Source organism: Rhizobium viscosum (genome assembly GCF_014873945.1).
Classification (GTDB): Bacteria; Pseudomonadota; Alphaproteobacteria; order Rhizobiales; family Rhizobiaceae; genus Rhizobium; species Rhizobium viscosum.
Window position 1 is genome coordinate 512908 of the sequence record NZ_JADBEC010000002.1, and the last position, 922746, is coordinate 1435653.

Here is a 922746-nt window from a genome sequence, read left to right on the forward strand (position 1 = left end):
GCGCGGACTTCTTTGGCCGTCGGCATTGCCGCAGCTTTCTCCGCTATGGTGCTTGGGCTTTTCGTCGGCATGGCCGCCGGTTTTGCGGGCGGCGTCATCGACGAGGCATTGATGCGCGTCGTCGATGCTTCCCAGATTGTTCCCGGCTTTCTGCTGGCGCTCGCCTTTGTCAGCATCATCGGAGTCTCGGTACCTGTCATCGTCTTTGCCATCGCGCTCGGAGCCTGGGCCGATCCTGCGCGGCTGACGCGGGCGCAAGTCCTGTCCATCCGCGAACGGGATTATGTGGCTGCCGCACGTGTGATCGGCATGCATCCGGCCGAGATCGCCTTCAAGGAAATCCTGCCGAATGCGCTGCCGCCCGTGCTGGCGCTGTCGGCCACAATCGTTGCCGGCGCAATCCTCACGGAAGCAGCACTTTCCTTCCTCGGTCTCGGCAATCCCAACCTTGCCACATGGGGCTCGATGATCGCCGAAGGCCGCAGCGTGCTCCGCTCGGCCGCCTATCTTTCGGTGCTGCCCGGCCTGGCATTGGCGATCACGGTGCTTGGCGTTCACCTTTTCAGCGAGGGCCTGACCAAGGCGCTCGACAGTGGTGGAGGGCCGCGATGACCGCTCTCTTCTGCTGCGTCAAAGGGCTTTCCGTCCGTTATGAACAGGAGACGGCGCTGAAATCCATCGACCTCGATCTAGTCGGAGGCGAGAGGCTGGCGATCATTGGCGAAAGCGGATCCGGCAAAAGTACGCTTGCCCGGGCGCTCGCCGGCCTTCTGCCGGTACAGGCAAGGATCGAAGGCAACATAAGCTGGCCGGCGCTCGGCCATGCTCCGCTTCCCGGCCGTGATTTCGGTTTTGTTTTTCAGGACCCCGGCACCAGCCTCAATCCAATGCTGACGATCGGCGAGCAGGTTGCGGAGGGTGCCCGACGACACCTGGGCCTCGGCTGGCGACAGGCCTATGCACGCGCCGAGGAGCTGCTGGAGCGCGTAAGCCTATTGCAGCCGACAAACATGCGCGCGTTCCCGCACCAGCTCTCGGGTGGCCAGCGGCAGCGCGTGGCGATTGCGGCAGCGATTGCAGCCAGACCCGCCCTGCTGATCGCCGATGAGGCGACCAGCGCACTCGATGTCGTGGTGCAGGCCGAGATCGTCGGACTTCTCGACAGCCTGGTGCGCGAGGAAGGCATGACGCTTCTCTTCATTACCCATGATATCGCGCTCGCCTCCGGCTTCGTCGATCGCGTCGCCGTCTTCCGCGGTGGAGCGTTGTTGGAAGCCGGCCCCGTCCGGTCGGTGCTGTCATCGCCGGCCAATAGCTACACCGCTGCCCTGATCGCCAATCATCGCGATCTCTCCACGCCGCCGCTGATTGCCGAGGTGATGTCGTGACCGGGCTTCTGAGCGTAAATGCACTTTCCAAGGCCTACTCCAGTTCCGGTCGGCAGGTTGCGGCTCTCGACACTGTTTCGCTGACAATCGCAGCCGGCGAAACCCTGGGGCTGGTTGGAGCATCCGGCAGCGGAAAATCGACCCTGTCGCGCGTCCTTCTGCGCCTGCTGAAGCCTGATTCCGGCTCTATCAGCTTCGAGGGACAAGACTGGCTTGCGCTTCGAGGAGCTGAGCTGCGACGCAGGCGTGCGCGCATGCAAATGGTGTTTCAGGATCCACTTGCAGCCTTCAACCCATTGGCGTCCGTCGCCTCCGTTCTCGACGATCCACTGCGGATCCACGCCATTGCCGACAGGAAACAGCGGCCGGCGGATATCGCTGCCCTGCTGGAACGCGTCGGCCTGCACGCAACCCTCGCTCCCCGCCCGGTTCGCACACTCTCGGGCGGCCAACGACAGCGCGTCGCCATTGCCCGCGCTATCGCGACGCGGCCTTCACTGTTGGTGCTGGATGAAGCCGTTTCCGCGCTCGACGTGACGGTTCGTGGCCGCATTCTCGAATTGCTGGTAGAACTGCAGCGCGAGCATGGCCTTGCCTATCTCTTCATATCCCATGACCTTGCGGTGGTGCGCGCGATTTCGCATCGCATCGCCGTTATGGATGCCGGCCGCATCGTCGAGGAGGGACCGGCAGCGGATGTCGTCAATGCGCCGCGATCCGATGCGGCGCGCCGGCTCGTCGCGGCGGTGCCACGCCTTGTAACCGAACCCGTTTGATGGAGCTGCGCATGACCGAAGTCGCCTGGAACCCGCTCTATGGTACCCCGGTCTATCCGGCTGAACGTTACGCCGCCCTCGCCCGCCGCATCGGCGGGATCCTGAAGACGAACAACGACGTTCTGTTGGTGCAGGCCGAGGCCGTGGTGGCGCTCGAAGCCGTTGCAACCAGCCTTGCCAGACCTGGCCTCTCTTTACTCAACATCGTCACCGGCCCCTATGGCAACTGGTTTGGACAATGGCTGCGGCGCGGCGGCACTCACGTCGTCGATATCGTCGCTCAGCCCGGCCTGCCGATCGAGCTCGACGCGATCGCCGTCACACTGGATACCAACCCCAATGTCAGCGCACTGGCGCTTGTCCACGCGGAATCGGCAAGCGGTATCCTCAATCCATTGCCGGAGATCATCGCTCTCGCGAAGGCGCGAGGCATTGTGACGATAGTCGATGCCGTTGCTTCCGTCGGCGGCCACGCGCTCGATGTCGATGCGTTGGGTATCGATATCGCCGTGATCGGTCCACAGAAAGCACTGGGCGGGCCGGCGGGCGTTTCTGCGCTGTCGGTCAGCCAGCATGCCTGGGAACTGGTCCTCCATGACGGCGCACCGCGGGATTCGATCTTGTCGCTGGCTGACCTGAAGGCTTGGGTGGATGCCGGCTGTGGCGCGTTGCCGGGAACGCCGGCACCGTTGGAATTCTTTGCGCTGGAAGCCTCCCTCGACCAGGTCGAGGCCGAAGGGCTGGCGCAGATCGTCGCCCGCCATGAGAAAGCCGCTTCGGCGAGCCGAGCCGGCCTTGCAGCGCTGGGCACGAGCCTTTGGGTGCCGGCCGAACAGGGATCGAACCTGGTGACGACGGTCTCGCTGCCGTCAGGACTTGAATCCACCTCTGTGACCGGCTTTGCGGCAGGCTTGGGCGTCGAACTGACGCTCGGTGTCGGGACGGGCTTGTCTCACCTCATACGTATCAACCACACAGGCGCGCGGGCAAGCTTCCCCACCGTGCTTGCAAATGTCGTGGCTTATGGCGCTGCACTTCGGCAGGCCGGGTTCCCGGCGAATATCGGCGCCGCTTCGGAAGCTGTCACGAAGAACTATTGCGGCTGATTGCTCCTCAGTACCAGGAGTTCGGCGTTGGCTGCCAGAAGAACAGTTCTTCCTCCCGCAGGCTACGCAGACGGCTTTCGGAATCTTCTCCCGCAGCGCGGCGAGGTGTTTCGGGCGCTGCGTGGTCACGGCTCCGGAAAAGCTTCGCTAGGAAAGTTTTGAATGCCGCAAACATACGCCACCTCCTGGAAAACCGAGCTTGGATTCTCTCACGGATCGCCGGCGCAGGAAATATTGTCTATAAAATTAGTATTCTAATTTTCGCTATTACACTGCATGCGGATACCATCGGAAGACTGGCCCACGAAAAAGGCCATGTCCGGTGCAAGAGAAGCGGCTGTCGGGAGATCGGGTTTAATCTGCCGCCGGCCCTTGAGAATCGGATCCTTCCGATGCACGAAGAGGCAGAAACGAATAGGCCGAGGATGATGGAATGGCAGACGCAAGCGGGCTTCAGATAGCGTTCGAGAGCCATGTGATCCTGCTGAAATGGCATCGGCTGCGCCGGCGCATGGCCGACCCGCTGTTTTCGGCTGAAGTCATGGCAGACGGCTTCAAGGCCGGCGCCTCGATGGAGCTTGATCTGAGGGTGCGCGCCGATGGCGGTTTCGTCGTGCTGCATGACAAGGAGTTGGAGGGCGAGACGTCCGGGCACGGCATCATTGCCCAAAAAAGCCTTGCCGATCTGCGTGACCTACGCATGAAGGACGGCAATCGCCCGCTCCTCACCAGCGAGGATCTGGCAGCCATGCTGCAATCAGCCCATCCGAACGCATTGCTGCAGTTCGACATGAAGGACGATTACGACGTGATCGGTGAAAAGGGCATCGCCCATCTTGCTGAACACCTGCAGCAGATTTCCGCCTCCGTCATTGTCAGCGCCGGAAGTCTGGAATTGATCCTCGCCGTCAAGGAAAAGCTGCCGCATCTGCGCCGCGGCATCGACCCCACAGACAAGCTCAGCGGTATCTACAAAGCCGAAGGCTGGAAGGCGGTCGAAAAGCAACTGCTTGTCGATCTGCGCGGGCCGACGGAGCCGGAAACAATCTACCTTTACTGGCCGATGCTGCTCAATGCCGCAAAGGCCGGCCTCGATATGATCGCGCTCTGCCACAGCGAGGCCAAGCGGGTCGACGCATGGACCTTCACGCTGAAGGATCCCGACGGCGGTTTCAGCGATACGGAGTGGACGAACTTCTCGGCACTGGTCGCTTTGAAGCCGGATCAGATCACCACGGACGAAGCCCTGGCGACCGAGCGGGCATGGTTAAAGCGGGCGGCGGGCTGATCAGCCCGCAAGACCTTCGAACTCGACGAGGAAGGCGAATTCTTCTGCCAGTCCAGGCGAATGGGCGATAACAGGACCGCCGTCCTCCAGCAGCATGGCGACAGGCGGAATGGCGACCTTCGCGCCGGCCTCCGCGGCGATCAGCGCGCCAGCCAGCATGTCCCAGGCATTCAGATGCCGTTCGTAGAAGAGGTCGGAAACACCTTCAGCCACGCGTACCAGATCGACTGCCGCTGCACCCATGCGGCGATAATCCATTCCACGTTCGTAGAGCCGCTTGGAAAGCGCCGCATAGTCGTCGAAGCTCGTCTTGCGCGAATGGCCGAGCACAACGATCGCATTGGCGGGATCCGTCGTCGGAGCGGCGTGGATCGGCTGTCCTTCCTTGAGGGCGCCGCGGCCGCGGATCGCGGAGAAAACCTGGTCGTTGGCCGCGTCGTAGACCACGCCGATCTCTACCTTGCCACCAACAACGAAGGCGATTGAAACACCCCAATGGCGGAAACCACGGATATAGTTGGTCGTGCCGTCAATGGGATCGACGACCCAGGTACCGGCAGAGCCGGATTTGCCGCCGGTTTCCTCGCCCATGAATGTGTCGTCAGGAAAGCGCGCCAGCAGCCCTTCGCGGATAGCCTGTTCTGCCTGCCTATCTGCGACGGTAACGAAATCTTGCAAGCCCTTGTTTTCGACATGCAACGCGCCGGAGTTTCCTTCACGCCTGAAGCGCGCAGCCTCGCGTCCAACCTTGCGGGCCACGTCGATTGCGACCTCCGCCCGCGCGGTCAGAGCGGAGGTATCGAATGCGGAATTCATCAAGCAGTCCTTCTTTTAATCAGCGTCACGGGGGTAAATTCGACGCGGGCGGTCATATCCGGTTCGGCCATCCTGCTCATCAGCAGATCGACGGTCTGTTCGGCCTGCAAATCGCACGGCTGGCGGATGGTTGTAAGGTCATAGGCCGACCAGCTGCACTGTGGAATGTCATCGTGGCCGACGATGCGGAACGGCGGCTGGTCCTCACGACCAAGCCCCTTCATGACGCGATCGATCACGCCGCAGGCCATATAGTCGTTGGCGCAGAACAGCCCGTCGATACCGAGCGACACAAGGTCGGCGGCTGCGTCATAGCCACTCCGATAATCGTTGATTTTCAATTCGATCATACGCGGCTCGAGGCCAGCCTGCCGACAGGTGGTCATGAAGGCTTCACTGCGCCGCCGTGCCGTATAGGAGATAGCGGGCGCCGCCATTACCGCCGGCGCCCTGACGCCGTTTTCCAGCAGATGCGTCGCGGCAACGTGGCCAGCCATCCGGTCGTCGGATATGATGCGGTCGACGAACGGGATATCGTCGCCCTTGTTGATAAGTACGATCGGCACACCTTCGGCAGCACATTGCTCGCAAATCTCCGTCGGCGGCGCGTCCGACGTGACGATAACGCCTGAGACTGCATAATGCAGAAGCTGGCCGATGACATCAGAGGTGTCCGCTTCCTTCGACGTCGGCAACAGGATCGGGCGGAAATTGCGGGCGATCAATACACGTGCCAGATGCTCGATCTGCATCGTGCGGAACGGATTGTCGAGGCCTGCAGCAACGAGGCCAACGAGATCAGAGCGCTTGTTGGTAAGGCTGCGGGCAAGATAATTTACCCGATAGCCAAGCTCCTTGGCCGCCTGATAGACCTTCTCGCGCGTCTTCGGCGAAACGCTTGCATCCGGCGTGAAGGCGCGCGAAACGGCAGCGCGTGAGACGCCTGCCACACGCGCCACATCGAAGGACGTGACCTTTCTCGGCCCCTTGTTATCCTTGTCGGCCATGCTTCTCATCCCTGGCGGCCGGGCGCATCAGATCGGGCAGATCCGTACAGATGCCGAGCACCGGAAGCTTCATGATGTCCGTCAAGATGGCCGGCCGCTCCTCGTGCCAGAGCACGATCTCGCGACCTTGGCCAAAGGCTCTCTGCGTCAGTTCATCGGTAACCAAATCCTGCGGCCGTTCGCCGGCCCTTTCCCAGCAGAGGTGCAGAATATCGGCGCCTGCCTCGTCGCCAGCCGCATGCGGATCATGGCCGACGCGGATCAGGACAGAGAGAGGATAGTCGCAGCCGGCTTCGCGGAGTTCGCGCACCTGTGCGGCGTCGAAGGATCCAAGACAGGCGAAGCGCTGGTTCTTTTCCTTGAGATGCTTCCAGCACAAAGGTCCCGTGCCGGGCGCCTTGAGCTCGATGTAAAGGCCGGTATTGGTCCGCCGACCGAGAGCTGCGACCGCCTCGAAAGTCGGAACGTTGACACTTTCGAGGGCGGTAAGCTCGGCCGCCGTCATCTCCGAAATGCGCCTGTCGATGCCGAAGACACGTTCGAGATGATCGTCGTGGGAGACCACGACCACGCCATCCTTGGTGAGCTGGGTATCGAGCTCCCACATTTCCGCGCCGAGTTCGGCGGCACGCTGGAAGGCTTCCAGTGTATTTTCCCGCTCATGGCCGCTGGCGCCACGATGGCCGATACAGAACGGCAGGCTTCCCTTGTTTGACGGCCAGCCATAGCGCTCGAAGAAAGACGAGAAATCACGCATCGCTCAGAGCCTCCGGCCTTCTTCGTCGAAAACGAACACGCCTCGGCTGTCGATTGCCCATTTCACGTCATCGCCGACAGTGATGTCGTTACGAACAGGCTGAATGGAACGCAGCAACGAACCGCTGGCAAGCCGGACGTCGTAAAGGTTCTCGCGACCCTGCGTTTCGGCGAAAGTGACCTTACCGGGAACGGCGACATCGCCGGCCGGATTAAAATGTTCGGGGCGCACACCGAGCGTCAGCCTGGTGCCTTCCGCAGCCTTGACCGATACCGGCACGCGGATCTCGCTCTCCGGCATGGCGAAAGCGCCGTCCTTCATGACGCCGCGCAGGAAGGTGATCGGCGGATTGCCGAGAAAGCCAGCGACAAAGGAGGTGCGCGGGTCGTTGTACATTTCGGAGGGTGTGGCGATCTGCACGATCTCGCCTTCCTTCATGATCGCGATGCGGTCGCACATGCTCATCGCTTCCACCTGATCGTGGGTAACGAGAACGGCAGTGATCCCGGTCTCGCGCTGGATGCGGCGGATTTCCGAGCGCATTTCGAGGCGAAGCTTCGCGTCGAGGTTGGCAAGCGGCTCGTCTAGCAGCAGCACATCCGGCTTGCGGATCAGAGCACGGGCAAGCGCCACACGCTGCTGCTGGCCGCCGGAAAGCTGCGCCGGCCGGCGCTCCATCAGATTGCCGATCTGCACGAGGCCGGAAATGCGCTCGACCTCCTTGCGGATATCGGCCGCATTGACGCCCTTCACCTTCAGCGGAAAGCCGATATTCTCGGCAACCGTCATATGTGGATAGAGCGCATAGGACTGGAAAACGACGCCGACATTGCGCATCTGGCTCGGCAGGTCGGTGACGTCCCGGTCGCCGAAGAGAATGCGGCCGCCGGTCGGTCGATGGATGCCGCAGATGGCAAACAGCGTCGTGGACTTGCCGCACCCCGAGGGTCCGAGCAGCGCCAGCATCTCGCCGCTGCCGACTTCGAGCTTCATGTTCTCGATGACCTTGGTAGAGCCGAAGCTCTTCGAAAAATTGTCGAGGAGGATGCGCATCAGCCTTTGCTCCCGCCGCCGTAGATGTTCATGAGGTATTTGTTGAAGAGTGCGTAGGCGATCAGCACCGGCATGAGGTAGAAGAGGCCGACCGCCTTGAACATGTTGAAATCGTAGTTGTTGTCGTCGGCAAGGAAGCCGGCGAGATAGACCGACAGCACCTGCACCTGATTGCCCGGCGCCAGCACCTGCGGCAGGATGAACTCGCCCCAGCCGGAGAGGAAAGAGAAAAGGCCGAGCGCCATGATGCCGGGTTTGACCTGCGGCAGCACGAGGCTGCGCCAGACACGGAAACGCGAGGCGCCATCGACGACGCCGGCCATTTCGATTTCCCAGGGCACCGTGTCGTAGAAACCCTTCATCAACCAGATACCGAGCGGCAGATCGATCGCCGCTTTCACCAGGATCACGCCGATCAATGAATTGTAGAGACCGATCATCTGCAACACGATGAAGATGGCGATGATCAGCGTCACCGACGGGAAAGCGTGCAGCACCATGACGCCGGCAAGGAAGAAGCCGCGCGCAGGTACATTGAGCCGCGAGAGCACATAGCCCGCCATCGACGAGACGATGAGCACCAGGCTGGTGGTGCAGGCCGAAAACAGCAGCGTATTTACCGTCACCTGCCAGATGTTCGCCTTGCCCGCCGTCGTCTGCCATAGGAAGCGCCAGTGATTGAGCGTCAAGCCGGAGGGCAGCAAGGCATCCGGCTGCTTCACCGTCACGGTGTCGAGGAAGAGATAGACATACATCAGGAGCAGCGGCAGGCTGACGATGGTCAGTGCCGTTAGGACAGGCCAGTTGCGGTAATTTGCCGAGGGCTGCGAGCGTTCGGCCATGGTCAATCCTCGATCAGGGGCTTGGCGACAAGCGTGCCGTAGTTGAAGACGCGCAGATAAAGAAGCGACAGGGTCACGCCGATGACGACGAGCACCAGCGCCATGGCGGCACCCAGCCCGTATTCGAGATTGCCGGCATAGTTCCTGAGCGCAGTGTGATAGGCGGAGAGCGCCCAGACCTCGGTCGCGTTGCCCGGCCCGCCATTGGTGGCGAGCAGGATTTCATTGAAGGAGGCAAGCAGCGACAGGGTCTGATAGCAGGTGACGAAGAGGATCGGCCAACGCATCTGCGGCAGGATGATGTAACGGATCTGCTGCCAGCGCGAGGCGCCGTCGACCTCGCTCGCATAAAACTGGCTCTTCGGAATGGCCTTCATCGCCGATGAGAAGACCAGCATACCCATCGAGGCACCGATGAAGCCGTTAATCAGCACCACGAAGAACCAGGCATGATAGGCGGTGTCGAGGAGATAATTTTTCGGGGGATAGCCGAACTTGCCCATCAGCACGGAAATGAAGCCGGTGTCCCAGGCGAGCCACTTCCACAGCATAACGTAAATGACGACGGGGGTGATGCGCGGCAGCAGCCAGATGCCGCGGAAGATCGAGGCCGGCGTCGGCGGCATGTAATGCGTCCAGATCGCCAGCAGCAGTGCGTAGCCGACATTGAACAGCGTCAAGACCAGCGCGACGTAGAGCGCCGTATTCAAAAGTACACGCGCCATGTCGGGCGAGCTGGCGATGCGCGAGAAGTTATCGGTCGTCCAGGTCCAGCCGGTATAGGTGGCCTGAGCGACAGTTTCCTTCTGTTCCGGCGTCAGCTTCAGACCCAGCGTATCAAGAGCGGAAAAAAGCTCTTCCTTGCTGTCGAAGCGTGTGTTGACGACGGAGCGGTTGAACTGTTCGGAAATCTGTTTGACGTCGCGCGTCGAAGGCCGTTCGGCAAGATCCTTGATCATGCGCTCGGCTTCGCGCCGCGTCGGGAAGACCTCGCCGGCGTGTTTGGCGCGCAATTCCGCGGCGATGCCTGGCGCCAGTCCGAGGCCTTCGACGGCCTTGAGGCCCGCCTCATCGATCGCATAGCGCGGTTCGGCCAATTCTGCGGCGATGTCGGGCATCGTCGATTTCAGCGTGATCAGCGAATTGGGGGCGATCTGGTAGACGCCGCCTGATATGCCCGTCGCGGTCGTCATGTTGGTCATCGAGAAGACCGCCGTCAGAACGACCGGCAATAGGAAGAAGAGGATGATCATAATCGCCGCAGGCGCGATCATCACCAGTCCGAGCTTTCTGGACGATTTCATGAAAGCCTCCTCGCGGGGGCCGACCGGGCGGCGGGTTCGCCGCCGCCCGGAAGGGTGTTGGGACCTTAGCGGATGACGATCTTGTCGCCGAGCGTGCTCTTCAGCTCGCTCTCGGCGTCGCTGACGGCGGCGTCGACACTCTTGGCACCGGTCCAGGATGCTTCGAGATTCTTCCACATGATGTTCCAATATTTGCCGAAATCGGAATTGTTCGGCATGGCGTTGGCATGCGGCAGCAGGCGCTCGGTGGCCTCGCGGGTCCAGCGGTCGGCCGAGTAGAAGTCGACTTCCGATTCCGCCTCGGAAATGCCGAGATGGGCCGACTTGACCGCGTGCAGCGCGTTGATGCGCGGCTCAGAGGCGATCGTGATCAACTGGGCTGCTATATCGGTGTCCTCCTTGTCGTGACCTGCGGTCAGGAGATAGACAAGCGGGTGGGTCAGCGTGTTGGCCTTGCCGCCTTCGCCGGCCGGGATCAGCGTGAAGATCACGTTGGCGAAGAAGTCCTTGAGACCTTCCTGGTTCACGAGGCGGGCATAGTGCCAAGTGCCGCCATCCCAGATTCCGGCCTTGCCGGTGGCGACTTCCTTCCACCACTGATCACCGGGCATGCCGATGTGGTTTTTCTTGGTGACGCCTGCCTTAACGGCGTCGGCGAAGAACTGATAGGTGCGGGTCATGGCGGCCTTGTCGAAGACGAGCTTGCCGTTTTCTTCCATCGCGCCGCCGAACGAGGTGTAGAACTGCCAGTAGTCGGGGCCGTTGCTGGTGCGCGGATAGAAGCCGTAGCCGGGCTGAACGAGGCCCTTTTCCTGCATCTTCTTGGCGTCTTCGAGCAGGTTCTTCATCGTATACTTGCCGTCCTGGACGCTCTGCGGCAGTGCGTCGAGATCAGCGTCGCTGTAGCCGATTGCCTTCATGTAAGGCTTCCAGAAGAACATCGGGCGGGATTCGGCGTCCTGCGGAATGCCATAGACAGTGCCGTTGTAGGAGGCGATCTGCAGCAGGTTCTCGTAGATGCCGTTGAGCGGCCAGGCGTCGAGATCGACGTAATCCTCGACCGGAACGATGAGGCCGGCCTGCGACCAAGGCGCGATGTCCTCATGGCCGCTGACGACGATATTGGGGGCGGTCTTGGCCTCAGCGGCAAGGGTGAGTGCCTGCTTGAAGTCGTCCCAGCCGGAATAGGCCTTCTTCTCGACGGTGATCTTCAGGTCCTCGCCCTTGAGGGCGGCTTGGCGCTGCAGCTGCTGGGCCGCGATCTCGATGGCGTCGAGGCGGTAGACGTCGTTCGGACCGGTGCCGCCGGCCCAGACGTTGATGGTGACGTCCTTGGCAAGCGCAAATGCGGATGTCGAAGCCAGGATTGCGGCCGCAACGGCAAGGGATTTCAGTGTCGGCAAAATGGTCATCTTCTTCGTCTCCCTAGAAGAGCAGTGTGAGGCCTCTTGACGGGTCATCACTGATGTTGATGGCCGTTCCAATCGCCCCACGAAAACGTGGCGTATCCCGCTCTAGGGGGCGAACATAACGACCGAATGACAAAATTGAGCACGTGTGCAAAATTATTATGACAATGTTCCGGGCGTGGTCAATCGCCGATGGAAAGGTATCGCCGCCGCGCGACTTGGCACGCGCCTGCTCGGGGACGAACAGCGTTTCTTTGAAGCACAATCTCTCACGCCGCAGGAACTGCCATGCCGTATCTGGGATACCTTCACCTTTCGCGCGGCCAGATGCGGCATCTGGTTGATCCGCTCGAACGATATCGTTGCGATCATTTCCCCCCCGAAGACACGATAATACGAAACCGCACAACAACCGCCCGGCAGCGCTCACCGGTAGCAATTGCGTCAACAAGATGCTCACGAAGGTGATTTGAGATGACGTCGTGCCATTTGATGCCGGCCTCCACTCCAGCCAGCATCCTGGATCACAAAACAGCCAAAAGCGGGATCCCTTCCGATCCAACCAAATGCGGATACGCTCCAGCGAGCAGCAGCCAAGGCTGCCGCTCGCTGACGATTGTCAGACTTTGGTGCCGGTAGGCGCCGGCAGCAGGACGGGCTCGGCCGACTGCCTGGGCAGCATCAGTTGGGCAAGAATATCGTCGGCCGAATGGCTCGAGCCGCCAATGCCGGCTTCGCGCAGTTGACGATCGAGATCGCCGCCGTTTTCCAGGGCGGCCAGTTCAGCACCGGCTTCGAGGCGGCCGGCAGTGATTTCCTGGCGTTTCTTGATGCGTTCGAGACTTTCCACGGCGCTCCCGAGACGGGTATTGATGCCCGACTGGTTATGGGCGATCGCCGACTGCGCGCGCAGCAGTGACTCGTTGGCTTTGACGTTCTCCACCTCGCGCTTCATCTGGGCTATGCGTGCTTCGGTGTCCTGGATTGTCCGCAGCATCTGTTGCTGTCGGGGCAGCAGCCGATCGAGTTCTTCCTGGTCGCGCTGCACTTCGGTACGGGTCGTGGCGATGCGCTGGGCAAGGCCCTGAGCGAGATCCGTGCGGCCCGCCGAAATCGCGGCGCGGGCGCTGTCGGTATCCTTGGTCTCCTTCGCGCGATTTTCGTCAAGTCGGCGCATAACGCTCTTGTTGGACGCCATGATACCGGCCAGGTCGGATCGCGCCCGGCGCAGCGACTGTTCAGCGTCGCGGATTTCCTGGTCAAGGATGCGCATGGACTGGTTGTCGGCGGCAGCTTCCGCTGCCTCATTAATGCCGCCGCGAATGGCAGTGAAAATCTTTCCCCAGGTGCTCACGCCGCAATCTCCCCGCTTTTCCATTCTTCAATCATGTGTGCCGCATCTACGGCATTGGCCGCCAGAATTGCGACCTCTTCAACCACCGTGTCGGCGGACGAGCGTGCAGAGAGCGAGCCGAACAATTCATACCATTCCTCACCGTCGATCGCGGTAATGCCGAAACTCGAGAGCGGCACGAACTTGTGCGTCTTGAGCACCATGCGTTCGAAGGCTTCGCGATTGGGTATGTCCTTGCACGGCACCAGAACGACGCTGACGAGGATATCGCGCTCCCCGCTCACCGCCACGAAGACGTCGAGATCGCCTTTTTCCTTAAGAGTGACACATAGGACGTCGCCCTGTTCGGGTACGGCGACATCCACATCGCCGAGTGCCTCGGGATCGGCGGCGAACAGGCGCGTTAAGGTGGTGAGGTTCCAGGTCTCCAAAAAAGTCCTCCATCGATTAGAACGTCGAAAAAATATCTGGGTAGTCGGAATGCCACTTAAAGGTGGCGTGCTAAATAAATTTCGCTAGGTTACGCGCGGGGAACGGGGACGAATCGCGTGCCATTTATCGCTTCAATACTGCGGCGTGTATATCTCTCGCTCAGCGAATTGGCTTGGTCAGCCCTTTTTCTTATCCTCGTGATCCACCTGGTCGTATCCTACCTGCTTTTCACGCTGGCCGGCGAAGGCGATCTTGTCGGCAGTCCGATCGATTTTCTTTACTACTATATGGTTACAGCAACGACTGTCGGCTATGGCGACCTGTCCCCAAAATTAGGGCTTGGCCGGATCATAGCCGTCCTGTTCGTTCTTCCCGGTGGCATTGCCATCTTCACCGCTGTTCTTGGCAAATTGTTGACAACGATCGGCACGATCTGGAGGAATCGTATGCGCGGCTTAGGCGACTACAGCGAACGCACCGGCCACATCATTATCCTGGGCTGGCAGGAGGGGCAGACATATCAGACGCTGCGGCTGCTGCATGCCGAACGACGGGCTAACGAACCGATGAGCGTTCTGGTTGCCAAGGACCTGTTGGAAAATCCCGCCAGCGACTGCGCCGACTATATCAGAACCGAACGGCTTTCCGATGCCGACGCTCTGGTGCGAGCCGGAGCGGCCCAGGCGCGGGCGATCATCGCGCGCGGAGCAAATGACGACGAGACGCTGGCCGCGGTCCTGATTGCAGAAGACCATGCGCCCAATGCCCATATCGTGGCTTATTTCGCCGACGACCGCACAGCACAGATGGTCAAACAACTCCGGCCGCGCGTCGAGGCGGTGGGCTCGCTCGCCGAGGAGCTTCTGTCACGTGCCGCCCGGGATCCGGGCTCTTCGGAAATCGCCGCGCGGCTGCTGTCGGCCGCCTCCACCGACACGGCCTTTTCCCTACCAGTACCGCCTTTGCAAACGCCGCTGCTCTATGGGGACGTGTTTTTAAGCCTCAAGCGTGAGCACAATGTGACGCTGGTGGGCTTGCTGAGCCAGGGTACGACCGACCTCAACTGTCGAGACGACGTGCTGATGCGGGGTGGCGAGACCCTTTACTATATCAGCGGAATGCGGCTAGATCCCGCTGCCATCGCTTGGGCTCGAATGGGAGGCGTATCATGATCGGCTGGTTCAGCGGAGACAAGAACGAAAGGCCCTTGCCCAAAGAACTTGGCCCCTTGAGCGCCGCCATCGGCGGCGCCTTGGAGATCGATTTCCTCTCCCTCGAAGCCGAGGCTTTGGGTGGTGAGCCGGCCATGCCGCTGCCACGGAGCGGCCCCTTCATTATTGCCGGCTACGGTGAAGTTTTGCTCGATGCCGCGACGGTTCTGTCGCGTTACTACGATGAAGATCACCGGATGATTCAGGTGATGTCGACCTCGGGCCAGCCGGGTGATGCTGTTGACGACATCAGCTTTTATCAGCCCTGGGACAGCGTCGTGCCTGCCGGGCAGAGCGAATGGAACCGCTGGACCGGCCCGGCAGGCCTGATCGGCCAGCCATCCTACGATGCCGACGGTATCCTTTACAGTCGCTTCTGGGGCGAAGGTTCGGAGCGCGCCCCCCTGGCGGAGTTTGTTGAAAAGGTCGACGATGGTGAAGAGCAGCGCTCCATTCACCAGACCTGCATGTTGTACTATCGCCCGCTTGGATCGACGCGCGAAATGCTTCTCATCAACGTCGAGCGCGACCTCGATCTCGTGCAGAGCCAGGCGGGAAGCTCGGTTGAATTTCTGATCGGCTACGGGCTCGCTCCAGCCGATGTTCGCCGCGTCTGATAGAGCCATCAATTTACAACGGAGGACTTTTTCAATGCTCGATTACGTGGCGGGTCTGCCTGCATTCCTTGGTTATTTCGCCATCGGTATTGCTGCCCTTGGCGTTTTTTCGGTGATTTACACATGGTTGACGCCGCAAGAGGAGGTCCAGCTCATTCGCGCCGGCAATCTTGCGGCCGTTACCGCATTCCTGGGAGCGCTTGTCGGTTTCAGCCTGCCTCTCGCCTCGGCCGCAGCCAATTCGGTCAGCGTCGTCGACTACATCATATGGGCGGTGATCGGCATCCTGGCGCAGATCTTCGCTTACTACATCGCGAATTTCACCATGACGGACCTGCATAAGAAGATCACGGCCGGCAATATCGCCGCGGGCATATGGGGGGGCGGCATCGCACTGGTCATCGGTATTCTCAATGCCGCCTGCATGACCTATTGAGGGGAGGGAAAGATGCGCAGACGTAAGAGCGGGCACAAACGACCCTTCCTGGCCCTTGGCACTATCGCCGCATCAACCCTGGCGTTATCCGGCTGCGGCGACCAGACGCCTTCGGAAACAATGTTCACCTCCGTCGACCAATGTGTGGAATCCGGCATGGACCGGCAGGTCTGCCAGGCCGGATATCAGGATGCCATGCGGGCTCATCTCGCCACCGCGCCGCGTTTCAACGGCATGGCCGCCTGCGAGGCCGAGTACGGCTCGGGCCAATGCACTGAACAGTCGGCCAATGCTGCACCTAACAATACCGGCGGAAGCGGCAGCTTCTTCGTGCCATTCCTGGCAGGCTATATGCTGTCTTCGGCACTGAACAACATCGGCGACTACAACCTTTATCGCCGGCGCCAGGAGGAGAGTGGCAACTACTACGGTTCGACGCCGATTTATCGCAATCGCTCGGGGCAGACGGTGACAACGACAGTTCGCTCAGGCGGCACGCGCAGTGACACCACGCTTGCGCCCTCGCGCCAGAGTGTTCAGCCGGTCAACGTCAATACCCGCACCGTCGCCCGGCAAGGTTTCGGTGGCCGTTCATCCTTCAGTTTCGGCGGCTGATATGAAGCGCATCACTCTTCCGGCGCGTCCCGACTGGCGTGACAAGGCGCGCGCCGTCGGCTTCGGCTTTCACGTTATGTACGGCGAGCCCTACTGGCTCGACGATGCCGCCTATACCTTCACGCTCGATGAGATCGAGATGCAGATCGAAGAGCCGAGCCAAGAACTGCACGACATGTGCATGGATATGGTCGGCAATATCGTCAGCAGCGAAGAGTCACTCGACAGGCTGGCCATTCCGGAGGACCTGCGCGATGTGGTACAGCGGTCCTGGCAGCGCCGCGACAGGCATCTCTATGGCCGATTCGATCTCGCTTACGACGGCACCGGGCCGGCCAAGCTGCTCGAATACAATGCCGATACTCCGACTTCGGTGTTCGAGACTGCCTATTTCCAGTTCAACTGGCTGACCGACCAGATGGCTTTGGGTATCCTGCCCAATGATGCGGACCAGTACAATTCCTTGCAGGAAAGCCTCGTCGAGGCGTTCGGGCAATTTTCCAAAGAGCCAATCTTCCACTTCGCGGCGATGACCGACAATGAGGAGGATCGAGGCACGACGGTTTACCTGATGGACTGTGCCGTACAGGCCGGCCATCGCGTCGAGCTGCTGGACATGCGCGAGATCGGCATCGATACGCAGGGTCGCTACACTGACCTCAAGGATCGGGTGATCGACCGCTGCTTCAAACTATACCCATGGGAATTCATGCTGCGCGAGCCGTTCGCCCGCGAACTGGTGCGCTCGGGCGATGTTTTCATCGAGCCCGCCTGGAAAGCCGTGCTCTCCAACAAAGGGCTTCTGCCTCTGCTCTGGCAACGCCACCCCAATCACCCCAACCTCCTGCCCAGCTATTTCGCCGACGACCCGGCAGCCTCGGCCTTGACCGACTATGTGCGCAAACCACTGCTGTCGCGAGAAGGCGAAAACGTCACAATATTCCGAGATGGCCAGGAATTGATTTCCGCTCCCGGCGATTACGGCGACGAAGGCTTCATTGTCCAGGCCTATGCCCCGCTTTTCGAAAGCGATGGCGGCTTCGCTGTGCTCGGCAGCTGGGTCGTCGGCGATCGCGCCTGCGGCCTTGCCGTGCGCGAAGACCGCTCGCGCATAACCGCCAACCTGTCGCGTTTCGTACCGCACGTTATAGTCGAATAATACTTGACGCCTCGCGCCATGGCGCTGCGACGCTGCTCGAGTTTCCCGGCAATATGCAAACATCAGAAAACATTCTCATGATGAATGCGAGAACGACTGGAAGATCAGCAACTCCTGCATCACGCCGCCCTTGCGCCTTTCAAAAGCGCCTTGAGGTTTAGGCTAGGATCGGCGAGCGCAGCGGGATCAGGATGTACCCCGGCTGCGATCAGCATCTCGGCAAGCTTGATATCCTTGGCCAGGCTATTGCCGACACCAAGCCCGGCAGCCGCAACGAGGCGACCACCGTCCAGATAGAATTCAAGCTCACCATCGCCAAGCGAACGGACCACGCTTTGATGCTCCGGCTGCGGCAGGCCGGCCACCTGGAGACCGAGGTCATATTGATCGGACCAGAACCAGGGGATCGCGGCGAAAGCTTCTGCTGAACCGGTCATGTTGCGCGCGGCAACCTCGGCCTGGACTCTCGCATTCCGCCAGCTTTCGAACCGGGTGTGGCCGCCACCGGGCTGGCTCACTGCTGCGCAGTCGCCTGCCGCGAAGATATTTGGCGTGCTCGTGCAAAGATGGGCATCCGCCAGGATGCCATTGCCAGTCGTCAGCCCGGCTTCCTGCGCCAAAGCGATCTCCGGCATAACACCGATGGCGCTGACGACGAGTTGCGCTCGAACCATGCTGCCATCGGTTAGAAGGACGCCATCGTCGTTGATGGCGATGACACTCCTATCGAGGTGGAAGCCGACGCCTTCTGCGATGTGCCTGGCATGCAGCTTTTCGGCAAATCGCGGCGGAACGGCACGTCCCAGAATTCTCGGCGCTGCTTCAATGATACTGACCGCGACACCCTTTCCGCGAAGGACGGATGCGAGTTCCATACCGATCAGGCCGCCGCCGATAATGGCGACGCTTCGGCCTGGCCGGGCACTGGCGAAAATCGTCTCGGCATCGGCGTGGGTGCGAAAGTCGAGCGCGCGCTCCGCGCCCGGGCAAGCAAGCCGTCTCGGGCGCGCGCCGGTGGCCAGCAGCAGCTTTTCATACGTCAGGACCCGACCGTCGCTCAAGATGACGGTAGCAGCATCAGCCTCCAGCTTTGAGGCTGACATCCCCTTCAGATAGTCGATACCGGCGGCTGCCAACACCTCTTCGGCACAAATCAACTTCATCTGCACTGCGCCATCCATCGGCTTCGACAAAGGCGGCCGTTCGTAGGGCAGATGCGGTTCGGCGCCCACCAAGGTTATCGATCCGGAATATCCCGCTTCCCGCAAAGCGAATGCCGCACGTGTTCCGCATTCTCCCGCACCGATGATGACAATGCCGCTCATAAAGCTCTCCGAAAAAAGAGAGGCCGGCGCTCGTGAGGAGGAGACACCGGCCAGGGAGGATCAGTTCTGGTGGGCGTAGCCGGCCATGTTGGTCGGCGTGACGAGTTCGAACGGCACCATGATGACCTGCTTGTCGACGTTGTGGCCACGGGCAAGGGCGACCGCCGCATCCATCGCACCTGCAGACTGCCCCTTGGCATTCTGGAATACCGTCACGTCAAGATCGCCGGCTGCCATGGCCGCGAGACCATCCTGTGTCGCGTCGATGCCGACGACCACGACGCTACCCATCGGAACACCTGCGGCCTTCAGCGCCTGGATCGCACCGATCGCCATTTCATCATTGTTGGCAAAGACCGCATCGATCGGACGGCCGGCGGTGATCCAGTTGGTGGTCAGGTCCATGGCGTTCGTGCGCGTCCAGGCAGCCGATTGCTCGTCGGCGATAGTCACGCCCTTGCAATCGCCGGCCGCGAGGGTTTCCTTGACCGATGAAGTTCGATCGCGCGAGGCCTGATGCGCAAGATCTCCCATCAGGATATAGGCCTGCGCATCGCCGGCCTTTCCATTCTTCTTCAGGATTTCGCAGGCAGCTTCGGCGCCCAGCCGTCCGGAATCGGTTTCCTTCGAGCCGACATAGGCCTGGTTTTTGGGAAGCTTGTCGACATTATCAGGCTGCAGATTGAGATAGACGAGCGGAATACCGGCCTTCTCGGCTGCCGCGCTGATACCGGGCGCAGCGGACGTATCGGCCAGTGTCACGATGATCGCATCGACGCCCGCGGCGATGAAATTATTCACCTGATTGAGCTGCTTGGAGACATCCGTCTGCGCATCCTCGATCTGCAGCGTGACCCCGCCCACCTGGGATGCCCTTGCGCTCAGACCTTCACACAGCAGCGTCTGAAAATTATTGTCGAAACTCTGCATCGAGACGCCGATGGTTTCGGCCGAGGCAGCACTTGCCGTTAGGGCGGCCAGGACGGCCGCCACACAGATTGACTTCATGATTTCCTCCCATTGGGTGCCGGGCCACCCGATGCATTCCGGAGGCCATTCAGGCCTGCTGGTGTTGCAGGCTCAGGCGAGAGCCACGCGAACCTCCCCGTCGATCACCTCGGCGGGATAGGTCTTCAAATTCTCGCAGGCCGGAAGCCTGAGGGCTTCGCCGGTGCGGTAGTCGAAGGCGCCGGAATGCTTGGGACATTCCACTTCGAAATCCATGACCAGCCCATCGGCGAGATGAATTGCCTCGTGCGTGCAGAGGCCGGCGGTGCAATAGACGATATCATCGGGGCCGCGATAAATGGCATAGGTGCGGCTGCCATGGTCGAAGCGAATTGCACCTTCCTGTTCGATATCATCGAGCTTGCAGGCAGTGATCCAGCTCATTCGGCTGCTCCCTTGACTTCCATGCCGGCCTTGCGGGCTGCGAGCTTTTCCTTGCGACGGCGGTAGCGCTCCTGCATGCGGGCTTCGCCTTCCGGCGAGCCGTCGTGCCAGGTGCCGAACCACTTATCGAGCGGGATCAGAGCGTCGCCGTAATTCACTTCGAAATATTTGTGGTGCAGGTAATGCGCATAGGCATGGCTATCGATCAGCTTGCCCTCACCGACCTCGACCTTGTCGAAGCCGACATGGCCGGGAATGGCACCGAAGCCCGCATAATGGAGCTGGTAGAGCATGAGGATCGGATTGGACGGCAAGATCAAATGATAGAAGGCCGTTCCGAGATAGAGCAGGTGCTCGACCGGATGCATCGACAGCGAGGACCACGGCGACGGATTGACCGAGTTATGGTGGACCGAATGCACCCACTTATAGAGCAAGGGCGTATGGATGAGCCGATGGATGCAGAAGAAGTGGAATTCGTGGATGATCGGCACGACCAGCGCGACGAGCGCGAGCGTCCAGGGACGTTCGACAAAGCTCAGCCACGGCGCGTAGCCGTTGGCATAGGCCCATAACATGCCCGCCTCAATCGCCGTCCAGATCGTGAGACCCGACAGGAAGGTGCGCAGGATATTGTCGATATTCTGGCTCTCGAACCAGAAGGCCTTGTTCTTCTGCTCGGAAGGGAATTTGCCATTGTACTTGAAACGGTTTTCCTGCCGCTTCAGCACATAGAGATGCAGCTCGAATGCGCCGTAAAACAGCAGCACGCAGATCGCATTGACGGTGTAGAGCCAGGAGATCCAGCCGACACCGAATGTCCGCATCGTTTCCATTGGCGGAATGACCCAGGCCCAGTAGGCGACCGCCGAAGTGGCGAAGATCGCATTCCACGGAAAGAAATAATGCGGCAGCCATTTCAGGATGGCCATCAGCCGCGGCGGAAACACAAACAGCGGCGCGGTCTCAACCGGCTGGTTTGGCGCCCAGTCGCCGCGCTTGTTGCGCGTGCCGAATTTCAGATCGTCCATTGCATTCTCCTTCAGGCGAACAGAAATCGTGTCCGCACAGGTTCTGTTGAAGGAGAGCGCCTGGTGCGCCCCATCCGGTGTCGCTTCTCTCGGCGTTCCGGCTCTCCTCCCTGCTTTAAAACTAGCAGGGGTCCGTCGCGTCGCCGAAGCCATTCTTGATCAAATTAGATCAAAGCCCTTCCTTGGTGATGGTGATGAAACGGATAGGCGCCCGGTCCGGCTCGATTTCGGTCAGCCCGATACGGCGCAGGACGAGATCGAGCGATCGCCTGGCCTGCGCTTCCGGCGCCTGGTCAAGCACGACGTCCATGATGTCGTCCTGCAAGGCTTTGCGCGTGTAATCGGTCAGTTCGTGACCGACGAAGAAGATATTGCGCTCGCGTGCCTGGCGTCGAAGCACCTCTATGAGGGCGGAATTGGCGCCTCCGGCATTATAGAGGCCGGCGAGATCGGGATAGGTCTCCAGTGCCGAAGCCAATAGCTCCGCGCTATAGTGTTCCTCATCGAGACCAAAGCCCAGCCACTGGAAGCTGGTGGCGCCAGGATGCTCCAGAAAATACTCCGAAAATCCGCGGATGCGATCACGGTGAACCTGATAGATCGGGTGACAGATTGCAACGACCGGGCCTTGCCTGCGGGCCATACGGCTGATGAAGAGCGCCGCCGTCCGGCCGGCGGCATAATTGTCGATGCCGACGAATTCGCCTGATCGATCCGAGGCGCGGGTAACGACGTGGACCACCGGCAAGCCTTGCGCAATGACCTTCTCCACCGCCGCCCTGATCACCGGACTGCTGGGCACCGCGAGAATGAGGCCCGCGCGCGGAAGGTCCGTCGAGAGAATGCGCCGGGCAATCTCCTCTGGCTTCATCTCTTCAGTGAAACTCCGATGCACGACGACCAACGGATCCAGCGTCGCCGAGATCCGTTCGAAGGCTTTGGACAGCCGCTGATAAAAGGTCGTCTCGGGGCGTACCATCAGTACTTCTATGCGCAGCAGACCACGATGGGTATCGGGAAGCGTGCGCGGATACTCCAGGCTGCGCGCAGCAATGATCACTTTCTCGACCAGTTCGGGACGAACACCGCCGCGACCGTTCAACACGCGTTCCACGGTTGCCGTCCCCACGCCCGCCCGGCGGGCGATATCCCGATAGTTCGGCTTGCCCACTATGTTATCCTCGCCGCGAAATTGCCAGTTTTTCCAGCAATATCCATGACTTAGAAATCGGGAACAATCCAGATTGCCTGTCCGAACGCATGGAAATGATCTATCGGGAACTAAGCGATTGAATTTTCTCAAATTTAAATATTAAGTTGGGCCGCGAATGCGTGAATTCCCATGTCCGCATCATCATGCGGCCCAGACCGGTTGTCCTCTCACAAGTATCCATCCCATGAGCCTCGAATCCGTCCGCGCCTTCTTTACCGCCAACGCCCCCGACATTGCCGTCATCGAAACGGCCGAGAGCTCTTCGACAGTCACTCTCGCCGCAGAAGCGCATGGCGTCGAGCCGGCGCAGATCGCCAAGACGATCTGCCTGCGCGTCGGTGATCGCATCATGCTGATCGTGGCGAGCGGAATGGCGCGTCTTGATAACAGGAAGTTTAAGGACACCTTTGGCGGCAAGGGGCGCATGCTCGACGCGGAGGAAGTGCTGGCGGTGACGAGCCACCCGGTCGGCGGCGTCTGCCCGTTCGGCCTGCCGGCACCCTTGCCTGTCTATTGCGACATGTCGCTGAAGCAGTTCGATGAGGTCGTTCCGGCCGCCGGCTCGACCAATTCCGCGGTGCGCATCCCCACCGAAAGACTGGCGGAAATCACCCGAGCCGAATGGGTCGACGTCTGCCAGTAGCAGCGCACAACTTCACAGCGCAGAAAGAATACCTATATTAGGTCCCGACATGCCATTCAGCGCATGATAGGAGATGAAGGAATGCCCACTGCCGTTTCGCGTTTTGCCAGGATCGCGGCGATTGCCGTTCTTGCGAGCGCTACCGTCTTTGCTTCGATCGGTGATGCCGATGCGCGCCGCGCCGGCAGCTTTGGCGGATTCGGAAGCCGCGGCACGCGTACCTTTAGCGCGCCTCCGGCCACGCAGACTGCTCCTGCGCCGGTTGCGCCCATCGAGCGCTCGATGACGCCGCGCCCGCAAACAACTACGCCTTATAACACGCAACAACCCGGCTATGCCCAGCAGCGCCCCGGCTTCTTTGGCGGCTTCGGCCGTTCGATGATTGGCGGCCTGATTGCCGGCGGTCTGCTCGGTATGCTGCTCGGCCACGGTTTCGGCGGCGGCTTCGGTTTCCTCGGCATGCTCCTGCAGATCGCGCTGATCTTCGGAGCGGTCACTCTTGCCATGCGCTTCTTCGCCAATCGCCGCCAACCGTCCTACGGCGCAGGCGGCCAGAGCTATAGCGGACCGCAATCCTACGGCATGTCGCCAGTCAATGGCGGTTCGTCCTTCCATATTCCGGCAATCGGTTCGGGCTCAAGCGGCCAACAGCAGCGCAGCGCAGGCCCAAGCGATGAGATCGGCCTCGCTCAGGCGGACCTCGACCAGTTCGAGGAATTGTTGACAAAGGTTCAGACCGCTTATGGCGCGGAGGACTACGGTGCGCTGCGCAGCCTGACGACACCGGAAGCCATGTCCTACCTTGCCGAAGAGCTTGGTGAAAATGCCACAAATGGCGTGCGTAACCAGGTTTCCGAGGTCAAGCTGCTGCAGGGTGACATTGCCGAAGCCTGGCGTGAGAACAGTCAGGAATATGCGACGCTGGCGATGCGTTACTCCTCGATCGACGCCATGGTCGAGCGTAACAGTGGCCGCCTCGTCTCAGGCGACGACCGCCGCCCGAGCGAAAGCACGGAAGTCTGGACCTTCGTGCGCAAGTCCGGCGCCGACTGGAAGCTTGCCGCCATCCAGGGCACTGGCCAGCGCGCCGCTTAATTGACTGAAACGGGTTTGGAGCGCATGCGGGACACCGTTTCGCGCTCCGCTCGCTTACAGCGCATCGGCGGCAAACCGCGATCCATCAGATCCATATCCTCGAGCACCATGTCGCCCATCTTCTTGAAGGCGCTATCGAGCGCACCGGCACGATGGGCCGAGCGAATGAAACCCTTGAGACTGCGCACCGGATGGTCCGACGGCAGTGGCTCCTGCGGATAGACATCGCTTGCAGCAACGATATGGCCTGCCGCGACGGCTGCGATCAACGCATCGAAATCGACGACATCGGCGCGGCTGAGCAGGATGAAGGCGGCACCCTTGCGCATGCTGGCAAACGCATCCGCGCCGAGGAAGCCTCTGTTTTCGCTGGTGACGGAAGCAACGACAAAGACGAAATCGCTTTGCGTCAGCACGTCGTTCAAGCTCGCGGCCTCTACACTATTTTCTTCCAGGATCGAGCGAGGCATCCAGGGATCGAAAACCCTGATCCTGGCGCGAAAGCCCGACAGAACTCGCCGCAGCGCCTTGCCGAGATCGCCGAAACCGACAATGCCAATCTCGGAACCCGATAATAGCCGGGCACTCGTATTGCCCTCACCGCCCCAGAGTTCATTGCCCTCCCGGAAAGCCACATCGGCATCGACGATACCGCGCGCTAGGCTCAACGCAAAACCAAGGCCAATCTCCGCCACTGGTTCGGCAAAAACTTGCCCCGTCGTCACCACATGGATGCCGCGCTGGAAAAGGATCTCGTAGGGCATGTTGTTGAGGAGGTTGCTCTCGACATTGAGGATCGAGCGAAGCTGCGGCATACGACCAAGCGTTTCCGCCGAAAGCGGTGGCTGACCGATGATGTAGCGCGCCTTGCCGATGACATCATCGCCGAGGCCAGCAATGTTTTCAGGATCGGCCTCGACGATCTCGTATTTAGCATTAAGTTCGGCGCGTGCCCTGTCGCTGAAGATCAGGTCGAGCGTGCGCGGCTCCGGCGCGCTGATCGCCAACGGCCTTTCGGTATTCGTCATAGGGTCCTCCTCGAGAGGCGACGGCTCCCGCCTCCGCAACATGATTGATAGTACCGTTGGGCGACGCTTGTGAAGCCGCCTTTCAAAAAGGCAATTGCCTATGATATAAGCACTTGAAATTCCTATCTATTCTCATGCTTTTCGTTGACGGCGAAATCTCGCTCGACTAGCTTGAGGAGGCGACTTGAAACCGTGACTGAGGGACCGGCGGCCGCAGGATCTAGAAAAACAGAGGGAATCCATAATGAAATCAGTCTTCAAGAGTGGCGTCTTTGCGCTCGCGGCTGCAGCGCTTCCGGCAGTCGCCTACGCTCATACCGGCGTCGGTGAGACGGCCGGCCTCGTCCATGGTTTCAGCCATCCTATTTCCGGCCTCGATCACATCCTTGCCATGGTCATGGTCGGCGTTCTCGCCTTCCAGCTTGGTGGCCGCGCTCTCTGGGCCGTTCCCGCGACCTTCGTGCTCGTCATGGCCTTCGGTGGCGCGCTCGGCATTGCCGGTGTCGATGTGCCTTTCGTCGAGGCCGGCATCGCGCTTTCCGTCATCGTGCTCGGTGCTGTCGTCGCGCTTGATATCCGTGCCTCGACGGCAGTCGCGATGGCGATTGTCGGCCTGTTTGCAGTCTTCCACGGCTACGCGCATGGGGCCGAGATGCCTGAGAATACCGGCGGCGCTGCTTATGCCGCAGGCTTCATGATCGCAACCGCCCTGTTGCATGCAGTCGGCCTCGGCGTCGGCTTCCTCATCGCCCGCTTCAGCGAGCGTCAGGGCGCCTTTGTCGTGCGCACCGCAGGCGGTCTTGCGGCAGTTGCCGGCGTCGGTATCTTGACCGGGCTGATCTGAGGCTCACGCCTCTCGGATAAATCTATATGGCATTTGGCGCCCGGCAGACACCTGTCTGCCGGGCGTTTTATGTTTGCGAGATTTGACTCAAGTCAATTCCAGCCGTGCAACACCGGTCTATAAAGAAACAGACCACCGAAGCATGTATCCAAATTGACGCAGGTCAAGCTGGGTAATTGCGGCATAAACGCGGGAGTCTGTATAGTGATTTCAGAAATTTCTGAAATCACAGACGCAACGGAAACGAAAATGAACCTTCCGCCACTCGTTCAGTCCTTCGTCCTGCACTTCGGTGAAATGGGTTCCCGCTGGGGTATCAACCGTACGGTCGGCCAGATCTACGCCCTGCTCTACGTCTCGCCTGCGCCGCTCTGCGCCGAAGAAATCGTCGATGCACTCGGCATATCGCGCTCGAATGTTTCCATGAGCCTTCGCGAGCTACAAGCCTGGAACCTGGTGCTGCTGCGCCACAAGCCGGATGACCGGCGTGACTTCTTCACGACGCCCGACGATGTCTGGGTGATCCTCAGAACGCTTGCCGAAGAGCGCAAGAAGCGTGAGGTTGATCCCACGCTTTCGGTGCTGCGCGAGATCCTGATGCAGCGCCCGGCAAGCGAGGCCGAACGCCATGCGCAGGAGCGCATGAGCGAGATGCACACGCTGATCGAGCAGCTGACGCATTGGTACGAAGACGTAAAACAACTTGAAACAGAGAGACTTGCAACGTTACTCTCGTTAGGCGCGAAAGTGACTAAGTTGCTAGAGGCCAAGGACCGGGTCGTTTCGCTTGGCCGCCGCCGTCCCAATCCTGCGAACAAGAGTTAGCGCCATGACCAGTGCTTTCTTCGACGCGAGAGACCAGCAAGTGGCCGGGATGCCGGATCGCAAGGCCGCGGCACGCAAGCCGGCCAGGACAAAAAGCCGCCTGCGCAGCGCCGCGATGCTGCAAGCGTTTGCGGCTGCACTCTGGATTCCCCAGGCGGGGCTGCTCGCCTGGTCCGTCGGCAGGCTCGCCGATGGCGGAGGCCCTGCCGATATCCTCTGGTCCGCGGTCTCCATCCTGTTGCTCGGCATCGTAAAAAGCTGTCTCGATGCGGCTGGCGGCCGCCTTGCTTTTCGCGCAGCACGCGCTGAACTCAGCGAAAAACGCGCCACCGCCATCCGCCTGCTTGCCCGTCTTTCGCCTGTTGACGCCGGCCGCCCTGCGTCTGGTGAGGCCGCCAGCGTTCTCGGCGAACAGGCTGAGCTGATCGTGCCCTATCTCTCCCGTTTCCAGCCGGCGCGGATGAAGGCAAGCCTCGTGCCGCTCATCATCTTTGCCTGCGTATTTCCCATCTCCTGGATTGCTTCGCTCGTGCTGCTGTTTGCGGCGCCGCTCATTCCGATCTTCATGGCGCTGATTGGCTGGCGCGCGCAGGCTGCGAGCGAAAAGCAGCTTATCGCAACGGGTGGCCTCAACGCTTTCCTGCTCGACCGTCTACGCGGTCTTGCGACGATCCGCTCTCTCGACGCGGTCGATGCTACAGCGCACCGGCTCCGCGCAGAAGCAGAATCGCTTCGCACGCGTACTATGGCAGTGCTGAAGATCGCTTTCCTGTCTTCGGCTGTGCTCGAACTCTTTTCGGCACTCGGCGTGGCAATGACCGCCGTCTATGTCGGCTTCACCCTGCTCGGCGAAATCCGCTTCGGCGCCTGGTCGGGCGGCCTTGACCTTTCTGAGGGCCTGTTCGTCCTGCTGCTGGCGCCTGCCTTTTTCGAACCACTGCGTGAACTCTCCGCCGTCTGGCATGACCGTGCCGCGGGCGAGGCCGCGCTGAAGGCACTGGACAGGCTCGCTGCCGAAGGCATGGCGCTTCCCGATCGCGAAGAGGCCGGAGCTTCCGCAGCGAACGGGACCTTCAATATCCAACTGGAAAATATCAGCTTTCGTTATCACCCTGATCATTCGCCGATCCTTGATGGCCTCAATCTCGATATTGCCGCCGGCGAGCACGTAGCACTGCTTGGCGCCAGCGGTACCGGCAAATCAACATTGTTGTCGCTGATCGCCGGCCTGGCGCCCTGCAATGAGGGCCAGGTTCTGATTGGCGGCGCTGTGGCAGATCGCGGCAAAATGGCCTGGATCGGCCAGAAGCCGCATATCTTTGCAGGCACCATTGCCGGTAATATTGCGCTGGGACGAGCCGGCCTCACCAAGACAGAAATCTCCAAGGCGCTCGATCTCGCAAGGCTTGGCGGTGTCGCGAATGCCTACGGACATCGCCCGCTCGGTGAAAACGGCATCGGCCTTTCTGGCGGCGAGGCGCTGCGCCTTGCGATCGCACGGGCTGCCTGCGACCCCGATATCCGCATCATCCTTGCTGACGAGCCGACTGCGCATCTCGATACCGGGACGGCCGCCGAGATCACCGAGAGCCTGCTCGCTCTTGCCGAGGGCCGCACGCTGATCGTCGCAACGCACGACCCGGTGCTGGCCGCACGCATGCACCGCACTGTCCGCCTCGATGCCGAGCGTCTTCAGGAGGCTGCCGAATGACCTCTTTCCCTAGAGACATCAAACCGGTGGTGCGCCTGTTCATGCAAACGCGCAGCAAGGAACTACTGCTCGGCGCCGGACTGTCGGCGGCAACCGTCACGGCTGGCATCGCCCTGCTCGGCCTATCCGGCTGGTTCATTACCGCAACCGCGCTTGCAGGTCTCTCGGTAACCGTTGCCGCGACCTTCGACGTCTTCGCGCCATCGGCCAGCATCCGTTTCCTTGCCATCCTGCGCACGGCTGCACGCTATGGCGAAAGACTGACGACCCACAACGCGACGCTCGCCGTGCTCGCCGCCCTTCGCGAACGCCTGTTCCGCGGCTGGGCCTCCGCCGGTGCGGCGCGCGCGCTTCTCAACCGTCCGGCCCGGCTGCTCTTCCGGCTGACCGCCGATATCGATGCGTTGGATTCGCTCTATCTTCGCGTCCTGGTGCCGGCAGCCGTAGCAGTCGGCACGGCACTTGTCGCCAGCGTGACACTCGGCCTGATGCATCCGCTGTTCGGCGTGCTCTTCGGCCTTTGCCTCGTTCTGGTAGGGCTTGGCCTGCCGCTCGCTGCCGGCCGGCTGGCGCTGAAGCACGCCCGCCGCCGCACTTACGGCATCGAAACCATCCGGTCGCGGACCATCGATCTCGTCGCTGGGCAGACCGATCTTCTCATGGCAAACCGCCTTGCCGCACAGCAGCAGGCAATCGCTGCCGCAGACGCCTATACCGCAAGTGCCGACGACCGGTTGAACCGGATCGAGACCGGCGTGAGCTTCGGCTTCGGGCTCGTCTCGACCGCCCTGCTGGTCGCGGCATTGCTGATATCAGCAACGTTGATGCAGACCGGCACGATCACCGCCCCCATAGCCGCACTCGGCGTGCTTGTCGCCTTTGCCGCAACAGAACCCTTTGCCGCATTGCGCCGCGGCGCGATGGAATTCGGCAGGACGATGCTGGCGGCCAAGCGCATCGCACCACGCCTTTCGGCCGTTCAAGCGGATTTCACGCCCACGGCTCCGGCTCATGAACTCGCCTTCGCGCTGCAGAATGTAGCCGTCGCCCATGACGCGGCGGCACTGCCGGCCTTGTGGGACGTGACGCTCGAACTTCGCCGCGGCGAGCACATGGCCTTGGTCGGCAGCAGTGGCGCCGGCAAATCGACCCTGCTATCGCTGCTTGCAGGCGAATTGCCGCTGGCCTCCGGCATGGCCGTAGCGCTCGACGCAACGTTGCTTACCCAGCGCACCGAGCTTTTCCAGGATACGCTGCGCGGCAACCTCGTACTCGCAGCGCCAGATGCCGATGACGACCGGTTGCGCGATGCGCTTGCCGCTGCCGGCCTGATTGCCGATGTCGATGCGCTGCCATCAGGCCTCGATACGCCGCTCGGGGAAGGCGGCATGGGGCTTTCCGGCGGCCAGTCGCGCCGGCTGGCACTCGCCCGCCTCTTCCTACGCGACACGCCGCTCTGGCTGCTCGACGAGCCGACCGAGGGGCTTGATGGCCGCACCGCACGCGATGTGCTGCATCGCCTCGCGCTTAAAGCCGAAGGCCGAGCACTGGTTATCGCTACGCATATTCGCCGCGAGGCGGCGCTTGCGGACCTGATCGCCGTCATCGACGGCGGTCGCATCACAGAGGTTTCGCGCCGTGGAGAGGCGGCGTTCGAAAAGACGCTCGGCCGGCTTCGGCCGGATTGAGCGAACAGACCTACCCCGCGTGGCCAGCCGGCCATGCGGGAACTCTTGATACCCCGTGGGACCGTGGGAGTAAGACAATGGAATTAGACATCGTAGCGCTATCGCGCTTCCAATTTGCGCTGACTGCGCTTTATCATTTCCTGTTCGTGCCCTTGACGCTCGGCCTTTCCGTGCTGCTTGCCATCATGGAAACGACCTATGTCATGACCGGCCGCCAGATCTGGCGGCAGATGACGAAATTCTGGGGCACGCTGTTCGGCATCAATTTCGTGCTGGGCGTCGCAACCGGCATCGTCATGGAGTTCCAGTTCGGCATGAACTGGAGCTATTACAGCTATTATGTCGGCGATATCTTCGGCGCCCCACTAGCAATCGAAGGCCTGATGGCCTTCTTCCTCGAAGCGACCTTCGTCGGCCTTTTCTTCTTCGGCTGGGACAAGCTGTCGAAGGTCGGCCATCTGGTCGCCACCTGGGCGGTCGCGCTCGGCTCGAATTTCTCCGCACTCTGGATCCTCATCGCCAACGGCTGGATGCAGAACCCGATCGGTTCCGCGCTCAATCCGCAGACGATGCGCATGGAGATAACAAGCTTCTTCGACGTGGTCTTCAATCCCGTCGCCCAGGCAAAGTTCGTCCATACGGTTTCGGCTGGCTACGTCTGCGCCTCGATCTTCGTGCTCGGCGTTTCGGCCTGGTACATGCTGAAAGGCCGGCATATCGAGCTTGCCAAGCGTTCGATGACGGTCGCCGCCTCCTTCGGCCTCGCCTCGGCGCTGTCGGTGGTCGTGCTCGGCGATGAAAGCGGCTATCTCGCCACCGAAAACCAGAAGATGAAGCTCGCCGCGATCGAAGCCATGTGGAAGACGGAGCCGGCACCGGCTGCCTTCACCGCCTTCGGTTTCCCGGACCAGGAAGCACGCGAGACACATTTCGCGGTCCATATCCCCTGGGTCATGGGCCTGATCGGCACACGTTCGCTGACGACGGAAATCCCCGGTATCGACAAGCTGGAACAGCAAGCCGAGGTCCGCATCCGCGACGGTATCAAGGCCTATGACGCACTGACGCAAATCCGCTCTGCACCGGCTCAAGATCAGGTTGCCCAGGAAGTGCGTTCCTCTTTCGAGGACCTTGGCCATGATCTCGGCTATGCCCTGCTCCTGAAGCGCTATGTCGACGATCCGCGCCAAGCGACTGACGAACAGATCACCCAGGCGGCACGCGACACCATCCCGCATGTGCCGACGCTCTTCTGGTCGTTCCGCATCATGGTCGGCCTCGGCATGTTCTTCATCGTGCTGACGGCAACCTTCTTCTGGCTGTCGGCCCGCCGGCATCTGGACAAGTATCCGTTGCTGCTGCGCATCGCCGTCTTCGCCATCCCACTACCCTGGATCGCGATCGAGGCCGGCTGGGTGGTTGCCGAAATCGGCCGTCAGCCCTGGGTGATTGAAGGCGTGCTGCCGACGGCAGTCGCCGTCTCCAATCACGGCGCCTGGGCAGTGCTGCTTACCATCATCGGCTTTGCCGCGCTCTATACGACGCTCATCATCATCGAGATGAGCCTTATGCTCAGGGCGATCCGCCAGGGACCGGAACCCGACCACGAGCCGGAAGCTAAGCTCATTTCCGAAACCCTCGTTCCCGCCGCGGAGTAACCTGTCATGATCCTTCACGAACTCATGGACTATGAAACCCTGCGCATCATCTGGTGGGTGCTGCTCGGCGTGCTCCTGATCGCCTTCGCCACCACCGATGGTTTCGACCTCGGCGTCGGAGCGCTACTACCCTTCGTCGCCAAGACCGATGCGGAACGCCGTGTCGCCATCAACACGATCGGCGCCACCTGGGAAGGCAATCAGGTCTGGCTCATCCTCGCCGGCGGCGCCATCTTTGCCGCCTGGCCGCCGCTCTATGCGGTTTCCTTCTCGGGCTTCTATCTGGCGATGTTTGCGATCCTTTTCGCGCTCATCCTTCGCCCTGTTGGATTCAAGTACCGCTCAAAGCGCGACAGCGCGCGTTGGAGGGCTGGCTGGGACTGGGCGCTCTTCGTCGGCGGCTTCGTTCCCTCGCTGATCTTCGGCGTCGCCGTCGGCAATGTGCTGGAGGGTGTTCCCTTCCGCTTCGGCGACGACATGCGGATCTTCTATGACGGCTCGTTCTTCGCGCTGCTGAACCCCTATGCCCTGCTCTGCGGCCTGCTATCCGTTGCAATGCTCATCATGCACGGCAGCGCATGGCTGGTGCTGAAGGCAACGGGACAAGTAGCCGATCGGGCACGCCGCTTTGGCAGCATCGCTGCACTTGCCGTCATCATGCTCTTTGCACTCGGCGGCCTGTTCCTGTGGATGGGCGTCGTTGGCGGCTATCGCATCACCAGCGATATCAGCCCGATCGGCCCGTCGAATCCGCTGTTGAAGACGGTAGCGCTGGAAAGCGGTGCATGGCTTGCCAATTACAGCACCCATCCCTGGATGATCATCGCTCCGGCCCTCGGCTTCCTGGGCGCGGCAGCCACCTTCCTCGCCATGCAGACCCGCCGCGAGATCGCGACCCTGCTCTTCAGCGATATCTCGATAACAGGCATTATCTCGACGGTTGGTCTGTCGATGTTCCCATTCATCCTGCCTTCTTCACTCGATCCGAGGTCGAGCCTGACGGTCTGGGATTCATCATCGAGCCACCTGACACTGTTCATCATGCTGGTGGTCACGGTCATCTTCCTGCCGATCATCTTTGTCTATACCGCCTGGGTCTACAAAGTGCTGTGGGGCAAGATCGACGAGAAGAGTGTCACCGACAAGAACAGCCACGCTTACTGAGGAGATGAAACGATGTGGTATTTCGCATGGATACTCGGCCTGCCGCTGGCAGCCTCTTTCGCCGTCCTCAACGCCATGTGGTACGAGTTGATGGATGACGAAGCCAAGAAGAAGGCTTCGGGCGAACGCCGATAAATTTCTAAGGGCGCGGTTCACACCGCGCCCTTTCTCTTTCAGCCTGTCGCCATGGAGCCGTCAGCCAAGCCGGTTCTGTGAGCGCTCTGCAAGCTCGACGATGATACCGTCGGGATCGCGAACAAAGGCGATCTTGTTCAGCATCTCGGAATGGACGGCAAAGCGCGGACGTTCCTTGATTTCGACGCCCGCCGCTTCCAACCGGGCGAAAGTTTCTTCGACATTCTCGAAATAGAAGGTGATGTGTTTGACGCCAGCCGTCCCCTCGGGAAGATCGACCGCCCTTGCAACACCGCCGGGTGGTCCGAAAACCTCCAACATGCCGCCGCCGGCATCGAGAAAGGCGACCTGCATGCCGTCAGGCATCTGCTTGCGCAGGTGCAACTTCAACCCCAGCAATCCGCAATAAAATTCGATGGCGCGATCCATATTGCTGACCGTCATGCCGATATGCTCGAACGATTTCAGCACTGTCTTTTCCTCAGATGCTGGCGGCCAGCCGCCGCTCCTCTTCCGGCAGCCAGGACCCGTAGAGCGGATGGTCGGACGTGATCGGCATCGGCGTCGGCCGGCCGGTGCGCTGCGAATAATAGGCGGCGGTCACTAACTCCAACGAATTGCGAGCATCCTGCAGAGTAACTGGCGGATCCTTGTCGTCCATGAGTGCCTGGTGGAATAGCTCGAACTGGCGTGTATAGCCATCTTCCTTGACCTCACAGCCGGCAAGTGCGGCATCGACACGGGCTTGATGCTCCTCGGTTCCGGCAATAAAGGTCCAGGGATCGCGGCCCATCGTATAGGGTTCCAGAATGCTCTCGGCGACGAGATCGCTGAAGCAGAAACGCAGCCTGGAGATTTCCTTGCGCGAGCCGAGGGTCATCGACAGCGTCGCAAGCGAGCCGTTTTGCATCTTCACCGACAATGACGCGGTATCCTCGACCTGGATCGGATTGACGAGCGTCGCACCATAGGAAAACACCTCGGCACAGGGGCCGTGGACATAATTTAGCATGTCATGAGCATGGATGGCATGGCCGAGCAAGCCGCCGCCGAGTTCCGTCGCCCATTTGCCGCGCCATGGCACGGCATAATAATCCGGGCCGCGCCACCAGTGCGTTTCGATAGTGGTGAGGAAGGGCTTGCCGGCCAGGCCGCGCTCGATCAGCAATTTCAGCTTCTGCAGGCCACTGCCGTAACGATACTGGAAGATCGGCATCAGCTTGCGCCCGTTCGAACTCGCAAGGATCTTTGCCATTTCATCGACTTCGGCGATGGAGCCGAAAAGCGGCTTTTCGCAGATCACATGCTTGCCGCTTTCGATCGCCTTTTTGCACAGTTCGAAATGCGAACTCGGCGGCGTGGCGATATCGATGATATCGAGATCGTCGCGCGTGAAGAGTGAATTCGTATCCTGCGTATATTCGGAGATCTTGTGCTCCTCGCAGAGCGGCTGGCCACGATCGGCATCGAGAGAGCAAAGAACGGGAATCTCAAAGAGATCGCTGTTCCAGCCGAAACCTGTTAGGTGCCGTTCGGCAATGCCTGCGCCGATGACGCCGACGCGCAGTTTCCGTGTCATGATGTTTTCCTCAGCGATTACCGATACGGGCGGCTTTCGACTGTGCTTCGAGCGAGAGGCGGCAGACCTCGTAGACATGGTCCTGCGTCATGGCGGTCTCGCTGCGGTCACGCACGTCGGCGGCGAAGGCGTCGAAATAATCAAGCTTCTCGCCGCTGCAATCGATATGCGTCATCTCCCTGCCATTGACGAGAAAGAGATGATCCTTGCCGGGACGGCCGGCGATATCGATATATTTGCGCAGCTCGATATAACCCTCAGTGCCGAGGATGGTCAGGCGTCCGTCGCCCCAGGTGGGCAGCGCCTCCGGCGTGAACCAGTCGACACGGACATAACCGCTCGCCTTGTCGGAGCGCAGCAGCACTTCGCCGAAATCCTGGAAATCAGGCTTTTCCGGCATGCCAAAATTACCAACAGAGCTTGCGACCACTTCGCCGGTCGTCGAGCCGGTATAGAACAGGAACTGGTCGACCTGATGCGAGGCGATATCGACGATGATGCCGCCGAAGGCTTCCGGATCGAAGAACCAGTCCGGCCGTGTCGGCAGCTGCAGCCGGTGCGGCCCGGTGCCGAGCGTCTGGATGACCTTGCCGATCGCCCCTTCCTTGACCAGCTTGCCGGCCTTGACGGCGGAGCGCACACAATGGCGCTCGGAAAAGCAGATGGAGAAGATCCTGCCGGTCTCGGCAACGGTACGCTTGACCTCTTCGAGCTGGGCAAAGGTCGTCACACCCGGCTTGTCGGTCATCACATCCTTGCCAGCCTTCATGGCGCGGATGGCAAGGCCGGCGCGGTCACGCGGGATCGCGGCAATGCAGATGACGTCGATCGAGGGATCGGCGAAGATCTTTTCACGGTCGATCTGCGGCGCATCCGGATAGGTCTTCTCGAAATTTTCGCGGATCGCAGGCACCGATGTCTGCGGGCAATAGCCGACGAATTCGCCACCGGCTGCCAACAATCCCTTCACATGATCGAATGTGTGCCCATGGTCGATCCCCACGACGGCAAATCTTAGCATCGCAATATTATCCTCCCGGGGAATTATCAGGGTAGGCCTGCGCCGACCCTCCTGCATGGTTCAAACCAGACAGCCAAAGCAAAGGTCTGTCAAGGTGAGATTGATGGCAAAACTCTTTTGCCTCTTTTGTAAATATATGAAATAGAAAGGTTATTTTGTATCTAAATAGTTATAAGTTATGATGAAATCCCTCTTGCCCGCGCCATCGTGTTGCGCCCGTGCCCGCCCGGTAAGAACTGCTTCAGGCCTGTTGAGGCTTGCTCTTGGCCGATGAATATGCTCGATTTTGATGGCCGTCGGGTAGGAGGACGGCAACTATCCCATTCTGCAGGAGCGCTCCCCGCTCCGCCCTGTGACGGAAGATCACCATGTCCCAATCCCCCCTCGATGCTGCCGCTTCGGGCGGTCTCTTTGTCGGTCGTGCCTGGAACCCCGATGTTGCCGGGCCGAGCATCGTAACGCTACGCGATGGCACCCTCGTCGATATCACCTCGGCGGAGACGCCGACCCTGAGTGCGCTGCTGGAGCGAGCGGATGCAGCCGACTTCGTCCGCACCGCCGCTGGCAAGGCGCTTGGCACGCTGGAGGCAATCGCTGCCAACAGCACCGGCAAACCGGATGCAAGCAACGCCTATCTTCTGGCACCGGCCGACCTGCAGGCGATAAAGGCCTGCGGCGTAACCTTTGCCCAGTCGATGATCGAGCGCGTCATCGAGGAGAAAGCCGCCGGCAATCCGGATCGCGCAGCCTCCATTCGCGAGCGAGTCAGCACGCTGATCGGCGGCAGCCTGACCAACATCAAGGCCGGCTCGCCGGAAGCCGCCAAAGTCAAGCAGGCACTGATCGAGGAAGGCATCTGGTCGCAATATCTCGAAGTCGGCATCGGCCCGGATGCAGAAGTCTTCACCAAGTCGCCGGTGCTTTCATCGGTCGGCTGGGGTTCGGATGTCGGCCTCCACCCGATCTCGACCTGGAACAATCCGGAGCCGGAAATCGTGCTGGCCGTCAACAGCCGTGGCGAGATCAAGGGCGCCACGCTCGGCAATGACGTGAACCTGCGCGATGTCGAGGGTCGCTCGGCGCTGCTGCTCGGCAAGGCGAAGGACAACAACGCCTCCTGCTCGATCGGCCCCTTCATCCGCCTCTTCGATCAGAGCTACAGCCTCGACGACGTCCGCAAGGCCGAACTCGATCTCAAGGTCACCGGCCAGGACGGTTTCGTGCTGCACGGCAAGAGTTCCATGTCGCAGATCAGCCGCGACCCGACCGATCTCGTCAAACAGACCGTCGGCGCCCACCATCAGTATCCCGATGGCTTCATGCTGTTCCTCGGCACGCTCTTTGCGCCAACGCAGGACCGCGATGCGAAGAACCAGGGCTTTACCCACAAGGTCGGCGATGTCGTGGAAATCTCGTCCGCCGGCCTGGGCGCACTGGTCAACACCGTCAGGCTTTCGACCGAATGCCCGCCCTGGACCTTCGGCATCTCGGCACTGATGGGCAATCTCGCAAAGCGCGGGCTGCTCTGAGCTACTGGTTTCGCCTGATACCCTGCAGGAGGTCGAGAACGGAGTTCGCGGCCTCAAGCACATTGGTGCCTGGACCGAACACGGCGGCAACGCCGTGTTCGTGCAGGAATTCATAATCCTGCCGGGGGATCACGCCGCCGCAGACAACGATGATATCGCCGCCGCCCTGGTCCTTCAGCCGGTCGATCAGCTGCGGCAGCAGCGTCCGGTGACCGGCCGCCAGCGACGAAACGCCGATCACATTGACCCTCTCGCCGAGCGCCATGCCGGCCGCCTCATCCGGCGTCTGGAACAGCGGGCCGGCGAGCACGTCGAAACCGACATCGCCGAAGGCCGAGGCGATCACCTTGGCGCCGCGGTCGTGCCCGTCCTGGCCGAGCTTGGCGACCATGATCTTCGGCTTGCGGCCCATGGCTTCTGTCACTTCAGCCATACGGGTTTTCAGAACGTCCAGCTCCGGCTCGTCGCGATAAGCCGTGCCATAGACGCCACGGATGACCTTTGGCGTCGCGAAATGATCGCCGAAAACCTCACGCATCGCATCCGAGATTTCGCCAACGGTGGCGCGCGCCCGCGCTGCTTCGACGGCCGCAGCGACCAGGTTACCATTGCCGTTGCGGGCAATCTCCGAAAGTGCTGCCAGCGCCTCCTTGAGCTTTCCGCCATCACGGCGGCGTTTGGTCTCCGCGATACGACGGATCTGTGCGGTACGCACGGCGCTATTATCGATCTCGAGAATATCGATCGGCTGCTCGGCTTCGAGCCGATATTTGTTGACGCCGACGATGACCTCGTCGCCCTTGTCGACGGCGGCCTGGCGGCGGGCAGCGGCCTCCTCGATCAGTCGCTTCGGCAGCCCCTCATTGACGGCTTTGGTCATGCCGCCAAGCGCCTCAACCTCTTCGATCAGCGCCCATGCCTTGTCGGCAAGTTCCTTCGTCAGGCTCTCGACATAGTAGGAGCCGGCAAGCGGATCGACCACCTTGGTGACGCCGGTCTCATGCTGCAGGATGAGCTGCGTATTGCGCGCGATACGAGCGGAAAATTCCGTCGGCAGGGCAATCGCCTCGTCGAAGGAATTGGTATGCAACGACTGTGTACCACCGAGTACGGCCGACATCGCCTCGAAGGCAGTGCGGATGATGTTATTGTAAGGGTCTTGTTCCTGCAGCGAGACCCCCGATGTCTGGCAATGGGTGCGCAACATCAGCGAAGCGGTCTTCTTCGGCTGGAACTCCTCCATGATGCGGGTCCAGAGCAGGCGGGCGGCGCGAAGCTTTGCGGCTTCCATGAAGAAATTCATGCCGATCGCGAAGAAGAAGGAGAGCCGGCCGGCGAAATCATCGACATTCAGTCCTTTGGCGATCGCCGCACGCACATATTCGCGCCCGTCGGCGAGCGTGAAGGCGAGCTCCTGCACCAGCGTCGCGCCGGCTTCCTGCATGTGATAGCCCGAGATCGAGATCGAATTGAATTTCGGCATCTCCTTTGCCGTATATTCGATGATATCGGCAACGATGCGCATCGAGGGTTCCGGAGGGTAGATATAGGTGTTGCGGACCATGAACTCCTTGAGAATATCGTTCTGAATGGTCCCTGACAGTTCCGCCTTCGAAACGCCCTGCTCCTCGCCCGCAACGATGAAATTTGCCAGAATCGGGATGACCGCGCCGTTCATGGTCATGGAGACGGACATGTCCTGCAACGGAATGCCGTCGAACAGGATTTTCATGTCCTCGACGCTATCGATGGCCACCCCCGCCTTGCCGACATCGCCGACGACGCGCGGATGATCGCTGTCATAGCCGCGATGGGTGGCGAGATCGAAGGCAACCGATAAGCCCTTCTGGCCCGCGGCGAGATTGCGGCGGTAGAAGGCGTTGGATTCTTCGGCGGTCGAGAAGCCGGCATATTGCCGGATCGTCCAGGGCCGGCCGGCATACATGGTGGCGCGTGGACCGCGGGTGAAAGGCGCAAATCCCGGCAGGCTGTCCGCATCCGTACCGTTAAGATCAGCGGCCGTATAGAGCGGTTTGACGTCGATACCTTCGGGCGTGTGCCAGGTCAGCGTATCCGGTGCTGCGCGCAGCTCCTTTTCCGCCAGCGCCTCCCAGTCCGACAGCGTCTTCTTCGTCATATCATCCTCCGCATCGTCTGCGCGCCACGCTACCACCATGCGGTGACGCGGCGCGATACAGCCTTAGGATAATTTGATCGGCAAGGCGATGATAGACGTTCAGCGATGCGCGGCCCAGGGCACGAGGAGCCGCTCGATCAGCCGCGCCAGGATCTCCAGCAGGAAGGCGATGGCGGCAATGACGATGATGCCGCCGATGACGATATCGGTGACCAGGAACTGCGCCGCCGACTGGATCATGAAGCCGAGGCCCTGGCTTGCCGCAACGAGCTCGGCCGCGACCAGCGTAGACCAGCCGGCGCCGAGCGCAATGCGCGTGCCCGTCAAAATCGGCGGAATGACGCCTGGAAGAATGACATGCAGCAGCACCTGCAGCCGGCTCGCGCCGAAGGAGCGGGCAGCGTTGACGAAATCGCCCGGGGCAGATTTGACGCCCGAAGCAGTCGACAGGATGATCGGCGGCAGCATGGCGAGCGAGATGACGGTGACCTTCGACGCCTCGCCGATACCGACCCAGATGATGATCAGCGGCAGATAGGCAAGCGGCGGCAGGGGCCGCAGGAATTCGACGATCGGATCAAGGATGCCCTTGCCGATACGGCTCGTGGCTATCGCTAGGCCTGCCGGCACACCGATGATGAGCGAGACGGCGAGCGCTGCAAAGATGCGCAGCAGGCTTGCGAGCGTATGTTCGGCAAGCGTGGAATCGACGAAGCCGTTGACCGCGACATTGGCAAGCGAATTCGCCACTACGAGCGGCGACGGCAGGAAGACCGGCGAGACGGCACCATAGGCCGAAGCAAGGCTCCAGCCGGCAATAATGACGGCAATTGTCGCAAGCGAGATCGGCAGCGTGCCGCGGCGTTTCGGCCGTGCCTCTACCGGTTGATCCGACACCGCGGTTGCGAGTGCTTCCGCCTCGACGCTCATGCGGCAATCTCCTCTTCATCCGCATGGATGAGTGCGGTCAGCTCGTCGTGCAGATTTTTAAACGCAGTGAGCGCCTTGATCTCCTTGACGCTTTTGCCTTCGAGCAACGCCTTCCCGAACTCGGTCCTGATGTCGGCGACGATACGGCTGGGGTTCGGCGCCAGTACGATGACACGTGTTGCAAGCAACAGCGCCTCGTCAATGCTGTGGGTGATCAGCAGGGCACCCGTTTTGCTTTCTGCCCAGACATCCAGCAGGAATTTCTGCATGCGGCTGCGTGTCAGCGCGTCGAGCGCACCGAGCGGTTCATCCAGCAGCAGGAAGCGAGGGCCGGAGGCCAGGGCGCGAGCGATGCCGACACGCTGGCGCATACCGCCTGAGAGTTCCCAGATATTCTTGTGACCCGCGCCATCGAGCCCGACCTTCACAAGCAGTTCTTCTGCGCGGCGCTGTCTCTCGCCTTTCGGAATGCCCTGAAGCTTCAATGGAAAGGCGACATTGCCGGCGGCCGTCAGCCACGGATAGAGCGCGTCATCCTGAAACACCACGGCCCGGTCTACGCCCGGTCCGTCGATCTCTTTGCCGTCGACCAGCACGCGTCCCTCGCTCGGCTCAGTGAAGCCTGCAGCAATATTGAGAAGGCTCGTCTTGCCGGAACCCGAACGGCCGATGACCACCACGAACTCGTCGGAGGCGATATGCAGGTTGACGCCATCGAGCACACGTCTCTTCCGGCGAGTGCCTACCTCGGCATAATCGAGCGACAGGGACTGTAGTGAAAGTATGCCCATGGACACCACCTGTTTGAGAAAAACCGGCGCAGCCGCAGCTGCGCCAGGACCCTTGGGAGGATCAAAGACCTGCCTTGGCTGCTTCCTTGACCCAGCGGTCGGAAATATAGGGGCTGTAGTCCTTCAGAACGCCGGGGATCTTGCCCTGCTCCAGAAGGAAGGCCGAGGTTTCGGCAACAGCATTGACCGTGCCGCCACCGAGGAGATCGGCGCTAGCCTGTTCCTTCAGGCTCGGGAACGTGTAGCCCTTAAGAAGAGCCGGCACTTCATCGGTCTTGGCACCGGTGAGCTTGGCGATCTTTTCGGCTTCAGGTGATTTCGCATTCCAGCTATCCGGATTGGCGAGGTAGGAGGCGTAAGCCGCACCCGTGACCTTCACGAAGCCGGTGACGACTTCCGGATGGGCCTCGGCAAATTTCTTGCTGACGATCCAAGCATCGAAGGTCGGGCCGCCCCACTTGGCGACATCGGAGGAGGTAGCAAGCACGCTGCCGCTCTTTTTCAACTGCGCCAGGACGGGATCCCAGACATAGGCGCCGTCGATGTCACCGCGCTCCCAGGCAGCAGCGATTTCCGGCGGACGCAGATTGAGGATCTGCACCGACTTCGGATCGACCTTCCAGTGCTTCAGCGCCGTCAGCAGGCTGTAATGCGCGGTCGAAACGAAGGGCGTGGCGATCTTCTTGCCCTTCAGGTCCTCCGGCTTGGTGATGTTCTTGACCGCAAGCGCTTCAGCCTCGCTGATGAGGCCGACGACATAGATCGTCTCGATCGGCAGTTCGCGGCTGGCGGCAGCCGCAAGCGGCGACGAGCCGACATAACCGATATCGATGGAGCCGGACGCGATGGCAGCGACGACATCAGCACCGCCATCGAATTTCTGCCAGTGAATCTTGGCCTTGGTCTCCTTCTCATAGGTGCCGTCGGCTTGAGGCACGCGCGACGGCTCGACGATCGGCTGGTAGCCGATATTGAGCGTGACGTCGGCAGCGTGGGCTGCATAGGTGGTCAAGGTGAGGACAGCGGCAGCGGCCGTACCCAGAAGGTTGCGTCGGTTGATTTTCATATCCCTCTCCCGCAATGTTTAAAATCATTCCACCCCGGAATGTGGTTAGATCATTGTAAAATTCATAGATTTTATAGAGATAGAAAATTTCCAGAATCGACGGTGGGAGATAATTTGCTTCTAATTTCAGTGGAAGAAGCGGTGAGTTCCGGATCCGGCCGATAATTCCCGCAAAGTGCCCGACGGAAATCTCAGGACTGTACCCAATGAAGAAAATGCAGATTTACGCCTTCGACATGAACTGCGTGGGGCACATAAACCATGGCATGTGGACGCATCCGCGCGATCGCTCAGTCGACTACACCGACCTCGACTACTGGGCGGATTTTGCCCGCACGGCCGAACGCGGCAAGCTCGACGGCGTATTTCTTGCCGATATTGTCGGCGTCTACGATGTCTACAAAGGTAGCCCAGCCCCGGTCATCGAGACGGGCGCCCAGATCCCGGTCAACGATCCGCTGATGCCAATTTCGGCCATGGCTTACGTTACCAAGCATCTTGGTTTCGGCGTCACCGTCAATACGACCTATGAGCCGCCATTCCTTTTGGCACGACGTATGTCGACGCTCGACCATCTGACCAAGGGGCGCATCGGCTGGAACATCGTCACGGGCTATCTCGACAGCGCCGCCCGCAGCATGGGCTTCGACAAGCTGCCTGAACATGATGCGCGCTACGACGCCGCCGAGGAATATCTCGAAATTCTCTACAAGCTTTGGGAGAGAAGCTGGGACGATGATGCGGTGCTGCGCGACAGAGAACGCGGCGTCTTTGCCGATGCCTCCAAGGTCCGCGCTGTCAGCCATCAGGGGCAATATTACAAGATGGAGGGAATCCATCTTGCCGAACCCTCACCACAACGCACGCCCCTGCTCTTCCAGGCCGGCGCCTCGGCACGAGGGCAGGACTTTGCCGCCCGCCATGCCGAATGCGTCTTCATTGCCGGACCGACGCCGCAATCGGCGCGGCCGACCGTCGACGCGCTTCGCGCCAAGACGCTGGCGAACGGCCGTGGTGCAGATGCGATCAAGATCCTCAGCCTGATTACCGTCGTCGTCGGCAAGACCGAAGCCCAAGCGCGGGAGAAACTCGAGGACTATCGCCGGCATGCGAGCGTCGAGGCGTCTCTCGCGCATTATTCTGCCTCTGTCGGCGTTGATTTTTCGAAATACGAGCTCGATGAGGTGATCGATCAGAGTTCGACCAATGCCAATCAGTCGGCGCTGGCGGCAATCACCAAGCAGGCGGCGAAGCCGGTGACGAAACGGGAGATCATCGATCAGATGGTACTCGGCAGCCGTATGAAGCCGATCGTCGGCTCACCGGAACAGATTGCCGATACGTTGCAGCGCTGGATTGAAGAGGGTGGCATCGACGGCTTCAATCTGGCTCGCACAGTGGCGCCGGAAAGCCTCAACGATTTCGTCGATCTCGTCGTGCCCGTGCTGCAGGAGCGTGGCCTGTTCAAGGCGGATTATGCGCAAGGGCCACTGCGCAAAAAGCTGTTCGGCGGCAACGGCCGGCTGCCAGCCGGCCATCCCGCCGCACATTTCAGATCTCAGCGATGATCCATCCGGGCGACCAGCCGGTCGCCGAGCCATTGGATGCCGCAGACCAGGATGATCAGCACGACAACAACGGCAACCATCACACTGGTTTCGAAACGTTGATAGCCGTAGCGGATGGCAAGGTCGCCGAGACCGCCGGCACCAATGGCACCGGCCATGGCCGAGGCGCCGATCAGCGTCACGAGAGTGACCGTGAAGCCGGCGACGATGCCGGGCAGCGCCTCAGGCACCAGAACCTCGCGAATGATCGTCCAGCGGTTGCCGCCCATGGCACGGACCGCATCGATCAGGCCGCGATCCACCTCGCGCAACGAGACTTCCGCGATGCGCGCATAATAGGGTGTGGCGGCGATGGCAAGCGGGACGATGGCGGCCCAGGTGCCGATCGCAGTGCCGACGATCAGTCGCGTCAGCGGGATCAGTGCCACCAGGAGAATGATGAAGGGCACCGAGCGGAAGCCGTTGATGACGGCGCCGAGGATGCGGTTGATCCAGGGGTTTTCGGCGATGCCGCCGCGGTTCGTCAGCACCAGCGCCAGTCCAAGCGGCAGGCCGGCGACCAGCGATATCACGCCGGAGGCCGCCGTCATCAGCACCGTCTCCCAGAGAGAGCGCAGCAGCAGACTAATCATGATCGGTGTCATAACCAAGCACCTCCACCCGGGCGGACCGGGCCGTCAGAAATTGTTCGACCTTTGCGGTAAACGTTGGATCGCGCGCCGGAACGGCAATGAAGAACCGTGCCACGGGCTGGTTCTGGATGTGATCGATGCCGCCATGCACGAGGCGGAAGGAATGTGGCAAGGCTGCCGAAAGATCGGCAAAGAGCGCGCCCTGCGCTTCCGGACCGGAGAGATCGACGCCGAGGATCGTTTCCGAGCCACCGGTCTGTGACAGGCGGGCGGCAATATGCTCGGGAAGCTGTGGACGAATGCCGCCGAGCAAGCTCTTGGTGATCGCTGCCTGCGGATCGCCGAAAACCGACCAGACTTGCCCCTCTTCCACGATGCGACCGGCATCTATGACGGCGACACGATCGGCAATACCACGCACCACTTCCATCTCGTGGGTGATCAGCAGAATGGTAAGCCCAAGCTTACGATTTATATCCTTCAGCAGAGCAAGGATCGAGCGTGTCGTTTCCGGGTCAAGCGCCGACGTCGCCTCGTCTGACAACAACAGTGCCGGTCGGGCGGCCAGCGCACGGGCGATGCCGACACGCTGCTTCTGGCCGCCCGAGAGTGAAGACGGATAAGCCCCTGCCTTGTCGGAGAGGCCGACCAGGTCCAGCAGCTCGTGCGCCCGCTCCAGCCGCTCGGCCTTGGCGATACCTTCTATTTTCAGCGGCAGGGCAACATTCTCCTCGACGGTCTTGGCCGAGAGCAAATTGAAGTGCTGAAAAATCATGCCGATACGGCGGCGTAACGGCTGGAGGTCCTTTTCGGCGAGAGCTGTAATGTTCCGGCCCTCGATAACGATCTCGCCGCTATCGGCGCGCTCCAGACCATTGAGGCAGCGGATCAGCGTCGACTTTCCGGCACCGCTGCGTCCGATAATGCCGAGGATTTCGCCTTTCTTCACACTCAGCGAAATGCCGTCGAGGGCTGGCGTCGCGCCAAACCGGCGCCTGACATCCGTCAGCCGCACGACTTCTTCGGCGTCGGCGGGCCGCGTCTCAATCCTTGAAGCGGAGACAATGGAATTCATGCTCGTTCCTTCACAAATGCTGAAGGCGGCCCCGGCAGAAAGGCCCGGGCCGCCTCAGTTGTTGGCACCCTCAGGAGGGCGGCGGATCAATAGGCGCTAAGGCCGGTACCCTTATATACCTTATCGAACTCTGCCTTGACCGTGTCGTTCTGATAGGAGGAGACGAGTGTTTTCACCCAATCGGCATCCTTGTTCTCTTCCTTCACCGCGATAAAATTACGGTAGGGGTTATCGGCGATCGGCTCCTGCGCGACGCGTTCTGCCGGGGAAAGACCGCTCTTCAGCGCCCAGTCGGTATTGACGACGCCCGCATCGAGGTCATCGATCGAGCGACCGACGATACCGGCATCGAGTTCGCGGATTTCAATGTTCTTCGGATTGTCGGCGACATCGACGATCGTGGCAAGAATGCCCGTGCCGTCCTTCAGCTTGATCAGGCCTTCGTTCTGCAGAACACGCAGCGCACGGCCCTCGTTGGACGGATCGTTCGGCACGCCGATCACGGCACCATCGGGCAATTCAGCAACGGACTTATGCTTCTTGCTGTAGAGGCCGATCGGCCATACGCCGGTATAGCCAACCCGGACGATGTGGTAGCCGTTCTGCTTGATCTGGTTGTCGAGATACGGCTGGTGCTGGAAAGCATTCGCGTCAATTTCGCCGCGCTCCAAAGCCTCGTTCGGCTGGGTGTAATCGTTGAAGGTAACCGTCTCGATCTTGAGACCTTTCTTGGCAGCCTCGCTGGTGACGACGCGCCAGACATCTTCATCCTCACCGCTCATGATGCCGACCTTGATCGACTTGTCTTCCGCGAAGGAAGGAGCCGGCGCCGCAAAGCTAATAAGTGCAGCCGCAGAGGCGGCAACAGCGAGAGCCGCACGGCGCGAAAGCGAAATGGCATTGATGTTCTTGTTCTTGGTCATTTTTTATCCCGTCTGACTGAATGAGGCCGAGCCCCGAGCAGGCGGATAATTGCAAATACGCTCATTGTGAGCGAAGCACGAACATCCGATGTCCTGTCGTCGCCGGAAAAACTCTTGCCGCGTCTTCGATAGTGGCAGGATAAATTTCTATCAAATTAATGGATTAATGTAAGCCTAGAATATAGCCGAACAAAAACGGCGCCTCCGAAGGCGCCGCTGAAAAACCAATTCCGAAACACGTTTATTCTGCTGCAATCAGCCTGGAATTTCGGCCTGGAAAGAAGGCTGCGAGCTCGCCGATGACCTCGCCGATGCGCTTGGACAGCTGTTCGGAAGAGACACGATAATCGGTGAAGTCGCGGTCCGAGGCGTAGACGGCGGTCGGCAGCGTATGAGCCATGAAGAAGCCGAAGAGCGGGCGCAGCTGATGCTCGACCATCAGCGCATGGCGATCGCCGCCGCCGGTCGCGGTGATGACGATCGGCTTGGCACGCAGCTCATGCGGGTCGATGAGATCGATCAGATGTTTAAAGAGACCCGGATAGCTCCCCTTGAAGGTCGGTGCGCCGATGACGAGGACGTCGGCATCGGCGATGTCGGCGATGATTTCTCTGGCGCGATTGTCGAGATCGTCGCGGCGCAACGCCTGGCCGAGCGAGGGGCCGACATCCGTCAGGTCGTAGATCGTGTTGTCGAAACCATATTTTTCGGCAGCGAGGCCGGCGATATTCTCAACCAGCGCAAAGGTCTTCGAGGGACGATTGAAGCTGCCGGCAAGACCGACCAGTTTGGGTGCAGACATATCATTTCCTTCCACTATCGCGCCGTCGATGGCTGCATCATGAGACGGATATTATCCATCAAAATAGTAGATTAAAGAAATGACGATCCCTCTTCGCCGAACGCCGGGGAAAATATGTTCGTTCGAACGCAACGCCGCGCCGTGTGCTTGTCCGCATGCCAACGAGGCAACGAAACGCTTTCGGTGCCTCGTTCCGGGTGCGAGACTTAAACCACTCGGTGCTTGGGGATGCGCGGCAGGAAGATGGTGAACAGGCCGAGCAACGGCAGGTAGGAGCAGATACGGTAGACGAAGGCGATACCGTGCGAGTCGGCAAAGCCACCGAGCAAGGCCGCACCGAGACCGCCCGCACCGAAGGCGAAGCCGAAGAAGACGCCGGCGATCAGGCCGACGCGACCTGGCACCAACTCCTGCGCGAAGACGACGATGGCAGAGAAGGCAGAGGCGAAGATCAGGCCGATGACGACGCTGAGCACGCCTGTCCAGAAGAGGTTCGCATAGGGCAGCAGCAGCGCGAACGGAATCACGCCGAGGATCGAGAACCAGATGACGAAGCGAGCGCCGAAACGATCGCCGATAGGACCGCCGAGGAAGGTGCCGGTGGCAACGGAACCTAAAAACAGGAAGAGCATGAGCTGCGCCTGTTGCACATCGAGCTGGAAACGATCGATGACGTAGAATGTGAAGTAGCTTGAGACGCTTGCCATGTAGACATTTTTCGTCGCCGTCAGCAACACGAGGATGAGTAGTGCCCAGACGACCTTGCTCTGCGGTAGCGGTAGGGCACGGCTCGGAGCCGCCTTGGTGGCGTTCTGGCGGCGGTGGCTCATGTACCAGTTCCCGACCCAGCTCAGGACCACGATGCCAACCATGGCGATGCCGGAAAGCCAGGACACGCTGTGTTGACCGTTCGGCAGTACGATGAAGGCAGCCAGCAGCGGACCGATCGCCTGGCCGGCATTGCCGCCCACCTGGAAGAAGGATTGCGCAAAGCCGTGGCGACCGCCGGAAGCAAGACGCGCGACGCGCGAAGATTCCGGATGAAAGACGGCCGAGCCGAAGCCGATGAGGCTTGCGGCAACCAGAAGCAGTTCAAAGCTGCCGGCATTGCCGAGCAGGATCAGGCCGCAGAAGGTGCTCGCCATACCAACCGGCAGCGAATAGGGCATCGGCCAACGGTCGGTGACGATGCCGACGAGCGGCTGGAGCAGCGACGCCGTGACCTGGAAGGTCATGGTCAAGAGACCGATCTGCACGAAATCGAGGTTGTAATTGGCTTTGAAGAGCGGATAGAGCGAGGCAAGCAGCGACTGCATGATGTCGTTGAGCATATGGCAGAAGCTGACTGCCACCAGGATGGACATTGCAGTCTTTTCAAATCGGGGGGCGCTCTCGGCAACGGATGCCATGGGTCTTCCTCATGCGCGGCCGGAAACATGCCAGGCCATCGTCGGTTTTCGTGCGGGCTGATCTTAAGGCGATCGGGGCTTGGGAAGTGAATTGTCAGCGGCGGTCGCTAAAAAGCATTTATCGTATGGAGAGGAACGATTACAGCCCAGTTTTACGCGTATCGGTACGCAATCTTTAAGATTTTTGTTCTCGATCTTGCACTCGCCACCTCACGCGCCGATTCCGCCCTGGCGACTGTTCCAGGGGTTGGAGCCGATATGGCTTATCGCCAAGCTCTCCAACTCGCTCGGCCGCGCGATCAAGACCGGCGCTTGAATGTGTGTTTTTCCGTGGGGAAAGCGCGGGAGCGCACCTCGTCCGCATAGGCGGCAGCCGCCGCCCCGACCCTCTTTCCAAGTTCGTCGTACCGTTTGACGAAGCGCGGCGTGAAGTCGTTGAATAGTCCGAGTATGTCGTCCGAAACCAGGATCTGGCCGTCACAGGCAGCCGAGGCACCAATCCCGATCGTCGGAACAGGAATTGCAGTCGTTACCTCGCGGGCAAATGTTTCGACCGTGCCCTCGATGACGACCGCAAAGGCTCCCGAGTTGCCGATCGCGTCGGCGTCACGCCGGATCTTCGTAACCTCCTCCTCGGAATGTCCAACAGATCGGTAGCCGCCTGCGGTATGAACCTGCTGAGGCATGAGCCCGATATGTCCGAGGACCGGAATACCGCGCGCGGTGAGGAAGGAAATCGTCTCGGCCATCTCCTCGCCGCCTTCGAGCTTGACTGCGTCGCACCCGGTTTCCTGCAGAATGCGCACGGCATTGCGATAGGCCAGTTCCTTCGACTCCTGGTAGCTGCCGAAGGGCATGTCGACGACCACGCAGGATTTAGCGACGCCGCGCATCACCGCCTTGCCATGGGCGATCATCATCTCAAGGGTCACTGCCACGGTGCTCTCCATGCCGTAGAGGACCATGCCGAGCGAATCCCCAACGAGCAGGAGATCGCAGTGTTCATCCAGGAGCCGCGCCATCGGCGTCGTGTAGGCCGTCAAAGACACAATCGGCGTTCCGCCCTTCATAGCCCGGATTCGTGTTGGCGTCAGGCGTTTTGCGGAACCGACAGCGCTCATTGTACTTCCCCCGTTCCAGACGAACCTTTTCTCGTGATCACCCGGTTGTCGAGGAGCTTGGTCGTACCAAGCCGCACGAACAGCGCGACTACCACCGGGTCCTCGATTTTCGAGACATGCCTCAACGTCGAAGCGTCCCTCACAGCGACGACTTCCGGCGTTACCAGGGGTTCACCGCCGATGAAGCCGATTAACTTCGCTTCAAGGACCTGCGGATCAGTGAGGCCCTGAGCGACAAGGCGCTCCGCCTCGGCCAAAGCACGGGGGACGATGACCGCTGCGCGTCGTTCCTTCTCGCTGAGATAGACGTTACGAGAAGATAGAGCGAGACCATCCGCATCCCGGACCGTCGGTACCGAAACGATGCGCACCGGCTGAGCCAGATCCTCAACCATCCGTTTGATGATGACGACTTGCTGGTAATCCTTCTCGCCGAAATAGGCGTTGCTCGGCTGGACGATATTGAAGAGCTTGCTGACAACGGTGGCAACACCCGCGAAATGCCCCGGTCGAACGGCGCCTTCGAGCTCGCAGCCAAGCTCCGGCACATCAACCACAGTTTTCATCGGGCGCGGATACATATCCTCGACGCCGGGCGCAAAGAGAATATCGACGCCTGCTTTTTCCAGCATCGTTCTGTCGCGTTGCAGATCCCGCGGGTATCGGGTCAGGTCCTCCGTTGGCCCGAACTGGAGCGGATTGACGAAGATCGAGGCAACGACGATCTCGTTTTCGGCGCGGGCGCGCGCGACAAGTTCCATATGCCCCGCGTGAAGATAACCCATCGTTGGCACCAAACCGACGCCTTCGCCATTTGCCTTCACCGCCGCAAGCGCTGCGCGCACAGCCTCAATGCTCGATAGGACCTGCATGTGCCCTCTCCCTGCCGCCTTCCTCACGTTGGGGGCGGATAGAAGATGTAAGCAGGGCCCAAGGTCAATGGATTCTTTTCGATAAGACCGATTAGATGAAGAAGGTTCTATCAGGGCGTGTAAAAATATTGCGAATCGCAACCGAGGCGGCGAATTTCTCGCCGGGCAACAGAAGCAAGAACAGCGACGGCAGCGCACGCCGCACATGCGTCCGAACTCGCATCATGTCTGTGGATCTAAAGTTCGTACCATATCCGAGGATTATCGCCGGACTGGATCATCAGCCAGCGAAGATCCGTATCGTTCCAGCTCTTGATCGCATTCGTACGGTTGTCAAGCACCAGATCGCCGCGATCGGTCCTGACGACCAGAACCGCGTGGCCCTTGCCGGTGGGCGTCTTGGTCACGGCGATCCTCAGTGCCTTCGTCGACCAACCCATGGCGACGAGGTGGTCGCGCTTCGTCAGCGCAAAATCCTCGCAATCGCCCGCAGTGACGTTCACCTGCCAGACGTCGCCCTGATCGGACCGGTCGTCGAGCGAGCGGATCGAGCGGTTGACCGAGGTGTTGACGGCGCGAAGCTGCTCGTCCGCCAGGGGACTCAAGGAGACTTCGGAAGCATCGCCGCGAGCAGTGCACTCATCGGGATTTCGAGCGCAAAACATCACATGCGCGAAAGGCGCGGCAGTCCGGCGCTTTTCAGAAATATAGCTGAACACAGGCGCCGTCTTCAGGCCACGGGCTGCACCGGCAGGACCGTCCGCGTGAGCGGTCTGAACCGCGAGCAGAGATGCAAGCGTCACCACGATAACCAGTCCATGCTTGTACATCTTCTACCCCCGTGTGGTGGTTGATCGAACGATGATGAGGCTCGCCCAGCGATGTTCTGGGCGTGTCCGCTCCTTCAGTCACAGCGCAACCAGCAGCATGCGCATTACAACCAAATGCAGGCAACCAACGACTTAACAATTTAAACTAGTGCGGACTGACGGCCATTTCAATTGCCGCGATAGATTCTGTTTTTGGAAAGGCGAGCAACGGCGGATCGAGACCTAACGCCCGTCCTGGGAGCGGCTTCGGCTAACCCTTCATCCGTCCCGGCATCGACGCTCAAGCGTCACCGAAGGACGCCAGCCTCCAGGTACAGTCAGGAAGGGTGCTGTCAGCTCTGACGAAGAAGTCGCTGGTGTCGCCGGAACGGGAGACGGCGTTATCGTCGCTGTCGGCATGCCCCATTCGTCGTGGCCGCTCGACCATAGAGCAAGGCCACCGGTATTGCGATGCACCAGAGGATGCGCTTGCAGCCTGCCCACCAGCTTTTCGGCAGAACGCGCTGCGTCGGCCCTTTACGGCTTGTCGCCATGAAGATGGCGTTCGAGGAAGGGCAGATTGTCCTGCCCCCAGTAGAGCTCGTCCTCATAGGCAAAGGTCGGGAAGCCGAAGACGCCTCTTTCGCGTGCATGAACGCGATCAGCTGCCCATTTCCGCTGGACATCGTTATCGGCCTGCCGTCGCAACAGGGCCGAGCCATCGAAACCGGCAGTGTTGACGATCGTCTCGCGGATATCAGGTCTGCCGATATCTTTTGCTTCGCTCCAGAACGCATGCTGCAGAGCGCGCGTTACGCCGATCCAATCCTGGCCATCGAGATAGGCGGCAATGACGAAGAAGGAGGCCGGTGTCGGATCACTGAGCTCGGGGCGATTTTCGAGGATGAGAGTCTTGCCGCGCACCCTTGCCCAGCGCCTGAGATCGCGGATCCAGTAGGCACGGCGAATTTCAGGGCGATTGCGCGAGAAAATCCCGCCATTCTCTTCAACGACCGTCGTCAGATACGGCTTGACGGTGATGTCGTTCTTTACGGCAAGCTCGGCAAAGGCATCAAGGCCGATATAGGACCAAGGCGAACCGATGGAGAAGAAGTATTCAACTGGTTTCGTCACGGAGAGATTTCCTACAATTCCAACGTTTGTCGCGCCGCTCACGATGCCGCTCGGAGGGTAGTCTTCGTGTTCCAGCCGAGCTCGGGAGCAATGTGCGTGGCGAAGTCATGCAGAATCTGGCGATATTCGTCATGCTCGAACTCGTAGGGCAATTCCAGCCTGAGCTCGCTCACATGCGGCAAGATGGGATCGGCAAGAAGGCGCTCCAGGATTTGCTCTGACGTCCCAACGAGATCGCGGGCAAACAGCGTGTGTCGTTCCCCCTGGGGAGACAGCGTGCGCTCATATCGTCCGGCGGCATAGTCTGAATATCGCTGGCGGGTGGCTGCATCCGCACTGTCAAAGGGCACGATAACCCGACCGAGCGCCACGCGCCGTTCCGCTCCGCCGGAAGCCCGATAGGCTTCGAACTGACGGGACTGGGCGAGGAAAAAATCATCGGTCTCCTCTCCGGACGTGACATTGCCGATCAGCAGGTTGAAACCGTTCTGGCCGGCCCATGAGGCCGACCGCAGCGAGCCACCGCCATACCAGATGCGATCGACCAGGCCTTTAGCGTAGGGCTGCAGTCTCGGGCGCTGCGGCCCGAAGGGCGTCTTGATGAACGTATTCTCGTCGCCGAGAAAGGTTCCTTTGAGATTGCCGCAAAAGCGCAGCACGCGCTCGTGCGAGAAGTCATGGTTCTGCCAGTCACCATCGAAGGCAAGCGGACCGATGAGATCGGCATGCAGCGGACGACCGGCGCTTAAGCCCACATTCAGCCTTCCCTTCGACAGAACATCGACGGTCGAGAGATCTTCGGCAAGCCGATAGGGACTTTCATAACCGATCGGAATGACAGCCGTACCGAGTTCGATACGGCTGGTGCGCTGGGTGGCAGCCGCCAGAAAGGCGGTTGCCGATGAGATGCCGGGCTCCAGATGCCGCTGACGGGCCCAGGCGCTGTTGAAGCCCAGCTCTTCACCGAAGCCAAGAAGCTGCAATGTCTGTTCGAGCCCGGAGAGCGGGTCGTCATCCGGGTAGTTGCCGGGTGTCAGGAAACCGATATGGCCGATCGAAATCGCGTTGCCGCTCATCTTGTCCTCACTCAGAATTTCGGCAGGCCGGGCGGGTTCGTCTCGGAGGCAGGCAGTGCCTCCTCCGACAGCTGCCATTGCGCAAGGATTTTTGCATAGGTTCCATCCTTGATCAGGCCATTGGTGGCGAGTGTCAGCGTATCGGCAATGCCGCTTCCCTTGCGGGTGGTGATCGCAACGTCGGAGCGATCGGGCCAGCCGGCGCTCAGCGTTCCAACTCGTTTGAGGTTCTTGTCGCGGCCGGCGATATAGACGAGTTGGGCATGCGGCTGGACGATGACATCGGCACGGCCCGAGCGTAGCGCCAGGAGGCTTGCTGCCTCGTCGTCATAATATTGCAGTTCGAGCGGTTTCAGACCCGCTTTGACATCATCATCGCTCCACCTCAACAGTATGCGCTCCTGATTGGTGCCGGCGCCGACGATGAAGCGCAGTCCTGCCGCATCCTTCGGCTCCTTGATCGAGGTGATCGCACTGTCAGCCTTGACGAAGAAGCCGTGCAGACCTTTCCGGTAGGTGGAGAAATCGAACTTCTCCTTGCGCTGTTCGGTAACACCGACGTTGGAAATAACAGCATCATATTTGCCTGATGTCAGGCCAAGTGGCCAATCGATCCAGGCAACGGGGACGAGTTCGAGCTGCAGCCCGAGGCTCTCGGCAATGGCGTTCGCGTACTCCGGATCGGCACCGACGACCGTCTTGGCATCCGTCGCATAAGTCGCAAGCGGCGGCCCACCCGGGCTTACGGCAACCGTGAATTTGCCTGATGTGACGAACTTGAAACCCTTCGGAATGGACGCGATCGCCGCCTCGTTACGCTGAGCGTGCACGCGTTTCGGCTGCTCGGGGCTCAAGTCGAATTCATCAGCCGCGGCCATGCCCGCATAGCAGGTTGTCAGAGATGCGATGGCGGCAATCGATACAATGCGTAGCCTTGAAAATATCATCACGAGAGAGCTCTCCATAAGAATATATGTAAACGAGGACGGACCGGCGCGACCTCCGACGCCGGTCCGTCAGACCATCCTTTACGAACCGCTCTTCGGCAGCCCCGGCGGGTTGGTCTTGGCTTCGTCGACGGCTTCGGCGTTCAGGCTCCAGTGCGTCAGTACTTCGCCATATTTGCCGTTCTTGATGAGGTCGTTGAGCGCGACTGTCACAGCATCGGCAAGGCCGGCGCCCTTCTTCGTCGTAACAGCGATTTCAGCCGTCAGCGGCCAGCCGCCGGAGACGATACCGACGAGCTTTGTATGCCCCTTGATGGAGGAGCTGTAAGCCTGCGTCGCGTTGGGATTGAACTCGACGTCCGCACGGCCGGACTGCAAGGCCAGATCGGCGGCGGCACGGTCGTCATAATATTGGACCTCGATTGGCTTCAGGCCGGCAGCAACATTCTGGCGATCCCATTCCAGGATGATCTTTTCCTGATTGGTGCCGGCACCGGTAATGACCTTGAGGCCAGCGACATCCTTCGGTTCCTTGATCTCGGTGATCTTGCTGTCGGACTTCACGTAGAAGCCGAGCACATCCTTGCGATAGGTGGAGAAATCGAACTTCTCCTTGCGTTCCTCGGTCACCGTGACGTTGGAGATGACGGCATCATACTTGCCGGAGGTGACGCCCAGCGGCCAATCCGCCCATGCAACCGAAACGAGGTTCAGCTCTAGGCCGAAGGAATCGGCGAGCAGTTGCGCCAGATCTGGATCGGCGCCGACCACGGTCGCTGCGTCGGATGCATAGGTTGCAATCGGCGGATCCCAGGCGTTGACAGCCACGGTGAACTTGCCCGGTTCGACGAACTTGAAGTTCGGCGCGATCGCCTTGATCGCGGCTTCGTCTTTTTCGGCGCGAACGCGGTTTGACGTGTCGGGGCTGAGATTGAACTTCTCAGCGGCCTGCGCCGTGCCGAAACCGAGTGTCACCAAGGCGACGACACCGGCAAGCAGGTAGCTAGCTCTATTTCTGAATGCCATTTCCCTTCTCCATTTCATCTTAAGGTTGTTGTTCTTTTCATGCCCTCCGGACGCCCGTCGCGGCCGGGATCTGCTGATGCGTTACCTCCTGTTCAGAGAACCTTGGCGAGGAATTCACGTGTGCGGGGATGTTCCGCGCCATTGAAGATGCGAGCCGGCGAGCCGGCCTCGAGGATATGGCCGCCGTCCATAAAGACGACGGTATCGGCAACTTCGCGGGCAAAGCCGATTTCGTGCGTGACGATGACAAGCGTCGTGCCCGTGCGCGCCAGCTCTTTGATCACATCGAGGACTTCTCCGACCAGTTCCGGATCGAGCGCCGATGTCGGCTCATCGAACAGCAGCACCTTCGGGCGAAGTGCCAGGGCGCGGGCAATGGCGACACGCTGCTGCTGGCCGCCCGAGAGCTGGCGCGGATAGGCATTGATCTTGTCGCTGAGGCCGACGCGGGCAAGCAGTTCCTGGGCAAGCTGGATGGCCTCTTCACGGCTCACGCCACGCACCTGGATCGGCGCTTCGATCAGGTTTTCGAGCACTGTCAGGTGCGGGAAGAGATTGAAGCTTTGGAACACCATACCGATATCGGCACGCCGCTTGAGGATGTCCTTTTCCTTGAGTTCGTAGAGCACATCGCCTTTCTGCTCGTATCCGACGAGATCGCCGTCAACCGAGATGAAACCGCCATCGACGCGCTCCAGATGATTGATGGCGCGCAGCAGAGTCGATTTGCCGGAGCCGGAAGGGCCGAGAATGGCGGTGACACTGCCTGCCGGCAGATTGAGATCGATGCCATCGAGCACCTTCAAAGAACCGAAGCTCTTGGAGATGCCGTGGATGCGCACCGCCCCACCGGCGCGAAGGGTCGTTGCGTCACGAAAACCGGAGGTGCGGGTAAAGTCGCCCGAGACTGCCAGTGCAGACACCGGACGGACAAAGCGCTGGAAGAAAGAATGGAAGGGAAGCGGCTTCGGGTTGCGCAGCGCGCCCTTGGCGAAATAGCGCTCGATATAATGCTGGGCGATCGACAGCACCGTCATGATGACGAGGTACCAGACAGTCGCCACCATCAAGAGCGGAATGACTTCAAGGTTACGGCGATAGATGACCTGGACCGTGTAGAACAGTTCCGGCAGGGCAAGTACGTAGACCATGGAGGTCGCCTTGGCGAGACCGATGATCTCATTGAACCCGGTCGGCAGGATCGAGCGCATCGCCTGCGGCAGCACGATACGGAAAGCCTGACGGCGGCGAGAGAGACCGAGTGCCGAAGCGGCCTCGAGCTGCCCCTGATCGACCGATAGGATGCCGCCGCGGACGATCTCGGCGAAGAAGGCCGACTGATTGAGCGTGAGGCCGAGGAACGCCGCAGCAAAGGGCGTCAGCAACTGTGTCGTCGGATATTCGAAGAGGACGGTGCCGGTGAACGGCACACCGAGTGTCACCGTCTCATAGAGATAGCCGAGATTGTTCAGCACCAAGAGCAGAACGATGACCGGGATCGATCGCAGCAGCCAGATGTAGCCCCAGGATAATCCCGACAGCAGCGGCGATCTCGAGACGCGGGCGAGCGCCAGTGCCGTGCCAAGGATCGAACCGGAAATCGTTGCCAACAGTGTCAGAAGCAGCGTGCGCCCGAGGCCGGCAAGAACGGGCGCCGCAAAGAACCATTCGGCAAAAACATTCCAGCCCCAGCGCGGATTGGTGAAGGTCGAATAGAGGACGGCAGCAATGACGAGAGCGGCGAATATGGTGCCGGCAACCCGGCCGGGATGTCGCGCCGGGACGATCCTCAGTCGGGAATAATCCTGAAGCGTTCGGTCCCCTGCCCTGCCACCGGTCTCGATGCCGGCATAATCACTCGTCAGTGCCATAGTGTTTCCCCTTTATGGAGTGTTCATTGCCCGGATTCAGTGACCTGCTGCCGCCTGCAGCGGCAGGCGATCGGCATTGGCCGGCACCTGCGGCACGAGATGGCGGATGTCCTTCTCAAAAGGCAGCGTCTTATAGACTTCCGGATCGACCTTGGGGTCGAAGAGCGCGGTGTAGCCGTAGTTGAGATAGAGGCCGACGGCCTCCGGCTGGCGGAAACCCGTCGTCAAATAGACCCGCGAATAGCCTTGGCGGGCAGCCTGGTCCTCCAACTCCACGAGAACCTTGCGTGCAAGGCCCTGTCGGCGCAGGTCGGAGCGTGTCCAGATACGTTTGAATTCCGCCGTCTGCTCATCATAATATTTGAAGGCGCCACCGCCGATGGTCTCGCCATTGCGTACGAGCAGCACGAAGTTACCGACGGGCGGCGCGAAAGCCTCGGGCGGATAACGGTTGAGTTCGGCTGCAGCCCCCTCTTCGCTGAAATAATTCCCGTAGCGGCTGTCATATTCGTAAATCAGCTCGTCGATCAGCGGCTTGGCGCGAGGGTCGAGAGGGGAAGTGTAGAGAAACGTGTCGCTCATGTTCGTTCGTCACCCGTTGTCGTCAGTGAGGAAGGTCTCGGCGAGCCGCACCCAGTAGCGGGCGGCCGGCGCAATGATCGCGTCGTTGAAATCGTAATGGGCACTGTGAAGAGGCGCGCTGTCGCCGTTGCCAATGAAGAGATAGCTGCCCGGCTTCTCCTGCAGCATGAAGGCAAAATCCTCGCTTGCCGTGCGCGGGCGAAATTCCGCTTCGACCTTTCCCGGCTCGAATGAGGACAGTGCGACATCGCGGGCAAAGGCCGTCTCTGCCCGATGGTTGATGAGCGCCGGAAAGCCAAGCCGATAATCGACCTCGGCCGTCGCACCGAAGCTCTCGGCTTGAGCGCGGGCGAGCGCCGGCACGCGTTCCTGGAGCTTATCGCGCACCGCCTGGCTGAAGGCACGCATGGTGAGTTTCAGCTCGACGCTTTCCGGAATGACATTCGAAGCTGACCCGGCATGGATCGAGCCGACAGTAACGACGGCCATATCCTGCGGATCGACATTGCGCGAGACGATGCTCTGCAGCGCCGTGATGAAGGAGGCCGAGGCCAGCACAGGATCGACGGCGCGATGCGGTTCGGCACCATGTCCACCCTTGCCGATGATGCGGATGACCGCCTGATCGACCGAGGCCATGGCGGCATCGGGAACAAAGCCGAACTTACCGGCCGGTACAGCTGGCCAATTGTGCAGCCCAAAGACAGCATCGACCGGAAACCGTTCGAACAGACCTTCCGAGATCATCTTGCGGGCGCCGGCACCGATCTCCTCGGCTGGCTGGAAGATCAGCCGCAACGTACCACTGAAATTGCTGGCCTCTGCCAGATAGCGCGCAGCGGCAAGCAGGATCGTCGTATGGCCATCGTGGCCGCAGGCATGCATGACGCCGGGATTGCTGCTTGCATAGGAAAGGCTTGTCGCCTCCTCGATCGGCAGGGCATCCATATCGGCTCGAATGGCGATGGAGCGCTTGCCGTTTCCGCGGGCCAGGGTGGCGACGATGCCGGTGCCGGCAATGCCCGTCGCCACCTCATAGCCCCAGGAGGAAAGGTGTGAGGCCACGAGCTTGCTCGTGCGGCGCTCCTGAAAGGCAAGCTCCGGATATTGGTGAAGGTCGTGCCGCAGCGCGATGAATTCATCGAGATGAACGGCAATTCCCGTCTCGATCGGATCGTGGCTGCGCGAGGGCTTTGTAATGACGTTCATGGAATTGTCCGCCGCGCCTCAGGCGCTGGCAGCCTTTCCCTGTTCAACCTCACCGGCATCTGCCGCGTAGCGGCTCTCGCGGAAGGGCAGCCCCAGATGATCGCGGAGCGTCTCACCCTTCAGGACAGGATCGAAGTAGCCGCGCTTTTCGAGGATCGGCAGCACATAGCGAGAAAAATCATCGAAGCCTTCGGCGATGACGGGGAAACCGAGGATGAAACCATCGGCGGCCTCACCGTCGATCCAGCGGATGATCTCGTTGGCGATATGATCCGCAGTACCGATGAACGTCGTGCGCGGCGTTGCCGCGTCGAGCGCGACATCCCGGAGGGTAAGCCCCTTCTCGCGCGCCGTCTTCTTGATCCGGTCCGTCGTGGCACGGAAATTGTTGCGCCCGATATCACCGATGTCAGGGAAAGGTTCGTCGAGCGGATAGGCGCTGAAGTCGTGATGGTCGAAAAAGCGGCCGAGATAGAGCAGCGCCTCTTCGATGGTGACGAGGTTGCGGATCGCCTGATATTTGGCCTCCGCTTCCTCTGGCGTCGCGCCGACGATCGGGCCGATTCCTGGATAGATGCCGACCTCGGCGGCGCGACGTCCCTGCGCGATCACGCTCTGCTTGAGTTGCTTGTAGAAAGCCTGGGCCTCCTCGATCGGTCCGCCATTGGTGAAGACCGCATCGGCATGTTTGCCGGCGAGCCGGATACCGGAATCGGAGGCGCCTGCCTGGAAGACCACCGGCTGCCCCTGTTTCGAGCGGCCGATATTGAGCGGCCCTTCGATGCGGAAGAAGCGCCCCTTGTGGTTCAGCCGGTGCAGTTTGGTCTTGTCGGCATACACACCGCTATCGCGGTCGCGCACGAAGGCGTCGTCATCCCACGAGTCCCATAGGCCCTTGATAGCGTCGATATATTCCTCAGCGATCTCGTAACGCAGCTCGTGCTCGGGATGTTCACGTCCATAGTTTCGGCCCGAGCCCTCGAGTGGCGAGGTCACGGCATTCCAGCCGGCACGGCCGCCGCTGACCAGGTCGATGGAGGCGAATTGTCGGGCAATCGTGAAGGGATCGCTGTAGGAAGTGGAGACCGTGCCGACCAGGCCGATCTTCGAAGTGGAGGCCGCAAGCGCTGCAAGGATCGTCAGCGGCTCGAACCGGTTGAGAAAGTGCGGGATCGATTGTTCGTTGATATAGAGACCGTCGGCAACGAAGGCGAAGGCGATACCGGCGTCCTCGGCCTTACGCGCCGTCTTGACGAAAAAGTCGAAATTGATGCTGGCGTCAGCCGGGCCACTTGGATGTTTCCAGGCGTTCATATGGCCGCCTGGGCCCTGCAGCATGATACCGAAAGTGATTTTCTTCTTGGCCATGGGTTCAATCCTCCTGGGATGGTCAGGCTGCGAGGGAAAGCCGCTCCTTGGCGAGCAATTCGATCGAGGAAAGCCGCTCCGAAGCGGCGAGCGCCGGTGTATCGAGAATGAATTCCTTGACCCCGTAGCGGCGATGCAACTCGTCCAGTTCCTTGCGGATCTGGGCCGCGGTGCCGTGCAGCACGCTCGGCACTTTTTCCTCGATCCGATACTCGGTGACACCGGCCTGCCTTGCGAATTCGGCCGCCTGTTCTTCGCTGCCGACATTCACGGTCTGGCCGTTCGGCAGGAAAACCTTGACGATGCGCAGATTGCCGACGCGCTCGCGCGCCTGCTCCTCGCTGTCGGCTGCGAAGGCAGCCAGCGCCAGGATCGGCCTTTTCCCGCTCGATGCCCGTTCATAGGCTTCGAAGGTCTTGCGCAGGTTCTCCGGATCGCCGTTGAGATGGCCGGCAAAAACCAGCTCCCAACCCTTCTCGGCGGCAAGTACTGCGCTCTCGACGCTTGCGCCGAGAAGGAAGCGCTCCGGCGCATGAGGCGGAAAGGGCGTCGCCTGCGCACCTTCATAGGTGGGGTCGGCCGCAAGATAGGTGTTGATGTCGGAAAGCTGGGCGGCGAAATCCGGCTTTCTTTCAGGATCGAATGCCGCCTGAAGAGCCCGCGTCGACAGCGGAAAGCCACCCGGCGCCTTGCCGACGCCGAGGTCGACGCGGCCGGGCGCAAGTGAGGCGAGGAGATTGAAGGTCTCGGCCACTTTGTAGGCGCTGTAATGCTGGAGCATTACCCCGCCCGAGCCGATGCGAATTTTCGATGTTCGCGCCAGGAGATAGGCGATCAATGTTTCTGGCGCGGAACTCGCCAGGTTAGACATATTGTGATGCTCGGCGACCCAGAACCGGTGATAGCCGAGTTCCTCGGCCCGGATTGCCAGCCGCACGCTAGCCTGCAAGGCTTCGCTAGCGCTTTTTCCCTGTTCGATCGGGCTCTTGTCGAGAAGGCTGAGAAAATAGGTCATGCGAAAACGCCTCATCCGGATCCATTTTGTCTATAAAAACAGTAGATAATATGGATTATAAGAAATCGCTTTCTCATTTCAGGGCAGAGCGGGAAAAAGCGTTTGGGAGACGGGATGGAAAAGCGAACTTCAAAACGCATGCCACCGATAGGTGGATCACGCGCCCTGAGAGCCACGACCGATGCCGACAGGCCGAAAAGGCGAGAGATGCTCGACTGCGCCCCCGGCGATGGACGGGAAGGACGTTATGAAGCTATTTAGGGATCACACGATGGGAACGTGTCTCTCGATCGCTGATCGGCGTCGCAGAGCCCTGGCATCAGATTCGGAATTCACACGACAAGCACGGATGGCCGTACCACCACGGTTTAAACCCACCTGTGTCCGGGACCTGCATCACGAGCCCGGCGGGTCCTCACACCACATATATGCCTGCAGAGGCGTCAGCCGTTTCCAACTGACGCCTCTGCAGGCATATGGTTTCTCTATGCGAGCCAATCACCAGACAAACCTGTCAGAATGACCGGGCAGACGACCCTTATGCCGGCAATTGGAAGATCCAATTGGCGATCAATACGATGGCGAGGCCGCCGGCAAGCGCGAGGTAGGGCAGTATCCCGGCCTTTTTGACACCGAGGTCCTGGCCCACGAGCCCGAGGTCGTCCATGGCGCCGGGCGGGAATTTGCCGCCGTCGCGGACGTAGTGGCGATAGGCGAAAACCGGCAGGATAAGCGCGGCGAAGATGAAGCCGACCCAGAGCGCGTTGGCATAGCCCCAGACCTTGGCTCCGGCGCCGAGGAAGAGCGCGTTGACGAAGGCAAGCACGGTATTGACGCCGATCAGCCAGGTGGGGGCCTTCCAGGGGCGCTCGACATGACCGGAATCCATGCGATGGATCCAGCCGGAATTAAGGTTGAGGAAGTTGAAGATGATGTAGCCGACATTGGAGACGGCGAGCACGAAGAAATAGCCGCCGGCATCGGAAGCGATCGCCAGCAGGAAAAGGTTGAAGGCAAAATCTGTCCACATCGCCCGGGTCGGGGCGCCGTGTTCGTTGACATGGTCGAGATATTTCGGCAGCCAGCCATCCTTCGAGCCCTGGTAGAGCGTGCGCGAGGAGCCTGCCATCGCCGTCATGATGGCGAGGAAAAGCGCCATGATCATCAGCACAACGAGAAGCTGGGTGACGACACGGCCGGCGCCGATCAGTCCGCCGAGTGCTTCGGCGACACCCGTGCCGTCGACGATGCCCGGCGCCAGCATGCCCGCATGACCGAGCACGCCCTGGAAGGCGAAAGGTACGAGGAAGAAGAACAGGCAGCAGGCAAGGCCGGAATAGAAGATCGCCTTGAAGGTATCCGTCTTCGGGTTCTTCAGTTCGCGCGTATAGCAGACCGCAGTCTCGAAACCGTAGGTCGACCAGGCCGCAATATAGAGACCGCCGAGGAAAAGCGTCCAGCCGCCATTGCTCCAGGTACCGTCGGTGCCGGCATAGGCGGCCGTCGGCGGAACCAGCCCGGTGACGTTGGCGCTGACGATCTGACCGCTGATGATCGGATAGAGACCGATGATGAGCAGCGGCACCAGCACGATGATTGCCAGCCATTTCTGGACGCTCGCCGTTTCGGAGATGCCGCGATGCTGGATCGCAAAGATGATCAGCATCAGGATGCCACCGATGAAAAAGGTGGCGTTGATATTGGCGGTGGCGAGGAAAGGAATGCTGAAGCTGACGAGCGACCAGCTGCGGATTGCCGGCGTCAGCGCGGCGACGCCGTCAGCACTCAGCAGCGCCTTGACCGCATCCTCAGGCGAAGTGCCGGCATGGGCTGCAATATATTCGGCGACGCGGGGGCTATCGGCCGTGATGGAGGCGGCATGCGCACTGATCCAGGCGAGGACCGCCTGCGAATCCGCCGCCGGGATCGGGAAAAAGGCATTGAGAATATATCCGGCCGCAATGGCGCAGCCGAGCGAAAGCACAGGCGACCAGGCAAACCAGTTGCACCAGACGGACAGCGGCGCGATGAATTTCGAATAGCGCAGCCAGGCCGTGGCGCCATAGACCGATGCGCCGCCCGACTTGTTGCCGAACATACCGGCGATTTCGGCATAGGTGAAGGATTGCAGGAAGCCCATGATCATCGAGATGATCCAGACGACAAAGGCGAGCTTGCCGGTCGTGCCTGCAATACCGCCGATGGAGAAGAGAACAAGCGGCGGCACGCCGGCTGCCACCCAGAACGCGCCCTTCCAGTCAAGCGCGCGTATAAGCTTACCTTCGGTGCCGGCGGCAACGCCGGCGTCCACGATATCCGTCATCGATGAAATTCCCCATTCTATTTGTTCGGGACGTAGCTTTGCGTACGTCTCCCTGAACGCGCCTCCCGTGGCATGCATGGGCTGCCCGGCATTTTCTCGATCCGCGTTCCCGAGCGGATTTCCGAGTCTCGACCCTTTATGTATAGTGAAGATATTTTCTTTTTAGTCAACATCCCTTTACTTTCCGGCGGCATTTTGTCAGCATGATTTGCGTGCCGGAGAGCACATCAATCCCATGAGGACCACATGCGAGATCTCCATCCCGGGATGTCAGGGGTGCGACCCGTGTCGGCAAGCATCATCCGCTATCCCGGCATCCCCACGCTACCCGAGAGTGTCGAGCGTTACCGCTGCAAGGGCGGTGGTTCCCTTGTTGTTCGCGTCGAGGCCGGCGACCACGTCACCCTGATCGACAGCGAAGGCGGACAGACCTGCGAACTCTCATTCCTTGATGAAAACGGTCGGTTTCAATCGGCCGGCCTCGGCGCGGCCTTCACCGGCTCGGCCGACGGACTGAAGGCCATTCTCTCTTCGGATGACGAGAGTGCCGCCCGGACCCGCAGGGCGCTCGAGCGACGCGGGGCTGATCTCGGCACGGCAGGTGCGATCCGCATTTTCAGCGAAGCCTCCGTTGCGGGCAGCAAGGCGGAGTTTGCGATCGCGATGAAGGGTCTGCTGATTGCCGCCGCACCCGCAGCAGCGATGTCGCCTGACGCGCAGGACACGGCAACGCCGATCGAGATCCGCGTCAGGCGCAGCAGGCTGATCCGCGACTATGCGGCAGCCCTTCCCGAGCCGATGGCCGATCCGATCGAAGACATTCGCATCAGGGCGGCGACTGCCTCGGCCTACTTCGTCCGCGCCGGAGAGTTCATCCAGATCATCGACGTCTACGGGAGGCAGTGCACCGATTTCCAGGCCTTTGCCGCCCGCAAGGTCGACAAGGGTCTCGATCTTGCGCTGGATTCCACCGTCACCCGCACCCTGCTTGGCCGCAGCTATCCGGCCCCCGGCCTGCCGTCCAAAGCTTTCGACCGCGACTTCGAGCCGCTGGTGGAGATCGTCCAGGATACGGTCGGCCGCCATGACGCATTCGCGACCGCCTGCAATTCGCGCTACTACGACGACATGGGCTATCCCGGCCATGTCAATTGCACCGACAATTTCAATGCAGCGCTGGCGCCCTACGGCATACCCGACCGCAAGGGCTGGGAGGCGCTCAACTATTTCTACAATACGAATATCGACCACAACAACCAGCTTTATCTCGACGAGCCATGGTCACGGCCGGGCGATTATGTGCTGATGCGGGCGCTGACGGATCTCGTCTGCGTTTCCTCCTCCTGTCCCGACGATATCGATGCGGCCAATGGCTGGGACCCGACCGACATCCACGTCCGCACCTTCTCCGGAAAAGAAAAATTCTCAAGAGCGGTAGCCTATCGCATGACCCCTGACGCCGATGTTGAACTGACGCGGGAAACCGCCTTCCACCCTCGCCTTGCGGCACTGACGCGGGATTACACCGAATATCGCGGCTACTGGCTGCCAAATCGGTTTTCCTCCGAAGGTCCAGTCGAAGAATATTGGGCCTGCCGTGAAAGAGCCGCTGTCATCGACCTGTCGCCGTTGCGCAAATTTGAGGTCACAGGCCCGGATGCGGAGGAATTGCTGCAATACTGCCTGACGCGCGACGTGCGTAAGCTGTCGACAGGACAGGTCGTCTATTCCGCCATGTGCTACGAGCACGGCGGCATGATCGACGATGGCACGCTCTTTCGCCTCGGCGACAAGAATTTCCGCTGGATCGGCGGCGACGATTACAGCGGAATATGGCTGCGCGAACAGGCAGAGAAGAAGGGCTTCAAGGCCTGGGTCCGCTCCTCGACTGACCAGATGCACAATATCGCCCTGCAGGGTCCGAAGAGCCGCGACATTCTCAAGGAGATCATCTGGACGGCGCCGCGCCAGCCCGATATCGGCGAGCTCGAATGGTTCCGCTTTACCGTCGGGCGCATCGGTGGCTTCGAAGGAGCCCCGGTCGTCATCTCGCGCACCGGCTATACAGGCGAGCTCGGCTACGAGATCTTCTGTCATCCGAAGGATGCGCTGACCGTCTTCGATGCCGTCTGGAAGGCCGGTGAGCCCTACGGGCTGAAGCCGATGGGGCTTGAAGCGCTCGACATGGTCCGCATCGAGGCGGGCCTGGTTTTCGCCCATCACGAATTCGACGACCAAACTGATCCGTTCGAGGCCGGCATCGGCTTCACTGTGCCACTCAAGTCCAAGCAGGACGATTTCATCGGCCGCGAGGCGCTCCTGCGCCGCAAGGAGCATCCGCGCCACCTGATGGTTGGTCTGGACGTGCAGGCGAACGAAGCGGTCGGCCACGGCGATTGCATTCATGTCGGCCGCGCCCAGATCGGCGTCGTCACCAGCGCGACGCGCTCTCCGATCCTCGGCAAGACGATCGCACTCGCCCGCATCGACGTGACCCATGCCGGCGTTGGCACCGAGGTCGAGATCGGCAAGCTCGACGGCCAGCAGAAACGCCTGCCGGCGGTGATAGTGCCCCTATCACACTACGACCCGCAGAAGACGCGGCCGCGTTCGTAAAAACTTTTATTCCACCCTGCGCTGGGCGCTGGTGATCGCCCTTGCTGCCTCTTCGGACGAATTGGCGAGCTGGCGCATCTCAGCGGCAAGCACGGCGAAGCCGGATCCCGCTGTCCCCGCCCTTGCCGCCTCGATACCGGCATTGACGGCGAGCAGCTTCAGGTAGCGCAGCGAGTGCAGGATCTCGTTGGTCTTCGAGGCAGTGATGCGCATACCGGCAGTCTGCTCGTCAATGCGCTGGTAGAGCGACTCGATGTTGATGATGCTGCCCTCGAGATAGAGCAGCTCGCCATTTTCGTCCCAGACGCCTCCTCCCGTCTCCGTCACCCAGACGTAATGTCCGTCACGGTGGCGGATACGATATTCCATCGTCCAGTCGGTGCGGCTTTCCAGCGCGATGCCGACAACCTTGTCCATCAGCGGCACGTCCTCCTCGCACATAATCGACGTGAAGGTGCGTGTCGTGTTGCCGATGATCTCTTCGGCTGGATAGCCGAAGATGCGTTCGATGCCATCGGTCATCTCCAGCATCGTGTAGTTTTCATCCGCCCGGCAGCGATAGAGAAAACCGCTCATGCGGCCGAGAATGCTGCTCTGAAAATCCATGAAGACCACGCCTCGAGAAAATGAGTTGCAGATCGGGTTTGCTTCGTCTCATTTCAAACACGCCGGAAAGGGCCGCGACGGACGACCCTTTCTCGGTTACGCGGGAACTTGGGAGAGATCAGTTGCGCAGATATTCCTCCATGGAATCGTCGAGCGCCTTCACCCAGGGTGTATGGTGCGTCGGCGACATGTTGCCGGTCATCAGCGAACGATAGGCATGATCGCGGAAACCCATGATGTTCTCCGCCTTGTGGTGCTCCCACTCCATGAAGGTCCTGTTGGTCCCCTCGATGTCGAAGCTCGGATAATCGGTTTCGGCGAGCAGCTCCTTCACGTAGTCACCCTGATACCAGATCATCTGCTCGGCATCCTCGAGCGTCTCCTCGCGGGCCCGCCACATGTCGAAATTCGCCGTCAGCTCCTCTTCCGACGGCAATTTGATACGGCCCATCATGACGTCGCGGGCCCACCAGGCCTGCACGTCGAACATGTTGAAGGTGTAGAACTGATCCTGCATGCCGATATAGAAAAGCTGGGGATTCCCGTCGAAGACCACGCCCTTGTAGAGATGGTCGGCCCAGAGGCGGTTAGCAGTCTTGAGCCTTAGTTCGTCGGGGAGGAAGGGGAAGTGATGCTGGTATCCCGTGCACAGTATCAGCGCATCCACCTCCTTCGTTGAGCCATCGAGGAAATGGGCGGTGCGGTTTTCGAGCCTGGTGAGCAGCGGCCGTTCTTCGAAATTATCCGGCCAGTTGAACCCCATCGGCTTCGACCGATAGCTCGTGGTGACCGACTTGGCGCCGTATTTCCAGCATTGCGAGCCGATATCCTCGGCCGAGTAGCTGCGGCCGACGATGAGGATATCCTTGCCCTTGAATTCCAATGCATCGCGAAAGTCGTGGGCATGCAGTACGCGGCCGTTGAAGGTCTTCACGCCTTCGAAATAAGGCACGTTCGGTGTCGAGAAGTGGCCGCTCGCCACCACGACATAGTCGAATTCCTCGTCATACATGCGGTCTTCGAGGCGGTTGTGTGCGGTGACCGTGAATTTCTTCGTGTCTTCATCGAAACGCACCATGCGAACAGGCGTATTGAAGCGCACCCAATGGCGGACATTCGCCTTCTCGACGCGGCCCTTGATATAGTCCCAGAGCACGGCGCGCGGCGGATAGGAGGCAATCGGCTTGCCGAAATGTTCCTCGAAGGAATAGTCGGCAAATTCCAGGCATTCCTTGGGTCCGTTCGACCAGAGGTAACGATACATGCTGCCATGAACCGGCTCGCCATATTCGTCGAGCCCGGTGCGCCAGGTATAGTTCCAAAGCCCGCCCCAGTCGGACTGCTTTTCGAAGCAGACGATCTCCGGGATCTCGGCACCCTTTTGTGCAGCCGACTGGAAGGCCCGCAACTGGGCAAGCCCGGAAGGACCGGCGCCGATGACGGCAACTCTTGTCATGAAGCATTCCCCTTTCGATTGTATCGACGTTTTTATCTCATGCAGTCGTTCGCCACCCGCCCGGCATCAGTCCGGAAAGATGCCGGGGCTTGTCGGTACGCCATCGTCAAATCTGGAGAGCCAGTCTATGGTCGTCTCGCGGTAGCGGGTCAGTCCCTTGTAGTCGATGAGCTCTACTGGCAGCGTTTTCAGGACACGGGGAAAGCGGCGCGCCCATTTCGGCACCGTTACCAGCTCCTCCATATTCATCAGGTAGCAGCGGATGACGAAGAGGATGGCATTCGAGCGCGGCAGGCGCCAAAGGCTCTGCAACTCCACGCGAAGATGCACCTTCTCGCCGACATTCTCCGATGTCACGGTCGTGCGATCCGGACCCCATTTGTGATAGTTCTCCGGGCTGGTATCCAGTCTCGGATTGATGGTCATCGTCCAGTTGAAGCGGCGCGTCGGCTTGCCCTGCTGCAGGTTCAGGAGAAATTTCAGCGCCCTATCGAAGACGCCGATCTGGTGGGCGAGCGGCACCGGACCGTGCCATTCCATGAAATTCATGCCGATATCGAAATCAAGTGACCAGTCGGCCTGGGTCGTCACCATGCCCGCATCCATCCAGAGATTGCCGTCACGCTGGTCGACGATGCAGAAATCTCCCTGAGCCTGGCGGGTGATGTATTCGAGCGGTTCATAGGGCAACGTCGAACGGTCACCGAAGGTGAATGTGTCGTCGATGCCGAGCGGCCGGTTGATCCAGCGCCACTGGTCACCGTTCCTGATCAGCGTGAAATGCTCGGGATAGCCGGCAGCCTGCTCTTCCATCAAGAGCTCCAGCGTATCCCATTGCGCCGTCATCATATGCGGCAGTGCCTGGTAGCGCAGCGGATCTTCTTTCAGCACCAGCGCCCGATCCTGCATCTCGGCGACATAATGCTCATCGACATCGATGAGGCTTTCGAACACGGTGCCCTCGCGGCCCTTCACATGCGGCTCCATGTTGACCGAATACATGTATTCGTCGCGATCGAAGGGAAACGGAAAGCGGCGGATGTTTTCCGGGCTGTTGCGATAGGTGAAGTCGTCGCGGAAGGTTTCCTGTTTGAAGACGATGGCCATGTCCGTTCTCCTTGTTCCGCTTTCAGCTCTAGAGGTCGAGGCTGAGCCTGCTTCCCTCGAAGCGGGAGACGCAGATCATCACCTTGCGGCCGGAGGCCTTTTCTTCATCGCTCAGATAGACGTCGTGATGCAGGAGCCTGCCCTCGCAGGCCGCAACTGCCGTCTCGCATTGTCCGCAGGCGCCTCCTCGACAGAGAAAGGGCGCGTCGACGCCGGCCGCCTCGATCGCCTCCAGCATGCTCTCGTGATGGCCGACATGAACCATCTTTTCCGACCGCAGCAGCTCTATGTCGAAGGGCTTGCCGGGCTGGGAGGATAGAAACCGTTCCGAATGCAGGTTCTGCTCCGGCCAGCCGGCCTCCAATCCCGCCCTCAATACGCCATCAATCATGCCCGAGGGTCCGCAGACATAAAGATGCGTGCCGAGCGGCTGGCTGTCGAGCAGGCGGGCGAGAGGAATGAAGTTGCTCTCCGCGTCGCAATAGATCTTCACCCGATGCGAACCGTAGCGGTCGACCAGTTCCCGGCAATAAGCGCCGCGGTCGTGGGAGCGCACCGCATAATGCAGCTCGAAATTGGCACCCTCACGGGAAAACTGCTCCATCATCGCGATGAAGGGCGTGATACCGATCCCGCCGGCGATCAGAAGATGCTTGCGGGCGCGCCAGTCCGGCTGAAAGAGGTTGACGGGATAGGAGACCTTCATCTCGTCTCCTTCGCGCACCTTCTCGTGCATGAAGGTCGAGCCGCCGCGCGAATTCTCGACATGCAGCACGCTGATCTCATAGGCCGAGCAATCCTGCGGCGGCGACATCAGCGAATAGGCGTTGCGCCGCATATGGCCTTCGTCATTCATCGAGACGATGACATGCGCGCCGCCGGAAAAATAGGGCATCGGCCGGCCATCGAGGCGTTCGAAGCGGAAGCGCTTGATGCGGTCGACGACCGGCGTCACCTTCGTCACGCAGACGGGAATTTCTGTACCACCGCTCACAGGAACAATTCCTCCGGGTCTGGGGCGCTGCCGGGCTCCTCGGCGTCGATATTGACGCCCTGGAAGGCGCCGAGTCGGCGCGAATAGTGGTCGCGTACGAGGAGCGGCAGGCCGCAATGGCTGCAGGTAAACGGGCTATGCGTGACGTTCTCGGTGATGCCCTTGCAATGCACGCATTGCACCCGCCGCGCGAGCGAACCGCGATGCTCCGTGATGATCGAGGCGTAGTCCACGCCATGGTCTAGGGCGACCATCATCGCCTGGCCGATGAAGCCTTCGGTACCTGCAATATAGAGCCGTGTGCCCATGCGGGCGGTCGTTAGCGATCCCTTCAGCCGGAAGAGCAAAGTGGGGATCGTCGGGGCAACAAAGAACATGTCGGCGTCGAGGCGGCGCAGTGCCTCGTCATGGCCCGCCCCCTTCGAACCGCGAGCGACATAGAGGATCTCGCTGCGGGAAAGGATAGCTTCATCAAGCCCCCCCGTCTGATCGAGAAGAGCATTCGCACCCTCTCCCTCCAGCGCGAAAACATGATGCCGGGCCTGCGGCTGGATCGTCAGCCCCCTGTAGACCGGCCGGCTCTTGATGCCTTCGACAAGCATGTCTGCGCCTCCTTAGCCGACTGCCGTCCTCTTCTTCTTTTCCGGATCGTCGAAGGGCAGCGTATGCGCGATCGCGCTGGTCTTCAGGGTCTTGCCGCGCACTTCGAGCTTCGCGCCGTGCGCAGCCTTGTCGACGTCAAGACGGGCGATCGCCATCGACTTCTTCGTCAACGCAGAATAGCTCGGGCAGGTGATCACGCCGACCTTCTTTCCGTCGGCATAGACTTCGTCGCCAAGATCGGCCGGACCGTCCGCGTCGATCAGCATGCCAAAGATCTTGAACCGTTCCTTGCCCTTCAGCCGCGCATGTTCCTCGGCGCCACGGAAGCCGGTCTTGCCGGGGCTGACCGTGAAATCGAGGCCAAGCTCCCACAGGCTATCGCCGGGCGGCTGGTCGGCAAAGGGATACATCTGCGAGTTGTCGTAGGGATAGAAGAGCAGGTAGCTCTCGACGCGCAGCATGTCGAGCACAGAGAAGCAGCAGGGGATGATGCCCATATCTGCGCCTTCGGCTACGATACGATCCCAGACCATGACGGCATCCTGGCCACGCACGAAGATCTCGTAGCCGCGCTCGCCGGTATAGCCGGTGCGCGAGATCATGACAGGCGCACCGAACAGCGTCGTCTGCATGTGATGGAAATATTTGAGGTCGCGGATGCCGGGCACGTATTTGGCAAGGTAGTCAACCGCGAGCGGGCCTTGCAGCGACAGGTCATGAAGGTCGTCGTCGAAGAGCACGGCGCAATTGCGGCCGGCCGCCTGCTTGACGATCTCCTCATGGCCGGAGCCTGAGCCGTGCACCAGCATCCAGGAATTCGGGCCGGTGCGGTAGACGATGCAATCGTCGGTGAAGTGACCGCGGTCGTTCAGCATGGTCGCGTAGACCGAGCGGCCGGGATAAATCTTCGTCATGTCGCGGGTGGTGATATAGTCGAGCACGGCGATCGCATGCGGGCCGACCAGATGCACCTTCTTAAGGCCCGAGACATCCATGATGCCGGCCTTTGTGCGGACCGCGACATGCTCGTCAGACATGTTCTTGTCGTAGGTCCAGGCGGTTCCCATGCCGCTCCAGTCTTCGAGCTTCGATCCGAGAGCGCGATGCCGATCCGCCAAGGCGGAGAAACGCCAAGATAATGCCATTTCCGTTCCCTCTTATTTCCTCTACGGAATATTTATTTCCTGACTATATTCGTCTTTCACGCTGTGGCAAGCCGATCCAGGTGATTTTTGTCGGCTGTCCCAGCAGCATTTTCACTGGAATACCGGCGGCGTTAGTCCTGCCGAACGATGGGCGGCAATCACCGTATTGGCCATCAGCATGGCGATCGTCATCGGGCCGACGCCGCCTGGAACCGGAGTGATGACGGCAGCAACCGGAGAAACCTCGGCAAAGGCGACATCGCCGACGAGGCGGGTCTTGCCCTCGCCGCGCTCGGGGGCGGCGATGCGGTTGATGCCGACGTCGATGACGGTGGCGCCGGGTTTGACCCAATCGGCTTTGACCATTTCCGGACGGCCGACCGCGGCCACCAGAATATCGGCATTGCGGCAGATGCCGGCGAGGTCCTTGGTGCGCGAATGGGCGATGGTGACCGTCGCATTGGCATTCAGCAGAAGCTGCGCCATCGGCTTGCCGAACAGGTTGGAGCGGCCGATGACGGTGGCATTGAGGCCGGACAGATCGTCACCATGGGTGCGACGGACGAAGACCATGGCGCCGGCCGGCGTACAGGAGACGAGGCCGGTCTTCAGGTCGCCGGTCGCAAGCTTGCCGGCATTGACGACGCTCAGGCCGTCGACATCCTTCTCCGGCAGGATCGACTGGATGATCGCCTCGCTGTCGAGATGTCTGGGCAGCGGCAACTGCACGAGAATGCCGTGGATCGACGGATCGGCATTGAGCGCGGCAACGAGGGCGGCAAGCTCCTCCTGGCTCGTCTCGACAGGCAGCGTGTGCTGGACGGACTTGAAGCCGCATTCCTTGGCCATGCGGCTCTTGGAGCTGACATAGGTGTGGCTCGCCGGATCGTCGCCGACAATGATGACCGCAAGGCCCGTCCGTACGCCCTTGGCGGCCTCGAGCGCGGCATTTGCCGATTTCACGGTTTCGATTACGGATGCGGCAACCTGCTTGCCGTCGATGACCTCGACCATGGCTCAGCCCATGCGCTCGGAAGCGTAGCTGCCCGGGCTTGCCGGGAACACGACGGTGCGGTTGCCGTTGATGAAGGTACGATGGTGGATATGGGCGTGGATGGCGCGCGCCAGCACCTGGCTTTCGACATCGCGGCCGATCGAAACGTAGTCGTCCGGGCTCTGCGCATGGGTGATGCGGGCCGTGTCCTGCTCGATGATCGGGCCTTCATCAAGATCGGCCGTCACGTAGTGCGCCGTGGCACCGATCAGCTTCACGCCACGCTGATAGGCCTGCTTGTAGGGATTGGCACCCTTGAAGCTCGGCAGGAAGGAATGGTGGATGTTGATGATCCGGCCCGACATTTTCTGGCACATCTCGTCTGACAGAATCTGCATATAGCGGGCCAGCACGATCAGTTCCGTGCCGGTCTGCTCGGCCACTTCCATGATATGGGCTTCCGCCTGCACCTTGTTGGCCTTGGTGACGGGAATATGGTGGAAGGGAATGTCGTGGTTGACGACGACCTTCTGGTAATCGAAATGGTTGGAGACGACGCCGACGATATCGATCGGCAGGGCGCCGATCTTCCAGCGATAGAGCAGGTCGTTGAGACAATGGCCGAAGCGCGACACCATGAGCAGCACCTTCATGCGCTTCTCGCTGTCGTGGAAATCGTAAGTCATGCCGAAACGTGCGGCGATGCTGTTGAAGCCGGCGCGGATCTCGGCCTCGGAGATGCCTTCTTCGGAAATGAAGGAGACACGCATGAAGAACTGGCCGGTGTCCAGATCGTCGAATTGCGAGCTGTCGACGATGTTGCAGCCCTGTTCGGCGAGATAACCCGAAATCGCCGCAACGATGCCGCGCGTCGACTTGCAGGATACCGTCAGTACGTAGCTCTTCATGCCATCTCTTCCTTCGTCTTTTGAAGCATAGGCCACCAGCCGGGCCGGTGCGTCGATGCTCCGGCCCGTAGGCGCGTGATGTCAGAACCTCAACCGGTAGGCTCAGATATCGAGCGTACTGTCGCGTTCCCACTGCGTGAAATGCGAACAGTAGGCATTCCACTCCTGGTGTTTGAGCTTGAGATAGGCGGCGGAGAATTCCGAACCGATTGCAGCCTTCAACGTCTCGTCTGCATCGTAGGCGCGCAGGGCATCGAGCAGGTTCAGCGGCAGACGCGGCGCATTCTTCACGAGATGGCCCTCCGCATACATATCGATATCGTGGTGCGGGCCAGGATCGGCCCTGTCGTCGAGGCCGTCGAGGCCGGCCGCGATGATGATAGCCTGCAGCAGGTAGGGGTTGACCGCACCATCTGGCAGGCGCAGCTCGAAACGGCCTGGGCCCGGGACGCGCACCATGTGGGTGCGGTTGTTGCCGGTCCACGTCACCGTATTCGGCGACCATGTGGCGCCAGAGGTCGTGCGCGGCGCATTGATGCGCTTGTAGGAATTGACGGTCGGGTTGGTGATCGCGGCAAGCGCCGAAGCGTGTTTCATAATGCCGCCGAGGAAGTGCCTACCTTCCGCAGACAGACCGAATTCGGCCGTCTTGTCGGCGAAGACGTTGACCCTGCCGTCATTGTCCCAGACGGAGATATGGCAATGGCAGCCATTGCCGGTCAGACCTTTGAAGGGCTTCGGCATGAAGGTGGCACGAAGCCCGTGCTTCTCGGCAATGGACTTGACCATGAACTTGAAGAAGGAATGCTTGTCGGCCGTCTTCAGCGCATCGTCGAATTCCCAGTTCATCTCGAACTGGCCGTTGGCATCCTCGTGGTCGTTCTGGTAGGCGCCCCAGCCGAGCTCCAGCATGTAGTCGCAAATCTCGGCGATGACGTCGTAACGGCGCATGACGGCCTGCTGGTCGTAGCAGGGCTTTTCAGCCGTGTCGCGGCCATCGGAAATCTGTTCGCCGTCGGCGGTGATCAGGAAGAATTCGGCCTCGACACCGGTCTTGACCCGCTTGCCTGCCGCTTCGGCTTTACCGACAAGCTTCTTCAGCACATTGCGCGGCGCCTGCGCCACGAGCCTGCCTTCCATCATGCAATCTGCGGCGACCCAGGCGACGTCCTTCTTCCAGGGAAGCTGGATGACGGAGGTGGCATCGGGAACGGCGAAGAGATCAGGATGGGCGGGCGTCATGTCGAGCCAAGTGGCGAAACCGGCAAAACCCGCGCCCTCCTCCTGCATGCCGGCAATCGCCTGCGCCGGCACCAGCTTGGCACGCTGGCCGGAGAAGAGATCAGTATAGCTGATCATGAAATATTTGATGCCTTTGTCTTTCGCAAAAGCAGCAAGGTCCAGTGTCATTCTCGTTCCCCTTTGGATTTCTCAGAGACACTTTGGTTATGGATGCGAAGCGGCCGGACGTTTTGCCCGGCCGGTAGAAATCAGTAGCCTCCCTTGCCCGGTATCCAGCTCGTTCCCGCGAGCGGTACCTGCGCCATTGCGGAAGCCTCGATCGTCAATGCGCAGAGGTCTTCCGGTTCCAGATTATGGACGTGATTCTTGCCACAGGCACGCGCAATCGTCTGCGCTTCCAGTGCCATGACCTTGAGGTAGTTGGCGAGGCGACGACCGGCGGCGACCGGATCGACGCGCTTCATCAGTTCCGGATTCTGCGTGGTGATGCCGGCCGGATCCTTGCCTTCGTGCCAGTCATCATAGGCTGCTGCCGTCGTGTGCAGCGCCTCATATTCGGCCGCCCAGCGCGGATCGTTCTCACCGATGGCGATGAGGGCGGCCGTGCCGATGGAGACGGCATCGGCACCAAGCGCCAGGGCCTTCGCAACGTCGGCTCCGTTCCTGATGCCGCCGGAAACGATGAGCTGCACCTTGCGGTGCATGCCGAGATCCTGCAGCGCCTGCACCGCCGGGCGGATACAGGCGAGCGTCGGCATGCCGACATGCTCGATGAAGACTTCCTGTGTCGCCGCAGTACCGCCTTGCATGCCATCGAGCACGACGACATCAGCGCCGGCCTTCACGGCAAGGGCCGTATCGTAATAGGGACGCGCACCGCCGACCTTCACATAGATCGGTTTTTCCCAGTTGGTGATCTCGCGCAGTTCGAGGATCTTGATCTCAAGGTCGTCAGGGCCGGTCCAGTCGGGATGACGGCTTGCCGAACGCTGGTCGATACCCTTCGGCAGGGTGCGCATCTCGGCGACGCGGTCGGAAATCTTCTGGCCGAGCAGCATGCCACCGCCACCGGGCTTGGCGCCTTGGCCAACCACGATCTCGATCGCGTCGCAGCGGCGCAGGTCCCGCGGGTTCATGCCGTAGCGCGACGGCAGATACTGGTAGACGAGCGTCTGCGAATGACCGCGCTCCTCCTCGGTCATGCCACCATCACCTGTTGTCGTCGAGGTGCCGGCGATCGTTGCACCACGGCCGAGCGCTTCCTTGGCCGGACCGGAGAGCGAACCGAAGCTCATGCCGGCAATCGTGATCGGGATCTTGAGCTCGATCGGCTTTTTAGCATATCGCGAACCGAGCACGACGTTTGTACCGCATTTCTCGCGGTAACCTTCGAGCGGATAGCGCGAGATCGAGGCTCCGAGGAACAGGAGATCGTCGAAATGCGGCAGCTTGCGCTTGGCGCCGCCGCCGCGGATATCATAGATGCCGGTCGCCGCGGCGCGGCGAATTTCCGACATCGTGTATTCGTCGAAGGTTGCCGAAAGGCGAGGCTTTGTGGGCGGGTTGTGATAGCTCATGGAAAACCTCGATAAGATTCAATAGGCTTCGGCATTGTCGACGTTGAAATTGTAGAGTTTGCGAGATGAGCCGTAGCGGCTGAACTCCTCCGGTCGCACATCGCTGATGCCGGCCTTTGCAAGCAGTGCGGCGAGAAGCTCGATATGTTCGCTCCGCATTTCCTTTTCGATGCAGTCCGCGCCAAGGCTCTCGACCTTGCCGCGCACGAAGATGCGGGCCTCGTAGAGGGAATCGCCGAGCGCCTCGCCCGCATCGCCGAGTACGACAAGGTTGCCGGCCTGCGCCATGAAGGCGGACATGTGGCCGATATTGCCGCGCACGACGATGTCGATGCCCTTCATCGAGATGCCACAACGCGAGGAGGCATTGCCCTCGATGACGAGCAATCCGCCACACCCGGTGGCGCCGGCATACTGGCTGGCATCACCCTTGATGGTGATACGCCCGGACATCATGTTTTCCGCGACACCGGGGCCGGCCGAGCCGTGCACGGTGATGACGGCTTCCTCGTTCATGCCGCCGCAATAGTAGCCGACACTGCCGTGGATATCGATGCTGACGGGCGCATGCACGCCTGATGCGACGGCATGATGGCCACGCGGATTGACGACATCGAACTGCAGGTCGTTGTCGCCCGGCGCAATGTCATGCAGGGCCTGGTTGAGGTCACGAAGCGGGGTCACCGCAAGATCGAATGTGGGCATGAAATCGTCCTGAAATGAAATCGAGCCGATGGGGTGAGGGCAGCCGCAGCAGCCCTCAGCGTTCCCAGAAATAGACAGTCGCAGGCTCCGGCTCCCAGACGCGCGCGGCCTCGATGCCGGGCAGGTTGACGAGCGCGCGGTATTCCGAGCCGAATGCAACGTAACGGTCGGTCTCAGCCATGACGGCAGGCTTGCAAGCGATCGCATCGCGCACGACGCCGAAGCCGGACTTGGTGCCGACGACAAAGGTGAAGAAACCATCGAGATCGTCGACGGCACCTTCCAGCGCCTCGCCGAGATTCTTGCCCTTGGCCATTTCAGCGGTCAGGTAGGCGGCGGCAACCTCGGTGTCGTTCTCGGTCTCGAAGGTCATGCCTTCGCGCTTCAGTTCACGGCGAAGGTTGTTGTGGTTGGAGAGCGAGCCGTTATGGACGAGGCACTGGTCGGAGCCGGTGGAGAAAGGATGGGCGCCGAGCGTGGTAACAGCCGATTCCGTCGCCATGCGGGTATGGCCGATGCCATGTGTTCCGGCCATGGAATTGACGGCGAAACGCGAAACGACGTCCTTCGGCAGGCCGGTCTCCTTGTAGATCTCGATCGCGTCGCCGCTGCTCATGATACGGATGTCGGGGCGCAATTCGGCGATAGCGGCACGGCCCTCTTCGAGCATGCCCTTCGGCAGAGTGACAACGGCATGGGTGCTCTTGATGTCGATTGAGACGTCCGTGCCGAGTTCCTTCATGAGCTCCGCCTCAAGACCGGAGAAATCCTTCTTCGGCTTGGCGGACTGCACGGTGATCTTTGCGCTATTGCCGCTGCTTGCGCCGTAGATCGCAATACCTGCGCTATCAGGCCCGCGGTCCGTCATCGTCACCAGCATGGACGACAGCATCGCGCCGAGCTCCGGTTCCAGGCTTTTATCCTTCAGGAAGAGACCCACAATTCCGCACATGACAGAACCTCCATTTCGCGTCTGCAAAATGACTATCAGGTCTATTTTAGGTTTTCAACCTGTAGGAATATTTTTTTCCTTTAAGGCAAGTTAGTCATTCTTGCCGCGCTGCGGATAGCTGATGATGGAGAGATAGCGGCTCGGCAATTTCACAAGCTTTTCCGGCCCGTGCGGGGCATCGGCGTCGAAGAACAGGCTGTCGCCCGGCTGCATCGGGAAAAGCTGATCGCCATGGCGATAGACGACCTCTCCGTCCAGCATATAGATCAGCTCCATGCCTTCATGCTGGAAGGTCGGAAAGACATCCGAATCCGTCGTCAGCGTGATGAGATAGGGTTCGACGATGACGCCACTGCTATTGTTGTCGATATGGCCGAGCAAATTGTATTGATGGCCAGCGCGTGTGCCGCGCCGCTCAAGCTCGATGCCTTGGCCGGCCTTGACGAAAACGGCGTTGCGCGGTTCCTCGTAGCGGCGGAAGAAGGCCGTCAACGGCACGCCGAGGGCGCGCGACAGCGACTGCAAGGTCGTCAGCGACGGTGAAATATTGCCGTTCTCGATCTTCGACAGCATGCCGAGAGAAATGCCGGTCGCAGCGGCGAGATCGGTGACGGTGATGCCGAGCTTCTTGCGATAGGCGCGCACCTCATGGCCGATCGCCATTTCGAGATTGTTTTCCTTCGGCTCGCGCACCGCATGCGGATTCTGGGACAGGGCCTGGCGAATCGCATGGGCATGCTCCTGGCTCGACGTTTCATCCAGCTTGGTCTTCATTCGCGGTCCTTCGGTGGCTTCCTTGCAAGACACCCTATCGCCAGAGTGAAATCTTCTCAACCGTGAAGAAAGTCAGAGCTTGCGGACTGAACTCGGGCTGGTGCCGTAGAAGCCGCGAAAGAGGCGTGAAAAATGCGCGGCTCCGGAAAAACCTGTCGCAATGGCGATCTCGGAAATCGACAGCGGGCTCTGCTCGATGAGCCTTCGGGCATGCTGCAGCCTGATGCGTCTGTATTGCTCGAGGAAGGTCATGCCGAGATGGGCAGTGAACAGACGGTCGAGATGACGCGGCGTCACCCCGGCAATGCGGGCCATGGCTGTGCGGTTAAGCGGCATCTCGATGGTTTCCTCCATCTTTTCCAGGACGCTCAGCAGACCCGGATGATGCACGCCGTAGCGTTCGGCAAGGGAGGCGCGCTGGGGCGCCGCTGGCTCGCCGACCTCGGTGTGCAGGAACCAGTCGCTGACCCGGCGGGCGAAATCCGGCCCCATGCGCTCGGCGATCAGCGCATGCATCATGTCGAGCGGCGCAATGCCGCCCCCGCAGGTAATGCGGTTGCCGTCGACGACGAAACGCGCCTGGCGCGGCGACAGGTCGGGAAAGGCTTCGAGGAGCGCCGGCGCATGCTCCCAATGGATCGTAAAGTCACGGCCTGTCAGCAGCCCAGCCTCGGCCAGAAGATAGGGACCGCCCGAAATGCCGCCGATGCGCACACCCTCGCGTGCGAGTTGGCGCAAGCAGGAGAGTACGGTCGGATAGTGCCAGTCGCGCGGCGAACCGCCGGCGCAGACGAAGACAGTGCCGAGCCCGAAACCGCGACCGGGAAGTGGCGCCGCCGGAACAGGCACGCCGCCAGAAGACAACACCGCTCCGCCTTGCGGCGAGAAGCATGAGATGTGGTAGATTTCCCGCCCGGCAAGCAGATTGGCCGCGCGCAGCGGTTCGCTCGCCGAGGCATAGGACATCAGGGCAAATCCCGGCAGAAGAATGAAGCCGATGGAATGAAGGTTTTTTGCTTCTATGGACCTCATGTCCCATTCTTATCGACAAATGTCCTAAACAGGCAAGTCTCACCCCGCCTTTCTGGCATCATGGCACCAGCTCCCACCGGATCTATCCATGCGCTATTCCGCTCTTTCCATCTTCTTAAACGGGCTTCGCGGCAACAGTGGCTGGGCACCTGCCTGGCGTCAGCCCTCGCCGAAGCCGCATTATGACGTGATCATCGTGGGTGGCGGCGGCCACGGTCTTTCGACGGCCTATTATCTCGCGAAGACATTCGGCATCACCAATGTCGCCGTGTTGGAGAAGGGCTATCTCGGCTCCGGCAACATCGGCCGCAACACGACAATCATCCGCTCCAATTACCTGCTGCCCGGCAACAACCCTTTCTACGAGCTTTCGATGAAGCTCTGGGAAGGGCTGGAACAGGATTTCAATTTCAACGCCATGGTCTCACAGCGCGGCGTGCTGAACCTCTTCCATTCCGATGCGCAGCGCGATGCCTACACAAGGCGTGGCAATGCCATGCGCCTGCATGGCGTCGATGCAGAGCTCCTCGACCGGGCTGCGGTCCGCAAGATGCTGCCCTTCCTCGATTTCGACAATGCCCGATTCCCCATCTTGGGCGGCCTCCGTCAGCCGCGCGGCGGCACGGTGCGCCACGATGCGGTCGCCTGGGGTTATGCCCGTGGCGCCGACAGCCGCGGCGTCGATATCATCACCAATTGCGAGGTTACCGGCATTCGCAGCGAGAATGGCAGCGTGACAGGCGTCGAGACCACCCGAGGCTTCATCGGCTGCGGCAAGCTGGCGCTCGCTGCCGCCGGCAATTCCACCGTGGTCGCCGACATGGCGGGCCTGCGCCTGCCAATCGAGAGCCATGTGCTGCAGGCCTTCGTCACCGAGGGGCTGAAGCCTTTCATCGATACCGTCGTCACCTTTGGCGCCGGCCATTTCTACGTTTCGCAATCGGACAAGGGCGGCCTCGTCTTCGGCGGCGATATCGATGGCTACAATTCCTATGCACAGCGCGGCAATCTTGCGACCGTCGAACATGTCGCCGAAGCAGGCGTCGCGATGATTCCCTCGCTGACGCGGGTCAGGTACCTGCGAACCTGGGGCGGCGTCATGGACATGAGCATGGACGGCTCGCCGATCATCGACCGAACCCATATCGATAATCTCTATCTGAATGCCGGCTGGTGCTACGGCGGCTTCAAGGCGACACCCGCCTCCGGCTATTGCTACGCTCATCTGATCGCCCGCAACGAGCCGCACGAGACGGCGCGCGAGCTGCGCCTCGACCGCTTCCGGCGCGGCTATCAGATCGATGAAAAGGGCGTCGGCGCCCAGCCCAACCTGCATTGAGGACCTGACGCCATGGCAAGCCTGATTTCCTGCCCCCATTGCGGTGTCCGTCCCAAGGAAGAATTCACTATTCGCGGTGATGCGAGCCTCGCCCGACCGACAGGGGATGCGGATGCCGGCGTCTGGTACGACTACGTCTATCTGCGGGACAATCCGAAGGGACGGCACAAGGAATACTGGCACCATTCCTCCGGCTGCCGGCGCTGGCTGATTGTCGAGCGCGACACTGTCAGCCATGCCGTTCACACCGTCAGTGATGCCGCGCTCGCCAAGCTCGGAGGTGCGGCATGACGAGTTCGCGGCTTCCCAGCGGCGGCCGGATCGACCGATCGCGCACGCTGAACTTTTCCTTCGATGGCAGTGAGCTGACGGGCCATCCCGGCGATACGCTTGCCTCCGCCCTTCTTGCCAATGGCATCCAGCTTGTCGGCCGCAGCTTCAAGTATCACCGGCCGCGCGGCATTCTGACCGCGGGTGCGGCCGAGCCCAACGCGCTGGTGACGACAGGCACCGGCGGTCGCACGGAAGCCAATACGCGCGCGACGATGATCGAGCTCCATGACGGGCTTGTCGCCCGCAGCCAGAACCGCTGGCCCTCGCTCGGCTTCGACATTGGCGCCGTCAACGGCTTGCTCTCGCCCTTCCTGAGCGCAGGCTTCTACTACAAGACCTTCATGTGGCCGGCCGCCCTTTGGGAAAAGCTCTACGAGCCGCTGATTCGCAAGGCCGCGGGCCTCGGCAAGGCTTCCTACGAGCCAGATCCGGATTCCTACGAGAAGCGCTGGGCTCACTGCGATCTGCTTGTCGTCGGCGCGGGGCCTGCCGGCCTTGCAGCGGCGCTGACGGCAGGGCGCGCCGGTGCCCGCGTCATCCTCGCCGATGAAAGTTTCGCGCTCGGCGGCAGCCTGCTCCTCGAAAGCGGCACCGCACTGCAGGACATGCTCGACGAACTCGAGGGCCTGGCGAATGTCCGTCTCCTGGCGCGCACTACAGTCGTCGGCTGGTACGACGATAATGTCTTCGGCGCCGTCGAGCGTGTGCAAAAACATGTGGCACTGCCCGATCCGCATCGCCCCGTCGAGCGGCTCTGGCGCATCATCGCCAAACAGGCAATCCTCGCCTCGGGCGCCGAGGAGCGCCCGCTGGTCTTCGGCGGCAATGACATTCCGGGCGTGATGATGGCTGACGCAATGCACAGCTATCTCAGCTGCCAGGCAGTAGCACCCGGCGCCCGCACCGTCGTCTTCACAAGCAACGCTTCCGGCTATCGCACGGCAGCCGCACTCGAAGCTGCCGGCCTCGATGTCGCCGCCGTCATCGATAGCCGCGCGGCCGGAAATGCCTGGTCCGGCAGGGCGCCCCTCTTGACCGGAAGCCGCGTACTCGACGCACATGGCGGCAAGCGCCTGCGCCATCTCGCCGTTGAGACGAACTCGGGAATGCAGCGCATCGAGGCCGACGCGCTTGCCATGTCCGGCGGCTGGAGCCCCATCATCCACCTTGCTTGCCATCGCGGCGCCAGACCGGTCTGGTCGGACGAGAAGGCAGCCTTTCTGGCACCGGAGCGCCAACAGGGGCTATCGATCGCCGGCTCTGCGGCCGGGCTCGGCGCAACCGCCGCCTGCCTCGGCGATGGCGCGGCCAAGGCGGCCGAGGCGCTGAAGGCGATCGGCTTCACGAAGGTCGAGCCCGCCTTCGCGCCTGTCGAGGAAACCGAGGCAAACCCGAGGCCGCTCTGGTCCATCAAGGGCTCAAAGGGCAAGGCCTTTATCGATTATCAGAACGACGTGCACCTCAAGGATCTCGGCCTTGCTGTTCGCGAGGGCTATGGGCATGTCGAGCTTGCCAAACGCTATACGACCAGCGGTATGGCGACCGATCAGGGCAAGCTTTCCAATATCAATGCAATCGGCATCCTAGCTGAAGTCCGCGGAGTATCGCCTGCCGAAGTCGGCACGACCACATTCCGTCCCTTCTATACGCCTGTCTCCTTCGGCGCGCTGACAGGCGCCTCGCGCGGCCGTCATTTCCAGCCGGTGCGCAAATCGCCGCTGCATGGCTGGGCCAAGAAGAATGGCGCTGTCTTCGTCGAGACGGGGCTATGGTACCGCTCCTCCTGGTTTCCACGCACAGGTGAGACGAGTTGGCGCGAGAGCGTCGACCGTGAGGTGCTGAACATCCGGCGGAATGCCGGCATTTGCGACGTGTCCACCCTCGGCAAGATCGAGGTCTTCGGCAATGACGCCGCTGCCTTCCTCGACCGCGTCTACTGCAACGGCTTTGCCAAACTGCCCGTCGGCCGGGCGCGCTACGGCATCATGCTGCGCGAGGACGGCATGATCTACGATGACGGCACGACGAGCCGTTTCGGCGAGGACCATTTCTTCATGACGACAACGACGGCGCTCGCCGCCGGCGTGCTGACCCATCTCGAATTCTGTTCCCAGACGCTCTGGCCGGAGCTCGACGTCCGTTTTGCCTCTTCGACCGACCAATGGGCGCAGATGGCGGTCGCCGGTCCGAAATCACGGGCGATCCTGTCCGAGATCGTCGACGAGGATATTTCCGATGCCGCCTTCCCCTTCATGAGCGCCCGTGTGGTCTCGCTCTTCGGGGGCTCGCTCGAAGGCCGGCTCTTCCGGATCTCCTTCTCCGGCGAACTCGCCTATGAACTCGCCGTGCCGGCCGGCTACGGCGAATGGGTCGCCGACCGGATCATACAGGCTGGTGAAAAGCACGGCATTTGCCCCTACGGTGCCGAGGCGCTCGGGGTGATGCGCATCGAGAAGGGCCATGTCACCCATGCCGAGATCAACGGAACGGTTACGCCGGGCGATCTCGGCTTTGCCCGCATGGTCTCGGCCACCAAACCCGACTTTGTCGGCAAGGCGATGCTCGCCCGTGAAGGTTTGCAGGCCCGAGACCGCCTCCGCCTCGTCGGCGTCAAGCCGCTCGATCCGGCGATGAGCTTCCGCACCGGCTCACACATCCTTGCCGAACATTCCGCTGCCACTCTCGAAAACGATCAGGGCTATGTAACCTCGAGCGCCTTCTCGCCGAGCCTTGGCCATACGATCGGACTTGCGCTCGTCAAACGCGGGCCGGAGCGCATAGGGGAAAAGGTCGTGGTCTGGAATGGACTGAGAAACGAATTCACCGAGGCCGCGCTCTGCAGTCCTGTCTTCATCGATCCCGACAATGAGAAGCTCCATGCCTGAACGTCCGGAACATAAGCCCGCCCTCGCCGACAAAGCGACAGTTGAAGGCTCCGGCATCCGACTGGAGCCGCTGCCGGAAGGCCATCTCCTGCATGTCATAGGCGCATTTGATGGCGATAGTCTCGCCAACGCGCTCCCCACCGCTGGATTGGCAACGAGTACTGTGCGAGCGGCCGGTTATCAGCAATGGTATATAACAGGCGAAGAAAGCCTGCCGCCCTCGCGCATCGCCCTGCTTGCCGATCATCTGAAAGGCAGAGGCTTCGTCAGCGACCAGAGCCACGGCCGCATCCGCATCGCTCTTTCCGGTCCCCGCGCTGCCGACCTGCTCGCTCAGGGAACGGCAGTCGATCTCGATGCCGCCGCCTTCCCTATCGGCCAATCGGCCGTTACGCTTTTCGGGCATGTCTCCGTCCAGCTGACGCGCACGCAGGCAGCACGCTTCGAGCTCACGGTACTGCGCAGCTTCGCCGAGGATCTCTACGAGATGCTCGAACATGCCGCGGCAACCTAGTCCAAAGTCCCACAACATACTGCGCACAAAAGCCAGGCCCACCGCGGTAGGAAACCCCACCGTCAAGAGCTCAAAACAGCGAACATAGCCTCAGAGCATCATAGACTGCAGCGTGGATATTGCGGCTGGAAACGGCGTCACCGATCCGCACGAGGTCGAAACGCCCCTCGCGGTTGCGCTGTCGCAGCGGTGACTGACGATTGATCAGGGCGGAATAGTCCACGGCACCAAGATTTCGCGAAAGCGGCTTCAGCTCGAGATAGAGCCCATCATTGGCAAGGGTGCCGTGCTCGACAACGACCTGGGAGACACGCCGCTCCCACTCTGCACGGTCTGCGAAATCCGATCCGAGTACGGCGACGAGGGCATTGCCATCGCGGCGGACGGATTTGAGCCGCGTGTTGATGGTAACCCTGACATTGCGTTCGGCGAAGGCACGGGCGTATGGCACGTGATTCATGCCACCCATATCAGGCGCGAAAAAGCGTTCGGGCGAGACAAGCTCGAGTTCGGCGCCGCTTCTGGCAATCACCTCAGCCGCCGACATGCCCGGATGTCCGCCATTGTCATCGAAGAGCAGCACCGTGTCGGCGATCCTGGCGCCGCCGGCGAGGATTTCCCAGGAAGATGTCACAAGCTCATCGCCTGCATCGAGTTCTGGTTGCTGCGCGATGCCACCGGTCGCAATGACAACGAGATCGGGTTCAAGAGCAATGACGTCGCTTGCCTCTGCGTAGACATCATAGTGCATGCGAACACCCAGCCGCTCAAGTTCCGCCAGCCGCCAATCGATAATGCCTATCATCTCCTTGCGTCGGGGATTTCGGATGAGCAGATTGACTTGTCCGCCAGCCTTTCCTGTCGCTTCCAGTACATCCACCGCATGACCGCGCTCCGCGAGCACACGGGCGGCCTCGAGGCCGCCCGGTCCGGCACCCACCACGACCGCCTTGCGGCGGATTTCCGCCTTGGCGATCTCATGTGGGATTTCTCCTTCACGACCGGTCGCAGCGTTGTGGATGCAGAGCGCCTCGCCGCCTTCGTAGATCCGGTCGAGACAATAGGTGGCGCCGACGCAGGGCCGGATGCGTGCCTCCTCGCCACTCTCGATCTTGCGCACGATATGCGGGTCGGCAATATGGGCGCGCGTCATGCCGACCATGTCGAGCTTTCCCTCGGCGATGGCATGACGGGCTGTTGCCACGTCACCGATGCGTGCGGCATGAAAGACGGGGAACTTGGTTGTCGCCCTCACTTCGCCGGCAAAATCGAGATGCGGGGCAGATGCCATGCCCTGGATCGGAATGACCTCGGTGAGCGCAACATCATTGTCGATATGACCCCGAATGATGTTGAGAAAATCGATATCGCCGGATCGGGCAAATCGTGAGGCGATCTCTATACCTTCCTCGCGCGATAGTCCCTTCTCCCAGTCCTCGTCTGCGACAAGGCGCATGCCGACGATGAAATCCGGCCCAACCGCCTCGCGAACCGCCTGCGTGACCATGACAGAAAAACGCATGCGGTTGTCGAGCGAGCCGCCAAATTCGTCCTCACGCTGGTTGGTTGCAGGCGACCAGAAACCATCGAGCAGATGGCCGTAAGCCTCGATCTCGACGCCGTCGAGGCCGGCTTCCTGCATGCGCTGCGCGGCGCTTGCATAGTCGGCCACGATACGCTCGATGTCCCAGTCTTCCACCTCTTTCGGGAAGGCCCGGTGCGCCGGCTCGCGGATCGGCGAGGCCGCCAGAACGGGCAGCCAGTCGCCCTTGTTCCAGCTTGTGCGGCGGCCGAGATGCGTGAGTTGGATCATGACCGCCGCACCGAACTCATGACAGTCGTCGGCAAGTCTCTTCAACCAAGGCACGATCTCGTCCCGATAGGCATGGAGATTGCCGAAGGACGGCGGAGAGTCAGGCGAGACGACCGCCGATCCCGCCGTCATGGTCAGTGCGATACCGCCTCTCGCCTTTTCCCTGTGATAGAGCCGGTAGCGATCCGTCGGCATGCCGTTTTCCGAATAAGCCGGCTCGTGAGCGGTCGACATGACGCGGTTTTTCAGCGTCAGGTGCTTGAGTTGAAACGGCTGCAGCAGGGGGTCTTTGGAGGACATATCCGCACTCGTTGCTTGGGTGGGAGTGGCAATCAAACCGCTATTCTGACCCATGCCGCCTGAAATGACGATCCGATCGGCGTCGCTTTCTAGCCGGCATGCGCCCGCCGACTACGGCTGAGGTCGACGGCGGTATGCCAGAGAACGGCTGCGAAGATGATGGCGCCGCCGAAGAAGGTGGCGACAGGCGGTTGCTCGGAGAACAGAAGCCAGACCCAGAACGGGGTCAGCACGATCTCCATCGTCCCGATCAGCGCAGCTTCGGCCGGCGGCATTCGCCTGGCCCCGGCGAGGAAAAGCACAAGCGCCAGCGAAAAATTGGTCGCACCGAAAGCAGCAAGCACGATCCAGTTATGAAGATCAAGCGAGCCGACCGAGCCGAAGGGAGCGAAGATGACGAGCGTCAGGAAGGCGCTGACAACAGTCGGCGGCAGGCTCGGCACTTCAGGATTGATGCGCGGGATGACGATGACGAGCGCGAAGGAGACCGTCATGCCAAGCGCCAACAGGTCGCCGACCCCGGTGCCACCGCCGATCGACGAGGCGACGATGACCACAACACCCAGAAGAGAAATGCCCCCGGCAATCATCGTGCGCCGTCCGACACCTTCTTTCAGGATGATCCATCCAAACAGGGCGGCGATAAAGGGTGCGGTCGAATAGATCATCGTCACATTCGCAACGCTGGTCATATAGAGCGCCCCGATGAAGCAGCCCTGGCTGACCGTCTGGCAGACAATCATCGCCAGGCCGGACGGATGCAGGACCGAACGCCATTGCTTTCGTGATATCCCGCCTTCGAGGAACAGGCAGGGGATCAGCAGGAACAGCCCGCCGAACAGCGAACGCCAGGCGATCGCCGTCCAGACGTCTGTCGTCAGGAGCCGCGAGTAGACGCCGCTGGCACTCCAGGCAAGTGTCGCCCCGATGACGAGAAGGATGCCCTTCTCGCGCTCGCCGGCACCGAGGTGCCTGGCCGGATGGTCAATGGTCACGCAAGTTAGTCTCGAAGGAGGAAAAGTCGAACGCACCTCCTTTCTGCACCCGCAATTGACATCAGACAAACGAATAGTAGAGATGGATGTCATCGATTTTTTCTATGGCTGTCCATGCGCGAGCCCATCGAGAGTGATCTTCTCCGGACCTTCCTCGTCGTCGTCGAGACCACCAATTTCTCTGCGGCCGCACAGCGCGTCGGCAGAACGCAATCTGCGATCAGCGCGGCGATCAAGAAGCTGGAAGACACGATCGGCGAAGCACTGTTCGAACGCGGCGCCCGCGGGGTGGTGCTGACACGTCAGGGCGTCCAGCTTGTTCCCTATGCCCGCCGTGTCATCGATCTCCTGAGCGAGGCGGCGGCGACAATCCGCAGCAAACCGCTCGGCGGACCGGTTCGCATCGGCATTCCCGAGGAATATAGCCAGACCGTGCTGCCCGCAGCACTTGCAGCCTTCGCCGTGCGTCATCCGGCTGTCGAGGTCACAATCTCCTGCGATTATACTGTTCGCAACATCGCCGCCCTGGAACGCGACGAGCTCGATCTCGCCGTCGTCTTCGACTGGAGCGATCAGATGAGTGGCGAGGTGCTCTGCATCGATCCGACTGTCTGGGTGACCTCGATCGTCCACCGGCTGCACGACATCGACCCGCTGCCGATCGCAACCTACAGAGACTCGAGCTGGTGTCGCGATTTTGCATTGAAATCGCTGCACCAGCTCGGTCGCAACTACCGGGTCGCCTTCATTGCCGATACCAGCTCCGGACTGAAGAACGCCGTGACCGCCGGTCTTGCCGTCACCACGCTGTCGCGCAGCAACATCCCACCCGGCTGCCGGGAACTGACGACCGAGGACGGCTTCCCGCCGGTCGATTCCTCAAGGGTCGTGCTTCGTCGCAACACCTTCCGGTCGAGCGAAGCGGTTCGCGAGCTTGCCGAGATGGTGCGCGACGCCTTCCAGCCTATGGCCGGGCCTCCGATGGCCTGACCGGACGCCGCAGCCGTCGCCGCGTTTCCGAGGGACTTTCGGAATAGCTTGCCCGATAGCTTCGCGCGAAGGCGGAGGCCGAATTGAAGCCGGTTGCGGCTGCGATGTCGGCGAAGGACGCCGTCGTCTCTATCACCTTGCGCCGCGCCGCGTTCAGTCTCAGGGCAAGATAGTGGATATGGGGCGGCGCGCCGATCGAGGCCTGAAAGAGATCCTGCAGGTGCCGGGCGCTGATCCCGACCCTGCGGGCAAGCCGCGCTAGCACGATCGGTTGCTCGATATTGTCCTCCATCAGCCGTACGGCGTGGGCCACCCGCGGATCGTCCATGCGCAAGCCTGCCGATAGCGCCTCGTCGGCATGAAAGGATGGCTGCTCATAGCGGAACAGCCGGCTGACCTCGAGCGCCAGCGAATAGCTCTGGCGCCGCCGGATGATCTCCAGCATCAGATCCACGGTCGGCAGTGAGCCTGATGTCGTCAGCCGCTTGCCGTCGATAACGAACCGGTCCTTGACGGCCGAAACCTGCGGATAGGCAAGCGCGAAATCCTCGTAATCCTCCCAATGCACCGTCGCAGACAAGCCGTCGAGCAGGCAGGCTTCGGCAACCAGCCAGGTGCCGGATTCGATGCCGGCGATCATGGTCCGGTGGCGTGCTGCCTGCGATAGCTGCATCTTCAGGCCCGCTGTCGCGCTTTGCCGCCAGTTGTAGCTCGCCAGCACGAAGAGTGGCGTATCCGATGCCGTGGTCTGGAACGTTCCCTGTGTCGGTATGGCAATGTGGCTGGTTGTCGGCACAGCTTCTCCATCAGGCGTGAAGATGCGCCAGCGGTAAAGCTCGCTGCCGGAAATGCGGTTTGCCCCGCGCAGCGGTTCGATGACAGAGGCAATGAGGATGAGGTTAGTGTCCGGCAGGACGAGAAGATCGATGTCGAGCCGTTCCGTCGATCGCTCCAGCACAGTCCCCTCCCTGGTGTTCCGATAATGTATCGATCGATTCCGAAAATGCAAAGCATCCTCTCTCATCCTGGCGCGTAATGCCCCCAAGACGAGGGAGAACAACAATCATGCCTCTTGCGATGAACCGCGATGTCTTCATCACCTGTGCCGTAACCGGTGCCGGCGATACGGTTTCGAAATCCAGCCACGTTCCCATCACTCCCAAGCAGATCGCGGATTCCGCGATCGATGCCGCCAAGGCTGGGGCGGCAGTCGTTCACTGCCATGTCCGCGATCCGGAAACGGGTGCTGCGAGCCGCCGCAACGCCCTCTACAGGGAGGTCACCGACCGCATCCGTTCGGCCGACGTCGACGTGGTGCTGAACCTGACGGCCGGTATGGGCGGAGACCTGATTTTTGGCGATGTCGAAAGTCCCCTTCCCCTGAAGGCGGCGGGAACGGACATGGCAGGGGCAACCGAGCGCGTCAGCCATGTCGCCGAATGCCTGCCGGAAATCTGCACGCTCGACTGCGGCACGATGAACTTCAATCTCGGCGATTACGTCATGACCAACACGCCCGCCATGCTGCGGGCAATGGCCAGGAAAATGACCGATCTCGGCGTGCGCCCGGAGATCGAAGCCTTCGACACCGGCCATCTGTGGTTTGCAAAGCAGCTCGCCGAAGAAGGCCTGATCGAAGATCCGGTGCTGATCCAGCTCTGCATGGGCATTCCCTGGGGTGCCCCTGACGATCTCAACACCTTCATGGCCATGGTCAACAACGTGCCCGATAGCTGGACCTTCTCCGCCTTTTCGATCGGTCGCAACGCCATGGCCTATCCGGCTGCCGCGGTTCTGGCGGGCGGCAATGTCCGCGTTGGCCTGGAGGACAATCTCTATATCGGCAAGGGCACTCTCGCCACCAACGCGCAGCTCGTCGAAAAGGCCGTGCAGGTGGTCGAAGGCATGGGTGCCAGGATCATCGGTCCTGAGGACGTCCGCAAGAAACTGAAGCTGACGAAACGCTGAGGACGACATGACAGGAATTACCAAAGCGGCCTGTATTGGCGGCGGCGTCATCGGCGGCGGATGGATTGCACGCTTTCTACTTGCCGGTATCGATGTCAGCGTCTTCGATCCGCATCCGGAAGCAAGCCGCATCGTCGGCGAGGTCCTTGCCAATGCGGAAAAAGCCTATGCCATGCTGACTGGCGCACCGCTGCCGCAGCGCGGCCGGCTTACCTTTGAAACGTCGCTGCAAGAGGCCGTCTCCGACGCGGACTGGATCCAGGAAAGCGTGCCCGAACGGCTTGACCTCAAGCGCCGCGTATTGACGGAAATCGATGCTGCGGCACGACCGGACGCGCTGATCGGCTCGTCCACATCAGGCCTGCTGCCAAGCGACCTGCAGCGCGACATGAAACATCCCGAGCGCCTCTTCGTCGCCCATCCCTACAACCCCGTCTACCTGCTGCCGCTGGTGGAAATCGTCGGCGGTGAGAAGACCTCGAAAGCGACTATCGAGGCCGCGATGGAGCGGCTCGCTCCAATCGGCATGAAGGGCGTTCATATTGCCAAGGAGATCGAGGCCTTCGTCGGCGACCGGCTGCTCGAAGCGCTCTGGCGCGAGGCGCTCTGGCTCATCCATGACGATATCTGCACCGTCGAAACGCTCGACGACGTCATCCGATATTCCTTCGGATTGCGCTGGGCGCAGATGGGTCTGTTCCAGACCTATCGCATTGCCGGCGGCGAGGCCGGAATGCGCCATTTCCTCGCCCAGTTCGGTCCGTGTCTCGCCTGGCCATGGACGAAGCTCACCGACGTCGTGGATCTCGACGAAGCGCTGATCGAGAAGATCGGAAAACAATCCGACGAACAGGCTGCCGGCCTTTCAATCCGCGCACTGGAGCGCATCCGCGACGAAAATCTCGTCGGCATCCTGCAGGCGCTGAAGGCCGGAAATGACGGCAAGGGCTGGGGCGCCGGCCAGTTGCTGAAGGATTTCGAACGGTCCCTGTGGGCAGCAGGCGGTGGGAAAACCACTACTGCCGATCCTTCTGGCCCCCTCAAGCTCGTCGAGACGAAGGTAAGCCCCGCCTGGGTCGACTATAATGGCCATATGACGGAGCATCGCTACCTGCAGGTTTTCGGCGATACGTCCGACGCGCTTCTGCGGTTGATCGGGGTCGATCTTGCCTATGTCGAGGCCGGGCAGAGCTACTATACGGTCGAGACCCATATCCGCCATCTTGGCGAGGCCAAGCTCGGGCAGGCGATCCATTCGACCTGCCAGATCCTCGCAGTCGATGAGAAGCGGCTGCAACTCTTCCACACGATCCGCGACACTGAAAGCGGCGCCTTGCTCGCCACCGCCGAGCAGATGCTGCTGCATGTCGATTCCCAAGCCGGCAAGGCGACGCCGGCGCCAATCGCAGTCCTCGACAAAGCGAACCTGATTGCCGCGGCCCATGCAAAGCTGCCTCCCCCCGATGGGGTTGGCCGCCATGTCGGCCAGAAACGATAGGGAGATCAACATGGATTTCGGCCTCAGCGAAGAACAGGAAATGATCGTCAAGACGGTCCGCGGCTTCGTCGAAACCGAAATCTATCCGCGTGAGAACGAAGTCGAGCGCACGGGTTTCGTTCCGCCAGATCTTGCGGCTCAGATCCGGCGCAAATGCATCGACCTCGGCTTCTACGCCTGCAATTTCCCCGAAGAGGCGGGCGGCGCCGGCCTCGATCATGTCACTTTCACGCTTGTCGAGCGGGAACTCGGTCGGGGCTCCATGGCGCTGACGGTCTTTTTCGGCCGTCCCTCCGGCATCCTGATGGCCTGCGAGGGCGAGCAGCGCGAACGGTATCTGCTTCCCGCCGTCCGCGGAGAAAAGATCGACGCGCTGGCGATCACCGAGCCCGATGCCGGTTCCGACATGCGCGGCATGAAATGCTCCGCTCGCAGCGACGGCGGTGATTTCGTTCTCAATGGCACCAAGCATTTCATCTCGCATGCCGATGTCGCCGATTTCATCATCGTCTTTGCCGCAACCGGCGAAGAGGAAACGCCAAGGGGTCTCAAGAAGAAGATCACGGCATTTCTGATCGATCGCGGCACTCCAGGCTTTGAAATCCTCAAGGGCTACGATTCCGTCTCCCACCGCGGCTATCACAATTGCACCTTGAGCTTTGCCGATTGCCGGATTTCGGCCTCCCAGGTGTTGGGCGAGGTGCATCGCGGTTTCGAACTCGCCAATCAATGGCTCTACGGCACGCGGCTCACTGTCGCCGCCACCTGCGTCGGCCGGGCGCGGCGCGTCTTCGACATGGCCTTGTCCTATGCTGCCGAGCGAAAGCAGTTCGGCAGGCCAATCGGAGCCAATCAGGGGGTTTCCTTCAAGCTTGCCGACATGATCACCGAGATCGACGCTGCCGACTGGCTGACACTTTCGGCGGCATGGCGCTTGGATGCAGGCTTGACTTCCGATCGCGAAATCGCTTCGGCCAAGCTTTACGCCTCCGAAATGCTCGCCCGCGTCACCGATGAGGCGATCCAGATCTATGGCGGCATGGGCCTGATGGACGATCTGCCGCTTTCCCGCTTCTGGCGGGATGCGCGCGTCGAACGCATCTGGGACGGCACGTCGGAAATCCAGCGCCACATCATCAGCCGCGATCTCCTGCGGCCTCTGGGAGCGTAGCCGATGACAGTACGCGCGCTCGACCGCCTGTTCAGACCGCAAACGATCGCCGTCTTCGGCGGCCGCGAAGCGCGTCGGGTGATCGAGCAGTGCGACCGGATGGGATTTGCCGGCGAGCTCTGGCCCGTTCACCCGACGCTCGACGAGGTCCTCGGGCGACGCTGCTACAGAAGCGTTTCCGAACTGCCGTCACCACCAGACGCGGCCTTCGTCGGTGTCAACCGGATATTGACCATTGAGATCGTGCGCAGCCTGTCGGCAGCGGGTGCCGGCGGTGCGGTCTGTTATGCCTCGGGCTTCAGCGAGGCGGTGGCGGAGCTTGCCGATGGCAGCGACCTGCAACAGGCATTGGTCGACGCCGCCGGCGACATGCCGATCCTCGGACCAAACTGCTATGGCTTCATCAACGGCCTCGACGGCGCACTTCTCTGGCCCGACCAGCACGGCATGACGCGCGTCGAACGTGGCGTGGCGATCCTGACCCAATCGTCGAATATAGCACTCAACCTGACCATGCAGACGCGCGGTCTGCCGATCGCCTATGTCGTGACATCAGGCAATCAGGCCCAAACCTCGCTGTCCGATATCGCCTGTGGCCTGCTTTCCGACCCGCGCGTGACGGCGCTTGGCCTGCATGTCGAAGGCTTTGGAGACAAAGCCGCGCTCGAGCGCCTTGCCGCCGTAGCCCGCCTGACGAAAAAGCCCGTTGTTGTTTTGAAAGTCGGCAAGTCCGAACAGGCAAGGCAGGCAACGCTCTCCCATACCGCATCCCTTGCCGGCGGCGATGCGGTGGCCGATGCAGTGCTTGCCCGCCTCGGCATCGGCCGCGTCGAAACGCTGCCAGCGTTGCTTGAAACGCTGAAACTCCTGCATGTCGCAGGCCCGCTGCAAGGTGCCTCGATCTCCTCGATGAGTTGCTCGGGTGGCGAAGCCTCCCTGATGGCGGATGCTGCCATCGGACGCGCCGTCACGTTCAGAGATCTTGAATCAAAGCAACTGCCGCGCCTGAGAGGCATACTCGGCGACATGGTGACGCTCTCCAATCCGCTCGATTACCACACGTTCGTGTGGGGCGATCGTGCGCGTCAGACAGAGGCTTTCACCGCCATGTTCGAAGGTAGCTATGACCTCAATCTCGTCGTCCTCGATTTTCCCCGTGCCGATCGATGCGAGGCAGCAGACTGGGTGACGACGGCTGACGCGGTCGCCGCTGCGGCATCTGCGACAGGCGCGCTTGCCGGGATCCTGGCGACCCTACCTGAAACCATGCCGGAGGCTGTTGCCGACCGTCTGATCGCGGAAGGCGTCGTTCCCTTCTGCGGTATTGATGAGACCCTGATTGCCGCGGAAGTCGCAGCCGGCATCGGCGATACCTGGCGCAAACCGCCTTGCCTGCCGCTTCTCAGCGTGGCGTCTGTCGAAGGCGCAATCGAAACGCTGACGGAGGCTGACGCAAAGACCGAACTCGATCTCGCCGGCCTTCGGATCCCCAAAGGTCGGGTTGCAAGTTCGCCGCTTCAGGCGGCGGATTGTGCTGAACGGCTCGGCTTTCCTGTTGTCCTCAAAGCTCTTGGCGTCGCACACAAGACCGAAGCAGGCGCTGTCGCACTCAACCTGAAGGATGCCAAGGCCGTATCGGATGCCGCATCAAAGATGGCTGCGACAGACGGTTTTCTGGTCGAGAAAATGATCGACAGGCCCGTCGCCGAGCTGATCGTCGGTGCTTCCCGCGACCCGGTCTTCGGATTATCGCTAACGCTCGGCGCCGGCGGAATTTTCGTCGAATTGCTGGAGGATTCCGTCATTTTGCCTTTGCCGACGACGAGATCGGAGATTTCCGAGGCAATTTCGCGCCTGAAGATCGCAAAATTGATCGAAGGATATCGTGGGCGCCCGAAAGGAGACCTCGAAGCGACCGTGACGGCTGTCGCACGGGCGGCAGATTATGTCGTAATGAATGCGGCACGGCTGGAGGAACTGGACATTAATCCGTTGATGGTTCTTCCCGAAGGTCACGGCGTGGCCGCAGTCGATGCCCTGATCCGGCGGAGGAGGTAGCATAGGTTGAGCGACCCCATTCGCACCCGACAGGTTGGCGCAGTGCTGGAAGTCATCATCGACCGGCCGAAGGCGAACGCCATCGACCTTGCCACCAGCCGCACCATGGGACTGATATTCCGTGATTTCCGCGATGATCCATCGCTGCGCGTGGCAATCATCTCCGGCGCAGGTGAGAAATTCTTCTGTGCCGGATGGGACCTGAAGGCTGCAGCGGCAGGCGACGCGGTTGACGGAGATTATGGTGTCGGCGGTTTCGGCGGGCTGCAGGAACTGCGCGATCTCAACAAACCTGTCATCTGCGCCGTCAACGGCATCTGTTGCGGCGGCGGGCTGGAGATCGCACTCTCCGCCGACCTGATCCTGGCAGCAGAACATGCAACCTTCGCCCTTCCGGAAATCCGCTCCGGCACCGTTGCCGATGCCGCCTCCATAAAGCTGCCAAAGCGCATCCCCTATCATATCGCCATGGACATGCTTTTGACCGGCCGCTGGCTTGACGTTCAGGAGGCGCATCGCTGGGGCTTCGTCAATGAGATCCTGACAGCAGACAAGCTGATGGAGCGGGCCTGGGATCTCGCCCGCCTGCTCGAAAGCGGACCGCCGCTCGTCTATGCGGCAATCAAGGAAATCGTGCGTGAATCGGAAGGTTCGACCTTCCAGACTGCCATGAACAAAATCACCAAACGGCAGTTTGCAACGGTCGACCGGCTTTATTCGAGCGAGGACCAATTGGAAGGCGCACGGGCTTTCGCCGAGAAACGAAGCCCTAACTGGAAAGGACGGTAACAAGGCGGCGGCAACCGCATCATCTTCCCGCAAGCGTGCGGGCACCTTGGACGGAAGAGGAAACCGTTCGGGGATCATGCCCAAAAATCGAAGTCAACGCACCATAAGAAGGAGAAGGGGAATGAACGACTACACGAAATATCTCGCAAGCCGGGTGACCGCCGGTGGCCTCAGCCGCCGCGAATTCCTGGGACGCGCCATGGCAGCCGGCCTGACGCTTGCCGTTGCCGACAAGCTCTTTACCGAAAGTGCCGAAGCCGCCGAACCGAAGCGCGGCGGTCATCTGAAGCTTGGCCTGGAAGGCGGGGCTGCAACCGACTCCAAGGACCCGGCGAAATTTCTGTCGCAATTCATGTTCTGCGTCGGCCGCTGCTGGGGCGACATGCTGGTAGAGTCCGATCCGCTCACCGGTGCCGCCGTACCGGCACTTGCCGAATCCTGGGAACCGTCGAAGGATGCGGCAACCTGGACCTTCAAGATCCGCAAGGGCGTCAAGTTCCACAATGGCAAGGAACTGACGATCGATGACGTAGTCGCCACACTCAAGCGTCATACCGACAAGGCGTCGGAATCCGGCGCGCTCGGCGTTCTCGGCTCGATCAAGGAAATCAAGGCGGACGGCGGTAACCTCGTCCTGACGCTTTCGGAAGGCAATGCCGACATGCCGCTGCTGTTGACCGACTATCATCTGGTCATCCAGCCGAATGGCGGCGTGGACGATCCTCTCGCCTCGATCGGCACTGGCCCGTATAAACTCACGAGCTTCGAGGCCGGTGTGCGCGCCACTTTCGAGAAGAACAAGGATGACTGGCGCACCGACCGAGGTTATGTCGATTCCATCGAAATCATCGGCATGAACGATGCCACGGCGCGCATCGCCGCGCTCTCGTCCGGCCAGGTGCACTACATCAACCGTGTCGATCCGAAGACCGTCAACCTCTTGAAGCGTGCTCCGAATGTCGAGATCCTTTCGACCGCCGGACGCGGCCACTATGTCTTCATCATGCATTGCGACAAGGCGCCGTTCGACAATAACGACCTGCGCCTGGCGCTCAAATACGCCATGGACCGCGAGACCATGGTGGAGAAGATCCTCGGCGGTTACGGCAAGGTCGGCAACGACTTCCCGATCAACAGCACCTATGCGCTTTTCCCCGAGGGCATCGAGCAGCGCGTCTACGATCCCGACAAGGCGGCCTTCCACTACAAGAAATCAGGCCACAGCGGCTCGGTCCTTCTGCGCACTTCCGAAGTCGCTTTCCCCGGCGGTGTCGACGCGGCCGTCCTCTATCAGGAAAGCTGCAAGAAGGCCGGCATCGAGATCGAGGTCAAGCGCGAGCCGGGCGACGGTTACTGGACCAACGTCTGGAACGTCCAGCCCTTCTCGACCTCCTATTGGGGCGGCCGCCCGACGCAGGACCAGATGTATTCCACCGCCTATCTCTCGACGGCGGACTGGAACGACACCAAGTTCAAGCGCCCTGACTTCGACAAGCTGTTACTGCAGGCCCGCTCCGAACTTGATGAAGCCAAGCGCAAGGACATGTATCGCGCCATGGCGATGATGGTCCGCGACGAGGGCGGCGTCATTTTGCCGATGTTCAACGACTTCGTGAACGCCTCCACCAAGCAGGTGAAGGGCTACGTGCACGACATCGGTAACGACATGTCGAACGGCTACGTCGCAACCCGCGTCTGGCTGGAGGCCTGACGCCGGGCGTCTGCCTTCCGATCTCTACCGAAGCCGGGACCGTGGGACAAAACCCGCGGTCCTCCTGACGTTTCAGCGCGAGGCCATCACCATGTCCAGTCCGACCTCAGGCAATATCCTGCCTGGTCTCAGGTTCCGGCAGCGTTTTCCGCTGCTTGCCCTTATTCTCGAGCGCTTCGTGCTCAGCATCATCCTGCTCTTTGCCGTCTCCATCCTCATTTTCGGCGGTCTGGAAGCCCTTCCCGGCGATTTCGCCACGACCTATCTGGGCCAGTCGGCAACGCCGCAGGCGGTCGCCAATATCCGCAAGGATCTCGGCCTCGACCGGCCGGTGACGACGCGATATGTCGAGTGGCTCGGCAATGCCGTGCAGGGGGATTTCGGCACATCTTGGGCCAGCAAGAACTCCGTCAGCGAGCAGATCGGAAAGCGGCTCGGCAATTCGCTGTTTCTGGCGGGCTTTGCCGCACTGATCTCCGTGCCGCTTGCCGTCGGGCTTGGCATGGTTTCGGTGCATTTCCGGGGCCGCCTGCCCGACAAGATCATCAACATCATTTCGCTCGCTGCGATTTCGTTGCCGGAGTTCTTCATCGGCTACCTGCTGATCATGTTTTTCGCGGTGAAGTTCGGCGTCGCCACCTTTCCCGCAACTGTGTATGAGAGCATGGGCTTTGCCGACCGCCTGAAGGCGATTGCCCTGCCGACAGCGACCCTCGTACTCGTCGTGCTTGCCCACATGATGCGCATGACGCGCGCCGCAATCCTCTCGGTCATGTCGTCTGCCTATATGGAGACGGCTGAGCTGAAGGGCCTTTCGGCGTTTCGCTCGATCGTCAAGCATGCCGCACCGAACGCGCTTGCACCGATCATCAACGTCGTGGCGTTGAACCTCGCCTATCTGGTGGTCGGAGTGGTCGTCGTCGAGGTGGTCTTCGTCTATCCCGGCATGGGCCAGTACATGGTCGATGCCGTGACGGTGCGCGACATGCCGGTCGTGCAGGCCTGCGGCCTGATCTTTGCCGCCGTCTATATCTTCCTCAACATGCTGGCCGACATTCTCGCCATCATTGCCAACCCCCGGCTGAGGCATCCAAGATGAGATTGAGAGACATCCCCATCACCGCCTGGATCGGCATGATCGGCATCGCGATTGCCTTCGTCTTCGCTCTCTTTGCACCCTTGATCGCGCCTTACGGGGAGACCGAAGTCGTCGGCAGCGTCTGGCAGATGCCGGATGCCCAATATGTCTTCGGCCTTGACAATCTCGGCCGCGACATCCTCTCGCGGCTGATCTACGGCGCACGTACGACGCTTTTCGTGGCGCTTGCCGCAACGGTCATCTCCTTTTCGCTCGGCGTCATCCTGAGCTTTACGGCAGCCGTCTCGCGCGGGCTGATCGACATGGTCTTCTCGCGCTTCAACGACCTGATGATGTCGATCCCGACCCTGATCTTCGCGCTCGTGGTTCTGGCGGTCCTGCCACAGAACATCATCGTCCTGATCCTTGTCATGGCGATCCTCGATTCCACCCGCGTCTATCGTCTCGGCCGCGCCGTGGCGCTCGATGTCGCCGTCATGGAATTCGTCGAGGCGGCCAAACTTCGCGGCGAAGGAAAACTCTGGATCATCTTCCGGGAAATCCTGCCGAACACGCTGACGCCGCTGCTTGCCGAGTTCGGCCTGCGGTTTGCCTTCTCGATCCTGTTCCTCTCGACATTGTCCTTCCTCGGCCTCGGCATCCAGCCGCCGTCGGCCGACTGGGGCGGCATGGTCAAGGACAACAAGGACGGCATCATCTTCGGCATTTCGGCAGCGCTCGTTCCGGGTAGCGCGATCGCCATCCTCGCAGTCTGCGTCAACTTGGTCGTCGACTGGCTTCTGAAACGAACATCGAGCCTCAAGGGAGGGCGTGGCGATGCCTGATCTTCTTTCCGTCCGCAATCTCAAGATCGAAGCCACCAGCTATCCGCCGGGTGAAGCGCCGAAACGCGTGACCATCGTTGACGGCGTTTCCTTTGATCTGCAGAAAGGCCGAGTGCTCGGGCTGATCGGTGAATCCGGCGCCGGCAAGTCGACGATCGGGCTCTCGGCACTTGCCTATGGTCGAGGCGGTGCCGAGATCACCGGCGGGGAAGTGCTGCTCGATGGCGACAATATCCTTGCCCTTGGCAGGAATGGCATCAGGCAGATCCGCGGCGCCCGCGTCTGCTACGTGGCTCAGTCGGCCGCGGCCGCCTTCAACCCTGCCCATCGGCTTGGCGACCAGGTGATCGAAGCTTCCGTCAAACACGGGCTCATGAACAAACAGGAGGCAAAAAACAGAGCGCTCTATCTGTTTCAGGTGCTTGGCCTTCCCCATCCCGAAAGTTTCGGCGAGCGTTTCCCGCACCAGGTCTCGGGCGGCCAGCTGCAGCGGGCCATGACGGCCATGGCGCTCTGCTCAAACCCCGAACTGATCGTCTTCGACGAACCGACCACGGCACTTGACGTTACCACCCAGATCGACGTGCTGGCGGCTATCAAGCATGCGATCGAGGCAACCCATACGGCGGCCCTTTATATCACCCATGATCTCGCCGTCGTCGCCCAGATCTCCGACGACATCATGGTGCTGCGCCATGGAAAGACAGTGGAATACGGCAGTGTCCGGCACATCATCGAAGCGCCACGGGAGGACTATACCCGCGCGCTTGTCAACGTCCGGCAGACGCCGAGGGACGAAGCTCTTGATCAGTCCGATGCGCTGCTGAAGATCGAAAACGTCAGCGCAGAATATTCCAATGGCTTCAAGGTCCTGAACAACGTCAGTCTGCATGTGCCGAAGGGACAGACATTGGCGATCGTCGGTGAATCGGGCTCGGGAAAATCGACGCTCGCCCGCGTCGTTACCGGGCTCTTGTCGCCCAGCGCCGGGACGATCTCTTTTGCCGGCAAACCATTGACGCCCGATGTCCGACACCGGCCACGCGACGACCTGCGCCGCATCCAGCTCATCTACCAGATGGCCGATACGGCGATGAACCCGCGCCAGACCGTGCGCGACATTATCGGCCGGCCGCTGACCTTCTACTATGGCCTCAGGGGAGCTGCAAAGACGGACCGTGTGAAGGAGTTGCTCGACCAGATCGAGATGGGCAACGGCTTCCTGAACCGGTACCCGGCAGAGCTCTCGGGCGGCCAGAAGCAGCGCGTCGCCATCGCCCGCGCGCTTGCGGCCAAGCCGGAACTCATCCTCTGCGACGAGCCGACCTCGGCACTCGACCCGCTGGTTGCCGAAGGCATTCTGAAACTGCTGCTGAAGCTGCAGGAAGAGGAACATCTCTCCTACGTCTTCATCACCCATGATATCGCAATCGTGCGCGCCATCGCCGACAGCGTCGCGGTGATGCATCGCGGCAAGCTCGTCCGCTTCGGTCCCAAATCCCAAGCGCTATCGCCGCCCTTCGACGATTACACCGACCTGCTACTGAAATCCGTACCCGAGATGGAGATCGGCTGGCTGGAGCGGGTACTGACGACGCGGAAGATGGCAAGCGCTGGAAATTGAAGACTCGAAATCTTGCCGCGCTCATCCGGATCTGATGGCTTCGTCGCAAATCGGTGTCTTCAATACTCTGCCGGCACAGCATACACTTCCGCGGACGGATCTGCGAGGAACGAGCGCACCGTCGGTGGCAATTGGCGTGAAGACAGCGGCAGTGGTCCGCAGCGCGACAGAAGCTCGCGCAGGTCGGGCTCTGCGCCGACATGCCGCCAGATCATCCGCGACGCATAGGGGAGATTTTCCCTTCGCCAGGAAACTCCCATTGTCGTCCCGCGCAGATAGACGCGCTGGTACTCGTCGAATGGCAGGAGGATCGTCTGTGACAGTATCGGATTCGGGCCGACGACCCGCTCCGTAATGAAGATCCGGTTTCGATAGAAGGCCGCAAGGCCGACATATTTCGAAAACTGCTGGATGCCGTTTCCAGGATCCCGCAGACGCTCCATTGATTTGACATGCACAAGCCCACCCTTCTCGACAATGCGGCTGCACGAACAGACAACCATTCCCGGCCAGGACGGTGAGCGATGATATGTCTGGAAATAGCCGATATGGCGCCGGAGCGCGGTCAGATCTCCTGGGAACGCCTTTAACAGTTCGGAACTTTGATTGAGGTCTAGAGTCGGTTTGCGAAGCCGCTCGCGAAAGAGCCTTGGAGCGAGACCAAAGTCGGCTGTGTCGAGATCGAAATACTTGGCTATGCGCGCGAGATTATGGGCAGAGGGCCTCGTCTGGCCGTTGATATATCGATTGAACTGCTGCCGATTGATATCGATCGCGCGGCACAGATGCGAAATGGAGCGCTGCGTGGCACAGGCAATCTTGAGGTTCTCGACCAGGTGAGGCATTGGCGGCTCTGTCTTAATGATAGTAGCGTAAACTCGCTGAAAGATGCGTCAAGTCGCGAAATTGTGTGAAGCAGCCTGACCTCTACGTTCCCTTCTAATAAGGTTGAAAAAGGGAACTGCAATGACACGTGAAAAGGATCAATCTTCGCCGCTGAGTATCGGCCGCCGTCACTTCCTGGGCGGTGCCGTCGCGCTGGGCGCTTTGCCTGCCCTCACCAACGGCCTCCTGATACCGTGCGAGGCCCGCGCGCAGGAAGCGAAGCGCGGTGGTCATCTGAAACTCGGCCTCAAGGGCGGCGCCACCAGTGATGCGCTCGACCCTGCGACCTATAGCGCCTCCGTGTTGTTCGTCATTGGCCGTCTCTGGGGCGATACACTTGTCGAATCCGACCCCAAGACCGGTGCACCCTTGCCGTCGCTGGCGACGTCCTGGGCGCCATCGGCGGACGCATCCGTCTGGACTTTCAGGATCAGGAACGACGTGCAGTTTCACGATGGCAGCAAGATGACCGTCGCGGACATCGTCGCGACACTGAAGCGACATGCGGACAAGAATTCGCAGTCGGGTGCTCTGGGGCTCATGGCCTCGATCACCGGTATCGAAGAGAAAGCGGGCGACCTTGTCCTGACGCTTTCGGAAGGCAATGCGGACCTGCCTTTGCTTTTGACCGACTACCACCTGATCATCCAGACGAAGGGCGGCCTCGACAAGCCTGCGGCGGCCATCGGTACAGGTCCTTACATTCTGAAAAGCTTCGAACCGGGCGTTCGTGCAACCTTCGAGAAAAACCCTAGGGATTGGCGCTCCGACCGCGGCTTTGTCGACAGCGTCGAAATCCTCGTCATCAACGACAACACCGCCCGCGTTGCCGCACTTGCCTCCGGCCAGGTCCATTTCGTCAACAATGTCGACCCCAAGACCGTCCCGATGCTGCAGAGAGCCCCGACCGTCGACATCCTCCGGAATACAGGCAAGGGCTTCTATTGTTTCCTGATGCATTGCGACACGGCTCCCTTCGACAACGCCGATCTTCGGCTTGCCCTGAAATATGCCATCGATCGTCAGGCGATCCTCGACAAGGTTCTGGGCGGCTACGGAACGATCGGCAACGACTATCCGGTCAATTCCAACTACGCCCTCGCCCCGACCGATATCGAGCAGCGCCCTTATGATCCGGACAAGGCCGCCTTCCACTTCAAGAAATCGGGTTTCGACCGCTCCATTCAGCTGCTCACGTCAGACGCAGCCTTTCCGGGCGCCGTGGATGCGGCGATCCTGTTCCAGCAAAGCGCGCGCAAGGCCGGCATCACGATCGATGTCAAGCGCGAACCGGAAGACGGCTACTGGACCAATGTCTGGAACAAGCAGCCCTTCTGCGCCTCGTTCTGGGGCGGTCGTCCGACCCAGGATTCGCGCTATTCCACCTCCTACCTGTCGACCGCAGAATGGAACGACACGCGTTTCAAGCGCCCTGACTTCGACAAATTGGTTCTGCAAGCAAGGTCTGAACTCGACGAGGCCAAGCGCAAGGTGCTTTATCGGCAATTGGCGCTGATGGTGCGAGACGATGGCGGTCTGATCCTGCCCGTCTTCAACGACTACATCATGGCCTCTTCGAAAACGCTGAAGGGATATGTCGACGATATCGGCAACGATATGTCCAACGGCTACATCGGCAGCCGCGTGTGGCTTAATGCCTAAAGCGCTTCTGGATATATGACCATGTCAGACCGCAGCTTCACGACCATTGAAAATCAGTGGATCACCTTGAAGGACGGCACGCGGCTCGCCGCACGCATCTGGATGCCCGACGGCGCGGAGAAGGATCCCGTGCCGGCGGTCTTCGAGTTCCTGCCCTATCGTAAGCGCGACGGGACAAGCCCGCGTGATGAATCCACCTACCCGGTCTTCGCTGCAGCCGGGATTGCCGGCGTGCGTGTCGACATCAGAGGCTCCGGCGAATCCAGCGGCATCATTGATGGCGAATATACCGAGCTCGAGCTTGCCAATGCCTGCGAGCTGATCGCCTGGATCGCAGCGCAACCCTGGTCGAACGGCTCGGTCGGCATGATGGGTATTTCCTGGGGCGGCTTCAACTGTCTGCAGGTCGCAGCCTTGAAGCCCCCCGCGCTAAAGGCGGTGATTTCAATCGCTTCCACGGTCGACCGCTATAATGACGACATCCACTACAAGAACGGCTGCCACCTCTCCGCCCAGCTTTCCTGGGCGGCGACCATGCTTGCCTACCAATCGCGCTCCCCCGATCCGGCCATCGTCGGCGACGATTGGCGCGATATGTGGCGGCAGCGCCTGGAGCAGGAACCCTTCTTCATGGAAGAATGGCTGGAGCATCAGCGCCGTGACGATTTCTGGCGGCATGGGTCGATCTGCGAAGATTTCGCGGGCTTCGATATTCCCGCCATCGTCATCGCCGGCTGGGCGGATGGCTATCGCAACACGCCCTTGCTGGCCGTCGAGGGTCTCGGCGAGAAAGCGAAGGCGCTGATCGGTCCATGGATCCACAAGTATCCGCATTTCGCCTGGCCGAAGCCGCGGGTCGATTTCCACGGAGAAGCCATTGCCTGGTGGAACCATTGGTTGCGCGGCGAATCCAATGGCGCTGAGGCCATGCCATCCTTACGCGCCTATATTCTCGATGCCATAAAGCCCGCCAAGCGCCGCGATTTCGACCCCGGTTTCTGGATCGCCAAGCGTATTTGGCAGCAGCCGGACATGCAGTGCTTCTATGTCGAGCAGTTCGGTGCCTTGATGGAAGGCATGCCGATCCCACATGCGCCGGAACATCCTGTTTATCTGCGCTCGCCGCTCGATACGGGCACGGCATCGGGCGAATGGTTCACCTTGAAGCCGGATGCGGAACTGGCGATCGATCAGCGCCTCGATGACGCCGGATCGTTAACCTTCCAGACAGCGCCACTGGTCGAGGACCATGATTATCTCGGACGCCCGGCCGTCACATTGACGCTCAGATGCGACACCGAAACCGCCAATCTCTGCGCAAGGCTCGTCGATGTCCATCCAGACGGCACGGCAACGCGCGTCTCCTTTGGCGTGCTCAACCTCGCTCATCGCAATGGCAATGCCGCACCGGAGCCGCTGAACAAGGGGGAACTGACAACCATTACCATCACGCTCGATGCCTGCGGCTATCGTTTCCGCAAGGGGCACCGTATCCGCCTGTCGCTATCAACGGCCTATTGGCCGATGGTGCTGCCGCCGCCGGAAGATCCGGGGCTGACAATCGACATCGCCTCAATCGGTCTAGCCTTACCCAAGCTCGGCGCGCATGAGATCATCGACATCAAGCAGCCTGACAATCCCGATCCCCTACCGAAATATATCGAACACGCACCCGCCTCCACAAAACGGCAGGTGGTGCGCGATCTATCGGCCGGCCTCACGCGCTATGAAATCCATGAGGATACCGGCCTTTTCGAGCATCCCGGCACCGGTCTTTCCACCCGGCAGCTGCGCGAGGAAATCTGGTCAATCGCGCCGAACGATCCGCTATCGATGACGGGCACCTCGACCTGGACTTGCGACATGCAGCGTCCTGGTTGGTCAGTGACGACGGTTGCGACAGCATCGATCCGTTGCACGGCAACGCATTGGATCATCGCCGCCTCAGTCGTTGCCCATGAAGGCGGGATAAAGATCTTTGAGAAGGATTTTGGCGAGACGGCAATCGCCCGTGACCTGATGTAGCCGTCAGCGGTGCGCGAAGAGCCGCACCGCCTCGCATACCGCCTTAAAGCCTGCCCGCGCACCCTCGCTTATGTGGCGGGCGCGTAGCCACGCATGCACCATCTGCGGTTCCTCCCGGAACCAGACTTCCACGCCAGCCTCCGCAAGCCGGGCCGCGTAGGCTCGTCCGTCGTCTCGCAGGGGATCGAATCGCGCGACCGTGATGAAGGCGGAAGCAAGCCGTTCGACCGATACCGCGTGAAGCGGCGCGGCGACCGGATGGCGCGGCGGTGCCTGCAGAACGCTGCGATAATAAGCGACATCAGCCGTGGTCAGCCCCGGCGCATTTGCCATTTCAACATAGGAACCCTTCTGCAGGTCACCACCCAGCGCCGGATAGACGAGAACCTGACCGGCGATACCAGGCAGGGCCTCCTCCAGCGCCCTGATGGCGAGCCCCGCCGCCAGGTTGGCACCGGCACTATCGCCGATGATGACGACCTTGCTGCCGGCGGACGACAGCAGATGCTTCAAGACGAGGAAGCAATCCTCGCTCTGCGCCGGCCAGCGGTACTCAGGCGCCAGCCGGTAATCGACGGAAACGAGTTCGGCGCCGGCAAAATCGGCGATTTCAGCACAGATCGAGTGATGGCTTTCGAGTGAGCCGACAACAAATCCGCCACCGTGAAGATAGAGGAGAACGGTTGATGTCGTGATCATCCGTGGCCGATACCGGCGGATTGGTATGCGCAGCACCATGCCATCCGCATAGACCATTCCCTGCGGCAGGGCGTGGTCAAACCGCGCGCAGAGTGCGTCATACCATTGACGCTGCTGCTCGATCGATGCGCCGACCGCATCCGGCGGGTAAAAACCTTCGCAGACATCAAGGAATTCCAGAATGCTCTCTTCGGTGGGCATCGGTCGGTCGATCGACATGAAGATCCTTCCGCGTGCTCGCAAGATGCTGTCAGGCGACAGCCAGCTAGCCGAGACTGCATCATGCACGCGCTCCGCCGCCACGCCTGTCTTGCTGCGACCCCTGGTGTCGCCGGCAAATCCGCCGCTCGAAAAGAGGCACACGCGAGCGCCCGGAACAACGGATGTCGGCAAGGCGATAGTGTGCAATCATCAAGTTGGCTATCGTGAAGGGACAACTGCGACCCACGCCGCCGAGAGGATCACTCATGCGACGATCAGTGCCGCTTCTGAAGAGGGTAATGGACCTGATCGGCGCTCGCCGAGCCAGACCAGCACCCGCCGGCGACAGCCGGTTCTCTCAGACGACATGATGGTAGACCCCTTCCCCCGAAAAGCCCCCGAACTTGAGCAGCGTCGATATATCATGGCCCGTCCCAATATTCTCATCATCATGGTCGACCAACTGAACGGCACGCTGTTTCCGGACGGGCCGGCCGATTTCCTGCATGCGCCGCATCTCAGGGCACTCGCTGCCCGCTCGGTCCGTTTTGCCAATAGTTATACAGCAAGCCCCCTCTGCGCACCGGCGCGCGCCTCCTTCATGTCGGGCCAGTTGCCGAGCCGAACGCGGGTCTACGACAATGCGGCCGAATTTGCCTCCGACATTCCGACCTATGCGCACCATCTCCGGGCCGCCGGCTATCACACTAGCCTGTCGGGCAAGATGCATTTCGTCGGGCCCGACCAGTTGCATGGCTTCGAGGAGCGCCTGACGACGGATATCTATCCGGCAGATTTCGGCTGGACCCCCGATTACCGCAAGCCTGGCGAGCGGATCGACTGGTGGTATCATAATCTTGGGTCCGTGACCGGCGCGGGCATCGCGGAAATCACCAACCAGCTCGAGTACGACGACGAGGTTGCCTACAATGCCACTCGAAAGCTCTACGACCTGTCGCGCCGTCAAGACGAGCGTCCCTGGTGCCTGACCGTCAGTTTCACCCATCCGCACGATCCCTATGTCACCAGGCGGAAATTCTGGGATCTCTACGAGGACTGCCCCGCACTTGACCCGACGGTCCCGCCGCTCCCCTTCGACGAGATGGACCCGCATTCGAAGCGCCTGCTTGAGGCCTGCGACTACAGGGCCTTCGATATCACTGCCGAACAGGTCCGCAGGGCGAGGCGCGGCTACTTTGCCAATATCTCCTATGTCGACGAGAAGGTCGGAGAGATCCTCGACGTGCTGGAGCGCACACGGATGCGGGAAGACACGGTCATCCTGTTCGTCTCCGACCATGGCGACATGCTGGGTGAGCGCGGCCTGTGGTTCAAGATGTGCTTCTTCGACGGTTCTGCACGCGTGCCGCTGATGATATCGGCACCGGGCTGGCAGCCCGCCCTGGTCGATCAGCCGGTATCCACTCTCGATGTCACGCCGACGCTTGCCGGTCTCGCCGGTCTCGATATTTCGGCGATCGCCAATTGGACGGATGGCGAAGACCTGGCACAACTGGTGAACGGCACGAAAACCCGTAGTCCGGTTTTGATGGAATATGCGGCCGAAGGATCGATCGCGCCGCTGGTAGGCATTCGCGCCGGGCGCTTCAAGCTGACTGTCTGCGAGAAGGATCCGCCGCTGCTGTTTGACCTTCAGGCCGATCCCCGCGAGCTCGTCAATCTGGCCGGCGACCCGGCCCATGCAAATACGCTGGCCATGCTTCTCGATCAGGCGAAGCTTCGCTGGGATCTCGCAGCCTTCGACGCGGCAGTTCGAGAAAGCCAGGCTCGGCGCTGGGTCGTCTATCCGGCGTTGCGCGAGGGAGCCTACTATCCCTGGGATTATCAACCTCTGCAGAAAGCTGCCGAGCGATACATGCGCAATCATATGGATCTGAACGTGCTGGAGGAAAACCAGCGGTTTCCACGGGGCGAATGACGCTCACGCCCACCATTGGGCGCTACATGCACCCATCGGCCCGACCACCCGCGCACCGCACCTTCCTCAAGTGCAGCCATCTTCGTGACAGGCCATCTATCAATGTAGCGTTTCGATCCGAAGCCTTGCTCAAACCTCGGTTTCCAGGATTTCGATCGTCGATAGCAGCAGCATGCGTGCCCCCGAGACTACATGACGTGGTGCGGTATATTCGGCTTCGTTATGGCTGAGGCCATCGCGGCAAGGCACGAAGATCATTGCCGCGGGCGCGACCCGGTTGACGAACAATGCATCGTGGAAGGCACCTGACAACATTCTCGTGGTCGCCAGTCCGCCTTTCACCGCGGCCCTGCCCAATACCTCGAGCACCTTTTGAGGAAAGTTGGCCGGCGGCATATCGAAGGTCTGCCTGAGCGCAACCTGGCAACGTTCTGCCCCGGCACGGTCGCTAAAGACCTGCTCGACGGCCGCACTCAGACGTTCGATCTCTGACGAATCCGGGTGACGGATGTCGATGGTGCATAGTGCCGTCTGCGGGATGGCGTTGATGGCGCCCGGCTCTACGGCGATACGTCCGACGGTGAATCGGGCACGCTCGTCCTGAGGCATAATACTGGCGTAAAGTCCGTTGAGGGTCGCGATCATCGCGCGAAGCGGATCTCGACGATAGTTGAGCGCAGTGGTCCCCGCATGGGCGGTCTGGCCCGACACCGTCACTTCCAGCCACCGCGTTCCCTGAATTCCGGTGACGATTCCAATAGGGATATCCTCTTTCTCCAGGGAAGGTCCCTGCTCTATGTGCAGTTCGAGATATGCATAAGCAGGAAAGCCGAGATCACGCATCGCGGCCTGCGGAAGACTGGCAATGGTTGCCTTCAGCTCGTCGCCAAACCGCGCGCCGTCGGTTGCGGCCATGTCGGACCAGGCAAGCGGAATTTCGCCTGCCGAGAACGCTGATGATCCCATGCAGCCCGGTGCGAAGCGGCATCCCTCCTCGTTGGTCCAGGCAACCACTTCGACCGGTCTTTGGGTTTCAACGCCGGCGTCCTCAAGACTTTCAAGGACCTCGAAGGCCGACAGCGTCCCGAGCGCACCGTCAAAGCGGCCTCCGGATGGCTGGCTGTCGAGATGGCTGCCGATCAGGAGCGGCGGCGCCTTCTCGTCCTTGCCTCGGCGGCGGATGAAGAGATTGGCGGCGGGATCCTGGAAGACGCCGAAACCGCGCGCCTCTGCCAACTCTGCCAGCAGCAACCGGGCTTTTCGGTCCAGCTCCGTCAAGGCCTGACGATTGACGCCGCCGCCCGCGGTCGCGCCGATCTCGGCGAACCGATCCAGGCGTTCCAGCAGGCGTTCTCCATTGATCTCGGGATTGCCGGTCATTGCGCAGGCTCTCAGGAATAGGCTGCTTCGTGGAAATCGATCTCAAGGCGTTGAGCATGGCCGAAAATGGCGCTCAATCGCTTACGTTCGGCAGGATCCATCGTCTCGCCGGCCTCGTCCAGCACCGCCTTCAACCAGCGCGCCTGCGCTTCGAACTCCGGTTCGGCATGAAGCCTGACCCATGCCTTGAGAAGCGGATCGCTGATATGGGTTTGGTCGGCCTCGGTCGACCAGGTCCAGTACATCCATTCGGCGGCAAACATGGCGGCAATCGTATCGAGAAAGCCGCCGTCACGGGCAATTGCCAACATTCCCTCGCGAAACGCAGCGACATCGGCCCTACCGGTATCATAGCGAGCGGGATCGATGGCGCGAGCGGCAAAGGTCTTCTCGAAATAGGCGATCTGCTGGTTTGCAAGTGCATCCAGGACGCCGATCAGCCAACGTTTCTCCTCGATGGTCCCGGCCTTTGCCGTGGCGTAGGAGAAGATCGCAATCGCCGTTTCAACGAAGGCACCCTCAAAGACAAGATATCGTTCGAAGGCCTCCTTCGGGAGGCGGTCAGCCTTGATATCATTGACGAAGCGGTGATGCACCATGGCTTCGAAGACGTCGCGGTTCTCGTCGAGCATTTGTTCGGAGAGAGATACCATGATCGTCACAACTCCAGACCGGGTTTTGCGGCTTCGACGAAGGCTGCGACGCGAGCCGGCTCCACAGGGTTCCACCAGACCCCACCCTCTTTCAGCGACGAGGCGACGATGACGCCGTTCGTACGCTTAAGGATCTCGACGATATTATCCTTGGTCACGCCCGAGCCGACGAGTAGCGGAAGATGGGTCGCAGCGCCGATTTCCTCGATCTCCTCCATTGTTGCGCTGTTGCCCGTTCGCTGGCCGGTGGCGATCACTGCATCGGCATCGAAGAACGCCAGATCACGCGTCAGTTCGTCGATCGTCCGGTCGGCGGTGATGGCGTGCGCCCCATGCTTGACATGGCTGTCGGCAAACACCTTGATATGTTCGGCACGCAGAGCCGAGCGATAGCGCATGGCCTCGGCTGCACGGCCTTCCATGAAGCCTTCATTGGCAACATAGGCGTTGGCCCATTGGTTGACACGGATGAAGCGCGCCCCACCGGCTGCCGCGATCGCGAAAGCGGGGATCGGCGCATTGGCAAGCACATTGATGCCGAGCGGTACCCCGACGGCACGAGAGATGCGGTCCGTCACAACCGACATGAAGGCTGCGGTCTCGTGGCCAATATCCTCCGGCTTGGCAAAGGGGATGTCGCCATGATTTTCGACGATCAATCCGTGGATGCCGCCTTTGACAAGCGCCTCCGCATCGCGCATGCAAGCGTCATAGATCACATCCATTGCCGCACTGCGGTAGCGTGGAGCACCCGGGAAAGGCGGGCAATGGATCATGCCAATCAGCGCCTTGTCAGTGCCAAATATTTCCCGTATGGCGCTTGTGGCCTTATCCGATATCTGCTGCATTTTTCTTTCCCTTCTGAAAGCCAGCCATGCGTGCCTATGTCATCGGTAACGTCGCCGTCGACGAAACCATTTCCGTAATGTCCATGCCCGAAGCCGGCGCCTCGATCCTCGGTCGGGAGGAAACCCGCGACCTCGGTGGCAAGGGCGCCAATCAGGCCGTCGTGATGAGCCGCACAGGCCTTCTCACGACGCTTGTCACGGCCGTCGGCGAAGATTTTCGCGCCCAGACGATCCGCGACCAGCTCGCTGGTGAAGCGCTGGACGCCCGATTGCTGGGCAGTCCTCACCGCTCCAGCGATTTCTCCATCATCTTCACGACGCCCGACGGCGAAAATGCCATCGTCACGACGACGGAATCGGCCGAAGCCTTGACCCTGTCCGAGGCGCTTGCCCCGCTCAAGGATGCAGCCGGCGGCGATCTCGTCGTGCTCCAGGGCAACCTCAGCGAGGACGTGACCCGCGGCATTCTGGCCGAAGCCAGACGCCGCGGCCTGACGACCGCCTTCAATCCCTCGCCGCTCAGGCCCTATTTCGCCGAGCTCTGGCCGCTCATCGACATCGCCTTCCTCAACAGGGGCGAGGCCGAAAGTCTGACCGGATCGTCCGGCGAGGCCGCGATTCAGCGCCTCGCCGAAGCCGGCGTGACGCAGACCGTGCTGACCCTCGGCGGCGATGGGGCAATCCTTGCCGGCGGAAGTCAGGTCCTGGCAACCGTTCCTGCCCGTGCCACGGAGGTCGTCGATACGACCGGCGCCGGCGACACCTTCATGGCGGTCGCCCTTGCCTCTGCTGCCCTCCGATCGACCAGGCTCGATGCGAAGGCGATCCATCACGCAACTGCAGCCGCGGCCATTACCGTCAGCCGCCGCGGGACGCGTTCGGCCTTCCCGACCCAAGCGGAACTCGCCGGCATTCTCGCCGGCGAATGAGGCTATTCTGCCTCCGTCAGCCAGCCGAGAATATTCTTCCAAAGACGTCCGTAACCCTCCCATTCGCAGAAGGCCGGCGAGAGCCAATGCGGACCGATATCCGAGGTCCAGGCCGCAGTTCGGCCTTTGCCGAAGCGGCCTGTGACCAGCAATGGATGGCCACCTTCTGCTTCCGGTAGCCGGGCAATGACTTCGACATCGGCACGCTCGCGTACCTCGACTTCGTTGACGCCGAGCAGCAATGGCCATTCTCCTGACAGACCGGCGACGGTCTCGTGACCGGGCTTGACGAGGACAGGCGTCGTTCCCTCCGGGATTTCCACCCGGTCGTCATAGGGCAGACACGTGACCGGCAGGACATCCTCGACCGGCGTGCGACGCCAGCGCGCCTTGCCGTCTATGCCCTGGAACGAGAAATAACCGCCGACCATCAGCAGGCCGCCACCCTTTTCAACCCAGGCCTTGAGCAGTTTCAGCCGGTTCGGGACGGTCTTGGAATGCAGCCAGACCGCCGGGGGAAGCAACAGGGAGTTGGCGCCGATATCGGAGAGAATGATCGCGTCAAAGGCGTCGAGCCCCGCCATGTCGAAGGGAAATTTTTCAACGGCTTCGTGGGCCGGCATGTAGGTGAGCTCGAATTCGCTGCCCTTGAGGGCTTCAACGAGCGGTTCGGCGCCGAGATGAAACGTGACGCTCCCGAACTGGTCGAAACCCTTATAATGCGTGGCGGAACTGACCCAGCTTTCGCCGACGAGAAGAACCTTCTTTGTCATGATGTTTCCATTTCTTTTTATGTGGCGGTCAGGCCCTGGCCTGAAAGACTGATTTCGGATTGGCGCGCATGAAGATATCGAGCGTTGCGTCATCGAGACCGTGACGCTTCAGGCGCGGCAGGAAATGGCGCAGGATATAGGCATAGCCATTGCCCCCGTAGTGCTTCAGCATCATTTTCAGGAAGACGTCGTGGGAGAGCAGGAGGCGATCCGTATGCCCCATCTCGACGAGCTTGACGAGCGCGCGAGCCGCCTCTTCGTCGCTCGGGCATTGCACCTGCTGATCGGCATAGAAGAAGTCCATGCCGATCATGTCATATTCGAGAAACGCGCCGCGGGCGGCAAGTTCGGACTGATAGGTAAGATCGTCATGTGACGGGTTCATGTGGCAGAGCACGGTGTGTCTCATATCCCCGCCTTCGGAATCGACGATATCGAGGACCTTGTGGCCCAGCCGGAACCAGCCGGGAAGATGGACCATCAGGGGCAGACCGGTGCGCACTTGCGCCTGGGCAGCACCGCGCAGCGATTTTTCCTCGGCGGCAGTGAAATCGGACGACACGCCGATCTCGCCGATCAGGCCGATCTTCACGTCGGTACCGTCCGCGCCGATGGTGGCTTCGGAGACGATCTCGTCCGCGATCTCGGAAGCAGACATGCCGGCAACCTTGGCCGGATGCGAGGAACCGAGATAGAAGCCGGCACCCATGACGATGTTCAGTCCCGTCGCCCTGGAAATCCGCCGTAGGGCAAGAGGATCGCGGCCGATGCCCTGACATGTGGGCTCGACAACCGTGCGACCGCCGAGACCGGCGAAGTCCTGCAGTTCAGTGACGGCAAGCTGCTCATCGTCGAGCGTGATGTTGTGCTTGTTGACGAAAGGATCCTGCCTGAGTTCACCGAGGATCTCCATGCAGACGAAACCTTCGGCAAGGTATTGCCGCTCGGACGTCTTCGGCGCGTGCCACCAGCAGCGGCAATCGTTGAGGATATGCTCGTGCATCAGCGTGACGCCGATCTCCGATACGGGAACCGGCCCGGAGACCGTCATCACCTTCCCGGATCGCACGTGACCCGGCGAAAGCTCGTCCGTTGCCATCAGCTTTTCCTCCTGCCCGCCAGACGGAAGTTTGCGGTGAAGATGCGGGTGTTCAGCCAGATAGCAACCAGAATGATGGCGCCGGTGACGATCTGGGTGAAGAAGGGCGAAATATGCATCAGGATAAGGCCGTTGCCGATGACGGCAATCGTCATCGTCCCAAGGACAGTGCCGATCATCGTGCCGCGCCCTCCCATCAGCGAGGTGCCGCCGAGCACGACCGCGGCGATGACCTGCAGTTCGAAGCCGACAGCGGCGTTCGACGAGCCGGAACCGAGGCGGGCGGCGATCAAAAGACCGGCGAGTGCAGAGGCCACACCTGATACGAGGTAGACCGAGGCGACGATCCATTTGGCCGGCATGCCGACGCGGCGCGCTGCTTCCATGTTGGATCCCACCGCCACGATCTGCCGTCCGTATTTGGTGACTGCCATGATGACATAGCCCACGATCGCGACCAGGATGGCGATTAGCGCCGGAACGGGAAAGCCGGCCAGTTCGCCGCGTCCCAGATAGAAGAAGCCGGGCTCGTTGTTGATTGGGATGGAATAGCCCTGAGTCAGATAGAGTGCCACGCCGCGCAGGATGGAAAGCCCGGCAAGGGTGACGATGAAGGCGGGAATATTCTGGTAGGCGATGAACCAGCCCTGCAGAAGGCCTACGATGCCGCCAAGAGCGAGCATGCCGAGGCAGACGACCGGCCAGGGTATGCCTGTGGCGAGCGCAATGGCAGCGACGGCGTTGATCAAGGCCAGCATCGAACCGACCGACAGATCGATGCCTCCGGTCACGATGACGAGCGTCATGGCGACCGCGACGGCGAGAATGGGCGCAGCCTGACGCACGATGTTCAGGATGTTGCCCGTCGTCATGAAGGTCGTGGTCGTCAGCGAAAAGAAGACGAGGCATGCCAGAAAGAAGAAGGCGATCGACAGGACCTGGGCGTTTTCGCTCAGGAAGTCGGCCATCGGCGAGCCCTTGGCTCTTTCGGTGTAGACGGTCAATGTCTTTCTCCCCCGACGATGAGCTTGACGAGGTCCTCGAGATTGGTTTTGGCGATATCGCGCTCGGCGACCTTGGTGCCCTCGTACATGACGGCAATGCGATCGCAGACCCGGAACAGGTCCTGAAGACGGTGGGTGATGAGGACGACAGATACACCCTTTGCCTTGACCCTGTTGATCAGAGCGAGCACGGCTTCGACTTCGGCGACCGCAAGGGCCGAGGTCGGCTCGTCCATGATCAGGACCTTGGGATTGAATGATGCCGCACGGGCGATTGCAATCGCCTGGCGCTGGCCACCCGACAGCTTCTCCACCTTGGCGGAGAGACGTGGGATTCGGATCTCGAGGGCGTCCAGCATCCTGCGCGCCTCGCTCATCATTTTCTGACGATCGAGAAAAGGACCCCTGGTGAGCTCACGTCCGAGGAACAGATTGCCGACAACATCGATATGATCGCACAGGCTCAGATCCTGGAAGACCATTTCGATGTTGCGATCGCGGGCATCCGCAGGCCCGGAAAAGTGAACCTCTTCGCCGTTGAGCGAAATCGTTCCCTCATCCGGCAGGTAGGTTCCGGAGATGATCTTGGTGAGTGTCGACTTGCCGGCAGCATTATCGCCGACGAGGCCGAGGCATTCGCCCGGAAAGAGATCGAGGTCGACGCCGCGCAGCGCCTGGTGCGAACCGAAGGTCTTGCGGATACCGCGCAGCGAGACGGCAGGCGTTCGTGCGGACGAGCCGGAGGAATGCGGGGAGGCTTGCGCCTCCCCGGCTCCGGCATAAACAGGCCGGTTGTCACTCATCATTTGAAAACGGCCCGGTACGGCTCGACATTATCCTTCGTCACGATCGTGATCGGAATGGAGATGCTCTTTTCGACGCTCTGACCTGCGCTCAGCTTGGCGAGAGCCTCGACTGCCGCCTTGCCCTCACCGGCCGGATCCTGCTGGACGACAGCAACGACATAGCCGTCGTCAAGACCGGAGATTGCCTGTGCAGTCAGATCCCAACCGAAGACCTTGATGCTGTCTTGCTTGCCCTGGCTCTGAACAGCGGCGATCGCGCCCAACAGAGCCGGCTCGCCGGTTGCGTAGATCGCCGTCATGTCCGGATTGCCGGTGATCAGGTTCTCGGCAGCGGCAAGTGCGTTGTCCTGGATATTCTGGCCATCAACGACCCCTGACGTCTCGATGCCATCGCTCTTGATGGCGTCCTCGAAGCCCTTCTGGCGAATATTCTGAATGTAGGAGTTCAACGCACCGACAATGCCGACCTTGGCCTTGCCGCCCATGTTCTTCTTCACGTAATCCAGGAAATAGGCGCCCATGTCGGCGCCGGCCTTGCCGTTGTCGACGCCGATCTGCGACTTCTGAGGGCCGTCCGGCAGAACCGCATCGATGGCAACGACCGGGATGCCGGCATCCGAAGCCTGCTTGACGGCCGGCATGATGCCATTGACGTCGATCGCAACGACGATCAGGCCATCGACCTTCTGCTGGATGTAGTTTTCGATGGCGCTATTCTGAGCGGACGCTTCATTGTTGGCGTTGAAGATGACCAGCTTGTCGCCGGCAGCATCCGCCGCCTTCTGAGCACCTTCATTGATCTGGTTGAAGAAAAGCGCCTGCTGATTGATCTGCACAAGCGCATAGGTCTTTCCGGCCGCCTGAGCAAGAGACGCTCCGAGCGTGGCGCTGGCGAGCGCGGTAAAGGCAAGAGCGGCGGTAAACGCCCGACGTCTGATCTGTTTCATGTTCTCATCCTCTGGTTTTGTTCTCGTTGCTTATTATGGGTCGACGGCGGCGCAACGGAGTTCCGCACGACGATTTCGACTGGCACGAGTTCCTCGGTGGCGAGCGATTTGCTCTCCTGCCAGTTTGTTTCGAGAAGAAGGGATAGGGCACGCCGGCCGATGGCGCGCACCGGCTGTCGGATCGCGGTTACTGGCGGCGCAAAGAGATGTAGCGGACTGACATCGTCGAAGCCGATGATCGACAGGTCCTCGGGGATCGATATTCCTTTCTCCCTCAGGACTTCGATCATGCCGATGGCGATTTCGTCGGAGCTCGCGAAGACTGCCGTCGCCGGCATGCCCTCATCCAGGAAGCGGCGCGCCATGTCCCGCCCGCAGGCGATCGTATATTCGCCGTTGTAGCGCCTGATCGAGGCATCGTCGCCGAAACGCTCCTGCAGGCCCTTGCGCAATCCGTTGAAACGGCGCTGCGTGCTGATCATCGCATCGGGGCCACCAACATAGAGCACGTTGCGATGACCAAACTCCGCCAGATGGCGTCCCGCAAGATGGCCGCCCTGGAAGTTGTCACAGAAAAGCTTCGGGACACTGGCAAGCGGAACGTCTTCATCGACGACGATGACCTTGCCTGTTCGATTGATGAGAGCCGCAAGATCGCCGTTGTCGGGATGGTTGGTAACGAAAACCAGGCCATCAACGTGATTATGCTCGAGCAGCCGGAGATAGGCGACTTCACGGCCGGTCCGGTTGAGGGTGGCATAGAGTGAAACGGCAAGCCCCCGGTCGTTTGCCTCCTCTTCGACCGCCGCCACCATAGTCGCGAAGAATGGGTTGGCGATATCGGGCACGACCAGTCCGATCGTGTCGGAACGACCGCGGCTCAGCCGTCGCGCGTGAGGGTTCGGCTGGTATTTGAGGGAAGTGATAGCATTTTCGATCCGCTGCTTGGTGAGCGCGGGCAAATCCAGCGAACCGTTCAGCATGCGCGAGACGGTCGTCACCGACACGCCGGCAGCTTTCGCGACATCTTTCAAGCCTGGAGTCCGTCCATGCGCCATCAGTTTTGTAAACCGCTTTAGTAAAACGCTTTACTTACACTCCATGACAAGGGATTGCCTGTCAAGAGCCGTTATCAGCTGCTGACGATTCGTTTTTTGAAAGACTGATGACGCTGCTCGTGGAAATGCGCGCTGCGGTTTCGACCGCGCGCTGTGTCAGGCACGCGTTCGATCTGAAGCCCTGCGAACTACGAGGGAACTGCCGGCCCACCCGCGAGTTGTTGTACGGGAACATTCGCCCCGCTTCTACCGCTAGCGAAGATCGAAAATTCATTTGGCCGACGTCATCTGGCGTTGGTCCGCCGTCTCAAATCTGGAGGAACAGAAAATGGTCAATTACCCGACCCCACCCTTCGATACGCCACGCCAACCCATGCCGGGCACGACCGAGGCGATGTCGCCGGTACCAGACCACGGCGAGCAGACCTATCGAGGATCTGGCCGACTGACCGGCAGGAAAGCGATCATTACTGGCGGCGACAGCGGTATCGGACGAGCCGTTGCGATTGCCTATGCCCGTGAGGGCGCGGATGTTCTCATCGCCTATCTCGACGAGGACGAAGATGCACGCGAAACAAAAAAGTGGATCGAAGAGGCAGGGCGAAAGGCCATCCTCGTGGCGGGGGATCTGCAGGATCCTGAGCATTGCCGCCACATCATCGAAACCGCCCGCAGCGAATTTGGCGGCATCGACATCCTCGTCAACAACGCCGCGCATCAGGCAAGCTTCAAGGATATCGGCGAGATCAGCGATGAGGAGTGGGAGCTGACCTTCAAGGTCAATATCCATGCGATGTTCTACCTGACCAAGGCGGCGGTCCCGCATATGAAAGCGGGCAGCGCTATCATCAATACCGCCTCGATCAATGCCGACAGTCCTAGCCCGCATTTGCTCGCCTATGCGACGACCAAGGGCGCCATCCAGAACTTCACGGCGGGTCTGGCCCAAATGCTGGCAGAAAAGGGCATCCGCGCCAATGCGGTCGCGCCGGGCCCGATCTGGACACCGCTCATTCCATCCACGATGCCGGACGAGGCCGTCAGGAATTTCGGCAAGCAGGTCCCGATGCAGCGCCCTGGTCAGCCCGCCGAGCTTGCGACCACCTATGTGATGCTGGCTGATCCGCTGTCGAGCTATGTTTCGGGAGCAACGATTGCAGTGACAGGTGGCAAACCGATCCTGTGAGCTGGTGGTCCCGGCCGGCTGGCTGAACCGGACACCGGCGTAGGTTTGCCGCAGCTACGCGAGGAAATGAGTCTCATACAGGTGTCGAGGCTGATCAGCCCTTTGTCGGAATTTCCAGACGCACGACGTTTGCCGAAAAGGCCACCGAGGTTTTCGCCTTATCGAGGCAGGCGGCCAGATCCTCGACCTTGAAGGGCTTCGGGACGACCGGACGTCCAACCTCCTTACCGGCTTCCAGCCTGTCGCTATAGCCGGTCATCAGCACGACGGGCAGAGACGCGTTTCTGCGGCGGATCTCCTCGGCGAGCTCGATGCCCGACATGCCCGGCATCATGATGTCGCTGACGATCGCCTCGATTTCAGGATGACGGTCCAGGATCTCGATCGCCTCGGCTCCACCTGCGGCTACGAAGATCGTCGGCACGATGCCGTCGAGCGCCAGTCGCACGGATTCCAGCGATGCCGGTGTGTCGTCGACGATCATGATCGTACGGGGAAGGTTCGCCGAAGAGGCTGAATCCTCACGCACCGCCCGCGGCTCGCTTGATCGCGGCAGAAGCAAGGTAAAGGCGCTGCCGTGGCCGGCCAGACTTGCGACCTTGACTGCACCGCCGCTGCCGGTAGCGAAACTGTGGACCTGCGTCAGGCCAAGGCCTGAGCCACCATCCTTCTTGGTGGAAAAGAACGGCTCGAACACCCGTGCGAGATTTTCCGGGGCAACCCCTGTCCCGGTGTCGGAAATCGTCAGCGCGACGAACGGTCCCTCCAGCCCGGAATCCTCGGTGGCGGCGTCGAGCACATTGCGGGCGGAAATGGTCACCTTTCCCCCTCCCGTCATGGCTTCGCGCGCATTCGTCAGAATGTTGATCAGGGCGATTTCAAGCCCCGCAGGATCGACGTGAACCGGCCAGGTATCTTCCGGCACCCTGATCTCCATCAGTATCGTGTCGTTAACGGCTTGGCGCAGCAGCGGAGACAGTTCGGCAAGCCTGACGTCCAACTCGACCTGGGAGGCGCCCTGGTTGGAGCGTCTTGAGAACGACAGCAGCCTTTGCGTGATCGCCTTTCCACGAGCCACACCATCGCTCATATGCGCTAGAAGCTGCGTCACGCGCTGTTCGTCGTTTCGTCGTCTCTTGATGCCCTCCACCCCCGACTGAAAAACCATCAGGAGATTGTTGAAGTCGTGGGCCGCCTGCCCCGTCAGCTTTCCAAGCGCATCCATCCGCTGCCAGTTGGCCATGCTCTCCCACTCCCGGTTTCTGGCGCGCAGCTCCCTGTAAAAGAGGAATACAGCCGAGCCGGACAGCAGGAGCGTGAAACAGCTCGCCGTCACAAGCAGTATGGTGGCCCTGCGCGCCAGTCGCTCATAGTCAGAGACCGGCAGACCAACCCTTACCCGCCAGGGCGTGTCAGCGAGCGCGACTTCGGCGACCCGAAGCTCCATCCCGTCCTTGAGGGTGGCCGCGCCAAAATCCTGGCCGGAAAAGGTTGCGAATTCGCTGGCCGGATTACCGGCAAGCGCGGGAGCGCCGGTCGATGCCACCAGACGGTCCCGTCCATCGACGATCCAGGCCGACCAGGATCCTGGAAGTCCATTGGCATAAAGCAGTTTGGTCACGATCGTCGGACGGATCACCACCGACAGGACGGCTTTCAAACGATCGTTCCTCTGGATCGGAGCGCGCAAAGCAAAGGCCGCCTGGCCTTTCGGCCCAATGGCGATGTTGCCGACCAGGGCGACACCCGTGCGAACCAGGGCGTCATGGCTTTCCATGTCCACAACGCGCGTATCGGCCGACGGATCGAGCGGCGGAAACGACAGAACCACTTCACCCTTCTCGTTCGAAATCCGGATCTGCTCCCATTCAGGCACCCGATCGCGCAGACGCCGCGCAGTCTCGGCAAAGGCTGCGCGCGGAATCGGAGGGTCGAGGCGGGGAGAATCGGCGACGATCGAGAGCAGCTGGATCTGGCTCTTGAGTTCACGTTGAAGAGTGGCGGCCAGCGTCGCTGCCCGGCCGCGAATGTCGTCGTCAAGCGCGGCTTGCTGCTCCTTGATGAAGAACCTTCCCATCAGCGCCGCCAGTATGATGACCGGAATGAGCGACGCCGTAATGAGAAGGAGCGCTGGCCGGGTTTTATTCAACGGACACTCCGGATGTGTTCTTCGAACCCTATCAAATAATCCAGAGCGGGAAACTTGCAATGCCAAGTTGGAATAAGACTGACCTTTCCCCGAGATAAGCGGCGACAGCGGAGACGGTATCTCGACTCGGCCTCCGAATGGGTGTCCTTCGACCCGTCGGGAGCTGACGCCGAAGCAGTCACTGTCTGACAACGGGCTGCTTCCCGGCCCAGGGGATTCGGAACGCCGGTGATGGTCCGCATCAAACGACGGCAGCTCTTGGGTTTCCGCGCCAGCACGAGGAATGCAGCCGCGGTAATATCGATCAGCCGGACGAGGTTGCTGAAGAAAACAAACCCTGCGGGGCACCGCTCAACAGAACACTTTGCCTGCGTGGATAGATTTTCCTCCCGCCACCAGCATTATCGTGCGGCGATAGACAACAGGGCGGTGAAGATGGTACCGCGTGCCCGCTCGGTGCTGTAGGTCCCATCCATCTGGCCGACGAAGGATTTGATCAACCTGCTTCCCATGCCGGTGTCCGTTGCAACCGGCTCATATCCGACGCCGTCGTCCGCCACTTCAAGCAGGACCTTGCCGTCGGGACGCTGTAGCAGCCTGATGCGGATATGTCCGTCGGTCCGACCGACAAAGGCGTATTTCATGCTGTTTGTCAGAAGCTCGTTCAGCAATAAGGCAAATGGCGTGGCCTTGTCCGCATCGATCCTGATGTCGTCGATCTCGAAGGTCAGCTTGATTTCGCGATCATGCAGCCCGACCAGCGTGCGAACCAGGTTGGGGACGAACTGCCGTGCAGTGACGCTGCTGAACTGATCGAAGCCGTACATCTGCTCGTGCACCGCCGACATGGCGACGATCCGCTCGTTCACCCTCTGAACGGTTTCAGGCCGCAGGCCCTGCAGCCGGATGAGCGCCATTACCGTCTGCAGATTATTTTTCACCCGGTGATGAATTTCCCGCATCAGCACCTGATTGGTTCGAAGCGCCTCGGCAAGTTCGGCGGTGTGGCGCGCGTCCGCATGCGCCAACCTCAGGATCTTCAACCCGCCGACCACGGCCGCACAAAGGGCCAGAAGAACGATCAGCGCAGCAATCGAGACATCGGTCCAGAAAGGTTGGAGGATTGCCGCGGTGTCGGCCGATGCAATAGCGACGAACGGCGTCCGCTCGACGATGCGGTATGCCACCAGCCTTTTCATCTGGTCGACGGGCGAGACAGACACATAAGAGCCCGATGTCGCCTTGCGCATATAGTCGGTAAACAGGACGTAATTGCCGAGATCGACGGCCACTTTCGGCTCGGGATACCTGGCGATCATCTTTCCGTCACGCCTCAAGAAGCTCACCGTCGAGCTTGGTCCGAGCGACGCAGCGTCCCAAATCGATCGCAACATCCCGACATCAAACGCCAGGATCGCCACGGCTTCGAACTTGTCGTTCCGTTCGATACGCGCAGCGGAGAGGAAGACGTGGCGATCCGTGTTGCGCATGACCGTCATCGCTGACGTGTAGTCCTCTGCGCCATTGGCCAGGCGGCGGAAAAAGCTCTGGTCGACGATGTCGGCGGGGCTGCTTTCCCGGTCGGTCGAATAGAGCAGTGTCCCGTCCGCAGCGACCACGTAGGCGGTTGCCGTGGTCGGCAATTCGGCCGTCGCGGCGTTGAACCTTCGAATGCGCTCCCCTTCTGATGATGCCTCCGCCGTTCCGAAGGCATCGTCCATGCGGTGAAGGGTCTGGCGCGCCAGGGAATTGATCCAGATCGCGTTAGCGGCAACGATCTTGGCAGTGGCCGTGACCTGGTCTTCTCCACGCCTGACGGCGGACAAGTAGCTCGAATGCAGCCAGAAGCCCAAGACAAGCGAGAGCGCAAGGAACATTGACACGATGGCGGCTATCGCAGCCCGGCCGACAATCGTGAAGCCTTTCGTGAGGCCCATCGAATCCCCATGAATTTAACAGGCGGCACTGTCGGATAGCAGGCTATCAGAGTCAAGGATAGGTTGCAGCTACCCGGCTCTTCTCATTTGCCGCTAGCCGATTTAAGGGGGCTAGCACACGCTTTGCGAGCTGCTGGCGAAAAATTCCAGCTGATGAAATCGAAGTTGCGAGACGCAGTCGAGACTTCCTACGATGGACTTGCAACTGCCTGCAACAACACGCGCCATCGATGGCCGCGATGATGCCGCAAGTCTATGAAAATCCGGCGCTCCCTCGGGATCGACGTAGCGAAGTCGTACCACCTCCAATGTGATGAGGATGACGTGGAGAACCAGGCTCTCAAACCTTGGACCGCCTTCTATTGGAGGAGCCGGGAAAGCTCGATCGTGGCGCAGCTGACATTGCTGCCTTTCGACGACAATTGTAGTATCCTCGAAATTAGGGTTGTCCTTGGGTGGGAGGCAGTTGATGGTCGCGCGAAGGGACATGACAAGCGACGAATGGAAGTGGCTTGTGCGGCTCTGCCAGCACGAAGCAGATAGCGTTCCACAGGCGATCGAAGCAAGGTTAGTCGAGCTCGGACTATCCGGACCGAATGGTCTTTCGAACGAAGCGCGGGACCTGGTTCGCCATGAATTGTTGAGTGAGCGGCGAAATCGGCTGCAGGGTCTTCATTAGGTATCGACCGGACATAAAGGAAGTTAGCGATCTCTCGTGCGAGATCCAATCCCGTCCGCAAGACAGGACCAGGCGATCTGTTCGTGAAAGGCCAGATCGGACTGGACGATACAGGCGCCTACATCGCCAGGTGTTAGCCGCAACTGCCCGATAGGAACTATCGCCTCAACCCTTCGTTACCTCCGCACAGAAGCGAGGTAACGTCATGAACAAAATCATAGGACTATCATCGGCGGCTATCTTTGGACTGATCTCCACCTGCGCCCTTGCGCAGGCACCAGCCGAACCATCGCCGCCTCCACCCCCACCACCAGAATCCAGCAGGCAAAATCCGCCGTCACCGCCGAGTTCTTCAAGCAAGAACGAGGAGCGCGCTGATGATGATTGGCGTTCGCAACCGAGACAGCGCGGCGCCCGGTTCCACATCGAGAACGGTCAGACCAGGATCGACCTCAGGTGCGCCGACGGCGACTCCACAAAGGACTGCACCGACGCTGTTCTGCAGGTGCTGGAGCATTTACAAGCATCCAACTCCGGCAACGACGATCGACGCGGCGATGACCGACGTGATCGCTGGGACCGTGACTAGCAGCGGGAAGCTGTCGCTCAGGTGAACAGCGTTTTCAGCCTCGGTTCACCGGGACAAGCGCTAAATCCCCCAACAATCGGAGAAACGAAGATGCGAAAACTTCTAGTCACACTAGCCCTCCTCGCAGCCGGAATAACAGCTGGAGCCGCAAACGCAGCGCCTATTGGCAGCGTCACGACACCGGCGGCCTCGAATGTCATAACAGTCGATTATGCATGTGGCCGCGGTTATCATCTGAGCCCACGTGGCTTTTGCCGGCCCAATCGGTGGGCACCGCCGCCGCGCTATTACGGTTGGGATCGCGGTTACGGCTGGGGTCGTCCGCACCGGGAATGGCGTGAATACAGGCGCTACGATCGTTGGGATCGCGATCGCGACTGGCGGTAATCAATCCTTTCGCCGGCCGGACCAAGCCGAGTTTGATGCGGCTGGTTCCCACAGGCGGCGCGCTTTTCCCTCTGCTGTCGAGCAGATGGACGAATGCGTGTCTGCGAGAAAGCCTGACGTTGTCGGCGATGAAGTTTTAATCCGCTCGTTCAGCAAGTTCGATGAGGATGCCATCAGGATCGCGCACGAATGCCACTTTGTGCAGTATCTCGCGATTGATGGCGAGGCGTGGCCGTTCCTTTAGCTCGACGCCAGCCTCCTCAAGCTTTGCGAAGGTCGCGTCGATGTCCTCAAAGAGGAAAGTCAGATGCCTGAGGCCAGAGGCGCCTTCCGGGACGTCGACGGCCCGCGCCGCGCCGTCGGCGGGCGCGAAGACTTCCAGCATAGCGCCGCCGGCATCAAGAAAAGCGATGTGAGAGCCATCGGATGCCGTCTTGCGCAAATGCAGGCGCAGGCCGAGAAGTGTGCAATAGAATTCGATGGCACGGTCCATATCGCTGACCGTCATGCCAACATGCTCGAACGATTTCAGCATTTTCATAGGCCCTTCTTTTCGTCGAGCTGCATGATGTCCGGGGAAAACCGACCGCGCTCGTATGCGTCCATCAGCTCGTTGCTTACGTTACGTATGTGGCGGGCCATGGCCTTATAGGCGGCGTCCGGGTTACGCAGGCGAAGAGCAGTCAGAACGGCGTGGTGGTCGCCGATCCACAGCGGGCGCACACTCGGTGCGTGAATATGTTCGTGGAGCTTGCGCCACATCACGGATTCGTCTCGCTGCGCCCAGAGGGCCTCGACAATCGAAACGATGATGGCGTTACCTGTCATGCGCGCGATGGTCATGTGGAAGTCGCGGTCGCCCTTTTCCTTGAGCAGCATGACATTTGTCTCCTGCTCCATCTGGGAAATGCATTCTTCCAGCACCAGGATATCGTAGTTCGTCGCACGTTCCGCAGCCATCGCGGCTGCGCTCGACTCGACTGCAAGCCGTGCCTCCAACAGTTCAAATGGACCCGGACCGATATCGGCGCTGATCTTCTCAAAATTGTTCGAGATGTTTCGCGTGGGCAGCACGACGATACCCGCCCTACCCTTGACCTCGACGATGCCGCGCATCTCGAGCGCAATAACTGCTTCACGCACAACGGGTCGGCTGACCTGGAGCTCTTCAGCCAACTCCCGCTCCGAGGGCATGCGCCAGTCCGGATTTGCGGTATTCGCCTCGATCATGCGGGCGATGCGCCGGGCAACGATCTGGTATAGACGCTGTTCACCCTGAATTCGGAAGCCTTGTGCCGCGAACTCCATTCACTCTCTCCTTGTCTGCGCCGCCCGCTCGAGCGACGCGACTTTGCAATGGCGTATATCAGGCATTCGCCGCCAAACGCCGCTCCTCTTCCGGCAGCCAGGACCGGTAGAGCGGATGGTCGGACGTGATCGGCATCGGCGTCGGCTGGCCGGTACGCTGCGAATAGTAGGCGGCGGTCACTAACTCCAACGAATTGCGAGCATCCTGCAGAGTAACTGGCGGGTCCTTGTCGTCCATGAGTGCCTGGTGGAATAGCTCGAACTGGCGAGTATAGCCGTCTTCTTTCGGCTCGTAACCGGCAAGCACCTCATCCACCCGCTTCTGATGTTCTTCCGTTCCTGCCGTAAAGGTCCAGGGGTCACGGCCCATGGTGTAAGGCTCCAGAATGCTTTCGGCGACCAGATCGTGGAAGCAGAAACGCAGTCTGGAGATTTCCTTGCGCGAACCGAGCGTCATCGACAGCGTCGCAAGCGATCCGTTCTGCATCTTAACGGCAAGCGCCATCGTATCCTCGACCTCGATCTTGTTGACCAGGGTCTCGCCGTAGGAGAACACTTCGGCGCAGGCGCCGTGGACGTAGTTCAGCATGTCATGCGCATGGATGGCATGTCCAAGCAGGCCGCCACCGAGTTCCGTCGCCCATTTGCCGCGCCAGGGAACTTCGTAATAGGCTGGGCCACGCCACCAATGCGTCTCGATCGTGGTCATGAACGGACGACCGGCCAGGCCGCGCTCGATCAGCAATTTCAGCTTCTGCAGGCCACTGCCGTAACGATACTGGAAGATCGGCATCAGTTTCTTGCCAGAACGAGCAACGATGCGGCTCATCTCATCAACATCGGCGATGGAGCCGAAGAGCGGCTTCTCGCAGATCACGTGCTTGCCCGATTCAATAGCCCGCTTGCAGAGGTCGAAATGCGAATCCGGCGGTGTCGATACGTCGATGATATCGAGATCGTTACGGGCGAAGAGCTCTTCGGCATTCTGCGTATATTGCGGAATGCCATGCTTCTCGCACAGCTCGCGGCCGCGATCGGCATCGAGAGAGCAAAGTACCGGAACCTCAAAAAGGTCCTTGTTCCAGTCGTAGCCGATCAGATGGCGGGCGGCGATACCCGCACCGATGACGCCGACACGCAATTTCTTCGTCATAATATGTTCCTTCCTTACCGACCGCCGAGCTTGACGGCCTTGGTCTGTGCTTCGAGCGAGAGGCGGCAGACCTCGTAGACATGGTCCTGCGTCATGGCGGTTTCGCTGCGGTCACGCACGTCGGCGGCGAAGGCATCGAAATAGTCGAGCTTCTCGCCGCTGCAGTCGATATGCGTCATCTCCCTGCCGTTGACGAGGAAGAGATGATCCTTGCCGGGACGGCCGGCGATATCGATATATTTGCGCAGCTCGATATAACCCTCGGTGCCGAGGATGGTCAGGCGTCCGTCGCCCCAGGTGGGCAGCGCTTCCGGCGTGAACCAGTCGACACGGACATAACCGCTTGCCTTGTCTGAGCGCAGCAGCACTTCGCCGAAATCCTGGAAATCAGGCTTTTCCGGCATGCCAAAATTACCAACAGAGCTTGCGACCACTTCGCCGGTCGTCGACCCGGTATAGAACAGGAACTGGTCGACCTGATGCGAGGCGATATCGACGATGATGCCGCCGAAGGCTTCCGGATCGAAGAACCAGTCCGGCCGTGTCGGCAGCTGCAGCCGGTGCGGCCCGGTGCCGAGCGTCTGGATGACCTTGCCGATCGCCCCCTCCTTGACCAGCTTACCCGCCTTGACGGCGGAGCGCACACAATGGCGCTCGGAAAAGCAGATGGAGAAGATCCTGCCGGTCTCGGCAACGGTACGCTTGACCTCTTCGAGCTGGGCGAAGGTCGTCACACCCGGCTTGTCGGTCATCACATCCTTGCCGGCCTTCATGGCGCGGATGGCAAGGCCGGCGCGGTCACGCGGGATCGCGGCAATGCAGATGACGTCGATCGAGGGATCGGCGAAGATCTTTTCACGGTCGATCTGCGGCGCATCCGGATAGGTCTTTTCGAAATTTTCGCGGATCGCCGGCACTGATGTCTGCGGGCAATAGCCGACGAATTCGGCGCCGGCTGCCAACAATCCCTTCACATGATCGAAAGTGTGCCCATGATCGATTCCGACGACGGCAAATCTTAGCATCGCACTCAAGCCCTCCTTGGCTTCGATGACGGCACTCCCAGCCGCTGAAACTGGTTAGACCAGATAACCAAAAATAAGGCCTGTCAAGACTCACTTTCCAAGAATCTTGTGCGACAAATTGTACAAACATCTGATTTTATAGGATAAAAAAATTTACTCAAAAAACCAGGTTGACAATCTGGTAAGACCAGACAAGGTTTTACGTGAGATCGCTGGATGGGCGGGAGGCCCGCGGCTTGATCTCCGGAGGAACAAGATATGACATTTACCCGCATTGGCTTGCGGGCAGCGTCGGCGCTGCTCGCGGTCACGGCGCTGACGGGTATTGCCCAGGCGCAGGAAATCACAGTTTATTGCGACGACATCGGCTTTGGCTGTGTTACGATGGCGCCGATTGCCAAACGTTTCGAGGCAGAAAATCCCGGCACGACCATCAAGCTCGAGACGGTAAGCTACCAGACGATCGTCGAAAGCTTGCCGGTGCAGCTTGAATCCGGCGAGGGTCCCGACGCGGCGATCATCACCGACCTCGGTGGCCTGAGCCGCTATTATCTCGACCTTACGCCTTATGTGAACGTCGCCTCGTTCGAAAAGGAATATGGGCAGGTCCTGCAATGGCTGCGCGGCGCCGATCCCAGCAGCAAGGCGATCAACGGAATGCCGACCTCGCTGACCGTCAACGGCGCTTATGTGAACCTTGCTCTCTTCGAGCAGGCAGGTGTGCCGGTTCCGAAGGAAGGGGCAACCTGGGCAGAATGGGCTGAGGCGACACGCAAGGTCTCCAAAGCTACCGGCACTGATTTTTCCATGGAGATGGACCGCTCCGGTCACCGCTTTGCGAGCCTTGCGATCAGCTACGGCGCAGAACTCGTCGATGACAAGGGCCAACCGGTGATCGACAAGGGCCTGAAGGATGCCATCGAGCAATTCGTCGCCTGGCACAAGGATGGCACGATGCCCATGGATCTGTGGGGCGCCGTCGGCGGCGCAACGCACCGCGAGCTCTTCTCGGACTTCCTGAACGCCAAAACCGTCTTTTATTTCGGCGGCTCCTGGACCCTGAGCCAGATGGACAAGGAAGTCGGCGATCTCTTCGACTGGGAAGTGGTGCCGGCGCCTTGCGGCCCCTCCTCCTGCACGGTCATGCCGGGCGGCGGCGCTCTCGTCGGCTTCAAACATACGAAGAACCCTGAGCTTGTCGGCAAGTTCATCGACTATGTCGCCCAGACGAAAAACAATGCCGAAATCATCGCTGCCTCAGTGGAGATCCCATCGAGCAAGTCGTTGATCGAGGGCGGCGTGACCTATCCCGGCGCTTCCGAGCGTACGCAACAATCGCTATCGACCTTCATCGCCCAGATTCCGAAGATGGCACCAGCTGCCTATCGGTTCCAGGGCTGGCGCTATCAACGTGCCATGATGAATGCGATGACGACGCGTATCAGCCAGGTTCTGAATGGCGAGCTCGATGTCGATACCGCGCTCGATCGGATCAAGCAGGACGTCGACCTCGCCATCAAGGCCGCCGGCAGCAAATAAGACCGAGCGGGAGGAGCAGGATATGGGCTTCAGAAGCCAGACAGCGGAAGTGGCAGGCGGCATTATCGTCCTGCCGGCGCGCATCATCGAGCCGGTCATGACGGGATTGCAAAAATTCTTGGGCATCAAGCGAATGCCCTGGGTCTTCCTGCTGCCCAACCTTCTGGCGGTGCTTCTGTTCTCACTCCTCCCGGTCGTCGTCAACGTTTTCTATTCATTTACCGGAAGCGACCGGCTGTATCCGTCTGAACGGCCCTTCGTCGGCACAAGCAATTATGCGACGCTCTTCGACTGCGGCAATTATTTCGATGCGTCGAGCTGTGCCAGCGACCTCTTCTGGCGTGCTGTCGGAAATAGCCTGATCTTTGTGCCGGTCCAGGTCATTTGCATGATCGGCGTCGCACTGCTTGCCGCTGTCTGCCTTAACCGCGAGATCAAGGGACGCGGCTTCTTTCGCGCGGTCTTCTTCTTCCCGGTCATGCTGTCGCCCGTTGTCGTCGCGCTGACCTGGCAGTGGATTCTGCAGCGCAATGGCGCACTGAACGGCATCCTGATGACGATCGGTCTCGAACCCGTCAACTGGCTGGTCTTTCCGAATACGGCGTTCTTCTGGTCCGTGTTCGTGACGGTCTGGGCGCATATGGGCTTCTACACGATCATCCTGCTTGCCGGACTGCAATCCATTCCGAAGGATGTCTACGAAGCCGCAAAGATGGATTCCGCCACCAACTGGCGTGCCTTCACCCGCATCACACTGCCATTGCTGAAACCCGTTCTGCTCGTCGTCTTCGTACTCTGCGTCATTCGGTCGGTTCAGACGTTCGACGAGCTCTATGTGCTCACCGGCGGCGGGCCTGGTTCGGCGACCATGCTGATCGTCCAGTATATATACGAGGTCGGCTTTGCCGTTCAGCCGCGCAATTTCGGTCTTGCCGCCGCCGCGTCGATCCTGCTCGGCATCGTTCTCCTTATCTTCACGGCTCTCCAGCTCCGCTTGTCGAGGAATTCGCAGAATGGCTGATGTCGCGCTCAACAAACACGAAACATCCGTGCGCGGTCTGCTGACGGCGCGGCGCGGGCGCAGGAGAATGGACTTCAGCGACGTGCTGACCTACGGCTTCCTTGTGCTCGGATTGCTGATCATGTTCACGCCGGTCGCCTGGCTGGTACTCTCCTCCTTCAAGACGCAGGCGAACCTGCAGGAATTCCCGCCGAGCATCCTGCCTTATTCCAGCGAGACAGCCATTGTCGAAGGTTTCGATCAGCCGCTGCCTCTCTACGATGTAACGTTGAAGGACGGCTCCAGGCATCGCCTGGCGCAAATCCGCCGCGTCGGTCGCAACGCGCAGATGATCGATCCAATCAATCCGCAGGCCGGCCGCGTGACCGTTTCCGTGAGCGACGCGGTGGCAGTGCGCAAGGTCAGGCTTGCAACCGAGAACTATACGGGACTTGTCGCCAATTCCGGCGGCGCGATCAGCGGCTACGTCTACAACAGCCTCTTCATTACCGTCGTGGCGACAGTCATCACCCTCGTCATGAATTCCATGGCCGCCTTCGCGCTCTCGAAGTACCGTTTCAAGGGCAGCAACATCGCGCTCGTCTCCATCCTGTCGACGATCATGATCCCGGCAACTGTCGTGCTGGTGCCGACCTATCTGATCGTCGCCGAGCTTGGCCTCGTCGGCAATCTCTGGGGCGTGATCCTGCCGACGGTCGCCACACCGACCGGCGTCTTCCTGCTGCGGCAATATATGCTGACCATTCCCGACGAGCTGATCGAAGCGGCACGCATGGACCATGCCAGCGAATGGCGCATCTTTTGGCGCATCATCCTGCCGCTTTCCTCGCCGGCGCTGGCGGTCGTGGCGATCTTTTCGATTCTGTCGCGCTGGAACGACTTCCTGCTGCCGCTGATCGTGCTCAACCGGCGCGAAGTCTACACGCTGCAGCTCGCGCTCAGCTCTTTCCAGAGCGAATACGAGGTCCGCTACGACCTGCTGCTGGCGATGACGACGCTGACGGCGCTGCCTCTGGCCTGCGCCTTCATCTTCCTGCAGCGCTACATCACCACAGGCATTGCATCCACAGGCATCAAGTGAGCTTCATCCATGGCCAATCTCGTGCTTGAAAACATCAATAAATCCTTCGGCGCCCTGGAGGTGATCCCCAAGATCAACCTCGACATCGAGGATGGCGAATTCGTCGTCTTCGTCGGACCGTCTGGCCGTGGAAAGTCGACCTTGCTCCGCATGATCGCCGGTCTGGAAGAGGCAAGCGCCGGCGACATCCTTATCGATGGCGAGAGCGTCATCGATACGCCCGCCGCGGACCGCGGGGTTGCCATGGTGTTCCAGTCCTATGCGCTCTATCCGCATATGACGGTACGCCAGAACCTTAGCTTCGGGCTGGAAAATATCGGCATGCCGAAGGATGAGATCGCCCGGCGGGTCGATGCGGCAGGCAAGATGCTGCAGATCGACACGCTGCTCGAACGCCGGCCGCGCCAACTCTCAGGCGGTCAGCGCCAGCGTGTCGCCATCGGCCGCGCCATTACCCGCGACCCGAAGATCTTCCTCTTCGACGAGCCGCTTTCCAATCTCGATGCCGAACTGCGCGTGCTGATGCGAGTCGAGATCACCAAGCTTCACGAGCGGCTCGGCAACACGATGATCTACGTTACCCATGACCAGGTCGAGGCCATGACGATGGCTGACAAGATCGTCGTTCTGCGCCGTGGTGTGATTGAGCAGGTCGGTGCGCCGCTCGATCTCTATAACCGGCCCCGCAATACTTTCGTGGCGGGCTTCATCGGCTCGCCCCGCATGAACCTCATCGAGGGCACGGCCCCAGCTTCGGATGGGAATGCCTTGACCTTTACCGGAGAGGGCCTGCCATCCCTTACCCTGCCCACAGGCGTCAAGCTGCCCGCCGGCGCGAAGGTGACGCTCGGCATACGTCCGGAGGATTTTTCGGTCGACGAACAGGGCAAGGGTTGGCCGGTAACGATCAGCGTTGCCGAACAACATGGTGCCAATAGCTACCTGCATTGCACGCTGCCAAATGGCGAGCCGCTCCTGCTACATCAGCAGGGCCAGAGCCGGGTCCAGCGCGGCGACACGCTGACGATCGTTCCCCGCCCCGATCATTGGCATCTCTTCGATGCGGATGGCCTGCGTATCGACACCTGACGGAAACGACGGCAGAGCCGGCAACAGCCACGAGGAACCCCATGAAGCATAGCTGGCGCTGGTTTGGCCCCAACGACTTGACCCGCATCGACGACATCGTCCAGACCGGGGCGACCGGCATCGTCTCGGCCTTGCATCATGTGCCGGACGGCGATCTCTGGACGCCGCAGGAAATTGCAAGGCGCCAGCAACAGATCGCCAACCGCAGTGATGGAACACCCTCGGGCCTGACATGGGACGTCGTCGAAAGCCTTCCTGTGTCGGAGGCGATCAAGAAACAGAAGGGCGAATGGCGCACCCATATCGCCAACTACAAGCAAAGCCTGGAAAACCTGGCCGCGGCCGGAATCTCGACCATCTGCTATAATTTCATGCCGGTAATCGACTGGACACGGACCGATCTGCGCTGGAAGGTTGGCCATGGCGGCACAACGATGCGTTATGACGCCGCCGATTTCGCGATCTTCGATATCTTCCTGCTGCAACGTCCTGGCGCGGATCGTGAATTCGCCGAGGAAATTGTCGAAGCGGCCGGAGAACGCTTCGCAACCATGGACAATGCGCGCAAGACATCGATCGCCGCCGCCGTCATGGCCGGCCTGCCCGGAGCCGCTGACAGTCTGTCACTCGATAAGGTGCGCCAGCATCTTGCCGAATATGGTGCGATCTCACCGGATCGACTGCGCGCCAATCTCATCGATTTCCTCTCAGAGGTCACGCCGGTCGCAAGCCGGCTCGGCCTGCGCCTCTGCTGCCATCCGGACGATCCGCCGTTTCCGCTGATGGGCCTGCCGCGGATCATGTCGACGGAGGACGACTATCGCCGCATCATCGAAGCCGTCGATGACCCGGCAAACGGCATCACGCTATGCTCAGGCGCTCTCGGCGCCCGCTCCGACAATGATCTGCCGGGCATGATGCAACGCCTCGGCCACCGCGTGCACTTCCTGCATCTGCGGAACGTCCTGCGCGAGAGCGACATTGCCGGCGGCTCCTTCCACGAGAGCGAGCACCTCGGCGGCAGCGTCGACATGGTCGCTCTGATCGGCGCGATCGTGAATGAGGAGGCCAGCCGGCGCGATCGGGGCCGAGCCGACCACCAGATCCCGATGCGGCCGGATCACGGTCAGGAGATTTTAGATGACATCGGTCGCGGCGGACAGCCTGGCTATCCCCTGATCGGGAGGATGAAAGGGCTTGCCGAATTGCGAGGTGTCGAAAGAGCGCTGACAGCCGCCTACCGCTCTTATGGCGCCTTGCCTTCGCTCTGATCTCTTCTCATGGAGCAACTATCACCATAAAGCCAGGGAGTTGATCGGACATGACTATTTGTCCGTTTCCCCCGATTGCTTCGTAGCTGCCCGCAGCACGCCCTTCTGCAAATCCGCCTCGTCGGCAAGAATGGCCGCTGCCTCGTTCAGCAACACGTCTTTTGCTTTCTTGCGTGCATTTTCAATGGCGATATCAGCACTCAGGCTGCGCTCGTTTGACTCCAGGCCATCATCTCCAGCAGGACCTTCGCCATCGCCTAACTCGGCTCGAGACTTCCGTCGATTTTCTCGAGCAGTCGCTTCTTTGCGGCGTTCGGCTTCATTGAGAGAGATAATCCCCTTCTCACGCTGCGCCTTCAGGTCGGAAATGTCTTTCAGGAGACCTTGGAAGTCCGGATCGCTTCCAACCCGCGCATCGTGGCGGCTTTGCAATGCCGGAAGCAACCCCGTGACCGTGTCGGCGGGCGTGTAGTTCGCGGGCTTGATCTGCGCCCACGGCAGGGCATTGTCATAACTGGTCTCGCCAAAGCTCGTCGGATCGGAAAGTCCAGGCAAGCTGATATCGGGCGTTACACCGCGCAGCTGCGTGGTACCGCCGTTGACCCGGAAAAACTGGGCAATCGTCACTTTCAGCTCCCCGAACTCGGGTTTGCTGTTGCGAACCATCTGATCAAGATCGACGACGGTCTGAACCGTGCCCTTCCCGAAACTGGGTTCCCCGATGATCACGCCTCGACCGTAGTCTTGGATTGCCGCAGCAAAAATCTCTGAAGCCGATGCAGATCCGCGATTGATCAGGACACCCATCGGGCCTGTCCAGACAGGCGCTGCAAAATCAGCGCTTCTGACCGCGACCTTGCCATCGCTACCGCGCTGCTGAACGACCGGGCCATTGCCGATGAACAGACCGGTCAAATCAATCGCCTCGTCCAATGAACCGCCGCCATTGTTGCGCACGTCAATGAGAACGCTGTCGACCTTTTCTTGCTTCAGTTCGTCGAGAAGCTTGGCGACATCGCGGCTTGCACTTTTGTAGTCCTTGTCTCCCTTGTGCCGGGCCTCAAAATCCTCGTAGAATGTCGGCAGAGTAATCACCCCGATTTTGCGTGTGACGTCGCCCACGTTCACGGACAATACGGCCTTCCTGGCAGCCTGCTTTTCGAGACTGATTTTATCGCGCACAAGGCTGACAACGCGATGTGCGCCATCTGCTCCGGCATCCGCCGGCAGGATGTCCAGGCGCACGACGGACCCTTTTTTCCCGCGTATCAATTGCACGACTTCATCTAGGCGCGTGCCTACCACTTCTTTTATTGCACCATCCTTGCCTTGACCAACGCCGGTAATGCGGTCTCCGACCGAGAGCTTGCCGGACAGCTGGGCCGGACCGCCAGGCACGAGTTCACGGATCGTCGTATAGTCGTCGCGCTCCTGCAGTACCGCACCGATACCGACCAGCGAAAGCTTCATCGCGATGTCGAAGTCGGCCGAAGCGGTCGCGCCGAAATAGTCTGTGTGCGGGTCGATCGACGTTGCATAGGCTTCCATGAACGACTGGAAAACGTCCTCGCTCTTATACTGGTAGGCGCGCTCGAGAGCGTTTGCGTAACGTTTGTCGAGCGTATCGCGAATAGCAGCGTCGGTTTTGCCGGCGAGTTTCAACGGCAGCCAGTCGCTTTTGACGCGCTTGCGCCAAAGCTCATTGCTCTCGGCTTCCGACTGCGGCCAGGGCTCTTTGTCGCGCAGCACGGAATAATTTTCCTGCACGCCGAAATCGAAGTCCTGCTTAAGCAAATTGCGCGCGTAGTTCATGCGGTCGACAATACGCTGTTCATATGCGTTGAAGATCGCAAACGGGATTTTCAAATCCCGCCGTTCGACGGCATCGTCGATCTCGCTGCGGTCAGACATGAACCTGTCGATGTCCGCCTGCAAGAAGAGCACGTGGTCCGGATCCAGTGATTTGATAAACCGATCCATGATCTTGGCCGACAAAGCGTCGTCGAGTGGAACGGGCCTGTAGCTGTATCGCGTGAGAAGTTGTGCACTCAACTGCGCGGCTTGCGCCTGTTGCTTCAGCGGCGCCAAAACAGGCGGCGATGCGACTTCAGCATAGGCGGACTGCGCGAGTGCAAGAAATGCACCAAGAAAAACGTATGGTATGCGCATTCAGCTTCGATCCAATTCTCAAGGCCTGTTGTCGATGTGCGATCTAGGCGGGTAATTATGGTTTTTTGGCAACCAAATGGTAAACGGCATCCTTTGCAAGGCCGCGAAAAACCATCCAGCAGGGTCCGTCGGGAGACAATGACGCCTATTCGGGGCTTCAACATAGCACCGCGCGAAACGCACGGGAAAGCGAGAATTCGCCTCACACGAGGTCGTGACGAGTGCCGCCGCGCGATCTTCAGCCTGGCGGTCCGCAGGGAAGCGTCAGTCCATTTCGTATTTGATATACTGAGCATTGGTGCTTTAGCGCGGCTTGTTGCAACGTTGCGGGGCTTTTATATGGATCAAAAGCGAAATCCGGTGACCGAAGGACCTCGTCAGCGGCCTTTCCGGTGAAAGGGTGGGCGGCAGGCAAGCCTGGGAGCGAAATGACGATCACGTTCGAAGTCTTCTCCGACCACTGGGCGCATCTTGGCGAGAGCCCGGTCTGGTCGGAGACTGAAAATTGCATCTGGTGGGTTGATACCGATGGCCGCAAGCTGCTGCGCACCGACCCGGCAACCGGCAAGACCTCGGCATGGGACGCACCCGAAGCAGTCGGCTGCATCGCGTTGCGGACGGATGGAACGTTGCTTGCAGGCCTTGCGACCGGCATTTTCCTCTTTGATCCGCGGACAGGCCTGTTCAAGCGCGTCTGCGCGCCGGAAAGCCGCCCGGATGTCCGCTTCAACGATGGTACGCTCGATCCCGCCGGCCGGCTCTGGGCCGGCACGATGCAGCGGCAGATGGCAGCGCCAGCCGGAGCGATCTTCTGTATCGAGCCCGATTTTAGCCACCGCCGGGTCTTCGAAGATTTCTGGACGCCGAATGGTCTGGCCTTCGATCCGATACGGCAGAGAATGTATTTTTCCGATTCCCATCCATCGGTACAAACCATCTGGGCCTGCGACTACGATCTCGCCACCGGCACGCCGTCCAACCGGCGGCTCTTTGCGACAACACATGCCTTTGCAGGACGGCCCGATGGCGCCTTTGTCGACGACGGCGGCGTCTACTGGATTGCCGGTGTCGGCGGCTCGCAGCTGCTGCGCTTTGCGCCAACGGGTGAGCCTCTTGAGCCGGTGGAGCTACCGGTAACCCATCCGACTAAGCTCGTGATGAACCGGACAATACCGCGCACCGTCTTCGTCACCACGCGACGCATGGCCGATCCGGATCAGAGCGACGCCTCCGGCCATCTCCTGCGCTGCGTGCTTTCTTGAGTCTGCTCTTAGCGCTGGACGAAATCGGGATATTGTTCGCGGATGAGATCGAGGATCGACAGCGTACCGGACAGGTGTTTGCGCATGGCCGCAACCGCCCTTTTCAAACGCGGCCTGCGCGCGACCAGCGAAGCGCCACGCGAGAGGTTCGCGGAATGGCGAAAGAAGAAAAATCGCTAAGTTTGGTGAGAGGGGCAGTTCTGCCCCTCCTTTCACTCCTTGACCGCCCCGGTCATCGACGAGACGTAATAGTCTACGAAGAACGAGTAGAGGATGACGACGGGCAGCGAGCCGAATAGAGCTCCCGCCATCAGCGCCCCCCATTCAAACACGTCGCCACGCACCAACTCCGTCAGCACGCCAACGGGGATCGTCTTGTTCTCCGACGACTGGATGAAGGTTAGAGCGTAGATGAACTCGTTCCACGACAGGGTGAAGGCGAAGATACCGGCCGAGATCAGGCCAGGCACTGCCAATGGCAGGATGATCTTCGTCAGGATCTGCCAGCGATTGGCGCCATCCACCAGTGCGCTTTCCTCCAGCTCGAACGGGATCGAGCGGAAGTAGCCCATCAGAAGCCAGGTGCAGAAGGGAATGAGGAAAGTCGGATAGGTGAAGATCAGTGCGAGCCGCGTGTCATAGATCCCGAGCTTGAAGACGATGAAAGCAAGCGGGATGAACAGGATCGATGGCGGCACGAGATAGGCAAGGAAGATGACGAGGCCGATGGAACGGGAGGCGGTGAAGCGCACGCGCTCTATCGCATAGGCACCCAAAACCGACGCCACAAGCGACAGGAAGGTCGAGCAGACTGCGACCAGGATCGTGTTCCACATCCAGCCCGGATAGGACGTTTCAAGGAACAGATATTTGATATGTGCAAGCGTCGGCCCGACCACCCAGAACGGGCTGTAATTAGTGTAGTCGGTCAGTTGCTCGTTGGGCTTCACCGCGGTGATCGCCATCCAATAGAAGGGAAAGAGCAGCACGAAGACAAAAACCGCCATTGGCAGGTAGAGCATCACAACCCGCCGCGGCAGACGGTTCAGATAGCTCATGCCTTCGGCATTGTCGGTCAGGACGGCATTTGCGGTGTTGGAATTGGTCGACATATCTTTCTCCCTAGTCCTGGCCACCCTGCTGCCATTTGCGGCGCTGCAGGCCGAAGAAACTGAACATGATCGCGCCGAGCAGGAACGGGATCATGGCGACGGCGATCGCGGCACCCTCGCCGAGCTGGCCGCCGGGAATACCGCGCTGAAAGGACAATGTTGCCATCAGATGCGTGGCGTTGACCGGCCCGCCCTTGGTCAGCACGTAGATGAGTTGGAAATCCGTGAAGGTGAAGAGCACTGAGAAGGTCATCACGACGGCGATGATCGGCGTCAGCATCGGAAGCGTCACATAGCGGAAACGCTGCCAACTGGTCGCCCCGTCTAGCGAGGCAGCCTCCTGTAGAGATGCCGGAATGGTCTGCAAGCCGGCAAGCAGCGAGATCGCCACGAAGGGAATACCACGCCAGACATTAGCGATAATGACGGAAATGCGCGCATTGGTGGGATCGCCAAGGAAGTTGATCGGCGCGTCAATCAGGCCAAGCTGCATTAGCGACCAGGAAATGATCGAGAACTGGGAATCATAGATCCACCAGAAGGCCAGGCCGGACAAAACGGTTGGTACGACCCAGGGCAGAAGCACGATCGCCCGGAAGAAGCTCTTGAACGGCAGATGCTGGTTCAGAAGCAGCGCCAGCCAGAGGCCAAGCACGAACTTCAATATCGAAGCGACGAACGTGTAGAGGACGGTGTTGAAGACCGACAGCCAGAAAACGTCGTCGTCCATCAGGTACTGGTAGTTCTCCAGCCCGATGAAGATGCCGTCGCGGCCGATGCGCGTATCGGTGAAGCCGAGCCAGACGCCGAGCCCCAGCGGATAGGTCAGGAAGCAGACCAGGAAGACCGCCGCCGGCAGCATGAACAGGAAGCCGAGCACGTTGTTGTTCTGCAGGAGCGAGGATGTCGGTCCGCGCGTATCTCCGGAATTCACCGTCGACATTGCTTATCTCCAGATTGCGATATGCCCTAGGGACTTGCGGCACGTCGTTTCCGGCATGCCGCAAGTCTTGGAAAAATGGGATCAAACGCGGTAGTAGCGGTTTGCCCGGCGCTCAGCCTCCTTCATCGCATCCTCTGGCGACCTCTGGCCGGTGACGGCCGCGGCATACATGTCGACCAACACATAGTCGGCCATGGTCGCGGCCGAGGCATAGCCGAGCGGGCCGGCATAGCCGTTCGGGCGCAGCTTTTCCGAGGCGCGTGCGTAAGGCGCATGGATCGGATCGGCAGTCCAGATCGGATTCTTGGCGAATTCCTTGAGCGGCTGGCAGCAATAGGCGCTGGAACCCTGGATCCAGGCATTCATCTGATCGGCTTCCATCATGAACTTGATGTAGGCCTTTGCGGCTTCCGGATATTTGCTGTGCTTGAACAGAAGCAATGAACTCGTCTGGCAAAGCTCGACGCTCTGGCCGACCGGGCCGACGGGGAAGTTCGTCGTGCGAATGTCCTTGGTGATTTCTGCGAGCTTGGGATCGTTCTTGGCGGTGTAATAGACCGACACACCATTGGCGATCAGCGAAACCTGGCCGGCAAGGAAGGCACGGTTGTTATTGACGTCCTGCCAGCTTTCCGTGCCCGGAATGAAGGTCGCATAGAGCTCCTTGGCATAGTTGATCGAAGCCAGCGTTTCCGGGCTGTTGATCGTCACCTTGCCGCCTTCGTCGACCATCTTGCCGCCGTGGCTCCAGAGCAGCCAATGAGCATAGTTGTTGCCGTCGCCGACAGCCTTGCCGTGGGGGAAGCCGGCGGGCGTGCCCTTAGCCTTCATCGCCTTGCAAAGCTCAAGGAAGCCTGCAGTATCCTTGGGGAATTCGCTGAAGCCAGCAGCCTTCACGTGACTGTCGCGATAGACCACGGCATTGCCGATCGCCGTCAGCGGCATGGCAATGAACGTATCGCCGCGCGAGGCGTAACCTTTGACCCCATCGTACCAGCCGCCATATTTGTTGCCGAGATAGTTGGCGAGCTCGGTCAGGTCGACCAGTTTGTCCGGATATTGGTGGGCATCGTCAAACCAGCACATGATGAGGTCGGGCCCGGAACCGACATTGGCCGCAACAGCAGCCTTCGGGCGAATGTCCTCCCAGCTCTCCTTGTCGATGCGGACCTCGACGCCGGTTGCCTCCGTGAATTTCTTGGTATTTGCAAGCCAGGCCTCCTCATCGCCTTTCACGAAGGGTGTCCAGCGCAGCAGGCGCAGGCTCGCGCCGCTTTCCGGCGTGTAGGTCGGCTCTGCCTGTGCGAAAGACGGCCTGATGCCGAGACCGGCGACGCCGGCCGCGGCAGCCGAAGCGGCAAGAAATTCACGTCTCTTGATCGTCATTATATTCCTCCTCCTGGAAAAAAGCGGGAGAGAATTCTCCGACATTCATCTCCCGCTTGATGAACGACGGTACCTGCATCCGGAAAATGGGATGCCGGCCATCTGGCGAATGAGCGGGAAGACTCCTCCTCTGTCGCGCTCCGCCTGAAAGCCTCAACTGGTTAATCTCTGGCCGCCTTCTGCATCGAAGAGATGAACATGTGAGGCGTCGATCGCCACATGCAGGCTTTCGCCCGGCCGCGCATTGACGCGTTCGCGGAAGACACAGTTGAGATCCGTGCCGCCAAGTTTCAAACTGAGATGTGTCTCGTAACCGGTCGGCTCTATGACGACGATTTCACCTGGCAGGCCGCCAGCATCGAGCAAGATATATTCAGGCCGAAGCCCATAGACGAGATCACGTCCTTTAGCGCTTTCCGGCGCATTGGCGACCGGCAGCGCCGTGCCGTCGGCTGTGATAAAACGCGCCGCATTCTCTGGATCGAGCCTGCCCCTGATCATGTTCATCGCAGGCGAGCCGATGAAGCCGCCGACGAAGAGATTGGCCGGCTTGTCGTAAAGTTCCAAAGGCGAGCCTACCTGTTCGACGATCCCGTCATGCATGACGACGATCTTGTCGGCCATGGTCATCGCTTCGATCTGGTCGTGGGTGACGTAGACGGTGGTGGTCTTCAGCCGTTGATGCAGTTCCTTGATCTCGGCGCGCATGGCAACACGCAGCTTTGCATCGAGATTGGAGAGCGGCTCATCGAAGAGGAAGACTTCCGGATTGCGCACGATGGCGCGACCCATGGCGACACGCTGGCGCTGGCCGCCGGAAAGCTGGCGCGGATAGCGGTCGAGCAGTGCATCGAGCCCGAGAATACCGGCGGCGTATTTCACACGCTTTTCGGCTTCGGCCTTCGGCGCCTTGTTGAGCATGAGCGAAAAGCCCATATTCTGCTGCACTGTCATATGCGGATAAAGCGCATAGTTCTGGAAGACCATTGCGATGTCGCGATCCTTGGGCGGCAAAGTGTTCACCACCCGCCCGCCGATCCGGATTTCGCCGGCGGAGATGTTTTCCAGCCCCGCCAGCATGCGCAGCAGTGTGGACTTGCCGCAGCCTGACGGGCCGACCAGGATCACGAACTCCCCGTCGGCAATATCGATGTTCACGCCTTTGATAACCGGAAACGCACCGAACGATTTGCGCACTTCCGCGAATTGAACACCTGCCATACTCCCTCCTCCCAGATATCGAGCATCACATGCTATGTATTCGTAATCCTATGCTTTTCGTCGGCGCAGGACGGTCGGTCACCCGCGCCCGACAAAGGGCATCTTGGTTGCCATCACGGTCATCGTCAGCACGTTGGCACTGAGCGGCAGGCCCGCCATATAGACGACCGCATCGGCGATATGGGTAGGATCGATGGTCGCCTCTACGGCAGTCGTGCCATTGGCCTGAAGAACGCCGGTGGCCATTCTTTTCGTCATGTCGCTTGCCGCATTGCCGATATCGATCTGGCCGCACGCGATATCGAATTCGCGCCCGTCAAGCGCGGTCGATTTCGTCAGGCCGGTGATTGCGTGTTTTGTCGCCGTGTAGGGCGAGGAATTAGGACGTGGTGTCGTTGCCGAAACCGAGCCGTTATTGATGATGCGGCCGCCACACGGCGTCTGGCCCTTCATCAGCCTGAACGCCTGCTGCGTGCAGAGGAAAGCGCCGGTCAGATTGGCCGAGACGACGGCGCTCCAGTCTTCGAAAGATACATCTTCCAGCGGTATCCCCGGCGCCGAGACACCGGCATTGTTGACCAGGAGATCGAGGCGGCGATACTGATTTTCGATCGCGTCGAACAATGCTCTGACTGAAACCGGATCGCCGACATCGGCAGGGATTGCGGTCACTTCTGCACCTGTCTCGCTGGCGAGTTCCGCGGCAGCTTTTTCGAGAATATCGGCACGCCGCCCCGAAATCACCACCCTGTAGCCGGCAGCACCCAGTCCTCTTGCGATTGCGCGGCCAACGCCCGTGCCGCCACCAGTCACAAGGGCAATCTTCGACTGCCCGCCGGAACCCCCGCTCATGCAATCCTCCCGCCGAGTTCGTCCTCGATATGCACCTGCAGGATCTCGTCGAAACTCGTCTCAGCCGTAAAGCCGAGTTCGGACGCTCGCTTCGCATCGAACTGCGTCGGCCAGCCGGCGACGATGCGTTCGATCACCGGATCGCGCTCGCGCTTGATCAGCGCAACGGCCTTGTCGCCCGCAATCCGACGCAACGCTTCGATCTCCTCCGAAACCAGGGCCGAGAGACCTGGCATGGTCAGGTTGCGCCGCAAACCCACCTTCGCCGTATCGATTTTTGCAGCATGAACGAAGAAACCGACAGCCGCCCTCGGGCTTGCGAACCAGTGGCGGACCCCATCACTGACCGGCAGTACCGCAGGCTTGCCGGCGAGCGGCTCACGCAGAATATTGGAGAAGAAGCCGGAAGCGGCCTTGTTCGGTGCGCCAGGGCGCACGCAGATCGTCGGCAGGCGAATGCCGATGCCATCGAAAATCCCGCGACGCGAGTAGTCGGCAAGCAGCAGCTCGGCAATTGCCTTCTGGGTACCGTAACTTGTCAGAGGCGTGGAGAAAAACTCATCCGGAATGACATCAGGGAAAGGCGTACCGAACACGGCGATGGAGGAAGCAAACACGACACGCGGCATATAGTCGGATTTCAGACCCTCATGGCGGATTGCATCGAACAATGCGCGCGTCCCGTCGAGATTGACGGCATAGCCTTTGTCGAAATCCGCCTCCGCCTCGCCGGAAACGATCGCCGCCAGATGAAAGATCAGATCCGGCCGGGCCTCGATCAGCTTGTCGGCGACGCCCGCCCGGGCAAGATCGAACGTCATCGCGTTTGACAGGGACCGAAGGACTTCCGGCACCGGCGGCTGAAATGCATCGACCAGCGTCAATCGACTGATCGTAGTGCCGAGCGCGTCAGGTTCGCGGGCAATTCTTTCGACCAGCTTGCGGCCGACCATGCCTGCCGCACCCAAAATCATCACATGCATGTCGGCTTACCTCCCAGCGCCGTCGGTCTCGGTCTTCGAGACGACCTCGTGTCAAATCGGAACCGCTCTCCCCGGTCGGATTCCGCGCGTCACACTAAGCGCAACGCCATCTATTCCTTCAAGTTTTCCAAAATTCGGACCGATACTCAGGAACGCTACCGGCCAGATAAAATCAAACAAAACTGCAACCTGCAGGTCAACTTACCTTGCATGATCTGCGAGTGGTAGCAATCGAACATAAGTCTCATGTCTCCTTTGCCCAGTGCCTGTCAGCGAATAACAGTCATGCCCGGCAGGACGACGCCGCTCTTTTCGGCAAGGACCTTTGCCACGGCGGCATCATCTTCCTTGCCGAGACCGGCTTCGGATGCCTGCCGGAAGAGCGAGAGCGCGGTCGAAGCGAGCGGAGTGGCAGCGCCTGCCCGGTCTGCCTCAGAGGCGACGATGCCGAGGTCCTTGACGAAGATGTCCACCGCCGAGCGCGGTGTATAGTCTCCCGAGACGATATGTTCGCCCCGGTTCTCGAACATCCAGGAGGAGCCTGCCGAAACCCGCAGGACTTCGTAAAGCGTCTTCAGGTCGATCCCGGTCTTGGCTGCAAAGGTCATCGCCTCGGCCGTCACGGCGATATGCACCCCGGCCAGCAGCTGGTTGATCATCTTCACTTGCGAACCGGGGCCGGGCCTGTCCCCCAGCCGGAAGACCTTGCTGGAGACCGCATCGAGCGCCGGTTGGGCGCGCGCAAAAGCCTCCGGCGAGCCAGAGCCCATAACGACCATCTCGCCGGAAAGTGCCTTGGCGTGGCCGCCGGAAACCGGAGCGTCGACGACAAGCATGCCTGCGGCTTCCAGCCGATCCGCAATCGCGACTGTGGCGCTCGGCGCCATGGTGGCGCAAAGCAGGAAGACGGTGCCGGCATGAGCTGCCTCCAGCGCGCCACCGGGTCCGAATAACACGTCCTCGGCCTGGCTGCTGTTGACGACGAACACAAACACCACATCAGCTTCCACTGTGGCTTCGGACGGTGCTTTGCAGGATTTGCCACCGGCATCCGAAAAGCGCTGCAGCACATCGGACCGGACGTCACAGCCGCTGACGGTGAAACCCGCCCTCAGAAGCGACAGGGCAGCGCCCCATCCCATCGAGCCGAGGCCGATAACCGCTGCTGTCCGCACGTCCTGCACAGCTCTTCCTCCCATGGATCGTCAGCCGCATGTACGGTGTTATCGATACCGGTATCGGTAACAAGCCCTACTTTCGTAACATATGTCAAGCGCTGGCAGTTCCACTTTTCGCGCAATCGGCTTATGACTTAGGGGTGTGCTGGTGTCGGCACTAATCGGGGGATCCCTTGGGGATACGCAAATCCACTCTTGAAGAGGTTGCCGCTGCCGCCGGCGTCAGCAAGATGACTGCATCCCGGGCTCTGCGTGGTGCACCTGATGTCTCTCCCGAAACCCGCCAGCGAGTGCTGAATGCAACAGAGCAACTAGGCTATGTCGGCAATCGGCTTGCGCTTTCATTGTCGTCGCGGAAAACCAATCTCGTCGCCGTCGTGGTGCCAAGCATGTCCAACATCGTCTTTCCGGAGGTGCTCGCGGGCATTTCGGCCGGGCTCGAGGGGTCCGGGATGCAGGCGGTGTTCGGCCTCTCGGACTATGACGCGGGCAAGGAACGTGATGTTATCAGAGACATGCTGTCCTGGCGGCCGAGCGCCATCATCGTCACCGGTCTCGACCAGCCCGAAGACACGGTGAAAATGCTGAGAAGCGCGGATATTCCCGTCATTCAGATCATGGACCTCGACGGTACGCCGATCGATTTCAATGTCGGGCTCTCGCACGGGAAAGCAGGCGAGGAGATGGCAAGGGCACTGATCGCCGCCGGACGAAGGCGTTTCGGCTACATCGGCAGCGCGCTGGAGCGAGACCTGCGTGCGGCAAAACGCAGGGCAGGCTTTGAGCGTGTCCTGCATGAAAACCGTCTTGCCTTCATCGGCCAAAGGCTCGGCGATACGCTTTCCTCCGTCGGTCTCGGCAAACATCTGACGCACGAGTTGCTGCGAGCCGAGCCGAATCTCGACTGCATCTATTATTCCAATGACGATATGGCGGTCGGAGGCGCATTCGCCAGCGTGGAGGCCTTCCGGAGCGACGACATTCTGATGGCAGGTTTCAACGGACTGGAACTTGCCGCCGCACTTCCCGTGAGGATCGCCACATCCAGATCCCCACGTCGTCTGATCGGTGAAGTTGCAGCACGCTTGGCCTGCGACCCCATAGCATCGAACGCTTCTTCGAGCAGCAAGATCACCGCTTTCGTTCCCGAGATTACGGGCGTCGTATAGCCCGCGTCTCCGCCCGAGATCCGACCACCAAACTGGAGGCGGTTACCGAGAAGACGCTCTTCATTCCAACGAATGCCGAGATTTAAATCGAAGAAATCGATCCATATCATCTCCTGCAACTTGCTGCATCAGCATTGTCGATATAAAGCCATGTATGATGCAGCCTGGAGAAATCATGGAACGCTCGTTTTTGACGATCGATGCCGGGGTCAACGACACCGTTATCAAAGCTCTCTCCGCGCCAGGACGCCTGCAACTCCTTAAACTGTTATGCTCAAAGGGCCCCATGAACGTCAACGACATGGCTCGGGCTCTGTCGCTGCCGCAGTCAACCGTCGCAACCGGAATTCAAATTCTGGAAGAGGTGGGATTGGTCGAATCTCGCCTGGCCAAAGGCCGGAAAGGCAACCAGAAGATCTGCTCCGCAGTTTACGATGAAATCCTCATCAGCTTTGAGGACAAGTCCGTCAACAAGGCAGACGACGTCATCGAAGTTGAAATGCCGGTTGGGCTTTATACGAGTTGTGACATCCACGCCCCTTGCGGTCTTTGCTCAAGCGACAGCGTCATCGGCCTGCTGGACGTTCCCGATTATTTCCTTGATCCACAGCGTATGCAGGCCGGTCTCGTGTGGTTCGGCCGCGGCTTTGTCGAATACAAATTCCCGAACAACGCCAAGGTCCTGAACAAGGACGTGCGCGCCATCGAGTTCTCGATGGAACTGTCTTCGGAGGTGCCGGGGACAAATCCCGACTGGCCGTCCGACATCACGCTTTGGGTCAATGGAATGCCGGTTGGCACCTGGACTTCCCCAGGCGACTACGGTGACAAACGCGGCGCCTATACGCCTGGCTGGTGGAAGCTTGAAGGCTCCCAATACGGCAAGCTGAAGACCTGGCGCATCTCCACTCGAGGCACATTCATCGACGGCGTCTCAACCTCCAATGTTACGGTTGGAGACCTCGCCCTCGAAAAGCATTCCTCGATCCGTCTGCGCGTCGGCATTGCCGAAAATGCCGGCCATACCGGCGGCGTGAATATATTTGGCCGCGGGTTTGGGAATTACGGCCGCGACATCGTTATGCGGCTCTACATTTAACAGACAATATCGGAAAATCTGATTTTAATTCTGCGATAATTTTTGCCCCGGAAGATTGAAGAAACGCTCTAAAATACTGCAAAATAACAACTATTTTTGATTGTCAAGCCGAGCATCGCTCACGCGCCGTTTGGTTGACTCCCTCCCATCGAGCTATCAAGATGACTGCATAAGAACGAAGAAATCGATATTTAAGGGAGGGTTCGTTGAAAGCGAACGTCATCGTTCATCGTGATTTTCAGGTCGCGAGCATTGATCCCAGACTTTATAGTTCGTTTCTCGAGCACCTCGGGAGAGCCGTTTACGGAGGTATCTACGAACCGGGGCATCCGACAGCAGACGAGGACGGTTTCCGGCGAGACGTCATTGATCTCGTACGGCAACTCGATACGCCCTACTGTCGTTACCCTGGCGGCAATTTCGTTTCCGCCTACGATTGGCAAGATGGCATCGGTCCTCGTTCGGAGCGTCCTGTCCGTCTCGACCTTGCCTGGCGCACCCGTGAAAGCAACCAGATCGGCGTCAATGAATTCGTCGACTGGTGCAAGAAGGCGAAGACCGAGCCGATGCTCGCCGTCAACCTGGGCTCACGCGGATTGGATTCGGCCCGCAATTTCCTCGAATATTGCAACCATCCCGGCGGCACCTACTGGTCGGACCTGCGTCGCAAGCATGGTTGGGAAGCGCCCCATAACGTGAAATTATGGTGCCTCGGCAACGAAATGGATGGCCCCTGGCAGGTAGGACACAAGTCTGCGCACGAATATGGTCGGCTTGCCGACGAAACGGCAAAGGCCATGCGCAATTTCGACAAGTCGCTGGAGCTCGTGGTCTGCGGCTCGTCACATTCCGATATGAAGACGTACCCGGACTGGGAAGCGGAGGTCCTCAACGAGTGCTATGACAGCGCCGACTATATTTCGCTGCATATGTATTTCGCAAACCGCGAGAAAAATACGCTCAATTACCTTGCCCGCACGACCAAGCTTGACCGTTACATCACCACGATCGGCGGCGTGATCGACTATATCAAGGCGAAGAAGCGGTCGAAGAAAACGATCGGCATTTCCTTTGACGAATGGAATGTCTGGTATCATTCCAACCAGCAGGACAAGGATATTCTCGCGAAGAATGAATGGCCCGATGCCCCACATCTTCTCGAGGACGTCTATAATTTCGAGGACGTGCTGCAGGTCGGCGGTATTCTCAATACCTTCATTCGCCGTTCGGATCGCGTGCGCATTGCCTGCATCGCCCAACTCGTCAACGTCATCGCCCCGATTATGACCGAGAATAACGGTCCGGCCTGGCGTCAGACGATCTATTACCCCTTCTATTTCGCGTCGAAATACGGCCGTGGATCGGCCTTGCAGCTCATCACCGACGCGCCGACCTATGATTGCGACGAAGCGGACGACGTCCCCTATCTCGACGCATCCGCAGTCCTTTCCGATGACGGCCAGACGCTGACCTTCTTTGTCGTCAACCGTCATCCGCAGAACGCGCTTGATCTCGACGCCCAGCTGGACGGCTTTGCCAATGCGCGCGTGCTGGAACAAGTGGAGATGACGCATCCGGACCTGCAGGCCGTCAACACGGCACGGCAGCCGGAGACGGTTGTCCCCGTCAAAGTCGAGAACGCAAAAATCGAGGACGGCAGATTGCGCGCGGCGCTGAAGCCCCAGTCCTACAGCGTTATCCGGCTGTCGGTCTGAGACCTTTCCGGCCGGCACTCTTGTGCAGGCCTGGAGAATATCCGCTCACTGCGAGGAGGCAGCCGAGCCGGAGGAATGGTTCGCAGAAGCATCGGACCTGACAAGTACAAGTCCCGATGCCGCTGCGAACCCCAAAATCGCGACGTCCCATGCGTCCATTGCGGCCGCGCTCTCGTCGCATTCAAAGGGAGGAGATAATGCAGCATTGGAAGAAGCTTGCATTCGGCGTCGCCTTGGCGACGCTCGGCCTGATGGCCGCGGCTAAGGCGGATGACTATAAATCCTTGCCTCGCAAGGACACTCTCATCGTCGAAAACCCGGAAGGCACCATCAAGAATCCCGGCTGGTTCAATATTTGGGTCAACGGCGGCGGCGGCGTTTCAACCGGCCTGCAGCAGTTGACCATGGACACGCTCTGGTACATCGATCCGGAAAAAGGCCTCGGCGGCTCGACCTGGGACAATTCCCTTGCCGCCGACAAACCGCAATACAATGCCGACTTCACCGAGATGACGGTGAAACTGCGCAAGGGGCTCTACTGGAGCGACGGCGTGGAATTCACCGCCGACGATCTCGTCTATACGGTCAAGACGCAGATGGACCATCCCGGCATGGTCTGGAGTGCTGCCTTTTCCGTGCAAGTGGCAAGCGTCGAAGCGACCGATCCCTATACGGTCGTCTTCAAGCTGAAGAAGCCGAATTCGCGCTTCCACGCCATTTTCACCGTGCGCTGGAACGGTGCCTGGATCATGCCCAAGCATGTCTTCGAGAAGGTGGCCGATCCGCTTCGCTATGATTTCGCCAATCCGGTCTCACTCGGCGCCTACAAGCTCAAGGCCTACGACCCTCAGGGCCAATGGTATACCTGGGAGAAGCGTGACGACTGGCAGCGAACATCGCTTGCGCGCTTCGGCGAGCCTGCCCCAAAATATGTGACCTATGTCGATCCCGGCCCGCCGGATAAACGCACCATCGCGCAACTCGAGCATAATCTCGATATCATTCACGACAACACGCCCGAGGGCATGTTCACCCTCAAGGAGAAGTCCAAGTCGGTCGAGACCTGGTTCCCGGGCTTTCCTTTCGCCCATCCGGATCCGACGCTTCCGGCGGTGATCTTCAACACCCAGGATCCCGCCTTTGCCAATCCCGATGTACGCTGGGCGCTTGCCCTTTTGATCGACATCAAGGCCGTAGACATGGCGAGCTACCGCGGCGCTGCCACGCTGTCAGCGCTCGGCGTACCGCCCACGGCGGCCACGATGACAGACTACCAGGCGCCGATGCAGGATTGGCTGAAGAATTTCGAGATTGATACCGGCAAACGGAAGATCAAACCCTATGATCCGACAATCGGACAACAGGTTGCCGATATCCTGCGCAAGCAGCCAAAGTTCAAGGACCAGATCCCCACCGACCCGGCAGCGATCAGCACCGCATTCGGCTACGGCTGGTGGAAACCGGATCCGCAGGCAGCAGCCGAACTTCTGGAAAAAGCCGGCTTCAAGAAAACCGGCGGCAAATGGATGACGCCGGATGGCCAACCGTTCAAGATCCGGATGACGGTTGAGGGCGACACGCGCTCCGTCTTCACCCGGGCAGGCACCCTGATCGCACAACAATGGGCTTCTTTCGGCATCGACGCCAAAGCCGTGCCTGCCGCGAAACTATGGCAGGTGGCACTGCAGCCCGGCGATTTCCAGGTGGCGATTGCCTGGAGCGTCGAGACCTGGGGCGGCGATCCCGACCTGTCGTTCTTCCTCGACAGCTGGCACTCGCAGTTCGTGGCAAAGAAGGGTGACAATCAGCCGCCGCGCAACTGGCAGCGTTGGAGCAACCCGGAGCTCGATAAGATTATCGAAAGCATCCGCGGCATCAGCGCCGACGATCCGAAGGGCATCGAACTCGGCAACGACTATCTGAAGCTGGTCGCTCGCGAAATGCCGACCATCCCGCTGATGTCCTACAACGTCTTCACCTCGATGGATACGACGTATTGGACCGGTTATCCGACGATATCAGACCCCTATACCGACCCGGTGCCGAATTGGGCAAATTCCAGGTTGATGATGGTCAAATTGAAACCGGCACAACCGAAATAATCCTCCCAACGCCGGCGCGATCGTGTCGCGCCGGCCCCCTATCGACGGGCATGCGGCCCATGTCCCGTCGATCCTTTCGAAAAGGGAACCAGAGAGGAACCACTGCTCTATGACGTCCTATCTGATCTTTGTGCTGAAGCGGTTCGGTCAGTTTCTGCTCGTCGTATTTCTTGGCGTGACCATAACATTCTTCGTCACCCACCTGACCCCGATCGATCCGGTCGAAGAAAGCATAGGTGCCATCACGCAGATGGGGCAATCCGATCCAAATGCGATTGAACTGATGCGTCAGTCGCTGCGAGAGCTCTACGGAATGGAGGGTTCGATCTGGCAGCAATATCTGCATTTTTGGCTGCGGCTTGCGACCGGTGATCTCGGCCCGTCGCTCTCGGCTTTTCCCACACCTGTTTCCACCATCATTCTGCGGTCTCTGCCCTGGACCATAGGGCTGATGACGGTTTCCACGCTTATCACCTTCGTGCTCGGAAATGCGATCGGCGCGCTCGCCGGCTACTACAGGAAGGATATGGTGCTGAAGGCCGTCAGCCTCGTCTTCATCGCCCTGCTTCCCATTCCCTATTACATTCTTGCCTTCGTGCTTCTCATTGTGTTCGGCTATCTCTGGCCGGTACTGCCGATCAATGGCGGTTACGAGATGAACGCCAATCTGGACCTCTCCTTCGCGCTCGTCCTCGATATCCTGAAGCACTCGATCCTGCCGGCGGTGTCGCTGATCATGGTCGGAGCCGGCAGTTGGCTGATCGGGATGCGCGCACTCGTCTCCAACATCATCACGGAGGATTACGTAGTCTTTGCCGAGCTCGGCGGCGTGCCGAAGCGTCGCATTCTGCGCTCCTATATCGCCCGCAACGCCATGGTCCCGCAGTTTACCGGGCTGGCAATGTCGCTCGGCGCGATCTTCAACGGCACCGTCATTACCGAAATCGTCTTTGGCTATCCCGGCATTGGAAACCTGCTGATAGAGGCTGTCCATGCTGGCGATTACAGTCTCGTGCTCGGCCTCAGCGCCCTATCGATCGTCGGCGTCGCAGCCGCCGTCTTCATCATCGACATCCTGAGCCCGCTCATCGATCCGCGCATCAAGGTGGAGTAGGCCATGTTCACCATCCTTCGCGACCTGACGCGCCACAACATGGAATTCCTGGGCGGCCTTGTGCTGTTCGCCATCATTGTGGGCCTGATCATCCTGTCCTATTTCTCGCCCTACGGCCCGACGGACATCTATCTCCTGCCGCCTGACATGCCGCCGGACGGAGACTATTGGCTGGGGACGACATCTCGCGGCCAGGACGTTTTCTGGCAGTTGACGACGGCGCTACGCAATACGCTCTACTTCGGCATCGGCGTTGCCTTCCTCTCCCGCATAATATCGCTGGTCGTCGGCCTGGTCGCCGGTTATGCCGGGGGGGCGGTCGACCGGGTGCTGATGGCGATCAACGACAGCGTCATGGTCATCCCGCAATTCCCCCTGCTGATCCTGTTCTATTTCGTGCTGAAGGACAGCATGACCTGGACAGCGCTCATCGTCATCATGGCCGCGCTCGGCTGGTCCTACGATGCAAGGCTCATCCGCTCGGTCGCGATCAGCCTCAAGACGCGGCCGTTTACCACCCAGAGCGTTTATTCCGGCATGAGCATGCGCAAGATCCTCATCCAGGAGCACCTGCCCTATGTCTTGCCGATCGTCTTCGCCACCACGATGAACAACATGATCTGGTCGATCGGCATGGAAATCACCCTGTCGGTACTCGGATTCACCGACATCGAGACGCCGACCATGGGCATGATGATCTACTGGGCGAATGCCCATTCGGCACTGATAGCGGGAATATGGTGGTGGGTGGCTGCACCCGTTGCCGTCATCGTCGTTCTTTTCCTGGCACTGTTTCTCCTGTCCATGTCGATGAACGAATACAACGATCCGCGCAGCCGGCTGAACCGGATGGGAGGTTAGCCATGGATGCCCTGGTCGAGGTTCAGAACCTGAAAGCCTATTACCGCGCCTTCCTTTACGGCGTCGATCGCGAGGTGCGCGCCGTCGACGACATCACCCTGACGATTGGGCGTGGCGAAATCTACGGGATCGCCGGCGAATCCAGCAGCGGCAAGACAACCTTGATCAAGACCATTGCCGGCGCGATCCGGCCGCCGCTCAAGGTCGTATCGGGCAAGGTGGTATTCCATTTTGCCGGTGGCACGCAGGACATGTACGCCATGACGCCGGACGAGCGTATGGCGCTTCGCTGGCTGTACCTATCCTATATCATGCAGGCGTCGATGAATGTGCTGAACCCGGTTCGACGCATCCACCACTCCTTCACCGATTTCGCCTTCCGGCACATGAAGGTCGGGAAAAATGAGTTCTTCGCAAAAGTCGGCTCGCATCTAGAGAGACTGAAACTTGATCCGCATCTGCTCCAGGCCTATCCGCACGAGCTCTCCGGTGGCATGCGCCAACGCATGACGATCGCGCTCGCAACGATCCTGACACCCGAATTCATCATTGCCGACGAGCCGACAACCGCGCTCGACGTCATCGTCCAGCGCGACGTGCTGTCGATGATCCGCGAAATCCAGCGTGAGATAGGCTCTTCCTTCTTGTTCGTCACGCACGATATGGGCGTGCATGCGACGGTTTCTGACCGCGTCGGCATCGTCTACGCCGGTCGCCTTGTCGAGGAAGCGCCGACGCGCAAGCTCTTCAACCTGCCGCTCCACCCTTACACACAGCATCTGGTCGGCAGCCTGCCGCGTATCGGCGATGCGAAGGCCCGGCCTTCGCTCGAGGGGCGTCCGCCGAACCTTGCCATGCCGCCCGAGGGCTGCCGGTTCCATCCGCGCTGTCCGAAGCGAATGGAAATCTGCTCGCAGAAGGTCCCGCCGATGATCACGGTCGAGCCGGATCGGCGAGTGGCGTGCTTTGCGGTTACGGGAGATCAGGCTTGAGCGCTCTTCTCACTCTCTCTCATGTCACGAAGATCTACCGTCAGGGCGGCATGCTTGGCCGGCGGCAGATCGTGGCGGTCAAGGATGTCAGCTTCGAGATTGGCAACGAGCCGGAGATTCTCTCCATCGTCGGAGAATCCGGTTCCGGGAAATCGACGATCGCAGCGATGATCCTCGGACAGACGGCGCCCACGCAAGGCATACTCCAATTTCGTGGGAAAGCGGTGGCTCTCCACGGCAAGGCAGAGCGTCGCGCCTTCATGAGAGAAGTGCAGCCCGTCCTGCAGAACCCCTTCGAAGCCTTTAACCCGCTCAAGCGCGTGGATCGCTACCTTTTCGAAACGGCGCGGAGCTTCTCAGCTGGCGCGCGCAAGCCGGATCGGCAGCAGATCGAACGATTGGCCGACGAGGCTCTCGGCCATGTGGGCCTCAGTCTTGCGGAAGTGAAGGGCCGGTTTCCGCACGAACTGTCCGGAGGCCAGCTCCAACGCACAGCAATTGCACGCGCCCTGATCCCGCAACCACGCCTGCTCATCGCCGACGAGCCGGTATCGATGGTTGACGCGTCACTGCGCATGGCAATCGTCAATCTCTTCGAACAACTGAAACACGAGCTCGGGCTTTCCATCGTCTACATCACCCATGATCTCGCCACCGCCTACTACATCAGCGACCGGATCATCATCATGCGCAAAGGTGAGATCGTCGAGCAAGGCGAGGCGCGCAAGGTCCTCGACAATCCTCAGCACTCCTACTCGCGTGCGCTGAAGGAGGCCGTGCTGAGTGCAGATTTCGCTCCGACAGCGTAGCAATTCAAACGGTGGCGCCGTCGACTCGGCGACGAAAAGGCGGGAACCAGAATTGTCTCGCACGCGGCTATCTCTTTGTGCGAGCGCCTCTACACGATCCGAGCGATACTCTGCCGACGTTTGCAGCACCTTCAGCTCGACCACATGAGCGGCACCGGCCGCCTCGCAAGCGCCGCATGAGCCGCTCGCCTGCAAGGCCGCGGTCAGTCTGCGGCTTTCACGGTCAATGTTGAGGAAACAAGTGGTGATTGAAGGGTGGTTTTTGCGCGTGCGGCTGAAGCCCTGTCGCCGCCCGCGTTTAGTTCGGCGATGCGAAAGATGCTGAAATCGCCACATCAAGGTCTTCCTGTTTTTGTCATCACCCAATTGGTGAAGCTGCCGTCGCGACGGCGCAAATGCGGCGGCTCGAAATACTGAAAGTCGAGCTTGTTTCAGCGCGTCTTCGTTCACCTCGATCCCCAGACCCGAAACTCCGGAACATCGTAGTGACTGCAGTTCAACTCTACTTGCTGCGGAAAGAGCTCGCGGGCATCGAAGCCGAGCTGCTCGACGGGAGAGGCGCGGCATTCGAGCCAGGAAAAATCGGCACCGCCGCGGCAAGGTGCACCGTCGCCACCGTGCAGACCACGCGGATTGTGCGGCATCAGGTCGACATTGAAACGAGATTAGGCAGATTGCGGCAGGCGCGCGCGGCGCCGCCGTGATTTGCTGCGGGCAGAAGATGCTGCGCATGCATCTGCCATCCGAATGCAGGACAGGACCGTCCCTAGAAAGGCAACCCCCGCATTCTGCGAGGATTGCCTGATCATCAAACCAAGGAACAAGCCGTGGCGTGAGTGCAGGCTCAGGCTGCCTTTGCGATATCGTCGCTGTGGCGGATTTCCGTGCCGAGCACCTTCAGGCATTCGCGGATGAATGCCGCAAGAGCGGTCCATCCCTTTGCGGAAACCATAGTGCCATCGACATAGGCTTCCGTCGGCGACAGATCGATATAGGTGCCGCCTGCAAGCGTGACTTCCGGCTCGCAAGCCCCCAGCGCACCCACCTTCTTGCCGCGAACCACACCGTCGACGGCAATCAGAATCTGGACGCCGTGGCAAATCGTAAAGATCGGCTTCTGCTTCTCGTGAAAATGCCGCACGATTGCCTGAACGCGTTTATCGGTGCGGATATATTCGGGGCCGCGACCGCCTGCGCAATAGACTGCATGATATTGATCGAGCTGCGCCTCGGCCTCCGAAAAGGTCTTGTTGATCGTGAAGAAGTGCCCGAGCTTTTCTGTATATGTCTGATCGCCCTCGAAATCGTGGAGCGAGGTCTTGATCAGATCGCCAGCCTTCTTGTCGGGGCAGATCACGTGGACCGTATGGCCGACTGCCTCCATCGCCTGCTGATAGACATAGATTTCATATTCCTCGGTGAATTCACCGGTCAGCATCAGTATCTTCTTACCAGGCATGATTTACTCCTCTTCTTCATGCAATGGGGCGGCGGCTGCGGCCGCCCCGGTTTCGGTCTCATCAGAACGGAGAGTCGGGGAAATAGTATTCCTTGGCATTCTCCTGCGTGATCAACGGCGCATCCAGCTTGACAGTGCCCCGCACCGGCGCCTGGCCGACGATATTGGCAACGGTCATGTAGATGGCGGTCTTGATCATGGCGGGCGGATAGGGTGTCTCTACCGGCGTCATCGTATCGCCGTCGATGACCTTCTTGACGATGTCCTTCATGCCATTGCCGCCGAGGGCAAGCTTGATGTCCTTGCGACCCGATTCCTTGACGGCCTCGAGCACACCGAGAAGCATGTCGTCGTCATTTGCCCAGACCGCGTCGATCTGCGGGTATTTGGCAAGATAGTCCTGCATCAGCTTGAAGGCGTCATCACTGTTCCAGTTCGCATACTGGATGTCCAGAACCTTGAGATCGGTTCCCTTGATGGCATCCTGAAAGCCCTGGATGCGTTCATCATCGATGACGGTCGGAATGCCGCGCAAGATGACCAGATTGCCTTTGCCGCCCAGCTTGTCGATCATGAACTTCGCCGTATTGCGGCCAACCGCGATGTTGTCGCCGGCAAGGTAGAGGTCCTGGATAGACTGGTCGTTCAGGCCGCGATCCACGACAGTGATGAAGGTACCCGCATCCTTGACCGCCTTGACCGGCGTCGTCAGTTCCTCGGACGTATAGGGCAGGATGACCAGCGCATCGAGCTTGCGTCCTGCGGACAGATCTTCAAGCGCGCTCACCTGCGCCGTTGCCGAAGGCGAGGTCTTCACGACGACCTCGACATTCGGAAAGGCGGCATTGACTTCCTTGGCGGCAGCCTGTGCGTGATAGACGATGCCCGCCGTCCAGCCGTGGTCGGCTGCCGGGATCGACACTGCGACAACCTTCTTATCTGCCGAAAGGGCCTGACCGGCGAGCAGCACCGTACTAGCGGCCAGGGCCGCAATCCATTTTCTAGACATTCATTCCTCCCAGAATCGGACCACAAACATCAATCCGCGCGGTCCGGACGCGGTTACTTCGAGAACCTCTGAATGAGCATGGCGATGATGATGATGACGCCCTGAACGCCGGCGACGAGATATTCGGATACGAAATCCGAGAGCACCATCAGGTTGGCGATGAGTTCAAGGATGACCGCTCCGGCGACCGTGCCCCAGACATGGCCCTTGCCACCTCGCAGGGCAGTTCCGCCGATGACGACCGCAGTGATGACCTGCAATTCCCATAGCACGCCGGTGGTTGGAGTCGCCGCTCCGAGGCGCGGCACATAGCAGATCGCAGCGATCGCAACGCATACGCCCTGCATCGCGTAGGCGATCGTGCGCGTCTTGATGATGGAAATGCCTGAGTAGCGGGCAACGTCCTCATTCGCGCCAACGGCAGCGCATTTCCGGCCGTACTTCATCTTGTAGAGGATGAAGGATGCGATAGCGGCAACGGCAATCGAAATGAGAATCGGAAAGGGAATACCGCCAAAGGTGCCGAAATAGACAGGCCTATAGGCATCACGGAGGCTGCGATCGATTGGGATCGTTCCGCCATCCGACATATAGGTGATGAGGGCGCGGAAGATCCCCATGGTACCGAGTGTCGCGATAAAAGGCTCTATCTTTCCGACGGTAACGATGAGCCCGTTCATCAGCCCGCAGATGAGCCCGACGACAAGCGCGATGGCCATGCCGGCAGGTATTGCCAGGACACCCCAGTCGGCAGCCATCCAGTTCATGAACATGATGGTTATGCCCGTGATGAATGCGGCCATCGAACCGACTGAAAGATCCAGTCCGCCGGATGAGATGACGAAGGTCGCACCGACGGCGATGATCGCGATGAAGGCGCTTCGCGTGATCACATTGCCGAGATTGGTCGCCGAGAGGAAATCCTGATTGATCGAAAAGCCAATCAGCAGCAACGCCAGAAGCGCAAGAAACGGACCGACATCCGACCAGCCGATGTTCCATTCCCGCTCCGGCCGAACCGGCGTCGAATCCGTAATCACACTCATTGTCTTCCTCCCTGCTTCGCCGCAACCTTCGTCTCGCTGGTGGCAAGAAGCGCAATCTCATGTTCCGTCATTCTGTCGCCCGTCACCTCTCCCGTGATGCGCCCCTCCCGCATCACAAGAATCCGGTCGCAGATCCCAATCAATTCCTGCATTTCGGACGAGATGACGATGCAGGTCCTGCCTTCTGCGACGAGGCGCTCGATGAAGGCGTAGATCTGGGCCTTGTTTGCGATGTCGATCCCGCGCGTCGGCTCGTCGATCACCACGACCGAAGGATCGGTGAGAAGCACCTTGGCGAGCAGAAGCTTCTGCTGGTTGCCCCCGGAAAGCTGGCCCGCCTTGACCGCGTAACTTTTCAGGCGGATGTCGTAGGTGTTGACGGCTTCGACGAGCGCGCTCTGCTCACGACGGCGGCGCATCAGAAGGCCAGTGTGAAATCTGCCGAGGGCGGACAGCGTGAGGTTCGGCGCAAGTCGCTCCTGCAGCAGCAGGCCCTTGCCTTTGCGATCCTCGGTCAGGTAACCGATGCCGGCATCCATCGCTGCCCGGGGACGCCTGATATCAATCGCCCTACCCTGCAATTTTACGGTTCCGGTGGCAGGGCGCAGGCCCATGATGCCCTCGAACACTTCGGTGCGACCGGCACCGATCATGCCGGCGAATCCGAGGACCTCGCCTTTGTGGGCAGTAAACGAGATGTCGCTTGCGAAGCCGGGAACGCCGAGGTCTCGGACTTCTAGCATCGCCTGCAAGGCTGGCTTTGCGGTCTTCTCGGGATAAAGCGCGGCCAGATCGCGCCCAACCATCAGACGCGCCATGTCCATCTGCGTCAGGCTATGACCGGGATATGTGCCGACCATCTTGCCGTCTCTGAGCACTGTCACCTTGTCGGCAAGCCGCTGGACTTCATCGAGGCGATGGCTGATGTAGAGCACGGCAGCACCTTGCTCCTTCAGCTGCAGGATGATGGCAAGCAGTCGCTCGACCTCCTCACCCGTCAGGACTGCAGTTGGCTCGTCGAAAATGACAAGCTTGTAGTCGTCGAGGAGTGCACGTGCGATCTGCACGAGCTGGCGATCCGCAAGCGAGATGTCGCGCACCAAAGCGTTCGGCGACACGTGACATCCAAGGTCGTGAAGTTTTTCGACGGCCAGACGCCGCATCGTCCGATCATCGACCAGCCCATGACGCATCAGCTCGCGGCCGAGGAAAAGATTTTCGGCGACAGTCAGGGCGTCCGCAAGCAGGATCTCCTGGTGTACCAGGACAATACCCGCCTCCTGCGCCTGCTCTGGCTTTGAGAAGTCGACCTTGCGGCCGCCCATCGACAGCGCTCCTGCACTGGGCTCGGCGTAACCGGAAAGAAGCCGCATGAATGTCGACTTGCCGGCGCCATTCTCGCCGATGATGGCATGGATCTCGCCGGGCAAGATATCGAGCGTGACTTCGGAGAGGACGGTGACCGGTCCGTACTGCTTCGACATGCCCTCCGCACGAAGGACCGGATGAGAGACAAGGCCGTCGGTCTCGGACACCACGCTCCTCCCCTTACTCTCCATGATCATGACGCTCGACATTACCCGCCTCTTAGTCGAAGGCCGGCACCAGCCGGTCCCGTGAATGTTCGAGATGGGTTCTCATTGCCTTCTCGGCAGCCGATGGATCACCCGCAGCAAAGGCAGAGAGAAGCGCCTCGTGCTCGTCCAGCGCCTCTTCGGTGACGCGGGAATGGAACATCAGTCGAAAGATGTGAAAATGCGTATGCTGGTGGCTGAGAGTCTGGCGAATAAGCTCGTTGCCGGCAAATTCCATGATCCTGTCATGGAAAACGGCGTCCTGCCGCGCGAAGGTGGAATAGCGCAGCCGTTCATCGCCCCCTTCCCGACGCCCCATGACGCCGGCCGCTTCCCTGAGGATGGCGAGCTTTTCATCGTCCATGGACTTTGCCGCCCTCGCAGCACCGTCGGGCTCGAGAAGCAACCGCAAGTGATAGAGCTCATCGAAGCGCCGATGGGTAATCTGCGGGGCTGCGCTGTAACCGATAAGATGCGTCTTGACGACAAGCCCCTCTCCCTCGAGGCGCCCGAGCGCTTCACGGATCGGCGTCTGGGAGACATTGAATTCCTTGACCAGATTGTCGACGGTAATGCGCGCACCCGGAGCGATCTTCAAAGACATTAGCTGCGCAAAGATCACCTCGTAGACGCTGTCCGCGAGACTGTTGCTGCGCTGTATGAAACCACTCGGATCAGGCGTGGCACTGAGCATCATCGTATTCCGGCCCTGTATTTCTTTTGCCTCTTGACAGGAACAATCGCTAACACGATGCTCGGCGATATGCAATCCCATATCCTATAGGATTTTATATCGGAGGTTTCATGAGGGTCATTTGGATAAGCGTGAAGGAAATCGCGCTCCAATTTTTCGACGCTTCCTCAAGGTCTTTCTTCATCCCACAACTGGCGAAAGGGCCAGCACAATGATCCTCTTTGCGGCTATCCGGCTCCCGAAAGAAATCCTGTTCGGCAAAAGCCAACGTTTTGCACTGCCGTCGGTTGCCAAACGACTTGGTCAAAGGGCGCTGATCTGCACGGATGAGCGCTTCGCAGGGACTTCCATTTTCGCCGAGATTGTCGCCGCGTTGAACGCCGCATCGATCGAGACACTGGTCCATGACCGGGTCCTGCCTGATGTCCCGCGCGACACCGTTGCCTCATGCGTTGAAGAGGCGCGGAGCTTCAGGCCCGACATGGTGATTGGGATAGGCGGAGGGAGTTGCCTCGACATGGCAAAATGCGCCGCCCTGCTTTTGAGCCATGGCGGAAACCTCTCGGATTACTATGGCGAGTTCAAGGTTCCCGGTCCGACAATCCCGATCATCGCTGTGCCGACCACGGCGGGAACCGGCTCAGAGGTGACGCCGGTTGCCGTCATCTCCGATCCCGATCGGACGCTGAAGGTCGGCATATCGAGCCCATATCTCATCGCCGCAGCGGCTATCTGCGATCCGGAGCTGACAATGTCCTGCCCGCCGGGTCTGACCGCTGTCGCGGGCGCGGATGCATTGACCCATGCAATCGAGGCATTCACCGCTGCGCGACGCGGCGCCGACCCGTTGCTGCCCCAAAATCATGTGTTCATCGGCAAGAGTGAACTTACCGACTATTTCGCGCTCCTCGCCATCAAGCTCCTGGGACGCAGCCTGGAAACAGCTTGCAGGGAGGGATCGAACGAAGATGCTCGCGCCGACGTAATGATGGGCGCGCTCGCCGCCGGCTGCGCATTCGGCACGGCCGGTACCGCAGCGGCGCATGCCATCCAGTATCCCGCGGGCGCATTGACCCATACGGCCCATGGGCTTGGCGTCGCGACGATGATGCCTTACGTCATGAACTATAACCGCTCCGCCTCGATGACCGAAATGGCTGAGATCGGGCAGGCGCTCGGTCTGGATTCAACGAGCAGGACGAAGCAAGAAATGGCCGACGCAGCCATTGAGGAGATCCGCAGGCTCTTTAAAGCCATCGGCATCACACCGACATTGGCCGATCTCGGGCTTACCGCCGACAAGCTCGACTGGACTGCCGAACAGGCGCTCAGCATCGACAGATTGATCAAGAATAACCCGAGGCCCTTCGACATCGACGCCATGAAGCGTCTCGTTCGTGCAGCCTATGACGGCGATCTTGCCGCCTCTGCCCTCTAAACATTCGAGGACCAAAATGACTATTGCCCAGCAAATGCCACACGCCGACCGCCACCTGCCAGACATTGAGGCCACGGCCCGCGGCCTCTATATCGATGGGAACTGGCGGCAATCGAAAAGCGGGCGCAAGATCGATGTGACCGACCCCTCGACCGGGGCGCTCCTTGCGGCTGTAGCGGACGCCACCGTCGAGGATGCGCAGGCGAGCATAGAGGCTGCATCGCGGGCTGCGCCCGGCTGGCGGTCGACGCCGCCGCGCAAGCGCTCGGAGATCTTGCGGCGCTGTTTCGAACTGATGATCGAGCGTTCCGAAATGCTCGCCACCTTGATTTCCCTGGAGAATGGCAAGGCGCTGCGCGACGCCCGCGGCGAGGTCGCCTATGCCGCCGAGTTCTTCCGCTGGAATGCGGAAGAGGCCGTCCGCATTACGGGAGAATTCGGCACCGCTCCGTCGGGAGCCAACCGGATCATTGTCGATTACCAGCCGATCGGCATCTGCCTGCTGATCACCCCTTGGAATTTCCCGGCCGCGATGGCCACGCGAAAGATCGCCCCGGCCCTCGCCGCCGGCTGCACCGTCATTCTGAAACCGGCAAGCGAGACGCCGCTGACGGCCTATGCGCTGGCCTCGATCTATGAGGAGGCGGGCGTACCACCAGGCGTCGTCAACGTTCTGACGACGAGCACTCCCGCCGCGTTCAGCGCCACCATTCTCGCGGATCCGCGCGTCAGAAAACTTTCGTTTACGGGCTCGACAGGCGTCGGCCGCCTGCTTCTCGCCGAAGCGGCCAAGCATGTCGTCTCATGTTCCATGGAACTCGGCGGCAATGCTCCATTCATCGTTTTCGACGACGCCGATCTGGAGGCGGCACTCGACGGCGCGATGGTTGCCAAAATGCGCAATGCGGGCGAAGCCTGCACCGCAGCAAACCGTCTCTATGTCCAGTCGGGAATCTACGAGTCCTTCGCAGAGGGGCTGGCCAAAAGAATGTCTGCTCTCAACGTCGGCCCGGGCGTCGATGCCCTTACCGAATGCGGGCCGATGATCACGACGAAAGCCGTGGAGAAGATCGACCGCCTCGTCGTTGATGCGAAAGCAAAAGGCGCCCGCGTCACCTGCGGCGGCGAGCCCTCCGCCGGGCCTGGTTATTTCTACCCGCCGACAGTTCTCGTCGACATGCCAGACGGTGTCGAGATGGCGCATGAGGAAATCTTCGGACCGGTTGCGCCTCTTTACAGGTTCGAGACCGAGGACGAGGTGATAGGGCGTGCCAACGACACCGAATACGGTCTCGCCGCCTACGTCTTCACGCGCGACATAGCACGGGGATTGCGCGTTTCCTCCGCTCTGGAATCAGGCATGATCGCGCTCAACCGGGGTCTGGTTTCCGATCCGGCAGCGCCATTCGGTGGCGTCAAGCAGAGTGGTCTCGGCCGTGAGGGCGGACAGCATCACGGCATCGCCGAATTCATGGAAGCCAAATATATCGCGGCGAGTTTCTGACGGCAGAGAGGATGAGTATTTGGAAACCGATCCGTTCCGCATACGGGGACATGTGCCGGAATTCGACGCCCTCGTGTCGGAGATCAAGGCAAGGAGTGCTTCGACGCGTGCAAGACTGCGTATGCGGGAAATCGCTTACGGGGACGATGCAAGTGAAACCATGGACGTCTTCTACCCCGACGGTATAAGCGACCGGCGACCGGTGCACATGTTCATCCACGGCGGCTACTGGCGGATGTTTTCCAAGCGTGACTACTCCTATGTCGCCGACACCATTACCGACACAGGGGCAATCGCGATCATTGTCGATTATGCCCTTATGCCGCATGTCAGGATGGAGGTGCTCGTCGATCAGGTTCGGCGGGCCAAGCAATGGGTGCTCGAACACATCGCGAGCCATGGCGGCGACGCCTCGCGCTTTACGGTCAGCGGCCATTCCGCCGGTGCGCACCTTGCGAGCTTCCTGTTTCATCGACAGGAGGCTTTCTCGGGCGTGTCGGCAGCCCTCCTGCTGGGGGGCCTTTACGACCTGAAGCCCCTGCAATCATCTTTTCTGCACTCAGAAATCGCCATTACCGACAGAGAGGTTGCCGACCTTTCGCCGATGCTGCATTCCTTTGACCAGGGCTGTCGCGCCATTATCGCGGTCGGCGCTGAAGAAACACCACCGTTTCATCAGCAGGCGGACGCCTTCTCATCGCGCCTGCGACAGCAAGGACTGTCGGTCACCAGCGAAAGGCTCGAAGGCTCCAATCACATGAGCAGCGTTCGCGATCTCGGCTTCCCGGATACGGCTATCGGTCGGATCCTCAGTCAAATGATTGCATCTGTCGGATGACATCTAAACGTCGAACTCCAACTGCAGTCGGCCTTCTTGCTCGACGTTTGACATTGGCTTACGCAAAGGGCCGCCGACATAATTCTCTTGCGCCTGCCATCTCGGCTGATAAAAGCCGGCCTGCCAACTGAAAACAGCGACTGAATGACAGAACACGCCATTACCTGGAGCATTGCCGGCTTGACCGCCATGGGCGTGGTCGTTCGTCCATTCCGATGGCCGGAAGCGGTGTGGGCCATGTTTGGCGCCTTGCTGCTCTTTGCCTTTCGCCTGATTGGGCCAGAGGATGTCATCACGGGCGTCTTGAAAGGCAGCGACGTATATCTTTTTCTGATCGGAATGATGCTGCTGTCGGAACTCGCACGACGGGAAGGCCTGTTCGACTGGATTGCAGCGATCGCCACAACGCACTCCCGCGGCTCCTCCCGACGCCTGTTCGTGCTTGTCTATCTGGTCGGCGTTGTCGTGACGGTCTTTCTCTCAAATGATGCGACGGCCGTCGTCCTTACCCCAGCCGTCTGCGCGGCCTGCCGGGCGGCCCGCGTCCGGGACCCGATGCCCTATCTGCTGATCTGCGCCTTCATCGCCAATGCCGCGAGCTTTGTCCTTCCGATCTCCAATCCTGCCAATCTGGTGATCTTTGCGGGTGGCGAAATGCCGCCCCTGGCGCGCTGGTTGTCGATGTTCATGCTTCCATCGATCGTTTCGATCGTGGTCACATTCGGCTGCCTTTACTGGACTCAGCGCCAGGCTCTTGCCGAGGATAGCGTTGCCGAAAACGTGCCGCGGCCGACCCTTTCCGCGAGCGCTCGGCTGGCCGGGTGGGGAATTGTCCTGACGGCCGTCATTCTTATCGTGGCATCGGCTATGCATATCGATTTGGGTATGCTGACTTTTCTCGCCGGCACGATTACCACCGTGCTGGTGCTGGCGCTGACCCGGCAAAGCCCGATCGAGACCTTCAAGGGTGTAAGCTGGAGCGTCCTGCCTCTGGTCGCAGGCCTGTTCGTCGTCGTGGAGGCGCTGGATCGTACCGGTCTGACAACCATGCTCTCCGATCAATTGGCCCTGCTCGCGGCGGCATCGGAAACACAGGCGGCCGGCATTGCAGGCGTGGTTGTCGCGGTTGTCTGCAACCTCGTCAACAATCTTCCGGCAGGCCTGGTTGCGGGAAGTGCGGTGCAGGCGGCCCATGTCTCAGACAAGATCGCCGGAGCGGTGCTGATTGCAGTCGATCTCGGCCCCAACCTTTCCGTCACGGGATCCCTCGCAACAATATTGTGGTTGACTGTCCTTCGCCGCGAGGGACTGCACGTCAGTGCGTGGCAGTTTCTCAAGCTCGGAACTGTCGTCATGTTTCCGGCACTGATTTTGTCTTTGCTGTCGCTCGTTCTTTTCTGAGACTTCCAACGGGTGGGCCGCAGCGCGTCTTATTCGCCATTTGCTCCTCCGGAATTTTGTCGCTGCATCCGGACAGGACGCCGGCTGTCAATGCATCAAGAACAACGAGCGAAACTCGCAAGCCATAGGCCATATGTCAGATCCAATCGGCATGCGCGCCAACCGCGCTTCTTCATCAGGCGCTATTGCCTGCGGACGCTGGCAAACCGTGGAGGTTGTGTGGACGTATGGCGCAGACAGCGGTTGATAGCTCGACGTGGCGCTGCGACATCGAATATTATCAAATCTTCAAACAGTGGTGCCTTGTTAGATGAACGCTCTTGCCATTATAGCCGAAGACGATTCGGAGATCGTCGAAATCCTTGACGCCTACATGACGCGTGAAGGGTTTCGCACGGTGCGTGCGGCCGACGGGAAAACGGCCATCGACCTGCACCTCGTCCTAAAGCCGGATCTGATGCTCCTCGATGTGACGATGCCACGCCTCGACGGCTGGGAGGTGCTCGCTGAGATCAGACGCAGAGGCGATACCCCGGTCATCATGATCACGGCCCTTGATAAGGATATCGACCGTCTCCAGGGTCTTCGCATCGGCGCCGACGACTATATCGTGAAGCCCTTTAATCCAATTGAGGTGGTTGCTCGCGCCAAGGCGGTCCTTCGCCGTGCCGGGCTGGGCAACGCGGCGGGCGTGCTGCGGGTAAGCCGGTTGACGATCGATCTGGATAGCTACCAGGCGAGGGTCGAAGCTAACGGAGAGAACAAAGCCGTGCCGTTGACGCTGACGGAATTCCGACTTCTCGCGCATATGGCGAGAGCGCCGATGAAGGTCTTTGCGCGTGGAGAACTTGTCGACGCCTGCCTCCCCGGAGGCGATGCGCTCGACCGGACGGTGGACAGCCACGTCAGCAATCTCCGCAGGAAGCTTGAATTGGCCGGCGCTCCCGGGATGCTGTCCGGTGTTCGCGGCGTCGGTTATAGGCTGGCCGCCGAGCAATGATCCGACGCTCCGCTCTCAGCCGTCAGATCCTGATGTCGATGGCGGTTGTCACGATGATTGCCGTCTTGGTCGTGTTCTTCGGCCTCTATATCGTCTATGCCATTCTAATTTCGCTCTTTCCGAACCTGCTGGACGAGGATAGCTGGCTCCCATCGGGCACCGACTTTCTTATTCTCGCCGCCCTTGCCTTCCTGGCCTTGCTCGTTGCTGGATTTGTCTCTCTGAAACTCGCTGCGCGCATTCTCGTGCCGATCAACTCGCTCGCTGAGAGCGCTCGCCGCATCGCCGACGGAGACCTGACCGCGCGCGCGACCCCAGGTGACCATTCGCTTGGCGAGACCGCCCATCTGGTCGCGGACTTCAACGTTATGGCCCAAAAGCTTCAGGACATGGCCGACAACGTCGCCTTCTGGAATGCGGCGATTGCCCACGAGCTCAGGACCCCGCTCACAATACTCAAGGGCAGGCTGCAGGGCGTTGCCGATGGCCTGTTCACCGTCGACGAGAAATTGATCGACGGCCTCATGGTTCAGACCGAAGGGCTCACAAGGCTGGTCAATGACCTGCGCGTCGTCACCCTTGCGGATGCGGGCCGTCTGGACCTGCAGATCGAGCCTGTCGATCTCGCTGCGGAGATCAGGAAAGTCGCAGATATTGTCGAGCCGTCGCTCCGGCAAGCCGGTTTTTCGCTGGAGCTTGCGCTTGTGGATATGACCGTTCCGGCGGATGCAGTCCGGCTCCGACAGGTGCTTCTGGCGCTCCTGAACAACGCCCAACGCTACGCCCGGCCTGGTCGTATCGAAGTATTCACGCTGGCATCGGGAAACAAGGCTGTCATTCGGGTTGAAGATTCTGGCCCGGGGCTGCCGCCCAACTTCGACAAGCGTGCATTTGAACCTTTTACCCGCGCCGACGATTCCCGCTCCCGCCTCTACGGTGGTTCCGGTCTCGGCCTGTCTATAGTTCGCGCCATTGCGGAAGCTCACGGTGGTCAGGCCTCATGCTGCAATTCCTCACGTGGAGGCGCAGTCTTCGAGATCTCACTGCCACGGGCGACTTGACGCCAGCGGGCTCTCTTTACTGATGTTCAACATCATATCCGTGCAGACTCCGCGGCTATCGTATTTCACTGCCGCGAGATGGTCGAAATAAAACCGAGATCGTACGGAGATCCGATGGAGGGAATCGTAAATTATCAGAGGTGGCGGGAGGTATCGGAAGAGATTTGGACTGCAGTCCTTTCTGCAACCTGGGAATAGAAATCAAGAACATTGGCAATGCCCGCCGCTCGAGAAAATGGGCGTAAATCGTAAGCCGCACGAGACAGGCCGGCGGCGGCTTTTATATAGAATGCATCGCCTAGAGCCGCAGCAAGGCGGTCGATAGAGCCAGGCTCCACAAGGGTTATTGGATGGTCACGCAGGTACTCCGATGGTCCTTCAGCCGCAGTCGCAATGATGGGAAGCCCCTCGTGCATGGCTTCAAGTATCGCAAGGCCAAACGATTCCTCGCGAGACGGAGAAACAAACAAATCCAGATTGCGCAAGAATCCGGAGACATTGTCGCTATGCCCCAGCAGATGAATTCTGTCGTCGCCTTTGGAGAGATTTTTCAATGCTGCGCGCTGCGGTCCCTCGCCTACAATGACTAACGCCGCATCGTTCGGAGCAGCCCGTCGAAAGGCTGATACCAGGACATCGTAACCCTTGCTCGGATGCAACCGCCCTACGGCGCCGACGAGTGTTGTTTCACGCGGCAACTTCAATTTCGAACGCAAGTCGAAACTCTCGTTCTCGTCCATGGCCGGCAGCCAGTTCGAAATAAGGCGCGCTTGGCCGGGATAGTTGCCAAGACGCGACAACTGGGCACGGTTCACGCAGATCACGCCGTCGAGCCGAGCATGTTGTTTTGCCTTGAAGCCCACGTGCAGCGTTGCAATCTTTGATACGCTGCTGGGAGCAGTGGCAAGCGCCTTGCAGGCAGGGCTGAGATGTGCATGAGCAATCTCAATCGCCGCGCTTGCGATCAACCGTCGCAACCTCATGCCGCGCAAGAGAGGCGTCGCGAGGCCGTGAAAGACGACTTCTTTGGAGAGAAGGGCGGCCATCGGGGAGGCAAATGTTCCCGCAACATGCACTTCGTGCCCAAGGGCGGCCTGTCCGTTGGCAAGGTCGATGCAGTACCTTTCCGATCCCGCTATCCGGGAAGAGAAAAGCAGATGCAGGATTCGTTGCTTGCTTGCTGCTTTCCTGCTGCCGGAGGATGACGCTCCTTGATCTACAGAAGGATGAGAAAAGCTTTCAAATGTTGCAACGCGACTTGTGTCGCTATTTCGTGAATTGATGGACATCGAGTTTCCAACCGCTGGATGGAAGCCTCGATAACGTTACGATGTTGCTGATGCGTGGAAGTTGTGTGGATGTTTGAAGGAGGAATGAATTCGAGTTCAGACCTTTGGTTAGTGGGCCGACCTCCTGAACTCTTTCGCGCACATTGGGCTGCGTCGATAACCAGCAACGGCCTCCATCTAAACTCCACAATGTCTGCGAACAAACTGAACGCAGCCCCCCGATAGTGGAGCGAAAGAAAGGGCCGGAAACCTTATTCCCCCTCCACTGGAGAGGAGTTCATAGTGAAAATATTAGCGTTTTTCCGTCTGTCGGGTCGACGGACGGCCGATAGAAAGGCGACCTTTTGATGCAGGCTGGACAGGGGCGAAACGACGCTGTTGATGATTGCGATCACGGGCAATATCCACGCGACTACGGGGCTGTGCTTTCTCGAAACGATCCTTGCGTTACCAGCGAAGCTGCCGAGGAGCAGCGTCGTACCGCGGATGATCGTCCTCGAAGGGGAGCAGACACCATCCTCATCTGCATCCTGACCGGCCTGTCCGGCGCTATCACAGGCTTTGTATTTGCCGGTCAATTCGCGGTCGCTGGCGTCGCCTATGCTGCGCTGGTCCTCGGCGGAATTCTCGGCTGGCTGGCGCGGGGAGCCGTGGCATGAGAGCTCCTTACGCACTCTTCATCGCCATCGACAATCTCGGCGACATCTCGGATTCGATCGCCGCATAACCTTCATCGTACGGCGCTCGACCGATTGAACGCTCGCTGCCAAAGCGCATTCAGTTCGTTAACGAGCAGAGCTACAGAGGCGTCTTTCAGGCTCTCAGCTAAATATCGATACCCGTCATCTGATGGCAGGTTGACCTTTCGCATCACGGTGCGTTTGCGGAGTTCGCGAGCGCGTTGATTGGTGAAAGCGCGCGCGGCCCTTTCAGTAAATCACTCCTGGGTCTGGCAAACATATAGCAACGGCGCCTTGGCAAGGCTCGTGTCGACACGCTGTTTTCTGTCAGCGACTTCGCAATAGAAATCAAGCACATTGGCGATACCCGTCGAGCGAGAAAAGGCAGTCAAATCGTAGCCGACGCGCGCGTGGCTCACAACACCCTGAGGCTTGAAGGCGTCAGTCAGGGCCGCTGACATGTCGTCGATGGAACCAGGTTGCACCAGAGCGACTGGATGGCCATGCAGATATTCCGAGGGTCCCTTCGTCGCTGTTGCGATAATAGGGAGTCCTTCACGCATGGCCTCAAGTATGGCCAGACCGAACGATTCCTCGCGAGACGGGGAGACGAACAGGTCTAAATTGCGCAGAAATCCGGACACGTTGTCTGTATAACCCGGCAAGTGAATTCGACGGTCGCCTCCCGCAATCTTTTTTAGCTCGCTGCGCTGCGGCCCCTCGCCGACTATAACCAGCGCCGTATTTTCTGGCGCAGATCGCCTGAAGGCCGCGATAAGGACGTCGTTTCCTTTGCTGGGATGCAGTCGTCCTACGGCGCCCACCAACCGCGTTTCACGAGGTAGATTCAATTTGGAACGCAGGTCTACGGCCTCTCCACTCGCTGCATCTGGCAGCCAGTTCGAAATCAAACCTGCTTGACCGTCGTAACCGGCGAGGCGGGACAGCTGATCGCGGTTCACGCAGATCACGCCGTTCATCCGTGCGTGTCGCTTCGGCTTGAACCCGACATGCAGGGTCGCAATCGTCGTCACGCCATCGGGAACGCTGGCAAGGGCCCTGCTTCCTGGGCTGTGATGTGCATGCGCGACCTCGATTCCGGCCCTCGCAATCAACTGTCGCAGCCTCATCCCACGCAGTAGCGCAGTCGAGAACCCGTGAAAATTGACCTTGTCGGAGAGGAGCGGGATGATCGGCGAGCCGCGAAATCCGGCGACGTGAATCTCATGCCCGAGAGCTGCCTGTCCGTTGGCGAGGTCGATACAGTGCCTCTCTGACCCTGCAATTTCGTCTGCGAAAAGTAGATGCAGGATGCGCAGCTTGCGCATCGCCGAAGATGAGACCTTCCCGTCGATGGAAGGTGACAACAAGTTTCTGCTTCTCGCACCGATGCTTTGCAAATTAACAGGCATCAGGCCCCCTTCTGCTAATTGATCTCTCTTCATATCGCCGGCATGTTTCAGCTTCGTGGACGACATATGAATGTTTGGTGGATTTAATCTCGGAGAGATCGATGAGAGTGCCACCAGTGCTTTCAGGAAGCTTTGGCTTGGTCGGGATCCTGGCGCGATCGGTGAGGTGAGTTTCGCGCGCCAGTTGCCGGAGATCACGAACATCGCGACCGCAATTATCGGCATTCAGGCCAGTCTCTTCGGATGTTTTACCGCCTCACGTTGCGTGACCCATTCGTCGCATTCGAAGAAAATTGCGCCAGTCCATCCATCTCATTGGATATACAGCGAGCGCGGCATGAACTCCTCTCGATGTGCGTCTGTGACCGCAGTCGAGAACATGATGGCGAAGAAAGCCATGATGGCGCAGAAGATAATCAAGCGGCAGACAAGCATCCTCGCTCCTTTCTATCGGCTTGATATTGCTGGCTTATGTTTGACGTGTGCACAGATAGCGTGGAGCTTCGGTGAAGATCGCCGGTATGGACGATTTCCAGACAGTTGATGCCTGTACACCTCGGCAACGCCCTGCAATATGCAAGGCAGTTTTCCAACCACGGGCAGCGGATAGATCCGGCGCTGGCAGGTGACGTGGTCGGCCACCACAGAATGATCATCCATGGAGAGATTACGCATGAGCAGAGCTCGATACCCGCTGGCAATTCGCGTTTTGCACTGGATTATGGCGGCGATCGTGTTGGCGATGATCGCACTTGGTTGGGCAATGACTTCGGCTGGCGAGTCCGGGCCAGAGGCCCTGTACCCGCTTCACAAGTCATTCGGATTGCTGATACTCATTCTTGTATCTTTGAGACTCGTATTTCGCATATGGGCGCGAGTACCGGCGTTGCCGACCGGCCTCAGAAAATGGGAGGTCGCTGCCGCCAAGGCAGCCCATATTACTCTCTATGTGTTGATGATTGTCGTCCCACTCATGGGGTACGCGATGTCGAGTTCGTTCACGCAGAGTGACGGAGTCGTTTTCTTCGGGATCACGGTGCCGGAGCTGTTGCCCAAGGACGATACGCAGTTCAGGCTGTTCCAGCTGCTGCATCGGCTTCTGGCGTACACATTGCTCTTCGTGGTCGCGCTACACGTTCTCGCAGTCCTGAAGCATCGCTTCTTCGATCGAAACAAGGAGAATGACGTCCTTTCACGCATGCTGTGATGCCTGGCCGAACCGGAGACAGTACCGTCACCTGTCGAGCGTTGGCGTTTGATCGGAGATGCGCCGAGCGTCAGTTCGTGACCGAGGCGCCCCGGAGCCAAAGCTGACTTGATTGACGATCGCTGCTAGGCGGCAAGCTCCCCCGGCCGGGGATGCCTGGAGCCGCTCGAAGGTTGGGCTACGGCAGTTGCAGCCGCGCTTGAAGGGTGTTCTTCGGTGCTTTGTGGATTTGCGTATAGTTCGACCCGGTCACGGCCGCCCCGCTTCGCAAGGTAGAGTGCCTGGTCTGCCCGGTCCCGCAGCTTCTGTGCATTGCAATCGCCTCTCCAAACGGCAACGCCCGCGCTTACACTCGGCACTATCGTTTCCGTGCCGGACGCAAATGTCAAGGCGTTGACCGTCCCTCGAATTTGCTCCGCCTTGGCAACCGCAGTTTCTTCAGTTTGATCACGCAGAAAAAGCGCGAACTCCTCCCCGCCAAGACGGCCGAACGTGACCGTGCGTCCAGCAGCAGCTGCGATCGCTTGGGCCACGCCGACAAGAACTACATCGCCCGTCTCATGGCCGTAACGGTCGTTGACACTCTTGAAGTGGTCGATGTCTATCATGATGAAGGCGTCACCCTCCTTGAATTCGTTCGGAACGGATGCCAGGAAGTGCTGCCGGTTTGGGATCCCCGTCAGCACATCGGTGTTGGCGAGGCGTCTGAGTTGAGTTTCTGCGCGTTCCTGGACCAGGACAACCACGAAGAGTGCGACAGAGAAATGGCAAATGATAAGCATGAAGAAAGCATAGCGGGGTTCGACCGGCCCATACTGTGGAAAGATCATTCCGACAGCAACCAGCGTCGAAAAGCCCATGGCGGCCGCGAGCGATGCAAGCAGACCCCATCTCGCGGGCAAGCGGTCGAGGAAAAAATCCCTTAAGATGACAACGCAGGAGACGCCGAGGAAAGCCGCAGTGTTCGCATTGAATATAGCAGCGCGCGTTTGATTGTCGGCGTACCAATGCATATAGCCAACGGCGACAGATAGGCTCAAGGCGACAACGAGCAGAAGGCAATCCGTAAGCTTTCGCCGACGGCCGCTCAACTGGACAAGCCCCATCGCCATCAGCGCGTAACCTGTGACGCCGATGGAGAAGCTTCCAAAAGTCCAAACCTCATATGGCAGTATGCCCTGCTCTCCCACTCCGGCAAGCGTGGATGCGACAGCAAGCAGGCCGTCGCCGATCGCCAGAAAATCGAGACCTGGCTCCCTGGAGCGCCACCTGACGTAGAAACAGCAGATGGCGCCGACTATGAACGAGCACTTGTGAAGAAGAAGAACTGTAGCAAGATCCATCGTCAAACCGAAAAACAACCGGGATGCCGATGCCTATAACCACCGAGAGCTACTTTTGAATGAATCTTCTTCCGCTGACACAGCAGATTAGAGACAACTTCATCGCGGAACCAGCTGGTGAGCTTTAAAAAATGCGAGGACTGCGCTTAAAAATTCTTCCGGCTGCTCCAAGTGCGCGAAATGACCGCTTTGGGTAAAGTGTACAAGTGCCGAATTGGAGCAACTGTCATCCAGGTTTTTTGCCCATTTCGGACCGCATATGAAATCGTGATCTCCGACCAGAACAAGCACCGGTATGGAAAGGTCCCGAAGCCTCGATCGGACGTCAAACGGATCACTGTTGCCGATGAGCATTGTTGCCTTTATCCGCAAGCGGAACACTCCAAGATCGAGCTTATCGTGAACACCGTCGGCAAAGTAAGCGGGCAGCAGATCGCGCATGATCCTGGTATAGTCTTCGTCGCTCGACATGTTCGGAACCGACTGCCACGCTCGCAGTACTGCCGGCCCCTCCGTCTGGTTTCGATCTGAGAAACTCCGCACACCGTTTGCCGCCGCCGCCATGAAGTCACTCCCTGTCACGGCCGACGACGAATACAAGATCATTGCCGATACGCGATCCGGGTGCTCGATCGTATATTGCTGGATGACGAACCCTCCATGGGAATGACCAAGAAGCGCGACGTTGGAAAGGTCGAGTGTTTCGAGGAACCTGCCAAGCTGTTTCGCGAAGCGTTCGACGGTATAGCCATGGGGGTGCTCCGCCAAACGGCTTGAGCCACCCGTGCCGATTGGCTCAAGGTACAACATGGTAAAATGACGCTCCAAAAAACCCATGCGAAGATATTGCCAGTGGATCCCTGGGCCGCCAGGGTGAACGACTATAACCGGCCCCTGGCCCGCGACATGAAAGCTTTGCTGAATTCCGTCGATATCGACGACATGATGTCCGGGATTGAGGCTATTTCGCATTGACATGGATTAGACCTTGTATCGCTTGAAAAACACGGTCGCAGTTGCACCGCGCCAGAGAAATGGATTGAGTTCGGGGCCGTGGACGGACACATTGGTAACAATGCGAACCTGTGAAGGACGTCGCACGCTTCGCGGCATCGAAGCTTTACTTGCATCCCGCACGACACACTTGGCCTAAACTCCGCCGATCGCCGTTGCCGCAGCATTACATGAAGAAAGCTGCGGCAAGAGCCGGAAGGCGAAGTCCGGTCGACTGCCGGTTTCGGTTCGTGCCAGTCACCGGCCGGTCAGAAGGACCTTACGTTTCGTATCGACTAGTAGCATACCTCGGTCCTGACCGGATGCCCGGGGCGCTGGGTGTCCCATTGCCAATAGCAGCGATCATAGTCGTCGTTGCTGCCCAGGAAGAAAGGCCCGCGATCCCTGAACCGTCCATCAAAGCGGTCGTGGGCAAAAAACGCACCGCGGTTTCCTTCCCTATCGAAATGGCCCATACCGAATCCTCCCATGTGCTCCCCTCCCATGTGCCCCCCTTCCTCGTGGCCTCCTCCCCCGTGACCTCCGCCTCCACCGTGAGCCAGTGCGGGCGTTACTGTTGCGATGGAGCCAACTGCGAGGGTCAGGGAGATGAGACCTGTTGCGGCGATTTTACGAAGCATAGACATGGTGGTTTTCCTAAAAAGCGGCTCTGTGTAGCCACCATCCGTATGTGTTCATCGAAATTGGCGAACACCTGCCACAATTCAGGGATTTTGCTCACATGTTGTCACATCTTCTCACCACAACCGGTAATACCCGTGATCGCCGGCGGCACGGGGACGGGAAAACGCCATCTGGTTATCGCGATTGCCCGTACTCTCATCCGCAACGGGACACGCGGTCGTCTCCGTCGCTGCGGTATCCAAAAGCGAGAATCGCGCCTTGCGTCAGCGTGCGAATGCCTCGAACGGATTGACTTCGGTGAGTTGCCGGACCGTGTCCTGGCTTACGCCCGCGATTTTGAGGGATGGCAGAAGGCTCTCGACAAGGTGCGTGTAGGGTCTCGGGGTTCCCCCACCGGGCTGCGCCGGATCATACCAGCCGAGGTCGTGGCTTATGAGCAACTGCCCGCCCAGCCCGTTTTCAAGGGCGCGCATCACCATTGCGACCAGTTCCTCGTCGGGAGCTCTTCCGACATGGTCGTATTCGATCCACGCGCCGCGTTCCACCAGTGCCCGGTGAAGCCCGAAGTCCCTTTCCTCCTGAGTGTGAATGGATATGAAGCGCTCCGGCCCGCAGCCCTCTGACTGAAGAATGTCCAACTGATCCATTACAACCCGTCCCCGGATCGTATGCGAGCCGATTACCGCATTGGTCCGCACGGATGCTCTTGCGGCTGCGCGGAGGATACGGGTTTCGAGGGGCGTAATCCCATCGTCGCCAGCGCTGAGCTTGATCCATCCCGCCAGTACACCGGTGCCCTCCATTCCTTCGGTGAGCTCGCTTACCATCCATTGTTCGAGATCATGCTCGCTAGCCTCGGCTATCCAAGCGGGTACCCACGGTTCGCGATAGTTGCCGGTCGGGACGACGATCGGAAAGTCGGCTGCCTTCGACACGGCGAGATCGATGTCAGCACGTCTTCCGACACCACCCGTCGTGCACTCGACGAGCAGCGTAACGCCTTGTCTTTTGATCGCCTCAATCTGTGGGACCATCAGTGCGACAACGTCGTCTATCTCCGCCTCGGCATAGCCGGGCTGGTCAGGCGTTCTAAGATCGACGAACACATGCTCGTGCGGGAGGATCATCCCGACTTCGTCGCGACGCTTTGGTCCCAGTGTCGTGTAAATCTGCTTCATCGTTGACGGCTCCCCTCCCGCAATTTGTCGAATGACAGAACTTTGAATGCATCTGACCCATCTGGTCCACACAATAGTAGGGTCCGTCGTCGGCAAGACATTCGACGACATCGCACAACACCATCGGTATTATCCGCAGTATCTGCAGAACAGCCGCTGGTCCGCGTCTTGAGCATGCAATCTCCCTTGCATCCGCACAGCCGTGGTCCTGTACGATTTTGTCTCTTGCCGGTGGCCACCCGGCAAGAGACCTTCCTGATACAACAGTGGATGGCGGGGCCGATCACGCCGCCACCCGTGTTTTCCTTCAGGCCACCAGACCCTTGGTCAGCTCCAGCGCCTGCCGCTCGAACAACCGGCGATAGATGCCTTCATTGAGCCGGATCAGCGCCTGGTGGTCGCCCTCTTCGACAATCTTTCCTTTGTCGAAGACCAGCAGCCGATCCAGCGCCCGCACAGTGGACAGCCGGTGCGCGATGACAAGCGTCGTGCGGCCAACCATCAGGCGTTCCATCGCCTGCTGGATCTGCACTTCGCTCTCGCTGTCGAGGCTCGATGTCGCCTCGTCGAGGATGAGCACCGGCGTATCGGCCAGGAAGGCGCGGGCAATAGCGACACGCTGCCGCTCGCCGCCCGACAGCTTGACGCCGCGTTCCCCCACCATGGTTTCATAGCCCTTGGGAAGCTCCATGATGAAGTCGTGGGCACTGGCCTGTTTCGCCGCCTGCTCGATCTCACGCCGCGAGGCATTCGGCCTGCCATAAGCGATGTTTTCCGCCAGCGTGCGGTGGAACAGGATGGGCTCCTGCTGCACGATGGCGATCTGGCCGCGCAGGCTTGCTTGCCTGACGCGCGCGATATCCTGCCCATCGATGCGGATCGAGCCGGCGTTCACGTCATAGAGGCGCTGGATGAGCTTGACGAAGGTTGTCTTGCCCGAGCCCGAATGCCCCACCAGCCCCACGCGCTGGCCCGGCTTGATGGTGACCGAGAATTCCTCGTAGAGCGGGTTGGGATGAGCGCCATACTGGAAGGTGACGCGATCGAAGACGATCTCGCCCCTATCAATCATTATGGGCGTGGCGTTCGGCCTATCCTCGATACCGAGCGGCGTCCTGTCGAGCAGCACGAGTTCTTCCATGTCGTTGACGGCCCGCTGCAGATTGCGGATGTCCTGGCCGACATCGCGCAGATGGCCCTGCAGGACGAAGAACATCGCCAGCACGAAGGTGATGTCGCCAGGCGTCGCCAGCCCCTGCCGCCACATGATGAGGCCCGTCCCCAGGATGCCCGCCTGCATGGAAACCATCAGGAAGCCCTGGATCGTGCCGCTCAGGTTGCCGCGCTTCCATGTCCGCCGCGTGCGGCTGTCCCATCTGGCCAGCACATGGCCCAGCCGCGTTTCCTCGCGGCTCTCGGCTCCGAAGGCCTTGACCACCGAATTGCAGCTGATCGCATCCGCCAGCGCGCCGCCGAGCTTGGTGTCCCAGGCATTGGCAAGTTGTGCCGCCGGCGATACGAAGCCCATGGAAAGCGCTACCGTCACGCCGATATAGACGAGCGAACCCACACTCACGATCAGACCCATGATCGGCCAGTAGCTGCCCAGCACGATGCTGGCGCCGACCAGCATGACGATGGACGGCAGCAGGGCGACCAGCAGCAGGTCGTTGAGCGAATCGAGCGCCCACATGCCGCGGGTAATCTTGCGCACCGTCGAACCGGCAAAGCTGTTGGCGTGCCAGTCGGTCGAAAACCGCTGCACCTTGTGGAAACCGTTATTGACCACATCCGCCATGGTGCGCAGCGTCAGCCGGACGATGCCGTTGAAGATGAACCAGCGCAGCGCGACGCTGGTCAAGCCCAGAGCCACGACGATGACGAAGGCGCGCAAAGCGCCGTCGGCCGCATTGCCGCCGGCGATGGCATCGACGATCTGGCCTGAAAACACCGGCACCATCACTTCGGCCAGTGTGCTTAGGATTACCAGCACAATGATGCCGCCGACCAACAAAGGCCGATGGGTCCAATGATGAAAAACAAAGCCGAGCACGTGGCGATAGGCATCGGCGCGAAAATCGAGCTTCTTGCGAGTCATTTTAACCAGCCCGGCCCGTGTCTTGGTAACCGGTCCTCAAAATCGAGAGCTAAAAGGCACAGCCCGTGCGGGAGACGAAATGATCCCGTCAGATCAATCGGGCTATGAAGGGAGATAAACCGCGTGTCGCGCGCTCGAGGCGGGCCACGAATGGAAATGACCTAGTGTCGGGACATTCCACGCAGGAAGGTTTCGATGATTGCTGGTCTCATGCAACGCCTCCCTTATGTTCGATCTGGAGCGGTAAGCGTTTTGTACCGAACCAATTCGCCATTGCCAACCGGTTTTTACAACCTTATCGAAAGTGATGCGAAAAGGACACGATTTCGCAACTTGCAGCTTTGCATTTGATCATGCCGGCCCCGAGCCTCCAGCCCTTTGAGAGGGCAACAAAGCATTCTTCTCCGCTGATCGATGAATCACGATAGTTGTGCAGTGATCGCGACCTCGGCATCCCCATCGAACAGGTGACCTATTGACTAGACTCGCCTTGCCAGCCATTTTTCGGCTGCATCATGGCGCCTTGGGGGCGATGCTTTATCCGGAGAGCAATCTCGTTGAGAATGAGAGCCAAGAGGCTTACGCTTTTTTCTGTCGCCTTGGGGGTGCTGTTGACCGCGTCGCTGGCGGGTGCCGCCGATAGCGGAGACGCGCCCAACCACCCCGATTCCGGCACCTGGATCGTGACATTGGGTGCAAGTGTCGAGTACGGCCCGAAATTTCCGGGTTCGAAGCATGATGGCTTCAGCGCCTTGCCCTCTTTCGATATCAGGCGTTTCGACGAACCGGATGAGCACAGCGCGCCGGACGACAATATCGATTATGGCCTTATCGACTTCGGCGGCTTCGAAGCGGGCCCGGTGGTCGGCTTGCGCGACAGCCGTTCGCAATCCGATGATGACCGGTTGAAAGGCATCCATTCGGTGGATTGGGACATCGATGCCGGTGTTTTTGCACAATATTGGGCGATTCCGAACCAGCTTCGATTCCGCTCCGAAATCCGGCAGGCCGTATCGAACGGCAGTGGTCTCGTCGTCGATATCAGCGCCGATTGGTTCCAGCCCCTCGGCGACAGATGGCTGCTCTCTGCAGGGCCACGCGCTTCGTTCGGCAATGGCGCCTATATGCGGAAGTATTTCGGAATTTCGTCGAGCGAAGCGTTGCAGAACGGCGCCCTCTCCGCCTTCGATGCAAAGGGCGGCTTAAAGTCGATCGGCTTTACGGTTTCCGCCGCCTATGATGTGACCCCAACGTGGACGCTGCAGGTCTATGATCGCTTCGATCGTCTGACCGGAGACGCGGCCGACAGCCCGATCACATCGAAGCTCGGCAGCGAGAACCAGAATGTGATCGGCATCTCGCTCACCAAGGCCTTCAGCGTCAGCTTCTGAAATCCGCAATTCAAACACTCAGCCGGCCGGCCTCGATGCCGTTGCGATCAACCAGACACCGACCAAGATCAGAAGGCTGCCCGCAAGCCGAAGTAACGGCAATGGCTCGCCAAAGGCAGCCCAGGCAACGCCCATGATGAGGACATAGCTGATGGCCGAGAGCGGGAAGGCCTTGCTGAGATCGAGTTCGGAGAGCACGCTCATCCAGATGGCAAAGCAGACAATCTCTGCGACAATCGCCGCCAGGAACCAGTGTGACGACAGAATATCGACCAGCCAGGCTCCGCCGGCCTTGTCCGCATCGACGGCGCTCTGCTTCAGCAATATCTGTTGCGCCGTGTTCAGAAGCGGCACCAACAGCCAGATCGGGCGTATCGTTCTCACCCTTGCACCTCACCATCATCGCCTGCGGCAAAAAGCGGTGAGATCGTCTTGAGGACGAATTGCAGCAGTGGATTGGAATGGCGAAAATACATCGCATTTGCCGTCAAGCGGCTTCCAAGCCGAATCTTGTTGCGATAGTAGGCCTGCCCGCTCTGATAGCGGCCCATGCCGTGGCTCAGACAATATTCGATATTGGCGCACCAACTGAGATAATAGAGATTGTAGGACCTGCCCTTCTGACCATCCATGCAGAAGAACTTGTCGATCAACCTGTCCTCGTCGTGGATCAGCAGATTGGCAGCAAGCAGTTCACCGCCCACAAAATACATTGCGCAGAAAGATCGGCCCGGCATGCCCTTCAGCACCCCGTCGAAATAGGCCGGGGTCAGCTCTTCAAACTGTAGTCCGCTCCGCTCGCGCGTCTCACGATAGAGCTGCATGACGCGCGGCAAGAGATCGCCGAATTCCGTGCGGTATTCGACGCGAACCTCTTGCCGGCTCCGCAGCTTCCGACGCATATCCTTGCGGGTCGCCGTAGACAGGGTGGCAAAATAGGCGTCGATCGTACCGAACCCGATGTCCATCCATGCTGTCGGCAGTCCGCCGGTTTCGGCGTAACCTCTCGCCGACAAGACCAGTTCGATGCCCGACGGAATGGGGTAGGGCAGATCCTTCAACGCCGTCAGCGAGCAGCCTTCCATGCGCGCATGCGCCTCGAAAGCGTCGAGGAGTTCGGCAAAGAGCTTTGGCCGGCGGGCTTGCGCGATATCAGGATGAAAGCCGATGGAGGCAGTCTCCGTGCAGGGCGAGCCAAGACAAGCAAGACGGAGCGTCAGGAACCCGCTGAAGATGCGGCGGATGCCTTCCACCGTTCTGCGGAAACGGCCAGCTGCCAGCGTCGTCTCAAGGGCATAACGGCAAAGGAATGCCGGCATGGCGGCAACAATCTCGTCGTCTTCGCACACGACCGCATAACGCCACTCAAAACCGTCGATACCGGCTTCTTCAACCGCGAGCAGATAGTCATAGGTCTCGACCTCACCGGGGAAGCAGGCGTCCCAGGCATCGCGGTCGAGCATGCGAATGCTCGGAACGATCACGGCCACGGATGTCGTATCGCTTGAGACCTGCGCTTCAGGTAGCTGAACTTTAAGCGCTTGCTGCTGCATATTCTGCCTCGAAGAATTCCGCCGTCATGTCAGCAACACGCCTGTGCTGCCGATCGAGATGGATCATGTGATAGCTGTCGTCGAGCCAGCGCAGTTCCCGGCGCCCGCCAATGTGCGATGCGATATACCGGGCGTGCGAGGGGCCACTGAGATCGTCTTCGCGCGAATGGAGGATCAAGGTCGGTGTCCTGATCTCGGGAAGCCGGGCTTTCAACGTCCGGCCAAGCTCATGCATTTCGATCAGGCCGCGCCCCGGAAAGGTTTCGAGCATGCCTTCGCCCGTCATGCCGGCCACCATGCGGCGCATGCGCTCGTCCTTGATGCCGAGGGACGTCGTCTCCCGAAAATTCAGCCGGTCGATGAATGGGATAAGCGAGATCCAGCGAATGTGCGGTGAAAACAGCGAATAATAGCGCGGTACGTCCCATCCATCGTAGTGGAAACAGGGCGAATAGACAGCGACCGCGCGGATCGACAGGGGATTACGATCGGCTGCCATCATCGCCAGCTTGCCGCCAACGCAAATTCCGGCGGCAAAGACCGTGTCGCTGCGCTCGTTGAGCCAGCCAGCTGCGGCTTCGACGCTGTCGAGCCAGTCCTCCCAGCGCGAGCGGCGGAGCGTCGCTTCGTTTTCGCCGTGGCCGGCCAGCAGGGGAGCATAGACGCTGAAGCCGCGGCGATGGAATTGCCTTGCCACAAGCCGCATTTCTGCCGGCGCTCCCGTCAGCCCATGAACAAGGATGACGCCCTTGCCGTTCGTGCCCTCGAGAAAGAAAGAGAGACTGTCAGCCGGCATGCGGGAATTCTCCCTGCTGGCGGTTTTCCTTCGCCATGAAACCCAGCGCGTGGCAGGTGCTGATCACATGCGTGCCCGCCGCCTCCTGCTCCTGCTTGATCTGCTCATGAAAGGTACTGAGCTTCGTCCAGTGCATCTTAGGGCGGTAGTGATGCTCGGCGTGATAGCCGTTACCGAACCAGAGCCAGTTGTAGAAGCCATTATGGCTGCTGACGCCCCAGGCGATTGGAACATCGGGGTCGCCGTTCAGATGCTCATAATAGCCGTTGAGAGAGGACAGGCAGTTACCCAAATAATAAAACGGCAGGAAAAAGAATGTCGCTCTCCAGTCATAGACGAGAGCGAGGAAGACGAAGGCGAAGAACGATACGAGTTCAATGCGCCCCCATCTCGCATCGAACGGCCTTTTTTTCGCAATCGCCTGATGGATGTCGCCGAGATCATCGCGGAAGAAGCTGAGAAACGTGTAGGAGAAGACGTTCTCCGGCTCGCCGTTCTTGCCGTGCTTGTAGATCGACAGTAGGTCGACCGTCTCGCCGTTTTCATTGGGACGGTCGCTGTTGCCGGAATGATGGCGCATATGCACCCAGTGATAATAGACCTGCGAAAAGCCGATCGTTACGGATTCTAGCAGGCTGAATGCATAGTTCATCCACTTTGGCTTGAAATACGGCGTGTGGATGAAGTTGTGCGAGATGCTGTTGATGTTCCACGATATCGACACGGCATCGACCGCGCCGAGCACAGCCGACAGCCAGAGTGGCCGGCTTGAGAAGCCGGCAATCAGATAGATGTTGAATGCCAGATGCGCTGTTGCGGCAAGCACCGGCATGATATCCCATTTCGTGTGCGCGAAGATTTTCATAGTCCCGTCGCTCCGACACAGACCACGCCGGCCGTCACCAGGACGATGCCGAGAGCGTGGCGAAGGTTGATGGTTTCCTTGAAGATGGCGGCGCCTGCAAAACCGATCGCCGCATAGCTCAGCGCCATCAGCGGAAAGGCCACCGACAACGCCACCTGTTCCAGCACGCGCGTCCACATCACCAGTTCGACCGCCCAGAACACGATCCCGAGCCAGATGACCGGTTTCTGCAGGGTTTCGAGCAGCGCGCTTGCAGCGCCGTGCTTGAAGCACAACTCACGCCCGGTTTCGGCAAGAACGCAAAAGGCAATGATGGCGAACGTCCATGCTGTCAGTCCCGTCGTCATGCCATAAGCTCCGACAGGACTTCGAGCAGCGCGTGGTTTGCCGCACTGTTGATGTTGCGGGCAGCCTTCATGTCGTGATGACGGAAGGGCTGGTCGATCAGCACCTCTGCCTTCTTGATCGTGCGCGTGTAGAGATCGCCGCCGTAACACGGCGTCGAATAATCGCCGGTCACGTCCGCTCCGATGACATGGTACCGTTCACCGATTTCGCTGAGCAGCCAAAGGACATAGGGTAGCCGCATACGGCCTTGATCCCAATTGGTCACGGCATCGGCGTAGGAGAGAGCGTCCTTGTCGATCGTGACGTAAACCGCTTCGGTTTGGATGCGGCCGAGAAGCCGGTCGAGGAAATTGCTCTCTCCGAGCTCCGATATCGATTGCCAGTGCAGGGCGCCGTCGATCTGGCTGAAACTCGGGCCCGAGCCGTAGTGCGATTTCACTTTGCTCGGCGGATGTTCATAGGGATAAAGTTCAAGGCGACCGTCGGATAGCGGCACCAGATTGGCGCCCTTGCGCTCCGGTGACCTGAGGTCGCGGCTGCAAACGCCGAGGGTTATCACCTTTTTGACCAGGGGCTGTTCGAGCGCCTTGTTGACCCACGAACCGCAATGCATGCCGGGATCGAAATGCACCCAATCGGGGTGATTGTCGATATGGATGACGGTGACGGCTTTGCGGCTGTTCTCCAGGGCCTGCGATAGAAGAAGAGCCGTCACATGGTGGAAGTCGCCCGATCCCATGAAACAAAGGCGGGCGCCTTCACCGGTCGAGGGCCGGGCCTTCGCCAGGTTGCGCCAGACGGTATCAAGGTCCGGCCGGCGCCCCCACAGCCTGATGGCGCGGCCGCTATCCTTGTCGTCAACTTCGTGCGCCCCGGCCATCTGGCAGGAATGCACGAAGTCTGGCTGCAACTCCAACGCATCATCAAGATGGAGAAGGAGGAGCTGCAAGGTCCTATCTCCGCTCGGCGCGCGTCAGAAGCTGGTCGAGCAGCGAGATAGCAAGCTCGATCTCCTCGCGGCTGATCATCAGGTTGGGTGCAAGGGTGATGACGTTCTTGTGGTATCCGCCAACGTCGAGCACCAATCCATATTTCCTGCCGTCGACCGCAAGATCACCCTTCATGCCTTCGTCAGACATCCAGTCGAGCGTCGCCTTGTCGGGAGTGAAGCCGTCGGGGCCGCAGATTTCCATCCGAAGGGCAAGGCCGAGGCCGTCGACATCGCCGACGATCGCATGCCGCGACTGCAGCTCCTTCAGGCCTTCGAGGAAGTGTGCGCCCTTTTCCATCACACTCGCGCCGAAGTCGGTCTCAGACACCATCTTCAGCGTTTCGAGAGCGACGGCCGTGCCCATCGGGTTGCTGGCGAAGGTCGAATGCGTGGAGCCTGGCGGGAAAATCGTCGGGTTGATCATCTCTTCTTTGGCCCAGATGCCCGAAAGCGGGTTGAGACCATTGGTGATCGCCTTGCCGAAGACGAGCACATCCGGCGACACGCCGAAATGTTCGATCGACCAGAGCTTTCCGGTCCGATAGACGCCCATCTGAATCTCGTCGACAACAAGCAGGATGCCATGATCGTCGAGGACCTTCTTGAGCTCCTTGAAGAAATTCATCGGCGGAATGACATAGCCGCCGGTGCCCTGGATGGGCTCGATGTAGAAGGCGGCATATTCCGATTTTCCGGCCTTCGGATCCCAGACGCCGTTGTACTCACTTTCAAACAGCCGCGCGAATTTCTGGACGCAATAGTGCCCGTATTCCTCCTTCGACATGCCTTTCGGTCCACGAAAGTGATAGGGGAATTCGATGAATTGGGCACGTTCGCCAAAATGGCCGTAACGTCGGCGATAGCGATAGCTCGAGGTGATCGACGTCGCGCCGAGCGTTCGCCCATGGTATCCGCCCTCGAAGGCGAACATCAGGCTCTTGCCGCCGGTATAGTTGCGAACGAGCTTCAAGGAATCCTCGACTGCCTGCGAGCCGCCGACATTGAAGTGAACGCGGCCTTTCGAACCGAATTTATGTTCGGCATCCCGGGCGATCAGCGCTGCGAGCTCGACCTTTTCGCGATGGAGATATTGCGAGGCAACCTGCGGCAACCGATCCAGCTGCCGATGCGCGGCATTGTTCAAACGCTCGTTGCGATAACCGAAATTGACGGCGGAATACCACATCTGGAGATCGAGAAATGGTGTTTCGGCTGCGTCAAAGACGAATGAACCATCGCAGCTTTCGAAGAATTTCGGCTTCTGCGAGTAATGAACCGTATCGCCGTGGGAGCAATAGGTCTTTTCGAGCTGTCGCAGCTCGTCTTCAGAGGCGGTGGGGTGCACATTGGCAGCAAGTTTCAGGTTGGAACGCATGAAGTCCTCTTCTCACGCAGTTTTTGCCACGGCCTGTACAACAGGCAGCCGTGACGGGCTGGAAAGGATGGTTGCGATACTCGCCTGGATTTCGGCGAAGCCGCTGTAGGGGATGAAAGGAACGCAATTCGCGCGGCAATAATCCGCAAGCCTGGCCTTGGCGAAGACAAGCAGCGCCTCGTGGGAGACGCAGAAGTCGCTGCGGCCGTCGCCGATATAGACATGGTTGCCGGACGGCCTCACCTGGGCGCATTTGCACACGCCGGCACCGGCAGTGCAGCTCGCGCTCTTGAATGGAAAGCCCAAATCGAATTCAGGCATGCCGACGTGCGGACGAGAAATCAGCCTGTTTGCGATGATCCGAATGTTATCCAGGCTATGCCTGGCAAGGACCCGCCTGATAAAATGATCGACGCCATCGCTGACGATGACGAGTTCAAGCCCGTTCTTTTCACAGAAGGCCTTGAAAGCCCCAAAGGCATTGTCGATTTCGATCGTGTCCAGAAATGCGTCAATGTCTTCGCGTCTTGCCTGAAGCAGCTGGATCTGGCGGCGCATGCACTGGGCGGATGTGATCCTGCCGTTGGTCCACTGATCTTCGATCTCGCGCCACTCCGCGCGCGCAAACCGGTCCAGAACGAGATCCGTCACATCCTCTTTGGATATGGTCCCGTCGAAATCGCAAAACACCTGCATCGCATGCTCCTTCACTGTGAAGAAGCATTTAGCCTCGCGAACTGAAGGCGAGATGAGGCGAATATGAAGCGAAACTGAATTGACCGCTTATGCGGCAGGAATATCGAGGTCCACCTTCAGGCCGGATCCCCAGGCAGGCGTGCTGAGGCTGATCCCGATGTCGAGACGGTTGCCGATATCGGCGACGATCGGCAATCCCAGTCCCGCACCCTCCCCGGCTTGCGCGTCGAGGCGGTTGAACCGCTGAAAGGCGGCCTCCCGCTGCTCGAGCGGGATACCGGGGCCGCTGTCTTCGATGCAGAGCCGAAATCCGCGCGAGCCGGGTTCGATGCGGACCTCGATCCGACCGCCGGCGGGCGAATATTTGATCGCATTGTCGAGGACATTATCGATCATGACACGCAGCAGAGCACGGTCGGTCAAGACTTGCGGGTCTTGCGTTGCGACGAGCCCGACGTGGAAACCCCGGCGATTGAGGATGACCCCGAAATCCGCCAGGGCTGCCGCCGCAATCTGGCGGAGCGGCAACGCTTCCAGCTGCACCGGTTGATGGCTGACGCGTGCAAGCCGCAGCAACTGCTCTATGAGATGCATGGCGCGCTCGTTGCTGACGACGAGGTCCTTCAGCAGGGCCGCGCGCTCCTCATCGGAATCGGCACGATCGAACATTTGCAAAAGCAATTTGATGCCGGCCTGCGGCGTTCGCAATTGATGGGCCGCAAGATCGGAAAAGCGCCGCTCCATCGTCAGCGAGCGGCCAAGCTTTCGCAAGAGATTGTTGAGCGAGTGGACAAGCGGCGCCAGATCCCGCGGCAGCGCTTTCGTAGCGATCATCGACAGGTCATCCGGCGTACGCGCACGGATCTGCGAGACCAGCTCCCGGACATTGGCGAGCCCGTTATTGATGGCGAGCCAAATGATGATCGCACTGACGGGCACGAGTATGAGCAGCGGAAAGGCGAGATTGAGAAGGATGTTATCGACGAGGCCTTCCCGAAGGATGATCTTTTCGGCGACCTCGATCGTCACGTCGCTATTCGGGATCGGCAGAGCATAGATCCGCCAGAGCTCGTTCTGATAGGTCACATCGGTGAAACCGGCCGGGAACCGCTTGACCTCATCAGGAAAGGCGTTGCTGCTGGCAAAGGCCAGCGCTGACCCCCTCCAGGCGCGAAACGAATGAGCGTCGGCATAGTCGTCCGCGTCCTCGTTGAGAGCAAGCTGATTGTCCATGCTGAAATCAAGATCGGGAACTTGCACCGTCGGTCTTGCCGTCAATCTCGTGAGAGGATGCTTCATCAACGACCAGAGCACATTGGCGTCATTGATCAACTGCGCATCGTAGATGTTGTCGATCTCGCGCGTTGCGCTGCGATAGGCGAGGATGCCGACGATGGCGATCGTGATGATGAGTGTCGGGAGAATGCGTAGAAAAAGGCGTTGGCTGAGTGTCACTGCTGCCGCTCGACCATGTAGCCGACGCCGCGGATCGATCGGATGAAATCGGTACCGAGCTTCTTGCGCAGATTATAGACCGTCACTTCGATCGTATTGCTCTCAACCGAAACATCCGTGTCGTAGAGCGCATACTCGATATCGTTCTTCGTGACGTAACGTCCGCTCCGCTCCATGAGGAGCCGCAACAGATGGAACTCCTTGGCGGGGATGTGAAGCTGTACGCCATTTCGACGGGCCACCATGGCCGAAGGGTCGAGCTCGACGTCAGCGCATCGAATGATGGTTTCGGTGCGGCCCTGCCGTCGCCGGATCAACGCACGCAATCGGGCGAGGAGTTCGTCGAGGTCAAAGGGCTTGACGAGGTAATCGTCCGCCCCCTCGTCCAGGCCCGTGACGCGATCGCGCACGCTGTCGAGCGCCGTCAGCATCAGGATCGGAACGTCGTTGCCTCCCCTCCTGAGCGAACGCGCCACATCAAAGCCGCTCGCCTTGGGAAGATTGACGTCGAGGATCACGCATCCAAATTGGCTGTCGCGCAGCGCATCGAGCGCCGTCTCGGCGTCCCGGAACCAATCTACGCCATAGGCGTGTTTCTCAAGTGCACGTTTCAGCGAGGAGCCGAGAATGTAATCATCTTCGACCAGGAGTATGCGCACGTCCGCATCCTTGCGATATCAACTCTCACCATGCTTCTTCGGTCTCGATTGAGGCCGAAATCCGGCGGAGATCTCCGCATGCTGTCCGAAGCCCCTCTACGCACCGAAGGGATCCACCAACACCTTGCACTGGGTGGTTCGTTTGCGGAGCGTTTCAAAAACGCGGGGCATGTCGTTCAGCGAGATTGTTTCGGAAATAAGATTCTGCGGTGCGTACCGGCCGGATTCCAAGGCGTCGATGGCGGCTGCGAATTCGTGCATGTTGAAGAACACCGACATAACAACGTTGATCTCCTTCGAAATCGCCCGGAAGCTGTCCAAATGGTCGCGCGCGGTGCAAAGACCCAGCACGACCACCTTTCCGCGAGGGCGGACGAGCCCGATGCAGTGGTCGATGAGACCCGGCTTGCCGACACATTCGAAGACGATATCAGGCGGACCACCGAGAGCGGCATCAACATTTGCTGCTTGATCGGGATCTGCAGTAATGAAGGCGCTGGCACCGACGTCCATCGCACGCTCTTCCTGGTGACGATGGATGTCGGTGACGGCAACGGCGCCTGCTCCAAGTCTGCGCGCCCAGAAGGCGACAGCAAGCCCGATGGCGCCCGCCCCCACGATCAGCACTCGGTCGCCCGGCCCCATGGCGGCCCGCCTCAACCCATGCAGGGCCACGGACAGCGGTTCCGCCAGCGCGCCATCGACAGTACGAATGCCCCAAGGCAGTTTGCGGCACTGACGGCCGGCAACGGCTGTATATTGTGCGTAGCCGCCGCCGATCAGCGTCATGCTGTCGCACCAGGCGGGCTCCCCTTTCAGGCAGTTCGAACAATGGCCGCAGCCGCGATTGGGCGCGACCGTCACCTGGTCACCGACTTTGAAGGCTCCAGCCTTTGAGCCGACCTCTATCACCTCGCCGGAAAATTCGTGGCCGAGAATATCGCCGGGCGCGACGCCGAAGACCGGATCTTCAGTCATATGGAGGTCTGAACCGCAAATGCCGCAGCGGCAGACTTTGAGCAGAAGATAATCTGTCTTTGGTTTCGGGTCTTCCGCTTCCATGATCTTGAGCGGCGCGCCGAGCTGGTCGAAAAGTGCGGCCTTCATGATGTCAGCTCCTACCTTCTTCGGACTGCCGGATCAGTTTGCGCCCAATAGGAAACCATGGCGCATCGAAGAAGCGGCAATAAAGCCCCCAGATGCCGCCTCGGGCATAGAGCGCCATGAACAGGGTGAGGATGCCCAGGACCACCATGTAGATCGCGCCATACTGGCTGAAATAGCGGTCGGCAAAGAAGTAGATCAGAGCGCCGATGATCGGCCCCTCGATCGAGCCGATGCCCCCGACCATGACGATAAAGATGCAGATCGAGGCCCAGTTCGGATCATAGCCAGATGACGGCGTAATCCTCAGCTGCGCCATATAGTAGATTGCACCAGCAAGCCCCGTGCCTACAGCTGCTGCAACATAGATCAGGAACCGCAGGCGCTTCACGTTGACGCCCTGGCTTTCGGCGGCGACTGGATTGTCGCGCATGGCAGTCAGGGCTAACCCATAACGAGAGCGAAGCAGCAAATAGCTGCCGCCGACTGTCACCAGCAGCATTATCACGCACAGCGTTACGATCGCGACTTCGCGCTCATGCAGGCTGTACTTGGCGAGCACACGAAGCGTGAGACCCGCACCGGCATTGACGTAGTCGAGATTGCTGGTCAACAGCCGCAAGGCCTCGGCCACGACCCAGGTCCCGATCGAAAAATATGGGCCGTCCAGCCGATGCAGCAGGCCATAGGTCGGCACGGCGAGTAGTGCCGGCATGGCGAGGCAGAGCCCGACAGCGAGGAACGGGTTGATACCGAAGTTCGAGGCCAGGACAAACATGAAATAAGCAGAAGCGCCGATGAATGCCTGCTGGCCGACCGACACCAGCCCGGCATACCCCGCGAGCAGGTTCCACATCTGGGCAATGGCAATCAGGCAAGAAAGCTCGATTGCCCAGCGAATGCCACCCGAGCTGGCCCACCAAGGCATGGCGAGCATGGCAACGAGGACGAGAACGGCGATCGTCTGAGCCACCTTGCTCGACAGGGTATGCCGGTCGACCCGAGCCGGCGTAAAGGTTCTCTTCATCGTCTCACCTGTCGCGGCCTGCAAGATCGTTGGGTTCATGACGGGTTACCTTTTTGAAATCAGGCCTTGCGGGCGGGTCGCGAGTACCAGCAGAAAAACCAAATGGCCGGCAAGAATTCCCCAACCCGAGTCGAACCTGAACCCCACGGCCTGGGAAATTCCGAGCACCATCGATCCGAGGAAAGCTCCCCAGATCGAGCCCATGCCGCCGATGATCACGGCTTCGAAAGCGTAGATCAGTTGCGCAGGACCGTCGGCTGGCGAAACGGTGGAGCGCAGGGACTGGAAGACGGCGGCAAAACCCAGGATGCCGACGGAGAGCGCCGTCGCCAGGGCATATACCTTGCGCGGATTCACGCCGCTGATCGCCGCCGCCTCGACATCAGCGGCGGATGCACGCAACGCGCGGCCGAACCGCGTAGAGCGCAACATCAGATCGATACCTGCGGTAAGAAGTGTGGCGACCAGCAATACGATCAGGGGAAGAACCCCGAGGTAGAGCCCGGCCATATTGACCGACGCCGCCTCGATGCCCCCGCCCGGCAGCGAACGCGTGTCGGCCGACCAGATCTGCAGCATCAGGTTCTGGAGCGCGATAGACAGGCCGAATGTCGCGATCAGCGACGGTAGAGGATCGTCACCGAGGACCCGATTGAGAATGAGGCGTTGCAACAGCCAACCCACGGCTGCGGCCATGGGGATCAGCAGGATCATCAGCGTAAACGGCCCGAAACCGAGGATGCCCGCAAGCGAGATTCCGATCAATGCGAGCAGAATGACCAAGTCGCCATGCGCGATGTTGACGATGCGCATCACACCGAACATGAGCGCCATGCCAAGCGCGTATTGGGCATACATGCCTCCCAGCAGTATCCCCTGGATGACGGCGTCAAGCCACTGCATGATTTGCTCCAAAATAGGCCCGTGCGACATCCTCCCGCGAGACGTCGGCGGAATCTCCCGAGAGCGTGATCCTGCCCTCCAGAATGCAATAGAGCCTGTTAGACGCGGCCAGCGCCCGCGACACGTCCTGTTCGACAAGGATCACCGCCGTGCCCGCTTTTGTAATGGCCGGCAGGGAATCGTAGATCTCACTGATCACCTTGGGAGCCAGCCCAAGCGATATCTCGTCACAGAGCAGCACCTCCGGCTGGCTGAGCAACGCACGGCCTATGGCCACCATCTGCTGCTGGCCGCCAGACATCTTCTCAACCAACCGCTTTCGCATGGAAGCCAGGGCCGGAAAGAGATCGAGGACGCGCTGCATCGTCCAGGTCGTAGTGCCGTTCCTGCGGCCATGATCGAGCGCCACCAGGAGATTGTCCTCGACTGTCATGCCTGCAAAAAGCCGGCGGCCTTCGGGCACCATCGCAAAGCCTTTCTGAACCATCTGATAAGGTGCGCTGCCACCGACCGAAACGCCGGCATGGCGGACCATCTCCCGATTGCTCGGCAACAGGCCCATGATAGTCTTCAGCAAAGTCGATTTGCCGGCGCCATTGGCGCCGATCAGGGCAACGACCTCGCCGCGCATGACCTCGAAGTCCACCGAGAAGAGTGCCTGGAAATCACCGTATCCGGTGCAGAGCCCGTGGGTGGAGAGGATCGGTACTTCAGTCGTCATGCTTCCACTCCCATATAGACCCGGCGGACATTGGGATCGGCGATGACTGCCTGCGGAGTGCCTTCAGCAATCTTCTCTCCGAAATTCAGCACCATCATCCGGTCGGCGGCGGCCATGATTGCGTTCAGTACGTGCTCGATCCAGATAACCGTGACATTGCGACGGCGGACTTTCTTCACCAGATCGACCAGGACATGCGATTCCTGCTCGGTCAGACCGCCCGCGATCTCGTCAAGCAGCAGCAGCTTCGGATCGCTTGCCATTGCGCGCGCCATTTCCAGCCGCTTGCGATCGAGCAGCGTCAGCGAGCCTGCGGTCTTGTTGGCCTTGTCGGCCAGCCCGCAATCCTCGAGGATTTCGGCGCAATGAACGTTCGCACTTCTCTCAGAGCGGGACGCGCCGAACATTGCCGCGACCATCAGATTCTCGAAAGTGGTCATGCCCCCGTAGGGCTTGGGAATCTGGTAGGTACGACCTATGCCCCGCTTGCAGCGCTTGTAGGGCGGCTCGTGCTGCAGGATGGAGCCAGCGAACAAGAGTTCGCCGGCATCCAGTCTGAGGTCTCCGCTGATCAGGTTGAAGAGCGTCGTCTTGCCCGCACCATTCGGTCCCAGGATACCCAGGACCTGATTGGTTCGCACCTCGAAGCTCACGTCGTGGACAACACGAATCGCGCCGAAGGACTTGGACACGCCCACTGCGTTGAGGAGCACTTGATCATCCATGGTGATGCCAGTTTTCTCGCTCAGGACCAGTTGAGGAGGGACAGCTTCTGTTCCGGAGCGATCAGCTTTGAAACCGCATTGTCGACGATCTTCAGGTCATAGGGATATTTCGCGCCCTTCACCCACTGGCCACCGAAGATTGGCGTCTTGCAGATATTCGGGTGCGGACCACCGCTGAACTTGATGGGACCGACGATAGTGTTGAGATCAGTCGCCTTCGCCGCATCGCGGATCGAAGCGCGGTCCCGCGGATCTTCGGCGCGCTTGAGCGTGTCAACGACGACTTCCCAGAGCGCATGTGCATAGCCGAGCGGCTGAATCCATTGCTTGTTTTGCGAGCTTTCCCATTCGCTAGCGATGTCGGCGCTGTTCTGGCCTGTCAGCGACGATTTGAAGGTGAAGGCCGGCGTCCACCAGACCTCTGTCGACATCCCTTCGCCGAGCGGACCCATGGCCGCTATACCTGACGGGAAGAGCAGCGCCGCGGCCACCGTCACCACCTTGGGCCTGTAATTCTGCTGGCTGCATTGGGTGATGAAGGTCTTGAGATCCGAGGGGTAGGTAATGCCGCCGATGATATCGCACTCCTGCGCCTTGTATTCGGCGATCTGGGCGGAGAAATCGTTGGTGCGCGGCTGGAACATTGACGGGATCACCGTCGTGAAGCCTTCCTTTTGCACCGTCGGCGGCAGACCATAATCGTTGTTGCCCCAGGTTTCCCCGTCGGCATTGCGCGGGAACAGCATCCCCACCTTCTTGTTGGTCTCGACCGACTTCCACAGACCAACGAATGTAGCGAGCGCATCTTCGAGGCCCCAGAAGAAATGGTAATTCCACTCGAAGGGCTTCTCGGCGCCGCCGCGCGGCATGACGAAAGCCTGCCATGGCGCGGCCGTCGAGATCGAGGGGCATCCGTAGAGTTCGGCCTGGTCCGCCACCGGATTGTTGATATCGGTGGTCGAGGCCGGAATGATCAGATGCACCTCATCATTGAGGATGAGATTGCCGGCAATTTCAGCAGCCTTGTTGGGATTGGACTGCGCATCGTGGGGAATGATCTCGATATTGTATTTCTTGCCCTTGTTCTCGACTCCTCCGGCCAGCAGCGCGCGCATCTTGCCGAGCGTGTAGCTGTCAGCCTCACCGAAGGGTGCCAGCGGCCCCGTCATCGGCGAGACGAAGCCGATCTTGATCGTGTCGGTCGTGCCTGCCCGCAGGACAGAGGGCATGGCGAGCGCAGCGGCTGCTGTGCCCATTGACTTGAGTGCTGTGCGGCGGCTTATGCCGCCTTTCAGGAATTCGATCCTGCTCATTTTGTTCTCCTCCGCTTGTTTGTTGTTTCACATCGTTGGGCTGCCTCCCGCAGCCCGTGGCGTGAATTGAATGGCGTCCTCGGCGGGCCTGAGCACCAGGCCTCCGTCGATCACGATATGCGCACCTGTGACGTAGGATGATGCGGGCGAGGCGAGATAGAGCGCCAAACCCTTGATCTCCGAGGTTTCGGCAACCCGACCGAGGGCCGACCACATGCTGAATGCCTTGCGGTCCTCTTCGAACCGCATTCGGCCGCCGGCAATATTGGTGATGAAAGGACCCGGCGCGATGGCATTGACAAGAATGCGGTGGCGGCCGAGCTCCATCGCCGCCTGACGGACGAGATGGGCGACACCTGCCTTTGCGGGCATGTAGGGCGTGCCAACGATACCGTCATTGTAGAGAGCCGCGACCGAGGATGTTGCGATGATCCGGCCGCCGCCGGTGCGCTTCATGTGGCGGGCAGCAAGCTTGATCGTGTTATATACGCTCGTCAGGTTGGTGGTGATCACTTCGTCCCAATGATGGTCATCGAGGTTGTCGATCTCGCCATCGGGATTTCGATCGCCGTCTGGTGTGAGGAAGCCTGGGCCGGCGTCAATGCCGGCATTGGCGAACACCACGTCGATCCTGCCGTGGCGTTTGGCCACTTGATCGAAAGCGACCGACATGGCCGGACGGTCGGTAACATCCACCCGCATGCCCCAGACATTGCCATTGCTTCGCGAGAGTTCTTCGACCGTCCGGTCGAGTTCGTTCTGGTTCATATCGAAAATGCAAACGCGCGCACCGCCATCAGCAAGCACTTCCGCATAGGCACGGCCGAGACCCGAAGCGCCACCGGTGACGATCGCTGACTTATCCGATACGTTGAACATTTCCTGAAGCGACATGCTTCCTCCCGATGCTGCAGTTCTGAGGGGATTTGCGAAGGATCAGATGAACATCTGCTCGTTGATCTTCAGATCATTTTCCCTGCAGTAATTGGTGTAATGGTCGATGAACCAGAACACATCCGCGGTGAAAGTGAACTTGGCATCGTCATCGAAAAACTCGATGGGCCCATTGATCCAGAAGAGCGCCTTCATGCCGTTAGGATCGTCCGAGTAGAGCGTGTGCGCCGAACCGGGCAGCTCGTAGACGAAATCACCCGGACGCGCCGTCCAGTCATATTCGTAATAGCCCCACGAACCCTCAAGCGTTATCGCCGAAACTACGCCGCGATGCTTGTGGGTGCCGATCCGGCCGCCGCCTTTGACCCAGAGGATGTTGGCAACGGAATTGGTACGCACATCGAAGCAGAGATGTTTGATCGCTGCGGAATCGCCAAAAGGCACCCAGGGCGTCGAAGCGTCGTCGCCGGGGATATGGGCACCGTCGCGGGCAAAGCGGCGGATGGCCTCCTCGTATGGCTCCTCCGGTAATTTCACGATTTTCGGCCGCTCGTTCATGGAAATCTCCTCCGAATACTTCCCATCCGACAACTGCAAGGAAGCTTAGGAAGCGGCCAAAAAAATCGTCAAATTCTTTCTTTCAGAGATTTCTGGACAGTCAGCATCATCGATAGTGCGTATTTGAAATTGTTATGAAAAAACGCGTTTCGAATGCCCTCTTGTTGCAGTGCCAACGTGTAATGACGCACCGCGAAATTCATCAAATGATAAAATTCCACTTGCTCAAATCATAAACTCGAGCACTCTGACTGCGGGGAGCCGGCAGAGATTTGGGAGTGGCTCGCCGGGGGAGGATGCATTCATGAAACTTGCTGTAAATCAGGAGTCCCTGCTGGATCGGGGCGGTAATCCGACGATCCGCGAATTCCTGAGCAAGCTCACCTACAATCCTGTCGATGGCACGATCAAGCTTAACGAGCGACGTCTGATCATGCAGCGCGCCACCTCACGCGGCGCGCTGCGGGACGAGCTTGTCCGCCGGTACGGTCGTGACGACGCCTTTGTCATTCTCACCCGCCTTGGCTATCTGGCGGGCAAGGAAGATGCCGAGTTCATTCGGCAGGCATGGCCGGCACTTGATCAGGGCGATGCATTCACAGCCGGGACCAGACTCCACATGCTCAAGGGCGAGGTTCGCGTCGAAACCGTGCATAACGACTTCGACTTCAAGAAGGGTAAGTTCTCGGGCGAGTTCTTCTGGAACGACAGCATAGAAGCCACCGAATATCTCGAGCGTCACAACATCGCTCATGAATCCATGTGTTGGACGCAGGTCGGCTACGCGGCGGGCTATGCTTCCCATTTCTTCGGCAAGCTGATCGTCTACAAGGAGATTCAGTGTATCGCGCGCGGCGACAAACGCTGTCGTGTGGTTGGCAGGCCGGCGGAAGCATGGGACAAGGACGACGAGACGGTCCGGCTCTATCGCCGTCACATTTTGGCTGAGGGAAAGCCGTCCACGCTCCAACCGCAGACGATGCGGGCGACGACAATGCAGCGGGAGGGGCACGATGGTGGACACCACACCTCGGATCCGGTCGCCGCCATCCTTCTGGAGCCGGTGCGCCAGCGCCTGGCGCAGATCGTCCAGATGGCGAATATTCCCGTTTTGATAACTGGTCCCTGCGGCAGCGGAAAATGCGTGGCCGCACGTCATATCCACGATGCCGTTCATGGTGCCGCGACGCGGTTCGAAAGCTTTTCCTGTTCTGCGATTACCAATGGCAATCTGTCCGACATGATCGCTGTCCAGCAGCGCCGCGGCCGCAAGTCGGCGGCGGGCGGGGAAGCCGCAACAACAATCGTGCTGCAAGATATAGAGAGGCTGAGCGACGTGGCCCAGCTTGAAATCGTCGAAATGCTTTCGGGCCAGAGAAAAGGGCAAGAAAACAACCTTCATTCGAGACTCATTGCAACCTCGACCCTCTCTCCCCAGGAGTTGGCAAGCCTGCCGCATCTGCGCAAGGATCTGTTCTATTCGTTCATGGCCCTGCCCATCACCATGCCTGCGCTGGCAAGTCGGCCCCACGACATCGGGCGTCTGGCCGAAGCCATCATGAGGTGTTTGGCGCCCGAATACGGCAAGAGCCCGCCTATACTGGCAGAGGATGCCACGGCATGGCTCAAGGCACTTCCATTGCCGGCAAACCGGCTCGAACTCGAAGCATTAATGCGTGGAGCAATTCTGACTGCGAAGCAGGATCGGGTGACGGCATCGACGCTAGAAGACGTGGCCGAGGATATGGGAATGCTGCCGCAACCCTTTGCAGCAGACAAAGCCCTCGCGGCCGTTCTGGCGCAGACAATCGAGCGAGGTGGCTTCGCTATCGATGATCTTAACCGCCAGATCTACCAGATGACCATCCGGCAAGCAGACGGTAATGTGGCACGGGCAGCCCGTATGCTCGGGCTCAGTCGTGCTCAGTTCGCCTATCGGCAGGGCCAGATCAGCAACGGAAGAAGCCCCTGAAGCAATGCTGCCACGTGTTGCGATCCACCGGCTTCAAGGACAGTGTTGTGGCCAGTGATCGCGGTAGCTGGTGCCGAGCTTCCGAGCGGCGCCCCTTTGATCGCGAACGCTAAGTGAGCCTGTCATGCACGGGTCGACTTAAGCATACGTTTGCGACGGCCACGGGCGAAGCTCCTCCTGCGTCCGTTCGGAGTTCCCAATGAGATGTGGTTTCAACGCGGTTAAGTATTTGACGACGTGTTCGCGGTCTATCGGCTTACTGAACAAATAACCTTGGAGTGTGGTACAGCCCATTTCCAGCAGGCACATTGCCTGCCGGTGGGTTTCCACACCTTCCGCGGTGACCTTCATTTTTAGCTTCTGCGCCAGATTGAGCACCAGTTCAACGATTGCGAGGCTCGATTCATCGTCAAGCATGGTGTCGATAAAGCTTTTATCGATCTTGATGATATCGACGGGCAGACTCCGCAAATGCGTCAGTGACGCATAGCCCGTCCCAAAGTCATCGAGCGCCACAGCCAGGCCTTTTTTCCGCAAACGCTGCAGCGTTGTTGCAACGGTGTCTTCCAAGCCCTGCAGGAACACTGTTTCAGTTACTTCAAGCACCAGTTTGTCCAGCGGGATGCCTCTCGACGCAAACGCAGCAACAATCTTCGTTTCCAGATCGCCCCTCATGAAGTCGGAGGCGCTGACATTCAGCCCGACCCGTCCGAAATCCAGCCCGCGGTTCATCCAGTTACGGATATCGGTCGCGACATGCTCGAGCATGCGTGTCGTGATATGATGGGACACGCTCGAGTCCGTGAACGCCTCATGAAATTGCGCAGCCGACAGGATTGAGTTATCCGGGCGCTGCATTCTCACAAGCGCCTCGAACGCCCATACCTGACCGTCTGCACAACGAACGAGTGGCTGATAATGTGGCACTATCCGATGCTCAGTGAGTGCCAGTTCCACCTCCCGAACGATCTGAATGCGATGGGCTATCGTCGAACGCAGGCTGGGCTGATATTGGACGTAGCTGCCGCGCCGTGTTTCCTTGGCGTGGTAGAGGGCAAAGTCCGCATTTTGTGAAAGTGTTGCCGCATCCATTTCACCTTCTGAAATCGCACCGCCTAAGGTTATCATCGGATTTATCGTCGACCCACCGACCTCCAGCGGGCGGCCGATATATTCGATCAGATGTCGCGCCAGTGAACGCATGCCCCGCGCGTTTGCGGGCGCTTCCAGGATGACGCAGAACTCATCACCGCCGAGGCGAAATACCTTTCCACGCTTTCCGAGGCGCTCGTCCAGACGCGACGCTACGCCTTTCAACAGCAGATCACCGGTTGCATGGCCGAGGGTGTCGTTGATTTGCTTCAAACGATCGACGTCGATCAGCAACAAACCGATGGAGGAAGCCTCCGTCGCCGTGAGTCTCTCCATATGCGCATTGTAGGCCGCCCGGTTTGCAAGGCCGGTAAGGGGATCGGCGTTTGCTGCCCGGAGCAGACGTTGCTCATAGCGCACTTTTTCGGAAACATCCTGAACGATGCCGAATAGACGTCTTGGCTCACCTTGCAGGTGTTCGATATCGCTCACAACGCGAATCCATCGTTCCTCGCCTTCTGGAGTGATGATGCGATATTCCTTGTCAATACCGGTGCCTGCGCCATTCAGGATGTCGCGGATCCTGCGCCTGACGCTGTCACGTTCTTCGGGAGCGTAGCAGCCGATCACCTCCTCCGAAGTCATGCGCTTGCCGATCGGCAATCCCACGGTGCGGTATATCTGATCCGACCAGACGATCGCACCGGTGCTAAGGTCCATCTCAAAACCACCGACCTTGGCAGAGCGCTCGGTTTGTTCGAACCGCGCCTGCTTCAACTCCAGTTCACGTTGCTGCTCCTTCAGCAGGCTTTGCTGACGATGCTCCCGGATAAGGCCCATGACGACGCTCGCCAAACTATGGAGCTGTTCGAGGTCCCGATCGCTGAAGCGGCGGCTCTTGGTGTCGAGGACACAAAAGCCGCCGTAACACGTCGCTCCTTCCGAAAGCGGAACCCCCGCATAGAACTGTACGGACCAGTCTTTAACGAAAGTATTTGCGCAAAAGCGGGAGTCTGTGCGGGCATCTTCGACGACGAGCGGAGAGCCTGTTTCCACGACGTAGCCGCAAAAGGAATGCTCGCGCGGCGCCTCTTCCAAAGGGAAGCCTTGCCGAGCCTTGAACCACTGCCGGTGCTCATCGACAAACGAAACCAACGCCATCGGCATATCGAACATGCTGCAGGCAAGACGTACGATCGCGTCGAACTCCGTCGTTGGCGGCGTATCGAGAATGCTTGCCTCGTAAAGAAGGTTCAGCCTCTCGTCTTCTGTCAGTGACATGCGACCTTACTCCTCGCAGTGCCGAGTGAGTGGGACCCTTCATGGATCGTAGAAGCGGACGAACTTGCCGCTGACGGGGTGTAAAATTGCGTTATCTCATGGCCGAGTATCGCACCACGACGTTCGCAAGCGCCTTGCCGCGAGCTTTCATACCGATCCAATTTCCTGCGATGATCAGAATTCTTCCCAATCAGATTTCAGCGCGACGGCTGCCGAGCCGCGTTGGGCGGATCTGGCGGACGAGCTACGAACGACTTTCAAAGCCGTCGGTGGGACAGGGTGGCGATCCGCCTGCGTGGACGAAGGCCTCGATCTCAGGGTATCGTCAAAACGGAACTGTTCAAGAAGCTCGAAGAGGGCTGCAGCCTCTCGTGCGAGGCCATGGCTGGCTGCGGTCTGCTCCTCGACCATCGCGGCGTTCTGCTGCGTTCCCTGATCGACGGTGTTGATGGCCTGGTTGATCCCGCCAAGCGCAGTCGATTGCTCGCGCGCGGCCTCCACGATCGCAGCCACGTTGGTGTTGATTTCGTGAACCTGACTGGCGATTTCCCGGAGCGCGGATCCGGCATTCGTGACAAGGCCGACGCCGTTTGCCACGTGGGAACCGGACGCCGTGATCAAGCTCTTGATCTCTTTCGCAGCTTTCGCGGAGCGCTGAGCCAGTTCGCGAACCTCTTGGGCAACAACTGCAAAACCCTTGCCGGCCTCCCCTGCCCGCGCCGCCTCTACGCCGGCATTGAGCGCCAAAAGGTTCGTCTGGAAGGCAATTTCGTCGATGACACCGATGATATTGGAAATTTCGCGCGACGAGGTTTCGATCTGGTCCATGGCTCCTATCGCGTCACGCACGACCTGGCCGGAATGCTCAGCGTGGTCTCTGGCGCGTGCCACGAGCCGACCGGCATCCTCGGCACGCCGGCTCGAATCTTTGACCGTCGTTGTGATTTCCTCAAGGGCCGCCGCCGTCTCTTCGACGGACGCGGCTTGCTGCTCGGTGCGCTTTGCCAGATCGTCGGCAGCGGTGCGAATTTCATTGGAGCCGGCCGAAATCGCCTTGGCGTTTTGAGCCACTGTCGCCATCGCGCCCTTCAGCTTCTCTGAGGCACTGTTGAAGTCGGTCCGCAGCCGTTCCAGCGACGGAATGAAAGGCTTTTCGATCGTTTGCGACAGGTCGCCGTCGGCAAAATTGGTCAGGCAACGGGCAAGTTGCTCGACATTCTCGACGCGGCCCGTCACATCGGTCGCGAACTTCACGACCTTGAACACCTTGCCGTTCAGGTCGAAGATCGGATTGTAGGAAGCCTGGATGAAAACCTTCCGGCCACCCTTGCCGACACGCATAAATTCATCGGCAACCAGCTGGCCACTTGAAAGCCTGCGCCAGAATTCCTTGTAAGCGTCCGACCTTGTGTAGTCTGTTTCACAGAACATCGAATGATGCTTGCCCTGGATCTCGGCAAGCGAATACCCGAGGGCGCTGAGGAAATTGTCGTTCGCGGTCAGAACTTCGCCCGCTGGCGTGAATTCGATGATCGCCTGTGCGCGGGACAGCGCCTCGATCTTGCCCGCATCCTCGGCAGATTTCAGCTTCTGCGCGGTAATATCGGTTGCAATCTTGACGACCTTGATCGGCTTTCCACGTCGAAACACGGGATTGTAGGACGCCTCGATCCAGACCTCGCGCCCGCCTTTTCCAATCCGCTTATATTGCTGTTGATCGAATTTCCCGGCCGACAGCTTTGCCCAGAAAGCCTTGTATTCCGCTGAGGATGCATAGGCTGGCTCGACAAACATGCTGTGATGTTTTCCAACGATCTCCTTCAGCTCGTAGCCAAGCGCCCTGCAGAAGTTTTCGTTGGCCGTGAGGATCTTGCCCGACAAGTCAAACTCGATCATGGCCTGCGAATTCGACAGAGCGGCAAGAACCGCGACAGCATTTCCACCACGATCAAGAATACTCACCCGCAATCCTCCACAGGTTTCACCGCTGCCGACCCAGTCACGCTACCAATATTCACACATCATCACTAACGCATATTTAATTATAAGATTGACGCGACAGAAGGGCGCAAAACGGCTGTCGATTAGTCCACCTTCATCTCGACTCTAAAAGAAAAAAAGGAGCGCGGCGGCTCCGAATTGAATAGCAGGAGCCATGGCCGCTTGAAGCACATGCAAAGCTTGCATGGTGGAGCACGGGTTTGTGCAATAATCCTATCGCACAGGCGCCGACCGAGCGCCTTCCATACTTCATCAAGGATGAATTGCAGCAAACGCAGACTTCCGGATTGAGCAGGCAGATATTGGGCGTACCGCACGATGTTATGGCTGGCTTCCGCCCCCTATAGACACCTTTTGCCGCTCTGATCCCACAAAAACGTCTTCCTCAGGCGATGAATATGAGCAGCACCGATGCCGCAGCAGCCGCCGATTATTGTCGCGCCCGCTTCGACCCAGGAGCAGGCATAATGCGAATAGACATCGTCATTCAGATCGTTGCGGGTGCTGTGCAGGCCTTCATTGGCGGCTGTCTCGCCCTGTTCCCCTTCGAAGGCATTGGCATAGACGCCGATTTCGAGGTGAGCGTCCATCTTCCGGAACACACGTGCTGCCGTCTCCACGGCTGCCTGCATGACCTCGGGCTTGCTGCAATTGAACAGGAGGGCTTCAGCACCCGATGACGCCGCCCAGGATGCCGCGTCCTCGACCCTTTCGTTAGAGCGGAGCTTCGGTTCTCCGCCCTTTATGGCTGCCTCGTCATCCGCCACCGTGAAGGAAATCCAAAACGGCTTGCCCGATGTCGTCACCGCCTTACGGACAGCCTCTGCCTCGGCAATCAGGCTCAATGTCTCGCCGAGCCATATATCGACGAAGGGGCCGAGGTTTTCGACAAGCACCTCGAGATAATCCTGCACTCGTGAAGGCTGAAAGTTCTGCGGCTCGTACGAGCCGAAGATCGGCGGCAGCGAACCGGCGACCAGTACCTTCCGATCCGTTACGGCATCGGCCGCCTCGCGCGCCAGGCGACCTGCGAGACGGATCAGCGCCGGCCCTTCCTTCCAAAACCGGTCCTCGCCGATGTGAAAGGGCACGAGCGCATAGCTGTTTGTCGTAACGATCTGCGAGCCGGCGGCTATGAATTCCTGGTGTACTTTTCGCACGATATCCGGTGAGTTGATCAGCGCCAATGCCGACCATTCCGGTTGTTTCAGTTCCGCGCCCAGCCGCAACAGCTCGCGGCTCATGCCGCCATCGAGAATTCGGGTCGTGCTCACGAAAGGGTCTCCATTCAGTCTGCCGCACCGTGACCGGCGACGGGCTTTTCATAACAAAGTGGGCGAAGTGCACATGGTTCGTGCGTAAGCGAGTTCATGGCCAGTCCTTTTCCATCGGCCTAGCGACGAACCGGCACCTGCGCTTCGAAACCTCGAAAGACGCGGGCGATCACTGCGGTCAGGGCGAGATAGAAGAGGGTGACGACCAGCAGCGGCTCATAGACGAGCAGTGTGTCCTGCCGAACCTTGTTCGCCACGGCATAGAGATCCATCACCGTCACCGTAAAGGCGAGCGGCGTCGCCTTGAGCTGCATGACGATCTCTCCCGCAATGGTCGGCAGGGCAATGCGAATGGCGCGCGGCAGCCAGATGCGGCGGGTCAGCATCCAAGGCGACAGGCCGAAGGCCCGGCCGGCTTCGAGCTCCCCTTTGGGAACCGCAAGCAGCGCGCCGCGCAACACCTCGGCCTCATAGGCGGCATAGTTCAGCGTGAAACTGACGGCGGCAAAGAAGAAGCCCTCGCGCAAGACCGGCCAGAACAGGCTCTGGCGGATGCCGGGGATCATGGGGAGCAGCGAGCCTACTCCGTAGTAAAGCAGCCACAGCTGTATCAACAGAGGTGTGCCGCGGAAGAAGGTGCAGTAGCTGCGGGCAAGCACCCGTGTCAGCGTGCCACCGCTGACTTGCGCGAAGGCGAGCCCGATAGCGAGGACGAAGCCGAACACTACTGATATCACTAGCAGGCAAACCGTCTGCCAGGCGCCCGTCAGAAGCAGCGGCCAATAGGAAGAGATCCAGGTGAGACTCATTGGGCGCTTTCTTCAGGCAAGGCGCGGCTGCCCCCGCCGTACCCGTGCCTCGATCAGTTTGACGACGACGTTGGAGACGAGCGTGATGGCGAGGTAGAGAAGGGCCGAAGCGAGGAAAAAGACGAAGTAGTGTTTGGTGCTCGCCCCGGCAAGACGGGTGGCGAGCGCCAGTTCCTGGTAACCGACGACCGCGACCAGCGCGCTATCCTTCGTGACCGACATCCACAGGTTGGCGAGACCCGGCAGCGCGTTTGGCAAAAGCGCCGGCAGCAAGACCCGGCGGAACCTCAGCATCGGCCTCATGCCGAAGGCCTTGGCTGCCTCGATCTGGCCAATGGGAATGGCGAGGATCGCGCCGCGGAGCACCTCCGTCATATAGGCACCCTGAACGAAGCCCAGCACCGCGACGGCCGCGATGAAGCCGTTCACATTGACTGGCGGCATACCCAACACGGCCAGGAGCCGGTTCAGGCCATCGGTGCCGGCATAATAAAGCCCGACGATCAGGATCAACTCCGGAACGGCGCGGATCAGCGTAGTATAGAGATCGAGCAGCAGGCGGAGCAGGCGATTACCCGAGAGCTTTCCAAGCGCACCACCCGTGCCGAGCAGTAGGCCGATCGCGAAGGCGCAAGCCGAGATGGCGACCGTGGAAACCGCACCTGCCAGAAGAACGCCGCCCCATCCCGGAGGATAAGGAGACAGCAGGTCCAGAATACCTTGTTGCGCGGTCGCCATTGTCAGAACTGCTTACTTTGCGCCGTAGATGTCGAAATCGAAGTATTTCTTGGTGATGGCGTCATACTGGCCGCTGGCCCGGACTGCCGCGATGGCCGTGTTCAGCTTGGCTTTCAGCTCCGAGTCTTCCTTGCGCAGACCACCCGAAACGCCGGCGCCGAGAATTTCCCTATCGTCGGCGACGTCACCCATTTTGGCGCAGCAATCCTTGCCGCCATCGCTCTTGAGGAAAGCGTCAAGCGCCAGTGAATCGCCAAAGACATAGTCGATACGGCCGGAGGCGAGATCCTGAAACGCCTCGTCGAGCGTCTGGTAGGTTTTTTCTTCCGCAGCCTCGGCGAAATACTTCTTGTAATATTCCGACTGGATCGTCGACACCTGAATGCCGATGGTTTTGCCCTTCACGTCCTCGGCAGTGGCGCCCGGCTTCTGGTCCTTGGGACCGATCAAAGTACTTGGCGTGTTGTAATATTTGTCGGTGAAGTCGATTACCTTCGAGCGTTCCGCAGTGTTCGACATCGACGACCAGATAACGTCGAATTTTTTGCTCTGGAGCGCCGGAATGAGACCATCCCAGGAAATGTCGACGATCGAGCATTTCTCCTTCATTTCCTCGCATACGGCATTCATCAGGTCGATCTCCCATCCCTGCCATTGGCCCGACGCGTCCTTGGCGAAAAACGGCGGATAGGATTCGTTCATGACGCCGAAGCGGACTTCAGCCTGTGCGGCAACGGCGGAAAGCGCAAATGCAACGCCGGCTAAAAGGGTGGGGATCAGCTTCATTCGCAGGATTCTCCTGGTTTGTGTTATCGATGAGAGTGGGCGCTGAGACCGGTAAATTCGCGGCAGCGGGCGCTAACCGGTGCCCCGAATATCTGCGCCGGCGGGCCTTCCTCCTCGATCCGTCCCTGATGCAGGAAGAGAACACGGCTCGAGACATCCCGGGCGAAGCGCATTTCATGTGTGACCATCAGCATGGTCCGCCCTTCTTCGGCGAGATCACGGATGACTTTCAGAACCTCGCCGACCAGTTCCGGATCAAGCGCCGATGTCGGCTCGTCAAACAGCATGACATCGGGGTCCACACAGAGCGCCCTTGCAATTGCCGCGCGCTGCTGCTGACCGCCAGATAGGAAGGCGGGATAGACGTCGCGTTTGTCGAAGAGGCCGACCTTGTGGAGCAGGGCTTCTCCCTTTTCGATGGCCTCGCGCCGCGAAATGCCCATGACGTGGACCGGCGCCTCGATGACGTTTTCCAGCACGGTACGATGAGCCCAGAGATTAAAGCTCTGGAAGACCATCCCCAGGCCGGTGCGCAGCCGCTCGATCTGCCGCCAACTGCGCGGCTGCAGCCGCCCTCCGCGCCCCGTCTTCAGGGCGATCTCCTCACCGTTTACGGTGATCCGGCCGCGATCCGGCGTTTCCAGGAAATTGATGCATCTGAGGAAAGTGCTCTTGCCGGAGCCCGACGACCCGATGATCGAAATCACATCGGACTTGCGGGCCTCAGTCGAAATGCCCTTGAGAACCTGTTGCGTGCCGAAGCTTTTATGGAGATCTTCGACACGAAGAGCAGGAAAGGGTTGATCCGACATGCATGGTTCCGGCTGAACTGAATTTGCGAAGGATAATGATAAAATAACGCGGTTTTTTCGCGCAATTTTCATCCATTCTGCATATTTTATGCAAAATAATCTTTCCTGTGCGGCAAATGCGGCAAAATGCGTGAGGTGCCGCGACAAAAATTGGACTGGCAATGGAACAACTGGATCGTTTTGACCGTGACATTCTCGACATCGTTCAGCGCGACTGCCAGCTGAAAGCCGAAACGATCGCCGAACGGGTCGGGCTATCGGTCTCGGCCGTGCAGAGGCGGTTGAAGCGCCTGCGCGAGGAGGGAATCATCAAGGCGGAGGTGGCCGTCGTCGACCGCAAGGCGACGGGGACATCGATGGTGTTCATCGTCGGAATGGAGATCGAGCGGGATAATTACGACGCGCTGGCGAAGTTTCGCCTCTGGGCAGAGAAGCAGGATCACATACAGCAGGTCTATTACGTCACAGGTGCGGTCGATCTGATCGCGATCGTCACCGCCCGCGACGTCGAGCACTATGACGACATCGCGGCCCTGATCATGGCGGAAAACCCGCAGATCCGCCGCATGCACACGAATGTCGTGCTGCGAGACGTCAAGCTCGGCCTCTTTGTCCCGCTGGAATAGCGCGCAAGCAATGGTCCCGCGGCCCCGTTTGGGCCGCAGAGAGATCCCAGGTTGCACCTGCCATTTATTGGGTGACAATTAAGGCTCAACAGAGCCTGACAGTTCATTCCTCAGGCACGCCCTCAAGAAGGCCATCATAGACATCCATGAGCGCGTTGGTGATCGCCTGACCCAGCGCGTTTCCGGCTTGGCGAACATCGTCATCGGTGCCGTCCCGCGCTGCCCTTGCAAGCTCGAAGGCTTGGTCGCTAACGATCTGCTTGGCCATTTCGATTGCCCATAGTCCGAAATCGCCGCGGTTATCGATCTTGATTGTGTCGTTCATGTGCTGGGCTCCTGTGATCAGCAGCGAGGATTTACCCACTCGCGCCAGGAAAGGCCAGCCTCCGACGTGGCGTCATGATTTGCCGGCGCTCTGCTCTGATCCGAATTTTCGAGATTATTGTCGATTTGCGAATGGCTGCTTCGTTGTCAATATGAGCGGGCTTGTTTAGCGGCAATGGTGCCGGCGTCTCGCTACCGGAGGAATATTCCCATGCGTTTCACGTCTATTGTTATGTCCACCGAATCGACACATCCGACGCCCGAGCTTATCGAGGCGATGGGCAAGCTCGCCGATCGGGAAATCAAGGCCGGCCGCATGCTCGACACCGCAGGGCTGATGCCGCTGGCGACGGGTGCCCGCGTCACGATCCAGGATGGAAAGTTGAGTGTCGTCGACGGGCCTTTCGTCGAGGCCAAGGAGGTCGTCGGCGGTTATGCGATCTTCGAGCTGCAAAGCAAGGAGGAGGCCGTGGCGCTGGCGGTCGAGTTCATGCAGTTGCACAAGGATCTTATGCCCGGCTGGGAAGGCACGTGTGAAGTGCGCCCCTATTTTGAACCGGGTACGGAGGGGATCTGCGACCCGCTCGCCGAAGCAAGGGCATGATCCTTTCGACCTGTAATCGGGACGGGCGGCCGTGACGGTCGCCAGCACCCATCAGACGATCCTGGCCGTCTGGCGGATCGAACAGCCGCGGCTTATCACCAGCCTGGCACGATTGCTGCGCGACGTGCCGCTGGCCGAGGATCTTACCCAGGAAACGCTGACTGTAGCCCTGGAACGATGGCCGAAGACGGGAATCCCCGAGCGGCCCGGTGCATGGCTCATGACCACTGCCAAGCGTCGGGCGCTCGATCATTTGCGTCGTCGCCGGATGCTGGATCAGAAGCACGAGATGATCATTCGGGAAATGGAGGAAGAAGAGCAGATCATGCCCGATCTAGACACTCCTCTGGATGACGATATCGGCGATGAAATGCTGCGCCTGATATTCACGGCGTGCCATCCGCTGATCTCGCGCGAGGCGCGTGTGGCTCTGGCCTTGCGGATGATCTGCGGCCTGACGACATCAGAAATCGCCCGGGCATTTCTGGTGACGGAAGCGGCGATCGCCCAACGCATCGTCCGGGCCAAGAGGACATTATCGGAATCGGGGCTGGCCTATGAGACACCGCATGGCGAGCAACTGTCGCAGCGTCTCGCTTCGGTGCTGGAGGTCATCTACCTGATCTTCAACGAGGGTTACACGGCCGCCCGCGGCGACAACTGGTTTCGTCTGCAATTGTGCAATGAGGCACTGCGGCTGGGCCGGGTCTTAACATCGGTGGCGCCGCGGGAGCCGGAGGCGCACGCTTTACTGGCTTTGATGGAGCTGAACGCGTCCCGTGCTGCGGCGCGGACGGATGCTGCCGGCAATCCGATCCTGCTGCTCGAACAAAACCGCAGCCGCTGGGATCAGTTGCAGATTCAGCGCGGATTGAAGGCGTTGATGCGGGCCCAAGAGCTTGACGGTGCCGGCGGGATCTATGCCTTGCAGGCGGCGATCATAGCATGTCACGCAAAAGCGATGGCCGCAGATGAAACCGATTGGAGACGGATCGCCGATCTCTATGCGGAACTTGCCGGGCTTCTGCATTCACCGATCGTCGAACTCAATCGAGCGGTGGCCGTTGGCATGGTCGAAGGCCCCGAGGCGGCACTGGACATCGTGGAAAGCCTGCGCGATGAACCTGCGTTGAAGGACTATCATCTTTTGCCCAGCGTTCGCGGCGATCTGCTTTATAAGCTTGGTCGATACGACGAAGCATGGCGAGCCTTTGAGGCCGCAGCCGCGCTTGCCGAAAATAAGAGGGAGCGCGATTTCCTCATGCGCCGTGCTGGCGGAGCCGCCGCCGCAGCGAAGGGCTGATCCGGCTGAGAGGCGGCTCTTTTTGCTGACGTCCTTGCCCGGATGATGATGCGCGAGGTGGAAGATCCGGTGAGCTTAGAAGTCTTCCTCAGAACAAGGCCCAGTTGATTTCGGGTTGCCTGCCGATGATAGAACGGCGCACAACGGCCGAAATCGCATCGCGAAAGCACGTTCCGCTACCAATGCCTTCGGTATGGACAAAAGTGATTGTCGCTGGTGACGACCAGCGACACCGGCTTGCCTTTTCTATTGCCCCGTCATTCCTCCCGGAATGTCCAGGCAACCGTGCTTGCCTCCCGCACCCGTGAGACTGGCCAGAAGATCCTTCCACCGCGCGTCATGCTTTGCGACGTGATCCTGCTGAGCCCAGAGCTTGACTTTCTTGGCTGCGGCCTCGTCCTGATAGGTTTCCGCGACATCGCTGTGCAGCGCCAGAACCAGCGTTTCAACGTCCCGGGCAGACAGGATCTCGGTCTCCGATAAGTTCTCGGGGTTGGTAAAGGAGAGTGAGTTAGGAAGCAGCCAATGCGTCCCGATTCCGCCGTCCCGGAAAACGCGCGGCATGGTGATCTCGTGGATGCTGACTCCAGAATTATGATCGCAATAGAATTTCTCGATCGCCGAGCGAAGCTCCGTCTCCAGGCCGAGGCCCAACTGGCCCCCGGCACCGAGCACCGAGCCAAAACCGAAGCTCTCGCTATAGCGACCGGCCGGCGCCGAAACATCGGCAATGACGACGTGCAGCGGCGGCAATGCCTGCGGTGATTGCGGCGCTGAGCGGAACGCATCGCGGATGGCGTAGTAGAGCGTCATGGCACCACGGTTTTCTACCGCTCCGCCATCGGTCACCCAGTATCGTGTCCTTGCTGCGCCGGATGCTTCGATGTCGATTGCAGCGTCGGGAAAGACCGGCGGAAAGTTCGCGCTCAGGGCTGCGGCGCGCGCGATCGACATGTCTGCATTGTCGAGTGTGACGAGTTGCATGTGCAGCGACCCGTCGTCCGGCGGAGACGAAGGTGCGGCTAGATTGGTCAGCACCAGCCGTCCGCCCGCCTGGGCAGCATCCAGAAATTGGCGGCAGCGTGTCGCCCTCTCGGGAAGTGAGAGGCTCCGATCGGCTTGGCAGGAGGAACTGTCATCGGAAAAAGACCCGACGATCGCGGTGTTGAGCATCACGCCGAAGGACGGCGCTTCCATCGTCCCGGCACCCATATGACAGACGAAGGATTCGGCCAGAATCGCACCCAGTCTCGAGCGCGCAGGTATCCAGCCCGTCACGTCCTCATTCGGCCTTTGAGCTTCACGGCAGGCCGAGGACGCCCAATGCCAGCGCCCGAAGGCAAAGCGCATGTCGCTCGCACCATCGATCACCTGTTCGATGAAGGGCAACGCCATGGCTTGCGAAAAATCATCCCATGCCTTGACATCCATGCTGTCACGCGGCCGGCGAAGCTCCTGCTCATGAAGCGCGAAATAGCCAAGCGCAGCGCTGCCGCCCGAGACGCCACTGACCAGGACGACATTGCAGATCTGGTCGTGCTCGGCCAGCCCCCGCAGGAGCGAGGCCGTGTAGATCGCCGCACGGGTGCCACCCCCGGAGGCGATAACTGCAATTCTCGGCGTTGTGGGCTGGAGCGGACCGCAGCCGCCATTGGGCCGGCCGCTTTCGAATAGGAATGATGCAGGCTGCTTGCCCACATGCCGTTCGGAGTGGATCGCAAGTTCAGGCGGCTGGATCGCCCTCAGGAAGCTGAAGACGGCAGGACCGCCGATCAGGCCATAGGCCAGGGCGCCCACGAGGGCGGGATAGACGAGCGTCGAGCGCTGGAAATTACGCAGGCTCGCAAGCAGGTCTCCTGTTGGAGCCTGCTCGGCGGGCAGGCGCTCCAGTTGCGCGCGAAACTGCGCGAGCACGTCCGCCGGCGTCATGAACTGGATCGCCCGGTCAGACGCAGCCTTGGTCCGCCGCTGGTACTGATCCTCGTAGCGGCCCTCGACCTTCAGGCGCCCCGCGCCATGCAGCGCGATTGTCCGGCCTTGGTTGCGCACCGTGCTCAAGGTCTCGCTGCCTTCATAGTCATAAGCGATTTCGACCGGAGTGATCGTCTGCCGCTCCCTGTCCATAAGACGCATGAGCCGGCGCGCGACAAAGTGATCGCACCAGAAGGCATAGTACCACGCGACGGCATAGGCGAAGGCGATATAGCGCATGAGCGTCGTATTGCCGTAGCCTTCGGAGCCGGCGTTGAAGAGATAGGTAATGTAATGGACGTCGGCGAGGCGAAGCACTGCGACGACAATGACGAGAACGCTGATGACCCGCTGCGGGCCAATGAAGAAAAGACGCCCGATCGTCTGCAGGATTTCCATCAACCGGTCGAACAGGATGCCGAGGAAAAGGGCGATCCATGCGGCAATACCGGTCACCAGGAAAGCGTACCAGAGATAGTGGTCCGGTACGAACAGCGTGAACAGCGATCCGGGCAGAAGCAGCTCGACCGGATAGCGAATTGGAGCGATCGTAAAGGCCGATGCCAGCGCGGCAATTGGTCCGCGGCCCATGAAATCGTAGCGGTTCTTGGGCAGGAAGAGTTCGACTTTCGGCAGGCTGTCAGCAAGCCCGCCGCCAGCATTGGAGCGGAACATGCTCGATGCAAGCAGCCAAGCCGCCGGGAGCGCAAGGACGAGTGCGCAGACGATCGCGACACCAACATGCAGGCGGGGCCGCGCCGTCATCATGCCATAGGTTTCCGGGCGCGCATTGATGATGAGAAGCGTGGCAAGGACCGCAAGAATGACGAGTTGTCCGGCCAGCAGATACTGATTGAAGAGCGCCTGGCGGGATGCGGCCGCATGCAGCAGGAAAAGAAGCGCGAAACCGATCGCGAGCAGGCCGAGATTGCCCCAGCGCATCTCGATGGTCGGGCCGAGCGCCATGGCAAGGATCAGAATGCTCGCAAGCGCCGGCACGAACCAGGCATAACCATCGGGGGCGAACCATCGCCAGGCGAGGCCCCGCCCCTTCGGCAGTGGCTGGTTCAGCCACGCATCGAATTTCCGCCACCATCGAACGAAGCGCCGGACGCGTTCGCCGAGCCAATTGTAGATGCTGGCCTCCCGATGGACCTGGTGTTCGTTCATGGCCGTGCTCCGTCAGTTGTCGGCAAGAATGACATCAGCCGCCTTCTCGGCGATCATGTAGACGGCCGTGGCGAGGAAGTAGCCGGGAATGCGGGGGAAGACCGAAGCATCAACGACGCGCAGGCCTTCGATGCCGTGCACCCTGAAACGGCTGTCGAGCACCCCGCCACCTTCGCGGGGGCCAATGGCGCAGGTGCCGCAGGCGTGATGGCCCCAGGCGTTTTCGGCGACATAGCGGCGAAGCGCCTCGTCGCTCTCGTTCTGCCGACCGGGCTCCTCTTCGATGAGGTCGTCCATCGCATCGTTGACCTTCCTGACGAAACGGATGGCATGGACGACGGCATCTAGATCGAGGTCGTAATTGCCGGTTCCCTCGAAGAAGGAGTGAAAGACGACGGCAGGGTGGGCCGCGGGATCGACGCTTCTCAGCCGTATCATGCCGCCCTGGTTTTCGGTATAGGCCTTGAGGATCGCCCAGGTCATGTAATCCGGCTTGCGGATGCGCTCGGAATAGCCAGGATAATAACCGCGAAAATCGGCCAGCAGCGAAAAGCAATGCAGGTCCGGTTCGCTCAGCATGTCGCGGGATTTGAGCGTCAGGGAAAACATGACGCCGTTGCTCGTATAGTTGCCGATCCGGAATCTGCGCCATCGCCGGTAATGGGCGTCGCGGGTCGTATAGGTGACACCCTTGAGAGCCGACCAGGGTTCGTTCACCCGGCTGACAACGCCGACCTCGTAGCGGTCCTGCAGGTTCCGCCCGACGCCTGGAAGCGCCTCGACGACGGTAATCTTGTGCTCATCGAGATGGCCGGGATCGCCGATGCCGGAGAGCATCAGAAGCTGCGGCGAGGCGAAGGTGCCGCCCGCCAGAATGATTTCGCGGCCGGCCCGAATGACCTCCTCGCGTCCCTCCCCGTCGATGCAGCGAACCGCCACCGCCCGCTTGCCGTCAAATTCGATCCGCGTAACCGTGGTGTTCAGGCGAAGCGTCAGGCGGTCGGGATGCCGCTTCATCACTTCGAGCAGCCGTTCGCGCGGCCCGTGTCTGGTGTGGCGGCGCGTTGCGAGCGGGGTGACGCGCACGCCGCAAGCGCCGACGTTCCAGTTGCGGTTATCGTTCGGGTCGATCTCGGTCGTCTCCCAGTCGGAACCCCGCTTGCCGAAGGCATCGGCCGCAGCACCGACGCAGCGCAAGAGTGCTCGCCACAGCGGCCAGTCGCGCAAGACCCTGAGCGGCAGCGCCCGCTCCGTCGTCATCCACCCCCACCATCCGTGCCCCGTCGGATTAAGACCGGTAGCAGCGGCAAGCCAGCGCCACAGGAAGAAGCGGTAGCGGCAACGCTCGATACGCTCGAAATAGCCCTGCATATGCGAGGCCTTCCAGCTTTCGTCGCCGGTGATCGCAAAGATGTGGTTCCAGTCGCAATGATTGGGCCGGACGATGATCATCGCATGATGAGCGGTGCAGCCGCCGAGCCCGCGCACGCGCGGATAAAGCACGCCGTCCTTTTCCCTGGAGTAGCGCCAGTCGCGCTCCTGCATCTCCTGATTTTCGTAGTGGCGCACCCAATGGTTCTCGGCCATGCCGGGATGTTCCGAGGCGAAGGCGTGAAAGGCCGGCACGCGACAGGCATCGGCAAGCGGCATGTCGGAACTGTCGTCCGTCTTCGCCAGCGGATCGCCGCCGGCTTCGATGACGAGCACCGTCCGGCCTTGTTCGGCGAGCCGCGCGGCGACGACGGCGCCGCCGGCGCCGCTGCCGATGACGATATAATCGTGGGTCGGCGCGCCAGACATCGTCAGAACTGCTTCAGATAGGAAATAAGGGCATTCTTGTCCGATTGCGGCAGATCGGCGCCGAACGTGTGCCCGCCATTGACCACATAGTCGGGGCATTTGCTCAAGCCCACCAGGCGGTCGACGAGCTTGGTGTCGCGCACCACCTTATCGGCCTTGGCGAGCACGGCGGGATCGGCAAGCTCCTCCGGCGTGCACTGCCCGCCGAGTTCGGCAAAGGCTCCGATCAGCGCCGGACCGTTGGCGATCAGGCGCTTGTAATTGGCAAACTTGTCCTCCTCGTCATTGTCGGGCAGCAGCTCGGTATTGGTCAGCGCATTGACCGGAAAGCCAGCCGGGAACGGGCCGATGGTGATCGAGCCATCCTTCTTGAAGGCCCAGCCGGCGACCTTGTTCAGCACGCCGGTAAAGGGCCTAATCTTGTCGGGCACGAAGCCCGCCGGCACGATGAGGCAGGAGGGAGCGCTGGTGCGGTAGATATAACCCGGCACCGGTGCCTCGGTCATCTTATCCATGCGGCGCGTCTGCGGCGAAAGCATCTGGCGGATGGACCGGTCGAAGACGGCAAGCCTGTTTTCGACGCAGGGCAGATAGGGATCGCCGGCATCCGCCGCCGGGCAGGCGGTGCCGCGACCGGCGCCGTAGCCGCGGGCATAGTCCTGATTGTAATAATCGGTTCCGTAATAGCTGTCCTCGTGGCCGACCGAATTGTTGAGCAGGAAGGGCGCGGTCGACCAGAGGCTGACAAGCGATGGCGGCCTCAGATAGCCGCGCCCGTTGCCCGCCGCCTGCAGCGGCATTGCCGCCCCCGAAACCGGATGATTGACCGTAACCTCATGCGGCGGCGGCAGCGACTTGTAGGTGGAAGAGGTGAAATTGTCCCAGATGTCGCCCGAAAGCCCGTTCGTGGCGATCGCGCTGCAGGCATTGGTGCGCACGACATCCATCGGCACGCGCCGTTCCGTGGAGAGGTAGTTGCCGTCGAGGAAGTCCCTTCCGTCCGCATCCTTTTCGGTGACGAGCCTGACCATGCCGCGCTTGAAGGCATCCGACTGCGCCCAGGCCCAATAGCGGTCCCAGCATTCGCGATAATGCGGGCCGGCCCCACCGCCTGCGCAGATGCCCTGATCGACGCCGAGATCGGGCGCCGGCACCGGCTGCTTGCTCGAATGGCAGGCGGCGCAATTTTCGGCAAAGACGATCTTGCCGCGGTCGACCTCAGCCGGATCACGCGCTTCGAGCACCTTTTCTCCGACAGGGTTGTCCTTCAGGTGATCGGCGCGGGCCGCGACCAGGAAAAATATCGCCATGTCAGGCGTCATCGCCTCGGTGGCCTGCCAGTAGACCGAGTTCTTCTGGGCGTCGGCGATACGGATCGGCGAGATTTTTTGCCCGCCGAGGAAGGGGCGAAAATGCAGCAGCCACTCTTCGCTGAACAGGCCGATATTGAGATAGACGCGATTGAGTGCGCCGAGCGTGCCGACGGAATCGGCACCGTCCTTCAGAACACGCATCGAGGCGACCGTGCCGGTTGCCTTGTCGTAGAGCGAACCGAAGGCTGCGGTCTGCGGATAGTCCTGCGCCTGCTTGTTGTCCTTCTCGTCCCCCTTGATGATTTCCTTGCCCGTCTTCGCCCCGATGCGCAGCCGCTCCAGAACGTCGTAGACGGCGTTCATCGTTCGGGGGTTGTTCATGTAATCGCTCGATACCAGCGAGGTATCGAGCGAACCGGGCGGGTTCGTATGGAACAGCTGGAAGAGGAAGTTCCTCTCGTTCTCGGCCGGTTCTCCCGGCGCCGCGCGCGGCTTGGTGTTCCAGAAGAAAATGCGGTCGACCCAGAAATATTGGGCGCCGGGATTGGACGAGATTTCAGGGAATTCCGGGCTCTCGACATTCTTCGGCGGATTGATTGGATTGGGACCGACATGGCAGAAGGCGCAGGACATGCCGACGCGATAGGGACGCACAAGATCCTTGTCGTTGTAATAGGAAGGATCGGTGTAGTAGCGCACCGCATCCCAATGTTCGGCGGCCTTGCTGTCGAAATCAGGATTGGGGAAAAGACGCAGACCAATCACGCCTGTCGGTTCGCCGTAATAGGAACCGACCGGGATCTTCTTCTCTTCGTCCTTCACCTTGACCGTGGTGCCGCGCGAGCCGATCTGCACACCGGGATAGCGGGCATCCGCCTCGGCATTGCCGCCGAAACTGTCGGCTGCACAATCCTTTTTGCGCTGATCGATCCACAGCCCCCAATGATCGGGATCAGCACTCTCAGGGGTGTCGAAGCAGGGTTCGTTGACCAGCCCGAGATAGCGGAAGCGGTTGTCGCGGCCATAGGCCATGGTCGGATGGGACGAGATGGTCTTCAGGAGATCGAAGGAGCCGATCGTCGCGCGGGCGGCGAAATCCCAGAAACGGTCGTTGCCACCGGTCCAGACGATCCAGGCGTTCTGTCCACGGATCGCCGCCTTGCGGACGGCCTCCGGATCGAGCCCGGTGGCAGTTGCGACCTCCTTGATCTCGTCGGGATAATCGGCGCCGGCTGCCGGCGGCAAGAGCAGGCCCTTGTCCATTGCCGCGAAGTAAGGCTCGCCGGCTCCAGGGAATTCCTCCACCTTGCGATGCGCTGTCTTTGCCTCATCCTCGACATTGCCGAACTGGCTCGCATCCGGCTCGATCAGCCACCAGACGATGAGCGCAACCGCAGCAATGGCGATGACGGCGAGCGTGACGACGGCTGCCACGGTCCAGGCGAGAAACCGCACGATGCGCTGTCTGACGTTTGCCATTGCCCCCTCCTGATGGTCAAAGTGTCTTGAGATAGGAAAGCAGTTGCTCCTTCGCCTCCGGCGGCAGATCCGTGCCCCAGAGATGACCGCCATTGCCGTTGCCCGGAAGGCCCGTATCGTAGGGCGTGCCGTATTGCTCCCCCGCCTTATCCGGCATGCTCACGAAGCCGCCATTGTCGGCATCCACAAGATCGTAGCCGCGGTAGAATTGTCTCGGCCGTTCGGCCGGCGGAAGCAGCAGGGCCTGCAATGTCGGGACGCTGCCATTATGCAGGTAGGGACCGCGTAGCCAGAGGCCGCTAAGACCTGTGGCGACATAACCGTCGGTCTTCTGGAAGTTGGTAAAACCCCATGCATAGCGCGGCTCGTAAGCCGCATAGCGGTCGCGGGCCGCGGGGGTCCACATATCCAGGCGATGGCGGTCGGTGCCGAGCTCGACGATCGGGATCGGCGTCCGGTAGCGGGCGCCGTTGGCATCATGGCAGACGGCGCATTGCGCGGTGTAGATCGCACGGCCGGCGTCGACTGCCGCCGCATCGACATGATACGGATCGCCTGCCGGCTTGAGTGGAGAAAACGGTGACGGCGGCGGCCCCTGCAGGCGGATGAAATCCATAATGCGGCGAAGACCCTCTTCGCTTCCCCCATAGGATTTGTAGGTCATGCCGTCGCCGATCGCGCCCGAGACTACCGTCTCGTAGAGATCGGTCTGCAATCCGTCCCAATGGAGCGAGAAACGGCGCGTATTGGTGGCGGCGAGATCGGCAAGCGACCACAGCGGCATCATATCGGAATTGCCGATCGTGTGGTCATCGGCAAGTTGGAGGTTCTGGAACTTGACCGGATTGAAAGGATCGATCCGGCCCGGCCCCCAGTCCGGCCGATCCTTCATCCAGGCAAACTGCCGGCCCTGTTCCTGGAGGGCTGCCCGGGTCGCCGGCACCAGCACGAAGCGATAGAGCGCCCGTTCCCAGACCGGCATGTCGTAGATCCTGCCGATTTCCGTCATCACCCGGTCGGCGGTAAACCGCGGATCGGCGCCGACATCGATCAGGAAGCGGATATAGGCCTGGGGATTGACCCTCGTTCCTGGGCCTGCCTCGACCAGCCGCGCCGGCTCGTCGGCACGGAGCCGGTAGCTGCCCTGGTGGCAGAAGGCGCAGTTCGGCGCAACACGCTCTATGACGCCGAGCGTCTTGACTGATAAGCCGACCGGAACCTCGTCGCCGGCGCGCCAATAGAGGCCGAAGGCGCCATAACCGTCCGCGTTTGCCGGCAGATGTTCGGGAAAGAGCTGCGGCAGGACGCGCCAGATCCAGTAGGGAATTCCCTGCGCCTCTTCATTGCCGATCGAACCGTGATTGAAGACCTCAGCCAGATCGTTTGTCCTCGGCTGGGCGACCGGCCGGAAGAGCAGGAAGAACAGCGCAAAAGCGCTGATGACGAGCAGGACCAGAACGGCAAAAAGCCATTTCCAGAAGACGCGCCTCATGCCTGTCTCCCTTCGGAGATGTTCTGTTCGAGCCGCAGAATGCGCAGAAGACAGAAAAGTGTCGCAATGCCGACCGAACCGTCGAGGAAGACGCCGGCGAGATAGCCGACCGGCTGGTCGAAGACGAAGACGGCGAGAAAGAAGAAAACCGTGCCGAGCGTGCGGGAAGGGAAAACCGCGAGCCAGGCGAAGACGCGGTAACGATCAATATCGAGCGTCGCCGGAATGTAGAAGATCGACAGGATCCCGAGCAGCAGTCCGGCAAATCGCGGCCAGATCAGCTGGTTGACGGTGATGCCGAAGAGGCCGAGTATCCATTCCGGACAGAAGATAAGCGGCAGGACGAAGGCGAAATTCAAAAGGATGCCGATCCAGACGAGGACCGCATGCCGTGCCTTCCATTTGCTGAGCGATCGCGACTGGGTCATAGCGTCTTCATATATTCGACGAGGGCGTCTTTTGCCGCGGTCGGCAACTCCGTGCCGTAGCGATATCCTTCGTGACCGGCATTGCCATTGCCCGGTCGCGTCGTGTCATAGCGAAAGAGGTCACCGCCGGCCGACTGATCCGAGCGATAGCCCACTTTGGCGAGATCGAACTCGTCGCTGCCGCGGAACCAGACGGATGGCCGCTTGGCGCTCGGTTCGAGCAGATCGCGCAAGGTCGGCACCGAGCCGTTGTGCAGATAGGGCGAGCGCGCCCAGATGCCGTCGAGCGGGTGATTGGCATAACCGTCCGTCTTGTGGAAGCGGCTGAAGCGCCAGGGATATCCGGCATAGAGCAGGTTCTGCTCGGCGGCGAAATTTGCCGTGTAGGAGGTCCAGCGTCCTGCATCGGTGCCGATATCGGCGAGCGGAACGGTCTTGCCGAGGCGCGTGAAACGCTGCCTGTCGTAGCTGTAGTCGTTCGCATCCTTGAAGCCGTGGCAATCGGCGCAATAGTGCATGAACAGCATCTTGCCTTCTGCCGCCTTCGCCGGATCGATCTTGGCAGCGACGGGGAACGGCGGCGAAGGCAGATCCCACATCCAGTCCTCGATGCGCGCGATCGATGCCCGGTCGACCGTCACGGGCGTCACGCCGGCGCCGAGTGCGGCGCTCAGGTTTCGTTCGGCGACGGAATCATTGTTGCCATCCCAATGGAGGTTCATGCCCTCGCGCGGACGCTGGCGCCAGATGGCGGGATAGTCGGAAGAGCCGTTCAGCGCAGCACCACTGATATGGGCCTCGTCCATGGGAAAGTTGAACTGCAGCGCCTTGTAGGGATTGAATGTGTCCACGCGGCCCGGCCCCCAATCCTCCTGCCGCTTGACGAAATCGAGCTGGGTGCCGAGGTCGAGGAAGGCGCTCTTGACCCTGGGAAAGACCACGTAGCGATAGATCAGCCGCTCGAAGACATTGAGGTCGCCGCCTACCTTGGGGCTATCGATCGTCGCAATCAGCGTGTTGGCCGTGAAGCCGGGATCGCGTCCGACGTCGATGAAGAAACGGATGAATTCCTGCAGGCGCAGATTGTTGGACGGCGCGCCGGCAATGAGGTGGCGGACCGGATCGCCGGAAAGACGATAGGTGCCGACATGGCAGACGGAACAATTGAGCCAGACCCGCTCGACGCCTGAGACCACACGGCGCGACACCCCGATCGGAAGGTCGTCGCCCGGCTTTTCGTAGAGGAAGCCGAAGCGGGCCCAGCCCTCCGGCCCGAGCTTGTCGGCATACATGACCGGCAAGGCCTTGAAGACCCAGTAAGGCGGTCCCGTCGCCGTTTCACTGCCGATCGAGCCGTGCATGAAATGCTCGCTCTGGCTTTTGAAGGCGACAACATACTGGTTGACGAACACCAAGTAATAGACGAGCGCGAGCAACAGCATCACGACGACCGCCAGCCACCAGCGGCGATGGCGGGCGACGGCGATCTCGACAGGTGTCTTGCGGTCGTTGTCGCTGCTCATGGATCCCCTCCGAATGCGCGAGCAATGGCACGTCTCAATGGAAGGTCGGCGGCTCGAAAACCGACATGACCTGCTTGATCATCTTGTCGTAGCGATCCTCGAAGCTCGCTCCGTCAAACCGGCTGAGATCGTAACAGCCGAGCGGGTTTTCGAGATCGTTGAGCAGACACTTGTTGCAGTAGGTGCATTCCTTCTCCGGGCCATTGGCCTCGGCGAGGATCTTCGGCAGATCGTTGTTGGCGACCAGCGGGCGGGCCATGGTGACGCCGTCGCAGGCTTTCGAGCGGATGGCCTCGGCGATCCTGTCGGCATGCTGGAACCCGCCGGTACAGAGCACCTTGATAGCAGGATCGATCTTGCCAATCGCTTCGGAAACCGCGCGCGCATAATCGAGATTGATGCCCTCGATGACCTTGCCCCTGCGCCAGCGCCAGAGCGCCTGGAAGGCACGCCCCAGCAGGGGATTGGAAAAGATCGCATAATTCATCGGCGCCCGCGTGCCTTGCGAGAGCATGCCGTCGTACCAGCGATGCAGGTCGTTCAGCGGCAGGTCGCCGGCCGGATTGCGCGGATGCGGAAATGTCGAGCCGCTCGAAATATGGAAGGAGTCGACGCCCTTGCCGCCGTCGAGCAGCATCGTGCAGATCTTGACGGTCTCGTCGAGCGTGTTGCCCTTCTTGATCCAGGGATAGAGCCAGTCATTGTGGTCAACACCGTTGATCTTCATCTGCAGGTGAAAGTCCTGGCCGACCTCGCGCCGGATCGCCCTGACTATCTCGAGCACGAAACGCGCCCTGCCCTCCCAGCCGCCGCCATATTCATCCGTCCGGTCGTTGATGCCGGAACTCAGGAACTGCGTCAGCAGATAGCCGTTGGCGCCGTGAAGCTCGACACCGTCGAGCCCCGCCTCCCGTGCGCGCCGCGCCCCTTGCGCGAACTGCTCCACCACTTCCGCGATTTCGGGCTTCGTCATCGCCTGGGCGAGCAGCCCGTGGAAGTAGTCGCTCTTATCGGTCGAACTCAGGCCCTTGTTGAACAGGTTCTCGACGCCGCCCATGTCCTGCTGGCGGCCGGAATGGCTGAGCTGCATGATGAACCGACAGTCATGGCCATGGACGCGGCGGCCGACTTCCCGCCAGAAGGGGATCTTATCGTCGTCGTCGATCATCGCGTAACGCACGAGGATGCGGCCACGCACGGAGACCGGCGTAAAGGAGGAAATGATGCAGCCGATCCCGCCGCGTGCGAACTTCTCCTCCCAGTTCAGCCGGGCATTCCCGCCGTGACCGTTATAGTCGTCGAACTGACCGGATATATTGGATCGGAAAAGACGGTTCTTCACCGTCAGCGATCGAAACTTCAGCTCATCGAAAATGAGCGCCGCATTGTCGGCGTGGATGTATTGACTGTCTGGATGCATGAAGGCCTATCCGGATGACGTGCCGAGGCAACGGAAGAGGAAGTAAAAGCCGATATGCAATGCTAAAGTTATAACTTTCTAGTGTATTGAAAGCTAATGCAATTTAATGTGGTTTGCAAACGAATTTCGGGAACATGCACAGCTTTACGCGGCAAGTCGCATGCAACTATCAGCGTACGAACCCGCCGATGTTCGTACTCATCTTATTGGTCGTACCGGTGATGATCAGCAGGCGGCGCACCGCCGCAAGGGTTCCAGCAATTTATAGGTGCATCCAAGCGGTCAATCGCCGATCCCCTCGAGGATAGAATTGCAACGATCCGCCGGTCGCTTCATCGGCGCAGCCTCAGCGACGGCAGGACGCTTCAGGCCTCGACGTCGTCCGCATGAACGACAGTCGCGGCGCCGACAGGCGGTTTTGTGATGGAACTGCCGGTCTTGGCTCGAAAGAGATGAAGGCGCGCAGACCGTACCGCAAGCTGCAGGACTGCGCGATCCTTGATCGCGACATGATCAGGAAGGTGGACGATCGTTGCAGTCCCGCTGCCCTCCACCATGCCATACACATAGGTATCCGTGCCGATGCTCTCGGCGTAGTCGACTTCGAAGCGGATCGGATAACCGTCGGCGCCATCGCCCTTGGCGAGTTCGAAATGGCTCGGCCGGACGCCGAGGATCACAGCTTCTCCGATGCTCGCCTCTCCCTGCTGCGCCGGAATGTCCAGGCGGCCGAAACCCGGCACGTCGACGATAACATGATCCGGACCGGCCCCGGCAAGCACTCCATCGAAGAAGTTCATCTGCGGCGAGCCGATGAAACCCGCGACAAACTTGTTGGCGGGGGCTTCGAACAGTTCCAACGGAGTACCGACCTGCTCGACATGTCCGGCATTGAGGACGACGATACGGTCCGCCATCGTCATGGCCTCGACCTGATCATGCGTCACATAGATCATGGTGGCGCCGAGCCGCTTGTGGAGCCGGCTGATCTCGCCGCGTGTCTGGACGCGAAGTGCAGCATCCAGATTGGACAGCGGTTCATCGAACAGGAAGAGCTTGGGGTTCCTGACAATCGCACGCCCGATCGCCACGCGCTGCCGCTGCCCCCCAGAGAGCTGTTTCGGGCGTCGATCGAGGAGAGGCTCAATGGCGAGCATTCTTGCCGCCTCGGTCACGCGCCGATCGATTTCGGCCCGGCTCATCGTGAGGTTTTCGAGGCCGAAAGACAGATTCTTGGCAACGGTCATATGGGGATACAACGCATAGGATTGGAAAACCATCGCGATCCCACGATCCCCCGGAGGCGATGCCGTCACATCATCGTCGCCGATGATGATCTTTCCCCCGCTTACACTTTCCAGGCCGGCGATCAGGCGAAGCAATGTGGACTTGCCGCACCCTGATGGGCCGACCAACACGACGAATTCGCCCTCGCCCACATCGAGATCGACACCATGGAGAATCGAATGATGGCCGAAGCTCTTCCTGATATCGTTCAACTTCAGACCGGCCATGAATCCATTCCTTTGACGTTCCTTCCGAAGGCAGCCACGGGCACACGAGGCAGTCGGATGTCCTCCCTCATATTTCGCGCAGTCTGCGTGGAAGTAATTAGTTCGTCAAGATGACGAACGTAATTTTCTGTTTTGGCGATCGTCAGTTTCCTCCGCCTGCAGGCAGGATTTTCAATAAATCCATCCCATGACGGCGCGTGCCGGCGCGGTTTCCAGCGGTCATTCTTCTCGGCTATCTGGCCTTTACGATATCACCTTCATCGGTGGCGAGATCGTCATTGCGCCTCGCCACTCCGGTGCCGCGAGCGTCGCGTGATGGACTATGTGACAATCAAAGCGGCGGTGGCGGCAAGCGCCGCTGTTCCGGCAGAGTCTGGGGAGAGAAAAGCAGGTTGTGAACGTGGTTCAGCCCAATTGCGAGGGCCCCTACCAGCGTTGCCCGACCGCCAAGAACACTTGCCTTGACATCGATGGCACGGCGGCTCGCTTTCACGATACCTCGCCGAACGCCCTCGGCAATCAGGGGGTGGCGACCGATACTGCCGCCGAGAACGACGACCTTCGGATCAACGATCGCATTCACGGAGACGACAAGCAGCGCGGCAATGTCCGACACTTTCCCGATCACTTCGACCGCGATCGGGTCTTTCTCTTCGGCGAGTGCCAGGATGTCCCGGACCGAGGTATCCTTCACGCCTCCCGAACGCTCGTAAAGCTCACTAATTCCCCGGGCCGCTATCGCGCATTCCAGCGCGCCCCTTTCAAGACTGTCTTTCGTATAGGGATCGGCGCCAAACGGCATGTAGGAAATCTCGCCTCCCGCTCCGTTTGCGCCGCGCATCAGCTTACCGTCCTGAAGCACACCAAGCCCGATGCCGGTCCCGAGCGAAATGAAGGCCACGGTATCGATAGCGGTCGCGCATCCCTGCCAGGACTCACCGATTACGGCTGCGTTGACGTCGTTTTCCAGGACAACGGGACAGCCAAGCCTTTGGCTGAGCGTCCTGCCGATATCGATATCGGCGATATCGGCGAGATTCGGCGCCATCGAGAGCGCACCCGTCGCAGGATCGACGACCCCCGGTGTTGCTATCGCCGCCACGAGCACGAACTCCCTGGCGATGCTCATCTTTGCAAGCATCTCCGACAGCATCGCCTCGACCTGGTCGATCAGATGATAGCCGCCGCGACGGTCGGATGGATACTCGATTTCGCCGACAACACTCCCGACGATATTGCCCAGCACGATGCGCGTCGTCGTTGCACCCATGTCGATACCGACAGCATAGCCGGCATCCCCGTTGACCTCATAGGTGATGGCCGTGCGGCCGATACGCCCGCTCGTGACGCCCTTTTCTCGAACCCACCCAGCTTCCTCCAGCGCCCTGATGACCTCGGACATCGTCTGCTTTGAAAGGCCGGTGATCTTTGAAAGCTCGGCTCGCGAGGTGGGGCCGGCATGGAGCAGCACGTCCATGACTGCGCGCACGGAGATCTGTCGCAGCACGGGAGGCGCGTTTTCGGTCAATACCATCGTCTAGCTACCCCGCCAGATCCGTCTTCATCGTTGTATCGGTGTTCTGCTTTTTCCATGAAAGCCCGCCGATTTCAAACTGCTTGTTGACAGTCCGCGAGCGCGGCCATAATAAATTCGTCAACCTGCCGAACAAATATCGCAAAAGGACTGCAATTGTCAAATATTTCAACCATTGCGTCTGGCTTGCGACGGGCAAAAATCACCCGTCGCTCGGACGAAGCGGGCGGATCTGAAGGCATGGTCGCCGGTGTCGACCTCGGCGGTACGAAGGTCCTGGTGGGGCTTGCCGACTTGCAGGGGCGTATTCTGGCAAAGGCCGAAGAGCCGACCGAACACGGCGCTGGTGCCCCTGTATTGCGGCAAATTCCTCGGATGATTTTGTCCCTCGTACAGGACAATCGCGATCGAGGCCCATTGCGCAAGGCTGTTGTCGGTGTGCCGGGCGCGGTATCGCCACTGACGGGGCTTGCTTCGCTCTCCCCTCACCTGGCCATCCCGGCCGACCAGCCGCTCGCCACGTTGCTCGCACGTGCCCTTCCAGCCCCCGTCGTGGTTGAGAACGACGTGAACCTCGCGGCATTTGCCGAAGCCACACTTGGCAAAGGACAGGATCAGGACTCGCTTGCATTTATCGCCTTCGGAACCGGTGTCGGCATGGGGCTGGTTATCGGTGGAAAGCTCTTTCGCGGCCAGCACGGACGAGCAGGTGAACTGGGTTTTCTTCCGTTAGGTCCCAATCCTCATCAGACGGCGCTGCAGGCACGCGCCGGTCTCTTCGAGGATCAGGTTGATTCGCCTGCAGTGCGCAGCCTCTATGGCGATGGCACCCTGCCAGTCGCCGAAATATTCGCTCGCGCTGTGGCTGGAGACGAGCAAGCTGTCGCTGCCATCGAAACGCTCGCGAAATCGGCCTCGGTCGGCCTGGCCGCCGTGCAGGCTCTCTTCGATCCCACCCTCATCGTGCTGGGTGGGGGCATCGGCTCGCGCCGCGAGTTTGTCGATGCCGTCACGCGTCACATGTCGATGTTGCTGCCGTTTGAAACACGCATAGAGGCAACTGGGATCGGCCCTGAAGCCGGGATGCTGGGAGCTCTCATGCTCGGCCTGACCGACCTCGCGGCAATTGAGAATGCAGAAAAACAGGAAGCCGTCCGATGAGCGTCGCGCAATCAAAATCGCAAGTTCTGATACCGCTTGATGACGGACAGCTTCGTTCCACGACACCGGTGCTTCTGCCGTTCATGGCCCCGCGCCTGCAGGGCGATTGTCGGCCGGAAGGCAGGATCGAGCTTTCGCTATGGGGCGCCGGTAAGTTGGTCAATCTGACGTTCACCGGCTGGAGCGCCCCTTTCACCTATGCGCCGAACCGCGTGGAAGCGCATGGCGGAGGGCTTTACGTGGCGCAGTCGGCACCGGCGCTCTTCTTGAAGGGTGCAAAGCTGCGGACCTTCATCCCTGCCCGGCGCTGCGCATGGTGGGGTACGACTGCGAAGCGCGAACCCATCGAACGGCAAGAGGGACGCCGCATTGCCCGCACCGGCTGGGGCGTCGCCATCGCAGAGCAAAGGCCGGACGGCGTTTTCGTGACCGCCGGCGCGACGATCGAAGAAGCACTTGCAGCACTCGATCTCGACCAGGCGAAAGTGATTGCCGAGGCCAATGCCTACGTCACGCGTTGCGATGCGATGTCGGAGGCGCCTGCCCTGATGCGCAGCATGATCTCGCAAAGCCTGCACGCCGCTCTTTCCAGCATAAGGCGAGACGAGCACGGCGCCTTTGCCGGCCTCGCCGCCGGACAGGCCTACAGCGCGCCGGCCCGCACCTATTACCGGGACGGCTATTGGACACTTCAGGCTCTCCTGGATCGGGAACCGGAAGCCGTCCGCGCCCAGATCGATCTTCTTGCACGAGGCGTGCAGGACAGCGGCGAAGCGCCGAGCGGCGTCATCCTGACAGGACGAGGACAGGCCGAGGAATGGGAAAAGGTGCGCCTCACAGATCCACGGATCAAGGAAGAGCACCTTCGACCCGGCGACTGGTGGAGCGATCATTTCGACAGCCCGCTCTTTTTCATTCTGACGATCGGCGACTATATCAATGCGACCGGCGATAGCTCGCCGCTTTCCCTCTACTGGGATAAGGTGGTGGCGATCTTCAATCGTTACTGCAGCTTCGACGAGACTGGAACAGGTTTGCCGATCAAGCCGCGGCACGACCGCGATTGGGCCGACAATGTCTATCGCCACGGTTATGTGGCCTATGATCTCGGCCTGTGGATCGGCGCCCTCGACGTCATCGCAAAGCACGGCGCCGCGCTCGACAAAGCCTTTGCGTCGAAGGCGGCAGCGGTGGCGCAAAAGGCGCGTGCCTCGCTGGACGAGGCGCTTCTGCAACCGGGCGGCACTTACGCGGACTACGGGACAAAGGCAGATTTCGTCGAAGACCATCTGACGCTCGACAGCCTGACGCTGCTTCGCTTCAAGGCGGTTTCTCCCGAGCGAGCAAAAGGCGTTCTCGCCAAGGTCCAGGAGATCCTGGAAAGTCGCAACAATGGCGAGCAGCCTTACGGAGACTGGGGCGTGCTTTGCGCCTATCCGCCGTTCAAGCGCCCCAAGGATACGCGCGAGAAATCCTATTTCGCCTATCGCTACCACAATGGCTCGGACTGGCCCTATCTTTCGGGGCTCTATGCCGAGCAACGGCTTGCCTACGGCCTGGACGGCGCGGATTACCCGCTCCTGCGCTGGTGGAAGACCTGCCTCGAAGAGGGCTGGATGGGAGCGGTCGAATATTTCTCGCCACCCTGGGGGCGCGGTTCGCTGCTTCAGGGATGGAGCAGCATGCCGGCTGCCGCGGCGCTCGCCTACAAGGATAAGCTGCCGGCCGCGATCCGCTAGAGGTTTGCGACCGGTCGCCACCAAGGCGGCCTTCTTTCTGAAAGAACAAATGCCAAAGGGCCGCCCAAAAGGCGGCCCTTTAACTAGGTGATACGGCAGCCCTATTCCTTCGTTGCGCCCGCCATCAGGCCGCTCATCAACATGCGCTGCAGGGCTGTAAACATGACGAGCACGGGCAGCACCGAAAGCACCGACATCGACAGCAGCCTGGGCCAGTTGATACCGAAGCGCCCGACCGTATTGGCAAGCGCGACCTGGACTGTCCACTTGTCCTGGTCGCTGATGATCAGGAACGGCCAAAGATAATCGTTCCAGCGCCAGACGAGATTGAAGGCGAGCAGAGTGCCGATCGCAGGTATGGCGAGCGGAACAATGATCCGCCACAGGATCCGCCATTCCGGAGTACCGTCGAGACGTGCCGCCTCGAGAAGGCTGTCAGGAATGTTGGTGATGTATTGGCGCATGAGGAAGACCCCGGTCGGGGTTGCCGCCGGCGCAATGATGATGCCTGCGAGCGTATCGAGAAGATTGAGATCCCGCAGCACCAGAAAGACCGGGATCATGATGATCTGCAACGGCACCATCAACGACGACATGATGAGCAGGAAGAAAAGCGTGTCTCCCTTAAACCGAAATTTCGCGAGCGCGTAGCCAGCCATGACGCTGATGGTGACGGACAGCAGCGCCGAGAGCACCGAGACAATGGCCGAATTACGGAAGAAGATGAGGAACTTCGCGCGCGACACCGTATCGATAAAGTTCTGCAAGGTCGGCTGCGCCGGCAAAATGGTCGGCGGCCACTGGAAGATCTCCTGTTGTGATTTCAACGAAGACAGGAAGAGCCAGACCGGCGGCATCAGGAAGACGAACAGCGTCAGCACGACAAAGGCCAGTCGCCAGGGGGAGTAGATGCGTGTCATTTCTCGCTCCGCGATACGCGCAACTGGAAGATCGTGAGGAACAGCAGGATGATGAACAGCACCACGGACTGGGCGGCCGCAACGCCAGCCTGCATGGGCTTTTGGAACGCGGTGTCGTAGATCGTCTGGATGAGATAGACCGTCGCCTTGCCCGGACCGCCGCCCGTCAGGGATACGACGAGTTCGTAGACCTTGAAGGCCTCGATAGAGGAGAGGACCAGAACGACGGCGAGCGTCGGCTTGAGGAGCGGCAAGGTGATATGGGTGAATTGCCGCCACTTGCTGGTGCCGTCGATCGAGGCTGCCTCGTAGTAATCAGTGGAAATCGCGGTCAGGCCTGCAATGAAGATCATCATATTGAAGCCTGCTTGCGCCCACACCCAGGCGATGACGACGGCGATCTGGGCCATCGTGTCCTGTTCGAGCCATGGGACCGGGGCAAAGCCGATCAGTGAGAGCAGGTAGTTCACAAGGCCGTTGTTGAGGCCGAACAGCCATCGCCAGGCGACGCCGATAATCAGCAGGCTGATCATCGACGGAAAGAAGACGATCGTGCGGACGAAGGCAAACAGCCTGGTCTGCGGTGCCAGCAGCAGAGCCAGCGCCAGCGAGACGACAATGTTCAACGGAACTGCGATAATCACGAAAAGAACGGTCTTGAGCAATGAAACCTGAAAATCCACATTGCTCAGAAGCCCGATAAAGTTATCCAGGCCGACATATTGCGGCAGCGTGTTAGGCACCTGCGGAACGACAACTACACCCCGCTTGAAAAAGGCCATGAAGAGGCCCTGGACCAGCGGATAGAGGGTGAAGGTAAGGAGGAGCGCCATTGTCGGCGCCATGAGCAGGTAGGGCCATCCGAGGCTTGCCAGGCTGCCGCGCAGACCTTTCGGCACCGGGTGGGGACCCAGTGCCGAACGGCTGTCTTCCAGTATGCCCGTCGTCACTTGCTGGCCTCAAGCGAGGCATCGGCTGCCTTCTTGATCTGCGAAATGGCTTCGGCAGAGGTGATCTGACCGGCAACAGCCTGCGTAACAGCTGTCTTCACGGTCCCCCAGACGGCCTGCATCTGCGGCCAGGCCTGGTCGGTCGCAGCGTAGGCAGGGCTGGCGTTCAACTCGCCCTGCATCGCCGTAATCGCTTCGGTCGCGGCCGGATTGTCGTACTTGACGGCTGCTGCCTTCAGGTTGGCCGGGATCATGCCGAAGGTCTTGGCATATTGTCCCTGGATCTCCGGCGAGGTGATCCATTTGATGAAATCGATCGCTTCGGGAAGATGCTGGCTGGTGTTGAAGGCCACAAGATAGTCGCCTCCATAGATCGACGAGGCGACGGTGCCCCGCGGCGTCGGGCCAGCCTGCCACGCAAAATGCGCATTGTCGGCCAGTCCGGCGATCTGCCAGCTTCCCGACATATAGGCTACGGCCTGACCGGCCGTGAAGATTTCCTTCGGATTGTCGGAGCTCGCGCCGGACCAGAGACCGGGTGGCATTGCAGCCTTCGTGATGTCGATGAACTTGTCGAGCGTGCTCGTCCACGCTGCCTCGTCCATGACGACCTTCACAGGTTCCTTTTCCGTGTAGATGTGATTTCCGTACTGATATTCATGAACGATCCAGCGGCTTGCCGAAACGTCCCAGACGAGCGGATAGCGGGTACCCGACTTTTCCGCGACTTCCTTGATCTTCGGAACGAATTCATCCCAGGTCCAACCAGCCGTGCGATCCGGGATCGCAACGCCGGCCTTCTTGAAGGCGTCGACGTTCAGGAAGATGCCCGTCGAGGTTACGCGCAATGGCGCGGCGATGACCTTGTCGTCGAGCTTGGCGCCATCACCCCAGCCCTTGACGAAGTCATTGATCCATTCAGGGCCGATCTCCTTTTTGAGGTCGACGAGGAATGGACGGATGACCGGCTCCATCGACGAGGTGAGCGACAGATCCGGCATGATGCCGGAGGCCGCATATTGCTGGAATTTCTGGACCATCCCATCATAAGGGGTGATCTCAAGGTCGAAGGTCGTGTCTGGGTGCAGTTTCGTGTACTGATCGAGCAAGGCGCGTGTGTTCGTCTCTTCCTGGTCGTTGTCGACATACCAGACGATCTTCAGTTCGGATGCTGCCGCAAGTGAAATCGTCATCGCCAAGGCGCTTGCCGTCATAATCAATGTCTTGAGCGGTTTCATAGGGTTCCCCTTCTTTGCTCCTCAAACTCTGGTAACGACCGGCCTCCAAATCTCCCTTGGGCCAACCGTTTGTTCGTAACCATGACGAATTAAATACGAGTTTTCAGCGGTGTCAACACAAACAACATTGACCGGATGAATTAGTTCGTCCTGTTGACGAATAAAATGACCTAGCTTAATCATCCCGAAAGCAAGAGGATACCCAATGGATATTTCAATCGAGCCTGATGGCGCTGACTTGCAGCAATCTATCGACAGGCTGGCGCACGCTGGCGGAGGAACGCTTCTGCTGCAAGCAGGTCGGCACATTACAGGACCAATCCGCCTATTCAGCGGTGTGACGCTGTCAATCGGGCGAGGCGCCACGCTCGAGTTCGTCCCCGATTATGCGCTTTATGCTGGAAATTCGGTCAGCGTAATCGCTGAGGGATCCGATCGCGCCTATATCGTTGCGCAGGAGGCCCATCATGTCGCTATCGTCGGCGACGGCAAGATCCTTGCCTCGGGCGCCGCCTTCAACACCGGCTTTGACCAAACGGTCGGCACCTATACGCCGAGCGAAAAGCGCCCAAGGGTTCTGGTGTTCGAAGACTGCAGCAAGATCAGGCTGGAAGGCTTCGTCATCGAAGATTCGCCGATGTGGACGGTCCACCTCGTGCGCTGCCGTGATGTAGTCGTCGAGAGCATTACGGTGCTCAACAACCGACAACTCCCGAATACAGACGGGATCGTCATCGACAGCTGTGCAAAAGTCGCAGTGCGCCATGTCGTCATCAAAACGGCGGACGACGGCATTTGCCTCAAGACCAGCCGGAGCGAAAAGGGCATCGCACGCTGCGAGGAGATCAAGGTTTCGGACTGCCACGTCGAGAGCAACAGTTGTGCATTAAAGATCGGCACGGAGAGTTTTGGTGACATCCGCGACGTCGCCTTCACGCGCTGCAAGGTCGAAGACTCCAATCGTGCCCTCGGCATTTTCTCGCGTGATGGCGGAGCGATCGAAGACATCATCTTCTCGGACATAGAGATCGACTGCCATGAGACCCCCGATGGTTTCTGGGGCTCGGGTGAGCCACTCACAATTACCCAGCTCGATCGCCGGCCGGAGATGCCCGCTGGCGTCGTAAGCAACGTCCGCGTCGAGAATATCACGGGGAGCTGCCAGGGTCCGATCAATCTCTTTGCAGAGCGAAGCGGCGGGATTGCCGGAATGAGCCTCAGCAACATCAAGTTGACGATTGAGGAAGGCTTGCTGGGAACAGCCAGGCAATATGACCTGCGCCCCACAAGTGCCGATCTCTCCCCACCCAAGGACCATGAGGGTCGTGGCAATGCCTGGCTGCGGGGAGCGGACGGAAAAATTGTCGGCCTTGTCGATTATCCGGCGGGCATGCCGGCGCTCTTTGCGCACAATATCGCCGACCCCATGCTCGAGAACATTAAAATCCAGCGTCCGGAGCCTCTGCCAAACGGCTGGAACACTGAGACCCTGTGCATCGAGTGATAGGAAAAAGGCCCGTCATGCCACGAACAATCCGACGCGCGACGTGACGGATTCGTTTCGAGATCGTCCGTACAGCAACCATCCGTCTGAAGAAAGCTACGCCCTACGCCGGATTATGGTGGCACCGAAGCCTGGGGACTTCCGCAAGGGGGCGGCAGCTTGATTGTCGCCTATGGGATTTCTCAGGTTTTCACCAAACTTAACTGTCGGCCTACGTCCGGCCTCCTAAAATCCGGGAGACGCCGAGCCCCAAGCCCATGTGAAATACATACTCGCACGAAACCGCATCTCACGACGGAGGCAGGCAGTCGTCTTTAACGATGGAGGCCAGCATGCTCAACAAAGCCTTTGACGCCCAATGCTCTGCCGTAAAGGTGCACTGCACCGATCCGGCGCAACAGCGGAAAGCCGGTTTGACGCTTTTCGCGCTCGCCTTGGGAAGTTTCTGCATCGGCACATCAGAATTCGCAAGCATGGGGATCTTGCAGCTGTTTGCGGCAAGTCTGGGGATCGACTTGCCCGCGGCCACGAATGCGATCACGGCATATGCGTTTGGTGTCGTCATCGGCGCGCCGCTTGTCACGCTAGCCGCCGCTCGCCTGAACCGACGAATGCTGCTTCTGTTGCTCATGACCCTCTTCGCGTGCGGAAACATCCTCTCAGCTTTGGCGACAGACCTCAGGATGTTTGCGGTGGCTCGTTTCATCAGCGGCGTGCCTCAAGGAGCCTATTTTGGCGCAGGAGCGGTGGTTGCGTCCTACATTGTCGGGCCTGGACACGGAGGTAAGGCATTTGCGCTCGTCATGAGCGGTCTGACGGTCGCCACGATCGTCGGATCGCCCCTCGCCACTTTCCTCGGCCAGAATCTCGGATGGCGTAACACCTACCTCGCCGTCGCGTCTCTCGGCGTCTTGTCAACGCTGACGCTGTGGTTCTGGGTCCCAAAGACGAGCTCCTTGGATGGCGGCTCCGTTGCCCGGGAGCTCGCTTCTCTCGGCAGATCGTCAGTCTGGCTGATGATGATGGTAGCCGCGCTTGGCGTAGCGAGCATCTTTGCCGTCTACACTTTCATCGGTGTTTTCGTGACCGACGTCGTTGCCATAGGCCCGGAATGGATTCCCGTTGCCCTTGCCCTGTTCGGCATCGGCATGACGGTGGGCAACCTGGTCGGCGGCAGAATTGCCGACGTGCACCCGGCGCGCGGCATTGTGATCGGCTTTGGAAGCGCCATCATCGTGCTCGCGATCTTGGCCAGCTTCGGCTCGAACATCCCCACGCTCTTCGTCGGGCTTTTCTGCGTTGGAGCAACAATGATGACCGCGATACCGACAATCCAGGTCCGCCTCACAAGACTTGCCCCGGAAGCGCCGACCTTGATGGGGGCGATGAACCTGGCCGCGCTCAATGTTGCGAACGCCATCGGCGCTTGGGCGGGTGGGCTGGCCATCGGCAGCGGCTTCGGCCTACTGTCGGCAGTATGGGCCGGGTTCTGCCTTACCCTGCTGGGCTTAGCAGTATTCGCGCTGATCGTGCGAGGTAGCCCGCAGGCAGCATTAGCGCATTGATGCGACCAAACTCCGTAAGATACCTTGACCTCTGCGCCGGTCGGGCATCGATCCAATTTTCAAGGCAGGTCGGCCGACGTATTGATCGCCAGCCGACCTTGGATTAGCCGCAACCATCCGTCGCTCAAAGCGGGAAACTCGACTGCCAGCTTGGCATTGCTTCGAATTGTGGTGAATCGAGCGGCTCTACCCAGCGAAGACGGCACTTCATGAACATTTCGAGTTGCGGCTCGATGAGGTCAGGCCGATCCAGGCCATGAAGAACGGGGGCACGACAGGAGGTTTCAATCAAAATGGGCCGCTCAGCCGCGGCCCATCCTGGCACCGGTAGATCTCGGTATGGTGTGCTCGGCATCGGCAGGCCGATCAGTGCGCGACAAGGACCATCTTCTGGTTTACCAGCTCTTTGATGCCGGCGCCTGCGAGCTCGCGACCATAGCCAGATCTCTTCACCCCACCGAACGGAAGTTCCGGGCCGGTAAAGGAGGATGTATTGATCCAGACGGACCCGGTCTCGACCTGCGAAGCGAGGGACTTGGCGCGCTCGACGTCAGCGGTGAAGATCGCCCCCGAAAGCCCGAAGTTCGAGTCGTTCGCGATTCTGACGACGTCGTTATCGTTCTTGATGACATGCACCTGCGCCACGGGACCGAAGAATTCCTCGAAGTAGGCGGGATTATCCCGGGACACATTGGCGAGGATAGTCGGCTTGTAGTAGGCACCCGGCCCTTCTATCACGGCGCCACCAACCAGAACGTTAGCTCCGGCCTTGACGGCGCGATCGACCTGCCCCGCGATATCGTCGCGGGCTCCGATGGACGACATCGGTCCCAGACCGACGGTTTCATCCATCGGGTCGCCGATTTTGATGTTCGTGAAGTTCTCGACGAGCTTGCGAACGAATTCATCGGCAACCTTCTCGTGGATAAGGAAGCGTTTCGCACCATTGCAGACCTGCCCGCACCCACGTAGCCTGGCTTCGACCCCGGCGGCAACTGCCTTGTCGACGTCCGCATCGTCGAGGACGACGAAGACGTCGCTTCCGCCCAGTTCCATCACCGACTTCTTGAGGTTCTTGCCCGCGTTGGCAGCTACGATGCTACCCGCACCCTCGGAGCCGGTGAGAGCCACCCCCTGGACGCGATCGTCAGCGATCAGCTTCGAGATCTGGTCGCCCGTTGCGAAGATATTCGTCCAAGCGCCCTCCGGTGCACCCGCGTCTGCAAACAGTTCTTCGAAGGCGACGGCAGCCTGTGGAACCATGCTGGCATGTTTGGCGAGAACTGGATTGCCGATCGCAAGGTTCGGCCCGGCCACGCGGATCAGCTGGTAGAAAGGGAAATTCCAGGGTTCGACGGCGACGACGACGCCGATCGGATGATATTCCAGCCAGGCCTCGCCCTTCGATGTCTCCACCTTCTCGCGGGCGAGAAATGTCTCGGCGTTGTCGGCATAGTACCGGGCGATATCGGCTGTGATCCGCACCTCGGTGCGCGCTTCGTTGATACGCTTGCCCATTTCCAGAGTAAGAATGCGTGCCAGGTCGCCCACGCGCTCGTTCACGAGTTCGGCAAAGCGCCGCAGGACCCTGAGCCGCGGCGCTCTGTCACCCTTGCACCAAGGCGATTTGTAGAGGGAATGCGCCAGGGTGAGCGCCTTTTCGATTTCCCCCTCGCTGTGGTTGTCGAATGTCTTGAGGACCTTGCCGGTCGCCGGATTTACACTTTGATATGCCATGTCATGCTCTCCTTTCGATGTCGGTCGAAACGACTTTTCTTGAGGTTTTGGATGCGCGCGCTCGTGCAGCGCCATGGCCCGAGCCGGGTCGGGATCGGTTGAGGTTGCGGCGTGGCCGATTTGATCCGCGGTCAGAATTCCTGCGCCGTCGGACGCAGCACGATCTCGTTGATGTCCACGTCATCGGGCTGCTCGATTGCGAAGGTGATCGCCCTGGCAACGGAACTGGCGGAGATCGCGGACTTGTAGAATTCCATCACCGCTCCCTGCGACGTGCCGCTGGTCGTGTGTTTGAGATCGCTCTCGACGGCGCCAGGCTCGATCGAGGTCACCCTGATCTTGCCTCCGACCTCCTGGCGCAGGCCCTCGGAAATGGCCCTGACGGCGAACTTGGTGCCGGAATAGACCGTGCCACCCGGTGCGAAGACCTTGATCCCCGCGACAGAGCTGATGTTGATGATATGTCCTGTTTCCTGATTGATGAACATCGGGAGAACGGCGGCAATGCCATACAGGGTGCCCCTGAGGTTGACGTCGATCATCGCGTCCCATTCTTCGGTATCGACCTCCGCCATCGGACGGATGGGCATGAGTCCGGCATTGTTGATCAGGACATCCAATTTTCCAAAATCGGACGCCACCGTGTTCACGACAGACTTGAACTGGTCCTTGTTTGCTACATCCAGTTCATAGGCTTTCGCTTTGCCGCCGGAGGCGGAAATATTGGAAGCGACTTCGTCGAGTTTGCCTCGCCGGCGCGCGGCGATCGCGATCTTAGCTCCCTTTGAAGCGAGCATCCGGGCAGTCTCCGCGCCCAGGCCGGTACCTCCGCCTGTTATCAGCACGACTTTTCCTTCGATATTGGTCGTCATCTTCTTTGCTCCTTTCCTGAAATGGTGAACTGCGTGTCTGGCAGATCGGGATCCATGACTGACACGGCGGCTTGAGCGACAGCGATGTCCTGCTCGACCGATCCTGCGCTTGCTCCCACCGCACCGATCAGCCGCCCCTCACGGACGACAGGGAGGCCGCCGCCGAAGATGATGACGTTGCCGCCATTGCTCTGATGGATGCCGAAAAGCGGTTCACCGGGCTGGGCCAGTTTTGCCAGGTAGTCCGTGTTTTTGTCGAAGAGCCTCGTCGTGACGGCCTTCTTGATGGCCAGATCGATGCTGCCGATCAATGCGTCGTCCTGGCGAATAAAGGCGATCAAATGCCCTCCGGCGTCCACCACCGCGATACTGTATGCGATGGCAAACTCCGCCGCCTTTGCTTCCGCAGCCGATAACATCAGCTTGGCGTCATCCAGAGTGAGTGTGGAGATAAGCCTGGTCATCCCGCGTCCTCAGAAATTCCGATGGTGACGCAGCATTCGCGGAACTTTTCATACCAACGGAAATACGCCGCGGTGTTCGATCAATGCGCGTCCATCGCTTGGATTGGATGTAGGCTAACATCTTGTTTCGATGACGCACGCTAAACGCCGTCAATGCGCGTGAAATCTGGAATACGTTACTCTTGTTTGAATTAACAAGGCCGAGCGCACGCGATGGAAGATCTTCAGAACTCTCGATCACGTGCTGGCTTTAAGTTGCATAAAGGCAGTGTCGTCCCGCGCGATCTGGGCGCGGTCGATCGCTCATCATACGGCAAATGACCACCATGCACCGTCCGTACGACGCAGCGTTTCCCAGAGTTTCGCGATAATAAGCGCTGTTTAACCAACTGCCGCAAACGCGGGCGGTGATGATCGGCGCTATCTCGAATACCGACTGGCTCGACGGGGTGCGTGAAGATCTACATTCGGGGTTTTGTCTGCGCCGGGAACGGAAGCAACAGCGTGGCCAAAAGCTCGCCCTATGCGACCAGCATCCCCGGCATATCCGCGGTTAGCGATGTTCGTTCTCAGTCCGCGAAGCGCGTTGCGTCGAAGTGCTCGCGAGGGATCGGTGGTGGCGCGCTCGATCCACGGCTGACTTGTGAGCAATCCTGTGACCGGCGCAACAATGGATCAATCGGTTGCCGTTTCAGAGATCTACGGCAAATCACTACGTCAAAGGCGCCTGAAATTCTGAAGCTCCGTCAGGAGGTTACGCGCCCGTCGCAAGTCGGGAATATCAAAGCCGTCAAGGAATTGGCGATAGACCGGCTCGAGCACATCCTTGGCGTCGTCGATCGCCATCTGGTCTCTCAAGAGGATGGCAAGATCTGTTGCACAACGGATGCGCCACGCCCATGCTCCATTTTCCTCCGCCACGATCGAAGCTCGCCGCAAGGTGGAAAGCGCTTCCTCGTCACGACCGACCGATCGTTCCCTGACAGCCCGAAGACGCAGCAACTCAGGCACCATCGAGCGCTGCGGTCCTATCTCGAACAAATAGTCGAGAATCCGCATGCCTTCATCCATGTGCCCGTGCGCGTAGAGGGCCCTTATCAAAAGCGCATAGTAAACATGACGTCCGATCTGCCTAAGGCCCGTGCGGAGCTCATCATACGCCGACATTACTCCGTCCGGGTCCTTTCGAACGCCGGAAAGCGCATCAAGCGCTTCAATGTAGCAGTTTGCGACTGGAATCCATGTTGGCATGCCGTGACGGTAGATCGTGTCCTTCAGCAGCGCGGAGTAGTGTTTGGCTTGAGCCCATTCCTGACATTCGCTCAGAACAAAAAGTACTCCATGGACGTAAGAGTAGATAAGCGTCCATCCATGGTGAGCTTCCAACGCCTCACGCGCGACGATTTGGGCGCCGCTGAGGCCCGTTCCGGGTCTGCGGGAGCCAAGCCACGTGAGAGCACTCATTGCTGTTTCCGATCTGATCCTGGGATCAAGATCAAAGCGCGAAACGGACCCCTCAGAAGCGTTCATCAGCTGTTGACGCAGCTTCTCCGTCCTGGCTATCGCGGGTGGATATTGGCAGTGGATGATGTCCAGCTCCGTAAGAAGAAATTCATGCTCCCATTGCGCCGGGCGATTGTTCGAGCGCATTGCGACGCGCCCCAACTCTCTGAGAAGCTTTTGGACTTCGGTCTGGTTGCCGGGCAGGAGCCGATATCTCGCCAGGGCGCCCAAGGCCTGGCACTCGGCACTGGTATCCTCGATCTCACGCGATAGCTGGATTGCGGTCTCAAAGGTCCTGATGGCCTTCTCCGCATCGGCCGATATGTAGCTGCTTACGGCCGCCAGCCCTACTATCAGCTTAAGCTTCAAGCTTCTATCATCGCAGCCGACGCGGTCGAACTCGGCAAGCGCGTGCTCGCAGTTCCTGCGGGCCTCTTCGCTCGACGACAACTCATGCCATAGAGGTATGCCAGATGCGACCAGTTGCATACCAAGCAGCGGATCACCGCGAAGAAAAAGCGCCCACCCGATGGCCCTGCGCAAATCGTCCGCGTGGCTGGCATAGGCAGCGTGCCACTGCCGCGCCGGAAGCCTTGCCCTATCGACATTTGCACGAGCGAAGATGCCCAGCATAAGGCGAGCGTGAGCCTCCGACACAGCTGACAGTTCCCCCGAGGCTTCCAGCAGATTGCCTGCGAATGCACGGGTACTGTCGAGAAGGCGGTATCGCATCCCGCCTGCTATCTGTTCGACACTTAGCATCGACTTGGCGCGCAGCCCGGCGACCGCATCAAAAACAATCGTTGGATCGAGATCATGATGGACAACGACGCTGACGACCGCATCCATGTCGAACGTACCCATGAAGATCGAGATGGCACGCAAAACGGCTGCCTCGCTCTTCGTCAGGAGTGCATAGCTCCACTCCAACGTCGCGAGCAGGGTCTGTTGACGAAGCGGTCCCTCCTCACCCCGTCCGACCAGTGCGGTGAAACGTTCGCCAAGTTCTTCGAGGACATCTGGAGCACTTCGGACCGTCAGCCGGGACGAAATGAGTTCGATGGCAAGAGGCGATCCATCGAGCCGTCTACATATCTCCGCGACAGCCGAGGCATCTCCATCCTCAACCGTGTATTTCCCCTTCTCGGACGCCCGTTCGACGAGAAGTTGGGGTGCGGAATAGAGAACGACCTGTTCGGCAGTGTAGGTGCGGCCCGGCGGCGGAATTTCCAGAGGAGCAAGCCAGAAGACCTCTTCTCGCTTTGCGCGGAGAGCCTGGCGGCTTGTCGCGACTATCCGGACGTCCCTGGTATTGGCAAGGATGACATCACATAGATGCGCAGCGGCGTTGAGCACATGCTCGCACGTGTCCAGCAAAAGCAAGGCTTTGCTTCGAGCGAGGATCGATGAGATTGCCTCCAGGCGATCCTGGCTACCTGAGCTGATACCGAGCGCAGCGGCAACCGACGGGATGACGAATTCCTCGCCGGCCGCGCGCGCAAGATCGATGAAAGTGACGAGACCTCCCTCCTCGTCTTCAAGCAGCTGCACAGTGGCCACTGCCACTGTCGTCTTTCCGATGCCCCCTGGTCCGACGATCGTCGTCAGGCGGTTGGCGGCAATACTGCCTCGCAATTCGGCGATTTCGGCATCCCGCCCGATAACCGTGCCCAATTCGGGAAACCGTGTATTTGCCACAACGGGCAGATCAGCGATGCTTGGCATGTCTCCGCCAACCGCTTGATCGCTTAACCAATAGCCGCGGCCTATCAGTGTCCTGATATAATCCTCTACGGGGGAATATTCCCTTAGCGCCCGCCGGAGCGAAGCAATTGTCACTTTCAGATTGGCTTCATGGACAAAGATACCGGGCCACGCAGCGTTGTATAACTCTTCCTTATGTACCAACTCGCCCTTCTTTCGGGCCAGCGTCACGAGCATCTCCATTGCCCGACCGCCGAGCTGAACCTCTTCGGCACCGCAAAATAATCGGCGGTGTTTCCCGTGAAGGCGAAAGGGACCAAATGTGACCACATCATCCGGTTCCGTCGATACCATATGTTCCTCTTCGCGCGCTCGGGGTCTGCTCCGCGCAAGAATGGTATCGAGGGCCTTATCGCGCGCGGGCGGACACGGTAATTTCCAGGTCATCACGAGTGGCCAACGGGCACAGAGTGCCTGTTATCGATGGTGCATTGGACAAATCTACCCCATTCAACTCATGTTAACACGCGGTGTCCATCGCTGGCCGATAAAATCTCGTCAAAGCGTGTGGAATCTCGGCTCGTCAGCACCAAGTTTCGGTGGCGGCAAACGAGCCCACTCCATTATTTACCGGATTTTACCCCTCCCTGGAGCGGGCTTCTGTAAGATGAGAATTGGATACATGCGGATTGCACCGCCCTAAAGAGGGCAAAACCATTGAGGGGAACCGAAATGGGATCTCACGGTAAAAACGGTCACTTCGGCTTCGGGCCGTATCGCCTGAATCCGGCTGCGAGGGTTCTCCTGCGAGGCGACGATCTGCTTGCCATAGGCAGCCGCGCCTTCGATATCCTTGTCGCTCTCGTGCAAAATCACGGACAGGTCCTCTCCCACGGCGAAATTATGGCGTTCGCATGGCCCGGTCTCAATGTCGAAGCCTCCAACATAAGGGTGCAAATGACACATCTGAGGCGCGAAATTGGCTGTGGCGAAAACGGCAATCGCTACATCGCCAGTGTGGCTGGCCGCGGCTACAGCTTCGTCGCGCCGGTCATATGGGAAGAGGCATCCGACCCTGATCAGGCCTGGCCTGCCAACTTGAGCGATGATCAGAGCTCCGACAATGGATCGGACGCCGCAACGGCGACTTCCTTGCCGCCTCGTTTGAGCCACCCTATCGGCCGGGACGGAAGCGTTTCCAAACTTTCACAGATGGTGGCGAAGCGCCGCTTCGTGAGTATCGTGGGAACGGGAGGGGTCGGCAAGACGACTCTCGCGATTTTGGTGGCGCACGTTCTCCCCGTATTTGAAGCCGTGTATTTTGTCGACCTCGGCACCATTGACGATGAAAAAGCAGTTGTGGGATCGGTAGCCGCGGCACTCGGTATTCCCTTTTCGGCAGGCGACGGCATCGGTCACATTATCAGTCAGTTGCCGCCGCGACGTACACTCGTGATCCTTGATAATTGCGAGCATGTTATCGACGCAGTGGCCGATACGGTGCATTCCCTGCTCAGGCGGACCGCGAATATGCATATTCTCACCACGAGCCGGGAAGCGTTCCGCCTGCCAGGCGAGGCCATCTACCTTCTCCGACCGCTTGCTGTACCTCCGCACACAGAACATTTGAGTGCTGCTCAGGCGCTACTTTGGCCGGCAATACAGCTTTTCGCGGAACGTGCGGTCGATGGCGGCTATCTCGAGCCGTGGGGCGACGAGGAGGCAACAACAATAGCGGCCATTTGCAGGAGATTGGACGGCAATCCGCTGGCGATCGAACTTGTGGCAAGCCGCATGGGATCCTACGGTCTCGATCGGGTCGCGGAGCTGTTGGACAACCAGCTCGCTTTACGATGGAGAGGCAGCCGGTACGCCAATCCCCGCCACCAGACCGCGGAAGCAACGATGGATTGGAGTTACGCTCGTCTGTCAGAACTGGATCAACACGTATTCAGGCGACTATCAGTGTTCCCAAGCGAGTTTTCGCTCGATGCTGCCCTTACAATGTTCGACGACGATGGCTTCGAGCAAGCGGAGATCGTCAAGTCGATTGGCAATCTTATCGACAAGTCCCTCCTTTCACTCCACTCGGGAACAGGACCTGCCCACCTCAAGCTATCGGGCATCGCTAAAACCTACGCAGAGTTCAAGCTCCGTGCCTCCGGCGAGCGCGCCCGCGTCGAACAGCGCCAGTCACTGTACCATGTTCAAGCGCACCAACAATGCTGTGCGAGCATGGTTGTTTCTTCGGATGCCGGACAGGTGATGCAGCTTCGGGCTTCCTAGGCCGTCCTTGCAGTTCCGGAGTTCAAGGCGGTGACGGGCTGACCCGACGGGATGGCGACGAAGGGTCTGGGAAAGCTCGGACAGCGGGGTCGTCTGCACGCGACTTACCGCGGCGAAATCGCAGGATTTAACCACAATTAATAAGCGTCTGAGGTCCGCTTGGTGGATTATTCCCGATGTCGCCATCGAGCGCAAATGACCGGAGAACGTCGCATGTCCCGAAACCTTGGACTTATTCTCGGCGCCCTGGTGGCGTTCGCAAGCATATCTCCCGCCGCGGTCGCGGCGGATCTCAAAGCCAAGACCGTCGTCCTTGTTCACGGCGCTTTCGCCGACGGATCGTCCTGGCAGAAGGTCATCCCTCTCCTGGAAAGGGCCGGATTGAAAGTTGTCGCCGTCCAGAATCCACTGGAGTCCCTGGAGAGCGACGTGGCCTTCACCAAGCGCGCGATCCGCGATGCCGAAGAACCCATCGTGCTCGTCGGTCATTCGTGGGGCGGCGTGGTTGTCACGGAGGCGGGTAATGACCCGAAGGTGAAATCGCTGGTCTACGTGGCCGCCTACGCGCCTGATGCCGGTCAATCGCTGGTCGACGCCGCCTCCAAATACCCCGACCAGGAAAGCCGAAAGACATTCCTCAAGGATGAGGATGGTTATCTCAAGATAAGCGATGAGGGGATTTCCAAGTACTTCGCGGCTGGCCTGTCTCCGGAGGAGCAGAGGGTCGTTGCCGTCGTGCAGGGACGGTTCCATGTGCGCGCCACCACCGCACCCGTCAGCCATGCCGCCTGGCGTGACAAACCCTCTTTCATGGTTGTGGCAACGGAGGATCAGATCATTGCTCCCCAGATGCAAAGGGACCAGGTGAAATCTGCGAAAGCCGAGATGATCGAAGTGCCGTCCGGTCACGTCGCCATGCTGTCCCATCCCAAAGAAGTTGCCGAACTCATTGTGGAGGCGGCCCGATAGGCTCGTTGAGCGAGACAACCGAAATATGGATCGAGAAAGGTGCGCAGGTGCTGCTCCGTCTTCGTTGTAACCCCACGCCTTTCGAAGTGAAGCGGACGCTTACTGAATGCAACACAAGCCGACCGGTACAGACATCGCTGAAGGCTTTTGCCGCCGTGACCATCCGCCGGATGCACCGATTTGACCCCATCAAATGAGGAGGAATCCATGAGCAAAGGTAAGGTACTTGTCGTCGGTTCGAATGCCACCCGGATTGAAATTCAAGGTGGCGGGACCGGCCCAACCGGCCAATATCTCAACGAGACCGTCGTGCCAGCCATGGCTCTTGTCGAAGCGGGCTACGACGTCGTGCTGGCGACCCCCGACGGCACCAAGCCACATATTGATCCGGTATCGGACGTGGCGCAGCATTTTGGCGATGATGAAGCCGCCCTGCAGCGCGGGCGCGCCTTTTTCAATGACAATCCTGGAATGAAGAACGCCCGGACGTTGAGATCGGTGATCGACGAGGGGCTCGACAGCTATGCGGGTATCTTCGTTCCCGGAGGCCAGGCGCCAGTCGTCGACCTTATGCAGGACGCCGATCTCGGCGAGATCCTGCGCCATTTCCACGCGCGCCGGAAGCCCACCGCCTTTCTCTGCCACGGTCCGATCGCCGCTCTCGCCGCGCTGCCGCAGACAAAGGAATACCGGGCTGCATTGATTTCCGGCGACCTCGCCAAAGCGTCCGAACTGGCGAAGGGCTGGCAATATGCGGGCTACAAGATGACAGTGTTTTCCGCCAGTGAGGAGAAGCCGATTGAAGAACATATCCTCCACGGCAAGCTCTATTTCAACATGCCGGATGCATTGCACCGGGCAGGCGGCGAGGTGACCACAACCCCGGTCGACTTCTCTCCTCATGTGATCGAGGACCGCGAGTTGATCACAGGCCAGAACCCGCGATCGGATCATCCCCTTGCAGCGAAACTGGTCGAGGCCCTCAACCGGGTAACGGTTTCAGCATGAAGTAACGGGGGCGGCATGGTGAGCGCGAGCGCACCTTCCATGCCGTCATCCCACACTCGCGACGTCTTGTCTTGTTCGCCCGGGCGAGCTGCCCTAGCACATTCCATGGGAGCCTCGGTATGACCCAATCGCCGACCAAGATCACTGCCATCCTGACCGCTCACCTCGGCAAGGCGGCCGAGTTGCGAGCACTGCTTGTTGGCATGGCGCCGCTATGCAGAGCCGAACCCGGCAATCTGCGCTGGGACGTCTGGCGCGACCGGACACATGGCGAGCGCTACGTGCTCGACGAACTGTATCTGGACGCCGCCGCTGCCGAGGCGCATCGCCAGACGGCGCACTATCAGGCCTATCTGGCCAAGATCCCCGAACTCGCCGAGCGGACGGCTTGGGTACTGGAAGCGGTGGAGATCGGATAGCGGGTAGAGATGCAACAGGGCGCTTGCAGTTACCTTAAGACGCCGTCGCTACCGTCCTTCGGCTCAGGATACCAATCACCAAGGTCCCACAAAGCGCGGCAACAGCCGCAAAGCCGAACACCCCTGCCAGCCCTTGCGCCTCGACGATGAGGCCACCAATTGCCGCCCCGCTCGAAATGGCGACCTGGAAAGTGGTCAACATCAACGCACCGGCGCTTTCCGCTTCATCGGATGCTGCCTGCGTGACGAAGCTCTGAACGCTCACTGGCAGAGCGCCGAAGGCAAAACCCCACAGCGCGGTCGCAACAAACGCAACGCTTGGAAGACTGCCGGCAAGCGCTAACACCAATGTTGTCGCAGCGATCCCGGTAGCCGCGATGACGATGGACAGTGCCGTGTTGCGCTCGGAAACAAAACCGCCGAACAGGTTGCCAAGAAAACCGCCGATCCCGAAAGCCAGCAGGACCGCAGATATCCCCTCGACCCCAAAATGTGGCACGGTTTCGAGAAACGGCCGAATGAAGGTGAAACCGGCGAAATGACCGGCGACCACCAGCAAGACGGTCAGAAGGCCCAGTCTGATTGCCGGGCGGCGCAGCACGGTGGCCATCGTGCCCAATCCTGCAGCGCCGGCCGACGGCATAGCAGGCAGAGTGAGGAGCTGGGTAATGAAGGCAAGGCCGCCGACCGCAGCCGCGATGACGAATGCAGAACGCCAGCCATAGGCTTCTCCGACCCAGGCACCGACAGGTGCAGCGCAAACCGTTGCAACGGATACGCCGGTCATGATGATCGCCATCGCCCGTGGCATCAGCCGCTCGGGAACAAGCCGCATGGCCAGCGCCAGCGACATCGCCCAGAAGCCGCCGAGCGCGATCCCCAGCAACCCGCGAGCAACGAGAAGCGTCACAAGCCCATCGGCGAATGCCGCCAGGAGACTGGAAATGATGAGCAAGGCCGTCAATGCGAGCAGGGTGAGACGACGGTCGAATCGGCTGGTGCCAATGACAATTGCGGGGCCTGCGATCGCGCCGATGACGGCGGTCATCGTGACCGACTGGCCGGCAGCACCAATACTGACATGGAGATCTTCTGAAATCGGCGTGAGCAGGCTGGCCGGAAGAAACTCGGCCGTCACCAGACCGAAGACGCCGAGCGAGAGCGACACCACGCCTGCCCAGGCCGGATCGGCCTCCTTGTTGTTCGTATGGAAGCCGTTGGCTTCGGGTTGGATGTTCATATGCCATCTCCAAAGATTGTCCCGACAAGGCTAGACGGCTCGCGCTGGTGTTTCTATGCTAGAAAATCTACAAGACATGACCATTCGTCCAAATAACGAGGGCACGATGAGTGATGCACTGACGGAAATGATGCGGGGGCTTCGTCTGGATGGCGTCGACTATGGCCGTTGCCAGCCGTCTGCCCCATGGGCAACCGCGTTTCCGACCAAGGATGAAGCGCAGTTTCATTTTCTGGCGGCCGGAGAGGCATTTGTGCAGACGCCGGACGGGGAATGGATGGAAATGCATCCGGGCGATGCGGTCCTGCTGCCACGGGGCGATGCCCATGTCCTTGCAAGCGCGCCCGGTGTAATACCGACACCCGTCGAATGCTTGCCGCGCAAGGCAGTCTGCGATGGGATCGTCGATCTGCAATGCACTTGCGCGGATCGTAAGAACCTGCTGTTCTTCGCGGTCATGCGTTTCAATGTCGACAAGCGGCATCCCTTGTTGCAACTGATGCCCAATGTGATGCGGACAAGCGATCTTGCAGCCAGTGAACCCTCCATCCCCGCCCTGCTCGATGCGATGATGCGCGAGGTCGACATGAACCGCGTCGGCGCTGGCGGTATCCTGGCCCGGCTTGCCGATGTTCTGACCGCGACGATTATCCGCGCCTGGGTGGAGCACGGCTGCGGCGACGCCTCTGGATGGTTGACAGCCGTTCGCAATCCCGAGGTCGGGCGGGTCCTGGCGGCGATCCATCTCGACCCTTCCCATGACTGGACGGTTGAAGAACTCGCTCGCGAGATGGGTGCTTCCCGCTCTGGTTTCGCGGAGCGCTTTGCCAGGGCCGTTGGCGAAACACCCGCTCGCTACGTCGCTCGCATGCGCATGCACCAGGCGCATCAGTGGCTGCGCGAAGGCCAACGTGTGGCCGCGATTGCCGAACGCCTCGGCTATGAGTCGGAGGCATCGTTCAGCCGGGCGTTCAAACGCATCATCGGCGCCCCGCCCATGGCTTTCCGAGGGCGAGCGCAGGATGCTCGCGCCTCCGCAACACAGTGATCTGTGAGCCACACACCGCTCGATGCCGATTTTTGCGACAGCCGCCTGACGACTTGGGGCGACTAACAAACTCGTCGATCACAATGGAGATCGCATGGAGACGATAGAAACTGACCGACTTGTGCTGAGAAATTTCCAAGGGGGAGATGCTGCCGATCTGTTCGCGTACTTACACAGGCCACGGGCAAGCTGTTTCTTCTCACTGACGCTTGAGACCATGGAAGCAGCAGCGGTCGAGGTAAGAAAACGAGGCAAAAGCGACGATCACATCGCCGTATGCTTGAAGGAAACGAACAAGCTCATTGGCGACGTGTTCGCCATCCCCGAAGAGGATACGTTCTCTGTCGGCTGGAATTTTAACGCGGACTTTAGCGGAGCGGGATTCGCCTCAGAGGCCGCGTACGCATTATTTGCTTATCTCTTCAACGTTAAGGGAGCTCGCCGTCTTTACGCATACGTCGAAGACCATAACGCGGCCTCGCAGCGTCTATGTGAACGTCTGGGAATGCGCCAGGAGGGATTATTCAAGGAATTTGTGTCGTTCCATAAGAACGAAGTTGGCGATCCTATCTTCGAGAATACGATGCAGTACGCGATCTTGCGAAAAGAGTGGCACTCATGCGATTGACCAGGGATGTGCCTGGGAGCCGAACGCCCTGTCTACGCCTTTCGGCTGAAAACTCGCAAAGCGCCTTCCTTCCGCCGATGATAATGCTAGAGTTTCCGTTAGTGATCCGGCTAACATCAACAGAGCGGTGAATGAAGGCTTTGCCTACAAAGGTCGCGGCGACGGTGATCGTACTGTTCGCACGCGCGGTCACGGCGGTCCGCGCCGTGTGGCCCGAGGATGGGCTGCCTTCCCGACCCTGCGTTTATTATGCCAACCACTCCAGCCATGGCGATTTCGTTCTGGTCTGGACGGTATTGCCGCCAAGACTGCGCCATCGGGCCCGTCCGGTCGCAGGGGCCGAATACTGGCTGAAGTCCTGGCTCAATCGCTTCATCGGCAGAGATGTCTTCAATGCGGTGCTGATCGCAAGGGATCGGGACAAGCGGACGGAAGATCCTGTCACGCAGATGGCCTCGGCCATCGATGCAGGTTCGTCCCTCATTCTCTTCCCGGAGGGCACACGAAACCAGTCCGATGCGCGGCTCCTCCCGTTCAAAAGCGGCATTTTCCATCTGGCAGTGGCGCGCCCTGACGTCGATCTCGTGCCGGTCTGGATCAGCAATCTGAACCGCGTCATGCCAAAGGGCGAGATCGTTCCGATACCGCTGATCTGCACAGTTTCCTTCGGCAGTGCTTTGCAGATCGCGCCGGGCGAAGACAAGGATGTTTTTCTCGAACGGATGCAGGCCGCGCTCCTGGCACTGTCTCCGAACATTGCAGGCGGTGGGGAATGAGTGGTGCGAATTCCGATCTTATGACGCTCGTAGCTGGGATCTTCGGCGTGCTCATCATTGCGTCAGTCATCGGTTACATATTGCAGCAGCGCCTCTCGCCGAACGGTTCGAATGCGGCTGTCGAAAATCTCAACGCGCGGATAAAGGCGTGGTGGGTCATGGTCATCCTGATCGGCATTGCTTTCATAGCAGGCCGCATCGGTGTCCTGATCTTGTTTGGCTTTTGCTCATTTGCAGCGCTTCGCGAATTCGTAACCCTCATCAATACAAGAAGGGCCGATCACTGGGCGCTTGCGGCAGCCTTCTTCGTCGTCGTTCCGATCCAGTATTTTCTGCTCTGGGCTGAACAATACGGCATCTTTTCGATCTTCATTCCGGTCTATGCCTTCCTGCTGATGCCGATCATCTCGGTACTCCGAGGCGATACGGAGCGTTTTCTCGTCCGCATCGCCGAAGTACAGTGGGCTCTGATGATCTGCGTCTTCTGCGCTTCCCATGTGCCGGCTCTGCTGACGCTGAAGATACCGGGATACGAGGGCCGCAATGTGCTGCTGATCGCCTTCCTGGTGATCGTCGTCCAGCTGAGCGATGTCCTGCAATATGTCTGGGGCAAATTGTTCGGTCGCACAAAGATTGCGCCAAGACTTTCGCCGTCGAAAACGGTCGAGGGCTTTGTCGGCGGCGTCATCAGCGCGACGCTGATTGGAACGGGCCTCTGGTGGATTACACCATTCGCACCGCTTCAGGCCGGTCTTCTCGCCTTGGTCATCACGCTGATGGGCTTCTTCGGTGGCCTGGTGATGTCGGCGATCAAACGCGACCGCGGTGTCAAGGATTGGGGCAATCTCATCGAAGGCCACGGCGGATTGATCGACAGGCTGGATTCCGTCGTCTTCTCGGCACCCATCTTCTTCCATCTTACCCGCTACTGGTGGTCGCTCTGATGCCCGTCGTGCTGCAGCGTCTTCTGCGCAGTGGAGTGGTGCATGTCCTGTTTGCCTTTCTGGCGATGGGCAGCTGGGCCGTCTTCGCCAATCGCGCTCACGCCATGCCGGCGCCGCTTTATGCCGGTCTCGTGCAGGGGACGATTTCCGCCGCCCTGACGCTTTTCCTGAAATCGGTGATCGACTGGCTTTCCATGCGCTTCAGCGGTTCAACACGATTTTGGGCGCCGCCGCTGATTGCCTGCCTTGGCTCGGCCAGCATTCTCGTGGCGATCCATGCTGCGAGCGGTACACCGGAGATATTCCGGACCATCGCGCTGCCGCTGCTGGTGTCAACGACTTATGCAGCGATCTACAATTATTCGATCTCCGCAAGACGAGGTTTCGACACATGATGGAGACAGGAGACAGGAGACCTCTGGCGAGCCGCAATACCCGCTGGGCGGGCGCAATTGCCCGATGGATGGCCGCGCGGGCCATCACGCCGAACCAGATCTCGCAAGCCAGCATACTGGCGGCAGCAATCGCCGGCGGCACTTTCTATCTAGCGGGTCAGACAACGGGTTTGCCACGTGCCGGCTACCTGCTGCTGGCCGTTCTATTCTGCCAGGCGCGCCTTCTTTGTAATTTGTTCGACGGCATGGTCGCCGTCGAAGGTGGAAAGGGAGAGGCTGACGGTCCGTTCTGGAACGAGTTCCCGGATCGCATCGCCGACCTGATGATATTCGCCGGCGTCGGTTATGGCATCGACATGCCGGGACTCGGCTGGGCGGCCGGTGCCTTCGCCGTGTTGACAGCCTATGTCCGGGAACTCGGCCGCGCCACCGGCAATCCCAGCGATTTCTCCGGCCCGATGGCCAAGCAGCACCGGATGGCGACGATCACGGCGGCGGGATTGGCATCCCTTCTCGAGCCGTTATGGAGCGGGCAGAACCAGATCCTGACGATCGGTCTCTGCGTAATAGCGGTGGGAGCAGCCCTCACAACGATCCGTCGCTCGAAGACATTGGTAATGCGCCTCAAGCGTCGCTGACGAGGTGACCATAGGGTCGACGTCAGATCCCTGCGGGGAGGAATTGGACGAGGGGTCACATCCTCATGTGTGGTGAAACCGGCCTGTGACGCCTTGCGGGACACTCGGCAAGATCGTCACGCTCTCCAGACCGCAGAAATATACAAACTACTTCGTAGCAACCTTAAGTAGGGAATCGGCCTTGCGCGTTTGTTTCAGGCAGTTCCTCTGATTATCCATGAGTATTGCCTGTTTAAGTTATACTGAATTTATTATTAACCATCTTCCTTCATCTTGTTTTCTGCGAGTGTCGCCGCCGAAAACAAAGAAGAAGTGAACCCAACGGCACTCCGGATTTCGCTCATTTTTCGCAGCCTTGCGAGCTCTACATCGCGGGGGTCGCTACATCTGGAGGACTGCAATGAATTTTCGATTTCGTATCGGAACTCGTCTGTATGCGGGTTTTGGTTTTCTGCTTCTGTTGATGATCGGACTGACACTCTTTTCGGTCTCGAAGATGAATGACGTCAACTATGATCTGATGCAGATCAACGAGGTGAACAGCGTCAAGCAACGCTTCGCCATCAACTTCCGCGGCAGCGTTCACGATCGTTCGATTGCGATCCGCGATGTCGTGTTGCGCGAAGACCCGGCTGGGCGCCAGGCGGCAATCGATCTGATCGCCAAGCTTGCGACGACTTATGCGGAAAACGAGCAGAAGATGAACGCCATGATCTCGGTGCCGGGCGCGGCCACCGAGCCCGAAAAGGCGATCGTTGCGGAAATCGCCGATATCCAGGCGAAGACCAATCCGGTTGTCGCTGATATCATTGCCCGCCAAATGGCCAACGATGGCGTTCAGGCCAAGAAGATCCTGCTCGATCAGGCGGCGCCGCTCTTCGTCAGCTGGCTCAAGGCCATCAACAAATTCATCGACTATCAGGAAAACTTGAACAAGTCGGTCGGTGGTAACGTCAGCAGCGTCGTCGCAGGCTTCCAGACGCTGGCGCTCGGTTCGCTGGGTTGCGCGGTGCTTCTTGCCGTTACGGCCGCATTCCTGGCGACCCGGTCGATTACCTTGCCTATGGCGAAGCTCCAGCTTGCCCTCATACGCATGGCTGAAGGCAATACCGAGAGCACCGGCAATCTCGAAGCACGCAGCGACGAAGTTGGCGATCTGGCCAAGGCTGTCGGTGCGGTGCGTGACGCGGTAACCGCAGAGGCAGAGGCGCGTGCCGAAGCCGATGCCCGACGTGCCGCCAGTGAGAATGCGCAGCTCGAGGCAACAGCGGCAGAGCGCGAGGCACTGTCGTCGCAAACCAACGATGCAGTGCGTCAGCTTGGGCATGCTCTCGAAGAGATGGCGGCCGGCAATCTCGACATCCGTCTCGACAGGCCTTTTGCGGCGTCGCTGGACATGCTGCGCGTCAACTTCAACAATTCCGTCCAACAGCTTCAGATAGCCTTGCAAACCATCAGCGAAAACGCGCTTTCAATTGATGCGGGCGCCCGAGAAATCAGCGATGGTTCCAACGATCTTGCGCGGCGGACAGAGCAGCAGGCGGCATCGATCGAACAGACCGCTGCGGCACTTGACGAAATCTCGACGACTGTCCAGGACTCCACTCGTCGCGCCGAAGAGGCCGGCAGCCTTGTTGCCAGAACACGGGCTAACGCCGAGCGATCGGGCGAAGTCGTCAGGCGCGCCGTCTCAGCGATGAGCCAAATCGAAGGTTCTTCCAACGAGATCAACAACATCATCAGCGTTATCGACGATATCGCCTTCCAGACCAACTTGCTTGCGCTGAATGCCGGTGTTGAAGCTGCCCGTGCAGGAGAGGCCGGCAAGGGTTTTGCGGTTGTCGCGCAAGAAGTTCGCGAGTTGGCGCAGCGCTCCGCCAACGCAGCCAAGGAGATCAAGCAGTTGATCAGCAATTCCGGCGATCAAGTGCGCTCTGGCGTCACGCTCGTCGGCGAAACAGGAACGGCTCTGAGCGAGATCGTCAGCGAGGTGCAGGAGATCAACCGGCATGTCAGTTCGATTGTCGAGGCCGCGAAGGAACAGTCGACCGCATTGAAAGAAATCAATGCGGCTGTGAATTCGCTCGATCAGTCGACGCAGAAGAATGCGGCAATGGTGGAAGAGACATCCGCCGCCAGCCACAAGCTTGCCGATGAAGCCAGCTCACTCACAGGCCAATTGTCCAAGTTCCGCTTCCAAGGCTCCGGCGGACAGGTGGTCTCCCATAGAACGCCGCAGCGCAACGCGCCGGTCGCAATTGTTCGCAAGGTGGCATCCGCCTTTGGCGGTGGCGCGGCAGCCGAAGAATGGCGGGAGTTTTAAGATAGAGGCTGCCACCGCCCAGAGACACAGATTCGCCCAGGAATTCACCAAGGGCGTCGTCAACAAGGTCGACGCCAATGCGAAGAAGGTCGCCATCAAGCATGAGGACCTGAAGAGCCTTGATATGCCAGCGATGACGACGGTCTTCCGCAAACGGTCGGCGCGCCCAACCGCCATTGCATTGCAACGGCGGTTGAAGATTGATTATCGCAGAGTCCGACCGGGGTGCAGCCTGTCGAGACAGGGCCCGATGCTACGCTCAGACGGGTGAGCTATATGCTCAAGCACAAATATTTAATCTCGACGTAGTCATCGAGACCATATTTCGAGCCTTCGCGGCCCTGGCCCGATTGCTTGATACCGCCAAACGGAGCGACCTCTGTCGTAATGAGCCCTGTATTGATACCAACCATGCCGTACTCCAGTGCTTCTGCCACGCGAAAAACTCTCGATAGGTCTTTCGCATAGAAGTAGGAGCCCAGGCCGTACTCGGTGTTGTTGGCCATGGCGATCACCTCCTCTTCTGTGTCGAAACGAAAGAGCGGTGCGATCGGGCCGAATGTTTCCTCCCGCGCGATCTTCATATTGGACTTCACGCCCGTAAGAATCGTCGGCTGGAAAAACAAGCCACCGAGCGCATCGCGCTTTCCTCCGACCGGAACAGACGCACCTTTGTCCAGCGCATCCGCAATATGCTCTTCCACCTTCACCATCGCCTTCTCAGCGATGAGAGGACCGGTATTGACCCCCGGCTCGAAACCATCGCCGACCTTCATGGCGGAAACTTTTGCCGCAAGCTTTTCGGCGAAAGCGTCGTAGACACTCGACTGCACATAAAGCCGGTTTGCACAGATGCAGGTCTGGCCGTTGTTGCGATATTTCGAGACCATGGCGCCCTCAACCGCCGCATCCAGATCAGCATCGTCGAAAACGATGAAGGGCGCATTGCCACCGAGTTCCATTCCCAGTTTCAAGACCTTGTCCGCGCCTTGACGCATCAGTATCTTCCCGACGCCGGTTGAGCCGGTGAAGGTCAGCTTCCGCACCTTGTCGTTCTCGGTGAACTCCTTGCCGATAGCCGAGGCATCTTGCGACGTTACGACGTTCAGGACGCCAGCCGGCAATCCCGCACGCTCGGCAAGCAAGGCTAGCGAAAGAGCCGATAGCGGCGTTTCGGCAGCCGGCTTCGAGACCACGGCGCAACCTGCCGCGATTGCTGGCGCAAGCTTACGAGCCAGCATGGCGTTCGGAAAGTTCCACGGCGTAATGGCCGCAACGACACCGACTGGCTGCTTGATGACAATGAGGCGCTTGTCCTGCTGGTGTGCGGGAATGGTGTCGCCATAGACGCGCTTGGCTTCCTCGCCGAACCACTCGACATAGGCGGCTCCGGAAAGTATCTCGCCTTTCGCCTCAGCGATAGGCTTGCCCATTTCCATGGTGAGGATCGCAGCAAGGTCGTCGGCATTGGCGACCAAAAGGTCATGCAGTTTGCGCAGCACCGCGGCCCGCTCCTTGCCGGTCCTCTTCGCCCATTGCTTCTGGGCCAGATAGGCAGCGTCTATGGCGCGCGCTGCCTCGGCGCGGTTCATGTCCGGTAACGTGGCGATCACGTCACCAGTCGAGGGATTGGTGACTTCGAATGTCTTTCCATGGTCGCTCGCACCGACCCAGATACCGCCGATGAGCGCCCTGTCAGTGACAAGCGATGGATCCTTCAGTTTTGACAGGATTTTTTCAGAAATGGTCATGGATCAGGCCTCCGCAGCGCATTGCCGCATTGTCGTTTCGAGAATGCCGAGTGCCTCGTTGAAAACTCCGTCCTCGATGGTGATCGGCGCGAGAAAACGGATGACATTGCCGTAGATCCCGCAGGTCAGCAGGATCAGGCCTTTCTCCAGAGCCTTCTCGCGCACCCGGTTGGCGAAATCCGGATTGGGCTCTGTCGAGCCGGGGATGTTGAACTCAACGGCGTTCATGAAACCAGGGCCACGAATGTCAGCGATCTGCGGCACGGCGTCGGTGAGCGACTGCAGGCTTTGCTTCAATCGGTTACCCAGTTGGGTTGCGCGCTCCGTCAATCCTTCTTCTTCGATCACATCCAGCACGGCATTGCCGGCAGCAACACCGATCGGGTTGCCTCCGTAGGTCCCGCCAAGACCACCCGGCCCCGGCGCATCCATGATCTCGGCACGACCCGTGACCGCAGCGATCGGAAATCCTCCACCAAGCCCCTTGGCCATCGTGGTGATATCAGCAACCACACCGAAATGCTCCATCGCAAAAAGCTTGCCCGTACGGGCAAAACCGGTCTGGACCTCGTCGGCGATCAGCAGGATGCCATGCTTGTCGGCGATCTCGCGCAGTCTTTGCATGAAGGCGCGCGGCACCTCATAAAAGCCGCCCTCCCCTTGAACCGGCTCGACGATAAAGGCCGCAACGCGACCGGGATCCACATCCGCTTTGAACAGCTTGTCCAGGACCGCAAGCGAAGCCTCCATCGTCTGGCCATGCAGTTCGACGGGGAATGGCACGTGAAAGACATCGGGCATCATTGCGCCAAACCCGGCTTTATAGGGAACGACCTTGCCGGTCAGTGTCATGCCCATGAAGGTGCGGCCATGGAATGCGCCGCTGAAGGCGATTACCGCGGAACGATTGGTTGCCGCGCGGGCAATCTTGACGGCGTTTTCCACCGCCTCGGCGCCGGTGGTGACAAAAATTGTCTTCTTCTTGAAATTACCGGGAACGGCGTCATTAAGGCGCTCCGCCAGGCGCACGTAATTTTCGTAGGGTACGACCTGATGGCAGGTATGAGTGAACTTATCGAGCTGCTCCTTTACGGCAGCTATTACCTTCGGATGGCGATGACCGGTATTCACGACAGCGATGCCAGCCGCGAAGTCGATGTATCGGCGGCCTTCTACATCCCAGATTTCGGCATTTCGGGCATTGTCTGCATAGACCTGGGTGGTGACGCCGACCCCACGCGAAATCGCGTCGGCTCTGCGAGCGGCTATAGCCGAATTCGACATTGTTGTTCCTCCAATTGACAGGGGATGGGTGGCGGGCGCTTTTCCTCGTCGCCCGAAACATTTTTCTGCACGGCAACGGCTGCTGACGCCGCTGCATCAGGCTCTTTCAAGCAGCAAGAGCCCGGGGGCTATCAATATCCAAGCGCACAACCGTCCTTGCGGTGATCGGATGCTCCGAGCACGGTGCCGTTGTCCCAATCGATCCAGATCGCCTGGGCGCCGCCTATTGCCCAATTGGGCGGCTGCACACCGAAACCGCGTTCCCTAAAGACCTCGCCGACTTTCAGGCGAAGGCTCTCTTCCATCTCCACCTTTGCGGTTCCCGGTAGGGGAAACAGGCGCGGCAGTTCGATCGCTGCCTGCATGTCCATACCGTAGTCGAACAGCTTCGACAGAAACTGAGCGTGGCCCATGGCCTGGTAGTGTCCTCCCATGACGCCGAAGGACAGGAAGGTCTTGCCGTCTCTCGTCACCATGCCCGGGATGATCGTGTGCATCGGCCTCTTGCGGGGACCGATCGCGTTCGGATGCCCCTCCTCCAGAACGAAGCTTTGGCCGCGATTGTGGAAAAGCACGCCCGACTTCGGAGTCATCAGGCCACTGCCATAGGAATGAAAGATCGAGTTGATAAAGCTTACGCAATTGCGATCCTTATCGACGACCGAAATATAGACCGTGTCGGCATGCGCGACCCCGCTGATCGTCGTTTTGGCGTCGACAGGCCGCCCGAGGTCGATCTTCGAGGCGAGGTCGTCGGCAAGCGCATCCGACAGCAGGAAGTCGGTCGGCACGCCCGATGACCAAGGATCGGCAAGCCACCTGTCACGAGCCGCATAGGCAAGCCGCGTCGCTTCGACTTCTCTGATGAGGTTATCGGCGCCCAGCGGATCTCCCGCGGGTTTGTGCCGCTCCAGAATTTTAAGGATCATCAACGCAATGAGGCCCTGTCCGTTCGGCGGGCATTCGTGCACGGTCCAGCCGCGATAATCCGCGCTGATCGGCGTGACATATTCACCCGCGGCCTCGGCGAAATCCTGTTTCGTGTGGAGGCCTCCCTTTGCAGTGAGGTAGGAGACCATTTCCTCGGCAACTGCGCCGCGGTAGAAGGCGTCGCGGCCCTCCCGGCCGATCGCTTCGAGCGTGTCGGCAAGTTCCGGCTGATACTGCACGGATCCGACCGGCGGCGTGTCGTCGGCAGCAAGAAATGTACGGCGCGTCGAAGGCTCCCGTATAAGCATGGCCTTCTGATGCGAAATGTCCGACGCAACGCGTGGCGTGATGCCGTATCCGTCCCGCGCAAGCGCGATCGCCTGCGAAAGAATGTCGGACATCGGCATGCGGCCGTGGTCGGCAACAAGGCGTGTCCAGGCATCGACGGCGCCCGGAATGGTGACGGCGTGCGGGGAAGAACGATCGATCGCCGTAATGCCTTCTTGCCTGTACCACGACAGGTCGGCCGCCGCCGGCGTGCGGCCGGAACCGTTGAAGGCAATCATCCTGTCGCCCCCGTTTGCCGCCAGCAGAGCAAAGCAATCGCCCCCGATACCCGTCGATCCGGCTTCGACTACGCATTGAACGGCGCAGGCCGCTACCGCCGCGTCGATTGCCGCACCTCCTGCCTTGAGGATTTCAATCGCCGCCAGCGTCGCTAAAGGGTGAGAGGTGGCAGCCATACCGTTGCGCCCGACGGCGAGTGAACGTCCAGGATGTTCGAAGTTCCGCATATTGTCCCCCGTCAGATGAGATTGCTGGTCTTTGCCCAGTCATATGTTTCATCGAGCGCTTTGGTCGAGCGATCGAACATCTCGTCAATTTCCGGCTCGGTCATGATGAGCGGCGGGCAGAAGGAGAAGTTGTCGCCAAGCGCGCGGGTGATGACGCCGTGCGCCTGGGCACGCTTGCCGGCATGGATCGCAACGCCATCGCCGGGTTTGAAAGCTTCCTTGGTGGCCTTGTTGCGAACAAGTTCCAGCGTGCCGATCATGCCGCGGCCACGCACGTCGCCGACCAGAGGGTGTTCCCGAAGCGCATTCAGTCGTCGTTGAAACAAGGGCACGACAGACCGGACATGACCCAATATGTCTCGCTCTTCGTAAATCTTCAGCGTTTCCAGAGCGACGGCGGTCGCAACCGGATGGCCGCTATAGGTGAAGCCATGTCCGAAGGTGCCGATCTTCTGGCTTTCGGCGACAACCGCCTCATGCAGCTTGGCATTGATCATAAGAGCCGAGATCGGCTGATAGGCTGCCGACAACTGCTTGGCCATGGTGATGATATCGGGCTTCATACCGAAGCTCTCGGAACCGAACATGGTTCCCAGCCGGCCAAAGCCGCAGATCACCTCGTCGGCGATCAGCAGGATGTCGTAGCGGGCAAGGATGGCCTGAATCTTTTCGTAATAGGTCGGCGGCGGAACTATGCAGCCGCCCGACGCCATCAGGGGTTCGGCGAAAAAGGCGCCGATCGTTTCGGGACCTTCCTCCAGGATGAGCCGCTCAAGCGAGGCGGCGCAACGGGAGGCGAATTCCTCCTCCGTTTCCCCTTCGTGACCGTATCGATAGAATTCAGGGCAATCGGTGTGCAGGATCCGGTCGATCGGCAGGTCGAAGTCCCGGTGATTGTTGGGAAGACCCGTCAGGCTTGCGGACGCGATCGTGACGCCATGATAGGCCCTGTTCCGCGAGATAATCTTCTTCTTCTCCGGCTTGCCGATCGCATTGTGATAATACCACACCAGCTTCATCGCGGTGTCGTTGGCTTCCGAACCCGAATTGGCGAAAAACACTTTCGACATGGGCACAGGCGAGAGCTTGATCAGGCGCTCGGCCAGTTCGATCGCCGTCTCATGCGACTTGCCCCCGAAGCTGTGATAGAAGGGCAATTCCTTCATCTGCCGATAAGCTGCCTCGACAAGGCGCGGCTCGCTGAAACCGAGGGACGCACAAAACAAACCACCCAGCGCCTCGATATACCTGTTGCCATCATTATCGATGACATAGACACCCTCCCCTTTGGCGATGACCATCGGGCCATTCTCCAGGTGCTGCGAGGCATTCGTGTATGGATGAAGCACAAAGGCAGTATCGCGTGCTTCAAGTGAATTCAGCAGAGCCGTCACGTCGATTTCTCCATCGATCGTTCAAAGCGCAGACGCGCATTCGGTCGACCCGGCAATCTCCTGCCGGGCCGGTGTCGTGGTCACTGTGTACCGGGGGCTAGTTGACGCTCGCCTTGATCCACTTCTGGGCAAGCTTGTCGATCGTGCCATCGGCCTTTGCAGCGTCGATCGCCGTGTCGAACATCGTCTTCAACGCCGTGTCGTCCTTTCGCAAACCGACACCGATGCCTTGGCCAAAGACGCCACCGGTGAATGTCGGGCCGGCGAGCATGTAGTCCTTGAAATCAGCCTTCCCGAGCGTCGCGATCAAAGCCGTCTTCTGGGCCATGACGGCGTCGATACGTCCGGCCTGAAGGTCGAGATCGTGCTGTTCGGTCGTCTTGTACTCGCGTGTCGTCACGGTATCCTTCAGATACTTGTCGAGGAATGCGACGTTTGCGGTCGACACCTGGGCTCCGACGCTGGTGCCCTTGATGGCTTCACGCACCGGCTTCAAGGCGGCATCGACAGCAGCGGCATCGCCGTTCAGGTCGACGGTCGTGCCCGTTCCCGGCAGCTTCGCCAGCGGACCGTCCTTCTGCACCATGAATGTCGCAGCCGTAGACGCATACGGCTTGCTGAAGGAGATCACATCAAGACGCTTCGGCGTGATGATCATCGATGCCATGATCGCATCGAATTTCTTCGCATTGAGCGAAGGGATCAATCCGTCCCAGTCCTGGGCGACGATCGTGCATTTGACCTTCATTCGGGCGCAAAGGTCGTTGGCGAGATCGATCTCGAGGCCTGCCAGCTTGCCGTCGGGGCCTGTGAAGTTCCACGGCTCATACGCCCCTTCCGTCGCGATGGTGATCTCTTTGGGCGCCGACTGCGCATGGGCGCCAGTTGCCGCAAGCAGCATTGCGGCTGCGATGATTTTCATTTTTTTCATTGTCATTCCCCTTTGTTTGGCCTCGCACAGACGCTCGGCGGTTGAATTTTCAAATGTCGTTCAGACCCTTCCCCTTGAGGTTTTGCGGATCCTGAAAGCCTCGGCCGCCAGGCAGAGCAGCTCGAACAGGACTTGCGCGGCAATTTGCGCAGTATTCGTCGAGGGATCGTATTGCGGCGCGATCTCCACCACATCGCCGCCGATGATATCGAGGCCCTTGAGGCCGCGAAGAATTCCGAGCGCCTGTGCCGACGTCAGACCGCCCACCTCCGGTGTTCCGGTCCCCGGAGCAAAGGCCGGGTCGAGCGAATCGACATCGAAACTGACATAGGTCGGACCGTCGCCGACAATTTCGCGCGCCTTGGCGATCACGGCCTTCAGGCCCATTTCATCCACTTCTTCGGCATGGATGACCGTCATTCCCGAAGCGAAGGAAAATTCCCAAAGATACTCGGAATTACCGCGAATGCCGATCTGAATCGTGTGCCGGGGATCAAGAACGCCATCCAGAACGGCTTGCCGGAACGGGCCACCGTGGTGGAACTTGCAGCCTTCGAACGAGCCGCCCGTATCGCAATGGGCGTCGATATGGATCATGCCGACAGGCCTGTCGCGCCCGATGGCGCGCAAGATCGGCAACCCCATCGAATGATCGCCCCCGACCGAAAGCGGCACCACTCCGGCATCGACGATCGAGGATATGAAACGCTCGATATCCTGATGTGACGAGGCGAGATCGAAGCGACTTCGGAACGGCACATCGCCGACGTCTGCAACGCGCACATGAGCGGTCGGCACGGCCTTTAACACATGTTCGTAGGGGCCGACCCGTTCGACGTTGCGAACTGCCCTGGGGCCGAACCGCGCACCCGGGCGGTTGGTCACGCCGAGGTCCATCGGGACACCCAGAAGCGCTACGTCCAGACCTTCGAACGTCGGCGCCAGGTCGGGACGATAGGGCGCGCGCAGCAGCGAGGACAACCCGCAATAGGGCGCCTGCCGGCTGTCGCCTTCACCAAAGACGAGCTTGGCTACCTGAGCGAACTCCGGATCGAAGACCTCTCCGCCGGACGCGCCGGCGAAGCGGGCGCGAAGCGCATCTAACTCTAGAATTTGCGTCATTTATCCCTCCCGGTATCGGGCGTCCAACACTCGAAAGAGCACCTTGTTTTTCTTCCAGTCGAAACCGGAAAAGACGATTGATCGCTGTGCTCAGTGTTGTATACATATTTGTACTCGATTGTGGATGCAAGCTTGAAATTCGAGACTTGACTTGCTGATGCAGACCGGAGAGCAAGCGACAGAAAGCTTCGCCAGTGGTGGGGAGGAATGAGAGGTGACGGTGTCCGCAAAAGATAAAGAACTCAAAGTCTCCCTGCGGGAGGCGACTTACAATCAGTTGAAGGATCTGATCCTCAACGGTCAGCTTCGCCCTTCGGAGCGCTTGTCAGAAAATGGATTGGCCAAACGCTTCGGCGTAAGCCGGACCCCACTTCGGGAGGCCTTGATGAAGCTGGAAGAGGAAGGCCTGATCACTGGTCAGCGCAATCTTGGCTATACCGTCGCCGATCTCGATATAACCGGCTTCTGCAATCTCCTCGTCGTGCGGGAGGCGCTCGACGTGTGCGCCGCCAAGCTCGCTTGCGAAAAAGCAACGGAAGAGGATTTAGAACGGCTGCGGGGCGTCATCGACCAGATGGTCGCGTTGAAAGATACCGACAATCTCACCCCTTCGGCGGCAGCCGAGAACCTGCATCTCGGCCTCTACATCCATCGTGTCATCGCTGAGGCGACGAAGAACGAAGCCCTCGTTCGAGCAACGGACCAGATCTATCAGCAGCTTCGACTGGCCCTCTGGCTCGAAGTTCTCTGGGTCGATCTCGAGCATACCGACCTCGACGAACATCGGGCTATCGCGGACGCCATCATCGCCCGCGACCTGGAGGCCGCCGCCCAAGCGGCCAGCGCACACGTACAGAGCTCTCTCAAGAACATGTCGAAACTTGAGCGGATCTGGCAGCACCGGCGATTGTCCGGACTGGCCTGAACTAAAAAGAACAAGGGGAACCAATGGATGCAATCAAGAACTATGTCGAGCTCGTCGGGTTCGGACAGGAAGGATGGGGCGGCCTTCTGCTCTCGGCGATGATGATGACGATTGCCGTATCTGTCAGCGGTTTTCTGACCGGATCGGTCCTCGGCACGATCGTGGCCAGTATGAAACTTTCGTCAATCGGGCCGCTACGCTGGATCGGCGGCTCCTATACGACCGTGCTTCGCGGCGTGCCCGATCTTCTCGTGGTCTATCTCTTCTATTTCGGCGGAGGTGCGTTTCTAAGTTATATCGGCGCTTTCGCAGGCTACGACGGCTATATCGGCATGCCGGCCTTCCTGACCGGTACTGTTGCTCTCGGTGTCGTTTCGGCTGCCTACCAGGCCGAAGTCTTGCGCGGCGCCTATCGCGCGGTTTCGCGGGGAGAACTTGAGGCGGCGGATTCGGTCGGCATGCGGCCATGGCGGAAATTCCGCCGCATCGTCGTCCCGCTTGTGCTGCGTTATGCCACCCCTGGGCTTGGCAACACCTGGCAACTGGTGCTGAAGGAATCGGCGCTGATATCCGTGACCGGTCTCGTCGAAATCCTGCGTCAATCACAGATCGCCGCCGGCTCGACACGCAAGCCGTTCGAATTCTACCTTACGGCACTCGTCCTTTATCTGGTGATTACATGGGCTTCCTCGCTCCTATTCGGGCGACTGGAGAACCGAGCCATGCGTGGTTTCAGGAGGGCAGCCTGATGGATTTCACCTTTATTTTCGAGACGTTCGAGACACTTGTTGGAGGATTGCCACTCACTTTAAGCATGGCGGCGATTTCTATCTCGGCCGGCACGATTCTCGCCATTTCGCTCGCCGTCTTTGCCGTTTTCGGCGGCTCAACCGGCAAAGCCTTCGCCAGCGGTTACGTCTTCGTATTCCGCGGTTCGCCTCTCCTGGTCCAGATATTCCTCATCTACTACGGACTGGGGCAATTTCGTCCCGCTCTACAGGCATGGGGTCTGTGGCCGATCCTGCGCGAACCCTATTGGTGCGCTGTCATCGCCCTGACGCTCAATACGACGGCATATTCCGGCGAGATTTTCCGTGGAGCGCTTCAATCTGTTCCAGCCCAACAGGTGGAAGCCGCGCGCGCCTGCGGAATGTCCGGCCTCCTGCTTTTCTGGCGCATAATATTCCCGATCGCACTCCGCCAGGCACTCCCCGGCTACGGCAACGAAGTCGCGCTGATGGTCAAGGCGACGGCGCTCGCCTCCGTGATCACGATCATGGAAGTGACCGGATCGGCTGGCAAACTGATTGCCGACAGTTTCAGGGCATTTGAAGTCTTTTGCGTCGCCGGCGCGATTTATCTGGCAATCAACCTGATACTCACGCACCTCGTCGCGATGCTCGAGTACAGGCTTTCACCGCATCTGCGCCTGCAACCGGCACAAGCCGCATAAAGGAGGGAACAATGTCCAGCGCAAAGTTGAACCCCATCACCGTAGGGGAAAAGGACGTCGCCGCTGTTTCGGTGCGGAACCTCCACAAGTCGTTTGGCCCGGTCGAGGTCCTCAAGGGCATTGATCTGGAAGCGCGGGAGGGCGACGTCATATCGATTCTCGGCTCGTCAGGCTCCGGAAAATCGACGATGCTTCGTTGCGTGAACATGCTTGAGACGCCCGACAGCGGCGACATAGCGATTGCCGGCGAAACCATCAGGATGAAAATGCGGGGAGACAAGGCAGCGCCCGCAGACAGGCGGCAGGTGGACCGCATCAGGCAGCATGTCAGCATGGTTTTCCAGAATTTCAATCTCTGGTCACACATGACCATCCTCGAGAATGTGATCGAGGCGCCAATCCACGTGCAGGGCCGCGACCGCGCCGAATGCCTCGCCGAGGCGGAAGCTCTGCTCGAAAGGGTGGGGATTGCAGACAAGCGGCATGCCTATCCGAGTCACTTGTCCGGCGGGCAGCAGCAGCGCGCCGCAATCGCCCGTGCTCTTGCTCAGCGTCCAAGGGTGATGTTGTTCGACGAGCCGACTTCTGCGCTCGATCCCGAACTCGTCGGCGAAGTCTTGAAGGTCATGCGCTCGCTTGCCGAAGAAGGACGGACCATGCTTGTTGTGACGCATGAAATGGCTTTCGCGCGCGAGGTCTCCAATAAAGTCGTTTTTCTCCACAAGGGGCAAATCGAAGAAGAAGGCAAACCCGGGCAGATGTTTGCATCTCCGAAATCCTTGCGATTCACTCAGTTTTTAGCCGCCGAACGACGTTAGGATTAGCAAAGCCCTGCCCCGCGGGCTGCCAGGTCCAGCTCCCCGCGAAAATCGGGGTGGGCCAGCCCGATCAGCGCCCTTGCCCGCTCGGCCACGGACTTACCCTTGAGGTTCGCCCATCCATATTCCGTAACGACAATATGCGTGTCGTTGCGCGACGTTGTCACTGGTCCGGTCAGCGCTGGTACGATGCGCGAGAGCGTGCCTTTCGCCGCCGTGGAATGACAGGCGATGATCGATCGTCCCCCGCGCGAGGCATAAGCACCGCGCACGAAATCAACCTGGCCGCCGGACGCACTGAACTGCCTTCCGTTCACGAACTCGGAATTGCACGCGCCGTTCAAATCGATCTGCAGAGTCGCGTTGACCGAGACCACCCGATCATTCTGCGCGATGATGAAGGGATTGTTCACATAATCGACTGGGTAGGCCTCAACTGCCGGGTTGTTGTTCAGGAAGTCGTAAAGGGCTTGATCTCCGAGCGCAAAGGTGAAGATGGACCGCCCGGCATGTATCTGCTTGCGACTGTTGTCGACCACGCCCGCCGCGACCAACCTCGCTAGGCCGGGTGTCATCATTTCCGTGTGAATGCCGAGGTGGCGATGTCGGGAAAGCCCCGAACACACCGCATCAGGCAAAGCACCGATACCCATTTGCAGGCAGTCGCCATCCTCGACTAGGTCCGCGATGATCGCCCCTATGGCATCATCCACCTCATTGCGTGCAGCGGCGGGCAACACAGGTAGGCTGACGTCGTTTTCAACCAGCGCCGCCACGCTTGAGACAGGGATCATGCAATCGCCACGCACATAGGGCATATTGCTGTTGACCTCGAGGATCAGGCGCAGTCCGGGCTTTCGCGATACCGTGAGCGCATAGTCGGTACTGGCGCCAAGGCTGAAATTGCCATCCGCGTCCATCGGCGAGACAGTTGCAATCAACGTGTCCACACCGACATGCTCGACCATCGAGCGCGGTACCTGGCTGAAATGACAGGGTACCAGGTCGACCGCGGGCAGTGCCTCCGCCAATCTTCTCTTGTCGAGCGCACGCTCGACCCCTCCATGAAAGTAACTCATTGGGACGATCAGGTCGCGCAGCTCGAAATCGAATACACTCGTGCCAGCGACGCCGGTGCAAAGAAGATAGTAGAGCCGCACATTCTCGACGGCTCCCGCGCGGGCCCGTTCAGCGAGCGCCGCAAGGATAGCGGGTGGCTGACCGGCAGCCAGCGGCATCGCGACCTTCGCGCCTGACGGGATCATCGTGACCGCCATGTTTGCAGATGTCAGCCGTTCGCGATACAGCCTCTGATGGATCGTGGTCATTGGGCCCTCCTCCCAGTGCACATTTCAGAACAAATCGGTATCCGTTGCTATGATCAAAACCTTATCGGCATTTGCGATCGTTGCAGGCGCTATCGTCCGCCACAGAACACTCCATAAAAAAGCGCTCAGCGCGTATTTTTTGCAAGGCTGGGCGCTGTAACGCGGCCCTCGAGCGAGCCTTCGTCGGTGCTGTTTGGTCGCAGCTTTCGCTAACGCGCTGACGATGCCATTGCTGGAAATTTTGGATCAGGACTCTCGCGCACGTGCAGCGGCACCTCGCAAAGCCGCACCTACTGCCAGAATTCTGATCAGCTATGGGAAGCGTCCTAGCCGCCCGCAATCGAGAGAGGATGGTTGTATGTAGTTTGAGTTGACCGACCTCGATCGCTAGACGACAGTTGTAACTCGCAGCAAGGCAGGAGGAAATGCGATGGACGAGCCAGACCGGTGGCGCCACATGGAAAGCGCTCCGAAAGACGGGAGTCGGATCTTGGTCACGATCCGCCCGTCCGAACAGGGGCCGGCAGAAGTTGACCTTGCATATTGGTCGAACGGCGATCAGTTCGGTGGAGAGAGCTGGCGCGCCTCTGATTCCTCCCCTGGACATATCATTGAATATGCTGAGCCGGAATTAAAGTGTTGGATGCCAATGCCCGCAGCCAACCTCAGTCGCAGCTCGATGCCTTCGCCATGGGAAGGCGACGACACTGAGCAGCTCGACGGGTCAGGGATTTAAGAACTCGCGCTGAACGACAATGGTTTCTGCCTCCGAGAAGAGGTCCAGATTGCCGTCGACAACAACATGGATCCTCCCGCGGCTCGCATCGGTCCGGCCTCCGAAGGCGCAACGGCAAATCGATGTTGACACGTGTCATTCCCCGCGAAGAGTGATGCGCTCCGCTTCTGTGCGTGGCGTTTCGAGTGATTAATCGTTTGTTTCGACCGTGTTGAGTGATCGTAGGGCGCGATCGCTCTTCAAATCGCGCACCGCCTCAGAAGTCTTCTTGGCCGTTGCCAGCACTTGTGCATCTCAAATTCAACAGAGCTACGCATAGTCGTGCTTTGCCTAAAACGATCCCGGTATTCTCTCTGAGTAGTGGCAACCTTTGGCGGCGCCCGCAAAGTGACGTCGCCAAAACAACATTCCTTTGACGCTGCTTTGACGCTGGGGTGCTACTGCCAGTTTGCGAAGTTATGCAGAGGGATTTCAGCCGGTTATGCTTCATTTCAACCATCGCCAAAGTATCGATTTGCCTTTTGGAGTTCCGGTTTCCCTTATCGGTTGCTTGCCAGACGCCGCAGTTGTGGCAGACTGGTCTCCAGATGCGAGGTCTTCGGGCCGCCAAACGAGCGTATCGGAGGCAACGGGGGCGGGGCCGGTGGATCGCATGGACATGGAGCAAAATCCGTTTCGGATGTTCCTGCTCGGGCCTTTTGCCCTTGTGGACGCTGGAGGCCGCTCGGTTACTCCGAAATCCAAAAAAGCCCAGGCTCTTCTGGCGATGCTTGCATTGTCCGCCCGTGGCTCGCGTTCGAGAATCTGGCTTAGGGACAAACTGTGGAGCGATCGCTCCGACGACCAGGCGGCAGCGAGTCTGCGCCAGGCTCTTTTCGACATTCACAAGACTCTGGGGCCAGCACGTAATCTCTTGATTACGGACAAGAATACCGTTTGGCTGGACATGGATCGACTCGTACTCGATACCGACCTCGTGGTTCAAACGGAGCGGTCTGCGGATCAAATCACCGATGAATTGCTCGAAGGCATCGACATCCGCGATCCGGAATTCGAGGACTGGTTAGCGCTGGAAAGGCAGAACTGGTATCGCCGGCTCGATGAAGGACAAGTCCACGATGTATTCGAGCCGCGACAGCAGCCGAGCCGCGATGTCGCCAAACATTCCGCCCTGCTGCCGCTGACAGGCGCCCCGGATGCGCCGCGAGCAGGCAAACCCATGGAAACCGCCAGTAGCGATCCAAGCCCGCGGCGGGCTGCCGGAGACTGGCGATGGGTCATGGCCCTTCAGTCACCCATCGTGGTGGGCGCTGGAGAGGGGGGACAAATTGCTGCGACGCGGTTCCAGAATCTCATTGCGAAAGCCGTCATCGACGGGCTGGGCATTGGGGTTACCGACCTCTCCTTCACCTTGCCGGATATCGAAGAGAGCGAACAGCAAATAAGCCTTCCGATATGCCTACAGCTTCGCCTGACGTTTGACGGTGACATGGTGCTGATCGAACTGGTGATGAAGCACCTGATCAACAACCGTATTCATTGGCTGGGCAGTCAGGCAATCAACCGCATGCAGTTCGAACGGGGCGAGTTCGGCACCGCCGCTGCATTGATCAGCCAGGCCATCGATCAGCTGGCCTATTTCCAGGAGACCCAGGCAAACGACAGCCGATTGTCGCAAGACGGTCTCCTGATCGACGCCGTCAATGCTATCTTTCGGCTGTCGCGCAGCGACCTGGATAACGCGGAGCGGCGCCTGGAAGAACAGGTCCAGTATCAACCGCGGTCATCGGCTTTTGCCTGGCTGTCCTTCATCCGGACTTTCCAGGTCGGCCAACGGTTCAACGCGCTCGACGCGCATCTGATCGAGGAAGCCCAGGCCTATGCGCGCAAGGCGCTGGAACTGGATCCGCAGAATTCCGTGTCGCTCGCGCTCGTCGGCCACGTCCATTCGTTCCTGTTCCGCGAATATGACTATGCGGCCAACCTGTTCGAAAAATCGATCCGCCTGAACCCGGCCCTGCCGCTCAGTTGGGATCTCTACGCGATGCTTCATTGCTATGCGGGCCAGCCTGACAAGGCTGTGGCCATGGCGCGTTGGGTGCAAGAGCTCGGCGTCTACAGCCCGCATAAATATTATTTCGACACGACCAAATGCATTGCAGCAGCACTTGCAAGCGATCACGTCACCGCCATAGCTGCAGGCGAAGAAGCCCTGCGGGCGCGGCCGAACTTCAACAGCCTGCTGCGCTATCTTGCCTCCAGCCATGCCCATTCCGACGATCTCGGCGGCGCGCGCCATTACCTGCAACGCCTTGAGGCGGCCGAGGGCGGCTTCTCCATCAATACCTTTCGCGGCAGCGGCTATCCGCTGCTCAATACAGGCGGCGGCCAGATCTTGATCGACGGCCTGCTCAAGGCCGGCGCTAAGCTGCGCTGAACCCCGGACAATTTCTTCAGAACTTCGCACAAGGAGGCTGCAATGGAAGCGGACACTACCTCGGAACTACAATCAAAAATTGTTTCATTTCTAAACAGTTATAAATTCAGGATTGAGCCGGATACGGTTCTTCCATGCGAACCCAGGGACGATGCCAGCGCTGATCCCCTCGCCGGTGCATCGCCGGCTGCGCCTGATGCGACCTCCCAACCTGCGCTTTTCTTCGGCACGGATGAAGACGCATCGCCCATGGGCGGGCCTATGATGGCGACGATGGCCGTAGCCTCGGTCCTCAACAAGAGCGTCGCGAACAAGTCAGTGCTCAACAAGGCGTCGCTGAACAAAAACAAGAATAAAAACAAGAATAAAAATAAGAACAAGTCGACGATGGACGGCGCCAGTCTCGGCGTGTCGCAACTAATCCCCTCCTTCGAACTGCGCAGACTGCATCAGCAACCATCCCGCAACGCCTATGCTGCGGCGCGGCGCTTCACCTGGGAGATGCTCGATATAGTGCCGCCGCCCGGTCCGGATTATACCCGCCTCGAGACGACGGTGCTGCTTTCCATGCAACGCCGTGACCGCGAACGTGTGCGGCGCCTGCCCGACATCCAAATCGAATCGACGATCTCCGTGGCGGAATTCACCCGCGCACTGCATATCGAGGATCTCGGCGGCTTCGAGCAGACGGAAGGCCTTTTCCAGGCGATCCTGACGGCCTGCGAATATGTCGGGCTGATCTACAAAAGCCAGTTTAACCGGCTGCGGCCAAACCAGTTCGAGCCCATGCTGCGGCCGTTGCTGGCCGTGCCGGCCCACGAGTCCTATCCCAGCAACCACTCGTTCCAGTGCTTTTCGATCGCCTTCGCGTTCTCGACGATCCTGCCGGAACATCCGGCCACCGACGAGCTTGCCCGCATCGCCCAGAATGTCGCCGAAAACCGCGAATGGGCCGGCCTGCACTATCCAAGCGACACGCAGGCGGGGCGAGATCTCGCCCGACGCTTCGCTCCCTACCTCCACGACGCGTTCGGCCCTCTGTTCCAGGCCGTACACGACGAGTGGGTCTGAATTCGCCAGCTGCTGCTCAACAGGATGATAACCATGACGGATCAAACACAAATGCCCGAGCCCGCGCCGATCGACTACTATTATCTCTGGCACCTGACTGCCCTTGGCGTAATCGACGCGGAATACGGATCGGCTCCGCCAGCTCCACCCGCGCTCGATGCGAGCGCCGCACGCGCGCTCCCCGATCCCCTCATCACCGGCACGGTCTGGGATGCCATTGCTTCCGCCGGCCCGTTGCGACCCGCACGGGTGGCGCTGATCGATGTCGGCGTATCTCCGGATCATCCCAATCTGGCGACCCGGCTTGACCGGGAGGCGTCAATCGATTTGACGACCCATCGCTACGGCGCGCGCGTGCTCGAAGTTCTCGACACGACCACGTCCTTTGACCGTGAGGAAAGACACGCCTTCTTTGCCGGGCTCAACATCGCTCCGCTCGGCAATATCGGTCTTTCGAATGACGACCGGGACTATCTCAGTGACCTGGTTGCCGAATACGCCGCGTCGGAGGGTGTTCTCCGGCGGCTCTACAATCCGGAATCGCTGTTCGCATCGCATGGTACCTGCTGCGCAGGGCTGATTGTCGGCGAACCCGCCGTTGTCGCGGAAGAAGGCACACCAAGCCTCCCGCCGGACGGAGCCTTCTACGGCAATGGCGACGAGCTGCGTACGAGCGGCAATCGCAATGTCATCCCTTATTTCGGCGTTGATCCTTTCTCGAGGCTCATATCGATCAGAACGTCGTTCGAGGACGATGTCAGGCAGTTCATTGCGGCCTTTCTCTTTGCCTATCATCAGAAAGCGGACGTGATCGTCCTGCCACGCGGTCTGCCTGACCCCAAACGCAGCGTCGTCGATCCGAAGAACGAGCTGAAGGCCGACCTCGAATTGTGGAAAAACGAGGATGCCGCCAATCTGTTCACGCGCATTGCCGTTGCTGACCAGGGTGGCCCCGAACTGGAGCCGAAAGCCGCGCAGAAAGGCTCCAACCCGGATCGCCCGTGGCATATTCTCAAGCAGCTCATCCTCGCCATCAGCCGGCACATCCCGATCGTCTGTGCCGCAGGAAACAGTGGCGAGAGCCAGTTGATCTATCCGGCAAGTCTTGCCGCCGATAACAACGGCATCATCGCTGTTGGGGCCGTTACCGTCGAAGGTTTCCGTTCGGGTTACAGCAATTACGGCGAAGGATTGACGGTCGTCTCCCCCTCTGACGACGGTGAGGTCTTCAACAGGCATCAGTTGCGCCTCGACCGGCTTTCCCCATTTGCCGCGCAGCACGACTACGGCACTTTTCGAACGCGAGAATACTACTATTCGCACTTCTCGCTGCTGACGACGGACCTGTCGGGGATATTCGGTTATAATCATGGCTCCGATCCGTGGTCTGCCATCGTGCCGTTCGGAACCAATCCGGGCATCGGGGGCGGATACTACACCACGTTCGGGGGCACCTCCGGCGCGTCGGCGCAGGTGGGCGGGCTATGCGCCCTGATACAGCGGGCCTACAAGAGCCGCCACAATCCCGGTGACCGCCTCTCAGGCCCCCACGTGAAGTCAATTCTGAAGGCCGCATCCCGCCTGGACGCCATTGTCGCGCCCGGAACGAGGAAACTGACGGCGGATTGCATGAATGCCGAAAGCGAAGACGCGCTCGATATGGCCTATTTCTTTGGGTCGGGCCTGCCGAATGCGCGGGCGGCGGTGCAGGCAGCTCTGGCGATCTGACCCCGTACGGCGTTTTCCATAGTTCCAAGCCTCCTCTATCGAGGGGGCTTTTTCTTTGCTTATGCCCTTTTTACGGATTTTTAACGGGGAACTGGCGGGCGAATGACGCCCTTGGGCAATAGTGCCTCTCAACAGAAGACGCAGACCGTTCCAATGCCGGACGAAGCGGTCCCAACCGGGGCACCTTCATCCGAGATGCAACCTTGATCCGCCTGAAGACAAACTCACGGAGGCTGTTGATGTCCGCGACCCGCATTCAACAATTGGCAGATGAGGCACGCCACCTGCTCAAGGGCAATCCCTTGATGGCAAGTACCGTCTCCCTGCAGCGCGTCGCAACTCGCAACCTTTTGAAGCGACGCTTCCAATATGGCCGTACGCTCGCGGCGGCTTCGAAACTAGCTGATTGTTCGGCCGGAGCAGAGGCGCTGTCAGGCTATTTCCCCGGCCTTGCAGATGGCGGATACGCTCGCCTGCTGGAACTTCCCCCAGCGGTTGCCGGGCCGGTCAGCGCCGACCCTTACCGTTCATCCGTGCTTGCAGCCTGGATGGGTGGGCTCACGCGCAGCCTGGAATGGCAGGCGAGCCGCCCCGACGCGCAGATCGTCAGCCGCTATCTGCAGTCGGATTTGATCACATCAGATCTTGAACTCGAACGTCAGCCGGCGCGCCGGCTCTCCTGCGGCATCGGCCTCGTCCGGATCGAAAGCCTGGCGCAGAGCCGTGTCATGCAGGCCCTCGTCCGCCAATGCATGCCTGACTATCCCGGTTCCGGCTTCCCCATCACGGGCGACGCCGAATTGGATCGCATCGCCGATCATCTGGAGAAGACCTTCGCCTTGATCGCGGAACTGGACATATGCGGCTATCAGCGTCTGATCGCCGGGCTGCACACGCTTCACGTCGGCGTGCGACGCGATCGGTCGTCTTCCTTCTCGAGTTCGAACGCATTGCCGGGCAGCGCGATCATCGCCCTTTCAAGAGAAGGATTGCGCGATGGCGACCATGCCGCGACCGCGGCCCAACTGCTTCACGAGATGGGGCATATCCTGCTGGGGTTTTATATAACCTCGGCGGCGGCATCCCTGCCTGGCGAATTCCAGTATGTTTCCCCGTACAGGAAGGACCTACAGACGCTCGAGAGCATCCTGCATACGGCCTACACCATTCCATGGGAGTGCGCCTTCCGCATGGCATGCCTTTCCGCCGAGGTGGATCCTGAGCGCTGCGCCCGGAAGACGGCATTCATAATCGCCTATGCCACGCGCCAAATCCCGCTCATCGATATCGCTCGGAAAGGAATCGAACGTCTCGGCGGCGATGTCCTCCTCGACCTCCCAGACATCGCCGCCATACCCTCCTGGAGTAGCCGGATCCTGTTCCTTGTGGACCGGTTGCTTGCCGAAGAACCCGTCGCGCGGCGCCAGGCTCACCTTGCCGAGCGCCAGCGAGTTCTCGATCGCCAAGCCTGGGATATCGGACAGATGCTCCTGCGCGGCAAGGAGCCTATCGATCCGCGGATGGGCCAGCGGGAGATCGATGACAGCGGCGAGAATATCTGCCTCTGGTACGACGGCAGATTCCACGTGATCCCGAAGGCGGCCGAGCATGCGATGGGTAAGGATTACGGTTGCAACTCCGAGACGATCCGCGGAACTGCACCCAGTGAGATGGAGGCGATGTGATGGTCAATTATCGGTCTAAACGATTGTCGGCCGCCGCCAGCGCGCCCGTCGTCCTCCCGAACTTCTTCGCCCACAGCCTTGGGCGGGGCGGCAGAGGGGCTCTGTTCACCGGCATTTGTGCTGATGCTGCCGAGGAACAGAGCCCCAATGTTACCAGGGCTGCATTTGGCGTGTCATTGAGGGCTTCCGATATACCGGCGGAGAACGAATATATCTCCGCCACAATCGATAACCCACGGTTGCGCGAAATAGACTTCGTCATCATCGGATGCGGCGGCTTGGGCTCGCAGATCTCCATCCAGCTTGCAGCCCTTGGCGCGCGCCATTTCCTTCTGATGGACGCCGGTCGTATCGACAAAAACAACTTGAGCGACCTCGGATGGGCAACTGAAGTCGATCTCGGCTGCCTGAAGACGGACAGGCTGGCGAGTTATTTGGCTTCACGGTTTTCGGCCAAGGTCTTCGCGCTACCGGAATTTGCGGGAGGGGTCTCGGCGCTCCGGTTAATCGCTGACTACGCCGATAATCCGTTCGTCGTTCTCGCCGGCGACGATTCTCGCCCGGCCCAAGAGTTCCTGACGGCCTGCCGCGCGTCGCATGCCGGGCTGCCGCCCTGTCTGAATGCGGACAGCTTCGCAGCTCGTTGCATCGAAGGTCCCTTGGCCGCGTCTCGCCTCCCATCGGCCGACGACGACGCATTCTTCGCCAACCTTGCCGTGTCGAAGATCACTCAGGAGTGCCTTTCGAAAGGCTGGGCTCCGTGGGGACGCCGGTGGGTATTGGAGCTCAAAAGCGATCACGCCGAGCTGCGCTCTTTTTCCAAAACACTCCGAATGTAAGGTATGTCCATGAACGCGCTATTTTCCTCGGAATACTGTTGCTCCCTTGGCTCAACAGGCGAAAAGAACGATGAACTGACGATCAGCGAAGCTCTTCGTGATCCACTGATCGCCACCGTGAGGCGCGCCTATGGCGTAAGCCCCGAAGAATTCAAGCGACTTCTTGAGACTGCAGCTCGTGAGCTGGAGGCCAATCCGGCTAAGTCTGTCAACGGAGGTGGGAAGAAGCGGACGACGAGGATGCCCTCTCCCGCCCGCCAACGGGAGGATAGGCAACATGTTTGTCGAAACGACGCGGAAAATCGTTGACGAGCCTGTCGTCAATCCCGGTCCGAACCGTGGTCCGACATTGGTGTTGGCTGTCCCGCAAGGTCAGGGGCAATGAGATGGATATCTTGAGAAGCTTCCCAACGATTATTCTTGTTTTTGCGGAAGGGAAAGACCGCAAGGTGATCCGTACCGCCCGCGAGGCTGCCCAACTGTTGCTCAAGGAATGGCCCAACGACGATGGTGAGGAATTCTTCACGGCGGTGAAAACCTGCTTGGAGGTCCTTACCGGAGAGACCGATCCCGAGGAATTGCACGAAGCAATCGTCCGCGCCGCATATGAAGCGGGTGCCGCAGCGATCACGACTGATCACCGCCTGGGCGTCCTCAGGATCTATCCAGTCAGCGAAGCCCGATAGTACTGCGTCGAAATGTTCGAACGCTATACCCGTCCCGTCGGGCTGGTCCCGAAACTTTCGCGAAACCTGCGGGAGAAGTGCGAGCGCGACACGTAACCTGCAGCTTCTGCGGCAGCGATTGCCGTAGCGCCGGATGTGATTGCATGTTGCGCGGCCTTCAGGCGCTCGCGTCGCAAGATTGCACGGAAGGAGGTGCCGTCTGCGGCCAAACGGCGTCTTAGCGTGGACGCTCCAATTCCGAGTTTTCCTGCGACATCGGAAACGTTCCAAGCTTCCGAAGGAGCCGTTGCAATCAGCCAGGCGATCTCGTCCGACAGGCTTTGCCTGAAGAGTGGTCGCGCCTCGGCAAGTGGCCGCATCAGTGCCAGAACCTCTGTCAGCCTCAGCCGTTTGATCGTTTCGCCGACGCTGACATCGGCGATCACGGATGCTGCGTGGCAAATCGTCTCGACAAGATCAATGCTCAGTGGCACGGCGTCGAGATCGACGGCGCTACGGGCACATTCCCCAAGCAACAGCGGTGGAATGTCCTGCGGCAGGAACGGCACGTCGAGCCGCAACGCTGCGTAGACGCCGGTTTTATCGTCTGGAATGTTGACCACGTCCATCGGCACGCCACCGGGCAACACGAACAGCGACCCGGCCGTGAAGGAGCGGCTGCGATCGCCAAGCCACACGTCCTTTTGGCCGTAGAGGACGATGCAGATCATGGGGCAATTAAGTCGAAGAGCTGCTACCCGTTCGCGGTCGAAGCAGCAATAGGCGAAAAGCTGCTCGCCGTAAGGATGCATCCCAACATCGAGCTTTCCCGCCACCATGGGGCGGAGTCGATCGAGCAGGCGGCGGGAAAGCTCGGAACGTCGGTCGCGGATCATCATGTTCATAAGCGCAATCTATGAGAAGGCGCGGCAAGAAAAAATACCGTAGGTGAGCGTTTCGGGCCCAAGCGATCACAAATCTGGCGCAGACCGAGTGGCGAAGAGCGGCACAAGAAGGATCTTCAACAAGGAGACCTTCATGAAAACCTTCAAATTTGCGCTTGCCATCGGGGCAACAGTGGCATCGCTGTCTTTCGCTTCAACGCCGACACGGGCTGCTCCAGACCTTGAACTCTGGCGTCTCGATTGCGGCGACGTCACCGTCAAGGATTTATCGATGTTTTCCGACACCTTCGCTTTTGCCGGCAAGAGTAGCGTGCTGACAGACAGCTGCTACGTGATCCGCCACGGTGGCGACTATCTTCTTTGGGACACCGGGCTTCCTGCCGGCATTATCGGCAAGGCACCCGATCAGGATGCGCCCATCGGCATCTCGCTCAAAACCGACATCCCGACCCAGTTGAAACAGATCGGCATCAAACCGGAGCAAATCGCAACCGTCGGCATCAGCCATAACCATTTCGACCATCTCGGGCAGGCTGCGACCTTTTCGAAAGCCACGCTTATGATCGGCGCTGCCGATTGGCAGGCTTTTCACGACAATCCTCCGCCCTTCGCTGTTGTACCGGATCTCGTCAAACCCTGGCTCGATGGCAAGGCGAAACTCGACCTCGTGACGGGTGACCGTGATGTCTTCGGCGACGGTTCCGTGATGATGCTGTCGATGCCCGGTCATACGAAAGGGGAAGCTGCCCTTCTGGTAAAGCTTGCAAAGATGGGTCCGGTCCTGCTTTCCGGCGATGTCGTGCATTTCGAGGATAATCTGGCCAGCCACGGCGTGCCGGGCTTCAACGAAAACCGTGCCGACACACTCGCATCAATGGAACGCCTTGAGGCGATTGCGGCCGGACTGAACGCAACGCTCGTCATCCAACACGATCCCACCCATATTTCGCGCCTGCCGGCCTTCCCCGAAAGCGCAAGATAAGCGGCCGGGTGCTACAAATGCCACCGGCGTTGAAATGCCGGTGGCAGCAACACGGTCGGGCTCGCCAAAACCTCGTTCCCTTAGCAACCGGAAGTCCGACATCCGCCCTCACCTGCCCGGCGGTCTTCTCGCGCTTGATGCTGTGCTCGGCGCTAGATGGTTTTTAGGCAATTGGCGCGCAATAGGCACGCCAACCGCCATACCAGTGATATCGGGCTGGCCTGCGAGGCTCTTCTTCACCGTTTATCGGCAAAATCGGTTTTGCTAAAATGAATCGCCTGTCGATAAAAGATCATTCACCACCTCATACAATCATACGTTGACATCAGAAGGGCGGCGCCTGAAGAAGCTGCATCAGCTAATATTCCTCAAATTACATTTCATACATGTTCCACGCGCTAATTCTTCACACCAACGTCTCTCCCTTCTTCAAACTGACAGGTTGTCTTTGCCCCCTCTCTTTCCAAGTAGGCCAGCCTTTCCAAAGGCAAGTCCCACTATTTCAGGCAAACCGTTGTTTTTAAAAGAAATAATTAATTTCCCAAAAAATGAGCAGGTTACGAGGGCTGGCTGGCGCCCTTTTTAATCTATCACTCCAACGCCCTCAGAGAGTTATCATGCGCCTATCACGGCTTCTCGCGGCATTTCCTCTTTTTGTCCTCCTTGCCTCGTGCGTTACCACGGATCCGAGACTTGTATCGGCGTTGCGGGAGACATCCGTCACGCAAATCCGTGTGGAAACAGCTCCCGACGTCAGCATGGGAGGCTTCGATCGCACACGACCCGATCCTCAGCTACCAGCGGTCGTCCAAGCGCTTGATAATTCGTTGAACCGTGACGTTAAAGGAGTGCCGGGCGGCAAGACCGCGAGCCGGCTGATCGTCACCCTCCACATCGTCGATGTTTCCAGTAAAGCTGGACGCATCATTGCCGGCAATGACAGCTATATTTCCGGAACGGTGCGCCTAGAGGACGCAAAGACGGGCCGACTGATTGCTGAGGCTCAAAACATCCGCGGCGAAGACAAGGGAATTCGAGGTGACGGGGAAATCGGGATCGTCATAGCCATGGCGATCAACGCCGCCCAGTCTTCCCAGACGGAAGATGCTCTCGCACAGAGACTATCAGATGCCTTCAGCCGCAAGGTGAAGGCCTGGCTGACGCAAAAATAGATCCGGCGATCGAGGCGGTCGAAACTTGTCGGCTAAATAAAAAAAGCGTCCGTTCCGTTTTCAAGGCAATGCAAGAACAAAATTCTATTGTTGGCGATCGCACAAGACCGGCGACGCAAGCAAGCCGTCGCCGGCATTCACGATGGTAGAACAGGGCGATGAAGTCCGGGCATGCCTTCCGGACCTCTTTCGGAACGGAGAGGCCTCTCCCGACAAGCCAATAGGCGTCAGGCGTCTTGTCGTCGGGAAGCTTTCGCTAACCGTCACTGTCGCTGCTGCGCCCGGCCAAACCTGTCGGATCAGACAAGCATGGCCGTTTACAGCGTGGTTCTCGCCCCCGCGCCCTCCGGGCACAAAAAGGTGCGATCCGAAAGCATCGGTCCGTGCAGAGTGTGTCGATATCCATGACAAGCCTCCAATGGCCAGTCTTGGATCCGATTTTCTCAAATCGCGAAACTCCAAACGTTAAATCGTCACTAGGACCTAGTCTGCGGCCCACACTTTTAGCTATATATAGAAAAGGCTTGGCAATCGGCATGCCAGCCGAAAGTTGTAATTGCTCGCGTGAAAAGAGGTTTGAACATTTTTAATCAGGACTATCTAAATTAGCTAATACATACCAAAGTTGTGGCGGCGTTGATTTGCGGTGATCGTTTTCGGGGGAACTCGACCATGGAGAGCTCAGACATGCGTAAAGCTCGTGCCACGCGCGCGACTCCTGAAAATAGACAGGAACATGCTCCGAGCCCGGTCGATCGGCTCTTATTCTTCGACCACGATTTCAATCCGATCAAAATCTTGCCGGGCGATGAACTGTCCGCTACGCTTACACCCGCGATGTCGCTATGGGAGCATTTTCCAGAGCTGGACAAATCGGCGACCACGCAGGCACTCCGCTCAATGGGCGAAGGTGTCCAGTCCTTGCGACTGTCGGTCAATGTCAGGAAACCTGGTTCGCAAAGCCTGACGATCTTTCAGATCGGAAATATGTACGCCGTTGTTCGATCCGGCGATCGCGTTGACGACGAACGAGCGACCCTATTGCATCTGGCAACCCACGATCCGTTGACGGGCTTGCCAAATCGACGCCAGTTTGGCGAGGATCTCGCTGTGTCGTTGACGGAAATAGCCGCCTCGGGCGAGACCTTGTCCCTGATGCAGCTTGACCTCGACGACTTCAAGCCTGTGAACGACACGTTGGGTCATCCGGCCGGGGACAAGCTTCTTCAACTTGCTGCTAGCCGCATTCAAGGGTGCCTTACAGAAGACGACAGGGCCTATCGCCTCGCGGGCGACGAATTCATGGTCATCTCCATGGGCCCGGGACATCCGGCCAAGGGTCACCAACTGGCGGAAGCCTTGGTTGCGGCATTCCAAAAGCCCTTTACGATCGACGGCATCGCGGTGTTTGTCGGTAGCAGCGTTGGCGTGTCAAGTGCACCACCGGACGGCACGAGTCCCGAGCAGCTTATGAAGGCGTCAGACGTCGCACTCTACGCCGCGAAGAAAGAAGGTCGCCGTCGTGCAAAATCGTTTGATCCTTCAATGCTTGAATTGCTGGAGCAGCGCGAGCTATTGCGCCGGAGCCTTCGAATAGCCCTGGCAAAACACCAATTCTCAATGGAGTATCAACCGATCGCAGAGGCCGGTTCTATCGTCGGTTTCGAAGCGCTTCTCAGATGGCACCACCCCTTGCTCGGGAGTATTCCTGCAAGCACCTTCATCCCGATGGCCGAAGCAGATGGCTTGATGCCGGAAATAGGCGCATGGGTTTTGGAACAGGCATGTCGGGAAGCGATGAACTGGCCGCAGAACTACATCGTCGCCGTCAATGTGTCGGCGGCTGAATTCCTGACAAACGGCCTTACCGATCGAATCTCTCAAACGCTGGATCTTGTGGGATTTCCATCGGATCGCCTGGAGCTTGAAATAACCGAGAGCGTGCTGCTCGAGCGGACCGTCAACAACATCGACACCCTCAATACTCTCAACGTGCTGGGCATCAAAATCGCCCTCGACGACTTCGGGACAGAATATTCATCCCTCAGCTATCTGAAAACATTCCCCTTCGACACGATAAAAATCGATCGATATTTTATTACCGATCTCGAAAGCGATTTCAAAAGCCAGGTAATCGTCCGCTGTATCATTGAGCTAGCACATGGCCTCCACATGCGCGTCACTGCCGAAGGGGTTGAGACGGCACAGCAGGCGAAATGGTTGCGCAAGGCGGGATGCGACAGGTTACAAGGCCATTTGGTGAGCAGGCCGCTCCCGATCGCGACGGTTGGGGAATTTATCGATCGTGCGAATACATCCCAAAGCCGCGCCACGCAGTTGTGAGTGCGACGGCTACAGCGTGTTCCAGAGACGGCATGCGCCACCCAAGTGCCAACGGAGGATGTTTTGGAAGAGATAGCAACTGGCATCGATCGCCATGCATTCACCCTCATGCTGTCGTTGGAAATGGATGTCGCGTTGGTGAAATCCGAATGGAGATTTTGCGATAGGATTACAGAATATCTCTCCGACATTCTTGGCCAAGGACACAGCGACCCGGCGCGATATTCGAATTTTCTTTCGGTCGCGGCAAACGAACTCGTTGAACTTGCATTCCGCTGTTCGGGTCAATCAGGTTTGATGAGTTTCAGTCTCCATCGAAACGCGACAACAAATCGCCTGACAATTGAACTCCCGCATCGGGACATATCCGGTGGTCGTCACACAAATGTGAGCCTGATCGAGTCTCGCCCTCCCCTCGTCGATGAGGCACGAGACGGGAAGGCGTTCACGACCGATACGACGGAGCTTTTGGGAGATTTAGCGACAATATTCCGCTCCGCGATCCGGATTGAAACAGACGGTGCGCAGAGCACGAAGATCGTCGCGGATTTCCCCTTGGCCGAGGACTTCCAATGAGCCAGGCCGCACCCTTCGCAGTTCGTTTCGATCCGACAAACCAAGAGCTGGTTTTGTCTGGCAAGATACGGCCAGAAGGTGCCGCAGAAATTGCCGATGCCCTGTCGCTGATGCAGCAAAGCCTGGAAAGGTACAGCGGGGTCGTCTACCTCAATGTCAAACGTCTGACGCATATCAACATGACGGCCTTTTCCGCCCTGGCCGATATCCTCGCGGAAAGCTGCCGGACGAGACCGGAACGGAAGATCGTAATTTTGACCTCGAGCGTGATGGCGTGGTCGACTCCGGTTTTTGAAAAGCTAGCCAAACACTACCCCAACCTGACGGTGGAAGTTTACGACTCTGCATTTTATCCGGGTCAGAGCTTTGTGGAAGACGAGGCGTTCATTCCCATTCTCCGTACTCAGACTAAGATGACATGGAGGCACGAGAGAGAACTATTGCCTCGTCACGGTCTCCGTAGCGGTCTTGTCGTTGCGGACATCTGCTGCGGGATTGGTGATTTCGCAGCCTTGGTCCAACGGGAGTTTAAGCCGTCCCGCCTCGTCGCCCTGGACCACTCGGTGCGCAGCCTGGACTATGCTCGCAGAGTGGCTGCGGATTTCGATTTGAAGGAAATCGAATACACTTACGGCGATGCATCGCAGATGCTGCTGCGAGACAATCAATTCGACTTTGTGACGTGCCGGCATTCCCTCCAGATTTTCGACCGTCCCGAGATGCTGCTGCGGGAGCTCTACCGTATCTGCAAGCCCGGCGGCCGGGTCTACATTACAAACGAGAAAAACTCGCATTGCCTGGGCGAGCCACATGCGGAAACGATCAAGTGGACGTATGAAGAAGTCGCCAAATTGTTCAGGCACTTCGACATGGACGTCGAGATGGGACCGAAAAGCCGTCACCTGCTCGCTGACGCGGGCTTTGATGCGATCAAGGTCGATACTTTTATGGTAACAAACCTTGACGGCGATCCCCAAGACTTCGCCGACATCATCGAAGCCTGGGAAAACGTCTACGCGGGGCAAATGGCAGTCCGACGAGGTGACACACCGGAGTTCATTCGTAGGTTCAGGCAGGGATTTAAAGACCACGTTTTCGCGGCCCTTCATCCGAAGGGTTATGCGGGCTGGCCAATTTGGGCGGCGTCCGGCCGAAAGCCGCTATGATGGACAGGATATCTTTGAAAAGATCGATAAAGCTGGGTTCATTCCGCGCAAAATTCATCTTGGTTGTCGGCGGAGCGGTCCTCTTTGATCTGCTGGTGAGCGGAGGATTGGCACTCTGGAACGTCCAACGGCTGTCACGCGACGCGACGCTGGAAGTCGGGCAAGGCCTTGAGGCAGCAAGCCAGGACTATATCCGGACATATGCTGACTCCACCGCTGCCCAGGTCAGTTTGTTGCTACGGCAGGTTCACAACGATGTTGGCACGCTGGCAGGCGTGCTTCAGGCACAAATCGACGATCCCGAGCGCAATTTAGACGTCGGTGCGGCGATCGCTCGAACCTCTCCCGACAGCGTCCGCCTCGTTTATGACCAGAAGGGGAACTGGTCTCAAAACGTTCCGGGCTCTGTCTCCGTGGTGAGCGTTTGGGGCTACCTACTGAAACCTGATCATAGCCCAAGACCTGACGTCGAGGCGGACATTCAGACGAGCGCGGTTCTGGACCTCGTAGCGCCGAGTTTGCTGCAGCACGGTTCTTCCAAGCTCCAGATGTATTACATTGGCTCGAAAGAACGGCCGATTTTCAGAACTGCACCTTATACGGATCAGGCCCAGACCTTCGACCGCCTTTATCCCGGTCACAACGATGCAAATTTCTGGAACTTCTTTTTTCCCGGGCTCTACGAGTCTTGGCAGAGCTGGGCGGCCAATATGAATTCGCGGCCGGTGGCAGACGATATCACGCAGACAGCTCCCTATACCGATGCGATTACCGGGAAACTCATCGTGAGTTTCTTTCATCCCCTGTGGACAGCCGACAGGAGGGACGTCGCCGGCGCGGCTGGCGCGGACATCACGCTCGATCAACTCGCAGAGACTGTTGAAAATGTTAAAGTGGCCCAATCCGGGTTTGGCTTCCTCGCGATGTCAGACGGAAACGTCGTCGCGATCAACCGCACAGGTGAAGAGACTCTCGGCCTGCGGTCCGCGAGCGATACGAGCGGAACAGGCGTGACCGGACTGGAACGGTCGTTGAAGGGAAGCTCCCAGCCCGAAATTGCGAAAATGGCGCTGGACCGCGAACAGGGCATCCAACACCTGTTGTTGGAACGAAACGGGCAAAAAGTTCCATACATCGTAATCGTGAAGAAACTGCCTGCGACCAATCTCTGGTCCAGCGGCCCGGTCCGACAGGAGGCGATGTCCCTCGTACTGGCCGTACCCGAACGGGAAATCGATGCCTCCCTATACGCTGCACAAGCCAAGATTTCCGAAGCCACGAACCGCATCGTGCTCTATCAGATTCTGGCAATCGCAATGTCGCTGGCGATCGTGACGATCGCCGTGCTTGCCGCCTCGAAGCGAATAACGAGTGGCATCAGTGCCCTAGCAAATGCCGCGAGAAGGATCCAGACAAAGGATTACTCGGTGCGGGTTGCCATCGCCAGCAAAGACGAAGTTGGCGAGGCCGGAGAAGCATTCAACAGGATGGCCGAAGAGATCAGCTTCCACACGGAAAATCTCGAGCAACTCGTTGAAGAGCGAACCGCCCAGATCGAAGACGCAAAGGAAGAAATCTCGACGTTGAACGCGCAGCTTCAGCGAGAAAATCGACGGCTTGGGACAGAACTGGCCGTCGCCGAGAGAATCCAGTTGATGGTGCTGCCATTGCATCAGGAACTTGACGAACTGCAGGCGCTGGAAATAGCGGCGTACATGAGACCCGCCGAGGAGGTCGGCGGCGACTATTACGATGTCCTGAAAAGCGGCAATCGTTTGAAAATCGGCATTGGCGACGTCGCCGGGCACGGGCTTGAAAGCGGAGTGTTGATGTTGATGGTTCAGTCGGTCGCCCGCGCACTGCAGGAGGCAGGCAATGTCGATGCGGTCAAATTTCTCACTGACCTGAATAGCGCCCTTTTCAAGAATATCGTGAGAACCAAGATCGACAAGCACCTCACTTTGGCATTCCTTGACTACGACGGAAAAGAAATGATCCTGTCTGGCCAGCACGAAGAGGTGATCGTAATACGGACGAACGGCGAGATCGAACGTATCGATACTATGGATTTGGGAATACCGATCGGACTGCAGGCCGATATTTCCCAATTCATCAGGACCCGCAGGATAGCGTTCGAGCAGGGCGACCTCATTCTTCTCCACACGGACGGCGTGACGGAAGCCGAGAACGACGCCGGAGAACTGTTTGGCATCGACCGTCTGTGCGTCGAGGCACTTCGCACAAAGAACGAAAGTGCCGACAAAGTCGTCTCCGAAATCGTTGCGGCATTAATGCATTTTATCGGGTCACAAAAGATCCATGACGACATCACGCTTCTCGCGGTACGACATAGGTGACGCATGACACCAACGTTATATGGGATCGAAGCTCTGGCAAGTGAGAACCTGGATGCGAGCACACGTCTGACATTGCGCGATGGACCACTTCAACTCGGCTGGAAACATTCGGGGATGACTTCGGACTTCCTCGCAGAAGTAATGTCACTTCCGTATTCCCGCTCAACGAGAGACTACACGCAAGCGCATCACGACATCGGATATCTCAGCAATGAGCTCATCGAAAATGCCGTCAAATTTCGACAGCCCGGAGAAATCCTCATCGAAGTCGGGATATCGGGCGGATGCTTTTTCATGAGGATAACGAACAGCATCGATAGCGCATCGTTATCTCGTTTGCAGCAGTTGCTGCACCGACTTCGGTCGAAAGAACCCGGCGAGCTTCTTCTCGAACGGATCGAAAGCAATGCAATATCGGAAGGGAGCGGGTCCGGTTTGGGATTGCTCACCCTCCTAAGCGATTACGATGCAAAAATGGCATGGGCATTCGAAGAAGCCGACGACGACCATTTCAAACTGACAACGACTGCATTGGTGGCGTTGCCGCCTTCCTCCAAGCTGTGAGCGAACAATGGAAATCAGCGACGAAAATTTCCGCGTATGGACAGAAAACACCGAGGTATATTTCGACGGTATATTTCGGCTCGCAGGGCCCGACGCCTACGCCCCCATTCATTCGATGATAGTGGGGTTGCTCCATGAAGGACACAAACAAGTAACGTTCAATTTGACGGGTCTCGAGTTCCTCAACTCCTCCGGCATAAACCTACTTGCCAAACTGACAATCGAGGCCAGGAAAATGGGTGAACTCCAGCTCATTGTGAAAGGCACCAACCAATATCCCTGGCAGGCAAAATCGCTTCCGAATCTGAAAAAATTGCACCCGCTGCTTGATTTGCGCCTAGCGTAGCAATTCGGTGCCGGGCGTTCCCTCAGCGAGAGAAGCAAGCGCCTAACTTAACTTACCCCATTGAGAACGACCATCTTGTCATCGGCCATCTCCTGCATCGTCCAAGGGATACCGCCCACGCCGTAACCGGACTGGCGGCGACCTGCGAACGGCATCCAATCCGTCCTGAACGCAGTGTGGTCATTGACGAGAACGGCGGCTGCATCCAGACGCTTTGCCGCGCGGAGCGCGACGGCGATATCCGAGGAAAATACGCTCGCCTGAAAAGCATAAGGCAGCGAGTTGGCACTCTCAATCGCATCGTCGAGGTTTCGGTAGCCGTAGACGCAGGTCAGCGGGCCGAAGACTTCGAGTTGAGAGACCTTTGCGTCCGCCGGCGGATTGAGCAGGACCGACGGCAGCAGCGTCGTTTCCGACAGGCGCCCGCCTCCGAGCTGTCTTGCTCCCGCATCGACTGCTTCCCGGATCCAGTTCGATACTCGCTCCGTTTCGCGCGGCAGGATTAGTGGCCCCACCTCGGTTTGCTTGAGGGCCGGATCGCCGACCTGAAGGGCCGCAACCCTGGCGCCAAGGTTCTCGGTGAACGACTCCAGGATATCTTCGTGCACGAATATCCGCTGGACCGATACACAGACCTGGCCTGCATGATAATAGCCACCTTTGACGATGGGACTGACGACCGCGGCCACATCCACACTTCGATCGACGATAACAGGTGCAGCACCCCCATGTTCAAGCGCGCACCTCGTGCCTGGCGGCAGCTTGCTCTTGAGATACCAGCCGACTTTCGCAGATCCGATGAAGCTTAAAAACGCGACGCGGGTATCGGTCGAAAACGATTCAGCAAGCGTGTTGTCATCGGTGACGAAGGTCTGGCACCAGCGTTCGTCCAGGCCGGCCTCCCAAAGCAACTTCACGATTTCGACGCACGATATGGGCGTCGTTGCCGCAGGCTTTACAATGACGGGGCAGCCTACGGCGATCGCAGGCGCGATTTGATGGACAATGAGATTGAGAGGATGGTTGAATGCCGAGATCGCCGCGACAACACCGATCGGCTCTTTCGTTGTGAACGCCAGGCGGTTCAGGCTCGCGGCAGTCAACCCCATCGGGATTTCCTTGCCGGCGAAGTTGCGGATTTCATCGGCGGCGTTGACCAACCCGTCGATTGCGCGTGTGACTTCGACGATGGCGTCCGCCAGAGGCTTGCCGCCTTCCCGCGCAATCATCATCGCGAAACGGTCCCTGTTGTCGTGCAGCAGTTCCGACGTCTTTCTCAAGATCGCCATGCGCTGATACGCAGGCAACCAGCCGTCGCGATCGGCAAAGGCTTTCGCGGCAATATCCAGCTTGCGATCAAGTGCGGCGGCGTCATCGGCCGGCAGCTCGGTGATGAACGCTCGATCAAACGCCTGATAGACCTTTAAGCTAAGCGACATCTCATGCCTCCAGAATTGCCGGGAGCCGTTCGCGCAGCTCTTTCACCAGCACACGTTCATTTTCCGAATAGTCGACGGGGACATTGACCAGATGCACGCCCCCGCCTTTGAACGCATCCTCGAGAACCTGCTTGAACTGACCGATATCATCGACCCTCGTACCTTTGGCGCCGTAGGATTGCGCATATTTGACGAAGTCCGGATTGCCGAATGTCATTCCGAAGTCCGGAAATTCGTCCACGGCCTGCTTCCAACGGATCATCCCGTAGGCATCGTCTTCAATCACAAGAACAACAAGGTTCAATTTGAGCCGAACGGCGGTCTCCAGCTCTTGCGAATTCATCATGAAACCGCCGTCGCCGCAGATCGCCATGACCCGTCGTTCCGGGTAAAGCATCGACGCGATCATTGCCGACGGAAGGCCAGCCCCCATCGTCGCAAGCGCATTGTCGAGAAGCAGCGTATTCGCCATCTTGGTGCGATAGTTGCGCGCGAACCATATCTTGTACATGCCGTTGTCGAGAGCGAGAATGCCATCGTGGGGTATGACCTCCCGGATGTCGTGGACCAGCCTCTGGGGCGTAAACCGTTCCTCGGTCGCCCTGTCCGCAATACGATCCAGAATTCGCTCCCGCAGATGAAGAAGCGCCTGCGCATTCGGCAGCTTGCCTTCCAGGCGATCGGCGAGCGCCTTGAGTGACGGCCCCATGTCGCCGATGACCTCGGCCTGAGGAAAATAGACTTGCTCGACCGTCGCCGGCTGGTATCCGACGTGGACAACTTTCGGACCACCCTTGCCCATGATGAATGGAGGCTTTTCGATCGTGTCATGGCCGATCGTGACGATCAGGTCTGCCTGCTCGATGGCCTCGTGGACGTAGTCTCGCTCCGAGAGGGCCGCAGTGCCCATATAAAGCTCAGTTCCCCCTGGAACCGTCCCTTTCCCCATCTGGGTCGTGAAATAGGGGATGCGCGTTCGAATAACGAACTGGGCGATGTCCGACGTGGATCGAGGACGCGAGGCTGCCGCTCCGAACATAAGCAATGGACGCTTGGCCGATGCAATCAGCGCAGCCGCACGATCGAGCGCAGCGTCGCTTGCGATCGGCAGTTCAAGCTGATGCGGCGCCACCAGCGCGATGTTTTCACACTCCTCTGCAGCGATGTCTTCCGGCAGTTCGAGATGAACTGGACCAGGCCGTTCCTCCTGCGCGATCCTGAACGCCTCCCTCACCAGGGTCGGGATCATCTGCGGCGAAACGATCTGGCGCGTGAGCTTGGTCAGCGGCTTCATCGATGCGACGACGTCAACGATCTGGAAGCGAGCCTGCCGCGATGAAAGAATACCCTTTTGGCCGGTGATCATCACCATGGGCATTGCGCCGAGAAGAGCATAGGCCGCCCCTGTCGACAGGTTCAGTGCTCCTGGCCCAAGCGTCGTTAGGCATACGCCAGGCCTTCCCGTCAGCCGTCCGTAGGTCGCTGCCATGAACGCGGCTGCCTGCTCGTGTCGCGTGAGCACGAGCTCGATTGACGATTTGCGGATGGATTCGACGACGTCGAGGTTTTCTTCGCCTGGAATGCCGAAGATACGCTCCACGCCTTCGTTCTCAAGCGCCGCGATGAGGAGATCAGAGCCTTTGGTCATTGAAAGTGCCTGTGCTTTGACGCCGCGATCAAGGCGACGCGATGAGAAACGTCAGACGCAGAACATAGGTCGATTTACAGTCCGAACCAATCGCACCTTAGTGCAGATTTTGCATGCGAGATATGCTCGCAGAACCTCCCTCGGATTTGGAGCTGCCAGCAAATCAAAATCATTGACGGCGCGCACATTGCCTGCGTGCTGCCTCTCTGTTGCCTCGTGCAGTTTGTGTTCAGGAAAGAGATTGGTAAAGAATGCCGGCGAGGCACTGGCGAGAGGTTTGGGATTTTAGCTCGGCAGGGTTCAACTCCCGAGCAGGATCGCGCCCGCCGTAACAATAATGCAGGCGAGAATGCGCCTGGTGGTCAAGGTTTCGCCAAGGAACAGCCAGCCGATCAAGACGGCGAATACAACGCTTGTTTCCCGTAGCGCCGTGATTGGGCCGGCGGGTCCCAGTGAGAAGGCAGCAATCACCACACCGTAGGCGATCATTGCGACCAAGCCGCCTCCGAAGGCCTTCCATGTGTCCGGCGCTCGAAAATCGACCCGAAGCCGCCGACGCATGCCAATGAACATAACAGGCAGGAGCGTGCCGTAAAGGACGAGTACCCAGGCAGTATATGCGCCGCTCTGGCCGGCCCGTCGTACGCCGATGGAGTCGACCGTCGCGTAGGCGGCGATGATCGCTCCTGTCGCAAGAGCGAACAGGATGGACGAAGTGGAGGGTCTGCCCTTGCCAATGGATAGGCTCATGATCCCGAGGGCAATGAGAATGACACCTGCAATCTGGAAAGGGTCCAGGTAATCGCCAGCGGCGACGAACCCGCCGAGCGTCACGAGAAGTGGCACCGTTCCGCGAACAATCGGATAGACCTGCCCAAGTTCCCCATAACGATAGGCCGCGACGAGGAAGACGCTATAGCCGACCTGAAGGATGGAAGAGAGAAAGATACAGGACCATGCGGCCGACGGCGGCAGCGGATAAATGAACAGGAACGGAAGCGCGACAGCCGTGCTCGCAAAGCTCATGACGGTGACGGTCCAGAGCCGATCGCCGCCGCTGCGCAGGAAGGCGTTCCATGTGGCGTGAAGGATCGCCGCGAAAAGCGCCAAGCCGATGACGGCGGCGCTCATTGCCGCGCCCTCATCGCCAGCAGATCGGCTGCAACCTTCCGGGCGTTGTCGATCGCCGCTTTTCCCTGGCCCATCTGAGCGAGCATCGTTGCCCCCTCGATCAGCATGAACAGGGTCATGGCGATATGCGGCGCTCGACCCTCCGGCACTGATTGCGCCAGGATGTTCCGAATACGATCCTGAAGATCACGCTTCTGGCGCATGACTGCCTCGAATACCGCGTGATCCGGCTCGCCGAATTCCGCAAGCGCATGCTGAAACAGGCATCCATGAAAATCCGGACTGTCGAACCAGCGTTCATGCCAATCGAAAATCGCCGTGATCTTCTCATCTGGCATCATCGCGGTTTCCGAAAGCCGGTCGAGCTGGCGTTTGAACCGATCCGCCCGCCAGTTCAGAACCTCGACAATCAGGCCGTCCTTGCTGGGAAAATGCCGATACATGGTCATCTTGGCGACTTCGGCCTCGGCAATGATCCGGTCTATGCCGGTGGCGTGGAAGCCGTCGCGCTTGAACAGGGTATAGGCGGTTTCAATGATGTGCTGACGTTTCTCGGCGGCGATGGCGCGGGATGACATAGCGAGATTCCAAATGAGACAGACCTGTCTCACTCATATGTCATCGGCCAGCTTTGGTCAATCGGCGTCGGAATATTGAGACAGCAGCAGCGCCAGACCAGCCGAGATCGCACCGAAGGTGTCTGCGTTAATTCGGCCGCAGGCGGCATAGGCTGCGCCGCCGATGCCAGCGCCGACCGCGCGATCGGCAGCGCGGCATCGTGTTGAGCAGCAGCGTTTGCGGCGGTGTGCCGGCCGCGAGCTTTTCCGCATCGCGGCCATTGAGCACGATTTCGGCACGCGCCGCGGCCAGGCCCTGAGCCAGGCTAAACCGATGCCTTGGCTGGATCTGGTGATCCGATTATCGCAGCGGGGGAATTCCAGCAAAAAGCGGGCCGAGTCCCTCCGCTATTGTCAGGTGCACGATCACCGCTTCACGAAGCTCAGTGTATGGCAGTCCGGCCATCATTGCCGTTTGAACCACAGCCATGACCTCTCCAGCCTCGGAGCCGATCATCGTAAAGCCCAGAATGCGATCGTCGTTCGCGCTTACTACGGCTTTCATAAAGCCTTGGGTCTCCTCGGTCGCTTCGGTGCGCAGCACATTGCCCATCGGCAGTGTCGCGACACGATAGGCAATGCCCAGGCGCTGGGCTTCGCCTTCGCTCATGCCAACGCGGGCGAGCGGAGGATCCGTAAACATGACATATGGAATCTGGCGAGCGTCGGTGCGACGATTGCCTCCCGCCATGTTGTCACGAACGATCCGGAAATCGTCGACTGATACATGCGTAAACTGCGGACTGCCGGCGCACTCGCCGATCGCCCAAACGCCGCCTTCCGTGGTCTCCAAACGTTCATTGACGCGAATGAACCCGCGATCATCCAGTTCGACACCGGTCTTCTCAAGTCCGATGTCCGCTGTGTTTGGAACCCGGCCAGCCGCCACCAGCAAGTCGCTGCCCTCAACGGTCCGGTTTCCGGCATCGGTATGAATTTCGACGACAACAGCATCCCCTGACAAGCCCCGCACCTGTGTCGGCCTGGCGCCCAGAACGACTTCGATACCCTCTGAGACAAGTATGCGCTGCATCTCCTCGGCGACATCGGCATCCTCTCGGCCCATCAACCGTTGCGAGGGTTCGATAATGGTTACGCGGCTACCGAAGCGGCGATACGCCTGCGCCATTTCAATACCCACATAGCCGCCTCCGAGCACGATCAGATGAGACGGAAGATAATCGAGCTCCAGAGCCTCGATATGGGTCATTGCGCGTGCTGCCGGCAGGCCGGGGATATCCGGTATCGCAGCATGGCTGCCGACATTCACCACTACCTGATTGCCAGAAAGCCTGCGCTGGCCGCCATCATTCAAGCTGACTTCGATGGTCTTCGGCCCGATAAACCTTCCCTCCCCCATGATGAGTTCGGCACCGCTCGCCTTATAGGCACCAAGGTGAAACGCAATCTCCCGATCGACCATCGCTTGCTTGCGCCGCCGAACGGCCGCCATATCGACACTCACCGGTCCGGTCGCAGTCCCAAATTCGGCCGCGTGCTGAACCAGATGAGCGATCCGTGCACTCCAGATCTCGTTTTTGCTCGGCAGACAGGCGACCGCAGGGCAGGAGCCGCCAACCCATCTTCGCTCGACGACCGCGACTTTCTGGCCGGAACGAGCCAAGTGCCAAGCGAGCAATTTACCGCCCTGGCCGCTGCCAAGGATCAAGGTGTCGAAGTTCTCAATATCAGGCATGGGACTCTCCGTGAGCTGGCAGCAGCCGGGCGCTTTGAATGCGATCTGCTTCTGCTATGACGATAAGAGCAGGCTACAACGGCAGCGTGATTTGATTAATGCCGGTTTTGCTCATATTCATGCTCAATCAACTCATCTTGGAGAGATCGACATGTCACAACACATCGATTGGCTTAGTCGTCTGCTCGAAATGATGCCGGTCACTGGCAAGCTGGAGCTTCATTGCCTCTACGGTGCGCCTTGGCGGGTTGCATATGAGCAGGGCGCCGCCCAAGACATTGTTTATCACGTGATATTGGGTGGCGAGGCATGGCTGAATGATGACGACGGCAACAGAGAACAGCGTCTCACGCCTGGCGACATCCTTCTGGTCCCCGCCGGAGCACCGCACGTTCTAACCGATGGCAGCGGCGCCGAGCCGGCGAAGGCGACGCAACGACAAGGGCTGAACGTCGTGATCAGCGAGAACTCCGGTCAGGGCGAACGACTGGACATGCTTTGCGGCCGCTTCGTGCTTGCCCCTCCTCACGACCGTCTGCTGGGAACTTATCTGCGTTCACGGATGATCGTACGAGGAACATCAAAATCAGCGATATCGCCACAATCCGTGACGCGCCAACAGATGGAGGCCCTTGTTGCCCTCATGCGGGCTGAGGCAAACGTCGAGGGGATTGGCGGCCAGGCGATGCTCAACGCGTTTTCGGCGGCGTTGTTCACACTGGCGCTACGACTGGCAAGTCAATCCCATGATGCGCCACTGGGGCTGGTCGCTCTTGCAAGCCATGTCAGGCTCGCTCCCGCGCTCAACGCGATCTTCTTCGAACCTGCCCGCCCATGGACGCTTTCGAAACTGGCAAGCCTTTGCAACCTGTCTCGGGCGACTTTGGCCCGCTACTTCCAAAGCAGTTTGGGCCGCTCTGCTACCGACCTTCTCCAGGACGTTCGCATCACGCTCGCTGCCAATGCGCTGCGGGTGCCGACGACATCGACCGCTGCGGCAGCCGATCTGGCCGGTTATCGATCTGAAGCTGCCTTCCAGCGCGCCTTTAAGCAGCATCTGGGATTGACTCCGGCCCAATGGCGCGCCTCCCGGGTGGCCAAAGAGACGGCGGACACGGACGATGCATCCAGCACCGCCGAACCTCAACACGGTCGACGCAAAAAGCTTCGGAATGTTTTGAGCGAGGCCTGAACTTTTCCAGCATTTCGAGGAACATCAGTCTCTCAACGACAACCGACAGCGGTATGCCAGTTGCCACAGTGACGCCCTTTGCGACGATGAGACGCCTTTGGTCGGATTGCAGTGACCGCCTGTCCCAACTAAGACTTAGCTGGCGCCAGCACAAAATTGTGCTCGACCTGCCAGAATTTTCCCTCGAAGCCGAGTTCTCTCGCTCGCGCGGGATCCTCGGTCAGCCTGAACTCGGCAAGAAGGCCCTCCTTCACACCAAACACCGCGTCCGAATGGATGTAGGGATCGTCGGGATCAAAGATGTGCGTCACAAGTGTTTCGAACCCTTCCGCCTTGATGATGTAATGCAGATGCGCCGGCCTGTAAGGGTGACGGCCAAGCGCACCCAGCATCTGCCCCACCGGCCCGTCATCGGGGATCGGATAATATCTGGGCTTGACCGCGCGGAACCAGTAGCGCCCGTCCTCTGCCGTTCGGAAGACGCCCCGCAGGTTGAAATCCGGCTGGATGCCTTGCTGCTGCACGTCATAGAAACCTTCGTCATTGGCCTGCCAGACATCGAGAATGGCGTTGGCGATCGGCCTGCCGTCGGTACCCAGGATGCGGCCGCTGATGACCATGTCCTCGCCCTTGTGATCGAGGCAGATATTGGCGCCCATCGGCAGTTCCGGTGCATCGGCGACATGGAACGGGCCGAGCACGGTGCTCTCCGAGGCACCAGTAGGCTTGCGGTTGTTGATCGCGTCGACCAGCATCGATACACCAAGCACATCCGACAGCAGAATGAATTCCTGCCGCCAGTCGGTGCAAGTATGGCCTGTGCGCGTGAGGAAGAGGATCGCATCCATCCACTCCTCCTGCGTTGGCTCCAGTTCCTTCACCGCCTCATGGAGCTTGCGGGTGACGACCTCCATGATCTGCTTCAGCCGTTCGCTCTTTGCCCCCGTATTGCGGCTTATGACGACATCGACGGAATTTTCCTCGGTGAAATAACCGTTTTCTTCAGCACCCATGACAACCTCACCGATCCAGGATTGTTTTCAGCACGCGGCGCAGCTCTGCTTCCGGCTCGAAGGCCGCTACATGCGAACGCCAAGCGACATGATGGTCGGGACGAACGAGCAAGGCGCCGGAATCGCTGATCTCGCGGGCGCGTGCCCAGTCTCCCGTCAGGTCCTGCCAAATCTGGCGGGGACCGATCTTGTGCACAGTGATCGGCACTCCGAATTCCTTTGAAAGCGCCTTTGCCGCGGAAATCCAGCCGTCGCCACCGATCCCGGTCAGGATCGTGAAGTGCCCGTGACCGGTGAGATCGAGACTGGAAACCTTTTCTCCCTGCGCCCCAAACAACCAGACATGCGGAAGCCGTGCACCTGGCCAGGTCGTCGGCTGGCAATGAAGTTCGGCATCCTTCTCGAAAGCGGGTTCCGCCTGCCCGTCCTTAACGATCGCCTTCGATGCATAGCGATGGTTCATTTCGACGCCATGAGCGTCAAATTCATAGACCTTATAAGCAATGGCGTCGCGGATTGCTGCGCGCTGGCGTTCTGCGGCCTCATCGTCATCGCAACGTGCGTCCATGTTCTGCTGCATCTTGACGGGATCGACGGAATCCAGAAGGCCAAGCGCCTTGAAGATCGGGCCAAATTCCTCGATCGACTTGTTCGCGCGGGTGACGATCTGCTTGGCGATAGGCGCGCGCTCGGCCTGATAGCTGTCAAGAAGGCCCATTCCGGCCTGCCCCCTGATGACCATTGCAAGCTTCCAGGCGAGGTTGAACCCATCCTGGATCGAGGTGTTGGAGCCTAGACCGTTCGAAGGCGGATGGCGGTGCACGGCATCGCCCATGCAGAAGACACGGCCGATCGACAGGGTCGTCGCGTACATGTTGTTGACCGTCCAGGTGGAGACCGACTTGACCTTCGGCTCAAGATCGGGAACGCCGACCAATTCACGCACGACCTTGGTTGCAAAGGCGTTGTCGACGGCCGGCGCCGGCTGGTTGATGTCATAGCCCCAGACGATCAGCCACTCATTCCAGGGCCGCACCATGCGCACGAGGCCCATGCCGATACCGCCTACATCCGCGCCCGGCTGCAGCACCCAGTAAAGCACGGAAGGACGATGGGCGACATAACGCGACAGATCAGCCTCGAAGAGGATGTTCATCGAACCGGCAACGCCCATCCGGCCCTCGAAGGACAAGCCGGCGTGTTCTGCGACCTTCGAATTGCCGCCGTCGGCGCCGACGAGGAATTTCGAGCGGATCGTCACTTCCTTGCCCGTTAGACGGTCGAGGCAGGTCGTCGTTACCCCATCCGCATCCTGGACGTGGCTCAAATATTCGGTCGACATGCGCGACTGGGCGCCGCGCGCGCAGGCCGTCTTGAAGAGCAGCGGCTCCATGTAGGTCTGTGGCAGATCGTTCATCCGACCTGGCGAGGTCAGGAGATGTTCGGCGCGCGACAGCGGATGATTGCCCCAGCTCTGCATGCGACCGATTTCCTCGCCGGCCACCGCCGTACAGAAGACGTTCTGGCCCATCAGGTCCTGTTCGGTCGCAAAGAGATAGGCCTCGTCTTCAACGTCCCGGCCGAGATCGCGCAGAACCTCCATCGTACGCTGGTTGGTAATATGCGCGCGTGGCGTATTGGCGAGCCAGCGATAGCGATTGATGATAAGCGGCTCCAGACCGTAGCTCGCAAGCAATGCGGCGGTCGCCGAACCCGCAGGTCCCGTTCCTATGATCAAGACGTCGGTGGTGATATCAGCCATTCGGCCCTCCCTTTTCATTTGGTACAACAGGTCCGCCCCTGAGCAGGCGGCGAACCGGAAAAAGCTCGAAGCCGGTGCGGTCGGATATCAGCCCCCAGAGCCCCCGGGGCGCAAACAGCATGGTGACGATGGCAAGCGCCCCAAGCGCCAGAAGGTACCAGGAGCCATAGGCCGAAAAGGCGTTCTGCAGGAAGAAGAAGACCAGCACGCCAAGGATCGGTCCTTCGATCGTCCCGATGCCACCGATGACGGTGATGAAGATGACATAGGCGGTCCAGTCGGTCAGCGAGAAGGCGGCATCGGGCGATATCCGCGCCTTCTGCAGATAGATGAGCGCCCCGATGATGCCGGTGATGAAGGCCGTGAGCAGATAGATCATCGTCTTTAGCCGGCGCGCATCGACGCCCAGCGCACGCGCCGCCGTCTCGTTGTCGCGCACCGCAGCAAGCCCGAGACCCTGGCGGCTGCGCAACAGCTTGTAGACAATCGCAATCGTCGCGGCCGTAACGATCAGCGCAAGCCAGAAGGACAGGGCATCGGCTGCCGCGGCCGCCCGCATTCCGAACCAGTCTTCAAGCATAGAGATGCCGAGCATGTCGCGGGTCGCATCCCTGGGCAGCGATGTACCAGTACCGCCGCCAAGCACCTTCCACTGGGCAAGCAGCAGGCGCCCGACTTCGGCAATCACCCAGGTTCCGATCGCAAAATAGGGGCCATAGAGGCGAAAGGCGAAGAAAGCGGTCGGTACGGCGATCAGCATGGCCGCAACGCCAGCAAGCGGAATGGCGAGGATCGGGTCGAGCCCGGCAAGAATGACAAGGCCGAAGAGAGCATAGGCGCCGCAACCGACGAAGAGCTGTTGGCCGACGGAAATCAGCCCCGCATAACCTGCAAGCAGGTTCCAGCTCTGCGCCAGCGTCAACATCGTCAGGATGAAGAACAGATCCTGCACTACGCCGCGCGACAGGAAAAGCGGTGCGACCGCAAGGGCGGCGCACACAACCAGGCAGACGAATGAAAAAGCCCGGGACAGCCGTGTGCCGGTTTCGATCCGCCAGTCCTGATATGCTTGACTATCGCTCGTCATGGTTTCCAAACCTGTGGTCATGGCGCGGCCTCAATCGACAGCGCGCGGAAAGAGGCCGCGCGGCCGCAGGAGCAGGACGATCAGGAAGGCGATATGCCCGGCAAGGATCTGCCATTCCGGATTGACGGCGGCGCCGATCGTCTGCGCCAGCCCGAGGATGATGCCGCCGGCAAGCGTTCCCCAGAGCGATCCGAGACCACCGATGATCACAGCTTCGAAAGCATAGATCAGCCGCGCCGGCCCGGCCGTCGGATCGAAATTTGCCCGCATGCCGAGATAGAGTGCGGCGATGGTCACGATCATCATCGCCAGCCCCGTAGCAATGGCAAAGATCGAATTCGGACGGATGCCCATCAAGCCGGCAGTGACCACATCGTCGGACGTGGCGCGAAAGGCGCGCCCGAGGGCCGTGCGATAGATGAGCTGGTTCAAGGCGACGATGACGACGACTGCCGAGCCGAAGGTCAGAAGCGGCATCAGTCCGGCATTGATGCTCCCCAACTGCAGCGAAGCCGTCTCCAGCGACCCGGCGGAGATCCTTCTGCTGTCGGCCGTGAAGGCCTCCAAAAGACCGTTCTGGATAACGATAGAGAGGCCGAAGGTCACAAGCAGCGGCGGCAAGACGTCCTTGCCAAGTGTGCGGTTGAGAAGGTGGTATTGCAGCAGCCAGCCGATCGCAAACATCAAGGGCGCGGCAATCAGCGCCGCGATGAATGGGTCGAGGCCGAGCGACGAAACGAGAAGCAGGATCAGGAATGCAGCCAGCACGATGAGGTCGCCGTGGGCGAGATTGACAAGCCGCATGATCCCGAACACCAGGCTGAGGCCGGCTGCAAACAGGGCATAGAGCCCGCCGAGCAACACCCCCTGAAGAAGCGTATCAAGCCAATTCATCGCTGTCGGCTCCAAAATAAGCTGCGTGGATCTTGGCCGGATCGAGATCAGCCGGGCGTCCGGTCAGGGTGATCCGTCCCTCCATCATGCAATAAACGCGATCGGCGACCTTCAGGACCTGGGCGATATCCTGCTCGACGACGACGATCGCCATCCCTGATGCGCGAATGCGGCTGAAGGCAGCGTAGATGTCTTTGATGACGACAGGCGCCAGACCGAGGCTGAGCTCATCGCAGAGCAAGATCTCGGGGTTCGACATCAGGGCACGGCCGATTGCCACCATCTGCTGCTGGCCGCCCGAAAGTGCAGTCGCCGGATTGCCTCGCCTTTCCTTCAGGATCGGAAACAGCGCGTAGACACTTTGCAGCGACCAAGGCCCGGAGCGCTTGCAGCCGTAGCTGCCGACCTGCAGATTTTCTTCCACCGTCAGCGAGGCAAAGAGCTTGCGCCCTTCCGGCACGAGAGCGATGCCGCGGCGCACGACATCGAAAGCAGGCATTGCACCTATCGCCTCGCCCCGATGCAGGACCATGTCCGATCGGTTGGCAATCACGCCTGCGATCGAGCGCATCAGCGTCGACTTACCGGCACCGTTAGCGCCGATGACGGCAATCGTGTCGCCGGCATCGAGATCAATGTCGATACCAAAAATTGCCTGGAAGTCGCCGTAAAAGGCCGTCAGGCCGCGGGTCTCGAGAAGGCTCGCCATCAGACCTCCATACCGAGATAGATGGCACGCACTTCGTCCGAAGCCATGATCGCCTCCGGCGCACCGATGCCGACGACACGCCCGAAATTGAGGACCAGTATACGCTCGGCAACCGCCGTCAGCGCATGCAGCACGTGCTCGATCCAGATGATGGTCATGCCGCGCTGATGAACGCGCCTGATCGTCGCGACCAGCTGCCGGCACTCGCCCTCCGTCAGGCCGCCGGCGATTTCGTCGAGGAGCAGGAGCTTCGGCTGGGTGGCAAGCGCGCGGGCAAGCTCCAGCCGCTTGCGCTCCAGAAGGGTCAGCGATGCCGCGGGCCTGTTGGCTTTGGCGATCAGACCAGTTTCAACGAGGATATCGGCGCAGAAGCTCGAGATATCGGCTTCGCCCGCCCGGGTGCCGAAAGCACCTGCGACCAGCAGGTTTTCGTAGACGGTCAGACCCTCGAAAGGTTGCGGGATCTGGAAGGTGCGGCCCATGCCGGCAAGGCAGCGCTGCATCGGCGGCGTATGGGTAACATCCCGGCCGTCAAAGCGGATTGTCCCGCCCGCAACGGACAGATTGCCGTTGATCAGGTTGAAGAGCGTCGATTTGCCGGCGCCATTTGGCCCGATGACGCCGAGCGCTTCGCCGGGCTCGACCGAAAAGCTGATATCCTCGGCAACGACGAGCGCACCGAAGGATTTCGAGACAGCATTAAGTTCCAGGATGGGCATCGGCCAATCTCCGCAAAGATCCGCCCGGCCGCAGAGCCGGGCGGATGTGCCTTATGCCAATGCTTCGAGCTTGCCGCCGAGCGGCACGTTCGGTGCAAGGCCGTTTTCCACGACGACGAGATCGTAACCGCCGCCAGACTTCAGCCGCCATTGACCGCCGACCAGCGGCGTCTTGGCGACGTTTTTCTGAGCGAAAGGCGGAAGCTTCTCATTGCCCCAGGCAATCGGTCCGACGAGCGTGTCGAGCTTGGTTTCCCCGATCGCCTTCGCGACCGCATCACCGTCGCTGACATCGCCGGCGCGCTTCATGACGTCGACGGCGAGTTCGAACAGGGCATGGGCAAAGCCGATCGGCTGCGTCCAGGGGCGACTGGTGGATTTCGTGAAGGCATCGGCAACGGCAGCCGTCGTCTCACCGGTCAGCGAGGATTTGAACGGATGGCTCGGCGTCCACCAGACTTCCGTCGACAGATTGTGGCCGGCATTGCCAAGCGCCTCGACGGTCTGCGGGAAGAGAAGCGCCTTGCCGATTGAGGCGATCTTGGGCTTCAGACCCTGCTGCTTGGCCTGGTTCCAGAAGGTGGTGAGGTCGGGCGGGATCATCACGCCTGTCAGGATTTCGGTTTGCGCCTGCTTGAAGGCGTTGATCTGTGCGGAGAAATCATCCGTCAGGTTCTGGTAGCGGCCGGTATCGGTCAAACCATAACCGAGCTTTTCGAGCACGGGCGGAAAGCCGACGACCTTGTCGCCCCAGGCATTGCCATCTCCGTCGTTCGGAAACAGCCCGCCGATCTTCTTGTTGGTTTCGATCTGGCCCCACATGCCGGTGAAGACGGCGATGATATCCTCCAGGCCCCAGAAGAAATGATAGGCATAATCGAAGGGCTTCCATGAGGCAGGATCGCCCGGATTGCCCTGCTGGCCGATGAACCAGGGCTGCCAGGGCGCGACCGTGGAAATGCAGGGCATGCCCTCGCCTTCGCAGGTCGTCGAGACGGGATTGGTCGTCTCCGGCGTCGAGGATACCAGCATCAGATTGATCTGGTCGTCGACAATCAATTCCTTGGCGACCTCGGCGGCGCGATTGGGGTTGGACTGACTGTCCTTGACCACGACCTCATAGTTGAGGCCGAGCTTCTTGGTCGTCGCGAGAAAGGCGTCGATGACGAACTTGTCGGCTTCGCCGAAAGCGGCAAGCGGACCGGTCTGCGGGCTGACATAGCCAAGCTTGATGGCCGCCGTCTGGCCGATTGCCGGCGCGGCAAGGCCGGATGCGGCAATCGCTGCTCCGCCGGCTGCCGTCGTCTTCAGAAAATCGCGTCTCGTAAACATTTGTCCTCCCATTGTCCTCTCCTCCCAAAGAGTGCGTAGTCAGGCAGACGATCAATCTGCCGGTCGGCGGCCTTCCCAGGCCTCCTGCAAAAGCGCCCTGATCGAATCCCGGTCGATCGGGCGCGGGTTCCAGTAGGGATTTTCAACGGCGATCGACGCCGCCCGGTCGAGATCGGCCTCGGTCAGGCCGAATTCCTTGAGCGACAAAGGCGCGCCGATCGACTTGGCAAAATCCCAAAGGCCGGCGCCGATCGAGCCTGCGAAGAGCTTGGCGACTGGGGCGAGTTCTGCTGTTGCCGCTTTGGCGTTGAACGCGGCAGTATGCGGCAGCATCACCGCATGGGTCTCGGCGTGCGGCGTGTCGAAGGAGCCGCCGAGCGTGTGGCAGATCTTGTGATGGAGTGCCATGCCGACCGTGCCAAGCACCGTGCCGCAGAGCCAGGCGCCATAGAGTGCATCGCTGCGAGCGCCAGCGTCATTGGGCTTTTCGGCGATCTTGGGCAGGCTGCGGGAAAAGGCGCGGAGACCTTCGAGCGCCATCAGGGTCGAAATCGGATTACGATCACGCGCATAAAGGCCCTCGACGGCATGGGCCATGGCATTAAGGCCGCTCGTCACACTCATCGAAACCGGTAGCCCATGGGTCAGAGTCGGATCGTAGATGACGATTTCCGGCAGGATCCGTGCGTCGCGAACGGTCGTCTTGCGACCGCCTTCCGTCTGGCCAAGAATGGGCGTGACCTCCGATCCGGCATAGGTGGTCGGCACGACGATCTGCAGAAGGTCGGTTCGATAGGCAATCGCCTTGCCGAGGCCGGTCGTTGATCCTCCGCCAAGCGAGACCACACAATCCGCCTCGGTTTCGGCCACCATCCTCATCGCTGTCTCAGTCACGTCGACCGGCGTGTGCATGGTAGCGCCGGTAAAAACGCCGCAGGCAAGGGAGCCGATTTCGGTTGCCAGCGCCTCCGCATCCGCCCTTTGATGCGGCGTTGCAAGGACGAGCGCCCGCTTGCAGCCGGCTGTCACAATCCATTCGGCAACCTTGCTCCTGCTGCCATCGCCGAAGACAATCCGGGCCGGGCTGCCGGCATAGGAAAATGCGTCGATCATGCCGCCCTCCCCGGCTTTGCCCGGACCATAACGAAGGTAAGCTTCACTGCCTTTGTACTACGTCCGTCGACCTCGACGGGATCGAACGACGTGATGAGTTCGGGCCGTACGCCAAACAGCGCGTCTTCGTGCAAGTGTGGGTCGCTCGCATCGTAAATATGCGTCGTAATCGTCTCGAAGCCCTTTGCACGCACAACGAAATGCAGATGCGCCGGCCGGTGTAGCGGGTAACCGGCCGCAGACAGCAGCCGACCGACAGGACCGTCTGCCGGCACGCCGTAGCCGGACGGAACAACAGAGCGATAGGAAATGCACCCCTGCACATCGGTTCTGAACAGACCGCGCAGATTATGTTCGGGCTGGAGATCCGGTTGCTGGTTCTCGTAGAAGCCCTCTGCATTGGCCTGCCAGGTCACCACCTCAGCATCTGCGACCGGCAGGCCGTCGAGATCCTGGACGCAAACCGACACCAACAAGGGTTCGCCGATGCCATCGAGCGAGATCGACGAAGCCGAGGCACGTTCCGGCGCATCGGCGCGGAAGAAGGGGCCGCGGATGGTATTGGGTGTTGCGCCCTTCGGCCGGCGCGAATTGATGTCCTCGACAAGCGCCGAAGCGCCGATCAGATCGGACAGAAGGACCCATTCCTGTCGACGCTCGTCCGAGGCATGACCGACCTCCGTCAGGAAAACAATGAACTTTCGCCACTCGTCCTGGGTCGGCCGAAATTGTTTGATGAGATCGTGAGCATGGGTAACGGCGGCTGCGAGCAGTTCGACGAGCCTGGTGTCCCTGCCGGCGGAAAAGCGCTCAGCGAAGGCTTCAGACGATGTCGCCTCGCTGAATGTGAGCGGTTGAGAACGCCCCGCCATGCCAATCCTCCCCGATCTTCTATGCGAAGTATGGGCAGAATAGCAGGATAGGGCGCACCGATTGATGATTTTGTTGAGAGATAATATAACGGATCGTTATGAAGATCGATGAGCGTCACCTGATCCAGCTCGCGGCCGTCGTCAAGACCGGCGGCGTCACGGAAGGCGCGGCTTTGCTTGGGCTTGCGCAACCTGCCGTCTCGCGCACCTTGTCCATGCTGGAAAGGCGCCTGGGCGAGCCGCTTTTCGTCAGAGGGCGTCGGCCCTTGCAGCCAACCGCCTTTGGCCTGGCGCTCGCGGAACATGGTTTCGTCATGCTGGCGGCCTCCCGCAAGGCCTCCGATCTCGTCGAGAGTTTCAGGGTCGGCAAGAGCGGCGTCGTGCGCGTCGGCGGCACGCCCTTTTTCATGGATGGGCTGATCGCTGGGATCTGTGCGGAGTTTCAGACGAGCCATCCCGACGTGCGCATCGACCAGAGCTACGGCTACTTCCCGGATCTCAGGGCAGCGCTGAAAGCCGACCAGATCGATCTCGCTATCTGCCCGATCGATATTCTCGATGAAGGCTCAGGGCTCGAGTTTCAGCAGATTCTTCCCGGTCGCAACGTCGTCGCCTGCCGGGTCACGCATCCCCTGCTCTTAAAGCGGCGGCCACAGCCGAGCCATCTTCTTGACTATCCCTGGGTCGCACCGCCACCGGGGAGCCCCTTGCTCGCGGATTTGCGCGCGCTGCTTCTTTCATTCGGGGCAACCGAGCTCAAGATCCGGTATTCGGGCGGTTCGCTGATGGCGGTGATCAATTATCTGAAGACCGCCGATGCGCTGACGATCATGCCCCATAGTGTCGTCTTTGCACAACGCAAGGACAAATCGATCACGGCATTGCCAATCACCATTCCGCATCCCGAGCGGGCACTGGCGATCCTCAGCCGTGTTGATGCACCCCGTTTGCCCGCCGTAGATCAGTTTGCCACATTTGTCCGCTCTGGTTTCGAAAGCTTGCGTCACCTCATCAAACGCCACGAAGAGGCGGTCGTTTGGGGTCTTTAATATGCCAATCGCTTCGACGGTGAGGATTTGTTGTCGGCGCTTTCGGGATGAGACATGGTATGGACGATGCGGTTTCCCCTTGCGCAGGGCGAGGCACTCGCGCGAGCTGTGACAGACACGAAAATCGTGAAGATCGAAGGCGGCGGCCATGAGATTCATCCCGAGGGCCGGGAAAGATCATTTCTGCTATCGATGAACATGACGCTCTCGTCAAGTGACCGAGACAAAACCAAGCGAGGACGGACATGTTGGATCGTGCTGACTTTTATGACGCAGAACTGAAGCGGCACAACGCGCATTTGCGTGCCGCCGCCAACGTTGGAGCACGTGACCGCGTGCTCGATATCGGTTGTGGGGCAGGACAAACGACGCGTGAGGCCGCACGTGTCGCGGTGGAAGGCGAGGCGATCGGTGTGGACACCTCCTCAGAGATGCTTGAGGTTGCGCGACGACGTTCCAGCGAAGCGGGATTGCGAAACATTGCCTTTGAGCAGGGTGACGCCCAGCACCACGTATTTCCGGCTGCGAGCTTCGACCTCTGCATCAGCCGGTTTGGCGTCATGTTCTTTGCTGATCCGGCGGCGGCATTTGCCAATGTCGCCCGTGCGATGCGTCCGGGCGCACGCCTTGCATGGATGGTCTGGCAGAGCCAGGAGCGGAACGGTTGGTCTGGCGCCATCAGGCAAGCCTTGGCTCCGGGAATTGCGGCTTCCGCACAGGCTTCCGCGCCGTTTTCGCTTGGCGATCCCACGATCGCTGCAGAACTTCTCAACACGGCAGGCTTTGTTTCGATCGATTTTGCCGATGTGCGAGAACCGGTTTTTTACGGAGCGGACGTCGATACGGCCTTTGACGCACTCGTCGAGCTCTATCTTGTGAAAGACACGCTGGCGCGAAGCGGTGAAGCGCCTGACAAGGCACTGCAGCGACTGCACGATTTACTTGAGGCATCTATGACCCCGGAAGGCGTACTCTTTGAGTCGCGCGCATGGATCATTACAGCTCGCAGAGGGTAGCGACCGACCGTCTGCATCTCATCCGGCCGCCTTCGTGCCGATTGGATGAAACTGGTGGAGAGGCGCCCTGAAGCCGGTATTTTAGGGTTTCAGATCGAGCAGCGCGAGGTTGCTTCCATCCATGGCGAAGGGCACGGAGGCGTGCTGGTGCGCCACCATCCAGCGGCCATCGTGCTTCACGAGGCCAAGGGTTTGGCGGTACCAAAGATCGACTTCGGTGCCGTCGGTCTTTGTTCCCGTCATGTGCAACAAGCCACTCCAGAAAGCCACGTCTCCGCCAACCGTCAGCTTAGCATCGTGCACGTCGCTGCCGATCAAACCTTCCCAAGTGTCGAACCAGGCCTGCAGGCCCGCCTCGTCCTTGCCGTGATAAACGAGTGGTGGCGCCAGCGAGAACTCAACAGAATCGTCGGTTTCGTAGAACAATGAGCCTTTGGCGTCTTTTTCGCCGAGCGCGGTGGCGCGCATCATCAGCATGGCGATAATCGCCTCTTCTTCGATATGGGCATTGGTTTCCTTGCTCATTGGCCGTTCTCCTGTCCTGTCGTCAGGCAGAGGACGAATGGAGGAACAACAATCCGACATTGACGAAGCGAGATTCTCGCCTACTCAGCTTTTCACCGACCCGGCTGCCATGCCCGCCAGGAAGTAGCGTTGAGCAATCAGATACAGGACCAAAAGCGGGAGCGATCCCAGCACGCTCATCGCCATCATCTCGTTCCATTCGAACGCATGCTGGCCCATTAACAACTCGATACCGATGGGAACGGTCCGCATATCCATCGACTTCGTCAAAGTCAGGGCGAAGAGGAATTCGTTCCATGCCAGCAGAAATGTATAGACCGCCGTCGCGACGATGCCAGGCACAGACAGCGGGATGATCACACGCCATAGCGCCGTCCAGCTTGAGCCGCCATCGACAAGCACTGCCTCATCGAGCTCCTTTGGCAGGGTATTGAGATAGCCGGTCATGAGAAGGATCGCATAAGGCAGGGTGAAGACCATGTAGGTCAAAATCAGCGCAAAATAGGTGTTGAAGATACCGAAGGCGACGACCATGCCGAAATAGGGGATCAAAAGCGTGATCGGCGGCACGGTCTGCGTGCTGATGATGAACACGTTCAGCGTTTTCTTGAGCCGGAATGAATACCTGCTGAAGGCATAGGCCGTCAGGATGGCGATCAGCACCGTCAGAACCGTTACCACTCCCGCGACGAGATAGCTGTTGAGAAAGAAGCGAACCTTCGTTGGGTCGCTGAAGATCGCAAGATAGGCGACGCTGGTGAAACGGTCGGGCAGCAGACGCGGCGGGAGCGCAAAGATCTCGGTGTTCGACTTCAAGGACGTGAAGAACATCCACAGGATCGGAAAGCCCGCGAAGACCAGCCCGACCGCCAGCCCGAGATATGTCAGGAGGGTCGGTACGATGGTGCGACTGAGAGAGCGTTTTGCCATTGCCGGTCACCTGGCCTTCTGATGTTTGATGTAGAAATATGTGGCGCCCATCGAGATGATCAGAATGAAGATCGCGCTCGCCGACGCGCGCGAAAATTCGTAGCTCGAAAAAGCAAGTTTGTAGGTGTAGGTGCTGAGCACCTCGGTCGCGTAGATCGGACCGCCTCCCGTCGTCATCCATACGAGGGGAAAGACCTGCATCGTCCAGATGAAATCAAGCAAGGCGATGCTGATGATGATCGGCATCAGTTGCGGGATCGTGATGTAGCGGAATTTCTGGAACTCGTTGGCGCCGTCAATACCGGCGGCCTCGTAGAGATCCTTGGGAATGCCCTGAAGACCAGCGAGAAGGCTGACCATATAGAGCGGGTATCCCGCCCAGATATTCGCAAAGGTCAGCGCATGCAGCGCGGTTGTCGTCGAAGAAAACCACTCGACTTTGAAGTCAATGATATGGAGCGTCATCAGGATGCTGTTGACGACGCCATTGGGATCGAGAAGCAGCCGCCAAATGATCGCGATGATCACCGCCGTGAAGAGCCACGGCAAAATGTAGAGAACCCGCAGGATGCTTCTGATCAACGGATCGACACGCTGGCTGTTGAGCAAAAGGGCGAAGGCCAGACCGATCAGAAGATGGAAGATGACGCTCATCACCGTGAAGTAGAGTGTCTGGACGACCGACTGCCAGAAAATCGGATCATTGAAGATCGTCACATAATTCTGCAAGCCGACGAAGGACGCGTCCTTCTTCGTGATTGCACCATCCATCAGCGAATAGCGCAGGACGGTGAGCATGGGAAACAGCATCAGCAGGCAAAACAAAAACGTGGCCGGGGCAACGTAGAAGTACGGAACCAGCCTCTTTCTTGTTTTGTAAGACAGTATGCCACGCTTGCGCATTCTTGCTTGCGTTCGGATCATCGTTTCTGTGGCGAGGCTCATGAGATGTGATTTTCCGCCTGGTCCTGAAATCTATCAATTCGTCCTGATGTAGTGGCAGCGCGATAAATTCCATCGCGCTGCCGACGATTGGCCGGTGGGGTGCTTACTTGCTGAACTCGACCAACCATTGCTTTTGCGTGTTGGCAGCCGCGTCCTTTGCGGTTTGCTGACCGTCGAACATCTTTTGAACTTCGACGTTCATCTGGCGCATCAGATCTTCTGCCACCGGCAGCCCGACGAATTCGTTGGCCAGCTTTCCGCTTTGGAATATCTTGAAGGCTTCTTCAAACAGCGGGTCCGACTTGGAGAAATCGGGTTTGGCGTGGACATTGCCCGGGAAGGCATTGGCGATCGACACGAGGCGGCTGTTGACTTCCGGGCTCATCAGATATTCGACGAGCTTCCAGGCCTCCGCCTTGTGCTCGCTTTTGTCGCTGATGCCGATACCCCAGGAAGCATAGGGCAGTCCGCGCTTGCCCGTGTAGCCATCGACGGCCGGAAGGGCGGAGATGCCGAACTTGAGATTGGGGTTTCGCTGGCGAATGAGATTGATGTGCGCCAACGAGTCGATCATCATGCCGACACGTCCGTTGACGAACTCTTCGACCTTGTCCTGTTCCTTCTTCGCAAAAATACCAGGCGAGATGACGCCGGCGTCCTGCAGCGACTTGATGTATTCAAGCGTGCCGACGACGGAGGCGTTTTCCAGATCGGGCTTGCCATCCTTCAGCATGGATGCTCCCGACGCCCAGACCCAGGACATCACGTCATTCTGGATGCCGCCGGGATTTTGCAACGAAAGCGGTAGCACCCAACCATATTGGTTTTTGTCCGCGTTGGTCATCTTCTTTGCGGCAGCGGCGAATTCGGTGCGGTTTGTCGGCATCTTTTCGACGCCGGCCGCCTTTGCCAGATCGAGGTTGACAAAGACCGGGTAGACGAACGAGGCAAGCGGGAACATGACGCTTTGCCCGTTGACCTTGATAATATCGGCGATCTGGCTCTGATCATATTTGGCATCAGCCATCAGGCTGTCCATCGAGGCGATTGCGCCCTGTTTTGCCAAGCCGTTGACCCAGGCGCCGTCCAGGCCGACGACATCGCTGAGTGTCCCGGACGCTGCGCCCACAACGATCTGATCATGGGTGGCGGAATAGGGACCGCTGACGAGTGTCACCTTGATACCGGGGTTTTTGGCTTCAAAGTCGTCCATGATGCTGCGCAGAGCGCCAGCGGGCATTTCTGGTTCCCACCATTGGATGAACTCGAGATTGGTCTGAGCAAAGGCGCAGGTGGCGCATAGTGCCCAGGCGGCCACAGCCGACTGAGCCGCCATGATGTATCTTCTGACGTTCATGTTTCCCTCCCTAGGAATGATATTTTGCTCGATCCTCCCGATCGAGACCAAAGTAGGTTCCTCCAGGCGTCTGGCTGTCAATGAAGAACTGCAATCGGAAAAAGCAAGAAGGCCCCAGGAGTGCTAAAAATGACTTTAACCTATTGATTTTCAGATGTTTTACCTTTCAATCTCGAGACGTTTTTTTCTTTTCGACATATTTCCCGTGTCGCATTTTTTCTTTACTTTCGTAAACAAATGAAAGGCGAGCCGCCCAAAGGAAAACAAATGAAAGACTTTGACGGTCTAGGAAAAGCAGGGGCGGACGGGCTGTGCGCCACAGGAAAAACACCTAAAAGTAGCATTCAGGTGCCAACGAACACCAAAAAGAACCTGGCCTTTGGCCGCAAAGTCACGGGTTACGAGACGGTCCTGCGCACCCGATGCGGAACGCGCAAAGCCGGCGGCAAAGAGTGGCGAGGATGGTGGCGAACACTTGTGAGCAATGAAGCAAGCAGTCGCTCCTGCGACTGCCCGCCAACCAGCTCCGCCACCGCGGATCTTGTTAGATTGCCAGATGCGTCTGGGGATCGAAGAAGTGTAGTTTGGCCACATCGATCGCCAGGTTGATCATTGCGCCCGGCTGGACTGTGCTGACGGCTTCGAACTTCGCCACGGCGTTTGCCGCACCGCTCAAGTCCTCGACGGCATCGGGGTCACCGGAGTCGATCCGGACTGCTTCGATCTTTAGATGAACGATCAGCTCTGAGCCCAGTTCCTCGATCGATTTCACAAGGGCCGGGATCGTCGCGTAGCGTGATCCCGATTCCAGACCGCTGTCGTAGAGGTCTTCCGGGCGAATGCCGAAGATGATCGTCTTGCCTTCGAACGCCCTCAGACCGGGAGACTGCTCGAATGCGGTCGTCGGGACCGGTATGGAAAAGGTCGGCAGCTCGATCCTGCCGTTCTGCAAGCGGCCTTCGAACAGATTCATAGACGGCGAGCCGATGAAACCCGCGACGAAGGCATTGACCGGCCGGCTATACAATGTCTTTGGCGTGTCGACCTGCTGAAGGACGCCGCCCTTCAAGACGGCAACCCGGTCGCCCATGGTCAAGGCTTCGGTCTGATCGTGCGTCACATAGATCGTCGTCACGCCAAGCTGTCTTTGCAGGCTGACGATTTCGGCGCGCATTTGCACGCGCAGCTTGGCATCGAGATTTGACAGGGGCTCGTCCATGAGAAAGGCCGCCGGTTCCCGCACCATTGCGCGTCCCATGGCGACCCGCTGGCGTTGGCCGCCGGAGAGCGCGGCCGGTTTGCTGTCGAGCAGCGTATGCAGTTGAAGGGTCTTGGCTATTTCATTGACCCGCTTCGTGCGCTCTTCCTTGCTCTTGCCCGCAAGTTTCATCGAGAAGGCAATATTGTCGAACACCGTCATATGCGGGTAAAGCGCATAATTCTGAAAGACCATCGCTATGTCCCGGTCCTTCGGCGCGAGATCCTCGACATTCTCTCCACCGATGCTCAGGGTCCCGCTGCTGATCTCTTCCAGCCCGGCGATCATGCGCAATGCCGTCGATTTTCCGCATCCCGAAGGGCCGACGAGGATGAGGAACTCGCCATCATTTATCGTCAGGCTGAGATCCTTGATCGCGTGGAATTTGGTTCCAAAGGTCTTGCAAATTTTATCCAGTACAACAACAGCCACGGCACTTCCTCCTTAGTATCGTCGCCATCCAATCCTCAGGACAGCCCCTCCCCGGCACTGTTTCGGATCGAACCGAAACCGTCATCTGCGCACGCCAATCCGATCGTCCAGGGCACCAGTGTGATGAACTCTCAGTCCGGTGGCGCGATCGGTCTCGGCACGGGTGCATTTTCCCGCGCCAGCCACGCGAGACAGGCGCTCTGATCCGGCAGGGCCATGCGGCCACCGGGGCCAGTCACCGAGATCGCGGCTGCGGCAGTTGCATAGACGGCGCAGTCGACAGGCTGCTTTCCCTGTATCAGCGCAAAAGCATAAGCGCCGTGAAAGCAATCTCCGGCGCCCGTCGTGTCGACCGCTTTGACCTCGTAGGCCGGAACATGCCACAAAACGCCGTCTTCCGCCTGCCTGATATAGGATCCTCGCTCACCGTCGGTCAGAACGACTGCGGTGCGGTCGTCCGACCAAAGCTTGTGCAGGATCAACGTCGGATCGGTTTCGCAGGAATAAGTCTGCGCAAATTTCAGTGGCAATACCAGATGGTTGGACAGGCTCATCAATCGTTCGGTCGCGGGCCCGATCGTCCATTCAATGTCTGCGACCACCGCCAGGCCCAGCATGCGGGCGCGCGCCACGATCGTATCGGCGTGGGTGGCATAGCCGTCGATCAACAGCACCTGGGCTTGTGCAAGAGTGCTATCGGCCAATGCCTCGGAGGTTCCGTGCGGCACATCATCGTCATAGGCGATAAATCTGTCGCCTTCAGGTCCGACCGTGATGACCGAACGTATTGGCCTGGCATCGGCGCGGCGCGGCGCAAAAGATATATCGACCCCGTGCCGTTCAAGTTCGCGGGCGCTGACATCGGTGAGAGGCTCACTCAGCCAACCGATGAAACCGGCCCGTCCTCCCAGCTTTGCGACCGCGACAAGGGCCGTCGCTACATTGCCGCCGTGGTCCTGGGTGCGATTTGTCACTTTCCCCTTGCCGGCACTCAGCGGGCGATCGACATATATGATATCGTCGATCGCCAAGGCCCCAAAGCCCAGAACCTGAAGGTTGTGTGCCACCTGTCAACCGCCCGCGGCAGCGAGCGCCTCTTGCGGCGCCATACCGCCGTGAATAACGAGCTTGAAGGCGCGAGCCGCCATCGTCGTGTCGCCGTGCCCCCAGAGGTTTCGCCCCACCACGGCGCCCTTCGCTCCCGCCCGCAAGGCGTCGGCGGTCTGGGTCAGAGCCCCGAGCAGATTTTCCGTTTTCGGACCGCCCGCGATCACGATGGGAACCGGGCAAGTGGCGACGGTTTCCTGGAATGAGTCGAAGTCCCCAGTGTATCCGACCTTGATCACATCAACGCCGGTCTCAAACCCGATCCGCACAGCATAGGCGATTTCGTCGGGAGTGAATACGATCTTGCCGCCGTTTGAATAGTCGCGGGGATAGACATGGGCAACGACCGGCATTTCAAAGCGAGCAGCGGCGTTGACGGTATCGGTGAGCCAGCGAATGTAGTCGCCTTCCGTATTGCCGCGCACCGGAATGGCAACGGCCAGAGCATCGGCACCGTAGCGCACCGCATCCTCGGGAGTCGCGATCAACTGACGGATTCGGTCGTCCGGCGTAAAGCATCCGGCCTGAATGACCAGCGCCGCCTTGCCGGCATAGGCAGGCCACAAGTGGCGCGCAGCACCAGGCTGAATGCTGATATAATCCGGCTCTCCGGCCATCACGCGCTTCAGCGCGCCCGGCAGATCCGCCAGGCCGCCCTCACGGACGTTGCCATAGCCCACGAAGTGGTCGACCGCGCCACCGAACAAATGCCCCGACGGATGTGAAAACAGCCGTGACAGGCGAATTTTGGTTCCAAGGCCCATATCGATGCTGTCCCTCTACAAGTTTGATTTCGCGGTGAGACCCTAACTCGAAAATAAACGAATGTTCAATATTTCGATTTCTTTCGTTTTGATTTAAGATGACTGTAATGCGGGCTGGGCGTAGGCTGGCACCGCCCTTCATCGCGTCTTTTGACCACAGTGGCTGCCATGCATTTTCGATTTTCGAAAGCTCGGTACCGTCATCGAAAGGAATTCGAGGTCACACATGCTTGCGGAACAACGGCGACATCAGATCATGCTGGAACTTCAGCGGACCGGCCAGGCACGCACCACGCAGCTGGCGGAAAACTTCGGCGTCTCCGAGGTGACAATCAGATCCGACCTGGAAATTCTGGATGCCAAGAAGCAGCTCATCAAAACGCATGGCGGCGCGATCGCATTGCCGGCCAGCTCGCCCGCGGCAGCCTTCGAAGAACGGATGAACCGCAATTTCGATGCCAAACGGCGCATCGCGCAGATGGCGGCACGCCAGATCATCGACAACCAGTCCATCGTGTTCGACAGCGGCTCGACACTGCTGCAGGTCGCCATGCAAATGCCCCCGGTCAATAACGTCGTGGTGGCCACAACCGCCATGAATATCGCGCAGCATCTGATGTATCGGCCGGGGCTGGACGTGCATATGATAGGCGGCCGGGTCTTTCCCAGCACAGTGAGCACGATCGTCTCGGATTCCGACAAGGCGGTCGGCGGTCTTGTCGCCCACCAGGCGTTCCTCAGCGCTCATGCCATCGATCACGCATTCGATGTCGTCGATGTCTCAGAAGACATTGCGCGCACAAAACGCAATCTGGTCCGCATGGCGAGGCGCGTCATCCTCGTGGCGGATTCCAGCAAGTGGGATATCGGCGCTTCGTCAAAGGCATTTTCGCTTTCCCGGGTCGATCTGATCATCACCGACACCGGAATGCCGCAGGGGATTCGCAGTCGACTGGACAAGCTGGGGGTCGAAGTGCGCTATGTGTAGAGGCGGCTAGCTGCCAATTGTGCTTCATGTAACAAAAAATTTTGCGCATGCGATATTCTCAGGCTACAAACGCATTTCGAAAGCCCCCACACTGACCGCCTTTGCGATATCGGCTGACGCGGACGAGCCTTGGCGCAGTGCAACCAGAATTGCCAATGAACAAGATGACGATCAAAACCATGGACGATTTCGCCCGGTCCTGTGGCGTTTCTCGTCCAACACTTTCGCGGTATTTCGATAACCCGAGCAGCGTAAAGCCGGGGACGCGCAAACGCATCGAGGACGCGCTATCGGCATCGGACTACCGGCCCAATCTCTATGCCCGCAACCTTAATCGCAAGAGGACACGGAACATTGGCATTCTCGTGCCTGTCATCACAGATCCATTCTATGCCGAAATGGTCAACCGTCTGGAATTGCTTGTCCGTGGTGAAGGTTACTGGCCAATCGTCATTTCGTCCCACGGCTTGCCGGATCTTGAAGCCGAGGCTGTGAACACGCTTCTATCCTTGAAGGCTGCCGGCGCGATCATCGCGCCTCTCGGTCTCTCTTCCGAGCCTGGCATCTTCGAAAAACTCCGGGAGAGCATCCCCATTGTCTACTTCGATACATTCATCGAAGGCGACACGCCGTTCATCGGCAATAACAACGCCCAAAGCGTTGCGACGATTGTCGACTATCTCTGCCGATCGGGCGAACCGCCTGCATATTTCGACATTCCGCATGTCAATCACAATTCCGGGGAGCGGCTGGCAAGCTATATCGCCACGATGAAGTCGCTCAATCTCGAACCGGTCGTGTTTGGCGCCACCGAGAGCTACGGCTGGGATTTCGAACGGATGGGATATGAGCAGACCGACGCAATGATCGCGGCTGGAGCGCTTCCGGGCAGGACGATCCTCTGCGCGAACGACCGCCTCGCCTTCGGCGCGATGTCAGCCGCCCACTCGCGCGGCCTTCGCGTCGGCCGCCGGAGCGATAGCGATCTTCGCATCGCCGCCCATGACGACCACCCTCTCAGCCGCTATACCTGCCCGCCGCTGACGACAATGGCGCAAGACTTCACCGCCATGGCGCGCGGCAGCGTCGACACACTGCTTTCGATGCTGGACGAAGACAATGACGCCACGCAGGTCGTTGCACGAAAAATCATCCTCGACGGTACATTGGTGATGCGTCAGTCGGCGTGATCGACGAGGCTGCGCCATCCGGCAACCGCCTCTTCCACCGCCCGCCGCGCCACCGGAATATGCCGCCCCATGGAAACGAAGCCATGGATCTGGTCCTGCCAACGCCGCAGGATTACAGGGACACCCGCCACGGCAAGCCGTCGGGCATAGGCCTCCCCTTCGTCTGCGAGGATATCATGGCCCGCAATCGCGACGAAGGCCGATGGCACGCCCGCGACATTCCCGACGCGCAGGGGTGAGACGCGCCAATCGCCGATATCAGCCGCATCCCGGACGTAGTGGTCCCGGAACCAGCGCATCGTCGAGGCAGTCAAACCGTATCCTTCTGAAAACCTGACATAGCTGTCGGCCGTCTGTCCGGCATCGGTGTTGGGATAGAGCAGAAGTTGCGCCGAGATTTTCCGGGCAACGCCATCCCGCGCGAGAAGAGACAGGACCGCGGCCAGATTGCCGCCGGCACTATCGCCGGCAACCGCGATCCGATCCGGATCGATACCGAGCGCGCTTGCCTGCTCCACCACATAGGCAAGCGCCGATAGGCAGTCTTCCAGGCCCGCCGGGAACTTGTGCTCGGGCGCCAGCCGATAGTCCGGGCAAAATACGATGCAGGCGCCGATATTCGCAAACCACCGGCAGATCTCGTCATGAGATTCAAGCGTGCCGACGACCCAGCCGCCGCCGTGAAGGTAGAGAAGTGCCGGCGCATCCGCGTTCGGAGCGCCCACGCCTCGGTAGATCCTGAGCGGGATCGGGCCGTCCGTCCCGGCGATCGTTCTGTCCTCGATGGCCGCGACCGGCTCGCGATCGCCCTGTAATGTCGGGCAACCCGCGTCATAGGCGGCGCGCGCCTCGTTTACCGTCCCGCGCTCGAAGGGTGGCTGGTTTGCGGCGCGGCCGAGCGCCAGGACATGCGCGGCGCCGGGATCCAATCGATCTTTCATCGCTTCACCTCAAGCAAGCAGGCTGTGGGCTTCATCTTCGCCGAGCAGTGGCGGTTGCGTGACTGTGCCCGCAATCGCAACCGCGCTCCTGGCCTCGCTGGATGCCAGGGTCGCTTCCATGATCTCGAGAACATGAAGGGCCAGATCGCCGGAGGCGCGCGGCGCCCTGCCCTCGCCAAGCGCGCGGACGAGATCGGCAACGCCCAGCATGCGATAATTGGCGCGGTCGGGAGCGCTATACGGCCAATTCGGGGCGCCATACAGTTCGTCCCCGCTTTCAAAATTCTTCCATTCGGTGCCGCGCTCGGAAAGCGAGACCGTTCCGCCGAACGTATCGGGATCTGGCAAGCGCAACGAACCTTCCGTGCCGTGCAGCTCGATCGGATGATTGGAGTGCCGGAAGACGTCCCACGACGCACCGAAATTCACCGTTGCGCCCGATTGAAACTCGAGAAGCGAGAGCACGTTGGTCGGCGTGCCCACTTTGAACGTCGTGTTCTTGAAGGGCCCATCAGCCGTGATCAGCCGTTCTTCCTGGCCTTTCGTCGCCATCGCCATGACGCTCTTCACCGGGCCTAGCAGATTGACCAGCATCGTCAGATAATAGGGACCCATGTCGAACATCGGCCCGCCACCGGGTTGATAATAGAATTGCGGATTGGGATGCCAATGTTCCATGCCGCGGCCGAACATGAAGGCGGTGCCGCTGACCGGGCGACCGATCGCACCTGCATCCATCAGGCCTCGTGCACGCCGGCCGGCGGCGCCAAGGAATGTATCGGGAGCCGAACCTAACAGAAGAGCGCGACGTCTGGCTTCAGCCACCAGCTTGCGGCCCTCGGCGGCCGACGTCGCGAGCGGCTTTTCGGTGAAGACGTGCTTGCCTGCAGAAAGTGCTGCCATCGTCACGTCGAAATGGACGGCCGGGATGGTGAGATTCAGGACAAGGTCGACTTCGGGGTCGGCCAAGAGCGCGTCGACCTCCATCGCCCGGATGCCATATTCCTTCGCCCTCAGCGCCGACATGTCGGATGAGATGTCGGCACAGGCCTTCAATTCGACTCCGGCAAACAGGGCGGCGTTATGCAGGTAGGTCATCGAGATATTGCCGCAGCCGATAACGCCGATGCCCAGCCTGGTTCCCGGATATGCTTTCATGAATTGGCCTCCCCACCAATTTCAGATGTTTCGCCCATCATCGATGGGCATCGCTGCCGCGACAATCGCTATAGAACATTTTATTTCTTGACGCGCGATAAATTTTTATAAACCATGCGGAAATAGCAATCCAGCAGATGTCATCGAAGGCCTGACCGCAATCAAGGAATGAGCATGAGTATCAGAGACCTGAAAGTTGGTTGCCAGACGTTCACCTGGGAAATGCTCGGGAAAAACTGGAATGGCGGCCCGGACGATCTGCTGGAAGCCATTGCGGAGGGCGGCTACGCGGGTATCGAGATTACCGACACGATGATCGGCCGCTACGCAGATAGTCCCGATGATTTCGCCGCGAGCCTGAAGAAACATGGCCTGACGCTCGTGTCTTTCGCCATCGGCTCAAAAAGCGGCTTCACCGTCAGGCAAGAGATCGAGAATGACCTCAGGACGACGCAGCGCTGGATCGATCTCGCGGCCGCCTTTTCCGGCGCCCTCGTTTCGATAGGCTCGGCGACGGTGGTTTCCGAAGGACCGCGGGAGGCGAAATTCGAAATCGCCGCGGAATTCTACAATCGGGCCGGCGAACTGGGCAAAGCTTCCGGCGTGGATATCGCTGTGCATCCGAGCTCGCACCACAACACGCTGCTGTTCGACCGCGCCGATTACGACAGGATCTTCTCGCTCATCGACAAGAACCTTGTCGGCTGGGTGCCGGATACCGGCCATATTCTGCGCGGCCACGACGATATTCTGGATACCCTGCGGACCTATCAGGACCGCATCCGCTATCTGCATCTCAAGGACGTGGATCCGAACGGCAAGTGGGCCATGCTTGGCAAAGGGGTCTGCGATACGCCTGCCGTGATCGACATCGTCGCTGCTGCGCCGCGCTTCAATGGCTGGCTGGTCCTGGAAGAGGAATCAGACACGGCCGCTGCCGACCCTGCGACTGCCGTAAAGACGAACCGCGAAACGATGCGCCGCTACGGCGCCTGAGGAAGAGACAATGATCCGTAAGGAAGACCGGCGGCTGCGTGTGGGCGTGCTCGGCTGCGGCCCGATCGCGCAGTTCGCCCATCTCGAATCCTGCGTGAAGGCTGGGAATGCCGACCTTTACGCAATTTGTGACGCAGCACCCGACCTGCTTGCGCGTATGGGCGCGACATACGAACCTCAGAAGATGTATGCCGATTATGACGAGATGCTCGCCGATCCCGAGCTCGAAGCCGTCATCATCGCCACATCAGACGCCTATCACGTGCCGATGTCGATCAAGGCGCTCGATGCCGGAAAGCACGTGCTCTGCGAGAAGCCGACCGGTGTGACGATCGAGGAGGGCCGAGCGCTTGCCGACGCCGTCAAGCGCTCCGGCAAAGTGCTGCAGGTCGGTCACATGAAGCGTTTCGACCCGGCGCTGGAGGCTGCCCGGGATTTTGTCCGTGATGATATCGGCGAGATCTTCGCGCTAAAAGCCTGGTACTGCGACTCCACCCACCGCTACACCAACACTGACGCGGTCCAGCCGCTGCCGATCACCAGCAAATTCGCCCGAAAACCTTCCGGAAATCCCAAGGCTGACCTGCGCCAGTATTTCATGCTGGCGCATGGCTCGCATCTCGTCGATACCGCCCGCTTCCTGTGTGGCGAGATCGTCGCGGTGCGAGCCCGCCTTCTCGAGCGTGCCGGCGCCTATTGCTGGTTCGTGGAAACCGAGTTCGCCAATGGCGCGCTCGGTCATCTCGATCTGACGGTCGCAGTCCGCATGGACTGGCATGAGGGCTTCCAGCTCTATGGCGAAAACGGTTCGGTGATCGCCAAGACCTTCAATCCCTGGTACCTCAGGGCAAGTGAAGTCGAGATCTTCCACGAAAAGGATGCGACGACCCGCAAGCCACTGGGTGCCGACGGGCACTTCTTCCGCCGGCAACTGGAAGGGCTCGCCGATACCGTGCTGAACGGCGCGCCGATGCGCGGCGCCGATATAGAGGACGGCATTGCCTCCATCCGCGCCATGGTCGCCATCGCCCGCTCGGTCGAAACGGGCGAACGCGTCGAACTCGCAACGGTCACGGGATCGGTCTGATGCAGCTTGGCATCTTTGCAAAGACCTTCCCCGGCACAGACCCCGAGCGCGTGCTCTCGGCCGTGCGTAACAGCGGATTTGCGACGACGCAGTTCAATCTCGCCTGCGTCGGCCTGCCGTCGATGCCGGATGAAGTGGCGCCGGAAACGATTGGCGCGATCCAGGCGGCATCTGAAGAGACCGGCGTTTCGCTCGCGGCACTTTCAGGCACCTATAACATGGCCCATCCGGACAAATCCGTGCGGGAAAGGGGGCTCAAACAGCTTGGCGTGGTGATCGAAACGGCTGCGGCCTTGCAGATTCCGCTGGTGACGCTCTGCACCGGCAGCCGGCATGCCCAAGACCAATGGATGCATCATCCGGACAATGCGCTTTCGTCCGCCTGGGCCGATATGGCGGCCGAAATGGAAAAAGCGCTGGAACTTGCCGAGCGGTACGACATCGATCTCGGCATTGAGCCGGAACAAGCAAACATCGTCACCTCCGCCGTTGATGCGGTGCGACTGATCGGAGAGATGGGCTCGAGGCGCCTGCGCATCGTGCTCGATCCGGCAAACCTCTTCGAGCAGGCGACGCCGGCCGAAGTGTCCGACATCGTCGACAGGGCGATCGATATCTCGGCCGGGTACGTAGCGATGGCCCATGCGAAGGATCGTTATGCCGATGGCCGCTTCGCGACAGTAGGTCAAGGTATCGTCGATTTCCCTGCCTTCATCGACGGCCTGCGCGTGACCGGTTTCGACGGTGCGCTCGTCACGCACGGTCTTGCGGCGGAAGAGGCACCCGCCGTCGCCAGGTTCCTTACGGATCTGATCCGATGAAGGTGCAGATCACCCTCAGGCGAGATGATGCCGACCTGTCCGTCCACGACTTCGGGACAGGCAAAGCCTTGCTCTTTCAACATGGGCTCGGAGGCAATGAGGCGCAGGTCGCACAGGTTCTCCCCAAGGGGCTCGACTGGCGGCGGATCACGACCGAGTGCCGCGGACATGGCAGCTCGACGCTCGGAACGCAGCGCCCCTTCTCGATTGCGATGTTCGCAGCCGACGTCATCGCCGCGGCGGACGAAAAGGGAATAGACCGGTTCATTGCCGGCGGCATCTCCATGGGCGCGGCCATCGCGCTACATCTGGCAAAAACGCACCCCGAGCGCGTCGTCGGCCTCATCCTTGTCCGCCCGGCCTGGTCCTTTGCCCGCGCGCCCGACAATCTGGCGCCGATCCGCAAGATCGCAGCCTTGCTTCGATCTCATCCACTTGCCGAAGGCCAGGCGCTTTTTGCCGGGTCGGCGACAGCGGAACGCCTGCGGGTGGAAGCGCCAGACAATCTCGCCTCCCTGCTCGGTTATTTCGAGCGCCCGGATGCGTTAGCCTTTGCCGACGTACTTGATGACATCGCCTCGGATGGCACCGGCGTTTCGCAAGAAGACGCGGCAAAGCTTGCTATTCCGACCCTCGTCCTCGGCAACCGGCAGGATGCCATTCACCCTCTCGCCGTTGCACGGTTGACGGCTGACGCGCTTCCAAATGCGCATTTCCTCGAAGTGCCGGCAAAGGCAGCGGATGCGGAAGCTCATTTCGCCGCGGTCCGAACTTTGATCCAGCAATTCCTCATCACAGAATTCAAACATCGGAGCGTCGCTCAGCCATGACATCGAAATCTCTCTCGGGCGGCACCATCGCCGCATTGCCCCGGCATAGGCTGCTCGGCGAGTTTTCGCTCTGGTCCGCAGATCTTGCCAATATGGAGCGCGACCTTCATCGCATCGAACCCTATGTCGATCTCCACCATATCGACGTTGCCGACGCGCGCTTCACACCCGGCTTCCTGTTCTTCCCGGATTTCGTCGCCCGCATCGCCAAATTGACGGCAAAACCGATCCACGTGCACCTAATGGTCGAAGCTGAGATCGTCGAGGAGCAGACGCGCCAGTTCATCGAGGCGGGCGCCGATCTCGTCAGCGTTCATGCCGAGAACGGTGAAGCAGGCTTGCGCGCGGTGGCACTCGCAAAGGAGCTTGGGGCCGAAGCCGGTGTCGTTCTGCGGCTGGAAACTCCGGTCGCCAAGGCAGAGCCGTTTCTCACCGAGGTCGCTTTCTTCACGCTGCTCGGGACCTCGATCGGCGTCAAGGGACAAAGCCTTTCGGACAAAGCCTGCGACCGGTTGCGCGAAGCGCGGTCGCTGATGAAGCGTGCCGGACGTGAAAAGGACATTGTTCTTGCGGCGGACGGCGGCATCCGCGAACAGACCGTTCCACTGTTGCGCGCAGCAGGCGCGGAGACGGTCGTGCTCGGATCGCTGGCGTTCGGCGACATGGATCTGCCGGGGCGTATCGCCTGGCTGCATGCCCTGGAGATCCGGCCCTGATGAGCAGAGTTGCGCTTGCATTCGATCTGGGTGGAACGGAGTTGCGCGCCGCACTGGTTGGCGACGGCGGCACATTGCTGGCTTTCGCATCCGTGCCGACGCGCGCCAGGGACGGACCGGATGCAGTCATCGAACAGATCACGATGCTTGCCGAGAAAACCTGCTCGGAACGTCCCGACGCCAGGCCGCTTGGTATCGGCATCGGAGCACCCGGCCCGCTCGATCCGGTCGCGGGCATCCTTACAGCACCGCCGACGCTCTCGGGCTGGCGTGAAGTCCCCCTCGCGCGCCTTCTTCAGGACCGCTTGAACCTGCCTGTCCGGTTGGAGAATGATGCGAACGCCGCCGCTCTCGGCGAGTGGCGTTTCGGCGCCGGCCGCGGCGTGGCCTCGCTGGTGTTCGTCACCGTGTCCACCGGCATCGGCGGCGGGGTGATTTCCGATGGCCGGATCGTGCATGGGCGCCGCGGGCTCGCAGGCGAAATCGGCCATATGACCATCACAAGCGAGAGCGAACAATGTCTTTGCGGGGCGGTGGGCTGCTTCGAGGCGGTGGCTTCGGGCACGGCACTCGGCCGGCGCGCGACAGCACTGACAAAACCGGGTGACGGTTCGGTGCTACGAGCGCTGTCACACGATGGCGACGTGACGGGCCAACACGTCGTCGAGGCTGCGCGCGGGGGTGACGGAGCAGCCCTTGCGCTGATTGACAGGGAAGCCCGCTGGCTGGGTATCGGCTTTACCAATCTGCTCCATCTCTATTCGCCCGACATGATCGTCATGGGTGGTGGAATTTCCCACGGCTACGATCTGCTCCGCAAACCGATCGAGGCCACCATTCAGGAGCGGGCGATGCCCGCTTATCGCGATGTGCCGGTCGTGCCGGCGCAACTCGGAAAGCATGCTGGCTTGATCGGCGCCGCGAGTCTGATCTTTCTCAATTGAGAGGCTGCGAAATCTCCTGTTTCCGCAGCCATTTCGGCTGCTCAGCACCGCATCACGCAATGGATTGAGGGTCTGAGCGACCGGGTAGTCGTGCGCCAGACGACGGTCGCCAGCTATTCAAAGAGAATGAGGCTTGCCGGAGTTGGCGGCATCGGTTTGACCATGACGCCGGCAAGGCCGGCCAGCCTTGCCATCTCAGTCAGCTCACTTTGCGTATAAGCCTGACCTGCCGGCGTGCTGGCGAGCATCTCCCAGGAGAAGGCCGCGGGAAAAGGCGGCGACACGCCATCTTCGTTCGGCACGAAATCGACAGCGACGATCCGACCATCCTCCGCAAGGCTCGCGATGATCCTTCGTAACAGTTGGGCGCATGTCGGCAAATCGAAGTGGTGCAGAAAATTCGGAAGCAGCACGAGATCATAACCCGTGCCCCACTCCACATCGAAGGCACTGCCGGCGATTGTCCGGTACCTGTCAGCCACGCCGGCTTGTTCCGCATTCTGCTGCGACAGTTGCAATACGGCAGCCCAGTCGACGGCGACGATCTCCGCCGATGGAACGGCCTTCGCAATTTCGATCCCGAAAACGCCTGGACCTGCAGCAATGTCCAAAACCTTTTTGGGAGGCCTCGGCCAGCCGGAGATTTCGCCAGCCAGTATTTTGGCGCTCATCCCCGTAAAGGAGCCCATGCCCCGCGCAAACTTCACCCAGACCGGGTTGTCCGCCGACATGTTCGCAAGCCCGGCCGAACCGCCGTTTCGCACGACAGCGGCCGGATCGCGCAGAAAATTATCCAGCACTTCGGGAGCGGCTACGAACTCAACGGCGGAGCCCATATAGGCCGGCGAATTGCGATCGAGGAACATTCTGGTCGAGGGCGTCATTCGGTATTGTCCGCTCTCCTTCGTCAGGAAACCATGCACCACGAGGTAGTCGCACAGGATGCGCACCCCACGCTCCGAAGCGCTTGTCGCCGACGCCAGCAATGCTGCCGTTTTGCCCTCGCCGATATGAGTAAAGAGATCGAGCTCGATGGCCGCCCTGATCGCTGCAGTCTTTCGGCATGCAAACAGTGCATCGACCACGAGTTCGGGCGAAACTGCGCCAGCATGGGCGTCGTCAACAACTGTTTCCACGGGATCCCCCATAGCCTCGACCGATCTTGCCTGGCAGCGCCATCCGCAGAAATTATGCGCATATCCGCATATTCTACAATACGCATCCGCTAACCCTATCGGATGATCGCGCCGAGAGGTCCTGCCGGCCGCAGCCGACGCTTTTCGCGTCACCTGAGGGCGTGAGGAAGGGCAGCCGCAGGAGCGTCAGGGGTGCGCAAGCAGAATCGGGAACGACTGCCCCACGACCTTCTGTTCCGCTTCCGGATCGGGCTCGCCACACTTCTCCATTCTCGCAACAGACGACCGGCCATCTTCATCGCAACATCGATACCGCGAATCGCTGCGATGCTCACTTGGCGCGAAATAGCCTGATAGAATGCCGCAAAATCGGTCCCATTCTGGGTCCGCCGTAAGTGAAGGCGACGCTATCTTGTCGTCAGATTGTTACAAATCAAAGGGTGAACGGCTGCCATTTCACCAGCAAATACCGAACAATACACCCTAAATTAAGCCTCTTCGAATATTCCTTAATTCGCAAACGATTTTCGTAACGTTGAGGCGCGTCCCGAAATCAATTCCCGGTCAGAGGAGCCGGGAAGGAATAGATCGGGGTGCGCTCGATCATGCCCGCTCGAGGAGGCAAGCGCATGCAGTTCAAATCGGCTACCGGACGCAATATTTTCTCCGTGGCGGCCTGCGGTGTCGCCGCCACGATCGCAGCATCGGGCGTCCTTTCCTATATCGCCTACAACGATATGCGCAAATCGAACCTCGACCAGATGCTCCAGATCGCTGCCACCAACGCTCTCAACGTTGAGAAATCCATGGGCGTGGCGCTGAATATCGTCAACGGGCTGGAAACGTCGTTATCGACGATGAGGGAAGGTGGAAACTCGGATCGCGCGGCCGCCGACGCCCTGCTCAGGAACACGCTGCAGGACAATCCGATGGCGCTTGGCGTTTGGACCGGCTGGGAACCGAACGCCTTCGACAGTAAGGACAAGGATTTCGTCGACAAGGAAGGCCACGACGCTACAGGACGCTATGTGCCCTACTGGGTACGCAGTGGTGACAAGATTCAGCACACGCCGCTGGTCGATTATACCGTGTCAGGCGCCGGCGATTACTACCAGCTTCCCTTTGTTCAGAAAAAGACCGTCGTCATCGAACCCTATGTTTACGCCGTCGACGGCAAGGACGTGCTGATGACCTCGGTTGCCAAGCCGATCATGGTCGAAGGCAAGGCGCTCGGCGTGGCCGGCATGGACATTTCGCTCGATGATGCGAACAAGGCGATCTCTGCAGTCCACCCGATGGAGACCGGCTATCTCAGTCTCGTGACGGGCGCCGGCAGCATCATCAGCCATCCCTCCGCCAAACTCGCAGGCACGAATATCAAGGATGGCGGCGATCTGACCGCCGGTTGGGATCGGCTGATCGCAAAACCCGGCATCGAACAGGAGATCGCAGGCCCCGACGGCCAGACCTATTTCTCGGTCGCCTATCCCGTAAAGCTCACGGATAACCTGAACTGGTATGCGGTCGTCTCGGTGCCCAAATCCACGGTCTTCGCCCAACTCAATAATATGGTCTGGAGCGCAGTTGCGGTCACGGCCGTCGCCGCTTTCCTGCTCGGTCTCGCAGGCTGGCTCATTGCCCGGAGATTCATCCGCCGCATAGAAGGCGTGATCGCCGAGACCGATCGTATCGCCCATGGCCAACTCGACGTGCAACTGAGCGACAAGGATGCGAAGGACGAAATCGGCGACCTCTCACGCTCCCTCGGCATCCTGCTGGAAAGCAATCGTCAGAAGATCAAGCTCGAAGCCGATGCGGAAACGTCACGAACTCGCGAGGAGATCGAACGGCAGGAACGTTCCGTCCTCCATGCCGCCCGTGAGGATTCGATCAAGTTCGCGGTGAGCGAACTCGGAAACGGACTCGCCAGCCTTTCGAATGGAGACATGACCGTCCGTCTGGAAAAGCCATTCACTGACTCCCTTGACGAGATCCGCGTCGATTTCAACGCGTCTGTGGAAAAGCTCCAGGCAGCCCTGATTTCCTTCTCTGAAAACGCTGCCGTCATCCAAGCTGGTTCAGAGGAAATCCGCTCGGGCGCCGATGATCTCGCGCGCCGCACAGAGCAGCAGGCGGCTTCCGTCGAAGAGACCGCCGCCGCGCTCGAGCAGATCACTACGTCTGTCAAGGACTCCACCCTTCGCGCCGAGGAGGCGGGGGCTCTCGTTGGTCGGACTAAGGAAGGAGCTGAAAAATCCGGGGAGGTCGTGCGTAGTGCCGTCGAAGCGATGAACGGCATCGAGCAATCCTCGCAGTCGATCTCCAATATCATCGGCGTAATCGACGACATCGCCTTCCAGACCAACCTGCTGGCCCTCAATGCCGGCGTTGAAGCGGCGCGTGCTGGGGAAGCAGGCAAGGGTTTCGCCGTCGTCGCGCAGGAAGTGCGTGAACTCGCACAGCGCTCGGCAGCGGCTGCCAAAGAGATCGAGGCGCTGATCACCTCGTCCGGCGACCAGGTCAAGCGTGGCGTCAGCCTGGTCGGCCAGACCGGCAAAGCATTGCAAGCGATTGTCGCCGAAGTGCAGCAGATAGACATCAATGTCCAGGCAGTTGTCCAGGCCGCCCGAGAGCAGTCGACGGGTCTCCTGGAGATCAACACGGCAGTCAACCAGATGGACCAGTCGACCCAGAAGAATGCCGCAATGGTCGAGGAATCAAACGCCGCCTCGCATACGCTGGTGACGGAAGTATCTGCTCTCTCAGGGCGTCTGGCCCAGTTCAATCTCGGCCAGGCGGCAAAGGCGGCCTCTGCCGCTCGTGCGCCTATCAGGTCGCCGTCGGCGCGCCCTGTCGCGACGCTCGTTGCGCATAGAACGGTTCCCGGCTCGGCCACCGGCTTTAAGCCCGCTGCCTCGCCGGTCCGCACACTCGGCGGGAAGCTCGCAGTCGCGCTTGGCACGTCGCCTGCAGAGGTGGCGACCGAGGGCAACTGGGAAGAGTTCTAGACGCGGTGCGCACCGTGCGCTGGTCAGCAAGTTTTTTCGCTGCAACATAAACGATGATCCGGTAGGGCTGGATGGTGGGAATACTGTCCGACACCGGGCAGGTTGAGAGGCCCGGCGGGAAAACGGCTGCTTCAGGCGTCTGCGTCGGGAAGACGCCTGCCTGTTCCGGCTGTAAACAGATGTTCGCCGGCGGACCGCAAGGCGAATCGGATCGTATCACCAGGCCTTACGGCAACGCGCTCGCGAAACAGCATGTTGACATTCTCTTCCCCGATCCGGGCGACGACCTGTGTCTCTGCGCCCGTCGGCTCGACGACCACGACCTTCGCCGGTATTCCCTCGTCGACGATGACGAACTGTTCCGGCCTGATGCCATAGATGAGTTCTTCGCCGGGATTGGCCGAACGGGAACGCACTGACAGCGGCATAGCGACGCCGCTATCGGTGCGGAAGATCGAAGGGGCGTCGGCCTGGATACGGCCTTTGAGCAGGTTCATTGCCGGCATGCCGATGAAACCGGCGACGAAGGTGGTTGCCGGGCGATCATAGATTTCCAGCGGCGTTCCGATCTGCTCGACGATGCCGTCGTGCATCACGACGATGCGGTCGGCCATGGTCATCGCTTCGGTCTGATCATGGGTGACGTAGACAGTAGTGATCTTCAGTCGCTGGTGCAGTTCCTTGATCTCGGCGCGCATCGCCACGCGCAGTTTGGCATCGAGATTGGAAAGCGGTTCGTCGAAGAGGAAGACCTTCGGATCGCGCACGATCGCGCGGCCCATGGCGACACGCTGGCGCTGGCCGCCCGAGAGATGGCGCGGATGGCGGTCGAGATAGGGTTCCAGCGCAAGGATCCTGGCGGCTGACTGCACCCGGCGGCCGATCTCATCCTTGGACGTGCCGCGCAGCTTTAGGGAAAAGCCCATATTCTCGGCCACCGTCAGATGCGGATAGAGCGCATAGCTCTGGAACACCATGGCAATGTCGCGCTCCTTCGACGGCAGGTCGTTGACCATGCGGCCACCGATCGAAAGGCGGCCGTCCGAGATCGTCTCCAGTCCGGCGATCATGCGCAGCAGCGTGGACTTGCCGCAGCCGGACGGCCCGACAAGCACGATGAATTCGCCGTCGTCGATGTCGATGTCGACGCCATGGATGACAGGCAGATTGCCGTAGGACTTGCGAATGTTGTGAAGCGCGATCGACGCCATGATATTCCTCCTACCAGTGATCGCCGTGTTAGGCCGCGCCTTCGCCTTCATGATTGACCGCCGTGCGGGTGCCGGAGGAGAACATGATCAGGGCGAAGAGCGGTTCGGTGCCGAGCGCGCGCGCCCAGTGACGGATATTGCGGGGGATGCGGATGGCATCGCCCGCCTCGAGCCGGTAGAGCGAATCGCCGAGCTTGTGTTCGCAGCTGCCGGAAACGACGTAGAGGATCTCCTCGCAATCGGGATGCGAATGCAGCTGATTGCGCTCGCCGGGATTGATGCGGCAGGTGCCGAAGGTCATCTCGGCGCCGGGTGTGCCGTCGCCGGTGATCTTCCAATTGAGCTCGCCCCAAGAGGTCGGCATGAATTCGCCGCCGGCTTTCCGGAAAATGACATCGCTATCGGTCAAGGCTGTCCCTCCCCTGTCAGAGATTGCTGGTGACGCCGGCATCCGTGCGCCTGTAGAATTCGAATAGTTTCATGATCTCGATGGCGATTTCGAGCGTGCCGCGGGTAATGGGCGTGCCGGCGAGGATCGCATCCGTCAGATGCAGGATTTCGGGCACGTAGCCGAGATAGAAGAGGTTGTTGTTATAGAGCTGGCCGAGCGAATGCTCCGGCTCGTAGAAGAGCGCCGCATTCTCGTCGGGCTGAATGAAGCTTGCGGCGCGGCCGTAGGCCGGCAAGTCCGCTTTGCGGAAGTAGGTCAGCCGGCTGCCGTTCTCGACGATGGCGTTTGCGCCTTCACCGATGATCTCGACCCGCTCGAAGATGCTGCCGCCGGATTGGCCGGCGGCAAGATGCAGCGTGCCGATCGCACCGGAGCGGAAGCGCAGGCTGGTGACGGTCGCGCCCGTCTGCGCTTCCCATTCGTACCCGGCGCGTTCGATTTCGCCGCCGAGGAAATTGAGGATCGCGCCCGGATGGTAGATATGATCGAGGAAGCTCTGCATCTTCACGAGATCGGCGCGGTCTTCCGGTCTCGGCAGGCTCTGGGGATAGCGGACATTGATCGAGGTCAGCCTGCCGAAGCCGGGCGAGCCGATCAAATCCCTGAGTTTCTCGATTGTGGGAAAAAAGGTCTTCTTGAGACCGGTCATCACCATGCGGCCGGCCGCAGCACTTGCCGCCTGCAGCCTTTCGATATCTTCGATGCTTGCCGCCGTCGGTTTTTCCATCCAGACGTGCGAGCCTGCCGCAAGCGCGTCGAGCGCCAGATCGGTCGCCTGCACCCGGCCGTCGGGATGATAGGCGGTGACGAGAAAGACCAGCTCCGGCTTTTCCCGGTCCAGCATTTCGCGGTGATCGGTATAGGCTTTGCCGGCGCCGAAGAGCTTGGCGAATTTCTCGGCGCGACCGAGATCGAGATCGCAGATGCCGGCGAGTTCCACCGGCGCATAACGCAGTGCCGGATAGACATTTCGGTAGGCATGGCCGCCGGCGCCAATGAAGCAGGCCTTGATGCGGTGATCGAATTCGAAATTGTAGCGGATTTCCCGCTGGACGTGATGCGACATGGTCAGCCCTTGATTGCTCCCTGCGTCAGGCCCTCGGTGAAGCGGCGCTGCATCAGGATGTAGAGAAGAATGATCGGCAGGAATGAAATGACGGTCCCTGAGAAGACCAGTCGGTAGTCGGAAGCATAGGTGCTGGCGAAACGGACGAGCCCGAGCGGCAGTGTCTGCACTTCGGGGCTGATCAGCACGATCAGAGGCAGGAAGAAGTCGTTCCAGGTGGAGAGCGCGCTGATGATGACGAGCGCCTGAACCGCCGGCGTCGAGATCGGTAAAAAGACCTTGGTGAGGATCTGGAAATGCGAAGCGCCGTCGATCTTGGCCGCTTCGATCAAGTCATCTGGTACGCCGATGAAGAAGCTCCGCATCAGGAATATGCCGAAGGGAATGCCGTTGCTGACCTGCACCAGCACGATACCAGCAAGCGTGTTGACGAGGTTCAGCCCGAAGAGCACCTGATAGAGCGGAATGACGATCGCCTGGACCGGCACGGTGAGGCCGAGGATGAAGGCATAGAACAGCCACTCCCGGCCGGGAAAACGGATCTTGGCGAGGGCATAACCGGCTGGCGCGCAGGTGATGAGCGACAGGAGGACGACGCCGATGAGGTTGATGAGGCTATTGCCGACGAGGTCGCCGAACCCGCCGATCTGCCAGGCGTCGAGATAGTTCCGCCACATCAGATCGGCGGGCCAGGTGAAGGGATCGGCCCGGCCGATCTCGGCCTCGGTCTTGAAGCTCGAGATCAGGAGCCAGACGAAGGGCGCGAGGATCAGGATCAAGACCGGCGTCAGCGCCAGCGCCACCGGCCATTCGCGATTGCGCACACTCATTGGGAAAGCCTCGCGCGCCAGCGGTTGAAGACGATGGTGATGGCGATCGCCAGCAGGCTGAGCAGGATGCAGAGCACCGCTGCAAGCCCGTGATCCTGAGACTGGAAGGCGAGCCGGTAGATATAGGTCGTGATCAGCTCGCTCTGATAGAACGGCCCGCCATTGGTCATGACGAAGACCGTGGCGAAACCCTTCAGGCCGTTGATCATCGCCAGTGAGACGACGAAGGTCGTCACTTCGCGCAGCCCAGGCAGCGTCACGTAGATCAGCTTCTGGAAGGCGTTGGCGCCATCCACTTCGGCCGCGTCATAAAGCGAGTGGTCGATATTCTGCAGGCCGGCGATGAAGAGCAGCATATATAGGCCGAAACCCTGCCAGGAGCTTGCGACATTGACGGAGAACAGCACAAGAGCAGGATCGGAAAGCCAGCCTTGCGTGAAGGCGCCGAGCCCGACCCGCGTCAGGGCCGTATTCAGGAGGCCGAAAAACGGATCGTAGATATTGGCCCAGATGACGCCGACGACGGCAAGCGAGACCAGATGCGGCAGGAAGAAGGCGGTGCGGAAGAACACCTGCGTGATCCTGAGCGTGCTGACGGCAAGCGCCAGCAGGAGGCCGAGCCCCCCTGCCATCACCACATGATAGGCCAGCCAGAGGAAGGTATGAACGAGGCTCTTCCAGACGATCGGATCCTGCGCCGCCTTGGCGTAGTTGCCGACGCCGACGAAGCTTGCGGAGGTGTTGAAACCGGCGGAGCTGTTGAAGCTCAGCCAGAAGGTCGCGGCAATCGGCAGCAGCGTGAAGACGGCGTAGAGCGCGAGTGCCGGCGCCATCAGCCAGAACGCGGTGCGGGCATCGCCATTGGGCGAGCCCTCGGGTAAGGCGGCGCCGGCCGTCCGGCCTTCGGACATACGGGCGGACAGACCACCCGTATGTCCCGCCGCGGCAGACGCATCCCCGAGAGGAGCCACGATCTTGCTTCCGGGCGTTTCTGGAATGACCACTATTTCGCCTCTGCCATCTTCGCCTGGAGCTGCTTCATGCCGTCCTCGCCGCCGATCTGGCCGGAGATCAGGCCCTGGATGACCTGGAAGTAGGTGTCGAGCACGGTACCGGGCAGATAGACGCTCGGATTGTAGCCGACGCCGCCAGCGGCAGCCGCGAAGATATCTTTGAGAACAGGGGTCGGCGGCTCGACGCCTGGGATTTCGCGCGGATAGATCATCGTGCTTGCCGGATCCTGCGCGCGTTTCTTCATCACTGCGTCCGACAGCATGAAGTCGATCCACTTCATTGCAAGCTCCGGCTGCTTGGAATTAACAGGCACGAGCCAGCTCCAACCGACGCCGCCGGTCGGCATCGCCGCCCCCTTGATGTCGGAAGGCATCGGCGCATAGCCGGCGTTAGCGAGGTCATAGCCGGCCTTGCGGGCATTGGCAGTGAACCACGGGCCAGCAACGAACATCGCCGCGCGCTTGTTGAACCAGAGGCGTGAGGCGCCGTCGAGATCGAGGCCTGCCATTTCCTTCTTGATGTAGCCCGCCTCGACCAATTTCTGCAGCCTGATGGCGCCGGCGGCGACCGAGGGATCGTCCCAGGCGATCTCGCGGCGCAGCGCTTTGCCGATCACGTCCTTGCCGCTTGCCGATTGCAGCAGGTTGCCGAAGAGATGGCCGGCACTGCCGGTCGTGCGCGGACCAATGGCGATCGGCTGCAGGCCGGTCTCGCCGATCGACTTCATCAGCGCTTCGAACTCGGTCCAGGTTGCCGGGATCTTCCAGCCCGCCTGCTCGAAAAGGTCCTTGTGGTACCAGATGCCAAGCGCATCGAGGCCGTCAGGAACCTCATAGATCTCGCCGCCGAACTGGCCCTTCAGCTCGGTGTAGAGCCAAGGATAGATTTTGTCCTTCCAGCCACGCTTTTCATATTGGTCGGTCAGCGGCATGACCTGCTTGGCGTTCTTGACGACGCTGATGCGGCCGATGCCCGAGTTGGTGAGGATCACGTCCGGGCCGGCATCCGACTGGATCGCCGCCTGCACCGCGCCGTTGCTGATCGTGCCGGTCGGTGGCATGAATTCCACTGTTACACCGGGATTGGCCTTTTCGAAATCGGCCTTGATGCCGTTCCACAGCTGCGCGACCAGTGGCTCGGTGATCTGTTCGGGACCCCACATCTTCAGGGTCTCGGCATGCGCCAGCGAACTTGCGGCGATCATCGCCGCCAGTGCCGTTCCGCGGGCAAGAAATTTCAGCATTGTTCCCTCCTCCTGGGCCTCTCCATGGCCACGTTTTTCGGTCGTTGAAAAGGAGACCTCCCTCTCCTTCACGCATCCAGCTAGCTCGCCGGATTTTCCTTCTGAAAGCGCGCCATGACGGCCTGCTGGACGTCGCTGATATGCGCGCGCATCAGCGCCTTTGCGCGGTTAATGTCGCGCGCCCGGAAAGCCTGCAGGATCTGATCGCGCTCCTCGGCTGCCCGCTCTGCGAGATCACGGCTCTCATTGGCAATCGACCGGCAGATCTGGATCTGCAGCGCAAGCCGCGCCAGCGTTTCGATGAGCGGAACACTTCCCGATAGCTCGGCGATCGTCTCGTGGAATTCCTTGTCGCGGATACCGTAGGTCGCCATGTCGCCGCGGCGCAGCGCCGCCACCGCCTCATCCAGAATGCGCTCGAAGTTTGCGATGTGCCGGTCACTCATCTCAGGCACGGCAAGCTCGACGGCAAAGCATTCAAGCGTCTTGCGCAAATTATAGAGGTCGTCGATCTCCTTCGGCGTGAAGCTGCGCACGAAGAAGCCGCGATAAGGCTTGATCTCGATCAGCCCTTCCTTGGCAAGCGTGCCGATTGCTTCCCGGAACGGCGTGCGGCTGACCTGCAGGCGTTCCGTCAGTTCCTTTTCGTCGATCGACACGCCGCTCGGCAGTTCGCCGGAGACGATCAGGCGAACGATCTCCTCGTAGATCCGCTCGCGAAGGGTGAGGTGGCGCGATGCGTTCATGGTCTCCATTTCCGTCTGGCATTCGTGATTTAAGTATGCAATATACGAAAGAATATACAATATGGAAAATACAAAAATAGGAATTTTATAGGAGACGACCGGAAACGGATCGAAAAGAGGAGGAAACCAATGGGAAAGGTTTATGTCGTCGGCACATGCGACACCAAGGAAGCAGAGCTACATTACGCCAGAGAGGTGATAGTTTCCGCTGGAGCAGATGCGGTGCTCGTCGATGTCGGTACGGTCGGGACCGGTACCGGCGTCGATATCCGGCCGCGCGAAGTCGCGGAATTTCACCTTGACGGGGCTGCGGCCGTGCTTGGGCAGACCGACCGGGGAACGGCAGTCTCGGCCATGGCCAAGGCGCTGTCGGCATTCCTGAAATCGCGTGATGACATCGGCGCCATTCTTGGCCTCGGCGGAACCGGAAATACCGCGCTTGTGACGGAGGCGATGCGGGCGCTCCCCATCGGCCTGCCGAAACTGATGGTCTCAACGGTCGCCTCGGGCAATGTGGCGCCTTACGTCGGACCCAACGACATCACCATGATGTATTCGGTCGTCGACGTCGCCGGCCTGAATGCAATCTCGCGCAAGGTAATCGGCAATGCGGCCAATGCGGCGGCCGGCATGGCCCGCAACCCCGTTCCCGCTTCCACGGATGATCGGCCGGGGATCGGCATGACCATGTTCGGTGTCACCACGCCTTGCGTGACCCAGGTCCGCGAAATGCTCGGCAAGACGCATGAAATTTACGTCTTCCACGCGACCGGCGTCGGTGGCCAATCGATGGAGAAACTTGCCGATTCAGGTCTCCTCCAGGGTGTGATCGATGTGACGACGACGGAGGTTCCTGATCTCCTTGTCGGCGGCGTCTTTCCGGCGACCGAGGATCGCTTCGGCGCCATCATCCGCACCGGCCTGCCCTATGTCGGTTCGGTCGGCGCCGTCGACATGGTGAATTTCGGCGCGCGGGAAACGGTGCCCGCAGCTTTCCGCGACCGCAGGCTTCACGTCCACAATGCGCAGGTGACCCTGATGCGCACCACGCCGGAAGAAAACAGCCGGATCGGCACCTTCATCGTCGACCGGCTCAACCGGATGCAAGGCCCGGTCCGTTTCCTGCTGCCGCTTCAGGGCGTTTCGGCAATCGACGCCGCCGGGCAGCCGTTCCACGATCCGCAAGCTGACGCGGCGCTGTTTTCCGCCATCCGTACCGGATGGCACGATGCGCCGAACAGGCGCCTCATCGAGATAGACGCCCATATCAACAGCCCGGAATTTGCTGGCGCGCTCGTTGCCGGCTTCCACGACATTCATGCCTAAGGAGAGAGTTTTGACCCGTATCGACAGAAACGACATTCTGAGCAAGCTTCGCCGCAAGATCGCCGAGGGCCGGCCGATCATCGGCGGCGGTGCCGGCACCGGCCTTTCGGCCAAGAGCGAGGAAGCCGGCGGCATCGACCTGATCGTGATCTATAATTCCGGCCGCTACCGCATGGCCGGGCGCGGTTCGCTTGCCGGTCTGCTCGCCTATGGCAATGCCAACGAGATCGTCAAGGAAATGGGCCGCGAGGTCCTGCCGGTGGTACGCCATACGCCAGTGCTTGCCGGCGTCAACGGCACCGATCCCTTCATGCTGCCCGATCACTTCCTCGACGAGTTGAAGGCAATGGGCTTTGCCGGCATCCAGAACTTTCCGACCGTCGGGCTGATCGACGGCACCTTCCGTGCCAATCTCGAAGAAACCGGCATGGGCTTCGATCTGGAAATCGACATCATCGCCCGTGCCAACGCCAAGGACATGCTGACAACCCCTTACGTCTTCAGCAACCAAGACGCGGTCGCCATGACCAAGGCAGGTGCCGATATCGTCGTCTGCCATCTCGGCCTGACCACCGGGGGCGCGATCGGCGCCGAAACGGCGCTGACGCTCGATGGATGCGTGGAGAAGATCAACGAATGGTCGGATGCAGCAAGATCCGTGCGCGACGATGTTATCGTGCTTTGCCATGGTGGCCCGATCTCCATGCCCGCGGACGCCGCCTATGTGCTTGCCCGCTGCAAGGGTTGCAACGGCTTCTACGGCGCGAGTTCGATGGAACGTCTGCCGACCGAGGTCGCGATCAGGGCGCAGGTCGAGGACTTCGCTCAAATATAGGTGCGGCTTGGTCCGGCCAGACAATAACCGCCGGCACTCCCAATCTGGGCGCCGGCAGAATGTGAAAGCAGATCAGGTTGGGGGAGATTCTAGGTGCTCGACTCAGTTTGCCTCACGATCTGGAAAGACATTGATATTACAGCAACATCGAGGCACCACGGTCGAGATAGGTATCGAGGAATTGTTCAAGACGGAGATTTCTCGGTTTCTTAAATACCTCCTGGGGCGATCCGCTGAAGAGCACCTTACCGTGGTCGAGGAAGATGATCTGCTGGCCGACGGTCGCGGCAAAACCTATCTCGTGCGAGACGACAACCATGGTCATGCCCTCGGCGGCGAGATCACGCATGACGTTCAAGACTTCGCCAGTCAACTCCGGGTCAAGCGACGAGGTCGGCTCGTCAAACAGCATGATCTTGGGCTTCAGCGCTAGGGCACGGGCGATCGCCACGCGCTGCTGTTGCCCGCCTGATAGCTGCGAGGGATAGTGCCCGGCCCGGCCCTCGAGGCCAACCTTGACAAGCTGGGCCATTGCCCGCTCCTCTGCATCCTTGCGGCTCATCTTGTGAACCGCCTTCAATGCTTCGCTGACATTGCCGAGGGCCGTCATATGCGGCCAGAGATTGAACTGCTGGAACACCATGCCGATTTGGGCGCGGATCGCACGGTTGGCGGCAGCCGAAATGCGCTCGCGCCGCCCTTGAGAATCCTCGGTAAAGCCAAGCACCTCGCCGTTGATGGAGATCGTCCCGCGTGTCGCCTCTTCAAGAAAAGCCATGCAGCGTAAAAGCGTGCTCTTGCCGGAGCCGGATGGGCCGATGAGGCAGGAAACCTGCCCGGGCTCGATGGCGAGATCGACATTATGAAGGACCGTGGTCTCTCCAAAAGTCTTAACGAGATTCCTGACTGCTATTGCGGGGACGCTCATGCGTTGAAAAACCTGAATCTGGATAGTTTCGTTTCAGCAAGGTTGCCGAGCCAGCCAGTGACTTCGACGAGCACCCAATAGAAAAGCGCCAATGCGGAGAGTGCTTCGACGAATGCATATTGCTGCGACCCGATTGCGCTCAGCGTCGCCGTCAGCTCCGGCACGGTGATAATGGACAAGACCGCCGTCTCTTTCATCAGGATGACCACCATATTCACGGATGGCGGCAGCACCAGCATCGTCATTTCCGGCAATAGAATGCGCCTGACGATCTGCCCCTGAGTCAGGCCGACACATTCGCCGGCCTCGATATGTCCCCTCGGCACAGCCAGGAAGCCGGAGCGGAAGATCTCGCTGAAATAGGCCGCCCCATAGATCGAAATGCCGATCAGTCCGGCGGGCAAGGGATCGAGATCGAGGCCGACAAAGGGGCCGCCGTAATAGACCAGAAATATCTGGATGAGAAACGGCGTGCCGCGCAGTACGGCTACGACGGCGCCCAGCACCTTGTCGATCAGCATGCCGCCATATTGCCTGGCGACTGCCATCAGGAAGCCGATGACGGCCGCAGCGATGGTACCGAGGATCCAGATCATGATCGTCACGCCGGCACCGCTGACGATGGCGGGCCACTGCCCGATGAGGACATTGATGTCGAAGGTCACCGCGGCGCCCCCGGGAGTCTATTTTCGATCAGGCCGCCGGCAAGGGCCACCAACCAGTTGATCACCAGATAGATGAGACCGGCGGATGCGAAAAGCTGCAGCGGCAGGAAGGTGCTGCCGGCAAGATCCTGGGCCATGCGCGTCAGTTCGACGATGCCAACGACTGAGACCAACGACGACGCCTTGAGAATGAGGATCGCCTCGTTGACGAGAGCTGGAAACGTGAGGCGCAGGGCGATCGGAACCTTGACGCGGCGGAAGATCTGGCGCGGCGTCAGACCAACCATTTCCGCCGACTCCACCAGGCCTCTAGGCACGCTGGCAAAGCCGCCGCGCAGGTTCTCTGCCTGGTAGGCTGCCGTACAGAGCGACAGGCCGATGATCGCGGCCACGATACTCGGCACATTGATGCCGATGACCGGAAGCAGATTGTAGATCAGCAACAGTTGCACCAGCAGCGGCACGCCGCGGAAGAAGCTGATGAAAATCTGGGCAGGTCGCACGAAAAGCCCTCGCCCCGACAGCAGCATTCCCGAAAGAAGGATCGCAATCGCAAAGCCGATGAGGATCGACACAATACTGATGGTCACCGTGTAGATCGATGCCTGCAAAAGCAACTCGAAGAGTTTAACGGACATTGTTCAGATTTCGCTCGCTTGGCGGTGAGGAAGATCCGGTCGCTTTCCTCGGCCATGCCCCGGCATCCCCGCAGGCATGGCCGATTTCCGATGGCTGATCAGAATGCAGGGTCCTTAACGGAATCCGGTGTGTCGAAGCTCGCGCCGAACCACTTCTTCTGCAGCGTCGCCATCCGGCCGTCAGCTTTGATCTTCAGCATGGCAGCGTCGATTGCGTCCATCAGTGGCGCATGGTCTGCATCTTTCAGGCCGATGAAGCCGAAATAGGATTTCTTGCCAAAGGGCGGCAGCACGACTTCGAACGTGCCTTCGCGCTGCTTCGCGACGAAAGCAATGTTCGGCAGTGAGTTGGCAACACCGGCGATGCGGCCGGCCGCGAGATCCGCATAGGATTCAGTGAAGGCCGGATATTCGCGGATATCAACCTTTGTCGGCAGGGCTTCGGAAAACTCCTTGAGCTGATCCAGCTGGGCGGTTGCCTTGCCGACGCCAATCTTCTTGCCAGCGATATCCTCCGGCTTGCTGATCGTCTGGTCGCCCGCCTTTTTCAGGATCGCGATGGTCGCCTCAGCAAGCGGCGGTGTGAAACGATAGCGCTCCATGCGCTTCTTGGTGATCGTCGCTGGGCCTGCGACAACGTCGAACTTGCCGGCCTCGAGCGCCGGAAAAACGCCATCCCAGGGGAGCGTGACCCATTCGATTTTCACCCCGAGTTCCTTGCCGATCTCGTTAAAAAGATCGACGTTCAAGCCGACATGTTCGCCAGCGTCGATAAAATCGAACGGTGCGAAGGCCGTCTCGGTACCGACCTTCATGGTGCCAGCGGCCTTCACGGCGGCAAGCGTGTCAGCCGCATGGGCGGAAATCGTCGCGCCGAACAGAAACACAGCGCCGACCAGCCCCTTCAGAAGCGAATTCTTCCTCATGTTTTTCTCTCCAGTTTTTACCCTTCCGGTGGAAGGTCCAAGTTCCCCAATCGTTGTCCCGCCGAGCGGATTTCTCTGATCCGCTTTTGTCTATACAAATAGATACAGGCCGGCCTACACTGTCAAACGCTAAACTCGACGCAGGCAAGATTTGTGCCGCATAGACCCGGTAACGGCGGCTTTGGTGGAAATTGAATGTCATCGCTGAATCGAGGTGAGTTTTGGTCTCAATTCATCAGAGAATTTTCGAAGACATCGAAGCCAGAATCATGGGCGGCGTCTGGCAACCTGGTCACCGCATCCCCTTCGAGCACGAGCTGGTACAAGAGTATCAATGTTCCCGAATGACCGTGAACAAGGCCCTTTCGGCCCTGGCGCAACGCGGCATGATCACACGCCGCCGCAAGGTTGGCTCCTTCGTCGCCTCCCGGCAGATCGACCGCACCGTGATGGATATCCAGGACATTTCCACGGAAGCCGAATTGGCGGGGCATGACCACAGCTACAGGATCCTGCGGCGAAAGATCGAGACACTGGATGCTGTCACCGCCGCACAGCTCGGCGAGACAACAGGAGCGGACATCCTGCGGCTTCAATGCCTGCACACGGTGGACGGCAAGCCGAATGCGCTGGAGCGGCGCATCATCATGCTCGCCATGGTACCATCTGCCAGAACCGAAAGCTTTGCTTCGGTTCCGCCCGGCAAATGGTTGCTGGACATGGTGCCTTGGTCGAAGGCAAGGCATGTCATTCGCGCCGTTTCGGCCGATGCCGCCACGGCACGACTGCTTGAGACCGAGCGTGGCAAGGCCTGCCTGACCTTGATCCGCCAGACATGGCAGAGCAGCCGCACGGTCACTCACGTCGAAATCATCCATCCCGGCGACCGTTTCCAATTTGCCGGCGATTTTCATCCAACGGAGAGAGGCATCCCAGATCAACCGCCGCAGAGAGGCTCCTTTTGACGGAAAAACAGGTTATCCGGACAGTGCCGCTCAAGGGCCTGCAGGCATTCGAAGCTGTCGGCCGCTGTGGCGGCGTAAGTGCTGCGGCCCTCGAGCTGAAGGTTTCCCCCGGCGCGATAAGTCAGCAGATCCGCAAGATCGAGAGCTTTCTCGGCGTCACCTTGCTGGAGCGCAACGGACGCACTGTCGAGCTCACCCAATGGGGGCGGCTCTATCACCAGGAAATATCGAAGGGTTTCGAGCAATTCGCGCTCGCGGAACACGTTTTGGAACGGGCGCGCAATGAGAATGCTCTGGTTCTCAGCGCCCTGTCGTCCGTCGTCAACAAATGGATAGGGCGCCGGATCTTCGACTGGCAGGCCCTTCATCCGAACGCCCATGTCAGGATTGTCGGCCGCGACAAGGAACCGCGCATGGGCTTCGACGACGTCGATTTCCGTATCAGCTATGGATCGGATGTGCTGCAGCATGAACACTATACCGAACTGTTCCGCGATTGGGTCGTGCCAGCCTGCTCGCCGGCGCTGATCAAGGGCAAGGCGTCCTCCGTCGCGCGGCTTCTCGAATATCCACTCCTGCATGTCGAATGGGAGCGGCATTTCACACCTTATCCAAGCTGGCGCGAATTTGCTGCTAAGACGGGCACCACGTTTGAGGAGAGCACAGCCGGTCTTTCCTTCACTCTGTCGAGCAGTGCGATTGATGCGGCCGTCAACAAGCGCGGCGTGGTCCTCGCCCAGATGTCTATGATTGCCGATGAGCTTGAGGCACAGACGCTCGTCATTCCCGTCGACACGCGCATAGCACTGCGCGAAAGCTATTATCTCGCCTGGGATCGCGCGGCGTTGCAGAAGCCCCACGGGCGCGAATTCCGCGATTGGCTCGTGGGTGTTTCCCGTCAGCAGGCGCTGGCGTCCGCGCCGAGGCCAACACTTTAGAAAAACTAAAACAGAACTCAGCTCCGCAATATTGATGAAAATTTGTGCCTGACGATAATTTGCGCAGACGGTTCCCCGCGGTGGCGTGACCGATATGGCAGGAGGGTTCGATGACGCGAACCGACAAGATGAAACTCGGAACTTTCGTCTATACGTTCGGCTTTCATCCCGCCTCCTGGCTGCATCCGGCAAGCGACGTCAATGGCGCCAACGACTTCGCTCATCTGCTCGATGTCGCCAAACGATCCGAGGCCGCCAAATTCGATTTCATGTTCATGGCGGATTCTCCCGCCGCCGCCGTCGGTGATGCGAATGCGCTTGCCCGCATTCCGACCAAGATGAACCGTTTCGAACCCCTCTCACTGCTTTCGGCTCTAGCGGTCACCACCGATAATCTCGGCCTGGTGGCGACGGTCTCAACGAGTTATTATGAGCCGTACAATGTCGCGCGTCTGTTCTCCTCAATCGACCATCTGAGCAGGGGACGCGCCTGCTGGAACGTCGTCACTTCCGATCACGACGAAACCGGCTACAACTTCAACCGCGAGGGGCTCGACCCGCATGCGTTGCGCTATGAGCGCGGCAACGAATTCGTCGACGTCGTGTTCGGTCTTTGGGACAGCTTCGAAGAAGGCGCGTTGCTTCTCGACCGTGAAACCGGTGTCTACTATGACAAGAGCAAACACCATACGCTCAATCACAAAGGCAAGCACTTCCAGGTCCGCGGCCCCCTCAACATCGCGCGAACGCCTCAGGGCCGCCCCGTCATCGCCCAGGCGGGCGGTTCGGAACCCGGAATGGACATGGCGGCACGCACTGCCGAGATCGTCTTCAGCCTCGCGTCGAATATCGAGCGCAACCGGGCCTTCTACGAAAACGTCAAGCGCCGGATGCCGGCCTATGGCCGCGATGCGGACGACCTGAAGATCATGCCGGGCATCGTTATCAACGTCGGTGAGACCGAAGCCGAGGCAAGGGCGAAGGTGGATTATCTGATCGATAAGATGCATCCGGATGTTGGCCGGCTGATGCTCTCTGAATTCCTCGAAGCTGATCTGCATGACGTGGCCCTCGACCAGCCTTTCCCCATGGAGCGGCTGCCGGCAGCGCCAAAGGGGTCACGCGCTCTGTTTGACGAACTGGTCGACTTCGTAACAAGTGGCCACACCGTCGGCGAACTCATCCGACACTATGCCGAGAAGCATACCGGAAATGGCATGACAGGCACGCCATCCCAAATTGCCGACTTCATGGAGGAATGGTTCGAGACGCGCGCCGCCGACGGCTTCATCCTGATGTTTCCGACCTTGCCGTCCAGTCTCGACGACTTCGTGCGGCTCGTCCTGCCCGAGCTTCGACGCCGCGGACTGTTTCGCGAGGAATACGAGGGCAGAACCCTGCGCGAGAACCTCGGCCTTTCAATGCCGGCGAACCGCTTTGCCAAAACACAAGCAGCAGGCCGATGAGTGCCGAAACCTTAATAAGCGAAGCGGACTTCAAGCTTTCGATGCGTCATCTGGCAGGTGCCGTCAGCGTGATCACTGTCGGGGACGAGGAAGACCGCACCGGCTTCACCGCGACGTCGGTCTCTTCATTTTCGGCGGAGCGGCCCTCCGTCATCGTCAGCGTCAGTCGTGCCTCTTCCTCGTGGCCTGTGCTGCAACGGTACGGCTGCTTCTGTGTCAACGTGCTCGCCGCCGATCAGCAGACTGTGGCGCAATCCTTTGCCGGCCTTGATGGACGCAAAGGCGCCGAACGCTATGGCGATGCGGGATGGTATCGCCTGAAGACCGGCGCGGCCGTCCTTGAAAAGGCTCTTGCAGTGCTGGATTGCAGGCTTGAAACCGCATTCCACCATCATTCCCATGCAATTTTGATCGGGCATATCTGCGCGATCAAAATCCGAAAGAGCATAGGGCCGCTTCTCTATTGGCGCGGCAGTTATCATCAACTTCCGGCAGAGGCTGAGCACTGCGGCCTAGAAAAGACGCTCGGACAATAGGCCTATCGATGCAACATCCGCATTGGCAAAGGCAAGCCTGAGGTAACGCTCCTGTCCCTCGCCGAAATAGGCGCCGGGTAAACAAACGATGCCGGATTCCCTCGCGAGTTTTTCCGCTACCTCGGAAGACGATCGATCGGTGAAAGGGTGGCGAACAAAGGCGAAATAGGCGCCGATCGCGCCAATTTCCCAGCCTGGCAGCTTGGACATGACCAGCCTCAGCGCATCCGCCCGGTGAGCGATCTCGGCACGGTTTCCGGCCCGCCAGTCAGCGAGCAACGGGATGGCCGATGCAACGGCGATCTGAGCCGAACGCGGTGCGCAGATCTGCATGTTGTCCATCACTTTCGCGATTTCGGCGACGAGTTTGGGTCCTGCAGTGATCGCACCCAGCCTGTGGCCAGGAATGCAGAAGGATTTCGAGAAGCTGTAGAGAAGAACGAGCGTGTCCTCCCAACCCGGCTCGGACAGCAGAGAGTGTGGCCGTCCGTAATCAGCGCTGAGGAAATCGCGATAGGTCTCATCGAGGATCAGCCAGGCGCCATATTTCCGGCAGAGAACAAAAAGCTCATGAAGCAGCTCCGGCGGATATACTGCCCCGGTCGGATTGTTGGGTGTGACGACCGCCAGCATCTTCGCGCCGGCAGCAAGTGCCGCCTCGGCCGAACGCGGATCGGGAAAGAACCTGTTGGCGGGATCGCAGTCGACCAATCGCCGCCCGATTCCCAGCATCGACAGCGTCGTATCATGATTGAAATAGAAGGGATTGGTGAGCGCTACGGTATCGCCCGCGCCAGCAAGCGCGATCGCGGCACACATGAACGCCTGATTGCAGCCGGCAGTAATGTGGATATTGCCGGCGGAAATGTCGACGCCGTAAAGCTCAGCAACATGGGCAGCGTAGGTCTTGCGTAGTAAAGGTTCGCCCTCAATCGGCCCGTATCCCGTCATCGCCTGCTGTCCGGCCATCTCGGCGAGAAGCCGCAGCATCTCCGGATGCGCGGGATAGCCGGGCACGGCTTGCGACAGATCGATGAGTGGCCCCTTTAGCCCTTTGTATTCGCGGCCCCAGGCGACGACGGACGGAATGGGCGGGGCAGAAAGGCGGGAAACGAGCGAATTGAATTTTGCGGCGGTCATATCGATTTCTCTTTGATCCCGATTGCTACAACGATACCAATGGCTTTCTCAACCTCTTTGTTGGGCGAGACGAAACTGAAGCGGAGACGCATGCTGATGGTATGGGACAAAATGCGGCTTGAGCAGTTGCGCGCGGAATTTGCGGATACCAATGGCGGCGAGATTTTCGATGAGAAGTTTCGGAAAGTAGCGGAGAAGATCATCTCCAAAAATGGCACGCGACTGGCGCCCTATTCTGGAGTGCCAACCTTCCTCAGCGCCCCCCATATGCAGGTGGCTGCCGAAGAGCCGGACTTCGGCAATCTCCAGGTTGCAATCACCGGAATCCCGATGGATCTTGGCGTCACCAATCGTCCAGGCTCCCGTTTTGGACCGCGCGCCCTTCGCGCCATCGAAAGGATTGGCCCATACAATCACGTTCTCGGCACGGCCCCGGTTTTTGATCTCCGGGTCGCCGACATCGGCGACGTATCGTTCCAGAGCCGTTACCGGCTGGAGCTCAGCCACGACGACATCGAAAAGCGCATTGGCCAAATCGTCGAGGCTGGCGTCGCACCGCTTTCCGTCGGAGGCGATCATTCCATCACCCATCCGATTTTGAAGGCCGTCGGCCGCCAACAGCCGGTTGGCCTCATCCATATCGATGCCCATTGCGACACAAGCGGTGCGTTCGATCAGACAAAGTTTCATCACGGCGGGCCGTTCCGCAATGCCGTATTGGACGGCGTGCTCGATCCGACGAGGACGATCCAGATCGGCATCCGTGGTTCGGCGGAATATTTATGGGAATTCTCCTATAAGTCGGGAATGACCGTGATCCACGCAGAGGAGATCAGCGGAATGGGGATCGCGGCGGTCGTCGCCAAGGCAAAATCCATCGTCGGCGACGGCCCGACCTATCTTTCCTTCGATGTCGACAGTCTCGATCCGAGCTTTGCGCCCGGCACTGGCACTCCCGAGGTTGGCGGATTGACCACGCGTGAAGTCCTTGAACTGATACGAGGACTGAAAGGGGTAAACCTGGTGGGTGGTGACGTCGTCGAAGTTGCCCCGCAATATGACGCGACGACCAACACAGCGCATGCCGCGGCGCAGGTGCTTTTTGAAGTTTTGAGCCTAATGGTATTCAGCCCGTCGATCGGCAGACACTAAGCATTCTGTTCAACGAATGCGAGCTATTGCGGGCAGTCTCCAGGCCAAGCTGTTGCGCGCCAATGTCCTTCGCGAGATTATTCGGATCTACCTCGGTTCCGGCTGACGTTTCAGGTAACTGAATGCGCGCAATGATCCCGAGCGGCAATCACCGGAGCAGGACAGAGTGGCTCAGTACTGCGTGAAATCGCCCGATTCCGATTGAAGCAGCGTCAGCGGATAGCGCGCAGGATGATGGACCAGCGCCGTCAGGTTGACCGGGCGATTGCGATCGTCGAAAGCGATCTGATCCACGGTGAGAACCGCGGCTGGCGGAGGCAGCTCGAGCATCGCAGCCTCCTCATCTGTCGCAAGGCGCGCGCTCAACGTTGTCTGCCCGCGTTTCGGATGAATGCTATAGCGCTCGCGAAGTTCAGCATAAAGCGACCGGTTGGCAACGGCCCAGTCGAGATCAAGCAGGCCCGGAACGCGGGCCGCCGGTATCCAATCGATCTGGACAACGGCAGGTATGTTGTCCAGAAGACGAAGCCTTGACAAGAGAACCACCTCGGCGCCCGGCGCCAGGAAAAGCGGACGGCTCACCTCGAGCGGCGCATGCACGATGCTGGCCTCGATCAGCCGATGGCCGGGACTTCGCCCGTTCGCTATCGCGATGCTGGTGAAGCTTTTCAGAACCTGCAGTTCAAAGCCGCCGCCACGCTCGGCGACGTAGAGACCTTTTCCCGGCTGGCTGTGTATCACGCCCTGCTGAATCAACTCGCGGACGGCATGGCGCACGGTGATCCGGCTGACATTGTAGAGATCGACGAGTTCCCGTTCTGACGGCAGCTTGCCGCGCAGCGGCAGCTTGCCATCGCGGATGGACGCCAGAAGAGCTTCGTAGACCTGCCTGTGCAAGGGGCGAGGATCGTTGCGGTCGATGCCGCCCTGTGGCGCGATGAATGATGCCGGCGCTTGCTGCATCTTTGAATCCGATCCTGTGCTGTGCGGAGCACTCTTGCCGTTTTGTATCTTCGATGCAACCGCCAGCAAAGTCCATGTTGACATGACTGGTCATAACCAGTCCTATTGAAGCAAGGAGACAGAGAGCTCCGCATAATGCCGAAGCGTTATCAACGAAGGGAACAATCGATGCTGAAGAAAAGCCTTGCCGCATTGGCGATATCTGCTGCCCTCTGGGGTAGCAGCGCACATGCCGAAACCATTTCCGTGTTTTGCTCGCCAACGGAATTCGAGCTCTGCACGAACGTTGCCAATGCCTGGAAGGAAAAGACGGGCAATGAGGCCAAGATCAACAAGATGCCCGCGCTTCTCGACGACGCGATCCCGATCTATCAGCAGCTGCTCGCCGCCAAATCCAAGGACGTCGACGTTCTTTTCCTCGATGTGATCTGGCTCGGCATGTTCAAGAGCAACCTGCTCGACCTCAAGACAATGATCCCGCAGGCAGACCAGGACAAGCATTTCGCCTCGACACTCAACGCGGCCAAACTCGACGGCAATCTCATTGCCATGCCGGCCTATATGGACGTCGGGCTCATGTTCTACCGCAAAGACCTGCTCGAAAAATACGGCAAGGCGGCGCCGAAGACCTGGGACGAGCTGGCTGCCACCGCCAAGGAAATTCAGGACAAGGAGAGGGCTGCAGGCTCGGCCGACATGTGGGGCTATGCCTGGCAGGCCAAGAGCTATGAAGGCCTGACCTGCGACGCGATCGAGCTTGTTGCTTCCAACGGTGGCGGCACCATCATTTCCGACGACGGAAAGGTGACCATCGACAACCCGCAGGCTGCCGCGGCGCTCGAAAAGGCGAAGGGCTGGATCGGCTCGATCAGCCCTGAGGGCGTCCTCAACTATGATGAGGAGCAGTCGCGTGCGGTCTTCGAATCCGGCAACGCGGTCTTCCACCGCAATTGGCCCTATGTCTGGGGCACTTCGCATGAAAAGGGGAGCAATATCGTCGACAAGGTCGGCGTGATGCCCCTGCCGGTCGGCAAGCAAGGCGAAAAGTCGAGCGGATGCCTTGGCCCGATGTATTACGGCGTCAACAAATACAGCGCCAAGCCCGAGGTGGCGGCCGACTTTGTGAACTTCATCACCGGCCCTGATATGCAGAAGATGCGTGCCCTGAAGGCGGCTCTCAACCCGTCGATCCAGGCGCTCTACAGCGATCCGGAAGTTCTTGAGAAGATACCCTTCCTCAAGGATAACCAGCAGGCCTTCGCCGATAGCGCCGTGCGCCCGTCCGGCTACACCGGCACCAGCTACAACCGCGTTTCGCAGGCTTTCTACCGTTCGGTCCACGACATGCTTTCCGGCGGTGCCGAGGTCAAGTCCAGCTTGACATCGCTGGCCGGGCGGCTTGAGAAACTGAAGGAAAGCCGCTGACGCTCTCCGGATGTCCGGCGGCGGGAACGACCCGCTGCCGGAATGCGTCACTGCCTCGCCACCAAACACGGTGGCGCGCCCTCTGCCGTCTCATACCCTCAGGTGAACAATGGCATCGGTTTCGCTCGAATCCGTTTCGAAGAATTTTGGTACGCATACTGTTATCCAGAATGTCGACCTGCAGATTATCGACGGCGAGTTTGTCGTTTTCGTCGGTCCCTCCGGTTGCGGCAAGTCAACGCTTTTGCGCATCGTCGCCGGCCTGATCTCTGCGTCGAACGGTGTGGTGAGGATCGGCGGCGACGACGTGACTGATGTGCCTGCCTCCCAGAGAGGCGTAGCCTTCGTCTTCCAGTCTTACGCGCTCTATCCGCATATGAACGTTGCGCGCAATATCGGCTTCGCGCTTGAGACCCTCGGCATGAACAGGGCCGCTATCAGCGAGAAAGTGCGGTCGGTCGCACGGATGCTGAAGGTCGATCATCTGCTCGAACGCCGGCCGCGTGAGTTGTCCGGCGGACAGCGCCAGCGCGTGGCGATCGGCCGGGCCCTGGTACGCCAGCCCGAAATCTTCCTCTTCGATGAGCCGCTGTCCAATCTCGATTCGGATCTGCGAATGGAGATGCGCATGGAGATCGCCAAGCTCCACGACGATCTGCAGACGACGATGATCTATGTCACCCATGACCAATCGGAAGCGATGACGCTTGCCGACCGGATCGTCGTTCTCAATCACGGACGCATCGAGCAGGTCGGCACACCGAAGGAACTCTACCACAGCCCCGACAACCGCTTTGTTGCAGGCTTCATCGGCAGCCCCCGCATGAACTTCCTGTCGGTACAGGCAACATCAACCAAAGTGACTGGACCGGGCGGTCTCGTCATCGACGCAGGTACCGAGGGCCAAACCATCACCGAAATCGGCATACGGTCGGAAGCGATCCAGCTGGTGAAGGCTGGGGATGGGCGAATGACCTGCGTGCTCGAACGTATTGAGGATCTTGGCCACGAGCATTTCGCCTATTGCCGCATCAACGGCGACGTCATCTGGGTTGTCCGCGTCAATGTCGAGCCGCCAAAGGAACTGATCGGCAAGGAGGTCGGCCTGAATTTCCGGGATGCTGCGATCTTTGCCTTCGCCGCCGACGGAAAACGCCTCATTCTCAATCGCCAGGCCGGCGCGATCGAAGGAGCGTGGCAATGAGTGCCCGGCTCGCCCGCCGCGACCATCGTGCGGCCTGGCTGTTTCTGCTGCCGGTTATCATCGTCATGCTGGTCGTCGCCCTCTGGCCGCTCGGCCGAACCTTCTTCTTCGCCTTCACAGATGCCTATCTTGACGACCCCTCCGTCTATTCAATGACGGGGATCGACAACTTCCTTGAGGTCATCAACGACCGCAGCTGGTGGATTGCCGTCAAGAACACGCTGATCTTCACGGCTATCTCGGTTGCGATCGAGACAGTTCTCGGCCTGGCAATCGCGCTCCTCGTCAATGAAGCCATTCCGGGCCGCGGGCTGGCGCGCGCCGCCATCCTCGTTCCCTGGGCGATCCCGGTCGTCGTCTCGACGAAGATCTGGGAATGGATGCTCAACGACCAGTTCGGCGTTATCAATAAGCTCCTCATCGGGCTTGGCCTCATCGATCATGGTGTTCCCTGGACGGCGAGCGGATCGCTGCTGATGGGCGTCGTGATCTTCGTCGACGTGTGGATGACGACCCCGTTCATGGTTCTGCTCATCCTGGCAGGCCTGCAAACTGATATCATCGGAGATATTCGAGGCAGCGGAGGTCGACGGCATTCCCGCATGGAAGCGCTTCTGGTCGATCACCCTGCCGATGCTGCGCCCGGCGATCGGCGTAGCGGTCCTCTTCCGCGTCCTCGATGCGTTGAGGATGTTCGACCTTGCCTATGTGATGGCGGCGAGCAACGAGAGCGTCATGACCGTCTCCATCTACGCGCGCGACCGGCTGATCAGCTTCCAGGAGCTCGGCATCGGTTCGGCGGCATCGACCTGGGTCTTCCTGCTCGTCGCGCTTGTCGCCATCATCATCATCGGGGTCCTTCGCCTCGACAGAGCCGCGGGGACCTGAGCGACATGGCCGATGCAATCATCCCGAAGACCGTCCGCAAGCCTGCCTCCTACTTCCGGATGCGGCGCCGTGTCGTGCGAAGCCTGCAGATCCTGGCCCTTTTGCTCGTCCTGTTCTATACGCTGTTTCCCTATTATTGGGCCTTCGTTTCCTCGACGAAGCAAGGCTCGGCGCTCTATCAATCCGCGCTGATGCCGGCGTTCGATTTCACCTACTATCGCCAGCTGATCGACAATCCTGTTTTCATGGGCTCGCTGCTGAACTCGGCCTATGTCGCGGTCTCAACCACTTTCCTGTCGCTCGTCATCGGGCTTAGCGCCGCTTACGCATTGGGGCGCATCGACTTTCCGCAACGGCGCACCATCCTCATGATCGTGCTGATGATCTCGATCTTCCCGCAGGTCGTTGTCCTCTCCGGCATGTTCGAGCTGATCAACTGGATGGGTCTGTTCAACCGGCCAAGCGCACTCGTCCTTACCTATCTTCTGTCGACCGTGCCCTTCACGACCTGGATCCTGACTACCTTCATCCGCGAATTTCCAAGGGAGCTGGAAGAGGCTGCGATCATCGACGGCTGCTCACATTTCAGAATTCTGACGAAGATCCTGCTGCCGCTCATGGGACCTTCGCTCGCCAGCACCGGCATTCTTGCCTTCATTCTGGCGTGGAACGAGTTTCTCTTCGCACTGACCTTCACCCTGACGGACGAGAACCGGACCGTGCCGGTCGCGATCGGCCTGATCGCAGGCAATAGCCGGTACGAATATCCGTTCGGTCAGATCATGGCCGCATCCGTTACCGTGACGCTGCCGCTGATCATCGTCGTATTGATCTTCCAGAGACGTATCGTTGCCGGCCTGACGGCAGGCGCCATCAAAGGCTGACAAAGGAGTAAACCGTGGACATGCTGGTAAAACTCTACGAGCTGAAGGCCGATCCTGAGCTCGATGCGCGCATCGCCGAACAGGGCATCACCATCCGGCGCGTCCTTGCCCCGGAGTTGAACGCTCTGACGACCTGGATCGAGCCGCGCTTCGGATCCGGCTGGGTCGCGGAAGCGACGGTTGCCACCATGCGCCAGCCGCCCACTTGCTTCATCGCAATCCAGAACGACGAACTCATCGGCTTTGCGTGCCACGACGCAACCGCGAAGGGCTTCTTCGGGCCGACCGGCGTCGATACCGCCGCCCGCGGCAAAGGTGTTGGCCACGCTCTGCTGCTGACAACACTTCTCGATATGTACGCGCAGGGGTATGCCTACGGGGTAATTGGAGGTGCCGGTCCAATGGAGTTCTACCGTCGAAGCGTCGGGGCAGTTCCGATCGAAGGCTCGGAACCAGGCATCTATCGCGGCATGCTGCCGTTTGCCGAGCCGAAAGGGATTTCGGAATCGGGCCACTAGGTCTGGTCGAGACAGCCAGCCGCCGCCTCTCAAGGGCTAACCCTCGTTCGAGATATATGTCCTGACGGATCGTCGCAAGACCGGACTGCAGGTCCTTGTTATCTGCAAAGCGCGGATCATCCGCCTCGAAGGCTGTGACGCCGGCGCGGAAGCTGTCGACAACAAAGGTTAGGAGGCCGCACAACAAGCTCACGGCGAGACAGAGATCAATAGACCACCACCTCGCCGCTAACAGCCACGCAAGATCCCCGCTCGCTATGGCGCTGTCGAGAGAGCGTGCTTCGCGAGCTGCCTTCGCCACATCAGGGCTTGGCCTAGTTTTACTCCCCGATGACAATAATCTTGTGAAAAATCCGATACTAGGGCACAATTTGCGAAGGCATCTGAAGTTGCGGCGCAATCTCAAATCCGGCCATCTCACGCCGAGTGACAGTTCGCGCCGGAGGGTCGGCGTCGATGGATCAGGGGTTCTTTCTTCTGTTCGCTGCGGTATCCGTGATCACGGCCCTGACGGTGGTCCTGGCGCGCAATCCGGTTCACAGCGCATTGGCACTGATGGCGTGTTTCCTGCAGGTCTCGGCAATCTTCGTCTTGCTCGCCGCACCGTTGCTCGCGGTCATTCAAATCTTCGTCTATGTCGGCGCGATCATGGTCCTGTTCCTGTTCGTGATCATGATGATCGATGTGCGCGAGGCGGTGTTGCAGCGGTTCTTGCCGGGCGGCAACCTCCCGGCTCTAGTGCTGCTCGTCCTCCTCGGAGCCGAGATGCTCGTGCTGGTGCTTTGGAGCGACCGTTTTTCGGTCATGGAGCCTGCCGCCATGGGTGGCGGCGATGACATCAGGCAGCTTAGCACAGCACTTTTCGCCGACTATCTCCTGCCGTTTGAAACCGCCTCCGTAATCCTGCTGGCGGCCTTGGTCGGCGCCATCATGCTGGCGCGGAAGGAGCAGGGGTGATGGTTCCGCTCTGGTGGTATATTGTGCTCGGAGTGGTCCTGTTCGTGATCGGAGCGGCGGGTGTGCTGCTCAGGCGCAATATTCTCGTCGTACTGATGTCGCTGGAGCTGCTGCTCAACTCGGTCAACATCAATTTCATCGCTTTCGGGCGCTACCACGCCGATTTCCGCGGGCAGATCTTCGCGATCTTCGTCATCGCAATCACCGCGGCAGAGGTTGCCGTCGCCCTCGGTATCCTTGTCGCCCTCGTGAGGAACAAATCCACCCTCAAGGTCGACGACGTGACGGTGATGAAAGGATAGCGGCTTTGGACCCGGTTGTATCGATCCGGCCGTTGCTTGCCATCACCGTCGCCGGTCTGGCAGCCCTTGCAGTTCTCCTTTTGAATAACCGTGAGAGACTTCGCGATCTGGTCTCGCCGTCGGCCGCGATCGCCATGTTCGCGATTGTCGTGTCGATGGCGCCCACGGTGCTGGCGGGCGGGACGGTCGAATTGCGCCTGTTCGAGATTCTGCCGGGGATCGACTTTGCTTTCCGGGTCGATGCGCTCGGCATGGTGTTTGCCACCGTCTCGTCGCTGCTGTGGATCGTGGCGGCGATCTATTCCATCGGCTACATGCGTCATTTGAACGAGCATGCGCAGACCCGGTTCTTCGCCTGCTTCGCCAGCAGTCTTGCGGCCGCCGCCGGGGGTGCCTTCGCCGCCAATCTGTTTACGCTGGTGATCTTCTACGAAGTGCTCAGCCTCGTTACCTATCCGCTCGTCTACCACCACGAGGACGAGGAGGGATGGAGAGGCAGCCGCAAGTACCTCGTCTATCTGATGGGCGCCTCGAAAAGCGCGCTGCTCGCCGCACTGGCGCTGACCTACCATATTGCGGGGTCGCTCGACTTTGTCGCGGGGGGGCTGCTGGCGGGGAGCAATGCCTCGGCGGCACTGCTGACGGTCGTCTATTTCTGCTATCTTTTCGGCTTCGCCAAGGCCGCTGTGATGCCGATGCACGCCTGGCTGCCCGCCGCGATGGTCGCGCCGACGCCGGTCAGCGCGCTTTTGCATGCAGTGGCGGTGGTCAAGATGGGCGTGTTCTGCGTGCTGCGGGTGGTGTTCCATGTCTTCGGCACGGGGCTGGTGGGCGGGCTGGGCCTCGGCATCGCCACGGCCTATCTGGTTTCGTTCACGATCCTGATGGCGTCGGTTTACGCCCTGACGCGGGACGACCTGAAGGCCAGGCTCGCCTATTCGACGGTCAGCCAGCTCTCCTACATCGTGCTGGGCGCGGTTCTGTTGTCGCCGGTCGCGATGGTCGGCGGGATCATCCACATCGCGGCGCACGCATTCTCCAAGATCACGCTCTTTTTCTGCGCCGGCTCGATTTATTGTGCGTCGGGCAAGCGTAACATCAGCGACATGGCTGGTATCGGCCGCAAGCTGCCCTGGACGATGGGGGCATTTTTCGTTGCCTCGCTCAGCATGATTGGCGTGCCGCCAACCGCGGGCTTCGTCAGCAAGTGGTATCTGGCGGAGGGCGCCGTGGCGGCGGGAGAGACCGCGTTCCTGGTCGTCATCCTGGTGAGCTCGGTCCTGAACGCTGCCTATTTCCTGCCGGTCAGCTATGCCGCCTTCTTCCAGGCGGAGAGGCAGGAGAGCCAGACGACGGTCCGTGAAATTCCATTGGTCACGATTCCGCTGGTCGCGACGGCGATCCTGTCGGTGCTGATGGGCGTTTTCCCGGGCTATTTTCTCACCCTGGCAGACGGAGTGATCCGATGATCAAGCGTGTCGTCGACTTCTTTGGTGACGAGCAATATGCGAGGCCGCGCCGCCGACTGTTCTACCTCGTGCTCGTCCTGATCGTCGTCGCCGACTTTCTGGTCTTGCGCGAACACGCCGAATATCTGTGGGACAGCCTGCCGGGCTGGTCCGCCGTCTACGGCTTCGTCTCCTGCGTCCTGCTTATCTTCGTTTCCAAGTTTCTCGGCCATCGGGTCGGGCTGATGCGGCGCGAGGACTATTATGACTGACTTCATCCATCCGGCTCTGCTCTTTATTCTTGGCGCCCTGCCGATCCGATTCCTCAGCGGGTCGGTCCGCAAGGCCTATCTGCTTCTGATCCCTGCGCTGGCGATCCTTGCCGTGCTTGCGATGGAGCCGGGCAGCTATGGCGAAGCGCGGTTCATCGGGCAGGAGATCCTGATCGCGAAGGTGGACAAGCTCAGCATCGTCTTCGCCACCGTTTTCACCATCATGGCGCTGATCGGCATGGTCTACGCGCTGCACCTGACGGATGCCGGCCAGCACGTGGCGGCATTCGTCTATGTCGGCAGCGCGCTTGGCGTGGTGTTTGCCGGCGACTACCTGACCCTCTACCTGTTCTGGGAGGGCATGGCATTCGCTTCCGCCTATCTGGTCTTCGCGCAGCGTGGCGGGCCGGCGATCCGGGCCGGGTTCCGCTACCTCATGGTCCATATCACCGGCGGCGTCGTCCTGCTCGGCGGCATCATTTCCCACGGGCTCGCCACCGGTTCACTGCTTTTCGGCCCGATCGCAGGCCTCACCAACGGGGAAATGGGGGTCGGCGACTACCTGATCCTTGCCGGCTTCATCCTCAACGCGGCCGTGCCGCCGCTCAATGCCTGGCTGACCGATGCCTATCCGGAGGCGACCGTCACCGGGGCGGTGTTCATGAGCGCGTTTACCACCAAGACCGCCGTCTATGTGCTGGCGCGGGCGTTTCCGGGGACCGAGCTCCTGGTCTGGCTCGGCACCATCATGGCGCTCTACGGCGTCATCTACGCGGTGCTGGAGAACGATTGCCGGCGGCTTCTCGCCTATCACATCGTCAGCCAGGTAGGCTATATGATCGCGGGTATCGGCATCGGGACCGAGATGGCGGTGAACGGAGCCGCCAGCCACGCCTTCGCGCATATCCTCTACAAGGCGCTGCTGTTCATGGGTGCCGGGGCAGTCATCTACGTCACCGGCCGACGCAAGCTCACCGAGCTCGGAGGGCTTTACAAGACCATGCCGCTGACCGTGGCGCTTTACATGGTCGGCGCCTTCGCGATCTCGGCCTTCCCGTTCTTCTCGGGTTTCGTCACCAAATCGATGGTGATAGCGGCCGCGGGAGCGGATCACCGCGCGCTGGTGGTGCTGGCGCTGACCATGGCATCGTCCGGGACGTTCCTGCACACCGGCCTCAAGCTTCCCTATTACATGTTCTTCGGGACGGACCGGAAACTGGAGGCGCGGGAGCCGCCGCGCAACATGCTGATTGCCATGGGCATGGCGGCGGTGCTCTGCATTGCGATCGGGGTGTTCCCCCAGCCGCTCTATGCGCTTCTGCCCTATCCGGTGGATTTCGAACCCTATACGGGCCTGCACGTCATGGAGAGCCTCGGGCTGCTGATGTTCACCGCCCTGGGGTTCGTGCTGTTCCTCTGGGCGCTCGATCCCGAGAACACGATCAGCCTCGACACCGACTGGTTTTATCGCAAGGGTGCGCGGGCCTTCATGTGGCTCGCCGAAAAGCCGCTGGCGCTCTATGAGCAGGCGGTGAGCAATGTCTCCGAGACCGCGGCGCTGCCCTTGCTGCACGGCGCGGCGCGGGCAGGCCTCCGGCTCGATCTTGCCGGCGTGGATGCCGTCGTGAATGGCATTGCCCACTCGATCCTGCACGGCGGTGGGCGGCTCAGGCGGCTCCAGACGGGCGTCGTGACCCATTACGTGCTGGCGATGGTCGTCGGTCTGATCGCAGCCATCGTCGTCTTCGTCGTGGCGTGGCGGTAGGGGGTGCCATGGGCTTCCCCTTGCTCAGCTTCATCATATTCACACCCGTCGCCGGGGCCGCAGTTCTGATGTTCCTGCGCGGTGACGATGCGGCGCGGTGGACTGCGCTCTCTTTCACCGTCCTCGACCTTGCTCTATGCATCGCCATGCTGGTCGGCTTCGACACCACGACCCATGCCATGCAGTTCACCGAGACGCGCCCGTGGGTGCCTGCGCTCGGGATCAATTATGCGCTTGGCATCGACGGAATCAGCGCGCTCTTCGTGTTCCTGACCGCACTGTTGGGGTCGATCTGCGTGCTCGCCTCCTGGGTCGCGATCGACCGCAAGGTGAAGGAATTCATGATCTGCCTGCTCTCCATGCAGGCGCTGATGCTCGGGGTCTTCTGCGCGCTCGATCTGTTCCTCTTCTACGTCTTTTGGGAGGCGATGCTGATCCCGATGTACCTCATCATCGGCGTCTGGGGCGGCGAGGGCCGGGTCTATGCGGCGATCAAGTTTTTCCTCTACACGCTGGCGGGCAGCCTCCTGTTCCTGATCGGTGTCATCGTGCTCTATTTCTACGGTGGCAGAACCTTCGATATCCTCGCCTTGACAGAGCAGGATTTGCCGTTCCGGATCCAGTCCTGGCTGTTCTTCGCCTTCCTGATCGCGTTTGCGGTCAAGGTGCCGATGGTGCCGGTCCATACCTGGCTGCCGGACGCCCATGTGCAAGCGCCGACGGCGGGCAGCATCATCCTCGCCGGCGTGCTCCTGAAGATGGGCGCCTACGGATTCCTGCGGTTCTCGCTGCCGATGCTGCCAGAGGCATCGATGTATTATTCGACGCTGATGCTGGCGCTTTCGGGGCTTGCGATCGTCTATGGCGGGTTGCTCGCGCTGGCGCAGGACGATCTGAAGAAGCTGGTGGCCTATTCCAGCATCAGCCATATGGGCTTCGTGACGCTGGGGATTTTTGCGCTGAACCTCCGCGGGCTCGAGGGCGGCATCCTGCAGATGTTCAATCATGGCGTGACGACAGGCGCCCTGTTCCTGTTCGTCGGGCTGATTTACGAGCGGACCCATACCCGCAGCATCGCCGACTATGGCGGATTGATGAAGGTGGCGCCGGTCTACACGACGTTTCTGGCACTGTTTACCCTGTCGTCGATGGCGCTGCCGGGAACGAATTCGTTCGTGGGCGAGTTGCTGGTGCTGTCAGGCGGGTTTGCGGCCAACCTGGTCGCCGGCTCGGCTGCCGTTTTGGGCGCATTGCTGGGGGCTGCCTATCTGCTCGGCATGTATGGGAAAGTCGCGCTTGGCCCGGCCAGCGTCGGCGCCCGTCTGACGATACGCGACGTGAACGCCCGTGAAATGGCTGCGATCCTGCCGCTGGCCGTCTTCGTACTCTGGGTCGGGCTCTATCCGAAACCCTTTCTCAACATCATCGATGCCTCGGTGAAGCATCTGCTGACACACGTGCACAGTAGGGGGAGCGGCCAATGACCGCCACCACGCTTTTCCAGTCGGCCCTGGCGAGCCTGCCCGAGATCGTGGTGATCACCGGCGCCTGCATCCTGTTGATCCTGGGACAGTTTGTACGAAAGGGACAGGAACATTTCCTTGTCTGGGCGTCGGTCGCGATCGTGTTGATTGCCGCCTTGGCGACACTCATGCTGGCGAGCGAGGTTCGGCCGGCCTACGCGGGCATGTTCATCGCCGACCGCTTCGCGGTGTTCTTCAAGTTCGTTTTCTACCTAGCCACCCTTCTGACATTCCTCCTTTCGCGAAAATATGCCGATATCGAAGGGATCGGGAGCAGCGAATACTATGTCCTGCTGCTCTTCGCACTTTCGGGCATGATGATCATGGCCTCGGCGACCGATCTCCTGTCGATCTATGTGGGCCTCGAACTGATGGTGATTTGCACCTATGTGCTGACCGGCTTCCTGCGGCGTGAGCGGCGGTCGAACGAAGCGGCACTGAAATACGTAATCCTTGGCGCGGTCTCGACCGGAATTTTCCTCTACGGCGTTTCGCTGGTCTACGGGCTCACCGGCACAACACAACTGGACGGGATGGCTGCGGCTGTGACCGGCGATCCGCTCGATCCCGGATTGTTGCTGGCGGTGGTCTTCATCGTCGCGGGGCTGGTCTTCAAGGTCGGCGCGGTTCCCTTTCATATGTGGCTGCCGGACGTCTATGAAGGCGCGCCGACGACGATCACCGCCTTCATGTCGACAGGCCCCAAGGCGGCGGGGTTCGCGGTGATCCTGCGGGTGTTCCTCAACCCTCTGGTCGCAGCCTCAAACGTCTGGATCATCGTCGCCGTCATTGCGGTGGTGACGATGGCGCTCGGCAGCTTCGTGGCGCTGGTCCAGGATAATTTCAAGCGGCTTCTGGCCTATTCCAGCATCGCCCATGCCGGCTTCGCCATTTTCGGCGTGGCCGCCGGAGGCGCCGATGGGGTCGCCAGCGTGATGCTCTATCTGCTGATCTACGCCTTCATGAATCTCGGCATTTTCGGCGCCGTCATCATGATGCGGAATGGCGATTTCTCGGGCGAGGTCATCGAAGACTATGCGGGTTTCGCCAAGTCACATCCGGGGCTGGCGCTTCTGATGCTGCTCTATCTCTTCTCGCTGGCCGGCATTCCGCCGACGGCCGGGTTCTTCGCCAAGTTCTACGTGCTGGTCGCCCTCGTCGAGCATGGTTTCGTCATGCTGGCGGTCATCGCCGTGCTGCTCAGCGCCGTCGCCGCCTATTTCTATATCCGCATCGTCATGGTGATCTACATGCGCGAGCCGAAGAGGGCGTTTGCCCCAGCGCTGACGCCCTTGGTGCGCGCCGCGCTGGCCGTCACCGCCGCCGGCACCATCGGCATCGGCCTATTTCCGTCGTGGTTTCTGAAGCTTGCCCAAGATTCGGTCTTTGGCGGGTGAGCGATTGGATTTGCAATGATCACACCGACGGAATAGACTTAAAGACAGAGGAAGGATTGCCCAAGTCGCGCAGCGCGCGTAACCGATTTGCCGGTTCGGAATGAGGTCGGTGGGCAACCGGTGCAGTGATATGACTGCAATGGAATTCTTGCCGGTTCTTTTCATGATCGCCGGAGTCGTTCTGGTGACGGGGGTGACGTTGTTCGTTTCCTCGCTGCTGCGCCCATCCAATCCCTATCCCGCCAAGAACATGCCCTATGAATGCGGCATGGACGCAGCGGGCGAGGCAGCGGCGGGCCGCTTCAGGGTGCCGTTCTTTATCCTCGCGATCCTGCTGGTCGTTTTCGATGTCGAAGCGATGTTCCTCTTCCCCTGGGCCGTCGTCCTGAAAGAGATCGGGCTGGTCGGCTATATCGAGATGTTCATCTTCATATTGCTGCTTCTCGTGGGCTTCGCCTACGCCTGGCTGAAAGGAGCGCTGGAATGGGAGGCGTAAACAACGCGATCCGCGACAGCGTGCTGTTCACCACGGCCGACAACATCATCAGTTGGAGCCGGAGATCGGCGCTGTGGCCGGAGACCTTCGGCATTGCCTGCTGCGCCATCGAGATGATCTCGGCCGGTTGCGCCCGCTACGATCTCGACCGGTTCGGCGTGGTGTTCCGTCCTTCGCCGAGACAATCCGACGTCATGATCATCGCCGGCACCGTGACCCGGAAATTCGCGCCGGTCGTGCGGCGGCTCTATGACCAGATGCCGGAACCGCGCTGGGTGATCGCCATGGGCACCTGCGCTATTTCGGGCGGGGTCTACAACACCTATGCCGTGGTGCAGGGGTCGGAAACCTTCGTGCCCGTCGATGTGCATGTGCCTGGCTGTCCGCCCCGGCCCGAGGCGCTGATGCACGGCTTCCTCCTGCTTCAAGAAAAGATCAAGAGGTCCCGGGCGCTCGCGGGCACACCTCTGGATCGGGTTATAGCGTCATGAGTGCGGAGCCGTCCCTCAATCGCGCTCCGATCATGGAGCGCTTCGGAGAAACAATCGAGGACCTCGGCACTGCGCACGGTATCGACGCCTTTGCCGTTCCGCCCGAGAGGATCGTCGAGTTCTGCCGGTTCCTGAAAGAGCATCCGGCGCTGCAATTCAATTTCCTCTCGGACATTTGCGGGGTCGATCATTATCCCGAAACGCCGCGGTTCGAGGCGGTCTACCATCTTTATTCGCTGCCCAACAGGTGGCGGGTCCGCATCAAGTGCCGGCTTGGCGATCCTCCTGAAGTGCCTTCGGTCACGGGGGTCTGGCGCACCGCCAACTGGCATGAGCGTGAGGCCTGGGACATGTATGGCATCCGGTTCGAGGGGCATCCCGATCTGCGCCGGATCTACATGTGGGAAGGCTTCGAGGGCTTTCCCCAGCGCAAGGATTTCCCCTTAAGGGGTTATAAGGACAAGTTGAACCCCTTCGGTGCCGAAGGTCCGCCGCCAACACAGCCCGACCTTGCCACCAGGGACATTCCGTAAGGGAGGCCGTTCTACGCCGGAACGTTGAGATGACCGAAGTCACCGAGCTCAGCAGGCCTGAGGGTGAAGCGCTCAATACCAGGGAAGTGCTTCTCAACCTCGGTCCGCAGCACCCCAGCACCCATGGGGTTCTTCGGCTCGTCCTCGAACTGGACGGCGAGTTCGTCGAGCGCGTCGATCCGCATATCGGCTATCTCCATCGCGGCACCGAGAAACTGGCGGAGAGCTTCACCTATACCCAGATTTTCCCGCTGACGGATCGGCTCGACTATCTCTGTCCGCCCTCCAACAACCTCGCCTTCGCGCTGGCGGTGGAAAAACTCCTCGGCATAGAAGCGCCGATCCGGGCGCAATATATCCGCGTAATGATGGCCGAGTTGGCACGGATCTCCGGTCACCTCCTGATCACGGGGGCGCTGCCGATGGATCTCGGCGCCATGACCGCGCTGCTTTACGTCATGCGCGAGCGCGAAATGATCATGGATCTCCTGGAAATGATAACCGGCGCGCGCATGCACACGTCCTTCTGCCGGGTCGGCGGGGTACGCGAGGACCTGCCTGACGGATTCTTCCCCAAGATCCGGGAGTTTTGCGACATCTTCCCGAACCGGATCCGCGACTATGAGCGACTGCTCGAAGATAACCGGGTGTTTCTCAATCGCACGAAGGGGATCGGCGTGATCTCCGCCGAGGATGCTGTCGATCTCGGCCTCAGCGGTCCGAACCTGCGTGCTTCCGGTGTCGACTGGGACATCCGGCGCGATGAGCCCTACGAGATCTACGACCGGCTCGATTTCAACGTCATCACCCGTAACGAGGGCGATTGCTATGCGCGCTGGCGATGCCGCGTCGACGAGATGCGCGAAAGCATAGGTATCATCGAACAATGCATCGACCAGATGCCTGAGGGGCCGTTCCAGATCGACATGCCGACAATCGCCTTCCCGCTGGACAAGGATCGGGTGCACTGCTCGATGGAGGCGCTGATCCAGCATTTCGACCTGTCGGCCTACGGCTTCAAGGTGCCGAGGGGCGAGGTCTATTCGGCGATCGAGGCCCCAAAGGGGGAGCTTGGCTTCTACATCATCAGCGACGGGTCGCCAAAACCGTTCCGCATGAAGGTGCGGGCACCCTCGTTCGTCAATCTTCAGGCCCTCTTCGGGGTCACCAACGCCCGCTACCTGGCGGACATGATCGCTGTGCTCGGCAGCCTCGACCCTGTGATGGCGGAGGTGGACAAATAGCAAGGATTTGAATGCGATGACCATGCGCGAAAAGATCGAAGAGGCGGCGGCGCGGTATCCCGACCAGCGCTCTGCGATCATGCCCGCGCTCCTGATCGCGCAGGAAGAACATGGCCATCTGCCTGGGCCAGTGTTGGAAGAGGTCGCCGACATTCTCGGAGTCGAGCGGATCTGGGTCTACGAGTTGGCGACTTTCTACACCCTCTTCCATACCGAACCGGTGGGGATGTTCCACCTGCAGCTCTGTGACAATGTTTCCTGCATGCTGTGCGGATCGGAGGACCTGCTAGACCATCTGGAAACGGTGCTGGGGATCAGGAAAGGCGACACCACCCCGGACGGGCTGTTCACGCTTTCGACCGTCGAATGCCTCGGCGCCTGCGAGATGGCTCCGGTGATGCAAGTCGGCGACGATTACCACGCCCATCTTGATGTGGCGCGGATAAACGCACTGTTGGACAGCCTGCGGGCGACCGTGGGAGCCGCGAGCGTCGAGCACGCCTCTGCGCGGCTGCCGGGGGAGTAGCGCCATGTTCGGGCCGGTTCTTCTCAAGAATATCGATGTGGCGGACGGTCACCTGGTGTCGACCTACGAGGCTGGCGGCGGCTACCAGGCGCTGGAAAAGGCGCTGCGCGAGTACACGCCTGATGAGGTTATCGACCTCGTCAAACGGTCCAACCTGCGCGGTCGCGGCGGTGCCGGATTCCCGACAGGCATGAAATGGGGTTTCGTGCCGAAGCGCACGGGCAAGCCGACATATCTATGCTGCAACGCCGATGAGGGCGAGCCGGGCACGTTCAAGGACCGGATCATCATGGAGCGCGACCCGCATCAACTGATCGAGGGGCTGGCGGTAAGTGCCTACGCGATTGGGGCCGAAACCGCCTATGTCTACATTCGCGGAGAATATGTAACGGCGATCCGTCGTCTGCAGCAGGCGATCGCCGAGGCCCACGCAAAGGGCTATCTCGGAAAGCGCGTTCTGGGCTCGGATTTCAATTTCGCCGTACACATCCACTGCGGCGCCGGCGCCTATATCTGCGGCGAGGAAACCGCGATGCTCGAGTCGCTCGAGGGCAAGCGGGCGCAGCCGCGATTGAAGCCGCCATTTCCGGCCGTGGCCGGGCTCTACGCCAGCCCTACAGTGATCAACAATGTCGAGACGCTCGCTTGCGTGCCGCATATCATTATGCGGGGGTCGGACTGGTTTCGGGGCATCGGCCCGGACAAGAGCCCCGGCCCGAAGCTCTACTGCCTCAGTGGGCAGGTGCGCAAACCCGGCCTCTATGAGTTGCCGATGGGCATACAGCTGCGCGAACTGGTCGAGAACCACGCCGGCGGCGCGCTGCCGGGACGCAGAATCAAGGCGGTGATCCCGGGCGGGGTCTCAGCCCCGGTCATACCGGAGCACGGGCTGGAGGTGAGGATGGATTTCGACTCGCTGGCTGCCGCCGGCTCGATGCTCGGTTCGGCTGGCGTTATCGTGATCGACGACTCGACCTGCATGGTCAAGGTCGCCACCCGGATCATCGAGTTCTTCCACCATGAGTCCTGCGGCAAGTGCACGCCATGCCGGGAAGGATTGAACTGGGTTGTGAAGGTCCTGCGCCGGATCGAGGCCGGCGAAGGTGCTACCGGCGATCTGGAGCAGCTGGATATGCTCTGCAAAGGCATTTTCGGCAATACGTTCTGCGCTCTGGGCGACGGCGCGGCGATGGGATTGCGGGCCGCACTCGCGCATTTTCGCGCTGAGTTCGTTGCCCATATCGAGGACCGCAGGTGCCCCTTTCACTAAAGGCCTGCGCCGCGACAGGACTGCGAGGAACTATGGTTAGCATTACGATCGATGGACAAACGCTGGAAGTTGAGGCTGGCTCGACAGTGCTGCAGGCCGCCCGGCGTTTGGGCATCGATATCCCGACCTTCTGCTATCTGAAGCGTCTGCCGGCGCTGGCCTCCTGCCGCATGTGCCTGGTGGAGATCGAGGGGCTGAGAAGGTTGCAGCCGTCCTGCGCCACTGCGGTCACCGACGGCATGGTAGTGCGCACGAACACGCCGTTGATCGAGGAAACGCGCTCTTCCATGCTCGATATGCTGCTCGCCAACCACCCCCTCGACTGTCCGATCTGCGACAAGGGCGGCGAATGCGAGCTTCAGAACATGGTGATGGCCTACGGCCCCCGCGAGAGCCGATTCCGCGATGACAAACGTGTGTTCCACTCCGAGGACATCCGTCTGAGCCCGGTCATCATCATGAACGTCAACCGCTGCATCCAGTGCCAGCGCTGTGTCCGGATGTGTGAGGAGGTTGTCGGCGCGGTCGCCCTCGGCACCATCGAAAAAGGCATGGATACCGCCGTCACCGGCTTCGAGGGCAGTCTCGCGAGCTGTGACCAGTGCGGCAATTGCGTCGAGGTCTGCCCGGTCGGCGCGCTGATGAGCTTCCCCTATCGCTACAAGGCACGGCCCTGGGATCTCACCGAGACCGACACGGTCTGCCCGCATTGCGGCACCGGTTGCCAGCTGACGGTGGGCACACGTAAGGGCGAATTCATGCGGGTGCGCTCGAAGTGGGACGAGGGAGTTAACCGCGAAACGCTCTGCGTTCGGGGACGCTTCGGCCTCGATTTCGTCGCGAGCCGGGACCGGATCAAGCGGCCGATGATCCGTCGTGATGGCGCCCTCGTTCCGGTTTCCTGGGATGAGGCTGGGGACTATCTGCGCAGGCGGCTGTCGGCTGTCGAGGGCAAGGCTGCCGCTGGCCTCGCCTCGCCTCGCCTCCCCAACGAGATGCTCTATCAGTTTCAGAAGCTGATGCGTACGGCTTTGCGGACCAACAACATTGATTGCTCGTCACGCTGGTCCACGCCCTTCGATACGCTCGGCCCGCTGCTGGCAGGCTTCAACAGCCGCGCACCGCTGGACGACGTGATCGGCAACGACTGCGTGCTCGTCGTCGGCGGCAACGTCACCGAGGAGAACCCGGTCACCGAATACCTGCTGCGGGACGGCGTGCGGCGGCGGCAGACCGGGTTGCTCATGCTCTCGGCGCGGCCATCCCGTCTGGATGCCGATGCCAAGGTCGTGGTTCGCGTGCTGCCGGGCGGAGAAGCGGCAAGCCTTGCGGCGGTGGTGACCGGTCTCGCAGCGGCCGTTGGTCAGGCTTTGCCTGCCGACGTTCTTGCGGGCATCGACGCGACAATCGGCAAGCCGGCGGCGGAAACCGGCATTGACGGGCCGGATCGTCTGGCCACGGCACTCAAGGAAGGCCGCAGCGTCACCGTGCTTGTCAGCGTCGACCTCCTGAGATCACCCGAAGCGCGCGCGACGCTGCAGCAGATCAATAACCTCCTGCAGGTTCTGCGCCTGCTCGGCAAGGGTCTGGCGATGCAGTTCCTCTTCGACCGTGCCAACCAGATGGGCGCCTGGGACATGGGAGTTCTGCCGGCGGCTCTGCCGGGGCTGCGGGCGGTCACCGACGATGTGGCGCGCACAACTCTTGCGCGGAACTGGGGCGCCGAAATCCCGTCTGAACCCGGTGCGGATCTCGACGCCATTCTGGAGCTCTGCGTCGGCGGACGGATCGGCGCTCTCTATATCGTCGGAACCGACCCCCTGATCGCCTATCCCGACAGGGATTTCGTGACGCGGGCGCTTGGCGGCGCCGATCTCCTGATCGTGCAGGACGCCTTCCTCACGGATACGGCAGGCCTTGCCGAGGTCGTCCTGCCCGCGGCAGGTTACGGCGAGGAAACCGGCACGTTCACCAACAACGAGGGCCGGACCCAGACGGTCCGCAAATTCCGCGAACCCGCCTTCGAGGCGCGGAGCAATCTGGCGATCTTCGACTTCGTCGCAGCGCTTCGCAACCAAGCACTGCGGCCATCGACGCAAGGCGAAATTTTCGACGAGATTGCCCGGCTGGTTCCAGCCTATCAGGGGCTGACGCGGGACGGGCTTGGCGCCGACGGCGCATTTACCAAGGCGGTGCCGACGCCACCTGTGGCAAGGTTCTTTACGCCGCCGCCCGTCCCGGCAGCAGCCGACCGGCTCATGCTGATCACCGGCGACTGCCTGTTCCACAACGGATACCTCTCAGAACGGTCGGACACCCTGAACACGGTCGCCAATGATCCCTATGTCGTGATGAGCGCGCAGGATACCGCACAGCTTGGCCTTTCGGATGGCGATCAGGTCATTGTGCGTTCCGCCCAGGGCGAACTGACGGCGCAGCTCAAGATCGACAGGCGGTTTCCCAAGGGCCTTGTCTTCGTTCCGGAAAACTATAGAGCCTTGCGTCTCAACGGCCTGATGCGGCGGGGCGAATACCCATGCCCGGTGGAGGTTCAGAAGGTGCATGCCTCTCTTGAGGTCGACCGCGCGAGCCGGATCTGGCGTGGAGTCTGAAGATTTGGGGTCGGGGCGTCGCGCCTCCCGCAAGCTGCCCTGCCCCAGCGTCTTCACATCAGGCTGGCGACGTCAGTGATACCTGGTCCCGCAGATGTAATCCTGCAGATCCTGCTCTGTGCGCTGCGCTTCCTCGAGCCTATGTTTAACCACGTCGCCGATACTGACCACGCCGACAACGTCGCCACCATCCAGGACCAGCACATGACGCGTACGCCGCTGAGTCATGATCCCCATCGCGACGGGTAGCAAATCCCGTGTCGAACAGGTCGCCACATTGCGGTTCATGATATCCGCGACCCGCATCATCGCCGCCTCGGCCCCGTATTCCGCCACCGCATTGCAGCAATCCCGCTCCGATAGCGAACCCAGGTATTCGTCGTTCGGCTGACTGACGACGACGAAGCCGATATTGTTGTCGCGAAACAGCCTCAAGACTTCCACTACCGTCTGATCGGGAGTGACCGCTATGACACCGACACCTTTGTTCTTCATGATTTCGCCGACAAGCATCTGAGCCTCCTGTCTGCGCGCTCCGGCTTGACGGATGGCGCGCGTTCACGTTCGCCGGATATTCCGCCACCAGTTGTAGCCCTGCATCTCTTTCGTCTCGACGAGCACGTCCTTCATTGTATTCAGGCGCGCGGCAACCACGCCGCCGCCGGTTGCCGCCTTGCCCGGCTTGGCGAGCAGGTCGTCACGCCCGATCACCAAATCATGCGAGGAAAAACTCGAAAATTCGTACTGCTGGCCAAGCTTGATTGCATCTGCTGGGCAGGCGTCCTCGCACAGCCCGCAGAACAGGCAGCGAGCCGTGTCGATCTCGAATTTGGCCGGGTGCCGGTTGCCCTTCTCGTCCTCGTAGGGGACGACTTCGATACAGTCGCAGGGACAGATCCGCGCGCAGAGTTCACAGGCCACGCACTTGATCTCGCCCGCTTCATCACGCGTCAGGAAGTGATGCCCGCGATAGCGCGAGTAGGGTAGCCATTTTTCCTTGTCCGGATACTGCATGGTTACGGTTCTGGAGAACAGGTAGCCGAAGGTCAGAACCAACGCATTCGCCAGATCGGCGAAGAACGCCCAACCAATCCATGTTCCAATTCTATCCTGCGCGCGCGACATCGCCGCCTCGCTACGGAGCCGCCATGGCCCCTAAAAGTATACCGGTTATAATTATGTTCGCCATCGACAGAGGAAGCAAGACTTTCCATCCGATCGCCATCAGTTGGTCGTAGCGGTAGCGGGGGAAAGTGAAACGGAACCAGATAAACACGTAGACGAAGAATGCGACCTTGAGCACAAACCAGAGAAGTGGTGGCAAGGGGATCAGGACACCGTTCCAGCCGCCAAAAAACAGGATCACCACCAGCACCGACACCAACAGCACGATGGCATATTCGCTGACCATGAAAAACGCAAAGCGGATACCGCTGTATTCGGTATGGAAGCCAGCCCCCAGATCGCCTTCCGCTTCCGAAAGATCGAAGGGAATACGCTGTGCTTCGGCCAATCCGGCGACGAAGAACACGAAGAAGCCGACCGGTTGGTAGACGATGTTCCAGACATCGGTTTGGGCCCGCACGATGTCGAGCAGGCTCATGGATTGTGCCAACATGACCACGCCGATCACCGCGAACCCCATCGGAATCTCGTAGCTGATCATCTGCGCGCAGGTCCTGAGGCTGCCGAGGACCGCGTATTTGCTGTTGGCGGCCCAGCCACCGAAAATGACGCCATAGACCTCGATCCCGATCACCGCAAAGACGAAGAGTAACGCCACATTCATGTTGGAGACGTAGAGCGTGATCTCGGCGCCGAGGACCGAGATGCTTTCGCCGAAGGGAATCGCGACGAACACGACAAAGGGTGGGGCGAGCGCCAGAATTGGCGCCAGTTTGAACAGGAAGCGATCGGCTTCGGCCGGAATGTGGTCCTCTTTGGTCAAGAGCTTAATTCCGTCCGCCACCGGCTGCAGCAGTCCGTGCCACCCGACACGCATCGGCCCCATCCGCTGCTGGATGTGCCCGGCGATCTTGCGTTCCAGCCAGGTTAGCGGCAACGGCAGCAGCAGCAGGATCGCAATCAGAAACGCGACCTTGAAGACAATCAGGCCAAGGGCAACGATAAGTTCCATGATCCGCGGCCACTTATTCATCGGGTTGAAGCGCGCGACCGGACTTTGGCTCCGGCTATAGACCGAGCACTTTGCGCAACCGTCGGGCACTATGGTACAACGGTGACGCACCTCATACAATGCCACCACAATTATGTCGTCGCGAGCTACGATCTGTCCGGCTCAGGATTGTTTAAGACAAGTGGTTCGACGCCCGTCTCTGGCCGATTTTATTGGTTGGGGGCCGACAGCACGGCAATCTTATGAAGTGTGCAGGATTACAGGAGGATTCCTGCATCCGCGCCTCATCTGGAACCGCATTTTCTCAACTGACGATCATGTCTGCCGCTTTCTCAGCGATCATGATAGCTGGCGAATTGGTATTGCCTGAGACAATGGTGGGCATGACGGACGCATCAACGACCCTCAGCGCCAAGACACCACGTACACGCAGCTCCTGATCGACGACAGCATTGTCATCGCCTCCCATCCGGCACGTTCCAACGGGGTGAAAAATGGTCGTTGCGATATCCCCTGCCCTTCGGATCAGTTCCTCATCGCTTTGAAACTCTAATCCCGGTAGCATTTCCTTGGGTGCAAACCTCGATATCGCCATCGTCTGCATCAGCCTGCGCGCATGGCGTATCGATCTTGCGGCAACGATGCGATCTCCAGCGGTCGAGAGATAATTTGGCCTGATCTCCGGCGCCGCCCCTACGTCCGGCCCTGAGATATGCACGGTGCCTCTGCTTTCCGGGCGCAGGTTGCAAACCGACACCGTGACGGCCGGGTAGCGGTGCAGCGGTTCACCGAGCCTGTCGGTGCTGAGCGGCTGGACATGGTATTCGAGATCCGCTGTGGCCAGGGTCGGATCGCTCTTTGCAAAAATGCCCAGCTGGCTTGGCGCCATGGAAAGCGGACCAGAGCGGCGAAGTGCATATTCCAGGCCCATGCCGGCGCGTGAAAAGAGGTTGTGATAGAGCTGGTTCAAGGTCTCTGCGCCTTCGATGCGGAAGACCGTGCGAATCTGAAGGTGGTCTTGCAGGTTCTCGCCGACGCCATTCAGCGAATGAGTGACGTCAATGCCGGCCGCCTGCAGCACGTCAGGCCTGCCGATCCCGGAGAGTTCCAGTATCTTCGGTGAATTAATAGCACCGGCGGAAAGAATGACCTCGCGGCGGGCGCGCGCTTCATGCATCTTGCCGTTCGATCGAAACCGGACGCCAGTGGCGCGCCGGCCCTCGAATTGAAGCTTTTCCGTTTCGGCACCCGTCAAGACCCGCAGGTTGGGTCGCTTCATTACGGGGCGGAGAAACGCCTTGGTCGTATTCCAGCGCAACCCACCGCGTTGGTTCACTTCGAAATAGCCCGAACCCTCGTTGTCCCCGCAGTTGAAATCATCCGTCTTCGGGATACCGAGTTCCTCGGCCGCATCTCGAAACGCATCGAGAACGGGCCATGAGAGGCGCTGGCGCTCCACCCGCCATTCGCCGCCCGCACCGTGCATCTCAGACCTCCCGCGGTAGTTATCTTCGGATTTGAGGAAGTACGGAAGCACGTCGTCCCAGCCCCATCCGGCATTGCCCGCCTGACGCCATCCGTCATAGTCGGCCGCTTGGCCGCGCATGTAGATCATGCCGTTGATGGAAGAACAGCCGCCAAGCAGCTTGCCGCGTGGATAGGGAAGCGAGCGGCCGTTGAGGCCGGGCTCGGACGCCGTCCTCATCATCCAGTCCGTCCGCGGATTGCCCATGCAAAAGAGGTATCCGATCGGGATATGAACCCAGTGATACCGGTCGTTGCCGCCTGCTTCGAGCAGCAAGACACGGTTTGCAGGATTTGCGGAGAGGCGGTTCGCAAGAACGCATCCGGCAGATCCCGCTCCAACGATGATGAAGTCATAAACGCCGGCATCCGCGATCACATCAGGCGATGATTTGGTCACGCGTCCGCTCCCGCAGCGGGTTGGAGTGTCGATGACAGGCGCCGCCAGATCGGCGCTAATGCTTCCGCGATGTCGCGGTAGAGATCATAGCGCCGCGCGTAGTGATCCCGCATGAGGAGGTCAGGAAGATAGTTCCGTTCCATGCGCACCATAGACGCAGCACCGTGCGCGAAATCCGTGAATATAGCTGCACCCGTGCCGGCCGCGATTGCGGCACCCAGAGCACCGGTCTCGCGCGAACGCGCGATCGACATCGGTAGCCCCAAGACATCGGCGAATATTTGCGGCCACAGCATGCTTCGTGATCCGCCGCCCGAGAGAACAGCCTCGGTGAAAACGGCTCCCGCTTCCCGCATCTTCTCAACGTGCTGGCGGTGACCGAAAGCGACACCTTCCAGAACAGACCGGACGAGATGACCCTTCGTATGCCAGCCGGCAACACCGTAGAAGCCGGCGCGGGCATTACCGTTTTGCTGCGCGCCATAAAGGAAGGGGTGATAGAGCGGGTCATCGCTGGCAGGTTCGATGGCGGCGGCAAGCTCGCCGCAAAGATCGAACGGCGATCGCCTTCCCGCCGGAATATCCGAAAAGAACTCTCGCACCAGCCATTCGAGGTTCACAGCCGATGTGGCGCTCGACTCGATCGCCATGTAACGGTCACGGTCAAAGGTCGAGGACATGAAGACTGGGCCGGTAAGCTGCGGCGTGTCGATGATGACCTGATTGATGCTCCAGGTGCCGGCGATAATCGAGACGCTGCCGGTTCGCGAGACACCCGATCCGAGCGCCGAGGCAACAACATCAAACAACCCGCCCACCACAGGCGTGCCGGCGGCGAGACCCGTTTCTCTCGCCACCTCTTCCGTCACGGTGCCGGCAATGTCGGCACTTTCGATCAGCGTCGGCAAAAGACCCATACAATCGCCAAGGCCATAAGCCTCCATCAGCCCCTTGTCATAGCGACGCGCGGCAAGATTGAGCAGCCCGGCGCCTGACATGTCGGACACCTCACTAACACGTCTGCCGGTCAGACGGTTGACGACGAAATCCTTGGAGAAAAAGACCGTGCCGATACGGTCGAACAGCTCCTTCCGGTGACGTTTCACCCAAGCAAGCAGCGTCGGCGTCTGGGATGGCCACGGACGTTGCCCGGCGATCGGAAAGGTGCGTTCGCCGACGCCTTCCGACGTCCATTCTTCGACCAGACCCGCCGCCCGTGTATCGAGCGACTGGATGCCCAACAGGGGATTGCCCTCGCGGTCGAGCGCATAGAGGCCGTTACCATGCCCGGCGCAGCCTATCGCTGCAATCTCGCCCGGCTGGATCCGGGCCTGTTCGATACATGCGCGGATAACCTGCCGGGCATTCGTCCACAGTTCGTCCAGCTCGCGTTCAACGTAACAGGGAAATGGCGTGTGGCTATGGGCCTCTTTCGATGCGGCGGCGATTTCGTTGCCGTCGCGATCGAAGATCACCGCCTTGATGACGGTATTACCGGCATCGAGCCCCAGTAGAAAATTTGGCATGCTCCTCCTCCAAAAGTAGCAATCTTCATTCTCCGCTGCTCTGATAGAGCGCAAACGCTTCTTCCCCACCAGCATCGTCGTGCACGACTGCCATCAATCCGCGGACAACCGCGCTTGGATTAGCGTGCTGATAGATGTTGCGCCCGTAAACCATTCCGACGGCGCCCTGACGCATCAGGGCGGCCGACTTGTTGAATACGGCGCGAAGATCTTCCTTGCCGCCGCCGCGAACCAGAACCGGACAGCGCGCCGCTTCCACAACTTTGTGAAAATCATCGGCATTCGTTGTCGGATCCGCCTTGATGATGTCTGCACCCATCTCGCGAGCAAGCCGGGTCAAGGTCACGATCTTGTCGGCATCGCCATCGACCATGTAGCCACCGGCCTTGTCGATCGGCTGCATCACCAGCGGTTCAATCATCAGCGGCATGCCGTACCGATCGCAGTCGGCACGAATGCGGGCGATGTTCTGGACGCATTGACGGAAGAGGTCGGGCTCGTCCGGCAGCATGAACAGATTGACGACGACACAGGCCGCATCCATCTCGATGGCACCGATCAACGGCTCCGCCTCGTTCTGCAGCACGGCCCACATCTGCCGGTGGCGTGTGCTGTTATAGGGGTTGCCCATGTCGACGCGCATCACCAGTGCCGGCTTGTCCTTTCCCGCAACGTTCTGCAGCAAATCGGCCTGGCCAAAATTCATCTGGATCGCGTCGGGCGCTGCATCGACGAGAACCTTGACCACCGATTGCATATCTTCGAGACCGGTGAGAAACGACGGCTCGTTGCAGACACCGTGATCGATCGCCACGTCGAGGCAGCGCCCACTGCCGAACAGCCGGTTCATCCGGACTTTGTTGTTGGTTCGCATTCCATGCTCCTTTGGTCGTTCCGTTCGAAAAGAGTGGTTTCATCAACGCCGTGGCGTTCGCGTAAAAGCGTGAGAAAACGGCTGCGCTCCGCGGCGCGTTGAGCCGGTATCCAGGCCTTCTCGGCCGCGAGAAGATCAAGCACCGCATCCATCATCTGCAGGGAAAGATTGCCTGTTATGGCAAGCGTCGTGCGCCTGAGGAGCACGTCGTCCAGTCGTTCGGCCGCTTCGTTGCGGATGAGGAAAAGCAATTCACGCGTTGAATAGTCGGGATGAGGCATGACTTCATCAGGCCCAGTGGCTATGAAGCTGGCAATCGCCTCCGCCTCGGTGCCGTAGCGGGAAAAGAGCGCTGCCATACGCGTCGCCGTTATTCCTATTTCTGCCGAAGTTTGTGCAATCCAGGCTGCGCGATCGAGGGGAAATCGCCGCCCGCCTCCGATTGCCCTATCGGCCGTCGAAATCCGGCGCTCCCTGCCCAGTCGCTGAAGGGCGAGATCGGCGGCGAGTTCGCCAAACGAGCGAAAAGTTGTCCATTTGCCGCCGATCATGCAGAGAACCGAAGGCCCGCCATCGGCAGCTTCAACGACTGTGCAGAAGTGGTCGCGAGGGATCCGGCCGGTAAAACTGTCGGTGCTCGACGGCAATGGCCGCACGCCGGAAAACTGATAGGAGATTTCTTCCGGCCGGATTACGACGTCAGGCAGGACGAAGGAAAGGGATTGCAGGATATAGTCGCGCTCGTCGGCCTCGCAACGCACCGCTTCCGGGTTCTCAACGCGGATATCGGTGGAGCCGACAAGCACTTTTCCAAGATAGGGGAACAGGATGCAGATCCGGCCGTCCTCGTTCTCATAATAGATCATGTGACCGGCCAGCGCGTCGTAGAGCGCAGCATTGTCGATGATAAGATGCGAGCCCTTGGTTCCCCCCATCAGGTTCCCAGGACGGTCATCGGGCTTTAGAAGCGTGCTGTTGGTAATGTCGATCCATCCGCCGGTTGCGTTGATGATAAGTTTTGGTTCGATTGCGACCAGAGAGCCGCCGATGTCGTCACGGATGACATGCTGGCCGGTGTCACTCCTGCTGATCTCGGCATGGTTTAGTGCGCGTGCCTCTCGTCCGGCGGCAAGGCCGTCGGCCAGCAGTTCGATCCCGAGCCGCTCCGGGTGGCTTACCCAAGCATCATAGTAGGTTGCGGAACTCCTGATCTGAGGATGGAGCGCCGGCCATTTCGCAAGCGTTGTGTACCGGCCGCGAAACTGGTGAGGCGGCATCATGGCCCGCTTGCGCGTGAGAAAGTCGTAGATACTGAGCCCCGCCTTGATCGCCAGAGCACCGCGGCGGCTTGGTCGCCGGGTCAAACCGAGGAAGCGGACGAGACCGTTGCCGAGACCGGAAAAGATGTCGAAGATCGGAACTGTCGTGGGCAGAGGTGCGACGTAGTGCGGAGCGTTGCGCAACAGACGGTCGCGTTCGGCCAGGGATTCCTGAACCAGCTTGAACTCGCCGTTCTCGAGATAGCGAAGGCCTCCGTGCACCATGCGTGAGAGAGCAGCGCTTGCACCGGAGCAGTAGTCGTGCTTCTCGACAAGGAGCACATTGATCCCCTGCAGCGCCAGTTCCCGGAAGACGCTGATGCCGTTGATGCCGCCGCCGATGACACACACGTCCACCTTCGGGCTCCGGCGAAGCCCGTCCAACGTTTCTTCACGATTCATGATGACGATCCGTTACCTGTCCATGGCAGTCAGTTTCGCTGAAATGGCTGCATTGATGGCTGATTGATCATCCACATCCAGCCGTATGGTCCCGGCCCGGGCATTGTCGAGTGCCTGCGCTTTATTGCGGGCGCCGCAAAGCGCGAAGGTGATACCTGGCTGGGCAAGCGTCCAGGCGATTACTGTCTGTGCGATGCTGGCCTGGTGCTTGTCGGCAACCGGCCGGATCGCGGAAGCAAAATCCACGGCCTTTTTACGGTTCGAGACGGAGAAGCGCGGATTGTCCCGCCGCTGATCGTCACCGGAAAATATCCGCTCCGGTCCGATAGCACCGGACAGAAGGCCGAGCGCCAGCGAAGAATAGCTCAGCGTCGACACGCCATTCACCCGGGTCAACGGCAGGAGATCGCTCTCAATCTCCCTATCGATCATGCTGAAGCGCTCCTGGATAGCATCGAGACCGCCGGTGGCAATATAGGTCTCCAGCTCAGGGGCGCTGACATTGCTGGCGCCGATCGCCCGGATCTTACCCGATATCTTCAGGTCTTCCAGCGCCCGCATCGTTTCCTCGATCGGCGTCGTCGGATCCTGCCAATGGGTGATATAGAGATCGAGATAGTCAGTGCCGAGGCGCCTTAAGCTCTCCTCGACCTCGTGGAAGATCGCATCGCGACCAAGGTAACGGTGAACCGGCCTGCCATCCTGATCGAAGAAATGTCTGCCCTTGTCGGCATGCCACACGAGGCCGCATTTGGTGGCGATAACAGCCTTATCGCGGCGACCTGCAAGCGCTTTGCCGACGATCTCTTCTGACCGGCCGAGGCCGTATGCCGGCGCCGTATCGATCAGCGTGACGCCGGCATCCAGTGAAGCCTGGACTGCGGCGATCGATTCCGCCTCATCCGTGCCTCCCCACATCCAGCCGCCGATTGCCCATGTTCCAAGGCCGACAGCCGAAGCGGTGATGCCCGACCTGCCGATATCGCGTATCAACTGCTGCTCGCTCATGCGCGTTGTCCTTCACCGTTTGCCAGCGCCAGAACACGAGCACCGGTCGCTTCGTCGGTGACCAGCGTATCGAGATGATGACCGCGCATAACGCTGAGGATCGGACCTGCCTTGTTCGGACCGCTTGCCACACCAATCTTCGTCGGGATCGAGGCAAACTCCGGAAGGGTCAGCGAGACCAGTGATCGGTTGAGGCTGTAGTCACAGACACTGCCCCGATCATCGAGCAGATGCGCAAGTAGCTCACACGAGGCGCCGGAGCGCTCGATTGCTGCGCGGTCCGTGCTCGACGAGGGATGCAGATCATAATAGCTGGAGTCATCGGAGAGAATGGAGCCGATGCCGACGACCGCCACCTTGGCCTCTCGCGCCCGCCTGAAAACATCGGCAACAGAACGCATGTTGATCAGCATGTCGCGCTCTGCAGCACTATCGGCAAAGAGAGGTGCATGGATCTGGAACGAACGACCGCCGAGGCGGTCGGCCATCATCGTCGAGACGTGATTCACATCTGTATAGTGCTTGCCCTGGACGCAGCCCGTTGCCGGGATGACCGCCACGTCGAAGCGACGCGGCGCCTGAAGGCCGGCAACAACTGCGCTGACACCCTTGCCGCCGGTGATGCAGATCGTATCGCCGTCCGCGATGTGTTCGAGTAGCAGGCGAGCCGCGGCCTCGCCGACCGTCTGCAGCGTTGTTTGCAGATTATCGGACACGGTCGGCACAACGATGGCTCGGCTGATGCCGCCAAGTGCCAGAAGTTGTTCTTCCATATCGACAAGCGGCTCGACCGGGGATTTGATCTTGATCTCGACAAGACCGAGCTGGCGGCCGCGCTTGATCAGCCGATTGACGGTGGCATGCGAGATGCCGAGCCGGTCGGCGATTTGCGCCTGCGTCAGACCTTCCAGGAAGTGCAACACCAGAGCCTGATGCATTTGCCGCGCGATCACGATTTCCTCACGCGGCACGGCTGCGGATTTTGGTTTTGCAATCGGCATGTCAGGCAGCCTTCCGCTTGTGCAGGAAATGGTCGATGGAGACGGCGGCAAGCAGAATGCAGCCTTTGATCATGTCTTGCCAGTAGACCGAGACATCGAGCAGGATCAACGAGCTTGTGACGACCGACAGGAGCGCAATGCCGAGGATGGCGCCAAGGATCGTGCCGGAACCACCACTGAGCGAGGCACCACCGATAACCGCTGCGGCAATGATATTCAGCTCCATGCCGACGCCGAAGGTCGGGGTCGCGGCACCGAAGCGCGACATATAGATGACGCCGGCGACACCCGACAACGTGGCGCAAAGAACGGTGACCCAGAACTTGACCTGATTGGTCTTGATCCCGGAATAGAGCGCCGCCTTCTCGTTACTGCCTGTGTAGAACACTTTCCGAAAGGCGGTGGCACGTCTCAGCAGGAAGTCGAAGATGGCGACAATCGCGACGAAGATCAGGATGACGTATGGAACTCCGTAGAGCGTACCCTGCCCGACTGCCTTGAACGATGGAGGCAACGTAAACAGCGAAAGCGGCGTTCCCTTGGTGATGATCAGGCAGACGCCACGCACGATGACCATGGCCGCAAGCGAGGTGATGAAGTGGTTGAGCCCGATCACCGTGACGAAGAAGCCCATTACGCAACCGATCAGCGCGCTTGCGAGAATTCCGATCAACGACGCGCTCCATGGATCGAGTCCCATGAGGAAAAGTGATCCCGACAGCACCATAGAGAAGCAGACGACCGAGCCGACCGATAGGTCGATGCCGCCCACGATAAGCAAGATCGTCATGCCGACAACGACGATGCCTTCTACCGAGAACGACATCAGCATCGCTCTGAAATTGCCGAGCGTCAGGAAGTGCGGAGAAGCAAAACTCATGAGCATGCAGAGTGCCAGGATGATCGCGATCAACCCCGCTTCGCGCATCGTTGCGAGCCTTCTCCAGGAAGATGGGCGCTCCTTCGCCACCCCCAATGCGTAGTCTGTCATTGCCCGCTCTCCCATCCCTGCTTCTTCTTCAGACGGCATGCTCTGATGCCTTCGATTTGATATATCGTCTCGCGCCGATACCGGATGCGAGCCTCATGACGGCTTCCTCGGTCATCGCCTCGCCTTCGAGTTCGCCCGCGACGGTGCCTTCCCGAATGACGATCGCCCGGTCGCAGAGACCGAGCAGTTCCGGCAACTCTGATGTGATGACGAGGATCCCTATCCCCGAACGCGCAAGATCACGCAGAAGTCGATGAATTTCTGATTTGGCGCCGACGTCGATACCGCGCGTTGGTTCATCCATGAGGATCACTTTCGGATCGACCGCCAACTGCTTGGCGATCGCCACCTTCTGCTGATTGCCGCCGGAAAGTGATGAAACCGGCATGTCGATGCCGCCCATGCGAACGCCAAGGTCGCGTGCCAGGTCTCTTGCCAGCGCCGCCTCTGCCTTCGCGTTCAAGAGGCCGAACCGTCCTGTCAGCGATTTCAGGTCGAGAGCTGCGATGTTCTGGGCGATCGACAGATTGAGGAAGACGCCGGACCCCTTGCGGTCCTCGGAAAGGTAAACGAGCCCCTCTCGCACCGCGTCTGCATAGCATGTCGCCCGCAGCACCTTGCCCTGCAGCCGTACCTCGCCTTGCGCCGCCCGGCGCAAGGCGCAAATACCCTCCGCAATCTCCGTCCGGCCGGAACCGATCAGGCCGCTGATACCAAGAATTTCACCCTTGCGAAGTTCAAAGCTGACGTCCTGAAAGCGCTTGCCGTCGCCAAGGTTCCGAATGGATAGGATGGCTTCACCACGGCGCTCGGCCACGGGCTGCTTTTCAGGATAGAGCTGCGTGATTTCGCGGCCGACCATACGGCGCACCACATCCTCGGCCGTTGTTTCGCAGACCTTTTCCGTCGAGACGTAATGTCCGTCGCGAAAGACGGTGACGCGGTCGCAGAGATTGAAGATTTCCGCCATGCGGTGGCTGATGTAGACGATCGATATGCCGTGGGCCTTGAGATCGTTGACGATGCCGAAAAGCACCTGCGCTTCCGCTTCCGTCAGCGCCGCGGTCGGCTCGTCGAAGATGAGAACGCGGCAGTCGAGTGTCAACGCCTTGGCGATCTCGACCAACTGCTGGCTTGCAATCGGCAGCTCTCCCACCTTTTGGCGAACGTCGATCGGGGCAAGACGGTTCATCACCACCTGCGCCTCGCGTTCCAGCCGGGCGAAATTCATAAACGGTGTGCGGCGGCGGTTGGTCGTCGCCATGAACATGTTTTCAGCAACCGTCGCATCCGGGCAAAGCGCGATTTCCTGATGCACAAGACCGATACCCAGCGACTGGGCAGAAGCCGGAGAAGCGATCTTAACGACCGCACCGTCGACGACGATGTCTCCTTCGTTTGGCTGCAGGACACCGGCGATTATGTTCATCAAGGTCGATTTGCCCGCACCGTTCTCGCCGCAGAGGGCATGCACTTCACCCCTCTCGAGACTGAAATTTACATCCGTCAGCGCCTTGATCGCGCCGAAGCGCTTGCTGACGTTGCGTATTTCCAAGACCGGCGCTGGCGTCATGACATCCTCTCCCCTCCCTACCCTGCATCGGCTGCCCGGGATCTCCTCATCCCGGCCAGCCGATTTGTCAGGACTACTCCTCAATGCCCTTCGTACCGCGGCGTTTCAGGTACTTGTCCCAATAGAAATCGTCGGCATTGGCGGCTGTCACGATCGACAGGCCGTTATCGACGAAGGGAATGCTCATCGGGTTGAAGCCGGAGCGCTTGGCGTCGTTCATTGGGTCGATCAGTTCCGGGTGCTTGGCAAGCCACAGCATCATGAAGCCCATATAGCCCTGCATACCCTGGTTCGGATTGATCGAACCGAAGACTTCGCCGGCCTTGATCATATCGAGAATGTTGGCGTTGACGTCCGCGCACATCACGAGGATCTTGCCGCCGCTTTCCTTATTGGCCTGGGCTGCCCCGATTGCTGAGTTTGCCTCCGGCATGAACACGGCATTGAGGTTGGGATGCGCCTGCACAAGGCTCATGAGACCCTGATAGGCCTTGTTTGGATCCTGGTTCGACGCAGCCCGTCCGACGAGCTTCATACTAGGATATTTTGTTTCCATGCGGGCAATGAAAGCCGCGATGCGCTTGTCGTGATTGTCCTGACCCGGATTTTCCAGAACGGCATATTCGCCCTTACCACCAAGCTTCGCAGCAATCGCGTCGGCCGCGTAGGTGCCTTCACGCGTATTGTCCGAGGTGATGAAGGAGATGCGTTTGGAAAGCGGCGCGTCGGCCGCGAAAGTGACCACCGCCGTGCCTTGATCGATGGCGCGGTTGATCGGCTCGATGAAGGGGTCGGAATTCATCGGATGGACAAGGATGCCTGCCGGATTTTGCGCGAGCGCCTGATCGAAGGTGGCGATCTGCTTGTTGACGTCATATTCCGGCGTACCGGTATAGGCGGTCTCGCAGCCAAGCTGTCGGCCGGCCTGCTTGAACATCTCATAGACCGGGAACCAGTATTCGACGCCCGAAACCATGACGTTCATGACGTATTTCTCTCCCGGCTTGCAGCGAAACGGATTTTCCGTTTCAGCCGCTGACGCAGCCGTGCTCAATGTCGCGACAGCCAAAACAGCCATCGCTGTCGTGCCCAGAAAATTGCGCAAAGTTCCTCCTCGAGGCCGAAGCCCCTGCCAAAAAGCCGATGGCGCGCATCGCGCCTTGTTCGTGAAACCGGACTTCCTCCTCGAACCCCGGTAATGGCAGTTAGCCTTGGAAGCTCGGCCGTGTCAATATAATTCACGCAATGAAATATATTTCACGACATGGGCTCAAATCCACTAAGAGGCAAAAACTGGAAGGCTTCTCGAAAGGACCGGGCAGGGACTCGTCACACATTTTCACCGGTCGGATCCAAAACTCTACACGGAGGGCCAAGCTCCCCGGGGTTTGCTCTTCAGACCATTGGCAAGGGGCAAAGGCATGAAAGTCACATTGAACCAAAGTCTGCGTGAACCCGGCTGGGCCCTGCGTTTTTGCGCGTTAGCGGCCATAGTGCCGCCACAGAGTTCGGTGCAATCGTGCCGGTATAACAAGCGGATGGCATAAAATGAGATTGCTGGCATTCCTCGCTGTGGCCCTTTTGCTGACGGTCTTTAACGCTCAAGCTCAAGTTTACGGGCCCTACGACGGCTACGACGATTACGGTGGCTATGGGTATGACGATCCATATAGTCCCTATCCGCCACCTCCCCCTTACTACGAGCCAGCGCCTCGGTATCAGGAACCCTCGCGTGAGCGCAGGCAACCGTCGACACAGAGCGCACGGGGAACGATCGTGATCGCGACACGCGAGCATACGCTTGTCTACACGACGGCATGGGGTGAACAGTTTGCCTACCCGATCGCCGTCGGGCGCGAAGGCAAACAATGGTACGGATCCACGCGAGTTGTATCCAAGCGCGAGCATCCCGAATGGCGACCAACCGCTAGCATGCGGCAGAAGAATCCGAAGCTTCCGGCGGTCGTAAGACCCGGTCCCCGTAACCCGCTCGGCACCCGAGCAATCTACCTCGCCGACGGACTGCTACGCATACACGGCACCAACGACCCCTCCTCTATCGGCACCAACGCGTCGAGCGGTTGCTTTCGGATGTATCGCGAAGACGTCGAAGAGCTGTACGAGATGGTGCAGCCGGGGACCCAGGTGATCGTCCAGCGGTAGTCGAATATCGCTGAGCTTGGCAGATGTCACGATTTGGAGTGCCTTCTAACTTCGAGACTGCGCTGACGGCTTCCTGGCGAGAGGCACAGCTCGACGTAGTGCCCTTCTCCTAACGCCACGGTGCCGTCCGTTCGATCCATTCGAGCGTCCGCGCTTCGGGATCGATGTTCATGGTGATGTCGGTGACAACGGCCGCGGTGTCGGCGCCCGCGTCAAGCACGCATTGCAGCCTTTCGACATTCAGCCCGCCGATCGCCACCAGCGGCAGCGGTGCGACGCGCCTTTTCCACTCCCTGATCCGTTCCAGACCCTGCGGCGCCCATTTCATCTGCTTGAGAGTGGTGGAATAGACCGGGCCGAGCGCCACATAGTCAGGCTTTGCGGCCAAAGCCGTTTCGAGCTCCGCTTCGTCATGGGTGGAGAGGCCGAGTTTCAGGCCGGCTCGGCGGATGGCAGCAAGGTCGGCTTCTACAAGATCCTCCTGGCCCAGATGGATGAAATCGCATCCCTCGTCGATCGCCAGTTTCCAGAAGTCGTTGATAACCAGTTGGCAATTCGCAGCTGCGCAAACGGCTTTCGAACGGCGGATTTCTTGGCGCAGGACCTCGTCCGGGCGATCCTTCACGCGCAGTTGCACAAGTTTGACGCCCAACGGCACGAGGCGTTCGATCCATTCGCAACTGCCGACGATAAGATAGAAGGGATCGAGCCTCATTCGAACACGCCCTTCCCGACAACCGGAGTGGACGGCACCGCCATGTCGCGCGGCTCCAGCATGCCGGAGAGATAGGCGAGCCTTCCGGCCTCGATCGCCTTACCGAACGCCTCGGCCATGGCAGGCGGATCGTCTGCGACCGCGACCGCCGTATTGAGCAGCACCGCGTCATAGCCGAGCTCCATTACCATTGCCGCATGCGACGGTCTGCCGATCCCCGCATCCACGATCAACGGAACGTCCGGAAAAGCGGATCGCATGGCGATGAGCGCGGAAGGATTGCGCGGACCGGCCGCAGAACCGATCGGGGCGCACCAGGGCATCAGGACCCGGCATCCGACGGAGAGCAGCTTTTCACCGACAACCAGATCATCCGTGGTATAGGGAAATACGCAAAACCCTTCCGCGCAAAGAACGCGTGCGGCTTCGACCAGTTCGAACACATCCGGCTGGAGACTGTCGTGATGGCCGATGACCTCGAGCTTGATCCAGTCGGTACCAAACACTTCGCGCGCCATCCTGGCGGTCAGGATCGCCTCCGACGCACTGTGACATCCCGCGGTATTGGGCAGGACGCGTACTGCGAGCTGGCGGATGAGGTCGAAGAAGGCGCCACCCGTCTTTCCGCCGGCCGTTTCCCGGCGAAGCGAGACCGTGACGATTCCTGCGCCAGACCGGCCTACCGCCTTGGCAAGGACGGCCGGTGACGGATAACGCGCGGTACCGAGCAGAAGCCGCGAAGACAACTCAGCATCATAAATGGAGAGCATGGGTCAGCCTCCCTGCATCGGGGACAGGATTTCGATGCGGTCACCGTCGTCGAGCCGGCAGCAGGCGCGGTCCTCGCGATGCACAAGATCGCCGTTGACGGCCGTCGCCAGCCAGTCGCCCTCGTATTCCAGAACATGAAGAAGCTCGGAAAGGGTTGCAGCCTCGCAGACCTGGGTTTCGCCGTTGATTATCAGTTTCATGAGCTTAGCCTTTCAGAAGCGAATGCCTCTCGCATGAGAATATCGGCGGCCCGCGCAGCCATGGCGGGTGCCAGCAGGAAGCCATGGCGGTGCATGCCGGCGATCGCGACCCCCTCCTTCGTTTCGATCACTCGCGGAATGTTGTCTGCAAAAGCCGGACGTATGCCCGTCCCGGTCTCCACGACGCGCGCCTCGCCGAACGCCGGATGCAGCGCATAGGCCGCGTTCAGGAACTCCATAAGCGAACGCGCGGTAATCGGTCCGTCATCCTCCGCCTCGATCATCGTCGCCCCGACCATGAAACGGTGATCGTCGCGAGGCACGATGTAGATCGGATGGCGCGGATGCAGCATCCTGACCGGCCTGGAAAGCGTAATATCGGCGGTTTCCAGATAGAGCATTTCGCCTCGCACGCCGCGCAGGCCGGAAAGTCGCGATATCGCCGCCGGCCCTGTGCAGTCGAGCACGCCGGCAAATTGCCGATCCTGCGGCTGGTGTGCGCCGAAATGGAAGACGACGCCGCGTTCGCGGAGACTGTTGCCAAGCCTCGTCAGCGCAAGGCGTGGATCGAGATGCGCTTCCTGCTCGAAGAAAAGGGCCTTTTCGAAGCGGCCGGCAAGTGCGGGTTCGAGGTCGCTCACGCCCTTGCCATCGAGCCAGACATGACCGGTCGTGCGCGCGGCAAACCGGGCGAGATCCGGCAGGTCGCGCGGCTGCGCCACCACCAGCGTACCGCGGCGATGAACTTCGCCGGGCACGGCCTCCTCCCACCATCGGGCCGCATCCAGGCCCAATGTCAGGACAACCTCTTCGGCCGCCTCTCGTTCGCAATAGGGAGCAAGCATTCCTCCAGCAAAATGGGAGGCGCCAAGCCCCGCCGCGCAGGCCTTCTCGATCACCTCTACCGAAAAGCCCCGTTTGACGAGCTCATGGGCCACCGCGAGGCCGGCAACGCCGGCCCCTTTGACGAGAAACGTAGGCATTATGCGTTACCCGGAAGGTTCTCGACCGGCATATAAAGATCTCCGCCATCGCGATATCTGGCGGCCATTGCTTCCAGACCCTCCTTCTGCGCCTCGGCACGGATATCGTGGGAAATCCGCATCGAGCAGAATTTCGGGCCGCACATGGAGCAGAAATGCGCCACCTTGTGCGCTTCCTTCGGCAAGGTCTCGTCGTGGAAGGAACGGGCCGTTTCAGGATCGAGCGAGAGATTGAACTGATCCTCCCAGCGGAACTCGAAACGGGCGCGCGACAGCGCGTCATCGCGCACCTGCGCTGCCGGATGGCCCTTGGCGAGATCGGCGGCATGCGCGGCGATCTTGTAGGTGATGACGCCCACTTTGACGTCGTTGCGGTCCGGCAGGCCGAGATGTTCCTTGGGCGTCACATAGCAGAGCATGGCGGTACCGAACCAGCCGATCATCGCAGCTCCGATGCCCGATGTGATGTGGTCGTAACCCGGTGCGATATCAGTGGTCAGCGGCCCGAGCGTATAGAAGGGCGCCTCGCCGCAGACCGCGAGCTGCTTTTCCATGTTCGCCTTGATCTTGTGCATCGGCACATGGCCAGGGCCCTCGATCATCACCTGGCAATCCTTCGCCCAGGCGATTTTCGTCAACTCGCCGAGCGTTTCCAGCTCCGCGAACTGGGCCGCATCGTTGGCATCGGCGATCGAACCCGGGCGCAGGCCGTCACCGAGCGAAAGCGAAACATCGTAGGCCCGGCAGATATCGCAGATCTCCTCGAAATGCTCGTAGAGAAAACTCTCCCTGTGGTGATGAAGACACCACTTGGCCATGATCGAGCCGCCACGGGAAACGATGCCGGTGACACGGTTGACGGTCAGCGGGATATAGGCGAGCCGCACGCCCGCATGGATGGTGAAATAATCGACGCCCTGTTCGGCCTGTTCAATCAGCGTGTCGCGATAAACCTCCCAGGTGAGGTCCTCGGCAATGCCGTTTACCTTTTCGAGTGCCTGGTAGAGCGGCACGGTACCGATCGGCACCGGCGAATTGCGAATGATCCATTCGCGGATATTGTGGATGTTACGGCCGGTCGACAGGTCCATGACCGTGTCGGCGCCCCAGCGGATCGCCCAGACCATTTTCTCCACTTCTTCCGCCATGGATGATGTGACAGCCGAATTACCGATATTGGCATTGATCTTCACCAGGAAATTCCGGCCGATGATCATCGGTTCGGATTCAGGATGGTTGATATTGGCGGGAATGATCGCCCGACCTTCCGCAACTTCGCGGCGAACGAATTCGGGGGTGACGTAATCCGGGATATGAGCGCCGAAACTCTCGCCGTCCCGCTTCAGCGTGTCCTTCGCCACCTCGCTGCCGAGGTTTTCGCGGATGGCAATGAATTCCATTTCCGGTGTGATAATGCCGGCGCGTGCATAGGCGAGTTGGGTAACGGCTTTACCGTCCCTCGCCCTCAGCGGTCGGTTCCGCACCGGGAATTCTGGCGTCAACCGGTCGCCGGACACGAAGCCGTTATCCTCCGGCCTGACGATACGGCCGTCATAAGCCTCGACATCGGCGCGCGCCGCAATCCAGCTTTCGCGCAGACGTGGCAGACCGCTTTCGATGGCCACTGTATGGGACGGATCCGTATAGGGACCGGAAGGGTCGTAGATCCTGACCGGCGGCTCGCCCGATGTTGGATGCAGCGCGATCTCTCGCATCGGCACCCTGATATTGGGGTGGATTGCGCCTTCGATATGGATCTTCTCCGAGGCCGAAAGCGGACCGGCGGTGACGGCGGGAGATTGCGGTTTTGCGGCAATATTCATCGTGAGGCTCCAAAGTTTTCGCGTTGGAGACCCAGTCATCGAGCCGGAATGATGGAAGAACGCCGACGTGGATTCCTGGCGTGAATCCACGTTTCATCAGCGCTTGCACCGTCCCTACGCCAGTATGAACTGGATCAGGTTCAACGGGTCACTGCGCCGCGCAATCGCTCAGCAGTATCTCAGCCCCTTGGCGGGACCCCCCTGGTGAATAGGGCTAGGCTATTGTGGGAAACGGCGCTTCGTCAAGCCTATAGGGCACCATTCCCGAAGCCTTATCCCGGCTGGCTGTCAGTGCTACCGGAAATCCGCAATCATTGCTGGCAAGTTCCGTCATAGCCGATATGTCGAGACAGCCATTCGTCGTGATCGATCCAGGGCAGTTCAGTTTTGCGTGCGTCGCACGAATGCCACGCTGTCTCCCGCCCCGTACGTTTCCACTGCGTATTCCTTTCAGAATTGTCGGTTTGGTCACGTGCCAAAAACCACAGCACCACCCATCAAACCGGCGCCGGCGGCGGTGAGCAGCAGCGTCTCTCCTCCCGTAAACCGCCGCTCCACATGGGCGACGGAGAGGGAAAGCGGGATGGTCGCGGCAGATGAATTGCCGAAGCTCTCGATCGTGCGGATCGTTTTTTCGGGCGCGATGCCGAGGTTGCCGGAGACGGCGTCGAACATGCGCGCGTTGGCCTGATGCGGAACGAACCGGTCGATATCGGCCGCGACAATTCCTGCCTGCTCCAGCGCCCGCTTCGAGGTTTCGGTCATCAGGGCGACGGCGCGCGAGAACACCTCGCGGCCGTCCTGCATCGTCATCAGAAAGTCCTCGGCACTGGTTTCGGGAGAGAACGGCCGGTTGCTGCCGCCAGCCGGAATGTTGATCAGGCCATAGCCGCTGCCATCGGATGCGAGATCGGCGGAGAGGAGGCCGCTTCGCCCATGCGTGCAGGGAGCCAGCACCACGGCGCCGGCCGCATCCGCAAAGAGGACGGCGCTTGCCCGCTCGGCAGGATTGATGCGGCGGCTCAGGATATTGGCGGCCACCACGAGGACGGTGCGGCCGTGCACGCGGACGAAACCGTCCGCCAGCGTAAGCGCGTAGAGAAAGCCCGAACAGGCGCCGGCGAGATCAATCGCGCCAGAGTTTTCAAGACCCAACCGGTGGGCCAGGAGCGGCGCCGAGGGCGGCAGAAGATGATCCGGTGTCGAAGTCGCAAGCAGCGTCAGTGCGATCTCGTTGCGGGCGATCCCGGCATCGTCGAGCGCCATCTGTCCGGCCGCGGCGGCCAAGCCGCTCAGCGTCTCGCCATCCTCCGCCCAATGGCGCGTGCGGATGCCGGTTCGCCGCTCGATCCAGCCCGTTTCGAGGCCCAGGCGAGCCTCGATCTCGGCATTATCGACGCAGCGAGCCGGCGCGGCATGCCCGAAACCGGCCATACGGGAAGAACGACCCGACATCATCCTGCGCTCCCGAGAACGATCGAGGCGACCTCGTCTATGGCGTCATAAGTGCTGCCGATCTCGTCTGCCGTCACGCAATAGGGCGGCATCAGGTAGACGACGTTGCCGAGCGGACGGATCAGCAGACCGCGCTCGCGAAACAGCCGCCGCATGCGCGGGCCGGCCTCGGCGAGATAACCGCCAGCGGGCACGACGAGATCAAGCGCCGCGATCGTTCCGGACTGCCGGATATTGGCGAACCGCTTGTCGCCTTCAAAACGCTGAAGGTTCTGTCGGTGCAGTGCCGCGAGATTTTCGATACGTTCAAAGACCGGTTCGTTGCGCCAGATGTCGAGATTGGCGACGGCGGCAGCGCAAGCGACCGGGTTGGCGGTATAGGAGCTCGAATGGAAGAAGGTCTTGCGCCGATCGGTGGAGAGGTGGGCATCGAAGATGTCGCCGGTGCAGAGGGTTGCTGCAAGCGGCAGGGCGCCGGCTGTCAGTCCTTTGGATGTGCATAGGATATCGGGCGTGATGGCGGCCTGCTCCGAGGCGAACATCGTTCCCGTCCGGCCCCAACCGGTCATCACTTCATCGGCGATCAGCAGACAGCCATGGTGCAGGGCGATTTCCTTCAACCCGGCAAGCGTGCCGGCATCATAGATCTTCATACCGCCCGCCCCGAGGACCAGAGGCTCGATCACCAGGGCCGCCACCCGGCCTGAGCGGCAAAAATCCTCGAACATGTCGAGCGTCTGCTGCTCGCGGCCCGGTTCCGGGAAGGCAAGCCGGTCGACGCCGAAGAGCAGCGGTTCATAGGCGGCGTTGAAAACACCTCGCTCGCCGGTCGACATCGTGCCGATCGTATCGCCGTGGTAGCTCGCCTCGATCACCACGATCCGGTCGCGCGCCTCTCCCCTGTTGTGGAAATAACCGAGCGCCATTTTGAGTGCCACTTCGACCGAGGTCGAACCGCTGTCCGAATAGAAAACATGGCTCAATCCCGCCGGCGCGATCTCGATCAATCCTTCCGCCAGCCTTTCGGCGGGGGCGTGCGAGAATTCGGCGAAAATGATCTGGTCATAAGCCTCCGTCGCTGCCCGGATTGCCGCCATGATCGCCGGATGCCGATGGCCATGGGTGATGACCCACCAAGACGAGATCGCGTCGAGAAGGCGGTTGCCGTCCTCGTCGACCAGATAGGCGCCCTCGGTCGAGGCGATGCGTTTCATCGGCGGTTCGAGTGCATGCTGGGTAAAGGGGTGCCAGATGGCCGAGCGGGTCATGCGGACACCTCTGCAAAGGAAGCGAGATCGAAATTGCCGCGAAACGCCTGGCGAAGCCCGTCGGCGGTGATGGCCTGAAGCCAAGGCAGCCTTCCGAGCGAACGAACCCGGCCCATCTTGACGATGATGCGCTGCGTTTCTTGGTTCTCATCGCCGACGAACACGACGCCGAACACCGGAATGTTGCGATGTTTCAGAGCTTCGAGTGACAGCAGCGTGTGGTTGATCGTGCCGAGCGATGTCCTGGCGCAGAGGATGACCGGAACCTGCCAGCGGGCAAACATGTCGGCGAAGACAAGATCGTCGGCGAGCGGCACGAGCAGCCCGCCCGCCCCCTCGATCACCAATGGCCGGTCTGTCATCGGCGGCACCAGCCTTTCCGGATCGATCGCAACGCCATCCAAACGGGCTGAAAGATGCGGCGAGGCAGGTGTGGCAAGGCGATAGGCTTCCGGCAGGATGCGCCTGCGCGGCACGCCGCCGAGCCGTACGACCGTCTCGCTGTCGGTCTCGTCCTCGAGCCCGGACTGCACGGGCTTCCAATAATAGCCCTCCAACGCACCGGCAAGGGCGGCTGCGAAAACCGTCTTGCCGATGCCGGTATCGGTGCCGGAGACGACGAAGCGACGGGTCATGGCCTGTCTTCCTCGATCGCAGCGGCCAGCCGCCGGACCATGTCGACAATCTGCTCTTCGTAGACATTCAGTGTGATGGAAATCCTGAGCCGCGCGGTGCCCTCCGGCACGGTCGGTGGCCGAATCGCCCTGATGTCGAAACCTGCGGCCCGCATCCGTTCCGCAATCCGCAGCGAACGGGCATTGTCGCCGATCATCACGGGCAGAATCTGCGAGCCGCTGGGGCTGGTGCCGAGCCGGGAGCACAATTGTTCGGCGGCGAAGTTTTTGAGGCGCTCCAACCGCAGCTGCCGCTCAGGTTCGTCGGCAATCATACGCAAAGCCTCTCGGACTCCCGATGCCATCAGCGGCGACGGGGCGGTCGAGTAGATGAAATTGCGTGCGCGGTTGATGAGATAGTTGGCGAGGATGGCGGGCAGGCCGAGAAGCGCGCCGGAGACACCGAGCGCCTTGCCGCAGGTGTGCAGCACCAGAACGTTGTCGCGGCTCTCCAGCCCCGAGGCAAGGCCGCGGCCGCCGGGGCCGAATATGCCGGTGGCATGCGCTTCGTCGACGACGAGGAAGCCGTCATGCCGGTCGGCGAGCCCGGCGAGCTCAAAGAGCGGCGCCTTGTCCCCGTCCATCGAATAGAGGCTCTCGACCGCGATCCACGGATGCCCCTTGCCGCCGACCCCGCGCCAGCGACGGATCGCCTGATCGAAAGCCTCGACGTCGTTGTGCGGCACGGCAGCCGCCTCCGCCTTGCTGACCGATACGCCGTCACGGGCGCTGGCATGGATCAGCGCATCATGGACGATCAGATCGTCGCGCTGCGGCAGCGACGAGAAGAGCGCCACATTGGCCGCAAACCCACTGCCGAAATAGAGGACCTTCTCGACCCCGAAAAACGCAGCCGCTTCCGCCTCGAGCGCCTCATGCTCGGCGTGATTGCCGCGCAAAAGCCGCGAACCGCCTGCACCTGCCGGAACGCCTCTGTCGATGGCGGCCGATATCGCTGCCTTCAGGCGGGGGGCATTGGCAAGCCCAAGATAGTCGTTGGAGGTGAAATCCACGCCTTGCTGCGGGCTGAGCGCGCGCAGTCGCGACTTGCGCTGAAGGCCCGCAAGTGTGGCCTCATAACGGGCGAGCGCCGGCGAACTCAACGAGACTGCTCCAGTTCCATCGGCTTCAGCCCGAGCCGGCGGAAGAGGGCCGCATCGTGATCCTCGCCGGGATTGTCGGCCGTCAGCAGCGTGTCGCCGACGAAAATCGAATTGGCTCCGGCGAAGAAACAGAGGGCCTGCGTTTCATCGCTCATCTCGGTGCGGCCGGCCGACAGGCGGACATGGGAGCGCGGCATCAGGATACGGGCGAGCGCAATGATCCGGACGAAATCGATCGGGTCGACCGGCTCAGCATTGGAGAGTTTGGAGCCGGGGATCGGGATCAGCATGTTGATCGGCACGCTTTCCGGAGGCACAGGCAGGTTTGCCAGCGTGACCAGCATCGAAATCCGGTCTTCAATTGTCTCGCCCATGCCGAGGATGCCGCCAGCGCAGACCTTGATGCCGGCATCACGGACATTGGCGAGCGTTTCCAGCCGATCTTCGAACGTGCGCGTGGTGATGATCTCAGAGTAATAGCGCTCGGACGTATCGACATTATGGTTGTAGTAGTCGAGGCCGGCCCCGGCGAGCCTTTCGGATTGCGCCGGCGTCAACATACCGAGCGTCATACAGGTTTCCATCCCGAGCGCCTTTACGCCCTCGACCATGGCGACCAGTGCCTCCATGTCGCGCTCTTTGGGATTGCGCCACGCGGCTCCCATGCAGTAGCGCGTCGCACCGCCTTCCCTTGCCTTCTGCGCCTCGCCAAGCACGCGTTCGACTTCCATCAGCTTCGACGCCTTGAGACCCGTCGGATAGTGGGCGGACTGGCTGCAATAGCCGCAATCCTCGGCACAGCCACCGGTCTTGATAGAGAGCAGCCTGCTCATCTGAATGGCATTGGGATCAAAGTGCGCGCGATGAATTTGCTGAGCACGGAAAAGAAGATCGTTGAACGGCAAGTTATAGATAATTGCGGCCTGCTCCAATGAGATAGGGACGCCATCCAGCGCATTGCTTTGAAATACCCTGACCGGCAGCGCTACATCGTTCATCATCTGGTCGCCTCGCAATAGATAGAAACTTATTTTATCTATAATTTATGAGAGGTGGCATTTTGCAATAGCCCTCTGCGCGAATGTTCCGATCAGGTTCGCAACTCGAAAGAGTATCGCCGGAAGTGCGGAGGCTTCCATCGACACACCCACTCCGAGCACTGTCGATGAGGCCCGGTCGCTCCACGCGACACGGTCGCCGAATGCTCCGTTATGGAAAACGCTGAAAGGTCAGCTCGGTTTGGCCTCAGCCTTCAATGGCGAATGCCGCGCGCGTTGCGCCCGACTCCTCACTAATATTACTATTTACTAATTAAGATTCTGGTATACCGTCGGAGGACGATCGGTACCAATGCCAGACGTCGCCTTGCGACGGGCCCTTGGAGGGGGTGCGCATTCGGCCGGCCGTAAGTCGCGAACGGGCCCTCGCAATTGCGGCCTTCGGGAGGAGTATTATGAAACAGATGAAACGCAAGAATGCTGCCTTGTTCTTTGCCGGGTTGATGCTGAGCGTGGCACCTATGGCTGCGTCCCACGCTGCCGACAAGCCGACGCTCGCATTCGTCGTCAACGGAGCGTCCGACTTCTGGAAAGCCGCCGAGGCGGGGGTGAAGAAGGCGCAGGGCGAAATGCCTGATTACACCATGGAGCTGAAGTATCCTGAACAGGCGGCTGTCGCCATTCAGCAGCGCCTGATGGAAGATCTCGTTAGTGCTGGCGTCAAGGGGATTATGGTTTCCGCGGTCGATCCCAAGACCCAGACGGACGGCCTCAACAAGATTGGCTCGCAGACGGCTCTCTTCACCACTGATAGCGACGCACCGAAGACCAATCGCGTCGCCTACATCGGCTCTTCGAACGTCGATGCCGGCAAGCAGGCCGCCGAAATCGCCAAGAAGGCGATGCCGGACGGCGGCAAGTGCATGGGCTTCGTCGGCTTGCTGGGTGCCGATAACGCTCGCGAACGAATCGAAGGCATGAAGGAGGGGCTCAAGGGCACCAAGATCGAGCTTGTCGACGTTCGCGGGGACGACATCGACCAGACCCGTGCCAAGAAGAACGTTGAGGATGCGCTGGTAGCCAGCCCCGATCTGACCTGCATGGTAGGCTTCTATTCCTACAACACGCCGCGCATCTATGAGGCGCTGCGCGACGCAGGCAAGCTCGGCCAGATCACCGTCGTCGGCTTTGACGACGACCCGATTACACTCGGCGGCGTCAAGGAAGGCACGATCGCTGCGACCGTCGTACAACAGCCGTTCGAATGGGCCTATCAGGGCATGAAACTGATGGCCGCCTACCTCAAGGGCGACAAGTCCGGCGTTCCCGCCGATGGCTTGATCATTATCCCCACGGTCATCATCGGCAAGGATGACGTGGACAAATATGCCGCCAACCTGAAGGCCATGGCCGGAAAATAGCCCGGCTTCGCAGCGGCGGCGGCCCTCGCCGCTGCCGCTGAACACGTCGACATTACCAGCAGTCATGGGCAGGCGATGAATCATAGCAGCGACATCCCGTCACCGGGCGTGCCCTCAACGCCGTTCCTTTCGCTTTCCGAAGTTGGCAAGACCTATCCAGGCGTCGTTGCGCTCGAGGGTCTTTCAATGGACATCGCGCCAGGCGAGGTCATCGGCCTTGTCGGCGAAAACGGGGCCGGAAAATCGACGTTGATGAAGATCCTCGGCGGCGTGATTGCCCCCGACCGGGGAAAGATCCTGCTCGACGGGACAGAGCTTCGTCACCTCACTGTGGAATCGAGCATCTCGTCCGGCATCGCCTTCGTGCATCAGGAACTCAATCTCTTTGAGAATCTCGATGTCGCCGCCAACATCTTCCTCGGGCGCGAACCGCTGAAGGCGGGACCTTTCAGGCTCGTCGATCGCGATCGACTAAGGGACATGGTAAAGCCGCTTCTGAAGCGCGTGGGCGCGCATTTTTCCGCCGACACGCCAGTGGCGTCGCTCTCGCTTGCCGAGCAGCAGATGGTGGAAATTGCCAAGGCGCTATCCATCAACGCAAGGCTGGTAATCTTCGACGAACCAACGTCCAGCCTTCCGTTGGCGGAAACCGAACGGCTGCTCAAGATCATCAAGCTGCTGAAGGCGGATGGCATCAGTGTGATTTTCATCTCGCATCGCCTCCACGAGGTTGAGCGCGTTGCCGACCGGGTCGTAGTCCTGCGCGATGGTGCCCTTGTCGGCACGCTCGCCAAAAAGGACATTGGTCACGATCAGATGGTCAAGCTGATGATCGGCCGGGAGCTTGCGGCCCGTACGGCAAAGCCGCAGCGCTCACCGGGATCAGTTGCGCTGAAAGCAAGCGGCGTGCGCACCGCGGCCTATCCCGGCCGCCCCGTTGATCTTGAAATGCGGTATGGAGAAATCCTTGGGCTTGCGGGCCTCGTCGGGTCGGGCCGCACCGAGCTCGCAAGGGTGCTCTTCGGCATAGACCGGAGTTACGGCGGAGCTATTGTGCAGGACCGAGAGGAAATCGTGCTTCGTTCCGCCCGGGACGCCGTTGCTCGCGGTATTTTCCTGGTCCCGGAGGATCGCAAGCGTAACGGCATACTTCTTGATTTCCCGATTGCCCAGAACATAACCCTTGCCGGCCTTCCCGCGCTCGCCAGCCGCTTCATGCTGTCCGCCGATCGGGAGATGGCGGCGGCCGAAAAGCAGCGCATTCGCCTAGGCATCAAGGCCCCCTCCGTTTCGACCCGAACCGGCACTCTGTCGGGCGGTAACCAGCAAAAGGTCGTGCTTGCCAAATGGCTGTCGATGAGCCCGAAGGTGATGATCTTCGACGAGCCGACACGCGGCATCGATATTGGCGCGAAGAACGAGATCTACGGACTTATGCGGGCGCTTGCCGATGCCGGAGTTGCGATCCTGATGATCTCCAGCGACATGGAAGAGGTGATCGGCGTTTCCGACCGCATTGCCGTCATGCATGAAGGGCAGATCGCCGGCATCCTCGATGAGGACGAGTTCAGTCAGGAAAGCGTCCTTTTGCTTGCTGTCGGTAAAGGCGTAAAATAGCAGCTGCGACAATATAATTGGGTATCGGGATGGATCTCGCATGGTCAAAAAAGATCTTGGACTGCTGCTTCTCATCGTCGTCGTCGGTATCGTCGTCGCCATCATCAATCCGCGCTTCCTGCTGCCGATCAACCTGGCGAATACCGCCAACCTGATCGGCCTGTTCGGTATCCTATCGATCGGCCAGGCCTACGTCATCATTACGGGCGGTATCGAACTTTCCGTGGGCTCGCTCGTAGCCCTTCTCGGAGTGCTGTTTGTCGATTTCGTCGCGGTCCAGGATATGCCATGGATGCTTGCGCTACCGCTCATTCTCATGCTCGGCGCCGCCATAGGTGCCATTCACGGCTTGCTGATCACCCGGCTGAACCTGCAACCCTTCGTCGTCACCCTCTGCGGTCTCCTTATCTATCGCGGGGCGGCGCGCTTCTATACGGCCGACGGAACGGCGGGGTTTGCGTTCGGTCAGAATTTCCCGGACCTTGAATTCCTGACGGCCGGACGGTTTTATGGCGTTCCCAACACTTTCATCGCGCTCGTCATCATTTCCGTGGTCATGTGGGTGGTACTGCATCGCTCTATCTTTGGGCGCTATCTCTACGCGATCGGCAAGAATGAGGAAGCGGCCCGCTATTCCGGTATCCGGACCGGCCGGATGGTGATGTCGGCCTATGTCATCTGCGGGCTGCTGACGGCGCTTTCGGCAATCTATTTCGCCATGTATACGCGCTCGATCTCGCCGGCGAGCCATGGCCAGTTTTATGAACTCTACGCGATTGCCGCTGCCGTACTCGGCGGCTTTTCGCTCCGCGGTGGCGAAGGATCGATCGTCGGCGTCGTACTCGGAACGGTCCTGCTCCAGGAGCTGCAGAACCTCGTTAATCTGCTCGGCATCCCCTCGTCGCTCAATTTCGCCGTCATGGGTGGTGTAATCCTCATTGGCGTCCTCATCGACCAACAATGGCATGCAATCCGCGCACAGCGGCGCCTGGTGTCAGCAGCGAGGCAGACCGAGGCGCGTGTTCCGGACGAGGGCACATTGCCGGTGGTTGCCAATCAGGATTAGAAAAACGCCAACGTTGCCAACATCATCGAGTTGGAAGACAATCAAAAGCCCTCACGTTGGCGGCGAAGCAGCCCCGGTACCCCAGCAGCGCCTGGTTTCCCTTTGACCAAGAGACCGTCTCGACATGACCGACACCATTGTCCTTCTCCACGGCATCAGGAGGACCAGCGCTTCCATGCGCAAGTTTGAGAACCATCTGCAGGCCCAAGGCTACATTACTCGCAACCTTGACTATCCTTCGACCCGATACCCAATCGAACGACTGGCAGAGATCGTTGCTGAGGAAGTCGAAGAAGCGGCTGATAACAACAGAGAAGGCCGTCTTCACCTGATAGGGCATTCCATGGGTGGATTGGTCATCAGGGCCATGTTGAAGAACTACCGACCATCAAATCTCGGGCGAGTGGTGATGGTCGGCACTCCAAATAATGGCAGCCAGGTCGCGGATTTCTTGAAAAAGGTGCCACTGTATAAAGCAGCGTTCGGCCCTGCCGGCCAGCAGCTCGTCACCGATCAAAGCACGTTCGCTCATATTTTCGGTCCGGTGGATTTCGAACTGGGCATCATCGCCGGAACCCGAACCATCGATCCCGTCTCGTCATTGATCATTGGCCATCAAATAACCAACGACGGCAAGGTGACCGTCGAAAGCACGCGACTTGCCGGAGCTACCGACCATATCGCAATCGCGGCCAATCACACTTTCATTCCGTCGAACAAAGTCATGTGGACGCAAGCCCTCTCGTTTATTCGTGACGGAAAGTTCCTCCGATAAGCGCCTTGACGGGCTTCGACCAACTTGTAGCGTTAGCGACACCTTGGCCACGCCATGACCTCTCCACGACAACCTGCCGATCTTGACGCGGCTTTCCGCATAAACCACCCGTGGCGCACAGGATAGGCACGGTAGGCGGAAGGAGATCAGTCGAAAAAGCCCGCATCCTCTTCGCTAAGATATTTCCTGGCCGCTCCAGCGTCGATATCGAGGCCCAGCCCCGGTGCTTCCAGTAGGTCCACCATGCTGTCCTTCACGATCTGAGGCGGCAAGCCAATGACCAGATCCTCCCACCAAGGGTCGGAGGCGCTTGGATATTCGAATGCGACGTAATTTGCGGGCAAGGTGGCGCAGACATTGATCAACGCGCCGAGGCCTAGCAGGCCGTTGGCCGTGCCGTGCGGTGCCATCAGGATTGAATGCATGTAAGCGTGCTCGGCGACCCATTTGAGCTCGGCAATGCCGCCAATATCGGCTGGATCGGGGCCGATGACGCGTACCGCCTGCGTCTCGATCAGTTCTTTGAAATTGTGCCGCAGGTAGATCTGCTCGCCAGTATGGATTGGCGTCGAGGTGGAGGTTGTCAGCTCACGATAGGCCTGCGGATTGACCCAAGGCACATAGTCGCCGGTCAGCATATCCTCGAGCCACATCAGATTGTATTTCTCAACCGCGCGAGCGAACTTGATCGCGTCGGGCAGCATCCAGCCGGGGCCACAGTCGAGCGCCAGGCTGACCTTGTCGCCCAGTACCTCCTTCATCGCGATCACGCAGTCGAGCATGTGATTGAACCCACGCTCGCTGATCACGCCCTGATCCATGGCACCGTGATAGCCGGCCTTCTTCTGCGTCACGCCGTAATGGAAGTCCTCGATCGTGTCCTTCATGTTGGAGTGGAACGAGATTCCTTGCTTGATCATGAAGAAGTTCTGCGGCTGCTCCATCATCCATTTGACGTCAGCGGCGTAATCCTCCGGCCGGTCGCCCGTGCGTTTCTGGCGGATCGAGCCGTTGTAGACGCGCACCTTGTCGCGCACCTTGCCGCCGAGGAGCTTATAGACGGGCACGCCCGCGGCCTTGCCGGCAATATCCCAAAGCGCATGCTCGATAGCGCTCACCGCCGCGCCGTACGGCTTGAAAGAGCCGCGTTGGCGGATCTTCAGCATGACTCGCTCGACGTCGGTCGGGTCCTCGCCGATCAGCGCCTCACGGAAATGCAGTACCCAGGGCTTGAGGTAGGACTTGGTGAACTCGACTTCACCCAAGCCATAGAGGCCCTCGTCGGTTACGATGCGGACGATCGGGTGTTTGCCGATGACAGCACAGCGGAGATCGGTGATCTTCATCTTCGGTCCTTTTCGGCTCAGCTCCAGGTTCGATCCCAGGAGTACTCGTCGTCCCAATGATCGGTAGGTTGCCAGATGCCGGTGACGCCCGCCTGCAGATGCTGCGAGATCACCTCGTCGACGACGTCGTCGATCCCCAAGCCCGGTTTGTCCGGAACAGTGATGAAGCCGTCCTTGACGAGCGGCTTAGGAAGGCCGGTGACGATATCGTCCCACCAGTCGACATCTGCAGAGTGGTATTCGAGCGCCATGAAGTTTTCGGTCGCCGTCGCGACATGTGCGGCAGCCATTGCGGCGATTGGACTTTCTGCCATGTGGATGGCCATGGCGACGCCATGGTCCTGCGCCATATCGCCGATCTTCTTGGTCTCGAGGATGCCGCCGCTGGTGAGCAGATCCGGGTGAATGACGGAGACGCCGCCACTCTTCAGCAAAGGCTCAAAGCCCTCCTTGAGATATATATCCTCGCCGGTGCAGATCGGTACCGTGGTGGAGTCCTGCAGGTGTCGGTATTGCTCGGCGTACTGCCAGGGGATCACATCCTCGAGCCAGGCCGGCACGTATTTCTCAATTCTCCTGGCAAGGCGAATGCCGTTCTGCATGGAGATATGGCCGATATGGTCTATGGCGAGCGGAACCTCCATACCGATCACCTCGCGGACCTCGGCAATGTATTGCTCAAGCAGGTCGAGGCCCTTGTCTGAAAAGTGGAGGCCGGTAAACGGGTGCTGGACATTGTGCAGATCGTACGCTGCGTTGCGCAAGCGCCGCTCTTCCATCGTCTTCAGCGGCCCACGACCGGGACTGTCGCGGTAGCCTTCGAGTGAGCCGGCAGGAAAAACGACGGCGCCGGGCACATCCGCGATCTGCATCAGCCCCAAATCCATCTTGAGAAAGGTAAAGCCGAGTTCCATTCGCTCCTTGAGGCGCTTGCCGGTCGCCGTACCGCTCGGCACGGTGGCATCGGTATCGCAATAGACGCGCACCTTCTCCCGAAATCGGCCGCCGAGCATCTGGTAGATCGGCACGCCATAGGCCTTACCGGCAAGATCCCACAACGCGATCTCGACCGCCGAGACGCCGCCGCCCTGCCGGCCGTGCCCGCCGAACTGCTTGATGCGGCGAAACAGGCGGTCAATGTCGCATGGGTTTTCGCCGAGCAACCGGCTCTTCAGCATCAGCGCGTAGGTGGCGCTGGCGCCGTCGCGCACCTCGCCAAGCCCGACAATGCCCTGGTTGGTGTAGATCTTGAGCAGCGCTGAGGTGAACGGCGCTCCGACAATCTCGGCTACCCGCATGTCGGTGATGCGAAGTTCGGACGGCTTGGAATGCGTGTTTACCCGATTGAGCGCCTCGTCGGCTCCATCTGCCTCTAGCATGGTTTATCCTCGTTTGGTCGGGAGGGTACGTCACCGCACACGGTGGGCGGCATAGAGCGTTGCTGGCTAATCCAGCTCTATCTCGTGGCTTTGAAGGTAGTCGCGGTTCATTTCGACGCCGAGACCAGGCCTCAGTGTAAGCTTGAGGCTGCCGTTCGAAACGTCGAGTGGTCTATCGATGAGGTGATCGTATTTGCCCAGGTTCCACTCCGACGTTTCGAGCTTGTAGAAATTGGGAACGGTCATCATCACTTGCGCTCCCGCAACCACGTTGATCGGCCCTGCGGCGTCATGCGGCGAGACCGGGATGTAGTAGGCTTCGCAGAGGGCGGAAATCTTCTTGAGTTCGGTGATGCCGCCGGTCCAGGTGACATCCGGCATGATGTAGTCGGCAAGCTTGTTTTCGAGCACCGGCACGAAATCCCACTTCGTGTGGCCGCGCTCGCCCCACGAGATAGCTGCGCTGACCTTCTCACGAACCTGCTTGAGGGCGTTTAGGCTCTCCGGTGGGCAGGGTTCCTCGAACCAGTCGATCTGACAGGCTTCCTCGAGGCTCCGGCAAAGGCGAATGGCGGTCGGAACGTCGAAACGGCCGTGGGCATCGATGAGGATGTCGATGTCAGGCCCCGCCGTCTCGCGGATCAGAGCCGTAAGTTCGGCAGCTTCTCGCTCGTCCTTGCGGGTCATGCTGCCATCGAGATAGCCATCCCGCTGCTCGCGAGCCTGTCCGCCGGCGGTGCGGCCCTGGTGGGGAAAAGGATCGAACTTGAGCGCGGTGTGGCCGGACTCGACGATGTCTCGAATTTCCCGGACCACAGCCTCCTTGCTGGTAAACTTGCGCTGGTCGGGATGGGTGTAGAGCGAAATTTCATCGCGTACCGGTCCGCCCAAGAGCTCATAAATCGGCTTACCAAGAACTTTGCCGCGGATGTCCCAGAGGGCGATGTCGATGGCGCTTATACATTCGACTGCCGCACCGCGACTGCCCATGTAGGTGAAGCTGCGGAATATCTTGTGCCACAGATACTCGATCCGCGCCGGGTCTTCGCCGGCAATAGCGGCACCGATCTGCCGCAGGATCGTGCAGAGGGCGCGATTGGCGAGCCTTGTCGTGGTGGTGATCTCGCCCCAGCCGCTCACCCCGTCGTCGGTCGTCACTTCGACGAACAGGAACTCTCCCCAATAAGAAGCATCGGATTTGATAAGCCACGGCCGAACGCTGGTGATTTTCATCTCAACTGCCTTTAACTGAAGTGGTCGGGATAACGATATCAAGGGTTATGGATTCTATCCTGCCCGAGCGGCATTACGCGCACGCATGTGTTCGAGGATGTGCCGGCCGGAGCCCTCGACATGGCGTGCAATGAGTTCGGCTGCCTCGTTCGCATGTCCCGCTTTTACGTGGGCGATGAGCTCGCGATGCTCGCTCAGGATCGCGGCACGCCGGGCGAGCGTGAAGTCGAAACGACGACTTACGGCGCGCAATACTTCGCGATGCTTCCACCAAAGCTCGGCGGCATGGCGGTTATAGTGCTTCTGGTACATGACGGTGTGAAAGGCGGTGTCCAGCTCGCTGTGCCTGAACGGGTCGGCGAAGTTGTTCTCTTCAATCAGGTCCTGGATGCGCTCGAGTTCAGCGATGTCCTCGACGGTGGCCATATTCACGAACCATTTCGTCAGTGCCGGCTCGATCAAGACCCCGATCTCATAGATGTCCCGAACGAAGTCCTGATCTATGGGCCTCACGCGCGCTCCGCGGTTGGGAACGAAGGTGACAAAGCCCTCCCCGCGCAACAGTTGCAAAGCCTCGCGCACAGGGTTGGTCGAGGTGCCGTGACGCCGGGCGAGATCGGTGACAACAAGCCGCTCGTTGGCAGCAAGCCGCCCTTCGATGATGTCATCCCTGATCAGTTGAAAAAGCGAAGCGCCTTCGCTGGAGGCCCCGATAGCGTCGATGCCTTCGGGTGGCTGCGCTTTAAAATCGCTCGTTTCGGCCAAGATTGTCCCCAATAAATACACAGATTTCCCAAATATCACGCAATACTTCCCAAAACAATGTACGATTTCTGTCATTGACAGGCAATCGCTGATCTGAAAACGTATGATCAGGCCGAAGGGATACATTAGGGAAAATCTCGCGGCCGGGGAGCAAAGACCGCTCGCCTTGACGCAGAGCGGCATGGGAGAAAACCTGGGAGGTTACCTATGACGAGGATTTCACTCGGCCGTGCTGTCCTGCACGGCACTGTCTCGACTGCCTTGATGATATCGTTGACATCAGTGTCTGCGCTGGGTGCGCCGGTCGACCTGAGCAAGTGGTCGCCGGAATACGTGCGCTCCATCGCCGGCACACAGGATTTCGACACGGCCGGCGATTGCTCCAAGGTCACTCCGCTCGACTACAAGGGGCGACTGACTTTCTGGTATCAGGGCGTGTTCGAGGGCGACCCCGACCTCCTGCGGCAGTATTACAAGGACTTCTTCGAGACCTTCCGCAAGACCTATCCGAACATCCAGCTTGAGGAACAAGCCCTCACCTATAATGACCTTCTGGACAAGTTCCGGACCGCGCTCCTTGGTAATGCAGCGCCCATGGCGGTCCGCCTGCAAATCCTTGGTGGCACCGAGTTCGCCGCAAAGGGCTATCTGGAGCCACTCAAACCGGAGGATGTAGGCTATTCGACCGACGATTTCTGGCCCGGCGCAATGAAGGCTGTAACCTGGGAGGGCGTGACCTACGGCATCCCAACCAACAACGAGACGATGGCGTTCATCTGGAACGCCGATGTCTTCAAGCGTGCAGGCCTCGATCCGGACAAGGCTCCGGCAACCTGGGACGATGTTGTCAAATATTCCAAGCAGATCCACGACAAGCTCGGCATTTCGGGTTACGGCCTCGTGGCACGCAAGAATGCGGGCAATACGCCGTATCGTTTCATGCCGCAGTTGTGGGCCTATGGCGGCGGCGTCTTTGACGAGGCCACCGCGAACCCGGCCTATAAGGAAGTTGAGCTCAATAGTTCGCAGAGCAAGGCTGCACTGCAAGCCTCGTACGATATGTATGTTCGCGACAAGTCGGTTCCGGTTTCAGCGCTGACCAATCAGCAGGCCGATAACCAGCCCCTCTTCCTGGCTGGCCAGCTCGGCATGATGATCTCGCACCCGTCCGACTATAATGTCATGCTCGACCTGCAGAAGAAGACGACGGGCAGCGACAAGGAAAAAGCGCAGACCGTCATCGACAACATGCGCTACGGCCTTATTCCGACTGGTCCCGATGGCAAGCGTGCCGTCGTGTTCGGCGGCTCCAACATTCATATCCTGAAGCCCGAATATGTCGAAGGCGGCAAGGTGGACGAGCCGGCTGCAAAGGCTATGGTCTGCATGTGGACAAGCCCCGAATGGTCGCTGAAGATGGCCTATGCCGGCTCGAACCCAGGCAACCTTAATGGCTTCAAGACCAAATGGATGAAGGAACGTCTTGACAGCATCAAGTTCCTTGATGTCACGACCTCGATGCTGCCATACGGCATCCCGTTCCCGGCACTCCCACAGTCCCCCGAGATCATGAACATCATCGTCCCGGACATGCTGCAGAATGCCCTAACAGGAGCCATGACCGTCGACCAGGCAGCGGATGATGCAGCCAAGAAGGTAAAAGGCCTGATGGACGGCGGACTCTAGTCCAAGCCTGACCACGATCTGACCGGCTGCGCCGAGACCGCAGCCGGTTTCTTCCGAAGAACGAGGGCAGGCATAGTGACGATCTTGACTGGCAAGGCCGAGGCGCGCCGAAGACTGCAACCCGATAGGTCCGGCGTGCTGCGGAAGATTTGGGAGCATCGCTCTGACTACGCGTATGTGCTTCCTGCGATCGCGGTGATGCTCATCGTCATAGCCTACCCTATCTACTACACGATCGAGCTTTCTTTCTTTAATACACCGCCCGGCCTGCAGCTCCGGGACAAGATTTTCGTAGGCTTCGACAACTACGTCGCCATCCTAACAAGTCCGGTGTTCTGGCGTGTAACTTCGAACACACTTATCTGGACAATCGGATCCACATTCATCTCATTTGTCCTGGGGTTTGCCTGCGCGCTCGCGCTTCATCGCGACTTTCTCGGCCGTGGCATCCTGCGCGCCATCCTGATCATTCCCTGGGTCATCAGCGCAGTCGCCGCGTCCTATATCTGGAAGTGGATCTATCATTCTGACTTCGGGATCATTGGCGCAGTGCTGGTCGGCCTCGGATGGGCGGACCGGCCGCCGAATTTCATCGACAGCGTCAGCACGGTGCTGCCCTCGCTGATCGTCGTCAATATCTGGCGAGAGTTTCCGTTTGCGATGATCATGATGATGGCTGGCCTGCAGACCGTTCCCGACCAGCTGCTGCGCGCTGCAAAAGTCGACGGAGCCAATGCATGGCAGCGGTTCTGGCACGTCACCTTTCCACACCTGAGAAACGTCTCGACGGTGACGATCCTTCTCTTGGCAGTGGCCAACTTCAATTCTTTCATCATCCCCTGGATCATGACCGGCGGCGGCCCGTCGAACGCATCGCATATCTGGATCACCCACATCTATGAACTCGCCTTCGGCCGCCAGCGCTGGGGGGTGGCATCGGCCTATTCGGTGCTGCTGTTCCTGATCCTGATGTCGCTCGGCTACTTCTACGTCCGCGCGCTGACCGGCAACGAACGGAAGGACGGGAGCGAATGAGTGCGATTGCCGAAACAGCTCATCGAGGCCAGGCACGTCGCAGTATGCGCATCGACGGATGGCGGTGGGGCGGACGCATCTTCCTTGTTTTCATGCTGCTTTACACCGCGTTACCGATGGTCTGGATGCTGAGCACGTCGATTAAGTCCGGCTTTGCGGCCATGCAATTCCCGCCGCAATTGTGGCCGGACCAACCCACGCTCGCCAGTTATCAGAAGCTGCTCGACCCGCAAAACAGCGTCGGCCAGGACTTCCTGCGCTTCTTCTGGAACAGCCTTTTCGTCTCGACTACCACGACCATCCTTTCGGTCATCGTGGCAGTTCCTGCGGCCTACGCGTTTTCGCGCTTCACCTTTCCCGGCCGGAACTTTCTCTTCTTCGCTGTCCTGCTTCGCAACATGTTCCCGGCAGTGATCTTTCTCGTGCCGCTCTTCATCCTGATGCGCGCGATCGGACTGGTGAACACGCACGGGTCGCTCGTCCTCACCTACCTCACGTTCGGCCTGCCGCTGGCAATCTGGCTCCTCAAGGGTTTCTACGACAACATTCCGGTGCAGCTCGAGCAGGCCGCACGCATCGATGGAGCAACGCGGTTTCAGGCTTTTGTCCTGATCGTGATGCCGCTCTCGGCGCCGGGCATCATCGCCACGGCAATCTATTCCTTCATCGGCGCGTGGAACGAGTACATCTACGCCTACACCTTCCTCTCCAAGAACGAGCAATTGACTCTGCCGGTCGGCATTCAGCGCTTCTTCTCGGAAAACACGACGGACTTTCCGGGCCTGATGGCGGCAAGCTTCATGATGAGCGTGCCCGTCGTGGTCCTGTTCCTCGTTCTTCAACGCTACTTCGTACGCGCCCTCACGGAAGGCGCAGTCAAGCACTAAGGAGTTGCCGGTGGCCCACGTGGTCCTCAAAGATCTGGTCAAGACCTATGGCGCCTTCAAAGCTGTCAACGATGTTTCGCTGACGGTCAATGACGGCGAATTCGTTGCGCTTGTCGGCCCTTCAGGTTGCGGCAAGACAACCACGCTCAATCTTGTGGCGGGGCTTATCCCGGTCACATCCGGTGACATCGTCATTGGCGACCAGGTGGTCAACGACCTCGATCCCAAGGATCGAGATATCGCAATGGTGTTCCAGAACTACGCGCTTTATCCGCAGAAATCGGTCTACAAAAATCTGGCGTTCCCGCTGCAGATGCGCAAACTGCCAAGGGACGAGATCGACAAGAAGGTCAGGGAAGCAGCGCGCGTACTCGACATGACGCAGCTGCTGGAGCGCAAGCCACGCGAACTTTCGGGCGGGCAACAGCAGCGCGTGGCGCTCGGCCGCGCCCTTGTTCGCGATCCGGCGGTATTCCTGATGGATGAACCACTTTCCAACCTCGACGCAAAGCTGCGCGTGCAGATGCGTTCGGAGATCAAGCGTTTTCACCAGGACCTCAAGGCGACGATCATCTATGTGACGCACGACCAGCTCGAAGCCGTGACCATGGCCGACAGGATGGCGGTGATGAACGGCGGCTACCTGCAGCAATACGACACTCCGGCGCAGGTTTTTGCCCATCCGGTGAACATGTTCGTCGCCAGCTTCGTCGGCAGCCCGGCGATGAGCCTTGTCCCACTGGAGGCGTCAACGGCAGGCGGCGAGACCGTGTTGACCAGCGCAGAGGGCTGGCGCCTCGAGCTTTCGCCAAAAAACGCCCAGAAGGTCGCAAGGGCGACCAGCAGGAAAGTCGTGCTCGGCGCACGTCACTCGACGATCAAGCTGCACAAGAGTGCGATGCCTGGGACCGTCCCCGCCAAGGCCTACACGGTGGAGCCGACCGGAGACGTGACTTTCGTACAGGCGTTTCTCTCCGGCGCCATCGTCAATGTCAGCGTCCCGCCGACCATTGCCGTCGCGCCCGACGAACAGATCTGGCTCGAGTTCGATCAGGAGCGGATGCATCTGTTCGACGGCGAAACGGAAATGGCCCTCAAGGCCAACTGAGAACACGCGGATACGCGTGAAACGAGGGCGTCTATGACTGCGAAGCTTAAAATCACGGCGATCAAGCCCTATCCGGTATGGGTAGGAACGCGCAACCAGATGCTGGTCAAGGTGGAGACCGACAACGGCATCTTCGGCTGGGGCGAGAGTGGCTTGAGCGGTCGCGAGAAGGCCGTGACCGGCGCGATCGAGCACTATCGCGAGTTCCTTATCGGCCGCGACCCGATGCAGATCGGACGGATCTGGCAGGAAGTCTATCGCAGCCAATATTTCGAAGGCGGCCGCGTTCTGCAAGCAGCGATTTCCGCGATCGACATTGCCCTTCACGACATCAAGGGCAAGGCGCTGGGCGTGCCAGCCTACGAACTCTTGGGCGGCAAGCAGCGCGACCGCATTCCAACCTTTGCCTCCACCGGCGACGAGGCCGAGGGCGATGTTGCCATCGAACGAGCCCGCGAACTCCATGCCCAGGGGTGGCAGGCGATCCGCTTCTTCCCCATTGGGCAAAGCAGCAAGGACATCTTTGAGCCGCGCGAGTCGATCGGGCCTACCGCACGGATGCTGAACAAGGCGCGCGAGGTGCTCGGCGACGACGTCGTCCTCGGCATCGACTATCATCATCGGCTGTCGGTGGCAGAGGCGGCGAGCTTCTGCAACAAGCTCGGCCGTGGCGTGCTTGATTTTCTTGAGGAACCGATAAGAGACGAAACGCCGGAGGCCTATGAATCCCTGCGCAGGATGACGGACATCCCCTTCGCCATTGGCGAGGAATTTGCCAGCAAGTGGCAGTTCCTGCCCTATATCGAGCGTGGCATCCATCAGTTCAATCGGCTCGATGTCTGCAACGTTGGCGGGCTCACTGAGGCGATGAAGGTCGCTGGCTGGAGCGAGGCACACTATGTGGACCTGATGCCGCACAATCCCCTTGGTCCAGTCTGCACGGCGGCAACCATCCATCTTGCTGCTGCGGTGCCGAATTTCGCCTGGCTTGAGACCAGGGCACCCGAAGCAAAGCTCGGCTTCGACAATTCCGACTTCTTCCCCGTGCAACCACGGCTCGACGGCCCCGACTATCCGGTGAGCGACCTGCCGGGGCTCGGCGTCGAGGTCAACGAAGAGGCGGTCAAGGCGGAGAGCTTTCGCTTCTGGGAAGCGCCTCACCTGAAGCGCCGCGACGGTTCTGTCACAAATTGGTAGTTTCATCCACCGGAGCCTAAAATGACGCATACGCCCGATATTACGCGACCGCCCAGAGAGCTGATCGATGCGCTGAAGGAGATCGGCGCCGCGACCATTGCCGGTACGCTCGGCCACATGGGCTTCCGCAATCCGCACATGGTCGGCCCAGTATCGCAGAGCCGCGGGAAGTCGATCGTCGGCCCGGCCCTGACACTCCAGTTCCTGCCGCAGCGGCCGGACCTTTTCAACGAGGGAGAATATGCCGATCCGGAGACGCAGTTGCACCGGCACGTGCTCTATCACGCGCAGGAGGGCGACGTGGTCGTGGTCGACGCGCGCGGCGACATGAGTTCTGGCGTCTTCGGCGATATGATGTCGACCTATTTCAAAGGCAGGGGCGGTGCCGGCATCGTCATCGACGGATGTATGCGTGATCGGCCCAATGTCGAAAAGCTGGATCTCGCCCTCTGGCTGCGCGGCTGGACGCCCAACTACCATGTGCAGACCAGCATTTATCCCAACGCCGTCAACGTTCCGATTGCCTGCGGCGGTGTCACGGTGATCCCCGGAGACATCATCGTTGCCGACGATGACGGGGTGGTGGTGCTTCCAGTCGCAATGGCCTCCAAGGTAATCGAAGAATCGCAAAAGCATCATGATTGGGAAGAGTTCTCGCGAGCGAAGCTTATGGAAGGTGGGTCGTTGCAGCGCTACTACCCGCTGCATGACGATGCCCGCGGAGAGTACGAAGAGTGGCGCAAAACAAACCACCGGGGAACAACTTAGCCAATGGATTACCCCAGGCGGGCGAACTTTCTGGGGTATCGCCGGCGTCTACACAAAAAGCACGGAGTCGAATTTCGGCGTCGCGCCCCGCTGAGAAAGGTTGTTTCGTATAAGGGGGGTGGTAGCATCGGTGACAGTCACCTTACCGGGTGTGTGCTCCTCCAGTGTGATGACCTCTCATTGCCCCGCTTCGGCGAGGCTTTTGTCGTCGTCTACCGGCCTTCTTTTCCTCTTGCATGTCATCCGGCAGGACGTGCATCCTCGATGCATGGGCTGCCTCCACGAACGCTTGGCGCGCCACCTCCGAATCCAGATAGAGCTGCATGGCGTCGATTGAGGTCATCAACGCGTGATGGAATGGAGCGGGGTCGTTTTCGAGATGCGGCCATTGTTCACTGAGGAGGAATGCAGCGAGATCCTCGACACTACGTGCCTGGCGATATTTCCCCACGCCGTCGATCTCGACGTGAAGCGGACGGATCGGTGTTGAGCTCTGAAGATTGTCCATGATGCAGTACCTCTCGATGTCTCGACAGGCTTACATGGGACGAGTTTCGAATGCGTCGAGTCGCTCGTCGCTGAATCCGCCGGAAAACAAAAAAACGTATCGGAGCTTTCAGCATAGCGGGCGCGCGGACTGCCCTCACATGGCCCGCTCGAACGAGCTTGCAATCATTGCTGCTCTACTGCTTTCTTCCGTCGTCCCTGCGCAATGCCTTCAACCTGCTCTCGGCCTCGATTATTGCCGCGTCTATCAGCTCCACAACCTTGCCAAGCGTTGGGTTTTTCTCGGCGATCGGTCGGGCAGACTTTAGATGTTGAAGAACGCGCTCCAATCGTTCCAACATGCCATCTCCATGCGAATGGAAACCTGTTTGGACAGTAGCATTTCGAAACATTCTGGTGACCCTATGCTTTCGATGGTGGTATACTGTCACGCTACAACTAAGCCTACATAGCAGTCGCAATAAGTTTAAGTGCGACCCCGCAGATCCTCGATGTCGATCTCGCTCTTCGATGACAGAGGGCCCTCCTTGGCGCTCGTAGAAGGCCGCCCCTGCCCGCGTCAGCTCCACCCGCCTGGTCGAGCGGATGAACAGCTACACGCCGAGTTCCTTCTCCAGCGCCAGCACCGTATTCGACGGGGCGGGCTGGGCGAAATGCACCTTGGCTGCCGCCCTGCCGAAACGCAGCTCTTAGGCCACCGCAACGAAGTAGGATAGCTGGCGTAGTTCCATGATCCGTCTTTCCTGACGACAAGAGGATTTGCCTCCCGCCATGGATGACAATATCCCTCACCCAAAAGGGCTACTCGACTTATCTAAACATGATAGGCAATCTCAGCGTGCATCTATGGCGGTATTCGCTCGGCTAGGGAGAGCTCTCGTAAAGTCAGTTATTGCGGGAATTGCGACGGTACTCGTCGACGGCAACAGCGTGCATCTGCACCAGGACGACATTTTCCACGGCGGTCAAATGTGGAAACAGATTGAAGCGAAGGTAAAAAACTGATGGCGTTGACAAAACTCTCTTACGTACAAAGGTTTGAGCGTTAACGCGGTTAAGTTCAGCTAGCTTTTCCGAATTTTCATTGAATATCAAATCTCGATAAGGCTTCCCTCGTCGTTCAATACTGCATATCTCGGGTGGGCGGGATGTCGGTTCTTATACGTAGCAAGGCCATATACGTGTTCACGGATGCGCGAATGCTTCCGGCAGCCTGCTGCGCACTTCTTTCTGTCCAACGCAACAGTCAAAGGAACGATATCAAGCCGATAATTGTCGGCATCGATTTGCCTGTGGACCAGAAAGCTCGGGTTGCGACCTTCAACGTCGTCAACGGCATCGATATCGACGTCGTCGATTTCACTTTTCCCACCGATACACCCGAGACGGCAGGCCGCTGGCACAAGTCGACGCTTGCGCGCCTCTATCTCGATAAGCTGATGGGCGAGAAGCTGGAGCGCGTTCTTTACCTTGATGCGGATATATTGGCCGTCGGCAATGTCGATCCACTCTTCGATGTCGATCTCAACGGCAAGGCGATCGGTGCGGTTAACGACTACCTCATTGCCTTCCCCGACAAGATCGGACGGCTGGAACGGGAGCTCGGCCTCGACCCGGGAGCGGGATATTTCAATGCTGGGGTTTTTCTCATGGATTGCGCCGCCATCCGGGCCGGCGGCTTTTTCGAGACGGCGCGTTCGCTGCTCAGATCAGGGCAATGCTTTGCCTCGAACGACCAGGATATTCTCAATATCGCCTTTCGCGGGATGTGGCAGCGGCTCGACAACCGATGGAATGTCCAGACCGGGATCATGCCGTATATCCGCAATGCAGTGCTCCTGCATTTCACCGGACGTCGCAAGCCGTGGGATTTTTCGGTTCAGGCTGGGCAGTCGGCCTATGCCGAGATCTATTCGAACATGCTTTCGAAAACGCCGTGGTCGGGATTTGTCAGCCAGCGCAGCGCCATCCGGAAAGCAGCCGACTATCTCCTGGCGCTCGGCAAGCGCGCCGGCGCGATGAACCGCTCCCAACAACTGAAGGCACATTTTGGCGCGAGTGAGATACCGAGGGCTGAAAGGAACCCCGGATCCGAAAATTCCGGAAGCCACGTCTTTCACACGCGGGGCGCCGATGCGTGGCGTGCATTCTTCAATCGCTATTCGCACATCGTTCTGGTCGCCAATAGCGAGGCGCTCGATCCGCAGCGGATGCGCACGGAGTTTCCCGGCGATACGTTGTTCGTCTTCTTCAACAAGGTCTACAAGGTTCTCGACGACAGTTTCCCCGGGCATGCCATTCTTGTGGCACGCAGCGGCATGATGGGCGCCAATATCGTCCATCGGCGGGAGGTGGACGAGGTCCTAAAATTCTTCACGTCGGACAAGTTCCTCGGCGTTTTGAATATCCGTACGGCACCCGAAGAGCACTTCAGCCCCGTCGGCGCATTCAACGGTGCGACAGTCATGTACAGCGATCTCGAGACGCTGATATCGGAGCACTATCCGCCGGACAAGATTCCGACGAGCGGCTTTGCGCTGGTTGCGTGGATGCGGGAGCTTCAGCTGACGCCGAAGATCGTGCTCGCCGGATTTTCCGGGAAACGGAGTGAGCGATGGAAGGTCTTCGACGTTCATGACTGGACATTCGAACGGACCTTTTTCAGGCTTCTGGCGCGAAGAGGTATCATCACCAGCGCCGAACATGCGACGCCGTCACGCTTCGATCTTCTGACCCGGCATTTTCCGGATGCGAAAAGCGAGGAGATCCAGGCGGCGATCAACGATGCACTCTCCACACGGCTCGATCATGCGCTGGCCCTCATCGACGGCCTGGTGTCACTCACCAAATGGCAGCGGGCGCTCGATCAGGCGTTCCGCAAGGCGCGGCCAAAGACCCGCAAGCAGCGCGCGCTCGACCGCGAGAAGAAGCAAGCTTCCTGAAAGGCAACACATAATTCGTCCCGAGGAGAAATTGATATGACCGATATCGTCAACGTCTATGTTGGTTTTGATTCAAAGGAAATTGTCGCCCATCACGTGCTGTCGCAAAGCATTCTGGAAAAATCGAGCGCGCCGGTGAGAATCACGCCGATCTACCTGCACAATGTCGCAAGCATATTCACGCGTGAGCGCAACGCCCTGCAGTCGACCGAGTTCTCCTTCTCGCGCTTCCTGACGCCCTATCTCAGCCAGTATGAGGGATGGAGCCTCTTCATGGATTGCGACATGCTTGCGCGCGCGGATATTGCCGACCTCTGGGCGCTACGCGACGACCGCTATTCCGTCATGTGTGTGAAGCACGATTACCAGCCGAAGGTCGAAACGAAGTTTCTCGGCCAAGTACAGACGAAATACGAAAAGAAGAACTGGTCGAGCCTGATCCTCTTCAACAATGCGAAATGCAGGGCGCTGACGCCTGATTATGTCAACACTGCAACCGGGTTGCAGCTGCACCAGTTCAAGTGGCTCGACGGCGACGATCTGATCGGCGAGCTACCCATCATCTGGAACTATCTCGTCAACGAATATGACAAGCGCGATGACGCGAAGATCGTGCATTTCACAGATGGGGGACCCTATTTCGACGAATACAGGAACGACGATTACGCCGAGGAATGGTTCGCGACACGCGAGCGCATGCTACACGTCCAGCAGCGTGGCTGACCGGCGTGCCGGACGGATGGGCGCTTACCGAAGGCCAGCCTCGAAAAACGGAGTAATTTCGGGGTGAGAGGGCCTAGTGACCTTGCCCCCAGGTTTTATCCAATTTTGTGTTCTCTCCAGCGGCCTGTCCCAGCGGGCGTGGAGGTTCAATCGTGAACGATGGTAACCCCTTTATTGAAGTTGTGCTGGATGGCTTGGTAGCCGTCGTTATCTTCCTTAGTGCGGCAACCGTAGTGGCGATGGCAGCAGCATTTGCCTCTCTCATCAGTCATGTTGCTGGAATTGTGCAAGAGCCAGGCACGACCGGCTCGCTATTTGCAACATCTGGCATTCTTTTACTGTCAACTGTCCTGTCGGTTCTCGCCTCAATAGCGGCTCAACGTCTCAGCTTCAGCTGATGCCGGCTGAAAAGCCGCGAATGTTACCCAAGCCGAGTTGGGCCAGCGGATCGGTCAGCGCCAAACGTTCGTTTCAGGGCGGACTGCGCGATATGCACCTGCCGCCCTGCCGAAATACAGCTCTTCGGCCACCGCAGCTGGCGTAGTTCCACGAACTGTCCTCTCCACATATGCAGCGCAGCAACGATTGTGACTTGCAATGTTTATAAAAATGTACTTCACTAAACATATTGCTAAACATGAGGGTTGAGGAGTTCATGTAGGCATTCTCTGATAGTTGTGGACTTGCGGGGTCGGCGGGGAGCTGGCCTTTGGTTCTGGGAGGAACTCATGCAGAAGACATTGAAAGCCCTTCTCGGGCTGGGCTCGGCGCTTATCATGCCGCTGGCGCTGCCCAATATTGCAAAAGCCGATCAATTGACGTTGTGCTGGGCCGCCTGGGATCCAGCAAACGCGCTCGTCGAGCTGTCGAAAGATTTCACCGCCAAGACCGGGACGGAAATGAAATTCGAGTTTGTCCCGTGGACGAGCTATGCGGACCGTTTCCTCAACGAGTTGAACTCGCACGGAAAGCTCTGCGACCTGATCATCGGCGACAGCCAGTGGATCGGCGGATCGGCGGAAAACGGCCATTACGTCAAGCTCAACGACTTCTTCGACAAGGAAGGCATCAAGATGGATGACTTCGTGCCGGCGACGGTCGTTGGTTATTCGGAATGGCCGAAGAACACGCCGAACTACTGGGCGCTGCCTGCCATGGGCGACGTGGTTGGCTGGACCTATCGCAAGGATTGGTTCGAGCGGCCGGAATTGCAGAAGGAATTCAAGGAAAAATACGGCCGAGACCTTGCCGCACCCAAGACCTATGACGAACTGAAGCAGATCGCCGAGTTCTTCCAGAAGCGCGAAATCGACGGGAAGACCGTCTATGGCGCTTCGATCTATACCGAGCGCGGCTCTGAAGGCATCACAATGGGTGTGACCAACGTCCTGTACGACTGGGGCTTCCAGTACGACAATCCGGACAAGCCCTATGAAATGAATGGCTTCGTGAATTCTCCCGATGCAGTAAAAGGCTTGGAATTTTACAAGTCACTCTATGATTGCTGCACGCCGCCCGGCAGCTCCAACGTTTACATGGTGGAGTCGGCGGATGCTTTCAAATCCGGCCAGGTCGCGATGCAGATGAACTTCGCCTTCACTTGGCCGGGCCTCTATAAGGACGAGAAGGTCGGCGGCGACAGGATCGGCTTCTTCCCCAATCCAGCTGAAAAAAAGCATTTCGCGCAGCTTGGCGGACAGGGCATTTCAGTCGTCTCCTATTCCGACAAGAAGGACGCTGCACTGCAATACATCAAATGGTTCGCCCAGCCCGAGGTGCAGGCGAAATGGTGGCAACTCGGCGGCTACTCCTGCCTGAAATCAGTCGTGAACGCCCCGAACTTCGCATCCAGCCAGCCTTATGCCCAGGCATTCCTGGACTCGATGGCAATCGTGAAGGATTTTTGGGCCGAGCCGAGCTACGCAACCCTTCTTCAGGATATGCAGAAGCGTGTCCATAACTATGTCGTGGCAGGCAACGGCACCGCTCAGGAGGCGCTCGATGGCCTCGTGAAGGACTGGACCGAGGTCTTCAAGGACGACGGCAAGATCTAGTGTCCGGCCGGACGCACAGCATCCTTGCCAGAATGGCGGCCCGGATTGCCAAGACTGCCGGGCCGCCACATATCTCACATCCGCAAAGACCAGGTGATATCTTGAACATTTCCTCTTCCTCCATGGTCGAAAAGGCAGCGGACGCAACGGCAAGGGCGACGCCGACATCGGTTGCTCACCGCGTCCGCGGCCTATCCGACCGAGCGATTGCCTGGATATTTGTCACCCCGACCATCATCCTTCTTCTTGCTATCAACATCTTCCCGCTGATCTGGGCAATCTATCTCTCATTCACGAACTATCGCGCCAACCGTCCAAATGCGCCGGTCCAGAATGTCGGATTGAGCAATTACGAGCGCGTCCTGACCGACCCTGATATCTGGCAGGCCATGCAGACGACAGCGCATTTCGTGTTCTGGACGATCTTGCTGCAGACGGTGATCGGCTTTACGCTCGCCTATCTTATCGACCGCAAGTTTCGCGGCCACGCGTTCTGGACGACGCTGATCCTGATCCCGATGATGCTGTCTCCGGCCGTCGTCGGCAACTTCTGGCGCTTCCTCTATGAACCGCAGATCGGTCTCTTCGCCTACGCCGTTTCCCTCGTCACCGGCATCCCGACGGCCGACATCCAGATGCTCGGCAGCGTCTCGCTGGCTCCCTGGGCAATCATCATCGTCGATACCTGGATGTGGACGCCATATGTCATGCTGATCTGCCTGGCGGGTCTGCGTTCCATCCCCGACTACATCTATGAGGCTGCCGAGGTCGACCGCGCCTCCGCGTGGCGGCAATTCTGGTCGATCACCGTGCCGATGGCGCTGCCCTTCATCATGCTTGCCGTGCTGTTTCGCGGCATCGAAAATTTCAAGATGTTCGACATGGTCACGCTGCTGACGGGAGGCGGTCCGGGTTCGACCACGGAGGTTGCCTCCATCACCCTGAAACGCACCGCCTTTGAGAGCTGGGCGACGGGAAGGGCGTCGGCCTTCGCCATCGTCCTCTTCGTCGCCGTGTTCGGCCTCGCCAACATTTACGTCAAAGCGCTCAACAAGGTGAAGCAACGATGAGCTCCGTCACCTCAGCCCACTCGGTCGTCGAGCCGAGCCCAGCCAGCAAGCGCATCGCCGGTGCCATCGTGATCCTCTATGCCCTGATCACCATGATTCCGCTGGTCTGGATCTTTCTGACCAGCATCAAATCACCGCCGGATTCCATCAGCTATCCTCCGAAGATCGTCTTCACTCCGACGCTCGAGGGCTATTGCAACCTCCTGACGACGAGGACGCGACAGACGCCGGAATATATCGCCGCGCTGCCCGCACCAAGCGGCACCTGCGACGAGGTCACCCGCAAGCGAAATATGGTGATTGCCGGCCCCTCGAATTTCCTGCCGCGCTTTGCCAATTCGCTGGTGATTGCCTTCGGCTCCACGTTCCTCGCTGTTTCGCTGGGAACGCTGGCCGCCTACGGTTTCTCCCGCTTCAGGGTGCCGCTTGCCGACGATCTTCTGTTCTTCATCCTGTCGACGCGCATGATGCCGCCTATCGCGGTCGCAATCCCGATCTATCTCATGTACCGTGAGCTCGGTCTTTCCGATACGGCGGTCGGCATGATCCTGCTTTATACCGCAGTCAATGTCTCCCTCGCCGTCTGGCTGCTCAAGGGTTTCATCGACGAAATCCCACGGGAATACGAGGAAGCCGCGATGATCGACGGCTACACCCGCCTGCAGGCCTTCTGGAAAGTCGTCCTGCCGCAGGCAACCACGGGCATTGCAGCCACCGCGATCTTCTGCCTGATCTTTGCCTGGAATGAATATGCCTTCGCGGCATTGCTGACCTCGGGCGAGGCCCAGACGGCGCCGCCCTTCATTCCGACCATCATCGGCGAAGGCGGCCAGGACTGGCCGGCTGTCGCCGCAGGAACGACGATCTTCCTGATCCCGATCCTCGTCTTCACCATTCTCCTGCGCAAGCAGCTCTTGCGTGGCATCACCTTCGGAGCGGTCCGCAAATGACGCATCTCATCGAAATACCGCCGCCATCCCGCCCGAAGCGCCCCTTCTTCCTGCGTCGCGGCCCTATGGAGAACATCGCGACCACGCTGATTGCAATCGGCTTCCTCATGCTCTTCCAGCCATTCCTGCTGGTACTCTACACCTACTCGCTGGTGACGCTGCTTGCGGGCACGGCCATGTTCATCATTGTTTCGAAGTTTCCGGAGTGAGCCATGGCGGACATCAGAATAGAAAATCTCCGCAAGCAATTCGGTGGTTTCGTCGCCGTTGAGGATTCGAACTTCACCATCCATGACGGCGAGTTCCTCGCACTGCTCGGTCCGTCCGGCTGTGGCAAGACGACGACGCTCCGCATGATCGCCGGGCTTGAGCTGCCGACCAGCGGCAAGATTTACCTTGACGGCGAAGACGTCACCTTCAACCGCGCCAGTGCCCGGGACATCGCGTTCGTCTTTCAGCTTTTTGCGCTCTATCCGCATATGAACGTGCGCAAGAACATCGGCTTCCCGCTGCTTTCGCAAGGCATGTCGAAGGCTGAAATTCGAAAGCGTGTCGAGGAGACCGCGCGGCTGCTCCAGATTGATCACATCCTGAACCGCTCTGTCTCCGGTCTTGCCGGCGGCGATCGCCAGCGCGTCGCCCTCGGCCGTGCGATCGTGCGTCGTCCGAAGTGCTTTCTGATGGATGAACCGCTTGGCACACTCGATGCGGAATTCCGCGAAGTGATGGTCCATGAGCTGCGTGAACTGCATAACCGCATTCATGCCACGACGGTCTATGTGACGCATGATCAGCACGAGGCCATGGCAATGGCAGACAAGATCGCCGTGATGAACCACGGCGTCATCGAGCAATTCGGCACGCCGCAGGAAATCTACAGCAAGCCGGCCACCATGTATGTCGCCGATTTCATCGGGTCGCCGCCGATGAACTTCATGCGCTTCACCTCCGGCCTCCAGAGCGGGGCACGATCCGTCTCGCTTGACGGCGTCGATGTCAGCATTCCCGAGGTGCACCAGGACCTGGCCGAAGCCGAATTGGCACTTGGCGTCAGGCCGGAACATATACGCTTCAGCGATAGCTCTCCCTTGCGGGGAGCGGTCTACGGCAGCGAATATCTCGGAACCAATCAGGTCGTGGCAATCGAGACATCGAGCGGCGTTATCAAAGCTCGCGTTCCCGCAAACCGCAACTTCCGCATCGGTGAGACGGTGGGCCTCGAGTTCAATCCTGCCAAGCTTGCGCTGTTCGACTGCAAGTCGGGCCGCGCCGTTGCCTCGGCGCTCTACTCGGAGGTTGAACATGGCTGATGTTGTTCTCAAGGATCTGAGCAAGCATTTCGGCGATACGCAGGCTCTGGCTGATCTGGACCTCTCGATCCGTGACGGTGAGTTTGTCGTCCTGCTTGGGCCAACGGGCGCCGGCAAGACGACCACACTGCGCCTTATTGCCGGCCTGGAGCGCCCTGACAGCGGACGCATCGAAATCGGCGGCCGCAACGTCGCGGGCGAAGCTCCGGCCGACAGGGATGTTGCTTTCGTCTTCCAGCAATATTCGCTCTATCCGCACATGACGGTCTACGACAATCTCGCTTTTCCGCTGCGTGCGCCCGTGCGCAAGCTCACAACCGAAGAGGTTGACCGCCGCGTCAGAGACATTGCGCGCATGGTCAGGATCGACCACAAGCTGGAGAGCCGGTCGACACGTCTGTCGGGCGGCGAAATGCAGCGCGTTGCGATCGGCAGGGCGCTGGTGCGTCGTCCCGCGATCTATCTCATGGACGAGCCGCTCTCTTCGCTCGACGCAAAGCTGCGTGCGGAGCTTCGTCTGGAACTGAAGCGCATCCAGAAGGAGCTCGGTTCGACCCTGCTCTATGTCACCCATGACCAGGTCGAAGCCATGACGATGGCGGATAGGATCGGCATCGTAGCCGAAGGACGGCTGCTGCAGGTCGGAACGCCCCGCGAAATCTACGGCAATCCGGCCAGTCTTCATGTTGCGGCACGTCTTGGCCAGCCGCACATCAACCTCTTGCCAACCGATCTTCTTGCCGGCGCCAATCCGCCCCCCGGAACCAAGACGATCGGCGCGCGAACCGAGCATCTCGATATCATCCTCGATCAGGACGCCGACGCCAAAATAGACTGGATCGAACATCTGGGCGACCAGAACCATCTGCACATCAGAGTGCGCGACCACAAGCTCGTCACGCTTGCCGATCCATATCTTGCAATTCGGCCGGGCGATCGAATCCGCCTGACACTGCGCGATCCGCTCTATTTCGATGCCAGCGGCCAGCGCCTCGGGTGAAAACAGAACGAAACGGACAATAGTGGCATAAACGACGGGTCTCACTCCATGAAACACTTCTTTAATCGCCGGGAAACCATCGTCACCGAAGCCCTGGATGGTCTGCTCCTCACGAGCAGCCCCGCCCGGCTGGCCCGGCTGGACACCTTTCCCGATATCAAGGTGATCCTCCGTGCGGACTGGGATAAATCCAGGGTCGCAATCATCTCCGGTGGTGGTGCCGGGCACGAGCCCTCGCATGCAGGCTTCGTCGGCAAGGGCATGCTCACAGCAGCAGTATCGGGCGAAATTTTTGCCTCGCCGAGCGTCGATGCGGTACTCACGGCAATCCGCGCCGTAACCGGTCCCAAGGGCGTCCTGCTTATCGTCAAGAACTATACGGGCGATCGCCTCAATTTTGGTCTCGCCGCCGAAAAGGCACGTGCAGAGGGTTTCGACGTTGAGATGGTCATTGTTGCCGACGATATCGCGATCCCCGGCATCATCCAGCCCCGCGGCGTTGCCGGTACACTATTCGTGCACAAGATCGCCGGCTATCATGCCGAGGCCGGCGCCGGGCTCAAGACGGTTGCGGGCCTGGCGACCGCAGCAGCGGGCAGTATCGTTTCGCTCGGCATGTCGCTCTCAACCTGCAGCGTACCGGGCCAAACGCATGAGGATCGACTGGGCGCCAATGAAGGCGAACTCGGTCTCGGCATTCACGGCGAGCCCGGGGTCGAGCGTATTTCCCTGCAGCCGATTGCCGATCTGGTCGCGACGATGACCGACCGGCTGGCGGCAAAGCTCGATGGTGCAGCAGATCATGCGCTGCTGATCAACAACCTCGGCGCCGTACCGCCACTCGAAATGGGTGTCATCGCCAATGCTGTACTGTCGTCACCTATCGCCAACCGTGTTCGGTTGATCATTGGGCCGGCACCGATGATGACCGCTCTCAACATGAACGGCTTTTCCCTGTCGCTCATCCGACTGGACGCCAACCGCGAAGCCGCCTTGAGGGCCACCGTCGAGCCCCATGCCTGGCCGCCTGTGACCGAACGGCACGAGATCGCTGTCCTCCCTGCACCTGCGCGTTCGTTGGCGCAGAGCGAAGCAGCACCGGCCAGCGACGATAAGGACAATCGTCGTCTCCTGACCGCACTTTGCGAGCATCTGATTTCCCTCGAAGAAGAGCTGAATCGCTTGGACGGCCGCGTCGGTGACGGTGATACCGGTTCTACGGTCGCGACGGGTGCCCGCAGCATTCTTTCCCGCATGGACACGCTGCCGCTGAAGGATCCTGCCGCAACCATGGCCTCGATCGGCGAGATCCTGAGCACAAGCATGGGCGGCTCCAGCGGCGTGCTGCTATCGATCTTCTTCACCGCCGCATCCAAGGCTATGGCCGAAAAAAAAGATATCGCTGCAGCCCTGCTTGCCGGACTGAATCGAATGACGTTCTATGGAGGCGCAGGCATCGGCGACCGCACAATGGTCGACGCGCTGGCTCCGGCGCTCGCGGCCCTCTCATCGGGGGGTGTCGCAGCCGCGGCAGGAGCGGCAACGGCGGGTGCTCAGTCGACGGCCGCAATGCGACAAGCAAAGGCCGGACGTGCCTCCTACGTTGGCGAAAGGGATCTTGAAGGCGTGCCCGATCCCGGTGCTGTCGCCGTGGCAGGCGTGTTCGAGGTAGTGGCGGCGCTCGTATGAGTTCTGGCCACGGGAGGGTTTCGGGTGTGCTTGCAGAACCGGTTCTTCTCATGGGATTGATCGAGACTTGCCGTGCGACGATCGCGGCAAACAGCGAGCACCTGTGTGCGCTGGATCGCGCCATTGGTGACGGCGATCATGGAACGAACATGCGACGCGGCTGCGAAGCGGTGAGCGCCGAAGACGCCTCCGTTTCAGCCCTTCCCTTGCCTGACGCGCTTGAGAAAATTGGGCTGACACTCGTGATGAACATCGGCGGTGCGGCAGGCCCGCTTTACGGAACGCTTCTCATGGAGATGGGTCGCGAGCTCCGTGCCCCGGGCGAGAAGAGAGATTTTCCTTCGGCACTGAAACAGGCGATCAATGCCGTCGCGCGCCGTGGCCGCTCGCATGTCGGAGACAAGACGCTTCTCGATGTTCTCTATCCTGTTCAGGACGCGCTCGCACATCGATTGCCTTTGACAGACATTGCACGTCAGGCCGAACTTGCTGCCGAGCTGACTGCTGCGATGAGAGCCATGCGCGGGCGCGCTTCCTATCTCGGCGATCGGTCGATCGGTCATGTCGATCCGGGCGCCTCAAGTTGTGCGCTCCTGACAGCCGCGATCTGCCGTTATCTTGAGGAGTCTGCCCCGGCATGAATGAGAAGACGCCAAACGTTGGGATTGTCATCGTTTCCCACTCGCCGCTAATCGCGCGTGGGACTGCCGACATGGTGCGGCAGATGGTCGGCGACAGCGTGCCGCTTGCCTGGTCCGGCGGCAACCGCCAGGGCGATCTTGGCACCGATGCCGGCGGCATTCTCGAGGCCATCGAGGCGGCCTGGTCGGAAGCGGGCGTCGCCGTCTTCGTCGACCTTGGTGGGGCCGAGACAAACAGCGAAATGGCAATCGAGATGCTCGGTCTGCCGCGATCGAAAAAGGTATCGATCTGCAACGCCCCTGTCGTTGAGGGAGCCGTCGTCGCGGCGGCCGAGGCCTCTGGCGGCGCTCCGCTAAGCAGGGTGGTTGCAACCGCAGAGGAGCTGTCACCCTGATGAGCGGCGGATTGCGCATAGGAGGCCGGGAGACCGAGCAGGTGCATGCCAGTTGTGAGACCGAGGTCGAGGTCAAGCACGGCGTGGGACTGCACGCCCGGCCTTCAGTCACGTTCACGCGGCTGGCAAAATCGTTCCCCTGCTCTATTGAGGTCGCGGTCAATGGCAGCGACATCTGGCTGAACGGCAAGAGCATTATCAAAATCATGGGTGCGAGGATCCGCAAGGGTTCGGTCATCAGGATCCGCGCCGATGGAATCCTCGCTGAAGAAGCGATCCGTGCATTGAAGGACCTCGTCGAGCGCAACTTCGATGAGGAAAAGAGGCATGGCCGCACCGCTTAGATTAAAAGCCACAAGCGCATCGCCAGGCGTTGCAACCGGGCCGGCCTATATAGCCGCACCGCTGACCGCCGCCGCGTCACCGCCATCAGGCCTTTCTGGACATGCCGAACTCGACGACGCGATCAAGACAGCCATCCGCGAGTTGCAGGACCTTGCGACCGGAACAGATCCCGAGAGCAGCGATATCATCGAGTTTCAGATCGAAGTCCTCCAGGATCCGACTTTGACGGAGATGGCTGGCGCGCGGATCGATGCGGGCGAGAACGTCGCATTCGCATGGGTCGGGACACTCGACGCATACATCGGTGAACTGGAATGCTCGGAAGAGGACCAGATGCGGGCGCGCGCCGTCGACATCCTCGACATCAAGAATCGCGTCCTGTCGGTCCTCACGGGAACGTCGCTCGACGACTTTCCGGCCGGATCCATCTATGTCGGAAGGGACATGGAACCCAGCCGCTTCCTCGCTCATGACTGGTCGGCAGGCGGCGGTATCGCTCTTTATGCCGGCAGCGCCGTCGGTCATGTCGCCCTGCTTGCCAAATCCCGGTCTATTCCGATGGTCATCGGTGCCGGCCAGTTCACGACAGATCGGGGACAGCATATCGGGGTTGATGGCGATGCAGGCGTCGTGGTCCTTCAGACAGCTGACGAGAACACAATGCCGGCCCAGTTCGACCATCCTGCAACAGGCACGGCACCGGAAGCCGACAACGGCAGTCTGCGCACGGCCGACGGCTCGCAGGTACTGTTGTCCATCAACGTCAACGCTCCCGATGAAGTCGATTCGATTCTTGCCGCAACAACCGCCGGCATCGGGCTGATGCGCTCGGAATTCGCGGTGACTTCACTTGGTGATGCCGCAAACGAAGAAAAGCAATTCGCGATCTACCGCCGGCTCCTGGGGTGGGCGGATGGCCGAGCGGTAACGATCCGTATGTTGGATATCGGCGGCGACAAGCCACTCTCCGGCCTCACCGAAGCGCCTTCCTTGCGCGGCGTCCGCCTTCTCCTTGCCCGGCCGGAAATTGCGCGTGTCCAAGCCCGCGCACTCCTGCGCGCAGCCGTCTTCAGCAATCTCCGCGTCATGCTGCCGATGGTGACGTTTCCATCTGATGTCGACGATATCAGGCAAATCTATCGCGAAGAAGCCAGTGAGCTCGCGCGCCGGGGCGTGCCGCACCGCATACCACCGATCGGAATGATGGTAGAGGTTCCGGCTGCGGCGCTCATGCTCGACCGGTTCGAAAGCGCGGACTTCTTTTCGTTCGGTACAAACGACCTTGCGCAATACCTCATCGCTTCGGCACGTGAGGATGCCGACTTCGCTCTCTATCAGGACCGCGCAGTGCCGGCCGTGCTGCGCCTGCTGTCGCAGGCCGTGAAGCTTGCCGGCGGCAAACCAGTCAGCATCTGCGGTGACATGGCCGGCGATCCAGCCCGAACCGCAGATCTTCTTGCCGCTGGCATATGTCATTTTTCCGTGGCGCCAGCTCGACTTCCCGCGATAAGATCGGCAATCGTCGGTCTGAATGCCGATGGGACAAAGGCAGCCGGAGAATAATATGGCGCGCGAAGAGACCGAAGACGCCATTATCGCCTACAAGTCCATCCTGGCGCAAATCATCGACAACCGACCGTCGGGAACGCGTCAGCGGCTGGCTACGGAACTGGGCAAACATCGCAGCTTCGTCACGCAGATCACAAGTCCAGCCTACGCGACACCGCTTCCTGCCCGGCACCTCGCGACGATCTTCCGGGTATGTCATTTCAGCGGTGCCGAACAGGAGCGTTTTCTGCACGCTTACCAGGCCGCCCATCCTGGTAAACTGCCGGAGCTTGGCGCCTCGGAAAAGCTGCGGCACCTTTCGCTGATGGTCCCTGATTTCGGTGACGAGCGACGCAACCGGCTGCTGGAGGAAGCAATCGCGGATCTTGTGCTGAAGATTGCCGCGCTTTCCGGACCGCCCGAATGAACTGGGGCATTGCACACGGGGCAACAAGACTAAGATGATCGTCGCCTTGGGAGGGGCTTGATGAAGAAATTCATGAACACGGCGGAAACCATGGTCGCTGAAAGCACAGAAGGCTTCGTGCGCGCCCATGAGGAATTCGTTGCGTTCGGCATCGACCGCAAATGCATACGCCGGCGCCACCTGGTTCCAGGCAAGGTCGCGATCATCTCCGGCGGCGGCGCAGGTCACGAGCCGATGCATATCGGCTTTGTCGGTCGCGGCATGCTCGATGCTGCCTGTGTCGGGCATATTTTCACGTCACCCACGCCAAGCCAGATCGTCAGCGCGATCGAGGAAACAGACACGGGCGCCGGTTGCCTGCTGATCGTGAAGAACTACGACGGCGACGTGATGAACTTCGAAATGGCGGCAGAGATGGCGGCCGGCCGACACAGAATCGAGATCGTTCTTGCCTGCGACGACATCGAAACGGTCAGAGCCGGCGACGGTCGTGGGCGGCGTGGCGTTGCCGGTACGCTGATCACAGAAAGGCTTCTTGGCGCTGCGGCCGAGCAGGGCGCGCCGCTCGCGGCACTGAAAGCCTTCGGCGACAGCCTTTCGCCGCGCATTCGCTCGATGGGCGTCGCCCTGACTGGTGTAGCGGTACCGCACACGCAGCGCACAACGTTCACGCTCGGATCGAACGAGATTGAAATGGGCGTCGGCATTCACGGTGAGCCCGGCCACTCAAGAGAACCCTTCGCGAACGCTGACACGATCGTCAGGCGTCTAAGCGAGACAATCGTCAACGACATCCGGCAGACCACGGGCACGGGATTGTTACTGGTGAACGGACTCGGCGGCACGCCACCCGCCGAACTCTATCTCGCCTACAAAATCGCTCGCGACTTCATGGTTAACCATGGCTTACGGATTGAGCGCTCACTTGTTGGCGCCTATGCCACCTCGCTCGACATGCAGGGGCTTTCCGTCACGCTCGCCTTCCTCAGCGAGGAAGAGATTTCTCTGTGGGACTCGCCGGTTGCAACCGCCGCGTTGCGCTGGGGCTGCTAGGTTCCTACAAGACTGCAGAAGCAGCCCGCCGTATCCGTCCAAGACAAATCCATATCAATCTTCTGCAATGCGTGCGACACCGCAGGTGAACGACGCGGCGATGCTGTTCTTTATCGAACACTACCAGCCACTTTCTGTAACGCGGCTGGACACAGAGACAACGCTCGAGCAACTCCCGAGCGTTCGGCGAGGAATTTATGTCCTGCTGCCGGGCGATCTGCTCCAGTGCTTATGCTTTGTTCGCCGTGTGCATGTCCCTGAGGAACCGCCACCGTCCGGGAGGCCGGCACCTGAAGCCGGCAAGCGCTCGTTTCTCCTCAGCGATTCAGACAAGAAGAGCCTGGCTGACGAAATCGAGCATTTGTGGACGAGACACATCATGGTCACCTATGGGTTGAAGACCGAGATCACGATATCCCTAGCCGCGCTCGAGGCATTTCTCTGTCAGCCTGGAACGAACGCAATCAAGCACTGATTGTCTTTTTTTCCAACCAAGCTAACAGGCCTGACTTCTTCGCCGCCATCAATGGACAGAACCACCAGCAATTCCTGATTTTCAAAGGATTCAAGCTCCTTTATCAGTGCTCCTACTGTCTTGCCTCTCTCTGTCCAGTTTCTCTTTTTATTTTCATCAATTTCCATTTAATCACCTATGTGGTTGAGATTCTCATCGTAAGTCCCAAGCCCATTTTCTTTGGTTCCCAAATTTTTCACCGATGTCTAACTAACGCCGCGAGATCAAAAGGTATCCGCGGCTCTGGCCAAATTGGAGCCGCTTGATTAAACGCGAGCGAGGCTTCCATGAACACGTCTAACCAAATTCGTCTGAAAGCAAGCTCGGTCCGACTCACGGTTTCAAGATATCGTTGCTGGGTCGATCTACCCAGCAACGATATCTTCCAAGGCCATTGCCATGGCCAATAGGTACTCGTCCCGGCCCCGCGGAGCCGATAGCAGCAATCCCACCGGCATGCCGGCCTCTCCAGTGCCGCAAGGTAGCGACACCCCGCACCAATCGAGGAAATTGCCGATCAAGGTATTGCGCAGCGTTTTGGAGTTGATGCTGACGAACAGCTCGTCATCCGCTTCCAGCGGAGCAAGCGCCGGTGCGACATGGGCGACCGTGGGGTAGGCGACGAGCTCGTTCGGTCCGATCATGCCAGCGGTGTCTTCAATCAATCGTTCTCGTGCCTTCAGGATCTCAAGATAGCCGACCAGTGTGATTTTTTCGCCCAGGCGGGTGCGAGCGACGACCCGCCGATCCATGCGCTCAGCCTCGGGGCCTGCCAGGCGGCGATGATGAACGGCAAAGGCTTCAGCGGTCACGAGCGGCCCGTGCTCCGCCATCACCTGAAACAGCCTGTCGAAAGCTGGAAAAGCGGCATGCCGCACCTTGGCACCGGCGGCCGTCAGCCGGGCGAGCCCTGCCTGAAATGCCTCGGCCACACCGTCCTCGACATCGTCCATGACGATGTTGGTCGGCACGACGATCGACAGGCTATCGAGGCTTGCGCGCATGACATCAGGCGCCGCACGGCCACGCATCGCCGCATCGACCCAGACGGCGTCCTGGACGCTTCGGCAAAGAGGCCCGAGCGAATCGAGGCTGGTCGCCAGGGGAAAGACCCCGGCCATGCTGTAGCGGCCACGGCTTGCCTTATATCCGACGAGCCCGTTAAATGCCGACGGTATGCGTACCGAGCCGCCCGTATCCGTGCCGATCGAAACCGGCACGAGACCTGCCGCGACGGCAACAGCAGAACCGGAAGACGAACCGCCAGGAATCCGTGCGACATCGGAGGCCAAAGGATTGTGCGGCGTGCCGTAATGGGGGTTGAGGCCAAGGCCGGAAAAAGCAAACTCGCTCATATTGACGCGACCGACAGCAATCATGCCGGCCGCTTTCAGCGCCTTGACCACTTCGGCATCATCCTGCGCAGGCTCGGCATTCGCAAGCACGATCGACCCAGCCGTGGTCGGCAGGCCGGCAATAGCAAACAGGTCCTTCCAGGCGACGGGAATGCCTTCCAGCAGCCCGCGCGAACGCCCTTCCCGCAGTCGCCGCGACGAAGCAGCCGCCTCCTCCTTCGCACGCGTCTCCAGCAGCCGGGTAAAGATCGCTTGATCCTTATGGGCGCGGATCGCATCCAGGCTCTCCTCGACCAACGCAACTGGATCGAGGCTGCCGGACTGAATCAGCACCGACAATTGCGCGATCGATTTGCCGAGATGTCCCTGTGTCATTGACCCTGCTCTCCCCGTCCGCCCACCAGCTGCATCCATCGGCGCACCAAATAATTGTGCTCGTCCATTGTCGTGTTCCAAACCGCAATGCAATTGGCGCGCTGCCAGTACGAGCCGCCGCTGCGCAGAGAGCCGGCTTTTATCCTGATCTGCCCGTCCGGACCCGGCAGGTCTTCGGCAGCAGCAGCGCCCTCGTACCAGTAGTCCCATTCGCCCGGCGTCATGAACTGGCGCGAGCGCTGCGGCGTGGAAATATAGTATCCCTGTCGCGCGACGACGGCACCTGGCCATCCCGATACCCACCAATTCAGATAGTCGTAGGCGACATCGAGGAGACGACCGTTCAAATGTTTCGAAAGGCACAGGCCGCCATGCCAGGCGCGATAGCCTTCGGCAGGCACGGCCTGCTCGACTGGCACACCCTTCGAATTCAGGATGCCGATGCCGGGCGACCACATGCTCTGGACGCTGGTCTCGCCGGCAATCATCAGCCGCGCCGCATCCTCGGCAGTTTTCCAGAAATCTCTGAAGAAGCCGGCCTTCTTGCGCTCCTCCAGGAGATCGATCAGCTGATCGATCTCCTGAATGGACAAGTTGCCGATGTTGTCGAACGACATGAGACCGGCAGCTTGCGCTGCCAGCGCCGCATCGAAGATGCCGATGGCAGGCTCGTCCACCAGCGCCACTCTGCCCGCCCATCGCTCGTCGAAGAGCGCACTCCAGGAATGCATGCCGACACCATTCGGTGCCAGATCGGTCCGATAAGCGAAACTATCGAAATTATGCGTCGTCGGTAGCATCGAGATGAAGCGCGACGGCGTATCGCCGAGAGCGAGATTGGGCTGAACGAACAGCTTGCGCGCCGGCACGTCGCCAAGTCCCATTCGGGGGTTGGGGCCGATGTGACCGGTCTTTGTTAGATCGTTGACCTCATCCCATAAAACGATGCGCTGGGTGTCCACCGGTTGGATCGCGCGCCAGTGCCAGACGATATCGAGATTGTGGAAGCATTGATCGTAGATATCGTAGGTGTCCGGTTCGCGGGCCGCCTTGTACTGCGTCGTCAGGAAGTCGTTGTTGTCGAACGTCACATCGATACCCAGATCGTCCTGCGCTCGCAGGCGCAGTTCCTCCAGCAATGAGATCGCAGTGCCAAGCACGCGCAGGCGCGGCCGCCCCGCCAGATGCAAAGCCGGAGCGGACAGAGTTTTTGCGATGGATCGATGCTTGTTCATAGATGGACCGGTTGTCTCATTGCGCCGCGGCGATCGGGTAAGATGCAGCGGACCGGATCTGCGGCATCCGCGCCGGTGTGAAAGCTTCGAAGGAGCGTTTCAATAGAGCTCCGTCGAGCCCGTCAAGAATGAAGACCAGACGCGAGGTGTGATCCTCCGAAGGCCATCCATCCATATGCACCGGCGTATGAACCAGATGCTGGACGCCGTGAACGGCAACGGGGCGCTCCTCGCCGCTGAGATTGAGTATGCCCTTCACGCGCAGTATCCGCTCCCCATGCCGATTGAGCAGCATGGTCAGCCAGAGCCCGAAAGCCGTCCAGTCGACAGGCCTGTCGATACTGAGCGAAATCGAAGAAATGGCGGCCTGATGCGGCGCACCGTCCGAAGAGACGAGCTCCGCCGGCTCCTCGCAGTAAAAGCCGCTTTGCGACAGGCTGCTGCTGGGCGAGACGCTGCTCTGGACGGCAACCAGCGAGGAGAGATCGAGATCCGGATCGGCGGCCATCAGGATCGGGGCGTCGGGATTGAGTGTGCGAAGACGAGTCTGAAGGGCCGCTCCCTCGCAACCTGCTTCAAGATCGGTCTTAGTGACGATCAACCGATCCGCGACAGCCGCCTGCCTGTTGGATTCTATGTAGGTGTCGAGCTGGCGCAGCCCATTCACCGCGTCGATTGTCGTGATCACGTTGCCGGCGCAGAAGTGATGCCTGAGCACGGGATCGGCCTTGATGGTCGACAGAACCGGGAAGGGATCGGCAAGACCCGTGCTTTCGATGATGACGCGCCGGAATGGTGGCAACAGCCCACGTTCGCGGCGGGAATAAAGCTCCTTGAGTGCGGCGGCGAGTTCGCCGCGCACCGTGCAGCAGACGCATCCGGAGCGCAGCAGCACCATCTCGCCATCGACACTTCCGACGAGATCGTGATCAAGCCCGATCTCTCCGAACTCGTTGATGAGCACTGCCGTATCGGCAAAGGTCGGATCCACCAGGATGCGCTTGAGCAGCGTCGTCTTGCCGGAGCCGAGGAAGCCCGTCAGCAGATTAATCGGCAGAAAGCCGCTGGCCTCAATCGACATGCCGCGCCTCCATCCTGGCGATGAAAGCAACGTCGAGCGGATCGCAGGACCGGCCGACAAGCCTTTCGGCCGCTGGCCAGAGATGACCGAGATCCTCGATGATCTCGCTCCTGCCCGTTCGCGTCGACAATACGAAAGACGCGCCCTGCCAGTCGGTGAGCACAAGGCCAAAGCCCGAGAGCATCTCGTTGGCGGCGCGCACGCGCTCGGCACGCTCGCGCCGCCTGTCGGGGCTGGCATGATTGCGCGTGAACACACCCGGTCGTGCCGCGGCATCTGTCCAGTGCTCATTGCCGCCGAGCACGCCGCATAGTGAACACATGGCGATCCGCCTCCTTCAGAATTGATGCTCTCGGTCTTTCAAACTAGCCGGCTATTTCTTTCGCGGAAAGCGGGTGGCGAAATCGTCGGCGATCTCATTCATCGTGACAAACTTCACGCCGGGATGCTTGATCATATGCGCGTAGAGACGCTCCAGCATCATCAGCACCTGCGGCCGGCCGGCGACGTCGGGATGGATGGTGATCGGGAAGACGGCGTAGTCCATTTCGCGATAGACCCAGTCGAACTGATCGCGCCACATCTGCTCGATGTGATGCGGATTGACGAAGCCATGGCTGTTTGGGGATTTCTTGATGAACATCATCGGCGGCAGATCGTCGAGGTACCAGGATGCCGGAATCTCGATCAGATCGGTTTCCTTGCCGCGCTTCAGCGGCACCATCCATTCCGAGGGCTTGCGCGAATAGTCGATCTTCGTCCAGGTGTCGCCGACGCGCACATAGTAGGGCGTGAAATCATTATGCATCAGCGAGTGATCATACTTGATGCCGCGCTCCAAAAGCAGTTCGTTGGTCACATTGGAGAATTCCCACCACGGCGCGACGTAGCCGGTCGGGCGCTTGCCGGAAAGCCTGGTCACCAGTTCGATGCACTTGTCGAGGATTTCGGTCTCCTGCTCGCGCGTCATGGCGATCGGATTTTCGTGGCTGTAGCCATGGATGCCGATTTCATGGCCGGCATCGGCCACAGCCTGCATCTGCTCCGGAAAGGTCTCGATCGAGTGGCCCGGAATGAACCACGTCGTCTTGATGCCGAAGCGTTCAAAGAGCTTCACCAGCCGCGGGCTGCCGACCTCACCGGCAAAGAGCCCTCTTGAAATATCATCGGGCGAATCCTCCCCACCGTAAGAGCCGAGCCAGCCGGCCACGGCATCGACGTCGACGCCAAAACTACACAGGATTTCCTTTGCCATGGGATGATCTCCTTCAATCGCGGTTTCTCTAATAGTGAGCTGGAATGACGGTCGCGTCGGCCGGATCCCAGGTAAGCATGACCGGGGCGCCTATCGGAAAGGCGCCGGGCCGATATTTGTCGACATGTGCTTCCAGGGTCAGACCGCGGCCGTCGGGCAGGCTGATGCCGATCTGCGAGATATGGCCGACAACGTCGAAACGCTCGATGTGCGCGCCGACCACATTGCCGCCAAAGGCTCCGACGAGATTTTCGCGCGCCGAGCCGCCTGCCGCATGAACCTCGATCGCCTCCGAAGGGATGACGATGTTGACCTTGCTGGAGAGGCCGCCATTGGCGCAGCCCGACAGCGTGCCGAACGACGTCGAGACGAACGTGCTGTCGGCCTCGGTGCCTGCAACCTCGCCCTCGAAGATGGCGTTGCGGCCGATGAACTGCGCCACGAACGGCGTGTTCGGGCGCGTATAAAGCTGATGCGGCGGGCTGATCTGCTCCACCCTACCCTGGTTCATGACGACGATGCGGTCGGACAGCGCCAGCGCTTCCGATTGGGCATGCGTGACGAACACGAAAGTTACTCCGAGCTTCTTCTGCAGCAATTTGAGTTCGTTCTGGATCGCCTTGCGCAGATTGGCGTCAAGGGCGCCCAGCGGCTCGTCAAGAAGCAGCACATCCGGTTCGACCACAAGGCCGCGGGCAAGAGCGATGCGCTGACGCTGACCGCCGGAGAGTTTGTCGGGCTTGCGCTCGGCGATATCCTCCAGCCCCAGGGTGGCGAGGATACGATCGACCCGCGCGTCACGCTCGGCCTTCGCCATGCCCTTGACCTCAAGACCATATCCGACATTCCGTCGCACAGTCATATGCGGAAACAGGGCATAGTTCTGGAAGATCATCGATGTCGGCCGCTTCTGCGGCCGCACATCGTTCATGCGCTCGCCCTTGATCATCATGTCGCCGGAGGAAATGCTTTCGAAGCCGGCGATCATGCGGAGTGTCGTGGTCTTGCCGCAGCCCGACGGCCCGAGGAAGGCGATGAATTCGCCTTTCTTGATCGAAAGATTGAAGTCTATGACGGCGGGCGTGCCGTTGTCATAGACCTTGCCGACATTGATGAGTTCCAAATCATACATCATGAGAGATCTCCGAGCCTGGCCGGGGAGGCGGACATCGCCCCCCGCAGAGCTGAGAATGGATGGCTGACGCCGCCACATTACGCGTTGAGGAATTCATCCCACTTCTGGACGAGATGGTCGTATTCGTCCGGCCATTGATGCCAGTAGGCGACATTCTTGGCGCGCTCCGCTAATGAGCCGCCATCGCGCAGATCGCCTTCCTTGATGCCGCGCTCGGCAGCGCCGACCCACGGCTTGCCCTCGTACCAGAAGGCATATTTGTCCGGTGCCATGACCTTCTGGATGTTGGTGGACGGCGAATAATAGCCCTGTTCGGACACGGTAATGCCGGGCTCACCGGACAGCCAATAATCGGCATAGGCGATTACGGCTTCCTTGTTCGGCGTGCCTGCGATCATCGACGGACCAATCGCCCAACCGCGATAGCCTTCCTTCGGCACGGCATATTTGCATGCCTTGCCTTGGGCCTTGACCGCCATGACAGCCGGCTGCCAGGCGTCGCAGACAACCATCTCGCCGGATGCCATCAGATTGACCAGCTCGCCGAAATCACCCCACAGGGCGCGGAACTGCCCGTCCTTTTTCTTGGAGACGAGGAACTTCGCCGCTTCGTCGATTTCGGCCGTGTTCGGATTGCCGGGATTCTTGACGTTCAGAAGGCCAAGCGTATTCATCGCCATGATGGCCTGGCCGAAGGCGATCAGGGGGTCGGTGTTGAGGCCCGATTTTCCCTTCCACTTCGGATCGAAGATCGCCGACCAGGTGTTGGCTTCCTCGGCGGAGAGAACGTCCGGATTGTAGCCGATAGAATCGTAATTATAGACAGCAGGCACCATGTTCAGCGTCGTCTTGGCGTCATCGGCCCAGATCTGACCGACGATCTGCTGCTTCGGCTCCCACTTGTCCGAGGGCGTGGTGAAGGTATCGCGGATATTGGCCCAGTTCTTCAAGGAGGCGGCCGGTACCGGCTCGACATTGTCGGTCATGACGATCGAGGGCAGACGTTCGCCGATGATCTCCCAGCAATCGTAATCCTTGGAACCGGAAAGGATCTTGGTCTGCGCGTCCGGAAAAGTCGCCGCTGTGCCGGAGGTCTGCCCGACGCCGCTCACCTTGCGGAAGTCGTCGAGGATACGCTCCTGGACGGTGACCGAAAGGCCGATGGTGCGCAGTTGCTCCTTGGCAAGGTTGGCAGCCTGCGCGTAGGCCGCCCGTGACGACAGGAAGGGCGTGCCGCCCCCGATCGCGAGCGCCATCACGCCAGCGGAATGCTTCAACAGAGAGCGTCTGTTCATTTCCATTTTGGACATTTCATGTTCTCCAGTGCTGATTGCTGTTCCCTCAGCCCTTTGTGGGCCTGCTTCATTGCCATATCGCCTCTGCCCGGCCCTCGCCGGGGCGGTGGCGATCAGTACCGCCCCACGAGGAGGCCACCATCCACGACCAGAACCTGGCCGGTCATGTATCTCGCGCCGTTCGAGGCGAGGAATGCGATCACGTCGGCGATATCGTCGGGCTCGCCGAGCCTGCCCAAGGGGATGAATTCGGCCGCCTTTTCCGCTCCTGCGGGGCCAAGCGAATTCTCTTCCGAAAGAAGCTGAGCCGTGCGGATGTAGCCCGGCGCAATGCCGTTAACCCTGATGCCGTCCTTCGCCAGCTCGACGGCAAGCCCGCGCACCAGGCCGACGACACCGGATTTCGCCGCCGAATAATGGACATGCTCGTCCCATCCATAGGCCACGCCCATGATCGATGAGAGGGCGACGATGCTACCGGATCTGCGGGCGCGCATGCCTGGTACGGCGGCACGCACCAGCCTGAAGATGCCCTTCAGGTCGATGTCCATCGTCAGGTCCCACTTGTCGTCGGTGAGCTTGTCGAGGGGTGTCCTGTGTGCGATGCCGGCATTGGCGACGATGATGTCGATCTTGCCGAAGCGCGCCTCGACATTGGCGACGAGCCGGTTCGCCGCCTCGGTCGAGCGCACGTCGTAAAGGTGGAACTCGGCCGAACCGCCGGCCGTGAGAATGGCGCGAACGGTCTCCTCGCCCTCCTTTTCGAGGATGTCGGTGACGACGACATGGTCGCCGAGCGCAGCAAAAGCCTTGGCTGCCGCCTGGCCGATGCCAATGCCCGCGCCCGTGACGATGACGACCCGCTTGCTTAAACTGTCCATCTGCTTTTCTCCTTCAAAGCATCACGTCGCCGGAATTCGGCCCGAGCGTCTGGCCGACAAAAAGGCTCGCTGCCGGCGACGCCAGGAACGCCACGGTCGCGGCCACCTCTTCGGGTTCGCCGAACCGGCCGAGCGGCAGTTCGCGCTTCTTGCGTTCGCGCCACTCTTCGGAAAGAGCGCTTACGAGCGGCGTGTTGATCGGCCCGGGCGCTACGGCATTGACGCGAACCCCGCGGCCCGAGACCTCGCGAGCGAGCGCCTTGGTCATGCCGATGATGGCGGCCTTGGCGCCAGAATAGTGAACGAGCTCGACACCGCCGATCTGCCCGAGCTGGGAGGCGACATTGATGATGACGCCCTCCCCTCGGGCCAGCATCGAGGGCATGACCGCCTTGGTCATCAAGAAGGTGCCGCGCACATGCACCGCAAACATGCGGTCGAAATCCTCAAGCTCGAGATCCTCGAACGCCGCCTGATGCGCGATGCCGGCATTGTTCACGAGAAGGGCAACGTCGCCGTGCGACGCCTTGGCGGCGGCATGGATAGCCGCCACGTGCACGGGCTGCGCAACGTCGCCGGCGATCGCGGTCGCCGCGCCGCCCGCCTTGATGATTTCGGAGGCAACCGCCTGGGCACGGTCCCCCGAGAGGTCGTTGACCAGAACCGCATAACCGTCGGCGGCAAGGCGAACCGCAATGGCGCGGCCGATACCGGAGCCGGCACCGGTGACGATGGCAGAAACCTTCTGCGTCATCATGCGTCCTCCTGGATGCTGACGCGCTTGGCGCGCCGCACCGACAGACCCATCAGGATCGCGTAGGTGCCGAGGAGCGCGAAGGAAAAGAGCGTGGTCAGGACGCCGAAGGCAAAGACGTTCGGATGCACCTCGACGGAGAAGGTGCCGTAGATTGCGAGCGGCAACGTCAGCTCGCGACCGGACGCAAACAGGGTGCGTGAAAACTCGTCATAAGACAGCGTGAAGGCAAAGAGCATGGCCGAGAGCACGCCCGGGAAGATCAGCGGGAACGTGATCTTGCGGAAGGTGCGCGCCGGCGTGACGCCGAGCGACCAGGATGCTTCCTCCATGCTCGGATCGAACCGATTGAAGATGGCGAGCATGACCAGGAAGGCGAAGGGGAAGGTGTAGACGACATGCAGGACGAAGGCCGTGCTCCACCAATGACGGTCGATGCCGAAGGTGTTGGCGACAAGAGCCATGCCGAGGCCGACGAGCACGCCCGGCACCATCATGCCAAGAACGATCAGATAGAAGGCCGCGCCCGAGCCGCGGAACCTGCGGCGAAAGGCCTGCGCAGACATGACGCCGAGCACGGTCGAGACGATCATGGTCATCAGGGCCAGCGAAAGCGAGCGGATCAGCGCCTGGTCGATCGGAAGGGGCGCGATGCGTGAGGGCGGCGTCAGACCGAAGAGATGCCGGTACCAATAGGTCGACCATTCGATGATCGGGAATTGCGGACCACCCTCCGGTCCGGTCTGGAACGACAGAATCGCCAGAACGACGAGCGGTCCGTAGAGGAAGATCAAGAAGAGGGTCGTATAGACGCCCAGGCCGAGCTTGATGCCGCCAGCATTCATGATCAGAGCTCCTTTCTGAGGTCGACGACCTTGAGCAGGGCTGCGACGACCGCGCCCATGATGATCGTCAGGACGACACCGGCAACCGCCGCAAAGGCCCATTTCAGCGAGCCGACCTGGGTGACGATGATATTGCCGAGCAGATTGACCTTGCGTCCGGACAGAGCGGCGGAGGTTGCGAATTCGCCGAGAACCATGACGGAAACGAAGATCGCACCGACCACCACGCCCGGCATGGAAAGCGGCAGGATGATGGTGCGGAAGATGCGCCAGAAGCTCGCCCCGAGATCCTGGGCCGCCTCGATGATCGAGGCGTCGATGCGGCCCATCATGAAGGCAATCGGCCCCACCATGAAGACGCAGTAGATCTGCGTCATGCCGATGATGACGGACAGTTCCGAAAACAGCAGCACTTCTATCGGCTGCTGCACGATGCCGAGCTTCATCAAGATCATGTTGATGGCGCCTTCGGTGCCGAGCATCGGCCGCCAGGCGAGAACCCGGATCAGGAAGGACGTCCAGAACGGGATGACACAGAGCACGAGAAGCACGGTCTGCAACGTCTTGTTCTTGATGAGGAGCCCGACGAAGAGCGCCGCCGGATAGCCGACGACGAGCGTCGATACCAGCACGAGCAGCCAGATGCGGATCGTCGTCCAGAGCGCCCCGAGATAGGTGGGGCTCGTCAGGAAGGTGACCCAGCTCTGCAGGGTCAGCGTCGGTTCGATCTTGAAGGTCGTCTGCGTCCAGAAGGAAACATAGACCATCATCAGGATCGGCAGGACGAGGAAGGCGACCATCCAGATCATGCCCGGCGCCAGGAGCCAGAGCGTCTTGTTCGATTTCCGGCGCACGGTCGGGCTGTCCTGTACCGCTTCCTCGCTTGTCGCAACCATGGTCATCTCTCGCTCTCCTTGGAGGGGCCGGGGGAAGATTTCGAGGGGCTCGTATCAACCGAAAACAAGGGCATCTTCCTTCTTCCAGACGAGAGCGTAGCGGCGCTTTTCGACAAAGGCGGGCGGACGGGCGTGGCTCAGATGGGATTCGACCTCGAAGACGTGGCCGCCATCGAGCGCAAAGAAGGAATTGACCGCCGCTCCGGAATATTCGCTGGCGATGAAATCGGCCTCGACGCGTACTTCGTCATCCGAAAGCGCCGCATCGCTAGGGCGGATTGAAACGCGATCGTAGCGGATCGCATAGGCTGGCTGCGGCGCCTTCCTGCGCGATCCATTCAAGGGAAAGCGGCCGGCCGGCCCGACGAAAACATCCTTGACGACATCGCCCGCAAAGAGGTTGTAGCAATTGAGGAAGCGGGCAACCGCGGCAGTGGCTGGGCGATTATAGACGACATCGGAAGCAGCGGCCTGCGCGATGCGTCCGCGATCAAGGACAAGCACCAGATCCCCCATCGCCAAGGCCTCGGATTCGCTGCCAGTGACATGGAGGAACGTCACGCCGCAGCGCTCGCGGATGATCTTGAGCTCGCTTCGCATACGGCCGCGCAGATTGGCATCGAGCGCGCCGAGCGGCTCGTCCAGCAACACCATCTTCGGCTCGGTCACCAGTGTACGCGCCAAGGCGACGCGCTGGCGCTGGCCACCGGAAATCTGCGTGACCGCACGATCGTCAAACCCCTTGAGGCCGACCAGCGACAGCATATCCTGAACTCTTTTTGCCAAGGCGCGGGCATCCGTCACCGGATCGACCTTGCGGTTGCGAAGGCCGAATGCGACGTTTTCGGCAACGGAAAGATGCGGGAACAGAGCGAAGTTCTGAAAGACGAAGCCGATGCCGCGATCATGCGGCTCCACACCATCAAGCCGTTTGCCGTGAAAGAGGATCGAACCGGCATCCGGCTCCTCGAAGCCGGAAATAACGCGCAGCAGCGTCGTCTTGCCAGAGCCGCTTGGCCCGAGCAGCGAGATATAAGCGTTGTCGGGCAAAGAGAAATCCACCCTGTCCAGCGCGGCTGAGGCGCCATAGGACTTGGTGACTTGGCTGAGCTGAAGAACGGTCGACACCGATTTCCTACCAGTTTCAAGGCAAGGACCATCCTTCAGGCAAAGCACCGCCATCGCCAGGATCGCATCGATCCGGACACCAGACGTCGGTCTGCACTCGCGCATGATCACATGCGCGTCAAAGAGATGTTCCTTGGCGTTTCAAAGAGTTCCACCTATGGCGCTTCTGACGAGTGCCTTGATGTTAAGAGCATTACATAAATGATTTTTGTATTCAATAGACTTTTTTTCGAAACGCAGATCTTTAGTTCGATAGATACCCTCGCGAGAAGCGAGAAAAGAGAGAAAGCTGCAGCCATTGCGCAAATTTGGCAAAAAACCACTTATGGCGGGCACTATCGGAGGAAGTGCACCGCGCCAAGGTCACTTGCGAACATTCAGCGCTGCCAATAAAAGTCGCAGACAAAAACATCTTTTGTATTCAAAGTTCATTTATTTTTGCGCTATGTTGGCGCAGCGAAACGCGTAAGAGTGAGGCATCAGAACGACGTGAGTCCATTGCATCAGATGACCGAAGACCGTGCGCGCCCCAATGCGCAAAAGCGATACGAGATCGCCGAGGATGTTCTGCGCAGCAACATTGAAGATAACACGCTGCCGCAAGGCGTGGTGCTGCTCGAAGGTCCGATCGCCGACATCTTGCAGATTTCGCGTGCGCCCGTACAGCGGGCGCTGCAGACGCTGGAAAGCGAAGGCTTGGTACATCGCTTCGACGGACGCGGCTATCTCGTCGGCCCCGCCGGCCGGGGCATCGAGCCGAACCGCACCGATATCAAGACGCTCGGCCTGACCATTCCGCGCCATGCCGACGAGGCGTTGCAGAGCCGCTCCTCCTGGGAGCGCATCTACAATACCGTCGAGGCAGATGTCGCCGGCTGCGTCGTCTTCGGCCAGTATCGTATTATCGAGATCGAACTTGCCGACCACTTCAATGTCAGCCGTACCGTCGTGCGTGACGTGCTGACCCGGCTGCGAGAACGCGGTCTCGTGCGCAAGAACCAGTCGTCCCATTGGATCGCCGGTCCGCTGACGGCGCAGATGATCAAGGATCACTACGGCCTGCGCGGCACGTTGGAGCCGCAGGCCCTGGTTGCTGGCGCCAGCTGGGTCGACCGGGAACGGCTGAACGACCTTTTCCTGCGCCTCTGCGATCTCGAGCGGCGCGAAGCGGCCGATCATCTTGCCGCGCAGGAAACCATCCATGCAGACTTCATCGATATCTGCGTCCTCGCGACGCCGAACGAGCGACTGAGGGAATCCATCCGCAACAACCTGCTGCCGGTGACGGCGACGGAACGATTGCTGCGGCGGCTTGGTCTGCCCGGCGATCCTGCCATCATCACCGAGCTGCGCCTGATCGTGGAACTGCTGCTGCGGGGCGCCGTGAAGGCGGCTGCAGCGATGATGGAGAGCCATCTCGAAGCTTCCGTCAACCGGACGATCGCGCAAATGAAGATCGTCGCCATTATCCCCGGCCCCGGTGTGACAGCCGCCTATTTGACCCGCGTTCTCGAGTGAGGCGCGGGCGATCGCGACCCTTTTCCATCGGCTTGGGAAGCCAGAGTTCGGGACGGCGATCATCCAATGATCCCCTAAGCCAAGGCCGCGCGAAGACGCGCAGCCAACGCCTGCCGATCCGCCCGAGCCGCCAGCGCCTGATCCATCGTGACCTCAATGAACTGCGTCGGCGTATGCGGCTGTAATTGCGCGATCAGATCCATATCGGCCGAGATCACTGTTCCCAGCATGAAATAACCGCCGCCGGAAACGGCATCGCGATGCAGAATGATCGGCTCCGTCCCGCCCGGCACCTGGATCGAACCATAGGGATAGCAGCTGTCGACGATATTGGAGGGGTCCGAGCCCGCGCCGAAAGGCTGCTTGCGCTCGACGAATTCGAGCTTGCGGCCGCCGCGGAAACGATAGCCCATGCGATCGGCCTCCGGCGCTACCTTCCACTGGTCAGCAAAGAAGTTGCGCTTTGTCTCTTCCGTCAACCGGTCCCAATAGAGCCCCGGCAAGACCCTGAGCTCAGCCGGTGCGCCGGGTTTGCGACGGAGCTCTTCGGCAACGGATCGGCCCGCGCCTGCCATCGAACCGAAACCGACGGGAAGCTCATCCCCAGCAGCGATGGCCCTGCCGTTAAGACCACCGAGGGCGCCGATCACATAGGTCGATCGGCTGCCTAACGCTTCGGGAACGTCGATGCCCCCCGATACGGCAATGTAAATCCGCGCCCCGGATTTCAGAAAGTCAAAGCTTACGGTCTGCCCTGCCCTGACCCTGAGCGCGGTCCATCCCGGCTGCAGCTCATTATCGATCCTGACAGGCATGTCGGCGCCGGTGACGGCAATCAGAGCATCGTCGAGAAATTCGAGCTTCGGTCCCATGAAGACAGCCTCAAGCCCGGCGGCACCCTCATCATTGCCGACGAGAAGATTTGCTGCCCGCATGGCATAGCGATCCATGGCGCCGCCGACGGGGATGCCGAGATGGAAGTAGCCGGGCCGTCCGAGGTCCTGAATAGTGGTGGAAAGGCCGTGATGAAGAACCTTAATGGCCATACAAAGCGCCCTCCAGCTTGGCGTTGTAGCCGTCGATATCGGCCTGGTATTGCCTGAGGTCGAAACTGACCTCACGGATCGGCGGGGCGAAGCGCCCCTTGTCGACATCCTCGACCGCCTGGTCATAGCCGTCGCGATCGATCGGCCGGAATTTCACGATGTCGCCGGGGCGGAAGAAGACCATGAAATCGCGCAGATAGCTCGTCGATTGCGTGGGATCGAAGATCGGCATCGGCGTAATGCCGAACATCTGATAGCCGCCTGCCCCACGTACCGAATAGATGCAGCCGAAGCAGCCGCCATGGCCGACCGTCAACCGCGGCGTATCGGTGCGCGGGCGCAGATATTTCGGCACCTCGATCTGCCGCTGCCGCTCGACCATCTGGTACATGAACGGCAGGCCGGCGACGAAGCCGACCATGGAGACGAACCATGGCGATCCTGCATGGGCCGATATGAAATCCTGCACCGCTCCATAACCGTTGACCCGGGCGGCGTAGTCCAGATCGGTGCCCGTGGGCTCCTGGTGCCGCTCGCGAAAACGCATCAGCGTCTCATGCGTCCACGGATCGTTGTAGAAGACTGGAATTTCGACGATACGGGTCGTAATGACAGGCTCTGCCTTTTCGGCCGCTCCCTCGATTGCCCTGACCTCGCGTAAGAGGTCGTCCGGCTTGATCCGATCCGGATCGAATTTGATCTGGAAGGAAGCGTTGGCGGGGCAGACTTCAGTGACGCCCCGAATGGCGCTCTCGCGCACGCCCCTGGCCATCGACAGGCTCTTGAAGAAAGCTTCGAGGGACATCTCGTCGCTGCATTCGACGAAGAGATGTTCGTCACCTCCGAATGTAAAGCGAGCAGGCATCAGGCAACCTCCGCTGATATGCCGTCAACCGCGGAAAAATCGGTCTCCAGCCAGGATTCGAGAAAGCGCGTATGGAATGTGCCCTTGCGCACCGATGGATCGCGAGCGAGCGCAAGGTGCAAAGGGATCGTCGTCGGCAAGCCCTCGATCGTCAGCTTGGAAAGGGCGGCAGCCAGCCTGTCGAGGCAGGCATTGCGATCCTCGGCCCAGACGATGAGCTTGCCGAGTAGGGAATCGTAGAAGGGCGGCACGGTATAACCAGCATAAAGCATCGTATCGAAACGGATGCCGTCACCTTCTGGAATGGAAAGCCGTGTTACGATGCCTGGCGCCGGCAGAAAGCCCTTGGCCGGGTCCTCGGCATTGATCCGGCACTCGATGGCATGACCATGCACCCGAATATCGGACTGCGACAGCGACAGGGGAGCGCCGCCTGCCACCTTGAACATTTCCTGCACCAGATCGATGCCGGTAATCATCTCCGTCACCGGGTGTTCGACCTGGATGCGGGTATTCACTTCAATGAAAAAGAACTGCCTGCTGTCCTCATCGTAGAGATATTCAACCGTGCCTGCCCCGCGATAACCGACTTCGGCGGCAAGCGCCACGGCGCTGGCGCAGAGGCTCTGCCGCACGTCATCGGGCAGCAGGAAGGCTTGCGCTTCCTCCCAGACCTTCTGACGGCGACGCTGCAGCGAGCACTCACGCTCGAAACAATGTACGAAGTTCTGCCCGTCGCCGAAAATCTGCACCTCGATATGGCGGGCGCGGGTGATGACCTTCTCCATGTAAAGGCCGCCATCGCCGAAAGCAGCGGCCGCCTCCGCCGAGGCGAGCGGAAACTGCTCCCTGAGTTCGGCCAGCGACCGAACGATGCGGATGCCGCGTCCGCCGCCGCCGGCAGCGGCCTTGATCATGACCGGAAAACCGGTACGCCCGGCGATCGCCTCGGCAGCCCCGATATCGGCCACACGGCCGTCGCTTCCCGGCACGGTCGGCACGCCGGCACGAGCCGCAATCGCCCGCGCCGCCACCTTATCACCCAGCAATCGGATAGCTTCGCCGCTCGGCCCGATGAAGATCATGCCCGCGGCCTCGACGGCATCGGCAAAGTCTCCGTTTTCAGACAGAAACCCATATCCCGGGTGAACGGCATCCACGCCCGCCGAACGCGCCGCCGATATGATGGCTTCAATGTTCAGATAGGATTTCTTCGGAGCCGGCGAGCCGATATTGATCGCCTCGTCGGCCAGCTTCACCGCGAGCATATCGACATCCGCGGCGCTATGGACCTGCACGGTGCGAATGCCGAGCGCCTTGGCAGCCTTTATGATCCTGACGGCGATCTCGCCGCGATTGGCAACCAGGACCGAACGGATCGTCATGGATCCACCTCCGCGATGATCTGGCCAGCCATGACAGGCTCTTCGTTGTCGACGAGGAAGGTGATGTTCTTGCCGTCGAGTCCGGCCGGAATCTGTTGAAAGGTTTTCATGACCTCAATGAGGCCGATCGTATCGCCTGCAGCCACGGTATCGCCCTCGGACTTGAAAGGCGGTGTGTCAGGGGAGGAGGCCCTGTAGAAGGTTCCCGGAAGGGGTGATCTGATCTCAAGCCTGCTCATGGGACCTCCGCGCGGCGTCACTGTCCAAAATCTGTGAAACGGGTGCAATTCTTATGCCCTCGGCAACCAGGGCCTCGCGCATGTGGCGCACGATATCGAGCGCACCCAAAGTATCGGAATGAAAGCAGATGGAATCGAAGGCGATCGGAATATCAGCACCATTGACGGTGCGCACGACGCCTTCGGTGCAGGCCCTGATCACCTTGCGAGCGATCGCCTTGGGATCGGGACGACCCGCATCCCTGGTAAAGACGATCCAGCCCGTATCGCCGTAGTCACGATCGGCATAGAACTCGCGCACGATGGGCTGGCCGGCCTCCTGCGCGGCGAGGCAAGTCGCCGAACCGTCCATGCAGAAGACGAACGTGTTCGGCGCCGCCGTGCGCATATATTGTATGAATATCTGCGACAGATCCGTGTTCGCCGCCAGCTCCATATAGAGGGCGCCGTGCGGCTTCACGTGTTGGACGGGCACGCCATGGCGCCTGGCGAATTCCCGCAGCGCACCGACCTGATAGATCAGATCGTTGATGATCTCGCGGCTGGTGCCGTTGATCTTGCGCCGTCCAAAACCCTGCAGATCGTTGTAGCCGGGATGAGCGCCGACGCCGACGCCGTGAGCGGCCGCCATCCGCACAGTCTCATCCATCAGATTGGGATCGCCGGCATGAAAGCCGGTCGCGATATTGGCCGAACTGATAAGCGAGATGAGCTCCTCGTCATGCGCGTCACCAATCCGCCACCGGCCGAAGGCCTCCCCCATGTCGCAGTTGATGTCGACAGCTTCCTTCATGCATGTCCTCAGATATATGCGTCCGGTCAGGAGCAGTGCACAAACGCTAGAGAGAACGGCATCCCTTGAAAAATACAATTTTCAAAGCATCATTATCTGATAAATTGATATCGCCGCTCAAAATGGCGTCAGAAACTATGCATAATTATCAATATGATAGAGATGTTGCGCAAATTTTTGTCGAAACCTGCTCATTTAAAGCCTGCTGAATCTGATTCACCACAGTAGTTTTCAGATAAATAGATGGGGAGACATCATGGGCCTGAGCCTAAGGCAGCTTCGCTACTTCGTCGCAACGGCCGAATATGGGCAGATCTCGCATGCGGCCGTCAGCCTGTCGATCTCACAGTCGGCTGTCACTGCAGCGATCAAGGATCTCGAATTGACGGTCGGCGTGTCGCTGTTCAATCGCGCGCCGCAAGGGATGGAACTGACGACGGCCGGGCGGCAATTTTTATCTCACGCCTATGAAATTCTGGCCAAGGTCGACGAAGCAACCCATCTCGATCTCGTCAGCAGCGATATCGAGGGAGAGCTTGTCGTCGCCGCGACCTACACCGTCATCGGCTATTTCCTGCCGCTTCACATCGAACGTATCCGCCGTCTCTATCCGAAACTGAAAATCCAGCTCTACGAGGTCAATCGCGAATCGATTGAGGAAGGCCTTCTCAGCAATCGCTACGACATTTCGGTGCTGCTGACCTCGAACATCCTCAATCCGATGCTGACGACCGAAACGCTTCTGAGTTCGGTCAGGCGTCTCTGGCTCCCGGCGGGTCACGACCTGCAGCGCCGCGACGGCATCGGCTTGCGTGAAATCGCCGAGGAACCCTACATCATGCTGACGGTCGATGAGGCAGCCCACTCGTCCTTGCGATACTGGAGCCGAAGTTCCTATCAGCCAAAGGTACTCTTGAGGACAAGTTCGGTCGAGGCTGTCAGGTCAATGGTCGCAAACGGGCTTGGCGTCGCCATCCTCTCGGATATGGTGCATCGCCCCTGGTCGCTTGAGGGGCGCCGGATCGAGACTGTGAATATCCAGGATCCGGTTCCGCCGATGGATGTTGGTCTGGCCTGGCGGGCCAATGTCGAATTCAGCCCGCCAATGCTTGCCTTCCGCCGGTATTTCCAACAGGCCTACAGCCTGCCGGGTACGAACGCATAAATGCCCTCGGCGGCCGTCTTCACGCTGCGGCAACGCGGCGAGAACTTGCCGAGATCTGCGCTCAGGCGCTGGAAGCTGCCGCCCACATGGCTCCGGGGCTGGGTCTGAGTGGAGTGCGCCGCGAACCGAAACTGCTTCGTGCTGTCGGTAGCCCAATGATCCGGCAGGGCTTTGATGGCGGACCTCCTCACCAGATGAACGGAATCAGGCGCCAGCGCACGCGACGCGCATAATCGTCATAGCCATCGAGGCCCGTGCGCAGCGTTTTTTCTTCAACACCGATCCGGATGCCTAATAGCAGGGCGAGGATGGGGACGACCGCGAGGCCCCACCATGATCCGAGCACCAGCGATGTCCCGGCGATATAGAAGAGTGCGCCCAAATACATCGGGTGGCGGACGATGGCATAAGGACCTGTCGTGATGACCGCCTGCCCGCGGTCCTTTTGTATTTTCACGACCGGCGCCGCGAAGCTGTTCGTCCGCATGACCCAGTAGATGAACAAAAGTGCTCCCAAGAGGAGGCCACATCCTACCCATTGCACGGAAGATGGCATTGCCGACCAGTGCCAACGCGCGGCGTCTGCCGCCATGAAGCCCATTCCTCCAAATATGAGGAGCAGGACGGGGATGAGGATCAGCTTGTCCGCAAGCGGCTGGCCCTTTTGCACAGGCGGCTTCAGGCGCTCTCTGAGCAGCCCGGGATCAAGGCGTACCATGATCGTCCCAAAAACGATTGAGAGCGCAACCATTTCACCGACATAGAGCCACCCGCCCGCGTAATCCATCGTGCCAGCGGCGCCGAAGATGACCGCACCCATGAAGCCGTACCAGACGATCGTCTGGATGATAAGATTTAGAACAAGACCCATTTTTCTGCCTTCCCGTCGAAGCTTCAGAATCTTCCGCGCGGTCAGCGCCGCGAGAATTCAGCCTTCACCGCGGGCGCCGGCTGCGCTTCCAACGGCTCATGGTATCTTCCATGGCGCCGCGCATCACCCGATAGAATTCCGCCATCTCCTCGAGACGTGCGTTTACTTCCTTGGACGAGACGATTCCTGCCCCGGCATTCAACTGGTCGGCCAATGCGTCGAGCAGCCGGTTCTGTTGTCGGATCATGGCTTCGTAGTCGTCCGCCACCACGTAGAGAGCGCGCTTTGTTCCAGGCTCGCTGTGGCGACGCGCGAGTGTGTAGGTCTCCAACAAACGCGCCGCCACGCTTGCGCTGCTCTTGCTGATCCCGAGATCTTCAGTGATCTGGTCGAGACTAACGGGACGGGGGCAGAGAAGCAGATGACCATAAAGCCGGGCGGCGATGGGCGGTACGCCCCAAGGCACGAGCAGCCGAGCTACATCCTCCACGAAGCGGTGCTCGCCCTTGTTTGAAATATTCGACATATACCGAATATATAGAATAAAGAGCTCACGACAAGCGTCAAACTCAGGAGCCTGCCGCGAACAGCCACTGCGCCAGTGACGCATTGAGGCTTCCGGTGACGGGGTCTTTGAGTGACTGACCGTGATCCAAAATCACCCGCGACGGTTCCAACGGGCAGCAACAAAGCCTTTGAAGGTTGACTCTCCGGCATCGGCCATTAGCTTTCCACACGCACAGAGTGCTTTCGACTACCTTACTGAAACAAACAAATGGTGAGTTAAGTGAAGGGAATCAAAGAACTTTCGCCTGGCGAAATCGATCACGTCTCCGGCGGCGCTTCCGTTACCGGGTCTGTCAGAAGCTATATTGACGGCGCGGCCGCATTGGCCGGCGGCGGGGCTATGGGTTATGCCGCCGCAATCGGTGCCGGGGTCGGTCTATCGGCCTTCGGTGTCGGCGCTCTTGCCGTCGGAGCCGTGGGCCTCGGAGCTTACGGCATCTACAGGCTCGCAACGGCCTGAGACAATCCCTTTTTAGATCACTCAGGCTCTTCGCCGTCAGGCGGGGAGCTGTTCAAGATCGGTCCGCGCCGCAAGTGGCCGATTGGCTCCATCCTCAGAAAGCGTGACCGCTTGCTTTCAGCCAGCCGCTTCTACGCCGATCCCTGGGCACGCTGGGGATACGAGCCGAGCTTTGATGGAACACTGCTGGCCTGGTGGGGCACGAAGGGCGGACACCCGGCGGTTTTCGTCGGCGAGATCACAGCAAAGCCGCTCAAAGCTTTCGTCAGCTTTTCCGGACCCCTGTTGCATTTTTCCTGGCGCGGCTACGCTAACCGGCTGCTGCTGACGGAAGGCGACCGGCTGTTCGAGGTGGATCCCAGACGTCCGAACGAACGCATCGACGTCACGCCGCAGGGTTTCCAGACCTGGCAGATCATTGCGGAGCCGTCCGCCCCCGACGCAAGACAGGCCGTCATCTCGCACGATCGCAGCCCCGCCTTCACCGATCTTTATACGACGCTCGCCGACGGCACGGCACGGCAACTGCTCGAGGAGAATTCCGGGCGTACGGAGAGCTGGCTGCTCGATGCCGATCTGCTGCCCTGCCTGCGTGTCGAGCGCGGCGAGGACGGCGCCAGGCGCTATGTCGCAAGGCTTGGCGACGGCAGCTGGAAAGAGATTGCGGCGCTTAAGCCCGAGGAAACGCTGATTATCTGGAATGTCGACCCGCATGGCCTGCGCTACGAGGCGCTGTCGAACCGCGGCCGCGACAAGATCGCCCTTGTCGGCATCGATCCTTCAACCGGGCAGGAAACCGCAATCGCCGGCAGCGATGCCGTCGATATCCTCGATGCGATCCGTTTCAACCCCGCAGGGCCGACCGACCTTGTCGTCATCCGCAACGGCTTTCCACGGCTCGTGCCTATCTCTAAACGCGGTGAGGCCTTCGCCGAACTCGTGTCGGGTGCTGGTCGCCATGCGGATTTCGAGATTACCGGCGCATCGAAGGGTGGCAGGATCATCGCCGCCTCCGTCTCCTTCGACGCGCAGCAACCGCGCGCCATGCTTTTCGATCTCGCTGCGAAAACCGATCTGAGGCTCGGGCCTGAGCAGCAAGCGCTACCCGCGACGGCAACCATGCCCGTGGAGATTGCCGCGCGCGATGGCGAGCAGTTGAGCGCCATTCTCACATTGCCCGAAAAGGCCACAACACCTATGCCCGCCGTCATCGCCGCCCATGGCGGCCCGGCGCGGCATGAGAACTGGGGCTTCGACCGCGACAGAGCCTTCCTGGCAAGTAGGGGCTATGCCGTGCTGTCGGTCAACTATCGTGGCTCGACCGGTTTTGGAAAGCGCTTCCAGGCACTCGGCTTCCGGCAGTTCGGCCGCACCATGCCGGACGACCTCGCCGATGCCGCACGCTGGCTCATCGACAAGGACATTGCCATACCCGGGCGCATCGCCATCCAGGGCGAGAGTTTCGGCGGCATGATCGCAGCGCTCTCCATGAGCCGCGACTCCGGCCTGTTTGCTGCCGCCATCATCGACTATCCCGTCGTTGACCTGCCGTTCCAGATGGAACACAACCCTGCCGGCTGGGCGCTTTTCACCGAGCAGGTGGAGCAATATTTCGGCACACCCGTCAACAAGGCGGATGCCCGCGCGCTCACTGAATCCTCGCCGATCAACCAGGTCGAGCACGCCCAGGGCGCCTTCCTGCTGACGGCAGGCGAAGCCGATTCGATCGTCGGTGCGGAGCAGACCAGGCGGTACGAAATGGCGCTGCGCAAAGCCGGTCGCGCGGTGACCGCTCTCTACTTCGCCGGCGAAGCACACGGCTACACGAAATGGCAGACGAAACTGGCCAGAGCCCGGGCGATAGAGCTCTTTCTTGCCGGTTGCATTGGCGGAAAGGCAAAAAAAATCGATTGGCGGACGGCCCTGGCAAGGCATTGGAAATAAGAAAAATTTGCGCCTCCGGGTGATTTATACACGCAGCGCGCGTCAATCTCATTCATCACGAAGGGTTGATGCTCGCGCTGATTGCTCTAAACTTGCCCTCGTTCGCTAGAAACGGCGGATTTCTGTTCACCTCGGAGGCACCTATGGCTGACGTTCAGAGCGTTAACGCAAATTCGAACGACTACTACATCCTTCCCCTCGAAGACTTTGAGATAGATGCGGTCAATGGCGCCGGCTCTTGGGTCGGCCACGTCGATCGCGGCATGATCGGCGGCACGGCTGCGGCCGGCGCTACCTTTTCGACGACAGGCAGTCTCAGCAAGGCAGGGATAGCCAGCGGATTTGGATTTGCGGCGGGTGCTGGGAACAGCATCTACAATGGCGGATTATCCGGTAGCGGCAATTCGAGCGGCCGCGTGATCTGCACTCATTTCTATCGACGTGGAAAACTCGATCGCGATCTTTGGCGTGCGGATCTTGAGTTCACCTTTGAGAACCTGTCGGAAACCACCATTCGCGGCTATCACTACTGGGCAATCCCTTACGTACGCTTGATGCGCCGCAGCCGGCTCGCAGAACAGATCATGTATCCGCTGGCAAGGGCCCGCGCCGAGGAAATAGCCTTCCAGGCGGGCCGTCGCGCCAAAGGATCGATTTCCGGTAAGATCGTCCGCCTGATCGGCGAACCGATCTGCTACTTGATTGGCTCAATGGTGAAGCAAAAGGATTTTGCGCCACTCTGGACCGAAATCAGTAAGGGTTGAGGTGTCGCCATGACCGCATTCCAACGCATTATCATCAGCGAAATCGGTCTTTCCGCCGTCATTGCGGCGGCCGCGGTGATCGGATTGCCGAAGCTCAGCGATCCGGCAGCACCGGTAAACTATCCGCTGGCCGTCATCGTGTTTCTGGCATGCTCCGCTGCCTTCGTCGGATACGAACTTTTCGCCCGGCGGAGCTGAGCTTTCGAATTTGACGCGATTGGGGCCGGGTCGCCGGCCTCATTCTCATTGCTCAGGGGCCACCCCCTCCGTCAAAAACTTCATTTTTCCTCTCAAGGTTGACGAATATTCCTCTTTGCCTAGCTCCCTTAAGGACGACAGAGGAGGAAATTCAAATGAATGTCCACACAGGCATCCTACCCGCCCTGCCCCGCCGTTGCTTCGATCATAGAGGTCTTGTCTCGCTGAGATGAACCTGTTTCGCCGAGAAGCTCTGGAAAGACAATCCCAGCGGCTGGCTGGAACGGTCTCCATGGCCGTACCGATCGGCTGGCACCTGACCGGCTATCTGATGGCCGTCGTGCTTGCAGCCGTCGTGATCTTCCTCTCGACGGCGAGCTATTCGCGCATCGTGCAAGCCACCGGTGTCATCCTGCCGGACAAAGGCATTGCCGTGGTAATCCCGCCCCGCGCCGGCGTCATCATGCAGATGATGGTGGCCGATGGCGACCATGTAAACGAGGGACAGGAACTGATCGCCGTGCGCTCCGAGGACTATCTCGTCAGCGGCGAATCCGCCTCAAAAAAAGTCGCCGAGATGCTGCAGCGGCAGAATGCCAGCATCGACGAGCAGCTGCAGGAAGTAAAGAATGACGAAGCGTCCCAGACGGCGCAGTTTTCCGCTCAGATCTCCGGCTTCGAAACGCAAATTGCCAAGCTCGAAAGCCAGATCGGCCTGCAGCAGGATCTCATCAAGTCGATCGAGGCCGATGTCGAGCGCATTCGCGGCCTCGTCAGCAAGGGCATCGTGGCGCAGCGCGACGTGCTGCTGCGCGAGGACTCGCTGACCGAGCGCCGTCAGCAAATGTCGGTGATCGAAAGTACGCTGTCCGAGCGCCGCTCCGATCTCTCCGATGCGCAGCGCATGCTCGACCAGGTGAAGGCCCGCGCCAACGAGAAGAAGGCATCGCTGGAGACCGAGCGCGAAGACGTCAATCGCGGCATGGCGACCAACGAGCAGTCGCGCGCCTATATTATCCGCGCCGCCATGCCCGGCACTATATCCGGGCTCACCGCCAGGATCGGCGAGGCCGTCAATCCGCAGCAGGCGCTGATGAGCATCGTGCCCGAACGGGCCGTGCTGCATGCCCAGCTCGACGTGCCCAATGCGGCGATCGGTTTCGTCGAGGTCGGCCAGGATGTGCGGCTCGCCATTGACGCTTTCCCCTACCAGAGCTTCGGCACTATTGGCGGCCATGTCAGCAGCCTGTCGAAAAGCCCGGTATCGCGTAGCGGCGCCGGCAGTGCCAACCTCAATTATCTCGTCAAGATCGAGCTCGAACGGCAAGATATCCTCGCCTACGGCAAGCCGCAGGCACTGTTTCCCGGCATGACGCTGTCGGCCCGCATCGCGACAGCCCGCCAGTCGCTGCTGGAGTGGCTGTTCCAGCCGCTCTACGCCTTGCAGCGCCGGTAAGGAGGCGCGCCCCAGTGAACACTGCCGTCCTCCAATCAGGGTTCCTCTACAGCGCCCGTGTGCGGCTGATCCGTCAGACGGAGGTCAGCGAATGCGGCCTTGCCTGCCTTGCGATGATCGCCGGCTTCTACGGCCGCAGCATTGATCTGGCGACCATGCGCCGGCGCTTCACGCCCTCGCTGCGCGGCGCGCCGCTTTCGAGCCTCATCAAGATCGCCGACCAGATCGGTCTGTCGCCGCGCGCCGTCAAGCTACCGCTGGAGCAGATCCCCAATCTGGCGCTTCCCGCCATTCTCCACTGGGACATGAACCACTACGTGGTGGCCGAAAAGGTCTCGGCCGGCAAGGTGCTGATCCACGATCCTGCGGGAAGAAGCGAGTGGCTGCAGACCTCGGAAGTGTCGGGCCATTTTACCGGCGTGGCGCTGGAGCTGAGGCCCAACGAAACCTTCGAGAAAAAGAGCGAGCGCGAGACGCTGCGCTGGTCGCAGCTCTGGAGCCGTATCACTGGGCTTGCCGGCGCCTTCGTGCAGGTGCTGGTCTTGAGCCTGGTGCTGCAGGTCTATGTGCTGGCGCTGCCCTACTACCTACAGATCGGCATCGATACTGCCTTGCCGGCTCTCGACCACGATCTGCTCAGCGTCCTGGCGCTGGGCTTCGGACTGTTCACCGTCTTCAATGCGGCCGCGAGTTTCCTGCGCTCCTTTGTCATCCTTGCAGCGGGTTCCGCCCTCGGATTCGGCATTGCCGCCAATATTGCCCGCAAGCTCTTTCGCCTGCCGCTCGAATGGTTTCAGAAGCGCGAGGTCGGGGACATTCTCTCACGCTTCCAGTCGGTGACACCGATCCAGAAGCTGCTGAGCGAAGGAATTGCGGCAACGCTGGTCGATGGCGTGCTGGCGCTGACGACGCTGGTTATCATGTTCTTCTACAGCGCCAAGCTGGCGCTGGTCGCTATCACCGCCTTCTTCCTCTACTTCGTCGTGCGCCTCGTCTCCTTCTCACTGGAACGCCGGGCGCAGGAGGGCAGCATCATTGCCCATGGCAAGGAACAGACGGCGCTGATCGAGACTATTCGCGGCATCCAGACCTTCCGGCTCTACAACCGGGAAAGTATGCGCCACAGCATGTGGCAAACGCTGCTGACGGATGCAGTTAACGCCAATATTCGCGTTGCCCGCGTCGGCATCTGGCAGAGCACAGCCAATGCGCTGATCTTCGGGCTGGAAAACATCGTCACGATCTGGCTCGCAATCGGTTTCGTCATGGATGGCGGCTTCAGCGTCGGTATGGTGTTTGCCTATCTCGCCTACAAGGGCCAGTTCCTGGAAAAGACCGGCAACCTCGTCGACCAGGCAACGGCCTTCTTCATGCTGCGCCTGCATCTGGAGCGTCTGTCCGATATTGCACTGGAACCCGACGATCGCAGCTTCGGCTCAACCGAGAATTCGATGACAAAGCTCAAAGGCTCCATCGAGCTCAAGAACCTCTCTTACCGCTATTCGCCGACCGATCCGCTGGTGTTCTCCGATGTGGGCCTGAGGATCGGCGTGGGCGAGCATATCGCCATCACCGGCCCCTCGGGCTCGGGCAAGACCACGCTCTTGAAGCTGATGATCGGGCTTTTGGAACCGATGAGCGGCGACGTGTTGATCGACGGCATGTCGCTCGATCAGTTCGGCCATAAATCCTTCCATAACCAGATCGCCGCCGTGCTGCAGGACGACAATCTCTTCGCCGGCTCGATCGCCGACAATATCGCCCTCTTCGACGAGCAGCCGGACCGGGACGCCATCATCGCCGCCGCCAGAGCCGCAGCCATTCACGACGAGATCATGGCGACACCGATGCAATATGAGACATTGGTGGGCGACATGGGTTCCAGCCTGTCCGGCGGCCAAAAGCAGCGCGTACTCCTGGCGCGTGCCCTTTATCGCAAACCGAAGATGCTCTTCCTCGACGAAGGCACCTCGCACATGGATGTCGCCAACGAGGCCCGCGTCAACGCCTCGGTTAAGACCCTCGGCATCACCCGCATCGTCGTCGCCCATCGACTTGAAACCGTGGCTTCGGCCGATCGCGTGCTTTATCTTGACCAAAACGGCCTCGTGTCGGTTGAGACAGAGCATGTGTTCAGTGATGGTGGCGAAAGGTGATTTGTCCGAACACAATCGCGCGCGATCCCAATCTGGATGACCCGATGGGTGATGACCTTGCCTCAAGTCTTATCCAGTCTTGAGTTCGCTCCAGCAGTCGACCAACCACGGCGCAGGGGGGGTGGGTGACGTGACAGAGATTGAAGATGAGATCGACATGCTACAGCAACTGTGCCTTGCGCTACATGAAGCGTCGTTCTCCGGGCAGATCACAGCTGCTGTGTAAAGTCCAAGGGGCGGGAAGCACGAGTCCTATGTGCCTAGCAATCAAAGACCTGTCAGCGGTCGGCGTGTCTCCCACGGATGGGTGCGTTTGCGAAAAGCAGGCGGAGCGAACGGCTGAAGGAAGGCCTTATTCAGATGCGTCTTAATGTCAGGCCAAAGTAAAATCGATTAGCAATATCCGGGACGGTTGACCTCCTGCGATCTGGCTGCTTTGGAAAGCTGTACTTCGATAGAACAATGATTTTTCGTTGAGGGCGAATTCTTAGCGGTTTCGGCCCTTCCTGCGGTGAGATTATATGACGTCGGATTTCAACGCCGAGCTCCATGCCCGGCCTTCCATCTACTTTACCGGCCCCGCCTTTGTTGAACACATCGCGCTCATGCCGTCCGCCCTCCCCGCCTTACATGGCAGCCGCTATTTGCCCGACGGAGGTAACAATGACGATCCGCGAACACAAGTAGAGCACCACACCGAGTTCGTGACTATCACGCGTGTCACCCAATTGAGCGCAGAAATCGACGCGTGGCCGGTTTCCAGCCTTTCGGTCGAAGACATTGCGGCGCTGGTAGAAATGGACACGCCACGGCTCATATCCCGGGTGGGTATCCTGGTGCTCGACTCTGCACCGGCAGAACTCGGATTAACCCTTTCAAAGCTCGGTTTTCGCGATACCGCTGCGTCGTTGATCGGCGGCGGCGCGGCACAGGTGTGTTCGGATTTCCGTGTCCAGGACGACCAGACGAGCCGCATCCTTCTTTTCAACAAGGATCTGAATGCCTACCGCCTCGGTAGAATGGTTCGGAGGATCTATGAGATCGAAACCTATCGATCCATGGCACTGCTCGGTCTTCCCGAAGCCCGCCGGCTCGCTCCGCTGCTCGGAGATTACGACAAGAAGCTCGTGCAGTTGACGAACCGAAACCAGACGACGCCGACCACTGAGCACAAGAAACTGCTCGACGAAATCTCCGACCTGTCCGCCCGGATCATTTCGGCGGCTGCCGAAACACGTAATCGTTTCGGCGCAACGTCCGCCTATGCAAAAATCGTCGAGGAGCGCATCGGTGAGCTACGCGAATCTCATGTTCCGGGCTTTCAGCGGTTTGGCGTTTTCGTCGCGCGGCGCTTCCGGCCTGCTGTTCGAACCTGCGAAGCGACCGCGTTGCGCTTGGATCAGCTCTCCCACGCAACGATGCACCTGATCGACCTTCTGCAGACACGCATACAAGTCGAGATCGAATATCAGAATGCCATCCAGATCCAGGCGATGGCAGAGCGGGCAGCCACACAGGTCAAGATCCAAAGGGCGGTAGAAGGATTTTCTATCATTGCCATCAGCTACTATCTTCTGAGTCTGCTCAAAGTCGCCTTCGAGACAGCCGATCACGCTGGCTTTCACATCAGCCCGTTGGTGATGCTTATGTCGATCCCACTCGTTATCGGAGCCGTCACCATCTCCATACTGCGCGTAAAACACGCGCTTTCAGCGCATGACTGAACACTCAATTCCACGCGAAATTCTTTTCAGAGCGGCCACCGGAATAACGGAAAGCCTGGTTCTCGATCAGAGAACGAAAACTTAAGCCCCTCAGGACGTTGTGCGCTGGGACCCATCATCTGTGACCCTGCCCACGTTTGGCGGGCCTAGTCCGCGCGCCAGGACCAAGGTTCGGAGCTAATTGTGTGAAGATGCGTTAGAACGACAGATCAGCGATTACCAAGGCATCTATTTTCCGGTGCTGCCGCGCAACGAAAAGGAAATCTTGTGATGCGCATAAGGATCGTGACGCTCAACGTCTGGAATACCGAAGGCGATTCTCGGCGGCCGGCAATCATCAACCGAGAACTGCATCGGCTTAATCCCGATCTGATCGCTTTTCAAGAAGTGGTCCAGACGGGTGATGTCAGAATGCTTGACCGCCTGCTCGAAGGTCTGCCGCTTCAACGGACGCATCAAAGCGATCTGCAAGAGTTTAACCCTCCATTCTCCGAGCGCTATGGCGGCAGCGCCGTCGCCACCCGATGGCCGCATCGTGCGGTTGAGGCCCTCGACCTGCGAATGGCGGGCGTGGTCGACGTGCCTTGGGCGACACTCGCCGTTGTCGTGGAGTTGCCCCGGTTGGGTGAACTGCTTTTCATTGGGGCAACTGCCGCGTGGCGGCTTGATGCTGAGGCGGCCCGGGAACGACAGGCTATAGCGATCACCGATCTCGACGTGCGCCATCGCTGCGACCTGCCGACCATCATCGCCGGCGACTTCAACGCTGCACCGGATGCTGCGAGCATACGCTATCTGTCGGGCCGGCAATCGCTGCAAGGCCGTAGCGTCCTTTACCACGATGCATGGGCAGTAGCTGGCGAAGGTCCGGGCTACACGTGGACGGTCGACAACCCAAATGCGCTTTCCGGCTCGGAGCAGATCGTCAGGCAGCCCGGTCACCGGTGCCGCTTCGATTACGTGTTCGTCGGCTCGTGGGATGCACATCCCAAGGCGCATGCCGTCATCCAATCCGCAACGCTTGCTTTCGACAAGCCGATTGACGGCGTCTGGGCCAGCGATCACTTCGGAGTCATGGTCGATCTAGAAGTTGGGGTCGGTGGCTGAGAGCATCGTTGTGATCGCGCCGGCCCGTTTGAAGCTCGTCCTGGCAGATCATCCGTTCAGTTCACGCCATCATCACATCGGGTCGTTGGTTTGCCGGAGGAATAAACTCGGCCAAGAAAATCGCGCACGAGTGAGAGCACCTCATCGAGGTTGGTCTCAAGAAGCCAATGACCGCCATCCAGCAGATGCAGTTCGGCGTCGGGGAGATCGCGGAGGTAGGCGCGCGCCGACGTCTCCGGCATGTACCCGTCCTGCGGTCCCCAAATGATCAGCGTCTGCGGACGATGCTTGGCGAGGTAGTGCCGATGTCGCGGAAACCAGGCGCGGTTTTCTTTCAGGCCCGCGATCAGATCAATCGCAATCTCCTTGCGCTTCGGCGTCATCAACGACCAATGCAGCTTCCAAAGGTCGGGCGGAATCTGCCGGGCGAGCTCAGGCCCCACATCGTTTAGGAATTCCTCCCTGAATGTCTGTTCTTTGATCGCCTCCGCCAGTTTCCGCCTCATGTCGGGGCGGGATAGCCGCCAGGTCTTCTCGATCTCGGCATATTTCGGCCCCAGCGCATCCTCGTACGGGATATCGCCATTTTGGATGATGAGCGCTGCGATGCGCTCTGGTGCCTTGATAGCCAGCCGCGCGCCGATGGGAGATCCGAAGTCATGGAGATAAAGTGCGAAGCGCTGCACGCCGACCGTCTTGACGAAGCCGTCCAGAAAGCCGGCATAGCCATCGAAGCTGTAGTCAAAGTCGTCAGGCGTCGCACTGTAGCCGGCGCCGGGAAAGTCCGGCGCAAGCAGTCGCCAACGATCCGACAGCCTAGGCATGAGATTGCGGAATTCGTACGACGAGCATGGATAGCCATGCGGCAACAGCACTACGGGTGCGTTTTCAGGCCCTGCCTCGCGGTAAAAGATATCGATGCCGTTGACGGTCACATATCTGTGGATCGTTGGTTGCACGCATACCTCGCAGCCGCTCAGACTCCTTGAAGATTGACACCAAACCCTTCGAACGTCTGTTGGTTCCCTGTGATCCGGCAACAGTGGGGTGGCGACGATGAAGGTCGACCGATTGCATGAGGGTCGAGCGAGAAACAAGCTAGCGAAAAGATGTTACGAACGCGCGGGGGCGGCTGACCGAATCCCGTTCAATAAGTTTGCAGGGCAGAACCCACTGGGACGGGCCACTTTCATCACCCTGTAAAAGCGTGTCCAAGCGCTCCGCGCCCCTCAGACCGAGGTCGTAGTATGGCAGTGCCGCAGTCGTCAGTTCCGGTTTCAGGGACTTCGAGACCGTTCGAAAATCATCGAAGCCCACGATGCTGACATCTTCTGGAATCCGCAGTCCCAGAGACAAAGCCGCGATGTAAATTTGAATCGCCATTTCATCATTGCCGCTCATGATCGCGGTGGGGCGGTCCTTGTGCGTGAGCATCTCCGTCGCTGCCGCAAAGACATAGTTGCTCTCTGCCCCGACGCTCCCCTCCATACCAAGTCTGATAGTGAGGTCTTCCTCGGAGAAACCGAATTCCCTAGTTGTCTTGAGGAATGCCTCCAGGCGCAGTTCGGCGCCCAGAAGAATCGGATTGAGCCGGACATATCCGATCCTGCGATGGCCGTGCTCAACTAGGTAACGCGTAAGATCGCGGGCGCCCTGGTAATCATCGGGCTCAATGGACTGTAATAGCTCGCTTGTTTGTGGTCTGCAGTTGATCATCACTGTCGGAATTCGAACGTCGCCGACGTCAGGATCCACCACACGATGGTACATTGTCACATAGAGTACACCATCGATTCGATGGGACTGGAACATCTTCCAGATTTCTACCTCTCGCTCAGAGGAGCCACCGGTATTGGCCATGAGGATGGTTTTTCCGTTTGCATTTGCCCAATCCTGAATTCCCCGTACGATATCGACTGAGTACGGCGTGGTGGATACATAATCGGTGATGATGCCGAATGTGTTAGAGCGGCTCGAACGAATAAGGCGCGCTGCCATGTTGGGAATATAGCCAAGGTCCCGGATCGCCTTTTCCACTTTCTCTCGGGTTTCCTCGGTCACATAAGGCTCACCATTAATAACGCGAGAGACTGTTTTATTCGAAACCCCGGCCGCTTTCGCGACGCTGACAATGCTGACCATGTCCGCCTATCTCCTTGCCGGCATAGGTTCTAAACCAGATGCATGACAACGTCGACATATTTTTCTGACAACGTCGACAATGTGCATTGACAACGTCGTCATATGCCACCTATGTTCTTGACAAGCGAGGGCCGCTCGGAGGGCCTGGCGTATCAAGGGAGGAATCGATGAAGAAACTGGCTGGCGCTAGCGCACTTGCGCTCGTTCTGATGGCGGCCTCTGCCAAGGCTGAAACCATCAATATCCTGGTCGAAGGCGGCGGCGAGATGCTGCAGAAGGCGGTTGCCGAGAAGTTCACCGCCGACACTGGTATCAAGGTGAATTTCACTGTCGTCCCCTATCAGGGTGTCTTTGACAAGTTCTCCGCTGAAATCGCCTCCGGCTCTTCGGCATTCGATGTCGTGACGATCGATGTCGTGTGGAATGCGAAATTCGCGGATCATGTCGAAGATCTCTCGTCTCTTTTCATCGACGGGGTTCGCGCGGACCTGCCGCCCACTCTTCTTGCCGACGCCAAGGTCAGCGAGAAAATGATCGGTATGCCCGCTTGGGCGAATGCCGAGATTGTGTTCTACCGCAAGGACCTGTTCGACAAGCCCGAGGAAAAAGAGGCTTTCCAGGCAAGGTATGGCTATCCTCTCGCGCCGCCCAAGACCTGGCAGCAATGGCGCGACATCGCAAAATTCTTCACGCGCGACACCGACGGCGACGGCAAGGTCGACTTCTGGGGCACCGACACGATCGGCACATTTTCGGAGGAATGGATGGCGCATGTGCTGCAGGCGGGCTCGCCCGGCGTGATCCTCGACAAGGACGGCAAGGTCATCATCGACAACGAGGCGCATAAAAAAGCGCTCGAATTCTATATCGCGCCGCACTGCACCGACCATTCCGTCCCGGAGAACGTCAACGAAATCGGTTGGGGCGAGGCGCAGAACCTTTTCTATCAGGGCAAGACGGCGATGATGAAATTCTGGGCGCACGCCTACAAGATGACACCAGCGGATTCAAAAGTTAGCGGTAAGGTCGGCGTCGCGCCGATGCTCGCCGGCGACGCTGGAATCGCTGCGATCCCTGGTCCTTGGTACAATGTCGTTCCGACGACCTCCCAGCACAAGGACGCCGCAAAGAAGTTCATTGCTTTTGCGATCGCCAACAATGCGTTGGGCATCGAGGCCCCGCTCGGCCTGGCGGCGACGAATTCAGCCTATCGCAGCTATGTCGGCAAGCCCGGCTATGAACATTTCACGCCACTCCTGGAGACGCTGAGTGCCCCCGCGACGCAAGGCCGGCCGATAAACGAGAAATATCAGGAAATCGTCGATGAAGCCGTCCTGCCGGCGGTTCAGCAGGCGCTGACCTGCACGGCCGATGTCGGAGACGTGCTCAAGGAAGCCAGGGAAACGATCGAGGACATTCTCAACTGACCTCGTAAGTTCCTCAGTATCGCGGGAGGATCAAATGGCGCCCGCATTATCAGCTTTCGGAGACGGAAATGTCGGATGAAGACCGATTTGTGCTCTGCATGCTCGCGCCTGCAGTCGCCCTGCTTGGCCTGCTGGTCGCGTATCCGGTGGGCCTGTTGATATTCGATTCCTTTTTCAAGGTCGAAACGATCACGCCCCACATACGCGAATGGGTTGGACTGAAAAACTATGTTGATGCGCTGACCTCTAAGCGCGTCGCCGAAAGCGCTATGCGGACCCTGCAATATTCGGTCTTTGCACTCTTTTTCGAATTCACCTTCGGATTCTGCGCCGCACTGCTGTTCTCCGCCATGGTGGGTCAATCGCGCTGGCACCGGACAATTTTTGCTCTGCCGCTGATGGTCCCGCCAATCGTCGCGGGCCTGTTGTGGCGATTTCTGCTGGTCGGCAATATCGGCATTCTGAACTATGGCCTCGTTCGCCTGGGGCTTATCGACGATCCCAATGATATCGCCTGGCTGTCCAGCGAGGACATCGTCATCTATTCCGTCTCGTTCGCCGACATCTGGCTGACGACCTCCTTTGTCGCGCTCGTCTCCTATGCCGGGCTGACGAATATTCCGAGGGATTTGCTGGAAGCGGCGCGCATCGACGGGGCCAACGCGCTGAAGCGGTTCTGGCACGTCACCCTGCCTCTGATGCGCCCGGTGATCGCCGTCGTGGTGATCGTACGTGGCGTAGATGCCGCCAAGACCTTCGATCTCATCTGGATTCAGACGCAGGGCGGTCCCCGCCACGCCTCCGAAGTGTTCTCGATGAACATCTATCAGCGCATGGTTCGTTTCGGCGATCTCGGCGAGGCCTCGGCTTCCGGCACGCTGTTCCTCCTCGTCATGATGGTTCTGGCGGCCGTTGCCTATTGGAGGATATGGAGGCCGGCCCATGCATAGAATGTCCCGCCTCAATACCAGCGGCGTCCTGATCAATGCGGCCGCTCTCGTGCTGGTGCTGTCCTACGCGCTGCCTTATATCTACCTGCTGATGACCTCCATCAAGCCGGCGGCCGATGTCCAGCAGATCCCGCCGAGCTTCTTTCCCGCCGTCATATCGTTCGAGAATTTTCGCGAAGTCCTGCAATCTTCTGCCTTGCCGAAGGCCTTCCTCAGTTCTCTCACGGTGGCGGCCCTGACGACGGCGCTTTCGCTGCTGGTGGCCGTGCCCGCCGCCTACGTTGCGACGCAGTATCGCCGCCGGATCACGACGCTTTTCCTGCTTTTTGCTCTGGTCACCCGCATGGTGCCGTCGGTGTCTCTGGGCGTGCCGCTGTTCCAGCTTTTGAAGTCCATGGGCCTGCTCGACACCATTCCGGGGTTGGTCCTGGCCCACACTTCAGCCGCGGTGCCGCTGGCGCTGCTACTCATGTCCGCCTTCTTCGAAGGCGTGCCGAAAGAGCTTGAAGAGGCCGCACGCATCGATGGCTGCACGCGCTTCCAAGCCTTTCGAAAGATCATACTTCCGGTGATGACGGGCGGGATCGCGGTGACCGCGCTCTTCACCTTCATCACCAGCTGGAACGAGTTCCTTTATGCGCTGCTGCTGACGTCGGAAGCGACGAAGACGGCCCCGATCGTCATTGCCGAATACAATTCCGTCTATGGGCTTGCCTGGGGAGCGATGACCGCAGCCGCGGTGCTCTATTCGCTGCCCGTCATCATCGTAACGCTCGCACTTCAAAAACAGATCGTCGGCGGCCTGACGTTCGGCGCTGTCAAGGGATGAGGAGGCATGCATGGCCGACATAGAACTGCGCAATATCAACAAGATCTACGGCAACAGCTTCCACGCCCTTCACGATCTGAACTTCGACATCAGAGATGGTGAGTTCATGGTATTTGTCGGGCCATCGGGATGCGGGAAGTCGACGGCGCTCAGAATGATCGCCGGGCTGGAGAGCATTTCCAGTGGCGAACTCAGGATCGGTAGCCGGGTCGTCAACCATGTCGATCCCAAGGACCGCGACATTGCCATGGTGTTCCAGTCCTACGCGCTCTATCCGCACAAGACCGTGCGCGAGAACATCGCGTTTCCCCTGCTGATGGCGGGATTGCCGAAGGCCGAGATCGACAGTCGCGTAAACGAGGCGGCGCGCATCCTCGAACTGACGGTACTGCTTGACCGCAAGCCGGCGCTCCTCTCCGGCGGCCAGCGCCAACGCGTCGCGATGGGTCGCGCGATCGTCCGCAAGCCGGCTGCCTTCCTGATGGATGAACCGCTCTCCAACCTCGATGCCAAGCTGCGCGTGCAGATGCGGGCCGAGATCGCCAGCCTGCAAAGAAGACTCAACGTCACGACGATCTACGTTACGCATGACCAGGTCGAGGCGATGACGATGGGCGATCGCGTCGCGGTGATGAAAGGCGGCGTGCTGCAGCAAGTCGACACACCGAACAACCTCTACAATCGCCCCGACAATGTCTTTGTCGCCGCCTTTATCGGATCGCCCTCGATGAACTTGTACGAGGCTGTCCTGGATGGAAGGACGTTGACCCTGGGCAGCAACAATTTCCAGATCCCTGACCGGGTCTTCGAATGCCGCCCCTCGCTCAGCGGTGCGTCGAACCGTCAGGTCATTGTCGGTATCCGGCCCGAGCACATGAACGACGCCGCCGTCCGGCCGTCTTCGGCCGAGATCTCGGCCCCGGTCACCCTCGTTGAGGCGCTAGGTTCTGAATCCATGGTGCATTTGAATATCGATGCACCCTGGGTGGATGCTGGCGACCTGGACGCCGTCGCCGACATCGGCGACAGAAAAGCTGCCGTAGCCCGCTTTTCTTCCAAGAGCACAGCACGCGCAGGTGAGATCGCGCGCATCGCTGTCGATGCCGAAGAACTTCATTTCTTTGAACCTGATACCCGCACCAGCATCTGGTGATGGTACAGCCAGCAGAAAAACAGGAATGACGAGTCCATCTACCGCAACCAATCGCCTGCTACCCTTTCGGCTCGCACTACGAACTCAAACAAAGAGCCGGTGAACGCATTTGCCCAGGCGGGTTGCGAGCGACAAGCCCATCAAGAACATCCGTCTACTTTCCGCTGGGGAGTAAGACATGTCCGAGGAGACAATAATAATGGTCAGCGAAAACTGTTACGACGTAACGAAGTATCCCGTAGGGAATCCCTATGAGGATATCGGAGCGGTCATCAATAGCATCATTGCTGACATCAAGAGCAGGCAAGCGGTTGCCGACCTAAAAGATGGCGGAAAACCTGGAGCAGTTATCTATATACCGCCCGGCGATTATCGTCTTGTCACTCAAGTCGTTATAGACGTGAGCTTTCTGAAAATTATGGGCTCTGGACATGGATTTACGTCCTCGAGCATCCGTTTCAACACGCCCATAAACGAACTGGCACAGTGGCGCGAAGTATGGCCGGGCGGAAGCCGCATACTTGTGGACATTTCTCCTGAGGCCGCTGACGGTGAGGCTGCTGGAGCCGCATTTCATGTCAAGCGCACCGGAAATCCTCGTATAAGCTCTGTCGAGTTTGCTGACTTTTGCATCGATGGCCTGCACTTCACCGACGATGGTTCGGGGCAAAATGATGCGGAAAATACATACAAGAATGACAAAACGGGAATCTATGTCGGCAGCGCCAATGACTCATTCCGAATAACGGGGATGGGTCTTATCTATCTGGAGCATGGAGTTACTGTTCACGATGCAGATGCGCTGGCGATAGATAACAACTTCATTGCGGAGTGCGGCAACTGTATCGAATTGAAAGGTATGGGGCAGGCCTCAAGAATAGCAAACAATTTTATCGGAGCCGGATATAGAGGGCATTCAATCTATGCTGAAAATTATGGGGGCATTCTAGTATCCTCAAACAACGTATTCCCTCGAGGAGCGAGCAGTGTCTATTTCTCCGGCGTCGTGCGCTCCTCGATCACGGGAAATAGATTCCACTCTTTTTATCCGGGAATGTTGGTTTTTGCTGCTAATTGCTGCGAGAACTTGGTGTCCTCAAATCACTTTTTGCGAGATCGCGAGCCATGGGCGCCGATGCAGAAATACGATAACGGTCTGGATGATCTGTTCGGACTTTTGCACATTGACGGCAGCAACAACTCGGTAATCGCGAACCACATTTCGGAAACAATAGACACGCAGTTTATCAAGCCACACGCCGTCAAGCCGGTGATAATCAATGTGGTTTCCGGTACCGGCAATTACATTGCCAACAATCACATTGTGGCCACAACCGAAGTATCGCAGATCAACGATGCACCAAACAGCGCCTGTTTTTCAACACAAGTCGGCGCCTTGCTTTCAACCAGCGATCTGAAAGCCCTCGAAGTGACGGCAGTGCTAGTGCAACAGGGGTCGGTACGGAACACAATCCTGGATTCAGGCAATGACGAACAGGTTGAGATCGACAGAACAGTGAATGCATTCAGGAGCACTCCCGTTCCTGGGCAATAGTCGGCAATTTTCAATGTAGAGCGAGCTTAGCTAGACCGCCGGTCGAAAATTCAGTGGCTATTTGGAGATGTATTCATGGCGAACCAAATGGAAAACGGGAAGTTGGCCCGTTGATGAAGCAAAACCTATTCCTCCCCGCGGGGTACCGCTTGGAATTTTGGGCCGCCGGCAACGGCTTTTTTCGTATCAGCATCGATGGAAAAACGGTTTGGCAGGTTCCGTCATTTGCCACTCATCCGGAGTTTTTCACGTATCATCACAGTGAAGCTTGCGAGGTCACCATCGTCACCAATGCGCCGGGCGGTGTTCTTTGGGCCTACGGGTATCAGCATCAAACCGTGAACGAGACCGGCATAACAGTCTTTGAATTTTCGGAAGAAGGGATCCTTCAACGCACCGGTGCGGAAATAAAAGATTGGCTTCGGTCCGTTCCGGATCGTCCCGCGCTTCATTTCTCGCCAATCCGGCATTGGATGAACGATCCCGTAGGTCTCTGCAAGATCGGCGAGCTATGGCACCTCTTCTATCAATTCCATCCCGCTGGCGGCGACTGGGGGCCGATGCATTGGGGACATGCGGCCAGCCGCGATCTGGTCAATTGGTTGCACATGCCGGTTTTCCTACACCCGGAACAAAACCTTTGGCGTCTTGGCGCCACTGGAGGAGCATTTTCCGGCAACGCCTTTTTAGATCGAGATGGAAGATTGATGTTCTTCTATACAGAGCGCTTGCCGGCGTATGATTTGTTCGAGGGCTATCGAGAAGTTCAGAAAATCGCCTACCCAGATCGGAGGATGATCAAGGCGGAAGCCATTGTGACGGTGTTGGAACAGCGTCCCGACGGGGTAGAACACGACTTCCGTGATCCAAAGGTTTGGTGGGACGACGCAGCCAACGCCTATCGCATGATTCTCGGCGCATCGATCGAGGGCGATCCCGCGGTCTTGTTGTTTGGCTCCGGCGATGGCCTTGATTGGCAATATATCAGGCCGCTCTACCGCGCGCCGGTCAACTTCCGCCAAGAAGGCGCACGTGCGGTCGAATGCCCGGATTTTCTTCGGCTGGGGGATAAGTGGGTTCTGGTGATGGGTTTTGTGGGCCATGTCGAGCCACGAACACAGCGCCACAATCTTCTTTACGCGCTGATCGGTGAGTTTAACGAGGACCATTTCGTGCCCGACACGCCGGAACTGCAATTGCTGGATTTTGGGACTGACTATTACGCGATGCAGAGTTTCGAGGCAGACGGACGTCAGATCGCGTTTGCCTGGCTTTTCAACTGGGAATATCGCAAGCCCGAGGGTTCATCCTATTCCGGCGAAATGTCCCTGCCCCGCGTTTTAAGCCTGAGCGAAGACAAGAAGAGGCTGCTCATGCTGCCGGTGATTGAAGTCGACGGGCACTATGCCGCCGACCCAGTTATTGAAAACCAAAGTGGCCAATACTCGCTGCCGAAAGCTCCCATTGAAATCCGGCTTGCCGGGCCGCTCGAAGGCAGCAAGCTTGTCGCGACGAAAGGTGGCGAGCTTGCTTTCGAGGTAAGCGTCGCCGACGGCATCCTATTGATTCGCCTCGCCGAGGACGACGGCTCAATCCACTATGTGGCGGAGCTCGGCGAGGCGAAGGACCTTCGTCTGTTTCATGACTGCGGAATCGTCGAGATCTTCGCCGACGGCGGAGCGGTTTGTGGAACGCGCCGCGGCTACGTGAATATCGACCCCGATCGCCTGGAAATCTCAACCACTGCAGCAGCGCGGGTGCTTGAAAGACATTAGATTACGGCTTCACTTGCCGTGCAACGACCGGGCGGCTCGACGCACTCATCTCGCAGAACTCGCCCTGGACAAGCAAAAGGGCGGAAATGCCGGCCTCGTTCGCGGCCCGCAAAAGCGCTTGCCGAAGCTCCTCCGGGCTGGTTTCCCCAACGAGGGCATCAGCGCAGGCCTTTACGGCGATGACGTAGTCCTCCCCGTCGTCGAGCGGCCAATCCTGGATGAGAACGCGTGCCGCGTCGATGACATTGCGGATGACCGTTCGCGGCTGCTTGTTATGGAAATTGAGGCCGATCGGCGCAAAGGCCGAATATCTATTCGTCGTCATGCCTTCACCCATTCCATTGAAAATGGATTCATACACCACCATGCCGTAGTTGTATTTCACATAGTTAAAATAGCGTTAACGTGCCGAGAGCCCTCTATTGTTGAGAACCTCGGCCGAAGAGCAGGCTAGCTCCTGCCGACGGCCGGGCAGCCTTCGAAAAGGTGCGGTGGACGCGTAGGTCATCTGGGATCCCTTCCAGGCAGCGGCGGAAGTCGCGATCGAGGCGCGGGAACTGAGCAACGGCGAAGGCCTCGTTCCCAACCACCAGTTCTATCTCGGCACCAAGGCGCTGGTCGACGTTCACGCCGAGGCGATCGATGTCTTGATCAAGGCCAGGCCTTTATCTCAATGCCGACAATGCGTCCTCTTCTGTCTTCGATAATGATATCGACTTCGTTCTGCTGCTTGTCGCGAAAGTGTGAGAACTCAAAGCGTTCTTCCCCGCCTGCAGCGGAGTGCCCCTGGCTGACATCCCCCGACCGTTCGCACCTCGGCGGGGTCTTGCCTATTTTTCTTGAAGGCGTCAGATGTCACCGTTCTCCGCCACGCAAAGAACAGCTAGTTCCTTCAATCAATAAGACTGCCTGCGGCCTCCGACAGCGACCCGCCCACCAAGTCCATGCGGCGACGGGAATTATTGCGCACTAAGCGCGAGACGGCGTTCATGCTAGATTGGCCCTCCAGAAATCAACCACTTCGAGCGAAACAGCCATGGCAGCAGGAAACAAATCGTCCCAGGCGGGAGCGCCGCATAAACGTCGCCACAAATTCAATCCCAAGCGAGGCCCGAAGCCACATGTACTCGCCCAGGCCAATCGCACTGTTTTACGGATGGTTTCCGTGGTGGTAGTTGCTTTTCTCGTCGTCGTCGCCGTTCAGGCATTGTGGTAAACCGCTTGCCGAACCAGCCGAGATTTTCGAGCACACCATCGAACGGATGCCGCGCCCTTTCCACAAGCCAACGAGTTCGCGCGGCTCGATCGAGGCCGGGCTTAGGAATGTCTCAAGGGTGGTCTGCTGTTCTCTCACCAGATGATTTCCCCTTACGCTCTTCGGCTCGCCGTCTGGATCTAGCGTTGCGTCTTGCCACCCGCAACTCCTCGAGCGTTGGCACCCACCAACCGCGGTCGCGCTCGCCTTGTTCCGGCGCCGTCCGGACTGGCCAGGTCGTCACCAGTTCTTCCAACGTGCCTGTTCGCCAAGACGCCCAGACATATTCCTCGCCATCCGCCGCGGGAAAGTAGAAGACATCGATCGTCACCGGGTCGGCCAGCTCGCCGTCCGTGCCGGTGAAGAAAATCACTCCGATATGCGTGCTGATCGCGCGCTCGAGCGGCGGGGCGTCCTCGGCAGGGACCGGGTAACGTTTCCGCCGGCGCTCCCTTGTCCTCGCCTTGGACGCAGCCTCTTCCGCCGTTCCCTTGATCGCCTTGCGCCGCGCCAGCCGAGCCTCCGGCTCGCTGCGCTCGGCCGCCGCCTCGATCGCCGGCCATCGTTGCCGAAGTTCTTCGAAGGAACGGTAGGGAACGGTCCAGAGGCGGCGATCGGCGTCCCAGCGCGCATATGGGATCTCTCGGATTTCGTTGACAACGGTCCGTGAATAGGGCGTCCGGATCTGGAAGGCCGCGGGTGCTGTTTCGAGATAGCAGCTTTCGATTGGCTCGAATGCAAAGGCGTCCCTGCCCTTCTCGTCGGCGAAGCTGTCAGCCTCGGCTTCCATTTCGGCGAGCCAGCGGCCGATGCGCCTCTCGGCGGTGCGGCCGGGCACGAACCAGGCATTGAGACGGTCACTCCACCGAGCACGCGGAAACGCCTGCCGAAACCGCTCGACCGTTGTCCGGTCGTGCGGCAGGTCGGTCGTTGCACCCTCGCCTGGGGGTGGTCTGGATCTGTCCTTCGTTTCCTTGTCCATGTGACATCGACCGGGAGCCGCCCTTCGCAGATCACACTGCTCGTCCTGATTTGCCGAGACGCTTGATCGCCTGGTCAATTGGCCGCTCGCCGTCACAATAGTCGTGCCAAGCCGTACTCTTGGCAAGCAGTGCCGGCACCGTGCGTAGCGTAAACCGCTTCGGCTCAAGATCGGACTTCACCTGCGTCCAGGTGAGAGGCATCGACACGGTGGCGCCGGGCCGCGCCCGTGGTGACAGCGGCGCGACTGCCGTCGCCATGCGATCGTTGCGGAGATAATCGAGGAATATCCTACCGCCCCTCAGGCTCTTGGTCATCTTGATAAGATAGAGGTCGGGACTGTCGCGTGCCATCTGCTGGCAGACATCGTGCGCAAAGCCCTTGGCCTCGGCCCAGGTGAGCGGCTTGCGCTTGTTGACGGCGAACGGCGTGACGACATGCAGTCCTTTGCCGCCCGTGGTCTTGCAAAAACTGACGAGACCGAGTTCCTCAAGGCGGTCGCGCATCTCGCGCGCGGCGGCGGCGACAGTCGAAAATGGCACATCAGGACCGGGATCGAGGTCGAAGACCAGCCGGCCAGGCACTTCCGGCTTGCCGGGTTCGCAGTTCCAGGGATGCAGCTCGACACCGCCGATCTGGGCGATCGCCACCAGTCCGTCGATCCGATCGATCTGCAGGTAAGGCTTCTTGTCACCGAAGACCTTCACCAGCTCGAGGAGGTTTGACGTACCGGGCATTGCATGACGCTGAAAGAACTGCTCTCCGCCGATACCATCGGGCGCGCGGATGATCGAACAGGGCCGGCCCTTGATGTGATCGATGAGCCAGGCGCCGACGGCTTCATGATAGCGCGCCAGCTCTTCCTTGGTGACGGGCTCGCCATCGCCAGCGTCCGGCCAGAGCGGCTTGTCCGGATTGGAAATCAGCACACCCATGACCTCTGCCTTCGCACCTTTGCGGCGGGCGGGTCTGGACTTGACGGTTCGCGCAGGTTCAACTGTATCGGTCTTGGCGGCCGATGCCGGCTTCTCGGCGTCAACCTCTTTCGCTGGCTTGTCCTCGCGCAGCCCTTTGAAAGCGGCCTGGCGGACAAGGCCGTCCGCGGTCCACCCTTCGAATTCGATTTCGGCGACAAGCTCGGGCTTCACCCAGACAACTTCGGCCTGCTTCTTGGGAGCACCGATACCGGTGAAGGGTGATCTCGCTGCCTCCAACGCCTCCAGTCTCGGAAGTAGCATCTCGACTTTCCGGGCGCCGTAGCCCGTGCCGACGCGGCCGACATAGACGAGGCGATTACCACGGTGGACACCAACGAGGAGAGACCGGAACTTTCCGTTGGTCCTGGCATAACCGCCGATCACCACCTCGTGGCCGGCGCGGCATTTCGACTTTGTCCAAGTATCGGTGCGGCCCGATTGATAGGGGGCATCCATCTGTTTGGAGATGACGCCCTCGAGATGCAGCTTGCAGGCGGAGCGGAATACGGCATCGCCACCGGATTCGAAATGTTCGACATAGCGGATGCGGGGATCGTCCCCGGCATCGGCGAGAAGGTTTTGCAGTCGCTCCTTCCGCTCCACCAGACGCATGGACCGCAAATCCACACCACCATCGAACAGGAGATCAAACGCGAAATAGACCAGATCACCGGTTTTACGCTCAGACAGGGCCGCCTGCAGTGCGGCAAAATCCGGCGCGCCGTTACCATCGAGCGCGCAGATTTCGCCATCGATGATGCAGTCGGGGAGATCGGAAGCCGCATCCGCGATTTCCGGGTATTTCGCCGTCCAGTCGAGGCCCTTGCGCGTTTTCAGGATCGCCATGCCATGGGCAACGCGCATCTGGATGCGATAGCCGTCGAACTTGATCTCGTGGAGCCAATCGTCACCCGCTGGCGGCCGAGCAACCTTCTCGCAGAGTTGCGGGTCAATGAAATCCGGCAGGTCGGCGGCAGTAGATGTCGCGACATCCTTGCGAGACCTCTTCTTGCGCTCGTCGGCGGCAAGGCCATGCTTGCTGTCCCAGACAGCGTCCGCCTCGACATCCGCATTCGTCATCATGAACGGGCGCGGCTTGCGGCCCTTGCCTTCGGCGATCTGCTCCATGCTCCGGCCGGAGGCGACCGAGGTCGGGTGCTCCTCCAGGATGACCGCGCCGTTCTCCTCGACCGAATGATCGTCTTGATGCTTGATCAGCAGCCAGTTGGTCCGTTTTCCGCCATCACGGTCGTTGCGCATCCGAACCAGCACGAAACTGCCATGCAGACGCCTGCCCTCAAGTGTGAATTTGAAGTCGCCCTTTCTCAAGGCCTCTTCCGGTGGCGCCCTGCCTTCGGGTTCCCAATAGCCGCGGTCCCACAACATGACCGTGCCGCCGCCATACTGGCCCCTGGGAATCGTGCCTTCAAAGTCGCCGTAGTCAAGCGGGTGATCCTCGACCTCCACCGCGAGCCGCTTGTCGTGCGGATCGAGCGATGGCCCCTTGGTCACCGCCCAGGATTTGAAGACGCCGTCGAACTCGAGCCTGAGATCATAGTGAAGGCGGGTCGCATCGTGCTTCTGGATCACGAACCGTCGGCGATTGGACGGTTTGACACGAGCCTCGCCGCTCGGTTCGCTTGTCTTCTGGAAATCGCGCTTGGCACGGTATTTCGAAAGATTGTCTGCCATAAGTTCGCGAATCCTCCCATGGTACGAGGCGTAGTGCCGGCGTCCGTCTCATGATGTTGATCTTCACGGAACGAAACGCCTCCGGCGGCTGCGAGTTTCGCCAGATGGCGCAGCCGTCGATCGAAATGGTTGATATCGTACCGAAGGCTGCTATGTTCTCTTTTTGTTTCGGCGCGAAATTTCAGATGCCGATCCCATCGCGATCGCTGAAGCCGCCATGAACGACATGAGCTCGACCCCCGTCCGAAAATCATCCATGTCGACATGGATGCCTTCTAAAGCTCGGACTATAAGATCGGCTCCGCGGGTTCCGACGGTCTGACCCAAAAGCGCCGACCATGTCCTGCCGGCAGGGTTGATTGAGCCAGCACGCCTGCATTTCCTGAGCGTCCTGCTGGATAGGCTTGTCGATCTCTGTCTGGTGACAGCCGACGCGGAGAACGCGCCAAGGCTGCGGCGGGAAATACAGGCAGTATAAGCCCGCATGATGCTGGCGCTGGATCGCGCCCTCAGCCCGCCGCCAGCTGCCTTTCGGCCTGCTGCCTCGACCTGATCATCTCGATCAGGCTCGCCTGGTCGGCATCGCCGTAGCCCGATGCAACGGCTTTTTTTATGAGCTGGAACATCGGTGCGATCAGTTCGGGGCTGACACCCTGGCCCTCGCTGGCCGCGATAAAATTGTCGAAAGCCGCCGCCTGCATCTCGAGGTTCGAGACGACATCGCTGCGGTAGTCGTCGCTATCGATACGCCGCGCCATGTCGGGCAGCCATGTCATGACCGCCCCGAGCCAGTTGGTCAGCATCGGCAGGAATTCTTCCGCCGGCACCTTTTCCGATCCGGTCAGCGCGAAGGCATGCGTGACGCCCGAGAACAGGCCGTACATGGCGGTGAGCAGGGCAATGTCGTGCAACGGTGCGAGCCCGGCGTCGTCGCCGAGATATCTGGCCATCCCCAGCGCGCCAAGCGTTTTGCCGTGCGCCTCGAACGCCGCGTGTGCACCACTATAGAGGATCAGCGTCTCGGCTTGGCCGATCATCGGCGGAACCGCCATGATGCCGCCGTCGACGTAGTCGGCGCCGCGGGTAGCTGCCCATTGTGCCATCTCGCGCGCCTGCGCCGGCGTGCCATTGGTGAGGTTGACCAGCGTTCGGCCAGCAAGCGCATCCTTTGCCGGCTCGAGCGCCTCATACACGGTATCATAGACCAGCAGGCAGGCGACCACCAGTTTGCTCGCCTCGACCGCATCCTTGACGCTCGCGGCGATTACGGCGCCTTTGGCTACGAGTGCCTCGGCCTTGGCCGGCGAACGGTTCCACACGGTGACGCTGAGGCCGCTTTTCAGGAGTACCCTAGCCAGGGCCGAGCCCATGGCACCAAGGCCGATGACGGATACGTCGGACATTTGTCTTCCTTTCTTTCCGGTTCGATTGTGAAGTTAGGCTGCGAGCTTATGCATGCGGCGTTCCTATTCACGCCATGACCGGCGACAGGTCCTGGCCGAGGCCGCCATCGACCTTGATCCGTTCGCCGGTGGTGAAGGTGGCGTCGAAGGCGAGGAACAAAACGGCGCGCGCCACCTCCTCCGGCCTGCCGTGGCGCTTCATCGGCGTCACCTCGTCGCCGACCTTCATGAAGGCGGCGCGCTCTTCCGCCGAGGCGCTGGCTACGCCCATGGTCGGCGTGTCGATGAAGCCGGGGCTCACCACGTTGACGCGGATTTTTCGCGGCAGGAGTTCCGATGCCAGCACCTTGCCGAAGGCGCGCAGCGCTGCCTTGCTGGCGGAGTACACCGCCATGCCGGCGATGCCGGAATCCTCGGCGATCGATGAGGTGAAGACGATCGCACCGCCCTCCTTGATCAGCGGAATGAGGCGCTGGGTGGTGAAGAAGGCGCCCCTGGTGTTGACGCCGAATTGGCGGTCGTAAGACGCTTCAGTGATCTGGTCGAACGGTTCCAGCTCCGACACGCCGGCGTTCACGTGCAGGAAGTCGATCTCGCCGAGCTTCTGCCCCACTTCCGCGCCGAGCACGGCGATATCGACCATGCTGGCAATATCGGACCGGACCGCATGGACGCTGCCGCCAAGCGCCCGGCGAGCATCCGCGAGGTTCCTTTCATTGCGCCCCGTGATCAGGACCTCGGCATCGTCGGCGATCAGCGCCTGTGCCACTGCTAGGCCCATTCCATGCGTGCCACCGACGACGACGGCCTTCTTGCCCCAAAATCTGCTCATGATTCTTCCTTCCCCGGCGCAACCGGCGCCGCGATCTGTCGATTTGAAACGGTCGGGAGCGGCGGGTTATGCCGCGCGAAAAACGGTGGAAGCCTTGCCGCTGGCCATCCGGCCGCACCGCCGGTGTCCTTGCTTGAAGTTAGGCCGGTACTTTCAATTGCACAAGTACAGACAAAAAAGTAAGGTACCTACAAAATCCTCAGAAAAGGAGAGTTCCTTGGCAAAAAAACAAAAGAAACTGCCAGACAGTTGCGGATTAGGTCCCGCGCTCGCGGTGATCGGCGGCAAGTGGAAGGCACTTTTGCTCTGGCAGATCCACCAGGCGCAGCCCTGCCGCTTCGGCGAACTGAAAAGGCTGCAGCCGGAGATCAGTGAGAAGATGCTGATCCAGCATCTGCGCGAGATGGAGGCGGACGGCGTCATCCACCGCGAGGTGTTTCACCAGGTACCGCCGCGCGTCGAATATTCGGTCACGCCGGAAGGCGCCGAACTCGACCTGGCGCTCACCCCGTTGGCCGAATGGGGCAAAAGGCACCAGGAGCGGACGGAAAAGGCGAAGGCTGGAGCGGCGCATGAACCGCAGCCGAAGGTAGCCGCGCAAGGATAGCGCCGAACTAAAGGAAAGCTATCCACCGTCCCGAAAAGACTGCGGCCACCCAGAGCACAATTGACAGCCCACCGGCTAGACGCGCCTGACGAGTGTTCAAGATCGGCCTTAGCTCCGGTGACTTAGCCGCAATTCTCAAAGCGAGCGCGTTCGCTCCCGCGGTTAGCAAAATCGCCATCTTTGCCACGAAGGCGGGATTTGCCGCGTAACTCCCGATGCGCACGGAAACCAGAAGCAATCCCGTCGAGAGCGCGAGAGCAAAGCCGCCTAGCGCTGCACGAATGAGACTTGGCAAGGCATCGTCGAAGACCTGCCCCAGCACGGCGAGGAGACGAAGGTCGACCATCGCGATGGAGCGCTAGATCGCTCAAGCTCGCGCGCTTCCATGCAAGACATGTTTCTCAGATAGCCCTTAGCCGGGTTCGGGTTCGCGTTCCCAATACCAGGCCACATACATGTTCCTCCTGTCATGCCTTCGTGCCTTCAGGAAAGTCCGCATGGCGCGCACATCCTCCTTTTCGCAGGCAAACCAGACGAACGTTTCGCCCTCGGTGGCGGCAACCGCCTGTTTGGCTTCTTCCAGCAGAACGCCCTTGGCGCCATTGGCATAGTGCCTTCGATGCAGCCAGCGCACATCGAGTGAACCGGCTGCTGACAGCGGCTGTTCTTCCGTCTCGTCCGCGACCTCGATGATTGCCTGCAGCCGCGTCCCTGCAGGCATTTCCTCGGCGATGCGGGCAATGGCAGGAAGCGCGCTTTCGTCGCCGGCAAGCAGGATGGACTGTGCCGCCGGAAGGTTACCGCCGCCGGGACCGAGGAGCGCAACCCGCTGGCCGGGCTCGGCATCGCGGGCGAAATCGGCACCGGGCGTTTTGACGCCAGGTGTCGGATGCTGCAGGAAATCGACCCAGAGTTCGCGCTTTTCGACATCGACGGTACGGATCGTGTAGACGCGCACCAAGAGTTCGTCCTCGCCTCCGGGCCAGGCAACGCGGCCGTCGGCCCGCAGGCCGGGCCAGACCGGCGCCCTGCCCTTCGGCGGCACGAGCAGGCGCAGATGCATATCGCCGCCGATGAAAGGCGTGACGTCAGCACAGGCGAATTTCACCCGGCGCATATGCGGCGTCACATCTTCAGCCGAAACCACGGTGGCCTCATAGATGTTCGGCAGCACGGCGAGTGCGCCAGGATCGGACCAGGTGAGTTCCAGCGAATCGTCGCCGGCGAAATAGAAGAGATGCTCGGCAAGCATAGTGCGGCTCATCTGCAGCGCTTTCTCCGAGGAGCAGGAAAGCTCGATCAGCAGCCTATGGTCTTGAATGCGGATTTCGGCAGTGCCGGCCTTGCTCGTCAGAAGCGCCAGGTCGTCACTGCGCCGCACTTCGGCATGTTCGACGAAATGCTCGCAGATTTCGCCAAGCATGGCTGCGGCATCCCTGGGAAGCGCGACACCCGAGAGCTTGAATTCCTGAGCTGTGGTCATCTGTCCTCCTTGTGGAATGCCTGTTGCGGTTCACGTTCGCTCGCCGCCATCCGGTGACGGCCGATCGGCAGCATGATGGGCCGGCCGGATGTGGGATCGGTGATGATGCGGCTTTCGAGACCGAAAACCTGCCGCACATTATCTTCGGTCAGCACCTCCTGCGGCGTGCCGGACACATGCACGCCACCATCCGTCATGGCGACGAGGCGGTCCGCATAACGCGCCGCAAGATTGAGATCATGCAGCACCATGACAATGGTGGTGCCGCGCGCGTGATTGAGATCGGTCAGGAGATCCAGCACTTCGACCTGATGGCTGATGTCGAGGAAGGTTGTCGGCTCGTCGAGCAAGAGGATCTCCGTCTCCTGCGCCAGCGCCATCGCGATCCACACACGCTGGCGTTGCCCGCCCGAGAGTTCGTCCACCGGTCTTTCGGCAAGATCCGAGGTCTTGGTGGCGGCCAGCGCAGCATCGACGGCCTCGTCATCCTTGCGGGTCCAGCGTGAAAACAGGCTCTGGTGCGGATGGCGGCCACGGCTGACGAGATCGGCAACGGTAATGCCCTCGGGCGCGATCGGTGATTGCGGCAGCAGGCCCAGGGTGCGGGCAAGTTCGCGCGGCGGCGTGCGATGGATCGACTTGCCGTCGAGCAGCACCTGCCCCTGGCGCGGCGAAAGCAATCGCGACATGGCGCGCAGCAGCGTGGACTTGCCGCAGGCATTCGCACCGACGATGACGGTGATCTTGCCGGGTGGGACGGCGAGATCGAGCCCGTGCAGGATCTCGTCTTCACCGTAGCCGGCCGAAAGTCCGCTCGCTGTGAGAGTATGGATGGTCACAGCGAGCCTCCGGTCCGGTTGACGCGCACGATCAGGAAAATCAGATAGGGGGCACCGAGCGCCCCAGTGACGACGCCGACCGGATAGCGGCTCGGCAGCAGGAACTGGCCAGCATAGTCGCCCGCCAGCACCAGCACCGCACCGACGAGAGCAGCCGGAATAAGGATCGAGCGATTGTTCCCTACGATGCGCGCGGCGATCGGCCCCGACAGGAAGGCCACGAAGGCGATCGGGCCTGTCACCGCCGTTGCCGAGGCGATCATGCCGACGGCTGCGACGATGATCATGATACGGGTGCACGACACGCCGACACCGAGGGCAGCGGCCGTATCATCTCCGAGCCGCAGCGCCTCCAGGTCGCGTGCGCGGCTGAGAAGCAACCCGCCGAAGACGGCAAGCGCCAGAAGCAGCTGAGCCGCCTGGCCAAGCTGGGCGCCGTTGACACTGCCCGTCAGCCACCGGATCGCCTCCTGCAGGCTCCAGGCCGGCGCCTGCGACAGAATATAGGCTATGACGCTTTCCAGCATGGCGGATACGCCGATGCCGACGAGGATGAGCCGCGTGCCCGCCACTCCATTGCGGGACGACAGTCCGTAGACCATGATGGCCACTCCGAGACCGGCGACGACGGCCAGGACGGAAACGACCGGCCCCTTCAGCGACAGCACGACGATCGCGAAGACTGCAGCTGCGCTCGCGCCCGAGCTGATGCCAATAATATCGGGGCTTGCCAGCGGATTGCGCAGCATGATCTGGAAGGCGACGCCGCCGAGCCCGAAGCTCAGGCCGGCAAGCACCGACAATGCAGCGCGCGGCAGCCTCAGCTGGCCGACAGTAAATGCCGCGCCCTGCACATTCTCACCGAGCAGCACACGGATGACGTCGCCGGGCGGTGTGAAAGATTGTCCAAGCGACAGGGTGAGTGCGAAGATCACGACAACAATGCAGAGCAGCATGGCGACCACGACCATATGTCGACGCGCCCTGCGGCGGCGATTGTCGACGATGCGATCGAGGGAAGAGACACGCACGGTCATAGCTCTCGCACCCGCTGACGCCGGACGATGGCGATGAAGAAGGGGGCGCCGATGAGTGCCGTCACGATGCCGACATCGAGTTCGGCCGGTCTTGCGACAATGCGTCCGATGACATCGGCTGACAGCAGCAGACAGGCACCGCCGATTGCGGAAAAAGGCAGGAGCCAGCGGTAATCGACCCCCACTAGCAGGCGGCAGAGATGCGGCACGACGAGGCCGAGAAAGCCGATCGGCCCGCAGACCGCCGTGGCCGTGCCGCAAAGCAGGATGGCGCCGAGCGCAGCAACGCCGCGCGCTAGTGCCACGCGCTCGCCAAGTCCTGCCGCCAGCTCATCGCCGAGCGCTAGAGAGTTCAACTTGCGCGCCGACAGCAGGCTGATAAGGAGGCCGGCCGCGAGAAAAGGCAGAACCGGCAGGATACGTTCGAAGGTCGCCCCACCGACACCACCGATCTGCCAGGAGCGGATGCCGCCGGCGATATCGTTGCGGGGCAGCACGACGGCGATGACCATGGAGGCAAAGGCAACCGAGGTTGCGGCGCCGGCAAGCGCCAGTTTCAAGGGCGTCGCCCCGCCACGCCCAAGCGAACCGATCGTATAGACGAAGACCGCCGAACATCCGGCCCCGAGGATCGCTGTCCAGATATAGGCTTCGTTCGAGGAGATGTCGAACCAGGCGACAGTAACGACCACAGCAAGCGATGCGCCCATATTGACGCCAAGAATACCGGGATCGGCGAGCGGATTGCGCGTCACCCCCTGCATGATCGTTCCGGCAAGGCCAAGTGCTGCACCGGCGATGACGGCAAGCAACGTACGCGGAATGCGCACCGTCACCGCCGCCTGTCCGATCGTGTCCGCATGGCCGGCAAGGGCCGCGGAAATATCCGCCCAATCCACGTCACGCGTGCCAACCGTGACCGAGAGCGCACAGAGGCACATAAGAGCCACGACGAGCCCGAGAAGCCAGAGGCTGCGGGCTTGTTTCGACCGGGCAGTTATGGGTTGCCGGGCTGGCGATTTCGGACTGCGTACGATCATTGGGGCTTTCTGGGAGACCTTCTGGCGGCGTCTGCGAGCAGCGCCACGTAATCCTTGAGAACCCAGGAGATCGACAGTGGCGTCGGATTGGCGGCCGTGCCGATCGGATTGCGGCCGAGCGTCACCAGCGCGCCCTTGGAAACGGCCGGCATTCTCGCCATCAGCGGGTTCTTCTCCAGCGCTTCGAGCAGCTGCTGGTTTCCATAGGTGACGACGATATCGACATCATCGAAGGAATCGATGCGTTCGGCACTGATCGAGCCTGCGAACTTGCCTGGAGCCGAGGCTTCAACGACACTCTTTGGAGACTTCAGCCCGAGATCTGCGAAGAATTTCACGCGCGTATCGTTAGTCGTGTAGAAATTGACAGTGCTAAGATCGGTCGCGTTGAGATGCGTGATGAACATCGCCGACTTGTCATGCAGTTCGGGATGGCCAGCGATGGTCTCTGATATTTCGCCCTCGATCTTCTTGATCAGCGCATCGCCTTCTGTGGCCATGCCAAGCCCGGCACTGTCCAGACGGATCATCTCGCGCCAATCGGTCGACCAGGGTGCCTCCGGATAGGCGACAACAGGGGCGATCTGGCTCAGCGTATCGTAATCCGACTGACTGAGGCCGGAGTAAGCCGCCAGAATCACATCCGGCCGGGTGGCGGCGACCGCCTCGAAATCGAGGCCATCGCCCTCGTCAAACAGGACAGGCTTTTCGGCATGCAACTCCTTGAGCTTGTCGGCGACCCATGGCAGCAGCCCGTCGCCGTCATCATCGCCGAAATTGGCAACCGCAAAACCGACTGGCACGATGCCGAGCGCCAGCGGCACTTCATGATTGGCCCAGGCGACCGTCGCGACCCGCACCGGTTTCCTGGCGATGACGGTCGTGCCGAAAGCATGCTTGATAGTAACGGGATAGGACGTGCCCTCGTCAGCCCGGACACTGCCGGACCCAGCGGCATTCAACCAGACACAGGCTACCGCCAGTTTCGCGGCCAGAAGCAAAAAGCGCAGCATCGTGCAAACTCCGCCAGTTTTAAGTTGACCTCCACTTTCAGGTTAATCTACCAGCGTCAACGGTCCTGCCGGCACTTCGAGGCTACAGCGTTGAGATTTCCGTAGGATCCTACAAAACCCGCGAAATTTACAATACTGGATAAGCGCGCTCAAGTTAGTAGCCGTCGCAGGGGACATCGAACCAACCATTGTGGCCGCAGGTCCGAGGGTAAATCTCTCGTTCGCACCGGCTGCCGACATGCCGTTCGGACCGATCCCCAAAACGGCATTCCATTCGGCACCTCCTGCCGAAGGGCCACAACGGCGACACCAACTTCTGGAACGTGAACATGAACATCGAAAGAACAGGCGCTCACTCGCGACAGACCCTTCTCCGCTACCGGAATGCGGTCCTTCTGGGTTGCACGGCGCTTGTCGCCCTTGCACCGGGCGCGGTGCTCGGTCAGGAGAGCGGGAATTCGAATACGGCAACCACTCTGGCGCCGATCGTCATTCAAGGCAGCGGCCTCGATACCGATAATGATTCCAAATCAATCGTCGCGACCAAGACCATCAGCGGCAACGGTATGGCGACCGATCTGCTCGACACGCCCGCCTCCGTCTCCGTCATCACGTCGAAGGAGATCCAGGAGCGCGGCGCGCAGGATACCGAACAGGTACTGCAATATACATCCGGTGTGACCACCGATTTCTACGGCTCGGACGACCGCTTCGACTACTTCAAGATCCGCGGCTTCGATGCCTATACCTACCGCGACGGCCTGACGCTCGGCGACCCCTTCGGCGGCATCCGCGAAGAGCCTTTCGCCTTCGAGCGTGTCGAAGTGCTGAAGGGTGCCAATTCCACTACCTTTGGCGTTTCCGACCCCGGCGGCGCGGTCAACTTCGTGACCAAGCGGCCGAAGAGCGAGCGCTTCGGCGAGGCCTATGTCACCGGCGGATCCTTTGATCACCGCGAGACGGGCGTCGATTTCGGCGACAACATTACCGAGGACGATACCTTCTCCTACCGCATCACCGGCAAGGTGAAGCGCGCCGACGAGGAATATGACTACTCGCAGGACGACGAGAACTTCTTCATGGGCGGCCTGACCTGGCGCCCGAGCGCCGATACCAATCTGACGGTGGTCTATGACCATTTGGACAAGGACGGCGTTCCCGGCAGCGGCGGTCATCCGGTTGGTTCGGATTTTGCGAGAAGCCGCTTCTTCGGCGAGCCTGATTTCAACTACCGCGACGTCAACAGAAATACGCTGAGTGTCATGTTTGATCATGACTTTGGCTCGGGCCTGACTTTGAGCTCGAATGCGCGCTACAGCAATACCAAGAGCAATTTCGGCTATGCCTATATCTCGGCGACGCCGACAAACGGCTCGACCATCGCCGACCGTGCCTTCTTCGCCAATGACCAGGCGGTCGAAAACTTCATCATCGATACCCGCCTGCAATATGAAACGAATTTCGAGGACATCGACAGCCGCAGCCTCGTCGGTCTCCAATACAACAATCTGCAATCCGACAATGACGGCTATTTCGGCGGCGCCCCTGGCATCGACTGGACAAACCCCGTCTATACCGGCGCACCGACTTCGGTTCCGCTCTACCAGAGCCTGACAAACAACCAGAAGACCACGGCCCTTTATCTGCAGCAGGATCTGACCTTCTTCGACAAGCTGACCGCCTCCGTCGGCCTGCGCAACGACTGGCTCGACCTGCTGCAGCAAAACAATATGGCGGGCTCGACCTCCGACGCCGATCTCAGCGAGTTCACCAAACGCGCCGCGTTGAGCTATAAGATCACCGATCAGGTGGCGACCTATGTCAGCTACGCAGAATCGGTGCTGCCCGCCTCGCTGACGCTTGATCCCGAGCGCGGCGAACAGTGGGAAGTCGGCGTCAAATACCGGCCCGACGAATTCCCTGCCCTCTTCAGCGCGGCAGTCTACGATCTGACCAAGAACAACATTACCCGCACCAACCCGGCAACCGGTTTCCAGGAGACGATCGGCGAGGTTCGCGTGCGCGGTATCGATCTCGAGGCCAAGGCTGAAGTTACCGACAATATCAGCTTGACGGCCGCCTATTCCTATATGGTCTCCGACATCGTCGAGAACGGCACGCTCGGCAACGAGGGCAACGAAATGTCATTCGTGCCCAATCACATCGCCTCGCTCTGGGTGAACTACGGAATTCCCGGCAACGGTTTCCGCGGCGACATGAACTTCGGCCTCGGCGCGCGTTACACCGGCTCCTACTACTTCAACGACGCAAACACTCAGTCGACCGGCAGCAGCATCGTCTTCGATGCGGCCTTCAGCTACAAGATCCAGGAAAACACATCCTTCGATGTGAATGTCAGCAACCTCTTCGACGAGAAGCATGTCGCCTATGGCGGTTTCGGCGCAGATTTCTACAATCCGGGTCGCGCGATCTACGCAACACTGCGCCAGACCTGGTAATCGGCCGGTCCCGTCCACATCCTTGCGGGGCGGACCACCCTTTTGAGATCTAGCGGAGCTGTTGCAGCCGCCGCCAGGCAGCGGGTGTGTCGCCGGCGATCTGGCGGAAGACCTTGGTCAGATGCGCCTGATCGGAGAAACCGAGCTGGGCGGCGATATCAGCGACAGCAAGCTCGCTTTCGGTGAGCAGCCGCTTGGCATGGTCGATGCGTTTGCCGAGTTGCCATTGCAGCGGCGTTTTGCCGGTCGTCTGCTTGAAGACACTGGAAAACCAGCTTTCCGACAGACCGACCGTCTCGGCCATCTCGGCAACGCTCAGGCGGCAATCGCTGAGACGGTCGAAGCGGGCGATCAGCTTGTTCATCTGCGCCTGCGTTAGCCGACCGTTCAGCTGTTCAACGCGCTGCCGGGGAATGTCCACGAGGCCACTGACGATGCTGCCGACAAGGCTTTCACCATAGATTTCATGTTTCGATGGAGTGGAAACCTCGTCGACGACAAGGCGGGCGAGCGTTTCGATCGCTTCTGTATCCTGTACCTCGACCGGATTGCGAAGCGCCGTCATCGCCGCCGAATTACCGAGCGAGGGCGCCAGGTAGCGCAGCAGCCGATCTTTGTGCATATGCAGATTGAGGTGCGAGAAGCGATGCGTGGCACCGCTCGTCGTCCACATAGGCATGCCGGGGGGAACATAGACCGCTCGCGTCATAGGCCTGTAATGCTGCTTAAAGTCACCATCGCGGTTCGACATTCGGATCTGGGACGAGACATCGCTGAAGAAAATCATGATGCGCGGATCGTCCGAGAGGTAATAGCCCCTCGCGCCTGACTGGCTTTCGGCTTCCCAGAAGACACTGACCAGTCCATCGAACTGCCGCCATTTGACCGGCGCCATCACGCGGATGCCTTCGGTATGCCAGACCATGGAATGCCAAAAACTCAAACCAGAGACCGTCCTTACCGGGCATCAACCTGTCAGTGGCGCATCGCCACGTACCGGCTTCTAAGCCAAAAATAACATGAGTTCAATAGTCATGTTTTTTGCCGGAAATGCAGAAACTCTCTCTCTCTGTTGTCCGAAGGAACTCCTGTTTCCAGATATCGGACGAACTCGTCGTGATAGTCCGCACTGGCCCCTGCCATCACTGATCCAGGTTGCGGCGTCGCCTGACGGGCAACGGTCAGGATTTCCTGACGGCGATGAAAGATGCCGTATAGCCGGCCGGGGCGCCGTTGTGGGGTTTTGCCCGAATGAGTGAACCGACGAGCGACGGAACCTGGCGGGTGCCGTTCGGCCAGCGATAGGCAAGGCAGCCGTTGTAGTCATATTGCCAACCATCGGTCTCGGTGCCTGTCCGGCCCGTTCCGACAATCTCAAAGGCAACGGGCGTGTCGGCGCCGCCTTGGGTAATACGCCCGGCGAGATCGAGCCCTCCGCTGCCCCAGTCGATGACACCTTTGAATTCGGTGTCCGTGAGGGTGTCGAAACGAAATTCCGCATCCGCGAAAAACAGATCGAGCGCCTTCTGCGGATCGCCGTCGATTGGGGTCGGATCATTGCGGAAGCTGCGATATGTCCACGATCCAGCCAATTCTGAACTGCTCATGTTGCTCCCTCCAGGAGGTTGTCGTCTTCCTCACCAGTCAAACATGCATTGCGGCGGCTCCCGGAGATTTTCCGGGAACGGCGGTTTGGGATAGTATTGTAACGTCTGCTGGACCTTTCGAACGGTCTCGTCGTCGGTCAGGAGGCGCACGAGCTCCAGCGACTCGTCGAGGCCCGACGAGATGCCGCCGCCGGTCAGCCGGTTTCCGTCGAGATGGAAGCGTGGAAAGCCGCTCACGACCGTGATCTTGTTAAACTTCTTCAGGCACGGCAGAAAAGCCCAATGCGTGGTGGCCTCATAACCGTCCAACAGTCCCGCGGCGGCCGAAAGGAGCGCGCCTTCGCAGACCGAGCACACCCATGTGGCGCGACTGCCCACTTGTTGCAGGTAATCGAGATAGTGCCCGCCATCCAAGCCGTTCATCAAGGCTGCGAGCGCTGGCGGATCACCGCCTGGCACCCACAGGATATCGATGGGTGTCCGGTCGCTCAGCGGATGCGTGGGAATAAACCGGAACCCGTCGCGCGTGACAGCCGGCCGATCGCTCGATCCTGCCAGAAGCCTTATCTCAAGATCGGGATCCATCCATTTGAGAACCTCATGCGGTGCCGCGACATCAAGGAGATCGACATGGTCATAGACGGGAATGCCCAAGATCATGGAAAACCTCCTCAACACCCGGATCAGACCGCCAGCCGGATCCCGTTGAACCATGTTGCAGGCTGGGGGCCGCGTTTTCGCTCAAGAAGAGCGAGGATCATCGTGGCGGCCATGACAGCCCAGTGACCGACGCCGCCGGAGACGAGAACCACCAGCATGAAGGCCCAGCAGGTCGCCGCACATGACAGTCCACGGGCCACACCAAACCGAAACACGTCGAGGTCGGCCTGTTTGCCGTAGGCCGCAAGCGGCGGCCTGCCATGGCAGGAGTTCAGGAACCATTGCTTGCTCGGCGTCACCTGCCAGACGAGCGCAATCAGCAGCGCGGGCAGGATTGGTGCCAATGCGACGGTCTGGCTCCAAGCGTTCAGCACGATGGCGGCAGGAACGAGCATGGTCCCCGCAGCAATCCAGACGAGGAGATAGGCCACGACAAACGCACAGACAGCTCTTGGCCTGCGGCGGCTGAAACTGCGTCGCCAGACATGCAGCAATGGCCCGGCGAGCAGAGGCGGCATCATTGCCAGGATCATCGCCATCCAGGCCAACGCCGTCAAAAACAGACCTTTGTCTGCGAGGGCGACATCGATCTGGGTCGTCAGGCGGCCTGCCACGGAAGGCGTGGAAAAGCAGAGGTCGGGCATGGCCGGCAAAACCTCTTTGCCCGTCATCACTATCCAGCCGAATAGCGTGGCAAGAAGAAGCGGCTTGGGAAGTCGTGTGATGAGACACCAAACGACGACGACGGGCCGCACCTTACTGCTCCTGTCGGTAGACGCTGATACGCCCGATGGAAATCCCTTCGCTTGTCACCCCCGGCACGGCCGAGACGAGTTTGACCGAAATCTCCTCTGCCAGGCCCTCTCGGGCAAAAGCGGCATCGATGATCCTGGTGATGTCGAAGGAGGCATTGATGCCGCTACCGCCAGTCGGCCCTTCCCGCTTGCTTGCCTTGCTGACACCGAACATCGACAGGGTGCCGGCGAGATGCTCGGTATCGTCGGATGGATCGGCATCGCCGGGCAAGTTGACATAGACGTAAAATACTGCGGCGTCGGTCGGACTTTTGACGTTCTCAAGGTTGAGATAGACCTTGTCCGGTTCCTTCTGGATGCTGGGCGAGACCGACAAGGTGGTGGACAGCCGCTGCTGCTGGTCCTTGTCCAGCCGCACTTTCGTCTCGACGACATCATCGGCAAGTTTGATCGTCCCGCTATTGGCTCCGAGGAGCTCTGCCTGTTTCGGTGGCGCCATTGACACAGTTCCTGCAACCTGGAATGCGGCCTCCGGCGTTGCTCCGAGCCGCTGGAGACGAGCGGCCACCAAGGTCGTCAGGTCCTCGCCGGCCGGCTCGTCATCATAGATATAGTTGAGCGACGGCGATTGTGTATCGAGGACGTCCCGCGCCTTGAAATTATAGATCGTGCCATCGACGGCAGGCATCGCAAATTCTCGATCCTGTGGCCCATCGAGCCAGTCCGGGTCAGTCGGATTGGCAAACACATCCGCGCTGTCGTTCGGACGGCGCTTCTGGCGCAACCAGACATTCCAGAGGCGGTCGATATTGGCATGATGCAGCCAGAAGATCGGATCGAGGGCGGCGGTGTCGGGGTTGGTCATCCAGCCGATTTCCAGCGGATCCTGGCTCAGGCCGTTGCCCTTGAAGCCGCCGCCGACGAGAACATGGACGGGGCCGTGCGGTTGGGTTTCGAGCACGCCGAAGGTGCCGTCATTGCTTTCGTCGCCATGCCAGAAGGGCGTCTTAACGCCCCCGAAACCCGCCGAACCGCCACCGGCCGAGCCTTCGAAAAACCGTTCGGCGAGCGTGTCCGTGATGGTAACGGCGCGGGGGTCGAGCACGATTGGCGATTGCGCCTGGGGCACCTGCCCCGTACCGTAACGTTGCGCCACAAAGAGGTAGTTGCGCTGACCGCTGACAAGCTTGTCCTTCGCGAAGGCGGGCGGTAATTGGCGACTGCGCGCATCGGCCGAATAATTCCAGTAGGGGAGCGCCCAATCCTTCGGACCACCCAGATCGATAATGGCGTTCCGGACGATACGCTCGAAGGCAAGCAAATAGCCTCTGTGCCAGGGAAGGAAATACCAGGTCAGATGTTGGCACTGCCGCCAAAGCGTTATCTGCGCCGGACCGGCCGGCAAGGTTGCGCCAGCCGGGATGACGTTGAAACCTCGCCAGATCGGTTCGTCGATGCCGTGCATGGCGGCAAGTGACCACCAGCTCGTGACATCGGAAATTGGCAGTCCCTGAAGACGCTCGACGGCGCGGCCATACCAAAGTAACGTTTGGTCGCCACTTGGTAATTTCCAAACATCTTTGCGAACAAACATCATGGCCCTCCCCCGATCAGGCATTATTCTGGCAGAATTTTAGGATGTGCTTGGATTATACATGCGGGATGCGGGATTGCAATGATAAATCGCAATCATATCAGATATTCTATAATAACGAGCATTAGAACGGACAGACAGCCGAATGCCCGGGCCGTGACGGCTCGTCATCCACTTGTGAAACTATGCTGACGTGGCAGCCGGCTACAAAGCGATTTTCTCGCGGGTGTCCGGCACGGAATAGCGTTTCATCGGAATGGTCTTCCAGCCCTTGAGGGCTGCTGTGGCATTGCGAAGAGTTTCCTCCTCGCCTTCGACGAGAAGCGACGAGGCCTGTTCGTCCACGACGGTCGCACCGGCGCGGCCAAGCTTTTCAGCCGCTTCCCTGGAGGATGGCGCAGAAGCGCTTTCCTTGCGCAATATGACCTGTTGCATCATCATGTCGCTCATGATCATCCTAACTCGGAAGTCCAAAGCCTTCGTAATCGCGCCCGAAGCCCAACGGGGTCGCAGCACCAAACAAGCGGTCCCTCAGCGCCGTACTGCGCTCTGCACCATGTAATGCCAATATAGTGCCTTCCGAGGCCAAAAGAAAGGCTGCGTATCCGGCCACAGCGGGGCTTGCCATGGATGTTCCGTTCATCGGCCCGAACCGCCCTCCCGGCAACGTGGAGACGACACCGACACCCGGCCCTGTCAGATCGATCTGCGGTCCGAAATTGGAAAAGGCACCGAGGAAGGTACTGTTCGAGCCAAAGGGTTTGGCGATATCGCCGACTTCCGAGGAGGTCGTGGGAAAGCTGTCGGACCAGCCCATTGCCGAGACGGCCACACAAAACGGCAGGGCTCCCGGAAAGCTGACAGGTTTGCGACCGTCATTGCCGGCGGCGGCAATCACCAGCACGCCGTTATCGAGGGCCGAGCCGATTGCCGCGCGAACGGCTTCATCCTCGCTTGCGCCACCGAGGCTAAGATTGATGATATGGCAGCCGTCCTGCACCGCCCGGTCGATGGCGTTCATGATGTCGTAATTGGTTGCCCCGCCCCCGGTATGGGGAAAGACCCGGTAACTCCTCAGTGTCACACCCGGGGCGACGCCGGCGAGATCAAGGGCTGCAGTCGGGCGCGCGCCCACGATGCCTGCTACATGTGTTCCATGCTCGCCGTCGGTAGTGGCCGGTCCCCAGTCGGCCACTTGGCCAGGATCGTCTCTCGTCTCGTCGAGCACCATGTTGGCACCACCGGATACGTTGGGCAGCAGCGGGTGTTGCGGGTCGATGCCGCTGTCGACGATGCCAACGACGATCTGGTCGCCGGCGGTCAGGGGAAGGTTGGTACGGAAGCGTCGCAAAGCCAGGGATTGCCCGGCCAGATCAATCGCCTGCAGGCGGATCACCACATTTTGCGACAAGCTGAAGTTTCTCTCGAAATATCCCCACCATCCGGCGGGACCGTAGACATAGACCCGTTCCAGCGTTGTGCCGGTTGCAATCCGCAGCGCCACCTTGCCGTCGGCATCGCTGCGGCCTTCGTCGCCTGCCCTGTTGCGGAAATTGGTGAAGGCCACAACCCGGGCGTTTTCAATCGGATTGCCCCCATCGTCCTCGACCTTCAGCACGGCCGCCTGTGCACCAGCAGCCGAGACCGCCTCGCTGGGCTGCCGCTCGATGTCGAAGACCATGCGCATCTTTTCGTATCTGACGAGCGGGACGATCTTCAGGGATGGTTCCTGAAGACGCAGGTTGAGTTCGGCCCCGGGCGACATTTCGACCAGTTTCGGGCCATCAACGCTGACCGAGTCGATTACATTTACGTCAGCCGCAACGGCCCGTGCCACGGCAGGCCCACCGGCGCCCCGGGCGACCAGCGGAATTGTTGCACGCAAGGCGGTCGCTTGCGCCAGGGCCTGGGACCGAAAACCGTGGGCCGGGAGCACGACATATTGCTTTTGCATCGACGAATACCCCACCTTCTCAACGCAGCGCACAGTGCGCACACGCGAATGATTATTTTTAATTCCCCCATAGGTAGAGTAGCCGATGAGTGCCTTCGCCGTCCAGTGAAATCACGCATGCTGGAACCCGATCCAGCGGACAATTCCTCGACATTGGCGGACGGCCACTGTTAGTCGCCAATGGCTTCGTTCGCAGTGCATGTTCTGGGTCGCTTCCAATGACACGTACCGCCCTGAGACCTTTTTACGAATGATACGAGAACTCCAACCGGGTAAAATCGAATGAAGCTGAAAACCTTCAGGTGTTTCTATTAGATTTCACGGGCATTCAAAGTCTTTGCGGCAATGGTTCAATTTTATACTTTAATTTTGATATTGATTTGCTATCATACACGCTGAACTTGTATTTCATAGAAGGATGAAACCGCGCCACATGCGTGGAGTGGCTCGAAGGAATACGAGCACTGGCAGGGGGAGGCCAAAATGGTAGTCAAAAAGAAGGGCAGCGCTGACATATTCACACTGAAGTCAGGCACGCAACTCAAGTCCGTTTTGAAACAAGTCACGCACGTCTATCACGGCGGCGCATGTTGCGAGACTGACGGTGTAGGATTTGCCTTGCCCGACAACCGGTCGATCACCGAAATCGTTGTCGACGCCACCAACGGATTCATCCCGCTGTGGGACATCAATGTGACCTTGAATTGGAGGTTTCAGGAGGCGTCTCTAAGACAGTTCGCTGATCCCGACGCCGTCAAATCTTATCTACGGACGCTGTTTGGCGAGACGCTGATCAAATGGGGAAAGGCGGTTCCGATCAAATTCTCAGAAACTTCCGAACCGTGGGATTTCGAGATCGTCGTCAAGACACAGGATAATTGTAGCTCCTTAGGCTGCACCCTGGCGCGCGCCTTCTTCCCGGACGCCGGACAACACGAGCTCGTACTCTTTCCGAAAATGTTCGAGCAAGTGCGCAAAGAGCAAATCGAGACCCTCGCGCACGAGCTCGGTCACGTGTTCGGACTGCGCCATTTCTTTGCGAAAGTGTCAGAAACGGGCTCCGCGAGCGAAATCTTCGGTACCCATGATCCTCTCTCCATTATGAATTATGGGCCTCAGAGTGTCCTGACAACCACCGATATCGACGATCTCGCACGCCTTTATCAAGAAGCCTGGAGTGGCTCCCTGACTGAGATAAACGGTACACCGATCCGCTTAATGCAGCCGTTCAGTCATTTTCGACAGAAAGCGCAGATGCCGCCTCAGTTCTCATTGGTGGCTCGGACAATCATCTAGGCGACTGTCGGAGTGCTGATCAGACCATCGTCGAGGCGCCGGATGATTTGTATGTCCACGCACTTCGGCGCCAATCTACGACGCGAAAGGTCAGCCCAACGGTGTCGCTATCGACCATATCTGGATCGAGGGATCTGTTTCACCGACAAGCCCCGTTGTTGCGGCCCGGTCATGCAAAGGATCGCTTCGGAAAAGATCGAGGAAGCGAAAAAGCAGTTGTGGCTGATGCAAGCGTAGCCCTGCTCATCTTCAGAATTCAGGATCCGAAATGCACGTATAGCTACAGGAGCAGTCCATGTTCACGATCCGGTTCGTCACCGAGCAGTACGCTCCTGGACAAACCGTTACCCTCCGCTGGGCGCCAAACTGGGACTTGGAACGAGGTGGCGTTTTCAAGGACGGCGCATGGACCTTCGACCTTGACGAGGCTGCGTTCCCGAACGGGATCGAATTCAAGTTCGTGCTGACGCCGGCGCGCTGGATGCTCGGGCAGAATCTTTTTCTCGCGCGCGCTGATCTGGCCGATGTGCATGACTACGTGGCACCGCAAATCGCCTTTCAGGCCGTCGAAGCCCTGGTCACGGAAAACGGGCTCGTCGCGCAACGTTTCTTCGTCCGCAACCTTGATCCCAATCATGAATACGACGTGATCGTCGTGGGGTCGGGAATGGGCGGCGGGCTGCTCGCTTCACGATTGGCCGAAGAGGGCGCGGACGTTTTGGTCCTGGAAGCAGGTTCATTTCTGTTTCCGACCCATATCGGAAACCTGCCGCGGCGCCTGAAGATCGGGCAATTCGACAAGCATGTCTGGTCGCTCTGGCCGGACTTCAAGGTCAAGAACTTTGTTAACGAGCCAGGATCGGAGTTTGCCGGCGCGCAAGCGTTTAATCTCGGAGGTCGCTCGGTTTTTTGGGGCGGATTAATTCCGCGCCAGGTAGGCTATGAACTGGCGGCGTGGCCGGCGACGGTCAGAGACTATCTGCTCGGGCCTGGATATCCGGCCGCAGAGAGGGTGATGAATGTCGTCCCACCCGCCCCCTCGAACTACCAGGCCGCCACAAGAGAGTTTCTGCAGAACGCGCTGCCGGGCTATGTTGCAGAAGACGCGTCCATGGCCGTGCAGTATCGAGGCGCCACCCGCTGGTCCATTCCGGCAGGCTTCTTCTCCACGGCCGACCTGCTGATGGAGGATCGCCTCTTGGACGGGCTTGCCGCGGCCCAGGCCAAGCCAACCGTCAATCTCAATTTCGCAGTGTGGAGGGTCGTGAAAGATCCCGCTGCTCAGCGACGCGTCGTCGGTGTGGAAGGCTGGGATCTGCTAGGCCAAAAGGCGCGCACGTTCAAAGCCAGGAAAGTGGTTCTGGCGGCAGGCACAATTGAGTCTGCCAAGATTGCGCTCCAGAGCGGCCTCGTCGACCCGTCTGGTAAGATTGGACAGGGCATCACGGATCACACGATCCGCTATCGCCATTTCACGCTTCCTCCCGGCGCCCCGCAGTCCAGTGCGATCGATTCCGCCAAAGTGATATTGCGGCATCCGACGGCGGCGGACGGTTCTCACGCATTCGACATCGTGGTGGAACTCGGAAGCGACTTCAACCAAGGTCGATATATCGACCCTGAAAACCTGGCCCGCGAACGCGCAGCACGCGCCGACTGGATGCTCTGCGAACTTGTTTTCATGAGCTATTCGGCCTTGAACGAAGGCAATGTCGTGGCAGCAACGGGCAATCCGGCGGATCCCGTGAGCCTCGCATTCGCACGAAGCATGCCGACCGCTGCAGATCTCGCCGAGCAAGATGCCCTCGCCGCCCAGCTATTCGCGACCATCGGGGCGCAACCTGTTCTCGGCGAAAACAGCCTGGCTTTGCAGTTTGCAGACCTCGGTGGGGTCGCTCACGAGGTTGGGACATTGAGGATGTCCGGCAACGGGACCGGCGTCGTCGATGCCGACCTGAAATTCGAGGGATACGACAATCTCTACGCCTGCGACAATTCCGTGTTTCCCGCTTCTCCTGCGGCAAATCCGAGCCTGACGCTGGCGGCATTGGCGATGCGCCTGGCTACCGAATTGACGACAGCTGGCTGAGGGCGATGCGCAGGCCAGCTGAACCTGCATATTTTGGCGTCATCCATGCCTCCAAGCAGCTAGGGTGCCGAAGCCGTCCAGTCTTCGACACGTAGGCCGGGCACGCGATCGAACTCACGCCGATTATTCGTGACCAGTATCAGTCCTCTTGAACGCGCGTGGCCAGCAATCAGTTGGTCGTAAGGTCCGATCGGGGTTCCGCTGCGTGCGAGCTCGAAACGCAGTTGACCTGTATGGCTTGCAGCCATTTGGTCGTATGCAAGTACTTCGAGCCGAGCGGCAAAACCTTCGACGACGGACAGATTTCGTTCTGGCATTGCTGACTTTTCCGCTCCGTATATCAGTTCCATCAAACTGACAGAACTAATGCACAGTTGACCATGGTGGCGGTTGAAAGCCTCGCGCACTTGCTGTGGCCGGTTCTTCACTGTGAAAATGCAGATGTTGGTATCCAGCATGTATTTCAGCATTAAAATGCCTCGCGCTCCTGCAAGGCTGGCTGATCGCGCTCGCTCATGAAGTCAGCTGTTGCTGCCTCACCTTCGAACCAACTGTCCCAAACCTCACCGGCGGGGGCTATGATCCGGGTACGTCCGACTGCCACGATGTCGACGCGTTTTACACCGTCAGGCAGGGCAACGGCCTTGGGGAGCCGAATTGCCTGGCTACGATTGCTTTGAAATACTGCGCCTTGCTCCATCGCCCAGTCCTTCCGAGATATACGAATGCCATATCCCATCTAAAACGGCAGGAGGGATATGTCAATGGGATATACGTCAACTGGGCGAACAGGAGAACGACTTCGATGGCTGTGGTCCGATAGACCTGTTCCCGACCACATGCGCTGAGCACAGCGAGGGCAGGGCGTGATATCCGCCGTATGCCAAAAGATCGATCTGCCGTCATATAGGCCCCCGCTGCCGGCAATCCCTATCGCTCGCCGAGGTAAACCCGGTGATGTTGATGTGTGTCAGCTCTACCTCGGCGTTGATCTAGCGTGCGCCGCCACGAGCGAAGGAAAGATATTCGCCGACCACAACGGGATAAACGTCTTATCTGCCGTTGATCGCCATCATGCCTGCGCTTCATCCGTCACCGGGGGTGCGGTGCAATCATTCCTCTGGAGGTCCGCCAAAGTGAACCGTGCGGCAAAGACAAGCGGCCGGAGAACCGTTCTTTCCAAAAAGGCCGAGCCCTATAGGCAAAGGCACACCATCGCCGAGCCGCATACCCTATTGCTCAGCCGGAAAAGGTGGCAGCAACGTTTGGGGCGTGGCCATAGCGCTTGCGGAAGGCATTGGAGAAATACTGGCTCGAATTGAACCCACAGGAAAAGGCGATCTCCGTGATGCTGTTTCGCCCCGGTGTCTTCAGGAGGCGCGAGGCCTCTTCCAGCCGCAGGTGCTGCAGATATTGCCGCGGCGTCATGTTGGTCAGTCGCTTGCAATATTCTGAGAAGCGGGTGCGAGACAGGCCGCATTCCTCGGCCATTGAATCGAGGCTCCAGTCTTCGCCGAGCGCGAAGGCCAGGCGGCGCAGGAAGATCGCCACCGTGTGCTGCGATGTCGACAGATCGGGATCGAGCTTCGGCGCCTGCTCGGTCATGCGATCGATCAGACTCAGCATGATCGTATTGATCGCCACCTTCAGCCGGGTTTCGCCATCTTCAGGCGTGCGGCCGAGCAAGATCGAGGGCACGGCTTCGAAGGCGCGGCAGAGATCGGCGCCACCATCCCAGACCGGCTGGTTGTTCTGCGTCAGCAATCCGCCGAGTGTGCGGGCTTCCTCGTTTGAAAAGACCATCCAGCTCGGCCATTCCCAGGCTTCACTCGGGCGCCTCAGCCCCGCATCGAGAATGATCCACAGCAGCCGGCTCGCATCGACGACGGGATTGCCGATCGAATGCAGCTGCCAGGGGCGGATGACGATGAACTGGCCCTGCTCAAAATCGTAGGTCCGGTCGTCAACCACGAGATTGAGGTTTCCGCGGGCGAGATAGGCGATCTTGAATCCTTCGTTGCAGTGGCGACCAAGCCCCCAGCTCTGCGTATAACGCGCATCCCAGAAGCCGACTGTGCGGACGCCCGGCAGGCGGTCGCCGAGCGACTGGCCGGGATAGCTGCCGCGCGTCCACGCGTGCAGCTCGACCTCGCCCCGCGCGGCGGCGGCCTGCAATTCGCGGCAATTGTCGGCATACATCATCGAATCCGGCTGGCGAAAGACGGAGGGGCGACGGATATCGGCTGGTTTGATGACGGTGTGCTTATTCATTTCACGCGCCTCCCAACGCAGAAAAATGACTTAAGAAATTTACCACTGTTGTGGGGCGCAAGTTTTACCGAGTCAAGTCTGCCAGTATCGGCTCAAAGGATAGGCGACCATGCCAGAGGAGATCGGGGCATGACCGCCGCAATCCAGGAGGAGGGGACGTGAAGATCGCATTCAACCTGCTCGTGCTGGGAGCGGAGATCACGACAGCGCATGCCCGCCAGCTTGAGAGACTGAAGGCGTTGGGTTACGACGCGGTCGAGATTCCCGTTTTTTCCGGAAAGCCGGATCACTATGCCACCCTCGGCAAGATGCTGCGCGATATCGGTCTCTCGGCTGGTGCTGCTGCGGTCGCGACGCCGGAAGCCAATCCCGTGAGCGCAGACCCTGCAATCCGTCAACGCGCCCGCGACCATCACCGATGGATCGTCGATTGCACTCATGCGATGGGCGGAGAAGTGATCGCCGGTCCGGTCCATTCTCCTGTCGGCGTCTTCACGGGCTTCGGTCCCACGTCTGAGGAACGCAGCAATTGCGTGGAGGCCATGCGGATGCTTGCAGAATATGCCGCACCCGCCGGCGTCCGCATCTCCGCGGAAGCCGTCAATCGTTTCGAGTGCTACCTGATGTCGACGATCGCTGCGGCCTCCGCGATCTACCGCGAGGTCGATCACCCGAACTACGGTTACATGTTCGATACGTTCCATGCCAATATCGAGGAAAAGGATCCACCGGCGACTTACGAACGTTACCATCGGGAGATCAACCACTACCACGTTTCGGAGAACGATCGCGGCATTCCGGGGACCGGCCACGTGCCCTTCGCCCGCCATTTCGAAGCGCTTCACCGTTGCGGTTACGACGGCTGGCTGACAATCGAATCCTTCAGCCGCGTCCTACCGGAGCTTGCGGGAGCCACACGCGTCTGGCGGGATCTCTTCGACGAGCTCGACACGCTTTTCGCCGACAGCGTCGCCTTCGTTCGCAGGGAATGGGACGCTGCGGGAGAGCGCGCGGCGTCGCGTTCGGAGGGACCGGGAGAATGACCGTACCAGCGCTTGAAATGGTCGGCATTACCAAGACCTTTCCCGGAGTGCTTGCGCTCGACCAGGTCGATTTCGACTGCCTCCCAGGAGAGGTACACGCGATATGCGGCGAGAACGGCGCCGGCAAGTCGACGCTGATGAAGGTCCTCGGCGGCAGCTACCGCCCGGATGGCGGCGAGATTCGCATTCGCGGCCGGGCCGTGCATTTCACCCATCCTCAACAGGCCAAGGCTGCCGGTATCTCCATCATCCATCAGGAACTCAGCTTGTTGCCCTATCGCAGCGTGGCGGAAAATATCTTCGTGGGCCAAGAGCCCTCGCGTTGCGGCATTCTCGACCGGGGCGAGATGCGCCGCCGCAGCGTGGCGTTGCTGCAGCGTCTCGGTGCCGATGTCGACCCGGACCGGCAAGTGTCGACGCTTTCGATCGCTGGCCAACAGCTGGTGGAAATCGCCAAGGCGTTGCTGCTCGATGCGCAGGTTCTCGTCATGGACGAGCCGACGGCCGCCCTTGACGAACGCGACGCCCAGGCCCTGCTGCAACTCGTGCGCAGCTTGCGCAGCGAAGGCGTCGCGATCGTCTATATCTCGCACAGAATGCCCGAGATCATGGCTGCCGCCGATCGCATCACGGTGCTGAAGGACGGCCGCAGGATCTGGACGAAATCGCGTGAAGACGCTGATATCGGCTCGATCATCAAGGCGATGGTTGGTCGTGATCTCAAGGACTTCTACCCACCGGCGCCGCCGGCCGAGCCCGGCCGTTCATTGCTTTCGATTGAAAAGGGAGGGAATGCCTTCCTCCATGGTATCGATCTCGATATCCGCGCGGGCGAGATCATCGGTATCGCCGGGTTGGAAGATTCCGGCAAGGCGGCGCTCGCGCAGGCGATCATCGGCGATGAACCGCTGACAACGGGTACGATCAGGCTTGGCGATAGGCGCCAGGCAATCGGCTCGCCGCGCCGCGCGACGAGCCGCGGCATCGGCTATCTGCCGGGCGACCGCAAGCGGGAAGGGCTGTTGCTGCGTCAGTCTGTGCGGGACAATGCGCTGTTGACACTGCGATCGATGGCGAATTTCTTCACCCGCCCCGAAAGCGGGGCCTTCTCGGGAAGCCGCATCGATGAAGTGCTGCGCGCGATGGACGTGCGGGCTGCCGATTTCGGTCAGCCGATCGGTTCCCTTTCCGGTGGCAATCAGCAGAAGGTCATCATCGCCCGCTGGCTTGCCCGGCAATCGGATATCCTCGTCTTCGTCGAGCCGACTCGCGGCATCGACATCGCCGCCAAGGCGGCAATCTACGAGGCGATGCGCAGCTTTGCCGACACTGGCCGCGGCATCATCGTCGTTTCTTCCGATATGCCTGAACTCATCGGCATTTCCGACCGCACGCTCGTGATGCATCAGGGCCGCATTGCCGGCGAATTGCCGCGCGGGGCAAGTGAAGAAGCGGTGATGGCACTGTCGCTCGGCATCGACATGCGCCAGAAGCGAGGGGCCGTCGCATGAGTGCCGAAACCCTTCCGACGACAACCCTTTCACAGCGCTCGATACGCCTTTCCGTCGCCGCCGTGCTCATGCTGGTTTCGGCCGGCATCTACGCAGTGACGGCGATAGCGACGGGAGAGACAAGCCAACTGAATTTCGAAGGGCTTGCCGGCCTCTTCCAACGCATGGTCACGCTCGGCCTTGTCGGGCTTGGCCAGACCTTCGTCATCCTGGTCGGCTCGATCGATCTTTCGGTGGCGGCGCTGATCAGCACCGTCGCGGTGCTTGCCTCATTCATCATGCAGGCGAATCCCGCAATGATCCTGCCGGCGATCCTTGCGTGCCTCGCCCTCTGCCTGATCGTTGGCGCCATCAACGGCCTACTCGTTGCCTATTGCGGTATCAATCCGCTTATCGCGACTCTCGGCACGGGCCTGACGATCCAGGGATTGCTCTCTGCGGCCTTCACCTATTTGCAGGGCTCGGTTGCACCGTCCTTCCAGGCCTTCGCCTATAGCGGTCTCCTCGGCATTCCCTATCCGGTCCTGCTGTTCATCGCGCTGACGGCAGTTGCGGGCCTGCTGTTGGCGCGTACCGTTTTCGGCGCGCGCATCTATGCCGTCGGCGGCAATCCGGAAGGCGCCCGTCTGGCCGGCATCCGCACGGAGCGCGTGGTCCTCGCTGCCCATGTCATAGCCAGCCTCTTTGCCGGCGTTGCCGGTCTCTATCTTGCGGCCAGGCTGCAGTCGGGCACGCCCTGGATCGGCCGCGACGGCATCTATGACCTGGAATCGATCGCAGTCGCCGTCATCGGCGGCACGATCCTGGCCGGCGGCAAAGGTGGAGTCGCAGGCACGGTCGCCGGTGTGCTGCTCTTTGCGACGCTTGACACCAGTTTCAACATGCTGGGTGTCGATGCATTTCTCAAGCAGGTGCTGCGCGGCGCGATCGTGATTGTCGCCGTCGCCATCCATGCCGTGCGCAACAAGGGGCATGTCGCATGACCCCGCTTTCCGAAACGACACCGATGCGTCGTCCCGCCATCTCGCTTGCGAAGGTCAATTTCGGCCTGATCGTCTTCGTCCTGCTCTATGCCGCCATTGCAATCCTGCAGCCGAACTATCTCGAAGCCGGCCTCTTCATGAATTTCCTGCGCCGGGCAGCTCCACTGATCATCCTCGCCGCCGGGCAGCTCTATGTCGTTCTGACGGGCGGTTTCGATCTCTCGGTGGGCGCGGTCGTCACCCTTGTCGTTCTCGCGGCCTCGATCCTGATCAACGGCGATCCCGTTATGACCTGGCCGATGATCGGCGTGCTCTATCTTATAGGCTTCGCCGTTGGCTTGCTGAACGGCCTCGTTGTCGCCTTCCTGAAGGTGCCTTCGATCATCGCCACACTTGGCACAATGCTGCTCGTCAATGGTCTGGCGCTGGCCTGGTCAGGCGGCGCGGCGCGCGGCGACCTGCCGGATAATTTCCGCGATCTTGGCCGTTTCGTCATGCGCGATGTGTGGCTGATCGACAGCCTGCCGCTCACCGTCATTATACTGGTGCTCTTTTTGGCGCTTGCGTGGTGGGGCTTGCACGGCACCGTCTACGGCAAGCGGGCACTGGCGATTGGCGACAATCCAAGGGCTGCGGAACTCGCTGGCCTGCCGGTCGCCGCAACCCGCATCGCTGCCTTCGTAGTGTCGGCACTGGCGGCGGTGACGGCGGGCATCCTCGTCGGTGGCTTTTCCGGCGTGTCGGTGAATGCCGGCCGCGGCCTGGAACTGCAGGCGATCGCTGCCTGCGTCATCGGCGGCGCTCAGCTTCTCGGAGGCCGCGGCTCGATCTGGAGCGCGCTCTTCGGCGCTCTCAGCCTGTTTTCGCTCTTCACCCTGCTCAATCTCGCCGGTCTGCCTCAGGCGCTGCGCGACAGCATCCAGGGGATGATCCTGATTGCCGCAGTCGGCGCCAGCGCCTGGCGCGACCGGCGGAAGACCTGATTGCTTACAGGGAGAGACAAGCGATGAACCGCCGGCATGCCGGCATAGTGGAGGAGGAAGGACATGCAATATAAAGCAGTTGTTGCGGCGCTGATAGCGATGGCATTTGCCGGCGTCACCTATGCGCAGGAATTCAACGATCCCGCGGAATTCAAGAAGCAGCGCGAGCAGCTCTCGATGACGCCGCAAGGCCCGGAAGGCAAGCCCTGGGCCCAGCATCTTGGCGACGGAATGGTCGACACCGCCAAATACAAGAAGGACGGCCCGGTGACGATCTGCTTTTCCAATGCCGGCATCTTCAACCCCTGGCGCGTCGTCGGCATGAACAATCTGCAGGCCGAGGCGGACCTGCACAAGGACCGCATCAAGGAACTGGTCGTCGTCGATGCCGAAGGCAAGGACGACAAGCAGATCTCCGATATCGAAGCCCTCGTCAGCAGCGGCAAGTGCGATGCGCTGATCGTCTCGCCGAACACGACGGCGGCTTTGACGCCGGCTGTGGAGGCAGCCTGTGCGAAGTTGCCAGTCATCGTCTTCGACCGCGGCGTCGCCACCAAGTGCCCTGTCACCTATATTCATCCGGTGGGCGGCTATGGCTTCGGCATCACCTCGGGCGAGTTCATCGCAAGCAAGCTGCCGAAGGGCGCCAAGGTCCTGGCGCTGCGCATCATGCCGGGTGTCGACGTACTGGAAACCCGTTATTCGGCGGCGAAGAACATCTTCGACGAAGCCGGCCTGAAAGTCATCGGCTCCGAATTCACCGGCAGCGACCGCGCCAAGACCAAGGCGATCGTCGAGGACTACATCAATCGCGGCGAGAAGATTGATGCCGTCTGGATGGATGCCGGCGACACCTCCACCGCAGCGCTTGAAGCATTCGAAGATGCCGCAATGCCCTATCCCGTCATCAGCGGCGAAGACCAGCAGGATTTCCTGCGCAAATGGCAGAAAGACAAGCTAACGGCAGTCGGTCCTTCCTATCCGACCTACCAGTGGCGCACAGCAATCCTGGGCGCGCTCGACGTGCTCGACGGCAAGCAGGTGCCGGGTCCCGAATGGATCCTGCCGCAGCCGGCAATCACACAGGATACCCTCGCAAGCTACATTGACGAGCGCATGCCGCCGTTACACTACAGCCTCTGCGGTTGCCAGGATCTGCCCGGCTATCCCGAGCGCTGGGGTGGAAAGAAATAGGCCGTGACAACACAGGCCCCGGCGGCAGACGCCGGGGTATTTTTTCGTTGATCCCTTCCGGCCCTTTTGAGGGACGGCAGGCGTGATGAGGCAGCACAGGAGCAGGAAGGGCTTCATCAGACAGGCTAGTGCAGTGCGCTCGCCGGTCTGTATGGACGCTTCGACCGGCATCCGGGAACGGGCGTGACGTCACCAAGCCTCTGCTATTCGTCGTCGGAAACCTCGGCTCGAACGACGTAGTAGCCGAGGCCCGATCATTGGTCTGCAGTCAGGTCTGCTGTGACACTCGCAACGACACCGTTGAGTTCCGGCGTGTTGCACTGGCTGAAGGCGAAAAATCGCAGATGTGTTGGCCGCAAAAAACCCCTGATCGAACGGGCGCTGCAGGCTTTCAATGCGGCGCTTCGTCCAGGGCTGACCTGTTTCTCCTGAACGTATACGACCATCACTTGTCTATCAGTTTTCACTGCGTTAAATTATGCAAGATTTAGTTGCATTCGTTGCACCGGATCGAGCGGTCAATGGATGCTCAAGCGATACCTTCGGATGACACCATGATCTGGAACCATCGCATTACGCGCATCAGTGTCGGTCTGCTGCTGCTGGCAATCATCGCTGTCGTCTCATTGCCAGCGATCACCGGCTTTACCAGCCTTGACGGCACCGTCAATGCGCGGTTCGCCGTTGTTAATGCTCCAATCGACGGCACGATTGCGGAAGAACCCCTCAAGGTCGGCAGCCCGGTCAGAGCGGGACAATCCCTCGCAGAAATCAGAAATACGCGCGTCAATCGCGCAATCCTCGCTTCGCTCGAGGCAGATCGCAACACCGCGCTCGACCGCGTCGCGGCACTTAAAAAGGAACGGGCGGAGCTCTCCGCGCTTCGCGAAGAATTATCTGCCAGATTGGAAGTCTACAGGCAGACTACCATTGCCAATCTCGAACGCGAAGTCGAAATCCTGCGGAAGAAGGTCGAGGTGTCGCAAGCCCAGGATCTGGTCGCACAGGTCGACCTGAGCCGCCGGATGCAGCTCGAGTCAAAAGGCATTCTCACGCAGAAGCTGGTTGAGGCCGCGCGCGCCGCCGGAGCTGCGACCGGTGGCGAGGTCGAAATCAGCAACCTGACTGTCGATCAATTGCAGCAAAGGCTCAATGCGGTCCGCCAGGGTATCTTTGTCTTCGGCGACGGACAGAATGACGTGCCTTATTCGCGACAGCGCGAGGACGAGGTCGTCGTTCGCATCAACGACTTGAACTCGCGCATAGCGGAAAACGAGACACGGGCCACGGAAGTTCAAAAGCAGCTGGTCGAAGAGAAAAACCGCGTCAACAGCCTTGAATCCGCAACCGCGCTAGCGCCGTTCGACGGTGTTGTCTGGAGCAGGAGCATCGTCGACGGTTCCAACGTCGTGCTGAACAACGAGCTGATGCGCCTCCTCGACTGTCGGGAGCTGTTCGTGGATATCCTTGTTCCCGAGGTCAATTATGACGAGATCTATCCGGGGCTTGTTGCGCAGGTGCGCTTGTTCGGCCGCAGCGACGTCTTCAAGGGCACGGTCATTTCTGTCAGAGGCAGTTCGGCTTCGGTCGAGACCGATTCCTTTGCCGCCAGTTTGCCGCCGTCGACACAACGCAACGCCCGCATTCGGGTTCGCCTCGACCCATCCTTCATGAACGACGATTTTGCGAACTCCTGCCAGGTGGGGCGCACGGTGCAGGTACGGTTTTCCAAACACGGCATCAACATATCCAACTGGGTCAAAAGCCTGTGGTTCAGTATCTTGTAGCGCTGGTTCCGACCGTTTTCGTTTTGGCCTTCTTTTTCCTGGGGCCCTTCAATTGGTCGCGCCATCGCAGCTGGACACGGGCGGTGACCTGCGCCTTTGTCGCAGCAGTCGCATTGCGATACATCTTGTGGCGCTTGACGGAGACCGTGCTTCCCTATCCCAACGATGGTCTGAATTTCTATTGGGTCTGGATCCTCTTCGTCGCCGAGGTACTGGCTTGCATCGAAGTGGTCATCTTTCTGATATTGATGAGCCGCTACGTCGATCGGAGCGCAGAAGCGGACAGGCTGGCTCGCGTTTTCTTTGCGCGTGAGGAGCGTGAACTGCCGACTGTCGATGTTTTCATTCCCACCTACAACGAGCCGCTCGACGTGCTCGAGCGAACCATCATCGGCGCGCGCTCGCTGGATTATCCTGCCGACAAACTGAATGTGTATGTGCTTGACGATCAACGCCGGGACTGGCTGAAGGCCTATTGCGAGGAGAAGAACGTCATCCACGTCACGCGCGGCGACAATAAGCATGCCAAAGCCGGCAATATGAACAATGGGCTGAAGGTCAGCTCGGGCGAATTTATTGCAGTCTTCGACGCGGATTTTGTTCCCTATCGACATTTCCTTCGCCGGACGCTGCCCTTCTTTGTCGACGAAAGCATCGGCATCGTTCAAACGCCTCAACATTTCTTCAATGTCGATCCGGTGCAATCGAACCTGGGCCTGGAGAATATCTGGCCGGATGAGCAGCGCCTGTTCTTCGACGAGATTGCGCCGAGCCGAGATAGTTGGGACGTCAGTTTCTGCTGCGGGTCGTGTTCGATTGCGCGCCGCAAGGCCATCGACGCCATCGGCGGGTTTCCGACGGAGTCGATCACGGAAGATCTGCTGACGACTCTTTCGATGCTCAACAAAGGCTACAAGACGCGCTATCTGAACGAGCGGCTCTCGATGGGGCTGGCGGCCGAAAACCTGACCGGTTATTTTGTGCAGCGCGAACGCTGGTGTCAGGGGGGTATTCAAACCCTTTACCTTTACAATGGCCCACTGCGTGGCCCGGGATTGACGCTGTTTCAACGGATCATGTTCCTGCCGATATCATGGCTGGTGCAGTATCTGGTCCGCTTCATGATATTGCTCGTCCCTATCGTCTATCTCTGGCTCGGCCTGCTCCCGCTCTATTTCACTGACATAGCTGATTACGTGTCTCATCAGGTGCCGCTGCTGGCGGCGTATTTTCTGCTTATGCTGTGGATCACGCCGACACGTTATCTGCCCGTGGTTTCCAGCGCGGTCGGGACCTTTGCGACATTCCGGATGCTGCCTACCGTGGTCTCCAGCCTAATCAGACCGTTTGGAAAACCGTTCAGGGTGACGCCAAAGGGCAGCGGCAACGAAGCAAACCAGTTCGACCGCTATAGCTTCGCCTGGATCGCAAGCCTCATCACGATCACGGTCCTTGGCCTGCTGGTCAACATCGTACCGGAAACGTCGCATGTCCAAGGCCAGTTTTCGCCGGTCGCGGCCTGCTGGTCCGGTATCAATATCGTCGTCCTGCTCATCGCGTCCCTCATCTGCTTTGAGAAACCTCGGCGCCTGTTTCATGCGTTCAAGCTCGATGAGACCGCTACGGTCGACGATGTCCGCGGCCAAGTCGTTAGTCTGGCACTGGACAAGGCCGTCGTCGCAGTCCCCATCATAGCCCGATTTCAATCCAAATCGGTCATCCTGAAGCTCCCCGGCTTCGCCCCGTTCAAAGCGGAGCTCAGACATGTCACTCAACGGCGAAGGAGCATAAGTCGCGGCGGCGATAAGCAGGCTTATTACCTGCACCTGTATTTCGAGCTCGCTGGCTCTGCGCGCGACAGCATGATTGTAAAACTCTACACCGGTCAATATTCGCAGGACATTCGCGACATCGACAAGGTCGCCGTCTCCCTTAATCTTTTGCTGCGGTCATTCGGGCGAACGCGCACGTTGTAGTCGACCGTCAAGGCGCGTTCCGGCAGCAACTCAGTCGCCGAAGCGGGGCATGCCCGCCAAGCACCGTTGATGGTTTAGGATGGCCCTACTTCGGCCCACTGGGAGAACGTCGCCGCCTGGCCGAAATCCTGTCCTTCTGCGTTCCGCAGCTGCCAGACTATTCCGTCTTCCATCCAGAACCGGCTCCCCGACTTCGTGACCCGCAAACCGCGATAACCCGTCATAAACCCGTTTCGTGCAACCGCATCCAGCAACGCCTGACGCTCAGACCGCTCGCTTGGGCCAGCGGACAATCGGGATTGCAGCTTTACGAACTCGCTCCAGCTGTACCCGAACCGCCTCTGTGCTGCACCATTGGCATAGACAAAGACGGGATTGGGTGCCGTATTATGTGCAAGGACTACAAAAGAAGCATCGCCGTAGAGCCACTCGGGCCCCCGATCCCTGGGGAGAAGGTCTCGGCCGACAAGGCGCCGGAAGCTCCCGGTGAGAAGTTCAAAGAATTCGGGATCGTTCGGGTTCAATTCGCCGTTCAACTGCATCTCGTTTCCTTCTCCGATGCGGCCGCTTCGAGAGCCTGATTCGATCTAGCCAAGGGATATGGCATCGGTGCGGCAATCCGCACCGATGGGTAGGGCTTAATTCGGCAGGAGATAGTTCTGGCGGATATAGGATGGCGTGAAGCCTGCCTTCGTCAGGTTGGCGTAGGAGATATTCGGCTGACCTTCCTGAGGCTCGGCCGTCTCCACGGCAAAATGAGAAACGCCCTGCGCGAGACCCTCGTTCAATCGAGCATTGATCAGCGCCTTTTGCGCGCCGCGGTTCCGGTACTCGGCAAGTGTCGTTCCGCCTCCCAGCCAGGCGTATCCGTCCTCCATGAACATCGCCCCGGTTCCGATCGCCATTCCCTCCAATTCCGCAATGAAGCAGGCCCAGCCTTTCTTGCCGACCAGGCATGACCACAACGGCTCAAGCTCCGTCGGGAAACCAAAGCCTGCGCACGTCAGCCTGCCGAAAATCGGCGCATCATCGAAACCGGCCAAGCGCGTCCGCACAGGTCCTTCCATTGCAAGCGGAGCGGATGGGACAGGCCGCGTGAGTTTCATCCAGGCACCGTTTTCGACCAGTCCCTGATCCAGTATCCAGCCACGCAGCTCATGGGAGGCAGAGGTTTCGCGGATCTGGACATGCCGCCGGCCTGTCTTGGTCTTCATCCATTCGAATGCGAGATTGAGTTCGTCTCGATCATTCAAAGCAAGAATGCGATTGAGCCCGACGGCAGGAGCCATGGGCAGCGAAATGGCGCAGCCCTTGCCCACCGGCATGCAGGTAAACTCGACGCTGTCTTTAAAGGGTTGGGGCGAGATCCTCGCCATATCAACGAAAGCCTTGGCCTCGATCACTTCTTCCCAGGCAATTCTGTCGCTTGAAATGCTCAATTTATGTCCTCTTTTAGCTGACGGACCACCGAGAGCCGCTGCGCGAGCCCTGGCGGATTTTCCCGTCCCTTTCGGGAGTAGTATCGCGTCGAGATAACCTGCATCGCGTTCACGAATAAAGTGTATGGTTGGTTAAAAGAGATTAAGGATAGCCATCGAGAGCGTAGACAGGCTGTCAATTGCGCCGCAAACAGTTGCGGCAATCGTCGTGCACTCGTCGTCCGTCAGAAATAGATCGACATGACCAGATCCTGGTCGAAATCACCAAACCCCTTGCCGAAGAGGTTCATACCGCCTGGATTGTCGGCCTTTTCGTCGATGCCGATGCGAAAGCGGATCGAGTGGTGATCGGGTATGCGCAGCGAGGCGATGGTCTGGGTCGAAACCATCGCGCCATCGATCCAGGTGCCGGTCTCGTCGATCGTCCACGTCTTGAGCTTGCCATACTGCGAGCCGGACAGCTTCCACCAGGAGGGCGAATACATGCCGCGGCGGTCGCCGAAATCGCCGGGCGAGGTCCAGTGCCCGGCCTTGATGCCGTTGACCCAGATCGAAATGTCGGAAGGCCAGTTGGCATTCGTGGCCGGCGTCTCGGAGCTCAGTTCGGCCGAGAATTCCACCTTGCGGATCTTCTTGCCTGAGACCTTGGCGTTGTTGGGAAACTTGTATTCGACATAACCGCGCGTAAACCAGAGCAAAGCCGCCTGCATGCGCTGCGGATCGAGGAAGACCTCCTGCACGTCGAGCATGCCGATGACGTTGTTGACCGAACAGAGGCCGCAAGGCGCCCCCACGTCGAATTCGGTGAAGAGACCGATCGGCATGCTGACGGTCACCACATCCTCGCTCGCCTTGGTACCGTTGGTATCGAAGCGGATCAGGATTTCATCGTAGATGCTGGAACAGACCTTCTGATTTCCCTTCGTTGCCTTCATCGTCTGGGTCTGGATGAGGCCCGCCTGCTCGAGCGACTTCAGATTGGTTGCCGTCGTCGATTGCGGCAAGCGCATCTGCGCCGCAATGTCGTTGACATTCAGCGGCCCCTTCTGGCGCAGCAGGTTGAGGATTTCGATACGCGTCGGAGAGCCAAGAGCCTGGACGACGTCAACGTCCCGCATCGGATCGACGGTTAGAAGTTTCGTCTCCATACCTTGATACTGGTTCTCCAGTCTTTCTTGCTGGTTTCAGCTGATATCACGGCGTCATGTCCGATGTCGCCGCTCTTTTTCGTGGGCGCCGGTCCGCGCCTCGGGAGAGCTCTCGCGGACCGGCAGGGCCTTCTCACCTCGGCCCGGAAGCAACTCTCATGCACTTATCCTTTGATGCCGGATGACAGCATCAGGGCCTGCGTTACGCGTTTCTGGAACAAGAGATAGGCGACGGCGACCGGCATGGCAGCCAGAATGGCAACCGCCATATCGCGTGCATATTTGACGCCGAAGGCATCTCTCGTCTGGGTAATGCCGACCGTGATCGTCATCATGTCGTCGGAGTTGGTCACGAGGAACGGCCAGAGAAAGGCGTTCCACGCCATGATATAGGTGATGATGGCCAGTGCTGTGGTAATCCCCCAGTTCAGCGGCAGATAGAGCTTGAACAGGATCTGGAATTCGCCGCAGCCATCGAGTTTGGCCGCCTCGCGCAGTTCCTTCGGCACGGAATCGAAGAACTGCTTGTAGACGATGACGACCACGGGCACGATCAGCTGCGGCAGGATGATGCCGCCCCAGGTATTGATGAGATTCAGCTTGTGCATCAGCACGAACTGCGAAATCACCAGCGCCTGCGAGGGCACCATGAAGCTTGCCAGAATGATGCCGTAAAGAAGCTTGCGGCCGGGAAAGACGATCTGCGACAGCGCATAGGCGCACATGACGCTGATCAGGATGACGACAACGGTCACCGTCACCGAGGTGACGATGGAGTTCAAATACCAGGTCGAAAGCTTCGTCTCGAAGAGCGCGTAGTAGTAGGCCGAGAAATTGAAGACGTCAGGGAAAAGGGTCGTCTTGTTGACCACGTCCTGTTCCGGCTTGATGGATGTCACGATCGCCCAATAGATCGGGAAAGCCCAGGTGCAGGCGATCACTAGCGTGAGGATCAGAAGCAGCGCGTTGCCGATTGTCTTGCCGGGCATCTCAGCGCTCCCTCACGCGCAGGAGCTGATATTGCAGCACCGAAACGACGACAATAATGACAAACAGGATCACCGCGACTGCCGAGCCAAGACCGCCATGGTTCGACCGGAAAGCTTCGCGATAGACAAGCTGCAAGAGCACATAGGTGGAATTGAACGGTCCGCCCTCGGTCAAGAGATAGACCTGGTCGAAGATCTTGAGCTGCAGGATGAGCTGCAATGTCAGCACCAGCGCGGTCACCGGCCAGATCAGCGGCCAGGTGATGCGCTTGAAGCATTGCCATCGCGTCGCGCCATCGAGCATCGCCGCCTCGTAATAATCGTGGGGAATGTTGCGCAGGCCGGCGATGAAGAGCAGCAGGTTGAAGCCGTTGGTCCACCAGACGGTCACGAGCGCCACCATCGGCATCGCCCAGATCGGATCACGGAAGACACTGACCCGTCCGCCGGTGAAGGCTTCGATGATGAATTGCGCGATCCCGAATTGCTGGTCGAGCACCCATTTCCAGATCTGGGTGACAACGGAGACCGGAAGAATATAGGGGATGAAGAAGAGCACGAGTATCAGGCTCTGCATCCAGCCTTTCAGGCGTACGACCATCAGCGCAAGCCCAAGTCCGATCAGTGTATTCGGGATGACCGTCAGCACGACGAAATAGCCTGTGTTCCAGACCGAGGTGTAGAAGAGCTTCTGGTGGAAAAGCCTGATATAATTGTCAAAGCCCACCCATTGACCCTCGCCGACGAGCGGGGCGTCGGTAAAGCTCAAGGCAAACATTTTGTAGACCGGATAGGCAAAGACGGTCGCATAGGCGATCAGGAACGGCGCGATCATGACGATCGCCGTCAGCGTCTTGCGTCGCTTTTCAGTATTGACCACAGATCATCTCCCTGGACGAAGGGCCGGCCGGAGGCGGGCTCCGGCCAGCATCTTCTTATTGCTGGCTCTGCAGCTCTTCGCGCATCTGATCGATCGCATCTTCCGGATCGAGCTGGCCATTGAGCGCCGGAACAACGAAGTTCTGGGTTGCCTCGTAGATCGGGCCGGCAACACCTGCGAGCTTGGAGACCGGGTCGAAGACAGCGGTATCGGCAAGCTTCGCGTAGGTGGCATTCGGCTGCATTTCCTTGAATTCCTTGCTGTCCGTCACCGGTTTGTAAGCAGGGATGTGGCCGGCACTTGCCCAGGAAATGGAGTGCTCGTTCATCCAGGCGATGACCTGCAGCACGGCCTTCAGCTTTTCGGGCGTGATCGGCTTGCTCTCGCTGTTTGGAACGGCGAAGGAATGCGAGTCCGCCCAGGTGGCCTGCGCGCCCAACAGGTTCGGGATTTCGATGGCCCCCCATTCGAAGCCGAGCTCACCCTTCTTGGCGAGGTCGGTCATCGTCGGCACCTCCCAGACGCCGTTGACATGCATCGCAGCCTTGCCCGAGGTGAAGAGCGCAATCGAGGCCTCATAGGAAATCAGCTTCGGCGAATAGCCTGAGGAAACCCAGTTCGCCATGGTCTTCAGCGCCTTTACGCCGGCATCCCCCGGCAGGATCTGGTCGCCGTCGATGAACTTGGCCCCCTGCTGAGAGAGCAGCGTATAGAAGACGCGCCACATGGAGCCGCCTTCATCCGTGTGCAGCGACAGCGGATATTCCACCTTGCCCGTCGCCTTGATCTTGTCGAGCGCAGCATTGAAATTGTCGAGACCGTCGAGCCCCTTCGGCAGACCATCGTCGCCGAGCAGGCCGGCTTCCTTCAGGATAGTCTTGTTGTAGTAGAGAACGATGGAATGGACATCGAAGGGAATGCCGTAGACCTTGTTGTCGAAGGTCGCCTGCTTCCAGGCTGCATCGACATAGTTTTCCTTCTTGATGCCGGCGGAAGCCAGTTCCTCATCCGTGAAGGGACGCAGGATGCCGGTCGGCACGGCGAGCGGATAACGCGACATATGATAGGTCATGATGTCGGGCTGCTGGCCGACGGCAGCTGACGTTTGCACCTTGGTGTAGAAGGGCACGCCCCATTCGAGCGTCGTGGCGTTGATCTTGATGTCAGGATGGGTGTCGTTGAATTCCTTGATGAGCGCCTTCATGCGCACGCCGTCGCCGCCGCTCAAGAAATCCCACCAGGTAATGTCTGTCTGCGCGAACGCAGCCGCAGAAGGCAGCAATGCTATAGCCGCCGAAACGGCAAGTTTTAAGAGCTTTCTCACGTTTGTTCCTCCTCTAAAACATGGGTTGGGATCATCCCGCGTCACGAGATGACTTTTGCCGCGAGCCTCCTCCAAAGGCGCGCGATCAGATCTCCTGCATTCCTTTCCGGTCTCCGGATCTCAAGCCCCGGACCCGTTCAATCAGCTGATCCTTCTGCCTTCGGCATCGAAAGCCAGCATCTCAGGCACTCTCAGAGAGAGGCTGATCTTCTCCTTCGGCTGAGGCCTGCTTTCGCGGCACTCGACCGTCATCTCCGCATTGGTTGCGGTCAGCACGTGAAGATATCCGGTGCCGCCGAGCTCCTCGGTAAACTCGGCAGTGACGGGCAGCGTCAGGCCGGCTCCCCCGTTGCTGAGCCCGATATGCTCGGGCCGGACGCCGATATTGATGGTCGCGCCCTCGGCGACCGGCGTGCGCGTCGACAGCTCGAAAGCCTGGCCCGGCGCGTCATCGAGCTCAACGCGGGCAGAGCCCTGTCCGGCGCCGATGACCTTGCCCTTCAGGAAGTTCATGCCCGGAGATCCGATGAAGCCGGCGACGAACATCTTCTGCGGATCGCGATAGAGCTCCAGGGGTGCGCCGACCTGCTGGACGATGCCCTCCTTCAAGACGACAATCTTGTCGGCAAGCGTCATCGCCTCGACCTGGTCATGGGTGACGTAGACCATCGTCGCTCCGATCTGCCGGTGCAGGCGGGCGATCTCCATGCGCATTTTCACGCGCAATTCGGCATCGAGATTGGACAGCGGCTCATCGAACAGGAAGACACGCGGTTCACGTACAATGGCGCGGCCGATCGCCACGCGCTGACGCTGGCCGCCGGAAAGCTGGCTCGGCTTGTGCTGGAGATAGTCGCCAAGGCGAAGGATATCGGCGGCAGCCTTCACCTTCTCTTGGATCTCGGCCTTCGGACGCTTGGCGATGGACAGGCTGAAGGCCATGTTTTCGAAGACAGAAAGATGCGGATAGAGCGCGTACGACTGGAAGACCATGGCAACGCCGCGCTTCGATGCTTCCCTGTGCGTGACATCTTCATTCTCGATGCTGATCTGCCCGCCGCTCGTTTCCTCGAGCCCCGCAATCATCCTCAACAGCGTCGATTTTCCGCAGCCGGAAGGGCCGACGAAAACGGCAAACTCACCCTGGTTGATCTCGATATCGACGCCGTGGATGACCGAAAAGGACCCGAACGACTTCCTGACGTCAGTCAGTTTTATTCCAGACATATATCCTCCCGATAGGCACTCCAGGCGGGGCAGCCTCCTCCGCTGCCCCGATGACGATCAGTTCACGCCGAAGCGACTGACAGCAGGATGAAATGATAGGACTTCGCCGGCAGTGATCCGGTGAGCCTGCCCTCGTCGGTGACCTCAAGGCCGGATCCTGCCGTCGGCACGATGCGGTTCTGATCCTCGACGGAGTTGCGCGCCTTCAGGTCCTCGCCCGCCATCGTGTGATGCTGAACGATCTTCGCGCCCTTGAAGCCCTGCAGGGCGACATCGAGATCCATCGCTTCATCGAGGCTGCGGTTGATCGCAAAGAGCGCGATGCTCTTGCCATCCTCCTGCAGCACGGCTGAAAGATCGAGATAGGGAACGTCCTGCGCCACATCGCAATCATAGGTCGGACCGGAGGCCGAAACCGTCAGGGCCGTGCCGCGTCCATATTTCGACGCGAACTGCAGCGGATAGTAGATCGACTGGCGCCAGGCCGGGCCTCCGGCCTTGGTCAGGATCGGGGCGATGACGTTGACGAGCTGCGCCATGCAGGCGATCTTGACGCGGTCGGAGCGGCGGATGAAGACATTGATCAGCGAAGCGACGAAGATCGCATCCTCGAGATTATAGAGCTCTTCGAGCAGCGGCGGCGCTTCCGGCCAGTCCCAGTTCTTGTAGCGCTGATCGTCTTCCTTGCGGTCGTGATACCAGACGTTCCATTCGTCGAAGCAGATCTTCACGTCACGCTTGGAGCGCTTCTTCGCCTTAATGTAATCGATGACGCCGCCGATCGTGACAATGTAGCGATCGAGCTCGATCGCCTTGGCATAGTAATTCAGCGTGTCGTTTTCCTCGTTGCCGAAATATTTGTGCAGCGAGATGTAATCGACGCTGTCGTAGCTCGCGTCGAGAACCTGCGCCTCCCATTCCGGATAGGTCTTCATCTTGTCGTTCGACGAGCCGCAGACCACGGTTTCGAGAGTCTTGTCGAAATATTTGAAGGCCTTGCTGACTTCATTGGCAAGCAGACCATATTCCGTTGCGGTCTTGTGACCGACCTGCCAGGGGCCGTCCATCTCGTTGCCGAGGCACCAGATGCGGACATTGTGCGGGTCTTTGTATCCGTGTTTGGCGCGCAAATCGCTCCAGTAGGTGCCGCCCGGATGGTTGCAATATTCCAGGAAATTGCGGGCGTCGTTCAGGCCGCGCGAACCGAGGTTCATGGCGAGCATCATCTCGGTCTTCGCAAGCTTCGACCAATCGGCGAATTCGTTGACGCCCATCTGGTTGGTCTCGCGGGTCCGCCAGGCAAGATCGAGACGCGTCGGGCGCTGATCGCGCGGGCCGATGCCGTCTTCCCAATGATAGGCCGAAACAAAATTGCCGCCCGGATAACGGACGATCGGCATATCGAGATCACGCACCATATCAAGAACGTCGGTACGGAACCCGTCCTTATCAGCTTTTTCGTGACCCGGCTCATAAATTCCGGTGTAAACAGCGCGGCCCATATGCTCCAGGAAGGAGCCGTAGACGCGCTTATCGACGGTCGAGATGGTGAATTCCCTATTCAGGGTCGCTTTGGCCCGCATTGATGTTCCTCGTTTATTGAATTTGATTTTTGAAGAAGCTATTCTGAGAAATTTTTTTTATCAAGTATTTTGTTTTGTATCCAAAAATCGGGTTTTATATAGCACACAAACTGCGAAAGCCATGAAAAATCTGGGAAAACCGTCCATGTGCTCGCCGTGGGAGCAAAGGCGCGCCCTAAGAAAGATGGGAGCTGGAATCTGGTGACCACCAGGCCCCCAGCGGCATACCCAAACGCGAAATTGGGGGACTCGCCGCGCAAAATGAGAGCTCACTCTCATGACCGGCAAGGCGAAGGCGGAAAATGTCAGGCCGCTCTGAGCTGTGACACTTGCTATAAAAGTGACAGACGATTGAAGGGCGCCCATGAGGCGCCCTTCTCGTTTAGAAGTTTATGTCTGGCGGCTGCATGGCGGCGCACGGCAAAACCCGTCAGTGTTTGGTGACGCCGGCGGCGGGCTTGGCAGCTTTCGGCGGTGGGGTTGTCGTCGGAACGCTCTGGGCGCCGCCTTTGGATTTACTTGCGACCTTTGGCTTTGCCGCCTTGTCGGTGGCCGCTGTCTTCTTCGCGCGTGGCTTCTTGGCCGGCTGACTGTCTGCGTCTAAGCTCGCGCTAATCTCCTGAAATGCCTGAAGCCAGTGCCTCATATCCTCGCCCTGCGGTCGGCCTTCCCGTTCCCAGATCTCATAGGCGCGCTGCCTGATACGGTCTTCCCTGTCTGCCATCGTCGTCCTTCCGGTGCTGATGTCTTCGGATGAGGCAGATGGTGCGCCAACCCGCGTCGACAACGGCGACGCATGCGTTTATCACCAGGGCCGCGATCACGAAATCGCGATGATCCGCATCGATCTCGAATCTTTCTCGACGTCATGCTGATCAGCCCCTTCCCTCCTCACGTTTCGGCTCGCCACAGGCCCGCCGGATCGTTTTCAGGCGCGATCAACCATGCTTGCCACGCCCGCTACTTTTGGAGAATTTGAGTGGCTGTCGGTTCACGACTGCGGCTCGAAATCCAGCCCATCTCATCATGTCTTGCCGCGGCGGGCGCCGCCATGCTTCGGCAACACCCGCCGCACAGGCAATTAGCGAGAGTAGAACACCATGCCGCCGTCCGCAGCCTGTTCCGCGTCGACGATATTGGAGACCTTCACGCCATCCTTTTCAAGCCTTGCGACAAGCGGTCTGTTGGCTTCAATGGCGGCCTGAATTCCCTGAATGGCATCCTCCGAGCGATCCGAAACGGAAGCCCCACGTGTGGTGTGCTCGGGCGACTGGTCCCAGTTGCCGAGCACGTGGACGTCGAAATCGGACGAGAAGGAGCGAAGGGTCGTTTCGAGGGCGCCCGGGGAATTCATGTCAAGGCTCTCTGCGTGGCTGACATTTGCGAAGCCGAACGAGGAAACGAGGACAACGGCGGCGAGGTTAAGAACGCGGTTCATCGGAAAATCTCCGTAGGGGGTTACGATAGGTCTTCTCGTCGGTCGCTTCGAAAGTGCTTGGCGCTCCGGTGTGAAGACATATTTGAGGTAGGGCCTCGCACCAGGGATCGACACTAGACGGCAATTCACTTGCCACTAGACTTTGGTCTAGGTTGTCGCAACGGGTTGATTGTCGACGGACCGATACTTTGCTGCCGCAAGAATTCTGCGGCGTACTTCATTACAGACGAAACATATTTCCAGAGATCTGAAACGATGCTGCGGTTTTGCAGCAGCACTTCTTCCCATGACTTGGCCTCGGCTTCCACGTCGGAGGACGGGCAAGCCTCCCGTCCTTTTTGTCAGCAAGTGCATTGAGGAGAAACCGATGACCAAACGATTTCGTTCTTCTCCGACCAAGATTTCCATCGACGCCGCAGGGCGCGTACCGCCAAGAACCTTGCGCGGGCGGCTGCTGATCATCCTGTCCGTCGGTCTCGTTTTTGCTCATGGCGGTCTGGCCGTCGGCCTCTACAACGAGGTGTTGCACCCAGCCCAGCCTGACGAAGCCGGGCAACAAGGGTTTGCCGCGCCGACTGAACTTGCAACGCTCGATGATCGGCAGACGCCGCTACAGGTCATACGGGAAGAGGTAAGGGCTGATGGGCGGGAGATGCTGGAGAGCAGCGGCTCAGATGCTGGTTCGCCCCTTTTGCCCGAGATCTTGCCCCCTCTAAAGATCCCCATCGTCGGTGAGACCGGACGCCAGACCATGGCACCGGCGATGGCAATGATTGGAAGTCATGTTGTCTTCCTGCTGGTGTCTGCAGGCATGTTCGCCTACGCCGTCAGAAAGTCGATCCGACCGCTGACCCAGATCACTGCGGCAGTGGAGGCGCTCGATCCAAATCGGCCGGGCGAACCGTTGAAAGAGGGCGGGCCTATTGAGGTTGCCGCGGTGGCGAAAGCCTTCAACGCCATGCGACACCGAATTTCGCAACAGTTAGACGAGCGCATACAGGTTCTCTCGGCATTCTCCCACGATATGCAGACCCCGATTACCCGGATGCGACTGCGCGCTGAACTGGCAAGCGATTTTCCGGAAAAGGAAAAGCTCCTGAGGGATCTGGATGAGACTGAGCGGCTGGTCCGCGAAGGCATCGCCTATGCCAGGAATGCGCATGCGAATGAAGAGGGCTTTGCACTTGTCGATTTCCGATCATTCATCGAATGCCTCGTCCTTGATTATCAGGACACTGGCCGGACTGTCTCCATCGCCAATTCCGTTACCGGCCCGATCGTAACCAAGCCGCGGGCCTTGAAACGCAGCCTGTCGAACTTCATTGATAACGCGCTAAAATTCGCGGGAGCCGCCGAGGTCAGCGCCATCCGTTCACATGGCGATGAGATCATAATTGCCGTAATGGACCGGGGGCCGGGGATCGCCGACGAACTGCTGGAGGCTGTAAAGAAACCCTTCGTGCGGGGCGGCCAGATTGCCAGCGAGGGAATTCCCGGTAGTGGTCTCGGTCTGGCGATCGCTCAACAGCTTGCCGCGACATTCGGAGCGAGCCTCAATCTGCGAAACAGGCCGGACGGCGGCCTGATCGCAGAATTGGTGATAGCGCCACCTGTGGACTGTTAGGCCCCCTGCGACGCGTGTTTTCGTCGGTTTGAATGTTGGGGTCGCGCCATGAAATCCGCCCTCATCATGCATTGATGGCGATGGGCGCAAGCAATGTTGTTCCGGGCGCGATAAGGGCACGGCTCGTGGCGGCGTTACTGCAGATCCCGAGGATCGGTTCACTCCATTGTGACCTGCCATATATGTTTGATGATCGCGGTCGCGTCTTTCGACGCTCCAGTTGCTGGAGCGTCGGCCAGAAAGGCGACGCTGCGCAGTGCGACACGGCCGACGACAAAATACCCCTCACGGCTTTTGCGGAGCCGCTGTCGGGCGATCGATCTAAAGGCTCTGTGCCAGGCGCCGGTAGGACCGCGCGTAGAGTGCGTCTCCGAAGTTACGAAGCACCAGATTTCGGACAATGTCTGCAGCGCCTCTCAGCTTGTCGCGCGCATGACATTGCTGCTGGACCCATTCGACACGCCCCTTCCGCCGCTTGTAGAACTCCTCCAGGGCTTGCTCGATTTGACCATTCTGAGCGAGGCAGGCAGCAAGTACAATGGCATCCTCAAGTGCCATGGCCGCGCCTTGAGCCATGCTTGGCGAACAGGCATGCGCAGCGTCGCCGACCAGCACAAGCCCATGGTCAATGAAACGACCGGCTGGGATCTCTTCAAGCCTTGCGGTGTGGGCGATGACCTTATCGTCAAGAGCAGCAATGATCGGCCCCAACGGATCGCCAAAGTCGGCAAAGCGTGCCTGGAGAACACCAATCGATCCATCGCCGAACTGTGCTACCGGACAGTCGGCATAGACATAGAGCTCGGAGCGGCTCAGAGGTATTGCAAGGAGCGTATGTCCTTTTCCCAGCATAGCCGTCCAGGCGTCCACCTGATTGTGGTTTTCGACCACCAAACGCCAGCACGACATGTTGAGGGCGCGCGGTGTCCTCCCGCCAAAACCGAACTCTCGCACAGCCGAACGAATGCCGTCGGCGCCAATGACGAGGTCGTATTCGTCGACGCTGCCATCGCTGAAGTGCACTTCTCTGATGCCATCCCGCAACCGGACCGCTGTGACAGAGATGCCGTAGGACACTTTCGTCGTGGTCATCGACGCCTGGAGCGCATCGATTAGCTTGTGCCGAGGCAATGCGAGGCAGGGACCGCAGTCACCCCAGACCGTCTGGGTGGCAACATCATTGATGACGACACCGCGTGACGTCAAAATTCTCTGTGCGTCGATCGGAAAGGCGACATCAAAGACGTCCCCCAATACCCCAAGCATTGCCAGGGCGCGTGATGCATTGCCCAAAAGAAAGATTCCCTGACCGGTCGTTGGGGAGATACTGCGCCGCTCGACGATGTCGACCTCAAATCCTTTCAACTCAAGCGCTCTTGCCGTAGCCAGTCCGGCAATACCGGCCCCGACGATCAGAATCTTCATGACTGGGTTCCCACTGTCGCGCGGCCAGAATGGCCACTTTGCGATACGCCTAGGTTAGGATGAAATGTTGCGCCGTCGCTTCAAAAACCTGCCTTGGTATTTCATCTGTAGCCAACTGCGACGTTCGGCACACACTCAAGGGGAATTGGCAGTCGTATGGTGCGGTTCTTTCATCTGTAACCGTATTTCACTTTCTCCGCAGGTACCATCGACGTTAGGAGCCTATACGCTCTATCAAGGCCCAGTTGGCGTCGCATCGAAATTGACCCGTTCAGAACAAACCGAAGCCGACATGCAATCGAATTGGCATTCGACCGGTCCCTCGAGGCGGCGAGACGTGTTGCGGATGCTTTGTCTTGCGTCCGCTGGCGGCGCTCTGGAATTCTATGACTTTGTCATTTTCGTTTTTCTTGCCGAGGCGATCAGCGTGCTTTTCTTTCCGCCTGATATGCCACCATGGCTGGCGATGATACAAACCTACGGCATATTCGCGTCCGGCTATATTTTCCGGCCGCTCGGAGGAATAGTGCTTGCCCATTTCGGCGACATGTTTGGCCGCAAGCGCGTCTTTGCATTCTCAATTCTGTTGATGGCCGGCGCAACGCTCGCGGTCGGGCTTTTGCCGACCTATCAGAGCGCCGGGATTGCCGCACCCATATTGCTGGTCGTCCTGCGCATATTCCAGGGTATAGCGATCGGCGGGGAAGTGCCCGGCGCCTGGACATTTGCGGCCGAACACGTTTCCTCCCGACGTGTGGGCTTTGCATGCGGCCTGGTGTGCGCCGGGCTTGGTGTTGGTATTTTCCTGGGCGCATCCCTTACGGCACTGACGACGATGGTTCTGCCGCCTGCCGACATGTTGAGTTACGGATGGCGCCTACCTTTCATTCTCGGTGGTATCTTCGGCCTCATCGGGATGCAGCTTCGCCGCATGTTGCATGAAACGCCGGCATTTGTGGCTCTGAGAGCAAAAAAACAACTCGTTCCCGAATTGCCTTTGGCCGTGGTGGTGAAAACCTATCGGCGGAGCATTGTTATTTCTGTACTTTGCACCTGGATCCTGTCGGCAAGTGTCGTGATGCTGACGCTGATGGTTCCAACGATCCTGGAAGGATCTCACCATGTCGACCATCAAGCTGCACTGATCGCGACCACCATCAGCGCGATGTCCCTTGTGGTCGGGGTGGTTTCAGGCGGACTGCTTTTCGATCGGATTGGCGCAGCACGATTTTTCATGGTCGGAGGCCTTTTTTTGGCCATCGGCGGCTTTGCTTTCTACAATATTTCTACGTCGGCCCCAGCCGAGGTCTTTCTTTCGAGCGCCATCATCGGCTTTTCGGGGCTTAGCGCCGTTGGAGCAGCCGTTGTCATGGTCTCATGCTTTCCGCCATCGGTGCGTTTTTCGGGCGTATCTTTCTCCTACAATATTTCCTACGCATTTTTTGGTGGCCTGACACCGGTAACGCTCGCCACATTCCTAACGATCTGGTCGCTTTCGCATGTGGTTTACCTCCTGTTCGTCAGCGCACTCACGATGGGCCTGGGTGTTTACTTCTTGGTTCGGCCCGAGTCCTTGACCGACCGGCAGCCAGTCTCGAGCGCTCAAAGTTAAAATACTTTTCCCCGGAAACCTGACCGGCTATCGGGGAACCGCGGCGCGCGATTGCTTGTTCCCAATCAATTCGAAGAGCGTAGCGGCGAGGCGGTTGGAGCTGATGGGTTTTCGCAACATTGATATGTCGGCAAAAACGCGATGATCGACACCGGTATGCTCGGGCTCAACGATAAACACCGTGGTGGTCTGCCCGAATTCACCGGCTATATGTCGCAGATCCGGCATGGCTTGCCATAAATCAAGGTCGAGAAGGATCAGGTCGGGCGCGCGCCCGCTTTCCGACAGCCAGTCCTTGAGCGCTGAGAGGCTCTCAAAGCCAACAGGTTCATATCCGAGCGCGGCAATCTTTTCCTCGTACATCAGACGCAGATTATGATCGGCCTGGCCAAGTAGAACCATTTCACCGTTGCCAAGCGGAACCGTCCTCTCATTGAAAAATTGCTCCAAAGGAACGGGTGCTGCAGCGCTCACGGGGAAATAGAGGTTGAAGGTCGTGCCTTCGCCCTGCCGACTTTCCACGTCGATCCTACCGTCCATCGCGGTAACAAGGCCGTGGACAGCGGCCAGACCGAGGCCCGTTCCGCCTCGATTCAATCGAGTCGTGAAGAAAGGCTCGAAGATGTGCGGGAAAAGGCCTGGTGCGATACCGGTTCCATTGTCTGTCAGACCGACAAGGACATAGCGCCCGGCGGTAAGATTGCCGTGCGAAAGGGCAATGTCGGCAGAGAACTCTGCCACCTGCGCCGAAATTTGAATTCTTCCATTTTCACCAGTTGCCTGTGCGGCGTTCGTGCAGAGGTTCATTATGACCTGCTGAAGCTCAATCGGATTGCCGGCGACCGCCGGCATGTTCGGCGCAATAGTGCTCGATAGCTGGATAGTGTCCGGAATCGACATTTTCACGAGCGGCACAATGTCGTCGATGGCTTCCTCGACGTCGAAGGGCCTGCTTACCCTCTCCCGCTTCCGGCTGAAAGTGAGAATTTGATCGACGACATGTTTGGCGCGCAGGCCGCTCGAGACAATCTCCTGAATATATTGGCGCGTACGTGACTGTGCCTGGTTGAGCTCCAGCGCCATTTCTCCATAACCCATGATCGCGCTGAGCGCGTTGTTGAACTCGTGCGCAATGCCGCCGGCGAGCGTGCCGACTGCTTCCAACCGTTGCGCATGCTCAAGGCGGCTCTCTAGCTCCTGCCTTTCCTTACGCTCGCGCTTTCCCCTCAAACTATGTGAGAGTGCGACGATTGCTTGCCCGAGCAATCTTATTTCGTCGCTACCCGGTTTCTTGCGAATTTCGGCATGTTCGAGGAAGAGCAATCCGACTTTTCCGGCGTCTATGCTCGTCGCAACGACTGAACCGGCGCTCAGCGAGCCTTCGGGAAGTGCCTGCATCTCGGAGCGCTGCAGATTTTGGTAAAAGAAGCGATCCCAGTGAAGCTTCTCCGCCATGGTCGAAGCCGATATCTGGTCGGAAAATCGGGCGGTAAGACCGGCCAAGGTCGGCGCCTCCACGTTTCCGAAGCTCTCAACAACCGATCGAGAACCCGTGTCGACGACGACGAAGGCATATCGGCTTGCATCAAAAAACTCCGCCACGATGACAAGCGAGTCCATGACAGCATTCGCGACCGTGTCGAAATCATCGCTGAACCGCTGCTTGATATCCGCTGTCAGATTTTCGAGATCAAGCTGCTGAGTCAAACGATTGGTCTGACTGCGCAATCGGTATACGAGGATCGCTACGTAGATGCATAGCAGAACGGAGATCGATCCCAGCAAGATCCTGCTCCAGGCGGAGCGAACGCTGATGACGCCAAAGGCATCGAGATAATGCTTCTGCAGGAGTTGCGCCTCCACCGGCGTTTGCGATGCCTGGATCGAGGCGATGGTACCATCGACCGCCGGCAGCGTCGCGAGGATCATACGGGTATGCGCGACGTAGGTTCTGACTTCGGCGCTTTTTGCGGCATCGGAGCGAAGTATGGCGCCAAGTTGGTCCTGGATCGAACGGGCCAGCCGCTCGTCGGGGTCAGCTTCAAAGCGCATCATCAGATTGCCGAGGTCGATCGACCGCCCCAGCGCCTGTTGGACCGCTGGATCATCGCTGGCATGCAGTTCGCTGAGCAATTGGTTTGCTATCGTAAGAGAGTTCTGCAGGATCGCGTTGTCGGTTTTGAACCGCTCGACCAATGCCTCGTCCCGGTCGATCGACTGGGCGAGCGCGGTCAATTCCCGATCGAGATCGGAGATATTCTCGACACCGCTTTCCGGGAAGGTCGCCCTCAGCCTGTTGAGCGCAGCATGAAGGTTGACGATCGATTCGACCAACGGATCATAATTCCTGAGCAGCCCTGCTCTTGCCCGCAGCACGTCGCGCTGCAACGAAGCATGATTGACATCGATCGCCCTCAATGCCGTGAGTATCGCCTCGTGCGTGTCTCGTGACGGAACGCGCCCGATTGCCAGCAGAGCGAAGCAGAATGCGCCGATGACGAGTACGGCGATACGCCATAATTCAATCGTTGCTCGACGCTGGGGCCGGTTGGAGCTTGTGTCCATTGTACTCGCCCGTAAGAGTGCCCAGGAAGGCCACCAGGGACTCGACATCGCGCTGATTAAGCGTGCGCCCCAGCTGGCTGCGAGCCATGATTTCGACTGCATCCGATAGTGAAGAGACGCTGCCATTATGGAAATAGGGTGCAGTGACGGCAACGTTGCGCAGGCTTGGGACGCGGAACACGCCTTTATCTGCATCAACCCCAGTCAGTGTGTAGCGCCCGAGATCTCCGTCATTGTCGGGATCGATCGAGGGCGGAGGAGCAAAGACCCCAAATTTCTGAAACATGTTTCCACCGACGTTCGACCCCTGGTGGCAGGATGCGCATCCAAGGTCTTTGAAGAGACGGTATCCTTCCAGCTCCTTCTCCGACAGAGCGTCGAGATCCCCGGCAAGGTATCTGTCAAACGGCGCGTTGGGCGTTGTCAAGGACCGCTGAAAGGTCGCGATGGCATCAAGCAAATCCTCACGCTGCACAGGACGCCCATAAAGGCTCTGAAAGCTGGCTGAATATGCCGGATTTTGGCGTAGCCGCGCGAGCAGATCCGGCCAGTTTGCGGCCATGAGATTTTCGTCGAGCAATATTCGTTCGTTCTGATCCTCCAGTGACGTGAAATCTCCTCTCCAGCCGAGCCGATAGTTATTTCCGACGTTGAAAATCGTCGGCGCGTTGAATCGGTGAACGCGCCCCTTGTAGCCGACCGTTCGCCTGACGTTAATGGTTCCACCGGCGGTCAGGTCGTGGCAACTCACGCAGGCAAGCTTGTTCATGCCCGACAAGATAGGGTCGGAAAACAGTAAGCCGCCAAGCGCAACCTTCGCGGCATCAAGGCCATAAGGCACAGTCAGTGGGGCGAGCGGCTCACGGGGATTGGGATTGCGATCGATCGCGTAAACCGCTTCAACGCCAAAGGAGAGACCGAGAGCAATCACCGCAAGAACAGCCTGACGGTTTCGCCAGGTTGCCCACATGCGGAACCTGGCGCTCCGTCGTGCACTGATCACTTGGCTCGCCTGCGCGCTTCAACAACAACGTCTGCATCGAACATGTAGCCGGCGCCGCGTTCGGTACGTATCAGCTTTGGCGTCGAGGCATCGTCCTCCAGCTTGCGTCTGAGCCGCAGAATAAGCACATCGATACTGCGATCGAAAATCTCCTCGTCATGCACCCTGCTTGCCGACAGAAGCTGCTCGCGAGACAGAACTTGGCGGGGCATATCGAGAAACGCCGTGAGCAAATTGAATTCACCGGCCGTCAGCTTGACCTCGCTTTCCTCGTTCGAGATCAATTGCCGTCTTTTGACGTTCAGGGTCCACTTGTCGAAGTAATAGATCTTGCGATCCTTGCGATCGCTCGCGACCGGGCGAACGCGCAATGCTGCTCTTACGCGGGCCAGAAATTCCCGAAGGCCGAAAGGTTTGGTGATGTAATCGCAGGCGCCGAGCTCTAGCCCGACCACCTTGTCGGTTTCGTCGAGCCGGTCTCCGCTGATAATAATGATTGGCGCGTCCGACTTGCCGGATAACGTCCGAACGATTTCCAGCCCATCCTCGTGGCCGAGGTTGAGATCGACAATAACGAGATCCACCGTTTCGGCCTGTAGCACCTGGCCGAGCTGATGACTGTCCTTCACGCCGGTGACACGAAAGGCGTGTTGCGAGAAATAGTCTATCAGAAGGCCACGAAGCTTACTGTCATCATCGACGACAAGAATGTGTTTCACGTTGTAACCCCCGGACACCACTCGAATGAATTCGGCCTAGCTTCGCGTATTGCTCCACGAGATTTCAAATGCATTACAGCCGGCGCGGCTTTGTTACAATTGAAACGCTGGCTGTCTGCAAGCGCGTGCGAGACCCAGTTTGCACCGCCGCAACGGAATCGCGGTCAACCGCGGTTCTCCGTTTCCTTGCATGGGCAAGCAAATCCGGCTGGCATTGCTGCCAAAGCAAACGCGTCCTCGCGCCCCTTACCGGCCAGCTGAGCGTCCAAAAAAATTGTGGCCCGCTCTATCGGCCCCGACAATTCCGATCGGCATTGCCGGCCGACGGAATTGCCGGTCTCATGACCCCTCAGAGCGGGGTTTCGATGGCTGCCGGGGTCGCGACGGTCCCGGATATTTCCTTCAGCAATATCTGCGCGGCCCGCTCGCCGACGACGACGCAGGGTGCCATTGTGTTTCCTGTCGGAATGCGAGGGAATACCGATCCGTCGGCGATCATAAGATTGTCGATGCCGTAGACTTTGAGCTTTGCATCCACGACGGACCATTCATCCCGCCCCATCTTGGCCGTGCAGGTCTGGTGCCAAAAAGGAACGGCGCTCTGCCTTATGAATAGGTCGAGGTCGTTCTTGTAGGGGCTCCCGGGAAAGGCCTCACGTTTTGTCAGCTCCTTCAACGGCGCCTGGGCACCGATTTCCCGGCTGAGTTCGACCGCTGCCCGTGCTGTCGCCATATCTCTCGGATCCGACAGAGCATTAAGTTGCAGTACGACATCATCGCGTGGATCAGCACTGCGCAGTCTGACCCTGCCTCGGCTGTGCGGCTGCGCCAATCCTGCCACCAGTGACCAGGCATTTGGGGGAACGGAATGCTGTTGTGCAAGTTCGGCACTGCAGATCGGGAATTCGCCTTGGCACATCAGCACATCCGGCGAAGCGCTGTCGGAATGAACCGATGCGTAGATTGTCGCTTCGCTGCCATTGCCCCGCGCTGGCTGAGGCTCGTAATACTCAAAAATGCTCGGGAAACAAAGGTGATCCTGCAGGTTCTCGCCGACCCCGGGAAGATGTTGAACGACCGGAATTCCGAGCCGCTTCAGTTCGATCTCGTTGCCGATGCCGGATTGCATAAGTATACGCGGCGTATTGATCGATCCGGTGGACAGCACGATTTGCTGCGACGCTGTGAAGCGCTGCGGTACACCGTCGAGCAGAACCTCGACGGCGACCGCTCGTCCGGATTCAATGACGACGCGCTGCACGACTGCGCCGGTGAGCAAGGTCAGATTGTCGCGACCGAACACCGGCCGCAGATAAGAATCGAAAATGGTTACCCGCTCCAGCCCATCGGCTCTCACGTCCGAGATTGCACAACCGCTCTTTGCCTCCATCATGTATCCGTTGGGATTTCGGAATTCGGGGATCCCGACAGACGTTGCGGCAGCCACCAAGGCTGGCGCAATCGGATGAGGCCGCGCCGGCTGAAAAACCGCGACGGGACCGCCTTTTCCACGTGCCATATCCGGAGTGCCGCGGTAATCCTCGATTGTGCCGTAGAGCTTCAAAATTGCCTCGTAACCCCATCCGGCATCCCCCGTTTCGCTGGCGAAGAAATCCCAATCGTGGCGATGACCTCGCGCCCAGATCATCGCATTGATGCTGGAGCTGCCACCCACGACCTTGCCCATCGACATCAGCAGCGATCTGCCGTCCAGACCCGCCTGCGGTTCGGAATGGAACGCCCAATCGTGTGGGCCGCCGATATTTTCGGGCCATCGCGTGGCGGTTTCGATCGTTTCTGAATAGGTTATCCATCCGCATTCAAGCAGTAGGACGTTGAGATCTGGATTGTCGGACAGACGACGAGCAACGATCGAACCAGATGTCCCGGAACCACAAACGATAACATCGAAGGAATTGGCCAGCGTTTTTGGGATAGATGCGTCAGGCATTGTGTGTTGTCTCCGTGGAAATGGCGTTTGCACCGGCACCATTGGAAGCTCCCTGCGCGAATTTTGCGCTGGTTACCTCTGGGCGCCGGTGACCGATATTGCGAAACCAGGTGTCTGCCCGGTTATCGATCAGGGGATTGCGGTTACATCTGCAAGGATAGAGTGCCGGCTAAAGCCTGCGCAGCTTGCCCAACGTCACGTAGTCATCGACGAGCCGCCGTTCGGCGGCGAATGGGTGATATTCCCATCCTTCATGTCCAAATCCGACGATGGTAACCGTTGCATTGGGATATCTGTCCAGCACGCTGGCGATCACGATGATGCCGCTGCTCGGGACGACATAAGGTGCGGGATGGTAGAGCTGCAGCACGTCATCGACCCAATCGTGGGTTCGCTCATCGATGACGAAGCAGCGCTTGCCGTTTTCCAGGCAGAAGGCATTGAACGCCTGCGTGCCGTCGTCGCAGAAATCGTCTAGTTCTGGATGGAGCACCGCAATGAGAGGTTTCATCGCCGCAAATTTCTTGGGATCACGCACACACCAGATCTCCCCCGCCTGAGCGACAGCGGGATGTGATCGCCAGACGTTCGAGCCCAGCATCGATTTGGCTGGCCGACCGGTGTTGCAAACAGCAACGACGTCGGTGCGCAGGCCACTGGCGCCGCTGGAGCGGCAGTCATTGAACCGGACAACCAGATCCGCGGACTCGATAACAGGCGCGTAGCGGCAATCTACGGCGCCATTCCCTACGATCATAATGCGGGTCATGTGAAATTCCTCGATTGGATGGCTCCATCCGCGAAGAGACCGCAGCCCAATGAGGCAGCATATCGTCGGGGCGGAGCGGGCAATGGATGGCTAACCGGTCCGCGCCGGCCTCCAGGAGAGGTCGCAAAGCTTGGTTCGGGTCATGAACGCTTCATTGCAAAATCAGAGGAAATCATTGTGTTCGTAACATCACGATGAGCAGACCCGGATCACGGAAATCAATTATTACGATCGTAAGACGATTGGCCTGAGAAGAAGCGTTCCTGCCCTGTTCAGTTCGCTCGTCCGGAGATAGTCTGGGAGTCGGCTCAAACCGCGGATCCACCCTGGGGCCGCCCCTATCGCAACGAGACTGTTCGCTAGATGCTCGCCTCTCTTCGAAGCCCAGCAGGTTTTTTACGGCGACGGAAAAGACGTGACGACATCCGCACAAACCGCTCGGCCTTGGCAATCACATCGCTGCCTCCACTCTGGATTCCTACGGCCGTTTCCCTGGAAATCGACGGGAAGGAGTGCTCGCCGTGAACAGTGCCTTGTGGCTGATTTGCGCTGTCGTGGTGGCGATTTTGATCCTGACTGTTTGGGGCCGCAATCATCGCCGCGTCACTCTCGAGCAGTGGGCGCTGGGCGGGCGGCGATTTGGAGCCGTCCTGGTCTTCCTGCTGATGGCGGGGGAAATCTACACCACCTTTACATTTCTGGGCGCAAGCGGATTTGCTTATGGCAAGGGCGGCACGGTATTTTACATCCTGACTTACACCTGTCTGGCTTTTGTCACATCCTACTGGCTGCTTCCGCCTATTTGGCGTTTTGCCAACGAGATGCGACTGGTCACGCAACCGGATTTCTTCGAGCAGAAATACGATAGCCCCGGTCTCGGTTTTCTGGTGACGCTCGTCGGTCTCGTGGCCCTCATTCCCTATCTCATCCTTCAACTCAAGGGCCTTGGTATTATCGCCGAAACCTTGTCAGGAGGCGAGATTTCGAAGTCCAGGGCAGTGATTTTGGGCGCGGCGGTGATGGCACTATACGTCATCGCTTCAGGCATGCGCGGCTCTGCATGGGCCGCTGCGGTCAAGGACGTCACGATCTGGATCATTTGTGCGTTTCTCGGACTCTATCTTCCCTACCACTATTATGGGGGGATTGGAGCGATGTTCGAACAGATCGAGATGGCAAGGCCAGGCTTCTTGGCGCTTCCGAATACCGGCGAGACGATCGTTTGGTATTGCAGCACCGTCGCGCTTTCGGCCCTCGGCCTCTATATGTGGCCGCACACTTTTTCCTCCGTCTACACGTCCAGATCAGAGGGTGCATTTCGGCGGAACGCTGTGCTCATGCCGCTTTATTCGCTGGTTATGCTGTTTGCAATGCTCGTCGGTTTTGCGGCCGTCCTCAAGATCCCCGGATTGCAGGGCGACGAAATCGACTTGGCGCTATTGAAGCTGTCCATTGCCACATTTGATCCCTGGTTCGTCGGCGTGATCGGGGCCGCAGGCGTGCTTACGGCACTTGTGCCAGGGTCGACCATCGTCATCGTCGGATCCACTCTGATCTCGACGAATATTCTGAGAAAGCTGGCCCCCTCGATTCCTGACAGGCTGGTCACCGGTTTTACGAAGTGCTCGGTTCTGCTCATGACAGCCATTGCCGTATTTTTCACCTTGATGGGTGGAGAAAGCATAGTTGCCATCCTGATAATGGGCTACAGCATCGTGACCCAGCTTTTCCCGGCTCTTTTTGCGAGCCTCTTGCCGAAAAATCCCTTCACGAAGGAGGGCGCGGCCGCGGGGATAATCGTGGGCGTCGGCACTGTCGGCGTCGTCGTGACAACCGGCTTGACGATCGCCAGCTTCTTTCCAAATGCTCCAGCGACGGTAAAGCAGATCAATACCGGTTTCATCGCACTGAGTCTGAATGTGCTCGTCGCACTTCTGGTCAGCGTTGCAACTGCCCAACGACAAACATCTTCGGCGCGCTTCAATCCATAGCTGCGAACCTAGGTGCCTTGCGATCCGCCTCGGTGCAGTTTTCCCCGAGACTTCGCGTGTCTTCAATCACCTAGCTATTGCCTCCGCACTACCCAGAAAGAATTGGGCGACAGCACCATGCTGACCGCAATCGCGGTCGGGATCGCCTCGGGCTGTCAGGCCGATATGAACGCCGATTCATGGTCCTTCGGGCCAGCACGGACACATTTTGATACATATCGGCGCCTCCCTGAAATTATGCGGATACAATCGCCAGCAATCGTGGCTTCAGATCATCGGCCCGAAAGGAGTTTAAATTGAAGCCCGCACTCCCTGGCATATTTGTCACTTCCGCACTTGCGTTTGGCGCCGTCGCTTCCTTTTGCGCGGCAACGCAGCCAGCTCCTGAAAATGCTTCTCCGATCTACGGGGTTACCATTCCGGAAGGCTACAGAGACTGGAAGTTCATCGCACCGGCTCAGGAGGCGCCTCCGCTTGACGAACTGCGCTCGGTGCTTGGCAACGACATCGCGGTTGACGCCTATAAGAAGGGCACGCTGCCATTTCCGGATGGTTCGATCCTGGTTAAGCTCGCCTACAAGCGCAGCCAGTCGACGGAGTTCGCGCCTGCGACCGTTCCCGGCGCCGCGACGACCGTGCAGGTCATGGTAAAGGATTCGAAGAAATACCCCGACAGCCATGGCTGGGGTTTCGGAAGGTTCGTAAACGGCAAGCCGGTCGATATTGCGCAGCACGAAACCTGTCTTTCCTGCCATGTCAGCAATGTCGAGGACCACGACTACGTCTTCACACGATATGCGCCTTGAGGGCCAGATAGCCGAGGCGACGCAGCAATCGCCCCGCCTAATCATTGACGCGGGGCGATACGACAGGATTGCGCCAGGCAAGGCGATCATCCTGTGATCGGGACCGATTTTCAAAAGCGACGATTTGATGTCATCACTCAGGTTGATCGACTAAGTCTGTAATGGTTTCGTCGAGTGTTGTAATAGCGCAGAAACGACGTTCATCGATCCTGCCGATAGATATCAGCAGGAGAACACATGCCCGGATTTTTCGACACGGCCGGTTTAGGCCTACCGATATGTATAGCCGGTGCCGGCGCGATAGGGATTACGGTTGCAGCGCGCCTATCGATCGCCGGCTTTCATGTCCGGCTGGTCGCTCGGGGTGGCAGCCTGGCTGCGATCAACAAGAAGGGAATCCGCTTACTGGACAGCGAAGGCGACCATAGCGCGCGCGTCGAGGTCGGCCAGGCGACGGACTTTGGACCCCAGCGGATTTTATTTCTCTGCTCCAAGTCTCATGATCTGGCTGAGCTGGCCGCCGCTCTGCAGCCGCTCATCTCCGCCGAGACCATCCTTGTTCCAGTCGTCAACGGCATACCCTGGTGGTATTTCGACGGCGATGGAGGTGATTGGGTCGGTCAAGTCGTGAAATCGGTCGACCCCGATGGGAAACTGAAGAGATTGGTACCCTCGCGACAGATAATCGGCACGACCACGATGATCACTGCCGAGCGCCCGTGCCCGGGGACAGCACGAACCGCAAACCCCTTGCAGATGACGATCGGGGAACTTGATGACCGATCGTCTGAGCGCATCAAAGTCCTGGCAAGCATGCTGAGCGCCGCCGGGATCAGCGTCAGGATCGCGCCGCGTATTCGAGACGCAGTTTGGACCAAGGTCGTTCGCAATCTCATTTCCAATCCGGTAACCGCCATAACGGGAGCCACATTGCGCGAGAACTTCGGTAATCACTACCTTGCAGACATCAGCCGACAGATGTTGCGGGAAGTCATTCCCGTGATCGATGCCTACGGCGCCAAGCTTGAAGTCGATCCGGATCTCATCCTCGAATCCGGACGAAAGCTTGGAGATGTGAAGACCTCGATGCTGCAGGACTTCGAAAAAGGAAATCAGCTGGAACTTGCATCGATTTGCGATGCCGTCATCGAACTCGCCAACCAGCGCGGGATCCGAATGCCGGTTACAGAGGCAATCACCGGCCTCGCACATTTCAGAGATGCCGCTGAACGGTCACATGCCGCCTAGTCGCCGATCACCTTTGTCTGCTTGAGCGCCCGACGGGCGTGGCCAACCTGTCAGTTCGCCTTCCCCAAGTGCTTTCCCACCGCAGAGCATTCCGGCCATTTCTCATATCTGAAACAAACGGGGCCGGCTGTGAAATATTCCTGCATTCACACTGCGCGATAGCTTCGGCCTCTTGTTTTATCTCAAACACCGAGGTGACTTTGATGCGTATCGTGTTTTCCGGACATACGTTTCCGGACATGCCCGATTATCTAAAACGATCGCTTGCTGGCGAACACGAGATACTTCTGTGGGATGGCGAACTCGCAAACATGCCTTCGAACATCGACATCCTGATCCCGCGCGCTCAACGGATCGGAGCGACCGAAATGGACCGCGGCAATGTGAAGTTCATACAACAATTCGGTGTTGGCCTTGATGGCGTTGACCTCGCCGCCGCGCGTTGCAGAGGAATCCCTGTCGCGAACGTTCCGGGAACCGGGGGGAACGCGGATTCCGTAGCCGAGCACGCAATTCTTCTGCTGCTGATGCTCTTGCGCCAATGCAATAAAGTTCGAGAAAACATCCGAGACGGAATTCTTGGAGCCCCCGTCGGGACCGCGCTGGCAGGTCGTAGCGTCTGCTTATACGGTCTTGGCGCTGTTGCGAAATCGCTTGCGAAACGTCTCAAGGCGTTTGACGTTCGATTGCTCGGCCTGACGAGAGCGCCCAGCGCGGAAAAAGCATCCGAATATCACCTCGATCGGTGCTACTCAGCTGAAAATGCAGAAGCTTGCCTTTCACAGTCGGATATCCTGATCGTTTGCGTAAAACATACATCCGAAACGACAGGGCTTGTTCAGGAGCAGCATTTGCGATGGCTGCGTCCCGGTGCCGTCCTCATCAATATTGCGCGCGCCGGGCTTATCGACAGGAAGGGGCTTGAGGCCTGTATCGCAGACGGCCAACTGGGAGGAGTGGGCCTGGATGTATTCTGGACCGAACCCGCCGACGCGCTCGACCCTCTTCTTGCGCATCCAAATGTCATTATGACACCCCATGTTGCCGGCATTACCGACAGGTCCCTGGCCGACATCGCACGAGCGGTTGCCGAAAACATCGAACGTTTTGCAGTGATGCGGCCCTTACTGAACACAGTGGAGCAAGGGTTTTGAATTGCTTGGGGATCCGAAGCCGCCTGCCCTGAGGATGGTGAATTGATCGCGATTAAGTGTTCTCGCTGAAGCGATATCCCGGATCCCCGGCTTTCGCCCGTCGGTTTCAGTTGAAACCAACAAGCCTCGCTTAGAAACCGGCCAGAAGTCCCGATAAGACAACGCTGCAATGCTCGGACTCAGGCGAGTTTCGGTCACAGACACAGCTTCAGCCATGGCAGCCTTCATGCCCATCGGATGAATATATTTGAGAATTGCGCCATCAGGCAAAGGACGAAGGCGAATGTCCAAACTTTCAAAAACCGAAGTAGTCACCTCTCATGGCGTCATTGCAGTAGAGAAGAACTCAGCACGCGGCCCGAACGTACTTTTTCTTCACGGCAATTCGACTTGTCGCGCTGTCTTTCAAAAACAATTCATGGACGACATTCTCGGATCATACCATCTCATTGCGCTTGACTTGCCGGGTCACGGAGAATCCGGCGATGCGGTGGATCCGGAACGGACCTATTCGCGGCCAGGATTGGCGGATGCGTGTCTGGAGGTCATGGCGGCGATGGCCGTCAGGAGCGCCGTTATTGTCGGTTGGTCACTCGGAGGTCATATAGCAATCGAGATGCTGTCCCGCTCGACAGGCATCGATGGCATCATGGTGACTGGTACCCCGCCCGTCGGGGACAACATCGCCGACGGTTTTCGCCGCAGGCCGCTCGGCGGACTTGCCGGCGAAGCAGAGCTCACATCGGAAGAGGCGGTCGAATTTGCACACGCCATCATGGGCCCTCATCTGGAGCCTTTCATCCCAAGGACAATCAGGCGAACGGACAAACATTTTCGGCCCTTGCTCGTAAGCGGAGCAATGAAAGGGCATGGCGCAAACCAGCGGGACGTGCTTTCGGCAACCAGCGTACCGACAGCAATCGTCAATGGCGCATTGGACGATATTGTCAACCTGGACTACGTCGAATCCGTCCCCTACGGAAATCTGTGGAACGACAGATGCATCCGGATCCCACACGCCTCGCACGCTCCCTTCTGGGAGGTTCCCGCCAGCTTTAACGCCTTGCTCAGAAACTTTCTCGATGATGTTCATCAACGATGACCGATGACGGCAGGGGCGTTCATCCTGATGCTCGCGTGCAGGCCTAAAGTGCCGCAATTCTGGCCAATACGGTCAGGAAACAGTCGTGAAACTCCACCGATCAGATGAAGCATTTCGGCCGAACCGCTTCTGGTTTCGACGAATATGCTGACCATATGACCCTTGATCATACTGCATCGCAGGCAGATTAGATCGCCGACACAGGATATGCAGGGAAAGGCTTCCACTTCGGCGTGGCCATGTTAAAGTAGCGCTCTCCGACGAACTGCGGATATGGGGGAGCGATGCGATTTCTGATTGCGGTCATTGTCGTTGCCTCTGTTTTTGCGGGAAATGTGGCCTTCAACGACAGCACCACCTTTCTCGGCTATCCCTTGTTCTTCGTTTGGAATATTTTTAGCGTGGTACTCATCACCTGCGGAATGGGGCTTATATTCGTCTTGGATCCCCAAAATTCGCGGAGCACAAATCCCGACGTCTGAGGCTTGCGCCGGTGCGTTGCCCTCCGTCGGCTATTGAAGCTGACTGAAAACCATCGCAAGCGTTGTCTTTCAGCAGAGATCGTCTTTCAACCGTGACGGGACCGACGCAGCTCATGGCATGGATCTCGCAACGATTGGCTTACCGCAAACAGCATCGGGTGCGTCGGCTTGCATGCGGCACCGGCAAAAGCATGGAACCAATCTTCACGCTGCATGTTCGAAGACCTGATTGGTTGCGGAATAGCATTAGGGAGGTCACATGCCGGCAAGCGAACTGGATGAGGTCCTGACGAAGCTACCGCTCCGTATTGGCGTCTACATTCCCGACGACCTGTTGGAGGATTGGTTTGCGCCTGGCGCCGGAATGAACCCCGTGGGAGCCAAGGCGCTCGATGCAGCGGCTGCCTATGGCAGAGCATTCGAATGCGAGTTCAAGTATTACCCCGACCGCAAGGAAGGTGTCTTCTGGAAATGGGTGCCTGCGATCTGACGGCGCTCGGTGCGAGTGAGCAGATCACGACCTGTTGAGCTGCTTGAGGCGTCGCTCGCGCGATACCGCCCGGACCCTTTTTCGCTCTACCTCCACCATCGTGGAGCCGGAATTTGCCGCAACGGCGAGATAGAACCCGCCCTTTGGCGATTATTCCCAAGAGGAACCAAACACACCTTGGTGTGATAGGCTGTGCATTACACGAATGGTATACGGATAAAATCGTCCAGCTTAATACCGAGTAAGATCATGACGCACGATCTGACCGACAAAGCCCTGGTTCACATTGTCGATGACGACGAATCTGTAAGATACACGCTCTGTCAACTTCTGCGATCGGTTGGTTTACACGCTCGCGCCTATGGGTCCGTCACTGAATTCACAAGTCAACCTTTGCCCGACAAACCGGGTTGCCTGGTGTTGGATGTTCGCTTACCCGGAGTGAGTGGCTTGGAATTCCAGGGACAACTCAATGATCTTGGCATCTTCCTCCCTGTCATCTTCATGACCGGCCACGGCGATATTCCGATGTCGGTACGCGCCATGAAAGCGGGAGCCGTCGACTTCCTGCCCAAGCCTTTTCGAGATCAGGACATGCTGGACGCCATAAGCTCGGCAATTGGCCGTGACCATGACCGACGCGCGAACACGGATCAGGCTGCGGATATCTATGATCGGTTCACGCGCCTTACGCCGCGCGAGCAGGAAGTGATGATGTTCGCAACGTCTGGAAAGATGAACAAGCAAACAGCTGGTTACCTGGGTATCAGCATAGTCACAGTCAAAATCCATCGCCGCGCTGCGATGACGAAGATGGAGGCTCGAACACTCCCGGATCTCGTCCGCATGGCCGACATGGTCAGGCCGATGCTCGGCATAGGCTACAGGCAATAAACCGCGCAGGACGGGCGCCCATAAATCGAAACAGAAAAAGGATTTCCCGAGTGGTAGCGGTAACGTTGGTCGGAATTGTTGACGACGATCGATCACTGTGCTCGTCACTCGTCCGTCTTGTTCGCTCGATGGGATACGAGGCTCGTGGCTTCGAATCCGCCGAGGAATTCATGAGATCCAGCACGCTCGACGAGTGCTCCTGTCTCATCACAGATGTCCAGATGCCTGGTATCAGCGGCATCGAGTTGACGAAATTCATGACTGTTCAACGCTCGACAGTGCCCGTCATCGTCGTTACTGCTCATGCGGAGGCTGGCCTGGAAGACAGCGCCCTTGCAAACGGGGCGTGCTATTTCCTGAGGAAGCCCATCGATGGCGACCTCTTGGCCGCCAACCTCTCGAAGGTGATAACCTCTCAGGTGGCCTGCGGTTGATCGGACGCGAACGCTGCTCTCAAGCCGGTACGATAGGCAAATTGACCGAGAAGCAGGCGCCGCCGATGCTGCTGACGGTATCTGCGGTTATTTCCCCTCCGTGAGCTTCCACGATGGACTTGCATATTCGCAGGCCCATTCCCATTCCGGTCTCTTTCGTCGTGAAAAAGCTCTCAAAAAGCCGATTGGCGTGACAGGGATTGATCCCTGCCCCATTGTCCTCAATGGTGAATACCGCCCTATTGCGAGCGGAGGTCCCGGACCGCACGACGATTTGTGGGTTGCTCTGTTGGGGACGCGGGGCTTGAAGTGCGTTTATCGCCAGGTTCACGATGACCTGGTGCACCTGTGTGCGGTCCCCAGCTATGACGAGCGGCTGACGCGATTTCTCATGGGTCACTATTGCGGAACGTGCCTGGATCTCGTGGCGTAAGAACTGCAGCGCTTCCTGTATGACTTCGTCCAAGTCGAGTTGCGTCCGCTCCGGAGGCTTCCCGTTCGCCATTGCTCGAATTCGGCCGATGAGTTCGGCTGCCCGCTTGGCATCATGCAACATCGAGGTCAGAGAATCTCGCACTTCGTCAAGGTCGGGCTTCGGACGGTTTATCCATCGCAATCCGGCTGCCCCGGCGTTGGCGATTGCGGCCAGCGGCTGATTGATTTCGTGAGCTATCGACGCCGTCAACTCGCCAAGGACAGACAAACGGGCGGCGTGCGCGAATTCCGCCTGAACCTGCTGGAGGCGTCGTTCAGCCTCGACCCGGGCGGAGATGTCAAGGACACCGACAAGGCTGGTATCAGGGTCTTTAGAGAAACCAACGCGCGCTGTTGTGAACAGCACGTCTACGATACGTCCGTCGAGCGTCACCATCTTGGTTTCTTCTTCGAAGTTGGTATTCCTTTGATAACGGGACACCATTGCGCGTCGGAAGGTCGCTGAGCTCTCTTCAAAGGTGCCGACGACGGACCTGCCTTTGAACTCGTCCGCCCCACGGCCGCCGAACATCTGGACGCCACGTTCATTTGCTTCCTCGAAAATCATCGCTTCCATGCATGATCTCAGAAATGCGGGGTTCTCGTCGAAATAGGCGTCCAGATCCGTCACGCCCTCGGATCTCAGCTGCTTGAACTGGGCAACCAGATTGCTGGCGTTAAGCTGCCATAGCGCGATGGGCATCCGATCGAACAAATAGCGGTACCGCTGCTCGCTCTTTTCCAGCTTCGCATAGGCCTCTTTCTGAGCGGTGATATCCATGACTGCGCCGACGAATTGGGGACTGTTCTTGCTGCCGAAGTCACATCGGGCAACCACGCGAACATGTTTCACATCCCCATTTGGCATCAGAAGACGATGCTCATGTCGAAAGTCGCGCCGATCTGCATGGGCTTTGACAAGAAGATCTCGAACAACAGCCAGATCGTCCGGATGCGTCCGCTCCAGGACAAGAGCCATTGATGGCGTTGCTCCCTCTTCCACGCCAAATATTCGAAAGGTCTCGCCCGACCAAAAAAGCTCGCCAGTCGAGAGGTTCCACCCAAAACTTCCTGTATTGCTCAGCTTCTGCGCCTCTGCAAGATAGGCCGCCTGGCTCCTGTTCAGCTCGTCTTCAGTGCGTTTGCGTTCACTAATATCGGTATTGCATTCCAGCGTCCCGACACTGTTCCTGCGATCGTTGAGCCGATAGGACCACCGACTGGAAACTGAAATCCGCCTGCCGGTGCGGGTCGTCCGGATCAACTCGCCTTCCCAACGCCCTGAGCGACGTAACGCATCGTTTATCTCGAGAAGCGATACCTGAAACCTGGTTTTCAGGAGTTCGTGGGCGACCTTGCCTATGGCCTCGTGACGGGACCATCCATACAGCTCTTCCGCGCCACGGTTCCAATACGTGATGATGTCGTCGGCATCGCGGACAAACACGGCGTCACTTGTCAGATCGAGCAAGCTTGCCTGTTCGCGCTCCGACACGCCCAAGCTGTGAACCAGTCTGATAAGGCATGCGGCAAAAAGCGAAGACAGGAGAAAAACGATCAATGTCGCGAGGTCGTGCCTGCTGCCAATGATGAACGTGTGCAGGGGGCCGACAAACCAGAAGTTCAAGCATCCGACAGCAAGAACCGAAAAGAAGACCGATGAAATGCAGCTGTCGAACAGCGCGAGGAATATAACGACCAACAGGAGTACAAGAGCAGCAGGTATCAAGTTGAAGCCAAGAGCCGCGCAAGCCAGGCTAAACAGGCCTATAGCCGCACCTCCCAATAGCCAGAATGCAAGAAGCCAGCGATGGCGCTCAATCCGTCCGGCTGCGAGCAGCGGCACTGCGCGGCGTCGAAACAGTTCAAGAGTGCTCACGACACCACCATCGTTGCGCACCAACGCATTGCCGCTACCGGTACGAAAGCCAACCACTGCCCTGTGAACATGTCGCTCTCCTTCGATAAACTCTTCCCGTCGCATGACGGTGTCGAACGAAGTCAATGACATCAAGGGATGTCGTATACGAGTTTAGTATTGTGAATCGTTGTGAACGCCGTTCGCTGTGTTACCCCCCGGCTCGATTGCTCGACACATGCAGGAGCGGGCTAAAGGATTGTGAGGGTTGCTCCGTCAGCGATTGCTCGTGCCTTTTCGCTGGTCGCACCGCGCAAAAGGTATCCCCGATCAGATATATTGAGTGCGGCGGCGGTGTGCTGTTCCACCATGAGCACGGCGACCCCTGATCGGTTAATCGCCTGGATCTGATCAAGAATGCGTTCGACAAACCGGGGGGCCAGACCCGCCGTGGGTTCGTCCAGCAGTAAAATCCTGGGCCTTGGCATCAAGGCCCGCGCCAGCGCGAGTATTTGACGCTCACCCCCCGATAGACTTCCCGCCTTCTGGCGCCGCCGTTCTGCGAGTGTGGGGAAACTAGAGTATAATTCTTCACGGCGAGGACGAAGGGCTATGTCGGATCGCGACCTGAGGCCAATCTCGAGGTTCTCGTCCACGGAAAGCGATTCAAATACATTGTCGCTCTGGGGGACATAACCCATTCCCCGCTTCACGAACTCGCTGGGCGGCATGCCTTCTACAAACGTCGAATCTAGCCTGATGCTACCACTACGCAGCCGGACCAACCCTATCAAAGCCTTTAGAAGAGTTGATTTGCCGGCACCGTTGGATCCGACGACTGCCACGATCTCATCATGGGAAACAGTCAAGCTGATATCATTCAGGATGTCAGGATCAGCCTCGTAGCCGACTGCCAATTTCTCCGCGACGAGGAGCTCTGTCATCAAAGCGACCCGAATTGCAAGTCGCCCATGTAGGCGTCGATGACCCGTGGATCCGAGGTAATGGCTTCCGGGGTACCTGAGGCAATCACACAAGCTTCAACCATGACCAAGACATGATGAGCGTAGGTCATGACCGCTTCGATATCGTGCTCGATAAATAAAAACGTGGTCTTCGACCGGCCCTGTAGGGAAATTATCGTTTCGAAAATCGTTGACCGTAAGCCTTCGTTCATTCCGCTCATTGGTTCGTCAAGCAGGACCATGGACGGCTCGGTCATCAACACCTGAGCCAGGTTGAGAAGCTTTTTCTGACCGGCTGACAACGTGCCGGCATAATGATCCGCCTTCTTTTCAAGCCTCAGTTTCTCCAGCATTTCTTCGGCGGCGGCGCGTCCGATCGCTTCCCTATCACTGACGGATCGCGGCGTGATGAAAAGTGACGCCAAATGCTCTCCCGGTTGTTCCGGACATGCCACCATCAAATTCTCCAGCACGGTCATTCCGGAGAAAACTCTCGGAAATTGAAAGGACCGTGCCAAGCCGAGACGCGCAATACGATGGGGCGGCAGGCCCACGATGCTCTGCTGGTTGAAAAGAATTTTGCCCTCATCTGCCCGGGAATGTCCGGTGATCAGATCGAACAGCGTGGTTTTCCCCGCGCCATTCGGGCCAATGAGCGCTGTCACAGATCCACGCTGAATGTCGAAGTTTACATTCGAGACGGCCCACCGTCCGCTGAAAGCTTTGGAGATACCTGCTACTCGCAAGATGGGCATATCAGTGGTCATGGTCGCGTCCCCTGCTGTTGCCCAAGAAACCATGGGGGCAAACGCGACTGAGGACGATCAGCAAAAATCCAACCACCAAGAAACGGAGAGACGCCTGTTCGGTCGCGGAGAGCGACGTCTCGATGAGCCGTGACCCCTCCATCAGCGTCCAGAACACAACGCTTCCCAACATTATTCCCCAGTAGTTTCCGAGGCCCCCAATAAGCAGGATGACAAACCCGAAAAACGTAAAAGTCGGGTCGAAGATGCCTGGATACAAATATGTCACATCGAGAGCGATGAAGAATCCGGCTACCACGGCGAGTGCTGCGCCTATTGCCAAAGATTGCATCCTGAACCAGAGCGTGTTTTTTCCCAACGCGGCGATCGCTGTCTCGTCATCGCGAATGCCACGGAGCACCCTGGACCATGGCGTCCGCTCGAGCATCTTCATCAGTCCCGTTAGTGCCACGAACGTGATCCACACGAACAGCAAGAGGGGGATTTGCTTGTATTCACCAAGACCGATCCCTGAGAATAGTAAAGTGATCCACTCACTGGCCGATCGCCATTCCACATCGAAACCGATCAGGCCCTGGTTGCCGCCGCTGAAGTCAGTGTTTTGCAGGATGTGCCGAACGATCTCGGCAAATGCGATCGTCACGATTGCGAACTGATCCGGCCCGAGCCTGCTCGTTGACCATCCAATTACCATCGCGACCGCAGCAGACAAAACTAGAGACGTCGAAAATGCCAACCACAGGGAAAACCCGGCTTCGGCGACCAGTATCCCTGCCCCGTAGGCACCGATTGCCATATACCCTGCCTGGCCGAAATTCAGCAGACCCGTGAATCCGGTGTTAAGCTGGAGCCCGAGCGTGAGTATTCCGTAGATGCCCGCGATCACCCCGACATTGATCCAGAAATCCACGCTCATGGGCGGCGCTGCGCGCGAGCGAAGATGCCGCGAGGTACAGCAAGTAGCATGAGAACCAGGAAAACCAGAGCCACGAGGGGCTTCCATTTTGCGCCGAGCAGCAAAGCAGACCACTCCTGCGAGAGGCCAATCACCAAGCCCCCGAGCATTGCGCCGTAGATATTGCCAATTCCGCCGAGCGTCGCCGCAGCAAACAAGCTGAGCAACAAGGTCAGACCGAAATTTGGATTGAAACTTCCGACAGCTGTCGCATAGACAATGCCGGCGGCGCCAGCCAGCAGGCCCGACAAGAGTGATGTGAGATCTATGGTGTGCCCGACACCGATACCGCAAACTTCAGCAAGCAGACGATTGTCAGAAACCGCCCGCATCGTCTTCATCGCGCCACTGATCCATAGGCCTATTGCAAGCATTGAAAAGACTGTCAGGGCCATGACGAAACCGAGCGCCTGTTGGGTCCCCACGCGAAAAGGCCCTAAAACCATCGTCGACAGGACGTCAATATCGAACGATCTTGACTCGCTGCCGCCAAAAAACTGAATCGCGAAGCGAATGAGAAAGCTTAATCCTATTGCGGACAAGAAGCATTGAAGTGCGCTTGCACCAGCACTCCGGAGTGGGAGCCAGACGAGCTTTTCGGCCAGAATCGAGAGAAGTGCAGTCCCCAGGGTGGCCAGCAGCACCGATAGCGGCAGTGGCGTACCCAGCGCGGTGAACGTCAACGTGAAGTATGCCCCAGCCACGAGAAAATCACCGTATGCGAGATTCACGAGTTTCATGACGCCCATTATGAGGGTTAGCCCCATCGCACCAAGGCCAAGGTAGCTACCAGTTACAAATCCGTTGATCGTCGCTTGCGAGACTTTCACGGTTCCAAAAAAGGCAATCAAACAGAGGAAGATGGTGAAAAGAGATACGAGCAGCTTCACCGGTTTCGGCACTTCCGTGAAGTAAGCCAGCGCGGTCGCTGACACTCTCGATCCTTGGCCACTCCTCCGGTTCGTCAAAGCTTACCTCACGTCGATTTGCTTGACCGTCACCTGCTCGCCGTTCCGATACTGGAATATATCATAAAGACCGCTCATGGGATCTCCGTTCGGCGCAAAGCGAAATGCTCCCGACACGCCGATGTAATCAATCGGCCTTCCCGCCGCGGCCTCCTTTACCGCCTCCGCCAATGTCTCAAGGGTGAATTGCCTCGCACCTTCCCTTGTAACCTCGTGGACCTTTCGGCGAACGAGCTCTGGATCGGTTGCACCAGCCTCAATGGCCGAGAGAACACAGAGAATGCCCGCATCGAACACGTTCGCCGCGTAGGAGCCAGCCTCCGCCCCTCCCGCCTGCCGCCAAAGTTCGTTGAATAATCGGTACGCCGGGGTTCCACGGGGCGATCCGCCGGCGACGCCGTAAGCCCCGTTGATGGCCCGCGCCGGAATGCTCTTGGGCACTCTGGCGAAAGACAACGTGTCCGCAACAAACAGTTTGTTTGGGTCGAATTTACCACTGCGGACGAGCGCTGCCCCGAGCCTCGCGTAAGTGTCGGGATAGTCAATGACTACGTAGGCGTCGGGGTTTCCGTCGAAAAGTTGAGCGGCCTCGGAATCGAAGGCTTGCTGCGTGGGGTCGAATGCGGTGCTTGAGACAATCGTTCCGCCCCTCGCCTCCCAATCCGATCTGAACGTGCGAGACAGAGCGTCGCCATACGGCTCGTTTCGAAAGAGGATCGCAACCCTCTTGCGGGCGCCGACATAGGTCTCGATTGCCCGGACCAACGCCTTCGACTGGAGGTCATCCGGGGCGAGCGTGCGGAAAATCGTTCCTCCGTCTTCGACAGCGCGCAGCCGCGTGCTGGATGCCTGCGGCCACAACGTAATCCTTCGCTGTAATGTCACGCCGTTGAGGACGGCAATTGACTCGGGCGTGGTTGCCGGTCCGAGAATGCACGAGACGCCTTTGTCCACGAGCGTCCGCGCAGCAGAGACGGCCGCCTGAGGGTTTCCTTGAGAATCCCCGCTGACCAGATGGACCGAAAGATCAAGTCCGGCCTCCTTCGCAGCGATGTTACTCACCGACACCGCGAGTTTCGCCGCTTTTTCAACGGATGGCCCCATTTCCGACATCGGCCCCGATGCTTCAATCAGCGCACCAATGAACATGTCTTTCGCATGGGCGATGCCCGCATCAAGGGACACTAGGACGACACCCATCAGACAGCCGGTGAAAATTGCGGCTTTGGAAAACAAACTCATCAGGAGAGCCCATTTTGTGTCAGAAACGCGATTAAAATCCAACGCTTTCAAAATATCAATGCAGGTCAATCCCTGCGGAACTGCCTGGCATGTCCCATGGACAAACGGCAGCATTCGGTTTCTAATCGCTTCCAATCAAGCTCGTGACTCAACAAGGCCGATGATGACGAGCACCTGAGTTAAGCGATCGGCAAAGAGCGATGTCTGCCGGCGTCTGACAGGCGGGTCTGACGAATGCAGGCCCTTAAGTGGATTTTGAGCGGAGACGCTCCTCTCATTTGTTTACTGTAACCACATCGCAGCATCGACATGCTGGCCTCAAAGAAAGGCCGCGGCAAGCTTTCTTTTACAGCTGTATTGGCGACCCACCTGGTCGGGATGATCGCCGGCAATAGGATGTAATGGGGCCAACGAAATTGAAGCAGCGACAAAACGATTTTTTTATTCTTCCGATCGGTTGCGCTATAGTGGACGATGACTCAGACACGCTGGGCAGAGACTTCCAGGACGGTTGTCATGTGGGATGAGAGCAATCCAGACACCGGCAAGAGCCTCTATTTCGGTCCGTTTCAATTAATCGCCTCCGAACGTTTGCTTGCTAAGAACGGCAAACAGGTTGCAATTGGCGGCCGTGCCCTCGATATCCTCATAGCTCTGACTCAGCGACCCGGCGAGATCTTGACGGGTGACGAGCTGACAAAGCTCGTCTGGAGGGGTCTAACGGTCGAAGACTCCAACCTCAGGGTTCACATCGCCTCCCTCAGAAAGGCCTTGGCAGACGGCGAGGACGACACGCGCTACGTATTGAACGTCGCAGGGCGCGGATATACGTTCGCGGCACCAATTCGTCGGGAACCGGTCACGCCTGAGAGATCACCGACTGCTGAGACGAGCGAGCCACGTTCCCAGAGCCTTCCCCATGCATTGCCGTCCCTTTTTGGCCGAACAGAGACGGTGAATGTCCTGTCGCTACTGGTTTTGTCACGCCGTTTTGTCACGGTCGTAGGACCAGGGGGCATCGGAAAAACCACCGTCGCTGTGGCAGTCGCTTATTCGCTTCGCCAGGAATTCGAAGAGAGAGCGATTTACTTCGTTGATCTCACTCTCATTCAGGATGCCAAGCAGGTTCCAAATGCAGTCGCCTCAGCTCTCGGGTGCTTTGTTCAAGGCCCCGAGGTAGAGCCGTTCATCCTGGCTTTTGTATCCGGGAAGAAGATCCTCGTTGTGTTAGATAATTGTGAGCATGTCATTTCGGCCGCCGCAGCCCTTGCCGAGCGCCTTTTCCATGCTGCGCCATCGCTCCATTTATTGGCCACCAGTCGCGAGGCCTTGCGCGTAGACGGTGAGAACGTGCACTTGCTTCTCCCTCTTGATACGCCGCGCGGCGAGGTTACAACGGCATCCCAGGCCCTTGGTTCTCCTGCTGTCAAACTTTTCATGGAGAAAGCCGCGTCTTCTGGGCATAGGTTAAGCCTTACCGATGCAGAAGCACCGACGGTCGCGAATATCTGCCGCCGCCTCGACGGCATTGCTCTGGCGATCGAGCTTGTGGCAAGCCGCGTCGGTACTTTCGGCATCCAAGGTACATTCGATCTCATGGGGAACGACGCCGAGCTCCAGCTCCAGGGGCGGCGCAATGCTGTGCCTCGTCATCAAACGCTTCAGGGAATGCTCGACTGGAGCTACAATCTCCTGTCCAACATTGAGCAAGAAGTGCTGAGCAGGCTTTCGATTTTTGTCGGACAATTTACCTTCGAAGCTGCTATCGAAGTCGCTGGGTCCTCGGAAGACACAATCCGGACGACAAATGCCATTGCAAGCTTGGTAGACAAGTCGCTTGTTTGGATATCGCCCGCTGACGGCGTGATCACGTATCGACTTCTCGACACGACACGCGTTTATGCCGCCGCCAAACTTGCGGCCAGCGGCGAAACGCACGCGGTGGCGATGCGACACGCACAATATTTCGCCGACTTCTTGAAGATGCGTGAAACCGAGGATCTCGTTTCACATGGGCACAATGTCGAGGCCTACGCGCCGCACATCGGAAATATCCGCCAAGCGTTGGGGTGGTGTTTTTCCAGTTCCGGAAATGTCTGCATCGGCATTGAGCTCACGTCCCATGCCGCTCCCCTGTTCCTTGCATCTTTCCCGCTGCTCGCCGAATGCAGTAACTGGTGCAGCAAAGCGATGGCGACACTTCTGCCGAGCGATCGGGGCCAACGAAGAGAACTCTACCTGCAGAAAGCACTCGCGCTTTCATCGATGTACTTGTGGGATGACAGCGAAAAAGTCAAAGCAGCTCTCGAACGTGGCCTGGAACTCTCTGAAAAACTGGGCGAGGATCGACTTCAGCATTACCTGCTTCTCGGCTTGAATGTCTTCTTTACCCGTCGTGGCGAGTTTGCGAGCGCCCTGGGCGTTGCAAAGCGTGCTGCAGCCCTGTCGGAAAAATTTGGGGGGGTGGCGGAGAACGCAATGAGCGAATGGGCCCTGGCAGCGTCCCACCACGTTGCGGGAAATCAATCCGCTGCTGTCATGCACGGTGAGCGCGGGTTTAGACTTGCTGTTAACACCGCCCCATCAGAATTTGTGTACTTTGGGTACGACTACCATGTCCGGGCGCTCGGCACATATGCTCGCTCGCTCTGGATCAGCGGCGCACAGACGAAGGGTATCGCAAAGGCACGTGAGGCGATCTCCCGCGTGATTGATTCATCGCACCCGGTGCTGTTTTGCGCGGTTCTCCTGGATTCCATTCCGGTAATGCACTGGGGCGGCCAATCTGAAGAGGCGTTTTTGTTTTGCGAACAGGTTATTGCTCACGCCGTCAGATACTCACTCCATGCGCAAAAAGCTGTCGGCCTTGCGCTGCGTGGTGAGCTCATGATTGCGCGCGGTGAGGTCGAACCAGGCGTCAACATGCTACGCGATGCGCTGAAGACAATGGGCGATAATCAATATCACGTGCAGACACTGGCGACACGGCGTGCGCTCGCCGAGGGCCTGAGACGGCTAGGAGATTACGACGAGGCGTTGTTCATGATCAACGACGCCCTAAACCAGGCCGATCAGGCAAGCACCACGCTTTGGCTACCGTCTCTACTGCACGCAAAAGGCGAAGTGCTGATGGCAATTTCGACACCTTCCGCCGAAGCAGAAGCTTGCCTCACCCGTTCCATCGAGATTGCTCGCCGGCAGAATGCTTTGAGCTGGGAACTAGGAGCAGCGACCTCGCTCGCTCGTATCTGGGCCCAGAAAGGAAAATCCGCTGAGGCAAAGTCTCTTATTCTAGCCGTGCATTCCCGGTTCAACGGCGACATTGAGGCTTGGGAAGTCAGCTCGGCACGCCAACTGCTCGACGAACTCCGGTAACATCCGTGCGCCCTCGATCTGGGATCGCTTCGCCGCGGCGCTTCGTACCTTCACAACGATTCACAAATCTAAACTCGTATTTCCCGGTATAGGTGTGTTCCATGCGAGAGAACGGGAGAGTTCGTGCTTCCGACCGGCCACTTGATGGAGGCGCGACGAATGCTCTCGGGATATGCAGTTCCGCTTACGCCGGACGGTAAGTCCTCACTGACCCCGCCGCCACCTTGGCACTATTCCGGCGATTGCATCGCCGTCGAATACTGGGCGGATCCCGCCGCTGTCGCGGCCCTACTTCCTATAGGTCTGACGCCCGACGAAGAATCGGAGGGGCGCACGTTCTTCTGGTTTCTCGACTGGCAGTTCACAGGTTCGAACGACGAGCACACGGACCCAGCCCGCTACCAGTACCGCGAGGCGTTCATCCTGGTGGAAGCACGTCTCGAAGGCCGTCCAGTCAATTTTTGTCCTTTCATCTTTGTCGACAACGATGCAGCGATCGCACGCGGCTGGATACAGGGTTATCCCAAGAAACTTGGCAGCATCTATCAAACAAGGAGCTTTTCTGCGCCGAGTGCCGCCGCCTGCCCCCTTGAACCTGGAAGCCGCTTTGGCGCGAGTGTTTCATCTCATGGCGAGCGACTGGCAACAGCCCGCATCGAGCTTCGGGAAAAGGTGACGGATCCGGCAAAGGTATTCAACCGGCCGACCACGATACGGAGATATTTCCCATCGCTGAGCGGCAGCCAGCAGGGCAAGCCCGCGGTCGATGAATTGACGCTGTCGCTGATGGACAATCTTACGTTTTCGGATTTCTGGACAGGCTCCGCGGAACTCTCGATACCCTATGTCGAGGGCGAAGATATGGATGCCCTGGCACCGCGAGAGGTGGGGCGAGGGTTTCGCTTCGGCATGTCGTACTCGGTCTCCGACCTTCCCGTACTCAAGAACTATCTGGCCTAGAGGGCGTGCCTCACCTGCCGATTGTGTCGTGCGACCATGTTGTCGCACATCACCTGGCGAATTCGTGCACACAAGCGGAAAAGCCGCGCCGATGGATGCCTGGTCCGAACGCCGATTCCCACTGCCGAAAGGCTATGTCTGCCCCTTGTCCTTTGCATGCATTGGTCGTGCCCGTCCTACACCTAGGTGTGATTCTCGAAGGGAAACATCGAAGCTAGTTTTCGTCCGGAGAAAAGAACTTACCCAATCACATGCCCAGGTCACGACCACGAAGCCGCGCAGTTTGATGCCGTCGTTGGTGACTGCGGCAGACAGTGATCGGAGTTAACAGAATTCCAGTTCAGTCGCATGACTTACTTTTGTGCTCGCAAGATGCCGACCCTTGTCTCAATGCAACCACACAGGAAGCCATAGCCATGAAACAGCTCAAGACTTATGTCACCCTCGCAGCCACCCTTCCCTTGATCGCACTGGCGGCGCCCGCAAGCGCTGAACCGATCAAGAATATCGTTCTGGTTCACGGCGCCTGGGTGGATGGCTCTGGCTGGAAACCCGTCTACGAAATCCTGACCAAAGAGGGTTTCAACGTCACGATGGCCCAGGAACCCGAAACGTCCTTCGCGGACGACGTGGCCGCGACCAAGCGCGTTCTCGACCTTCAGAACGGCCCGACGCTTCTTGTCGGTCACAGCTACGGCGGCTCGATCATCACCGAGGCGGGCGTCCACCCGAACGTGACAGCCCTGGTCTACGTTGCTGCACACGCACCCGATGTCGGCGAAGACGAAGGCACTCTTGGAAAGAAAACACCAAGCGTCCTGGCGAAGACCGAAGGCGCAATCAAGAAGACGCCTGACGGCTACACGTACCTGAACCCGGTCGACTTCCCGAAGCTCTTCGCTCCGGACATGCCGAAAGGGCAGGCGGAATTCGAGGCACGGTCGCAGGTGCTTGCGGCAGCCGAAGTGTTCACCACCCCGTTGACTGCAGCGGCGTGGAAAACGAAGCCGAGTTGGGCAATCGTCGCGGGCAATGACCAGATCATCAACCCGGATCTGGAGCGCTGGTACTACGAAAGAGCGAAGAGCCGCACGATCGAGATCAAGGGAGCAAGCCACTCCGTATACGAATCCCATCCCCGGCAAGTGGCAGACGTGATCATCCGAGCTGCCCGCGAGGCAGAGCAAGAGGCCTCGACCGCCAAGAAGTAACGGGCCTTGCAATATAGCCGCAACCGCTCGCCCACAGATGCGGAGACATTCCTCCGGATGCAGATCCCAATCGGTCAAATCGAAACCACGCGGTTGTCGACCAACTGAGAAGCAGGAGCCCAGATGACGATGAACTGGCAACGACACCGCGAAGAGCACCTTGCCCGCATCAAGGCGGGAAGTGCTGTGGCGAATGGAAAGATCGTCGAGGCACGGGACGCGACCCGGCTGTTGGAGGCGGTGGTCCGTCCCGGCGATCGCGTGTGCCTTGAGGGTGACAATCAGAAGCAGGCTGATTTGCTCAGCAGCGCGTTGCTGGCCGTCGACCGAACAAAGGTCAACAACCTTCACATGGTACAGTCCGGCGTGGTTCTTCCCAGCCATCTCGATCTGTTCGACCACGGCATCGCCAAGCGGCTCGATTACGCCTACTCAGGTCCCCAATCGGCCCGCATTGCGACAATGCTGTTCGGCGGCAAGATCGAACTGGGCGCGGTTCATACCTATCTCGAGCTTTTTGCCAGGTATTTTATCGATCTCACGCCCAATGTCGCGTTGATCGCCGCAGTCAGCGCTGATCGCGACGGCAACCTTTATACGGGACCGAACACGGAAGACACGCCTACCGTCGTCGAAGCGACCGCGTTCAAGGACGGGGTTGTAGTCGCCCAGGTCAACGAAATTGTCGATCGGATTCCCCGTGTCGATATCCCCGGAGATCGCATTGATTTCGTCGTCGAAGCCGACAAGCCGTTTTTTGTGGAACCGCTGTTCACGCGCGATCCAGGCGCCATCACGGAAACGCAGATCCTTACGGCCATGATGGCCATTAAAGGGATCTATGCTCCATACGGCGTGAAACGTCTCAATCACGGGATCGGATTCAGTACCGCAGCGATCGAACTCCTTCTTCCCACGTTCGCAGACAAGCTCGGACTTAAGGGCAAGATCGCATCCCACTTTGCTTTGAACCCCCATCCCGCGTTGATTCCGGCAATTGAATCAGGCTGGGTCCAACAGATCCACTCGTTCGGTTCGGAAGTAGGGATGGAGGACTACATCCGCGCCCGACCCGACGTCTACTTCACCGGAGCGGATGGTTCCCTGCGTTCGAACAGGGCTTTTAGCCAGGTAGCCGGTCTCTACGCCTGCGATATGTTCATCGGCTCGACGCTTCAGATCGATCTCGACGGCAACTCATCCACGATTACGACCCAACGTATCGCAGGCTTCGGCGGTGCGCCGAACATGGGCTCCGACCCGCGAGGTCGCCGTCATCCGAGCGAGCCATGGCTCCAAGCTGGCAAGGAAGCGGATCCCGACGGACCTGCACCATTGCGCCGCGGTCGCAAGCTCGTCGTTCAGATCGGTGAAACGTTTGGAGAAAAAAACGTCCCTCTCTTCGTCGAGAAGCTGGACGCGTTAGCCCTCGCTGAAAAACTCAAGCTCGATCTGGCTCCAGTCATGATCTACGGCGATGACGTGACTCATATTGTTACAGAGGAAGGCATCGCAAACCTCCTCTTATGCCGGGATGGCCGGGAGCGTGAACAGGCCATCCGCGGAGTGGCGGGCTATACCGACGTTGGCCGCGCGCGCGACAAGAAGATGGTCCAGCACCTGAGGGAGCGAGGCGTGATCCGACGCCCGGAAGATCTCGGCATCGACCTTCTCGACGTGGATCGAAATCTCCTGGCAGCTCGCTCCATCAAGGATCTCGTCCGATGGTCGGGCGGTCTTTATTCCCCTCCCTCGAAGTTTCGCAACTGGTGAAAGGAGCAAGTGATGGAAGATCTTACCTTTCACCATAAGACCAACAGGCGGGCTTCCGGCGACAGAAGACTAGCAATCGTTGGTGTGGTGGCCTCCGGAAATCTCGAAGTCCTCGCGGAGCGCGTCCTTCCCGACAACCACTGTCAGGTCGAAATCAGAACGGCAGCCGAAGGGTTCAGAGAAGTCTGGACCGCTGTCATCGATGACTTTGTCGAGCGATACGCACCCGGTGGGCTCAAGTTGTCCATCAACGATGGGGGTGCACGACCGGATACGGTGATGCTGCGGTTGGCGCAGGCGGTCAGCGTGATGGAGGAACAACAATGAGCTCTGCAGAAAAAGCGCGGCCTGCAAAGCCGCACGAGATGTCTTCGAGCTGGTACGAGGCTTCGGCGCGCCAGCGTGTCGACTTTGTGCTGGACGCAGGAAGCTTCCAGGAATTCCTCGGACCGGAAATGCGGGAGGTCAGCCCCCACCTTCGCGTCTTCGATCTCCCCGAGCAATTCGACGACGGAATAATCATCGGACGTGGCTTGCTCGCAGGCTCGCCTGTGTTCATCGCGGCGCAGGAAGGCCGTTTCATGGGCGGCGCGTTCGGCGAGGTCCATGGCGCCAAACTGACAGGCCTCTTGCGCGCTGCGCGGGATGCGAAGTCGATACCCTTGTTGATCCTTTTCGATACTGGCGGCGTGCGGCTTCAGGAAGCAAATGCCGGAGAGCTGGCGATTGCCGAAATCATGCGGGCCGTTGTCGAAGCCAGAACTGCCGGCGTGAAGATCATCGGACTTATCGGCGGCCGCGCGGGCTGCTACGGCGGAGGCGGTTTGACAGCCGGCTGCTGCTCCGCTCTCGTCGTGTCCGAACAAGGACGCATTGCCGTTTCCGGCCCGGAAGTCATCGAGACGAACCGAGGGATCGAAGAGTTCGATTCCCGCGACCGCGCTTTGGTGTGGCGAACGATGGGCGGAAAACACAGACATCTGATCGGCGCAGCCGATGTCTTTGTGGACGACACGGCAAAAGCGTTTCGAGACGCGGCGTTAGCACTTGTACAAACCGTTGCGGCTCTCACCCTCGAGACCCTTTTGAACGAACAGGTTCGCCTCGAGAAGCGCTTGCAAAGCTTCGGCGCGTCTGGCGACGCGCTCGATATCTGGAAGGCGATCGGTGTGCCCGAGGCCGCTTCGGTGCCGGGAATGCCAACCGAAAAATTCGTATCCCTCGCCGACAAACTGCGGAGCACCCATCATGACGCTCGATGAAATCTTGGCCTCGCTTTTTCCCGACGGCTGCAAGGTGGAGAACGACAACGGTATCCTTACCGGATACGGCTCGCTCCAAGCCGGAGGCCAAGGCATGGTGATCGGCGTTTCGGACCGGACGGCATTGGGCGTAGACGAGGCGATCCGTCTTTCAAGCTTCGTGCTCGGCGCCCTGAAAACGGGAAGCGGCCCGATCCTTGTTATCGTTGACAGCGACAGCCAGCGGATGAGCAAGCGCGACGAGCTGCTGGGCTTGAATGAATTCCTGGCGCACCTCGCCAAATGCCTGACTTATGCCGATATGCACGGTCGGCCGACCATTGGCATCCTCTACGGCCATTCGGCGGCCGGGGCGTTCCTGGCGACGGCATTGGCAACACGGGTTTTGGTCGGGTTACCCGGTGCGTCTCCGGCGGTGATGGACCTGCCTTCGATGTCGAAGGTAACGAAGCTTTCTGTCGAGGTTCTCGAAGAAAAAGCGAAATCAACGCCCGTTTTCGCGCCCGGCCTCGAAAACCTGGCGCAGACAGGGGCGGTTCACCGAATATGGAGTGCGACCAGCTCTCTTGCGGCTCAGCTCGACGCGCTGTTGGCCGACCTGCCTGACACTCGTGATATTCGCGATTCATTGGGCAAGGAACGCAAGGGCCGGATAAAAGCTGCCGAAATTGCGGAGCGGGTTCATGCGCTCGCACTCGCGCCGTAACATCGTGCCGCCGAGGCGGCACGATTTGGTTTCGCTGGATCCGCAGTCATGGACCTCGATAATCGAGGACAATCCTTGCCTTTGTTCCGAGCCTCTCATTGCTGAATGGCGTAGACACGGTTGGCCCGTGGTCGCTCGCCGGCCGGAGCCGGGAGGGCCGGCAGGCATCTCCGTTGGCCTGCCCTTGCCTCCTTCTGCCGGAAAGAAACGGCTCTCCCTCGTAATTCAAGAACATCAGATCCTGTCAGTTGATCGCCCTCCTGTTCTGGAAGCGGTCCACCCCAAATCACCCAGTGACTGGATTCCAACGCTGCGGGAAATCGGCGAATTGGCGTCCCGGCACGCGATCGACGTCAGGGTCTTTGGTAGTCTTGGATGGAGCGCAATTACGGGTCTGGATTATCTGACCTCCAGCTCCGATCTCGATTTTCTGTTTTATCTCTACCGAAATACGAACGCCGTCTCCTTGGCCAACGATCTGGCGGGCATCCAGTCAATGGCTCCGATGCGATTGGATGGAGAGTTCATCCGCTATGACGGCGCCGGAGTTCACTGGCGGGAGTTTCTTGGCGCAACTGGCGACATTCTCGTCAAATCCATCTCGGGAACGATGATGTGCCACCCGACGGCATTTCTGAACGGGGATACGAACCTATGAGAAATTTCCTGATGCCCCCTCCCGCCACGCAAGAACGATCACATACAGGAAACAGACGGCCAGCAAACCTCAGCTACATCGCGTCGAGAGCGACGGCCTGTCTTTTGTTGGAACTGGAAACCTGGCCGAAACCGGGGCTCGTCAGTCACATTGACTGTGGCAGCCACGACGACATGAATTGCGAGACGTTTCGTCAAAGCGCTGCAGCAATAAGCCCCTTCCTCGGAGCTTTGGCGGACGCCGGGGCCGAGGACTGTGAAATGGGGCGCCTGCGGGTCATCGGCATCGAGGCGGAAGCCGCAATGCGTGCCGCCACCTCCGGCATCAATACCCATAGGGGTGCGATATTCGGAATGGGACTTTTGTGCGCGGCAGCGGGTGCGAGAGCAAGCGGCGTTGTCGCCGACGACCTTTCGCTTGGTGCAATCGTCGCAGAACGCTGGGGGCATGACATTCTCGACGGTCCTATCCTGTTGCACAGCCATGGCGACAGGGCGAGACGTCGCTTTGGCGCCGGCGGTGCGCGCCTCGAAGCGGCGGAAGGCTTTCCAACCGTCTATCGGGTTGGTTTGCCCGCCCTACGAGATGCGATCAGGGCGCGTCCGGATGATCCGGAGGCAGCTCGCGTCCAGACTTGTTTCGCGCTGATTGCGGTTCTCGACGACACCAACCTGCTTCATCGGGGCGGCCCGGACGGCCTTCTCTACGCGAAACAACTCGCCCAGGACTTTCTGGACGACGGCGGGATCCGTGCTCCGCAGTGGAAACGTCGTGCCGCTTTGATCCATCGACAATTTCGCGATCGCTGGCTCAGCCCCGGCGGCTCGGCAGATCTCCTTGCAATGACGTTGTTTGTCGACGTGCATGAAAGACGGGAAATCTGATGGCACATACGATCTTACTGGCGCTGCTTCCTATTTTCTTTGTCATGGCGCTTGGCTACGTTGCTGGGCGCTTGGCTATCGTCGACAATCATCATGTCGAGGGGCTGAACGTCCTCGTCATGACCTTTGCCTTGCCCGCGTCGCTGTTTGCAGCGACAGCGACCGCCCCACGTACCGAAATGCTCGCACAAGCACCGCTTTTCCTCATCAGCAGCGGCGTCATGCTCGTCGTGTTTGCCGCCTGGTATCTACTTCAAGTACGCTACATGAAGGTCGGCAAAGCAGACGCCTCGCTGCAGGCACTCACGATCGCGTTTCCGAACCTGGCGGGTGTAGGTCTTCCTATTCTTAATGACGTGCTGGGTCCCAGTGGGACTGTGCCGCTCGCGATCGTACTCGCAAGTGGCTCGATCATTATTAGCCCGCTTTCATTGCTTCTCGTCGAAATGCATGTCGACAAGCCCGGCGCGAATGACGGGCAGCGGCCCAAGATCTCGCACAGTCTATGGCATGCTCTGACGAAGCCTGTCGTCGTCGCCCCCTTGGTTGGAATACTATTTTCACTCAGTGGGCTGAAAACGGGTGACGTCGTCGATGCCAGTCTGCTTCTAATTGGTCACGCAGCCCCCGGCGTAGCGCTGTTCCTGACAGGTGTGGTCCTTTCTGCGGAGGCTTTCAAACTCGACAGGAAGGTCATAAGCGCGACCATCATGTCGAACCTGGTGCGCCCCATCCTGACCGCTGGCGTCGTGCTGGTGTTGTCGATCCCGTGGGATGCAGCGAAAGTCGCCATCTTGCTGGCGGCTGTACCTTCCGGTTTTTTCGGGATCCTGTTCGCTGTCAACTATCGCCTTGACTCGCGTGCGACGGGATCGATGGTGATCGCAAGTACCGTCTCGAGCATCGTCACATTGGCCATCGCTGTGGCCATCCTCTTTCCGAGGTGAAAGCCCGTCATGCCAGTCGCCATCCTGTGTTCCGGACAAGGACACCAGAACTCTGCGATGTTTTCTCTCACGGAAAGTGCGCCGGAAGCCGATGAGCTTTTTGCGTATTGCGCGAACCTGCTTGGCGGCGTTGACCCTCGCGAACTCGTCAAACGAGAATCGATCGAGACGCTTCACAGCAATCGAACCGGCCAGATACTTTGCACGCTGCAGGCGCTGGCGACATTCGAGACCTTTAAGTCGTACCTGCCTTCGCAAATAATCGTTGCCGGATACAGCGTCGGAGAGGTTGCGGCTTGGGGCATAGCAGGGCTGTTCTCGCCCAAGGAGACCCTGGACCTCGTTGCGCGCCGGGCAGAGATCATGGACGCCGAAAGTACTCCGGGTGACGGCCTTCTGTTCATACGCGGTCTTTCACGGAATGCGGTCGACATTCTCTGCACTCGCTACGGAGCAGCAATCTCGATTATCAATCCCGGTGACGCCTTTGTCGTCGGAGGGGGGCGGCCTGCCCTGGACGCCATTGCCGAAGCAGCTCGTGCCGCAAATGCTCAAAGAATCGCATTCATACAGGTCATGGTCGCGTCTCACACAAACTTGCTGAACAAGGCTGCGGATGATTTCCGCGATGTCCTGCTTGCAGCGGTCTGCTCTCCGCAATCTCCGGGAGTTCGCCTGATAAGCGGGATCGATGGTACGACCGTCGTCGATACCCGGGCAGGTCTTGCCAAACTCGCGCGACAGGTGTCGCAGACTGTCCTGTGGTCAGAGTGTCTCCGCAGCTGTGTGGAAGCCGGGGCAACCTCGTTTCTCGAGTTCGGTCCCGGGAAAGCGTTAAGCGAAATGGTGGCTTCGTCTTACCCCGACGTACCGAGCCGAAGTGTCGACGAATTCAGCTCCATTGCGGGCGTCGTTAATTGGATCGGCTCGCATGGGTCGCCTTAGCGCCATGCTCGCCACGACGGCTGCCGCGGCCCCGATGCATGAATTCGTCCATTCACTTGATTATGTGTCCGCAAGCGAATGAAAGAGGCCTGGAATTGTGATCTTCCAGGCCCTCAGGGTTAGCGAACCCAGAATGTCATGCTGCCGTCGGCTGCCTGCTCGGCATTGACGACGTCGTCGATTTTGACACCGCGCTCGCCGAGACGCCTGACCAGATCCTTGTTTTCCTTGATGGAAGCCTGGATGTGCTGAACCCCAGCATCGGTGCGCGGTTGAGCGGCGTCAGAATCTTCGGGCTGATCCTTGTAGTTCGCGTAATCATTGATATCCCGGACGTCGAAGTTGCTGCTGAACGTCTGCAGCGTTTTTTCGATTTTGGCGCCATTGTTCATATCCAGGCTGTCGGCTCGGCTCACGCCTGCGAAAGCGAGCGAGGAAACGAGAGCAACCACTGCAAATTGCCCAAAGCGGCTCATTCTATATCCTTCCGATGAGTGTCACGAGCCGCAACTTGGGACTGCGGCCGATCTGTTTCTCGTTCATCGCCGGACTTTCGGCGATCCGAGAAGCTTATTGGCGGGAAGGCTTGCGAGAAATCATACGCAGGTCCGCGAAGACTAGACTTAGGGTTGGACCGGAAGCCCTAGACGCGAAAGCAAGTTCAGTTGGCTCACACCTAAGTGTAGTTCCGACATCCATTACAACGATCTAAATTAATTTGGTCTCTCGGGTCCTCCCACCGAGGACACCCTGGACCCGATCTCGCTCCGGCAACTTGGTTCTCCGCCCGCCGAGACCGACGAAATCGGACCATCGGCAGGTCACCTGCCCAGCAGGCGACCTGCCCGACGTGATGTCTATGCTGATGAGAGGTCACCGCATGGTCCTTGCGTCGCCAATGGGATTTGGTGCCGCTGCCAAAAAGGTCACGCCCAACCCGAAGGAAGCTATATCGAGGCTTTTCCAACAAGATTGATATCCGATGATCATTAGGCTCAACACTGACAAACGCTTGATCAAAACGAGACCCCGCTGGTCGGAGGCAGGCTTGGCGTGTTTTTTGGCAATTGTATTCGGAGTATTGGTATGGGCCTCTTTATGGCTCGACGAGAAGACCGATAATGCAGACGCTCAATCCGTTAGGACCGTTTCTCCGTCGGTACAGATCGCAAAGCCGTTCACGGGCGACTCGGCTGGTTCGAAAGCGGACTCTCGTCGAACTCTGTAACCATCCAGCCTCATTAAGCCAATGGGCTGCTCAAGCGGTCTGCGAGGCGGCTAAGCCAGCGGGCGGTGGTCAGCGTCCCGAAGCTCGGCACGGCCGAGCGCTACCGTTTCCACTCCGGTGGTAAAGCCGCGATTAACCAACTGATCTCCAGGGCGGGAACAAATTCCCCTTCGTGACGTTTTGGCGCTCGCGACAGGAGGAGGAAAACCGATGCCAAATGCCCAATGGAGCGAGCCGGTCGAGATCGAGTTCGACAACGCCGGATCCCGGACCGTCAGAGGCCCGTTCGATGCGCTCATCTATCTCCACGATATGTGGCCGCGACGCACGGGAGCGAAGTTCGTCAAGGCAAGCAACGCCTGCAAGGGTGCCGTCGAAGGGCGCATCAGCCTAGAAACGGCAAGAGAAGATTTTCTCGCCGCCGCCGCAGAAGCGAAGCTGAGCACACACTGAGCCCAGGAGGCGCGCACATATGCGCGCGCCCGCCCCTATCTGAGGAGAAAAGCAGCATGCGCGCCTTGCTGGTATCGTTGTTGACGTTGGCCATAGCCGCCATTTCGACAGGCCCGGCCAATTCTGCCGACATGATTCAACGTTATGAACGACCCCATGTCACCAAGCATCGAGCAAAGCCGGTCGTTCGTGCGCGCTATGTGCAGCGTCGGTGTCTCGATTGCACGGACATGATCGTGGAATACCGCTATATTCCACGCACGAATTTCGTGACCATCTGCCATCGCCTTTGAAGCGTGCCGGGCTAACCAAGTGTCCCGGTATCAGATTGGATAATGCCCGGGCTGCGATGCCACAGTAAGCCACCGCAGGTCGGTGAATTCATTGATGCCGGCCTTACCACCGAAGCGGCCATATCCGGAGGCCTTCACGCCGCCGAACGGCATTTGTGCCTCATCATGAACGGTCGGACCGTTCACATGGCAGATGCCGCTTTCGATCCGTCTTGCGACCCCCATCGCGCGGGTGGCGTCCCGGCCGAAGACTGCGGCAGACAGGCCATATTCCGTATCATTGGCAACACGGACCGCCTCATCGACACCACGCACGCGCACCATGCAGGCAACCGGACCGAAACTTTCCTCCCCGTAGATCCGCATCGACGGCATCACGTGGTCGAGCACAGTCGCATCCATCAGGGTCCCGACTGCACGGCCACCTGCCAGCAGGCGTGCGCCCTTGGAAACCGCGTCCTCGATCAGGCCGTTGACGCGTTCCACCGCATCAAGACCGATCATCGAGCCGAGTGGCGAATTGCTCTGGCGCGGATCGCCGGCGACCAGCGTCGAAGCCTTGCGGGCGAACATTTCAGCGAACTCGTCGGCAACCGTCTCGTCGACGACGATCCTCTCGGTCGACATGCAGATCTGACCCTGGTTCATGAAAGCGCCAAAGGCCGCGGCCTTCACCGCTTCGCCAATATCGGCGTCATCAAGCACCAGGAAGGGCGCCTTGCCGCCGAGTTCCAGCAGCACGGGTTTCAGATGGCGCGCGGAAACCTCTGCAATCACCCTTCCAACGCGGGTCGAACCGGTGAAATTGACGCGGCGTACGGCCGGGTGGGCGATCATCTTTTCGACAACAGTCGCGGCATCGGCAGGAGCATTGGTCACGACATTGACGACACCGTCACCAAGGCCTGCCTCCTGCAAAGTCTCGCCGATCAGGTGATGCGTCCTGGGGCAAAGCTCGGACGCCTTGAGGATGACGGTATTGCCGCAGGCAAGCGGCAGGGCGACTGCACGCACGCCGAGGATGACGGGAGCATTCCAGGGAGCGATACCGAGGACGACGCCGGCCGGCTGCCGCACGGCCATTGCCAACAGGCCCGGCTTGTCCGACGGGATGACCTCGCCGCTGATCTGAGTGCACATGGCCGCGGCTTCACGCAGCATGTTGGCGGCGAGATAGACATTGAAGCCTGCCCAGGCGGCAGTCGAGCCGGTTTCCTCGGCCATCGCAGCGATGAATTCGCCCGTGCGGGAATCCAGGAGGTCGGCAGCTTTTGAAAGGCGCTTGCGCCGTTCAGTCGGAGCGAGCGCCGACCAGGCTGGAAAGGCTCCAGCTGCTGCAACGACGGCCGCATGCGCATCGTCCAGCGTTGCCGCAGCGGCCGTGGTTGCCACCTGACCGGTAATCGGGTTCAACCGTTCGAAAGTCGCGCCGTTCGAAGCCGGCATGGTGCGGCCACCAATGAGAAGCATCAGGTCTACCATCTCGTTCCCTTTCCGATATGCGCCTGCTGTCCCTCCCAAGGGATGGCGCGATGATTTTGCTGGTTTCCGGCACATGCCGGGCTCATGCGAATCCGGCGCTCACGCCCGGCAATCGACGTCTTTCACGGGAAGTTCCTCACCCTGCTGCCTGAATTTCAGGCTCTCCTCGCGATCCAGTAGGGACCAATTCGCCGCGAAATAGAATGGATATTTCTGGCACTTTATTGTACTTTTCTTGGAAGTCGCCGAGTAAGAACGGCAGCGCTACTGTTTTTTGCTTTTGAGGCAGACATGGCCGAAAGATCGCTTGATTCGCCAGCACTGTCTGTCACGGCCGCCGCGATTGCCGCCGGTCTCGGTAGCCAGACCTGGAGCCTGGGCACCCGTGACAGCCGCGCGTCCTACAGGGCCTTTTTCGTCTCGCGCGGCAAAGCGATATTGTTCATCGACGGGCAGGAGGAACTCGGGCTTGCAGCGCCGGCATTGCTCTGGCTGCCACGACGGATTGCGGGCAGATTCATCCTTGCTGCTGGCGGTGAAGGGGCGATGCTGATGGCTGCGGAAAATGTCGTCCACAGGACGGTCGGCGACAGTCCGGCTGCCGTCCAGCTGCACGACATGATCGAGCGGATCGTCGTCGCTCAAGGCGAAAACGTTGCTGGAAATGTAAGCGATATCGGTCGCGCCTTCGCGGTGATGACCGAGGAAGGACAGCATTTTCTGCCGGGAGGAACTGCCGTCGTAAGCGCCTATCTCTGCGTCCTGCTGCTGCAGCTCTGGCGAGCCTCCGGAGCTTCCTTGCCGACGAAGACGTCCGGCACCGGGGCGATGACGCTGCAGCGGTTCCGGCAGATCGTCGAACTGCGCTATCGCGAGCAGCCGGCGATTGCCGATATCGCTCGCACCATGGGCATCACCTATGACCATCTGCACCGGGTCTGTATCGCCGGCGTCGGGAAAAGCCCTTTGGAACTGATCCACGAAAGGTTGATCGCCGAGGCGAAACTGCGGCTTGGGCAATCGCAGCAGTCGGTCGAGCAGATCGGCTTCGGGCTTGGCTTTCGCGATCCAGGCTATTTCAGCCGCTTCTTCAAGAGCCGTGTCGGCGAGCCGCCAGGCGCCTACCGGCGCAAGATCGCCGCGCAGTCGGAGAAAGGCCTCGCCCCATCCTTTGCCGCCTGGCCGTGAGGCACTCGCGATCGAGACGTCGGCCGTTCAGAATTTCCGCAAGTCACGCGTCAGCGTCTGGAACTGCCTGAAGCCCTCGTAACGCTTTGCGTGAAGATCAGCGATCGCACCTTGCGCCGGCTCATAGGTCTTTTCAACGGCCGAGAGTTTCGTCATCGCCGCGCGCATATCGCTAAACAGCCCGCCCGCGACGGTGCCGAGGATGGCCGCGCCCAGAAGGACAGGTTCCTCGGCCTTCGTCGCGATCACCGGCTTGCCGCCCGCATCGGCAAGCATCTGACGGACGAAATCATGCTGGCCGGCGCCGCCGCTGATCACGACGTTCTCGATGGTAACGCCGGCATCGGCCTGCGTGTTGATAATCTGTCTCAGGCCATAGCCTATGCCGCAAAGACCGGCGATGTAGAGCGCGACCAGACTGTCGATATCCCTCTCCATGTCGAGGCCGGCGATCACGGCGCGGGCATGCGGATCGGCAAAGGGTGCGCGATTGCCGAGGAATTCGGGAACGACATGCAGGCCTGCGACAAGCTCGACGGCATCGGAGGAGCGCCCTGCCTTCTGGACGGCCATGTCCGCCAACAGGGCCGGCAGCGAAACACCGGCACTTTTCGAAAGCTCTCGCGCCTCGCTGGCAGCCGGATGGAAAGAGAGCAGCTGATCGATGGCCGCGCCTGCCGCACTCTGGCCGCCCTCGTTCAACCACATGCCCGGAACCATGGCCGAAAAATAGGGACCCCAGACGCCCGGAACGAAGGCCGGCTGCGATGTCGATGTCATGGTGCAGGACGAGGTGCCGAAGACGTAACCGAGATTGGCCTGCGGGCCTGCGCCGATCCCGACCGTTCCGATACCGCCGGCATGCGCATCGATGAGACCGGCGGCAACCGCAGTTCCCGGCAGGAGACCAAGTTCACCGGCCGCAGCCGCGGTCAGTCCCTGGCCGAGTGCCGAACCCGGCTCGACGATCGATTGCCCGATACGGGTAAAACCTTCGTCGGCCAGTACGCCGAGGCCGATCTGATGGAAATAGGAGGCATCCCAACGTTTCTCGTGGGCGAGATAGGTCCACTTGCACGTGACCGTGCAGGTCGAGCGCGACAGGTCGCCGGTTGCCCGCCAGGTGAGGAAATCAGCGAGATCGAAGAACTGCCAGGCGGCATCGAAGACCTGCGGCCGGTTTTCCTTCAGCCAAAGCAGTTTCGGTGTTTCCATCTCGGGCGAGATACGTCCGCCGACATAACGCAGCACGTCATGACCGAGCGCGTTGATGCGCTCCGCCTGCGGAACGGCGCGATGATCCATCCAGACAATGATGTCCCGGTTCGGATCTTCCGAAGGACCGACGGGCAGTGGTCCGCCACCTTTGCCCAGCACGACCAGCGAGCAGGTCGCGTCGAAACCGAGGCCGGCAACCGAAGCCGGATCGACACCACTTGTCGCCACGATCTCGCGAACGGCGGCGCAGACCGCTGCCCAGATTTCGGTGCTCGATTGCTCGACAATCGAACCGGTCTCGTGGAAGAGCGTGATATCCCGCTTGGCGGATGCAAGCATCCGGCCATCAAGGTCGAACAGGCCCGCACGGGCGCTGCCGGTGCCGACATCGACGCCGATAACATGTTTGGCACCCGCTGGTGGCGTGCGTGAAGTGTCGCTCATGATCTCTCGTTTCAAATCGGCAGTTTCAGGTTCTAGAGCAATCCGGAACCGAACCTGTCAACCTCAGAGGTCGACGCTGTTCGGCAGGATCACCAGATCGCGGACGGTGACGTTGCGCGGCCGCGATAGCATGAAGAGCACGGCCTCGGCCACTTCCTTCGGCTGCATCAGGCTGCCGTTGGCGAGCGCCTCTTCCACCTTGGCTTTCGGCCAGTCATCCAACAGCGCGGTGACGACCGGTCCCGGCAATACGGCGCCGACGCGCACGCCATGCTGTGCGACCTGGCGGCGGGTCGAATGGACGAAGGCCTGAACTGCAAATTTCGATGCCGTATAGATCGGCTCCCAAACTACGGGCACCACGCCGGCGATCGAGCTTGTAAACAGGATATCGCCGGTCTTCTGCTCGATCATGTGCGGCAGCACGGCGTGGACCGAGCGGAAGGCCGCATTGATATTGAGGTTGAGCATCCGATCCCACGCATCCGGATCGCCTTCGGCGACCGGCCCGCCAATATAGGCGCCGGCATTGGCGTGGAAGATATCGAGCCGGCCGGCCAATTCCAGGATGCGCGGCAGCATGCCGGAGACCTGCGGGCCGTCGAGAAGATCGACGACGAGCGGCAGGGCGCCCTTACCGATATCCTTGCAGAGAGACTCGAGCTTGTCCTTGGCACGGTCAATGAGCACGACGGTTGCGCCTTCGGCATGAAGCGTGCGGGCGCATTCCAGCCCAATGCCAGATGCCGCACCGGTGATGGCGGCAACCTTGCCTTTCATGAGATCAGTCACGTGAATACTCCTTGAGAATGCGGGTCAGGCGCGGCCGTGGCTGACACGGGACCGGCGGGCAAGCGAATCGACGATGACGGCGATGGCGAGAACAGCACCTGTTATCATGTAGCGCAGCGACGAGCTGAGATTGAGCAACGTCAGCCCGTTGGAAATCGCCTGGATGACGATGATGCCGAGCAGAGCCGAATAGGCGCTGCCACGCCCGCCGAACAGGCTGGTGCCGCCGATGACCGCCGCCGCAATGGCGTTCAGGTTCACATCGCCGGTGCCGGCCTGCTGGCTGGAGGAGGCAAGTCGCGAGGCCGACAGGATGCCGCCGATCGTGGCAAGCGTCGAGCAGAGCACGAAAGCACTGAGATAGATGCGACGCACATTGATGCCGGCGCGGCGCGCCGCTTCGCGATTGCCGCCGACGGCAAACATCGAGCGTCCCCATTTTGTGCGCGTCAGCGCGTAGTTGAGGATGACGGCGATGGCGACGAAGAGGCCGAACATCCACGGCACGCCGCGGCCGAGATTGAGATAATAGACGGCAAATTCCAGCGCGGCAGTAAGCACGACGGCCTTGATCGCGAGAGCGCCAACTGGTGGCGAAGAGAGATTGGAAGCCTGGCGCTGGCGGCGCTTTCGCATTTCATTGACGACAAGGGTGACACCCGGCAGCAGGGCAAGCACGTAGGACAGCCAGTCCGGCATGACGAGGATCTGGCCGAAGCGGACGAGCGGTGAGGCATAGGGAAGGTTGATGCTCCCGGTCGGCCCGAGGATATAGAGCTGCATGCCAAGCAGTGCGAGCAAGCCTGCAAGGGTCGCAACGAAGCTCGGCATGCCGAGCCTGTTAAAAAGGACAGCGTAAAGCGCGCCGACGGCGATGCCCGCAGCAATCGCGACCAGGATCGCGAGAGGGATCGCCCAACCCATATTGACCCAGAGCACGCCGAGGATGGCGGACGAAAGGCCGCTCATCGAACCGACCGAGAGGTCGATCTCGCCGAGCATCAGCACGCAGACGATACCGAGCGAGATGACGCCGACGGTGGCGCAGTCGAACAACAGATTGACCAGGTTGTTCGGTGCCAAAAACACCGGATTGAGAAGTGAGAAGACCGTCGAGATGACGATCAGACCGACAAAAACCGGCAGCATGCCGAGATCGCCCGACCGGACGCGGTCGAAGAAGGCCTTGGTCATGCCCATAATATTATCATCGTGGCGCACGCGTTCGTCGCTGCGGTCGAGAGCGGCGGGCTGGCGGATAGTCTCTGACATTTTCTGGCTCATGCGGGCCTCCCGCTGGTTTCATGGGCAGCCCCGGTTTTGCGCTCGATCCGCCGGGAGACGGCGTTTTCGGTGGCGCCGGTAATCGCGGCAACGAGTTCCTGGTTGGACGAATCGGGCGTGAAGACGCCGTTGTTGCGGCCGAGGCGCAGCACGACGATGCGATCTGCCACGGCACGCACGTCTTCCATGTTGTGACTGATGATGATGACGCCGAGGCCACGCTCGCGGACGCGCTCGATCAGGTTCAGCACTTCCGCAGTCTGGGCGACACCGAGGGCCGCAGTCGGTTCGTCCAGCATGATGATTTTCGGATCGAGCAGCAGGGAACGGGCAATGGCGACCGTCTGGCGCTGGCCGCCGGAAAGCGAGGCGATCGGCTCGCGCACGGAGGGGATGCGGGCAGCAAGTTCTTTGAGCAGCGTCCAGGCACGCACTTCCATGGCAACCTCGTCGAGGCCCCACGGAGAGATTTCATGGCCGAGGAACAGGTTGGCGACGACGTCGAGGTTTTCGCAGAGCGCAAGATCCTGGAAGACGGTGGCTATGCCGAGTTCCAATGCCTTGCCGGGACTGTCGAGCGTGACGTTCTGGCCGCAGAACTCGATCGTTCCGGACGAGGGCTGGTGCACGCCCGCCAGGACCTTGATCAGGGTCGACTTGCCGGCGCCGTTGTCGCCGACCAGCGCCACGACCTCGCCGGCCTTCACGTCCAGCTCAATATCGGTCAGCGCCGACACGGCACCGAAATTTTTGGAAATATTGCTCAACCGGAGGATCGTCTGACCCTTCTCCGGCATATCCTTCAGATCCCTGCTCATGGGGCAGTCCTTCTTGCCATAGGGGCATCCGGCCGCACCTGGTGCGGCCGGAGCTCACTCAAGCGCGTTTAGTTGGTGATGCCAAGCTTCTTGCAGCCTTCGGCATATTCGCCGGTGCAGATCTGCTCGGGCGTCTGGATCTTCTTATCGAAGATTTCTGCCTTGATGTTCTCTGCCGTTACGACGGCAGGGATGAAGAGCTGAGACGGCGTATTGTAGAGCGTCGTCTTGGCTTCCGGCTTTTCACCCTTGATCATCTGCACCGCCACATTGGCAGCGGCTGCAGCGACGATTTCAGACGGCTTGGAAATCGTGTTGTACTGGTCGCCGGAAATGACAAGCTGAAGGGCTGCGATCGTCGCATCATTGCCCGTGACCGGCGGAACCGGCTTCACGCCTGCGGCCTTGAAGGCGGCGATCGCGCCGCCTGCCGTGCCGTCATTGGCGGCAACCACGCCCTTGATATCGGCCCCGAAGCGAGTGATCTGGCCGGCAGCCCATTCCTGAGCCTTCGGCGGCGCCCATTCCGGCGTGTCAAATTCGGCAAGCGTCTTGTAGGCTGATTCCTTCAGGCCGCGGTGGATGCCGTCGCGGATGAGACCCGCGGCCGCATCGGTCGGCGAGCCGTTGATTTCGAGCACGCCAGCACCGTCGGCAACGCCTGAAGCCTTCAGATGCTCGACGAGCGACTTGGCGATCGCATAGCCAATGCCTTCATTGTCGAAGGAGACGTAGTAGTCAGCCGGCTTGTCCGGAATCGGGCGGTCATAGGCGATGACCTTGACGTCCTGCGACTGGGCGATCTCGACGAGACCGGCGGCGGCAGCAGAATCGACAGGGTCGAGCACGACGACCTTGGCGCCCTGGGCGATCACCGAGTTGAACTGCTGCTGCTGCAGCGAGGCATCAGCGTTAGCGTTCTGGTAGATCACCGTGCACTTGGCGCACAGCTTTTCCATCTCGGCCTTGAAGCCAGGGAAATCGTGCTGCTCATAGCGGGTGGATGCCTGGTCGGGCATCAGGAAGGCGACGGTCGCGGCTTCCTGAGCCGAGGCTGCACCGGCAAGACCCACGAAAACGGTCACCGACGCCATAAGCAAATTGCGATAATTCATTTTCTCCTCCTTGGTGTGATCGAAAGACAGGTCCAGGCATTGCTGGAAGTCACCACGGTTCGCCCGCTCGCCGCTGCCTTCGCCGCCATCAGAACGACGAGCAAAGTGCCCCTGCAAAAGGACAACCTCTCCGCAGTTTCTTAGAAATACCTCCCTGAACCGGCTTGTGGACCGGTTTGTATCATCGATTGCGCAAGCTTGCTCAATCGATGAAGCAAGAATTGCCACTTCTGCCGATTGATGTCAAGTTACGCCAAACGGAGAAGCGCATTTTGAATCAGGTGAAGCAGACGAAGAGGACGACGATCTACGATCTGGCGGGGCTTGTCGGCACGTCGGCGAGCGCGGTCAGCGCTGTGCTCAACGGCAACTGGAAGAAGCGCAGGATCAGCAGTCAGCTTGCCGAAAAGATCATCCGGATCGCCGAGGAGCAGGGGTATGCGCTGAACATGCAGGCGAGCCTGCTGAGGCGCGAGAAATCCCACATCATCGGCATGATCGTGCCGAAATACGATAACCGCTATTTCGGCTCGATCGTCGAAACCTTCGAGGATATGGCGCGGGCGCGCGGCCTCTTCCCGATTATCACCTGCACACGCCGTGACCCTCAGCTCGAAGTCGAGGCAGCCCGCACCATGCTCTCCTATCAGGTCGAATGCCTGATCGCGACAGGTGCGACCGACCCCGATCGGATCACTGAAATGTGTGCGGCTGCCGGCGTGCGCAGCCTCAATCTCGACCTGCCCGGCGCGCTTGCCCCCTCCGTCATCTCGGACAATTTCGCCGGCGCACGCGAGCTGACGCGTCGCATCCTGAGAAACAGCGAACAGAGGCTCGGCAAGATGGAGCCGCTGCTCTTCATCGGTGGCCGCGGCAGCGACCACAATACGGCCGAGCGTATCCGCGGCTTCCGCGAAGCGCATGCCGACCTCGGCGTTGCCGTGCACGAAGAGAACATCCTTGCCTGCGGCTATGCACCGGAGAAAGCTGAAAAGGCGTTGGACACGCGCGCCCTTGGCGGCAATGCCTTGCCTAAGGGCATGTTCGTCAACTCGACGATTTCGCTCGAAGGCGTCATGCGCTGGATCCGCCGCTCCGGCCATCTCGACGACCGCAGCCTGGTGCTTGGCTGTTTCGACTGGGATCCCTTCGTCACCCTGCTTGGAAACGGCATCGAGATGGTGCGCCAGGATGTGCCGGGTATGCTGAACAAGGTGTTCGAACTCATCGAATCCGGGGCGAACAAACCTGTCGTCATCCAGGTGCCGCCGCTCATTCCGGAAGCGCAGGAAGGCTTAAAGGCCAGCGGCGCGGAACCGGTAATCTCTACCGTTTCATCGTAAGCGCCGACTTTCGCAATACTCCTGTTTCAGGGATATTGACGGCAGCAAAAACGCTTTCTATGGGAAGGCGTCGACCCAGTGCGGCGGCAACAACAGGCGTCCGGTCATACGAGGTGACCGGACGCTCTTTTCATTGAAAATCCAGTTATTTCGCCGCTTCCGGCGTGAAGCGCGCGTAGAGCGCGTGACGGTTGCCGGGATAGACGAAACGCACATGGGTGACGGGGCCGGATTTGTTCCAGGTGCGGCGTTCGACGACGAGGCAGGCAGTCGATGCAGGAATCGACAGCATGGCGCCCTCCTCCGCATCGACACCAATCGCAAAGATCTTGTGCTCGGCCGCACTCCAGGGAACCAGGCTCAACAGCCAGGGACCGGGCGCCGTCTCGCCGAATTCTTCGGCGGCTGCTTCCGGCACGGTCTGCAGATTGATCAACCGCTTTTCCAGGCAGAAGGGCTGCGTTCCGGCATAGTGTGTGCAGATGACTTCGATCAGGCTGGAATTCTGCTGCAGATCGAGCAACTGGCGATCCCCGGCCTGCGCCTTCCGGCGGATACGCTTTGCGACCTTGTAGGAATAGGCAAGATTGAGGGACTGGACCTCCGCCTTGATATCATGGATCTCCAGCACTGCGGATTGCGCCTGTGGCTGGATGACGAAACTGCCGGATTTCTTGCGGCGCTCGATGAGCCCGGCCTTGACCAGCTGGGTCAGCGCCTTGTTCACCGTCATACGCGAGCAGCCGTATTCTTTCGTCAGTTCCACTTCGAAGGGAATGCGATAGCCCGGCGGCCATTCGCCCGAGACGATACGGCCCTCGATATCACTGAGGATACGCTGGTGTAAGGTCGCTTCCTTGGGTTCACTCATCATTACACTCCGGCTTCTCTCCCGCTGTAACGCCTGGGAAGCGCGGAGGAAAGCTCGTCATGTTGCCAAGAGCTCGTTCATCGCGGCGATGAAGCGCCGGTCGATCAGGTCGCGGCGCAGATGCCGGCCGTATTCGACCTGCTTGCGGCCGAGCGCCCAGACGCTGTCGACTGCCACATCACCGGCAAAGATCCACTGATCGAGAATCTGGCCTTCGGAAAGATAGGGAACCGCTCTGGTATCAAGCGATACGATGTCGGCATAATTGCCTGCAGCAAGACCCGCCGTTGCCTTCAATGCCGCACCACCGCCGGCCAGCGCGTGTTCAAAGAGGGCCTGGCCGGTGGAACCACCAGTGGTGGCGATGACATTGCGGGCACGCAGCGCCAGACGCTCGGAATATTCGAGCTGGCGAAGTTCCCCGGCAATGGAAATGAGAATGTTGGAATCGGACCCGATGCCGAAGCGCCCGGCTTCGGACAAGAATAGCGGTGCCGAAAATGTCCCGTCGCCGAGATTGGCTTCGGTAATCGGGCAGAGGCCGGCAATGGCGCCGCTCCTTGCCGTCCGCCGCGTTTCGTCAGCCGTCATATGGGTTGCATGGATGAGGCACCAGCGCTGATCAACCGGCGCATTGTCGAGCAGCCATTGGACAGGCCTTGCGCCGGACCAGGCGAGGCAATCCTCAACCTCCTTGACCTGCTCGGCGACATGAATGTGGATGGGGCCGTCATCGGTAAGCGCAATGGCGACAGACAGTTCGTCCGGCGTGACGGCGCGCAGGCTGTGCGGCGCGACACCGATCTCTGAACCGGGAAGCCTTCCTGTGACCTGCCGGCAACCTTCCATCAGCCGCGCAAAACTCTCGGCGGAATTGATGAAGCGGCGCTGCCCTTCGATGGGCGCCGCACCACCAAAGCCGGAATGGGCGTAGAGAACCGGCAGCAACGTCAATCCGATGCCGGTTTCGGCACTCGCTGCACCAATCCTTTCGGCCATTTCGGCGATATTCGTATAGGGGCTGCCATCCTTGTCGTGATGCAGATAGTGGAACTCGCCGACGCGGCAGAAGCCGGCTTCCAGCATTTCCATATAGAGTTTCGCCGCTACAGCTTCGACATGGTCTGGCGTCATCGACAGCGCAAATTTGTACATGACTGTGCGCCAGCTCCAGAAACTGTCATTGGCGGGACCGCGCACTTCCGCAAGCCCCGCCATCGCCCGCTGAAAGGCATGGCTGTGAAGGTTCGGCATTGCCGGCAGCAGGACAGCATGACGCTCGCCATCCGCGTCAGGCGCAACATCCGTTTCGATTGCGGCAATGCGTCCGTCCGCAAGCGTCAGGCGCACATTCTTGCGCCAGCCTTCGGCCAGCAAGGCAGCCGCCGCATGAAGTTTCGTCATGATCGCTCTCCCGTTTCGCAATTGACCGCTTCGCTTGCCTTTATGCGAAAGGCCATAAATTTCTACTTGTCACCCTTTTTATTATGTATATACATATTCAGCCATAAGGAAAGGCGTAAAGCTGATGAGTGGGAACAAATTTTCCGGATCGGGCCGCAATTCCAGCGCTCGCTCGCTATGGCGCAATGCACGCCTTGCGACCCTGCGGGAGGATCTGCCGGGCCTTGGCATTATCGAAAAAGGCGCCGTCGTCTGTGAAGGCGGGCGCATCCATTACGCAGGGCCGGAAGCCGAACTGCCGTCCTGGCTAATCGAGGCGGCCGACATTACCGATCTCGAAGGTCGTTGGGTCACGCCCGGCCTCGTCGACTGCCATACCCACATCGTCTATGGCGGCAACCGCGCGCGGGAATTCGAGATGCGGCTCGAAGGCGCGACCTATGAAGAAATCGCGCGCGCCGGCGGCGGCATCGTCTCCTCGGTGAAGGCAACCAACGCACTGTCCGTCGAAGGCCTCGTCGAGGCCGCACTGCCGCGGCTCGACACGTTGATCTCGGAAGGTGTGGCCACCATCGAGGTCAAGTCCGGCTACGGGCTCAATATCGAGGCGGAACTGAAGATGCTGCGCGCCGCTCGCGCACTCGCAGACCACCGGCCGGTAAGGGTCATCACGTCCTATCTCGGCGCCCATGCAACACCCGTCGAATACAAGGGACGGAACCAGGATTACATTTCCGATGTCGTCCTGCCGGGTCTGGAGAGGGCGCGTGCCGAGGGCCTCGTCGACGCCGTCGACGGCTTCTGCGAAGGCATCGCCTTCTCGGTCGACGAGATCGCACGGGTCTTCGACAAGGCCCGTTCGCTCGGGATTCCCGTCAAGCTCCATGCCGAACAGCTCTCCAATCTCGGCGGCGCGAAACTTGCAGCCTCCTACGGCGCGCTTTCGGCCGATCATCTGGAATATCTGGATGAGGATGGCGCACGGGCAATGGCGGCGGCCGGCACGGTTGCGGTTCTGCTCCCGGGCGCCTTCTATACGATCAACGAAAAGCAGAAGCCGCCGGTTCAGGCCTTGCGCCAGACCGGCGTGCACATCGCCATCGCCACAGACTGCAATCCCGGCACCTCACCGCTCACGTCGATGCTGCTCACCATGAATATGTCGGCGACGCTGTTCGGGCTGACCGTGGAGGAGTGCATTGCCGGAGCGACCCGCGAAGGCGCCCGCGCGCTTGGCCTGCTTGACGAAACCGGCACGCTCGAAGCCGGCAAATCCGCCGATCTGGCCGTCTGGAATATCGAGAGCCCGGCCGAGCTCGTCTATCGCATCGGCTTCAACCCACTTCACACACATATCTTCAAGGGCCAGAGGATCGACCGATGACCATCACCCTGCATCCAGGCTCCGTTTCACTTCAGGATCTTGCAACCATCTACTGGACGGGCGTTCCGGCAAAACTCGACCCGTCCTTTGATGCGGGGATCCTCAAGGCGGCGAAACGTATTGCCGAGATCGCCGCCGGCAATGCGCCGGTCTACGGCATCAATACCGGCTTCGGTAAACTTGCCTCGATCAAGATCGATAGCGCCGATGTGGCAACGCTCCAGCGCAATCTCATCCTTTCTCATTGCTGTGGCGTCGGCGAACCGCTGCCGGAAAATGTCGTGCGTCTCATCATGGCGCTGAAGCTCGTTTCGCTCGGCCGCGGTGCCTCCGGCGTGCGGCTCGACATCGTGCGGCTGATCGAAGCGATGATGGCGCGCGGCGTCATTCCGGTCATCCCGGAAAAAGGCTCTGTCGGCGCCTCCGGCGATCTTGCACCTCTTGCCCATATGACAGCCGTGATGATGGGTCATGGCGAGGCGTTCTTCGGCGGCGAAAGGCTGCATGGTGCAACGGCGCTTGTCAAAGCCGGCCTGCAACCCGTCGTGCTGGCCGCCAAGGAAGGCCTGGCGATGATCAACGGCACGCAAACCTCGACGGCCCTTGCGCTCGCCGGCCTTTTCCGGGCGCACCGGGCCGCGCAATCGGCACTGATCACCGGCGCCATGTCGACGGATGCGGCCATGGGCTCATCGGCGCCGTTCCATCCCGATATCCACACGCTGCGCGGTCACCGCGGCCAGATCGACACGGCAGCGGCCTTGCGCGCCCTGCTCGAGAACTCGCCGATCCGCCAAAGCCATATCGAGGGCGACGAGCGTGTTCAGGATCCCTATTGCATCCGCTGCCAGCCACAGGTCGACGGCGCCTGCCTCGATCTCTTGCGCTCGGTTGCCGGCACGCTCGAGATCGAAGCCAATGCAGTGACCGACAATCCGCTGGTCCTGTCGGATAATTCCGTTGTCTCCGGCGGCAATTTCCATGCCGAACCGGTGGCCTTTGCCGCCGACCAGATCGCGCTTGCTATCTGCGAGATCGGCGCGATCGCCCAGCGCCGCATCGCGCTGCTCGTCGATCCCGCCCTTTCCTACGGTCTGCCGGCTTTCCTCGCCAAGAAGCCGGGGCTCAATTCCGGCCTGATGATCGCCGAAGTCACATCCGCCGCGCTCATGAGCGAGAACAAGCAGATGTCGCACCCGGCCTCCGTCGATTCGACGCCGACCTCGGCCAACCAGGAAGACCATGTGTCCATGGCCTGCCACGGCGCACGCCGGCTTCTGCCGATGACCGAAAATCTCTTCAGCATCATCGGCATCGAGGCACTGACGGCCGCGCAAGGGGTGGAGCTTCGCGCCCCGCTTGCGACCAGCCCCGAGCTCAAGAAGGCGATCGCCGCTATCCGCGCTGTTGTGCCGTCGCTGGAGGAAGACCGCTACATGGCGAACGACCTGAAGGCGGCAACGGTGCTCGTCGCCGGCGGCGGTCTCAACGCATCCGTTTCAAGCGGCATCCTGCCCGCTCTGGAGGTTTGACATGTCCGTTTTCGAGGTCAAGCAAGGCACCTCCCCCGTCATCCTCGGCTTTCCCCATACAGGCACCGAGGTTCCGGCCGATATATGGGAGCGCCTTGATGATAATGGCCGGCTGCTTGCCGATACCGACTGGCACATCCACCATCTCTACGACGGCCTGCTCGACAATCCGACCACGGTGCGCGCGACTTTCCATCGCTATGTGATCGACGCCAACAGGGATCCCTCAGGCACCAGCCTCTATCCCGGCCAGAACACGACCGGTCTGATCCCGGAGACGGATTTCGACGGCAAGGCGATCTGGAAAGATGACGCCACCCCTACCGAGGCCGATATCGCCGTCAGGCTGCATGATTTTCATGCGCCCTACCATGCAGCCCTTGCGGCCGAGATCGAGCGCGTGAAATCCATTCATGGCATCGCCGTTCTCTACGACTGCCACTCCATCCGCTCGCACATTCCCTTCCTCTTCGAGGGCAAGCTGCCGGATTTCAATATCGGCACCGATATGGGCAAGACCTGCGATCCGGCAATCGAGCAGGCGACCATCGCCATTGCGTCGGCTGCGGCGGGTTATGACAGCATCCTGAACGGCCGCTTCAAGGGCGGCTGGACGACGCGTCACTACGGCAAGCCGGAAACCGGCGTCCACGCCATCCAGATGGAGCTCGCCCAATCAACGCATCTGGCAACCGAAGCATCGCCCTTCGCCTATGACGGCGAGGAGGCGGACAATCTGCGCATCCATCTCAAATCCATTCTGACGCGGATCGAAGAGATCGCGCTTGGTCTGAAACGCTAAAAGGGAACATCATCATGACCGTAAACCCGCGCCACAATATCCGAGAAATCCGTGCGCCGCGCGGCGATCAGCTGAACGCCAAGAGCTGGATGACCGAAGCGCCGCTGCGCATGCTCATGAACAATCTCGACCCTGACGTCGCAGAAAACCCGCATGAACTCGTCGTCTATGGCGGCATCGGCCGCGCAGCCCGCACCTGGGATGATTTCGACCGCATCGCTGCCACCCTGAAGACGCTGAATGAAGACGAGACGCTGCTCGTCCAGTCCGGCAAGCCGGTCGGCGTCTTCCGCACGCACAAGGATGCGCCGCGCGTCCTGATCGCCAATTCCAATCTCGTGCCGCACTGGGCAACCTGGGATCATTTCAACGAGCTCGATAAGAAAGGCCTTGCCATGTACGGCCAGATGACGGCCGGCTCGTGGATCTATATCGGCACGCAGGGCATCGTGCAGGGCACCTACGAGACCTTCGTGGAAGCCGGCCGCCAGCATTATGACGGCAACCTCAAGGGCAAGTGGATCCTGACCGGCGGGCTCGGCGGCATGGGCGGCGCCCAGCCGCTGGCCGCCGTCATGGCCGGTGCCTGCTGCCTAGCCGTTGAATGCGACGAGACCCGCATCGATTTCCGCCTGCGCACCCGCTATGTCGACGAAAAGGCCCATACGCTGGACGAAGCGCTGGAAAAGATCGAGCGCTGGACCAAGGCTGGCGAAGCAAAGTCGGTCGGTCTTGTCGGCAATGCTGCGGAAATTTTCCCGGAACTCGTGCGTCGCATGAAGGCCGGCGGCCCGCGCCCCGATATCGTCACCGACCAGACGTCGGCACACGACCCGCGCAACGGCTACCTTCCGGTCGGCTGGACCGTTGCCGAAGCCAAGGCCAAGCGCGAAACCGACCCGAAGGCTGTTGAAGCAGCCGCCCGCGCATCGATGAAGGCGCATGTCGAAGCCATGGTCGCTTTCTGGGATGCCGGCGTGCCGACGCTCGACTATGGCAACAATATCCGCCAGGTCGCCAAGGAAGAGGGTCTGGAAAACGCCTTCGCCTTCCCGGGCTTCGTGCCAGCCTATATCCGCCCGCTCTTCTGCCGCGGCATCGGTCCGTTCCGCTGGGCCGCCCTGTCCGGCGATCCGGAGGACATCTACAAGACCGACGCCAAGGTGAAGGAGCTCTTGCCCGACAACAAGCACCTGCACAATTGGCTCGACATGGCCAAGGAACGCATTGCCTTCCAGGGCCTGCCGGCACGCATCTGCTGGGTCGGTCTCGGCGACCGCCACAAGCTCGGCCTTGCCTTCAACGAGATGGTCAAGAATGGCGAATTGAAGGCCCCCGTCGTCATCGGCCGCGACCACCTCGACTCCGGTTCCGTCGCCTCGCCGAACCGCGAGACGGAAGCCATGAAGGACGGCTCGGATGCTGTCTCCGACTGGCCGCTCCTGAACGCCCTGCTCAACACCGCCTCGGGTGCCACCTGGGTTTCCCTGCATCACGGCGGCGGCGTTGGCATGGGCTTCTCACAGCATTCCGGCATGGTGATCTGCGCCGATGGCACTGACGATGCGGCGCGCCGCCTCGGAAATGTTCTCTGGAACGATCCGGCGACCGGCGTCATGCGCCATGCCGATGCAGGCTATGACATCGCCATCGATTGCGCCAAGGAAAAGGGCCTGCGTCTGCCCGGCATCCTCGGAAACTGAACCATGAAGGTCCTGCGGGCTGCCGATCACAAGCGCATGCCGTGGAAGAACGGCGGCGGCGAAACGGTGGAAATCGCCATTTCGCCTGAGGGCGCCGGACTTGCCGATTTCGATTGGCGGGTCAGCACGGCAACCGTCGCCTCCGACGGGCCTTTCTCCATCTTTCCCGGGATCGACCGCACGCTGTCGATCCTGGACGGCAAGGGTATGCGGCTCTTGATCGAGGGGCGTGAGCCGGTGCTCCTGACGCAGGCCAGCGAGCCGCTGACCTTTGCGGGCGATATCGCCGTCTCGGCAACGCTGCCGGATGGCACAATCACCGACCTGAACGTGATGAGCAGGCGGGGTGCCGTGAGGCACGCAGTCGCGCGGCATTTCATCGACGGCGAGAAGAGCCTGGAATTTGCGAAAGGGATTTTCCTGCTCTTTTGCGTCAATGGGGCTCTGACGGCGCGAACAGGTGCGCAGAGCGTCGAACTCGACGCCGGCGATGCAATGCTGCTTGAAGAGAGCGATGGCGGCAAGCTCGATCTTTCCGGCCAGGCGCTCTGCTACGCCATCTCGATTGAGAGGGCGTGAAATCATGGAATGGGCTAGGGAAATCGCTTTTTCGAGGCATGTTCCATATACAACTAGCCTATTCCTCGAAGATCTTGCCGCTGCGCGTTTCCAGCCTGTAGCGATGGCCGGGATAGACGAGACGGGCAGTCGAAACCACCTGACGGGCCGACCAGGTGCGTCGACGGATGGCAAGGCACGGCTCATTCTGCAGAATTGTCAGCAGCTTGCATTCCCAGGCACGCGGCACCACCGCTTCGACGATATGCTCCGATGCGCTGAGGGGTGCGGCCGCCGTCAAATAAGCATTGGGCGTCAGCGTCGAAAAGTCCTGCGCCAGATAGTCGGGCGCCGCACCAGGGTTGACGAAACGGTCCTCAATCTGCACAGGCACGCCGTTCTCGTTGTGGACGATCAGCGAGTGGAAAACCGGCGCACCGATCTCGAGCTCCAGCGCATCGGCAACCTCCGGAGAGGCCGTCTCTTCGGCCAAAACGATGACCGTCGCCTCGTGGACATGGCCGCGCTCGGCGATCTCGTCGGCGATGTTGCGCACCTCGAAGAGTGCCGAATAGCCCTTGCGCTCCGCCACGAAGGAACCGACGCCCTGGATACGGAGGAGTTCGCCTTCGTTCGCCAGCTCCCGGAGCGCCCGGTTGGCGGTCATCTTGCTGACGCCGAGCTCCACCACCAGCTCGTTTTCGGAGGGCACACGGTGCCGCGGCGGCCATTCGCCGCTGCGGATCCGGTCGAGAATGACCTGTTTGACGCCGGCATAAAGCGGGCCGCCGTCATTTTCCGCCAGTTCGCGCCTCATCTCGCTGGAACGCTTCATTGCCTATTCCCTTTGCACGAATGGAATCTGCCTTATAAATCGACTTTCCACTTGCATATCACAAAATATCTCATATGGTACCCTATACAACCTGCCGATCCAAAAATGAAACAGAGGATCAGGACGGGCAAGCCGGCGAAGATCGGCATTCATACCGCAAGGTCTGTCCAATCTCAGAGGAGATCACATCAATGAAGCTCAGCACTGCTCTTCTTTCCTGCGCGATGACGGCAGCCGCCTTTGCGGCTCCTGCCTCTGCCAAGGACTGGACGAAGGCGACCATCACGCTCGAAGGCGCCTACGCCCCCTGGAACCTCACCAATGCCGACGGCTCGCTCGGCGGTTTCGAACCGGAACTCGCCAAGGTTCTGTGCGAACGCGCCAAGATCGAATGCACGCTGGTCGCATCCGACTGGGACGGCATGATCCCGGCGCTGAACGCCGGCAAGTTCGACGTCATCATGGACGCGCTGTCGATCACCGAAGAGCGCAAGCAGGTTATCGACTTCACCGTCCCCTATGCTGCAACGCCGGCCGCCTTCGCCACCGCGAAGGATAGCCCGCTTGCAAACGCTTCCGGCACAGGCGCGACGATCAAGATGACGCCCGGCCAGACCGGCGTGAAGGAAATCGAAGCCTTGAAGGAAGCCTTCAAGGGCAAGACGATCGGCATCCAGGCGGCAACCGTCTATGCCAAGTTCGTCTACGACAATTTTGGCAGCATCGCTGAGATCCGCGAATACAAGACGGGTGCCGACCGCGACCTCGACCTGCAGAACGGTCGTATCGATCTCGGCTTCGACGACGCCGTCTACTTCAACAATGCCTTTGAAGCCGCCAATGGCGCGCTTGCCTTTACCGGTCCGGAAATCGTCGGCTCGATCTGGGGCGAAGGCGAAGGCCTCGGCATCCGCAAGGCCGACACGGACCTTCGCGACAAGTTCAGCGAAGCGATCAAGTCGGCACTTGCCGACGGCACGGTCAAGAACCTCTCGATGAAGTGGTTCAAGGTCGACGTCAGCCCGCAGAATTAAGCTTCCAATAGAAAGCCGCGTTCCGTGGTCTCCGCTTTGCGATCGGAGACCACGTGCTATTCTGACCGCCCGTCATCACGACGAAGACAGCGCTGGGAAGGCCCATGGCGACACTCGAATTGATTGGATTCGGCTCAACCGGGTGGGGAGCCTTTCTCCTCCTTGGTGCCTTGCTGACGCTCTGCGTAACAGCCACAGCACTTGCGATCGGCGCCGTGCTCGGCGCGATCATCGCGGCCGCGAAGCTTTCCAGCAACGTCGTGCTCGTCACGACCGGCCACATCTACACCACCGTTTTCCGCGGTGTGCCGGAGCTGCTGATCATCTATCTGATCTATTTCGGCGGCTCTTCAGCGGTCACCGCGATCGGCCAGTCCATGGGTTATGAGGGTTTCCTCGGCCTGCCGTCCTTTGCCGCCGGTGCACTTGCCGTCGGCATCATCTCCGGCGCCTATCAGGCCGAGGTCTATCGTGGCGCCTACAACGCCATTTCCAAGGGCGAGCTCGAGGCCGCTTCGGCGATCGGCATGCATCGCGGCCTCAGGTTCCGCCGTATCATCATTCCTCAAGTCCTGCGTCTTGCCATTCCCGGCCTCGGCAACGTCTGGCAGCTCAGTCTCAAGGATTCGGCACTGATTTCGGTCACTGGCCTTGCCGAGCTGATGCGCTCGAGCCAGGTCGCCGCCGGCTCCACGCGGCAATATTTCCTGTTCTACATCGTCGGCGGCGCGCTCTACCTGATCCTCACCAGCCTGTCGGACCGCGCCTTCAACGGCGCCGAGCGCAAGGCCAATCGCAGCATGCCGGCTTCGGCCATGGGCCAGGCATAGGAGGGGTCATATGGATATCGCCTTCCTTTCCAGCACCATGGTTACGCTGCTCAAAGCCGTGCCGACGTCATTGATCCTGTTTTTCCTGTCGATCTTCTTCGGCGGCCTGCTGGCGCTTGTCATCGTCTCTATGCGCGTCAGCGGAAATCCGATCCTGTCAGGCTTCGCCAAGGGCTATATCTTCGTTTTCCGCGGCTCGCCGCTGCTGATCCAGATGTTCCTGGTCTTCAATGGTCTCGCTGGCTTCGACTTCATCCGCCACTCCTTCCTCTGGCTGTTCCTGCGCGAGCCGATGTTCTGTGCGGTTTTTTCGCTGGCACTCTGCACGGCCGGTTACTCTGCCGAAATCTTCCGCGGCGGCATTCGCGCCGTTTCGCCGAAGGAAATCGAGGCGGCCCGCGCCATCGGCATGTCCGGCTTCCTGATGGTACGCCGCATCCTGGCGCCGATCGCCTTCCGCCATGCGCTGCCGGCCTATTCGACCGAAATCGTGCTGATGATGAAATCGACCGCACTTGCGAGCCTCGTGACGGTCTGGGAAGTGACGGGTGTCGCGCAACGGCTGATCTCGCAGACCTACCGCACGATGGAAGTCTTCCTCTGTGCCGCCATCATCTACCTCGTTTTAAACTTCATCATCCTGCAGGCCATGGCTCTGCTGGAATACTGGCTGTCCCGACATCGCCGCGCCGTTCCGCAGGCTTTGAAGGCTTGACCCCGACTGAACGTGATTGGAGCTTCCATGCCCGGTGTAACCCGACTTTCGGTCCGCAATATCAGAAAGAGCTTTGGCACCCATGAGGTGCTGCGCGGCATCTCGCTCGATGCCGAGGATGGCGACGTGATTTCGCTGCTCGGCGCGTCGGGCTCCGGCAAATCCACCTTTCTGCGTTGCATCAACCTGCTTGAAGTGGCGAGCGACGGCGAAATCTGGGTCGATGGCGAACATATCGAGATGATCCATAAGAACGGCAAGACAAAACCGGCGAGCCAGAAGCAGGTCGATCATATCCGCTCCGAACTCGGCATGGTCTTCCAGTCCTTCAATCTCTGGTCCCATATGACGATCCTGCAGAATGTCATCGAAGGACCGGTCCATGTCTTGAAGCGGCCGCGGGCCGAATGCATCGCCGAAGCCGAAGCGCTGCTCGAAAAGGTCGGCATTGCCGACAAGCGCCATGCCTACCCAGCGCATCTCTCGGGCGGCCAGCAGCAGCGCGCAGCGATCGCCCGTGCGCTCGCCATGAAGCCGAAGGTCATGCTCTTCGACGAGCCGACTTCGGCGCTCGATCCGGAACTGGTCGGCGAAGTGCTGCGCGTCATGCGCGCGCTCGCCGAAGAGGGCATGACGATGCTCGTCGTCACGCACGAAATGAGCTTTGCCCGCAATGTCTCCAACCGCGTCGTCTTCATGCGCGAAGGGCTGGTCGAAAGCAGCGGCACACCGAACGAAATGTTCGGAGGCGGCGCATCGCCGGCTTTCCGCCAGTTCATCGGCCATTTCGGAAGCGGCCAATGACCATTGTGATCGACAGGGTTGCCGGCTGGCGCGATATCGCGCGCGTGGCCGAGGGGGAAACGCTTGCCCTATCGCAGGCGGCTTGGGATCGTGTCGCGCATGCGAGCCGCATCGTCGAGCAGATCGTCGAGACCGGTGTCAGGGCCTATGGCATCAATACCGGTGTTGGTGCGCTTTCTGACACCGTGGTCGACAGGGCCTCGCAGAGCAGGCTGTCACGCAACATCATTCTCAGCCATGCAGTTGGCGTCGGCGAATTGCTGGCACCGCGCGAGGTGCGCGCCATCATCGCCGCACAGATCGCCAATTTTGCCCACGGGCATTCCGGGGTGCGCCCTGAAATCGTCCGCCATCTCGCCACTTTTCTCGAAAAGGGCTGCATTCCCGACGTTCCCTCCAAGGGTTCGGCGGGCTACCTCACCCATAACGCCCATAATGCGCTGGTGCTGATTGGCGAAGGCAGCGCCCGCGTTAAGGGAGACAGTATGAGCGGCCGCGACGCGCTTGCCGCCATCGGCCTCGAACCGCTGGTGCTCGGTGCCAAGGAGGGTCTGAGCCTCGTCAACGGCACGGCCTGCGCAACCGGGCTCGCAGGCGTTGCCCTAGCACGTGCCGAGCGGCTGCTCGACTGGGCTGATGCGATTGCAGCACTGACGCTTGAAGCGGCCGGCGGCCAGATGGCGGCCTTCGATGCTGCCGTTCTGGCACTGCGTCCTTCCAAGGGCATCGCCAGCGTCGGCGCCTCGCTGCGCGCCCGGCTCGCCGGCAGCGGGCTGATATCAGCTGCGACAGGCAAACGGACACAGGATGCGCTCAGCCTGCGCTCGATCCCGCATGCCCATGGTGCTGCGCGCGATGTCTTCGATATTACCGCCCTCGTCGTCGATCAAGAGCTTGCCTCCGTCACCGACAATCCCGCTGTATCAGGCACGCCGGAGGAGCCGATCATATCCTCCGAAGCACATGCCGTAGCCCCTGCCCTTGCACAGGCCGCCGATAGTCTTGCGACGGCCCTCGCTCAGATTTCCGCCATGAGCGAGCGGCGCATGGACCGCCTCGTCAATCCGCTCGTGAGCGGCCTGCCGCCATTCCTGGCAAGCGATGCCGGCAGCAATTCCGGCCTCATGATCGCGCAATATACGGCAGCAGCCCTTGCCAACGAGAACCGGCGGCTTGCCGCACCTGCTTCGACCGATGGCGGCATCACATCCGGCCTGCAGGAGGATTTCCTGGCGCACCCGACGGCTGCCGCCAACAAGCTTCTCGCACTGATCGACAATGCCGAATATATCCTGGCGATCGAATTGATGGCGGCTGCGCAGGCCCACGAATTTCTCGTCGGTACCGCGTCGAGGGCGACGGGCACGGATGCCATCTACAAAGCCGTTCGCGCGATCGTGCCTGCCTATGCCGATGATCGGCCGCTTTCGCGCGACATCGAAGCCTTGCGCGGACTGATCCGTGAGACCGCGGCACCGGCAATTCCCTGAGGAGAGTTCATGACCGCCAGCTTCGACGTCGCCGTTATCGGCCTCGGCGCAATGGGGAGTGCGGCGCTCGCCTTTCTGGCAGCCCGCGGTGTCAAGGCGATCGGCTTCGATGCCTATTTTCCGGCTCATGCGTTGAGTTCGTCGCATGGTGACAGCCGCCTCATCCGGCTCGGCTATTTCGAGGACCCGTCCTATGTGCCGCTGCTCAAGCGCGCCTACCAGAACTGGCGATCGCTGGAAGCGCGCCTGCGCACCGAGATCCTGACGATAACAGGCGTGCTGCAGATCGGCGCACCGGACAGCAAGATCGTTGCCGGTACGCGCGCTTCCTCCGAACTCCACGGCCTAGCCCACGAGGCGCTGGACAAGGCGGAGATGGCGCGCCGCTTTCCGGCTTTTCAACTCGATGATCATGAGATCGGCCTGCTCGACCCGCAGGGCGGCTATCTTCGCCCCGAAGCTGCGGTCATGGGCTACCTGAAGCTCGCCGCAGAGGATGGCGCGGTCTTGCATTTCGGCGAAAAGATCACAGCAATCGAGCCCGATGATGCCGGTGTGACAATCGTCTCCGGAGCCGGGCGGTATCGAGCGGGAAAGATCGTGGTGGCGACCGGATCATGGATTGCCGAACTGATACCCCAACTGAAGCAGGCGGCGGTGCCAATCCGTCAGGTGGTCGCCTGGTATCAACCGCAGGATGGCTTTGCGACGCAGCCGCAGCGCATGCCCTGTTTCCTGCGGGATGAAGGTGCCGAAGGCTCCTATTTCGGTTTTCCCGCCATCGGCGTCGACGGCGTGAAGATCGGCAAACACGCACATTTCCGGGAGCCAATCGATCCCAACAAGCCAAACCCGCCCGTCAACGATGCCGACCGGGATTTGCTTGACAGCTTCATCAGGAAGCGTGTTCCAGCTGCGGCCGGCCTTCGCATGAAGGAAACGACCTGCCGCTATACGATGCTACCGAGCGAGGATTTTCTTCTCGACCATGTGCCAGGCGAAAAGAACATTGTCGTCGCCTCCCCCTGCTCCGGCCACGGCTTCAAGTTCACGAGCGTCGTCGGCGAAATCCTGGCGGATCTTGCCATTGATGGGCAGACCGACCTGCCTATCAATGCCTTTTCCTTTGCCAAGATCTAGAATCGCGGGCGGCAGCCCGGAGGGCATCAGCCGCTGAGTAAGCCGCTTACGGGGGGAAGAACTCGTGGATGATCTCAGATCGTCTGTCGGCAGATGAAGGTGGGACGCCGCGTGATGGGCAAAGTCCATGATCGCTTTTAAGCGTATTGGCGCGACGACCTATCTCTAGTGGCAAGCCGGTGAGGACAAAGATCAACCGTCGAGCACAAATCGAGAAAATGCCAAAGCGTTCCGCGCATCCTCGTCCATTTTTCCTTCGTCCGCGCCTTCGCTGAGATCACGCCACACTCTGATGTCAGACCCGATCGTTCCGCCTGTCTTTACGAACGGTTCCATGACAACGGCACCCGAGTAATTGATAGCGCGAAGGGCGAGACCGATCTCGTGCCAAGGTATTCTGCCTTTACCTGGGACGCGGCGATTGCTCTCACCCGTGTGGAAATGTCCGAGCAGCGGGCCGGCAGTACGGATCGCCTCGCCGAAGCTATCCTCCTCGATATTCATGTGGAACGTATCGAGCATCACTTTAACATTCGACTTGCCGACATCGTTCACGAATGCCACGCCTTCTGCGGCAGTGTTGAGAACGTGATTTTCAAAGCGATTGAGCACTTCGATGCAAAGATTGATACCCAGGTTTCCGGCGAAGTCTGCAATGCCGTGAATGCCTTCGACCCCCCGCGCCCGATCGCCCTCCTTGTCGACTGGCTTGGAGTAGTCCACCGGCCAATAGGAATGGAGCGCTCCACCAATTGTCTTGATATCGAGCTTTGCGACATTTGTGAGTGTCTGCTCGAAGAATGCCTTTCCCGCCTGGCGCACCGCAATGTCCGGTGACGACAGATTCTTAGTCTTCGACGGGCCGATCCCGGCCGTCAGGATGATGTTGTTATCCTTGGCAGTCTGTCTGATTTCTGCGAGTTCGGCATCGCTGTATTCATTGATGTGATGTGCAGCGACCTCGATGACGTCGAAGCCAAGTTTCGCGACCTTTTCGACATAGGGGCCAAACTTGGCGCTCCACTCATGTTCCCAGTAAGAATAGTAAATCCCGTGTTTCATAGGAGTCTCCAAGTTTCAGTTGTAGATCCCGCCGATCGTCCTTGGCGGGGTTGACGGTGGACTATCGCGGCGACCTCCGGTCGGCCTGGACGGATCAGTTGTTCTCGATGTGGAGATCGGGCTCGGCGCTTCCGGCCACGATTGCAAGGCCGTTCGGCAGATCGTTCTCTTCGACCTTCCGGCGAATTTCCGCAGCGTCCAGGCCGTAGCTCCGCCAGCGGTTTTGAAGTCTCTGCCGCAGATGATCCTCGTCCGCGTCAACAAAAACCGTGAAGTCGAAAATCTCTTTCAGCTTGTCCCAGGGAGCCTGTCGCGCAAGCAGGTAATTACCCTCGCAGACTATGATCTTCGTAGACTGAGGAATGAGACTGCCGCCGGCGCGAGCAATCTCGATCGAGCGGTCGAATACCGGAACGGCAACAACGTCATCCTCGTTGGCCTTCAGGCGCTTGAGCATGTGGCGCAAACCATGCGCATCGAATGTGTCGATTGCTCCCTTGTAGGGGCGGCGGCCCATCTGCTCCAAGACGGCATCGTCGTAGTGATATCCGTCCATCGGGAACAGAGCAGCTTCCAGATGGTGGTCGTTGTTGATCGCTTGAACGGCACGCTCTGCGAGAGTCGATTTGCCTGAACCCGGCGCACCCGCAATCGCTATCAGAACTCTCCGACCGCCGTTTTGCGCAAAGCGCTGAACCGCGATCTTTGTGATCTTCTGCGCGTTTTCATCAATTTTGCTCAATCAGTTCCTCCCATTGCCTCTCCGCATTTTCGGCGGCTAACACCATCTGGAAACGCCAACCATTCGAAGTCAGGCCAGTTGATATTGTGCGGCCTTGTTGCGTAGGAATGAGAGGCCGTTGCCCATGACTTCGTCCTCGTCACGCGCGACCGGGCGCCACGTCGATATGTCGCCGGCCATCTCCGGCGGCATGCTGACGAAGCTCTCCAACGTCAGCGCCCCCTTGAAGCCGATCGCAGACAGAGCAGCGAAAATCGAATCCCAGGGGACGTTTCCTGCTCCGGGCGTTCCGCGGTCGCTCTCAGACAAATGCATGTACTTGAGATGCTCACGCGCAACGAGAATGCCGTTGGCGGCCCCTTTTTCCTCGATGTTCATGTGGAATGTGTCGAGGTGGACAAAGACGTTGTCCATTCCGATGCGTTCGACCAGGGCCACGGCCTGTTCGGCCGAGTTGATCAAATGGCTCTCGTATCGGTTCACCGCTTCCACACCGAATTGGATACCCTGGGCCTTGGCCTGCTTGGCTGCAGCTCCAAGCGCATGAGCAACGTTGTCATATTCTGCCTGTGTCGGCGGAACGCCCGTGCGTTCGTTGGTGCCGCCGTAAGTGACACCCGTAAGCGCCTCGGCTCCCATCAGGGCCGCCTTGTCGATTGCCACCTTCAGGTGCTCAATTGCGGCCTCGGGCCGGACGGATGCCCAGGCGGCCTGCGGCAACACGAGCGAACATGCCGCACGCAGGCCATGCTTTTCCAGGAGCTCGCGTGTATGCCCGGCATCTACCGATGCGGCGTCTGCCAGCGGAATTTCAATGAATTCCATGTTGTATCTGGCTGCACCGGCAATGGCTCGCTCCGCGCCTGCGCGGTCCCAGTTCATTGTCCACATGCTTGCGTGAATACCGAACCCTTGCACGGTCACCCCTTCTTTCTGCGCGATGCGATGTAGGTTGAAACGATGGTTCTTGCCGCCATGACGACGATCATCAGCACGCCCCAGAGTGCTGTCGCGAGATGCTGGTTTGCGCCCATGAGATTGAGGCCGGAAGACAGAAGCTGGAGCACGATAAGCGCCACGAACACCGGCAACACACGGCCAAACCCGCCGAACGGATTGATGCCGCCGAGAAACGCCGCAAGCACCGTGATCAACAGATAGGACTCGCCGTGGCCGACGCGGACCGAGTTGAAACGGGCGAGCATGATAACGCCGGCGACCGCGCACATCAGGCCCGAAAGCGTGTAGACCAGAACCAGGATGCGGCGCGTATTCAGACCGGAGTAGCGTGCCGCCTCGATATTTGAACCGACCATCAGCAGCCCGAAGCCGAGTTTGAAGCGCGTCAGCAGGAGCTGCCACAGGCCAACGCAGGCGATGAAGATCAAAAGCGGGATCGGCAATCCCAGGATCGAACCATGCCCGATCGGAGCGATGAAGGAAGGGAATCCGGACACATCGCCGCCGCGGGTCAGAAACTCGCCGAGGCCACGCAGAAAGATCATCATGGATAGGGTGACGAGAATTGGATGCGCCCGTGTGTAGGCGATCGCAGCACCGGTCATCAGCCCGGCGGCACTACCGGTGGCGAGTGCGGCAAGGATACCGAGCAGGAACGCGCCTGGAGACGCGTCGGCCCCGCCATACATCTGCATCACCGAGGCTGCTGCCAATCCGGAAAGGTTTGCCGTGAAGGTGATGGAGAGGTTGATCCCACCGGTCAGGAGCGGAAGCAGCATGGCGAGCGTGAGAAGCCCGAGTTCGGGAAGTTGGAAGGCGACCGAACCGAATGTTGCAGCGGAGATGAAATTGTTTGCGGCCAGACCGAAGATGACGATCACCGCCACGAATGCGATAGCCGGTCCGGTCATATCGGCGCCGAAGGTGGCGTTGAACTTTTGAGCCATGGCCTTCATTGATGCGTACCCCTACTCTTGGCGCTGCCCTTGGCGAGAAACGGGAAAAGCTTGTCGATCCGTGCGGACGAGAGCGTGATGGCGATGAGGATGATCGCGCCGACGATCATCTTGAATGCAAAGGGCGACACGCCCATCAGGTTGAGACCGTTTTGGGTGATCGAGACCATCAAGACGCCGAGGACACAGCCGATGACCGAGCCCTTGCCGCCACCGAGCCTCGCGCCGCCGAGAACCGTAGCCGCCAGGACATCCAGCTCCCGGCCATAGAGGGCGTTCGGAACGACTTCCTCGGCATAGTGGGCCTGCATCAATCCGGCGATCCCGGCCATGAGACCCATCCAACCGAACGAAATGTAGTGCATCGCCGCAATGTTGATCCCGAAGCGGCGTGCCCCTTCCGGATTGTCACCAAATGCGTATAGCTGCCGTCCGACGGTGGTGCGCGAAATCATGAACCAGGTCGCGAGGCAGCAAAGGATCATGACGACGACAGGCAGTGTCAGCTCGATCCAGGAGCCGTCAGCCATCTCGCGTTCGAAAAATACCACGCGCGTCGTCAGCCATTCCGGCAGGTCGTAGATCGACACGCCCTTGGTGAAGAACATCAGCAGCCCGAAGAAGATGTTGAAGGTCGAGATGGTTGCGACGATCGAGATGATATGCAGCCGGTAAACCAGGGCCGCATTGATCAGACCCAGGCCAATGCCGATGGCGCCGGCGATGATGAAGCCTTCCGCCCAGTTGCCGCCGCCCAATGCGCCGAGGGCCAGCGCGGTGACGTATTGGACCACCGAGGCGGCGACAGCAAAGGAAATGTCAATCCCGCCCGAGATCAGGACGACGAGAAGGCCAACGGCAAAGATGATGTTGACGGCCGAGACGTTCAGCACATCGAACGCGTTCGAGATCGTAAAAAACCGATCGGTGGCCAAAGACAGCCCGACGCAAAGCACAACCATGACCGCCAGAAGCGTGAATTCCGTTGTGTGTCCAAGGATCAGCCTACGCATAGACGGCAGACTCCAGTTCGGTGAGCGATAAATTTCGAGGGTCGTAGGTTGCGCGGATCCTGCCTTCGACCATGTGAATGATGCGATCCGCATTGAAGTAGACTTCCGGCGGCTCGTCGGAGATCAGAATGATCGCAAGGCCCTGAGCAGCAAGCTTGCGCACGATCTCGAAGATGCCTGCGCGCGCACCGACGTCTACGCCCACGGTCGGGGCGTCGAGAATGAGGATCTTCGGACCGATCGCGAGCCATTTGGCAATCGCGACACGTTGCTGGTTGCCGCCCGATAACGTCCGGATAGGGTCCTCAGGCGTACCGATCTTGACACCGAGCGCCGAAATCCAGTGGCTGACCACACTCGCCTTCTTCACGGGCGAGATCATCCCCCCGGACAGAAGCTTATCGAGCGATGCCATGACCAGGTTGTCGGCTATCGACTGCGGCTGGTTGAGGCCGAGAGACAAACGGTCTTCGGAGAGGTAGCCCACGCCGGCGCGAATTGCGTCGCGATTGGAGCCGAACCTGACGGTCTTGCCCTCGATGGCGATTTCCCCCGCCTGCGGACGGTGCATCCCGAAGAGTGTAAGCGCCAGTTCGGTCCGGCCGGCGCCGAGGAGGCCGGTAATACCGAGCGTCTCACCTCGGCGAAGGTCGAACGATATATCTTCGAACTCCGTTGCACGCGTCAGCCCGCGGACGGAAAGCACGACCTGTGCGTCGTCGTGATCTGCGGCGACGACGGAACTGTCGAAGTTTCTGCCGGTCATCAGCTCGGTCACCCTTGATTGAGTCATGCCCTCGACAGGGAAGACGCCAACGAGCGCTCCGTCGCGAAGCACGGTCATGCGGTCCGAGATTTCGAGCACCTCCGCGAGACGGTGTGAGACGAAGACCACGGCCACACCGGACGCTGACAGGTTGCGCACGATAGCGATCAGATAATCGGTCTCGGATTGCGTTAGCGAAGCGGTCGGCTCGTCCATGAAGACAAGACGCGCCTCGCCGACAAGAGCGCGTGCGATCGCAACGATCTGGCGTTGGGCGATCGGCAATTCCTTCAATGGAAGATTGATATCGATGCTGACGCCGAGACGGCTGAGCGCTTTCCTGGCTGCTTCCTCGATGGCACGTTTGTCGACGAGACCATATTTGCCGTTGACGGCATACTGAAACCCGATGTTCTCGGCGACGGTCATTTCCCCGAACAGCGCTAGGTCCTGCCAGATCACCTGGATGCCGAGCGATTGCGCCAACGTGGGTGTCATGGCCGAGATCGCCTTGCCGTCGAAGAAGAACTCGGCGCCCTCTTGTGGCTTGTAGACCCCCGTGATGACCTTGATGAGCGTGCTCTTGCCGCAGCCGTTCTCCCCCGCCAGGCAATGCACCTCCCCCGGATTGACTTCAAACGACACGCCCTTCAGCGCGCGCACGCCGCCGAAGGTCACCTTGATGTTCTTGAGTGAAAGCAGCGGTTCGTCGCTCATGGAGTATCCTCCTGTTCAGCCGCTGGATGGCGGCCGGTGCAGGTTTTCCGATATTCGTAAAGTGGGGGGTCGCGGCAATTGTCCGCGACCCCGGGCTTGGGTCTAGGGAGGATTAGAGGCCCATGCCGACAAGCTTGTCGATGCTGTCCTTGTTGATCGCCAGCAACTGGTCGACGATGATGGTGTTGCCCTCAGGGTTGATCTTTCCAAGGCCCTCGATATCGTCGCCGGCCTTCGGCGCTTCACCCTTGGAGATGCGATCGGCAAGCGTCACGAAGACTTCACCGGCCTGCTTGGGGTTCCACATGAAGCCACCGGTCAGCGCGCCGGACTTGATGAGCTTGGCGCCCTGCCCCGGAGAGAACGGGCCGATCACGAACACCTTGCCGTCCTTGCGGCGCTCTTCGACAGCACGACCCGCACCGATTGGCCCCTGCGAACCGAAGGCAAGGAACCCCGTCAGATCGGCGTTGGCCGCCATCAGGTCGAGCGCGGTCGAGCGGCTCTTGTCGACGTCTTCAGCCACGCCGTAGCGGTCACCGACGAGCTTCATGTCCGGGTAATTCGCCTTGATATAGGCGATTGCTGCATCGGCCCATGCATTGTGCAGGGGAACGGTCAGGGAGCCGACAAAGACGGCATACGATCCCTTGCCGCCCATCTTCTCAGCGAGCAGCTTGCCATGCGCCTCACCGAAGCCCTTGGCGGAGGCCAGCTCGAAATCCCAGTCGGCGCCGACCTGATTGGGCGATTCATGGGTGATGACCTTGATGCCGGCCTCCTGAGCCTTCTTCAGAACAGGTTCGAGAACCTTGGCATCATTCGGGACGACGCCGATATAATCGACCTTCTGAGCAATCAGGTCTTCGATGGCGCGAACCTGCAGCGCAGGGTCGGCGCTGGTCGGACCGACCATGAAACCTTCCACCCCGAGCTTGGCGCTCTGCTCCTTGATGCCCGCCTCCATGGCATTAAACCACGGGATGCCGCCGATCTTCACCACCACACCAATCTTCGGACCGGCGAATGCGGTTGACGCGAGCAAGGACAAGCCGAGCGTAATCGCAAATAGGTTTTTCATTGGGTATTCCCTCCTCCACTGAGCCGGCAAGGAAGCACCGTTCGCGAAAGCCCCATGCTCTCGCGCTCAACGTTAGCCCCGCATTGCGGAACTCCTCCCTGTCGCTTTCCTCAAAGCCCCATCTCCATGCACAATCGGTCTTGCATTTATGCACCATCGATGGTGCAATTACCCTATCACGGAAAAGACTTTCGTCAAGAGGACTGCTGATCTAGAGAGAAAGAGCCACTGGAAGGTTTGCGGATGTCGGAAAAAGAACGAAAAAAAGCAACTATTTATGATTTGTCCGTCGTGTCAGGAGCATCCCCGTCGACAGTGGCCTCGGTGCTAAACGGCACATGGCGCAAGCGGCGCATCTCCGAGGAGACTGCCGCCAAGATACTGTCACTGGCCAGAGAACATGACTACAAGGCGAACCTGCAGGCCCGCGCGCTGCGCAGTTCCCGTTCGGGCCTGGTCGGGTTGCTTTTGCCCGTCTACGACAACAGGTTCTTCTCGTCCATGGCGCAGACCTTCGAGAGCGAAGCGCGAAAGCGGGGCCTTGTGCCTATGGTTGTCTCAGGCCGCCGTGACCCGGAGGAGGAGCGCCGTACGGTGGAGTCCCTCATCGCCTATGCGATCGACTCGCTGTTCATCGCCGGAGCAACTGATCCGGATGGCGTCCACGAGATCTGCATGCGTGCAGGGTTGCCGCACGTTAACATCGATCTGCCAGGCAAGTTTGCGTCATCCGTGATTGCGGATAACCGTCAGGGCGCTGAAGCGTTGACGTCGGCCATCATTCGCCATGCCGAAACATTGGGACCACTTCACGCCGGCGATGTCTACTTGTTCGGGGGGCGTAACGACCACGCCAGTCGCGAACGCATCGCTGGCTTTCATGCCGTCAAGCAATCCGTATTTGGAGCGGTCACAAAAGGAGATATCGAGATCACAGGCTACTCGCCTGGCGCGACGGCGCTTGCGTTCGACCGTTTTTTTGACAAGCACGGCAGGCTGCCCAAATGCTTCTTCATCAACTCGTCCATTAACTTTGAGGGGCTATTGCGGTTCATGGGGCGCCACGACGGAGAGGCGTTCGGAGATATCGTCGTCGGATGCTTCGACTACGATCCGTTCGCTTCATTTCTGCCCTTTCCTGTTTATATGATCAGGCCGAATATCTCGAAAATGCTGGAGCGGGGTTTTGACCTTCTAGAGGAGCCGAAGCCTCTGACGATCACGATCGAGCCAGAGTTGGTTCCTCCGCGCACCGCGCTAGAGGGTCCGCTTGATGCGTTAAATGATCCTTCGCCACCCTTTGTGTTTGCCGACTGAGCTTTCCAAAGCGTCGATCAAAGACCGTCGCAGGGCGCGGATTATGGTGCATACTTGGGGTCACCATTCCTGACGTAAATCAGGGCTTGAGTGGTTTCCTGCTATCAATGCTTCGCCGGCTTTTTGGAGTTGTTTAAGAATTGTGGCTGTGGAGACACGTTCTCGTACCAGACCTCGTTTTCGAGATCGCGGCTACGAGAACCATACTATTACACGCCCGTGGGTCTCGGATTGGCGCGAATCAACATGACCAAAATCATCTGACGGGCTAGCGGAGTGGCGGGCCATGCGCGACAGCAGAGATGGCTGCCGAACGACCGGCTCGTATGGCAGCGATGTCATGTCTTCTTCACGGCAATTTCCAGCGCATGATTCCTGGCAAGTAAGTATACGTGTCGCGCCTTGGTGATGTGGCTGCCATAAAGAACATTCGAAGCAGGACGTAATGGCCAGTCAATCTTCTATCGGAAATGAAAAGCCAGCTTTCACCCGATCCATCACCACCATGGTCTTGAAACCCTTGATATCGTGGTTCTCATAGAAGAACCGGCGTGTGAAGGCTTCGTAGTCCTCCATGTCTTTCGCGGTGATCACCAGGATGAAATCGGCATCGCCCGTCACGTAATATCCGATCATCACTTCCTTGGTGCTGCGGATCGCCGACTTGAATCGATCGACGATGTCTGCCCGTTCGCGCTCCAGAGAGACAAGAACGATCATAGTGATGCCACGCCCGGCAGCCTTGGGCGAAACGATGGACACGTCTGCCTCGATCACTCCCTCCTCACGCAGCCGCTTCAGCCGTCGCTGACAGGCAGTCGGTGAGAGATTGACGATCTGTGCCAGCTCTTCCGAGGTCAGGCGATTGTTCTTCTGGACGGCGTCAAGCAGCGCGCGATCGGCTCTATCGAGAGTAGTCATGCAGAAATCCTGCGTTCAATATCCAAATTAAGCCCAATTCCTGCACGACAGCCCAAATCAATGCAGCCAATCGATCATGGCGCGCGGCTAGTCTCCTTGTAAACCCCACCTGGAGCTCCGCATGAAGGGTATCGCCAGCACTGCGCTGAAAAACCTGCAACGACCCGATTTGATCGAGCGCCGGGCCTTTCTGAACGGCACATGGGCTGCGCGCGGAGAGACGCTGAGCGTCATCGATCCGGCAACCGGTGAGCACCTCGTCGATGTCGCGGCTTGCTCGCTCGAAGATGCCGATGCCGCCGTCGACGCGGCGAAAAATGCCTTTCTCGATTGGCGTGACAGGCTCCCCGTCGAACGGGGCCAGATCCTGCGCGCCTGGGGCAAGCTGATGCGCGACAACGCGCAGGACCTCGCTGTCATCATGACCGTTGAACAGGGAAAACCGCTCGCAGAATCGCTTGGCGAGATTTCTTATGCCGCGAATTTCCTCGACTGGTTTGCCGCCGAAGGCGAGCGTGCCTATGGCGAAACGATACCGAGCCACCTGCCGGGCAGCCGTCTTTCGGTACAGATGCAGCCGCTCGGCGTCACCGTCGCGATCACGCCATGGAATTTTCCCTCCGCGATGATCACCCGCAAGGCAGGCGCCGCACTCGCAGCCGGCTGCACGATGATCGTCAAGCCCGCCCCGGAAACGCCTTTATCTGCTCTTGCTCTGGCAAAGCTTGCCGAGGAGGCCGGGATGCCGCCGGGGTATTCCAGGTTCTCACCGGGGAGGCGGCTCCGCTTGCTCGCCGCCTGCTCGAACACACGGATGTGCGCGCCTTTTCCTTCACCGGCTCGACGGAAGTCGGGCGGATCCTGCTGACGCAATCGGCGGCGACTGTGAAGAAGGCCTCGCTGGAGCTCGGCGGCCACGCACCTTTCATTCTGTTCGACGATGCCGAGCTTTCCAAGGCTGTGAGGGGCTGTATGGGCGCAAAATTCGCGACGTCGGGACAGGATTGCCTCGCCGCCAACAGGATCTACGTTCAGCGTGGGCACTATGATCGGTTCGTCGATGCCTTCACCAAGGCGACAATGGACCTCAACGTCGGTCATGGCCTTGCAGCCAGCACCGATATCGGGCCGATGACGCGCCCTTCGGTTGCCGAAAAATGCCGTCAGCAGATTGCGCAGGCGCTCTCCGCCGGTGCACGTCTCGTCTGCGGCGGACAGGACAGCCCGCTTGGCGGCAATTTCGTTACGCCAACGGTGCTCGCCGATGTTACCGACGACATGCTGATCGCCCGCGAAGAAACCTTCGGCCCGGTCGCTGCGATACTGCCCTTCGACGACGAGCAGGAAGTGATTGCCCGTGCCAATGCCACGGAAATGGGACTGGCTGCCTACGTCTATACCAACGATCTTGGTCGCGCGATGCGTCTCACCGACCGGCTCGAATACGGCATGATCGCCGTCAACACACCCAAATTCACCGGCGCTCCGATACCATTCGGCGGCTGGAAACAATCCGGCCTTGGTCGCGAAGGCTCGCGCCACGGCCTCCTGGAATATCTCGAAGCAAAATATGTCTGCTTCGGCAACCTCGCTGCATGAAAGGATCCGCGCCATGACCATCAACCCTCATCAGATCGCCGAGATGGACCGCAATTCGGTCCTGCATCCTTTCACGCAGCTCAAGGATTTCGCCAGCGGCAGGATGGGCGATCCGACGATCGTCGAAACGGGCAAGGGCATCCGCATTCAGGATGCGCACGGCAAGCAGCTGATCGACGGTTTCGCCGGTCTCTACTGCGTCAATATCGGCTATGGCCGCACCGAGGTCGCCGAGGCCATTTCGCGCCAAGCTTATCGCCTGGCCTACTACCACACCTATGCCGCTCACACGACGGATGAGCTCGCGATCCTTTCCGATCGGCTGGTGAAAATGGCACCCGGCAAGATGAGTAAGATCTTCTACGGCATGTCGGGCTCCGACGCCAACGAAACGCAAGCCAAGCTCGTCTGGTACTACAGCAACCTTCGCGGCAAGCCGAACAAGAAGAAGATCATCTCCCGCGAACGCGGCTATCATGGTTGCAGCGTCGTCTCCGGTTCCATGACCGGCATGAGCTTCTACCATGACCATATGGACCTGCCGCGTGCGGGCATCATCCACACGGGTGCACCGCATTTCTATTGGGGCGCGGAAGCCGGCGAAACGGAACGCGAATTTTCCAAACGACGTGCCGACGAACTCGAAGCCCTGATCCTGCGTGAGGACGCCGACACTATCGGCGCCTTCATCGCCGAACCGGTGCTCGGCACCGGCGGCATCACACCGCCGCCACAGGGCTATTGGGAGGAAGTACAGAAGATCCTGAAGAAATACGACATCCTGCTCATCGCCGACGAAGTCATTACCGGTTTCGGACGTACCGGCTCGATGTTCGGATCACAGCATTACGGCATCGAACCCGACCTGATCACCGTCGCCAAGGGCCTCACCTCGGCCTATTTTCCGCTGTCGGGCGCAATCGTCGGCGAGAAGGTCTACAAGGTGATGGAAGAAGGGGCCGATCGCGTCGGCGCTTTCTCGCATGGCTACACTTATTCCGGTCACCCGATCGGCGCCGCAGCGGCGAACGCCGTTCTCGACATCGTCGAGAGGGAGGATCTGCCGGGGAATGCCCGCACGGTCGGCAGCTATTTCCAGGAGCAGCTGAAGGCCACGTTCGCTCAGCTCCCGATCGTTGGTGAAGTGCGAGGCGTCGGCCTGATGGGCGCAATCGAATTTGTAGCCGATCGCGAAAAGAAGACGCGCTTTGCGCCCGGCCTGACTGTCGGTGCACGAATCTCGAAGGCCGCGCGCAGCCGCGGGCTGATTGCCCGCGCCATGCCGCATGGCGATATCTTGGGTTTTGCCCCGCCGCTCGTCACGACGAAGGACGAAGTCGACGAAATCGTCGCCATTGCCGAATCCGCCGTCCGCTCCGTCATGGACGAATTGATCAAGGCTGGCGAGAAGATCTGATGGAAGCGTGATCGGCGGGCGAGAAAATCTCGCCCGCCGATCACGATTTTCGAGCAAAGTCGAAACGATCGTGATTATTTCTGAAGCAATCACGGCTCGAAATGCATAGCGCTTCATCTTTTCAGACGAAGCGTGCATAATGTCATGAAATGATCGTCCTCAAAACGAGACAATTTCATGCGACGCCAAGCCAATCCGCTGAACACTTCTCCGACAACGGCGACGAAGCCGGTGGCCTGGCGGCCTAGCCTCGCCAAGCAAAAGGGTGAGACGAAGCATGCGGCGCTCACCGAGCGCATTATCGCCGATATCGATGCCGGCGTGCTCAAGCCGATGGATCGCATGCCGACGCATCGCGATCTGGCGCGTGAACTCGGCCTTTCTGTCCAGACCGTCAGCCTCTCCTACAAGGAGGCTGAGCGGCTCGGCTATCTGAGCGGTGAGATCGGTCGCGGCACTTTCGTGAAGGCACGGGTAACGGACCGGGCCGGGCGCATGATGCTTGATCATAGTGCCAACGAGGTGCTCGATCTTTCTATTATCCGTGGCGTCTATCTCGATGCCCATGAGACCGCATCGCGCGAGATCCTTCGCGAGCTCGCCGATGGCGACAATGCAAGTTTCATGCGCCCGTGCCGCCCAGTCGCGGGTCTCGATCGCCATAGAGACACGGCGCGCGCGTGGTTGCGGACACTCGGGGTCACTTCCGGCGTGGAGCGTATTCTCGTTACCAACGGTGCCGCCCATGCCATTTTTCTTGCTCTAAGCTGTATTGTCCGCTCCGGCGATGTCGTCTTGTGCGAAAATCTCACCGATCACGGCATCATCGGGCTTTCCAACATCCTTGGCTTCAGTCTGAAGGGCTTGCCGACGGACAATGAGGGCATCGTACCCGATGCGCTGGAAGCCGCCTGTGCGTCAGGCGGTGTTCGTGCGCTGGTGCTTATCCCGACGCTCAACAATCCGACCGGTCATGTCACGGGCGCAGCCCGCAGGAGCGAGATAGCCGCCATTGCGGCGCGCTATAGTGTCTTCGTCATCGAAGATGAGGTCTATCGCCCATTGATCGAGGAGAACCTGCCGTCGATCACCGAGATGCTGCCCGATCTCGGTTTCTTCGTCACGAGCTTCACCAAGGCGGTGCTGACCGGCTTGCGCGTTGGCTATCTCGTTGTTCCGCCCGCCTATTCCATTCGCGCCGCCTCGATCCTGCGTGTGTCGAGCTGGAGCGGCACCTATCTGACCGGCGAAATCGCCACACGCTGGGTCGAGAACGGCACGGCTCAGCGGTTGGTCGAAATCCAGCGTGAGGAAGCACGAGCGCGCCAAGCCATCGCCCGTGAAATCCTCGGGGACCATATAGCCTCCAGTCATCCGCTCTCGCTCTGCGCCTGGCTCAAGGTTCCGCCGCACTGGACCGAGGACGGGCTGGTCCGTTCGCTGACGAACCAGAATGTCGCGGTCACGCCGTCCGAACCCTTCATTGCAGGCCCCGGCCATGGCGGTGGCATCCGCATCTGCTTGGGCGGACGCATGAACCATGCAAGCCTGGCTAAGGCACTGACGATCGTACGGCAGGCCTTTGAGCAATTGCCGCCGGTCTATGACATCGGCGCCATCGGTTAGAGCTCACCCAAGACAATCATTGAATCATTACAATATAATAATTGACATGATTTTACTTCGCTCTCAACATGACAATCATGAAGAGCGAAATCCTGTCCAGATCGACCGAAGAAAAGGTGCTGCCAGTCACGCTGGCGGACATCGAGCGGGCTGCCGCCCGCATCGCCGGTCGAGTGAGGCGCACGCCGCTCGTTTACTCCGGCACTCTTTCTGAACGCACCGGTCAGCCCGTCCACCTCAAGCTCGAGACACGCCAGCCGATCGGCGCATTCAAGCTGCGTGGTGCGATGAACGCGATCCTCTCGCTGGATGACGCGGCGCGCACGTGTGGTCTCATCACCGCTTCGACAGGTAATCATGGTCGCGCCGTGGCCTATGCTGCACGCGAGCTGGGCGTTCCGGCCACCATCTGCATGTCATCACTCGTTCCCCCCAATAAGGTCGAAGCGATCCGCGCGCTCGGCGCCGAAATCCGCGTTGTCGGCAGATCGCAGGACGACGCCCAAGTGGAAGCAGAACGTCTGACCGAGAGCCGTGGCCTCACGCCGATCCCGCCTTTCGACGATGCGAACGTTGTTGCCGGTCAAGGCACGATCGGCCTCGAAATTATGGAGGCCTTGCCCGACCTCGCAACCGTGCTCGTGCCTCTTTCCGGCGGTGGCCTGGCTGGCGGCATTGCCGTTGCCGTCAAGGCCTTGAAGCCTGGGGTGCGCGTCGTCGGTATTTCGATGGAGCGTGGGGCGGCCATGCATGCGGCGATTGCCGCCGGCAAGCCCGTCGCGATCCGCGAGGAGGAAACACTGGCGGATTCGCTGGGCGGTGGCGTAGGTCTTTCAAACCATGTGACCTTTACGCTTTGCCGCGATCTTCTCGACGACATCCTCCTTCTCACCGAAGACGAGATCGCTGAAGGCATCCGTCATGCCGCGCGACAGGAGGACATGACCGTTGAGGGTGCGGGTGCGGTCGGCATTGCCGCTATCCTCGCTGACAAGATTGCACTTTCCGGCCCCACCGCCGTCATCATCTCAGGCGGCAACATTGATCCGACCCTGCACCAGAGAATCGTCGCGGAGGCTGCCACATGAGCCGCATCAGCATTCTGATGGAAAAAGACCTTCGCGCTATCGTCAGGCTCGACCTTTCCGCAGTCGATTGCGTCGAACAAGCCTTTGCCGCGCTCGCGACCAAAACCGTTGCCATGCCGCCGATCCTGCGCCTCGACATTCCCGAATTTCGTGGCGAGGTGGACGTCAAGACGGCCTACGTACCGGGTTTCGACGGTTTCGCCATCAAGGTCAGCCCCGGATTCTTCGACAATCCCAAGATCGGCCTGCCAAGCCTCAACGGACTGATGATCCTGCTGAGCGCGAAGACCGGGCTGGTCGAAGCCCTTCTTCTCGACAACGGCTATCTGACGGATGTTCGCACGGCAGCGGCCGGCGCGGTCGCTGCACGCCATCTGTCGCGCAAAGACGCCAGCGTCGCCACGATCTTCGGTGCAGGCATGCAAGCGCGGCTGCAGCTTGAGGCTCTCATGCTCGTGCGGCCGATCAAATCGGCCCGGATCTGGGCACGCGATCACGCAAAGGCCAAGATGCTTGCTTCAGGCTTCGCTCGCGACCACGCAATCGAGGTCGCCGCTATCGCCGATCCGCGTGAGGCGGTCCGCGGCGCGGATATCGTCGTCACAACGACGCCGGCAGAAAAGCCGATCCTGATGGCAGAATGGCTCGAACCCGGTCAGCATCTGACCGCAATGGGATCGGATGCAGAGCACAAGAATGAGGTCGATCCGGCCGTCTTTGCTCGCGCCGCTTACGTTGCAGATCGGCTCTCGCAAACCCGCATTCTCGGCGAGCTGCACCATGCCATCAAGGCCGGCGCAGTGACGCCGGACCAGCAGTTTGCCGAACTCGGAGCCATCATCGCCGGCACGGCAATTGGCCGGTCGAACAGAGACGACATAACCTTCGCCGACCTCACAGGGACCGGCGTGCAGGACACAGCTATCGCCAATCTTGCGCTTGCCCGCGCGATAGACGCCGGACGCGGCCAGACGATCGAAAACGACATCAAAATGGGAGATGCAGCGTGAGTGTGACGCTGAATTTTACGCGCGAGGAATATGCCGCGCGCTTGTCGAAGACCCGTCAGGCGATGGAAAAGTCGGGGATCGATCTCTTGATCGTCACCGATCCGTCCAACATGCACTGGCTCACCGGCTATGATGGCTGGTCCTTCTATGTGCATCAATGCGTTCTGGTGCCGCCGGGTGGCGAGCCGATTTGGTACGGTCGCAAGCAGGATGCCAATGGCGCCAAGCGCACCGCCTATCTGAACCATGACAATATCATCGGCTACCCGGATCACTACGTCCAGTCGACCGAGCGCCACCCGATGGATCTCCTGGCGCAGATCATCGATGAGCGGAAATGGTCGAGCCTCACTGTTGGCGTCGAGATGGACAACTATTACTTCTCGGCCGCCGCCTTCGTGTCTCTGCAAAAGCATCTACCAAATGCCCGCTTCAAGGATGCGGCGGGCCTCGTCAACTGGCAGCGCGCGGTCAAGAGCTCGACTGAGCTCGACTACATGCGCAAAGCGGGCGAAATCGTCGAGCTGATGCACAAGCGCATTGTCGAGGTCGTCGAGCCCGGCATGCGCAAATGCGATCTCGTCGCCGAGATCTACGATGCCGGCATTCGGGGTACGTCGGAATTCGGCGGCGATTATCCGGCGATCGTGCCGCTCTTGCCATCGGGCGCAGACGCGTCTGCGCCGCACCTGACCTGGGACGACAAGCCGATGCGTTCGGGCGAAGGGACGTTCTTTGAGATCGCCGGCGCCTACAAGCGATACCACTGCCCACTGTCGCGCACCGTGTTTCTCGGCAAGCCGACCCAAACCTTTCTCGATGCGGAAAAGGCAACACTCGAAGGCATGGAAGCAGGCCTATCCGCAGCAAGGCCGGGCAATACGTGCGAGGATATCGCCAACGCCTTCTTCGCCGTCTTGAAAAAATACGGGATCATCAAGGACAACCGCACCGGCTATCCGATCGGTCTGTCCTATCCGCCGGACTGGGGCGAACGCACCATGAGCCTGCGCCCTGGCGACCGCACGGAGCTGAAGCCCGGCATGACATTCCATTTCATGACCGGCCTCTGGCTCGAAGACATGGGGCTGGAGATCACCGAGAGCATCGCGATTACCGAAACGGGTGTCGAATGCTTGTCGAATGTGCCGCGCCAGCTGTTCGTGAAAGGCTGAGGCCATGCTGACGAGTGCGCCCCGCCCCTCGCCGATCGCCCCTTCCGTCGATTTCGGCGCGAAGGGTGTGCAGCACGGGCATCTGCGATTGCCCTATAGCCGCGACGATAGCGCCTGGGGTTCGGTCATGATCCCGATCTGCGTCATTTCCAACGGCGAAGGCCCGACAGCCCTCCTCACCGGTGCCAATCATGGCGACGAGTATGAAGGTCCGGCGGCTCTCTTCGAACTGGCACAGACGCTGGCTCCGGCGCAGGTGAGCGGGCGCATCATCATCGTCCCGGCGCTCAACTATCCCGCGTTTCGCGCCGGAACCCGCACGTCGCCGATCGATCGCGGAAATTTGAACCGCAGCTTTCCAGGTCGCCCGGATGGAACGGTGACGGAAAAGATCGCCGACTATGTCACCCGCCATCTGATACCGCTTGCCGACATCGTGCTCGACTTCCATTCGGGCGGCAAGACACTCGATTTTCTTCCCTATGCCGCAGCGCACGAACTGCCTGACAAGGGTCAGGAGGCGCGCTGTTTTGGTGCCGTTGCGGCCTTCGCCGCGCCCTACTCAATGAAGATGCTCGAGATCGATGCGGTCGGCATGCTCGATACGACGGTCGAGGAGATGGGCAAGGTGTTCGTCACCACGGAGCTCGGTGGTGCCGGCACCGCCAGCGCAAAGTCGATCGAGATCGCGCGAAGGGGCAGTCTCAACCTCCTGCGCCACGCCGGAATCCTCGCGGGGGCGCCGGAGATCCGGCCGACCCGCTGGCTCGATATGCCGTCCAGCGACTGCTTCACATTCGCTGAGGATGACGGCCTGGTCGCGTTTGCGCACGACCTCGGCGATCCGATCAACACCGGCGATATCATCGCCAGCATCTACCCGGTCGGAAAGACCGGTGTTGCGCCGATCCACTGCCGCGCTGCCATGGATGGCGTTCTGGCGGCTCGCCACGTGCCCGGCCTCATCAAGGCCGGCGACTGCCTGTCCGTCATCGCGACGATCACGGAGAAGACCACATAAACGCAGCCATGTGAGATCCGAAAACGGACCACAAGAACTTAACCAGAGGAGAATTCGAATGCACATCTCAAAGACCATTTGCCTGTCTACACTTGCGCTCGGCATCGGCATCACGTCGGCCAGCGCGCTGACCGTCGAAGAAGCCAAGAAGCAGGGATTTATCCGCGCCGCGACAGCAAACGAGGTACCCTACTCGTATATGCAGCCGGACGGAACCTCTGCCGGTATCGGCCCCGACGTCGCCAATGCGGTCCTGAAATCCATGGGTATCGAGGAGGTCAATTGGACCGTGACGCCCTTCGGCACGCTCATTCCCGGTCTCAAGGCCCGTCGCTTCGATTTTGCCGCCGCCGAGCAGAACATATCGCCCGAGCGCTGCAAGCAGGTCGCCTTCACCAAGCCCAATTCGTCTTACGGTGAGGGACTGCTGGTCAAGAAGGGCAATCCGAAGGGCCTGACGACCTATGGCGACATCGCAAAAGACCCATCCTTGAAGGTCGCCGTCGTTTCCGGCGCAAACAATGTCGACTTCCTGCGTGCTGTCGGCGTCAAGGACGAACAGATCGTCTTCATTCCGGCGAATGCCGATGCGATCCCGACCGTACAGAGCCGGGTCGATGCCTATGCGGCGACCGAATTGACCGTTTCCGAACTCGCCAAGGGACAGGCCAATGTCGAGCAGGTCGCCCCGTTCAAGGATCCGATCGTCAAGGGTGCCCCGGTCCGCAACTACGGCGGCTTTGCCTTCCGTCCGGAAGACAAGGAATTGCGCGACGCGTTCAACACTGCGCTCGTCGCGTTCCGAAAGACGGAGGACTACAAGAAGATCCTCATGAAGTATGGTCTGTCGGAACAGAGCATTGCGGCGGCTGCCGAAAAGAACGTCGCCGATCTCTGCGCCGGGAAGTAACAAAAAGCGCCCGGTCCCGGACTGGGCGCCACCTGCTTTCATTCGGAGAGATTGCCAGATGAGCTGGACAGCCTATCTGCCGATGCTTTGGCAAGGCGCTACCGTGACGATGACGATCACTTTGGCAGCGATCGTCTGCGGCGCGGCGCTCGCCTTCTTTTTCGGCATCCTGCGCGTCGAGGGAGGACCGATCCTGTCGGCCGTCGCGCTCTGCTATACGGAAGTGTTTCGCGGAACCTCGCTGTTCGTCCAGCTGTTCTGGTTCTATTACGCGCTGCCGCTGGTCGGTCTGAGTTTCGATCCGATCACCACCGGCATACTGGTATTGGCCGCCCATGTCGGCGGCTATGGCGCAGAAATCGTTCGAGGGGCGCTCGTATCGGTCTCCGTGCAGCAGCTGGAAGCCGCCAGGGCATTGAATTTCAGCCGTGCCCAGACCCTCTTTCGCATTTCGCTGCCACAAGCCATCGTCGAAATGATGCCGGCCTTCGGAAACCTCGCCATCGAAACCCTGAAACTGTCCTCGCTGGTCTCGTTGATCTCGATCGCCGATCTCACCTTCGCGGCCCAATCCATCCGCAACATCACGCTGGACAGCGCAAGCATCTATTCGATCACGCTCGTGTGCTATTTCGCCATGTCGCTCGTGCTGATGGCAGCCGTACGCATGATCGAGCATTTCGTGCGGCGCGGCGACGTCTTCCCGCGCTCGGCTCATTCGTGAGGACCTTACGGCTATGATGTATGGTTACGAATGGGACACGACAAGCTGGGTCACCTACACGACATCGATCCTGCCAATCATTCTGATTGGCTTGACCGTCACGTTGAAGGCGGCAGCCGCTGGGTTCGCGATTGCGCTGGTGCTCGGCCTGGTGTTCGCTCTCCTACGCCGCAGCCACGTCAGGGTAATCTCCTGGACGACAGCCTTCGTCGTCGAGTTCCTGCGCGATACGCCGCTTCTGGTGCAGCTGTTCTTCCTCTATTATGTACTGCCCGATTTCGGAATCGTGCTGCCGGCCTTTCTCACCGGTGCCCTGGCACTCGCTCTGCAATATGCGGCCTACACGTCGGAGGTCTATCGCGGTGGCATCGAAGCCGTGCATCACGGCCAGTGGGAAGCGGCAACCGCGCTCAATATGACGCGCATGCAGACCTATCGCGACATCGTCCTGCCCCAGGCCATTCCGCGAATCGTGCCTGCCATGGGCAATTATCTCGTGGCCATGATCAAGGAAACCCCGGTTCTATCGGTGGTCACGGTTCTTGAGATGATGGGGCTTGCCAATATGATCGGCGAGCGCACCTTCGAATATCTCGTGCCGCTGACGCTTGTCGGCCTGATCTTCCTTCTGCTGACGCTGATCTGCTCGGCAGGCCTCCACCGCTTGCAGAAAGCTCTTCCAAAGGCAGGAATACCCTTGCGATGACCGACAATATCCATCCGCCCATCATCGAGTTTTCCGATGTCACTAAGCGCTTCGGCATTCTGACAGTGCTTGACCACTTCAATTTCAGCGTCGCAAAGGGTGAGAAAGTCACGCTTATCGGACCGTCAGGTTCGGGCAAATCGACGGTCCTGCGCATTCTCATGACACTCGAACCGTTCCAGGACGGCAAGCTGACGCTTGCTGGTACGTCCTACCACGAGCAGGGTGGCAAGGGCCGGTTCCATGCCTCGGAAAAACATCTGCGCCAGATCCGCAATCATGTCGGCATGGTCTTCCAGAGCTTCAATCTCTTTCCTCACATGACGGTTCTTCGCAACGTCGTCGAGGCGCCGGTGCGGGTGCTCGGAATGGCGCGCGCGGAAGCCGAGGCGCGTGCGCTGGAGCTGCTGCGGATGGTGGGACTGGCGGATAAGAAGGATCACTATCCGGTCCAGCTTTCCGGCGGGCAGCAGCAGCGTGTGGCAATCGCCCGTGCGCTTGCGATGCGCCCACGCGTTCTGCTTTTCGATGAACCGACATCGGCGCTCGATCCGCAGCTGGTGGGCGAAGTGCTTTCCGTCATCCGCGCACTGGCGCATGAACATGAACTGACCATGCTGCTTGTCACCCATGAGATGCGCTTTGCCCGAGAGGTGTCGGATCGCGTCTGCTTTTTCGACAAGGGCCGCATCTGCGAACAGGGTGCGCCGGAACAGATATTCGGTTCGCCGCAAGCAGATAGGACGCGCGAATTTCTGTCGTCGGTTTTAGGATAACGAGAAAATCAAGCGGCGAAAGACTTGGGTGGAAAGTCTAGAAATAGAGCGGTTGGATAAGAGCGCTTGATGAGATCTGAACCGGCGACCACGCTACTCGCGATCGAACTAGGGTGCCGACGCAGTCCGGTCCTCGACCTTAAGCCGCGATCGAGCTCATACCGATTATTCGCGACTAATCTAAAGACCTTTCTGCTTAGTTTCCCCTCTTGCCGCGGTTGAATTGGACGCCGAGCCAATGCGAGAGGTCTCCGAGCGCCTCCAAATATCTGAACCGTCTGACTGACTAGAAACGGAAGGCTGGGTCTTCGTCACGAACACAGCCCTCCGCGACAGACATGGGCTCTTTAATTTTGGAACAACGCTAGCGTTGATCCAATTCAACATCTTCAGCTAATTGTGACCACGCCTTCGTATTCATGCCCTGATGCCACCCCTCGGTCGAACGACTCTGAGGGTCAACTCTCAGCAAAAATCGCCAGGTAAAATGAAAACCCTTCGTTGACAGAATTGTCATGATCGCGTTAAGGGTGCGATATAACATGAGTACAAGCATCAAGTTTTAGGCGCAGTTTTAGTGAAATAAGACAACGAAAGGTAGCCAATATCATGACGCTTCATTTGCTATCCCCGCATAAGTTGATTCCAACCGAGGAGACCGATGCAGGCAGGGTCGATGAAGTTCATGATTTAATTTTCACCGCCGGCTGCTGGACTGTCCCGATCACGGTGGAGAAGGACGCGCTTTTCGTGATGGACGGGCATCACCGTTTGGAAGTGGCGCTCCGGCTTGGGCTGCGTGCTGTTCCAGCCGTTCTCCTCGACTACAGGAGCGTACGCGTCGAGGCCTGGAGGGCCGGTGAGACGATCACGCCAGCCGACATTTATAACATCGCCCGCAGCCGACAAAAATTTCCGATCAAAACCACCCGGCACATTTTCTTGGACGATCTTCCGGCGTGCAATGTGAGCCTCGACGATCTTCGGCAGTGGTACGAGCCTCTCGATCATTCGGAGAGGCTCGCCGGATGACTTCGCATATCATCCCGATCACGGGAGCGGAATTATCTCCGATTCTCTCTCCTCTTGCCGCTGACATTCTGACCTCGGGCTCGCCACTCCTGCACAAATGGATCGAAGAGCACGGGTCTCCGCTTCACCTCGTGCTTCCGTCGGAGCTCAAGGCAAATGTCGACGCCCTGCGCCACGTTCTCGACGATCGGGGAGTTGAACACGCGATCTATTATGGTTCGAAAGTCAATAAATCCTCCGGCCTGATGCAAGCCGCGCTCGCGGCAGGCTCAGGCATCGACGTGTCGAGCGTTTACGAGCTTCGTGACGCTGTCAAACTTGGAGCTCAAGGTCACGACATTGTGGCGACCGGTCCGGCAAAAACTGCACAATTTCACGACGAACTCGTCCGCATCCGGGCTCTTGTCTCCGTGGACAGTCCGGAGGAGCTGACAGACATATCGAGACGGTTGCCGCCAGAGGCCAAGCAACCTGTCCTTTTTCGACTGCAACCGAAAGGTCATGAGAAAAGCCGCTTTGGCATGGCTGCCGACACGGTGCGAGCATGCCTTTCACGCATCGCTGCCGATAATCGCTTCCGGCTCGACGGCATACATTTCCATTTGAGCGGATATCGCTGGCAGGATCGGGCGGTAGCGTTTGAGGAGGCTGCCAAGCTGATCGAGGAGGCCCGGACGATCGGATTTTCTCCGGCAATGATCGATATCGGCGGCGGATTGCCGGTCCAATATGTGTCCGAGGCGGCATGGGAAGACCATCTGCAGCGCCTAGGCGCCGATGATTACCGCACAGGCAAAGTTCCGGTGTCCTTTTATCCCTACGGCGGTCCGCAATCGGCGGCAGCGTGGCTTCGTTGTTTTTTGGGCGCTTTGTTGTCGTCGGGCCAAACGATCGAAGACTATCTCAGGCAGCACGAGCTAACGCTCGCAATGGAGCCGGGGCGCTCTCTTGTAGACCTGGCGGCGATTTCAGCCTTCCGTATAACCCGGGTGAAGGATCTCGGAGGCGCAAATGGCGTGATCTTCGTCGAAGGCAGCAGTTTCAGCGCCTGCGAGACCTGGTTTGCGTCCGAATTCATGGTGGATCCCATCCTGCTGGGCCGGAGCGACCGGGCTCCTGCAGGTGGGTCCTTCCGGGCTTACATCGCCGGTCATAGCTGCCTTGATGAAGACGTCCTGAGCAATCGCTGGCTTGCCTTCCCCCACGTTCCCGAGGCTGGAGACGTTCTCGTCTGGGCCAATACGGGCGGCTATCAGATGGATCTCCTGGAAAATGAGTTTCATCGGCACCCGATGCCTAAGCGGGTGTGCGTAACAAAGAGCGCAGCCGGCGAAATATCGATCTATCCCGATAACTAGGAGAGAACATCATGCTTCCTACGAATGTCACCCAATTGATTGGGCGCACCCCGGTCATGTCGATCGAGATCCCGAGCCGAAATTCCAAACTGGTGCTGAAGATAGAAAAGAACAATCCCGGCGGTTCCATGAAGGACCGCATGGCGCGCAGCATGGTCGTGGCGGCCTTGCAGGATGGCCGGCTTGCTGCGGGAGGCACGATTGTCGAATCGTCCTCGGGAAACACCGGCATCGGCCTGGCGCTGGCGGCGGTTGAGTTTGGGTTGAACTTCATTGCCGTCGTGGATCATCATGCCGCTCCGGACAAGATCCGCATGATGCGGGCGATCGGCGCCGAAATCCGTTATGTGGAGGGAGATTTCAAGGAAGACGAAGTGGCCGTCGTCGCCAGACAAAGACTGGCAGCACAGCTCGGAGCGCAACTGCCAGGCGCCCTGTTCATGAACCAGTCCGACAACCCTGCCAATCCCGAAGGTTACGCCGGTTATGTTGATGAACTGATGGAGCAGCTTCCCGACGGCATCGATGCTTTCGTGGGATGCGTCGGCACGGGCGGATCGATGACCGGCATTTCGCGGCGGCTCAAGCAGCTCTTACCGGCGATCCGTACGATTGCCGTGGAGCCTGCGGGCTCCATCGTGTTCGGACAACCTGGACATCCCTATTACCAGTCCGGAACCGGCACGCCGGCCGGCGACGAAGTCGGCAAGGTCCTTGACTATGGCTGCATTGATGAGGGCGTGCAGGTTACCGATCAGCAGGCATTCGAGACGGCGCGTTACATTGCGCGTCGCAAGGCACTGCTCGTTGGCGGCTCGACCGGCGGGGCGATCTACAAGGCTCTCGAATTCATAGCTTCAGGGAAGTTGCACGGTACTGTCGTGACGACCGTAGCCGACGGAGGAGAAAAATATCTCGGCTCGGTCTTCGACGACGACTGGATGGCAAAGCGCGGCCTGTTCGACCCGTCCGTCGCCGCCCAGCTTGATGCGTGGCTTTTCGGACAGGCACGCGCTGCATGAAGGTCACGATATGCGGGGCCGGGCGAACCGGCCATCTGAATGCCGTCCTGTTCAAGCAACAGGACGGCGTGGAAGTGTCCGTTCTGACATCGTCAGCCGAGCTCGCCGGGAAGTGGGCGAGCGGACAGCAGGTCTGGCGGGTGAATTTGTCCGATGGCAGCCTTCTGGAGGGACGGATCGATCATGTCGGTACCGACCCTCGCATGGCGCTTGCGGGTGCGGACCTGGTCGTTGTGACGCAACCTGCCCAGGCGCGTCCGGCGCTCGTCCAGCAGATCGCCCCTCATCTGCCGGACAACAAGCGTGTCTTCGTCGGAGCCATTCCAGGATTTTGCGGGTTCGACTGGCTCGCCGAGACTGCATTCGGCGGTCGCGATAATGTTGTCATCTGGGGAATGAAGGACGTCCCCCATACCGCCTACAATCTGGTTGCGGGCAACGAAGTGCGGATGGGTGGTGCAAAGGCTCAGCTCTATGCGGCGCTTCATCGCCGCGAAGCGGCAGCCGCAAAGGAAGAGTTGTCGGATTTGCTCGGCTGGCTGTACGAAGCGCCGATCAGTATCCTCGACGATTATCTCGAGATTACGCTGACGCCAGGCAATGCATTGATGCATCCGGCTGTCCTATACGGGCTGGTTGGTCCCGGTTCCCCATGGGAGAGACGCCCCTTCGATGAGCCGATCTGCTGGTGGAGCGATTGCCCACGCACCGGCGCGGACATGCTGGAAGCGTGCGATGCCGAAAATCAGGCGCTCAAGCACGCAGCCGAAAGGCGGCTCAAGGTCGATCTGGCAAGCGTAAAGCCGCTTCGGCAGGAGTTGATCGAGGCCTATGGCGACCAGATCGGCGATGACAGCACCATGTATTCCCTGCTGAGAACCAACAGCGCCTACGCCGGAATCCGTGCGCCGCTCGTTGCCAACCCGGATGGACCGGGTCTGGTGATCGATCGGGAAAGCCGCGCCTTTCATGAAGACATCGCCTTCGGTCAGGCCCTCCTCCTGGAAATGGCCAAGCGCCTGGATGTGCCGGTGCCCGCTATCGAAACGACCTATCATTGGGCGCGAGCCTATCACGGCAATCTACCGCAGCCACCTCTGAATTTTGTGCCCGTGACATGGGCCGAGGCAATCGGATGAATGAAAATATCGTGACATCTTGCGCGGGCGGAAGCGATACGCTCGACCCGCAATTCCACCAGCAGGCAAGACGCAATGCTCTTGCACGCCTCGTGCGATGCCTGCTTGCCGAACGCATTCTCAATCCCGATGCCCTGCTGTGGTCCGAAGACGGGAGACAAGCATGGCTTCCGCTATGGTCCGCCAGAAAGGTACTCCATTTTAAAGACCTGCGGCGCCTGCCGGCCAATACGATGCTGAACCGCGGCGTGATCGAAGTCATCGACGACAACGGCAGGCGTCGACGACTGGATGGGCCCGCGGATCTGGTTGTTGAAAGTTCGGCAGACTGGTCGGTCGAACCGGCCTCGGACGGGATCGCTCGCCTGCTCGCCGATATCGACAACAGCATGCAGAACGACGCGCTGATCCGTCGTCACCGAGAAAACTGGATTGAATCCCTGAACCGGGAAATAGCTGATGACAGCGACACCGGCCTCATTTCCCATCTTCAGCGCACACGCCCTGTCCATCAGGCGGCCATGGTGCTGGACCAGTGGGGATCCTTGGAAGGACATCCATTTTACCCGACCTGGAAATCGAAGCCCGGCCTCTCGGCGCGGGAGGTCGAGGCCCTGTCGCCGGAGTTCGGCGCACGCGTCAATCTGCGCATAGCTGCCCTGCGACAGGACTGGGCCTATGTCGAGATGATGCCCCACGTCGACAGCTATAACGACTGGTTCCGCGACAATTATCCGCAACTTTGGCACGCGTGGGAAAGCGCTCTGGCAGAAAAAGGGCAAACGCCGGCGGACTGGCTGCCCTTGCCGATCCATGCCTGGCACCTGGAACATTTTGTCCGCCGTGAATTTGCAGACGAGATCGCTTCCGGTGTGCTTCTGGTCGATGGACCGGAGATTGCCACAATCCCATCCATGTCCTTTCGCACGATGTTGCCGGACCTGGAAGAGGCAAGACCGTTTATCAAGCTGCCCGTCGCAGTCTGGATGACGAGCGAAATGCGGACTTTGCAGGCAAAGTCCATTCACATGGGGCCGAGGCTCAGCACCCTAATCTCCGACATTCTCGCTGCGGATGAAGCCATTGGCAGCAACCTGGAGTTTTTCCGCGAAGAGCTGGGTGCGATCCTCCACCATCCTGAAACAGGCGACGAACATCCGGGCCGTTTTCTCTCGGTCGTCTATCGCGAAGTCGACGCCATTTCGCGCAAAGACGGCCTGATACCCGTCACGGCGGCCGCCTTGTTGGCTGCAAGTCCCGTCGATGGTCGGCCGCTGATCTGCGAACTGATCGCACGCATGGGCAACGATCGGCCAGCGGCCGCTGAGTTCTTTCGCAGCTATGTCGCGGTCGTTCTGGGGCCAACGATCGCCATGTATCTTTTGTATGGCATCGCTTTCGAGGCTCACCAGCAGAACAGCACGGTCCTCTTCGATCCGTCAGGGCGCCCGCAGCGGCTGATCATTCGAGACTTCGGTGATGGCCGGAGCTTCGCCCCCCTGTTCGAGGCCCGAGGATATCAGCTGAAGCCCTTCAGCCGCGCCGGTATCTTGCCGACCACCTTCAATGACGACATCGCCCTTGTTCGGTCGTTCGTCATCGATGCCTGCTTCGTTTGCCATCTCCATGAAGTGGCGCTTTGCCTGAACGAACATTTCGGGCTCAGCGAAGCATGGGCGATCCTGCGGCAAGAGACCGAAGATGCTTTTGATCGGATACGGTCCCGCATGCTGTCGGACGCGTTCTGGCTCGAAGAGCGGGAGGCGTTTCTTAATCGCCCCTGGCCGACACGGTCTGTCTTGCGCATGCATCTCGAGCGGTATCGCGACTACCGCCTGGAGCACGAACTGCCAAACCCGCTGACAGAGACGCCATGATTGGGACTATCGCGGTGATCCGGGGCTTCGGGCCGGTCTTTGCTATTCTTTTCGGCCTGCAATTCATCTCCATGGGTGCCATGGAGATGAGCGGTCCATTCTGGCCGCTGCGCATCGAGGAATTGTCGTCGTCAGGCGGAATCTTCGCATTGGCTGGAATCGGCGTCTATGTGTGCCCAATGATCGGCGTCTCTCTTACCAGCGCCCTGTGGGGAAGGATGGGTGACCGGTACGGCAACCGCCTGATGATGGTCAGAGCGCTTGCCGGGCTTGCCGTCACCCAGATCCTCGTTTCCTTTGCTCAGGACGTCTGGCTGATCCTGCTTCTGCGATTTCTGCAGGGATGTTGCGCAGGCTATATCGCGCCGGCCCAAGCCTATGGCATCCAGATTACGGGCGGCCGCAATCGCGGCGTGCTTCTGACTTGGCTGCAGGTGGCCACCAATGTCGGTTCGCTCGGTGGCGCGTTCCTCGGCGGCCTCATCCTCGACGCATCCTCCTTCACGACGATCAACCTGACAGCGGGTCTCATCTGCGGCGTCTGCGCCGTCGCTGCCTGGATGATCTTACCTCGGCCTACGGCAGAAACGAGCGGAGCCGGTCGAGGCCAGGCTCGTCAAAATCAAGCATTCACGGGGCAGGCTACGGCACCTGTCTGGGGCCTGTTCGCACTGATGGGTATGATGCTTGCCAGTCGAATGGCCTTGCAGGTGCCTTTCGCGCTGTACATGACTGAGGTCTTTCGAGCCCCTCACTGGGTCACCGGCTTCAGCTACGGCCTTCTGGCGCTCGGCTTTGTCGTGGCAGCGCCGCTCTGGGCGCAATTTTTCAATGACCGTTCGGCAAGCTTCACCCTCGGCTGGATGATCCTGATTGCTGGTGGATGCGCTTTGCTCACCATTCTTGCCGGCCTGACCCGTTCTGTCGAATATTTCGCCGTGATCTATCTGCTCTGGGGCAGCCTGTTGGGTGGTACGACACCCATTCTCGTGGCGCTGATTTCCGCAGCGACAGCCGATGGTCGTCAGGGCTCGGTGCTAGGCACTGCCCAGTCCTGGCAGCAGATCGCATCAGTGGCGGGGATAGCCATCGGAGCTGGCACTACCCAGATATTCGGACTTACAAGCGTTTTCCCTCTCGTGTCGCTGCTCTACGCAGCATCCCTGTCCGTTGCCGTCGGCCTGTGGTTTTCCGCCCGCCTGTGCTCACCTGTTGGAGATTCCCTGTGACCTGCCTTCGCATCCACGCGTTTGTGATACTCCTGTTGCTGACGCCGCTCGCCGCGCTCTCTGCTCGCGCAGAAGATGACGCGGTTCCGCAAACGACGATCACCGTCAAGGATATCGCCGGGCGCGACGTGCAAATTAAGGTGCCCGTCCGCCGGATGCTGCTCGGAGAAGGCAGACAGCTCTATCTGGTCGCATCGCTCGACAGAGAGGATCCGCTGCAACGCATCGTCGCATGGCGTAACGATCTGATCGAAGCCGATCCCGCGACCTACAAGCAATATCTCGACAAATTCCCCGAGCTCGCGAAATTGCCGACCTTCAAGGGAAATGAAGGAAGTCTGATCGATATCGAATCCGCGATCGTGAAGAAACCCGACGTAGTTCTCCTGAACCTGGAAGCCAAACAGGCCAATGAAGACGCTCAGTATATTGAGAAACTCGCCTCTCTCGACATACCAGTCCTCTATATCGATTTCAGGCACTATCCGCTTCAGAATACCGACCCCACCATCCGGCTGCTCGGCAAGATCATGGGACGCGAGGAGCGAGCCGAAGACGTGATCGCATTCCGCAAACAAGCCATGGCTCGGGTCGAGGATGTGCTTGCCAAGACGAAGCCGGAGCGTCCGAAGGTTTTCATCGAGCGCATCGGTGGATATACGGAGGACTGCTGCCTTTCATTCGGCGCCGAGAATTTCGGCAAGTATGTCGATCTGGCAGGTGGGCACAATATCGGCAGCGATTTTCTGCCTTCGACATTCGGGCAGCTCAGTCCCGAGCAGGTGGTCGTTTCCAATCCCGATCATGTCATTGTCACCAGCGCCGATTGGCAGGCCTACGTGCCTGGCGGCCGCTGGATTCCGGTCGGCCCAAATGCAGATCTGGATGCCTCGAGGAAGAAGCTCGAATGGTACACGATGCGGGATGCTTATGCAGGGACAACGGCGCAGACGAAGCGCAATTTCCACGCCATCTGGCACCAGTTTTACAACAGCCCCTATGAATTTATCGCGGTCCAATGGATTGCAAAGTGGCTTCACCCCGATCTCTTCACCGATCTCGACCCGGACAAGACGTTCGCTGAATATCACAAGCGCTTCCTGCCGATCGCCTATCAACCCGGCTACGCCGTCAGCCTCGATGCCCAAGCACAATGACCGAAACCCAGACAGCCATGGGCCACGGTAACGCGGTCGGCCGCTATCGCCTGGCAAACCTCAGGAAACATCTTGTGCTTTGTCTGCTGCTTATAGCCGTAGTCCTTGTGTTTCTCGCCGATATTGTCACCGGTCCAGCCTGGTACGGACTGGACGATGTGCTGAAGACCGTGCTGATGCCTGCGGATGCGCAGCCCCAGATGCGTGTTGTGATTTGGTCCATCCGGATGCCCTCAGCCCTCATGGCTATTGTCGTCGGAATGGCGTTGGCAACGGCCGGCGTTCAGATGCAGACGGTACTTAACAACCCGCTCGCGAGCCCGTTCACTCTCGGAATTTCGTCTGCAGCAAGCTTCGGCGCGGCGCTCGCTCTCGCTTTCGGCCTGTCCTTCATTCCGGTCGCCGGCGAATATATCGTTGCGGTCAATGCCTTTATCATGGCGCTCGGATCCGCCCTCATCATCCATTCCGTGGGATTGCGCCGGGGAAGCTCGGTCCAAACGATCGTGTTGCTTGGCATCGCGCTGGTGTTCAGCTTCAATACGGCATTGGCGATGGTTCAGTATTTTGCAAACGATCAGGCTGTTGCCGCCATCGTGTTCTGGACGATGGGCAGCTTGACCAAGGCAACCTGGCCGAAGCTTGCCGTGACAGTCGTCGTCCTGGTTCTCACCATTCCCATCTTCGTCTATCGACGCTGGCAGTTGACGGCACTTCGGCTCGGAGAGGCTCGCGCGGCATCCTTCGGAATCCCGGTTCGTCGCCTTCGGCTGGAAACGCTCGTGCTCATATCGCTCCTGTCGTCCATCCCGGTGGCATTTGTCGGAACGATCGGCTTTGTCGGACTTGTGGCGCCACACATCGCGCGGATGCTTGTCGGTGAGGATCAGCGGCACTTGCTTCCTGCCAGCGCCATGATCGGAGCCTTGATCATGTCATCCAGTTCCACGGTGGCGAAAGTTCTCGTGCCGGGCGCGGTTTTGCCGATCGGCGTCATCACCGCCGTCATAGGCCTGCCGATCTTCTTTTATCTCATCCTGAAGGGGGGGCGGGAAACGTGGTAGTACTCAGCACAAAAGCGTTGGGGGCGGTTTACGGCACGCGGCCTGTCCTCAGCGAGGTATCGTTGCCTCCATGCCACGGAGGAGAAATCATCGCGCTGATCGGAGCCAATGCGGCTGGTAAGTCAACGCTTCTGCGTCGTATAGCCGGCATTCTTCCGGGTGCCGGAGAATGTCGGCTGTCCGGCGTCGACGATCGCGAAACGGCGATCGCTTACATGCCGCAGGATCAGGTGAGCGGAGCGGCGTTGACCGTCTTCGAAGCCGTGCTTTTGGCGCGCAAGCAGACTAGCGGCTGGAAGCTGGCTGATGCAGATCTCCATGAGGTCGAGCGAGCATTGGCCGCCTTGCAAATCGCAAATCTCGCGTCCGAATATGTTTCGGAGTTGAGCGGCGGTCAGCGCCAGCTCGTGGCCCTTGCGCAATGCGTTGTCCGCACTCCGACGGTGCTACTTCTCGACGAGCCGACGAGCGCCCTTGATCTCCATCGTCAATTCGACGTCATGAGGCATGTCAGGTCGCTGGCGAAGGAAAAGGGACTACTCGTCATCATCGCGGTGCATGACCTGAATCTGGCGATGAAGTTTGCAGACAAGATCGCCATTCTTGCGCATGGAACATTGCATGCTTTCGGCCCGGTCACCGAAGTGCTGACGCCCGGAAATCTCGAGGCGGCATTTCGTGTGAAAAGCCGTCTCGAGACATGTTCTCAAGGCAAGCTTCACCTGATCGTCGATGATGCAGTGTGAAGCCTGCCTTGGCTACTTTCAATCGCCTCAGAAGTCTGTGGTCATCGATACCTTGAAGGTGCGCGGCGCACCCTGGGCGATCGTGCTGAAGCTGGCGACCCCAGACCAGTAGTCCTTATCGAACACGTTTTCGACGGAGGCCCGGAATGTGACGGGCCTCGTTTCGATTTCCGTCTTGTAGCGCGCGCCAAGGTCAAGCCGCGTCCAGGAAGGTATCTTCAGCGTGTTCGTCGTGTTGATATACTGTTCGCCGGTGTGAATGACATTGGCCGTCAGCGTCAGGCCTTCCAGGAAAGACGCATCCCATTCTGCCCCGATGTTCGCCTGGATCTTTGGCACGCCGATCGGGCGCTTGCCGCGGGTCGCAGCGCTTGACGTATTCGTCAGTTCACCATCCATCAGCACCAAGCCGCCAAGCAAGCGCAGATCGTCCGTGACTTCGCCAAACACGTTGAACTCAACGCCGCGATTGCGCTGTTCCCCGCCGGCGGTAAAGAGCTGGCCGCCGCCGCTTGGCTCCAACTGGCCGAAGGGCTTCTCGATCTGGAATGCGCTGACGGTCATGGCAATCTGTCCGAGGTCGATTTTGGTACCGATCTCGTATTGTGTCGTCTTGTATGGAGCGAGCGTTTCGCCCGCATTGATGGCCGTGGTGGGAGCAGTATCGCCTATGCTCAGGCCCTGCGCGTAGTTGGCATAGAAGGAAACCTCGTCCCAGGGGCGGACAACGAGGCCAAAGAGGGGCGTGACGGCGTCCTCGTCCGAAGACGATGAGACAGCGCCTGTTGTTGCATTGAAGTTCTTCGAATCGATCTGCTGGAAGCGACCGCCAAGAGTGAGCTGCACGCGCTCGTCGAGCATCGACAAGGTGTCCGACAGGCCAACGCCGGACAGCCTGGCTTCAGAGACCTTCGGCACTGAACTGGGATCGGCGACGAACTGCTCGATACGACGGACAGGGTCGTACATATTGCTCAGCTGGGCAGTTCCTGAAACGATCGCACGATCGAGGCTCTGGTGCAGATAGCTCGCCTGCAGGGTCATTGTGTGGGAGATCGGCCCCGTGTCAAACTTGGTACGGATACCCGTTTCTGCCGTCAGTCTGTCGACGTCGAACACCGCATTCTGTGGCGTGATGGTGACATCGCCGGCCGAATTCAGGATGGTCGGCAGACCAAAAAGGCGATGCACGTGAGAATTGCCGCCACCGACGGCGCCAAACCAGGTGATATCGTCGGTCAGATCATATTCGACCCTGCCCAGGACCGAGCGGTCCGCGCTTTTCGACCACTCCCACGGCTCCTGAACATTGAGCGATCCATCGGGTGCGCTTGGCACGATCAAACCGGTGGTTTGAAAGAAGGGACGCTGCGGCGCGTCAAAAGTTTCGCGCTGTCCGATCACGTCGAGTGTGGCTCGAAGATTTTCCCCTTGATAATCAAGAGCCAAGGCTCCAACGTAAAAGTCCCGTGTCTGATCATCAATCGGGGTGTCGCCACCGTGGACACTGCCGTTAAGACGAATACCGAATTGCCGTTCGTCGCCGAACCGCCGCGACACGTCGACATGAACACCGCCCTGAAAGTCGGAAGCGTAATCTGTCGTCAGCCGCGTCAGATCCTCATCGAGCGCCCGCTTCGGAACGATGTTGATGGTGCCGCCGACGGCGCTGTTGGGAGAGATTCCGTAAAGGAAAGCTGTCGGACCCTTTAGCACCTCGACCCGCTCGGCATATTCGGTGAAGACCCGGTACGTAGGGGCGATGCCATAAATCCCATCAAACGCGATTTCGCCGGCGTTGCCTTCGCCGACCGGAAAGCCTCTGATGTAGAAAGAGTCCAACATCCCCCCCGAGGAGTGGGTGTTTCTGACAGACGGATCGTTGTCCATCACCTCGCCCACGGTCTGGGCACCCTGGTCCTCGATTTTCTGAGATGTATACCCAGTCACATTAAAAGGGGTCTCCATGAAATCTCGGTTTCCCAGCGCTCCCAGGCGAGCGCCCTTGGCGACCTGACCGCCTGCATATTCTTCCGGGAGGGTTCCGATCGTGGACGTGGTGTCTTTCTTCGCGGTAATCACTATTGGTGCCAATTCGGTGGCACTCTGCCCGTATGCGGCACCGTTTGCCACAGCGCTCATAACGACTGTGCACCCCAACATAAACTTCATGTAAAAATCCCCTAACCAGTCATCGCCTGATCTCGTAAGCCGCGACCATCGGCACAAAACCGCTAAATAACATGATAAAAGATGTCAAGTTTTAATGGTATGCATATGTCCTTGAAGCCACAGGACAATCATCGTCTTGAGGGGCGGTGAGGCCGGATACGGCTTTCCTTATGCACAAACACCAAAAATGGCCGCGCCGTATGACCGCAAGCATGGGCTACAAGGCGCAGTCCAGCAGTGACGAAATTGACTGATAACACCTCAAGTCGACCGATCGGCCAAATGAGACGCACCTTGCTCTTGAAACGGAACGAACCGCCGGCCAGGAAGCTCTAGCTACAACGAATAGGACTAGATTGCGAATAAATCTCACGCCAGCGTGTACGCGGTCTTGACGGTCGTGAAGAATTCGGCGGCGTACTTGCCTTGCTCGCGCGAGCCGAAGGACGATGCCTTGCGGCCGCCAAAGGGAACGTGGAAGTCGACGCCCGCCGTCGGCAGGTTGACCATCACCATGCCGGCTTCCAAGTTGCGCTTGAAGTGCGTCGCATGCTTCAGGCTCGTCGTCGCGATACCGGCAGACAATCCGAACGGCGTGTCATTGGCAACGCTGAGCGCTTCTTCGTAATCCCTGACGCGAATGACGGAGGCGACCGGTCCGAAGATCTCTTCGCGGCTGATGCGCATCTGGTTGGTGGCTTCGGTAAACAGCGTCGGCTGCAAGTAGAAGCCCGGATTTTCGCGGGTGATGATGTCACCGCCGAAAGCGAGCTTGGCGCCTTCGCGCTTGCCGATCTCGATGTAGTCGATGTCGGTCGCCAGCTGGCGTTCGTCAACGACCGGGCCGATATGGGTGCCGGCCTTCAAGGCATCGTCGACAACCAGCGTCTTCAGCTTCTCGGTCAGGGCCGCGACGAACTTGTCATGGATGCCCTCGGTGACGATCAGGCGCGAGGAAGCGGTGCAACGCTGGCCGGTCGAGAAGAAGCCGGAATTGGCCGCGGCTTCAACAGCAACGGTGAGGTCGGCATCATCGAGAACGACCATCGGGTTCTTGCCGCCCATTTCCAGCTGGAACTTGCGGTTATGTTCAATGGAGGCAGCTGCAACGCGCTTGCCGGTGCCGGTCGAGCCGGTGAAGGTGATGGCAGCGAGATCGGCGCTGTCGAGCATGGCCTGACCGACGACCGAGCCCTTGCCCATGACGAGGTTCAGGACGCCCTTCGGCAGGCCGGCGCGATGCAGGATGTCGACGATGGCGTGGGCGCAGCCCGGAACCAGTTCGGCCGGCTTGAAGACGATGGTGTTGCCGTAGCAGAGCGCCGGCGCGATCTTCCAGGCCGGAATGGCGATCGGGAAGTTCCAGGGCGTGATGATGCCGACAACGCCGACGGCTTCGCGAGTAATTTCGACGCCGATATTCGGGCGAACCGACGGCAGTACTTCGCCTGCAAGGCGCAGGGCTTCACCGGCAAAGAAGTCGAAGATCTGGCCGGCGCGGATGGTTTCGCCGATGGCTTCCGGAAGCGTCTTGCCCTCTTCGCGGGCGAGCAGGCGGCCAAGCTCTTCCTTGCGGGCCATGATCTCATCGGACGTCTTCTTCAGGATCGCATGGCGTTCCAGAATGCCCGAGCGCGACCAGGCCGGGAAGGCCTGCTTGGCACCGGCGATTGCAGTCGTCGCATCGCTGAAGCTCGCCCGGGCATAGAGCCCGACGACATCCTTCGTATTCGAAGGGTTTATGTTCTCGATAGCGTCTTCGCCAGCAACCCATTCGCCGGCAATCAGGTTCTTGTACATGCTGATTTTCCTTCAGAAGGCGCCTGTCGCGGCGTCGAAAAGCGACCGTTCAGCCCATCATCATCGATTGGAAAAATGCTCCAGCAGCGCCTCGACCAGCCGGTCGCCCATCTGCTGGCGCGTTTCGCGCGTGCCGCTGCCCATATGGGGAGAGAGCACGACACGTGGGTCTTTCCGCAGCGCTTCCGGCACATGCGGCTCCTTGCCGAAGACATCGAGACCCGCCCCGGCTATGCCGTCGCGCGCCAGCGTCGAGATCAGCGCCGGTTCGTTGACGATGGTGCCGCGGGATATGTTGACCAGAAAGCCATCCGGGCCGAGGGCATCGAGCACACTTTGATCGATGAGACCAATTGTTTCCGGCATTGCGGGGCAGGTCACGATCAGCAGGTCCGCCCAAGCTGCAAGTTCCGTGGCCGTCTGGAAATAGGCCACATCCACCGGCTTCTTGCGGGGCCCTTGATAGGCGACCGTCGCGCCCGTTGCCTGCAGACGTTTGGCAACGGCGGAGCCGATATGCCCGAGACCAATGATGCCTGTTTTCAGTGACCGCAGGGAGCGGCCAAGCGGAAACGTGCCACCATTCTCCCAACTGCCATCCCGAACGAAATCATGACCACGAACCGTACCGCGGGTTACGGAGACAGCAAGCGCCACAGCGAGATCGGCGACATCTTCCGCAAGGATTTTCGAAGTGTTGTGTACCGCAATGCCCCGCGCGCGTGCCGCCTCCACATCAATGCCGTCGAGGCCTGCGCTGTAGCTGGAAATGATTTCCAGCGCCGGCATGGCGTCGAGCATCGCCTTGTCGATATGGGCGTGGCGCACTGCAATACCGCGGATTTTCGATCCCTGCTCGGCAAGGAGGCGCATGCCCTCATCATGGTCTTTTGGAAAGTGGATGATGTCGAATGCTTCGTGGAGCTCCCTCTCTGTCTTTTCCGGGAGGTGAGCCGCCTGAAGAATGGTGATGTCCTTGTGCATGTGATCCGCCATGTCTTTGAGAATTTGGGAAGGTCTTACCGTCCTTTGACCTGACGCCATGCGGCAAAATCGACCTTCGTCTGTTCTTTCGTCGGTGGGTAAAGGCCGATGATCGAGCGACCTTTCAGCACTTCCTCAGTCACGAAATCCTCAAACGCGGTCATTTCCACAGCCTCATCGGCAATCTCGTCGGCTATACCTGCAGGCACGATGATCACGCCTTCCCGGTCACCGACAACAACGTCGCCGGGCCAGACAGCGACATCACCGCAGGCGATCGGCACGTTGATATCGAGTGCCTGATGCAGGGTCAGATTGGTCGGTGCGGAGGGGCGGCTATGATAGGCGGGCATGTCGAGTTCGCCGATCTCTGGGCTGTCACGAAAACCGCCATCGGTCACGACGCCGGCCACGCCGCGCACCATCAGCCGCGAGACGAGGATGGAGCCGGCAGAGGCCGCACGCGCATCCTTACGGCTATCCATGACCAGCACCGAACCGGGCGGGCACTGCTCGACGGCGGCGCGCTGCGGATGCTCCGGGTTCTGGAAGACGGAGAGCTGGTTCAGGTCTTCGCGGGCCGGAATGTAGCGGAGTGTGAAGGCCTGGCCGACCATGTTCTTCGCCTTGGGCGCAACGGGGCGCACATCTTGAATGAACTGGTTGCGCAGACCGCGCTTGAACAGTGCCGTACACAGCGTCGCGGTGCTGACGGTTTCGTATTTCTGGCGGGTGGCATCGGAAAGGGTGTAAGCAGTCATGGTTCCTCCAATCAGAAATGTAGGCTGGCCGAAAACGCCGGTAATCAGAAAATGTCGGGCTCACCGGCGGACTTGCCGAATTCGGTTTTCAGGAAATCGAAATCGCAGCCCTCGTCGGCCTGGGTGATGTGCTGGGAAAACATCCAGCCGTAGCCGCGCTCGAACTTGTCGGCGGGTGCGACCCATTCGGCTCGACGCTTTGCCAGGGTTTCCTCGTCCACCAGCATGTCGATCGAACGGTTCGGCACATCGACGCGGATGATGTCGCCGGTCCGAACCAAAGCGAGCGGACCGCCGACGTGGGATTCCGGTGCAACATGCAGGATGCAGGCGCCGTAGCTCGTGCCGCTCATGCGCGAGTCGGAAATGCGCAGCATGTCGCGGATGCCCTGCTTGATCAGCTTCTTCGGGATCGGCAGCATGCCCCATTCTGGCATGCCCGGGCCGCCTTTCGGGCCCGCATTGCGCAACACCAAGATGTGGTCGGCCGTGACATCGAGGTTTTCGTCCTCCACGGCCTTCTTCATCTCCGGATAGCTGTCGAAAACGAGCGCCGGACCTTGATGCACCCGCAGACGCTCCTCGCAGGCCGATGGCTTGATGACGCAGCCGTTCGGCGCAAGGTTGCCGCGCAACACCGCAAGCGAGCCCTCGTGATAGATCGGGTTCGACAGCGGCCGGATGACGTCGTCGTTATAGACTTCTGCGCCTTCCAATGTGTCCCCCAGCTTGAAGCCGCTCACCGTCATGACATCGAGATCGAGCTTGTCCTTCATCTGCGCCATCAGTGCACGCAGGCCGCCGGCATAGTAGAAATCCTCCATCAGGTATTGTTTGCCAGAGGGGCGGATATTGGCGATGACCGGCGTCGTGCGGCCGGCCGCATCCAGCTCGTCGAGGGTCAGCGGCACACCGGCGCGACGCGCCATGGCGATCAGGTGCACGACGGCATTGGTGGAACAGCCCGTGGCCATAGCGACGGCGACGGCGTTGTCGACGGACTGGCGATTGATGATCCTGTCCGGCGTCAGGTCTTCCAACACCATGTCGACGATGCGGCGACCGCAGCGGGTGGACATGCGAATGTGGTTGGCGTCGGCGGCCGGGATCGAGCTTGCGCCCGGCAGCGTCAGGCCCATGGATTCGGCGATTGCCGTCATCGTGCTTGCCGTACCGAAGGTCATGCAGTGGCCATAGGAGCGGGCGATGCCCTCTTCCACCCCGGTCCATTGTTCGTCGGTAATCGTTCCGGCTCGGCGCTCGTCCCAGTATTTCCAGGCATCAGAACCAGAGCCCAGATATTCGCCCTTGTAATTGCCGCGCAGCATCGGGCCAGCCGGCAGGAAGATCATGGGAAAGCCTGCACTGATGGCACCCATGACAAGGGCCGGCGTGGTCTTGTCGCAGCCACCCATCAGCACAACGCCGTCGACCGGGTGTCCGCGCAGCAACTCCTCGGCCTCCATGGCGAGGAAGTTGCGATAAAGCATGGTCGTCGGTTTCAGCGAGCTTTCCGAGAGCGACTGCACCGGCAGCTCGACCGGAAAACCTCCTCCTTGCAGGACACCACGTTTCACATCCTCGACCCGGTGCTTGAAATGCGCATGACAGGGGTTGAGATCGGACCAGGTATTGAGGATCGCGATGATCGGCTTCTTGCCCCAGTCTTTCTCGTCATAGCCCATCTGCATCAGGCGAGAGCGATGGCCTGAAGAGCGGAGATCATCGGGAGCAAACCATCTCGCGCTTCGCAGCGCACTCACTGTCTTGGACATGGGTATTTCCTGTGCATGTTCTTGCCTTGCTTTCAGGATTAGCACAGGCGGAAGGCAACGGCAATACACTAATGCATTAGTGTATGAACCAAATTAAGTGCACCTTCCTCCGCAAGACAACCGGCTGAAAGGCATGACACGAGTGATGCGAAACTAAAAGCCAGGCGCAGCAGCGCTACGAACTAGGGCCGTCCCATAAACATGAACAAGGTGAACGACGGCAATCACTCGACCTGAACGAAATCCGGATAGCGCTCGACAATACTGGAAACCATGGAAAGAGTGCCGGAGAGATGCACCTTCATCGCCTCCTCGGCTCTGTCCGGATCGCCCGCAGCCAGCCCCTCGATGATGGCATCATGATTATCGACAACTCGCCCTTTGCCGACATTCGGCAAGTTGAGTCGGCGAAGCCGGTCGATATGACCGCTGTGGCGCCGCACCACCGGCCACACATCTTCAAGCCCGGCCTCTTCATACAAGATGTAATGGAAAGCGCGGTCATGCCGCAGGAAATCACCGTACTCATCCGACGACACGAGCGTCTTAAGCTGCGCGTTGGCACTGATCAGGCGATCGATGAAACGCCGGTCCTGCTTGGAAGCAAGTTCGTGGACGATCTCCTGCTCGACGGCACGCCGCATGAAATGCGATTGCCTTGCAAGATTGATATCGATCTTGGAAACGAGCGTTGCATACTGCGGATAGACCGTGACCAGCCCCTCTTCCTCCAACCGCATCAGAGCATCGCGAACCGGCGTCTGGCTAAGACCGAACTGCTTCTGCAACTCTACCCGGGATAGTGGGGTGCCGGGCGCGAGTTCCAGTTCTAGAATTTTTTCGCGGAGATATTCAACGATCTGCGGGGCGATTTGGCGCGTGCGGTCCAATCCGGTACGATGCTTGGCGAGGGGCAGATCAGAAGTCACAGACGTCTTCCTTTTCAAATCGTCTTTGACTGTTTTAATGCATTAATGCTTTAGTGAAAAGCAGCTCGCTTGACTTGTGAAACCGACGGTAGAAAGCACGCCTCCTTGTCTGACGATATGAACCCTATAGCAGACATACCTGAAATGAGACCCTCCAGCTATGCCGATCAGGTCTATGGTCATGTTTTGCAGGACATTTTGAAAGGCGTTTTTCCGCCAGGCAGCCGGTTGCCATCAGAAAGCGATCTTTCCGACCGGTTCGGCGTCTCCCGCCCCGTCATCCGGGATGCGCTGGCACGCCTGCGGCTGGATGGCCTCGTGGAAGCCCGGCGCGGCAGTGGCACCTATGTTCTGACCACGCCATCACGCAGTCTGCCGGATCTGGCCGATCTCACCGATATCTCGCGTTTCCTGCGTTATCAGGAACTGCGGTTCTGCGTCGAAGGCAATGCCGCGGCCCTTGCTGCCGAGCGGCGCACGGACAAGGCGCTCGGCGACATCATCGAAGCCCACGAGCAGTTTTCCAGCCAGGTCGCCCGCGGCCTGTTCCTGCCGGAAAGCGACCGCCGCTTTCACCTGTCGATCGCGGAGGCAACCGGCAACGAGTTTTTCAGCATGGCGCTCGAAGGCCCGAACGTTTCGCTCAGCAGCTTCATGAACGTGTCGCTGTCGCTGACCCGCTCGGGATCGCCGGCCCGCGCCCGCAAGGTTATCTGCGAACACGCCGATATCGTCGAAGCGATCCGCAACAAGGACCCCATCTGGGCCCGGGTGGCCATGGAAAGCCATATTCTCCAGGCACGCCGGCGCATGACGAATGGCGATCTCGACCCTTGAAAGCGGATATGTAATTTTTATTTACAACTTTTCCCGGATTCAGTAAGGATAGTTGACTTCAGGAGGGTCAACTATGCAACAAGCACTTGCTCCGACCGACTACGCATCATCCGTGGTCGCCGTGCCTCCCATCGCGCTCAATGCCGATTATTCGGTGAATACCGGCGCCAACGAGGCCATCATCAAGCATATCGAAGCGGGCGGCGTGAACATCCTGCTCTATGGCGGCAATGCCAATCTCTATCATTTCGGCCTCGACGACTACCGAGCCGCCATGGAAGCGATCAAGGCATCCGCCGCACCGACGACGCATCTCATCACCTCGGTCGGCAACGACTTCGGCAAGGCGATGGCGCAGGTGCCGATCGTCCGCGATCTCGGCTTCAGGAATGTCATGGTCCTGCCGACCAACTTCCCGGCCGATCCGGCAGGCGTCGCCCATGGCGTACGCAAACTCGCCGCCGCCTTCGGAAGCGGCCTCATCCTCTATCTCAAGCGCGAGAACTATGTCGAGCCGGACGAGTTGGCTAAACTGATTGCGGAAAAGGCGGTAAGGTTCGTCAAATACGCCGTCGAAAAACCGGACGCTGCCGACGACCCCTATCTCGACGCCGTGCTTTCGGCGATCGGGGCGGAGCATGTGGCAAGCGGCATGGGCGAAACGCCGATCCACGATCATCTCGCCAAGCGCAAGCTGACAACCTACACGTCGGGCGCCGTCTGCATCGCGCCTGCTGCCGCTTCCGAGCTTCTTGCGCTCTACAAGGCCGACCGTGCTGCGGAGGCTTTCGAACTCAGCATGCCGTTTCTGCATTTCGAAAAGGTACGGCTGACGCTCGGTGGTCTTCAGGTTCTGCACGACGGCTTACGGCTGTCAGGCGTTGCCGACACAGGCCCGCTGATGCCGATGGTTTCGAACCTGCCTGCCGACAGGCTGGCTCCGGTCCGGGAGGCTGTCGAGGCCCTGAAAACAGCGGAGGAACAGGCAATTTCGCGGACACTGGAAAACCGGAAACGCGGCGTTAGCGTTTAGTTGACAGTTCTGCGTATCTACACTAATACATTAGTGCCCTAGTGTGTTTTAGGCAGCGTGGAGGCGCTGCCGCCGGCCTCGTGCAACCTGCGCGGGGAAAGGCAATATTCACATCGAAGTCTTTATCTTGGAGGAGAAATGACAATGGCGATGAAATTCTCAAGGGGCGTTTCGGCTGGGCTGATGACGATCCTGCTCTCCGGCGCAGCCCATGCTGCCGAAGGGGAAATCAAGATCGTACTGCCCGAGCAGCCCGCCAACCTTGAACCCTGTCGCTCGATCCGCTCCGATATCGGGCGGGTGATCAATTCCAACATCACGGAAACCCTGACTAATATCGAACCGGAAAAGGGCACGGTCGCGCCGTGGCTCGCCGAAAGCTGGGAACAGGTCAACGACCTCACCTGGCGCATTCATCTGAAATCCGGCGTCAAGTTTCAGGATGGCGCAGAGTTCAATGCCGAGGCCGTCGCCAAGTCAATCGACCGCCTGATGAACCCCAAGCTCACCTGCGACAGCCGCTCCAAATTCGGCGACGTCAAGCTGACCCCGAAGGCGATCGATGCGACGACGCTCGAAATCACGTCCGACAGCCCCATCCCCATTATGCCGACGCTGCTCGGCACGGTGCAGATCGTCTCGCCCAACATGCCCTTCGACACCGAGACCAACGCGCCAGTCGGCACCGGTCCCTATACGCTCGAAAGCGCAGGCAACGAACAGATTGTTCTCGCCCGCAGCGACAGCTACTGGGGCGCAAAGCCCGAAGTGACGAAGGCGACCTTCGTCTGGCGCAATGAATCCGCCATCCGCGCGGCCATGGTGGAATCCGGCGAGGCCGACATGACGCCGTCGCTCGCCGTGCAGGACGCCACCAACCCCGACGCCGACTTCGCCTATCTGAACTCCGAAACAACGCGCATGCGCATCGATGCGGAGATTCCGCCGCTCAACGACGTGCGCGTACGCAAGGCGCTGAACCTTGCCATCGACTGGGACGGCATGGGCGAAGCACTGTTCGGCAAGGACGTGCTGCGAGCATCGCAGATGGTGGTTCCCGGCGTGCTCGGCCATAACCCGGACATCAAGCCCTGGCCCTATGATCCCGAGCAGGCAAAGAAGCTGATCGAGGAAGCCAAGGCGGACGGCGTTCCGGTCGATACCGAGATCGTCATCATCGGTCGCAACGGCTTCTTCCCGAATTCAGCTGAGTCGCTGGAAGCGATGATGGCGATGTGGCAGGAAATCGGCCTCAAGGTTTCGCTGCGCCAGCTCGAAGCCGCAGACTGGGTGCGTTATCTCGACAAACCCTTTCCGCAGGGCCGCGGCCCGACGCTCTTCCAGCAGCAGCATGACAACAACACCGGCGACGCCGGCTTCACCGCCCCGGTCATGTTCCTGAGCGAAGGCCAATATTCGACGATTGCCGATCCCGCACTCGATGTCGTCCTGAAAAAGGCGATGACGGCGACCGGCACGGAGCGCGAAAAGCTCTTCCAGGAAGCCTTCCTCAAGGTTCATGACGAGATCGTCGCCGATATCCCGATGTATCACATGATCGGCTATGTACGCGTCGGCAACCGCCTGGACTGGAAACCGGACCTGAAGACGAACAGCGAAATCGCGCTGTCCCAGATCAAGTTCAAGGACTAACCTTGGTTTAATGCACGGCGGCGCGACCGCCGTGCCCTTTTTCCCTTTTCGCTGTGTAAGGAATGGCTGTGCTTGGCTTTATCCTGAGACGTTCGGCCCAGAGCCTGATCGCCGTGATCGGCCTGCTCGTGCTCGTCTTTTTCCTGTCGCGCCTCACCGGCGATCCGGCCTATCTCTATCTGCCGCTGGATTCCTCCGAAGCGCAGCGCCAGGCCTTCTCCGAAGCCCACGGTTTCAACGACCCGCTTTACGTTCAGTTCGGCCGCTATCTGTTCGGTGTCGCCAATCTCGATTTCGGCACGGCGCTCAGCCGCAACCGGCCGGCGATGGAAGTTGCGCTCGAAGCCTTTCCGCAGACCCTGAAGCTTGCGGTAATCGCCATGACACTAGCGCTGACGCTGGCGATCGTCGTCGGCTCACTGGCGGCGGCAAAGCCCGACAGCCTGTTCGACCGCCTTGCCAGCACCGCCTCTCTTGCTGGCGCCAGCGCCCCGGATTTCTGGGTGGCGATCGTTGCCATCCTCATCTTCTCCGTCGGCCTCGGCCTGCTGCCGACCTCGGGCACGGGTACGCCGCTGCATTGGATCATGCCTATTTTCGTCCTGACGCTCCGACCCTTCGGTCTTCTGGTTCAGGTGGTGCGCGGTACGATGATCAGTGCGCTCGCCTCGCCCTATGTGAAGACGGCGCGCGCCAAGGGCGTGCAGCGCTCGCAGATCATCTTCCGCCATGCGCTCCGGAACTCCTTGCTGCCGGTCATCACCGTTGCCGGCGACCTCGCCGCAAGCCTCGTCAATGGCGCCGTCGTCGTCGAATCCATCTTCGGTTGGCCGGGCATCGGCAAGCTTATGATCGATGCGATCATCCGGCGCGATTTCGCCCTGATCCAGGCGACAGTGCTGATCACAGCCGTCGCGATCTTCGTTCTCAACATCCTGATCGACCTTCTTTACGCAGGGCTCGACCCGCGCATCAGGTTTCAAGCGAAATGAGTATGCCAGCGATGACCGTCTCCGCAGACACCAAGCCAAAGACGGCCGGACGTTTTCACGTCCTGCGTCTGGTTGCCCGCAACAAGCTGGCGCTGGCCGCCGTGATCTTCCTCGGCCTCGTCGTGCTCTGTGCCATCTTAGGCCCTTGGCTGGTCGGCGACCTGATCGACAAGCCGAACTTCCGCGCCCGCAACATGGCACCGTTCAGCTTCGCCCAGGGCTGGGCCTATGTCCTCGGCGCCGATACGCTTGGCCGCAGTCTCCTCGCCCGCCTGATCGTCGGCGCGCAGAACACGCTCGGCATTGCCCTCTTCGCCGTGTTCTTCTCGATGCTGATCGGAGGCTTCCTCGGCCTGATCGCCGGCTACTCGCGCGGCCTGCTCAGCAACATCATCCTGCGTGTCGCCGATATCGTCATGAGCTTCCCTTCGCTGCTCCTGGCGCTGATCGTGCTCTTCAGCCTCGGTCCCTCGGTCACCAACCTCATTATCGTGCTCGCCGTGACCCGTATTCCGATCTACCTGCGCACCACGCGCGCCGAGGTGCTAGAAGTGCGTGAGCGCATGTTCGTCAGTGCTGCCATGGCGCTCGGCGCCGGTCACATGCGGATCGTCTTTCGCCATATCGCCCCGATCGTGCTGCCGACGCTCGTCACCATCGGTGCCATCGATTTTGCGACCGTGGTTCTTGCCGAATCCTCGCTGAGCTTCCTCGGCCTCGGCATCCAGACACCGGAGTTCACCTGGGGCGCTATGGTTGCAACCGGCCGCGGCTATCTCGCTAACGCCTGGTGGATCGCCTTCTGGCCCGGCCTTGCCATCCTTGTCACGACGCTCTCGCTCAACATTCTCTCCAACTGGTGGCGCACCTATGCCGATCCGCAGCAGCGCTGGCGCATCGAGCTTGCCCGCTCGAAAAAGGGAATTCCGGAGAAACGCACATGACGGCCCCTCATCTGCAATCTGCACATCTGCTTGAAGTGAAGGATCTCACTGTCGACTTCCTGTCGCTGGGCGGCGCTTTCCGGGCCACCAACGGCGTCAGCTTCCATGTTGACGCCGGCGAAACGCTAGTCATCCTCGGCGAGTCCGGATCCGGCAAATCCGTGAGCGCCAGCGCCATCATGGGCCTTATCGACACACCGCCCGGCGAGATCTGTTCCGGCACGATCACCTATCGCGGCAAGAACCTCGACAAGTGCAGCATCGAGGAACGCCGCGACCTGAATGGCAAGAAGATCGCCATGATCTTTCAGGACCCGCTGTCGCATCTCAATCCCGTTTATCCGATCGGCTGGCAGCTTGCGGAAGTCTTTTCCGCCCATGGATTGGCGACCGGCGCGGAAGCCCGCGCAAAGGCGATCGACATCCTCGGCCGCGTCGGCATTCCCGAGCCGGAAAAACGCATCGACCAGCATCCGCATCAGTTTTCCGGCGGCCAGCGTCAGCGCATCATGATCGGGATGGCAATTGCGCTGCGCCCGGAAATCCTGATCGCCGACGAGCCGACGACGGCGCTAGACGTCAGCGTTCAGGCGCAGATCCTCGATCTCCTGAAAAAGCTGCAGGCCGAGGATGGTCTAGCGATCATCATGATCACCCACGATCTCGAAGTTGCGGCCTCGATGGCCGACCGCGTCATCGTCATGAATTCCGGCCGGATCGTCGAAGAGGGTGAAGCCCGCGCGGTCTTCGAAAATCCGCAGCACAGTTATACCCGCACCCTGATCAACGCCCTGCCGCACGACACCCCCGGGGGCGGAGGCCGCCGCTCGACCATCGAGACCGGCAAGCCGATCCTCGAGGTGAAGAACCTCAACAAGTTCTACGGCCTTTCCTCCGGCTTCTTCGGGAAACATACGCAGCTGCATGCCGTAAAGGAGCTGAGCTTCACTGTTGCGAAGGGCGAGACGGTCGGCATTGTCGGCGAAAGCGGCTCGGGAAAATCCACCGTGGCGCGCGTTCTCCTGCGGCTGAACGAGGTATCGAGCGGTGAAGCGCTGTTCCAGGGTCGCGACATCTTTCAGATGGGCGCAAAGGAACTACTGACTTTCCGGCGCAAGGTACAGATGGTGTTCCAGGACCCATACAGCTCCATGAACCCGCGCATGACCATCTTCGATATCGTCTCGGAACCATGGCGCATCCACAAGGATATCCTCGACAAGCCGCGCTGGCGCGACCGCGTCGTCGAGCTGCTCGGCCTCGTGGGGCTGAAGCCGGAACATGCAGATCGTTATCCGCACCAGTTTTCCGGCGGCCAGCGCCAGCGCATCGCCATTGCACGGGCGCTCGCCTGTGAACCCGAACTGATCGTCTGCGACGAAGCCGTGTCGGCCCTCGACGTCTCCGTGCAGGTGCAGGTCATCGACCTGCTGGCACAGCTGCGCGACCGGCTCGGCCTCGCCTATATCTTCATCACCCATGACCTGCCGATCGTGCGCCACTTCGCCGACCACATCATCGTGATGAAGAGCGGCGCGATCGTCGAACATGCCCGCACCGATGACATCTTCCGCAATCCGCAGCATCCCTATACGCGCCAGCTGATGAATGCGACGCCAAGACCGAAATGGGAAACCGAACCGGCAGCCGTGCCGGCATGAGGCCCTGTTCCATGCCCGCGATCATCGCGGGGCGCGCTGTTCATGGCCGGCAATTCGCTTGTCGCCGCCATGGACGGCGTGATCGTTGACCGATTGCCGGTGAGCTCCATCCTCTCGGGATCGTCTTGTTTCGCAATCTCTTCAGCCTTCTTGCGCTCGATGCGATCTTTCTGTCACTTTCCATTTAATTTGGTTCTTCCTCAATTTCTGTGATTTAGCGGCAGCATTCTCGCCCTCATCAGTTCTGAGCCGGCGCGACCGTAGCGCGGCCTTCGACTGTCGGGTAGCAATTGCCCCAGCACGCGATGCCCCTCCGGAACGAGCGCAAGGCCCGCGTGGCGGATGCGATCGGGCGCAAATCCTTCGAGCGCGATGTCTCCCAGACGCACCGCCCCGCCGCGCGGCAGAACGCCCGCCATGGCCATGACCGTGCTCGACTTGCCCGCCCCGTTGGCGCCGAGCAGGGTCGTCACCTTGCCGGCCGCGACTGAGAAGGAGATATCGTGGATGACGCGTTTGCCGCCGCGTTCGACGACGAGGTTTTCGACGCTGACCTCGGAACTCTCGCTCATCTCAGAACTCCCCCCGATAGGTGCGCCGCAAATGAACCCATGTCCGCGGCTCCGGAAGCCGCCATGGTCGCGGCACTGGAAAGCTCGGCGACACGGAATCCTTTGCGGTCACGGAACTCATCCGGCACACCCCGGCGCTCGCGACACGGAATCAGGCAAAATATCTCTATCTGTAAGAGGCGATAGTCGATGCGCTGGTAGCGCGCGAGCCACATGTGACGCGGCGAGACATCAAGCTATTGGCGATGATGGCTGTGGGGACATTGAGGATTGGAACCGACGAATGGTTTGCGAGGGCCAATGGTCCGTCGGGACATATGGAAGAGTTCACCCGCCGTGTATTTCGATCACTTTGGGAGGTTATCGCGGGTCTCGCCTAAAATGGGGTGCGGGTTGCTGTCGTTGGTGTGGACGACGTTGGATCGCGAGCGGCGCCCAAGTATGGGCGGCAATCGTACGGCGCGGTGGACAACCCCACCCTTTGGCGAACGAGGGCTTCTCGACGGCCTTCAACCGGCCGGCACTGCCTGGGGCAAAATGCATGGAAGGGCGGTCGCCGAAAGAAATTGGTCAAGCAGGGAAACAACCTCCTCTGGCGCCTGCAACGGCGGCACATGCGCGCAGCCCTTGAGAACGGACAGTGTGGCATCCGGAAGCCGTTGGACCAGTTCGCGGGCCATCGGTAGCGGTGTTGCCCGATCTTCGTCTCCGACAATAACCAGTGTCGGGCGGTGCACCGCCGAAGCCTCGGCCGAGAGATCAAGCGAAGCGAGTGTGTCGCAGGCCTCGCAAAAAACACTCGGATTCATACGGAGAAACGCCTGGCGACGATCCTGCATTAGATCGGGATGGCTCTCCTGAAATTCGACGGCAAACAATCTGTTCATCGCAGTTTCGGCAATTGCAGCAAGCCCGCCCGCGGACGCGGCCGCCGCCATTTTGCGAAAGGCTTCCCTGCCTTCGTCCGAAAACCTGGCCCCACAGCCCATCAGAACAAGACGGGATATCAGCGCTGGGTGCCTGATCGCGGTTTGAAGTGCCACGAATGCACCAAAACCATTCCCCAGCAGCACGGCTTCGCCATCTGGGGCAAATGCTTCGATCAGGCTTGCGATACGGTCGGCGGTTTCATCAAAACCTCCCGAGCTTGCCGGCGACCCGCCAAAGCCAGGAAGATCGGGGACGATCACCCGATACCGCGCGGCCAGCGCCGGCATTATCCGATCGAAACTCCCGCTGTCAGAAAGCAACGAATGAAGCAGGATCAGCGGCTGTCCGCGACCCGCCATGTAAAGGTTCATCTTCTTGTCCATCACGGATCCATCAATATGCATAGATTGATATTTCATAAATCCCATTTTTGTGTATTGCAAATCCTTATTTTTCAGGCGTATGAATCAATCGGTGAAATATCACATGATTGCAATCATGGTTTTGATTGGATACGAAATTGCTGCTTAGAGAAAATATCTACGACGCGCTTCGCACCGAAATCCTGACCTGCCGCTTGATGCCGGGTGAGGAGATTCGCGAACAAGATCTCGCTGCTCGTTATGAGGTCAGCCGACAACCAATCCGCGAAGCGTTGCTGCGGTTGCAGCAGGATCGCCTGGTGACCGTGCAGCCGCGCCAAGGGTATCAGGTCAATCCGATTTCGATGAAAGACGTCCGGGATCTCTTCCAGTTCCGTCTTGCGCTGGAGCCCGCATGTGTCGCGGCTGCGATCGAGAGCGCGGACGATCAGACGCTGTCGGCCCTCGATCGTTTTCGATCTATCGGGCCCGAAGAGGATTTTATCGATTACAACAGAGCCTTTCACGATGCGCTCGCCGCGGCCTCCGGCAATAGCCGGATGGAGGGCGCCATCAGGGATGTTCTTGACCAGGCCGACCGCCTCGTCCGCCTTTCCGTCAGCGCCATCAAGGGACGAGACCCGCAAAAACTCGTCAGTGAACACGGCGATATCATCGACGCCGTGCAGCGCCGCGATGCCCGAGCCGCGCGTAAACTCATCAGTGCCCATGTGATTGATGGCCAGAAGCGTGTCCTATCCGCCCTTGGGCGGAGCGCTGTCAGGCCTTGATTTGGAGGAAAGCTCATGAACCAGACTACCCGTGACCCTGCCGTGGAAACCCACGGCAACTTTATCGACGGCAAGGAAATCGAAGCTGGCAACGGCACGTTCATCGATGTCCTCAACCCGGCGACCGGAATGGTGATCGCCCGCATCCCGAACTCGACACCCAGCGATATCGATCGTGCGATGAAGAGTGCACGCGCGGCTTTCGAAGGCCGAGAATGGGGTGGAATGGATATTCGCGCACGAGCCCGCCTCGTCAACAGACTGGCGGACGCTTTTGAGGCTAACCTTGAGACTCTGTACCGCCTGGAGACGCTCAACAACGGCAGGCCGCTCAATGAGACGCGGGCGCAGCTCTCCCGGCTTCCGGATTTCTTCCGCTACTTTGCTGGCCTCGCAATTGCCCGCCGCGACGATGTCATTCCGGTCGAAGGGCCCTATCTCAACTACACGCTGCGTACGCCGATCGGCGTCGTCGCCAACTGCACGCCGTTCAACCACCCGCTGATGATCATGTGCAAGTCGCTTGCCGCGGTCCTCGCATCTGGTTGCACAACCGTCGTGAAGCCATCGGAATATACCCCGCTGACGACCTTGAAGCTTGCAGAGATATTCGTCGAAGCCGGATTGCCGAAGGGTGTCTTCAATGTCGTTCTCGGTTATGGCGCGGAAGCCGGCCGTTTCCTGGCGGAACACCCTGACATCAACAAGCTCGTGCTGACCGGCGGCACGGAAGCCGGCCGGATTGCCGGGAGCGCCGCCGCGAAAGTGTTCGCGCATCAGACGCTGGAGCTCGGCGGCAAGACACCCGTCATGGTCTTTGACGACTTCGACGTCGATCAGGCGGTGAACTATGCCGCCTTTGGCGCCTTCATCGGGGCAGGCCAGACATGCGTGTGCGGCAGCCGGCATCTCGTCCAGGAATCGATCTACGATGCCTTCGTCGAAAAACTTGCTGCCAAGGCGCGCTCCATCCGGATCGGAAACCCGTTCGATCCTGAGACCCAGCTTGGCCCCGTTATTTCGGCCAGACAACGCGAGCGCGTCCTGACTTATTCCCAACTCGGCCGTGAAGCCGGAGCCCGTGCGGTCGCAGGCGGTGATATCGCAAACGTACCGGGATTTGAGGGCGGCTATTTCGTTCAACCGACCGTGTTTGCCGACGTCAAGGCGGATATGCGCGTCTTTCAGGAAGAGGTATTCGGGCCATTCACCAGCGTTACGCCCTTCAAGGATGAAGCGGAGGCGCTGCGCCTCGCCAATGATTCGCCCTTCGGTCTCGGAGCTGCAATCCGCACCCGCGATGTTGCCCGCGCGCACCGCGTCGCCGCCGGCGTCAAGGCCGGAATTGTCTGGGTCAACGATCACCACCGCCTGGATCCGGCCTCTCCCTGGGGAGGTGTCGGTGAAAGCGGCATCGGCCGTGAGTTCGGACTGGAAAGCTTCAACGATCATTTCAACGTCAAGAGCGTCATGGTGGCAACCGCAGACAAGCCCTTCGACTGGTACAGCGCCACCGCAACGCAAACCCGTCTCAACTGACGGATAGCGCGAGGCGGCAGCGGAGGAATTCTCCGCCTCGCGACCACAATTGATCTCAGGAGGAGATAATGTCGACCATCGTCAATGCAGGTGGGCGCCTTGATCGGCTGCCCGCCGGTAGGTTCCACTATCGCATCATGTGGCTCATAGGGATCGGTATGTTCCTTGATGGCTTCGACATCTACCTTGCCGCGACCGTTCTTGGAGCGACGCTTGCAAGCGGATTTTCGACTCTCGGCCAGAATGCCTTTTTCGTTTCCGCCACTTTCGTCGGGATGATGCTTGGCGCGTTCGCGACCGGTTTCCTCGGAGACCGCTATGGACGACGCTTCACCTATCAGATCAACCTGCTTCTCTTCGGCTTGGCTTCGATCGCCGCGGCTTTCGCTCCGAATATGGAGGTGCTGATCTTCCTCCGCTTCCTGATCGGCGTCGGATTGGGCGCGGAAAATGTCGTCGGCTATTCGACAATGACGGAATTCGTGCCGTCGCGCACGCGCGGACGCTGGCTCGGCCTGATGGCGGTCTTCGTCGTAACAGGACTGCCCGTCGCCTCGCTTCTGGGCTATCTGATCATTCCGCTCTTCGGCTGGCGAACGATGTTCGTCATCGGGGGCGTTGCTGCGCTAGCTGTCTGGTACATGCGCAAAAAGCTGCCGGAATCCCCGCGATGGCTGGAATCGGTCGGCAGGACGGTCGAAGCGGAGGAACTCGTTTCCAAGATCGAGGCCGAGGTTTCAGGGGGCCGGCCGCTGCCGCCTCCGAGCCCGGCGGCGATCCTGCCGCGCGTAGAGATGTCAGCGCTCTTCCGTCCGCCGATGCTGTCGCGCATGATCGTCGGATGCGTTACGCTGGTGGTGGTGAACACACTGCTTTACGGCTTCGTGACCTGGCTTCCCACTTTCTTCGTCAGCCAGGGCCTCAGCACGGCGAAATCCTTCGGCTTTGCTCTTCTCATGGGCCTGGGCGCTCCCGTTGGCTCAGCCATTGGCGCTCTCACCTCGGACGCATGGGGCCGCAAACCGACGATTATCGGCGCATCCCTGCTCGCGATCGTCTTCGGCATCATCTATCCGCAAGTATCCGATCCCGTCTGGTTGTCGGTCGTAGGTTTTGCGTTGACCGTGCCGATCTATATTCTGGTCGCGCTGCTCTTCGGCATCTATATCCCCGAGCTGTTTCCGACCGAAGTGCGCCTGCGCGCTTCCGGAATATGCCAGACCCTGGGGCGAGGCGCGACTATCGTAACGCCATTCATCGTCGTCTCGCTTTTCCAGTCGCATGGAATATCCGGCGTGCTCGTCATGATGATCGGTCTACTGGCACTTCAGATTATCGTCGTGGCAGTTCTGGGGATCGAACCGAAGGCAAGGCGCCTGGAGGAACTGGCGCAATCGGAAGCCGACGACATCGCCGATACCATGCCCGTCGGGAAACAGACGTCGAGTTGATCTCATTCCATTAACAGACAGAGCACATCTGTCTGTCTAAGATTAAGGTTCAAGGCGACACCAAGCCCGATCCTGAAATCGACGCCCCTCACCTTTCTTAGCTCGAACCCACGGTTCGGCAGATCCTGCGTCCATTCCGGCACGAAGCCGATGCCAAGATCGGCAGAGGTGTAGGTGACATTGTCGGTCAGATCATGCTCCTCAAACTTCTCCGCAAAATAGCGCTCGCTGTAGGAGAGGTTCTTACGGGAAAAGGAAATGATCTCCCCATCCCTGAGATCCGCAATGTCGATCTCGCTCTTCAAGGCTAAAGGGTTCTCCTTGGCCACCGCCAGCAGGTGGCGTTTATGGGCAATCGAGAAGAAGCGAAGCGAACAGATATTCTCCACCGGCCGGATGAAGCCGAGACTGATGCGGCCGTACTCGATATCAAGGTAAAAGCTCAGGCGGCGATGCCTGCGCGCAGCTTCAGGGCGAGATCCGGACTGTCCGAGGTCAGGCTGCCGATGCCGCGTTCCAGCCAGTGGCGGATGCCGGGCTCGTCGTTGAGAGTCCAGACGCAGAGGCGCTCCAGCGGCAGCCGGCCGCGGATCAGGTCCCATTCGGCTTCCATCAGCTCGTGGTGGACGGCAACGATCTCCACCAGCCCGTCTACGTGGTCGATGAAGGCGGCGAGCCCGCCCTGCTTTTCGGCCCAGGCGGCATTGACGGAGACGAGGCGCGAAACATCAGGCGCATGAAGACGGCAATCCTCCAGAACCGAGGTATCGAAGGAGGTCAGATAGGAGCGTTCTCCGACACCGAAGCGGGAAAGCTCTGCTGCGACGCGCGCGGCAATGTCAGGATAGGACGTGCCGGCCTCGTCGATCTTGATCTCGACATGTAGGTCGATGCCCCTCGGGGCGAGAACTTCGAGCACTTCGCCAAGCGTCGGAATGACCTCGTCCGTGCCTTTCAGTAGGATCCCCTTGCGGGCCTCGACCGACAGGTCCTGCACGGGGCCGGAGCCTTCGGCAGTGCGCTCCAGTGTCGCGTCGTGGATGACGACGAGTTCGCCCGAGCGCGTCAGGTGCACGTCGAATTCGATGGCATCGACGCCGAGCATGATCGCATTGCGGAAGCCGGTGAGCGAGTTTTCGGGCCAGAGGTTGCGGGCGCCGCGATGGCCGGTGATCAGCGTCATGGAATATCCTTCGACAAATTGCTTCACGGTATTAACGGATCGTCGGGTCGAGCTTGTCGCGCAGCCAGTCGCCGACAAGCGAGATCGAAAGCGTCGTCAGCATGATGACGGTGGCGGGCGCCAGCATGATCCAGGGGGCGCGCGTCAGATATTCGCGTCCGAAGCCCACCATGTTGCCAAGGCTGGTTTCCGGCGGCTGCACGCCGAGGCCGAGGAAGGAGAGACTGCTTTCCATCAGGATGATTTCGGGGAACGTGAGGGTCATGGAAACGATCAGCGTCGAGGCGACGTTCGGCAGGATATGATGCAGGTAGACGCGCGAAGGCGTAGCACCCAGCTGCACCACCGCAGCCGCATAGCCCTGGGCGCCCGCGGCAATCGCAAGGCCGCGCGCGATGCGCGCATAGCGCTCCCAGCCGTAGAAACCCATGAGGCAGACGAGCAGCAGCATGGAGGAACCGAAGAAGGCCAGCACCGCCAGCGACATGATGAGGAAGGGCAATGCCGCCTGAAAATCGGCGAGCATCAGGACCAGATGCTCCACGAAACCGCGGAACTGCGCCGCGAGAAACCCGAGCAGCGTGCCGAAGACGGCCGAGAGGATCGTCGCGCCGAAGGCGATGACGAGCGAGACCCGGATCGACTGGATGAGGCGCGAAAGCACGTCGCGACCGAGCTCGTCCGTGCCGAGCAGATGCTTGAGCCCGCCCGGCGCCGAAAGCCGGCTGCTGAGATCCATCGCCGTGATGTTGAACGGACGGATCGTGTCGGCGAAAACGGCGATCAGGACCATGGCCGCAAGCCACAGCAGGCCGAACGCCACCGATAGCGGCAGGTTGCGGCGCAGGAAGGAGACGAGGCCGTTGGGCTTTCCGGAAGCCGGCGTTGCCAAGAGATCGACAGGTGCCATCGGTTTTCTCCTCAGTGCCCGGCCGCATGCGAGCGAAGGCGTGGATCGAGCCAGCCGTAGAGCAGGTCGACGACGAGGTTCGATACGACCATGGCGGCGGCGATGATCAGCAGGATGCATTGCACGACAGCGAGGTCGCGATTGGTGACAGAGACCACCAGCAGGCGACCGATGCCCGGCCAGGAAAAGATCGATTCCACCACGACGGCGCCGGCGATCAGCGAGCCGACCATGAAGCCGACGATCGTGACGATCGGCACCGCCGCATTGGGCAATGCGTGGTTCCAGACCACGTCGTGCCAGGCAAGCCCCTTGGCCGAGGCCGTGCGGATATAGGGCTGGCCGATCACCTCGATCATGGCGCTGCGCGAAAAGCGGGCAAGGATGCCGATGCCGCCGATACTCAGCGTCAGCGTCGGCAGGATGCCGTGCATCCAGGTATCCTGCCCGCCCGAGGGCAGCCAGCCGAGGATGACCGAGAAGACCAGCACGAGCAGCAGCCCCATGACGAAGGAGGGAATCGTGAAGCCGAGGACGGCGAGCAGGATGACGCCGCGGTCGGAGAAGCTTTGCCGGTGGAGCGCCGCATAGACGCCTGACGGAATGCCGAAGACGAGCTTGAGGATGAGGGCTGGCAGCGTCAGCTGCAGCGTAGCCGGCACCCGTTCCAGCACCAGCTTGAGTGCGGACGCCTTGTCGCGCATCGAGACGCCGAAATCGCCGGTGAAGATCGACTTGATATAGGCGAGATATTGAATCCAGAGCGGCTGGTCGAGGCCCCATGCCTTGCGGAAGGCATCGACCGCCTCCTGCGGCACGTCAGGCCCGAGCATCACCATCGCAGGATCGCCCGACATGCGCAGGACGACGAAGGCGAAGGTGACGACCGCCATGATGGTCAGGACGGCACGAAACAGGCGCACGAGTACGAAACGGATCATGGAAGCCTCCTATGCCGCGACCGGCGTGGTTTCGCCCGCCACGACATGGCAGGCGGCAGTGCGGCCCTCGCCGATGTCGAGGAGATCAGGCACGACGGAACGGCAGATGTCCCGCGCCAGCGGACAGCGCGGGTGGAAGGCGCAGCCGGAGGGGCGGCTCTCCGGGTTCGGTGGCTCGCCCTGCAGGATGACGCGGCCTTCGAGCAGCTTGCCGGGAACCGGCACGCTGGACACCAGCGCTTTCGTATAGGGATGCTGCGGTGCGCGAAAGATGGCGTCCGAGGACGCCTCCTCGACGATGCGGCCGAGATACATGACCGCGACGCGGTCGGCGATGTTGCGCACCACCTTCAGGTCGTGGCTGATGAAGACCATGGCAATGCCGTTACTCTCCTGCAGGTCGCGCATCATGTTGACGACCTGCGCCTGGATGGAGACATCGAGCGCCGAAACCGGCTCGTCGCAGACGATGAGCTTCGGCCGCGACGCGAGCGCCCGGGCGATCACCACACGCTGGCGCTGGCCGCCCGAAAGCTCGTGAGGATAACGATCGGCCTGGTCGGGGCGCAGGCCGACGGCCCGCATCAGCTCCGTCACGCGCGCGCCCTGGTGCTCTCTCGGGATGAGCCTGTGAATATCGAGCGGTTCACCGATCTGGCGTCCAATCGGCACGCGGCGGTCGAGCGCTGCGAGCGGATCCTGGAAGACGAGCTGCATCTTGGCGCGCAATGCCCGCCATTCCGCGGTATGGCGGGCCGGCATCGGCTGTCCCTGGAAGCGGATGCTGCCTTCCTGCGCGTCGTCGATGCCGAGCAGCATGCGCCCGAGCGTCGATTTGCCGGAGCCGGATTCGCCGACGATGCCCAGCGTTTCGCCCGGCATGACCGAGAGCGAAACGCCGTCGACCGCACGCACGGGCGTCGGGCGGCCGAAAAGGCCGCGGCGGATCTGATAGATGCGGACGAGATCACGGGCTTTGATGAGCGGCGTCATTGCAGCAGGCCTTCGGCGATACGGGACGTCAGGGCCTCGGCGGCGGCAGCGACCGGCACCGGCCGCGTGCAGGCGAGCTTGCGGCCGCCATCGAGGGAAAGGAGCGGCGGGCGCTCGTTGCGGCAGGCCTCCACCGCGCGCGAACAGCGCGGCGAAAACGAACAGCCCGCCGGCAGATCCTTCGGATTGGGAACAGTGCCGGGAATGGGGATCAGCCGTTCGCGGCCGCCGTCAAGGCGCGGAATGGCGTCGAACAGGCCGCGCGTATAGGGATGGCGCGGCTCGGAGAAGAGCTGTTCCACACTGCCCTCCTCAACGATGCGCCCGGCATACATGACGCAGACGCGCTCGCAGACCTGGCTGACGGCGCCGAGGTCGTGGCTGATGAAGACGGTCGCCATGCCGGTTTCGGCGCGAAGGCGGATCAAGAGATCGAGGATCTGTGCCTGGATCGTCGCATCGAGCGCGGTGGTCGGCTCATCGGCGATCAGAAGGTCGGGTTGGCCGGCAAGCGCCATGGCGATCATCAGGCGCTGGCACTGGCCGCCGGAAAATTCATGCGGATAGAGATCGAAGCGACGGCGCGCATCGGGAATTCCGACCATGTCGATCAGCCTGAGCGCCTCGGCCTTTGCCGCCTCGCCGCGCAGCCCCCGATGCACCGACAGCGCCTCAGATATCTGGCGGCCGATGCGCAGCACCGGATTGAGCGAGCTGGACGGATCCTGGAAGATCATGGCGATGCGGCTGCCGCGCACGCTTTCGAGCACCGTACGCGATCCGCCGACGAGCTCGCTGCCCTCCAGCCGAACCGAGCCGGTTACACTTGCCTTGCCCGGCAGCAGGCCGAGCGCCGCAAGCCAGGTGACAGACTTGCCGCAGCCGGATTCGCCGACGAGGCCGAGCGCCTCGCCCCTGGCGACGTCGAGATCGATGCCGTGCAGAACCTGCACGCCGTCGAAGGCGACCCTCAGGTCACGCAGTTCCACGAGATTGGAGCCGGTCGTGCCCATCTTTCATCCCCGCTCTTTGCTTGCACCAAAAAGAGGATCTCCGGCAGCCCTTCAGCCGCCGGAAACCGGAGTGACGGGCCGATCAGATCGACCAGTTGGTGGCGCGGAAGTCCATGGCGAAGGCCGGAGCGGCCTTCCACTTCAGCGACGACTTCATGCCGGTGAAGACGGCATTCTGGTGCAGGACCTGATAGACCGGGTCTTCGCGCTCGGCGATTTCCAGCATGCGGGCGATCGCCTTCTTGCGCTGCGCCCGGTCGGTGGAGGTTTCCATGACGACGGCGAGCTTGTTCATCTCCGCGTTCGTCCAGTCCTTCTTCTGCTGCACTTCGCCGTTCGGGCCGAACTGCACGACCATCGGCGTGATCGGGTCGTTGATCGAGTTGCCAGCCGACCAGTCGCGCACGCCCTTGATGCCCTGGGGATCGTGGATCTGCGCCCAGTTCTCCTTCATCTCGATCTCGACATTGAGGCCGACCTGTTTCCACATCTCGACCATGATCTGGCCGTTGGCCGTCTGGTTCGTGTAGTAGTTGTTGAGCAGGCGGTAGGGGATCGCATCGCCCTTGTAATTGGCCTGCTTCAAGAGGTCCCTGGCGAGCGCCGGATCGAATGCCGGGGGCGCCCAGCCATCGATGAACATGTCGCTGTTGCGGAAGGATTCGAACTGCAGGCCGGCCGGGGTGACCGTCTTGCCGACCCACAGCGCATCGACGATCGCCTGGCGGTCGATGGCGTGCGTCATGGCGCGGCGCACCAGCGGGTTGGCAAGGATCGGGTTCTGCGTGTTGAAGACCGAGACGCGGTGGTTCCAGATCGTCGAGTTCTGGACTTCATAGCCGGGAGCGGCCTGGACGGCAGCGATCTGATCCGGCGGCAGGTCGCAGGCGAAGTCGTATTCGCCAGACAAGAGACCGTTGACGCGCGAGGCGACTTCCGGAACTTCCACGAAGCGGATCTGCTCGAGCGGCGGGCGGCCGCCCCAGTATTCGTCGAAGGCGACGAGCGTGAGCGAAACGTCGGGCTTGTATTCGCCGACCATGTAGGGGCCGGTCGTGATCGGCTTGCGCGACCATTCGGTGAAGCTTGCAGCCTCGTCCCAGGCGCGGCGGTTGGTGATCTGGCTGCCGCCGGAATAGAGGCGGCCTTCCAGCGTCACGTCGGGCGTCGTGTTGTGCAGGCGCACGGTGTACTTGTCGACGATTTCGATACCGGCGAGCGCCGGCCACAGGCGGCGGCCAACGCCCGGCACGGTCGCCGGCAGTTCCTTGGCGGTGGCAGGCTTGTGATCGGATTCGAAAATGGTCTTGCCGCCGGCCGGTTCCGTATTGCCGAACACGCGCTCCTTGGAGAAGGAGAAGGCGACATCTTCGGCGGTCATTTCATCGCCGTTGTGGAACTTGACGCCCTGGCGCAGCTTCAGCTCGAGCGTCTTGTCGTCGATACGCTTCCATTCGGTCGCAAGACCCGGAACCGGACCCTGATTGCCCATCCAGTCACGCAGGATCAGGCCTTCCCAGAGGTTGGGGAAGAAGATGCGCTCGCCGACATTCGACTGCTCGTGATAGACGTCGAGCGAATTGTTGTTGGTGATCTTCTGCACCGCGATGGTGATGGAAGGACGCTTTGCCTGGCTGAAAGCCATGCGCGGCAGAATGAGCGTACCGGCGGTGGCGCCGAGCAGACCGAGCGCGCTGCGTCGATTGATCGATATCATCGGAAACTCCTTATGTCTTGACCGGCGGGCCCCCGGCTCGCGGTCTTGGTTCTTAGGATCAGCTCCATGTCGCGTGATTGACGGCTTCATGAAGTTTCGGTTACAGCCGCCCGTCGCGGACGCCGCGAAGAGCCATTCCAGCGCGCGAAGCATCGGCCGCGCGAGATTAGCCAGCGGTCTCCACCGCCGGATTCCTTGCAGGCACGGCGGCATGAGCCGCCTCTTCGTTTGCGGATGATGAAAACAGCGCTTCGAAAGCGATCGCCAGCTCCCTCGCCCCCTCGACCGTTTGCAGTGCGCCTGCCGCCTTCAGCGCCTCGTGCCGCCCGCTGCGCGGATCGGCCGGATCGACGAAGCCGATCGCCGCCATGCCGGCCGCCATGGCACCCGCAATCCCGAGCGCGCTGTCGTCGATGACAAGGCAGCGGTGCGGCGCCACACCGAGATTTTTCGCACAGAGTAGAAAGAGGTCAGGCGCAGGCTTGGGCCTCGCCACCATCTCGGCGCTGTAGATATGCGGGGCAAATTCCGTCCACAGATCCAGAAGACCGAGGCTGAGGCGCAGCCTCTCCAGGTCGCTGTTGGACGCGACGCATTTGCGCTGCTTCACCTTCCGCACCAGCTCTTCCATGCCGGCCATCGGCCGCAGCGAACGGGAAAATTCCGCGTAGAGCGCGCTTCTGGCATCGGCGAAGACACGGTCCGGATCGGCAAGGCCGAGTTCCTCGCGACAAAGGCGGGCGGCCGCCTCCCCCGAAAGACCGGTGAAGCGACGATGGACCTCAGCCTGGCTCAAGGGAACGCCGGCGCGCTGCAGGGCATGCGCCAGCGTGCCGCTCGCCACCGGCTCGCTGTCGATCAATACGCCGTCGCAATCGAAGATCAGAAGTTCTATCGTCATGCAGACGGCATTACGTTACATATGTTACACCAATGTGAAATATGTAACGCCAAGACATTTGGCGCATATTTGGGATGGGTTGATGGAATCGCATGAACTGAAAATCCGGGCGGCCTGGCTCTACCACGTGGAGGGATTGACCCAGGCGCAGATAGCAGAGCGCATGAACCTCACCCGCCGCAGAGTGAACGAATTTCTGGCCGCTGCCCTTGAGGAAGGCATCGTCAGGGTGAGCTTCGCCTCGCCGCTTGCCGCCGGCATGGAGCTCGAATCGCGCCTGCAGGAACGTTTCGGCCTGGAGGCGGCAATCGTCGTTCCGACCCCTGCTGATCCGCACCTTCTGCACCAGGTGCTCGGCCGCGGCGCGGCCGCCTATCTGGACCGGCTGATCCAGGCCCGCAGGCCCCGCTCCATCGGCGTGGGCTGGGGCGCGACGCTGCGCGAGACCGTTAGCCACATGACGCCGGCAAGTGAGCCCGAGATCGAGCTGCGCTCGATGATGGGCGGGCTGACGCGCGGCTCGGAGATCAACACGTTCGAGATCGTGCACGGCTTCGCGCAGGTCCTGAAAGCGCAATGCCATTACTTCGCAGCGCCGATCTATGCCGAGAGCCCGCAATCGCGCGAGGCGATCATTTCGCAATCGGTCTTCGAGCGCATCTTCCGCCAGACCTGCGAAGTGGATATCTCGTTCCTGAGCGTCGGCAACGTCACCCGGCAATCCCTGCAGGTGCGCTACGGCCTGCCGGCCGGAACCGATGTCAGCGACCTCATCGCCGTCGGCGCCGTCGGCGACCTGCTCGGCCGCTACATCAACGCCGACGGCCGCCCCGTCGACCACCCGCTGAACGCACAGGTGCTGGCACCCGACTTCGCCGACTACCGCAGGATCCCCTGCCGCATCGTCGCCTCCGGCGGCTCCCACAAACATGCCATCCTCAGCGCCACCATGCACGCCGGACTGGCGACCGCGCTGGTGACGGACGAAGAGAGCGCGAGGGTGTTGCTGACGGGCGGATGATGCGAGGTGCGTCCGCAGGGGGATAAAAGCCGGCTTGGGGGACAATTACAGGACATCCGCACGCCTCGAAGCGGCTGAGCTTGCCGGGCAAAGTGGCGTGACCGACCTTTCGGCTTGCAAACAATGAAGCGTATCGGAGCTTTTAGCATAGCGGTCGCGCGGACATGCGCGAGAAAGCGAGAATTCGCGTCACAGGAGGGCGTGAGGAAGGGCAGCCGCATGAGCGTCAGCGTGAGCGGTCCAAAAGAGACGCGGAACCGACTGCCCCACGAACTCGTGTTCCGCTTGCGGGCCTATTTTGCCACCTATCGCAATCCTCGCGATTAATGGTCGGCCCCTTCCCTCCTCACCTGCCCGACCGGGGAGGGCTCGGAAACCGAGTCGCTCCAAGTTTGCCGCCATACGACGATCTCGACAGCGGTTGAACGGCCGAGACCCCGACTGCACGTCAACGCAGACTGACGGCGGCAAACTTTGTCTTCGCAATCGACTGACGTAGCTGCCCGTCTCACACGCTGGCGATCAGGCCACCATCGACCCTGATGACAGAGCCAGTCATATAGGAAGCGCGCGCGCTCGCGATGAAGGCGACGACATCGGCATATTCCTGGGGATCGCCGTAGCGGCCGACCGGGATGGACGCGGTGCTTGCCGCCGAGATTTCTTCGACGGCCTTGCCCTCCCGCTTAGCCTTCTGCTCGTCGAGGAAGGCGATGCGCTGCGTGGCCACACGACCGGGTAGGACGATGTTGACGGTCACGCCATCGCGACCGACTTCGCCCGCGAGCGTTTTCGACCAGCCGAGGAGCGACATGCGCAAGGCGTTGGAAAGTCCGAGATTGGGAATGGGCGCAACGACCCCCGAAGATGTCGAGGTAATGATGCGGCCCCACTTCTTTTTACGCATGTTCGGAAGAACGGCATCGCTAATGGCGATGACCGACAGTACCATGGTGTCGAAATATTTGCGCCAACTGTCGGCGCTCTGGCCGGCAACCAGCGTCGGCGGCGGGCCGCCGGTGATGTTGACAAGGACGTCGACCGAACCGAGCTGCTTTTCGATGGCGGCGAGATTGGGTGCGATCACATCGAGATCGGCAAGATCCCACGCCAGAGCCATCGCCGCGCCGCCGGCCGTGCGGATGTCGGCAACCGTCTTTTCGGCCGCTTCCGCGTTGATGTCGGCGACTGCGATCTGTGCGCCCTCGGCGGCAAGCGTTTTCGCTATCGCTCCGCCAAGTCCACCGCCTGCCCCCAGAACAAGAGCCGTCTTGCCTTTCAATCCCAAATCCATGGTCTGTTTCCTTTCCGTTATTGTCGATTTTTTCCGGCGTCCGATCAGCCGGCCATCCAGCCGCCGTCGACCATCAGATTGACGCCGGTGATGTAGCTCGCCATGTCGCTGGCGAGAAAAACCGCCGCATCCGCAACGTCGCGCGGCTCACCGAGCCGCGGCCAGGGGGTGCGCCGGCGCGAATAGTCGAGGGCGTCGGGATCGTTGGCGACACCCGGCTTGCCGGTGATGATCTTGCCGGGGGCGATCGCATTGCAGACGATACCTGAGTGAGCGTGATCGACGGCAATCTGCCGGGTCATCTGGACAATCGCACCCTTGCTGACGCCATAGGGAAAATCACCGGGGCAAGCGACCATGCCGTGTTGCGATGAGATGTTGATGATGCGGCCACGCGTTTCCAAGACCGGTTCCTGCGTCAGGAATTGCTGGACCGCCCGCTTGCAGCAGTGGAAAAACCCGGTGACATTGACCGCGATCACCCGTTCCCATTGCTGCGCCGTCGTCTCCAGAAGATTCGTCGAGGTGTAGATCGCAGCATTATTGACCAGGATGTCGAGACGGCCGAATTCGGTGACTGTATCGACAACCAGTCTATCGACCTCGGCCCAAAGGGAGATGTCGGTTTTGACGAAGAACCCCTTGCCGCCGCCGGCGCGGATAAGGGAGAGCGTCGGCTCGCCGCCTTCGACCGGCATCTCGGTGATATCGGCAAGCACGACCGCTGCACCTTCCGCGGCGTAGCGAAGCGCGATCGCGCGCCCGAGACCAGAACTTGCACCCGATACGATAGCAACCTTTTCGTTCAACATGGGCATGGACATTCCTTCAGGCGACATGGCGGACGATTTGACCGCGGTTGGGCAAAAGAAGGGCTCCGTTCCGCACGATGCGTTCGCCGCGCAGGAAGACATCCGTCAGGTATCCGACGGTGCGCCGACCATCGAACGGCGTATAGCCGGCACGGGTCGCCTGATCGGCATTGAAGATCGAGGTCGAGCGATTGAGGTCGACGACGAGAATGTCGGCATCGCAACCGACGGCAATCGATCCTTTCGAGCGGCCGAGCCCAAAGCGCCGGGCCGGATTGTAGGCGCACAGGCGCACCAGTGCCGAAAGATCGATCAGCTTCTCGGCGACGAGATCGAGCATGACGAAGAGCAGCGTCTGCAGGCCCGGCATGCCGCCCGGAATATCGGCAAAGGCTGGATAGGTAGCGGACTTCTCGGCACGGGCATGCGGGGCATGATCGGTCGCCATGATGGTGATTAATCCTTCCGAAAGCGCATGACGCAGCGCCTCGACGTCCTCGCGATCGCGAAAGGGCGGCGATCCCTTGAGGTCTGCACCAGCTTGACCCGCATAGTCATCGGCCGTGAAAAAGAGGTTCTGCGGGGTCGTTTCGACGGAAACGTCGGCGAGATCGCGAAGCCGCTGCCAGACCTCGATCCCGCGTTTTGAATTGATCTGGCGCACGTGCACACGGGCACCGGTTTCTGCTGCAGCCAGAACCGCGCGGGCAATGCCGCCGGCTTCGGCGAGCGGCGGCCTGCCCTCAAGAAAGGCCGAAATGCCCTTTCCGTCCCGCCCCGCACTTGCTTCCAGAATTGACTGGTCACCCGGGGAAATGCCGATCACCGGAGCGGCTTTCGCCAGGCGGCGCAGCATTTCAGTCACGACGTCGAGACTATCGAAGCGAAACTCCTCCGGCACGTCGGCCGTGAAGAGCTCGAGCGAAACGGGCGAAAGCGACAGCAGTTCGTCCAGCGCCTCGTCGTTCTTCGAGACGACGGCTTGAAATCCGACATCGACGTTCAGCCGTCCGGCAGCACGTGCCATCTTCTGCGACAGTTGCGCGGCAGTTGCCGTCCATGGATCGTCGGTCGGCATATCGAGAATGGTAGTGACGCCACCAAGCGCTGCCGCACGCGTGCCGCTCTCAAAATCTTCTTTCTGCGTCAGGCCCGGTTCGCGCAGATGCGCATGGGCATCGACCAGTCCGGGCAGAAGCTGCATTCCACTCGCATCGACAAAAGAGCGCGCCATCGCGGTCTCGCCGGGAGCAAGCAGGGCAGCAATCCTGCCGTTGCGGATGCCGATATCAGCGCGTTTTTGCCCATTGGCATTGATCAGCGTTCCGCCGGTGATCAGTAGGTCGAACACATCTGCCTCCCGCCCCTACCACAAGCCCGCAAGGCGCGGCTCTTCATGGGTGACGACCTCCAGGAGCGACGCCTGTCCGCCTTTGACCCTGTCCAGGGCAGCAAGCAGCGCCGGGCGCAGGTCTTCGGGTTCGCTCACGCAAGCCCCGTAGCCGCCGAGCGCCTCGGCGATCGGCGCATAACTGCCGGTTATCCGGTTGGCGCCGTATTTTTCTGTCGCGACCGGCATGCTTTTCGCGTAGCCCCCGAGCACATTGTTGCGCAGTACGATCGTCAGCACCGGCAGGTCGCAGCGCACAGCCGTCTCGAAATCGATGCCGACCATGCCGAAGGCGGATTCCCCCATCAGATTGACGACCGTCGCCTCGGGCCGCGCGAGCTTGGCGCCGATCGCGAAGCCGAGGCCGCTGCCGAGCTGGGTCGTCTTGCCCCAGCCGATATAACTGCCGGGCACGCTGGCCACATAAAAAGGGCAGAACTGGTCGCGCGGATTGCCGGCGTCGTGGGTGACGATCGAGGTTGCCGGATCGAGCGCCTGCATCAACTCCCAGACCACCCGATAGGGCGAAATCGGCCGGCTCTCCGACGTCAGCAGGGGCATCCATTTCGCCATGAAGGCAGCACGCACCTCAGCGATTTCCGCTGTCGGGTCGGCACGCTCGCCAAGCACCGGGACTTCCTGCCCGATATGGGAGATCATCTGTTTCAGGACCAAGCCGACGTCGCCTATCACCCCCTGCGCAACGGCGTAGTCTTTGCCGAGGTCGGCCTCGTCGAGCGTCACCTGCAGGATGATTTTATCGTCCGGGACGGGCAGGATGTAGTAGGAGCGTGTCAGGCTGCTGCCGAGCGCGAGCACCACGTCGGCCTTGTCGAGAAAATGATCGACCGGTGCCGGGCGTGCCCGACCGGCTGTCCCGAGTGCCAGCGGATGGTCCTCCGGAAAACCACTCTTGCCGTTTGGCGTCGTCATGACGGGGATGCTGAGAAGTTCGGCAAGCTCGACCAACTCTCTCGTCGCCGATGCCGACAGGATCCCCTGCCCTGCAAGGATGACCGGGTTTTTCGCCGCAAGTAGGGTTTCGACGAGAACGGCCACTTCACCTTCACCGGCCTGCGGCACGCTACGGCCTGGGCGGCGGTGGTCGGAGGGCTGCGCATCGAGGCTTTCGGCCAGAAGATCGACCGGCAGCTCGAGCAGGACAGGCGCCGGCCGCCCATTTCTGACACGTGATATCGCCGCGTGCATCAGCTTCGGCAGGTGGGCGACCTGTGTTGCCGCCTCGCACCATTTGGTGATGTGACGAAAATTGCGGCGGGATTCGAAATTCGGAGAAACCGCCTCCGAGCCGCGCGGATAGCCGGTCGGCAGGAACAGCATCGGCACGCGGTCGTTGAAGGCCTGGGCAATACCGGCAAATGCGCTTTCCGCGCCCGGACCATACTGGACGGTCACGACCGCGAGCTCGTTGCCGGCGGTGGCGCGCGCATATCCTTCGGCGATATTGACGGCAACACGCTGGGTGCGGGCAATCAGCGGCGGAATGTCGAGTGCTGCCGAGGCATCGAAAAGCTCGCTTGCCGGAAAGCCGATGATCTGCTTGACGCCTTCTTCCTTCAAGACCCCTGCGACATAGTCGGCGCCGCTCATCCTTGTCGTCTTCGCCAGAGGGCCGTCATTGGCCATTGCATGCGTGCCGTCAGCCATGATGTTCGATCCAGTAGCGGGCAATGTCCTCGCGCCGCATGAAGGCGACACCAGGTGTCTTCATGACGTGTTCGATGACGTCGCGCAGGCCGGACGCGCGATTGGGCTGTCCCATCCATCGGGCATGCACGCCAATGGTCAGCATGCGCCCGCCTGTCTCCTCGGCTTCGCCGATCATGTAGTCGATGGCGGAGCGGCAATCCTCTGCGAAGTCGCGTGGATTGCTGTAGCCCGGTGCGATTAGATAGCGGCTGTCGTTCAAGGTCTTCGAATAGGGCACGACGAGAAGGCGCGTTCCCTGATGATCGAGAAAATAGGGAAGATCGTCGTTGCAGGGATCGGAATAATAGAGGAACCCGCCCTCCTGGACGATCAGGTCGCGCGTATTGACGCTCGGAAACGAGCGGCAATTCCAGCCGAGCGGGCGTTTGCCTGTGAGCTTCTTGTAAAGCGCGATCGCCTCATGGAGCTGACGCTCCTCCTCCTCCCGCGGCATGGTGGAATATTCGCTCCAGCGCAGGCCGTGTCCGAGGAGGTCGTGGCCGCGCGCTGCCATCCATTCGACGACCGCTGGGTTTTTCTGAAGCGCCACAGCGCAGGCCGAAACCGTTACGGGGATCTCATAACGGTCAAAAAGACGCGTGAGGCGCCAGACGCCCGCGCGACTGCCATACTCGAAATGGGTTTCGGTTCCGAGGTCGCGGACCGCGGGGCTGTTCGGGATGTTGTATTCACCCCAATTGTCGTTGCGACCGTCGTCCAGCCAGGAATATTCCGCGCCTTCCTCGTAGTTCAGGACGAGGTTGATCGCGAGCCTGACGCCACCGGGCCAGGTGATGGATGGCGGCGTCGGTCCATAGCCGACGAAATCGCGCGTCTGGTCGTTGGCGAAAGCACTCACTATCTTTCCTCCCCTTGCATTTCGTTGTCCTTGATCCAGTCCATGTAGTCGTGGAATGCCTGCCTGGCGGGCCGTGGTCGCCAGTGAGTATCGCGGACGATGCGGGCGATGTCATAGGCACCCCACATACCGTCCTTCAAAGCGACGTCCTGGATGATATTTGCCGTCTCGACCGCGCTGATCTCGACTTGCAGGCCAGGCAACCGCTCACTCGCCCAGCTGATCACGTCACCGATCGTCGCGGTTTCCCCACTGCCGATATTGTAGTGGCGGTAGCGGAGGCGCTCGACCGAGAGCAGCGCAATGATCGCGTCGGCGACATCGGCCGCATGGACATAGTCGCCGACCGGCTCCAGGCTGTTAGGCCTGATGACCTCGCCGGCGAGCGCCATATGGGCGACGCGGTTCGGCACATGGCGGAAGTTGCGGCTGCCGGTTGCCCGGTCCATCGGGCCATAGACCGAGGCAAGCCTGACGGAGACCGCCGACAGCCCGAAAAGGTCGGCATAGCGATTGACGACCATCTCGGCGGCGAACTTGGAAATGCCGTAGAGAGTCAGAGGCGCGACATAACCGTCCTCCGGCAGCGGTTCGCCGCTCCAGTCGGGCCCGTGATGGCGGTAGACCGAACCGGAGCTGACATAGACAAAACGCTTGAGCCCCTTGTGCGTGCGGGCCCATTCCAGGATGTGCACCGAGCCCATGAAATTGACGTCGACGATGCGTGCGGGATCTTCCGCTTCCGGCTGGCGCCTGGCTTCCGCCGCGCTGCCGCGCGAGATCGGCGTGACGGTCGCGCCATGCACGACATGGGTTATGTCGTGTGCGTCAAGCGCAGCCCGCCACTCCACGGGGTCGCAGATATCGGCAGTGATCACGCTCAGCCGGTCTCGCACTGGTGCAAAATAGCGCTCCGCCATGGCATCAAGAGCGGCCCGGTCGAGAATCACGACACGCGCCGTCGGATTGCGCTCGAGCCATGCTCTGGCAAGCACGCTCATGACAAATCCGGTCCCGCCGGTCACAAGTAGGGTCATTTCAAGATCCGTTCGAAGCTTTCTAGTACAGAGGGTCATCGTGCCGCATAGCCGCCATCCACGAGCAGATCGGTGCCGGTGATGAAGGAAGCATCCGCCGAAAGGAGAAAGGCAGCAGACGCGGCGATCTCATCCGGCTGAGCGATGCGGTCGAGAAGATGGGCCGGGCCGAGCGCAGCACCGGCGGCATCGAGATCAGGAAAGCGCTGCAACAGCCGCGGCGTGGCGACCGCACCTGGCGACAGGGAATTGACGCGGATGCCATCGGCCGCGTGATCGACCGCCATCGCTTTGGCAAGATGCACGAGCCCGGCCTTGGCCGCGCAATAGGCAACCGCCTTGCCGACAGCGACATGTGCAAACTGCGATGCGATGAAGACGACCGAACCCGCGCCTGCCGCAACCATCGCCGGCAGCGCATATTTGCTGACAAGAAAAGCCCCCGTCAGGCTGACGCCGATTTCGAGCTGCCACTGTTGCTCGGCAAGATCAATCACGGTGCCGTCACGGGAGGGCGCTGCTGCATTGTGCACCAACCCGTCGAGGCGGCCGAAGCGGGCCAGCCCGATCTCGACGGCTGCCTTGACGGACCGGGCGTCGGTAACGTCGCATGCGGCGCCGATCGCCGATCGGCCGAGCGCCTCGGCAAGTGCCATAACATCCGCGCCCGACTGGTCGAGACAGATCACCGAAGCGCCTTCGGCGACACAGCGCCGGGCTATTGCCGTGCCGATACTGCTTGCCGCTCCGGTGATGAGAATGACCTTACCGCCAAGGCGGGCTGTGGGGCTGCTCATGACGCGAGGACCTTCGAAAGCGCCTGCTGCGGCGGGAAGGGACGTTCGCGCGCGATGAACTGCCCGCGGCCCGGCTCGGCGAGCACCTTGCCGTCGTCCCAGACGATGTCGCCGCGCGAGATCGTCATGATCGGCCAGCCCTTGATGGTCTGCCCTTCATAGGGTGTGTAATCTGTATTGTGGTGCAGAGCCGAATTGGTAATCGTCACCGAGCGGTCCGGATCCCAAATCGCGAGGTCGGCATCCGCGCCGGGAGCGATGCGCCCTTTGCGGGGATGAAGGCCGAAAAGCCTGGCCGGCGCGCCGGCCGTCAGATCCGCGAATTTCTGCAGCGACATCCGGCCACCGTTGACACCAGCCGAAAACAGCAGGGCCAGGCGCGTCTCGATGCCCGGAATACCGTTCGGGATCCGGTGAAAAGGCGTATTGGGGCCGCCGGCGATCTTGTCGGCATAGTGCCAAGGCGAGTGGTCCGACGTGAAGACCTCGAGCGTCCCGTCCAGGATGCCGGCCCAGATGGCGGGCTGGTTGGATTTATCGCGCGGCGGCGGGGTGCAGACGCATTTTGCGCCCGACAGGTCATGCGTGTCGATATCGTCTGCCGACAGGAAAAGATATTGCGGGCAGGTCTCCGCATAGATCGGCAGGCCGCGTGCCTTGGCCCGGCGGATTTCCTCGACGGCCCCGCCGGCCGCGACATGGCTAACGAGAATGGGCGTCTCGATGAGCTCGGAAAGGCTGATCGCCCGGAAAGTCGCCTCCCGGTCGCCGATTTCCGAATGCGCCTTTTCATGATAGCGAAGCTGCGTCTTGCGTGCGGCGATGAACTTTTCCGTCAGCCAGCGGATGCAGGCATCGTTTTCGGCATGCACCATCACCATCGCACCTTGAGCGCGGGCAAGATCGAGAACGTTCAGTACTTCGTAGTCGTCGAGCTTCAGCCCGTCATAGGTCAGGTAGATCTTGATCGACGTGCATCCCTCGGCGATCAGGCCGGGGATCTCGTCTCGCAGGACCTCGGCGGACGGGTCGCCGACAATCAGGTGGAAACCGTAATCGATGCGCGCCTTCGAGCCGGCGCGCTCATGGTAATCCTCGACGATCGCGCGCAGCGACTGGCCGCGCATCTGCATGGCGAAGGGCACGACTGTGGTCGTGCCGCCGCAGAGGGCCGAGAGCGTGCCTGTATTGAAATCGTCGGCCGTCGACTTTCCCTCCCATGGCTGCTGGTCCATGTGGCAATGTGTGTCGACGCCGCCGGGCAGGACGAGGCGGCCTTCGGCCATGACCTCGCTGCGGGCTCCCCCGAGATCCTCGTCGAGCGCGACGATCACCCCATCGCGAATGCCGATGTCGATCTGCTTCGTCGCATCAGGCAGCACAACCCGACCGCCTCGGATAACGAGATCAAAGGGCTGCTTGGACATCATTCGCATCCTCCCGATTCAAGGCAGAGTTTGGCCCCGCCGGAGCGACGGCGCGACAGGTTGAGGCAGGCGGCGACGGCGACAAGAAATGCGCCGCTGCCGAGGAGCAGGAAGAGCGCCTGCGGGGCAAACCAGTCCATCAGCCCTGCAGCAGCCCCCGGCGTCATTATGTTGCCGATCGAATATAGGAGCAGCAGCCCTCCGGACGCCGAGACCATGTGGCGGCTATCGAGCTGCGAATTGGCATAGGCGATGGCGACCGGGTAGATCGTTAGCGCGACGGCCCCATAGAAGAAGAACAGTCCGAGAAGCAAAATCTGCGAATGCAGACCAGGCCAGGCGATCGCGGCGCAAAGCCCGGCTGCGACCAGGCCTTGGGCGAGCAGCAGGAGGCGCCTGTCGACGCGGTCCGAAAGCCAGCCAACGGGGGCTTGTGCGAGCATGCCACCGAGGCTGAAGGCCGTCACCAGCGTCACGGCCGAGGCCGCATCGAGCCCCACGCGTTCGGCATAGATCGGCGTCATCGTGTAGACATTCATGTTCGTCATGCCGGCCTGAAACACGCCGACGACGGTGACCGGTGCGAGGGCTGCCAGCTGCCAGACGCCGAAGCGATGCCTCAAGTGGACGCTCCCCGTCCCCACTGTTTCAGCGGCTGCCGACACCCGCAAGGCTGGCCAGGGTGCGCCGAAGAGGCGCGCATAGGCGAGCCCGCATAGGATAACGCCGAGCACGATCTCAAACAGATGCGGAGAACCCGGTCCGGCGGCCTCTACGAGCAATTGCGCAGACAGGGTCGCAAGCGAGGTCATCAGCATGTAGAGGGAGAAATAGGCTCCGCGGTTCTTCTGGTCGGCATAGAGATTGATCCAGCTCTCGGCGACGACGAAGAGCGTGGCGATGGCAAAGCCGTTGATCAGGCGGAGGCAGAACCAGACAGCCGGTGCCTGCGTCAGCATGTAGCCGCAGGCACCGCATGCTGCGAATGCGGCGACAGCCAGAAAGGCGTGCTCGTGGCCGTAGCGGCTAACCAGCAGGCGCGCTGACAGGCAGCCGGCGAGAAAGCCTATGGGGAACGCCGTCAGCAAGAGCTGCACGACCTGGGGATCGATCGCCGGGTCGCTGAGATGCAGCGAGACAGTCGTCGTCAGAAGCGAGTTGCCGGTTGCGACGATCAGGATGCTCGCCATGACATGCAGAATCGCACGAAATCTTGCCACCTTCGGCTGGAGGCCGGCATCCGCATTATCGGGATGGACCATTGCTCACGCCTTTCCCGGGCGCGCCAGCACCGAGGGACGGGCTGCAAGCTCGTCCTCCTCGATATGGCAGGCAATTTCGTGCGTCTCGGACATCCTGCGCAGCGGTGGGGCAACAGTATCGCAGATCGAGCCGACCTTGCGGTGGCAACGCGTTGCGAAGCGGCAGCCGGCCGGCACGTTGATCGGGCTCGGCGTTTCACCCGAAAGACGGATCCGCTCGCGCGGCGCCTCGTCCGGATGGGGGCTGCGGATCGCCGATAGCAACGCTTCTGTATAGGGATGCGCGCCTTCGCCAAAGACTTCCTCGACGCTCCCCTGCTCCATGATCTTGCCGAGATACATGACCACGACCTTGTCGGCGACGTGGCGCACGAGTGACAGGTCATGGCTGATGAACAGCATCGTCGCGTGTTTTTCCCGCTGGATGTCGAGGAGCAGCGTGACGATGGCGGCCTGGACCGAGACGTCGAGCGCAGAAACCGGTTCGTCGGCGACGATCAGGGTGGGGTCGGCTGCGAACGCGCGCGCAATCGCGATACGCTGTTTCTGGCCGCCCGACAGCTGGCTTGGCTTTCGATCGGCAACGGCAGGTGACAAACGCACCATCGCCAGAAGCTCCCGCACCCTCTTTTCGATCTCCGCCTTGCCTTTGCGGATTCCGAATTTCTTGATCGAGCGGCGGATCGAAAAAGCCGCCGAATGCGACGGGTTGAGCGTGCTGTCCGGGTTCTGGAAGATCATCTGGATCTGCTGCAGCATCTTGCGGGGTCGCTCACGAGCCTGCAGCTCGGCGATATTGTCGCCTGCCAGGCGGATCTCACCCGACGTTGCCTTGTCGAGCCCGGTGACGATGCGTGCGAGCGTCGACTTGCCGCAACCCGATTCGCCGACAAGCGCGACGATCTCGGCCCTGGCCGCATCGAAGGAGATCGCCTCATTGGCCTTCACCGTCTTCTGATAGCCGATTGCGTAGAGCCTGCTGACCTCGGAGAGTGCAATCGCGGTCTCAGACTCGCCGCGTTCATTGTGCCGGGGCGCCGGCGCCTGTGATGCATCGGGGATCTCCTGCCAGCGCGGGCAACGCACCAGATGACCCTCATCCGCCTCCTTGAGCGTCAGTCCCGGCTGATCGCACTGCCCGGCAGAAAAACTTGCGCAGCGCGGAGCGAAGAGACAGCCGACGGGCCGCTCGGAGGGGAGCGGGATATGGCCGGGAATGGCGGCGAGCGCGCGGCTGCGCTTGTCGCTGGCAATGTCGGGAATGCAATCGATCAGGCCACGGGTATAGGGGTGTCGGGGCCGGCGGAATACCTCGCCCGTCATCCCCTCCTCGACCATCTCCCCGGAATACATGATGCCAAGGCGATCACAGCTTTCGGCAATCAGGCCGAGATTGTGGGAGATGAAGAGCAGGCTTGTGGAATAACGCTGGCGAAGCTCCGCTATGAGATCGATAACAGCGGCTTCGACGGTCACGTCAAGGCCGGTGGTGGGCTCGTCAAGAAGCAGAAGCGAAGGTTTGGCAAGCAGAGCCATGGCGATGACGACGCGCTGCTGTTGACCACCCGACAGCTGGTGCGGGTAGCGCTTGAGCATGTCGCCTGGATCGGGAAGGCGCACATCGGCGAGCATCGCTTCTGCCATGGCGATCGCCTCGGCCTTCGTCGCGCCAAGATGCAGGCGCGGCACTTCGGCAAGCTGGGCTCCGATCGTCTTGACCGGGTTCAGCGCGCTCATCGGGTCCTGGTAGACCATGGCGAGCTGGCGCCCCCGGATCGAACGCAATTCCCTGGCCGAAGCGCCGACGAGTTCCTTGCCGTTGAAGCGGATGCTGCCATTGGCAATCACGCCGGTATTGCCAAGATACCCCATGATCGCCATCGCCGTCGTGCTCTTGCCGCAGCCCGATTCACCGACAAGGCCATAACTCTCGCCAGGCTTGACGCAAAAGGACAGGTCGGGAATGGCGACCACTGTCTCGGCCTTTCCGCGAAACTCGATGCGCAGGTTCCTGATATCGAGGACAGGTGCCTGATCGATCATGGGCGTGATGGACATGGCCGCTCCTTGAAGATTGGAGGCGAGAATGTTCATGGCTTCCAGGCCTCCCGCATGCCGTCGGCCAGGAGATTGAAGCCGAGAACCAGGGTGACGAGAGCAAAGGAGGGAATGAGCGACATGTGCGGCCAGACGTTGAGAACGGTGACGCTCTCCTTGACCATGCCGCCCCAATCCGGATTCGGCGGCGGCAGGCCGAGCCCGAGGAATCCAAGGATGCCGATGGTGATTATGGTATAACCGATGCGAAGACAGGCATCGACAATGAGCAGGCTGCGGCAATTCGGCAGAAGCTCGACGAGCATGATGTAAATCGTGCTCTCGCCGCGCAATTTTGCTGCCGCGATATATTCCTGTTCCTTCAGGCCGAGCACGAGGCCGCGGGTGATGCGGCCAATGCCGGGTGCCGAAGCGACCGTCGTCGCGATGACGATATTGAACACCGACGGCCCGATATTGGCGATCAGGATGACGTAAATGACGAGGACCGGGAAGGCCAGGATGATGTCGGAGAATCGGCTGATCAGGGCATCGATCCAGCCGCCGTAATAGCCGGCGATCATGCCGATCGTGATGCCGACCACCATCGCAACTGCAACCGACAGGGGCGCAACGGAGAGCACGATGCGGGCACCGAAGATCAGCCGCGCCAGCACGTCGCGCCCGAGAATGTCCGTTCCGAGCCAGTGGGCTGCCGACGGATAGGGATTGGCCATGGCCATGACGTCGGAATCGGTTGGCGACGGCAAAGGCAGAATTGGGGCCAGAAGCGCCGCTAGGACCCAGAAGAGCACAAGCACAAGACCGACAATTGCCGTGCGCGAATGGAGAATACGCATCCAGCTCGGACGCGCAGTGCGTTTGGCGGGTGCTGTGACTTGAGCGATAGCGTCCTGTATGGCCATGATTATCTCACCCGGATGCGAGGATCGAGCAGCATGTAGCCAAGGTCGCCGAGCAGCTGCGTGACGACGGCGACGGCGACGGTGATGAGCGTGGCAGCCTCGAGCGTCGCCATGTCGCCAAAGAGGCTCGCTTCGAGAATGAGCCGCCCGAAACCCGGATAGGCGAAGACGAGTTCGGTGACCACGACGCCGCTGATCAAAAAGTTGATCTGCAGGAGGAGCACGGTGAACGGCGCGATCATCGCATTGCGCAGCGCATGGGAAAGCACCATGCGGCGCGTGCTCATGCCTTTGAGGATGGCCGTACGGATATAGGGCCGTTCCATGACGCCGATCATCGAGACCCGGATCATGCGGGCGACGTAGCCGAAGTCGTAGATGACAAGGACAGCGACCGGCAGGACAAACTGGTAGGGGACCGCCCACCCACCATCGCTGTTGAGCGGGCTCGTTCCGGGCAGGATCGGCCAGAGGATGACGAAAAGCGTGACGAGGAAAACGCCCGAAGCAAATTCCGGGATGGAGGTGAAGGTTATACAGATGACCGAGAGCGTCCGGTCGAGCACGCCGCCTTCCTTGAGCCCTGACAGGACACCGAAGATGATCGACAGCGGAACGATCAGCAGGAAGGCAAGCCCTGCGAGGATCGCCGTGTTGCCGAGCCGATCCCAGATGACGTCGTTGACCGGCAGCTTGTTCAAGGTCGAATAGCCGAAATTACCAAAATACTGGGCGCCGCGCGGATCCTTGAAGTTCAGGCCGGTGGCAGGATCCTGAAGCGGATCGGGAATCGCGCCGACAAGCACGCCGAGCCAGCGGCCATAGCGCACGAGAAGCGGATCGTTTGCCTTGAGCTTCTCGGTGAGCAGATCGACCTGCTGCTGGGTTGCAAAAGGACCGAGCGATTTGCGCGCCACGCTGCCCGGCGTAAATTCGCAGATGGCAAAGACAAGAAACGAGGCGCACAGCATCGTCAGGATCATCATCGCCAGTCGTCGGAGGAGAAAATTCGCCATAGCCCATGTATCCGAGGTCTGCGCACGGCACCCTATCGCGCGAGCGCGTCCGGGTGCCGGCTTTAGATTAGGCCGAGATCGCGTATTGATGCGCGAAGATATATTGCGAAGGATGGAGCTCGAAGCCCTTGACCTTCTTGTCCATGACGGTCGAGAAGACTCGCCAGAACGGCTGAACGATCGGGCCGTCCTCCTGCATGATCGCCTCGATCTTGGCCATGACCTTGCTGCGCTCGTTCGGATCGAGGATGCCTTCGGCCTCGGTCAGGAGCTTGTCGAAATCCGGATTCGAATAGTTCGATTCATTCCATGCGGCATTCGACCGGTAGGCAAGAGACAATGTCATAATCGCCAGCGGGCGGTGACCCCAGGCAGTCAGGCTGAAAGGCGCCGTCGTCCAGACTTCCCAATATTGGGCGCTCGGCAGCGCCTTGATGTTGATTTTGACGCCGATGTCGGCGAACTGCTGGGCGAGCACCTGAGCAGTGTTGAGTTCCCAGATCGGATCGGGGCGCGTCACCATGTCGAATTCGAAGCCGTCGGGATAACCGGCATCGGCAAGCAATTTCTTGGCCTTTTCGATATCGCGCGGATATTTGGGAAGGGCGGCGTATTCAGGATGTGACGGCGCCACGTGATGGTCTTCGGCTGGCGCGCCGGCACCGAGAAGCGCGGTCTGGATCACCTTGTCGCGATCGATCGCATAACGCATGGCCTGGCGCACGCGCTTGTCCTTGAACTGCTCGGTATCCGGGTGCATGCGCGCAACCACGGTCTGGGTCGTCTCGACCTGGTAGACGGCGACATGCGGGAAATTCTTCATCGAATTGATCTGCACGGCGTCGGCTTCCGACAGGCCATCGACCTGTTTGGAGGCCATCGCCGCGATACCGGCGCCCGGATTGTCGCCGAGATCGACATATTCGAAGGTATCGAGATAGGGACCTGTGCCCCAATAATCGGTTCGCGCCTTGTATTTGGCGCCCTTGCCGACGGTATATTCGGTCATTTCGAACGGACCGGTGCCGTTGGCGTCAGGGCCGAAGGCGCCGTTATCGGCGGGATCGAGAATGAACATCGGATAGTGGTAGAGATGTTCCGGAACGGCGATCTGCGGCGCAAAGCAGTTCAGGCGCACAGTGTAGTCGTCGACCTTCTCGATCGCGTTATCGGCCCAGAGCTTGCTAGACTTCTTAGTGTTGCCCTTTTCGTCCTTCTCGCCGGTTTCGTATTCCTGCACGAGATAGCCGGTGAAGAGACCGAGCACCGAGGAGCCGACATTCGGATCGCTGACGCGCTTCAGGTTCCAGACGACGTCGTCAGCCGTCAGCGGCCTGCCGCCCTTGCGCCACTTGACATCCTTGCGAATGTGGAGAGTCCAGGTTTTCAGGTCGTCGCTGGCCTCCCACTTTTCCAGAAGATAAGGATGCGTGATGTTGTTGCGGTCGGTAAAGGTCAGGTATTCGCAGACCTGACGGATTACGTTGGATTTTTCCGCGAAATCGGCCAAATGCGGATCCTTGATCTCCATGCAGCGCATGCCGATGCGCAGATTGCCGCCTTTCGGCATGTCCTCGGCCTGCACACCAACGCCAGGCATGGCAACACCGGCCATGGAATAGGCGGCAGCGGCCGACAGGCCAAGCAATGTCGCCTTGCGCAGGAAGTCTCGGCGGCCGATTGCGCCTGACGACATCTCATCGACCAATGTGGGGATGTAGGTATGCTGTGTCTTGTCCACGGTAGTCTCTCCAAGTTCGCGCTTTAACTGTTCCCAAATGTTTTGGTCGGGCCTTCTGGGAGGCTACGCTCCGAGATGCGGCCACAGCGGGCTTTTGCCCGTCACCCATCCGTCTTGCTAAAAATTAGAACAGGAAGAAAGTCTGTGACATGCAGTCACTCGACATGTTTTCTGCGCAAAACGACATTGTTCATTGGATCGCCGCCTGCCTTCCCGCAGTGCGAGTGGCTGCAGGATTTTCGCCGAAGCGTGTCCGATATGAGCGGCCGAAATGGGAGGCTGAGCGATAGCCGCAGATCTCGGCGATCTCACCGATCGCAAGCTCCGTATAGGTCAGGAGTTCGCGCGCGCGGGTCATGCGCAGCTCGATGTAGAAGTTGGTCGGACTTTTGCCGAGATTGGAGTGAAACAGCCGTTCGAGTTGGCGCAGCGACAGGGCCACGCTTTCGGCGAGATCAGAAATGTCGAGCGGATCCCCAAGACTTGCTTCCATGCGGCGCACTGCAAAGGCAAGCTTGGCGTTGCGGATGCCGAACCGGTCTTCCGGCGACATGCGCTGAACGTCGTCCTGGCGCCGGATGCGTGCATGATTGAACTGGTCAGAAATCAGCGCGGCGAGCTCGCGGCCTTCGACAGCGGCGATGAGATAGAGCATCATATCGAGCGTGACTGTACCCCCCGATGACGTCAGGAACCGTCCGTCGATCGCGAAAATATCGTCCGTGGCAAGACAGTTCGGAAATTCGCTGCGAAAGCTCGCAAGCGATTCCCAATGAACGGCACATCGCCGTCCCTCCAGCAGGCCGGCCTTGGCGAGGAAGAATACCGCAGTGCTGACGGCTCCGAGGATACAGCCTTCAGAATGAACGCGTCGCAGCCAGGCAAAGACACCGGCATCGTAGGCATCGGCATAGTTGATCCCGGCACATAAAATGACGACATCGCAGCGTGGTGCCCTGGCAATCGGCGCGTCGGCATCAAAGCCAAGACCACTGCTCGAATTTACTCTACCGCCGTCGGCCGACAGGATCAGCCACTCGAAAGCCTTCCGCTTCACCAGACGATTGCCTTGTCTGAGTGAATCGAGCGCCGCTGCAAAGGTCATCAACGGGAAGTCCGGAACCAGGTAAAAGCCGATCCGGATCGGACGCTGACCCTGTGCCAGCTGTTTCAGCGAGTAGCTCTGGTCCGTCACCGGCAAACTCCTGTTTTGCGCATGCACATCCCTGCTCAGCTTCGCCCATGAACAAGCACCTGATCTCGATCAATGAACCGTAAAGGGCCTGGCGGAACGGATTCAATACATTTCTGCTTGGCCCTAGTGCCCCCCATGCAGGTGTGCTTGCTCTTTCCCTCAGCGAGGCCTAAGCAGGACCGGTGGCCCAGTCTTCATGTCCATTGCGTATTCGGATCACGGATATTGTCCCGCTCCTCGACGGTGCGGCCACAGAACACCACCTCTTCCAGGGACGGGCTTGAGCCGCGGGATGCTTCAAAGCTACACAGAAACTGCTCGCGCAGATCAGGTGTGCTGGTTAGCTTAGCGCAACCCGCAAGTCGCGGTTCGGCATGAAATCACATACTCACGCTTGGTGAGTTCATATCCGACGGTCTGGCATCCATATTGCATACCTGAAGTTCGGAATAATCTAAATTGGATTGTGCTCATGTCGCATGCAATGCCGTCATCGCCCGACTATCGCCTGGACGTGCGAGCTATCCGGAAGCCCTATTCGGGCGTGATCGCCGATGACGGCCCGCGTCCGTCGCCAAGAAAACGAAGCGGCCGAAGAGGCGGTCGTCGCCGGTAAGCGAAAGTCGTTGCCGATCAGGTGCTCTCCTGGAACGCATCAGGGCCTGGCACTGCTGATCGAAGGGTTGCAGGGTACGCTCCCGCGGAGCTGATCCGGGATCAATAGGAAGAGCCCAGATGCCCCGTCCGGTGGGGTTAGACTAGCGATAGAGAGAAAGGAAGCGCCAGTGAACCCAATGGAAATAGTCTTCACCAACGCAAAGCTTGCCGATGGTATGCTGAACGACATCGTGGTGCAGGACGGCCGGATCACGGCAATAAGACCGGCAGGCTCCGATGCGAATGCCGCAAACGTGGTCGATATCGACGGCGCCACTCTGGTTCCCAGCTTCGTCGACGGGCATATCCATCTCGACACAAGCTTCTACGGCGACAAGTGGATCCCGCATAAGTCGTGCACCAATGGCTTCGACGTGCATGAGCGTGTCGCCTTCCAAGCGCAGAATATGGCAGTCGCAGCACCTATGGACGAGCGCGCTCGCAACCAGCTCGATCTCTGCATTTCTAACGGCACCCTTCAGATGCGCAGCCACGTGATGGTCGATGGATCGGTCGGCCTGAAGTCGCTAGAAACCATCCTGAAGGTTCGCGAGGACTACACTGATATCATCGACATCCAGCTCGTCGCCTTCCCGCAAAGCGGCATCCTCAAAAGCCCCGGAACGCCGGAGCTGATGGACGAGGCGATCGCGATGGGTGCCGATCTCGTGGGCGGGCTCGATCCGCTCTCCTTCGACCGCGACATCAAGGGTCATCTCGACGTGGTCTTCGGCATTGCCGAAAGGCGCGGCGTCGATGTCGATATCCATCTCCATGATGCGGCCACGCTCGGCACCATGACGATCGAGGAGATATGTGCGCGTACGACCGCGCTTGGCATGCAGGGACATGTGGCGGTCAGCCATGCCTATGGTCTTGGTGATCTCGCGCCGGAAGCCGCAAAGAAGATTGCCACCCTGATCGCCAAAAGCGGCGTCTCGATCATGACTAATGCGCCCGGCAACCACAATTTTCCCCCTGTGGCCCTTCTGCGTGCTGCCGGCGTCAATGTCTTTAGCGGCAACGACAATATCCGTGATTCCTGGTGGCCCTTCGGGGACGGCGACATGTTGCGCCGGGCGGAGATTATCGCCTATCGTTCCGGTTTCTTTACCGACGAGGAACTTAACGCCGCCTTCGATGTAGTGACCTCGGGCGGTGCCAAGGCGCTTCGCCTGGAAGGCTATGGCATCGCTGTCGGCGCAAAAGCCGATTTCGTCACACTCGCGGCCGAGCACGTGCCGGAGGCCGTCGTCGCCATTCCGAAGCCGCGCCGCGTCTTCAAGGAAGGCCGCCTCGTCGCCGAAAACGGCTCGGTGATACGCTGATGTCTTCTCCCGCCACTCAGACTATTCGAGCTGACACGTCGTCTCGCGGCGCCGCGATCGTAGCGCCGCATTGGCTCGCCAGCCAAGCAGGTGCCAAGGTGCTGCGGCGCGGCGGCAATGCCATCGAGGCGCTGGTTGCCGCAGGTGCGGCGCTTGCGGTCACCTACCCGCATTTCTGCGGCCTCGGCGGCGATGCCGTCTGGCTGGTCGCCGACGAGACGGGCAAGGCGCAAACCTTCCTCGGTATCGGTCAGGCGGCAGGCGCCGTTCCGGATGGAGACATCCCCTTGCGCGGAGCCGCCTCCACGCTGACGACAGCCTGCCTCGTGGATAGTTGGGAAAAAGTGCTTGCCCATTCCGCCGCCGAGTGGTCGGGCTCGGAAAGTTTATCGACCCTGCTGGACGATGCGATCGCCCTTGCGAATGACGGTTTCGAGGTCAGCCGGTCACAGGCTTTCTGGCACGCATTCCGAAACGGCGAGTTGGATAGCTGGCCGGGCTTCGCCGGTCTCTTCCGATCATCAGGTACCCAGCGACAGCCGGCACTTGGCAAGACGCTTGATGCCATCGCCCGCCATGGCGCCCGCGAGTTCTATGAAGGGGCACTCGCCCGGCGGATCGTCGCTGGGCTTGCACAAGCAGGCTCACCGCTTTCGGCGAACGATCTTGCCGCAACACAAACCGATATTGCGGCTCCGATCCGCCAGCGCTATCGCGACACCATTCTGCTCGCACCGCCTCCACCCACCCAGGGCATAACCACACTCGGCATCATGGGTGTGCTCAACCATCAGTCGATGACGGATTTCCCCCCCGATAGCGCCGACTTCTACCACAGGCTCGTCGAGGCAGTGAAACAAGCGTTTCTTGACCGGCATACCATCGCCGATCCCCGCTATGGGTTCAATGTTTCCTCGGAACTGCTCGATCCAGCACGTCTCGCGGCGAAAGCCGCAGCAATCGTTCCAGGCCGTGCATTACCCTGGCCGCAGCCCTATCGGCACGGCGACACGGCCCTGCTTGCCGCCGTCGATGAGAAGGGACGCTGCGCATCGTTGCTGCAAAGCCTCTACTTCGATTGGGGAAGCGGCGTGGTGGTCGGCGACACAGGCATCCTCTGGCAGAACAGGGGCGCTGCCTTCAGCACCGATCCCGCCAGCCCCAATGTCATCCGTGCCGGGAAGCGTCCATTCTACACGCTCAATCCAGGCCTGGCGCTCAAGAACGGCCGATCGCATCTCATCTACGGCACGCAAGGGGCCGACGGACAACCTCAGACCTTATCACTCCTGCTCAGCCTGCTGATCGACCATGGTCTCGATCCGGCTACAGCCCTGTCGCGTCCGCGCTTTCTGCTCGGCCGTACCTTCTCCGACAGCCGCGACACCCTAAAGATCGAGGAAAATGCCGGCCTGGAAACGGTCTCCGCACTTGCCGCCATGGGCCACGAGATCTCGACGATCGATAGTTTCAGCCCACTTGGCGGGCAGGCCGGCGTTATCCGCATCGGGCAGGACGGAACGATCGACGGCGCCCATGACCCACGCAGCGACGGAGGCGCGATCCTGCTGTGACCGGCTCATTGTTTGATCTCGTTATCCGCAATGTCCGTGTTGAGGAGAATGGCCCCCTCGTCGACATCGCCGTACGAGAGGGTCGGATCGCTGACATCGGATCCGATATCCGGTGCGAGGCGATCGAAAGCGTCGATGGCGAAGGAACCTTCGCCTTCGGCGGGTTTGTCGATTCACACATCCATCTGGACAAGGCCTGCATCCTCGATCGCTGCACGATCTGCGAAGGTACGCTTGCCGAGGCAGTGCGGGAGACGGCTAGGGCCAAGGCGAGCTTCGAGGAGGACGACGTCTATGCCCGGGCGGCTCGCATCGTCGAGAAGGCGATTTCGCATGGTACGACGCGGATGCGCACCTTCGTCGAGATCGATCCCCGCGCCGGGTTCCGTTCCTTCGATGCGATCAAGCGCATCCGCGAGGACTATGCCTTCGCGGTCGATATAGAGATCTGCGCCTTCGCCCAGGACGGGCTGACAAATGAGCCCGAGACCGTGGACATGCTCGACGCTGCCCTTTCCAACGATGCGGATCTGGTTGGCGGTTGTCCCTATACGGATCCGGATCCCAACAGGCATATCGAGATGGTCTTTGCACTGGCGCTGAAGCATGACGTGCCAATCGACTTCCATCTCGACTTCAGCCTCGATCCCGAGTGGACCGACTTGCCGGCGGTGATCGACGCCACACTCCGTCACGGCTGGCAGGGTCGCGTGGCGATCGGCCACGTCACCAACCTCTCGGCCATGTCACAGGCAGAGATCGTCTCCATTGCCGATAGGCTGGCTGACGCCGGCATTGCGCTTTCCGTGCTGCCGTCCACCGATCTGTTTCTGAACGGGCGCGGCCATGACCGGCTGGTTCCGCGCGGTGTGGCGCCCGCTCACATGCTGGCAGGCCGCGGTGTCGTGACCTCGATTGCGACCAACAACGTGCTTAATCCCTTCACTCCCTATGGTGATGCCTCGTTGATCCGCATGGCCAATCTCTACGCCAACGTCGCCCAGCTCTCCCGAGACGAGGACATGGCTCTGGTCTTCAGCATGGTAACTGAGGTGACGGCACGCGAGTTCGGCAGTGTCGGACGGTTAAAGATAGGTGCCGAGGCCACGATCGTACTGCTCGACAGTCCCGGCCCGCGTGCTGCAGTGCGCGAGATTGCCCGCGTCGTTGCCGGCTGGAAGAACGGCAACCGGAGTTTCGATAACGGCAAGCCCAGAATTCACAGACCCAGGTGAACACCACTGGCTCACCCGCTAGGTACCTGACGCTCTCATCACACGACGCGCTGCCTTTGATGGGCGCGTGCCACGGAGAGCGACCCAGTCAGCTCTCCACCAGAGGGCCACTCTATGCCTTCAAGGTCAATCTTTTCCGAAGATAAAAGCAGTATCCTATCCAAAACGCGTACATGCATTGCCCTCCTTGTGCCCGTCTATCGCCCCGATCCGATTGCAGGCGTTTGACAGGCAAGACATGTGCCAGCAACGTCCTTCAGGTCATGTAGACGCCGCCAGTCACATTAACGCCCTGGCCGGTCATAAAACGGGCGCTGTCGGAGCAAAGGAAGACCACGACATCGGCAACGTCCTCGGGTGTTTCGATACGCCCGAGGGGGGTCTGACCAACATATTCGTCAAACACCTGTTGTGGTGAGATGTTGCGAAGGCGCGCCTCCCATTCGATCTCCCGGCTTTGCATGCCGGTTTTCACGAAGCCTGGGCAGACGGCGTTCACCCTGATACCTGCAGGCGCAAGCTCGCGTGCGAGGGCCTGAGTCCAACCAAGAACGGCAAACTTGCTGGCAGAATAGTGGGCCAGAAGCGGCGCGCCGACTTTTGCCGCAAGTGACGCCGTATTGACGATGCAGCCGTGCCCCTGCCCGACCAGATGGCGGCCAGCGATCTGGTTCGTCAGAAAAATCCCGCGCGTGTTGACATCGAAATTGAAGTCCCATTCCTCGTCGGTCAACTCGAGGGCCTTCTGCATGGTGGAAACACCGGCATTGGCGATGACGATATCGCACCCCCCTATCCCGTTTACCGCCTCAACGAAGGCAGCCTCGACAGAATCCCGCTTACGCACGTCGACCTCGACGGCAACGGCACCGTTTCCGATCGACTGGACCGCCTGGGCTGCCGCGTCGAGGTTGATGTCGGCGACCGCGACGACAACATCCTGGGCGGCAAGCGCCTTGGCGATGGCAAGCCCGATGCCGGTTGCACCTCCCGTGACGAACGCGCGGCGCCCCTGAAGCTCGGAAAAGACAGGCGGTTTCATGGCAGCTCCTTGAACGATTTCAAAAGAGCGTATCCAACAAAATCGAACTCATCAAATGTTTTTTTTGTTTGATTGAGTTCGTTTCGATGCGTATGGTCAAGCTGACTTGCGAAAGATGCTCCCTCGGGAATCCGACGGGCTCGGCAATGACTCAAGGCAGTTCACAGGAAACCGTGGGCTCAATCATCACTGCTCGGTCGAGCCGAGCGTGCATAACAGAACGTCGTGGAAGGACTGCACAATGGTTTTTGAATGCTTCGGGAAGCGCAAGAAGGTGGTCATCGCCATGGCCCATATCGGCGCCCTGCCCGGATCGCCGCTTTACGACGCTCAGGGAGGCATGCAAAAGCTGATCGATGACGTGGCATCGGACGTCGAGAAGCTGCAGGCCGGCGGCGTCGATGCCATCATGTTCGGCAACGAGAACGATCGGCCCTATGTCTTCAAGGGGTCGGCCGAAAGCGTTGCGGCGATGACTGCCATCGTGCAGGCAATCAAGCCTGAACTGAAAGTTCCGTTTGGCGTGAACTATCTCTGGGATCCTGTCTCGAGCGTCGCCATCGGCGCTGTCACCGGCGCCAGTTTCGTGCGTGAAATCTTCACGGGCCTTTTTGCCTCCGACATGGGGCTGTGGCAACCGGACTGTGCAGCTGCGGCCCGGCTGCGGGCGAATCTCGGCCGAGGTGACATGAAGATGCTGTTCAACATCAACGCGGAATTTGCCCATTCGCTGGATCAGCGCCCGATAGCGTTGCGCGCCAAGAGCGCCGTCTTCTCCTCCGTTGCTGATGCCATTCTTGTATCCGGCCCGATTACCGGGCAGCCCGCGAGCCAGTCGGATCTTCGCGAGGTATGCGAGGCGGTCACCGACGTCCCGGTCTTTGCCAATACCGGCGTCAACATCGATAATATCCGCGACGTTTTCTCCATGGCGCAGGGCTGCATAATAGGCACCCATTTCAAGGTGGACGGCAATACGTGGAACGCTGTTGACGCGGCGCGCGTCAGACGCTTCATGGACGTCGTCGAGACTTTGCGCTGAGGCGAAAGGCGTCATGGCAGCTGTCCTCGGCCTCGATATCGGAACGACCTCCACGATCGGCATCCTGGTTGGCCTGCCGGATCAGATTTTGGCAACGGCAAGCCGGCCGGTGACCTTGTCCTCCCCGCATATCGGCTGGGCGGAGGAAAACCCTTCGGAATGGTGGGAGAACGTATGCTCTCTCATCGGGGAACTGCTCGTCACCTCCGGCCTTGATGCCGGAGAGATCAGCGCGATTGGCGTGACAGGCATGCTCCCTGCCGTCGTTTTGCTCGATGCGCGCGGCAAGGTGCTGAGACCAAGCATTCAGCAAAGCGATGGGCGATGTGGCGCCGAAGTCGCCGAACTGAAGGCGGCATGGGACGAACGCGCGTTCCTGGAGAGGGCCGGAAACGGCATCAATCAGCAGCTCGTCACAGCAAAGCTGAGATGGATAGAACGGCACGAGCCGCGGGTCTTCGAGCAGATTGAAACGGTCTTCGGCTCCTATGACTACATCAACTATCGGCTGACCGGCGCCCGTTCTGTCGAGCAGAACTGGGCGTTGGAAGCCGGCTTCGTGAATATCGCAACGGATACCATTGACGAAGAGCTTGTGCGTCTTGCCCACATCGATCCACGCGTCGTACCGATAAAGCGCGCGTCTTCGGAGATCATGGGGCTCGTCGATGAACGAGGCGCCTCGGAAACGGGCCTGAGGATCGGAACCCCCGTCGTCGGCGGTGCGGCCGACATGATTGCGTCCGCACTGGGCGCAGGCGTCATCGATGCCGGCGACGTTCTCTTAAAATTCGGCGGCGCGGTCGATATTCTGACGGCCACCGACGTTGTCGCCCCGGATCCCAGGCTTTTTCTCGACTATCATCTGGTACCGGGCCTTTACATGCCGAACGGCTGCATGTCGACGGGCGGCTCTGCGCTGAATTGGTTCGTGAAAAACCTTGCGTCTGGTGAACAGCATGCAGCCGATGCCAAAGGCTGCAGCCTGCATCAACACCTCGACCATCTGGCCGAACAAAAGCCTGCCGGCTCTGATGGATTGACGATCCTGCCCTATATGCTCGGTGAAAAGACGCCGATCCATGATCCGGCAGCGCGCGGCGTGATTGAAGGGCTGACGTTGTCGCACGATATCGGTCATCTCTGGCGCGCCCTGCTTGAAGCCTATGCCTATGCCATCCGCCATCACGTCGAGGTGCTGATCGATATGGGGCATCGCCCGAAGCGCTTTCTGGTGTCGGACGGCGGCGCGCAGAGCACGATATGGATGCAGATCGTTGCCGACGTGCTTGGCGCCCCCGTGCAGCGCCTTTCGGGGCATCCAGGCTCCTGCATCGGCGCGGCCTGGAGCGCTGCGATCGGCGTTGGCCTCGAACACGACTGGCGAGGTGTCACGCGCTTCGTGCAATTTTCGGATGTCCTGGAGCCGCGCAGCGCCAATGCAACCCTGTATGACGACGGCTATCGCCGCTACCGGGAGCTCTACGATCGCATCGCACCCGTCTGGAGACCACGGTAGATACGAACTCTGGAGGATTGTAACGGCTGAAAACTGTGCACTCCACATGGCTCCATCTGAGCGGGCCTATGATTACGGTGACGATCATGTTTAATTCGAACAGATATTGATGTAAACGGCGTCCGTATGCGGCCTTCTGACGGACGAATTTCTGAAAGACGAACACGAGACGAAAATTAAGATGACGAGCGAGCAATCAGCCGCCAGATCCGGCGAACGCCCCAAATTCCTTGCCCAGGTCCGGCAGGCCGCGATCATCGAGGAGATCGGACGGGTCGGATCGGTAACGGTCAGCGATCTGGCGCAGCAGCTTTCGGTCTCTGAAATGACCGTGCGGCGCGATCTTGTCGAACTTGAGAAGGACGGCCGCCTCATCCGAACGCATGGCGGTGCGGTCAAGCCGGATCGGGCGCCCCCCCTTGCGCTCGCAGAGAATGTCGATCGCGAAGAACCGGCATTCGAGGCGCGACTTGCGCGCAATGCCACGCAAAAGCGAAGGATTGCCGCCGCCGCAGTCAGCCTGTCCCAAGCCGCGCGCAGTATTGCGATCGATGTCGGCACGACCCCCTATTTCGCAGCCGAGGCGCTTGCCGGTCGACAGCAGGTTAAGATTTTTACCAACAGCATACGTACGGCCTCCTATCTCGGCGCCAAGGGCGTGGAGACCTACCTGGCCGGCGGCCGGATTCGCGGCGAGGAAATGTCGACGAGCGGCCCCGCAGCCGTGGAGCAATTCGAGTCGCTGTGGTTTGATATCGCCTTCATTGGGGTTTCCGGTCTGACGGCGCAGGGCATCTTCGACTATTCCTTCGAGGAAACAGACATGAAGCGTGTCTATCTAAGTCACGCCTCGCAGCGCGTGGTTCTGTGCGACTCGACGAAATTCAACCGGATGTCCCTCGTTCACGTCGCCAAACTCAGCGAATTCGACACACTCGTCTGCGACGAAGCGCCGACAGGCGAACTGGCATCGGCCCTGAATGCAGCAGGCGTCGCTATCACGGTAGCCGACTGATCCAGACAGTCCGCTGTCGTCAGTCGGAATGCACGTTGCCTTTTGTCTTATCTTGTTTGATATTGTTCGAACATCGTCACGCAGCTTGGCCTAAGCGCGTTGAGTGCTGAAATCAGGGTAACGATCATGTCGCAGACAATCTCGGCAATGCAGGCAAGCCAGCTCTATCGGGACGAGGCAACGGGCACGCGATTGCGGGAGTTAATCGCTGACGTCGGCCGACGCAGCGGCGAATTCCCTGACGATCTGGCCAATCATCTGCCGATGGTTCTCGAGGCCATGGCCCGACTCGGCGCTCCGGCTGCGCGGCTCGAGGCTTACGCAGATCACTACACGCGCTCCCACGCCGTTCCGATGCAGCCGCCCGCCATATCTGCGTTGGACGACGCAACATGGCGCAGCGCTCTCGGACGACGCGAGCGAGAAGGTGACCTGCGGCGCTATTTCAGTGCAAGGGTTTCGAAGGAAGGCGGTTCGGCTACGGCACGGGCAGTCATGCCTGTGCTCGCCCCCGGAATTGCGGCCTCGGCCACTCATGGGCTGATGCGGCTCGCCTACGCATTTCTGCGCAATGACGATGCCGAGGTCGCCGCAGCGCTCGGTTACTGGGCTGCAACCTATCTCGCTTACGAGGGCATTCCGGCTGAGCGCACGCCGGATGCCACAGACCCGCTTTCCTGTCTGATTGACATGCGGGCAGACCCCGCTTTGCACAATCTCGACGCACCGACGCATCTCCTGTGGAAATGGATCGAGGCGATGGGCAAGCTTCCGGCATTTCGCGATCGTCTCGGACGGCTGGTCGCCGGTCCGGATTTCCTTGACCGCATTCGCCCGGTATCACTTGCTCTCTATGCGGGGACGATGAGCTTCGAGGCCCTGCATGCGGTGACCGGCTGCCATTGGCTGCGCCTTGTTTCCCCGAATATAGGGAAACCTCAGAGCCTCGCGGTCCATTTCTGGGAAGTCGTGATGGCGCTCTACACCAAGATCGGCATGCCGCTTCCACCAACCTCCGAAGAACTGGAGGAATGGCGCCATCTGCCGCTGCCCGCCGATGCTGAGATAGCGGCAGCCGCCGTCGCATCCGACGACGAACATGACCATTCACTCGTGTTTTCCGCCTTCGAGGAATATCGCTACACCGGCGATCGACTGTACAAAGTCGTTGCCGCGCGACGCGTCGGGCTCATCGCCGGATGATCTTAGCGCGCCGCGCTCATGGACCGATATTCGGCTGGAAATGCACCTTGTCGTAGCCGTCCAGCGATTGGAAAAAATAATCGATATTGCGCATGAACAGTCCCCGGCAAATGCCGGCGACAAGCTTCGGCACCCCCGCCTTCAATCCGGTGATACCGTTACAAACCGGACCAAGACTTGGTACCGCGGCATTGTTGAAGATATGGATATTGGCAAGCATGGATGCCGTTCCGGGAACCTTTTCGACCAGCTCGAATGCCGGACCTAGATAGGGATAGGCGAGAAGGTCGAGGTCGACCTCGCCCTTTGGCGGCACGAAGCGGTCGGCCCAGGTTGCGATCAAGCCGGAAAACCCGGCCAGTTCAGGGCGATGCGCAAGATCAATCCGGTAACCTGTTCCAAGCAGAAGGTGATCGAAGGCAAAGTCACCGACCGTCGTCTTGACGGCGATCTCGCCGTTCGCGATCCCAACCGCTTCTATTGCCGCTCCAGCCAAGAGGCGACACTGAGGAAATGCCATGGCGCGCTCATACATTTCCACTGTTGGCGGCGTCCTAAAGGCGAACATGCGACGGGTGAACCGATAGCGGCTCTCATTATCGAGATCAGAGAAGTGATTGAGGAAGCCCGGAAAATTCGACCAGTCCAGCAGTTCGGTCTTGGGCAGGGACGGCGCACGGGCAAGGAGCGTTACACTGTCGGCACCCGCCTCCAGTGCGGCCACCGCCCAGTCGAAACTGGAGGCTGCCGCGCCAATCACCCCGATCCGCTTGCGGGCAAGGCTCCGCGCCGGGATGGCCTCGCCGCTATGCGTCCAGCGCTCCTTCGGCAGCCCGTTGCGGATCACGGCGGGCACATGCAGTCTGCCGGCACCCTCCAGACCCGTCGCCAGCACTACCTTGCGACAGGATACTGCCCGCTCGCGACCGCCCTGCAGGACGCGCAGCCTCAGATGATCCCGCTCCTCCTCGATTGCAAGCAGCCGGCTGTCGTTTTCGACGCTCAACCCCAGCACGCTTCGAAACCAATTCAGATAGTTCATCCAGGCAATGCGATCGATCTTGTCGAGCCTGTCGAAGCTCTTGCGACCATGAACCGCTTCGTGCCATGCCCGATAGGTCAGGCTCGGCACGCCAAGATCCGGACCGCTCAACGTCTTCGGGGACCGCAAGGTCCGCATGCGCGCCGTCGTCACCCATGGCCCCTCCTGCCCCGCAGGCGCTGCATCGATCAGGCTGACACGTTCCACTCCTTGCCGCTTCAGGCCGAAGGCGATCGTAAGACCAGATAGGCCTGCGCCGACGATAACGACGTCGTGCAAGAGATTGGCCTCGTCGTGCGCCGGCACCCAGGCTCGCGGCGCCGCTTCGATCATCCCGAGATCGCGTCGAACCTGTCTTTCGAGCCGGAGCAACCGTGATCGCGCTGCCTTCGCGGCATCCGGGCTGGACATATCCTGCGCCGACAATGACTCCTGCATCGAGACTGACCCCCAGAATTTTCCGGAAGCGTAGCGAACATGGTTACGTTGTAAAGTGTTTGATCATGTTTCTTTTCGATTTTTTCCATCATTCCGTGTTCGTTTTCGGATCGGCATTTCGCTAAATAGCCTGCCGGAGTGTGGTGAGCCTCCCCATTACCTGTTTCACCGCATGAGCCGAAATCCATACGATAAAACAGCGATATACTGTGAAAACGGCTGCCGGGTGAAAAAACAAGCAGGTCAAGTTCATCATTTAGGCAGGATGCGACTGCTTTAGCCAAAGAGGTCGGCATTAAATTCTATTTTGTTATATATGTGATTTTTTGTTTGACTTGAAATTGAGGCGCGCTAACGTCGCTTTATAATTCACCCGCACCGGAAAGGTTGATTGTCATGACGAGAGCCTCTTCATTCTCCATGCCCAAAACGGCATACCGCCTGGCGGCCGCTGTCATGGCGCTGATGGCGACCACCGCCTACACGCAGGCAAAGTCGCTCGACGGCGTGACCCTGACGATCGCGTCGATGAACGACGGTTTTTCCAAGGTCCTGACCGAGCTGGCGCCCGCCTTCAAGGAGGAAACCGGTGCGGATATCAAGGTCGAGATCATGGACTACGGCACTTTGCTGACCAAGACGACTGCCGATTTCGTCGGCGATACCAAGGGTTATGATCTGGTGACCATGGATATCGTCTGGGCAGGCGCCTACGCCGAGAACAAGTATTCCGTAGACCTGACCGACTGGGTCAAGCGCGATGCTGCCGAACTCGATCTCGATGACATCTATCCGGTGGCGCTGAAATCGCTCGGCCAATATGACGATCACTACGTGGCTTTTCCGTTTGCCGCCTACGCCAACGTGCTCGCCTATCGCAAGGATCTTCTGGAAGCTGCCGGACTGAAGCCGCCGGCGAGCATGGAAGAACTCGTCGCCGATGCCAAGAAGCTGACGGATCCCTCAAAGAAGCAATACGGCTTCGTCGCCAACGGCCAGAAGGGGCCGGCGGTCGCCCAGGACTGGATGCAATACAACAACCAGCTCGGCGGCTCCATCCTGGACAAGGACGGCAAGCCCGCCCTCAACTCTGAAGCAAATATCAAGAGCCTCACGGTCTACAAGGAACTCTTCACCGTGGCCGCGCCTCCCGGCGCCATCGAATATGACTGGGGCGGGCGTGAGGAAAGCTTCCGCCAGGGAATGTCTGCCTTCATGCAGACTTGGTCCGTGGGTGCCGCTGCCTATTCCGATCCGAAAGTATCCAACATCGTCGGCAAGGCCGGCATTGCCGTGGCGCCGGTTGCCGCAGGCATGACGCCGCAATATGGCGTCGGCGGCTGGGGGCTTGCGATCAATGCGGATATCGATACGCCGAAGCAGGAAGCGGCATGGACCTTTATCAAGTGGGTGACGAGCAAGAAAATCCACAAGGAGTTCAATATGCTCGGCGCCGGCGGCTTCATGCGCAAGAGCGAAATGACCGATCCCGACCTTCTTGCCAAATACGACTTCCTGCCGGTGATCGCGCAAACCTACGAGAACGGCAACGGCGAATTCCGCCCGCGCATTCCGGAATATCCTGAAATTCAGGATATGCTCGGGACAGCCGTCAATTCCGTACTCGCCGGCGCTGCGACCCCGAAGGAAGCACTCGACAAGGCGCAGGAAGCAGCAGAAAAACTATTCTGATCGCTGCGCCTGCCGCCATGCCTGGCGGGCGCATTCCGCTTCGCGATCGCGCCGACCGTCAAACCGGCGCGGTCAAGGACGCAGCCTTAGGGCCGGAGCCGAGCCTGACACGAATGAACGCTGTTTTGCCGATGCCCCATCGCTTCTCCGATCGCCGCAGGCTCTTCCTGTTCTTGATGGCCGCTCCGGCAGTCGTCTACGTCGCTGCAATCGGCCTTTGGCCGCTTTCGCAAGGGATCTGGTACAGTTTCTATCGCTACAATCTTCTCCGCCCAGCCCGAACAACCTTCGTCGGCCTGCAGAACTATGTCGACATCTTCACCGATGAGACAACACGCACGGCAATTCTCAACACCTTCCAGTTCACGATTTTCAGTGTCGGTCTCCAGCTCATCTTCGGCTTCTGCCTGGCCCTCCTTCTATGGCGCGACAGCCGTTTCAATCGCGCGGTTCTCGCCTTCCTGCTGGTGCCATCGACAATCACCCCGCTCGTAGTTGGACTGATCTTCAAGGCGCTGCTTGGCGCCGACTACGGTATGATCGGCTATTTCCTGTCGGAAGCGGGCATCGGGCCGCGCACGGGCCTCCTCACCGACGCCTCAACCGCGCTCTGGGTCCTTATATTGATCGATTGCTGGGAGTGGACCCCTCTGATGACCCTGATCCTGCTTGCCGGCCTCAAGGCACTGCCGGCGGACCTGCTTGAGGCCGGGACCGTCGATGGTGCAACGGCATGGCAGCGCTTCCGCCTGTTGATCCTGCCCTTGATGCTGCCGTCGATCTTCCTCGCACTCACGCTGAGGACGATGGATGCCTTCCGTGTCTTCGATTCCGTTTTCGTCACAACGGGCGGCGGGCCGAACGACGCCACCAACACGCTGATGATGCTCGGCGTCAAGGAGGGTCTGCAATTCTTCAATGTCGGCTATGCCTCCGCCGTCGGCAACGTCACGCTGCTCTTCATCGCGCTGATAGCGACCGTCCTGCTTCTGGTCGTCCGACGCGCCGATGTCAGGATCAACGGGAGATAGGCCGATGTCACGTGTTTCCAGACGCCGTATCCTTGCCGAGCGGACCGTCGTCCTCGTCGCAACCCTTCTGTTCCTGCTTCCGGTCTGCTGGCTGATCGCGACAGCCTACAAGCCGTCGAACCAGATATTCACCGTGCCGCCGCGCCTGACCTTCGAGCCGACGCTCGACCAGTTTCGCCAGGCCCTTGCGCTGTTCGACGTCGTTTCGCTCGTCCGCTCGTCGCTGGTGATCAGCCTTGGCACGACGCTTCTTTCGCTTCTCCTCGGCGTTCCCTCAGGCTACGCTCTGGCGCGCTCCAAGGCACGCTTTGCCACGGGCTTTGCCTATTTCTTCCTGGCGATCCGGATGATCCCGGCGATCGCAGCACTGATCCCCTTTTATCTGCTCATGCGCGACATCGGCCTGCTCGGCAGCTGGTGGGCGGTCATCGTGTTCAACACCATGCTGAACTGCGCCTTCGTGACCTGGATGATGTTTTCCTACTTCAAGTCGCTGCCACCGGACATGGAAGAGGCGGCACTGACCGATGGCTGCACGCTGATCGGTGCCTTCCTGCGCGTGGCGTTGCCGTCAGTGCGCTCCGGCATCATCGCCTGCGCTCTCTTTTGCATGATGTTCTCCTGGAATGACTTCCTTCACCCGATGTTTTTGACCACCCTTGATTCAAAGCCGATCTCGGTCGCGTTGCTGACGGCTTACGGAACCAAGGACATCACCTGGGGCACGCTTGGAGCTCTTGCGCACTTTTCCACCATACCGATTGTCCTGATGGCGCTCTTCATGAACCGCTACTTCGTTCAGGGCGCGACCAACGGCGTACAGTAGGGCAGACAGCATGGCCGAAATCTCGTTTACGAACGTCTCAAAGACCTATGCCGGCGGCAAGGCCGCAGCGCTGAAGGATTTCAATCTTAAGATCACCGACGGGGAGTTCATGGTATTGGTCGGCCCGTCCGGCTGCGGAAAGACCACCGCTCTTCGAATGATAGCCGGCCTGGAGGATATCTCCTCCGGCGAGTTGAAAATCGACGACACTGTGGCAAACGATCTGTCGCCTCGCGACCGCGATATAGCCATGGTCTTTCAGTCCTATGCGCTTTATCCGCATCTAAGCGTTGCAGACAATATCGCCTTCGGGCTGAAGGTGCGCGGCGCCAAGCCTGACGTCATCGCCGACAAGGTGCGCGAAACCGCCGCGCTGCTGGAACTGACGGAATTTCTGGATCGCAAGCCGAGCCGCCTTTCCGGCGGCCAGCGGCAGCGCGTCGCCATGGGCCGTGCCCTGGTGCGCTCGCCCAACGCCTTCCTTATGGATGAACCGCTTTCCAATCTCGATGCACGCCTGCGCGGCCAGATGCGCGCGGAAATCTCGCGGCTGCAGCGCATGACGGCGGTCACCACGGTCTATGTCACCCATGACCAGGTGGAAGCCATGACCATGGGCCACCGGGTCGCCGTCATGAACAAGGGAACATTGCAGCAGCTTGATACGCCACGGGCGCTCTACGACCAGCCGCTCAACATGTTCGTCGCCGGCTTCATCGGTTCCCCGCCAATCAACTTTCTGGAGGGCAGGCTGGTCACACATGACAACGGCCCGGCCGTTGCAATCGGCGAATTCCTGTTGCCGCTCGCGCAACAGGGCGAGCGAGCGGCCCGCCGCATCGATCAACGGGTCGCGATCGGCATCCGGCCCGAACATCTGAAACTATCTGACAATGCCGGTATGCCCGGCACGATTTCGGCGAGAGCCTCCTTTGTCGAGGACCTGGGAGCCGATCTGCTCGTCCACATGGATGACAAGGGAACGGCTGCGAGCGGTGCCGTCGTCATGGACGACGAGCGTGACATGATGAAATCGGCGCCGAGGCTGAAAGCGCTCGTCGACGGCAGTCATCGTGTGCGGCGCGACGACCGTGTGACATTCTCCGTGGATCCGTCGCTGATCCTGCTGTTCGATCCGGAAACCAGAGTTCGCCTGTGAGCAACGTATCGACTGCGACCTTCTGGCCCCTGGGCGGCACGGTTTCCAAAACCGGTATCGCATTGATCATCATCGACATGCAGATCGACTTCTGCGCAGCCGGTGGCTGGGTCGACCAGCTTGGCGAAGACGTGTCAAACACCCGTTCGGTGATCGGGCCTATTGCCGAGGCACTTGCTGCTGCCCGCGCCGCCGGCCTGACCGTCATCCACACCCGCGAGGGACATCATCCGGACCTTTCCGATCTCAACGCCAACAAGCAATGGCGAACGCGCCGTCATGGGTTGGGGATCGGCGACATGGGAAAGACCGGCCGAATACTCGTTCGTGGTGAGCCAGGTTGGCAGATCATTCCGGAATTGACACCGATCGACGGGGAGATCGTCATCGACAAGCCCGGCAAGTCCTCGTTTCATCGGACCGATCTTGCCGAGCAGCTCGAACGCCTCGGCATTTCACGGCTCGTCGTCACCGGCGTGACGTCGGATTGCTGCGTACAATCGACCATCCGCGACGGCTTCGAGCACGGCATCGAATGCGTCCTTCTGGAAGATTGCACGGCTGCTGTCGAGACCCGAAACCATGAGGCGACGCTGGAAATCCTTCGGGCCTTTGGCGGGCGCTGGGGTGGCGTTGCCGATCGGACTGCTTTTGCCGCCATGCTAGAGACGGCCGATGATTGAGAGCTTGACGGACCATTTCGCGCGGATTGACGCCAACCCCTATGCGTGGCCCTTCGACGGTGAATGGTCACCCGGTGATACGGCCCTTCTGCTCCTCGGCTTCCAGAGTGGCATCGTCCGCGGCCTCGCCGCCGAAGCGGAGCGCGATGTCGCCATCCGCTTGATCGAGGCGGCCCGCCGTCGCGGTCTTGCCATCATCGCCTCCAGGCGCGGACAGGATCGCGAAGGCGGCGCTATCGCACGGCGACGTGCTGCCCTTGGCGATGAAGTTTCCACAAAAGGGAGCCTGGACTGGCAGTTCGATGACGGCATATCGCTTCCGGCCACCGCCATCGTCATCGATCATGCCGGCGACAACGCTTTCTTCGGAACCGGCCTTGAGGACATTCTCCGTCGGCGCACAATCCGCAACCTTCTCGTGACCGGCCTGCCGACCGATGGGCTGGTGCACGCTACGCAGCGCGCGGCAAACGACATGGGTTTCGAATGCCTGACCGTCATTGACGCCTGTAAGGGAACCTCTGCAGCCCGCCATGACGCGCAGCTGCGCATAACCACTTTCGGCAACGGTCTTTTCGGCGCGATCGCCTCAGCCGCCGCTGTCGAGACGGCTCTCGGAAATCATCAGGAGTGAAACCATGTCCGAACTCAATTGGTCCGACGCGACGGGAAGCCTCGACCTTTCGACACTCTCGTCTGCCTATGCGGCCGGGACGCTGACGCCGATGCGCGTGGTCAACGCGATCTACGATCGGATCGCGGCGCGCGGCGAAGACCACGTCTGGACCTATCTCGTGTCGCGCGAGACCGCTCTCGCGGCGGCACGAGCGCTTGAGGCGGAAGGCTATGACGACCGGCCACTATGGGGCATTCCGTTTTCCGTGAAGGACTGCAATGACATTGTCGGCCTCCCCACCACGAATGCCCTGAAGGAAGGTGCCTATATCGCGACATCCAGCGGCCAGGCGCTGGACCGGATCTTCGACGCTGGCGCCATTCTGATTGGCAAGACCAACATGGATCAGTTCGGCATCGGCCTTGTCGGCATGCGCACGCCTTATGGCGCCTGCTCGTCGGTCTTCGATGACCGCTTCATCTCGGGAGGCTCGAGTTCCGGGTCGGGCGTGTCGGTCGCGGCGGGGCTGTCGTCCTTTTCCGTCGCAAACGACGCTGCCGGCTCTGGTCGCGTGCCAGCCGGTTTCAACAACATCGTCGGCATCAAACCGACGCCCGGCCTCGTCAGCAATGCCTGCGTGTCCGGCGGGGGCTGCGTCAAGACGATCGAGACGCTTGCAATCTTCTCCCTGACCGTCGAGGACGGCATGAGCATCCTCAGGCTGATTGCCGGGTACGACCCTTCATACCCATTCTCCCGGCCGGAAGCGGACGCCGTTCCGCTGATACCCGCGCCTGCGCAGCCGCGTTTCCGCTTCGGCGTGCCGGCAGGCGAAGCGCTTCGCTTCTTCGGCGACACCGAGGCTGAAAGGCTTTTTGGCGAGGCGATAGCGCGACTGACGGCGATCGGAGGAGAAAAGGTCGAGGTGGATTTCGCTCCTTTTGAGGAAACGCAGCGCATACTCTACGAAGGACCATGGATCTCCGAAAGAGCGTTGAGCCTCGACAGCGTGCTCGAGAAGCATGGCGAGGCGATCCATCCGATCACGCGGCAGATCCTGTCGAAATCCGCTAACTTTACCGCCGGCGACACCTTTGCGGCCATTCACAGGATCGCCGAACTGAAGCGCGATACGCGTCACCTGTGGGACGACATCGCCGTGCTCCTGGTTCCAACGACACCGACGATCTACACCAAGGAAGAGATTGCCGCCAATCCCATTCAACTCAACAGCAATCTCGGCATATACACCAATTTCGTGAACCTGATGGGGCTGTGCGGCATCGCCGTTCCCAACGGCTTCCGCAAGGACGGCCTGCCGCTTGGCGTTACCTTCCTCGCCGCTGGTTTCGGCGAGGCACGAGCAGCCGGTATCGCGGCTGCGTTCCACAGGGCAACCGGGCTCAAGCTCGGCAAATTCGACAACCCCTACCCGAAGCCTGCTGACGCATCCCTGCCCAACGGCTATCGTGAAATTGCGGTCGTCGGCGCACACCTTTCGGGCATGTCACTCAATCACGAACTGACGCAACGAGGTGGCCTCTTTCGCAGAGCCACCCGAACCAGCGGCGATTATCGTCTCTTCGCATTGAATGGCACTATTCCGCCCAAGCCCGGCCTGATCCGGGATGTCTCGAACGGTGCCCCGATCGATGTGGAGGTCTGGGCATTGCCCGTGGCAGACTTTGGAGACCTCATCGATCGGATTCCAGCGCCATTAGGCGTGGGAAAGCTCTCGCTGGAGGATGGTTCTTCCGTCACCGGTTTTCTGTGCGAGGCGAGCGCAGTCAAAGAGCAGCCCGATATCACCGCTTACGGGGGCTGGCGCCGATACGTGGAAAGCATGGCCATAGAGTGAACTCGAACAATTATTTGCTTTTGGAGCACCTGCAGGTGGCGGACGCGCAGCTCGCCGAAAACGATCCAACTCGGCTTGCCAAATTGATTACGAACATCACCTCAACGAGACAGACCCGAAATCTAGTTTATCCGTAATTGTTATGCCCTCGAACCAGCATTGAGACCGAGGGACGCAAGATCCGTTTATCGGCGGGGATCACAGTGACCGTCGAAATCAAAACGTATCGCGCGCACTTTGACGTTCGCGCTCCTGCCACGCCTGACATGCTCGGCGAAGACGCGACTCCAACGGAGCGGGCAGCGGGGCTTACTGCAATAAGGGGTGAATTTTGGATACTGAGATTGATGACGTTCAAAGGCCGGCATTTCGATCAGTCTCGCTGGGTCGTCGTTCGTATTCATCAAAACGCATCGCACCGGATCGCAGTTTTGGCGCTTATGGCGTGCGTCAGCGTTGTGCGGGGGCAGGATTTGAACAAGGGTCTTGATAGAAGCCGAACGGCCACCCCCCGCGCAACGAGTGCCCTGCACAAAATGGATGCTCTCCGAATACGGCCACTGTTTTCGAGTTTTGACAGCGCAAGCTGACGCTGACGCCCAGCGTCCGGCCTTTCAGCTTTGTCGATGAAGAGGCTACTGCGTTATCGCGTTATCTTTGACTTTCGCCGACAAACGTGACAACGCCACGGAAACTACTTTCCATCAAGCCACTCCTGCAATTCTGCCTCAGCCCGCTCCAGAGCGCTGTAGTTCAGGAGTTTGCGCAGGAAAGCGACGGTCACGGCGCGGGCGCGGAGATTGAAGCGGCCGTCCTCGTGGTCGTCGCCAGCGCTCTGGTAGACGTCGAGCTTATCATAGAGTTGCTGCAGGCGGTTCTGCACGCTGCGCAGCGACAGGCCCCTGCGTTTGGCGATTGCCCGGTCCGTGAGGCCCAGCGCGATATCGACGAGGATTTCGTATTCGGAATCGGTGAAGCCGTTGGTCTGGCCGAGGCTCTTCTGTTGCAGACCACGCACCTCGCGGTCGATGACGCACTGGCTCTCGATGAAGATCGAGCGCAATGCAAGCTTCAGCCGTTCGTCTGAGGCGGATTTCAGGACGTAGCCATAGGCGGCGCCATCCGGGACGATGCGCGAGACGCCGCGCACATAGGCCTCGTCCGAATAATTCGACCAGAAAAGGATGCGGGTCTCCGGCCGCTCCTTCCAGATCGTGCGCGCCGCCTCGATGCCGTTGCGGCTCGCCATCTGCAGGTCCATGACGATATGCGCCGACTTGTGGTCGCGGGCGAGTTTCTCACCGACGGTTCCGTTTTCCGCCTCGATCACCGTGTCGCATTCCGGCAGGGCTGCGTTGACAGCTTCGTGCAGGTAGGACCGGTGCAGTGGGTCGTCCTCGACGATCAGAACCTTCATCACGCCGTTCTCCTCAGTTTGGCCCGCTTGCCGGGTCGTGCGGGCCAAGCGGCAGCACGACGCGCACCGCGGTCCCGCGATTGTTGTGGCCGGGCCCGGTCGTAAAGCGCGCCGAGATCAGCCGCGCACGGGTCTTCATGTTGTCGATGCCGCCGCCGATCCGTCCCCGCGCCTTGGCGAGTCCGGTACCGTCGTCGGAGATCTCGATCGACAGCCGTTCGTCGTCGGCCTCGAGCCGCACCAGGACGGTGAGCGGGGCGGCATGGCGCACCGCATTGTTGATCGCCTCCTGGGCGATGCGGAACAGCGCGACGCTGACGGTCGGCTCCAGTTGCTCCAGTGCGCCATGCGTCTCGTCCACGAGGCCCCATTCGATAGCCGATCCGCTGTCGCGGGTCGACCGGTCGAGATGATGTTCGATCGCCTGGGCGAGGCCGAAGAGCTGGAGCACGGAAGGTTTTGCCTGCTCGATGATCTGCCGGAGATCCTGCATGCAATGCTGCAAGGAGCGGGAGACGGGCTCCAACGCCTCGGGCGCCACCTCCCCGTTGCGCGACAGCCTGTCGATCCGGCGGGCGAGCCGCGTCAGGTCGGCCAGCGTCTGGTCGTGAAGGTCCATGCCGATCCGCTGGCGTTCCTGTTCCAGCGCTTCGGTCAGCTTCAGCGCGCCTTGCCGCAGCCCCTCCTCGCGGGCGCGGGCCTCCGCCTCCACGATGGCCGAGCGTTGCGCGTGCTCAGCAGCCCTCAGCGCGAAGAAATAGGGCGTCAGCAGGTCGGCGATGATGCGGGCGCGTTCGATATCCTCCATCGTGTAAATGCCGGCTGTTTGCGAGGAACAGGAGAGTGCGGCGATAATCGTGCCTTGCACTTTCATCGGCACATGCAAGCGGCTCCTCAGCGACTGTTCGACTATCGGCCGTTTGAACGCGCCCTCGAAGTGGAAACGTGGATCCGTCATGGCGTCGTCCGCCAGCAGAAAATCCACTTCGCCCCAAAGCAGCGAACGGATAGGGCTGTTGACGACAGGCGCGCCGGCAAGTTCACCCCAGGCAGTCTCGATGCCTGTCTCATAAGCCGTGTGATAGTTGCCACCTTCGAGCAGCACGCAGACATCGAGATGGTCGTGGGGGATGATATGGGCGACTTCGGCGGCGACGGAGCGGATGGCCGAGCGGAAATCGAGCTGGCCCGCGAGCAGCCGGGAAATGCCGAGATAGTGGTCAAACATGGCTGCGGGTGCGAGATGCAGCATCGTCAATTTCTCCCCGAGACGGCAGCGGGCTCCTCAACCCGCCGCGATCCTTTCCCAGTAAGCGCCGCGAAAGCGCCGCCGTCTTGCGTAAACCCGCAGCTTGTTGCGCAAAACCCGCAAACGACTTGCCGCCTTGCCCCTGTACAGACCCTGCGATCTCCCGCATCCTGCCCTTACTGAGAGGAGGAAGCTCAGTGCAAGAACAATTTTCACTCGACCCCAACTGGGACAGGCAGGAGTGAAGCGATCCGCCAACCGGCGATCATGAGGGAGGAAGACATGACAATCCGTAAGATGCTTCTGGCATCGGCCGCTATTGCTTGCGGCGCGATGCCCGTTTCCGCCTTTGCCGATACTTCGGCCAAGAAAATCGCGCTTTCCAACAATTATGCCGGCAATTCGTGGCGCCAGGCCATGCTGACGAGCTGGGGCAAGGTGACGGGCGAAGCCGTGAAATCAGGCGTCGTCGCAGCAGCCGACCCGTTCACTACCGCCGAGAACCAGGCGACGGAACAAGCCGCGCAGATCCAGAACATGATCCTGCAGGGCTATGACGCGATCGTGCTGAACGCCGCTTCGCCGACGGCGTTGAACGGCGCGGTCAAGGAAGCCTGCGACGCAGGTATCACCGTCGTCTCCTTCGACGGCATCGTGACTGAACCCTGCGCCTGGCGCATCGCGGTCAACTTCAAGGAGATGGGCCGCAGCGAGGTGGAGTACCTCTCGAAAAAGCTCCCCCAGGGCGGCAACCTGCTCGAGATACGCGGTCTTGCCGGTGTCTTCGTCGATGACGAGATCTCGGCCGGCATCCACGACGGCGTCAAGCAGTTCCCGCAGTTCAAGGTTGTCGGCTCCGTTCACGGCGACTGGGCGCAGGACGTGGCGCAGAAGGCTGTTGCCGGCATTCTGCCGAGCTTGCCCGACATTGTCGGCGTCGTGACGCAAGGCGGCGACGGTTACGGCGCCGCGCAGGCGATCGCCGCGACCAATCGGAAGATGCCGGTTATCATCATGGGCAACCGCGAAGACGAACTGAAATGGTGGAAGGAGCAGAAGGACGCGAAGGGCTATGAGACCATGTCCGTGTCCATTGCGCCCGGTGTCTCTACGCTCGCCTTCTGGGTCGCCCAGCAGATCCTCGACGGCAAGCAAGTCAAGAAGGACCTCGTCGTGCCCTTCCTGCGCATCGACCAGGACAATCTCGAAACAAACCTCGCCAATACCCAGGCCGGCGGCGTCGCTAACGTGGAATACACGCAGGCGGATGCAATCAAGGTTATCGAGTCGGCAAAGTAAATCTCCCGGCGACTGCCGCGCGGCCGCAAACGGCTGCGCGGCATTCTTTGCAAAGCAGATGTGGCGGGCAGCATGAATGAGGTTTTGCAGGCGGTGATCGCCGTCGATGGCGCGAAGGTGAGCTTCGGCGCGGTCAGGGCGCTCGACGGCGTGACGCTCCGCGTCATGCCAGGCGAATGCGTCGGGCTTGTCGGCCATAATGGCGCCGGCAAATCCACGATCGTCAGCGTCATCAACGGCGGTCTCACGCCCCACGAGGGAAGCATTGCGAGCGACGGCGAGCGGCTGGAGCGTTACGGCATCAACGCGGCGCGCGCTCGCGGCGTGCGCTGTGTCTTCCAGGAACTTTCGCTCTGCCCCAACCTCTCTATCGTTGAGAATACGCGCATCATGCACCGCGATCTCGGCGGCTTCGGCTGGCGCAAGCGTGCCGCGAAAATTATCGAGAAGAGCCTCGACATGGTCTTTCCCGGCCATGGTATCGGCAGCGGCCGGGTCGTCGGAGATCTTTCGATCGCCGAGCGGCAGATGGTGGAGATCGCCATGGCTTTTTCCGACGCCGGCATTGCGCCGCGGCTGGTGATCCTCGACGAACCGACCTCGTCGCTCGATGCAAGCCTTGCCCGCCAGATGCTCACCCATGTCCGCCGCTTCGTCGCTGCCGGCGGCTCCGTCATCTTCATCTCGCACATTCTGCACGAGATCCTCGAAACCTCCGACCGCATCGTCGTCATGAAGGACGGCCGCGTCGTAACCGAACGTCCGGCGAACGGCTTCGGTCACCATAGCCTGGTGGAAGCCATGGGCACGGTTGCGAAGGAGGAGACCGGCGAGCGCTCGGCGCGCGAACAATCCACCGCGCCGCTCATTCTGTCCCATCAGACGGCGGGCCTTGCCTTTGCGGCGCGCCAGGGCGAGATCATCGGACTGGCGGGGCTGGCGGGTCACGGGCAGACCGAGCTGTTGCTCGCTCTCCATGCCGCCCAATCCGGCCACTGGCTTCCCGAGCGCGATCCGCTCGTCACCTTCGTCGCCGGCGACCGCCGCCTCAACGGCGTTTTCGAACTGTGGAGCATCCTGCACAATTTTTCTATCGCCTCGCTCAGTGACCTGTCGCGGCGCGGCCTCATTCTCGCGCGCGAAGAGGAAGCCAAGGGCGCCGACTGGAAGCGGCGGATCGAGATCCGCACGCCCGATATCGCAAACCGCATATTGTCGCTTTCCGGCGGCAACCAGCAGAAGGTGCTCTTTGCGCGCGCACTTGCGACACGCGCGCCCGTTGTCCTGATGGACGATCCGATGCGCGGCGTCGACGTCGGGACGAAGCAGGAGGTCTACGCCATCATCCGTGAGGAAGCCGCGCGCGGCCGCACCTTCATCTGGTATTCGACTGAAATGGACGAGGTCCGCCTCTGCGACCGAGTCTATGTCTTCCGCGAAGGCCGCATCAAGGCCGAACTCGCCGGCGACGCCGTCAACGAGACGAATATCATCGCCGCCTCCTTCGAAGGGGTCGCCGCATGACGTTCCGGCTCTCGTCCGATGCCATGCGTCTTGCCATTCCCGCCTTGTCGCTGACGCTGCTGCTCGCCGCCGTCTTCTGGATGCAGCCGCGCGCGGTGAGCTATGTCGGGCTCAACCTGCTGTTCAACCTAGCTGTACCTATCGCGCTCGCCACGATCGCCCAGATGCTTGTCATGGCGGTGAACGATCTCGATCTCTCGATGGGCACCTTCGTCAGCTTCGTCGCCTGCGTAACGGCAACCTTTCTGCGCGATGCCCCCGTGATCGGCGTCCTGATCCTTGCCGGCGCAATCGCAACCTATGCGGCGCTTGGCGTCATAATCCATATGCGCAACCTGCCGTCCATCGTCGTGACCCTCGGCATGAGTTTCGTCTGGGGCGGCCTTGCCGTGCTGCTGCTGCCGGCACCTGGCGGGCAGGCGCCGGATTGGGTTCGCTGGCTGATGACCGTCAAGCCGCCTCTGGCGCCGATGGCGATCGTCGCGAGCATCGCCATCGCCGTCGTCGCCCATCTTCTCGTCATGCGGTCCTCGCTCGGCGTGCTGATCCGCGGCATCGGCGGCAACCAGCGATCGGTCGAGCGCGCCGGCTGGTCGATCGTCGCGGCCCGCGCGAGCGCCTACGGCCTTGCCGGACTCTTTGCCGTGCTCGCCGGCATCGCCCTCGTCGGCCTGACCACTTCGGCCGATGCCAATATCGCGCTGCGCTACACGCTTTTGTCGATTGCCGGCGTGATCCTCGGCGGCGGCGAGTTCATCGGCGGTCGTGTCTCGCCGATCGGCGCCGTCATCGGCGCGCTGACGCTGACACTTGCCGGCTCGTTCCTGTCCTTCCTGCGCATTTCGCCCGACTGGCAGATCGGGGCTCAGGGCGCGATCCTGATCATTGTGCTGGCGCTCCGCATGATGCTGAACCGCCTGGAGAAGCAGGAGAAGCGCCGATGACCCCGCTGTTCCGCCTGTTCGCCAAGCCCTGGATCTGGTCATGGCTTGCCGCTTTCATCGTCTGGTTCCTGACGATCATGGTGACGCTCGGCGCCAGCACGCTCGGCCTGTCGCAGGCAGCACTCACCTTCGCGGCCTTCTCCGTCATCGTCGGCATCGGGCAGATGTTCGTCATCACGCTCGGCCCCGGAAATATTGACCTCTCGGTTCCGACTACCATGACGCTTGCCGGCACCGTGGCGCTTAAGCTGATGAATGTTGAAAACAGCATGATCCTGCCTGGGCTTCTCGTCGCCGTCGTCATCGGCTTCGTCGTCGGCCTCTGCAACTATGCGCTCATCAAGGCGCTGCGCATTCCGCCGATCATCGCGACACTTTCGACGAGCTTCATCGTGCAGTCGGCCGCGATCTGGACGAACCGGGGCTTGCGCATCAAGCCTCCGAGCGTGCTGGCAGAATTCACCACGTCGAACACGCTCGGCGTACCCAACGTCGCGATCGTTGCTCTCGTGGTCTCGCTCTTCGCCTGGTTCCTGCTTGAGAAGACGATTTATGGGCGCTGGATTTCGGCGATCGGCCAGAGCATGCCAGCCGCGCGCATGGCCGGGATACCGGTCGATGGCACGCGCTTCGTCACCTATCTCTTCTGCGCCGTGCTCGCATCGGTCGCGGGCTATCTGCTCGCCTGCTTCTCCGGCGGCGCGGCGCTCAACATGGGCTCGGAATATCTCTTGATGTCGATCGCCGTCGTCGTGATCGGCGGCACGGCGGTCGCCGGCGGCGATTCCAACGTGCCGGGCATCTGGGGCGCATCGCTCTTCATGTTCCTTGTTGTTTCCATGCTCAACACCTACGGGGTCGGCGCGGGCATCCGCCTCATCATGACCGGCCTCATCATCATCAGCGTCATCATGCTCGCCGGCGGCCGCCGAGCCGGCATGCGATAATTGGGAAGACCGCCATGGCCGAAGGCAGCATCTACGAAATCCATGATCCGCGCTTCCGGCAGTTGATCGTGACGAGCGCCGGCCTCGACGAACTCTATTCCGGCTGCCGCTGGGCGGAGGGTCCCGTCTGGTTCAACGATGCGAACCAGCTGCTGTGGAGCGACATTCCCAACCAGCGGATGCTGCGATGGACACCCGAGGCCGGCGTCTCAGTCTACCGGCAACCCTCCAACTTCACAAACGGCCACACGCGCGACCGGCAGGGCCGGCTCATCTCCTGCGAGCATGGCGGACGCCGCGTCACGCGCACCGAGATTGACGGCTCGATCACCGTGCTCGCCGACCGTTTCGAAGGGGCGCCGCTCAATTCGCCGAACGACGTGGTGGTGAAATCGGACGGCACGATCTGGTTCACCGATCCCACCTACGGCATCATGTCGGATTACGAAGGCTACCAGGCAGAGCCGGAGCAGGCGACCCGCAACGTCTACCGGCTCGATCCGGCGACCGGGGAACTTGCGGCTGTCGCCACGGATTTCATCCAGCCGAACGGCCTTGCCTTCTCGCCAGACGAAACGATCCTCTACGTTGCGGATTCGGCGGCAAGCCATGACGAAAACCTGCCGCGTCACATTCGCGCTTTCGACGTGGTCGATGGCAGACGGCTCGCAAACGGCCGCGTCTTCTGTCTGATCGACACAGGCATTCCCGACGGCATCCGTACAGACGTGAACGGGAACCTCTGGTCGAGCGCCGGCGATGGCGTGCATTGCTTCGACCCGACGGGCAAACTGATCGGCAAGATCCGTGTACCGCAGACCGTTGCGAACCTCACCTTCGGCGGACCCAAACGCAATCGGCTGTTCATCGCGGCAACGCGCTCGCTCTATTCACTCTACGTCGCCGTGACCGGCTCTCAGCTGCCGTAAGGTCAGGTGTTCGCCTTGAAGAGATTGGAACCAAAAGTCTGGAAAATCTGCAGCTGCAAATCTGTCATAATAATCAATGATTCGCGGGGTCGTGCATCGACGGTGGAATGTCCCGTTTCCCATGAAGCACACGCCACACATCAACATGATCTTTTTGATCACGATAAAAGACGATATAGGGGTATCGTTTCAGCGAAATGCTGCGCAGGTCAGGCAATCCTAACTCGTATCCATATCGTAGCGATCCCGATTCCGGACGCCGTGCGATCAGGTCATAAGCTGCCTCTAAAGCGTCAATAAAGCCAAGGGCAACCTCGGTTCCGGCCTCGAGTACATAGCAGTCTACGGCCGCTTCGACGTCGCTGCGAGCCAATTCCCGAGGGACGACGGACTTGTTTGTCACTTGCTGTGCCGACCACGCACACGATCACGCAATTCGGTGAAATAGCGCCCATCGGCGGGATCGGATTGTACGGACGATGCTCCGTCAACCAACAGTCCGCGCAAAATAAGACGGTCCTGATCTCGCCGAATTAATTCGCGGATATATTCGCTGCTCGTCCCATAACCACGTCCCGCAACCTGCTCATCAACGAAGCTCTTGAGATGGTCTGGGAGAGAAATGTTCATTGTGCTCATATGAATACATATAGCTGCAATGGCAAAATTTGGCAAGATAGACGTCTTTGTCTTAAGACGGATTGAGACGACGAGCATTGAGCTGAATCGAACTTTGGCCAAGCTCATTGGCTCCGTCGGCGCATCGGCAGCGAGCCCCGAAAGGACCGGCGTTCGGCTTTTGGCTATCTGATTTGAGCCATCCTCCGATTTTGATAACATTCGCTCAGACGGTCCGCCTGACCGCCTTGAAGCGACTTAAGCCCGCGACCCGGTAATCCTTTCGCAATTCCAGCGTCCTCTATTGATTTTCCAGCATTTCGATCGTGGGTAGCGCCAACCGTGACCTTGGGCCGGAGAGGAACATGCCTGGCGGACGTCTTGCCATCTTACTCGGCCGCTAGCCGATGTTCGTTATAACTCACGATCCAGTCATGGAACGCGGTCACTTCGTACCGTCGCAGCGCCTTCGAAGACGTCACGATATAATAAGCCCATTTGACCGGCCATCGCGCGTCCGGCATCAGGTGGACGAGACGACCACTGTCGATCTCCTGCGCCACCAGCGCATTGCGAACCAGTGCCACGCCGCGCGCTGCGACGGCTGCGTTTATCACAGCCGCAGTGGAATTGATCTTCAGTCCGCGGTCGTCGGTCGTCTGGTTTGCCCCAGCTCGCGTCAACCATTCGCGCCAGGTCGGAAAGTCGGCGGCGATAGGGATCATGCTCTCGAGCTTCGTCGTGTTCTGTGACTATCAACTGGATCATGCTGCCGACCGTCGCATTGGTTTTTGTGCACTGGTCTGGCGAGCCACATAGCCGCTTCAAGACAGGCTGGTTCCTAGGCGTGGCAAGATTGCCACTGCGGCATGCCACGAGCATCCTCGACGCCCGCGCCCAGCGCGAGCGTCGAGTAGCAGTCAACCGATCGTCATCAGGCTGGCATTGCCGCCGGCCGCTGCCGTGTTAATCGACGTGGAAACCTCTTCGACCAGCCAGTTCAAGCAATAGGCTTCGATATCGTTCTCGATCTCCGCCGTCGTTGCCGACTGCACCAGAACCAGTGGGCCATCGAGCGCGGCGATCAGCTGGTTGACCTTCATTATCCGCTCAGCGTCCCCTTCGACGAGAGCCGAGGCGAAGGGACCATCCTTGTTCCAGTCCGATGTCCAGGCGATGCGATGGGCGACGCTGGCGGGCAGGTCTTTCAGCGTCTGGCGAAGACCTGAAGCTTCGTCGGTGACAAGCTGGTTGCCGGTTGCGAGAGCCGCGGCAATCTGCCGGTAGAGCCCGCGCTCGCTTGACGGAACGAGAAGCACACGGCCACGTGGATGGAGAGCGTAGAGATTGCGCTCGCCGACCGGACCGACGAGCTCTTTCTGCAGTCCGACCGCCGATAGGCTGCCGAGTTCGCGAGCCGCCTCGGCATCGTCGCTCTTGCCCTTGGCCGAGAGCCACACGGCAAAATCGGCAAGCGCCGGATCGATATGGACGGAGCTGTGCTGCGGCGGCACAGGTGCCTTCTGGACGAGCCGGCCGATATAAAGCGGACCACCAGCCTTCGGACCCGTGCCGGAGAGGCCGCGGCCGCCGAAGGGTTGAACGCCGACAACAGCGCCGATGATATTGCGGTTCACATAGAGGTTGCCCGCCTGCACGCGGCTCGTCACATGCGCGATGGTCTCGTCGAGGCGCGTATGCAGGCCGAAAGTCAGGCCGTAGCCTGAGCCGTTGATATCGTCGATCAGGCGATCCAGGTTCTCCCTGCGATAGCGAATAACGTGAAGTACGGGGCCGAAGATTTCCTTCGTCAGGTCCGACAGCTTCTTGAGTTCGATAATCGTCGGTGGAACGAAGGTTCCAAGATCCACGCTTTCCGGCAGCGGAAGCTGTTCGACCTTGCAGCCGGCAGCACGCATCTTTGCAATATGCTCGTCAATCTCGTTCTTTGCATCGATACTGATGACCGGTCCAACGTCGACCTTGAGCATGTCCGTCCGACCGATCGTCAATTCCTGAAGCGCGCCCTTCAACATTGTCAGCGTCCGGTCGGCGACGTCCTCCTGGAGGCACAAGACGCGCAGCGCCGAGCAGCGCTGGCCCGCGCTATCGAAAGCCGAGGTGATCACGTCCGCCACCACCTGTTCTGCAAGTGCGGAGGAATCGACGATCATGCCGTTCTGGCCGCCGGTCTCGGCGATCAGCGGAATCGGTTTTCCCGACTCAGAAAGTCGCTTGGCGAGCTGGGCTTGAATCATGCGTGCGACGCCCGTCGATCCCGTGAACATCACGCCGGCAGTTTCACGGCAATCGATGATCGCCGATGCGAGCCGGCCGCTGCCGGGCACGAATTGGAGGGCACCGCGCGGAATTCCAGCCTCGTGCAGGATCTTGACGCTTTCGGACGCAATAATCGGCGTGACGCCAGCCGGCTTCGCCATGACGGAATTGCCCGCGACGACCGCCGCGGCCACCTGACCCGTGAAGATAGCCAGCGGAAAATTCCACGGGCTGATGCAGAGGACCGCGCCAAGTGGCGCGTGCGCCGGACCCAAAGTCTTTCGAACCTGATCGGCATAATAGCGCAGGAAGTCGATCGCCTCGCGCACTTCACCGATCGCGTTCGCGGCCGACTTGCCCGCCTCACGCATGATGATGCCCATCAGCGTTTCGATGCGATCCTGCATGATATCCGCGGCGCGATCGAGGCAGGCTGCGCGGTCGCCTGGAGATACGAGCGCCCACTCCTGGGCTCCGCGAGCGGCAAGTGCAGCGATCTTCGCCGCGTCCTCGATCTTGACCTCGGTGACCAGACCCACGGCATCGCCGTGATCGGCCGGATTCAGGATCGGTCGCGTAACACCGTCTTCAGAACCGTCGGCAAGCAGCGGGAGCGCGTGCCAGGACATTTTCGTCGTCGCGACAAGGCTTTCGGCGAGCTGGTTGAGCTCGTCCTCGTTCGAAAGATCGAGACCCGATGAATTCCTGCGGTCGGCACCGTAGAGGTCCTTCGGGAGGGCGATGAGATCGTGGGGCTTCCCCACGGGATCGTTAGCCTCAACCAGGTCCACCGGATCGGCAATCAGGTCGTCGACGGAAACGCTGGGATCGGAGATCCGGTTCACGAAGGAGGAGTTGGCGCCGTTCTCGAGAAGGCGCCGGACAAGATAGGCGAGCAGTGTCTCATGGGTGCCGACGGGAGCATAGATGCGGCACGGCCGGTCGAGCTTCTGCTTGCCGACGACCTCGTCGTAGAGCGGCTCGCCCATGCCATGCAGGCACTGGAACTCGTATTTTCCGACCCTAAAGTCAGGGCCGGCCAGATGGTAGATCGTTGCCAGTGTCTGCGCGTTGTGAGTCGCAAATTGCGGGAAGATGGCGTCGGCTGCTGCCAACAGCTTGCGAGCGCATGCGACATAGGCGACGTCGGTGTGGATCTTGCGCGTATAGACCGGGAAGTCCGGCAGACCGTCGAGCTGGGCACGCTTGATCTCGGCGTCCCAGTAAGCGCCCTTGACAAGGCGCACCATCATGCGGCGGCCGGAGCGGCGTGCGAGGTCGATGATATAGTCGAGTACGAACGGGCAGCGCTTGCCATAGGCCTGGACGACGAAACCGAGACCGTTCCAGCCGGCGAGTTCGGCGTCAAGGCTGAGTTCCTCAAGCAGGTCCAGGGACAGCTCGAGCCGGTCGGCTTCTTCGGCGTCGATGTTAAGGCCGATGTCGTAGTTCTTGGCCAGAAGCGCCAGAGCACGCACGCGCGGCAGAAGCTCGTCCATGACGCGCTTCGACTGAGCGCGGACATAGCGAGGATGCAGCGCCGACAGCTTGATCGAGATGCCCGGACCTTCATAGGCGCCGCGGCCGGCCGAAGCCTTGCCGATCGCGTGGATGGCGTTTTCGTAGTCGCGGTAGTAGCGCTCCGCATCCTTCGCTGTGGTCGCTGCCTCGCCCAGCATGTCGTACGAATAACGGAAGCCGCGAGCTTCCAGCGGGCGCGCCCGCTTAAGCGCCTCGTCGATCGTCTGGCCGGTGACGAACTGCTCGCCCATCATCCGCATCGCCATATCGACGCCGCGGCGGATGACCGGCTCGCCGCAGCGGGCGATCAGCCGGGTCAGTGCTGCGGCAAGGCTGCGGTCGTTGACCGTTGATGTCAGCTTGCCGGTGACGACCAGTCCCCAGGTCGCGGCGTTGACGAACAGCGAACGGCCACCGCCGACATGGGACTTCCAGTCGCCTTCGGAAATCTTGTCGCGGATCAGCGCATCACGTGTCGCCGTATCGGGAATGCGCAGCAGGGCTTCAGCAAGACACATGAGGGCGACGCCCTCCTGACTCGACAGCGAATATTCCTGCACCAGTCCCTCGACGCCGGTGCCCTTATGCTTGGCTCGCAGCGCCTCGATCAGCCTGCGGGCGGTGCCGCGGATCGTCCCTTTCATATCATCCGGGACCCTGGCGGCTGCGACGAGCGGCGGAAGGCATTCAGTCTCCGGCCGGCGATATGCCGCGGTGATCGTCTTGCGCAGATCGGACTGTTCGCGGATCGGCGGAGCGAACTGGGCGAAAGGCTGGGAAGAGCTGTTACCAGCACTGTTGTCGGCGACCACTTTGAGCATTTTCAGAACCTATCGAGGAACATTGTTTTAGAGATTTGGTGCACGCGTCTGACCTACTTCAGTCCGGCGCGTGTTCGGGGAGAAGGAGACGCGCGGAGGCATCGTCCTTAATCGAGGCCGCCTTCCTAGCCGGCCCAACGCTGTAAGCCGCTCGCACGGCGCCTAGACCGACGGGGCGATATCGTTCGGTCAGATCGACTGCATTTTTTGTTTCGTCAGTTTTTGCATCGCGCTTCATCGTTCGTCCTCGCGATCAGATGCCAATTGCCTTGTACGCATCGCCGATTTCCTTCAGAGCGACGTAGTAGGCCGCGGTGCGGAAATCCTTGATCTCCGGCCGCTGGGTAAGAACGGATGCCATGCGATGATACGCCCCTCGCATGACGTCGTCCAATCCGGATCGAACCAGGTCGATCTCCCGACCGCCTTCGAGAAACTCGTCTCTCATCTCCTCGGGAAATGCCCTGCCTGTCATCGACTCAAGTGCGCTCGTAATCTGCGAATTGCGGCGCTCGCGGCGGCGGCGCTCCATCAGACCGAACGGTATATGGGTCAGGTTTTTTACCCATTCGAAATAGGAGACGATGACGCCGCCGGCATTGACGAAGAGATCGGGAAGGATGACGACACCGTTCTGGAACAGGATCTTCTCCGCCTGAAAGGACACGGGGCCGTTCGCGGCCTCGGCGATAAGCTTCGCCCGGATCCGACCTGCGTTGTCGATGGTGATCGCGTTCTCCATCGCAGCGGGAATGAGGATGTCGCAGGCGATCTCAAGGCCGCGATCCTTGTCCGGAGAGCTTTCGGCGCCTTCGAATCTGAGGATGCTGCCTGTTCGCAGCCTATGCTGATGAACAGCCTCGACGTCGAGTCCCTCAGGATTGGAGATGACGCCGTCGCGTTCGACGATGCAGACGATCTTCGCACGGTCCTCCTCGCTTAGAAACTTTGCGGCGTGGTAGCCGACATTGCCAAATCCTTGAACCGTGACCGTCATCGTCGAAAGATCACGGCGCCCGCCGATCCCAGCGTGGGCGGTGTCGCGAAGGTAGCAATGGATCGCGTACTGCACACCACGTCCGGTCGCTTCGGTGCGCCCCGCTATGCCGCCGCGGGAGAGCGGCTTTCCGGTGACGCATGCGTTCGCGTTCACGATGTCGGCCGGCCCTGTGCGCTTGTATTCGTCCGCCATCCACGCCATCTCGCGCTCTCCAGTCCCCATGTCCGGGGCCGGCACGTTCCTGCCGGGCGAGATCAGGTTGCGTTTCGCGAGCTCCTGGGTGAAGCGGCGGGTGATGCGTTCGAGTTCATGAACCTCCCACTGCTTGGGATCGATGCAAAGGGCTCCCTTCGAACCGCCGAACGGGACGTCGACGAGCGCGCATTTCAAGCTCATGAGCGCCGCCAGGGCCTCTACTTCGTTCGCGTTCGCCGACGCGTCATAGCGGATACCGCCCTTGGCAGGCTCAACGTGCTCGCTGTGAACCGAGCGCCATCCGGTGAAGCTGTACATACGACCGCGAAGACGGACCCCGAAGCGCACGGTGTAGGTAGAATTGCAGGCACGGATACGTTCCGCGAGGCCTTCTGAGAGATCGAGATGTTCGAGCGCGCGGTCGATGTAGCTTTCGACGCTGTCGAGGAAGGTCCCCTCCTGCGCGCAATCCCGGGTCTGCTTGATCCTGACGGCGTCCATGCTCTTCCTCCAAATAGCTGTTGAGAAAGAAATAGCACGACGCGCGATATCGATCCGACTTGATTTTGCGGCATTTCAGGCGATATGAATTTATTTTCAGCCTGCGAGAAACCCATAATGCCTACAGAACCGGCCACCTTTAGTGAACTTGACCAATTCGATCGGAAGATCATCGAAGCTCTTCTTGAGGACGGTCGCATGTCCATCACCGATCTCGCGGCGCGCGTCGGGCTTTCAAAGACGCCATGCCAGCTACGGTTCCGGCGCCTCGTTTCTGATGGCTTCATCGAAGGATTCAGGGCCGTTCTCAGCCCGTCGAAGATGCAGCTCGAGCACGTGGCATTTGTGGAAGTGAAGCTTTCCAACACGACGGAGAGCGCACTGACGAGCTTCAACGAGGCTGTGAAGAAGATCAAGGAGGTCGAAGAATGCCACATGATCGCCGGCCGTTTCGACTATATCCTCAAGGTAAGGACGCGTGACATCGGGAAGTATCGACGCGTGCTAGGGGAAAAAATCTCGACGCTGCCGCATGTCGCGAGCACGTCAACCAACCCGGCGATGGAGACGGTTAAGGAGAGATGGGATCGGACCGGCTCTGGATTGCTCTAGGAATGGGCTGAACTGAACCTGTGCCCTAGCGTGTGAGAGCCGTTGCAAGCCAATCCGCGGCATGCTCCGCGGAAGAGGTTCGTCGGGTTCGTGCCGGCAGCAAGACGTAATATCTCTCTTCAGTCGGCATCTCGGCCTCTTCCAATGCGACGAGTGTCCCATCCTCCAGGAACGTCTGGACCAAAAGCCGCCAACCTAGGGCAACACCCTGCCCCGCTCGCGCGGCTGCGATCGCTTCCGTGTAGTGGTTGAACCGCAGATGCGGCTTAGCACGCAGGCGCCGACCGGTCTCCTCGTTCCACTGCGCCCAGGACAACCACGACCTGTCGTGTACGTCGGTCTCGATGAATTCGTCTGCGTCCGAGAGCTCGGTCGAGTGTCGCCTCCAAAGGTATTCCGGCGAGCAAACCGGAACGATGGCATCCTCCTTCGAGCCGACGATCTTGGCGTCCGCGAAGGGCGGTCTCCCATAGCGTATAGCGATGTCCACGCCGCCCGCATCGAGATCAATCCTGGCATCCTGGGAAATCACCCGGATCTGCACGCCCGGATTTTCCCTGCGGAACTCCGCCAGTCGTGGCAGCAGCCAGAACGATGAAAAGGCAACCGTCGCCCCGATCGTGACGACATCCTGCTCAGACGATCGGACGGCGTCGACCGTGTCGGCGATACTAGCGAAGCATTGCGCGAGAGTGGTGCCTAACGTGAGGCACCCCGGCGTCGGCTCGATAGCGCGGTGCTTGCGGACGAACATTGGCAGCCCGAGCTCTTCCTCAAGAACTGCGATCTGCCGGCTGACCGCCGCCTGCGTCACGCCGAGCTCGACCGCAGCAGCAGTAAAGCTGCGATGGCGGAGAGCCGCCTCCAACGTCATCAACGCCGTTAGCGAAGGTATTCGACGCCGAAAATTCATGATCGTTCTCGCATTACATAACATTATGGATCGTGAAAAATAAATGCCGTTGAAGCGTGGGAGATGCAAGCGCAAAGTGCCGTCCATCAATCCATAAGAGGTTATTATGCTAAACAGGCTTCCCTCCGACATTTCTGCTCTTCTCGAAGCGCGCGCAGACGGCCACGCGCTGCCGGCCGGCCTTTACATCAGCGAAGATGTTTTCGAAGCCGACATCGATGTCTTCTTCCATAAGCATTGGATCTGCGTCGGTCTTGACTGCGACATACCGGAGCCGGGCGATGCGACCGTGGTCGATATCGGCAAGACAAGCCTCATCCTGCTGCGCGACGACGACGGCGAGATCCGTGTGCTGCACAACGTCTGTCGCCATCGTGGCGCGCGCCTGCTCGACGCCGGGAAATCCATCGTCTCGAAGCTGGTCTGCCCCTACCATACCTGGACCTACGAGCTTACGGGAGAACTCAGCTACGCTCCGCACATGGGCAAGGATTTGGACAAGCAGTGCCACAGCCTGAAGCCCGTGACCTTCAAGTCGATCGGCGGCCTGATCTACGTTTGCCTTTCGGACAATCCGCCGGAGGATATCGCAAACCTCGAGCAGACGATGATCGAGCGGCTGGCCCCCTACGACATCCGCAACGCTAAGATCGCGCACCAGACCGACGTCATCGAGGACGGCAACTGGAAGCTCACGATGGAGAACAATCGTGAATGCTACCATTGCTCCGCCAACCATCCCGAGCTCTGCGTATCCTTCGTTGATCTCGACTTCGGCTTCGACCCGGAGACCTTGAGCCCGGAAGACCGCGAACAGGCAGCCGAGCATCTGCGGCTTTATGACGAGCGCACCAAGGCATGGGAGGCGGACGGCTTCCCGTCGACGGCAGTCGAGCAACTCGTCGACTGCGCGACGAACTTCCGCACTCAGCGTCTGATCATAGCCGGCGCAGGCGAGTCCCAGACGCACGACGCCACTGCCGCCTCGTCCAAGCTTCTCGGTCAGATGACGCGCAAGGACCTGGGTGACACTCACCTTTGGGGCCACAACAGCTGGAACCACTTCATGGGTGACCACGCGGTCGTCGCCGTCGTCATCCCGCTCTCCGCAGGTCGCACGCTGGTCCGCACCAAGTGGCTCGTCCACAAGGATGCCGTGGAAGGCAAGGACTATGATCTCGACAAGCTGACCGACGTCTGGATCGCGACGACGGACCAGGACGCCGACCTGGTCGCCCGCTCGCATGCCGGCGCACTCGATCCGGCCTATCAACCAGGCCCCTATTCGCGTTTCTCTGAAACCAACCTCGACAAGTTCGCGACTTGGTACATCGATCGGATGCGCGCTCATGGGTATTGAGTTCGCACAATTGCAGCGGGGCCAGGCGCCCGCATGGGATCGCGAGCACGACGAGACGCTCGTGTGTCTCGACGTCCATCAGGAAACGCACGACGTCAAGAGCTTCACCTTCGCGTCGCCAGAGGGCAAGCGGTTCAACTTCGAAGCCGGACAATACTTCCTGTTCGACTTCCCGACAGACACAGAACGCGAAGCGAGGTGCTACAGCATCTCGTCGTCCCCTCACCGCACCAACGCCTTCACTGTCACGGTCAAGCGTGTAGCCGGCGGCAAGGTCTCGAACTGGCTGCACGACAACATGAAAGCCGGCATGACCGTCAAGGGTCAGGGGCCGCTCGGTCACTTCATCCGGCCGAAATCGCGCGGGAAGAAACTTCTGCTTCTTTCGGGCGGCTCCGGTATCACGCCCGTCATGTCGATCACGCGTGATCTGGCGGACAGCTACGAACCTGCGGACATCGTCTTCCTTCACGCGGCACGGACTCCGCTCGACCTCATCTTTCGAAACGAGCTGGCGTATCTGGCATCGCGAATGAGAGGGCTGCGGCTGCAGTTCCTTCCGGAGACAGTCCTCGGCGAGCTACATTGGCCGGGCCTGACAGGCCGGATCTCGCCTGAATTTCTGAAGCTCGCCGTGCCTGACATCGCGGAGCGCGTCGTCATGTGCTGCGGCCCGGCCCCCTTCATGGCGGCGGCGCGTTCGATAACGGCGGCGCTGGGCGTTCCGCCCTCGAACTACATCGAGGAAAGCTTCGACACGGCAGTTATCGACGAGCCGGGACTGGACGTAGAAGTGCAGCCGCCCGGCAAAGTCTATCAAGTCGAGTTCACGAAGCAGAAGCGTACGCTCGAAGTGTCTTCCGACCAGACAGTGCTTGCCGCTGCGAAGAAGGGCAGCGTCAGGCTGCCCTCATCCTGTTCCAACGGTGTTTGTGGTACCTGCAAATCGAAGCTCGTTTCGGGCTCGGTGGAAATGAACCACAACGGGGGCATCCGCCAGCGCGAGATCGATGCCGGCCTGTTCCTTCCATGCTGCTCGAAACCTCTCAGCGACCTGGTGGTCGAACGATAAGGCAGAGTTCCTCATGCTGTGTAGCGAAGACAACTCGCCAAATGCGAGCGGTTCTACCGTATTCAAAGACGAGCGCAAACAGGCATATCTGAATCCGAAAGGGGCGGATCGCCCGCTCATCAGCCCTATACCTGGTTCGACACTAGACAGGGCCCGACGTTATCGCCTCGGTAGACTGCGCGAAAAAATGCGAGAGTGGGATTGTCCAGCCCTAATTCTCTATGATCCGGTCAACATCCGCTACGCGTTCGACTGTTCGAACATGAGCATCTGGACAATGCACAATCCTTCGCGATACGCGCTCATTCTCGCCGATGGTCCGGCGATAATGTTTGAATTCGAGGGATCCGAGCACGTCAACGATGGGCTTCCTGGCATCGACGAGGTTCGGACGTCCAAGTCTTTCCTCTTCTTTACGGCAGGCAATCTGGTCGAAGATAGGATGAAGGTGTGGGCGGGCGAGATCACCGAGATCGTCGGGTTGCACTGTCGTGCAAGCCGAATTGCCGTCGATCGCTTGGAACCGGCGCCTGCGGCGCAGCTCCGGCAGCGTGGCTTCACGTTGCTCGACGGCCAAGAGCTCGCCGAGCGCGCGCGGTCGATCAAAAGTTCGGACGAGATCGAGCTCATGCGGTGGACAATTCGCGTTTGCGAAGCAGGAATGGCTCGCATGTACGAGGTCTCCGAGCCCGGCCGCACCGAGCGCGAGATCTGGGCCGAACTCCATTTCGAAAATGCTCGAAGCGGCGGCGAATGGCTGGAGACCAAGCTCCTGACAGCCGGCGCCCGTACGAACCCCTGGTATCAGGAATGCTCCGACTACGTCGTCCAGCGAGGTGAGATGATCTCGTTCGACACGGACATGATTGGCCCGTACGGCTACTGCGCGGACCTATCTCGGTCCTGGACCTGCGGACATGTGGCAATGACCGCCAGGCAAAAGGAGCTCTACGCGGCAGCGCGAGATCAAATCGACCACAATCTGTCGATCATCCGGCCCGGCATGACGTTTCGCGAGTTCAATGAGAAAAGCTGGCAGATACCCGAAAAGTACCAGCCCTACCGCTATACGCTCGCCGCCCATGGGACAGGGATGGCAGACGAATGGCCCGGAATTCTTCTCCATCCCGACTTCGACGCAGGATTCGAGGGCGTTGTCGAAGAGAACATGGTTCTCAACGTCGAGAGTCTGATTGCGGAAGAAGGTTCGGAAAGCATAAAGCTCGAAACGCAGGCTCTCGTGACGGCTAAGGGAGCCGAGCGGCTCGACACGTTCCCATGGGAAGATCTTTGACGATATGCTGGCTACCACACGGCGCCGGACGGACGCCGCATTTCATTTCGCATTCGAAGGTCGAAGCTTGGTGCCAGACCTCATCGAGCGCGATACCGCGGGCTGTCGCATGTCGCTGGAAGCCTTCACGAAGCCGAAAATTTTACCGTCACGCCTCGCTGCCGAAAGTAAGCCTGCATCAGTTTGCTGCCGGAGCGATTGTGCTGTACCAGTCTTGCCGGGTCGAATACAGCCTCTTTCAAACCCTTGTGATATGCGCGTCGATGTCAGCATTACCTGAGCGAACGGATGCATTTCCAGGAGTCGTACGAGCTTATGGGCGACGAGCTCGACTTCCTGGGCCTGTATCTTGTGTCGGCTTCAACATCGGCAAGCCCGACAAGGAAAACGTGTTCGCGCCAGCGGGGATGTCTGCTCCAATCGACAAGTACTACAATAGTCGCGACGCCCATGTGCCAATCCCGAAGCCGCGGGTGTCGTTGTCCCCGCATTTCCGGCAGATCGTCGCCCGCCTATGCGAACGCCAGCCGAAGGGTTGGACGACTGCCGGTCTACATCTGCTGAGTTCGGCGAGTCCATCGGAGCAGCGGGAGATCGAGAGACATCTCGTCAAGCTGCGAAAGGGTGTCCGAAAGCACTTCAAGGATCCGAAGCATATCAACACCCTCTTCATCGCGCCGCCGCTGGCGAGGAAGGCGCGGGTTGGCTTCTACCTGTTTCCGGAGGAACTGCGCGGCAGACACCGGGAAATCATGAAGATCCTCGCTGGCGGCGAACTGGATCAGGAGGGGGTCGAGACCATAGCGCTTTTCGGAAGATCGACGGAGAACTGGGGTGCCCCATATGAGGCCATCCTGATCTCGAGACGAGAGAAGTAAATCTGCTGGAGGACGGGGACACAGAAGGCGCTGGCTCTTCTCCGAAGCGTTTCTTTCCGACAAATGTCACCCCTGCAATCATTTTTTCCCACTTGGCCGGCGGGATTTCGCCCGCCAATCCTCGATCGGCTTCTTTCGATGACGGCAGTTAGAGCGGCCGAATTGGTGGTTACAATCTCGCCGTAAGCGTGGCTACCGTTGACCTGGACAATCCCGCCAAGACTGAGCGCTGGGACTTTTTCGCTATCGAGGAAATTGATGACCTCATCATCAAGATGAGTGTTAGCCACGCACATTCTTCAAAAGTGAGGCATTCTACTACATCGTTGTGAAGCATGCAGCGGCAGACGCTCGGCATCGTTCGCTTTGAGTCAAGATCCGTGCGGCTTGGGCTTGTGCTTGAGCTCAGCGAGGCTGGAAAGCACTGGACGGTCCTCCGGCAACAGGACCGGCCGCGGTACCGGCCTGTTTTTGTAGGCTCTGGAAAGGGCCTCGCGGAGGAACTCGTTCTCCTCCGTCGTGCGTTCGAGAATGCGCTCAAGCTCGCGCACTCGTTCCTCCAGCTCCTTCACCTCAGAATTGCCGATGACCGGCTCGTCGGAATCCACCGTGTAGACCTCTATTGTCAGGGCTTCACTATACACCGCCATTGCCCGCAGAATCCAGGGATCCGGATTCTCCGAAATACAACGCAACCACCACAGGAGACCCACATAATAATCAGCGGCCGAGATCAAAACAGGGGATTCGAATGACGTCGGCCCGAAGATCGTTGTCTCGGGCCGCTGCCGACGATGGCGAAGCAGTATGTAGCTCAATCGGCCTTTCGCTTTAGGATGCCACTTTTGACTAACCAGTTCAGATCTTGCCCTGCAACGCCCCGAAATCATAAAAGTTTGCTTACATTCTAGGTGGGGGCCGATTGCCGCTCATTGATCGGCCATCACTGCGGGCCGGCGAAGTACTCAAAACTGGAGCCATCTGCCTTGAGTTTTTTTATTCTCTCACCGTCCCACACCAGAAACGATCCATCCGCTAGCGCAACGGCATCGGAGTCTTGATTTGACCACTCCCCCTCACTGTCAAAGTATTCTTCACCTATCTTCTCCAGCTTGCTGTTCTTGATGGACCAGAGTTTTATCTCGCCATGTCCGAGCGTGAGTAAGGTATTCTGCTGACTTGCGATCGCACGGAAGGCCATTCCCATGTGTCCGCCTTTCTTTTCGTCAATCCAATCCAGCAGACTCTTTTCGTTGATATCCCATAGTTGTACGTGGCCAAAGTCGCCATCTATTGCAATGGAGTATGCATAGTCCTTTCCGAGGCATCCCACGTCCACAATCTTCCCGTCAAGATTTTCCTCACTGTTTTCGCGAACACTAACTACTCGAGACCTCTCGGAATCGAAATTATCGTTATCTACAAATAGAATATTTCGCGTCATCGTGCCGATTATTGTATAATTATTGCATACCGCAATAGCTGATACTTCATCTTCGTTTTGAACTTCTTCTGTTTTTCCAATATAGTCGTTAATTATAAACTTAATATATGGCGAACTTTTAAAACTAAATCTAAACACGGAGTTATACGTCCATGTCTCCTTTGCGATTTTATTAAGATTTTCGGTTCCTTCCTCAAGGTAGGGGTCCAGAGGGAGGAGAAACGAGTTTATTCCTACGCCCCACTTCTCGTACCCAATCCCCAGTTGCCGTCCATCTGTGGCGGCGTATGCGATCATACTTTGTTGCCCCGGAACAGGCTCTTTAGACTGCTTCTCTTCCTCACCCACACCAAAAAGCGTTCGAGCGCTTAAGATGCTCAACTGTTGGTCAAACAAGACAATTCTGCCATTTGTTTCTACGAATAAAATTTTCCCGTCATGCAACGGGTGCAAAAGAGCCGACTTCCCCCGGAGCGATCTGTATTCTCCGCCAGTAACAACTTCCTTTGTGGGGTGTTCTGCGCCCGGCGTCCACAATTGGACGTGTCCGTCGTGTGTCGCAATATAGATCCTCCTGCCCTCGTCAAATGACAACATTGTCTCGGCGCGACTGGATACAATAGACGTTAGACTGGCAGCCAGGAAGGAGACTGCTGCTGCAACCAACATACTTTGGCAACGCATAACTAATTCTCCTTTTTGAACTTTGCGCCAAAGATCTGAAACAAACTTGAAACCGCGACCGGACCTTCGGCACTGTTGAACGTGGCCTTGAGTAGCCAGTTTAGTCCTGGTTCATCCGCTTGAAGACGCAACTGAATTCTGATGGCAGCCACTTCTTTTGGGCCTATTTTGATGTAAGGCTGGATTTCATGGCTCTGGCGACCCTTCTTCCATTCCAAGTCGTGCGCAGAGACATCTATCGGTTCGGTAACTTGTGGAATCCCGCCTTTGGTGCTGCCTATATCCAAGACATCATAGTCGACGCTGACAATAGTGAGTGGCCTGTCACCATTATTCTGAATATTCCAAATAAGGACTGGGTCGAGCAGCCCAATGCAGTTCACCAGCCAGTCCATGACGATCGCAAAGTCGGCCGGGTTCGATGCCTTTAGCTTCTCGAGTTCACTTCGTGTCGGTAGAATTTCGTTAAACGCAGAGGGGCCACCATGTATCATCAAGTTTTTGTAGCCGCTTACGGTCGATATTTGCTCGCCTGCGACAGATGATTTTGCCGCCAACATTCCCTTGAGCACGGGAAGAGCGTCGGCAATCGGTTTTTCACCTCTTACTCCTCGGCAGCTTGCCCTTTCTACAACCGCCATCATCTTTCGATCATATTCGAAAGTCAGCGCTGGGGATTCTAAACCTTCACCATGAATCGACGTTTTGTACGCTTGCGCTCGTACAAACGTGGAGCGTGTAGGATCAACACCAATATACCCTATCGACAGTTCAGGGGGTACATCGGCATACGCCGGGTTCAAAAACATCGATTGACTTCGTTGCGGTCCGCCCCGCCACGGACCACAGTCCACTAGCCACCCGCACGCGTTCGGATAGACAGCCAGGAGAAGATAGGCCGCCAGCGCAGCTACTATTACGCAGATCCGCGCTGCCTTATTTTTGGAGCCAGCCACGCGCAGCAGCACGATACCAACGGCTGAGAATACGATCGCATAGAGTGCTCCAATCTGGAGAGGCGCCTTGGAATAGAGGGCGGTTAATGCTTGCCACTGAGCAGCAGCAGCAATCACAGCACCAGCTATTGTGGAGAATGCAACGAGTGGGAATATTGCACGAGTGATCGCACTTTGGGCAGGGTCGGTAGCGCTTGGCTGTTCGACATCCCTAAATCTCGTCGATTTCTTCACTTGCTCCCCCGCCATTACCAAAAGAAAGGCGCTTACAGGTTACACTTAAGTAAAGTAAAAATCGACTATGATTGCGATTCCACCTCAGAAGATTTGCAGTTTCAGCAAGTCATAACTATATGCTAACGGCAATTGTTGATTACATATGAGATGAGCGTCCACGATTAATCTGTCGGACCATCTGTTCATTCGTGAAGTCTTCGAGCTTTAATCGCCGCCCATGACTGTTGCTCCCACTGCGGACGAACCCCACGACACAGAACACTCCAAGTGGGGCAATGCTCGACCGAGGTGCGGACCATTGGGTTGGCAGGTTCGTCTGGTTCGGGATCGGGTGAAGGCTCGTCGCCGGGCACACGGTCGGGATCCTGCGGCGGCGTATCGATGGGTGGCGCTGGCGGCGGGATGATGGGTTCGTTGGCACAGACAATGGGTTCCTCCCTGACTTCGAAAACGTGGGAAATCATCCCAAGTTCCGTGGACGCGCCATCCCTTCGACACCATCTGCTGGGGATGCCCAAGACCAAGACGAAAACCCAGGAAAGCGATGATCCCGAGCTGATCAGGGAGTGGCCGCTGTCTGCTGTGACGACGCATGGATCTGGTGTCAGGGTGGAAGGAATCCTGAAGGAAATCCGCTCCCATCTCCGGTCCGGAAGTCGCTGGATATGAGGCAGGGGCTCGACTTCGAAGACAGCGTTCAGAGCGATGGTATTAGCCATTTGCAGTGCACTCGGCGACGGCTACTCATTGTTCCATATGCGCCCGCAGGATATATTCAGTTCCGCAGATAGCTCTTCCACCCGCTGTCAGAGATGCAATAGCGCCCACAACACGGTCCCATGCAATATGCTCACGATCTGCTGGAGCACTCTCCGCTAACCGTTGGCGCCATTTCTGATCCTGTCCCGCCTAGCGGGTCTTCGGCACCAGATAAAGGCCGGGAAAACATCCGACCTAGATCATTTGGTTTTTTTGATTCTGGTCGTCTTCTTCTTCGGCTCGAAGGCGATTGCGTAGGTATCCACTTCCATCTTTCGGACGGGGATTTTGAGCGGGTGGAGCTCCGCTCGTATTATACCCTCATGCTCGTCTGATATGCGCGATCCTAAATATACGGACGTGACAGCCGTCCGTAACTCGTAGGGGGCCGCTCCGATCGTCGGCCGGATTAATCTCCATTCCCTTTCGCTGGCCCATCTGACCGATTTGCATGAGAGGATCATCTTGGCACGGTTCTCGGCCGTCTCTCGATCTCGGTACAGCATCGGCGCTTTCTCGCCGTAGGTCATGCGAACGAGTTCGTTCTCATTGCCCAGATTGTCGAGCAGCCGCTTCACATTGTACTCGACACAAATCCCGGAGAAGTTTTTAGCATAGTGAGCCCACATTGGTTCATGATCCATCGTCTCGGAGAACGAAGCGATACCCAGAGAATCGATGACTTGTCGCACTTCGGCGACGGTTCGATCGCGGCGGACGCTGCCCTTTAGGAGCGCGGATTCTCGATGGCTGCCCTCCATGGGATCATTCATGGATTTGTAGCCTGGGCAATAGACATGACCCTGGACTATCGCGTCTAGCTCTTGCCGGAACTTCTCTGGCTCGTCCCCAACGAGCGATCGATATCGATAAAGTTGACGCGGCCGTGCATAAGCTTTGATTATTGCGACCATCGGTTCTCCCGCAAAACTGCTGCTTACATACGACTAGGACCGGTACTTCTGCAACGCCTCCACCGTAAACTTAAGCGGCACGATCAAATCCTTTGACAGTCCGCGATAGGAGAAGACAACTGGCGCAATAAAGAAGTGTTGCGTCTGCAGCGTGATCTGGACAATGAAATCCTCAAGGCGACGCTCAACGATAGATATATCGGAACAGCAAGCTGATTGGCGGGCCGGATTAAAGGCTATTGCCGAGGAACTGCGACACCGACGGATCGGCCTGCACAATCTCGGGGAATACATCCGATCAGGAGCTTGGCGGAACAAAGATAACTAGAAGGGGATGTCCTTCTCGATGTCGGGATTGTAGGCAGGAATAGTGTTCACTGATATCTCGCCTTCAATTACGCTAAAAGAAGCTGCTTTATCGACGATGTGGTGCCTCCTGGCGACGCGTTGCGCGGCTTCGGTGAACGCACGCTGGCCATCTGTAGTGGAAACCATCAGCCCAGCTTCGGTGTAATAGGCGATCAACCTATCCAAAGTTCCCCGGGAGATCGTGAAAAGGTTCGTCGTGTCCGCCCACGACAGTTCTCCTGCAATGGAGGATCCGATAGCAACGCAGGACTTTTCGTGTTCGATATGCCAGTAGTATTCCCCGTTCCAATCACCCGTCTGGACCACGAGGTTTGAGAAGAACAAAGGAAAGAAGGATATCCACGATCCTTGAATTTTTGCCGAGCTCCCCTCCCGCGTCTCACCGGACCGGTACTTCAATGTCAGCGGGATCAGGTTCAACACCGTCATGTCGCTGATCGCAGGGATCTGGGGCAGGGGAATATCCACGGCTAGATTGCCCAGAGCCTCCTTGAATTTTTCGTTTTCCTTTCGGACCTCATTGAGCTCTTCGAGGGCGGTGAAGCTTGCAATGGTGTCACCACGGACCCATCCCGTCCTGGGCTTTGCTCTCTTTGCGTGATCGAGAGCTTCCCTGACTGCCAGCTTCAGGTCACCAAGCGTCTCCCAATCTTTTCGAATGCGCTTGTGCTGAGCCTCTCCGATGAACTCTTTGAGCTTCTTTCGGCCCGCATCCGTCTGCTCGGTCTTTCCGGATGCGATGTTTTCGGGCTTGCCGTGGATCATCACCAGGACAGGAACTTCCTTCTCGACTGCATACCGAAATTCTTGATGGGTGAAGCTCAGGCCGACATCATCAATGGTTCCGTACCGGCCGCCGATAATAAGCACGTAGTAGTCGCTCTGCTCAATAAGCGGCTTGATGAAAGCCATCTGCGTTTCGTCGGTCGCTGGGAACGACTCCATCTGCACCGGGAAATCGCCCATAGAAATTACGGCGTCCTGGACCGCTCGGCGCTCTTCTTGGAGATCTGTGAAGGTGCTGCTGATGAAAATTTGGTAGCGCTTGTCAGTCATGGAATTACTCGGTGAGTCCTGTGCGCACACGATAGTTGTCCATGTGGAAAAGTCTACAATCGCGTTTCAGGACGAAGGCTACTATTCTGCTGCCTCGAATCCCCCGCGAAATGCTTATTTTCTTGGAAAAAACGCCGAAATATTGCCATCGGATGGCAAGTGGAGGGTCCCGAGACTGCAACCTGGAAGTAGAAGTAGCTGCTGTCGATCTGTCGGCTAAACGAATCCCACTGTTCAATCCTCCAACCGCAAAGCGGAACGTGAATCGGCGATCGTTCGAATGTGATCGAATCCTTTTCCGTGACCTTAAATGCTGTACCGGTACTGACAGTTCTGCGGTGGCGAGCAGGCGACTCCTGGTCAAATCGGATACGCAGTTCCCCCAGGACGCCACAGACTGTCGGTTTGGCAATACACACTGCACTCAAGGGGGTGAGCCGGACACGGAGGCGCTGATCCGGCACGAGGAACATCATCGATGATTCATCAGAGGCGCCGTCAGTGGACATCAGGAACGCCGATCAATGTGCACTTCCTGTGTAAATGGATGTTCTACCCGCTCCAGTCTTAGCGTCCTCCTTGTCACTGTTCCTCGCCGCCTCCCCAAAGACAACGAATGAAGACAGGAAATCCGATGCCAAAGCTATTTGTCGCGATCGTATCCCTTCTCACCCTCTGGACCGTCCCCGCTGAGAAATCATCCGCGGCAATGTGGCTTGTAAGGGGGCCGGGCAATACCAGCATGGCTGCCGATCCCGCCTGCAAAGCACGCGACACCAAGCCCGACCCATCTGATGACCGCCACCTGTGGATTGATTGCTCGATCGGCGAAAAGCATGTCACGCTTTTGATCGCCACGGTAGCGCCCTTCGTCGCGAAGGACTTTACCTTCGCAAATGCCGGCCCGATGTTTGCCAAGATTACGGCCGGGACAGAATGGTCGGCCTTCAAGGACAAGGTCGAGTTCATCGGCGGTACGTCTTTCCCAGGTTTCGAGCCTTTCGCTCAAATGAGATTGATTGGTCGGTTATGTGATGCCGGGGAGCAATGCGCGAGCGCGCAAGAGAGAATCGTTGCGCTCAAGATGCTTGGAACTTCCTCAGTGACGGTTTCCTTGATCGTGATGGGTGACGTCGAGCAAAAGGACTACATTGTGCATGGAAAGCCCGCTGCAACTTATCGGTATTTCCCCGACCCCATCGGCACCATGGTTGACACATTTAACTTTGCGACGATTCAAAACCCGCCGTACTAGACGCAGCGCCCCGGAGCACCGCACTCGAATCCTGTTCGGCAAGATGCCGTGCATGCGGTGTTCTGAGAACCCAGGTTACGGCAAGCCAGTTTCATTCCTCTCTAAATGCCCGAACGACCTGATCGGCCAGAGGCTTCGTAAGATAAGCGAGTGCGGTCCTCTCGCCAGTCTGAACGAACGCTTCGACTGGCATGCCGGCCACAGGCGTCAGATTATCAAGACGCGCCCATTCAGCGACGGGAATGGAAACTCTGAGGCGATAATAACCTTGGCCGGTCCGTTGATCGACAATCAAGTCTGCTGCAATCTTGGTCACTCGGCCGTTTAATTCCGGAGTGGTTCGCTGGCTGAACGCGGAAAAGCGGAGTGTCACATCCTGCCCAACTGCAACCTGATCAATGTCCTGAGGCGCAAGCCGAAGCTCCGGCGTCAGGGCATCGTTGATGGGCACGATCTGCATGATCGCTTCGCCTGGTGTCATGACGGCGCCCGGCGCATGAACGGCTAGTTCGTGGACTATTCCAGCCTGTGGCGATCGAATATCGATATGCCGCAACTCATCCTCGGCTGCAATGAGCCGCTCGGAATATTCTCCAATCTCGCTTTCCGCCTGGCGCAGTTGGTCCGATACCTCAGTTCTTTGGTCATCATCAACCTGAATGATCTGCAGCTCGGTTTCGGCTATTCTTCCCTTTGTCTGCGCCTCGGACGCAACGAGATTTCCAAGCTCTCCGGAGAGGTCGGCAGCTTCTCGCTGCAACGCATAGACACGGGTCGCCGGTATGATCCCCTGATCGAGCAGCGGCTGCAAGCTCGCGAGTTCCTTGTTGATGATGGAGATCGCCGCCTGTTTGCCTTGCTGCTGCGCGGTCAGCCCCTCCGCCTCCTTCGAGAGTTGACGAACGCGTTCGGCGAGCTGCGCCTTACGTCCCCTCGCCGATGACCGTCGATCATTGAACAGGCGCTGTTCGCCATCGAGCGTCGCATCAATCTCCGAATCTTCATACTGTGCGAGGAGCGTCTCTGGGAAGGAAATGGCCTCTCTTCCGTCCCGTTCGGCCGTCAGGCGCGCCGTTCGCGCGGCCAGCTCTTTCAGCCGCTTCGAGACGATCGCCAGACTGGCACGCGTCTGCGTGTCATCGAGATGTACGAGTATCTGGCCGGCTTCGACGAGGTCGCCATTTTTGACGAATACCTCACCAACAGTACCACCCTTCTGATGCTGAACGGGCTTCACGTAGCTGTCGACCACTAGCGTCCCGGCGGCGATGACGGCCCCCTGGAGCCGGATGGTCGCTGCAAGGCCGCCAAGGACTCCGACCAACAGGACGATCGCTGCGAGAGCAAATAGCGTCAGATGGCGGATGGCTCGTTCTGCCAATGGTGCCTGGCTGGATTTCATTGCGCCACCCCCTCGCCTGACACCATCAGCCGGACGGGTGTAGGTGCTGCCACGGGCGGTGCCGTTACCTTTTTCAAGACCTCGTCCTTAGGGCCGAATGCTTGGGCCTGACCATTTGCAAGAATGAGAACCAAATCGACACCCGCAAGCGCGCTCGGACGATGGGCGATGACTATTGCGATGCCGCCACGTGCCCGGATACCGCTGACGGCCCTCGTCAGTGCTGCCTCCCCTTCCGCATCGAGGTTGGAATTGGGCTCATCGAGAACGACAAGAAAAGGATTGCCGTATAAGGCCCTCGCCAGGGCAATGCGCTGACGCTGGCCGCCCGAAAGCGTGGATCCTTGCTCTCCGATTTTCGTGTCGAATCCATCGGGAAATTGAACGATCATGTCATAGACGCCCGCGGCCTTTGCCGCCGCGATGATCTTTTCGGATGATGCTTCAGGATCGAAGCGGGCTATGTTTTCTGCAATCGATCCGCCAAAGAGGGAAACGTCCTGGGGCAGATATCCGATGTGCTCGCCAAGTGCCACTGGGTCCCATTGCGACAGCATCGCGCCGTCCAGACGCACCGCACCCGCAAGCGGCTGCCATATGCCGACGAGGCTCCGAGCAAGTGATGATTTTCCCGAGGCGCTGGGACCGATGACGCCGACCGCGTCACCGGCTCGTAGCTCGAAGGAGATGCCCCGCAAAATTGGGTTCTTTGAGCCGGGTGCGGCAAGGTGCAGGTTCTCGACTTTCAGCCCCACCGTCGGAGCAGGCAGAGATACTTCGCGCTCGCTACTCGGCATGAGTTGCGAGAGCTGCAGCAGGCGAGACCAGCTATTTCGTGCCGCAGCAAATCCCTTCCATTGGCCTATCGCCAGTTCAACGGGGGCCAGCGCACGACTGACGAGGATGGAACTCGCTATCATGATCCCGCCGGATGCTTCTTGACGGATCACGAGCACTGCGCCTACGGCCAGCACCGCAGACTGCAGCATCATTCGAAGGATCTTCGAAAGTGTGCCGAGTGTGCCGATCACGTTCGATGAGCGCAGATGATTGCTAAGATAACGATGATTGATTTCATGCCATTTCCGGCCAAGGTGATGGCCGAAACCCATCGCCAGAACAGCTTCGGAATTTCGGTGCGTCGCTTCTGCAAGGGCAGTTCGTTCGGATGCGATTTTCGCGGCCTCCTTCGCAGGCTCGCGGGATTTCTGTTCCGCCAGGATCGTGAGGCCGACGAGCATCAGGGCGCCGGCGAGAGCAGTCCATCCGATCCAGACGTGGAAGAAAAAGCAAAGACCCAGATAGAACGGCATCCAGGGAATATCGAACAAAGCCGTTGGTCCAGGACCTGACAGGAAACCTCGTACCGTATCCATGTCGCGCACCGACTGCAGCCCGTCACCGGAAACCTGCATGCGCGACGGAAGCAGCACCAGAGAACTGTGAACTGTTTCTCCGAAGCGCTCATCGACGGAGAGGCCGATACGAACCAGGAGCATCGAGCGAACGAGTTCTAGGAGACCTTGAAAGGCGTACAACGTGGCCGCGATGATGGCGAGGCCAGCCAAGGTGGGAATACTTCGACCCGGAATGACGCGGTCGTAGACCTGCAACATGAAGAATGAGCCCGTCAGCGCCAGGATGTTGACGATGGCGCTCGTCGCCCCGATGCCGAGAACGGCTCTCTTCAGTGAAAAAAGCACCGCCACAAGAAACACCTGTGGCGGCTTTGAAGTGCCCGTCGACAAACTCAGACTCCGCTCATGCTGCCGCCACGAAACGGAAGTCGTCGCGGTGCAGCGAACTCAGCGCAACGTCCTTCAGCAGGATCGAATTGTCGCCGTCGTATGTGATCAGCGTATCCGAACCGGATTGCGTGGCTGCCGCCATCACCGATGCGAAGTCCGCGAAGACGTCGGTCTCGATATCGACGACATCGATCGAGCCGGCGCCTGCCGCAAAATCGATGATGGTATCGTGGCCGAAATTGCCACTGAAGACAAAGTTGTCGTCAGCCTCTGTTCCCACAAGGATGTCATCGTTACCGGCCATGAACGTCGCACTGGCCGGCGCGACCATTGCGCTCGGCGAACCGATGTTCATGATCGCGTCGCGGTTCCAGACGGAACCGTCCGCGAACTCGATCCTCTCGAAGCCCCAATAGTCGGTGTCGGCATAGAACTGCTCATCGAGCGTGATCGTATCCCCGGTGCCGACCACTGTCAGCTTCAGGTTGACGCCGTCACGTTCGGCAACGATGTCCGACTGGTTCAGATCGGTGAACTTCAGAACGTCGACTTGATTGGCCGCATTGGCTTCATCATCGATGTAGTCGGTACCGTCTCCTGCTGCGTAGAGGTAGGTATCACTACCATAGCCGCCCAAGAGGACGTCGTTGCCAAGTCCACCATCGAAGACGTCGTGGTTGGAGGTTCCAAAGAGCGTGTCGTCACCACTTGTTCCAACGGCCGTAGTCTTGTCGATGGCGTTCAAGGCAAATGCCGTGATGGCTTCGCGGCTCCATGAACTGCCGTCGGCAAATTCGAACTTGTCGATACCCCAGTAGCCGGGATCTTCGAAGAGTTGGCCCTTGAGGGTGATAACAGCACCTGTCGGCACAACCGTGAGTTCGACATCATCTCCATGGCGAGCGGCAATCAGATCGGATGCGGTCAGGTTGGTGAAGCGTAGGACGTCCAAGGCATCGGTGAAGCCGACGTCGTCGTTCAGCGTGTCACTTCCGTCACCCTGGCGATAGACGTAGACATCTCCTCCGGCGCTGCCGTTGATCACATCGTCGCCCTGACCTGCGAAGAAGTAGTCCTTGCCCCAGTTGCCATCGATCGTTTCGGCCGAGTTCGTGCCGTAGATCCAACTGGTATCGGGCAGATGATCCAGGGCGAGCGAAGTTCCATCGGCGAACGCCAAGGTCTCGAGAGACCACCCTTGTCCGGCGCTGAAGTACTGCGTGTTGATCGTGATGACGTGACCGGTCGCATTGACCGTAATGAACATGTCTTCCCCGGAGCGCGATATCGTCAGATCGCTGATGTTGAGATCGGTGAAACGAAGAACGTCGGTATCCCCCAGTGCAATGGCCACGTCCGATATCGTGTCGTTGCCGTCGCCGGAAGCGTAGTAATAGGTGTCGTTGCCTTCGCCACCATCGAGTTGATCGTCGCCTACGCCGCCATAGATGGAATCGTCGCCGAGAAGGCCGTTGACGGCGTCGTTGCCGGCCGCCCCTTTGATAGTGTCATGACTCATCGTGGCGGTGATGGTGTCAGCGCCCGCAGTCCCGGTATATGTCAGTGAGACACCCGCGCTGACGGAAATGCTCATATCGTTGAACTGCAGTGTCTCGACATTTGTCACGGTGTCGGTGAAGGAGCCATTGACAAGAACGACCTGACCGTCGGCTACCGAGATCTGATAAGCGCTGAGATCGTACTCGAAGACAGCTACGTCGGAACCGGCGCCGCCATTTATCCGATCGCTGCCGTCGCCGCCCTGAAGCTGATCGTTGCCGGCAAGGCCGGAGATCACATCATCTCCGCCGGTACCGAGCAGCGTATCGCTACCACTCGTGCCAATGGTGGGTGCGACGGTGTTCGTAATGTTCATAAGGATATCGCGATTCCAGGAAGACCCGTCCGCGAATTCGATTTTCTCGAAGCCCCAATAGGCAGCGTCGCTGTACCACTGCTCATCAAGTGTGATGACATCGCCGGTCGCCAGGACCGTTATGTTGAGATTGACGCCGTTGCGCGCCACGGAAATGTCCGATGCGTTGATATCGGTGAAGCGGAGCGTGTCCACCGACTCGGGCTCGTTAGCCTCATCGTCAATGTAGTCTGTCCCGTCACCCGACGTGTAGACATAGACGTCCGCACCCTGGCCGCCGAGCATGCGATCGTTACCCCGTCCACCGATGAAAGTGTCGGCGCCAGACGTTCCGGTAAGCGTGTCATTTCCCGCCGTTCCGGTGATCGGCCCCTGCGGAGAGGTTCCGATGGCCATGATGTCAGACCGGTTCCAGGAACTGCCGTCCGCGAATTCGATCTTCTCGAACCCCCAGTAGCCGTTTACGTCGTACCACTGCTCATCGATCGTGATGACATGACCGGTCGCCAGGACCGTTATGTTGAGGTTGACGCCATTGCGCGCCACCGAAATGTCCGATGCGTTGATATCGGTGAAGCGAAGTGTGTCGACCGAATTCGGTTCGGTTGCTTCATCGTCGAGGTAGTCGGAGCCATCGCCAGACGAATATACGTAAACATCCGTCCCCCCCGCGCCGTACAAGCGGTCATCACCCAGTCCGCCATTGAACACATCGTCGCCGGAGGTACCGTTCAGAGTGTCGTTTCCACTCGTGCCGGTAATTTCCCCGCTTTGCGCAGCCATGATGACCGACCGATCCCAGGAGCTTCCGTCGGCAAACTCAATTCGCTCGATGCCGGCGAAATCGGACTGGCTCGAAAATTGCTGCCAGACAGTGATTTCATTCCCGGTGCTTAGAATTTTGACCTTGAGATCGGGGCCACTGCGGACGAGAGCAACATCGGATGCGTTCAGATCACTCAGACGAAGAACATCGACATCGCTCAGTCGATCATCTTCCCGGTCGGTGATGTTGTCATTCCCATCGCCTGTTGCGTAGATGTAGAGGTCGGATCCGGCGGCGCCGTCCAACCAATCGTCCCCTCCTTTGCCCGCAAGGGTATCGTTCGCAGATGCGCCAGTCAGAAAGTCGACGGCGCCTGTCCCGACAAGTGTCTGGCTGGATTCGTTAATCGCCATCAAGTCTGCACGAGAAAGATAGCTCCCATCGGCAAACTCAACTTTCTCGAGTCCGTAATACCCATCTGGATCGAACTGGTCGTCGATCGTTATTATTGCGCCTGTGGCTATTATCGTAATCTTGAGATCCAAGCCGCTTCGCGCCAGTGAGACACCTCCGGCGTTGATGTCCGAAAGACGCAGGATATCGTTGTCCGAAGAGGAGTAGGAGCTATCCTCGATCCGATCGTTACCGTCCCCGGAATTGTAGACGTAGGTATCGCTTCCGTAGCCGCCCTTCAGGACGTCGTCGCCCAAGCCGCCGCTGATCGTCTCGTTGAACCAGATGCCAGTCAGCGTGTCGCTGGCGGTCGTTCCGACGATATTGGGAATCCGACCAAGCTCCATGAGAGCGTCGCGGTTCCATGAGCTTCCGTCGGCGAATTCGATCTTCTCGAAACCATAGTAGTCGTACTGAGATGAATACTGGCTATCGATCGTGATCGTCTCATTGGTGCTGAGAATCTTGATCACCAATGCCAGGCCATCGCGCGTCGCGCTAATGTCCGACGCATTGAGATTCGACAGGCGGAGGCTATCGACACCCCCGATATCGCTTCCTTCATCATCGAGGAGGTCGTTCCCATCGCCGCTCGCGTAAATATAGACATCGCTCCCGACGCGCCCCTTGATCGTATCGTCGCCGAGACCGCCTGTGATGATGTCGGCTTCCGACGTACCCTCGATCACGTCATTAGCTGGCGTGCCCACGATTGGCTGGGCTTCCAGAGCCATGATCGTGGCGCGGTCCCACGAAGTGCCGTCGGCGAACTGAATTTTCTCGAGACCGAAGTTCCCCCACGTTGTGTACCATTGATTTCTGACGGTGATTACATCGCCGGTCGCGAGAATGGTGATCTTCAAGTCTGTCCCGACGTGCGCAGCGCTTATGTCCGCAGCGTTGAGATCCGTGAATTGGAGGGTATCGAGATCGTTCGGCCAGCTCTCTTCGTCAATGACGTCGTTACCGTCGCCTCCCGAATAAAGGTAGGTGTCGCTTCCCCGGTCGCCGATCAAGGTGTCGTTGCCTAGGCCGCCGCGATAGGACTCGTCTGCATCGTTGCCGTGAAGTGTATCGTTTCCATCCGTCCCTTGAAAGTCAACATCGTTGCCAATAGCCCCAATTTCAAGGATCGTTTCCCGGTTCCAGGAAGTGCCGTCCGAAAATTCGATTTTTTCGATACCCCAGTAGCCATCCGATAGGAACTGCTTCTCGATTGTGATCACTTCCCCGGTCGCATTGATCGAAATCTTCAAGCTCTCACCGTCTCGGACAGCCGTCACGTCTGCCGGAGTCAGACCGGTCATACGAAGAACGTCGACCTCAGTGGACATGTTAACGCCGTCGTTGATGACGTCGTTTCCTTGTCCGCTGGCATAAACATAGACGTCGTCGCCGAAGCTGCCGGACAGGGCATCGGCACCAGCGAGACCAATGATCAAGTCGTCGCCCATAGTGCCCTCAAGGGCGTCGGCCCCTGACGTTCCGAGTATCCCTTCAGGTTCGATCACGCTGATATTGGCTATGATATTCTGTTTGGTCCAACTCGTTCCATCGCTGAACTGAATGCTCTCGATACCGTGCTCGAGAGCACCTGCAACCGATGACTTGACGAGGATCGAACCGCCATCGCCGGCGCCGGGAGCGCTTTCCGCGATTTCGATGATAAGGTCGTTGCCTTTCTGACGAAGGGTGATCTCGCTGGCGTCGATGTCAGAGAAGATCAATTTATCGAGGCTTCCGCTGTAGTCGGCGGTCTCGATGATCGTGTCGTTGCCGTCGCCACGGGCATAGCCGTAGGTGTCGTTTCCGACCCCGCCCGTCAGAAGGTCGTCGTTTTCATTGCCATATAGAGTATCGTTTCCTTCCTCACCTTGGATCTCGTCCTGGCCGCCGCGTCCATAAACCACATCGTCCCCAGCGCCGGCGTGCAGCCGTTCATTGCCGTCCGCATCCGACGTGACGTCGATGGCGGCCGTGAGAAGCCGGGATTGATCGGGACCATTGATTGTATCGTTGTTCGGCGTGCCTTCGCTTGGAGACGAATAGTCCTTCAGCGTAATTCCGAAGTCGCCCTGCTTGAATCCTTTGATCGCAGCGTAAGGCGCGCCGCCATCCGGATATTCCGGCATCAAGAAGACGTAAGGGCGGCCTCGTTCGTCAAGCGTCGTCGAAACCAAGATCTTCACAACCCACTGCGTCGTCGCAAGATCGTCAGTGCTCCATGAAGTGTTTATGTAAAAAGTGCCGAGGTCAGTTGTGGAGACAGCCTCGTAGGTGCCGGCAACGGCGATCGCGTCTGTCGTTTCGACGGTTTGACCACCGGCCATTTCGGTAATCTTGTGGTTCTGTATCAAGATTTCGCCAATGCCGTCGCCGGAAGTCTCATCGATAATATCAATGTACTCCAACGATTGAGCGGGCGTGTCGGTGTTATTGTAGTCGTTCTCGTGAGAAATGAGGTAACGGTCGTTTCCGAAGCCGCCACTCAGCACATCTTTTGCACCGTCGTTCCATTCAGGGTGATGTGCCCTCAGGGACACATCGTAAAAGCTGGCGACGTCTCCTCCGACCAGAAGGTCGGCGCCATCTTCACCGAAGATCCGATCTCGATCTTTCCCGCCAGCCAAGTAGTCGGTTCCGTCAAGCACGGATCCGCCAGAATACAAAACGTCGCCATGTATCAGGTCTTCGCCTTCGCCGCCAATAATTCGGTCGTTCCCATAACCGCCAAGTATTGTATCGGCGCCTGCGCCCCCATCGACGATATCCACCCCACCGGCGCCGTGGATGAGATCATTTCCATCAAGCCCGGAAATGGTATTGGTTTCCGAGGATTTGGCATCGCCTTGAAGTAATCCGCCAAACAACCGGTCGTTGCCGCTGCCTCCGGTGATAAAATCGTCGCCTCCGCCTCCAATGATATAGGTGTCCGAGGATCGCGCGGCATCCAGAAATTCACCGGTTGCATGACCGATTATGACGGTCGGCTCGAAAAGAGTCGTAACAGCCCCTTGGCCGATGCCGATGTGGTCAGCTCGCATAGAAAGCTGTTCCAATCTCGTACCATCCGCAGACCACATTTTGAGGGCGATCTTCGCCCCAGCGGCGACAAAGGTCAGATTTTCCTGGCCGTCATAATTGACCAGTTGGGTCCCATTCGTGGTGGCGGTGCCATCCTTGTCCGCAGCCCAATTCCACGTGTAAAACTCAGCGGTCGAAACCCCCATTCCAGCGGCGAGTTCCTGAACGGCATCGCCCTGTAATATCGCATAGGTTGTATCGAGGTTGCCGTTTTTATATACTTCGATCGTACCCGCAGGAGTTGCCTCCGCATAATGAGCAATTGTGCCCATGGCGGCTACAAAGTCGATATCCTCGACATATTCGTAGATGCCGCCGCCGATGATTTGCCCATTAACGACATATCGGATTTCTGTGTCCGCGGTCCCAAAAAGGTGATCAACTAGGTCTCCCTCCGGCAGATTGCTCTCTACCTTCTCCCAAAGCCACTTGCCCGCCAAATTCAGTCCGCCAGCAACCGCCAAGACTGCCAGAGGACCTTCCCCGATAGTTACCCCCAGCGCTGCCAGAATTGCCGCTCCCGCAACCTGCAGGGCAGCAGCCCCAAGGTTTGGCATCACTACGTCTGTCGCGAACTTCGCGGCATTGATGTAGAAGCCATCCTCCTTGTGCTCGACTGTAACTAAAAACGTCACCAGGCTCGTTACACCAATGTTCTTGGCAGTAAATTCGATAACTTTCGACGCACCGACTTCGCCGGCTATCTCGCCAATAACTGTATCCAAAAGTGTTTGGAGTCGATCATTCAGAATATCTTCTTCTTTTGGCTTCGGATTCGAGCGATACAGGATCGGTTCAGGCAGCATTTTTCACCCCTCGTTAAATAAATGCTTTAGTGAGCAAGTAGACGGCGGCTGGCACCATCAAGATTGAAATTACGACTGCCCAGGCGCGCCTATAAAGGAGGAATTTATTTTTCAACTCCAACGGGATGCGGTGACTTTGCAGATCGATTTCAGGGAGGCCCTTCCCGATTTTGGTTACTAGGTTAGGCCCATATCTTTTTATCTTGTTGGTAAGATATTCGAACACGACAAGCATGCAGACGTGAAAAACCCCGGCCGCGACGAGACTTCCGATCGCGAAAACCTCTAGGAAATGCATTCCCACTCCCCTGCCCCCAGTTTTACAAAGGCTCGTTATAGTTGGTGGAAGGTGGCTGTAGGACGGCCATCTGCTATTTTAGCTTGATAAGCTAGAGGTTGTTTTTTTAGAATGCAAGATGAATTAAAAACTTATACGAGAAATATTTTTCGGGCTGGTTCTACTGACAGTGGAATGAATTTTTCGCAAATTATCCTGACGACGTTCTCATCCCAATGCGGCCTGAGCTACGGCGAGACGCCTTTTTACTACAGCGGCAATGCCGTAATTGCTCGCGTACCCAGGGCCGTCTCGATCTGGAAGGGCAAGGCCCCACGATAGAGTGCGATACTGATGTCAAAGTCGATGAAGACGATCCCGATCAGGCCGATGATTTCGAGTTGCCTCGCACGCCTCGCTCAAATTGCTGCTTCGACCGCGCGTGCTGGCGCATGAGTCTATGATCTAGTAGCCCGCACTCACCGCCAGACTATTTCATCATCGTGGCAATGAAATCCTTTTCGAAGGGCACGCCGTAGTAGAGGTGCCGCGGTTCTCGTCCCAGGTAGGGTCGATAACGTGTCCATTGTCATCAACGAGCCAGGCGTGCTCCACAGGGATGGGAATGCCCGGATCGAACGCGAATCCTTCTACATACGTCACGTCATCCCGGACAAGGGCAAACGCGGTAGCGTTGAGAAAGCATTGCTTCGCCTGGCCAGAGAGCAGCCAACGGGGACGGTTTGCTATCGAAGTGTACATGCGCCCGAATGAACTCAACGCGGTGGCCGGACCGAATACATTCTCCCAATGAGCCAAGCTGCGCACATGCTCGATCCATAGCGTCTCTAGGCTCCGTACGGTGGCCGTTTGCTGAACGATCATCGGGACCTCCTTTGTCCTCATGAAAAGCTGGAGACACTTTTTGCCTGTGTCAATCGCGGAGGCCCTCGGACGGCTTAGCAATGCCCTTGTCAGAGACTTCCGGCGGCCATCCTGATTTCGCCCCATTCGAAGGAATCGTCCAACTCGGTCGCGTCGGCGCATCAGGAGGGACAATGAGGAGCACAGACGACAACTTTCCGACGAGCACATCTATGTGTTGGGAGAGTACGGAAGGTCGCTGCCGCGTGGATGTCTGATACGCTCGCTCTCAATCCCCGCCGAAGCAATCCGAATCCCGGGCCGAAGAGCGATCTAAACCGCGGTTCATATCACGCTCGACATCCTTCGCCGCTCCGGATGCTGGGCGATCCTACCACTGCGTTGCGGGCGCAATACGTGCCCACAGAGCGAGGTTGCAGCACCTTCACGGCCTCGAAGTGGTCACGAATCCCTCCTCGGCGTTTGCATCCTGTGCCGACAATCAGCGCCAGCTTACATCCAAAAAAAGTCCATCCGCGCGTTATTCAACTTTACGGTGAACATGGTAATAATCTGCATCTCATTGATCTTGGGGGAGCGGATGAGATCAATCCTTTTCGCAATTATCATGACTGCCGGCGGCGCAGCGTGCGCTGCTGGACTGGACGACCATTTTGACGGCTCGAAGGTGGATGCCTCGAAATGGACGACGCAGCAGATTCTGCCGAGTCAGGTCCAATTCACCAAACCCGGACGTTGTGGAAGCGCCGCGATAGATATCATCACAAAGGACGGGGACAACGGCCTCGAATGTGAGGATGAATGCCAGCGAGCGGAGCTTCGAACTGCCAAGAAGTTCTGGCCGTCGTTCGGCGACGAGGTCTGGTACAGCTTCAGCTTCAAGATCACTGGCGAGGTACCCTCCGTCGGCAGCGCTCGCTCTGTGATTGGACAATGGAAGGGACCGGGCGACAGCAGTCCAATGATCGCCCAGCGCTTTGACAACGGCATTTTCCACATCACCGTATAAGACAACGACGTACGTCGCGTGGTGGCGAAAGCTGAAGGCGATCCAGACGCTCTAGTTTCCGCTCAGGCGGCACTTGGCGATCTCCAACCGACTGATCAGACAATCAACGCCGTAAAGTCTCTGCAGTCGTTGGAATTGCTGAAGAAGACAATGCCTGATCTCTCGCAGCAATTGTTCAAGCAGGAGCTTTTTAAGGGACTGGAAGGTGAAGCCCAGGCTCCAGCGACACAAACGCTTTCCAAGGCGCTGGGACTGTCGGAGAACCTGGTTGCTCAGTTCAATGCGCTCTCCTTCGTGGCAGATCCGGACAAGTATATTGGCGCGGCGGATGTCGAAATTCGGCCAGAAGGAAACCGGCCACTTCCGGATCCCCGGAAGGATTGGGTTGATATGGTCTACCGGATCAAACCTGGCCGTATCCGCCGACGGACCGACCCGCATGCTCGTCCCGGCGAACCACCTTGATGAGGCGCTCGCCATCGCCAAGAAGGCCGCCGAAGCCTTCAGGACCGGAGACCCGCGCGCCGAAGGCATCGATCTTGGCCCTGTCGTTAGCCAGGTCCAGTATGACAAGATCCAGCGGCTGATCGAAAGTGGCATCAACGAAGGTGCGACATTGGTTACCGGCGGCCTCGGCCGTCCCGAGGGACTGAACCGCGGCTATTACATCCGGCCGACGGTGTTCGGCCACGTCACGCCTGCCATGACCATTTCGCGTGAGGAAATCTTTGGGCCGGTCCTGTCGATCATCTCCTACGAGGACGAGGACGAGGCGATTCGCATCGCCAATGATACCGTCTACGGCCTTGCCGCCTATGTCCAGTCTGAGAACATCGACCATGCTCGCGCCGTCGCTAAGCGGATGCGTGCCGGATCGGTCTATCTGAACTATCCGGATTGGGACACCTTCGCTCCCTTCGGCGGCTACAAGCAATCCGGCAACGGTCGCGAATATGCCGACTGGGCGATCCATGACTTCCTTGAGATCAAGGGCGTCGTCGGCTGGAACTGAACAAGCTGCAATTGGGCGGCCGATAACGTCGATCATTGGGTAAAGCATCACCCAGGACACACAGCAGTACGCGGGTGGCTGGCTTACGCTAATTACGGTGGCGATCTAGTCGGCTATACAGCCCACTCTGTAGTTCGCGGCCCCCGACGGAATGCTTTTTGACATCACGCCGCTCTATCACGACGACGCTCAGCGTGAATTGTTTATCGTTCATGTGAGCGATGATACAACGTTTTTGCGATGAGGACGCCAAACCCTGAAATTCGTTGCTACGGAAATTGTCCTGCTTCGCCGCTCGCCCGTGATTTTCTATTGCAACGGTATGTGCAAGAGGAAGAGGAGTGACCGAAAATCGGCGCTTTCTGGAATATGCGGTGGTCGCCTACAATAATCGTTGCCTTGAAAAGAATCGAGCCGCCGATGCAGTTACGCTAATCGACCTGTAGGCAGAGGTATTTCACCTCGACATAATCCTCGATCCCATATTTCGAGCCTTCTCTACCCTGGCCAGATTGCTTGATGCCGCCGAAAGGCGCTACCTCGGTGGAGATCAGGCCTGTATTGATGCCAACCATTCCATATTCCAATGCCTCGGCCACCCGGAAGACGCGCGAGAGATCCTTGGCGTAGAAATAGGAGGCCAGTCCAAATTCGGTGTCGTTAGCCATCTCCACGACATCAGCCTCGGTTTCAAACCGGAACAGGGGAGCGACGGGACCAAACGTTTCCTCCCGCGCCACCTTCATAGCGGATGTCACGCCTGTGAGGATGGTCGGCTGGAAAAACAGTCCGCCTCTTGCATCGCGCTTGCCGCCGACGGCAATGGCGCCGCCTTTTTCCAGGGCATCGGCGATATGTTCCTCGACCTTCTCCACCGACTTTTCGGTAATCAGCGGCCCTGCAACGACCCCCTCTTCAAAACCGTCCCCGACCTTCATCGCCGCAACCTTTTCCACCAGCTTTTTGGCAAAAGCATCATAGACGCCGGCCTGCACATAAAGACGGTTGGCGCAGACGCAGGTCTGGCCGTTGTTGCGGTACTTCGAGATCATCGCGCCTTCGACGGCGGCATCGAGATCGGCATCGTCGAAGACGATGAACGGTGCGTTGCCGCCAAGTTCGAGGCCAAGCTTCATGATCTGCTCGGCGCCTTGGCGCATCAGGATCTTGCCGACACCGGTCGAACCGGTGAAGGTCAGTTTGCGCACTTTATCGTTCTCAGTGAATTCCTGACCTATATCAGAGGATTTCTTCGACGTGACGACGTTAAAGACGCCTGCAGGAAGCCCGGCGCGCTCGGCCAGAACAGCGAGAGACAACGCCGACAACGGCGTTTCGGCTGCAGGTTTGGAAACCATGGCGCAGCCGGCCGCAACGGCTGGGGCAAACTTGCGCGCCAGAATGGCATTGGGAAAATTCCACGGTGTGATGGAGGCAACCACACCGATAGGCTGCTTGAGCACGATAATCCGCTTGTCCTGCTGATGCCCCGGGATCGTGTCACCATAAACCCGCTTGGCCTCTTCGCCGAACCACTCAACGTAAGAAGCGCCATAGAGGATTTCGCCCCTCGCCTCGGCCAGCGGCTTGCCCATTTCGATGGTCAGGATCGCCGCCAGATCGTCGGCATTGGCGACCATCAAATCGTAGAGTTTGCGCAGCACCGCTGCGCGCTCCTTCCCGGTCTTTTTCGCCCAAAGTTTCTGCGCCCTATGCGCGGCATCGATGGCGCGCGCGGCATCGGCTCGCGTCATGTTCGGGAGGGTGGCGATCACCTCGCCGGTCGATGGATTGGTGACATCGAAGGTCGCGCCGGTTTCGCCGCCTGAATGCCACTCGCCGGCGATCAGGGCCTTGTCGGTAGCAAGCGAAGGGTCCTTCAGTTTGGCAAGAAGTGTCTTGGATAGGGCCATGGCGCCGGCCTCCTTCGATAAGCTGATTGCTGCAGCGATGACCGAGGCCCGATACCATCGGACACCGGCATCAGGGTCAGGCGAATGCGTGTGTAGACTTCGGCTCGAAACTCAGCCAGGCCTTATCGCCGCGGCTGATGCTGGAGATCGCCTCGTGGCCGAATGGCAGGCGCACGGAAAGGCTTTCGCCATTACCGGTCTGAGTGCTGACCTCGATGTTGTTTCCGAGGAAGGTGATGTCGTTGATCGTCACGGCAAGGCCATTATCGATCCGTGCACTCGACAACGACAGGCGCTCCGGCCTCAGCAGCAGCGAAGCGGATTTGCCGCTCGCCTTACCGGCATGCATCGGCACCCCGTCGATCACAGTGCCGCCCGGCAGCGACAACTTCGCGTGGCCATTGGCGCTCGACAAAACCTCGGCATTGATAAAATTGCTGTCGCCGATAAAGCCCGCCACGAAACGTGTAGCCGGATTGGCGTAGAGTTCCTGTCCGGTTCCGATCTGGTCGATCTCGCCCTGACTGAAAACGGCGATACGGTCGGAAAGCCGCAAGGCTTCTTCCTGATCATGGGTGACGTAGAGGATCGTCACACCCGTTTCCTGATGGATGCGGCGGATCTCGAACTGGATTTCCTCGCGCAGCTTCTTGTCGAGCGCCGACAGCGGCTCGTCCATCAGAAGCACGGGCGGATTATAAATCAGCGCGCGCGCAAGCGCGACGCGTTGCTGCTGACCGCCGGACATCAATGCCGGTTTGCGATCCTCGAAACCTTCAAGCCGCACGAGTTGGAGCGCTTTTTTGACCCGCTCTACGATTTCTGCCTGGCCCGCACGCCGGATCCGTAGGGGGAACGCGACGTTCTCACCGACCGTCAGATGCGGAAACAGCGTATAGCGTTGAAATACCATGCCAATATTGCGCCTGTGCGACGGCGTCGAGAGCATGCTCTGGCCCTTTAGCAGGATATCGCCATGGGTCGGGTCCTGAAATCCGGCAAGGATGTACAGCGTGGTGGATTTGCCCGATCCCGATGGTCCGAGAAAAGTCATGAACTCACCCTCAGCAACGTCAAGGGTGACGTTGTTCACGGCTATGACCTGGCCGTATGTTTTGCGGATGCCACGAATGGAGAGAAACGGCTGGGTCATGCTTTACGTCCCTTGCGGAAGAATTCGGCCAGAACCATCAGCAGAATGGTGAAGGCAATAAGGATAGTGGAGGCGGCGGCAATGACGGGCGTCAGGTCCTGCCGAAGCGTTGCCCAGATCTTGACAGGCAGTGTCTGCAGCGTTGGGCTTGCCATGAAAATGGCAAGAACGACTTCGTCCCACGAAGCGAGGAAGGAGAAGATCGCGGCCGCAAAGATGCCGTGGCTGACAGCGGGCACAGTCACCCGGATACGGGCCTCCCAGGGGCTTGCACCGCACAGAATGGCGGCATCTTCGATCGACTTGTCGAATCCTTCCAGCGCGTTGCCGATCGAAATGATCGAGAAAGGCAGCGCGATCAAGAGATGTGCGATGATGAAAGCGATCGTGGTGCCCGCCAGCCCAAGGTGCAGGAACAGCGCGTAGAGGGCAACGGCAAGCACCACGACCGGGAGGATCATCGGTGTCAGGAACAGAGCGCGCAATGCTTCGCGCCCGATGAAGGAGCCGCGGTTAAGACCGAATGCGGCAAGGAAGCCGAGCACGACGGACAGCACCGTGACGATGGCGGCGATCTTCAGGCTTGTCAGCGCCGAATAAAGCCAGCGCGGATCGTCAAACAACGCTTGGTACCATTTGAAGGTCCACGAAGGCGGCGGGAAGATCAGCCATTGCGAGGAGCCGAACGACAGCGCGGCGATGAAGACGATCGGCAGGATCAGAAACAGACAGACCACAACTGTCAGGCCGATCAGGAATGGTCGCAGGCCGCCGAGTTTTTCGAAATCGAGGAGCATGATTTACCTCGCCCGATTGGGGTTGAAGAATTTGAGCTGGATGGCATAGAGCACAAGCGTCACGACCAGGAGGACGAGTGCGGCTGCGCCGCCCATGCCCCAATTGACCAGCGACTGCACGAATTGCGCCACGAGTTCGGCCAGCATCATGTTCGAGGTGCCCCCCAAAAGTGCCGGCGTGACGTAATAGCCAAGCGACATGACGAAGACCATGAGCGCACCGGCAGCGATGCCGGGCAGCGACAGCGGCAGCAGGACCCGGGTAAAACACTGACGTTTGTTGGCGCCGCAGAGTGCGGCCGCCCGCAGGATCGCCGGATCGATCGACTTCAGCACGCCAATCAGCGGCAGGATCACGAAAGGCAGCATAATGTAGGTCATGCCGATGGTGACCCCGACGAGATTGTTGACCAGCGCCAGCGGCTTGTCGATGATGCCGAGGCCGATCAGCATCTTGTTGACGACGCCGGTGCGCTGCAGAAGCACCATCCAGGCATAGGTTCGCGCCAGGAGATTGGTCCACATCGACAGGACGATGATTGCCAATACCAACCGCGACCAGCGCTCTGGCATGATAGCCAGGAGCCACGCCACAGGAAATCCGATCACTACGGAGACGACCGTCACCAGCCCGGCGACGATGAACGTGTTTATGAAAATCCGAAGATAGGTCGTGGACCCCAGGAGCTCAGCATAATTCTGGAGACCATGCGCAGGCTCGAGCACGCTCCGCATCAAGAGAACGAGTACCGGGACGATAAAAAAGAACGCGATCAGCAGCAGCGCTGGAACGACATAGCCGAAACTGCCGTCCCGCCGAAGCTTTCTTTGTCCACCGTCAATCGTTGCCGACAGAACCACTGCCATCCTCCAGGTCCTTTCGAAGTCACGGGCCGGCACGTCCGACCCGTGTTTGCTTTCGCGTCACATCGAGATCACTTCGCCTGCCACGCGTACCACCGCTTGCCGATCTCATCACGGTGTTCGGCCCAATAATTCATGTCAGCGTTTACCTGAGTTTGCGCCTGCTGATCGGGTAAAGTCTTGCGCACCTCTGGATCCATCATGCCCGGAGAATCGAGATTGATCGGTGCGTAGCCCGTCATCGTTGCGAAGTCAGCTTGAGGTTTTCCGCTCGTCGCGTTGGCAATGAACTTCATTGCGGCCTCCTTGTTCTTCGCGCCCTTCGGCACCACCAACGCGTCCGCAGCCGTAATGTTGTTCGTCCACGACGTTTCAACGCTGACGCCGGTTTTCGCAAGTGCCGTCAATCGACCGTTCCAGAAAGATCCGAAGGGCGCCTCGGCGGATGCAAGGAGTTGCTGTGATTGCGCGCCGCTGTCCCACCAGACGATGTCCGATTTGATCGTGTCGAGCTTCTTGAATGCCCGATCGAGATCAAGGGGATAAAGCTTGTCGGCCGGGACACCGTCAGCCAGCAGCGCTGCCTCGACCACGCCGGGCGCGGACCATTTGTAAAATGCACGCTTGCCCGGAAATTTCGCGGTATCGAAGATGTCGGCCCATGTTTTTGGGCAAGCTTCGACGGCGTCTTTGTTACATCCGATCACGAAGGAGTAGTAGAAGCTTCCGACGGAATAGTCCGTTACAAACCGCGGATCGAGCTTGCTCTTGTCGATGACCGTAAAGTCAAGTTTTTCAAGTAGGCCGGCCTTTCCCGCCTGTACGGCATAGTCGCCTTCAACATCGACGACGTCCCAGGTCACATTGTCGGCCTCGACCATGGCCTTTAGCTTGCCGTAGTCGGTCGGACCATCTTGCGTGACCATGATGTTAGACTGTGGGCTCCATGCTCCGGCCCAGAGCGATTTTTGAGCGTCTTGCGTCGTGCCGCCCCAACTCGTGAATACCATTTCGTCGGCCAAGGCATTTCCGGAAATGCCGAGAGCAGCGACGAACAAAGCGATAATCGAACTGTTTTTCATGTTTTCTCCTCCCTGAGAAATTGACAGAAATTTACTGGACCGGATCCTTGCCCCCTAAAGGTGAGAAGGATGCCGGCGTCATGATCTTGCTTTCAGCAGTGACGATGAGGTCACGGATCTGCGGCAGGAAAGCCTGCCATTGCGGATCGGCTGCCAGGCGTGACCGCCGTGCCTGACGATCGTCGAGGGTCTCAAAACCCCAGATATGGACGATCTCGTTGATCGGCCCGATCTCCGAGGAGAAGTAGCCGACCAAATTGCCGAGATGCTTTTTCTGAATGGTGATGCCCACCTCGCCAACTACCTTCAGGTATTCGGGGATGGCGCCATTCCTCAAGCGATAGGTTCTGATCTCGTAGAACAACATGGTTCACCGCATCACAAAGGGATCAGGAAACGGCTCGTCGGACGTTCTCAGCCAGACGGTCTTGGTGCGGGTAAAGTCGAGCGCTGCGGCAAGCCCGCCTTCGCGTCCATGGCCCGACTGGCCATACCCCCCGAACGGCGCGATCGGCGAGACGGCACGATAGGTGTTGATCCAAACGATCCCGGCTCGGATCCGCTTGACCATCCGGTGCGCTCTCGTCAGATTCTGGGTAAACACACCGGAAGCCAGCCCAAAACGGGTGTCATTGGCCAGCGCGACCGCTTCATCCTCGTTGGCAAAGGAAACGACCGACAAGACCGGCCCGAAGAGTTCGTTTTCCATAGAGGGCGAATCGACACCATCGCAATCGAGGATGGTCGGCAGGTAATAGAATCCGTCACCTTCGAGTGCCCGACCACCGGTCACAACTTTCGCACCGGCATTGACCGACGCCGAGACGATCTGTTCGACGTGATCGCGCTGGCGGCGCGTGCAGAGCGGACCAACTTCGGTCGCCATGTCCAACGGCGTGCCAATGCGGATCGCCTCGGCCTTGACCTTGAGCAGGCTGATGAAGTCGTCCTTCACCGATCGCTCTACGATGAGGCGTGAGCCGGCGACGCAACTCTGGCCGGTGGCAGCAAAAATACCTGCCACCTGGGCATTGGCCGCGCTTTCGAGATCGGCATCGGCAAAAACGATGAACGGTGACTTGCCTCCCAACTCGAGCGAGGTGCTGGCGAGGTTCTCGGCGGAATTCCGTACCACATGTGCGGCCGTCACCGGACCGCCGGTAAAGGCTATATGGGCGACACTCGGGTGGCGGGTGAGCGCGTTGCCGCAAGAGGGACCGAAGCCGGTGATGATATTCAGCACGCCTTTCGGAAACCCGGCTTCATCCACCAGCCGCGCGAATTCAAGCATCGGTGCAGGGCCATCTTCCGAAGCCTTGACGACCATAGTGCACCCGGCAGCGAGAGCCGGGCCGATTTTGACAGCGGAAAGAAAGAGCTGGCTGTTCCATGGCACGATTGCAGCGACGACGCCGACCGGTTCCCTGCGTGTCCATACGTCCATTTCCGCCTTGTCGATCGCGAGTGTCGAGCCCTCGATCTTGTCGGCCAAACCCGCATAATATCGATAATAGTCGGCGACATAGGCGATCTGCGCCGAAGTCTCCCGGATGATCTTGCCGGTATCACGCGTTTCCAGCTCTGCAAGACGCGGGGCATTGAGTTGCACCAGATCGGCCAGTTTGTAGAGGAGCTTGCCCCGGGCGCTTGCTGTCATCGTCGCCCATGCGCCAGTCCACAGCGCCCGTTCGGCCGCCTTTACCGCACGGTCGACATCGTCTTCTCGTGCTTCCGGCATGGAGGCCCAGGCATTGCCGGTGGCCGGGTCGACACTGTCGAACCGACCGGAACCGTCATCGAAAACACCGTCTATATATTGCTGAAAGCTCTGCATGGCGGCCTCACTGGAACGCCGGCATAACATCGGCCATGAAACGTTCGAGCGACGCCTTCTTGCGCTCGAAGCTCATGCCGGTGTCGATCCAGAATGAATATTCGTCCCAACCCTGCGCTTCGTAGACCTTCAGGCGGTCGACGACCGTCGCGGCGTCTCCGATCGGCATGTTTGTGATCATCCTGTCGGGAGACAGGTTGGCATTCGCGGCCAGCTCTTCTTCGCTCAGTTGCTGAATGAGACCCTGACTGATGGGGCGCTCGTTCTTGAACCAGGCGAAAAAATAATTGTAATAGGCGCTGATTTCCTTGGCCGCCTGGGCAATGTCGGCCTCATCGGATCCGACATATGTATGCTGCAGCAACATGACCTTGGGGCGCGCCATCTCTGGCACCTTTTGGCAGGCTGCGTTGAATCTCTCCATTAAGCTGGCGATTTCCGCCTCGCCGTTGGCCAGTGGCGTACACTGTACATTGCAGCCGTTGGCGACGGCAAATTCATGACTGTTGGGGTCGCGTGCGGCGACCCAGATCGGCGGATGCGGCTGCTGCACCGGCTTCGGTGCCGAGGTCGTTGACGGAAACTTCCAGAATTCCCCGTCGTGGGCATAGTCACCGGCCCAGATGCCTTTGACGGCAGGGATCAGCTCGCGCATGCGCTGACCCGCGCCCCAGGCGTCGAGGCCTGGCATCAGGCGCTCATATTCAAAACTATAGGCTCCGCGCGCAATCCCGAGGTCCAGGCGCCCGCCGCTGATGATGTCGGTCATCGCTGCCTCGCCTGCGAGCTTGATCGGATGCCAGAAGGGGGCAATTACCGTCCCGGTGCCAAGTCGCACGTTCTTCGTGCGGCGGGCGATATCGGCAAGATTGACGAAAGGGTTCGGCGCAATGGTGAAATCCATGCCGTGGTGTTCGCCGGTCCAGATTGCGTGCATGCCGCCTTTGTCGGCAATTTCGCACAGCGTCACGAATTCTTCGTAGAGGTCTTGATGGTTTTGCCTGGCGTTCAGCCGTTCCATATGAACGAAAAGCGAGAATTTCATAGATCACCCTTTTTTGCCACGGCGTGCACGCGGCCTTTGTCCTGGTTGCCAAAATAGATCCCAAAGTTGCCGAGAGCGCTTTCCTGGGCGTAGCGCTTGACGGTTTCGCAGACAGCGGAATCCAAGATCTTGTCGAGCGGCAGCTGCTGAACCGGAAACAGTTGGCCGATCTTCGGAACGCCCTCGCCGAGGACTGCGCGATAAACGATGTGCTGACGACCGACCTTGGTGTCCTCGTAGATCGAATAGAGAAGCCCGGTCTGGATTGTCAGGCCGATTTCAGCGGCAAATTGCGGTTCGAGCACATCCAGGCCTTCACTCTGCGCCTTGTCCACGAAGGGCAAAGTCCAGCCTCCATGGGCATCCGGGACAAGAAGGATCTGGCCGGCACGTTCGGCGACGGCTCCGACGGAAAGGCTGCCGTCGACATTTGCCAGCAGGTCCTTTTCGGTCAGCGCTGGCGTGAAATAGCCTCCCCGCGCATAGCCAAGCCCCGTCTTCCCGGTATTCTTGAACGCCTCGACGCGCCCGATCAGGACGATATGGTCGCCAGCATCGACCCGATCATGCGCCGAACAGTCGAACCATGCAGCGACATCGGAGAAGACAGGCGAACCGAATGGCCCATGCTGCCATTTCACGGCAGCAAACCGATCCTCGACCGGCCTTGCGAAAGTATTGGAAACCTCCTTCTGGTCTTCAGACAGAATATTGACCGCGAACCCCTTTGCCGCCGTCAGCGTCTGATAATTCCGGGAGGTCTTCGCCAAGCAAACTAGAAGCAGTGGGGGATCCAGCGATACGCTGGTGAAGCTGTTAGCGGTGAAACCGATGGGGGCACCGTCGTCACTGAACGTCGTAACGACTGTTACGCCGGTCAGGAATGCGCCGAACGCATCGCGAAGCGCTCTTGGATCACTCATTGTCATTCCTCCCATTCCTCCTTACTGCGCCGGCTGCCAGGTGAGCCAGTCGGCCAGCGCCTCACTCACCTCCTCCGGTGCCGTGAGATTGACCATGTGCCGATGGCCTTTGACGACGACTGCCCGTCCTTCGGGTGCCGCCCTGGCCATCTCTTCGGCCATCTCGGCTGTCGAATTCTTGTCGCCGTCACCGGTCAGGAACAATGCCGGGCGAGCAACCTGCGGCCAGCAGTCCGAATAGACGGCATCGCCGGTCGCAAATGCCCGATACGCTGCTGCATATCCGCCGGCGTCTACCTTTTGGAGCAACTCACGTACCAGCCGATAGGCCGCACCATCCTTCTCGTCCGACGAAAACCACCTCTCCAACGGCGCCTCACGATCGAAGGCGCCGGAAAAGATCTCCTCGGCGCGGGCTTCAACCGCCTGACGCGCCGTGGGCGTTCTTTTGTAGACGCCGTTCAGGAGAGCGACGCGACGCAGCTTCAAAGGCATCGTCGCAGCAAATCCGGCGGCGATCAGCGCGCCCATCGAATGACCCGCGACATTGACCGCATCGAATCCCAGTTCATCGACCAGCCTTGCAAACCAAACGACAAAATTGGGCAATTCCGGCCGTGCATCGAGCGGCGCGGAAAAACCGTGGCCCGGCAGATCGACCGCGATGACGCGATGACCTTTCGACAGCTGCTCGATCTGCGGCCCCCAGGCTTCGATCCGCATACCTACCCCATGGATGAGGACGAGGATCTCCTCCCCTGTTCCGTGATCGACATAGGAGGCGCCGGAAGGCGTCTTAGACCGATGCAGGGTTTGCAACATCGTGGCCAAGCTCCTTCAGGTCCAGGTAGCGATCACCGATACGGTGATGCGGGCGGCCACCGACCGAGGCGCCGAGAGCGACAACGATTTCGTCTGCAGCCGGCGCATCCGGGATGGCGCACTGGATCGTCAGGTAATGCGAGCGGCGGCCTTCATCGTTCTTATCCATCAGCGGGATCATGATCGGGGCATTGGCCGGACCGCGTGTATTGCAGAAAGCCAAGTAGGACTTGGCGCCGACGGCAGTGCGATAATGATTGCCGAAACGCAGCGTGTGGATAAGAGCCGAGCCATGCTCGATCTCGCCATCCAAGCCGACAACGGCAGACTTCCCATAGGCTTCGACAGCGTCGCCCGAGCCCACCATATCGATGATCATCTTGGTCAGTAGTTCCCCAAGAACAGGAGCGGCGGCATGGATTTCCGGCTTCAGGTCTTCGACGAAGCCGCGACCGGCCCATGGGTTCTTTACGACAGCAAGCGCTGCGAACAGCTTCAGCGGGCTTGCCGCTTCCTTGCCGCCTTCGACAAGCGTCGTCTCGACCTGCAGAAGCGACTTGCGGATCACAAGTGCCATGGAACTCCTCCCTGTAATTTCATCTGCTGTATGTTGGTATACCATAAGATCGAATGTCAATAGCTTGCCGGAATCATTTTTTGAAGCTAAAGAGGAGAAATGATCAAAAACACCGATACCATCGCCGCTTTACGCATCGAAACTCCGCCAGCCACGCTACGCGAGATCGCCCTCGAGCGTATGCGGCGCGCCATTATCAGCGGCCTATTCGAACCCGGCGCGCGCCTGGTGGAACGCACGCTTTGCGATCACCTCGGCGTTTCCCGTTCGGTTATTCGGGAGGTCATTCGGCATCTGGAGGCAGAAGGCCTGGTAGAGATGGTCGCCAAGCAGGGACCAATCGTCGCCCGGCTGGAATGGGACGATGCCCGTCAAATCTACGAGATAAGAGCAGCCTTGGAGGCGACTGCCGTTGCAGATTGTGCGCGGGTTGCCACCGATGAGGTGAAAGCTCAACTTCGCGAGTCACTCGACGAACTCGACCGGACCTCCCGCCAAAATTCCCCATTGGGAATATTGGACGCGACGACGACTTTCTATGAGATTATCTTTCGCACCGGCGGCCACACGATTGCCTGGGACATCGTCAGCCGCTTGAACAGCCGCATTTCACGGTTACGTGTAATGACGCTCTCAAGCGCCAACCGCATGGCCTCGGGGCCAGCTCAGATTCGTGAAATCTTTGCCGGCATCGAGCGCAACGACCCCGAGGCCGCCGCTAGAGCCTGCCGAGCGCATGTTGCAGCGGCCGCCATGATCGCGGAAACTATTCTGGGAAAAAAACCAAGTTCGGTTCTCCCTGCTTCAGAGTGACCGCCCGGTACCCGAACTGGGGTTCTACACGGGAGCGCCACGCGGCAGAGGCCGTTATCGTCGCCTTCCGCCGGCATACGTTGCTGCCGCACGATGATTGCCTCTCACTCTTCAGCCGACCATCTCACACCTAACGCGTTCATCGTTGCACAGGTGTTTGCAACGCCGCGGCATTTCGCATCTGCCGAAGGTTGGAGGCGACGCGGGTGAGCATGAAACTCCATCGCCTTGATTGGTATCGAACTGTCGGCACCATATTTGTCTTCGCCACTTCTAGTCAAATCAACTGCTTGGCTTTCGAAGTGGAAGACGGCCTATTCTCCAAACGGAAGTTCAATTTCTTCGCGGTTTCTTTTTGCGCCCTCGATCAGGACCGTCTTGAGCCGCTCGGCATCTTGTGCCGGCAGCATTCCCGCTCCGGTTCGAATACCTTCTTGCCACGCAGGGCCGCACTCCCATGCTTCGTTGTAGACGAGCGCTAGGTCGGCGGATCGCCTCGTCTGCTGCAGGGCTTCAAAGAGCAGCGCAGCTTGACGAACGTCCTTCTCTCGCTTCGCCGGCCCCTGCCCGTCAGTGTTTCGGCGGCTGCGACTATGAGCTTGTGGACCACATACCGGGACGGATCAGGGACGACGACTGGGACACCGCTTCGGTGGAGCAGCGTTGTCCTGACGGGTTCCCTTATGAGGAAGTCGAGAAAGCGTAGTGGATCCGCGCTGGCGGCATCACCAGACTTTCCATTTCGGTTCGGCTCAAACGTGCCACGAATGCTCTCGTTAGTCTTTTGTCTGACGGGATTCCGACCCTGGCTATATAGGCGCTCCAATCCCGTCAGATGCCACTTCAATTTGAAACGGCATGGATATGCGTCTGGTGAGCAATGTGCTGCTTCTCCCGGATGAGATTCAGGAAGGCGCGCTCATCGAGGTTTTCGGCATCGAGACCTTCCCAGTCGAGCGCGGTCTGCATGAGCGCCATATCCATCAGACGTACGAGATCCATGAGCTCCAGTGATGAAGCACTGTCTCTTGCAGCAGAAATAAGACGGAAGAGCCGCAGGAACCCCACCGGCCCATTGTTATCGATCATATCAGAAATTCCATCGGCCATCGCCTTGATTTGCCTCCGAGCTTGGCGAAAGTTTCGCGACCGGACAGGCCAGCCTGCATCGATCCCGAAACGGAATGTTGAAATCGGATCTTGCCCGCCGCAAAACGCTAACACACCTCATCAGTTGCGTAAATGATCAGGTCAGATCGATTTAAACGTCGAAAAAAACTATCAATTACTTGGAAGTCTGAAAAAGAAAAAACATCTCACTGGTAGTATTTCCAGGGGAGCCAATGGCCAAAATTGGCGCTCGCGATCGTAAAACTGCGACGTCTCGGCACCGATCGGCTGTCGTTCTTCAACAATTGCCCGTAATCCCCGATTAAGTATATTGTTGAGCCTCCACTAATACGCGAGGCGGTCGTGAACAAAGCCTTCCCTCCTCTTCCATTCGGCAGCGAACGCGCCGATCTGGATAAATCGCCACTTGAAATCAGAGGCCTGCTTTCGCAGCCGATCTGGCGCGAGCTCAGGACCTTTCTGGCGGTCGCCAAAAGCCCTTCCTTTGCTCAAGCGGCCGAGTTGCTCGGCACCAGTGCGCCAACCGTCAGCCGTGACGTGAAGCGCCTTCAGGACCAGATGGGTTCGCAACTCGTCATCTCGACCTTTTCTGGCGTCACGCTGACGGAAACCGGGCGCAAGCTCGCCATCCAGGTTGCAGAGCTCGATTTCCAGCTGTTTTCCCTTTCCAACGACCTGAAGGATGAAATGGACGCCGTCACCGGACGGGTTGCCGTCAGCGTGACCTCCGGCCTTGCCGTCGCCATCGTCGCTCCCGCCGTGCCCCGACTGAACGACAACTATCCGCGCCTCAATCTCGACATCCGAGAACAGGTGTCGCTCGTCAATTTCGAGAAGAACCAAGCCGATCTGATGATCTCGCTCTCTCCGATTTCGAGGGCAGATGTCGACTGCGTCGAGATCGGCACTCTTCATCTCATTCCGATCGCCAGCCGTGATTATCTGAAGAAATCCGGTGTTCCACAGCGCCAGTTCATTTCCCAGCACATCTATGTGCAATGCAACTATTATGCTTCCGAACGCGAGATCTGGGATGGCTGGCGCGGCCTCGTCGAAGCCGGCCACCAGACCCACAATTGCGAGAATTCGCTTGCCTATTTTGCCCTCGTTCGCAACGGCGCCGGCGTGGGACTGCTCGGCAATTACGTGCTCGCGGATCCCGAACTCGTGCCGCTTGACCTCGGCGTGCATGTCGCCCTGCCCATATACCTGATCTCGGTTGCCAATCGCCGACAGTCGAGACCGGTGGCCGCCGTCTATGACTGGATCGTCGAGATTTTCCGGACCAACCCGTCTTTCAGCAGCAGATTGACCTTTCCGTCCGGGCGGCACGAACAGGAAGAGAGCTTGCGCAGAATGCTCGAAACTATCGCCCCTCCGCCGCCTTCGCAATTTGGCTGAGCTCCTCCGAGATCGAAAGATAGGCATTTGCGACATCCTCCAGGAAGCCGGCGAGCTCGACCGGCTGCACTGTCGGATCATTGATGAGACGACGCACCATTTCGGTGTGCAGTTTCGTGCGCGTGAGAATTTCCTCCTGCAGCGCAGCCGTTGCGGACATGTTGCCCGCGTTCTTCAAACCTGCCATTGTCATGCCGTCTCAAACGAACTCGGTGCGTCCCACTGACCTTCGACGCGCAACAGCAGGGCGCTGCTGCTTTCCATGGTAATCGGGTCCGATGATGCGGGGATCGTGCCGACTACGGTCAGGTACGGCTCCGGATGACCGGCGATCTCCACTGGCGGGCTGTCGACGATCTCCAGATCGAAGAGGATGGTCCACAGCCGCGCAAGACGCTGCTCGGCCTGGGTCAGAACCTTCGTATAGCCCTTGCGCGCCACGTGATCGAAGGTCATCTGAATGCAACGCTTAACCGTAAAAGGGTGTCGGTACTTTTCGCGGAAGCAGGTTCGTTCATACTTGGCAAAATCGGCGAACCAGCGGATGCGAAGGGAACCAACCGGGTCTTCGCCATCATAAAAGACGAAATGCGTGGCCTGATGATCATTACCGTCGAAGATGAAGGAGGGCGAGATACCGTGCTCATGGACAAAGCAGATACTTCGCAAGATCATCGCATCCCGAACATGATCCGGGGTCGTTGCGACTTGGCATCGAAGATTGGGATATTTGTTCACCATCGGTCGGCCTCTTTGTCTGTACAACCCACTTCAACTCCAGAACGCGTGCTGCGCGAAGGACGAAGATTTCAGGGGGGATTTCAAAAATGACGGACCCTTCCAATCCGATGGCAACCATCATCGCTCTCTGCGCGGAAGGGGCACGCCGGTTTGGCGACGATCCGCGGGCCATTGCGAGCTTCGTCGAAAATGAAATTGCGCGTCTGTCGGAGAGAGAGCAGCGGCAACTCAAAGAACAACTGACGCTTTTGACAGATGGAGGTGGATCTCAAAAGCCGATCATGTAAAGAGAGCCTGCAAGTTCTGCAGTCGACGAAAGTATTCTCAAGGATAGGTATGAAAGATCAGGAACTGAATTTGGCAATCGGCCAGAGATTACGCTCCGTGCGCGCCGCTCGCGGCTTCACCCAGAGCGAGCTCGCTGCGCATATCGGCGTCGCGTTTCAGCAGATCCAGAAATACGAAAATGGGACAAACCGCCTGTCCGTCGCGGTCATGCTGCGGTTATGCGCCTTCATGAAGGTCGATGCCGGCTGGTTCGTCAACGGCATCGAAACCGAGGCGGGCGCTGGCGTCGAGGACGAGGCAGCCTATCTTGCCAGGGAAATCGAGCGCATCTCGGATTTGAAGATCCGACGCAATCTGACGATGCTGATCCACTCCCTGGCTTCATCAACCCAGCAAGTTGAGAACGCCTGAACAGCCTGGTCGAAGGCGCGAGGCCATCTGGGATCGATAGCAGATTGATTGCAGCGTGGTGTCGACCGCGACACCGTGATCGTGTTTTTCGATGCACGCACATCGCCCGCGACGGGAGCCCTAAGCCGACACCGGTTCCTCCACACGCGCGACTGTCGTATCGTCCGCCTGCGGCGTGCCCAATCCAGTGCGCCTGGCATGTGTTGACCTGAGCCTGAAGGCAAGGATCGATGCGACCGGCCGGTGAGATAGGCCGTAGCGATCGCGCACCGTGCAGCGACCGGCAATTTTGGTTGACTGCCTCAATCGGCAAGTGAGATCACATCTCCAATCTGCACCATCCCGCTATGGCGAGGACGGCAGTAAACGCCCATATGCCGGCCTCCGAACCTCATCACATTGCGAAGAATTTCAGGGTCATTATCAAGCCCCTCCTGAGCAATGATTGCAAAGCCGCATCGCTTCGTCGGTGCGATCACCTTTCCTGCGATCGATCCCATGAGGATCGGACGATCAATCCAATTGAGCTCGGCAAAACCGGTGATGTCAGCTTCTGCCTGCACATAGATGTTGGGCCGGAATCTGCGCCGGTCGGGATTGCCGGCCGGATGAAGCTGTTGGAGATGGTCTACCGATGCTGTTGTCAAGAGATGGACAGGCGACACATCGTACCGATCGACTGCGAATACCTGCTTGTCATCTTCGCGCACCGAATGCTCGTAGGGCCTGACCTCTACCTCGAATTCGAAAAATCCAGTCAGAGCGACGGACAGCTCCGCCTGCGCGACCCCGAGCCACGGGTGGTCCGGCACCTGCACCTCGACCGCGCCGTTTGCGGCCGTCCGCGAGCGCACATAAACCGCCTTTTGCCACCGCTTGTCGCGTTCGGGATGAGCAACGATGCCCGTCGAGACCTCAACGAGCGCGTAGCGCCGATCGCCGTCCATCCCCTTGTCGGAGATGCTTGCCTTATCGAGCATCTCACCGGTTACAGAGCTGACCGGGTAGCGCCATAACTCCTTGATCACGCCGACAGAGCTCATGTTCAGTGGCTTTCGACGAGGTTCGCGCGGACTTGCGATGGCGTCGCTCCGAAAGTCCGCTTGAAGGCCCGGGTGAAATGCGAGGCGTTCTCGAAACCGACGTCCAGTGCAATTTCGATCATCGAGCGCTTCGAATGCGCGAGCAGCACCTTGGCACGCTCCAGACGCACGCGCTTGTAAGCCTGGGCCGGCGACATGCCTGCCTTCTCCAGGAAGACGCGTTCGAGTTGGCGGCGCGAGAGCCCGACGGAAGAAGCCAGGGCAGGGATCGATATGCCGAACTCCATGTTCTGCTCCATCATGATCATCGCAGCTCTCACACGGTCATCCTCGTAATTTTCGTAGAGCGGCCTGTGCGGCTGAACATCAGCTGGCGAGCGGGCCTTTTCGATCTGCAGGACCTCCAGCGCGTTACGCTCTGCCTCCGGGCTGATGGCCCGCCGTACCAGAAGCGCGGCCATGTCGGCCGCACTGCTTCCGCCCGCGCACGATCCGCGATTGCGGTCCAGATTGAACAGCCGGTCTGAACGAACCGGCAAGTGCGGAAACCGTTCCTTGAATGCATTGGCATGCAGCCAGCTTACGCAGCTCTGGTGGTTTTCCATCAGGCCTGCTTCGGCAAGAATGAATGTACCGGTGCACAGCCCGATCAACGGCACACGTTGGGCGGAAGCGCGCTTCAGGAATGCGATTGTTTCCTGATCAACCGGCCGATCCACGGTCAACAAGCCGCCGACCACCACGAGATAGTCGAAGCGGCCAGGGTCTACGAAGTCCGATGTCGGCGCAACCTGCACGCCGCAACTCGAGGTGATCAGATGACGCGTGCTGCCGAGCACCTGCCAGTCTGCAAGGACCCTCCCCGAGCGATCGAATTCGTCACTCGCAAGCCGCAGCGTGTCGACGAAGAGCGCGAAGGCCGATAGCGTGAAGGACCTCGCCAATACGAAGCCGACCTTGAGCTGTTTGGGAACGGAGGCTCCTTCTCCCGAGCGAAAGTCATCTGGTCTCATCGTCATGCCTCTTGTCGCTGCAGCATTTTTTACTGGATCTTGCGAGGCGCACCGGGTTCCCGCGGGTAGGAGCGTCGATGCAGTAGATGCTGTTTTTCATGGACGCCCCTCAATGGCTGGCAGGCGCTGGAGTTTTGTCGAGCAGGCCGCGGCTCAACCGGTCGAGCAGGAGCGCAACCGCTACGATTGCAAGTCCCGCCCGCAAGCCCAATCCCATTTCCATGCGCGTCAGGCCACGCGTAACCTCGGCGCCAAGCCCCCCTGCCCCGACAAGACCCGCCAGAACAACCATGGCCAGAGAAAGGAGGATGCACTGATTGAGTCCGACCAGCAGTGTCTGCTTCGCCAACGGAATTTCGATCTTCCACAGAACCGAGCGTGCGTCCGCACCGATCGCGCTGCCGAGTTCACGGAATTCGTTTGGCACCTGGTTGAATGCCAATGTAGTCAGACGCAGCATCGGTGGAATGCCGTAGACAATGGTCGCGATGATCGCCGGCACGCGTCCAAGACTGAAGATCATGACCGCAGGGATCAGATAGACCCAGGGTGGAACGGTCTGCATTACGTCGAGGATAGGTCGGACGACGGCTGCCAGAGTTTTGTATCGAGAACAGAGGACACCGAGCGGAAAGGCAATCAGCACCGAAATCAGCACGGCAACCGTTACAAGGGCAACTGTCTGCATGGATGCGGTCCAAAATCCGACGATCAGGCAGAAGCCAAGGCAAAGCCCTGCAAGGATGGCTGTTCGGATGCTGACGGCAAAGAAAGCGATGATCACGACGGCGGCTATCAGCGCATAGGGCGGCACGAAGAGAAGTGCCGCCTCGATTCCCGAAAGAACGGATTCGACCATATAGCTGATCGCAGAGAACAACGGATGAAGATTGGTATTGAGCCAATCGACTGCCGGGGCCAAAAATGCGCCCGGTGAAAAATGAAGAAGCGGAGGATTCATGACTGTCTCCCCGTCCCAAGCCGGGCCGCGCTCTGGGTTATACGGTCAAGTACCATGGTCAGGACGACGATTGCGATCGCGCCGTTGATCGAGGTAGCGATATCGAGTGTCCGGATCGCGCCATAGATGGTTTCTCCGAGCCCGCCGGAGCCGACGATGCCCGCAATCACGACCATGCCGAACGCCATCATCAGGCTCTGATTGATACCAGCCATAATGCTCGGAAGTGCAAATGGCAGCCGGATCTTGAAAAACATCTGCAAGGGCGTGATGCCGTTCGCCTCACCCAGTTCGATGAAGGCCTTCGGTGTCATGCGAATGCCGAGCGAGGTCAGCCGGATTGCCGGCGGCATCGCCACTACGATCGTCGCAATGAGAGCCGTTGCCGGTCCGTAACCCAGCAAAGCGATGGCCGGCAAAAGGTAGATGTAAGGCGGAAGCGTCTGGATCAGATCAAGACCAGGTTCCATGAAGCGATCGAGCGCGGTGAAGAAGCCTGCCGCAATGCCGATCGGGATGCCGAGAGCAAGCGCAAGCACGGTTGCGGTGAGGACAAGCGCCAGGGTGCTCATCGTTTCGGGCCACAATCCCATCGAGAAGCAGAGAGCAAGCGCGACGCCGCTCAAGGCAGCGAACCAGACGTTTACGAGCCGCCAGCCAATGAGGGCAATCGCAATTGCCACTACGTAGAACGGCGGAAACTGGAGCAGCCAAAGTATGCCGTCATAGAGGCTTTCGAGCACCCATCGGATATTGTCGAAAAGTGTCTCGCCATTGTCGCTCACCCATTCGATTGCGGCGTCCGTCCATTCGTCGAACGTGTCTGTAAAGCTTGAAACGTCCATGTCACTCAGCTCCAGTTGGCGGTCAGGCGGCCGCGCGATCGTTGCTCGATGTTCCCTTGACTCCCATCAGGAGGCTGCGGGGTGTCACGACGCCGACCACCTGGCCGTTATCGACGACTGCGATGGCATCGCGGTCCGACTGCATGGTAAGGGTGATCAGTTCATCGATGTCCGCATCGGGAGTGGTGCGCACCAAGGCGGAAATATCGGAGTTTGGCGTGCTGCGCTGGAATTCGGTAACGCTGTGCATCACGGAATGCGCCTTGATCAAGTGGAGCCGCGAGATACCCGCCACGAACTCGGCGACGTAGTCATCAGCCGGATTGAGGATGATCTCCTCGGCCGTACCGGTCTGGATGATGACGCCATCCTTCATGATGGCAATGCGGTCGCCGATGCGGATTGCCTCGTCGAGATCATGGGTGATGAAGACGGCGGACTTGCCAAGCGATTTGGTGAGTTGCCGAAACTCGTCCTGCAGCTGCCGGCGGATCAGAGGATCGAGCGCACTGAAGGGTTCGTCCATCAGGATGATCTCCGGGTCCGAAGCCAGCGCGCGGGCAAGGCCGACGCGCTGCTGCATACCGCCCGACAGCTCCGTCGGATAGCGATCGACCCAATCTGCAAGACCCACGGTTTCGAGGGCAGCCCTTGCCGTCTTATGGCGCTCCGGTTTGGCAATGCCCTGGACCTCAAGCCCGAAGGCGGCGTTGTCAAGCACGGTTCGATGCGGCAGAAGCGCTACGCTTTGAAACACCATGCCGATGTTCTTTGCGCGCATATGCCGGAGCTCTGTCGTCGACAGGGCCGCAATATCCCGGCCCTTCACGAAAACTTTTCCGGAACTCGGGGTGATGAGCTTGTTGAGCAGGCGGATCAGCGTTGATTTTCCGCTTCCCGAAAGGCCCATGATGCAGAAGATCTCACCGCGCCTCACCTGCAGGCTCGCGTCGGAAACGCCGACGACGCAGTTGAATTCCTTGAGCACTTCTTTCTTGCCCAGCCCGCGATCGGTAATGGATTTCATTGCGGCAGCTGATTTGTCCCCGAAGACCTTCCATAGGGATTGGCAGTCGATCAGGATGTCATTGGCATCGGCATTTGCTGCTTTCATAGCGATCCCCTTTGAGCCAATTCGAGCTGGCTTCTGTCATTGGGTTTGGAAGTGGCCGTCCGGCATACCGAACGGCCATGTCACATCAATCTTTCTTGATGTTTTCCCAGCGCTTGATCAGGTCTGCATGCGCGCCGACCCAATCCTGAACCGCCCGGTCCATCGTCTTTCCTTCGTTGACGGCACCGTTGATCGCCGTGATGTCGGCCAGCGGTACATAGACGCTTGCCATGACTTCACGGGCATGCGGGTTCTCTTCGGAAAAGCCCTTATGACCGATCCAGTAGTAGCTCTGGGGCGGCGGGAAGACGCCCTTGGAATCCTTGAGATATTTGATCGGATATTTCTGCACCATCCATGACGGCTCCCAGATTGTCACGGCCGTCCATTCCTGTCGGTCATAGGCGGACTTGAGCGCGGCGGTCATGGCCGCGGTACTGCCTTCGACGAGCTGCAGCTTCAGGCCGTAATCCTTGACGGCGTTGGAAGCGTCCCGCATCAGGCCCGAGCCCGGCTCGATCCCGATGATCTTGCCGCCGAACTTGTCGGCATTTTCATTAAGCTGTTCGATCGTGTCGATCGGCACGTATTTCGGGACCGCAATACCCTGATAGAGGCCATGCGAGACCGGCGAAATCTTTTCAAGCCGGTTCTTGTTTTTGTTCCAGTAGTCCTGCGCCACGTAGTCGGTCTGCGAAGCAAGCACCTGGATGTCGCCCTTGGAAAGGGCGGCATAGGCAATGCCCCATTCGGAGAATTCCGTGACCTTGACGGTATAACCGGCATCTTCCAGCACTTTCTTGGTGATGCCGGTGATGGGCGTCAGATCCTCCCAGGACAGCGTGCCCATGTTGATGGTCTTTTCTTCCGCACGGGCGGGAAGCATACTGATCCCGACAATGGCGGCCGCGCAGAGCGCTTTCCACAAAGTCTTCATTGTTCTTACTCCTAGTTTCTGTTCCCATTTTTGGTGAAGCCCTGCGAACCGCGCAGGCTCCACATTGCGCGGCGATGGATCAACCCTCGCGGCCTGCACGCAATTCCTGAAACCGAATGACCGAATTGACGCCGAGCCATGCGAAAGGCTCCGGCGGCAGCCTGCTCGGCTCCGGTTGATTCCTGTATTGGTCGAGCTGCGGGCTGCCGACGCCTGCCGCGAGATCGGCGGCCATCATGCCGGCAAGCGTGCTCTTGACGGTTCCAAGCCCGTTCTCGCAGCAGGCCGAATAAAGCCCTTCCTCCACTTCGCCGAACGCCGGGACATGGTTGCGGCTGAGACACAGTGCGCCCGCCCAGCTGAACTCCAGGGGCAGGCTTTCCATCTGCGGAAAGCGTGCATCAAAGGACCGGCGCTGTTCGGCGGCAATCCCGGCAACACGCCGGTCGGAAACCCTGAGGCCCGGATCATAGGTAAAGCGCGTGCGGATCACGATGCGGGAGCGACCATTCACGGTGACCTTTCGGACAGTCGCGCCCATCGGGTCGGCGGGCAGCAGCGCCCAGCGATCGACACCGGTGACGTCGGTGCCGAATTCGTTTTGAGAAAAGGCTGATGTCATGGATGCGTAGGTGAAGATGTGCATCAACCGCCCGCGAAAGTGGCCGAAGCTTTCGATATGGCCGTTTACGCCGAGTATAACCTTGGGTGCTGAGACCGATCCACGGTTGGAGCGGGCCTTCCAGTGACGACCTTCCCGCGAGAGTTCCAGGACCGGTGAATGCTCGAAAATGGAAACCCTCTCGTGCAATCCACGCGCCAGGCCACGGATATAGTCGGCCGGCTGGATCATCACCGCGCCCGGCGTATAAAGGCCGCCACGATAATAGGTCGTCCCGGTCATTCGACGCATCTCGTCCGCGTCGAGAACGCGATGATCCTCGCCGATCTTTTCCAGCGAGCGCCGATAATTGTCGTTCAACGCCAGCCCTCTGTCCGAGGCCGCCGCGTTGACCTTTCCGGACGGATCGAATGTCTCACTGGGCAGCCCGAACTCGGCTGCGACACCGGCTGCGAAGGAAATCGCCAAACGGTTCTGCACTATTTCCGCCTTCGTCGAGGCTTCGTCCGCAACCGAATATTCGCCCGACGACAGATTGTGCGGCACGTCGATCATGAAGCCGGAATTGCGGCCTGCCGGTCCTTTGGCCAACTCCCGCGCGTCGAGGACGACGATCTTGTCCTCTGGGCGGTGCTGTAAGAGGCGGCGTGCCGCTGACAACCCGGCAAAGCCGCCACCGATAATCAGCCAGTCGGCGGTGATATCACGATCGAGCACCGTGGCGGGAAAGCGGCGTTGGCTGATCGCTTCCCAGCCCGAAATGCCGGTGTCGACCGGCAGTCGCTTGACGACGTGCCGCGTCATCTGATCGTCTCGTCGACGGATCGATCTGACACGTCGATCCAGATGGTCTTCAGCTCGCAGTAATTGTCGTGGGCGAAGGCCGACTTGTCGCGGCCGCCGAAGCCGGACTCCTTGTAGCCGCCGAACGGCGTGGTCGCGTCGCCCTCGCCGAAGCAGTTTACCGTCACGACGCCCGCCCTGATTTCGCGCGAGAGCTTGATCGCGTTGCGAAGATTTCCGGTATAGACCGACGCCGTCAGGCCGTAGTTCGTATCGTTGGCAAGGGCGACAGCCTCTGCAATCGTGTTGAAGGTCGTGACCGAAAGAACCGGTCCGAAGATTTCTTCCTGGAACAGCCGGCTCGAACGTGTCACGCCGTCAACGACCGTCGGTTCAACAAAGACGCCTTCGCGCGTTTGACCGCCATGGGCGAGCGGGAGCTTTTCCTTCCTTGCATCGTCGAGGAAGGACGTAACCTTCTCGAAATGGGCCTTGCTCACGAGCGCGCCGATCCGGTTTTCCGGATCGAGCGGATCGCCGGTCCGCCACTCCCGCATATAGGCGCCGATCCGCTGCAGCAATTCGTCCTTCACCTTGGCGTCAACGATCAGACGCGACGTGGCCGAGCAGTTCTCACCCATATTCCAGAAGGCGCCATTGACGACCTGTTCGGCGACGAGATCGAGATCCTCCGCATCGTCGAGGACGACGGCCGGATTCTTGCCGCCGCATTCGAGCACCACCTTCTTGAGGTTGGAATCCGCGGCATACCGCAGGAACCGCCGGCCCGTCGGCGTCGATCCAGTGAAGGCGATCATGTCGACGTCCATGTGCATGCCGAGCGGTTCGCCGACGTCCTTGCCGCTTCCCGTCACCACATTGAAAACGCCTGCAGGCACGCCGGCCTCGTGGGCGAGTTCGGCAACACGGAGCGTGGTCAGCGTCGTGTCTTCGGCAGGCTTGACGACGACAGAACATCCGGCAGCGAGTGCCGGGCCGATCTTCCAGGCAAGCATCAGCAGCGGAAAGTTCCAAGGCAAAACGCATCCGACCACGCCGATCGGTTCGCGCACGATCATGGCCAGCGCATTCGCTCCAACCGGCGCCGCGTTGTCGTAGAGCTTGTCGATCAGTTCGGCATGCCAGCGAAGCGTATGGATCGTATCCGGTATATCGACGGTCTGGCACTCCCGGATCGGCTTGCCGCTGTCGAGGCTCTCCATGACGGCAAGTTCATGACGATTGCGCTCGATGAGCTTGGCGAGCTTCAGCAATACTTCCTTGCGCTCGCCGGGCGAGCGCAGCCGCCAGCGTCCGTCCTCGAAGGATTGACGGGCCTTGAGCACAGCGTGATCGACGTCGGTCGCATCACATGCCGCAATGTCGGCGAGCAGTTCACCGGTCGCGGGGTTCGTGGAGCGGAAAACACGGCCCGACTTCGCCGGGCAGAAAGAGCCGTCGATGAAGGCATTTGCCGGAAATCTGAGGTCGGCGGCGATCGCCTTGTATTCAGCGGCAGTCAACGGTTCATGCATGGCGATTGGCTCCCGACGTTATCTGGCCGACCGTGCGCTTCAAGGTGGAGACGACGGTCTGCAATGTTCGTTTTTCTTCAGAGTTGAGAGGACGGAGCGGAGCGCGCACAGAGCCGGTCCTCAGCCCGATGATCTCGCATCCGTGCTTGATCGACTGAACGAACTTGCCGCATTCGAGGAAATCCATGAGCGGCAGCATCGCGGCCATGATCGCCCTGCCCTTATCGAAGTTCTTCTCGATGACACAGGCCTCATAGAGAGCGACGTGCTCGCGGGGCAGGAAGTTCGAACCCGCACAGACCCAGCTCCTTGCACCCCATGCGAAGAATTCGAGCGCCTGATCGTCCCAGCCGCAGGAAAGCGAGATGTGCGGAAACTTCCGGGCAAGAAGATGCAGATTGCCCATGTCGCCGGAGCTTTCCTTGATGGCGATGACATTCTTCGATTTGCTGACGCGCGAGAAATATTCCTCACCCATCATGATGCCCATGCGCGCCGGGTAGTTGTAGAGCATGATGGGCAAGTTCGCTGCGCGATCGACGGTCAGCGCATGAATTGCATTTTCCCGCTCGGTGGGCAGCGCGTAAGGTGGCGATGAAACAAGGATGGCGTCTGCGCCAATCTCCTTGGCAGCCTTGGCGTACTCGACAGAATCCTCGGTGCGGGTAGCGCCGGTGCCGACGATGAGATGGGTCCGGCCGCCGAGGACGTCCTTTGCGTAGGACGCGAGATCAAAACGCTCTTGACTGGTCTGAGCATAGTATTCACCTGTCGACCCACCGACGATGATGCCATGAACGCCCGCCTCGATGAGAGATTCCAGCACGGCCGCAAAAGCTTTCCGGTCGATCTGCCCGCTGTCGTCGAGCGGCGTCACGGCCGGCGTATATATCCCCTCGAACTTCACGATGACTTCTCCAATGATTGCGTGACGGGACCGCCAACCGGGGAATCCGCCTTCAGCCCCTGCGGAGCAATGAACATCTCCATGTTCTCGCGCGAGAGTTCCCAATGTTCGAAAACAAGATCGACGACAGTGTCCTCGTCGTGTGCGCCCAACGCTTCGATGAAGCCGTCGTGGTGGTCGACAGCCAGCTGTAAACGCCTCTTCATGTCTTCGTTGCGCGGACGAAAGAAGGTGTGCCCAATCCGGGCGTGATCGATGAGGAGGCGACCTAGGCTCGGCTGCAGATATGCATTCGCCGACATCTCGCCGAAGATCTCATGAAAGCGATTGTTTTCCAGAACCATTGCCAGCGCGTCCATATTGCTGCTGGCAGTCCGAAAGCGTTCCTGCGTCTGCTTGAGGTCGGCGAGCTGGGCTGGCTTGAAATTCTGCACGGCCAGTCTTCCGATCGCGGCATAGATCATTGGAGCGACGAGGAAGAAGTTGCGCAGCGTCGCATGATTCATCGGAATGACCCGCGCGCCGCGATTTTCACGAATGTCTATATAGCCCTCCCCTGCCAGCCGGCGGAAAATATCCCGAACCGGCGTTCGCGACAGGCCGTAGCGCTCGCTCAGGCTGACCTCGTCGAGATCGGCGTCGGGATCGAGTTCCATCGTCAGAATCTGTCGTTTCAAATCTTCGTACAGGTTGCTCTTGGTCGCCTTGGCCATTCGGGCTCGCTCCTCGTTCCTTGCGGCAGACGATACACCGGTTGCGTCAGGAGTCAATAAATTGTGTACTTTGCGTACACATTAATTAGATCAATCATTATACAATCCTTGACGCCGCCGCGGCCGCGGCCAACGCGGCTTTCGAAATCTCGGCAGCAAACAAGCGGTTAAGGGAGAAGCAATCGGTGTTCAGGAATTGGCGTTTCGCACGTGCTACCGGCCAGGCTCGCTTCAGAACTGAAACGCTGGTTCCGCGTGAAAATGCCAGGATCTCCTGGCAATGGAGGCAATCGCGTTCGCGAGTTTCCGAACGGACTGTTGGCGATGGTCTGAGGATCATCGCCTCCGAGCTTCCGCCGCATGGTGTCCCGGCAGCACCCAATCGATGATCAATGCGATTTGACACAGGCCACGGCATTTTACGATCAAGAGTGCGATAATGCAGGTCGGCTCGCTCTCTCCGCGAGAGGCTACCGTGGGCGCTTCCGCCATGAGACATTCAAAGGTAGTTCTTGAATCGAGCCAGTTCCACCGTCATTGCGCCCTTCATCAGATGCGCAGATCGCTAAAGTCTTCGGTGTCTGAAGCTTGGAAGCAATTCGTTTGCTTCGGGCGCGGTGCACAGGTGATGGGGCAGCGCCTGTCTTGAACGGCCTCGCAACAGGACTGCGAGGCCAGTAGCGCTTTGATAGCCTCAGGCGGCGTTCGGATAACGTACGGCGTACCAAGTCTTGAACAGGCGATACTGGTTTTCGAGGTGACGGCGCTGCGAGTTACTGAGCTTGTCGGTCTCGTTGAAGTGCAGCGCGTATTCCTTCTCGCCGTTCAGCACCATCAGATACTTGTAGTGCAGCACGAGATCCGGACCTTCGTCATAGGTCGACAGAACCATCAGCGCCTCTTCGAGCTCGCGGGCGGCGCTGCGGGCGGCCGCATCGCCCTTGGCTGCCTGTTCGCAGAGCGAGACGAGGTGCAGCACTTCCTTCGGCAGCGCATTGCCGATGCCGGTGATGGCGCCGCCTGCACCGCAGTTGACGAAGCCGTGATAGACGCCGGTATCGACACCGACCATCAGCGTCAGCGCGTCATCGCCCGACGTGATGTTCTCGGCCGCATAGGTCATGTCGCTCTTGCCGCCGAACTCCTTGAAACCGACTAGGTTCGAGAAGCGCGAGCGCAGATCGAAAAACAGATCGGCGCGCGTTGCAAAGCCGTAATAAGGGCTGTTGTAGATGACTGCCGGCAGGCCCTTGGCCGCTTCGAGGATCGCGGAGAAATGGTCCCGCTGGGCCGAAACGGACGAGCCGCGCGACAGGACGCGGGGGATGACCATCAGCCCCTTGGCGCCCACCGCCGCGGCATGGGCTGCATGGGCTGCAGCAGACTTGGTATTGACGGCACCGGTGCCGACAATGACCGGAACGCCCGCCTCGACGAGGCGCTTGACGCCCTCCTGGCGCTGTTCGTCCGTCAAGAGCGGCCAGTCGCCCATCGAGCCGCAATAGACGACGGCTGACATGCCGAGGCCGATCAGTTCCTTGCCCTTGCGGGCAAGCGCGTCAAAATTTGGGCTGCGGTCGTCGTTGCAGGGCGTCATGAGCGCCGGGATGCAGCCTTGGAATACGGAACCAGTCATCGCCAATCTCTCGTTCTCTTAAAAACTTCCCCGGACAGCGGGGTTGATGAGGCATGTAGCACCCTGCCGACTTCTTGTCGACAAGAAAAATACAGAGAGCAATTTTCCTGCAATGCTCGCGAGGTGGTGCGAGCATTTTTTGGGCCGGCTAGAGCGCCAGCGTCGCGTTCTGGCGGGAATCGGCGGTGATGTAGGAGCGGATTTGGCCGACGATCTGATGAGCATGAGCAGATGCCAGGCTGTCGGCCAGCGTCACGTCGCGATTGATGATCGCCTGGATCATCTCCTCGTGCTCGCCGACATATTGGCGCGGCAGCACATCGTTGAAGGAAGAATAGTAGAGCCTTAGAATGCGGCGGCCTTCATCCAGCAGCCGGGTGAAAAGCTCGACGTAATATCTGTTCCGGCCGGCCTGGGCGATCGCGATATGGAAGTCGCGATTGGTCGAAATCATGCCGAGCACATCGCGGTTTTCGACCGCTGCCTCAAAAGCCTTTTGCTGCACAAGGATGGCGGCGATATCGCCTTCGGCGTGATTGGCAGCCGCAAGCCGCGTCGTGACGCGGTACATCAGCGTCAGCGCATCGAAAAATTCCGGCAGGCCGAGGAAATCGATGTTCGAGACGATCGTCGCGCGGTTGGTGAGCGTGGTGATCAGGCCTTCGGCGGCAAGCCGCACCAGGGCTTCGCGGATCGGCGTGCGCGACAGCGCAAAACGATCCGACAGCTGCTGCTCGTCGATCGGGCTGCCGGGCGGCAATTTCAGCTCGATGATCTCGTTTCGAAGCGTCTCATAGACCGTCGATACACCGGAGCCGCGCCTGTGCGTTTGCAGTTTTTCGGTCTCGTCCACGCGCCCATCGTCCTTTCAAGCAGCCGAGTTTACACCCAGTTACTAGCGAATCCGAAAAGGGACTTCAAACTTAATATACTTGCTGTCGGCAGGCGGAATTTTGAATGTTCCTTCTACCTCGGCAGGAAGACGGACGATGCCTATTCCTGCTTGCCCGGCTTGCCGACGCGGAGGGCGTCGCTCAATTCCATCCGCGCCGTGCCGATCAGCTGCTCCATGGCAAAACGCGCCGCGTCGGGCCGCCGCATGCGGATGGCATCAAGCACATCCTGATGCCGGGCAATGGCGTAGTCATGGCTCTGGCTTGCCCGGTTGGTCAGGCGGAAGCTTGCGAGCAGGGCGGCGCGGATGGCGGTCGCGAACTGGCGGAACACCCAGTTGCCGCTGGCATTGATGATGGCGGTGTGGAATTCGAGGTCCGCCTGGCTCCAGGCCTCGTTGTCGCGGGCGTTGGCGGCCACCATGTCCTCGAACGCTTCGGCGATCTGGGCGAGCTGCTTGGCTGTGGCGTTCGCCGCCGCCTGTGCGGCAGCTGCCGGCTCCAGCAGTTGGCGGGCGTCGAGGAGCGAATCGTAAAAGCTGCGGTCGTCGCTGAATTCGAGCGTTGCATCGAGGACCATCGGATCGAGATAGTTCCAGCTCTCGCGCGGCAAAACACTGGTGCCGGCACGTGTGCGGGAGCGGATCATGCCGAGAGCCGACAGATACTGCATCGCCTCCCGCAAGCTGGTGCGGCTGACCCCATAGACTTCGGAAAGCTCGGCTTCGTTCGGCAGCAGCGAGCCTTCGGCAATATCGCCTGACACGATCTGCCTGATGAGCTTCTTCAACAGCTCCTCGCGCACGGTACGCCGTCCCTGTTCCGGGTTGGCTGACGTACTTCCCGTTCGCAGAAGTCCCGATCGCGTACTCATAACGTCCCCCGTACCACTGGCCTCGTTGTCACCATGAGCAGCGCCATGCTTTCTCATCAATGGGCAACCGCAGGCTCAGCAGGCTTCTCCCAAGAAATCTGATCATCATGTGCGGCTGCCGCGCCCGGCGGCCGACGAGCGCATATTGTCGAGCAGGACGGCGATCAGAAGAATAAGACCGCGCACGACATATTGATAGAAGGCCTGGATGTTGAGCAGGTTCATGACGTTTTCGGCAATGCCCATGATCAGCACGCCGACGATCACGCCGGTCATCGCCGCGCGGCCACCGGCAAGCGACACGCCGCCGAGCACGCAGGCCGAGATGACGGACAATTCAAGGCCCGTCGCCGCATTCGGCTGGCCGGACGTGATGCGCGAGGCGAGCAGAATACCGGCGATGGCGCAGACGAGGCCCTGTAACGCGAAGATCCAAATGCGCATCGTGACGACATTGACGCCGGCAAGGCGCGAAGCCTCCGGATTGCCGCCGATCGCCAGCGTGTTCTTGCCGAAGACGGTGCGGTTCAGCACGAAGCCGAAGACGATGAAGAGCAGGATCATGATCCAGATCGGCGTCGGCACCGTCAGGAAACGCGAAAGCGCCAGCTGATAGAAGGCTGGATCGTTGATGCCGACGGCACGGCCATCAGAGGCGATCAATGCCAGGCCGCGGACGATCTGCATGGTTGCGAGCGTCGTAATCAGCGCATTGATGCGGAAGCGGGCGATGACCACGCCATTGACGACGCCGACGATGCTGCCGCAGATCAGGGCTGCCAGCAGGCCAAGAGGAATGGAGCCGGTCGAGTTCGATACCATGACGGCAATCATGCCGGAAAAGGCGACAGTAGAGCCTACCGAGAGGTCGAAGTCGCGCGAGGCAAGGCAGAACATCATGGTGCAGGCGACGATGCCGATCGTCACCACCGACTGCAGGAGGCCCAGCATGTTGCGTTCGGTCAGGAAGCTCGGCACGGTCAGCGAGACGATCACGAAGGCGATCGCGAAGATCACCACCAGACCCTGTTCGCCGAGAAGGACTTTTTTCAACGCGTTCATGACTGCTCTTCCTGAAATTAAATTGTGCCGGCGGCGTTCTTGTCGGGCAGGGCCGCGGTCAGAATGCTGCGTTCGTCGAAATCGGCGCGCGCCACGTTGGCGGCGACGCGGCCCTGGCACATGACCATGATGCGATCGGAAATGCCCATGACCTCGGGCAATTCGCTCGATATGACGACGATCGCCATGCCGCCGGCTGCGAGTTCGTAGAGGATCTCATAGATTTCCGACTTGGCCCCGACATCGATACCGCGCGTCGGCTCGTCGATGACGAGCACCTTGACGCCCTGTTCGGAGAGCCAGCGGCCGAGGATGACCTTCTGCTGGTTGCCGCCGGAGAGATTGATGATGTCCTGCTTGCGCGAGGGCGTGCGCACCCGAAGCTTGGCAATGAACTGCTCGGCGACCGAGGCTTCCTTCTTCGGGTTCAAGACGCCGAAGGGCGAGAAGTGGCGACGCGAGGAGATGGCGATATTCTCCTCGATTGACCGGCCTTGGATGATGCCGTCGAACTTGCGGTCCTCCGGGCAGAGAACCATACCGGCATTGATCGCAGCCTTCGGATTGCTGGGAGGAACGACAACGCCATCGATTGCAACATTGCCCTGATGGCGGTGGTCGGCGCCATAGAGCAGGCGGGCCATCTCGCTTCGCCCGGCCCCGATCAGGCCGAAGAAGCCGAGGATTTCACCCTTGCGGACGGAAAAGCTGATCGGGGTGCGCAGTTTCGAGCCGGAGAGGGCCTTGACCTCGAGCCGCACCTCACCGAGGGGGCGTTCGCGCCAGCCCCAGATATTGTTGATCTCGCGCCCGACCATTTCGGCGATGATCTGCTCGCGTGTCGTCTCGACGACTTTTGGGTGATGGGCGGCAAGCTTGCCGTCGCGCAGGACGGTCAAGCTGTCGCAGAGCCGGAAGATCTCGTCGAGGCGATGGGAGACATAGAGGATAACGGTGCCCTTGGCCTTCAGCTTGCCGATGAGGGAAAACAGGATTTCGCTTTCGCGCGACGAGAGCGACGAGGTCGGCTCGTCGAGCGCGATGACGCGGGCGTCAAGCATGACGGCCTTGGCGATCTCCACCATCTGGCGGGCGCCGATCGAGAGCGCGGACACTTTTACCGAGGGATCGACGTCGATCCCGATCTCATCGAGCTTGGCGCGAACGGTCTCGACCAGCGTCTTGCCGTTGATGACGCCGGCCTTGCCGGGAAAGCGTCCGAGCCAGAGATTTTCGGCAACCGTCAGTTCCGGAACGAGTTGCAGTTCCTGATGGATGACGATGACGCCGGCATGAAAGGCATCGCGGACGGAGCTGTATTTCTGCTCGACGCCATCGATGAGAATGCTGCCTTCATCGGCCGACTGGTCGCCCGAGAGGACGCGGATGAGGGTGGACTTGCCGGCGCCGTTTTCGCCCATCAACCCGTGCACGGCGCCCTTCTCGACGCCGAAGGAGACGTTGGACAGCGCCTGGACGCCCGGATAGCCCCTGGAAATGCAATTGAATTCGAGGAAAGCCATCATCGCTCCGTCGAGAATAGGCCCGGCGGACGAAACGCCGCCGGGATGAGATCATCATCGGAGGATGATTATTCGATGCCGAGGTCCTTGCGAACCTTTTCATAGTCGCCGCGCAGCGCCAGCGAACCCGAGGTCAGCGTCACTTTTGCCGGCTCCTTGCCGTTGGCGATCCAGTCATACATGTCGAGCGCGGTTTCATAACCGTGACGCTTCGGCGAGATGATGACCGTGCCGAAGAAGCCGGTCGCAGACGGCTTCTTGAACTCGTTGATCGCCGATTCTGCGCCACCGATGCCGACGCCGATCATGTTGTCGGTGGGGATGCCGACCGATTCAGAGGCACGCACGGCGCCGAGCACGGCCTCGTCGTTGAGGCCGAAGGCGACCCAATATTTCACGTCGGCATGCTTGTTGAGAACGGTCGTCGCGGCATTGAGCGCGGCTTCCGTATCGGTCTTTGCCTGCGGCGCGTCATAGATGTTTTCGGCCGGGAAGCCGGCAGCCTTCAGAACCGAGATTGCGCCTTCGACGCGGTCGACGGCGGTCGGAAGCTGATCATAGGAAACGCGGACCGCGCCGACATTCTTCATGTCCCAGCCGCGCTTCTTCATCTCATCGACGATCGCCTGACCGACGCCTTCGCCAATCTTGGTCGCGGAAATGCCCATATGCGGCACGTCTTCGAGCGGTTTGCCATCGGCGCCGACCAGGCGATCATCGACGGTCATCAGCTTGAGCTGGTTGGCGGCTGCCTTAGCGACGATACCGGGGCCAAGCTTGACGTCAGGCGTGCAGATGATGAAGCCTTGCGCACCCTGCGCACCGAGGTTGTCGATCGCCGACTGGACCTTCTCGCCGTCCTCGGCGCCGATCTTGACGACGGTGAAACCCTTTTCCTTGGCGGCCTGGTCGGCGAACTTCCATTCGTCCTGGAACCAGGGCTCTTCCGGCTGCTTCACGATGAAACCGATCTTGACATCCTCCGCCAAGACGGAGCCGGCGGCCAGAACGGCAAAGGCGCCAGCGAGGATGGCTGCTTTGAAGAAGCGCATAATCTCTCTCCCTAAAATCTCGATCTGCCGCTCACTCGGCAGCAGCCATTGGATAAAAATAAACATCATACCAGTCAAGATTTATGTATGATTATTTATGCGATTCAGCGGGTGAAAAGCCGACTAAATTCATATTAACGCCGCTCTGCGTGCCAAAGCCACCGGAAAATCGGGGCAAAATGTCGTCAGAGCGGTAAAATAAATCCTATATATATTGACATTCGATCGACCGATAATAGGGTGCCGCCACAGTCCGGATCAGCCCCGATCAGGGGAAGGCATTGCTTCATGACGATCATCGATTTGCAGGACGGTGCACTATCGGCCCGTGTCTCGACGACCGGCGGTGTGCTCCTTGATTTCTCCTGGAGGCGCGATGGCCGGGAAATTCCGCTTCTGAGATCGTCAGGCGATGATGCCGATGCACTGTCGTCGGCCTGCTATCCGCTCGTGCCCTTTGGCAATCGCGTGAGGAGCAATCGCTTCCGTTTCGAAGGACGCGACTACAGCCTGCAGCCGAACACGTCCTGGGACCCACACTACCTCCACGGAGATGGCTGGCTCGCGGAATGGACGCTTCTTTCCAAGAGCGCCACAGGCGTTGAGATCGGTCTCCGCCACCGGGCGGACGGCACGCCCTATAATTATGAGGCGAAGCAGAGCTTCACATTGTCGGGCGAGGGGCTGAAGCTGCATATGAGCGTGGAGAATAGCGGTGAGGCGGCCCTGCCCTTCGGGCTCGGCTGGCATCCGTTCTTTCCGCTGACGGAAGGCACGACACTTCTTGCCGAGGCACAGCGCTTCTGGACTGAGACGGAGGGCTGGCTGCCGGGCGAACCGGCCGAGATCCCTGCCGATCTCGATTTCTCGCAGCCCGCGCCCCTCCCGCAGCGCTGGATCAATAACGGCTTCGAGGGCTGGAGCGGCAAGGCACGCATTACCTGGCCCGAGGCCTGCACAGCGCTTGATCTGACGACAGACCCGATCTTCCGCAATGCGGTCATCTTCCTGTCGGACGAGCGCTTCGACCCCGGATTCCGCCGCGACTATTTCTGCTTCGAACCGATGTCCCATCTCGCCAACGGGCATAATCTTCCCGGGCTTGGCGATCTCAAGGTCTTGCAGCCGGGCGAAAGCATGGAAGGCGCGATCCGCCTGCAGCCGCAGGCCATATCCTGATCACGAGAGAACGAGCGTAAAGAGGAAACAGACGATGCCAAACCGCCTTTCCGGAAAACGGGTCTTCATCACGGGTGCCGCGCAGGGGATTGGACAGGCGATCGCCGAAGCATATGCTGCCGAGGATGCCCACCTCTTCCTGGTCGACCGCGATGAAACGCTGCTCAAAGAGACAGCCGCAGTGCTTGCATCAAAGGGCACGGTGCTTGGCTATCAGGCGGCCGACATCACCGATGCTTCGGCCATAAAGGCGGCCGTTGCCAAGGCGGAAGTGCAGATTGGCCGCATCAACGCCCTCGTCAACAATGCCGGTGTCAACGTCTTTGCCGAGCCTCTGCAGACGACAGACGAAGAATGGCAGCGCTGCTTCGACATCAATCTCAAGGGCGCATGGCAATGCTGCCGTTCGGTTCTGCCGCACATGATTTCGGAAGGCGGCGGGGTGATCCTCAACATTGCCTCGACGCACGCTTTCACCATCATTCCCCACACCTTCCCCTATCCGCTCGCCAAACATGCGCTGCTCGGCATGACCAAGTCTCTCGGCATCGAATATGCGGCCCAAAACGTGCGGGTGAACGCGATTGCGCCGGGCTATGTCTCGACCCAGAAGGTCATCGATTACTGGAACAGTTTCCCCGATCCGGAAAAGGCCAAGGCCGAAACGATGAAGCTGCATCCGGGCGGGCGCATCGCCACGCCGCAGGAAATCGCCATGGCGGCGGTCTTCATGATCTCGGACGAATGCACCTTCATGAATGCCACCTGCCTGACGATCGACGGCGGCTTGAGCGTCATGCAGCACCAGTAACAGCGAACCCCTTCCCTCTTTCCACGGCCTCAGAGTGCAGGCGCTCACAGTCATTGTCTAGTTTTTGCGCAGCAGCATTACTTGACACAATTTTGGGCGGTCCATAGAGTTTTATCCATCTGGTAAAAAGAGGGGAACTCATGAAAAATCAGATCATTATGTCTCGCCGCACGGTGCTTGCCTCCGGCATGGCACTCGGTGCAACCGCCTTTGCGCCCAGGCTCCGGGCACAGGAAAAACTGAAGGTTGCAGGCATTCACGCCTCGCCGGTGGAAAATGCCTGGAATTCCTGTCTGCACAAGGCGCTGCAGGACGCCGCTTCGGAAGGCGTGATCGACTATGTCTTCTCCGAAGGGGTCTCGGGCACCGACTATCCGCGTGCGATGCGCGAATATGCCGAACAGGGCTCAGCCCTCATCGTCGGCGAGGCCTATGCCGTCGAGCGCGAGGCTCGTCAGGTTGCTGCCGACTATCCGAAAACCGCCTTCATGCTGGGTTCGAGCGGCGAAGCGTCAGGCGACAATTTCGGCGTCTTCGGCACCTGGAACCATGACGGCGCCTATCTCGCCGGCATGCTGGCCGGCAAGATGACGAAGTCGGGCATCGTCGGATCTGTCGGCGCGCTGCCGATCCCCGAGGTCAACATGCTGATGAATGCCTTTGCTGCCGGCGTGAAGGAAGTCCGCCCGGATGCCAAGCATCTCGTCGCCTTCATCGGCACCTTCTTCGATCCGCCGAAGGCGCGCGAAGCGGGTCTTGCCCAGATCGATGCCGGCGCCGACATCCTGTTCGGCGAGCGTATCGGCACGGCAGACGCTGCCAAGGAGCGCGGCATCAAGTCCGTCGGTTCGCTGATCGACTATACGCCGCGTTATCCCGACACCGTCTTTGCCAATGCGATCTGGGGTTTCCGCCCGATCCTCAATGCGGCGATCGCCGATGTGAAGGCCGGCAAGCCGACCGGCAACAATTACACGCGCTTCGGTCTGATGAAGGAAGGCGGCAGCGATATCGTCTACGTCAAGGGCGTCGCACCGGCGGACGCCGAAGCGGCGATGGAAGCCAAACGCGCCGCCATCAAGTCCGGCGCCTTCGAGGTTCCGATCATGCCCGAGGAGCCGAAGTAAGCCGGCATCTGCATGAACGGGATTGAGAAAAGCGAGATCTCGATACCGGGCGGCGACGCGATTGCGCTCGCCGCCCGGATCAGGAGCGGTGCATTTGATTGCACCGAAGCGATGAAGGCTGCGATTTCCGCTGCGAGGGCGAAGGATGCGCTGGGCGCGATCTGTCATCTCGACGAAGACCTTGGCCTGGCGAATGCTGCCGCGCTTGATCGCGAGTATCGGGACAATCCCGCCATGTTCTCCGTCCGGCCGTTTGCCGGTGTGCCGACACTTGCCAAGGATCTCGGCGGCCCATTCAAGGGTCTTCCGGTTCGCGCCGGCTCACGGCTCTTCGACGGCATGCTCGATCCGTCAGCAGATTCCGATCTGGCGGACCGTTTTCGTCAGGCCGGTTTCAGCCTCTTCGGTCTCACGACCAGCCCGGAAGTCGGCCTCTCGCTCGCAAGCGAACCCATGCGCGGACCCGTTTGCCGCAATCCGCTCGATCCGTCCCGCACGGCGGGTGGCTCTTCCGGTGGTGCGGCTGCTACGGTCGCAGCCGGGATCGTGGCGATTGCCCATGCAACGGATGCCGGCGGTTCCATTCGCGTGCCCGCCGCCTGTTGCGGTCTAATCGGCCTGAAGCCCAGTCGCGGCGCCATTCCGGGTGGCCCGGGCTTCGGCAATCATCTTGGCGGCATTGCCAGCGAGCTGTCAATCTGCCGCTCGGTCCGCGATGCCGGCGCAATATTCGACGCGCTTCATGGAAAACCCGCCGGCCCTTACGCGGAGCCGGCGCTCTACGGGAGCGAAAAATCCCGCCTGCGCATCGGCCTGCTAACGGATACCGGCAGCGACTTTCCGACCGAGGCTGCACGGCAGCAAGCAGTAGGAGCTGCGGCCCGCAGCCTCGAGGCGGACGGACATGAGATCGTTATTGTGGAATGGCAGCGGCTTGAAGCAAGTGTCATCGCGAGTACCGTCATTTTCGCCGATATCATCGCAATCAATCTGGCATGGCTCGTCGATAGGTTCCATCTTGACCTCTCGAAGGCCGAACCTCTGACGGCAGCCTTTGCGGTGCGCGGGGCCAGACTTGCGCCGACTGCGCTCTGGCAGAGCCTCAGCACCATGCCGCATGTCAGCCATGACCTCTGGCACCTGTTCGACGATATCGACTGCCTGCTGACGCCGATGCTTGCGACAGCCCCTCTGCCGATCGGCTCCTTCCCGACCGATCATCAGGATACTGACCTGCATCTGAACCGCATGGCGCGCTTTGCGCCACTTGCCTGTCTTGCCAATATTTCCGGCTTTCCGGCGCTGACACTGCCTTTTGGAAGCGATGCGGACGGAATGCCGCTGCCTGCGCAATTGCTGGCACCGATGGGCCGGGAACCGCTACTGCTTGCCCTTGCCTTGCGGCTGGAAGCAGAGCAACGTTGGACCCACCCCCATGCCATTGCGGGACTTGCCTCATGACATCAGCTCCCGTGCTCCAGCTCGACAATATCAGCAAGCGTTTCGGCGCAATCCAGGCCAATGACGATATTTCGTTGAGCCTCGCCAGGGGCGAAGTGCTGGCCCTGCTCGGCGAAAACGGCGCCGGCAAGACGACGCTGATGAGCATCCTCTTCGGCCATTATGTGCCGGATGCCGGCACGATCCATATCGAAGGCAGTGAATTGCCGGCCGGCCGGCCGCGTGCGGCGATCCGCGCCGGCATCGGCATGGTGCACCAGCATTTCTCGCTCGCGCCAAACCTGACGGTGCTCGAAAACGTCATGACGGGAACGGAGAAGCTCTGGTCCTGGAAGTCGGACAAGACCGCTGGCCGCGCTAAACTGCTGTCGATCTCTTTGCGCTTCGGCCTCGACGTCAATCCCGATGCCCGGCTGGGCGACCTCTCGGTCGGCGAACAGCAGCGCATCGAAATCCTCAAGGCGCTCTATAACGACGCCCGCATCCTGATCCTCGACGAGCCGACGGCCGTGCTGACCAATATCGAGGCGGAACGTCTCTTCCGGACGCTTCGCGAAATGGCCCGGCAAGGTCTTTCGCTGATCTTCATCTCGCACAAGCTGGATGAGGTGATCGGTGCAGCCGACCGCGTCGTTGTGCTGCGCGGCGGCAAGGTCGTCGCCGAACGGCTGACCGGTGAGACCAGCAAGTCGGAACTCGCAGAACTCATGGTCGGCCGGCGGGTGACACGCCCGGTGCGCGAAGCGTCAACGCCCGGCGCTGTCGTCTTCGAAGCCGTCGGCGTCACCGTTTCCGATGGCGGCCAGGAGCGGCTGAAGGATATCAGCCTGCAGCTTCATGCCGGCGAAACGCTCGGCATTATCGGGGTCTCCGGCAATGGCCAGGCAACGCTCAACCATCTCGTCAGCGGCCTGACCGGCTGGATGAGCGGCGAGATCCTGCTGTTCGGACAGCCGGTCACCGAGATCAGCGTCGAAAGCCTGATTACTGCCGGCGTCGGCCGCATCCCCGAGGATCGCAACAAGGAAGGCGCGATCGGCGAGCTCGCCGTCTGGGAAAATGCCGTGCTGGAGCGCATCGGTTCATCGCGCTTTTCGCGCCGCGGACTGGTCGACCGCAAGGCCGGCATGGCCTTTGCCCAGGAGATCATCGGCGAATTCGATATTCGCGGCGGCGGACCGTCGACGCGCACGCGGCTTCTGTCTGGCGGAAACATGCAGAAGCTAATCCTCGGACGCAACCTGCATGACAGACCGAAGATCCTGATTGCGGCGCAGCCGACGCGCGGGCTCGACGAGGGCGCGGTCGCCGCGGTTCACGCCCGGATATTGCAGGCACGCAAGGAGGGCACGGCCGTGCTTCTGATATCAGAGGATCTGGACGAGGTGATCGGCCTTGCCGATCGCATCCAGGCCATCGTCAAGGGGCGCCTATCGCCGCCCATCGATGCGCAAAGCGCCGATCCCCGAAAACTCGGCCTGATGATGTCAGGCGAATGGACGTCCGAGGCCCAGCATGCGTCTTGAACGCCGCGATCACCGCCCGCTCTATCTGGTCGTGGCCGCTCCCATTGCTGCCGTCATTGCAGCGCTTGCGATTGCCGGTGTCCTCATCGCGCTTGCCGGCGCCCCCGTGTTCGAAGCCTATTGGCGTATCCTCACCGGCGCTTTCGGCACGCGGCTTTCGGCGACGGAGACGCTGACCCGGGCCACACCGTTGATGCTGACCGGCCTTGCCGCAGCCGTCGCCTTCCGCGCCCGGCTCTGGAATATCGGCGCCGAGGGCCAGTTCTATCTCGGCGCCATCACCGTCGCCGCACTCGGCTCCAAGCTTCTGGCGGGACTGCCCGCAGCGTTGCTTATCCCTGCCCTGCTGGTTGCGGGCGCCGTTGCCGGCATGGTGCTGATCCTTGTGCCGCTCTGGCTGCGGCTGCGCTTTTCCGTCGACGAAGTGGTCACCAGCCTGCTTTTGAATTTCGTCGCTCTGCTCTTCGTCTCCATGCTGATCGATGGCGTCTTGAAGGATCCGCTTGCCTTCGGCTGGCCGCAATCCATGCCCGTCAGCGATCACGCGCTGTTGCCGAAGCTGGTGGCGCGCTCGCGGCTGCATGTCGGCTTCATCATCGCCATCGCCATTGCATTTGCCGTATATTTTCTTCAGTCGCGCACTGTCTTCGGTCTGCGTTCGCGCGCCGCCGGTCTCAATCCTGCCGGCGCCGTCTTTGCCGGCGTTCCGCTTGGCATGACGCTGGTGAAAGTCGCCTGCCTTTCCGGCGGCCTTGCGGGTCTCGCCGGTGCGATCGAGGTGATGGGCGTCAAGGGTTATGTAACGACCGATCTCTCGCCCGGCTTCGGCTATTCCGGCATCATCGTCGCCATGCTTGCCAACCTGCACCCGATCGGCGTGATTGCCGCAGCCCTCTTCACCGCCACGATGTTCGTCGGCGCCGACGGCATGAGCCGGGCGCTCGGCATACCGACCTATATTGCCGATGTGACCGTAGCCGTCTCTCTGCTCACCATGCTAATCGCCCTGTTCTTCACCCAATACAGGATCCGCAGATGATGGCTCTGATCGACATTGTCTCCTCTGCAGGCCTCTGGGCCGCCGTGCTGCGCATCGCCACACCGCTGATCTTCGGCACGCTCGGCGCGCTGCTTTGCGAAAGGGCAGGCGTGCTCAATCTCGGCATCGAAGGCATCATGACCTTCGGGGCGATGATCGGCTGGCTTGCGGTCTTTCATGGCGCCGATCTCTGGACCGGCCTTCTGATCGCAGCGTTCGCCGGCGCGGTCTTCGGTCTGCTGCACGCGCTTTTAACCGTCACCCTTGGCCTGTCGCAGCACGTCACGGGCCTCGGTATCACGCTCTTTGCCTCCAGCCTCAGTTATTTCATTTTCCGGCTGGTCGTGCCGCTTGCCGGCACACCGCCGACGATCGTGCCCTTCCAGCCGATCGATATTCCCCTCCTCTCCGGCCTGCCCTTCCTTGGCCCGGCCCTTTTTGCACAGACGGCGCCGACCTATCTGGCGATCTTCCTGGCACTCGCGATGGGCTATCTGATCTTCCGAACGCCACTTGGCCTGACGATCCGCATGACCGGCGAAAACCCGCATGCCGCCGAGGCGCAGGGCATAGACCCGATCCGGATCCGTTATGGTGCAATCATTGCCGGAAGCGCCTTGATGGCGGTCGGCGGCGCCTTTCTGACGCTCTCGGCCTTCAACAGCTTCTTCCCGACCATGGTCCAGGGGCGCGGCTGGATTTCCATTGCGCTCGTCGTCTTCGCCTCGTGGCAGCCCGGCCGGGCCCTCCTCGGCGCCCTGCTCTTTGCCTTCTTCGATGCCTTCCAGCTGAGGCTGCAGACGGTACTCGGAGGTGTCGTGCCCTATCAGCTTTTCCTGATGACGCCCTATCTCCTGTCGATTGCAGCGCTTGCCGTGACGGCGCGGCGCGCCCGCGTGCCGCAGGCGCTCATGCAGCCCTATCGCCGCGGCGAGCGGTGATCCCATCCTTAAGAACCACAACAGACCGGTGCCGCCATGTTTGACCTGATCATCAGAAACGCAAATCTTCCCGATGGCCGCAGCGGCATCGATATCGCCATAGCAAATGGCGAGATCGCCGAGGTGGCTTCCAGGATCGAGGCCGAGGCCGGCGAGGAAATCGACGCAACCGGGCGCCTCGTCAGCCCACCTTTCGTCGATCCGCATTTCCACATGGATGCAACGCTCTCGCTTGGCCTGCCGCGCATGAACCGCTCGGGTACGCTGCTCGAGGGCATTGCGCTCTGGGGTGAACTGCGGCCGATCCTGACCCGCGAGGCCCTGGTGGAGCGGGCTTTGCGCTATTGCGATCTCGCCGTCTCGCAGGGACTTCTCGCCATCCGCAGCCATGTCGATACCAGCGATCCCAGGCTGGTGACCGCCGAGGCACTGATCGAGGTGCGCGAGAAGGTCGCTCCCTATATCGACCTGCAGCTCGTCGCCTTCCCGCAGGATGGCTATTATCGTTCGCCCGGCGGCGTTGATGCCCTGAACCGCGCGCTCGATATGGGCCTCGATATCGTAGGCGGCATTCCGCATTTCGAGCGCACCATGGCCGATGGTGCAGCCTCGGTCGCAGCTCTTTGCCGCATCGCTGCCGACCGCGGTCTGCCGGTCGACATGCATTGCGACGAGACCGACGATCCGATGTCACGCCATATCGAAACGCTCGCCGCCGAAACGGTGCGCTTCGGCCTGCAGGGCCGGGTTGCCGGCTCGCATCTGACCTCCATGCATTCGATGGACAATTATTACGTCTCGAAGCTCATTCCGTTGATGACGGAGGCTCAGATCAACGTCATTCCCAATCCGCTGATCAACATCATGCTGCAGGGCCGCCACGACACCTACCCGAAGCGGCGCGGCATGACCCGAGTGCGCGAGCTGATGGAAGCCGGCCTCAACGTTTCCTTCGGCCATGACTGCGTGATGGACCCCTGGTATTCGATGGGCTCAGGCGACATGCTGGAGGTCGGCCATATGGCGGTCCATGTCGCGCAGATGGCCGGCATCGAGGACAAGAAGAAGATCTTCGATGCGTTGACCGTCAATTCGGCAAAAACCATGGGCCTCGAAGGCTACGGCCTGGAAAAGGGTGGGAATGCCGATCTCGTCATCCTGCAGGCGCGCGATCCGGTGGAAGCGCTCAGGCTGAAGGCGAACCGCCTGACCGTGATCCGCCGCGGCAAGGTCATCGCGCGTTCGGCACCGCGGATTGCCGAACTCAATCTCGACGGGCGCCCGGCAACGGTTGACGGAGCTGCCTATGCACCGATCGTCCCTGGCGCCTAGAGCGTTTCATCTTTTGACGGAACCATATCCGGCATTTTCGAGATAGTTTTGGCATTCGGCGGGCTGGATGGTTTCGACCAGCCTGCCGATATGACGCCATGTGTCGTCGATGGTCCGCTTTTGTGCATTTCTCATCCAGTGTTTGATCTTGGAGAAGGCCTGTTCGATCGGATTGAGGTCCGGCGAATAGGGTGGCAGGAACCAGAGCCGCGCACCGGCGGCTTTGATCAATCGACGGATGGTTGCCGACTTGTGGCTGCCGAGATTGTCCATGACGACGATGTCGCCTGGCTTGAGCACCGGCACCAACTGCTGCTCGACATAGGCGCGGAAGCAGTGGCCGTTGATCGGTCCGTCGAAGACACAGGGTGCGGTAAGCCGATCGTTTCTCAAGGCGCCCAGGAATGTCAGCGTGCGCCAGTGGCCATGCGGTGCAAATGCCCGCAGTCGCTTGCTTTTTGGACCCCAGCCCCTGATCGGCGACATGTTGGTCTTGATCCAGGTCTCATCAATGAAGACCAGCCGTTCGGGATCGAGATGATTTTGCAGGGCCTTCCATCGCTGTCTTCTGCGAGCGACGTCGGCACGAGCCTGCTCAAGGGCGAACAGCGTTTTTTTTGAAGCGCAGCCCTTCGTTGCGAATGAATTCCCAGATCGTATTGTGCGAGACGGAAATACCTCGCGCGGACAACTCCGCCTTCAGGCCATGCAACGTCAGATGCGGGTTCTCGGCGAGCCGTTGCACAATGATATCGCGATGCGGTTCGAGTATCCGCTTGCGATGGCCGCCCATCTTGCCGGGACGAACCGATCCGGTCGCACGATGGCGCTGCGACCATTTCACGACTGAAGACGCGGCAATTTCAAACCGCGTCGCCACTGAACGAACGCTTTCGCCACTTTGCACGGCGGCAACAACGCGCTCTCGAAGATCATTCGATATCGGTGCGGTCATCGGATACTGGCCTCCATCCAGCCAGCATCAATGAATCAGAACAAAACTGATTTGGGAATCGCATTCGATTCAGAAAAACACGGAAACGCTCTAAAGCTCTTCTTGGGTGAACGCGCTCAGCGCTCGCCCTTGACCTGGATCAGATAAGGCGGCGTCAGGCCCGAGGGCATGGCGGGCAAGTGCTGGAGGATCTTCAGATTGGGATCCAGCGCCCGGCGCAGGTGATCTGCAAGTGCTGCGCAGGCCTTGTCGATATCGTCGGCGAGCAGCGCGTCATAAACGCGCGTATGCTCTGATATCATCATGGAAATTTCCGCTTCGGTGCGAAGCTTGGCGAAAGTCGAGTGCGTGGCGATGAGGACGCGTTGGCTTCGGCGCACGGCCGCAAGAAGCACTGTATTGGGGCAGGGCGCGAGTGAATCGAGATGGAGGTCTGCTTCCGCCCGCTCCAGCTTTTCCGGCGACTGCGGATAGGGGCCGAGGGATTTCAATCTCTGCCGGCGCTCCTCAAGACCTTCCTTCTCAAGGAAAGGATAAGCCTGCCGCAGAGCTTCCGGCTCCAGCAGGCGGCGCATGTCGTAGTGATGGCGAAAGACCTTGGCGCTGAGCGGGCCGGCATACCAGCGGTTATTGCTGTCCTGCTCGATGACACCGCTGCGCTCCAGCTGGGTCAGCACTTCATGGGCGATCGTGCGGCTGACGTCGTAATGCTGGGCAAGTGCCGTCTCGTTCAACAGGAAACGGCCATAGGCAAGACAGACGGCAACGGCATGTTCGACTTCCGGATAGATCTGCTCCCTTCGGTTGACGACCGGCACGGTGACCGAACGTGGCAGATTAAGACCCGCGGCAAAAAGGTCGCCGCGCTGCGGCTCACCGCCCGGCACGATATAGCCGCGCCCCTCGAAAGTCTGGATCAGGCCTTCCGACAGGAGCCGCCCCAACGCGATACCGGCCGGGATACGGCTGACGTTGAAGGCGCGGGCAATGCTTGCCTGCCCGAGAATGAGGCCGGGCTCCAGCGCACCCCGCTCCAGATGATCACGAAGAACCTGATAGATCGTCAGATAGATCGGCTCGGACCGCACAGCCGGGGCCGCGGTTTCAGCCTCCACCCCGCTTGCCATCGTCATGTCTGTTCCAAAGCCCGTCTGCCCATTCCCCGATGCGCCCTATCAGCTTGCGGGCGGTTTTTCCGGCGCGATCCATAATGAAGAAACCATGGATGGTTCCCTGCCATTCCTCGTAACAGACGTCATTTCCGGCGGCAATCAAGCGCTGTGCATAAGCGCGGCCCTCGTCGCGCAGCGGATCATGGTCAGCGGTGATCAGCAGGGTCGGCGCCAGGCGCGAAAGATCACTGGCGAGCAGCGGCGAGACGCGAGGGTCGGAGGGTAGCGTGCCGCCCGAAAGATAATTTTCCGCAAACCAGATCATCGTCGACTGTTGCAGTGAAAACCCGTTCGCGAACTCCTGGCGGCTTCCGGTCACGCCGGAAAGATCGGTAGCCGGATAAATCAAAACCTGTCCGGCAAGCGGGATGCCGAGATCGCGTGCCCTGATCGCCAGCGATGCGCAAAGGCTGGCGCCGGCACTGTCGCCCGCAAGGATCAGCCTCTCTGCATCAAGCCCGAGTGCCTCTCCTTTTGCTCGAAGCCACAGGAGTGCCACTTCGGCATCCTCCAATGCCGCCGGAAACGGCGCCTCCGGCGCCTTGCGATATTCGATCGAAAGCACGTTGGCCCGCGCCGCATTGCAAAGCGTTCGCACCGGCCCGTCATGGGTTTCGATACTGCCGACCATCCAGCCGCCGCCATGGAAGAAGAGGATGGTCCGCCTGGCGTCGGACCTGCGGTAGAGCCTTGCCTTCAGCTTCATTTCACCGTTTGGGATTTCGAGGTTCTCGATACCCGCAACCTCGTCCTTTGCCCCCCAAAGAAGAGCCAGCCGAACCTCGGAATCGGCACGCGCCTCCTGGGGCGAAAGCGTTTCCAGAGCCGGCCCGCCCAATGCGTCGATCTCCTCCAGCAGGGTTCGATATTCCGGCAGGAGCCTCGATCGATCGACCGGGGCCTGGTTTTCTTGCGGCTTCATCAACTCCTCCCGCCGATTGCCTGCCGAGATGGAACCGGAAGATGACAAAAAAGTCAATGATCGAATATTGCATGCGATATTCGATCATGTTAGCGATTGGGTATGGCAATGCTGGAAGAGGACTGGCTTGCCCAAACGGGAGGATGTCATGACAATTCGCAGTTTCATTGCTGCAGGCCTTGCATGCTCTGTGGCATTTGCGCCGCTCGGCGCTTTCGCCTCGGACAACAAGATCGCCTTGGTTCCCGGCGGTCCGCACCCTTATTTTGCGCCTTGGGAACAGGCCGCCGCCGATGCCGCCAAGGATTTCGGCATCGCCGCGGTCGAATACAAAGTGCCGAGCGAATGGAAGCTGGAGGCGCAGACCGAGCTTCTGGAGAGCCTCGCGGCGCAAGGCACAAACGGCTTCGGCGTGTTTCCGGGTGACGCAGTCGGCGTCAACGCCATATTGTCGGAAATGAAGAGCAACAGCATTCCCTCGGTCGCGCTCGGCGGCTGCGCACAGGATCCGACCGATGTCGGCCTTTGCCTGGCGACCGATGTTTCGCAATCGGCCTATCTCGGCACCAAGGCGCTGATCGAGGCGATGGGCGGCAAGGGCACGATCGTCCATCTTGCCGGCCTGCTCGTCGATCCGAACACGACGCTGCGTGTCAAGGCGGTCGAAAGGGCCGTCGGCGAAACGAATGGCGCCGTAACCCTGCTGCAGACCGTCGGCGATACCGACAGCCAGGAACAGGGCGACCAGAAGATCAATGCCCTGCTTGCCGCGCAGAAAGACAAGATCAACGGCCTGATCGCGACCGGCTATATTTCTTCGGTCGTGGCTGCGACCGCGCTCAAGAACCTCGGCGACAAGAAGATCAAGCTCGTCGGCATCGATGACGACAAGATCATCCTCGACGGAATCCGGGACGGCTTCGTCGCCGGCACCATGGCGCAGAACCCCTATGGTCAGGCCTATATCGGCGCCTATGCGCTGGACCAGATGGCCGGGGGCTGCAGCGTCAAGGCCGATGCCCCGTGGATCGCCACGCCGCAGACGGCGCATTTCGTCGATTCCGGCACGCTGCTGATCTCCGCCAAGAACGTCGACAGCTACAAGGACGATCTGAAGGCGCTGACGAAAAAGCTGCAGGCAAGCTTCAAGGACACTTACCTTTCCTGCAAGTAACAGGAGCGGCGCGGGGTTCAATCCACCCCGCGCCTGACCATTCCTATTCCACGAGACCGGTCGTCCGAGCGCATGGCACCCATCGACAATGATAGTCCCGTCCCCGATGCGGGCAGACACAGCCTGCTGGGACTGCTGACCAGAGGGCCCACGCAGCTGGGCCTGCTGATCATCCTTCTTATCCTGTGGTTCGTTTTCACCAGCGTGGCGCCCGGCTTCCTGTCGCGTTTCAACCTGAATTCCATGGGCCGCTCGGTCGCGATCGACGTGGTCGTCGGCTTCGCCCAGATGGTGGTGCTGGCGACCGGCGGCATGAACCTTTCCGTCGGCGCGATCGGCGTCTGCTGCGTCATGATTGCCGGCTATCTCATGCAGGCGGCCGGCCTGCCTATCCCTGTCTCGATCCTGCTCACGCTCGCCTTCGGCGGTTTGCTCGGCGCGCTCAATGGGTTGGCAATCGTCAAGACCGGCGTCAACAGCTTCATCGTGACGCTTGCGAGCGCCAGCCTCTTTTCCGGCGGCATGTTGATCTTCACCAAGGGCGTGCCACTTAACGGCCTGCCGGCAACCTTCGGCGCCTTCGGGCGCAGCGGCGTCGGCCCGGTGCCATCGCTCGCAATCGTTGCCCTCCTGATCGGCGCCCTGCTCTACATTCTCTTCAAGCATACGGTTCTCGGCCGCCAGATCCTCGCCGTCGGCGCCAATGCGCGTACGGCGGAAATGTCCGGTATTCCTGTCGGGCGGATCACGATCTTCGTGCATGTCCTCTCGGGTGTGCTTGCCGGCGCTGCCGCATTGATGCTGACATCGAGGCTTTCGGCCGCCATGCCCGCCGTTGCCGGTGACGACTGGCTGCTGCCCTCCTTCCTCGCCCCCGTCATCGGCGGCACCGCACTTGCCGGCGGCATGGTATCAGTGATCGGCACGATCCTCGGAGCACTGCTGGTTGCGACCATCCGCAGCGGCCTGCTTGTGCTGCAGGTCGGGAATTTCTGGCTGCAGCTGTTCCTTGGCGTCTTCCTGCTCTCGGCCATCCTCTTCGAGCGCTACCGCGCCAAACTCGCCATCCGCGAACAGACGAGGCGCGCATGAAAACGTTGCTTTCCTTCGCAGCGCGCACGCAATGGTCCGGCATCCTTGTCGGCGTCATTGCCGGCGGTATTGCACTTTCCTTCGCCTCGCCTGCCTTCATGACCGAATTCAACTGGTTCGTCATGCTGCGCAGCATCTGCGTTTCGCTGCTCGTCGCCTTCAGCCAGATGGTCATGCTGGGCGTCGGCCAGATGAACCTTTCGGTCGGCGCACTTGGTGGGCTCGTCGCCGTCGTTACCGGCGGACTGATGGATGTCTGGGGCCTGCCGGCGATCGTCGCCATCGGCATCGGCATCGTCTTCGGCGGCCTTGCCGGCTTTATCAATGGCTGGCTGACGGTGAGGACCGGCATTAACGGCTTCATCGTGACACTTGCGACGGGATCGGCCTTTGCCGGCATCAATCTCGGGATCACCAAGGCCATCCCCTTCTACAATCTTTCGCCTGCCTTCGTCGCCTTCGGCAATGGCCGTTTCGGACCCTTTCCGCTGCTGCTGATCGTGCCGCTGCTGGTGACCGTGCTGCTCGTCATCTTCTTTGCCCGCACGGTCGAGGGCCGCTACATGCTGGCGGTCGGCGGCAATGCCCATGCGGCGGAGCTGTCGGGCATCTCCGTTGCCCGCGCCACCATCATGGCGCATGTGCTCTCCGGCCTGCTGGCCGCAACCGCCGGCGTGCTGGCCGTTGCCCAGCTCGGTTCAGCGCAGCCGACGATCGGAGCGGACTGGGTGGTGATTTCCTTTGCGGCACCGATCATCGGCGGGGCGAGCCTTGCCGGCGGCTCGATCTCCATCCTCGGCACCCTCATCGCCGTGTTGCTGGTCGGGTTGATCCAGAATGCCATGGTGCTGCTGGCGGTCGATCCCTACTGGGTCACCTTCCTGCTCGGCGCGCTGATCCTCGCCGCGGTCTGGGTCAACCGCTACCGCGCAATCCGGGTCGGGGAGGATTGAGATGGCACTCATTCTGGACCGAATCGGCAAGTCGTTCCCGGGCGTGCGGGCGCTCAACAATGCGTCGCTGAGCCTCAATGGCGGCGAGATCCACGCACTGATGGGCGAAAACGGCGCCGGCAAATCGACGCTGATCAAGATCATCACCGGTGTCCATCGGCCAGACAGCGGGACAGTGACGCTGGGCGGCGCGCCTCTATCCCTCTCCTCGCCTCGCGATGCAATCGCGCTCGGCATTTCGGCGGTGCATCAGGAGCGTAACCTCATTCCCCGCTTCTCTGTGGCCGAAAACATTCTCCTGGAGGGGCTGCCGGTTCGAAACGGCCTCGTCGATTTTCGTCGCGCCAACGATGAGGCGCGCGAACACCTTCGCAAGGTCGGCCTCGATGTCGATCCGGCAACGGAAGTGCGCCGCCTCAGCGTCGCCCAGATGCAGATGGTGGAGATTGCCAAGGCGCTCAGCCACCAGGCCAAGGTTCTGCTGCTCGATGAGCCGACGGCGTCGATCACCGATGCCGAGACCGAAATCCTCTTCAGACTCGTGCGGCAGCTGCGCGATCAGGGAACGGCGATCCTCTTCGTCAGCCACAAGCTCGAAGAGGTCCTGAGCCTTTGCGACCGGGTCACGGTTCTGCGCGACGGCGAAACGACGCTGTGCGGCGCCCCGATGGCCGGCATGACACGGCAGACGCTGATCGAGGCGATGATCGGCCGCGCCGAGCGGCCGGTGATTGCTCGCTCCGGCAAACCGCAGGAAGGCACACCGAAGATCGAGCTTCGCGAGGTCGCGACAGCAGCCGGCCACGGCGATATCTCCTTTTCCCTCTATCGCGGTGAAATCCTCGGCCTCTACGGCCTCGTCGGCGCCGGCCGCACCGAGCTTGTCCGCGCTATCATCGGCAAGGACAAACTCAAGTCTGGCATGGTCCTGATCGACGGCAAATCGGTGCGCATCGGCTCGGTCGAGGAGGCGATCAAGCGCTTCCGTATGGGCTATGTCAGCGAGGATAGGAAACACGAGGGCGTCGTTCTCGCCCATCCGATCCGTTCGAATATCGCCATGACCGTCTGGGACCGGATCGCCTCGACCTTTGGGCTGATCGGCGCCGGCAAGGAGCGCAAGACCGCCGCACCACTTGCCCGGCAGCTGGAAATCCGCACGCCCAATCTGGAAAAGCTCGTCGGCAATCTCTCGGGCGGCAACCAGCAGAAGGTCTCGCTCGCCAAGTGGCTCGCCGCCGATGTCGATATCCTCTTTATCGACGAGCCGACCGTCGGCATCGACATCAAGGCCAAGGCCTATATCCATGAGCTTATCAACGGCCTTGCCGACAAGGGCATTGCGATCCTGCTGATATCGAGCGACATGCCGGAAATGGTGGCGCTCGCCGACCGTATCCTCGTCATGCACGATTTCAGGATCGTCCACGAGCATAAAAACGACCGCAAATATGAAACGGCAAGCCGCGCCATCATGTCGGCAATCCACGCGGCCGAGCCCGTTCAAACCCGCACGGCACGTTAGGAGGAACCATGGCCCGCATTGAGAAGATCGAATTGCGCATGGTGGACCTGCCGCCGAAGGTGAAGCGCACCGACGCCATCCAGAGCTTCGTCAGCCAGGAAACGCCCATCGTCACCATCACCGATTCCGACGGTGCCTCGGGCACCGGCTATTCCTACACGATCGGTACTGGCGGCTCCTCCGTCATGCGGCTTCTGTCGGATCATCTGGCGCCGCTCCTGATCGGCGAGGATGCCGATTGCATCGAGGCGATCTGGCACAAAATGGAATTTGCGACCCACGCCACGACGATCGGTGCGATCACCGCACTGGCAGTTGCTGCCGTCGATACAGCGCTGTGGGACCTCAGAGCGAAGAAACAGAAGCTGCCGCTTTGGAAACTCGCCGGCGGTGCCAAGGAAAGTTGCCCGCTCTATACGACCGAGGGCGGCTGGCTGCATATCGAGAAGGAGGCGCTTGTCGAAGACGCCCTGCAGGCGAAGGCGAAGGGTTTTTCCGGCTCGAAGGTGAAGATCGGCAAGCCGCATGGCGCAGAGGATTATGCCCGTCTGTCTGCAATGCGCACCGCGCTCGGTGACGGCTTCGAGATCATGACCGACTGCAATCAAGGCTTTACCGTCGATGAAGTTATCCGCCGCGCGGCGCGGCTGAAGGAGCTCGATCTTGCCTGGATCGAAGAGCCACTGCCGGCCGACGATCTCGATGGCCATATCCGGCTGTCGCGCTCGACCCCGACGCCGATCGCCGTCGGTGAATCCCTCTATTCGATCCGGCATTTCCGCGAATATATGCAGAAGGGCGCCTGCTCGATCGTGCAGGTGGATGTTGCCCGCATCGGCGGCATCACACCCTGGCTGAAGGTGGCGCATGCGGCCGAAGCCTTCGATATCCCCGTCTGCCCGCATTTCCTGATGGAGCTGCATGTCAGCCTGGTCTGCGCCATCCAGAACGGCAAATATGTCGAATATATCCCGCAGCTGGATGAACTGACGACCAAGGGCATGGAGATCCGAAACGGCCGCGCCGTCGCCCCTTCCGAATCAGGCATCGGCATCGAATGGGACTGGGATGCCGTGAAGGCCCGCAGCATCGCCGAGTTCACGACGGAAGTCAGGCCAGGGCGGTAGAACATGCAGCGCATGGGCATGGTGATCGGCCTGGAGCCGGACAAGGTCGCAGATTACAAGGCGCTGCATGCCGCCGTCTGGCCGGAGATCCTGGCGCTGCTCTCGGCCTGCAACATCACCAACTATTCGATCTTCCTGAAAGAGCCGGAAAACCTGCTGTTCGGCTACTGGGAATATGTCGGCGACGATTTCGAAGTCGATATGTCCAAAATGGCCGCCGATCCGACAAACCAGGCATGGTGGGCCGTCTGCATGCCCTGCCAAAAACCGCTTGCGATCCGCAAGGAGGGCGAATGGTGGGCGATGATGGCTGAAGTGTTTCACCTCGATTGAGACAGGATTACGCCCCATGTCAAATGCTGGCATCAGACGTCATCCGCAAGCCAGTAAGTTGCAAATTTGCGATCATTGCCCTATATGCAATCAATGATGAATGGAGGTGCTCATGGCTAGCATGACGATCCGAAATCTCGATGAGACGCTGAAAAAGCGGCTGCGAATCCGTGCTGCTATCCATGGCCGATCCATGGAAGACGAAGCGCGTGATATTCTGCGGTCCGCGCTGGCCACGAGCGAACCGTCTCGCAGTCTGGTGCAATCCATCAGAGCCCGCTTGGAATCGACCGGTGGAGTAGAACTCGATATTCCCACACGTGAACCTATTCGTGACGCGCCGGACTTCGAACGGTGATCATTCTCGATACAAACGTCCTTTCCGAGCTACTTGTCCCCTCTCCAAACACGACCGTTATCGATTGGTTGGCCAACCAGCAACCGGCTTCGATATTCACGACAGCCATAACAGAGGCCGAAATCCTCTTTGGACTGCGGCTGCTTCCAGAAGGGCGCAGACGTCGCGATCTCGAGGCCGCAATATTACCGATCTTCAACGACGATCTGTACGGGCGCATCTTACCGTTCGATCGAGACGCGGCCGATATATATGCCACAATAGCGACAGTACGGCGCGCGGCAGGTCGGCCCATTAGCCAATTTGACGCCCAGATTGCTGCTATTGCGCTGTCGCGCGGCGCCTCGCTTGCGACGCGTAACGAGGCTGATTTCGAGAAGATCGGTTTGGAGATTATCAACCCTTGGAAGGCAAGCTGAACTGGTCGCAAGACTGCGCTGCTGATCACGCCCCTTTGGACCAATACGAAGCGGTCTGACGCGCTACCATCCGATATACCATATGTCCTTGGAACCGATCTCCCGCGAAGGACGTTTCCTGCGCATCCCCGCCTGCAGACTTTCGAACTCATCGACAATTCGCAGACCCATGGAGCCGGATGACAACACAGCAGATCCTCGCATTCTCCGTCATCGCCATGATGATGGGGGTCTTTATCTGGGATCGGTTCAGATATGACGTCGTCGCTTGCTGCGCGCTTGTTCTCTCCGTCGCGGTCGGGATCGTCCCTCCGGACAAGGCATTTTCCGGTTTCTCCGATGATATCGTCATTATCGTCGGCAGCGCGTTGATCGTCTCAGCCGGGGTCGCACGTTCGGGCGTCGTCGACATGGCGATCAAGCGATTCTTTCCGAACCTCAATACGCTGCACAGCCAGCTTGCGCTGCTGATGATTGCCGTGGCATTGCTTTCCGCGTTCATCAAGAATATCGGCGCGCTGGCGATCATGATGCCGGTCGCCTTTCAGTTTGCCCGGAAGTCGAGCGTCTCACCGTCCCAATATCTGATGCCCATGTCATTCGCCGCCTTGCTTGGCGGCCTGATGACGCAGATCGGTACGTCGCCGAATATCGTTGTCTCCCGGCTGAGGGCGGAAATGACGGGCAGCTCCTTCACCATGTTCGATTTCACGCCGGTCGGCGGTGTCCTGACGATCGTCGGCATCACCTTTCTGATCTTCTTTCACTGGCTGGTGCCAAGTCGTACGAAACAGGGCAGCTCGATCGAGGAAGCGGTCGAAATCAAGAACTATACCTCGGAAGCGCTGGTTACGGCTGAATCGGCTGTCTTGGAAAAGCCGATCAGCGTTCTCGTCAAACCTGGCGACGGCGAGGTGATTGCCACTGCCGTCCTGCGTGGCGCGACGCGCATGTCCCCCTTCCCTGATCTGACACTCCGGGAAAACGATATCGTGCTGCTGGAAGGTCCGCCGGCCGCGCTCGACCGCATCGTATCGGCCGGAAAGCTGCAGCTCTCCGGCAAGCCAATCATAGGGAGCGGGCAGATGAAGGCGGAGGTCATCTCGATCGAGGTGGTGATCGGCCAGGAATCGCCCCTGAAGGGCCGTTCCGTCAAGCAACTTGCACTCGCCTATACGCGCGGCGTCAATCTGCTGGCCATCAGCCGGCATGGCGAACGATTGAAGGAGCGCCTTGCCAATCTGACACTTGCCGCCGGCGACGTGCTGGTGCTGCAGGGAAGCCGTGAGAACCTGCCGGTCGTCATGCAGGATCTTACCCTGCTGCCACTTGCCCAGCGCGAGATATTGCTTGGCACGCGCCGGCGGGCTTTCATTCCGCTGGTCATCCTGGCGCTTGCCATGGCGACGACGGCGGTCGGCATTGCGCCGGTACCTGTCGCCTTCTTTGCAGCCGCCCTCGGTATGGTCGTCTTCCGGGCGATCCCGCTTGCCGATATCTACAAGTCGGTCGACGGCCCGATCCTCATCATGCTTGCAGCCTTGATCCCCGTCTCCGATACCCTGCGCACCTCAGGCGGCAGCGACCTCATTGCCCATGGGCTTGGCGACTTCGCCAAGGGCCTGCCGGCCTGGGGCGCGCTGGGCTTGATCCTTGTGGCAGCGATGGCCGTGACGCCCTTTCTCAACAATGCTGCCACCGTACTTGTCATGGGGCCGATCGCCGTCGGTTTTGCCACCGATCTCGGCTTCCGGCCGGAGGCCTTCCTGATGGCGGTGGCGATCGGCGCTGGCTGCGATTTCCTGACCCCGGTCGGCCATCAGTGCAACACACTGGTCTTCGGCCCAGGAGGATATAAATTCTCCGACTACCCGCGCCTCGGTCTTCCGCTGTCGTTTCTGATCGTTATCGTCAGCATGCCGGCACTCTTGTATGTGTGGCCAGTAAACTGATTGCTGACACGCGGGTCAACAGAACGCGCTAGACGCGCAGAGCAGAGCCAGATCTTGCCACGCGATCTGCTTATAACCCGCATCACAATCGTAGCGCTCCACATCGAGCATGATTCCATACTTTTCGAAAAGTCTTCCATTGCTTGTGGAATTGGTAATGTCACCCGAACCCGGCAGTCGTACCCGAATAGTGACGGTCCTTAACCGAAACTCTCTCACCGGCTAGACCTTCTTTGGCTCAAGCATTCTTATGCTTTCGACATGCCCGCCGCCTCACCATGGGCGTACAGCGGATTTTTTGTGCAGGGAAGAGGATTACAGGGCAGCGACGCTCGCCCGTAGCCGGGGTGCGGCGAAATCCAGAAAGTGGCGCATCTTGAGCGGCATCTGGCCACGGGCGAGATGGACCAGGTGGATGGGAGCGGGCTCCGGTTCGAAGTCCTCAAGCACGAGTTTCAGCGCGCCGGCTGCGACCGCCCCTGCGACCTGATAATACAGCAGCCTGGTGACGCCAGCGCCGCGGATGGCGGCCTCGGCGGCCGCCTCGGTGGTGGTGACGGAAAGCCGCGGGCTGATCAGCACGTCAATGGCCTTTGCAGCTCCGGGCTTCTGGAACTGCCAGCCGGCTGTTGGCGTCAGGATCTCGACACTGATGCAGGGCAGGCCCAGGAGATCGGCCGGCTCCTTCGGCGCACCCCGGCCGGCAAAGAGGGCCGGACTGCCGCAGACGACCCTGCGAACCGAACCGATGCGCGTGGCGACCATGGCGCTGTCGGGCAAATTGCCGATGCGCACGGCCATATCGACATGCTCGTCGACGAGATCGATATTGCGGTCCGCCAGCATCAGCCGCACGTTGATGGCCGGAAAGGCTGCCAGAAAGTCCGCCACGACAGGCAGCACGTGAAGGCGGCCGAACTGCACTGGAGCTGTGATCACCAGCTCGCCCTTCGGCATGGCGAATTCGCCGGATGCCTGACGCTCGGCCTCATCCACCTGCTCGAGGATGCGCCTGGCGGCATCGACATAGGTCGCGCCTGCATCGGTCAAGGCGATCTTGCGGGTTGTACGGGTAAGCAGCTTGGTTCCGAGCAGCGTTTCCAGATCGGTGATCTTGCGGCTCAGCGTTGGCAGGGGAATTTTCAGCGACCGGCTGGCCGCCGACAGGTTTCCCCTGTCCACCACCTCCAACAGCATCGACATGGCTTCGAACCGGTCCAATCTATTCTTCCATTTTCCGGTAAAATAACTTTCATTTTAAGCATATTCTCTTCGTGGATGGAAATCGACACATTTGCATCGACAAGCCAATCACGGCCTGCCGAGCAGCGAAGGAGATCTCCATGTCCCGCATTTCCATTCCCGCCAAGGACGACGTACCGGAAGCAACAAAGCCAACGCTCGACGCCATCCAGAAGGCGCTGGGCTCTGTTCCGAATATCTTCCGCCTTGTCGCCAACAGCCCGGCTGCGCTGACGGCCTTCACCAGCTTCCAGAACGCACTTTCCCGAACATTCGATGTGAAGACGCGCGAACGGATCGCGCTGGCCGTCGCTGAAGTGAACGGCTGTGACTATTGCCTGTCCGCCCATACCTATCTCGGCCTCAACTTCGCAAAGATCAGCCCGGAAGAAATCGCCCTCAATCGGAAGGGTGTCTCGGCTGATGCCAGGGCGCACGCTGCCGTCAGCTTTGCCGTCAAGATCGCCGAGGCACGCGGTCATGTAACCGATGCTGATATCGCGAACGTCCGCGCTGCCGGCTTTTCGGATGCGCAGATCGTTGAAATCGTCGCTCTGGTCGCCGAAAACACCTTCACCAATTATCTGAATGAAGTCGCCAAGACCGATATCGACTTCCCGGTCGTGCTCGCGGCCGATGCTGCCTGACGGATGAGGAGCGGGCCTAAAGCTCCGCTCCCTCAAAACCTTGAGGAGATGGATTATGTCCTACGGATTTCTCGACATAGCCTCGACGCCCAGCGTGCGCGCCGCCCAGGCAGAAATGGGCGTCCAGGACTTCTGGACCAACCTGCCGACCGACAGGAGCTTCGACCGCTTCACCGAAAACGAGAGCGCCTTCATTGCGTCGCGCGACAGCTTCTATATGGCCTCCGTTTCCGAAACCGGTTGGCCCTATGTCCAGCATCGGGGCGGCCCGCAAGGCTTCCTCAACGTGGTCGACGATCGCACGCTCGCCTTTGCGGATTATCGCGGCAACCGTCAGTACATCAGCGTCGGCAATCTGGCGGCGAATGAGCGGGTCTGCCTCTTTCTCATGGATTATCCCCGCCGCGCGCGGCTTAAGATCTATGCCCATGCCGAAAAGCTGGCGCTCGATGCCGATCCTGCACTGACGGAGCTCGTCGCCACGCCCTCCTATCGGGCAAAGCCGGAACGCCTCTTCCGACTGCGTCTGGAAGCTTTCGACTGGAACTGCCCGCAGCATATTACGCCGCGTTACACCGAGGCGGAGATCACCATCGCCGTCCAACCGCTTCGCCAGCGCCTTGCCGAACTGGAAGCCGAGAATGCCATCTTGCGGGCGCAGGTTGCTCCGGCCGGAGAAAGCAAAGCGTAGGTTACGGGCTTTCCGACGCTCGCGCCTGATACCGTGCCCGAGATCCTAGTGGATGAGGAACTGGCTTGAGACGGCGGATTGACGATCCTCTCCATCCAGCAGGTCGAGAGGTGCGTCACCGTTCTTGAGGACAAGGCTTTCGATCACCTTGGAAAGCGTATCGATCGCAATTCCCGTGCCGTCACCGGCGGCCGGTTGCTGCTCGTCCGCAGCTTTTGCCGCATTGAAGCTTTCCTGCTTTTGTGCGATCCACGCCTTGAAGGTTTCGCCCTTCATGGCGGCAGCCGACGGGATGGTCGACGTAATGGAAGCGCCATCGGGAAGGTCTGTGTGAATAGTGAATTCTTCCGGCGGAAAGTCTCCCCGGTTGGCAGTAATTGTCTCCACAAGAGCAATGTGACGCACGTTGTTCGGGTGGGCCAATTGTCCATACTTCGAAGCGTCCAACTGCATCACCGCATCGTAGGTCTGCGAGAAAGCTTTTCGCAGACCCTCGCTGCCGGCGAAGGCCTTGGAAATTGCCTCGGCGACAGCCGGCGTGCCCGCCTTGTACACGGACGAAGACAAAAAACTCGCGACCGAGCCGCTGGCTGGCCAGTTCGGCTTGATCAGGCGTAAAGAGGCGTAGGCATTGATGACGAAAGAAGGCAGGGCAGTCATGGCTTGTGTCCTCGGAAAACCAGACCACCGTCATCGGTGAGCGGTCCTGAAAAGAGCTGCGGCGTCATGCCCGCGAAGTCGCGATGATGAAGCGACTCTAGATTGCATCCGTTGACAGGGCGTTAATGCTAACTGGATGTCAACATTGCGAACCGCAAGCTGTGGGCAGGCAGTACATCAATGGCGATCTGTGTCGGTACCAGGAGGCTGCGCGACCCGGCTACTCAGCGGAGACCATGCCCCGATCTGTGAGCCGCATTGCGAAGTCGATGCCCATGGCGAGCGCGCCCTGGGCGGCGGTCAGTCCGGCCATCAGTCGGAAACGGTTACATCGATCCAGCGTCCGGTCCCTTGGCTGCCATAGATATCGACATCGATCCAGACATTGCCGTGAACGATCATTGCAGCAGCTTCCCGGGTCATGGTCCCGTTGCGGAGCATGGCTTCAAGCGATTGACGATTGGCCTGATCGGCAAAGAAGGAGTCCGACTGGTCGTCATTGTCGCGAATACCGTACTGATGGAAATTCGCTCGATCCTGGCGGATGATCTGCCAAGGTTGTGTGAGCCGCGTTCCTTTCGAATTGAAAAGATCGGCCTCGCCGATATAGGCGCGGTAGTGCTCAATGGGGCGGTTCGTATGCGTAGCCGTCACGCTCGACTGGGCAAGCACAGGCGCGCCGACAACCAGGACACTGACAGCGATCGAAATAAGTTTTCTCATGGTGATCCTCTCCGGGCATGAATATTGCGAGTTGACGATCTTTGCCAGGGGCAAGGCCCTGGATGGTTAACGCCGCGATCGAGCCTTCTCGCCGCAATCGACATGCACCCACGGCAAGCTCCGGGGCGCTACGGCCACGATTTCTCCCTTTTCATTGCAATGGTAAGGTGGATGGTGGCAGCACGAAACATCCGGGGAGGCATTGAGGCTGACATATGGCGAGTAAGCACAGGATCACAGACCGCCTTTCGACGGCGATCCTTCTCACCGGCCTTGCGGGCGTTGCGGCGGCCGACCAGCCGGATCCGTTTGGTCAATTCAGTGAACGTTGCCTTGGGCGGGGGCCGGACTTCCAGCGCACCGTCGCCGCTGCCAAGGACCGGGACTGGCCGGCTCTCGCAACCGACATGACCACCAGCCTCACGCCGGTAGAGAATCCGGTCGCGCTGGAAGGCTGGAACCTGACCGCGGAAGGAGATGGATCGTTCGAGGCCCTCGTGGTCGCACGGGCGGCTGTAGGCGACAGCAAGGTGGAAAGCTGCACCATGGCCTATGCGGAAGTCGACGCTGCAGCCTTTGAGCGTCGCCTCGTCGATGAGACGCGCGCCAAGGCGTCCGGCACGAAGAATGGTCAGGGGCGTATCAGGAAATTCTTCGAGGCCTCGTCTTCCGAGCGCAGGCAAGCGATTACGCTCGACCTGCCCCTCTATCCGAATGGACACGACGAAGTCATCGTCAGCGTCGTCTCGGAGCAGCAGGTCGAAAACTAATCGGCTGTTTCGGTTCGCTCTTGTGCCGCCTGTGGGACTGTCGGTTGCGCGGGGGTTCGGCGATCCGCCCAGGCGGTGGAAATCCCGCCAGACTTGTTACTCCCGCGTGTCGGTACCTGGGCCTAGGCTCCCCGATGACCATCAGGAAACCCCTTCTGATGGCACGATCAATTACAGGAGCAGGCCTTGAACATCGAAAACAAAACGGTCCTGATCACCGGCGCCAATCGTGGCATCGGCCGGGCTCTCATGGACGAAGCGCTGCTGCGCGGCGCAAAACGCATCTATGCGGGCTCACGCGGCGAGCAGCACCATGCGGATGAGCGCGTGGCTTTCCTCAACCTCGATATTACCGACGAGTGGGATGTTGAGAAGGCGGCCGCCACCGTCGGGAACCTCGATATCCTCATCAACAATGCCGGCATCTTCATGCCCGACGATCTCGGCGATGCAGACATCATCAATCGCCATCTGGCGGTCAATTTCTTCGGGCCGCTAAGGGTGACCCAGGCTTTCCTGCCGGCGCTGACGCGGTCGAAAGGCGCGATCATCAACAATCTTTCCCTGTCGGCGCTCGTGCCGGTCGCGTCCACACCGGCCTATTCGATTTCGAAGGCGGCAGCACATAACCTGATGCAGGCCTTCCGCGCACTCCTGTCGGCGCGCAGTGTGGCGGTGCACAACTGCTTCACCGGGCCTGTTGACACCGACATGACACGCGGTTTCGAAGTGCCGAAGTCGCCGCCCGCCATTGTGGCGGCGGGAATACTCGACGGCTTCGAAAGAGGCGAAGAGGATATCTTCCCCGATCCCTATTCCGAACGCATTGCCGATGGCTGGCGCACCGGCGTCATCAAGGTTCTCGAGCAGGAATTTGCCGCTTACGTTCCGCCGGCGGCTGAGGTGGCTGAGGATTGTTGTCATCACTGACATTCTGCGCACGCGAATGGCATTGCCACGCCAATTGCCGTGAGCGGCTGTCTATTTCATATAGAGCGAACGAGAGCGCTCGAGATGCTTGAGCACCGCCGCTTCGGCGCCATCGGCGTCGTTGGCCGCAAGCCGCTCCAGGATCTCTTCATGTTCGGCGAGCGTGTATTTTTCCTTGCCGGTCCAGATCAGCATTTCCGTGTGATATTCCTTCAGCCATGCCAGCATGGCTTCGCTGACGGCTACATAGATCGGATTGCCGGAAATCTGGGCGATGCGCGTATGAAACCGCATGTCGGCAGAGATGAATTCCTCCGCGTGGCCAAGCGAGGCGCGCTGGTGGTCGATGATCTCGCGGAGCGCCTCGATATCAGCCTGCTTGGCGCGCTGGGCGGCCTCGCGCGCCATGCCGCGCTCGAAGAAGATACGAGCGCTCTTCAGGTGCTCCAGCGAATCCGCAGACTGCGACAGCATGATCTTCGCCGTGAGGTCGACCTGTCGAAAGATCGACTGGGCGGTCAGTTTCAGGACCTTCGCGCGCTCGCCGTGCGAGATGCTGACGAGGCCCTTGTTGGCGAGAGATTGCATCGCCTCGCGGATCGCCGGGCGGCCGACGCCGAAGCGTTCCATCAGAACGCGCTCGGAGGGCATCTCGTCGCCCGGTTGCAACTCTCCTGACGTGATCAGCCGCTCCAGCCGGTCAAAAACCTCGTCAGACAGTTTTCGACGGACAATTGGCTCGATGGCTGAAGTCATGACGTCTCGCTGGCTCAAATCTTCTCTCCCCTTAGCATTTTCACCGACCGACGACAAAGCGCGCCAAGCGAAATTCACACCTGTTGAAAAATTTCCATTGCAGAAAATGGAATACTCATTATACCAGATTACAAGTTGACGCCATGGCTTCTTGACGTGGCGAGAGGAGCAACCGGCAATTTCATGATGATAACCCTCACCTACCGCATCGAGACGCCTGGCAGCGTCGAAGCGATGGCGAACAAGATCGCTTCCGATCAATCGACCGGCACTTTTGTTCCGGTTCCGGGCGAGACAGAGGAATTGAAGTCGCGGGTCGCCGCCCGGGTGCTCGCCATCCGTCCGCTGGAGGATGCGAGCCATCCCTCTTGGCCGGAAGCGCCCGACGGTGTGCGGCTGCAGCGCGCCGATGTCGATATCGCATTCCCGCTCGATGCGATCGGCACGGATCTTTCGGCGCTGATGACGATCGCGATCGGCGGAACCTTTTCCATCAAGGGCATGACCGGCCTGCGCGTCGTCGACATGAAGCTGCCGGAGGCTTTCAAGCTAGCCCATCCCGGCCCGCAATTCGGCATTCCCGGCAGCCGGCGCCTGACCGGCGTCGAGGGGCGGCCGATCATCGGCACGATCGTCAAGCCGGCCCTCGGCCTGCGACCGCATGAAACGGCCGAGCTCGTCGGTGAGCTCATCGAATCCGGCGTCGACTTCATCAAGGACGACGAGAAGCTGATGAGCCCCGCCTATTCGCCGCTGAAAGAGCGCGTGGCGGCGATCATGCCCCGCATTCTCGACCACGAACAGAAGACCGGCAAGAAGGTCATGTATGCCTTCGGCATCTCGCATGCCGATCCCGACGAAATGATGCGCAACCACGATCTCGTGCTTGAAGCCGGCGGGAACTGCGCCGTCGTCAACATCAATTCGATCGGTTTCGGCGGCATGAGCTTCCTGCGCAAGCGCTCCGGTCTCGTGCTGCATGCGCATCGCAACGGCTGGGACGTGCTGACGCGCCATCCCGGCATCGGCCTTGATTTCAAGGTCTATCAACAGCTCTGGCGGCTGCTCGGCGTCGACCAGTTCCAGATCAACGGCATCCGCGTGAAATATTGGGAGCCGGACGAAAGCTTCGTTGCTTCCTTCAAGGCGATCAGCACGCCGCTCTTTACTCCCTCCGATTGCCCGCTTCCCGTTGCCGGTTCCGGCCAGTGGGGCGGCCAGGCGCCGGAAACCTATCAGCGCACCGGCCGCACCACCGATCTTCTCTATCTCTGCGGCGGCGGCATCGTTAGCCATCCGCAGGGACCGGCAGCCGGCGTGCGTGCCGTCCAGCAGGCCTGGCAGGCGGCCGTGGCGGATATTCCGCTCGACGATTATGCCAAAGATCATCCGGAACTTGCGGCATCGATCGCCAAGTTCGGCGACGGGAAGGCTGCGTGACGATGCGAGACCTGCTCGTCAGTTACTACGGCGACGATTTCACCGGCTCCACCGATGTGATGGAGGCGCTCGCCAGTAACGGCATTCCGACCGTGCTCTTTCTCGGCATTCCCGATCAGGCGCTGCTTGACCGCTTCCAGGATTGCCGGGCCATCGGTATTGCCGGAACGAGCCGCAGCGAGAGCCCGGCCTGGATGCAGGAGCATCTCTCGCCAGCCTTTGAATGGCTGAAGGGCCTGCAGGCGAATATCTGCCACTACAAGGTCTGCTCTACATTCGATTCCGCACCCGAGGTCGGCAATATCGGCAAGGCGATTGAGATCGGCAAAGAGATCTTCGAGCAGTCGTTGGTGCCCGTCATCGTCGGCGCGCCGCAACTCAAGCGCTATACGGCCTTCGGCAATCTCTTTGCCGCCTATCAGGGACGCGTTTTCCGCATCGACCGCCACCCGGTCATGAGCCGTCATCCCGTCACACCGATGCATGAGGCGGATCTTGCCGTTCATCTCGGCAAACAGACCGACCTTGCCGTTTCGCTCGCCGACCTGACGCTCCTTGCATCACCCGATGCGGACGCGAGAACCGATCAGCTGATCGCCGAGGCGGCAGGCATCCTGCTGCTCGATGTCGATTCCGCCGAGAGCCAGGCTGCCGCCGGTCGGCAGTTGCAGCGGATCACGGCCGCCATGGGGGCTTTCGTGGCCGGCTCTTCCGGCATCGAATATGCACTCATTAATACCTGGCGCGAAACGGGGCTGATCGGCCAGAGCGTCGAGTTCCCGTCGCCGAGTAAGGTGGATCGGCTTGCCGTCGTCTCCGGCAGCGTCTCGCCGACGACGGAACGGCAGATCCGCACGGCAATTGGCGACGGCTTTCACGACATTCCGCTCGATCCCCTGGCACTGGTCGGCAGCAATGCCGTGGCGGCACTGGACGTCGCGGTCGCCGCAGGCCTTGCCGCCCTTAAAGCCGGCCGCAGCGTTATATTGCACACCGCCCTTGGCCTCTCGGCGGACCGCGGCGCCGATATCGATCAGCTGCCCGGCGCCCGCCATCGGCTGGGTCGCGCGCTCGGCACGATCCTACGCCGCCTTGTCGAAACCGAAGGGCTTTCGCGCGCCGTCATTGCCGGTGGCGACACGTCGAGCCATGCGCTGAAGGAACTGCGCGTCGATGCGCTGACGACCCTGCTGCCACTGCCGCAGACCCCTGGCTCGCCGCTCTGCACCGCCCATGGGGGCTATAGGCCGACGGACGGACTGCAGATTGCACTGAAAGGCGGGCAGGTCGGCGCTGACGGTTATTTCGCGCAGATCCGGGATGGAAGAAAAGGCTGATGGCCAATCAGGTCGCTTCCGTCCGCAAAGGACAATGGGATGGTGATTGACTCATCATACCAGTTACGATACCAATCCCGCATACGAAGTGAGGAAACATGACAGCAATTGCCCTCTTTGGCGCCGGCGGAAAAATGGGATACCGGCTTGCCAAGAATCTCAAAGGTTCCCGTTTTGATGTTCGTCATGTCGAAGTCAGCGATGCCGGCAAGGCGCGCCTGAAGAACGATCTCGGCATCGATTGCACGCCGGCCGATGCCGCGCTCGACGGTGCTGACGTCGTGATCCTCGCCGTACCGGATACGGCGATCGGCAAGGTCGCGGCCAGCATCGTCGACAAGCTGAAGCCCGGTACGATGGTCGTGGCCCTCGATGCGGCCGCTCCCTTTGCCGGCCACCTGCCTGAGCGCGCGGACCTCACCTATTTCGTGACCCATCCCTGCCACCCGCCGATCTTTAACGACGAGACGGACATACAGGCGAAGAAGGACCATTTCGGCGGCCTCTTCGCCAAGCAGCACATCGTCTCGGCGCTGATGCAGGGTCCGGAAAGCGCTTATGGCCTCGGCGAAGAGATCGCCAAGGTGATCTGGGCGCCGGTCATGCGCTCGCACCGCGTCACCGTCGAGCAGATGGCGATGCTGGAGCCTGGCCTTTCGGAAACCGTCTGTGCCTCGCTTCTCGTCATCATGCGCCAGGCCATGGACGAATGCGTCGCCCGTGGTGTTCCGGCGGAAGCTGCCCGCGACTTCCTGCTCGGCCATATGAACGTGCTCGGCGCCGTGATCTTCAAGGAAGTCGACGGCGTGTTCTCGGATGCCTGCAACAAGGCGATCGAGTTCGGCATTCCGGCCCTCATGCGCGACGACTGGAAGAAGGTCTTCGAACCGCAGGAGATCGCCGACAGCATCCGGCGCATCACCTGACACTGCCGCGGCGGGGTCTTGCCCTGTCGCTCTGCCGGCCCGGAGGGGACAAGCGGGCCGGTTTTCTTTTTTCGCATGGATTAGCCGAACCGGGGTTGGTTCGGCCATGCGTCAAACCTGGGAGGAGAAACCATGACTTTTACACGTAGACTGACCCTTGCCGCCTTCGCAAGCGCGCTTTCGCTCGGCATTGCGATGCCGGCCTTTTCGGCCGATCTAATCGCCATCATCACGCCGGCCCACGACAACCCCTTCTTCAAGGCGGAAGCCGTCGGTGCTGAAGCCAAGGCCAAGGAACTCGGTTATGAGGCGCTCCTCATGACCCATGACGACGATGCCAACAAGCAGTCGGAAATGATCGATACCGCGATCGGTCGCGGCGCCAAGGCGATCATCCTCGATAATGCCGGCGCCGATGCTTCGGTTGCCGCCGTCAAGAAGGCCAAGGATGCCGGCATCCCCTCCTTCCTGATCGACCGCGAAATCAATGCGACCGGTGTCGCCGTCGCCCAGATCGTGTCCAATAACTATCAGGGCGCCCAGCTCGGTGCGCAGGAATTCGTCAAGCTCATGGGCGAGAAGGGCAATTATGTCGAGCTCGTCGGCAAGGAATCCGATACCAATGCCGGCATCCGTTCGCAGGGCTATCATGACGTCATCGACGACTATCCGGACCTGAAGTCGGTCGCCAAGCAATCGGCCAACTGGAGCCAGACGGAAGCCTATGCCAAGATGGAAACCATCCTGCAGGCCAATCCCGACATCAAGGGCGTGATCTCCGGCAACGACACGATGGCGATGGGCGCGATCGCCGCCCTTCAGGCTGCCGGCCGCAAGGACGTGATCGTCGTCGGCTTCGACGGTTCGAACGATGTGCGCGACTCCATCAAGTCGGGCGGCATCAAGGCAACCGTGCTGCAGCCGGCCTATGCGCAGGCTCAGATGGCTGTCGAACAGGCCGACGCCTATATCAAGAACAAGACGGCACCGAAGGAAGAAAAGCAGCTCATGGACTGCGTTCTCATCAATGCCGACAATGCGGGCAAGCTCGAGACATTTGCCATCGCAAAGTAAGGCGGACCAACTGCTACAGGGAGCCCGGGAGACCGCGCTCCCTGTAGCCTATTCTCATGGATTTCGAGGTTGACAGCATGTTGAGGATCAGGGGCGCCCTGATTGCCGCGCTTGTCGCGGCGGCTTTGCCCGGCTGCAAGATCATCAAGACACCGACTGCGGAAGAAAAAGCCGCAGCGGCCGCAAAGAGCGCTTTCGATCCGAATGCCAAGGTCGAGGCGATGTGGCAGCCGCAGGTCGTTCCCTATTTTGAAAAGCGCGCCGGCGAATTGAAGGATGTCGCAGCACTTGCCGCTTCGAGCCCCGACCAGGCCGGCGAGAAATACGGCAATCCGCACAAGCAGGCGAGCTCGCCCTGGACCTATGCGGTGAAATTCAAGGGCAAGGTCGTCGCGGCCGATACGGCCTCGCGTGCGGCAACGCTCGATGTCGATGCCGATGGCGACGACAAGGCGGACGCCAAGGTGCAAATCGGGCCTGCCATTCGCGGCACGGCGCTGCGCGACACGCTGGATTTCGTCAATTTCAACGAATTCAAGAACCAGATCGAATGGGCGCAGTTCGGCAAGTCCTTCAATGAGAAAGCCAACAGCGCCTTCCTATCGGCGATCCCGCGCGACGGGCTGGCCGGCAAGACGGTGACCGTGACCGGCGCCTTCCCGCTGCCTTCGGGCAGCGATCTGCCGCTTGTGACCCCTTCGGCGCTGACGGTGGCACCATGACTATCAGCGAGGCTCCAAAGGACGATATCATCCTGCGCCTGGACGATGTGTCGAAGGTCTATTCCGGTATCGTCGCCGTCAAGCGCGCCAATCTCGAGCTGCGCCGCGGCGCCGTCAATGTGCTTGTCGGCGAAAACGGTGCGGGCAAATCGACGCTGATGAAGATCATCGCCGGTGTCGAACGACCGACGCTCGGGAACATCATCCTTGATGGAGAAACCGTTTCCTTCGCCAGCCCCGCCGAGGCGCAGGCACATGGCATCGGCATGATCTTCCAGGAGCTCAATCTCTTCGCCAATATGTCAGTTGCCGAAAACATCTTTGCGACGCGCGAACTGACCCGCGGCGTGCTCGGCATCGACCATAGGGAACAGGTCCGCAAGGCCAATGAATTCCTGGAGCGTCTCGACGCAGGCATCGATGCCGAAACCATGGTCGAGGACCTGCCGATCGGCCAGCAGCAGCTCGTCGAGATCGCCAAGGCAATGTCGCTGAACGCCCGCATCTTGATCATGGACGAGCCGACATCGGCGCTGTCGGCAGCAGAAGTGGAGATCCTCTTCAAGGTGATCAGCGAACTGAAGGCGCAAGGGGTGGCGATCGTCTATATCTCGCATCGCCTCGAAGAGCTCATGCGGATCGGTGATTACATCACCGTGCTGCGCGACGGGCAGATTACCGGCCACGCCATGGTCAGGGATATCGACACACGCTGGATCGTGCGCTCGATGATCGGATCGGATGCCAAGGATTTTGCGAAATCCGAAGATCATGCGCTCGGCAAGGAAATGTTCCGCGCCGAAGGCATCAGCCTGCCGCGTTCGACCGGCGGGCTTGCCGTCGACAATGTCTCACTGTCGGTCAAGGCGGGCGAAATCCTCGGCATTTACGGCCTGATGGGCGCCGGGCGCAGCGAATTTTTCGAATGCGTCATCGGTCGCCATGCGCATTCGACCGGCAAGATCTTTATCGACGGCAGGCAAGTGCGGGCGCGGGATACGACACGGCGCATCCGCCGGGGTCTGGCGCTCATTCCCGAGGACCGGCAGCGCGAGGGCCTAGTGCAGGTTCTCTCCATCGCCTCCAACCTGACGCTTGCCAGCCTCGGCCGCTTCACACGCCTCTTCCATATCAATTCCAGGGCCGAGAAGAACGCCATCTCCGAGGCGATCCGCGATCTGTCTATCAAGGCGCCGAACCCGGACTTCGAGGTCACCTCCATGTCCGGCGGCAACCAGCAGAAAGTGGTCATCGGCAAGGCGCTGATGACCAATCCCAAAGTTCTGTTGATGGACGAGCCGAGCCGCGGCATCGATGTCGGCGCCAAGGCGGATGTTTTCCGCACCATGCGCCGGCTTGCCGCCAATGGCCTTGCCATCCTGTTTTCAACCTCCGACCTCGAAGAGGTCATGGCGCTTTCCGATCGCATCGCGGTGCTCAGCAACGGCCATCTCATCGCCGTCTTCGACCGCGCCGAAGCAACCGAAGACGCCATCATCGCTGCCTCCGCCAAGGGGCACGAACATCAAGGGAAACTCGCGTCATGACGGCCGCTACCGCATCCACTTCCGCGCCGAAGGGCGCGAATGGCTCCTTCCTCTTGACGCTGATGAAGCTTCGAACCTTCATCGCGCTCTTTGCCGTCATCATCTTCTTCTCGATCTTCGCGCCGAACTTCACCTCGACGGCGAACATGATCTTGATGTCGAAACATGTGGCGCTGAACGCGTTCCTCGCGATGGGCATGACCTTCGTCATCATCACCGGCGGCATCGATCTCTCGGTCGGTTCGATCGTCGGTCTCTGCGGCATGGTCGCCGGCGGGTTGATCCTCTATGGCATCGAACTGCCGATCGGCTATACGGTCTATTTCAACCTCATCGAAATCGTGCTGATCACACTGGCGATCGGCCTCTTCATCGGCCTGATCAACGGCTTGCTGATTACCAAGCTCAACGTCGCGCCCTTCATCGCCACACTCGGCACGCTCTATGTCGCCCGAGGCCTGGCATTGCTTTCCTCCGACGGCCAGACCTTTCCGAACCTCGTCGGCCGGCCGGAATATGCAACGACGGGCTTCGATTTCTTCGGTGCCGGCCGCGTTCTCGGCCTGCCGGTGTCGATCTGGATCCTGATCGTGCTGGCGCTGGTAGCCGCTTACGTCGCGCGCTCGACGCCGATCGGCCGCCACATCTTTGCCGTCGGCGGCAATGAGCGGGCCGCGCGCATGTCGGGCATCCGTGTCGATCTGGTGAAGATCTTCGTCTACATGTTCTCCGGCCTGTGTGCCGCGATCGTCGGCATCGTCATCTCCTCGGAGTTGATGGCCGCGCATCCGGCAACCGGCGAAAGCTTCGAACTCAACGCGATTGCCGCAGCCGTTCTCGGCGGCACCTCGATGTCGGGCGGACGTGGCACGATCGGAGGAACGATCATCGGTGCCTTCGTGATCGGCATTCTCTCCGACGGTCTCGTGATGATGGGGGTCTCCTCCTTCTGGCAGATGGTCATCAAGGGCCTGGTCATCATCATCGCCGTCGTCGTCGACCAGGCGCAGCGCCGGCTGCAGCAGCGCGTGACCCTCATGCAGATGGCAAAGGCAGGTTGAAATGGCTGACTTGAAAGGTGCTTTGATCGGTTGCGGCTTCTTTGCGATCAATCAGATGCACGCATGGAAGGATGTCGATGGTGCCGCAATCGTGGCGATCTGCGACCGCGATCCGGAACGGCTTGATATCGTCGGTGAGCAGTTCGGCATCGAACGGCGCTATACGGATGCGGCGGCGATGTTTGCCGATGGCGGCTTCGATTTCGTCGATATCGCCACCACGGTCCAAAGCCACCGGGCGCTGGTGGAAATGGCGGCGAGCCACAAGATCCCCGCCATCTGCCAAAAACCCTTCGCCAGGACGCTTGTCGATGCCAAGGCGATGGTCGAGGCATGCCGGAAGGCCGGCATCCCGCTGATGGTGCACGAGAATTTCCGCTGGCAGACGCCCATCCAGGCCGTGCGCCGACTCTTGGACAGCACGGCGATCGGCATACCCTTCTGGGGCCGCTTCTCCTTCCGCTCCGGCTACGACGTGTTTTCGGGCCAGCCCTATCTCGCCGAAGGCGAACGCTTCATCATCGAGGATCTCGGCATCCATACGCTCGATATCGCCCGCTTCATCCTCGGCGACGTCAAGACGCTGACGGCCCGCACCAAGCGCGTCAATCCTAACATCAAGGGCGAGGACGTTGCGACGATCCTGCTCGACCACGAAAGCGGCGTGACCTCCGTCGTCGACGTCAGCTACGCGACGAAGCTTGGCACCGAACCTTTCCCGGAAACGCTGATCGAGCTCGACGGCACCGATGGCACGATCCGCCTTTCGGCCGGTTATCGGCTCGAAGTGACCAATGCGGCCGGCACGGTCGTTTCCGATGCCTCGCCGCAGCTGCTCTCCTGGGCATCACGTCCCTGGCACAACATCCAGGAAAGCGTCTATGCAATCCAGAAGCACTGGGTTGACCGATTGAAAAATGGAGGCGAGCCGGCAACGTCAGGCGTCGACAATCTCAAGACCTTTGCCCTTGTCGAAGCGGCCTATGACAGTGCCGCGTCAGGCAAGACCATCGACGTGGAGGCCATGCTCAGATGACCACGGACGCCTTCGCCCTCTACGGCACGCACGAGGCCGAAGCGCATCCGGTCCGCCTGACTGCCGGGCGTCTTTCGGCCGATCTTGCCAACGGCAATCTGCGGACGATCCGCTATGACGGCATCGAGGTGCTGCGTGCCGTCTCCTATCTGGTGCGCGACCGCGACTGGGGGACTTATACCCCCCGGATCGAGGATCTCTGGGTCGAGCAGGGCAACGGTACCTTTTCCGTCCGCTATGTCGCCCATTGCAAGGGACCAGAAGACACAAGGCTTGCCATTTCGGTGCATATTGCGGCCACGGAAGGAGAGTTGATCTTCGAGGCAGGAGCCCTTTCGCCAACCGGTTTCGAGACCAATCGCTGCGGCTTCTGCATCCTGCATCCGATCGTCGGCATTGCCGGAAGGCCGGCCAGGGTCGAGCATGTGGACGGCAGCGTGAACGAGACGCGTTTTCCCGACCAGATAGAGCCCTGGCAACCCTTCAAGGATGTGCGGGCGATTGCCCATCAGGTGCTGCCGGGCGTTTCGGCCGAATGCCGCATGGAAGGCGATACGTTCGAGATGGAGGATCAGCGCAACTGGTCCGACGCCTCCTACAAGACGTACGTGCGCCCACTGGCGCTGCCCTGGCCCTATCAGATCGCCGCACATGAACTGGTGCGGCAGAGGATCGTCCTTTCCATCCGCGACACCAGAAGCGGACGGACGCCCACCGCCGGCTCGACCGCTGGCGCCATCCGGCTCGAACCGGGGGAGCGCAGCGGCACTATGCCGGCCATTGGCCTGATCGTTACGCCCGATGAAGCCAAGGCCGTGCTTGCAGCCGGTGATCTGCTCTCCGAGATTGCCCCGCAGGAATTGCTCTTCCACTTCGACCCCAATGCCGGACATGGTGCGCAAGTCTTGGAGGATTTTGCCGCGATTGCCGCGCTTCATCGCCGACGGTCGACACTGGAGATCGCCCTGCCCTGCAAGCAGTCGCCAAGATCCGAAACCGCCGAAATTGCCAAGCAGATGCAGGCTGCGGGTTTCCGCCCCGATGCCATCCTGATCTCCCCTTCCGTCGACCGGCAGTCGACGCCTCCCGGCAGCAAGTGGCCCGAATGCCCGCCGCTTGAGGAGGTCTATGCCGCAGCGCACGAGGCCTTTGCCGGTATTCGCATCGGCGGCGGCATGCTGAGCTACTTCACCGAGCTCAACCGCAAGCGCGTGCCTCCCGATCGCCTCGGTTTTATCAGCCACTGCACCAACCCGATCGTCCATGCCGCCGATGATCTCAGCGTCATGCAGACTTTGGAGGCGCTGCCCTTCATCACCGGTTCGGTGCGCGCCATCTATGGCGACAAACCCTACCGGATCGGCCCATCGACCGTTCCCATGCGACAAAACCCCTATGGCAGCCGCACCATGGACAATCCGTCAGGTGGCCGCATTCCGATGGCAAATCGCGATCCACGTCACAATGGCCGCTTTGGGGAAGCCTTTGCACTCGGTTACGCCATCCGCGTACTCGACGCCAACATCGAATGCCTGACGCTTGCAGCGCTGACAGGCCCCTTTGGCCTTATTGCCGGTAAGGCAGAGCCAACGGAAGAAGGCGGCAACAGGCCGCTTTTTAACATCGTGAAGCAGCTGTCCAGCCTTGCCGGGTCAGCCTGGATTGGCTGCACGTCTTCGCATCCGTCGAAGGTTCTGGCCTTCCTGTCGGGGTCGACGCTGCATATCGTCAATCTGACGGCCCAAGAGCAAAGCATCGATATCAGTGCCTTCGGCTCGGACTCGCAAGACAAGAGCATGGCGCTTGCGCCTTTTGGTACGGCGTCGATCAAACTCGACGTTTAGGGCTTTCGGGCACATCGCGCAGACCGGTGGGCATCAGCATCTGTGCCGTGGAGGATGCACCGTTTAAAAATCCAGGCCGCGCACATTCTGTGGTTGCTTTTATGTTTATGCTCTCGTAAAACGTTTATATGCGAAATATCGGGCGAGCCGTTACGATGGATACGATTCCCACCGAAGGCTTTGATGTGGCTTTGACACTGACCGACACCCTTGATCATCTGCCGGCCAACAAGCGACGCGAACTTGCCCGCGTGCTGGAGATCATCTTTTTCGAGGTCGAGCAGTTTCGGTCAACCAAGCAATCGGCAAAGAAAGCCAATGGCAAGATCCTCAAGGTCATCCTTTACGGTTCTTACGCCCGCGGCGACTGGGTGGAAGACCGGCTGAGTGGCTATCGCTCCGATTACGATCTGCTGATCGTCGTCAATTCGGAGAGCTTCGCTCAGGAACAGGAACTTTGGCTTTCGCTCGATGAAAGATTCCTACAGGAACAGATTGCCCACCGGATCGAAACGCCGGTCATTCCGATCGTCCATAGCCTGCATGACGTCAACGACCAGCTGTCACGCGGCCGGCCCTTCTTTGTCGATATCGCGCGGGACGGCAAGGTCCTCTACGAAGAGGAAGGGCATCCCCTCGTCGAGCCGAAGCCGCTGACGCGAGAGGAGGCAGAGATCGAGGCACAGCGGAACTTCAGCGAGTGGAACGAAAACGCGAAGGGGTTCCTGAAGGCAGAGGAAGCCCTAGGCGATGAGTATCCCAAACAGCGCGCTTTCTTCCTTCATCAGGCGACGGAAGCGCTATATCACTGCCTCCTGCTGACCCTCACGCTCTACAGCCCGAAATCACACCGCATCAAGGTCTTGCGCTCCAAGGCCGAGGAGGTGGATAAAAGGCTGATCGAGGCTTGGCCGCGCGATGGCCGCATTGGACGCCGGCGCTTCGAGCTTCTCTCGCGCGCCTATGTCGAGGCGCGCTATTCGCCCAACTATGCGATCGGCGCGGAGGAATTGGAGTGGCTCGTCGAGCGCGTGAAGATCTTGCGGGAATTGGTCGAGAGAGCCTGCAGAGAGCACTTTGCCAAGTAAGGACCATCCGGTCGCCCTAATGGGATTTGAACGGCGTTTCTAGTCGTTCAACTAAACCATTGAAAACATAGGCCTGAGGCATAATGCGATTTATGGAACTCCCGCTACTAGGAAAAGTGTCATGCCGACGCTACCAAGCCGCGTGAAGTGTCGCGCCTATGGCGATGGGGGCGATCTGGAAACACAGGGCGTTAACGATCTCCTAACGGATTAAGTGCTTTTCTACTCATCAGTTGCCCCAGGAAAGACAGCCCTGAAACGCATCGCGCGTTCGGGAGGGTGTTTCTTTGACTTTAGCCTTCATCTCTGGATCAACTCGATGAGTCTCATTGCCCGCGTTTTGAAGGTCAAAAGCCGATCCCATATCCTGATTACCCGCCAGCCGAACGGGTTTTCGGAAAGGATCCTAGGGACGAAAAAGAAGCGAAGCGGCCAGGCAACGCAGCGCCTGGGGGTTTTGATCGGCGCTTTCGTCTGTGGGTTCCTTCTGATCGGCGGCCGCCTTATCCAATACGGACTTGCCGAGGAGCCCACCACCGCCTCTCTGGGCAATCCCAATGTCGTCGCATCCCGGCCTGATATCATCGACCGCAACGGCCAGCTCCTGGCAACCGACCTGAACATGGTCTCCCTCTATGCAGACCCCCGTCGCATCGTCGACGCCGACGAAGTGGTGGAGAAACTCGCAGCCGTGGTCCCGAACCTCGATTGGCGGGAGACCCATAAGAAGCTGAGGATGGACAGCGGCTTTCAGTGGTTACGGCGCCAACTGACGCCGAGACAGCAAGCTGACATCCTGGCTCTCGGCCTTCCCGGCATAGGCTTCAGGCCGGAAAAACGTCGTTTCTATCCCGGTGGTCGGTCGGCGGCGCATATCGTCGGTCACGTGAATGTCGATAATCTGGGCCTAGCGGGCATGGAACGCTATCTCGACCAGCAGGGCCTCGCGGACCTGAGGGCCATCGGTATGACGTCAGGCGTTTCGCTCGAACCCGTCAAATTGTCGATCGACATTCGCGTCCAGAATATCGCGCGCGAGGTCGCCGCCAAAGCGATGAGCGCCTATGAGGCGGAAGCGGCCGGTGCCGTCGTTCTGGACGTCGAGACCGGCGAAGTTCTGGCGATGGCTTCGGTCCCCGACTACGACCCCAACGAACCGTCGCGCACATTGCCGGACGGCAGCGTAGACAAGGAGTACGAGAAAGGCTGGTTCAACCGGATCAGCAATGCCACCTTCGAAATGGGTTCCACCTTCAAGAGCTTCACGCTGGCGATGGGGCTGGATGCCGAGAAGATCACCCTGAACTCCGTCGTCGATGCATCCCGTCCGATCCGCATGGGCGGCTTCACGATCAAGGACTTCAAAGGCAAGAACAGGCCGCTGTCGATCCCGGAGGTCTTTCAGTATTCATCCAATATCGGAACCGCGGCGGTCGCCGACATGGTCGGCATTGAGGGGCATCAACAATTCCTGACCAAGCTCGGACTTTTGTCGAAGGTGGAGACCGAGATGCCGGGCGTCGCAACGCCGACACAGCCACGCACCTGGAAGAAGATCAATTCGGTCACGATCTCCTTCGGCCACGGCGTCGCCACAACCCCGCTGCAAACGGCGTCCGCTGCCGCATCTCTTATCAATGGCGGCAATCTCATTCCACCAACCTTCCTGCCACGGTCGCCCGAACAGGCCGCGACGCTGGCGAAAACCGTGGTCAAGCAAAGCACAAGTGCCGATATGCGCTATCTCTTCAGCTGGAACGGACTGAAGGGCTCAGGCCGCGCTGCTCAGGTCGAGGGCTTCAATGTCGGCGGCAAAACCGGAACTGCCGACAAGGTCGTCAATGGGCGTTATGCCAGTGACTTGAACTTCAATGCCTTCGTTGCGGCTTTTCCGATGGACAAGCCGAAATATATGGTCCTCGCGATCATCGATGCGCCGAAGACCGGCGAGCATGGAGGACGCACGGCCGCATCCACGGCCGCGCCGATGGTGAAGGAAATCATTGGTCGGGCAGCTCCGCTGCTCGGCGTCCAGCCTCGCTTCGGATCGAGCGATGCACCCTATACGATAGAAGGCTTTTGAGGTTGCCCCTTAATCCCCCGTTTGTAGCCACGAGATGCGCTCTTAATGTTGTCAGTCGCATCAAGCCTCTGTCTCCGCGCAGATGCTACGGCTGCCGCCTGGGGAAAAGGCTGCCAGTTCGCTTACAACCGAATTGATTCGGCTGGCCAGCTGCCCTGAGGAGACCTGATAGTCCGTGAAATCTCGATCCGAGGCATAGACCGCCGTTGGAAGGGTATGGGCCATGAAGAAACCAAAGAGAGGGCGAAGTTGATGTTCGACCATGAGCGCGTGCCGCTCCCCTCCGCCGGTCGCAGCGATGATAACCGGTTTCGATTTCAGTTCATGAGGATCGAGAAGGTCGATCAGGTGCTTGAAAAGGCCAGGATAGCTGCCCTTGAAGGTGGGCGATCCTACGATCAAAAGGTCGGCGGCGACGATCGCCTCGAAAATCCGCGCCGCACTGGGATCAAGGTCTTGTCGACGCGACGCTACTCCAAGGGATGCACCGACATCAGCCAAATCGTAGAACGAATGGTGGAAGTCGTAGCTGTCGCACACAAGACGCGCGATATTTTGGACCAAAGCTGCAGTTTTTGAAGGACGATTAAAGCTACCAGCAATGCTGACAAGCCGGATCTTCGGAAGCGACGGCATGTTCAATGTGTCTTTCCTTTGAAATTTTTCATTCGATGCGCAGATATGACGGAGTTCAATTTCCACCGTGCTTTTGCTCTCGCGGGACGCCATCGCCGGGTCGGAGCGAAGGGCAAGCCTCGAGGGCATCCGCTAGCGCGCGACCGAGACGGGAAAGGCGTGTTGCCCGTGCCTCGGTTCGGTCCATCGACACAATCTGGAGATCTCCTCCGCCATGATTGCAAAGCCATCGATGCTGAGAACGGATTCAGGGTGGAACTGCATAGATGCGAAATGGGAACCCCTGAGAGCATGTACTTCACCCGTTTCGGGATCCCTGCAAACTTGCACGAGCGCACCTGCGCTGACAAAGCTTGTTGGTGCGCATCTTGCAGCAAATGTGTTGTAGAAGCCGACCGTCGCGCTACGTCCGAAAAAGTCGATCCTACGCTGAACGCCTTGATTGGGGTTTTCCAGAGCGCCGACAGTCAATCCGAAATGCCGGCACAGGATTTGGTGGCTGAGACACACTGACACAAAAGGTCTCCCGGATGTCAGCCTCGCCTGTAAGGCACGCCGAATTCCGGCAACACGCCCATCCCCGTCATCAAGCGGATTGCCGGGTCCGGGACCGAGCAGCGTTAGCTCGTATTCGTCGCCCAACTCCTCTGCCCTCGTCGCTGGATAAACAGACGGCTCGAGTCCCAGAGCCCTCAGTTGATGGGCGAGCATCTGGGTGAAATCGTCGTCAGCATCAAGGACAAGCACCTTCCCCTTCAGTGAGCCTTCAACGCCGCTGCCTCCAGGCCTCGCTAGCCAAAAGCTGGCGACGCGCCGGTTTCTGTCGGACAGGGCGCGTCGCACCGCGTCGTCGCTTCCAAGCGGCGCCATCCTGGCGCTCGTGAATGCCGAGAGCAGACCAGTTGCCTTAGCTGTCGTCTCCGCGGCCTCCTGAGCGGGATCGGAATGGCGAACGATCGTCGACCCAACAGGGATTCGGACCTCGCCCTCGTCCGATATATGGGCCGTTCGGATGAGGATGGCGGAATCCAGGGTTTCCGCGCCCTCCGGATCCTGGCCTATGAGAGCCACGACCCCCGCATAGTAGCCGCGGCCCCTCTCTTCATATTTTGCGATAACGCGGCAGGCGTTCTTGATGGGGCTTCCGGTGACGGTCGGCGCAAGCATCGTGTGCCTCAACAAGGCAGCTGCGCTCGCCGAGGTCCTGCCTTCAATATAATACTCCGTATGGGCAAGACGGGACATTTCTTTCAAGAAAGGTCCCCTCAACCGACCGCCGTCCGGGCAGAACCGCCCAAACATCTTGAGCTCTTCGTCCGCGACCATGAACAGTTCGTCGGTCTCTTTCTCATTGTAAAGAAAGTCCAGCACCTGATCGATTTTTGGCCCTGAAGGCGGGTAGCGGTATGTTCCGCTGATCGGATTCATCACTGCCGTCCCGCCTTGCAGCGTGATCTGCTGCTCCGGGCTTGCGCCGATGAAGGTTCTGCCATCAATCCGGATCAAGAACGTCCAGTAGGCTCCCGTCTCCTTCAAGAGGAGCTCTCTAAAGATGCTCAGGGCATGGGACTGCGAGAAATTCCTGATCGTTCCGCAGAGCGAACGGGACAGCACAAAGTTCGCACCCTCCCCGCGGCCTATTTCCTCTGCGATCAGTCGTTCCACCCGCGCAGCATAGATCTCGTCGGCGACATCGAACTCGACGTTGTCAAGCTGGACTCCGGACCGTGGAAGCGCCTCGAGCACGTGCGGCACGTCAAAGGATTCCTGCGTTTCGATTGCAATTACCCGCAATCGCTCATTGTCGTCTATGCAGTCGTAGCCGACCTCGGCGATCTGTCGAAACGGAACCAGGACGAGCAGCCTTTCCCCGCCTACGGCTCCCCGCGTGGCTGCCTCGACGGTCGTCAGATCGGCTAGGCGTTCGAATGTCCGAGCGGAGCCTGTGACGACGTCTACATGTGCCGGCTGATCCTTCGAAGATCGTCTGGCTATCAGGGCATACGGCTGGTCGATCAGGCCGCTCGCAATATTTTGCAGAAGATTATCACGCATGGTCCACCCTCATGTTAAACTCGAATGCTGCGTTCAGAGCCGGATCCGACTTGACCGGCCAAGGCGTTTCCCTCACCGGATTGATCGGCCCTCTCCCTGCGCGCCACGCAAGCAGGTTGTCGACAGCGAGGCGCCACATCTCCTGCCGGGTGTAGATCGACCCCGACGCGATGTGCGGCTGAAGCACGACATTCGGCAATGCCAAGAGCTCCTGGCAGACGTTCGGCTCGGACGCGTGGACGTCCAGGCCCGCAGCAAGGATGCGGCGGTCCCTGAGCGCTTTGGCGAGCGCCGCCTCGTCCATGACACTGCCACGGGCGATGTTGATTACGACGCCGTCCGGTCCCAGGCGGTCCAATATGTCGCCATCAATCAAGCGCGTGGTAGCATTGCCGCCGGGGACGCTGATCAGCAACGTATCCACGGCTTCGCCGAGCGACTGAACGTTGGAATGGTACTCATAGAGAACATCGCTGCGCGCGCGACGATTATGGTAGGCGATCGACAGGCCGAAGCTCTCGGCGCGCCGGGCGAAAGCGAGCCCGATCCGGCCCAGTCCGACGATGCCGAGCTTGCGTCCGCGCAGCGTTCCACGACTGAGCGGATAGGACCCCTTGGTCCATCTACCGCTTCGAACGAAATTGTCAGCCTGGGGAATCTCGCGCAGCGTCGCAATCAGAAGGCCCATGGCAAAATCCGCGACTTCTTCCTCATGCACAGACGGGGTGTTGGTGACGACTATTCGGCGCGCCCGTGCCGCCCCCGTGTCGATCCGATCATAGCCGACGCCGAAATTTGCGATCAGTTCAAGCTCGGGCAGCTGTTCGATGATTTCCGCGCCAATCCTGCGGTTGTTGGCTTCGTCGGAGCCGGCGAGAATGAAGCGGCTCGCACGCGCTGACTCGGGAATGCGAACGTCGACACCGTCTTCCCGCAGAGGAAAGACCGCAAAGGTTTTCGTCAGTTCGTTATAGACGTCGGCCGGAATTGAATCTGCGACAATGAGATCTGCTGTCATGGTACGCCCACTTGACGGTACATCGGTGCCTCGCTGGTCAATTCAGAAGCGATTGAGCCGGTAGAAGGACGGGTCGATGAACGGCGTCTCACCGTTCATCATCTCGGCAATCAGCCTCCCGGTTGCGGCAGCCAACGTCAGTCCGTGATGGGCGTGTGCGGTCGCCACCCAAAGTCCGCGATGGCGGGGGGCCGGCCCAATGATGGGAAGCATGTCGGGCAGGCATGGCCGGCTCCCGACCCAGGCCTGTCTTTCGACCTGCTCGCCGATCGGGAAGAAGTCCCGCGCCCATGGAAGGACGCGGTTGATTTGAACGCTGGATAGCCGGTCGTCTCGCCTGGCGAATTCGACGCCGGTGTTCAGACGAATTCCATTCTCCATCGGCGTGAGACTATAGCCGCCGTCGACGTCCGATATGGGATTGCGAAGTTCTGCGCCAGCCTGCGGTGTAAAATGGAGATGGTATCCGCGCTTGACGAAAAATGGCAACGCGTAGCCCAGTTTGCCGAGCGTGTCACCGGACCAGGGTCCCAGGCTGACGACGGCTTCGTCGGCGTCGACAAGGCCCGTCGTCGTCCGAACTTCCCAGCGCGCGTTTTTGTTCGCCGAGATGGTACGAGCATCGCCTTGCGCAACGATGCCGCCCCGGCGGACAAAAAGCTCCCTATAGGCTTCGCTTAACTTGACCGGGCTCGGCAGACTCAACTGCCCGGTAAATCGGATTGCTCCGATCACGGAAGGACTCAGTCGGGGTTCCAAGGCGCGAAGTTGGGCTCGCGACAGTTCCTCGGCGGCGACGCCGTACAGGGCAGCGACCGCAAGCTTCTGGCGATGGGAGTCGAAGGTCTTTTCGCGGCGGAACACCCTCGTCCAGCCGATTGGTCGAAACATGTCGAGCGCACCCGCTTCCTCTGCGAGGGCGAAATGTTCCGGAACGCTGTGTCGAAAGAGCGGGATATTCCCCTGGAGCGTGACAGCCATTCTATCGGGGTGGCTTTGGCGCCAGTATTGAAAGAGAGCGGGGGCCAGATCTGGAAGAGCCGACGCCCGATAGTAGCAGTCCCGTCGCCTGTTGGCCGCGTAGCTGATGAGCGCAGAAAGATCCCTTGGAAACGTGATCGGCATCATGCCGTCAGGCTGGATGAGACCTGCATTGCCGAACGATGTCTCCCGGCCCACACCTTCGGACCGGTCAATCAGGATAACCTCGCGGCCCCTCTTCTGCAGATGCAGAGCGCAGCAAAGTCCGACAATGCCGCCTCCAAGGACTGCGACATTCGTCCTGGTAGTCATTGACGATGTCCTCCCTAGGAATAATCGTGCAGAACGACGCTGCGAGAAGATGCCTTGCTGGGCGGCGTCTTCAACATGTTCATGCCGCAGCCAGACGAAGCCATTTCGCGGCCTTCTTGTCGCTGAGGAACGCTCGCAGGGTCTCCTCGGCAGGCAGATTTTCGAAGAGGATGCGGTATACGCAATCGGCGAGCGGCATTTCGATCTGAGCGGCCTGCGCTAGGTCTCGGCAGACCATAACCGCGTTAACACCTTCTGCCGTTTCGTTGATTGCCTCCAGTGCCGCCAGCAACGCCGGCAGCCGAGCGCCATTGGCGATGTCCACGCCGATCATATGGTTGCGCGAGTATTTGCTCGTCGATGAGAGGAAGATCTCCCCAACGTCAGCCAGGCCGCCGGAACTCTCGGGTCGCGCACCCATTTTTTGGGCCAGCGCCTGAATCTCAGCCAGGCCCAGGGAGATGATATAAGATCGGGCGTTGTCGCCGAGATTGACTGCCAGGCCCGCGGCGATTGCGACGATGTTCTTGACGACGCTCAGGATCTCGATCCCATTGAGGTCGGTGCTTCCAAAGACCTTCAGAGAGTCGCTCTCCAGATATGCCTGCCCGACAGTGATGACCTTGGGATCCTCGGCCGCAATGAGAATGGCGGTCGGCGAGCCGTTCATAATATCGATCGTGATGTTGGGGCCGGAAATGATGCCGAGCCTGCTGGTATGGAGCGCCTCGCCGATCACTTGCGACATGAAATGCTTCGTTCGGACGTCGACGCCCTTCGTCGCCGAAAGCACGACGGCCTCTTTGGAAAGGTGCGGAAATGCCATTTCGGCAACCTGTCTTACCCTCTCCGACCTGACGGCGACGATGACGACAGCAGCGTTTGCGACCGCTGCTGCGAGATCGTTTCGGGCGCCTAGCCTGTCGGGAAGACGCTGAGAGGGAAAGTGTCTGCTATGACGGTGATCATGGTTGATCGAACTGACGAGTTGAGCATCTTGTGACCACAGGATGGTGTCGTGCCCGTTGCGGGCGACTGTCGTTGCCAGCGCCGTCGCCATTGTGCCGTCGCCCAGAATTACTGCATGCTGATTCATAGGAACTCCGCCAAGCAAACCGCATGGGAATGCTTCTCCTGTCGTAACAACCGCACAGGCGTTACGATGCCGTTCGAAACGAGAATGGTGACGTCCCCAGAAAAATGGGGGCTGGAGGTGGACCGTCAGATGGTCAGGCGACGTCGAACTGCGGGCTTGAATCCTGACGCACGTGCTTTCGGCCATAGACGTCGTAGTAACCGCGGAGTTTGCGCTTCAGCCAGTCGTTGTCAGACATGCACACGAGCACGTCTGGCGGCGGCGTTATCGACTCGTGCAGTTCGTCAGCAGCCGATCGATATTTCGACGTCAGAAGATCGGCGATGCGACTCGGCCAGCGCACCGACACCCGCCATTCCGCTTCGAAGCCGACCGCCAACGCATGCTCAACCGCTATTGCGATGAGATCGCTTCGACGGCCGCTCTGAATTGGTGCGCGAACCGGAGTGAAAGAGTGAAACAGAGGCTCGTCCGCCCCGTCGAGAATCGCCGCCGCCATCCGCTCGGCAAGGAACGGGGATTGGTGAAAGCCGTCACGATAAGTTCCGGTCAGCATCCAGAGACGCGTGTCCGGAATGATGCCGATCAATGGAAAGCCATCGACCGGAACAGGGCGATTGCCGACATTGACCGCAAGGACGCCGCTCGTCCCAAAACCCGCATGCATCTGACGCATTGCCCGTTCGAGGAGCGCGTGCAGATCCGGAACATGCGCGAATAGCTGCGGCTTTTCCTGGATCTTGTTGGTGGCACCGACATAGATCCCATCCTCGCGCGGGACCGCGTGCAGTCCGCAAGCGAATGCTCGGTTGGGTGTCCTGATGACACTTGGGGGCAAAGGAACTGCGCCGGTGCTCAACAGAACCGAGGCACCGTAACCGCTTGTAACGGGTGGCACGTAGGGCGCAACGTCGGGAAGCGCCGAGGCGAGCAGGTCGTGGCTCAACGCGCCGGCCGCCAGGACGATGTTGTCGGCAGACATCCGCTGGCCATCGGAAAGCTTTATCGAACCTTGTCCCGCCGCAGCCGGAGCGACGATCTTGTGAACCGTTCCATCAATCAGACGTCCTCCGGCTTTGCAGAAGGCCTGCTCGAGAGCAGCCAGATAGGCGGGCGTGTTGATGGAGTGCTCGTCGGGAATGTGCAGGCCTTGGAACGGACGATTGCCCCCTTGGGCTGTTACCCACGGCACTTCGTATCCCTCAAGCATCTGATAGGACCGCTGGTACTGGTTGAGAGCCTGTTTGATGGCTACGAAGTTCTCAGTGTCGACCGCGTCGGTTCCACCTCCGTTGAGAATGATGGTCGTGCCGTCCTTGCGCCTCAGCGCCCCTTGAGAAGGTCCGACGACATCAAGGATTTCATCGCACCACTGGTCCCATAGGTCCGTAGCCGCGATGTCCATCTCAAGTTTCTGGCGACCGTGAGAACTTGAAAGCAGATCGCGCGTCACCTCGCCAAACGTGCCGTTCATCGCACCGGCAGCTTGGGATGCACTGAATCGCCGAGTGGCCGGCCCTACGATCGAAACGCGTTGCCCACGCCGGGCAAGCCGAAAGCCCAGTGCCAAACCGAGCGCGCCGTTCCCGATTATCAGCGTATCAAAGACCAAGGCATCATTTGCCATCTTGTCGAAAACTCCAGTTGGATATCCCTAAATTACCCCATCCAATTCCGCCGCCGGAGAGCCCCCCGGCCCATGGCAGCGGGCGGTCAACGTGGCCACAGCCTATGCATCTAAAGCGACAACGCTACTACGGAAAGTAGATATTTTCGACTTATAGTCACACAGCCATCAACAATTGCACGCTATGACATTGATGGCCGAACCAATTCGGCTTGGCAAGTGGAATTCTACCTTCACGAGAAATTTGATTGTCCAATGAATTTTCTGACTTGACAAAAAACAGCCAGCGAACGCACCTATGCAACTCATACGTTGCGCTTCGGGGGTCGAAACGCGCTGAAGAAGAATGAATCCTGTCCATCGGACAGCGCTCCGTTATCGAGAGATAGCGGAAATATATCATTATTATAAGTGTGTTAGAGAGAAACCAGAACATGCTGTTGGTGACTGAAGACGCTACTATCGCCACGAGTGCGATTGGAGACGCCGCCAAACGATTCAACTATTCATTGCCTTCGGAAAACTCAACCACAAATGGCGCATCCGCGCTCTCCGGGATGATTAGTCAGCTCCCGATTTCAACGAAGGAATCCCTGATCGCTTTCCGCAACGAGAACGCGAACACCTACCTTTCCGAGGCGTTGCTGTTTGCCGAAACCTCTGGAACGACGGGCGCGCCGCTCCAGATACCAAGAACCCGCACCGACCTGATAAACGGGGTTCGAAACTACATCGAAGCCTACGGGACGGTGGTCCGGAGCGGAGAAGATCGGGTGGCCTTCATTCACCCGTCGATCTTGAGCCCGCTCAGAGACCTTACTGTCCGCGCCTTGCAGGATCTCAGTGTCGGAGTGATGACGTTGTTTCCGATACCCGGCCTGTGCGGTTACGAGCGGATCCATCACATCCTAAGCCAGAACCGAGTGACGACGCTGTTGACGTCACCATCAATCGTCTACCAGATCCTCTTCAACTTTGATCGTCTGGGCCTGAAGCTTCCTGGCTCCGTCAATCAGATACTGGTCACCGGGGAGTATTTTTCGGAGGCTAGCGCGACAAATATCAAGCGTCTCATCGACCGGGAGTGCCGGATCGCCCCGATCATTTATGGGGCGAACGAAATCGGCATGATGATGTATGCCGAGCGCGACTTTTCCTACCGAGCAATCGCCAGAGATTTCGTCTTCGAATGCATGCCGTTGGAAGTCGAGACGGACTATGTCGATTCAGTTGCCCCTGGTTCAAAAATTGGAGAGCTGCTGGTCACGGGCCTTACGCCAACCATCATGCCCATCGTGAGGTACGCCACCCGCGACGTCTTCAACTTCATTCCTGGCGCTGACGGAAGCTGGACCTTTCGACACCTGGGCAGGAAAGACGATTTCCCCATAAAGCTCGTGAAGAGAAACAAAATCGACGATCTGCTCTACTCTCTGGAAACGCCCATCTTCCACTACATTCTTCAATACGCTCCGAGCGAGGCCACTGCTTCGATCGAACTGCTCCTGCCCGCCAGTGACCTGCCGAACCGCTTCCAGGAGGAAACTGCGGACAAGATAGCGGACATCATTGGCACGGACACGCGGGTTACGGTGGATACCGAAAACTATGACGGCGGCTTCGTTCAGGGACAATGCGTATCCAAGGTCAGCCGCTTTAATCTCGCCGCCTGATCAACGAGCTTTCGGCCTCGTCGACGATACGCCCGTCGTGGAGCGAACGTGAGGCCTTCTATCCAATCACCAACACCGCTCGATGAGCGAAAAACGTGGAGCGAAGATCTTGGCACGTCGGGACCAAATCAAGTTGGGAGCGTTTCTATATCTTACCGGTCATCATCTGGCGGCCTGGCGCCACCCGGACACGTGGGCGGGCGATCAGCTCGAGCACTACACGGAATTTGCGCGCATGGCGGAAGCCGCCAAATTCGACGCGGTATTCATTGCGGATATCGCAGCGGTACGCCTCGACAAGGCCGAGGCTGCCGCCCACTCCGCCCACAGCGGTGTCTCGCATTTCGAGCCGCTGACGCTCCTTTCGGTCCTTGCCGCAGTGACGAATTGCATCGGGCTCGTCGGCACCGCGTCGACCACCTTCAACGATCCCTATAATGTCGCCAGACAGTTCGCCTCCCTCGATCACATAAGCAACGGACGAGCGGGGTGGAACGCGGTGACGTCGTCGGATCCTAATGCTGCGCCGAACTTTGGCCACGCCGAGCACGTTCAGCATGCCGATAGATACAAGCGGGCCGAGGAATTCGCGGACGTCGTAGCAGGGCTATGGGATAGCTTCGACGACGATGCGTTCGTCCGCGACAGAGCGAGCGGCAGCTACTACGATCAATCGAAGATGCGAGTTCTCAATCATGCCGGCGATTTCTTTCAGGTACGTGGTCCTCTCAACACTCCGCGCTCCCCGCAAGGTCGGCCCGTCATGGTCCAGGCGGGCTCGTCCGACGCCGGCAAGGATCTGGCGGCACGGACCGCCGAGGTGGTGTTCACCGTGCAATCGACGTTGGCGTCTGCAAAGGATTTCTACGCTGACCTGAAGTCACGCGCGCAGAGCTTTGGCCGGAGCCCGGACGCCATTAAGATCCTTCCAGGCCTTTTCCCTGTTGTTGGAGAATCGGTTTCGGAAGCGGAGGAGAAGCTCGAAGAGCTACAGGATCTCATTCTACCAATCGTCGGCCTCAGCCTCCTCGAGGGACTCGCGGGACGAACCGTCAGGCTCGCCGACTACCCGATCGACGGCCCGCTCCCGGACCTACCACTGACAAACAACCAGGTCAGCCGACAGGCTTTGGTCGTCGAGCTTGCGCGGAGAGAGAATCTGTCGATCCGACAGCTCTACAAGCGTCTGGCCGCGTCCCGAGGACATCTGACCGTCGTCGGAACCGCATCACAAGTCGCCGATGAAATGCAAGCCTGGTTCGAAGAGTTCGGCGCCGACGGATTCAACGTCATGCCCGCGACTATTCCGGGAGGATTGCGCGACTTCTGCCACCTCGTCATTCCCGAGCTGCAGCGTCGAGGCCTGTTTCGGCACGACTATTCCGGGCGGACGTTGCGTCACCATCTGGGGCTGAAGCGTCCTGACGCCATGGACATGCTCTCGCCCTTAGCTCCGGCGCATCGGGGATTGCTCGCCGGCCAATAGACTTGATTGTCCTGCGGCGGCGGGCGGCCTTTTCCATTGCCAAAAATACGGTTGTGGAAATAGCGCAAGCACAAGGAAAAGTAACTGGCCATTAACTCCTGAATAATAGGTCAGCCTTTCCGCTTCGTGAAATGAGCACGTTTCAGCCAAGAACTTTAACATTCTCGACCAAGCAGAAATCGTCCCGGACCGATGTCATTCCTTTCAAGAATCATTCTGCACAAAAGCAAAGCTCACTTCTCGTCGCGTCGGCTCAGGGGAGCCGTCCCGACTCTGCGCCGAAAGAGCCAATCGCTTCGAACGCGGGGACGCATTACCATCCTCGTCGTGGCGTTTGCGGCTGTCTACGGTCTGATCGGAGCCCGGCTCGTGCAGTATGGGGTCAAAGACGACGTCGTCCCTGGAACGCTACCACCCCTGAATGCCGTCGCCTCCCGCCCGAATATCCTCGATCGCAACGGCCAGCTTCTCGCGACCGACGTCCGCACGGTTTCGATGTATGCGGAGCCCTATAAGATTGTCGACGTCGATGAAGCTGTCGAGAAGCTGGCCACCGTCATAACCGATCTCGACATGAAGGACGTCTACAGCAAGTTGTCAGAGAAGAGATCGAAGTTTACCTGGATCAAGCGGCAGCTGACACCCAAGCAGCAAGGCCAAATCCTCGGCCTCGGTATTCCGGGCGTCGGCTTCAGGCCTGAGATGCGCCGATTTTATCCGGGCGGCTCTACCGCCGCTCACATCCTTGGTTATGTCGACATCGACAATCGCGGCGTAGCGGGAATGGAGCGGTTCATCGATTTGCAAGGTTTCTCGGATCTCTCCGCTGCAGGTCTGACCCTGGGAGCCGACCTTGAGCCCGTGACGCTGTCGATCGACGTGCGGGTTCAGAACGTCGTCCACGACGTTGTGCTTGCGGCCCTCAAGAACTATCGAAGCAAGGCAGCCGGCGCCGTGGTCCTGGACGTCCGGACCGGAGAGGTGCTGGCCATGGCATCTGTTCCTGATTTTGACCCGAACGATCCGGCCGCTACCGGAACCGACGGATGGCTGAACCGCATGTCGAACGGCACATTCGAAATGGGATCCACTTTCAAGACCTTTTCAATGGCGCTTGCTCTCGATACCGGCAAGGTGACGCTGAACGACAGTTTTGATGCGACGAAGCCGCTGCGTATTGGTGGGTTCACCATCCGTGATTCTCACGGTGGCATGCGCCGATGGCTGACGGTTCCTGAGATCTTTAGATATTCCTCGAACATCGGCACAGCGAAAATGGTCGATATCGTCGGCGTTGAAGTGCAGCGCGAATATCTCACCAAATTCGGCCTCCTCACGAGAATGCAGACCGAGCTTCCGGAGGTTAAGTCACCATCGCAGCCGAGGGTCTGGAAAAAGATCAATTCAATTACGATCTCCTTTGGCCATGGTGTTTCGACGACGCCGTTGCAAACCGCAGTGGCGGGAGCGGCACTGGTCAACGGCGGACTCCTTGTCTCGCCTACGTTCCTGCCCCGAAGCCGCGCCGAGGCGACGGCCGCAGGACAACCAGTCGTGAAGGCGTCTACCAGCGACGCAATCCGTTATCTTTTTAAGCTAAATGGCGAGCAGGGGTCAGGTCGAAGTGCTGACGTCCCAGGCTTTCATGTCGGCGGGAAGACCGGAACGGCGGACAAGGTGGTCAATGGTCGCTACGACTCCCGCTTGAACTTCAACGCCTTCCTCGCAGCCTTTCCGATTGACGATCCGCAATATGTGGTCCTGACCTTCTGTGACGAGCCACGCACCGGCGAAAATAACCTGACGATGGCGGCCCAGACCGCAGCACCAATGGTGCGCGATATCGTTGGACGTATAGCCCCCATGCTCGGAGTGGAACCGAGATTCGGCAATGGCAATATGCAGCTTTATCCGCAAGATTACTAACAGTCAGGGGAAAGTTGCGGGCTTTGCAGCGGTCAACGTCTACTTGTCTTGGTCGCCTTGAACCAATTCGAACCGCTCCCCCGTTTGTTCTGCCGTCGGATCAAGGCGATCACTATGGACCCCAATTATGCGATAAGCTGGTGCTCGCCTGCGGAGCCGTGCGGCCCAATGGACCAACGGTGATTGTTTCGTGTGGCATTGCTCACGTGGAGTGGGAAGCGACAAGATTGAGCTAAGTGAGCGCTAGCGTGATCTTCAGCATTCAGAATCCGCGTTACTAGCCCGATGCAAATTATCCAGCGTGATCTCGCTCCAGCCAGCGAGATATGCTGGTGCATGTCGATGCCAAGAATCAGCAGCACTTGGCGCGTCGTTGGACCGCAGACATTTCTGTTGGCCAACTGATGCGACAGCCCATTACTACAGCCGAAATTGGAAATCGTGTTCTGGCCACACTGCAACCGTCAGCGGCCTATGCGTCTCGATTTGATCGGTTCGAGGCGATCTCCTCGACGACTGCCTTGGCCTGCACCCGAATGTCAGGGACGGCCGTAATTTCCCAGAATTGTCCAGCCGTCAAAGCGCCGACTGCAAACAGCCGGGTGGGCAAGATCCGGGAAGGCCCCAGCACTTCAGAAGTGGCATCCACCTGTATCCCAAGGCCAAGGGGATCGGGAGCGATCAACTGAAAGCGGCTCATTTCTTTCAAAAGCGGTGAATGGCTGATGCCGGCGCGCTCCATTCCCGTACAGTTGACCAGCCAATCTGCCCTGATCCCTGCGATCTCTCGTGTCCCTCTCACCCTGTATCCGGCGAGAAGCGTGCCCTCCTCGGCTGCCAGCGATTTCAAGAAGCCTGCGTGGAAGCGCACTGTTCCTTCCGAGACTAGCTTCTCGAACCTGTCGAACACATCAGGGGCGACCCGATGACGGTGAATGTTCCACCAGGGAAGGGCATGGCGCAGGAAACGGGCTCGCTCCTCGGATGAAAGCCGCTGCCAGAGAACCTGCGTCATCGGCCTCAGGCCGTCCATCACGGCTCGCCAATCGGCAGTCTCCCCGCTCTTCGTCCTCAAGCTCTTCAATATACCGCTGATTGTCCCGGGAAGCGTCTGAACATCGATCAGCAGAGGCGCTGGAGGGGTCTTCGCATGTCCGAGCGGTGCGAGCCCGCGACGCGAAAGCACATCGATCCTGCCGCGATGGCCATGGGCGCGAAGAGCAAGAACCTGATCGATCATCGTCAGGCCGGAGCCGAGGATACAAACGCTTTCGGAGGGCGCGACGAGCCTCAGCCACGAGAGCCGCCAAGGATTCTCGACGATCCGTGATCGCAAGAATGGCGGGACGTCAACCGGATCGACCGGCAGGCTGGCGTTGCCGACGCCAAGGCAGAGCACGACGTTCCTGCCAGCGATCTCATCGCCGTTGCCGAGATGGAAGGCCAGTGTGCTGTTATACCGCTCCACACATCCCGCCGCCTTGGCCTTGATGAAATCGACCTGGCAACGGTCGTCTCGTTTGCGAAGCAGCTGTGCAAGCGTATCCCTGACGTAAAGCCCGTAATCGCTGCGCGAGGCAAAATCGGTCGCCTGCATCGTACGTCCACGGCTCTTCAACCACTCGACGAAATCGTCTGGACGATGCGGCAGCAAGCTCATGCGGCCTGCGGGAACGTTGAGGCGATGAAGGTAGAGTTCCGTCCGGTAGGCCGTCCCGCGGCCGAAACCCGGATCGTCGCCTATGACGGCAACCTTTGCCGAAGCGGGAAGCTGCTCAATGAGATTGCAGGTCACGGCTATCGCCGAAAAACCCGCACCGACCACGACCACATCGTATATCACTGTACTCTCCTGAAACCTCTGGCACCTTCGCCTCTGCCGCTCACTCGCGTCTGAAATTACTCCACGCAGAAGGCTCACGAAGATAATTATCGTTGTAGTCTATAGAAGAAGCATACAAACGATTTCAATTTAATCACGGGCGCGCCAACGTGCCTTTCCGAGTCGTCACCCGACTCGCCCGCCGGGCTGGAAAGGACCTTGGTCCCAGCGGGGGTGACTTTCGCTTCAGCCATCAACCATTCCCATGCACTCGCAATCGGTGGATTTTCGACCGTGTCGGCCGGCGTGAAAAAAATTTGGGCGGACCGACAGCGGGTGAACCAGCCGGCCGGCAGCCAGATTGTAGGCAACAAGGGAAAGATCGCCTGACGCAGCTTTTCGGCCTTCGAGGCCGCCTTGACCGCAAAGTCCGTGTTCCCGAATAGAGACCGGGGCGGCATGGCGACAACTTATTCCCGTCGCACGATTGGCAAGCGAAGCCCACATCCCTCGCACATCCGCACGATCTCCGACTTGGAAAAAAATTCTTTGAGCGACCCCAGAAGGGGAATGACCTGTCTTTCTCCCCATTAAAGGTCGATTTAGAAGAGAGACAAAGACGCCCCCGGCTCAGCGCCCAATCAAGTGATTTCAAGCCAGAAAGTTATGAAAGCTTCCATTTCAGATCACATCCTCACTTCAGCCGGCGCGCTCTTCTATCGGGAGGGTATCCGCGCTGTTGGCATTGATCGCATCGTCTACGAAACGAATGTCGCCAAGGCGACGCTTTACCGGCATTTTCCATCCAAGGATCATCTCGTTGCGGCCTATCTTCAGGACCGCCATGAGCGGGTCATCAGCTCTCTCGAAACCGTCCTCGACGAGGCACCAGATCCGCGCGATCAGCTGAAGCTGATCTTCGAACGTTTGCACGAGAAGGCAGATAGCCCTGAATTTCGAGGGTGCGCATTTGCTCTTGCAGTCGCCGAGCACGGCGATTCAGAACGTGTCGTCGCTGTCGCGCGCGCTCACAAGGCAACGGTGAGCCAGATGTTTGCCGCGCTCATGGCAAGAGCGGGCGTAGAGACAGGTCAGCCGGCCGCTCATCTTTCCCTTCTATACGAAGGCGCACTGGCGACAGTGGCCGTCGGCCGCGATCCCCGGGCTGTGCTGACCGCCAGAGACTGCGCCCTTTTCGTCTTCGACGCCGCACTTTCGCTGATCAAGAGGGCTGAGAAGCGCATAGCATGACAAAGACAATTGACTACTTCTTCGGCATCGGTTCGCCGTGGTCCTTCATCGGTCTCGATGCCTTTTCGGAACTTGCACAAAGGCATGGGGTCTCGATCCGTCCGCACGCCATCTCGGTGATAGAGGACAACGGCGGCATCTACTCCCGCAACAGGCCCGAGGCGCGGCGCGCCTACTGGACCAAGGACCTGAAGCGCTGGGCGGCATTGCGCGGCAAGACGCTCAACTTCGAAAATCGCGCTGCCCTTTCCGATCCGACTCCCGCGGGCTTCATGGTCATTGCCGCCATCGAGGATGGCTTGGACTGGCTCAAGCTGACGCGCGCCCTCCAGGCCGCCTTCTGGACGAATGGCGATGATATTGGCCGAAGCGAAGTCCGCCAGGCGATAGCCGAAAAGGCAGGCTTCGATGGAGCAAGGCTCGAAGAACGAGCCCAGTCGGAGGCGATCCAGTCAGTCTGGCGATCCAACATCGAAGCTGCCAAGAGCGCCGGCATCTTCGGCCTCCCGACGTTTCGATATGAGGACGAGCTCTACTGGGGACAGGACAGCCTGCCGTTCCTGGAGCGCCATCTGAATGGCGAGAAGATCGCCGTCTGACACCGTAAGCGGCTTGGCGAAGACGCGCTGCGTCTACACTTGGCGAGATTTCTCCCGCCACCGGCACCGCTGACAAAGGAACTGATAAATGGGCGCCCTATCGGCCGAGCTATCCAATCAGCTGCTATCGACATTCGGCAACCGCTTCTCGATTTCGCAGGCGCTGCGTGAACAGCATGGCCACGGTGAATCCCATCATGCGCAGGCAATACCGGATGCCGTGGTGTTCGCACAGAGCACGGACGATGTTGTAGAAACCGTCCGTCTCTGCTCCGCCGCAGGCGTGCCGGTGATCGCCTTCGGGGCGGGAACCTCGCTGGAGGGCCACCTGACCGCAGTGCACGGCGGTGTATCCATCGACCTTTCCCAGATGTCGCAGATCATTCGCGTCAGCGCCGAAGATCTCGATTGCACCGTCCAGGCCGGCGTCACGCGTGAACAGCTGAATGCACATCTGCGCGACCAGGGCCTGTTCTTTCCGATCGACCCGGGTGCCAACGCCACGATCGGCGGCATGGCAGCAACGCGCGCATCGGGCACCAATGCGGTTCGTTACGGTACCATGCGCGAAAACGTGCTGTCGCTTACGGTCGTGCTGCCGAGTGGGAAGGTCATCCGGACAGGTGGGCGGGCGCGCAAATCGTCTGCGGGGTATGATCTTACCCGCCTCTTCGTTGGTTCGGAAGGCACGCTCGGCATCATCACCGAGGTGACGTTGCGGCTCCAGGGCGTGCCGGAAACCATTTCGGCTGCCCTTTGCTCGTTCGAGAGCGTGGAGCAGGCGGTCAGCGCAGCAATCGCGATCGTTCAGCTTTCCATCCCAGTCGCTAGGATGGAGCTGATGGACCGTAGCTTGATCACTGCCGCCAACGCCTATTCCGGCCTCTCCCTCAGGATCGAAGATACGCTTGCCTTCGAGTTCCACGGATCCCCTGTCTCGGTTCAGGAGCAGGTCGAGCTGGTTGCGGAAATCGTGACGGATCACGGTGGCAAGGATTTCGAATGGGCCAATGCACCGGAAGAGCGAAATCGCCTCTGGAAGGCCCGCCATAACGCCTTCTACGCGGTGGTCTCGCAACGGCCAAATGCCCGGGGCTGGTCATCCGATGTCTGTGTTCCGGTGTCGGAGCTCAGCGGTTGCATTCTCAAGACGCGCGCGCTGCTGGAGAACTGCAGTGTTCCGGCTGCCATTCTCGGGCATGTCGGCGACGGCAACTATCATGTGGTCTTCGCGGTCGACCCTGACAACAAGGCGGAGCTTGCGGAAGTCGCGGCCATCAACAAGAAGATGGTGGAGCATGCAATCTCCGTCGGTGGCACGTCGACCGGCGAACACGGCGTCGGCACCGGCAAGATCGGCTATCTGCGTCAGGAGCACGGAGACGCCGTCGAGCTGATGGCCCTGATCAAGAATGCCATCGATCCCAAAGGCATCATGAACCCCGGCAAAATCCTGCCGGGGTAAGCGTTGGAGATCTCTTTCCACCCTAGTCGCGGGACACGATGCAATGGACGGCTTCAAGACCCACAGCTCTCATTGGGGCGCATTCTATGGGCGGCAACAGGACGGAAAGCTCGAAATCCAGCCGCATCCGGCCGATCCGCATCCATCTCCCCTGCTCGGCAATCTGCCAGCAATCGCCCATAGCCCCGCCCGCATCCGGCGCCCCGCCGTCAGACGCGGCTGGCTTGAGCGCAAGCCCAAGAATGCGGAGAGGCGCGGTAACGACGGCTATGTCGAAGTCACCTGGCCGGAAGCGCTCGATCTTGTCGCCAATGAGCTTCGTCGCGTTCATGGGGAATCCGGGCCACGGGCCATCTTCGGCGGCTCGTACGGCTGGTCCAGCGCTGGACGGTTTCATCATGCGCAAAGCCAGATCCATCGCTTCCTCAACGTGCTCGGCGGATATGTTAGGTCGGTCAATACCTACAGTTCGGGCGCGGCGATGGTCATCATCCCGCATGTGCTCGGCCCTTACGATAGCTTTGACCGAAAGAGCGTCACCTGGGAGGCGATCGAGCGCAGCAGCGAGTTGATCGTTGCCTTCGGCGGCATGGCGGTCAAGAACACCGATGTCCATGGGGGTGGCATCAGCCGGCATGTCGTGCGCCCCGCATTAAGCGGTGCACGCGCACGGGGCGCACGCTTCGTTCTTATCAGCCCGCTCAAGGATGATATTGCGACCGATCTCGATGCGGAATGGCTGCCGGTCACCCCTGGAACCGATGTCGCGCTCATGCTCGGGATCGCCTTCGTTCTCATCAGCGAGGGGCTGCATGACAGAAGATTTCTCGACCGCTATACGGTCGGCTATCCACGCTTCGAGGACTATCTGCTGGGCCGCGAGGATGGCGTCGAAAAGAGCCCGCAATGGGCCTCCGGTATCTGCGGCATCGCTGCCGGGACGATTGTGGATCTGGCGCGGAGCATGGCGAGTGCCAGAACGCTGATTACCGTCAGCCATTCGCTGCAGCGCGCCGATTACGGCGAGCAGCCGGTCTGGATGGGGATCGTGCTGTCGGCGATGCTGGGTCAGATCGGACTTGACGGTGGCGGCTTTTCCTATTCGCTCGGCGCGCTCGGCAATATCGGCAAAAGCCAGCTCGCCGTCCCGCTGCCGACGCTCAAGCAATTCCACAATCCGGTGCCGGATTTCATTCCCGTCGCACGGATTGCCGACATGCTGCTCAACCCTGGCGGCCCGTTCCACTACAATGGTCATGCTTTGCACTATCCGAACATCCGCCTCGTCTATTGGGCTGGCGGCAACCCGTTCCATCACCATCAGGACCTCAACGGGCTTCGCCAGGCGTTCAAGAGGCCGGAGACGATCATCGTGCACGAGACGGCATGGACGTCCTCGGCACGCCACGCCGATATCGTCCTGCCGGCAACCACCACGCTCGAACGCGACGACATCGGAGCCGCCGACCGCGATCCGATGATGCTCGCCATGAAGAAGCTGATCGAACCGGTTGGCGAAGCACGCGACGACTATGAGATTTTCGCTGATATCGCAGAGCGCCTCGGCAAGCGCGAAGCGTTCACCGAAAACCGGTCGACCCGTGAGTGGCTCGCCTTTCTCTTCGAAACGACACGGCACGCGCTCGCCGCCGACAGTCATCCGGCGCCGGATTTTGAGACCTTCTGGGATCGGGGTGAATTGCGGCTTCCGCTTAGGCCGGACGATGGTGGACCTGCTCGCGTTTTCAGGGATGATCCGGACACAAATCCCCTGCCGACACCATCAGGCAAGATCGAGATATTCTCGGAGACGATCGAAGGTTTTGGTTATGAGGATTGCCGCGGTCATCCGCGATGGTATGCACCGGATGAGGACGCAATGGCTGCGGAAAGCCACTACCCCCTCTATCTCGTCTGCAATCAGCCTTATTCGCGCCTTCACAGCCAGCTGGACTATGGTGACTTCAGCCGTTCGACCAAGATCGACGGCCGGGAGCCGGTCCGCATCAACCCTGCCGATGCGGCCGAACGCGGCATTTCGGACCGGGACATCGTCAGACTGTTCAACGCGCGCGGCAGTTGCCTGGCGGCTGCCGTGATCAGTGCGGATGTAAGGCCTGGCGTGATGCAGCTTGCCACCGGCGCGTGGTTCGAGCCTGATAATGCGGATGCCGAGATGGCCATGTGCATTCATGGCAATCCCAACATCCTGACCCGCGATGCCGGCACATCGCAGCTTGCCCAGGCCTGCACAGGACAGCTGACGAGGGTCAACGTCGAGCGGTTTACCGGCGAACTGCCGCCCGTGCGCATTCTCGAAGGGATGACGTTTACCGGCGGATAGAATGGCGGCGAGTACTCACGCTGCTGGATGATCAAGCGTTGGAAATCCTGATCCTCGTGTTTCAGATTGCGCTGATAAAATAATCTACAAATTTGGTAGAAAAAGAACAACCAGTCTTTCTCGAAATCGATCTGCTCACATAGGCTCCTGTTTGCAATCATTCCGGCAACCAAACAGGACCGCTTCATGAACGACCGCTCTTTCCACCTGCATTTTTCCCGGCGTCGTCTGCTGACCGCCACCTCTGCATTGGCATTTGCCGCTCTGGTCGCAACAGCGGGTGTAACCCCGGCATTGGGTGAGGACGGAGCCCATGATGGCGGAGATGTCGTCTTCCTGATCGACTCCCTCGGGGACACCTGGATCCCCAACAACAGCGCGATCTCAAGCTTTCAGGGCCATATCTGGGGCCATGTCACCGACAAGCTTCTTTATGTCGATGCCGACGGCAAGGTCAGCCCCTGGATCGCCGAGCGCTGGGAGCAGAACGACAATGCGACCGAATTCACCCTGCATCTGAAGACCGGCGTGACCTTCTCCGATGGCAGCCCGCTCGATGCGCCAGCCGTCGTCGCAAATCTCGACATCTGGTATGCCGGCCGCAAGAGCGAGGGTATCAACCCGATCGGCCTTTTCCCGAAGACCTATGATCATGCCGAAGCCGTCGATGCGACGACGGTGAAGGTCTTCTTCAAGAAACCCACCCTCGGCTTCATCCCGACGCTCGGCTACCACGGCTCGATCCTGATCTCTCCGAAGACCCTCGCGTCGCCGGCGAGCGCCCAGGCGGATCTTGGCAAGACCTCGGGCAGCGGTCCCTATGTCGTCGAGTCCTGGAAGGAAGGCGACTACGTCAAGCTTGTCAAGCGCCAGGATTACAACTGGGGGCCTGCGGCAGTCGGCCAGACCGGTCCCGCCCATCTTGATACGATCACCTACAAGCTCGTGTCGGAACCGTCGCTGCGGGTTGCGGCAGTGCAGTCCGGCCAGGCCGACGTCGCCTATAATGCATCTCCTCAGGAGCTCGAGTCCCTGAAGTCGGAAGGCCTGACGGTCGCCACACCCCGCTATCTCGGCTTCGTCAACGGCTGGGCGATCAACACCAAACTTGCCCCTTATGACGACGTGAAGGTTCGCCAGGCGCTTCAGGCAGGCATCAATCGCCAGGAGATCGTCGACACCGTCTATACCCCCGACTGGAAGCTCGCGACGTCCTTCATCCAGAGCAACGTTCCGGGCGCGACAGACCAGAGCGCGCTGCTGGCCTACAATCCTGAAAAGGCGGAGAAACTCCTCGACGAGGCAGGATGGAAGAAGGGCTCGAATGGCATCCGCGTCAAGGACGGCAAGCCGCTGTCGCTGACGCTGAACTCGAATCCCTACCTCGCGACATCGAAATCGATCGACGAACTGATTTCGCAGCAGCTCGGCAAGATCGGCTGGAAGGTCGATATCCGTGCCTATGATGTCGTCACTTATGGCCAGAAGGTCAAATATGGCGGCGCCGGAGTGCCGGCCTACGAGGTGACCCGCTCCTTCATCGACGCTGGCACCGTCGCCAGCATTTTGACCAACGCCAACAATGGCGAGAACTGGTTTGCGCTCGATGAGAGCGACAAGGCCCTTAACGACCTGCGCGACAAGATCGCCGGCGCCGGCTCGATCGACGCTCGCAAGCCACTTCTCGACGAGCTGCAGAAATATGTCCTCGACCAGGGCTATTTCATTCCGCGAACGCAGATCGTCCAGCGCATCTACGTGCAGTCGCCGAAGCTCAAGGGCGAGGTCTACAACGGCGTCGCCTATGCCAGCTACTACACGGCGACGAAGAGCGAATAGCCGGCCATTCAACAGACACAGAGGTGATGGGCATGAGCAAAGCCTATTTCGACTACGCCGGAAAGCGGCTCCTGCAGGCGATCGTCGTGATCCTGCTGTCTTATGTCTTCACCTTTGTCGTCGTTAGCATCCTGCCTGGCGATCCGATCACCAACGTCCTGAACAACCCTCAGAACGGCTTCACGCCGGATGAGATCAAGGAGATCATCGCTGCGCAGGGCCTGGACAAACCGATATCCGTGCAGCTCTGGAACGCCTTTTCCGGCTTCGTGACCGGCGATCTCGGCCTGTCGATGCGCACCAACCGGCCGGTGGCGACGCTGATCGGCGAGGTTCTGCCATCGACGCTCGTGCTTGCCTCGGCGGGCCTCGCGGTTGCACTTTTCTTGGCAGCGATCATCGCTTACGGCACCCAGTTTCTGCCCCGGCGGTTCGGCCAGGGCTTGCTGCGCGGCTTTCCCTCGCTGTTCCTGTCGGTTCCGAACTTCGTGATCGGCCTGGTGTTGATCCACCTCTTCGGTTTCCAACTTGGCGTCTTTCGCGTCATCGAGCCCGACAGCTTCTGGGCAACGCTTTTCGCAGCGATTGCGCTTGGCATTCCGATCTCGGCGCAGATTGCCGAAGTCCTGGTCGCCAATCTCGACCATGAGTCCGGCCAGGACTACGCCGCCGTCGCGCGCGGCCGGGGACTTGGCCGAACGCGGCTCTTCGTCATGCACCTGCTGAAGCCGTCATCGCTGCCCGTCATCACCGTCGTCGCTCTTACGATCGGCGAATTGCTCGGCGGGTCGCTGATCACCGAGGCCGTGTTTGGCCGGAATGGGCTTGGCAGCCTGGTGCAACGGTCGGTCAGCACTCAGGACCTGCCGGTCCTGCAGGCGGTCGTTTCGCTCGCCGCCGTCGTCTTCGTCGTTGTCAACCTGATCGCCGACCTGACCTACCCGCTGCTCGATCCGCGCGTAAAACTCCTCGGCACGCAGCAGCGTCGCCCGACGGCCGCAGATGACAGCTCTCTCCCCATCTCCAAGGCGGTAACCCCATGACGCTCGCCTCGCTTTCTTCCACCCCGCGTGTGACGCTGATCGGCCGCCTGACGGGCCTGCGCGTGCCGCCGATCGTCATCCTGTCGTTCCTGGTCGTCGCCCTGGCGATAGCCTGGTCCTTGGCGCCTGGCCTGTTCACCGGCTACGATCCGGTAAACGGCACTCCCGCCCAAAAGCTGCTTGGCCCCAGTGCGGCACATTGGTTCGGCACCGATCATCTCGGCCGCGACCTCTACGCCCGCGTCGTTTATGGCACGGCCTCATCCGTGGCGAGCGCGCTGATCGCGGTCGTGATCGGCGTTTTCGCCGGAGGAATTATCGGACTGCTGGCCGGCTTCTTCGGCGGCTGGGTCGACACTGTCTTTGCCCGCCTCGTCGATGTCCTGCTGGCAATCCCTAAATTCCTGCTGGCCGTCATCGTCGTCACTGCCATCGGCTTTGACACGACCAACGCGGCAATCGCGACAGGCGTCTCCGCCGTCGCCCTTTTTGCCCGGGTCATGCGCTCCGAAGTCATCAAGACACGGGCTGCAACATTCGTTGAGTCGTCCTTTCTGCTTGGCGGATCGCGCTGGCACATTCTGTGGCGCCACGTGCTTCCGAACGCATCGCGATCGGTGCTGCCGCTTGCCGTCTTGCAATTCGGCGATTCCATTCTGGTGATCGCCAGCCTTGCCTTCCTTGGCTATGGGGACCCGCCGCCCGCCTCCGACTGGGGCCTGATGATCTCGATCGGCAAGGATTACCTCAAATGGCCGTGGCTGGTTTACGCCCCGGCCCTCGTCACGATCACAACCGTTCTCTCTGTAAACAGGATCAGCCGATGGCTCCGCAAGACAGACTGACCACGTTTTTGAATCGCCCAACTGCCCCGTTACTACGGGCTGAGGGATTGTCGGTGGCCTACGGCACCCACAGGGTCGTGAGCAATGTCGGCTTCAAGCTTGGACGCGGCAAAAGTCTGGCGCTCATCGGCGAATCCGGATCTGGCAAATCCACCATCGCCCGCGCCGTCCTGCGGCTGCTTCCCGCAACGGGACATGCCACCGGCCGCCTCGAATTCGATGACCAGGAAGTCCTGGGGCTTCCTGAGCGCCGCTTCCGCCCATTCAGGGGGCGCAGGATCGGCTTCGTGCCGCAGGATCCGGGCAACTCCCTGAACCCGGTTCGCACGATCGGCGCGCAGGCGTTAGAAGCCGCGGCACTGCTGGACCCATCGGACAAGGCGGCACGCAAGGCGATCATTCTGGAGACGTTCGCACAGGTGGGACTCGACAATCCGCAGCGTGTCTACGACTCCTACCCTCACCAGCTCTCCGGCGGTATGCTCCAGCGGGTCCTGATCGGGCTCGCCGTTCTGCCGCGACCGTCGCTGCTTGTCGCTGACGAGCCGACCTCCGCACTTGATGTGACGATCCAGAAGCGCATTCTCGACCTCCTGTCGAAGCTGCAGGCGGAACTGCAAATCAGCCTTCTCCTGATCACCCATGATCTGGCGATCGCAGCCGAGCGCGCGGATTCCATTGTGGTCCTTAAGGACGGCGCCATCCAGGAAGCCGGCAGTACCGCTGCGGTATTCTCCGCCCCTTCCTCGTCCTACGCCAGAAAGCTCCATGGCGATGTGCCGGCGCTCAACCCGGACCGTTACCGGCCATTGCGAGAGCCTGGCTTCCGGCTTCTTGTCCCGAGCCGCGAGAAGCCCCCGAAGATCGAGGTAAGCGGCGTAACGAAGAGCTTCACCGTCGATGGCAAGGTGCTGACGGCCGTCAATGACGTCTCGTTCGAGGTTCAGGCTGGCACGACGCATGCACTTGTCGGGGAATCCGGATCAGGTAAGACGACAGCAATCCGGCTTCTGCTCGGGTTGGAACAGCCCGATACCGGAATGATCGCCGTTGGTGGCGAACAGGTGAACGGTCGCTCCCCCGAGCAACTTCGTTCTGTCTGGCGGCACCTGCAGCTTGTCTATCAGAACCCGTTCACGTCCCTTGACCCGACCTGGACCGTCGAGAAACTCGTGCGTGAGCCGCTGGACCGCTTCAAGATAGGCACGCCTCAGGAGCGGGTAACCGCAGTGCGCAAGGCACTCGCAGACGTCGGGCTGGCCGAGCATCTCTTGTCCCGCAAGCCCGCCGCCTTGTCGGGTGGCCAGCGCCAGCGCGTTGCCATTGCCCGGTCGCTTGTCCTGAAACCGGAGGTGATCGTGCTTGACGAGCCTACCTCCGCGCTCGACGTCACCGTTCAGGCCGATCTCGTCGAAGTACTCCTGTCGCTGCAGGTCAAGCTCGGCCTCACCTATATCTTCGTGTCGCATGATCTGGCGCTCGTGCGCCAGCTTGCCCACACGGTCTCGGTCATGCAGCGCGGCTGTATCGTCGAGCACGGTACTGTCGGAGAGATCTTCGAGACGCCCCGCCAGCCCTACACCCGCTCGCTGCTGGAATCGATCCCATTAGGGACCCCGCGTTTTGCGCGAACCCAGCCTCTGCAGCAGCGGCAGAACTTCAATGAGGAAAAGATCGCATGACCGTCATCGCCCCCGCTTCGGCACCGTCCGCGTCATTCCGTCCGAAGAAGCGGCTCGGGTTCAACACGCGCGTCTCGTTCAACGATGAAGCCGGCCCCGCCCACGGCCTGCGAGAAGGCATCGAGCTTTTCAAGGCGGCAGAACGTCTGGGCTACCAGTCGGGTTGGGCCTATCAACGCCATTTCGACCATTATCTGTCCTCGCCGCTCCCCTTCTTTGCCGCAGCCGGCCAGCATACCAGCCATATCGTGCTGGGCTCGGCCGTCATTCCGATGCGCTATCAGGATCCCATCCTGCTGGCGGAAGCCGCAGGCACGACAGATCTCTTGATCGGCGGCAGGCTGGAACTGGCGATTTCGACCGGCTCCAACGCCGCCTTCGATGCCGTGTTCGGCACGGTCGAAACCGATGCCCGGACGGAAGCCAAGCGTCGTCAGGCCCGTTTTCTTTCCGCGGTCGCAGGCGAAGTTCTGCACACCGTCGCAGAACCCGGCCAGGGTGCCGCGGAAGGCAGCCAGTTGAGGGTGACACCGCACAGTCCGACGCTTCGCTCGCGCATCCGTCAAGGTTCCGCCAGCCTCGGGTCCGCGATCCAGGCCGCCGAACTCGGCATCGGCCTGATCGCCGGAACCGTACAGCACGACCACGCCGAGGGCGAGAGCTTCGGAAGCTACCAGGCCCGTTGCATCGAGGCATTCCGCGCCAACTGGCGGAAGCAGTGGACAAGCGAGCCGCCGCCCGTCGCCGTGGCGGCTTCGCTCCTGGTTGGCACGACGCCGGAACTGCGGGAGAAATACGCAGCCTATGATCTTGAGCGCCGTACTCAGGGTATCGCCGCATCGAGGCCGAAAGGCGCTCTTGAGCCGAGCTCGCGGACCAACCAACCGCCGGGAAGCCAGATCTCGCCGGTCTTCCACGGCACACCGGATCAGGTGATCGAGGCAGTGCTGAGTGATCCCGGGCTCGCTGCGGCCGACGAGATCGTACTCTTCCTGCCGCCGGCCTTCGGCCTGGCCGAGAACATCAAGCTCCTGACCGACCTCGCCGGGACCATCAGCCCGAGCCTTGGCTGGTCGCCGGACTGGTGAAACAACGCCTGATCTTTAACCCGGCAATCGCGCAGTAGAGATATTTTCTATAGATTCAGTAGAAATAGAAAGACCTGTCTTCCTTAATCTCCATCCGCCGCCTAGCTTTGATCACCATCGACAATCAGAGGAGCTCCCATGTCCGCGGAATTCATCAGCGTCAGTTTTCCCAACCCCTCGAACGACCTCAATCCCATCCCGGACGCTCCGGTCGATCCTCTTTATCTTGAACGCTACGCGCGCGCCCTCGATGACTATGGCTTCAACTATACGCTGATCCCTTACTCGTCTTCGTCGTTCGACCCGTTCACGATTGGTGCGACCGTTCTGGCGCATACAAAGGCCATCAAGATCATCGTCGCGCTGCGGCCAAATACCGTCTACCCAACGGTTGCTGCCAAATCGCTCGCCACCCTTGATCAATTGAGCGGCGGCCGCGTCGTGGTCCACTTCATTGCCGGTGGCAGCGATGACGAGCAGGCGCGCGAAGGCGACTTCCTCAGCAAGGAGCAGCGCTACGAGCGGCAGGAAGAATATATCCGTATCCTGCGCCTCGCATGGAGCTCGACCGAGACCTTCGATTTCGATGGCAAATATTACCAGTTCAAGCAGTTCCGGAGCGCCGTTCGTCCGACGCGCGGGCTGATCCCGATCTCGCTCGGCGGCTCGTCGGACGCGGCCTACCGGATCGGCGGCTCTCTCTGCGACATCTTCGGTCTGTGGGGCGAACCGTTGGCGGAAACCAAGCAGCAGATCGAACGCATCTACGCCGAGGCGACAAAGGCAGGCAGGACGGACCGGCCACGGATCTGGGTGACGTTCCGACCGATCGTTGCCGAAACCGACGAACTGGCTTGGGAAAAGGCCCACCGGGTGCTCGACCAGCTCAAGAACAACCGGGAAAAGGGTCTGCATCGTGCGCCGCCCTCCGCCCCTCGCCCCGCTAATGTCGGATCCCAGCGTCTCCTCGATATCGCTGCACGCGGCGACGTTCACGATCGTGCGCTGTGGTATCCGACGGTCACGGCGACCAATGCCTCCGGCGCCACCACCGCGCTGGTCGGATCGCCGCGCACGATCGCCGATTCGATCCTCGACTATATCGATCTCGGCTGCGATCTCATCTCCATTCGTGGCTACGACAACTTCAACGATGCCGTCGACTACGGTCGCTATATTCTTCCCCTCGTTCGCGAAGGCATACGCGAGCGGGAGGAGGCAAAGAAGAAGGCCGCCGCCTGATGAGCGGGCGCGACACGGTTTTCGATCCGAGTCTGCTGAGCGCAACGAGCAGCGCTCTCGCGGATGCAGCTCCCGAGGCGGACCGAACGGGGAATTTTCCCTGGACCGGCATTCGGGCGGTTCATCAAAGCGGCCTGCTCGAGAGTACCGTCGCTTCGCGATATGGCGGCGCTGGCGCAACGCTCCACGAGGCTGCAACGATCCTTGCGGCTCTCGGCCGCGGTGATCCATCGGTCGCGTTGATCAGCGCCATGACGATCTTCAATCACCTAGGCCAGGCGACCAAAAGTCACTGGCCCGAGGACCTCTACAAGCGCCTGCTTGCTAAGGCCAAGCAGCATCCGCTGCTGCTCAACGCTGCGCGTGTCGAGCCGGAACTCGGCTCGCCCGCCCGTGGCGGCCTGCCAGCGACGGTTGCCCGCCGCACCGCATCCGGTTGGTCGATCACCGGGGCTAAGCGCTTCGTCACCGGCGCGCACGGACTGACCCACTTCCTGGTCTGGGCACACACTGATGAAACACCCGCCCGGGTCGGAACATTCGTTGTTCCGAACAAGCTTCCGGGCATTCGAGTCATCGAGAATTGGAACAGCCTTGGCATGCGTGCCTCCGGCTCCCACGACGTCGAATACACCGATGTGGAGATCCCCTTAGAGAATGTCATCGATCTGGTCGATCCATCCGTTGCGCAGCAGGACAACCGTGCGCATGCGGCGATCACGCTGGCGCTCACCGCGCTCTATCTCGGCGTGGCCGAAGCAGCACAAGAGGCGTTCATCCGCTTTGCTCACGAGCGTGTGCCGACCAACCTTGGCCATCCGATCGCTCGAACCGAGCGCTTCGTGACGCTCTCCGGCGAAATCGACCTTCTTGTCTCCGGCGCCCGGCAGATCATTTTCGATGCGCTGAAGGACAAGCAAGCCGAGGCAGAAAAGCACATTCGGGCCCGGCTGCTTGCGGGGCGGCAACTGCGCGACGCCGTGCATATCGCCGTGCGCGGCATCGGCAATCCCGGCCTCGGGAGCGAACTGGGACTGGAGCGCCATTTCCGGGACATTCAGTCGGTGCTCGTCCATGCCCCGCAGGAAGACACGTCCATCTCCATTCTCGGGCGTGCCGCCTTCGAACGTTGGAAAAGCGAAAAGGAAGCGCCGTCGGCTCCTCCGCTCAATCTCACCGTATTGAAAACGGCCTGATCATGACACGCTACATCATCATCGGCGCCGGTGCAGTCGGCGCGAGCCTTGCGGCCGAGTTCGAAACGCACGCCATCCCCTATATCCTGGTCGGACGCGGTGCTCAGATCTCCCATATCGCGACGCACGGCCTTACCTATCGCCGCGCAGCGGAAAACAGGATCGTGCGGCTCAACACCGCCGATACGGCCGCACCGCCGGCGCTCCGGCGAGGCGACATCCTCATCCTTGCGGTCAAGGCGCAGGATGTCGAGGCCACGACCGAGTTCTGGGCGTGGCGGGAGGTCGAGGGGTCAGGCTTTGCATCAGAACTGCCCCTCGTGACGCTGCAAAACGGTCTGGCTGCGGAAGATATCGCTCTGCGGCGCTTCGATCGCGTCTATGCGGCCAGCATTCGCATACCGGCGCGCTACACGGTCACCGGCGAGGTCGTCGTCGGGGGCCAGCCGAATGTCGGCATCGTTGCCCTTGGGCGCTACCCCGAAGGACTCGACGATACGGCCCTGTCGATCGTTGCGGATCTTAAGAAGGCCGGCTATCTGGCCGAAGCGCGTCCGGACATCCGGCGATGGAAGGCTGCCAAGCTGGAGCACAACGTCACCAATGCGGTCGAACTGTTCGCCGGTCCTCCTGAGCTTCGTTCAAAAGCGGCAGCAAGCCTCGCGAAAGAGGCACGCGCTGTTCTCGTGGCCGCCGGCTATGATCCGGCCGCACCTTCGGAATGGAGGATCGACATCTCGTCCTGGCGCGTCGCCCCAGAGAGCGGCATAAAGCCAGGCCAGCAATCGACCTGGCAAAGTTTCACCCGCGGCACCACAAGCGAAGTTGATTACTTGAACGGCGAAATCGTCAGGCTGGGCCGCATCCATGGGGTAGCGGCTCCTATCAACACAGCTTTCCAACAGGCTGCCGCAAGGCTTGCGCTGGAAGGCTGCCAGCCGGGCACGAGAGATATAGCCGAGATCTACCCGATCGTTGCCGGAAGTGCTGCACTTTAACCTGTCTGCTGTCTTTCAAACCGACCGAAAGGAAGAACATGGGAACCCCAAGGATCGTCGCAATATCGGGAAGCTTCAGCCGGCCCTCGAAAACCACATCGCTGGTGCAGCATGTCGCGGAGCGAATAAGCGATCGCTATGGCTTTGATAGCGTAACCTACGACATGGTCGAGGTCGGACCCTCGCTCGGCAATGCTCTCTGGCGCAAGCAGCTTGACGACAGAGCCCAGCATGTCTTCCAAGAAATCGTCGAGGCCGACATTCTGGTTGTCGGAGCACCGACCTATAAAGGTTCCTACCCGGGTCTCTTCAAACATCTGATCGATCTCATCGAACCGCATGAACTGAAGTCGAAGCCGATCCTTATCACCGCTACTGGCGGCGGTGATCGCCACGCGCTGATGGTCGAACACCAGCTCCGCCCCTTGTTCGGATTCTTCATGGCACATACGCTGCCCACTGCGGTTTACGCATCCGACCGAGATTTCGTAGACTACGCCGTCTCGTCAGAGCAACTCGGCAAGCGCATCGACGAAGCGGTCAGCGAAGTGGGCGCTTTCTTTCCAACGATAACAGCCAATCGCGCGGCGGCTGAGTAGGCCCCTTCTGCAGCTCGACAGCTTTGAAAGAAACCTCTCAAGATTGCGCCCCTGGGTACGATCCCAGGCGTGGGCGCCACTTAATTTTCGAATATAGCGGCTTTTAAAGGATTCTGATCTCATCCACCGCCTGAAAACGAAACACCATTATGTTGATCGATTTTGTGGTGATTTATAACCTTATGCCTGTACGTCTTCACAGCGTGGGGCCGAGCAATGAGGCCTACCACGCAGGACTTCCAAGAGCACTCGAATTTGCTTTCACTTAGGAGCTTGCATGCCATCGCGTCAATTGTCTAAAACATACCGTAATTCCATGCGGCGGAATTGCTTGCTGATGGCAGGGGCGATCGGGCTTATGGCAGCAATGATGCCGGGCCAAGCTGCTGCTGAGGGCAAGATCCGAATTGCGCAACAGTTCGGCATTTCATACCTGGCGCTCGATGTCATTCGCGATCAGAAGCTTATCGAAAAACATGGCAAGGAAGCCGGCCTCGACATTGACGTCGAATGGGCAACAGTGTCCGGCGCGACGGCGATGAATGAAGCGCTTCTTTCCGACAATCTCGATATCGCCGCGGCGGGCGTGCCGCCGGCCCTGACTACCTGGGACCGGACCAAGGGTCGCCAGGACGTCAAGATGGTCGCAGCTCTTGGCTCGCAGCCCAATTACCTGCTGACCACCAATCCGAATATCCATTCCTTGAAGGATTTTGGGCCGAGCGACCGGATCGCGGTACCCGCGGCCGGCGTCGGCTTTCAGTCGCGCACGCTGCAGATCGAAGCCGCAAGGATCTTCGGCAAGGACAATTTTCAGAAGCTCGACGATATCACTGTCAGCCTGCCGCATCCGGATGCGACCGCGGCACTGATTTCAGGCGGAACGGAAGTGAACTCTCACTTCTCCTCAGCACCTTTTTATTATCAGGCGCTGCAGGGCAACAAGGCCGTACACAAAGTCATTAGCTCCTACGATATCCTGGGAGGACCGGCGACCTTCAACGTCCTTTATGCCACGACCGCTTTCCATGACAAGAATCCAAAAACCTATGCTGCATTCTATGCAGCCCTTCGCGATGCCGCTGATTGGATAAGCACACATAAGGCTGAGGCCGCTGATACTTTCACCCGTCAGCAAAAATCAAAGCTCTCTCCCAAACTTGTGCTCGAGATCATCAACGACCCAGAGAACGACTTTTCGATCGTGCCCAAAAACACCTTCGTATACGCTTCGGAACTGTACAAGATCGGCGTCTTGAAGAACCAGGCCGGCTCCTGGAAGGATTATTTCTTCCCGGAAGCACAGGGCGACGCCGGCAGCTGAAATTCATCGAGCAAACCCGATTCTGCATAAGGCGCGGCCTTTTGAGGCCGCGCATAGTTTTTGCGAGAGAGAATGGACGGCAAATCAACCGCATCCGCAAGCAGCAAGACGCCACCCCTTCTTTCAGTCGCGGGCGTGACATTGGAATATGTTGCGCCGGGACGGACTGTGCGGGCAACGCAGAATGTCAGCTTCGATGTTTGGGAAGCGGATCGCTTCATCCTTCTGGGCGCCTCCGGCTGCGGCAAATCCACCCTGTTGAAGGCGGTCGCCGGCTTCGTTGCGCCATCTGAAGGAGAAATCCTATTGGACGGTCGTCCTGTCAACGGGCCAGGACCGGACCGCGTGGTTGTCTTTCAGGAATTCGACCAACTACCGCCTTGGAAAACCGTTCGCGAGAACGTGGCGTTTCCTGTTCGGGTCTCCGGACGCCTTGGCCGCAACGAGGCTCTCGAACGGGCCGACCACTATTTGGAAAAGGTCGGTTTAAGTCGCTTTGCTGAGGCATATCCGAACGCATTGTCGGGCGGCATGAAGCAACGCGTCGCGATCGCAAGAGCCCTTGCGATGGAGCCACGTGTCCTGTTGATGGACGAGCCCTTCGCCGCGCTAGATGCTCTGACCCGGCGCAAGATGCAGGAAGAACTGCTGGCGCTGTGGGAAGACGCGCGTTTCACTCTGCTATTCGTCACCCATTCCATCGAAGAGGCGCTAATCGTCGGCAATCGGATTGCGCTGTTGTCTCCGCATCCGGGCCGTATGCGCGCCGAGATCAACAGCCACGAATGGGACCTAAAGAGCGGCGGAAGCACTGAGTTTCAGGCTGCGGCAAGCCGTATCCATCGCCTTCTGTTCGAGGAGGTGCCTGGTGCAGCGGAGAGCGATCATGACTGACACTGTTACCGCCGACCTTGGCACGATACGGCTGACGCCTCCGATCAGGCCTGAATATGAGCGGACACCCGAGCCAGTAGCCGGTAGCTCTATCGAACGGCCCGTGTCGCTGCCATGGCGGCTCTGGCAACAGGCATGGCTGCGAAAAGGCCTTATCCTGATCTTTCTTGCCATTTTATGGGAGATTGTCGCGAGACTTCAGGGAAACGACCTTCTCCTGCCGTCGTTCACAGACACACTTCACGCCTTCTTCGAAGATATCGGCAACGGGGTTTTACCTGGCCGGGCGGCAAACTCCATCGATATTCTGGTCAAAGGCTATGTCGCGGGTGTCGTTCTGGCATTCGTCCTGACATCGCTTGCCGTATCCAGCCAACTCGGCCGCGATTTCCTGTCGACGTTGACTTCCATGCTCAATCCTCTCCCGCCTATCGCACTTTTGCCGCTCGGACTCCTGTGGTTCGGGCTCGGCCAGGGAAGTCTTATCTTCGTGCTGATCCATTCGGTGCTCTGGCCGCTTGCCCTGAACATGTATACGGGCTTTACCAGCGTACCGGAGACCCTGCGCATGACGGGCCGCAATTATGGTCTGCGCGGGTTGCGATACGTCTTCCTCATTCTTGTACCGGCTGCCCTCCCGTCGATCATCGCCGGCCTCAAGATCGGCTGGGCCTTCGCGTGGCGGACATTGATTGCTGCGGAACTTGTCTTCGGCGCATCCTCAGGCCGCGGCGGGCTTGGCTGGTATATCTTCCAGAACCGCAACGAGCTCTACACCGACCGGGTGTTCGCGGGCCTGATGACGGTCATCCTGCTCGGCCTCCTCGTCGAGAATGTCTTGTTCCGGCAGTTGGAGCGGCGAACGATCCTGAAGTGGGGCATGACGCGATAGCGTGGTTGGCAAACAATGATGACACAGAAGAAATACGTAGTCGGTATCACCGATCATATGATCGGCAGTCCAGATCTGGAGGCCGAGGTGCTCGGCCAGGATGTCGAGATCGATTTTTTCGCGACCACGGACGAGACGCTGTTTGACCCAGATCGTCTGGCAAAACTCGACGCGTTGATGGTCTGGGGCGCACGGCTTGGCTCACCCAGCATCTCCCACCTTCATCGCTGCCGCGGCGTAGTGCGTTATGGCGTGGGCTACGAGAAGATCGATCTTGCGGCCTTGGCAAATGCCGGCATTCCCTTTGCCAACAATCCCGATTACGGCACCGAAGAGGTTGCCGATCACGCGATCGCAATGATCCTCTCGCTCCATCGCCGCCTCTGGGAACATGATGCCCGTGCTCGCGGCTATACATCCGGTTGGCAGGTCCATAGCCTCAAACCGCTTGCCCGGTCGAACCGAGCAACCGTTGGCGTCATCGGCGTCGGACGGATCGGTACGGCGGTCGTCAACCGTTTGAAGCCCTTCGGCTTCCGCATTCTGGGGTACGATCCCGGTCAGCCGCCAGGCCATGAGAAGGCTGTCGGTTATGAGCGCGTGGAGGCCCTAGCGGATATTCTCGCCAAGTCGGATATCGTCACCCTTCATTGTCCGGCAACCGCTGATACGCGGGGCATGCTCAACGCTGACGGCCTCGCCCGGCTGAAACCAGGGGCAATCCTTGTCAACACCGCTCGCGGGGAGCTGCTCGGGGATCTCGACGCGCTCGAAGCAGCATTGCGCAGCGGCCATCTTGCAGCTGCGGCGATCGACACACTGGCACAGGAACCACCCGGCCAGCATCCCCTGCTCTTTGCATGGCGAAACCGTGAGGACTGGCTTTCTGGACGGCTTGTCATCACGCCTCACAACGCCTTTTACTCTGACCACGCGGCTGTCGAAATGCGCACCAATGCAGCGCGGACCGTCAGGATCCTGCTCGATGAAGGCCGGTTGCGAAACCGTGTTACGGCATGATCACCATGCAACTTTCCACGATCCAATCCGAACAATCCAGGCTCCGCCATGACCAATAGCTCCGAATTTCTGTGGTACATTCCAAATGATGTGAAGGCCGGGCACAGAGGCGATGCCGCCGCCGAAAATCACAACAGCCTTGAAACATTAACTGCCCAGGCCAGGGCACTCGAGGATCATGGCTGGAAAGGGGCGCTCATCGGGACGGGCTGGGGTCGCCCCGACACCTTTACGATCGCAGCAGCACTTGCCGCGCGCACCACCACGTTCGAGCCCTTGATTGCTGTCCGCCCAGGATACTGGCGCCCGGCGAACTTCGCTTCCGCTGCAGCGACGCTCGATCAACTGACGGGAGGTCGTGTTCGGGTCAATGTCGTCTCGGGACAAGATGACCTTGCCGCCTATGGCGACGACGAAGGCGATCAGGCGCAGCGCTACGCGCGCACGAAAGAGTTCCTGCGGCTGGTCCGCCGGCTGTGGACCGAAGAGAATGTCACATTCCGCGGTCAGCATTTTCATGTGACCGGTTCCACCGTCGCACCACGGCTCGATGTGCGTGGCGACCGCCGCCATCCCAAGGTCTACTTCGGCGGCGCTTCGGAGGCAGCTGAACGGGTGTCCGCCACCGAAGCAGACGTCCAGCTCTTTTGGGGCGAGCCGCTTGACGGGGTACGGGAACGGATCGATCGTCTAAAGACGTTAAGCCGCGAACTCGACCGCGATCTTCCTCCCTTGGAATTCGGGCTTCGGATCACAACCCTCGTACGAGAGACAACAGAGAGTGCCTGGGCTGACGCGGAAGCCAGGGTCGCAGCTATGGCTGACGGAAAAAGCGGTAGCTGGAGTGATCATAAGGCGGGTGCGGTCGGTCAGCAGCGATTGCTCGATTTGAACCAGCGGGGCGACGTGCTGGACGACAATCTTTACACTGCCCCTGGCAGATTCGGTGGCGGTGGCGCCGGGACAACATGGCTCGTCGGTTCAGCACAGGATGTGGCGGGATCCCTTCATAAATATCAGGATCTTGGCATTACCCACTTTATCCTCTCCGATACCCCGTATCTGCAGGAGATAAAGCGCCAGGGCGACCAGTTGTTGCCGCTCGTGCGATAGCTGGGGCGGACTGCCTTTTGACGCTCTCCGACTGATATGAGGCGGTGTCTAGCGATGTTGCGCTTGAAGGGAAGCGAACCGTCGACACGGTGATCTTTTCCCTCACCCTTCTATCAACTCTCCAGCAAAGACCGTTAGTTTTACGGAAGGTTAGTTATCAGCGACCACAGGGGGAAACGATCAAAAGGATCGGAATAGATCTCTGGATCATTGGCTGGCAAGTTTGTTCATCGGCAATCCAAGCAGCTCATTGTGCGTTCAGCCAGCCCGGATCTTACAACTTTTTACCCTTATTTATCCCAGGGCCGAAGCCTGCCGGTGGTAGTCCTTTTCTCCAGAGGCGCAGAATTTCCTGCACCCGTTTAAAGAGGAAAAGGTCATGAAAAAACATCTCGTTAGTGCCATTGCACTGCTAGTTGCCGCCGCTCCGTTTGCCGCCGAAGCCCGTTGCCTGCCGGAAACCGCGATCACCGCCTCCGTCAGGGCAATTCCCGTCATTGACTACAAGAGCACGTCGATCGACGGCGTGAACGTCTTCTACCGCGAGGCTGGCCCCAAGGACGCCCCGGTCATCCTGCTCCTGCACGGCTTTCCGACCTCGTCGCACATGTTCCGCAACCTCATACCGCTGCTTGCGGACCGCTACCGCGTGATAGCGCCCGACTATCCCGGCTATGGTCAGAGCGACGCGCCCGACCATGCCAGGTTCCAGTACACATTCGCGCATCTGACTGACATCGTCGAGAAACTGACCGACAAGGTCGGCGCCGACCGGTACAGCATGTATGTCATGGATTACGGCGCGCCGATTGGATACAGGCTGGCGCTCAAGCATCCCGAGCGGGTCGAATCCCTGATCGTGCAGAACGGCAATGCTTATACCGAGGGCCTGGCCGCCTTCTGGGATCCGATCAAGGCGTACTGGGCCGAAAAGACACCGCAACGCCGGGAAGCACTCGCCGGCCTGGTGACGCTCGAAACCACGAAGTTCCAATACACCGACGGAATGGGCGATGTCGCGCGGATTAGCCCCGACACCTGGGTCGTCGATCAGGCCCTGCTCGATCGGCCGGGCAACAAGGACATTCAGCTCGATCTCCTGGGCGACTACGGCAGCAATGTTCCGCTCTACCCGGATTTCCAGGCCTTCTTCCGCGAGCGCAAGCCGCCCACGCTGATCGTCTGGGGCAAGAACGACAAGATCTTCCCGGAATCCGGCGCGCATCCCTATCTCCGCGATCTCCCCGACGCCGAAATGCATATTCTCGACAGCGGACATTTCGCCCTGGAAGACAAACTCGACGTGATGGCGCCGCTGATCCGGGACTTCCTCGACCGCAAGGTCTGCAAGTGACGCGTCCCGCAGGGCCGGCGGCCCTGCGGCCTTTCCCCCTCGACAACACCTTGAAAGGAAGAGACATGCCCCATTTCGTTTCGGGCGCCCGGGCAGCCGGCGCGCCATCCCTCTCGATCGTCCTCGTGCACGGCGCCTTCGTCGACGGCTCCGGCTGGCAACAGGTCCATGGCGAGCTTGCCGGCTTCGGTTTCGAAGTCCTCGTCGCCCAGCACCCGACCATCTCTCTCGGCGAGGACGTTGCCGCCGTCGAGCATCTGATCGCCACCGCTCGTCACCCGGTTCTCCTTGTCGGCCACAGCTATGGTGGGGCCGTCATCACGCAAGCCGGGGCCAATCCGAAGGTTCAGGCACTGGCCTATATCGCGGCTTTCGTACCGGATGTCGGCGAATCTGTCGCGGCACTAAACGAGGCTGCGGAAGAGCCCGGCGAGACGAAGGCACCATTGCTGCCCCCGCAGGACGGTTACCTCATCGTGGACCCCGCCCGTTTTCCGCAAGCCTTCGCAGCCGATGTCTCCCCGGCGATCACCCGGTTCATGGCGGCGGCACAGCTTCCCTGGGGCCTTTCGGCCGTCGTCGCGACCTTGACCCATGCCGCCTGGAGGAGCAAACCCAGTTTCTATCTCGTCGCCTCGGCCGACAGGATGGTGCCGCCGAGCGCGCAGCGCCGGATGGCCCGGCGCGCAGGAGCATCCATCACCGAGATCGACAGCAGCCACGCCGCGATGATGTCGCACCCGCAGGAAGTCGCGGCATTCCTGACGGCCGCTGCCTCGGCGACGCCGATCCGGGGAGACGGGCAATGACCGTCCCCGTCACCTGCCACCGGACCACGCGCGTCGCCGGCATCGACATATTCTATCGCGAGGCGGGAGAGGAGGGCGCGCCCGTCATCGTGTTGCTCCATGGCTTTCCGAGCTCGTCGCATATGTACCGCAATCTCATTCCCGCGCTCGCCGACCGCTATCATGTCATCGCACCCGATCTTCCAGGCTTCGGCCTGTCAGAAATGCCCTCCCCGACCGCCTTCGAATACGGCTTTGCCGCCTTCTCCGATGTCGTCGCCCGCTTTCTCGAGCAGCTGGGCGCCGAGCGCTACGCTCTCTATGTCATGGATTACGGCGCGCCGACCGGCTTTCGCCTGGCGCTCGCTCATCCCGACCGCGTGACGGCCCTGATCGTCCAGAACGGCAATGCCTATGACGATGGCATGGGCGATTTCTGGGCGCCGACCCGCGCCTACTGGGCCGACAGCGGCCCGGCGAACCGCGATGCGATGCGGCCCTTCCTGTCGCTGGAGGGCACGCGCTTCCAGTATCTCGCCGGCACGAGGGACGAGGCCCGGGTCGATCCCGCCGCATGGCTGTACGATCAGCTCTTCCTCGACCGCCCGGGCGCGAAGGAAATCCAGCTGGACATCATCTACGACTACCGCACCAACGTCGCGCTCTATCCCGCCTTTCACGCCTATTTCCGCGCGCATCAGCCGCCGGCGCTGATCCTGTGGGGCGAGAACGATCCGATCTTCCTGGCCGAAGGCGCACACGCCTTCCTCCGCGACCTGCCCGGTGCCGAACTTCATTTCTTCGACACCGGACATTTCGCCCTCGAAGACAAGGCGCACGAGATGATCCCCGTCATGCGCGACTTCCTCGCGCGAACCCTTTTGCCCGGTAACCGGAACTCAGAGACGGAGAACGACTATGTATAACAGCAAATCCAAGTCGAGCGTGCTTGCGACGGGCGGCGGCATGAGCCTCATCGATCCCTCCGACGTCCTGATCCTGCTTCTGGACCACCAGTCCGGCCTGTTCCAGACCGTCAGGGACATATCAGTCTCCGATCTGCGCCGGAATGTGGAGATGATCGCCAGGCTTGCCACGCTTTTGAATATCCCGGTCGTCACGACCGCCTCGGAACCTGCCGGCCCCAACGGCCCGCTGATGCCGGAGATCCATGAATATGCGCCGCACGCCGTCTATGTGCCGCGCAGTGGCGAGGTAAATGCCTGGGACAATGACGATTTCGTCGCCACGGTCTGCGCGACCGGCCGCAAGACGCTCGTCATGGCGGGCGTCTGGACCAGCGTCTGCGTCATGTTTCCGGCGCTCGACGCCCGCGCCGCCGGCTATGACGTCTACGCCGTACTTGATGCCTCGGGGGATCCGAGCGAAATAGCCTCGCGCATTTCGCTCGCCCGCTTCGTCCAGGGCGGCGTCAAACCCACATCTGCCAACGCCCTTCTGTCCGAGCTCCATCGCAGCTGGGCGCGGCCCGAGGCCGCCGAACTCGCAAAACTCTACGGGCTTGCCGCGCCAAACTATGCGGCGGTCGCCGAAAGTTATGCCCGTGCCCGGCAGGCGGCCAGGGAGGCAAGCCAGGGACAGACTCATCCGGTGCTTGCGACATGATAGATCCGCTTGGTCCGGCAACCGGAGATCAGCCGAGCGCCGCCATGAGACGCTCCGTCCGCCGGACCGCGGCGCCCGCACCCATGGCGCGGGCGCAGTCCAGAGACTTCTCGAAATAGCGTGTCGCCCTATCCGGTCGGCCGTTGCCGGCTTCGATCATTCCCGCGACGCGCCTCAGATCCGGATGCCACCAGCGCTCCTCGCGGATCCCGATTTCGGTGAGCACGGCACGCAGGCTGTCTTCCGCAAGGCGCATCTCGCCCGCGGCAATATAGGCTTCCGCCAGAAGACTGCGGTAGAAAGGCACACGATTGCGCCAGCCGCCCCGGAGCAATCCGGCAATGCTGTCCTGCATCCCGGTGAAGCCGGCTGCGTCGCCTCGAGCGGCCTGAATGGCGCCGGCGAAGAACAGGGCGGTGCCCTCGTAGATGCCGACATTCTCGCGTCGTCCGACGTCATCCAGCTGCCGCTGAAGCCGGGACGCGGTTTCGAGCTCACCCTCCACGAAGGCGATCGGAAGCGCCGCAAGCGAGATCGCATTGCCGAGCGATATCATGTGATCGAGATCCGCGGCCCGATCGATGGCATAGCCGGCCAGATGGGCGGCGCGATCAGGCTCTCCCTGCAACCACGACAGAAGCGCCTGCGACAGACGAATTCCGGTGGGCAGATCGACCTGGAATCGGGACAATCCGTACCCGTCCTCCAGATCGCCCCATTCGTCCATCAGTGCCTCGAGATGGCTCGATGCCGAATCCAGTTCGCCGGCATAGATCTCGATATGGGCGAGCAGCCGCTTGCCGTCGGGCGCGCTCGACCAGTTGAGCCCCTTTTCCGCGGCGAAATCCCGCATACGGCGCAAAGCCGTGCGCGGCCGGCCGGAATAGGCGAAGAAGACCGCCTGTCCGCAGACCGAGCGCATTTCGAGTTCGGCATTGCGCGATCCGCTCGCATGAAAGAGGCTCTCGCGCCAGGCATTGTCGGTTTGCGGATGCATGTGGCGGGCAAGCGTCATCGCCCAGGCCCGCGCCGTAAACAGCTTCGCCCGTCCCAGCGGCGGAAGCTTCAGGAGTGCGGCGCTGTTTTCGCCTACAAGGTCGATCGCCGCCAGCATTTCCCGGAACGCCGAAAGCTCCTGCCATAGCGGCAGTGCGGCCACGACCAGCTCGATGCCCAGTTCCGCGTCGCCGGCGGGATCGAAGGCCCAGTCGATCGCAGCCCGGACATCGTCGATTGTCCGGCGATATTTCCGCAGCCATTCGCGGGACGTCTGCGAAGACCATTCCCTTTCGGCGATCTGCAGCTTGTCCCGCAGCCGGATGGCGACCTGTCGCCTCGCCTGCTGCCGATGGCCCGAGCCGAAAAGACGCTGCGCCGCATAGGCGCCGGTGCTTTCGGCCAGCCTGTAATGCACGGTTCCGCCGTCATCGTCCGTCGAGACGAGCGATTTCGCCACGAGCTGGGACAGCGCGTCGCGTCCCGTTACGGGGTCGAGGGCGCCGGCGGAATAGAGGACCTCCGCGTCGTCGGCAGTGAACCGGCCCGAAAACACCGAAAGCAGTCCGAGCAGGACGGCCTCGCGATCGGGAAGAAGCCGGTAGCTCCAGTCGAGCGCGGCTTCGAGCGTCTGGTGGCGCAAAGGCGCGTCCCGTGCTCCCCGGCTCATCGAACCGAAGCCGTCCCTGAAGAGATCGTCGAGCGCCGAAGGCGCAAGCGCACGGGCCGTGCCGGCGGCGAGCTCGATGGCGAGCGCCAGGCCCTCCAGCCTTGCGCAGATCGAGACGACGCTGCGGACATAGTCCTCCGTCGGTTCAGCCGTGCCGGAGCCATGAGACCTGGAGATGAAGAGCTGGACAGCCGGAAACTGCAATGCCTCGCTCGATGAAAGCGCGGTCGCCTGGTCCGGATAAGCGAGCCCGGAGAGGAAATGGATCTGCTCGTGCCGCGTGCGCAAGGGCTCGCGGCTGGTTGCGAGGATAAAGGCGGCGGGAACCTCCGATGATATCCGCTCGACGACCGTCGCCGCCATGGCGATGACATGCTCGCAATTGTCGATGATTAGCAGCGGTGCCTTCTCCCGGAGCACGGCGATCACGCCCCCGACCGGGTCGTCGAGCCCGAGCGAGATGCCAAGAGCGGAGGCGATCGCGGGGACGACGAAGCGCGGATCGCCGATCGTCGAGAGATCGACAAACGCAATGGCGTCGTGTCCGCCGCGGTAATGCCGGGCCGCCGTGACCGCAAGCGAGGTTTTCCCGGCGCCCCCCGGCCCGACGATGGTGACATAGCCGGGTTGATCGAGCTGGCCGCAGATCTGCTGGATCGCCTCGTCGCGGCCAAGCAGCTTCGGCACCTCGTGCGGCGCTGCGTAGTGACTTGCGGGGAAAGAAACGGGCCGCACCGGTGCCGGAAGATCGCTCTCCACCGCGCCCACGAACTTGTAGCCGCGGCCGGCTATCGTCGCGATATAGTCCGCGGCCGGATCGCAGTCGGTAAGCGAGCGCCGCAGGTTACCGACATTGACCTTCAGATTATGGTCGTGGACGATATAGCCGGGCCATACGTGGGCAAACAGGTCGGCCTTGCTGACCACTTCACCGGCCCGCTCTACCAGCAGGGTGAGGATATCGAAGCCCCGCCCGCCGAGCGCGACCGGCCTTCCCTTGTGCAGGAGCGACTGCGCCTCCGGCAACAGCCGGAAATCGCCGAATAGATAGGCGCTCTGCTTCGACAAGGCTTAGTACCCGCCCTCGTTCAATACTTTTCCCCCAGATCCATGGAGGCTACAGGTTACACCGCACGAGCCCGTTTGCAAGGCATGCGGGAGTTGCGGCATGCCGTCGGGCAATGCAATGCAAGGTTTCCCGCGCCCGTTGCAATATCAAAAGCTGGCAGATATTCACAACACTGGTCGACTGCACGGGTATTTCCGCCCGCAGTGCATTGCAGAAAATGTCCGCCGCATTTATCGCCTGTCAGACGACGTCCCCCTTGCCGGCCGGCAAGGTTCTGCCCCAGGAGCATTGTCTTGAATCCTTCTCCCTCTGCCGATGTCGGCCCGCGCCAGGAAGACGCCATCGAAGCCAAGGCCTTCATCGACTTATATCAGGCGGCCCGCGGGCAATTGCCCGACGAGGAACGATTCGATTGCGTTTCCCTCCAAGGTGGATGCGTCATCTCACTTCCGCGGGCGCCCGCGACCGGCCTCAACCGCATCCTGGGTCTCGGCAAAACCGAAGATCTCGATGAAGCCTACAAGTGGATGGAAGGAAGGCGGGGAAACCGGTTCCTGCAACTCAATATCGACGCCGCATCGGACGCGGTGAAACATTGGGTCCAGTCGAAGGGTCTCATACCGCATGGTCCGGGATGGGCAAAGCTGGCGCGGAACGCAGACGCGGTCGCCGATTTGGCGCCCGGCGCGGTGAAAACGCGACAGGTCCTGCCGGAGGAAGCCAGGCTATTCGGCGCAATGATGTGCGCCGGCTTCGGCTTTCCGGAGGACCTTGCCGCTCTGTGGTCCTCGATCGTCGGCAGAGACGGCTGGTCCTGCCATTACGCGCTTGACGGGGATACGCCCGTCGGAACCGGCGCGATGTTCGCTTCGGGATCCTTCGCCTGGCTCGGCGGTGGAACGACGGTTCCGAGCTTTCGCAACCGCGGCGCACAGAAGGCCCTGATATATGCCCGCCTGCAGGAAGGCCTGGCCCGCGGCGTATCGACCTTCGTGGTCGAAACCGAAGCCCTCTCGCCTGAAAAGGCCAATATCTCGAACGCCAACCTGACGAAAATGGGCTTCGTCCATCGCTACAACCGCGCCAACTTCCTCTTAGGCTAGCATAGCGATCACATGGAGGCTGAGTTGACGGCTTGGCTTATCAGCCGACGTTGCTGGCTATAACCCTCTTTCTAGCCACGTGGATCGACTGCAACGCTCCACACTCCTGCGCCCGAACGGTGGTGCGGCCTACTACATCTAATGCCTATTGCCGATAAATCCGGCGGGTACGGCCTCCTACTTTACTTGCTTCGGACTACGCTGCTAGCTACGTCTGCTTCGGCAGGCGCGACGACATCCCCTATGACCGACTTGAAGGCGCAAGAGCGGTCATTGCCCGCGAGCCACGGGTCCTCAAGAAAATGCTTTACTGCCGTCTTCGCCTTGATGGGAATCGAACCAGTGTGTCTTTAGTGGACCGGGAAGTAAGCTACTGAGGGGGCGGGGGTCAGTCATGACACGGGCAGATCGTACCGATCAACGGCGACGGTGCGGTCGGCGGCGACCGAGATTTCCAAAACCCGTTCTATCGCTCTTCGTCATGAAGCGTTTCCAGTGCAAGCAGGAGAAGCCTCTGCTGCAGCTCGAGCGTCATGACGCCCGCCGCGGCATTCAGCGCGATCAGCGGTGCCGGCATTCCCGGCGTTGGTTTCGAGAGCGTGATCGGCGACACGCCTTGGGGAATATCGAACGCGTTACGCAGGCTGGTCCATCGGGATCGTGATCCGGACGGTGGTACCCACGTTTAGCACGCTGTCGATAGCCACGGATCCTCTGTGTGCGCCGGCTATGCGCGATACCAGGGAAAGTCCCATGCCCGTTCCGGGCACGCCCGCAACATTTGAGCCCCGGGTGAAACGCGTGAGTATGGTATCGAGATCTGCAGGGGGGATACCGATTCCCCGATCGGAAACCGAGAGGACGATGTCAGGGCCGGCGCGAACGCACTTCAGCTCGATCTCGGCATCGTTGCCGAAAGAGAATTTGGAAGCATTTTCCAGCAGATTAAGGATGGCAAGGCCCATCATATCGGCGTCGGCGAAAATTTCGACCTTCTCGATGCCGGCTTCGAATTCGACACGGATATCCCGCTGAAGAAGATCCCGTCCGCGCGCAGCGGTCGCCAGGACGAGCTCCGAGATCGAAACTTTTTCCGGTGTCGGCTGAACGGAAGGTCCTTGCAGACGGCTTCTCGCGACATTCACTTCAAGCACTTCTACCAATCGGGCGACACCCATCCGGACGCGCTCCAGCCGGTGAAGATTGGCCTTGTCCTTCTTGCCAAGGCTCACGGCAATGGCATCCACATAAGATCGGATTGCTGCGAGCGGCGTGCGGTATTGATGGCCGAGGACTTCCATGAACCGGACTTGCTGTTCCTGGGAGGCGAGTTCAGCGCGTAACGCCTCCTCGGCGGTTTGTTTCGCCTGCCGGAGTTCCGCCGTCCGTTCCATGACCAGGACGTTTGCCTGATGCTCGGCCGCCTTGGCCGCCACGAGCAGCTCGTTCTGCATGGAACGGTTGAGCGTCTCGGCGGCGCGCAGCCGGAATCCGATGGCGCCGGTCAGGAGCACGGTCTGGATCAGGCAGCTGACGGCATAGGTTTGCGCCACCCAGTTGGGCAACGAAATCACGCCGGTCCGCTGCGTGAAGGTTGCAAACACGCCCAGCCAGAGGATCACATAGGCGCCGGCGCGCAGCCTGGTTCCGGCCCCGCCGTTATTGGCGGATCGCAGCCCCTGGATGGCGGCCAGCGTCGCGGCAAGGACGCTGGCAGCGTTTCCGATCGGCGCAAAGGTGATATTGACGCCCGCCCAGGCGCAGATGATGCCGACCACTCCGATCGCCGCGATGAGGCGAAAAAGGCGATTCATCCATGGTGCATCGGAGGCCATCTCGAGCACGCTTGCAGTCGCCGCTGCGCCCGCCGTCAGGCCCAGCCAGGTCGTTCCGGCGGAAAAGATATCGTTGCCGGTGCCGCCATCCGCAAACAGGAAGACGCGCGACAGGCCGAGCGTTCCGAGATAGTTGATCATGGCCACGAGGGTCTGCAGCGCGAGAAGCAGGTAGCTGGTCCTGCGGTCGAAATAGAGAATGACGGTCTGGATCATCAGCAGCACCGTCATGCCCCCGAACCAGCTGCCGAAAGCCAGGCCCGAGACCGTCGTGCGAAAGGTGTGGTCCGTCTGCGGATAGAGCTCGGCCGTGAGCGTCAATGCATTGTTGACGCCTGCCGCGCGGATATAGACCAGCGTCGTCTCCCCGGCCTTCAGCGCCAAGGGCACGACATTGGCGAGACTCGAGAAGAAATCTGTCGGCAGCGGCCGATGATCGCCCATTTCCAGATGCTTGAAGTCGTCACTGCGAAGTCCGGGCCGGTCCGTGGCAATATAGACATCGATCAGATCCACGAAATTGGGGGTCAGCGACAGCAGGACCGATTGCGAGATGTCGCTGCGGATGACGAATTTCAGCCAGCCGGCCCTGGTCGTGTAGCCGAGATTGAGACCGTTATCGGCGAGGTGCGCAAATTTGGCCTGATTGCTCTGCGAAAGAACGTCGTCCAGCCGAAGATTTCTCGTGGGATCGACGAGCATCGTCACATCGCTGGTGAAGCCGGCCTGCGGCAATCCCTCGCGCCGGCTGGTCTCGGCGCGGGCCGATTGCAGGCCGATCGATGTCAGGAGGAGAACGAAGGCCATCGCGAGGATTGCGAGGCCAATCCTCTGGTAATGCCTGTCGATCTGCGCGCGCAACGGCGTAAACATTGTTCCCGGCATGTCTGTCGATCCGTCGGGTGAAGCCGTCGCCGGCGCACCGTTTGCCTCTAATCCACGACGAGCGGATCGATGAAACGCACGCCGACCGCGTGCACGCCCTGGAGGGGCAGCTCGACACCGGCGACCACGGCCTTTTGGCGCAGCCGGCGCAATGCCGCATCGAGACCCCTGTTTTCGGCGCTCGGGGTTCCGTAGCCCATGATGTCCGCCAGAACGGGCCGCGCTATCGCTTCTCCTTTGGCCTTCGCGAATTGCTCGAGAAGCATGACTTCCCGGCCCGACAGGTCCAGCATCGATCCGTTGGGCGCGACAAGCCGGCTGCGATAGCGATTGAGGCGCCACGGCTGGACCCGATCGCCCTGCGCGGCCGCCGGTGTGGCTCCGGAGCCGACGCGCCGCGCCAGGTTTCGCACCGTCGTCAGCAGCTCTTCGCCATCCACCGGCTTGCTGAGATAGAGATCGGCACCCTCGGAATAGCCGCGCTTGCGATCGTCGCGGCCGGTCTTTGCGCTGAGCGCGATGATGCCCATGCGGCGTTCTTCCGCGATGTCGCGGATCAGGTCGTAACCGGATGCATCCGGCAGATTGATATCGACGATCGCTATGTCGAAATTCTTGCCGCGCAGTGCCTTGTAGAAAGCAAGACCGGATGGGGCTTCCGTGACCGTGATCCCGCTCAGCCGCAGATAGTCCGCCAGCCCTTCACGCAGAGCATTGTCATCCTCGATGAGGATCACGGAGACAGGCGGTGACGCTAAGTCTGATGTTCTGGAATCTCGCCGCAGGGCGCGATTGTTATCCATGAAGTAAATGCCGTCAAAAATGCAACCTATGCGGATATGATTTCATCATACCTATTTTTACGTCACCCGGCAAGCCGATGCAGCCGATAGCATGGCCGTTGTCCACGGCTCTGTTCATCTTCAACACGGCTGAAGGCGGTTGGACACCCGAGGTAAAGCGATCGGCGCGGCGCTGCCAAACTGGGATCATCTTCCTTTTCAGGTAGCAGACCGGTCCTGCAGCCGGTGATTCGCCGCAGCAGCACGCCAACAGGAGCAAAATAAGGCATCCCGAGTGACATTTCCTTCCCGCAAATGGCGGCTCCACAGCCACACCCCGCAGAAATCGACCGGCCGGCATTCCCCGTCGTGCCGCTGCGTTCCCAGGCGTAGCATCCAAGCGCCTTTGTCAGCCTTCCCGGACGCCGGGTCTTTTCATTTCTGTCTATCGAGCGCCGCCCTCCGCCATTTCGGGTGAGGGGCGGGGCGGACCTCGAACGCGGCCCAGGGACATAGACGTGACGCTATCTCGAAAATTATCCAACTTTCTGTTTTCGTATTCAGACCATTTTCCACGCTTTTCAGTCGGCGCGGGGATTCTGCGCTTCCTGGCGGCCTTGTGGCAGTCGATTCCGGGCTCGAAAAGCCGGGCGTCGGCGGGCGCAGCATATTACAGCTTGGCCATCGTGTTCTTCGGGTTGGTGCTGGCTGCGGTGCCGGCGCCGGTGTATGCCGACGAAGGCTACTCCTGTTCCTTCGATTTTACGGTGCCTAAAGCCCTGCAGGCATATAATATCGATACTTACCAGGGCGGCGATTGCGACAACCTGCGTCTAGGACTTTTTGAGAACTTCGGCTTGTTTGTTTCTGAGCAGACGCCGTTCGCCGCCAATGGCGCGAGACCGTTACGTGCCGCAAGCGGAAATTGGTACACGTTCACGCAGATAAACGGGCGCTACCAATTCAGCCTCACTGATCAGGTTGCGGAAGGTATCGATACGTTCTACCTCCATTATTATAACGGCGACGGCGAGGGCGAGGGAGAGAACGCACCTACCACGGTCGGTACCTTCACCCTTCATCTGACCGCTCCCCCAATTCCCCCGGTGCCGACCGTCACGGCCATTTCGCCCAGCAGCGGAAGGATCGGCGGCGGCGCTTCGGTCACGATATCAGGGGCGGGATTCGGTGCGGTACCAGATAACGGCGCGGTCAAGTTCGGTAATGCCACTGCCGAATACACAGTCGTCAGTGATAGCCAGATCACCGCGACCTCACCGGCAGCCAATGGCGAGGGGACGGTCGCGGTCACCGTGACGACGGCGGGCGGCACCAGTCCGGAAAGCAACAACGCGGCATTCACCTATGTGGCCGCCCCCGTCATCACGGGCCTCTCCACCTCAGAGGGGCCGACCTCCGGCAATTTCACGGTCAAGATCCTTGGCAGCGGTTTTTCCAACGTGGCACAAGTGCTGTTCGGTTCAAATGCGGCCCTATTCGAAGTTAATGGTGACGGGGAGATTCACGCATACGCACCGTCCCATGACGCGGGCACCGTCTATATCACCCTCAGGGGGCTTAACGGCACCAGCGCTGCAAACGATGCCAGCAAGTTCACCTATAAGGCGCCAGCGTCAAGCGACGCGACGCTTTCCAGCCTGGCTTTCCCCAACGTGTCACTCAGCCCGACTTTCAGCTCCGGCACCGAGGTCTATCGGGCGACGGTACCCAACAGCCAGTTCATGACCACCGCCATCCCGACCGCGACCGACCCCGACGCCCGTGTCGAGGTCAACGGTCAGCCGGTCCTGGCAGGGTCCAGTTCCAACGCAATCAATCTTGAGCCCGGGGAAAACACGGTTATCGTGAAGGTCACGGCTCCCGACGAAACGACGACGAAAACCTACACCGTTATCATCACCCGCCAGGAGCCGGACGCGCAGCAGCTCAGCCTTCTACCTGCCGATGGCACGTCATTTCCGCTTCAGGTGGGGCAGTATTTCCAACAGATGCTGGTTCCGAGCGGCGGGGTGGGGATTTATGCATTCGGGCTCGATCCCAACGGCGACGATCTGCCACCCGGAATTCATCTGTCGTCCGACGGCATGTTTTCCGGCAGTCCGACTGCAGCCGGCGACAGCTACGTCAGGATCGTGCTCGTGGACAACAACGGCGAGAACAGGGTTACCAACACATATCACTTCTCGGTTTCGGAAGCGCCGGAGCAGAGCCTGACGCTTGCGCCATCGGATGGCACGACTATCCATGCCACGAAGGGGGTGTTTTTCAGGCAGGCCTTCATCGCCTCGGGCGGCAGCGGCTCCTATCACTACTTTGTCACGGGCGCGGTGCCGCAGGGCTTGATGATCGAAGAAAACGGGACGATTTCGGGAACGCCAACGCTGACTGGGACTTACTATCTCAGCTACAGGGTCATGGACGCCGCCGACCCCTCGCTTTCCGTTGAAGCCAAATATACGCTGATCATCGACACGGCCTCATCGACATCCTTTACTTTCAGCCCGGCAAGCGGCTCGCGTCTGACCGCGGGCATGGCGGGCGAGGAATACGATGCCAGCATTACCGCGACTGGCGGCTCGGGCGAACTGACATATCGCCTGGAAAGCGGTGACCTGCCTGATGGCCTGTCGCTCGACGCTTCCACAGGTGAGTTGAAGGGGACCGTGGATGAAGGTGCCGATATCCGGGACTATACGTTCACGATCAGCGCTACCGACAGTAATGACCAGACGGGAAGCGCGACCTATACGCTTACCATCAAGACACGAACCGTCACCGCTGCCGACAAGGTGGTCAGCGTTTCCGCTGGATCGTCGCCGCTCAACGTCAACCTCGTGAAGGGTGCGACGGGCGGTCCCTTCGTGAATGCCGAGATGACCTATGTCGAGCCGGCCAATGCCGGAACGGTAGCCATCGTCAACGGCGAGTTCGCCCAGTCCAACGGCCCGACGGCGATCGGCTGGTACCTGAAGTTCACGCCGAACAGCTCCTATCAGGGCGAAGTGCGGGTGGGCTACCGGCTGACGAGCGCGCTCGGCGTCTCCAATACCGGCACTGTCACCTATATGCTGGCCGCCGATGCGGCCAAGGTGGCCGAGGATATCGATCATCTCGTGCATGGCTTCGTGCAGAGCCGTCAGAACCTGATTGCCAACAGCGTCCATGTGCCGGGCCTGATGGAACGGCGGCAGATGGCGAATGCCACCGATCCGGTCACGGCGCGCATGATGCCGTCGGACCAGGGGATGACCGTCAGCTTCTCCACCAGCCTGGCGCAGATCGAGGCCGCGCGCGACAATGCGGATGGCCTTGGTGGCGGCAATGCGGAACTGTCGCCGTTCAATATCTGGATCGACGGCACGTTCCTGGCCCATAGCCGCGACGAGAACGACGGCAAGTGGGGCGCCTTCGCCATGATCTCCGCCGGCGCCGATTACCTTCTCACCGACAAGGCGCTGGTCGGCCTTTCCGTTCACTACGACCGGATGACCGACCCGACGGAAGAGGATGCCGAACTGACCGGCAATGGCTGGCTTGCCGGCCCCTATGCCTCGCTGGAAATCGGCAAGGGCGTGTTCTGGGATACGAGCCTGCTCTACGGCGGTTCGGCCAACGATATCGACACGGCCTTCTGGGACGGCAATTTCGATACGTCGCGCTGGCTGTTCGACACCTCGGTCTCCGGCCGGTGGAACCTCGATGCGGTGACCACGATCCAGCCGAAGCTCAGGGCGATCTACCTGTCGGAAAAGGTCGATGACTACATCGTCGAAAATGACGGCGGCGACGTGATCGGCCTCGACGGCTTCACCGAGGAGCAGCTGCGCGTCAGCATCGGCGCGGAGATCGCCCGCGTATCGACGCTGGAAAACGACATGACGCTGACGCGCAAGTTCGGCGGCACAGTCGGCTACTCGGCAGTGGACGGCAGCGGCATGTTCGGCTCCGTCACGGCCGGGCTGTCGCTGCAGATGGCGGACGGCTGGTCGATCGATGGCGGGCTGCTGTTCAACATCGAAGGCGACGGCGACAAATCCGTCGGCGGCAAGGTGGGCGTCAGCGGGCGGATGTAGGCGAGTGGTCACGGCCGGCGTTGAAGTGATGCCGGCCGTGTTGATGGGGTGAGGCTGTTCCGCTTATGGGATGTGCTGTCACTTTCCATTTAATTTGGTTCATCCTCAATCTCTGTGATTCAGCGGCATCATTCTCGCCCTCATCAGCTCTGGGTCGGCGCGACCGTATATTGCTCGCTTCAGCATCTTGAGGTTAATCCGCCCTTCGGTTTGACCGTTGCTCCACGGGAGTTCGATTGCATTTTTGACGGCATCAATATCCCGGCGCAAAATGCTGGCGAAACGCATGATTGCCGTTAGCTCGGTGTCTATGGCCTCGTCGATCCATTCATCCAGTGCCAGCGAGCACCTGCTGCGCAAGATGCCGTTGAAGCGCATGGCCAAGCCACGCACGATGGCGAACGCTCGAGAGCCCTGCTTCAATGCATTGACCTTTCTGGCCTGACGATCTGGCAGCAGGCCGCGCGGTTTTATGCACAAAGCTGCAGCCACCACAGACGAGATCATATGGCCGGTTTCGGGATCGCGGGCGGGTTCTGAAACATTCACATCCGGAGGCGGTTCGTCGGGTTGAATGTTTTCGGCTTCACGCCACACCTTCAACAGGCGCTCCAGATTGCAGCGGCTGCCCGTGTAGCCGCGGTTCTTGATATCGTAAAACAGATGGCGCCCAATGCAGTTTCCATTCTTCCAGCATTCGGCCAGAAAAGCTTCAAAATAGAGTGGCGATGTCGGATTCAGCGCTGCCGGTTTCTGTCTCGAGGTGCATCGGAAGTAAGCCAATTCGAGATGCTGCGGCGCTCGTATCCGGCCGCCTTCCAATCTCGCTGTAAGTGAGGCCCTGCTGGCGCAAAGCTTGAAGCGTGTCGAATATTTCCTGACGGGATTGTCTGTGCGCCAAGCGGGCTCGGCGGTGTTGTGCCGTAGCGCTGGCGATAGCATCTTCGGAGAGAATGGGTCTCACATGCGCGCGACCATAAACGCTCATCTGTTCCTTGATTACCTCCCTCAGATTTTGGACCAGATGAAAACGGTCAGCCACCTGGCGGGCCTGCGGTGCGCCCTCCCCGGCTGCCTGGGCATACAAACCACAGCGATCTCGGCTAACGACCTCGATGGTCGGACGTTCTTGCAACCATGCTTTTGCGCTCTCGACGCTGCGGTCGTCCAAAACATCGACGACCGATTGGCGCTCGGGATCGACCATGATCGTGCCGTACCGTGAGGAATGCCGCCAGCTCCAATCATCAATGCCCACAACCCGAACATTGTCTTTTTGCATGGACACCGGATTACCGCGCTTCAATTGCCGCGAGATCGTGTCGTCGCTGACCGGCATGCCGAGCCGATGCATCAAGTTCTCTCCCGGACGACAGGGGATCCATACATTTCCAGCGCTTGCTTGTACCAGTCCAGATCCGACACCACTGTGGAGATGTCCGCCGTCGTTAAGCCTCAAACCAACAAACCGGCACGCACGCCGTTGACAGGAACCTAAATGAGGATCGTTGACGACGAAGAAATGTCGCCATCCTCCGCCTTGAAGGGATCTGAACCTGCCGCCCGTTAGCCAGCTAAATCTACGGTGCTGAAATTACGAGATAAAGTCCTTGATCAATCGACAGTGAGAAGTCGGTGGCTCAACAGGTCTGGAAGTGCTGTCACCCTTGAATACCGAATACAAAGCCTCTTCCAAGCCTTCGCAGGCGCGCCAGATCAGCTTTGCAACCTGCAAATTCTTAAAATCCATCGCGACGTCATCGCGCAAAGGGGCAGTTGCGTCGCAAACGTGCTGGAGAAGCGTCCAGCCTTCTGCCTGCTGCAACAGGTCCATCGCTTCAGGCACAAAGCGCGAATAGTCAGGGACCGCGCCAGCGGAACACATCTGCGCCAGGGCGACAAGTTTATCGGCCCTCAATTCATCACGCCGAGCCGCGCTTTGTCGAAACTCTTCGGAGAACATCGAGTTTACAATTCCACTGAATACCGCCGCAAAGGCTTCAGCGGCGGAAAATGCATTGGATGCTTCAGGGAAACCCGTGTACGGGCGAAGCGTGTCGCGCAAGTCTTGCACACGGTCTCGTGCAGGCGGATGCGTCGTAAAGCTCACGCTCGCGGACGTCACCGTTTCTTCGTAACGCTCCCATTCACGGTGCGAAAGAAGGGCAAATTCCCAGCCTGCATATTGATCGAGAACTGATGACCATCTCGAGGGCCCGGCCGTTTTCCAATTGCGAGGAACAGCGCAAGTCGATCAGCCGACAATTCCTCTCGCCAGTCCGCGGAAAGTCCCTCCAAGCCGACTTGTAGCTCGTTGAGAAAAGCGTCAGAACCTGGCGGCACATCAGCCAGAAGCCCGTGTGAGAACTCGTGGCAGATCAAAAAGATCTCGGCTTCCATGGCCAGCATTCCGGCACGACTGCCTGATGCTCATCAATCTCAAAATCTTGAAACACGGTGGAGCTCCGTGTCGCCGAGTACCAAAGAACGCTCGGTTCATCCGCAGAACCGACTCGTCGTACGGGACAGTAACGTCGGGCCCGTGTTGACCTGGCACTTGCCCATCTGAGAATGGTGCTGACCGCGCCGCAAGAAGCCTTGTGATCTTGTCTAGAAAGGTGGGCATGCCAATGCTGACATTGACCTGATAGGGGACGCTCGACAGGTTAATTGATGCGAGGTCAGAACCTTCCGGCGATACTTCAAGGCGGAAAAACCTGTCGATCGACCTCCCGAAGCATTGATGGGTTCGCCGAAGGGCCTCCTTCCACGCCCCCGTGACCATGCCACGGGCGAGCTTGTCCGGGGGGAGCTTTCGTTTGCTATTGCGCGCACGCTCAATCCTTGTTGCAACCCACGAGAGTGAGTCCGTTTCCTGTCGTCTCTTAATTCGCCCTGCTGAAGCTCGGGTCACTTGTCGATCGCCTTACGCTTCAGTTTGACCTTGATCCCGGCATGGCCACCTACTTCAAAACTTCCAATCAATGAGACTTTGCCTTTCGCATCGATCGAAAGGCTTAGCTCGATTTCATCCACCTGAAACGGTTGCGTTTCCGGCGGCGGGGCCAGCAATCGGTTCCCGAACTTGTCGATCAGCTCGATCATATTCTCTTCGACCTGAGCACTGTCGAGTGAGACATGGGCGGTTTGCGCTACTGCGCTGCTGCCTGGTAGAGCACGGCGCACTCTCTCCTCGGCGATGACGTCGATATTGCCAGACATTTCCATTTCCTTGAGTAGTTTGGTCGCTGGTCCCCTACATCGCCATCAGCAATCCGCTGTCATTGATATTTTCCTGGGTGCCCTTTGGTCTCATCGAGGATCGCATCCTTTTGATAACAACCTGTATGTCTTCCGGCACGCCCATGCGAACCAGCTCCAGCCTGGACTTCTCATCCATCATCCGGAGGCCATTAGAGGCAAGGTCTCCATCCAGGACCTTGGAAGTTTCCGACGTCGCTCGCAGAAAGGTCTCGATACCATTTTTGGTGATCCACCGTGGTGATGCACACTCCATACCGATGCGCCCCAGCATATCTTCGGAGATCCACATGCCGCCACCGTCCCTGCCGAACTTGATGCTCAGCGGGTGGCTCGCCTCTTCAGGATCGAAACGACCTTCGAAGCCAAGTTCTGCGACAATTTCCTCGAGAGTGATCATGTCCACGACAATCATGATCACGATCTCTCCACGTACAAATGCCCATAAGCCCCTGCGGCAATCCGGGACCGCACGTCGATTGCCTCTTCTCGCCGCAGCACACGCGGGCTCACCATCCACCGGAGGACATCGTGAATACTGCAAATCTTCAAATCGCGACTGAACAAAAGCGACAGCCGAAGAATGCCTCGATCCGGCCTATTCTCCCCGACATCATCGACAGCGTTGCTCCATAGGCCGCGATAAGCTCAGTCTACGTCGAGGAGCCTTGTCATACCCACTTGCTGCAACTGCAAGTCACGATGACCACGACCCTCCAGATACGCAGCGACTGCTGGCCGGTCGACCTTCCGGCCGCATCTTTGGAACAAGGAATGCTGAGCGAAGTTCAGAAGATTGTGGTCATCGCCCAGCGTCACTGCTTGAGTGCGGCCTGGGACCGTCGATCCGGGGAGGAAACAAATGGCCCCGAGCCAAGAAGAGATTTCGAATCGTATGCTCACGGCGCTCGATCGGCGCGACTTCGAGCTGATCGCCCCCCATCTGGAGCTCGTCGATCTTCCCGCGCGATTCAGGATCGCCGAGCCGCAGAAAAAGCTGGAATACGTCTATTTCCCCGAAAGCGGCATCGGCGCGGTCATGACAGTTTCTCCCACAGGTCAGACCGCACAGGCAGGCATGTTCGGTTGGGAGGGATTTGTGCCTACGGCCACCATCATCGGCGATGATTTTGTTCCGTACCTAATCGACATCAATATCGGCGGGACCGGTTACCGCGTTCCCATTGAGGCGATGGGCGAGGCGACCACGCGAAGCTCAAGTTTTCAGGTGCCTCTCATCAAATATATGCATGTCTTCGCTACCCAGCTCGCCTATACGGCACTTGCCAATGTGCGCTACCTGCTGGAACAGCGACTGGCGCGCTGGATCTTGATGTGCCACGACCGCCTTCGTACCGATGAGATGGCCATAACCCATGACTACATCGCCTTGATGCTTGGCGCGCGGCGACCGGGTGTCACGACCTCGCTTCACGTCCTTGAAGGCCACCATCTGATCCGCTCTCTGAGAGGCTCTATCGTCATTGTCGACAGAGCGGGCCTGGAGGCATTTGCTGCTGGCTCTTATGGGGTTCCAGAGCAGGAATATGAACGGCTGATCGGAGACCGGCAGAGGCAATCGTCAGCGAGCGCGTTTGGGTAATCGAATCCGACTGCGCAACGCTCGCAATTGCCAACGAGGGCGAAAACGCCCATATGTGAGCTCATAGAAGGAGCCTCTGAGAAGGGAGCTGGACTGTCAGATCTCGAGATCGTTGATGCGGCCGGCACACTTGCGGTTACCCTCAAGGACACGCTCCTGTGTGGCTGACGCTGCTTGTCCTGCTGTTCAAACCCGCCACCGGCAATATCGCGATGAAGCAATCGCCTTTGGTCGGTTGAAAAAATGGTCTCCAGCAGAAATCACGCACCTGCCGGGGAACAAATCGGCATCGCCACGATTGCACCTCGAGCTGATGGGGACACGTCGACGAAAATGAAGCGAGGTTTCGAGAGGTCACAAGTATGCCAAGGCGAAGTTTGCCAACGACGGCGCTGACGCTCGCGGCGGTTGCCGTCGTCGCGCTCGCGTATGGACGGCGAGGCGCTGATCCATGGCAACGGGGGCAAACGGGTGCAGCACTGGCCGACGGTGATGAACGTGGCCGCCAGGCACAGGTACCAGAGGCAATCCCGGTCCGCGGGCTGCGCGATGTCTTCTGGCGCCTCGTCGAAGAGGTCAGCGACGACCGGGTGATGCTGGTTGCGGCGGGCGTCACTTTCTACCTGCTTCTTGCGATGTTTCCGGCGCTTGCCGCCTTGGTCTCCCTCTACGGGCTTGTTGCCGATCCGTCGACGATTGCCGATCATCTGCGCAAGCTCGCAATCATGCTGCCGCCAGGTGCCTTCGACATCGTCGCCGACCAAATCCGGGCGCTTGCCAGCCGCCGGGACGAAAGCCTGGGGATCACGTTCTTCGTCGGCCTCGCCGTGGCACTCTGGAGCACCCATAGCGGCACGCTCGCCCTTTTCGATGCAATGAACGTCGCCTACGAAGAAAGCGAGAAACGCGGAATTGTCCGCCTCAATCTCATAGCTCTTGCCTTTACGGTTTGCGCTATCATGGCTGCGATCGCAATCGTTGCGCTGGTTGCTGCAATACCGCTTCTTCTGTCCTACATCTGGCTCGACGGGTTGCAGGAGAGGCTTGCCCTTGTCGGCCGCTGGCCGGTACTTCTCATCGTCGTCACATGCGCTGTGACGACGATCTATCGGTTCGCACCGAGCCGCGAACCCGCCAAATTACGCTGGCTGACCTGGGGTACGGCTCTGACGACGCTCGCCTGGTGCGCGATGTCGTTGGGATTTGCCTTCTATCTGGATCATTTCGCCAATTATAACGCGACCTATGGTGCGCTCGGCGCACTGATCGGTTTCCTCGTCTGGATTTGGCTCTCCGTCACCATCCTGATCGTCGGCGCCGAACTCAATAGCGAGCTCGAGCATCAGACGGCGAGGGATACAACGACCGGGTCGCCGCGCCCAATGGGTGCGCGGGGCGCCTATGTTGCCGATACGCTCGGCCGCCCGATCGAGTAGGCAAGACATCCCCACACCTCATCTTGGACAGGGGAACGACGTGATCGAGGATCGATGATGCGCATCCGGTGCGGCGACCACGATCCATGCCACTTGTGCATGGTTTGCTATCAACCATATCGTTCCGAGTACAAAACCTACAGGCTCTTCAAAGGACCTCGCCACCCGCCGGTTCGCCATCCCAGTTCGATCTCGCTGCCGCGAAAAATCGAGATGCATATCGTTCCGGTCGTCGCGATAGCTGCGATGATGTGCACGTCGGACCTTGGTCCGTATGGTCGAGGTTGGGAGACAGATGTCACGCCAGCGGCACTGTTTTGAACTGAACGGCGAGATTCACGCCAGACGGCGTCTTTGCGAGTTCATTGCCTCCGGTGGCCGGGTAATGACCACTGATAACCCACAGGATGGCTGGTGCGAGACGACAGCCGAAACCATGCTACGCGAACGGCAGCGCATCAAATTCCTCGAGCGGTTGCGTGACAGTCTCTATCCTGGTTTTGCCGCGATCGACTATTGTTGGCTGCCGCCTCCAGAGGGGGCAGCCGGTGCTGCCGCCCCACTGCTGCCCGTCGGCGCAACCGGTGCTGCCGGGGCAGGAGCGGACTTCGGCTCCGCCTGATTGGTGGTCGCGGTCGTTTGCGGGTCGGCCCGCGGGGTCGCATAGTTGTAGTATGCAAAACCGGCGACGGCGATGAGTACGATCACAATGATCACACCCCACGGCGGACGGCGGGGGCGGCCGACCGGTGGCGTTCGCGGATCCCGGCCGGGGTCGCCGACGGGGTCGTTCGGTGTAAATACCATGATGCATCCTCCGTTGTTGCAAAAAAAGCAACCTGAGCGCTAGTTGAACGAGCGGGTGATAGCGGCGGCATAAATCCCAGCCAACCGGATACGATCCTCGGCGGCAGCAGCATATGCCCGCTCGACGCGGCGCTCAAACTGCCGTGATCGCGCAGCAGTCGGGCGTCCGTCCGGCAAACTGCACCTGACGCGCATGCGCGCCCCAATCCTCGATTGGTACTGCGCCAGTGTCAGGCCGGCCTTCATCAAAAACGTTCGGATATCTGGGCGCCTCTCGGCGACGATCGCGATACAGAATGCTCTTATCAGCCTCGATTTGGCAACGGGCAGCTCGATCTCATCGATCAGGTCGTTGCCAACATCGTCTTCCCGCGCGAAACGGAGGAAATCGTCGATAAGATCCTGCGCTCTTTCAAGTTCGTCGAGATCTTCATGGCTTTGCGATATAAGATGACTGTCGCGGCTGATGATCAGGCGCATTGTGATCTCCTTCGCACAGAAAACGCCGCTGAAAACTAATAGTTCACCGCCGGCCCAAATCTCAGTAGTCGCGCTTCATGGCTCGGAAACAACCCGTCTATGCAACAGCCCTGTTGCTGCCTGAGACGCCGGCCGGAGGATCATGCCAAGCGTGCAATCAGCGTTGCGAGGTCTTTCGGCATATCGTCATGCCCAAGGCTACTTGTTTAGATCCTTGGCCATTTGCAAATGGTGCTCCAGTGCCGGGCGTGTTTTTGCCGCCCAGGCCTTGAGATCAGCATTCTCGCCTTCCTCGCCGTAGCGTTTGAAGAGGTCGACGGCGTCTTCATGGACGTCCTGCTGATCGGCATGGTACTTCTTGACGAAGTCGTCGCCCTGAAGCTTTTTCAAATCATCGAGCATGCTCTGATGCGATGAGGACATGGCGGTCGGCACGGTTGCCTGGATCTTGCCGCTGGAGATCAAACCCTTCAGTTCCTCTGACGTCTTCTGGTGGTCCGTCACCATCTGCTGTGCGAATGCCTTCGTGTGATCATCGGCGCGCTCGAGCGCAAGTCTGCTGGATTCAATCTCGAACATGTCGCTGCTGGCGGCCTCCAGCACAAAATCCGCTGTCTTCGGTGCGACGCCCATGACCGAGTTGACACCGGTTTTTTCCGCCGCCGATTGAGCAAAGACGGATGAGACGGCAGCCACGAGGATGATTGAAGCGTAGATAACCGTTTTCATGAGGACCTCCTTTGGATCGAGATGCAAACCTGCAGCGCAGCTTCTTGTTCCCTTGTCCCCGGAACAATGTTCGGAAAACGAAGTTCCTTTGTCAGCGATGAAGGAGAGGCTGATGCCGGACAACGATCTTTCAACAAAACCGGTTGACGAAATTGGCGCACAACTCCCGGCCATGACCGATGAAGAGATCTTTGGCGCGATGCGTTGGCTGGAGACGAACAGTGAAAGCGCTGCGGGTTCCGACCGCCAGGAAGTTCTCGCACGCATTGTCCTGATCGAAGAAGAGATCGAACGCCGGTTTCCCGGACAGGTTCTCGCACCCTATCGTGACTGGATGAAAAACCATCCGCTCCTGTGAGAATATCCTACCCGCAAGGCACCAGCTTTGATCGCTCTTAATCAGAGGCCAGCACGATATATTAGTCAATAACGAGTGGCGCTTTCATGATCGCCAATCCAGGCTGATTTTCGTCTACAACACCCCACGCAGCCCTCAGGTCCAAACGCTAAGAGGCATGGATATCGAGAGACCGGGCAGCAGAGTTGGCGGCCCCTTTCGACCAATCGCTGCGGACCGGAGAAGCGCGGCCGAACGTGGCCGCGTCCGCTAGCGTACGGACAGCCGTTCGCGCTCTCAATTCGCACCTGCGCCACGGAACACTCGGTGGGCCAGAACGTTGCACAACCGACTAGAACGGGGACAGGACCTATGCTCAGCAATCGCAACGAATGGATCGCAGCTCGAGCCTATTCTCTTTGGGAACAGGCGGGAAAACCCTTCGGCCAAGACGAAATTCACTGGCAACAGGCCGTGCTCGAACGCAACCTGCTCGAACGGACGCATGCATCCGCCGATGGCCGGGAGATTCTTGAGCGACCGAGGGCTGCACAGGCGACTGGCGCTGAACCCCGTAGCGTCCTGGTTGTCGAGGACGTAGCCCTGCTGCGCTATAACATCGTCGATTTTCTCGATCAGGCGGGATACAGGACACTCGAGGCGGCCAATGCCGACGAGGCGCTCGTATTATTGAAGACCAACTCAGTTGATACGCTTTACACGGACATCGATATGCCCGGCAGCATGGATGGCCTGGGTCTGGTCGCGAAGGTGCGGTCGCAGTGGCCCTCGACACGGGTGATTGTGACCTCGGGGCTGGTCAGGCTGTCGCACAAGGATGTTGAAGCCGGCGTAACATTCGTCTCCAAACCGACTGCCGGCCCGGACCTCTTGAAGCTCATGGCCTAGTCGCCGGCAGCAGCGCGCCCCTGGCAGCGAGAGTGCCAGCCGATATAGAAGCGGAGGCGATGGCGGTGTCGAACCGGCCGGGCGTGGGAGCAAGACCATCGCCGAGGTGAGGATCGATAACCAAAGGGGAAATGTGATGCAGACCGCTCAACATCTCGAACACGCAAGGCAGGTCGCCATGGATGCCCATGACGGACAGTGCGATAAAGTCGGAAATCCCTACTTCGAGCACTGTCAGCGCGTCGCCGACCTTGTGGTGGGCGAAGAGGAGAAAATCGTCGCCTATCTTCACGATATTCCGGAGAAGGCGCCCGGCTGGACGATCGATCGGCTGAGTCAGGAGGGTTTTTCCTCCAGGGTTATTGCAGCGGTTGACGCGTTGACCCGCAGGCCGGATGAGGACGACGACAGCTTGGTTCGTAGAGCTTGCGCGAACCCGCTTGCCAGGCCCGTTAAGCAGGCGGACCTCGAAGACAATCGCATTCAGTCGGAGCAAGCGGGCCTCGATCCGGGCAAATTCGAGCGCGGCCTTGCAATTCTGATGGGAAGAGAGCGCTGACGCGAGATTCGTGCCCGTAGCGCCATCGAAACGGTCCCGTGAGCTGGCTTCCTGAAACACCTGTTGTCGGTACGCGGACATGTCGTCACCCTCTGGCGAACGCCGAGGTATCGACCGATCGGGGATCCGTGACCTTGAGATTGCCTTGCAATCCGCGGCCAAATGGCCTCTCGAGCGTCGTCGCGACCAATTATGCTCTTCGCGAACCGCGCCAGCGCTTTTGTGATCTCAGAAGGCCGGGAAAGTCGCTGTTGCCAGGCAGTAGCACAACAACCTAAATATCTAGAAAACAATTTACAGTTGTACATCGTATAGTTTTATTATAGAACAGCGCTCCGTCAGGTTGTTTTTCCCTCCTGCGGCCGCTGATCGCTGAGCGTTGCTTCTTTCAATCGCACCTGAACATTCGAGGAGAGGCGCAATGCGCGTGGCCAATTGAGAATAGCCAAGCAAAGCTTGGCTTCCGTAATAACAAGATCAGGAATTAACGGGGATCAAACTGGCCACATTGACAGTAGCAAATCGAACGTTGCAAGATATAATCTTCAAACCACCAAGAGATTTTATGTTGTTACGCTTTTCTCAATATCCTTGTGATTGTAATTGTTGCAGGTGCAGTGGACTCCTTAGGCAGGCGATGATTGGTGACTGAGATGATAAAATCGATAAAGATCTTTCCTTTTGCTTTGCTGGCCCTGCTCGTATCGGAAGGAACTCGAGCCGACACGCTTCCGCTTTCGAAGATCAATCGCAAAATTGAGAGCCGCATTCAGACCGGCAACACGAAGAAAAACGTTCAATGTCTCGCTTTCATACTGAAAGACTTTCAGGATCGAAAAATCCCCAAATCGAGGATCCTCGTCACGTTCGACGATCCGAACATCGACGGCATTGGCATCGGACTGGACGAGACGGATGAGATTTACACTTGCGAAGCCGGCGAACTTCGCTCTTGGGAAGAGAATGACTATCAGGTCGCGAAGACATTTTAGCATGGACGCGCATCTTTCAAAGCCTCGGCGGATTATCACGGCATGGCGGCTCGCTTTCTTCCGAAGCAGATGAGCCGCTAGTGAATCCCGAATCTGCTTCGATCTCGGCGACGATGCTGCATGGCAGCATGGTCTGAACGAACGTAGCCGGTGTCGCCGGTTGGAGCCACAGAGCGGTTGATGACTGTTGCAATCGTGCCGCCGATGAAAACTGCCCATTGCAGGAAATGCCAAGCGTCGCCGCTTTGGAAGCCTGACGTCGAGACCCGCTTTGCTGCCAACGGGTGCTGGTTCCTAAATACTCGCCGCCGGGTACGCTTCGCTTGGTTCTCGGAAGCGATCTGGAACGCAGCGGGTGGCAGCCGGCACTGCAAAGGCATGACAAGGACCTGGAACCAATCTTCACGCCGCAGGTTCGAAGACATGATTGGGTGCCGAACAAGCAATAGGGAGGTCACATGCCGGCAAGCGAACTGGATGAGGTCCTGACGAAGCTGCCTCTACGTATCGGCGTCTATATTCCCGACGACCTGTTGGAGGATTGGTTTGCGCCCGGCGCCGGAATGAACCCCGTAAGTGTAAAGGCACGCGATTCCGCGGCTGCCTACGGCAGAGCATTCGAATGCGAGTTCAAGTACTATCCCGACCGCAACGAGGGCGTCTTCTGGAAATGGGTGCCTGCGATCTGACGGTGATCAGTTCGGTCATAATCATCGCCAGCAAGGGTATTTCTCGCGATTGTTCCACAGCGAGCACCTTCGTCATTTCATGGGAATGATTGGACGGAGAATTGGTTCCCGCGCCGACCAGGCCAAGGCTAGCACATGGTTTTCCAGACAGGACAGGCCGGGTGGTCCTGTCCAGATCACTCGCGGTCGATTGCTGGTGTCGAACAGGACGGAGCGACGCGGCCGCACAGTGACGTCGGTTCCGCTCAACGGCTCTGCCCGCATCGCCGGTGCAAGCCCACCAGGGAACCTCGAAAAATCCTGAGCGTTTGTGATCAGTTCAAAGCCCGAGGCGATCATGACGATTTCTGAAAATATCTTCAATCATCCGAAGTTATCCCAGGCAAAGGAACAGGGGTCGAGCAGCCACGAAAGCCGGGGGGCGGAAACTTTGCGCCGGGAAGAAACCGCTACAAAGACAGCTTTCCTTATCAACGGCAACAGTTATTTTGCAGAACTGGCACGCACACTGCGAACGGCCCGGCGCACGATCTGGATCATCGGCTGGGACTTCAATCCCGATATCGTCATGGAGCCGGAAAAATCTGACGAGACATTGGGCGACATACTGCATGCCTTATGCGCGGCAAATCCAAAGCTCGAAATACGCATCCTGATCTGGGTGCTCGGCCCGCTCTATTCGGAAAAATCGATGAAACTGTTGAGAAAGAAGAGCTTCCCGAAGAGCCCGGGGATCGATCTGCGCTTCGATATCCAGCATGCGATACGCGGCAGCCACCATCAGAAACTCGTCTGCGTCGATGATGCGGTCTCCTTCATCGGCGGAATGGACTTAACCTCTCGGCGGTGGGACACGCGCCGCCATCGCGCGCAGAACAAACTGCGGCGCGCGCCCGAAGGTATCTCCTATGATCCGGTGCATGACGTTCAGGCGATGGTGACCGGTGATGCCGCGCGTCTCATCGGTGAAATCGCAAGACGGCGATGGAAAGAGGCCACCGGTGAAACCCATGCGTCGCTTGCCGAGGCGGTCGAATTCGCCTGGCCGGACGATCGGTCCGTTTCGCTGGTCAACTGCCCGGTCAGCTTCGCTGTGACCGAACCTTCGACGGCTTTTCGGCGCGGCATTGGCGACGGCGTCACGATGACGCTTGAGATTATCGCCAGGGCCAGGCGACACCTGTACATCGAGACGCAATATCTCTCTTCCTTCCGCATCGCCGACGCCATCGCCGCACGCCTCCAGGAAGAGCACGGCCCGGAAGTAGTCGTGGTCTGCACACGCAGCTCCCACGGGCTGATCGAAAAGATTGTCATGGGCAACAATCGCGACCGTATTATCCGGCGCCTGAGACGGGCCGACACTAGGAACCGTCTGTGCTTTTTTTATCCGGTCGTGCCGGCGAAAAACGGTGAGATGGAGGTACTTGTCCATTCCAAACTGATTATCGCCGATGACCATCTCGTTCGCATAGGCTCTTCCAATCTCAACAATCGCTCGGAAGGGCTGGATTCAGAGTGCGACATGCTTCTCGCAGCCCAAAATCCAGACCACCGCCACGCGATTGCGGAACTGCGCAATAGGCTGCTGGCCGAATTCCTCGGCACAGCCGCAGAGAACTTTACCGCTGCCATCAACCACACCGGCTCGATGACCGCCGCGGTCGCAGCGTTCAACACCGGGCCGCGCGGCCTGCGAGAATTCGCCGTCCCACCGTCCGGCAGCACCGTTCCCATTGCCGGTACAGCGATCTTCGATCCCGCTCGGCCCCTCGCGCCTCTACGCGCTTTGGGATTCCGCTCGCTCATCCGCCCCCTCACGCGTTTTGCGCGAGCACCGCTGCGAGACAACCTCGCTGATGAACAGCAAGGCGGCGCCGAGCGCTAGCGGAATGAAGAAATAGACGCAGCGAAATGCGATCAGTGCGCCGATCGAGGCCTGGCTCGGCACGACATAGGCGACGGTCGCCTCGAGGACGCCAAGACCGCCTGGTACATGCGTAGCAAGGATTGCCGAATTGGCGAGCACGAAAGCCGTCACCGAGCGGAAGAAGGCCACGGAGCCAAAGGCCGATAGCATCTGATGCAGGCAGGCGGAGACGAAGATGAAGTTGATCGTCCCGATCGCGATCTGTGCGAGCGCGATGGAAAAGCGCGGGAGCTGAAACGACCAGCGCCAGAGCTGCAGTCTGCCGCGGACGAAAAATGCCAGCATAGAATAGCCGATCGGCAGAGTGAGAGCGAGCGAGCCGAAAAGTCGGGTTGTTGCCGTCTCGATTTGCAGAAGGTGTCCGGCATCTACGGGATTGATGATCATTGCAAGGCCGCCGAGCGTTATCAGTCCGAGTCCCACCGTGACGCCGCAAAAGAGAATGATCTTTGCTACATCCTCAGCCGTCAGTCCCCAACGCGAGTAGTACCGGTAGCGAACGGCCCCGCTGCTCAGCCCCGCAAAGCCGATATTATGGCCGATCGAAAGACTGACGAAGGAAGCCAGGGCGACCTTTGGATAAGGCAAGGACTTGCCGAGGGAGCGGATCGCCAGCAAATCGAAGCAACTGAGGCACAGATAGGACGCGGCCGCACAAAGAAGCGCCAGGCAAAACCGCCAAAACGGTATGCTGCGCACTGACTGAACGATCTGTTCGAAACTGTACTGCTCGAAAATCCGGTAGAGGAGAAAGAATGCCAGGCAAAGGGCGGCAACGAACAGTCCATTCCAGATCATGCTTTTCAACGTCATCGATCATCCATATGCGAGCTGCGACCATCGCCGCCTGATCTGCGGGAACGAACGGATGGGTTTTGTGTTCCTACCAGGAGCAACGTTTCAGCAGGGCCATGCCGGATAAATCGATCACACTGCTCACCTATAACGTGCACAGCTGCATCGGCACCGACCGCAAGCTTGACCCCGGCCGCATCGCCAATGTCATCGCGGAGGCCGAAGCCGACATCGTCGCTCTCCAGGAAGTCGATGTCGGACGGCGCAGGACAGGCGGGATCGACCAGGCGCACATGATCGCATCATTGCTGAAGATGCAGGCGCATTTCCATCCAGCGTTGTCAGTCGCCGAGGAGCAATACGGAGATGCGATCATCACCGCATTGCCGACCGGTGCGATCAAGGCCGGGCCGCTGCCATCCATCGGCGAAACGCGCGGCGCCCTATCCGTCGAGATAGTGGTTGGTGAAAGAAAGCTGCTCGTCGTCAACACGCATCTTGGCCTTCGCGGACGCGATCGCATTCGCCAGATTACCACGCTGCTGAATTCAGGTTGGCTGCGCGGTACGGCAGATGAGCCCGTTCCAAGCATTCTTTGCGGCGATTTCAACGCCATTCCGGCATCTGCGACCTATCGTCTTGCTACTCGGTCGTTGAGGGATGTCCAGCTTGCGGGAGCGGCATCGCCAAAACCGACCTTCCCTTCCCGCTATCCGCTGATGCGTCTCGACCACATTTTCGTGACCGACGATCTGGTCGTAGGAAAAGCCGCAGTCCTCCAGACCCGACTGGCCAGAGTCGCCTCGGATCACCTCCCCCTTCTTGCGGAAATCGGTTTCCGTCGATCTGTCACCTTGCCACCGTGGTTTGAGAGACCGCCGCACAAATAATCGCTCGCTATCCTGCCAGGCGGCGTTGGGCACCGACGCTTAAAAAGCCCTCCTCTTTTTCTGCCACGACGTGAAACAAACGCGCGGCGCCAAAAGGTGTTGTCGCGGGTGCCGGCAAACTGCTCTGGAACGGACCTGCGTACTGGCGGGTATTTTGAAGGCGTCTAAACGTCCTCGCATCCTTGCCAATTGAACTTTTCTTCGATGAAATCAGTTCTCTGGAGGTAGACTGAAAACGGCGATGGAGGAAAACATGGCTCGTCACGGCGGCTGCCTGTGCGGCACGGTCCGATATCAGGTAGAGGGAGAGCCATACCGTATAGGGCTTTGCCACTGCGCTGATTGTCGAAAGGAAAGCGGATCCTCCTTCACATCCTTCGCCCACTGGCCGCGTGACTCGTTCTCATTTTCTGGCGTTACCAAAATCTATAGGGGCCGCAGTTTCTGCCCCAGATGCGGATCCACGCTGTTCTGTCTGAATGACAAAGATGTCGAGATTCGCCTGGGATCGCTTGACGATACACCCGCCCGGCTACTCCCCGAGTTCGAGGTCTGGACGAAGAGGCGCGAACCGTGGCTGCCTGCGCTAGAGTGGGCGACCCAGCATGTGGAAGACACGCCTTGCGCGGAGAGGGACCGAACAGCTCCTTAGCTCGATGCAGCGTGGATCTGTCCATGTCATGTGACAGCTTCGGGCCGTGTGGCGATTATGCCCGACCTTTGCTCCCGTCCGCTCGGGCGAGCAATGAAGCCATGGTCCCGGACGTAACAGCTGCGGCCCACCTGGTGGGTGCATGAGAATGCTTTCGCTTCTGTCGCAATTTGATATCGACGCTTGGGACGCATCGAACTGCTCCCACGCGCATCATTTGATGGGGCAAACGCGGTGCCATCGCACAATACCGCAGTCAGCAGGGCGACATCAATCGCCTTTCTGCTTCAAGCCATCGGACACCTTCTTGACCACTGGGTCGCTATTGCTCTCTCCGTTGGCATCTCTGGCTTTGTCGGGATCGTCCTTGGCGTTCATATAGCCGCGGGGTGTGTTTTCCTGCGGACCTTCCCAACGCGGAGATTGATCAGTGGTGCCGGGGGCACCATTCTTCGGCGATGTCGTTCCCATGGCAGTCCTCCTTCCAGCAGATAACCTGGATTCTTCGCGAAGGTTCCATTGACATCGGCTGGGTCTGGCGCCACCCGCCCAATTTCGCCCGCAATAGCGGTCAGGAACCTTGCCGTGGCAAGATTGTCGGGTGGCGATGATCAACCACAAGCAACGTCATGGATGAGAGGGACGTCTTCCTAGAGCAATCGATCCAGCAATATGGTGCGCTCTGTTTCCGAAATCGTCCTGGCGGCCGTCAAGTCCTCCTGATCACGACCAGAGAAACGAAACGGTGGATAATCCCGAAGGGCTGGCCGATTTGCGGCCTGAAGCCGCGCAAGGTTGCCGAGCGCGAAGCCTGGAAGAGGCGGGCGTCATCGGCAGGGCGAAGAAAAAGCCGTTCGGGGCATTCTTCTACGACAAGCTAATCCAGGATGGGCATAGCATACGACCCGTCGTCGACGTATTTCTGCTCGAGGTTCGCCGGTGCCGGTGCCGCAGGCGGTTTCCGGAGAGGAATCAAAGAGAATTGGTCTGGCTCTCCCCGCTTGAGGCGGCGCGGCGCGTCGACGAGCCCGATCTCGAGCAATTGCTTCTGAAATTCGCACGTTCGGCCGATCGCGGCGGGCAAACGTTGCGGCCGGGCTAGCAATTGCCGCAATGGCATGATCTCCGAACCAATGGCTGCCACCGACTGCGAAGGCCGGCGTCATCAGCGTTCAAGCCGGCACGACAAGACAGTTCTCAGGCAATCGATTATCTCTTTTCGCTGCCGGACGCGCGGCGGGCTCTGCCCGTTGGCCGCGCCCACGTCATCGACGGCGTCTGCGCTTCAAGGCGCTCATAGGATCTCACCTCCCGACGGGTGGGCAACAAGGAGCGATGACACCTCACTGCCCGTGCAACGACCGAAATGGCTCAACCCGCTCACCTCGCAACCCTCATCCTGGACAAGTGAGAGGGCGGAGATGCCGGCCTCGTTGGCGACCTTCAGAAGCGCTTGCCGAAGCTCTTCTGGGCTCCTCTCGCCAACGAGCGCATCAGCGCAGGCGTTGACGGCAATGACGTAGTCCTCGCCATCGTCGAGCGGACAATCCTGGATGAGTACGCGCGCCGCACTGGTGAGATTGCGGATAACCGTTGACGGCTGGGTGTTATGGAAATTGAGGCCGATCGGCGCAAAGGCCGAATATCTATTCGTCGTCATACCTTCACCCATTCCATTGAGAATGGATTCATACACTACGATGCCGTAGGGCCGCCCGGGCGAGCATCCGCTGGTCGGCCATTCGGTCGAATGACCGCGTTCACGCAGCCGTCTTCCTTGTCCAGCCTTGGCGGTTCAAATTTTTCCCCGCCAGGTACCAAGGGGAACCAAGTCACCCTTCCGGTGTTGGAAGCGATGCGAAGGAGCGGTCATGGCAAAGTTTGAGACTGGCGACGTGCGCATTCATTTCACCGAGCACGGCAGCGCCCACGGCGAGCCGGTTCTCCTGTTGCACGGATGGCCGGACGACGCCTCGACCTGGGATGCCGTCATCGCGCGGCTTCCTCGGCACCGCTTCAAGCTGATCGTGCCGACCATCCGCGGATTCGGCGAGAGCGCCTTTAAACGCAACGAGGCCCCACGGACCGCCAATGCCGGCATCCTTGCGATGGACGCCATCGCCCTGATGGACGGACTCGGGATCGAACGCTTTTCAGCCGTCGGCCACGACTGGGGTTCGAACGTTGCGGAAGCCCTCGCGATCGGCTGGCCGGATCGGGTCCTGAAGATGGCGCTGCTGTCGAGCCTGCCACGTATGGGCGGTGTCGGGGCGCCGCCATTCTGGCACGCACAGCTCTACTGGTATCACTGGTTCCTCGCTACCGAACGCGGCGCAAAGGCCGTGGCAGACGATCCCAAGGGCTTTGCGCGCATCCATTGGGAGAACTGGTCGCCCGACGGGTGGTTCGACGACAAGACCTTCGAGCGCGTTGCCGCCGCCTTCGAAAACCCCGACTGGGTCGCAGTGACGCTGCACAGCTACCGCACCCGCTGGCAGGAGGCCGAGCCGGATCCGCGCAGTCTGTGGCTCGAACAGAAGATCAAGACGACGACGACGCTCGAACTGCCTGCCGTCTACGTTCAGGGGCAGGAAGATGGCGTTAATCCACCGCAAGTCTCCGAAAACGTCCACGAGAAATTCACCGGACCGTTCGAACGCATCCTGCTGCAGAATGTCGGTCACTTCCCGCAGCGCGAAGACCCTGAAACCGTCGCCAGGGAGCTTTCGGTGTTCTTCGGCGATTGATGGGCCTGCCCCTCACACGGGTCGCAGGACCACGAACCGGTCAGTCCGCCTGCTTCATAGGAGTTCAACATGCCAGACGGAAATACGTCCGACGATCTCGAGCCCCGCAAAGGCAGCCCCGGCGCGCGGCTTGAAGAGCATGAATTCAAGAAGCGCTTTCTCGATCAGTTCAAGGATGACGCCTACATTCCGCTCAAGGCCGAACTGGCAAAGATCACGGCGGCGGCCTGGGACGCTTACCGGCATTCGCGCAAGAGTCCGCATACGCGCAAGGCGGGAGCCGCCTTCGCCGACCCGGACTATGACTTGGCGACGGATTGGCTTAATGCGCGCGGCGCCATCCTGAAGGCGCAGGCGCGACACCAGGATCAGGCTGGCCCGATGCGGTTCCTGCTCATCAGCGGATCATCGCGCAGCGAGCACACCTGTCCTGGCGAAATTTCCAAGACCTACCGCATGGTCGAGATCGCCAGGGCGATCCTGGTGCAGGCGCCGCACGTCAATGTCGAGGTGCTCGACCTCAGCCGCATTGCCGCCGAATACGGCCGGCAGATCCATCCGTGTAAGGCGTGCTTCTCCACCTCGGCGGCACTCTGTCATTGGCCGTGCTCGTGTTACCCGAACTATTCGCTCGGGCAGATCCACGACTGGATGAACGATATCTATGCGATGTGGGTGGAAGCCCACGGCATCATGATCGTTACGCCCGTCAACTGGTACCAGACGTCGTCGCCGCTCAAGCTCATGATCGACCGACTGGTCTGCGCCGATGGCGGCAATCCCGACCCGACCAGCACACATGGCAAACATGCGAGAGAAGCCAAAGAGCTCGAAATGAGAGGATGGGACTATCCCAAGCATCTGGCGGGTCGCCTCTTCTCGGTGATCGTGCACGGCGATACCGAGGGTGCCGAAAACGTCCGTCGCAGCGTCTCCGACTGGCTGAAGTCGATGGATCTCGTCCCGGCTGGCGCGTTGGCGGAAGTCGATGGCTATATCGGATACTTCGAACCCTACGCGACCAGTCATGCCGCCTTCGAAAGGGACGAGGCAATCCAGGAGGAAGTCCGAAACGCGGCCCGGACATTGCTGGAGGCCGTCGCCGCCAAACGCGACGGCCGGCAGGTGGCAGCCGGATCACGCCTGACGCCCGCCAGAAAGAAATAGCCGTCGGTGCCGTTTGCCGCGGATTAGCGACCGCCACGACCGTCGGCGCCCTCTGCTTGAAGGAACTTTCCAGCAGCCCTGCCGGAACAGGCGGGGCTTCGTCGCATTACTTCCGAATGAACGCCCGAGCAGGATTCCTTCGCCTTTCCGAAAGCGCTGTCGCAGTCTGCAGCCATCGCCTTGTGCTTGCGTCTGTCTTCTGCGCTGCAATCGTCTGGTGCGCGACCGGCGCATGGCTGAGCTTCCCCACGAAATGGCTGCTGCTGTCCAGTACGCTGTTAACGACCTGCATCCTGCTCATCCTGCTTCTGATGCAACACTCGCAGAACCGCGACATGCACGCCCTGCAGGTCAAGGCAGACGAACTCATTCGTTCGAACGAGAGTGCGGCCAACCGCCTGATCGGCGCCGAGAAGCGCGAATCCCATGAGATCGAGGAGATGGTGCGCGATCGTCAGGAGGACGTCTGAACCGTCTCCCGGTCGTCGGCCTTGTCGTCGGCCGCTTCCCCTACCCGCTCGGCTTTCTCGGCGAGTTTCTCGCTCATGTCACGAAGCTGCTGCTCGTCGAGCTTCTCGATGCCGACAAACTTGTTCTGCGCCTGCGATGTCAGGATGAGCTCGTCAAGCTTGGCCTGCAGCGCTTTGCCGTCGCGGTTCTGCGAGTTCTGCAGGACGAAGACCATGAGGAAGGTGATGATGGTCGTCGACGTGTTGATGATGAGCTGCCAAGTTTCGGAATAGCCGAAAAAGGGACCGGAAACCGCCCAGACCGCCACGAGGGCGAGCGCCAGGACGAAGGTGGCCGGCTTGCCCGAGAGATCTGCGATGGTGGTTGCGAATTTGGAAAAGAGTCTGGATGCGGTGTTCTCGCTCATTATGACCTCACATTGCCCGACCCGTGATAACGCGATCGTAACCGCTGCAGTTCCTGCCCGAGATCGTCTGTACGCTGTTGGACGGGGACGGAAGACAATGCGCTGGCTCTCACGCGGTCAGATTCCCCGGACATCATCAGAAACCGTCGTTGAAAGGGTGTCGACAGCCTGCCCGCGACATCGCCGCGCGGGACGGAACATGGCGCCACACTGCGAGTTAGTGTTTCAAGGCGACCGCGAGGGCGCTCACAGTTGCAATGAGGATACGACATCCCCATCCCTACCCTGAGGCCGCTATGGCACCGAAAACACGCCTGCCCAAAACCAAACCTTACTCCGGACCCTCCGGCGGATGGGGCTCGGCGAAATCGGTGGCCGAGATTATCCTGCAGGAACGTGTCGCCTTGAAAGCGCCGGCCATCCTGTCGGCCCAGAACAGGCCGGAAGGCTACATGTGCGTGAGCTGCGCCTGGGCAAAACCTGCGAAGACGCATCCGCTTGAGTTCTGCGAGAACGGTGCAAAAGCCACGGCCTGGGAGATCACATCCCGACGCGCCGACCGGGCTTTCTTCGACGGCCACACGCTTGGTGAATTGGAGGCCTGGCCCGACCACGATCTCGAGGAACGAGGGCGGCTGACCCAGCCCATGCGCTGGGATGCGGCGACAGACAAATATGTTCCCGTCTCCTGGACGAAAGCCTTCGCGGAAATCGGGCGAGAATTGCGCGCCCTCGATCCTCGCCAGGTCGATTTCTACACCTCTGGGCGGGCTTCGCTCGAAGCAAGCTACATGTATCAGCTGTTTGCACGCATGTACGGCAGCAACAACATGCCCGACAGCTCGAACATGTGTCACGAAAGTTCCTCGGTGGCACTTCCCGAGAGTATCGGAGCCTCCGTCGGCACGGCTGTTCTGTCAGACTTCCAGAATACGGATTGCATCTTCTACATCGCACAGAACGTCGGCACATCGTCGCCCCGTCTGCTTCACGACCTCCAGGATGCCGTCGATCGCGGGGTGAAAATCGTCACCTTCAACCTGTTGCGAGAACGTGGGCTCGAGCGCTTCGTCAATCCGCAAAGACCGGCGCAGATGCTGACGAGTAAGGAGACAAGGATTTCCCGCGAATATTATCAGGTGAAAAATGGCGGCGATATCGCCGCCCTGTTTGGCGTCTGCAAGGCCCTCATCGAAGCCGACGATACCTTGAAAGCGTCCGGCCAGAGCCGCGTCGCAGGCAAAGACGGCGAACCAAGAGATCCTGAAAATGCGGCCATGATCGCCTTTGCCGCGTCGATTGCAGCAGCCGACAAAAAGCACGTCCTCGACCACGACTTCATCAAGGAACATACGGCAGGCTTCGAAGAGTTCGCGCAGGCGGCGCGCAAGCACCGATGGGAAGAGCTGGAGCGGCTTTCCGGTCTCAGCCGCGAGCAGATGACACAGGCAGCAGCCACCTACGCCAGATCGGATGCGGTGATGATGGTCTATGGCATGGGACTGACGCAGCAGCTCAAGGGTGTGGAGAATGTCCATATGGTCTGCAATCTCGCCCTCCTGCGCGGCAATATCGGTAAGCCCGGCGCCAATATCTGTGCGGTCCGCGGTCACTCGAACGTGCAAGGACAGCGAACCGTCGGCATCACGGAAAAGCCGGGCCTCGCACCGCTGGACAAGCTTTCGGAACTCTACGGTTTCGAACCGCCCCGCTGGACAGGCCGCTCGACGGTTGAAACCTGTGAGGCTGTCGTCAGCGGCCAATCACGCGCTTTCATCAGCCTCGGCGGAAATTTCTTGCGAGCGGTGCCCGACACGGCTGCCATGGAGGAAGGATGGGGCAAATTGCGATTGACGGTGCAAATCGCCACCAAGCTCAATCGCAGCCACGTTCTGCACGGCGAGATTGCCTATCTCCTGCCCTGTCTTGGCCGCATCGAGGTTGACGAGCAGGCAACCGGTCCGCAGGCAGTCTCGATCGAGAGTTCCATTGCCCATTTCCACGCGTCGCGAGGCAAGACGAAACCCGCCAGTACCGAACTCCTCTCCGAACCCGCGATCGTCGCCGGCATGGCGAAGGCCACGCTCGGCCAATCGAGGGTCCTATGGGACGCCTGGGTTGGAAATTATGGCGAGATTCGCGACGCGATCGAGCGAACCTACCCCGAGACCTTCAAGGACTTCAACAAGCGGCTCTTCAAGCCGGGTGGCTTTTCAAGGCCGCTTCCGGCGCGGGAGCGCAAATGGGTGACGAAGAGCGGAAAGGCAAATTTCATCAGCCCGGAAAAGCTCTTCCCCGAATTCCCGACCTCAGGGGACGCCGACGTTCTTCATCTCGCGACGCTTCGGTCCAATGATCAGTTCAATACGACGATCTATGGCTATAGCGATCGTTATCGCGGCGTCGAAGGCACCCGCAAGATCGTCTTCATGAATCCGGACGATATCGTCCGGCTGGGATTCACCGAAGGAGAGAATGTCGATCTTACGACAGCGATCGACGCGACCAACGTGCGCAGGGTGACGGCGATGAGGATTGTCCCATACGACATTCCCAAGGGCTGCTGCGGAGCGTATTATCCGGAGACAAATCCGCTCTTTCCCCTGGCTCATCACGACCCGAAGTCTAAGACACCGTCTTACAAACTTCTTCCGGTGCGCCTCAGCCGATCGAGCGAGGTTTCCCCATGAATGATACCCCCGTCGGATGACGATGATGGTCAGGGCGTTCAATGATTTAAGGTGGCCGTCTTTGGCGTTGGCGTTTCTTCTGCTCGTCGGCGGAAGCGCTCTTCTCGGTCGGGCGCGCCAGGTGCGAGAGCTTCGTCAGGACCCGCCGATTGCCGCCGATCTCGACCGGTATCGGCTTATGCCCAACGGCATCAGCGGTACGCCTCCGGAAGTCTATTTCGCGCTCGGCAAGCCGTATGAAACGGATGCATATAATCTCAGCCAAGGCAAACGCCTCTATAGCTGGTTTGACTGTCAAACGTGTCATGGCGACGGCCGTGGCGGCATCGGACCATCCTTCCTCGATGGCTGGTGGCTCTATGGCCCCGAGATCGTCTCCATAGTCGCATCGATCCGCGACGGCCGGCCGCACGGCATGCCTGCATTTGGGAACCGGATGACAATCGAGCAAATCTGGCAACTTGCTGGCTATGTACAGACCATCGGTGCCTATACGGGCAAGGCCGCGGCGACGGGAAGAAACGACGGCAGTCACACAAGGCCAGCCGAAAACAGGACGCCCGCCAAGATCCTCTTCAACGCGGGGCCGGCCGGTTTTCATCCAGACCAGGGACCTTCCCCTTGAAAACCTGGCGCATCCTTCTGCTGTCGATCCTTGCTCTCGTCTCGGCCTGCAGCGGCAACCAGTCGGCGCTGGATCCCGGGGGCGCTGCCGCCATCCACATCGAGCATCTGATCATCGGCGTCGTCGCGGTCTGCACAGCGATCTGGATCCTGGTGATGATCGTGCTCGGCTGGGCACTGTTGCGCGATCACAGCCAGGAGAGCGGCCGGTCCGGGGAACGGCAATTGACGCTGACGGTCACGGCTGGTTTGGGAGCTACCGTCCTCATCATCACAGGTCTGACGATCGCCAGCTTCTATACGACCCGGAGCATCGGTCTGCCCGAAAACGCCTCGCTGACGATTGTGGTGAAAGGACAGCAATGGTGGTGGCAGGTCATCTATGCCGACCCCGATCCGGCGTTCAGTTTCCAGACCGCCAACGAAATCCATATCCCCGTCGGCCAGGATGTGCGGATCCAGCTCGAAAGCGCCGATGTCGTTCACTCGTTCTGGGTGCCAAATCTTGCCGGAAAACAGGATCTCGTGCCTGGGCGAAGCAACAGTATTGTCCTGCGTGCCGAGCGGCCCGGCGTCTATCGCGGTCAGTGCGCCGAATTTTGCGGCATGCAGCATAGCCATATGGCGATGATGATCATCGCCGAGGAACCCGCGCTCTATCAGCGCTGGCTCGCGGCCCAGCGCAGCGATGGCGTGAAGGCAACCAACCCGGAGGCATCAGCCGGAATGGCCGCCTTTCTGTCAAAACCATGCGCAGCCTGCCATACGGTTCGCGGAACGCCTGCGTCCGGCACTACAGGCCCGGATCTGACCCATGTCGGCAGCCGCCAGACGATCGCAGCCGGCCTTTTCGAGACGAGCCGCGGTTCGTTGGCGGCCTGGATTGCCGATCCGCAGACGCTCAAGCCTGGAAACAATATGCCGATGGTTCCCCTTACCAGCGCTGAGCTGCGGGATATCTCCGCCTATATGGAGAGCCTCAAATGATGGGCAGGCGCGGTGACGAGGATCTGCGCGATACCGCGATGGACGAGCCGGAACTCGACCGCCGCCTCACAGCGATCTGGTCGACGCCGGCAGGGGTTTGGGGGACCCTTTCGACCGTCGATCACAAGACTATCGGCCGTCGCTATATCGTGACAGCTTTCATATTCCTGGCGCTCGGCGGAATGCTGGCGCTCGCGATGCGCCTGCAGTTATCGCAACCGGAAGCCCGTTTCATCGGCCCGGATCGTTACAATCAGATCTTCACGATGCATGGCACGAACATGATGTTTCTGTTCGCGGTCCCCGTGATGGAGGCTGTGGCCGTCTATCTCGTGCCGTTGATGGTGGGCACCCGCAACATCGCGTTCCCGCGCCTTAATGCTTTTTCCTACTGGATATATCTTGCCGGCGGAATGCTCTTGTGGATCGCATTTGCGGTCGATGCCGGCCCTGACGCGGGATGGTTTGCCTATGTGCCGTTATCCGGCCCCGAATACGCCGCCGGCAAGCGCGCCGACATCTGGGCGCAGATGATTACCTTTACCGAAGTCTCGGCGCTGGCCGTCGCCGTCGAGATCGTGGTCACCGTGTTCAAACAGCGCGCCCCCGGCATGTCGCTCGACCGGATCCCGTTGTTCGTCTGGTCGATGCTTGTGACATCCTTTCTCGTCATTCTGGCGATGCCCGCAATCATGATCGCCAGCACCGCGCTCATTCTCGATCGCCTTGTCGGCACGCATTTCTTCAATCCGGCGGAAGGCGGCGACGTGTTGCTGTGGCAGCATCTGTTCTGGTTCTTCGGCCATCCGGAGGTCTACATCATCTTCCTGCCGGCCGTCGGCATGGTCTCGACGATCGTCGCGACCTTCACACGACGCCCCGTGTTCGGTTATCTCGCCATGGTGATGGCCCTGATCGCGACCGGTGTTTTGGCCTTCGGTCTTTGGGTCCATCATATGTTCGTCGCCGGCCTGCCTCGCTTGGGAGAAAGCTTTTTTACGGCCTCGAGCATGGTGATCGCCATCCCTGCAGGCCTGCAGATATTCTGCTGGCTGGCGACGATGTGGGCAGGCAGACCAGTGTTCAAGACGCCGTTTCTGTTCGTCATCGGCTTTGTCGTCATATTCGTGATCGGTGGTCTGACCGGCGTGATGGTGGCGTCCGTGCCCTTCGACACTCAAGTTCACGACACCTATTTCGTCGTCGCTCACTTCCATTATGTCCTGGTCGGCGGCGCAGTCTTTCCGTTGCTCGGCGCAATCTATTACTGGTTCCCGAAAATGACTGGCCGGATGATGAGCGAGACGCTCGGCCGCTGGATATTCAGCCTGATTTTTACGGGCTTCAACCTCACCTTCTTTCCAATGCACATTCTCGGCCTGCAGGGCATGCCGCGCCGCATCTACACCTATCAGCCCGAAATGCCATGGTCAGGCGTGAACATGTTCATCAGCTTGAGCGCCGTCATCCTGGCTGCCGGCTTCCTATTGTTTTTCATCGACGTTATCCGCAGTGCAAAATCAGGGTCGGCCGCACCCGCCAATCCTTGGGGAGCTTCGACGCTGGAATGGGCGACCGCGTCGCCGCCGCCGTCCTACAATTTCGGACGGCTGCCGGTCGTCGGGAGCCTCGAACCCTTGTCCGATAACCCGGAGACGCTTCCGGTCGCTACCGGTCTCAGCGTCAATCGCCGCGAGCTCGTCGTCACCAGCCTCGTCGAAGCGCTCCCGCAAGCGCGTGAGTCTTCGCCGGGAAATTCGATCTGGCCGCTTTGGTCGGCGCTCGCCACCACGGCAATGCTCATCTGGTCGATATTCACGCCTTGGGCCGTCGTCTGGGGATCGATACCGGTCGCAATCACTCTTGTAGGCTGGTTCTGGCCAAAGGGTGTGCCGGAGGACGACTCGTGAGAGAATCCGTCGTGTACGATCTGACGAACCTTCCTCCGCACGGTCTGGGGACCGCCAGTCTGACCTGGTGGGGAACGCTTGCCTTCATGCTGATCGAGGGAACGGGCTTTGCTCTCTCGATCGTCGTCTACCTCTACCTCATGAGCTTAACGCCACAGTGGCCATTGAATGCGCCGCCACCTGACCTGCTTGCCGGAACCGTGCTGACCGTGTTGCTGGTTGCAAGCCTGCTGCCAAACATCCTGATTGCCCGCTGGGCGCGCGAGCAGGATTTGCCCAAGGTTCGGATAGGCCTCATCGTGATGTCCCTGTTTGGCGCAGCGCCGCTGACCCCCCGGTTCTTCGAGTTTTCGGCGATGCATATCAAATGGGACCAGAATGCTTATGGCTCGATCGTTTGGGTGATGCTCGGACTGCACACGACCCACATCTTGACCGACTTGATCGAGACACTGGTTTTGACCTGTCTCATGTTTTCGCGCCATGGCGACAATCCGCGCCGCTTCGGGGACGTCAGCGACAATGCGATGTACTGGAACTTCGTGGTGGCAACCTGGTTGCCGATGTATGTCTGCCTCTATTGGGCGCCACGGTTATGAGCAAAAGCGGGTTGCGCCATTTCGGACTTGTTCATTCGCCCATCGCATGGGCGCTCGCGACCCAGCTCGGGCAAGTCACCCCGTATATCGATTGTCGTCAGAACGTCTCCTGGACGGCCGTGTCCTGCGGGATTCTGTTGCTGATCTCGGTCGGGGGTATTGTCGCATCACGCATGGCTTCAACGGGCACTGCCAGGACCGAGCGATTCATCGTCGATGGAGGCTTTCTGCTGTCATCGGCATTCGTCTTTGCACTGCTTTTGCAGGGAGCAGCGTCGATGCTGCTGGATCCATGCCAGCGCTGATCTTTCTCTTGATCTCGGTTCTATTGGCGAGTCCGGCAATGGCTCATGCCGATGAGACGCACGCCTCCGTGCCGGGTTGGACCGTCGATCCCTGGATCGTTCTTCCAATTGTGACGATCAGCCTGCTCTATATTCTGGGGACGATCAGGCTTTCGAACCGGGCACGCCGGGCCGGCCAGGTATGGTCCCGAAGCTTGTTCTTCCTTGGCGGGATGCTGACTTTAGCGGGAGCGCTCCTTTCTCCGCTCCATTGGCTTGGAGAACACCTCTTTGCCTTTCATATGATCGAGCATGAGATCGTCATGGCGATTTCAGCACCATTGATCGTGCTTGCGCGCCCGGTTGGATCCCTTCTTTGGGGGGTGCCGAGCCCGGCACGTCGCGCCCTCGCGGCGGCTATGCGAGCTCCTTTCATTCGTCATCTATGGGAGTGGTGCGCAGGCGCGAGCGCCGCCACCGTTATTCATGGCATCGCCATCTGGGGCTGGCACCTGCCCTTCCTGTTCGATGCCGCCGTCACCGACACCACAATGCATCGCCTCCAGCATCTCAGTTTCTTTGCGACAGCGATCCTGTTCTGGTGGGCGATTATCTGGAAAAGCGACTATGGCGCCGCGGCGTGGCACCTGTTCCTGACAATGATTCATACCAGCATCCTCGGAGCCTTGATGGCGCTCGCGCCGCGCGTCCTTTATATCGCCCAGACAAAAACCACACTCGCCTGGGGCTTGACGCCCCTTGAGGACCAGCAACTGGCCGGCGTGATCATGTGGGTACCGGCCGGCACCATCTATGCAGCCGCGGCAATTACGATGCTCGCCCTCTGGGTTCGCGGCTCCAGCGAGAGGGGAACGCAAAATGCCTGATGTCCTCGTCCGATCTTCTTACCGCACCACCTTGACGGTCGCCGCGGTTCTTGCCAGCCTGGCCGTTATGATCACGACGAATATCGTGCGCGACAACCAGACAAGGGTCGACGCGGCCAGCGCGCTGACCGGCGGCGATCCGGCGCATGCGCCGGCGCTCTTCCGTCGTTACGGCTGCGCGGGCTGCCATACCATTCCCGGAATAGCCGGCGCGGACGGAGTGACCGGGCCGCCGCTCATAGGATTGTCGAAGCGCGTCTATATCGCCGGCGTATTGGAAAACAGCTCCGACAATCTCGTTGCATGGATCGTGTCGCCCCGGCGCTTTTCGCCGCAGACGGCAATGCCGGACACCGGCCTGTCGGAAAAGCAAGCTAGGGATCTCGCCGCCTATCTCTACAGCCATTAAGATCAGGGCTTGGGCGACGCCAACGGCGGGAGCGCCTTGACATAACGGGCGATCGCTTCACGGTCGCTGTCGGGCAACATGGCCGTATTGGTCACGACGTCCGCCATGGATGATCCCACGCGGCCGTGGTCGGGCGTGATGCCGGTTTTCAGCATGGTTGCGATGTCGCTTTCGCTCCATTCGCCGAGCGATTCCTCGGTGATGTTTGGCACGAATCCCGTGCCCTGGGGATCGACGCCTCCGGCAAACCGGGAGCCGGATCGGATTGCGCCGAGGACGTTTCGGCTGGAATGACATTCGGCGCAGTGGGAAACGCTTTCGACGAGATAGGCGCCACGGTCATGGACCGGGTCGCCGTTCAGCCGGGCTTCCGACCGACCCTGGCGAAAGAACAGCAGTTTCCATAGCCCGACGAAGCGACGAATTCGAAACAGGATCGCCGGATCATGTGGGGGCACGCGCCCCGAAACCTTGGGGAGTGTCCTGAGATAGGCGTAGAGATCCTTGATGTCGCGCACCGTCATGCCTGTAAAACTCGTATAGGGAAAGGCGGGATAATAGTGCGTGCGCTGGGGCGATATGCCGCCCACGAGTGCATTTGCCAGGTCAACGACGGTCCATGTGCCGATGCCATCGACCGGATCCGGAGAAATGTTGGGCGGCCGAAAGGTTCCGAACGGTGAGGCGAGTGCCATGCCCCCTCCGAGCGTCAGGCGATCGGACTGACCTGGTGTCGCATGGCAGGACGCGCAATCGGCCGCAGCAAACATTACCTGACCGCGCGCGATGTCGCCCGGACCTTCGAACTGTGGATCCCCGTTAGAAAACGGCGCGCGGGCTGCAGTCAGATGCCAGCCGGCTGTCGCCGCGGCGCCGGCGCAAAGTATCGTTGCGAAAGCAAATTTCCACCCTGTACGCATCGTGAGGCCCCAAAGAGCGATCAGGCGACGACGCTCAAAAATTCCTCGGTCGTCAAAAGCTCAAGTTGCACGGAGAACCGATCGCCGAGCAATTCGAGCGATGCATCATGCGTCTCATCCGCACTGCTGCAAACTGCATCCTTCAGAACGATGACCTGGTAGCCGAGATCGATCGCACCGATCGTCGTCGCAAGCACGCAAACATCCGTTTCCCCGCCTGTGATAACCAGGCAAGTCACGCGCTCCGACTGGAGGCCATCGTGAAGGCGACCGTCGACCCAAGGCGAATAGGTGCGTTTATCGAACGTCCTTGCCGGCGGTACAAGAGACGCCAACGGCGCGGCCAGATCGATGAATTCCGTCGGAAGATGTTTACCCGTCATCATCCACCATTTTTTGTAGTAGTCCTGCCATTTCCCTGGCATTTCCTCTGCATGCCCGGGAGGGACAAAGCGGGTGAATATCGTTCGGGACGGGTATCTTCCTGCCATCTCTTCGACCTGCGGGCAGACCCGCTCCATCCAGGGGACGCGCCAGGGTGTGTCTTCGGCAAACATCCGCTGCATATCGACGCAAAGATGTCGCCATTCGCCGATCGCCAGCATCGAATCCCTTCCTTGGCTGATCGGTGCTAACCGTCCGGCGCTGCAATTGTTCCGGCAATCAAGCCGTCAACTGAAATATTCGTTCATCGTTCAGGAAGCAAACTTCGCGCGCTGCCATCCGACTGTCAAAGGCAGCATCAGACGAGCAGGCAGTCGGGCGGGGATCACCACGCAGCTCGTTGAAACGATGGGGACGTATCTCCGGGCAGGTCGCCAAGTCCGATCCATCGAGGATATGTTCCCACGCCGAAGTTTGCGCAGAACATCCTGGGATGGTAGCGCAAGGCGTCATGGACGATAAGGAGGTACACCAGACCAATTTTGCCGAATATCTAACCGCTCTCGATCCGCGCATCTGAGGCCACGGTACGCTAGCGCACCGAGCGGCGATTTCGTTCTTGCATCGGACTTTAGTCCGCTTGATCAATGCAACCGTCCCCCTAGCTCCCCCTTCTCCCGATCGATGTCAGGTTCGGGCTTCAACCAGTTGGCGGGATCGTCATGTCAATCACAGAGTCGGACCGAATACTATTCAACCGCGTGTGGGCTCTCGGCACCAAAGCAGTTAAGGACAAACGCATTGCGGCCTTGAGCGACGTCGCGTGCGGCACGCCCACCCTGCAAGAGTACCAGAATAGCCACGGCCAGCGGATGACCGATTTGGTCAAAGTGGTTCAGCTTGGGCTCTCGCAACTCCGCGACAGCGGCGAATGCGAGGAGACGCAGAGCCCTCCGTCGCACGCCTTTGCCCCGGCACGACCACTGATCTGGTGATCACGAGCGAAGGTCGGTGCGTGTTTGCGGGCGTTTCATTTCGCATTCAGATTTGTCCTCGGAAAATGAGCGGGGAGATACGGTCAGTCATCGTCTCATCTAACGTTTGGATGGACCGCTGAATGGGCGTCCTGGAACTGCGGGGGGATCAACGAGTTGTTGTATCGAACCGGCGGCGGGTTTCTGCCGGTGCAAGGCTGAAAGGTCTTTGTCGAACATCGCTCGGCGCCTGTCAGCTCTCTCAACCCCCTGGAGGAACGTATGATGGCAAATTACCCGACCCCACCCTTCGATACGCCGCGCCAGCCCATGCCGGGCAAGACGGAGGCGATGTCGCCGGTACCGGACCATGGCGAGCAGACCTATCGCGGTTCTGGCCGGCTGGCCAGCAGGAAGGCCGTCATTACCGGCGGCGATAGCGGGATCGGGCGAGCCGTCGCCATCGCCTACGCCCGAGAGGGCGCCGATGTTCTCATCGCCTATCTCGACGAGGACGACGATGCGCACGAGACCCAAAAGTGGATCGAAGACGCCGGACAAAGGGCGGCGCTCGTTCGAGGCGACCTGCAGGATCCGCACCATTGCCGCCAGATCATTGAGCGAGCGCGTACCGAACTTGGCGGTATCGACATTCTGGTCAACAATGCAGCCCATCAGGCAAGCTTCAAGGACATTGGCGATATCAGCGATGATGAATGGGAGCTAACCTTCAAGGTCAATATTCATGCGATGTTCTTTCTGACCAAGGCGGCGGTTCCGCACATGAAACCGGGCAGCGCTATCATCAACACTGCATCGATCAATGCCGATAGCCCCAGCCCTCATCTTTTGGCCTATGCGACGACCAAAGGCGCCATCCAGAACTTCACGGCGGGTCTCGCCCAAATGCTGGCGGAGAAAGGCATTCGGGCCAATGCGGTCGCACCAGGCCCGATCTGGACGCCGCTCATCCCTTCGACGATGCCGGACGAAGCCGTCAGGAATTTCGGCAAGCAGGTCCCGATGCAGCGTCCTGGCCAGCCCGCTGAGCTTGCGACCACCTACGTGATGCTCGCCGATCCCCTATCGAGCTATGTTTCGGGAGCAACGATTGCTGTGACGGGCGGCAAACCGATCCTGTGAACTGGTGCGCCCTGAGGCCCGCAAAGACTGTCGAGAAGCCGACGCACAATGCGCTCCGAGCAATTATCCTTTCGGTGCGGACTGGAACAATCATGCCGCGCAAACATTGGGAACAGGTCGTCCAACCCCGGCAAACGGGAGGATAGACTGATACGATCAGCACTTCGCCACAGGAGGATCCACTATGGCAACCAGCAAGACGTTGAACGACCTGTTCCTCGACACCCTCAAGGACATTTATTTCGCGGAAAAGCAGATCCTGAAGGCTCTGCCAAAAATGGCGCGCGCCGCCCAGTCCGAGGACGGCAAGGCCGGCTTTCTCAAGCATCGCGACGAAACCGAAGGCCAGATCGAGCGCCTCGAACAGGTCTTCGGACTTCTGGACAAACCGGCCCGCGGCAAGACCTGCGAGGCGATCCAGGGTATCATTGCCGAAGGCGAAGAGATCATGGAGGAGTACAAGGGCACGGCTGCCCTCGATGCCGGGCTGATCTCGGCAGCACAGGCCGTCGAGCACTATGAAATCGCGCGCTATGGCACGCTCGTCGCCTGGGCCAAGCAGATCGGGCTCAACGACGCTGTCGCCCTTCTTCAGGCAAACCTCGCCGAAGAAGAGGCCACCGACAGGAAACTGACCGAGCTCGCACTCGCCTCGGCCAACGCCAAGGGACAGAAAGCCGCCTGAACCGACATAGGTCCCGAGAAGGCCGCCCATCAGGGCGGCCTTTCCCCAATCGGCAATTCACACGTATCGCAAGGGATTGAGACAATGGCCAAGAAAACGTCGACGCCAGCCAGAACAAACACAGCGACGATCCACGACCAGAAACTCCATCGCGGCGAAGGTGGCGAGCTTCATCAATTTGCCGAAGATGGGCATCCGGTTCTGACGACCGCCCAAGGCGGACCCGTAGCAGACGATCAGAACAGCCTGCACATTGGAGCTCCTGGGCCTGCACTCATCGATGACTTCCACTTCCGCGAAAAGATTTTCCATTTCGACCATGAGCGCATTCCCGAACGCGTCGTCCACGCGCGCGGCTACGGCGCGCATGGTTTCTTCGAAACCTATAAATCCCTGGCTGATTATACGCGGGCCGACGTCTTCCAGCGCCCGGGTGAAAAGACGCCTGTCTTCGTGCGCTTTTCGACGGTTGCCGGCAGCAAGGGGTCCTTCGATCTTGCCCGGGATGTTCGCGGATTTGCTGTGAAGATGTATACCAAGGAGGGAAACTGGGACCTCGTCGGCAACAACATCCCTGTTTTCTTCATCCAGGACGCCATCAAGTTTCCCGACGTGATCCATTCCGTGAAACCGGAGCCGGACCGGGCATTCCCGCAGGCGCAGTCCGCCCACGACAACTTCTGGGATTTTATCAGCCTGACGCCGGAAAGCATGCATATGATCATGTGGGTCATGTCTGACCGCGCGATCCCTCGCTCCTTCCGCTTCATGGAGGGCTTCGGCGTCCATACCTTCCGCTTCGTCAACGCCAAGGATCAGTCGACATTCGTCAAGTTCCACTGGAAGCCAAAGCTCGGGCTGCAGTCCGTCGCCTGGAACGAGGCGGTCAAGATCAACGGCGCTGATCCGGACTTCCATCGCCGCGATCTCTGGCAGGCAATCCAATCGGGAAATTTTCCGGAATGGGAATTGTGCGTCCAGCTTTTCGATCAGGGGTTTGCCGATACGTTCGATTTCGACGTACTCGACCCGACGAAAATCATCCCGGAAGAAAGCCTTCCCGTCCAACCGATCGGTCGGCTGGTGCTCGATCGCATGCCCGACAATTTCTTCGCCGAGACGGAACAGGTCGCCTTCATGACGCAGAACGTTCCACCGGGGATAGACTTCAGCGACGATCCGCTTCTGCAGGGCCGGAATTTTTCCTATCTGGACACTCAGCTCAAGCGCCTCGGCGGCCCGAACTTCACGCACCTGCCGATCAATGCGCCCAAGTGTCCCTTCCATACCTTTCAGCAGGACGGTCACATGGCGATGCGCAATCCGGTCGGCCGGGTCAACTACCAGCCGAATTCCTGGGGCGATGGTCCACGGGAATCGCCTCAGAAAGGCTTTCGCCATTTCGCGTCCGAGGAACAAGGTCCAAAGGTCAGGTCGCGTCCGGAAAGCTTCGCCGACCATTACAGCCAGGCCCGCCAGTTCTACATCAGCCAGACGCCGCCAGAGCAGCGCCACATCGCCATGGCGCTGACCTTCGAACTCAGCAAGGTCGAAAACCCTGTCATCCGCGAGCGGATGGTGTCTCACCTGATCAACATCGACGAAACGTTGGCGACCACCGTCGCAGAAAAACTGGGATTACAGTCGCTGCCGAAACCGGCTCAGGCCGCTATTCCAACACGCCAGGACCTTGAGCCCTCACCGGCGCTCAGCATCGTGAAACGCGGTCCGGGACGCTTCGAAGGGCGCAAGCTTGGCATCCTGATCACCGACGGTGTCGACGCCAAACTGCTCAAGGGCCTGACAACCGCGCTTGCCGAGCAGAAAGCCGTCTTCGAACTGATCGCCCCGAAGGTCGGTGGCGTGACCGCTTCGGACGACACCCGGATCGAAGCGCAGCATATGATCGACGGCGCGCCCTCGGTGCTTTTCGATGCAATCGCACTTTTGACCTCGCCGGCGGCCATCGAGGATCTCGTCAAGGAGGCGACCGCTCGCGACTTCGTCGCCGACGCCTTCCAGCATTGCAAGTTCATCGGCTATCATCTGTCGGCACTGCCGCTGCTTGAAAAGGCGGGAATTTCCGAAAGTATCGACGAGGGCGTGCTGAGCTTGCCCGGGGAAGATGGCATCGCCGCCTTCGTCACCGAACTCGGCAAGCTGAGGGTCTGGGGCCGGGAACCCTCCGTCAAGCTTGGCAAGGCCTCGCCGCCGATAAAATGAGACAAGCCGCGATGCCGCAAGCGGCATTCCGCAACTTTGTGGCATCACGGGACACCGGCAATGATCGGTTAAAGGTCGAATATCGTTCTCACGTCCAGCGGTCAATGTGATGTCGTGCCGTGGTCCGAACTTACTTCCAGGAGCCTTCAGGCCGGGACGAGTCTGTTGGGATCAGCAAGTTCGGCGGGAAGCGCCGATGCCTGCCGTCCTGCGTAAAGCGAGCGCGATTAGGCCGTGGCATTGGATGATTTCGCCGTTTACAAGCAGTTCTTGGAGGCGGCAATGATCATCGGATTGTGTCGCCAGGCGTGCAGAATTTCGACCGACTGAAAGCGATGGTGTTTGCTGCTCGGGCAGGAAATTGGGTTCATCGACGCCAGCCTGCGGCGAACAATTCGCGCTCAGTCCGTGGGACTTTTGAACTGGTCTAGCCTCACATGATGAGCGAGCGCGTCAGAGATTAGGACGGGCGATTTCTCGCCCGACAACAACAAACGCACGACTTCGGCCATGGCAGCATGCCCGCGGTCGCTATCGATCGGGGTTTGATGAAGAGAGCACCACTCATGCACGACGGTCGTGGCGATATCAATTTCGTCGTCTTGCAAGGAAAGCAGGTTGAGTAAAGACACATTGGCTCCTCCCGTTGCGACAAGAGCACAGATTTCCCAAACAGCCCCGACCGTCATATACGCGGCCGGCTGGTATATTATACGCTCGATTCTTCAGCACACCACTCAATTCGCTTTTGGTCGCACGGGTGTAAAGCCGTCGGCAATGCGCCGCGAACTTTAGGCCGATCGAGCCGTTTCGACTGAAGACCGAAAGGATGGATAAAGCAGCGACGCCCGTCGAATCCGAGCCGCAGGGTCTCAGTCTCTCTGGTCGAACGGAATAAACCGCCGGTCTTCGTAGATTCGGAGATAATTCGAGTGAATGGGATTGGCGAGCGCCCGCGATTTCATGTAGGCAATTGCTGAATACATCGGTCCGCCGCCGAGCGGTTCCACGTCTATCACCACTCGCAGGTTGCCCGGCCTACCGATGGATTCCAGCCGATCCAGCGTCGCTATCGTGTCTTCGCCACATTCGTAGAGCTCACCGATGACGCGATATCCGATGCCCGGTTCGTTGAACATCATCGGAGCGAACCAGGGACCGGCGATAAGCATCGGATAGGGGGCGCGTGTCCTGAAATTCCCAAGAAAGCCTGTGTCGGAAAGCCCCGCGTCGTGGAGAGAGAAGCCTCTCTTCAGGGTTCCAAAAACGAACACGTTCTGCGTCACGCAGGCCAGCCTTGGTACGATTTGCGACTACTGATTAGAACGAAACAATCGGCCCGGCTGTTCCCGGAGACTGAGATCTGGACGAGAGGCGCAAACCGCTGCAGCCGCTAGACGCCAGCCCAGCACCTGGAAGACCCCTCCTGAGTAGAGCAAGAAAACAGCAATCGAACCAGTTCAGCGGATTTGCCTAGGCTGTTTGAGAGATACGGGCCACGTTCGCGTCGAGGATTATATCCGGCGCCCTCGTCTTACGTCGCGGCCCTAAAGCGTTCGTTCGCGAGCGTTTCTTGCCGCCAGGCACAACGCTTCCCTGACCCTTTCGGGGCTGATGGCGACCTGTCCATTTACGTCCTTGACGATATCGGGATCCGCAGTGAGGTATGCGACGCCCAATCCGAATCCAGCAAAAAGCGCGCGGGCGATGGAAGGGCCGGTAAGGCCGTCCCCAAGCCGAGCATCGATAATCGCGACATCCGCCTCCGGTCCAAGCTCCAAGGCTTCGGACGAGTTTGTCGCGATGCCGGCGATTTCAAATCCTGCGGCGATCGCAATCTCCTCGATTGCGAGAGCGGTTCTCGGTTCGTCTTCGACGATGAGCAGGCGCATGGTTCCTCTCCAAGACAGTTCAAACTACACGTCGGCGAAACACGATGGCGCTGTCCGGGCGGGTTAGGTTGCCGCGCCTTCCGGCTCCTGGACCTGATCGATGACGCTTCCTGCTGGCGGGACCGGCGTCGGCGTGCAATATCAAGAGCAGCACGCTCGCAGCCATCGCCAGCAGGCTTGCGAGGATCGGAACGGCGAAGCTCATATTTTTTCGGGGTTCTCTTCGATCATTCTCTCGCCGAGATCGGTCGGCCTGTTGGCGCTGCCGACTGCTAAACGGCTCAGTTCTTAAAGCTGTTCCTCGTATAAGACTTCAGTCTGGGGGCTTCCCCCGACCAAGGTCCGTCCCGGGGTACTGATCATCCAGCCGCCGCCAGAATCCGGGTCAGCCAACCGCGTGACGAGCCAATGCGTATATCTTCGCAGGTCTGTATGCCCGCCTTCGCGGACCACCAGCCATGGGCGGCCGCTCACCATGATGGTGACGGTATCGAGGCGCTGCAAAGGGAATAAATATTGGTGCTCATAAACTCTGCCTCCCACACAAGTTTGCTGCTTGCCCTTCGGTCAGCGAGCAAACATCAACAACTTCGATATTATTGGCGATCCGTCGGTAGTCTTTTACGACATGCGGCATTGTCCGTTGAGAAGGAATGCAGCGAGATCCCCGACGCTGGCAAGACCCGTCAATCTGGCTCAAAGAGTAGGGCTGAGCACCCATTACTGATGATGAACTTGATCCGTACGTTAACGGACCCGGTCTCACCAACACCTCGGTCTGAAACCATGTTCAAATGCAATCGGACCGGTCGTCCCCTTGCCAGGTCGGGCTTTCGTACTCCGGAACATGCTGACTGGACCTGCGTTTTACGGCGGAGGAAATAAACCACCGAGCAGAACGCACATGGACCATCGGAATTTCTTGAAACTCCACGGAAATGTTCTTTGCTTGGTCGCAGGCTTGGCGGGCTGCTCCATTTCCGATGTTGATCGGGTTAGCGCGCAATCAAGAATTATTTCGTCCTGCGCGAATTCAGCCCGCATGGCGCTCAATGGCTGGAACTTAAATCAGCTGCCGGCTCCTTATGTACGTCAAACCTTACAGTCGATGCAGCGCAGTATCGAAAGTGCAGCGTCTGAAATCGAGGGCCTCCGCGAGTTCGACACGACAGAGCGTGAACTTCTGACCAGTTCGGTAACCGACATCGTCAATTTGCTGACACAAGCGCAGAAGCAGATTGTGCAAAGAGATCACGACACAGTGCAAACGGCGATGCACCTCAAAGACGCAATCGAGCGTCTCAAGCTGACTTCGGGCGTGAGACGAACCACATGAAGAAGATATTGGAAATATCGCTCGGAATTGTGACAAGTGTCGGCGGCTTTCTTGAAATCGGATCCCTGGCGACGGCGGCCCAAGCGGGCTCGGCATTCGGTCTTCAGCTCATCTGGGCGATCGTGCTCGGCACCATCTGTATCATTTTCCTTGTTGAAATGGCCGGCCGTTTCGCCGCAGTCAGCCGCCACACGATTTCGGACGGCATCCGTGAGCGTTTTGGTTTCAATTTTTTCTTGCTGCCGTTTCTCTCGATTCTGCTGCTCAATCTGATGGTTCTTGCCGCCGAAATCGGAGGCGCCTCTATTGCTCTTGAACTGGCCACGGGCATTGCGTTTCAGTGGTGGGCGCTGGCAGTTGCTTTCCTTGCCTGGCTATTGCTCTGGAAGGGCACGTTCGGCTTCATCGAGAAAGGCGTCGCCATCCTCGGATTGGTGACGCTCTGTTTTGTCGTCGCGGCGGTATTGCTTAAACCTCACTGGAAGTCGGTTGCCGCCGGAGCCTTGCCAAGCATGCCGCAGCACGACTATGCCAGCTACTGGTTTATGGTCGTTAGCATTCTCGGCGCCTCGATATCGCCATATCTCTTCTTGTTCTATTCTTCCGGCGCCGTCGAAGATGGGTGGGACGAAACCTATCTGGGCGCCAATCGCGCTATCGCAGGGCTGGGCATGAGTTTTGGCGGCACCATCTCGATCGCCGTGCTCATCGTGGCCGCCCTTGTGCTGGCTCCGAATGGGGTGACGCAGATCACCGACTACCATCAAATGCCGACAATGCTCGTCCCCGTGTTCGGTTCCTGGGGATACTGGCTGTTTGTCGCTTCCTTGGGCATCGCCTGCTTCGGCGCGATCCTCGAACTTGGGTTGCAGCAGGCCTACTTGGTCGCCCAAGGACTGGGATGGAACTGGGGCGAAGACCGCAAGCCAAGCGAGAACCCAGGATTTAGCGCTGCCTATACATTGGCGTTATGGTTTGCCGCCATTCCGATCGCCCTTGGCATTGACCCCTTGAGCCTTACTATCCTGTCGATGGCTTTGACCGCAGCAACGCTCCCGCTGACAGTCATCCCGTTTCTATTCTTGATGAATGACGAGCGATATGTTGGAAAATACAGGAACGGATTGATCTCCAATTCGGCAGTGATCTTGATCATCCTGCTCGGCTCCGTCCTGGCGATTGTGACTATCCCGCTTGAACTCGTCGGAGGCACGTGATGGATCTGCTGCGTGATGTTCTCGACAAGCAACTGCTCGACCGAAACGGCGTGAAGATGGGCAAGGTTGATGGCATTGCCGCCGAACTCCGGCCGGACGCCCCGCCCCGTGTGGTTGCAATAGAGGTGGGCGCGATCGTCATGGCCCGCCGACTTGGCCGGCGACCACAGCACTGGATCACGTGGCTCGCATCCAGACTCGGCGGAGACAGGCACGCCAGACCTCATCGCGTCGCATGGAGTGCCGTGCGCAACATCGGGGTTGACGTTGAGTTGGATGTGGCTGTGAGCGATACCGCGATTTTTGACTGGCAAGACTGGTTACGAGACAGCGTGGTGAGCAAAATTCCAGGAGCGTGAATTGGTTGAGATCAATATCGAAATGTTTGTGGGTCGGCCCGTCTTATCAAGGGCAGGGAAAACGATCGGCCATATCGAAGAGGTACGGGCGGAGAAAGATGGGCCAGATCTTGTCATCACCGAATTTCATATCGGCTTGTACGCAGCCATGGAGCGCATGTCTGCATCGCCGATCGGCACAGCGATCCTGGCTCTTTTCCGCCTCCGCCGCAGTCATCGCGGCTATCGCATACGCTGGAATCAAATCGAACTCGGCGAGAGCAAGCTAAAGCTGCTTTGCGACGAGAACGAACTTGCCTCTCTGGGCGAAGACCATTCGAAGAGATAGCCAATCGACTAGGTGGCAAGAAAATGGGAAATGGCCCGCGCCAGTTCCACTGGATTTTCCTCAGCCACATGGTGGCCGCTGTCGATGCCGAAGCCATGAACGTCGTGAGCCCAGGCTCTCCAAATAGCAACAGGGTCTCCGTAGATTTCTTCGAGATCGTCGCGAAGCGACCATAGACAGAGCATCGGGCAACGGATCTTTCGGCCGGTGTCGCGATCGGCCTTGTCATGAAGATGATCAATGCGGATGCCAGCCCGATAATCCTCGATCATGCCGTGAACAACTCGGGGGTCGTGGATGGCGTCTAGCAGGTCCTTGTATGCGTCGATCCCCATAAGCTTTGGCGAGAGCTTGTCGTACCACGCCGCAGGGTTCGCATTGATGCATAGTTCGGGCTTTTCAGGCTGCGCAAAGAAGAACCAGTGGTACCAGTCTCGCGCAAACTTCCAATCGACGCGTTCCAGGTGTTCCAGGACCGGCAATCCGTCGATGGTGACCAACTTCTGTACAAGTTCGGGATGATCCATCGCCATGCGGAAAGCTGTGAGGCTGCCGCGATCGTGACCGACCACGTGGAAGGTCGCATGTCCAAGGCGCGACATGAGTTCAACCAATGCCTGAGCTTTGGCTCGTTTCGAAGAGTTCCGACTGTCGGAACTATCGCCCGGTACGTAGGAGCGACCAAATCCCGGCAAATCGGGACAAATGACGTGAAAGTAAGGCGCCAAAAGATCCGCCACCTTTCCCCAGGTCCAATGCGTGCGCGGGTGCCCGTGAAGAAGGAGGACTGGCACCCCCTTGCCACCGACGCGCACCTTGATCGGACCCTCGGTCACGTCCACGGTCTTAAGCTTGAAACCATCAAACATCGCGAGACTAATTTTTAACGACGCTCATTGTTCCACTGACAAACGCCGCAGCGCCTTAAATTTCCCGTCTTACCTGCCCTCCTGCACCATCTGCATGTCGCTGTTACCTCGTACGTCCTTGGGATAACAAAGACATATTCGCGCGGCGATTTGGCGGACTGCGATCATTGCACATCATGGCGTTCCAACTCCTCAAATATTGCGCGCGTGGATCGGTTCCGGGCAAACCTCGTGGTCGCCACGTATCGTGCGTTCGCCGAGGGAGGCGTGGCGCCTTCCAAGTATAGTAACGAGCCCCCGGTCGGAAAAACGGTCATCTGGCGACATCGGCCGTGCGCGTCTGGCTGCCGACTGCTTTTAGCTCTCTCGACCGCGCCGCCCTCCTTGCGGGCCGAAGCTCATCGATCGTCGGCGTCCACCACTGCGCGCTTTCCGGCCGCGCCTTCGATGGCCAAGTGCGTACGAGTTCGTCCAAAGTGGGCTTGCGCCACAATCCCCACACATGATCTGCCGTGACACCGGGATAGAATTCCGCGACCGCTGCGGGCTCGACAAGTTCGCCCGTGATGTCGGTGAACACGACGAGACCGTAGGAGATGGCAACAACGCGGCCGATAGGCGGCAGGTCGCCGCTTACAAGAGGATAGCGTCGACGCCTCCGTTCCATCGAGCGAAGCTTCGACTTCATTTCTGCTTCGCCACCCTTCCGTTCTGCGGCACGACGCCGCCGTTCCTCCGGCTCGTTGCGGCGCGCTGCCGCTTCGATCTGTGGCCAGCGTCGCCGTAGGTCTTCGAAGGATCGGTAGGGAACATGCCAGATCTTCACGTCGCCGTCCCACCGCGAGAACGGAACCTCGCGAAGCGTCTCGACAACCGTCTTCGAGTATGGTGTCCTGATCTGGAAGCCTGTCTTGCCAAACTCCAAATAGCTGCTGTCGATCGGATCGAAATCGAAGGCGTCCCTCCCCTTCGCATCGGCATGGGCGTCGGCTTCCGCTTCCCGTTCGGCCAGCCACTTTCCGAACCGACCAGATGCAGTCCGACCGGGAATGAACCATGCCTTGCGAATATCGCTCCACCGCGCACGGGGGAACCTGCGGCGAAACTGTTCGACGGTCATCCGGTCGAAAGGAAAGGTGACGTTCGCGCCGGGATGAGCATCGTCCGGTTCGTTCGCATTGCCCAGGGTTACCGAAATTTCTTTTTGCATGTCGCGATAATGCTTTCGGCGGCCCGACAGTTCAACGCAGACGTTTCAAGAGTGCGCGCAATCCCGACTGCGATGCCTACGGGTCGATGGCGCTGCGTGATCCTGAACCAAGGGCGTTTTACCACGCGATATGCCAAGCTCGCGCGCATCGTCCAAAGACCAACGCGTAAGTCAGATTGGTGCATTCCGGCATGGCAAGGTCGCTCGATCCGCTTCTCACGCAGTACCCGATTTCCGGCTCAAGTCGGTACCCTCATAAGACGCGGCCTTCACCTCTGGGAGGGCAATAGAAGTCCGCAAAAACGACATCGATGCCACCTTTGAATGTGAATTTCATCGGTTCGGCCACGCCGAGTTCGCCAGTGCAATGGCAGACACCGCGCGCGCTTGTTCTGCATGTCGATTGCGATTGTGATGCGAAATGCGGCACCACGGGCCCAAAGCTCCGACCGGGACCGCGCGAGTGTCGATGTTGGCAGGCTGCGTCCTCGGCCAATCGAGATCCGATCATTGGCCGGCAGTCGCCGGGAATGCCAAGAGCAGCAAAGGCAACCGACAGCAGTGCGAAGCGACAGATTGCTCCCGATCGAGCTGTCTCATCGCCAATGTACGCTAGCGCACCAATCAGCGATTGTCGCCGGCTGTCGGACTTTAGTCCGCTTGATGAAGGCACGGTGTCCGCTAGCTCCCCTCTCGTGGCGAACGCTACCAGGCTCAACCAATTAGTGAAATGTCATGTCAATCAAAGAGTCAGACCGAATTCTGTTCAACCGCGTGTGGGCTTTCGGCGCCAAGGCGGTTAAGGACAATCGCATTTCAACGCTGACCTATGTCACATTGAACACGCCCACCCTGGAGGAGTACCAGAATAGCCATGGCCAGCGGATGACCGATCTGATCAAAGTCGTCCAGCTTGGGATCTCGCAACTCCGCGACAGCGGTGAACTCGAATCCGAACTGGCACAGCTGCCGCCACTTCCGCGACGTGCCTCCGCGCGTTGATGTTGATCCGCAGGGATTACATCCTATTGCGGACTTCTTCCAGGAGGGAGACCCTCGCAATAGTGATTGTCGGCCCGACGAGATACCAGACATAAGAATGTATGCGAGGTCTAAGGACCGGAAGGATTCTGCTCCCACAGCCTCCTCCAGTCTCGAGCAAAATATCAGACCGGTTACACCGATCACAAACGATACTCGACTAGTGGGAAAGCATTTGCATAGGCGCGGGCATCTTTTCCGAAAGGTGAGCGGCCTGAGCGGATCAGAAGCCGCACTCTGTCGGCAAAACGTCTGCAGAAATTCTCCTCGGTCGTAGTGAAAAAAGAGTAACGAGGACGGCACCATCAAGTCATCAAGGGCAGACACCGATCGAAACCGCGGGGTGGGCGGTGGCGTCGGACTTTGGTCCGATTGAAAGCGGCGCTCTGTACGCTAATGTCGCACCCGCTGAAGCCTTGCGCCAGCGCGAAAAGGGGGCCTTTCCCTGACCGGAAGGCACCCTTTTCGATCTTGCTTTTAGCAAATCGATCTCTTCTTCATGGCGGTGGAAGAAGCCAAGAAAGTGGATGGTCTAACCTGCCTCCCAACGAGCGGACGGACATGTGATGTGGCCGCCATCCTCTGATGAGGATCTGGCTCCGTGCGCGAGCATACCCATCGATGCAGACAATGCGACGAACCAGAAGGGCCAATTTGACTCGACGACAGCCGTGCACGATGACCGTCGCCCTGACGAGGCAGACCCATGCTTGTCGGCGCTCCAAAGTGATCGTTTAAAGCCGAGAAAAACAACGCGTTAAACAATTGGGATAAGCCGATACTAAGCTTTTTGATGGTCCCTCGGTAAGACCTTAGTCCCACGCGGGTTCTCGCGGAAATACTATTGTGAACTCTGCCTATTCGGCGGAGACGAAAGGAAACTCACACTCGTGGGCTTCCGCGACACTGGTAGGCGCCTAGTCTATTCAAAGGAGCGTCAAGATGTCTTCCTTGAAAGAACGAAATCTACCGCGCAATATCGCGCGCAGACATTTTCTAGGTGTTGCCGCTGCCGCCGGTGCCCGGCTTGCCGGAGCGGCGGCACTGGCGACGGCAATTTCCACCTCTCCCGCCAATGCGCTGGGGCGCCGTTGGGGGCGCGGCGGCTCGGGTGGACATGGAGGCTCCGGCGGACACGGAGGCTCCGGTGGGCACGGAGGCTCCGGTGGGCACGGAGGCTCCGGTGGGCACGGAGGCTCCGGTGGGCACGGAGGCTCTGGCGGCGGCCCGCAGTGCTTCCTGCGTGGAACGGCGATCCTCACGGATTGCGGTGAAAAGCTTGTCGAGGATCTGCGCATCGGCGATCGCGTTGCCCTTCCGGACGGCAGCACCCGTCCGATCAGATGGGTCGGCCGGCAGGTCTTCAGGAAGAACGGCGCACGCTGGCATGAAGGCGTCGTGCCGATCCGGATTCGCCGCCATGCGCTCGACGGCCGCACCCCGCATTCCGATCTCTACCTGTCATCCAGCCATGCGCTGTTTCTGAACGGCGTCCTGATCCGCGTGAAGGATCTCGTGAACGGCACGACCATTGCACCGGTCATTCCGGCCGACGACACCCCTGTCGAATATTATGCCGTCCTGCTCGACACGCATGAAGTCATCCTCGCCGAAGGTGCCGCGGCCGAGAGCTTCCATCTCGTGGACAACAACCACGAGGCCTTCGCCAATTTCGCGGAGTTCAAGCGCCTCTATGGCGAAGGGCCCGGCGTGATGACATCCTATGCGCCGGTGCTGGGCGAGGAAGATGGCTGGAAACACCTGAAAGCGCTTCTGCTTCTTGGTGTCTCGCCCCTGGTGCCGGTACCCGATCCGTTCGGGGATGCCTGCAAGACGATCGACGCGCAAGCCAAAGAGCTGTCACTCTGATCCGCTTTGCATGTTTGCCATCTCCAGTGATTGCGACAGGATCAACTGGCCATGATAATATCCCTCTTCCACCGAGGCGGTCATCTTTCTGAGATGGCTGCTGGTCGGGACGTTGGCTCCGACCAACCTGTGGGAGAATGCTGTGATCATCCATCATGCCGTCTCCTTTGCGGGCGCTGCGAAATCCAGCAGATCCAATGTCAAACCACAGTCACCGCGAGGCACCATGATCACGCTTTATGGCTTCGGACGCATTCATCGTAAGATGCTCGGGCACGGACGCGACCTGCGCGCGCAACAGGCGCTTGAGGAGACTGGGTTGCCCTATGTAGTGCCCCCCTAAATTCCCGGACGCGATCTCCCACTTGTTAAGTGTTAGGAGTAATGTGCGGTTATGACCAGTCACCTACCTAAGATAGAAGTGCTGTCCGGCCCGGAGCGCCGCCGTCGCTGGTCGACGCCGGAGAAGTTGGCGATAGTCCAGGAAACGTACGAGCCAGACGTCACGGTCAGCATCGTTGCCCGACGGCATGGCATTCAGCCGAACCAGTTGTTCGCCTGGCGCAAATTGGCGGCGCAAGAAGCGCTGACGGCGACGGCATCGCAGGAAGAGGTCGTCTCGGCATCCGAATACAGGGCACTTCAGAACCAGGTGAAAGAGCTGCAGCGCCTCCTCGGCAAAAAGACGATGGAAGGCGAAATCCTCAAAGAAGCGCTTGAGATAGCATCAGGGTCAAAAAAACACCTGTTGCGCTCGCTCTCGTTGCCGAAGGACGGTTCGCGATGACGGCGGTGTGCGAGACCTTGGGTGTCGCCCGATCCAACATAGCGGAACGTGTGAAGCAACGTCCTTCCAGAGCCAGAGGGCGGCCGCCGCTCGCCGATCAGGAACTGATGGATGAGATCAAGACGGTCATCGACGACATGCCGACCTACGGATACCGCCGGGTTCACGCGATCCTGCGCCGTAAAGCCCGCAGCGAAAACCGCCCATGGCCGAATGCCAAGCGCGTCTACCGGGTGATGAAGGTTCACGGCATGCTTCTTCAGCGCCATACCGGTGCAATCGACACGCGCCGTCACGATGGCCGCGTCGCCGTCGAGCAATCGAACCTGCGCTGGTGTTCAGACGGGTTCGAAATCGGCTGCGACAACAAGGAGAAGGTCCGCGTTGCCTTTGCCCTCGACTGCTGTGACCGCGAGGCCATTGCCCATGTCGCGACAACCGAGGGCATCAAGAGCGAGGACGTCCAGGACCTTGTCATCACGGCTGTTGAGAACCGCTTCGGTCTCATCAACACGCTTCCAAAGCCAATCGAATGGCTGACGGACAACGGCTCCTGCTTCATCGCAAAGGACACCAGATCGCTGCTTATCGATATCGGCATGGAGCCGCGCTCGACACCTGTTCGAAGCCCACAATCCAACGGCATGGCCGAAGCCTTTGTGAAGACGTTCAAGCGGGATTATGTCTCGGTCAACCCCGTTGCCGATGCCCAGACGGTCATCGACCAACTGCCAGTCTGGTTCGAGCACTACAATCGCTTTCACCCTCACAAAGCTCTCGGCTACCGCACGCCAAAAGAATTCCTGGCCGACAAGACGCGCCAGCCCTCGTTCATTGGATCAATTTGATGACAGTTACTGTGATATTGGGTTCGGAATACGATAAGACCCTACGAACAACGGTCATGGATGTTATGGGGCAGCTTGGTGCTTCAGTCGAAAGCCGGAATTGGTCCGTTGCGGGTTCGCAGGAAATTGAGACCGTTCAGGCGCGATTGGCCGGACAAGAAATCATTATAGAGGCAGAAAGCTATATTGGCCTTTCCATTACTGGCGATGAGGACATGATCAATGAAATCTCCGAGCGAGTGAGGCAGGCCAATCAAACTACCCCAACCTGATCCTGTCCGGTATTTTGGGAGCAACTACACCCTATCGATTCCATGCTCGATTTTACCGCCGGTGAACTCGACAGCCTGGCCCTCTGCCAAGTCAGCGCCTTCCGACAGGTACCGGTGATCGATGATGACGGCGTTATCGTTGCCGAGTCTGGCGCGATCGCCCTGTACCTCGCCGAGAAGGCGGGAGAGCTTATTTCCGCCGATTTCATCGGACGCGCTCGAGTCGCTCAATGGTGCTTCGCCGCGCTGACAACGGTCGAACGGCCGTTGTCGCAGATCGATGGGATCGATGCCGGCAACCTAGGCACCGTCGAGCGGGGGCGGTGCTGGTACAGGACGCCCGCCGCTGGTTTGCCCGACTGGAGCGCTGGCTCGAAGGCCGCGAGTGGATTGCGTGTGAGATGTTTATCGAGCTGCCATTCTCCTCGCCACAGTCCTGCGTCAAGATCGGCCATACTGATCTCCTCGACCGATACGCGCGGCTAAGCGCTTATTACGCAAGGGCTCTGGCACGTCCAGCGTGGCAGCGTACGCGTAGCCTTTGCGCCGCGCACAGCGGCGTGCAACGGTTCGCTTAGCGACGGGGCGCCGCTCCTGCGCGGTTCGGCGGTTGCCACGGCGGCCGGCCTGGCGATCCTCGTGATCATTCACGGCCTCGATAGGCTTAGGCAAAGTCTGTCACGATACGACTTCGCCTGGAACATTCATAGGCCTCTGCAGTTACGGCTCAACCTCGCTGAACGGGAGAGGAAGACTTCATGACTCGCTTCGAAAACAAGGTGGCGATCGTCACCGGGGCTGCCTCCGGCATGGGAGAAGCGACTGCGCGCCGTTTTTCCGTCGAAGGCGCCAAAGTAATGCTGGCCGATCGGGATGCGGAGAAGCTGCGCAAGGTCGCATCCGAGCTGCCGCGGGAGCGAACGTTGGTGAGAGTGGTCGATGTCTCGCAGTCAGAGGCGGTCGACGCCATGGTACAGAACGCCGTCGACGCATTCGGCCGGCTGGACATCATCGTCAACAATGCCGGCGTGCATGAACGCGGAGAGCCGCAGGACATCAGCGACGAACAATGGCGCAAGGTAATGGCAACCGATTCTGACGGCGTCTTCTTCGGCTGTCGCGCAGCCATTCCGCATCTGGAAAAGGCCAGGGGCGTGATCATCAACACTGCATCGGTCTCGGACACAGGCGGCGACTGGGCCATGAGCCCTTACAATGCGGCCAAGGGCGCGGTCGTCAACCTGACGCGTGCACTGGCACTTGATCTCGGCAGGAAAGGTATCCGCGTCAATGCGGTCTGCCCGAGCCTCACCCGCACCGGCATGACCGAGGACATGCTGAAGGACGAGAAGCTGACCGCGAAATTCCTGGAGCGCATTCCCCTCGGTCGGGTCTGCGAGCCGGAGGAAGTAGCAGCCGTCATCGCCTTCCTCGCAAGCCCGGATGCAAGCTTCGTCACCGGCGCCATCATTGCCGTCGACGGCGGCGTCTCTGCGTCGAACGGCCAGCCGGGCCAATAGGAGGGGCTCATGAAAAGCAGGCTACTTGGGGAACGCAGTTTTATCCTCGTGCTCAACGATGGCGAGGAGGCGTTCCAGGCGATCGGCCGTTTCGCCGAAGAAAAGCGAATCATCGGCGCATCGCTGACGGCCATCGGCGCCTTTAGCCATGCGACCATCGGCTTCTTCGATTTCGCCACCAAGACCTATCGGAAAATACCGGTCGAAGAGCAGAGAGAGGCACTGAGTGCCATCGGCGATATCGCGACCGGCGACGACGGCAAGGCCAGCCTGCACCTCGATGTCGTCCTCGGCCTTGCCGACGGCTCGACCCGCGGTGGCCATTTCATCGAGGGAATGGTCCATCCGGCGCTGGAAATCATCGTGCGTGAAAGCCCTATCCGTCTGCGCCGGCGTAAAAGACCGGAGCTCGGTATCACGTTGACCGATCCCGAAGCCTGAGGGGCACGCTGGCGACAACGCAACAGCAATGAATCATCAAAGCTTGCGAGGAGATTGATCATGGCCACCACCGTCGGCGATTTCATCGTGGAACGGCTGCATACCTGGGGCGTGCGACGCATGTTCGGCTATCCGGGGGACGGCATCAACGGTGTCTTCGGGGCGCTAAACAGGGCCCCCGACAAGATGGAATTCATCCAGGCCCGGCATGAGGAAATGGCCGCCTTCATGGCCTCTGCCTATGCCAAATTCTCGGGCGAACTCGGTGTCTGCATCGCCACGTCGGGGCCGGGCGCCAGCCATCTGATCACCGGCCTCTACGATGCGCGCATGGATCATCAACCGGTGCTGGCGATCGTCGGCCAGCAGGCGCGGCGGGCGCTCGGCGGCCATTACCAGCAAGAACTGGACCTTGCGTCGCTTTTCAAGGATGTCGCTTCGGATTTCGTCCAGCAGGCTTCGATGCCGGCGCAGGTTCGTCACCTGATCGACCGGGCGGTGCGGATCGCAATTGCCCGCAGGACGGTAACGGCGATCATCCTGCCAAACGATCTCCAGGAAATGCGTTACGAGGAGCCGGAAAAGAAGCACGGCACGATCCATTCCGCTCCCGGCTATCGCGCGCCGCGCATCCTGCCGCATGGCGAGGATCTGCAGGCTGCCGCCGACATCCTTAATGCGGGACGGAAGGTCGCGATGCTGGTCGGCGCCGGCGCGCTCGGGGCGACGGACGAAGTGATGGCGGTTTCCGACCGCCTGAAGGCTGGCTGCGCAAAGGCGCTGCTCGGCAAGGCGGTGCTTCCCGACGACCTTCCGTGGGTCACCGGTTCGATCGGCCTGCTCGGCACGGAGCCCTCCTGGGATCTGATGCAGGATTGCGACACGCTGCTCATGATCGGCTCCGGTTTTCCTTACGCAGAGTTCCTACCCGAAGAGGGCCAGGCGCGCGGCGTGCAGATCGACATCAAGCCCGACATGCTATCGCTGCGCTATCCGATGGAACTGAGCCTGACGGGCGACGCCGCCGAGACATTGCGCGCGCTGCTGCCGCTGCTTGAGGACAATCCGGACGGTTCCTGGCGGGCATCCGTCGAAAAGAAGGTCGCACTCTGGTGGAAAACGCTGGACAGGCGGGCCGAGGTAAAAGCCAATCCCGTCAATCCGCAACGCGTCGTCTCGGAATTGTCGGAACGGTTGCCAGACAATGCCGTGATCACCTGCGATTCCGGCTCCTGCGCCAACTGGTATGCTCGCGACCTGAAGATCCGGCGTGGCATGATGGCCTCGCTCTCCGGCGGCCTTGCCTCCATGGGCGCCGCCGTGCCCTATGCCATCGCTGCGAAATTCGCTCATCCTGCGCGGCCGGTCATCGGATTGGTCGGCGATGGCGCCATGCAGATGAACAACATGGCTGAGATGATCACCGTCGCCAAATACTGGCAGGGCTGGCAGGATGCCTGCTTCGTCATCTGCGTCTTCAACAACGAGGACCTCAACCAGGTGACCTGGGAACAGCGCGTCATGGAAGGCGACCCGAAATTCGAGGCGTCCCAGACCATCCCGAACGTACCCTATCACGCATTCGCGGAACTGATCGGCCTGCGCGGCATCTATGTCGACGACCCGGAAAGGCTTGGCGATGCCTGGGAAGCGGCGATCCATTCGGAAAAACCTGTCGTCCTGGAGGTCAAGACCGATCCGGACGTGCCGCCGCTGCCGCCGCACATCACGTTCGAGCAGATGCAGCACATCACCTCCGCGTTGACGGCCGGCGATCCGAACGAGGCTGGCATCATATCTGGTACCTTCCGCGAGCTCTTCTCCGGGTGGCTGTCGCGTTCGAGCTAGGCGCATCGTTCGTCGCTTGACGGGATCCTGGCCATCTCTCGCCCGCAACGACCTGGCTTGTGCTGCAGGTACTCCCGGGCCTCGATGGCGCAAGACCTGCGGAAAAACAAGGCGATATCGCAGCGACACAACCAACATCAGAGCCCCGCTGAACTCGCGGGAACCCAGACACGGGTCGCTGGCGTATGACCCGCCGTCATCGCCAAACCGCCGACCATAATCGCCATGGCTACCAAAATGAGGATAAGTGGAAAGGCAAATCCAGAAGGCTTGGGTTCGTTGTAAATCATGGAAATCCTCCTGCGACCCCGGCGGTGTTGAGGACACCGCCGGGGACTGCCTGCTAGGCCGAGATGATGTAGACGATCGTGAGTGCATCGGGATCGACGATAACGATCCGGCCGTCCGCAAGGAGGAAGAAGCGGTAGCCTTCGTATGCCGGCACGATCTTCACAATACGCGGCGGCAGCCGTTCGAGGCGAACCTTCTTCGAAATCCTGGTTCCGACGGACACCGTGAAGTCGACTTCCTTCACAGGCTGAACATGAACTTCCTTAACGACCTGTCTGATTTCGGTCTGCTGCTCGACGGTGACGTTCACGTTGGTCTTGGTATTATTGACGTTCGTTTCCGTAGAGCTTTTGTTGGAGGTCGACGTGTTCTGATCGGTCGCCTGCTTCGATGTATCACCGCTCTTCGTCATGGTGCCAGACGAATTGGAGTCCTGCGCGCCGCTCTTCGAACCTGTCGTGGCGGATCCGCCGCTCTCGCTCGTTCCCCCCTTGGCATTGGACTTCTTCTCGGTCGTGGTGGCGTCAGAATTGTCCGACGAACCGGACTTGGATTTCGTTTCCGTGGAAGACTTCTGCTTGTCGGAGCCTCCGCTTCCCTTCTGTCCCGACGGCTGGCCCTTGCTTTGCGGGCAAGCTCCCGAAGCGTCCGGGGTACAGTTAGTGCCCGAGGTTGCTGCACCAGACTGCGACTGATCAGTCTGCGAGCCGGACTGTGAATCTGAGGTGGTGTCGGTCTTTGAACCCGAACCCGGTTGCGTTTCGGCCTGCGATCCGGACTTTGTTGCGCCGCTGCCTTGTGCTGCGGCAGGCAGGGTGGCAAGTGGCGATACGCTGAGCGACAACGTTGCCACGACCACGGCGAGATGATGGTTTCTCATGATTGATCTCCGGGCAATGGGCACGACATGTCGTCTCCACGTTCTCGCGAAGTGCATGCGTGCCCTTTTTTTATGAATGGACGGCAACGCCGCCTGGCGGTCAGTTTGGTGACGTGGACGTCACTGGATGACCTGGATCACCTTCCTCGACGAAGGCTCGACGATTACGCGCTCATCGTTGACGATCGCATAAGAGTATTTGGGTTCATCGGGGATCGGCGTTACGACGACAGTCTCCGGGAGCGGCTGCCCGACGACAACCTTTTCCTTCACGACGACGCGCGTCTTTGGCGCCGGCGCCTGCTGAACGTAGGTGACCACCTTCTGCGGTGGGGGGTCGATGACACTGCCGGCCACACCGCCGACAATGCCACCGACAGCGGCGCCGACCGGACCACCAACGACCGCGCCCGTGGCGGCACCACCGGCAGCACCCGTGACGGTCGATGACTGAGCAAATGCCGAGCCGGACGCCATCAGAAGCGCGGCCGCAATTCCTACTGCTTTGATATTCATCTGTTTCCTCCTTATAGCGGTCTTTTCCGCTGTGGGATCAAACCGAAAAGGAAGGCGCGTGTTCCAGACTAGGGACTTCAGTCCGTGGGGGTTAGGACCTTGGTCTTATCGTCCCGGAAGCCTAACCCTTATTGGCTCGGGAAGCGGCTTAGCATCCGGTCCTGGACATTGTGGAAGCCAACGATGATCGCAGCTATCGAAATCGCTTTGTCCCGGTCAGCCGCATTTGTGATGTAGCCCTCGAGGAGGGTGACCGGTCCCAGCATCCGGATCGTAATGGCGCTGCTGTCGATGTCTGGGTCCGCCGAGAGCGCGGAGTGGATCGTGGCGACCGTCGACGCAGAACTATGGCCTTGCGAGCAGCACTGTTCGTGGCTGAAACTGTCAGGACCAAATATCATAGTTCCTCCCTGTTCCCCCCTCAAAGGAACATCGTATCTATCGTGACACTAATATGAGTGACGCCGCTAAAGCTTGCCAGACGGACTTAGGTCCCATTGGACTATCGAACGTGTGGAAGGGTTCCTCATTACGACTGGCTCGGAAGGCGCCATAAGGCTTGGCACACTAAGCTGAATGCGGTGGCATGACGGCGCTGCACCGACCGACGTGCCAGCAGCCCTTGCTCCTGTCGTCACGGCCATGCACAGCGTGAAACGGATTATTTCGACCGGTGCTCGGTGACATCGTTTTGCGGACTCGACGCTCACCAATATCGGAGTACGATGGGGACATCGCCACCATGGCCTATCCGTTGGCGGTGGCGGCTGGGAGTGACGTCGTACTCTTGCCTGCGAAGCAGGAGAGGCGATGACCATCCGAGCTCATCCACCCCATACAACGCCACGTATCTCCGGGGCCTGCTCTATCGACGGGCGTCCGCCTATACGCCCAGGCATCCGATGCGCATCAGGATCGTGGACGCCGGGAAGATGCATCGGCTCGGGATCGACACGGGCGCCGAAGACCATGCCTCCTCGGAAAAGGGTGGACGAAAGGGCGGCGCAGCGGCAGCATCACGAACCAAGGAAGAGTGTTCCCGCTAAAAAGGCCGCAGCGACCCGAAAACGCAGCGAGCACCACGCTCATCATTGATCTGGAGACGGCGTCATCATCGATTGGCGCCGCCCCTGTGAAGAGGCCTGTCATGCCGAAAAAGAAATCGAAGCGGAAGCGGTCAGAGGACGTGACCGAGAAGAGCGACGGGATGGACCTTGAAGGCGGGGTTTTCACACAGCGCAGCGCCAAGAAGATCGCGGACTCACTAAAACAGTCGGCGGAGGAAAGCCCGCGGAGAAAGGCCAGTCCATTCCAATCTGCCATGTCGATGCTGACGTTCTACATCAATCGCGCCGGCAAGCAGTTGTCCAAATCTCGGCTTTCGACATTGCATCGAGCCAAGGACGAATTGCGGAACGATTTCGGCAAGCAGCAGAAGCGCTGACATGCTGCTGTTGCGTGCTCCCTTGTCCGAGACCCCAGCCGGATGATGTCTGTCTGAACCGGGGAACAAATCCACTCTGAGCGGCTTCTCACTCCGAGATTGCGTGCATTTGCGCGCGCCACGACGGCGGCGTTGGTCTTTTCCCGGAAATAGCCTTCGCATCGAAGGCGTTCGGCCGCGGTCAGCAGCTTGGGATTGACGCGCGTTGCGCCGAGTATTCTGCGGATCTGTCGCTCAGGTTTCGGATGTAATCCGGGAGTGCACGGCCGGCATTCTCTATCCCGTTGCTGCCCCCAGCCCATGAACGTCGCCGCCGTCGCGAGCGATGATCTGAATTTGCGGATTGTCTCTTGCACGAGAAGGAACCCGACTTTCCAGACGTCTGCGGTCAGTGGATGGGTGGGATCGTGTCTTGACCCGCTTATCGTCCTTCGTCGTCGCCGAGTTGCCAAGCCTCGAACAATGGGCCCGAGGCGCCTTGCACGGGATCGGTTTCGGGCAATGCGACGCTCGCGATTTTTCTGAGAAGTTCTGCGGTTGGAGCGCTTGTCTGAACATCGGCGTGTTGGCCTGGCGGGTAGGCGCCAACCACTTGAAAGTCGCTGCTCGCTTCCCGGTTTTGATGTCCGGTCCCCGCTGGAAGGGCGAGGCAATCTCCCGGGTGCAACTCGAACACCTTTCCGGTCGGGCCGCCGATCAGGAGCTTCGCCGTTCCCTTTCCGACACCAAGCACTTCATGAGCACCCGCGTGATAGTGCTGATAATCGAAAACACCATCGCGCCAGATGCCTTCCCATCCGTGCGAGGCGAAAAGACGCGCGAACTCCTCGCACCCGTCCTCGCAGATGAATATCCCGCGATAGACAATGACCGGAAGCGTCTGGTTGTTTGGCACCCAGTCACTCTTCTCAAAAAAGATCCTTTGCGTTTCCATGTCTTCTCCCATTGCCGGCAGCCAAACCTGTGGAACGCGCTGTCATTGAGCCGTCACGCGCCAGACCGTATTGCCGACATCATCGGCGATCAGCAGCCCGCCCTGTTGGTCGACTCCGACGCCGACCGGACGCCCGCGGGCTTGGCCTTGCCCGTCAAGGAAGCCGGTGACGATATCTCGCGGTTCGCCCTTCGGCATGCCATTTTCGAAGGTGACGAACACGACCTTGTAACCATTGAAGGAACGGCGGTTCCAGCTGCCATGCTCGCCGACGAAGGCACCGCCACGATAAGATTGCGGCAGATTGTTCGCGGTGTAGAAGGTCATGCCAAGCGGGGCGACGTGCGAGCTAAGTGCATAATCCGGCACGATCGCCTTCTCCACGAGATCGGGCCGTTGCGGCATCACGCGCGGATCGACAGTCTTGCCATAGTAGCTGTACGGCCAGCCATAGAATCCGCCATCCTTTACCGAGGTCATGTAGTCCGGCACGAGATTGGGGCCGAGCTCGTCCCTCTCGTTGACGACGGTCCACAGCACCCTGGTCTGGGGTTCGAAGCTCAGCCCGTTGGGGTTGCGCAATCCGTCGGCGAAAATCCGATGTCGGCCGGTTGCACGGTCAACTTCCCAGATCGCGGCACGATTCTTCTCAGCCTCGATGCCGTTTTCGGTTATGTTGCTGTTGGAGCCGACACCAACATAGAGAAGCGATCCATCCTCGTTCGCAACAAGGCTCTTCGTCCAATGATGATCGATCGGGCCGCCCGGCAATTCGGTCAGCACTGTTCCCGGCTCGGTGATCCTGGTTTCTCCTTCCCGGTATGGATAACGCATGATCGCATCGGTATTGGCGACATAGAGATCATTGCCGACCAAGGCCACGCCGAAGGGCGAGTTCAGGTGGTCGAGGAGGACTTCCCGGATTTCTGCCACACCATCGCCGTCAGCATCCCTTAAGAGCGTGATGCGGTTGCTGCCTTGATTTCCACTCCCTCCACCCGTCGCCAGCGACTGCACCCAACCGACGATCAGATCCTTCGGACGCGTTACCGGCTCACCCGATGGAGCGACAGATTCGACGACGAGCACATCGCCATTGGGCAGCGTGTACACCGATCGCGGATGCTTCAGGCCTGTCATCATCGCCTGGATTTTCAGCCCCTCTGGCACTTTGGGCGTCTCGCCCTTCTTCCAGCCGACAACTTTTGGCACATGCATGGGCACCATCAAATACTGGGACTGTTCCGGAAGCTTGGGACTGGGGCCGATCTCGACCGGGTCGGGCTCGTCGCTGTCTGAGCAGCTGGCCAAAGCCAGCAGGCTCGCGAACGCGGCGAGCATTGCGCTATGTTCGCTCATCATCATCTCAAAATCCTCCCCAAACCAAACGGTTGACCCGCGCTCCGAGGACAGATGCGACCAGCATCAACAGAAAAGTAACCGCAGATAGGATGAGGCCGTGGGGCATAACGGATGTCCAGGCGTCCCGGCTGTGGACGAAGGAATTGAGGATGGCGACCGCAAGAACTGCGAGTGTGCAAAGCCCATAAAGCCAGCCGGTAATGTTTCCGAGCGCGAGTTGTCCACGCACTGCATCAATCGTCCCGGCGAGAAAAGCGACCGCGCCCATGACGGCGCCGGCAAACAGCAGCCAGGCGGAAAAGTTGGTCCACATCATCTGCATGGTCTGCGAATAGACGATGTCGGTGATCAGCGCGCCCGTAAAGCAAGCGGCTGCGAAATGCATAGGAAGAGCCCGCAGACGAGCTTTGAGGCGGCGCATGCCGACGGGCGGAGCGACATAGGTCATGAGGCGAATTCCGAAGCCAGAATGTCGAAGATGTCGGCAGAACACGTTTCAGCCGCCATTTGTTCCTGTCGCCGGGGAACAATGCCAATCCGTGCCGGGATATCGGCATCAAAATATCGCCTAGGGATCCGAAATGGCGCAGTTCGACCTCCCGATATCCATGCCTCCCGCCGGCCGGACATAGTCGTGCGCATCGCCTTGCTTTGATCGCTGTCGGGTCATGGGTCGAACCTGGGAAAAGGAAGGGCTCAGCTTGCCGCGATCAGAGACGAGCAGACACGGGTGGAACCGTCCCAGCAGTTCGATGTGCGGACCAGATCAAGCGATGGCCGGATCATCCTCTTGAGGGGCGACGAGCGTTTTCGGCGACGAACCAAGCCGGAACCCCGCAGGCCTGATTCTAAATCAAAAGTCCTTAATTGCATCGCGCAGAACGTCGGCATAGGCCCGACTTTCGCTTGCCCGTTTTTCGTAGGAGGCGGCAGCGATGTCGTGACCTGATCCGCGAGCCTCTGCCGCCATCTTTTCGGTCAACGTTGCTCGTTCTTCCATGATCCTCAAGGCAACCCGAACGGCCTCGTCGGCGGCGCCTTCCTGCTTGGTGGCCAGAGCTTCAGCGGTATAGGCATGCCCGACCTGACACCGGAATCGCAATGGTGGCGTCCGTCTGACCTCGTTCAGAACGCCACCGCACCCCGGACACGATAAAGCGACCGGGTCCGAAAACTGGGCGATGAACTCAGAGTCAGACCGTCTGCCGAGCGCGATTGCAACTTCACGTCTTACGTCCTCTGGAATCTTAACGACTGGGCCCGCCTCCTCACGCGACAGCCTGACCAGAAGCTCCGCCATGCTGGACAGCGGCGCCCGGTAGTCGACGTCGCTGGTTCGTAGCGCACCCAAGGGCATGTCGGCGGCGACCGCGTCAGCAGGATTTTGAACGACCGTGACACCGCCGCAGCGTTTGACGTCGGCAAGCCCGGCAGCACCGTCGTTGAGCAATCCCGTTAGAACGACTGCAATGGCACGCGGTCCGAAGGAGATCCCGACCGAGCGAAAAAGGGGATCCAGTGCCGGGCGAGCCATGTTTTCCCGAGGACCGCGTCCCAGCCTCACCACATCGTCCATCACAAGAAGATGGTGGTCGGCAGGCGCCACATAGGCATGACCGGGTTGCAGTATCTCTCCATCCACCGCGGTCTTGATGGTAATCGGCGAATGCGCATTGAAGATTTCGGCCAGCAAATTATTGCCTTCGGCGCCGACATGAATCACGATGAACATGGCGGCGGCGAGGTCATGAGGCAGGCCGCGGCATAGCTCCCTCACCGCGTCGACTGCGCCCAAAGACCCTCCAATTGCAATGATGTCGCGGCGGCTCATGCTCTCTCCTTGCTATTGCAACGCGCAGGCCGCCCTTTTGTTCTATGCGACGGTTACGACAGCCGATAGGATAAGGTTGACATGGAGTTTTTTTGCCGTTGACGGGCGGGAACAAAGACTTGGCAGGTGAATTCCTCAGCATCTGAGCGGTTTCGGATTAGATGCAGGCAGCGAGTGGGAGACAGACATGACATCGCATTTCGATCCGCCGATTGTGGGGATCGGAGCATCAGCTGGAGGGGTCAAGGCGCTGCAAAGCTTTTTTGAGGCGCTACCGGACGAGCCGAACGCCGCCTTTGTCGTCGTTGTCCATCTTGATCCTGAAGCCAGGAGCCAGCTCGCCGACATTCTTGCCACTAGAACCGCAATGCCCGTCGTACAAGTTGAGGACACGGAAAAGCTCGAAAGTAACCGCGTTTATGTCATAGCGCCGAACAGTCGGCTGGTGATAGCCGATCACACCATCTCGGCCGTCCCTTTCGATGAACCACGCTCGAATCGGGCGCCCATCGATCTCTTCTTTCGGTCGCTGGCAGAAAAACGCAATGAGGGACATGCCTACGCCATCATCTTGACCGGCGCGGGTGCCGATGGGGCAATCGGTGTCAAATCGCTCAAGGAATCCGGTGGAATCGTTCTGGTGCAGGATCCGGGCGAAGCGGAGTATCCTTCGATGCCGCGCAGTGCGATCGCAGCAGAAGTCGCCGACTTCGTCCTCCCCGTTGGCGGACTTGCCAAGCAACTCGTCGAACTTCTCAAAGATGGCAAGCAGGAATCGTCCGCCATCGGCCAAGACGACGACGAAGAGATGCTTCGAAGGATCCTCGGACATCTGCGGGTCAGGATCGGGCACGACTTCTCGCTCTATAAGCGCGCGACGATTCTGCGCCGGATCGCCAGACGGATTCAGGTTACTCGCAAGGAGTCGCTTGCGGATTACTACACGTTCCTTCGCGAAAATGCCGAGGAAGCACAGGCACTTTTTACAGATTTCCTGATCTCGGTGACCACATTCTTCCGCGATCCGCATGCCTTTGACATCCTGTCAAAGGATGTGATTCCACAGCTCTTCGAAGGTAATGAGACGGCACGGAGTATTCGCGTCTGGGTTCCTGGATGCGCCACGGGCGAAGAGGCATATACAATCGGCATCCTTCTGCTCGAAGAAGCGGCCCGGCGCGACCTGAGGCCGGAAATTCAGGTCTTTGGCTCTGATCTCGACGCCGGCGCCTTGACCATCGCCCGCGAGGGCCGATTTCCGGCAACGATCGAGGCGGACGTCTCTGAAGACAGGCTTCGCCGGTTCTTCCAGCGTGAAGGAGACCACTATCGCGTTCGCAGGGAACTTCGCGATATCGTGCTGTTTGCGAGCCATAGTCTGCTGCGAGATCCGCCCTTCTCCCGTGTAGACATCGTCTCATGCCGCAATCTCCTGATCTATCTCGATCGCGAACTGCAGCACCAAGTCTGCAATACGTTTCACTACGCCCTCAATCCCGGCGGCTTCCTCTTCCTGGGGGCATCGGAGAGCGCCGACCAACCGGCCGGGCTCTTTCGGTCGGTCGATCGGGATGCGAGGATCTACCGATCCGTGTCCGCCGGCGCCGAGAAGCGACCGGCTTTTCCGGTATTGCTTGGCCCGCGACAGCTTCCCGAGCGAGGGCCGGCGGTTCCCAGCGCTCCATCCTTCAGCACGGGCGCCGGCGATTCGGCTTTGCATCGCCAAATGCTGGAACGGATTGCACCGCCGAGCATGTTGGTGGACGAAAATCTTCGGGCCATACATCTCTCCGAAAATGCCGGCCACTTTCTGCACCTTTCAGGCGGGCCGGTCAGCGTCGATGCGACGGAGATGGTGCGAGTTACGCTTTGATCTCAGAGTTGCGCTCCACCGCGCATTTGAGCGCAGTGAAACGACCCTCAGCATGCCTCTTTCGGTTCAGTTCAATGGCTCAAGGCACCGCGTTTACCTGCAGGTGAAACCGGTGATCCAGGACAAGGACCCGGTACGCTATGCTCTGGTGCTTTTCATCGAGGGAGAGGCGGTAGGACAGGATGCCGCTCTCGAAAGCGGCCTCGGCCAATCGGACGGAGGATCTGGCGGCGAGACGGTCAAGCAACTGCAGGAAGAACTTCAGCTTGCCCATAACCGCCTCAGGGCTACCCGCGAGGATTCCGAGGCCGCCAACGAAGAACTGCGCGCCGCGAATGAAGAGCTGCAATCCATCAACGAGGAATATCGCTCGACCTCGGAGGAGCTGGAGACGAGCAAGGAAGAGCTGCAATCGATTAATGAAGAGTTGCAGACCGTCAACAATGAGCTGAAGCTCAAGCTCGAAAGCATATCGCGTGCGCACAGCGATCTGCAGAACCTGATGGCTGCGACCGACTTCGGCACGCTTTTTCTCGATCCATCGCTGCGCATCAAGCGGTTTACGCCGCGCCTGATGGAACTCTTCAATATAACAACCAGTGACGAAGGCCGGCCGATCACTGATTTCACGCACCAGCTCGACTATGACGGATTGGCGGATCATGCTCGCGCTGTTCTGAAGGATCTGGTGCCGATTGAGCACGAAGTCGAAAGTCGCGGCGGGCGATGGTACCTCGTGCGCATCCGTCCCTATCGTACAGTCGACGACAAGATCGATGGCGTGGTAGCGACCTTCGTCGATATCACCGAGCGCCGACGGGCCGAGGAAGCTCTGCGCGATAGCGAAGAACGGCTGCGCCAGGAGATGCGTCTTGTCGAACTCTCGCGTTCGCCGATTTTTGTCTGGGATTTCGACAACGGTATTCTCCAGTGGAACCGAGGCAGCGAAGAGCTCTACGGTTATTCGCGCGAGGAGGCGATCGGAAAAAGGAAGGAGATGCTGCTGCGCACATCCGTCCCTGATGGCTCGTTTGAGGACCTCCGCCAATCGCTTATCGAGAATAAGAACTGGAGCGGTCAACTCCTGCATCGAACAAAAGACGGACGCGTTCTGACGGTGGAAAGTCAGATCGAACTGGTTTCGATGGGCGACCGGCGCCTGGTGCTGGAGAGCACGCGGGATGTGACGGATCAGAAAAAGTGGGAACATCGCAGGCATTTGCTGATCAGCGAGCTGAGCCATCGCCGTAGCGCAATCTATCGCACGTCAGACATTGCGAACGGCGGGGTCCGGAGAGAATTTCGTCGCATTGTTCGACGGCCGTCTCGACGCGTTGGCGCGATCGCACAAGCTGCTGGTTGATGCTCGGTGGGAAGGGGCGGAGTTCAGCACTCTTGCCCGAAGCCAACTCGCCGCTTATCTCACCGATGGCTCGCAGCGTCTCGATCTGCAAGGCGATCCGGTCGTCCTGCCCCCGGACCTTGCAACGCCGTTCGGACTTGTGCTCCATGAACTCGCAACGAACGCGGCCAAATATGGCGCGCTCTCCAGTGGAACAGGGCGGGTCCTATTGCGTTGGGTCCTTGATGAGGAAAACGGTCGAAGGCAGTTCAGGGTAACCTGGCAGGAAAGCGGGGGGCCGCCTGTCATGGAACCCGAAAAGACAGGCTTCGGGGGTTCCCTGATCGCGCGAAGCCTGCCGGGTGCGACAGTGCACCGTGAATTCGCTTCCGCCGGCCTGACCTGCACGATCGAGTTGGAACTGCCGGAGGATCGGGATGATGACGCAGAAAGCTGAGGAGGGAAAAGCTCTGCGGGGGATGAAAATTCTGGTGGTAGACGACGAGTTTCTGATCGCTGTAGCGATCGAGGAGTCACTAAAGGAGGCAGGCGCAGACACAGTGACTGCTTCAACGTCACCGACCGCTTTGAAGATTGTCGCTGAGGAACCGTTGGCGGCGGCGGTACTGGACGTCCGCCTGGGACGCCAAACTTCAGAGGAAGTTGCCGACATGCTGGCTACCCGTGCCGTTCCCTTTCTCTTTTACAGCGGGCAGCCATTGCCGGAGAACATTCGCGCGAAACATAACGCCGTGCAGGTGCTTACGAAACCGATCAATCACGATGCCCTCATCCGGGCCATCCTACGGTTTGCGTGTGGCTAAGCTCATCCAGCTTTTTCAAAGTCGAGATCATGTCTGGAGAGAAAGAGCGAGCGCCAGGTTTTTCAGCGACCGGTTTCCGACTTGACGCCTGCGGAATGTCGGACAAACGCAATTTAACCGCGCCATGCCGGAAGGTACGCTCTCCATCGCGCCGGTCGTCAGTGAAGGGTCAGACAACTCGTCTGAAACTGACGTTGGCAGAGCAGCCCCGAGAAAATGCCGGACCAATGGCCGCCTCGGGGCGAGCGGAAGATCGGCTTCGGAACTAGGCTTGTCCTGATGGACTTTCGGGAACGGCGGTCCAGGATAGTGCCGGGCGCCCGCCTGCATTGCACCTGTCGGCTTCGATTTCGCCTTCTCGTCGGCCTTCTCGACCTGCTGCTGAATATTGCGCTGCTTCGCGGCGGTGGCTTTCGATGACATCTGATCTCCTCTTCTCGTGAGAAGACAACGTCGGGGGTGCAAAAAGGTCCCAGAAGTGGCAATAAAAAACCCCTCCAGCGGCGGCCGTGCTTTCCAACGGTTTTGGGAGACCGAATTACCCACGGTTTGCGTGGTAGCGATCGCGCTTGGCGGCGATCTGCTCAGCCATGTAAGGATTCGGGCGCCTCTGTTTGAGTGTCGCAAAATTACCGACGAGATCTTCAAACGTATGCCGAACGAAGATCGTTATCCGCGCCTACCATCGAACGCGCCCGACGGTGAAGCACTGGATGCCATACGAACTACCGAGCCTGACAAGGCCAAGGTCGACTACGATCAAGCCAATACCGTCGAAATCTTGAACATTGCGTGTCACAACTGTCAAATCGTGAACCAATGCCGTTGCCGCAATCGAGCGTCGGCTTCGTTGCGGCGATCCGGGATACGCATATGCGCACATCGCGTCGCGATCACCTCGTCGATTGGCAGAATTCGGTCCACGAATTCAGGACGAACACGACTGTCCATCCATGCTCCTAGGCGAGAACCCCGTGCACCATCGCGACGTTGGATGCTAAAATTCCGCGTTCTAGCTCCAGAATCGTGATCGCGGAAATGAACAAGTCGTTTGAATCTTGCTCACCTGCCCACCTCGTCAGAACGCTATGAAACGCCGGTTGAAGGAGAAGAACGCTTCGACTTCGCGCAAGCGCTTTTAGCGGCCAATCAATTCCCTCTGGAAATCTTGGAGATTGCACGCTAATATTGCGACAACGAGCCCCATGTTATAGAAGTGGTGCTCTGGACAATTGCTTCAAATTCTAGGCGTGTCCCAGAGTTCATCCGGCATCACCAACGGTACTGCACCTTATCAGTGTCCGCACCAGCGCGGATGATGCTCACATTAGTGGGCCTTGGAGTTTATGCGTGATGGCCAAGGCTGAGCAGAAACGATCCCCGTGTGCTTTCATGGCGATTGTTGTCGGCTCCACCGTCAGTGCCGGCATATCTCACTCCCGCGGACATTCGGCTAGATAAGGCGCTGAAGGAGATATCGCCGTTTTCCGGCAGTCCTGGTTGATAGGGCCGAACCCGTATTCTCCCTTGGATTCGAGCCGACCTGAGGAGGAGAACGTGCGGTGTTCAGAGTGCTACAACGAATTTCGTCTGTTCGAAACCTCGCGAGGCGCTGGCAATCCCTTTGAGCGTATTCGAACGTTCCTATCCAGCCCCCAGTCGGAGTATGGTCGTGGCGAAGAGCAACGGAAGTAACGAGGTATCCAGGGTATCTCACGACACCGCTCCGACGTCAGTTCGCGTAGTGCTGGGCGGCGTTATGCTTCTGGCCGGATTGGTCGTCCTGACGGATGTGGCGTTTGCATCGGTCGTTACCCCGGGCTTTATTGGAGCCGCTGCGATCCTGGTCGGCACATTCGAAATTGTCCACGCCTTGTGGGCGAGAAGATGGGGCGCACTGTCATGGCAGACGCTGTTAGGATTTCTATACATCGCCCTTGGATTGATGCTCTCTGATGTCGTCGGCTCGCGAGCAATGGAGGTTCTGACAAACGTCGTAGCCCGGTCCCTACGTACGCAAGAGTTGTTGCAAAGCTACATGATCGGCCTGCTGTTCATCTTCTCGGGCATCGTCAGGATCCTCGTCAGTATACGCCACTGGCGTGAAGCGGGATGGACCATGATGTTGTCGGGCGCCTTCGGCGCCGGCGCAGGTCTCGTCATCCTGGCCGACTTCCCATGGATGGGTCTTTGGATCCTCGCGATCTTGCTTGGAATAGATTTCCTCGTGCATGGCGTCGCGTGGCTGAGATTCTCTTATTTCCATCGCCCTGAGTCGGCTCCAAACGATTCAGCATCACCTTCCGCGTAATCGGGCCGCCACCTCCAATAGTCAAACAGAGCGGGAACAAAGAGGCACTTCGTTGGTTTGGCACCGGGATCGCACGGGTGGAGTTGTCCGCCTTCGTCTCCACCAACCCTTCATGTCAACGGTGCGGTCCCGCCCTCCGTGCGGTCCTGTCCGTCTGCCGAGAGCCGATCTGCCTCGCCGGCAAGGCCGAGTTAAAGCTGCTTTGCGACGAAACGGAACTTGCCCCGCTAGGCCGTGGCCATAGGGATAGCCGGTGCGGTGCCCGCCGGCCTGACCGAGCGGCGTTATCTTTCGATGGCAGCTTCCGATCTTCCTCCGCGGCAAGAAGGAGGGCTGCACGCGTCATCTTGGCTGGGATGTTGCCATGGATGGCGTCCCGGCATGATCGTACACCCGCAATGTATTCCTTGCCGTCGTCAGTCGGCCACGCGCCAGTCAGAGCTTCGCCAACCTCATCGAATGAGCGGACAAGCCTGTACCTTTCGTGACCGCTCATTGCAAATGCTGCGATGATCGTGGGCGCCGAGAAGGTCCAGGGCTGGATACTAAGCCCCAAGCAGTAATGGAGAGTGGAGCATATCCGATCCGGTTCCGACTAAGGTCCCAGCAGGCCCCGGCATGAAGTCCCAACCCAGGAACAGTTCTTCCATTTCTTGGTTTGGGCCTCCAGCGGATAAAACCGCTTTAAAGGAGGAAAAACAAATGAATATCAAAGCAGTAGGAATTGCCGCCTGCATCCTGTCGGCATCGGCCTCGGCATCTGCGTTTGCGCAGTCTTCGACAGTCATTGCGGCGCCGCCGGAGAAGGTGATCACCTACGTACAGAAGGCTCCCGCTCCGACCGAACGCGTCGTGGTGAAGGAGAAAGTGGTCGTCGGGCAGCCCCTGCCTGAAACCGTGGTCGTGACGCCAATTCCCGACGACCCGACATATGCATACGCGATCATCAACGATGAGCGTGTGATCGTCGAGCCTTCCTCGCGGAAGGTGATCCAGGTCATCAAGTGATCGATGGGCGGTTCCCGCCGCCTTTTTCTAACAATAAGGGCACGCACGCACCGCAGGAGAATGCGGGCGTGCCCCTGTGCCCAAAGGAGATTGATCATGAGAAGCAGCCATCTCGCCTTCAGACTTGCATGCTCGCCGGCCAACCTCAACCAAGGATCTGCTTCAGTCTTCCCAAAGGCGCCAGTAAGAAGATCTCAACCTTACAAATTTCTGCCAGTGATCGATGCAAAATATCCGACTTCCCTCGAAGAAGGCTATTGATGTCGACAGGCTTTGGATCGCGTCTGGCGACGGCGAGCAGCTGTGGGGTCAATGTCGTTGAACCCAGAAAACGCAGTACCGCCTTCGGCATCTACAATGTCGTCGAAGCACCTGACCGCATTGTCCGGGACCCTCCCTTGAGCAGGTCAAACATTCCATCACGACGCCCGGCCGGCCGCTAGGCGGGCCCCTCGATTGACATTCATCCGACGCTGAGGGCGGCTAACTTTCTAAACAGTCCCTGCAGTTCGGGTTCGCTCACCATACCGACTGCTTCAACAAGCGTGACCCAGGCCACCGTCCGCTCATGCCGCTCCGGAAACTTGTTCTTTGTGCAACGGACCTCAAGGACGTGCACTTCGACGAAGGCCGGAATTTCCGTGCCATCGTCAAGTTTCTTCAGGTACGTGTAGGTTCCGAAGGACTGCTCCGCTGCTTTTCCTTTGACGCCAGCTTCTTCCCAGGCCTCCCGCTCGGCGACTTCGTGGGGCAGCAGGCCTTTGATCGGCCAGCCCTTGGGGATGACCCACCGTTTCGTCTCCCGGCTCGTGATGAGCAAGGCCAGACGCTCACCGGACGCCGCTGTTCGAAGGCACAAGGCGGCGAACTGCTCGACGCATTTGCCGTCGAAGATTGATGCTGCGTGTTCTGCGAGGTCTGCTAGATGTGCGGCGGTCAGCGTCATAGTCGAAACCCGGACTGGTCATCGTTGGCTGAGAAGTCGTTCCGGCGCGAGACGAGCTTTTCTGGTTGGGACGATGACGACAGGAATGATGGAAGTGGCATAGGAAAATCGCGAACCGACATGATTATTGGCGCGATCCGCAATTCATCGACAAGCATGACTATCCGAAGCTCCATTGGTCACTCGGATCACCCAACTACGGGGATCCTCCCGTGTTCCCGATATGGCGGCCGAAATCGTTCATGCCATTCTGCGGGCATGCTTATGAACTTTCGTACGCCTTACGCGTCGCACCAGTGCGCGCGCGTCCGTCTAGCTGATGCGGTAGGGGCCAATGGTATCGTAGGGCTTCCGACCGGTAATGGTGCGTTTGCAGTTGCACCTTGCCCTTTATTTCACGTCCATCCGAATTACGCGCCCGGAAGGCGTAACGGTGCATTTGAGAACGTAATGCGGGATAGCCATGGTCAGCAGCCAAGTGGGACCTGTTTGCTCGGCCGCTTCAACGACGTTCGTTCCACCTCGAGCGCTCCGATAGCGATCGGCCCGTCGGCCGCATGCCCGTAAAGCGCGAGCCGGAATGTTGCCCAGTTCAGAGGCCGGCAATCCGGCTGACGTTCGCCCGCACGCTGACGGCCTCAACCGATCAATGCGCGAGTAGCGGCCATTCGACAAGTGCACGTTAACGCAAATGCCGGTCTTGTCATTCCACCAGATGTTGTCGCTCCTGACGTGATGATAGCCACGAGCCTGCATCTTCGACGCGGCGTCCGCCGCGCGAGAGCCGACGAGATCGGCAATATCGCCGGGCGCGGCAGCCAAAGCAGAAATAGAAAACGAGCAAAAGATGTCCCCAAGGCCGATTATCCTTTTCACCAAAACCTCCTTAACCTGAGCGAGTGAAGACCGATAGCGTTGCCGTCAACGCTTGCCGCGAGCGAACGACAAAAAACGTCCCTGTCGTCTACAGCGGAGCAATCGTGCAACTATGGATTCTCATAGGTTCCCCCGTGACAAAAGTTGAAGATTTGGCGCGGTCGCCACCTTAATCGCCAGGCGGATAGCTTCGTCTTGGTCGCAGCGCACCATAAACGAGTCCAACTGTTAAGTACGCAACGGTAAATTTACGGCCGGTGGGGATCACCCGACCCTTATTGGCTGCCGGATCAAGCGCCAAATGACGCAGCAGGCGAAGACTGGTCGATGGTCACTATCTCCACAACCTGTTCGTGCGCCGCGACCTTCGAATTAGACTGCAGGCCCTGTTGCCGGCTGCTTTGAGCCTGGCGCTGCGCGAAGGCTTCCTCCTTTGCTTCAACCGATGCGGACGGCGACGATCCCGAACGGTCAAGGAGTAGACACAGCCGCTGATCTCGAGCACAAAGCGCGTGGCGGGATGCAAGCAGCCTAGCTTCGTTCTACAAACTTGGCGAACCGGCTTATAGCACCGTCCTTTAGCGGCCGTTCTGGGTGCCAATCCCGCGTGGGATGCATATGCTGCAAGATGCTAGGCGCCTCGAAGCAAGCAGAGGCAGATCGTTACCATCGCCTTGAACGGATATGAACCGACGCTTTGGGTGGAGATCAGGTATTTCAGCATGTTAGGCGCTCAAGGCGCGGGTGACATCATCAAGCAGCTCGATCGGGAAGTTCGGAGCCCTGGCAGGCAACCGCTGCCGTACGACCGGCCAAATTCGCCTCCTTGTGGGCCAACGTTAGAGTTGGTTGGCCCGCACAAACGTAGCCCAGATGCTCACTTTACCAGTCCGATCTCGCTCGGTCGCCATGACTTGTCGAAGAAAGGCTCGGTCGGGCTGTACAAGCGCAGAATGGTGAACCAGCCTTTCTTCGGGTCGGTCTGAATCCAGTTGCCGCGCGGAACGCCTTGCGGCTGCTCAGGCGCAAACCAGACCGTGGTCGAGCCGTCGGCAGCGGCCTCGGCAGCGGGTGAAGGATAATTCTGGCTACCCGCGCGCGGATAGCGCTGTGGCGTGTCGAGCATCGAGCGAGTCAAATTGTCGTACACCGTGAACGACCAGAAATTCGCCTCGGGTATACCCTTCGGCAACGTCACCTTGTAGGTCTTGGCACCGTCGAAGTGGTTTTTGTCGGCATCCGTCATCGCCAGCAGATATTGCGAGCCGATGCCCGGCAGCCGCATCGCCATGGCCGGGGTGATACCGGTCACGCCGTAGAAGAAGTTCGTCCGCGCGTCCATGGTCCGATAGCCTGTCGCGGGAAATGGTTTGACGCCCTCGGCCGTGATCTCCGGGATCGGTGTTTCGAACTCGTAGCCAGTTAAGAAGAGAAAATTGAACCAGGACGAGTTCGGATAATAGAACCAGCTCGGATCACGCGGGGACATGAAAAGACTGCGCGAGGTTGCATTGCCCACCGCGAGCGCCTCGCTCATGATCTTCTTCATGCGTTCATCCGGTGCAAAGGGTTTCCCCTTGACGATGCCGATTGCCGCCAGCGGCCCCATCAGTTCCGGGTCGAGCGAGGTGGCAGGCTCGCGCTGCACCACTTCATTCAGCATCTCGAAGTAGCTCCAGTCGTTGGGCGGGATTGTGTTCATCACCTTACCGCTGCCTTCGTGGAAGACAGTGGGCGGCGGCGGTTCGATCTTGCCCAACTTAGCCTTGCCTGCGAGGAACTCGGCGATGGGGGTACCGACACCGCCGGGCTCATACGGGTAGACATTGGTGAACTTGCGGATTGTCTCCACCACTGGCTTGGGATCGTCATGATTCTCGAGGAACGATCGGCCGAACCACAGTATCGTGTTGGTCCGGGCGCGGGCGACATAATATCCACCCTCCGGCAGCGGCCCGTCGTAGTCCGGAGGCACGATCAGGTACTTGCCGCCTTCTCCGCGGTCGGGTCCGGGTCCACCCAGGTCGACGACCCAGCGGAACCAAGCATCTTGCACGACGCCGAGGAACTTGGGCGGAGCCTCCAGCACTACGGGTCCCTTGGAGAGGTCGAGATAGCCCATGACGTAGATCGTGTCGGCATTGGCCGTCAAAAACAGCGACTTGGCGTCCATCAGCTCGGAGAAGACGAGAACCTCGTTTTCCTTCATGCCGATGTCCTGCATGGCATTGCGCAGCGCATGAATGCTGACGCCGCGCATGTCGTCCATGAAGGCGCGGTAGGCATAGGTGAAGTCGAGATTGTCGTAGAGCCTATCTGCGGTGGACTTGCTCGGCACACCGTCCTTGAACTCGAACTTGCCGATATTGGTATCGACGACATTCGGCGTTGCAATGGATTCGGGGATTGGCGGTGCCTCCGCCAAGGCGGCAATTGTTTGCATGGCCAGGAAAGCGCCTGCCGCGAACGGCGGAATCAATGTGGATAAATAGCCGTGAATTAGTCTCATGGTTCTTCCTTTCGTCTCATCACTTCGGGGCAGCAGAGGCGTCAACTCGCAGGTCTGACGAAGTCGGACCCGCTGTCGCCAGACCTGCGAACAGGCTGACTGGTTGTCTCTCGATTTCGAGAGGTTCGGCACTTGAAATTGATCGGAACCGACCGTTGGCTAGGCTCGGGATTGCTGAATCGACGTCGCTCGCCGCGTGGAGGCTGCTCCTCATCTCGCAGCAAGGGTATCGATGAAAGCTGGGGTCGCACGCTTACCTTAAGCAGCAGCGGCGAAGGCGACCACCTCATGGCGCTTTGTCCTCCTCCACACGCTCCCGCCGCGCCTGCAGTCTGTCGAACTTGCCGAAGTCGGTCATGATGCTGACCAGGACGCTCCCCGTCCAACCGAAAGTGAACAGACCGGACATTGCTATGATCGGCCCAAGCAGACGCCACCGATCTGGAAGGGTCACGTTGCCCTCCCCCAGCGTCGTATAGCTCTCGAGGACGTAATAGTAGCTGTCGCGCATCGAGGGGATGATATCCCTGACATAGAGAGGAACCGCCCAGATCAGAGTTTCTGCGAAGTGCAGGAGCGCCAGCGCGGCGATCGTCACTGACAGCATCAGGTTCAGCCGCCAGTGCGGCGTTACGCTGGTGACGTGCGCCCAGGATTTGCTGAACTGAAGGCCGATGCTCCGGATACCCACGCCGTGCACGAAAATGACGACGATCAGAAACACAGTGCCGACGATGATTTCGAATACCGGGTTCGGGTTCGCTAGATGGTCCAATCTACCTCCTCAGTCCTGTCGCCTCCGGTGGAAGGCTCTTGCAAACCTCCCACCGCACCAAAACGAGCACAGGCATGTCGCTTGGCCTTGGTGCTAGTAGCAAGGCGGATAGGGGTAATATCCGCACGCCGGATGCGGGTAATAGTAGGGACGCTCGGAAGCGACAGCCGCGCCCAGCGCCGCCCCTGCGACGACGCCGGCACCGTAGTATGCGCCGGGATGAGCATACCAGCCGCCACGCCAGACCGCTGCACGACCAACACCCCCAACCGCGACACCCCCGTAGGGGCCACGGGCTGCGAACCAGTCGATGAACAGCGACGCGGGACCATCGGCACCGGCGAGATCACCTTCGAGGACGGCGACGTCGAAGGTGAGGTTTCCACCCTCCAGCTTCGGCGTCTTCAGGACGACGACCGCATCGGCGACGCTATCCCCCTTGCCGCTCAAGACCGAGATCGTCGCGTTCGGAGGATCCTTGGCGAAACTGTCGGGGCCTTCATCCCACTGCTTGATGAACTCGGAGGTCAGGACATGACCCGCAGATCGCACCGGGCGGTCGGCGAACACGATTGATGTTGCAGAGATGGCGCTCATAGTGAGCTTACCATTCTCCAGCTTTGCACCTCCAGAATTGAGAACGGCAAGAGACGGCACCATCTTTGACTTGGTCGCGCCGATGGTCTTCTGTGCGGGTGCTGAAATCGCATCCTGTGCAAGCGCCGGAGACGTGATTAGCAGACCAGCAGCCACTGCGATGAAGCATATGCCAGAAATTCTAAGCATCAGTCGCACTCCTCTTTCTAGCTATGGGACGCTATTTCAGAAGTCCCAGATTGATGAGTTGTACCCGCCTGTTGTCAGCCGATTCGGGATGGCCGGGATCGATCGGCCATTCTTCTCCGGCGCCGACCGAAAACAGTCGATCAGGCGACACTGCGAAGGTGGTCGACAGCGCCTCGTTGATGGCGTCGGCGCGTTTCTGGCTGAGCTCGAGATTGTGTTTGGCGGTTCCGGTCGCGCTCGAGTGCCCGACGATGAGGAACTTGTAACGGAACAGGTCGGGATGGTGTAGCGCGTCGGCGATCAGCCCGACGGTGCGGTAGGATTTCGGCTCGATGGCGGTCGAGTTGTTTTCGAAGTCGATCTCGACGATCAACTGCGAAAGCTCCGAGAGCTTGCTCCAATTGGGCAGCGCCGCGACGCCTTTGCCGACGTTGGCGTTGGCTTCTTCGACGAGCAGCGCGACATCGACGGCAGGTGCCGCCGACTTCACCTGTCCGAGCGTGCTCATGATCTGACTGTTGTCGAGCTGCTGGGCGGAAGCGACGCACGGAGCCAGAAGCAGGCCGAGCGCCACCGAGATACGAAGTGCTTGAACGATCATCTTGTTTCCCCTGTCTGGGCCATGGATCAACGCCATCCGGCGTCGGTGATTGCCTGGTTGCATTCCCTGTTGTCGACGCGTTTCGTCTCGACGAGGCAGGAGAGAATGTTGCCGTCGCCTTTCACGCCGTTGCAGTACTGCGAGATGTCGTGCTGGCAGACCTTGAAGACCGATGCCTGCGCCTCCTGGCGTTGAGCGATCGACGTCATGACGCTGCCAAGGGTCGAGGTGCAGCTCGGCGAGACCTTTGAAGCGTTTTTCCCGAGGCAGGCCTGGATGCGTCCGTTTCCGAGGTTCTGGCCATTGCAGAATTTCTTGATGTCGGACCCGCATTCCTTGGCAAGGGTCGTTACCGCATCCGCGTAGCTGATCGTGTCGGCTCGACCGACGGCAGTTAGAGTGAGGAAGCAGGCGAGCGCCGTTCCTGCGGAGATGCCAACTCTCTTTGTCATCATTGTTCCTTTCTTCGAGTGATTGATCTGAAGTGGTCATTTCGTTGATGCGCAGTGACGGCTATCGTCGTGGTGGTCTCAATGGCACGATGGCTGCTCTGTCGAGAGCCTGCTCGATCTCGATCCGCATGCCGTCGATGAGCTCCTGATACTCGGCAATGCGCTCGCCTCGCTCGGGAGCAGACGATCCTTCCCATTGCAGCTTCTCGTCATGCGCAGTCAGAAAGTCGTCGCAGAGGTCGCGGAATCCCTCGTTGCGGGCGGCGAGTTCCTCGACCACCTTGGCGCGTTCCTTGAAGCAGCCCCTTACGAATCCAACACCGTTCTTCATCCGGTCTATCCATTCGCGTACGTCGCCTCACAGCAGACAAGTTCAAAACATGATGATCCAGATTTCTCGCTTGGCACCGTATCTTACAGTAACAAACGGCCTCGATGCCGGGCCGCCTCTCAACGCAGCCCCCATCCCAGAAGCAGCATCCCGCTCGCCGCCGTCCAACTGCCGACCACCCGCACGGCAATGCGCGTCCAGTCCCACTTCGCTTTCAGCACGGCAGCCGAGACGAAGGCGATCAAGACGAAGACGAGACCGGCCGACCCAGTGAGCGCAGGGAAACCGTCGCGAGCTGCTGAGTACGCCGAGCCGAAATTGTAACCTTCGAACGCGCCGAGCAGCAGGGCCAGCGATCCAGTTCCCCATGCCGGCATTCGAATGTCGGCAGCCGCCAGGGCACCCAGGATCAGCAACGGCAGACTTTCGATGGCCGGATTGAGGGCGAGCGGGCCGAACAGCATTCCCACAAGGCCAAATGCGACCCACGCTACCGGCAGGATCAGAACCGAAGCGCGGGCATGGTTCAGCCCTCGAAGTCCGGCAAATATACCAAGCGCGACGATGGGCAGGATGGCTTCCGGCGACATTGCGAAATGCACGATCCCGTCGTAGATCGGCCCAAGCCCCGTGTTGACGAGATGAGCGCTGGCGTCGACTGGCATTGCTGCGATCCCGATAGACGCCCATGCGGCTTGGATGCGACTTTTCCTGCGAGCCCCAACCTTTGTCATGCCAGTGCATTCCACAGGAAGACCGCTCCGACCGCTCCGATCGCGCCGCCTGCCGCCCTGACGGTGTTCTTGCCCCAGGGCCACTGGTAGAGCAGTCCGATGACAATACCGACCGCATGCAACAGTCCGGT

Annotated in this window: 822 protein-coding genes, 17 pseudogenes and 1 riboswitch (2 of these 840 cut by a window edge); of the genes and pseudogenes, 406 read left to right on the top strand and 433 right to left on the bottom strand. The window is 59.7% G+C overall.

Translation table 11 applies throughout. The features are described from left to right. The 5 genes from H4W29_RS23265 to H4W29_RS23285 form a co-directional block, all read left to right on the top strand. Nucleotides 1-612, top strand: partial view of an ABC transporter permease gene (locus H4W29_RS23265; protein ID WP_192731224.1) — the 3' portion only. It extends 219 nt beyond the left edge of the window; 612 of the gene's 831 nt are visible here — the last part of the coding sequence; its start codon lies beyond the left edge, outside the window; it ends in the stop codon at nt 610-612. After that, nucleotides 609-1388, top strand: a complete 780-nt coding sequence (locus H4W29_RS23270; RefSeq protein WP_192731225.1) for an ATP-binding cassette domain-containing protein — start codon at nt 609-611, stop codon at nt 1386-1388. The genes H4W29_RS23265 and H4W29_RS23270 overlap by 4 nt, the downstream gene beginning before the upstream one ends. Continuing rightward, nucleotides 1385-2164, top strand: coding sequence for an ABC transporter ATP-binding protein (locus H4W29_RS23275; protein ID WP_192731226.1), 780 nt, complete (start codon nt 1385-1387; stop codon nt 2162-2164). The genes H4W29_RS23270 and H4W29_RS23275 overlap by 4 nt, the downstream gene beginning before the upstream one ends. A gap of 11 nt (nt 2165-2175) precedes the next feature. Further along, entirely contained in the window at nt 2176-3270 is a 1095-nt protein-coding gene (locus H4W29_RS23280; RefSeq protein WP_192731227.1) for a pyridoxal-phosphate-dependent aminotransferase family protein, read from the top strand. A 433-nt stretch (nt 3271-3703) separates the two neighbouring features. Further along, nucleotides 3704-4558, top strand: coding sequence for a glycerophosphodiester phosphodiesterase (locus tag H4W29_RS23285; RefSeq protein WP_192731228.1), 855 nt, complete (start codon nt 3704-3706; stop codon nt 4556-4558). On the opposite strand, the gene H4W29_RS23290 is transcribed toward H4W29_RS23285, so the two are convergent. The 9 genes from H4W29_RS23290 to H4W29_RS23330 form a co-directional block, all read right to left on the bottom strand. Further along, complete coding sequence (locus H4W29_RS23290; RefSeq protein WP_192731229.1) at nt 4559-5374, bottom strand: inositol monophosphatase family protein; 816 nt, start codon at nt 5372-5374, stop codon at nt 4559-4561. Continuing rightward, the gene (locus H4W29_RS23295) at nt 5374-6381 is read right to left on the bottom strand and encodes a LacI family DNA-binding transcriptional regulator (RefSeq protein WP_192731230.1); all 1008 of its coding nucleotides are present in this window, start codon (nt 6379-6381) and stop codon (nt 5374-5376) included. Before H4W29_RS23295 ends, H4W29_RS23290 begins: the two co-directional genes overlap by 1 nt. Next, a complete protein-coding gene (locus H4W29_RS23300; RefSeq protein ID WP_192731231.1) occupies nt 6365-7138 on the bottom strand; it encodes a glycerophosphodiester phosphodiesterase in 774 nt (257 codons plus the stop codon). The genes H4W29_RS23295 and H4W29_RS23300 overlap by 17 nt, the downstream gene beginning before the upstream one ends. Before the next feature lie 3 nt (nt 7139-7141). Next, nucleotides 7142-8191, bottom strand: coding sequence for an ABC transporter ATP-binding protein (locus tag H4W29_RS23305; protein WP_192731232.1), 1050 nt, complete (start codon nt 8189-8191; stop codon nt 7142-7144). Continuing rightward, nucleotides 8191-9033 carry a carbohydrate ABC transporter permease gene (locus H4W29_RS23310; protein ID WP_192731233.1) on the bottom strand — a complete coding sequence of 281 codons (843 nt, stop codon included), beginning with the start codon at nt 9031-9033 and terminating at the stop codon, nt 8191-8193. Before H4W29_RS23310 ends, H4W29_RS23305 begins: the two co-directional genes overlap by 1 nt. 2 nt (nt 9034-9035) lie before the next feature. Continuing rightward, nucleotides 9036-10337 carry a carbohydrate ABC transporter permease gene (locus H4W29_RS23315; RefSeq protein ID WP_192731234.1) on the bottom strand — a complete coding sequence of 434 codons (1302 nt, stop codon included), beginning with the start codon at nt 10335-10337 and terminating at the stop codon, nt 9036-9038. Between the two features lie 65 nt (nt 10338-10402). Continuing rightward, nucleotides 10403-11749, bottom strand: coding sequence for an ABC transporter substrate-binding protein (locus H4W29_RS23320; RefSeq protein WP_192731235.1), 1347 nt, complete (start codon nt 11747-11749; stop codon nt 10403-10405). A gap of 616 nt (nt 11750-12365) precedes the next feature. Next, nucleotides 12366-13100, bottom strand: coding sequence for a PspA/IM30 family protein (locus tag H4W29_RS23325; protein ID WP_192731236.1), 735 nt, complete (start codon nt 13098-13100; stop codon nt 12366-12368). Beyond that, entirely contained in the window at nt 13097-13531 is a 435-nt protein-coding gene (locus H4W29_RS23330; RefSeq protein ID WP_192731237.1) for a YjfI family protein, read from the bottom strand. The genes H4W29_RS23325 and H4W29_RS23330 overlap by 4 nt, the downstream gene beginning before the upstream one ends. A 117-nt stretch (nt 13532-13648) precedes the next feature. On the opposite strand from H4W29_RS23330, the gene H4W29_RS23335 reads away from it, so the two are divergent. Genes H4W29_RS23335 through H4W29_RS23355 form a run of 5 tightly spaced genes read left to right on the top strand, consistent with a single transcriptional unit; the run spans nt 13649 to nt 17570 of the window. After that, nucleotides 13649-14704 carry a potassium channel family protein gene (locus H4W29_RS23335; protein WP_192731238.1) on the top strand — a complete coding sequence of 352 codons (1056 nt, stop codon included), beginning with the start codon at nt 13649-13651 and terminating at the stop codon, nt 14702-14704. Further along, nucleotides 14701-15360 carry a DUF2491 family protein gene (locus H4W29_RS23340; protein ID WP_192731239.1) on the top strand — a complete coding sequence of 220 codons (660 nt, stop codon included), beginning with the start codon at nt 14701-14703 and terminating at the stop codon, nt 15358-15360. The genes H4W29_RS23335 and H4W29_RS23340 overlap by 4 nt, the downstream gene beginning before the upstream one ends. A 34-nt stretch (nt 15361-15394) precedes the next feature. Next, on the top strand, nt 15395-15796 hold the full coding sequence (locus H4W29_RS23345) for a DUF350 domain-containing protein (RefSeq protein WP_192731240.1): 402 nt from the start codon (nt 15395-15397) through the stop codon (nt 15794-15796). 12 nt (nt 15797-15808) lie between these two features. Next, on the top strand, nt 15809-16411 hold the full coding sequence (locus H4W29_RS23350; RefSeq protein WP_192731241.1) for a DUF1190 domain-containing protein: 603 nt from the start codon (nt 15809-15811) through the stop codon (nt 16409-16411). A gap of 1 nt (nt 16412) precedes the next feature. Then, on the top strand, nt 16413-17570 hold the full coding sequence (locus tag H4W29_RS23355) for a glutathionylspermidine synthase family protein (protein WP_192731242.1): 1158 nt from the start codon (nt 16413-16415) through the stop codon (nt 17568-17570). A gap of 119 nt (nt 17571-17689) precedes the next feature. Here the strand turns inward: H4W29_RS23355 and H4W29_RS23360 are convergent, their stop codons facing one another. The 5 genes from H4W29_RS23360 to H4W29_RS23380 form a co-directional block, all read right to left on the bottom strand. Then, complete coding sequence (locus H4W29_RS23360; RefSeq protein WP_192731243.1) at nt 17690-18895, bottom strand: NAD(P)/FAD-dependent oxidoreductase; 1206 nt, start codon at nt 18893-18895, stop codon at nt 17690-17692. Nucleotides 18896-18955: 60 nt separating this feature from the next. Then, nucleotides 18956-19903, bottom strand: coding sequence for a substrate-binding domain-containing protein (locus H4W29_RS23365; protein ID WP_192731244.1), 948 nt, complete (start codon nt 19901-19903; stop codon nt 18956-18958). Nucleotides 19904-19975: 72 nt separating this feature from the next. Next, on the bottom strand, nt 19976-20287 hold the full coding sequence (locus H4W29_RS23370; RefSeq protein ID WP_192731245.1) for a MocE family 2Fe-2S type ferredoxin: 312 nt from the start codon (nt 20285-20287) through the stop codon (nt 19976-19978). Continuing rightward, nucleotides 20284-21318, bottom strand: a complete 1035-nt coding sequence (locus H4W29_RS23375; RefSeq protein ID WP_192731246.1) for a sterol desaturase family protein — start codon at nt 21316-21318, stop codon at nt 20284-20286. The genes H4W29_RS23370 and H4W29_RS23375 overlap by 4 nt, the downstream gene beginning before the upstream one ends. Before the next feature lie 169 nt (nt 21319-21487). Further along, nucleotides 21488-22489, bottom strand: a complete 1002-nt coding sequence (locus H4W29_RS23380) for a LacI family DNA-binding transcriptional regulator (RefSeq protein WP_192731247.1) — start codon at nt 22487-22489, stop codon at nt 21488-21490. A 226-nt stretch (nt 22490-22715) separates the two neighbouring features. Here H4W29_RS23380 and H4W29_RS23385 point away from each other — a divergent pair, with 226 nt between their 5' ends. After that, nucleotides 22716-23174, top strand: coding sequence for a YbaK/EbsC family protein (locus tag H4W29_RS23385; RefSeq protein ID WP_192731248.1), 459 nt, complete (start codon nt 22716-22718; stop codon nt 23172-23174). Between the two features lie 81 nt (nt 23175-23255). Further along, the gene (locus tag H4W29_RS23390) at nt 23256-24269 is read left to right on the top strand and encodes a Tim44 domain-containing protein (protein ID WP_192731249.1); all 1014 of its coding nucleotides are present in this window, start codon (nt 23256-23258) and stop codon (nt 24267-24269) included. Here H4W29_RS23390 and H4W29_RS23395 read toward each other — a convergent pair. Continuing rightward, the gene (locus H4W29_RS23395) at nt 24266-25297 is read right to left on the bottom strand and encodes a hydroxyacid dehydrogenase (RefSeq protein ID WP_192731250.1); all 1032 of its coding nucleotides are present in this window, start codon (nt 25295-25297) and stop codon (nt 24266-24268) included. The genes H4W29_RS23390 and H4W29_RS23395 overlap by 4 nt on opposite strands. A 244-nt stretch (nt 25298-25541) precedes the next feature. Between H4W29_RS23395 and H4W29_RS23400 the strand changes: the two genes are divergently transcribed. The 7 genes from H4W29_RS23400 (at nt 25542) to cydX (ending at nt 33322) form a co-directional block, all read left to right on the top strand. Continuing rightward, nucleotides 25542-26141, top strand: coding sequence for a HupE/UreJ family protein (locus tag H4W29_RS23400; protein ID WP_192731251.1), 600 nt, complete (start codon nt 25542-25544; stop codon nt 26139-26141). Nucleotides 26142-26390: 249 nt separating this feature from the next. Continuing rightward, nucleotides 26391-26966 (top strand): GbsR/MarR family transcriptional regulator, encoded by a 576-nt coding sequence (locus H4W29_RS23405; protein WP_113017040.1) that lies wholly within the window; start codon nt 26391-26393, stop codon nt 26964-26966. A gap of 4 nt (nt 26967-26970) precedes the next feature. Continuing rightward, complete coding sequence (gene cydD, locus H4W29_RS23410; RefSeq protein WP_192731252.1) at nt 26971-28677, top strand: thiol reductant ABC exporter subunit CydD; 1707 nt, start codon at nt 26971-26973, stop codon at nt 28675-28677. Continuing rightward, a complete protein-coding gene (locus H4W29_RS23415) occupies nt 28674-30365 on the top strand; it encodes an amino acid ABC transporter ATP-binding/permease protein (protein ID WP_192731253.1) in 1692 nt (563 codons plus the stop codon). The genes cydD and H4W29_RS23415 overlap by 4 nt, the downstream gene beginning before the upstream one ends. Nucleotides 30366-30442: 77 nt before the next feature. Continuing rightward, a complete protein-coding gene (locus H4W29_RS23420; protein ID WP_192731254.1) occupies nt 30443-32023 on the top strand; it encodes a cytochrome ubiquinol oxidase subunit I in 1581 nt (526 codons plus the stop codon). 6 nt (nt 32024-32029) lie between these two features. Continuing rightward, entirely contained in the window at nt 32030-33187 is a 1158-nt protein-coding gene (gene cydB / locus H4W29_RS23425; RefSeq protein ID WP_192731255.1) for a cytochrome d ubiquinol oxidase subunit II, read from the top strand. Between the two features lie 12 nt (nt 33188-33199). After that, a complete protein-coding gene (cydX, locus tag H4W29_RS23430; RefSeq protein WP_192731256.1) occupies nt 33200-33322 on the top strand; it encodes a cytochrome bd-I oxidase subunit CydX in 123 nt (40 codons plus the stop codon). 60 nt (nt 33323-33382) lie between these two features. Here cydX and H4W29_RS23435 read toward each other — a convergent pair whose 3' ends face one another. Genes H4W29_RS23435 through H4W29_RS23445 form a run of 3 tightly spaced genes read right to left on the bottom strand, consistent with a single transcriptional unit; the run spans nt 33383 to nt 35922 of the window. Further along, complete coding sequence (locus H4W29_RS23435; protein WP_192731257.1) at nt 33383-33793, bottom strand: VOC family protein; 411 nt, start codon at nt 33791-33793, stop codon at nt 33383-33385. Between the two features lie 10 nt (nt 33794-33803). After that, nucleotides 33804-34901, bottom strand: coding sequence for a Gfo/Idh/MocA family protein (locus tag H4W29_RS23440; RefSeq protein ID WP_192731258.1), 1098 nt, complete (start codon nt 34899-34901; stop codon nt 33804-33806). A gap of 10 nt (nt 34902-34911) precedes the next feature. After that, nucleotides 34912-35922 (bottom strand): Gfo/Idh/MocA family protein, encoded by a 1011-nt coding sequence (locus tag H4W29_RS23445; RefSeq protein ID WP_192731259.1) that lies wholly within the window; start codon nt 35920-35922, stop codon nt 34912-34914. A gap of 368 nt (nt 35923-36290) precedes the next feature. Between H4W29_RS23445 and H4W29_RS23450 the strand changes: the two genes are divergently transcribed. Continuing rightward, complete coding sequence (locus H4W29_RS23450) at nt 36291-37451, top strand: fumarylacetoacetate hydrolase family protein (protein WP_192731260.1); 1161 nt, start codon at nt 36291-36293, stop codon at nt 37449-37451. A gap of 1 nt (nt 37452) precedes the next feature. On the opposite strand, the gene scpA is transcribed toward H4W29_RS23450, so the two are convergent. From scpA to tauA, 4 genes are all read right to left on the bottom strand, one after another. Next, nucleotides 37453-39588 carry a methylmalonyl-CoA mutase gene (scpA, locus tag H4W29_RS23455; protein WP_192731261.1) on the bottom strand — a complete coding sequence of 712 codons (2136 nt, stop codon included), beginning with the start codon at nt 39586-39588 and terminating at the stop codon, nt 37453-37455. A 99-nt stretch (nt 39589-39687) separates the two neighbouring features. Beyond that, nucleotides 39688-40518 carry an ABC transporter permease subunit gene (locus tag H4W29_RS23460; protein WP_192731262.1) on the bottom strand — a complete coding sequence of 277 codons (831 nt, stop codon included), beginning with the start codon at nt 40516-40518 and terminating at the stop codon, nt 39688-39690. Then, entirely contained in the window at nt 40515-41309 is a 795-nt protein-coding gene (locus H4W29_RS23465; protein ID WP_192731263.1) for a taurine ABC transporter ATP-binding protein, read from the bottom strand. The genes H4W29_RS23460 and H4W29_RS23465 overlap by 4 nt, the downstream gene beginning before the upstream one ends. 61 nt (nt 41310-41370) lie before the next feature. Further along, a complete protein-coding gene (tauA, locus tag H4W29_RS23470; RefSeq protein ID WP_192731264.1) occupies nt 41371-42375 on the bottom strand; it encodes a taurine ABC transporter substrate-binding protein in 1005 nt (334 codons plus the stop codon). Nucleotides 42376-42581: 206 nt separating this feature from the next. On the opposite strand from tauA, the gene H4W29_RS23475 reads away from it, so the two are divergent. After that, nucleotides 42582-43943 (top strand): LLM class flavin-dependent oxidoreductase, encoded by a 1362-nt coding sequence (locus tag H4W29_RS23475; protein WP_192731265.1) that lies wholly within the window; start codon nt 42582-42584, stop codon nt 43941-43943. Here the strand turns inward: H4W29_RS23475 and H4W29_RS23480 are convergent. The 18 genes from H4W29_RS23480 to H4W29_RS23565 form a co-directional block, all read right to left on the bottom strand. Next, on the bottom strand, nt 43934-44587 hold the full coding sequence (locus tag H4W29_RS23480) for a methionine ABC transporter permease (RefSeq protein WP_192731266.1): 654 nt from the start codon (nt 44585-44587) through the stop codon (nt 43934-43936). The genes H4W29_RS23475 and H4W29_RS23480 overlap by 10 nt on opposite strands. Next, entirely contained in the window at nt 44568-45650 is a 1083-nt protein-coding gene (locus tag H4W29_RS23485) for a methionine ABC transporter ATP-binding protein (RefSeq protein WP_192731267.1), read from the bottom strand. The genes H4W29_RS23480 and H4W29_RS23485 overlap by 20 nt, the downstream gene beginning before the upstream one ends. An 86-nt stretch (nt 45651-45736) precedes the next feature. Beyond that, a complete protein-coding gene (locus H4W29_RS23490; RefSeq protein ID WP_192731268.1) occupies nt 45737-46573 on the bottom strand; it encodes a MetQ/NlpA family lipoprotein in 837 nt (278 codons plus the stop codon). Nucleotides 46574-46814: 241 nt separating this feature from the next. Next, the gene (msuE, locus tag H4W29_RS23495; RefSeq protein ID WP_192731269.1) at nt 46815-47375 is read right to left on the bottom strand and encodes an FMN reductase; all 561 of its coding nucleotides are present in this window, start codon (nt 47373-47375) and stop codon (nt 46815-46817) included. Between the two features lie 206 nt (nt 47376-47581). Then, nucleotides 47582-48784: an MFS transporter gene (locus H4W29_RS23500; protein ID WP_192731270.1), complete on the bottom strand. Its 1203-nt coding sequence runs from the start codon at nt 48782-48784 to the stop codon at nt 47582-47584. 299 nt (nt 48785-49083) lie between these two features. Next, a complete protein-coding gene (panB, locus tag H4W29_RS23505) occupies nt 49084-49905 on the bottom strand; it encodes a 3-methyl-2-oxobutanoate hydroxymethyltransferase (RefSeq protein ID WP_192731271.1) in 822 nt (273 codons plus the stop codon). After that, nucleotides 49902-50777 carry a pantoate--beta-alanine ligase gene (gene panC, locus H4W29_RS23510; RefSeq protein ID WP_192731272.1) on the bottom strand — a complete coding sequence of 292 codons (876 nt, stop codon included), beginning with the start codon at nt 50775-50777 and terminating at the stop codon, nt 49902-49904. Before panC ends, panB begins: the two co-directional genes overlap by 4 nt. A gap of 236 nt (nt 50778-51013) precedes the next feature. Beyond that, entirely contained in the window at nt 51014-51607 is a 594-nt protein-coding gene (locus H4W29_RS23515) for a transglutaminase-like cysteine peptidase (RefSeq protein WP_192731273.1), read from the bottom strand. Nucleotides 51608-52123: 516 nt separating this feature from the next. Continuing rightward, a complete protein-coding gene (locus H4W29_RS23520; protein ID WP_192731274.1) occupies nt 52124-52720 on the bottom strand; it encodes a 2-hydroxychromene-2-carboxylate isomerase in 597 nt (198 codons plus the stop codon). Between the two features lie 38 nt (nt 52721-52758). Then, nucleotides 52759-53796: an LLM class flavin-dependent oxidoreductase gene (locus H4W29_RS23525; RefSeq protein ID WP_192731275.1), complete on the bottom strand. Its 1038-nt coding sequence runs from the start codon at nt 53794-53796 to the stop codon at nt 52759-52761. Between the two features lie 11 nt (nt 53797-53807). Continuing rightward, the gene (locus H4W29_RS23530; protein WP_376776602.1) at nt 53808-54743 is read right to left on the bottom strand and encodes an ABC transporter substrate-binding protein; all 936 of its coding nucleotides are present in this window, start codon (nt 54741-54743) and stop codon (nt 53808-53810) included. A gap of 81 nt (nt 54744-54824) precedes the next feature. Next, nucleotides 54825-55769: an ABC transporter substrate-binding protein gene (locus tag H4W29_RS23535; RefSeq protein ID WP_192731277.1), complete on the bottom strand. Its 945-nt coding sequence runs from the start codon at nt 55767-55769 to the stop codon at nt 54825-54827. Nucleotides 55770-55861: 92 nt separating this feature from the next. After that, nucleotides 55862-57640, bottom strand: coding sequence for an amino acid ABC transporter permease/ATP-binding protein (locus H4W29_RS34700; protein ID WP_192731278.1), 1779 nt, complete (start codon nt 57638-57640; stop codon nt 55862-55864). Between the two features lie 36 nt (nt 57641-57676). Then, nucleotides 57677-58222, bottom strand: coding sequence for a GNAT family N-acetyltransferase (locus tag H4W29_RS23545; RefSeq protein ID WP_192731279.1), 546 nt, complete (start codon nt 58220-58222; stop codon nt 57677-57679). A gap of 9 nt (nt 58223-58231) precedes the next feature. Continuing rightward, nucleotides 58232-59431 (bottom strand): M20 aminoacylase family protein, encoded by a 1200-nt coding sequence (locus tag H4W29_RS23550; protein WP_192731280.1) that lies wholly within the window; start codon nt 59429-59431, stop codon nt 58232-58234. An 18-nt stretch (nt 59432-59449) separates the two neighbouring features. Further along, on the bottom strand, nt 59450-60799 hold the full coding sequence (locus H4W29_RS23555; RefSeq protein ID WP_192731281.1) for an LLM class flavin-dependent oxidoreductase: 1350 nt from the start codon (nt 60797-60799) through the stop codon (nt 59450-59452). 22 nt (nt 60800-60821) lie between these two features. Next, nucleotides 60822-61814, bottom strand: a complete 993-nt coding sequence (locus H4W29_RS23560; RefSeq protein WP_192731282.1) for an LLM class flavin-dependent oxidoreductase — start codon at nt 61812-61814, stop codon at nt 60822-60824. A 538-nt stretch (nt 61815-62352) separates the two neighbouring features. Beyond that, nucleotides 62353-64137, bottom strand: a complete 1785-nt coding sequence (locus tag H4W29_RS23565; protein WP_192731283.1) for a trimethylamine N-oxide permease — start codon at nt 64135-64137, stop codon at nt 62353-62355. A 246-nt stretch (nt 64138-64383) separates the two neighbouring features. Between H4W29_RS23565 and H4W29_RS23570 the strand changes: the two genes are divergently transcribed. After that, complete coding sequence (locus H4W29_RS23570) at nt 64384-66753, top strand: trimethylamine N-oxide demethylase (protein WP_192731284.1); 2370 nt, start codon at nt 64384-64386, stop codon at nt 66751-66753. Nucleotides 66754-66759: 6 nt separating this feature from the next. On the opposite strand, the gene H4W29_RS23575 is transcribed toward H4W29_RS23570, so the two are convergent. The 14 genes from H4W29_RS23575 to H4W29_RS23640 form a co-directional block, all read right to left on the bottom strand. Beyond that, nucleotides 66760-67359 carry a methyl-accepting chemotaxis protein gene (locus H4W29_RS23575; RefSeq protein ID WP_192731285.1) on the bottom strand — a complete coding sequence of 200 codons (600 nt, stop codon included), beginning with the start codon at nt 67357-67359 and terminating at the stop codon, nt 66760-66762. A 118-nt stretch (nt 67360-67477) separates the two neighbouring features. After that, nucleotides 67478-68815, bottom strand: coding sequence for a trimethylamine monooxygenase (locus tag H4W29_RS23580; protein ID WP_192731286.1), 1338 nt, complete (start codon nt 68813-68815; stop codon nt 67478-67480). Between the two features lie 66 nt (nt 68816-68881). Beyond that, nucleotides 68882-69922, bottom strand: a complete 1041-nt coding sequence (locus H4W29_RS23585; RefSeq protein ID WP_192731287.1) for a heme-dependent oxidative N-demethylase family protein — start codon at nt 69920-69922, stop codon at nt 68882-68884. 28 nt (nt 69923-69950) lie between these two features. Continuing rightward, entirely contained in the window at nt 69951-70916 is a 966-nt protein-coding gene (locus H4W29_RS23590; protein WP_192731288.1) for a PDR/VanB family oxidoreductase, read from the bottom strand. Then, nucleotides 70913-71518 carry a dimethylamine monooxygenase subunit DmmA family protein gene (locus H4W29_RS23595; protein ID WP_192731289.1) on the bottom strand — a complete coding sequence of 202 codons (606 nt, stop codon included), beginning with the start codon at nt 71516-71518 and terminating at the stop codon, nt 70913-70915. Before H4W29_RS23595 ends, H4W29_RS23590 begins: the two co-directional genes overlap by 4 nt. 12 nt (nt 71519-71530) lie before the next feature. Then, complete coding sequence (locus tag H4W29_RS23600; protein WP_192731290.1) at nt 71531-72664, bottom strand: aminomethyl transferase family protein; 1134 nt, start codon at nt 72662-72664, stop codon at nt 71531-71533. Nucleotides 72665-72775: 111 nt separating this feature from the next. After that, nucleotides 72776-73678: a bifunctional methylenetetrahydrofolate dehydrogenase/methenyltetrahydrofolate cyclohydrolase FolD gene (folD, locus tag H4W29_RS23605; protein ID WP_192731291.1), complete on the bottom strand. Its 903-nt coding sequence runs from the start codon at nt 73676-73678 to the stop codon at nt 72776-72778. Nucleotides 73679-73681: 3 nt separating this feature from the next. After that, nucleotides 73682-74566: a formyltetrahydrofolate deformylase gene (gene purU / locus H4W29_RS23610; protein ID WP_192731292.1), complete on the bottom strand. Its 885-nt coding sequence runs from the start codon at nt 74564-74566 to the stop codon at nt 73682-73684. Between the two features lie 102 nt (nt 74567-74668). Next, nucleotides 74669-75976, bottom strand: coding sequence for a type III glutamate--ammonia ligase (gene glnT, locus H4W29_RS23615; protein WP_192731293.1), 1308 nt, complete (start codon nt 75974-75976; stop codon nt 74669-74671). 80 nt (nt 75977-76056) lie between these two features. Next, a complete protein-coding gene (locus H4W29_RS23620) occupies nt 76057-77385 on the bottom strand; it encodes an FMN-binding glutamate synthase family protein (RefSeq protein ID WP_007819371.1) in 1329 nt (442 codons plus the stop codon). Between the two features lie 18 nt (nt 77386-77403). After that, the gene (locus H4W29_RS23625) at nt 77404-78090 is read right to left on the bottom strand and encodes a GltB/FmdC/FwdC-like GXGXG domain-containing protein (protein WP_192731294.1); all 687 of its coding nucleotides are present in this window, start codon (nt 78088-78090) and stop codon (nt 77404-77406) included. 55 nt (nt 78091-78145) lie between these two features. After that, nucleotides 78146-79042: a class II glutamine amidotransferase gene (locus tag H4W29_RS23630; RefSeq protein ID WP_192731295.1), complete on the bottom strand. Its 897-nt coding sequence runs from the start codon at nt 79040-79042 to the stop codon at nt 78146-78148. A gap of 90 nt (nt 79043-79132) precedes the next feature. After that, nucleotides 79133-79816 carry a helix-turn-helix domain-containing protein gene (locus H4W29_RS23635; protein WP_192731296.1) on the bottom strand — a complete coding sequence of 228 codons (684 nt, stop codon included), beginning with the start codon at nt 79814-79816 and terminating at the stop codon, nt 79133-79135. A 72-nt stretch (nt 79817-79888) separates the two neighbouring features. Next, a complete protein-coding gene (locus tag H4W29_RS23640) occupies nt 79889-80848 on the bottom strand; it encodes a GlxA family transcriptional regulator (protein ID WP_192731297.1) in 960 nt (319 codons plus the stop codon). Between the two features lie 88 nt (nt 80849-80936). Between H4W29_RS23640 and H4W29_RS23645 the strand changes: the two genes are divergently transcribed. From H4W29_RS23645 to H4W29_RS23660, 4 genes are read left to right on the top strand one after another with little or no spacing between them, the layout of a single operon-like run. Then, nucleotides 80937-82187, top strand: a complete 1251-nt coding sequence (locus H4W29_RS23645; RefSeq protein WP_192731298.1) for a sarcosine oxidase subunit beta family protein — start codon at nt 80937-80939, stop codon at nt 82185-82187. Between the two features lie 12 nt (nt 82188-82199). Then, nucleotides 82200-82478: a sarcosine oxidase subunit delta gene (locus tag H4W29_RS23650; RefSeq protein ID WP_192731299.1), complete on the top strand. Its 279-nt coding sequence runs from the start codon at nt 82200-82202 to the stop codon at nt 82476-82478. Beyond that, on the top strand, nt 82475-85405 hold the full coding sequence (locus H4W29_RS23655) for a sarcosine oxidase subunit alpha family protein (protein ID WP_192731300.1): 2931 nt from the start codon (nt 82475-82477) through the stop codon (nt 85403-85405). Before H4W29_RS23650 ends, H4W29_RS23655 begins: the two co-directional genes overlap by 4 nt. Then, entirely contained in the window at nt 85398-85919 is a 522-nt protein-coding gene (locus H4W29_RS23660) for a sarcosine oxidase subunit gamma (protein WP_192731301.1), read from the top strand. The genes H4W29_RS23655 and H4W29_RS23660 overlap by 8 nt, the downstream gene beginning before the upstream one ends. 70 nt (nt 85920-85989) lie before the next feature. Here H4W29_RS23660 and H4W29_RS23665 read toward each other — a convergent pair whose 3' ends face one another. Further along, nucleotides 85990-88032 carry an NADH:flavin oxidoreductase gene (locus H4W29_RS23665; protein WP_192731302.1) on the bottom strand — a complete coding sequence of 681 codons (2043 nt, stop codon included), beginning with the start codon at nt 88030-88032 and terminating at the stop codon, nt 85990-85992. A gap of 89 nt (nt 88033-88121) precedes the next feature. Then, the gene (locus H4W29_RS23670; protein ID WP_192731303.1) at nt 88122-89027 is read right to left on the bottom strand and encodes a DMT family transporter; all 906 of its coding nucleotides are present in this window, start codon (nt 89025-89027) and stop codon (nt 88122-88124) included. 114 nt (nt 89028-89141) lie between these two features. On the opposite strand from H4W29_RS23670, the gene H4W29_RS23675 reads away from it, so the two are divergent. Beyond that, the gene (locus H4W29_RS23675) at nt 89142-90017 is read left to right on the top strand and encodes a LysR family transcriptional regulator (RefSeq protein ID WP_007822164.1); all 876 of its coding nucleotides are present in this window, start codon (nt 89142-89144) and stop codon (nt 90015-90017) included. Here the strand turns inward: H4W29_RS23675 and H4W29_RS23680 are convergent. Further along, nucleotides 89992-91041 (bottom strand): GlxA family transcriptional regulator, encoded by a 1050-nt coding sequence (locus H4W29_RS23680; RefSeq protein ID WP_192731304.1) that lies wholly within the window; start codon nt 91039-91041, stop codon nt 89992-89994. The genes H4W29_RS23675 and H4W29_RS23680 overlap by 26 nt on opposite strands. Nucleotides 91042-91082: 41 nt before the next feature. Between H4W29_RS23680 and bcoG the strand changes: the two genes are divergently transcribed. The 9 genes from bcoG to H4W29_RS23725 all read left to right on the top strand — a co-directional run bounded on the left by bcoG (nt 91083) and on the right by H4W29_RS23725 (nt 102759). After that, complete coding sequence (gene bcoG, locus H4W29_RS23685) at nt 91083-91985, top strand: 3-dehydrocarnitine:acetyl-CoA trimethylamine transferase BcoG (RefSeq protein ID WP_192731305.1); 903 nt, start codon at nt 91083-91085, stop codon at nt 91983-91985. A 7-nt stretch (nt 91986-91992) separates the two neighbouring features. Beyond that, nucleotides 91993-93483: a carnitine 3-dehydrogenase gene (locus tag H4W29_RS23690; protein WP_192731306.1), complete on the top strand. Its 1491-nt coding sequence runs from the start codon at nt 91993-91995 to the stop codon at nt 93481-93483. A gap of 10 nt (nt 93484-93493) precedes the next feature. Further along, nucleotides 93494-94654, top strand: a complete 1161-nt coding sequence (locus H4W29_RS23695; RefSeq protein ID WP_192731307.1) for an acyl-CoA dehydrogenase family protein — start codon at nt 93494-93496, stop codon at nt 94652-94654. A gap of 3 nt (nt 94655-94657) precedes the next feature. Continuing rightward, nucleotides 94658-96712 (top strand): acetate--CoA ligase family protein, encoded by a 2055-nt coding sequence (locus H4W29_RS23700; protein ID WP_192731308.1) that lies wholly within the window; start codon nt 94658-94660, stop codon nt 96710-96712. Nucleotides 96713-96718: 6 nt separating this feature from the next. Then, the gene (locus H4W29_RS23705; protein WP_192731309.1) at nt 96719-97501 is read left to right on the top strand and encodes a carnitinyl-CoA dehydratase; all 783 of its coding nucleotides are present in this window, start codon (nt 96719-96721) and stop codon (nt 97499-97501) included. Nucleotides 97502-97622: 121 nt separating this feature from the next. Then, nucleotides 97623-99212 (top strand): ABC transporter substrate-binding protein, encoded by a 1590-nt coding sequence (locus tag H4W29_RS23710; RefSeq protein WP_192731310.1) that lies wholly within the window; start codon nt 97623-97625, stop codon nt 99210-99212. A gap of 91 nt (nt 99213-99303) precedes the next feature. Continuing rightward, nucleotides 99304-100311, top strand: a complete 1008-nt coding sequence (locus H4W29_RS23715; protein ID WP_007822149.1) for an ABC transporter permease — start codon at nt 99304-99306, stop codon at nt 100309-100311. After that, on the top strand, nt 100308-101135 hold the full coding sequence (locus H4W29_RS23720; RefSeq protein WP_192731311.1) for an ABC transporter permease: 828 nt from the start codon (nt 100308-100310) through the stop codon (nt 101133-101135). Before H4W29_RS23715 ends, H4W29_RS23720 begins: the two co-directional genes overlap by 4 nt. Then, nucleotides 101128-102759 carry an ABC transporter ATP-binding protein gene (locus tag H4W29_RS23725; RefSeq protein ID WP_192731312.1) on the top strand — a complete coding sequence of 544 codons (1632 nt, stop codon included), beginning with the start codon at nt 101128-101130 and terminating at the stop codon, nt 102757-102759. The genes H4W29_RS23720 and H4W29_RS23725 overlap by 8 nt, the downstream gene beginning before the upstream one ends. Nucleotides 102760-102818: 59 nt before the next feature. Here H4W29_RS23725 and H4W29_RS23730 read toward each other — a convergent pair whose 3' ends face one another. Then, nucleotides 102819-103604: a helix-turn-helix domain-containing protein gene (locus H4W29_RS23730; RefSeq protein ID WP_192731313.1), complete on the bottom strand. Its 786-nt coding sequence runs from the start codon at nt 103602-103604 to the stop codon at nt 102819-102821. 121 nt (nt 103605-103725) lie between these two features. On the opposite strand from H4W29_RS23730, the gene H4W29_RS23735 reads away from it, so the two are divergent. Together H4W29_RS23735 and H4W29_RS23740 are read left to right on the top strand one after the other, a co-directional pair. Continuing rightward, complete coding sequence (locus H4W29_RS23735) at nt 103726-105306, top strand: ABC transporter substrate-binding protein (RefSeq protein WP_192731314.1); 1581 nt, start codon at nt 103726-103728, stop codon at nt 105304-105306. A 21-nt stretch (nt 105307-105327) separates the two neighbouring features. Next, a complete protein-coding gene (locus H4W29_RS23740; protein WP_192731315.1) occupies nt 105328-107331 on the top strand; it encodes a CocE/NonD family hydrolase in 2004 nt (667 codons plus the stop codon). A 3-nt stretch (nt 107332-107334) separates the two neighbouring features. On the opposite strand, the gene H4W29_RS23745 is transcribed toward H4W29_RS23740, so the two are convergent. Next, nucleotides 107335-108249, bottom strand: coding sequence for an alpha/beta hydrolase (locus tag H4W29_RS23745; protein WP_192731316.1), 915 nt, complete (start codon nt 108247-108249; stop codon nt 107335-107337). 406 nt (nt 108250-108655) lie between these two features. Here H4W29_RS23745 and betC point away from each other — a divergent pair, with 406 nt between their 5' ends. Next, nucleotides 108656-110170, top strand: a complete 1515-nt coding sequence (gene betC / locus H4W29_RS23750; protein WP_192732764.1) for a choline-sulfatase — start codon at nt 108656-108658, stop codon at nt 110168-110170. A gap of 129 nt (nt 110171-110299) precedes the next feature. Here the strand turns inward: betC and H4W29_RS23755 are convergent, their stop codons facing one another. From H4W29_RS23755 to H4W29_RS23765, 3 genes are read right to left on the bottom strand one after another with little or no spacing between them, the layout of a single operon-like run. Then, complete coding sequence (locus tag H4W29_RS23755) at nt 110300-111550, bottom strand: Zn-dependent hydrolase (protein ID WP_192731317.1); 1251 nt, start codon at nt 111548-111550, stop codon at nt 110300-110302. 11 nt (nt 111551-111561) lie between these two features. After that, nucleotides 111562-112203 (bottom strand): TenA family protein, encoded by a 642-nt coding sequence (locus tag H4W29_RS23760; protein WP_192731318.1) that lies wholly within the window; start codon nt 112201-112203, stop codon nt 111562-111564. 5 nt (nt 112204-112208) lie between these two features. Continuing rightward, nucleotides 112209-113051 (bottom strand): BtpA/SgcQ family protein, encoded by an 843-nt coding sequence (locus tag H4W29_RS23765; protein WP_192731319.1) that lies wholly within the window; start codon nt 113049-113051, stop codon nt 112209-112211. Between the two features lie 26 nt (nt 113052-113077). Here H4W29_RS23765 and H4W29_RS23770 point away from each other — a divergent pair, with 26 nt between their 5' ends. Next, nucleotides 113078-113980, top strand: coding sequence for a PfkB family carbohydrate kinase (locus tag H4W29_RS23770; protein ID WP_192731320.1), 903 nt, complete (start codon nt 113078-113080; stop codon nt 113978-113980). Between the two features lie 2 nt (nt 113981-113982). Here the strand turns inward: H4W29_RS23770 and H4W29_RS23775 are convergent, their stop codons facing one another. Genes H4W29_RS23775 through H4W29_RS23800 form a run of 6 tightly spaced genes read right to left on the bottom strand, consistent with a single transcriptional unit; the run spans nt 113983 to nt 119667 of the window. Continuing rightward, entirely contained in the window at nt 113983-114753 is a 771-nt protein-coding gene (locus H4W29_RS23775; RefSeq protein WP_192731321.1) for a glutamine amidotransferase, read from the bottom strand. 28 nt (nt 114754-114781) lie between these two features. Continuing rightward, a complete protein-coding gene (locus H4W29_RS23780; protein WP_192731322.1) occupies nt 114782-115852 on the bottom strand; it encodes a phosphotriesterase family protein in 1071 nt (356 codons plus the stop codon). Beyond that, the gene (locus tag H4W29_RS23785) at nt 115852-116856 is read right to left on the bottom strand and encodes an ABC transporter permease (protein WP_192731323.1); all 1005 of its coding nucleotides are present in this window, start codon (nt 116854-116856) and stop codon (nt 115852-115854) included. Before H4W29_RS23785 ends, H4W29_RS23780 begins: the two co-directional genes overlap by 1 nt. Then, complete coding sequence (locus tag H4W29_RS23790; RefSeq protein ID WP_192731324.1) at nt 116853-117662, bottom strand: ATP-binding cassette domain-containing protein; 810 nt, start codon at nt 117660-117662, stop codon at nt 116853-116855. The genes H4W29_RS23785 and H4W29_RS23790 overlap by 4 nt, the downstream gene beginning before the upstream one ends. Continuing rightward, nucleotides 117659-118609, bottom strand: coding sequence for an ABC transporter substrate-binding protein (locus tag H4W29_RS23795; protein ID WP_192731325.1), 951 nt, complete (start codon nt 118607-118609; stop codon nt 117659-117661). The genes H4W29_RS23790 and H4W29_RS23795 overlap by 4 nt, the downstream gene beginning before the upstream one ends. Further along, the gene (locus H4W29_RS23800; RefSeq protein ID WP_192731326.1) at nt 118606-119667 is read right to left on the bottom strand and encodes a LacI family DNA-binding transcriptional regulator; all 1062 of its coding nucleotides are present in this window, start codon (nt 119665-119667) and stop codon (nt 118606-118608) included. Before H4W29_RS23800 ends, H4W29_RS23795 begins: the two co-directional genes overlap by 4 nt. 328 nt (nt 119668-119995) lie before the next feature. On the opposite strand from H4W29_RS23800, the gene H4W29_RS23805 reads away from it, so the two are divergent. Beyond that, nucleotides 119996-120853: an SDR family oxidoreductase gene (locus H4W29_RS23805; protein ID WP_192731327.1), complete on the top strand. Its 858-nt coding sequence runs from the start codon at nt 119996-119998 to the stop codon at nt 120851-120853. A 94-nt stretch (nt 120854-120947) separates the two neighbouring features. Here H4W29_RS23805 and H4W29_RS23810 read toward each other — a convergent pair whose 3' ends face one another. The 3 genes from H4W29_RS23810 to H4W29_RS23820 form a co-directional block, all read right to left on the bottom strand. Then, nucleotides 120948-123002 carry an ATP-binding protein gene (locus H4W29_RS23810; protein WP_192731328.1) on the bottom strand — a complete coding sequence of 685 codons (2055 nt, stop codon included), beginning with the start codon at nt 123000-123002 and terminating at the stop codon, nt 120948-120950. Nucleotides 123003-123403: 401 nt separating this feature from the next. After that, nucleotides 123404-124939 carry a sensor histidine kinase gene (locus H4W29_RS23815; protein ID WP_192731329.1) on the bottom strand — a complete coding sequence of 512 codons (1536 nt, stop codon included), beginning with the start codon at nt 124937-124939 and terminating at the stop codon, nt 123404-123406. Nucleotides 124940-125970: 1031 nt separating this feature from the next. Further along, on the bottom strand, nt 125971-126135 hold the full coding sequence (locus H4W29_RS23820; protein ID WP_192731330.1) for a hypothetical protein: 165 nt from the start codon (nt 126133-126135) through the stop codon (nt 125971-125973). Between the two features lie 162 nt (nt 126136-126297). On the opposite strand from H4W29_RS23820, the gene H4W29_RS23825 reads away from it, so the two are divergent. Then, nucleotides 126298-126594 carry a GCG_CRPN prefix-to-repeats domain-containing protein gene (locus tag H4W29_RS23825; RefSeq protein ID WP_192731331.1) on the top strand — a complete coding sequence of 99 codons (297 nt, stop codon included), beginning with the start codon at nt 126298-126300 and terminating at the stop codon, nt 126592-126594. A 136-nt stretch (nt 126595-126730) separates the two neighbouring features. Here the strand turns inward: H4W29_RS23825 and H4W29_RS23830 are convergent, their stop codons facing one another. The 4 genes from H4W29_RS23830 to H4W29_RS23845 are packed head-to-tail and all read right to left on the bottom strand — an operon-like array spanning nt 126731 to nt 130080. Beyond that, the gene (locus tag H4W29_RS23830) at nt 126731-127129 is read right to left on the bottom strand and encodes a VOC family protein (protein ID WP_192732765.1); all 399 of its coding nucleotides are present in this window, start codon (nt 127127-127129) and stop codon (nt 126731-126733) included. Nucleotides 127130-127131: 2 nt separating this feature from the next. Continuing rightward, nucleotides 127132-127902, bottom strand: a complete 771-nt coding sequence (locus H4W29_RS23835) for a FadR/GntR family transcriptional regulator (protein WP_192731332.1) — start codon at nt 127900-127902, stop codon at nt 127132-127134. Nucleotides 127903-127960: 58 nt separating this feature from the next. Further along, a complete protein-coding gene (locus tag H4W29_RS23840; RefSeq protein ID WP_192731333.1) occupies nt 127961-129055 on the bottom strand; it encodes a Gfo/Idh/MocA family protein in 1095 nt (364 codons plus the stop codon). Nucleotides 129056-129069: 14 nt separating this feature from the next. After that, entirely contained in the window at nt 129070-130080 is a 1011-nt protein-coding gene (locus tag H4W29_RS23845) for a Gfo/Idh/MocA family protein (protein WP_192731334.1), read from the bottom strand. Nucleotides 130081-130338: 258 nt separating this feature from the next. Between H4W29_RS23845 and H4W29_RS23850 the strand changes: the two genes are divergently transcribed. Genes H4W29_RS23850 through uxuA form a run of 5 tightly spaced genes read left to right on the top strand, consistent with a single transcriptional unit; the run spans nt 130339 to nt 136081 of the window. After that, complete coding sequence (locus H4W29_RS23850; RefSeq protein WP_246517427.1) at nt 130339-131619, top strand: ABC transporter substrate-binding protein; 1281 nt, start codon at nt 130339-130341, stop codon at nt 131617-131619. A 22-nt stretch (nt 131620-131641) separates the two neighbouring features. Then, nucleotides 131642-132640 carry a carbohydrate ABC transporter permease gene (locus tag H4W29_RS23855; protein WP_210332356.1) on the top strand — a complete coding sequence of 333 codons (999 nt, stop codon included), beginning with the start codon at nt 131642-131644 and terminating at the stop codon, nt 132638-132640. Continuing rightward, on the top strand, nt 132633-133721 hold the full coding sequence (locus tag H4W29_RS23860) for a carbohydrate ABC transporter permease (RefSeq protein ID WP_192731335.1): 1089 nt from the start codon (nt 132633-132635) through the stop codon (nt 133719-133721). The genes H4W29_RS23855 and H4W29_RS23860 overlap by 8 nt, the downstream gene beginning before the upstream one ends. A 9-nt stretch (nt 133722-133730) precedes the next feature. Next, nucleotides 133731-134810 carry an ABC transporter ATP-binding protein gene (locus H4W29_RS23865; protein WP_192731336.1) on the top strand — a complete coding sequence of 360 codons (1080 nt, stop codon included), beginning with the start codon at nt 133731-133733 and terminating at the stop codon, nt 134808-134810. 41 nt (nt 134811-134851) lie between these two features. Further along, complete coding sequence (uxuA, locus tag H4W29_RS23870) at nt 134852-136081, top strand: mannonate dehydratase (protein ID WP_192731337.1); 1230 nt, start codon at nt 134852-134854, stop codon at nt 136079-136081. Between the two features lie 54 nt (nt 136082-136135). On the opposite strand, the gene H4W29_RS23875 is transcribed toward uxuA, so the two are convergent. Next, nucleotides 136136-138250 carry a carboxy terminal-processing peptidase gene (locus tag H4W29_RS23875; RefSeq protein WP_192731338.1) on the bottom strand — a complete coding sequence of 705 codons (2115 nt, stop codon included), beginning with the start codon at nt 138248-138250 and terminating at the stop codon, nt 136136-136138. 428 nt (nt 138251-138678) lie between these two features. Here H4W29_RS23875 and H4W29_RS23880 point away from each other — a divergent pair, with 428 nt between their 5' ends. Continuing rightward, nucleotides 138679-139512, top strand: a complete 834-nt coding sequence (locus H4W29_RS23880; protein WP_192731339.1) for an SMP-30/gluconolactonase/LRE family protein — start codon at nt 138679-138681, stop codon at nt 139510-139512. A gap of 212 nt (nt 139513-139724) precedes the next feature. Here H4W29_RS23880 and H4W29_RS23890 read toward each other — a convergent pair whose 3' ends face one another. From H4W29_RS23890 to ltnD, 7 genes are all read right to left on the bottom strand, one after another. After that, nucleotides 139725-140624 carry a carbohydrate ABC transporter permease gene (locus tag H4W29_RS23890; protein WP_192731340.1) on the bottom strand — a complete coding sequence of 300 codons (900 nt, stop codon included), beginning with the start codon at nt 140622-140624 and terminating at the stop codon, nt 139725-139727. Between the two features lie 10 nt (nt 140625-140634). Further along, on the bottom strand, nt 140635-141567 hold the full coding sequence (locus H4W29_RS23895; RefSeq protein ID WP_192731341.1) for a carbohydrate ABC transporter permease: 933 nt from the start codon (nt 141565-141567) through the stop codon (nt 140635-140637). Between the two features lie 81 nt (nt 141568-141648). Next, the gene (locus tag H4W29_RS23900; RefSeq protein WP_192731342.1) at nt 141649-142953 is read right to left on the bottom strand and encodes an ABC transporter substrate-binding protein; all 1305 of its coding nucleotides are present in this window, start codon (nt 142951-142953) and stop codon (nt 141649-141651) included. 153 nt (nt 142954-143106) lie between these two features. Beyond that, the gene (locus H4W29_RS23905) at nt 143107-144174 is read right to left on the bottom strand and encodes an ABC transporter ATP-binding protein (protein ID WP_192731343.1); all 1068 of its coding nucleotides are present in this window, start codon (nt 144172-144174) and stop codon (nt 143107-143109) included. Between the two features lie 78 nt (nt 144175-144252). Beyond that, nucleotides 144253-145026 (bottom strand): SDR family oxidoreductase, encoded by a 774-nt coding sequence (locus H4W29_RS23910; protein ID WP_192731344.1) that lies wholly within the window; start codon nt 145024-145026, stop codon nt 144253-144255. Next, the gene (denD, locus tag H4W29_RS23915) at nt 145023-146009 is read right to left on the bottom strand and encodes a D-erythronate dehydrogenase (RefSeq protein ID WP_192731345.1); all 987 of its coding nucleotides are present in this window, start codon (nt 146007-146009) and stop codon (nt 145023-145025) included. Before denD ends, H4W29_RS23910 begins: the two co-directional genes overlap by 4 nt. Before the next feature lie 269 nt (nt 146010-146278). Continuing rightward, nucleotides 146279-147193: an L-threonate dehydrogenase gene (gene ltnD / locus H4W29_RS23920; RefSeq protein WP_312872356.1), complete on the bottom strand. Its 915-nt coding sequence runs from the start codon at nt 147191-147193 to the stop codon at nt 146279-146281. A 173-nt stretch (nt 147194-147366) separates the two neighbouring features. Between ltnD and H4W29_RS23925 the strand changes: the two genes are divergently transcribed. The 8 genes from H4W29_RS23925 to H4W29_RS23960 all read left to right on the top strand — a co-directional run bounded on the left by H4W29_RS23925 (nt 147367) and on the right by H4W29_RS23960 (nt 157048). After that, nucleotides 147367-148356, top strand: coding sequence for a LacI family DNA-binding transcriptional regulator (locus tag H4W29_RS23925; RefSeq protein ID WP_192732768.1), 990 nt, complete (start codon nt 147367-147369; stop codon nt 148354-148356). A gap of 175 nt (nt 148357-148531) precedes the next feature. Further along, nucleotides 148532-149455, top strand: coding sequence for an ArsR/SmtB family transcription factor (locus H4W29_RS23930; protein WP_192731347.1), 924 nt, complete (start codon nt 148532-148534; stop codon nt 149453-149455). 206 nt (nt 149456-149661) lie between these two features. After that, entirely contained in the window at nt 149662-151170 is a 1509-nt protein-coding gene (arfA, locus tag H4W29_RS23935; RefSeq protein ID WP_192731348.1) for an arabinosylfuranosidase ArfA, read from the top strand. A gap of 197 nt (nt 151171-151367) precedes the next feature. Continuing rightward, nucleotides 151368-153272 carry an ABC transporter substrate-binding protein gene (locus H4W29_RS23940; protein ID WP_192731349.1) on the top strand — a complete coding sequence of 635 codons (1905 nt, stop codon included), beginning with the start codon at nt 151368-151370 and terminating at the stop codon, nt 153270-153272. A 109-nt stretch (nt 153273-153381) separates the two neighbouring features. Next, on the top strand, nt 153382-154386 hold the full coding sequence (locus tag H4W29_RS23945) for an ABC transporter permease (protein ID WP_192731350.1): 1005 nt from the start codon (nt 153382-153384) through the stop codon (nt 154384-154386). Nucleotides 154387-154389: 3 nt separating this feature from the next. Then, a complete protein-coding gene (locus H4W29_RS23950) occupies nt 154390-155247 on the top strand; it encodes an ABC transporter permease (protein WP_192731351.1) in 858 nt (285 codons plus the stop codon). A 2-nt stretch (nt 155248-155249) separates the two neighbouring features. Continuing rightward, nucleotides 155250-156239 (top strand): ABC transporter ATP-binding protein, encoded by a 990-nt coding sequence (locus H4W29_RS23955; protein ID WP_192731352.1) that lies wholly within the window; start codon nt 155250-155252, stop codon nt 156237-156239. Beyond that, a complete protein-coding gene (locus H4W29_RS23960; protein ID WP_192731353.1) occupies nt 156236-157048 on the top strand; it encodes an ABC transporter ATP-binding protein in 813 nt (270 codons plus the stop codon). Before H4W29_RS23955 ends, H4W29_RS23960 begins: the two co-directional genes overlap by 4 nt. Before the next feature lie 335 nt (nt 157049-157383). Here H4W29_RS23960 and H4W29_RS34830 read toward each other — a convergent pair. From H4W29_RS34830 to H4W29_RS23990, 6 genes and pseudogenes are all read right to left on the bottom strand, one after another. Beyond that, nucleotides 157384-157701: pseudogene (locus H4W29_RS34830) on the bottom strand (enolase C-terminal domain-like protein); the annotation flags it as partial. A gap of 191 nt (nt 157702-157892) precedes the next feature. Next, complete coding sequence (locus H4W29_RS23970; RefSeq protein WP_112972442.1) at nt 157893-158507, bottom strand: DJ-1/PfpI family protein; 615 nt, start codon at nt 158505-158507, stop codon at nt 157893-157895. A 61-nt stretch (nt 158508-158568) separates the two neighbouring features. Further along, entirely contained in the window at nt 158569-159516 is a 948-nt protein-coding gene (locus tag H4W29_RS23975; protein WP_192731355.1) for a substrate-binding domain-containing protein, read from the bottom strand. A gap of 53 nt (nt 159517-159569) precedes the next feature. Continuing rightward, nucleotides 159570-160562, bottom strand: coding sequence for an ABC transporter permease (locus H4W29_RS23980; RefSeq protein ID WP_192731356.1), 993 nt, complete (start codon nt 160560-160562; stop codon nt 159570-159572). After that, nucleotides 160559-162121: a sugar ABC transporter ATP-binding protein gene (locus H4W29_RS23985; protein WP_192732770.1), complete on the bottom strand. Its 1563-nt coding sequence runs from the start codon at nt 162119-162121 to the stop codon at nt 160559-160561. Before H4W29_RS23985 ends, H4W29_RS23980 begins: the two co-directional genes overlap by 4 nt. Nucleotides 162122-162149: 28 nt before the next feature. Further along, a complete protein-coding gene (locus H4W29_RS23990) occupies nt 162150-162830 on the bottom strand; it encodes a GntR family transcriptional regulator (protein ID WP_192732769.1) in 681 nt (226 codons plus the stop codon). Between the two features lie 211 nt (nt 162831-163041). Here H4W29_RS23990 and H4W29_RS23995 point away from each other — a divergent pair, with 211 nt between their 5' ends. The 6 genes from H4W29_RS23995 (at nt 163042) to H4W29_RS24020 (ending at nt 170072) form a co-directional block, all read left to right on the top strand. Beyond that, a complete protein-coding gene (locus tag H4W29_RS23995) occupies nt 163042-164268 on the top strand; it encodes an iron-containing alcohol dehydrogenase (protein ID WP_192731357.1) in 1227 nt (408 codons plus the stop codon). A gap of 34 nt (nt 164269-164302) precedes the next feature. After that, entirely contained in the window at nt 164303-165772 is a 1470-nt protein-coding gene (locus H4W29_RS24000) for an NAD-dependent succinate-semialdehyde dehydrogenase (RefSeq protein ID WP_376776603.1), read from the top strand. Nucleotides 165773-165791: 19 nt separating this feature from the next. Beyond that, entirely contained in the window at nt 165792-166610 is an 819-nt protein-coding gene (locus tag H4W29_RS24005; RefSeq protein ID WP_192731359.1) for an alpha/beta hydrolase, read from the top strand. 144 nt (nt 166611-166754) lie between these two features. After that, nucleotides 166755-168011: an arsenic transporter gene (locus H4W29_RS24010; protein ID WP_192731360.1), complete on the top strand. Its 1257-nt coding sequence runs from the start codon at nt 166755-166757 to the stop codon at nt 168009-168011. A gap of 310 nt (nt 168012-168321) precedes the next feature. After that, nucleotides 168322-169011, top strand: coding sequence for a response regulator (locus tag H4W29_RS24015; RefSeq protein WP_192731361.1), 690 nt, complete (start codon nt 168322-168324; stop codon nt 169009-169011). Continuing rightward, complete coding sequence (locus tag H4W29_RS24020; protein WP_192731362.1) at nt 169008-170072, top strand: ATP-binding protein; 1065 nt, start codon at nt 169008-169010, stop codon at nt 170070-170072. The genes H4W29_RS24015 and H4W29_RS24020 overlap by 4 nt, the downstream gene beginning before the upstream one ends. Nucleotides 170073-170206: 134 nt before the next feature. Here the strand turns inward: H4W29_RS24020 and H4W29_RS24025 are convergent, their stop codons facing one another. Continuing rightward, nucleotides 170207-171361: a glycosyltransferase gene (locus H4W29_RS24025; RefSeq protein ID WP_246517429.1), complete on the bottom strand. Its 1155-nt coding sequence runs from the start codon at nt 171359-171361 to the stop codon at nt 170207-170209. A gap of 347 nt (nt 171362-171708) precedes the next feature. Between H4W29_RS24025 and H4W29_RS24030 the strand changes: the two genes are divergently transcribed. Then, nucleotides 171709-172020 (top strand): hypothetical protein, encoded by a 312-nt coding sequence (locus H4W29_RS24030; RefSeq protein ID WP_192731363.1) that lies wholly within the window; start codon nt 171709-171711, stop codon nt 172018-172020. Between the two features lie 278 nt (nt 172021-172298). Here H4W29_RS24030 and H4W29_RS24035 read toward each other — a convergent pair whose 3' ends face one another. Beyond that, nucleotides 172299-173678, bottom strand: a complete 1380-nt coding sequence (locus H4W29_RS24035) for a glycosyltransferase (RefSeq protein WP_246517431.1) — start codon at nt 173676-173678, stop codon at nt 172299-172301. Nucleotides 173679-174126: 448 nt separating this feature from the next. Between H4W29_RS24035 and H4W29_RS24040 the strand changes: the two genes are divergently transcribed. Beyond that, nucleotides 174127-174660, top strand: coding sequence for a cytochrome b (locus H4W29_RS24040; protein ID WP_246517433.1), 534 nt, complete (start codon nt 174127-174129; stop codon nt 174658-174660). Between the two features lie 125 nt (nt 174661-174785). Here the strand turns inward: H4W29_RS24040 and H4W29_RS24045 are convergent, their stop codons facing one another. Then, the gene (locus H4W29_RS24045; RefSeq protein WP_192731365.1) at nt 174786-176003 is read right to left on the bottom strand and encodes a GGDEF domain-containing protein; all 1218 of its coding nucleotides are present in this window, start codon (nt 176001-176003) and stop codon (nt 174786-174788) included. A 99-nt stretch (nt 176004-176102) separates the two neighbouring features. Then, on the bottom strand, nt 176103-176981 hold the full coding sequence (locus H4W29_RS24050; RefSeq protein WP_246517435.1) for an alpha/beta fold hydrolase: 879 nt from the start codon (nt 176979-176981) through the stop codon (nt 176103-176105). Nucleotides 176982-177775: 794 nt separating this feature from the next. Here H4W29_RS24050 and H4W29_RS24055 point away from each other — a divergent pair. Then, nucleotides 177776-177862: pseudogene (locus H4W29_RS24055) on the top strand (IS21-like element helper ATPase IstB); the annotation flags it as partial. 42 nt (nt 177863-177904) lie between these two features. Here the strand turns inward: H4W29_RS24055 and H4W29_RS24060 are convergent. Next, complete coding sequence (locus tag H4W29_RS24060) at nt 177905-178819, bottom strand: phosphotriesterase family protein (protein WP_192731366.1); 915 nt, start codon at nt 178817-178819, stop codon at nt 177905-177907. 307 nt (nt 178820-179126) lie between these two features. Next, nucleotides 179127-180917, bottom strand: a complete 1791-nt coding sequence (locus H4W29_RS24065; RefSeq protein ID WP_192731367.1) for an ABC transporter ATP-binding protein — start codon at nt 180915-180917, stop codon at nt 179127-179129. A gap of 563 nt (nt 180918-181480) precedes the next feature. Between H4W29_RS24065 and H4W29_RS24070 the strand changes: the two genes are divergently transcribed. Then, on the top strand, nt 181481-182308 hold the full coding sequence (locus H4W29_RS24070; RefSeq protein WP_376776604.1) for a MipA/OmpV family protein: 828 nt from the start codon (nt 181481-181483) through the stop codon (nt 182306-182308). Nucleotides 182309-182326: 18 nt separating this feature from the next. Here H4W29_RS24070 and H4W29_RS24075 read toward each other — a convergent pair whose 3' ends face one another. The 18 genes from H4W29_RS24075 to H4W29_RS24160 all read right to left on the bottom strand — a co-directional run bounded on the left by H4W29_RS24075 (nt 182327) and on the right by H4W29_RS24160 (nt 198291). After that, nucleotides 182327-182683, bottom strand: a complete 357-nt coding sequence (locus H4W29_RS24075; RefSeq protein ID WP_192732774.1) for an EamA family transporter — start codon at nt 182681-182683, stop codon at nt 182327-182329. 5 nt (nt 182684-182688) lie between these two features. Next, nucleotides 182689-183861, bottom strand: a complete 1173-nt coding sequence (locus H4W29_RS24080; RefSeq protein WP_192731369.1) for a peptidogalycan biosysnthesis protein — start codon at nt 183859-183861, stop codon at nt 182689-182691. Further along, nucleotides 183842-184657, bottom strand: a complete 816-nt coding sequence (locus H4W29_RS24085) for an alpha/beta hydrolase (RefSeq protein WP_192731370.1) — start codon at nt 184655-184657, stop codon at nt 183842-183844. Before H4W29_RS24085 ends, H4W29_RS24080 begins: the two co-directional genes overlap by 20 nt. After that, the gene (locus H4W29_RS24090; RefSeq protein ID WP_192731371.1) at nt 184647-185522 is read right to left on the bottom strand and encodes a fatty acid desaturase family protein; all 876 of its coding nucleotides are present in this window, start codon (nt 185520-185522) and stop codon (nt 184647-184649) included. The genes H4W29_RS24085 and H4W29_RS24090 overlap by 11 nt, the downstream gene beginning before the upstream one ends. After that, nucleotides 185519-185869 (bottom strand): DMT family transporter, encoded by a 351-nt coding sequence (locus H4W29_RS24095; RefSeq protein WP_192731372.1) that lies wholly within the window; start codon nt 185867-185869, stop codon nt 185519-185521. Before H4W29_RS24095 ends, H4W29_RS24090 begins: the two co-directional genes overlap by 4 nt. After that, nucleotides 185866-186819, bottom strand: coding sequence for an arginase family protein (locus H4W29_RS24100; RefSeq protein ID WP_192731373.1), 954 nt, complete (start codon nt 186817-186819; stop codon nt 185866-185868). Before H4W29_RS24100 ends, H4W29_RS24095 begins: the two co-directional genes overlap by 4 nt. 4 nt (nt 186820-186823) lie before the next feature. Continuing rightward, a complete protein-coding gene (locus tag H4W29_RS24105; protein ID WP_192731374.1) occupies nt 186824-188236 on the bottom strand; it encodes an aspartate aminotransferase family protein in 1413 nt (470 codons plus the stop codon). A 12-nt stretch (nt 188237-188248) separates the two neighbouring features. Further along, a complete protein-coding gene (locus H4W29_RS24110; RefSeq protein WP_192731375.1) occupies nt 188249-188932 on the bottom strand; it encodes an MtnX-like HAD-IB family phosphatase in 684 nt (227 codons plus the stop codon). A gap of 87 nt (nt 188933-189019) precedes the next feature. Beyond that, on the bottom strand, nt 189020-190387 hold the full coding sequence (locus H4W29_RS24115; RefSeq protein WP_192731376.1) for a sensor histidine kinase: 1368 nt from the start codon (nt 190385-190387) through the stop codon (nt 189020-189022). Beyond that, a complete protein-coding gene (locus tag H4W29_RS24120) occupies nt 190384-191046 on the bottom strand; it encodes a response regulator transcription factor (protein WP_192731377.1) in 663 nt (220 codons plus the stop codon). Before H4W29_RS24120 ends, H4W29_RS24115 begins: the two co-directional genes overlap by 4 nt. 96 nt (nt 191047-191142) lie before the next feature. Then, nucleotides 191143-192153, bottom strand: a complete 1011-nt coding sequence (locus H4W29_RS24125) for a zinc-dependent alcohol dehydrogenase (RefSeq protein WP_192731378.1) — start codon at nt 192151-192153, stop codon at nt 191143-191145. 4 nt (nt 192154-192157) lie between these two features. Next, nucleotides 192158-193216: a branched-chain amino acid ABC transporter permease gene (locus H4W29_RS24130; RefSeq protein ID WP_246517437.1), complete on the bottom strand. Its 1059-nt coding sequence runs from the start codon at nt 193214-193216 to the stop codon at nt 192158-192160. Between the two features lie 6 nt (nt 193217-193222). Next, nucleotides 193223-194110 (bottom strand): branched-chain amino acid ABC transporter permease, encoded by an 888-nt coding sequence (locus H4W29_RS24135; RefSeq protein WP_312872361.1) that lies wholly within the window; start codon nt 194108-194110, stop codon nt 193223-193225. After that, entirely contained in the window at nt 194067-194801 is a 735-nt protein-coding gene (locus H4W29_RS24140) for an ABC transporter ATP-binding protein (RefSeq protein WP_192731380.1), read from the bottom strand. The genes H4W29_RS24135 and H4W29_RS24140 overlap by 44 nt, the downstream gene beginning before the upstream one ends. Next, a complete protein-coding gene (locus tag H4W29_RS24145; RefSeq protein ID WP_192731381.1) occupies nt 194798-195526 on the bottom strand; it encodes an ABC transporter ATP-binding protein in 729 nt (242 codons plus the stop codon). The genes H4W29_RS24140 and H4W29_RS24145 overlap by 4 nt, the downstream gene beginning before the upstream one ends. Before the next feature lie 20 nt (nt 195527-195546). Then, nucleotides 195547-196839, bottom strand: coding sequence for an ABC transporter substrate-binding protein (locus H4W29_RS24150; RefSeq protein ID WP_192731382.1), 1293 nt, complete (start codon nt 196837-196839; stop codon nt 195547-195549). 27 nt (nt 196840-196866) lie between these two features. After that, a complete protein-coding gene (locus H4W29_RS24155) occupies nt 196867-197733 on the bottom strand; it encodes an SDR family NAD(P)-dependent oxidoreductase (protein ID WP_192731383.1) in 867 nt (288 codons plus the stop codon). Nucleotides 197734-197775: 42 nt separating this feature from the next. Then, complete coding sequence (locus H4W29_RS24160) at nt 197776-198291, bottom strand: 2,4'-dihydroxyacetophenone dioxygenase family protein (protein ID WP_192731384.1); 516 nt, start codon at nt 198289-198291, stop codon at nt 197776-197778. Between the two features lie 304 nt (nt 198292-198595). On the opposite strand from H4W29_RS24160, the gene H4W29_RS24165 reads away from it, so the two are divergent. After that, nucleotides 198596-200263, top strand: coding sequence for a XylR N-terminal domain-containing protein (locus H4W29_RS24165; protein ID WP_192731385.1), 1668 nt, complete (start codon nt 198596-198598; stop codon nt 200261-200263). Nucleotides 200264-200401: 138 nt separating this feature from the next. Here H4W29_RS24165 and H4W29_RS24170 read toward each other — a convergent pair whose 3' ends face one another. From H4W29_RS24170 to H4W29_RS24200, 7 genes are all read right to left on the bottom strand, one after another. Beyond that, on the bottom strand, nt 200402-202636 hold the full coding sequence (locus H4W29_RS24170) for an EAL domain-containing protein (RefSeq protein WP_192731386.1): 2235 nt from the start codon (nt 202634-202636) through the stop codon (nt 200402-200404). 174 nt (nt 202637-202810) lie between these two features. Beyond that, nucleotides 202811-204598, bottom strand: coding sequence for a methyl-accepting chemotaxis protein (locus H4W29_RS24175; RefSeq protein ID WP_192731387.1), 1788 nt, complete (start codon nt 204596-204598; stop codon nt 202811-202813). A gap of 380 nt (nt 204599-204978) precedes the next feature. Continuing rightward, the gene (locus tag H4W29_RS24180; RefSeq protein WP_192731388.1) at nt 204979-205911 is read right to left on the bottom strand and encodes a homocysteine S-methyltransferase family protein; all 933 of its coding nucleotides are present in this window, start codon (nt 205909-205911) and stop codon (nt 204979-204981) included. A gap of 119 nt (nt 205912-206030) precedes the next feature. Beyond that, nucleotides 206031-206720, bottom strand: a complete 690-nt coding sequence (locus H4W29_RS24185; RefSeq protein WP_192731389.1) for an ABC transporter permease — start codon at nt 206718-206720, stop codon at nt 206031-206033. A 12-nt stretch (nt 206721-206732) separates the two neighbouring features. Beyond that, nucleotides 206733-207458 (bottom strand): ABC transporter permease, encoded by a 726-nt coding sequence (locus H4W29_RS24190; protein ID WP_192731390.1) that lies wholly within the window; start codon nt 207456-207458, stop codon nt 206733-206735. 12 nt (nt 207459-207470) lie between these two features. Then, entirely contained in the window at nt 207471-208244 is a 774-nt protein-coding gene (locus H4W29_RS24195) for a transporter substrate-binding domain-containing protein (RefSeq protein ID WP_192731391.1), read from the bottom strand. Between the two features lie 23 nt (nt 208245-208267). Next, nucleotides 208268-209056 carry an ABC transporter ATP-binding protein gene (locus H4W29_RS24200; RefSeq protein ID WP_192731392.1) on the bottom strand — a complete coding sequence of 263 codons (789 nt, stop codon included), beginning with the start codon at nt 209054-209056 and terminating at the stop codon, nt 208268-208270. A 161-nt stretch (nt 209057-209217) separates the two neighbouring features. Between H4W29_RS24200 and H4W29_RS24205 the strand changes: the two genes are divergently transcribed. Next, nucleotides 209218-209682 carry an Lrp/AsnC family transcriptional regulator gene (locus H4W29_RS24205; RefSeq protein ID WP_007821983.1) on the top strand — a complete coding sequence of 155 codons (465 nt, stop codon included), beginning with the start codon at nt 209218-209220 and terminating at the stop codon, nt 209680-209682. 103 nt (nt 209683-209785) lie between these two features. Here H4W29_RS24205 and H4W29_RS24210 read toward each other — a convergent pair whose 3' ends face one another. Beyond that, on the bottom strand, nt 209786-210007 hold the full coding sequence (locus H4W29_RS24210) for a hypothetical protein (RefSeq protein WP_192731393.1): 222 nt from the start codon (nt 210005-210007) through the stop codon (nt 209786-209788). A 210-nt stretch (nt 210008-210217) separates the two neighbouring features. On the opposite strand from H4W29_RS24210, the gene H4W29_RS24215 reads away from it, so the two are divergent. Then, nucleotides 210218-210610: a YciI family protein gene (locus H4W29_RS24215; protein ID WP_192731394.1), complete on the top strand. Its 393-nt coding sequence runs from the start codon at nt 210218-210220 to the stop codon at nt 210608-210610. Nucleotides 210611-210641: 31 nt separating this feature from the next. Then, nucleotides 210642-211913, top strand: a complete 1272-nt coding sequence (locus tag H4W29_RS24220) for an RNA polymerase sigma factor (protein ID WP_192731395.1) — start codon at nt 210642-210644, stop codon at nt 211911-211913. A 246-nt stretch (nt 211914-212159) separates the two neighbouring features. Here the strand turns inward: H4W29_RS24220 and H4W29_RS24225 are convergent, their stop codons facing one another. From H4W29_RS24225 to H4W29_RS24265, 9 genes are all read right to left on the bottom strand, one after another. After that, the gene (locus tag H4W29_RS24225) at nt 212160-215054 is read right to left on the bottom strand and encodes a patatin-like phospholipase family protein (protein ID WP_192731396.1); all 2895 of its coding nucleotides are present in this window, start codon (nt 215052-215054) and stop codon (nt 212160-212162) included. A gap of 12 nt (nt 215055-215066) precedes the next feature. Then, nucleotides 215067-216854: a GMC family oxidoreductase gene (locus H4W29_RS24230; RefSeq protein WP_192731397.1), complete on the bottom strand. Its 1788-nt coding sequence runs from the start codon at nt 216852-216854 to the stop codon at nt 215067-215069. Nucleotides 216855-216856: 2 nt separating this feature from the next. After that, complete coding sequence (locus H4W29_RS24235) at nt 216857-219646, bottom strand: hypothetical protein (protein WP_192731398.1); 2790 nt, start codon at nt 219644-219646, stop codon at nt 216857-216859. Nucleotides 219647-219662: 16 nt separating this feature from the next. Then, nucleotides 219663-221138: a c-type cytochrome gene (locus tag H4W29_RS24240; protein ID WP_192731399.1), complete on the bottom strand. Its 1476-nt coding sequence runs from the start codon at nt 221136-221138 to the stop codon at nt 219663-219665. Next, complete coding sequence (locus tag H4W29_RS24245; protein WP_192731400.1) at nt 221135-221566, bottom strand: hypothetical protein; 432 nt, start codon at nt 221564-221566, stop codon at nt 221135-221137. Before H4W29_RS24245 ends, H4W29_RS24240 begins: the two co-directional genes overlap by 4 nt. After that, on the bottom strand, nt 221563-223089 hold the full coding sequence (locus tag H4W29_RS24250; RefSeq protein ID WP_192731401.1) for a c-type cytochrome: 1527 nt from the start codon (nt 223087-223089) through the stop codon (nt 221563-221565). Before H4W29_RS24250 ends, H4W29_RS24245 begins: the two co-directional genes overlap by 4 nt. A gap of 34 nt (nt 223090-223123) precedes the next feature. Further along, nucleotides 223124-224509 carry an NADH:flavin oxidoreductase gene (locus H4W29_RS24255; RefSeq protein ID WP_192731402.1) on the bottom strand — a complete coding sequence of 462 codons (1386 nt, stop codon included), beginning with the start codon at nt 224507-224509 and terminating at the stop codon, nt 223124-223126. Nucleotides 224510-224874: 365 nt separating this feature from the next. Further along, nucleotides 224875-226023 (bottom strand): ABC transporter ATP-binding protein, encoded by a 1149-nt coding sequence (locus H4W29_RS24260; RefSeq protein ID WP_192731403.1) that lies wholly within the window; start codon nt 226021-226023, stop codon nt 224875-224877. A 331-nt stretch (nt 226024-226354) separates the two neighbouring features. Further along, entirely contained in the window at nt 226355-227557 is a 1203-nt protein-coding gene (locus H4W29_RS24265) for an ROK family transcriptional regulator (protein WP_192731404.1), read from the bottom strand. 240 nt (nt 227558-227797) lie between these two features. Here H4W29_RS24265 and H4W29_RS24270 point away from each other — a divergent pair, with 240 nt between their 5' ends. Together H4W29_RS24270 and H4W29_RS24275 are read left to right on the top strand one after the other, a co-directional pair. Continuing rightward, nucleotides 227798-228718 (top strand): ROK family protein, encoded by a 921-nt coding sequence (locus tag H4W29_RS24270; protein WP_192731405.1) that lies wholly within the window; start codon nt 227798-227800, stop codon nt 228716-228718. Further along, nucleotides 228715-230457 carry a GH116 family glycosyl hydrolase gene (locus tag H4W29_RS24275; protein WP_192731406.1) on the top strand — a complete coding sequence of 581 codons (1743 nt, stop codon included), beginning with the start codon at nt 228715-228717 and terminating at the stop codon, nt 230455-230457. Before H4W29_RS24270 ends, H4W29_RS24275 begins: the two co-directional genes overlap by 4 nt. 101 nt (nt 230458-230558) lie before the next feature. Here the strand turns inward: H4W29_RS24275 and H4W29_RS24280 are convergent, their stop codons facing one another. The 3 genes from H4W29_RS24280 to H4W29_RS24290 are packed head-to-tail and all read right to left on the bottom strand — an operon-like array spanning nt 230559 to nt 233565. Next, nucleotides 230559-231377 carry a carbohydrate ABC transporter permease gene (locus H4W29_RS24280; protein WP_192731407.1) on the bottom strand — a complete coding sequence of 273 codons (819 nt, stop codon included), beginning with the start codon at nt 231375-231377 and terminating at the stop codon, nt 230559-230561. Beyond that, nucleotides 231374-232327, bottom strand: coding sequence for a carbohydrate ABC transporter permease (locus H4W29_RS24285; RefSeq protein ID WP_192731408.1), 954 nt, complete (start codon nt 232325-232327; stop codon nt 231374-231376). The genes H4W29_RS24280 and H4W29_RS24285 overlap by 4 nt, the downstream gene beginning before the upstream one ends. After that, nucleotides 232324-233565 (bottom strand): ABC transporter substrate-binding protein, encoded by a 1242-nt coding sequence (locus H4W29_RS24290; protein WP_192731409.1) that lies wholly within the window; start codon nt 233563-233565, stop codon nt 232324-232326. Before H4W29_RS24290 ends, H4W29_RS24285 begins: the two co-directional genes overlap by 4 nt. A 205-nt stretch (nt 233566-233770) precedes the next feature. On the opposite strand from H4W29_RS24290, the gene pglB reads away from it, so the two are divergent. Both pglB and H4W29_RS24300 read left to right on the top strand, forming a co-directional pair. Further along, nucleotides 233771-235069 (top strand): polygalacturonase PglB, encoded by a 1299-nt coding sequence (pglB, locus tag H4W29_RS24295; protein WP_192731410.1) that lies wholly within the window; start codon nt 233771-233773, stop codon nt 235067-235069. Nucleotides 235070-235401: 332 nt separating this feature from the next. Further along, complete coding sequence (locus tag H4W29_RS24300) at nt 235402-236634, top strand: MFS transporter (protein WP_192731411.1); 1233 nt, start codon at nt 235402-235404, stop codon at nt 236632-236634. A gap of 366 nt (nt 236635-237000) precedes the next feature. Here the strand turns inward: H4W29_RS24300 and H4W29_RS24305 are convergent, their stop codons facing one another. The 4 genes from H4W29_RS24305 to H4W29_RS24320 all read right to left on the bottom strand — a co-directional run bounded on the left by H4W29_RS24305 (nt 237001) and on the right by H4W29_RS24320 (nt 243268). Further along, the gene (locus H4W29_RS24305) at nt 237001-238371 is read right to left on the bottom strand and encodes an NAD-dependent succinate-semialdehyde dehydrogenase (RefSeq protein ID WP_192731412.1); all 1371 of its coding nucleotides are present in this window, start codon (nt 238369-238371) and stop codon (nt 237001-237003) included. A 131-nt stretch (nt 238372-238502) separates the two neighbouring features. Next, nucleotides 238503-239243 carry an SDR family oxidoreductase gene (locus H4W29_RS24310; RefSeq protein ID WP_192731413.1) on the bottom strand — a complete coding sequence of 247 codons (741 nt, stop codon included), beginning with the start codon at nt 239241-239243 and terminating at the stop codon, nt 238503-238505. Further along, the gene (locus H4W29_RS24315) at nt 239240-239707 is read right to left on the bottom strand and encodes a GlcG/HbpS family heme-binding protein (protein ID WP_192731414.1); all 468 of its coding nucleotides are present in this window, start codon (nt 239705-239707) and stop codon (nt 239240-239242) included. The genes H4W29_RS24310 and H4W29_RS24315 overlap by 4 nt, the downstream gene beginning before the upstream one ends. A gap of 717 nt (nt 239708-240424) precedes the next feature. Then, complete coding sequence (locus tag H4W29_RS24320) at nt 240425-243268, bottom strand: ATP-binding protein (protein WP_192731415.1); 2844 nt, start codon at nt 243266-243268, stop codon at nt 240425-240427. A 378-nt stretch (nt 243269-243646) separates the two neighbouring features. On the opposite strand from H4W29_RS24320, the gene H4W29_RS24325 reads away from it, so the two are divergent. The 4 genes from H4W29_RS24325 (at nt 243647) to H4W29_RS24340 (ending at nt 247596) form a co-directional block, all read left to right on the top strand. After that, entirely contained in the window at nt 243647-245200 is a 1554-nt protein-coding gene (locus tag H4W29_RS24325; RefSeq protein WP_192731416.1) for an ATP-binding protein, read from the top strand. A 213-nt stretch (nt 245201-245413) separates the two neighbouring features. Further along, nucleotides 245414-246169, top strand: a complete 756-nt coding sequence (locus tag H4W29_RS24330) for an alpha/beta fold hydrolase (RefSeq protein WP_192731417.1) — start codon at nt 245414-245416, stop codon at nt 246167-246169. Nucleotides 246170-246376: 207 nt separating this feature from the next. Continuing rightward, a complete protein-coding gene (locus tag H4W29_RS24335; RefSeq protein WP_192731418.1) occupies nt 246377-247177 on the top strand; it encodes a type 1 glutamine amidotransferase domain-containing protein in 801 nt (266 codons plus the stop codon). A 119-nt stretch (nt 247178-247296) separates the two neighbouring features. After that, on the top strand, nt 247297-247596 hold the full coding sequence (locus H4W29_RS24340) for a putative quinol monooxygenase (protein ID WP_192731419.1): 300 nt from the start codon (nt 247297-247299) through the stop codon (nt 247594-247596). 34 nt (nt 247597-247630) lie between these two features. Here the strand turns inward: H4W29_RS24340 and H4W29_RS24345 are convergent, their stop codons facing one another. Then, complete coding sequence (locus H4W29_RS24345) at nt 247631-248836, bottom strand: MFS transporter (protein WP_192731420.1); 1206 nt, start codon at nt 248834-248836, stop codon at nt 247631-247633. Between the two features lie 106 nt (nt 248837-248942). On the opposite strand from H4W29_RS24345, the gene H4W29_RS24350 reads away from it, so the two are divergent. The 8 genes from H4W29_RS24350 to H4W29_RS34835 all read left to right on the top strand — a co-directional run bounded on the left by H4W29_RS24350 (nt 248943) and on the right by H4W29_RS34835 (nt 255859). Beyond that, the gene (locus H4W29_RS24350; protein ID WP_192731421.1) at nt 248943-249884 is read left to right on the top strand and encodes an AraC family transcriptional regulator; all 942 of its coding nucleotides are present in this window, start codon (nt 248943-248945) and stop codon (nt 249882-249884) included. 94 nt (nt 249885-249978) lie between these two features. Further along, the gene (locus tag H4W29_RS24355; protein WP_192731422.1) at nt 249979-250512 is read left to right on the top strand and encodes a GNAT family N-acetyltransferase; all 534 of its coding nucleotides are present in this window, start codon (nt 249979-249981) and stop codon (nt 250510-250512) included. A 131-nt stretch (nt 250513-250643) separates the two neighbouring features. After that, on the top strand, nt 250644-251288 hold the full coding sequence (locus tag H4W29_RS24360) for a lysophospholipid acyltransferase family protein (RefSeq protein ID WP_192731423.1): 645 nt from the start codon (nt 250644-250646) through the stop codon (nt 251286-251288). Continuing rightward, a complete protein-coding gene (locus H4W29_RS24365) occupies nt 251285-252232 on the top strand; it encodes a phosphatidate cytidylyltransferase (RefSeq protein ID WP_192731424.1) in 948 nt (315 codons plus the stop codon). The genes H4W29_RS24360 and H4W29_RS24365 overlap by 4 nt, the downstream gene beginning before the upstream one ends. After that, a complete protein-coding gene (locus tag H4W29_RS24370; RefSeq protein WP_192731425.1) occupies nt 252232-252627 on the top strand; it encodes a hypothetical protein in 396 nt (131 codons plus the stop codon). Before H4W29_RS24365 ends, H4W29_RS24370 begins: the two co-directional genes overlap by 1 nt. Next, on the top strand, nt 252624-253265 hold the full coding sequence (locus tag H4W29_RS24375; RefSeq protein ID WP_192731426.1) for a CDP-alcohol phosphatidyltransferase family protein: 642 nt from the start codon (nt 252624-252626) through the stop codon (nt 253263-253265). The genes H4W29_RS24370 and H4W29_RS24375 overlap by 4 nt, the downstream gene beginning before the upstream one ends. A gap of 400 nt (nt 253266-253665) precedes the next feature. Further along, nucleotides 253666-255588, top strand: coding sequence for a methyl-accepting chemotaxis protein (locus H4W29_RS24380; protein ID WP_192731427.1), 1923 nt, complete (start codon nt 253666-253668; stop codon nt 255586-255588). 1 nt (nt 255589) lies between these two features. After that, nucleotides 255590-255859, top strand: coding sequence for a copper-binding protein (locus H4W29_RS34835; RefSeq protein WP_376776605.1), 270 nt, complete (start codon nt 255590-255592; stop codon nt 255857-255859). Between the two features lies 1 nt (nt 255860). Here the strand turns inward: H4W29_RS34835 and H4W29_RS24390 are convergent, their stop codons facing one another. The 6 genes from H4W29_RS24390 to speB (H4W29_RS24415) all read right to left on the bottom strand — a co-directional run bounded on the left by H4W29_RS24390 (nt 255861) and on the right by speB (H4W29_RS24415) (nt 263794). Further along, nucleotides 255861-257339, bottom strand: a complete 1479-nt coding sequence (locus H4W29_RS24390) for an NAD-dependent succinate-semialdehyde dehydrogenase (RefSeq protein WP_192731428.1) — start codon at nt 257337-257339, stop codon at nt 255861-255863. Nucleotides 257340-257342: 3 nt separating this feature from the next. Next, the gene (locus H4W29_RS24395) at nt 257343-258623 is read right to left on the bottom strand and encodes a 4-aminobutyrate--2-oxoglutarate transaminase (RefSeq protein WP_192731429.1); all 1281 of its coding nucleotides are present in this window, start codon (nt 258621-258623) and stop codon (nt 257343-257345) included. 131 nt (nt 258624-258754) lie between these two features. Then, complete coding sequence (locus H4W29_RS24400; RefSeq protein ID WP_192731430.1) at nt 258755-260347, bottom strand: gamma-glutamyltransferase family protein; 1593 nt, start codon at nt 260345-260347, stop codon at nt 258755-258757. An 11-nt stretch (nt 260348-260358) separates the two neighbouring features. Then, nucleotides 260359-261741 carry an aspartate aminotransferase family protein gene (locus tag H4W29_RS24405; RefSeq protein WP_192731431.1) on the bottom strand — a complete coding sequence of 461 codons (1383 nt, stop codon included), beginning with the start codon at nt 261739-261741 and terminating at the stop codon, nt 260359-260361. A 97-nt stretch (nt 261742-261838) separates the two neighbouring features. After that, complete coding sequence (locus tag H4W29_RS24410) at nt 261839-262663, bottom strand: lysine/arginine/ornithine ABC transporter substrate-binding protein (protein ID WP_376776606.1); 825 nt, start codon at nt 262661-262663, stop codon at nt 261839-261841. Nucleotides 262664-262732: 69 nt separating this feature from the next. Beyond that, nucleotides 262733-263794 carry an agmatinase gene (gene speB / locus H4W29_RS24415; protein WP_192731433.1) on the bottom strand — a complete coding sequence of 354 codons (1062 nt, stop codon included), beginning with the start codon at nt 263792-263794 and terminating at the stop codon, nt 262733-262735. Between the two features lie 214 nt (nt 263795-264008). Between speB (H4W29_RS24415) and H4W29_RS24420 the strand changes: the two genes are divergently transcribed. The 4 genes from H4W29_RS24420 to H4W29_RS24435 are packed head-to-tail and all read left to right on the top strand — an operon-like array spanning nt 264009 to nt 266990. Beyond that, nucleotides 264009-264719 (top strand): GntR family transcriptional regulator, encoded by a 711-nt coding sequence (locus tag H4W29_RS24420; protein ID WP_376776589.1) that lies wholly within the window; start codon nt 264009-264011, stop codon nt 264717-264719. 23 nt (nt 264720-264742) lie between these two features. Next, the gene (locus tag H4W29_RS24425; protein WP_192731434.1) at nt 264743-265468 is read left to right on the top strand and encodes an ABC transporter permease; all 726 of its coding nucleotides are present in this window, start codon (nt 264743-264745) and stop codon (nt 265466-265468) included. Next, a complete protein-coding gene (locus tag H4W29_RS24430; protein ID WP_192731435.1) occupies nt 265468-266172 on the top strand; it encodes an ABC transporter permease in 705 nt (234 codons plus the stop codon). The genes H4W29_RS24425 and H4W29_RS24430 overlap by 1 nt, the downstream gene beginning before the upstream one ends. Before the next feature lie 11 nt (nt 266173-266183). Further along, nucleotides 266184-266990 (top strand): ABC transporter ATP-binding protein, encoded by an 807-nt coding sequence (locus H4W29_RS24435; protein WP_192731436.1) that lies wholly within the window; start codon nt 266184-266186, stop codon nt 266988-266990. A gap of 2 nt (nt 266991-266992) precedes the next feature. On the opposite strand, the gene H4W29_RS24440 is transcribed toward H4W29_RS24435, so the two are convergent. After that, nucleotides 266993-268318, bottom strand: a complete 1326-nt coding sequence (locus H4W29_RS24440) for an acetyl-CoA hydrolase/transferase family protein (protein ID WP_192731437.1) — start codon at nt 268316-268318, stop codon at nt 266993-266995. Nucleotides 268319-268748: 430 nt separating this feature from the next. On the opposite strand from H4W29_RS24440, the gene H4W29_RS24445 reads away from it, so the two are divergent. The 8 genes from H4W29_RS24445 to H4W29_RS24475 all read left to right on the top strand — a co-directional run bounded on the left by H4W29_RS24445 (nt 268749) and on the right by H4W29_RS24475 (nt 277500). After that, nucleotides 268749-269054 (top strand): hypothetical protein, encoded by a 306-nt coding sequence (locus H4W29_RS24445; RefSeq protein ID WP_192731438.1) that lies wholly within the window; start codon nt 268749-268751, stop codon nt 269052-269054. A 481-nt stretch (nt 269055-269535) separates the two neighbouring features. After that, nucleotides 269536-271491, top strand: a complete 1956-nt coding sequence (locus H4W29_RS24450; protein WP_192731439.1) for an SARP family transcriptional regulator — start codon at nt 269536-269538, stop codon at nt 271489-271491. Between the two features lie 42 nt (nt 271492-271533). Beyond that, on the top strand, nt 271534-272562 hold the full coding sequence (locus H4W29_RS24455; protein ID WP_192731440.1) for a phosphatase PAP2 family protein: 1029 nt from the start codon (nt 271534-271536) through the stop codon (nt 272560-272562). A 33-nt stretch (nt 272563-272595) separates the two neighbouring features. Then, entirely contained in the window at nt 272596-274290 is a 1695-nt protein-coding gene (locus H4W29_RS24460) for a S8 family serine peptidase (protein ID WP_192731441.1), read from the top strand. A 239-nt stretch (nt 274291-274529) separates the two neighbouring features. Continuing rightward, nucleotides 274530-275975, top strand: coding sequence for an aKG-HExxH-type peptide beta-hydroxylase (locus tag H4W29_RS24465; RefSeq protein WP_192731442.1), 1446 nt, complete (start codon nt 274530-274532; stop codon nt 275973-275975). Then, nucleotides 275975-276814: a ThiF family adenylyltransferase gene (locus H4W29_RS24470; protein WP_210332361.1), complete on the top strand. Its 840-nt coding sequence runs from the start codon at nt 275975-275977 to the stop codon at nt 276812-276814. Before H4W29_RS24465 ends, H4W29_RS24470 begins: the two co-directional genes overlap by 1 nt. A gap of 9 nt (nt 276815-276823) precedes the next feature. Then, nucleotides 276824-277123, top strand: a complete 300-nt coding sequence (locus H4W29_RS34750; protein ID WP_312872365.1) for a hypothetical protein — start codon at nt 276824-276826, stop codon at nt 277121-277123. A 77-nt stretch (nt 277124-277200) separates the two neighbouring features. After that, nucleotides 277201-277500: a DUF982 domain-containing protein gene (locus tag H4W29_RS24475; protein WP_192731444.1), complete on the top strand. Its 300-nt coding sequence runs from the start codon at nt 277201-277203 to the stop codon at nt 277498-277500. A 23-nt stretch (nt 277501-277523) separates the two neighbouring features. On the opposite strand, the gene H4W29_RS24480 is transcribed toward H4W29_RS24475, so the two are convergent. Next, the gene (locus H4W29_RS24480) at nt 277524-278384 is read right to left on the bottom strand and encodes a helix-turn-helix domain-containing protein (RefSeq protein WP_246517448.1); all 861 of its coding nucleotides are present in this window, start codon (nt 278382-278384) and stop codon (nt 277524-277526) included. A 133-nt stretch (nt 278385-278517) separates the two neighbouring features. Between H4W29_RS24480 and H4W29_RS24485 the strand changes: the two genes are divergently transcribed. From H4W29_RS24485 to H4W29_RS24520, 8 genes are all read left to right on the top strand, one after another. Continuing rightward, nucleotides 278518-279366: an N-acyl homoserine lactonase family protein gene (locus H4W29_RS24485; RefSeq protein WP_192731445.1), complete on the top strand. Its 849-nt coding sequence runs from the start codon at nt 278518-278520 to the stop codon at nt 279364-279366. A 617-nt stretch (nt 279367-279983) separates the two neighbouring features. After that, on the top strand, nt 279984-280538 hold the full coding sequence (locus H4W29_RS24490) for a hypothetical protein (RefSeq protein WP_192731446.1): 555 nt from the start codon (nt 279984-279986) through the stop codon (nt 280536-280538). Between the two features lie 687 nt (nt 280539-281225). After that, on the top strand, nt 281226-282881 hold the full coding sequence (locus H4W29_RS24495) for a putative bifunctional diguanylate cyclase/phosphodiesterase (RefSeq protein WP_192731447.1): 1656 nt from the start codon (nt 281226-281228) through the stop codon (nt 282879-282881). A 63-nt stretch (nt 282882-282944) separates the two neighbouring features. Then, complete coding sequence (locus tag H4W29_RS24500) at nt 282945-283457, top strand: hypothetical protein (protein ID WP_192731448.1); 513 nt, start codon at nt 282945-282947, stop codon at nt 283455-283457. Next, nucleotides 283454-284623, top strand: a complete 1170-nt coding sequence (locus tag H4W29_RS24505; protein WP_192731449.1) for a class I SAM-dependent methyltransferase — start codon at nt 283454-283456, stop codon at nt 284621-284623. Before H4W29_RS24500 ends, H4W29_RS24505 begins: the two co-directional genes overlap by 4 nt. Further along, a complete protein-coding gene (locus H4W29_RS24510; protein ID WP_192731450.1) occupies nt 284620-286980 on the top strand; it encodes a SpoIIE family protein phosphatase in 2361 nt (786 codons plus the stop codon). The genes H4W29_RS24505 and H4W29_RS24510 overlap by 4 nt, the downstream gene beginning before the upstream one ends. Before the next feature lie 3 nt (nt 286981-286983). Next, complete coding sequence (locus tag H4W29_RS24515) at nt 286984-287544, top strand: slr1658 superfamily regulator (protein ID WP_192731451.1); 561 nt, start codon at nt 286984-286986, stop codon at nt 287542-287544. A gap of 7 nt (nt 287545-287551) precedes the next feature. Next, nucleotides 287552-287890 carry a slr1659 superfamily regulator gene (locus H4W29_RS24520; protein ID WP_192731452.1) on the top strand — a complete coding sequence of 113 codons (339 nt, stop codon included), beginning with the start codon at nt 287552-287554 and terminating at the stop codon, nt 287888-287890. A 47-nt stretch (nt 287891-287937) separates the two neighbouring features. Here H4W29_RS24520 and H4W29_RS24525 read toward each other — a convergent pair whose 3' ends face one another. From H4W29_RS24525 to H4W29_RS24545, 5 genes are all read right to left on the bottom strand, one after another. Continuing rightward, nucleotides 287938-289329, bottom strand: a complete 1392-nt coding sequence (locus tag H4W29_RS24525; protein WP_192731453.1) for an aldehyde dehydrogenase family protein — start codon at nt 289327-289329, stop codon at nt 287938-287940. A gap of 1 nt (nt 289330) precedes the next feature. Beyond that, a complete protein-coding gene (locus H4W29_RS24530) occupies nt 289331-290977 on the bottom strand; it encodes an acetolactate synthase large subunit (RefSeq protein WP_192731454.1) in 1647 nt (548 codons plus the stop codon). Between the two features lie 300 nt (nt 290978-291277). Continuing rightward, a complete protein-coding gene (locus H4W29_RS24535) occupies nt 291278-292108 on the bottom strand; it encodes an EamA family transporter (protein WP_192731455.1) in 831 nt (276 codons plus the stop codon). Further along, on the bottom strand, nt 292105-292686 hold the full coding sequence (locus H4W29_RS24540) for a TetR/AcrR family transcriptional regulator (protein ID WP_192731456.1): 582 nt from the start codon (nt 292684-292686) through the stop codon (nt 292105-292107). The genes H4W29_RS24535 and H4W29_RS24540 overlap by 4 nt, the downstream gene beginning before the upstream one ends. Before the next feature lie 340 nt (nt 292687-293026). Beyond that, complete coding sequence (locus H4W29_RS24545; RefSeq protein ID WP_192731457.1) at nt 293027-294421, bottom strand: FAD-dependent oxidoreductase; 1395 nt, start codon at nt 294419-294421, stop codon at nt 293027-293029. Nucleotides 294422-294431: 10 nt separating this feature from the next. On the opposite strand from H4W29_RS24545, the gene H4W29_RS24550 reads away from it, so the two are divergent. Then, nucleotides 294432-295613: an AraC family transcriptional regulator gene (locus H4W29_RS24550; RefSeq protein WP_312872367.1), complete on the top strand. Its 1182-nt coding sequence runs from the start codon at nt 294432-294434 to the stop codon at nt 295611-295613. Between the two features lie 128 nt (nt 295614-295741). On the opposite strand, the gene H4W29_RS24555 is transcribed toward H4W29_RS24550, so the two are convergent. The 9 genes from H4W29_RS24555 to H4W29_RS24595 are packed head-to-tail and all read right to left on the bottom strand — an operon-like array spanning nt 295742 to nt 305114. After that, on the bottom strand, nt 295742-296626 hold the full coding sequence (locus tag H4W29_RS24555) for an intradiol ring-cleavage dioxygenase (protein ID WP_192731458.1): 885 nt from the start codon (nt 296624-296626) through the stop codon (nt 295742-295744). 7 nt (nt 296627-296633) lie between these two features. Next, nucleotides 296634-298388, bottom strand: coding sequence for an FAD-dependent oxidoreductase (locus H4W29_RS24560; RefSeq protein ID WP_192731459.1), 1755 nt, complete (start codon nt 298386-298388; stop codon nt 296634-296636). Further along, a complete protein-coding gene (locus tag H4W29_RS24565; protein WP_192731460.1) occupies nt 298381-299496 on the bottom strand; it encodes a branched-chain amino acid ABC transporter permease in 1116 nt (371 codons plus the stop codon). The genes H4W29_RS24560 and H4W29_RS24565 overlap by 8 nt, the downstream gene beginning before the upstream one ends. Nucleotides 299497-299505: 9 nt before the next feature. Beyond that, nucleotides 299506-300369, bottom strand: coding sequence for a branched-chain amino acid ABC transporter permease (locus H4W29_RS24570; RefSeq protein ID WP_192731461.1), 864 nt, complete (start codon nt 300367-300369; stop codon nt 299506-299508). Then, nucleotides 300356-301078, bottom strand: a complete 723-nt coding sequence (locus H4W29_RS24575; protein WP_192731462.1) for an ABC transporter ATP-binding protein — start codon at nt 301076-301078, stop codon at nt 300356-300358. The genes H4W29_RS24570 and H4W29_RS24575 overlap by 14 nt, the downstream gene beginning before the upstream one ends. Continuing rightward, nucleotides 301078-301797, bottom strand: coding sequence for an ABC transporter ATP-binding protein (locus H4W29_RS24580; protein ID WP_192731463.1), 720 nt, complete (start codon nt 301795-301797; stop codon nt 301078-301080). The genes H4W29_RS24575 and H4W29_RS24580 overlap by 1 nt, the downstream gene beginning before the upstream one ends. A gap of 51 nt (nt 301798-301848) precedes the next feature. Then, nucleotides 301849-303129, bottom strand: a complete 1281-nt coding sequence (locus H4W29_RS24585; protein ID WP_192731464.1) for an ABC transporter substrate-binding protein — start codon at nt 303127-303129, stop codon at nt 301849-301851. A gap of 51 nt (nt 303130-303180) precedes the next feature. Further along, nucleotides 303181-304242, bottom strand: coding sequence for a maleylacetate reductase (locus H4W29_RS24590; RefSeq protein ID WP_192731465.1), 1062 nt, complete (start codon nt 304240-304242; stop codon nt 303181-303183). After that, complete coding sequence (locus H4W29_RS24595; RefSeq protein ID WP_192731466.1) at nt 304239-305114, bottom strand: dioxygenase family protein; 876 nt, start codon at nt 305112-305114, stop codon at nt 304239-304241. Before H4W29_RS24595 ends, H4W29_RS24590 begins: the two co-directional genes overlap by 4 nt. Before the next feature lie 98 nt (nt 305115-305212). Here H4W29_RS24595 and H4W29_RS24600 point away from each other — a divergent pair, with 98 nt between their 5' ends. Beyond that, nucleotides 305213-306163 carry a LysR family transcriptional regulator gene (locus H4W29_RS24600; protein WP_192731467.1) on the top strand — a complete coding sequence of 317 codons (951 nt, stop codon included), beginning with the start codon at nt 305213-305215 and terminating at the stop codon, nt 306161-306163. Between the two features lie 245 nt (nt 306164-306408). Then, complete coding sequence (locus H4W29_RS24605; protein WP_192731468.1) at nt 306409-307179, top strand: class I SAM-dependent methyltransferase; 771 nt, start codon at nt 306409-306411, stop codon at nt 307177-307179. A gap of 81 nt (nt 307180-307260) precedes the next feature. Here the strand turns inward: H4W29_RS24605 and H4W29_RS24610 are convergent, their stop codons facing one another. The 7 genes from H4W29_RS24610 to H4W29_RS24640 all read right to left on the bottom strand — a co-directional run bounded on the left by H4W29_RS24610 (nt 307261) and on the right by H4W29_RS24640 (nt 314497). Further along, a complete protein-coding gene (locus H4W29_RS24610) occupies nt 307261-307704 on the bottom strand; it encodes a YybH family protein (protein WP_192731469.1) in 444 nt (147 codons plus the stop codon). A gap of 84 nt (nt 307705-307788) precedes the next feature. Further along, nucleotides 307789-308634: a carbohydrate ABC transporter permease gene (locus H4W29_RS24615; RefSeq protein WP_112542642.1), complete on the bottom strand. Its 846-nt coding sequence runs from the start codon at nt 308632-308634 to the stop codon at nt 307789-307791. A gap of 6 nt (nt 308635-308640) precedes the next feature. Continuing rightward, nucleotides 308641-309558, bottom strand: a complete 918-nt coding sequence (locus H4W29_RS24620; protein ID WP_376776607.1) for a carbohydrate ABC transporter permease — start codon at nt 309556-309558, stop codon at nt 308641-308643. A 124-nt stretch (nt 309559-309682) separates the two neighbouring features. Then, complete coding sequence (locus H4W29_RS24625) at nt 309683-310936, bottom strand: ABC transporter substrate-binding protein (RefSeq protein WP_192731471.1); 1254 nt, start codon at nt 310934-310936, stop codon at nt 309683-309685. 544 nt (nt 310937-311480) lie between these two features. Beyond that, complete coding sequence (locus tag H4W29_RS24630) at nt 311481-312626, bottom strand: ABC transporter ATP-binding protein (RefSeq protein WP_192731472.1); 1146 nt, start codon at nt 312624-312626, stop codon at nt 311481-311483. Nucleotides 312627-312757: 131 nt separating this feature from the next. Next, nucleotides 312758-313693 carry a PfkB family carbohydrate kinase gene (locus tag H4W29_RS24635; RefSeq protein WP_192731473.1) on the bottom strand — a complete coding sequence of 312 codons (936 nt, stop codon included), beginning with the start codon at nt 313691-313693 and terminating at the stop codon, nt 312758-312760. 3 nt (nt 313694-313696) lie between these two features. Further along, nucleotides 313697-314497: a class I fructose-bisphosphate aldolase gene (locus H4W29_RS24640; RefSeq protein WP_192731474.1), complete on the bottom strand. Its 801-nt coding sequence runs from the start codon at nt 314495-314497 to the stop codon at nt 313697-313699. A 226-nt stretch (nt 314498-314723) separates the two neighbouring features. Here H4W29_RS24640 and H4W29_RS24645 point away from each other — a divergent pair, with 226 nt between their 5' ends. Both H4W29_RS24645 and H4W29_RS24650 read left to right on the top strand, forming a co-directional pair. Beyond that, a complete protein-coding gene (locus H4W29_RS24645; RefSeq protein WP_007812507.1) occupies nt 314724-315485 on the top strand; it encodes a DeoR/GlpR family DNA-binding transcription regulator in 762 nt (253 codons plus the stop codon). 155 nt (nt 315486-315640) lie between these two features. Further along, nucleotides 315641-316675, top strand: a complete 1035-nt coding sequence (locus H4W29_RS24650) for a LacI family DNA-binding transcriptional regulator (RefSeq protein ID WP_192731475.1) — start codon at nt 315641-315643, stop codon at nt 316673-316675. On the opposite strand, the gene H4W29_RS24655 is transcribed toward H4W29_RS24650, so the two are convergent. Together H4W29_RS24655 and H4W29_RS24660 are read right to left on the bottom strand one after the other, a co-directional pair. Then, on the bottom strand, nt 316663-317616 hold the full coding sequence (locus H4W29_RS24655; protein WP_192731476.1) for an alpha/beta hydrolase: 954 nt from the start codon (nt 317614-317616) through the stop codon (nt 316663-316665). The two genes, H4W29_RS24650 and H4W29_RS24655, sit on opposite strands and share 13 nt — an antisense overlap. Before the next feature lie 9 nt (nt 317617-317625). Then, nucleotides 317626-318774, bottom strand: a complete 1149-nt coding sequence (locus H4W29_RS24660; protein WP_192731477.1) for a Gfo/Idh/MocA family protein — start codon at nt 318772-318774, stop codon at nt 317626-317628. Between the two features lie 174 nt (nt 318775-318948). On the opposite strand from H4W29_RS24660, the gene H4W29_RS24665 reads away from it, so the two are divergent. The 6 genes from H4W29_RS24665 to H4W29_RS24690 are packed head-to-tail and all read left to right on the top strand — an operon-like array spanning nt 318949 to nt 324168. Next, the gene (locus tag H4W29_RS24665; protein WP_192731478.1) at nt 318949-319770 is read left to right on the top strand and encodes a sugar phosphate isomerase/epimerase family protein; all 822 of its coding nucleotides are present in this window, start codon (nt 318949-318951) and stop codon (nt 319768-319770) included. Between the two features lie 10 nt (nt 319771-319780). Then, complete coding sequence (locus tag H4W29_RS24670; RefSeq protein WP_192731479.1) at nt 319781-320857, top strand: Gfo/Idh/MocA family protein; 1077 nt, start codon at nt 319781-319783, stop codon at nt 320855-320857. Then, complete coding sequence (locus tag H4W29_RS24675; RefSeq protein WP_192731480.1) at nt 320857-321678, top strand: sugar phosphate isomerase/epimerase family protein; 822 nt, start codon at nt 320857-320859, stop codon at nt 321676-321678. The genes H4W29_RS24670 and H4W29_RS24675 overlap by 1 nt, the downstream gene beginning before the upstream one ends. Next, nucleotides 321675-322508, top strand: a complete 834-nt coding sequence (locus H4W29_RS24680; protein ID WP_192731481.1) for an alpha/beta fold hydrolase — start codon at nt 321675-321677, stop codon at nt 322506-322508. Before H4W29_RS24675 ends, H4W29_RS24680 begins: the two co-directional genes overlap by 4 nt. Beyond that, nucleotides 322505-323224, top strand: coding sequence for a ribulose-phosphate 3-epimerase (locus H4W29_RS24685; RefSeq protein ID WP_192731482.1), 720 nt, complete (start codon nt 322505-322507; stop codon nt 323222-323224). Before H4W29_RS24680 ends, H4W29_RS24685 begins: the two co-directional genes overlap by 4 nt. Next, on the top strand, nt 323224-324168 hold the full coding sequence (locus H4W29_RS24690) for an ROK family protein (protein WP_192731483.1): 945 nt from the start codon (nt 323224-323226) through the stop codon (nt 324166-324168). Before H4W29_RS24685 ends, H4W29_RS24690 begins: the two co-directional genes overlap by 1 nt. Before the next feature lie 113 nt (nt 324169-324281). Here H4W29_RS24690 and H4W29_RS24695 read toward each other — a convergent pair whose 3' ends face one another. Further along, complete coding sequence (locus H4W29_RS24695; RefSeq protein ID WP_192731484.1) at nt 324282-325304, bottom strand: class I SAM-dependent methyltransferase; 1023 nt, start codon at nt 325302-325304, stop codon at nt 324282-324284. A 629-nt stretch (nt 325305-325933) separates the two neighbouring features. Here H4W29_RS24695 and H4W29_RS24700 point away from each other — a divergent pair. After that, a complete protein-coding gene (locus H4W29_RS24700) occupies nt 325934-328312 on the top strand; it encodes a methyl-accepting chemotaxis protein (protein WP_192731485.1) in 2379 nt (792 codons plus the stop codon). Between the two features lie 131 nt (nt 328313-328443). Here H4W29_RS24700 and H4W29_RS24705 read toward each other — a convergent pair whose 3' ends face one another. The 7 genes from H4W29_RS24705 to H4W29_RS24735 all read right to left on the bottom strand — a co-directional run bounded on the left by H4W29_RS24705 (nt 328444) and on the right by H4W29_RS24735 (nt 334873). Beyond that, nucleotides 328444-329523 (bottom strand): ABC transporter ATP-binding protein, encoded by a 1080-nt coding sequence (locus tag H4W29_RS24705; protein WP_192731486.1) that lies wholly within the window; start codon nt 329521-329523, stop codon nt 328444-328446. A 28-nt stretch (nt 329524-329551) separates the two neighbouring features. Next, a complete protein-coding gene (locus tag H4W29_RS24710) occupies nt 329552-329932 on the bottom strand; it encodes a cupin domain-containing protein (protein ID WP_192731487.1) in 381 nt (126 codons plus the stop codon). 16 nt (nt 329933-329948) lie between these two features. Next, on the bottom strand, nt 329949-331040 hold the full coding sequence (locus H4W29_RS24715; RefSeq protein WP_192731488.1) for a Gfo/Idh/MocA family protein: 1092 nt from the start codon (nt 331038-331040) through the stop codon (nt 329949-329951). Nucleotides 331041-331042: 2 nt separating this feature from the next. Next, nucleotides 331043-331870 carry a carbohydrate ABC transporter permease gene (locus tag H4W29_RS24720; RefSeq protein ID WP_192731489.1) on the bottom strand — a complete coding sequence of 276 codons (828 nt, stop codon included), beginning with the start codon at nt 331868-331870 and terminating at the stop codon, nt 331043-331045. Beyond that, nucleotides 331867-332874 (bottom strand): carbohydrate ABC transporter permease, encoded by a 1008-nt coding sequence (locus tag H4W29_RS24725; protein ID WP_192731490.1) that lies wholly within the window; start codon nt 332872-332874, stop codon nt 331867-331869. Before H4W29_RS24725 ends, H4W29_RS24720 begins: the two co-directional genes overlap by 4 nt. Continuing rightward, nucleotides 332874-334127 carry an ABC transporter substrate-binding protein gene (locus tag H4W29_RS24730; RefSeq protein ID WP_192731491.1) on the bottom strand — a complete coding sequence of 418 codons (1254 nt, stop codon included), beginning with the start codon at nt 334125-334127 and terminating at the stop codon, nt 332874-332876. The genes H4W29_RS24725 and H4W29_RS24730 overlap by 1 nt, the downstream gene beginning before the upstream one ends. An 80-nt stretch (nt 334128-334207) precedes the next feature. Beyond that, nucleotides 334208-334873, bottom strand: a complete 666-nt coding sequence (locus H4W29_RS24735) for a GntR family transcriptional regulator (protein ID WP_192731492.1) — start codon at nt 334871-334873, stop codon at nt 334208-334210. 129 nt (nt 334874-335002) lie between these two features. Between H4W29_RS24735 and H4W29_RS24740 the strand changes: the two genes are divergently transcribed. Both H4W29_RS24740 and H4W29_RS24745 read left to right on the top strand, forming a co-directional pair. Further along, on the top strand, nt 335003-336199 hold the full coding sequence (locus H4W29_RS24740) for a Tm-1-like ATP-binding domain-containing protein (RefSeq protein ID WP_192731493.1): 1197 nt from the start codon (nt 335003-335005) through the stop codon (nt 336197-336199). Between the two features lie 10 nt (nt 336200-336209). After that, nucleotides 336210-337034 carry a phosphoenolpyruvate hydrolase family protein gene (locus H4W29_RS24745; protein WP_210332363.1) on the top strand — a complete coding sequence of 275 codons (825 nt, stop codon included), beginning with the start codon at nt 336210-336212 and terminating at the stop codon, nt 337032-337034. A gap of 136 nt (nt 337035-337170) precedes the next feature. On the opposite strand, the gene H4W29_RS24750 is transcribed toward H4W29_RS24745, so the two are convergent. The 4 genes from H4W29_RS24750 to H4W29_RS24765 form a co-directional block, all read right to left on the bottom strand. Further along, a complete protein-coding gene (locus H4W29_RS24750) occupies nt 337171-337962 on the bottom strand; it encodes an amino acid ABC transporter ATP-binding protein (RefSeq protein ID WP_192731495.1) in 792 nt (263 codons plus the stop codon). Continuing rightward, nucleotides 337959-338627: an amino acid ABC transporter permease gene (locus H4W29_RS24755; protein WP_192731496.1), complete on the bottom strand. Its 669-nt coding sequence runs from the start codon at nt 338625-338627 to the stop codon at nt 337959-337961. Before H4W29_RS24755 ends, H4W29_RS24750 begins: the two co-directional genes overlap by 4 nt. Next, a complete protein-coding gene (locus tag H4W29_RS24760) occupies nt 338624-339265 on the bottom strand; it encodes an amino acid ABC transporter permease (RefSeq protein ID WP_192731497.1) in 642 nt (213 codons plus the stop codon). The genes H4W29_RS24755 and H4W29_RS24760 overlap by 4 nt, the downstream gene beginning before the upstream one ends. A 98-nt stretch (nt 339266-339363) precedes the next feature. Next, nucleotides 339364-340191, bottom strand: coding sequence for a transporter substrate-binding domain-containing protein (locus H4W29_RS24765; protein ID WP_192731498.1), 828 nt, complete (start codon nt 340189-340191; stop codon nt 339364-339366). 221 nt (nt 340192-340412) lie between these two features. Between H4W29_RS24765 and hutC (H4W29_RS24770) the strand changes: the two genes are divergently transcribed. From hutC (H4W29_RS24770) to H4W29_RS24785, 4 genes are all read left to right on the top strand, one after another. Beyond that, a complete protein-coding gene (gene hutC / locus H4W29_RS24770) occupies nt 340413-341156 on the top strand; it encodes a histidine utilization transcriptional repressor HutC (RefSeq protein ID WP_192731499.1) in 744 nt (247 codons plus the stop codon). Beyond that, nucleotides 341153-342094: a LysR substrate-binding domain-containing protein gene (locus H4W29_RS24775; RefSeq protein ID WP_192731500.1), complete on the top strand. Its 942-nt coding sequence runs from the start codon at nt 341153-341155 to the stop codon at nt 342092-342094. The genes hutC (H4W29_RS24770) and H4W29_RS24775 overlap by 4 nt, the downstream gene beginning before the upstream one ends. A 110-nt stretch (nt 342095-342204) precedes the next feature. Then, entirely contained in the window at nt 342205-343560 is a 1356-nt protein-coding gene (locus H4W29_RS24780; RefSeq protein ID WP_192731501.1) for an LLM class flavin-dependent oxidoreductase, read from the top strand. After that, complete coding sequence (locus H4W29_RS24785) at nt 343557-344096, top strand: flavin reductase family protein (RefSeq protein WP_192731502.1); 540 nt, start codon at nt 343557-343559, stop codon at nt 344094-344096. Before H4W29_RS24780 ends, H4W29_RS24785 begins: the two co-directional genes overlap by 4 nt. On the opposite strand, the gene H4W29_RS24790 is transcribed toward H4W29_RS24785, so the two are convergent. Further along, complete coding sequence (locus tag H4W29_RS24790; protein WP_192731503.1) at nt 344073-345236, bottom strand: aminotransferase; 1164 nt, start codon at nt 345234-345236, stop codon at nt 344073-344075. The genes H4W29_RS24785 and H4W29_RS24790 overlap by 24 nt on opposite strands. Nucleotides 345237-345332: 96 nt before the next feature. Between H4W29_RS24790 and speB (H4W29_RS24795) the strand changes: the two genes are divergently transcribed. After that, nucleotides 345333-346388 carry an agmatinase gene (gene speB, locus H4W29_RS24795; RefSeq protein ID WP_192731504.1) on the top strand — a complete coding sequence of 352 codons (1056 nt, stop codon included), beginning with the start codon at nt 345333-345335 and terminating at the stop codon, nt 346386-346388. A gap of 171 nt (nt 346389-346559) precedes the next feature. Here the strand turns inward: speB (H4W29_RS24795) and H4W29_RS24800 are convergent, their stop codons facing one another. After that, a complete protein-coding gene (locus tag H4W29_RS24800; RefSeq protein ID WP_192731505.1) occupies nt 346560-347351 on the bottom strand; it encodes a GntR family transcriptional regulator in 792 nt (263 codons plus the stop codon). Between the two features lie 168 nt (nt 347352-347519). On the opposite strand from H4W29_RS24800, the gene H4W29_RS24805 reads away from it, so the two are divergent. The 19 genes and pseudogenes from H4W29_RS24805 to nuoG all read left to right on the top strand — a co-directional run bounded on the left by H4W29_RS24805 (nt 347520) and on the right by nuoG (nt 367106). Further along, complete coding sequence (locus H4W29_RS24805; RefSeq protein WP_192731506.1) at nt 347520-348776, top strand: ABC transporter substrate-binding protein; 1257 nt, start codon at nt 347520-347522, stop codon at nt 348774-348776. 109 nt (nt 348777-348885) lie between these two features. Continuing rightward, nucleotides 348886-349980 carry an ABC transporter ATP-binding protein gene (locus H4W29_RS24810; RefSeq protein WP_192731507.1) on the top strand — a complete coding sequence of 365 codons (1095 nt, stop codon included), beginning with the start codon at nt 348886-348888 and terminating at the stop codon, nt 349978-349980. Next, nucleotides 349977-350868, top strand: a pseudogene (locus H4W29_RS24815) (carbohydrate ABC transporter permease). The gene H4W29_RS24810 and the pseudogene H4W29_RS24815 overlap by 4 nt, the downstream one beginning before the upstream one ends. 5 nt (nt 350869-350873) lie before the next feature. Beyond that, nucleotides 350874-351752 (top strand): carbohydrate ABC transporter permease, encoded by an 879-nt coding sequence (locus tag H4W29_RS24820; RefSeq protein ID WP_192731508.1) that lies wholly within the window; start codon nt 350874-350876, stop codon nt 351750-351752. A gap of 14 nt (nt 351753-351766) precedes the next feature. Further along, nucleotides 351767-352270, top strand: coding sequence for a GNAT family N-acetyltransferase (locus tag H4W29_RS24825; protein ID WP_192731509.1), 504 nt, complete (start codon nt 351767-351769; stop codon nt 352268-352270). Nucleotides 352271-352726: 456 nt separating this feature from the next. Further along, nucleotides 352727-353227, top strand: coding sequence for an NADH-quinone oxidoreductase subunit J family protein (locus tag H4W29_RS24830; protein ID WP_192731510.1), 501 nt, complete (start codon nt 352727-352729; stop codon nt 353225-353227). Then, on the top strand, nt 353227-353529 hold the full coding sequence (gene nuoK / locus H4W29_RS24835) for an NADH-quinone oxidoreductase subunit NuoK (RefSeq protein WP_007819572.1): 303 nt from the start codon (nt 353227-353229) through the stop codon (nt 353527-353529). The genes H4W29_RS24830 and nuoK overlap by 1 nt, the downstream gene beginning before the upstream one ends. Nucleotides 353530-353534: 5 nt before the next feature. Next, complete coding sequence (locus tag H4W29_RS24840; protein ID WP_192731511.1) at nt 353535-354998, top strand: monovalent cation/H+ antiporter subunit D family protein; 1464 nt, start codon at nt 353535-353537, stop codon at nt 354996-354998. Next, nucleotides 354995-355249: a hypothetical protein gene (locus tag H4W29_RS24845; RefSeq protein ID WP_097615607.1), complete on the top strand. Its 255-nt coding sequence runs from the start codon at nt 354995-354997 to the stop codon at nt 355247-355249. Before H4W29_RS24840 ends, H4W29_RS24845 begins: the two co-directional genes overlap by 4 nt. Further along, nucleotides 355242-357014, top strand: a complete 1773-nt coding sequence (locus H4W29_RS24850; protein ID WP_192731512.1) for a Na(+)/H(+) antiporter subunit D — start codon at nt 355242-355244, stop codon at nt 357012-357014. Before H4W29_RS24845 ends, H4W29_RS24850 begins: the two co-directional genes overlap by 8 nt. An 8-nt stretch (nt 357015-357022) precedes the next feature. Then, entirely contained in the window at nt 357023-358498 is a 1476-nt protein-coding gene (locus H4W29_RS24855; protein ID WP_192731513.1) for an NADH-quinone oxidoreductase subunit M, read from the top strand. Next, entirely contained in the window at nt 358495-359934 is a 1440-nt protein-coding gene (locus tag H4W29_RS24860) for an NADH-quinone oxidoreductase subunit N (protein WP_192731514.1), read from the top strand. Before H4W29_RS24855 ends, H4W29_RS24860 begins: the two co-directional genes overlap by 4 nt. Before the next feature lie 130 nt (nt 359935-360064). Then, complete coding sequence (locus H4W29_RS24865; protein ID WP_192731515.1) at nt 360065-360430, top strand: NADH-quinone oxidoreductase subunit A; 366 nt, start codon at nt 360065-360067, stop codon at nt 360428-360430. After that, nucleotides 360418-360921 carry a NuoB/complex I 20 kDa subunit family protein gene (locus H4W29_RS24870; protein WP_192731516.1) on the top strand — a complete coding sequence of 168 codons (504 nt, stop codon included), beginning with the start codon at nt 360418-360420 and terminating at the stop codon, nt 360919-360921. The genes H4W29_RS24865 and H4W29_RS24870 overlap by 13 nt, the downstream gene beginning before the upstream one ends. Continuing rightward, nucleotides 360918-361454 (top strand): NADH-quinone oxidoreductase subunit C, encoded by a 537-nt coding sequence (locus tag H4W29_RS24875; RefSeq protein ID WP_192731517.1) that lies wholly within the window; start codon nt 360918-360920, stop codon nt 361452-361454. Before H4W29_RS24870 ends, H4W29_RS24875 begins: the two co-directional genes overlap by 4 nt. 29 nt (nt 361455-361483) lie before the next feature. After that, complete coding sequence (gene nuoD, locus H4W29_RS24880) at nt 361484-362698, top strand: NADH dehydrogenase (quinone) subunit D (protein ID WP_192731518.1); 1215 nt, start codon at nt 361484-361486, stop codon at nt 362696-362698. Between the two features lie 16 nt (nt 362699-362714). Continuing rightward, nucleotides 362715-363224 (top strand): NADH-quinone oxidoreductase subunit NuoE, encoded by a 510-nt coding sequence (gene nuoE, locus H4W29_RS24885; RefSeq protein ID WP_192731519.1) that lies wholly within the window; start codon nt 362715-362717, stop codon nt 363222-363224. Between the two features lie 4 nt (nt 363225-363228). Next, entirely contained in the window at nt 363229-364494 is a 1266-nt protein-coding gene (gene nuoF, locus H4W29_RS24890) for an NADH-quinone oxidoreductase subunit NuoF (protein ID WP_192731520.1), read from the top strand. Between the two features lie 32 nt (nt 364495-364526). Continuing rightward, on the top strand, nt 364527-367106 hold the full coding sequence (gene nuoG, locus H4W29_RS24895) for an NADH-quinone oxidoreductase subunit NuoG (RefSeq protein WP_192731521.1): 2580 nt from the start codon (nt 364527-364529) through the stop codon (nt 367104-367106). A 72-nt stretch (nt 367107-367178) separates the two neighbouring features. Here the strand turns inward: nuoG and H4W29_RS24900 are convergent, their stop codons facing one another. The 12 genes from H4W29_RS24900 to H4W29_RS24955 all read right to left on the bottom strand — a co-directional run bounded on the left by H4W29_RS24900 (nt 367179) and on the right by H4W29_RS24955 (nt 380966). Then, nucleotides 367179-367619 (bottom strand): CBS domain-containing protein, encoded by a 441-nt coding sequence (locus tag H4W29_RS24900; RefSeq protein WP_192731522.1) that lies wholly within the window; start codon nt 367617-367619, stop codon nt 367179-367181. 45 nt (nt 367620-367664) lie between these two features. Then, entirely contained in the window at nt 367665-368231 is a 567-nt protein-coding gene (locus H4W29_RS24905; RefSeq protein WP_192731523.1) for an NADH-quinone oxidoreductase subunit I, read from the bottom strand. Nucleotides 368232-368241: 10 nt separating this feature from the next. Then, nucleotides 368242-369243, bottom strand: coding sequence for an NADH-quinone oxidoreductase subunit NuoH (nuoH, locus tag H4W29_RS24910; RefSeq protein ID WP_192731524.1), 1002 nt, complete (start codon nt 369241-369243; stop codon nt 368242-368244). A 304-nt stretch (nt 369244-369547) separates the two neighbouring features. Beyond that, nucleotides 369548-371167 carry a GMC family oxidoreductase gene (locus H4W29_RS24915; protein WP_192731525.1) on the bottom strand — a complete coding sequence of 540 codons (1620 nt, stop codon included), beginning with the start codon at nt 371165-371167 and terminating at the stop codon, nt 369548-369550. Next, nucleotides 371164-372693, bottom strand: a complete 1530-nt coding sequence (locus tag H4W29_RS24920; RefSeq protein ID WP_192731526.1) for an FGGY-family carbohydrate kinase — start codon at nt 372691-372693, stop codon at nt 371164-371166. Before H4W29_RS24920 ends, H4W29_RS24915 begins: the two co-directional genes overlap by 4 nt. A gap of 25 nt (nt 372694-372718) precedes the next feature. Then, complete coding sequence (locus tag H4W29_RS24925; protein WP_246517449.1) at nt 372719-373567, bottom strand: class I fructose-bisphosphate aldolase; 849 nt, start codon at nt 373565-373567, stop codon at nt 372719-372721. Then, nucleotides 373540-375288 carry a glycerol-3-phosphate dehydrogenase/oxidase gene (locus H4W29_RS24930; RefSeq protein WP_192731527.1) on the bottom strand — a complete coding sequence of 583 codons (1749 nt, stop codon included), beginning with the start codon at nt 375286-375288 and terminating at the stop codon, nt 373540-373542. Before H4W29_RS24930 ends, H4W29_RS24925 begins: the two co-directional genes overlap by 28 nt. A gap of 12 nt (nt 375289-375300) precedes the next feature. Continuing rightward, nucleotides 375301-376296, bottom strand: coding sequence for an aldo/keto reductase (locus tag H4W29_RS24935; protein WP_192731528.1), 996 nt, complete (start codon nt 376294-376296; stop codon nt 375301-375303). Beyond that, a complete protein-coding gene (locus tag H4W29_RS24940; RefSeq protein WP_192731529.1) occupies nt 376293-377297 on the bottom strand; it encodes a sugar-binding transcriptional regulator in 1005 nt (334 codons plus the stop codon). The genes H4W29_RS24935 and H4W29_RS24940 overlap by 4 nt, the downstream gene beginning before the upstream one ends. Nucleotide 377298: 1 nt before the next feature. Next, nucleotides 377299-378288, bottom strand: a complete 990-nt coding sequence (locus H4W29_RS24945) for an ABC transporter permease (protein WP_192731530.1) — start codon at nt 378286-378288, stop codon at nt 377299-377301. A 28-nt stretch (nt 378289-378316) separates the two neighbouring features. Then, nucleotides 378317-379861 carry a sugar ABC transporter ATP-binding protein gene (locus H4W29_RS24950; RefSeq protein ID WP_192731531.1) on the bottom strand — a complete coding sequence of 515 codons (1545 nt, stop codon included), beginning with the start codon at nt 379859-379861 and terminating at the stop codon, nt 378317-378319. A gap of 73 nt (nt 379862-379934) precedes the next feature. Next, nucleotides 379935-380966 carry a substrate-binding domain-containing protein gene (locus tag H4W29_RS24955; RefSeq protein WP_192731532.1) on the bottom strand — a complete coding sequence of 344 codons (1032 nt, stop codon included), beginning with the start codon at nt 380964-380966 and terminating at the stop codon, nt 379935-379937. A gap of 443 nt (nt 380967-381409) precedes the next feature. Here H4W29_RS24955 and H4W29_RS24960 point away from each other — a divergent pair, with 443 nt between their 5' ends. Continuing rightward, nucleotides 381410-382024, top strand: coding sequence for a L,D-transpeptidase (locus tag H4W29_RS24960; RefSeq protein ID WP_192731533.1), 615 nt, complete (start codon nt 381410-381412; stop codon nt 382022-382024). A 109-nt stretch (nt 382025-382133) separates the two neighbouring features. Here H4W29_RS24960 and H4W29_RS24965 read toward each other — a convergent pair whose 3' ends face one another. The 10 genes from H4W29_RS24965 to bioB all read right to left on the bottom strand — a co-directional run bounded on the left by H4W29_RS24965 (nt 382134) and on the right by bioB (nt 392017). Further along, nucleotides 382134-382739, bottom strand: a complete 606-nt coding sequence (locus H4W29_RS24965) for a thiamine phosphate synthase (RefSeq protein ID WP_192731534.1) — start codon at nt 382737-382739, stop codon at nt 382134-382136. Beyond that, entirely contained in the window at nt 382736-383509 is a 774-nt protein-coding gene (locus H4W29_RS24970; protein WP_192731535.1) for a thiazole synthase, read from the bottom strand. The genes H4W29_RS24965 and H4W29_RS24970 overlap by 4 nt, the downstream gene beginning before the upstream one ends. Nucleotides 383510-383512: 3 nt before the next feature. After that, nucleotides 383513-383710: a sulfur carrier protein ThiS gene (gene thiS / locus H4W29_RS24975; RefSeq protein ID WP_192731536.1), complete on the bottom strand. Its 198-nt coding sequence runs from the start codon at nt 383708-383710 to the stop codon at nt 383513-383515. Continuing rightward, nucleotides 383707-384693, bottom strand: a complete 987-nt coding sequence (gene thiO, locus H4W29_RS24980; protein WP_192731537.1) for a glycine oxidase ThiO — start codon at nt 384691-384693, stop codon at nt 383707-383709. Before thiO ends, thiS begins: the two co-directional genes overlap by 4 nt. Further along, a complete protein-coding gene (gene thiC, locus H4W29_RS24985; protein ID WP_192731538.1) occupies nt 384693-386516 on the bottom strand; it encodes a phosphomethylpyrimidine synthase ThiC in 1824 nt (607 codons plus the stop codon). Before thiC ends, thiO begins: the two co-directional genes overlap by 1 nt. Nucleotides 386517-386609: 93 nt before the next feature. After that, nucleotides 386610-386729, bottom strand: a riboswitch (TPP riboswitch). 255 nt (nt 386730-386984) lie between these two features. After that, nucleotides 386985-387971 (bottom strand): 3-oxopimeloyl-[acyl-carrier-protein] synthase BioZ, encoded by a 987-nt coding sequence (gene bioZ, locus H4W29_RS24990; protein ID WP_192732781.1) that lies wholly within the window; start codon nt 387969-387971, stop codon nt 386985-386987. Continuing rightward, complete coding sequence (locus H4W29_RS24995; RefSeq protein WP_192731539.1) at nt 387971-389239, bottom strand: adenosylmethionine--8-amino-7-oxononanoate transaminase; 1269 nt, start codon at nt 389237-389239, stop codon at nt 387971-387973. The genes bioZ and H4W29_RS24995 overlap by 1 nt, the downstream gene beginning before the upstream one ends. Next, nucleotides 389236-389874, bottom strand: coding sequence for a dethiobiotin synthase (gene bioD / locus H4W29_RS25000; RefSeq protein WP_192731540.1), 639 nt, complete (start codon nt 389872-389874; stop codon nt 389236-389238). The genes H4W29_RS24995 and bioD overlap by 4 nt, the downstream gene beginning before the upstream one ends. Continuing rightward, nucleotides 389871-391016, bottom strand: coding sequence for an 8-amino-7-oxononanoate synthase (locus H4W29_RS25005; RefSeq protein ID WP_192731541.1), 1146 nt, complete (start codon nt 391014-391016; stop codon nt 389871-389873). The genes bioD and H4W29_RS25005 overlap by 4 nt, the downstream gene beginning before the upstream one ends. Then, a complete protein-coding gene (gene bioB / locus H4W29_RS25010) occupies nt 391013-392017 on the bottom strand; it encodes a biotin synthase BioB (protein WP_376776590.1) in 1005 nt (334 codons plus the stop codon). The genes H4W29_RS25005 and bioB overlap by 4 nt, the downstream gene beginning before the upstream one ends. 452 nt (nt 392018-392469) lie before the next feature. Here bioB and H4W29_RS25015 point away from each other — a divergent pair, with 452 nt between their 5' ends. The 4 genes from H4W29_RS25015 (at nt 392470) to H4W29_RS25030 (ending at nt 396893) form a co-directional block, all read left to right on the top strand. Continuing rightward, on the top strand, nt 392470-393435 hold the full coding sequence (locus H4W29_RS25015; RefSeq protein ID WP_192731542.1) for a sugar-binding protein: 966 nt from the start codon (nt 392470-392472) through the stop codon (nt 393433-393435). Between the two features lie 75 nt (nt 393436-393510). After that, complete coding sequence (locus tag H4W29_RS25020) at nt 393511-395052, top strand: sugar ABC transporter ATP-binding protein (protein WP_192731543.1); 1542 nt, start codon at nt 393511-393513, stop codon at nt 395050-395052. 40 nt (nt 395053-395092) lie between these two features. Beyond that, a complete protein-coding gene (locus tag H4W29_RS25025; protein ID WP_192731544.1) occupies nt 395093-396118 on the top strand; it encodes an ABC transporter permease in 1026 nt (341 codons plus the stop codon). 124 nt (nt 396119-396242) lie between these two features. After that, entirely contained in the window at nt 396243-396893 is a 651-nt protein-coding gene (locus H4W29_RS25030) for an esterase/lipase family protein (RefSeq protein WP_192731545.1), read from the top strand. A gap of 146 nt (nt 396894-397039) precedes the next feature. Here H4W29_RS25030 and H4W29_RS25035 read toward each other — a convergent pair whose 3' ends face one another. The 4 genes from H4W29_RS25035 to H4W29_RS25050 all read right to left on the bottom strand — a co-directional run bounded on the left by H4W29_RS25035 (nt 397040) and on the right by H4W29_RS25050 (nt 401616). Next, nucleotides 397040-398239: a mandelate racemase/muconate lactonizing enzyme family protein gene (locus H4W29_RS25035; RefSeq protein ID WP_192731546.1), complete on the bottom strand. Its 1200-nt coding sequence runs from the start codon at nt 398237-398239 to the stop codon at nt 397040-397042. Nucleotides 398240-398256: 17 nt separating this feature from the next. Continuing rightward, entirely contained in the window at nt 398257-399618 is a 1362-nt protein-coding gene (locus tag H4W29_RS25040) for a mandelate racemase/muconate lactonizing enzyme family protein (RefSeq protein ID WP_192731547.1), read from the bottom strand. Nucleotides 399619-399684: 66 nt separating this feature from the next. Next, the gene (locus tag H4W29_RS25045) at nt 399685-400851 is read right to left on the bottom strand and encodes a mandelate racemase/muconate lactonizing enzyme family protein (protein ID WP_192731548.1); all 1167 of its coding nucleotides are present in this window, start codon (nt 400849-400851) and stop codon (nt 399685-399687) included. Between the two features lie 54 nt (nt 400852-400905). Next, a complete protein-coding gene (locus tag H4W29_RS25050) occupies nt 400906-401616 on the bottom strand; it encodes a GntR family transcriptional regulator (RefSeq protein ID WP_192731549.1) in 711 nt (236 codons plus the stop codon). A 207-nt stretch (nt 401617-401823) separates the two neighbouring features. On the opposite strand from H4W29_RS25050, the gene H4W29_RS25055 reads away from it, so the two are divergent. The 6 genes from H4W29_RS25055 (at nt 401824) to H4W29_RS25080 (ending at nt 408297) form a co-directional block, all read left to right on the top strand. Then, the gene (locus H4W29_RS25055; RefSeq protein ID WP_192731550.1) at nt 401824-403302 is read left to right on the top strand and encodes an ABC transporter substrate-binding protein; all 1479 of its coding nucleotides are present in this window, start codon (nt 401824-401826) and stop codon (nt 403300-403302) included. Between the two features lie 75 nt (nt 403303-403377). Further along, complete coding sequence (locus tag H4W29_RS25060) at nt 403378-404337, top strand: carbohydrate ABC transporter permease (protein ID WP_192731551.1); 960 nt, start codon at nt 403378-403380, stop codon at nt 404335-404337. Continuing rightward, nucleotides 404334-405224 carry a carbohydrate ABC transporter permease gene (locus tag H4W29_RS25065; protein WP_192731552.1) on the top strand — a complete coding sequence of 297 codons (891 nt, stop codon included), beginning with the start codon at nt 404334-404336 and terminating at the stop codon, nt 405222-405224. Before H4W29_RS25060 ends, H4W29_RS25065 begins: the two co-directional genes overlap by 4 nt. A 10-nt stretch (nt 405225-405234) precedes the next feature. Further along, on the top strand, nt 405235-406332 hold the full coding sequence (locus H4W29_RS25070; protein WP_192731553.1) for an ABC transporter ATP-binding protein: 1098 nt from the start codon (nt 405235-405237) through the stop codon (nt 406330-406332). A gap of 33 nt (nt 406333-406365) precedes the next feature. Beyond that, nucleotides 406366-407529, top strand: coding sequence for a mandelate racemase/muconate lactonizing enzyme family protein (locus tag H4W29_RS25075; RefSeq protein WP_192731554.1), 1164 nt, complete (start codon nt 406366-406368; stop codon nt 407527-407529). Between the two features lie 21 nt (nt 407530-407550). Then, nucleotides 407551-408297 carry a ribonuclease activity regulator RraA gene (locus tag H4W29_RS25080; protein WP_192731555.1) on the top strand — a complete coding sequence of 249 codons (747 nt, stop codon included), beginning with the start codon at nt 407551-407553 and terminating at the stop codon, nt 408295-408297. Between the two features lie 142 nt (nt 408298-408439). On the opposite strand, the gene H4W29_RS25085 is transcribed toward H4W29_RS25080, so the two are convergent. Next, nucleotides 408440-408805, bottom strand: a complete 366-nt coding sequence (locus H4W29_RS25085; RefSeq protein ID WP_192731556.1) for a DUF982 domain-containing protein — start codon at nt 408803-408805, stop codon at nt 408440-408442. A gap of 519 nt (nt 408806-409324) precedes the next feature. Beyond that, nucleotides 409325-409490, bottom strand: a pseudogene (locus tag H4W29_RS25090) (LysR family transcriptional regulator); the annotation flags it as partial. 85 nt (nt 409491-409575) lie between these two features. Here H4W29_RS25090 and H4W29_RS25095 point away from each other — a divergent pair. The 18 genes from H4W29_RS25095 to H4W29_RS25180 all read left to right on the top strand — a co-directional run bounded on the left by H4W29_RS25095 (nt 409576) and on the right by H4W29_RS25180 (nt 425426). Then, on the top strand, nt 409576-409809 hold the full coding sequence (locus H4W29_RS25095; RefSeq protein ID WP_192731557.1) for a hypothetical protein: 234 nt from the start codon (nt 409576-409578) through the stop codon (nt 409807-409809). Nucleotides 409810-410003: 194 nt separating this feature from the next. Beyond that, nucleotides 410004-411746, top strand: coding sequence for a glycosyltransferase family 8 protein (locus H4W29_RS25100; RefSeq protein ID WP_192731558.1), 1743 nt, complete (start codon nt 410004-410006; stop codon nt 411744-411746). Nucleotides 411747-411782: 36 nt separating this feature from the next. Continuing rightward, on the top strand, nt 411783-412469 hold the full coding sequence (locus H4W29_RS25105) for a glycosyltransferase family protein (RefSeq protein WP_192731559.1): 687 nt from the start codon (nt 411783-411785) through the stop codon (nt 412467-412469). A 152-nt stretch (nt 412470-412621) separates the two neighbouring features. Next, nucleotides 412622-412867, top strand: a complete 246-nt coding sequence (locus H4W29_RS25110; protein ID WP_192731560.1) for a hypothetical protein — start codon at nt 412622-412624, stop codon at nt 412865-412867. A 330-nt stretch (nt 412868-413197) separates the two neighbouring features. Continuing rightward, on the top strand, nt 413198-414523 hold the full coding sequence (locus H4W29_RS25115; RefSeq protein ID WP_192731561.1) for an ABC transporter substrate-binding protein: 1326 nt from the start codon (nt 413198-413200) through the stop codon (nt 414521-414523). A 101-nt stretch (nt 414524-414624) separates the two neighbouring features. Beyond that, nucleotides 414625-415593, top strand: coding sequence for a carbohydrate ABC transporter permease (locus H4W29_RS25120; RefSeq protein ID WP_192731562.1), 969 nt, complete (start codon nt 414625-414627; stop codon nt 415591-415593). Next, nucleotides 415590-416543 (top strand): carbohydrate ABC transporter permease, encoded by a 954-nt coding sequence (locus tag H4W29_RS25125; protein WP_192731563.1) that lies wholly within the window; start codon nt 415590-415592, stop codon nt 416541-416543. Before H4W29_RS25120 ends, H4W29_RS25125 begins: the two co-directional genes overlap by 4 nt. Beyond that, nucleotides 416540-416752, top strand: a complete 213-nt coding sequence (locus H4W29_RS25130) for a hypothetical protein (RefSeq protein ID WP_192731564.1) — start codon at nt 416540-416542, stop codon at nt 416750-416752. Before H4W29_RS25125 ends, H4W29_RS25130 begins: the two co-directional genes overlap by 4 nt. A 3-nt stretch (nt 416753-416755) precedes the next feature. Further along, entirely contained in the window at nt 416756-417853 is a 1098-nt protein-coding gene (locus H4W29_RS25135; protein ID WP_192731565.1) for an ABC transporter ATP-binding protein, read from the top strand. Further along, complete coding sequence (locus H4W29_RS25140; protein ID WP_192731566.1) at nt 417846-418853, top strand: ABC transporter ATP-binding protein; 1008 nt, start codon at nt 417846-417848, stop codon at nt 418851-418853. The genes H4W29_RS25135 and H4W29_RS25140 overlap by 8 nt, the downstream gene beginning before the upstream one ends. Nucleotides 418854-418901: 48 nt before the next feature. Then, a complete protein-coding gene (locus tag H4W29_RS25145) occupies nt 418902-420542 on the top strand; it encodes a dihydroxyacetone kinase subunit DhaK (RefSeq protein WP_192731567.1) in 1641 nt (546 codons plus the stop codon). Further along, the gene (dhaL, locus tag H4W29_RS25150) at nt 420539-421183 is read left to right on the top strand and encodes a dihydroxyacetone kinase subunit DhaL (protein WP_192731568.1); all 645 of its coding nucleotides are present in this window, start codon (nt 420539-420541) and stop codon (nt 421181-421183) included. Before H4W29_RS25145 ends, dhaL begins: the two co-directional genes overlap by 4 nt. Then, nucleotides 421180-421578, top strand: a complete 399-nt coding sequence (gene dhaM / locus H4W29_RS25155) for a dihydroxyacetone kinase phosphoryl donor subunit DhaM (RefSeq protein ID WP_192731569.1) — start codon at nt 421180-421182, stop codon at nt 421576-421578. Before dhaL ends, dhaM begins: the two co-directional genes overlap by 4 nt. Then, nucleotides 421578-421922, top strand: coding sequence for an HPr family phosphocarrier protein (locus H4W29_RS25160; RefSeq protein WP_192731570.1), 345 nt, complete (start codon nt 421578-421580; stop codon nt 421920-421922). Before dhaM ends, H4W29_RS25160 begins: the two co-directional genes overlap by 1 nt. Beyond that, entirely contained in the window at nt 421906-423486 is a 1581-nt protein-coding gene (locus tag H4W29_RS25165) for a putative PEP-binding protein (protein ID WP_192731571.1), read from the top strand. The genes H4W29_RS25160 and H4W29_RS25165 overlap by 17 nt, the downstream gene beginning before the upstream one ends. A 1-nt stretch (nt 423487) precedes the next feature. After that, entirely contained in the window at nt 423488-423898 is a 411-nt protein-coding gene (locus H4W29_RS25170; RefSeq protein WP_192731572.1) for a hypothetical protein, read from the top strand. Between the two features lie 60 nt (nt 423899-423958). Continuing rightward, complete coding sequence (locus H4W29_RS25175; RefSeq protein ID WP_192731573.1) at nt 423959-424951, top strand: dihydroxyacetone kinase subunit DhaK; 993 nt, start codon at nt 423959-423961, stop codon at nt 424949-424951. 67 nt (nt 424952-425018) lie between these two features. Next, on the top strand, nt 425019-425426 hold the full coding sequence (locus tag H4W29_RS25180) for a hypothetical protein (RefSeq protein ID WP_192731574.1): 408 nt from the start codon (nt 425019-425021) through the stop codon (nt 425424-425426). On the opposite strand, the gene H4W29_RS25185 is transcribed toward H4W29_RS25180, so the two are convergent. From H4W29_RS25185 to H4W29_RS25245, 13 genes are all read right to left on the bottom strand, one after another. Further along, on the bottom strand, nt 425396-425593 hold the full coding sequence (locus H4W29_RS25185; protein WP_192731575.1) for a hypothetical protein: 198 nt from the start codon (nt 425591-425593) through the stop codon (nt 425396-425398). The two genes, H4W29_RS25180 and H4W29_RS25185, sit on opposite strands and share 31 nt — an antisense overlap. A 237-nt stretch (nt 425594-425830) precedes the next feature. Continuing rightward, entirely contained in the window at nt 425831-427195 is a 1365-nt protein-coding gene (locus H4W29_RS25190) for an amidase (protein WP_192731576.1), read from the bottom strand. Further along, complete coding sequence (locus tag H4W29_RS25195; protein WP_192731577.1) at nt 427192-428430, bottom strand: ABC transporter substrate-binding protein; 1239 nt, start codon at nt 428428-428430, stop codon at nt 427192-427194. Before H4W29_RS25195 ends, H4W29_RS25190 begins: the two co-directional genes overlap by 4 nt. 16 nt (nt 428431-428446) lie before the next feature. Continuing rightward, on the bottom strand, nt 428447-429511 hold the full coding sequence (locus H4W29_RS25200) for a CobW family GTP-binding protein (protein WP_192731578.1): 1065 nt from the start codon (nt 429509-429511) through the stop codon (nt 428447-428449). Beyond that, nucleotides 429501-429833 carry a hypothetical protein gene (locus H4W29_RS25205; protein ID WP_192731579.1) on the bottom strand — a complete coding sequence of 111 codons (333 nt, stop codon included), beginning with the start codon at nt 429831-429833 and terminating at the stop codon, nt 429501-429503. The genes H4W29_RS25200 and H4W29_RS25205 overlap by 11 nt, the downstream gene beginning before the upstream one ends. 51 nt (nt 429834-429884) lie before the next feature. Beyond that, nucleotides 429885-430766 carry a polysaccharide deacetylase family protein gene (locus H4W29_RS25210; protein WP_192731580.1) on the bottom strand — a complete coding sequence of 294 codons (882 nt, stop codon included), beginning with the start codon at nt 430764-430766 and terminating at the stop codon, nt 429885-429887. Nucleotides 430767-430794: 28 nt separating this feature from the next. Then, a complete protein-coding gene (locus H4W29_RS25215) occupies nt 430795-431901 on the bottom strand; it encodes an ABC transporter ATP-binding protein (protein WP_192731581.1) in 1107 nt (368 codons plus the stop codon). 77 nt (nt 431902-431978) lie between these two features. Next, entirely contained in the window at nt 431979-433211 is a 1233-nt protein-coding gene (locus H4W29_RS25220) for an ABC transporter substrate-binding protein (RefSeq protein ID WP_183726439.1), read from the bottom strand. Nucleotides 433212-433309: 98 nt separating this feature from the next. Beyond that, nucleotides 433310-434077, bottom strand: coding sequence for an SDR family NAD(P)-dependent oxidoreductase (locus H4W29_RS25225; RefSeq protein ID WP_192731582.1), 768 nt, complete (start codon nt 434075-434077; stop codon nt 433310-433312). A 13-nt stretch (nt 434078-434090) separates the two neighbouring features. After that, a complete protein-coding gene (locus tag H4W29_RS25230; RefSeq protein WP_192732783.1) occupies nt 434091-434831 on the bottom strand; it encodes an SDR family NAD(P)-dependent oxidoreductase in 741 nt (246 codons plus the stop codon). After that, nucleotides 434831-435676, bottom strand: coding sequence for an ABC transporter permease (locus tag H4W29_RS25235; protein WP_192731583.1), 846 nt, complete (start codon nt 435674-435676; stop codon nt 434831-434833). Before H4W29_RS25235 ends, H4W29_RS25230 begins: the two co-directional genes overlap by 1 nt. Before the next feature lie 2 nt (nt 435677-435678). Then, on the bottom strand, nt 435679-436578 hold the full coding sequence (locus H4W29_RS25240; RefSeq protein WP_192731584.1) for an ABC transporter permease: 900 nt from the start codon (nt 436576-436578) through the stop codon (nt 435679-435681). 48 nt (nt 436579-436626) lie between these two features. Continuing rightward, on the bottom strand, nt 436627-437700 hold the full coding sequence (locus H4W29_RS25245) for an ABC transporter ATP-binding protein (protein WP_192731585.1): 1074 nt from the start codon (nt 437698-437700) through the stop codon (nt 436627-436629). A 507-nt stretch (nt 437701-438207) separates the two neighbouring features. Here H4W29_RS25245 and H4W29_RS25250 point away from each other — a divergent pair. After that, on the top strand, nt 438208-439218 hold the full coding sequence (locus H4W29_RS25250) for a GntR family transcriptional regulator (RefSeq protein WP_192731586.1): 1011 nt from the start codon (nt 438208-438210) through the stop codon (nt 439216-439218). Nucleotides 439219-439292: 74 nt separating this feature from the next. Here H4W29_RS25250 and H4W29_RS25255 read toward each other — a convergent pair whose 3' ends face one another. Genes H4W29_RS25255 through H4W29_RS25275 form a run of 5 tightly spaced genes read right to left on the bottom strand, consistent with a single transcriptional unit; the run spans nt 439293 to nt 443546 of the window. Continuing rightward, a complete protein-coding gene (locus tag H4W29_RS25255; RefSeq protein ID WP_192731587.1) occupies nt 439293-440264 on the bottom strand; it encodes a 5-oxoprolinase subunit C family protein in 972 nt (323 codons plus the stop codon). Next, nucleotides 440254-441129 (bottom strand): 5-oxoprolinase subunit B family protein, encoded by an 876-nt coding sequence (locus tag H4W29_RS25260; protein ID WP_192731588.1) that lies wholly within the window; start codon nt 441127-441129, stop codon nt 440254-440256. The genes H4W29_RS25255 and H4W29_RS25260 overlap by 11 nt, the downstream gene beginning before the upstream one ends. Further along, the gene (locus tag H4W29_RS25265) at nt 441129-442514 is read right to left on the bottom strand and encodes an acetyl-CoA carboxylase biotin carboxylase subunit (protein WP_192731589.1); all 1386 of its coding nucleotides are present in this window, start codon (nt 442512-442514) and stop codon (nt 441129-441131) included. Before H4W29_RS25265 ends, H4W29_RS25260 begins: the two co-directional genes overlap by 1 nt. After that, nucleotides 442511-442753 (bottom strand): acetyl-CoA carboxylase, encoded by a 243-nt coding sequence (locus H4W29_RS25270; protein WP_183800363.1) that lies wholly within the window; start codon nt 442751-442753, stop codon nt 442511-442513. Before H4W29_RS25270 ends, H4W29_RS25265 begins: the two co-directional genes overlap by 4 nt. After that, on the bottom strand, nt 442740-443546 hold the full coding sequence (locus H4W29_RS25275; protein WP_183800366.1) for a 5-oxoprolinase subunit PxpA: 807 nt from the start codon (nt 443544-443546) through the stop codon (nt 442740-442742). Before H4W29_RS25275 ends, H4W29_RS25270 begins: the two co-directional genes overlap by 14 nt. A gap of 256 nt (nt 443547-443802) precedes the next feature. On the opposite strand from H4W29_RS25275, the gene H4W29_RS25280 reads away from it, so the two are divergent. Further along, complete coding sequence (locus tag H4W29_RS25280) at nt 443803-444711, top strand: LysR family transcriptional regulator (protein ID WP_192731590.1); 909 nt, start codon at nt 443803-443805, stop codon at nt 444709-444711. Between the two features lie 187 nt (nt 444712-444898). Here the strand turns inward: H4W29_RS25280 and H4W29_RS25285 are convergent, their stop codons facing one another. Together H4W29_RS25285 and H4W29_RS25290 are read right to left on the bottom strand one after the other, a co-directional pair. Then, complete coding sequence (locus tag H4W29_RS25285; protein WP_192731591.1) at nt 444899-445582, bottom strand: methyltransferase family protein; 684 nt, start codon at nt 445580-445582, stop codon at nt 444899-444901. A gap of 64 nt (nt 445583-445646) precedes the next feature. Beyond that, nucleotides 445647-446192: a GbsR/MarR family transcriptional regulator gene (locus H4W29_RS25290; RefSeq protein ID WP_246517451.1), complete on the bottom strand. Its 546-nt coding sequence runs from the start codon at nt 446190-446192 to the stop codon at nt 445647-445649. Nucleotides 446193-446369: 177 nt separating this feature from the next. Here H4W29_RS25290 and H4W29_RS25295 point away from each other — a divergent pair, with 177 nt between their 5' ends. The 8 genes from H4W29_RS25295 to H4W29_RS25330 all read left to right on the top strand — a co-directional run bounded on the left by H4W29_RS25295 (nt 446370) and on the right by H4W29_RS25330 (nt 455958). Continuing rightward, the gene (locus tag H4W29_RS25295) at nt 446370-446609 is read left to right on the top strand and encodes a hypothetical protein (RefSeq protein WP_192731592.1); all 240 of its coding nucleotides are present in this window, start codon (nt 446370-446372) and stop codon (nt 446607-446609) included. A gap of 111 nt (nt 446610-446720) precedes the next feature. Further along, entirely contained in the window at nt 446721-448553 is a 1833-nt protein-coding gene (locus tag H4W29_RS25300; RefSeq protein WP_192731593.1) for an alpha/beta hydrolase family protein, read from the top strand. A gap of 68 nt (nt 448554-448621) precedes the next feature. Continuing rightward, the gene (locus H4W29_RS25305; RefSeq protein WP_246517452.1) at nt 448622-449317 is read left to right on the top strand and encodes a hypothetical protein; all 696 of its coding nucleotides are present in this window, start codon (nt 448622-448624) and stop codon (nt 449315-449317) included. A gap of 9 nt (nt 449318-449326) precedes the next feature. Next, entirely contained in the window at nt 449327-449515 is a 189-nt protein-coding gene (locus tag H4W29_RS25310) for a hypothetical protein (protein ID WP_192731594.1), read from the top strand. A gap of 292 nt (nt 449516-449807) precedes the next feature. Further along, on the top strand, nt 449808-450971 hold the full coding sequence (locus tag H4W29_RS25315) for a beta-barrel domain-containing protein (RefSeq protein WP_192731595.1): 1164 nt from the start codon (nt 449808-449810) through the stop codon (nt 450969-450971). 14 nt (nt 450972-450985) lie between these two features. Next, entirely contained in the window at nt 450986-453127 is a 2142-nt protein-coding gene (locus H4W29_RS25320) for a peptidase domain-containing ABC transporter (protein WP_192731596.1), read from the top strand. A gap of 521 nt (nt 453128-453648) precedes the next feature. Beyond that, a complete protein-coding gene (locus H4W29_RS25325) occupies nt 453649-454851 on the top strand; it encodes a DUF3422 domain-containing protein (protein ID WP_192731597.1) in 1203 nt (400 codons plus the stop codon). A 285-nt stretch (nt 454852-455136) separates the two neighbouring features. Then, nucleotides 455137-455958: an endonuclease/exonuclease/phosphatase family protein gene (locus tag H4W29_RS25330; protein WP_312872379.1), complete on the top strand. Its 822-nt coding sequence runs from the start codon at nt 455137-455139 to the stop codon at nt 455956-455958. 56 nt (nt 455959-456014) lie between these two features. Here the strand turns inward: H4W29_RS25330 and H4W29_RS25335 are convergent, their stop codons facing one another. Both H4W29_RS25335 and H4W29_RS25340 read right to left on the bottom strand, forming a co-directional pair. Continuing rightward, complete coding sequence (locus H4W29_RS25335; RefSeq protein WP_192731599.1) at nt 456015-456893, bottom strand: alpha/beta fold hydrolase; 879 nt, start codon at nt 456891-456893, stop codon at nt 456015-456017. A gap of 163 nt (nt 456894-457056) precedes the next feature. Continuing rightward, a complete protein-coding gene (locus H4W29_RS25340) occupies nt 457057-458100 on the bottom strand; it encodes a LacI family DNA-binding transcriptional regulator (RefSeq protein ID WP_192731600.1) in 1044 nt (347 codons plus the stop codon). A 167-nt stretch (nt 458101-458267) separates the two neighbouring features. On the opposite strand from H4W29_RS25340, the gene H4W29_RS25345 reads away from it, so the two are divergent. From H4W29_RS25345 to H4W29_RS25370, 6 genes are all read left to right on the top strand, one after another. Continuing rightward, the gene (locus H4W29_RS25345; RefSeq protein ID WP_192731601.1) at nt 458268-459527 is read left to right on the top strand and encodes an ABC transporter substrate-binding protein; all 1260 of its coding nucleotides are present in this window, start codon (nt 458268-458270) and stop codon (nt 459525-459527) included. 68 nt (nt 459528-459595) lie between these two features. Then, nucleotides 459596-460477, top strand: a complete 882-nt coding sequence (locus H4W29_RS25350; RefSeq protein WP_192731602.1) for a carbohydrate ABC transporter permease — start codon at nt 459596-459598, stop codon at nt 460475-460477. Continuing rightward, nucleotides 460470-461306: a carbohydrate ABC transporter permease gene (locus H4W29_RS25355; protein WP_192731603.1), complete on the top strand. Its 837-nt coding sequence runs from the start codon at nt 460470-460472 to the stop codon at nt 461304-461306. Before H4W29_RS25350 ends, H4W29_RS25355 begins: the two co-directional genes overlap by 8 nt. 10 nt (nt 461307-461316) lie before the next feature. After that, nucleotides 461317-462459 carry an ABC transporter ATP-binding protein gene (locus H4W29_RS25360; protein ID WP_192731604.1) on the top strand — a complete coding sequence of 381 codons (1143 nt, stop codon included), beginning with the start codon at nt 461317-461319 and terminating at the stop codon, nt 462457-462459. A gap of 199 nt (nt 462460-462658) precedes the next feature. After that, a complete protein-coding gene (locus H4W29_RS25365; protein ID WP_192731605.1) occupies nt 462659-464014 on the top strand; it encodes a NosD domain-containing protein in 1356 nt (451 codons plus the stop codon). Nucleotides 464015-464127: 113 nt separating this feature from the next. After that, on the top strand, nt 464128-465789 hold the full coding sequence (locus H4W29_RS25370; protein WP_192732786.1) for a glycoside hydrolase family protein: 1662 nt from the start codon (nt 464128-464130) through the stop codon (nt 465787-465789). 1 nt (nt 465790) lies between these two features. Here H4W29_RS25370 and H4W29_RS25375 read toward each other — a convergent pair whose 3' ends face one another. After that, nucleotides 465791-466114, bottom strand: a complete 324-nt coding sequence (locus tag H4W29_RS25375; RefSeq protein WP_192731606.1) for a DUF982 domain-containing protein — start codon at nt 466112-466114, stop codon at nt 465791-465793. Between the two features lie 119 nt (nt 466115-466233). Here H4W29_RS25375 and H4W29_RS34495 point away from each other — a divergent pair. After that, nucleotides 466234-466448, top strand: a pseudogene (locus H4W29_RS34495) (sulfonate ABC transporter substrate-binding protein); the annotation flags it as partial. 1 nt (nt 466449) lies between these two features. Here the strand turns inward: H4W29_RS34495 and H4W29_RS25380 are convergent. From H4W29_RS25380 to H4W29_RS25400, 6 genes and pseudogenes are all read right to left on the bottom strand, one after another. After that, nucleotides 466450-466563: pseudogene (locus tag H4W29_RS25380) on the bottom strand (DUF4143 domain-containing protein); the annotation flags it as partial. A gap of 437 nt (nt 466564-467000) precedes the next feature. Further along, nucleotides 467001-467143 (bottom strand): annotated as a pseudogene (locus H4W29_RS34240) (GXWXG domain-containing protein); the annotation flags it as partial. After that, complete coding sequence (locus tag H4W29_RS25385) at nt 467118-468026, bottom strand: hypothetical protein (RefSeq protein ID WP_192731607.1); 909 nt, start codon at nt 468024-468026, stop codon at nt 467118-467120. The pseudogene H4W29_RS34240 and the gene H4W29_RS25385, both read right to left, overlap by 26 nt. Nucleotides 468027-468057: 31 nt before the next feature. Further along, on the bottom strand, nt 468058-470694 hold the full coding sequence (gene ligD, locus H4W29_RS25390; protein ID WP_192731608.1) for a DNA ligase D: 2637 nt from the start codon (nt 470692-470694) through the stop codon (nt 468058-468060). A gap of 509 nt (nt 470695-471203) precedes the next feature. Beyond that, nucleotides 471204-472097: an NAD(P)-dependent oxidoreductase gene (locus H4W29_RS25395; protein WP_192731609.1), complete on the bottom strand. Its 894-nt coding sequence runs from the start codon at nt 472095-472097 to the stop codon at nt 471204-471206. Nucleotides 472098-472164: 67 nt separating this feature from the next. After that, a complete protein-coding gene (locus tag H4W29_RS25400) occupies nt 472165-472929 on the bottom strand; it encodes an SDR family oxidoreductase (RefSeq protein WP_192731610.1) in 765 nt (254 codons plus the stop codon). A gap of 217 nt (nt 472930-473146) precedes the next feature. On the opposite strand from H4W29_RS25400, the gene H4W29_RS34500 reads away from it, so the two are divergent. After that, the gene (locus H4W29_RS34500; protein ID WP_246517453.1) at nt 473147-473536 is read left to right on the top strand and encodes a winged helix-turn-helix transcriptional regulator; all 390 of its coding nucleotides are present in this window, start codon (nt 473147-473149) and stop codon (nt 473534-473536) included. Nucleotides 473537-473948: 412 nt separating this feature from the next. Here H4W29_RS34500 and H4W29_RS25410 read toward each other — a convergent pair whose 3' ends face one another. From H4W29_RS25410 to H4W29_RS25430, 5 genes are read right to left on the bottom strand one after another with little or no spacing between them, the layout of a single operon-like run. Next, nucleotides 473949-475019 (bottom strand): DUF2218 domain-containing protein, encoded by a 1071-nt coding sequence (locus H4W29_RS25410; RefSeq protein ID WP_192731612.1) that lies wholly within the window; start codon nt 475017-475019, stop codon nt 473949-473951. Continuing rightward, nucleotides 475016-475858 carry an ABC transporter ATP-binding protein gene (locus H4W29_RS25415; protein WP_192731613.1) on the bottom strand — a complete coding sequence of 281 codons (843 nt, stop codon included), beginning with the start codon at nt 475856-475858 and terminating at the stop codon, nt 475016-475018. Before H4W29_RS25415 ends, H4W29_RS25410 begins: the two co-directional genes overlap by 4 nt. After that, the gene (locus H4W29_RS25420) at nt 475855-476895 is read right to left on the bottom strand and encodes a FecCD family ABC transporter permease (RefSeq protein ID WP_192731614.1); all 1041 of its coding nucleotides are present in this window, start codon (nt 476893-476895) and stop codon (nt 475855-475857) included. The genes H4W29_RS25415 and H4W29_RS25420 overlap by 4 nt, the downstream gene beginning before the upstream one ends. Continuing rightward, the gene (locus H4W29_RS25425; RefSeq protein WP_192731615.1) at nt 476892-477935 is read right to left on the bottom strand and encodes a FecCD family ABC transporter permease; all 1044 of its coding nucleotides are present in this window, start codon (nt 477933-477935) and stop codon (nt 476892-476894) included. The genes H4W29_RS25420 and H4W29_RS25425 overlap by 4 nt, the downstream gene beginning before the upstream one ends. Further along, nucleotides 477932-478948 carry an iron-siderophore ABC transporter substrate-binding protein gene (locus tag H4W29_RS25430; protein ID WP_192731616.1) on the bottom strand — a complete coding sequence of 339 codons (1017 nt, stop codon included), beginning with the start codon at nt 478946-478948 and terminating at the stop codon, nt 477932-477934. The genes H4W29_RS25425 and H4W29_RS25430 overlap by 4 nt, the downstream gene beginning before the upstream one ends. Before the next feature lie 329 nt (nt 478949-479277). On the opposite strand from H4W29_RS25430, the gene H4W29_RS25435 reads away from it, so the two are divergent. Beyond that, nucleotides 479278-481407, top strand: a complete 2130-nt coding sequence (locus H4W29_RS25435) for a TonB-dependent siderophore receptor (RefSeq protein WP_192731617.1) — start codon at nt 479278-479280, stop codon at nt 481405-481407. Between the two features lie 49 nt (nt 481408-481456). On the opposite strand, the gene H4W29_RS25440 is transcribed toward H4W29_RS25435, so the two are convergent. From H4W29_RS25440 to H4W29_RS25470, 7 genes are all read right to left on the bottom strand, one after another. After that, entirely contained in the window at nt 481457-482350 is an 894-nt protein-coding gene (locus H4W29_RS25440; RefSeq protein WP_192731618.1) for a helix-turn-helix domain-containing protein, read from the bottom strand. Nucleotides 482351-482588: 238 nt separating this feature from the next. Further along, nucleotides 482589-483014, bottom strand: coding sequence for a hypothetical protein (locus H4W29_RS25445; protein ID WP_192731619.1), 426 nt, complete (start codon nt 483012-483014; stop codon nt 482589-482591). A 30-nt stretch (nt 483015-483044) separates the two neighbouring features. After that, nucleotides 483045-483674, bottom strand: coding sequence for a DJ-1/PfpI family protein (locus tag H4W29_RS25450; protein ID WP_192731620.1), 630 nt, complete (start codon nt 483672-483674; stop codon nt 483045-483047). A gap of 23 nt (nt 483675-483697) precedes the next feature. Next, nucleotides 483698-484345, bottom strand: a complete 648-nt coding sequence (locus tag H4W29_RS25455; protein WP_192731621.1) for a copper chaperone — start codon at nt 484343-484345, stop codon at nt 483698-483700. 85 nt (nt 484346-484430) lie between these two features. Next, nucleotides 484431-486026 carry a tyrosinase family protein gene (locus tag H4W29_RS25460; protein WP_192731622.1) on the bottom strand — a complete coding sequence of 532 codons (1596 nt, stop codon included), beginning with the start codon at nt 486024-486026 and terminating at the stop codon, nt 484431-484433. A gap of 201 nt (nt 486027-486227) precedes the next feature. Next, the gene (locus H4W29_RS25465) at nt 486228-486473 is read right to left on the bottom strand and encodes a hypothetical protein (RefSeq protein WP_192731623.1); all 246 of its coding nucleotides are present in this window, start codon (nt 486471-486473) and stop codon (nt 486228-486230) included. 7 nt (nt 486474-486480) lie between these two features. Beyond that, on the bottom strand, nt 486481-487908 hold the full coding sequence (locus tag H4W29_RS25470; RefSeq protein WP_192731624.1) for a S8 family peptidase: 1428 nt from the start codon (nt 487906-487908) through the stop codon (nt 486481-486483). 552 nt (nt 487909-488460) lie between these two features. Here H4W29_RS25470 and H4W29_RS25475 point away from each other — a divergent pair. Both H4W29_RS25475 and H4W29_RS25480 read left to right on the top strand, forming a co-directional pair. Further along, nucleotides 488461-489273 (top strand): zinc metalloprotease, encoded by an 813-nt coding sequence (locus tag H4W29_RS25475; protein ID WP_192731625.1) that lies wholly within the window; start codon nt 488461-488463, stop codon nt 489271-489273. A gap of 295 nt (nt 489274-489568) precedes the next feature. Further along, nucleotides 489569-491362, top strand: a complete 1794-nt coding sequence (locus H4W29_RS25480; protein WP_192731626.1) for a GMC oxidoreductase — start codon at nt 489569-489571, stop codon at nt 491360-491362. Nucleotides 491363-491421: 59 nt separating this feature from the next. Here H4W29_RS25480 and vapC read toward each other — a convergent pair whose 3' ends face one another. From vapC to H4W29_RS25495, 3 genes are all read right to left on the bottom strand, one after another. Beyond that, complete coding sequence (vapC, locus tag H4W29_RS25485; RefSeq protein ID WP_192731627.1) at nt 491422-491832, bottom strand: type II toxin-antitoxin system tRNA(fMet)-specific endonuclease VapC; 411 nt, start codon at nt 491830-491832, stop codon at nt 491422-491424. Beyond that, nucleotides 491832-492062 (bottom strand): type II toxin-antitoxin system VapB family antitoxin, encoded by a 231-nt coding sequence (gene vapB, locus H4W29_RS25490; protein ID WP_192731628.1) that lies wholly within the window; start codon nt 492060-492062, stop codon nt 491832-491834. The genes vapC and vapB overlap by 1 nt, the downstream gene beginning before the upstream one ends. Before the next feature lie 539 nt (nt 492063-492601). Further along, nucleotides 492602-493633, bottom strand: coding sequence for an AraC family transcriptional regulator (locus H4W29_RS25495; protein WP_192731629.1), 1032 nt, complete (start codon nt 493631-493633; stop codon nt 492602-492604). A gap of 158 nt (nt 493634-493791) precedes the next feature. On the opposite strand from H4W29_RS25495, the gene H4W29_RS25500 reads away from it, so the two are divergent. From H4W29_RS25500 to H4W29_RS25530, 7 genes are all read left to right on the top strand, one after another. Next, nucleotides 493792-494676, top strand: a complete 885-nt coding sequence (locus H4W29_RS25500) for a sugar phosphate isomerase/epimerase family protein (protein ID WP_192731630.1) — start codon at nt 493792-493794, stop codon at nt 494674-494676. Then, nucleotides 494673-496187 (top strand): sugar ABC transporter ATP-binding protein, encoded by a 1515-nt coding sequence (locus H4W29_RS25505; RefSeq protein WP_192731631.1) that lies wholly within the window; start codon nt 494673-494675, stop codon nt 496185-496187. The genes H4W29_RS25500 and H4W29_RS25505 overlap by 4 nt, the downstream gene beginning before the upstream one ends. Beyond that, a complete protein-coding gene (locus tag H4W29_RS25510) occupies nt 496184-497170 on the top strand; it encodes an ABC transporter permease (RefSeq protein ID WP_192731632.1) in 987 nt (328 codons plus the stop codon). Before H4W29_RS25505 ends, H4W29_RS25510 begins: the two co-directional genes overlap by 4 nt. Beyond that, the gene (locus tag H4W29_RS25515) at nt 497167-498153 is read left to right on the top strand and encodes an ABC transporter permease (protein ID WP_210332366.1); all 987 of its coding nucleotides are present in this window, start codon (nt 497167-497169) and stop codon (nt 498151-498153) included. Before H4W29_RS25510 ends, H4W29_RS25515 begins: the two co-directional genes overlap by 4 nt. A gap of 63 nt (nt 498154-498216) precedes the next feature. Beyond that, nucleotides 498217-499347, top strand: coding sequence for a substrate-binding domain-containing protein (locus H4W29_RS25520; RefSeq protein ID WP_192731633.1), 1131 nt, complete (start codon nt 498217-498219; stop codon nt 499345-499347). 554 nt (nt 499348-499901) lie between these two features. Then, nucleotides 499902-501134: an HlyD family secretion protein gene (locus tag H4W29_RS25525; protein WP_192731634.1), complete on the top strand. Its 1233-nt coding sequence runs from the start codon at nt 499902-499904 to the stop codon at nt 501132-501134. Continuing rightward, complete coding sequence (locus H4W29_RS25530; protein ID WP_192731635.1) at nt 501116-503110, top strand: glycosyltransferase; 1995 nt, start codon at nt 501116-501118, stop codon at nt 503108-503110. The genes H4W29_RS25525 and H4W29_RS25530 overlap by 19 nt, the downstream gene beginning before the upstream one ends. Before the next feature lie 74 nt (nt 503111-503184). On the opposite strand, the gene H4W29_RS25535 is transcribed toward H4W29_RS25530, so the two are convergent. The 10 genes from H4W29_RS25535 to H4W29_RS25580 all read right to left on the bottom strand — a co-directional run bounded on the left by H4W29_RS25535 (nt 503185) and on the right by H4W29_RS25580 (nt 513138). Beyond that, nucleotides 503185-503652, bottom strand: a complete 468-nt coding sequence (locus tag H4W29_RS25535; protein ID WP_192731636.1) for an MEKHLA domain-containing protein — start codon at nt 503650-503652, stop codon at nt 503185-503187. 96 nt (nt 503653-503748) lie between these two features. Then, nucleotides 503749-504549, bottom strand: a complete 801-nt coding sequence (locus H4W29_RS25540; RefSeq protein ID WP_192731637.1) for a GNAT family N-acetyltransferase — start codon at nt 504547-504549, stop codon at nt 503749-503751. A 224-nt stretch (nt 504550-504773) separates the two neighbouring features. Beyond that, nucleotides 504774-505697 (bottom strand): ArsR/SmtB family transcription factor, encoded by a 924-nt coding sequence (locus H4W29_RS25545; protein ID WP_113321106.1) that lies wholly within the window; start codon nt 505695-505697, stop codon nt 504774-504776. A 164-nt stretch (nt 505698-505861) separates the two neighbouring features. Beyond that, nucleotides 505862-506686: a carbohydrate ABC transporter permease gene (locus H4W29_RS25550; RefSeq protein WP_192731638.1), complete on the bottom strand. Its 825-nt coding sequence runs from the start codon at nt 506684-506686 to the stop codon at nt 505862-505864. Between the two features lies 1 nt (nt 506687). Next, on the bottom strand, nt 506688-507521 hold the full coding sequence (locus H4W29_RS25555; RefSeq protein WP_192732788.1) for a carbohydrate ABC transporter permease: 834 nt from the start codon (nt 507519-507521) through the stop codon (nt 506688-506690). 100 nt (nt 507522-507621) lie between these two features. Beyond that, nucleotides 507622-508890, bottom strand: coding sequence for an ABC transporter substrate-binding protein (locus H4W29_RS25560; RefSeq protein WP_192731639.1), 1269 nt, complete (start codon nt 508888-508890; stop codon nt 507622-507624). 141 nt (nt 508891-509031) lie between these two features. Beyond that, a complete protein-coding gene (locus tag H4W29_RS25565) occupies nt 509032-510117 on the bottom strand; it encodes an ABC transporter ATP-binding protein (protein ID WP_192731640.1) in 1086 nt (361 codons plus the stop codon). A gap of 62 nt (nt 510118-510179) precedes the next feature. After that, nucleotides 510180-511700 (bottom strand): arabinosylfuranosidase ArfA, encoded by a 1521-nt coding sequence (gene arfA / locus H4W29_RS25570; protein WP_192731641.1) that lies wholly within the window; start codon nt 511698-511700, stop codon nt 510180-510182. Nucleotides 511701-512130: 430 nt separating this feature from the next. Next, nucleotides 512131-512424, bottom strand: a complete 294-nt coding sequence (locus tag H4W29_RS25575; RefSeq protein ID WP_192731642.1) for a DUF2934 domain-containing protein — start codon at nt 512422-512424, stop codon at nt 512131-512133. Nucleotides 512425-512781: 357 nt separating this feature from the next. Next, nucleotides 512782-513138, bottom strand: a complete 357-nt coding sequence (locus tag H4W29_RS25580) for a hypothetical protein (RefSeq protein WP_192731643.1) — start codon at nt 513136-513138, stop codon at nt 512782-512784. Nucleotides 513139-513307: 169 nt separating this feature from the next. On the opposite strand from H4W29_RS25580, the gene H4W29_RS25585 reads away from it, so the two are divergent. After that, on the top strand, nt 513308-514762 hold the full coding sequence (locus tag H4W29_RS25585) for an ATP-binding protein (protein ID WP_246517456.1): 1455 nt from the start codon (nt 513308-513310) through the stop codon (nt 514760-514762). Between the two features lie 321 nt (nt 514763-515083). Here the strand turns inward: H4W29_RS25585 and H4W29_RS25590 are convergent, their stop codons facing one another. Continuing rightward, entirely contained in the window at nt 515084-516187 is a 1104-nt protein-coding gene (locus tag H4W29_RS25590; RefSeq protein ID WP_192731644.1) for an FAD-dependent oxidoreductase, read from the bottom strand. Nucleotides 516188-516251: 64 nt separating this feature from the next. On the opposite strand from H4W29_RS25590, the gene H4W29_RS25595 reads away from it, so the two are divergent. Then, the gene (locus tag H4W29_RS25595) at nt 516252-517799 is read left to right on the top strand and encodes an MFS transporter (protein WP_246517458.1); all 1548 of its coding nucleotides are present in this window, start codon (nt 516252-516254) and stop codon (nt 517797-517799) included. Nucleotides 517800-517826: 27 nt separating this feature from the next. On the opposite strand, the gene H4W29_RS25600 is transcribed toward H4W29_RS25595, so the two are convergent. The 5 genes from H4W29_RS25600 to H4W29_RS25620 all read right to left on the bottom strand — a co-directional run bounded on the left by H4W29_RS25600 (nt 517827) and on the right by H4W29_RS25620 (nt 524794). Continuing rightward, nucleotides 517827-520412: a two-component system VirA-like sensor kinase gene (locus H4W29_RS25600; RefSeq protein WP_312872499.1), complete on the bottom strand. Its 2586-nt coding sequence runs from the start codon at nt 520410-520412 to the stop codon at nt 517827-517829. Beyond that, entirely contained in the window at nt 520321-521334 is a 1014-nt protein-coding gene (locus H4W29_RS25605) for a cytochrome-c peroxidase (RefSeq protein ID WP_210332367.1), read from the bottom strand. The genes H4W29_RS25600 and H4W29_RS25605 overlap by 92 nt, the downstream gene beginning before the upstream one ends. A gap of 29 nt (nt 521335-521363) precedes the next feature. Next, complete coding sequence (locus H4W29_RS25610) at nt 521364-522086, bottom strand: response regulator (RefSeq protein WP_192731646.1); 723 nt, start codon at nt 522084-522086, stop codon at nt 521364-521366. Between the two features lie 349 nt (nt 522087-522435). Beyond that, nucleotides 522436-524037 carry a GMC family oxidoreductase gene (locus H4W29_RS25615; RefSeq protein ID WP_192732792.1) on the bottom strand — a complete coding sequence of 534 codons (1602 nt, stop codon included), beginning with the start codon at nt 524035-524037 and terminating at the stop codon, nt 522436-522438. 169 nt (nt 524038-524206) lie between these two features. After that, a complete protein-coding gene (locus H4W29_RS25620) occupies nt 524207-524794 on the bottom strand; it encodes a Urease operon accessory protein (protein WP_192732793.1) in 588 nt (195 codons plus the stop codon). Nucleotides 524795-525327: 533 nt separating this feature from the next. Between H4W29_RS25620 and H4W29_RS25625 the strand changes: the two genes are divergently transcribed. From H4W29_RS25625 to H4W29_RS25660, 8 genes are all read left to right on the top strand, one after another. Beyond that, nucleotides 525328-526797, top strand: coding sequence for a sodium:solute symporter family protein (locus H4W29_RS25625; RefSeq protein WP_192731647.1), 1470 nt, complete (start codon nt 525328-525330; stop codon nt 526795-526797). Nucleotides 526798-527093: 296 nt separating this feature from the next. Beyond that, nucleotides 527094-527603: a cytochrome P460 family protein gene (locus H4W29_RS25630; protein ID WP_192731648.1), complete on the top strand. Its 510-nt coding sequence runs from the start codon at nt 527094-527096 to the stop codon at nt 527601-527603. Between the two features lie 237 nt (nt 527604-527840). Continuing rightward, nucleotides 527841-528851: a ketopantoate reductase family protein gene (locus H4W29_RS25635; protein WP_192731649.1), complete on the top strand. Its 1011-nt coding sequence runs from the start codon at nt 527841-527843 to the stop codon at nt 528849-528851. Between the two features lie 203 nt (nt 528852-529054). Further along, nucleotides 529055-530005 (top strand): NAD(P)-dependent oxidoreductase, encoded by a 951-nt coding sequence (locus H4W29_RS25640; RefSeq protein ID WP_192731650.1) that lies wholly within the window; start codon nt 529055-529057, stop codon nt 530003-530005. Between the two features lie 283 nt (nt 530006-530288). Continuing rightward, nucleotides 530289-531107, top strand: a complete 819-nt coding sequence (locus H4W29_RS25645; protein ID WP_192731651.1) for an alpha/beta fold hydrolase — start codon at nt 530289-530291, stop codon at nt 531105-531107. Between the two features lie 741 nt (nt 531108-531848). Beyond that, nucleotides 531849-532079, top strand: coding sequence for a hypothetical protein (locus H4W29_RS25650; RefSeq protein WP_192731652.1), 231 nt, complete (start codon nt 531849-531851; stop codon nt 532077-532079). A gap of 249 nt (nt 532080-532328) precedes the next feature. After that, a complete protein-coding gene (locus H4W29_RS25655; protein WP_192731653.1) occupies nt 532329-532973 on the top strand; it encodes a response regulator transcription factor in 645 nt (214 codons plus the stop codon). Between the two features lie 50 nt (nt 532974-533023). Beyond that, a complete protein-coding gene (locus tag H4W29_RS25660) occupies nt 533024-533407 on the top strand; it encodes a response regulator (RefSeq protein WP_192731654.1) in 384 nt (127 codons plus the stop codon). 19 nt (nt 533408-533426) lie between these two features. Here the strand turns inward: H4W29_RS25660 and H4W29_RS25665 are convergent, their stop codons facing one another. From H4W29_RS25665 to H4W29_RS25690, 6 genes are all read right to left on the bottom strand, one after another. Then, nucleotides 533427-535892 carry a PAS domain S-box protein gene (locus tag H4W29_RS25665; protein ID WP_246517462.1) on the bottom strand — a complete coding sequence of 822 codons (2466 nt, stop codon included), beginning with the start codon at nt 535890-535892 and terminating at the stop codon, nt 533427-533429. Between the two features lie 98 nt (nt 535893-535990). Then, entirely contained in the window at nt 535991-536683 is a 693-nt protein-coding gene (locus tag H4W29_RS25670) for an ABC transporter ATP-binding protein (protein ID WP_192731655.1), read from the bottom strand. Beyond that, nucleotides 536683-537471: an ABC transporter ATP-binding protein gene (locus tag H4W29_RS25675; protein ID WP_192731656.1), complete on the bottom strand. Its 789-nt coding sequence runs from the start codon at nt 537469-537471 to the stop codon at nt 536683-536685. The genes H4W29_RS25670 and H4W29_RS25675 overlap by 1 nt, the downstream gene beginning before the upstream one ends. Beyond that, nucleotides 537461-538387, bottom strand: coding sequence for a branched-chain amino acid ABC transporter permease (locus H4W29_RS25680; protein WP_192731657.1), 927 nt, complete (start codon nt 538385-538387; stop codon nt 537461-537463). The genes H4W29_RS25675 and H4W29_RS25680 overlap by 11 nt, the downstream gene beginning before the upstream one ends. Beyond that, nucleotides 538384-539361 carry a branched-chain amino acid ABC transporter permease gene (locus tag H4W29_RS25685; RefSeq protein ID WP_192731658.1) on the bottom strand — a complete coding sequence of 326 codons (978 nt, stop codon included), beginning with the start codon at nt 539359-539361 and terminating at the stop codon, nt 538384-538386. The genes H4W29_RS25680 and H4W29_RS25685 overlap by 4 nt, the downstream gene beginning before the upstream one ends. A gap of 36 nt (nt 539362-539397) precedes the next feature. Beyond that, on the bottom strand, nt 539398-540750 hold the full coding sequence (locus tag H4W29_RS25690) for an ABC transporter substrate-binding protein (RefSeq protein ID WP_192731659.1): 1353 nt from the start codon (nt 540748-540750) through the stop codon (nt 539398-539400). 402 nt (nt 540751-541152) lie between these two features. Here H4W29_RS25690 and H4W29_RS25695 point away from each other — a divergent pair, with 402 nt between their 5' ends. The 11 genes from H4W29_RS25695 to H4W29_RS25745 all read left to right on the top strand — a co-directional run bounded on the left by H4W29_RS25695 (nt 541153) and on the right by H4W29_RS25745 (nt 553357). After that, the gene (locus H4W29_RS25695) at nt 541153-544011 is read left to right on the top strand and encodes an ATP-binding protein (RefSeq protein ID WP_192731660.1); all 2859 of its coding nucleotides are present in this window, start codon (nt 541153-541155) and stop codon (nt 544009-544011) included. A gap of 123 nt (nt 544012-544134) precedes the next feature. After that, on the top strand, nt 544135-544971 hold the full coding sequence (locus H4W29_RS25700) for an acetoacetate decarboxylase family protein (protein ID WP_312872383.1): 837 nt from the start codon (nt 544135-544137) through the stop codon (nt 544969-544971). A gap of 416 nt (nt 544972-545387) precedes the next feature. Next, nucleotides 545388-546182: an alpha/beta hydrolase gene (locus H4W29_RS25705; RefSeq protein WP_192731661.1), complete on the top strand. Its 795-nt coding sequence runs from the start codon at nt 545388-545390 to the stop codon at nt 546180-546182. A gap of 123 nt (nt 546183-546305) precedes the next feature. Beyond that, nucleotides 546306-547955 carry a malonate decarboxylase subunit alpha gene (gene mdcA, locus H4W29_RS25710; RefSeq protein ID WP_192731662.1) on the top strand — a complete coding sequence of 550 codons (1650 nt, stop codon included), beginning with the start codon at nt 546306-546308 and terminating at the stop codon, nt 547953-547955. A 12-nt stretch (nt 547956-547967) separates the two neighbouring features. Further along, the gene (gene mdcC / locus H4W29_RS25715) at nt 547968-548282 is read left to right on the top strand and encodes a malonate decarboxylase acyl carrier protein (RefSeq protein ID WP_192731663.1); all 315 of its coding nucleotides are present in this window, start codon (nt 547968-547970) and stop codon (nt 548280-548282) included. Beyond that, complete coding sequence (locus H4W29_RS25720) at nt 548279-549217, top strand: biotin-independent malonate decarboxylase subunit beta (RefSeq protein ID WP_192731664.1); 939 nt, start codon at nt 548279-548281, stop codon at nt 549215-549217. The genes mdcC and H4W29_RS25720 overlap by 4 nt, the downstream gene beginning before the upstream one ends. Continuing rightward, the gene (gene mdcE, locus H4W29_RS25725) at nt 549204-549923 is read left to right on the top strand and encodes a biotin-independent malonate decarboxylase subunit gamma (RefSeq protein WP_192731665.1); all 720 of its coding nucleotides are present in this window, start codon (nt 549204-549206) and stop codon (nt 549921-549923) included. The genes H4W29_RS25720 and mdcE overlap by 14 nt, the downstream gene beginning before the upstream one ends. Further along, nucleotides 549901-550581 (top strand): malonate decarboxylase holo-[acyl-carrier-protein] synthase, encoded by a 681-nt coding sequence (mdcG, locus tag H4W29_RS25730; RefSeq protein ID WP_192731666.1) that lies wholly within the window; start codon nt 549901-549903, stop codon nt 550579-550581. Before mdcE ends, mdcG begins: the two co-directional genes overlap by 23 nt. A gap of 11 nt (nt 550582-550592) precedes the next feature. After that, a complete protein-coding gene (mdcB, locus tag H4W29_RS25735) occupies nt 550593-551465 on the top strand; it encodes a triphosphoribosyl-dephospho-CoA synthase MdcB (protein ID WP_192732796.1) in 873 nt (290 codons plus the stop codon). Then, entirely contained in the window at nt 551465-552412 is a 948-nt protein-coding gene (locus tag H4W29_RS25740) for an AEC family transporter (RefSeq protein WP_312872384.1), read from the top strand. The genes mdcB and H4W29_RS25740 overlap by 1 nt, the downstream gene beginning before the upstream one ends. Nucleotides 552413-552421: 9 nt before the next feature. Beyond that, nucleotides 552422-553357 carry an acyltransferase domain-containing protein gene (locus tag H4W29_RS25745; protein ID WP_192731667.1) on the top strand — a complete coding sequence of 312 codons (936 nt, stop codon included), beginning with the start codon at nt 552422-552424 and terminating at the stop codon, nt 553355-553357. Nucleotides 553358-553476: 119 nt separating this feature from the next. Here H4W29_RS25745 and H4W29_RS25750 read toward each other — a convergent pair whose 3' ends face one another. Next, on the bottom strand, nt 553477-553833 hold the full coding sequence (locus tag H4W29_RS25750) for a hypothetical protein (protein ID WP_192731668.1): 357 nt from the start codon (nt 553831-553833) through the stop codon (nt 553477-553479). Between the two features lie 962 nt (nt 553834-554795). Here H4W29_RS25750 and H4W29_RS25755 point away from each other — a divergent pair. Beyond that, entirely contained in the window at nt 554796-555038 is a 243-nt protein-coding gene (locus tag H4W29_RS25755; RefSeq protein ID WP_192731669.1) for a DUF982 domain-containing protein, read from the top strand. 56 nt (nt 555039-555094) lie between these two features. Then, nucleotides 555095-555331, top strand: coding sequence for a hypothetical protein (locus tag H4W29_RS25760; protein WP_192731670.1), 237 nt, complete (start codon nt 555095-555097; stop codon nt 555329-555331). Between the two features lie 30 nt (nt 555332-555361). Here H4W29_RS25760 and H4W29_RS25765 read toward each other — a convergent pair whose 3' ends face one another. Beyond that, nucleotides 555362-556813, bottom strand: a complete 1452-nt coding sequence (locus tag H4W29_RS25765; RefSeq protein WP_192731671.1) for an aldehyde dehydrogenase — start codon at nt 556811-556813, stop codon at nt 555362-555364. 291 nt (nt 556814-557104) lie between these two features. Here H4W29_RS25765 and H4W29_RS25770 point away from each other — a divergent pair, with 291 nt between their 5' ends. Continuing rightward, on the top strand, nt 557105-558001 hold the full coding sequence (locus H4W29_RS25770) for a helix-turn-helix domain-containing protein (RefSeq protein WP_192731672.1): 897 nt from the start codon (nt 557105-557107) through the stop codon (nt 557999-558001). 27 nt (nt 558002-558028) lie between these two features. Here the strand turns inward: H4W29_RS25770 and H4W29_RS25775 are convergent, their stop codons facing one another. From H4W29_RS25775 to H4W29_RS25795, 5 genes are all read right to left on the bottom strand, one after another. After that, nucleotides 558029-559663 carry an FGGY-family carbohydrate kinase gene (locus H4W29_RS25775; protein ID WP_192731673.1) on the bottom strand — a complete coding sequence of 545 codons (1635 nt, stop codon included), beginning with the start codon at nt 559661-559663 and terminating at the stop codon, nt 558029-558031. A 63-nt stretch (nt 559664-559726) separates the two neighbouring features. After that, a complete protein-coding gene (locus tag H4W29_RS25780; protein WP_192731674.1) occupies nt 559727-560455 on the bottom strand; it encodes an SDR family oxidoreductase in 729 nt (242 codons plus the stop codon). A gap of 24 nt (nt 560456-560479) precedes the next feature. Beyond that, entirely contained in the window at nt 560480-561739 is a 1260-nt protein-coding gene (locus H4W29_RS25785; RefSeq protein WP_192731675.1) for a sugar ABC transporter permease, read from the bottom strand. After that, a complete protein-coding gene (locus H4W29_RS25790) occupies nt 561736-562557 on the bottom strand; it encodes an ATP-binding cassette domain-containing protein (RefSeq protein ID WP_210332368.1) in 822 nt (273 codons plus the stop codon). Before H4W29_RS25790 ends, H4W29_RS25785 begins: the two co-directional genes overlap by 4 nt. 68 nt (nt 562558-562625) lie before the next feature. Then, entirely contained in the window at nt 562626-563672 is a 1047-nt protein-coding gene (locus tag H4W29_RS25795; RefSeq protein ID WP_192731676.1) for an ABC transporter substrate-binding protein, read from the bottom strand. A gap of 272 nt (nt 563673-563944) precedes the next feature. On the opposite strand from H4W29_RS25795, the gene H4W29_RS25800 reads away from it, so the two are divergent. Next, nucleotides 563945-565015 (top strand): LacI family DNA-binding transcriptional regulator, encoded by a 1071-nt coding sequence (locus tag H4W29_RS25800; RefSeq protein ID WP_192731677.1) that lies wholly within the window; start codon nt 563945-563947, stop codon nt 565013-565015. Between the two features lie 145 nt (nt 565016-565160). Here H4W29_RS25800 and hutC (H4W29_RS25805) read toward each other — a convergent pair whose 3' ends face one another. Together hutC (H4W29_RS25805) and H4W29_RS25810 are read right to left on the bottom strand one after the other, a co-directional pair. After that, nucleotides 565161-565886, bottom strand: a complete 726-nt coding sequence (gene hutC / locus H4W29_RS25805; RefSeq protein WP_192731678.1) for a histidine utilization transcriptional repressor HutC — start codon at nt 565884-565886, stop codon at nt 565161-565163. A 57-nt stretch (nt 565887-565943) separates the two neighbouring features. After that, nucleotides 565944-567290, bottom strand: coding sequence for a formimidoylglutamate deiminase (locus tag H4W29_RS25810; RefSeq protein ID WP_192731679.1), 1347 nt, complete (start codon nt 567288-567290; stop codon nt 565944-565946). A gap of 124 nt (nt 567291-567414) precedes the next feature. Here H4W29_RS25810 and hutI point away from each other — a divergent pair, with 124 nt between their 5' ends. Genes hutI through H4W29_RS25835 form a run of 5 tightly spaced genes read left to right on the top strand, consistent with a single transcriptional unit; the run spans nt 567415 to nt 573290 of the window. Beyond that, nucleotides 567415-568674 carry an imidazolonepropionase gene (gene hutI / locus H4W29_RS25815; protein WP_192731680.1) on the top strand — a complete coding sequence of 420 codons (1260 nt, stop codon included), beginning with the start codon at nt 567415-567417 and terminating at the stop codon, nt 568672-568674. Beyond that, nucleotides 568671-570206, top strand: a complete 1536-nt coding sequence (gene hutH / locus H4W29_RS25820) for a histidine ammonia-lyase (RefSeq protein WP_192731681.1) — start codon at nt 568671-568673, stop codon at nt 570204-570206. Before hutI ends, hutH begins: the two co-directional genes overlap by 4 nt. Before the next feature lies 1 nt (nt 570207). Then, on the top strand, nt 570208-571008 hold the full coding sequence (hutG, locus tag H4W29_RS25825) for an N-formylglutamate deformylase (protein WP_192731682.1): 801 nt from the start codon (nt 570208-570210) through the stop codon (nt 571006-571008). Between the two features lie 14 nt (nt 571009-571022). Next, complete coding sequence (hutU, locus tag H4W29_RS25830; RefSeq protein WP_192731683.1) at nt 571023-572711, top strand: urocanate hydratase; 1689 nt, start codon at nt 571023-571025, stop codon at nt 572709-572711. A 3-nt stretch (nt 572712-572714) separates the two neighbouring features. Next, entirely contained in the window at nt 572715-573290 is a 576-nt protein-coding gene (locus H4W29_RS25835; protein ID WP_192731684.1) for a HutD/Ves family protein, read from the top strand. A 58-nt stretch (nt 573291-573348) separates the two neighbouring features. On the opposite strand, the gene hutC (H4W29_RS25840) is transcribed toward H4W29_RS25835, so the two are convergent. Then, nucleotides 573349-574104: a histidine utilization transcriptional repressor HutC gene (hutC, locus tag H4W29_RS25840; protein WP_192731685.1), complete on the bottom strand. Its 756-nt coding sequence runs from the start codon at nt 574102-574104 to the stop codon at nt 573349-573351. A gap of 191 nt (nt 574105-574295) precedes the next feature. Here hutC (H4W29_RS25840) and H4W29_RS25845 point away from each other — a divergent pair, with 191 nt between their 5' ends. From H4W29_RS25845 to solA, 6 genes are all read left to right on the top strand, one after another. Next, nucleotides 574296-575138 carry a transporter substrate-binding domain-containing protein gene (locus H4W29_RS25845; protein ID WP_192731686.1) on the top strand — a complete coding sequence of 281 codons (843 nt, stop codon included), beginning with the start codon at nt 574296-574298 and terminating at the stop codon, nt 575136-575138. Nucleotides 575139-575242: 104 nt separating this feature from the next. Beyond that, nucleotides 575243-575968 carry an ABC transporter permease gene (locus H4W29_RS25850; protein ID WP_192731687.1) on the top strand — a complete coding sequence of 242 codons (726 nt, stop codon included), beginning with the start codon at nt 575243-575245 and terminating at the stop codon, nt 575966-575968. A gap of 10 nt (nt 575969-575978) precedes the next feature. Beyond that, nucleotides 575979-576683 (top strand): ABC transporter permease, encoded by a 705-nt coding sequence (locus tag H4W29_RS25855; RefSeq protein WP_192731688.1) that lies wholly within the window; start codon nt 575979-575981, stop codon nt 576681-576683. Between the two features lie 27 nt (nt 576684-576710). After that, nucleotides 576711-577487: an ABC transporter ATP-binding protein gene (locus tag H4W29_RS25860; protein WP_192731689.1), complete on the top strand. Its 777-nt coding sequence runs from the start codon at nt 576711-576713 to the stop codon at nt 577485-577487. Further along, entirely contained in the window at nt 577484-578977 is a 1494-nt protein-coding gene (locus tag H4W29_RS25865; RefSeq protein WP_192731690.1) for an HAL/PAL/TAL family ammonia-lyase, read from the top strand. Before H4W29_RS25860 ends, H4W29_RS25865 begins: the two co-directional genes overlap by 4 nt. Before the next feature lie 9 nt (nt 578978-578986). Continuing rightward, nucleotides 578987-580117: an N-methyl-L-tryptophan oxidase gene (solA, locus tag H4W29_RS25870; RefSeq protein WP_192731691.1), complete on the top strand. Its 1131-nt coding sequence runs from the start codon at nt 578987-578989 to the stop codon at nt 580115-580117. A 192-nt stretch (nt 580118-580309) separates the two neighbouring features. On the opposite strand, the gene H4W29_RS25875 is transcribed toward solA, so the two are convergent. From H4W29_RS25875 to H4W29_RS25905, 7 genes are all read right to left on the bottom strand, one after another. Then, nucleotides 580310-581179: a D-psicose 3-epimerase gene (locus H4W29_RS25875; RefSeq protein WP_192731692.1), complete on the bottom strand. Its 870-nt coding sequence runs from the start codon at nt 581177-581179 to the stop codon at nt 580310-580312. A gap of 94 nt (nt 581180-581273) precedes the next feature. After that, nucleotides 581274-581921 carry a nucleoside triphosphate hydrolase gene (locus tag H4W29_RS25880; RefSeq protein WP_192731693.1) on the bottom strand — a complete coding sequence of 216 codons (648 nt, stop codon included), beginning with the start codon at nt 581919-581921 and terminating at the stop codon, nt 581274-581276. Nucleotides 581922-581990: 69 nt separating this feature from the next. Then, nucleotides 581991-582839 (bottom strand): sugar phosphate isomerase/epimerase family protein, encoded by an 849-nt coding sequence (locus tag H4W29_RS25885; RefSeq protein WP_113146101.1) that lies wholly within the window; start codon nt 582837-582839, stop codon nt 581991-581993. A 2-nt stretch (nt 582840-582841) separates the two neighbouring features. Further along, nucleotides 582842-583837 carry an ABC transporter permease gene (locus tag H4W29_RS25890; protein ID WP_192731694.1) on the bottom strand — a complete coding sequence of 332 codons (996 nt, stop codon included), beginning with the start codon at nt 583835-583837 and terminating at the stop codon, nt 582842-582844. Continuing rightward, the gene (locus H4W29_RS25895; RefSeq protein WP_192731695.1) at nt 583834-584850 is read right to left on the bottom strand and encodes an ABC transporter permease; all 1017 of its coding nucleotides are present in this window, start codon (nt 584848-584850) and stop codon (nt 583834-583836) included. Before H4W29_RS25895 ends, H4W29_RS25890 begins: the two co-directional genes overlap by 4 nt. Then, nucleotides 584843-586333 (bottom strand): sugar ABC transporter ATP-binding protein, encoded by a 1491-nt coding sequence (locus tag H4W29_RS25900; RefSeq protein ID WP_192731696.1) that lies wholly within the window; start codon nt 586331-586333, stop codon nt 584843-584845. The genes H4W29_RS25895 and H4W29_RS25900 overlap by 8 nt, the downstream gene beginning before the upstream one ends. Nucleotides 586334-586445: 112 nt before the next feature. Further along, on the bottom strand, nt 586446-587414 hold the full coding sequence (locus tag H4W29_RS25905) for a substrate-binding domain-containing protein (protein ID WP_192731697.1): 969 nt from the start codon (nt 587412-587414) through the stop codon (nt 586446-586448). Between the two features lie 243 nt (nt 587415-587657). On the opposite strand from H4W29_RS25905, the gene H4W29_RS25910 reads away from it, so the two are divergent. Beyond that, complete coding sequence (locus H4W29_RS25910; protein ID WP_192731698.1) at nt 587658-588731, top strand: LacI family DNA-binding transcriptional regulator; 1074 nt, start codon at nt 587658-587660, stop codon at nt 588729-588731. Nucleotides 588732-589184: 453 nt separating this feature from the next. Here the strand turns inward: H4W29_RS25910 and H4W29_RS25915 are convergent, their stop codons facing one another. Then, on the bottom strand, nt 589185-589652 hold the full coding sequence (locus H4W29_RS25915) for an Lrp/AsnC family transcriptional regulator (RefSeq protein ID WP_192731699.1): 468 nt from the start codon (nt 589650-589652) through the stop codon (nt 589185-589187). A gap of 121 nt (nt 589653-589773) precedes the next feature. Here H4W29_RS25915 and H4W29_RS25920 point away from each other — a divergent pair. From H4W29_RS25920 to H4W29_RS26015, 20 genes and pseudogenes are all read left to right on the top strand, one after another. Continuing rightward, a pseudogene (locus H4W29_RS25920) lies at nt 589774-591251 on the top strand (NAD-dependent succinate-semialdehyde dehydrogenase). Nucleotides 591252-591264: 13 nt separating this feature from the next. Beyond that, nucleotides 591265-592668, top strand: coding sequence for an aspartate aminotransferase family protein (locus H4W29_RS25925; RefSeq protein ID WP_192731700.1), 1404 nt, complete (start codon nt 591265-591267; stop codon nt 592666-592668). A gap of 177 nt (nt 592669-592845) precedes the next feature. After that, on the top strand, nt 592846-594294 hold the full coding sequence (gene ehuR / locus H4W29_RS25930; RefSeq protein WP_192731701.1) for a MocR-like ectoine utilization transcription factor EhuR: 1449 nt from the start codon (nt 592846-592848) through the stop codon (nt 594292-594294). Between the two features lie 68 nt (nt 594295-594362). Continuing rightward, nucleotides 594363-595382, top strand: coding sequence for a hydroxyectoine utilization dehydratase EutB (gene eutB / locus H4W29_RS25935; protein WP_192731702.1), 1020 nt, complete (start codon nt 594363-594365; stop codon nt 595380-595382). After that, nucleotides 595379-596392, top strand: coding sequence for an ectoine utilization protein EutC (gene eutC, locus H4W29_RS25940; RefSeq protein WP_192731703.1), 1014 nt, complete (start codon nt 595379-595381; stop codon nt 596390-596392). Before eutB ends, eutC begins: the two co-directional genes overlap by 4 nt. Then, entirely contained in the window at nt 596389-597567 is a 1179-nt protein-coding gene (gene doeA, locus H4W29_RS25945; RefSeq protein ID WP_192731704.1) for an ectoine hydrolase DoeA, read from the top strand. Before eutC ends, doeA begins: the two co-directional genes overlap by 4 nt. Before the next feature lie 4 nt (nt 597568-597571). Beyond that, complete coding sequence (gene doeB, locus H4W29_RS25950) at nt 597572-598588, top strand: N(2)-acetyl-L-2,4-diaminobutanoate deacetylase DoeB (RefSeq protein WP_192731705.1); 1017 nt, start codon at nt 597572-597574, stop codon at nt 598586-598588. A 58-nt stretch (nt 598589-598646) separates the two neighbouring features. Then, entirely contained in the window at nt 598647-599498 is an 852-nt protein-coding gene (gene ehuB / locus H4W29_RS25955; RefSeq protein WP_192731706.1) for an ectoine/hydroxyectoine ABC transporter substrate-binding protein EhuB, read from the top strand. A gap of 58 nt (nt 599499-599556) precedes the next feature. Beyond that, nucleotides 599557-600222 (top strand): ectoine/hydroxyectoine ABC transporter permease subunit EhuC, encoded by a 666-nt coding sequence (gene ehuC / locus H4W29_RS25960; RefSeq protein ID WP_192731707.1) that lies wholly within the window; start codon nt 599557-599559, stop codon nt 600220-600222. Nucleotides 600223-600235: 13 nt separating this feature from the next. Continuing rightward, the gene (gene ehuD / locus H4W29_RS25965; RefSeq protein WP_192731708.1) at nt 600236-600928 is read left to right on the top strand and encodes an ectoine/hydroxyectoine ABC transporter permease subunit EhuD; all 693 of its coding nucleotides are present in this window, start codon (nt 600236-600238) and stop codon (nt 600926-600928) included. Then, nucleotides 600925-601704, top strand: a complete 780-nt coding sequence (gene ehuA, locus H4W29_RS25970; protein ID WP_192731709.1) for an ectoine/hydroxyectoine ABC transporter ATP-binding protein EhuA — start codon at nt 600925-600927, stop codon at nt 601702-601704. Before ehuD ends, ehuA begins: the two co-directional genes overlap by 4 nt. A 609-nt stretch (nt 601705-602313) precedes the next feature. Next, entirely contained in the window at nt 602314-602736 is a 423-nt protein-coding gene (locus H4W29_RS25975; protein ID WP_192731710.1) for a ParB N-terminal domain-containing protein, read from the top strand. Further along, on the top strand, nt 602733-604094 hold the full coding sequence (locus H4W29_RS25980; protein ID WP_192731711.1) for a Y4yA family PLP-dependent enzyme: 1362 nt from the start codon (nt 602733-602735) through the stop codon (nt 604092-604094). The genes H4W29_RS25975 and H4W29_RS25980 overlap by 4 nt, the downstream gene beginning before the upstream one ends. Before the next feature lie 11 nt (nt 604095-604105). Next, nucleotides 604106-605116, top strand: a complete 1011-nt coding sequence (locus H4W29_RS25985) for a cysteine synthase family protein (RefSeq protein WP_192731712.1) — start codon at nt 604106-604108, stop codon at nt 605114-605116. Continuing rightward, nucleotides 605113-606255: an NAD/NADP octopine/nopaline dehydrogenase family protein gene (locus tag H4W29_RS25990; protein WP_192731713.1), complete on the top strand. Its 1143-nt coding sequence runs from the start codon at nt 605113-605115 to the stop codon at nt 606253-606255. Before H4W29_RS25985 ends, H4W29_RS25990 begins: the two co-directional genes overlap by 4 nt. Next, entirely contained in the window at nt 606252-608132 is a 1881-nt protein-coding gene (locus H4W29_RS25995) for an IucA/IucC family protein (protein WP_192731714.1), read from the top strand. Before H4W29_RS25990 ends, H4W29_RS25995 begins: the two co-directional genes overlap by 4 nt. Beyond that, nucleotides 608129-609361 carry an MFS transporter gene (locus H4W29_RS26000; RefSeq protein ID WP_192731715.1) on the top strand — a complete coding sequence of 411 codons (1233 nt, stop codon included), beginning with the start codon at nt 608129-608131 and terminating at the stop codon, nt 609359-609361. Before H4W29_RS25995 ends, H4W29_RS26000 begins: the two co-directional genes overlap by 4 nt. Further along, a complete protein-coding gene (locus H4W29_RS26005) occupies nt 609358-610518 on the top strand; it encodes an ABC transporter substrate-binding protein (protein WP_192731716.1) in 1161 nt (386 codons plus the stop codon). The genes H4W29_RS26000 and H4W29_RS26005 overlap by 4 nt, the downstream gene beginning before the upstream one ends. Next, the gene (locus H4W29_RS26010) at nt 610515-611582 is read left to right on the top strand and encodes a FecCD family ABC transporter permease (protein WP_210332370.1); all 1068 of its coding nucleotides are present in this window, start codon (nt 610515-610517) and stop codon (nt 611580-611582) included. Before H4W29_RS26005 ends, H4W29_RS26010 begins: the two co-directional genes overlap by 4 nt. Beyond that, nucleotides 611576-612328 carry an ABC transporter ATP-binding protein gene (locus H4W29_RS26015; protein ID WP_192731717.1) on the top strand — a complete coding sequence of 251 codons (753 nt, stop codon included), beginning with the start codon at nt 611576-611578 and terminating at the stop codon, nt 612326-612328. The genes H4W29_RS26010 and H4W29_RS26015 overlap by 7 nt, the downstream gene beginning before the upstream one ends. Nucleotides 612329-612355: 27 nt before the next feature. Here the strand turns inward: H4W29_RS26015 and H4W29_RS26020 are convergent, their stop codons facing one another. The 6 genes from H4W29_RS26020 to H4W29_RS26045 form a co-directional block, all read right to left on the bottom strand. Beyond that, nucleotides 612356-614500, bottom strand: coding sequence for a TonB-dependent receptor (locus tag H4W29_RS26020; protein ID WP_192731718.1), 2145 nt, complete (start codon nt 614498-614500; stop codon nt 612356-612358). Nucleotides 614501-614869: 369 nt separating this feature from the next. Next, nucleotides 614870-616300 carry an aldehyde dehydrogenase family protein gene (locus H4W29_RS26025; protein WP_210332371.1) on the bottom strand — a complete coding sequence of 477 codons (1431 nt, stop codon included), beginning with the start codon at nt 616298-616300 and terminating at the stop codon, nt 614870-614872. A 60-nt stretch (nt 616301-616360) separates the two neighbouring features. Further along, complete coding sequence (locus H4W29_RS26030) at nt 616361-617284, bottom strand: 2-hydroxyacid dehydrogenase (protein ID WP_246517465.1); 924 nt, start codon at nt 617282-617284, stop codon at nt 616361-616363. 35 nt (nt 617285-617319) lie between these two features. Beyond that, on the bottom strand, nt 617320-618045 hold the full coding sequence (locus H4W29_RS26035) for a ribonuclease activity regulator RraA (RefSeq protein ID WP_192731720.1): 726 nt from the start codon (nt 618043-618045) through the stop codon (nt 617320-617322). Nucleotides 618046-618089: 44 nt separating this feature from the next. Beyond that, a complete protein-coding gene (gene araD / locus H4W29_RS26040) occupies nt 618090-619820 on the bottom strand; it encodes an L-arabinonate dehydratase (protein ID WP_192731721.1) in 1731 nt (576 codons plus the stop codon). A 224-nt stretch (nt 619821-620044) separates the two neighbouring features. Beyond that, complete coding sequence (locus H4W29_RS26045) at nt 620045-620749, bottom strand: GntR family transcriptional regulator (RefSeq protein WP_192732801.1); 705 nt, start codon at nt 620747-620749, stop codon at nt 620045-620047. A 117-nt stretch (nt 620750-620866) separates the two neighbouring features. Here H4W29_RS26045 and H4W29_RS26050 point away from each other — a divergent pair, with 117 nt between their 5' ends. From H4W29_RS26050 to H4W29_RS26075, 6 genes are all read left to right on the top strand, one after another. Continuing rightward, a complete protein-coding gene (locus tag H4W29_RS26050; protein ID WP_192732802.1) occupies nt 620867-621586 on the top strand; it encodes a FadR/GntR family transcriptional regulator in 720 nt (239 codons plus the stop codon). Nucleotides 621587-621659: 73 nt separating this feature from the next. Continuing rightward, nucleotides 621660-622619 (top strand): dihydrodipicolinate synthase family protein, encoded by a 960-nt coding sequence (locus H4W29_RS26055; RefSeq protein WP_192731722.1) that lies wholly within the window; start codon nt 621660-621662, stop codon nt 622617-622619. Nucleotides 622620-622763: 144 nt separating this feature from the next. Continuing rightward, nucleotides 622764-624272 (top strand): ABC transporter substrate-binding protein, encoded by a 1509-nt coding sequence (locus H4W29_RS26060; protein WP_192731723.1) that lies wholly within the window; start codon nt 622764-622766, stop codon nt 624270-624272. A 68-nt stretch (nt 624273-624340) separates the two neighbouring features. Further along, complete coding sequence (locus H4W29_RS26065; RefSeq protein ID WP_192731724.1) at nt 624341-625264, top strand: ABC transporter permease; 924 nt, start codon at nt 624341-624343, stop codon at nt 625262-625264. Further along, nucleotides 625261-626208, top strand: coding sequence for an ABC transporter permease (locus H4W29_RS26070; RefSeq protein WP_192731725.1), 948 nt, complete (start codon nt 625261-625263; stop codon nt 626206-626208). Before H4W29_RS26065 ends, H4W29_RS26070 begins: the two co-directional genes overlap by 4 nt. A gap of 11 nt (nt 626209-626219) precedes the next feature. Further along, nucleotides 626220-627869, top strand: a complete 1650-nt coding sequence (locus H4W29_RS26075) for an ABC transporter ATP-binding protein (RefSeq protein ID WP_376776609.1) — start codon at nt 626220-626222, stop codon at nt 627867-627869. Between the two features lie 200 nt (nt 627870-628069). On the opposite strand, the gene H4W29_RS26080 is transcribed toward H4W29_RS26075, so the two are convergent. Then, entirely contained in the window at nt 628070-628441 is a 372-nt protein-coding gene (locus H4W29_RS26080) for an ATP-binding cassette domain-containing protein (RefSeq protein WP_246517468.1), read from the bottom strand. Between the two features lie 509 nt (nt 628442-628950). Continuing rightward, nucleotides 628951-629799 carry an alpha/beta fold hydrolase gene (locus tag H4W29_RS26085; RefSeq protein ID WP_246517469.1) on the bottom strand — a complete coding sequence of 283 codons (849 nt, stop codon included), beginning with the start codon at nt 629797-629799 and terminating at the stop codon, nt 628951-628953. A gap of 80 nt (nt 629800-629879) precedes the next feature. Here H4W29_RS26085 and H4W29_RS26090 point away from each other — a divergent pair, with 80 nt between their 5' ends. The 3 genes from H4W29_RS26090 to H4W29_RS26100 all read left to right on the top strand — a co-directional run bounded on the left by H4W29_RS26090 (nt 629880) and on the right by H4W29_RS26100 (nt 633514). After that, nucleotides 629880-630524: a GntR family transcriptional regulator gene (locus H4W29_RS26090; RefSeq protein WP_312872388.1), complete on the top strand. Its 645-nt coding sequence runs from the start codon at nt 629880-629882 to the stop codon at nt 630522-630524. Between the two features lie 15 nt (nt 630525-630539). Beyond that, nucleotides 630540-632063, top strand: coding sequence for an aldehyde dehydrogenase (locus tag H4W29_RS26095; RefSeq protein WP_192731728.1), 1524 nt, complete (start codon nt 630540-630542; stop codon nt 632061-632063). Between the two features lie 68 nt (nt 632064-632131). Beyond that, nucleotides 632132-633514: an MFS transporter gene (locus tag H4W29_RS26100; RefSeq protein ID WP_192731729.1), complete on the top strand. Its 1383-nt coding sequence runs from the start codon at nt 632132-632134 to the stop codon at nt 633512-633514. Between the two features lie 47 nt (nt 633515-633561). On the opposite strand, the pseudogene H4W29_RS26105 reads toward H4W29_RS26100, so the two are convergent. From H4W29_RS26105 to H4W29_RS26140, 8 genes and pseudogenes are all read right to left on the bottom strand, one after another. Then, nucleotides 633562-633942, bottom strand: a pseudogene (locus tag H4W29_RS26105) (type 2 periplasmic-binding domain-containing protein); the annotation flags it as partial. Between the two features lie 14 nt (nt 633943-633956). Then, nucleotides 633957-634697, bottom strand: coding sequence for a glycerophosphodiester phosphodiesterase family protein (locus H4W29_RS26110; protein ID WP_192731730.1), 741 nt, complete (start codon nt 634695-634697; stop codon nt 633957-633959). A gap of 31 nt (nt 634698-634728) precedes the next feature. Then, the gene (locus tag H4W29_RS26115; protein ID WP_192731731.1) at nt 634729-635607 is read right to left on the bottom strand and encodes an ABC transporter permease; all 879 of its coding nucleotides are present in this window, start codon (nt 635605-635607) and stop codon (nt 634729-634731) included. Between the two features lie 11 nt (nt 635608-635618). Continuing rightward, nucleotides 635619-636548 carry an ABC transporter permease gene (locus H4W29_RS26120; RefSeq protein WP_192731732.1) on the bottom strand — a complete coding sequence of 310 codons (930 nt, stop codon included), beginning with the start codon at nt 636546-636548 and terminating at the stop codon, nt 635619-635621. Nucleotides 636549-636557: 9 nt separating this feature from the next. Next, nucleotides 636558-637541, bottom strand: coding sequence for an ABC transporter ATP-binding protein (locus tag H4W29_RS26125; RefSeq protein ID WP_192731733.1), 984 nt, complete (start codon nt 637539-637541; stop codon nt 636558-636560). Further along, a complete protein-coding gene (locus H4W29_RS26130) occupies nt 637538-638554 on the bottom strand; it encodes an ABC transporter ATP-binding protein (protein ID WP_192731734.1) in 1017 nt (338 codons plus the stop codon). The genes H4W29_RS26125 and H4W29_RS26130 overlap by 4 nt, the downstream gene beginning before the upstream one ends. 82 nt (nt 638555-638636) lie before the next feature. Then, nucleotides 638637-640271 (bottom strand): ABC transporter substrate-binding protein, encoded by a 1635-nt coding sequence (locus tag H4W29_RS26135; protein ID WP_192731735.1) that lies wholly within the window; start codon nt 640269-640271, stop codon nt 638637-638639. Between the two features lie 166 nt (nt 640272-640437). Continuing rightward, complete coding sequence (locus H4W29_RS26140; protein ID WP_192731736.1) at nt 640438-641172, bottom strand: HAD family hydrolase; 735 nt, start codon at nt 641170-641172, stop codon at nt 640438-640440. Between the two features lie 82 nt (nt 641173-641254). Between H4W29_RS26140 and H4W29_RS26145 the strand changes: the two genes are divergently transcribed. Beyond that, nucleotides 641255-642193 (top strand): sugar-binding transcriptional regulator, encoded by a 939-nt coding sequence (locus tag H4W29_RS26145; protein WP_192731737.1) that lies wholly within the window; start codon nt 641255-641257, stop codon nt 642191-642193. A gap of 508 nt (nt 642194-642701) precedes the next feature. Here H4W29_RS26145 and H4W29_RS26150 read toward each other — a convergent pair. The 14 genes from H4W29_RS26150 to H4W29_RS26215 all read right to left on the bottom strand — a co-directional run bounded on the left by H4W29_RS26150 (nt 642702) and on the right by H4W29_RS26215 (nt 659696). Continuing rightward, nucleotides 642702-643487: an SDR family oxidoreductase gene (locus tag H4W29_RS26150; protein ID WP_192731738.1), complete on the bottom strand. Its 786-nt coding sequence runs from the start codon at nt 643485-643487 to the stop codon at nt 642702-642704. A 44-nt stretch (nt 643488-643531) separates the two neighbouring features. Next, nucleotides 643532-644305 (bottom strand): SDR family NAD(P)-dependent oxidoreductase, encoded by a 774-nt coding sequence (locus tag H4W29_RS26155; RefSeq protein WP_192731739.1) that lies wholly within the window; start codon nt 644303-644305, stop codon nt 643532-643534. A 10-nt stretch (nt 644306-644315) separates the two neighbouring features. Beyond that, a complete protein-coding gene (locus H4W29_RS26160; RefSeq protein WP_192731740.1) occupies nt 644316-645650 on the bottom strand; it encodes a dihydroorotase in 1335 nt (444 codons plus the stop codon). Between the two features lie 15 nt (nt 645651-645665). Beyond that, entirely contained in the window at nt 645666-647357 is a 1692-nt protein-coding gene (locus tag H4W29_RS26165; RefSeq protein WP_192731741.1) for a thiamine pyrophosphate-requiring protein, read from the bottom strand. Beyond that, nucleotides 647350-648258, bottom strand: coding sequence for an allantoinase PuuE (locus tag H4W29_RS26170; protein WP_192731742.1), 909 nt, complete (start codon nt 648256-648258; stop codon nt 647350-647352). The genes H4W29_RS26165 and H4W29_RS26170 overlap by 8 nt, the downstream gene beginning before the upstream one ends. Next, the gene (locus H4W29_RS26175) at nt 648258-649295 is read right to left on the bottom strand and encodes an NAD-dependent epimerase/dehydratase family protein (protein WP_192731743.1); all 1038 of its coding nucleotides are present in this window, start codon (nt 649293-649295) and stop codon (nt 648258-648260) included. The genes H4W29_RS26170 and H4W29_RS26175 overlap by 1 nt, the downstream gene beginning before the upstream one ends. Before the next feature lie 35 nt (nt 649296-649330). Then, complete coding sequence (locus H4W29_RS26180) at nt 649331-650092, bottom strand: SDR family NAD(P)-dependent oxidoreductase (protein WP_192731744.1); 762 nt, start codon at nt 650090-650092, stop codon at nt 649331-649333. Next, nucleotides 650089-651519 carry a dihydropyrimidinase gene (hydA, locus tag H4W29_RS26185; protein WP_376776610.1) on the bottom strand — a complete coding sequence of 477 codons (1431 nt, stop codon included), beginning with the start codon at nt 651517-651519 and terminating at the stop codon, nt 650089-650091. Before hydA ends, H4W29_RS26180 begins: the two co-directional genes overlap by 4 nt. After that, the gene (locus H4W29_RS26190) at nt 651519-652781 is read right to left on the bottom strand and encodes an MFS transporter (RefSeq protein ID WP_192731746.1); all 1263 of its coding nucleotides are present in this window, start codon (nt 652779-652781) and stop codon (nt 651519-651521) included. Before H4W29_RS26190 ends, hydA begins: the two co-directional genes overlap by 1 nt. 3 nt (nt 652782-652784) lie before the next feature. Further along, nucleotides 652785-654875 carry a dipeptide ABC transporter ATP-binding protein gene (locus H4W29_RS26195; protein ID WP_192731747.1) on the bottom strand — a complete coding sequence of 697 codons (2091 nt, stop codon included), beginning with the start codon at nt 654873-654875 and terminating at the stop codon, nt 652785-652787. Further along, a complete protein-coding gene (locus H4W29_RS26200; protein WP_192731748.1) occupies nt 654872-655744 on the bottom strand; it encodes an ABC transporter permease in 873 nt (290 codons plus the stop codon). Before H4W29_RS26200 ends, H4W29_RS26195 begins: the two co-directional genes overlap by 4 nt. 2 nt (nt 655745-655746) lie before the next feature. Continuing rightward, nucleotides 655747-656760 carry an ABC transporter permease gene (locus H4W29_RS26205; protein ID WP_192731749.1) on the bottom strand — a complete coding sequence of 338 codons (1014 nt, stop codon included), beginning with the start codon at nt 656758-656760 and terminating at the stop codon, nt 655747-655749. Between the two features lie 67 nt (nt 656761-656827). After that, nucleotides 656828-658501, bottom strand: a complete 1674-nt coding sequence (locus H4W29_RS26210; protein WP_192731750.1) for an ABC transporter substrate-binding protein — start codon at nt 658499-658501, stop codon at nt 656828-656830. A gap of 190 nt (nt 658502-658691) precedes the next feature. After that, nucleotides 658692-659696 (bottom strand): GlxA family transcriptional regulator, encoded by a 1005-nt coding sequence (locus tag H4W29_RS26215; RefSeq protein ID WP_192731751.1) that lies wholly within the window; start codon nt 659694-659696, stop codon nt 658692-658694. Nucleotides 659697-660490: 794 nt separating this feature from the next. Here H4W29_RS26215 and H4W29_RS26220 point away from each other — a divergent pair. From H4W29_RS26220 to H4W29_RS26230, 3 genes are read left to right on the top strand one after another with little or no spacing between them, the layout of a single operon-like run. Then, nucleotides 660491-661681, top strand: a complete 1191-nt coding sequence (locus H4W29_RS26220) for an amidohydrolase family protein (RefSeq protein WP_192732804.1) — start codon at nt 660491-660493, stop codon at nt 661679-661681. Then, nucleotides 661681-663255 (top strand): gamma-glutamyltransferase family protein, encoded by a 1575-nt coding sequence (locus tag H4W29_RS26225; protein ID WP_192731752.1) that lies wholly within the window; start codon nt 661681-661683, stop codon nt 663253-663255. Before H4W29_RS26220 ends, H4W29_RS26225 begins: the two co-directional genes overlap by 1 nt. Further along, nucleotides 663252-664490, top strand: coding sequence for an amidohydrolase family protein (locus H4W29_RS26230; protein WP_312872391.1), 1239 nt, complete (start codon nt 663252-663254; stop codon nt 664488-664490). The genes H4W29_RS26225 and H4W29_RS26230 overlap by 4 nt, the downstream gene beginning before the upstream one ends. A gap of 256 nt (nt 664491-664746) precedes the next feature. On the opposite strand, the gene H4W29_RS26235 is transcribed toward H4W29_RS26230, so the two are convergent. Beyond that, nucleotides 664747-665532: an SDR family NAD(P)-dependent oxidoreductase gene (locus tag H4W29_RS26235; RefSeq protein ID WP_192731753.1), complete on the bottom strand. Its 786-nt coding sequence runs from the start codon at nt 665530-665532 to the stop codon at nt 664747-664749. 241 nt (nt 665533-665773) lie between these two features. Between H4W29_RS26235 and H4W29_RS26240 the strand changes: the two genes are divergently transcribed. The 4 genes from H4W29_RS26240 (at nt 665774) to H4W29_RS26255 (ending at nt 670311) form a co-directional block, all read left to right on the top strand. Further along, nucleotides 665774-666574, top strand: coding sequence for a BtpA/SgcQ family protein (locus H4W29_RS26240; protein WP_192731754.1), 801 nt, complete (start codon nt 665774-665776; stop codon nt 666572-666574). Between the two features lie 13 nt (nt 666575-666587). Beyond that, on the top strand, nt 666588-668093 hold the full coding sequence (locus tag H4W29_RS26245) for an FGGY-family carbohydrate kinase (RefSeq protein WP_192731755.1): 1506 nt from the start codon (nt 666588-666590) through the stop codon (nt 668091-668093). 181 nt (nt 668094-668274) lie between these two features. Beyond that, nucleotides 668275-669108 carry a DeoR/GlpR family DNA-binding transcription regulator gene (locus H4W29_RS26250; RefSeq protein WP_192731756.1) on the top strand — a complete coding sequence of 278 codons (834 nt, stop codon included), beginning with the start codon at nt 668275-668277 and terminating at the stop codon, nt 669106-669108. 126 nt (nt 669109-669234) lie between these two features. Further along, nucleotides 669235-670311: a questin oxidase family protein gene (locus H4W29_RS26255; RefSeq protein WP_246517471.1), complete on the top strand. Its 1077-nt coding sequence runs from the start codon at nt 669235-669237 to the stop codon at nt 670309-670311. Nucleotides 670312-670327: 16 nt separating this feature from the next. Here H4W29_RS26255 and H4W29_RS26260 read toward each other — a convergent pair whose 3' ends face one another. Further along, nucleotides 670328-671791, bottom strand: a complete 1464-nt coding sequence (locus tag H4W29_RS26260) for an FAD-dependent oxidoreductase (protein WP_192731757.1) — start codon at nt 671789-671791, stop codon at nt 670328-670330. A 456-nt stretch (nt 671792-672247) separates the two neighbouring features. On the opposite strand from H4W29_RS26260, the gene H4W29_RS26265 reads away from it, so the two are divergent. The 7 genes from H4W29_RS26265 (at nt 672248) to atzF (ending at nt 679656) form a co-directional block, all read left to right on the top strand. Continuing rightward, entirely contained in the window at nt 672248-673483 is a 1236-nt protein-coding gene (locus tag H4W29_RS26265; protein WP_246517570.1) for an ABC transporter substrate-binding protein, read from the top strand. Between the two features lie 131 nt (nt 673484-673614). Beyond that, nucleotides 673615-674514, top strand: a complete 900-nt coding sequence (locus tag H4W29_RS26270; protein WP_192732808.1) for a carbohydrate ABC transporter permease — start codon at nt 673615-673617, stop codon at nt 674512-674514. Between the two features lie 4 nt (nt 674515-674518). After that, nucleotides 674519-675340 carry a carbohydrate ABC transporter permease gene (locus H4W29_RS26275; protein ID WP_183800303.1) on the top strand — a complete coding sequence of 274 codons (822 nt, stop codon included), beginning with the start codon at nt 674519-674521 and terminating at the stop codon, nt 675338-675340. A 10-nt stretch (nt 675341-675350) separates the two neighbouring features. After that, on the top strand, nt 675351-676499 hold the full coding sequence (locus H4W29_RS26280; protein WP_192731758.1) for an ABC transporter ATP-binding protein: 1149 nt from the start codon (nt 675351-675353) through the stop codon (nt 676497-676499). Further along, nucleotides 676496-677182 carry a cysteine hydrolase family protein gene (locus tag H4W29_RS26285; protein WP_192731759.1) on the top strand — a complete coding sequence of 229 codons (687 nt, stop codon included), beginning with the start codon at nt 676496-676498 and terminating at the stop codon, nt 677180-677182. Before H4W29_RS26280 ends, H4W29_RS26285 begins: the two co-directional genes overlap by 4 nt. After that, nucleotides 677175-677816, top strand: a complete 642-nt coding sequence (locus H4W29_RS26290; protein WP_192731760.1) for a cysteine hydrolase family protein — start codon at nt 677175-677177, stop codon at nt 677814-677816. Before H4W29_RS26285 ends, H4W29_RS26290 begins: the two co-directional genes overlap by 8 nt. Nucleotides 677817-677820: 4 nt before the next feature. Beyond that, nucleotides 677821-679656 carry an allophanate hydrolase gene (atzF, locus tag H4W29_RS26295; protein WP_192731761.1) on the top strand — a complete coding sequence of 612 codons (1836 nt, stop codon included), beginning with the start codon at nt 677821-677823 and terminating at the stop codon, nt 679654-679656. A 694-nt stretch (nt 679657-680350) separates the two neighbouring features. On the opposite strand, the gene H4W29_RS26300 is transcribed toward atzF, so the two are convergent. Next, nucleotides 680351-681073 (bottom strand): response regulator transcription factor, encoded by a 723-nt coding sequence (locus H4W29_RS26300; RefSeq protein WP_003594707.1) that lies wholly within the window; start codon nt 681071-681073, stop codon nt 680351-680353. Between the two features lie 13 nt (nt 681074-681086). Next, nucleotides 681087-682325: a GAF domain-containing sensor histidine kinase gene (locus H4W29_RS26305; RefSeq protein WP_192731762.1), complete on the bottom strand. Its 1239-nt coding sequence runs from the start codon at nt 682323-682325 to the stop codon at nt 681087-681089. 279 nt (nt 682326-682604) lie between these two features. Between H4W29_RS26305 and H4W29_RS26310 the strand changes: the two genes are divergently transcribed. From H4W29_RS26310 to H4W29_RS26330, 5 genes are all read left to right on the top strand, one after another. Then, nucleotides 682605-683621: an ABC transporter substrate-binding protein gene (locus H4W29_RS26310; RefSeq protein WP_192731763.1), complete on the top strand. Its 1017-nt coding sequence runs from the start codon at nt 682605-682607 to the stop codon at nt 683619-683621. A 72-nt stretch (nt 683622-683693) separates the two neighbouring features. Further along, complete coding sequence (locus tag H4W29_RS26315) at nt 683694-685145, top strand: sugar ABC transporter ATP-binding protein (protein ID WP_192731764.1); 1452 nt, start codon at nt 683694-683696, stop codon at nt 685143-685145. Beyond that, complete coding sequence (locus tag H4W29_RS26320) at nt 685142-686089, top strand: ABC transporter permease (protein WP_192731765.1); 948 nt, start codon at nt 685142-685144, stop codon at nt 686087-686089. The genes H4W29_RS26315 and H4W29_RS26320 overlap by 4 nt, the downstream gene beginning before the upstream one ends. Then, the gene (locus tag H4W29_RS26325; RefSeq protein ID WP_192731766.1) at nt 686086-687036 is read left to right on the top strand and encodes an ABC transporter permease; all 951 of its coding nucleotides are present in this window, start codon (nt 686086-686088) and stop codon (nt 687034-687036) included. The genes H4W29_RS26320 and H4W29_RS26325 overlap by 4 nt, the downstream gene beginning before the upstream one ends. A 14-nt stretch (nt 687037-687050) precedes the next feature. Continuing rightward, entirely contained in the window at nt 687051-687965 is a 915-nt protein-coding gene (locus H4W29_RS26330; RefSeq protein ID WP_192731767.1) for an SMP-30/gluconolactonase/LRE family protein, read from the top strand. Between the two features lie 73 nt (nt 687966-688038). Here H4W29_RS26330 and H4W29_RS26335 read toward each other — a convergent pair whose 3' ends face one another. From H4W29_RS26335 to H4W29_RS26355, 5 genes are all read right to left on the bottom strand, one after another. Next, nucleotides 688039-688368 (bottom strand): type II toxin-antitoxin system RelE/ParE family toxin, encoded by a 330-nt coding sequence (locus tag H4W29_RS26335; protein ID WP_192731768.1) that lies wholly within the window; start codon nt 688366-688368, stop codon nt 688039-688041. Next, nucleotides 688365-688640 (bottom strand): ribbon-helix-helix domain-containing protein, encoded by a 276-nt coding sequence (locus H4W29_RS26340; protein WP_376776611.1) that lies wholly within the window; start codon nt 688638-688640, stop codon nt 688365-688367. The genes H4W29_RS26335 and H4W29_RS26340 overlap by 4 nt, the downstream gene beginning before the upstream one ends. A 332-nt stretch (nt 688641-688972) precedes the next feature. Then, entirely contained in the window at nt 688973-689308 is a 336-nt protein-coding gene (locus H4W29_RS26345) for a LysR substrate-binding domain-containing protein (RefSeq protein WP_246517473.1), read from the bottom strand. 195 nt (nt 689309-689503) lie between these two features. Next, on the bottom strand, nt 689504-693205 hold the full coding sequence (gene putA, locus H4W29_RS26350) for a trifunctional transcriptional regulator/proline dehydrogenase/L-glutamate gamma-semialdehyde dehydrogenase (protein ID WP_192731769.1): 3702 nt from the start codon (nt 693203-693205) through the stop codon (nt 689504-689506). 253 nt (nt 693206-693458) lie between these two features. Beyond that, nucleotides 693459-694901 carry a Glu/Leu/Phe/Val family dehydrogenase gene (locus H4W29_RS26355; protein WP_192731770.1) on the bottom strand — a complete coding sequence of 481 codons (1443 nt, stop codon included), beginning with the start codon at nt 694899-694901 and terminating at the stop codon, nt 693459-693461. 117 nt (nt 694902-695018) lie between these two features. On the opposite strand from H4W29_RS26355, the gene H4W29_RS26360 reads away from it, so the two are divergent. Beyond that, nucleotides 695019-695513 carry an Lrp/AsnC family transcriptional regulator gene (locus tag H4W29_RS26360; RefSeq protein WP_192732810.1) on the top strand — a complete coding sequence of 165 codons (495 nt, stop codon included), beginning with the start codon at nt 695019-695021 and terminating at the stop codon, nt 695511-695513. Between the two features lie 25 nt (nt 695514-695538). Here H4W29_RS26360 and H4W29_RS26365 read toward each other — a convergent pair whose 3' ends face one another. Next, nucleotides 695539-696426: a LysR substrate-binding domain-containing protein gene (locus H4W29_RS26365; RefSeq protein WP_192731771.1), complete on the bottom strand. Its 888-nt coding sequence runs from the start codon at nt 696424-696426 to the stop codon at nt 695539-695541. A gap of 106 nt (nt 696427-696532) precedes the next feature. On the opposite strand from H4W29_RS26365, the gene H4W29_RS26370 reads away from it, so the two are divergent. From H4W29_RS26370 to H4W29_RS26385, 4 genes are all read left to right on the top strand, one after another. Then, nucleotides 696533-697786: an aromatic ring-hydroxylating oxygenase subunit alpha gene (locus H4W29_RS26370; RefSeq protein ID WP_192731772.1), complete on the top strand. Its 1254-nt coding sequence runs from the start codon at nt 696533-696535 to the stop codon at nt 697784-697786. Continuing rightward, nucleotides 697776-698858: an FAD-binding oxidoreductase gene (locus H4W29_RS26375; RefSeq protein ID WP_192731773.1), complete on the top strand. Its 1083-nt coding sequence runs from the start codon at nt 697776-697778 to the stop codon at nt 698856-698858. Before H4W29_RS26370 ends, H4W29_RS26375 begins: the two co-directional genes overlap by 11 nt. Before the next feature lie 13 nt (nt 698859-698871). Beyond that, the gene (locus H4W29_RS26380) at nt 698872-700152 is read left to right on the top strand and encodes a M24 family metallopeptidase (RefSeq protein WP_192731774.1); all 1281 of its coding nucleotides are present in this window, start codon (nt 698872-698874) and stop codon (nt 700150-700152) included. A gap of 407 nt (nt 700153-700559) precedes the next feature. Beyond that, a complete protein-coding gene (locus tag H4W29_RS26385; protein ID WP_192731775.1) occupies nt 700560-701030 on the top strand; it encodes a hypothetical protein in 471 nt (156 codons plus the stop codon). 371 nt (nt 701031-701401) lie between these two features. On the opposite strand, the gene H4W29_RS26390 is transcribed toward H4W29_RS26385, so the two are convergent. From H4W29_RS26390 to H4W29_RS26410, 5 genes are all read right to left on the bottom strand, one after another. Then, on the bottom strand, nt 701402-701680 hold the full coding sequence (locus H4W29_RS26390) for a hypothetical protein (RefSeq protein ID WP_192731776.1): 279 nt from the start codon (nt 701678-701680) through the stop codon (nt 701402-701404). Between the two features lie 293 nt (nt 701681-701973). Next, nucleotides 701974-703068, bottom strand: a complete 1095-nt coding sequence (locus H4W29_RS26395) for a hypothetical protein (RefSeq protein WP_192731777.1) — start codon at nt 703066-703068, stop codon at nt 701974-701976. A 92-nt stretch (nt 703069-703160) separates the two neighbouring features. After that, nucleotides 703161-704348: a hypothetical protein gene (locus H4W29_RS26400; protein WP_192731778.1), complete on the bottom strand. Its 1188-nt coding sequence runs from the start codon at nt 704346-704348 to the stop codon at nt 703161-703163. 962 nt (nt 704349-705310) lie between these two features. Further along, nucleotides 705311-706024: a DUF2971 domain-containing protein gene (locus tag H4W29_RS26405; protein WP_192731779.1), complete on the bottom strand. Its 714-nt coding sequence runs from the start codon at nt 706022-706024 to the stop codon at nt 705311-705313. Between the two features lie 324 nt (nt 706025-706348). Then, complete coding sequence (locus H4W29_RS26410; protein ID WP_192731780.1) at nt 706349-707449, bottom strand: DUF4062 domain-containing protein; 1101 nt, start codon at nt 707447-707449, stop codon at nt 706349-706351. Between the two features lie 634 nt (nt 707450-708083). On the opposite strand from H4W29_RS26410, the gene H4W29_RS26415 reads away from it, so the two are divergent. Further along, nucleotides 708084-708704: a hypothetical protein gene (locus H4W29_RS26415; RefSeq protein WP_192731781.1), complete on the top strand. Its 621-nt coding sequence runs from the start codon at nt 708084-708086 to the stop codon at nt 708702-708704. Nucleotides 708705-708795: 91 nt separating this feature from the next. Here the strand turns inward: H4W29_RS26415 and H4W29_RS26420 are convergent, their stop codons facing one another. The 4 genes from H4W29_RS26420 to H4W29_RS26435 form a co-directional block, all read right to left on the bottom strand. After that, the gene (locus tag H4W29_RS26420; protein ID WP_192731782.1) at nt 708796-710106 is read right to left on the bottom strand and encodes an HlyD family type I secretion periplasmic adaptor subunit; all 1311 of its coding nucleotides are present in this window, start codon (nt 710104-710106) and stop codon (nt 708796-708798) included. After that, nucleotides 710103-711854 carry a type I secretion system permease/ATPase gene (locus H4W29_RS26425; protein WP_192731783.1) on the bottom strand — a complete coding sequence of 584 codons (1752 nt, stop codon included), beginning with the start codon at nt 711852-711854 and terminating at the stop codon, nt 710103-710105. Before H4W29_RS26425 ends, H4W29_RS26420 begins: the two co-directional genes overlap by 4 nt. Before the next feature lie 13 nt (nt 711855-711867). Then, nucleotides 711868-718839: a calcium-binding protein gene (locus H4W29_RS26430; protein WP_192731784.1), complete on the bottom strand. Its 6972-nt coding sequence runs from the start codon at nt 718837-718839 to the stop codon at nt 711868-711870. A 775-nt stretch (nt 718840-719614) separates the two neighbouring features. Further along, nucleotides 719615-720001 (bottom strand): hypothetical protein, encoded by a 387-nt coding sequence (locus tag H4W29_RS26435; RefSeq protein ID WP_192731785.1) that lies wholly within the window; start codon nt 719999-720001, stop codon nt 719615-719617. Between the two features lie 607 nt (nt 720002-720608). Between H4W29_RS26435 and H4W29_RS34510 the strand changes: the two genes are divergently transcribed. The 3 genes and pseudogenes from H4W29_RS34510 to H4W29_RS26445 all read left to right on the top strand — a co-directional run. Further along, a complete protein-coding gene (locus H4W29_RS34510) occupies nt 720609-721010 on the top strand; it encodes a heparin lyase I family protein (RefSeq protein ID WP_246517474.1) in 402 nt (133 codons plus the stop codon). Between the two features lie 18 nt (nt 721011-721028). Continuing rightward, nucleotides 721029-721475 carry a hypothetical protein gene (locus H4W29_RS34515; protein WP_246517475.1) on the top strand — a complete coding sequence of 149 codons (447 nt, stop codon included), beginning with the start codon at nt 721029-721031 and terminating at the stop codon, nt 721473-721475. Next, nucleotides 721429-722022 (top strand): annotated as a pseudogene (locus H4W29_RS26445) (aldehyde dehydrogenase family protein); the annotation flags it as partial. The gene H4W29_RS34515 and the pseudogene H4W29_RS26445, both read left to right, overlap by 47 nt. 431 nt (nt 722023-722453) lie before the next feature. On the opposite strand, the gene H4W29_RS26450 reads toward H4W29_RS26445, so the two are convergent. From H4W29_RS26450 to H4W29_RS26500, 11 genes are all read right to left on the bottom strand, one after another. Next, complete coding sequence (locus H4W29_RS26450) at nt 722454-723935, bottom strand: NAD-dependent succinate-semialdehyde dehydrogenase (RefSeq protein ID WP_192731786.1); 1482 nt, start codon at nt 723933-723935, stop codon at nt 722454-722456. A 76-nt stretch (nt 723936-724011) separates the two neighbouring features. After that, a complete protein-coding gene (locus H4W29_RS26455; protein ID WP_192731787.1) occupies nt 724012-725088 on the bottom strand; it encodes an ABC transporter ATP-binding protein in 1077 nt (358 codons plus the stop codon). Continuing rightward, nucleotides 725085-725885 carry an ABC transporter permease gene (locus H4W29_RS26460; RefSeq protein WP_192731788.1) on the bottom strand — a complete coding sequence of 267 codons (801 nt, stop codon included), beginning with the start codon at nt 725883-725885 and terminating at the stop codon, nt 725085-725087. Before H4W29_RS26460 ends, H4W29_RS26455 begins: the two co-directional genes overlap by 4 nt. A gap of 3 nt (nt 725886-725888) precedes the next feature. Then, nucleotides 725889-726752, bottom strand: a complete 864-nt coding sequence (locus H4W29_RS26465) for an ABC transporter permease (RefSeq protein ID WP_192731789.1) — start codon at nt 726750-726752, stop codon at nt 725889-725891. A gap of 68 nt (nt 726753-726820) precedes the next feature. Beyond that, nucleotides 726821-727759 carry an ABC transporter substrate-binding protein gene (locus tag H4W29_RS26470; protein ID WP_376776612.1) on the bottom strand — a complete coding sequence of 313 codons (939 nt, stop codon included), beginning with the start codon at nt 727757-727759 and terminating at the stop codon, nt 726821-726823. Nucleotides 727760-727862: 103 nt separating this feature from the next. Then, the gene (locus tag H4W29_RS26475; RefSeq protein WP_192732811.1) at nt 727863-728195 is read right to left on the bottom strand and encodes an NIPSNAP family protein; all 333 of its coding nucleotides are present in this window, start codon (nt 728193-728195) and stop codon (nt 727863-727865) included. Nucleotides 728196-728201: 6 nt separating this feature from the next. Next, entirely contained in the window at nt 728202-729665 is a 1464-nt protein-coding gene (locus tag H4W29_RS26480) for an aldehyde dehydrogenase (protein ID WP_192731791.1), read from the bottom strand. Nucleotides 729666-729672: 7 nt separating this feature from the next. Next, nucleotides 729673-730710, bottom strand: coding sequence for an LLM class flavin-dependent oxidoreductase (locus tag H4W29_RS26485; RefSeq protein ID WP_192731792.1), 1038 nt, complete (start codon nt 730708-730710; stop codon nt 729673-729675). Continuing rightward, the gene (locus tag H4W29_RS26490) at nt 730707-731639 is read right to left on the bottom strand and encodes a flavin reductase (protein WP_192731793.1); all 933 of its coding nucleotides are present in this window, start codon (nt 731637-731639) and stop codon (nt 730707-730709) included. The genes H4W29_RS26485 and H4W29_RS26490 overlap by 4 nt, the downstream gene beginning before the upstream one ends. A 15-nt stretch (nt 731640-731654) precedes the next feature. Further along, complete coding sequence (locus tag H4W29_RS26495; protein ID WP_192731794.1) at nt 731655-732455, bottom strand: alpha/beta fold hydrolase; 801 nt, start codon at nt 732453-732455, stop codon at nt 731655-731657. Further along, nucleotides 732430-733032, bottom strand: a complete 603-nt coding sequence (locus H4W29_RS26500; RefSeq protein ID WP_192731795.1) for an amino acid synthesis family protein — start codon at nt 733030-733032, stop codon at nt 732430-732432. Before H4W29_RS26500 ends, H4W29_RS26495 begins: the two co-directional genes overlap by 26 nt. Before the next feature lie 99 nt (nt 733033-733131). Here H4W29_RS26500 and H4W29_RS26505 point away from each other — a divergent pair, with 99 nt between their 5' ends. Both H4W29_RS26505 and H4W29_RS26510 read left to right on the top strand, forming a co-directional pair. Beyond that, on the top strand, nt 733132-733845 hold the full coding sequence (locus tag H4W29_RS26505) for a GntR family transcriptional regulator (RefSeq protein ID WP_192731796.1): 714 nt from the start codon (nt 733132-733134) through the stop codon (nt 733843-733845). A 47-nt stretch (nt 733846-733892) separates the two neighbouring features. Continuing rightward, nucleotides 733893-734047, top strand: a pseudogene (locus H4W29_RS26510) (IS481 family transposase); the annotation flags it as partial. A 112-nt stretch (nt 734048-734159) separates the two neighbouring features. On the opposite strand, the pseudogene H4W29_RS26515 reads toward H4W29_RS26510, so the two are convergent. Together H4W29_RS26515 and H4W29_RS26520 are read right to left on the bottom strand one after the other, a co-directional pair. After that, a pseudogene (locus H4W29_RS26515) lies at nt 734160-734566 on the bottom strand (GSU2403 family nucleotidyltransferase fold protein); the annotation flags it as partial. Nucleotides 734567-734688: 122 nt separating this feature from the next. Then, the gene (locus H4W29_RS26520; RefSeq protein WP_192731797.1) at nt 734689-734955 is read right to left on the bottom strand and encodes a hypothetical protein; all 267 of its coding nucleotides are present in this window, start codon (nt 734953-734955) and stop codon (nt 734689-734691) included. Between the two features lie 363 nt (nt 734956-735318). On the opposite strand from H4W29_RS26520, the gene H4W29_RS26525 reads away from it, so the two are divergent. After that, nucleotides 735319-736377 (top strand): LysR family transcriptional regulator, encoded by a 1059-nt coding sequence (locus tag H4W29_RS26525; RefSeq protein ID WP_192731798.1) that lies wholly within the window; start codon nt 735319-735321, stop codon nt 736375-736377. Here H4W29_RS26525 and H4W29_RS26530 read toward each other — a convergent pair. Further along, complete coding sequence (locus H4W29_RS26530) at nt 736343-736570, bottom strand: hypothetical protein (RefSeq protein ID WP_192731799.1); 228 nt, start codon at nt 736568-736570, stop codon at nt 736343-736345. The two genes, H4W29_RS26525 and H4W29_RS26530, sit on opposite strands and share 35 nt — an antisense overlap. After that, entirely contained in the window at nt 736567-737052 is a 486-nt protein-coding gene (locus H4W29_RS26535; protein WP_192731800.1) for a GNAT family N-acetyltransferase, read from the bottom strand. The genes H4W29_RS26530 and H4W29_RS26535 overlap by 4 nt, the downstream gene beginning before the upstream one ends. 152 nt (nt 737053-737204) lie before the next feature. Here H4W29_RS26535 and H4W29_RS26540 point away from each other — a divergent pair, with 152 nt between their 5' ends. Continuing rightward, nucleotides 737205-737405, top strand: a complete 201-nt coding sequence (locus H4W29_RS26540; protein ID WP_192731801.1) for a hypothetical protein — start codon at nt 737205-737207, stop codon at nt 737403-737405. A 49-nt stretch (nt 737406-737454) separates the two neighbouring features. Continuing rightward, nucleotides 737455-737817 carry a helix-turn-helix domain-containing protein gene (locus tag H4W29_RS26545; RefSeq protein ID WP_192731802.1) on the top strand — a complete coding sequence of 121 codons (363 nt, stop codon included), beginning with the start codon at nt 737455-737457 and terminating at the stop codon, nt 737815-737817. Nucleotides 737818-738119: 302 nt separating this feature from the next. On the opposite strand, the gene H4W29_RS26550 is transcribed toward H4W29_RS26545, so the two are convergent. From H4W29_RS26550 to H4W29_RS26625, 16 genes are all read right to left on the bottom strand, one after another. Further along, the gene (locus H4W29_RS26550) at nt 738120-738860 is read right to left on the bottom strand and encodes an MOSC domain-containing protein (protein WP_192731803.1); all 741 of its coding nucleotides are present in this window, start codon (nt 738858-738860) and stop codon (nt 738120-738122) included. A gap of 2 nt (nt 738861-738862) precedes the next feature. Continuing rightward, on the bottom strand, nt 738863-739873 hold the full coding sequence (locus H4W29_RS26555; RefSeq protein WP_192731804.1) for a GlxA family transcriptional regulator: 1011 nt from the start codon (nt 739871-739873) through the stop codon (nt 738863-738865). Between the two features lie 109 nt (nt 739874-739982). Next, nucleotides 739983-740834 carry an ABC transporter permease gene (locus H4W29_RS26560; protein ID WP_192731805.1) on the bottom strand — a complete coding sequence of 284 codons (852 nt, stop codon included), beginning with the start codon at nt 740832-740834 and terminating at the stop codon, nt 739983-739985. After that, a complete protein-coding gene (locus H4W29_RS26565; RefSeq protein ID WP_192731806.1) occupies nt 740831-741679 on the bottom strand; it encodes an ABC transporter permease in 849 nt (282 codons plus the stop codon). Before H4W29_RS26565 ends, H4W29_RS26560 begins: the two co-directional genes overlap by 4 nt. Before the next feature lie 22 nt (nt 741680-741701). Next, the gene (locus H4W29_RS26570; RefSeq protein ID WP_192731807.1) at nt 741702-742793 is read right to left on the bottom strand and encodes a quaternary amine ABC transporter ATP-binding protein; all 1092 of its coding nucleotides are present in this window, start codon (nt 742791-742793) and stop codon (nt 741702-741704) included. An 85-nt stretch (nt 742794-742878) separates the two neighbouring features. Further along, on the bottom strand, nt 742879-743730 hold the full coding sequence (locus H4W29_RS26575; RefSeq protein ID WP_192731808.1) for a glycine betaine ABC transporter substrate-binding protein: 852 nt from the start codon (nt 743728-743730) through the stop codon (nt 742879-742881). Nucleotides 743731-743809: 79 nt separating this feature from the next. After that, the gene (locus tag H4W29_RS26580; RefSeq protein WP_192731809.1) at nt 743810-745156 is read right to left on the bottom strand and encodes an NAD(P)/FAD-dependent oxidoreductase; all 1347 of its coding nucleotides are present in this window, start codon (nt 745154-745156) and stop codon (nt 743810-743812) included. Then, complete coding sequence (locus tag H4W29_RS26585; protein WP_192731810.1) at nt 745153-746670, bottom strand: aldehyde dehydrogenase; 1518 nt, start codon at nt 746668-746670, stop codon at nt 745153-745155. Before H4W29_RS26585 ends, H4W29_RS26580 begins: the two co-directional genes overlap by 4 nt. Beyond that, nucleotides 746663-747577 carry a dihydrodipicolinate synthase family protein gene (locus H4W29_RS26590; RefSeq protein ID WP_192731811.1) on the bottom strand — a complete coding sequence of 305 codons (915 nt, stop codon included), beginning with the start codon at nt 747575-747577 and terminating at the stop codon, nt 746663-746665. The genes H4W29_RS26585 and H4W29_RS26590 overlap by 8 nt, the downstream gene beginning before the upstream one ends. Continuing rightward, nucleotides 747574-748290 carry a GntR family transcriptional regulator gene (locus tag H4W29_RS26595; RefSeq protein WP_183742317.1) on the bottom strand — a complete coding sequence of 239 codons (717 nt, stop codon included), beginning with the start codon at nt 748288-748290 and terminating at the stop codon, nt 747574-747576. Before H4W29_RS26595 ends, H4W29_RS26590 begins: the two co-directional genes overlap by 4 nt. A gap of 694 nt (nt 748291-748984) precedes the next feature. After that, nucleotides 748985-749926 carry a dihydrodipicolinate synthase family protein gene (locus H4W29_RS26600; protein WP_192731812.1) on the bottom strand — a complete coding sequence of 314 codons (942 nt, stop codon included), beginning with the start codon at nt 749924-749926 and terminating at the stop codon, nt 748985-748987. Nucleotides 749927-750074: 148 nt separating this feature from the next. Further along, nucleotides 750075-750779 carry a GntR family transcriptional regulator gene (locus H4W29_RS26605; RefSeq protein ID WP_192731813.1) on the bottom strand — a complete coding sequence of 235 codons (705 nt, stop codon included), beginning with the start codon at nt 750777-750779 and terminating at the stop codon, nt 750075-750077. 140 nt (nt 750780-750919) lie between these two features. Next, complete coding sequence (locus H4W29_RS26610) at nt 750920-751693, bottom strand: FadR/GntR family transcriptional regulator (protein WP_192731814.1); 774 nt, start codon at nt 751691-751693, stop codon at nt 750920-750922. A gap of 105 nt (nt 751694-751798) precedes the next feature. After that, a complete protein-coding gene (gene araH, locus H4W29_RS26615; protein WP_192731815.1) occupies nt 751799-752755 on the bottom strand; it encodes an L-arabinose ABC transporter permease AraH in 957 nt (318 codons plus the stop codon). Nucleotides 752756-752772: 17 nt separating this feature from the next. Next, complete coding sequence (gene araG / locus H4W29_RS26620) at nt 752773-754278, bottom strand: L-arabinose ABC transporter ATP-binding protein AraG (RefSeq protein ID WP_192731816.1); 1506 nt, start codon at nt 754276-754278, stop codon at nt 752773-752775. Nucleotides 754279-754346: 68 nt separating this feature from the next. Further along, entirely contained in the window at nt 754347-755330 is a 984-nt protein-coding gene (locus H4W29_RS26625) for an arabinose ABC transporter substrate-binding protein (RefSeq protein ID WP_192731817.1), read from the bottom strand. Between the two features lie 288 nt (nt 755331-755618). Here H4W29_RS26625 and H4W29_RS26630 point away from each other — a divergent pair, with 288 nt between their 5' ends. The 8 genes from H4W29_RS26630 (at nt 755619) to H4W29_RS26665 (ending at nt 764746) form a co-directional block, all read left to right on the top strand. After that, nucleotides 755619-756509, top strand: coding sequence for an aldose 1-epimerase (locus tag H4W29_RS26630; protein ID WP_192731818.1), 891 nt, complete (start codon nt 755619-755621; stop codon nt 756507-756509). Nucleotides 756510-756543: 34 nt separating this feature from the next. Further along, complete coding sequence (locus H4W29_RS26635) at nt 756544-757320, top strand: SDR family oxidoreductase (protein WP_192731819.1); 777 nt, start codon at nt 756544-756546, stop codon at nt 757318-757320. Between the two features lie 140 nt (nt 757321-757460). Further along, nucleotides 757461-758447, top strand: a complete 987-nt coding sequence (locus H4W29_RS26640) for a BMP family protein (RefSeq protein ID WP_192731820.1) — start codon at nt 757461-757463, stop codon at nt 758445-758447. A gap of 12 nt (nt 758448-758459) precedes the next feature. Further along, complete coding sequence (locus tag H4W29_RS26645; RefSeq protein ID WP_192731821.1) at nt 758460-759908, top strand: amidase; 1449 nt, start codon at nt 758460-758462, stop codon at nt 759906-759908. Next, on the top strand, nt 759905-761434 hold the full coding sequence (locus H4W29_RS26650) for an ABC transporter ATP-binding protein (protein ID WP_192731822.1): 1530 nt from the start codon (nt 759905-759907) through the stop codon (nt 761432-761434). The genes H4W29_RS26645 and H4W29_RS26650 overlap by 4 nt, the downstream gene beginning before the upstream one ends. Continuing rightward, on the top strand, nt 761424-762473 hold the full coding sequence (locus H4W29_RS26655) for an ABC transporter permease (RefSeq protein ID WP_192731823.1): 1050 nt from the start codon (nt 761424-761426) through the stop codon (nt 762471-762473). Before H4W29_RS26650 ends, H4W29_RS26655 begins: the two co-directional genes overlap by 11 nt. Beyond that, a complete protein-coding gene (locus H4W29_RS26660; protein WP_192731824.1) occupies nt 762470-763414 on the top strand; it encodes an ABC transporter permease in 945 nt (314 codons plus the stop codon). Before H4W29_RS26655 ends, H4W29_RS26660 begins: the two co-directional genes overlap by 4 nt. A gap of 36 nt (nt 763415-763450) precedes the next feature. Further along, entirely contained in the window at nt 763451-764746 is a 1296-nt protein-coding gene (locus H4W29_RS26665) for an amidohydrolase family protein (protein ID WP_192731825.1), read from the top strand. 6 nt (nt 764747-764752) lie between these two features. Here H4W29_RS26665 and H4W29_RS26670 read toward each other — a convergent pair. From H4W29_RS26670 to H4W29_RS26680, 3 genes are all read right to left on the bottom strand, one after another. After that, nucleotides 764753-765701, bottom strand: a protein-coding gene (locus H4W29_RS26670; protein WP_192731826.1) for an IS630 family transposase whose coding sequence is annotated in 2 segments (ribosomal slippage) — nt 764753-765364 and nt 765366-765701 — 948 coding nt in all. Because the reading frame shifts where the segments join, the coding sequence is not laid out codon by codon here. A 116-nt stretch (nt 765702-765817) separates the two neighbouring features. Next, complete coding sequence (locus H4W29_RS26675; protein WP_192731827.1) at nt 765818-766834, bottom strand: GntR family transcriptional regulator; 1017 nt, start codon at nt 766832-766834, stop codon at nt 765818-765820. Next, the gene (locus H4W29_RS26680; RefSeq protein ID WP_192731828.1) at nt 766806-767795 is read right to left on the bottom strand and encodes an alpha/beta hydrolase; all 990 of its coding nucleotides are present in this window, start codon (nt 767793-767795) and stop codon (nt 766806-766808) included. Before H4W29_RS26680 ends, H4W29_RS26675 begins: the two co-directional genes overlap by 29 nt. Before the next feature lie 148 nt (nt 767796-767943). On the opposite strand from H4W29_RS26680, the gene H4W29_RS26685 reads away from it, so the two are divergent. From H4W29_RS26685 to H4W29_RS26725, 9 genes are all read left to right on the top strand, one after another. After that, complete coding sequence (locus tag H4W29_RS26685) at nt 767944-768969, top strand: sugar ABC transporter substrate-binding protein (protein WP_192731829.1); 1026 nt, start codon at nt 767944-767946, stop codon at nt 768967-768969. Nucleotides 768970-769041: 72 nt separating this feature from the next. Next, a complete protein-coding gene (locus H4W29_RS26690; RefSeq protein ID WP_192731830.1) occupies nt 769042-770061 on the top strand; it encodes an ABC transporter permease in 1020 nt (339 codons plus the stop codon). Next, nucleotides 770058-771014: an ABC transporter permease gene (locus H4W29_RS26695; RefSeq protein WP_192731831.1), complete on the top strand. Its 957-nt coding sequence runs from the start codon at nt 770058-770060 to the stop codon at nt 771012-771014. The genes H4W29_RS26690 and H4W29_RS26695 overlap by 4 nt, the downstream gene beginning before the upstream one ends. 1 nt (nt 771015) lies before the next feature. Further along, a complete protein-coding gene (locus H4W29_RS26700) occupies nt 771016-772539 on the top strand; it encodes a sugar ABC transporter ATP-binding protein (protein ID WP_192731832.1) in 1524 nt (507 codons plus the stop codon). An 8-nt stretch (nt 772540-772547) separates the two neighbouring features. Then, the gene (locus tag H4W29_RS26705) at nt 772548-773666 is read left to right on the top strand and encodes a mandelate racemase/muconate lactonizing enzyme family protein (RefSeq protein ID WP_192731833.1); all 1119 of its coding nucleotides are present in this window, start codon (nt 772548-772550) and stop codon (nt 773664-773666) included. A gap of 3 nt (nt 773667-773669) precedes the next feature. Next, the gene (locus H4W29_RS26710) at nt 773670-773999 is read left to right on the top strand and encodes an L-rhamnose mutarotase (RefSeq protein ID WP_192731834.1); all 330 of its coding nucleotides are present in this window, start codon (nt 773670-773672) and stop codon (nt 773997-773999) included. Between the two features lie 112 nt (nt 774000-774111). Further along, on the top strand, nt 774112-774357 hold the full coding sequence (locus tag H4W29_RS26715; protein ID WP_192731835.1) for a FitA-like ribbon-helix-helix domain-containing protein: 246 nt from the start codon (nt 774112-774114) through the stop codon (nt 774355-774357). Further along, entirely contained in the window at nt 774354-774776 is a 423-nt protein-coding gene (locus tag H4W29_RS26720; protein WP_192731836.1) for a type II toxin-antitoxin system VapC family toxin, read from the top strand. Before H4W29_RS26715 ends, H4W29_RS26720 begins: the two co-directional genes overlap by 4 nt. Nucleotides 774777-774955: 179 nt before the next feature. After that, nucleotides 774956-776728 carry an SLC13 family permease gene (locus H4W29_RS26725; protein WP_192731837.1) on the top strand — a complete coding sequence of 591 codons (1773 nt, stop codon included), beginning with the start codon at nt 774956-774958 and terminating at the stop codon, nt 776726-776728. Between the two features lie 315 nt (nt 776729-777043). Here H4W29_RS26725 and H4W29_RS26730 read toward each other — a convergent pair whose 3' ends face one another. Continuing rightward, nucleotides 777044-777949: a LysR family transcriptional regulator gene (locus H4W29_RS26730; RefSeq protein WP_192731838.1), complete on the bottom strand. Its 906-nt coding sequence runs from the start codon at nt 777947-777949 to the stop codon at nt 777044-777046. Nucleotides 777950-778071: 122 nt separating this feature from the next. Between H4W29_RS26730 and H4W29_RS26735 the strand changes: the two genes are divergently transcribed. Together H4W29_RS26735 and H4W29_RS26740 are read left to right on the top strand one after the other, a co-directional pair. Beyond that, a complete protein-coding gene (locus tag H4W29_RS26735) occupies nt 778072-778617 on the top strand; it encodes a carboxymuconolactone decarboxylase family protein (protein ID WP_192731839.1) in 546 nt (181 codons plus the stop codon). A 55-nt stretch (nt 778618-778672) separates the two neighbouring features. Continuing rightward, complete coding sequence (locus tag H4W29_RS26740; RefSeq protein WP_192731840.1) at nt 778673-779308, top strand: pyridoxamine 5'-phosphate oxidase family protein; 636 nt, start codon at nt 778673-778675, stop codon at nt 779306-779308. Between the two features lie 45 nt (nt 779309-779353). Here H4W29_RS26740 and H4W29_RS26745 read toward each other — a convergent pair whose 3' ends face one another. Both H4W29_RS26745 and H4W29_RS26750 read right to left on the bottom strand, forming a co-directional pair. After that, nucleotides 779354-779968 carry a hypothetical protein gene (locus H4W29_RS26745; protein ID WP_192731841.1) on the bottom strand — a complete coding sequence of 205 codons (615 nt, stop codon included), beginning with the start codon at nt 779966-779968 and terminating at the stop codon, nt 779354-779356. Between the two features lie 312 nt (nt 779969-780280). Next, the gene (locus tag H4W29_RS26750) at nt 780281-780691 is read right to left on the bottom strand and encodes a hypothetical protein (RefSeq protein WP_192731842.1); all 411 of its coding nucleotides are present in this window, start codon (nt 780689-780691) and stop codon (nt 780281-780283) included. Between the two features lie 215 nt (nt 780692-780906). Here H4W29_RS26750 and H4W29_RS26755 point away from each other — a divergent pair, with 215 nt between their 5' ends. Together H4W29_RS26755 and H4W29_RS26760 are read left to right on the top strand one after the other, a co-directional pair. Then, a complete protein-coding gene (locus H4W29_RS26755) occupies nt 780907-781461 on the top strand; it encodes a hypothetical protein (protein ID WP_192731843.1) in 555 nt (184 codons plus the stop codon). Between the two features lie 186 nt (nt 781462-781647). Beyond that, a complete protein-coding gene (locus H4W29_RS26760; RefSeq protein WP_192731844.1) occupies nt 781648-782391 on the top strand; it encodes an SDR family NAD(P)-dependent oxidoreductase in 744 nt (247 codons plus the stop codon). Nucleotides 782392-782442: 51 nt separating this feature from the next. Here H4W29_RS26760 and H4W29_RS26765 read toward each other — a convergent pair whose 3' ends face one another. Then, nucleotides 782443-783147, bottom strand: a complete 705-nt coding sequence (locus H4W29_RS26765; protein ID WP_192732812.1) for a transcriptional regulator NanR — start codon at nt 783145-783147, stop codon at nt 782443-782445. A gap of 183 nt (nt 783148-783330) precedes the next feature. Here H4W29_RS26765 and oiaX point away from each other — a divergent pair, with 183 nt between their 5' ends. The 11 genes from oiaX to H4W29_RS26820 all read left to right on the top strand — a co-directional run bounded on the left by oiaX (nt 783331) and on the right by H4W29_RS26820 (nt 797305). After that, complete coding sequence (gene oiaX, locus H4W29_RS26770) at nt 783331-784587, top strand: 3-oxo-isoapionate-4-phosphate decarboxylase OiaX (RefSeq protein WP_192731845.1); 1257 nt, start codon at nt 783331-783333, stop codon at nt 784585-784587. A 2-nt stretch (nt 784588-784589) separates the two neighbouring features. Next, the gene (locus H4W29_RS26775) at nt 784590-785924 is read left to right on the top strand and encodes a four-carbon acid sugar kinase family protein (protein WP_192732813.1); all 1335 of its coding nucleotides are present in this window, start codon (nt 784590-784592) and stop codon (nt 785922-785924) included. Nucleotides 785925-786022: 98 nt separating this feature from the next. Next, complete coding sequence (locus tag H4W29_RS26780) at nt 786023-786850, top strand: phosphogluconate dehydrogenase C-terminal domain-containing protein (RefSeq protein WP_192731846.1); 828 nt, start codon at nt 786023-786025, stop codon at nt 786848-786850. A gap of 132 nt (nt 786851-786982) precedes the next feature. Then, entirely contained in the window at nt 786983-787924 is a 942-nt protein-coding gene (locus H4W29_RS26785; RefSeq protein WP_192731847.1) for a D-ribose ABC transporter substrate-binding protein, read from the top strand. Nucleotides 787925-788001: 77 nt separating this feature from the next. Beyond that, entirely contained in the window at nt 788002-788646 is a 645-nt protein-coding gene (locus H4W29_RS26790; protein ID WP_192731848.1) for a DUF2291 family protein, read from the top strand. Further along, entirely contained in the window at nt 788643-790193 is a 1551-nt protein-coding gene (locus H4W29_RS26795; RefSeq protein WP_192731849.1) for a sugar ABC transporter ATP-binding protein, read from the top strand. Before H4W29_RS26790 ends, H4W29_RS26795 begins: the two co-directional genes overlap by 4 nt. Further along, nucleotides 790190-791254, top strand: coding sequence for an ABC transporter permease (locus H4W29_RS26800; RefSeq protein WP_192731850.1), 1065 nt, complete (start codon nt 790190-790192; stop codon nt 791252-791254). Before H4W29_RS26795 ends, H4W29_RS26800 begins: the two co-directional genes overlap by 4 nt. A gap of 1 nt (nt 791255) precedes the next feature. Beyond that, a complete protein-coding gene (locus H4W29_RS26805) occupies nt 791256-792290 on the top strand; it encodes a Gfo/Idh/MocA family protein (RefSeq protein WP_192731851.1) in 1035 nt (344 codons plus the stop codon). Then, nucleotides 792287-794134, top strand: coding sequence for a D-apionate lactonase (gene apnL / locus H4W29_RS26810; protein WP_192731852.1), 1848 nt, complete (start codon nt 792287-792289; stop codon nt 794132-794134). The genes H4W29_RS26805 and apnL overlap by 4 nt, the downstream gene beginning before the upstream one ends. Nucleotides 794135-794289: 155 nt before the next feature. Further along, complete coding sequence (locus H4W29_RS26815; RefSeq protein ID WP_192731853.1) at nt 794290-795222, top strand: HEPN domain-containing protein; 933 nt, start codon at nt 794290-794292, stop codon at nt 795220-795222. A 319-nt stretch (nt 795223-795541) separates the two neighbouring features. Beyond that, nucleotides 795542-797305, top strand: coding sequence for a peptidoglycan D,D-transpeptidase FtsI family protein (locus H4W29_RS26820; RefSeq protein ID WP_192731854.1), 1764 nt, complete (start codon nt 795542-795544; stop codon nt 797303-797305). Between the two features lie 60 nt (nt 797306-797365). Here H4W29_RS26820 and msuE (H4W29_RS26825) read toward each other — a convergent pair whose 3' ends face one another. The 6 genes from msuE (H4W29_RS26825) to H4W29_RS26850 form a co-directional block, all read right to left on the bottom strand. Then, nucleotides 797366-797941 carry an FMN reductase gene (gene msuE, locus H4W29_RS26825; protein WP_192732814.1) on the bottom strand — a complete coding sequence of 192 codons (576 nt, stop codon included), beginning with the start codon at nt 797939-797941 and terminating at the stop codon, nt 797366-797368. 132 nt (nt 797942-798073) lie between these two features. Further along, on the bottom strand, nt 798074-799996 hold the full coding sequence (locus tag H4W29_RS26830; RefSeq protein WP_192731855.1) for an anthranilate synthase family protein: 1923 nt from the start codon (nt 799994-799996) through the stop codon (nt 798074-798076). Further along, nucleotides 799989-801014, bottom strand: coding sequence for a 2-hydroxyacid dehydrogenase (locus H4W29_RS26835; RefSeq protein WP_192731856.1), 1026 nt, complete (start codon nt 801012-801014; stop codon nt 799989-799991). The genes H4W29_RS26830 and H4W29_RS26835 overlap by 8 nt, the downstream gene beginning before the upstream one ends. Before the next feature lie 42 nt (nt 801015-801056). Beyond that, complete coding sequence (locus H4W29_RS26840; RefSeq protein ID WP_192731857.1) at nt 801057-802307, bottom strand: NAD(P)/FAD-dependent oxidoreductase; 1251 nt, start codon at nt 802305-802307, stop codon at nt 801057-801059. A 79-nt stretch (nt 802308-802386) separates the two neighbouring features. Further along, nucleotides 802387-803589, bottom strand: a complete 1203-nt coding sequence (locus H4W29_RS26845; RefSeq protein ID WP_192731858.1) for an NAD(P)H-dependent glycerol-3-phosphate dehydrogenase — start codon at nt 803587-803589, stop codon at nt 802387-802389. Next, on the bottom strand, nt 803537-805030 hold the full coding sequence (locus tag H4W29_RS26850) for an NAD(P)/FAD-dependent oxidoreductase (RefSeq protein ID WP_192731859.1): 1494 nt from the start codon (nt 805028-805030) through the stop codon (nt 803537-803539). Before H4W29_RS26850 ends, H4W29_RS26845 begins: the two co-directional genes overlap by 53 nt. Nucleotides 805031-805464: 434 nt before the next feature. Between H4W29_RS26850 and H4W29_RS26855 the strand changes: the two genes are divergently transcribed. From H4W29_RS26855 to H4W29_RS26865, 3 genes are all read left to right on the top strand, one after another. Then, nucleotides 805465-806703: a phenylacetate--CoA ligase family protein gene (locus tag H4W29_RS26855; RefSeq protein ID WP_192731860.1), complete on the top strand. Its 1239-nt coding sequence runs from the start codon at nt 805465-805467 to the stop codon at nt 806701-806703. Nucleotides 806704-806809: 106 nt separating this feature from the next. After that, on the top strand, nt 806810-808189 hold the full coding sequence (locus H4W29_RS26860; protein WP_192732815.1) for an LLM class flavin-dependent oxidoreductase: 1380 nt from the start codon (nt 806810-806812) through the stop codon (nt 808187-808189). Nucleotides 808190-808381: 192 nt separating this feature from the next. Further along, nucleotides 808382-810115 carry a peptidoglycan D,D-transpeptidase FtsI family protein gene (locus H4W29_RS26865; protein WP_192731861.1) on the top strand — a complete coding sequence of 578 codons (1734 nt, stop codon included), beginning with the start codon at nt 808382-808384 and terminating at the stop codon, nt 810113-810115. A gap of 472 nt (nt 810116-810587) precedes the next feature. On the opposite strand, the gene H4W29_RS26870 is transcribed toward H4W29_RS26865, so the two are convergent. Next, nucleotides 810588-811958 (bottom strand): FAD/NAD(P)-binding protein, encoded by a 1371-nt coding sequence (locus tag H4W29_RS26870; protein ID WP_192731862.1) that lies wholly within the window; start codon nt 811956-811958, stop codon nt 810588-810590. Nucleotides 811959-812603: 645 nt separating this feature from the next. Between H4W29_RS26870 and H4W29_RS26875 the strand changes: the two genes are divergently transcribed. The 22 genes from H4W29_RS26875 (at nt 812604) to H4W29_RS26980 (ending at nt 837139) form a co-directional block, all read left to right on the top strand. Continuing rightward, a complete protein-coding gene (locus tag H4W29_RS26875; RefSeq protein ID WP_192731863.1) occupies nt 812604-813188 on the top strand; it encodes a TetR/AcrR family transcriptional regulator in 585 nt (194 codons plus the stop codon). Beyond that, complete coding sequence (locus H4W29_RS26880; RefSeq protein WP_192731864.1) at nt 813185-813787, top strand: 2-hydroxychromene-2-carboxylate isomerase; 603 nt, start codon at nt 813185-813187, stop codon at nt 813785-813787. The genes H4W29_RS26875 and H4W29_RS26880 overlap by 4 nt, the downstream gene beginning before the upstream one ends. 88 nt (nt 813788-813875) lie before the next feature. Further along, nucleotides 813876-815252 carry an FAD-binding oxidoreductase gene (locus H4W29_RS26885; RefSeq protein ID WP_192731865.1) on the top strand — a complete coding sequence of 459 codons (1377 nt, stop codon included), beginning with the start codon at nt 813876-813878 and terminating at the stop codon, nt 815250-815252. Nucleotides 815253-815295: 43 nt separating this feature from the next. Further along, the gene (locus H4W29_RS26890) at nt 815296-817596 is read left to right on the top strand and encodes a molybdopterin guanine dinucleotide-containing S/N-oxide reductase (RefSeq protein WP_192731866.1); all 2301 of its coding nucleotides are present in this window, start codon (nt 815296-815298) and stop codon (nt 817594-817596) included. Between the two features lie 186 nt (nt 817597-817782). Continuing rightward, complete coding sequence (locus H4W29_RS26895) at nt 817783-819435, top strand: ABC transporter substrate-binding protein (protein WP_192731867.1); 1653 nt, start codon at nt 817783-817785, stop codon at nt 819433-819435. A 32-nt stretch (nt 819436-819467) separates the two neighbouring features. Continuing rightward, nucleotides 819468-820478, top strand: coding sequence for an ABC transporter permease (locus H4W29_RS26900; protein ID WP_192731868.1), 1011 nt, complete (start codon nt 819468-819470; stop codon nt 820476-820478). Further along, nucleotides 820475-821323, top strand: a complete 849-nt coding sequence (locus H4W29_RS26905) for an ABC transporter permease (protein ID WP_192731869.1) — start codon at nt 820475-820477, stop codon at nt 821321-821323. Before H4W29_RS26900 ends, H4W29_RS26905 begins: the two co-directional genes overlap by 4 nt. Next, nucleotides 821302-823005 (top strand): dipeptide ABC transporter ATP-binding protein, encoded by a 1704-nt coding sequence (locus H4W29_RS26910; RefSeq protein WP_192731870.1) that lies wholly within the window; start codon nt 821302-821304, stop codon nt 823003-823005. The genes H4W29_RS26905 and H4W29_RS26910 overlap by 22 nt, the downstream gene beginning before the upstream one ends. Beyond that, the gene (locus H4W29_RS26915) at nt 823002-824093 is read left to right on the top strand and encodes an LLM class flavin-dependent oxidoreductase (protein WP_192731871.1); all 1092 of its coding nucleotides are present in this window, start codon (nt 823002-823004) and stop codon (nt 824091-824093) included. Before H4W29_RS26910 ends, H4W29_RS26915 begins: the two co-directional genes overlap by 4 nt. A 138-nt stretch (nt 824094-824231) precedes the next feature. Continuing rightward, nucleotides 824232-825335 carry an LLM class flavin-dependent oxidoreductase gene (locus H4W29_RS26920; RefSeq protein WP_192731872.1) on the top strand — a complete coding sequence of 368 codons (1104 nt, stop codon included), beginning with the start codon at nt 824232-824234 and terminating at the stop codon, nt 825333-825335. Next, nucleotides 825335-826531 carry an acyl-CoA dehydrogenase family protein gene (locus tag H4W29_RS26925; protein WP_192731873.1) on the top strand — a complete coding sequence of 399 codons (1197 nt, stop codon included), beginning with the start codon at nt 825335-825337 and terminating at the stop codon, nt 826529-826531. The genes H4W29_RS26920 and H4W29_RS26925 overlap by 1 nt, the downstream gene beginning before the upstream one ends. A 2-nt stretch (nt 826532-826533) precedes the next feature. Further along, complete coding sequence (locus H4W29_RS26930) at nt 826534-827529, top strand: ketopantoate reductase family protein (RefSeq protein ID WP_192731874.1); 996 nt, start codon at nt 826534-826536, stop codon at nt 827527-827529. 38 nt (nt 827530-827567) lie between these two features. Then, complete coding sequence (gene msuE, locus H4W29_RS26935) at nt 827568-828128, top strand: FMN reductase (protein WP_192731875.1); 561 nt, start codon at nt 827568-827570, stop codon at nt 828126-828128. A 337-nt stretch (nt 828129-828465) separates the two neighbouring features. Beyond that, nucleotides 828466-829452, top strand: coding sequence for an ABC transporter substrate-binding protein (locus tag H4W29_RS26940; protein ID WP_246517476.1), 987 nt, complete (start codon nt 828466-828468; stop codon nt 829450-829452). 72 nt (nt 829453-829524) lie between these two features. Then, nucleotides 829525-830346, top strand: a complete 822-nt coding sequence (locus H4W29_RS26945; RefSeq protein WP_192731877.1) for an ABC transporter ATP-binding protein — start codon at nt 829525-829527, stop codon at nt 830344-830346. Beyond that, nucleotides 830339-831238: an ABC transporter permease gene (locus tag H4W29_RS26950; protein ID WP_192731878.1), complete on the top strand. Its 900-nt coding sequence runs from the start codon at nt 830339-830341 to the stop codon at nt 831236-831238. The genes H4W29_RS26945 and H4W29_RS26950 overlap by 8 nt, the downstream gene beginning before the upstream one ends. A 15-nt stretch (nt 831239-831253) precedes the next feature. Further along, complete coding sequence (locus H4W29_RS26955; protein WP_192731879.1) at nt 831254-832258, top strand: C-terminal binding protein; 1005 nt, start codon at nt 831254-831256, stop codon at nt 832256-832258. A 48-nt stretch (nt 832259-832306) separates the two neighbouring features. Next, the gene (locus H4W29_RS26960; RefSeq protein WP_192731880.1) at nt 832307-833371 is read left to right on the top strand and encodes an LLM class flavin-dependent oxidoreductase; all 1065 of its coding nucleotides are present in this window, start codon (nt 832307-832309) and stop codon (nt 833369-833371) included. 379 nt (nt 833372-833750) lie between these two features. Further along, nucleotides 833751-834725 carry an alpha/beta fold hydrolase gene (locus H4W29_RS26965; RefSeq protein WP_085739551.1) on the top strand — a complete coding sequence of 325 codons (975 nt, stop codon included), beginning with the start codon at nt 833751-833753 and terminating at the stop codon, nt 834723-834725. Nucleotides 834726-834790: 65 nt separating this feature from the next. Further along, the gene (locus tag H4W29_RS26970; RefSeq protein ID WP_192731881.1) at nt 834791-835534 is read left to right on the top strand and encodes an alpha/beta fold hydrolase; all 744 of its coding nucleotides are present in this window, start codon (nt 834791-834793) and stop codon (nt 835532-835534) included. Beyond that, nucleotides 835531-836439 (top strand): alpha/beta fold hydrolase, encoded by a 909-nt coding sequence (locus tag H4W29_RS26975; protein WP_192731882.1) that lies wholly within the window; start codon nt 835531-835533, stop codon nt 836437-836439. The genes H4W29_RS26970 and H4W29_RS26975 overlap by 4 nt, the downstream gene beginning before the upstream one ends. Beyond that, complete coding sequence (locus tag H4W29_RS26980) at nt 836432-837139, top strand: isochorismatase family protein (RefSeq protein ID WP_192731883.1); 708 nt, start codon at nt 836432-836434, stop codon at nt 837137-837139. The genes H4W29_RS26975 and H4W29_RS26980 overlap by 8 nt, the downstream gene beginning before the upstream one ends. A 28-nt stretch (nt 837140-837167) precedes the next feature. Here the strand turns inward: H4W29_RS26980 and H4W29_RS26985 are convergent, their stop codons facing one another. Next, the gene (locus H4W29_RS26985; protein WP_085739547.1) at nt 837168-839873 is read right to left on the bottom strand and encodes an ATP-binding protein; all 2706 of its coding nucleotides are present in this window, start codon (nt 839871-839873) and stop codon (nt 837168-837170) included. Between the two features lie 100 nt (nt 839874-839973). Between H4W29_RS26985 and H4W29_RS26990 the strand changes: the two genes are divergently transcribed. Together H4W29_RS26990 and H4W29_RS26995 are read left to right on the top strand one after the other, a co-directional pair. Then, a complete protein-coding gene (locus H4W29_RS26990; protein WP_192731884.1) occupies nt 839974-840171 on the top strand; it encodes a hypothetical protein in 198 nt (65 codons plus the stop codon). Beyond that, nucleotides 840168-840977: a GNAT family N-acetyltransferase gene (locus H4W29_RS26995; RefSeq protein WP_192731885.1), complete on the top strand. Its 810-nt coding sequence runs from the start codon at nt 840168-840170 to the stop codon at nt 840975-840977. The genes H4W29_RS26990 and H4W29_RS26995 overlap by 4 nt, the downstream gene beginning before the upstream one ends. A 466-nt stretch (nt 840978-841443) precedes the next feature. On the opposite strand, the gene H4W29_RS27000 is transcribed toward H4W29_RS26995, so the two are convergent. From H4W29_RS27000 to H4W29_RS27010, 3 genes are read right to left on the bottom strand one after another with little or no spacing between them, the layout of a single operon-like run. Next, a complete protein-coding gene (locus H4W29_RS27000) occupies nt 841444-841590 on the bottom strand; it encodes a hypothetical protein (RefSeq protein ID WP_192731886.1) in 147 nt (48 codons plus the stop codon). Between the two features lie 22 nt (nt 841591-841612). Further along, complete coding sequence (locus H4W29_RS27005; RefSeq protein WP_192731887.1) at nt 841613-843697, bottom strand: sensor histidine kinase; 2085 nt, start codon at nt 843695-843697, stop codon at nt 841613-841615. Between the two features lie 47 nt (nt 843698-843744). Then, nucleotides 843745-844500 (bottom strand): response regulator transcription factor, encoded by a 756-nt coding sequence (locus tag H4W29_RS27010; RefSeq protein WP_192731888.1) that lies wholly within the window; start codon nt 844498-844500, stop codon nt 843745-843747. Between the two features lie 665 nt (nt 844501-845165). Here H4W29_RS27010 and H4W29_RS27015 point away from each other — a divergent pair. Continuing rightward, nucleotides 845166-848573: an IPT/TIG domain-containing protein gene (locus H4W29_RS27015; RefSeq protein ID WP_312872502.1), complete on the top strand. Its 3408-nt coding sequence runs from the start codon at nt 845166-845168 to the stop codon at nt 848571-848573. A 105-nt stretch (nt 848574-848678) separates the two neighbouring features. On the opposite strand, the pseudogene H4W29_RS27020 reads toward H4W29_RS27015, so the two are convergent. The 5 genes and pseudogenes from H4W29_RS27020 to H4W29_RS27040 all read right to left on the bottom strand — a co-directional run. Next, nucleotides 848679-849987, bottom strand: a pseudogene (locus H4W29_RS27020) (ISL3 family transposase); the annotation flags it as partial. Between the two features lie 180 nt (nt 849988-850167). After that, entirely contained in the window at nt 850168-850638 is a 471-nt protein-coding gene (locus H4W29_RS27025; protein ID WP_192731890.1) for a hypothetical protein, read from the bottom strand. Nucleotides 850639-850694: 56 nt separating this feature from the next. Continuing rightward, nucleotides 850695-850973 carry a hypothetical protein gene (locus H4W29_RS27030; protein WP_192731891.1) on the bottom strand — a complete coding sequence of 93 codons (279 nt, stop codon included), beginning with the start codon at nt 850971-850973 and terminating at the stop codon, nt 850695-850697. A gap of 510 nt (nt 850974-851483) precedes the next feature. After that, a complete protein-coding gene (locus H4W29_RS27035) occupies nt 851484-851795 on the bottom strand; it encodes a Pepco domain-containing protein (protein ID WP_192731892.1) in 312 nt (103 codons plus the stop codon). A gap of 34 nt (nt 851796-851829) precedes the next feature. Further along, complete coding sequence (locus H4W29_RS27040; protein ID WP_192731893.1) at nt 851830-852255, bottom strand: hypothetical protein; 426 nt, start codon at nt 852253-852255, stop codon at nt 851830-851832. Between the two features lie 441 nt (nt 852256-852696). Between H4W29_RS27040 and H4W29_RS27045 the strand changes: the two genes are divergently transcribed. From H4W29_RS27045 to H4W29_RS27055, 3 genes are all read left to right on the top strand, one after another. After that, nucleotides 852697-853437, top strand: a complete 741-nt coding sequence (locus H4W29_RS27045) for a Crp/Fnr family transcriptional regulator (RefSeq protein ID WP_192731894.1) — start codon at nt 852697-852699, stop codon at nt 853435-853437. A 362-nt stretch (nt 853438-853799) separates the two neighbouring features. Continuing rightward, on the top strand, nt 853800-854873 hold the full coding sequence (locus H4W29_RS27050; RefSeq protein WP_192731895.1) for a YihY/virulence factor BrkB family protein: 1074 nt from the start codon (nt 853800-853802) through the stop codon (nt 854871-854873). Between the two features lie 385 nt (nt 854874-855258). After that, nucleotides 855259-855495 carry a hypothetical protein gene (locus H4W29_RS27055; RefSeq protein ID WP_192731896.1) on the top strand — a complete coding sequence of 79 codons (237 nt, stop codon included), beginning with the start codon at nt 855259-855261 and terminating at the stop codon, nt 855493-855495. A 224-nt stretch (nt 855496-855719) separates the two neighbouring features. On the opposite strand, the gene H4W29_RS27060 is transcribed toward H4W29_RS27055, so the two are convergent. Then, nucleotides 855720-856160, bottom strand: coding sequence for a hypothetical protein (locus tag H4W29_RS27060; RefSeq protein ID WP_192731897.1), 441 nt, complete (start codon nt 856158-856160; stop codon nt 855720-855722). Nucleotides 856161-856358: 198 nt separating this feature from the next. Next, nucleotides 856359-856889: a DUF4142 domain-containing protein gene (locus H4W29_RS27065; protein WP_192732816.1), complete on the bottom strand. Its 531-nt coding sequence runs from the start codon at nt 856887-856889 to the stop codon at nt 856359-856361. Nucleotides 856890-857001: 112 nt separating this feature from the next. On the opposite strand from H4W29_RS27065, the gene H4W29_RS27070 reads away from it, so the two are divergent. The 6 genes from H4W29_RS27070 to H4W29_RS27095 all read left to right on the top strand — a co-directional run bounded on the left by H4W29_RS27070 (nt 857002) and on the right by H4W29_RS27095 (nt 862263). Next, entirely contained in the window at nt 857002-857247 is a 246-nt protein-coding gene (locus H4W29_RS27070) for a hypothetical protein (RefSeq protein ID WP_192731898.1), read from the top strand. A gap of 351 nt (nt 857248-857598) precedes the next feature. Continuing rightward, nucleotides 857599-858135 (top strand): response regulator, encoded by a 537-nt coding sequence (locus H4W29_RS27075; protein ID WP_192731899.1) that lies wholly within the window; start codon nt 857599-857601, stop codon nt 858133-858135. 136 nt (nt 858136-858271) lie between these two features. Further along, on the top strand, nt 858272-858694 hold the full coding sequence (locus H4W29_RS27080; protein ID WP_192732817.1) for a metal-dependent phosphohydrolase: 423 nt from the start codon (nt 858272-858274) through the stop codon (nt 858692-858694). 653 nt (nt 858695-859347) lie between these two features. Then, on the top strand, nt 859348-859686 hold the full coding sequence (locus H4W29_RS27085; RefSeq protein WP_192732818.1) for a hypothetical protein: 339 nt from the start codon (nt 859348-859350) through the stop codon (nt 859684-859686). Between the two features lie 458 nt (nt 859687-860144). Further along, nucleotides 860145-860375: a hypothetical protein gene (locus H4W29_RS27090; RefSeq protein WP_192731900.1), complete on the top strand. Its 231-nt coding sequence runs from the start codon at nt 860145-860147 to the stop codon at nt 860373-860375. 337 nt (nt 860376-860712) lie between these two features. Beyond that, complete coding sequence (locus H4W29_RS27095) at nt 860713-862263, top strand: phospholipase D-like domain-containing protein (protein ID WP_192731901.1); 1551 nt, start codon at nt 860713-860715, stop codon at nt 862261-862263. Here the strand turns inward: H4W29_RS27095 and H4W29_RS27100 are convergent. Beyond that, nucleotides 862156-863118 carry a lysylphosphatidylglycerol synthase domain-containing protein gene (locus H4W29_RS27100; RefSeq protein ID WP_192731902.1) on the bottom strand — a complete coding sequence of 321 codons (963 nt, stop codon included), beginning with the start codon at nt 863116-863118 and terminating at the stop codon, nt 862156-862158. The two genes, H4W29_RS27095 and H4W29_RS27100, sit on opposite strands and share 108 nt — an antisense overlap. A gap of 98 nt (nt 863119-863216) precedes the next feature. Between H4W29_RS27100 and H4W29_RS27105 the strand changes: the two genes are divergently transcribed. Both H4W29_RS27105 and H4W29_RS27110 read left to right on the top strand, forming a co-directional pair. Further along, nucleotides 863217-863990: an endonuclease/exonuclease/phosphatase family protein gene (locus tag H4W29_RS27105; RefSeq protein ID WP_192731903.1), complete on the top strand. Its 774-nt coding sequence runs from the start codon at nt 863217-863219 to the stop codon at nt 863988-863990. A gap of 241 nt (nt 863991-864231) precedes the next feature. After that, nucleotides 864232-864642 carry a GFA family protein gene (locus tag H4W29_RS27110; RefSeq protein WP_192731904.1) on the top strand — a complete coding sequence of 137 codons (411 nt, stop codon included), beginning with the start codon at nt 864232-864234 and terminating at the stop codon, nt 864640-864642. A 270-nt stretch (nt 864643-864912) separates the two neighbouring features. On the opposite strand, the gene H4W29_RS27115 is transcribed toward H4W29_RS27110, so the two are convergent. Next, the gene (locus H4W29_RS27115) at nt 864913-865113 is read right to left on the bottom strand and encodes a hypothetical protein (RefSeq protein ID WP_192731905.1); all 201 of its coding nucleotides are present in this window, start codon (nt 865111-865113) and stop codon (nt 864913-864915) included. Between the two features lie 274 nt (nt 865114-865387). On the opposite strand from H4W29_RS27115, the gene H4W29_RS27120 reads away from it, so the two are divergent. Further along, nucleotides 865388-865744, top strand: coding sequence for an NUDIX hydrolase (locus H4W29_RS27120; protein WP_312872404.1), 357 nt, complete (start codon nt 865388-865390; stop codon nt 865742-865744). A gap of 192 nt (nt 865745-865936) precedes the next feature. Here the strand turns inward: H4W29_RS27120 and H4W29_RS27125 are convergent, their stop codons facing one another. Next, nucleotides 865937-866302: a DUF982 domain-containing protein gene (locus H4W29_RS27125; RefSeq protein ID WP_192731906.1), complete on the bottom strand. Its 366-nt coding sequence runs from the start codon at nt 866300-866302 to the stop codon at nt 865937-865939. A gap of 211 nt (nt 866303-866513) precedes the next feature. On the opposite strand from H4W29_RS27125, the gene H4W29_RS27130 reads away from it, so the two are divergent. From H4W29_RS27130 to H4W29_RS27140, 3 genes are all read left to right on the top strand, one after another. Continuing rightward, nucleotides 866514-867389 (top strand): alpha/beta fold hydrolase, encoded by an 876-nt coding sequence (locus H4W29_RS27130; protein WP_192731907.1) that lies wholly within the window; start codon nt 866514-866516, stop codon nt 867387-867389. A 69-nt stretch (nt 867390-867458) separates the two neighbouring features. Next, nucleotides 867459-868556 carry a flavodoxin family protein gene (locus H4W29_RS27135; RefSeq protein WP_192731908.1) on the top strand — a complete coding sequence of 366 codons (1098 nt, stop codon included), beginning with the start codon at nt 867459-867461 and terminating at the stop codon, nt 868554-868556. Nucleotides 868557-868672: 116 nt separating this feature from the next. After that, entirely contained in the window at nt 868673-869026 is a 354-nt protein-coding gene (locus H4W29_RS27140; protein WP_192731909.1) for a low affinity iron permease family protein, read from the top strand. On the opposite strand, the gene H4W29_RS27145 is transcribed toward H4W29_RS27140, so the two are convergent. Next, complete coding sequence (locus H4W29_RS27145) at nt 869011-869433, bottom strand: low affinity iron permease family protein (protein ID WP_192731910.1); 423 nt, start codon at nt 869431-869433, stop codon at nt 869011-869013. The genes H4W29_RS27140 and H4W29_RS27145 overlap by 16 nt on opposite strands. A 296-nt stretch (nt 869434-869729) precedes the next feature. Here H4W29_RS27145 and H4W29_RS27150 point away from each other — a divergent pair, with 296 nt between their 5' ends. The 8 genes from H4W29_RS27150 (at nt 869730) to H4W29_RS27185 (ending at nt 877823) form a co-directional block, all read left to right on the top strand. Beyond that, complete coding sequence (locus H4W29_RS27150) at nt 869730-872123, top strand: FdhF/YdeP family oxidoreductase (RefSeq protein WP_192731911.1); 2394 nt, start codon at nt 869730-869732, stop codon at nt 872121-872123. Nucleotides 872124-872148: 25 nt separating this feature from the next. Further along, nucleotides 872149-872748: a c-type cytochrome gene (locus H4W29_RS27155; protein ID WP_192732819.1), complete on the top strand. Its 600-nt coding sequence runs from the start codon at nt 872149-872151 to the stop codon at nt 872746-872748. Next, the gene (coxB, locus tag H4W29_RS27160) at nt 872745-873734 is read left to right on the top strand and encodes a cytochrome c oxidase subunit II (protein ID WP_192731912.1); all 990 of its coding nucleotides are present in this window, start codon (nt 872745-872747) and stop codon (nt 873732-873734) included. The genes H4W29_RS27155 and coxB overlap by 4 nt, the downstream gene beginning before the upstream one ends. 38 nt (nt 873735-873772) lie before the next feature. After that, nucleotides 873773-875644: a cytochrome c oxidase subunit I gene (gene ctaD, locus H4W29_RS27165; RefSeq protein ID WP_192732820.1), complete on the top strand. Its 1872-nt coding sequence runs from the start codon at nt 873773-873775 to the stop codon at nt 875642-875644. Further along, the gene (locus H4W29_RS27170) at nt 875641-876243 is read left to right on the top strand and encodes a cytochrome c oxidase subunit 3 (RefSeq protein ID WP_192731913.1); all 603 of its coding nucleotides are present in this window, start codon (nt 875641-875643) and stop codon (nt 876241-876243) included. Before ctaD ends, H4W29_RS27170 begins: the two co-directional genes overlap by 4 nt. Continuing rightward, nucleotides 876240-876548 carry a hypothetical protein gene (locus H4W29_RS27175; protein WP_192731914.1) on the top strand — a complete coding sequence of 103 codons (309 nt, stop codon included), beginning with the start codon at nt 876240-876242 and terminating at the stop codon, nt 876546-876548. The genes H4W29_RS27170 and H4W29_RS27175 overlap by 4 nt, the downstream gene beginning before the upstream one ends. Nucleotides 876549-876586: 38 nt before the next feature. Beyond that, on the top strand, nt 876587-877414 hold the full coding sequence (locus tag H4W29_RS27180) for a cytochrome c oxidase assembly protein (protein ID WP_246517477.1): 828 nt from the start codon (nt 876587-876589) through the stop codon (nt 877412-877414). 67 nt (nt 877415-877481) lie between these two features. Further along, nucleotides 877482-877823, top strand: coding sequence for a c-type cytochrome (locus tag H4W29_RS27185; RefSeq protein ID WP_192732821.1), 342 nt, complete (start codon nt 877482-877484; stop codon nt 877821-877823). 2 nt (nt 877824-877825) lie between these two features. Here H4W29_RS27185 and H4W29_RS27190 read toward each other — a convergent pair whose 3' ends face one another. Next, the gene (locus tag H4W29_RS27190) at nt 877826-878743 is read right to left on the bottom strand and encodes a c-type cytochrome (RefSeq protein ID WP_192731916.1); all 918 of its coding nucleotides are present in this window, start codon (nt 878741-878743) and stop codon (nt 877826-877828) included. A gap of 20 nt (nt 878744-878763) precedes the next feature. Next, complete coding sequence (locus tag H4W29_RS27195; protein ID WP_192731917.1) at nt 878764-879348, bottom strand: cysteine hydrolase family protein; 585 nt, start codon at nt 879346-879348, stop codon at nt 878764-878766. A gap of 501 nt (nt 879349-879849) precedes the next feature. Between H4W29_RS27195 and H4W29_RS27200 the strand changes: the two genes are divergently transcribed. The 4 genes from H4W29_RS27200 (at nt 879850) to katE (ending at nt 884152) form a co-directional block, all read left to right on the top strand. Beyond that, a complete protein-coding gene (locus H4W29_RS27200; RefSeq protein WP_192731918.1) occupies nt 879850-880122 on the top strand; it encodes a hypothetical protein in 273 nt (90 codons plus the stop codon). A 264-nt stretch (nt 880123-880386) separates the two neighbouring features. Beyond that, the gene (locus tag H4W29_RS27205) at nt 880387-881244 is read left to right on the top strand and encodes an SDR family oxidoreductase (protein WP_192732822.1); all 858 of its coding nucleotides are present in this window, start codon (nt 880387-880389) and stop codon (nt 881242-881244) included. Between the two features lie 184 nt (nt 881245-881428). Beyond that, nucleotides 881429-881929, top strand: coding sequence for a YciE/YciF ferroxidase family protein (locus H4W29_RS27210; protein WP_192731919.1), 501 nt, complete (start codon nt 881429-881431; stop codon nt 881927-881929). Nucleotides 881930-882013: 84 nt separating this feature from the next. Next, the gene (gene katE / locus H4W29_RS27215) at nt 882014-884152 is read left to right on the top strand and encodes a catalase (RefSeq protein ID WP_192731920.1); all 2139 of its coding nucleotides are present in this window, start codon (nt 882014-882016) and stop codon (nt 884150-884152) included. Nucleotides 884153-884553: 401 nt separating this feature from the next. Here katE and H4W29_RS27220 read toward each other — a convergent pair whose 3' ends face one another. The 3 genes from H4W29_RS27220 to H4W29_RS27230 all read right to left on the bottom strand — a co-directional run bounded on the left by H4W29_RS27220 (nt 884554) and on the right by H4W29_RS27230 (nt 886044). Next, a complete protein-coding gene (locus H4W29_RS27220; protein ID WP_192731921.1) occupies nt 884554-884784 on the bottom strand; it encodes a hypothetical protein in 231 nt (76 codons plus the stop codon). 240 nt (nt 884785-885024) lie between these two features. Next, on the bottom strand, nt 885025-885438 hold the full coding sequence (locus H4W29_RS27225) for a gamma-glutamylcyclotransferase family protein (protein ID WP_312872409.1): 414 nt from the start codon (nt 885436-885438) through the stop codon (nt 885025-885027). 261 nt (nt 885439-885699) lie between these two features. Continuing rightward, nucleotides 885700-886044: a response regulator gene (locus H4W29_RS27230; protein WP_192731922.1), complete on the bottom strand. Its 345-nt coding sequence runs from the start codon at nt 886042-886044 to the stop codon at nt 885700-885702. A gap of 904 nt (nt 886045-886948) precedes the next feature. Here H4W29_RS27230 and H4W29_RS27235 point away from each other — a divergent pair. The 4 genes from H4W29_RS27235 to H4W29_RS27250 are packed head-to-tail and all read left to right on the top strand — an operon-like array spanning nt 886949 to nt 889284. Next, nucleotides 886949-887380 (top strand): hypothetical protein, encoded by a 432-nt coding sequence (locus H4W29_RS27235; RefSeq protein ID WP_192731923.1) that lies wholly within the window; start codon nt 886949-886951, stop codon nt 887378-887380. Next, nucleotides 887377-888597, top strand: a complete 1221-nt coding sequence (locus H4W29_RS27240; RefSeq protein ID WP_192731924.1) for an Nramp family divalent metal transporter — start codon at nt 887377-887379, stop codon at nt 888595-888597. The genes H4W29_RS27235 and H4W29_RS27240 overlap by 4 nt, the downstream gene beginning before the upstream one ends. Further along, nucleotides 888597-888956 carry a hypothetical protein gene (locus tag H4W29_RS27245; protein ID WP_192731925.1) on the top strand — a complete coding sequence of 120 codons (360 nt, stop codon included), beginning with the start codon at nt 888597-888599 and terminating at the stop codon, nt 888954-888956. The genes H4W29_RS27240 and H4W29_RS27245 overlap by 1 nt, the downstream gene beginning before the upstream one ends. A gap of 1 nt (nt 888957) precedes the next feature. After that, entirely contained in the window at nt 888958-889284 is a 327-nt protein-coding gene (locus H4W29_RS27250) for a hypothetical protein (protein ID WP_192731926.1), read from the top strand. An 8-nt stretch (nt 889285-889292) separates the two neighbouring features. On the opposite strand, the gene H4W29_RS27255 is transcribed toward H4W29_RS27250, so the two are convergent. Both H4W29_RS27255 and H4W29_RS27260 read right to left on the bottom strand, forming a co-directional pair. Next, entirely contained in the window at nt 889293-890153 is an 861-nt protein-coding gene (locus H4W29_RS27255) for an alpha/beta fold hydrolase (protein ID WP_192731927.1), read from the bottom strand. 313 nt (nt 890154-890466) lie between these two features. Beyond that, nucleotides 890467-891363: a hypothetical protein gene (locus H4W29_RS27260; protein WP_192731928.1), complete on the bottom strand. Its 897-nt coding sequence runs from the start codon at nt 891361-891363 to the stop codon at nt 890467-890469. A gap of 735 nt (nt 891364-892098) precedes the next feature. On the opposite strand from H4W29_RS27260, the gene H4W29_RS27265 reads away from it, so the two are divergent. Continuing rightward, nucleotides 892099-892365, top strand: coding sequence for a hypothetical protein (locus H4W29_RS27265; protein ID WP_192731929.1), 267 nt, complete (start codon nt 892099-892101; stop codon nt 892363-892365). Nucleotides 892366-893346: 981 nt separating this feature from the next. After that, complete coding sequence (locus H4W29_RS27270; protein WP_192731930.1) at nt 893347-894273, top strand: Hint domain-containing protein; 927 nt, start codon at nt 893347-893349, stop codon at nt 894271-894273. On the opposite strand, the gene H4W29_RS27275 is transcribed toward H4W29_RS27270, so the two are convergent. Further along, nucleotides 894265-894423: a hypothetical protein gene (locus H4W29_RS27275; RefSeq protein ID WP_192731931.1), complete on the bottom strand. Its 159-nt coding sequence runs from the start codon at nt 894421-894423 to the stop codon at nt 894265-894267. The two genes, H4W29_RS27270 and H4W29_RS27275, sit on opposite strands and share 9 nt — an antisense overlap. Nucleotides 894424-894667: 244 nt before the next feature. Between H4W29_RS27275 and H4W29_RS27280 the strand changes: the two genes are divergently transcribed. From H4W29_RS27280 to H4W29_RS27305, 6 genes are all read left to right on the top strand, one after another. After that, nucleotides 894668-895908, top strand: a protein-coding gene (locus H4W29_RS27280) for an IS3 family transposase (protein WP_192731932.1) whose coding sequence is annotated in 2 segments (ribosomal slippage) — nt 894668-895007 and nt 895007-895908 — 1242 coding nt in all. Because the reading frame shifts where the segments join, the coding sequence is not laid out codon by codon here. Beyond that, nucleotides 895908-896180: a hypothetical protein gene (locus H4W29_RS27285; protein WP_192731933.1), complete on the top strand. Its 273-nt coding sequence runs from the start codon at nt 895908-895910 to the stop codon at nt 896178-896180. Before H4W29_RS27280 ends, H4W29_RS27285 begins: the two co-directional genes overlap by 1 nt. 42 nt (nt 896181-896222) lie before the next feature. Further along, a complete protein-coding gene (locus tag H4W29_RS27290) occupies nt 896223-896666 on the top strand; it encodes a glutathione S-transferase family protein (protein WP_192731934.1) in 444 nt (147 codons plus the stop codon). A 272-nt stretch (nt 896667-896938) separates the two neighbouring features. Then, complete coding sequence (budC, locus tag H4W29_RS27295; RefSeq protein ID WP_192731935.1) at nt 896939-897700, top strand: meso-2,3-butanediol dehydrogenase; 762 nt, start codon at nt 896939-896941, stop codon at nt 897698-897700. Between the two features lie 9 nt (nt 897701-897709). Then, a complete protein-coding gene (locus tag H4W29_RS27300) occupies nt 897710-898141 on the top strand; it encodes a PPC domain-containing DNA-binding protein (protein WP_192731936.1) in 432 nt (143 codons plus the stop codon). A 60-nt stretch (nt 898142-898201) separates the two neighbouring features. Then, nucleotides 898202-899989, top strand: coding sequence for a thiamine pyrophosphate-requiring protein (locus H4W29_RS27305; RefSeq protein ID WP_192731937.1), 1788 nt, complete (start codon nt 898202-898204; stop codon nt 899987-899989). A gap of 137 nt (nt 899990-900126) precedes the next feature. Here the strand turns inward: H4W29_RS27305 and H4W29_RS27310 are convergent, their stop codons facing one another. From H4W29_RS27310 to H4W29_RS27325, 4 genes are all read right to left on the bottom strand, one after another. Then, complete coding sequence (locus H4W29_RS27310) at nt 900127-900279, bottom strand: hypothetical protein (protein ID WP_192731938.1); 153 nt, start codon at nt 900277-900279, stop codon at nt 900127-900129. A 53-nt stretch (nt 900280-900332) separates the two neighbouring features. Then, nucleotides 900333-901160, bottom strand: a complete 828-nt coding sequence (locus H4W29_RS27315) for a DUF1236 domain-containing protein (RefSeq protein ID WP_192731939.1) — start codon at nt 901158-901160, stop codon at nt 900333-900335. A 120-nt stretch (nt 901161-901280) separates the two neighbouring features. Beyond that, nucleotides 901281-901676: a DUF1236 domain-containing protein gene (locus H4W29_RS27320; RefSeq protein ID WP_192731940.1), complete on the bottom strand. Its 396-nt coding sequence runs from the start codon at nt 901674-901676 to the stop codon at nt 901281-901283. 128 nt (nt 901677-901804) lie between these two features. After that, on the bottom strand, nt 901805-902077 hold the full coding sequence (locus H4W29_RS27325; protein WP_192731941.1) for a BON domain-containing protein: 273 nt from the start codon (nt 902075-902077) through the stop codon (nt 901805-901807). Nucleotides 902078-902638: 561 nt separating this feature from the next. Between H4W29_RS27325 and H4W29_RS34520 the strand changes: the two are divergent. Then, a pseudogene (locus H4W29_RS34520) lies at nt 902639-902771 on the top strand (plasmid stabilization protein); the annotation flags it as partial. A 52-nt stretch (nt 902772-902823) separates the two neighbouring features. Beyond that, nucleotides 902824-903120, top strand: a complete 297-nt coding sequence (locus H4W29_RS27330; RefSeq protein ID WP_192731942.1) for a DUF3175 domain-containing protein — start codon at nt 902824-902826, stop codon at nt 903118-903120. 421 nt (nt 903121-903541) lie between these two features. Here H4W29_RS27330 and H4W29_RS27335 read toward each other — a convergent pair whose 3' ends face one another. The 4 genes from H4W29_RS27335 to H4W29_RS27350 all read right to left on the bottom strand — a co-directional run bounded on the left by H4W29_RS27335 (nt 903542) and on the right by H4W29_RS27350 (nt 907247). Continuing rightward, a complete protein-coding gene (locus H4W29_RS27335) occupies nt 903542-904054 on the bottom strand; it encodes a cupin domain-containing protein (protein WP_192731943.1) in 513 nt (170 codons plus the stop codon). Nucleotides 904055-904096: 42 nt separating this feature from the next. After that, the gene (locus H4W29_RS27340) at nt 904097-905419 is read right to left on the bottom strand and encodes a PQQ-dependent sugar dehydrogenase (RefSeq protein WP_210332376.1); all 1323 of its coding nucleotides are present in this window, start codon (nt 905417-905419) and stop codon (nt 904097-904099) included. 1 nt (nt 905420) lies between these two features. After that, nucleotides 905421-905864 carry a DUF2231 domain-containing protein gene (locus H4W29_RS27345; RefSeq protein WP_246517478.1) on the bottom strand — a complete coding sequence of 148 codons (444 nt, stop codon included), beginning with the start codon at nt 905862-905864 and terminating at the stop codon, nt 905421-905423. A 405-nt stretch (nt 905865-906269) separates the two neighbouring features. Next, a complete protein-coding gene (locus H4W29_RS27350) occupies nt 906270-907247 on the bottom strand; it encodes a chemotaxis protein CheB (RefSeq protein ID WP_192731944.1) in 978 nt (325 codons plus the stop codon). A gap of 187 nt (nt 907248-907434) precedes the next feature. On the opposite strand from H4W29_RS27350, the pseudogene H4W29_RS27355 reads away from it, so the two are divergent. Together H4W29_RS27355 and H4W29_RS27360 are read left to right on the top strand one after the other, a co-directional pair. After that, nucleotides 907435-910919: pseudogene (locus tag H4W29_RS27355) on the top strand (chemotaxis protein CheB). Further along, a complete protein-coding gene (locus H4W29_RS27360) occupies nt 910900-911286 on the top strand; it encodes a response regulator (protein WP_192731945.1) in 387 nt (128 codons plus the stop codon). Before H4W29_RS27355 ends, H4W29_RS27360 begins: the two are co-directional and overlap by 20 nt. Nucleotides 911287-911523: 237 nt before the next feature. Here H4W29_RS27360 and H4W29_RS34525 read toward each other — a convergent pair. Next, nucleotides 911524-911709 (bottom strand): annotated as a pseudogene (locus H4W29_RS34525) (short-chain dehydrogenase); the annotation flags it as partial. Between the two features lie 256 nt (nt 911710-911965). Further along, nucleotides 911966-912368, bottom strand: a pseudogene (locus H4W29_RS34530) (type II toxin-antitoxin system VapC family toxin). Between the two features lie 584 nt (nt 912369-912952). On the opposite strand from H4W29_RS34530, the gene H4W29_RS27365 reads away from it, so the two are divergent. After that, on the top strand, nt 912953-913597 hold the full coding sequence (locus H4W29_RS27365) for an HdeD family acid-resistance protein (protein ID WP_192731946.1): 645 nt from the start codon (nt 912953-912955) through the stop codon (nt 913595-913597). A 115-nt stretch (nt 913598-913712) separates the two neighbouring features. Here the strand turns inward: H4W29_RS27365 and H4W29_RS34845 are convergent, their stop codons facing one another. Then, complete coding sequence (locus tag H4W29_RS34845) at nt 913713-914093, bottom strand: DUF982 domain-containing protein (protein WP_192731947.1); 381 nt, start codon at nt 914091-914093, stop codon at nt 913713-913715. Nucleotides 914094-914299: 206 nt separating this feature from the next. Between H4W29_RS34845 and H4W29_RS27375 the strand changes: the two genes are divergently transcribed. After that, nucleotides 914300-914605 (top strand): DUF1236 domain-containing protein, encoded by a 306-nt coding sequence (locus tag H4W29_RS27375; RefSeq protein ID WP_192731948.1) that lies wholly within the window; start codon nt 914300-914302, stop codon nt 914603-914605. Nucleotides 914606-915068: 463 nt separating this feature from the next. On the opposite strand, the gene H4W29_RS27380 is transcribed toward H4W29_RS27375, so the two are convergent. The 10 genes from H4W29_RS27380 to H4W29_RS27425 form a co-directional block, all read right to left on the bottom strand. Further along, on the bottom strand, nt 915069-915551 hold the full coding sequence (locus tag H4W29_RS27380; RefSeq protein WP_192731949.1) for an NUDIX hydrolase: 483 nt from the start codon (nt 915549-915551) through the stop codon (nt 915069-915071). 390 nt (nt 915552-915941) lie between these two features. Next, nucleotides 915942-916427, bottom strand: a complete 486-nt coding sequence (locus H4W29_RS27385; protein WP_192731950.1) for a hypothetical protein — start codon at nt 916425-916427, stop codon at nt 915942-915944. A gap of 877 nt (nt 916428-917304) precedes the next feature. Next, entirely contained in the window at nt 917305-918870 is a 1566-nt protein-coding gene (locus H4W29_RS27390; protein ID WP_246517575.1) for a DUF1254 domain-containing protein, read from the bottom strand. A 352-nt stretch (nt 918871-919222) separates the two neighbouring features. Then, on the bottom strand, nt 919223-919711 hold the full coding sequence (locus tag H4W29_RS27395) for an ion channel (protein ID WP_192731951.1): 489 nt from the start codon (nt 919709-919711) through the stop codon (nt 919223-919225). Between the two features lie 93 nt (nt 919712-919804). Then, complete coding sequence (locus H4W29_RS27400) at nt 919805-920497, bottom strand: hypothetical protein (RefSeq protein ID WP_192731952.1); 693 nt, start codon at nt 920495-920497, stop codon at nt 919805-919807. 31 nt (nt 920498-920528) lie between these two features. Then, the gene (locus H4W29_RS27405) at nt 920529-921098 is read right to left on the bottom strand and encodes an OmpA family protein (RefSeq protein WP_192731953.1); all 570 of its coding nucleotides are present in this window, start codon (nt 921096-921098) and stop codon (nt 920529-920531) included. Between the two features lie 26 nt (nt 921099-921124). Then, nucleotides 921125-921553: a hypothetical protein gene (locus H4W29_RS27410; RefSeq protein WP_192731954.1), complete on the bottom strand. Its 429-nt coding sequence runs from the start codon at nt 921551-921553 to the stop codon at nt 921125-921127. A gap of 58 nt (nt 921554-921611) precedes the next feature. Beyond that, complete coding sequence (locus H4W29_RS27415) at nt 921612-921881, bottom strand: hypothetical protein (RefSeq protein WP_192731955.1); 270 nt, start codon at nt 921879-921881, stop codon at nt 921612-921614. Nucleotides 921882-922000: 119 nt separating this feature from the next. Further along, complete coding sequence (locus H4W29_RS27420) at nt 922001-922546, bottom strand: HupE/UreJ family protein (protein ID WP_246517479.1); 546 nt, start codon at nt 922544-922546, stop codon at nt 922001-922003. A 65-nt stretch (nt 922547-922611) separates the two neighbouring features. Further along, nucleotides 922612-922746, bottom strand: partial view of a HupE/UreJ family protein gene (locus tag H4W29_RS27425; RefSeq protein ID WP_192731957.1) — the end only. Its footprint extends 465 nt past the window's final position; the window shows 135 of its 600 coding nt (coding positions 466-600); the start codon falls outside the window, past its right edge — the gene reads right to left on this strand; the stop codon is at nt 922612-922614.

Coding starts and splice junctions, on each gene's coding strand:
- H4W29_RS23270 (WP_192731225.1), top strand. CDS start 609: ATGACCGCTCTCTTCTGCTGCGTCAAAGGGCTTTCCGTCCGTTATGAA.
- H4W29_RS23280 (WP_192731227.1), top strand. CDS start 2,176: ATGACCGAAGTCGCCTGGAACCCGCTCTATGGTACCCCGGTCTATCCG.
- H4W29_RS23285 (WP_192731228.1), top strand. CDS start 3,704: ATGGCAGACGCAAGCGGGCTTCAGATAGCGTTCGAGAGCCATGTGATC.
- H4W29_RS23290 (WP_192731229.1), bottom strand. CDS start 5,374: ATGAATTCCGCATTCGATACCTCCGCTCTGACCGCGCGGGCGGAGGTC.
- H4W29_RS23295 (WP_192731230.1), bottom strand. CDS start 6,381: ATGGCCGACAAGGATAACAAGGGGCCGAGAAAGGTCACGTCCTTCGAT.
- H4W29_RS23300 (WP_192731231.1), bottom strand. CDS start 7,138: ATGCGTGATTTCTCGTCTTTCTTCGAGCGCTATGGCTGGCCGTCAAAC.
- H4W29_RS23305 (WP_192731232.1), bottom strand. CDS start 8,191: ATGCGCATCCTCCTCGACAATTTTTCGAAGAGCTTCGGCTCTACCAAG.
- H4W29_RS23310 (WP_192731233.1), bottom strand. CDS start 9,033: ATGGCCGAACGCTCGCAGCCCTCGGCAAATTACCGCAACTGGCCTGTC.
- H4W29_RS23315 (WP_192731234.1), bottom strand. CDS start 10,337: ATGAAATCGTCCAGAAAGCTCGGACTGGTGATGATCGCGCCTGCGGCG.
- H4W29_RS23320 (WP_192731235.1), bottom strand. CDS start 11,749: ATGACCATTTTGCCGACACTGAAATCCCTTGCCGTTGCGGCCGCAATC.
- H4W29_RS23340 (WP_192731239.1), top strand. CDS start 14,701: ATGATCGGCTGGTTCAGCGGAGACAAGAACGAAAGGCCCTTGCCCAAA.
- H4W29_RS23345 (WP_192731240.1), top strand. CDS start 15,395: ATGCTCGATTACGTGGCGGGTCTGCCTGCATTCCTTGGTTATTTCGCC.
- H4W29_RS23350 (WP_192731241.1), top strand. CDS start 15,809: ATGCGCAGACGTAAGAGCGGGCACAAACGACCCTTCCTGGCCCTTGGC.
- H4W29_RS23355 (WP_192731242.1), top strand. CDS start 16,413: ATGAAGCGCATCACTCTTCCGGCGCGTCCCGACTGGCGTGACAAGGCG.
- H4W29_RS23360 (WP_192731243.1), bottom strand. CDS start 18,895: ATGAGCGGCATTGTCATCATCGGTGCGGGAGAATGCGGAACACGTGCG.
- H4W29_RS23365 (WP_192731244.1), bottom strand. CDS start 19,903: ATGAAGTCAATCTGTGTGGCGGCCGTCCTGGCCGCCCTAACGGCAAGT.
- H4W29_RS23370 (WP_192731245.1), bottom strand. CDS start 20,287: ATGAGCTGGATCACTGCCTGCAAGCTCGATGATATCGAACAGGAAGGT.
- H4W29_RS23375 (WP_192731246.1), bottom strand. CDS start 21,318: ATGGACGATCTGAAATTCGGCACGCGCAACAAGCGCGGCGACTGGGCG.
- H4W29_RS23385 (WP_192731248.1), top strand. CDS start 22,716: ATGAGCCTCGAATCCGTCCGCGCCTTCTTTACCGCCAACGCCCCCGAC.
- H4W29_RS23390 (WP_192731249.1), top strand. CDS start 23,256: ATGCCCACTGCCGTTTCGCGTTTTGCCAGGATCGCGGCGATTGCCGTT.
- H4W29_RS23395 (WP_192731250.1), bottom strand. CDS start 25,297: ATGACGAATACCGAAAGGCCGTTGGCGATCAGCGCGCCGGAGCCGCGC.
- H4W29_RS23400 (WP_192731251.1), top strand. CDS start 25,542: ATGAAATCAGTCTTCAAGAGTGGCGTCTTTGCGCTCGCGGCTGCAGCG.
- H4W29_RS23405 (WP_113017040.1), top strand. CDS start 26,391: ATGAACCTTCCGCCACTCGTTCAGTCCTTCGTCCTGCACTTCGGTGAA.
- cydD (WP_192731252.1), top strand. CDS start 26,971: ATGACCAGTGCTTTCTTCGACGCGAGAGACCAGCAAGTGGCCGGGATG.
- H4W29_RS23415 (WP_192731253.1), top strand. CDS start 28,674: ATGACCTCTTTCCCTAGAGACATCAAACCGGTGGTGCGCCTGTTCATG.
- H4W29_RS23420 (WP_192731254.1), top strand. CDS start 30,443: ATGGAATTAGACATCGTAGCGCTATCGCGCTTCCAATTTGCGCTGACT.
- cydB (WP_192731255.1), top strand. CDS start 32,030: ATGATCCTTCACGAACTCATGGACTATGAAACCCTGCGCATCATCTGG.
- cydX (WP_192731256.1), top strand. CDS start 33,200: ATGTGGTATTTCGCATGGATACTCGGCCTGCCGCTGGCAGCCTCTTTC.
- H4W29_RS23440 (WP_192731258.1), bottom strand. CDS start 34,901: ATGACACGGAAACTGCGCGTCGGCGTCATCGGCGCAGGCATTGCCGAA.
- H4W29_RS23445 (WP_192731259.1), bottom strand. CDS start 35,922: ATGCTAAGATTTGCCGTCGTGGGGATCGACCATGGGCACACATTCGAT.
- H4W29_RS23450 (WP_192731260.1), top strand. CDS start 36,291: ATGTCCCAATCCCCCCTCGATGCTGCCGCTTCGGGCGGTCTCTTTGTC.
- scpA (WP_192731261.1), bottom strand. CDS start 39,588: ATGACGAAGAAGACGCTGTCGGACTGGGAGGCGCTGGCGGAAAAGGAG.
- H4W29_RS23460 (WP_192731262.1), bottom strand. CDS start 40,518: ATGAGCGTCGAGGCGGAAGCACTCGCAACCGCGGTGTCGGATCAACCG.
- H4W29_RS23465 (WP_192731263.1), bottom strand. CDS start 41,309: ATGGGCATACTTTCACTACAGTCCCTGTCGCTCGATTATGCCGAGGTA.
- tauA (WP_192731264.1), bottom strand. CDS start 42,375: ATGAAAATCAACCGACGCAACCTTCTGGGTACGGCCGCTGCCGCTGTC.
- H4W29_RS23475 (WP_192731265.1), top strand. CDS start 42,582: ATGAAGAAAATGCAGATTTACGCCTTCGACATGAACTGCGTGGGGCAC.
- H4W29_RS23480 (WP_192731266.1), bottom strand. CDS start 44,587: ATGACACCGATCATGATTAGTCTGCTGCTGCGCTCTCTCTGGGAGACG.
- H4W29_RS23485 (WP_192731267.1), bottom strand. CDS start 45,650: ATGAATTCCATTGTCTCCGCTTCAAGGATTGAGACGCGGCCCGCCGAC.
- H4W29_RS23490 (WP_192731268.1), bottom strand. CDS start 46,573: ATGACCAAGAACAAGAACATCAATGCCATTTCGCTTTCGCGCCGTGCG.
- msuE (WP_192731269.1), bottom strand. CDS start 47,375: ATGTCTGCACCCAAACTGGTCGGTCTTGCCGGCAGCTTCAATCGTCCC.
- H4W29_RS23500 (WP_192731270.1), bottom strand. CDS start 48,784: ATGGCATCCGTTGCCGAGAGCGCCCCCCGATTTGAAAAGACTGCAATG.
- panB (WP_192731271.1), bottom strand. CDS start 49,905: ATGAGCGCTGTCGGTTCCGCAAAACGCCTGACGCCAACACGAATCCGG.
- panC (WP_192731272.1), bottom strand. CDS start 50,777: ATGCAGGTCCTATCGAGCATTGAGGCTGTGCGCGCAGCGCTTGCGGCG.
- H4W29_RS23515 (WP_192731273.1), bottom strand. CDS start 51,607: ATGTACAAGCATGGACTGGTTATCGTGGTGACGCTTGCATCTCTGCTC.
- H4W29_RS23525 (WP_192731275.1), bottom strand. CDS start 53,796: ATGAGCGGCAACGCGATTTCGATCGGCCATATCGGTTTCCTGACACCC.
- H4W29_RS23530 (WP_376776602.1), bottom strand. CDS start 54,743: ATGATATTTTCAAGGCTACGCATTGTATCGATTGCCGCCATCGCATCT.
- H4W29_RS23535 (WP_192731277.1), bottom strand. CDS start 55,769: ATGGCATTCAGAAATAGAGCTAGCTACCTGCTTGCCGGTGTCGTCGCC.
- H4W29_RS34700 (WP_192731278.1), bottom strand. CDS start 57,640: ATGGCACTGACGAGTGATTATGCCGGCATCGAGACCGGTGGCAGGGCA.
- H4W29_RS23545 (WP_192731279.1), bottom strand. CDS start 58,222: ATGAGCGACACGTTTCTCTACACTTCCCCTCTCGACCCTCGCGCCAAG.
- H4W29_RS23550 (WP_192731280.1), bottom strand. CDS start 59,431: ATGAACGTCATTACAAAGCCCTCGCGCAGCCACGATCCGATCGAGACG.
- H4W29_RS23555 (WP_192731281.1), bottom strand. CDS start 60,799: ATGGCCAAGAAGAAAATCACTTTCGGTATCATGCTGCAGGGCCCAGGC.
- H4W29_RS23560 (WP_192731282.1), bottom strand. CDS start 61,814: ATGACCTATTTTCTCAGCCTTCTCGACAAGAGCCCGATCGAACAGGGA.
- H4W29_RS23565 (WP_192731283.1), bottom strand. CDS start 64,137: ATGACGGATATCGTGGACGCCGGCGTTGCCGCCGGCACCGAAGGTAAG.
- H4W29_RS23570 (WP_192731284.1), top strand. CDS start 64,384: ATGCGAGATCTCCATCCCGGGATGTCAGGGGTGCGACCCGTGTCGGCA.
- H4W29_RS23575 (WP_192731285.1), bottom strand. CDS start 67,359: ATGGATTTTCAGAGCAGCATTCTCGGCCGCATGAGCGGTTTTCTCTAT.
- H4W29_RS23580 (WP_192731286.1), bottom strand. CDS start 68,815: ATGACAAGAGTTGCCGTCATCGGCGCCGGTCCTTCCGGGCTTGCCCAG.
- H4W29_RS23585 (WP_192731287.1), bottom strand. CDS start 69,922: ATGGCCATCGTCTTCAAACAGGAAACCTTCCGCGACGACTTCACCTAT.
- H4W29_RS23595 (WP_192731289.1), bottom strand. CDS start 71,518: ATGCTTGTCGAAGGCATCAAGAGCCGGCCGGTCTACAGGGGGCTGACG.
- H4W29_RS23600 (WP_192731290.1), bottom strand. CDS start 72,664: ATGGCATTATCTTGGCGTTTCTCCGCCTTGGCGGATCGGCATCGCGCT.
- folD (WP_192731291.1), bottom strand. CDS start 73,678: ATGGTCGAGGTCATCGACGGCAAGCAGGTTGCCGCATCCGTAATCGAA.
- purU (WP_192731292.1), bottom strand. CDS start 74,566: ATGAAGAGCTACGTACTGACGGTATCCTGCAAGTCGACGCGCGGCATC.
- glnT (WP_192731293.1), bottom strand. CDS start 75,976: ATGACACTGGACCTTGCTGCTTTTGCGAAAGACAAAGGCATCAAATAT.
- H4W29_RS23620 (WP_007819371.1), bottom strand. CDS start 77,385: ATGAGCTATCACAACCCGCCCACAAAGCCTCGCCTTTCGGCAACCTTC.
- H4W29_RS23625 (WP_192731294.1), bottom strand. CDS start 78,090: ATGCCCACATTCGATCTTGCGGTGACCCCGCTTCGTGACCTCAACCAG.
- H4W29_RS23630 (WP_192731295.1), bottom strand. CDS start 79,042: ATGTGCGGAATTGTGGGTCTCTTCCTGAAGGATAAAAGCCTGGAACCG.
- H4W29_RS23635 (WP_192731296.1), bottom strand. CDS start 79,816: ATGAAGACCAAGCTGGATGAAACGTCGAGCCAGGAGCATGCCCATGCG.
- H4W29_RS23640 (WP_192731297.1), bottom strand. CDS start 80,848: ATGAGGTCCATAGAAGCAAAAAACCTTCATTCCATCGGCTTCATTCTT.
- H4W29_RS23645 (WP_192731298.1), top strand. CDS start 80,937: ATGCGCTATTCCGCTCTTTCCATCTTCTTAAACGGGCTTCGCGGCAAC.
- H4W29_RS23650 (WP_192731299.1), top strand. CDS start 82,200: ATGGCAAGCCTGATTTCCTGCCCCCATTGCGGTGTCCGTCCCAAGGAA.
- H4W29_RS23655 (WP_192731300.1), top strand. CDS start 82,475: ATGACGAGTTCGCGGCTTCCCAGCGGCGGCCGGATCGACCGATCGCGC.
- H4W29_RS23660 (WP_192731301.1), top strand. CDS start 85,398: ATGCCTGAACGTCCGGAACATAAGCCCGCCCTCGCCGACAAAGCGACA.
- H4W29_RS23665 (WP_192731302.1), bottom strand. CDS start 88,032: ATGTCCTCCAAAGACCCCCTGCTGCAGCCGTTTCAACTCAAGCACCTG.
- H4W29_RS23675 (WP_007822164.1), top strand. CDS start 89,142: ATGCGCGAGCCCATCGAGAGTGATCTTCTCCGGACCTTCCTCGTCGTC.
- H4W29_RS23680 (WP_192731304.1), bottom strand. CDS start 91,041: ATGAGAGAGGATGCTTTGCATTTTCGGAATCGATCGATACATTATCGG.
- bcoG (WP_192731305.1), top strand. CDS start 91,083: ATGCCTCTTGCGATGAACCGCGATGTCTTCATCACCTGTGCCGTAACC.
- H4W29_RS23690 (WP_192731306.1), top strand. CDS start 91,993: ATGACAGGAATTACCAAAGCGGCCTGTATTGGCGGCGGCGTCATCGGC.
- H4W29_RS23695 (WP_192731307.1), top strand. CDS start 93,494: ATGGATTTCGGCCTCAGCGAAGAACAGGAAATGATCGTCAAGACGGTC.
- H4W29_RS23700 (WP_192731308.1), top strand. CDS start 94,658: ATGACAGTACGCGCGCTCGACCGCCTGTTCAGACCGCAAACGATCGCC.
- H4W29_RS23710 (WP_192731310.1), top strand. CDS start 97,623: ATGAACGACTACACGAAATATCTCGCAAGCCGGGTGACCGCCGGTGGC.
- H4W29_RS23715 (WP_007822149.1), top strand. CDS start 99,304: ATGTCCAGTCCGACCTCAGGCAATATCCTGCCTGGTCTCAGGTTCCGG.
- H4W29_RS23720 (WP_192731311.1), top strand. CDS start 100,308: ATGAGATTGAGAGACATCCCCATCACCGCCTGGATCGGCATGATCGGC.
- H4W29_RS23725 (WP_192731312.1), top strand. CDS start 101,128: ATGCCTGATCTTCTTTCCGTCCGCAATCTCAAGATCGAAGCCACCAGC.
- H4W29_RS23730 (WP_192731313.1), bottom strand. CDS start 103,604: ATGCCTCACCTGGTCGAGAACCTCAAGATTGCCTGTGCCACGCAGCGC.
- H4W29_RS23735 (WP_192731314.1), top strand. CDS start 103,726: ATGACACGTGAAAAGGATCAATCTTCGCCGCTGAGTATCGGCCGCCGT.
- H4W29_RS23740 (WP_192731315.1), top strand. CDS start 105,328: ATGTCAGACCGCAGCTTCACGACCATTGAAAATCAGTGGATCACCTTG.
- H4W29_RS23745 (WP_192731316.1), bottom strand. CDS start 108,249: ATGTCGATCGACCGACCGATGCCCACCGAAGAGAGCATTCTGGAATTC.
- betC (WP_192732764.1), top strand. CDS start 108,656: ATGGCCCGTCCCAATATTCTCATCATCATGGTCGACCAACTGAACGGC.
- H4W29_RS23755 (WP_192731317.1), bottom strand. CDS start 111,550: ATGACCGGCAATCCCGAGATCAATGGAGAACGCCTGCTGGAACGCCTG.
- H4W29_RS23760 (WP_192731318.1), bottom strand. CDS start 112,203: ATGGTATCTCTCTCCGAACAAATGCTCGACGAGAACCGCGACGTCTTC.
- H4W29_RS23765 (WP_192731319.1), bottom strand. CDS start 113,051: ATGCAGCAGATATCGGATAAGGCCACAAGCGCCATACGGGAAATATTT.
- H4W29_RS23770 (WP_192731320.1), top strand. CDS start 113,078: ATGCGTGCCTATGTCATCGGTAACGTCGCCGTCGACGAAACCATTTCC.
- H4W29_RS23775 (WP_192731321.1), bottom strand. CDS start 114,753: ATGACAAAGAAGGTTCTTCTCGTCGGCGAAAGCTGGGTCAGTTCCGCC.
- H4W29_RS23780 (WP_192731322.1), bottom strand. CDS start 115,852: ATGGCAACGGACGAGCTTTCGCCGGGTCACGTGCGATCCGGGAAGGTG.
- H4W29_RS23790 (WP_192731324.1), bottom strand. CDS start 117,662: ATGATGAGTGACAACCGGCCTGTTTATGCCGGAGCCGGGGAGGCGCAA.
- H4W29_RS23795 (WP_192731325.1), bottom strand. CDS start 118,609: ATGAAACAGATCAGACGTCGGGCGTTTACCGCCGCTCTTGCCTTTACC.
- H4W29_RS23800 (WP_192731326.1), bottom strand. CDS start 119,667: ATGGCGCATGGACGGACTCCAGGCTTGAAAGATGTCGCGAAAGCTGCC.
- H4W29_RS23805 (WP_192731327.1), top strand. CDS start 119,996: ATGGTCAATTACCCGACCCCACCCTTCGATACGCCACGCCAACCCATG.
- H4W29_RS23815 (WP_192731329.1), bottom strand. CDS start 124,939: ATGGGCCTCACGAAAGGCTTCACGATTGTCGGCCGGGCTGCGATAGCC.
- H4W29_RS23820 (WP_192731330.1), bottom strand. CDS start 126,135: ATGCTCCAGCACCTGCAGAACAGCGTCGGTGCAGTCCTTTGTGGAGTC.
- H4W29_RS23825 (WP_192731331.1), top strand. CDS start 126,298: ATGCGAAAACTTCTAGTCACACTAGCCCTCCTCGCAGCCGGAATAACA.
- H4W29_RS23830 (WP_192732765.1), bottom strand. CDS start 127,129: ATGCTGAAATCGTTCGAGCATGTTGGCATGACGGTCAGCGATATGGAC.
- H4W29_RS23835 (WP_192731332.1), bottom strand. CDS start 127,902: ATGGAGTTCGCGGCACAAGGCTTCCGAATTCAGGGTGAACAGCGTCTA.
- H4W29_RS23840 (WP_192731333.1), bottom strand. CDS start 129,055: ATGACGAAGAAATTGCGTGTCGGCGTCATCGGTGCGGGTATCGCCGCC.
- H4W29_RS23845 (WP_192731334.1), bottom strand. CDS start 130,080: ATGCTAAGATTTGCCGTCGTCGGAATCGATCATGGGCACACTTTCGAT.
- H4W29_RS23850 (WP_246517427.1), top strand. CDS start 130,339: ATGACATTTACCCGCATTGGCTTGCGGGCAGCGTCGGCGCTGCTCGCG.
- H4W29_RS23855 (WP_210332356.1), top strand. CDS start 131,642: ATGGGCTTCAGAAGCCAGACAGCGGAAGTGGCAGGCGGCATTATCGTC.
- H4W29_RS23860 (WP_192731335.1), top strand. CDS start 132,633: ATGGCTGATGTCGCGCTCAACAAACACGAAACATCCGTGCGCGGTCTG.
- H4W29_RS23865 (WP_192731336.1), top strand. CDS start 133,731: ATGGCCAATCTCGTGCTTGAAAACATCAATAAATCCTTCGGCGCCCTG.
- uxuA (WP_192731337.1), top strand. CDS start 134,852: ATGAAGCATAGCTGGCGCTGGTTTGGCCCCAACGACTTGACCCGCATC.
- H4W29_RS23875 (WP_192731338.1), bottom strand. CDS start 138,250: ATGCGCATACCATACGTTTTTCTTGGTGCATTTCTTGCACTCGCGCAG.
- H4W29_RS23880 (WP_192731339.1), top strand. CDS start 138,679: ATGACGATCACGTTCGAAGTCTTCTCCGACCACTGGGCGCATCTTGGC.
- H4W29_RS23890 (WP_192731340.1), bottom strand. CDS start 140,624: ATGTCGACCAATTCCAACACCGCAAATGCCGTCCTGACCGACAATGCC.
- H4W29_RS23895 (WP_192731341.1), bottom strand. CDS start 141,567: ATGTCGACGGTGAATTCCGGAGATACGCGCGGACCGACATCCTCGCTC.
- H4W29_RS23900 (WP_192731342.1), bottom strand. CDS start 142,953: ATGACGATCAAGAGACGTGAATTTCTTGCCGCTTCGGCTGCCGCGGCC.
- H4W29_RS23905 (WP_192731343.1), bottom strand. CDS start 144,174: ATGGCAGGTGTTCAATTCGCGGAAGTGCGCAAATCGTTCGGTGCGTTT.
- H4W29_RS23910 (WP_192731344.1), bottom strand. CDS start 145,026: ATGAGCGGGGGTTCCGGCGGGCAGTCGAAGATTGCCCTTGTGACTGGT.
- denD (WP_192731345.1), bottom strand. CDS start 146,009: ATGCATGTGATGATTTTGGGTGCGGCAGGCATGGTCGGCCGCAAGCTG.
- H4W29_RS23930 (WP_192731347.1), top strand. CDS start 148,532: ATGGAACGCTCGTTTTTGACGATCGATGCCGGGGTCAACGACACCGTT.
- H4W29_RS23940 (WP_192731349.1), top strand. CDS start 151,368: ATGCAGCATTGGAAGAAGCTTGCATTCGGCGTCGCCTTGGCGACGCTC.
- H4W29_RS23945 (WP_192731350.1), top strand. CDS start 153,382: ATGACGTCCTATCTGATCTTTGTGCTGAAGCGGTTCGGTCAGTTTCTG.
- H4W29_RS23950 (WP_192731351.1), top strand. CDS start 154,390: ATGTTCACCATCCTTCGCGACCTGACGCGCCACAACATGGAATTCCTG.
- H4W29_RS23955 (WP_192731352.1), top strand. CDS start 155,250: ATGGATGCCCTGGTCGAGGTTCAGAACCTGAAAGCCTATTACCGCGCC.
- H4W29_RS23970 (WP_112972442.1), bottom strand. CDS start 158,507: ATGCCTGGTAAGAAGATACTGATGCTGACCGGTGAATTCACCGAGGAA.
- H4W29_RS23975 (WP_192731355.1), bottom strand. CDS start 159,516: ATGTCTAGAAAATGGATTGCGGCCCTGGCCGCTAGTACGGTGCTGCTC.
- H4W29_RS23980 (WP_192731356.1), bottom strand. CDS start 160,562: ATGAGTGTGATTACGGATTCGACGCCGGTTCGGCCGGAGCGGGAATGG.
- H4W29_RS23985 (WP_192732770.1), bottom strand. CDS start 162,121: ATGGAGAGTAAGGGGAGGAGCGTGGTGTCCGAGACCGACGGCCTTGTC.
- H4W29_RS23990 (WP_192732769.1), bottom strand. CDS start 162,830: ATGCTCAGTGCCACGCCTGATCCGAGTGGTTTCATACAGCGCAGCAAC.
- H4W29_RS23995 (WP_192731357.1), top strand. CDS start 163,042: ATGATCCTCTTTGCGGCTATCCGGCTCCCGAAAGAAATCCTGTTCGGC.
- H4W29_RS24000 (WP_376776603.1), top strand. CDS start 164,303: ATGCCACACGCCGACCGCCACCTGCCAGACATTGAGGCCACGGCCCGC.
- H4W29_RS24010 (WP_192731360.1), top strand. CDS start 166,755: ATGACAGAACACGCCATTACCTGGAGCATTGCCGGCTTGACCGCCATG.
- H4W29_RS24015 (WP_192731361.1), top strand. CDS start 168,322: ATGAACGCTCTTGCCATTATAGCCGAAGACGATTCGGAGATCGTCGAA.
- H4W29_RS24020 (WP_192731362.1), top strand. CDS start 169,008: ATGATCCGACGCTCCGCTCTCAGCCGTCAGATCCTGATGTCGATGGCG.
- H4W29_RS24025 (WP_246517429.1), bottom strand. CDS start 171,361: ATGTCCATCAATTCACGAAATAGCGACACAAGTCGCGTTGCAACATTT.
- H4W29_RS24030 (WP_192731363.1), top strand. CDS start 171,709: ATGCAGGCTGGACAGGGGCGAAACGACGCTGTTGATGATTGCGATCAC.
- H4W29_RS24035 (WP_246517431.1), bottom strand. CDS start 173,678: ATGCCGATAATTGCGGTCGCGATGTTCGTGATCTCCGGCAACTGGCGC.
- H4W29_RS24040 (WP_246517433.1), top strand. CDS start 174,127: ATGAGCAGAGCTCGATACCCGCTGGCAATTCGCGTTTTGCACTGGATT.
- H4W29_RS24045 (WP_192731365.1), bottom strand. CDS start 176,003: ATGGATCTTGCTACAGTTCTTCTTCTTCACAAGTGCTCGTTCATAGTC.
- H4W29_RS24050 (WP_246517435.1), bottom strand. CDS start 176,981: ATGTCAATGCGAAATAGCCTCAATCCCGGACATCATGTCGTCGATATC.
- H4W29_RS24060 (WP_192731366.1), bottom strand. CDS start 178,819: ATGAAGCAGATTTACACGACACTGGGACCAAAGCGTCGCGACGAAGTC.
- H4W29_RS24065 (WP_192731367.1), bottom strand. CDS start 180,917: ATGACTCGCAAGAAGCTCGATTTTCGCGCCGATGCCTATCGCCACGTG.
- H4W29_RS24070 (WP_376776604.1), top strand. CDS start 181,481: ATGAGAGCCAAGAGGCTTACGCTTTTTTCTGTCGCCTTGGGGGTGCTG.
- H4W29_RS24080 (WP_192731369.1), bottom strand. CDS start 183,861: ATGCAGCAGCAAGCGCTTAAAGTTCAGCTACCTGAAGCGCAGGTCTCA.
- H4W29_RS24085 (WP_192731370.1), bottom strand. CDS start 184,657: ATGCCGGCTGACAGTCTCTCTTTCTTTCTCGAGGGCACGAACGGCAAG.
- H4W29_RS24090 (WP_192731371.1), bottom strand. CDS start 185,522: ATGAAAATCTTCGCGCACACGAAATGGGATATCATGCCGGTGCTTGCC.
- H4W29_RS24095 (WP_192731372.1), bottom strand. CDS start 185,869: ATGACGACGGGACTGACAGCATGGACGTTCGCCATCATTGCCTTTTGC.
- H4W29_RS24105 (WP_192731374.1), bottom strand. CDS start 188,236: ATGCGTTCCAACCTGAAACTTGCTGCCAATGTGCACCCCACCGCCTCT.
- H4W29_RS24110 (WP_192731375.1), bottom strand. CDS start 188,932: ATGCAGGTGTTTTGCGATTTCGACGGGACCATATCCAAAGAGGATGTG.
- H4W29_RS24125 (WP_192731378.1), bottom strand. CDS start 192,153: ATGAAGGCCGCACTTTTCGACCAGCTCGGCGCGCCGCTCAAGATCATG.
- H4W29_RS24130 (WP_246517437.1), bottom strand. CDS start 193,216: ATGAACCCAACGATCTTGCAGGCCGCGACAGGTGAGACGATGAAGAGA.
- H4W29_RS24135 (WP_312872361.1), bottom strand. CDS start 194,110: ATGTCGCACGGGCCTATTTTGGAGCAAATCATGCAGTGGCTTGACGCC.
- H4W29_RS24140 (WP_192731380.1), bottom strand. CDS start 194,801: ATGACGACTGAAGTACCGATCCTCTCCACCCACGGGCTCTGCACCGGA.
- H4W29_RS24145 (WP_192731381.1), bottom strand. CDS start 195,526: ATGGATGATCAAGTGCTCCTCAACGCAGTGGGCGTGTCCAAGTCCTTC.
- H4W29_RS24150 (WP_192731382.1), bottom strand. CDS start 196,839: ATGAGCAGGATCGAATTCCTGAAAGGCGGCATAAGCCGCCGCACAGCA.
- H4W29_RS24155 (WP_192731383.1), bottom strand. CDS start 197,733: ATGTCGCTTCAGGAAATGTTCAACGTATCGGATAAGTCAGCGATCGTC.
- H4W29_RS24160 (WP_192731384.1), bottom strand. CDS start 198,291: ATGAACGAGCGGCCGAAAATCGTGAAATTACCGGAGGAGCCATACGAG.
- H4W29_RS24165 (WP_192731385.1), top strand. CDS start 198,596: ATGAAACTTGCTGTAAATCAGGAGTCCCTGCTGGATCGGGGCGGTAAT.
- H4W29_RS24170 (WP_192731386.1), bottom strand. CDS start 202,636: ATGTCACTGACAGAAGACGAGAGGCTGAACCTTCTTTACGAGGCAAGC.
- H4W29_RS24185 (WP_192731389.1), bottom strand. CDS start 206,720: ATGAGTCTCACCTGGATCTCTTCCTATTGGCCGCTGCTTCTGACGGGC.
- H4W29_RS24190 (WP_192731390.1), bottom strand. CDS start 207,458: ATGGCGACCGCGCAACAAGGTATTCTGGACCTGCTGTCTCCTTATCCT.
- H4W29_RS24195 (WP_192731391.1), bottom strand. CDS start 208,244: ATGAAGCTGATCCCCACCCTTTTAGCCGGCGTTGCATTTGCGCTTTCC.
- H4W29_RS24200 (WP_192731392.1), bottom strand. CDS start 209,056: ATGTCGGATCAACCCTTTCCTGCTCTTCGTGTCGAAGATCTCCATAAA.
- H4W29_RS24205 (WP_007821983.1), top strand. CDS start 209,218: ATGGAACAACTGGATCGTTTTGACCGTGACATTCTCGACATCGTTCAG.
- H4W29_RS24210 (WP_192731393.1), bottom strand. CDS start 210,007: ATGAACGACACAATCAAGATCGATAACCGCGGCGATTTCGGACTATGG.
- H4W29_RS24215 (WP_192731394.1), top strand. CDS start 210,218: ATGCGTTTCACGTCTATTGTTATGTCCACCGAATCGACACATCCGACG.
- H4W29_RS24225 (WP_192731396.1), bottom strand. CDS start 215,054: ATGAACGAACACCAGGTCCATCGGGAGGCCAGCATCTACAATTGGCTC.
- H4W29_RS24230 (WP_192731397.1), bottom strand. CDS start 216,854: ATGTCTGGCGCGCCGACCCACGATTATATCGTCATCGGCAGCGGCGCC.
- H4W29_RS24235 (WP_192731398.1), bottom strand. CDS start 219,646: ATGGCAAACGTCAGACAGCGCATCGTGCGGTTTCTCGCCTGGACCGTG.
- H4W29_RS24240 (WP_192731399.1), bottom strand. CDS start 221,138: ATGAGGCGCGTCTTCTGGAAATGGCTTTTTGCCGTTCTGGTCCTGCTC.
- H4W29_RS24245 (WP_192731400.1), bottom strand. CDS start 221,566: ATGACCCAGTCGCGATCGCTCAGCAAATGGAAGGCACGGCATGCGGTC.
- H4W29_RS24250 (WP_192731401.1), bottom strand. CDS start 223,089: ATGAGCAGCGACAACGACCGCAAGACACCTGTCGAGATCGCCGTCGCC.
- H4W29_RS24255 (WP_192731402.1), bottom strand. CDS start 224,509: ATGCATCCAGACAGTCAATACATCCACGCCGACAATGCGGCGCTCATT.
- H4W29_RS24260 (WP_192731403.1), bottom strand. CDS start 226,023: ATGGCCGGTCTGAAGTTGAACGATATCAGGAAGAGCTTCGGCCATCAT.
- H4W29_RS24265 (WP_192731404.1), bottom strand. CDS start 227,557: ATGGTATTGACCGAAAACGCGCCTCCCGTGCTGCGACAGATCTCCGTG.
- H4W29_RS24270 (WP_192731405.1), top strand. CDS start 227,798: ATGGTCGCCGGTGTCGACCTCGGCGGTACGAAGGTCCTGGTGGGGCTT.
- H4W29_RS24275 (WP_192731406.1), top strand. CDS start 228,715: ATGAGCGTCGCGCAATCAAAATCGCAAGTTCTGATACCGCTTGATGAC.
- H4W29_RS24280 (WP_192731407.1), bottom strand. CDS start 231,377: ATGACACGCATCTACTCCCCCTGGCGACTGGCCTTTGTCGTGCTGACG.
- H4W29_RS24290 (WP_192731409.1), bottom strand. CDS start 233,565: ATGAAACCGCTCAAGACATTGATTATGACGGCAAGCGCCTTGGCGATG.
- pglB (WP_192731410.1), top strand. CDS start 233,771: ATGGATATTTCAATCGAGCCTGATGGCGCTGACTTGCAGCAATCTATC.
- H4W29_RS24300 (WP_192731411.1), top strand. CDS start 235,402: ATGCTCAACAAAGCCTTTGACGCCCAATGCTCTGCCGTAAAGGTGCAC.
- H4W29_RS24305 (WP_192731412.1), bottom strand. CDS start 238,371: ATGGCATATCAAAGTGTAAATCCGGCGACCGGCAAGGTCCTCAAGACA.
- H4W29_RS24310 (WP_192731413.1), bottom strand. CDS start 239,243: ATGACGACCAATATCGAAGGAAAAGTCGTGCTGATAACAGGCGGAGGT.
- H4W29_RS24315 (WP_192731414.1), bottom strand. CDS start 239,707: ATGACCAGGCTTATCTCCACACTCACTCTGGATGACGCCAAGCTGATG.
- H4W29_RS24320 (WP_192731415.1), bottom strand. CDS start 243,268: ATGGTATCGACGGAACCGGATGATGTGGTCACATTTGGTCCCTTTCGC.
- H4W29_RS24325 (WP_192731416.1), top strand. CDS start 243,647: ATGGGATCTCACGGTAAAAACGGTCACTTCGGCTTCGGGCCGTATCGC.
- H4W29_RS24330 (WP_192731417.1), top strand. CDS start 245,414: ATGTCCCGAAACCTTGGACTTATTCTCGGCGCCCTGGTGGCGTTCGCA.
- H4W29_RS24335 (WP_192731418.1), top strand. CDS start 246,377: ATGAGCAAAGGTAAGGTACTTGTCGTCGGTTCGAATGCCACCCGGATT.
- H4W29_RS24340 (WP_192731419.1), top strand. CDS start 247,297: ATGACCCAATCGCCGACCAAGATCACTGCCATCCTGACCGCTCACCTC.
- H4W29_RS24345 (WP_192731420.1), bottom strand. CDS start 248,836: ATGAACATCCAACCCGAAGCCAACGGCTTCCATACGAACAACAAGGAG.
- H4W29_RS24350 (WP_192731421.1), top strand. CDS start 248,943: ATGAGTGATGCACTGACGGAAATGATGCGGGGGCTTCGTCTGGATGGC.
- H4W29_RS24355 (WP_192731422.1), top strand. CDS start 249,979: ATGGAGACGATAGAAACTGACCGACTTGTGCTGAGAAATTTCCAAGGG.
- H4W29_RS24360 (WP_192731423.1), top strand. CDS start 250,644: ATGAAGGCTTTGCCTACAAAGGTCGCGGCGACGGTGATCGTACTGTTC.
- H4W29_RS24365 (WP_192731424.1), top strand. CDS start 251,285: ATGAGTGGTGCGAATTCCGATCTTATGACGCTCGTAGCTGGGATCTTC.
- H4W29_RS24370 (WP_192731425.1), top strand. CDS start 252,232: ATGCCCGTCGTGCTGCAGCGTCTTCTGCGCAGTGGAGTGGTGCATGTC.
- H4W29_RS24375 (WP_192731426.1), top strand. CDS start 252,624: ATGATGGAGACAGGAGACAGGAGACCTCTGGCGAGCCGCAATACCCGC.
- H4W29_RS24380 (WP_192731427.1), top strand. CDS start 253,666: ATGAATTTTCGATTTCGTATCGGAACTCGTCTGTATGCGGGTTTTGGT.
- H4W29_RS24390 (WP_192731428.1), bottom strand. CDS start 257,339: ATGACCATTTCTGAAAAAATCCTGTCAAAACTGAAGGATCCATCGCTT.
- H4W29_RS24395 (WP_192731429.1), bottom strand. CDS start 258,623: ATGTCGAATTCGGCTATAGCCGCTCGCAGAGCCGACGCGATTTCGCGT.
- H4W29_RS24400 (WP_192731430.1), bottom strand. CDS start 260,347: ATGCGGAACTTCGAACATCCTGGACGTTCACTCGCCGTCGGGCGCAAC.
- H4W29_RS24410 (WP_376776606.1), bottom strand. CDS start 262,663: ATGAAAATCATCGCAGCCGCAATGCTGCTTGCGGCAACTGGCGCCCAT.
- speB (WP_192731433.1), bottom strand. CDS start 263,794: ATGACGCAAATTCTAGAGTTAGATGCGCTTCGCGCCCGCTTCGCCGGC.
- H4W29_RS24425 (WP_192731434.1), top strand. CDS start 264,743: ATGGATGCAATCAAGAACTATGTCGAGCTCGTCGGGTTCGGACAGGAA.
- H4W29_RS24430 (WP_192731435.1), top strand. CDS start 265,468: ATGGATTTCACCTTTATTTTCGAGACGTTCGAGACACTTGTTGGAGGA.
- H4W29_RS24435 (WP_192731436.1), top strand. CDS start 266,184: ATGTCCAGCGCAAAGTTGAACCCCATCACCGTAGGGGAAAAGGACGTC.
- H4W29_RS24440 (WP_192731437.1), bottom strand. CDS start 268,318: ATGACCACGATCCATCAGAGGCTGTATCGCGAACGGCTGACATCTGCA.
- H4W29_RS24445 (WP_192731438.1), top strand. CDS start 268,749: ATGGACGAGCCAGACCGGTGGCGCCACATGGAAAGCGCTCCGAAAGAC.
- H4W29_RS24450 (WP_192731439.1), top strand. CDS start 269,536: ATGCTTCATTTCAACCATCGCCAAAGTATCGATTTGCCTTTTGGAGTT.
- H4W29_RS24455 (WP_192731440.1), top strand. CDS start 271,534: ATGGAAGCGGACACTACCTCGGAACTACAATCAAAAATTGTTTCATTT.
- H4W29_RS24460 (WP_192731441.1), top strand. CDS start 272,596: ATGACGGATCAAACACAAATGCCCGAGCCCGCGCCGATCGACTACTAT.
- H4W29_RS24465 (WP_192731442.1), top strand. CDS start 274,530: ATGTCCGCGACCCGCATTCAACAATTGGCAGATGAGGCACGCCACCTG.
- H4W29_RS24470 (WP_210332361.1), top strand. CDS start 275,975: ATGGTCAATTATCGGTCTAAACGATTGTCGGCCGCCGCCAGCGCGCCC.
- H4W29_RS34750 (WP_312872365.1), top strand. CDS start 276,824: ATGAACGCGCTATTTTCCTCGGAATACTGTTGCTCCCTTGGCTCAACA.
- H4W29_RS24475 (WP_192731444.1), top strand. CDS start 277,201: ATGGATATCTTGAGAAGCTTCCCAACGATTATTCTTGTTTTTGCGGAA.
- H4W29_RS24480 (WP_246517448.1), bottom strand. CDS start 278,384: ATGAACATGATGATCCGCGACCGACGTTCCGAGCTTTCCCGCCGCCTG.
- H4W29_RS24485 (WP_192731445.1), top strand. CDS start 278,518: ATGAAAACCTTCAAATTTGCGCTTGCCATCGGGGCAACAGTGGCATCG.
- H4W29_RS24490 (WP_192731446.1), top strand. CDS start 279,984: ATGCGCCTATCACGGCTTCTCGCGGCATTTCCTCTTTTTGTCCTCCTT.
- H4W29_RS24495 (WP_192731447.1), top strand. CDS start 281,226: ATGCGTAAAGCTCGTGCCACGCGCGCGACTCCTGAAAATAGACAGGAA.
- H4W29_RS24505 (WP_192731449.1), top strand. CDS start 283,454: ATGAGCCAGGCCGCACCCTTCGCAGTTCGTTTCGATCCGACAAACCAA.
- H4W29_RS24510 (WP_192731450.1), top strand. CDS start 284,620: ATGATGGACAGGATATCTTTGAAAAGATCGATAAAGCTGGGTTCATTC.
- H4W29_RS24515 (WP_192731451.1), top strand. CDS start 286,984: ATGACACCAACGTTATATGGGATCGAAGCTCTGGCAAGTGAGAACCTG.
- H4W29_RS24520 (WP_192731452.1), top strand. CDS start 287,552: ATGGAAATCAGCGACGAAAATTTCCGCGTATGGACAGAAAACACCGAG.
- H4W29_RS24525 (WP_192731453.1), bottom strand. CDS start 289,329: ATGTCGCTTAGCTTAAAGGTCTATCAGGCGTTTGATCGAGCGTTCATC.
- H4W29_RS24530 (WP_192731454.1), bottom strand. CDS start 290,977: ATGACCAAAGGCTCTGATCTCCTCATCGCGGCGCTTGAGAACGAAGGC.
- H4W29_RS24535 (WP_192731455.1), bottom strand. CDS start 292,108: ATGAGCGCCGCCGTCATCGGCTTGGCGCTTTTCGCGGCGATCCTTCAC.
- H4W29_RS24540 (WP_192731456.1), bottom strand. CDS start 292,686: ATGTCATCCCGCGCCATCGCCGCCGAGAAACGTCAGCACATCATTGAA.
- H4W29_RS24545 (WP_192731457.1), bottom strand. CDS start 294,421: ATGCCTGATATTGAGAACTTCGACACCTTGATCCTTGGCAGCGGCCAG.
- H4W29_RS24555 (WP_192731458.1), bottom strand. CDS start 296,626: ATGGGTGCTGAAGAAAACGGTTATTTCACCGAGGAAAATTCCGTCGAT.
- H4W29_RS24560 (WP_192731459.1), bottom strand. CDS start 298,388: ATGGCTGATATCACCACCGACGTCTTGATCATAGGAACGGGACCTGCG.
- H4W29_RS24565 (WP_192731460.1), bottom strand. CDS start 299,496: ATGACCACAGGTTTGGAAACCATGACGAGCGATAGTCAAGCATATCAG.
- H4W29_RS24570 (WP_192731461.1), bottom strand. CDS start 300,369: ATGAATTGGCTTGATACGCTTCTTCAGGGGGTGTTGCTCGGCGGGCTC.
- H4W29_RS24575 (WP_192731462.1), bottom strand. CDS start 301,078: ATGGCGAGCCTTCTCGAGACCCGCGGCCTGACGGCCTTTTACGGCGAC.
- H4W29_RS24580 (WP_192731463.1), bottom strand. CDS start 301,797: ATGCCCATCCTGGAACTTAATGCTGTCTCGAAATCCTTCGGTGCGCTC.
- H4W29_RS24585 (WP_192731464.1), bottom strand. CDS start 303,129: ATGTTTACGAGACGCGATTTTCTGAAGACGACGGCAGCCGGCGGAGCA.
- H4W29_RS24590 (WP_192731465.1), bottom strand. CDS start 304,242: ATGATCGACGCATTTTCCTATGCCGGCAGCCCGGCCCGGATTGTCTTC.
- H4W29_RS24595 (WP_192731466.1), bottom strand. CDS start 305,114: ATGGCGGGGCGTTCTCAACCGCTCACATTCAGCGAGGCGACATCGTCT.
- H4W29_RS24600 (WP_192731467.1), top strand. CDS start 305,213: ATGAAGATCGATGAGCGTCACCTGATCCAGCTCGCGGCCGTCGTCAAG.
- H4W29_RS24605 (WP_192731468.1), top strand. CDS start 306,409: ATGTTGGATCGTGCTGACTTTTATGACGCAGAACTGAAGCGGCACAAC.
- H4W29_RS24610 (WP_192731469.1), bottom strand. CDS start 307,704: ATGAGCAAGGAAACCAATGCCCATATCGAAGAAGAGGCGATTATCGCC.
- H4W29_RS24615 (WP_112542642.1), bottom strand. CDS start 308,634: ATGGCAAAACGCTCTCTCAGTCGCACCATCGTACCGACCCTCCTGACA.
- H4W29_RS24620 (WP_376776607.1), bottom strand. CDS start 309,558: ATGATCCGAACGCAAGCAAGAATGCGCAAGCGTGGCATACTGTCTTAC.
- H4W29_RS24625 (WP_192731471.1), bottom strand. CDS start 310,936: ATGAACGTCAGAAGATACATCATGGCGGCTCAGTCGGCTGTGGCCGCC.
- H4W29_RS24640 (WP_192731474.1), bottom strand. CDS start 314,497: ATGGGCCTTGGAACCAAAATTCGCCTGTCACGGCTGTTTTCACATCCG.
- H4W29_RS24645 (WP_007812507.1), top strand. CDS start 314,724: ATGCTTGCGGAACAACGGCGACATCAGATCATGCTGGAACTTCAGCGG.
- H4W29_RS24650 (WP_192731475.1), top strand. CDS start 315,641: ATGAACAAGATGACGATCAAAACCATGGACGATTTCGCCCGGTCCTGT.
- H4W29_RS24655 (WP_192731476.1), bottom strand. CDS start 317,616: ATGAAAGATCGATTGGATCCCGGCGCCGCGCATGTCCTGGCGCTCGGC.
- H4W29_RS24660 (WP_192731477.1), bottom strand. CDS start 318,774: ATGAAAGCATATCCGGGAACCAGGCTGGGCATCGGCGTTATCGGCTGC.
- H4W29_RS24665 (WP_192731478.1), top strand. CDS start 318,949: ATGAGTATCAGAGACCTGAAAGTTGGTTGCCAGACGTTCACCTGGGAA.
- H4W29_RS24670 (WP_192731479.1), top strand. CDS start 319,781: ATGATCCGTAAGGAAGACCGGCGGCTGCGTGTGGGCGTGCTCGGCTGC.
- H4W29_RS24675 (WP_192731480.1), top strand. CDS start 320,857: ATGCAGCTTGGCATCTTTGCAAAGACCTTCCCCGGCACAGACCCCGAG.
- H4W29_RS24680 (WP_192731481.1), top strand. CDS start 321,675: ATGAAGGTGCAGATCACCCTCAGGCGAGATGATGCCGACCTGTCCGTC.
- H4W29_RS24685 (WP_192731482.1), top strand. CDS start 322,505: ATGACATCGAAATCTCTCTCGGGCGGCACCATCGCCGCATTGCCCCGG.
- H4W29_RS24690 (WP_192731483.1), top strand. CDS start 323,224: ATGAGCAGAGTTGCGCTTGCATTCGATCTGGGTGGAACGGAGTTGCGC.
- H4W29_RS24700 (WP_192731485.1), top strand. CDS start 325,934: ATGCAGTTCAAATCGGCTACCGGACGCAATATTTTCTCCGTGGCGGCC.
- H4W29_RS24705 (WP_192731486.1), bottom strand. CDS start 329,523: ATGGCGTCGATCGCGCTTCACAACATTCGCAAGTCCTACGGCAATCTG.
- H4W29_RS24715 (WP_192731488.1), bottom strand. CDS start 331,040: ATGTCGCATCACGTCCAGCGGGAAATCCGCTACAATTTCGAATTCGAT.
- H4W29_RS24720 (WP_192731489.1), bottom strand. CDS start 331,870: ATGAGTGTGCGCAATCGCGAATGGCCGGTGGCGCTGGCGCTGACGCCG.
- H4W29_RS24730 (WP_192731491.1), bottom strand. CDS start 334,127: ATGCTGAAATTTCTTGCCCGCGGAACGGCACTGGCGGCGATGATCGCC.
- H4W29_RS24735 (WP_192731492.1), bottom strand. CDS start 334,873: ATGAACGCATCGCGCCACCTCACCCTTCGCGAGCGGATCTACGAGGAG.
- H4W29_RS24740 (WP_192731493.1), top strand. CDS start 335,003: ATGGGAAAGGTTTATGTCGTCGGCACATGCGACACCAAGGAAGCAGAG.
- H4W29_RS24750 (WP_192731495.1), bottom strand. CDS start 337,962: ATGAGCGTCCCCGCAATAGCAGTCAGGAATCTCGTTAAGACTTTTGGA.
- H4W29_RS24760 (WP_192731497.1), bottom strand. CDS start 339,265: ATGTCCGTTAAACTCTTCGAGTTGCTTTTGCAGGCATCGATCTACACG.
- H4W29_RS24765 (WP_192731498.1), bottom strand. CDS start 340,191: ATGAGGAAGAATTCGCTTCTGAAGGGGCTGGTCGGCGCTGTGTTTCTG.
- H4W29_RS24780 (WP_192731501.1), top strand. CDS start 342,205: ATGACGCGAACCGACAAGATGAAACTCGGAACTTTCGTCTATACGTTC.
- H4W29_RS24785 (WP_192731502.1), top strand. CDS start 343,557: ATGAGTGCCGAAACCTTAATAAGCGAAGCGGACTTCAAGCTTTCGATG.
- H4W29_RS24790 (WP_192731503.1), bottom strand. CDS start 345,236: ATGACCGCCGCAAAATTCAATTCGCTCGTTTCCCGCCTTTCTGCCCCG.
- speB (WP_192731504.1), top strand. CDS start 345,333: ATGGTATGGGACAAAATGCGGCTTGAGCAGTTGCGCGCGGAATTTGCG.
- H4W29_RS24800 (WP_192731505.1), bottom strand. CDS start 347,351: ATGCAGCAAGCGCCGGCATCATTCATCGCGCCACAGGGCGGCATCGAC.
- H4W29_RS24805 (WP_192731506.1), top strand. CDS start 347,520: ATGCTGAAGAAAAGCCTTGCCGCATTGGCGATATCTGCTGCCCTCTGG.
- H4W29_RS24810 (WP_192731507.1), top strand. CDS start 348,886: ATGGCATCGGTTTCGCTCGAATCCGTTTCGAAGAATTTTGGTACGCAT.
- H4W29_RS24820 (WP_192731508.1), top strand. CDS start 350,874: ATGGCCGATGCAATCATCCCGAAGACCGTCCGCAAGCCTGCCTCCTAC.
- H4W29_RS24830 (WP_192731510.1), top strand. CDS start 352,727: ATGGATCAGGGGTTCTTTCTTCTGTTCGCTGCGGTATCCGTGATCACG.
- nuoK (WP_007819572.1), top strand. CDS start 353,227: ATGGTTCCGCTCTGGTGGTATATTGTGCTCGGAGTGGTCCTGTTCGTG.
- H4W29_RS24845 (WP_097615607.1), top strand. CDS start 354,995: ATGATCAAGCGTGTCGTCGACTTCTTTGGTGACGAGCAATATGCGAGG.
- H4W29_RS24850 (WP_192731512.1), top strand. CDS start 355,242: ATGACTGACTTCATCCATCCGGCTCTGCTCTTTATTCTTGGCGCCCTG.
- H4W29_RS24855 (WP_192731513.1), top strand. CDS start 357,023: ATGGGCTTCCCCTTGCTCAGCTTCATCATATTCACACCCGTCGCCGGG.
- H4W29_RS24860 (WP_192731514.1), top strand. CDS start 358,495: ATGACCGCCACCACGCTTTTCCAGTCGGCCCTGGCGAGCCTGCCCGAG.
- H4W29_RS24865 (WP_192731515.1), top strand. CDS start 360,065: ATGACTGCAATGGAATTCTTGCCGGTTCTTTTCATGATCGCCGGAGTC.
- H4W29_RS24870 (WP_192731516.1), top strand. CDS start 360,418: ATGGGAGGCGTAAACAACGCGATCCGCGACAGCGTGCTGTTCACCACG.
- H4W29_RS24875 (WP_192731517.1), top strand. CDS start 360,918: ATGAGTGCGGAGCCGTCCCTCAATCGCGCTCCGATCATGGAGCGCTTC.
- nuoD (WP_192731518.1), top strand. CDS start 361,484: ATGACCGAAGTCACCGAGCTCAGCAGGCCTGAGGGTGAAGCGCTCAAT.
- nuoE (WP_192731519.1), top strand. CDS start 362,715: ATGACCATGCGCGAAAAGATCGAAGAGGCGGCGGCGCGGTATCCCGAC.
- nuoF (WP_192731520.1), top strand. CDS start 363,229: ATGTTCGGGCCGGTTCTTCTCAAGAATATCGATGTGGCGGACGGTCAC.
- nuoG (WP_192731521.1), top strand. CDS start 364,527: ATGGTTAGCATTACGATCGATGGACAAACGCTGGAAGTTGAGGCTGGC.
- H4W29_RS24900 (WP_192731522.1), bottom strand. CDS start 367,619: ATGCTTGTCGGCGAAATCATGAAGAACAAAGGTGTCGGTGTCATAGCG.
- H4W29_RS24905 (WP_192731523.1), bottom strand. CDS start 368,231: ATGTCGCGCGCGCAGGATAGAATTGGAACATGGATTGGTTGGGCGTTC.
- nuoH (WP_192731524.1), bottom strand. CDS start 369,243: ATGGAACTTATCGTTGCCCTTGGCCTGATTGTCTTCAAGGTCGCGTTT.
- H4W29_RS24920 (WP_192731526.1), bottom strand. CDS start 372,693: ATGCCAAATTTTCTACTGGGGCTCGATGCCGGTAATACCGTCATCAAG.
- H4W29_RS24925 (WP_246517449.1), bottom strand. CDS start 373,567: ATGCGAACCAACAACAAAGTCCGGATGAACCGGCTGTTCGGCAGTGGG.
- H4W29_RS24930 (WP_192731527.1), bottom strand. CDS start 375,288: ATGAATCGTGAAGAAACGTTGGACGGGCTTCGCCGGAGCCCGAAGGTG.
- H4W29_RS24935 (WP_192731528.1), bottom strand. CDS start 376,296: ATGAGCGAGCAGCAGTTGATACGCGATATCGGCAGGTCGGGCATCACC.
- H4W29_RS24940 (WP_192731529.1), bottom strand. CDS start 377,297: ATGCCGATTGCAAAACCAAAATCCGCAGCCGTGCCGCGTGAGGAAATC.
- H4W29_RS24945 (WP_192731530.1), bottom strand. CDS start 378,288: ATGACAGACTACGCATTGGGGGTGGCGAAGGAGCGCCCATCTTCCTGG.
- H4W29_RS24950 (WP_192731531.1), bottom strand. CDS start 379,861: ATGACGCCAGCGCCGGTCTTGGAAATACGCAACGTCAGCAAGCGCTTC.
- H4W29_RS24960 (WP_192731533.1), top strand. CDS start 381,410: ATGAGATTGCTGGCATTCCTCGCTGTGGCCCTTTTGCTGACGGTCTTT.
- H4W29_RS24965 (WP_192731534.1), bottom strand. CDS start 382,739: ATGAGGCTCGATCCCTTCTATCTTATCGTCGGCAGTTGCGAATGGATC.
- H4W29_RS24970 (WP_192731535.1), bottom strand. CDS start 383,509: ATGCTCTCCATTTATGATGCTGAGTTGTCTTCGCGGCTTCTGCTCGGT.
- thiS (WP_192731536.1), bottom strand. CDS start 383,710: ATGAAACTGATAATCAACGGCGAAACCCAGGTCTGCGAGGCTGCAACC.
- thiO (WP_192731537.1), bottom strand. CDS start 384,693: ATGCCTACGTTTCTCGTCAAAGGGGCCGGCGTTGCCGGCCTCGCGGTG.
- thiC (WP_192731538.1), bottom strand. CDS start 386,516: ATGAATATTGCCGCAAAACCGCAATCTCCCGCCGTCACCGCCGGTCCG.
- bioZ (WP_192732781.1), bottom strand. CDS start 387,971: ATGTCGGGTCGTTCTTCCCGTATGGCCGGTTTCGGGCATGCCGCGCCG.
- H4W29_RS24995 (WP_192731539.1), bottom strand. CDS start 389,239: ATGACCCGCTCGGCCATCTGGCACCCCTTTACCCAGCATGCACTCGAA.
- bioD (WP_192731540.1), bottom strand. CDS start 389,874: ATGACCCGTCGCTTCGTCGTCTCCGGCACCGATACCGGCATCGGCAAG.
- bioB (WP_376776590.1), bottom strand. CDS start 392,017: ATGATGAACGATGTAGCGCTGCCGGTCAGGGTATTTCAAAGCAATGCG.
- H4W29_RS25015 (WP_192731542.1), top strand. CDS start 392,470: ATGAAACAGATGAAACGCAAGAATGCTGCCTTGTTCTTTGCCGGGTTG.
- H4W29_RS25020 (WP_192731543.1), top strand. CDS start 393,511: ATGAATCATAGCAGCGACATCCCGTCACCGGGCGTGCCCTCAACGCCG.
- H4W29_RS25025 (WP_192731544.1), top strand. CDS start 395,093: ATGGTCAAAAAAGATCTTGGACTGCTGCTTCTCATCGTCGTCGTCGGT.
- H4W29_RS25030 (WP_192731545.1), top strand. CDS start 396,243: ATGACCGACACCATTGTCCTTCTCCACGGCATCAGGAGGACCAGCGCT.
- H4W29_RS25035 (WP_192731546.1), bottom strand. CDS start 398,239: ATGAAGATCACCGATCTCCGCTGTGCTGTCATCGGCAAACACCCGATC.
- H4W29_RS25040 (WP_192731547.1), bottom strand. CDS start 399,618: ATGCTAGAGGCAGATGGAGCCGACGAGGCGCTCAATCGGGTAAACACG.
- H4W29_RS25045 (WP_192731548.1), bottom strand. CDS start 400,851: ATGAAAATCACCAGCGTTCGGCCGTGGCTTATCAAATCCGATGCTTCT.
- H4W29_RS25055 (WP_192731550.1), top strand. CDS start 401,824: ATGACGAGGATTTCACTCGGCCGTGCTGTCCTGCACGGCACTGTCTCG.
- H4W29_RS25065 (WP_192731552.1), top strand. CDS start 404,334: ATGAGTGCGATTGCCGAAACAGCTCATCGAGGCCAGGCACGTCGCAGT.
- H4W29_RS25075 (WP_192731554.1), top strand. CDS start 406,366: ATGACTGCGAAGCTTAAAATCACGGCGATCAAGCCCTATCCGGTATGG.
- H4W29_RS25080 (WP_192731555.1), top strand. CDS start 407,551: ATGACGCATACGCCCGATATTACGCGACCGCCCAGAGAGCTGATCGAT.
- H4W29_RS25085 (WP_192731556.1), bottom strand. CDS start 408,805: ATGGACAATCTTCAGAGCTCAACACCGATCCGTCCGCTTCACGTCGAG.
- H4W29_RS25095 (WP_192731557.1), top strand. CDS start 409,576: ATGGATGACAATATCCCTCACCCAAAAGGGCTACTCGACTTATCTAAA.
- H4W29_RS25100 (WP_192731558.1), top strand. CDS start 410,004: ATGCTTCCGGCAGCCTGCTGCGCACTTCTTTCTGTCCAACGCAACAGT.
- H4W29_RS25105 (WP_192731559.1), top strand. CDS start 411,783: ATGACCGATATCGTCAACGTCTATGTTGGTTTTGATTCAAAGGAAATT.
- H4W29_RS25115 (WP_192731561.1), top strand. CDS start 413,198: ATGCAGAAGACATTGAAAGCCCTTCTCGGGCTGGGCTCGGCGCTTATC.
- H4W29_RS25125 (WP_192731563.1), top strand. CDS start 415,590: ATGAGCTCCGTCACCTCAGCCCACTCGGTCGTCGAGCCGAGCCCAGCC.
- H4W29_RS25130 (WP_192731564.1), top strand. CDS start 416,540: ATGACGCATCTCATCGAAATACCGCCGCCATCCCGCCCGAAGCGCCCC.
- H4W29_RS25135 (WP_192731565.1), top strand. CDS start 416,756: ATGGCGGACATCAGAATAGAAAATCTCCGCAAGCAATTCGGTGGTTTC.
- H4W29_RS25140 (WP_192731566.1), top strand. CDS start 417,846: ATGGCTGATGTTGTTCTCAAGGATCTGAGCAAGCATTTCGGCGATACG.
- H4W29_RS25145 (WP_192731567.1), top strand. CDS start 418,902: ATGAAACACTTCTTTAATCGCCGGGAAACCATCGTCACCGAAGCCCTG.
- dhaL (WP_192731568.1), top strand. CDS start 420,539: ATGAGTTCTGGCCACGGGAGGGTTTCGGGTGTGCTTGCAGAACCGGTT.
- dhaM (WP_192731569.1), top strand. CDS start 421,180: ATGAATGAGAAGACGCCAAACGTTGGGATTGTCATCGTTTCCCACTCG.
- H4W29_RS25160 (WP_192731570.1), top strand. CDS start 421,578: ATGAGCGGCGGATTGCGCATAGGAGGCCGGGAGACCGAGCAGGTGCAT.
- H4W29_RS25165 (WP_192731571.1), top strand. CDS start 421,906: ATGGCCGCACCGCTTAGATTAAAAGCCACAAGCGCATCGCCAGGCGTT.
- H4W29_RS25170 (WP_192731572.1), top strand. CDS start 423,488: ATGGCGCGCGAAGAGACCGAAGACGCCATTATCGCCTACAAGTCCATC.
- H4W29_RS25175 (WP_192731573.1), top strand. CDS start 423,959: ATGAAGAAATTCATGAACACGGCGGAAACCATGGTCGCTGAAAGCACA.
- H4W29_RS25180 (WP_192731574.1), top strand. CDS start 425,019: ATGCGTGCGACACCGCAGGTGAACGACGCGGCGATGCTGTTCTTTATC.
- H4W29_RS25185 (WP_192731575.1), bottom strand. CDS start 425,593: ATGGAAATTGATGAAAATAAAAAGAGAAACTGGACAGAGAGAGGCAAG.
- H4W29_RS25190 (WP_192731576.1), bottom strand. CDS start 427,195: ATGACACAGGGACATCTCGGCAAATCGATCGCGCAATTGTCGGTGCTG.
- H4W29_RS25195 (WP_192731577.1), bottom strand. CDS start 428,430: ATGAACAAGCATCGATCCATCGCAAAAACTCTGTCCGCTCCGGCTTTG.
- H4W29_RS25200 (WP_192731578.1), bottom strand. CDS start 429,511: ATGTCGATTGAGGCCAGCGGCTTTCTGCCGATTAATCTGCTGACGGGC.
- H4W29_RS25205 (WP_192731579.1), bottom strand. CDS start 429,833: ATGTGTTCACTATGCGGCGTGCTCGGCGGCAATGAGCACTGGACAGAT.
- H4W29_RS25210 (WP_192731580.1), bottom strand. CDS start 430,766: ATGGCAAAGGAAATCCTGTGTAGTTTTGGCGTCGACGTCGATGCCGTG.
- H4W29_RS25215 (WP_192731581.1), bottom strand. CDS start 431,901: ATGATGTATGATTTGGAACTCATCAATGTCGGCAAGGTCTATGACAAC.
- H4W29_RS25220 (WP_183726439.1), bottom strand. CDS start 433,211: ATGTCCAAAATGGAAATGAACAGACGCTCTCTGTTGAAGCATTCCGCT.
- H4W29_RS25225 (WP_192731582.1), bottom strand. CDS start 434,077: ATGGACAGTTTAAGCAAGCGGGTCGTCATCGTCACGGGCGCGGGCATT.
- H4W29_RS25230 (WP_192732783.1), bottom strand. CDS start 434,831: ATGACGCAGAAGGTTTCTGCCATCGTCACCGGTGCCGGCTCCGGTATC.
- H4W29_RS25235 (WP_192731583.1), bottom strand. CDS start 435,676: ATGAATGCTGGCGGCATCAAGCTCGGCCTGGGCGTCTATACGACCCTC.
- H4W29_RS25240 (WP_192731584.1), bottom strand. CDS start 436,578: ATGACCATGGTTGCGACAAGCGAGGAAGCGGTACAGGACAGCCCGACC.
- H4W29_RS25250 (WP_192731586.1), top strand. CDS start 438,208: ATGACCGAAGACCGTGCGCGCCCCAATGCGCAAAAGCGATACGAGATC.
- H4W29_RS25255 (WP_192731587.1), bottom strand. CDS start 440,264: ATGGCCATTAAGGTTCTTCATCACGGCCTTTCCACCACTATTCAGGAC.
- H4W29_RS25260 (WP_192731588.1), bottom strand. CDS start 441,129: ATGCCTGCTCGCTTTACATTCGGAGGTGACGAACATCTCTTCGTCGAA.
- H4W29_RS25265 (WP_192731589.1), bottom strand. CDS start 442,514: ATGACGATCCGTTCGGTCCTGGTTGCCAATCGCGGCGAGATCGCCGTC.
- H4W29_RS25270 (WP_183800363.1), bottom strand. CDS start 442,753: ATGAGCAGGCTTGAGATCAGATCACCCCTTCCGGGAACCTTCTACAGG.
- H4W29_RS25275 (WP_183800366.1), bottom strand. CDS start 443,546: ATGAAGGAAGCTGTCGACATCAACTGCGACATGGGGGAGGCCTTCGGC.
- H4W29_RS25280 (WP_192731590.1), top strand. CDS start 443,803: ATGGGCCTGAGCCTAAGGCAGCTTCGCTACTTCGTCGCAACGGCCGAA.
- H4W29_RS25285 (WP_192731591.1), bottom strand. CDS start 445,582: ATGGGTCTTGTTCTAAATCTTATCATCCAGACGATCGTCTGGTACGGC.
- H4W29_RS25290 (WP_246517451.1), bottom strand. CDS start 446,192: ATGCGTCACTGGCGCAGTGGCTGTTCGCGGCAGGCTCCTGAGTTTGAC.
- H4W29_RS25305 (WP_246517452.1), top strand. CDS start 448,622: ATGCTCGCGCTGATTGCTCTAAACTTGCCCTCGTTCGCTAGAAACGGC.
- H4W29_RS25310 (WP_192731594.1), top strand. CDS start 449,327: ATGACCGCATTCCAACGCATTATCATCAGCGAAATCGGTCTTTCCGCC.
- H4W29_RS25315 (WP_192731595.1), top strand. CDS start 449,808: ATGGCCGTACCGATCGGCTGGCACCTGACCGGCTATCTGATGGCCGTC.
- H4W29_RS25325 (WP_192731597.1), top strand. CDS start 453,649: ATGACGTCGGATTTCAACGCCGAGCTCCATGCCCGGCCTTCCATCTAC.
- H4W29_RS25340 (WP_192731600.1), bottom strand. CDS start 458,100: ATGGTCAGCATTGTCAGCGTCGCGAAAGCGGCCGGGGTTTCGAATAAA.
- H4W29_RS25345 (WP_192731601.1), top strand. CDS start 458,268: ATGAAGAAACTGGCTGGCGCTAGCGCACTTGCGCTCGTTCTGATGGCG.
- H4W29_RS25350 (WP_192731602.1), top strand. CDS start 459,596: ATGTCGGATGAAGACCGATTTGTGCTCTGCATGCTCGCGCCTGCAGTC.
- H4W29_RS25355 (WP_192731603.1), top strand. CDS start 460,470: ATGCATAGAATGTCCCGCCTCAATACCAGCGGCGTCCTGATCAATGCG.
- H4W29_RS25360 (WP_192731604.1), top strand. CDS start 461,317: ATGGCCGACATAGAACTGCGCAATATCAACAAGATCTACGGCAACAGC.
- H4W29_RS25365 (WP_192731605.1), top strand. CDS start 462,659: ATGGTCAGCGAAAACTGTTACGACGTAACGAAGTATCCCGTAGGGAAT.
- H4W29_RS25370 (WP_192732786.1), top strand. CDS start 464,128: ATGAAGCAAAACCTATTCCTCCCCGCGGGGTACCGCTTGGAATTTTGG.
- H4W29_RS25375 (WP_192731606.1), bottom strand. CDS start 466,114: ATGACGACGAATAGATATTCGGCCTTTGCGCCGATCGGCCTCAATTTC.
- H4W29_RS25385 (WP_192731607.1), bottom strand. CDS start 468,026: ATGGACAAGGAAACGAAGGACAGATCCAGACCACCCCCAGGCGAGGGT.
- ligD (WP_192731608.1), bottom strand. CDS start 470,694: ATGGCAGACAATCTTTCGAAATACCGTGCCAAGCGCGATTTCCAGAAG.
- H4W29_RS25395 (WP_192731609.1), bottom strand. CDS start 472,097: ATGTCCGACGTATCCGTCATCGGCCTTGGTGCCATGGGCTCGGCCCTG.
- H4W29_RS25400 (WP_192731610.1), bottom strand. CDS start 472,929: ATGAGCAGATTTTGGGGCAAGAAGGCCGTCGTCGTCGGTGGCACGCAT.
- H4W29_RS25410 (WP_192731612.1), bottom strand. CDS start 475,019: ATGACCACAGCTCAGGAATTCAAGCTCTCGGGTGTCGCGCTTCCCAGG.
- H4W29_RS25420 (WP_192731614.1), bottom strand. CDS start 476,895: ATGACCGTGCGTGTCTCTTCCCTCGATCGCATCGTCGACAATCGCCGC.
- H4W29_RS25425 (WP_192731615.1), bottom strand. CDS start 477,935: ATGATCGTACGCAGTCCGAAATCGCCAGCCCGGCAACCCATAACTGCC.
- H4W29_RS25430 (WP_192731616.1), bottom strand. CDS start 478,948: ATGCTGCGCTTTTTGCTTCTGGCCGCGAAACTGGCGGTAGCCTGTGTC.
- H4W29_RS25435 (WP_192731617.1), top strand. CDS start 479,278: ATGAACATCGAAAGAACAGGCGCTCACTCGCGACAGACCCTTCTCCGC.
- H4W29_RS25445 (WP_192731619.1), bottom strand. CDS start 483,014: ATGAGCAGTTCAGAATTGGCTGGATCGTGGACATATCGCAGCTTCCGC.
- H4W29_RS25450 (WP_192731620.1), bottom strand. CDS start 483,674: ATGATCTTGGGCATTCCCGTCTATGACCATGTCGATCTCCTTGATGTC.
- H4W29_RS25455 (WP_192731621.1), bottom strand. CDS start 484,345: ATGACGGGCAAAGAGGTTTTGCCGGCCATGCCCGACCTCTGCTTTTCC.
- H4W29_RS25460 (WP_192731622.1), bottom strand. CDS start 486,026: ATGATGTTTGTTCGCAAAGATGTTTGGAAATTACCAAGTGGCGACCAA.
- H4W29_RS25465 (WP_192731623.1), bottom strand. CDS start 486,473: ATGAGCGACATGATGATGCAACAGGTCATATTGCGCAAGGAAAGCGCT.
- H4W29_RS25475 (WP_192731625.1), top strand. CDS start 488,461: ATGGTAGTCAAAAAGAAGGGCAGCGCTGACATATTCACACTGAAGTCA.
- H4W29_RS25480 (WP_192731626.1), top strand. CDS start 489,569: ATGTTCACGATCCGGTTCGTCACCGAGCAGTACGCTCCTGGACAAACC.
- vapC (WP_192731627.1), bottom strand. CDS start 491,832: ATGCTGAAATACATGCTGGATACCAACATCTGCATTTTCACAGTGAAG.
- vapB (WP_192731628.1), bottom strand. CDS start 492,062: ATGGAGCAAGGCGCAGTATTTCAAAGCAATCGTAGCCAGGCAATTCGG.
- H4W29_RS25495 (WP_192731629.1), bottom strand. CDS start 493,633: ATGAATAAGCACACCGTCATCAAACCAGCCGATATCCGTCGCCCCTCC.
- H4W29_RS25505 (WP_192731631.1), top strand. CDS start 494,673: ATGACCGTACCAGCGCTTGAAATGGTCGGCATTACCAAGACCTTTCCC.
- H4W29_RS25510 (WP_192731632.1), top strand. CDS start 496,184: ATGAGTGCCGAAACCCTTCCGACGACAACCCTTTCACAGCGCTCGATA.
- H4W29_RS25515 (WP_210332366.1), top strand. CDS start 497,167: ATGACCCCGCTTTCCGAAACGACACCGATGCGTCGTCCCGCCATCTCG.
- H4W29_RS25520 (WP_192731633.1), top strand. CDS start 498,217: ATGCAATATAAAGCAGTTGTTGCGGCGCTGATAGCGATGGCATTTGCC.
- H4W29_RS25525 (WP_192731634.1), top strand. CDS start 499,902: ATGATCTGGAACCATCGCATTACGCGCATCAGTGTCGGTCTGCTGCTG.
- H4W29_RS25535 (WP_192731636.1), bottom strand. CDS start 503,652: ATGCAGTTGAACGGCGAATTGAACCCGAACGATCCCGAATTCTTTGAA.
- H4W29_RS25545 (WP_113321106.1), bottom strand. CDS start 505,697: ATGGAGACGAAACTTCTAACCGTCGATCCGATGCGGGACGTTGACGTC.
- H4W29_RS25550 (WP_192731638.1), bottom strand. CDS start 506,686: ATGCCCGGCAAGACAATCGGCAACGCGCTGCTTCTGATCCTCACGCTA.
- H4W29_RS25555 (WP_192732788.1), bottom strand. CDS start 507,521: ATGATCGCGCCGTTCCTGATCGCCTATGCGACCGTCTTTGCCTATCCG.
- H4W29_RS25565 (WP_192731640.1), bottom strand. CDS start 510,117: ATGTCTGGAATAAAACTGACTGACGTCAGGAAGTCGTTCGGGTCCTTT.
- arfA (WP_192731641.1), bottom strand. CDS start 511,700: ATGCGGGCCAAAGCGACCCTGAATAGGGAATTCACCATCTCGACCGTC.
- H4W29_RS25575 (WP_192731642.1), bottom strand. CDS start 512,424: ATGGCAGACAGGGAAGACCGTATCAGGCAGCGCGCCTATGAGATCTGG.
- H4W29_RS25580 (WP_192731643.1), bottom strand. CDS start 513,138: ATGAACCGCGTTCTTAACCTCGCCGCCGTTGTCCTCGTTTCCTCGTTC.
- H4W29_RS25590 (WP_192731644.1), bottom strand. CDS start 516,187: ATGAAGATTCTGATCGTCGGGGCCGGTATTGCCGGACTGGCTACGGCA.
- H4W29_RS25595 (WP_246517458.1), top strand. CDS start 516,252: ATGTTGCGCCGTCGCTTCAAAAACCTGCCTTGGTATTTCATCTGTAGC.
- H4W29_RS25600 (WP_312872499.1), bottom strand. CDS start 520,412: ATGTCGAGTCCCTGGTGGCCTTCCTGGGCACTCTTACGGGCGAGTACA.
- H4W29_RS25605 (WP_210332367.1), bottom strand. CDS start 521,334: ATGTGGGCAACCTGGCGAAACCGTCAGGCTGTTCTTGCGGTGATTGCT.
- H4W29_RS25615 (WP_192732792.1), bottom strand. CDS start 524,037: ATGCCTGACGCATCTATCCCAAAAACGCTGGCCAATTCCTTCGATGTT.
- H4W29_RS25620 (WP_192732793.1), bottom strand. CDS start 524,794: ATGATCGTAGGGAATGGCGCCGTAGATTGCCGCTACGCGCCTGTTATC.
- H4W29_RS25635 (WP_192731649.1), top strand. CDS start 527,841: ATGCCCGGATTTTTCGACACGGCCGGTTTAGGCCTACCGATATGTATA.
- H4W29_RS25640 (WP_192731650.1), top strand. CDS start 529,055: ATGCGTATCGTGTTTTCCGGACATACGTTTCCGGACATGCCCGATTAT.
- H4W29_RS25645 (WP_192731651.1), top strand. CDS start 530,289: ATGTCCAAACTTTCAAAAACCGAAGTAGTCACCTCTCATGGCGTCATT.
- H4W29_RS25650 (WP_192731652.1), top strand. CDS start 531,849: ATGCCGGCAAGCGAACTGGATGAGGTCCTGACGAAGCTACCGCTCCGT.
- H4W29_RS25655 (WP_192731653.1), top strand. CDS start 532,329: ATGACGCACGATCTGACCGACAAAGCCCTGGTTCACATTGTCGATGAC.
- H4W29_RS25665 (WP_246517462.1), bottom strand. CDS start 535,892: ATGTCATTGACTTCGTTCGACACCGTCATGCGACGGGAAGAGTTTATC.
- H4W29_RS25670 (WP_192731655.1), bottom strand. CDS start 536,683: ATGACAGAGCTCCTCGTCGCGGAGAAATTGGCAGTCGGCTACGAGGCT.
- H4W29_RS25675 (WP_192731656.1), bottom strand. CDS start 537,471: ATGACCACTGATATGCCCATCTTGCGAGTAGCAGGTATCTCCAAAGCT.
- H4W29_RS25680 (WP_192731657.1), bottom strand. CDS start 538,387: ATGAGCGTGGATTTCTGGATCAATGTCGGGGTGATCGCGGGCATCTAC.
- H4W29_RS25690 (WP_192731659.1), bottom strand. CDS start 540,750: ATGCTGCCGTTTGTCCATGGGACATGCCAGGCAGTTCCGCAGGGATTG.
- H4W29_RS25695 (WP_192731660.1), top strand. CDS start 541,153: ATGTGGGATGAGAGCAATCCAGACACCGGCAAGAGCCTCTATTTCGGT.
- H4W29_RS25705 (WP_192731661.1), top strand. CDS start 545,388: ATGAAACAGCTCAAGACTTATGTCACCCTCGCAGCCACCCTTCCCTTG.
- mdcA (WP_192731662.1), top strand. CDS start 546,306: ATGACGATGAACTGGCAACGACACCGCGAAGAGCACCTTGCCCGCATC.
- mdcC (WP_192731663.1), top strand. CDS start 547,968: ATGGAAGATCTTACCTTTCACCATAAGACCAACAGGCGGGCTTCCGGC.
- H4W29_RS25720 (WP_192731664.1), top strand. CDS start 548,279: ATGAGCTCTGCAGAAAAAGCGCGGCCTGCAAAGCCGCACGAGATGTCT.
- mdcE (WP_192731665.1), top strand. CDS start 549,204: ATGACGCTCGATGAAATCTTGGCCTCGCTTTTTCCCGACGGCTGCAAG.
- mdcG (WP_192731666.1), top strand. CDS start 549,901: ATGCGCTCGCACTCGCGCCGTAACATCGTGCCGCCGAGGCGGCACGAT.
- mdcB (WP_192732796.1), top strand. CDS start 550,593: ATGCCCCCTCCCGCCACGCAAGAACGATCACATACAGGAAACAGACGG.
- H4W29_RS25740 (WP_312872384.1), top strand. CDS start 551,465: ATGGCACATACGATCTTACTGGCGCTGCTTCCTATTTTCTTTGTCATG.
- H4W29_RS25745 (WP_192731667.1), top strand. CDS start 552,422: ATGCCAGTCGCCATCCTGTGTTCCGGACAAGGACACCAGAACTCTGCG.
- H4W29_RS25750 (WP_192731668.1), bottom strand. CDS start 553,833: ATGAGCCGCTTTGGGCAATTTGCAGTGGTTGCTCTCGTTTCCTCGCTC.
- H4W29_RS25755 (WP_192731669.1), top strand. CDS start 554,796: ATGCCAAATGCCCAATGGAGCGAGCCGGTCGAGATCGAGTTCGACAAC.
- H4W29_RS25760 (WP_192731670.1), top strand. CDS start 555,095: ATGCGCGCCTTGCTGGTATCGTTGTTGACGTTGGCCATAGCCGCCATT.
- H4W29_RS25765 (WP_192731671.1), bottom strand. CDS start 556,813: ATGGTAGACCTGATGCTTCTCATTGGTGGCCGCACCATGCCGGCTTCG.
- H4W29_RS25770 (WP_192731672.1), top strand. CDS start 557,105: ATGGCCGAAAGATCGCTTGATTCGCCAGCACTGTCTGTCACGGCCGCC.
- H4W29_RS25775 (WP_192731673.1), bottom strand. CDS start 559,663: ATGAGCGACACTTCACGCACGCCACCAGCGGGTGCCAAACATGTTATC.
- H4W29_RS25785 (WP_192731675.1), bottom strand. CDS start 561,739: ATGAGCCAGAAAATGTCAGAGACTATCCGCCAGCCCGCCGCTCTCGAC.
- H4W29_RS25790 (WP_210332368.1), bottom strand. CDS start 562,557: ATGAGCAGGGATCTGAAGGATATGCCGGAGAAGGGTCAGACGATCCTC.
- H4W29_RS25795 (WP_192731676.1), bottom strand. CDS start 563,672: ATGAATTATCGCAATTTGCTTATGGCGTCGGTGACCGTTTTCGTGGGT.
- hutC (WP_192731678.1), bottom strand. CDS start 565,886: ATGAGTGAACCCAAGGAAGCGACCTTACACCAGCGTATCCTCAGTGAT.
- H4W29_RS25810 (WP_192731679.1), bottom strand. CDS start 567,290: ATGACGAAACTTCATGCGGCGGCTGCCTTGCTGGCCGAAGGCTGGCGC.
- hutI (WP_192731680.1), top strand. CDS start 567,415: ATGAGTGGGAACAAATTTTCCGGATCGGGCCGCAATTCCAGCGCTCGC.
- hutH (WP_192731681.1), top strand. CDS start 568,671: ATGACCATCACCCTGCATCCAGGCTCCGTTTCACTTCAGGATCTTGCA.
- hutG (WP_192731682.1), top strand. CDS start 570,208: ATGTCCGTTTTCGAGGTCAAGCAAGGCACCTCCCCCGTCATCCTCGGC.
- hutU (WP_192731683.1), top strand. CDS start 571,023: ATGACCGTAAACCCGCGCCACAATATCCGAGAAATCCGTGCGCCGCGC.
- H4W29_RS25835 (WP_192731684.1), top strand. CDS start 572,715: ATGAAGGTCCTGCGGGCTGCCGATCACAAGCGCATGCCGTGGAAGAAC.
- hutC (WP_192731685.1), bottom strand. CDS start 574,104: ATGAAGCGTTCCAGCGAGATGAGGCGCGAACTGGCGGAAAATGACGGC.
- H4W29_RS25845 (WP_192731686.1), top strand. CDS start 574,296: ATGAAGCTCAGCACTGCTCTTCTTTCCTGCGCGATGACGGCAGCCGCC.
- H4W29_RS25850 (WP_192731687.1), top strand. CDS start 575,243: ATGGCGACACTCGAATTGATTGGATTCGGCTCAACCGGGTGGGGAGCC.
- H4W29_RS25855 (WP_192731688.1), top strand. CDS start 575,979: ATGGATATCGCCTTCCTTTCCAGCACCATGGTTACGCTGCTCAAAGCC.
- H4W29_RS25860 (WP_192731689.1), top strand. CDS start 576,711: ATGCCCGGTGTAACCCGACTTTCGGTCCGCAATATCAGAAAGAGCTTT.
- H4W29_RS25865 (WP_192731690.1), top strand. CDS start 577,484: ATGACCATTGTGATCGACAGGGTTGCCGGCTGGCGCGATATCGCGCGC.
- solA (WP_192731691.1), top strand. CDS start 578,987: ATGACCGCCAGCTTCGACGTCGCCGTTATCGGCCTCGGCGCAATGGGG.
- H4W29_RS25875 (WP_192731692.1), bottom strand. CDS start 581,179: ATGAAACACGGGATTTACTATTCTTACTGGGAACATGAGTGGAGCGCC.
- H4W29_RS25890 (WP_192731694.1), bottom strand. CDS start 583,837: ATGAAGGCCATGGCTCAAAAGTTCAACGCCACCTTCGGCGCCGATATG.
- H4W29_RS25895 (WP_192731695.1), bottom strand. CDS start 584,850: ATGCGTAGGCTGATCCTTGGACACACAACGGAATTCACGCTTCTGGCG.
- H4W29_RS25900 (WP_192731696.1), bottom strand. CDS start 586,333: ATGAGCGACGAACCGCTGCTTTCACTCAAGAACATCAAGGTGACCTTC.
- H4W29_RS25905 (WP_192731697.1), bottom strand. CDS start 587,414: ATGAAAAACCTATTTGCGATTACGCTCGGCTTGTCCTTGCTCGCGTCA.
- H4W29_RS25910 (WP_192731698.1), top strand. CDS start 587,658: ATGTCGGAAAAAGAACGAAAAAAAGCAACTATTTATGATTTGTCCGTC.
- H4W29_RS25915 (WP_192731699.1), bottom strand. CDS start 589,652: ATGACTACTCTCGATAGAGCCGATCGCGCGCTGCTTGACGCCGTCCAG.
- H4W29_RS25925 (WP_192731700.1), top strand. CDS start 591,265: ATGACCATCAACCCTCATCAGATCGCCGAGATGGACCGCAATTCGGTC.
- ehuR (WP_192731701.1), top strand. CDS start 592,846: ATGCGACGCCAAGCCAATCCGCTGAACACTTCTCCGACAACGGCGACG.
- eutB (WP_192731702.1), top strand. CDS start 594,363: ATGACAATCATGAAGAGCGAAATCCTGTCCAGATCGACCGAAGAAAAG.
- eutC (WP_192731703.1), top strand. CDS start 595,379: ATGAGCCGCATCAGCATTCTGATGGAAAAAGACCTTCGCGCTATCGTC.
- doeB (WP_192731705.1), top strand. CDS start 597,572: ATGCTGACGAGTGCGCCCCGCCCCTCGCCGATCGCCCCTTCCGTCGAT.
- ehuB (WP_192731706.1), top strand. CDS start 598,647: ATGCACATCTCAAAGACCATTTGCCTGTCTACACTTGCGCTCGGCATC.
- ehuC (WP_192731707.1), top strand. CDS start 599,557: ATGAGCTGGACAGCCTATCTGCCGATGCTTTGGCAAGGCGCTACCGTG.
- ehuD (WP_192731708.1), top strand. CDS start 600,236: ATGATGTATGGTTACGAATGGGACACGACAAGCTGGGTCACCTACACG.
- ehuA (WP_192731709.1), top strand. CDS start 600,925: ATGACCGACAATATCCATCCGCCCATCATCGAGTTTTCCGATGTCACT.
- H4W29_RS25975 (WP_192731710.1), top strand. CDS start 602,314: ATGACGCTTCATTTGCTATCCCCGCATAAGTTGATTCCAACCGAGGAG.
- H4W29_RS25980 (WP_192731711.1), top strand. CDS start 602,733: ATGACTTCGCATATCATCCCGATCACGGGAGCGGAATTATCTCCGATT.
- H4W29_RS25985 (WP_192731712.1), top strand. CDS start 604,106: ATGCTTCCTACGAATGTCACCCAATTGATTGGGCGCACCCCGGTCATG.
- H4W29_RS25990 (WP_192731713.1), top strand. CDS start 605,113: ATGAAGGTCACGATATGCGGGGCCGGGCGAACCGGCCATCTGAATGCC.
- H4W29_RS25995 (WP_192731714.1), top strand. CDS start 606,252: ATGAATGAAAATATCGTGACATCTTGCGCGGGCGGAAGCGATACGCTC.
- H4W29_RS26000 (WP_192731715.1), top strand. CDS start 608,129: ATGATTGGGACTATCGCGGTGATCCGGGGCTTCGGGCCGGTCTTTGCT.
- H4W29_RS26010 (WP_210332370.1), top strand. CDS start 610,515: ATGACCGAAACCCAGACAGCCATGGGCCACGGTAACGCGGTCGGCCGC.
- H4W29_RS26020 (WP_192731718.1), bottom strand. CDS start 614,500: ATGAAGTTTATGTTGGGGTGCACAGTCGTTATGAGCGCTGTGGCAAAC.
- H4W29_RS26025 (WP_210332371.1), bottom strand. CDS start 616,300: ATGTACAAGAACCTGATTGCCGGCGAATGGGTTGCTGGCGAAGACGCT.
- H4W29_RS26030 (WP_246517465.1), bottom strand. CDS start 617,284: ATGCACAAGGACATCACCATTCTTCAGGCGGCTCACCTCCCGGAAAAG.
- H4W29_RS26035 (WP_192731720.1), bottom strand. CDS start 618,045: ATGACTGCTTACACCCTTTCCGATGCCACCCGCCAGAAATACGAAACC.
- araD (WP_192731721.1), bottom strand. CDS start 619,820: ATGTCCAAGACAGTGAGTGCGCTGCGAAGCGCGAGATGGTTTGCTCCC.
- H4W29_RS26050 (WP_192732802.1), top strand. CDS start 620,867: ATGAACCCTATAGCAGACATACCTGAAATGAGACCCTCCAGCTATGCC.
- H4W29_RS26055 (WP_192731722.1), top strand. CDS start 621,660: ATGCAACAAGCACTTGCTCCGACCGACTACGCATCATCCGTGGTCGCC.
- H4W29_RS26060 (WP_192731723.1), top strand. CDS start 622,764: ATGGCGATGAAATTCTCAAGGGGCGTTTCGGCTGGGCTGATGACGATC.
- H4W29_RS26070 (WP_192731725.1), top strand. CDS start 625,261: ATGAGTATGCCAGCGATGACCGTCTCCGCAGACACCAAGCCAAAGACG.
- H4W29_RS26080 (WP_246517468.1), bottom strand. CDS start 628,441: ATGAGCGAGAGTTCCGAGGTCAGCGTCGAAAACCTCGTCGTCGAACGC.
- H4W29_RS26085 (WP_246517469.1), bottom strand. CDS start 629,799: ATGGGATTTATGAAATATCAATCTATGCATATTGATGGATCCGTGATG.
- H4W29_RS26095 (WP_192731728.1), top strand. CDS start 630,540: ATGAACCAGACTACCCGTGACCCTGCCGTGGAAACCCACGGCAACTTT.
- H4W29_RS26100 (WP_192731729.1), top strand. CDS start 632,132: ATGTCGACCATCGTCAATGCAGGTGGGCGCCTTGATCGGCTGCCCGCC.
- H4W29_RS26110 (WP_192731730.1), bottom strand. CDS start 634,697: ATGACGCTGATCACCGGCCATCGCGGCGCCCGCAACCTCTGGCCCGAA.
- H4W29_RS26115 (WP_192731731.1), bottom strand. CDS start 635,607: ATGGCACCTGTCGATCTCTTGGCAACGCCGGCTTCCGGAAAGCCCAAC.
- H4W29_RS26120 (WP_192731732.1), bottom strand. CDS start 636,548: ATGATCCGTTTCGTACTCGTGCGCCTGTTTCGTGCCGTCCTGACCATC.
- H4W29_RS26125 (WP_192731733.1), bottom strand. CDS start 637,541: ATGACGCCGCTCATCAAAGCCCGTGATCTCGTCCGCATCTATCAGATC.
- H4W29_RS26130 (WP_192731734.1), bottom strand. CDS start 638,554: ATGGGCACGACCGGCTCCAATCTCGTGGAACTGCGTGACCTGAGGGTC.
- H4W29_RS26135 (WP_192731735.1), bottom strand. CDS start 640,271: ATGATATCGATCAATCGACGCAGCGCGCTCGGTCTGCTCGGCGCCACC.
- H4W29_RS26140 (WP_192731736.1), bottom strand. CDS start 641,172: ATGACGATAGAACTTCTGATCTTCGATTGCGACGGCGTATTGATCGAC.
- H4W29_RS26145 (WP_192731737.1), top strand. CDS start 641,255: ATGGAATCGCATGAACTGAAAATCCGGGCGGCCTGGCTCTACCACGTG.
- H4W29_RS26150 (WP_192731738.1), bottom strand. CDS start 643,487: ATGGATTTGGGATTGAAAGGCAAGACGGCTCTTGTTCTGGGGGCAGGC.
- H4W29_RS26155 (WP_192731739.1), bottom strand. CDS start 644,305: ATGCCCATGTTGAACGAAAAGGTTGCTATCGTATCGGGTGCAAGTTCT.
- H4W29_RS26165 (WP_192731741.1), bottom strand. CDS start 647,357: ATGGCTGACGGCACGCATGCAATGGCCAATGACGGCCCTCTGGCGAAG.
- H4W29_RS26175 (WP_192731743.1), bottom strand. CDS start 649,295: ATGACCCTACTTGTGACCGGCGGGACCGGATTTGTCATGAGCGTGCTT.
- H4W29_RS26180 (WP_192731744.1), bottom strand. CDS start 650,092: ATGAGCAGCCCCACAGCCCGCCTTGGCGGTAAGGTCATTCTCATCACC.
- hydA (WP_376776610.1), bottom strand. CDS start 651,519: ATGTCCAAGCAGCCCTTTGATCTCGTTATCCGAGGCGGTCGGGTTGTG.
- H4W29_RS26190 (WP_192731746.1), bottom strand. CDS start 652,781: ATGGTCCATCCCGATAATGCGGATGCCGGCCTCCAGCCGAAGGTGGCA.
- H4W29_RS26195 (WP_192731747.1), bottom strand. CDS start 654,875: ATGAACATTCTCGCCTCCAATCTTCAAGGAGCGGCCATGTCCATCACG.
- H4W29_RS26200 (WP_192731748.1), bottom strand. CDS start 655,744: ATGGCCATACAGGACGCTATCGCTCAAGTCACAGCACCCGCCAAACGC.
- H4W29_RS26205 (WP_192731749.1), bottom strand. CDS start 656,760: ATGGCGAATTTTCTCCTCCGACGACTGGCGATGATGATCCTGACGATG.
- H4W29_RS26220 (WP_192732804.1), top strand. CDS start 660,491: ATGGAAATAGTCTTCACCAACGCAAAGCTTGCCGATGGTATGCTGAAC.
- H4W29_RS26225 (WP_192731752.1), top strand. CDS start 661,681: ATGTCTTCTCCCGCCACTCAGACTATTCGAGCTGACACGTCGTCTCGC.
- H4W29_RS26235 (WP_192731753.1), bottom strand. CDS start 665,532: ATGAAACCGCCTGTCTTTTCCGAGCTTCAGGGGCGCCGCGCGTTCGTC.
- H4W29_RS26240 (WP_192731754.1), top strand. CDS start 665,774: ATGGTTTTTGAATGCTTCGGGAAGCGCAAGAAGGTGGTCATCGCCATG.
- H4W29_RS26245 (WP_192731755.1), top strand. CDS start 666,588: ATGGCAGCTGTCCTCGGCCTCGATATCGGAACGACCTCCACGATCGGC.
- H4W29_RS26250 (WP_192731756.1), top strand. CDS start 668,275: ATGACGAGCGAGCAATCAGCCGCCAGATCCGGCGAACGCCCCAAATTC.
- H4W29_RS26255 (WP_246517471.1), top strand. CDS start 669,235: ATGTCGCAGACAATCTCGGCAATGCAGGCAAGCCAGCTCTATCGGGAC.
- H4W29_RS26260 (WP_192731757.1), bottom strand. CDS start 671,791: ATGCAGGAGTCATTGTCGGCGCAGGATATGTCCAGCCCGGATGCCGCG.
- H4W29_RS26265 (WP_246517570.1), top strand. CDS start 672,248: ATGGCGCTGATGGCGACCACCGCCTACACGCAGGCAAAGTCGCTCGAC.
- H4W29_RS26270 (WP_192732808.1), top strand. CDS start 673,615: ATGCCCCATCGCTTCTCCGATCGCCGCAGGCTCTTCCTGTTCTTGATG.
- H4W29_RS26275 (WP_183800303.1), top strand. CDS start 674,519: ATGTCACGTGTTTCCAGACGCCGTATCCTTGCCGAGCGGACCGTCGTC.
- H4W29_RS26280 (WP_192731758.1), top strand. CDS start 675,351: ATGGCCGAAATCTCGTTTACGAACGTCTCAAAGACCTATGCCGGCGGC.
- H4W29_RS26290 (WP_192731760.1), top strand. CDS start 677,175: ATGATTGAGAGCTTGACGGACCATTTCGCGCGGATTGACGCCAACCCC.
- atzF (WP_192731761.1), top strand. CDS start 677,821: ATGTCCGAACTCAATTGGTCCGACGCGACGGGAAGCCTCGACCTTTCG.
- H4W29_RS26300 (WP_003594707.1), bottom strand. CDS start 681,073: ATGAAGGTTCTGATCGTCGAGGACGACCCACTGCACCGGTCCTACCTG.
- H4W29_RS26305 (WP_192731762.1), bottom strand. CDS start 682,325: ATGCTGCATCTCGCACCCGCAGCCATGTTTGACCACTATCTCGGCATT.
- H4W29_RS26310 (WP_192731763.1), top strand. CDS start 682,605: ATGACAATCCGTAAGATGCTTCTGGCATCGGCCGCTATTGCTTGCGGC.
- H4W29_RS26315 (WP_192731764.1), top strand. CDS start 683,694: ATGAATGAGGTTTTGCAGGCGGTGATCGCCGTCGATGGCGCGAAGGTG.
- H4W29_RS26320 (WP_192731765.1), top strand. CDS start 685,142: ATGACGTTCCGGCTCTCGTCCGATGCCATGCGTCTTGCCATTCCCGCC.
- H4W29_RS26325 (WP_192731766.1), top strand. CDS start 686,086: ATGACCCCGCTGTTCCGCCTGTTCGCCAAGCCCTGGATCTGGTCATGG.
- H4W29_RS26330 (WP_192731767.1), top strand. CDS start 687,051: ATGGCCGAAGGCAGCATCTACGAAATCCATGATCCGCGCTTCCGGCAG.
- H4W29_RS26345 (WP_246517473.1), bottom strand. CDS start 689,308: ATGATCCCTATCGCCGCCGACTTTCCGACCTGGCGCGAATGGTTGACG.
- putA (WP_192731769.1), bottom strand. CDS start 693,205: ATGCTCAAAGTGGTCGCCGACAACAGTGCTGGTAACAGCTCTTCCCAG.
- H4W29_RS26355 (WP_192731770.1), bottom strand. CDS start 694,901: ATGGACGCCGTCAGGATCAAGCAGACCCGGGATTGCGCGCAGGAGGGG.
- H4W29_RS26360 (WP_192732810.1), top strand. CDS start 695,019: ATGCCTACAGAACCGGCCACCTTTAGTGAACTTGACCAATTCGATCGG.
- H4W29_RS26365 (WP_192731771.1), bottom strand. CDS start 696,426: ATGAATTTTCGGCGTCGAATACCTTCGCTAACGGCGTTGATGACGTTG.
- H4W29_RS26370 (WP_192731772.1), top strand. CDS start 696,533: ATGCTAAACAGGCTTCCCTCCGACATTTCTGCTCTTCTCGAAGCGCGC.
- H4W29_RS26375 (WP_192731773.1), top strand. CDS start 697,776: ATGGGTATTGAGTTCGCACAATTGCAGCGGGGCCAGGCGCCCGCATGG.
- H4W29_RS26380 (WP_192731774.1), top strand. CDS start 698,872: ATGCTGTGTAGCGAAGACAACTCGCCAAATGCGAGCGGTTCTACCGTA.
- H4W29_RS26385 (WP_192731775.1), top strand. CDS start 700,560: ATGTCTGCTCCAATCGACAAGTACTACAATAGTCGCGACGCCCATGTG.
- H4W29_RS26390 (WP_192731776.1), bottom strand. CDS start 701,680: ATGGCGGTGTATAGTGAAGCCCTGACAATAGAGGTCTACACGGTGGAT.
- H4W29_RS26405 (WP_192731779.1), bottom strand. CDS start 706,024: ATGGTCGCAATAATCAAAGCTTATGCACGGCCGCGTCAACTTTATCGA.
- H4W29_RS26410 (WP_192731780.1), bottom strand. CDS start 707,449: ATGACTGACAAGCGCTACCAAATTTTCATCAGCAGCACCTTCACAGAT.
- H4W29_RS26415 (WP_192731781.1), top strand. CDS start 708,084: ATGCCAAAGCTATTTGTCGCGATCGTATCCCTTCTCACCCTCTGGACC.
- H4W29_RS26420 (WP_192731782.1), bottom strand. CDS start 710,106: ATGAAATCCAGCCAGGCACCATTGGCAGAACGAGCCATCCGCCATCTG.
- H4W29_RS26430 (WP_192731784.1), bottom strand. CDS start 718,839: ATGCTGCCTGAACCGATCCTGTATCGCTCGAATCCGAAGCCAAAAGAA.
- H4W29_RS26435 (WP_192731785.1), bottom strand. CDS start 720,001: ATGATCGTTCAGCAAACGGCCACCGTACGGAGCCTAGAGACGCTATGG.
- H4W29_RS34510 (WP_246517474.1), top strand. CDS start 720,609: ATGACTGCCGGCGGCGCAGCGTGCGCTGCTGGACTGGACGACCATTTT.
- H4W29_RS26450 (WP_192731786.1), bottom strand. CDS start 723,935: ATGGCCCTATCCAAGACACTTCTTGCCAAACTGAAGGACCCTTCGCTT.
- H4W29_RS26455 (WP_192731787.1), bottom strand. CDS start 725,088: ATGACCCAGCCGTTTCTCTCCATTCGTGGCATCCGCAAAACATACGGC.
- H4W29_RS26460 (WP_192731788.1), bottom strand. CDS start 725,885: ATGCTCCTCGATTTCGAAAAACTCGGCGGCCTGCGACCATTCCTGATC.
- H4W29_RS26465 (WP_192731789.1), bottom strand. CDS start 726,752: ATGGCAGTGGTTCTGTCGGCAACGATTGACGGTGGACAAAGAAAGCTT.
- H4W29_RS26470 (WP_376776612.1), bottom strand. CDS start 727,759: ATGGTATTCACGAGTTGGGGCGGCACGACGCAAGACGCTCAAAAATCG.
- H4W29_RS26480 (WP_192731791.1), bottom strand. CDS start 729,665: ATGCAGAGCTTTCAGCAATATATAGACGGTGTTTTCGATGACGGTTCC.
- H4W29_RS26485 (WP_192731792.1), bottom strand. CDS start 730,710: ATGAAATTCTCGCTTTTCGTTCATATGGAACGGCTGAACGCCAGGCAA.
- H4W29_RS26490 (WP_192731793.1), bottom strand. CDS start 731,639: ATGACAATGAGTGATCCAAGAGCGCTTCGCGATGCGTTCGGCGCATTC.
- H4W29_RS26495 (WP_192731794.1), bottom strand. CDS start 732,455: ATGTTGCAAACCCTGCATCGGTCTAAGACGCCTTCCGGCGCCTCCTAT.
- H4W29_RS26500 (WP_192731795.1), bottom strand. CDS start 733,032: ATGGCACTTGTGATCCGCAAGTCGCTTCTGCAGGTCGAGACGACGCTT.
- H4W29_RS26505 (WP_192731796.1), top strand. CDS start 733,132: ATGATCAAAAACACCGATACCATCGCCGCTTTACGCATCGAAACTCCG.
- H4W29_RS26520 (WP_192731797.1), bottom strand. CDS start 734,955: ATGGCCGATGGAATTTCTGATATGATCGATAACAATGGGCCGGTGGGG.
- H4W29_RS26530 (WP_192731799.1), bottom strand. CDS start 736,570: ATGACAATGGCAGGTTTGAAGAACGCGGGCAACATGTCCGCAACGGCT.
- H4W29_RS26535 (WP_192731800.1), bottom strand. CDS start 737,052: ATGATCTTGCGAAGTATCTGCTTTGTCCATGAGCACGGTATCTCGCCC.
- H4W29_RS26540 (WP_192731801.1), top strand. CDS start 737,205: ATGACGGACCCTTCCAATCCGATGGCAACCATCATCGCTCTCTGCGCG.
- H4W29_RS26545 (WP_192731802.1), top strand. CDS start 737,455: ATGAAAGATCAGGAACTGAATTTGGCAATCGGCCAGAGATTACGCTCC.
- H4W29_RS26550 (WP_192731803.1), bottom strand. CDS start 738,860: ATGAGCTCTGTCGGCGTGATCAAGGAGTTATGGCGCTACCCGGTCAGC.
- H4W29_RS26555 (WP_192731804.1), bottom strand. CDS start 739,873: ATGAGACCAGATGACTTTCGCTCGGGAGAAGGAGCCTCCGTTCCCAAA.
- H4W29_RS26560 (WP_192731805.1), bottom strand. CDS start 740,834: ATGAATCCTCCGCTTCTTCATTTTTCACCGGGCGCATTTTTGGCCCCG.
- H4W29_RS26565 (WP_192731806.1), bottom strand. CDS start 741,679: ATGGACGTTTCAAGCTTTACAGACACGTTCGACGAATGGACGGACGCC.
- H4W29_RS26570 (WP_192731807.1), bottom strand. CDS start 742,793: ATGAAAGCAGCAAATGCCGATGCCAATGACATCCTGATCGACTGCCAA.
- H4W29_RS26575 (WP_192731808.1), bottom strand. CDS start 743,730: ATGAAGACTTTGTGGAAAGCGCTCTGCGCGGCCGCCATTGTCGGGATC.
- H4W29_RS26580 (WP_192731809.1), bottom strand. CDS start 745,156: ATGACGCGGCACGTCGTCAAGCGACTGCCGGTCGACACCGGCATTTCG.
- H4W29_RS26585 (WP_192731810.1), bottom strand. CDS start 746,670: ATGCATGAACCGTTGACTGCCGCTGAATACAAGGCGATCGCCGCCGAC.
- H4W29_RS26595 (WP_183742317.1), bottom strand. CDS start 748,290: ATGGCCAAGGCGACCAAGAGCAACCTGTACGAAGATTTGAAACGACAG.
- H4W29_RS26600 (WP_192731812.1), bottom strand. CDS start 749,926: ATGACTGGTTCCGTATTCCAAGGCTGCATCCCGGCGCTCATGACGCCC.
- H4W29_RS26610 (WP_192731814.1), bottom strand. CDS start 751,693: ATGAGTACGCGATCGGGACTTCTGCGAACGGGAAGTACGTCAGCCAAC.
- araH (WP_192731815.1), bottom strand. CDS start 752,755: ATGAACGCGTTGAAAAAAGTCCTTCTCGGCGAACAGGGTCTGGTGGTG.
- araG (WP_192731816.1), bottom strand. CDS start 754,278: ATGGCTTTCCTCGAATTCAATTGCATTTCCAGGGGCTATCCGGGCGTC.
- H4W29_RS26625 (WP_192731817.1), bottom strand. CDS start 755,330: ATGCGCTTCTTCAAAGCAGCCATCCTCGCTGGCGCCTTTGCCGTTCTG.
- H4W29_RS26630 (WP_192731818.1), top strand. CDS start 755,619: ATGACGATCATCGATTTGCAGGACGGTGCACTATCGGCCCGTGTCTCG.
- H4W29_RS26635 (WP_192731819.1), top strand. CDS start 756,544: ATGCCAAACCGCCTTTCCGGAAAACGGGTCTTCATCACGGGTGCCGCG.
- H4W29_RS26640 (WP_192731820.1), top strand. CDS start 757,461: ATGAAAAATCAGATCATTATGTCTCGCCGCACGGTGCTTGCCTCCGGC.
- H4W29_RS26645 (WP_192731821.1), top strand. CDS start 758,460: ATGAACGGGATTGAGAAAAGCGAGATCTCGATACCGGGCGGCGACGCG.
- H4W29_RS26650 (WP_192731822.1), top strand. CDS start 759,905: ATGACATCAGCTCCCGTGCTCCAGCTCGACAATATCAGCAAGCGTTTC.
- H4W29_RS26655 (WP_192731823.1), top strand. CDS start 761,424: ATGCGTCTTGAACGCCGCGATCACCGCCCGCTCTATCTGGTCGTGGCC.
- H4W29_RS26660 (WP_192731824.1), top strand. CDS start 762,470: ATGATGGCTCTGATCGACATTGTCTCCTCTGCAGGCCTCTGGGCCGCC.
- H4W29_RS26665 (WP_192731825.1), top strand. CDS start 763,451: ATGTTTGACCTGATCATCAGAAACGCAAATCTTCCCGATGGCCGCAGC.
- H4W29_RS26675 (WP_192731827.1), bottom strand. CDS start 766,834: ATGACGATGGCAAGCGGGGTGGAGGCTGAAACCGCGGCCCCGGCTGTG.
- H4W29_RS26680 (WP_192731828.1), bottom strand. CDS start 767,795: ATGAAGCCGCAAGAAAACCAGGCCCCGGTCGATCGATCGAGGCTCCTG.
- H4W29_RS26685 (WP_192731829.1), top strand. CDS start 767,944: ATGACAATTCGCAGTTTCATTGCTGCAGGCCTTGCATGCTCTGTGGCA.
- H4W29_RS26690 (WP_192731830.1), top strand. CDS start 769,042: ATGGCACCCATCGACAATGATAGTCCCGTCCCCGATGCGGGCAGACAC.
- H4W29_RS26695 (WP_192731831.1), top strand. CDS start 770,058: ATGAAAACGTTGCTTTCCTTCGCAGCGCGCACGCAATGGTCCGGCATC.
- H4W29_RS26700 (WP_192731832.1), top strand. CDS start 771,016: ATGGCACTCATTCTGGACCGAATCGGCAAGTCGTTCCCGGGCGTGCGG.
- H4W29_RS26705 (WP_192731833.1), top strand. CDS start 772,548: ATGGCCCGCATTGAGAAGATCGAATTGCGCATGGTGGACCTGCCGCCG.
- H4W29_RS26710 (WP_192731834.1), top strand. CDS start 773,670: ATGCAGCGCATGGGCATGGTGATCGGCCTGGAGCCGGACAAGGTCGCA.
- H4W29_RS26715 (WP_192731835.1), top strand. CDS start 774,112: ATGGCTAGCATGACGATCCGAAATCTCGATGAGACGCTGAAAAAGCGG.
- H4W29_RS26725 (WP_192731837.1), top strand. CDS start 774,956: ATGACAACACAGCAGATCCTCGCATTCTCCGTCATCGCCATGATGATG.
- H4W29_RS26735 (WP_192731839.1), top strand. CDS start 778,072: ATGTCCCGCATTTCCATTCCCGCCAAGGACGACGTACCGGAAGCAACA.
- H4W29_RS26740 (WP_192731840.1), top strand. CDS start 778,673: ATGTCCTACGGATTTCTCGACATAGCCTCGACGCCCAGCGTGCGCGCC.
- H4W29_RS26745 (WP_192731841.1), bottom strand. CDS start 779,968: ATGACTGCCCTGCCTTCTTTCGTCATCAATGCCTACGCCTCTTTACGC.
- H4W29_RS26750 (WP_192731842.1), bottom strand. CDS start 780,691: ATGAGAAAACTTATTTCGATCGCTGTCAGTGTCCTGGTTGTCGGCGCG.
- H4W29_RS26755 (WP_192731843.1), top strand. CDS start 780,907: ATGGCGAGTAAGCACAGGATCACAGACCGCCTTTCGACGGCGATCCTT.
- H4W29_RS26765 (WP_192732812.1), bottom strand. CDS start 783,147: ATGACTTCAGCCATCGAGCCAATTGTCCGTCGAAAACTGTCTGACGAG.
- oiaX (WP_192731845.1), top strand. CDS start 783,331: ATGATGATAACCCTCACCTACCGCATCGAGACGCCTGGCAGCGTCGAA.
- H4W29_RS26775 (WP_192732813.1), top strand. CDS start 784,590: ATGCGAGACCTGCTCGTCAGTTACTACGGCGACGATTTCACCGGCTCC.
- H4W29_RS26780 (WP_192731846.1), top strand. CDS start 786,023: ATGACAGCAATTGCCCTCTTTGGCGCCGGCGGAAAAATGGGATACCGG.
- H4W29_RS26785 (WP_192731847.1), top strand. CDS start 786,983: ATGACTTTTACACGTAGACTGACCCTTGCCGCCTTCGCAAGCGCGCTT.
- H4W29_RS26790 (WP_192731848.1), top strand. CDS start 788,002: ATGTTGAGGATCAGGGGCGCCCTGATTGCCGCGCTTGTCGCGGCGGCT.
- H4W29_RS26795 (WP_192731849.1), top strand. CDS start 788,643: ATGACTATCAGCGAGGCTCCAAAGGACGATATCATCCTGCGCCTGGAC.
- H4W29_RS26800 (WP_192731850.1), top strand. CDS start 790,190: ATGACGGCCGCTACCGCATCCACTTCCGCGCCGAAGGGCGCGAATGGC.
- H4W29_RS26805 (WP_192731851.1), top strand. CDS start 791,256: ATGGCTGACTTGAAAGGTGCTTTGATCGGTTGCGGCTTCTTTGCGATC.
- apnL (WP_192731852.1), top strand. CDS start 792,287: ATGACCACGGACGCCTTCGCCCTCTACGGCACGCACGAGGCCGAAGCG.
- H4W29_RS26815 (WP_192731853.1), top strand. CDS start 794,290: ATGGATACGATTCCCACCGAAGGCTTTGATGTGGCTTTGACACTGACC.
- H4W29_RS26820 (WP_192731854.1), top strand. CDS start 795,542: ATGAGTCTCATTGCCCGCGTTTTGAAGGTCAAAAGCCGATCCCATATC.
- msuE (WP_192732814.1), bottom strand. CDS start 797,941: ATGCCGTCGCTTCCGAAGATCCGGCTTGTCAGCATTGCTGGTAGCTTT.
- H4W29_RS26830 (WP_192731855.1), bottom strand. CDS start 799,996: ATGCGTGATAATCTTCTGCAAAATATTGCGAGCGGCCTGATCGACCAG.
- H4W29_RS26835 (WP_192731856.1), bottom strand. CDS start 801,014: ATGACAGCAGATCTCATTGTCGCAGATTCAATTCCGGCCGACGTCTAT.
- H4W29_RS26840 (WP_192731857.1), bottom strand. CDS start 802,307: ATGACTACCAGGACGAATGTCGCAGTCCTTGGAGGCGGCATTGTCGGA.
- H4W29_RS26845 (WP_192731858.1), bottom strand. CDS start 803,589: ATGGCCGAAAGCACGTGCGTCAGGATTCAAGCCCGCAGTTCGACGTCG.
- H4W29_RS26850 (WP_192731859.1), bottom strand. CDS start 805,030: ATGGCAAATGATGCCTTGGTCTTTGATACGCTGATAATCGGGAACGGC.
- H4W29_RS26855 (WP_192731860.1), top strand. CDS start 805,465: ATGCTGTTGGTGACTGAAGACGCTACTATCGCCACGAGTGCGATTGGA.
- H4W29_RS26865 (WP_192731861.1), top strand. CDS start 808,382: ATGTCATTCCTTTCAAGAATCATTCTGCACAAAAGCAAAGCTCACTTC.
- H4W29_RS26875 (WP_192731863.1), top strand. CDS start 812,604: ATGAAAGCTTCCATTTCAGATCACATCCTCACTTCAGCCGGCGCGCTC.
- H4W29_RS26880 (WP_192731864.1), top strand. CDS start 813,185: ATGACAAAGACAATTGACTACTTCTTCGGCATCGGTTCGCCGTGGTCC.
- H4W29_RS26885 (WP_192731865.1), top strand. CDS start 813,876: ATGGGCGCCCTATCGGCCGAGCTATCCAATCAGCTGCTATCGACATTC.
- H4W29_RS26890 (WP_192731866.1), top strand. CDS start 815,296: ATGGACGGCTTCAAGACCCACAGCTCTCATTGGGGCGCATTCTATGGG.
- H4W29_RS26895 (WP_192731867.1), top strand. CDS start 817,783: ATGAACGACCGCTCTTTCCACCTGCATTTTTCCCGGCGTCGTCTGCTG.
- H4W29_RS26900 (WP_192731868.1), top strand. CDS start 819,468: ATGAGCAAAGCCTATTTCGACTACGCCGGAAAGCGGCTCCTGCAGGCG.
- H4W29_RS26905 (WP_192731869.1), top strand. CDS start 820,475: ATGACGCTCGCCTCGCTTTCTTCCACCCCGCGTGTGACGCTGATCGGC.
- H4W29_RS26910 (WP_192731870.1), top strand. CDS start 821,302: ATGGCTCCGCAAGACAGACTGACCACGTTTTTGAATCGCCCAACTGCC.
- H4W29_RS26915 (WP_192731871.1), top strand. CDS start 823,002: ATGACCGTCATCGCCCCCGCTTCGGCACCGTCCGCGTCATTCCGTCCG.
- H4W29_RS26920 (WP_192731872.1), top strand. CDS start 824,232: ATGTCCGCGGAATTCATCAGCGTCAGTTTTCCCAACCCCTCGAACGAC.
- H4W29_RS26925 (WP_192731873.1), top strand. CDS start 825,335: ATGAGCGGGCGCGACACGGTTTTCGATCCGAGTCTGCTGAGCGCAACG.
- H4W29_RS26930 (WP_192731874.1), top strand. CDS start 826,534: ATGACACGCTACATCATCATCGGCGCCGGTGCAGTCGGCGCGAGCCTT.
- msuE (WP_192731875.1), top strand. CDS start 827,568: ATGGGAACCCCAAGGATCGTCGCAATATCGGGAAGCTTCAGCCGGCCC.
- H4W29_RS26940 (WP_246517476.1), top strand. CDS start 828,466: ATGGCAGGGGCGATCGGGCTTATGGCAGCAATGATGCCGGGCCAAGCT.
- H4W29_RS26945 (WP_192731877.1), top strand. CDS start 829,525: ATGGACGGCAAATCAACCGCATCCGCAAGCAGCAAGACGCCACCCCTT.
- H4W29_RS26950 (WP_192731878.1), top strand. CDS start 830,339: ATGACTGACACTGTTACCGCCGACCTTGGCACGATACGGCTGACGCCT.
- H4W29_RS26955 (WP_192731879.1), top strand. CDS start 831,254: ATGATGACACAGAAGAAATACGTAGTCGGTATCACCGATCATATGATC.
- H4W29_RS26960 (WP_192731880.1), top strand. CDS start 832,307: ATGACCAATAGCTCCGAATTTCTGTGGTACATTCCAAATGATGTGAAG.
- H4W29_RS26965 (WP_085739551.1), top strand. CDS start 833,751: ATGAAAAAACATCTCGTTAGTGCCATTGCACTGCTAGTTGCCGCCGCT.
- H4W29_RS26970 (WP_192731881.1), top strand. CDS start 834,791: ATGCCCCATTTCGTTTCGGGCGCCCGGGCAGCCGGCGCGCCATCCCTC.
- H4W29_RS26975 (WP_192731882.1), top strand. CDS start 835,531: ATGACCGTCCCCGTCACCTGCCACCGGACCACGCGCGTCGCCGGCATC.
- H4W29_RS26980 (WP_192731883.1), top strand. CDS start 836,432: ATGTATAACAGCAAATCCAAGTCGAGCGTGCTTGCGACGGGCGGCGGC.
- H4W29_RS26990 (WP_192731884.1), top strand. CDS start 839,974: ATGCCGTCGGGCAATGCAATGCAAGGTTTCCCGCGCCCGTTGCAATAT.
- H4W29_RS27005 (WP_192731887.1), bottom strand. CDS start 843,697: ATGCCGGGAACAATGTTTACGCCGTTGCGCGCGCAGATCGACAGGCAT.
- H4W29_RS27010 (WP_192731888.1), bottom strand. CDS start 844,500: ATGGATAACAATCGCGCCCTGCGGCGAGATTCCAGAACATCAGACTTA.
- H4W29_RS27030 (WP_192731891.1), bottom strand. CDS start 850,973: ATGGAAGCCGAGATCTTTTTGATCTGCCACGAGTTCTCACACGGGCTT.
- H4W29_RS27035 (WP_192731892.1), bottom strand. CDS start 851,795: ATGTCTGGCAATATCGACGTCATCGCCGAGGAGAGAGTGCGCCGTGCT.
- H4W29_RS27045 (WP_192731894.1), top strand. CDS start 852,697: ATGGCCCCGAGCCAAGAAGAGATTTCGAATCGTATGCTCACGGCGCTC.
- H4W29_RS27050 (WP_192731895.1), top strand. CDS start 853,800: ATGCCAAGGCGAAGTTTGCCAACGACGGCGCTGACGCTCGCGGCGGTT.
- H4W29_RS27055 (WP_192731896.1), top strand. CDS start 855,259: ATGACCACTGATAACCCACAGGATGGCTGGTGCGAGACGACAGCCGAA.
- H4W29_RS27060 (WP_192731897.1), bottom strand. CDS start 856,160: ATGCGCCTGATCATCAGCCGCGACAGTCATCTTATATCGCAAAGCCAT.
- H4W29_RS27065 (WP_192732816.1), bottom strand. CDS start 856,889: ATGAAAACGGTTATCTACGCTTCAATCATCCTCGTGGCTGCCGTCTCA.
- H4W29_RS27070 (WP_192731898.1), top strand. CDS start 857,002: ATGCCGGACAACGATCTTTCAACAAAACCGGTTGACGAAATTGGCGCA.
- H4W29_RS27075 (WP_192731899.1), top strand. CDS start 857,599: ATGCTCAGCAATCGCAACGAATGGATCGCAGCTCGAGCCTATTCTCTT.
- H4W29_RS27080 (WP_192732817.1), top strand. CDS start 858,272: ATGCAGACCGCTCAACATCTCGAACACGCAAGGCAGGTCGCCATGGAT.
- H4W29_RS27085 (WP_192732818.1), top strand. CDS start 859,348: ATGATAAAATCGATAAAGATCTTTCCTTTTGCTTTGCTGGCCCTGCTC.
- H4W29_RS27090 (WP_192731900.1), top strand. CDS start 860,145: ATGCCGGCAAGCGAACTGGATGAGGTCCTGACGAAGCTGCCTCTACGT.
- H4W29_RS27095 (WP_192731901.1), top strand. CDS start 860,713: ATGACGATTTCTGAAAATATCTTCAATCATCCGAAGTTATCCCAGGCA.
- H4W29_RS27100 (WP_192731902.1), bottom strand. CDS start 863,118: ATGACGTTGAAAAGCATGATCTGGAATGGACTGTTCGTTGCCGCCCTT.
- H4W29_RS27105 (WP_192731903.1), top strand. CDS start 863,217: ATGCCGGATAAATCGATCACACTGCTCACCTATAACGTGCACAGCTGC.
- H4W29_RS27110 (WP_192731904.1), top strand. CDS start 864,232: ATGGAGGAAAACATGGCTCGTCACGGCGGCTGCCTGTGCGGCACGGTC.
- H4W29_RS27115 (WP_192731905.1), bottom strand. CDS start 865,113: ATGGGAACGACATCGCCGAAGAATGGTGCCCCCGGCACCACTGATCAA.
- H4W29_RS27125 (WP_192731906.1), bottom strand. CDS start 866,302: ATGACGACGAATAGATATTCGGCCTTTGCGCCGATCGGCCTCAATTTC.
- H4W29_RS27130 (WP_192731907.1), top strand. CDS start 866,514: ATGGCAAAGTTTGAGACTGGCGACGTGCGCATTCATTTCACCGAGCAC.
- H4W29_RS27135 (WP_192731908.1), top strand. CDS start 867,459: ATGCCAGACGGAAATACGTCCGACGATCTCGAGCCCCGCAAAGGCAGC.
- H4W29_RS27140 (WP_192731909.1), top strand. CDS start 868,673: ATGAACGCCCGAGCAGGATTCCTTCGCCTTTCCGAAAGCGCTGTCGCA.
- H4W29_RS27145 (WP_192731910.1), bottom strand. CDS start 869,433: ATGAGCGAGAACACCGCATCCAGACTCTTTTCCAAATTCGCAACCACC.
- H4W29_RS27150 (WP_192731911.1), top strand. CDS start 869,730: ATGGCACCGAAAACACGCCTGCCCAAAACCAAACCTTACTCCGGACCC.
- H4W29_RS27155 (WP_192732819.1), top strand. CDS start 872,149: ATGGTCAGGGCGTTCAATGATTTAAGGTGGCCGTCTTTGGCGTTGGCG.
- ctaD (WP_192732820.1), top strand. CDS start 873,773: ATGGACGAGCCGGAACTCGACCGCCGCCTCACAGCGATCTGGTCGACG.
- H4W29_RS27175 (WP_192731914.1), top strand. CDS start 876,240: ATGAGCAAAAGCGGGTTGCGCCATTTCGGACTTGTTCATTCGCCCATC.
- H4W29_RS27180 (WP_246517477.1), top strand. CDS start 876,587: ATGGCTCATGCCGATGAGACGCACGCCTCCGTGCCGGGTTGGACCGTC.
- H4W29_RS27185 (WP_192732821.1), top strand. CDS start 877,482: ATGATCACGACGAATATCGTGCGCGACAACCAGACAAGGGTCGACGCG.
- H4W29_RS27190 (WP_192731916.1), bottom strand. CDS start 878,743: ATGCGTACAGGGTGGAAATTTGCTTTCGCAACGATACTTTGCGCCGGC.
- H4W29_RS27195 (WP_192731917.1), bottom strand. CDS start 879,348: ATGCTGGCGATCGGCGAATGGCGACATCTTTGCGTCGATATGCAGCGG.
- H4W29_RS27200 (WP_192731918.1), top strand. CDS start 879,850: ATGTCAATCACAGAGTCGGACCGAATACTATTCAACCGCGTGTGGGCT.
- H4W29_RS27205 (WP_192732822.1), top strand. CDS start 880,387: ATGGCAAATTACCCGACCCCACCCTTCGATACGCCGCGCCAGCCCATG.
- H4W29_RS27210 (WP_192731919.1), top strand. CDS start 881,429: ATGGCAACCAGCAAGACGTTGAACGACCTGTTCCTCGACACCCTCAAG.
- katE (WP_192731920.1), top strand. CDS start 882,014: ATGGCCAAGAAAACGTCGACGCCAGCCAGAACAAACACAGCGACGATC.
- H4W29_RS27230 (WP_192731922.1), bottom strand. CDS start 886,044: ATGCGCCTGCTCATCGTCGAAGACGAACCGAGAACCGCTCTCGCAATC.
- H4W29_RS27235 (WP_192731923.1), top strand. CDS start 886,949: ATGGACCATCGGAATTTCTTGAAACTCCACGGAAATGTTCTTTGCTTG.
- H4W29_RS27240 (WP_192731924.1), top strand. CDS start 887,377: ATGAAGAAGATATTGGAAATATCGCTCGGAATTGTGACAAGTGTCGGC.
- H4W29_RS27245 (WP_192731925.1), top strand. CDS start 888,597: ATGGATCTGCTGCGTGATGTTCTCGACAAGCAACTGCTCGACCGAAAC.
- H4W29_RS27255 (WP_192731927.1), bottom strand. CDS start 890,153: ATGTTTGATGGTTTCAAGCTTAAGACCGTGGACGTGACCGAGGGTCCG.
- H4W29_RS27260 (WP_192731928.1), bottom strand. CDS start 891,363: ATGCAAAAAGAAATTTCGGTAACCCTGGGCAATGCGAACGAACCGGAC.
- H4W29_RS27265 (WP_192731929.1), top strand. CDS start 892,099: ATGTCAATCAAAGAGTCAGACCGAATTCTGTTCAACCGCGTGTGGGCT.
- H4W29_RS27270 (WP_192731930.1), top strand. CDS start 893,347: ATGTCTTCCTTGAAAGAACGAAATCTACCGCGCAATATCGCGCGCAGA.
- H4W29_RS27275 (WP_192731931.1), bottom strand. CDS start 894,423: ATGATCACAGCATTCTCCCACAGGTTGGTCGGAGCCAACGTCCCGACC.
- H4W29_RS27285 (WP_192731933.1), top strand. CDS start 895,908: ATGACAGTTACTGTGATATTGGGTTCGGAATACGATAAGACCCTACGA.
- H4W29_RS27290 (WP_192731934.1), top strand. CDS start 896,223: ATGCTCGATTTTACCGCCGGTGAACTCGACAGCCTGGCCCTCTGCCAA.
- budC (WP_192731935.1), top strand. CDS start 896,939: ATGACTCGCTTCGAAAACAAGGTGGCGATCGTCACCGGGGCTGCCTCC.
- H4W29_RS27300 (WP_192731936.1), top strand. CDS start 897,710: ATGAAAAGCAGGCTACTTGGGGAACGCAGTTTTATCCTCGTGCTCAAC.
- H4W29_RS27305 (WP_192731937.1), top strand. CDS start 898,202: ATGGCCACCACCGTCGGCGATTTCATCGTGGAACGGCTGCATACCTGG.
- H4W29_RS27310 (WP_192731938.1), bottom strand. CDS start 900,279: ATGATTTACAACGAACCCAAGCCTTCTGGATTTGCCTTTCCACTTATC.
- H4W29_RS27315 (WP_192731939.1), bottom strand. CDS start 901,160: ATGAGAAACCATCATCTCGCCGTGGTCGTGGCAACGTTGTCGCTCAGC.
- H4W29_RS27320 (WP_192731940.1), bottom strand. CDS start 901,676: ATGAATATCAAAGCAGTAGGAATTGCGGCCGCGCTTCTGATGGCGTCC.
- H4W29_RS27325 (WP_192731941.1), bottom strand. CDS start 902,077: ATGATATTTGGTCCTGACAGTTTCAGCCACGAACAGTGCTGCTCGCAA.
- H4W29_RS27330 (WP_192731942.1), top strand. CDS start 902,824: ATGCCGAAAAAGAAATCGAAGCGGAAGCGGTCAGAGGACGTGACCGAG.
- H4W29_RS27335 (WP_192731943.1), bottom strand. CDS start 904,054: ATGGAAACGCAAAGGATCTTTTTTGAGAAGAGTGACTGGGTGCCAAAC.
- H4W29_RS27340 (WP_210332376.1), bottom strand. CDS start 905,419: ATGATGATGAGCGAACATAGCGCAATGCTCGCCGCGTTCGCGAGCCTG.
- H4W29_RS27345 (WP_246517478.1), bottom strand. CDS start 905,864: ATGACCTATGTCGCTCCGCCCGTCGGCATGCGCCGCCTCAAAGCTCGT.
- H4W29_RS27350 (WP_192731944.1), bottom strand. CDS start 907,247: ATGAGCCGCCGCGACATCATTGCAATTGGAGGGTCTTTGGGCGCAGTC.
- H4W29_RS27360 (WP_192731945.1), top strand. CDS start 910,900: ATGATGACGCAGAAAGCTGAGGAGGGAAAAGCTCTGCGGGGGATGAAA.
- H4W29_RS27365 (WP_192731946.1), top strand. CDS start 912,953: ATGGTCGTGGCGAAGAGCAACGGAAGTAACGAGGTATCCAGGGTATCT.
- H4W29_RS34845 (WP_192731947.1), bottom strand. CDS start 914,093: ATGAGCGGTCACGAAAGGTACAGGCTTGTCCGCTCATTCGATGAGGTT.
- H4W29_RS27375 (WP_192731948.1), top strand. CDS start 914,300: ATGAATATCAAAGCAGTAGGAATTGCCGCCTGCATCCTGTCGGCATCG.
- H4W29_RS27380 (WP_192731949.1), bottom strand. CDS start 915,551: ATGACGCTGACCGCCGCACATCTAGCAGACCTCGCAGAACACGCAGCA.
- H4W29_RS27390 (WP_246517575.1), bottom strand. CDS start 918,870: ATGCAAACAATTGCCGCCTTGGCGGAGGCACCGCCAATCCCCGAATCC.
- H4W29_RS27400 (WP_192731952.1), bottom strand. CDS start 920,497: ATGCTTAGAATTTCTGGCATATGCTTCATCGCAGTGGCTGCTGGTCTG.
- H4W29_RS27405 (WP_192731953.1), bottom strand. CDS start 921,098: ATGATCGTTCAAGCACTTCGTATCTCGGTGGCGCTCGGCCTGCTTCTG.
- H4W29_RS27410 (WP_192731954.1), bottom strand. CDS start 921,553: ATGATGACAAAGAGAGTTGGCATCTCCGCAGGAACGGCGCTCGCCTGC.
- H4W29_RS27415 (WP_192731955.1), bottom strand. CDS start 921,881: ATGAAGAACGGTGTTGGATTCGTAAGGGGCTGCTTCAAGGAACGCGCC.
- H4W29_RS27420 (WP_246517479.1), bottom strand. CDS start 922,546: ATGCCAGTCGACGCCAGCGCTCATCTCGTCAACACGGGGCTTGGGCCG.